General features: G+C 64.3%; 733 protein-coding genes, 2 tRNA genes, 7 pseudogenes and 3 riboswitches (2 of these 745 running past the window's edge). Of the genes and pseudogenes, 388 read left to right on the top strand and 354 right to left on the bottom strand.

All coding sequences use genetic code 11. The features are described 5' to 3' along the window. The 3 genes from AT984_RS18325 to AT984_RS18315 all read right to left on the bottom strand — a co-directional run. Window positions 1-433, bottom strand: partial view of an MBG domain-containing protein gene (locus tag AT984_RS18325; RefSeq protein ID WP_058721331.1) — the 5' end (the start) only. 3398 nt of this gene lie to the left of the window's left edge; 433 of the gene's 3831 nt are visible here — the first part of the coding sequence; it begins with the start codon at window positions 431-433; its stop codon lies beyond the left edge, outside the window. 166 nt (window positions 434-599) lie between these two features. Continuing rightward, the gene (gene trxC, locus AT984_RS18320; protein ID WP_058721330.1) at window positions 600-1013 is read right to left on the bottom strand and encodes a thioredoxin TrxC; all 414 of its coding nucleotides are present in this window, start codon (window positions 1011-1013) and stop codon (window positions 600-602) included. Window positions 1014-1279: 266 nt separating this feature from the next. Continuing rightward, window positions 1280-2047 (bottom strand): sporulation protein, encoded by a 768-nt coding sequence (locus AT984_RS18315; RefSeq protein WP_058721329.1) that lies wholly within the window; start codon window positions 2045-2047, stop codon window positions 1280-1282. 518 nt (window positions 2048-2565) lie between these two features. On the opposite strand from AT984_RS18315, the gene AT984_RS18310 reads away from it, so the two are divergent. Both AT984_RS18310 and AT984_RS18305 read left to right on the top strand, forming a co-directional pair. Next, window positions 2566-3036, top strand: a complete 471-nt coding sequence (locus tag AT984_RS18310; protein ID WP_058721328.1) for an Lrp/AsnC family transcriptional regulator — start codon at window positions 2566-2568, stop codon at window positions 3034-3036. Between the two features lie 679 nt (window positions 3037-3715). Beyond that, complete coding sequence (locus tag AT984_RS18305) at window positions 3716-4309, top strand: PEP-CTERM sorting domain-containing protein (protein ID WP_197418167.1); 594 nt, start codon at window positions 3716-3718, stop codon at window positions 4307-4309. A gap of 77 nt (window positions 4310-4386) precedes the next feature. On the opposite strand, the gene AT984_RS18300 is transcribed toward AT984_RS18305, so the two are convergent. Beyond that, on the bottom strand, window positions 4387-4929 hold the full coding sequence (locus tag AT984_RS18300) for an NAD(P)-dependent oxidoreductase (protein ID WP_257721186.1): 543 nt from the start codon (window positions 4927-4929) through the stop codon (window positions 4387-4389). A 361-nt stretch (window positions 4930-5290) separates the two neighbouring features. Here AT984_RS18300 and AT984_RS18295 point away from each other — a divergent pair, with 361 nt between their 5' ends. Together AT984_RS18295 and AT984_RS18290 are read left to right on the top strand one after the other, a co-directional pair. After that, complete coding sequence (locus AT984_RS18295; RefSeq protein ID WP_058721325.1) at window positions 5291-6040, top strand: hypothetical protein; 750 nt, start codon at window positions 5291-5293, stop codon at window positions 6038-6040. A 21-nt stretch (window positions 6041-6061) separates the two neighbouring features. Then, entirely contained in the window at window positions 6062-6586 is a 525-nt protein-coding gene (locus tag AT984_RS18290; protein WP_058721324.1) for a hypothetical protein, read from the top strand. Window positions 6587-6948: 362 nt separating this feature from the next. Here the strand turns inward: AT984_RS18290 and AT984_RS18285 are convergent, their stop codons facing one another. Continuing rightward, entirely contained in the window at window positions 6949-7719 is a 771-nt protein-coding gene (locus AT984_RS18285) for a substrate-binding periplasmic protein (protein ID WP_257721185.1), read from the bottom strand. 446 nt (window positions 7720-8165) lie between these two features. Here AT984_RS18285 and AT984_RS18280 point away from each other — a divergent pair, with 446 nt between their 5' ends. Next, the gene (locus AT984_RS18280; RefSeq protein ID WP_058720828.1) at window positions 8166-9116 is read left to right on the top strand and encodes an IS481 family transposase; all 951 of its coding nucleotides are present in this window, start codon (window positions 8166-8168) and stop codon (window positions 9114-9116) included. A gap of 79 nt (window positions 9117-9195) precedes the next feature. Beyond that, entirely contained in the window at window positions 9196-10542 is a 1347-nt protein-coding gene (locus tag AT984_RS18275) for an SH3 domain-containing protein (protein WP_058721322.1), read from the top strand. Here the strand turns inward: AT984_RS18275 and AT984_RS18270 are convergent. The 3 genes from AT984_RS18270 to AT984_RS18260 all read right to left on the bottom strand — a co-directional run bounded on the left by AT984_RS18270 (window position 10527) and on the right by AT984_RS18260 (window position 15122). After that, complete coding sequence (locus tag AT984_RS18270; protein ID WP_058722449.1) at window positions 10527-11156, bottom strand: hypothetical protein; 630 nt, start codon at window positions 11154-11156, stop codon at window positions 10527-10529. The two genes, AT984_RS18275 and AT984_RS18270, sit on opposite strands and share 16 nt — an antisense overlap. A gap of 103 nt (window positions 11157-11259) precedes the next feature. After that, window positions 11260-13686 carry a two-component system response regulator gene (locus AT984_RS18265; RefSeq protein WP_058721321.1) on the bottom strand — a complete coding sequence of 809 codons (2427 nt, stop codon included), beginning with the start codon at window positions 13684-13686 and terminating at the stop codon, window positions 11260-11262. Then, on the bottom strand, window positions 13683-15122 hold the full coding sequence (locus AT984_RS18260; RefSeq protein ID WP_058721320.1) for a sensor histidine kinase: 1440 nt from the start codon (window positions 15120-15122) through the stop codon (window positions 13683-13685). The genes AT984_RS18265 and AT984_RS18260 overlap by 4 nt, the downstream gene beginning before the upstream one ends. 462 nt (window positions 15123-15584) lie before the next feature. Here AT984_RS18260 and AT984_RS18255 point away from each other — a divergent pair, with 462 nt between their 5' ends. Beyond that, window positions 15585-17255 (top strand): sensor domain-containing diguanylate cyclase, encoded by a 1671-nt coding sequence (locus tag AT984_RS18255; RefSeq protein WP_197418165.1) that lies wholly within the window; start codon window positions 15585-15587, stop codon window positions 17253-17255. A 281-nt stretch (window positions 17256-17536) separates the two neighbouring features. Here the strand turns inward: AT984_RS18255 and AT984_RS18245 are convergent, their stop codons facing one another. Next, window positions 17537-17740, bottom strand: a complete 204-nt coding sequence (locus AT984_RS18245) for a hypothetical protein (RefSeq protein ID WP_058721317.1) — start codon at window positions 17738-17740, stop codon at window positions 17537-17539. A 181-nt stretch (window positions 17741-17921) separates the two neighbouring features. Further along, window positions 17922-18647, bottom strand: coding sequence for an SGNH/GDSL hydrolase family protein (locus AT984_RS18240; protein WP_082680161.1), 726 nt, complete (start codon window positions 18645-18647; stop codon window positions 17922-17924). A 362-nt stretch (window positions 18648-19009) separates the two neighbouring features. Here AT984_RS18240 and AT984_RS23300 point away from each other — a divergent pair, with 362 nt between their 5' ends. Beyond that, window positions 19010-19150 carry a hypothetical protein gene (locus AT984_RS23300; RefSeq protein ID WP_197418164.1) on the top strand — a complete coding sequence of 47 codons (141 nt, stop codon included), beginning with the start codon at window positions 19010-19012 and terminating at the stop codon, window positions 19148-19150. A gap of 136 nt (window positions 19151-19286) precedes the next feature. On the opposite strand, the gene AT984_RS18235 is transcribed toward AT984_RS23300, so the two are convergent. Continuing rightward, a complete protein-coding gene (locus tag AT984_RS18235; RefSeq protein ID WP_058721315.1) occupies window positions 19287-19679 on the bottom strand; it encodes a hypothetical protein in 393 nt (130 codons plus the stop codon). A 423-nt stretch (window positions 19680-20102) separates the two neighbouring features. On the opposite strand from AT984_RS18235, the gene AT984_RS18225 reads away from it, so the two are divergent. The 3 genes from AT984_RS18225 to AT984_RS18215 all read left to right on the top strand — a co-directional run bounded on the left by AT984_RS18225 (window position 20103) and on the right by AT984_RS18215 (window position 24242). Then, window positions 20103-20567, top strand: a complete 465-nt coding sequence (locus tag AT984_RS18225; RefSeq protein ID WP_156422104.1) for a hypothetical protein — start codon at window positions 20103-20105, stop codon at window positions 20565-20567. 162 nt (window positions 20568-20729) lie between these two features. Beyond that, window positions 20730-21326: a PEP-CTERM sorting domain-containing protein gene (locus AT984_RS18220; protein ID WP_082680160.1), complete on the top strand. Its 597-nt coding sequence runs from the start codon at window positions 20730-20732 to the stop codon at window positions 21324-21326. Between the two features lie 81 nt (window positions 21327-21407). Further along, window positions 21408-24242 (top strand): M4 family metallopeptidase, encoded by a 2835-nt coding sequence (locus AT984_RS18215; protein ID WP_197418163.1) that lies wholly within the window; start codon window positions 21408-21410, stop codon window positions 24240-24242. A gap of 134 nt (window positions 24243-24376) precedes the next feature. Here AT984_RS18215 and AT984_RS18210 read toward each other — a convergent pair whose 3' ends face one another. After that, on the bottom strand, window positions 24377-25291 hold the full coding sequence (locus AT984_RS18210) for a LysR family transcriptional regulator (RefSeq protein WP_058721310.1): 915 nt from the start codon (window positions 25289-25291) through the stop codon (window positions 24377-24379). Between the two features lie 108 nt (window positions 25292-25399). Between AT984_RS18210 and AT984_RS18205 the strand changes: the two genes are divergently transcribed. After that, window positions 25400-26422 carry a zinc-binding alcohol dehydrogenase family protein gene (locus tag AT984_RS18205; RefSeq protein ID WP_058721309.1) on the top strand — a complete coding sequence of 341 codons (1023 nt, stop codon included), beginning with the start codon at window positions 25400-25402 and terminating at the stop codon, window positions 26420-26422. Here AT984_RS18205 and AT984_RS18200 read toward each other — a convergent pair. Together AT984_RS18200 and AT984_RS18195 are read right to left on the bottom strand one after the other, a co-directional pair. Further along, complete coding sequence (locus AT984_RS18200) at window positions 26419-27024, bottom strand: hypothetical protein (protein ID WP_058721308.1); 606 nt, start codon at window positions 27022-27024, stop codon at window positions 26419-26421. The two genes, AT984_RS18205 and AT984_RS18200, sit on opposite strands and share 4 nt — an antisense overlap. A 10-nt stretch (window positions 27025-27034) precedes the next feature. After that, window positions 27035-31072, bottom strand: a complete 4038-nt coding sequence (locus AT984_RS18195; protein ID WP_058721307.1) for a Pls/PosA family non-ribosomal peptide synthetase — start codon at window positions 31070-31072, stop codon at window positions 27035-27037. Window positions 31073-31490: 418 nt separating this feature from the next. On the opposite strand from AT984_RS18195, the gene AT984_RS18190 reads away from it, so the two are divergent. Further along, on the top strand, window positions 31491-34412 hold the full coding sequence (locus tag AT984_RS18190) for a PKD domain-containing protein (RefSeq protein ID WP_058721306.1): 2922 nt from the start codon (window positions 31491-31493) through the stop codon (window positions 34410-34412). A gap of 78 nt (window positions 34413-34490) precedes the next feature. Here AT984_RS18190 and AT984_RS18185 read toward each other — a convergent pair whose 3' ends face one another. The 5 genes from AT984_RS18185 to AT984_RS18165 are packed head-to-tail and all read right to left on the bottom strand — an operon-like array spanning window position 34491 to window position 41736. Beyond that, on the bottom strand, window positions 34491-35993 hold the full coding sequence (locus AT984_RS18185; protein WP_058721305.1) for an efflux transporter outer membrane subunit: 1503 nt from the start codon (window positions 35991-35993) through the stop codon (window positions 34491-34493). A gap of 40 nt (window positions 35994-36033) precedes the next feature. Next, window positions 36034-37173 (bottom strand): ABC transporter permease, encoded by a 1140-nt coding sequence (locus tag AT984_RS18180; RefSeq protein ID WP_058721304.1) that lies wholly within the window; start codon window positions 37171-37173, stop codon window positions 36034-36036. 15 nt (window positions 37174-37188) lie between these two features. Then, a complete protein-coding gene (gene rbbA, locus AT984_RS18175) occupies window positions 37189-40002 on the bottom strand; it encodes a ribosome-associated ATPase/putative transporter RbbA (RefSeq protein WP_156422103.1) in 2814 nt (937 codons plus the stop codon). A gap of 40 nt (window positions 40003-40042) precedes the next feature. Beyond that, window positions 40043-41029 carry an HlyD family secretion protein gene (locus AT984_RS18170; RefSeq protein WP_058721302.1) on the bottom strand — a complete coding sequence of 329 codons (987 nt, stop codon included), beginning with the start codon at window positions 41027-41029 and terminating at the stop codon, window positions 40043-40045. Beyond that, entirely contained in the window at window positions 41026-41736 is a 711-nt protein-coding gene (locus AT984_RS18165; protein ID WP_197418162.1) for a CerR family C-terminal domain-containing protein, read from the bottom strand. Before AT984_RS18165 ends, AT984_RS18170 begins: the two co-directional genes overlap by 4 nt. 285 nt (window positions 41737-42021) lie before the next feature. Between AT984_RS18165 and AT984_RS18160 the strand changes: the two genes are divergently transcribed. Together AT984_RS18160 and AT984_RS18155 are read left to right on the top strand one after the other, a co-directional pair. After that, window positions 42022-42828 carry a helix-turn-helix transcriptional regulator gene (locus AT984_RS18160; RefSeq protein WP_058721300.1) on the top strand — a complete coding sequence of 269 codons (807 nt, stop codon included), beginning with the start codon at window positions 42022-42024 and terminating at the stop codon, window positions 42826-42828. A gap of 283 nt (window positions 42829-43111) precedes the next feature. Continuing rightward, a complete protein-coding gene (locus AT984_RS18155; RefSeq protein ID WP_082680157.1) occupies window positions 43112-43678 on the top strand; it encodes a YbhB/YbcL family Raf kinase inhibitor-like protein in 567 nt (188 codons plus the stop codon). A gap of 58 nt (window positions 43679-43736) precedes the next feature. Here AT984_RS18155 and AT984_RS18150 read toward each other — a convergent pair whose 3' ends face one another. The 5 genes from AT984_RS18150 to AT984_RS18130 form a co-directional block, all read right to left on the bottom strand. After that, window positions 43737-43973 carry a hypothetical protein gene (locus tag AT984_RS18150; protein ID WP_231741457.1) on the bottom strand — a complete coding sequence of 79 codons (237 nt, stop codon included), beginning with the start codon at window positions 43971-43973 and terminating at the stop codon, window positions 43737-43739. A gap of 100 nt (window positions 43974-44073) precedes the next feature. After that, a complete protein-coding gene (gene pstS, locus AT984_RS18145; RefSeq protein WP_082680156.1) occupies window positions 44074-45171 on the bottom strand; it encodes a phosphate ABC transporter substrate-binding protein PstS in 1098 nt (365 codons plus the stop codon). A 230-nt stretch (window positions 45172-45401) separates the two neighbouring features. Then, window positions 45402-45929 carry an AAA family ATPase gene (locus AT984_RS18140; protein ID WP_058721298.1) on the bottom strand — a complete coding sequence of 176 codons (528 nt, stop codon included), beginning with the start codon at window positions 45927-45929 and terminating at the stop codon, window positions 45402-45404. Then, complete coding sequence (locus AT984_RS18135) at window positions 45926-46393, bottom strand: ASCH domain-containing protein (protein WP_058721297.1); 468 nt, start codon at window positions 46391-46393, stop codon at window positions 45926-45928. Before AT984_RS18135 ends, AT984_RS18140 begins: the two co-directional genes overlap by 4 nt. Then, window positions 46353-46979 carry a hypothetical protein gene (locus AT984_RS18130; RefSeq protein WP_231741456.1) on the bottom strand — a complete coding sequence of 209 codons (627 nt, stop codon included), beginning with the start codon at window positions 46977-46979 and terminating at the stop codon, window positions 46353-46355. The genes AT984_RS18135 and AT984_RS18130 overlap by 41 nt, the downstream gene beginning before the upstream one ends. On the opposite strand from AT984_RS18130, the pseudogene AT984_RS18120 reads away from it, so the two are divergent. Continuing rightward, a pseudogene (locus tag AT984_RS18120) lies at window positions 46953-47638 on the top strand (transposase); the annotation flags it as partial. The gene AT984_RS18130 and the pseudogene AT984_RS18120 sit on opposite strands and share 27 nt — an antisense overlap. 453 nt (window positions 47639-48091) lie before the next feature. Further along, the gene (locus AT984_RS18115) at window positions 48092-48943 is read left to right on the top strand and encodes a DUF3987 domain-containing protein (protein ID WP_082680154.1); all 852 of its coding nucleotides are present in this window, start codon (window positions 48092-48094) and stop codon (window positions 48941-48943) included. A gap of 315 nt (window positions 48944-49258) precedes the next feature. Here the strand turns inward: AT984_RS18115 and AT984_RS23075 are convergent, their stop codons facing one another. The 6 genes and pseudogenes from AT984_RS23075 to AT984_RS18090 form a co-directional block, all read right to left on the bottom strand. Beyond that, window positions 49259-49441: a hypothetical protein gene (locus AT984_RS23075; RefSeq protein ID WP_156422101.1), complete on the bottom strand. Its 183-nt coding sequence runs from the start codon at window positions 49439-49441 to the stop codon at window positions 49259-49261. Window positions 49442-50012: 571 nt separating this feature from the next. Continuing rightward, a pseudogene (gene istB, locus AT984_RS18110) lies at window positions 50013-50675 on the bottom strand (IS21-like element helper ATPase IstB); the annotation flags it as partial. A gap of 23 nt (window positions 50676-50698) precedes the next feature. After that, complete coding sequence (istA, locus tag AT984_RS18105; protein WP_058718810.1) at window positions 50699-52249, bottom strand: IS21 family transposase; 1551 nt, start codon at window positions 52247-52249, stop codon at window positions 50699-50701. Window positions 52250-52288: 39 nt separating this feature from the next. Beyond that, on the bottom strand, window positions 52289-52744 hold the full coding sequence (locus AT984_RS18100; RefSeq protein WP_156422100.1) for a hypothetical protein: 456 nt from the start codon (window positions 52742-52744) through the stop codon (window positions 52289-52291). Between the two features lie 1535 nt (window positions 52745-54279). Beyond that, window positions 54280-55806, bottom strand: a complete 1527-nt coding sequence (locus AT984_RS18095) for an IS3 family transposase (RefSeq protein WP_058719050.1) — start codon at window positions 55804-55806, stop codon at window positions 54280-54282. 159 nt (window positions 55807-55965) lie between these two features. Continuing rightward, window positions 55966-56199: pseudogene (locus AT984_RS18090) on the bottom strand (ATP-binding protein); the annotation flags it as partial. A 62-nt stretch (window positions 56200-56261) separates the two neighbouring features. Between AT984_RS18090 and AT984_RS18080 the strand changes: the two are divergent. Then, window positions 56262-57457, top strand: a protein-coding gene (locus AT984_RS18080; protein ID WP_156422099.1) for an IS3 family transposase whose coding sequence is annotated in 2 segments (ribosomal slippage) — window positions 56262-56520 and window positions 56520-57457 — 1197 coding nt in all. Because the reading frame shifts where the segments join, the coding sequence is not laid out codon by codon here. 37 nt (window positions 57458-57494) lie between these two features. Here the strand turns inward: AT984_RS18080 and AT984_RS18075 are convergent. The 5 genes and pseudogenes from AT984_RS18075 to dnaA form a co-directional block, all read right to left on the bottom strand. Then, window positions 57495-58118: pseudogene (locus tag AT984_RS18075) on the bottom strand (ATP-binding protein); the annotation flags it as partial. Beyond that, on the bottom strand, window positions 58108-59637 hold the full coding sequence (gene istA, locus AT984_RS18070; protein ID WP_058722445.1) for an IS21 family transposase: 1530 nt from the start codon (window positions 59635-59637) through the stop codon (window positions 58108-58110). The gene istA (AT984_RS18070) and the pseudogene AT984_RS18075, both read right to left, overlap by 11 nt. A gap of 497 nt (window positions 59638-60134) precedes the next feature. Continuing rightward, on the bottom strand, window positions 60135-62729 hold the full coding sequence (gyrB, locus tag AT984_RS18065) for a DNA topoisomerase (ATP-hydrolyzing) subunit B (RefSeq protein ID WP_082680150.1): 2595 nt from the start codon (window positions 62727-62729) through the stop codon (window positions 60135-60137). 111 nt (window positions 62730-62840) lie between these two features. Then, the gene (dnaN, locus tag AT984_RS18060) at window positions 62841-63962 is read right to left on the bottom strand and encodes a DNA polymerase III subunit beta (RefSeq protein ID WP_058721292.1); all 1122 of its coding nucleotides are present in this window, start codon (window positions 63960-63962) and stop codon (window positions 62841-62843) included. A 124-nt stretch (window positions 63963-64086) separates the two neighbouring features. Beyond that, a complete protein-coding gene (dnaA, locus tag AT984_RS18055) occupies window positions 64087-65574 on the bottom strand; it encodes a chromosomal replication initiator protein DnaA (protein WP_156422243.1) in 1488 nt (495 codons plus the stop codon). 493 nt (window positions 65575-66067) lie between these two features. Between dnaA and rpmH the strand changes: the two genes are divergently transcribed. The 4 genes from rpmH to yidC are packed head-to-tail and all read left to right on the top strand — an operon-like array spanning window position 66068 to window position 68765. Then, the gene (gene rpmH / locus AT984_RS22580; protein ID WP_054021782.1) at window positions 66068-66202 is read left to right on the top strand and encodes a 50S ribosomal protein L34; all 135 of its coding nucleotides are present in this window, start codon (window positions 66068-66070) and stop codon (window positions 66200-66202) included. Between the two features lie 32 nt (window positions 66203-66234). Next, window positions 66235-66693, top strand: coding sequence for a ribonuclease P protein component (locus AT984_RS18050; RefSeq protein WP_197418161.1), 459 nt, complete (start codon window positions 66235-66237; stop codon window positions 66691-66693). Between the two features lie 18 nt (window positions 66694-66711). After that, window positions 66712-67044, top strand: coding sequence for a membrane protein insertion efficiency factor YidD (gene yidD, locus AT984_RS18045; protein WP_082680148.1), 333 nt, complete (start codon window positions 66712-66714; stop codon window positions 67042-67044). Next, complete coding sequence (gene yidC / locus AT984_RS18040; protein ID WP_058721289.1) at window positions 67041-68765, top strand: membrane protein insertase YidC; 1725 nt, start codon at window positions 67041-67043, stop codon at window positions 68763-68765. The genes yidD and yidC overlap by 4 nt, the downstream gene beginning before the upstream one ends. A 165-nt stretch (window positions 68766-68930) precedes the next feature. Here yidC and AT984_RS23685 read toward each other — a convergent pair whose 3' ends face one another. The 3 genes from AT984_RS23685 to AT984_RS18020 form a co-directional block, all read right to left on the bottom strand. Further along, the gene (locus tag AT984_RS23685; protein ID WP_156422098.1) at window positions 68931-69878 is read right to left on the bottom strand and encodes a hypothetical protein; all 948 of its coding nucleotides are present in this window, start codon (window positions 69876-69878) and stop codon (window positions 68931-68933) included. A gap of 141 nt (window positions 69879-70019) precedes the next feature. Then, the gene (locus tag AT984_RS18025; protein ID WP_197418160.1) at window positions 70020-72707 is read right to left on the bottom strand and encodes a serine/threonine-protein kinase; all 2688 of its coding nucleotides are present in this window, start codon (window positions 72705-72707) and stop codon (window positions 70020-70022) included. Continuing rightward, window positions 72704-73222, bottom strand: coding sequence for an ECF-type sigma factor (locus AT984_RS18020; protein WP_058721285.1), 519 nt, complete (start codon window positions 73220-73222; stop codon window positions 72704-72706). The genes AT984_RS18025 and AT984_RS18020 overlap by 4 nt, the downstream gene beginning before the upstream one ends. A 666-nt stretch (window positions 73223-73888) precedes the next feature. Here AT984_RS18020 and mnmE point away from each other — a divergent pair. Next, window positions 73889-75280, top strand: a complete 1392-nt coding sequence (mnmE, locus tag AT984_RS18010) for a tRNA uridine-5-carboxymethylaminomethyl(34) synthesis GTPase MnmE (protein WP_058722442.1) — start codon at window positions 73889-73891, stop codon at window positions 75278-75280. A 215-nt stretch (window positions 75281-75495) separates the two neighbouring features. Here mnmE and AT984_RS18005 read toward each other — a convergent pair whose 3' ends face one another. From AT984_RS18005 to AT984_RS17985, 5 genes are all read right to left on the bottom strand, one after another. Then, complete coding sequence (locus tag AT984_RS18005; RefSeq protein ID WP_058721283.1) at window positions 75496-76599, bottom strand: hypothetical protein; 1104 nt, start codon at window positions 76597-76599, stop codon at window positions 75496-75498. Window positions 76600-76643: 44 nt separating this feature from the next. Continuing rightward, entirely contained in the window at window positions 76644-76877 is a 234-nt protein-coding gene (locus tag AT984_RS18000; RefSeq protein ID WP_156422097.1) for a DUF2805 domain-containing protein, read from the bottom strand. A 295-nt stretch (window positions 76878-77172) separates the two neighbouring features. Further along, window positions 77173-77715, bottom strand: a complete 543-nt coding sequence (locus tag AT984_RS17995; protein ID WP_058721281.1) for an adenine phosphoribosyltransferase — start codon at window positions 77713-77715, stop codon at window positions 77173-77175. Window positions 77716-77737: 22 nt separating this feature from the next. After that, window positions 77738-79228, bottom strand: a complete 1491-nt coding sequence (locus AT984_RS17990; RefSeq protein ID WP_058721280.1) for a sensor domain-containing diguanylate cyclase — start codon at window positions 79226-79228, stop codon at window positions 77738-77740. 122 nt (window positions 79229-79350) lie between these two features. Then, window positions 79351-80613 carry an acyl-CoA dehydrogenase family protein gene (locus AT984_RS17985; protein WP_058721279.1) on the bottom strand — a complete coding sequence of 421 codons (1263 nt, stop codon included), beginning with the start codon at window positions 80611-80613 and terminating at the stop codon, window positions 79351-79353. Between the two features lie 165 nt (window positions 80614-80778). On the opposite strand from AT984_RS17985, the gene gshA reads away from it, so the two are divergent. Then, entirely contained in the window at window positions 80779-82320 is a 1542-nt protein-coding gene (gshA, locus tag AT984_RS17980) for a glutamate--cysteine ligase (protein WP_058721278.1), read from the top strand. Here the strand turns inward: gshA and AT984_RS17975 are convergent. After that, on the bottom strand, window positions 82317-82859 hold the full coding sequence (locus AT984_RS17975; RefSeq protein WP_058721277.1) for a DUF2939 domain-containing protein: 543 nt from the start codon (window positions 82857-82859) through the stop codon (window positions 82317-82319). The genes gshA and AT984_RS17975 overlap by 4 nt on opposite strands. Further along, window positions 82859-83506 (bottom strand): LysE family translocator, encoded by a 648-nt coding sequence (locus tag AT984_RS17970; RefSeq protein WP_058722441.1) that lies wholly within the window; start codon window positions 83504-83506, stop codon window positions 82859-82861. Before AT984_RS17970 ends, AT984_RS17975 begins: the two co-directional genes overlap by 1 nt. Before the next feature lie 162 nt (window positions 83507-83668). Between AT984_RS17970 and AT984_RS17965 the strand changes: the two genes are divergently transcribed. Together AT984_RS17965 and AT984_RS17960 are read left to right on the top strand one after the other, a co-directional pair. Next, window positions 83669-84337, top strand: a complete 669-nt coding sequence (locus tag AT984_RS17965) for a glutathione S-transferase family protein (RefSeq protein ID WP_058721276.1) — start codon at window positions 83669-83671, stop codon at window positions 84335-84337. A 265-nt stretch (window positions 84338-84602) separates the two neighbouring features. Further along, window positions 84603-87191, top strand: coding sequence for a zinc-dependent metalloprotease (locus tag AT984_RS17960; RefSeq protein ID WP_058721275.1), 2589 nt, complete (start codon window positions 84603-84605; stop codon window positions 87189-87191). A gap of 74 nt (window positions 87192-87265) precedes the next feature. On the opposite strand, the gene AT984_RS17955 is transcribed toward AT984_RS17960, so the two are convergent. From AT984_RS17955 to AT984_RS17940, 4 genes are all read right to left on the bottom strand, one after another. Beyond that, complete coding sequence (locus AT984_RS17955) at window positions 87266-87688, bottom strand: hypothetical protein (protein WP_156422096.1); 423 nt, start codon at window positions 87686-87688, stop codon at window positions 87266-87268. A 156-nt stretch (window positions 87689-87844) separates the two neighbouring features. After that, window positions 87845-88975, bottom strand: coding sequence for a patatin-like phospholipase family protein (locus AT984_RS17950; RefSeq protein WP_058721273.1), 1131 nt, complete (start codon window positions 88973-88975; stop codon window positions 87845-87847). A gap of 72 nt (window positions 88976-89047) precedes the next feature. Further along, the gene (locus AT984_RS17945; protein WP_058721272.1) at window positions 89048-90742 is read right to left on the bottom strand and encodes an AMP-binding protein; all 1695 of its coding nucleotides are present in this window, start codon (window positions 90740-90742) and stop codon (window positions 89048-89050) included. 247 nt (window positions 90743-90989) lie between these two features. Further along, window positions 90990-92303: a tryptophan--tRNA ligase gene (locus tag AT984_RS17940; RefSeq protein ID WP_058721271.1), complete on the bottom strand. Its 1314-nt coding sequence runs from the start codon at window positions 92301-92303 to the stop codon at window positions 90990-90992. A 278-nt stretch (window positions 92304-92581) separates the two neighbouring features. Between AT984_RS17940 and AT984_RS17935 the strand changes: the two genes are divergently transcribed. Then, window positions 92582-94915 (top strand): putative bifunctional diguanylate cyclase/phosphodiesterase, encoded by a 2334-nt coding sequence (locus tag AT984_RS17935; protein ID WP_156422095.1) that lies wholly within the window; start codon window positions 92582-92584, stop codon window positions 94913-94915. Here the strand turns inward: AT984_RS17935 and AT984_RS17930 are convergent. Continuing rightward, entirely contained in the window at window positions 94870-95916 is a 1047-nt protein-coding gene (locus AT984_RS17930; RefSeq protein WP_082680145.1) for an aldo/keto reductase, read from the bottom strand. The two genes, AT984_RS17935 and AT984_RS17930, sit on opposite strands and share 46 nt — an antisense overlap. A 112-nt stretch (window positions 95917-96028) precedes the next feature. Between AT984_RS17930 and AT984_RS17925 the strand changes: the two genes are divergently transcribed. Continuing rightward, window positions 96029-96964, top strand: coding sequence for a LysR family transcriptional regulator (locus AT984_RS17925; RefSeq protein WP_058721269.1), 936 nt, complete (start codon window positions 96029-96031; stop codon window positions 96962-96964). Here AT984_RS17925 and asd read toward each other — a convergent pair. Then, the gene (gene asd / locus AT984_RS17920) at window positions 96891-97718 is read right to left on the bottom strand and encodes an archaetidylserine decarboxylase (protein ID WP_058722439.1); all 828 of its coding nucleotides are present in this window, start codon (window positions 97716-97718) and stop codon (window positions 96891-96893) included. The genes AT984_RS17925 and asd overlap by 74 nt on opposite strands. 136 nt (window positions 97719-97854) lie before the next feature. Here asd and AT984_RS17915 point away from each other — a divergent pair, with 136 nt between their 5' ends. From AT984_RS17915 to AT984_RS17895, 5 genes are all read left to right on the top strand, one after another. Continuing rightward, window positions 97855-99942, top strand: a complete 2088-nt coding sequence (locus AT984_RS17915; protein WP_335338574.1) for an aminotransferase class V-fold PLP-dependent enzyme — start codon at window positions 97855-97857, stop codon at window positions 99940-99942. Between the two features lie 130 nt (window positions 99943-100072). Beyond that, window positions 100073-100906 carry an oxygen-dependent tRNA uridine(34) hydroxylase TrhO gene (gene trhO / locus AT984_RS17910; RefSeq protein ID WP_058721268.1) on the top strand — a complete coding sequence of 278 codons (834 nt, stop codon included), beginning with the start codon at window positions 100073-100075 and terminating at the stop codon, window positions 100904-100906. Window positions 100907-100985: 79 nt separating this feature from the next. After that, complete coding sequence (locus AT984_RS17905) at window positions 100986-102290, top strand: UDP-N-acetylglucosamine 1-carboxyvinyltransferase (RefSeq protein ID WP_058721267.1); 1305 nt, start codon at window positions 100986-100988, stop codon at window positions 102288-102290. Window positions 102291-102302: 12 nt separating this feature from the next. After that, entirely contained in the window at window positions 102303-103331 is a 1029-nt protein-coding gene (locus tag AT984_RS17900) for a TIGR02285 family protein (protein WP_156422094.1), read from the top strand. Between the two features lie 18 nt (window positions 103332-103349). Then, window positions 103350-104276, top strand: coding sequence for a pseudouridine synthase (locus tag AT984_RS17895; RefSeq protein WP_058721265.1), 927 nt, complete (start codon window positions 103350-103352; stop codon window positions 104274-104276). Here AT984_RS17895 and AT984_RS17890 read toward each other — a convergent pair. The 3 genes from AT984_RS17890 to AT984_RS17880 are packed head-to-tail and all read right to left on the bottom strand — an operon-like array spanning window position 104200 to window position 111236. Continuing rightward, window positions 104200-105642: a TAXI family TRAP transporter solute-binding subunit gene (locus AT984_RS17890; RefSeq protein ID WP_082680144.1), complete on the bottom strand. Its 1443-nt coding sequence runs from the start codon at window positions 105640-105642 to the stop codon at window positions 104200-104202. The two genes, AT984_RS17895 and AT984_RS17890, sit on opposite strands and share 77 nt — an antisense overlap. A gap of 46 nt (window positions 105643-105688) precedes the next feature. Further along, entirely contained in the window at window positions 105689-106777 is a 1089-nt protein-coding gene (locus AT984_RS17885) for a flavin monoamine oxidase family protein (RefSeq protein ID WP_197418159.1), read from the bottom strand. Window positions 106778-106835: 58 nt separating this feature from the next. Continuing rightward, window positions 106836-111236 carry a DEAD/DEAH box helicase gene (locus AT984_RS17880; protein WP_058721263.1) on the bottom strand — a complete coding sequence of 1467 codons (4401 nt, stop codon included), beginning with the start codon at window positions 111234-111236 and terminating at the stop codon, window positions 106836-106838. 265 nt (window positions 111237-111501) lie between these two features. Between AT984_RS17880 and AT984_RS17870 the strand changes: the two genes are divergently transcribed. From AT984_RS17870 to AT984_RS17855, 5 genes are all read left to right on the top strand, one after another. Further along, window positions 111502-112287, top strand: a complete 786-nt coding sequence (locus tag AT984_RS17870; protein WP_058721261.1) for an MBL fold metallo-hydrolase — start codon at window positions 111502-111504, stop codon at window positions 112285-112287. Window positions 112288-112667: 380 nt separating this feature from the next. Next, window positions 112668-113114: a pilin gene (locus AT984_RS23675; protein ID WP_058721260.1), complete on the top strand. Its 447-nt coding sequence runs from the start codon at window positions 112668-112670 to the stop codon at window positions 113112-113114. A 392-nt stretch (window positions 113115-113506) separates the two neighbouring features. Beyond that, window positions 113507-113953 (top strand): pilin, encoded by a 447-nt coding sequence (locus tag AT984_RS23665; RefSeq protein ID WP_058721259.1) that lies wholly within the window; start codon window positions 113507-113509, stop codon window positions 113951-113953. 259 nt (window positions 113954-114212) lie between these two features. Next, window positions 114213-114545 carry a hypothetical protein gene (locus AT984_RS23065; protein WP_156422093.1) on the top strand — a complete coding sequence of 111 codons (333 nt, stop codon included), beginning with the start codon at window positions 114213-114215 and terminating at the stop codon, window positions 114543-114545. 19 nt (window positions 114546-114564) lie between these two features. Further along, entirely contained in the window at window positions 114565-115005 is a 441-nt protein-coding gene (locus tag AT984_RS17855; RefSeq protein ID WP_058722437.1) for a pilin, read from the top strand. A gap of 119 nt (window positions 115006-115124) precedes the next feature. Here the strand turns inward: AT984_RS17855 and AT984_RS17850 are convergent, their stop codons facing one another. The 7 genes from AT984_RS17850 to AT984_RS17815 form a co-directional block, all read right to left on the bottom strand. After that, entirely contained in the window at window positions 115125-115427 is a 303-nt protein-coding gene (locus AT984_RS17850; RefSeq protein ID WP_156422092.1) for a hypothetical protein, read from the bottom strand. A 287-nt stretch (window positions 115428-115714) separates the two neighbouring features. After that, window positions 115715-116143, bottom strand: coding sequence for a YbaN family protein (locus AT984_RS17840; protein ID WP_197418158.1), 429 nt, complete (start codon window positions 116141-116143; stop codon window positions 115715-115717). A gap of 80 nt (window positions 116144-116223) precedes the next feature. Next, entirely contained in the window at window positions 116224-116970 is a 747-nt protein-coding gene (locus AT984_RS17835) for an esterase/lipase family protein (RefSeq protein WP_058721256.1), read from the bottom strand. A gap of 252 nt (window positions 116971-117222) precedes the next feature. Continuing rightward, the gene (locus tag AT984_RS17830; RefSeq protein WP_058721255.1) at window positions 117223-119097 is read right to left on the bottom strand and encodes an ABC transporter substrate-binding protein; all 1875 of its coding nucleotides are present in this window, start codon (window positions 119095-119097) and stop codon (window positions 117223-117225) included. 1 nt (window position 119098) lies between these two features. Next, entirely contained in the window at window positions 119099-120982 is a 1884-nt protein-coding gene (locus AT984_RS17825; protein WP_082680141.1) for an ABC transporter substrate-binding protein, read from the bottom strand. Continuing rightward, a complete protein-coding gene (locus AT984_RS17820) occupies window positions 120979-122730 on the bottom strand; it encodes an ABC transporter substrate-binding protein (RefSeq protein ID WP_058722434.1) in 1752 nt (583 codons plus the stop codon). The genes AT984_RS17825 and AT984_RS17820 overlap by 4 nt, the downstream gene beginning before the upstream one ends. Before the next feature lie 111 nt (window positions 122731-122841). Further along, on the bottom strand, window positions 122842-124752 hold the full coding sequence (locus AT984_RS17815) for an ABC transporter substrate-binding protein (RefSeq protein ID WP_231741455.1): 1911 nt from the start codon (window positions 124750-124752) through the stop codon (window positions 122842-122844). Window positions 124753-125037: 285 nt separating this feature from the next. Between AT984_RS17815 and AT984_RS17810 the strand changes: the two genes are divergently transcribed. From AT984_RS17810 to AT984_RS17785, 6 genes are all read left to right on the top strand, one after another. Next, window positions 125038-125976, top strand: a complete 939-nt coding sequence (locus AT984_RS17810) for an ABC transporter permease (RefSeq protein WP_058721254.1) — start codon at window positions 125038-125040, stop codon at window positions 125974-125976. An 8-nt stretch (window positions 125977-125984) separates the two neighbouring features. After that, a complete protein-coding gene (locus AT984_RS17805) occupies window positions 125985-127031 on the top strand; it encodes an ABC transporter permease (RefSeq protein ID WP_257721163.1) in 1047 nt (348 codons plus the stop codon). 7 nt (window positions 127032-127038) lie between these two features. After that, window positions 127039-128730 carry an ABC transporter ATP-binding protein gene (locus AT984_RS17800; protein WP_058721252.1) on the top strand — a complete coding sequence of 564 codons (1692 nt, stop codon included), beginning with the start codon at window positions 127039-127041 and terminating at the stop codon, window positions 128728-128730. Window positions 128731-128960: 230 nt separating this feature from the next. Further along, entirely contained in the window at window positions 128961-131111 is a 2151-nt protein-coding gene (locus AT984_RS17795) for a GGDEF domain-containing protein (protein WP_058721251.1), read from the top strand. Then, window positions 131108-133222 carry a diguanylate cyclase gene (locus AT984_RS17790; protein ID WP_058721250.1) on the top strand — a complete coding sequence of 705 codons (2115 nt, stop codon included), beginning with the start codon at window positions 131108-131110 and terminating at the stop codon, window positions 133220-133222. The genes AT984_RS17795 and AT984_RS17790 overlap by 4 nt, the downstream gene beginning before the upstream one ends. A 17-nt stretch (window positions 133223-133239) precedes the next feature. Continuing rightward, window positions 133240-134928 carry a SulP family inorganic anion transporter gene (locus AT984_RS17785; RefSeq protein ID WP_058721249.1) on the top strand — a complete coding sequence of 563 codons (1689 nt, stop codon included), beginning with the start codon at window positions 133240-133242 and terminating at the stop codon, window positions 134926-134928. A gap of 89 nt (window positions 134929-135017) precedes the next feature. Here AT984_RS17785 and AT984_RS17780 read toward each other — a convergent pair whose 3' ends face one another. Both AT984_RS17780 and AT984_RS17775 read right to left on the bottom strand, forming a co-directional pair. Beyond that, window positions 135018-137015 carry a cation:proton antiporter domain-containing protein gene (locus AT984_RS17780; RefSeq protein ID WP_058721248.1) on the bottom strand — a complete coding sequence of 666 codons (1998 nt, stop codon included), beginning with the start codon at window positions 137013-137015 and terminating at the stop codon, window positions 135018-135020. 51 nt (window positions 137016-137066) lie between these two features. Then, on the bottom strand, window positions 137067-137597 hold the full coding sequence (locus AT984_RS17775) for a GNAT family N-acetyltransferase (RefSeq protein ID WP_058721247.1): 531 nt from the start codon (window positions 137595-137597) through the stop codon (window positions 137067-137069). A 287-nt stretch (window positions 137598-137884) separates the two neighbouring features. On the opposite strand from AT984_RS17775, the gene AT984_RS17770 reads away from it, so the two are divergent. From AT984_RS17770 to AT984_RS17760, 3 genes are read left to right on the top strand one after another with little or no spacing between them, the layout of a single operon-like run. Next, window positions 137885-139126 carry an efflux RND transporter periplasmic adaptor subunit gene (locus AT984_RS17770; RefSeq protein WP_197418156.1) on the top strand — a complete coding sequence of 414 codons (1242 nt, stop codon included), beginning with the start codon at window positions 137885-137887 and terminating at the stop codon, window positions 139124-139126. Next, window positions 139126-139830 carry an ABC transporter ATP-binding protein gene (locus AT984_RS17765; RefSeq protein ID WP_058721245.1) on the top strand — a complete coding sequence of 235 codons (705 nt, stop codon included), beginning with the start codon at window positions 139126-139128 and terminating at the stop codon, window positions 139828-139830. Before AT984_RS17770 ends, AT984_RS17765 begins: the two co-directional genes overlap by 1 nt. Continuing rightward, the gene (locus AT984_RS17760; RefSeq protein WP_058721244.1) at window positions 139827-141044 is read left to right on the top strand and encodes an ABC transporter permease; all 1218 of its coding nucleotides are present in this window, start codon (window positions 139827-139829) and stop codon (window positions 141042-141044) included. The genes AT984_RS17765 and AT984_RS17760 overlap by 4 nt, the downstream gene beginning before the upstream one ends. A gap of 142 nt (window positions 141045-141186) precedes the next feature. On the opposite strand, the gene AT984_RS17755 is transcribed toward AT984_RS17760, so the two are convergent. After that, on the bottom strand, window positions 141187-142425 hold the full coding sequence (locus tag AT984_RS17755; protein WP_058722432.1) for a flavin-dependent oxidoreductase: 1239 nt from the start codon (window positions 142423-142425) through the stop codon (window positions 141187-141189). Between the two features lie 123 nt (window positions 142426-142548). Here AT984_RS17755 and AT984_RS17750 point away from each other — a divergent pair, with 123 nt between their 5' ends. The 5 genes from AT984_RS17750 (at window position 142549) to AT984_RS17730 (ending at window position 149576) form a co-directional block, all read left to right on the top strand. Next, window positions 142549-143013, top strand: coding sequence for a MarR family winged helix-turn-helix transcriptional regulator (locus AT984_RS17750; RefSeq protein WP_058721243.1), 465 nt, complete (start codon window positions 142549-142551; stop codon window positions 143011-143013). 54 nt (window positions 143014-143067) lie between these two features. After that, the gene (locus AT984_RS17745; RefSeq protein WP_058722431.1) at window positions 143068-144210 is read left to right on the top strand and encodes an ABC transporter substrate-binding protein; all 1143 of its coding nucleotides are present in this window, start codon (window positions 143068-143070) and stop codon (window positions 144208-144210) included. A 400-nt stretch (window positions 144211-144610) separates the two neighbouring features. Continuing rightward, on the top strand, window positions 144611-145330 hold the full coding sequence (locus AT984_RS17740) for a hypothetical protein (RefSeq protein ID WP_197418154.1): 720 nt from the start codon (window positions 144611-144613) through the stop codon (window positions 145328-145330). A 188-nt stretch (window positions 145331-145518) separates the two neighbouring features. After that, window positions 145519-148098, top strand: coding sequence for a zinc-dependent metalloprotease (locus tag AT984_RS17735; RefSeq protein ID WP_058721242.1), 2580 nt, complete (start codon window positions 145519-145521; stop codon window positions 148096-148098). Window positions 148099-148304: 206 nt separating this feature from the next. After that, a complete protein-coding gene (locus tag AT984_RS17730) occupies window positions 148305-149576 on the top strand; it encodes a Glu/Leu/Phe/Val family dehydrogenase (protein ID WP_058721241.1) in 1272 nt (423 codons plus the stop codon). A 105-nt stretch (window positions 149577-149681) separates the two neighbouring features. On the opposite strand, the gene AT984_RS17725 is transcribed toward AT984_RS17730, so the two are convergent. After that, window positions 149682-150383: a substrate-binding periplasmic protein gene (locus tag AT984_RS17725; protein WP_197418153.1), complete on the bottom strand. Its 702-nt coding sequence runs from the start codon at window positions 150381-150383 to the stop codon at window positions 149682-149684. Window positions 150384-150650: 267 nt separating this feature from the next. On the opposite strand from AT984_RS17725, the gene AT984_RS17720 reads away from it, so the two are divergent. From AT984_RS17720 to AT984_RS17700, 5 genes are all read left to right on the top strand, one after another. Continuing rightward, window positions 150651-151640: a KpsF/GutQ family sugar-phosphate isomerase gene (locus AT984_RS17720; RefSeq protein ID WP_058721239.1), complete on the top strand. Its 990-nt coding sequence runs from the start codon at window positions 150651-150653 to the stop codon at window positions 151638-151640. Further along, window positions 151640-152224: a KdsC family phosphatase gene (locus AT984_RS17715; protein WP_058721238.1), complete on the top strand. Its 585-nt coding sequence runs from the start codon at window positions 151640-151642 to the stop codon at window positions 152222-152224. Before AT984_RS17720 ends, AT984_RS17715 begins: the two co-directional genes overlap by 1 nt. Continuing rightward, complete coding sequence (lptC, locus tag AT984_RS17710; RefSeq protein ID WP_082680136.1) at window positions 152224-152931, top strand: LPS export ABC transporter periplasmic protein LptC; 708 nt, start codon at window positions 152224-152226, stop codon at window positions 152929-152931. The genes AT984_RS17715 and lptC overlap by 1 nt, the downstream gene beginning before the upstream one ends. After that, complete coding sequence (locus AT984_RS17705; RefSeq protein WP_058721236.1) at window positions 152928-153707, top strand: SDR family oxidoreductase; 780 nt, start codon at window positions 152928-152930, stop codon at window positions 153705-153707. Before lptC ends, AT984_RS17705 begins: the two co-directional genes overlap by 4 nt. Before the next feature lie 284 nt (window positions 153708-153991). After that, window positions 153992-156325, top strand: a complete 2334-nt coding sequence (locus AT984_RS17700; RefSeq protein WP_058721235.1) for a carbohydrate binding family 9 domain-containing protein — start codon at window positions 153992-153994, stop codon at window positions 156323-156325. Window positions 156326-156496: 171 nt separating this feature from the next. Here the strand turns inward: AT984_RS17700 and AT984_RS17695 are convergent, their stop codons facing one another. After that, window positions 156497-156985: an RNA recognition motif domain-containing protein gene (locus AT984_RS17695; protein WP_058721234.1), complete on the bottom strand. Its 489-nt coding sequence runs from the start codon at window positions 156983-156985 to the stop codon at window positions 156497-156499. A 244-nt stretch (window positions 156986-157229) separates the two neighbouring features. Here AT984_RS17695 and AT984_RS17690 point away from each other — a divergent pair, with 244 nt between their 5' ends. The 4 genes from AT984_RS17690 to AT984_RS17675 all read left to right on the top strand — a co-directional run bounded on the left by AT984_RS17690 (window position 157230) and on the right by AT984_RS17675 (window position 161426). After that, window positions 157230-158177 (top strand): hypothetical protein, encoded by a 948-nt coding sequence (locus AT984_RS17690; RefSeq protein WP_156422088.1) that lies wholly within the window; start codon window positions 157230-157232, stop codon window positions 158175-158177. Next, window positions 158174-158971, top strand: a complete 798-nt coding sequence (locus AT984_RS17685) for a helical backbone metal receptor (RefSeq protein WP_058721232.1) — start codon at window positions 158174-158176, stop codon at window positions 158969-158971. The genes AT984_RS17690 and AT984_RS17685 overlap by 4 nt, the downstream gene beginning before the upstream one ends. 53 nt (window positions 158972-159024) lie before the next feature. Continuing rightward, window positions 159025-159663 (top strand): MarC family protein, encoded by a 639-nt coding sequence (locus AT984_RS17680; protein WP_058722430.1) that lies wholly within the window; start codon window positions 159025-159027, stop codon window positions 159661-159663. Between the two features lie 89 nt (window positions 159664-159752). Further along, a complete protein-coding gene (locus AT984_RS17675; protein ID WP_058721231.1) occupies window positions 159753-161426 on the top strand; it encodes a GMC family oxidoreductase in 1674 nt (557 codons plus the stop codon). A 32-nt stretch (window positions 161427-161458) separates the two neighbouring features. Here AT984_RS17675 and AT984_RS17670 read toward each other — a convergent pair whose 3' ends face one another. Further along, window positions 161459-162856, bottom strand: a complete 1398-nt coding sequence (locus tag AT984_RS17670) for a leucyl aminopeptidase family protein (protein ID WP_058721230.1) — start codon at window positions 162854-162856, stop codon at window positions 161459-161461. 109 nt (window positions 162857-162965) lie between these two features. Next, window positions 162966-163343 (bottom strand): thioredoxin family protein, encoded by a 378-nt coding sequence (locus AT984_RS17665; protein ID WP_058721229.1) that lies wholly within the window; start codon window positions 163341-163343, stop codon window positions 162966-162968. A gap of 151 nt (window positions 163344-163494) precedes the next feature. On the opposite strand from AT984_RS17665, the gene AT984_RS23055 reads away from it, so the two are divergent. Then, on the top strand, window positions 163495-163668 hold the full coding sequence (locus AT984_RS23055) for a hypothetical protein (RefSeq protein ID WP_156422087.1): 174 nt from the start codon (window positions 163495-163497) through the stop codon (window positions 163666-163668). 105 nt (window positions 163669-163773) lie between these two features. On the opposite strand, the gene AT984_RS17660 is transcribed toward AT984_RS23055, so the two are convergent. Next, complete coding sequence (locus AT984_RS17660; RefSeq protein WP_082680135.1) at window positions 163774-166674, bottom strand: DEAD/DEAH box helicase; 2901 nt, start codon at window positions 166672-166674, stop codon at window positions 163774-163776. A gap of 71 nt (window positions 166675-166745) precedes the next feature. Between AT984_RS17660 and AT984_RS17655 the strand changes: the two genes are divergently transcribed. Together AT984_RS17655 and AT984_RS17650 are read left to right on the top strand one after the other, a co-directional pair. Then, a complete protein-coding gene (locus tag AT984_RS17655) occupies window positions 166746-167987 on the top strand; it encodes a hypothetical protein (RefSeq protein WP_156422086.1) in 1242 nt (413 codons plus the stop codon). Window positions 167988-167998: 11 nt separating this feature from the next. Then, on the top strand, window positions 167999-168658 hold the full coding sequence (locus AT984_RS17650) for a tRNA-uridine aminocarboxypropyltransferase (protein ID WP_058722428.1): 660 nt from the start codon (window positions 167999-168001) through the stop codon (window positions 168656-168658). A gap of 14 nt (window positions 168659-168672) precedes the next feature. On the opposite strand, the gene AT984_RS17645 is transcribed toward AT984_RS17650, so the two are convergent. Then, window positions 168673-170535 (bottom strand): B12-binding domain-containing radical SAM protein, encoded by a 1863-nt coding sequence (locus AT984_RS17645; RefSeq protein ID WP_058722427.1) that lies wholly within the window; start codon window positions 170533-170535, stop codon window positions 168673-168675. Window positions 170536-170691: 156 nt separating this feature from the next. Then, a complete protein-coding gene (locus AT984_RS17640; RefSeq protein WP_082680133.1) occupies window positions 170692-172107 on the bottom strand; it encodes a TIGR03790 family protein in 1416 nt (471 codons plus the stop codon). A 537-nt stretch (window positions 172108-172644) separates the two neighbouring features. Between AT984_RS17640 and AT984_RS17635 the strand changes: the two genes are divergently transcribed. Together AT984_RS17635 and AT984_RS17630 are read left to right on the top strand one after the other, a co-directional pair. Further along, window positions 172645-173406 carry a sulfite exporter TauE/SafE family protein gene (locus tag AT984_RS17635; protein ID WP_058721226.1) on the top strand — a complete coding sequence of 254 codons (762 nt, stop codon included), beginning with the start codon at window positions 172645-172647 and terminating at the stop codon, window positions 173404-173406. A gap of 169 nt (window positions 173407-173575) precedes the next feature. Next, entirely contained in the window at window positions 173576-174394 is an 819-nt protein-coding gene (locus AT984_RS17630; protein WP_058721225.1) for an HDOD domain-containing protein, read from the top strand. A gap of 81 nt (window positions 174395-174475) precedes the next feature. Here AT984_RS17630 and AT984_RS17625 read toward each other — a convergent pair whose 3' ends face one another. The 11 genes from AT984_RS17625 to recA form a co-directional block, all read right to left on the bottom strand. After that, window positions 174476-175585, bottom strand: a complete 1110-nt coding sequence (locus AT984_RS17625) for a GGDEF domain-containing protein (RefSeq protein WP_058721224.1) — start codon at window positions 175583-175585, stop codon at window positions 174476-174478. Window positions 175586-175739: 154 nt separating this feature from the next. Next, window positions 175740-176399 (bottom strand): FHA domain-containing protein, encoded by a 660-nt coding sequence (locus tag AT984_RS17620; RefSeq protein ID WP_058721223.1) that lies wholly within the window; start codon window positions 176397-176399, stop codon window positions 175740-175742. 187 nt (window positions 176400-176586) lie between these two features. Beyond that, window positions 176587-177375, bottom strand: a complete 789-nt coding sequence (locus tag AT984_RS17615) for a Stp1/IreP family PP2C-type Ser/Thr phosphatase (protein WP_058721222.1) — start codon at window positions 177373-177375, stop codon at window positions 176587-176589. Next, window positions 177372-178451 carry a serine/threonine-protein kinase gene (locus tag AT984_RS17610; protein ID WP_197418152.1) on the bottom strand — a complete coding sequence of 360 codons (1080 nt, stop codon included), beginning with the start codon at window positions 178449-178451 and terminating at the stop codon, window positions 177372-177374. The genes AT984_RS17615 and AT984_RS17610 overlap by 4 nt, the downstream gene beginning before the upstream one ends. Before the next feature lie 14 nt (window positions 178452-178465). Continuing rightward, complete coding sequence (locus AT984_RS17605) at window positions 178466-179209, bottom strand: TerC family protein (RefSeq protein ID WP_058721220.1); 744 nt, start codon at window positions 179207-179209, stop codon at window positions 178466-178468. Between the two features lie 137 nt (window positions 179210-179346). Further along, on the bottom strand, window positions 179347-180240 hold the full coding sequence (sucD, locus tag AT984_RS17600; protein WP_058721219.1) for a succinate--CoA ligase subunit alpha: 894 nt from the start codon (window positions 180238-180240) through the stop codon (window positions 179347-179349). A 73-nt stretch (window positions 180241-180313) separates the two neighbouring features. Further along, window positions 180314-181474 (bottom strand): ADP-forming succinate--CoA ligase subunit beta, encoded by a 1161-nt coding sequence (sucC, locus tag AT984_RS17595; protein ID WP_058721218.1) that lies wholly within the window; start codon window positions 181472-181474, stop codon window positions 180314-180316. 25 nt (window positions 181475-181499) lie between these two features. Next, window positions 181500-182105, bottom strand: coding sequence for a DUF2889 domain-containing protein (locus AT984_RS17590; RefSeq protein WP_058721217.1), 606 nt, complete (start codon window positions 182103-182105; stop codon window positions 181500-181502). Window positions 182106-182277: 172 nt separating this feature from the next. Then, window positions 182278-182853: a regulatory protein RecX gene (locus AT984_RS17585; protein WP_058721216.1), complete on the bottom strand. Its 576-nt coding sequence runs from the start codon at window positions 182851-182853 to the stop codon at window positions 182278-182280. Between the two features lie 85 nt (window positions 182854-182938). After that, window positions 182939-183313 carry a nuclear transport factor 2 family protein gene (locus tag AT984_RS17580; protein WP_058721215.1) on the bottom strand — a complete coding sequence of 125 codons (375 nt, stop codon included), beginning with the start codon at window positions 183311-183313 and terminating at the stop codon, window positions 182939-182941. Between the two features lie 70 nt (window positions 183314-183383). Further along, window positions 183384-184424, bottom strand: a complete 1041-nt coding sequence (recA, locus tag AT984_RS17575) for a recombinase RecA (protein WP_058721214.1) — start codon at window positions 184422-184424, stop codon at window positions 183384-183386. A gap of 151 nt (window positions 184425-184575) precedes the next feature. Between recA and AT984_RS17570 the strand changes: the two genes are divergently transcribed. Both AT984_RS17570 and AT984_RS17565 read left to right on the top strand, forming a co-directional pair. Further along, complete coding sequence (locus tag AT984_RS17570; RefSeq protein WP_058721213.1) at window positions 184576-185247, top strand: response regulator transcription factor; 672 nt, start codon at window positions 184576-184578, stop codon at window positions 185245-185247. 30 nt (window positions 185248-185277) lie between these two features. Beyond that, window positions 185278-186789 carry a sensor histidine kinase gene (locus tag AT984_RS17565; RefSeq protein ID WP_058721212.1) on the top strand — a complete coding sequence of 504 codons (1512 nt, stop codon included), beginning with the start codon at window positions 185278-185280 and terminating at the stop codon, window positions 186787-186789. 36 nt (window positions 186790-186825) lie between these two features. On the opposite strand, the gene rodA is transcribed toward AT984_RS17565, so the two are convergent. From rodA to AT984_RS17540, 5 genes are all read right to left on the bottom strand, one after another. Next, complete coding sequence (gene rodA / locus AT984_RS17560; protein ID WP_058721211.1) at window positions 186826-187980, bottom strand: rod shape-determining protein RodA; 1155 nt, start codon at window positions 187978-187980, stop codon at window positions 186826-186828. Then, window positions 187977-190124, bottom strand: coding sequence for a penicillin-binding protein 2 (gene mrdA / locus AT984_RS17555; protein WP_058721210.1), 2148 nt, complete (start codon window positions 190122-190124; stop codon window positions 187977-187979). The genes rodA and mrdA overlap by 4 nt, the downstream gene beginning before the upstream one ends. Further along, complete coding sequence (mreD, locus tag AT984_RS17550) at window positions 190124-190645, bottom strand: rod shape-determining protein MreD (protein WP_058721209.1); 522 nt, start codon at window positions 190643-190645, stop codon at window positions 190124-190126. Before mreD ends, mrdA begins: the two co-directional genes overlap by 1 nt. Continuing rightward, window positions 190642-191691, bottom strand: coding sequence for a rod shape-determining protein MreC (gene mreC, locus AT984_RS17545; protein WP_082680132.1), 1050 nt, complete (start codon window positions 191689-191691; stop codon window positions 190642-190644). The genes mreD and mreC overlap by 4 nt, the downstream gene beginning before the upstream one ends. 136 nt (window positions 191692-191827) lie before the next feature. Continuing rightward, window positions 191828-192871, bottom strand: coding sequence for a rod shape-determining protein (locus AT984_RS17540; protein WP_058722426.1), 1044 nt, complete (start codon window positions 192869-192871; stop codon window positions 191828-191830). 356 nt (window positions 192872-193227) lie between these two features. On the opposite strand from AT984_RS17540, the gene gatC reads away from it, so the two are divergent. The 3 genes from gatC to gatB are packed head-to-tail and all read left to right on the top strand — an operon-like array spanning window position 193228 to window position 196488. Beyond that, a complete protein-coding gene (gene gatC / locus AT984_RS17535) occupies window positions 193228-193527 on the top strand; it encodes an Asp-tRNA(Asn)/Glu-tRNA(Gln) amidotransferase subunit GatC (protein ID WP_058721208.1) in 300 nt (99 codons plus the stop codon). Further along, window positions 193527-195026, top strand: a complete 1500-nt coding sequence (gatA, locus tag AT984_RS17530; RefSeq protein WP_058721207.1) for an Asp-tRNA(Asn)/Glu-tRNA(Gln) amidotransferase subunit GatA — start codon at window positions 193527-193529, stop codon at window positions 195024-195026. The genes gatC and gatA overlap by 1 nt, the downstream gene beginning before the upstream one ends. Window position 195027: 1 nt before the next feature. After that, complete coding sequence (gene gatB, locus AT984_RS17525; protein ID WP_058721206.1) at window positions 195028-196488, top strand: Asp-tRNA(Asn)/Glu-tRNA(Gln) amidotransferase subunit GatB; 1461 nt, start codon at window positions 195028-195030, stop codon at window positions 196486-196488. A gap of 39 nt (window positions 196489-196527) precedes the next feature. Here the strand turns inward: gatB and AT984_RS17520 are convergent, their stop codons facing one another. The 3 genes from AT984_RS17520 to AT984_RS17510 all read right to left on the bottom strand — a co-directional run bounded on the left by AT984_RS17520 (window position 196528) and on the right by AT984_RS17510 (window position 200508). Further along, entirely contained in the window at window positions 196528-197325 is a 798-nt protein-coding gene (locus AT984_RS17520; protein WP_156422085.1) for a hypothetical protein, read from the bottom strand. Then, a complete protein-coding gene (gene pyrE, locus AT984_RS17515; RefSeq protein WP_156422084.1) occupies window positions 197325-198002 on the bottom strand; it encodes an orotate phosphoribosyltransferase in 678 nt (225 codons plus the stop codon). Before pyrE ends, AT984_RS17520 begins: the two co-directional genes overlap by 1 nt. A 265-nt stretch (window positions 198003-198267) precedes the next feature. Continuing rightward, entirely contained in the window at window positions 198268-200508 is a 2241-nt protein-coding gene (locus tag AT984_RS17510; RefSeq protein WP_058721204.1) for a TonB-dependent receptor, read from the bottom strand. Between the two features lie 332 nt (window positions 200509-200840). Here AT984_RS17510 and AT984_RS17505 point away from each other — a divergent pair, with 332 nt between their 5' ends. Together AT984_RS17505 and ampC are read left to right on the top strand one after the other, a co-directional pair. Beyond that, entirely contained in the window at window positions 200841-201641 is an 801-nt protein-coding gene (locus AT984_RS17505) for an exodeoxyribonuclease III (RefSeq protein ID WP_058722425.1), read from the top strand. Between the two features lie 80 nt (window positions 201642-201721). Continuing rightward, complete coding sequence (ampC, locus tag AT984_RS17500; protein ID WP_058722424.1) at window positions 201722-202900, top strand: class C beta-lactamase; 1179 nt, start codon at window positions 201722-201724, stop codon at window positions 202898-202900. A 110-nt stretch (window positions 202901-203010) separates the two neighbouring features. Here ampC and AT984_RS17495 read toward each other — a convergent pair whose 3' ends face one another. Beyond that, the gene (locus AT984_RS17495; protein ID WP_058721203.1) at window positions 203011-203706 is read right to left on the bottom strand and encodes a TetR/AcrR family transcriptional regulator; all 696 of its coding nucleotides are present in this window, start codon (window positions 203704-203706) and stop codon (window positions 203011-203013) included. A gap of 94 nt (window positions 203707-203800) precedes the next feature. Here AT984_RS17495 and AT984_RS17490 point away from each other — a divergent pair, with 94 nt between their 5' ends. Genes AT984_RS17490 through AT984_RS17455 form a run of 8 tightly spaced genes read left to right on the top strand, consistent with a single transcriptional unit; the run spans window position 203801 to window position 210913 of the window. After that, complete coding sequence (locus tag AT984_RS17490; RefSeq protein ID WP_058721202.1) at window positions 203801-205144, top strand: NAD(P)/FAD-dependent oxidoreductase; 1344 nt, start codon at window positions 203801-203803, stop codon at window positions 205142-205144. Then, window positions 205141-206001 (top strand): DUF1365 domain-containing protein, encoded by an 861-nt coding sequence (locus AT984_RS17485; protein ID WP_058721201.1) that lies wholly within the window; start codon window positions 205141-205143, stop codon window positions 205999-206001. The genes AT984_RS17490 and AT984_RS17485 overlap by 4 nt, the downstream gene beginning before the upstream one ends. Before the next feature lie 12 nt (window positions 206002-206013). Further along, a complete protein-coding gene (locus AT984_RS17480; protein ID WP_058721200.1) occupies window positions 206014-207273 on the top strand; it encodes an SAM-dependent methyltransferase in 1260 nt (419 codons plus the stop codon). Continuing rightward, window positions 207270-207827, top strand: a complete 558-nt coding sequence (locus tag AT984_RS17475) for a chalcone isomerase family protein (protein ID WP_058721199.1) — start codon at window positions 207270-207272, stop codon at window positions 207825-207827. The genes AT984_RS17480 and AT984_RS17475 overlap by 4 nt, the downstream gene beginning before the upstream one ends. Beyond that, the gene (locus AT984_RS17470) at window positions 207824-209077 is read left to right on the top strand and encodes an MFS transporter (RefSeq protein ID WP_058721198.1); all 1254 of its coding nucleotides are present in this window, start codon (window positions 207824-207826) and stop codon (window positions 209075-209077) included. The genes AT984_RS17475 and AT984_RS17470 overlap by 4 nt, the downstream gene beginning before the upstream one ends. A 12-nt stretch (window positions 209078-209089) precedes the next feature. Continuing rightward, window positions 209090-209623 carry a DUF3833 domain-containing protein gene (locus tag AT984_RS17465; protein ID WP_058721197.1) on the top strand — a complete coding sequence of 178 codons (534 nt, stop codon included), beginning with the start codon at window positions 209090-209092 and terminating at the stop codon, window positions 209621-209623. Between the two features lie 20 nt (window positions 209624-209643). After that, a complete protein-coding gene (locus AT984_RS17460; protein ID WP_058721196.1) occupies window positions 209644-210435 on the top strand; it encodes an SDR family NAD(P)-dependent oxidoreductase in 792 nt (263 codons plus the stop codon). A 10-nt stretch (window positions 210436-210445) separates the two neighbouring features. Then, entirely contained in the window at window positions 210446-210913 is a 468-nt protein-coding gene (locus tag AT984_RS17455) for a nuclear transport factor 2 family protein (protein WP_058721195.1), read from the top strand. Window positions 210914-210928: 15 nt separating this feature from the next. Here AT984_RS17455 and AT984_RS17450 read toward each other — a convergent pair whose 3' ends face one another. Continuing rightward, window positions 210929-212062 carry an HD-GYP domain-containing protein gene (locus AT984_RS17450; protein ID WP_058721194.1) on the bottom strand — a complete coding sequence of 378 codons (1134 nt, stop codon included), beginning with the start codon at window positions 212060-212062 and terminating at the stop codon, window positions 210929-210931. A 374-nt stretch (window positions 212063-212436) separates the two neighbouring features. On the opposite strand from AT984_RS17450, the gene arsC reads away from it, so the two are divergent. Beyond that, a complete protein-coding gene (arsC, locus tag AT984_RS17445) occupies window positions 212437-212865 on the top strand; it encodes an arsenate reductase (glutaredoxin) (protein WP_058721193.1) in 429 nt (142 codons plus the stop codon). Here the strand turns inward: arsC and AT984_RS17440 are convergent. Continuing rightward, entirely contained in the window at window positions 212839-214611 is a 1773-nt protein-coding gene (locus AT984_RS17440) for an N-acyl-D-amino-acid deacylase family protein (protein ID WP_058721192.1), read from the bottom strand. The two genes, arsC and AT984_RS17440, sit on opposite strands and share 27 nt — an antisense overlap. Before the next feature lie 128 nt (window positions 214612-214739). Here AT984_RS17440 and AT984_RS17435 point away from each other — a divergent pair, with 128 nt between their 5' ends. Continuing rightward, a complete protein-coding gene (locus tag AT984_RS17435) occupies window positions 214740-215792 on the top strand; it encodes an AraC family transcriptional regulator (RefSeq protein WP_058721191.1) in 1053 nt (350 codons plus the stop codon). On the opposite strand, the gene AT984_RS17430 is transcribed toward AT984_RS17435, so the two are convergent. Next, window positions 215747-217189 (bottom strand): coniferyl aldehyde dehydrogenase, encoded by a 1443-nt coding sequence (locus AT984_RS17430; RefSeq protein WP_058722423.1) that lies wholly within the window; start codon window positions 217187-217189, stop codon window positions 215747-215749. The two genes, AT984_RS17435 and AT984_RS17430, sit on opposite strands and share 46 nt — an antisense overlap. A gap of 300 nt (window positions 217190-217489) precedes the next feature. On the opposite strand from AT984_RS17430, the gene AT984_RS17425 reads away from it, so the two are divergent. The 5 genes from AT984_RS17425 (at window position 217490) to AT984_RS17405 (ending at window position 222867) form a co-directional block, all read left to right on the top strand. Next, window positions 217490-218080, top strand: coding sequence for an HD domain-containing protein (locus tag AT984_RS17425; RefSeq protein ID WP_058722422.1), 591 nt, complete (start codon window positions 217490-217492; stop codon window positions 218078-218080). Window positions 218081-218160: 80 nt separating this feature from the next. After that, a complete protein-coding gene (locus AT984_RS17420) occupies window positions 218161-218934 on the top strand; it encodes a class II aldolase/adducin family protein (RefSeq protein ID WP_058721190.1) in 774 nt (257 codons plus the stop codon). 249 nt (window positions 218935-219183) lie between these two features. Then, window positions 219184-220725, top strand: coding sequence for a peptide MFS transporter (locus AT984_RS17415; RefSeq protein WP_058721189.1), 1542 nt, complete (start codon window positions 219184-219186; stop codon window positions 220723-220725). 426 nt (window positions 220726-221151) lie between these two features. Next, complete coding sequence (locus AT984_RS17410; RefSeq protein ID WP_082680131.1) at window positions 221152-221817, top strand: helix-turn-helix transcriptional regulator; 666 nt, start codon at window positions 221152-221154, stop codon at window positions 221815-221817. Between the two features lie 408 nt (window positions 221818-222225). Continuing rightward, window positions 222226-222867, top strand: a complete 642-nt coding sequence (locus AT984_RS17405) for a Crp/Fnr family transcriptional regulator (RefSeq protein WP_058721187.1) — start codon at window positions 222226-222228, stop codon at window positions 222865-222867. Between the two features lie 27 nt (window positions 222868-222894). Here the strand turns inward: AT984_RS17405 and AT984_RS17400 are convergent, their stop codons facing one another. Further along, window positions 222895-223833, bottom strand: coding sequence for a M48 family metallopeptidase (locus AT984_RS17400; protein WP_082680130.1), 939 nt, complete (start codon window positions 223831-223833; stop codon window positions 222895-222897). 92 nt (window positions 223834-223925) lie between these two features. Between AT984_RS17400 and AT984_RS17395 the strand changes: the two genes are divergently transcribed. Continuing rightward, window positions 223926-224432: a flavin reductase family protein gene (locus AT984_RS17395; RefSeq protein WP_058721186.1), complete on the top strand. Its 507-nt coding sequence runs from the start codon at window positions 223926-223928 to the stop codon at window positions 224430-224432. A 25-nt stretch (window positions 224433-224457) separates the two neighbouring features. Here AT984_RS17395 and AT984_RS17390 read toward each other — a convergent pair whose 3' ends face one another. The 3 genes from AT984_RS17390 to AT984_RS17380 are packed head-to-tail and all read right to left on the bottom strand — an operon-like array spanning window position 224458 to window position 227230. Further along, window positions 224458-225942, bottom strand: a complete 1485-nt coding sequence (locus AT984_RS17390; protein WP_058721185.1) for a hypothetical protein — start codon at window positions 225940-225942, stop codon at window positions 224458-224460. A gap of 2 nt (window positions 225943-225944) precedes the next feature. Further along, a complete protein-coding gene (locus AT984_RS17385) occupies window positions 225945-226832 on the bottom strand; it encodes an ABC transporter ATP-binding protein (RefSeq protein ID WP_058721184.1) in 888 nt (295 codons plus the stop codon). Then, window positions 226829-227230 carry a GntR family transcriptional regulator gene (locus AT984_RS17380; protein WP_058721183.1) on the bottom strand — a complete coding sequence of 134 codons (402 nt, stop codon included), beginning with the start codon at window positions 227228-227230 and terminating at the stop codon, window positions 226829-226831. The genes AT984_RS17385 and AT984_RS17380 overlap by 4 nt, the downstream gene beginning before the upstream one ends. A gap of 163 nt (window positions 227231-227393) precedes the next feature. Between AT984_RS17380 and AT984_RS17375 the strand changes: the two genes are divergently transcribed. Next, complete coding sequence (locus AT984_RS17375) at window positions 227394-229136, top strand: PglL family O-oligosaccharyltransferase (RefSeq protein WP_156422081.1); 1743 nt, start codon at window positions 227394-227396, stop codon at window positions 229134-229136. Between the two features lie 3 nt (window positions 229137-229139). Here the strand turns inward: AT984_RS17375 and moaC are convergent, their stop codons facing one another. After that, window positions 229140-229622: a cyclic pyranopterin monophosphate synthase MoaC gene (gene moaC / locus AT984_RS17370; protein WP_058721181.1), complete on the bottom strand. Its 483-nt coding sequence runs from the start codon at window positions 229620-229622 to the stop codon at window positions 229140-229142. A 103-nt stretch (window positions 229623-229725) separates the two neighbouring features. On the opposite strand from moaC, the gene AT984_RS17365 reads away from it, so the two are divergent. Beyond that, a complete protein-coding gene (locus tag AT984_RS17365) occupies window positions 229726-231360 on the top strand; it encodes a M48 family metalloprotease (RefSeq protein WP_231741454.1) in 1635 nt (544 codons plus the stop codon). A gap of 16 nt (window positions 231361-231376) precedes the next feature. Here AT984_RS17365 and AT984_RS17360 read toward each other — a convergent pair whose 3' ends face one another. Next, the gene (locus AT984_RS17360) at window positions 231377-231733 is read right to left on the bottom strand and encodes a phage holin family protein (RefSeq protein ID WP_058721180.1); all 357 of its coding nucleotides are present in this window, start codon (window positions 231731-231733) and stop codon (window positions 231377-231379) included. Window positions 231734-232177: 444 nt separating this feature from the next. On the opposite strand from AT984_RS17360, the gene AT984_RS17355 reads away from it, so the two are divergent. The 8 genes from AT984_RS17355 (at window position 232178) to AT984_RS17320 (ending at window position 240359) form a co-directional block, all read left to right on the top strand. After that, on the top strand, window positions 232178-233143 hold the full coding sequence (locus tag AT984_RS17355) for a TerC family protein (protein WP_058721179.1): 966 nt from the start codon (window positions 232178-232180) through the stop codon (window positions 233141-233143). Window positions 233144-233384: 241 nt separating this feature from the next. Continuing rightward, window positions 233385-234224, top strand: a complete 840-nt coding sequence (locus AT984_RS17350) for an energy transducer TonB (protein ID WP_156422080.1) — start codon at window positions 233385-233387, stop codon at window positions 234222-234224. A 58-nt stretch (window positions 234225-234282) separates the two neighbouring features. Then, entirely contained in the window at window positions 234283-235059 is a 777-nt protein-coding gene (locus AT984_RS17345; protein WP_058721177.1) for a MotA/TolQ/ExbB proton channel family protein, read from the top strand. Window positions 235060-235063: 4 nt separating this feature from the next. Beyond that, window positions 235064-235483, top strand: a complete 420-nt coding sequence (locus tag AT984_RS17340; RefSeq protein WP_058721176.1) for an ExbD/TolR family protein — start codon at window positions 235064-235066, stop codon at window positions 235481-235483. 136 nt (window positions 235484-235619) lie between these two features. Beyond that, window positions 235620-237872: a TonB-dependent receptor gene (locus tag AT984_RS17335; RefSeq protein WP_058721175.1), complete on the top strand. Its 2253-nt coding sequence runs from the start codon at window positions 235620-235622 to the stop codon at window positions 237870-237872. A 25-nt stretch (window positions 237873-237897) separates the two neighbouring features. Beyond that, window positions 237898-238581, top strand: coding sequence for a Fe2+-dependent dioxygenase (locus AT984_RS17330; protein WP_058721174.1), 684 nt, complete (start codon window positions 237898-237900; stop codon window positions 238579-238581). Between the two features lie 14 nt (window positions 238582-238595). Then, complete coding sequence (locus AT984_RS17325) at window positions 238596-239711, top strand: alpha-hydroxy acid oxidase (RefSeq protein ID WP_058722419.1); 1116 nt, start codon at window positions 238596-238598, stop codon at window positions 239709-239711. 216 nt (window positions 239712-239927) lie between these two features. Continuing rightward, window positions 239928-240359, top strand: a complete 432-nt coding sequence (locus tag AT984_RS17320) for an SWIB/MDM2 domain-containing protein (protein WP_058722418.1) — start codon at window positions 239928-239930, stop codon at window positions 240357-240359. A gap of 126 nt (window positions 240360-240485) precedes the next feature. On the opposite strand, the gene AT984_RS17315 is transcribed toward AT984_RS17320, so the two are convergent. Beyond that, entirely contained in the window at window positions 240486-240881 is a 396-nt protein-coding gene (locus AT984_RS17315) for a response regulator (protein WP_058721173.1), read from the bottom strand. Window positions 240882-241225: 344 nt separating this feature from the next. On the opposite strand from AT984_RS17315, the gene AT984_RS17310 reads away from it, so the two are divergent. Further along, on the top strand, window positions 241226-241993 hold the full coding sequence (locus tag AT984_RS17310) for an MHFG family PEP-CTERM protein (RefSeq protein WP_082680127.1): 768 nt from the start codon (window positions 241226-241228) through the stop codon (window positions 241991-241993). Window positions 241994-242068: 75 nt separating this feature from the next. On the opposite strand, the gene uvrA is transcribed toward AT984_RS17310, so the two are convergent. After that, window positions 242069-245008: an excinuclease ABC subunit UvrA gene (uvrA, locus tag AT984_RS17305; RefSeq protein ID WP_058721171.1), complete on the bottom strand. Its 2940-nt coding sequence runs from the start codon at window positions 245006-245008 to the stop codon at window positions 242069-242071. A gap of 288 nt (window positions 245009-245296) precedes the next feature. Here uvrA and AT984_RS17300 point away from each other — a divergent pair, with 288 nt between their 5' ends. From AT984_RS17300 to AT984_RS17290, 3 genes are all read left to right on the top strand, one after another. Next, window positions 245297-247300 (top strand): PAS domain-containing sensor histidine kinase, encoded by a 2004-nt coding sequence (locus AT984_RS17300; RefSeq protein ID WP_082680126.1) that lies wholly within the window; start codon window positions 245297-245299, stop codon window positions 247298-247300. Window positions 247301-247402: 102 nt separating this feature from the next. Beyond that, window positions 247403-248518 carry a hypothetical protein gene (locus AT984_RS17295; RefSeq protein ID WP_058721169.1) on the top strand — a complete coding sequence of 372 codons (1116 nt, stop codon included), beginning with the start codon at window positions 247403-247405 and terminating at the stop codon, window positions 248516-248518. Between the two features lie 277 nt (window positions 248519-248795). Next, window positions 248796-251903 (top strand): adenylate/guanylate cyclase domain-containing protein, encoded by a 3108-nt coding sequence (locus AT984_RS17290; RefSeq protein ID WP_197418151.1) that lies wholly within the window; start codon window positions 248796-248798, stop codon window positions 251901-251903. Between the two features lie 19 nt (window positions 251904-251922). Here AT984_RS17290 and AT984_RS17285 read toward each other — a convergent pair whose 3' ends face one another. Then, window positions 251923-255480, bottom strand: coding sequence for a Dyp-type peroxidase domain-containing protein (locus AT984_RS17285; protein ID WP_058721167.1), 3558 nt, complete (start codon window positions 255478-255480; stop codon window positions 251923-251925). Window positions 255481-255779: 299 nt separating this feature from the next. Between AT984_RS17285 and AT984_RS17280 the strand changes: the two genes are divergently transcribed. From AT984_RS17280 to AT984_RS17250, 7 genes are all read left to right on the top strand, one after another. Then, window positions 255780-255998, top strand: coding sequence for a hypothetical protein (locus AT984_RS17280; RefSeq protein ID WP_058721166.1), 219 nt, complete (start codon window positions 255780-255782; stop codon window positions 255996-255998). 102 nt (window positions 255999-256100) lie between these two features. Continuing rightward, entirely contained in the window at window positions 256101-258089 is a 1989-nt protein-coding gene (locus AT984_RS17275; RefSeq protein ID WP_156422079.1) for a hypothetical protein, read from the top strand. Between the two features lie 206 nt (window positions 258090-258295). Then, a complete protein-coding gene (locus AT984_RS17270) occupies window positions 258296-258592 on the top strand; it encodes a hypothetical protein (RefSeq protein ID WP_058721164.1) in 297 nt (98 codons plus the stop codon). Window positions 258593-258712: 120 nt separating this feature from the next. Beyond that, window positions 258713-259651: an ABC transporter ATP-binding protein gene (locus tag AT984_RS17265; protein WP_058721163.1), complete on the top strand. Its 939-nt coding sequence runs from the start codon at window positions 258713-258715 to the stop codon at window positions 259649-259651. A gap of 16 nt (window positions 259652-259667) precedes the next feature. Next, window positions 259668-260978 carry an ABC transporter permease gene (locus tag AT984_RS17260; RefSeq protein WP_058721162.1) on the top strand — a complete coding sequence of 437 codons (1311 nt, stop codon included), beginning with the start codon at window positions 259668-259670 and terminating at the stop codon, window positions 260976-260978. 180 nt (window positions 260979-261158) lie between these two features. Then, complete coding sequence (locus tag AT984_RS17255; protein WP_231741453.1) at window positions 261159-263012, top strand: DUF1800 domain-containing protein; 1854 nt, start codon at window positions 261159-261161, stop codon at window positions 263010-263012. A gap of 3 nt (window positions 263013-263015) precedes the next feature. After that, entirely contained in the window at window positions 263016-264554 is a 1539-nt protein-coding gene (locus AT984_RS17250; RefSeq protein WP_058721161.1) for a DUF1501 domain-containing protein, read from the top strand. A gap of 72 nt (window positions 264555-264626) precedes the next feature. On the opposite strand, the gene recQ is transcribed toward AT984_RS17250, so the two are convergent. Continuing rightward, window positions 264627-266507: a DNA helicase RecQ gene (gene recQ, locus AT984_RS17245; protein ID WP_058722416.1), complete on the bottom strand. Its 1881-nt coding sequence runs from the start codon at window positions 266505-266507 to the stop codon at window positions 264627-264629. Between the two features lie 29 nt (window positions 266508-266536). On the opposite strand from recQ, the gene AT984_RS17240 reads away from it, so the two are divergent. The 14 genes and pseudogenes from AT984_RS17240 to AT984_RS17175 all read left to right on the top strand — a co-directional run bounded on the left by AT984_RS17240 (window position 266537) and on the right by AT984_RS17175 (window position 286894). After that, entirely contained in the window at window positions 266537-267028 is a 492-nt protein-coding gene (locus AT984_RS17240; RefSeq protein WP_058721160.1) for a cupin domain-containing protein, read from the top strand. A 69-nt stretch (window positions 267029-267097) separates the two neighbouring features. Next, window positions 267098-267661: a single-stranded DNA-binding protein gene (gene ssb / locus AT984_RS17235; RefSeq protein WP_058721159.1), complete on the top strand. Its 564-nt coding sequence runs from the start codon at window positions 267098-267100 to the stop codon at window positions 267659-267661. Window positions 267662-268192: 531 nt separating this feature from the next. Continuing rightward, window positions 268193-272722, top strand: coding sequence for a PIN domain-containing protein (locus AT984_RS17230; RefSeq protein WP_058721158.1), 4530 nt, complete (start codon window positions 268193-268195; stop codon window positions 272720-272722). A gap of 567 nt (window positions 272723-273289) precedes the next feature. Next, window positions 273290-277097, top strand: a pseudogene (locus AT984_RS17225) (hydantoinase B/oxoprolinase family protein). A gap of 196 nt (window positions 277098-277293) precedes the next feature. Next, complete coding sequence (gene gspG, locus AT984_RS17220) at window positions 277294-277761, top strand: type II secretion system major pseudopilin GspG (protein ID WP_058721157.1); 468 nt, start codon at window positions 277294-277296, stop codon at window positions 277759-277761. Window positions 277762-277828: 67 nt separating this feature from the next. Continuing rightward, window positions 277829-279040: a type II secretion system F family protein gene (locus AT984_RS17215; RefSeq protein ID WP_058721156.1), complete on the top strand. Its 1212-nt coding sequence runs from the start codon at window positions 277829-277831 to the stop codon at window positions 279038-279040. Further along, the gene (locus AT984_RS17210) at window positions 279037-280569 is read left to right on the top strand and encodes a GspE/PulE family protein (RefSeq protein WP_058721155.1); all 1533 of its coding nucleotides are present in this window, start codon (window positions 279037-279039) and stop codon (window positions 280567-280569) included. The genes AT984_RS17215 and AT984_RS17210 overlap by 4 nt, the downstream gene beginning before the upstream one ends. Then, on the top strand, window positions 280562-282028 hold the full coding sequence (locus AT984_RS17205; protein ID WP_058721154.1) for a hypothetical protein: 1467 nt from the start codon (window positions 280562-280564) through the stop codon (window positions 282026-282028). Before AT984_RS17210 ends, AT984_RS17205 begins: the two co-directional genes overlap by 8 nt. Continuing rightward, window positions 282025-282636, top strand: a complete 612-nt coding sequence (locus AT984_RS17200) for a GspMb/PilO family protein (protein ID WP_058721153.1) — start codon at window positions 282025-282027, stop codon at window positions 282634-282636. The genes AT984_RS17205 and AT984_RS17200 overlap by 4 nt, the downstream gene beginning before the upstream one ends. Next, window positions 282633-283184, top strand: coding sequence for a hypothetical protein (locus AT984_RS17195; protein ID WP_156422078.1), 552 nt, complete (start codon window positions 282633-282635; stop codon window positions 283182-283184). The genes AT984_RS17200 and AT984_RS17195 overlap by 4 nt, the downstream gene beginning before the upstream one ends. Beyond that, a complete protein-coding gene (locus AT984_RS17190; protein ID WP_058721151.1) occupies window positions 283181-285364 on the top strand; it encodes a secretin N-terminal domain-containing protein in 2184 nt (727 codons plus the stop codon). The genes AT984_RS17195 and AT984_RS17190 overlap by 4 nt, the downstream gene beginning before the upstream one ends. Window positions 285365-285396: 32 nt before the next feature. Then, window positions 285397-285870, top strand: a complete 474-nt coding sequence (locus AT984_RS17185) for a type II secretion system protein (RefSeq protein ID WP_156422077.1) — start codon at window positions 285397-285399, stop codon at window positions 285868-285870. Window positions 285871-285875: 5 nt separating this feature from the next. After that, the gene (locus AT984_RS17180; RefSeq protein ID WP_058721149.1) at window positions 285876-286265 is read left to right on the top strand and encodes a type II secretion system protein; all 390 of its coding nucleotides are present in this window, start codon (window positions 285876-285878) and stop codon (window positions 286263-286265) included. Window positions 286266-286267: 2 nt separating this feature from the next. Beyond that, window positions 286268-286894, top strand: coding sequence for a type II secretion system protein (locus AT984_RS17175; RefSeq protein WP_058721148.1), 627 nt, complete (start codon window positions 286268-286270; stop codon window positions 286892-286894). Window positions 286895-286991: 97 nt separating this feature from the next. On the opposite strand, the gene AT984_RS17170 is transcribed toward AT984_RS17175, so the two are convergent. The 8 genes from AT984_RS17170 to AT984_RS17135 form a co-directional block, all read right to left on the bottom strand. Continuing rightward, window positions 286992-288482, bottom strand: a complete 1491-nt coding sequence (locus AT984_RS17170) for a PA domain-containing protein (protein WP_058721147.1) — start codon at window positions 288480-288482, stop codon at window positions 286992-286994. Between the two features lie 8 nt (window positions 288483-288490). Beyond that, window positions 288491-288928, bottom strand: coding sequence for a post-PEP-CTERM-1 domain-containing protein (locus tag AT984_RS17165; protein WP_058721146.1), 438 nt, complete (start codon window positions 288926-288928; stop codon window positions 288491-288493). A 92-nt stretch (window positions 288929-289020) separates the two neighbouring features. Then, window positions 289021-289662, bottom strand: coding sequence for a choice-of-anchor J family PEP-CTERM protein (locus tag AT984_RS17160; protein ID WP_058721145.1), 642 nt, complete (start codon window positions 289660-289662; stop codon window positions 289021-289023). A 580-nt stretch (window positions 289663-290242) separates the two neighbouring features. Then, on the bottom strand, window positions 290243-290719 hold the full coding sequence (locus tag AT984_RS17155) for a hypothetical protein (protein ID WP_058722415.1): 477 nt from the start codon (window positions 290717-290719) through the stop codon (window positions 290243-290245). 91 nt (window positions 290720-290810) lie between these two features. Further along, window positions 290811-291980 carry an ABC transporter permease gene (locus AT984_RS17150; protein ID WP_058721144.1) on the bottom strand — a complete coding sequence of 390 codons (1170 nt, stop codon included), beginning with the start codon at window positions 291978-291980 and terminating at the stop codon, window positions 290811-290813. Window positions 291981-292121: 141 nt separating this feature from the next. Further along, window positions 292122-293279: an ABC transporter permease gene (locus AT984_RS17145; RefSeq protein ID WP_058721143.1), complete on the bottom strand. Its 1158-nt coding sequence runs from the start codon at window positions 293277-293279 to the stop codon at window positions 292122-292124. 26 nt (window positions 293280-293305) lie between these two features. Beyond that, window positions 293306-294016: an ABC transporter ATP-binding protein gene (locus tag AT984_RS17140; RefSeq protein ID WP_058722414.1), complete on the bottom strand. Its 711-nt coding sequence runs from the start codon at window positions 294014-294016 to the stop codon at window positions 293306-293308. Window positions 294017-294031: 15 nt separating this feature from the next. Continuing rightward, the gene (locus tag AT984_RS17135) at window positions 294032-295348 is read right to left on the bottom strand and encodes an efflux RND transporter periplasmic adaptor subunit (RefSeq protein WP_058721142.1); all 1317 of its coding nucleotides are present in this window, start codon (window positions 295346-295348) and stop codon (window positions 294032-294034) included. Window positions 295349-295634: 286 nt separating this feature from the next. On the opposite strand from AT984_RS17135, the gene AT984_RS17130 reads away from it, so the two are divergent. Next, window positions 295635-296072: a CAP domain-containing protein gene (locus AT984_RS17130; protein ID WP_197418149.1), complete on the top strand. Its 438-nt coding sequence runs from the start codon at window positions 295635-295637 to the stop codon at window positions 296070-296072. A gap of 50 nt (window positions 296073-296122) precedes the next feature. Here the strand turns inward: AT984_RS17130 and AT984_RS17125 are convergent, their stop codons facing one another. From AT984_RS17125 to AT984_RS17110, 4 genes are all read right to left on the bottom strand, one after another. Then, window positions 296123-296821 carry a response regulator gene (locus tag AT984_RS17125; RefSeq protein ID WP_231741452.1) on the bottom strand — a complete coding sequence of 233 codons (699 nt, stop codon included), beginning with the start codon at window positions 296819-296821 and terminating at the stop codon, window positions 296123-296125. Next, window positions 296818-298098 (bottom strand): sensor histidine kinase, encoded by a 1281-nt coding sequence (locus AT984_RS17120; protein ID WP_156422075.1) that lies wholly within the window; start codon window positions 298096-298098, stop codon window positions 296818-296820. The genes AT984_RS17125 and AT984_RS17120 overlap by 4 nt, the downstream gene beginning before the upstream one ends. An 11-nt stretch (window positions 298099-298109) precedes the next feature. After that, window positions 298110-299249 (bottom strand): tRNA 2-thiouridine(34) synthase MnmA, encoded by a 1140-nt coding sequence (gene mnmA / locus AT984_RS17115; RefSeq protein WP_058721138.1) that lies wholly within the window; start codon window positions 299247-299249, stop codon window positions 298110-298112. Between the two features lie 76 nt (window positions 299250-299325). Beyond that, window positions 299326-299826, bottom strand: a complete 501-nt coding sequence (locus AT984_RS17110; protein WP_058721137.1) for an NUDIX hydrolase — start codon at window positions 299824-299826, stop codon at window positions 299326-299328. Between the two features lie 150 nt (window positions 299827-299976). Here AT984_RS17110 and AT984_RS17105 point away from each other — a divergent pair, with 150 nt between their 5' ends. The 6 genes from AT984_RS17105 (at window position 299977) to AT984_RS17080 (ending at window position 306367) form a co-directional block, all read left to right on the top strand. Continuing rightward, window positions 299977-301119: a Re/Si-specific NAD(P)(+) transhydrogenase subunit alpha gene (locus AT984_RS17105; protein WP_058721136.1), complete on the top strand. Its 1143-nt coding sequence runs from the start codon at window positions 299977-299979 to the stop codon at window positions 301117-301119. 9 nt (window positions 301120-301128) lie between these two features. Continuing rightward, window positions 301129-301446: an NAD(P) transhydrogenase subunit alpha gene (locus tag AT984_RS17100; RefSeq protein WP_058721135.1), complete on the top strand. Its 318-nt coding sequence runs from the start codon at window positions 301129-301131 to the stop codon at window positions 301444-301446. After that, on the top strand, window positions 301443-302870 hold the full coding sequence (locus AT984_RS17095) for an NAD(P)(+) transhydrogenase (Re/Si-specific) subunit beta (protein ID WP_058721134.1): 1428 nt from the start codon (window positions 301443-301445) through the stop codon (window positions 302868-302870). Before AT984_RS17100 ends, AT984_RS17095 begins: the two co-directional genes overlap by 4 nt. 163 nt (window positions 302871-303033) lie before the next feature. Beyond that, window positions 303034-304710: a long-chain-fatty-acid--CoA ligase gene (locus AT984_RS17090; RefSeq protein WP_058721133.1), complete on the top strand. Its 1677-nt coding sequence runs from the start codon at window positions 303034-303036 to the stop codon at window positions 304708-304710. A gap of 222 nt (window positions 304711-304932) precedes the next feature. Then, on the top strand, window positions 304933-305469 hold the full coding sequence (locus AT984_RS17085) for a hypothetical protein (protein WP_231741451.1): 537 nt from the start codon (window positions 304933-304935) through the stop codon (window positions 305467-305469). Between the two features lie 127 nt (window positions 305470-305596). Next, entirely contained in the window at window positions 305597-306367 is a 771-nt protein-coding gene (locus AT984_RS17080) for a 16S rRNA (uracil(1498)-N(3))-methyltransferase (protein ID WP_082680123.1), read from the top strand. Here the strand turns inward: AT984_RS17080 and AT984_RS17075 are convergent. From AT984_RS17075 to argS, 8 genes are all read right to left on the bottom strand, one after another. Continuing rightward, window positions 306359-307669: a THUMP domain-containing class I SAM-dependent RNA methyltransferase gene (locus AT984_RS17075; RefSeq protein ID WP_058721132.1), complete on the bottom strand. Its 1311-nt coding sequence runs from the start codon at window positions 307667-307669 to the stop codon at window positions 306359-306361. The genes AT984_RS17080 and AT984_RS17075 overlap by 9 nt on opposite strands. A gap of 157 nt (window positions 307670-307826) precedes the next feature. After that, entirely contained in the window at window positions 307827-310643 is a 2817-nt protein-coding gene (locus tag AT984_RS17070) for a bifunctional diguanylate cyclase/phosphodiesterase (RefSeq protein ID WP_082680122.1), read from the bottom strand. 65 nt (window positions 310644-310708) lie between these two features. Next, a complete protein-coding gene (locus tag AT984_RS17065; protein WP_058721130.1) occupies window positions 310709-312223 on the bottom strand; it encodes an RNA polymerase factor sigma-54 in 1515 nt (504 codons plus the stop codon). Continuing rightward, entirely contained in the window at window positions 312223-313002 is a 780-nt protein-coding gene (gene lptB, locus AT984_RS17060; RefSeq protein WP_058721129.1) for an LPS export ABC transporter ATP-binding protein, read from the bottom strand. Before lptB ends, AT984_RS17065 begins: the two co-directional genes overlap by 1 nt. Beyond that, entirely contained in the window at window positions 312999-313673 is a 675-nt protein-coding gene (gene lptA, locus AT984_RS17055) for a lipopolysaccharide transport periplasmic protein LptA (protein ID WP_197418148.1), read from the bottom strand. The genes lptB and lptA overlap by 4 nt, the downstream gene beginning before the upstream one ends. Before the next feature lie 139 nt (window positions 313674-313812). Continuing rightward, window positions 313813-314478 carry a thiol:disulfide interchange protein DsbA/DsbL gene (locus AT984_RS17050; RefSeq protein ID WP_231741450.1) on the bottom strand — a complete coding sequence of 222 codons (666 nt, stop codon included), beginning with the start codon at window positions 314476-314478 and terminating at the stop codon, window positions 313813-313815. 54 nt (window positions 314479-314532) lie between these two features. Continuing rightward, window positions 314533-315255, bottom strand: a complete 723-nt coding sequence (locus AT984_RS17045; RefSeq protein WP_058721127.1) for an SPOR domain-containing protein — start codon at window positions 315253-315255, stop codon at window positions 314533-314535. Further along, window positions 315252-316973, bottom strand: coding sequence for an arginine--tRNA ligase (gene argS / locus AT984_RS17040; RefSeq protein ID WP_058721126.1), 1722 nt, complete (start codon window positions 316971-316973; stop codon window positions 315252-315254). Before argS ends, AT984_RS17045 begins: the two co-directional genes overlap by 4 nt. Before the next feature lie 66 nt (window positions 316974-317039). Between argS and AT984_RS17035 the strand changes: the two genes are divergently transcribed. From AT984_RS17035 to AT984_RS17020, 4 genes are all read left to right on the top strand, one after another. Further along, complete coding sequence (locus tag AT984_RS17035; protein WP_058722410.1) at window positions 317040-318404, top strand: serine/threonine-protein kinase; 1365 nt, start codon at window positions 317040-317042, stop codon at window positions 318402-318404. 115 nt (window positions 318405-318519) lie between these two features. After that, on the top strand, window positions 318520-318897 hold the full coding sequence (locus AT984_RS17030; RefSeq protein WP_058722409.1) for a hypothetical protein: 378 nt from the start codon (window positions 318520-318522) through the stop codon (window positions 318895-318897). A 159-nt stretch (window positions 318898-319056) separates the two neighbouring features. Next, window positions 319057-322146 carry a chemotaxis protein CheB gene (locus AT984_RS17025; protein ID WP_082680121.1) on the top strand — a complete coding sequence of 1030 codons (3090 nt, stop codon included), beginning with the start codon at window positions 319057-319059 and terminating at the stop codon, window positions 322144-322146. 7 nt (window positions 322147-322153) lie between these two features. After that, the gene (locus tag AT984_RS17020; protein WP_082680120.1) at window positions 322154-324499 is read left to right on the top strand and encodes a putative bifunctional diguanylate cyclase/phosphodiesterase; all 2346 of its coding nucleotides are present in this window, start codon (window positions 322154-322156) and stop codon (window positions 324497-324499) included. Between the two features lie 3 nt (window positions 324500-324502). Here the strand turns inward: AT984_RS17020 and AT984_RS17015 are convergent, their stop codons facing one another. Next, window positions 324503-325423, bottom strand: coding sequence for a LysR family transcriptional regulator (locus AT984_RS17015; RefSeq protein WP_058721125.1), 921 nt, complete (start codon window positions 325421-325423; stop codon window positions 324503-324505). Between the two features lie 167 nt (window positions 325424-325590). On the opposite strand from AT984_RS17015, the gene AT984_RS17010 reads away from it, so the two are divergent. The 8 genes from AT984_RS17010 (at window position 325591) to AT984_RS16970 (ending at window position 340697) form a co-directional block, all read left to right on the top strand. Beyond that, complete coding sequence (locus AT984_RS17010; RefSeq protein ID WP_058721124.1) at window positions 325591-327774, top strand: malate synthase G; 2184 nt, start codon at window positions 325591-325593, stop codon at window positions 327772-327774. 672 nt (window positions 327775-328446) lie between these two features. Next, window positions 328447-331209: a TonB-dependent receptor plug domain-containing protein gene (locus AT984_RS17000; RefSeq protein ID WP_197418147.1), complete on the top strand. Its 2763-nt coding sequence runs from the start codon at window positions 328447-328449 to the stop codon at window positions 331207-331209. Between the two features lie 517 nt (window positions 331210-331726). Continuing rightward, window positions 331727-334684, top strand: coding sequence for a TonB-dependent receptor domain-containing protein (locus AT984_RS16995; protein WP_231741449.1), 2958 nt, complete (start codon window positions 331727-331729; stop codon window positions 334682-334684). A gap of 223 nt (window positions 334685-334907) precedes the next feature. After that, window positions 334908-336122: an NAD(P)/FAD-dependent oxidoreductase gene (locus tag AT984_RS16990; RefSeq protein WP_231741448.1), complete on the top strand. Its 1215-nt coding sequence runs from the start codon at window positions 334908-334910 to the stop codon at window positions 336120-336122. Window positions 336123-336136: 14 nt separating this feature from the next. Further along, entirely contained in the window at window positions 336137-336892 is a 756-nt protein-coding gene (locus tag AT984_RS16985; RefSeq protein WP_058721119.1) for a class II glutamine amidotransferase, read from the top strand. A 120-nt stretch (window positions 336893-337012) separates the two neighbouring features. Beyond that, window positions 337013-338128, top strand: coding sequence for a sensor histidine kinase (locus AT984_RS16980; RefSeq protein WP_058721118.1), 1116 nt, complete (start codon window positions 337013-337015; stop codon window positions 338126-338128). Further along, a complete protein-coding gene (locus AT984_RS16975; protein WP_058721117.1) occupies window positions 338125-338913 on the top strand; it encodes a LytR/AlgR family response regulator transcription factor in 789 nt (262 codons plus the stop codon). Before AT984_RS16980 ends, AT984_RS16975 begins: the two co-directional genes overlap by 4 nt. Before the next feature lie 80 nt (window positions 338914-338993). Beyond that, window positions 338994-340697: a M14 family zinc carboxypeptidase gene (locus AT984_RS16970; protein ID WP_058721116.1), complete on the top strand. Its 1704-nt coding sequence runs from the start codon at window positions 338994-338996 to the stop codon at window positions 340695-340697. A gap of 102 nt (window positions 340698-340799) precedes the next feature. Here the strand turns inward: AT984_RS16970 and AT984_RS16965 are convergent, their stop codons facing one another. Both AT984_RS16965 and ypfH read right to left on the bottom strand, forming a co-directional pair. Next, the gene (locus AT984_RS16965) at window positions 340800-343568 is read right to left on the bottom strand and encodes an ImpA family metalloprotease (protein ID WP_058721115.1); all 2769 of its coding nucleotides are present in this window, start codon (window positions 343566-343568) and stop codon (window positions 340800-340802) included. 231 nt (window positions 343569-343799) lie between these two features. Further along, a complete protein-coding gene (gene ypfH, locus AT984_RS16960; RefSeq protein WP_058721114.1) occupies window positions 343800-344552 on the bottom strand; it encodes an esterase in 753 nt (250 codons plus the stop codon). Between the two features lie 77 nt (window positions 344553-344629). Between ypfH and AT984_RS16955 the strand changes: the two genes are divergently transcribed. The 5 genes from AT984_RS16955 (at window position 344630) to AT984_RS16935 (ending at window position 348761) form a co-directional block, all read left to right on the top strand. Further along, window positions 344630-345103, top strand: a complete 474-nt coding sequence (locus tag AT984_RS16955) for a (2Fe-2S)-binding protein (RefSeq protein WP_058721113.1) — start codon at window positions 344630-344632, stop codon at window positions 345101-345103. After that, entirely contained in the window at window positions 345100-347382 is a 2283-nt protein-coding gene (locus tag AT984_RS16950; RefSeq protein WP_058721112.1) for a xanthine dehydrogenase family protein molybdopterin-binding subunit, read from the top strand. The genes AT984_RS16955 and AT984_RS16950 overlap by 4 nt, the downstream gene beginning before the upstream one ends. After that, the gene (locus AT984_RS16945; RefSeq protein WP_058721111.1) at window positions 347379-347744 is read left to right on the top strand and encodes a nuclear transport factor 2 family protein; all 366 of its coding nucleotides are present in this window, start codon (window positions 347379-347381) and stop codon (window positions 347742-347744) included. Before AT984_RS16950 ends, AT984_RS16945 begins: the two co-directional genes overlap by 4 nt. Window positions 347745-347820: 76 nt before the next feature. Next, window positions 347821-348198 (top strand): SirB2 family protein, encoded by a 378-nt coding sequence (locus AT984_RS16940; RefSeq protein WP_058721110.1) that lies wholly within the window; start codon window positions 347821-347823, stop codon window positions 348196-348198. A 116-nt stretch (window positions 348199-348314) separates the two neighbouring features. Beyond that, on the top strand, window positions 348315-348761 hold the full coding sequence (locus AT984_RS16935) for a hypothetical protein (protein ID WP_156422074.1): 447 nt from the start codon (window positions 348315-348317) through the stop codon (window positions 348759-348761). A 53-nt stretch (window positions 348762-348814) separates the two neighbouring features. Here AT984_RS16935 and AT984_RS16930 read toward each other — a convergent pair whose 3' ends face one another. The 5 genes from AT984_RS16930 to pyrF all read right to left on the bottom strand — a co-directional run bounded on the left by AT984_RS16930 (window position 348815) and on the right by pyrF (window position 356366). Then, entirely contained in the window at window positions 348815-350359 is a 1545-nt protein-coding gene (locus AT984_RS16930; RefSeq protein WP_058721108.1) for a methyl-accepting chemotaxis protein, read from the bottom strand. Between the two features lie 112 nt (window positions 350360-350471). Next, window positions 350472-350951, bottom strand: a complete 480-nt coding sequence (locus AT984_RS16925) for a cache domain-containing protein (protein WP_231741447.1) — start codon at window positions 350949-350951, stop codon at window positions 350472-350474. Between the two features lie 128 nt (window positions 350952-351079). Further along, window positions 351080-351550, bottom strand: a complete 471-nt coding sequence (locus tag AT984_RS16920; RefSeq protein WP_082680119.1) for a cache domain-containing protein — start codon at window positions 351548-351550, stop codon at window positions 351080-351082. Between the two features lie 420 nt (window positions 351551-351970). Beyond that, window positions 351971-355258 (bottom strand): PAS domain-containing hybrid sensor histidine kinase/response regulator, encoded by a 3288-nt coding sequence (locus AT984_RS16910; RefSeq protein ID WP_156422073.1) that lies wholly within the window; start codon window positions 355256-355258, stop codon window positions 351971-351973. A gap of 256 nt (window positions 355259-355514) precedes the next feature. Then, window positions 355515-356366, bottom strand: a complete 852-nt coding sequence (gene pyrF / locus AT984_RS16905; RefSeq protein WP_058721105.1) for an orotidine-5'-phosphate decarboxylase — start codon at window positions 356364-356366, stop codon at window positions 355515-355517. A 65-nt stretch (window positions 356367-356431) separates the two neighbouring features. On the opposite strand from pyrF, the gene AT984_RS16900 reads away from it, so the two are divergent. From AT984_RS16900 to AT984_RS16885, 4 genes are read left to right on the top strand one after another with little or no spacing between them, the layout of a single operon-like run. Further along, window positions 356432-357382 (top strand): GNAT family N-acetyltransferase, encoded by a 951-nt coding sequence (locus AT984_RS16900; RefSeq protein ID WP_058721104.1) that lies wholly within the window; start codon window positions 356432-356434, stop codon window positions 357380-357382. 51 nt (window positions 357383-357433) lie between these two features. Further along, complete coding sequence (locus AT984_RS16895) at window positions 357434-358141, top strand: response regulator transcription factor (RefSeq protein WP_058721103.1); 708 nt, start codon at window positions 357434-357436, stop codon at window positions 358139-358141. Window positions 358142-358151: 10 nt separating this feature from the next. Further along, complete coding sequence (locus AT984_RS16890) at window positions 358152-359534, top strand: ATP-binding protein (protein ID WP_082680117.1); 1383 nt, start codon at window positions 358152-358154, stop codon at window positions 359532-359534. A 34-nt stretch (window positions 359535-359568) separates the two neighbouring features. Further along, window positions 359569-360237 carry a hypothetical protein gene (locus AT984_RS16885; protein ID WP_058721101.1) on the top strand — a complete coding sequence of 223 codons (669 nt, stop codon included), beginning with the start codon at window positions 359569-359571 and terminating at the stop codon, window positions 360235-360237. Between the two features lie 276 nt (window positions 360238-360513). Here AT984_RS16885 and purB read toward each other — a convergent pair whose 3' ends face one another. Then, on the bottom strand, window positions 360514-361893 hold the full coding sequence (gene purB / locus AT984_RS16880) for an adenylosuccinate lyase (RefSeq protein ID WP_058721100.1): 1380 nt from the start codon (window positions 361891-361893) through the stop codon (window positions 360514-360516). 180 nt (window positions 361894-362073) lie between these two features. On the opposite strand from purB, the gene AT984_RS23290 reads away from it, so the two are divergent. The 4 genes from AT984_RS23290 to AT984_RS16865 all read left to right on the top strand — a co-directional run bounded on the left by AT984_RS23290 (window position 362074) and on the right by AT984_RS16865 (window position 366781). After that, the gene (locus AT984_RS23290) at window positions 362074-362349 is read left to right on the top strand and encodes a hypothetical protein (RefSeq protein WP_197418146.1); all 276 of its coding nucleotides are present in this window, start codon (window positions 362074-362076) and stop codon (window positions 362347-362349) included. Further along, a complete protein-coding gene (locus AT984_RS16875; RefSeq protein ID WP_197418144.1) occupies window positions 362346-363149 on the top strand; it encodes a THxN family PEP-CTERM protein in 804 nt (267 codons plus the stop codon). Before AT984_RS23290 ends, AT984_RS16875 begins: the two co-directional genes overlap by 4 nt. Before the next feature lie 108 nt (window positions 363150-363257). Continuing rightward, the gene (prsT, locus tag AT984_RS16870; RefSeq protein ID WP_058721098.1) at window positions 363258-366023 is read left to right on the top strand and encodes an XrtA/PEP-CTERM system TPR-repeat protein PrsT; all 2766 of its coding nucleotides are present in this window, start codon (window positions 363258-363260) and stop codon (window positions 366021-366023) included. 527 nt (window positions 366024-366550) lie between these two features. Next, window positions 366551-366781: a DUF6500 family protein gene (locus tag AT984_RS16865; protein ID WP_058721097.1), complete on the top strand. Its 231-nt coding sequence runs from the start codon at window positions 366551-366553 to the stop codon at window positions 366779-366781. Window positions 366782-366942: 161 nt separating this feature from the next. Here AT984_RS16865 and AT984_RS16860 read toward each other — a convergent pair whose 3' ends face one another. After that, window positions 366943-367257 (bottom strand): EthD family reductase, encoded by a 315-nt coding sequence (locus tag AT984_RS16860; protein WP_058722404.1) that lies wholly within the window; start codon window positions 367255-367257, stop codon window positions 366943-366945. A gap of 247 nt (window positions 367258-367504) precedes the next feature. Between AT984_RS16860 and AT984_RS16855 the strand changes: the two genes are divergently transcribed. Genes AT984_RS16855 through AT984_RS16845 form a run of 3 tightly spaced genes read left to right on the top strand, consistent with a single transcriptional unit; the run spans window position 367505 to window position 370751 of the window. Next, window positions 367505-368788 carry an efflux RND transporter periplasmic adaptor subunit gene (locus AT984_RS16855; protein WP_058721096.1) on the top strand — a complete coding sequence of 428 codons (1284 nt, stop codon included), beginning with the start codon at window positions 367505-367507 and terminating at the stop codon, window positions 368786-368788. A gap of 3 nt (window positions 368789-368791) precedes the next feature. Next, window positions 368792-370036 carry an FtsX-like permease family protein gene (locus tag AT984_RS16850; RefSeq protein WP_231741446.1) on the top strand — a complete coding sequence of 415 codons (1245 nt, stop codon included), beginning with the start codon at window positions 368792-368794 and terminating at the stop codon, window positions 370034-370036. Further along, window positions 370029-370751 carry an ABC transporter ATP-binding protein gene (locus tag AT984_RS16845; RefSeq protein WP_231741445.1) on the top strand — a complete coding sequence of 241 codons (723 nt, stop codon included), beginning with the start codon at window positions 370029-370031 and terminating at the stop codon, window positions 370749-370751. The genes AT984_RS16850 and AT984_RS16845 overlap by 8 nt, the downstream gene beginning before the upstream one ends. Window positions 370752-370803: 52 nt before the next feature. Here AT984_RS16845 and AT984_RS16840 read toward each other — a convergent pair whose 3' ends face one another. Continuing rightward, the gene (locus AT984_RS16840; RefSeq protein WP_058721094.1) at window positions 370804-371367 is read right to left on the bottom strand and encodes a GNAT family N-acetyltransferase; all 564 of its coding nucleotides are present in this window, start codon (window positions 371365-371367) and stop codon (window positions 370804-370806) included. A gap of 210 nt (window positions 371368-371577) precedes the next feature. Here AT984_RS16840 and AT984_RS16835 point away from each other — a divergent pair, with 210 nt between their 5' ends. Next, a complete protein-coding gene (locus AT984_RS16835; protein ID WP_058721093.1) occupies window positions 371578-372207 on the top strand; it encodes a glutathione S-transferase family protein in 630 nt (209 codons plus the stop codon). 25 nt (window positions 372208-372232) lie between these two features. On the opposite strand, the gene AT984_RS16830 is transcribed toward AT984_RS16835, so the two are convergent. Next, window positions 372233-372937 (bottom strand): response regulator transcription factor, encoded by a 705-nt coding sequence (locus AT984_RS16830; RefSeq protein ID WP_156422071.1) that lies wholly within the window; start codon window positions 372935-372937, stop codon window positions 372233-372235. 154 nt (window positions 372938-373091) lie between these two features. Here AT984_RS16830 and AT984_RS16825 point away from each other — a divergent pair, with 154 nt between their 5' ends. Then, the gene (locus AT984_RS16825) at window positions 373092-373730 is read left to right on the top strand and encodes a glutathione S-transferase (protein ID WP_058721091.1); all 639 of its coding nucleotides are present in this window, start codon (window positions 373092-373094) and stop codon (window positions 373728-373730) included. Here AT984_RS16825 and AT984_RS16820 read toward each other — a convergent pair. Continuing rightward, window positions 373713-375368 carry an FMN-binding glutamate synthase family protein gene (locus AT984_RS16820; protein ID WP_058721090.1) on the bottom strand — a complete coding sequence of 552 codons (1656 nt, stop codon included), beginning with the start codon at window positions 375366-375368 and terminating at the stop codon, window positions 373713-373715. The two genes, AT984_RS16825 and AT984_RS16820, sit on opposite strands and share 18 nt — an antisense overlap. A gap of 157 nt (window positions 375369-375525) precedes the next feature. On the opposite strand from AT984_RS16820, the gene sppA reads away from it, so the two are divergent. The 4 genes from sppA to metW all read left to right on the top strand — a co-directional run bounded on the left by sppA (window position 375526) and on the right by metW (window position 380345). Beyond that, complete coding sequence (gene sppA / locus AT984_RS16815; protein WP_058721089.1) at window positions 375526-377385, top strand: signal peptide peptidase SppA; 1860 nt, start codon at window positions 375526-375528, stop codon at window positions 377383-377385. 64 nt (window positions 377386-377449) lie between these two features. Beyond that, complete coding sequence (locus AT984_RS16810; RefSeq protein ID WP_058721088.1) at window positions 377450-378352, top strand: substrate-binding periplasmic protein; 903 nt, start codon at window positions 377450-377452, stop codon at window positions 378350-378352. A gap of 296 nt (window positions 378353-378648) precedes the next feature. Beyond that, window positions 378649-379761 (top strand): homoserine O-succinyltransferase MetX, encoded by a 1113-nt coding sequence (gene metX, locus AT984_RS16805; protein ID WP_058722402.1) that lies wholly within the window; start codon window positions 378649-378651, stop codon window positions 379759-379761. Then, on the top strand, window positions 379758-380345 hold the full coding sequence (metW, locus tag AT984_RS16800) for a methionine biosynthesis protein MetW (RefSeq protein WP_058721087.1): 588 nt from the start codon (window positions 379758-379760) through the stop codon (window positions 380343-380345). Before metX ends, metW begins: the two co-directional genes overlap by 4 nt. A gap of 73 nt (window positions 380346-380418) precedes the next feature. Here metW and AT984_RS16795 read toward each other — a convergent pair whose 3' ends face one another. Then, a complete protein-coding gene (locus tag AT984_RS16795) occupies window positions 380419-381807 on the bottom strand; it encodes an acyl-CoA thioesterase/bile acid-CoA:amino acid N-acyltransferase family protein (protein WP_058721086.1) in 1389 nt (462 codons plus the stop codon). Between the two features lie 188 nt (window positions 381808-381995). Here AT984_RS16795 and AT984_RS16790 point away from each other — a divergent pair, with 188 nt between their 5' ends. Continuing rightward, window positions 381996-382364, top strand: a complete 369-nt coding sequence (locus AT984_RS16790) for a VOC family protein (protein WP_058721085.1) — start codon at window positions 381996-381998, stop codon at window positions 382362-382364. A gap of 203 nt (window positions 382365-382567) precedes the next feature. Beyond that, window positions 382568-383428, top strand: coding sequence for a substrate-binding periplasmic protein (locus tag AT984_RS16785; RefSeq protein WP_058721084.1), 861 nt, complete (start codon window positions 382568-382570; stop codon window positions 383426-383428). Window positions 383429-383445: 17 nt separating this feature from the next. On the opposite strand, the gene AT984_RS16780 is transcribed toward AT984_RS16785, so the two are convergent. Beyond that, window positions 383446-384414: a succinylglutamate desuccinylase/aspartoacylase domain-containing protein gene (locus AT984_RS16780; protein WP_058721083.1), complete on the bottom strand. Its 969-nt coding sequence runs from the start codon at window positions 384412-384414 to the stop codon at window positions 383446-383448. Between the two features lie 164 nt (window positions 384415-384578). Here AT984_RS16780 and AT984_RS16775 point away from each other — a divergent pair, with 164 nt between their 5' ends. Beyond that, window positions 384579-384914, top strand: coding sequence for a hypothetical protein (locus AT984_RS16775; protein WP_058721082.1), 336 nt, complete (start codon window positions 384579-384581; stop codon window positions 384912-384914). Between the two features lie 150 nt (window positions 384915-385064). After that, window positions 385065-385484, top strand: a complete 420-nt coding sequence (locus AT984_RS16770; protein WP_058721081.1) for a carboxymuconolactone decarboxylase family protein — start codon at window positions 385065-385067, stop codon at window positions 385482-385484. Between the two features lie 41 nt (window positions 385485-385525). Here AT984_RS16770 and AT984_RS16765 read toward each other — a convergent pair whose 3' ends face one another. From AT984_RS16765 to AT984_RS16745, 5 genes are all read right to left on the bottom strand, one after another. Then, window positions 385526-386161, bottom strand: coding sequence for a glutathione S-transferase family protein (locus AT984_RS16765; protein WP_058721080.1), 636 nt, complete (start codon window positions 386159-386161; stop codon window positions 385526-385528). A 47-nt stretch (window positions 386162-386208) separates the two neighbouring features. Continuing rightward, window positions 386209-387111 (bottom strand): glutathione-dependent disulfide-bond oxidoreductase, encoded by a 903-nt coding sequence (yghU, locus tag AT984_RS16760; RefSeq protein ID WP_058721079.1) that lies wholly within the window; start codon window positions 387109-387111, stop codon window positions 386209-386211. A gap of 90 nt (window positions 387112-387201) precedes the next feature. Continuing rightward, a complete protein-coding gene (locus AT984_RS16755; protein ID WP_156422070.1) occupies window positions 387202-389010 on the bottom strand; it encodes an MORN repeat-containing protein in 1809 nt (602 codons plus the stop codon). A 44-nt stretch (window positions 389011-389054) separates the two neighbouring features. After that, window positions 389055-390383, bottom strand: a complete 1329-nt coding sequence (locus tag AT984_RS16750; RefSeq protein WP_156422069.1) for a hypothetical protein — start codon at window positions 390381-390383, stop codon at window positions 389055-389057. A 40-nt stretch (window positions 390384-390423) separates the two neighbouring features. After that, on the bottom strand, window positions 390424-391257 hold the full coding sequence (locus tag AT984_RS16745) for an enoyl-CoA hydratase-related protein (RefSeq protein WP_058721076.1): 834 nt from the start codon (window positions 391255-391257) through the stop codon (window positions 390424-390426). Between the two features lie 171 nt (window positions 391258-391428). Between AT984_RS16745 and AT984_RS16740 the strand changes: the two genes are divergently transcribed. Together AT984_RS16740 and AT984_RS16735 are read left to right on the top strand one after the other, a co-directional pair. After that, window positions 391429-392298, top strand: coding sequence for an alpha/beta hydrolase (locus AT984_RS16740; protein ID WP_058721075.1), 870 nt, complete (start codon window positions 391429-391431; stop codon window positions 392296-392298). A gap of 62 nt (window positions 392299-392360) precedes the next feature. Continuing rightward, window positions 392361-393842: a M20 family metallopeptidase gene (locus AT984_RS16735; protein WP_058721074.1), complete on the top strand. Its 1482-nt coding sequence runs from the start codon at window positions 392361-392363 to the stop codon at window positions 393840-393842. A gap of 145 nt (window positions 393843-393987) precedes the next feature. Here AT984_RS16735 and AT984_RS16730 read toward each other — a convergent pair whose 3' ends face one another. Further along, window positions 393988-395049 carry an aminoglycoside phosphotransferase family protein gene (locus AT984_RS16730; RefSeq protein WP_058721073.1) on the bottom strand — a complete coding sequence of 354 codons (1062 nt, stop codon included), beginning with the start codon at window positions 395047-395049 and terminating at the stop codon, window positions 393988-393990. Window positions 395050-395292: 243 nt separating this feature from the next. Between AT984_RS16730 and AT984_RS16725 the strand changes: the two genes are divergently transcribed. Genes AT984_RS16725 through rsmA form a run of 3 tightly spaced genes read left to right on the top strand, consistent with a single transcriptional unit; the run spans window position 395293 to window position 399774 of the window. Continuing rightward, on the top strand, window positions 395293-397686 hold the full coding sequence (locus tag AT984_RS16725) for an LPS-assembly protein LptD (RefSeq protein WP_058721072.1): 2394 nt from the start codon (window positions 395293-395295) through the stop codon (window positions 397684-397686). A gap of 1 nt (window position 397687) precedes the next feature. Then, entirely contained in the window at window positions 397688-399007 is a 1320-nt protein-coding gene (locus AT984_RS16720; RefSeq protein ID WP_156422068.1) for a peptidylprolyl isomerase, read from the top strand. After that, on the top strand, window positions 399007-399774 hold the full coding sequence (gene rsmA, locus AT984_RS16715; RefSeq protein WP_058721070.1) for a 16S rRNA (adenine(1518)-N(6)/adenine(1519)-N(6))-dimethyltransferase RsmA: 768 nt from the start codon (window positions 399007-399009) through the stop codon (window positions 399772-399774). Before AT984_RS16720 ends, rsmA begins: the two co-directional genes overlap by 1 nt. A 254-nt stretch (window positions 399775-400028) precedes the next feature. On the opposite strand, the gene AT984_RS16710 is transcribed toward rsmA, so the two are convergent. The 3 genes from AT984_RS16710 to AT984_RS16705 form a co-directional block, all read right to left on the bottom strand. Then, window positions 400029-400424, bottom strand: a complete 396-nt coding sequence (locus AT984_RS16710) for a barstar family protein (RefSeq protein WP_058722401.1) — start codon at window positions 400422-400424, stop codon at window positions 400029-400031. A 72-nt stretch (window positions 400425-400496) separates the two neighbouring features. After that, entirely contained in the window at window positions 400497-400847 is a 351-nt protein-coding gene (locus tag AT984_RS22570) for a ribonuclease domain-containing protein (protein ID WP_082680114.1), read from the bottom strand. Window positions 400848-401165: 318 nt separating this feature from the next. Next, complete coding sequence (locus tag AT984_RS16705; RefSeq protein ID WP_058721069.1) at window positions 401166-403490, bottom strand: NADP-dependent malic enzyme; 2325 nt, start codon at window positions 403488-403490, stop codon at window positions 401166-401168. Window positions 403491-403658: 168 nt separating this feature from the next. Here AT984_RS16705 and AT984_RS16700 point away from each other — a divergent pair, with 168 nt between their 5' ends. The 7 genes from AT984_RS16700 (at window position 403659) to AT984_RS16670 (ending at window position 410173) form a co-directional block, all read left to right on the top strand. Further along, entirely contained in the window at window positions 403659-405728 is a 2070-nt protein-coding gene (locus AT984_RS16700) for a sensor histidine kinase (RefSeq protein WP_156422067.1), read from the top strand. A 38-nt stretch (window positions 405729-405766) separates the two neighbouring features. Continuing rightward, window positions 405767-406384 carry a response regulator transcription factor gene (locus tag AT984_RS16695; RefSeq protein WP_058722399.1) on the top strand — a complete coding sequence of 206 codons (618 nt, stop codon included), beginning with the start codon at window positions 405767-405769 and terminating at the stop codon, window positions 406382-406384. Window positions 406385-406439: 55 nt separating this feature from the next. Then, window positions 406440-407018: an NnrU family protein gene (locus tag AT984_RS16690; protein ID WP_058721068.1), complete on the top strand. Its 579-nt coding sequence runs from the start codon at window positions 406440-406442 to the stop codon at window positions 407016-407018. Between the two features lie 72 nt (window positions 407019-407090). After that, the gene (gene thiL, locus AT984_RS16685) at window positions 407091-408053 is read left to right on the top strand and encodes a thiamine-phosphate kinase (RefSeq protein WP_058721067.1); all 963 of its coding nucleotides are present in this window, start codon (window positions 407091-407093) and stop codon (window positions 408051-408053) included. Then, window positions 408050-408616 carry a phosphatidylglycerophosphatase A family protein gene (locus tag AT984_RS16680; RefSeq protein WP_058721066.1) on the top strand — a complete coding sequence of 189 codons (567 nt, stop codon included), beginning with the start codon at window positions 408050-408052 and terminating at the stop codon, window positions 408614-408616. The genes thiL and AT984_RS16680 overlap by 4 nt, the downstream gene beginning before the upstream one ends. Window positions 408617-408710: 94 nt before the next feature. After that, window positions 408711-409211 (top strand): CinA family protein, encoded by a 501-nt coding sequence (locus AT984_RS16675; RefSeq protein WP_058721065.1) that lies wholly within the window; start codon window positions 408711-408713, stop codon window positions 409209-409211. Further along, on the top strand, window positions 409208-410173 hold the full coding sequence (locus AT984_RS16670; protein ID WP_058721064.1) for a 2-hydroxyacid dehydrogenase: 966 nt from the start codon (window positions 409208-409210) through the stop codon (window positions 410171-410173). Before AT984_RS16675 ends, AT984_RS16670 begins: the two co-directional genes overlap by 4 nt. Before the next feature lie 49 nt (window positions 410174-410222). On the opposite strand, the gene AT984_RS16665 is transcribed toward AT984_RS16670, so the two are convergent. From AT984_RS16665 to AT984_RS16630, 8 genes are all read right to left on the bottom strand, one after another. After that, window positions 410223-412676, bottom strand: a complete 2454-nt coding sequence (locus AT984_RS16665; RefSeq protein ID WP_058721063.1) for a putative bifunctional diguanylate cyclase/phosphodiesterase — start codon at window positions 412674-412676, stop codon at window positions 410223-410225. A 93-nt stretch (window positions 412677-412769) separates the two neighbouring features. Beyond that, on the bottom strand, window positions 412770-413852 hold the full coding sequence (gene holA, locus AT984_RS16660; protein WP_058721062.1) for a DNA polymerase III subunit delta: 1083 nt from the start codon (window positions 413850-413852) through the stop codon (window positions 412770-412772). Between the two features lie 17 nt (window positions 413853-413869). Then, entirely contained in the window at window positions 413870-414367 is a 498-nt protein-coding gene (locus AT984_RS16655) for an LPS-assembly lipoprotein LptE (RefSeq protein ID WP_231741444.1), read from the bottom strand. A 2-nt stretch (window positions 414368-414369) separates the two neighbouring features. Then, the gene (leuS, locus tag AT984_RS16650; RefSeq protein ID WP_058721061.1) at window positions 414370-417015 is read right to left on the bottom strand and encodes a leucine--tRNA ligase; all 2646 of its coding nucleotides are present in this window, start codon (window positions 417013-417015) and stop codon (window positions 414370-414372) included. Window positions 417016-417184: 169 nt separating this feature from the next. Further along, window positions 417185-417610: an ExbD/TolR family protein gene (locus AT984_RS16645; protein WP_058721060.1), complete on the bottom strand. Its 426-nt coding sequence runs from the start codon at window positions 417608-417610 to the stop codon at window positions 417185-417187. Between the two features lie 163 nt (window positions 417611-417773). Beyond that, window positions 417774-418430: a MotA/TolQ/ExbB proton channel family protein gene (locus AT984_RS16640; RefSeq protein WP_058721059.1), complete on the bottom strand. Its 657-nt coding sequence runs from the start codon at window positions 418428-418430 to the stop codon at window positions 417774-417776. Further along, window positions 418430-419233 carry a 4-hydroxy-tetrahydrodipicolinate reductase gene (gene dapB, locus AT984_RS16635; RefSeq protein WP_082680112.1) on the bottom strand — a complete coding sequence of 268 codons (804 nt, stop codon included), beginning with the start codon at window positions 419231-419233 and terminating at the stop codon, window positions 418430-418432. Before dapB ends, AT984_RS16640 begins: the two co-directional genes overlap by 1 nt. Before the next feature lies 1 nt (window position 419234). Next, window positions 419235-419804, bottom strand: a complete 570-nt coding sequence (locus AT984_RS16630) for an outer membrane protein assembly factor BamE (RefSeq protein WP_058721058.1) — start codon at window positions 419802-419804, stop codon at window positions 419235-419237. Window positions 419805-419908: 104 nt separating this feature from the next. Between AT984_RS16630 and fur the strand changes: the two genes are divergently transcribed. Continuing rightward, the gene (gene fur / locus AT984_RS16625) at window positions 419909-420337 is read left to right on the top strand and encodes a ferric iron uptake transcriptional regulator (RefSeq protein WP_058721057.1); all 429 of its coding nucleotides are present in this window, start codon (window positions 419909-419911) and stop codon (window positions 420335-420337) included. Window positions 420338-420403: 66 nt separating this feature from the next. On the opposite strand, the gene hprK is transcribed toward fur, so the two are convergent. The 3 genes from hprK to hpf form a co-directional block, all read right to left on the bottom strand. After that, window positions 420404-421366 carry an HPr(Ser) kinase/phosphatase gene (hprK, locus tag AT984_RS16620; RefSeq protein WP_058721056.1) on the bottom strand — a complete coding sequence of 321 codons (963 nt, stop codon included), beginning with the start codon at window positions 421364-421366 and terminating at the stop codon, window positions 420404-420406. A 45-nt stretch (window positions 421367-421411) separates the two neighbouring features. Then, the gene (locus AT984_RS16615; protein WP_058721055.1) at window positions 421412-421882 is read right to left on the bottom strand and encodes a PTS sugar transporter subunit IIA; all 471 of its coding nucleotides are present in this window, start codon (window positions 421880-421882) and stop codon (window positions 421412-421414) included. Between the two features lie 253 nt (window positions 421883-422135). Beyond that, the gene (hpf, locus tag AT984_RS16610) at window positions 422136-422477 is read right to left on the bottom strand and encodes a ribosome hibernation-promoting factor, HPF/YfiA family (RefSeq protein WP_058721054.1); all 342 of its coding nucleotides are present in this window, start codon (window positions 422475-422477) and stop codon (window positions 422136-422138) included. Between the two features lie 475 nt (window positions 422478-422952). Between hpf and corA the strand changes: the two genes are divergently transcribed. Continuing rightward, the gene (gene corA / locus AT984_RS16605) at window positions 422953-423927 is read left to right on the top strand and encodes a magnesium/cobalt transporter CorA (RefSeq protein ID WP_058722396.1); all 975 of its coding nucleotides are present in this window, start codon (window positions 422953-422955) and stop codon (window positions 423925-423927) included. 25 nt (window positions 423928-423952) lie between these two features. Here corA and AT984_RS16600 read toward each other — a convergent pair whose 3' ends face one another. From AT984_RS16600 to AT984_RS16580, 6 genes are all read right to left on the bottom strand, one after another. Continuing rightward, window positions 423953-425458, bottom strand: a complete 1506-nt coding sequence (locus AT984_RS16600) for an ArnT family glycosyltransferase (RefSeq protein WP_197418142.1) — start codon at window positions 425456-425458, stop codon at window positions 423953-423955. A gap of 397 nt (window positions 425459-425855) precedes the next feature. Further along, window positions 425856-425984, bottom strand: coding sequence for a hypothetical protein (locus AT984_RS23800; protein WP_257721161.1), 129 nt, complete (start codon window positions 425982-425984; stop codon window positions 425856-425858). 237 nt (window positions 425985-426221) lie between these two features. Continuing rightward, window positions 426222-427775: a methyl-accepting chemotaxis protein gene (locus AT984_RS23795; RefSeq protein ID WP_058721052.1), complete on the bottom strand. Its 1554-nt coding sequence runs from the start codon at window positions 427773-427775 to the stop codon at window positions 426222-426224. 295 nt (window positions 427776-428070) lie between these two features. Then, window positions 428071-428958 carry a hypothetical protein gene (locus tag AT984_RS16590; protein ID WP_058721051.1) on the bottom strand — a complete coding sequence of 296 codons (888 nt, stop codon included), beginning with the start codon at window positions 428956-428958 and terminating at the stop codon, window positions 428071-428073. A 40-nt stretch (window positions 428959-428998) separates the two neighbouring features. Then, window positions 428999-429883: an ABC transporter ATP-binding protein gene (locus tag AT984_RS16585; RefSeq protein ID WP_058721050.1), complete on the bottom strand. Its 885-nt coding sequence runs from the start codon at window positions 429881-429883 to the stop codon at window positions 428999-429001. Beyond that, on the bottom strand, window positions 429880-430236 hold the full coding sequence (locus AT984_RS16580; RefSeq protein WP_058721049.1) for a GntR family transcriptional regulator: 357 nt from the start codon (window positions 430234-430236) through the stop codon (window positions 429880-429882). The genes AT984_RS16585 and AT984_RS16580 overlap by 4 nt, the downstream gene beginning before the upstream one ends. A 344-nt stretch (window positions 430237-430580) precedes the next feature. Here AT984_RS16580 and AT984_RS16575 point away from each other — a divergent pair, with 344 nt between their 5' ends. Both AT984_RS16575 and AT984_RS23050 read left to right on the top strand, forming a co-directional pair. Next, a complete protein-coding gene (locus AT984_RS16575; protein WP_058721048.1) occupies window positions 430581-431375 on the top strand; it encodes a substrate-binding periplasmic protein in 795 nt (264 codons plus the stop codon). Window positions 431376-431423: 48 nt separating this feature from the next. Beyond that, window positions 431424-431582 carry a hypothetical protein gene (locus AT984_RS23050; RefSeq protein ID WP_156422066.1) on the top strand — a complete coding sequence of 53 codons (159 nt, stop codon included), beginning with the start codon at window positions 431424-431426 and terminating at the stop codon, window positions 431580-431582. An 86-nt stretch (window positions 431583-431668) separates the two neighbouring features. Here AT984_RS23050 and AT984_RS16570 read toward each other — a convergent pair whose 3' ends face one another. From AT984_RS16570 to glnE, 6 genes are all read right to left on the bottom strand, one after another. After that, window positions 431669-432433 (bottom strand): complement resistance protein TraT, encoded by a 765-nt coding sequence (locus tag AT984_RS16570; protein WP_197418140.1) that lies wholly within the window; start codon window positions 432431-432433, stop codon window positions 431669-431671. Between the two features lie 343 nt (window positions 432434-432776). Then, on the bottom strand, window positions 432777-433445 hold the full coding sequence (locus tag AT984_RS16565) for a glutathione S-transferase family protein (RefSeq protein WP_058721046.1): 669 nt from the start codon (window positions 433443-433445) through the stop codon (window positions 432777-432779). A 115-nt stretch (window positions 433446-433560) separates the two neighbouring features. Then, window positions 433561-434502: a hypothetical protein gene (locus AT984_RS16560; protein ID WP_156422065.1), complete on the bottom strand. Its 942-nt coding sequence runs from the start codon at window positions 434500-434502 to the stop codon at window positions 433561-433563. A 110-nt stretch (window positions 434503-434612) separates the two neighbouring features. Next, window positions 434613-435524, bottom strand: coding sequence for a DMT family transporter (locus AT984_RS16555; protein ID WP_082680110.1), 912 nt, complete (start codon window positions 435522-435524; stop codon window positions 434613-434615). Beyond that, a complete protein-coding gene (gene rrtA, locus AT984_RS16550) occupies window positions 435514-436119 on the bottom strand; it encodes a rhombosortase (protein WP_197418136.1) in 606 nt (201 codons plus the stop codon). Before rrtA ends, AT984_RS16555 begins: the two co-directional genes overlap by 11 nt. Beyond that, window positions 436116-438875 carry a bifunctional [glutamate--ammonia ligase]-adenylyl-L-tyrosine phosphorylase/[glutamate--ammonia-ligase] adenylyltransferase gene (gene glnE / locus AT984_RS16545; protein ID WP_058722395.1) on the bottom strand — a complete coding sequence of 920 codons (2760 nt, stop codon included), beginning with the start codon at window positions 438873-438875 and terminating at the stop codon, window positions 436116-436118. The genes rrtA and glnE overlap by 4 nt, the downstream gene beginning before the upstream one ends. Before the next feature lie 164 nt (window positions 438876-439039). Here glnE and AT984_RS16540 point away from each other — a divergent pair, with 164 nt between their 5' ends. The 4 genes from AT984_RS16540 to AT984_RS16525 all read left to right on the top strand — a co-directional run bounded on the left by AT984_RS16540 (window position 439040) and on the right by AT984_RS16525 (window position 445225). Next, window positions 439040-443242: a YhdP family protein gene (locus AT984_RS16540; RefSeq protein ID WP_197418135.1), complete on the top strand. Its 4203-nt coding sequence runs from the start codon at window positions 439040-439042 to the stop codon at window positions 443240-443242. Between the two features lie 36 nt (window positions 443243-443278). Continuing rightward, window positions 443279-444112 carry a carbon-nitrogen hydrolase family protein gene (locus tag AT984_RS16535; protein ID WP_058722393.1) on the top strand — a complete coding sequence of 278 codons (834 nt, stop codon included), beginning with the start codon at window positions 443279-443281 and terminating at the stop codon, window positions 444110-444112. Window positions 444113-444147: 35 nt separating this feature from the next. Further along, on the top strand, window positions 444148-444714 hold the full coding sequence (locus AT984_RS16530; protein ID WP_058721042.1) for a hypothetical protein: 567 nt from the start codon (window positions 444148-444150) through the stop codon (window positions 444712-444714). Window positions 444715-444886: 172 nt separating this feature from the next. Next, window positions 444887-445225: a DUF2185 domain-containing protein gene (locus tag AT984_RS16525; RefSeq protein ID WP_058721041.1), complete on the top strand. Its 339-nt coding sequence runs from the start codon at window positions 444887-444889 to the stop codon at window positions 445223-445225. 2 nt (window positions 445226-445227) lie between these two features. Here the strand turns inward: AT984_RS16525 and AT984_RS16520 are convergent, their stop codons facing one another. After that, entirely contained in the window at window positions 445228-446511 is a 1284-nt protein-coding gene (locus tag AT984_RS16520; RefSeq protein ID WP_058721040.1) for a 2-octaprenyl-6-methoxyphenyl hydroxylase, read from the bottom strand. A gap of 128 nt (window positions 446512-446639) precedes the next feature. After that, window positions 446640-448400, bottom strand: coding sequence for an alkaline phosphatase D family protein (locus tag AT984_RS16515; protein WP_058721039.1), 1761 nt, complete (start codon window positions 448398-448400; stop codon window positions 446640-446642). A gap of 221 nt (window positions 448401-448621) precedes the next feature. Between AT984_RS16515 and AT984_RS16510 the strand changes: the two genes are divergently transcribed. The 4 genes from AT984_RS16510 (at window position 448622) to AT984_RS16495 (ending at window position 456708) form a co-directional block, all read left to right on the top strand. Next, window positions 448622-449602: a potassium channel beta subunit family protein gene (locus AT984_RS16510; protein ID WP_058721038.1), complete on the top strand. Its 981-nt coding sequence runs from the start codon at window positions 448622-448624 to the stop codon at window positions 449600-449602. 94 nt (window positions 449603-449696) lie between these two features. Then, complete coding sequence (locus AT984_RS16505; RefSeq protein ID WP_197418133.1) at window positions 449697-452987, top strand: ligand-binding sensor domain-containing diguanylate cyclase; 3291 nt, start codon at window positions 449697-449699, stop codon at window positions 452985-452987. Between the two features lie 64 nt (window positions 452988-453051). Then, the gene (locus tag AT984_RS16500) at window positions 453052-453234 is read left to right on the top strand and encodes a hypothetical protein (protein WP_058721036.1); all 183 of its coding nucleotides are present in this window, start codon (window positions 453052-453054) and stop codon (window positions 453232-453234) included. Between the two features lie 213 nt (window positions 453235-453447). Next, the gene (locus AT984_RS16495; RefSeq protein WP_058721035.1) at window positions 453448-456708 is read left to right on the top strand and encodes a ligand-binding sensor domain-containing protein; all 3261 of its coding nucleotides are present in this window, start codon (window positions 453448-453450) and stop codon (window positions 456706-456708) included. A gap of 10 nt (window positions 456709-456718) precedes the next feature. Here AT984_RS16495 and AT984_RS16490 read toward each other — a convergent pair whose 3' ends face one another. The 5 genes from AT984_RS16490 to AT984_RS16470 form a co-directional block, all read right to left on the bottom strand. Further along, window positions 456719-458632, bottom strand: a complete 1914-nt coding sequence (locus tag AT984_RS16490) for a sensor domain-containing diguanylate cyclase (protein ID WP_058721034.1) — start codon at window positions 458630-458632, stop codon at window positions 456719-456721. Window positions 458633-458719: 87 nt separating this feature from the next. Beyond that, the gene (locus AT984_RS16485) at window positions 458720-459445 is read right to left on the bottom strand and encodes a nucleotidyltransferase family protein (RefSeq protein WP_058721033.1); all 726 of its coding nucleotides are present in this window, start codon (window positions 459443-459445) and stop codon (window positions 458720-458722) included. 40 nt (window positions 459446-459485) lie between these two features. After that, window positions 459486-461672 (bottom strand): ATP-binding protein, encoded by a 2187-nt coding sequence (locus AT984_RS16480; RefSeq protein WP_058721032.1) that lies wholly within the window; start codon window positions 461670-461672, stop codon window positions 459486-459488. Continuing rightward, window positions 461665-463170, bottom strand: a complete 1506-nt coding sequence (locus AT984_RS16475; RefSeq protein ID WP_058721031.1) for an HD domain-containing phosphohydrolase — start codon at window positions 463168-463170, stop codon at window positions 461665-461667. The genes AT984_RS16480 and AT984_RS16475 overlap by 8 nt, the downstream gene beginning before the upstream one ends. 176 nt (window positions 463171-463346) lie before the next feature. Next, a complete protein-coding gene (locus tag AT984_RS16470) occupies window positions 463347-463955 on the bottom strand; it encodes a hemerythrin domain-containing protein (protein ID WP_058721030.1) in 609 nt (202 codons plus the stop codon). Between the two features lie 178 nt (window positions 463956-464133). Here AT984_RS16470 and tkt point away from each other — a divergent pair, with 178 nt between their 5' ends. The 4 genes from tkt to AT984_RS16450 all read left to right on the top strand — a co-directional run bounded on the left by tkt (window position 464134) and on the right by AT984_RS16450 (window position 470888). Then, window positions 464134-466185, top strand: coding sequence for a transketolase (gene tkt / locus AT984_RS16465; protein WP_058721029.1), 2052 nt, complete (start codon window positions 464134-464136; stop codon window positions 466183-466185). Window positions 466186-466443: 258 nt separating this feature from the next. After that, window positions 466444-467463, top strand: a complete 1020-nt coding sequence (locus AT984_RS16460) for a hypothetical protein (RefSeq protein WP_058721028.1) — start codon at window positions 466444-466446, stop codon at window positions 467461-467463. A 103-nt stretch (window positions 467464-467566) separates the two neighbouring features. Further along, a complete protein-coding gene (gap, locus tag AT984_RS16455; protein WP_058721027.1) occupies window positions 467567-468565 on the top strand; it encodes a type I glyceraldehyde-3-phosphate dehydrogenase in 999 nt (332 codons plus the stop codon). Between the two features lie 208 nt (window positions 468566-468773). Beyond that, window positions 468774-470888, top strand: a complete 2115-nt coding sequence (locus AT984_RS16450; RefSeq protein ID WP_058721026.1) for a S8 family serine peptidase — start codon at window positions 468774-468776, stop codon at window positions 470886-470888. A 39-nt stretch (window positions 470889-470927) separates the two neighbouring features. Here the strand turns inward: AT984_RS16450 and AT984_RS16445 are convergent, their stop codons facing one another. The 3 genes from AT984_RS16445 to AT984_RS16435 are packed head-to-tail and all read right to left on the bottom strand — an operon-like array spanning window position 470928 to window position 473163. Further along, window positions 470928-471743, bottom strand: a complete 816-nt coding sequence (locus tag AT984_RS16445) for a hypothetical protein (RefSeq protein ID WP_058721025.1) — start codon at window positions 471741-471743, stop codon at window positions 470928-470930. 2 nt (window positions 471744-471745) lie between these two features. Then, window positions 471746-472630 (bottom strand): biotin--[acetyl-CoA-carboxylase] ligase, encoded by an 885-nt coding sequence (locus AT984_RS16440; protein ID WP_058721024.1) that lies wholly within the window; start codon window positions 472628-472630, stop codon window positions 471746-471748. Window positions 472631-472647: 17 nt separating this feature from the next. Then, window positions 472648-473163: an SET domain-containing protein gene (locus AT984_RS16435; protein WP_082680105.1), complete on the bottom strand. Its 516-nt coding sequence runs from the start codon at window positions 473161-473163 to the stop codon at window positions 472648-472650. A 136-nt stretch (window positions 473164-473299) separates the two neighbouring features. Between AT984_RS16435 and AT984_RS16430 the strand changes: the two genes are divergently transcribed. The 10 genes from AT984_RS16430 (at window position 473300) to AT984_RS16385 (ending at window position 487952) form a co-directional block, all read left to right on the top strand. Beyond that, window positions 473300-476011, top strand: a complete 2712-nt coding sequence (locus AT984_RS16430; protein ID WP_082680104.1) for a DNA topoisomerase III — start codon at window positions 473300-473302, stop codon at window positions 476009-476011. Window positions 476012-476103: 92 nt separating this feature from the next. Continuing rightward, window positions 476104-477972, top strand: a complete 1869-nt coding sequence (locus AT984_RS16425) for an ATP-binding protein (protein WP_058721023.1) — start codon at window positions 476104-476106, stop codon at window positions 477970-477972. A gap of 193 nt (window positions 477973-478165) precedes the next feature. Next, window positions 478166-478882 (top strand): hypothetical protein, encoded by a 717-nt coding sequence (locus tag AT984_RS16420; protein WP_156422064.1) that lies wholly within the window; start codon window positions 478166-478168, stop codon window positions 478880-478882. Continuing rightward, a complete protein-coding gene (locus AT984_RS16415) occupies window positions 478883-480058 on the top strand; it encodes a M48 family metallopeptidase (RefSeq protein WP_058721021.1) in 1176 nt (391 codons plus the stop codon). It abuts the gene before it with no gap. After that, a complete protein-coding gene (locus tag AT984_RS16410; protein WP_058721020.1) occupies window positions 480055-480663 on the top strand; it encodes a hypothetical protein in 609 nt (202 codons plus the stop codon). The genes AT984_RS16415 and AT984_RS16410 overlap by 4 nt, the downstream gene beginning before the upstream one ends. A gap of 107 nt (window positions 480664-480770) precedes the next feature. Continuing rightward, a complete protein-coding gene (locus tag AT984_RS16405) occupies window positions 480771-483626 on the top strand; it encodes a M16 family metallopeptidase (protein WP_058721019.1) in 2856 nt (951 codons plus the stop codon). A gap of 128 nt (window positions 483627-483754) precedes the next feature. Continuing rightward, on the top strand, window positions 483755-484750 hold the full coding sequence (locus AT984_RS16400; protein WP_058722391.1) for an AEC family transporter: 996 nt from the start codon (window positions 483755-483757) through the stop codon (window positions 484748-484750). Beyond that, window positions 484743-485294 (top strand): GNAT family N-acetyltransferase, encoded by a 552-nt coding sequence (locus AT984_RS16395; protein ID WP_058721018.1) that lies wholly within the window; start codon window positions 484743-484745, stop codon window positions 485292-485294. Before AT984_RS16400 ends, AT984_RS16395 begins: the two co-directional genes overlap by 8 nt. Before the next feature lie 514 nt (window positions 485295-485808). Then, entirely contained in the window at window positions 485809-487182 is a 1374-nt protein-coding gene (locus AT984_RS16390; protein WP_156422063.1) for a sensor histidine kinase, read from the top strand. Next, complete coding sequence (locus AT984_RS16385) at window positions 487179-487952, top strand: LytR/AlgR family response regulator transcription factor (RefSeq protein WP_058721016.1); 774 nt, start codon at window positions 487179-487181, stop codon at window positions 487950-487952. Before AT984_RS16390 ends, AT984_RS16385 begins: the two co-directional genes overlap by 4 nt. Before the next feature lie 527 nt (window positions 487953-488479). Here the strand turns inward: AT984_RS16385 and AT984_RS16380 are convergent. Continuing rightward, window positions 488480-489606 (bottom strand): IS3 family transposase gene (locus AT984_RS16380; protein ID WP_442952149.1). Its coding sequence is split into 2 segments (ribosomal slippage): window positions 488480-489363 and window positions 489363-489606, totalling 1128 coding nucleotides; the frame shifts between segments, so codons are not numbered across the junction. Here AT984_RS16380 and AT984_RS16370 point away from each other — a divergent pair. The 3 genes from AT984_RS16370 to AT984_RS16365 all read left to right on the top strand — a co-directional run bounded on the left by AT984_RS16370 (window position 489605) and on the right by AT984_RS16365 (window position 492785). Continuing rightward, window positions 489605-490165: a hypothetical protein gene (locus AT984_RS16370; protein ID WP_058721015.1), complete on the top strand. Its 561-nt coding sequence runs from the start codon at window positions 489605-489607 to the stop codon at window positions 490163-490165. The two genes, AT984_RS16380 and AT984_RS16370, sit on opposite strands and share 2 nt — an antisense overlap. Window positions 490166-490329: 164 nt before the next feature. Then, window positions 490330-491160 (top strand): hypothetical protein, encoded by an 831-nt coding sequence (locus AT984_RS23045; RefSeq protein ID WP_156422061.1) that lies wholly within the window; start codon window positions 490330-490332, stop codon window positions 491158-491160. Between the two features lie 371 nt (window positions 491161-491531). Beyond that, window positions 491532-492785: a glutamate-5-semialdehyde dehydrogenase gene (locus AT984_RS16365; protein WP_231741785.1), complete on the top strand. Its 1254-nt coding sequence runs from the start codon at window positions 491532-491534 to the stop codon at window positions 492783-492785. A gap of 88 nt (window positions 492786-492873) precedes the next feature. Here AT984_RS16365 and AT984_RS16360 read toward each other — a convergent pair whose 3' ends face one another. After that, window positions 492874-493578, bottom strand: coding sequence for a hypothetical protein (locus tag AT984_RS16360; protein ID WP_058721013.1), 705 nt, complete (start codon window positions 493576-493578; stop codon window positions 492874-492876). 310 nt (window positions 493579-493888) lie between these two features. Here AT984_RS16360 and queC point away from each other — a divergent pair, with 310 nt between their 5' ends. Both queC and AT984_RS16350 read left to right on the top strand, forming a co-directional pair. Next, window positions 493889-494620 (top strand): 7-cyano-7-deazaguanine synthase QueC, encoded by a 732-nt coding sequence (gene queC / locus AT984_RS16355; protein ID WP_156422237.1) that lies wholly within the window; start codon window positions 493889-493891, stop codon window positions 494618-494620. After that, complete coding sequence (locus AT984_RS16350; protein ID WP_058721011.1) at window positions 494617-495162, top strand: LemA family protein; 546 nt, start codon at window positions 494617-494619, stop codon at window positions 495160-495162. Before queC ends, AT984_RS16350 begins: the two co-directional genes overlap by 4 nt. Window positions 495163-495187: 25 nt before the next feature. Here AT984_RS16350 and AT984_RS16345 read toward each other — a convergent pair whose 3' ends face one another. Both AT984_RS16345 and folE read right to left on the bottom strand, forming a co-directional pair. Then, window positions 495188-495610 (bottom strand): BLUF domain-containing protein, encoded by a 423-nt coding sequence (locus AT984_RS16345; protein WP_058721010.1) that lies wholly within the window; start codon window positions 495608-495610, stop codon window positions 495188-495190. A 23-nt stretch (window positions 495611-495633) separates the two neighbouring features. Beyond that, entirely contained in the window at window positions 495634-496356 is a 723-nt protein-coding gene (gene folE, locus AT984_RS16340) for a GTP cyclohydrolase I (protein ID WP_058721009.1), read from the bottom strand. 174 nt (window positions 496357-496530) lie between these two features. Between folE and rsmB the strand changes: the two genes are divergently transcribed. The 5 genes from rsmB to AT984_RS16315 all read left to right on the top strand — a co-directional run bounded on the left by rsmB (window position 496531) and on the right by AT984_RS16315 (window position 501741). Continuing rightward, window positions 496531-497904 (top strand): 16S rRNA (cytosine(967)-C(5))-methyltransferase RsmB, encoded by a 1374-nt coding sequence (gene rsmB, locus AT984_RS16335; RefSeq protein WP_082680102.1) that lies wholly within the window; start codon window positions 496531-496533, stop codon window positions 497902-497904. Between the two features lie 119 nt (window positions 497905-498023). After that, the gene (locus AT984_RS16330; RefSeq protein WP_082680101.1) at window positions 498024-498599 is read left to right on the top strand and encodes a DUF4390 domain-containing protein; all 576 of its coding nucleotides are present in this window, start codon (window positions 498024-498026) and stop codon (window positions 498597-498599) included. 3 nt (window positions 498600-498602) lie between these two features. Further along, window positions 498603-500870 (top strand): sensor histidine kinase, encoded by a 2268-nt coding sequence (locus AT984_RS16325; protein WP_058721007.1) that lies wholly within the window; start codon window positions 498603-498605, stop codon window positions 500868-500870. 11 nt (window positions 500871-500881) lie between these two features. Next, window positions 500882-501595, top strand: coding sequence for a response regulator (locus tag AT984_RS16320; protein ID WP_058721006.1), 714 nt, complete (start codon window positions 500882-500884; stop codon window positions 501593-501595). Window positions 501596-501665: 70 nt separating this feature from the next. Beyond that, a tRNA-Phe gene (locus AT984_RS16315) sits at window positions 501666-501741 on the top strand. A 219-nt stretch (window positions 501742-501960) separates the two neighbouring features. On the opposite strand, the gene AT984_RS16310 is transcribed toward AT984_RS16315, so the two are convergent. After that, on the bottom strand, window positions 501961-502377 hold the full coding sequence (locus tag AT984_RS16310; protein WP_058721005.1) for a tellurite resistance TerB family protein: 417 nt from the start codon (window positions 502375-502377) through the stop codon (window positions 501961-501963). Window positions 502378-502758: 381 nt separating this feature from the next. Between AT984_RS16310 and AT984_RS16305 the strand changes: the two genes are divergently transcribed. Genes AT984_RS16305 through AT984_RS16295 form a run of 3 tightly spaced genes read left to right on the top strand, consistent with a single transcriptional unit; the run spans window position 502759 to window position 505699 of the window. Continuing rightward, on the top strand, window positions 502759-503847 hold the full coding sequence (locus AT984_RS16305; protein WP_058721004.1) for a DUF3616 domain-containing protein: 1089 nt from the start codon (window positions 502759-502761) through the stop codon (window positions 503845-503847). Between the two features lie 35 nt (window positions 503848-503882). Beyond that, entirely contained in the window at window positions 503883-504905 is a 1023-nt protein-coding gene (locus AT984_RS16300) for a diacylglycerol/lipid kinase family protein (protein WP_058721003.1), read from the top strand. Then, entirely contained in the window at window positions 504902-505699 is a 798-nt protein-coding gene (locus AT984_RS16295; protein ID WP_058721002.1) for a metallophosphoesterase family protein, read from the top strand. The genes AT984_RS16300 and AT984_RS16295 overlap by 4 nt, the downstream gene beginning before the upstream one ends. Before the next feature lie 79 nt (window positions 505700-505778). Here the strand turns inward: AT984_RS16295 and AT984_RS16290 are convergent, their stop codons facing one another. Continuing rightward, window positions 505779-508412 (bottom strand): cation-translocating P-type ATPase, encoded by a 2634-nt coding sequence (locus AT984_RS16290; protein WP_058721001.1) that lies wholly within the window; start codon window positions 508410-508412, stop codon window positions 505779-505781. 324 nt (window positions 508413-508736) lie between these two features. Between AT984_RS16290 and AT984_RS16285 the strand changes: the two genes are divergently transcribed. Both AT984_RS16285 and AT984_RS16280 read left to right on the top strand, forming a co-directional pair. Continuing rightward, window positions 508737-510692, top strand: coding sequence for a 3'-5' exonuclease (locus AT984_RS16285; protein WP_058721000.1), 1956 nt, complete (start codon window positions 508737-508739; stop codon window positions 510690-510692). Window positions 510693-510737: 45 nt separating this feature from the next. Next, on the top strand, window positions 510738-511793 hold the full coding sequence (locus tag AT984_RS16280) for a DMT family transporter (RefSeq protein WP_058720999.1): 1056 nt from the start codon (window positions 510738-510740) through the stop codon (window positions 511791-511793). Between the two features lie 18 nt (window positions 511794-511811). Here the strand turns inward: AT984_RS16280 and AT984_RS16275 are convergent, their stop codons facing one another. Further along, on the bottom strand, window positions 511812-512366 hold the full coding sequence (locus tag AT984_RS16275) for a thermonuclease family protein (protein ID WP_231741442.1): 555 nt from the start codon (window positions 512364-512366) through the stop codon (window positions 511812-511814). Between the two features lie 359 nt (window positions 512367-512725). Here AT984_RS16275 and AT984_RS23040 point away from each other — a divergent pair, with 359 nt between their 5' ends. After that, entirely contained in the window at window positions 512726-513091 is a 366-nt protein-coding gene (locus AT984_RS23040; RefSeq protein WP_156422060.1) for a hypothetical protein, read from the top strand. Between the two features lie 280 nt (window positions 513092-513371). Then, on the top strand, window positions 513372-515273 hold the full coding sequence (gene pepF / locus AT984_RS16265) for an oligoendopeptidase F (RefSeq protein WP_156422059.1): 1902 nt from the start codon (window positions 513372-513374) through the stop codon (window positions 515271-515273). A gap of 87 nt (window positions 515274-515360) precedes the next feature. On the opposite strand, the gene AT984_RS16260 is transcribed toward pepF, so the two are convergent. The 6 genes from AT984_RS16260 to AT984_RS16235 form a co-directional block, all read right to left on the bottom strand. Then, window positions 515361-515807 carry a lactoylglutathione lyase gene (locus AT984_RS16260; protein WP_058720995.1) on the bottom strand — a complete coding sequence of 149 codons (447 nt, stop codon included), beginning with the start codon at window positions 515805-515807 and terminating at the stop codon, window positions 515361-515363. After that, window positions 515804-517117 carry an acyltransferase gene (locus tag AT984_RS16255; protein WP_082680365.1) on the bottom strand — a complete coding sequence of 438 codons (1314 nt, stop codon included), beginning with the start codon at window positions 517115-517117 and terminating at the stop codon, window positions 515804-515806. Before AT984_RS16255 ends, AT984_RS16260 begins: the two co-directional genes overlap by 4 nt. Before the next feature lie 68 nt (window positions 517118-517185). Continuing rightward, window positions 517186-517656 (bottom strand): RidA family protein, encoded by a 471-nt coding sequence (locus AT984_RS16250; protein ID WP_058720994.1) that lies wholly within the window; start codon window positions 517654-517656, stop codon window positions 517186-517188. A gap of 13 nt (window positions 517657-517669) precedes the next feature. Next, the gene (locus AT984_RS16245; protein WP_058720993.1) at window positions 517670-518437 is read right to left on the bottom strand and encodes a LytR/AlgR family response regulator transcription factor; all 768 of its coding nucleotides are present in this window, start codon (window positions 518435-518437) and stop codon (window positions 517670-517672) included. Next, complete coding sequence (locus AT984_RS16240) at window positions 518434-519609, bottom strand: sensor histidine kinase (protein ID WP_156422058.1); 1176 nt, start codon at window positions 519607-519609, stop codon at window positions 518434-518436. The genes AT984_RS16245 and AT984_RS16240 overlap by 4 nt, the downstream gene beginning before the upstream one ends. Window positions 519610-519767: 158 nt before the next feature. Next, the gene (locus AT984_RS16235) at window positions 519768-521009 is read right to left on the bottom strand and encodes a CaiB/BaiF CoA transferase family protein (protein WP_058720991.1); all 1242 of its coding nucleotides are present in this window, start codon (window positions 521007-521009) and stop codon (window positions 519768-519770) included. A gap of 90 nt (window positions 521010-521099) precedes the next feature. Here AT984_RS16235 and AT984_RS16230 point away from each other — a divergent pair, with 90 nt between their 5' ends. Beyond that, window positions 521100-522092, top strand: coding sequence for a 2-dehydropantoate 2-reductase (locus tag AT984_RS16230; protein WP_058720990.1), 993 nt, complete (start codon window positions 521100-521102; stop codon window positions 522090-522092). A gap of 1 nt (window position 522093) precedes the next feature. Here AT984_RS16230 and AT984_RS16225 read toward each other — a convergent pair whose 3' ends face one another. The 5 genes from AT984_RS16225 to AT984_RS16205 all read right to left on the bottom strand — a co-directional run bounded on the left by AT984_RS16225 (window position 522094) and on the right by AT984_RS16205 (window position 525203). Next, complete coding sequence (locus tag AT984_RS16225) at window positions 522094-522582, bottom strand: LEA type 2 family protein (RefSeq protein ID WP_058720989.1); 489 nt, start codon at window positions 522580-522582, stop codon at window positions 522094-522096. A gap of 69 nt (window positions 522583-522651) precedes the next feature. Continuing rightward, window positions 522652-523314 (bottom strand): alpha/beta hydrolase, encoded by a 663-nt coding sequence (locus AT984_RS16220; protein WP_058720988.1) that lies wholly within the window; start codon window positions 523312-523314, stop codon window positions 522652-522654. A gap of 171 nt (window positions 523315-523485) precedes the next feature. Further along, window positions 523486-524043, bottom strand: coding sequence for a 6,7-dimethyl-8-ribityllumazine synthase (locus AT984_RS16215; RefSeq protein WP_058720987.1), 558 nt, complete (start codon window positions 524041-524043; stop codon window positions 523486-523488). 86 nt (window positions 524044-524129) lie between these two features. Further along, window positions 524130-524288: riboswitch (FMN riboswitch) on the bottom strand. Window positions 524289-524363: 75 nt separating this feature from the next. Next, entirely contained in the window at window positions 524364-524579 is a 216-nt protein-coding gene (locus AT984_RS16210; RefSeq protein WP_156422057.1) for a hypothetical protein, read from the bottom strand. A 105-nt stretch (window positions 524580-524684) separates the two neighbouring features. After that, window positions 524685-525203 carry an Lrp/AsnC family transcriptional regulator gene (locus AT984_RS16205; RefSeq protein ID WP_082680099.1) on the bottom strand — a complete coding sequence of 173 codons (519 nt, stop codon included), beginning with the start codon at window positions 525201-525203 and terminating at the stop codon, window positions 524685-524687. Window positions 525204-525362: 159 nt separating this feature from the next. Between AT984_RS16205 and AT984_RS16200 the strand changes: the two genes are divergently transcribed. The 3 genes from AT984_RS16200 (at window position 525363) to AT984_RS16190 (ending at window position 528199) form a co-directional block, all read left to right on the top strand. Further along, window positions 525363-526457, top strand: a complete 1095-nt coding sequence (locus AT984_RS16200; RefSeq protein WP_058720985.1) for a saccharopine dehydrogenase family protein — start codon at window positions 525363-525365, stop codon at window positions 526455-526457. Window positions 526458-526515: 58 nt separating this feature from the next. Beyond that, a complete protein-coding gene (gene amaB, locus AT984_RS16195) occupies window positions 526516-528018 on the top strand; it encodes an L-piperidine-6-carboxylate dehydrogenase (protein ID WP_058720984.1) in 1503 nt (500 codons plus the stop codon). A 96-nt stretch (window positions 528019-528114) separates the two neighbouring features. Beyond that, window positions 528115-528199, top strand: a tRNA-Leu gene (locus AT984_RS16190). Window positions 528200-528313: 114 nt separating this feature from the next. Here AT984_RS16190 and AT984_RS16185 read toward each other — a convergent pair. Then, window positions 528314-530425: a putative bifunctional diguanylate cyclase/phosphodiesterase gene (locus AT984_RS16185; RefSeq protein ID WP_058720983.1), complete on the bottom strand. Its 2112-nt coding sequence runs from the start codon at window positions 530423-530425 to the stop codon at window positions 528314-528316. Window positions 530426-530713: 288 nt separating this feature from the next. On the opposite strand from AT984_RS16185, the gene AT984_RS16180 reads away from it, so the two are divergent. Continuing rightward, window positions 530714-531073 carry an HU family DNA-binding protein gene (locus AT984_RS16180; protein ID WP_058720982.1) on the top strand — a complete coding sequence of 120 codons (360 nt, stop codon included), beginning with the start codon at window positions 530714-530716 and terminating at the stop codon, window positions 531071-531073. Window positions 531074-531209: 136 nt separating this feature from the next. Here AT984_RS16180 and AT984_RS16175 read toward each other — a convergent pair whose 3' ends face one another. Next, on the bottom strand, window positions 531210-532076 hold the full coding sequence (locus tag AT984_RS16175) for a hypothetical protein (RefSeq protein WP_058720981.1): 867 nt from the start codon (window positions 532074-532076) through the stop codon (window positions 531210-531212). 79 nt (window positions 532077-532155) lie between these two features. After that, a complete protein-coding gene (locus tag AT984_RS16170; protein WP_058720980.1) occupies window positions 532156-533115 on the bottom strand; it encodes an AraC family transcriptional regulator in 960 nt (319 codons plus the stop codon). A 121-nt stretch (window positions 533116-533236) separates the two neighbouring features. Between AT984_RS16170 and AT984_RS16165 the strand changes: the two genes are divergently transcribed. Continuing rightward, window positions 533237-534154, top strand: coding sequence for a DMT family transporter (locus AT984_RS16165; RefSeq protein WP_197418132.1), 918 nt, complete (start codon window positions 533237-533239; stop codon window positions 534152-534154). 57 nt (window positions 534155-534211) lie between these two features. On the opposite strand, the gene AT984_RS16160 is transcribed toward AT984_RS16165, so the two are convergent. After that, window positions 534212-534505 (bottom strand): antibiotic biosynthesis monooxygenase family protein, encoded by a 294-nt coding sequence (locus AT984_RS16160; RefSeq protein ID WP_058720979.1) that lies wholly within the window; start codon window positions 534503-534505, stop codon window positions 534212-534214. Window positions 534506-534721: 216 nt separating this feature from the next. Between AT984_RS16160 and AT984_RS16155 the strand changes: the two genes are divergently transcribed. The 3 genes from AT984_RS16155 to AT984_RS16145 all read left to right on the top strand — a co-directional run bounded on the left by AT984_RS16155 (window position 534722) and on the right by AT984_RS16145 (window position 538906). Continuing rightward, window positions 534722-535546: a tetratricopeptide repeat protein gene (locus AT984_RS16155; RefSeq protein ID WP_082680097.1), complete on the top strand. Its 825-nt coding sequence runs from the start codon at window positions 534722-534724 to the stop codon at window positions 535544-535546. A 493-nt stretch (window positions 535547-536039) separates the two neighbouring features. Continuing rightward, on the top strand, window positions 536040-538238 hold the full coding sequence (locus tag AT984_RS16150; protein ID WP_058720977.1) for a PhoX family protein: 2199 nt from the start codon (window positions 536040-536042) through the stop codon (window positions 538236-538238). A gap of 38 nt (window positions 538239-538276) precedes the next feature. Next, window positions 538277-538906 carry a PEP-CTERM sorting domain-containing protein gene (locus AT984_RS16145; RefSeq protein WP_058720976.1) on the top strand — a complete coding sequence of 210 codons (630 nt, stop codon included), beginning with the start codon at window positions 538277-538279 and terminating at the stop codon, window positions 538904-538906. Between the two features lie 141 nt (window positions 538907-539047). Here the strand turns inward: AT984_RS16145 and fdhF are convergent, their stop codons facing one another. Then, a complete protein-coding gene (gene fdhF / locus AT984_RS16140) occupies window positions 539048-541840 on the bottom strand; it encodes a formate dehydrogenase subunit alpha (RefSeq protein ID WP_058720975.1) in 2793 nt (930 codons plus the stop codon). Further along, the gene (locus AT984_RS16135; protein WP_058720974.1) at window positions 541833-543626 is read right to left on the bottom strand and encodes an NAD(P)H-dependent oxidoreductase subunit E; all 1794 of its coding nucleotides are present in this window, start codon (window positions 543624-543626) and stop codon (window positions 541833-541835) included. Before AT984_RS16135 ends, fdhF begins: the two co-directional genes overlap by 8 nt. A 130-nt stretch (window positions 543627-543756) precedes the next feature. Between AT984_RS16135 and AT984_RS16130 the strand changes: the two genes are divergently transcribed. Both AT984_RS16130 and AT984_RS16125 read left to right on the top strand, forming a co-directional pair. Continuing rightward, window positions 543757-544563: an enoyl-CoA hydratase-related protein gene (locus tag AT984_RS16130; protein WP_058722386.1), complete on the top strand. Its 807-nt coding sequence runs from the start codon at window positions 543757-543759 to the stop codon at window positions 544561-544563. 11 nt (window positions 544564-544574) lie between these two features. Continuing rightward, a complete protein-coding gene (locus AT984_RS16125; RefSeq protein ID WP_082680096.1) occupies window positions 544575-546119 on the top strand; it encodes a 3-hydroxyacyl-CoA dehydrogenase in 1545 nt (514 codons plus the stop codon). A gap of 134 nt (window positions 546120-546253) precedes the next feature. On the opposite strand, the gene AT984_RS16120 is transcribed toward AT984_RS16125, so the two are convergent. Beyond that, complete coding sequence (locus AT984_RS16120) at window positions 546254-547102, bottom strand: IclR family transcriptional regulator domain-containing protein (protein ID WP_082680095.1); 849 nt, start codon at window positions 547100-547102, stop codon at window positions 546254-546256. A gap of 160 nt (window positions 547103-547262) precedes the next feature. Continuing rightward, window positions 547263-548465: a 3-oxoadipyl-CoA thiolase gene (gene pcaF, locus AT984_RS16115; RefSeq protein WP_058720972.1), complete on the bottom strand. Its 1203-nt coding sequence runs from the start codon at window positions 548463-548465 to the stop codon at window positions 547263-547265. Window positions 548466-548778: 313 nt separating this feature from the next. Between pcaF and AT984_RS16110 the strand changes: the two genes are divergently transcribed. The 7 genes from AT984_RS16110 (at window position 548779) to AT984_RS16080 (ending at window position 560584) form a co-directional block, all read left to right on the top strand. Further along, window positions 548779-550065, top strand: coding sequence for an HD-GYP domain-containing protein (locus tag AT984_RS16110; protein ID WP_058720971.1), 1287 nt, complete (start codon window positions 548779-548781; stop codon window positions 550063-550065). Then, window positions 550062-552215: a putative bifunctional diguanylate cyclase/phosphodiesterase gene (locus AT984_RS16105; RefSeq protein WP_231741441.1), complete on the top strand. Its 2154-nt coding sequence runs from the start codon at window positions 550062-550064 to the stop codon at window positions 552213-552215. Before AT984_RS16110 ends, AT984_RS16105 begins: the two co-directional genes overlap by 4 nt. A gap of 170 nt (window positions 552216-552385) precedes the next feature. Continuing rightward, window positions 552386-552709 carry a DUF1840 domain-containing protein gene (locus tag AT984_RS16100; RefSeq protein ID WP_058720970.1) on the top strand — a complete coding sequence of 108 codons (324 nt, stop codon included), beginning with the start codon at window positions 552386-552388 and terminating at the stop codon, window positions 552707-552709. Window positions 552710-552774: 65 nt separating this feature from the next. Then, the gene (locus AT984_RS16095) at window positions 552775-553416 is read left to right on the top strand and encodes a histidine phosphatase family protein (protein WP_058720969.1); all 642 of its coding nucleotides are present in this window, start codon (window positions 552775-552777) and stop codon (window positions 553414-553416) included. A 77-nt stretch (window positions 553417-553493) separates the two neighbouring features. Beyond that, entirely contained in the window at window positions 553494-554603 is a 1110-nt protein-coding gene (locus AT984_RS16090) for a sterol desaturase family protein (protein WP_058720968.1), read from the top strand. A gap of 148 nt (window positions 554604-554751) precedes the next feature. Next, window positions 554752-555687, top strand: coding sequence for a porin (locus AT984_RS16085; RefSeq protein WP_058720967.1), 936 nt, complete (start codon window positions 554752-554754; stop codon window positions 555685-555687). Window positions 555688-556087: 400 nt separating this feature from the next. After that, window positions 556088-560584: a PAS domain S-box protein gene (locus AT984_RS16080; RefSeq protein ID WP_197418130.1), complete on the top strand. Its 4497-nt coding sequence runs from the start codon at window positions 556088-556090 to the stop codon at window positions 560582-560584. A 37-nt stretch (window positions 560585-560621) separates the two neighbouring features. On the opposite strand, the gene AT984_RS16075 is transcribed toward AT984_RS16080, so the two are convergent. The 6 genes from AT984_RS16075 to AT984_RS16050 all read right to left on the bottom strand — a co-directional run bounded on the left by AT984_RS16075 (window position 560622) and on the right by AT984_RS16050 (window position 567155). Then, entirely contained in the window at window positions 560622-561320 is a 699-nt protein-coding gene (locus AT984_RS16075) for a GNAT family N-acetyltransferase (RefSeq protein WP_231741440.1), read from the bottom strand. A 46-nt stretch (window positions 561321-561366) separates the two neighbouring features. Then, window positions 561367-562569, bottom strand: a complete 1203-nt coding sequence (locus tag AT984_RS16070) for a GGDEF domain-containing protein (RefSeq protein WP_058720965.1) — start codon at window positions 562567-562569, stop codon at window positions 561367-561369. Between the two features lie 30 nt (window positions 562570-562599). Further along, window positions 562600-564120, bottom strand: coding sequence for an AMP nucleosidase (locus AT984_RS16065; protein ID WP_058720964.1), 1521 nt, complete (start codon window positions 564118-564120; stop codon window positions 562600-562602). Window positions 564121-564309: 189 nt separating this feature from the next. After that, complete coding sequence (locus tag AT984_RS16060) at window positions 564310-564921, bottom strand: class I SAM-dependent methyltransferase (RefSeq protein WP_058720963.1); 612 nt, start codon at window positions 564919-564921, stop codon at window positions 564310-564312. Window positions 564922-565104: 183 nt separating this feature from the next. Further along, window positions 565105-566493: an ATP-binding protein gene (locus tag AT984_RS16055; RefSeq protein WP_058720962.1), complete on the bottom strand. Its 1389-nt coding sequence runs from the start codon at window positions 566491-566493 to the stop codon at window positions 565105-565107. Then, window positions 566490-567155: a response regulator transcription factor gene (locus AT984_RS16050; protein ID WP_058720961.1), complete on the bottom strand. Its 666-nt coding sequence runs from the start codon at window positions 567153-567155 to the stop codon at window positions 566490-566492. The genes AT984_RS16055 and AT984_RS16050 overlap by 4 nt, the downstream gene beginning before the upstream one ends. A gap of 131 nt (window positions 567156-567286) precedes the next feature. Between AT984_RS16050 and AT984_RS16045 the strand changes: the two genes are divergently transcribed. The 4 genes from AT984_RS16045 to AT984_RS16030 are packed head-to-tail and all read left to right on the top strand — an operon-like array spanning window position 567287 to window position 573174. After that, complete coding sequence (locus tag AT984_RS16045; RefSeq protein WP_058720960.1) at window positions 567287-568048, top strand: chitinase; 762 nt, start codon at window positions 567287-567289, stop codon at window positions 568046-568048. 32 nt (window positions 568049-568080) lie between these two features. Beyond that, on the top strand, window positions 568081-570765 hold the full coding sequence (locus AT984_RS16040) for a TonB-dependent receptor (RefSeq protein ID WP_058720959.1): 2685 nt from the start codon (window positions 568081-568083) through the stop codon (window positions 570763-570765). After that, on the top strand, window positions 570765-571982 hold the full coding sequence (locus tag AT984_RS16035) for a DUF5009 domain-containing protein (RefSeq protein ID WP_058720958.1): 1218 nt from the start codon (window positions 570765-570767) through the stop codon (window positions 571980-571982). The genes AT984_RS16040 and AT984_RS16035 overlap by 1 nt, the downstream gene beginning before the upstream one ends. A 34-nt stretch (window positions 571983-572016) precedes the next feature. Then, window positions 572017-573174, top strand: a complete 1158-nt coding sequence (locus tag AT984_RS16030; RefSeq protein ID WP_058720957.1) for a lactonase family protein — start codon at window positions 572017-572019, stop codon at window positions 573172-573174. A 37-nt stretch (window positions 573175-573211) separates the two neighbouring features. Here the strand turns inward: AT984_RS16030 and AT984_RS16025 are convergent, their stop codons facing one another. The 9 genes from AT984_RS16025 to AT984_RS15985 form a co-directional block, all read right to left on the bottom strand. Beyond that, complete coding sequence (locus tag AT984_RS16025; protein WP_082680090.1) at window positions 573212-573811, bottom strand: phage tail protein; 600 nt, start codon at window positions 573809-573811, stop codon at window positions 573212-573214. A gap of 60 nt (window positions 573812-573871) precedes the next feature. Continuing rightward, the gene (locus AT984_RS16020) at window positions 573872-574471 is read right to left on the bottom strand and encodes a phage tail protein (RefSeq protein ID WP_197418128.1); all 600 of its coding nucleotides are present in this window, start codon (window positions 574469-574471) and stop codon (window positions 573872-573874) included. A 52-nt stretch (window positions 574472-574523) separates the two neighbouring features. After that, window positions 574524-575090: a phage tail protein gene (locus AT984_RS16015; RefSeq protein ID WP_257721184.1), complete on the bottom strand. Its 567-nt coding sequence runs from the start codon at window positions 575088-575090 to the stop codon at window positions 574524-574526. Between the two features lie 44 nt (window positions 575091-575134). Further along, window positions 575135-575854 (bottom strand): PEP-CTERM sorting domain-containing protein, encoded by a 720-nt coding sequence (locus AT984_RS16010; protein WP_082680088.1) that lies wholly within the window; start codon window positions 575852-575854, stop codon window positions 575135-575137. A gap of 76 nt (window positions 575855-575930) precedes the next feature. Next, window positions 575931-576536 carry a hypothetical protein gene (locus AT984_RS16005; protein ID WP_058720954.1) on the bottom strand — a complete coding sequence of 202 codons (606 nt, stop codon included), beginning with the start codon at window positions 576534-576536 and terminating at the stop codon, window positions 575931-575933. 249 nt (window positions 576537-576785) lie between these two features. Continuing rightward, a complete protein-coding gene (locus AT984_RS16000; RefSeq protein WP_058720953.1) occupies window positions 576786-577178 on the bottom strand; it encodes a rhodanese-like domain-containing protein in 393 nt (130 codons plus the stop codon). 210 nt (window positions 577179-577388) lie between these two features. After that, complete coding sequence (locus AT984_RS15995) at window positions 577389-578240, bottom strand: DUF6671 family protein (protein WP_058720952.1); 852 nt, start codon at window positions 578238-578240, stop codon at window positions 577389-577391. Next, window positions 578240-580813: a YbcC family protein gene (locus tag AT984_RS15990; protein ID WP_082680087.1), complete on the bottom strand. Its 2574-nt coding sequence runs from the start codon at window positions 580811-580813 to the stop codon at window positions 578240-578242. The genes AT984_RS15995 and AT984_RS15990 overlap by 1 nt, the downstream gene beginning before the upstream one ends. Window positions 580814-580837: 24 nt before the next feature. Continuing rightward, window positions 580838-582427, bottom strand: coding sequence for an NADH-quinone oxidoreductase subunit L (locus AT984_RS15985; protein ID WP_082680086.1), 1590 nt, complete (start codon window positions 582425-582427; stop codon window positions 580838-580840). Window positions 582428-582525: 98 nt separating this feature from the next. Here AT984_RS15985 and AT984_RS15980 point away from each other — a divergent pair, with 98 nt between their 5' ends. From AT984_RS15980 to AT984_RS15965, 4 genes are all read left to right on the top strand, one after another. Beyond that, the gene (locus AT984_RS15980; RefSeq protein WP_058720950.1) at window positions 582526-583416 is read left to right on the top strand and encodes a LysR family transcriptional regulator; all 891 of its coding nucleotides are present in this window, start codon (window positions 582526-582528) and stop codon (window positions 583414-583416) included. 172 nt (window positions 583417-583588) lie between these two features. Further along, window positions 583589-584161: a Crp/Fnr family transcriptional regulator gene (locus tag AT984_RS15975; RefSeq protein ID WP_058720949.1), complete on the top strand. Its 573-nt coding sequence runs from the start codon at window positions 583589-583591 to the stop codon at window positions 584159-584161. Window positions 584162-584331: 170 nt separating this feature from the next. Then, on the top strand, window positions 584332-585927 hold the full coding sequence (locus AT984_RS15970; RefSeq protein ID WP_058720948.1) for an oleate hydratase: 1596 nt from the start codon (window positions 584332-584334) through the stop codon (window positions 585925-585927). 142 nt (window positions 585928-586069) lie between these two features. Further along, on the top strand, window positions 586070-586960 hold the full coding sequence (locus AT984_RS15965; protein WP_058720947.1) for a substrate-binding periplasmic protein: 891 nt from the start codon (window positions 586070-586072) through the stop codon (window positions 586958-586960). 127 nt (window positions 586961-587087) lie between these two features. On the opposite strand, the gene icmF is transcribed toward AT984_RS15965, so the two are convergent. After that, entirely contained in the window at window positions 587088-590378 is a 3291-nt protein-coding gene (gene icmF, locus AT984_RS15960; protein WP_058720946.1) for a fused isobutyryl-CoA mutase/GTPase IcmF, read from the bottom strand. 293 nt (window positions 590379-590671) lie between these two features. Here icmF and AT984_RS15955 point away from each other — a divergent pair, with 293 nt between their 5' ends. Next, a complete protein-coding gene (locus AT984_RS15955) occupies window positions 590672-591310 on the top strand; it encodes a substrate-binding periplasmic protein (protein WP_197418126.1) in 639 nt (212 codons plus the stop codon). A 352-nt stretch (window positions 591311-591662) separates the two neighbouring features. After that, a complete protein-coding gene (locus AT984_RS15950) occupies window positions 591663-592322 on the top strand; it encodes a histidine phosphatase family protein (protein ID WP_058722379.1) in 660 nt (219 codons plus the stop codon). A 53-nt stretch (window positions 592323-592375) separates the two neighbouring features. Here AT984_RS15950 and AT984_RS15945 read toward each other — a convergent pair whose 3' ends face one another. Together AT984_RS15945 and AT984_RS15940 are read right to left on the bottom strand one after the other, a co-directional pair. Then, window positions 592376-592984 (bottom strand): response regulator transcription factor, encoded by a 609-nt coding sequence (locus AT984_RS15945; protein ID WP_058720944.1) that lies wholly within the window; start codon window positions 592982-592984, stop codon window positions 592376-592378. A gap of 1 nt (window position 592985) precedes the next feature. Next, window positions 592986-595148, bottom strand: a complete 2163-nt coding sequence (locus tag AT984_RS15940) for a two-component system sensor histidine kinase NtrB (RefSeq protein ID WP_058720943.1) — start codon at window positions 595146-595148, stop codon at window positions 592986-592988. 281 nt (window positions 595149-595429) lie between these two features. Here AT984_RS15940 and AT984_RS15935 point away from each other — a divergent pair, with 281 nt between their 5' ends. From AT984_RS15935 to AT984_RS15920, 4 genes are all read left to right on the top strand, one after another. Continuing rightward, complete coding sequence (locus tag AT984_RS15935; protein ID WP_156422231.1) at window positions 595430-596425, top strand: TRAP transporter substrate-binding protein; 996 nt, start codon at window positions 595430-595432, stop codon at window positions 596423-596425. A gap of 131 nt (window positions 596426-596556) precedes the next feature. Further along, a complete protein-coding gene (locus tag AT984_RS15930; protein WP_058720941.1) occupies window positions 596557-597150 on the top strand; it encodes a TRAP transporter small permease in 594 nt (197 codons plus the stop codon). Window positions 597151-597164: 14 nt separating this feature from the next. Further along, the gene (locus AT984_RS15925; protein WP_058720940.1) at window positions 597165-598445 is read left to right on the top strand and encodes a TRAP transporter large permease; all 1281 of its coding nucleotides are present in this window, start codon (window positions 597165-597167) and stop codon (window positions 598443-598445) included. Window positions 598446-598692: 247 nt separating this feature from the next. Then, a complete protein-coding gene (locus AT984_RS15920) occupies window positions 598693-600930 on the top strand; it encodes an ATP-binding protein (protein ID WP_058720939.1) in 2238 nt (745 codons plus the stop codon). Between the two features lie 40 nt (window positions 600931-600970). Here the strand turns inward: AT984_RS15920 and AT984_RS15915 are convergent, their stop codons facing one another. Beyond that, window positions 600971-602782, bottom strand: coding sequence for a DUF885 domain-containing protein (locus tag AT984_RS15915; RefSeq protein ID WP_058720938.1), 1812 nt, complete (start codon window positions 602780-602782; stop codon window positions 600971-600973). Between the two features lie 152 nt (window positions 602783-602934). Between AT984_RS15915 and AT984_RS15910 the strand changes: the two genes are divergently transcribed. Then, a complete protein-coding gene (locus AT984_RS15910) occupies window positions 602935-604140 on the top strand; it encodes a DUF2252 domain-containing protein (protein WP_058720937.1) in 1206 nt (401 codons plus the stop codon). Between the two features lie 13 nt (window positions 604141-604153). Next, window positions 604154-605845, top strand: a complete 1692-nt coding sequence (locus AT984_RS15905; RefSeq protein ID WP_082680363.1) for a SulP family inorganic anion transporter — start codon at window positions 604154-604156, stop codon at window positions 605843-605845. A gap of 30 nt (window positions 605846-605875) precedes the next feature. On the opposite strand, the gene AT984_RS15900 is transcribed toward AT984_RS15905, so the two are convergent. Beyond that, window positions 605876-607417, bottom strand: coding sequence for a methyl-accepting chemotaxis protein (locus AT984_RS15900; protein WP_058720935.1), 1542 nt, complete (start codon window positions 607415-607417; stop codon window positions 605876-605878). Between the two features lie 192 nt (window positions 607418-607609). Here AT984_RS15900 and AT984_RS15895 point away from each other — a divergent pair, with 192 nt between their 5' ends. Beyond that, on the top strand, window positions 607610-608389 hold the full coding sequence (locus AT984_RS15895; RefSeq protein WP_058720934.1) for a type III pantothenate kinase: 780 nt from the start codon (window positions 607610-607612) through the stop codon (window positions 608387-608389). Window positions 608390-608427: 38 nt separating this feature from the next. Here the strand turns inward: AT984_RS15895 and AT984_RS15890 are convergent, their stop codons facing one another. The 6 genes from AT984_RS15890 to AT984_RS15860 all read right to left on the bottom strand — a co-directional run bounded on the left by AT984_RS15890 (window position 608428) and on the right by AT984_RS15860 (window position 615257). After that, complete coding sequence (locus AT984_RS15890) at window positions 608428-609219, bottom strand: potassium channel family protein (RefSeq protein WP_058720933.1); 792 nt, start codon at window positions 609217-609219, stop codon at window positions 608428-608430. Between the two features lie 191 nt (window positions 609220-609410). Next, entirely contained in the window at window positions 609411-610769 is a 1359-nt protein-coding gene (gene hslU / locus AT984_RS15885; RefSeq protein WP_058720932.1) for an ATP-dependent protease ATPase subunit HslU, read from the bottom strand. Further along, complete coding sequence (gene hslV / locus AT984_RS15880; RefSeq protein WP_058720931.1) at window positions 610766-611329, bottom strand: ATP-dependent protease subunit HslV; 564 nt, start codon at window positions 611327-611329, stop codon at window positions 610766-610768. Before hslV ends, hslU begins: the two co-directional genes overlap by 4 nt. A 52-nt stretch (window positions 611330-611381) precedes the next feature. Next, the gene (locus tag AT984_RS15875; protein ID WP_058720930.1) at window positions 611382-613199 is read right to left on the bottom strand and encodes a hypothetical protein; all 1818 of its coding nucleotides are present in this window, start codon (window positions 613197-613199) and stop codon (window positions 611382-611384) included. A gap of 123 nt (window positions 613200-613322) precedes the next feature. After that, entirely contained in the window at window positions 613323-614027 is a 705-nt protein-coding gene (gene dksA, locus AT984_RS15870; protein ID WP_231741438.1) for an RNA polymerase-binding protein DksA, read from the bottom strand. A 177-nt stretch (window positions 614028-614204) separates the two neighbouring features. Further along, window positions 614205-615257, bottom strand: a complete 1053-nt coding sequence (locus AT984_RS15860) for a CobW family GTP-binding protein (RefSeq protein ID WP_058720927.1) — start codon at window positions 615255-615257, stop codon at window positions 614205-614207. Between the two features lie 250 nt (window positions 615258-615507). Here AT984_RS15860 and AT984_RS15855 point away from each other — a divergent pair, with 250 nt between their 5' ends. From AT984_RS15855 to AT984_RS15825, 7 genes are all read left to right on the top strand, one after another. After that, complete coding sequence (locus AT984_RS15855) at window positions 615508-616338, top strand: HlyC/CorC family transporter (protein WP_058720926.1); 831 nt, start codon at window positions 615508-615510, stop codon at window positions 616336-616338. Next, the gene (gene lnt / locus AT984_RS15850) at window positions 616338-617834 is read left to right on the top strand and encodes an apolipoprotein N-acyltransferase (RefSeq protein WP_058720925.1); all 1497 of its coding nucleotides are present in this window, start codon (window positions 616338-616340) and stop codon (window positions 617832-617834) included. The genes AT984_RS15855 and lnt overlap by 1 nt, the downstream gene beginning before the upstream one ends. An 83-nt stretch (window positions 617835-617917) precedes the next feature. After that, entirely contained in the window at window positions 617918-618862 is a 945-nt protein-coding gene (gene glyQ, locus AT984_RS15845; RefSeq protein ID WP_058720924.1) for a glycine--tRNA ligase subunit alpha, read from the top strand. 2 nt (window positions 618863-618864) lie between these two features. Beyond that, window positions 618865-620973: a glycine--tRNA ligase subunit beta gene (gene glyS, locus AT984_RS15840; RefSeq protein WP_058720923.1), complete on the top strand. Its 2109-nt coding sequence runs from the start codon at window positions 618865-618867 to the stop codon at window positions 620971-620973. Between the two features lie 21 nt (window positions 620974-620994). After that, entirely contained in the window at window positions 620995-621651 is a 657-nt protein-coding gene (gene gmhB, locus AT984_RS15835) for a D-glycero-beta-D-manno-heptose 1,7-bisphosphate 7-phosphatase (RefSeq protein ID WP_058720922.1), read from the top strand. 4 nt (window positions 621652-621655) lie between these two features. After that, window positions 621656-622462, top strand: a complete 807-nt coding sequence (locus tag AT984_RS15830; protein WP_058720921.1) for a lysophospholipid acyltransferase family protein — start codon at window positions 621656-621658, stop codon at window positions 622460-622462. A gap of 16 nt (window positions 622463-622478) precedes the next feature. After that, on the top strand, window positions 622479-623315 hold the full coding sequence (locus tag AT984_RS15825; RefSeq protein WP_058720920.1) for a M48 family metallopeptidase: 837 nt from the start codon (window positions 622479-622481) through the stop codon (window positions 623313-623315). A gap of 306 nt (window positions 623316-623621) precedes the next feature. On the opposite strand, the gene AT984_RS15820 is transcribed toward AT984_RS15825, so the two are convergent. Beyond that, entirely contained in the window at window positions 623622-624680 is a 1059-nt protein-coding gene (locus AT984_RS15820; RefSeq protein ID WP_058720919.1) for an MBL fold metallo-hydrolase, read from the bottom strand. A 93-nt stretch (window positions 624681-624773) separates the two neighbouring features. On the opposite strand from AT984_RS15820, the gene AT984_RS15815 reads away from it, so the two are divergent. After that, window positions 624774-625205: a MerR family transcriptional regulator gene (locus AT984_RS15815; protein ID WP_058720918.1), complete on the top strand. Its 432-nt coding sequence runs from the start codon at window positions 624774-624776 to the stop codon at window positions 625203-625205. Here the strand turns inward: AT984_RS15815 and AT984_RS15810 are convergent, their stop codons facing one another. Both AT984_RS15810 and AT984_RS15805 read right to left on the bottom strand, forming a co-directional pair. Then, a complete protein-coding gene (locus tag AT984_RS15810) occupies window positions 625206-627602 on the bottom strand; it encodes a sensor histidine kinase (RefSeq protein WP_082680080.1) in 2397 nt (798 codons plus the stop codon). Next, window positions 627596-628495 (bottom strand): response regulator transcription factor, encoded by a 900-nt coding sequence (locus tag AT984_RS15805; RefSeq protein WP_058720916.1) that lies wholly within the window; start codon window positions 628493-628495, stop codon window positions 627596-627598. Before AT984_RS15805 ends, AT984_RS15810 begins: the two co-directional genes overlap by 7 nt. A gap of 227 nt (window positions 628496-628722) precedes the next feature. Between AT984_RS15805 and AT984_RS15800 the strand changes: the two genes are divergently transcribed. From AT984_RS15800 to AT984_RS15790, 3 genes are all read left to right on the top strand, one after another. Further along, window positions 628723-630459, top strand: coding sequence for a ShlB/FhaC/HecB family hemolysin secretion/activation protein (locus AT984_RS15800; protein ID WP_058720915.1), 1737 nt, complete (start codon window positions 628723-628725; stop codon window positions 630457-630459). A 93-nt stretch (window positions 630460-630552) separates the two neighbouring features. Then, a complete protein-coding gene (locus AT984_RS15795) occupies window positions 630553-637023 on the top strand; it encodes a YDG domain-containing protein (protein WP_082680078.1) in 6471 nt (2156 codons plus the stop codon). Window positions 637024-637451: 428 nt separating this feature from the next. Next, window positions 637452-638189 carry an energy transducer TonB gene (locus AT984_RS15790; protein WP_156422056.1) on the top strand — a complete coding sequence of 246 codons (738 nt, stop codon included), beginning with the start codon at window positions 637452-637454 and terminating at the stop codon, window positions 638187-638189. 26 nt (window positions 638190-638215) lie between these two features. Here AT984_RS15790 and AT984_RS15785 read toward each other — a convergent pair whose 3' ends face one another. The 5 genes from AT984_RS15785 to thiC are packed head-to-tail and all read right to left on the bottom strand — an operon-like array spanning window position 638216 to window position 643923. Further along, a complete protein-coding gene (locus tag AT984_RS15785; RefSeq protein ID WP_058720912.1) occupies window positions 638216-639940 on the bottom strand; it encodes a bifunctional hydroxymethylpyrimidine kinase/phosphomethylpyrimidine kinase in 1725 nt (574 codons plus the stop codon). Continuing rightward, window positions 639937-640743 carry a thiazole synthase gene (locus AT984_RS15780; protein WP_058722378.1) on the bottom strand — a complete coding sequence of 269 codons (807 nt, stop codon included), beginning with the start codon at window positions 640741-640743 and terminating at the stop codon, window positions 639937-639939. The genes AT984_RS15785 and AT984_RS15780 overlap by 4 nt, the downstream gene beginning before the upstream one ends. A gap of 11 nt (window positions 640744-640754) precedes the next feature. Further along, window positions 640755-640967, bottom strand: a complete 213-nt coding sequence (thiS, locus tag AT984_RS15775) for a sulfur carrier protein ThiS (RefSeq protein WP_058720911.1) — start codon at window positions 640965-640967, stop codon at window positions 640755-640757. Next, the gene (locus AT984_RS15770) at window positions 640964-642013 is read right to left on the bottom strand and encodes an FAD-dependent oxidoreductase (RefSeq protein WP_058720910.1); all 1050 of its coding nucleotides are present in this window, start codon (window positions 642011-642013) and stop codon (window positions 640964-640966) included. Before AT984_RS15770 ends, thiS begins: the two co-directional genes overlap by 4 nt. A gap of 5 nt (window positions 642014-642018) precedes the next feature. Further along, complete coding sequence (thiC, locus tag AT984_RS15765; RefSeq protein WP_058720909.1) at window positions 642019-643923, bottom strand: phosphomethylpyrimidine synthase ThiC; 1905 nt, start codon at window positions 643921-643923, stop codon at window positions 642019-642021. A 123-nt stretch (window positions 643924-644046) separates the two neighbouring features. Further along, window positions 644047-644173, bottom strand: a riboswitch (TPP riboswitch). A gap of 96 nt (window positions 644174-644269) precedes the next feature. On the opposite strand from thiC, the gene AT984_RS15760 reads away from it, so the two are divergent. Next, window positions 644270-645133: a pirin family protein gene (locus tag AT984_RS15760; protein WP_058720908.1), complete on the top strand. Its 864-nt coding sequence runs from the start codon at window positions 644270-644272 to the stop codon at window positions 645131-645133. Window positions 645134-645147: 14 nt separating this feature from the next. Here the strand turns inward: AT984_RS15760 and AT984_RS15755 are convergent, their stop codons facing one another. Genes AT984_RS15755 through AT984_RS15745 form a run of 3 tightly spaced genes read right to left on the bottom strand, consistent with a single transcriptional unit; the run spans window position 645148 to window position 649816 of the window. Next, window positions 645148-645357, bottom strand: a complete 210-nt coding sequence (locus AT984_RS15755; RefSeq protein ID WP_058720907.1) for a YgaP family membrane protein — start codon at window positions 645355-645357, stop codon at window positions 645148-645150. Continuing rightward, window positions 645354-648650 carry an efflux RND transporter permease subunit gene (locus AT984_RS15750; protein WP_058720906.1) on the bottom strand — a complete coding sequence of 1099 codons (3297 nt, stop codon included), beginning with the start codon at window positions 648648-648650 and terminating at the stop codon, window positions 645354-645356. The genes AT984_RS15755 and AT984_RS15750 overlap by 4 nt, the downstream gene beginning before the upstream one ends. Further along, on the bottom strand, window positions 648647-649816 hold the full coding sequence (locus AT984_RS15745; RefSeq protein WP_058720905.1) for an efflux RND transporter periplasmic adaptor subunit: 1170 nt from the start codon (window positions 649814-649816) through the stop codon (window positions 648647-648649). Before AT984_RS15745 ends, AT984_RS15750 begins: the two co-directional genes overlap by 4 nt. A gap of 154 nt (window positions 649817-649970) precedes the next feature. Here AT984_RS15745 and AT984_RS15740 point away from each other — a divergent pair, with 154 nt between their 5' ends. Both AT984_RS15740 and AT984_RS15735 read left to right on the top strand, forming a co-directional pair. Continuing rightward, window positions 649971-650336 carry an ArsR/SmtB family transcription factor gene (locus AT984_RS15740; protein ID WP_058720904.1) on the top strand — a complete coding sequence of 122 codons (366 nt, stop codon included), beginning with the start codon at window positions 649971-649973 and terminating at the stop codon, window positions 650334-650336. A 209-nt stretch (window positions 650337-650545) separates the two neighbouring features. Next, a complete protein-coding gene (locus tag AT984_RS15735) occupies window positions 650546-651589 on the top strand; it encodes an SGNH/GDSL hydrolase family protein (RefSeq protein WP_058720903.1) in 1044 nt (347 codons plus the stop codon). A gap of 70 nt (window positions 651590-651659) precedes the next feature. Here the strand turns inward: AT984_RS15735 and cueR are convergent, their stop codons facing one another. Beyond that, window positions 651660-652067, bottom strand: a complete 408-nt coding sequence (cueR, locus tag AT984_RS15730) for a Cu(I)-responsive transcriptional regulator (RefSeq protein ID WP_269465246.1) — start codon at window positions 652065-652067, stop codon at window positions 651660-651662. An 8-nt stretch (window positions 652068-652075) separates the two neighbouring features. Then, window positions 652076-654499: a heavy metal translocating P-type ATPase gene (locus AT984_RS15725; RefSeq protein ID WP_058720902.1), complete on the bottom strand. Its 2424-nt coding sequence runs from the start codon at window positions 654497-654499 to the stop codon at window positions 652076-652078. A 135-nt stretch (window positions 654500-654634) separates the two neighbouring features. On the opposite strand from AT984_RS15725, the gene AT984_RS15720 reads away from it, so the two are divergent. Beyond that, on the top strand, window positions 654635-654835 hold the full coding sequence (locus AT984_RS15720; RefSeq protein WP_058720901.1) for a heavy-metal-associated domain-containing protein: 201 nt from the start codon (window positions 654635-654637) through the stop codon (window positions 654833-654835). 31 nt (window positions 654836-654866) lie between these two features. Here AT984_RS15720 and AT984_RS15715 read toward each other — a convergent pair whose 3' ends face one another. The 3 genes from AT984_RS15715 to AT984_RS15705 all read right to left on the bottom strand — a co-directional run bounded on the left by AT984_RS15715 (window position 654867) and on the right by AT984_RS15705 (window position 658378). Next, window positions 654867-657035 carry a xanthine dehydrogenase family protein molybdopterin-binding subunit gene (locus AT984_RS15715; RefSeq protein WP_058720900.1) on the bottom strand — a complete coding sequence of 723 codons (2169 nt, stop codon included), beginning with the start codon at window positions 657033-657035 and terminating at the stop codon, window positions 654867-654869. Window position 657036: 1 nt separating this feature from the next. Beyond that, window positions 657037-657513, bottom strand: coding sequence for a (2Fe-2S)-binding protein (locus AT984_RS15710; protein WP_058720899.1), 477 nt, complete (start codon window positions 657511-657513; stop codon window positions 657037-657039). A 139-nt stretch (window positions 657514-657652) separates the two neighbouring features. Beyond that, window positions 657653-658378, bottom strand: coding sequence for a TetR/AcrR family transcriptional regulator (locus tag AT984_RS15705; RefSeq protein WP_058720898.1), 726 nt, complete (start codon window positions 658376-658378; stop codon window positions 657653-657655). A 186-nt stretch (window positions 658379-658564) separates the two neighbouring features. Between AT984_RS15705 and AT984_RS15700 the strand changes: the two genes are divergently transcribed. The 11 genes from AT984_RS15700 (at window position 658565) to AT984_RS15650 (ending at window position 673784) form a co-directional block, all read left to right on the top strand. Beyond that, window positions 658565-660178, top strand: a complete 1614-nt coding sequence (locus AT984_RS15700; RefSeq protein WP_058720897.1) for a carboxyl transferase domain-containing protein — start codon at window positions 658565-658567, stop codon at window positions 660176-660178. Between the two features lie 93 nt (window positions 660179-660271). Next, window positions 660272-661570, top strand: a complete 1299-nt coding sequence (locus tag AT984_RS15695) for an alpha/beta hydrolase family protein (protein ID WP_058720896.1) — start codon at window positions 660272-660274, stop codon at window positions 661568-661570. A gap of 41 nt (window positions 661571-661611) precedes the next feature. Next, window positions 661612-662388 carry an enoyl-CoA hydratase/isomerase family protein gene (locus AT984_RS15690; protein ID WP_156422229.1) on the top strand — a complete coding sequence of 259 codons (777 nt, stop codon included), beginning with the start codon at window positions 661612-661614 and terminating at the stop codon, window positions 662386-662388. Between the two features lie 175 nt (window positions 662389-662563). Beyond that, on the top strand, window positions 662564-663985 hold the full coding sequence (locus AT984_RS15685) for an aminotransferase class III-fold pyridoxal phosphate-dependent enzyme (protein ID WP_082680075.1): 1422 nt from the start codon (window positions 662564-662566) through the stop codon (window positions 663983-663985). After that, the gene (locus AT984_RS15680; protein WP_058720894.1) at window positions 663975-665204 is read left to right on the top strand and encodes an aminotransferase class I/II-fold pyridoxal phosphate-dependent enzyme; all 1230 of its coding nucleotides are present in this window, start codon (window positions 663975-663977) and stop codon (window positions 665202-665204) included. The genes AT984_RS15685 and AT984_RS15680 overlap by 11 nt, the downstream gene beginning before the upstream one ends. Beyond that, window positions 665201-665926, top strand: a complete 726-nt coding sequence (bioD, locus tag AT984_RS15675) for a dethiobiotin synthase (RefSeq protein ID WP_058720893.1) — start codon at window positions 665201-665203, stop codon at window positions 665924-665926. The genes AT984_RS15680 and bioD overlap by 4 nt, the downstream gene beginning before the upstream one ends. Before the next feature lie 45 nt (window positions 665927-665971). Beyond that, window positions 665972-667033: a biotin synthase BioB gene (gene bioB / locus AT984_RS15670; RefSeq protein WP_082680074.1), complete on the top strand. Its 1062-nt coding sequence runs from the start codon at window positions 665972-665974 to the stop codon at window positions 667031-667033. Between the two features lie 17 nt (window positions 667034-667050). Then, window positions 667051-668787 (top strand): hypothetical protein, encoded by a 1737-nt coding sequence (locus AT984_RS15665; protein ID WP_156422055.1) that lies wholly within the window; start codon window positions 667051-667053, stop codon window positions 668785-668787. A gap of 52 nt (window positions 668788-668839) precedes the next feature. Beyond that, the gene (locus tag AT984_RS15660) at window positions 668840-670837 is read left to right on the top strand and encodes an acetyl-CoA carboxylase biotin carboxylase subunit (RefSeq protein ID WP_058720891.1); all 1998 of its coding nucleotides are present in this window, start codon (window positions 668840-668842) and stop codon (window positions 670835-670837) included. 1 nt (window position 670838) lies between these two features. After that, window positions 670839-671747 (top strand): hydroxymethylglutaryl-CoA lyase, encoded by a 909-nt coding sequence (locus tag AT984_RS15655; protein ID WP_058720890.1) that lies wholly within the window; start codon window positions 670839-670841, stop codon window positions 671745-671747. An 84-nt stretch (window positions 671748-671831) separates the two neighbouring features. Beyond that, the gene (locus tag AT984_RS15650) at window positions 671832-673784 is read left to right on the top strand and encodes a sensor histidine kinase (protein WP_058720889.1); all 1953 of its coding nucleotides are present in this window, start codon (window positions 671832-671834) and stop codon (window positions 673782-673784) included. A gap of 19 nt (window positions 673785-673803) precedes the next feature. Here AT984_RS15650 and AT984_RS15645 read toward each other — a convergent pair whose 3' ends face one another. From AT984_RS15645 to AT984_RS15630, 4 genes are all read right to left on the bottom strand, one after another. Then, a complete protein-coding gene (locus AT984_RS15645) occupies window positions 673804-674472 on the bottom strand; it encodes a dienelactone hydrolase family protein (RefSeq protein ID WP_058720888.1) in 669 nt (222 codons plus the stop codon). A 74-nt stretch (window positions 674473-674546) separates the two neighbouring features. Beyond that, window positions 674547-675269, bottom strand: a complete 723-nt coding sequence (locus AT984_RS15640) for a VC0807 family protein (RefSeq protein ID WP_058722374.1) — start codon at window positions 675267-675269, stop codon at window positions 674547-674549. 96 nt (window positions 675270-675365) lie between these two features. Continuing rightward, window positions 675366-675827, bottom strand: a complete 462-nt coding sequence (locus tag AT984_RS15635; RefSeq protein WP_058720887.1) for a VOC family protein — start codon at window positions 675825-675827, stop codon at window positions 675366-675368. 51 nt (window positions 675828-675878) lie between these two features. Beyond that, on the bottom strand, window positions 675879-677099 hold the full coding sequence (locus tag AT984_RS15630) for a 6-phosphofructokinase (RefSeq protein ID WP_058720886.1): 1221 nt from the start codon (window positions 677097-677099) through the stop codon (window positions 675879-675881). Window positions 677100-677292: 193 nt separating this feature from the next. Between AT984_RS15630 and ald the strand changes: the two genes are divergently transcribed. Together ald and AT984_RS15620 are read left to right on the top strand one after the other, a co-directional pair. Beyond that, window positions 677293-678408: an alanine dehydrogenase gene (gene ald, locus AT984_RS15625; protein ID WP_058722373.1), complete on the top strand. Its 1116-nt coding sequence runs from the start codon at window positions 677293-677295 to the stop codon at window positions 678406-678408. A 124-nt stretch (window positions 678409-678532) separates the two neighbouring features. Next, window positions 678533-678844, top strand: a complete 312-nt coding sequence (locus tag AT984_RS15620) for a DUF883 family protein (RefSeq protein WP_156422054.1) — start codon at window positions 678533-678535, stop codon at window positions 678842-678844. Window positions 678845-678960: 116 nt separating this feature from the next. Here the strand turns inward: AT984_RS15620 and AT984_RS15615 are convergent, their stop codons facing one another. Next, window positions 678961-681195: an EAL domain-containing protein gene (locus AT984_RS15615; protein ID WP_058720884.1), complete on the bottom strand. Its 2235-nt coding sequence runs from the start codon at window positions 681193-681195 to the stop codon at window positions 678961-678963. A gap of 208 nt (window positions 681196-681403) precedes the next feature. Here AT984_RS15615 and AT984_RS15610 point away from each other — a divergent pair, with 208 nt between their 5' ends. Further along, on the top strand, window positions 681404-681835 hold the full coding sequence (locus AT984_RS15610; protein ID WP_058720883.1) for a phage holin family protein: 432 nt from the start codon (window positions 681404-681406) through the stop codon (window positions 681833-681835). A 5-nt stretch (window positions 681836-681840) separates the two neighbouring features. Next, window positions 681841-682104, top strand: a complete 264-nt coding sequence (locus AT984_RS15605) for a hypothetical protein (RefSeq protein WP_058720882.1) — start codon at window positions 681841-681843, stop codon at window positions 682102-682104. A gap of 22 nt (window positions 682105-682126) precedes the next feature. On the opposite strand, the gene AT984_RS15600 is transcribed toward AT984_RS15605, so the two are convergent. Together AT984_RS15600 and AT984_RS15595 are read right to left on the bottom strand one after the other, a co-directional pair. Next, window positions 682127-684670: a YgiQ family radical SAM protein gene (locus AT984_RS15600; RefSeq protein ID WP_058722372.1), complete on the bottom strand. Its 2544-nt coding sequence runs from the start codon at window positions 684668-684670 to the stop codon at window positions 682127-682129. Between the two features lie 180 nt (window positions 684671-684850). Next, a complete protein-coding gene (locus tag AT984_RS15595; RefSeq protein WP_058720881.1) occupies window positions 684851-685570 on the bottom strand; it encodes a TetR family transcriptional regulator in 720 nt (239 codons plus the stop codon). A gap of 158 nt (window positions 685571-685728) precedes the next feature. Here AT984_RS15595 and AT984_RS15590 point away from each other — a divergent pair, with 158 nt between their 5' ends. The 3 genes from AT984_RS15590 to AT984_RS15580 are packed head-to-tail and all read left to right on the top strand — an operon-like array spanning window position 685729 to window position 691615. Continuing rightward, on the top strand, window positions 685729-687018 hold the full coding sequence (locus AT984_RS15590; RefSeq protein WP_231741437.1) for an efflux RND transporter periplasmic adaptor subunit: 1290 nt from the start codon (window positions 685729-685731) through the stop codon (window positions 687016-687018). A 15-nt stretch (window positions 687019-687033) separates the two neighbouring features. Next, window positions 687034-690198, top strand: coding sequence for an efflux RND transporter permease subunit (locus AT984_RS15585; protein ID WP_058720880.1), 3165 nt, complete (start codon window positions 687034-687036; stop codon window positions 690196-690198). Window position 690199: 1 nt separating this feature from the next. Beyond that, window positions 690200-691615, top strand: a complete 1416-nt coding sequence (locus tag AT984_RS15580) for an efflux transporter outer membrane subunit (protein ID WP_058720879.1) — start codon at window positions 690200-690202, stop codon at window positions 691613-691615. A gap of 113 nt (window positions 691616-691728) precedes the next feature. On the opposite strand, the gene AT984_RS15575 is transcribed toward AT984_RS15580, so the two are convergent. The 3 genes from AT984_RS15575 to AT984_RS15565 form a co-directional block, all read right to left on the bottom strand. Then, window positions 691729-691950: a hypothetical protein gene (locus AT984_RS15575; protein ID WP_058720878.1), complete on the bottom strand. Its 222-nt coding sequence runs from the start codon at window positions 691948-691950 to the stop codon at window positions 691729-691731. Between the two features lie 274 nt (window positions 691951-692224). Beyond that, entirely contained in the window at window positions 692225-692431 is a 207-nt protein-coding gene (locus tag AT984_RS15570; protein WP_058720877.1) for a cold-shock protein, read from the bottom strand. A 258-nt stretch (window positions 692432-692689) separates the two neighbouring features. After that, window positions 692690-694834, bottom strand: coding sequence for a molybdopterin-dependent oxidoreductase (locus AT984_RS15565; RefSeq protein WP_058720876.1), 2145 nt, complete (start codon window positions 694832-694834; stop codon window positions 692690-692692). Between the two features lie 133 nt (window positions 694835-694967). On the opposite strand from AT984_RS15565, the gene AT984_RS15560 reads away from it, so the two are divergent. Next, the gene (locus AT984_RS15560) at window positions 694968-695816 is read left to right on the top strand and encodes an alpha/beta fold hydrolase (protein ID WP_058720875.1); all 849 of its coding nucleotides are present in this window, start codon (window positions 694968-694970) and stop codon (window positions 695814-695816) included. A gap of 8 nt (window positions 695817-695824) precedes the next feature. Here AT984_RS15560 and AT984_RS15555 read toward each other — a convergent pair whose 3' ends face one another. After that, entirely contained in the window at window positions 695825-696133 is a 309-nt protein-coding gene (locus AT984_RS15555; protein WP_231741436.1) for a PilZ domain-containing protein, read from the bottom strand. Here AT984_RS15555 and AT984_RS23645 point away from each other — a divergent pair. Continuing rightward, window positions 696101-696253, top strand: a complete 153-nt coding sequence (locus AT984_RS23645; protein WP_231741825.1) for a hypothetical protein — start codon at window positions 696101-696103, stop codon at window positions 696251-696253. The two genes, AT984_RS15555 and AT984_RS23645, sit on opposite strands and share 33 nt — an antisense overlap. Window positions 696254-696328: 75 nt before the next feature. Here AT984_RS23645 and AT984_RS15550 read toward each other — a convergent pair whose 3' ends face one another. Continuing rightward, a complete protein-coding gene (locus AT984_RS15550; protein ID WP_058720873.1) occupies window positions 696329-696772 on the bottom strand; it encodes a hypothetical protein in 444 nt (147 codons plus the stop codon). A gap of 340 nt (window positions 696773-697112) precedes the next feature. Between AT984_RS15550 and AT984_RS15545 the strand changes: the two genes are divergently transcribed. Continuing rightward, a complete protein-coding gene (locus AT984_RS15545) occupies window positions 697113-700094 on the top strand; it encodes an adenosylcobalamin-dependent ribonucleoside-diphosphate reductase (protein WP_082680072.1) in 2982 nt (993 codons plus the stop codon). Between the two features lie 176 nt (window positions 700095-700270). Then, window positions 700271-700358, top strand: a riboswitch (cyclic di-GMP riboswitch). A gap of 297 nt (window positions 700359-700655) precedes the next feature. Next, complete coding sequence (locus AT984_RS15540; RefSeq protein WP_082680071.1) at window positions 700656-702620, top strand: methyl-accepting chemotaxis protein; 1965 nt, start codon at window positions 700656-700658, stop codon at window positions 702618-702620. 114 nt (window positions 702621-702734) lie between these two features. Here the strand turns inward: AT984_RS15540 and AT984_RS15535 are convergent, their stop codons facing one another. After that, a complete protein-coding gene (locus AT984_RS15535) occupies window positions 702735-703760 on the bottom strand; it encodes a sulfate ABC transporter substrate-binding protein (RefSeq protein ID WP_058720872.1) in 1026 nt (341 codons plus the stop codon). A 151-nt stretch (window positions 703761-703911) separates the two neighbouring features. Continuing rightward, entirely contained in the window at window positions 703912-706653 is a 2742-nt protein-coding gene (locus AT984_RS15530) for a TonB-dependent receptor domain-containing protein (protein WP_082680070.1), read from the bottom strand. A 234-nt stretch (window positions 706654-706887) separates the two neighbouring features. Between AT984_RS15530 and AT984_RS15525 the strand changes: the two genes are divergently transcribed. Together AT984_RS15525 and AT984_RS15520 are read left to right on the top strand one after the other, a co-directional pair. Next, the gene (locus AT984_RS15525) at window positions 706888-707472 is read left to right on the top strand and encodes a nitroreductase family protein (RefSeq protein ID WP_058720871.1); all 585 of its coding nucleotides are present in this window, start codon (window positions 706888-706890) and stop codon (window positions 707470-707472) included. Window positions 707473-707476: 4 nt separating this feature from the next. Beyond that, window positions 707477-709240: a hypothetical protein gene (locus AT984_RS15520; protein WP_058720870.1), complete on the top strand. Its 1764-nt coding sequence runs from the start codon at window positions 707477-707479 to the stop codon at window positions 709238-709240. A 21-nt stretch (window positions 709241-709261) separates the two neighbouring features. On the opposite strand, the gene AT984_RS15515 is transcribed toward AT984_RS15520, so the two are convergent. The 3 genes from AT984_RS15515 to AT984_RS15505 all read right to left on the bottom strand — a co-directional run bounded on the left by AT984_RS15515 (window position 709262) and on the right by AT984_RS15505 (window position 711893). Continuing rightward, window positions 709262-709522, bottom strand: coding sequence for a DUF1488 family protein (locus AT984_RS15515; protein WP_058720869.1), 261 nt, complete (start codon window positions 709520-709522; stop codon window positions 709262-709264). Between the two features lie 126 nt (window positions 709523-709648). Next, window positions 709649-710227, bottom strand: a complete 579-nt coding sequence (locus AT984_RS15510; RefSeq protein WP_058720868.1) for a cytochrome b — start codon at window positions 710225-710227, stop codon at window positions 709649-709651. 46 nt (window positions 710228-710273) lie between these two features. After that, window positions 710274-711893: an ABC transporter substrate-binding protein gene (locus AT984_RS15505; RefSeq protein WP_058722367.1), complete on the bottom strand. Its 1620-nt coding sequence runs from the start codon at window positions 711891-711893 to the stop codon at window positions 710274-710276. A gap of 362 nt (window positions 711894-712255) precedes the next feature. Between AT984_RS15505 and AT984_RS15500 the strand changes: the two genes are divergently transcribed. Continuing rightward, complete coding sequence (locus tag AT984_RS15500; protein WP_156422053.1) at window positions 712256-712594, top strand: hypothetical protein; 339 nt, start codon at window positions 712256-712258, stop codon at window positions 712592-712594. Between the two features lie 89 nt (window positions 712595-712683). Here the strand turns inward: AT984_RS15500 and AT984_RS15495 are convergent, their stop codons facing one another. The 11 genes from AT984_RS15495 to AT984_RS15445 form a co-directional block, all read right to left on the bottom strand. Then, window positions 712684-714552, bottom strand: a complete 1869-nt coding sequence (locus tag AT984_RS15495) for a TRAP transporter large permease (protein ID WP_058720866.1) — start codon at window positions 714550-714552, stop codon at window positions 712684-712686. A gap of 24 nt (window positions 714553-714576) precedes the next feature. Further along, complete coding sequence (locus tag AT984_RS15490) at window positions 714577-715611, bottom strand: TRAP transporter substrate-binding protein (RefSeq protein ID WP_082680069.1); 1035 nt, start codon at window positions 715609-715611, stop codon at window positions 714577-714579. Between the two features lie 28 nt (window positions 715612-715639). Then, complete coding sequence (locus AT984_RS15485) at window positions 715640-716542, bottom strand: TRAP transporter TatT component family protein (protein ID WP_058720865.1); 903 nt, start codon at window positions 716540-716542, stop codon at window positions 715640-715642. 74 nt (window positions 716543-716616) lie between these two features. Further along, a complete protein-coding gene (locus AT984_RS15480; protein WP_058720864.1) occupies window positions 716617-717549 on the bottom strand; it encodes a CysB family HTH-type transcriptional regulator in 933 nt (310 codons plus the stop codon). A gap of 295 nt (window positions 717550-717844) precedes the next feature. Then, complete coding sequence (locus AT984_RS15475; protein ID WP_058720863.1) at window positions 717845-718906, bottom strand: sulfate/molybdate ABC transporter ATP-binding protein; 1062 nt, start codon at window positions 718904-718906, stop codon at window positions 717845-717847. Beyond that, window positions 718903-719802, bottom strand: coding sequence for a sulfate ABC transporter permease subunit CysW (cysW, locus tag AT984_RS15470; protein WP_058720862.1), 900 nt, complete (start codon window positions 719800-719802; stop codon window positions 718903-718905). The genes AT984_RS15475 and cysW overlap by 4 nt, the downstream gene beginning before the upstream one ends. Beyond that, the gene (cysT, locus tag AT984_RS15465; protein ID WP_082680068.1) at window positions 719802-720695 is read right to left on the bottom strand and encodes a sulfate ABC transporter permease subunit CysT; all 894 of its coding nucleotides are present in this window, start codon (window positions 720693-720695) and stop codon (window positions 719802-719804) included. Before cysT ends, cysW begins: the two co-directional genes overlap by 1 nt. A 48-nt stretch (window positions 720696-720743) precedes the next feature. Continuing rightward, window positions 720744-721787: a sulfate ABC transporter substrate-binding protein gene (locus tag AT984_RS15460; protein WP_058720860.1), complete on the bottom strand. Its 1044-nt coding sequence runs from the start codon at window positions 721785-721787 to the stop codon at window positions 720744-720746. A 241-nt stretch (window positions 721788-722028) separates the two neighbouring features. Further along, window positions 722029-722496 carry a hypothetical protein gene (locus tag AT984_RS15455; RefSeq protein ID WP_058720859.1) on the bottom strand — a complete coding sequence of 156 codons (468 nt, stop codon included), beginning with the start codon at window positions 722494-722496 and terminating at the stop codon, window positions 722029-722031. Between the two features lie 265 nt (window positions 722497-722761). Next, window positions 722762-725455 (bottom strand): bifunctional acetate--CoA ligase family protein/GNAT family N-acetyltransferase, encoded by a 2694-nt coding sequence (locus AT984_RS15450; protein ID WP_058720858.1) that lies wholly within the window; start codon window positions 725453-725455, stop codon window positions 722762-722764. A 45-nt stretch (window positions 725456-725500) separates the two neighbouring features. Then, window positions 725501-726427 (bottom strand): histone deacetylase family protein, encoded by a 927-nt coding sequence (locus tag AT984_RS15445; protein WP_058720857.1) that lies wholly within the window; start codon window positions 726425-726427, stop codon window positions 725501-725503. Window positions 726428-726908: 481 nt separating this feature from the next. On the opposite strand from AT984_RS15445, the gene AT984_RS15440 reads away from it, so the two are divergent. Beyond that, window positions 726909-727589 carry an NF038120 family PEP-CTERM protein gene (locus AT984_RS15440; protein ID WP_058720856.1) on the top strand — a complete coding sequence of 227 codons (681 nt, stop codon included), beginning with the start codon at window positions 726909-726911 and terminating at the stop codon, window positions 727587-727589. 73 nt (window positions 727590-727662) lie between these two features. After that, entirely contained in the window at window positions 727663-730716 is a 3054-nt protein-coding gene (locus AT984_RS15435; RefSeq protein ID WP_058720855.1) for a S8 family serine peptidase, read from the top strand. A gap of 129 nt (window positions 730717-730845) precedes the next feature. Here AT984_RS15435 and AT984_RS15430 read toward each other — a convergent pair whose 3' ends face one another. Next, complete coding sequence (locus AT984_RS15430) at window positions 730846-733326, bottom strand: TonB-dependent receptor plug domain-containing protein (protein WP_058720854.1); 2481 nt, start codon at window positions 733324-733326, stop codon at window positions 730846-730848. 191 nt (window positions 733327-733517) lie between these two features. Between AT984_RS15430 and AT984_RS15425 the strand changes: the two genes are divergently transcribed. The 6 genes from AT984_RS15425 to AT984_RS15400 all read left to right on the top strand — a co-directional run bounded on the left by AT984_RS15425 (window position 733518) and on the right by AT984_RS15400 (window position 740314). Next, a complete protein-coding gene (locus AT984_RS15425; protein ID WP_058720853.1) occupies window positions 733518-734891 on the top strand; it encodes an APC family permease in 1374 nt (457 codons plus the stop codon). Then, window positions 734888-735529: a hypothetical protein gene (locus AT984_RS15420; RefSeq protein WP_058722365.1), complete on the top strand. Its 642-nt coding sequence runs from the start codon at window positions 734888-734890 to the stop codon at window positions 735527-735529. The genes AT984_RS15425 and AT984_RS15420 overlap by 4 nt, the downstream gene beginning before the upstream one ends. 93 nt (window positions 735530-735622) lie before the next feature. Further along, complete coding sequence (locus tag AT984_RS15415; RefSeq protein ID WP_197418124.1) at window positions 735623-736264, top strand: 3'-5' exonuclease; 642 nt, start codon at window positions 735623-735625, stop codon at window positions 736262-736264. A gap of 78 nt (window positions 736265-736342) precedes the next feature. Then, a complete protein-coding gene (locus AT984_RS15410) occupies window positions 736343-736780 on the top strand; it encodes a universal stress protein (RefSeq protein ID WP_058720852.1) in 438 nt (145 codons plus the stop codon). 108 nt (window positions 736781-736888) lie between these two features. Next, the gene (locus AT984_RS15405) at window positions 736889-737590 is read left to right on the top strand and encodes a TetR/AcrR family transcriptional regulator (protein WP_058720851.1); all 702 of its coding nucleotides are present in this window, start codon (window positions 736889-736891) and stop codon (window positions 737588-737590) included. A 108-nt stretch (window positions 737591-737698) separates the two neighbouring features. After that, window positions 737699-740314 (top strand): sensor domain-containing phosphodiesterase, encoded by a 2616-nt coding sequence (locus AT984_RS15400; RefSeq protein WP_058720850.1) that lies wholly within the window; start codon window positions 737699-737701, stop codon window positions 740312-740314. A gap of 61 nt (window positions 740315-740375) precedes the next feature. Here AT984_RS15400 and AT984_RS15395 read toward each other — a convergent pair whose 3' ends face one another. Next, window positions 740376-743996, bottom strand: coding sequence for an indolepyruvate ferredoxin oxidoreductase family protein (locus tag AT984_RS15395; RefSeq protein ID WP_082680066.1), 3621 nt, complete (start codon window positions 743994-743996; stop codon window positions 740376-740378). A gap of 88 nt (window positions 743997-744084) precedes the next feature. On the opposite strand from AT984_RS15395, the gene AT984_RS15390 reads away from it, so the two are divergent. Then, a complete protein-coding gene (locus tag AT984_RS15390) occupies window positions 744085-744585 on the top strand; it encodes an Lrp/AsnC family transcriptional regulator (RefSeq protein ID WP_231741435.1) in 501 nt (166 codons plus the stop codon). An 80-nt stretch (window positions 744586-744665) separates the two neighbouring features. Here AT984_RS15390 and AT984_RS15385 read toward each other — a convergent pair whose 3' ends face one another. Then, window positions 744666-745010 carry a zinc ribbon domain-containing protein YjdM gene (locus tag AT984_RS15385; RefSeq protein ID WP_082680065.1) on the bottom strand — a complete coding sequence of 115 codons (345 nt, stop codon included), beginning with the start codon at window positions 745008-745010 and terminating at the stop codon, window positions 744666-744668. Between the two features lie 200 nt (window positions 745011-745210). Here AT984_RS15385 and AT984_RS15380 point away from each other — a divergent pair, with 200 nt between their 5' ends. The 4 genes from AT984_RS15380 (at window position 745211) to AT984_RS15365 (ending at window position 749040) form a co-directional block, all read left to right on the top strand. Continuing rightward, window positions 745211-746059 carry a class I SAM-dependent methyltransferase gene (locus AT984_RS15380; protein ID WP_335338573.1) on the top strand — a complete coding sequence of 283 codons (849 nt, stop codon included), beginning with the start codon at window positions 745211-745213 and terminating at the stop codon, window positions 746057-746059. Further along, window positions 746059-746952, top strand: coding sequence for a Rossmann-like and DUF2520 domain-containing protein (locus AT984_RS15375; protein WP_082680064.1), 894 nt, complete (start codon window positions 746059-746061; stop codon window positions 746950-746952). Before AT984_RS15380 ends, AT984_RS15375 begins: the two co-directional genes overlap by 1 nt. A gap of 102 nt (window positions 746953-747054) precedes the next feature. Next, on the top strand, window positions 747055-748200 hold the full coding sequence (locus AT984_RS15370) for a GGDEF domain-containing protein (RefSeq protein ID WP_058720846.1): 1146 nt from the start codon (window positions 747055-747057) through the stop codon (window positions 748198-748200). A 120-nt stretch (window positions 748201-748320) separates the two neighbouring features. Beyond that, window positions 748321-749040, top strand: coding sequence for a CBS domain-containing protein (locus tag AT984_RS15365; RefSeq protein ID WP_058720845.1), 720 nt, complete (start codon window positions 748321-748323; stop codon window positions 749038-749040). A 3-nt stretch (window positions 749041-749043) separates the two neighbouring features. Here the strand turns inward: AT984_RS15365 and AT984_RS15360 are convergent, their stop codons facing one another. After that, entirely contained in the window at window positions 749044-749889 is an 846-nt protein-coding gene (locus AT984_RS15360) for a zinc-dependent peptidase (RefSeq protein WP_231741434.1), read from the bottom strand. An 86-nt stretch (window positions 749890-749975) separates the two neighbouring features. Here AT984_RS15360 and AT984_RS15355 point away from each other — a divergent pair, with 86 nt between their 5' ends. The 3 genes from AT984_RS15355 to AT984_RS15345 all read left to right on the top strand — a co-directional run bounded on the left by AT984_RS15355 (window position 749976) and on the right by AT984_RS15345 (window position 752824). After that, window positions 749976-751235 carry a YbfB/YjiJ family MFS transporter gene (locus AT984_RS15355; protein ID WP_058720844.1) on the top strand — a complete coding sequence of 420 codons (1260 nt, stop codon included), beginning with the start codon at window positions 749976-749978 and terminating at the stop codon, window positions 751233-751235. Window positions 751236-751335: 100 nt separating this feature from the next. Next, entirely contained in the window at window positions 751336-752172 is an 837-nt protein-coding gene (locus tag AT984_RS15350; RefSeq protein WP_197418122.1) for a lectin, read from the top strand. A gap of 61 nt (window positions 752173-752233) precedes the next feature. Then, a complete protein-coding gene (locus AT984_RS15345) occupies window positions 752234-752824 on the top strand; it encodes an EF-hand domain-containing protein (protein WP_058720842.1) in 591 nt (196 codons plus the stop codon). 83 nt (window positions 752825-752907) lie between these two features. Here the strand turns inward: AT984_RS15345 and AT984_RS15340 are convergent, their stop codons facing one another. The 5 genes from AT984_RS15340 to AT984_RS15320 form a co-directional block, all read right to left on the bottom strand. Then, entirely contained in the window at window positions 752908-755079 is a 2172-nt protein-coding gene (locus tag AT984_RS15340) for a 3-hydroxyacyl-CoA dehydrogenase NAD-binding domain-containing protein (protein ID WP_058720841.1), read from the bottom strand. 4 nt (window positions 755080-755083) lie between these two features. Continuing rightward, entirely contained in the window at window positions 755084-756292 is a 1209-nt protein-coding gene (locus AT984_RS15335; protein ID WP_058720840.1) for an acetyl-CoA C-acetyltransferase, read from the bottom strand. Window positions 756293-756364: 72 nt separating this feature from the next. Further along, complete coding sequence (locus AT984_RS15330; RefSeq protein WP_058720839.1) at window positions 756365-757543, bottom strand: acyl-CoA dehydrogenase family protein; 1179 nt, start codon at window positions 757541-757543, stop codon at window positions 756365-756367. A gap of 4 nt (window positions 757544-757547) precedes the next feature. Next, entirely contained in the window at window positions 757548-758012 is a 465-nt protein-coding gene (locus AT984_RS15325; protein WP_082680061.1) for a MerR family transcriptional regulator, read from the bottom strand. Between the two features lie 6 nt (window positions 758013-758018). Further along, the gene (locus tag AT984_RS15320; RefSeq protein WP_058720838.1) at window positions 758019-758315 is read right to left on the bottom strand and encodes an SCP2 sterol-binding domain-containing protein; all 297 of its coding nucleotides are present in this window, start codon (window positions 758313-758315) and stop codon (window positions 758019-758021) included. A 155-nt stretch (window positions 758316-758470) separates the two neighbouring features. Between AT984_RS15320 and AT984_RS23035 the strand changes: the two genes are divergently transcribed. From AT984_RS23035 to AT984_RS15305, 4 genes are all read left to right on the top strand, one after another. After that, window positions 758471-758614 carry a hypothetical protein gene (locus AT984_RS23035; protein ID WP_156422052.1) on the top strand — a complete coding sequence of 48 codons (144 nt, stop codon included), beginning with the start codon at window positions 758471-758473 and terminating at the stop codon, window positions 758612-758614. 234 nt (window positions 758615-758848) lie between these two features. Further along, the gene (locus tag AT984_RS15315) at window positions 758849-760036 is read left to right on the top strand and encodes a hypothetical protein (protein WP_058720837.1); all 1188 of its coding nucleotides are present in this window, start codon (window positions 758849-758851) and stop codon (window positions 760034-760036) included. Window positions 760037-760092: 56 nt separating this feature from the next. Further along, a complete protein-coding gene (locus tag AT984_RS15310) occupies window positions 760093-760539 on the top strand; it encodes a hypothetical protein (protein WP_058720836.1) in 447 nt (148 codons plus the stop codon). Window positions 760540-760667: 128 nt separating this feature from the next. Beyond that, window positions 760668-761678, top strand: coding sequence for a S1/P1 nuclease (locus AT984_RS15305; protein WP_058720835.1), 1011 nt, complete (start codon window positions 760668-760670; stop codon window positions 761676-761678). 150 nt (window positions 761679-761828) lie between these two features. On the opposite strand, the pseudogene ylqF reads toward AT984_RS15305, so the two are convergent. Next, window positions 761829-762761, bottom strand: a pseudogene (gene ylqF, locus AT984_RS15300) (ribosome biogenesis GTPase YlqF); the annotation flags it as partial. A gap of 156 nt (window positions 762762-762917) precedes the next feature. Between ylqF and AT984_RS15295 the strand changes: the two are divergent. Continuing rightward, on the top strand, window positions 762918-763361 hold the full coding sequence (locus AT984_RS15295; protein ID WP_058720834.1) for a cold-shock protein: 444 nt from the start codon (window positions 762918-762920) through the stop codon (window positions 763359-763361). A 24-nt stretch (window positions 763362-763385) separates the two neighbouring features. Here AT984_RS15295 and AT984_RS15290 read toward each other — a convergent pair whose 3' ends face one another. From AT984_RS15290 to AT984_RS15260, 7 genes and pseudogenes are all read right to left on the bottom strand, one after another. After that, window positions 763386-763913 (bottom strand): hypothetical protein, encoded by a 528-nt coding sequence (locus AT984_RS15290; RefSeq protein ID WP_058720833.1) that lies wholly within the window; start codon window positions 763911-763913, stop codon window positions 763386-763388. A gap of 471 nt (window positions 763914-764384) precedes the next feature. Then, entirely contained in the window at window positions 764385-764723 is a 339-nt protein-coding gene (locus tag AT984_RS15285; protein WP_058720832.1) for a TonB family protein, read from the bottom strand. 82 nt (window positions 764724-764805) lie between these two features. Next, window positions 764806-766374, bottom strand: a complete 1569-nt coding sequence (locus AT984_RS15280; RefSeq protein WP_058720831.1) for a methyl-accepting chemotaxis protein — start codon at window positions 766372-766374, stop codon at window positions 764806-764808. A 518-nt stretch (window positions 766375-766892) separates the two neighbouring features. Next, on the bottom strand, window positions 766893-768212 hold the full coding sequence (locus tag AT984_RS15275) for a c-type cytochrome (protein ID WP_058720830.1): 1320 nt from the start codon (window positions 768210-768212) through the stop codon (window positions 766893-766895). After that, window positions 768209-768955: a c-type cytochrome gene (locus AT984_RS15270; protein ID WP_058720829.1), complete on the bottom strand. Its 747-nt coding sequence runs from the start codon at window positions 768953-768955 to the stop codon at window positions 768209-768211. The genes AT984_RS15275 and AT984_RS15270 overlap by 4 nt, the downstream gene beginning before the upstream one ends. Before the next feature lie 49 nt (window positions 768956-769004). Beyond that, entirely contained in the window at window positions 769005-769955 is a 951-nt protein-coding gene (locus AT984_RS15265; RefSeq protein WP_058720828.1) for an IS481 family transposase, read from the bottom strand. Between the two features lie 145 nt (window positions 769956-770100). Then, window positions 770101-770811 (bottom strand): annotated as a pseudogene (locus AT984_RS15260) (YggS family pyridoxal phosphate-dependent enzyme); the annotation flags it as partial. A 50-nt stretch (window positions 770812-770861) separates the two neighbouring features. On the opposite strand from AT984_RS15260, the gene AT984_RS15255 reads away from it, so the two are divergent. The 3 genes from AT984_RS15255 to AT984_RS15245 all read left to right on the top strand — a co-directional run bounded on the left by AT984_RS15255 (window position 770862) and on the right by AT984_RS15245 (window position 774107). Further along, the gene (locus AT984_RS15255; RefSeq protein WP_058720827.1) at window positions 770862-771905 is read left to right on the top strand and encodes a type IV pilus twitching motility protein PilT; all 1044 of its coding nucleotides are present in this window, start codon (window positions 770862-770864) and stop codon (window positions 771903-771905) included. Between the two features lie 154 nt (window positions 771906-772059). Continuing rightward, window positions 772060-773196, top strand: a complete 1137-nt coding sequence (locus AT984_RS15250) for a PilT/PilU family type 4a pilus ATPase (protein WP_058720826.1) — start codon at window positions 772060-772062, stop codon at window positions 773194-773196. A gap of 5 nt (window positions 773197-773201) precedes the next feature. After that, entirely contained in the window at window positions 773202-774107 is a 906-nt protein-coding gene (locus AT984_RS15245; protein WP_058720825.1) for an NAD(P)-dependent oxidoreductase, read from the top strand. 54 nt (window positions 774108-774161) lie between these two features. On the opposite strand, the gene AT984_RS15240 is transcribed toward AT984_RS15245, so the two are convergent. From AT984_RS15240 to AT984_RS15230, 3 genes are all read right to left on the bottom strand, one after another. Next, window positions 774162-774809: a BON domain-containing protein gene (locus AT984_RS15240; RefSeq protein ID WP_058720824.1), complete on the bottom strand. Its 648-nt coding sequence runs from the start codon at window positions 774807-774809 to the stop codon at window positions 774162-774164. Between the two features lie 85 nt (window positions 774810-774894). Beyond that, window positions 774895-775467, bottom strand: coding sequence for an SIS domain-containing protein (locus AT984_RS15235; protein WP_058720823.1), 573 nt, complete (start codon window positions 775465-775467; stop codon window positions 774895-774897). Between the two features lie 107 nt (window positions 775468-775574). After that, window positions 775575-775976: a YraN family protein gene (locus AT984_RS15230; RefSeq protein WP_058720822.1), complete on the bottom strand. Its 402-nt coding sequence runs from the start codon at window positions 775974-775976 to the stop codon at window positions 775575-775577. A 28-nt stretch (window positions 775977-776004) separates the two neighbouring features. Between AT984_RS15230 and rsmI the strand changes: the two genes are divergently transcribed. Then, entirely contained in the window at window positions 776005-776910 is a 906-nt protein-coding gene (rsmI, locus tag AT984_RS15225) for a 16S rRNA (cytidine(1402)-2'-O)-methyltransferase (RefSeq protein WP_058720821.1), read from the top strand. On the opposite strand, the gene AT984_RS15220 is transcribed toward rsmI, so the two are convergent. Further along, entirely contained in the window at window positions 776907-777380 is a 474-nt protein-coding gene (locus AT984_RS15220; protein WP_058720820.1) for a DUF4188 domain-containing protein, read from the bottom strand. The genes rsmI and AT984_RS15220 overlap by 4 nt on opposite strands. Next, complete coding sequence (locus AT984_RS15215; protein ID WP_058720819.1) at window positions 777377-778381, bottom strand: NAD-dependent epimerase/dehydratase family protein; 1005 nt, start codon at window positions 778379-778381, stop codon at window positions 777377-777379. Before AT984_RS15215 ends, AT984_RS15220 begins: the two co-directional genes overlap by 4 nt. A 108-nt stretch (window positions 778382-778489) precedes the next feature. On the opposite strand from AT984_RS15215, the gene AT984_RS15210 reads away from it, so the two are divergent. From AT984_RS15210 to htpG, 5 genes are all read left to right on the top strand, one after another. Beyond that, window positions 778490-779404 (top strand): LysR family transcriptional regulator, encoded by a 915-nt coding sequence (locus AT984_RS15210; protein WP_058720818.1) that lies wholly within the window; start codon window positions 778490-778492, stop codon window positions 779402-779404. Continuing rightward, window positions 779401-780864 (top strand): metalloprotease TldD, encoded by a 1464-nt coding sequence (gene tldD, locus AT984_RS15205; protein WP_058720817.1) that lies wholly within the window; start codon window positions 779401-779403, stop codon window positions 780862-780864. Before AT984_RS15210 ends, tldD begins: the two co-directional genes overlap by 4 nt. Window positions 780865-781078: 214 nt before the next feature. Beyond that, window positions 781079-782209: a 3-deoxy-7-phosphoheptulonate synthase gene (locus AT984_RS15200; RefSeq protein ID WP_058720816.1), complete on the top strand. Its 1131-nt coding sequence runs from the start codon at window positions 781079-781081 to the stop codon at window positions 782207-782209. Window positions 782210-782251: 42 nt separating this feature from the next. Continuing rightward, window positions 782252-782563, top strand: coding sequence for a hypothetical protein (locus AT984_RS15195; protein WP_058720815.1), 312 nt, complete (start codon window positions 782252-782254; stop codon window positions 782561-782563). A 239-nt stretch (window positions 782564-782802) separates the two neighbouring features. Then, window positions 782803-784683 (top strand): molecular chaperone HtpG, encoded by a 1881-nt coding sequence (gene htpG / locus AT984_RS15190; protein WP_058720814.1) that lies wholly within the window; start codon window positions 782803-782805, stop codon window positions 784681-784683. Window positions 784684-784860: 177 nt separating this feature from the next. Here htpG and AT984_RS15185 read toward each other — a convergent pair whose 3' ends face one another. Continuing rightward, window positions 784861-785532 (bottom strand): response regulator transcription factor, encoded by a 672-nt coding sequence (locus AT984_RS15185; RefSeq protein ID WP_082680058.1) that lies wholly within the window; start codon window positions 785530-785532, stop codon window positions 784861-784863. A gap of 160 nt (window positions 785533-785692) precedes the next feature. Between AT984_RS15185 and AT984_RS15180 the strand changes: the two genes are divergently transcribed. From AT984_RS15180 to AT984_RS15170, 3 genes are all read left to right on the top strand, one after another. Then, the gene (locus AT984_RS15180) at window positions 785693-787588 is read left to right on the top strand and encodes a sensor histidine kinase (RefSeq protein WP_058720812.1); all 1896 of its coding nucleotides are present in this window, start codon (window positions 785693-785695) and stop codon (window positions 787586-787588) included. A 187-nt stretch (window positions 787589-787775) separates the two neighbouring features. After that, window positions 787776-792896 carry an MBG domain-containing protein gene (locus AT984_RS15175; RefSeq protein WP_058720811.1) on the top strand — a complete coding sequence of 1707 codons (5121 nt, stop codon included), beginning with the start codon at window positions 787776-787778 and terminating at the stop codon, window positions 792894-792896. A gap of 102 nt (window positions 792897-792998) precedes the next feature. After that, a complete protein-coding gene (locus AT984_RS15170; RefSeq protein ID WP_082680056.1) occupies window positions 792999-794696 on the top strand; it encodes a ShlB/FhaC/HecB family hemolysin secretion/activation protein in 1698 nt (565 codons plus the stop codon). A 264-nt stretch (window positions 794697-794960) separates the two neighbouring features. On the opposite strand, the gene AT984_RS15165 is transcribed toward AT984_RS15170, so the two are convergent. The 3 genes from AT984_RS15165 to AT984_RS15155 all read right to left on the bottom strand — a co-directional run bounded on the left by AT984_RS15165 (window position 794961) and on the right by AT984_RS15155 (window position 797879). After that, complete coding sequence (locus AT984_RS15165) at window positions 794961-796034, bottom strand: serine/threonine protein kinase (protein WP_058720810.1); 1074 nt, start codon at window positions 796032-796034, stop codon at window positions 794961-794963. Window positions 796035-796108: 74 nt separating this feature from the next. Further along, a complete protein-coding gene (locus AT984_RS15160; RefSeq protein ID WP_058720809.1) occupies window positions 796109-796981 on the bottom strand; it encodes a DUF2726 domain-containing protein in 873 nt (290 codons plus the stop codon). A gap of 142 nt (window positions 796982-797123) precedes the next feature. Next, window positions 797124-797879 carry a GNAT family N-acetyltransferase gene (locus tag AT984_RS15155; RefSeq protein WP_082680055.1) on the bottom strand — a complete coding sequence of 252 codons (756 nt, stop codon included), beginning with the start codon at window positions 797877-797879 and terminating at the stop codon, window positions 797124-797126. A 319-nt stretch (window positions 797880-798198) separates the two neighbouring features. On the opposite strand from AT984_RS15155, the gene rplM reads away from it, so the two are divergent. The 3 genes from rplM to erpA all read left to right on the top strand — a co-directional run bounded on the left by rplM (window position 798199) and on the right by erpA (window position 799633). Next, on the top strand, window positions 798199-798627 hold the full coding sequence (rplM, locus tag AT984_RS15150; RefSeq protein WP_058720808.1) for a 50S ribosomal protein L13: 429 nt from the start codon (window positions 798199-798201) through the stop codon (window positions 798625-798627). A gap of 9 nt (window positions 798628-798636) precedes the next feature. Further along, complete coding sequence (gene rpsI / locus AT984_RS15145; protein ID WP_058722358.1) at window positions 798637-799029, top strand: 30S ribosomal protein S9; 393 nt, start codon at window positions 798637-798639, stop codon at window positions 799027-799029. 229 nt (window positions 799030-799258) lie between these two features. Continuing rightward, a complete protein-coding gene (gene erpA / locus AT984_RS15140) occupies window positions 799259-799633 on the top strand; it encodes an iron-sulfur cluster insertion protein ErpA (RefSeq protein ID WP_058720807.1) in 375 nt (124 codons plus the stop codon). Between the two features lie 89 nt (window positions 799634-799722). On the opposite strand, the gene AT984_RS15135 is transcribed toward erpA, so the two are convergent. Next, window positions 799723-800832: an anhydro-N-acetylmuramic acid kinase gene (locus AT984_RS15135; RefSeq protein ID WP_058720806.1), complete on the bottom strand. Its 1110-nt coding sequence runs from the start codon at window positions 800830-800832 to the stop codon at window positions 799723-799725. A gap of 23 nt (window positions 800833-800855) precedes the next feature. Next, window positions 800856-802235, bottom strand: coding sequence for a M23 family metallopeptidase (locus tag AT984_RS15130; RefSeq protein WP_058720805.1), 1380 nt, complete (start codon window positions 802233-802235; stop codon window positions 800856-800858). A 360-nt stretch (window positions 802236-802595) separates the two neighbouring features. Here AT984_RS15130 and tyrS point away from each other — a divergent pair, with 360 nt between their 5' ends. Continuing rightward, on the top strand, window positions 802596-803774 hold the full coding sequence (tyrS, locus tag AT984_RS15125) for a tyrosine--tRNA ligase (RefSeq protein WP_442952187.1): 1179 nt from the start codon (window positions 802596-802598) through the stop codon (window positions 803772-803774). A 67-nt stretch (window positions 803775-803841) separates the two neighbouring features. On the opposite strand, the gene AT984_RS15120 is transcribed toward tyrS, so the two are convergent. The 13 genes from AT984_RS15120 to gspG (AT984_RS15060) all read right to left on the bottom strand — a co-directional run bounded on the left by AT984_RS15120 (window position 803842) and on the right by gspG (AT984_RS15060) (window position 819374). Continuing rightward, a complete protein-coding gene (locus AT984_RS15120; RefSeq protein ID WP_082680054.1) occupies window positions 803842-807237 on the bottom strand; it encodes a S41 family peptidase in 3396 nt (1131 codons plus the stop codon). A 205-nt stretch (window positions 807238-807442) separates the two neighbouring features. Continuing rightward, window positions 807443-808345 (bottom strand): 5'-nucleotidase, encoded by a 903-nt coding sequence (locus AT984_RS15115; RefSeq protein WP_058720804.1) that lies wholly within the window; start codon window positions 808343-808345, stop codon window positions 807443-807445. Between the two features lie 16 nt (window positions 808346-808361). Continuing rightward, window positions 808362-809573: a type II secretion system inner membrane protein GspF gene (gene gspF, locus AT984_RS15110; RefSeq protein ID WP_058720803.1), complete on the bottom strand. Its 1212-nt coding sequence runs from the start codon at window positions 809571-809573 to the stop codon at window positions 808362-808364. A gap of 31 nt (window positions 809574-809604) precedes the next feature. Next, window positions 809605-811026, bottom strand: a complete 1422-nt coding sequence (gene gspE / locus AT984_RS15105) for a type II secretion system ATPase GspE (protein WP_058720802.1) — start codon at window positions 811024-811026, stop codon at window positions 809605-809607. A gap of 24 nt (window positions 811027-811050) precedes the next feature. Next, window positions 811051-813318 (bottom strand): type II secretion system secretin GspD, encoded by a 2268-nt coding sequence (gene gspD, locus AT984_RS15100; protein ID WP_156422051.1) that lies wholly within the window; start codon window positions 813316-813318, stop codon window positions 811051-811053. A gap of 2 nt (window positions 813319-813320) precedes the next feature. Further along, a complete protein-coding gene (gene gspN, locus AT984_RS15095; protein WP_231741433.1) occupies window positions 813321-814265 on the bottom strand; it encodes a type II secretion system protein N in 945 nt (314 codons plus the stop codon). Then, window positions 814262-814786 carry a type II secretion system protein GspM gene (gene gspM, locus AT984_RS15090; RefSeq protein WP_058720801.1) on the bottom strand — a complete coding sequence of 175 codons (525 nt, stop codon included), beginning with the start codon at window positions 814784-814786 and terminating at the stop codon, window positions 814262-814264. Before gspM ends, gspN begins: the two co-directional genes overlap by 4 nt. Then, window positions 814783-816054: a type II secretion system protein GspL gene (gene gspL / locus AT984_RS15085; protein ID WP_058720800.1), complete on the bottom strand. Its 1272-nt coding sequence runs from the start codon at window positions 816052-816054 to the stop codon at window positions 814783-814785. The genes gspM and gspL overlap by 4 nt, the downstream gene beginning before the upstream one ends. A 175-nt stretch (window positions 816055-816229) precedes the next feature. Then, complete coding sequence (gspK, locus tag AT984_RS15080) at window positions 816230-817255, bottom strand: type II secretion system minor pseudopilin GspK (RefSeq protein WP_058720799.1); 1026 nt, start codon at window positions 817253-817255, stop codon at window positions 816230-816232. Between the two features lie 2 nt (window positions 817256-817257). After that, window positions 817258-817926, bottom strand: coding sequence for a PulJ/GspJ family protein (locus AT984_RS15075; RefSeq protein ID WP_058720798.1), 669 nt, complete (start codon window positions 817924-817926; stop codon window positions 817258-817260). Continuing rightward, entirely contained in the window at window positions 817926-818300 is a 375-nt protein-coding gene (gene gspI, locus AT984_RS15070) for a type II secretion system minor pseudopilin GspI (protein WP_058720797.1), read from the bottom strand. The genes AT984_RS15075 and gspI overlap by 1 nt, the downstream gene beginning before the upstream one ends. Further along, window positions 818290-818829, bottom strand: a complete 540-nt coding sequence (locus tag AT984_RS15065) for a prepilin-type N-terminal cleavage/methylation domain-containing protein (protein WP_231741432.1) — start codon at window positions 818827-818829, stop codon at window positions 818290-818292. Before AT984_RS15065 ends, gspI begins: the two co-directional genes overlap by 11 nt. A gap of 77 nt (window positions 818830-818906) precedes the next feature. Beyond that, complete coding sequence (gene gspG, locus AT984_RS15060; protein WP_058720796.1) at window positions 818907-819374, bottom strand: type II secretion system major pseudopilin GspG; 468 nt, start codon at window positions 819372-819374, stop codon at window positions 818907-818909. Between the two features lie 145 nt (window positions 819375-819519). On the opposite strand from gspG (AT984_RS15060), the gene AT984_RS15055 reads away from it, so the two are divergent. Beyond that, window positions 819520-820125 carry a hypothetical protein gene (locus tag AT984_RS15055; protein ID WP_156422050.1) on the top strand — a complete coding sequence of 202 codons (606 nt, stop codon included), beginning with the start codon at window positions 819520-819522 and terminating at the stop codon, window positions 820123-820125. A gap of 60 nt (window positions 820126-820185) precedes the next feature. On the opposite strand, the gene AT984_RS15050 is transcribed toward AT984_RS15055, so the two are convergent. Further along, complete coding sequence (locus tag AT984_RS15050) at window positions 820186-821274, bottom strand: nicotinate-nucleotide--dimethylbenzimidazole phosphoribosyltransferase (protein ID WP_058720794.1); 1089 nt, start codon at window positions 821272-821274, stop codon at window positions 820186-820188. A gap of 46 nt (window positions 821275-821320) precedes the next feature. Next, a complete protein-coding gene (ilvA, locus tag AT984_RS15045; protein WP_058720793.1) occupies window positions 821321-822910 on the bottom strand; it encodes a threonine ammonia-lyase, biosynthetic in 1590 nt (529 codons plus the stop codon). A 403-nt stretch (window positions 822911-823313) separates the two neighbouring features. Between ilvA and AT984_RS15040 the strand changes: the two genes are divergently transcribed. Continuing rightward, window positions 823314-823745 carry an OsmC family protein gene (locus AT984_RS15040; protein ID WP_058720792.1) on the top strand — a complete coding sequence of 144 codons (432 nt, stop codon included), beginning with the start codon at window positions 823314-823316 and terminating at the stop codon, window positions 823743-823745. A 27-nt stretch (window positions 823746-823772) separates the two neighbouring features. Here the strand turns inward: AT984_RS15040 and coq7 are convergent, their stop codons facing one another. Beyond that, window positions 823773-824429 (bottom strand): 2-polyprenyl-3-methyl-6-methoxy-1,4-benzoquinone monooxygenase, encoded by a 657-nt coding sequence (coq7, locus tag AT984_RS15035; RefSeq protein WP_058720791.1) that lies wholly within the window; start codon window positions 824427-824429, stop codon window positions 823773-823775. A gap of 281 nt (window positions 824430-824710) precedes the next feature. Between coq7 and AT984_RS15030 the strand changes: the two genes are divergently transcribed. From AT984_RS15030 to AT984_RS14995, 7 genes are all read left to right on the top strand, one after another. Beyond that, window positions 824711-825715, top strand: a complete 1005-nt coding sequence (locus AT984_RS15030; RefSeq protein WP_058720790.1) for a porin — start codon at window positions 824711-824713, stop codon at window positions 825713-825715. 191 nt (window positions 825716-825906) lie between these two features. Further along, window positions 825907-826977 (top strand): porin, encoded by a 1071-nt coding sequence (locus tag AT984_RS15025; RefSeq protein WP_058720789.1) that lies wholly within the window; start codon window positions 825907-825909, stop codon window positions 826975-826977. A gap of 120 nt (window positions 826978-827097) precedes the next feature. Further along, window positions 827098-827886: a DUF3047 domain-containing protein gene (locus AT984_RS15015; RefSeq protein WP_082680051.1), complete on the top strand. Its 789-nt coding sequence runs from the start codon at window positions 827098-827100 to the stop codon at window positions 827884-827886. A 233-nt stretch (window positions 827887-828119) separates the two neighbouring features. Next, window positions 828120-829097, top strand: a complete 978-nt coding sequence (locus tag AT984_RS15010; RefSeq protein ID WP_058720786.1) for an ABC transporter permease — start codon at window positions 828120-828122, stop codon at window positions 829095-829097. A 2-nt stretch (window positions 829098-829099) separates the two neighbouring features. Beyond that, a complete protein-coding gene (locus tag AT984_RS15005) occupies window positions 829100-830059 on the top strand; it encodes an ABC transporter permease (RefSeq protein WP_058722353.1) in 960 nt (319 codons plus the stop codon). A 5-nt stretch (window positions 830060-830064) separates the two neighbouring features. After that, window positions 830065-831045, top strand: a complete 981-nt coding sequence (locus tag AT984_RS15000; protein WP_058720785.1) for an ABC transporter ATP-binding protein — start codon at window positions 830065-830067, stop codon at window positions 831043-831045. Next, window positions 831042-832061, top strand: coding sequence for an ABC transporter ATP-binding protein (locus AT984_RS14995; protein ID WP_058720784.1), 1020 nt, complete (start codon window positions 831042-831044; stop codon window positions 832059-832061). Before AT984_RS15000 ends, AT984_RS14995 begins: the two co-directional genes overlap by 4 nt. A 46-nt stretch (window positions 832062-832107) precedes the next feature. On the opposite strand, the gene lptM is transcribed toward AT984_RS14995, so the two are convergent. Continuing rightward, window positions 832108-832335: an LPS translocon maturation chaperone LptM gene (gene lptM, locus AT984_RS24000; protein ID WP_442952148.1), complete on the bottom strand. Its 228-nt coding sequence runs from the start codon at window positions 832333-832335 to the stop codon at window positions 832108-832110. Between the two features lie 18 nt (window positions 832336-832353). On the opposite strand from lptM, the gene cyaY reads away from it, so the two are divergent. Continuing rightward, window positions 832354-832740, top strand: coding sequence for an iron donor protein CyaY (cyaY, locus tag AT984_RS14990; RefSeq protein ID WP_058720783.1), 387 nt, complete (start codon window positions 832354-832356; stop codon window positions 832738-832740). Here the strand turns inward: cyaY and AT984_RS14985 are convergent. After that, on the bottom strand, window positions 832726-835110 hold the full coding sequence (locus tag AT984_RS14985; RefSeq protein WP_058720782.1) for a penicillin-binding protein 1A: 2385 nt from the start codon (window positions 835108-835110) through the stop codon (window positions 832726-832728). The two genes, cyaY and AT984_RS14985, sit on opposite strands and share 15 nt — an antisense overlap. Before the next feature lie 296 nt (window positions 835111-835406). Between AT984_RS14985 and AT984_RS14980 the strand changes: the two genes are divergently transcribed. The 15 genes from AT984_RS14980 (at window position 835407) to AT984_RS14905 (ending at window position 857227) form a co-directional block, all read left to right on the top strand. Then, a complete protein-coding gene (locus AT984_RS14980) occupies window positions 835407-836486 on the top strand; it encodes a pilus assembly protein PilM (RefSeq protein WP_058720781.1) in 1080 nt (359 codons plus the stop codon). After that, entirely contained in the window at window positions 836483-837127 is a 645-nt protein-coding gene (locus AT984_RS14975; RefSeq protein WP_058720780.1) for a PilN domain-containing protein, read from the top strand. The genes AT984_RS14980 and AT984_RS14975 overlap by 4 nt, the downstream gene beginning before the upstream one ends. Before the next feature lie 21 nt (window positions 837128-837148). Further along, a complete protein-coding gene (locus AT984_RS14970) occupies window positions 837149-837847 on the top strand; it encodes a type 4a pilus biogenesis protein PilO (protein ID WP_058720779.1) in 699 nt (232 codons plus the stop codon). A gap of 23 nt (window positions 837848-837870) precedes the next feature. After that, window positions 837871-838386: a pilus assembly protein PilP gene (locus AT984_RS14965; protein ID WP_058722352.1), complete on the top strand. Its 516-nt coding sequence runs from the start codon at window positions 837871-837873 to the stop codon at window positions 838384-838386. Beyond that, window positions 838383-840569: a type IV pilus secretin PilQ gene (gene pilQ, locus AT984_RS14960; RefSeq protein ID WP_082680050.1), complete on the top strand. Its 2187-nt coding sequence runs from the start codon at window positions 838383-838385 to the stop codon at window positions 840567-840569. The genes AT984_RS14965 and pilQ overlap by 4 nt, the downstream gene beginning before the upstream one ends. Before the next feature lie 111 nt (window positions 840570-840680). Continuing rightward, window positions 840681-843137, top strand: coding sequence for an Ig-like domain-containing protein (locus tag AT984_RS14955; RefSeq protein ID WP_156422049.1), 2457 nt, complete (start codon window positions 840681-840683; stop codon window positions 843135-843137). An 18-nt stretch (window positions 843138-843155) separates the two neighbouring features. After that, the gene (locus AT984_RS23640) at window positions 843156-843746 is read left to right on the top strand and encodes a shikimate kinase (protein ID WP_058720776.1); all 591 of its coding nucleotides are present in this window, start codon (window positions 843156-843158) and stop codon (window positions 843744-843746) included. A gap of 48 nt (window positions 843747-843794) precedes the next feature. Next, window positions 843795-844916 carry a 3-dehydroquinate synthase gene (gene aroB, locus AT984_RS23635; protein WP_058720775.1) on the top strand — a complete coding sequence of 374 codons (1122 nt, stop codon included), beginning with the start codon at window positions 843795-843797 and terminating at the stop codon, window positions 844914-844916. A 195-nt stretch (window positions 844917-845111) separates the two neighbouring features. Beyond that, complete coding sequence (gene istA, locus AT984_RS14940) at window positions 845112-846662, top strand: IS21 family transposase (protein WP_058718810.1); 1551 nt, start codon at window positions 845112-845114, stop codon at window positions 846660-846662. A gap of 23 nt (window positions 846663-846685) precedes the next feature. Next, window positions 846686-847423, top strand: coding sequence for an IS21-like element helper ATPase IstB (gene istB / locus AT984_RS14935; RefSeq protein ID WP_058718811.1), 738 nt, complete (start codon window positions 846686-846688; stop codon window positions 847421-847423). A 351-nt stretch (window positions 847424-847774) separates the two neighbouring features. Continuing rightward, a protein-coding gene (locus AT984_RS14925) for an IS3 family transposase (protein WP_442952147.1) occupies window positions 847775-848901 on the top strand; the annotation gives its coding sequence in 2 pieces (ribosomal slippage) (window positions 847775-848018 and window positions 848018-848901; 1128 coding nt in all). A gap of 61 nt (window positions 848902-848962) precedes the next feature. Next, entirely contained in the window at window positions 848963-850087 is a 1125-nt protein-coding gene (locus AT984_RS14920) for a deoxyguanosinetriphosphate triphosphohydrolase (protein ID WP_058720774.1), read from the top strand. Window positions 850088-850127: 40 nt separating this feature from the next. Next, window positions 850128-850850: a transposase gene (locus tag AT984_RS14915; protein WP_058720773.1), complete on the top strand. Its 723-nt coding sequence runs from the start codon at window positions 850128-850130 to the stop codon at window positions 850848-850850. A gap of 116 nt (window positions 850851-850966) precedes the next feature. Next, complete coding sequence (locus AT984_RS14910) at window positions 850967-855721, top strand: glutamate synthase-related protein (RefSeq protein ID WP_058720772.1); 4755 nt, start codon at window positions 850967-850969, stop codon at window positions 855719-855721. A gap of 30 nt (window positions 855722-855751) precedes the next feature. After that, window positions 855752-857227, top strand: a complete 1476-nt coding sequence (locus AT984_RS14905) for a glutamate synthase subunit beta (RefSeq protein WP_058720771.1) — start codon at window positions 855752-855754, stop codon at window positions 857225-857227. A gap of 92 nt (window positions 857228-857319) precedes the next feature. On the opposite strand, the gene AT984_RS14900 is transcribed toward AT984_RS14905, so the two are convergent. The 6 genes from AT984_RS14900 to AT984_RS14875 form a co-directional block, all read right to left on the bottom strand. After that, a complete protein-coding gene (locus tag AT984_RS14900; RefSeq protein WP_156422048.1) occupies window positions 857320-861060 on the bottom strand; it encodes a pilus assembly protein in 3741 nt (1246 codons plus the stop codon). Between the two features lie 60 nt (window positions 861061-861120). Beyond that, window positions 861121-861675, bottom strand: a complete 555-nt coding sequence (locus AT984_RS14895) for a hypothetical protein (protein ID WP_156422047.1) — start codon at window positions 861673-861675, stop codon at window positions 861121-861123. A gap of 77 nt (window positions 861676-861752) precedes the next feature. Beyond that, window positions 861753-862940 (bottom strand): PilW family protein, encoded by a 1188-nt coding sequence (locus tag AT984_RS14890; RefSeq protein ID WP_058720768.1) that lies wholly within the window; start codon window positions 862938-862940, stop codon window positions 861753-861755. An 8-nt stretch (window positions 862941-862948) separates the two neighbouring features. After that, the gene (locus AT984_RS14885) at window positions 862949-863368 is read right to left on the bottom strand and encodes a type IV pilus modification PilV family protein (protein WP_058720767.1); all 420 of its coding nucleotides are present in this window, start codon (window positions 863366-863368) and stop codon (window positions 862949-862951) included. After that, a complete protein-coding gene (locus tag AT984_RS14880; RefSeq protein WP_156422046.1) occupies window positions 863365-864009 on the bottom strand; it encodes a pilus assembly FimT family protein in 645 nt (214 codons plus the stop codon). The genes AT984_RS14885 and AT984_RS14880 overlap by 4 nt, the downstream gene beginning before the upstream one ends. Next, window positions 863979-864443 (bottom strand): type IV pilin protein, encoded by a 465-nt coding sequence (locus AT984_RS14875; RefSeq protein ID WP_058720765.1) that lies wholly within the window; start codon window positions 864441-864443, stop codon window positions 863979-863981. Before AT984_RS14875 ends, AT984_RS14880 begins: the two co-directional genes overlap by 31 nt. Window positions 864444-864810: 367 nt before the next feature. Here AT984_RS14875 and AT984_RS14870 point away from each other — a divergent pair, with 367 nt between their 5' ends. The 6 genes from AT984_RS14870 to AT984_RS14845 all read left to right on the top strand — a co-directional run bounded on the left by AT984_RS14870 (window position 864811) and on the right by AT984_RS14845 (window position 868790). Further along, a complete protein-coding gene (locus AT984_RS14870) occupies window positions 864811-865647 on the top strand; it encodes an ABC transporter ATP-binding protein (protein ID WP_058720764.1) in 837 nt (278 codons plus the stop codon). Further along, the gene (gene mlaE / locus AT984_RS14865; RefSeq protein ID WP_058720763.1) at window positions 865644-866429 is read left to right on the top strand and encodes a lipid asymmetry maintenance ABC transporter permease subunit MlaE; all 786 of its coding nucleotides are present in this window, start codon (window positions 865644-865646) and stop codon (window positions 866427-866429) included. Before AT984_RS14870 ends, mlaE begins: the two co-directional genes overlap by 4 nt. A gap of 14 nt (window positions 866430-866443) precedes the next feature. Continuing rightward, window positions 866444-866932 carry an outer membrane lipid asymmetry maintenance protein MlaD gene (mlaD, locus tag AT984_RS14860; RefSeq protein WP_058722351.1) on the top strand — a complete coding sequence of 163 codons (489 nt, stop codon included), beginning with the start codon at window positions 866444-866446 and terminating at the stop codon, window positions 866930-866932. After that, window positions 866929-867687, top strand: a complete 759-nt coding sequence (locus tag AT984_RS14855) for an MlaA family lipoprotein (RefSeq protein WP_058720762.1) — start codon at window positions 866929-866931, stop codon at window positions 867685-867687. The genes mlaD and AT984_RS14855 overlap by 4 nt, the downstream gene beginning before the upstream one ends. Window positions 867688-867780: 93 nt before the next feature. Further along, window positions 867781-868431 (top strand): MlaC/ttg2D family ABC transporter substrate-binding protein, encoded by a 651-nt coding sequence (locus AT984_RS14850; RefSeq protein ID WP_058722350.1) that lies wholly within the window; start codon window positions 867781-867783, stop codon window positions 868429-868431. Further along, window positions 868431-868790: an STAS domain-containing protein gene (locus tag AT984_RS14845; protein WP_082680046.1), complete on the top strand. Its 360-nt coding sequence runs from the start codon at window positions 868431-868433 to the stop codon at window positions 868788-868790. Before AT984_RS14850 ends, AT984_RS14845 begins: the two co-directional genes overlap by 1 nt. Here AT984_RS14845 and AT984_RS14840 read toward each other — a convergent pair. Together AT984_RS14840 and zwf are read right to left on the bottom strand one after the other, a co-directional pair. After that, window positions 868778-869638 (bottom strand): MurR/RpiR family transcriptional regulator, encoded by an 861-nt coding sequence (locus tag AT984_RS14840; RefSeq protein ID WP_058722349.1) that lies wholly within the window; start codon window positions 869636-869638, stop codon window positions 868778-868780. The genes AT984_RS14845 and AT984_RS14840 overlap by 13 nt on opposite strands. Window positions 869639-869693: 55 nt before the next feature. Beyond that, window positions 869694-871139, bottom strand: coding sequence for a glucose-6-phosphate dehydrogenase (gene zwf, locus AT984_RS14835; protein ID WP_058720760.1), 1446 nt, complete (start codon window positions 871137-871139; stop codon window positions 869694-869696). Between the two features lie 275 nt (window positions 871140-871414). Between zwf and tal the strand changes: the two genes are divergently transcribed. Genes tal through AT984_RS14820 form a run of 3 tightly spaced genes read left to right on the top strand, consistent with a single transcriptional unit; the run spans window position 871415 to window position 874622 of the window. Next, window positions 871415-872359 carry a transaldolase gene (tal, locus tag AT984_RS14830; RefSeq protein WP_058720759.1) on the top strand — a complete coding sequence of 315 codons (945 nt, stop codon included), beginning with the start codon at window positions 871415-871417 and terminating at the stop codon, window positions 872357-872359. Window positions 872360-872361: 2 nt separating this feature from the next. After that, window positions 872362-873993, top strand: a complete 1632-nt coding sequence (gene pgi / locus AT984_RS14825) for a glucose-6-phosphate isomerase (protein WP_058720758.1) — start codon at window positions 872362-872364, stop codon at window positions 873991-873993. 17 nt (window positions 873994-874010) lie between these two features. Next, window positions 874011-874622 (top strand): HAD family hydrolase, encoded by a 612-nt coding sequence (locus tag AT984_RS14820; RefSeq protein WP_058720757.1) that lies wholly within the window; start codon window positions 874011-874013, stop codon window positions 874620-874622. Here the strand turns inward: AT984_RS14820 and AT984_RS14815 are convergent. The 7 genes from AT984_RS14815 to AT984_RS14785 form a co-directional block, all read right to left on the bottom strand. Continuing rightward, entirely contained in the window at window positions 874611-874814 is a 204-nt protein-coding gene (locus tag AT984_RS14815; RefSeq protein WP_058720756.1) for a DNA gyrase inhibitor YacG, read from the bottom strand. The two genes, AT984_RS14820 and AT984_RS14815, sit on opposite strands and share 12 nt — an antisense overlap. Window positions 874815-874825: 11 nt before the next feature. Then, a complete protein-coding gene (gene zapD / locus AT984_RS14810) occupies window positions 874826-875581 on the bottom strand; it encodes a cell division protein ZapD (RefSeq protein WP_058722348.1) in 756 nt (251 codons plus the stop codon). Between the two features lie 113 nt (window positions 875582-875694). After that, the gene (coaE, locus tag AT984_RS14805; RefSeq protein WP_058720755.1) at window positions 875695-876300 is read right to left on the bottom strand and encodes a dephospho-CoA kinase; all 606 of its coding nucleotides are present in this window, start codon (window positions 876298-876300) and stop codon (window positions 875695-875697) included. Beyond that, the gene (locus AT984_RS14800; protein ID WP_058720754.1) at window positions 876297-877226 is read right to left on the bottom strand and encodes a prepilin peptidase; all 930 of its coding nucleotides are present in this window, start codon (window positions 877224-877226) and stop codon (window positions 876297-876299) included. The genes coaE and AT984_RS14800 overlap by 4 nt, the downstream gene beginning before the upstream one ends. Before the next feature lie 8 nt (window positions 877227-877234). Next, window positions 877235-878461: a type II secretion system F family protein gene (locus tag AT984_RS14795; protein ID WP_058720753.1), complete on the bottom strand. Its 1227-nt coding sequence runs from the start codon at window positions 878459-878461 to the stop codon at window positions 877235-877237. Window positions 878462-878499: 38 nt separating this feature from the next. Further along, entirely contained in the window at window positions 878500-880167 is a 1668-nt protein-coding gene (gene pilB / locus AT984_RS14790) for a type IV-A pilus assembly ATPase PilB (RefSeq protein WP_082680045.1), read from the bottom strand. Window positions 880168-880406: 239 nt separating this feature from the next. Further along, the gene (locus tag AT984_RS14785) at window positions 880407-881951 is read right to left on the bottom strand and encodes a methyl-accepting chemotaxis protein (protein WP_197418115.1); all 1545 of its coding nucleotides are present in this window, start codon (window positions 881949-881951) and stop codon (window positions 880407-880409) included. 198 nt (window positions 881952-882149) lie between these two features. Here AT984_RS14785 and AT984_RS14780 point away from each other — a divergent pair, with 198 nt between their 5' ends. Beyond that, window positions 882150-882515 carry a response regulator transcription factor gene (locus tag AT984_RS14780; RefSeq protein WP_058720750.1) on the top strand — a complete coding sequence of 122 codons (366 nt, stop codon included), beginning with the start codon at window positions 882150-882152 and terminating at the stop codon, window positions 882513-882515. Window positions 882516-882580: 65 nt separating this feature from the next. Here the strand turns inward: AT984_RS14780 and AT984_RS14775 are convergent, their stop codons facing one another. The 12 genes from AT984_RS14775 to AT984_RS14720 all read right to left on the bottom strand — a co-directional run bounded on the left by AT984_RS14775 (window position 882581) and on the right by AT984_RS14720 (window position 896689). Then, window positions 882581-883690 (bottom strand): protein-glutamate methylesterase/protein-glutamine glutaminase, encoded by a 1110-nt coding sequence (locus AT984_RS14775; protein ID WP_058720749.1) that lies wholly within the window; start codon window positions 883688-883690, stop codon window positions 882581-882583. Window positions 883691-883724: 34 nt separating this feature from the next. Next, window positions 883725-884324 carry a chemotaxis protein CheD gene (locus AT984_RS14770; RefSeq protein WP_231741431.1) on the bottom strand — a complete coding sequence of 200 codons (600 nt, stop codon included), beginning with the start codon at window positions 884322-884324 and terminating at the stop codon, window positions 883725-883727. Window positions 884325-884342: 18 nt separating this feature from the next. Beyond that, entirely contained in the window at window positions 884343-885155 is an 813-nt protein-coding gene (locus AT984_RS14765; RefSeq protein ID WP_058720748.1) for a CheR family methyltransferase, read from the bottom strand. Window positions 885156-885189: 34 nt separating this feature from the next. Beyond that, complete coding sequence (locus AT984_RS14760) at window positions 885190-885786, bottom strand: chemotaxis protein CheW (RefSeq protein ID WP_197418113.1); 597 nt, start codon at window positions 885784-885786, stop codon at window positions 885190-885192. Between the two features lie 9 nt (window positions 885787-885795). Further along, window positions 885796-888456 (bottom strand): methyl-accepting chemotaxis protein, encoded by a 2661-nt coding sequence (locus AT984_RS23995; RefSeq protein WP_082680044.1) that lies wholly within the window; start codon window positions 888454-888456, stop codon window positions 885796-885798. 60 nt (window positions 888457-888516) lie between these two features. Beyond that, window positions 888517-891366 carry a methyl-accepting chemotaxis protein gene (locus AT984_RS14750; RefSeq protein WP_058720745.1) on the bottom strand — a complete coding sequence of 950 codons (2850 nt, stop codon included), beginning with the start codon at window positions 891364-891366 and terminating at the stop codon, window positions 888517-888519. A 60-nt stretch (window positions 891367-891426) separates the two neighbouring features. Next, on the bottom strand, window positions 891427-893715 hold the full coding sequence (locus tag AT984_RS14745) for a chemotaxis protein CheA (RefSeq protein WP_231741430.1): 2289 nt from the start codon (window positions 893713-893715) through the stop codon (window positions 891427-891429). Between the two features lie 4 nt (window positions 893716-893719). Next, window positions 893720-894031 (bottom strand): STAS domain-containing protein, encoded by a 312-nt coding sequence (locus AT984_RS14740; protein WP_058720744.1) that lies wholly within the window; start codon window positions 894029-894031, stop codon window positions 893720-893722. Window positions 894032-894115: 84 nt separating this feature from the next. Continuing rightward, window positions 894116-894481, bottom strand: a complete 366-nt coding sequence (locus AT984_RS14735; RefSeq protein ID WP_058720743.1) for a response regulator — start codon at window positions 894479-894481, stop codon at window positions 894116-894118. Between the two features lie 40 nt (window positions 894482-894521). Continuing rightward, complete coding sequence (locus tag AT984_RS14730) at window positions 894522-895028, bottom strand: hypothetical protein (RefSeq protein ID WP_156422045.1); 507 nt, start codon at window positions 895026-895028, stop codon at window positions 894522-894524. A 433-nt stretch (window positions 895029-895461) separates the two neighbouring features. Beyond that, a complete protein-coding gene (locus tag AT984_RS14725; RefSeq protein WP_058720741.1) occupies window positions 895462-895959 on the bottom strand; it encodes a glycine zipper 2TM domain-containing protein in 498 nt (165 codons plus the stop codon). Between the two features lie 172 nt (window positions 895960-896131). Next, the gene (locus tag AT984_RS14720; RefSeq protein ID WP_058720740.1) at window positions 896132-896689 is read right to left on the bottom strand and encodes an HNH endonuclease; all 558 of its coding nucleotides are present in this window, start codon (window positions 896687-896689) and stop codon (window positions 896132-896134) included. Window positions 896690-897176: 487 nt separating this feature from the next. Here AT984_RS14720 and AT984_RS14715 point away from each other — a divergent pair, with 487 nt between their 5' ends. From AT984_RS14715 to AT984_RS14685, 7 genes are all read left to right on the top strand, one after another. Further along, on the top strand, window positions 897177-897923 hold the full coding sequence (locus AT984_RS14715) for a TetR/AcrR family transcriptional regulator (RefSeq protein WP_058720739.1): 747 nt from the start codon (window positions 897177-897179) through the stop codon (window positions 897921-897923). Between the two features lie 46 nt (window positions 897924-897969). After that, a complete protein-coding gene (locus AT984_RS14710) occupies window positions 897970-899760 on the top strand; it encodes an acyl-CoA dehydrogenase C-terminal domain-containing protein (protein WP_058720738.1) in 1791 nt (596 codons plus the stop codon). 66 nt (window positions 899761-899826) lie between these two features. Beyond that, entirely contained in the window at window positions 899827-900261 is a 435-nt protein-coding gene (locus AT984_RS14705) for a DUF2147 domain-containing protein (RefSeq protein WP_058720737.1), read from the top strand. 67 nt (window positions 900262-900328) lie between these two features. Next, window positions 900329-902725 (top strand): 3-hydroxyacyl-CoA dehydrogenase/enoyl-CoA hydratase family protein, encoded by a 2397-nt coding sequence (locus AT984_RS14700; protein ID WP_058720736.1) that lies wholly within the window; start codon window positions 900329-900331, stop codon window positions 902723-902725. Between the two features lie 191 nt (window positions 902726-902916). After that, window positions 902917-904131 (top strand): acetyl-CoA C-acyltransferase, encoded by a 1215-nt coding sequence (locus AT984_RS14695; RefSeq protein WP_058720735.1) that lies wholly within the window; start codon window positions 902917-902919, stop codon window positions 904129-904131. A 95-nt stretch (window positions 904132-904226) separates the two neighbouring features. Continuing rightward, on the top strand, window positions 904227-905093 hold the full coding sequence (locus tag AT984_RS14690) for an alpha/beta hydrolase family protein (protein ID WP_058720734.1): 867 nt from the start codon (window positions 904227-904229) through the stop codon (window positions 905091-905093). A gap of 28 nt (window positions 905094-905121) precedes the next feature. Next, window positions 905122-905886 carry an enoyl-CoA hydratase gene (locus AT984_RS14685; protein ID WP_058720733.1) on the top strand — a complete coding sequence of 255 codons (765 nt, stop codon included), beginning with the start codon at window positions 905122-905124 and terminating at the stop codon, window positions 905884-905886. A gap of 70 nt (window positions 905887-905956) precedes the next feature. On the opposite strand, the gene AT984_RS14680 is transcribed toward AT984_RS14685, so the two are convergent. Both AT984_RS14680 and AT984_RS14675 read right to left on the bottom strand, forming a co-directional pair. Further along, window positions 905957-907102 (bottom strand): NAD(P)/FAD-dependent oxidoreductase, encoded by a 1146-nt coding sequence (locus AT984_RS14680; RefSeq protein ID WP_058720732.1) that lies wholly within the window; start codon window positions 907100-907102, stop codon window positions 905957-905959. A gap of 30 nt (window positions 907103-907132) precedes the next feature. Beyond that, window positions 907133-907504, bottom strand: coding sequence for an acyl-CoA thioesterase (locus tag AT984_RS14675; RefSeq protein WP_231741780.1), 372 nt, complete (start codon window positions 907502-907504; stop codon window positions 907133-907135). 135 nt (window positions 907505-907639) lie between these two features. On the opposite strand from AT984_RS14675, the gene AT984_RS14670 reads away from it, so the two are divergent. Continuing rightward, window positions 907640-909484: an ABCB family ABC transporter ATP-binding protein/permease gene (locus AT984_RS14670; RefSeq protein WP_058720730.1), complete on the top strand. Its 1845-nt coding sequence runs from the start codon at window positions 907640-907642 to the stop codon at window positions 909482-909484. A gap of 106 nt (window positions 909485-909590) precedes the next feature. Here AT984_RS14670 and AT984_RS14665 read toward each other — a convergent pair whose 3' ends face one another. Continuing rightward, window positions 909591-910319, bottom strand: coding sequence for a hypothetical protein (locus tag AT984_RS14665; protein WP_156422044.1), 729 nt, complete (start codon window positions 910317-910319; stop codon window positions 909591-909593). A gap of 236 nt (window positions 910320-910555) precedes the next feature. Here AT984_RS14665 and AT984_RS14660 point away from each other — a divergent pair, with 236 nt between their 5' ends. From AT984_RS14660 to AT984_RS14640, 5 genes are all read left to right on the top strand, one after another. Continuing rightward, on the top strand, window positions 910556-911503 hold the full coding sequence (locus tag AT984_RS14660; RefSeq protein ID WP_058720728.1) for a LysR substrate-binding domain-containing protein: 948 nt from the start codon (window positions 910556-910558) through the stop codon (window positions 911501-911503). 136 nt (window positions 911504-911639) lie between these two features. Beyond that, complete coding sequence (locus AT984_RS14655; RefSeq protein ID WP_058720727.1) at window positions 911640-912536, top strand: amino acid ABC transporter substrate-binding protein; 897 nt, start codon at window positions 911640-911642, stop codon at window positions 912534-912536. Between the two features lie 183 nt (window positions 912537-912719). Next, window positions 912720-913463 (top strand): amino acid ABC transporter permease, encoded by a 744-nt coding sequence (locus tag AT984_RS14650; RefSeq protein WP_058720726.1) that lies wholly within the window; start codon window positions 912720-912722, stop codon window positions 913461-913463. Further along, complete coding sequence (locus AT984_RS14645) at window positions 913460-914125, top strand: amino acid ABC transporter permease (RefSeq protein ID WP_058720725.1); 666 nt, start codon at window positions 913460-913462, stop codon at window positions 914123-914125. Before AT984_RS14650 ends, AT984_RS14645 begins: the two co-directional genes overlap by 4 nt. Window positions 914126-914138: 13 nt before the next feature. Then, on the top strand, window positions 914139-914873 hold the full coding sequence (locus tag AT984_RS14640) for an amino acid ABC transporter ATP-binding protein (RefSeq protein ID WP_058720724.1): 735 nt from the start codon (window positions 914139-914141) through the stop codon (window positions 914871-914873). A gap of 459 nt (window positions 914874-915332) precedes the next feature. On the opposite strand, the gene AT984_RS23615 is transcribed toward AT984_RS14640, so the two are convergent. Further along, window positions 915333-915758 carry a hypothetical protein gene (locus AT984_RS23615; protein WP_156422043.1) on the bottom strand — a complete coding sequence of 142 codons (426 nt, stop codon included), beginning with the start codon at window positions 915756-915758 and terminating at the stop codon, window positions 915333-915335. On the opposite strand from AT984_RS23615, the gene AT984_RS23025 reads away from it, so the two are divergent. The 4 genes from AT984_RS23025 to AT984_RS14615 form a co-directional block, all read left to right on the top strand. Next, complete coding sequence (locus AT984_RS23025) at window positions 915647-918364, top strand: ImpA family metalloprotease (protein ID WP_261340409.1); 2718 nt, start codon at window positions 915647-915649, stop codon at window positions 918362-918364. The two genes, AT984_RS23615 and AT984_RS23025, sit on opposite strands and share 112 nt — an antisense overlap. Before the next feature lie 71 nt (window positions 918365-918435). Further along, on the top strand, window positions 918436-919467 hold the full coding sequence (pyrC, locus tag AT984_RS14625) for a dihydroorotase (protein ID WP_058720721.1): 1032 nt from the start codon (window positions 918436-918438) through the stop codon (window positions 919465-919467). A gap of 96 nt (window positions 919468-919563) precedes the next feature. Beyond that, entirely contained in the window at window positions 919564-921213 is a 1650-nt protein-coding gene (locus AT984_RS14620) for an AraC family transcriptional regulator (protein WP_058720720.1), read from the top strand. After that, window positions 921206-922746 carry the 5' portion of an AraC family transcriptional regulator gene (locus tag AT984_RS14615; protein ID WP_058720719.1) on the top strand. Its footprint extends 178 nt past the window's final position, so only the first 1541 of its 1719 coding nucleotides appear in the window; the start codon lies at window positions 921206-921208; its stop codon lies off the right edge, out of view. Before AT984_RS14620 ends, AT984_RS14615 begins: the two co-directional genes overlap by 8 nt.

Raw genomic sequence — 922746 nt, 5'->3', positions numbered from 1 at the left:
CCTGTCCGTTGGCCTTCAGCGAACCCTGGATGGTGGACACCTCGCTACCCAGTACGCGATTGATCGCCACTGCGCTGCTGCTGGGCTGCACGAACTCCACGCTGCGCCCGGCCCCAATGTTGAATTGCTGCCAGTCCAGGGTGAGGCGCTTGCTTTGCTGCGTGATGACAAGGCCGTTGGCCGAGCCGAGCAGCTCGCCTTTGCCGCTGACCACCTGTCCTCCGGTGGGCAAGGTCGATGGCGTGGCATTTACCTGGCAGGCCAGGCTGGCGACGACCAGGGCAATTGCATTGAAACGCAGGGCATAGTGGCCGTTTGCGTGGCCTCGGTAGCGGGGCCGAAAAAGGCCGCCTGGTCCGTCGTCAAGATGGGCTTCACAGCCTTTCTTGGCACCATTCTCGTTGGGGGAAATGGCTTTGCTACGACGTGACATAACGCTACTCCTGTTAATGCCAGTGGCGGATGTTACGTCTGAAAGGCGCCTAGTGCAGCAAGGAATCAATTACCTGAGCCATCTACGCCCCCAGGCTCGATACGATCGCATTGCGCGTCTGCGCGGCCTTACCAAGCCGTCGGTGCTGCCTGCAAATGCCGGGGACTCAGCGCAGCCAGTCGATGATTTGGCGGGCTTGCAAGGCACCCGAGACGCGTTGCACCTCTTGCCCGCCGCGCAACTGGATCAGGGTCGGAATGCTGCGGATGGCGTAGCGCTGCGAGAGCCGCTGCGCCTCGTCGCTATTGACTTTGACGAACAAGGCCTGACCATTGAGTTGGCGTGCCGCAAGCTCAAACTGCGGCGCCATGCTGCGGCAAGGCCCGCACCAAGGGGCCCAGAAGTCCACCAGCACCGGTAACTCGCTGCCCGTCACCACGCGGTCGAAGTTGGCCTCGTCCAAGGCCAGCACGGCACCGCTGAGCAGGGCTTGGCCGCATTGGCCGCAAACCGGGTCTTGCGTCGCGCGCTCGTCCGGAACGCGGTTCTTGGTCAGGCAGTGTGGGCAGGTGATCAGCATGGCGGGGTCCTGGGTTCATGCGCGAGAGCGTGTGGCTGGACACTTGGGGCTGGGGAGGAGCGATTTCAAGCGCTGCGCCCCGTACACAGCCTTGACTCAGACCATGCTCCTCGCTCGGCCCCCAGCCCGGGCGCTGGTAGCGCGCCCGGTCCTTAGTCGGGCGTCGCAAGCTTCGCTTGCTCGGTCCCGCCTTGCCCCAGCCCAGGCGCTTGTTGCGCGCCTGGTCCTTCGGCGGGCGTCGCAAGCTTTGCTTGCTCGGTCCCGCCTCAGCCCAAGGCCCGGCGGAGCTGCTCTTGCCAGTTGACGGTTTGCCAGTCGGCGCCCATCAAGAGGCTGCGGTAGCTGTCGCCGCGGTAGCGGCGGTCCACTTCCAGCAGCACATGGATACCTTCGGGGCGCGGGATGCAGGTGATTTCCACCTCCTTGATGCCATAGCCGCCGCGGGTGGGTTTGAATTCAAACTCCTGGTAGCAGCCCAGGCTGCTCTGAATCTGGTTGAACCGGGCCACGCCGGCTTCCACATCGCTGCTGACATGGGCCAGGCCAAGCTGCGCCATCGCCCCGATCAGCGCTTGCATCTGCGGCAGGGGGTGGATGTCCAGGCCGTCGCGGTCTTCGGCGTCGCGGGCGGAGGCAATGGCCAGGTCGGTATGCACCCACACGGCGGCGCGCACGCGCGGCTGATAGCTTTGGAAACCCGGGCTGGCCAGGGCTTGCGCATTGTTGACCGGCGTTTCCAGCGGCAGCACCATGGTGAAGGGCAGGGCCAGGTCTTGCCCGCCCGTCAACTGAAGCGCACCGTGCACGCGGTAACGCTGCAGCGCGCGACTAGCGCGGTATTCCTCGCCGTTGATCTTTTTCTCCACCTCGGTCATCAGCACCAGGTCGACAAACTCAATCGCCTGCGGCACTTGGCCGCCCTTGATCAACACCTTGCCGCTGAGCGTTTCGCCGGGGCGCAGGCTGGGGTTGTCCAGCACCGTATTGACCGCCGCACCACCCACACCCACAGCCGCAAGCAACTTCTTGAACACAGTATTTCTCTTTAGCAAATGCGCCAGGATCGACGCCTGCGCAGCTTATTGGCGAGAGGCTCGATTTGCTCCCAGGCGGAAGCTGAGGAAGACATCTGTAAAAACTGAAATAAGTAAAATAAAGTTCAGAAAAAACGTGATGTATTTCCAGCCTGACCTGGGCCTGATCTATCGCTAGATGGCGGTGTTGCTGCCTTCTGGGCTCACCTCGTCACCTCTCTCAGGCTTGGACGCAGCATGGCCGCGCGGAAACAAATGGCGCGCTCAAAAGCCGCAAGCCCAAGTGCTTGTGGCGCTTGGGCTTGCGGGTTTGCAGATGGGGCTTGGCCGGTCAGATGGTGGCCACTCCCTTCCGCGCGGTGGTGGCCGCTGCGGCTGCTGTTTCTTGCAGCGGGTCTTTGTTTGCTGCGATGAACTCAGTGTAGGAGTCGAGCTCGGGCAGAAAATTGCGAAGATGGCAGCGCTTCGACCAAATTTGGCAGAAAATTGCGTAATCGGTGAAGCCTGAGGTGTGAGTAATGGAATTAGATCGTATTGACCGGCAGATTCTCGATGTTCTGCAGCAAGAAGGCCGTATCAACAACCAGGATCTGGCCGACCGGGTTGGCCTCTCGCCATCCCCTTGCTTGCGGCGTGTGCGCGCGCTGGAGGAGAGTGGCTTGATTCAAGGCTATCGCGCCCTGCTGGACGCCAAGAAGTTGGGCCTGAACTTGATGGCGCTGGTGCACATCTCGATGGATGTGCACACGCCCGAGCGTTTTGCCAACTTCGAGGCCTCGGTGCAAGTGCTGCCCGAGGTGCTGGAGTGCTTGTTGATCACCGGCCAGGCGGCCGACTATCAGCTCAAGGTGGTGGTGCGCGATATGGATCACTTCCAAAGCCTGCTGCTGGGTAAGTTGACGCGGATTCAGGGCGTCACCGGCGTGCATTCCAGCTTTGTGCTGCAGCATGTCTTGAGCCGCACGGCGCTGCCGGTGGGCGGCCTGTAAATCGTCCGCCGGCGGCTGACCGGTTGCTTCGACATAAGCAGCCAACCCAATTCGCTTGCTTCGGGATTGGTAGGCCTAGCTTGGGCTAGGCATGGACGCCTGAGATGTGCCCGGAGCAGACTTCTGCCAGACTCCAATTTGACTCTTCGGCTGATCAAACTTGCCAGGAGAACATGTCAAAGGGATTGGAGATATCTGGCTCTGCTCCATATAAATGAACCTGACCCCATTTTCTTTCAACCTGACCCCATTTTCTTTCCAAGGCGGCTCTCATGCCCTGGCGGGTGCAGCAGCCCGCCTGCCCCGCCGATCGCTTTTCACCTCGGATGTCCAAAGGTTCATCCTCGGCCGCGTTCGCTGCATGCAGGGGCCGACGTTGGACAGCATCCTGCCGCGAATGCACCCCGAACCTTCCACTTGCTTGCGTCACACACGCCCGACCGCAGACAAGCGCGCTGCGCCCGACCAACGCCACCGTTGAAAAACACCAAATAGTTGCAGACCGAGTCAATTCCTCCCCCCGACCCGGGGGGGGAATTAGGGGGGGGCAGCCCTATCATGCGGCAGTCGCAAGGGGCGCAAAGCAGAAGCAATGCACCGCCTAGCCACCTTCCCCGACTTGCCGCTTGATGAACTTAAGCCGCTAGTTGTCCATTTGTCACCCCAAACAACAGAACCCATGCGTAACCCCTGTCTTGCTTCCGTCGTTGCTGCTGCTGCCCTGATAGGCGGTCTGAGCAGTGCTACGGCCGTCGCCGCCCCCGTCATGCTGAGCGGCATGGGTATCGCCACCCAGTGGACTGATCGCGAAGCCACTACCGGCGAAATGCCCAACAAGATCTGGGGTACCGCCGACGTGGCACTGGCTGACCGCATCGGCATGCATGTGCTGTTCGCCAACGGCCTCGAAGGCACCATCACCTACAGCGGCGTGGCAGGCCTTTGGAATCGATCCAACTTTGCTGGCAAGTCTTACGACTCAGCGACGGGCTTTTTCACTGCCGCGTCCGGCCTGCATTTCCTGTTCAACAACAATTCCACGCTGCCGATTGCGTGGCAGTCGTTTGCGATGCCTTATTCCAGCAACTTTGATCTGGACTTCAATTCGTCGCGGGGATCGCACTTCCGTGCCAGCCAGTCGGGTTGGGGGTCAGCGGTCTTCACGACCTACACCTCGGCCGCTCCGACCCTTGCGGTGCCGGAACCCGGATCGCTGGCACTCGCCGGCGTGGCGTTGGCTGGGCTTGCTGCGATGCGCCGCCGTACGCGTTAACGCGCTACGAGTCCCTCACGGGAATTCTTGCATTCGGGCCGCCTTGCGTGGCCCGTTTTCTTTAGTCGAACGCCGGCTCAGTGCCTGCGCCGCATTGCCGAAAGACGTGAGGACAGCCCAGGCAGTTGCAGCGTGCCACCGATCAGTCGCTGGTCGTGACGGTAGTCCTCGTGGGCCTGCACCTGCCAGCCGCGCTCAAAGCAATCAGCCAAAGCCAGGGCAAGTTCGTCAAACCGCCAGGCCTCCTGCGCATTGCTGTCCAGGTGATGCGCGCCGGCATGAGGCTGATCGATCAGCGACAGCAAGGCCGCTGCCATGTCTGCAATGAAGGAGCAGGCCGGCGTCCCAGCCCGACTGGCCGCCACCCGGTCTTCGCGACGCTGCCAGTCGTCCAGCGCCGTCAGCATATTGTTGCCGGGCTGGGTCGGGTCGATCTGCCAGCCGATGCGGGCGATCATGGCCTGCGGGTTGGCCGCCGTGATCGCGTCCTCGCCGGCGATCTTGTGGCGGCCATAGTTGTCCCGGGCGGTGCGCTCGTGGTCGATGTGATGGGGCCCGTCGGGCTCGTGGTCAAACACCATCGCAATGCTGGTGAACACGAAGGGGCGCCCGGCGGCCAGGCCAGCCAGGCGGCGCTAGCGGCGCGGTCGTCGGCGCTAGGGCGCTAGGGTCAGGCCTTAAATTTCAAGGCCACATCTACTCCGCGACGACGTTTTGGCTGGCCAGCGAACGGCTGCTCCGGGCACATCACCGACGTCCATGCAGTCTCCAAGCGAGGCCTGCTAATCCCGAAAGCAAGTGAGATTTATGGCCTGACCCTCGCGCCGGTCAGCGAATAGCGCCCATGCGCCGATCATGGAATGGCACCAATATGCCGGTCGGTGACAGCCCACCCCATTGCGGTGCTCATAGTGCTTAGTTGGCATGGCTTGACCCGTGTTAGCGTGCGGTCCCCGGATCACAAAACTCGGTCGCTTGCTTATGTCCTCCCTTGTAGCCGCCACTTTCAACGCTTTCCGCCCGGCACGCCTGGCTGCCCTGCTTCTGCCAGCGGCGCTGTTGAGCGCCTGTGAAACGGTAGCGCCCTTGCAGGTGTTGGTGCCTGAAGAGGTGCAGCAGCGAGCGCAGCTGTGCGCCATGCAAAGCAAGAAGGCGGACGGGCAGCCGGGGCGCAGCGCCTGCGGCCACCAAGCCGCTCAAACGGGCGGTACCAGCAGCTGGACCGACACCGACAACTGGGACCTCGGCTTGCTGGGCCAGCGCAAGACCTCGCGCGTAGCCAAGTTCAATTTTGAGTTCACTCCCGCTGGCGGCCCAACCGAGCGCTGGCGTTGCGAAACCAAGGAGCGAGAGTTCTCCAAACATGTGGTGCAGTTGCCAGTCGCTCAGAGCCAAGATCGCGAGCTGAGCTGCACCTACGAAGGGCCCCAAGGTACCGAGCAACTCCGCCACAGCAGACTTCAGGGCGACACGGTGATGTGGACCTTGGGCGGCCAAGAAGAGACCTGGACGATGGTGGGCATTTCGGCCTGGCGCTCGGGCGAGCGCGAGGGCAATTTTGTGATGCCCATGGCCTGGTGCTTGCGTAACTTTCAAGGGCAGTGGATGTCTTGCCATGACCGTTGGCGCCGCCCCGGCAGCTTTTGGATGATGCCCCTGGATTCGGCACTAGCCGCTCGCCGTGCGGCTTTGCTGGCCTTGGCACCGCTGGACCTCGAGCCCCTACGTTGACCCATATTCGGAGACAAGAGCATGTTCAATTCCAAGGCTTCCACACCAGCGCCCGGCAAGTCACGCATGTGGGCGTCGGTGACGGCCATTCGCACCCGCACCATGGTCGTGTCGGTCTGCGCACTGGCCGCGACCCTGTGGCAGGGCTATGCCATCCAGAAGCACAACCGCCTGATGGTTCAACCCATTCTGGACACCGAGATCAACACCGAGCAAAACGGCGATTGGATTGTGCTGGTGCAAAACAATGGCCTGGGGCCAGCTCGCGTCAGCCACGCAGACATTCGGCTCGACGGGCGACCCATAGCCACCATCGGCGATGCCGCCAAGGCATTGGGCTTGCGTTCGGCCTGCACGGGTACGGGCAATCTGGTGCACTTCTACCGAGTCAACCAACGCCAGCAGGTCTTGTCAGGACATGAGGCCTGCGGCATGTCGGCCGAAGCCCTGACGGCCATGCTCAAGCGACTGTCCATCACCTTGCACTACGAGTCGCTCTACGGTGACAAGGCCAGCCTGAAGGTGCTAAGCGATAACAACAACTGAGCACCTCTGAGGAAGCTGGCCGCTGCGCCATGGCGCAGAGAGTGGGAAATCTCAGCTCGGCTTTCGGGCCACGATTAAGGTGCCTTAGGGGATTGCCCGCAAGCCCCACCCCCAGGCCACGCGATCTAAGCGCGAGTAAGCGAGAGCGTCTGGCCTTAATCCTCAAGGCCACATCTACTCCGCGACGATGTTTTGGCCGGCCAGCGAACGGCTGCTCAGGGCACCTTGCAGCCACCCGCCACCATCAGGATCGTGCCGATACCGAGCGCTGTACGGCCCTCGACGCCCGACTGACAAAGTGCAATGAGAAAGCCCGCGCAGTGCGCGCCTGTTTCAGCTTGGCGCTGGCTACTACCAGGGCCTCAGCGGCCGCAAAGTTTGGGCTGCGTCGGCGGATGCAGCTGGGCATACATCGTTTCAAAGCGGGTCTGCTGGCCCTGCACCCACTCGATCTGGGCCGGCTGTTTCAGGAAGGCCGTCAATTGTGGCAACACGCCTAGGTGCTTGGAGCGCTTGGAGATCTGCATGAACAGCGGGCCGTCCACCACCTTGCCGGGCAGCATGCGCAGTTGTGCTTCGCAGCCGATGGCGCGAATCTGTTGCTGGCCCGCATGCCGTGCAGTGACGACGGCGTCTAGCCTGCCCAACAAAAGCTTCTGCAGATTGTGTGCTTCGCTGAGTGCAATATCGAACTGGGTATGTTGCGCCAGATAGGCGTCGAACTCTTCCCCGAAACTGACCCCGCGCCCCATGCCGATGCGTAAGCCGTTCAGGTCGGACCAGGATTTGTAGACCAGCGCACTGTCGCGGCGCACGATGAGCACTGCTTCGTTGTGGCCGACCGGAGGCTCCACCATCACCGCGTGCTCAAGTCGCTTGTCGTTCACAAATCCGCACAGATTGACGTCAACCTCACCGGTCTCGACCATCCGCAGGCAGCGCGCCCATGGCGTGGGCGGTTCCACCTGCAGTGTCAGCCCCACCGCAGCGAAGGCCCGCCGCGCTGCGGCCACACAAACGCCGGTCAGCTGGCCGTCCTGATCCCAACTCATCGGTGGCGCGGCCGGGTGGCCACAGGCGCGCAGCACCGGCTCCGTAGCGCCGCTGTGCAGCGCCCAAACGCTCAGGCACATCAGCAGCAGAAATGAACGGCGCGGCATCATCGGGACATGATACTCAGCGATGCATCGACTCTGACGTTACGGACATGCTGGCGTAGCAGCACAGTGATTTTTCGCTTGATGCCCTCGCCTGCGTTGCCCTCGCTGACCGTGCAGGGCTGTAGCGTTTATTGCGCTACTGCGCCCGGCCGCCCCTTGCTATGGAGTTGCCCCACAAGCGTGGCGTTGATCTGGTCTACCGCTGCTTTCCAATGCCTGTTGCTGGGTAAGGTCACCCGCACTCAGGGTCGTAATGGCGGGCATTCCCGCTTTGTGTCGCAACCTGCCGCGAGCCGCACGGCGCTGCCGGTGGGCAACTAGCTGTGAAGTTCCAATAGGTTGTATCGGGTGTTCACCCGGACTGGTTCTGAGAGACTGGAAATCGCCAAACCCCCAGTCAGCTCAGGAGGACAACCCAGATGAACATTCATAAGAATGCCCGATTGACCTACGTGCGTCGAATCGAAATGGTTCAGGACATCACATTGCGAGGCCAAACTGTGGCGCAAGCCGCAAAGGCTCTCGGTGTCAGCGAGATGACGACCCGCAAGTGGCTTGGGCGCTACCTTGCTCAAGGCGAAGCCGCCCTGTTCGACAAGTCCTCAAGGCCGCAGAAATCGCCCAGAGCGATTGACCCCGGCAAGGCGCTTACCATCGTTGAGTTGCGCCGCAAGTTCATGCTGCAAGCAAGCATTGCCTCCAGCCTGAACGTTTCCAAGGCCACCGTCAGCCGCGTCCTCAGACGAGCCGGCCTGTCCAAGCTCAGCGATCTACGTCCGCCTGAGCCTGTCGTGCGCTATGAACATGAAGCGCCTGGCGATCTGCTGCACATCGATACCAAGAAGCTCGGGCGTATTGAGCGACCCAGTCATCGCGTAACCGGCAACCGCGCAGACACGTTCGGCGGCGCAGGCTGGGAAGTCTTGTTTGTGGCCGTGGATGACCACGCCCGCATCGGGTTCACGCAGATTCACCCCGATGAGCGCAAGAGCAGCGCAGTGGCCTTCCTGCAGGCTTCAGTGAGCTACTACGCGGGGCTGGGTGTCACGGTGCGAGCGCTTCTCACGGACAACGGCTCGCCGTTCCGGTCGAAGGACTTCAAGCAGGCCTGCGCTGAGTTGAACATCAAACATCGCTTCACGCGGGCCTACCGTCCACAAACAAACGGCAAGGCCGAGCGGTTCATTCAATCGGCACTGCGAGAGTGGGCGTACAGCCAGACCTACCAGCACTCCCGCGACAGAACCAGCGCGCTGGCGCGATGGATTCATCACTACAACTGGCATCGACCGCATCACGGCATTGGATGCCGCCCGCCCATGTCCCGTCTTCCTGATTCAGGCAACAACGTCTTGACTCTTCACAACTAGCTTCGCCCTTTGCCTTCACCCACGGCAGGCAGAATCCGGGGCGAATCATTCATCCATCTAAGCATCAAGGGCGAGCACTATGAGCGGCAAATCGATGGGTTGGCAAGGCGGTGGTCGTGTATTCGGCCTTGCCTGTGCGGCGCTGCTCGCGTTTCCTGGATCCGCACAGCCGGTGGTGGCGGGCTTGGGCCCACATTTCATCCACGGCTCCTGGGTGAATGTGCGTGAGGCTGCCAACACAAGTGCGCGTGCGCTCGAACAATTGGTCACCAACACGCCGGTCAATGTCATCGCCAGAGAGGGCAGTTGGTGCCGGATCAGTTACGGCGCCGGCAACAAGACCGGCTTTGCGGCCTGCAATCTGCTGGGGCCGCAAGCGCTGAGTTTGGCGCAAACCAGCAAGGAGCCCGCCCGTGCCTTTTGGGTGGCACCCTCGCCCAATCGCTTGGCGGCTTATGGGCAGTCGCTGCTGCCGCCGGCGGCGCTGCGTTTGGAGGTCTTGAAGAAAACCTTGCAGGCCGGCGACTTTGTGCATTACCCGGCCGTGAGTGAATTTGAAGCGGCCAAGAAGCTGATGAAGGCGGGCGTTTTGCTGAACCCGGCGCAAGAGATTGAGCGCGGCGCGGCCGTGGACATAGCGCTTGAGTTGCGCGCGCTGAGCATCAAGCCGGCGCCCATACGCCCCTCCTTCTTCCTCAACCACGCCAGCGTGGCGCTGGTGTCGGAGGCCGATGCCGATGGCCTGGCCGCAGTTGGCGGCAGCAAGATCAGCGTCCATCCCAAGGGCCTGCCAATTGCCTGGTTCTCGCGCCATAACGGCCCCGAAATTGAAGGGATCAGTGGATTCTGGGATGTGGGTGATGCTGCCTTGAGTTTGACGCCGCCGCTGCAGATCTACTCGGTGGCGGCCAACGGCTTGGTCGGCGCGGCTGCCGTGCGCAAGCTGCCCTTTGAAGTGGGCGGCGAAGGCCATTACTGCGGCGCCCGCTACACCGGCGCCAGCTTGGCGATTGCCGACTATCTGCATTCCGACTCGGCGCTGCCCGACACCATCGATTTCCAGGTCTTGCGCGACTATCCCGCGCTGAAGGAAAGCACCGAGGTGCTGGCCCGCTTTGCCCTGCCGCAGAAATTGGTGAACAAGAGCGTGAAGATCAAAACCCAGTCACAGCCGGCGACTCAATTGCCCGGCCTGGAAGGCCTGGATGAAGCTAGCCGGCTCGACCGCGTCAAACGACTCAAGCCCCGCATCATCCTGCGCGAGATCGATCTGGACGGTGACGGCGTGGCCGACCTGATGCAGGTGCAAACGCCGCTGCAATACGGTGAAATCTCGCTGGACCTGGTGCTGCGCCGTAATTGGTACGTCAATATTCAAGGCCAATGGTTCAGGGCCGGGGAATGGGAAGATCAGGACTGCACCTGAGCCCCGGGCGCAGGCGTCGGCACACTCAGCAGCGCCGCCAGCACCAGTGACTCGGCCAGCACCTCGAAGGCCTCTTCCAGTTCCGCAATCGGGTAGGGCATGGGCCACTGGTCCACCGCGATCGCCCACAGCCCGCAAGTGATGCCGGCCAGCAGCAGGCCACGCGTCAGCCGCCTCGGCAAAGCGCGCAGCATCAAGGCCACGGTGATGGCGCCAGTCAGGCCCACCATGCGCATCGGCAATTCGCGCACCCAGGCGATTTCGCACCAGGCGCTGAGCTCATGGCAGCGGTACTTCCAGAGCTCATGCAGCATGAACTGCTCATCCAGCGCCAACACCAGCATGGAAAGCGTCAGCCAAATGCCGAGCCAGCGCGGCAGCCCGCCATCGGCCAGCAAACGCACAGACAGCACCGAGAGCGTCAGCAAGAGTGCACTCGATAACCACGACACCGGCGACGCATCGGAGCGAAAGGCCCGCTCCCAGGCCGGATAGGCCAGCCAGGCGCTGAGCAGCATGAAGGCGCAGGCGGCCAGCGGCACGAGCAAGGCGGCAAGGCCGAAGCTCCGCGGCGAGGGCTGTGGCAGGGGCACGCGAGAGGGGCAGAAATTCATGGCGGCGATTGTGCGCGAAGGCCGCATTCGGCGCGCCACTGCCCGACTTAGTTCAGTTCAGCTTCGCTCCGCTCTTCGCGTCGCGCGCCCGAGTTGAGCGGCCCTAACGCGTGCGCAGCCAAGCCAGGAAGTCAGGCGCATTCATGGCGCGGGCAAACAGCCAGCCCTGAGCTTCGCTAACGCCGAGGTGCAGCAGCCAATCCCTTTGCCGCTCATCTTCCACGCCTTCGGCAATAAGCTCTAAGCCTAAGGCGTCGGCCATGGCGACGATGGCGCGCACGATGGCTTGATCCGAAGGATTGGCGACCACGTCTCGCACAAAGGCGCGGTCCACCTTGAGGCGGTGCAGGGGCAGCAGCTTGAGCATCGACAAGGACGAGTAGCCGGTGCCGAAATCGTCCAGTGCAATCCGCACGCCAAGCTCGGCAATGCGCGCGAGGGTTTGCTCGATATTCGGCACGCGCTGCAAGGCGGTTTCCGTCACCTCGATTTCAAGGTCTTTGGGATTGAGCTGCGCCGCTTCGAGCTCGTGCGCCAGATCCTCAATGAACTGCTTGTCCTGCAGCTGCAGCGCCGACACATTGACGGCCAAGCGCCCTTGCACCAAGCCAGCACGCAGCCACTGCGCCCAGGTCGTCAGCGCCTGGCGCAGCACCCAGCGCCCCAGGGCCTGGATCAGCCCGCATTCTTCGGCCACCGGAATGAAGCGATCCGGGCTGATCGCCCCCAGCTTCTCGGAATTCCAACGCAGCAATGTCTCCGCACCGATCACCGATCGCCCTTCGAGCGTGAGCTGCGGCTGCCAATGCAGGCTCAGCTCACCGTTGGCCATGGCATGCAACAGGCCTTGTTCGATGGTCAGGCGCTCGTTGGCCGCTTCGGCCATATTGGCGTGATAGCGGGCATAGCGATTGCGGCCCGCCGCTTTTGCGGCATACATGGCGATATCGGCCGAGCGCAGCAAGGCGTCCGGCGTGCTGCCGTCACGCGGGTACAGGGCTATGCCTATGCTGGCCGAGACCTGGACGCTCGAACCCGCTGCAATGCTCAAGGGGTCTCGCACCTTGTCCAGCAGGCGCTGCGCCAGTGCGTCCACATCGCCGTCGCGCCCGGACCTGATCAGCAGCACGAACTCATCGCCACCCAGCCTCACGGCTTCATCGCCTTGGCGCAGCACGCTGCGGATGCGATCGGCAATATCGATCAGCAGCGCATCGCCCACGTCGTGACCCAGGCTGTCGTTGATGACCTTGAAGCCATCGAGGTCCAGGAAGAACAACACGGCCGTGTCGTCGTCCACTTTCGACTCGGGCAATCCACCCAGCAGGTCACGCAGCTTGTTGCGATTGCCAAGCCCGGTCAATGGGTCGTGATAAGCCAGATGCCGAACCCGGCTTTCCGCCAGTCGCAAGGCCGAGATGTCGGTGAAAGTCAGCACGCGGTAGGTCACGACGAAGGCATCGTCGCGTACCGGTGCCACATGTTCCCAAGCGGGGAAGGCCGTGCCGTCGTGGCGCTGGCACATGACCTCGGCATGACCGAGAAAGTCCACCGGGGTGTCCACCAGCAATTCGCGGTCACTGCTGCGGCGGGCATGCAGGAATTCGTTGGGATGACGTCCGCGGATCTCGGCCGTTGGCCAGCCGGTCAGGCGCGTGAAGGCTGGGTTAGCGGTCGTGACACGGCTTTGGGTATCCAGAATCAGGATCGCGTCGGCGGCCGAATCGAACACCACGCTGGCTTGCCGCAAGGCTTCCTCCTGCTCCACCTGCACGGTCACATCGCGGCAGATCCCAACCACAGCCCTTTCTTGTGCGAAGTGGCTGGCATGAACCTCCAGCCAGCGTGTGGGCGAATCGGCGCCCGGCAACTGCCAACGCGTGACCAAATGCAGGTCACCGCCTTGTTCCAGCAAATGCCGCACCTTGGCTTGCGCATCCGCGGTGAGATGAAGCAGGAACTCGCTGACTTCCATGCGCAAGCCGCGCACCGAGCGGTCGGCGATGGGCGGGAAGTGCCCGTCGATCTCGATCAGATCCGTTCCCTGCGTCAGCGTGACCACGCCCATTTTGGCGGTGTCCAGGGCGAGCCGTAAGCGCCGTTCGGCCTCCATGCGGCCTCGTGAGGCGCGCACCCGAGCCAAGGCCATTTGCACCGTGGCGTTGAGTTCGCGCTGCCTGACCGGCTTGACCAGATAGCCATACGGCGCCACCTGCCCGGCTCGGCGCAAGATGTCGTTGTCGGCATAAGCCGTCAGAAACACCACGGGCACATCGGCAAACCGTGCAATTTCGTCGGCAGCCACAATGCCGTCGCCCCCGTTCCCGAGGTTGATGTCCATCAGGATCAGGTCGGGCTGGTAGGACATTGTCAAAAGCACGGCCTCGTCTTGGGTCGAGGCCGTGCCCACGACGTGGAAGCCGAGTGATTCCAGGGTTAGCTTCAGGTCCAGGGCAACGATGCGCTCGTCTTCCACGACAAGAATACGAGCCCTGACCTTGGCGTCCATGGTGGGCGTTGGCGTGGTCATGGTGACTTTGTCTCCGGTGGCAAATGCAGAGTGAAGGCGGTGCCTGCTTGTCCGACCACAGGCCATTGAATCTCGGCCCGCAATTGCTCGGTCAACAGCGTAACCAGGCACAAACCCAGCGTTTTGGTGCTGTGAACATCGAAGCCTGCGGGCAGCCCGGTGCCGGTATCCGCCACCGTGACGGCGATGCGTGGGCCCACTCTTTCCGCACGCACCACGACCTCGCCGTGCAAATCCGCGCCAAAGCCATGCTTGAGCGCATTGGTGAGCAATTCGTTCACCACCAGCGCCACGGGCACGGCCAGATTCAGGTCGATATTCAAACCCGAGTCTGGCGCCTCAACCTTCAGCGTCACCCGGCGCAGCAGCTCCCCGTGCGCATCGCGCAAGCTGGCCACCAAGCGCCGCAGATACGGCCCCAACTCCAGCATCGAGAAGTCATTGCGCTCGTACAGCAGCTGGTGGGTGAGGGCCATGGCCATGACGCGGCTCTGGCTGTCTTGCAATGCCTGCTGCGCGCCCGGCCCGGCGTTGCGTGCCTGCAAGTTCAGGAGGCTGGCGATGATTTGCAGATTGTTCTTGACGCGGTGATGCACCTCTTGCAACAAGACCGTGCGCTCCCGCAGTGCGGCTTCGGTTCGCCGTTGCGCCGCCAGCCGATCAGAGATGTCAATGGCGGAGGCAATCAGGCGCGTGATCTGGCCGTTGTCGTCCCGCATGGGTACGAGCATGAAGTCGAGCGTCATGCGGCTGTCTCCCAGCATGCGCACCGTCACATCTTCCCGCACGATGTCGCCCTGCGCCGCGCGGGCGCATGCCTGGCGCAGCCAGTCCTGAGTCTCGGCCGAAAAGTTCCACCAAAAGGTGTCCCAGAAAAGGCGTCCGAGGACATCCTGGGCGTCTAGCCCAGCGGCCTCCAGCGGCGCACGGTTGGCCTCGATCAAAGTACCGTCGGGCGTCAATACACCCACAAAGGCAAATAGGCTGTCCAGCACCCGGCGCAGCTGCTTTTCGCTATTCGCCAGTGCCTGCTCGGCGCGTAGTTTGGCGGTCAGGTTGACCGCTTGAACGTAGACCCCACCCACGCTGCCATCTTCGAGCCGGATGGGCAGATAGCTGGCGTCCCATTCACTGAGTTCACCTGGGGCGTTGGGCATTTCCACACTGACGCGGAACTGCGCTTGTTGAGCACCCTCATCCAGCACACTGCGAAGCAGTGGTGCCAATGTGGGGTAGGCGCCGGGAAGGATCTCCTCAACGGTGCGACCCAGGTGTTCTTTGACTGAGCAGCCGTTGAAGGCGGCCAAGGTCCGGTTGATGAAGACGTAGCGCAAGTCCCGATCCAGCACCGCTTTGCCAACGGGCGAATCCGCCTCAAACATGGTTTGCAGCGTCGCCCTGCCCAGCGCTCCCAAATGGTCAAAATCGAGTGCCACGGCATCCCTCTTTTGTTCTTATTGCAAATCCGATGGTGTCAGGTTTGCAGTACCCTTGCAACAGAATTCCGCCGATGGAGGGGGTTAGCTGTAGGGGTAAATCTAGGCTTGCGCTCAAGCAAGACTTGGCTCGCCGCATTAGCCGCGGTGCAGGGTTTGCTCTTGAACTTCGGGCACCGGCAGGCTGCAGGAGATTGCTGCCGGAATGGCGAACTTGTTAGATTTACAAATCTCGATTAATTTCAAAAATCGGGACGGAATCTTTTCCAGTTATTCGTGACTTGTCGAAGAAGCATCTGACAGATAAGCCGCAGCAGCATGTATAAGTCATTGAGGTTAAAGCTCAGATAAATAGGGTGGGCTGGGTCATTGGCCCTTTCATTTCAAGACTTTGGCCCCAATGCGTCACTCGTTTGTTCGCGATGTGCGGTGGATAAGCAAAGGAATTGCTAAATGCTCCCTTTGAGTGCGGCCTACGCTATTCAACCCGATCAAATTTTGCTCGATGCGCCCATCGGCATCGCGGTTTTTGACTTCGACGGCCGATTCGAAGTTGTTAATCCTAGTTATTGCGCGATTTACGGCTACTCTGAAGAAGAGTTGCTTGGGAATTACGTCACGATGATTTTTCCTGCTGAGCAACAACAAAGGGTTTTGAGCCTGCATCAGAAGTTTTTAACAGAAGGTGGTGTCTTGGGTGGGGAGTGGCAAGTCGTTCGCAAGGATGGCGCCATTCGGCAGGTATTGACGAATTCCGCGTGTGTGGTGGGGCGTGACGGTAAGAAGCGTCGTTTGGTCTATGTCACCGACATTACTGAACGGAAGGCGGCTGAAGATGCGCTCATGCAGCAAAAAGAAATCTATCGAGCGGTGGCCGATAACGGCCATGCCCTGATCTGGATGGCCGGCGTGGACAAGGCGTGTTTCTATTTCAACCAGCCATGGCTGACCTTTACCGGTCGAACCGAGGCCCAGGAAGTTGGGAATGGCTGGACCGAGGGCGTACACCCCGACGATTTTCAAGCCTGTTTAGATACGTATGTGGCGGCGTTTGAGCGGCGTGAAGCCTTCACCATGGAGTATCGCCTGCGGCGCCATGATGGTGCCTATCGCTGGATCATTGATGAAGGCAAGCCGCGTTACGACAGCAGCGGTGTATTTGTCGGTTATGTCGGCCATTGCCTTGATATTCACGAGCGCAAAGAGGCTGAGGAGAAAATACGCCGGGAGCGCCGGCAGCTTTACGCCATCCTCGAAGAACTCCCGGTCTTTGTCTATTTGCAGGCATCAGACTATTCCGTGCGCTTCGCCAATCGATACTTTCGCGAGCGCTTTGGTCACCCGAATGGCGAGTTTTGCTACCAATTGATGTGGCAGCGCGACAGGCCTTGCGAAAACTGCCCGACCTTTAAGGTTTTCAAAACTCAAAAGCCAGAACACTGGGAAGCGAAGAATCACCGCGACGGCCGAGTTTATCAAGTCTACGACTATCCATTCATTGACGAAGATGGCGAGAACTTGGTTCTGGAACTGGGCATCGACGTGACCGAACGCAAACATGCGGATGAAGTCATCAACCATTTGGCCCATCACGACCCACTCACGCAACTACCGAATCGACGGCTTTTCAATGACCGTTTGACGCAGGCCATTGCGGCCAGCCACCGCAGTCATCATTACGGTGCATTGATGTTTCTTGATTTGGATAATCTGAAACAGTTGAATGATTCCGATGGTCATGAAGTCGGGGATTTATTACTGATTGAGGTTGCGACCCGGATCAAGAACTGCGTCCGCGCGGTGGACACGGTGGCGCGGTTTGGTGGGGATGAATTTGCGGTATTGATCAATGAACTTGTCACCGACAAGGCTGAATCGACCGTGCAAGCCAGAAATGTGGCGGAAAAAATCCGCCTTGCCGTGGCGGAGCCTTATTACTTAAAGGTCCAACACAATGGCGAGGCGGCCACGACCGTCAGCCATTGGTGTACGGTCAGCATTGGCATCGCGATGTTTGTCAGTAATGAAGCTCGCCCGGACGACATCATTAATTCCGCCGATATCGCCATGTATAAGGCGAAGAAGGCTGGAAGAAACAATATCCAAATCTACGAGCCTAGCGAACCGCTTTGAATACCATTCTGAGTCTTGCCTGTCAGCGCGCGGCGCTGAAGTTCACCGGCGCAGTGGCTTGTTGAGTTACTTCGAAGAATGCTTGTTCGCAAACCGGTGGTGGTGGCTGACACTTCTCACACCCCGCCGCTGAAATTCTTGTTGGCCTTTGGCCCCCGGGGCTTGCTTTGCTTCACCCCGGGGTGCTGCCGACCTTGCTTGCTGCTGGGGCCAGAGCTAACTGCTGATCGCATCGTCATGAAACTCTTTGACGACGAACTTCACGACGAGCAATAGGCGGTTCACATGTCTGAGCTGTCGCAGGCGGCCTTGCTGGTCTTCTGGGCCGTGTTGCAGCAGTCCATCGCGCTCTTGGCGCTGGCTTTGGCATCGCTCGCCTTGTTGTGGTCGTGGCTCTCGGCTGCTTTGATGTGGTGCTTGGCGGCGGCTGCATGATCGCTGGCTGCCTTTTTGTGCAGTGCGCTGGCGTCGTTGGGATGTTGCATGGTGTGCCTTCCAAAGTTGAAGAGGTGGACGTGCTAATGGACAAGGTGCACTGACTCGGCTCTCGCCTGATCAAGGTGCCACATCACCTTAGGCTGAGCCATGAGGCCAGACCGTGCGATGGCCCACATAGGCCGCAGCGCATGTGGGCGATTCAAGAAGGCGGCGCCTGTGCCTGCCCCGTTATGACTCAGGCTTGAAGGCCAGCAAGATGCAAGTGCTCAAGCCTTCGGCCCAAGTGGCATAGCCTTCCGAACTGGGATGAATACCGTCGGCGGCCATGCCGACCTGGGTCGTCGTAGCGGGATGCCATTGCAGGGTCCGCCCAGCTTGATCAGCCAAGCGCTCGGCCAGACGTTGGTTCATCTGCTTCGCCCAGAGGCCCATGAAGCAACGCAGCGGTTGCGGCAGCGCCTGGCAGGCGTGCATGGGTGGCACGGCGCTGTGGACCAGCAGTGCCGGCGCGAAGCGCTGGTCGATGAGATCAGCCAGCCGGGTTTGCCAACGCGCCCACTGCAGCGGCGCACATAGGCCCGTGGCGTCGTTGGCGCCCATCGACAGCACCACCACATCGAACTGCGCGCGAGGGGCTTGGTGCAGGAGTTGCAGCAGGCCCGGTGAATCCAGCCCCTTGGCTGCCAACACCCGCCATTCCACCCGGTGGTGGCGGCTCAGGCACCGCACCAGATGGCCGCAAAGTGCCAGGTCTTGCGTGGGCGCACCCACGCCTGCCGCGCCCGAGTCACCCGCCACCAGCAAGCGCACCAGCGAGCCGCTGCCAGCGACACCCGCGCGTTGCCCCGGCGGCTCCGGCATGCGCAGGGTCACGCGCCGCACATGGCGTGCCTGTAGCCAAAACAGCGGCCAGAGCAGCCAGAGCAAGAGCAAACGTTGCCAAGTAGCCGCCATCAAGAGGCAGTGCTGATGGTTAGCTTGTGAGCAGCGAAGAGTTCGGTCATGGCGCCTCGTGATTGGAAGACTTGCCCATTGGGTGGGGCGCAGCCTGAGTGCAGGGCTTGTGGCGCCCTGTCGTTCTGCCGTCCTGACGCCGTGCACGAACCTTAGGGCGAGGCCGCGCGCTGGTCGGTGCGTTCTCGAACAGAGAGCAGTCGCGCTTGTGTTCGCTGCCGCACAGACGGCGCGCCTGCGGATTTGTAGATTGAACTAGAGGCGGTGCGCGGCGTTTGTGCCCGGCATGCAGGTCGGGGCCTCACGCCATCGCTGCGCCCGCCGTTCACTCAGTCAGTCACACCATCAAGAAGGAAGTCGCAATGACTCTTTGCCCCATCGCCATCGCCGTGACTTGCCGCCGATGTCCCATCGTGTCCGTCTGCCCGGTCAAGACCGTGATTGGTGACTATGTGGCGCCCAAGCCCAGCAAGCCCGCCGCCGCGAAGCCCAAGCACAAGTAGCGGCCAGGCTTGTGTGATCGGCTAGATGGGGCGACGCCTTGTTTGATCGGCGCGCCGGCACCAAGCCCCGCAGTTGGCGCCGGCGGCTTGCCAGCCGGCATCGAGAACTTAGCGCCGCTGCCGGACTCGGCTTGGCTTAGTGACCCGCCGCTGCCGCTTTCGCTTTGCCTTCAGTGGCCGGAGCCGCTTCGGCCGCGTTCGGCTCCACCGGGCTGACCAAGCTGCCTGCGGCTGCGCCACCGAGTGCACCGGCCACTGCACCCAGCGTGCCACCGACCACCACGCCCACGGGCCCGGCCACCACCACGCCAATGGCGGCCCCGGTGGCCGCGCCGACGATGACGCCGCCGCCGGTCAGCACGGACTTGCCTTCACGTTCGGCCTCCTCCGCGTTCAAAGGCGCTTGCGCAGCGGGGTTGGGGTCTTGCGAGGGAATGCCATGGCCCGGAAGGGCTTGTTGGGCCATGTCTTCATCGACAGCGGCGCCATCCGGAAGCGGCTTGCTCGAAGCATCGGTGGACGGGTTCATAGGGTCTCCTCAATAGGTGGATGAGGGCGTGAGCCCACGGCCCAGCCCAGCATTGCTTGTACGGCTGCGCGAGTGCTGGAGCCGCCATCTTTGAGGCCGACTGTTTGTAGGACGTAATCCTGAAGTCAAACGGCGCAGCGCAGGCCTGGCACCAGTGCAACTCAGACCTGAATCGGATAGCCATTTGGTTCAGACCTCGGCAGATGGGCAAGCCCGCACCGCAGTGAGCTAACTTGAGGCTTCAACGCCACCGAAATCCTGAAGCAAGAGGCGCTACCTCTGGCTGCGCTTGTCGCCTTCTTCAATCGCTGCCAGCAGAACAGCCAATGCCTGGCGAGCACAGCCGCTGGCCTGTTGCGGCCACTGAGGTCGATTGACGCGGCACTTCCCGCGTAGGATGGCAGAGCCAACTGGGAGATCCGGATGAAGATGAAAATCGCCGCCGCGACAGTTCTGACGTCTTTGCTGTGGACGGCTTGCAGCATGGCCAAACCCGTGGCCCCGCTGCGGGTCGAGCTTGGCAGCGCCTTCAAGCTGCCGGTTGGCGGGTCGGCCCAGATCGGGGATGGCATATTGCGGGTCGGCGTCGACGCCGTCCTCAATGATTCCCGCTGCCCCAAAGGCGAACAATGCGTCTGGGCCGGCGACGCCACGGTGCGTGTGTGGCTGCAGCAAGCCTCCGGCCCCCGCCAGGCCCTGGACCTGCGCCTGATGGCGAACACCGGGCCCACGCCTCAGGCCCTGGGCTACCAGATTCGTCTCTTGCGTTTGGAGCCCGAGGCCGTCAGTGGCAAAGCCATCGCCCCGGGCGACTATTTGGCGACGCTGGAGCTGAAGAGTGCTGAGGCCGAGGGGCGAAACGTACCAAACGTCGCGCCTGACCGATAGCCTTCAGCGGTGCCAGCAATCGGGCGATGAGGTAATCGGGATATCCCGTGCTGGTTTGCCCTTCCCGTGGATCGGGGGGCCAAAGTTGGGGCCTGAAATGCAGAATCGGCGCACAAAACCTGCCAAGGTTTGTCATCCTCAACCGCTCAGACAAGGTCCTGTATGCACGCCATTCGACACTTGGTGCCCGCTATCGCGTTGGTCGCGATGGCCGCTTCGTCCTTCGCTTCGCCCACGGTTTTCACCTCGCAGGCCGACTTCCTCGCGCATGTGCAGCCGGGGAGCTACACCGAGAACTTCGACGGCTTGGGCAACGGCCCGGCGGGCGCGCAGTCCTTTGGTACAGGCCCCTTTGCCTTCTCGGCATTCGCGTCCCAAGATCTCTACCTGGCCGGCGGCTTTCTCGGCGCAAGCCAGATCAATGACGCGCTGACGGTGAACTTCGGTGCCGGGGTCAACGCCTTCGGTGCCAATTTCTTCGCCACGGACATTAATGATGATTTTCAGTCTGTGCTGCTCACCCTGACTCTCGGCGATGGCAGCACCTTCAGCTTCACGCCGGCTTCGCTGGCCGATGGCTACCGCGGCTTTACTTCGGACGTGGACATCACGTCTTTCACCATCAGCGGCCCGGGCAACTCGCTCTACGCCTCGCTGGACAACCTGACCGTTGGTAACGGCGTGCCCGAGCCAGCCAGCTTGGCGCTGGTGGGCCTGGCCGGCGCCGCCTTGTTTGCGACGCGCCGCCGCGCACGTTGATCGAACTGCCGGGCTGATGAGCCCGGCCTTTTTTTCCCAAGACTGCAACAGCGGCGCTTGCGCGCCCCGATGGGAGTTTTCATGGTTCACACGCATTTGAAGTTGTCTGCCCTGGCGCTGGCCATGGGCATGGCTATGGCAGCGCAAGCTGGCACGGGCGTTGCCCTGGCCGGCCAAAGCGATGCCATCACGCGACTGAGCACCAACACCGGGCGAGCGCCGCAGGTGAGCTTCCACAGCGCGACCGGCGCTGCGCGCTTTGTTCGCATTGATCACGGCAGCAATGCGCTGAGCATGGCGCGTTCCGCGCGCCCCGTCAGCGACGAGGACAAGCACCGTGGCGCCGCGCAGTTCTTGAACGACTACGGCAGCATGTTCGGCATCAGGAACGCCTCGGGCGAACTCAGCCCCGGCCTGATGGCCAAAGACAAGCATGGTGGCACGCACATCACGCACAAGCAGGTCTACCAGGGCGTGCCGGTGTTTGGTGCCGAACTGAAGTCGCACTTCGACGCGGCTGGCAACCTGACCGTGGTCAACGGCACTTTCGTGCCCGGCATTGAGCTTGAGGCCCAACCCACTCGCAGCGCTGCGGATGCTGCAGCCGCAGCGAAGAAAATGGTCACGGCTCAGCTGAGCCGTGGCGCTGCCGCCAAAGTGCGCACCGCCGCGCCAACGCTGCTGGTCTATCGCGAAGGCCTGGCCAAGGGTGTCGAGGGCGTCAACCGTCTGGTGTGGCAGGTTGAAGTCGGCAATGGTGTCGATGTGCGCGAGTTCGTTTTCATTGATGCGCACTCGGGCAAGTTGGTCGACCGCATTGCCGGGATTCACGACAGCAAGAACCGCCGCGCCTATGACGCTGGTAATGCCACCCAGCCTGGCCCGAACTATCCGGCCTCGCCGTTCTGGGTCGAGGGCCAAGGCTTCCCCACAGGCCTGACGGAAGCCGACAATATGATCTCCGCCTCCGGCGAGATCTACGACCTGTTCAAGAACGCCTTCGGCCGTGACTCCTTCGATGGCAAGGGTGCGACGATGGACTCCATCTTCAACCGCGGCAACGGTTGCCCGAATGCCTCTTGGAACGGCACCTACATCTCCTTCTGCCCGGGCACGACAACCGACGACGTCACCGCCCACGAATGGGGCCACGCCTACACCCAGTACACCCACGGCCTGATCTACGCCTGGCAACCGGGCGCGTTGAACGAAGCCTATTCCGATATCTGGGGCGAGACGGTTGACCGCCTCAATGGCCGCGGCACCGACACGCCGGACGCATCACGCACGGCCGGCTCCTGCACCGCCTATACCAACGCCACCCAGGTCGGCATCTCGGCCCCGGCCGCAGTGGCCGGCATCAAGAGTGCTGGCACGGCCGCATTCGGCCCGCAAGCCTTTACGCTCAGCAATACGAATGTGGTCGTGGTGAACGACGGCTCGACAGCCGGGGCTGGTGGCACTTTGACCGATGGCTGCACCACGCCGTTCGCCAACGCAGCCGATGTTGCCGGCAAGATCGCTCTGGTGGATCGTGGCGTCTGCGGCTTCGCCGTGAAGGTCAAGAACGCCCAGCTCAATGGCGCGATTGGTGTCATCGTCGGCAATAACGCGGCCGGCCTGATCAATATGGGTGGTGCTGACGCCACCATCACCATCCCCTCCTTGTCGATCTCGCAGGCTGACGCTACGGCCCTCAAGGCACAGACCGGCGTGGTGGCCTCGCTGCAGCGCGGCCCGGGCAGCGATAACTCGGTCCGCTGGCTGGTGGGTGAAGACTCCAGCGCCTTTGGCGGTGCCATCCGCGATATGTACAACCCGACCTGCTACGGCAATCCGGGCAAGGTGTCGGATGCGCAGTACTCCTGCGGCCCGAATACCTCGGCCGGCGACAACGGCGGCGTGCACACCAACTCCGGCGTGGCCAACCACGCCTATGCCCTGCTGGTGGATGGCGGCAACTACAACGGCCAGTCCATCACTGCTATCGGCCTGACCAAGGCAGCGCACATCTACTACCGTGCGCAGACGGTCTACCAAGGCCCCGCCAGCGGCTACCCTGAGCATGCTGACGCAATCGAGCAGTCCTGCGCTGACCTGACGGGCATCAACCTGGCGCATCTGAAGACGGGCCAGCCCTCGGGCGAGGCCATCACCGCCTTTGACTGCCAGCAAGTTGTGAGTGCTGCCAAGGCGGTTGAGTTGCGCACGCCCCCGAGCCAGTGCGGCTTCCAGACGCTGCTCAAGCAGTCGCCGCCGTCGCTGTGCCCGGCCGGCAACCCAGCTGTGATTGCCGCCGACAACTTTGACGGTGGCAAGCGTGGTGGCCTCAAGTGGGTGCTGAGCAATGCCGGCATCGCCGGCGGCTCCTTCACCCCGCGCAACTTCGGTGTGGTGAGTGGCATGCCCGGCCGTACTGGCTACGGTATCTACGGCGCCGACATCAATCCTGGCGTCTGCGGTGCCACCGCGGCCGGCAGCGAGGCGGGTGTGCAGCGATTGGATAGCCCGGAGATCACCATTCCCGCCAATGCCAGCTCGCTGCGCATGAGCTTTGACCACTGGGTCTCGACCGAAGCCGGCTGGGACGGCGGCAACGTCAAGATCAGCGTCAACGGCGGCGCCTGGACCTTGGTGAACGCGGGTGACTTCATCTACAACCCCTACAACACGACCTTGAACACGGCAGGCCAAGGCAGCGACAACCCGATGGCCGGCCAGCCCGCGTTCTCCGGCGGTGATGGTGGCAAGGTGGGGGGTTCCTGGGGTCGTTCGATCATCAACCTGGCTCCGTACGCGGCGCCTGGTTCCAAGGTGAAGATCCGCTTCGAGCTGGGCAATGACTGCGCTGGCGGTGCCCTGGGCTGGTATCTGGACGACGTCTCGGTCTACAGCTGCGCTGTGCCACCGACCTGAGTACCCGCCGGCTTGATTCGGCCATGATGGAAAGGGCGCCCACGGGGCGCCCTTTTTTTGCTTCAGGCTGTGCAAGCGGCCATTGCCGCTGCGGCAGCTGAGACCGGCGTGCCGACGCTCAGCGAACCAGCGCGTCAGGCCTGGGCGGAATCCAGCCCATTCAGGCGCGGCAAAAGCCAGTCGCGCAAGGCGCGTGCGGCAGGCGTCAGCTGGCGGCGGCCGGGCACCACCAGGTAGAGCGGCGAGGGCTCACCCAGCCAGTCGGAGTGCAGATGCACCAGCTGGCCGCTGCGCAGCTCGGCGCTGACGTCGAGCTTGGATTTGTAGGCAATGCCGATGCCGGCCAAGGCCCAGCGTTTGACCATCTCGCCATCATTGGCCGAATGGCGGCCCGTCACGGGCAGGTCTTGCCATTCGCCGCCGATCTGCAAGCGCCAAGTCTTGGGTAGCTCATCGCCCAGCATGAAGCGCAGTGCCTCGTGCTGGTTCAGCTCCGCGGGCGAGGCCGGGATGCCATGGCGCGCGATATAGGCCGGCGAGGCCACCAGCAGGCGCCGGTTGTCGGGCACCAGCGGCAGCGCCACCTGGGCCGAGTCGCTGGGGGCGCCGTAGCGCAGGGCGATGTCCACCGGCGCGCGCATCAGATCGGTGTTGCGGTCCGACAGCAGCAAGCGCAAGGCGAGCTTGGGGTGGCGCTGCTGAAACGCTTCCAGATGCGGCTGCAGCAAATTGCGCCCCAGGTCCGAGGGCAGGGCCAGCTGCAACTCGCCTTGCAAGACGGTGCTGCGCCGCGAGCCCGTGGCCACCGCCCTGGCCTGCGCCAAGGCTTCCAGGGCCTGGCGCAGATGCGGCATCAAGCGCTCGCCCTCGGCCGAGAGGCGCAGGCTGCGGGTGCTGCGCACAAACAAGGCCACGCCCCATTGCGCTTCCAGCCGCTTGATGGCGGCGCTGGCCCCGGCCGGCGACATGTCCAGGGCCTTTGCCGCAGCCGTGAGGCTGCCCAAATCGGCGGTGCGCGCCAGCAATTCCAGATCAGCAATTCGGCTCATCGTTCGATTTTCATTGAAAGTGAATCCGCCCGGGCCGCCTGGGTCTTGGCGGGCTGATTGCGCACACTGGCGGCATGCCTTCGCGCACTCAAAGAAAGGATGACCCTCATGAAAGCCATTGCCTACCAACAAGCCCTGCCCATCAACGATCCGCTCGCATTGCAAGATGTGACCCTGCCCGCGCCTGAGCCCGGCCCGCGTGATCTGCTGGTGGAGGTGAAAGCGATTGCCGTGAATCCGGTGGACACCAAGGTGCGCGCCGGCGTCAGCCCCGAGCCAGGCCAGTGGAAGGTCTTGGGCTGGGACGCGGTGGGCATCGTGCGCAGCGTGGGCGCGCAGGTCAGTTTGTTCAAGCCGGGTGATCGGGTTTGGTATGCGGGCGCCATTCACCGCGCCGGCGCCAATGCCGAGCTGCATGTGGTGGATGAGCGCATCGCGGCCTTGGCGCCGCAGTCCCTGCCGGACGCGCAGGCCGCTGCCCTACCCCTGACCGCCATCACCGCCTGGGAGCTGCTGTTCCAGCGTCTGGGCGTGCCGCAAGCCGAGACGGCCGCGCGGGGTCAGAGCTTGCTCATCATCGGCGCGGCCGGCGGCGTGGGTTCCATCATGACCCAGCTGGCGCGTCAGCTGACGGGTCTGCAAGTCATCGCCACTGCCTCGCGGCCCGAGACGGCGCAGTGGGTGCGCGATCTGGGCGCCCACCATGTGCTGGACCACAGCAAGCCGCTGGCGCAGGAGCTGCAGAACGCCGGCCTGCCAGCGCCGCACTATGTCGTCAGCCTGACGCAGACCGGCCAGCATTTCGACCAAATCGCCGAGCTGATTGCCCCGCAAGGCCGCTTCGGCCTGATCGATGACCCAGCACCTGGCAGTGTCGATATCAGCAAGCTCAAGCGCAAAAGCGTTTCTCTGCACTGGGAGCTGATGTTCACCCGCTCGCTGTTCGACACCCCCGATCAAATCGAACAGCATCGCCTGCTGACTGAGGTGGCGCGCCTGGTTGACGCCGGCCAGTTGCGCAGCACCCAGGGCGAGCATTTCGGCCGCATCAATGCCGCCAATCTGCGCCGCGCACACGCCTTGCTGGAAAGCGGCAAGGCCCGCGGCAAGATTGTGCTGGAAGGCTTTTAAACGCTGGCCGCGCCCGGCACCTGTTGCCCTGCCGGCAGGGCCAGGCTGCCCACCCAGCCCGGTGGCAGGTGCAGGGCCTGGCAGTGACAGGCAGCTAACCATGGGGGCTGGGCCATCTCGGCCTGCCATTCGCTCAAGGCTTGGCCGTGGAATTTGAGCCGGGCTTCGTGCGCCGCCCAGGCAGCAGGGAATTCTTGGGCTTGCAGGACAGCCGCCACTTGCGGCCCGAGATAGTCTTGCGCCACGGCCTGCCAGTCGGGCGGCGTTTCATCGCGCACGACGTCCAGGCCCACCGGCCCTAGCAGATTTACCGCCGCCAGCGAAAGCCCGGCTTCGTGGCTGAAGGACAGGCCGATGGATGGGCTGATGCCAGGGCCTTCAAGGCGCGGCGTCTGGCCTGGCGCTGCGTTCAGCGTGATGCCCTCGGCCGGTAGTCTCAAGCGCGCCGCCAAGGCCGCGCGCAGCGCCGTGCGGAGCTGGGCTCTTGCCTGCGGGCGTGGCAGCGCTGCATCCAAACGCAGGGCCAACACAAAGACGCTGGCACAAGGGTCCACCGCCTCGGTGGGCCAGAACAAGACCGGCATCAGCGCGGAGGTGTTCATCGGCCAGACCTCAGGCCCGTTGCGGCCCGGCTGGGCAGCCGCACCAGGCCGAGCCGGCCGGAATGCTCTCGCCCTTCATCACCAGGGTCATGGGGCCGAGCTGTGCGTCGTCGCCCACGCTGGCGCCGTAGAGCACCGTGCTGCGCGGGCCAATATTGACGCGCTCGCCGATGTGCACATGGTCAATCTTCATCACCCGGTCCTCAAACAAATGGGTTTGCGGGCAAGTCAGGGCATTGAGTTCGCTGTGGGCGCCGATGTGCACGCAGTCGAACTCGGTGATGTCGGTGGTGTCGAGGTAAACGCCGCGCCCGATCTTGGCGCCCAGCAGGCGCAAGGCGGTGGGCAGCCAGGGCGTGCCGCGCAAAAAACGCATGAAGTTGGGCACGGCAATGCCCTCGTAGAGATTGGTGGCGGCCTCGGAGATCCACACAAACGGCGTCCACATCGGCATCGCGCGCGGCCGGTAGCGCCCCAGCAGCAGCCACTTGAACAGGGCCACAAACAGGAAGCAGCCCAGGCCGAACATCAGACCGGCCTGCGCCAACTCCCAGGCCACCAGGGCCCAGCGGCCCTCGCTGGCATCGGGCATCACGTCCAGCACGATGGTGTAACCGGTGGCGATGACGATGGCGTGCGGCGCCACGATGCGGAAGGTTTCGATCAGCCCGCGACCCAGGCGGCGCAGCGGCGAGGGCCGGAAGGTCAGCGCCTCGGGGTAGCAGCCCTGCACCGTCTCACGCGCCGGCAAATTGATGGGCGGGGTGCCCAGCCAGGTATCGCCACTGCGCATCAGTGCGCCGTCTGGCGCGCGAGAGAGCACGCCGATCAACACGTTCTCGGGGATGGTGGTGCCGTCGGGCACATAAGCGCCATTGCCCACAAAGCTGCGGCGCGAGACCACGGTGGGCTGCACGCTCATCCAGCCGCCGTCAATTTCTTCATCACCCAGCAGCACCGCGTCGGCGATGAAGGTTTCATCGCCCAGGGTCAGCATGTCCGGCACCACGCCCAGGGCGGTGGAGATCTCGGCGTCGCGCCCCACTTTGGCGCCCAGCAGGCGGTACCACCAGGGCGCGAACACGGTGGCGTAAACGCCGTGCAGGCTGTGCAGGCTAGATTCCTGAATCTGATTGACCAGCCATTTGCCGCAATACACCCAGCTGTGCACCGGCCAGCTGCCTGCCCGCATCTTTGGCAACACGCCCCATCGAATCGCAGCCGATAGCAGCGCCGTGAACAGAATCAGCACAGCGCTGGCCGGCAGCGCGAGGATGAAGTAACGCAGCACTTGCAGCCACAGCACGTCGCCCTGCAGCCAGCTCATCGAGGGCAGCTCATCCAGGCTGTCGATCAGCATGAAGGTGGGGAACACCGGCAGGAAGAACAGCGTGGCAATCAGCAGCGCACCGCCGAGGAAGAACAGCGCCTCCGCCGCGCGCCGCAGCCCGCTCACCGCCGGGCGCGGGCGCAGGCGGGTCGGTTCGAAGGCACCCACATCGCGTGCCGGTGAGCCGCCCCAGATACGCTGCGCCGGCACCCGGCCGCCATCGGCCAGGGCGGACTGGCCTTGCAGATGCGCCCAAGTCTCCAGCCCGGTATTGCCTTCCAGCACCGAGTAAGAGCCCACATAGGCATTGGCGGCGATATCGATGCGGCCCAGCAGCAGCTCGCCATGCAGCACGCGCGCGTTTTCCAGGTTCACCGCATTGCCGATGCTGGCGCCGTCGCCCACGCTCAGCAGTTCCGGCGCCCGCAGGGTGATGGAGCCGATCATCACGTCTTTGCCGATGTGCGCGCCCAGCAGGCGCAGCCAGCCCACGTAAAGCGATGAGCCGCCGAGGAAGTACACCGGCGCGTTCTCCAGCAGCCGGTCGGCCAGCCACCAGCGGAAATAGGTCAGGCCCCACAGCGGGTAGCGGCCGGGCTTGAGCCGCCCGGCAATCAGCCATTTGCCGGCCAGCGCCACCGCGAACTCCATCACCGTGGCCGCCAGGAATACCGCCACCGACATCAGCACGGCCGTGAGCACCGAATCGTTCGGGTCGCCGGTGAAGAAGTGAAATGTGAAAAACGGCGCCAGCCAGCTGGCCATGCGCAGGGCCACCAGCGGCGGCACCGCCAGGGCTTGCGCCGCGCCGCAACGCCAGCGCCGCCAGGCGGCGGGCGGCTGCCAGCTCGGCGCGGCAGCGGGGCCGGAAGTGCTGGGCTCGCTCATCGCTTCCAGCACTGCGGCGATGGCGCCAAGGCGGCGGTTTTGGTAGATGTCGCGCACGGTCAGGCCGGCGAAGCGCGGTGTGGCGCGCAAGGCCGAAGCCAGGCGCGCCGCCAGCAGCGAGTGCCCGCCCAGATCGCTGAAGAAATCGGCTTCGCGCCGCAGCGCCTGGCCGGGGAAGAGTCGGCGCAAGACTTCGAACAGCGCGGCCTCCGCCGCGTTCGCGGGTGTGTCCGAGCCGGCGCTGTCACTCTCAGGCGCTAGCGCGGCCAAAGGCCTGGCCTTGAGCGTGTTGCGATCAATCTTGCCCGAGGTCAGCCGTGGCATCGCGGTCAGCCATTCGTAACGGCTGGGCACCATATAGGGCGGCAGGGTCTGGCCCAGGGCCTGGCGCAAGGTGGCGGCGGCCGGCGGCGTGGCCGTGTCCGCCACCAGATAGGCCACCAGATGTTCTAACGCTTCATCTCGGCGCAGCAGCACCGCCACGGTGCCGACGCCGGCTTGCTGCGCCAGCACGGCTTCAATCTCGCCCAGCTCCACGCGGAAGCCGCGGATCTTCACCTGATCGTCCACGCGGCCCAGGCAATGCACTTGGCCTTGGGCATCAATGCGGGCCAGATCACCCGTGCGGTAGAGGCGCGTGTCTTGCTGATCGGCACCGGCCCAGGGGTTGGCGAGGAACTTCTCGGCCGTCAGCTCTGGGCGGCCTAAATAGCCCGCCGCCACGCCGGGCCCGCTGATGCACAGCTCGCCGGTTTCGCCTTGCGGCTGCAGGCGCAGGCCGTTTTCCACATCCGCTGCGATCACCATCAATTGGTAGTTAGGCAGCGGCTGGCCGATGGTGACGGGCGCGCCCGCCTGCAGCTCGGCCAAGCTGGCGGAGACCGTGGCCTCGGTGGGCCCGTAGGTGTTGAAGACCTGGCGGCCCGGCTTGGCCCAGCGCGCCACCAGCGCCTCCGGGCACATCTCACCGCCCAGATTGATCAGGCGCAGGCCCGGCACATCTTGGCTGAACAAGGCCAATAAGGTGGGCACCGCGTGCAGCACGCTCACGCCCTGATCGATCAGCGCCTGCGGCAAGGCATCCGGGTCGGCGGCGATTTCGCGCGGTGCCAGCCACAGCGTGGCGCCGACCAGATAGCTGATCCAGATCTCTTCGAAAGACATATCGAAGGCGACCGAGAAGCCCTGGTACACCGTGTCGCTGGCGCGCACGCCCAGCACCGCGTTCTCGCTGCGCAGGAAGTGGCAGATGCTGGCCTGCGTGATCGCAATGCCCTTGGGCTTGCCGGTGGAGCCCGAGGTGTAGATCACATACGCCGTGTGCTCAGGCAAAGCGCCCTCGCGGCGGCGCAGCGCGGGCTCAAAGGGCAGCAGCAAGTCTTCCGCGCACCAAACGGGCAGGCCGGGGGCCGCTTTGTGCTCAGAATCGCGTTCGGCCCATTCCGCGCAAGTCAGCAGGCCCACGGCCTGGGCATCAGCTAGGCAGACCGCCACCCGCTCGGCCGGTGTTTCCGCATCACTGGGCAGCCAGGCCGCGCCGGTCTTGGCAATGGCCAGCTGCATCACCAGCAGCTCAATCCCTCGCGGCATCCACAGGCCGACGATCTGGCCCGGGCGCACGCCGGCTTCGATCAAGCGCGAGGCCGCGCGATTGGCCGCCGCATCCAACTCGCCGTAGCTGAGCTGACGCTCGCCCTGGCGCAGCGCGATTTGCTCGGGCAACTGCCGGGCCGTGGCCTCAAACAGATCAGCGAGCACCTCGGTGCGGAGTAAATCGGGGCGGGCTGGGCCGCGAAGAATCGGCAGCTCGGAAGTCAACAAAGCAGTCAAGAGAAGCGGGCTCGGGCGGCAGCGCCTTGGGGCGCAGAAATCGGAACACAAGGCACGGCGCTCAGCGCCCATCGAGCCTGTGGCGGCCGGGCATTGGCAAGCGTGCAGGCCGCTATCGTAGAGCCTGGTAGGCCTGCGGCCGAATTTGACGTGATTCGCCGTTGGCCGCAGGCGGCTCTGCCCACCGGCCGGCCCCTCACGACTGGCCCCTACCGCCCCCTAATTCGAGTGGTGACTTTCAACAGAAACCCGGAGGTCTTGGGCCCGAAATTGTTGCTACAGTCCGCGCAGAAAAAATTGGCACGAGACGGCTTCTCCTTGCTTTAGTGCTTGATTCGCAGGCCAAGGCGGGGTTCCAAGCGCGCGCAATGCGCGACTCAAGCAAGCACTCTGTCCAAAGAACTTTCAGGGAACTCATATGTTGCATTGGCTGAACGGGCGCCGCTGGGCGTCGCTCGCGCTTGTTCTTTCTTTGGCCGCCTGCGGCGGTGGTGGCGGTGGCGCGGCAAATCCAAATGTCACCCCGCTTGATGCGCCGGTTGCGCGCATCAACGCGTCAGGCGTCAATGCCGACAGCGATGGTTCGATGCGCGGTGCGGTCAATAGCCAGGTGACCTTGGATGCGTCCACCAGCACGGCATCTTCAAGTGTCCAGAGCTTTAGCTGGGTGCTCAACCAAGTGCCCAGCGGTAGCAAGGCCACCCTGAACAGCAGCAGCGCGAAGATGGCCATGTTCACGCCCGATGTGGCGGGCAAGTACCAGGTGACGCTGACGGTCACCAGCGCCGGCGGGCTGAGCGTCAACAAGGCGGTGGATCTGGTGATCACCGAAGCGCCGCCAGTGGCGAATATTGTGATCTCGGCGGTCTACACCGGGTCCACGACGCCCGCGCAAATCGCCCCCATCGATGCCACGCTGGGCAGCGTTTTCACCCTGGACAGCTCCCAAGTCAAGGCCAGCGATGGCAGCGCCGTGACAAGCGTCTGGTCCATTGAGCAGCAGCCGGCGGGCAGCTTGGCCAAGGTGCAGGCCAGTGGCGCGCAGTTCCAGTTCACGCCCGACTTGATGGGCCAGTACATCTTGCGTGCGCGTGTTCGGGGTGCAACCGGCAATGCTTTTGACGCCCTGTACACCTTGCGGGTGATCTACGCACCGCCCGCCACATCGACCATGATCGTGGCGCCTAACTTCAGCGCCGTTGCTGTGGAGCAAGCGGCGATCGACACGACCTTGGGTACCAATTTTGTCCTCGACACGGCGTCTTTGCGTGCCAGCGACGGTGGCGCTGTTCGCACCACCTGGAGCGTGCTGAAGCATCCAGACGGCAGCGCGGCCACTTTGACTGGCACGGAGCCGCGCGTTCAGTTCAGGCCCGACCAACTGGGCGTGTACAAGCTGCTGGCGCATGTGGAAGACCAGCGCGGTGCATATTCCGATTCTGTGGTGCCCATCAATGTGCGCTACTCCCCGCCCGCCACCGCCAATATTTTGGTCAACAGCAGTTTCACCGGCAGCACCATCACCCAAGCGCCGGTCAGCGCCTCGCTGGGTTCGGTGTTCACGCTGGATACCTCAACGGTGCGCGTCAGCGATGGCACCCCCGTCACCACGGCGTGGCAGATTCTGGAGCAGCCCAGCGGCAGCCGTGCGCAACTCAGCGGCGCAGGTGCGCGCTATCAAATCACGCCGGACGTGCTCGGCAGCTATCGGCTCAAAGTTCGTGTGCAAGACGTCCGTGGGGGCTGGGGCGAGTCCATCTACACCTTGAATGTCTTGAATCGCCCTCCCGAGGCCAATGCCAGCGTCAATACCGCGCCGCTGGCGGCAATCTCTTACGGCAGCGCCAGGGTTCAAAGCGGTGCCTCGATGACCTTGCGCGGCGGGGCAAGTTTTGATGCCGACGGCGACAGCTTGAGCTATAGCTGGGCGCTCACCAATGCCCCCGCCAGCAGCACGGCCAGACTGAGCGCAAATTCGGCGGTCGACACCGCCATCACCTTCGATGTCGATGGCGACTACACCATCGCGCTGCGTGTGACCGATCCTCAAGGCGCTTACTCGGACCGCCAAGTCACGATCAAGGTTGGCGACGCGCCACCGGTGATCGTGTATGACCACAATAGCTGGACCACCCTTCTGGGCAGCGTCGCAACGGCCAATGCTGGCTTCAGCTACAGCCCGCAAAACAAGGCCCTGACCTACCTCTGGACCTTGGACTCAATCCCGGCCGGCTCAAGCGCCACCATTCCCAACGCCAGCGCGGCTCAACTCTCGTTCACGCCTGATCAGCCCGGCAATTACATGGCTTCGGTGGTGGTCAGCGATGGCGTCTTGCGCAGCACGGCCAGCGTCAATCTGCGTGTGCTCGCGACTGCGGCCAACACCACCGAGCTGGGCTTCAAGCCGGTGAAGGTGCGCTACAGCAAGGGCTTGGATCAGCTGGTGACGATCAGCGCTGCGCCCAATGTGCTGACTTTCGTCAATCCGTTTACCGGCCTGATTCGCTCGGCCCCGCTGCTGGCAGCGCCCACGAATTTGAGCCTCAGCCCGGATGGCAAGCTAGCCCTGGTGCTTTACGGGACGGTGGTGGACTTGTTTGATGTTGCCAGCGGCAATCGCATTCGCTCGACCAATATCCTCAGCATCCGCAGCGAGGCGCTGCTGCTGAACTCGGGCGAAGCCTTGGTGTTTGGCGGCGACCAATGGAGCGGCACACCGGGCTTGATCAACGCCCGCACCGGCGCGATTGTGCCCTTCTCGGTGAGCTACGCTGCCGGTACGTTCTGGGGCCAGCAGCAATACGGCCTGTTCGCCGATAAGCTCAACAAAGCGTTCACCGTTTCGTCAGGTCTCTCGCCGTCCAAGATCACCTATCTCAAGTTGGACCCGGCCAATGCGTCCACGGTATTGGGATCAGGCGACTGGCCTTATCACGGTGATTACTATGCCTACGCCCCGATTGGGCTGAACGCGAGCCAGACCCTGGTGTTCGATAGCAGCGGCGTGGTCGCGAGAACCTCAGATCTGCGATTTGCTGGCCGTATCGATCTGGGCGGCACACTGCTCAGTGTTTCGGCCTCGAGCGATGACACCGAACTGCTGGCCATGAAGGGACCTGGCTGGCAATGGGGGAGCAGCATTTTGTCCAGCGACTACGCGCTGGTGGATCCCGCCTTGCTGCTTGTCCGAAGCACCTTGAACTTGCCGCTCATCAACGGCCAACAAGCGTATGGCTTGGCGCTGTTCCACAGCACGGCCGATCGCCATGTGGGCGTCGTTCAGACTGGCGGGAACGATCTGGATGCAGCGGGCAAGCGTTTCTGGGTGTTCACCCGATAAGGCTGATCAAGCGCTGGCGGCCGTGGGGCAAGGCGTGGCACGCAGTGAGTGCCGCCGCCTTGCCCGCTGCTGTGCCCCTCATGGCTGGCCCGGTGTCCAGCCGCCGCCGATGGCTTTGTAGAGCTGGACCGTGGTGACGGCTTGAGCCGTCTGGGTTTGGATCAGCGCGTCTTCGCTTTTCAAGGCTTTGAGCTGGGCTTCGAGCACGGTTTGCAGCACGCCGCGGCCGGCTTCGAAGAGGCTGCCGGCGTGGGCGGCGCCGTCTTGGGCGCTGCGGGTGGACTGGGCCAGCAGCGTGGCGCGCGAGTCCAGCGCGCGGACGGCGCTGTAGGCGTTTTCCACGTCTTCCAGCGCGCTCAACACCGCTTGCTCGTACTGCGCGGCGGCGGCGTCAAGCCGGGCGTCTTGCGCGGCGATATTGGCGCGGATGCGGCCGGCTTCAAAAACAGGCAGGGTCACGCCCAGGCCCCAGGCGCTGCCGCTGCCGCTGGACTTGGGCAGGCCGGAGATGTCGATATGACCGCTTTGCGCCAGAAAGCCGATGGTGAATTTGGGGAAGAGCTCGGCCTTGGCGCTGCCCAGCTTGGCGGCCTGTGCGCGCACGAGATTGGCGCTGCCGCGCACATCGGGGCGGCGCTCCAAAACCTCTGAGGGCAGCACCGGCGGCAGCTCGGCCGGCATACGCAGCAGCACTTTTTGCGGCGGCAAGGCGCTGAGCGCCTGTGGCACCTGGCCCGTCAACACGGCCAGCCGGCGCAGGCGCACGCCCAGCAGCATGTCCAGAGGCTGGCGCTGGGACTCCAGCTCTTCAACCAGGCTGCGCGCGCGGTCGATGTCGGCGCGGGTGGCTTGGCCGGCATCGAAGCGGCCTTGGGCATAGCGCTGGAGGCGCTGCGCGGTGGCGATGCTGCGGGCCAGCACGGCGCTGCGGCGCTCCACGCTGCGGGCTTCGAAATAATTGCTGGCAATGTCGGACACCAGCAGCATCTGCGCGCCATGCTGGCGTTCTTGATAGCCCAGCGCGGCTTGAGCAGCGGCCTCGGCGTCGCTGCGCCGCGCGCCAAAGATGTCGACCTCCCAGGCGGCAGCAAAGCCGGCTGTGCTCAGCGAGGTCATCGGCATCGCGCTGGGCAGCGGCAGCGGGATGCCGCCCGGCAAGGCCAACTGGGGCAGGCTTTGATTGGGGTTGGACTTGCCCACGCCGGCGCCGGCAACCACGGTGGGGTACAGGGCCGATTCGGCCTGGGTCAGCAGCGCGCGCGCTTCCTTGACCCGGTCCACCGCGATGCGGATGTCGGCATTGGCTTGCAGGCCGGTGGCCATCAGCTGGTTCAGCGTGGGGTCATTCAAGACCAGCCACCAGCGGGCCAGGTCGGTGGCAGACGCGGCGTCGCCGTTCGCGGCGGATGCAGCTGACGCTGGCGCTGGCACGGAACTGAAGGCTGCCGGCACCGCCACGCCGGCAGGCGGCGCCACCGTCACGCTGGTGCAGGCCGTTAGGCCAGCGAGCGCGGCAAGTGCGGCCAAAGCGATCAGCTGCCGGGCAACGGGTGGCGTGAGTGTGAGCTTGGTGATAGCCATGGCGAAACCTGGGTTTGAGATGAACGCGGATGAACGCGGCTTAGCCCTGCTTGGCCAGCATGGATCGAAAACGCGTCAAGGCAATGAACAAGAACAAGGCGCCGGCGGCCGCGATGGCCAGCAGCTGCGGCCACACAATCTCCAGCCCGGCGCCGCGGTAGATGACGGCCTGCGTGTATTTCACGAACTGGGTGGTGGGCGAAAACTGCACCAGGCTCTGGATCTGCTGCGGCATGCTTTCCACCGGCGTGGCCGCGCCCGACAGCAGGTAAAGCACCACATACACCGGCGCCGCCAGCAAACCGAACTGCGGCATGGATGAAGCCAGTGTGGCCAGCAAGATGCCCAGCGCCGTGACGGCAAACAGATAGAGGCCCGTGCCCAGGAAGAACAAGCCCAGCGATTGCAACAACGGCTCGGCCAGCGGCACCGCCAGCACCAAATGCACCACGAACCACAGCGACAGCATCACCGCCAGCAAGATCACGCCGCCGTTGGCGACGATCTTGGCCATGGCGATCTCGCTCGGCCGCACCGGCATCACCAGCAAATGCTCGATGGTGCCGTGCTCGCGCTCGCGGATCACCGCCGCGCCCACCAGAATGATGGCCAGCACCGTGACGTTGGTGACGATCTGCATCACGCCGGTGAACCAATGGCCCTGGTTATTCGGGTTGAACAGCACGCGGGTGACCGAGCGAGTTGGCAGCTGCGCTTCCAGGCCGCGCGCATGCAAAAAGTCCAGCAACTCGCGCAGCACGATTTCGTTGAGATAGACCACGCCCAGGCCGGCTTGCGTCATCGCGGTGGCGTCCACCTGCAAGGCAATGGCGGGCGCGCGGCCGGCCAGCACATCGGCTTCGAAGTGCGGCGGGATGTCGAGGATGAAGATGTAGTCGCCCCGGTCCAGCGCCCGGTCCACCTCGTTGCGGTCGATGTCCACCGGTGGCTTGAAGAAAGGCGGCTGAATCGCATCGCGCAGGCGGCGCGACAGGGCTGAATGGTCACCGTCGATCACCGCCACCGAGGCATTCGCCACCTCGGCCTTCACCCCCTTGGCCGTGCTGTAGATGGCGACCGAGAAGGCGAAGATGATCAAGGCCATCAGCGGCACATCGCCGAACAGGCTGCGCAGTTCTTTCACCGACAGGCGGGCGACGTTGAGGAGCCATTGCTTCATATCGGACCCTAGCCTTCAGGCTTCTTGCTTGCGCACTGCCGCACGCGCTGTCAGCAAGTACAGCAGGCCAAAACCGATCAGCGCCGCATACATGGGCCCAAAGCTGCTGAGGCCCAAGCCCTTGGTGAAGGCCCCCAAGCTGATCAGCTGGAACCACGATGAAGGGAAGCCCAGGCCCACCCACAGCGCCGTGCCCGTCAGGGTGGACACCGGGTAGAGCAGGCCGGAGAAATTGATCGACGGAATCAAGCAGATGATGGCCGTGGCAAAGGTGGCCCCCACCTGCGATTTGAAGAAGGCCGAGACCAGCAAGCCTAGCGCCGTGGCCGCGAACACAAAGCACAGCGCGCCCAGGGTCAGCGCCACAAAGCTGCCCTTCAGCGGCACGCCCAGCAGGGTCACGCTGAGGAACACCAGGGTCAGATAGCTCAGCATGGCCAGGCCCACATAGGGCAGCTGCTTGCCGACCAGGAACTGCCCCACGCTGGCGGGCGAGGCGTAGAGGTTGATGATGGAGCCCATCTCTTTTTCACGCACCACGCCCAGGGCGGTGAGCATGGTCGGGATGATGATCAGGGCCAGCATGATCAGCCCCGGCGTGAAGGCGTAGATGCTGCGGAATTCTTGGTTGTAGGTGAAGCGCGGCTGCAGGCTGGCGGGCAGCCGGGGCACGCTGCTGGCGCTGACGCCGGGCTTGCCCTGCACATATTGCAGCGCATGCTCAAGCACGATGCCGCGCGCATAACCGCGCACGTTCTCGGCGGTGAAGGGCTGGGCGCCGTCGACGAAAAAGCCCAGCTCGGGCTGGCGGCCACCGATCAAATCGCGCCCAAAGCCGGGCGGGATCTCGATCACCAGCGTCACGTCCTTGGTCTTGAGGCGCTGGTTGATCTCAGCCTCATCACGCAGCGGCGCGTGTTGTTCAAAATAGCGCGAGCCCTCGAAATGTTCGATGAAGCGCCGGCTGTCATAGCTCTGGTCGTGGTCCAGCACCGCGAAGGCCACATGCTCGATGTCGAACGAAATCGCCAGCGCTGCCGTCACCAGCAAGATGATGGGGCCCAGCAGGGCGAAGGTCAGGCGGATGCGGTCGCGCCGCAGCTCCATGCTTTCGCGCCGGGCAAAGGCCCAAGTGCCAGCGAACCAGCGCAGGAACAGCGCCCACAGGCCGAAGGCGGCGCGTGGTGTGGCAGCAGCGGCGGGTGCTGCGACTGCAGGCGCCTCTGCGATATCGCCTTGTTCTTCGGTTTGCTGGCCGGGCTGCTGGCTGGCCGCCGTGCGCGCCGCCTGCACCGTGTCATCGGCCGCTTCCAGGTAAGCGATGAAGGCGTTCTCCAGCGTGTCGGCGGACTTGCTCTCGCACAGCGCTTGCGGCGTGCCCACGGCCAGCACGGTGCCGCGGTGCATCAGCGAGATGCGGTCGCAGCGCTGCGCTTCGTTCATGAAATGGGTGGAGACAAAGATGGTGACCTGATCCACCCGCGAGAGCTGCACCAGTTGGCGCCAGAACAGGTCGCGCGCGGCGGGGTCCACGCCCGAGGTGGGTTCGTCCAGGATCAACACCTCGGGCTTGTGCAAGCAGGCCGCTGCCAGCTGCAGGCGCTGGCGTATGCCTAGCGACAGCTGGGCGGGCCGGGCGTCGGCATGCTCGCTCAAGTCAAAGCGCTGCAGGCTTTCGGTGATGGCTTGCTGGGCGGCCACACCTTCCAACTGATAGAGCTTGGCATGCAGCTCCAGGTTCTGCCGCACGCTGAGTTCTTCATACAGCGAGAAGGCTTGCGACATATAGCCCACCCGCATGCGGGTACGCATATCGCCGGCATTGATGGGCTGGCCCAGCAGCTGCGCGCGGCCGGAGGAGATGTCGAGCAAGCCGGTCAACATCTTCATCGTTGTGGTCTTGCCGCAGCCATTGCTGCCCAGAAAGCCAAAGATCTCGCCACGCTCGATGCGAAAGCTCACTTCCTTGACGGCAATGAAGTCGCCGAAGCGGCGCGTGAGCTGGTCGGCCTCGATGGCGGGCGGCCCTTCGCTGTGCTGGCGCGGCGGAATCAGCAGCGGCTCGCTATTGCCCCGCTTCTCCGGCGGCAGCAGCGCGATGTAGGCGGCTTCGAGCGAGCTAACGCCCGCCTTGCGCAGCACGGCCTCTGTAGGCTCGCACACCAGCACGCGGCCATCGTCCATGGCCACCAGATGATCGAAGCGCTCGGCCTCTTCCATATACGCGGTGGCGACGATGACGGTCATGCCGGGCCGCTCCTGGCGCAGCGCTTCGACCAGGCTCCAGAATTGCCGGCGCGACAGCGGGTCCACGCCGGTGGTGGGCTCGTCCAGGATCAGCAGATCCGGGTCATGCACCAGTGAGCAGCACAGGCCGAGCTTTTGCTTCATGCCACCCGAGAGCTTGCCGGCCGGCCGGTCGCTGAAGGGCGCCAGGCCGGTGGCTTGCAGCAGGCGCTGGCTGCGCGCCTCGCGCTCGGCAGCGCCCTGGCCGAAGAGGCGGGCAAAGAAGTCGATGTTTTCCGCCACCGACAGCGTGGGGTAAAGGTTCCGCCCCAAGCCCTGCGGCATGAAGGCCACGCGCGGCGCCAACTGTTGGCGAAAGGCCGCATCGGCCACATCGCCGCCCAGCACGTGCACGCGCCCTTGCTGAATCGTCTTCACGCCCGCAATCAGGCTCAGCAAGGTGGATTTGCCCACGCCGTCCGGCCCCACCAGCCCAATCGTGCGGCCGGCGGGCAGGCTCAGGCTGACCGCTTGCAAAGCGCGCGCGCCAGCGGCGCTGCCGCCGTAGCGGTGCGACAGGCCGGTGATTTCGACGGCATTCATGGCGGCTTGGGGTGGTGCTTGGTGCGGGGGCATCCGCGCATCAAGGCTGCGGCAGCTTGACCGTCAACTGTGCCGGCCAGGCGGCCTTGGCGTCGGCGCGCACAAAGCCATTGCCGGTCAGGCCGGCCTTGACGTAGCTGCTGTAGCGCGTGGCCACCTCGACCGGCACCTTGAGCTTGACGCGGTACATCAGCTTCTCGCGCTCGCTGGCGGTCTCCACATATTTGGGCGTGAACTGCGCTTCAGCGGCCACAAAGGACACCTGTGCCGGCACCACGAATTGCGGCGCCGCGTCCAGCACGATGCGGGCCTCATCGCCCACTTGCAGCTTGCCGGCAATGGCGGTGGGCAGGAACACGGTCATATAGACATCGCTGGTGTTGAGCAGTGTGGCCACCCGGCCACCCGAGGGGATGACCGAACCGGGCTCGACCACGCGGTACTCGATGCGGCCGGCCACCGGCGCGCGCAAGCTCATGTCCTCGATGGCCACCTTGATGCGCTTGATTTGCGCGTCAGCCTCGGCGCGGGCGGCGGTGGCTTCGCCGATGGCGGCGGTGGCCACTTGCACACCGGCGCGTTCACCATCGCGCTGGGCTTCGCGGCGTTCCACCTCGGCGCTGGACACCAAGGCATCTTGGCGCAGGGTTTGGGTATGGCCCAACTCCATCTGCGCGATGCGTGCTTGCGCTTTGCGCACATCGGTCTCCGCGCTGGCGCGGGCCATGGCTTGCGTGGCGCGTTGGCGGGCGGCGTTGATGGCATCCAATTGCGCCAGCAGCTCGCTGCTGTCTTGCTGCGCGATCAAGGCGCCGGCTTCGACACGGTCGCCTTCCTTGACCGGCAAGTCAATGACTCGGCCGGGATATTTGGCGGCGATTTCGATGCGTTCCACTTCCAGGCGGCCGTTGGCGCGCATCAGGCCTTCGGGCGTGCGGTCGCGGTGCATATTGAGCCAAGTGGCCCAGCCGGCGGCGGCAGCCAAGGCCAGGGCGCCGACGGCCCAGCTGATACGTTTGGTGTTCATGGTGTGGCGTCGCTGCAAGGTGAATAGGCGCTGAGCTGCGCGCGCAGCGCCTGGCCCATGATGTTCAGCAGCGTTTCCAGCCGCTGTGGATTGATGGCTTGCCAGTTCAGCCGGCGCAGCAAGACCGTGTCCGCCAGGCGCAAGCTCATCACTTGGTGAAAGATCAAAAAGGTCAGGGTGCGCGTCTCGACCGAGTCCGGCGTGCAGCCGGTGATGCGGCCCACCACTTCGGTCAAGGTGGCTTGCACCGGCTCGATGGTGTGGGCGAAGATGCGCTCAAATGCCGCGTTATTTTCCGCTTGGGCGCGCAAGAAGAATTGCACCCAGCTGGCTTTGACTTGGCCTGATAGCAGCATGCGCGCCTGGCTCAGCATGAACTGCACCGCGTGCTCGATCAAGTCGCCGCGGCTGCATTGCGGCGCCGCCGTGCCCTGGCGCAAGGCCAGCAGGGGCTCGGCCTGGTGTTGCTCGATATGCGCGGCCAGGAACTTGGCCGCCTGCGTGTACATCTCTTCCTTGGAGCCGAAGTAATAGGGGATGGCCCCCAGATTCATGTTCGCGGCTTGTGCCACCATGCGCGTCGTGGCGGCCGCAAAGCCGTGTTCTCCGAACACATCCAGCGCGGCGCGCAGCATCTTGTCGCGCGCGACATCGCCGCGCGACGAGGTTTCAGCAGTGGCAGGGGCAAGTTGGCTGTGAGTAAGCATGGCGCGCACGGCTCTCAATTTGCTGCGATGCATCATCATCGCGGTGAAGTAGAAAGTTAGTCAACTGTATAAGTTGATTCAAATCAACTGGCGATAAGAGATTTCAGCGCCTTGCAGGCGGCGCGACCTAAGCGTCGCTGGTCCGCCCAAGCCTTGAGACCGCCCGCCGAAGCCCTTGGCCCAGTGCTGCGCGAAGTGGCGAGTGACAATGCAGCCTGCCTGTGCCCCGCCTCGTCAGAGTCCCCGTCCCCACCCACCATTGCCCGACGCGCCAGCCTTCTCGCCATGCCAATTTTTAGCGAAGCCACCGCCCAAACCATCTCCAGCGCCGTGCGCCATCAGGTGCGCACGGCCACGGTGCGTGACGATCTGGTGGGCTGGGTGATGGCGGGCCGCAAGCGCTTGATGGCGCCGGCGGGCGAGATCCAGTTCGCTGCAGGCCGGGTCTTTCTGATCCCCCGCCTGACCCAGTGGGACATGCTCAACGAGCCGCCCGCCGGTGGCCGTTACGAGGCACGCATCATCAATTTCGCCCCCGCCCTGGTGGCGCGTTTTCATCAGCGCTTCGGCCAGTTCGCTGCCACGCCCGCGCTGCAGGGCTGCGCCGGTGCCGAGGTCGATGAAGAATTTGCCGCGACCTTCGGCCATGCCTTCAAAGCTCTGCAGGGCGAGGCCGCCGTCGAGTCTTTGGCGCCTTCGGTGTCTGCGGCACTCCGTGAGCACCGCGCCTTTGAAGTCTTGCTGCTGCTGGCAGAGCGCGGCCTGGTCTTCTCGCCCGGCGGCGAGTTGAGCTGGGCCGAGCGGGTGCGCCGCCTGGTGGCCCAAAGGCCGCAAGCGCCCTGGACCTTGGCGGAAGTGGCCCAGGCGTTTCATCTGAGTGCCAGCAGCCTGCAGCGTCGCTTGGCGGAGGAGTCGGCCTCTTTCAGTCAGTGCATGCGCGAAGTCAGGCTGGAGACCGCCATGGCCTTGTTGCAAGACCCCGAGCTGCAGGTGTCCGAGGTGGCGGCGCGCTGCGGCTATGACTCCCACAGCCGCTTCTCGGCCGCTTTCCGCGAGCGCTTCGGTTTCGCGCCCTCGCATTTGCGGCCTTGAGCCCTGCTTGCTGCTTACTGCATGCCGCTGCTCGCGGTGTGCCGCACAGCAAATGAAGTCTGCGGGCTAGCGGATTGGGCCTGGGGCGGCGACCATAGTGTCTCGGTCCATTGGCTTGTATCGCTAATGGGCCTTCGTTAGGCATAAGCCCCTGTCGGGCTTTGTGTCCGGGCTCAGCCCATCGGCTTGTATCGCCAATGGGCCCTCGCCAGGCACAAGCCCCTTCCGGGCCTTGTGTCCGGGCTCGGTCAATCCACTTCAGCTTCTTCATCATCCATCCGCCATGAAACAACAAGTCTTGATCGCCAGCGCCCTGCTTGGCGCCGCTTCGCTCGTTCACGCCGCCGGCTTCCAGCTCAGCAGCCCCGACATCAAGCCGGGCAGCCTGATGGATGCCAAACTCGAGTTCAATGGCTTCGGCTGCAATGGCGAAAACAAATCCCCCGCCCTGCAATGGCGTGGCGCGCCGGCCGGCACCAAGTCTTTCGCCGTGACGGTGTATGACCCTGATGCCCCCACCGGCTCCGGCTGGTGGCATTGGTCCGTCATCAATCTGCCGGCCGAGGTGAACGCACTCGCGCCCGATGCCGGTGCCGTGGGCGGCGCCAACTTGCCCAAGGGCGCCAGCCATGTGCGCATCGACTACGGCGTGGCCGGCTGGGGCGGCGTATGCCCGCCGCAAGGCGATAAGCCGCACCGCTACATCTTCACCGTGCACGCGCTGAAGACCGACAAGCTCGACATCCCCGCCGACGCCACCGCCGCCCTGGCCGGCTACATGATCAACGCCAATGCGCTGGGCAAGGCCAGCTTCACGGCGAAGTACGGGCGGGCCAAGGCCGCCAAGTAAGCGCAAGAGCGATCCGGCTCTGCACGAAGGCCTAGCCCCGCCGGCTGCGGCCTGAAGGTCAGGCCCGCAGCAGCAACTCGCGGATGCGCGCAATGGTGGCCTCCACCGGCGCCTCCCGCGAGACCTCCAGGCCCAGGTCCCGCGCAATCTGATTCACCTTGGCAGGATGCAGGGGAATGCCGCCGGCATCAATGGCGGCGATCAGGGCGCGGGCTTGGGCCTGCTCCGGGGGCGTGGCAACGCCGGTGCCTGCGGCGCGCTGGGCCAGCAGCTGGCGTAGGGGTGAGGGCTTCAAGGGCTGAACCTGATCAATGCAAAGCGGCAGCTTGCATCATGCCGCATCGGCGCTGGGCCGGCACCGCTGGCTTAGCCGGCCAAGCCCAAAGCGCCTAGGTTCACAGCAGTTGATAACGCGGCAGATCGCCGCTTTGCGGCCGCACCTGGGCAAAGCGCCCGGCCAGCTTGGTCTGCATCGAGGTGGGCAGCGGGGCAAAGCCGGTGCCCTTGGTCAGGTTATCGCCGCGGCTGAAGCACCAGTACCAGAACTTCAGCGCCGGCTCCACGCTGGCGGCGGTGGCCGGCAAGGCATCCAACAGCACAAAGGTGGTCTGGGTCAGCGGCCAGGCGTCGGCGCCCGGCATGTCCAGCAAGTTGGCCGTGTCTTGCCCGCTGCGCGCCAACTCGCTATTGAGCACGGCGGCGCGGAAGCCCGCCTCGGAGGCCGACACAAACTGCCCATCGCGATTGCGCAGCTGCACGCCGGCCAAGCCATCGGCGTCCACCCGGTCTGAGCTGACGAAGCCAATCGCGCCCGGCGTTGCCTTCACCGCTTGCGCGATGCCGTCCGTGCCTTCTGCCGCCACCACCTCGCCCGGCCACTTGGGCAGCGCGCCGATGCCCACGTCTTTGGCGAAGCGGGGCGACTGCTGGGCCAGGTAGCGGCTCACACTCTCGGTGCTGCCGGACTTGTCGCTGCGCACCACCCGCACGATGCGGCGGCTGGGCAGGGGCAGGTTCTTGTTCACCGCCGCAATGCGCGGATCGTTCCAGCGCTCGATGGCGCCCAACATGATGTCGGCCAGCAACTCGCCGGTCAGCTTCAGCTTCTGGTTTTCAAAGCCTTGCACCACCGGCACCAAGCCGCCCACGCAAGTCGGAATCTGCACCAAACGGCGCTCGCTCAGCTCTTGCGCCGACAGCGGCGTGTCAATGCAGGCAAAGTCAACGCTGCGTGCGATGGCCTGGCGAACGCCGTCCCCCGAACCCGTCGGTTTGTAGTTCACCACCTGGCCGCCGGACTGCGCATATTGCCGCCCCCAGCGCTGATACAGCTTGGCCGGGAACGTGGCGCCCGCCCCACGCAACTCCGCCTGCGCCAAAGCGCCCAACGAGCCCAAGCCTCCACCCAGGGCCACAGCAGCACCGGCCAAACCAACAAAGCGCCGGCGCCCGGGCACCCACTGCGAATTACTCAAGAACTTCACGACACTCACGCTTACTCAATTTGGGAAAACTGACATTTTAGGAGCCGCCTTCGTCGGGCCGTCGTCGTCGGCTGGTGTGAGCGCAGGGGCGGCCAGCGTCATGAACATGGCCAAAGCTGCTGGGCAGAGGGCATTGTTCAGAAGCTTGGGCAAGCAAAGGCGAAGCGTGAATTTCGTTGGGCGCGCCTTTGTGTACGACGTCTCACAAGGTCAGCAGGGCATCGGGGCGTCCAATGGAGTCACATGCGAAGGAGCTTTGTGAGTGCGTCTCGAACCTCGAATTCGGTCGGCGTGCATAGACGCACAAGCGGGAGGTTTAGCTGCCGACAGACGTGCTCAGCCTGCTCGCGCTCCATTTTGGAAAAAGCCTCAATTTCCGATGATGTCCATGTGGTGTCCCCCCGCTGCCGAAGTCTTTCTTCGACTGTTGCAGTTGGTGCTTCTAGAAGCAGAACACCCTCAATTTTGAGTTGGACGTAGGTGTCCACACCGATTCTTTCGTGAACACCAGCACCTCGCCTCAGTACAAAGTGACCATCAAGGACAACGGGAATTTCCGCGTCCGCAAGCCTGCTCACTGCTGCTATCAGCGCCTGCTGGTTTTCTTCGATGTCATCAACTTGCCGAGAAACTGTCCAGTTTGCTAGGTTGCGCTGCTCCTTGATGAGCTGGCTCGCAGTCGCGTGCCGCACTCTGAGCGCCTTGCACACCGGTCCAAGAACGAAGGTCTTGCCGACCGCGTGAACCCCACTGACGAACAGTGTCATTTGAGGCCCTTCTTCGATGCCACTTTCCTCTGGATCTTCAGGTATTCCTTGACGGTGAGGTACCTAAATGACTGAGGGGGAACGAAGTCGTCGAATACGTCCGAGGGCGCAATCTGTTTTGCCGCTAAATGAACGCTTCCGAGCAATATGGCTACGCCCTTTGACTTGCCAGCGAAGTACGTTCGAAGCTCTTCTCTAGTCAGCCCACCCCCGTTCTCGACGCAGGCCTTCCAAAGCGAAGTGGGCGACGCGACGATCACTTCGTCGACTTCGACGATGCCGACCAGTTTCTGCACTGGGGCACTTGAATAGAGCACGATCACGCCTACATCCTGGGCAGCCCAGGACCGTCGGAACTCGACTCGCTTAGATCCAGCAAGTATCAGGTCGGCGTACTTCGGCTTGATGGAAAGCAGAACAGCCCTACCGCCTGGATGCGGTGAGGACTCTGGAGAAAGAGACATCTGAAACCTTGCGAATAGATTGAATTGGCCCTGTCACGACGCCCTCCCGCATGAGTTCTACATACGGGACGGGAGCAGAAAGATGACCGATGAGCCTAAAGAGAATGATCTTGGTTGGCTTCTTGGCTAGCTCGTCGATTTCGTCAATGCTGTAAACGGTACGGCGACTTACCAAGCTGGCGATCTGTGCGCCGTCAGCAGAAACTTCAAATTGCTCAACCACGCCGATAGACGTTACGGCCTTCTCATCTTCTGTTCTGTAGAACAGCAGCACGTCACCTGGGCAGATTGAATTGGTCGGTGCGTGACAGAGGTAGGCCAATTTGATGGCATTGCCAACGTTGCCTGTCTGAGCGAAAAGTCCGGGCTGAATTGCTGCGTAGTCAGGGAAGAGTATGTCGTGATAGTGCGGCTTGATTGGAACTAAGAATTTCTGTACTGCGGTGTCGGAGCGGAAGTGTGGAAAAAATCTACGTACATACTCAGTTGGGCAGACGCCGTTCGGATCTGGTTTACTGAGGAACAAATCATTGGGTTCCTGAAGCAGGCCGAGGCCGGCATGCCGATCAAGGAGCTGTGCCGGCAAGGCGGCTTCAGCGACGCCACGTTCTACAAGTGGCGGGCCAAGTACGGCGGCATGCAGGCCACGGATGCCAAGCGACTGCGCGAGCTCGAAGGCGAGAACGCCAAGCTCAAGCGCCTGCTGGCAGAGGCCCACCTGGACATCCACGCGCTCAAGGACGTCTTCGGCGTAAAGCCCTAGCCCCGCAGGTCAGGCGCGACGCGGCGACCCAGATGATTGCCCAGCACCATCTGTCCGAACGCCGCGCGTGCCGCCTGGTGGGGCTCTCCAGAGACAGCTATCGCAACCCGCCCGTGGTCGATGAGGCCACGCAGCAACTCAGCGCCAAGATCGTCGAGATCGCACAGGTGCGGCGCCGCTTCGGCTATCGCCGCATCCATGACGTGCTGCGCCCACAGTTCCCAGGCGTCAATCACAAGCGCGTCTATCGGTTGTACAGCCAGGCGCAGTTGGCGGTGCGCAAGCGCAAGAAGATCAGACGGGCAGCCAGCGAGCGCGTGCCGCTCACCGTGCCGACCCGAGTCAATGAGGTGTGGAGCATGGACTTCGTTTCCGACAGCCTGGCCAATGGCCGGCGTATCAAGTGCCTGACTGTGGCCGACGACTTCACGCACGAGTGTGTGGACATCGCCGTGGACTACGGCATCTCGGGCCTGTTCATTTCCTTAGGAGCCCCGATCCTCTTCGACTTACTCGGACATTGGGTCAAGCTGCGTTATGCAGGCCGAGTGCGCGACGCGAATGCCAATGCAGAAAAGGGAGGGGGCACGCTGGCCCTGCCGATGTTGGCAACCCCCTCCAACCCCAACACGTCAAACACCACATCCAGAGCCGGGACCGTAAGCGGACTGCCTGAGGTCGAAGGAGCTCTTCTCGCTTGTTCTTCAACATCCCCTCGTTAAGCGCCTGATCCCTCTTCTTCGCTTCTTCCTCTGAGAGATTCTTGGAGTTCTATGCGACGCCCGTGAAGCTGGGGCGTCTTGAACTCGCAAGTGCCGCATGCCTTGCCGGGCATGGTTTCCAAGCGCTGATCCTCGCGATAGGCCTTGGCTAACAGATCCACTGCCTCGGCAGAGGGATGAGCCTAGTTCAACACGCTCAGCGTGCCGCCAAGGATGTCTTGCATCAACCCGTCGACGTTGATGGCCGTCAGTATGGGCTACCAAGTCGGTCAACAACAAGTCCCGGCGATCACCGACAAGCGACTCTGGGTCATCGAGTCCGAGTTTGCCAATGTGCTGCAGCAGAGTCGGCGCGGTGGCAATACGCTGTCGGCTGCGCTGCGTGATTGCTGGGACGGTGTCGATCTCAAACCAGCGACCAAGACATTTCGGGTCCACGCAAGCGAGCCTCATGTTTGTCTCAGTGGAGCGATCACCCCCAGCGAACTTCTTGCACTGGTGCGGCGTCGAGATTTGCTCAATGGCTTTGTGAATCGATTCCTGATGGTCTGGGGCGAGCGTACACAGGTCGAGGCGCTTCCTCGTCGAGCGCCGCAAGCGCGTGTGGAGGCTCTCGCTGCAGAGGTGGTCGACATCCTCGACTTCACGAGATCCATGAGCGAGGACGGTGGGAGGACTGTGCTGATGACGATGACTGACAAGGCTCGTCATCGCTATGCCAGCCTGTACCAAAGGGAGCTCAATGAAGACCTCGGGAGCACCTTGATCGACAGCCTGCTGGAGAGGCGAGCACCCATGCTCCTGAGACTGGCGATGGTGTTCGCGCTGACCGATCGCACCTGGCAGATCGAAGAGGAGCACATTGACGCGGCGATGGCCTGGGTTAGGTATGCGACCGATTCGGTTGGCTTCGTCCTGACGGGGGGGCAACAGTTCGCCATCACCGTCTCAGGTCGAATGGGCAGCAGGCCGAATCTCCGCCTTCTTAGCAGCCAAGGGTTCTGCGTCGCGCAGAGATTTGGTGGTGGACTGCTTTGGTCGTCATCAGCCGGCCACTGTCGTTGACGCTGCGATCACGCACCTAATGGAAAGCGCGCCTGGCACCGTTCAAGTTGAAATTCAGTCGCGGTCGCGGTCGCGGTCGCGGGCTGGGCCTGGCAGGCCGGCGACTATCTACCGGCTGGTTCGACCCCATATGGCGAATTAGTTCGCATTGCAGATATCGCGCCTAAGTGCTTGATACGAAACTAAGTTCGCAATGTTCGCTAAGTTCGCATCGATGCATCAGGGCTTGGCGTTGAGGCACCAGCCATCGCTTGGTTGCATCGGGAGTGACCACGCGATTTGAGGCATGGGCTTTCGGGCGCGCACACGCTGCTTTCAAGTCTTCGAGTCTTTTTGGGATCGAGATCCAATCCCCTTGGTATGAAGCCGTCGAGCAGGCTTGGCTGCCTTCACGTTAAACCTGCGGATAAGCACATGCCCTTCGGCCACGCATTGTTTGAAAAACTGTGCCAGTAGTTGTGCCTTGTTGAGCTTCATCAATAGGCTGGTTGCAGCCATTCGGACTCGGCTCCAGTAGGTCAGCAAAGTGCCTGGAGCAGCCGTTCGCTGGCTTGCCAAACCGTCGTCGCGGAGTAGATGGGGCCTTGAGATTTAAGGCCTGACCCTCTCGCCCCTGCTCTCGCCCCTGCAGCGGTCACTCAGCGGAGTTGGGTCGCACAAGGTGCCGAGCGACTACTTCCCGCCAAGGCGACTGGCTCTTCGCGACCCGTTGCAGACATTCCTTGCCAGATTCGCATCGCCACAAAGCAGTCGTACTCACAACCGAATCCTTCAGGCCTTCGTGACGCATGCAGCGAGTCGGACGCGTTGCACGTGGTGCAAGACAACAATATCGCCCGGCGTACGGTTGACGCCGACTTCATTCGGTCGCGGAAACAAGATCCTGGTCCCATCCGCTGAGCGGTTGACCTGACACTTGCCACCGTCGAGCATTCCGCGCGTCCTTGCCAGGGGCCAGCAAGATGTCTCGCCTGTCGATCCACGCACCCAACTTCAGGCCGCGAAGTGCGGTCCAGTGCGCCACTGCCAGGTCCTGGCTCTTCGGTCGTAGAGCACTGTCGCTAGTGGCCAGCAGCGCATCGGCCAATGTCGGGTCATCCAACCATTGGTGCCAGTTTGAGACGGGTAGCTGACTGGTGATGAGCGTCGAGCGGCTGCCGACCCGGTCGTCGAGCAACTCCAGCAGGTCGTTACGGTCGGCCGCCGTGACCGGTGCAATCGCAAAGTCATCGATGACCAGCAGGTCAATGCGCGCCAGTTGTGCCAGGCGCCGGCCGAAGGAGCCGTCGCCGTGGGCCACCCGCAGCTCTTCCAGCAGCCTCGGCGCCCGCGTGTACAACACCGCGAATCCCTGGCGTGCCGCCTGCTGGGCCAGCGCGCATGCGAGCCAGGTCTTGCCGCAACCCGTGGCCCCGGTGAGCAACACGTTGTGGCCGTGGCGCAGCCAGTCGCAGCCCGCCAGTTGGGTGATGAGGCTGCGATCCAGCCCGCGCGAGCCTCGCCAGTTGATGTCCTCGATGCAGGCGCTGCTGACCTTGAGCTTGGCCGCCTTGAGCAGCCGGGCCAGGCGTTTGCCGTCGCGCCAATCGACCTCGCGTTGCACCAGCATGGCCAGCCGCTCCTCGAAGGACAGCTCGGCCGCTGCCGTGCGGGTGGCGCCATCGGTAAGCGCCTGCACCATGCCGTCTAGGCGCAGGCTGCGCAGTTGATCCAGGGTGTGTTCGTTGAGCAAGAGCTTCTCCTTCTTCAGTGGGGTCAGTGGTAGTAATCGGGGCCGCGCACGTTGTCATGCAGCGGGAGTGCGGCCTGCGTGGCTTGGGCCGGCGCGGCTTGCCGGTCCAAGCCGGTGGCCAGGATCGACTTGACGCTTTGGTAGGTCGGCGAGCGAATCGACATGGCGCGAACGCAGGCCGCTTCCAGCCGCTCGTGGCCGAACTGGCGCGCCAGGCTTTGCAGGCCGAGGCAGGAGCGGTAGCCTTGCTCGGGGTGCGGCCGGTGTTCCATCTGCCAGCGCACCACGGCGGCTGTGGCCACGCCGATGTGCTCACCCCAAGCGATGAGCTTGGCTGGGGTCCACTCTCGGTGCGCCCGGTGGGAGGCCGGCATGTGCTCGGGCGCCGTCGTGTGCGCCCCGCGCCGGACGCTGTAGGCGTGCACGGCCACGCGTTGCTGGCCCGCCAGAATCTCCACCGTGGTCGAAGTGATGCGCAACTCGACCTGCTCGCGCACCAGCCGGTGCGGCACGCTGTAGTAATGGCCATCGAGTTCAACGTGATAGTCAATATTGACCCGGGCGCGCTTGAAGCGGGCGATGGGCATGCGCGCTGCCGGCAGGGGTTTGAGCAGCGGCCGATCCAAGGCCGCGAAGGCGCTGGCCCGACAGCCGGGTAGCTTCTTGAACGGCCGAGCGTTCAGGTCCACCAGCAACTCCCGGACAGCGGCGTTGAGCTCAGCCAGGGTGAAGAAGCGCCGGTGCCGCAGCCGCGCCAGAATCCAACGCTCGACGATTTGCACGCCGACCTCCACCTTGGGCTTGTCGCGGGGATGAGCAGGACGCGCGGGCAGCATCGCCACGTCGTAGTGGTCGCAGAACTCTTCGACCAGACGGCTAGGCGTGGCCTCGTAGCGGTCGGGCCGGGCGATCAGGGCGCGCGCCTGATCCGGCACGATCAGCCGGGGCACGCCACCCATGAACTCCAGCGCATCCATGATGGCGCCGACCCAGTCGGCTGCTGTCTGTGTCGGCGTGGCGCAGGCGAAGGTGTAGTTCGAGGCGCCGAGGACGGCCACGAAGATCTGCGCTTGCCGGATCTCGCCGGTGGCAGCGTCCACCAAGGGCACAGTCTGGCCGGCGTAGTCAATGAACAGGCGCTCGCCGGCCGGGTGGACCTGGCGCATCGAGCGCTTGAGGCCGGTGACCCAGGCGCGGTACTTCACGCAGAAGCTGGTGTACTTGTAGGCTTGCGAGCCGGCGTCGGTCAGACCGCGCTGGTACTCCTCCCAGAGCAATTGCAAGGTGACGCCGGGGCGCTTGAGTTCCTGGTGGACGAGGGCGAAGTCGGGCTCAAGCTGGGTGCTGGACCGAGGCACAGCGGGGCCGTACAAGCGAGCCTCCAAGGCGGCATCGTCCAGCGTCTGGGCGGCGGCCCAGTCCACACCGGCGGCGCGGGCCTTCATAACGACGCTATTGACGGTCGACTTGGCGATGCCAAGCACGCGCGAACACTCGCGCATGCTCAGGCCAGATTCAAGGTGAAGTCGAAGGGTTTGTCGAAGTTGGCGCATGTGAATCCTGGGAGTGGGCATGACGGACCGAAAAATCGGTCAGCATGCCTACGGCTCAGGTCACTTGCGCGCGCCAGGGGTGTCCGGGATCAGTTTGAAACGCTGTCCGCGATCAGCCTGAAATGGTGTCCGCCTTCGTCTGAAACGCTGTCCGCGTTCCGCTGAAATGGGTGGCCGGGATGGGCTGAAATACGCAGCCTTAAACGTGGCTAGACGCTGCGACGCTTCCTGGATGCTTCCGATTGGAAGCTTCAACGCAGTGGTCAACTCATTGAAGAGCGAGTTCTCCTTTTGGCGCTTGAGGACCCGCTCAATGATTTCCTTGTTCTCCTCGATGCTGGACTTGATTCTTCCATCGCAGCCATAAGACAGGGCTCGGACGAGAAGTCTTAGCCCGCCTTCTGAGTCGTCATGGTCGTTGTGGAGCTTGACGCCACATCGCCCAACTTCTTCGGCAAATTTGTTAATGATTGCCTGTGCGGCGGCATCATCGCCACCCCCAAGGTTGTTCAGCATGCTGCTGACCTGACGGAGAGATTCCTCCGATTTAAAAAGCCCGTTGGCAGTGGCGAGTGAGCGGCTAGTGGCGATGGATTCGCGCAGTCGCACGCTGGATGCGACAGCTTCTTCAAGTCTTTCAATTAGCGGGTTCGCAATCCTGGCCTTGACGTAGTCCTGAGCCTCCGCTGAAAACGTCCGAAACGCCGCAGGTAGCTCGACTCTGTCGGCTCCAAAAGGCTCACCAGGTGCCTCCTGGGCTATTCGTGATGAGCGAAATCAGCTTTGTTACGACGAAACGAACCCGGGAGGACGCTCTCAAAGCGCCATGCAAGATAGGTTTTCAGTTCAGGAGGAAGACGGAATGGCATTGATTCACACCCCCGGTTGCATGAAAGCTGAACTGATCACAGGCTTGACCGTCGACGGCGCATGCCCCGCTGGCATGTTGCTCATACGAATGTGGTAACCCTGATAGGCAAGTTCAACGAGCTCCTCGATCGTCGTCACACGCTTCCCCTCTGGATCGTTTCGGGAGTTCGACTTGTGGGCTCGAAAGCAGCCATCTGCATATCGGTGAGGGCTAAGTACGGTTCCAGCTCGCTTGCCGCTACGAACAACGTAGATGAGGTTTTGCATAGGTACCCTTCAGTAACGTGGACGACCACTCATTCCAAAAAACCAGCGCATTCGCGGTGTTGCCAATCTGCGCCGCAGGAGAGACACAGCAAACAATCCCTAGGGCTCCTTCGCTGCGGCACGATTCGAACTGTTTCATGCAACTCTAGGAGTGTTAGAGCCATCAAGCAGCAACAATTACCTCACTCGCCCCGCGGCTTCCTGGCAAGAGACTCCTCCAGTTTCCAGATCCATGCCAAGTGATTGGCTCCTTGCAAGAGGTGCGTACCCGTCGCTCCACGAATCACCTTTGGAGCCACGCGGTTCAACATGTCGGTAATCGTCGAATCAGCGGGTGGGCGGTCGGACGTTCGATCCAATAGGTCACGAAGCTTCGATCGAACGTCATATCGTTGTCGGCCCCATACATAGTCAGCACTCATCACAGCCCTTTTCACAAGAGCCATCTCCTGATCTTCAGAGGTAATTGAGGCCCTTCTGCCACCGTGCTTTGGCGGCGGCTCCCCGCGCAAAAACCGATTGCGCGCCCGCGACACCCACCATCGATCACGGCCAACAACTGCGGCAGTCTGTTCGAGGGAGAACCCCAGCAATGGAAGCAACGTAGCTTGCGCGGCTCGCAGTTCTTCTACATCTGTCGCCGAATCAACTGCGGCCCGAGCTCGGTCTAACGCACCTTCAGCGTTTCTTGGCAAGCGAGCCATTCGATTCCCTTTCGGAGTTTCTGTTCCGAAATTATTGCAGCTTGCATGTACTCGAAGGGCGGCTTGATGGCCTCCCCTGCCCTGAGTTGCCGGCGACCACTGCCGATCTTGACTCGGCAGTTTCACGCGGTATCGCATTTGTTGATCAAGCGGCTGTTGGCGCCGACCGAATATTGAGCCACCGGGGATGCGGACAAAAACTTGGACTGGTTATGCGGCGATGCCAACTTGCCGACGGTGCTGCGCCGGGCTGCGAAAGCCAAGTGAACTCTTAATCCGGACCTCGTTGTACCAGCGAATGTATGCATCCAACGCAGCAATGAACTCCTCGATGCTTGTCGAGAGCCAGTTGCGAGCGAAGAACATCTCGGTCTTGAGCCGACCGAAGAAGCCCTCGCATGCCGCGTTGTCCGGCGAGCATCCCTTGCGTGACATCGAGCGGACCAGCTTGGCTTCAGAGATTCGAGCTAGCCAGCCTGGCCATCGATAGTGGCCGCCCCGATCGGAATGCACCACCGGCTTTTCGCCACTTGCTGCGACCTTCTCGATCGCAGCGTCCAGCATCGTATTGACCAACTCCGCGTTCGGCCGAGTGCCGATCGACCAACTCACGACCATGCCGTCGAAGCAATCAATCATCGGAGATAGATATACCTTGCCGGCCGGAATTTGGAACTCCGTGATGTCGGTGAGCCACTTCTCATTCGGCGCGCCGGCATTGAAGTCTCGGTTCAGCACGTTGTCGGGCGCTGGACTGATCTCGCCCATGTAGGAGCCATACCGACGGCGTTTGCTTGTCGCGGCGATCAAGCACTCCTGCTTCATCAGGCGGCGCACGACCTTCTCCGAGATACGCACGCACTGATCGCTCAACGACGCGTGGAGCCGCCGGTAGCCGTAGCAGCCATAGTTCTGCTCGAAGATGTTGGTCATCGCCTGACGCACGTCCGCGTACTTGTCATCCACCCCCAGCCGTGCCCGATGGTAGAAGTAGGAACTGCGCGGCAGGTCCACTTCGCACAGCAGTTCGGTCACCGTGTAGGTGGACCTCAGGGCATCAACCAGCAGCGTCTTCTCCCGGTTCGTCAGACGCTGCTGATCGATGCCCAGCTCTTTTTTTAAGAACTCATTCGCCTTCTTCAGCACGTCCTTCTCGAGCTGCAGCCGGCGAATGTCGTGTTGCAGCGTTTCGAGCTGTTGTGCCAAGTCTGCCCGGTCTGGGCTATCAAGGGCGCGTTGCTTGAGCTTCATGGATGCGGGTGCGTCATGGCCGAGTAATTGATTCTTCCACTTGTACAGCGAGCCCCGCGACACGCCGACCTCGTCGGCGACTGCCTGCGCGCTGGCCGGGCGCGTGCACAAGGCAATCACTGCAGACTGCTTGGCTTCCGGCGCCAGTTCCTGCATTCGACCGACGACGCGCGTTGGCTGGGGGTGAAGCTCTTGCAGCCACGCGTGTAGCAATGACCGGCAGGGATAGCCCAGAGCCTTGACGGTCACAGCGATGCACCGGCCGTGCTCAAGGTAATGCTCGACAGCGAGCAGCCTATCCCCCTGAGAAAACTTTGCAGTCCTGTTGTAGCCGGCGCGTAGGTCTTGGCTCTGTTCGTACTCGCGGTACCAGGTCTTGAGCGCGTTCTTCGTCGGATATCCCAGCTGCCGAATGGTCAAGCCGACTCGCTTGCCCAGCTTGATGTACAGCTGCACTGCTCGAAGCCGATCCTCGTATGTGTACATGAACTACCTCCAGGTAGTCCAAGAAATCGTCCGCATCCCCACCGTGCCGACTGAATATTGAGCCAGGCAAACGTGCCGGCTTTTGAAGCCGGGCTGTGGATAAGTGTAGGTCTCGTGACTCTTGCTTGACCTCCTTCCTGTGCTGAAGCTGGTTTTGAATCAGTCCGTTTTGGCCTCTTCCGGCGGCTCCGTCTTGCCGCTTTTGCGGGCCTGCTCCCTGGCCTTGATGCGCGTCTTCGCCACCGCTGAGCTGTGCAGCAGTCGGTAGCTTTCATTGCCGGTTTCGACGATGTGGCAGTGGTGCGTGAGTCGGTCCAGTAGCGCTCTGGTCATCTTCGCGTCGCCGAACACGCTGGACCATTCGGCGAAGTCCAGGTTGGTCGTGATCAGGATGACCTTGTCCCCAAAAAACGGAGTTCTTAGCTCGTGATGAAATCAGAGCGAGGAACGATGAAATGAGTCAGCAAAAGCAGGTGCGTGGCAAGTACACGCTGGAGTTCAAGATGGAGGCGGTTCGCCTGGTCAAGGGCGGGCAGTCGGCCGCGGTGACGGCGCAGATTTTGGGCATACCCAAGGCCAGTCTGAGCAACTGGGTACGGCTCAGCGAGGACGGGAAGTTGAGCGGAGCCGGCGACAAGCCTGTGACGCCTGAGCAGATGGAGTTAGCGCGCTTGAGGGCCGAATTGGCTCGGATGACGATGGAGCGAGACATCGCAAAAAAAGCGGCGGCGTACTTTGCGCAGGATCTTCTGCAAGGTACGCCTGGATTCAAGAAATGAAGACTCAGTGGCCGGTTAGCCTGAGCTGCAAGGTCCTGGATGTGAGCGTGAGCGGCTATTTCGAACACCAGAAGGCCAAGGCCGCCAGAAGGCCCAGCAAGGACGCCACGCCGCGTTTGAGCGATGAAGCGGTGCTGACCCACATCCGCGCAGTCCATGGCGAAGTGGGTCAGGAGTACGGCTGGCCTCGCATGGCCAAGGAGCTGGTTGCGCGTGGACATCGAGTGGGCAAGGAACGGGTGCGCAAGTTGATGCAGCGTCACGGGATTCGTGCGCGCGGCCAGCGCAAATTTGTTGTGACCACGGACAGCAAGCACAGCCTGCCGGTGGCGCCAAATCTGCTGCGGCGGGACTTTAAGGCGCAGGCTCCGAATCAGAAGTGGACCAGTGACATCACCTACATCGAGACGGCTGAAGGCTGGCTCTATCTGGCGGCGGTCGTCGACCTGCACAGCCGGCAAGTGGTGGGCTGGAGCATGCAGGACCATATGCAAACCAGCCTGATCACGGACGCCCTGCGCATGGCCTGGTTTCGGCGTCGACCGGCGCCTGGGCTGATTTTCCACAGCGACCGCGGAAGCCAGTATTGCAGCCGAGAATTTCAAGGCGACTTGAAGAAATTCGGCATGCGCTCATCGATGAGCGGCAAGGGTGATTGCTGGGACAATGCGCCGACGGAGAGCCTGTGGGGGCGACTGAAAGTGGGCCGGCTACACGGTCAGAAGTTCAGCACAAAACGGCAGGCCAAGGATGAAGTGATTGCCTGGTTGACCTTCTACAACCACAGTCGAATTCACTCGACCCTGGGCTACGTCAGCCCCATGACGTTTGAGAAAAACTGGCACGCGGCCCAGCAGGATAAAGCCGCGTAACAAGGTTGCTAAGAACTCCGGGGAAGAGGGGCAAGGTCAGGATGCTGGTGTGCTCGTACAGCTTGCTCAGCAAATGGAACAGCAAGGCCCCGCCGGCTTGGCTGAAGGGCAAGTAGCCCAGTTCATCAAGAATGACCAAGTCCATCCGCAACAAGCTGGTGGCGATGCGCCCGGCCTTGCCTTGCGCCTTCTCTTGCTCCAGCGCATTGACCAAGTCAACCGTCGAATAGAAGCGCACGCGTTTGCCATGCTTGGTGATGCCGGCCACGCCGATGGCGATGGCCAGATGTGTCTTGCCGGTGCCGGGTCCACCCACCATCACGACGTTGTGCGCGCTGTCAGTGAACTTCACCCCGGTCAGTTGAAGGATCAGCTGATGGTCCACCTCGGCACCGTCGAAGTTGAAGCCGGCCAGGTCGCGGTGGAGCGGGAATTTGGCCGCATGCATCTGGTGACTGACCGAGCGTAGCGCCCGGTCGGCGGCCTCGGCTTGCAGCAAATGCTCCAGCAGCCAGAGCGAATTTTGCGGCCCGGACTCAGTGCCGAGTTCAGCACCGAATCCGGCGCCGCCGCTCTCGCTTTGTTCAAGCAAATCGGCCCAGGCGCCGGCCATGCCGTTCAAGCGCAGTTGTTTGAGCTCGATCACCACATCACGCTTCATGATGCACCTCCTCGCTGCCGAGCTTGTCACGCAGGCGGTCGTACTGTGCGGTGTCGCTGCAAACAGGTTTGGAGACCTGCAGCACGCCGTCCACAGGCGCGGGTGCTGACGGCTCATTCAAGCGGCTCAGCACATTGACCACATGTTCCACGCTGACGCGCCCCGACGGCGGCAGCTTCTCCAGTGCCAATTCGACCGCCACCAAGACGGTGTCCAGCCCCGCCTTCGGCACGATGGCCAGCACCTTCGCCATCACGCGGTCACCGCCTTCCTCGCGCAGCAAGCCCCGGCGAAGCCTTTGCAGCGGCTCAGGCAGGTCGCTGAACGGCGCACCATTTCTCAATGCACCGGGTTTGCGCTCCAGCAGCGGCACATAGTGCTGCCAGTCGTAGTGGGTCTGCCCACGGTCCGACAGTCGTTCGTGCCGGGCCACCACGGCGTCATCCGCCACCACCACGACATGATTCGGATACAGCCTGACGCTGACCCTCTGGCCTGCCCACTCGCAAGGCACCGAATAGCGATTGCGCGCCATCGTCACCAGGCAGGTACTGCTCACTCTGGAGGACTTCTCGACATAGCCATCAAACGCAGCAGGCATTGGCATCAGGTGCAGGCGCTCATGCTCCAGCATCTCGGCCAAGCTGAACTGCTCATGCACCGGGTGTCGGACCTCCTCCCACAGCGCCCGGCAGCGTGCCGCCAACCAGACATTGAGCTCGGTGAAGGAGCCAAAGCGCTGCTGGGCGGCGTCAATCCAAATGCGCCGGAGGCTGTCCTGCACATTCTTCTCCACGACTCCCTTCTCCCAGCCCGAGGCCACATTGCAGAAGTCGGGGTCGAACAAGTAGTGCGCGCACATCACCCCGAAGCGCTCGTTGACGACCCGGCCCTTGCCCTTCAAGACCTTGTCCACAGCCGTCTTCATGTTGTCGTAGATGCCGCGCCTGGCCACGCCGCCCAAGGCCGCAAAGCTGCGGGTATGGGCATCGAATAGCATCTCGTGCCCCTGGCTCGGGTAGGCCACGAGCCAGAACGCCCGGCTGGCGCACAGCTTCATGTGCGAGACCTGCATGCGGTAATAGATGCCGCCTACAACCAAACCTTCCTCGCTCCAGTCGAACTGGAAGGCTTCGCCCAACTCAAACGTCAGCGGTACAAAGGCACTCACCAATGCCGCCTGGCCTTCGCCCTGACGCCAATCGCGGATGAAGTCGGTGAGGCGCGAATAGCTGCCCTCGTAGCCGGCAGCCTTGATCTCTGCAAACAAGGCTCGACCCGTGCGACGCTCATGCTTCGGGCGATGCCCGTCAGCCTTCAAGGCTTGCCTGATCGTCTCGTGGAAAGCCGTCAACTTATTGGCCTGCTCAGCCCTGCTGTACTTAGGGCTGGTCGACGGCGCAGGGCCATTCAGCCACTTCGCCACGGTGTTGCGGGACAAGCCAGTCATGCGCGAAATCTCGCGCACTGACTTCTTGTCTCGGCGGTGCAAACGCCGGATCTTGCCAATCATGTCCATGGTGATCACTCCTTGCACCCCGCCGCTTAAAAAAGCAGCAGAGTAGATGAAACACCTGGCTCAATTTTGGGTCGGCACAGCCCCTAAAAGTGGCTCAGTTTTCGGTCGGCGCCAACAGCCTGGAAGCCTTCTGCGTCTGCGAGGGCGGCATATCGTCCCGCACGGAGCTGGTCTCGGTAGTACAAGCGCTCTGGCCACTGCAGTGTCAGTATGCCCATGGGCCTTAAGGTTCTCTAGTACTGGGGGGAATGGCGACCAAGTTCCAGCTCTAGCCTTGAAGCTTGTCTCAAGCTCGACAGGCGCTATTCAGCGTCGGCCAGAAAAAGCGTCCTGCTAGGTGAGCTAGCAGGACAAGAAGTGCCAGCGGCTCTTACCTAACGCCCCCCGGCACTGCCCAATTAGCTAGCTATAGGCCAGTCGCAACAACTAACGTCCGCCAGTCGCAAACGAGTGGCGCGAGTCGCAATTAATTTGGCGGCCTACGCGATTCGAAAAAATCAGACGTCGATATTCCCCGCACGCAATGCGTTGGTCTCAATGAAATCACGACGTGGTTCCACTTCGTCGCCCATGAGCATGGTGAACACGCGGTCGGCTTCGATGGCGTCGTCGATCTGCACGCGGAGCAGGCGGCGGACGTTGGGGTCCATGGTGGTTTCCCAGAGCTGGCTGGGGTTCATTTCGCCCAAGCCTTTGTAGCGCTGGCGGCCGACGGAGTTTTCGGCTTGTTGCATCAGCCAGGCCATGGCGGTGCGGAAGTCGACGACCTTGCTTTCCTTGGCCTTCTCGCCTTCGCCCTTGCGCACGATGGCGCCTTCGCCGATCAGGCCCTTGAAGGTGACGCCGGCGGTAGCCAGCACTTCGTAGTCGGCGCTGTGCACAAAGTCGGCGTTGATGATGGACGAGCGCGTGTTGCCATGCTGCTTGCGGGCAATGCGCAGGAAGAACTTGTCGGTGCGGGCGTCGTATTCGCTGGTGACCACGGCGTCGTGCAGGGCGCCTTGCATGGCCGTTGCGGCAGCTTCGGCGTTGTCCTTGCTGTCCATATTGATGGCCAGGCCGCTGGACAAGCAGCGCAGCGCTTCAAAGTCCATCCAGTTGGACAAGCGGCTGATGACGCTTTCGGCCAGCACGTATTTGCTGGCCAGTGCCTCCAGGGCTTCGCCGCTCAGCACCGCGTCGCCGATGCCGGTGTGCAGGGCGGCGTCTTGCAGCGCCACCTTCAGCAAGAAGGCGTCGAGCTCGGTGCCGTCTTTCAGGTATTGCTCATGCTTGCCGACCTTGACCTTGTAGAGCGGCGGCTGGGCGATGTAGATGTGGCCGCGCTCGCACAGCTCGGGCATCTGGCGGTAGAAGAAGGTCAGCAGCAGGGTGCGGATGTGGGCGCCGTCAACGTCCGCATCGGTCATGATGATGATGCGGTGGTAGCGCAGCTTATCGGGGTTGAAGTCGTCGCTGCCGGCGCCGCGGCCGATGCCGGTGCCCAGGGCGGTGATCAGCGTGATGATTTCATTGCTGGTCAGCAGCTTTTCATAACGCGCTTTCTCGACGTTCAAGATCTTGCCGCGCAGCGGCAGGATGGCCTGGAACTTACGGTCGCGCCCTTGCTTGGCGGAGCCACCGGCGGAGTCGCCCTCCACGATGTAGATTTCGCACAGCGCGGGGTCTTTTTCCTGGCAGTCGGCCAGCTTGCCGGGCAGGCCCATGCCGTCCAGCACGCCCTTGCGGCGGGTCATTTCGCGGGCCTTGCGGGCGGCTTCGCGGGCGCGGGCGGCGTCGAGGATCTTGCCGCAAATCATCTTGGCGTCGATCGGATTCTCAAGCAGGAAGTCGGTCAGCAGGCGGCTGACGATGTCTTCCACCGGGGCGCGTACTTCGGATGACACCAGCTTGTCTTTGGTCTGCGAGCTGAACTTGGGCTCGGGCACCTTGACGGAGACCACGCAGGCCAGGCCTTCGCGCATATCGTCGCCGGCCACTTCGACCTTGGCCTTCTTGGCCAGATCGTTGTCCACGATGTATTTGTTCAGCACCCGGGTCATGGCGGCGCGCAGGCCGGTCAGGTGGGTGCCGCCGTCGCGCTGCGGAATGTTGTTGGTGAAGCAGAGCACGTTTTCGTTGTAGCTCTCGTTCCACTGCATCGAGACTTCAACGCCGACGTTGGTGCCCTGCTCGCTGATCTTGTCGCCCTGGGCGTGGAAGATGGTGGGGTGCAGGGTGTTTTTGCCCTTGTTGATGAACTCGACAAAGCCCTTCACGCCGCCGGCGTAGGCAAAGTTGTCTTCCTTGTTATTGCGCTCGTCGACCAGGCGGATCTTCACGCCGTTGTTCAGGAAGCTCAGCTCGCGCAGGCGCTTGGCCAGGATTTCGTAGTGGAAATCGACGTTGGTGAAGATCTCGTCGTCGGGCAGGAAGTGGACTTCGGTGCCGCGCTTGTCGGTCTCGCCGACGATGCGCATGGGGCTGACTTCCCAGGCGGTGCCCGCGCTGTCATCGCGCATTTCCAGCAGGCGGTCTTGCGGCACGCCCTTCTTGAATTCGATTTGGTGGACCTTGCCCTCGCGGCGCACGGTCAGGCGCAGGTGCTTGGAGAGCGCGTTCACGCAGCTCACACCCACGCCGTGCAGGCCGCCCGAGACCTTGTAGCTGTTCTGGTTGAACTTGCCGCCGGCGTGCAGCTCGGTCAGTGCAATTTCAGCGGCACTGCGCTTGGGCTCGTGCTTGTCGTCCATCTTGACGTCGGTGGGGATGCCCCGGCCGTTGTCGCTGACGCTGATGGAGTTGTCGGTGTGGATGGTGACGATGATGTCGTCGCAATGGCCGGCCAGCGATTCGTCGATGGAGTTGTCCACCACTTCGAATACCAGATGGTGCAGGCCGGTGCCGTCGGAGGTGTCACCGATATACATGCCGGGGCGCTTGCGCACGGCTTCCAGGCCTTCGAGGATCTGGATCGAATCGGCGCCGTACACCGCGCCGGAGCTGGCCTCTGCCGTGACGGCGGCTTGCTGCTTGTCGGTCAGGCCCTCGGGGCCGTGGCCTTCGGCCTTGTTACCTTCGGGGGTGGCGTCTTGGTTCGAAACATCGGTCATCTGGAACTCTCTCTCACACCGGCATGGCCTCTTGCGCGCATGCCTTTAAAAGCACTGAAGCGGGCCGGGTTAGAAAACCACAAGCCCGCTTGATTGATTCGTTAGCTGTCGTTAGATGCGCATGGGCATGACGACGTATTTGAAGCCGCTCTGCTCAGGGATGGTGATCAGGGCGCTGGCCGAGCTGTCGTTCAAATCGATGCTGACCATGTCTTGGCTCATGTTCTGCAACACGTCCATCAGATAGGTCACGTTGAAGCCGGTTTCGATCAGGTCGCCGCCGTAATCGATTTCGATTTCTTCCTTGGCCTCTTCTTGCTCAGCATTGCTGGAGGCGATGCTCAGCAGGCCCGGCTCGAAGCTCAGGCGCACGGCCTTGAACTTTTCGCTGGTCAGAATCGCAGCGCGCTGCAGCGAGGACAGCAGCGTCGTGCGGCCCAGGGTCACATTGAACTTGTGGTTCTTGGGGATGACGCGGTTGTAGTCTGGGAACTTGCCTTCCACCAGCTTGGTGACGAACTCCATGCCCGAGAAGCTGAACTTGGCCTGGTTGCCGGCGAAGCGCATCTCGATGGGCTGGCTATCGTCTTCACCCTTGCCGTCTTTGAGCAAGCGCATCAGTTCCAGCACGGTCTTGCGCGGCAAGATGACTTCTTGCTTGGGGATTTCGGTTTCCAGCTCGGCCTGGGCCAGGGCCAGGCGGTGGCCGTCGGTGGCGACGAGCGTGAGGTTCTTGCCTTCGGCGACGAACAAGATGCCGTTCAGGTAATAGCGGATGTCATGCACCGCCATCGAGAAGTGCACCTGGTTGATCAGGTGCTTCAGCGTCTTTTGCGGAACGCTGAAGGCGGGGCCGAAGTCGGCCGCCTCTTGCACCAGGGGGAAGTCATCCGAGGGCAGGGTCTGCAGGGTGAAGCGGCTTTTGCCACCCTGCAGCGTCAGCTTGGAGGCGTTGGCCGTCAGCGAGACGGTCTGGTCCGAAGGCATGGAGCGCAGGATGTCGATCAGCTTGCGCGCACCCACGGTGGTGGTGAAGTCGCCCGCATCACCGCCCAGCTCGGCGGTGGTGCGCACCTGGATTTCCAGGTCGCTGGTGGTCAGCTCCAGCGAGCCGCCGGTCTTGCGTATCAGCACATTGGCCAGGATGGGCAAGGTGTGACGCCGCTCGACGATGCCGGCGACGGCCTGCAAGGCGGTCAGTACCTTGTCCTGGGTGGCTTTCAACACAATCATGTCAACCTCTTTTCATTTGTCTGGAGCGCGCGCGCGAAACACCGCGCATTTTGACTTAGTTATGGGCTGTTTCTGCCGCATGGAAACCATGTCTTTGCGGCCAAGTGTTTGGCCGGGCGGTCGATCAGCCTTTGAGCGTCTGTTCCAGCACGTGCAATTGCTGGTTGAGCTCGGTGTTCTTCTGCCGCTCGCCACCGATTTTGCGCACCGCGTGCAGCACGGTGGTGTGGTCGCGGCCGCCGAACAGCTCGCCGATCTCGGGCAGGCTCTTTTGCGTCATTTCCTTGGCCAGGTACATGGCAATCTGGCGCGGCCGGGCAATGCTGGCCGGGCGCTTCTTGCTGTACATATCGGCGATCTTGATCTTGTAGAAGTCGGCCACCGTCTTCTGGATGTTCTCCACAGACACTTGGCGGTTCTGGATCGAGAGCAGGTCTTTCAGCGCCTCGCGGGCCAGCTGGATATTGATTTCCTTGTGGCTGAAGCGGCTGTAGGCCAGCACCTTGCGCAGCGCGCCTTCCAGCTCGCGCACGTTGGCGCGCACATTCTTGGCGATGAAGAAGGCCACGTCCTCGGGCATGGGCGTTTGCTCAGCTTCTGCCTTTTTGATCAGAATCGCCACGCGCATTTCCAGCTCGGGCGGCTCGATAGCCACCGTCAGGCCGGCGTCGAAACGGCTGGTTAGGCGCTCATCGATATCGGCCAGACCCTTGGGGTAGGTGTCGCTGGTCATGATGATGTGGGCGCGCTTGGCCAGCAGGGCTTCGAAGGCGTTGAAGAACTCCTCCTGCGTGCGCTCTTTGCCGGCGAAGAACTGCACATCGTCGATCAGCAGCAGATCGAGCGAGTGGTACTTGGCCTTCAACTCATCAAAAGTCTTGCGCTGGTAGTTCTTCACCACGTCGGAGATGAACTGCTCGGCGTGCAGATAAAGCACGCGCGCATCGGGCTTGTCCTTCAGCAAGGCATTGCCCACGGCGTGGATCAAATGGGTCTTGCCCAGGCCCACGCCGCCGTAAATGAACAGCGGGTTGTACATCGCACCCGGTGCGCCGGCCACATGCAGGGCGGCGGTGCGTGCCATCTGGTTGGCGCGGCCGGGGACGAGGTTGTCAAAAGTCAGCGCGCTATTGATGCGGTGGCGGCTGGCGCTGGGCGGCAGGTTCTGCGGCGCAGGGGCTTGCGCCACGGGCTGGCCGTGAGTGAGCGGGCCATTGGCGGGCGCCATTGGGGCTGGGCTCGGGCCGGCGGACACCGGCCGCAGGCCGTTGTGCAGCACCTGGCCGACAGCCATGGGCTGATTGGCGGCGACGGTATTTGCCGGAGCGGCCACGGCGCGTGCCATCGGTTCGCGGGCGGCCAGGGCCAGTTCCAGGCGGGCCGGTTTGCCGGCCAACTCGGTCAAAATGGATTCGATGCGGCCGGCGTACTGGTTGCGGATCCAGTCCAGCTTGAAGCGGTTGGGCACCCGCAGCGAAAACACCAGGCCATCGGCGCCCACGCCTTCGGCCACCATGGCCGGCGGCAAGGGGCGAATCCAGGTGTTGAATTGTTGTTCGGGCAACTCGGTGGCCAAACGCTCACATCCGCGTTGCCAAAGGTCCGCTCCCAGCGTGTCTGCGCCCTGCGAATTCTCGCCTTGCATCCCTACGCTTTGCATATCTACGCTCATTGTGGAAAACTTGTTCTAGAGCGGCCGAATTGTACGGGTTTAGGGCCGGCCAAGCCAAGGTTATCCACAGTTTTTTCGAGCCCGTCAATGTCAGGTAAACCCGATGGCTTTGTGCTCAGGGATTGACCTAGTGGCAGAAATTTGTTGTAATCGCGGGTTTTCCGGACGCTGGATGATGTTGGAGTGAGCAGGTTGCTAGTCAACCTTGCGTAGCCCTTGGCCGAGCTTGACTTCAAGCAAGGCACAAGCTTGGCAGGAGCCAAAGGCATTGAAAGCGCTCTGGCGCGGGGTATCCCGCAGGCCGCCGCCCCTTGTGGGCAGTTGCCTGAGGACTGCACCGCAGAGCGCAAATCTATTTGCATCCGGCGATTTTTCGCCAACAACAGCTAAAGCGTCACCCGACGTCCTTAGACCTTCTCAAGAGGCCTCCATCATGAAACGCACTTACCAAGCATCCAAGACCCGTCGCGCCCGCACTCACGGTTTCCTCGTCCGCATGAAGACACGCGGCGGCCGCGCTGTCATCGCTGCGCGCCGCGCCAAGGGCCGTAAGCGTCTGGCTGTCTGAGCCAAGACCCCGGTCTTGTGATTGGCCGCATCGTGCGATCGGCCGATTTTGAACGCGTGCTGGGCAAGCCCAGCCGTGCGCGTAGCAATCACTTTGCTGTGCATCACTTGGCTGCGATGCCGTCGAAGCTGCCTAAGCCCGCCCGTTTGGCGCTGGCTTTGTCCACAGCTCAAGGCGAGTTATCAACAGGCGATACACAAGTCGCCCACAGCCCTGTGGAAGAGTTGCCGCCCGAGGGCGCTTGGCTGGGTGTGGTGGTGCCGAAACGGCATGCCAAACGCTCGGTCACGCGCTCGCTGCTGAAGCGGCAGATTCGTGCCGCTTTCGAGCAACAGCCCTTGCTGCCACCCGGTTTGTGGGTGGTGCGCTTGCGTTCGCCCTTTGATCGCAAACTTTTTCCCAGCGCCTCGTCCGAGGCGCTGCGCGCTGCTGCGCGTGCCGAATTGCAGCAACTGCTCGGCCGCGTGCTGAACGGTCCACGCAAGGCTTGAACCTGGTCGCGCCAGACAATGAGCAGCAGCACCGCCTCCAGCCCGACGCGCGCCTCCCTGGCCGAACGCTTGGCCGTTGGCTTGGTGCGCGGCTATCGGCTCATGCTGAGCCCTTGGCTGGGTGCGTCCTGCCGCTTTAGCCCGACCTGCTCGGTCTACGCCATTGAAGCCCTGCAGCGCCACGGCGCCGCAGCGGGCACTTACTTGGCGGCATACCGTATCCTGCGTTGCAATCCTTTTTGTGCGGGTGGCCATGATGGCGTGCCCGAGCATGCGCCGCGCCTGTTCGCCCACTTGGGTCTGAGCAAGCCGGTGTCCCCTCGTCCTCCTACTCCAGAAGCTTCCCCATGACTGATATACGCCGCACCGTGCTGTGGGTGGTGTTCACCATGTCCCTCGTCCTGCTGTGGGACGGCTGGCAAAAACACAATGGGCACCCGTCGATGTTCAGCCCGGCAGCGCCCAAGGCCGTAGCGACCGCGCCCTCAGCGCCCGGCGCGACCGGCGTGCCGACGCCCGCCGCCCTGCCAGGTGCGGCCGCCGTGGCCGGTGCCGAGGCGCCCGCGCCCGTGGCTCAGGTGAACGAAAAAGTGCTGGTCAAGACCGATGTCTTGAACGTCACCCTGGACACTTTGGGTGGTGATGTCAGCCGTGTGGAGCTGCTGAGCTATCTGGACGCACCGGAGCCGGGTCTGTTCGACCCGATTCTGGAAATGGTGGGCATCAAGCAAAAGCATGTGGTGGAGCGCAAGCCCATCGTTTTGCTGGACGCCGCTACCCGCAGCTACAAGGCGCAGACCGGTTTGGTCGGCAGCCAGGGCGAGCAATTGCCGACGCACAACACTTTGATGAGCGTTGTGCCCGGTGAGCGCACACTCAAAGACGGCATGAATGAGCTGACCGTGCGCATGGAGTCGCCCGTGGTGGGTGGCGTCAAGCTGGTCAAGACCTTCACCTTCAAGCGAGGCGACTACGTGGTGGGCGTGCGCCACGAGGTGGTCAACGCCGGCGCCGCTGCCGTGACCCCGCAGGTTTATGTGCAATTGGTGCGTGACGGTGTGGCCGGCCCGCAGGGCAGCAGCTTCACCTCCACCTTCACCGGCCCGGCTCTGTACAACGAGTCGAGCAAGTTCCACAAGGTCGAGTTCAAGGACATCGACAAGGGCAAGGTTGAAATCGAGAAGCATGCCGACAACGGCTGGGTCTCGATGGTGCAGCACTATTTCGCCAGCGCCTGGTTGCATAACGGCACCGGTCAGCGTGAGTTCTTCGTCAACCAGGTCAAGGGCGCAGCGCCCACGCAATATGCCGTCGGCATGGTCTTCACCATGCCCACCCTGGCACCGGGTGCCAGCCAGAGCCGTGACGACCAGCTCTTCGTCGGCCCGCTGGAAGAGAAAAAGCTGGCTGCCCTGGCTCCTGGCCTGGAACTGGCCAAGGACTACGGCATCTTCGCCATCTTGGCCAAGCCGCTGTTCTGGTTGCTGGAAAAGCTGCACGGCATGCTGGGTAACTGGGGTTGGGCCATCATCGCCCTGGTCGTTCTGCTGAAGGCGGCGTTCTACTGGCTCAACGCCAGCGCCTACCGCAGCATGGCCAAGATGAAGGCCGTCGGCCCCAAGATTCAGGCCATGCGTGAGCGCCTGAAGGACAAGCCGCAAGAGATGCAGCAGGAAATGATGCGCATCTACAAGGAAGAGAAGGTCAACCCGGTCGGTGGCTGCTTGCCCATCCTGCTGCAGATGCCTTTCTTCATGGGCTTGTACTGGGTGCTGCTGTCCAGCGTTGAAATGCGCGGCGCGCCGTGGCTGGGTTGGATCACCGATCTGTCCACCAAGGACCCTTACTTCATCTTGCCGATCTTGATGACCCTGTCGAGCTTGCTGCAAGTGGCCCTGGGCCCCAAGTCGCCGGACCCGATGCAAGCCAAGATGATGTGGTTCATGCCGCTGGCCTTCAGCTTCATGTTCTTCGTCTTCCCGTCCGGCCTGGTGCTGTACTGGCTGACCAACAACATCTTGTCGATCGCCCAGCAATGGATGATCAACAAGCAGCTGGGCGTGACGAACTAGAGCCAGCCCAAGCTAAAGAAAAAGCCTCCGCATGCGGGGGCTTTTTTCATGGGCGAGCGCTGAAACGTCTGCCGGGCAGCCAAATGCCAGCTGCTGCGGGCCAACACGCCATCCTCAGTTCCATGGCGGGGGGCCTTGGCTTCGATGGCTGACCCTGGACGGCGTTCAGGGCTGCACGAAGGAGAACACGTTGACGCTGCCGTCGCTTTGCACGGCGGTGTGAACGATGACCTGCTTGGTGAGCCCTGTGCTCACCGGCACCACATAAAGCACCCAGCGCAGCGTTTTGCCACTGCCGGTGACCAGGCCGCTGGGGCTGAACAGGGCGTCGAGCTGGGCGGCGGTGAAAGTCGTCACTGAGGCCGGGCTGGTCGTGGTGTCGGTGACTGTTGCCGATGCCAGGTCAGCGGCGACGGTCACCGTGGTCGCGTCGCGCAGGGTGCTCGTTCCGTTGGGGCCACATTCCAGCGAGCGGAAAGCGAAGGCGGTGCCGAGCATCAAGCGTGCCGTGCTGCCCTTGAACACCGCCGCACCCGTGTCTGAGCGCACCGCCAGATGGTTGGTCTTGTAGCTGCCGCTGAGGCAGGTGAACAAGAGGTTGCCGTTGTTCAGCATGCTGCCGACGCTGGTGGCGTTGTTGGCAATCGGGTCGGCCCAGCTCACCACTTGGTTAAAGCCATCGCTGCTAGTGACCTGCAGAGTGTTGCCGACCGAAATGCACTGCGTGGGCGCCGTGCTGCTGCTGCCGTAATAGTTCGCCATGGTCGCCGTGGCGGTGGGGCTGGCCGTGCTGTAGACATCGTAGGTGGGCGCCAGCCAGCTATTGCCGCTGCACACCGAGGCGGGTGCAGGCGTCGGAGCCGGTGCGGGAGCAGGAGCGGGTGCCGGTGCCGGTGCTGGCGCAGGAGCAGGAGCAGGAGCAGGAGCAGGAGCAGGAGCTGGCGCTGGCGCTGGCGCTGGCGCTGGTGCAGGTGCAGGTGCAGGTGCAGGTGCAGGTGCAGGTGCAGGTGCGCTGCCGTCTGAGTTGCCGCCGCCGCCACCGCAGGCGCTCAGCAAGGCCGCCAAAGCCACCGCAGTCAGCGCTGTGGTTCCGATTCGTTTTCCGTTGTTCATCGCAAGTCCTTACAAGGTGGCGGGCTCGGGAATGAGCCTGCTTCAGACTGCTTAACGGAAGGACGGGCGGCCAAGCGCCAGGCCTTGCGACCTCAATGCAAATTTTTCAGCGGCACGGCTTTACAGCCGACTCATGCCGACTCACGCCGGCGTGGCTGGGCCATCAAGCAGCGCAAGAAACTCCGCGTAGTACTTGGAGCCACCGGCCTTGAGCAAACGCTGCCGGAAGGTGTTCAGCCGGGCGTTCATCTCGGGGTCCATGGCCTGTGCTTGAACAAGACGACGCCAGGCCTGCGCCTGCCAAGCCAGGCCCGTGTCATCGGCTTGCTTCAAGCAGTCTTGCCACGCGGCAATCGCTGCTGAGCGATCGCCCCGGGCCCAGGCCAGCTCCCCGGCTCGCAGCGCAAGCACGGCGCCTCTGGCGGGGACTTTGGCGAAGCTCTGGCTCAGCACCAGTCGGCCCTGTGCCAGCAAGGCTTCGGCCCGTTCCAGATCTTGCTCGTGGATGGCGCTGGCACTGCAGGCTTGGATGATGCGCAAGCGCATCGTCGGCTGAGGTGCTTGCACGTCCTGACCCCAGGGCTTGCACCTCTGGCGCAGCTGCGGCCAGTCTTGGGCGCGCAGGGCCAATTCCAGTGTGGTGGCGGCGATGGTCAGCGAAAAGGCTTTTTGCCCCGTGTGCGCAGGCAGTTGCGCGATGCGTTGCGCTTCTTGCAGATGGCGCATGGCCTCGGCGCGGTGCTCGCCCGCAAACAGCAGCTGGGCCAAATTGGCCTCCCCTCGCGCTAACAGCAGCGCATCGGCCCCCATGCTTTGGCGAATGATGTCTATGCCGTGTTGCAGCAGGTTCTGGGCCTGCTCAGGGCGCAGGGTCATCGCGGCCAGGGCACCGGCCTGATCTTCGGAGGCGCCGGTCTTCCAGTCCTCACTCCCCCACAAGCGTCGGTTGGCATTGGCGCCGGCCATGGCGTCTTGAAAAGCCTCTTCCGTGCGGCCCAGGCTGAGGTGGGAGATCATCAATTGCTCATACACGGTGCCCAGGGTGCTGGGGCCTTTGACGGGCTCCAACAAGGCCGCCGCTTGCCGCAGATGCGCAATGTCTTCATCACCTGCGGCGTGCAGCCGGGCGCCGAAGCCCCCCAGCGTCATGTGCGCCCGCGCCAGTTTGATCGGGTCACGCTCCTTGTGTGCTTGATAGATGGCCAGCGCTTGCTCCGCGGCTTCGTAGCCTTCCTTGTATTGCCCTTGTGCCTCCCAGCCATCGCGCTGGCCCAGCAGTGCATCCGCATAGGCCACGCTTTGCGGGCCACTAGTTTGCTGCGCCATTTGCACGCGCTCGGCGGCGAGTTGCTTTGCGAGCGCATTGAGCCCGAGCTGCTGGGTCAGGGTGGACAAATCCGCCAGCAAGCGGGCGCGGGCTTGGGGCTGGTCCTGCAGCGTGTCGAGCACGCGCTGGGCGCCGCGTTCAATCAGTTGCCGCACCGGCATATCGCGTTCGCGAATATCGGGCTGTGGCGAATTGTTCGGATTGAAAAGGCCCACCACAAAGCCGTACATGGCATCCGAGCGTGCGGCCTCCTGCCGCGCGAGGCTGGCGGATCGCAAGGCCCAGGCCGTGGAGCCCAGCAAGGCCAGCACGGCAAGTGCACTGGCTGCCACGCCGAGCCGATGCCGCCGCACAAAGCGCCCCGCCACATAGCGCCAGGACGGTGCTCGGGCCAGTACCGGCTTGCCATCCAAATGCCGGCGCAGATCGGCGGCCATGGCTTCCACGGTGGCGTAGCGCTGGCCGGCTTCCTTGGCCAGGGCTTTCAGCACAATCGTGTCCAGGTCACCGCGCAGGGCCTTGCGGCGTGTCGGTTCTTGGGCCTGTTGTGAGGGCGGCGGTGGGCGGAGTTCCAGAATCGCCTGCTCCAGCGCGTGGCGGTGTTGGGCCATGGCGCCGGCATAGGGGCTTTGGCCACTGAGCAGGCGGTAGGCCAGCACGCCCAGCGCGTAAACGTCAGAGGCCACACCCGGCGCTTCGCCGCGCACCTGCTCGGGCGAGGCGTACTCCGGCGTCATCGGGCGTTGGCCCAGCTGGGTCAGCGTGGTCTGCTCGGGCTCGTCGGCATCTTCCAGCAAGCGCGCAATGCCGAAGTCCAGCAGCTTGGCTTGGCCATCGGCCTGCACCAGGACGTTGGCGGGCTTGATGTCGCGGTGCACCACCAGTTGACCATGCGCATATTGAAGCGCATCGCAGATCTGCAGCAGCAGGGTCAGGTCTTGCCTGACCGTGGATTGCTGGGCCTGGCACCAGCCCAGCAGCTCCTGGCCTTGCACGTGCTCCATCGCCAGCCAGGGCAGGCCTTCGGGGGTGACGCCGGCATCGAACAAGCGCGCGATGCCCGGATGGTTCAGCCGCGCCAGCACATCGCGTTCGCGCCGGAAGCGCTCGGCCAGATGGGGCGTCGGGCTGTGCGGCAGCTTGAGCGCCACTTCGCGCTGGAATTCACCATGTGCCGGGCGCGCCAGCCAGACGCTGGCCATGCCACCGCGACCCAGCTCCTTGATCAATTGCCAGGGCCCCAGCACCTGATTGGCTTGCCAGGCATTGGGCCTTTGCCCGGGCGCGGTGCTGCCCAGCGGCAGGCTGGCGGCTTGCTCCAGAAAGCCGGCCGCATCGGCGGCGGCGTCAGCGCGCATCAGCTGCTCCAGCGTGTCGCGCCAGACTTGCTGGTCGGCGGGCAACTGATCCAGAAATACGGGCCGCTGGGCTTCGGGTAGGGCCAAGAGCTCATTCAGCAAAGGCTCGATCTGGGCCCAGTGTTGCAACATCGGTGCGTTCATGGGGTCAACAGGGTCCAGAGTACGGCGCGTGCCTTTTGCCAATCGCGTTGTACGGTGCGCCGGGCTACGCCCAGCAGTTCCGCGCATTCGGTTTCTTCCAGCCCGACGAAAAAGCGCAGCTCCACCAAGCGCGCCAGGCCGGGGTCGCTGCGGCCCAGGTCGGTCAGCGCTTCGTGCAAGGCCAGGTATTCCTCGTCGCGATGCGCCAGGGTGGGCAGCTCATCGAATGGCAGATGGGTGGCCTGGCCGCCGCGTATGGCGGCCTGCCGGGCGCGCGCGTAATCAACCACCAGCGAGCGCATGGCCGTGGCCGCATAAGCCATGAAGTGCTCGCGCCCCATGGCGGCCCAGTCGGCGCGGCGCGAGAGCCGGAACCAGCTTTCATGCACCAAGGCCGTGGTGTCCAGCAAGGTCATGGGGCCGCTGCGCCGCAGGCGCTGGCGGGCCATGGCCTTGAGATCCCGGTAAAGCTCCTCCTCCAGCAAGGGGCTGGCCTGTACTTCTTCTTGAGTCAAAACGAGTCCTATCAAGCGCGAGTTCCTTTGGCGGCCACCATCATGCCGCGCCAGGGCCAGGCCGCTCACAGCCGAGCGCCTCAGCTGACGCGCATGCGCAACGCGAGGCGGCGGCAAGATTCACGTCCACGGTGAGGCGGAAACCGGTGCAGCGTGGGCCGAGGAATCGCTTCAATCGCCCAAGCCATCGGGGTTCTGGCGCGATTCGAGTGGATTCGGCACTAAGTCACACCGCCACTGCTGGCGCTTCCACTACCCCCGCTTGGGGGGCTTTTTTGTTTGAGCGAACTCGACTTAAATCAAGTCATGCGGGGAAGAACATCGCGACCGATCTGAACCAGACATGGTTTGGCCGGTTCGTGAACGGCACCCGGCCCAGGCTCATGCGAGCGCTGTGCCTCTGCCTCCCCCGCGCCAATTTGTGGCCTGCAACGCTGAAATCGGAAGTGTCCTTGCTCGCGATATGGACCGCCCGGCTGCGTTGCAAATGCTCGCGATGCCTCAGGGCATCGCTGTGCTTTGCGCCTTGCCATGCTGCCCATCTCGCAAGCCTTTCCACTCCCATTTCAACGTTGCAGGCCACTACCCACTCGCTGACTCTGCACCTCGCAGGCTCAGCGAGTTTTGTTTTGGGGCCAGCTTTCCACAATGGCGGAAAATCCCCCCATGCTCTCCCGCCATCAAGACCCCATCGTCGCCATCGCCACCGCTCCCGGGCGCGGTGCCGTCGGCATCGTGCGCGTTTCGTCTGCGCAAGACCTGACCCTCTTCGTGCAGGCCTTGTGCGGCCGGGCCTTGAAAGCACGCGAGGCCTGCTATCTGCCATTTCGTGCCGCCAGCGGCGAGGCCATTGACCAGGGCCTGGCCCTGCACTTCCCGGCCCCGCACTCCTACACCGGCGAGCATGTGCTGGAGTTGCAAGCGCACGGCGGCCCGGTGGTTTTGCAACTGCTGCTGGCGCGTTGCATGGAAGTGGGCCAAGCGCTGGATTTGCGCATGCGCCTGGCCGAGCCGGGTGAGTTCACCCAGCGTGCCTTCCTGAACGGCAAGCTGGATCTGGCGCAGGCCGAGGCCGTCAGCGACCTGATCGACGCCAGCACCGAAGCGGCCGCACGCAGCGCCAGCCGCGCCCTGGCCGGCGCGCTGTCCAGTGAGGTGGGCGAGTTGCGCGATGCCTTGATCAAGCTGCGCATGCTGGTCGAGGCCACGCTGGATTTCCCCGAAGAAGAGATCGACTTTTTGCAGCAGGCCGATGCACTCGGGCGGCTGGACCGTTTGCGGGCTCGACTCGAGGCGGTGCTTGATCGCACCCGCCAAGGTGCGCTGCTGCGCGAGGGCATCAAGGTGGTGCTGGCCGGCCAGCCGAATGTGGGAAAAAGCTCGCTGCTCAACGCCTTGGCGGGGGCCGAGCTGGCCATCGTCACCGCCATCCCCGGCACCACGCGCGACAAGGTCAGCCAGACGATTCAGATCGAAGGCGTGCCCCTGCACATCAGCGATACCGCCGGCCTGCGAGACGCTACCGATGAGGTGGAACGCATCGGCGTAGCGCGCAGCTGGGACGCGATTGCCGAGGCCGATGTGGTGCTGTTCTTGCATGACCTCAGCCGCGTTGGCGATGCCGACTACGAAGCCGAAGATGCCGAGATTCGCGCCCGCTTGGGCGGCGTGGACCCGGCGCGCATTCTGCAAGTGTTCAACAAGGCCGACACCGTGCTCACGCCTCAGGGTCAGGTCTTGCCTCAGGATGCCTTGAAGCTCTCCGCCAAGACCGGTGCCGGCTTAGACGAATTGCGCCAAAGCCTGCTCCAGCACGCCGGCTGGCATGCCACGCCGGAAGGCCTGTTCATCGCCCGCGAGCGCCATGTGCAGGCGCTCAAGCGCACCCGCGAGCATCTGGCCCTGGCGGTGGCCGTCTCCACCCAGCAGCCCCCGGCGCTGGACTTGCTGGCCGAGGAATTGCGCCTCTCCCACGACGCCCTGGGCGAAATCACCGGGGCCTTCTCGGTGGATGACTTGCTGGGGGAGATATTCAGCAAGTTCTGTATAGGCAAATAAAGACATGGGGTTGGACCTGCGCAGCAGCTCCGACCCCACTGATTAGCCTTGGGGTTGGACCTACGCAGCAGCTCCGACCCCACTGACTAGCTGGGGTTGGACTTGCGCAGCAGCTCCGACCCCACTGATTAAGCTTGGGGTTGGACTTGCGCAGCCGCTCCGCCCTCGTTGACCAGCCTGTGGCTTTGACCTGCCCAGCCGCCAAGCAAAGTTCCTCAGCTGTCCTTCCCCTCATCCCCCAACTCCAAGGCGACCTGCACCCCAGGCTCCGCCTTGCGCCCCAAGCGCACCGCCTTCAGGCCCAGCAGCTTGGCACTGTCAGCCGATGAAACCAGCGCTCGGCCGACCTTGCTGCCCATCTGGGCGGTGGCGCCCAGCACGCTTTGAGTGGCGTCTTTGACGCCCTGGCCGGTCGCGCTGGCTGCATCGGTGAACACGGCACCGGTGGCTTTGAAAACGCTCTTGGCCACCCGCACACCGCAGTCGCGCGTCACCACGCCCAGCAGCGCCAGCGCGGCCACCGAGGCGCTGCGGCGGGTGGCCTCCAGCTCGGGTTGAACCAGCGCGGCGCAGTATTGCTTGGTCAGCATGGCCACGCGCAGGGTCAAAAAGGCATTGGCTGCGCCGTTGGCCAGACTATTGGTCAGCAAGCGCGAGATGCCGCCCAAGCCCGGCAGATTGGCCGCCAGGCCCGGCGCGGCGGCGCTGATCATGGGTGTGGCGAGTTCGGAGAAATCAATGTCCTCGATGCTGGAGGCGATCAGAATCGCCGCCCCGACATTGCCGTAGACATACAGCGCCTGGCGCGGCGAGGGCCGCACGTGATAGACCGCCATCAGCCGATACACCAGGCGCAGCTGATTGAGCAAAACCAGCAGGCCATCAAGCCGGCCGTTTTGCATCAGCGCGGTGCTGACGAAGGTGGCGCTGGCGGCTTGCAGCGCTTCTTCATCGGCCTTGGCGTTGAGCAGGCTCAGGGCGGCGGGCAAATCGTCGGGGGTGTTGAGCGGGCTGCCGGCCAGCAGTGGGTTGCGGCGCAGCGCGACTAGCAAGTCAGCCTGATAGATGCTGAAAGCCGGCTCGCTGCGGTCGGCTGGCGGAATCAGCGGCTTGGGCAGGCGCAGATAAAGCAGGCAGGGCGTGGCGGCAAGCCCGGCGAAGAGGGCCGTTAAGGCCCAGAAAAGGTATTGGCCGGCACCCGAGTAGATGCGGTCGGCCGCATTGGCCAGCTGTGAGAGGGTGGCCAGCACCGAGGCGCCAGCGTAGAGCGCCAGCAAAATGGCCAGCGCCAGCAAGAGATGCTTGATGGATTTGCTCATCTCAACTCTTTGCCGCGCGGGCTCAGCAGGGCTTGCTCGCTTACTTACTTGCCGTAAGGCCAGACCGGCTTCTTGGTCGGCGCTTTCACGCCCTTGCCATTGGCCTGCCAGAGTTTGTAGGCGCTCGAGGTCAGCTGGCGCTTCATCAACTGCACCAGCTCGCCCGGGCCCAGGCCGTGCTCCATCAACACCTTGTTATAGGGCGGCACATCCTCCCAGGCGGTGGCAACGATGCGCTTGACTTGGTCGGCGGAGAGGCGGGGAATTGGTTTGGCCATGGCGCTATTGTCGCCGTTCTGGTGGCGCAAGTCAGTGGGGTGACGCGCTCGCTAGGCTCGCACGAGCGGACTGTCACGCAAGAACCCGCTCAATCAGTTGGTGATAGCCTTGCCGCTGGAATCGCGGCAAGTCCTTCGGCAGCCGAGCCAAGCCTTCCGGCTTGGCTGTGCGGCCTCAGAACTACTCCCTCGCTACGCTCGCTCGGGCGGTCTGTCACGCAAGAACGCACTCAATCAGTTGGTGACAGAGCTACTCCCTCGCTACGCTCACTCGGGCGGTCTGTCACACAAGAACTTAAGTTCCCTCAAAGTCCACCATGGTGAACAGCGGCAGCCCGGCCGCTTTGATCTTGGCGGAGCCGCCCAGTTCGGGCAGGTCGACGATGGCGGCGGCTTCCACCACTTCGGCGCCCAAGCGTTGCAGCAGGCGGGCGCCGGCCAGCATGGTGCCGCCGGTGGCGACCAGGTCGTCAATCAGCACGATGCGGTCGCCGGGGTGCACCGCGTCGGTGTGGATTTCGACCGTGGCGTTGCCGTACTCGAGCGCGTAGCTTTCTTCCACCGTGGTGAAGGGCAGCTTGCCTTTTTTGCGGATCGGGATGAAGCCGATATTGAGCTCGTAGGCCAGCACCGAACCGATGATGAAGCCGCGCGCGTCCAGCCCGGCAATGGCTGTGGGCTTGACGTCGAAATAGCGATGCACGAAGACATCGATCAAGACCCGGAACACGCGCGGGTTGGACAGCAGCGGGGTGATGTCGCGGAACTGCACGCCCGGGGCCGGCCAGTCAGGCACGGTACGGATGTGGCGGCGGATGATGTCGGTGGCATTGCTCATGCCCCGATTATCCGGCTCAAGCTCAGGCTGCGGCTTGGGTTTGTACGGCCATGCGTGCCCGGCCGGCTTGTTTAGCGCGGTACAGGGCGGCGTCGGCTTGCTCGATCAGGCTTTGCGCGGCCAGGTCGGCATGGGGCACGCAGGCGGCCACGCCGATGCTCAGGCTGAGCGGCTTGCGCAGGGGCGAGGCGGCATGTTCGATGGCGGCCAAGCGCAGGCTGTCCAGGCAGCGTTGCGCCACCAACTGGGCCTGGGCCAGGTCACAGCCGGCCAGCAGGATGACGAATTCTTCGCCGCCGTAGCGGCAGACCGATTCACCGCTGCGCCCGGCACAGGCGCGCAAGAGCGCGGCCACCCGGCGCAGGCAGTCGTCACCGGCCACATGGCCGTAGTGGTCGTTGAATTGCTTGAAGTGGTCAATGTCCACCATCAGGCAGGCCAGGCTTTGCGCGTGCCGGGCGCTGCGCTGCCATTCCTGTTGCAGGGATTGGTCAAACAGGCGCCGATTGCCGATGCCGGTCAGGCCGTCGGTGGTGGATTGCCGCGCCAGCTGTGCGTTGGCTTCTTGCAGGGCCAGCTCCTGGCGCTTGCGCTCGCTCAGGTCGGTGAGGATGCAGACAAAGCGGTGGGTGGTTTCGGTATGCACCTCGGCCATGCTCAGCTGCAGGGTCATGGCCTCACCGTGGCGGTGCTGGGCATTGACTTCCATGGGCTCGCCCAAGGTGTCGGCCAAGGCGCGCCCGGGCCGCAGCAACTCGCGGCCGAAGAGCAGATTGATGTGGCTGCCTTGCATTTCCTCGGCCGAGTAGCCGAACAGGCGCTCGCAAGCGGGGTTCAGCTCCAGCACATGGCCGGCGGTGTCCAGGGTCAGCACGCCATTGGGGGTGGCGCGCACAAAGGCCTGCAAATGGGCTTGGCTGGCTTCCAGGCGCTGTTGCTCTTGGATCAGATCGGTCACGTCCATGCGCACCCCGACCACGCCACCCGAGGGCATATGGCGCTCGTAGATGCGCAGCCAGCGGTCGTTGTGAATCTTCTGCAGCAGCGGCTCACGCTGCAGCTTGCGGGCCTGCAGGCGCTCGGCCAGCCATTCTTGTTCGCGCCCGAAGGCGGCCGGAATGCGGCCCTGCGCCAGCGAGGCGCGCACCAGCGTCTCGAAGCTGGCGCCGCGCCGGAAGGCGTCTTGCATATGCGGATAGATCTCGTGCAGCTTGCGGTTGTAGGCCATCAAGCGGTCATTGCGGTCGAAGATCTCCACACTGGCGGGCAAGGCCTCCAGCGCCTCGTCCAGGGTGCGGCGCAGATCTTTGCCGCGCTTGCGCAGGCGGCGCATTTCCTGCACCGTCAAAACCACGCAGAGCAGGCTCAGCAGCAGGGCCAGCGCCATCAAGGCCGAGGGCAAGACGCCCGCCGGCCAGATCAAAAACAAGAGCACGCCCTGCAGGCTGAGGCCTGCCAGGGCAGTCAAGCCCAGCCAGGAGCGCAGTTGAAGGGGGAAAAACAGGCGATTCATTGCCGCCTAGTCTAGAGCCTCCCCCCAGTTCGTCACGCTCCCCCCAATGAGGGTGATGACGCTAGGTCAGCTGCTTGCAACACCCACTTGCAAATCTCCCTCGCGCCGCGCAGCGCCGTGGCTCAGCTGCCGCGGGTGATGGGCATTTGCACCTCGCCACCCGGCAGCTTCATGTGGCGCGACAGTTCCAGCTTGGCCAGGGAGTTGCGGTGCACCTCGTCCGGGCCATCGGCCAGGCGCAGGGTGCGTTGATGGGCCCACATCAGGGCCAGCGGGGTATCGCCGCTGACGCCCATGGCGCCGAACACCTGCACGGCCCAATCGATCACCTGCAGCGCCATATTCGGCGCCACGATCTTGATCATGGCGATCTCGGCCTTGGCGACCTTATTGCCCACCGTGTCCATCATGTAGGCGGCCTTGAGGGTCAGCAAGCGGGCTTGCTCGATCATGCAGCGTGATTCGGCGATGCGCTCTTGCGTCACGGTCTGCTGGGCAATCGTCTTGCCGAAAGCGGTGCGCGAGATGGCCCGCTGGCACATCAGCTCCAGTGCCCGCTCGGCCGCGCCGATGGAGCGCATGCAGTGGTGGATGCGCCCGGGGCCAAGCCGGCCTTGGGCGATCTCGAAGCCGCGCCCTTCACCCAACAAGATATTGCTGACCGGCACGCGCACGTTCTTCAGCTGCACTTCCATATGGCCGTGCGGCGCGTCGTCGTAGCCGTAAACGCTGAGCGGCCTCACGACCGTGATGCCGGGCGTGTTGGCGGGCACCAGCACCATGGATTGCTGCTCATGCCGCCCCGCCTCGGGGTTGGTTTTGCCCATCACCACATAGATGGCGCAACGCGGGTCGCCGGCACCGGAGGACCACCATTTGGTGCCGTTGATGACGTAGTCATCGCCATCGCGCTCGATGCGGCATTCAATATTGGTGGCGTCGCTGGAGGCCACGGCCGGCTCGGTCATCAAGAAGGCCGAGCGCATCTCGCCGCGCAGCAGCGGCTCCAGCCACTGTGTCTTGTGGGCTTCGGTGCCGTAGCGCTCGATGGTCTCCATATTGCCGGTGTCGGGCGCCGAGCAGTTGAACACCTCGGCGGCCCAGCTGACGCGGCCCATGATCTCGCACAAAGGCGCATATTCCAGGTTCGACAAACCCTCGGGCGCCCGCGTCGATTTGGGCAGGAACAGGTTCCACAGGCCGGCTTGGCGGGCCAGGGGTTTCAATTCTTCGATCAAGCGGGTGGGCACCCAGGCGTTGCCTGCTCGGCGGTTGGCCTCCACCTCCTCCAGGAAGCGCCGCTCATTCGGGTAGATGTGGGCGTCGAAGAAGGCCAGCAGACGCGCTTGCATCTCCTGTACCTTGGGGCTGTAATCGAAGTTCATCCTGTGTCCTTAGGCGCTGGCTGCGCTGAAGCCCAGTGTGGCGCAAGATCGTCGCGCTGCCTGTCACCCAGGCGGCATAGCATGTTTTGCAGTGCCCTGTGTCAAGACGGCGTTGCCGCGCTCTGTTACCGTGCGCGCTGAATTTGGCAATGGAGGCTCGAGAGCATGAGCGATAACGACAACAAGCGCCTGAGCGCCATCACGAGCACCGAGTTGCTGGGCATCCGCCGTGGCATCGAGAAGGAAAGCCTGCGCGTCCTGCCCAGCGGCATGCTGGCGCTGACGCCCCACCCCCTGCCCCTGGGCTCGGCACTGACACATCCCCACATCACCACCGACTTCAGCGAGTCGCAGGTGGAATTGATCACCGGCGTGCATGCCGGGGTCGAGAGCTGCCTGCAAGAACTGACCGAAGTGCATCAGGCGGTCTACCAAACCCTGGGCAGACAGCCCACGGCAGAGCGCCTGTGGGTCGGCTCCATGCCCTGCGGCCTGCCCACCGACGAGACGATTCCGCTGGGCCGTTACGGCAAATCCAATATCGGCCGCAGCAAGAGCGTCTACCGCATGGGCCTGGGCCAGCGCTACGGGCGCCGCATGCAGACCATCTCGGGCATTCATTACAACTGGTCGCTGCCGGGTGTGAGCAGCGAGCAGTACTTCGGCCTGATCCGCAACTTCCGCCGCCATTCCTTCTTGCTGCTTTATCTGTTCGGCGCTTCGCCGGCTTTGTGCTCCAGCTTTGTGGCCGGGCGCCAGCATGAGCTGCAGCCTATCGGCGCGGGTTCGCTGCACATGCCCTACGGCACCAGCTTGCGCATGGGCCGCCTGGGTTACCAGAGCGATGCGCAAAGCTCGCTGGCGGTCAGCTACAACAGCCTGGAAAGCTACGGCGCCTCTTTGCAAGACGCGCTGACCCGGCCCTACCCGGCCTATGAAGCCATCGGCGTGCAAAACCCGGGCGGCGATTACAACCAACTCAGCACCAGCTTGCTGCAGATCGAAAACGAGTTCTACGGCACCATCCGCCCCAAGCGTGTGATCCAGCCGGGCGAGCGGCCTCTGCATGCCCTGCGCGAACGCGGCGTGGAATATGTGGAAGTGCGCTGCATGGACCTCGATCCCTTTGTTCCGGTGGGCATCGCCGCGCAAACGGTGCGCTTCCTCGACGTCTTCTTGCTGCATTGCCTGACCCAGCCCAGCCCGCCCGACACGCCTGAGGAAATTCGCGCTTTGGCGCACAACCAGCATCTGGTGGCTGGCCACGGCCGTGACCCTCAGCTGCGCCTGCAAATGGTGGGCGGCGCGGCCGGCACGCGCTCTTTGCAAGACTGGGGTGCCGAGTTGCTGGCGCAGTGCCTGCCGATGGCGCAGGCGCTGGACGCGGCGCATGGCGGCGAAGCCTATGCCCAGGCCTTGGCCGCGGCACAAAGCACGCTGGCCCATCCCGAATCCACCCCTTCGGCACGCCTGCTGGCCAGCATGCAGCAAGAGTTCGACAACTCCTACGTGGCCTTTTTGCGCGAACAGTCCGAGCAGACCCGCCAGACCTTGCTGGCCATGCCTTACAGCGCCGAGATGGCGGCCCGCTTCGAGGCGCAGGCGGCAGCCTCGCTGGCTGAGCAGGCCCGCATCGAGGCGGCCGATGTGCTGGACTTCGAAGCCTATCGCCAGCAATACCTGGCGCCGCAGCGCATGGCGGTTTAGCCCGGCAAGCTCAGCTCGGCCAGCCTCCAGCTCAGCAAGCCCTGGCGGTGCAGCACCAGATGAATGGGCTCCTCCCCATGGCCGGCTGATTGGATGCTGCAGACAAAGCGGTTCAGGCCGGCATAGGCCATGCTGATGTTGGGCTGACCCGCCGCCTGGCTGGGCTTGCCCAGCTCCAGCGCTGGAATTACCGCTGTTTCGGGCGGCTGGCCTTGCAGGATGCGGGCCAGGCTTTGCGGGGTGATCAGCTGGTCCACCAAGGGGCCTAGCAGGGCCGCTGCCACGGCCGCGCCAAGGCTGGCGGCCTTGGTCGGTTCGCCGCGCGCGTTCACGCTCTGATGAGCCAAGCGGTGCTGCACGCCGAACTTGAGGTTGGCGCGCAATTGCTCCCAGTCAACGTATTCGCTCAAGGCCGCCGCATCGCGTGCCTGCGCCGCCTGGCGCATTTGCTGCACGTGCCACCAGGGGCTGGCGATGCTGGCGCCCAGCAGCAGACTCAGGCTCAGCAGCGTAGCGCCCCACAGCATGCGCGCGCGCATCAATGCTCCGCCAAGGCCAATTTGAGGCCGAAAGACAAGAACAAGGCGCCGATGGCCCGGTTCAGCCACAGGCCGAGCGTCTGGCTCACCCGCACGCGGCGGCTGGCCAGGTCGGTGAACAAGGCCAGGCCGTTGCACCACAACATGCTGTTGAAATTGAAGATGGCACCCAGCACGATGAAGGCCAGCGCCTTGTTCTCGGCCTGCGGGGCGATGAACTGCGGCACAAAGGCCAGGAAGAACAAGGCCACCTTGGGGTTCAGCACATTGGTCAAAAAGCCCTGAGCAAAGATCTTGCGGTAGTTCGGCACGCTCGCTGTGGTTTCCGCCGGTGCTTGTTGCTCGTGTGCTGGTACCTTGCTTCGGCTCAGCAGCATGCTCAGGCCCAGGTAGAGCAGATAGGCGGCACCCGCCGCCTTGACCGCCGTAAAAGCCCAGCTCGACGCCGCCAGCAAGGCCGACAAGCCCAGCGCCGCCGCCAGCACATGCACACAAGTGCCGGCGCCGATGCCAAAAGCCGCGGCCGAACCGGCGCGCCAGCCCTGGGTGGCGCTGCGCGTCATGATCAGCAGCGAATCAGGCCCCGGCGCGATATTGAGCAACAGGCCGGAAATGATGAACAGACTCAGGTCTTGGGTACCAAACACGGGCGGCAATCTCCAGATTGACCTTGATCATAGGCGCGCCGGCTGCGCCCAAGCGGGTGCGGCCTGAGCAATACTCGGGGCCCAACTCAGCCAAGACCCGTCGCGCCCTGGCGTGGCCGCAGGTCGATCCCCGTAACTCTCTTGCCGCCAAGCCACCGCGCCATGATCACGCTCTACCACTGCGTCAGTGCTCGCTCCCTGCGTCCCTTGTGGCTGCTGGAGGAACTGGGCCTGCCTTACCAACTGCAGATGCTGCCCTTCCCGCCGCGCGCCTTGGCACGTGAGTTCTTGCAGCACAACCCGCTGGGCACCGTGCCGCTGCTGGTGGACGGCGCCGCACGGCTGAGTGAGTCAGCCGCCATTTGCCAATACTTGGCCGCCCGCCACAGCCCTGGCGGCTTGGACGTGGCGGTGGATGACGCTGCGTTTGCCAGTTACCTCAACTGGCTGCATATGAGCGACGCCACGCTGACCTTCCCGCAAACCCTGCTGCTGCGCTACCGCTATTTCGAAGCGCCCGAGCGCCGCCAGCCCCAGGTGGCGGCGGACTATCAGCGCTGGTTCCTGGCCCGTTTGCGCGCCGTAGAGGCCGGCCTGCAGGGGCAGGACTTCTTATGCGCCGGCCGCTTCACCGCCGCCGATGTGGCGGTGGGCTATGCCCTGCTGCTGGCTCAGCATCTGGGCCTGGCGGATCAATTCGGCCCGGCCGTGGCGGCCTACTGGAAAAGGCTGCAGGCACGGCCCGCCTTCCAGCGGGCTTTGCGCATCCAGCACGAGGCCGCGCAGGCACAAGGCGTGCCGACAACGCCGGCACCGGACCTTCGCCCCTAGGGACGCTCTGCACCAATCAGGTCGGTCCTTGCTAGCGCGGACTTGGGCGTTCTGCTGCGTTGCACTTTTCGCAAATAGCTAGGTTATTGGCTTCAAAGGGCGCCTTGCAGCCCATCCCAATCCGCACGACAAGGCCTCGCCTTGATTGATGCAGAGCATCCCTAGCCCTAGGCGGCTCGGCCCCGGGTCAACCCTAGGGAGATGACTTTCGTGATTGCTGCGCGCCGGGTTCAGAATTCGGGCACCGGAGAAACTGAGGACATCCATGACTTTGAAGACACACCCCAAGCGCCAAGCGCCGGCCCTGAGCGCCATTGCCTTGGCTGGGCTGATGTTGGCTGCGCTGAGCAGCCAGGCCCAAGAAGCGCCTGTGCCCGCAGGTGCTGCCGCCAGCGCGGCTGCCCCCGGTGCGCGCCCCCCGGCCGCAGCGCCGGATCAGGAGCCCAAGCCCTTCGACAAGGTCATCACCGCGGATGCGAAATCGCAGGCCGGCCTGTTCAATGTGCATAACGTCAAGGGCAAGCTGTACTTCGAAATCCCCAAGGCCTTGCTGGACAAGCCCTTGCTGATGGTGGCCACGGCCACTGCCGTGCCTACCGGGGTGGACCATGTGGGCAAGGCGCTGAATGAGGATGTGGTGCGCTTTGTTCAGCAAGGCAACAAGCTTTACTTCCAGACCGTTTCGCATGCGGCAGTGGCCGACCCGGCCCGGCCCATCGCCAGCGCGGTGGAAGCGGCGCAGCGCGACACGGTCTTGATGAGCTTCCCCATCGAAGCTTTTGGCAAGAACGGTGCGCCGGTGATCGAGGTCTCGCGTCTGTTCAGCTCCGAGGTGGGCGATTTCTCGGCACGCGGCATCCTCAAAGGCTCGGGCCTTGACGCCTCGCGCAGCTATGTTGAAAACAGCCGTGCCTTCCCCACCAGCTTGCGTGTGGATGCGGTGCAAACCTATGGCTTGATCAATACGCCGCCGGTGCTGCCACCCGGCTTGCCGCCGGGCTTTGTGTTGCCGCCGGTGCCGCCCAAGAGCGCCAGCGTCAGCGTGGCCTACAACATCGTGCAACTGCCCGACACGCCCATGCAGGCGCGGGTGATGGACGACCGGGTGGGCTTTTTCAGCATTGCCAAGGTGGACTACGGCAGCGACGCGCATGAAAGCAAGCGCGAGCGCTTGATCACCCGCTGGCGCCTGGAGAAGAAGGACCCGACGGCGGCGCTAAGCGAGCCCGTCAAGCCCATCGTCTGGTACATCGACAAGAGCACGCCGACCAATTTGGTGCCCTTTGTGAAGCGCGGCATCGAGGCCTGGAATGTGGCCTTCGAGGCGGCCGGCTTCAAGAACGCGGTGCAGGCGCGTCCCTTCCCGAGCAAGGAAGAAGACCCCGAGTTTGACCCCGCCGATGTGCGCTACAGCATCATTCGCTGGGTGCCCTCGCCGATCCCCAATGCCTACGGTCCGCACCTCAGCGATCCACGCAGCGGCGAGATCCTGAACGCCAATATCGTGATGTATCACAACATCATGCAGCTGCAGCGCGACTGGTACGTGACGCAGGCGGGCGCGGTGGACAAGCGCGCGCAATCGCTGCCCCTGCCGGACGATTTGATGGGCGATCTGGTCGGCTATGTGGTGACGCATGAGGTCGGCCACTCGCTCGGCTTCCCGCACAATATGAAGGCCAGCTCGCTCTACCCGGTGGACAAGCTGCGCGATGCCAAGTGGCTCAAGGAAATGGGCCATGTGCCCACCTTGATGGACTACAGCCGCATCAACTATCTGGTGCAGCCGGAAGACAAGATCGACCCGGCCCTGCTGATCCCCAAGATCGGCCCCTACGACATCTTCGCCACGCAGTGGGGCTACACCCCCATCCCCGAAGCCAAGACAGCCGCCGCCGAAAAGCCGGTGCTGGACAGCTGGATTCGCGCCCAGGACAGCAAGCCCTGGCTGCGCTTCACCTCCCCCAAGGGTGAGGGTGAATATGGCGACACCACCGAGGCCGTGGGCGATGCGGACGCGGTCTACGCCACCACTTTGGGCATCAAGAACCTGCAACGCATCGTCAAGATGCTGCCGGGCATGACGCTCAAGGCTGGCCAAGACGACAAGACGCTGGAGGACCTCTACCGCGCCACTTGGTCGCAGTGGGGGCGTGAGCTGGGTCATGTGGCGGCCATCGTCGGCGGCTACAACTTCCACAACAAGCATGGCGGGCAAGCCGGCGCGGTCTACGCCCCGGCCAGCAAAGCCAAGCAGGCGCAGGCCGTGGCCTTCTTGAACGAGCAATTGTTCAAAACGCCGAGCTGGTTGTTTGAGCCGGCCATCGTCGAGCGGGTGCGTCCGCAAGAGCCGGGCAATCTGCTGCTGAACCAGCAGCGCAATGCCCTGCGCAGCCTGCTTGACCGCAGCCGCTTGGCACGCTTGCAGGCGCAGGAAACGGCCGCCGTTGATGGCCAGGCCTACCGTGTAGATGAGTTGTTAGCGGACTTGCGCGCCGGCATCTTCGGCGAGCTGCAGCTCGGCGGCAGCAAGATCACGGCAGCACGCCGCAATCTGCAGCGCGCCTACGTCGAGCAGTTGGGTGAGCGCCTGGTGGCGGCCAGCAGCGCCGGCACCGATGACGCCAAGGCCTCCATCCGCGCCGAGCTGAAGACGCTCAAGACCCTGTTCGCCAACAGGGCAGGCGCGGGCGACAGAACGGTGAAGGCTCAAGCCGATGAGCTGCTGGACCTGACCAACCGTGCGCTCGACCCACGCGGCCTGCCAGCCCCGAGCGCGGCCGCCGCGGCCATGCCCGGCGCGCGCGCCTTGGGCGACTCGCATGGCCACGATGAGAGCTGCTGGCCACACTGAGATCCGGCGATCTCCCTGAAAAAAAGCCGCCCGGTTTGCGCCGGGCGGCTTTTTCTTGTCTGCGTGAGCGCGGTTCAGGCCTGATCTTTTTTGCCGGGGGCTGCGGCATCAGAGCCTGACTTGATCGCAGCCACGGCCTGGGCGCTCAACTCGGCGCTTTTGTCTGCGGCCTGTTTGGCCAGTTCAGTGGCCTTATCGGCCGCTTGCTTGGCCAATTCCGAAGTCTTGTCCGCCGCATGGCCGGCAGCTTCCGCTGTTTTGGCGGCCACTTCGGCCGCCACTTCAGCGGCCTTCTCGCCGGCCTTGTGCGCCAACTCGCTGGCGCTGGCCACCGCCTCGTGGGTGGCTTCCTTGGTGGCGTCCCAGGCGCTGCTGGCGGCGGCCGAGGCCTTGTCGCCCAGCACTTCGGCCTTCTCGGCCACTTGCTTGCTGGCTTCCGCAAGTGCCTCACCGGCGTCGTGAGCGGCTTCTTTGACTTTGTTCCACAGGTCTGACATGGCGTGTTCTCCCAGGCTGTTGATGTGATCCAGGTCTTCGGCGGGCGTAGTGCGGTGCAGTACAGCACGCCGTGCTGGCCAAATCATTCTGCGTGGGCAGGCCCGGGCATGGGTGACGAATTCGTGACTTGTCCCTGATGTCCCTGACTTCGGGCCTCAGTCGCCATGCACCGGCATGCGCAAATCGTCCAGATAGTCGCGCTTGATATTGATGCTGCTGCGCTGGCCCAAGTCCTCGCTGTGCTGGGCCAGCCAGGCCTGGGCGTGGCTGCGGCCCAAGTTGTGCAGGTCTTGGATCAGGGTGGCGTCGGTGGAGGTTTTGCTGCTGGCGCCAAAGGCATCCAATTCGGCGCCGCCGTCGATGCGGTGCATCAGCACGTCTTTGTAATGCGCCGGGTCCAGCTTGCCTTCGGCCAGCAGGCGTTTGACGAAATCGATGGCGCGCATCTCGGCCACCAGGCCGGCGTTGAAGGTGACTTCGTTGATCCGGTCCATGATTTGCGCGCTGTGGGTGGGCAGTTCGTCACGCTGGATCGGGTTGATCTGCACCAGCACGATGTCGCGCCCCTGGCATTGGTAGATCAGCGGGTGAATGGCGGGGTTGCCGCAGTAGCCGCCGTCCCAGTAATGCAGGCCTTCAATTTCAACCGCTCGAAACAAGGTGGGCAGGCAGGCCGAGGCCATCACCGCGTCCAGCGTCAGGCGCTTGCCCGAGAACACCTCGGCCTTGCCGCTGCGCACCTCGGTGGCCACCACGAAGACCTTGGGCGCGGTGCCGGCCTTGCTGGCGTGCGCCAGGGCGTCGAAGTCGATCTGCTCGGCCACGAAGTGGCGCAGCGGGTTGATGTCCAGCGGATTGCTCTGGTAGGGCGAGAGGGTGCTGGACCAGATGGTGCTCATCGCATTCATCCAGCTGGCGGCGGGTGAGTACTCGCTGCCGCAGGGGCCGAAGAGCAGGGAAAACGGCGCGCGCTCCGCGGCCGTCAGGGCATTGCCAAACGCGCCCATGCGCACGATGCCATCCCAGAAGCTTTTCAGCGCTTCACGCGCGGCCTCGCGGGGGTCAGGTCTTGCCTTGGCTTGCGCCTGGGCAAAACCATGGGCCATGGCCACCGCATTCATGGCGCCGGCGCTGGTGCCGCTGATGCCTTCGAAGCTGATGCGGCCGTCTTCCAGCAAGGCGTCCAGCACGCCCCAGGTGAAGGCGCCGTGTGAACCGCCGCCCTGCAGGGCCAGATTGACGGGCGCTTGGATCGCTGGGGCTGACCGGGTTTGAACAGGGTTCATGAGGCGGGCTCGGGCTGACGACGACCGGGCCATTGTGGCCCGGCGCCGGCAGCAAGCCCTTCAGCGCGCGGCTCAGTCGCCGAAGACCACCGGCTTGCGTTGCGCCGCCCAGCCTTCGAGCTTGGGCCCGTAGACCTCTTCGATATGGTTGCGCTTGACCTTGAAGGTCGGGGTGATGAAGCCGTTGTCCACCGTCCAGGGCGTGGTGATCACGGTCACGCAGTCGAGTTGCTCATGCGGGTCGAGCTTGGCATTGACGGCGGCCAGGTGGGCGCTCAGGCCTTCGCTGATGGCGCTGCGTTCGGCCGCGCTGGCGCTGGCCACGGTGGGAGAGAGCATCACGATGCCGACCGGCTGGCCCAAATTGGCGCCGGTCACCACGCAGGCCTCCACGCCGGGGTAGGCGCCCAGGCTGTCTTCGATCGGCGCGGGCGCCACATACTTGCCCTTGCTGGTCTTGAACAAGTCTTTGACCCGGCCGGTGATGTGCGCGCAGCCATGCTCGTCAATCTTGGCCTTGTCACCGGTGCGGAACCAGCCGTCCGCGGTCATGACCTCGGCGCTGAGCTTGGGCTCTTTGTAATAGCCCAGCATCACGGCGGGGCTGCGCATCTGCAACTCGCCATTGGCGGGGTCGATGCGGCACTCCACACCCTTGTAGGCGGGGCCCACGCTGCCGGTCTGGTCGCGGCCGGGGATGGTGATGTGCGAGACCGCCAGGTTCTCGGTCATGCCATAGCCCTCGTTGATGGGCAGGCCCAGGCGGCGGTACCAGTTCAGCAGCGCCACCGGCATGGGTGCGGCGCCACCAGCGGCGATGCGGCACTGATCCAGGCCCAAGGCCTTCATGATCTTCTTGCGCACCAGGCCACCGATGATGGGGAGCGAGAGCAAGAGCGCCAGCTTTTTCTCCGGCATCTTGGCCTGCACGCCCTGCTGGAACTTGACCCACAGGCGCGGCACCGAGAAGAAGATGGTGGGCCGGGCGCGCTGCAAGTCAGCGGCAAAGCTCTCCAGGCTTTCGGCGAAAAACACCGAGAAGCCGGTGTGCAGCCAGCCATGCTCCACCAGCACCCGCTCCACCACATGGGCCAGCGGCAGATAGCTCAGCATGCGGTCTTGCGCGCTCATCGGAATGCGTTCCAGCGCTGCGCTCATGGCCCAGGCGAAGGCGCCGAAGCTGTGCATCACGCCCTTGGGCGCACCGGTGGTGCCCGAGGTATAGATCAAGGTAGCCAGCTCATCGGCCTGGCGCAGGGGCTGGCCTTGCAGCGGCTCGTTGCGGGCGCAGATGGCGTCCCAGCCCTCGTAGTCCTTCTGTGCGTCAGCCGGTGACAGCGGGTAGCTGAAGCATTGCAGCCCTTCGGGCACGCCGGACTTCATGCCGCCCCAGCCGTCCAGCTTGCCGATGAAGCAGGCGCGCGCCTCGCTGTGGGTGAGGATTTGGCGGATCGTTTCCGGTGCCAGCGTCGGGTAGAGCGGCACCGAGACATAACCCGCCATCCAGATGGCCAGATCGCTCAGCAACCACCAGGCGCAGTTCTTGGACAGGATGGCCACCTTGGCGCCTGGCTCCCAGCCCTGCGCTTGCCCGAGGGCTTTCAAATGCGCGGCCATGCGGCGCGTTTGTTCGCCCACTTCGGCCCAGGTGAATTCCTTCAGCTGACCGCCACCCATGGGCTGGGTCAGGGCCAGGCGGTTCGGGCTGCTCTTTTCCCAGTGATAGAAGCGTTGCAAGGCCAAGCTATCGGCGGCAAGGGTAGGCATCGAATTTGTCTCCTGTCTTTTATGTCACGCAATCTAGCGCGTTCGTGCGTTTGGGATCAGCGGGTTATCCGGGAGAAGGCGTCGATTAGAGCCGCGGCTCGAACAATCGTGCTGTCTGCGCCCACTCGCCAAGGGCTCCGCCTGCGCTGGCGCGCAGCAAAGGCGATCTCAAGGTGTTGGGAACCGCCCCTGGCCTGTTTGCTGGGCAGGGGCGGTGGTACGCCGGGCCGATCCGGGCCCGGGCCGCTCAGCCGGCTTCGGCCTGTTGCAGCGCGCTCAAGGCAGCGTTCAGCACGGCCGGGTCGGCGGCCAAGTCCGCTTGTTGGGGCAACTCGGCCAGGGCCGCGGCGCCTTCGCGCTTGAGGCGGGCCACCCATTGCCCGGCGGCACGGCCTTCGGCAAAGCCCTGGCTTTGCAGCAGCAGCGTGCCGTCGGCGGCGTTGAGCTTGAAGTAGAACTGGCCGTCGGCCTCGCGGTATTGCTTGAAGACGGGCAGCGCCGGCTTGGCCGCCTTGGCGTGGCCCGCTTGCGGGGCGGCAGCGCTGGCCACAAAGCTGCGCAGGCCCACGGCCTCTCGGGCGCGGGCCAGCAAGGGGCCGGCCAGGCGGCGCGCCTTGGCCGCACCTTCTTGCAGAATGGCTTCGAGGCGCTCCGGGTGGGCCATCAGCTCGGCGTAGCGGGCACGCATCGGGCCAATCTGCGCCTCGATCAATTCGAACAGTTGGTGTTTGGCCTCACCCCAGGCCAGGCCGGCGCGCAAGGCGGCGCGGAAGTCGGCGCGCTGTTGCGGCGTGGCGAAGGCGTCGTAAATGGTGACCAGGGCCTGGCCTTCGGGATCCTTGGGCTCACCGGGCAGCTTGGAGTCGGTGACGATGCGCGCAATCGCTTCCTTCAACGCCTTGGCGCCGCCTTCGAACAGCGGAATGCTGTTGTCGTAGCTCTTGCTCATCTTGCGGCCGTCCAGGCCGGGCAGCAGGGCCACGTCGTCTTCCACATTCGCCTCGGGCAGCACGAAGAAGTCCTGGCCGCCGCCGAACTGGTGGTTGAAGCGCTGGGCCACATCGCGCGCCATCTCGATGTGCTGGACCTGGTCCTTGCCGACCGGCACGCGGTGGGCGTTGAAGATCAGGATGTCGGCCGCCATCAGGATGGGGTAGCTGTAGAGGCCCATGGTGATGCCGGCGTCCACATCTTCGCCAGCGGCGCTATTGGCATCGGTGGCGGCTTTGTAGGCATGGGCCCGGTTCATCTGACCTTTGGAGGTGACGCAGGTCAGCAGCCAAGTCAGCTCGGGGATTTCGGGGATGTCGCTCTGGCGGTAGAAGGTGACCCGCGAGGTATCCAGGCCGGCGGCCAGCCAGGTGGCGGCGATTTCCAGGCGCGAACGCGCAATCCGCTCGGGCTCATCGCATTTGATCAGGGCATGGTAATCCGCCATGAAGAAAAAGCTCTCCACGCCGATTTCCTGACTAGCGGCAATGGCGGGGCGGATCGCGCCGACGAAGTTGCCGAGGTGCAAGGTGCCGGTGGTGGTGATGCCGGTCAGAACGCGTTGAGTCATGGTGGGTCAGGATGCTGTGCTTGAGATCGAAAACGCCGGCGGCAGCCGGCGCGGGTGGCGCCAGGGCTGCTGCCATGTCTGCTCGCATTGTCTCAGCATGTGAGCTGCCCTGATTTGTCGCCCAAGCGATGCGCCAACTTGCTCAAGCGGCTGCCCGCCAGCAAGAATCATGTGGAGCTTGCTGTGCCAGCGGCTAGGATGGTTGCGACCTTCCCTTTTCACTGTCCTTGTGGCCCGCGCACCTTCTGGCGGCTTGGCTGCAATGCTTCGGGAGTTTCATGACCGCCCTGATCCTGACTGGCGCTGGACTGAATGCCCTTTTGGGGCTGGCCCTGTTGATGCTGTGGCGTCAGGCGCCGCAGCATCTGTATGTGCGCTACTGGGGTTGGAGCTGGATTTTGCTGTCGGGCGCTCTGGCTCTGGGCCTGGGCTTGCTGCCCGATCAGGACGGCAGCATGTTCCACAAATTGATGGTGGGCACTTCCGCTGCCCTGGCGATGGGCTCCATGGCCTTGCGCACCGGCGGCGCGCGGATTTACCGCCGGCTCAGCTGGAAGCGCCAAGTTTGGTTGCCGATTTTCCTGCTGTTGATGGGCAGCCTGATGGGCTTGGCGGAATTGGATCACCGCTACGCCGTGCTGGCTGCCTCCATTTATCTGGCCGTGGGTGCTTGGCAATGCGCTTGGTGGCTGGGCCGGGGGGGCAATTCGGGCGAACGTTTTGTGGCCATGTGCTTTGTCACGGCCGGGTTTGCGCATATCTTGACGCCTGTCTTTGACCCCCTGGGGCGCTCGGCCGTGCCGCATATTGCGGGCCTGTTTGTGCAAACCACCTTGTCCTTGGGGCTGATGTTTTTGTCGGTGGCGCGCGCACACAAGGAAGCGCGTCAGCAGGCCGAGCGCTTTTCGCAGCTGGCCGAGCATTCCCTACAAGGCCTGCTGGTGGTGCAAAACCACAAGCTGGTTTATGGCAATCCGGCGGCCAAGAGCATCTACGGCGTGACGGACGCGGACTTGGCAGTCAGCCGCAATCTGTTGACGCGCCTGGTGCCGCCAGACCAGCAAGAGGCGATCCGTGAGCGCAACCGCCTGGTGATGTCCGACCCCAAGGCGCGTATCGAATGGGAGGGCGGCCGCATGACCATGGACGGGCGGCAGATCTATGTGCGCGGCTTGTCCAGCCATATCCAGTGGGACGGCCAGCCGGCCGAGCTGATGGTGATGATCGACGACAGCTCGCGCCAGATTGCCGTGGACGCCTTGTTGCGCCAGGCCATGCATGATGAGTTGACCGATTTACCCAACCGCAACTTCGCCGTTGAGCGCCTGCGTCAACTCACCCGCACCGGCTCCGCGCCCTTTGCCCTGATCTCGGCCGACCTGGACCGCTTCCAGCTGGTCAACGAAAACCTGGGCCATGAGGTGGGTGACGCCTTGCTGCGCGCGGTGGCCAAGCGCCTGAGCCTGGAGTTGCCGGTGGAAGCCACCTTGGCGCGCCTGGGCGAAGACCAGTTTTTGGTGTTGCTCGAAGGCGTGGCCGAGCCGCAGGCGGTGCAGAGCCAAGTCGAGCTGCTGCTGGATTTGCTGCACAGCCCCTTCGCCGTGGAAGGTGCCGAGTTGTATGTGCACATGTCGGTGGGCGTGGCCCTGTTCCCGCGCGATGGCCTGGACGGCGCCAATCTGCTGCGCGCCGCCGATGCAGCCATGCACCGGGCCAAGGCGCGGGCCGGCACTGCTTTCGTGTTTTTCGAGCCCAGCATGAAGGGCGACTCGCGCGCGCGCCTGGAGGCCGAACAAGCGCTCGGCCGCGCCATCGCCGAGCAGCAGTTTGTGCTGGAGTACCAGCCCAAGTTCCTGGCGCACTCACGCGAACTCTGCGGCTTTGAGGCCCTGGTGCGCTGGCAGCGCCCTGACTGGGGGCGGGTCAGCCCGGTGGACTTTGTACCCGCGGCGGAGCGCACTGGTCAGATCAATGCCCTGGGCGGCCTGATCCTCGATATGGCCATGCGCCAGCTGCGTGAGTGGCAGGACTTGCATGGGCGGCTGCTGAGCCTGGCCGTCAATGTCTCGCCGCTGCAGTTCGAGGACGGCGCTTTTGCCAGCGGCCTGTTGGGCGAACTCAAGGCCCGTGGCTTGCCCGCCACCTGCCTGGAAATCGAAATCACCGAGACGGCGGCCATCGCTCACCTGGACCAGGTGATGCCGCAGCTGCGCTTGCTGCGCGCGGCCGGCGTCTTGTGCGCGCTGGACGACTTCGGCACCGGCCAGTCCTCGCTGACCATGCTGCGCAATCTGCCGATCAGCGCAATGAAGCTGGACCGCAGCATGATCGCCCCGCTGCCCGAGGCCGGCGCCAGCGCCGTGGTCAAGGTGACTTGCGCCTTGGGTCAGGCGCTCAGCCTGGACATCGTGGCCGAAGGGGTGGAAACCGAAGAACAGGCCGCCGCTGCCGAGCAATTGGGCTGCACCCAGCTGCAAGGCTATTTGCTCGGCCGGCCTTTGTCAGCCGAGCAGGCGGGCGCCTTGCTGGCCGATTGGGCCGCGCAGACGGAGGTTCAAGCTCAAGCTCAAGCGCGGGCCGACTCGATGCCCACCCAGCCGCCCTCGGTGTAACGCTCACCGGCCACTGCGCCGGGGCGGAACAAATCATCCAGGGTTTGCAGCTGCGCCGGGCTCAGGCGCAAGCCGCCCGCGGCCCAGTTGCTGCGCAGATGGCTTTGACGCCGGGTGCCCGGGATCACCAAGGCATGCGGCTGTTTGTGCAAAACCCAGGCCAGCGCCAGCTGCGAGGCCTGGGCCACGCCCCACTCGCGCGCCAGCTCGGCCAGGCTTGCGGCAAGCAGGCGGTTCTGCTCACCCGCGGCGCCATTGAAGCGGGGCAGTTGGCGGCGGAAGTCGTTCGCTGCCAGGTCTTGCGTGGCAGGCAAGGCGGCGCTGAGCAGCGCCCGGCCCAGCGGGCTGTAGGCCACAAAGGCAATGCCCAGTGCGGCGGTGGCGGGCAGCATCTGCGCCTCGGCGCCGCGCTCCCACAGCGAATACTCGCTTTGCAGCGCCGCCACCGGGTGCACGGCGTGGGCGCGCTGCAAGGTGTCGAGGCTGACTTCCGACAAGCCAATGGCGCCGATCTTGCCCTCGGCTTTGAGCTCGCCCAGGGTCTGCATCACCTGGTCGATGGGCTGGCGCGGGTCACGCCGGTGCACGTAGTAGAGGCCGATCTGCTCCAGCCCCAGGCGTTTGAGCGAGGCTTCGCAGGCGCTGCGGATATAGGCCGGGGAGTTGTCGATATGGCGCTCATACGTGCCCGGCGGACGCTGGATGCCGAACTTGCTGGCGATGCACAGCTCGGCGCGCTGGGCCGGGCTGAGCTGGGCCAGAAAGCGCCCCAGCAATTCCTCGTTATGCCCGGCGTCGTAGGTGTCGGCGGTGTCGAAATGGCGCAGGCCCAGGGCATGTGCGGCATGCAAGGTCGCCAGAGACTCGGCGTCGTCGATCTGGCCGTAGAACTCGCTCATGCCCATGCAGCCCAGGCCAATGGCCGGAACTCGCTGGCCGGCCAGCGTGCGTGTCAGGTCAAACGGGGTGCTGCTGATGCTGTTGCTCGTTGTGGTGCTCATGGCTGTGGCTTTCGGTGTGTGATGCGGTGCCGCCATCTTGGCGCCCGCGCCGGCCGGCGCCTAGCCTCGCCGGGCCGCATGAGGCGTTCAGTCCTGCTTCACAATCGCGGCGATGAGCACCCCCGACTTCCAGCAATTGCGCATCTTTGCCGCCGTGGCCCAGGCGCGGAGCTATCGCCGTGCCGCTGCGGTCTTGGGCCTGAGCCCTTCGGCGGTCAGCCAGGCCATGCAGCGCCTGGAGCAGGGCCTGGGGCTGGCGCTGCTGAACCGCTCAACCCGCAGCGTGGCCCTGACGGCGGCGGGCGAGCAGTTACTGGCCCAGGCCCTGCCGGCCCTGCGCCAGCTGGAACAGGCTTTTGCCAGCGTGGGTGAGTGGCGCGAGACCGTGGCCGGCACCTTGCGGCTGAGCGTGCCGCGCAGCGCGGCGCGTTTGCTGCTGGCGCCGCTGGTGGCGCGCTTCTTGGCGGCTTATCCGCAGGTGCAGCTGGAGTTGTGCACGCAAGACGATTTGGTAGACATCGTCGAGCAAGGCTTTGATGCGGGCGTGCGCTTTGCCGAGCGTTTGCCGGGCGATATGGTGGCGCTGCCGCTGGGCGGCCCGCAGCGCTTTGTGGTGGTGGCCACGCCCGAGCTGATCGCACGCCACGGCGCGCCGCAAGTGCCGGGCGATTTGCTGCGCCTGCCCTGCATCCGCCAGCGCTTTGCCAGCGGTGCGCTGTTTCAGTGGGAGTTTGAGCAGGCTGGCCAAGCCATGACCCTCTCCGTCAACGGCGGCTTGACGGTGGACGACCAGAGCGTGGCCCTGGCGGCGGCGCTGGATGGCGTTGGCTTTGCCTATGTCTACGAGCAGGCGGCGCGTGAACACCTCAGCAGCGGCCGCCTGTGCCAGGTGCTGGGCGACTATTGCCCGCCGGGCACCGGCTTTGCCCTGTATTACCCGGGGCGGCGCCAGGCCAGCCCGGCATTGCGGGCTTTTATTGAGCTGCTGAACGTGTCGCCATCACCTCACCCAGGCGCACCGGCCCGGCCGGCTGCCACGCCGGGTTGAAGGACAGGGCATCGCCCTGCGACTTGGGGAAGAGCATCACCACGGTGGAGCCCAGCAGGAAGCGGCCCAGCTCATCGCCTTGTTTGAGCACGATGTTCTGATCGGCATATTGCCAGTCCCGCAAATGGCCCGGGCGCGGCGGGTTGACCACGCCATGCCATACCGTGGCCATGCTGCCCACGATGGTGGCACCGACCAGCACCATGATCCAAGGGCCTTGCGAGCCCTCGAACACGCAGACCACGCGCTCATTGCGCGCGAACAGGCCCGGCACGCCCTCGGCCGTGACCGGGTTGACCGAGAACAGCTCGCCCGGCACATGGATCATGCGCAGCAGGCGGCCATCGCAAGGCATGTGGATGCGGTGATAGTCGCGTGGGCTGAGGTAGAGGTTGGCGAACAGGCCGTCGCGGAACTGCGCCGCCAGCGCCGCGTCTCCGCCCACCAAGGCGGTGGTGCTGAATTGATGGTCCTTGGCCTGAAAAATCTGCTCGCCCTCGATGCGGCCGAATTGGCTGATGCGGCCATCCACCGGGCAGATCAACTCGGCCACCGCCAGTGGGCGGGCGCCGGGCTTGAGGGCGCGGGTGAAGAATTCGTTGAAGCTCGCGTAGCTGGCGATATCGGGATTGGCCGCTTCGGCCATATTGACTTCGTAGCGGGCGACGAAGCGGCGGATCACGCTGGTGGTCAAGCCACCCAGCCGGGCCGAGGCGAATTTGCCGGCGATCCAGGTCAGTGCCTGCTTGGGCATCAGGTATTGGGGCAGGACTTTGATGCGGGCGTTAGGCACAGTGAAGACGGGTGAGCTGAAGCGGTGCGGGATTGTAGGTGGGCGCCGGGGGCGCAGGCGGGGGTGGTTACGATAGTGACTTAAGAATACAAAACGTATGGACAGCATGGAAATCTACCTCGACGCCAATGCCACCACCCCGGTGTTGGCGCAAGCCGCACGCGCCGCTATGCAGGCCATGGCGGACGACTTTGGCAACCCCAGCAGCGTCCACAGCACCGGCCTGAAGGCCCGCGCCATGATGGACGCCACCCGTGAGCGGGCCAAAGCCCTGCTGGACACCGGCAGCGGCCAATTGCTTTTCGTCAGCGGCGCCACCGAGGGCATTCAAACCGCCGTGCTGTCGGCCCTGCACGCCTTGCGCGAGCGCCGCGATGGCGGCGACCGCCAGGCTGAACTGCTGCTCTACGGCGCCACCGAACATAAGGCCGTGCCCGAGGCGCTGCGGCATTGGAACGATGTGCTGAGCTTAGGCCTGCAGGTCCTAGCCATTCCGGTTGACCGCCTGGGCCATCACGATCTGGACTGGCTGCGCCGCGAGGCGCCGCGCGCCGGCCTGGTCTGCACCATGGCCGCCAATAACGAAACCGGCGTCATCAGCGATCTGGCAGGCATCGCCGCCGCGCTGGGCAACAGCCCCTGCTTCTGGATGGTGGACGGCGTGCAAGCCCTGGGCAAGTTGCCGCTGAAATTGGCCGGCACGCGCATCGACTACGCGCCCTTCTCCGGCCACAAGCTGTATGCGCCCAAGGGCATTGGCCTGCTCTATGTGCGTGAGGGCGCGCCCTTCACCCCGCTGATGGCGGGCGGCGGGCAGGAGGGCAGCCGCCGCTCCGGCACCGAAAACATGTCCGGCATTGCGGCTCTGGGTGCGGTGCTGGCGGCGCTGCACGATGGCCAGACCTTCCGTGACCACGCGACGCTGAGCGTCTATCGCCAGCGCCTGGCCGATGCCTTGCTGGACGCCTTCCCCGGCCTGGTCTTCAATGTGCCGCTGGATCAAAGCCTGCCGACCACGCTCAATTTCGCCGTGCCGGGCCTGAGCTCGCGCCTGCTGCAAGACTTGTTTGACGCGGCCGAATGCCGCATCAGCGGCGGCTCGGCCTGCAGCGCCGCCAAGGCCCAGCCCAGCTTTGTGCTGCAGGCCATGGGCTTGCCGGATTGGCAGGCGGCCGGCGCGGTGCGCCTGTCCATCGGCCCGGCGGTGGACGAGGCCTTCATCGACGAAGCCTGCGCTCGCATCCGCGCTTGTGGTGAATCGCTGCGCCGCAATTGCATGAGCCCGGCGGACAACTTGGCGGTGGAGGGCAAAGGCATCACCCGCTTCACGCTGGAAGGCGCTTGCTGCTATTTGATTGCCGATGCCGCCGCCAAGCGCTGCGTGCTGATCGACCCCTTGCCCGAACAAGTGCCGCGCCTGGCGCAATTGCTGGCTTGCCAGGGCTATCCGCTGCAGGCCGTGCTCAGCACCAGCGGCGACGCCCTGCATGCCGAGGCGCGCCAATTGCTGGCGGAGGAACTGCCCAGCCTGGGCGCTACTTGCGCGCAAGACATCGACGCCCTGGGCTGGCCGGCGCAAGCGGCGAGCCTTGATCTGGGCGCTCAGCAGCTCAGCCGTGTGCGCCTAGCCTCGCATGGCGATCGCCCGCAACAAGCCCTGCTGCTGAGCCGTGAGGGCCAAGCACCCCACATCGTCTTCACGCCGCTGGGCGTTGAGGAGCTGCCGGCTGTTGCGCTGGCGCTGCTGCCGGCCCACGCCTTGTTCGCGCCGGCACAGGACGCGGCGCAAACGCTGGCGCAGCGCGCCGCACCCGACAGCGCCACGCCGGACCTGCAACTCGAGGCGGCCCAGCTGGCCGAGTTTGTTGCGAAATATCCCGATGCGCTTTTGATCGATGTGCGCGAGCCCTATGAGCAGTTCCTGACCAATAACCTCGAACTGGCGGGCCTGGGCCCACGCCAGGCCGTGCCGCTGTCGCGCCTGCTCAATGCCTTGCCGGATTTGTTGGCCGCGCCGCGTCCGCTGCTGCTGTACTGCCGCAGCGGCAACCGTAGCCGCCAGGCCGCGCAAGCGCTGGCGCGTTTGGGCCACACGCAGGCCTGGTCGCTGAGCGGTGGGCTGGCGCTGTTGCCGGCTCAGGCCGCCTTGAGCGCGGCTCTCAGTGATCCGGCCCTGATGGTCTGAGGCAGGCTCGGCAAGGGGCGCCAAGCGGGCAAGGTGTCCGAGCCCGCCGAGCCCGGCCCGGCAATGAATGGTCAAATAGGCGCTGGCTCGGCAGCTCTTGCTGGGCCAGAACTTTCTTGCTCCAGCGCCCATGCCAGACCTTTCCGATTCCCATATCCACAGCTCGTTTTACCGCTTTGTCACCCTGGCTGAGCCGGAGCGCGTGGCGCAGCGCCTGCGTGAGATCAGCACTGAGTTGGGCGGCAATATCCTGGTCGCGCCCGAAGGCATCAGCGCGGCGATTGCCGGGCCGGCGCAGGCGCTGGCCAAGTTCGAGCTGGCCTTGCAGCAAGATCCCGTTTTCGATGGCGCCTTCACCGGCATGTGGTTCAAGCACAGCGCTTGCACGAGCAAGCCTTTCACCCTCATCAAAGTGCACACCAAGCCCGAGATCGTGGCCTTCGGTGTGCCGGGCGTCAGCGGTTTGCCGGACGCCAGCAAGCCCAATACCCATGTGCCGCCGGCGCAGTGGCGCGAGCTGATCGCCCAGCCCGATGTGCTGGTGCTGGACAACCGCAATAGCTTCGAGTTCAAGCTCGGCCGCTTTAAGAACGCGGTGGACCCGGAAGTGGCGCACTTCCGCGACTTCCCGGCCTATGTGGCCAGTCATGCCGAAGAATGGAAGGCCGAAGGCAAGCGCATCGCCATGTATTGCACCGGCGGCATCCGCTGCGAGAAGACCAGCGCCTGGATGCAGGAGCAGGGCCTGGACGTCTACCAACTCGACGGCGGCATCGTCAACTATTTCGAAGCCCTGCCCGACGCCGAGCGCGACTGGGAGGGCGAACTCTTCGTGTTCGACAAGCGCATCGCCATCGACACCAAGCTGCAGGAAACCGCCACCACGGCCGAAGAGGTTTACGCCGGCCTGCCCGATGAGGCCTGGCGCCTGGCCCGGGCCAAGCGGCTTGACCCCGGCGCCTGAGCGGGCCAAAGCAAACACGGATAATCTTATTCGCCGCCCTGCGCCTGCGGGCGGCCCATTCCCTACACGCCCACGCCTCATGTCCAATTTGATCGTCCACGGCGGCACGCCACTTGCCGGCCGCATCATTCCTTCGGCCAATAAGAATGCCGTGCTGCCGGTGCTGTGCGCCACGCTCCTGACCCGTGAGCCGGTGCGGCTGCGCGGCGTGCCTGAGATCACCGACGTCAAGAAGATCCTCGAGGTGTTCCGCAACCTGGGCAGCTTGGTGTCCATGGATTACGCCAGCGGCGTGCTCGATGTGCATCACCGAGACACCCATTTCGACGCGGCCAAAGACCGCCTGCCCGAGGAAATGCGCAGCTCCATCATGCTGGTGCCGGGCCTGATGGCGCGCTTTGGCGCCGCCCGCATCGAAGACGATGTGACCGGCTGCACCCTGGGCGTGCGCGAGATTGACCCGCATGTGGAAGTCTTCCAGCGCTTCGGCGCCGAGGTGACGCGCCAGCCCGACGGCCTGGTGCTGCAAGTGGCCCAAGCCAAGCTGCGCGCCAACGATCACTGGACCGACTACGCCTCGGTCACCACCACCGAGAACTTCGTGCTCTGCGCCGCCCTGGCGGCCGGCCGCTCCACCCTGACCAATGCCGCTTCCGAGCCGCATGTGCAGGAGTTCTGCACCTTCTTGCAGATGCTGGGCGCCAAGATCGACGGCCTGGGCACCTCGCGCCTGAGCATCACCGGCGTGGACGCCCTGGGCGGCGGCGAGTTCACTTTTGCCGAAGACTTCCACGAGATCGTCACCTTCCTGGCCCTGGGCGCCATCACCGGCGGCCAGGTCGAGGTGCGCAACTCCACGCCCGAGCAGTTCCCCTTGCTGGACCGCACTTTCGCCAAGTTCGGCGTGCAGATCGTGCATGAGAACGGCTGGTCGCGCGCGGTGACGAATGGCCCGCTGAAGGTGAAAGAACCCTTCACCCGCAATATCTTGCAAAAGGTGGAAGCTGCTCCCTGGCCCTATGTGCCGGTGGACCTGCTGCCGATTTTTGTGGCCCTGGGCATCAAGGCCGAAGGCAGCGTGATGTTCTGGAACAAAATTTACGACGGCGCCATGGGCTGGACCTCGGAGCTGAGCAAGTTCGGCGGTCATGCCTTCCTGTCTGACCCGCACCGCATGGTCACTTTCGGCGGCAAGCCTCTGCATGCCGCCGAGGTCGAAAGCCCCTACATCATCCGCGTGGCCATCGCCCTGCTGATGGTGGCGGCCAGCATCCCTGGCAAGTCGGTGATCCGCAACGCCACGCCGATCCGCCGCGCCCACCCGCAGTTTGTGGAAAACATCTGCAGCCTGGGCGCCCGCATCGAGTGGGTGGAAGGCGAGTAAGGCGAGGTGGCGGTGCTGTCGTTCTTGATGCGCGCCAAGCTGGGTGCGGCGCAAGCGACGCTTGCGGCTTTGGCGGCCATGGCCCTGAGCGCTGGCGGCGCAGCTGCTGGCCCCTTGGTGGCCGCTGCGAACGCATCTCCGGCTGCATCGCCCGGCGCGTCGTTCGCGCCGACGGTGGTCGCCGCTGCCGAGCCAGCGTTCACGATGCAGTGGCTGGTGCAAGACTACCCGCCTCATTTCAGCTACATCAATGGCCGCGCGCCGCGCAGCATCGACGATCTCGGTCGCGGTGAAATCGACGGTTTCTTGCGGCTCATGGTCGAGCGCATGCCGCAGTTCCGCCATGGTTTTGTCGATGCCGGCATGCCCCGCTTTGAAACCTTGGTGCGCCAGGGGCAGACCATTTGCTCGGTGCTGCATGTGCGTACGCCGGAGCGCCTGAGCTGGCTCTATTTCACCCACCTGTACCCGCCGCAGTTTTCGCGCCAGATCCACGTCATCGTGCGGCGCGACAAGCTGGCCCAGTTCACCCCGGATGCCGCGCAGCCTTTGAGTTTGAGCGATATCTTGCAGCGCAAGGACCTGGTGGGCCTGCTGCCGCGTGGGCGCTCTTTCGGCCCCAAGATTGACGCCCTGCTGCAGGCCCAGGGTGAGCAAGCGCCCAAGACTTTGCCGAGCGGGCGCGGCAACCATTTGCTGGCCATGCTGCGGGCGCAGCGCATGGACTACACGCTGGAATACCCCTCCATCGTCGACGAGTTCGACAAGAGCGCCGAGGGCAGCGCGGCTGGCCCCGAACTGGTCAAGCTGCCGATTGCCGAGGGCCGCAGCACGGCGGTGGCCACGGCCGCATGCAGCCGCACGCCCGAGGGCCGCAAGGCGATTGCCGCCATCGACCAAGTGGTGCGCAAGCTGGCGCAAGACCCGCAGCGCGAGGCCTGGATCCGCGCCTGGCGTGGCCCGCAGGCCGATGAGCAGGACCTGGTCAATATCCGCCGCTATATGGATGAACGCGCGCGCAGCGGGCCGCAAATCGAATGAATCGCGAGTGAGTCAGCCGTGAGCCGCCCGCCCAAGCTTGATTTGCCGCTGCGCAACGGTGTGGCCGCCAGCGCGTTGGCTTGCCCGGCCGGGCATTGGGCCACGCTGCTGGATTTTTTGAGCGAGCGCCTGCCGCGCGTCAGCCGGGCCGACTGGCTGGCCCGCCTCGATGCGGGCGAGGTGCTGGATGCAGAGGGTCAGGTCTTGCCTGCCACGGCGCCCTACCGGGCCAGCAGCCGCATCTATTACTGGCGCCATTTGGCGCAAGAGCCACAGATTCCGTTCGAGGCAGAAATCCTGTTTCAGGACGAGTATGTGCTGGTGGCCGATAAGCCGCACTTCCTGCCGGTGCTGCCGGCCGGCCGTTATGTGCAGCAGACCCTGCTGACCCGCTTGCGCCAGGCCACCGGCCTGGCCGAGCTCACGCCCGCGCACCGCATTGACCGTGAAACCGCCGGCCTGGTGCTGTTCAGCCTGAAGCCGGCCACGCGCGGTGCCTACCAAAACCTGTTCCGCGACCGCGCCGTAAGCAAGGTCTACGAGGCCATTGCCCCCTTCCGGCCAGAGCTGAGCCTGCCGCTGCTGCGCTGCAGCCGGCTGGAAGAACGCAGCGAGGCCTTTATGCAGATGCAGGAAGTGGCGGGTGAGCCCAATGCCGAAACCCAGATCGCATTGCTGGAGCAGCTACCCAATGGTTTGGCGCGTTATGAGTTGCGACCGAGAACCGGGCAAAAGCACCAGCTGCGCGCTCAGATGAGCGCCCTGGGCCTGCCGATTCTGGGGGATCGCATCTACCCGCGGCTCTTGCCGGAAGAAACCGAGCCGGACTATCGCCAAGCCCTGCAACTGCTGGCGCGCAGCCTCAGCTTCACCGACCCGGTGACGGGTCAGCTGCGCCACTTTGAGACGCGGCTGGCGCTGACGGGGGCGGTGCCTCTGTCCTAGTCACCGTCGCCGCCATCGGCGTGGTCTCAAGCTTTCGCCTGATCATGGCGATGTGGGTGCGTAGGGCGTAAAGCTCGTCGGCATAGCTCAGTGGCACCTTGATGCCGGCCACATGGGCTTCGATCTGATCCAACTCCTGCTTGAGCTGATCTGGTGCGCGCTGCCCGGCCGCCAGCTCCAGCTGACGTAACTGACCATACCAGCGGAACACGCGCGAACGCAGGCGCAGCTCGACGATGGGCGGCAAGAAGCGGGAGGCCGGCAAAAGCACGGCCAGCAAAGGCAGCAGCACGATCCACATGCGGTCGAAGAAATTGGCCAGCCAGAAAGGCAGATAGCGCTGCAACCAGGGCGGGCCGCTGCGGTAGAAGCGCTCGGCCTCGGGTGAGACCGGGAAGATGGGCGCCTGCAGATTGGGGAACTCACCCTGGCGGCTGAACCAGCCGGCCTGGCTGTGCACCTTGACGGCCGCTTGCACCAGCAATTGCACCAGGGCCGGGTGCAGGTCTTCCCGCACCACCAGGGAGGCGGTAGTGGCGATCATGCGCACCTCTTTGGCCGGGCGGTCGGCCGCGGGGTCGATCAGGCCGCGCGGCATGCGCAGCGGGTGCAGAAAGCCGAGCCGGCGCACATAGGCCTCGGCCTGCTCAAACTCGAACAATTGCACGCCGGGCGTGTGCAGCAGGTATTGCACAAACGGCGCCTCCGGGGCGGCGACCATGGCCAGGGCATCGTCCTGACCCTGCACCAGGCTGACGACACCGTTGACCGTGCCGGCGCCGCCGCGATGCAGGGTTTGCGCAGGCACGCCGCCCAAGTCAGCAATCTGGCGGAACATCGGCCCCGTGCCCCCGCCCGCCGGGCCGCTATTGATGCGCCAGTTGCCCAGCTGATTTAAACGCGTCAGCGGCTTGCCGGCGAGCAGGCGCTGGGCGCTTTCTTCGCGGTAGAACAGCCACAGCGGCTCGTAGGCCACGCTGCCCAGGGTCACCAGGGTAGGTTCGGGGTTGTCGCGATCGGGTGGCTCCACGCCGCCCTGCACAAAGGCGGCATGCACGCCGGAGCGCGGGTCGCGCAGCAAGGCCAGGTTCTCGGCCGACCCTTGCGTCGGCCGCAGCTCCAGCTTGACGCCCTGGGCTTGCAGCAAGGGCACATAGCGCTTGGCAAACTCGGCATAAGCGCCTTGCTCAGGCCCGGTGGCCACCACGATGCGCTTGGCCGGCGTGGGATCCAGCAGCCAATAGGCCAGCACGAGCAGGCCAGCAGTCAACAGCAGCACCAAGGCCAAGGCCCAGGGCCCGGGTTCGGGCAGGAAGCGCGGTTGCTGGCGGGGGGCTGGCGTGGACGTTTGGGCGGCGGTGCTCATGGCGGCACGATAGCGCAGGGACTGGCCGGATGGGGCCTCAGTTCGTTTACGCTTGCTGAGCGGCTGCTTGGGCCGCCTCGGCCGCTTCCAGTGCGCCCTCCAAATAGCCCCCCGATTGCGGTGCGAACTCAGTGCCGGCCAGCCAGAGTCGGCCTTGCCAGTCGGCCGGCACGCGGCCGGGCGCATAGCTGGGGTGATGGCCGAGGGGGGCATGGTCCAGGGCATGCGCGGTATAGGGCTCGCTGGCCCAGTCCTGCAGAGCGATCCTCAGCGGCCGCCCGGCCTGGGGCCCGAACAGGCGTACCAACTGGGCCAGCGCCTGCTGGCGCAAGGCCTCAGCCCCCATGCTTTGGCGATGGGCGGCTGGCAAGCCGACGAAGCCGAACAGCGCAGCGGCCTCGCCGCTGGCGCTTGAGGCGTCATGGATCTCAGCCATCGGTCCGCGCTGGCTCATGGCCGCACCCGACAAGCCGGCTTCACGCCAAAACGCACGTTCATAGACCGCGACAAACTTGGCTTGGCCGGCCATCCAGGTCGGCGTCCGGCGCCAGGCTTGCATTTGCTCGGGCGGCCAAGCGGGCTGTGCCGGCAACTCCGCCAGCAGGCGCGGCGGCAGCGTGCTGATGACGCCAGCGGCCGGCTGCACATCGCGGCGCTCGCCCTGGCGCAGCAGCAACTCCACGCCGCCTTCGGGCCGCAGCTGCAGCCCTTCCACCACCGTGCCGGGCCGGTAGTCCACATCGCTCAGCAAGGCTTGCATGCCCGCCACCAGGGCAGCCATGCCGCCGGCAATGCGCATCGAACGCGGCGCTTGCTCCCAGCTTTGGCCCAGGCGGCGCAGGCTGCCGTCCGGCCCTTCGAACAGGCCGGCGCCCTCGCTGTGCTGCGGGTAGCTGCTGAGCCCCAGGCGCTGCACCCAGGCGCTCAGCAGGGGGTTGAGCTCGGGCCAGTACCAGGAGGGGCCTAGGTCCAGCTGATGCGTGGCAGCCTCAGCACCGGGCAGGCTGAGGATGCGGCCACCCGCGCGCTCGCGCGCCTCCAGCAGCAGCACCGCGCGGCCGGCCGCTTGCAAACGCCAGGCGGCATGCAGGCCGCTCAGGCCCGCGCCGATCACCACGATGCTTGATTCAGACACTGCTTGCTCTCTCTTGTTTTCCGACGGCGGCCGTTCGCGATGGTCAGCACGCATTCACTCAGCCGCGCAACAACTCCGCCAGGGCCTTGGCATCCAGCACGGTGGCCTCTTCCTGCCCTTCCAGAATGCCATCGGCCAGGCCGCGCTTGTCGCGGTGCAGGTCGATGATGCGCTCTTCCACCGAGCCGGCGGTCACCAGGCGGTAAACCGTCACCGGGCGCTTCTGGCCCATGCGGTGGGCGCGGCCGGTGGCTTGGTCTTCGGCGGCCGGGTTCCACCAGGGGTCGACGATCAAAACGTAATCGGCCATGGTCAAGTTCAGGCCGAAGCCGCCCGCCTTCAGGCTGATCAAGAACACCTCACCCTCACCGCGCTGGAAGGCCGCCACGCGCTTGGTGCGCTCTGCCGCCGGGGTGCTGCCGTCCAGGTACTGGTAACTCACGCCCATGGCGTCGAGTCGCTCGGCCAGCAGCTTGAGGTAGTCGGTGAACTGGCTGAACACCAGGGCCTTGTGGCTGCCGTCGACCAGCTCGCGCACCACGCGTTCGAACTCGGCCATCTTGGCGCCCACCAGGCCCAGCTCCGGCGCCACCAAGCGCGGGTCACAGGCGGCGCGGCGCAAGCGCATCAGCTCGGCCAGCACCTGCATGGGCGCGGCCTGGCCACCCGCGGCGGCCTTGGCCACCGCCTCGCTGGCATTGCGGCGCAGCGCTTCCAGAAAACTCTTTTCCTCGCTGCTGGGCTGCACCAGATGGACGATTTCGGTGCGCGGGGGCAGGTCTTGCAGCACTTGCGTTTTGGTGCGGCGTAGCAAGAAGGGGCTGACCAGGCGGCGCAGGCGCTGGCGGGCGGCGTGATCCTGGTGCTTCTCGATCGGGGTGGCGAAGCGCTCGCTGAACTGGCTGGCCGTGCCCAGCAAGCCGGGGTTGATCAGGTTCATGATGGACCACAAATCGGCCAGGCGGTTTTCCACCGGCGTGCCCGACAAGGCCAGGCGGAACTCGGCCTTGAACTCGGCCACCGACTTGGCCCGCTTGGTGGCTGCGTTCTTCAAGGCTTGCGCCTCGTCCATCACCAGCGTGGCCCAGGGCTTGTCGGCCAGGCTCTCGCCATCGATCTGCGCCAAGGCGTAAGAGACCACGATCACATCGCCCGGCCCGGCCGTAGCGATCATGGCGGCGCGCTCCGCCGCGTTAGCGCTTTCGCCGTAGATTTTGCAAGTTAGGCTGGGGGCGAAGATTTGCGTCTCGGCCTGCCAGTTGCCGCACACCGAGGTGGGCGCCAGCACCAGGGCCGGCCCGGCCTCGGCGCGGGTCAGCAGCAGGGCCAGGGTCTGCACGGTTTTTCCCAGGCCCATGTCATCGGCCAAGCAGGCGCCCAGGCCGGCTTGGGCCAGCCGGCTCATCCAGGCAAAACCCTCTTGCTGATAGCTGCGCAATTCAGCGCGCAGGCTTGGCGGCACGGCGGGCTGCAGGGCTGCGGCCTGGGCCAGTGCGTCCATGCGGGCCTGCCAGGGCGAATCGCCGGCCAGCTGCATATCGCTCAAGGTTTCTTCCAGCCAGGAGGCTGCCGCCTGGGGCAGCTGCAGCTGGTCTTTCTTGGCCACGGCCAGGGCGTCGAGGTCGCGCAATTGCTGGCGCAGCTGCTCGCTCAGGGCCAGGTATTCGCCCTCACCCAGGCGCACAAAACGGCTGCGCGAGGCGCGCGCCAAGCTCATCAGTTCTTGCAGGCTGAGTACGCGTTGCTCGTCCAATTTCGCCTCGCCCTGCAGGCCCAGCCAGTCGCGCCCGCTGCTGACCTGCACATTCAGCGCCGGGCTGGCCAGTGGGCTGACGCGCAGGGGCTTGCCCTTGGGCCAGTCCAGCGCGGCGATGCCGGGCAGGCCGGGCAGCAGCTCGACGGCGTGCAGGGCTTCTTCCGGGTCATTGAGCTGCCAGGGCGAGGCGGGGCTGAGTTCGGGGTCCAAAAACGGCAGGGCTTCCAGCACCTGCTCGCGGGCAGCTTGCTCGGCGGCCAGGTCGCGTTCGGTGGCCAGGCTCACGCCCTCGTGCATGCACATCAGGCGGGCGCGGCCCTGGCCGGGGGTGACGGCGGGGCCGAAGGCGCCGAAGGGCTGGGCCACCAGCTGCAGCTGCAAGCCCTCGCCCAGGGGCTTGAGTTGGGCGCGCAAGCGGCTGTCGCCAGCCACCACCTGGCCGGCCGTGGCATCGCTATGCAGCTGGAAATGCGCGCTCAGCACTTGCAGGGCCGCACCCAACTCAGCGGTGGCACTGGCGGGCACGGTCCAGCCCTGCGCCACCAGTTCGGCCACGCGGCGCTGCGCCGCGCTGATGCGGATCAGGCGGGCGCGCTGCGGGCCGTCGCGCACGATGCGCAGGGCTTCGCGCTTGGCGCTTTCCAGCTCGTAATTCGTGCCCATCCAGCCGTCCAGCCGGGGCGCGCCGCGCGGGATCAGATCGGGCAGGATGCGGAACTCGAAATGCTCGCCGTCGGGGCCGCTCTTCTTCTGCACCTCCAGCTCGGGCTGGGCTTCCAGCAGCTCCAGCCATTGGCCCGGCGCGTCGGCCAGCATCACGGCGGGGTGGCCGACCAGGGCGATGGCCGCCTGCGTCACATCGAGCTGAAAGCTGTTGGCGCCGCTGTAGGGGCTGCGTTCGATGTGGCGCAGCACGGCGTTGTCGCGTGCATGCGGTTGGCTGTTCTTTTTCAGCTTGGCGAGCGTGATGGGTTTGAGCTTCTCGATACCGCGCGCGCTCACGCTGCGCTCCAGCGGTTCCAGCTTTTGTACGCGGGCTTGGCTGTCGAGGGTGAGCGACCAGGCCAGGTCGAGGGCGCTGGCCGTCGCACCGGCCTTGCCCTCGGGCTCAATCGCCAGCGCGGTGATGGCGGCCAGGGCATCGCGCCAGGCTTCGCGTGGGCCGCCGAGGAAGGAGGCGGGAGGCTGGGCTTGGCCGCCCAGCGCGACCGGGATGCTGCCGAGCTCCAGCCGTTCGGCGGCCTGGGCAGTCCAGGCGGCATGCCAGAGCTGGCCGGTCTTGGCCAGTTTGTTCACCAGGGTTTGGGCGGCCAGCGGCTCCCAGCCCGGCGCGGGCTTGCCCAGCCAGGCTGCGAGCAAAAGGCGATCGGCCGCCTGGGGCAGGCCATGCTCGCGCACTTCCAGGGCGGGCACGTATTGCAGGCAGGCCGGGTCGAAAGTGACCTCACCCAAGCGTGCGCCGATCACATGGGCCCAGCGGCCCCATAGCTCATGCGGCGAAGGGCTGCGTGAGCCCGATTCGCTCACGCAGTATTTGCGCGCCGCGTCCCAGAGCTTGGGGTCGTCTTGCGCGAGCAAGCAGCACACATAGATGCGCGACAGGTCTTCGCTGAGCGGGGCGCGGCGCAGCTTGTGGGCCTTGCGTACTTCCTTGATGCCCAGCTCAAAGGTGGCGGCGGCCTCGGCCCATTGCCCGCGGGCGGCGGCTTCCAGGGCCTCGAAGGCTGGCAGGGCCGGGTCCTCGAGGCCGGCCAGCAGCTCACGCATGGCTTTGAAGTTCAGGCCCAGCGCCTGCCGCTCGGCCAGCATGGCACGCTGCGCCGCCGGCACGTCCAGCGGCTTGCTCGTGAAACGGGCCAGCAGCCATTGCTCCAATTGCAGGGCGCGGGCGTCGTCCGCCGGCAAGATGCGCAGGGCTTGGGCCAGCAAGGTTTCCAGCAAGTCAGGCGCCACCCGGCCCAGGGCCTGGGGCATCCAGGGCCGGCACAGCACATCGCTCATGCGAGCGGGCTCTTGCAACTCATGCCAATAGACCAGGCGCGACTCGAAGTCGACCCGCGGCATGCCCGAGAACATCAGCAGTCGCAGCAGCTTGCTGCACTCATCGCCGCTGCGAAAGCTCAGCCAGTTGTTCGGCTGCAGCGGGCTGCCGTGGCCCCCGGCCAGCACCCAGGCCAGCCAGCGCCAGTAGTCCTTGGCTTCGGGCCGCAGCAGCAGGGCTTGCAAGCGCTCGCTGTGTTCGCGCACATCGGCCACATAGCCGCGCCCTTGCTGCAGATGCAGCAGGCCACGGCGGTGCAGGGATTTCAGGCATTTGCTGATCTCGGCCGGCGTGAAGGCGCGGCCCGAGGGGTAGCGTTGCGCGTCGGCCGCTTGAAGCCATAGCCGCAGGCCTTCCACGCCGCGCGTGTTGCCGGCCAGCAGCAAGGCGTCCAGCAGCACTTGTTCGTCGGCGCTGAGTGCGCCGGTAGGCGGGGTGTTGTCGTCAGCATCGTCGTCTGAAGCGCCTTCGGCTTCGTCCTCCGCTGCTTGGCACAGTCGTCCGGCATCGCCCGAGCTCAGGGCTTTGCGCCGTTCAAGCTCACCGGCCGCCTTCAAGGTGCGCGCCTGCTCCAGCAACTCCTCCAGCGTCATGCCGGTCTTGCCCGTGGGGGTGATGAATTTCAGGCTGGTAGCGCCCTTGTTTTTGTCATTGGTAGCCATGATGCGCCCAGCAGTGAAGGGCGGAGTATGCCAAGGGCTGGCGCGCCTGGCCCGGGGTGTCTGGCAGCTTTGCCGACGTGAAGGAAATCACGCATTCACGCCGGGGCATACGCGGGGTGTTCGCCTGCCGGAAAAAACCGGTATTGCGCACTTGCGTGTCTTGGCTGGGTGCGTACATTGCGGTCTCTGGGCGCGTTTCTGCGTGAGAGCACAGCATCTCACACATGCCGCGGCAGGATCCCAAAATCCCCATTTGACCCCCTTCATGAAAATTCGCGTCCTCGGTTGTTCAGGCGCTATCGCCGCCGGATTCAAGACCACCGCTTTCCTGCTGGACGACGATGTGCTGATCGACGCCGGAACCGGCGTGGGCGATTTGTCGCTGGAAGCGCTGGCCCGCATTGATCACATTCTGGTCAGCCACTCCCATCTGGACCATGTGCTGGCCATTCCGCTGCTGGCCGATTCGGTCTTGCGCTTGCGCGCCGCAGCCGGCCGCCCACCGATTCAGGTGCATGGCCTGGCGCCCACGCTCAAGGCTCTGCGTGATCACATCCTGAACGGGGTGATCTGGCCCGACTTCACCCGCCTGCCCTCGGCTGAGCATCCGGTGCTGAGCCTGCATCCTTTTGAAATCGGTGATCGCCTGCAATTGGGCGAGCGCCAGGTCGAGGTCTTGAGCGCCGCGCACACCGTGCCGGCAGTTGGCTTTGCCGTGGACGGCGGCCCGGCCAGCGGCCACGCCCACTGGGTGTTCACCGGCGACACAGGACCCAACCCGGCCCTGTGGCGCCGCTTGGCTGAACTGAAGCTCTCGCACCTGGTGATCGAAACCGCCTTCAGCGACGAAGAGCAGCAAGTCGCCACCGTCAGCAAACACCTCTGCCCCGCCTCGCTGGCCCTGGAGTTGCAGCATCTGCAAGGGCCGGTGGAGGTGCACATCACCCACATCAAGCCCGGCGAGGTAGACGCCGTGATGAGCGAGATCGCCGCCCTGAGCACCGCCCACAAACTCGCGCCTTTACAGGCCGGGCAGGTGATGGTGCTGTAGCCCAGCGCCTCCCGCCCTGTTTAATGGGGTCAGTTTTTAATGGGGTCAGTTTTTAATGGGGTCAGTTTTTAATGGGGCCAGAGTTGATTAATCCTTGCGGCGATTAATCAACTCTGGCCCCAAAATTTTTCCCCGAATGCTTTGCACTCTTATTGGTATTGCGTAGTGCAGACGTAAATTGTCACTTCTTTGTGCCTCAACCTCTTTGTGTCACCTGGGTTGACAATTTTTGTCAGGTCGTGAGGCCGTTGACCAGCCGGAGCGTGACGAAAAGCACAAGAGCGGCGCAGGAACAAGCTGGCACGACCCCTGCATTCAAGGGGGTTGTACCCCACCCCTCAACGGCTTTTCTTATTTGGCTTCGGCCAGGAGTTTTCATCATGAACATGAAGCGCGTCCAACAAGGTTTCACCCTGATCGAACTGATGATCGTCGTGGCCATCATCGGTATCTTGGCTGCTGTGGCGATTCCTCAGTACAAGGACTACACGAGCAAGTCCAAAGTTGCGTCCGCCATCGCCAGCATCGACGGCATCAAGAAGGCTGTCGCCTTGTGCTACCAGGAAAATGCCGGATTTGATACTTGTGCATCCTCTGGTACGGGCGGCGTTCCTGCATTTACAGCGACCAATGTTTTGAAAACCGCTCAGGCTGATGACAAGGGCGTGATTACTGCTACTTTCACTGACGCCAGCGGCACAGATTTGGCTGGTAAATTTGTCAAGTACGAAGCCAAGCCTGACGGCGTGCGCATGTCTTGGGTCGTATCAACCGATGTCACTGCGGCTGCGGTGAAGGCTGCCATCACGAAGAATTCGACTCCTTGAGCTTAGTGCTCTAGGTAAGACGGACCAGCGCTACTTGTTGATCCATTGTTGAAAAAAGGGCGCCTTGATGGCGCCCTTTCTCATTTCAGAATGGGTTATCGAGTTAACAGTTCGGCGAGCCCTGTACCAAAAACTTAGCACTCGCTAGAAAAATTGTCCATGGACCTCACATTAAAGTTCCGACGGAAATAGTCACGTCTTTGTGCGCAGACCTTTTTGTGTCACTTGGATTGACAATTTTTGTCAGGCTGCGGATTACTGAGCCAGTCGGAGTGTGAAGAAACGCACGGGAGCGGCGATGAAACCAGTTGGCATGATCCCTGCATTCAGGGGGGGGGGCACCTACCCCTCAACTGCTTTTCTTTTTTGGCTTCGCCTAGGAGATTTAGATCATGAACATGAAGCGCATCCAACAAGGTTTCACCCTGATCGAATTGATGATCGTTGTGGCCATCATCGGTATCTTGGCTGCTGTGGCGATTCCTCAGTACAAGGACTATACGAGCAAGTCCAAAGTTGCGTCCGCCATCGCCAGCATTGACGGTATCAAGAAGGCTGTAGCCTTGTGCTACCAGGAAAATGCCGGATTTGATACTTGTGCTTCCTCCGGTACGGGTGGCGTCCCCGCATTTACAGCGACCAATGTTTTGAAGACCGCAGCGGCTGACGATAAGGGCGTGATTACTGCTACTTTCGCTGATGCCAGCGGCACAGACTTGGCGGGAAAATTTATCAAATACGAAGCCAAGCCTGACGGCGTGCGCATGTCCTGGATCGTGTCAACCGATGTCACTGCGGATGCAGTGAAGGCTGCAATTACGAAGAACTCGACGCCCTGAGCTTAGTGCTCTCGGTAGAACGAATCAGCGGATCTTGTTGATTCCTTGTTGAAAGAAAGGGCGCCTTGATGGCGCCCTTTCTCATTTCAGAATGGAGTAGCGCGGTGGGTCTTGCGTCAAAGGCTTTGCACCCAGCAGGAAAAATGCTGTCCAAGTAACTTGCTGCACATTAGAGAACTTATGCAGCAGCGTCATATTGGCGCTTCACGGGCTCGAATGAGGCGGTGCGCCGTTGCCTGAATAGATGCCCCCGGTCCGTGTGTGCAAGCTGCAATTCGACCCTGCCAAGGTGCGCAATCTAAGGCAAGGCAAGAGCACCGCGTTGCTAGCTAACAAAACTTCTTCCTTGTCTAATCAGCAGATGTTTCGTCGGCATTGGATGATGGAGCGGAATAAGTACGCCAGAATGGAAAAAGCCGGGGTTCTAAAGTTGCCTGAGTTTGAACTTGAACGTCAATCCGGCCGTTGCTTAGCAATTTTTGTCTCTTTGCAAAACTCAGACCTCTCTGATCAACGCGTCAGCCATGAGGGCACCCGGGTATGCAGACCTTTTCTACCGGTACTGGCGTTTGCGGTCACCGATGAATCATGAGCGAGCCAAGAAGGAACACATGAAACGTATCTATCAGGGTTTTACGTTGATTGAGCTGTTGATTGTTGTCTCGATCATCGGCATCTTGGTGGCCGTGAGCCTTCCCCAGTACAAGGACTACGTCGCCAAAGCCAGGGTTGCCTCGGCAATTTCCAGTATGGATGGGGTGAAACTGGCTGTCGCGGTTTGCGCTCAAGACGGTAGTACGGTCACAGGCTGCAATAGCAGCAGCAATGGCATTCCAGCCTGGACCGCTACGAATGTCTTGACCAGCGTTGTTGCCACTAACGGCGTCATCGTGGCTACGTTCACATCGGCCGCCAATGTTGGCTCTGATCTGGGTGGCAAGACCATTACGTTCACACCCACTCTGCAGAATTCGCGTCTCTCTTGGGCGGTAAGCACCGATGTGGCGGCCGGGCCGATTAAGGACGCCATTGTGAAGAATTCAAGCCCTTAATATGCCGGTCGCGTAAGTCTTGGCAACCGGCTGAAATCATCTGTTCGCATATTCGATCAAGGCACGTAAGACGCTGCACCGGGTCAATTGACTATTTGCTCGATTGCCAGATTCCGAGTTCAGCAGGCAATCCCACAAGATTCAATTTGTAAGCACTGGCTTTGCGCCGTATGGTCATGCTTGGAGTCTTGAATTAGCTCAAGCTCCAAATTCAGGCGCGCATCCGCATCCATATCCTCAATGATGAGCAGCCCCTGGCTTAGCTCGTAGCTTGAGTCAAACCAGCCGCAACTGCCGAAGCGATCGTCATCCGTCGCTGCTTTGGCCTTGAGCTGTGAAGCCGCTGTCGCGCTGGCCATGATGGCGGAATGTGCAAGCTGCCGGCGCAGGCAGAGGGTCTGGAACAGGCTTTGAAATCTCATTTTGAGCTCCATCATTCCTGAAGACATGTGGGCTGACGCGGGGAGGAGGGGCTTGATTGCTGGGGTCACTGCGTCGTCAGTGGCTCAAGTATTCGGCGCAGACAGATCCGTTTTCTATCACTCCGGAGGGGGAGTGATGGGGGATACGTGGGGGGTGTCGCGGCGGGTTCCCTCCAATGGGGGGATGTGGAAGTCGGTACCTGTTTTTGCTATGGAAAGCGGTCTAGCCAACATCAATCTGAGCGATTGACTCGGTGACAACGGCGGCAGAGCAAACGCCGACCGTCTCAGCGCCGTGTCGGCAGCCGCCACAGCCAGGTGGCCACGCAGGCGCAACACAGCGCCGGCAGCCAGGCCCATTGCGTGGGCAAGGTGATGGCGGCCCACACCGAGCCGATGGTCATCATCACGCTGGCCAGTTGTTTGGCGCGCAGAGGTACGGCGCGAGTGGCTCGCCAGTCGCGCACCATGGGGCCGAAGGTGCGGTGATTGAGGATCCAGGCTTCGCAGCGGCTGCTGCCGCGTGAAAAACAAAACGCCGTCAGCAAGATGAAGGGGGTGGTCGGCAGCAGCGGCAAGAAAATGCCCGCGATGCCCAGTGCCAAGCTCAGCAGGCCGGCCAGAAGCCAGATCACCCGCTGCCACATGGGCCGGGCTTTCACCAGGGCTTGGGTCGGCGCGGCGGCGCAAGCAAGAGGCGTTTGTTCATCAGGCATGGATCAATGCGCGGGGCCGGCGAGTGGGGCATGCCATTGTCGCCGCCATCCCGTCATCCGGCAGCCGTTGATGCCATCCATCAACGGGGCGATTCCACCTTGAAGAACCACTTGCGCAGGCCCTCGGCTTCAAAGGGCTGCCAGTCCTCGGGGTGTTGGGCCAGGCGGTCGGCCAGGACGTAAAAGGCCAGCGGGTTGAGCCCCAGGCCAATGTGGCTGGCTGGCACTTCGATGTTTTCGCACAGCGGGCCGGCTTCGTTGAGGCTGCAGCGCCAGGAGACGATGCCGTCGCTGCGCGAATAAATGGAGGTGGTGGGCACCGGCGGGGCACGGCGGATCTGCGCCATCATGGCCGGGTCACCGACCTTGTGGCCGCTGACAAACTCGAAAAAGCGCCAGGCATTGGTGGCCCGTGGGTGTCCGGTGAAGGGCGTGCCCAGGGTGACGACGCTGCGCACATGGTCTGGCAATTCTTTGGCCAACTCGCGAGCGTAGATGCCGCCCAGGCTCCAGCCCACCAGGCTGACCGGCTGGGCATGATGCTTGAACAGACGCTTCACATCGGCCGTGCATTGCTCCAGCACACCGTGGCGCGGGCCAAAATTGAAGCCCTGGCCCCAGGGGTGGGTCTCATACCCCAACGCTTCCAAAAAGCTGCGCAGCGGGCGGGTACTCAGATCATTGGCGCCCAAACCGGGAAACACAATCACCGGATGGCCATCGCCGCGCGGCAGCCGGCGCAGCCACGGGATGGACGCCAGCAGGCTGGCGAACTCCCAGGGCGCGCGTGCCTCCAGCATCAAGAGCAGCGCGTTGGGCGCCGTCATATGCAGATGATGATCGTGGCCTGCGTGCTCGTGCGCCGGCGCGGCTTCAGCAGGTCGAGCCGTTCGACGACGCGGTTTTGATTTTTGAGGCGTGACGCTCATGCGGTGTGCGGGGCAGTTTCGGGCGAAGGGGCAGGATTGCCGCTACCGCCTATGGTCACAGATCGTAGCGACTGCGCACCAGACAAGTGCGGGGATTAGGGGCGGCAATCCAATCCACACGATAAATCGACTCTGACCCCAATTCAGGGCTCAGGGCTTTTTGCTCAGGTCGATGTCGACGAAGTGCCAGAACTCGTTGCGGAAGATGGGGCGGCGGTAGCCCAGCAGCCAGGGCTGGGTGATGTCGCTGCGGATGCGGTGCACATGGGTTTTGATGGGGAGGTAGGCGGCCTGGATGCGCTTGGCTTGCAGGAACAAGGCTTCGCGCTCGGGGCCGTCGGGCATCACCAGCATGCGCTCGTACAAGGTATCAAACGCCTTGTTGCGAAAACGCGAGATGTTTTGATTGCCGGATTGCGGGCCGTACAGGTATTGCAGCGCCTCCAGCCCGTCGGGTGAGCCGGCGGAATTGCCCATCATCCACAGCATCAGTTTGCCGGCGCGGGCGGCTTTCATTTGCTCGGGCCATTTGCCGGCAAAGAACTTGACTCTGATGTTCAGCGCATCGAAGGAGCGCTGCCATAACTCGTCATATTGGCGGCTTTGGGCGTCGGGTTGGGTGGCCACTTCCAGCAGTAGGGGCGAGCCATCGGGCATCTCGCGGTAACCGTCGCCATTGCGGTCGATATAGCCGTAGGCGTCCAGCAAGGCGGCTGCGCGGGCCGGGTCGTACGTACTCATCTCTGAGCGGTATTGCGGGTCGTAGCCCGAGGTGTGCGGCACCACATGGCTTTGCGCCACCACGGCCTGGCCACGCCGCACCTGGCGGATCTCGCGTTCCACATCCAGCCCCAGCGAGATGGCGCGGCGCAGCGCCACCTTCTCGGGGGTGTAGCCGCCCACCGTGGGGTTCTCCATATTGAAGAAGGTGAAAGCTTCATCCGCCGCCAGCACCCGGTGCAGCACCATGCCGCGCTTGGCCAGATTGGGGGCCAGTTTATTGCCTGGCAAGGCGGTGCTGACGAAGTCGTTGGGGACGATGTAGCAGAGGTCGTGTTCGGCGTTGAGAAAGCTTAGCCAGCGTGGCTGCGACTCTTCGATGATGGAAATCTCTACCCGATCCACCATGGGCAGGCGGCGGCCTTTGAACTTGGCCAGCAAGGCCTGACCCTCGGCATCGTCGGCGGCCGGCTGGGCCTCGTAATATCGTTCACGATAGCCGGGGTTTCGCTCCAGCACGATCAGGCTGGAACGCCGCCACTGCTTGAGCACAAATGGCCCGGTGCCGACGGGATGCTCGGCGATATTGCTGCCATAAGCCTCCACCACCTCGCGCGCCACCGCCCCCAGCAGGTCGGAGGACGAAAGGTTTTCCAGCAGGCGTGGCCGCGCCTGTTCCAGCTCGATGCGCAAGGTGTAGCGGTCCAGTGCGCGCAGGCCGGCAATCGGCTTGTCGTAGTCCAGCGCGCGCTGCTCGGCCATGGCCTGTTTGCGCAGCTCCAGCAAGCCCTTGATGCCAAGTTCTTCGACACCGGCATACAGCGGCGCGTTGATCTTGGGGTCGGCAAAGCGCTTGAAGCTGTAGACGTAGTCCTCGGCCGTTAACTCCCGCCGCTTGCCCTTGAAGGCGGGATCATCCGCAAAGAAGATGCCGGGTTTGAGCTGGATGGTCCAGGTCTTGAAATCGTTGCTGATCTCGGGCAAGGCTGCTGCCGTCAGCGGCACCGACTTGACCGGCATGGCCAGGTAGTCGAAGGCGTAGAGCGCCTCGAAGATGTGCGGGGTGATGGTGCGTGAATAGTCGTCGCTGACCTGTGCCGGGTCAAAACCCGTTTCCGCGATCTGGAAGGCATAACGCAGGGTCTTGACGGCAGCAGCGCTCTCGCCTTTGCCGGCAATCTCCGCCGTATTGGTGGGCGAACTGGCGACAGCGCTCAGCGGCCACAAGCCCAGCGCTGCCGCCCCTGCCCCCGCGGCCAGGAGTTGGCGGCGCCCGGTCTTGCTCTTGGCTGCTTGTTGTTTCATCTCAGGGCCGCTTGTTGTTGTCGATGTCCACGTATTGCCACCAGTCGAGTGCAAAGGCCGGGCGCCGGTAGCCGCTCACCCAGGGCTGCGCCAGGTCGGTGATGATGCGGTGGCCGCGGGCCCGGTAGGGCGCGTAGGCCACGCCCAAGCGCTTGGCGGCCAGAAACACGGCGTCACGCTCGGGCCCGTCGGGCAGGCCATTGGTTTGCTCGTAGAGCCGGTCCATGGCGGGCAGATTGAAGCGGGCGTAGTTCTGGCCGCCGATGCGCGGGCTGTAGAAAAAGCCCAGCGCGTCTTGCCCATCGGGCGTCGAGGCGCTGCTGCCCAGCGACCAGATCTGGAACTTGCCAGCGCGCAAGCTCTTCAGGTTCTCCGGCCATTTGGCGGACTTGAACTTCACTTGCAAGCCGATCTGGGCCAGGCTCTTGGACCAAATCTCATCGATCTGGCGCTGGAAGCTTTCGGGCGTGGTCAGGCTTTCCAAGACCAGTGGGCTGCCGTCGGGGCGTTCGCGCCAGCCGTCGCCGTCGCGGTCCACAAAGCCGTAGAGGTCCAGCAGGGCGCGGGCGCGTTGTGGGTCGTAGTCGCCGTTCTCGCTCTTGAACTCGGCGTCGTAGCCGCTGGTGTGCGGCAGCATGATGGACTGCGCGCTGATGGCCTGGCCGCGCCGCGCGATGCGCATTTCGCGCTCCGCATTGGTGGCCAGTGAGATCGCGCGGCGCAGCGCAATCTGCGCCGGCTCGAAGCCGCCCACCACGGGGTCTTCCATATTGAAGACGGTGAACAAAACGTCTGAGGCCACGATGGTGTGCTTTTGCATGCCCTTCTTGGCCAGATTGGGTGCGAGCTTGCCGCCCGGAATGGCCTGGGCGGTGAAGTCCTCGGGCAAGGTGTAAAGCACATCGAACTGGGCGTTCAGGAAGGACAACCAGCGCGGCTGGTTCTCTTCGATGATGGCCACCTCCACGCGGTCGATCATGGGCAGGCGCCGGCCCTTGAACTGCGCCAGCATGGCCTGACCCTCGGCATCGTCCGCATTCGGTTCGGCCTCGTAATAGCGCTCGCGGTAGCCGGGGTTGCGGCGCAGCTCGATCAGGCTGCTGCGCCGCCAGTCGCCCAGCATGAAGGGCCCGGTGCCGACCGGATGCTCCATGCTTTTGTCGCCGTAGGCCTCGATCACTTCGCGGGCCACTGCGCCCAACAGGCTGCCATCGGCCAGGGTCTGCGGCAGGCGGGGCCGCGCTTCGGCCAGCTTGAACTGCAGGGTGTAGCGGTCCAGCGCGCGCAGGCCTTCGATGGGCTTGTCGTAGTTGAAGGGCTTTTTGCTCTTCTCGACTTCGGCTCGGTATTCGTTGAGGCCCAGCAGGTGCAACTCTTCCAGCCCGTCCCAGGTGGGGCTGTTTGTTAGCGGGTCGGCAAAGCGCTTGAAGCTATAGACATAGTCGGCCGCCGTCAGCTCGCGCTTCTTGCCTTTGAAGGCCGGGTCGTCGGCAAAGTAAATGCCGGGCTGCACGCGCACCGTCCAGGTCTTGAAATCGGCGCTGTGTTCGGGCAGGGCCGCGGCGGTTTGGGGCTTGAGTTTGAAGGGCCGCGCGAGGTAGTCGTAGCTGTAGAGGCCTTCGAAGATATTGGCGGTGATGAGGCGCGAATACAGGTCTTGCACCTTGGCCGGGTCGAAGCCGGTCTCAGCCACCTTGAAGGCATAGCGCAGCACTTTTTCGCTGCCGGGCTTGCTGCTCACAGGACTCGCTGGCGCACTGGCGGTGGTAGCGGCGGTGGCCATGCTAGCCTGGCTCAGCGCCAAGCTGCCCAATGTCAGCAAGCTCAAGAACAGGCCGCTGCGGCGGGACAGGCAGAAGGTGGAGGCGCGGGGAGATGGGCTCATTTTTCGGGGTGACGCTCGCTGGCGATGTCGACGAACTGCCACCAATCCAACCAGAACAGCGGCCGGTAGTATCCGATCAGCCAGGGTTGGCTCAGGTCGGTGTAAATCCGGTGGACATGCGGTTTGTAGGGCACAAAGGCCGCGCCAATGCGCTTGGCCTGCAGGAACAAGGCCTCGCGTTCGGGGCCATTGGGCAGGCCTTGCAGGCGGTCGTAGATGGCGTTGAATTCGGGGCTGTTGAAACGTGCCAGGTTTTGCCCACCGGCCGAGCCGTAGAGGCGCTGCAGGGCTTTTTGCCCGTCCAGCTGCTCGGCGCGAGAGCCCACGCTCCACATCATGAAGCGACCCGCGCGTGCGGCCTTGAGGTTCTCGGGCCACTGGGCCACCTTCATGCTGAGCTTGAGGCCCAGATCGTTCATGGCCTTTTGCCATTGCTCGTCGAGCTGGCGTGAGGCGGCGTCGGACTGAGTGTTGCGCAGCAGGACCAGCGGACTGCCGTCGGGCTGCTCGCGCCAGCCATCGCCGTCGCGGTCCACATAGCCGTAAACATCCAGCAGCGCTTTGGCGCGCGCCATATCGTGGCTGGACAAGTCGCTGCGGTAGTCGGCCGCGTAGCCGGTCGTATGTGGCGCCAGATTGCTTTGTGCCGGCACGGCTTGGCCGCGCCGCACCAGGCGGATCTCGCGCGGAATGTCCAGCGCCAGTGAAATCGCGCGGCGCAGCGCCACCTTCTCGGCCGCCATGCCGCCGACCAGTGGGTCTTCCATATTGAAGACGCTCAGGGTCACGTCCGAACCCACCTGGCGCCGTGGCTGAATGCCGCGCTTGGCCAGTGTGGGTGCCAGCTGGCCGCCGGGCATGGCCTGGTCGATGAAGTCCTCCGGCACCTGCTCCAAAAAGTCTTGCTCGGCACTCAGAAAAGACAGCCAGCGCGGCTGCGCCTCTTCGATGATGCTGACTTCGATGCGGTCCAACATCGGAATGCGGCGGCCTTGGAAGCGGGCTAGCAAGGCCTGACCCTCGGCGTCGTCCGGCGCGGGCTGGGCCTCGTAGAAGCGCTCGCGGTAGGCAGGGTTGCGCACCAGTACGATCTGGGAAGAACGCCGCCAGCTCTTCAGCACAAAGGGGCCGGTGCCCACCGGATGCTCGCCCACCTTGCTGCCGTAATGCTCGGCCACCTCGCGGGCGACGGCGCCGAACAAGTCATTGCTGCTCAGCAGCATCTCTTGCAGGCGCGGCCGCGGCTGGGTGGTTTGCAGCTGCAGGGTGTAGCGGTCCAGGGCGCGCAAGCCCGGCACGCCGGCGTCGTAGTTGAAGGGCTTTTTGTCCCGCAGGGCACGCTGGCGCAGCTCGGCCAGGCCGATCAGGCCGGCCTCTTCCACGGTGGTCCAGTTGGGGCTCTTCAGGGCCGGGTCGGCGTAGCGCTTGTAGCTGTAGACGAAGTCCTCGGCCACCAGCTCGCGCCGTTGACCTTTGAATGCGGGGTCTTCCGCGAAGTAGATGCCGGGCCGCAGGCGCACCGTCCAGGTCTTGAAATCGGCGCTGACCTCGGGCGGGCCGGCAGCGATCAGCGGCACGATCTTGGCGGGCCGCGCCAGGTGGTCGTAGCTGTAGAGCGCTTCGAACACATGGGCAGTGATGACGCGCGAGTAGATGTCGTTGATCTGGCTCGGGTCAAAAGTGGTTTCGGCGGCGCGGAAGGCGTAGCGTAGCAGCTTGGGCTCGGCGGCGCGAGCCGGCGAAGCCATGAAGAGCAATAGACCTAGCCATGCAAGCAAAACAAGCGCCGCGGCCCGCAAGCCATGCGGGCTGATTCTCCCGCGGTGCTCGCGGGCTACGGGGCGCCGTGCACGCATGGTTTAGGGGTTAGCGGCCTTCAGCGCTTCGGTGTCAATGTCCACATAGGTCCAGAACTCGCGCATAAAGACGTTGCGGTTATAGCCCCTGACCCAGGGTTGCGCCAGGTCGGTGAAGACGCGGTGCAGATCCATCTTGTAGGGCATATAGGCCACCATCAGGCGCTGCGCCTCTTGCATCACGGCCAGGCGTTCGGGGCCGTTGGGCAGGGCTTTTTGCTGTTTGTAGAGCGCGTTGAAGGCCGGCAGGTCGAAGCGAGCCTTGTTGGCCTTGCCCTTGGCGCCGCCATCGCCCAAGGCCAGGAAGGTGTCGCCATCGGGTGCGGTGGCCACCCAGCTGACGCCCCACATCTGCAGCTTGGCGGCATTGGCACTCTTGAGGTTCTCCGGCCATTTGGCAGACTTGAACACCATCTTCACCTTCAGCGCGTCCATGCCCTTGTGCCACAGCTCGATCAGCTGGCGGCTGGTGTTATCGGGCTGGGTGGCGTACTCGATGCGCAGCGGCGAGCCGTCGGGCATATCGCGCCAGCCGTCGCCGTCTTTGTCGACATAGCCGTAGAGGTCCAGCAAGCCCTTGGCCTTGGCCAGATTGAACTCGCTCATCTCTGACTTGAAGGCCGGGTCATAGCCAAACACGCCCGGCGGCATCGAGCCCTGGGCCGGCACGGCTTGGCCGCGGCGGGCCAGACGGATCTGCTTGTCCACATCCATGGCCAGGCTGATGGCACGGCGCAGCGCCACCTTGTCGGGCGTGTAGCCGCCCACCGTCTTGTCCTCCATATTGAAATAGGAGAAGGCCACCTCGGGGTAGATGAAGCGGGTCATCTGAATGCCCTGCTTGGCCAGATTGGGGGCCAGCTTGTTGCCGGGGAAGGCGATGCCAGCAAACTCAAACGGCGTTTCCAGGATCAGGTCTGCCTCTTTGCCGACGAAGGACAACCAGCGCGGCTGCGCCTCTTCGATGATGGCGATCTCGACCCGGTCCACCATGGGCAGGCGGCGGCCTTGCAGGGCCTTGACCTGAGCGGCCAGCTCGGGATTGTTTGCCGGGGGCACTTCGGCGTAGAACTCTTCGCGGAAGTTGGGGTTCTTCTCCAGCACGATCTTGCTGCTGCGGCGCCATTCGCCCAAGGCCCAGGCATTGGTGCCGACCGGGTGCGACATGACCTTGTCGCCGTAGAACTCCACCACCTCGCGCGCCACCGCGCCGAGGAAGCCGGCGTCGGCAAACTGGTTGATGAAGCGCGGGTCGCCCACGCCCAGCTTGACCTGGAATTTGTAGCGGCTGAGCTGCTGCAGGCCCGCCACCGGGCGGTCGTAGTCGAATGGTTTCTTGGCCTGCATCAACTCACGGCGCAGTTCGGACAAGCCCAGGATCTGCACGTTCTCGAGCAGATACAGATTCGGGCTCTTCCACTGCGGGTCGTAGTGGCGCTTGATGGAATAGATGTAGTCTGCCGCCGTCAGCTCGCGCTTCTTGCCTTTGAAGGCCTCGTCATCGTTGTAGAAGATGCCGGGCTTCAGCTCGAACGTGAGGGTCTTGAAGTCTTCCGACACCTCGGGCATGGCCACCAGCACATTGGGGCGCAGCTTGGCGGGCTGGGTGTGGTATTCAAAACGCAGCGGCGCATCAAAGATGGCGGCGGCGACGTTCTTGGAATAGCTGTCGGAGATCTGCGCCGGGTCAAAGCCCGTTTCGGCCACGCGGAAGGCGTAGCGCAGAACTTTTTGTGCCGCTGCCGGCTTGGCCTGAGTTTGCGCTTCTGTGGCTTGCGCCTGCACGCTGCCACTGGACAGTGCGCAAAGCGCGGTGGCCAAGGCGAGAGCCGGGACGGTAGCGAAGGCGGTCAAGCGCTGGCGCAAGAGGAAAGGCCGGGGCCTGGCCGGATGGGCCGTGGTGGCGTGAATCACGATGTTCGGTTCCTGGAACGACAAAAAAGGAGCGGGCATTCTTTTGGACCGCCTCGCCAAACGCGCAGTCTACGGCGGCGGCGCCGGCGAAGTGGGCGCACTACGCCCGCTAGGCCCTTTATTTGCGGGCTACCGGACAAATGCCAGGGCAGCTCGCGCCTTCATTCGACTAGACTCGCGCCACATTTCTTTCCCGACCCCCTTTTTCGAGCTCAGGGCCCATCACAAGCGGGTTCAGACTCACCGCCGTGCCAGCGCACGGTCGTTTCTTGGAGATCCGTAGTAATGGTGGCCTATCTGTTCAGGCGCCTGTGGCAAATGATTCCGACCCTGTTGGGGGTCGTGCTGCTGGTGTTCTTTCTCTTCAAATTCTTCGGCGGTGACCCGGCCGAAATCATGGGCGGCTTGAACGCCAGCCCCGAGCAGATCAACGCCATCCGCGAGCAGCTGGGCCTGAACAAGCCGCTGTGGGAGCAGCTGTGGATCTTCATCAAGCAGATCGTCACCTTTGACTGGGGCAAGAGCTGGGCCACCAACGAGCAGGTCTCGAGCCTGTTCGCCAGCCGCCTGCCTGCGACGCTGACCGTGATGCTGCCCATCCTGATTCTGGAAGTGTTGCTGGCGATTCCTTTCGCCCTGGCCGTGGCCTATGTGCGCGGCAGCCTGACCGACCGCACGGTGATGATCGTCAGCACCATCGCGGTGTCGATCTCGCTGCTGGTCTATGTGATCGTGGGCCAGTACGTGTTCGCCTTCCGCCTGGGCTGGTTCCCGGTGCAGGGCTGGACGGACAGCGTGTGGACCAACCTCACCACCTACGCGCCCCTGCCTATTTTTGTGGCGGTGGCGGTGGCGATTGCGCCGTACACCCGCTTGTATCGCACCTTCTTCCTGGACGAAATCGGCCACGACTATGTGCGCACCGCGCGCGCCAAGGGCCTGACCGAGCGCACCATTTTGCTCAAGCATGTGTTGCGCAACGCCATGATTCCCATCATGACCAATATCTCGGTGGCACTGCCGGGCGTGTTCGTGGGCAGCTTCTTGCTGGAAGTGTTCTTCTCCATCCCCGGCCTGGGCCGTGAGATCTTGCTGGCGGTGAACCGCAGCGACTACCCCGTGATTCAGGCCTTTGCGATCTACATCGCCTTCCTGACCATGGTGGTGAACTTGATTACCGACTTGCTCTACAAGCTGGTCGACCCACGGGTGGTGCTTAAATGAGTGCGGTTTTGTCATCCAATCACAAGGCGGCGCCCAAGGCCGTGAACAAGTCTGAGGGCGTCTGGCACGCCGCTTGGCGCCGTCTGCGCAGCGACAAAGTCGGCATGGTCTCGATGGTGGTGGTGGGCTTTTTCCTGCTGCTGGTGATCGCCTCCAGCACCGGCTTGGTCGCCAAGAACTGGCAAAAGGAAGTGGGCGTGCCGAATGCGCCGCCAACCTTCATGGGCCCGGCCCCTGCTGAGGCGCAAGGCGCCCTGGTGGCGCCCAAAGGCCCGAATGTGGACCTGAGCGATATCGACCCGCTGGCGCCCAAATATGCCGAGTGGGAAGAGCGCGCCAAGGCCTACAAAACCGAGGTGACGGTCAAGGCCGAGACCCTGCCCCTGGGCGGCGACCGCCTGGGCCGTGATGTTCTGGCCAAGGTGATCAAGGGCGCCGAGGTGTCCATTTTGGTGGGCGTGCTGGCGGCCGTGGTGGCCACCATCATCGGCACCGTGCTGGGCGCCTTGTCGGGCTTCTTCGGCGGCAAGGTGGGCGACTTCCTGGAGTGGGTCTATAACGTCTTCACTGCCATCCCCAGCATCTTGCTGATCTTCGCCTTCGCGGTGATCTTTGGCCGCGGTGTCTTGTCGGTGGTGATGATTCTGGGACTGGCCGGCTGGACTGGCATTTACCGCCTGATTCGTGCCGAGTTCATGAAGCACTCGGTGCGCGAATATGTGCGCTCGGCGGAGGCGATTGGCGCTTCTAAGTTCTCGCGCATGTTCAAGCACATCTTGCCCAATGTCTCGCATGTGGCGCTGGTGCAGCTGAGCTTGCATGTGGTGGGCTTCATCAAGAGCGAAGTGATCCTGTCTTACCTCGGCCTGGGCGTGGGCGTGGACCAGGTTTCCTGGGGCACCATGCTGAGCGAGTCGCAGAGCGAGCTGATCCTGGGCTACTGGTGGCAGCTGGCGGCGGTGACGGCCATCATGGCCATCTTCGTGACCGCGTTTGCGCTGTTTACCGATGCCTTGCGGGATGCGCTGGACCCCAAACTGCGCGGCCTGGAGTGATTTGAAAATGTTGTTGAGTATTCAAGACCTCAAAGTCGCTTTCCGCATGGGCCGTGCTAACGGCCAAATGCAGCGCACCCTGGCCGTCAAAGGCGTCAGCTTTGACGTGCCGGAAAATTCCACCGTCGCCCTGGTGGGCGAGTCGGGTTCGGGCAAGAGCGTCACCGCCATGTCCATCCTCAACCTGTTGCCCGAGAACGCCGAACGCCAGGGCAAGATCCTGTTCCAGGGTCGGGACCTGCTGCAGACCTCGCTGAGCGAGTTGCAAGGCATTCGCGGCCGCGAGATCGCCTGCGTGTTTCAGGACCCGATGAGCTCGCTCAACCCGGTGTTCACCGTGGCTGACCAGATCATGGAGTCGCTGATCAAGCACATGGGCATGAGCAAGCGCCAGGCCCTGGTGCGGGCCGAGGAATTGCTCAACGAAGTGGGCATCCCCGACCCTAAGCGCCGCTTGCACAGCTACCCGCATGAGATGTCGGGCGGCCAACAGCAGCGCGTGATGATTGCTGTGGCCCTGGCTTGTTCACCCAAGCTGCTGATCGCCGACGAACCCACCACTGCTCTGGACGTGACCATCCAGCGCCAGGTGATGGAGTTGCTGGCCAAGCTCAAGGAAACGCACAAGATGAGCTTGCTGTTCATCTCGCATGACCTGGGTGTGGTGGGTGAAATCTCCGACCAAGTGGTGGTGATGCGCCATGGCGAGATCCGCGAGAAGGCGCCCGTGGCGCAGATCTTCAAGAGCCCGCAAGACAGCTACACCAAGGCCTTGCTGGCCTGCCGCCCCTCGCTGGAAGAGAACCCCGACCGCCTGATGGTGATCGACGATCACATTGCCGGCCGCGTGGCCACGGCGGCCGTCAATCGCAAAGACCCCAACGCGCCGGTGATTCTGGAAGCCAAGGGCCTGAAGAAGAGCTTTTTCTTCAAGTCCGGCCTGTTCAGCAAAAAGGAGTTCGTGGCCGTCAAGGACGTCAACTTCAAGCTGCGCAAGGGCTACACCTTGGGCGTGGTGGGCGAGTCCGGCTCGGGCAAGACCACCATGGGCCTGACCCTGCTGCGCTTGCATGAGCCCACCGGCGGCGAAGTGCTGTTCGAAGGCAAAGACCTGTTGAAGATGAGCGGCCCGGACTGGCAGCAAATGCGCCGCCGCATCCAGGTGGTGTTCCAGAACCCCTATGCCTCGCTGAACCCGCGCTTCACCATCGCCCAGACCTTGGTCGAGCCGATGGAAATCCACAATATCGGCAAGGACCACGAGGAACGCCTGGCCCGCGCCAGCGCCTTGTTGAAGAAGGTTGGCTTGGATGACTCGGTGCTGGGCAAGTACCCGCATGAGTTCTCGGGCGGTCAACGCCAGCGCATTGCCATCGCCCGCTGCCTGACGCTCAACCCTGAGGTGTTGGTGCTGGACGAATCGGTGTCGGCGCTGGACGTGTCGGTGCAGGCCCAGGTGCTCAATCTGCTGAAGGATTTGCAGGACGAGTTCGGCCTGTCCTACATCTTTATCAGCCATGACCTGGCTGTGGTGAAGTTCATCTCCGATGAAGTGCTGGTGATGCAAAACGGCGATGTGGTGGAGCAAAGCGAAACCCAGGCCTTGCTGAAAAACCCCAAGCAAGAGTACACACGCCGCCTGCTCGGCGCCGTGCCGCGCGGCTATCAGCCGGCGGCAGTGACTGCGAACGCGGCTTAAGTCCACGCTTGCTTTCAGAGAGCAAGATCAAAGGCGGCACTGGTGCCGCCTTTTTTCATGGTTTTGCGCGGTGATTCTTCGCGATAAACCCGTAGAAGCTTGCGCCGACGCCCATATCTGGTGCTGGCGTGACCTACCATGCAAGTTGATGATTGCTTTGATCATTACGTCACGTTTGAGCGCATGGCTGAGTGGTCAAGATTCAAGCATCGCTGCCGATAAAACTGCGAATGAGCATGGCTTGCTGGGACTTTGAATCGAAGGGGGCACGCGTCTCGGGGGAACTATCGCCCCGTTGGACGAGTGGCGGCCTGCGCGGCGCCCTGCTGAGCCTGGCCTTGCTGAGCGCAGGTTGCGGGCCGCAGGAGGCGGCGCCGACCGGGGCGTCTCAATTGCAGCAAGGGCAAGCTGCAAGCTCGGCTTTTAAGCAGCCGGACGATGCTGAGTTGCAGCGGGAAATTGAAGCGGTGGAGCGGCTCGGGAGTAGCAATTACGCCCGCAGCGAGTCCTTGCTGAGCGAGCTGCAGGCACGCAGTGCCCCTGGCAGTGTCGAGCGCCTGCGTATCCTGACCCTGCGCGGTGACCAAGCTGCGACGCTCAAAGATCAGCAATTGGCTGAGCAAATGCTGTCTGCCCTGCGCGCTTGGCCCGAGGGGCCGAGCCGCGAGTTGGCCGAAATGGCGCACAGCTTTTTGCAGGCCCTGACGCTGTCGAAAAAGGGCGAAAGGCTGCAAGCCATTCGTGCCATGAATGCGCTGCCGGCTTTTCTGGACAGCCAGATGCCCAAGCCGATGCTGCAGCGTTTCCACCATTTTTTGGCCATTGAGAAGGCCGATGTGGGCGATTTCGACGGGGCGATTGCAACCGGTTTGGAGGGCTTGAAAATTGCCGATCGAATGGGCCAGCCCTGGCGCCGGGCCGTCACTTTGTCGGTGCTTTCCACCCTTTGTGCCCGCGCCCAGCAACTCGAACGCTCTCAGCAATTGGCCGATGAAGCACTGCTTGAGGCGATGAAGGACCCCGACCCGGTCTTGCTTTACACCGTCTACAACTCGCGGGCCATTGCTTTCACGGTGCGTGGCGATCTCGAGCAAGCCAGCCAGGCTTCGGCGCAAGTCATCGCCAACGCCCGCAAGGTGGGCTCTGACAAGTTGCTGGCGCTGGCCCTGGCGAACAGCGCCGACGTGATGCTGAGCATGGGCCGCTACGCCGAGGCCATCAAGGCGGCCGAGGAGGCCTTGCCGCTGGCGCTGGCCAGTCATGACCGCGACTCTGAGGTGGTGGCGCGCTACAACGCCGGTTTTGCCAAGATTGCCCTGAAGCGCGTCGAGGAAGGCCGGCGCGAAGTGCACCAGGCCATCGCCCTGGATAACAAGAGCGGCGCTATCAGCGAGGCGGCCAGTGGCTGGCTGGAGCTGGGCGGTTACCTGGACCGGGCGGGCGACGCCAGCGGAGCCATCGAGGCCTATCTGCAGCACCGGCGCTGGTCCGATGAAGCGTTTCGGGAAGACACCCGCAAGACCATGTTGGAAGCGGATGCCCGTTACGACGACGAGCGCCGTAGCAAGGCGCTGGATCTGCTGGGCCGTGACAACAACCTCAAAGCCGAGCGCCTGCGCGCGCGCGATCTGCAGCTCAAGCTCTGGGCCGCGGTGGGCGCTTGCGTGGTTTTGTCATCGGTCTTGCTGGGTCTGGCCTACCAACGCATTCGCAAGACCAATCAGGCGCTGGCGCGCAGTAATGAGGCCTTGAAGATTCAGAGTGAGCGTGACCCCCTGACCGGCTTGGCGAATCGGCGGCATTTCCAGGCCGTGATCCAGCGCGGCGAGGGCCAGCCGCAGTTCAGCGGCGCCTTGTTCCTGATCGACATCGATCATTTCAAGCGCATCAACGATGTGTTTGGCCATGCCGCGGGTGATGCTGTTTTGATCGAGGTGGCCAAGCGCTTGACCGCTGCCTTGCGCGAGCTTGACCTGGTGGTGCGCTGGGGCGGCGAGGAGTTCCTGATTCTGGTGGCCGCCCATGAGGCGACGGATGCCAAGCTGTTGGCGCAACGCCTGCTCGACTTGATAGCCAGCCAGCCCATCCAGCATGGCCGCGACAGCATTCATGTCACCGCCTCGATCGGCTTTGCCAGCTTGCCGGTGCAGCCGCATGGCTTGCTGCCAAGCTGGGAGCGCGCCATCGACCTGGTCGACACCGCCATGTATATGGCCAAGGCGCACGGCCGCAACAAGGCCTATGGCATCGAGAGCATGCAAGCCAAAGACGAGCCCGAGTTGCAAGCCCTGGCTGCGCAGATGGAAGCTGCCTGGCAGGCCGGGCATATCAGCGTGCAGACTCTGCATGGGCCGGTGGCGTCGCCGGAGGTGCCGGCATGAGGCAGGCTTTGCAAGGCGGGCGGCGTGTGCGGCAACTGGCCTTTGCCCTGGCGTTCTGGCCGGCGGCCTTGTTGGCGGCCGGGCCCAGCCCTGCAAGCGGCCCCGCTGCGACTAACACGGCAAGCGCGGCCAGTGCCGCGGCGGCTCAGCCACCGGCCGAATTGCGGCTGGAGCCGGTGCTGGAGGCCCAGCTCTTGCGGCTGGTCTGGCGCGCCTATGACCGGCCGGAGGAAGCCCTGCGGTCTTTGCAGCAGCTGCCGCCCGAGCCTGCCAACCCAAATCGTGCGCTGCAACTGCGCTTTGCCGAAGCCCGTATCGCCGTGTTCGGTGGCAACTTTGCCAAAGCCCAGGCCTTGGTCACCGAGTTGGCCGCTGTGCCGGGCTTTGCCGGCCATGTGGCCCTGCTGCGCGCCGAGTTGCTGGAGCGTCAAGGCCAACCAGAGCAGGCCATCGAGTTCGCCCAGACTGCTGTGGCAACCCTGGAGCGAAGCTGCCCTGCGGACGATTTGCGCGCCAGCGTTGCTAGCAATGCCTGTGACTTCCGGGCCATGTGGGCAGCGCTGCGCATCCTGCAACGCAAGCAGAACCAACAAGGGGCGCTGCCCTTTGCCGAGGCCACGGAGATGCGCGCTCTGGCGCTGGCCGAGGTGGGCGACAGCCCCTTGCTGCGGGTGCTCAGCCTGGGCGGCTTGGCGCGCAATAGCCAAATGCAGCAGCAGGTCGCAGCGGCCAGGCGCTGGATGGTGCGTGCCTTGCAAACCGCGCAGGGCGACCCCGTGGCCATGGCCCACGCGAAGATTTATGAAAGCGCGTTGGCGGCCCAGCAAGGCGACCCCAAGCTACAACTCAAGGCGCTAGAAGAAGGACTGGTGTTTGCACAGCAGGCCGATGCCGTGCGTGTGGTGACGCGGATTCAGGTCTCTCTGGCCGACAACTATTTGCACCGGGGTCAGCCCGAGCTGGCGCTCAAATGGGCCTACCAAGCCCTGCCACTGACCCTGCAGTTCCAAGACCTGGCCGCCGAACGCAGCCTACGCCACAACCTTGGGGTGGCCTACATCATGTTGCGCAGGTTTGACCAGGCCCGGCCGCAAATGGCGCGTGCTGAGGCCTTGCGTCAGGGCCAGACCGACCAGGGTATGCGTCTGGCCGAGTTGCGCGAAGAAGGCGAGGCCTGGGCCGCCGCCGGGCAGGCCAAGAAGGCCATCGAGGTCTATCACGCCGAACGCAAGCTCAATGCCGAGGTGCACGCCATCTATCGCGCCTCAGCGCTGAAGCAGTTGCAGGTCAAGTACGACAGCGAGCGCAAGCAAAGCGAGTTGGAGCTGCTGGCACGCGACAACGCGCTCAAGGACAGGCAGTTGAACAACCGCAGCCTGGTCACCCAGGTGGGTGTGGCGGTGGCGGCGCTCTTGCTGCTGTCGCTCTTGCTGACCACGGTGATGGTGCGGCGAGTGCGCGCGGCCAATAAGCGCTTGAAGGCCAACGAGGCCTTGCTGCGGGCTCAGAGCGAACGTGACCCGCTCACCGATCTGGCCAACCGCCGCCACTTCCTCGGCGTGATGGCGGCGAAGCCGGGCGAGCGTTTCAGCGGCGCCTTGCTGATGATTGACATCGACCACTTCAAGCATGTCAATGACGAGCATGGCCATGCCGTTGGCGATGTGGTGATTTGCGAGGTGGCGCGGCGCATCAGCCATGCGGTGCGCCAGGACGATCTGGTGGTGCGCTGGGGTGGTGAAGAGTTTCTGATCTACGCCGCCGACGTCACGCTGGAACGCCTGGGCCAACTGGCCGAGCGCATTTTGCAAAGCGTGGGCGGCAGCCCGGTGGCCGTGCCCAAGGGGCAGTTGCGGGTGACGGCCTCAATCGGCTTTGCCCAGTTCCCCTTGCCGCCGACCGGCCTGGCCTTGCATTGGGAGCAGGCAGTCAATTGGGCCGATATGGCGCTGTACTGTGCCAAGGCCAAGGGCCGCAACCGCGCCATGGGCATTCAAAGCGTGCTGGCCGAGGACAGCAAAGACCTGTCTCAGATCGAGGCCGATTTTGATGCTGCCTGCAGCGCCGCGCGCGTCAGGCTGAGCGAGGTGCGTGGGCCCCAGGCCGGATAAAACCGGACAATGGCCGCATGAAACAAAAACTGGCCGCCTGGCGCAGCGGCATGCTCGAAAAGCATAGGCAAACTTGGTCGGCGGACTTGCTGGCCGCCTTTGTGGTCAGCGTGCTCTTGATTCCCCAAAGCCTGGCCTACGCGATGTTGGCCGGCCTGCCGCCGCAGGTGGGTTTGTATGCCAGCTTGCTGCCCTTGCTGGCCTATGCCGCACTTGGCACCAGCCCGGCCCTGGCCGTGGGGCCGGTGGCGGTGCTGGCGCTGATGATCGCGCAGACCCTGGGCAAGCTGCCCGCCGGGGTCAGCCCCAGCGAAGGCGCACTGGTGCTGGCGGCCGAGATGGGCCTGATCCTGCTGCTGGCCGCGGCGCTGCGCCTGCATGCGCTGGCCTCCTTGCTGTCGGTGCCGGTGCTGCATGGCTTCGAAACCGGCGCCACCTTGAGCATCGCGCTGAGCCAAATCCCGGTCTTGATCGGCAGCCCGGTGCAGGGCGCGGATGTGCCCGCCTTGCTGCGGGAGGTCTGGGCGCATGGTGTGAGCTGGCATGGCCCGACGCTGGCGTTTGGCATCATGACCTGCGCGCTCTTGCTGGCCGCGCGCCGCTGGCTGCCGGGAGCCTTGGCGCGGCTGGCCCCACTGGTGCTTTTGCTGGGCGCCATGTTGCTGGCCTGGCAGCTTGATGCGCTTTCGTTTGGTGTTCGCCTTTTGGGCGGCCTGCCGTCGCTGACGCTGGGCTTGAGCCTGCCGCGGCTGGACGCTGCGCTGTGGTGGGACATGCTGCCGAATGCCCTGCTGCTGGCGCTGATGGCTTATGTGAGCAGCCTCGTGGTGGCTGAATCGCTGGCGCGCAAGCGCGGTGAGCGGATCAATGCGGCGGCCGAGTTGCGCGCCCTGGGCTTGGCCAATTGCATGGCTGCGTGCAGTGGCGGCATGCCGGTGGCGGCTAGTTTTTCGCGCAGCGTTTTGCTGCACGACGCGGGCAGCCGGACCCGCTTGGCCGGCGCCTTGGTGGCGGTGTTCATGTTGCTGGCCTTGTGGCTCTTGGCCGATGTGCTGGCCTGGCTACCCAAGACCGTGCTGTCGGCCACGATTCTGGTGGCTGTGTTGTCGGGGCTTAAGCTGCAGCCATTCGGCCAGGCTTGGCGTTATGCACGCCCCGAGGCGCTGCTGATGCTGCTGGTGACGCTGACCGTGCTGGGCGTGAACTTGTCGGTCGGCTTAGGCCTAGGTGTGCTGGGCTCCATCGCCCTGCTTTTGCAGCGCAGCGCCCGGCCTCATGTGGCCCAGCTCGGCCGCGTTTACGGCACCGAGCATTACCGCAATGTCGAGCGCCATGCGGTGGAGTTGCAGGCCGATGTGCTGGGCCTGCGCATCGACGAGAGCTTGCTCTTCACCAATGCGCGCAGCCTGGGCGATGTGGTGCAGGGCTATCTGGCCGGGCAGCCGCAGGCGCGCCGGGTCTTGCTGATGATGTCGCCGGTCAACAGCATTGACTTCAGCGGCCTGGAAGCCTTGCGGGAACTGCAAGCGACCCTGAAGTTGCAGGGCGTGCGCCTGGATCTCTCCGAGGTCAAAGGCCCCGTGCTGGACCGCCTGCGCGCCGGCGGCTGGCAAGAGTGGTTTGAGGGCCAGGTCTTTCTCAGCTACCACCAGGGCATGGTCGAGGGTGAGCGCCCCATGCGGGATGACCCGAGCCCGGTGATCTAGTTCGGGCGCCTACTGGTTCAGCGGGTTTTGCGTGACGGGGTGCGCGGAGGGTCTGGCTCAGTCCAAAAGTCCAGCAAGCTGGCGGCGGATCAAATTCGCAGCAGCTTTTCCTCAGCCAGGGCCAGTGCCTCCGGCACGCCGGCCAGCACCAATGTGTCGCCACCGCTGAGCAAAAGCGTGTCGCTGGCTGGTACCACCGCACCACTGGCCCGGCGCAGCGACACTACCGACACGCCGGTGGCGTGCAGCGCCAACACGGCCAAGGCTTGGCCGGCGTAGGCGCTGGCCGCCGGCAAGGTGACCGAGCGCAGGCGGGCGTGATGGCGGTCTTCCGCGGTGTCGTCGTCGGCGCCATGGAAGTAGCCACGCAGCAGTCCATAACGAGCATCTCGCGCGTCACGGGTTAGGCGGATCACGCGCCGCATCGGCACGCCCACCAGGGCCAGCGCATGGCTGGCCAGCATCAGCGAACCTTCGATCGCCTCGGGCACCACCTCGGTGGCGCCGGCGGCGCGCAGGCGTTCCAGATCGCTGTCGTCAATCGTGCGCACCACCACCGGCACTTGCGGCGCATGCTGCTGCACCAGATGCAAGATCTTCAGGGCCGAGGGCGTGTCGGGGTAGCTCACCACCACCGCGCTGGCGCGGGCCAGGCCGGCGGCCATCAAGCTCTGCAGCCGGGCGGCGTCGCCGAACACCACGCTCTGGCCGGCGGCTGCCGCCTGGCGTACCCGGTCGGGGTCCAGGTCCAGCGCCATATAGGGAATGTGCTCGCCTTCCAGCAAGCGGGCCAGGTTCTGGCCGCTGCGGCCATAGCCGCAGATGATCACATGGGCATCTGCCTTGATCGCCTTCTTGGCGATGGTGGTGAGCTGCAGCGACTGCATCATCCAGTCGCTGCTGGACAGCTTCATCACGATCCGGTTGCTGAACATGATCAAGAAGGGCGTGGCCAGCATCGACAGCACCATGCTCGCCAGCACCGGGCTCACATACTGCGGCGGAATCAGCTCATGCTGGCTGGCCAGGGTCAGCAGCACAAAGCCAAACTCACCCGCTTGCGCCAGATAGATGCCGGTGCGCAGTGCCACGCCGGTGGGCGCGCGGAACAGCTTGGCCAGGCCGGTGATGAGAGCGAACTTGGCCAGAATCGGCAGCACGCTGAGCAGCAGCACCAAGGGCCATTGCGCCAGCAGCAAGCGCCAGTCCAGCTTCATACCGATGGTGATGAAGAACAGGCCCAGCAGCACGTCGTGGAAGGGCCGGATGTCGGTTTCCACCTGGTGCTTGTATTCGGTCTCGGCGATCAGCATGCCGGCCACAAAAGCGCCCAGGGCCAGCGACAAACCCGCATGCTCGGTCAGCCAGGCCAGGCCCAGGGTGACCAAGAGGATGTTGAGCATGAAGAGCTCTTCGCTCTTGCGCCGCGCCAGCAGGGTCAGCCACCAGCGCATCACCTTTTGCCCGCCCACCAGTAACAGGGCCAAAAGTGCGATCGCTTTCAGGCTGGCCCAGGCCAGTGATTGCGCCATCTCCGCGCCGCTGCTGTTCAGCGCCGGAATCATCACCAGCAAGGGCACCACCGCCAAGTCCTGAAACAGCAGCACGCCGATGACGCGCTTGCCATGCTCGCTTTCCAGCTCCAGCCGCTCGGCCATCAGCTTGACCACGATGGCCGTGCTGCTCATGGCCATGGCCGCGCCCAGCACCAGGGCGCCCTTCCAGCCCAAGTCCCAGGGCAGGTGGAAATAGTCCGCCACCGTGTCCAAGAGCCATTGCCCTGCCAGCGCGCCCAGCATGGTCAACAGCACCTGGCACAGGCCCAGGCCGAACACCAGGGTGCGCATGCTGCGCAGCTTGGGCAGATTGAACTCCAGCCCGATCACAAACATCAGGAACACCACGCCGAACTCCGCCAGGTAGCGGATGCTGGCGGTGTCGCCGGCGAAAGCCAGGGCATGCGGCCCGATCAGCACGCCCACCACCAGATAGCCCAGCATGGGCGGCAGCTTCAAGCTGCGGCAGGCCACCACCCCCAGCACGGCGGCAACCAGGTAAAGCAGGGCAAGATCGAGAGAGGACACCATGGGCCGATGTTAAACGGCGTGAGTCGCTTGATCTTGCGCTGGGAGCGTCATTCAGACCGGGCTGCGCGCCAGCCAATCTGCCCGCGTCACATCGTGGCGGGCCATGTCCATGTCGTACCAATGCTCCATGCCGGTGTAGCGCATGCCCAGACGGTCCATCACCCGGCCGGAGGCAAGGTTGTTAGGCATGCGCACAGCGCACAGCAGCGGGGCGTTCAAGTCATCGAAGGCGAAGCTGGCCATGCGCTGGGCTGCCTCACTGGCATAGCCCTGGTGCCAACGGTCGCGCCGCAGGCGCCAGCCAATTTCAAGCGGGCCGCTGCTCACCCGGCCCAAATGCTGGATGCAGCCCGCGCCAATCAGCTCGCCCGAGTCTTGTTCGATAAAGGCCCACCATGAGTAGCCCCATTCGGCCCAGCGCGCCTTGACCCGGTCGATCATCAGCTGGGTGTCTTCCGGCGTGTCCGGCTTGCCGGTGATGTAACGCATCACCTCGGGGTCGCTGTTGAGGCGGTGCAGGCCGTCGAAGTGGGCATCGGTGAGCGGTTCCAGGCGCAGGCGCGCGGTAGTGAGCAGGGTCATGGCGAGCGTTCCTGTGGTTGAGCGCAATGCCTGACTTTCTCACACTCGTCATTGGTGCCGGGCTTTCTGCCAGTCAAACGCTCGGGCTGGCAATTCGTCGCATGGCGAGGCGCAGCTGCGGGCAAGGCGGAGATACTCGGCCCGCCAAAGCGATTGGCGGCCAGGTAAATTTTCCGCTTTGCCGACCCAGCCGCTTGAATTGCCGGGCCGCAGCCAGACATGCGGCCAAGCCCATTAACCCAAGCCCACGCCTGCGTGCCTTCAAGCAGCGCAGGCAGGAGAAGCAATTGACCAAGTTGAAAAAGCGCCTGAGCCTCGGCCTTGCCGCCCTGGCCCTGCTGGCCGGTGGCGCCGGATGGATGCAGCAGCAGGCGGGTAAAAGCTCCAAGCCCTCGCCCTTTCGGGTCAGCGAGGTGGACGAAGGCGCCATCACCCAGGTGGTGATGGCCAACGGCAATTTGCAGCCGGTGACGGTGGTGACGGTGGGCTCGCAGGTCAGCGGCACCGTCATCACCCGCCTGGTGGACTTCAACGACAAGGTCAAAAAGGGTCAGGTCTTGCTGCGGCTGGATCCGGCCAACTTTGAAGCCCGGGTGCGCCAGGCCAGTGCCAGCATGCGCGCGGCCGAGGCGCAGGTGGCTTTTACGCGCGGCAATTACGAGCGCAACGAATCCCTGGTCAAGCAAGGCTTTTTGTCCGCCCCCCAGCGCGACCAAAGCCGCCGTGAGCTGGACGCTGCGCTGGCACAAGTAGAAGTCAGCCGCGCCCAGCTCGACGCCGCGCAGACCGACCTGGCCAATAGCGTGATCCGCTCGCCGGTGGATGGTGTGGTGATCAAGCGCAGCGTGGATGTGGGCCAAACCGTGGCCGCCAGCTTCCAGACGCCGGAGCTGTTCCTGATCGCCAAGGACTTGCGTGAAATGGTGATCCAGACCAATGTGTCCGAGGCCGATGTGGGCCAGTTGCGCGAAGGTCAGCAAGTGCGCTTTGTGGTGGACGCCTTCCCGAGCCGCGAGTTCGAAGGCCGGGTGCAGCAATTCCGTCTCAACGCCACCAATACCCAGGGCGTGGTGACTTACACGGTGATTGTGGATGTGCCCAATGAAGACGGTGAGCTCAAACCCGGCATGACGGCGCAAACCCGCATCGTGGTGGCACAGCGCCCCACGGCCCTGCGCCTGCCCACCGCGGCGCTGCGCTTTGTGCCGACGGAAGAAGAACTCAAGCTCAATCGTGACAAGGCGGCCGGGGCAGCGAACGCTGCCTCCGCGCCCGCATCGGCAGCTGCCGCCGCATCCGCTGTACAGGTCAACCGGCCCGATGACGACGGCGTGCTCTCCACCCTGCGTGGTGGCGCGCGGGTCTACCGCGTTTACACGCTGGACGCCGACAAGCGCCTGCAAGCGCACGAGGTGACGGTAGGCATTGCCAACACCAAATTCACCGAGCTGATCAGCAGCGGCAGCCTCAAAAAGGGCGATGCGGTGGTGACGCGCCGCGTGCCTGTGGACGGCAAGGCGGAGCTGTAATGTCGGCCGTCTTGGCCCTGCGCGGCATCACCAAGAGCTACCGCAGCGGCGACATCGTCACCCCGGTGCTGCACGGCATTGACCTGAGCGTGCAGCGCGGCGACTACCTCGCGCTGATGGGCTCCAGCGGCTCGGGCAAAAGCACGCTGATGAACTTGATGGGCTTGCTGGACCGCTGCGACAGCGGCGAGCTGCTGCTGCAGGGGCGCGACGTTAGCCAGCTGGGCACCGCCGAACACGCCAGCCTGCGCAACCGCGAAATCGGTTTTGTGTTCCAGAGCTTCAATTTGCTCAAGCGCATGACGGTGTTGGACAACGTGGCCCTGCCGCTGATCTACGCAGGCAAGCCCCGCAGCGCGGCGCGCGCGCGTGGCCAGCAGCTGCTGGATCAGCTGGGCCTGGGTGAGTTTGCCAGGCGCATGCCCAACCAGCTCAGCGGCGGTCAACAGCAGCGTGTGGCGATTGCGCGTTCGCTCGCCAACGAGGCGCCCTTGTTGCTGGCCGACGAACCCACCGGCAATCTCGACACCCAAACCACCGCCGAGGTGCTGGCCATTCTGGCGCGGCTGAACCGCGAGATGGGCCTGACCATTGTGCTGGTCACGCATGAGCCCGAGGTCGCCCTGCAGGCCAAGCGCCTGGTGCGGCTCAAGGATGGCCGCGTGGCCTTTGACGGCCTGCCCTCGGAACAGGCGCATTTATGAACCCGATTCAAATCTTCATCGAAGCCCTGCGCTCGCTCAATGCCAACCGCCTGCGCAGCGCGCTGACCATGCTGGGCGTGGTGATCGGCATCGCCTCGGTGCTGATGATGCTCAGCGTGGGTGATGGCGTGCGCAACTTCATCGCGAAGGAGCTGTCGGTGCTGGGCAGCAATCAGCTGATCGTGCAGCCCGGCACGCCTGTGGACGGCGGCGGCGTGCGCCGGCGCAGCGGCGAGGTGCCAAACCTGACCGTGGATGATGCGCGCGCGCTGGCCCAGTTGCCCTCGCTCAAGGGTGCGGCGCCGGCGCTGCAAGGTTTCTTCCAGCTGCAGTACGGCGACAGCAATAGCAACCAGACCGTGCTGGGCGTGACCCCCGCCATGATTGCCCTGCGCAACTGGCGGGTGGAAAGCGGCGTGCCGCTGGATGAGCGCGATGTGCAGGCTGCCAGCCGCGTGGTGGTGATCGGCTCCAAGCTGGCCAGCACGCATTACGCTGGCCGTGATCCGCTGGGTCAGGTCTTGCGCATGGACGGCCAGCCCTTCACCATCATCGGCGTGATGGGCGGCTCGGGCCGCACGCTGGACGGCACCGAACTCGGCGAGCTGGTGCTGGTGCCCATCAGTGCCATGCCCCTGCGCCTGGCGCGGCCCGGCCTGGTGCACTACATCAGCTTGCAAGTCAAAGACGCGGCGGGCATGGCCGACGCCCAGCAAGACGTGGCCGAGCTGCTGCGCGACCGCCACCACATCACCGGCGACAAACCCGACGACTTCGCCATCACCGACCTCGCCAGCATTGCCAAGACCGGCGCCGCCATCGGCACCGGCTTGTCCTTGGGCCTGGGCGTGATCGGCGCGATCTCGCTGCTGGTGGGCGGCATCGGCATCATGAACATCATGCTGGTCAGTGTGAGTGAGCGGGTACGCGAGATTGGCATCCGCATGGCTATTGGCGCCAAGCCGCGCGATGTGCTGTGGCAGTTCCTTGGCGAGGCGGTGCTGTTGTGCCTGGTGGGCGGCCTGATCGGCCTCGGCCTGGCCGCGCTGGGCGTGGCGGCTGTCAACGCCACCGGCAAGTTCGAAATGGTGCTGGCCTTCAAACACATCTTGGTGGCGGTGGGCTTTGCCAGTGGCGTGGGCGTGTTCTTCGGCTACTACCCGGCGCGGCGGGCGTCCAAGCTGCTGCCGATTGAGTGCTTGAGGCAGGATTGATTTTGTGAGCTGATCGGCATTCGGCCTGAAGTCGGACGGCCCCGCCCGGAGTCCCGTTCGGCCAATCGGTCGAGCGCGATGGGCATGGCCGGCTCGACTTGCCGGCGCGGCATAGGGCGCAAAACGTGAGCCGGGCGCTCGTTCAGGCCTTCGTCTTCAAGCTGTCTTTGTCGAACCCCGCCAGGCGCTTGTAGCGCTGGGAGATGGCTTCCAGCGTTTGGCGCGGAATCACCTCATCGATGTTTGTGAAGCCCTGTGGCGCGCGCGACTCGGCCATCTGCATGACTTGCTCCGGCCCGTTCATGCGATTGCGCAAGACGATGCCGGTGGTCTTGGGCAGACGCTCGGCTTCGTACTCGCGCAGTGCATACGAAGTGTCGGGGTCATCCGCCAGGCAGTCGGCCAGGTAGCGCGCGTCCAGGATGGCCTGTGCGCTGCCGTTGGAGCCGATCGGGTACATCGGATGCGCGGCATCGCCCAGCAGCGTGACGCGGCCGAAAGTCCAGCGCGGCAAGGGGTCGCGATCAACCAAAGGGAATTCGTAAATTTCCTTGGCGCCGTCGATGATGGCGGGGATGTCGATCCAGTCCCATTTCCAGTTCTGGAAGGGCGCCGCGAAGACGGATTTGTCGACCTTGCGATTCCAGTCTGTGCTGGGCAATTCGCCATTGGGTACGCGCAACTCGGCGATCCAGTTGATCAGCGAGCGGCCGCCGCGGCGTAGGGGCTCCGAGATCGGATAGCAGACGAACTTCTGATCCTGATGCCCGGCCATGAACATGCTGCGCCCGTCCATATAGGGCTCAGCTTCCGTCACCGCGCGCCACAGCATGCGCCCGGAAAAACGGGGCTGATCGCCATTCGGATAGAGGAACTTGCGCACGGCTGAATGGATGCCGTCAGCGCCGACCAACACATCGCATTCCGACAGCACCGTGGCGCCGTCTTCACGGCGCGTGAACTGGCCGACGACCTTGTCGGCGATTTGTTCAAACGATGCGAAAGCGTGGCCGCTGTGAACCTTGTCCTTGCCGATGCGCTCTTGCACTTTCGCCAGCAAAGCCATCTGCAGTTCGCCGCGATGGATGGAGAACTGCGGGGAGTCGTAGCCGGCCGCGCGGCCACGGGCTTCGCGCCAGATCTCTTGGCCGAACTGGTTGAAATAGGCCAGGGTGGAAGTCTCAATCGCATTGGCGGCCAAGGCGTCTTCCAGGCCTAGCCTGCACAGTTGCTGGCTGGCGTGCGGCAGCAGGTTGATGCCAACGCCGAGTGGCTTGATGGTGCCAACGGCCTCGAATATCTCCACCTCGATGCCGCGTTCGTGCAGCATCAGTGCCAAGCTAAGCCCGCCGATACCGGCGCCTGCAATTGTGACTTTCACGCCCGTCTCCAATTCATGTTGTTGCTTCAGCATTTGGGAATGACGTTCACGCTGAATTGTTATATCCTATAACAGTTATTTCGTGGAACACAAGCGCCGGATGGGCGAAGACGAGGAGACGGTTTGGCCCAGCGCATTCATTTCAATGCCAGCATCGACGGTGTGGCGTACGGTGTGCTCGACGACTTGGTCGGCTATGCGGTGCGGCGTGCGCAGCTGTCGATCTACGAAGATTTCGGCGCGACCATGGGGGCGGAAGAGATCACGCCGCAGCGCTTCTCGTCGCTGGTAATTGTTGAGAACAACCCCGGAATTTCGCAGACACGGCTGGCCGAAGTGATGGGTATCGCGCGCTCCGGCGTGGTGGCGATCATCGACGACTTCGAGAACAAGGGCTTGATCGAGCGCCAGGCTTCTGGCGACCGCCGCTCCTACAGCTTGCTGCTCACCAAAGCCGGCGCACGCCAGCTCAAGCGCTACAAGCAAGCGGTGAAAGAGCACGACGAACGTATCTCTGCCGCCTTGAGCCAGGCCGAGAAAGAACAGCTGCTTGCGCTGCTGCGCAAGCTGTGTGCCCCCGAGAGTTGAAAGCAGGCCGCGTGGCGTGCCCTTAGTTCAAACTAGCCAGGAGACATGATGATGATGAAAAAGTCGATCCGCCCTTTGCTTGCCGCGATATTGAGTGCATATGCCTTCGTCGGCGCCGCGCATGCCGATATCACCATCGGCGTGAGTCTGCCGCTGACCGGCCCGGCCTCGGGCCTTGGCATCCCGACCAAGAACGGCATCTCCTTGTGGCCCGACACCATCGGCGGCGAGAAGGTCAAGCTCATCATGCTGGACGATGCCTCCGACACGACGCAGTCGGTCAAGAACGGGCGCCGCTTCATCACCGAGGACAAGGTTGACGTGATCGTCGGCTCCACCGCCACGCCGGCCTCGATTGCGCTGTCGGCTGTCGCACTCGAAGGGCAGACGGTGCAGATCTCGACCTCGCCGGTCGATCTCCCCGAAGGCAAGGACGCCTGGACTTTCCGCGTGGCGCAGTCCACGCCGCTGATGGCCTCCGCTTTGGTTGAGCATATGAAGAAGAGCGGCATCAAAACCTATGCCTTTCTCGGCTTCTCCGACGCTTATGGCGAGACCTGGCTGAAGGCCTTCGAGGCGCTGGCGTCGAAGGCCGGCCTTAGTTCGTTGGCGACGGAGCGATTCGCACGGTCCGACACCAGCGTGACGGCGCAGGCAATCAAGCTCACCATGGCGCGCCCGGACGCCATCCTGATCGGCGCGTCGGGCAGCGGCGCCGCGATGCCGCACAAAGCCATCGTGGAGCGCGGCTACAAGGGCAAGATCTACCAGACCCATGGCGCCGCTTCGCGTGACCTGATCCGTTTGGGCGCTAAGGATGTTGAGGGTGCGATCGTGGTGGCTGGGCTGGCGGTGATGCCGGAATCTTTGCCTGCGGCGCATCCCTCCAAGAAGCTGGCGACCGAGTTCGTTGAGCGCTACGAGCAGCAGTTTGGCGCGGGCACGCGCAACCAGTTCTCGGCGCATGGCTACGACGCGCACCTGCTGCTGCAGGCCGCGGTGCCAGTAGCGCTCAAGAAGGGCAAACCGGGAACACCGGAATTCCGCGCCGCGCTCAAGGACGCGCTGGAGAACAGCAAGGGCGTGACCATCACCCAGGGTGTGATCCGCTACTCGGCCAAGGACCACTGGGGCCTGGAAGACAATGCGCGCGTTTTGCTGACGATCGACAAGGGCGACTGGAAGCTGGCGAACTAAAGTTGTCGGCGCTCAGGCCGGGAGGCCTTGGCGTTTGCGGCCCACAAGGTCGGACGTAACTTGTTTTGCAGCCGATGCCGCGCTTGGCTTGCCCTTGCGCCGGCCCAAGCGCGCGCTGATCGTGGATTTGCCGACTGAGGTGACTTGGTTCAGCATCGACCACGATGAAGGCTGGCAATCACCCCGATGTGATGCAGGAAGAAGTGATGGGCCTGGCGCATCCCAAGCCCATCAAGGCCTAAGAATCTTCGGCAAACTCTCAGAAGAAGTTGCGCTGCATGTTCAAGTTAGGGACCCAGCTTGGGGCGCCATAAAGCCTTCATTTGGCGCCGACACGTTGGTGATATGCTGATTTTGCTTCAGCGCCCACACCAGCTTTCCAGCTCAATTCGCCCTCGTGATGCAGGCTCGATTCATCGAGTCTCCGCGACGAAAAGACTGTGTCTGGCGCCGCCTGGGGCAGTCGCTTCACCGGAGTCTTGATGATGGTTCGACCGGCTCGCCTCCTTCGCTTGGCCAGACCCTTGATGAGCACGCTGCGCAGCCGTGCCATGGCGGCGATGCCACTGCCTCTGACGGTGCTCGCGAACAAGAATCTATTCTTCAGTTCACCCGCAACTCAATCTCGAAAGGGACGTTTCATGAAAGCAAAGTCATTGGCTTTAGCCCTGTTGGCGCTAGCCATTCAGCCCAGCGCTTATGCCATCAGTTCCAAATACGCGCAGCAGCTGGACGCTCTGGTTGCACGCAAGTCTCTGAAGGCCAGGGCTGCGACATTCACAAGACCAAAGCGGAAAATGCCAAGGCCGGCTTCGTCAATGAGGCGGCCGCTCCCGCTGCGGCCGCTGCGCCCAAAGCCAGCCCGACGGCTCAGAACCCCTACGCCGGGCAATGGGTGGCCAAGTCGGACAGCGGCGCCACCGTCGCCACCATCCGCATCGACGCCAAAGAGCATGTTTGGGTGAATGGCAAGAAAGTCAAAGCCAAGCGCAGCGATGGCGGCCTGACCTTCAAAACCGGCACCATCACCTACCGAATTCAAGGTGACCGGCGCCTCAAGGGAGAAGACACCTGGACCGACAGTGACGCTGGCACCAAGGGACAGATCGTCAGCGAATAAGGCCACATGCAAGGCCGCGAATATGGCCGAGCGCAAGGCCAGGCCGAGGTAGATGTCGAAGTTAATCGGGTGGCGTAAGCCCCCGCAATTCGCAGTGCACTGCACCGGCCACCGCCATACCTATTGCAAGACCCACCGGAATGCGGCTCCGCTGCTGCCGCGACCAGCCCCCATACAGGAGTGAGCTCATGCCTCTCACCTCGAAGCTGATTGCCGCTGCTGCGGCCACCGCCGCCATCACCGCGCTGGTCTTTGACCCTGGCGCCGCATTCGCCCAAGCCGTGCCGCAGCCGGTTGCCGGCGCCGCTTCGCAGCCGGCCGATACGGCCGCGGTGCTGCAGGGCGCGCAACGCATTGGCGCCGCGCGCTTCAGCGCTTATCGCAAGGGTGCCAGCACTTTGGTCGTGCTGCCGCCTGGGGCTGTCGGCAAGCCGCTGCTCTGGTACACGGAGCTGGTGCGGGTGCCTGCCGGTGCGGTGACGGCCGACAAGGGCTTGCAAGTCAGCAGCTTGCTGGCCCGCTTCGAGCGCGTGGGCAACATCATCCATGTGCGCGACCTGAGCACGACGCAAAAGCGCCGCGCCGGTGTCTCGCCGGGTGGCCCCACTTTGCCTGGCGCGCAAGCCAATGACCCGCCCGGCGCGGCTGGCGCAGATCCCAAGGTCCGCCCGATCGATGTGGCCCTGAGCAGTTCGGAAACCGGCGCGCTGATCGCCAGCTTTCCCGTGGTGGGCAGCTTGCCCGATGGCAGCACGGTGCTGGATGTGACGGCCACCTTCTCCAACGATATTGGCGCCGCCACAGGCCGCAGCATCCTGGCCAAGGTGGGCGCGGTGCCGGCGGCGGTCGATCCGAGCAAGTCGTACATCGACGGCGTGCGCGTGCGTGGCGACGCGCTGACGGTGCGCTCGCACATCACCTTTCTGGCCGGGCTGAAGTCAGAACCGATGGCGGGGCCGCAGCCGGTGTCGGTGGTGCTGGGCCATTCCATCGTGTTCTTGCCCGAGCAGCCGATGGTGGGCCGCCCGGCCAACCCGAGGGTGGGCTTCTTCCAGAACGACTACACCGAGTTCGAGTCCGAGCGCGGCAGCGCCCAAGACAAGCAAGCGCTGATCGGCCGTTTCCGCCTGGAAAAGGCCGACCCGGCAGCGCCGCTCAGCGACCCCATCAAGCCCATCACTTACTACCTGGGGCGCGGCATGCCGGAGCGCTGGAAGCCTTACGTCAAAGCCGGCGTGCTCCAGTGGCTGCCGGCCTTCGAGGCGGCGGGCTTCAGCAATGCCATTCGCGTGCTGGATGCGCCCACGCCCGAGCAAGACCCGGAATGGTCGCCGGAAGACGTCACCATCAACGTCATCCGCTGGGTGCCCCAAGAAAACATCAATGCGATGGGCCCGCGCGTCACCGATCCGCGCTCGGGTGAGACGCTGTCGGCCCATATCCAAATCTGGCCGGCGGTGATTGAAGGCTTCGGCCAGTACTACTGGGCGCTGTTCAGCAGCGTGGATGCCGGCGCGCGCACACTGCCGCTGTCCACCGAAAAGTCGGGCGCCCTACTGAGCTATATCGTCGCCCACGAGGTCGGCCATACCTTGGGCCTGATGCATAACCAGATTGCGTCCACCGCCCACACGGTGGCGCAGATGCGCCAGCCCGAGTTCGCCAACCGCTATGGCCCGAACAGCTCGATCATGGCCTACGGGCGCTTCAATCAGGTGGCGCAGCCGGGCGATGGCATCACCCAGCTGTGGAGCGTGATCGGCCCCTACGATCTTGCCGCCATCAAGTACGGCTACGGCCGCTTCGGCAGCGACTCGGCCAGCGAGCGCCGCGAACTGGCCGCTTTTGCCGAGACCTTCGCGCGTGACCGCCGCTTGTTCTGGGCCAGTGAAGAATCGGCCGAGCTGATCAGCCGCTTCCACCTCGACCCCCGCGTGCTGACCGAGAACACCGGCGCCGAACGGGTGCAAGCCACCCGCCTGGGCGTGTCCAATCTGCGGCGCTCCTTGGATCAACTGGACGCCGCAACCGGTGGCGATGCCAAGCTCTATGCCTCCACTTACGGCGTGATGCTGTCGCGCCATGTCGGCTTGCTGAAGTCCGTCAACCGCCTGCTGGCTGGGGTGATGCCGGCCATGGACGATGGCAAGAGCCGCTTGCCCACGCAGGTGCCGGCGGCCGAGCAAAAGCAGGCCGTGCAATATCTCTTGGGCGAGGGGGCGGCCTCGCTGGAGCCCTATACGGCGCCGGCGGTGGTGGAGCGGGTGTCGGTCTACGGTGGCTATGCCGCCATCGACCGGCTGCAGGCGGGCATGGTCAGCGATTTGATGGCCGGCTCCACCGTGGCCTTGCTGGAGAGCCAGCGCCGCAGCAATCCGGTGGCCTACTCCTCGCTGGACTTGGGCAAAGACATCAACGCCGCGGTCTGGGGTGATCTCAAGAGCAGCAGCCCGACCCAGCGCGCTTTGCAGCGCGGTTATATCGACGCGGCCAAGGACTTGCTGAACGCTTGGGCCAAGGGTGGCGCCGACGAGAGGAAGATGGCCGAGGCCTTGCGGGCCGAGTTGCCGCTGACACCGGCCGCCGCCCAGGCCATGGTCGAGACCGGTGACGACACCGTCTTCATCCCCTGGCTACACGCCAGCCTGCCGGCGCTGAAGACCCGGCTGGAGGCCGCCTCGCGCAGTGCCGCGGCCGAGGCTGACCGCCTGCACTTCGCCGATATGGCGCTGCAAGTGGGGCGGCTGCAGAAGATCGGCATGCCTTGAGCGAAGCGCGCCGTTTGCGTTGAATTGCGCCCCGACTATGCCGTTGGCAGGGGCGGGGGCCGTGCCGCCTCAGGCCAGCAATGCTCGCTGAACGCACGCCCTATGCGCAAGCCGCATAGCGGCATGTGCACTCGGCTTCGGACTTTGGGGACGGATGGGGTCAAGTCTTGATACCGTTCGGGCCACCAAAAGTTACGGAGCATTACATGCCCAACCTGTCCTTTGTCTCGCCCACCCGCAACAGCCCTTGGGGCACTTATCTCTCGCAGATCGATGCGGTGGAGCCCTACCTGGGCAATCTGGCGCGCTGGGTCGAGACCCTGCGCCGCCCCAAGCGTGCGTTGATCGTGGACGTGCCGATCGAATTGGATAACGGCACCATCGCCCACTATGAAGGCTACCGCGTGCAGCACAGCCTGACCCGCGGCCCGGGCAAGGGCGGCGTGCGCTATCACCCCGACGTGACGCTGGAAGAAGTGATGGCCTTGTCGGCCTGGATGACGATCAAGAACGCGGCCGTGAACCTGCCTTACGGCGGCGCCAAGGGCGGCATTCGCCTCGACCCCAAGGCCTTGTCGAAGAAAGAGCTGGAAAAAGTAACGCGCCGTTACACCAGCGAGATCGGCATCATCATCGGCCCGCAGCAAGACATTCCCGCGCCCGACGTCAACACCAACGGCCAGATCATGGCCTGGATGATGGACACCTATTCGATGAACGTGGGCGCCACCGCCACCGGCGTCGTCACCGGCAAGCCCATCGCCCTGGGCGGTTCTCTGGGCCGTGTGCAAGCCACCGGCCGCGGTGTGTTCGTGATCGGCCGTGAAGCCATGCGCCGCCTGGGCATCGAGATGGAAGGTGCGCGTATCGCCGTGCAGGGCTTCGGCAATGTGGGCTCCATCGCTGCCAAGCTATTCGCGGCCAGCGGTGCGCGCATCGTGTGCGTGCAAGACCACACCGGCACCATCCTGAACGAGCGCGGTTTTGATATGCAAAACCTGCTCGACCATGTGGCCAAGACCGGCGGCGTGGGCGGCTTCAGTGGCGGTGACAAGATCGCCAACGAAGACTTCTGGAAGGTCAAGAGCGATGTCCTGATCCCGGCTGCGCTGGAAGGCCAGATCAGCAAAGAGCGCGCCGAAGGCCTGCAGACCCGCCTGGTGCTGGAAGGCGCCAACGGCCCGACCACGCCGGACGGCGACGCCGTGCTGGCGGACCGCGGCATCGTGGTGGTGCCGGACGTGATCGCCAACTCGGGTGGCGTGACCGTGTCCTACTTTGAGTGGGTGCAAGACTTCAGCAGCTTCTTCTGGACCGAAGACGAGATCAATGTCCGTCTGGACAAGATCATCACCGGCGCCTTCAAGCACATCTGGGATGTGTCGGAGCAGCACCGCATCACTCTGCGCACCGCCGCCTTCGTGGTGGCTTGCACGCGGGTGCTGGAAGCGCGTGAAGAGCGCGGCCTCTACCCCTGATATCGAACCGGCGCCCCGGCGCCTTCGTGCACAAAAAAGGCCACCCTCGGGTGGCCTTTCTCATTGCTTCCGGCGGGCCGGTGGGGCTGATGGCGGACCGGTCAATCAAGGATGCTTGCACGCCGCCGCAGGCACGGCGTAGGGCTTGAGCAAGGCGGCGGTGCGGCCACTGCTGCACAAGGTGGCCAGTGCGGCGTTGAACTGCCGGGCATCTGCCGTGGTCAAGCGCGCCCGGCTCAGGCCAAAGGCATAACTGAACTGCTTGACGGTGCCAGCGGCTTGCAGACCGGACAGTTTTTCCGAGCGAATCAAATCCAGGCCCACGGCCTCGTTGATCAAGACCAAGCCTTGCGGGCCATAGCGCCCGGCAGCCAGCTTGCGCAGCACGCTGATGTTGTCGTACTCCAGCACCTTGCTCACGTCCGCCACACCTTCGACCAACTGGTCCAAGGCATAGGAGCTGCCGGACGGGCCGTAGACGCCGATGGTGCGCCCCTTGAGGGCCTGGCGGTCGCCATCAAAACGGAAGTCTGCGCCGGCTTGGGCGAACAGGCTGTAGCGGGCATCGATCACGGGCAAGCTGATGTGGAAGACGGCGCGCCGCTCCGGCGTGTCGAGAATCGTGAAGATGCCGTCAACCGCCCCCCGCTGGGCTAGGCTCAGCGCCCGGCGCCAGGGCAGTACCTCGATCTTGCAACTGCGCTTGAGCAATTCGCACACCGCCTGCAGCACATCGACCATGGGGCCGGCGGCTTTGTCCTTCACGGCGTAGGTGTAGGGCGGAAAGGGCTCCGTGACGAAGCGCATGGCGACATCCTCGGCAAGCGCGGGCGAACTGGCGAACCCGGCCAGCATCCAGACAAGCACCCCCGAGACCCTGCTGCGCATTGAACCCCTCATTGGCAAGAAAGCGAGGCGAGCATAGCAGGCGCTAGGCCGTGCTTTGAGCCGGGCGCAAGCTGTGCGGCGGTCCGCGGCGCTGTCGTCGGCCCTGTTCTTGGCCCGAGGCCGAGCGGCCAATCACTGCTTCCATACCGACTCAGCGAGCACCACCCCCTCGATATACTTCCACCCATGACCCAAGCTCCCACATTTGACGCCGCGCGTGCGGTTGGCGCCGCGCGCAAAGCCCTGGCCATCGAGGCACAGGCATTGACCGATCTCGGCCCCCGGCTGGGTGAAGCCTTCGCGCAGGCGGTGCAGGCGGTGTTGAACTGCAACGGCCGCGTGGCCGTGATGGGCATGGGCAAGAGCGGCCATGTGGGCCGCAAGATTGTGGCCACGCTGGCCTCGACCGGCACGCCCGCTTTGTTCGTGCACCCGGGCGAAGCCAGCCATGGCGACCTCGGCATGGTCACCGCCGATGACGTGGTGCTGGCGCTGTCCAACTCCGGTGAAAGCGATGAATTGAATGTGGTGCTGCCGGTGCTCAAGCGCTTGGGCGTCACCATTGTGGCTATGACCGGCCGGGCCGAGTCCAGCCTGGCGCGTCACGCCAGCATCGTGTTGGACAGCGCCGTGGCCGAAGAGGCCTGCCCGCTGAACCTGGCGCCCACCGCCAGCACCACCGCGCAAATGGCCCTGGGCGACGCCCTGGCCGTGGCCTTGCTGGACGCGCGGGGCTTCAAGCCCGAGGACTTTGCCCGTTCGCACCCCGGTGGGGCGCTTGGCCGTAAGCTGTTGACTCATGTGCGCGATCTGATGCGCAGCGGCGCTGATCTGCCGCGCGTGGCGCTGGACACACCGTTTACCGAGCTGATGCGCGAGATGTCGGCCAAGAGCCTGGGCGTGGCCATCGTGGTGGATGCGGCGGATCGTGTGCAAGGCATCTTCACCGACGGTGACCTGCGCCGCTTGGTGGAAAAGGGTCAGGACTTGCGCGGGCTGAATGCCGCGCAGGTGATGCACGCCAAGCCCCGCACCGTGGCCGCCGAGGCCTTGGCTGTGGATGCCGCCGCGCTGATGGAAGCCGCACGCATCACGGTGGTGCTGGTGGTGGACGAGCAGCAGACGCTGCAAGGCGCCATCACCATCAATGATTTGATGCGCGCCAAGGTGATCTGATGCTGAGCCCCGCACTGAAATTCTCTACCGACTTGCTCGTCAAGGCGCAAGGCCAAGGCCTGGGCTTGAAGGCCGCCATTTTCGATGTGGACGGTGTGCTGACCGATGGCCGCATCTACATTGGCGAGCAGGGCGAAAGCTTCAAAGCCTTCTCCACGCTGGACGGCCACGGCCTCAAGTTGCTGGATCAGGCCGGCATCACGCCCATCATCATCACCGGCCGCGATTCACCCGCCGTGCGCCGCCGTGTGGCGGATCTGGGCCTGCGCCATGCCAGCTATGGCGCCAAAGACAAATTGGCCGTGGCCCAGCCACTGCTGGACAGCCTGGGCCTGAGCTGGGGCGAGGTGGCCGCCATGGGTGACGACTGGCCCGACCTGCCCTTGCTGACCCGGGCCGGCTTTGCCTGCGCGCCGGCGCAAGCCCATGCGGAGGTCAAGGCGGTGGCGCATTACGTCACCAGCGCGGCCGGTGGCCACGGTGCGGCGCGCGAGTGCTGCGACCTGATGCTGCAGGCCTGTGGCCGCTATGCTGATTTGCTCAATGGCCACCTCGATACGCTGGACGGCGGGAGGCTGGCCTAATGCCCACGCGGCCGACTTCGGCCGTGCCCACCCGGCCGCTGCCGGCCGTCACAGTTTTGAGGCCGCCGCGTCAGGTGCAGCCGCTGATCTGGCGCCTCCAGGCCTTGCTCTCGGCCTATCTGCCGCTGATCCTGATGGCCTTGCTCGCGGCGGGCAGTTGGTGGCTGCTCAAGCACACGCCGCGGCCCGATGAGCCCAGCGAAGCCAAACCGGTTCGCCATGTGTTTGACTACCGCATGCGCAATTTCGATCTGCAGAAAGTGGCGGCCGACGGCAAGCTGCGGGTGCGTATCGAAGGTGCCGAGATGCGCCATTTCGCCGATGACGACACGCTGGAGATCGACGGCATCCGCCTGCGTGCCATCGGCGGCGACGGCAGCCTGACCCTGGCCAGCGCCACCCGCGCGCTCAGCAACGGCGACGGCAGCGAGGTGCAGCTGATGGGGGATGTGCATGTGCAGCGCTTTGAGCGTGACAGCCAAGGCGAAGTGGCCGCCGCGCCCAAGCTAGAGATACGCGGTGAGTTCTTGCACGCCTTCGTCAACACCGAGTTGCTGCGCTCTCATGTGCCCGTGCGCATCAGCTATGCCAATGGCGTGATCCAGGCGCAGAGCTTTGAGTACGACAACCTCAGTGGCCGCCTGAGTTTCAGCGGCCGCAGCACGGCGCAGTTCACCCCCGTGGCCAAACCCGGAAGCAAGCGATGACGACGACAGGTCTTGCCTACATCACCGGCGCCTCCAGCGGCCTGGGCCAAGCGCTGGCGCTGGAGTATTACCGCCAAGGCTGGCGCCTGGCCCTGGTGGCGCGGCGCACGGCCGAGTTGCAGGCATGGGCGCAAACGCAAGGCCTGAGTCCGGAGCGCTTTCGCGTCTACGGCGCCGACGTCAGCGTGGTCGAATCCATCGTCGCGGCCGGGCGCGACTGCATCGCCGCCCAGGGCCTGCCCGATGTGGTGATCGCCAATGCCGGCATTAGCGTGGGCATAGACAGCGCGATTTACGAAGACCTGGCCGTGATGCAACGCGTCTACGCCACCAACAATATCGGCCTGGCGGCCACTTTTCATCCCTTCATCAAGGGCATGACCGAGCGCGGCAGCGGTACCTTGGTGGGTGTGGCCAGCGTGGCCGGTATTCGTGGCCTGCCCGGCCATGCGGCCTATTGCTCCAGCAAGGCGGCGGTGATCAGCTATTGCGAAAGCCTGCGCGGCGAGTGCCGGCCTTTCGGCGTCAAGGTGGTGACGATTGCGCCGGGTTATATCGACACGCCGCTGACCCGCGAGAACCGCTACCGTATGCCCTTCTTAATGCCTGCGCAAGATTTCGCCGCCAAGGCTTTTGCGGCCATCGGGCAGGGCGTGGGCTTTCGGGTCATCCCTTGGCAAATGGGCTGGGTGGCGCGGCTCTTGCGTTTGCTGCCTAACTTCATTTTTGACCGGGCTTTGGTCGGCCGGCCGCGCAAACATCGCCAGGGCGAGTAGCGAGCCTGTTGCTCTGCGCTGACTTGCGCGGGCGCCAGCCGCTGCCTACACTGCGGCACCCGATCAAAAGCGGTGCACCCTGGGAGCCAGGGTCATCAGGAGGCAAGCATGATGATGAAAGTACTTCACCCCTGCTAGGGCTGCTCGCTAGGGATTTTTCTCCCTGGCCATGATGCCTTTCTTGACCCCGTGCCCCGGCCTGCGCCGGCGCGCTAGGCGTCGCACCATGACCCGGCTGACGCGAGGCGAACCTCGCTGTCGTCATGCCTTGATCTGTTTGCCGCATGAAATCGATTCTTTCTGGTCTGGCCCTGGTGGTCACGATGGCCATGACTTGGGCTGCGCCTGCATGGGCGGCTGAGCCGGCCCCGCTGGACGGGCCGCGCGCCCTGCGCCTCAAAAGCACGGAGACGCCGCCCGTGATTGACGGTCGGCTCGACGAAGCGCTGTGGCAGCGCGCCCCCATTTACGACCGCTTTGTGCAGTTCCAGCCCGAGGACAAAAAGCCCGCGCCCTGGCGCACCACGGTGCAGGTGGTGGCGAGTGCGGATGCGCTGATCTTCGGCATCCGCGCCTACGACCCCGCGCCGGACTTGATCCGCGCGCCGCTGACCCGGCGTGACCGGGTGCGCCGCGATCAGGACTTTGTCTCGGTGGTGATCGACCCGGTGGGCCAGCGCCGCTCGGCCCAGTTTGTGCGCATCAGCGCGTCCGGCGTGCTGGCCGATGGGCTGTTCACCGCCGACGACGATGTGGAGGACTTTTCGCCCGACTTCGAGCTCGAAGCCGCCGCACAACGCCTGCCCGATGGCTACAGCATCGAGCTGCGTTGGCCGCTGGCCTCGCTGCGCTTCCCGCACAGCGAGGGCCTGCCCTGGCGCGTGATGGTGGTGCGCAATATGCCGCGCGATGAGGCCACCAGCTTGATGCTCAGCGCCCCGCTCACCAAAGAAGCTTTGAGCTTTATCGCCGAACTGCAGGTGCTGGGCGGTTTGGACGATCTGGTGGAGCAGGTGCGCGAGCGCAGCTTCATCAGCATCCGCCCCGAGCTGACGGCGCGCCGCTTGCAAGTCACTGAGCCGGGTCAGCCGAACAGCCGCAGCCAAAACCTGAATCTGGGTGGCGAACTGAAATGGCGGCCGCGCGCCGACTGGGTGATTGACGCCACCCTGAACCCGGACTTCTCGCAGGTCGAGCTGGACGCGCCGCAGCTGGCGGGCAATACCCGCTTCGCCCTCAGCCAACAGGAAAAGCGCCCCTTCTTTTTGGAAAGCACCGATGTGGTGGGCCAAAGCCAGCCGGATGACGAAGGCCAGAACCGCGGCTTAGCGGCCTTCTACTCACGCGCCATCACCGACCCCGACTGGGGCTTGCGTGCCACCTGGCGCGGCGCCTTGGCGGACGCCACGGCGCTGAGTCTGCGCGATGCCGGTGGGGGTCAGGTCTTGCGTGCCAATGCCTTTGGCACGGCTAGCTTCGCGCAGCCGGGCGTCTCGCAAGCCAGCTTTATGCGCGGGCGTATGCAACTGGCGCCCATCACCTTGGGTGGCCTCGTTTCATCGCGTGACTATGGCCAGGGCCGCCGCAACGAGGTGCTGGGCAGCGACTTCGCCTGGGCCCCCGGCGCCGGTGATGCGGTGCGCGGCCACCTGCTGTGGTCGCGCACCAGCGTGGCCTTCGACGCCCAAGGCCAGGCCCAGAGCGGGCCGGCTGCATCCGGCCATCATCTGTGGCTGGCCTGGCGCCACCGCAGCGAGGACTGGAGCAATCAGCTGCACCTGGAGGATGTGAGCCCACGCTTTGCCAACGACAACGGCTTTGTCAGCCAGGCTGGCTTTCGGCGTGTTACTTTGAATATGCACCAAAAGGCGGGCTCGCAAAGCTTGGCGCCGCTGGGCGAGTGGTCGCGTTTTCAGGCTTACGAGTTGGATTGGCAACTCAAGCTGGTGCAAGCCCAAACGCTGGCGGATGCGGAGCTGGGCGTGCCGGGCAATCGCTTGATCGAGCGGCGCTTGCAGCCCGGCTTTTGGCTGGCGAGCGAGCGCAATACCGGCGTTTGGGCGCATCTGGGCTTGGATCAGCAGCGCGCCAAGTCCGATGGGCCTGTGCATGCACCGCGCACCGTGCTGCTGGGCTTTGAGTCCAGCCCCAATGCCTGGCTGACCTTTGTGAATGCTGAACTTGAATGGGGTCGGCGCCTGGATGTGGAGGCCGATCGCTTAGGCAGGGGCGCCAGCCTCTGGCTGGAGGCGCGCCTGCGCTTGCCCAGCCCCAAAGGCTTCGGGCTGGAGTTGGAGCAGCAAGTGGGCCAGAGCTATGTGAATAATCCGCAGGGCCAGCGTGGCTTCACCGACAGCAATTGGCAGACCTTGCTGGTGTTGCATCTGAGCCCGCACGATTCCCTGCGCGCCATTGCCCAGCACAGCCAGTTTCAGCGCCGCGCCGAATTGGGCTTGAACGCGGCGCAGGACAGCAGCAACCATCTCTCGCTGGTCTACACCCACCGCCAGGGTTTGAACCGGGTGTTCAGCCTGGGCATGAGCCAGGCCGACGAGCGCCCCTCACGCCAGCGCAGCACCGAAGTCTTTGCCAAGGCTCAAGTGGGTTGGCAGCGTTGATTCGCTGGGCGAGGCGAGCCCAGCCATCCATCGGAAATAGCGCTGGCCCGGTCCTGGCCTAGGCCAGCGCTAGACCTGATCAAGAGCAAGGGCCGCGCAAAGGTAGCGCAGAAATAGAAAAAGGCACCCGAGGGTGCCTTTTTCATCGCAGGTCGATGAGACCGGGGCTAATTAATAGCCGCCGCCACCCGAACGGCCGCCGCCGTAGCCGCCGCCGCCGCCGGAACGGCCACCGCCGCCACCGCCGTAGCCGCCACCACCGCCGCCGAAGCCGCCGCCACCGGAACGGCCACCGCCGCCACCACCGTAGCCGCCACCGCCGCCGCCGCCGAAGCCGCCGCCACCCGAACGACCGCCGCCGAAGCCGCCGCCACCCGAACGACCGCCGCCGCCGAAGCCGCCCGGACGCTCTTCACGAGGACGAGCCTCGTTCACGACGATGGCGCGACCGTCGAGGTCTTGACCATTCATGCCGTTGATGGCCGTTTGTGCTTCTGCATCAGAGCCCATTTCCACGAAGCCGAAGCCCTTGGAACGACCTGTGTCACGGTCCATCATGACCTTTGCGGAGGTCACAGAACCAAATTGCGAGAACGCTTCTTGCAGCGACTCGTCACGCACGCTATAGGCAAGATTGCCGACGTAAAGCTTGTTTCCCATGGGGAAGCCCTTTCAATACCAAGAAAAACCATGTGGAGCTTCAGCCCATCGTGAACCATTCAAGCGAAGGTGCGGCTTCCAAACACAGGTAAAACATTATGGGCGATGGGTCTAGCCGAAGGTCATGCCCACACTGCCAAGTGTTGTTTTTCGGTAGCTAGAAAAAACCCTGGTGATGAATCCGTGCGAACTGTGAATTAGTTTGGCAAAACGGCTTGCAAAAGAGGCTGGCTATGATCAAGCCATGTCGAGAAAAATCAGTTTGCAGGATTTGAACCGGGTGCTGGCCAGCCTGGATGCCCCGCGTAACGGCCAGGCTTTGTATGCCTTGCTGGCGACCTTTTGCATGGCCGGCTTGATGCTGGCCTCGGCCGAATCGGCCCTGGCCAAGGCAGACAACCTGACGGGCTGGCTTTGGGCGGCCGGGGCGGTGGTGAGTGCTTTTCTGGGCCTCAACACCACCGGCCTCTTGCTGATGGACCAGGCGCGTGGCCGCCCGGTTCGCGATGTGGCCGATGCTTTCAGCGCTGCACTGCGCACCGCGCCGCGTGTCTTGCTGTGCTTGTTCATCCTGCTGATGGCGGTGGCCTTGGGCGTGGGCGTTTTGCTGACGCTGCTGTGGGCGGCGCGCCTGCCCTGGGTGGGTGTGGCCTTGTTCGCCTTGCTGGTGCCGGTGGGCGTGGTGTTCCTGGGCGTGGTGGCTTTCAGCGGCGTCGTGCTGGTGGGGCCGCTGACGGGGCCTTCCATCTGGGCCGGCAATAGCGTGCAGGAGACAGTGCGCATGTTGTGGCGCCAGCTGCGCCACGGGCCACTGGAGGCGGCGGGGCTGATGGCCGCGGCCTTGGCCGTGTCGGGCCTGGTGAGCGCCCTGGTCAGCCTGGTGGTGATGAGCGGTGGGCGCGCCTGGGCCTTGCTGGTGGTGTGGCTGACCGGCATTGATGTGCCGGCTCAGCAATTGATGGCCGGCCTGTTCGGCTACGGTTTGCGCAGCCTGGGCGCTGCCGGGGCACCGCTGGCGGCCACACCGCTGGGCATGGCGGCCCTGGTGGGCGGCGGCACCGTGTTCGCTGTGGCCCTGGTGCTGCCTACGCTGGTGTATTTGCGCGGCTGCTGCGCCGTCTTTCTGGTCTTGCAGGATGCAGCGCAGGCGGAAGAGCGCGCTGCCGGTGGCGCCGAAAGCCGCTTGGTGTGAGCCTGGCCTCGGCATTGGATTCGGCGCCCCGCATTGCCAGCTTGGTGCCCAGCGTCACCGAGTTGCTAATCGCCCTTGGCTTGCGGCCCTATCTGGTGGCGCGCACCGGTTTTTGCATTCATCCAGCCGAGGCTGTGAGCGATGTCCCCAAGGTCGGCGGCACCAAGGACGTGAATTTGGCCAAATTGCGCGCCCTGCGGCCCAGCCATGTGATCGTCAATGTGGACGAGAACCGGGCCGAGACCGCCGAGGCGCTGCGCGAGTTCGTGCCGCAGCTCATCGTTACCCATCCGCAGGGCCCGCAAGACAACCTCGAACTGCTGGCGCAAATGCTTGCCGCCTTCGGCCATTTGCCGGGCGTGGCGCAGCGCTGCGCTGAGTTGCAGCAGGACTTGCACGCCGCGCTGGCACGTTGCCGCAGCCAGGTCTGGCCGGCGCAGCGGGTGCTCTATCTGATCTGGCGTGAGCCCTGGATGACGGTGGCGCGAGACACTTACATCGCCCGCATGCTGGCCGAAGTGGGCTGGCAGACATGGCCCGAGGTCTGGGGCGGCGAATCCGGCGCTGCGCGCTACCCGGTCTTGCAGGGCAACGAGCCTTGGCTGGCGCAGATCGACCGGGTGCTGCTCAGCTCGGAGCCCTATCGCTTCGACACCAGCCATCTGGCCGAGGCGCAGACCTTGTGCCCGCAGGCCCGCGTGGAACTAGTGGATGGTGAGCTGCTGAGCTGGTACGGCCCGCGCGCGGCCGCCGGTCTGGACTATTTGTGCCGGCTGGCGCAAACAGCGGGCTGATTTCGGGGTTTGCGCCAGCCTGAGGGGGCTGCAGTGCGCAGACAATGCGGGCCATGGATATCTACAAACCGCTGGTGGCCCTGCTGACCATCGTCAACCCGATCGGGGTGCTGCCCTTTTTCATTCACTTCACCAGCCACCTGACCAAAGAACAGCGCAAACACACCATTGTGGTGAGCTGCTTCACGGCTTTCCTGGTGATCGCCCTGAGTTCGCTGCTGGGCCTGAAACTGCTGGAGTTCTTCAATATCTCGCTGGCCAGCTTCCAGGTGGGTGGCGGCACGCTGCTTTTGATCAGCGCGATTCAGATGCTCAGCGCCAAGCCGGCCGAATCGAGTGGTGAGGAACTCAATGCGGCCGAAAGCAAGGCCGACGCCGGCGCCAGCATCGCCGTCGTGCCCCTGACCATCCCCCTGCTGACCGGCCCGGCCACCATCTCCACCATGGTGATTTACGCCGAGAAAACCCGCCACTGGTGGGAGTTGGCCGTGCTGGTGGGTTATGGCGTGGTGGTGGCCTTGTTCACCTATGCCGTGTTCACCGCTTCCGGCCGCATTGCCAAGGTGCTGGGCCAGACCGGCATCAGCATCATGACTCGCTTGATGGGTTTGATTCTGGCCGCGCTGGCGGTGGAGTTGCTGGCTGACGGCTTGATGAAGCTGTTCCCGGTGCTGGGCTCGCATCTGGGTTAAAAAATCAGAGGGTCACGCGGTCTGCACGGCCCAGTTTTTTACGCGCTTCAGTAGCAACGCCCTTGTTCGTGTAAGCCTGCTGCGTCAGCATGGCCGCCATGAGTTTTGACTACATCATTGTGGGCGCCGGCACGGCCGGCTGTTTATTGGCCAATCGCCTCTCGGCCGACCCGGCAAAGCGGGTCTTGTTGCTGGAGGCGGGCGGGCGGGATGACTATCACTGGATCCACATCCCGGTCGGTTATCTGCACTGCATCGGCAATCCGCGCACCGACTGGCTTTACCAGACCGAGCCCGATGCGGGCTTGAACGGCCGCAGCCTGCGCTACCCGCGCGGCAAGGTGCTGGGCGGTTGCTCCAGCATCAACGGCATGATTTATATGCGCGGCCAAGCGCGTGATTACGACGGCTGGGCCGAGGCAACATCTGACCCCGCTTGGCGCTGGGACGCCAGCCTGCCCTTCTTCAAGCAGCATGAGAACCACTGGCGCCTGGACGGCGAAGCGCGTGGCGGCAGTAACGGTGCCAGCGCCGCTTTCAAAGCAGCACACGGCCATGGCGGCGAGTGGCGGGTCGAGAAGCAGCGCCTGCGTTGGGACATTCTGGACGCCTTCGCCAGCGCCGCCGTGCAGGCCGGCATCCCGGCCACTGAGGACTTCAATAGCGGCAGCAACGAGGGCGTGGGCTATTTCGAGGTCAATCAAAAGTCTGGCCTGCGCTGGAACACGGCCAAGGCCTTTTTGCGCCCGACTTGCTATGCCCGCCCCAACTTCGAGATGTGGACCGGCGCCCAGGTGCAGCGCTTGCAATTGCTGCCGGCCGAAGGCGGCGGCCTGCGCTGTACGGGGGCCGAGGTCTTGACGCCGCGCGGCCTGCAGCAAGTGGCACTGAATCCGGGCGGTGAGTTGCTGCTGGCGGCTGGGGCCATCGGTTCACCGCAGATCTTGCAGCTTTCCGGCATTGGCCCGGCCGATTTGCTGGCCCGGCTTGGCATCGCTGTGCAGCAAGCGCTGCCGGGCGTGGGCGCCAATTTGCAAGACCATTTGCAGATCCGCAGCGTCTTTAAGGTCAAGGGCACCAAGACGCTCAACACCATGGCCGGCAGCCTGTGGGGCAAGGCCTTGATCGGCCTGGAATACGCCCTGCGGCGCAGCGGGCCGATGAGCATGGCGCCCTCGCAGCTGGGCGCCTTCACGCGCAGCTCGCCGGACAAACGCTGGCCCGATCTGGAATACCACGTCCAGCCCCTGTCGCTGGATGCCTTTGGCGAGCCGCTGCACGACTTCAACGCCATCACCGCCAGCGTCTGCAACCTCAACCCGACGAGCCGGGGCACGGTGCAAATCCGCAGCAAGGATCCGGCAGCGGCGCCCGCCATCGCGCCCAACTATCTCAGCACCGAGGAAGACCGCAGCATCGCCGCCGCCAGCCTGCGGCTGACCCGCCACATCGTCGGGCAAGCAGCCCTGGCCGCCTACGAGCCGGAAGAGTTCAAGCCTGGCCTGCAGTTCCAGAGCGATGAAGAGCTGGCCCGCTTGGCCGGCGACATCGCTACCACCATCTTCCATCCCGTGGGCACCTGCAAGATGGGCCGGGCCGATGATGCGCAGGCGGTGGTGGACAGCCACCTGCGCGTGCGCGGCGTGGCCGGCCTGCGGGTGGTGGACGCCAGCATCATGCCCACCATCACCAGCGGCAACACCAATTCGCCGACGCTGATGATTGCCGAGCGCGCGGCGGCCTGGCTGAAGGCGGGCGAGTAGCCCGCCCGCGCCCGGCCGCTCTGCTTTCCCGTTTAAGCCGCGTAGCGCTGTTCCAGATAGCCCAGCAGGGTGCGGATGGTCTGCGCCTCGCCGCCCACGGGGCGACCCGGGCGGGCCACATCGTTCCAGGCGAACAGGTCGATGTGCAGCCAGTCCTGGTTCTCGGCCACGAAGTACTCCAGGAACAGCGCGGCGTTGATGGCGCCGGCCAGGGCGCTCTTGCCGGTGTTGACGATGTCGCCAATCGTGCTTTCGATGCCGGCTTTGTAGGGCGCCCACAGCGGCATATGCCACATCGGGTCGTCCAGCTTCAGGCCGAGGTCGACGAGGTCGCGGGCAGTGTCGAAATGCTTGCTGAACAGGGCCGGCAGCTGCGCGCCCAGGGCCACGCGGGCGGCGCCGGTGAGAGTGGCCAGGTCGATGATCAGGTCGGGGCTGCCTTCCGCGGCATAGGCCAGGGCATCGCTCAGCACCACGCGGCCTTCGGCATCGGTATTGCCGATTTCGATGTGCAGGCCCTTGCGGGTGGGCACCACATCGCCGGGGCGGTAGGCATTGCCGGAGATGGCGTTTTCCACCGCCGGAATCAACACTTGCAGGCGCACCGGCAGCTTGCATGCCATCACCAGGGCCGCCAAGCCCAGGGCATTGGCGGCGCCGCCCATGTCCTTCTTCATCTGGCGCATGCCTTCGCCGCCCTTGATGTTCAGGCCGCCGGTGTCGAAGCAAACGCCCTTGCCGACGATGCTCAGCAGCGGCGCTTTGGCGCTGGCCTTGGCCGGCACGCCAGACCAGTTCAGCTCGATCAGACGGGGCGCGCGGTGGCTGGCGCGGCCCACGGCGTGGATGGCCGGGAAGTTCTGCTTCAGCAGCTCTTCACCGACGATTTGCTTGAACTTGGCGCCATGCTGCTTGGCCACCAGGGCGGCGGCCTTGGCCAGCTCCTCCGGGCCCATGTGCTCGGCGGGGGTGTTGACCAGATCGCGGGTGGCAGCCATGACGGTGGCAATCGCCAGGCCACGCTGGGCCTCGGCGCAGGGTGGCAGCACCAGCTGGGCCGGGGCGCGGCGGCGCGGCTTGTAGAGGTCAAACTGATAAGCGCCCAGCTCCCACGACAGGGCCGCTTGCTCGGGCGCCACCTGAATGCCGGCCTCGCTCAGGGTGTAAACGCCTTCGGGCAGGGCTTGCGGCAGGGCAGCCAGGGCAAAGGGGTGGGCGCCATGCGCGACGCCGGCAAACACCTGGGCCAGCTTGCCGTCTTTGCCGGGCAGCAGGGCATGGGTGTCGGCGGCGCCGGTGAAGCCCACGGCTGCCAGCCAGTTGCGGGTGGCGGCAGGCAGTTTGGGGGCGATGGCCTGGAAGGCGGCGCGGTCCGCCACGGTGATGGCGATGGCGCCGGCGGGGGCGGATTTCTTCAATTGGACGGTCATTGGTCTGGCCCGGCAAGGTTTTTTGATGGCGTGATTGTCGCCCGCCCGGCCAACACCCTGCATATGACCACGAACAAGGCCGCCTTCAAGACCTCCGATCAGACCTCGCTCAGCAACTGCTTTGCAAGCGCACCAGCAAGGCTTGCGCCGCGGGGTCGGCCGTGCCGGCTTTGGGGCTTTGCACCGCGCTTTCCAGCAGGCGCTGGGCGGTGGCCAGCTGCGGGGTCACCGGGCCGATGAAGCGCAGCTGCTCACCCACGCCGATCAGCAGGGTCGGGAAGGTTTCCACATCCAAGTCGCCGATCAGCTCTTCGTCGTCCTCGGTGTCGACCCAGATGAAACGGTAGTCGGGGAACTGCTGGCGCAGCTGGGCGAAGGTGTCGTGATAGCTGTCACAGGTGCGGCACCAGGCCGCGCACAAGCAGGCCACCAGGGTGGTCTGGGCATGGCGTTGATGGGCGTCGGTGGGGAGGGGGGCGGAACTCATGGCGGCAGCTTAGCGCTTTGTGACAGGTGACGAAAAAAACTTCGCCCCGGATTGTCAACCGGGCTGCGAGCGCCTGCGTTGACATCAGCAGACGGACAGGAAGCTCATGTGGATGAGCCCCAGAACCCGTCAGGAGCAAAGGCATAAAGCCATGAAAACCCAGCAGCATCAAGACCAACAGCAAACCCGTCGCGTTCCCTGCACCGAGTGGCAGCTCGGTTCGCTCGACAAGGGTCGCAAGCACGAAGCCTTTGAAGCCGGTTTCGCCGGTGGCGACCGTCGCAACTTGGTGCGCGCCGCCCTGCGCTTCGACCGCAAGCGTTAATTGCCGCCGAGCTGACAGCGGCCTTGATCTTCATCAAGGCGCTGCTCAGCCGAAAGCAATTGTTGCAGTGCAGCCCGCCCGGGCCAGCCATGCCAAGCATGGCGATCAGGCCAGCGGCGCCAGCAGCAAATCCAGATCCTGGGCCGTGAACTTGATGGCATCCGCCGCGTCACTGCCCAGCACCCCTTCCGCCAGCTTGAGCTTGCGCGCCTGCAAATCCAGCATGCGCTCCTCGATGCTGCCGGCCACCACCAGTTTGTACACAAACACCGGCTTGTCCTGCCCGATGCGGTGGGCGCGCGCGCTGGCTTGTGCCTCCACGGCCGGGTTCCACCAGGGGTCGACGTGGATCACCGTGTCGGCCGCCGTCAGGTTGAGCCCGACGCCACCGGCCTTCAGGCTGACCAACATCACCGGCACTTCCAGGGCCTGAAAACGCCGCACCAAGGCGCCGCGGGCCGATACCGGGGTGGCGCCGGTCAGGCTTAAAAACGGCAAATCCAGGCGATCCAGCTCGGCCTCGATCAAGCCCAGCATCTCGGCAAACTGAGAAAACACCAGCACCCGGCGCCCCTCGGCCACCAGCTCGGGCAGCATCTCGCCCAGCAGTTCCAGCTTGGCGCGCTCCATGCCCGGCGCGATGGCCGTGCCCTTGACCAGCCAGGGGTCGCAGCAGACTTGGCGCAGCTTGAGCAGCGCATCCAGCACCGACATCAGCGCCGCGCCAAAGCCATGTTTGGCCAGCTCGCGGCGCACTTGCTTGTCGGCCGCGACACGCACGCTTTCGTACAAATCACGCTGCGCACCGTAGAGCTGCACCCGCCGGGTCACCGTGCTCAGCGCCGGCAGCTCGGTGGCCACCTCTTCCTTGCGGCGCCGCAAGATGAAGGGGCGCACCCGCTGGGCCAGCAATTGCGCGCGCAGGTTTTCACCGCCCACCTCGATGGGCTTGCGCCACAGGCGCTGGAAGCTGCGTGAGTCGCCCAAGAAGCCCGGCATCAAAAAGTCAAACTGCGCCCACAGCTCGCCCAAATGGTTTTCCAGTGGCGTGCCGGTCAGGCACAGGCGATGGCGGGCATTGAGCTTGCGCACCGAGCGGGCTGCGCGGCTGCTGGCGTTCTTGACCGTCTGCGCCTCGTCCAGAATCAGCAAATGCCAGGGCTGCGCCGCCAGCGGCGTGATGTCGCGCCAGAGCAGTGGGTAGGTGCTGAGCACCAGATCAAATTCATGCAGATGCGCAAAGTGCTGGGCGCGATCCGGCCCTTGCAGCAGAAGCACGCGCAACTGCGGCGCGATGCGCGCAGCCTCAGCCTGCCAGTTGAACAGCAGCGAGGTGGGCAGCACGGCCAGCGCCGGGCGGTCCAGCCGGCCGGCCTGCTTTTCTAGCAGCACATGGGCCAGGGCCTGGGCGGTTTTGCCCAAGCCCATGTCATCGGCCAGGATGCCGGCCAGGCCTTGTTCGCGCAGGTATTGCAGCCAGGCCAGGCCTTGCAATTGATAGGCGCGCAAGCTCAGGCCCAGGCCGGTGGGCGGCGCCACGGGTTGGGGCGAGCCGGCGGCCTGCAGCTTTTTGGCCATGGCCCGCAGGCCCGCATCGCCGCTGATCTGCCAACGCGTGCGGGAGTCGATGTCCAGCAGCGCCAGGCGGGTGGCGTCCCAGTCGCTCAGCGGGATCGGCCCGTCGGCGCGTTTGGGGTCGGTCAGCAGATCCACCATCGCGCCGATGATGGTTTTGAGGGTCAGCGCCGGCGCTTCGATGCGGCGCCCGCCGGGGGCGTGCAGCACGACGATGGCATCGTCCTCGATCTCGGCCAGCTCTTCGTGCTGCAGCCAGCGGCCGTCGCGCTTGATCAGGTCGGCAATCATGGGCGCCAGATCCAGCGCCTCGCCTTCCACCTCCACGCCCAGGCTCAAGAGCCAGGAGCCCTCGCGCTTGGACAGCGTCAGCCGGTCGATCTTGAGGGTCCAGGCCTCCGGCTGCAGCGGCCGGTGCGCAAAGCCGGGCAGCACCTCCACCGCCCAGCCTTGCGCCTGCAGCCGAGGCACTTGCTCCAGCCAGAAGGCGGAAAAAAACTCTTCCTGCGCCAGCGTCCACATGCCCTCGGGCACATTGGCGCCTGATTTAGGGTCGCGCCATTGCAGGCGCTTGCTCTCGAGCGGAATCAGGTCCAGCGCCCAGAGCTGATCGCGCGCCTCGGCCTCGCGGATCAGGTCGCGTTGCAGCAGTTGCTGATCGTCGAGCTGCACGCTGGCCGCGGGGCGGCTGTTCAGCAGTGAGCGCGGCGCTGCGGTTTCCCAGCGCTGGCCTTGTGGCGTTTGATAGGTCCAGTCCACCCAGACCACGGTGACTTGGTCGCCGCGCGGACCCAGCCGGCCAGCGCGTGAGCCAGGGGCCAGGCCGAGCAGACCATCGCCCCGGCCCAGGCTGCGCAAGGTCAGGCGCGGGCGGAAGCGGGCCGGCGTGCCGGCTGGCTGGGGCTTGGGGATGGCTGGCGCGTCGGCTGTTGGCGCTGCCGCTGGTGTGCGAGGCGGCGGCTCGTCCGCCATCAACAGATCCATCAGTTTGGCCGCATCCACCTCGGGCAGGCGGGGCAAGCTCTTCAACTCATCCCGCCCGGCCTTGCGGCGCAAGGCTTCTACCCAGCTTTGCAGCAAGGCATTGCGCTGCGGCAGCTCAGCCGCCAGCTGCAGCTTAATCAGCAGCGCGGCGGCATGCTCGCAAAAGCGCTGGGTCTTGCAGCTGCACAGCGCGGCGTAGTGCGGGCGCCCTTGCGCATCGGCCAGGCCTTGCACCGAGAGCTCGAATACCGTGTCGCCACCGCCCGAAAAGCGCGCGCTGGCGTGGCCGGCGGCGTCTTCCTTGATATCAAAAAGCTGGCCCTGCAGGCTGCGCCCGCGCTGCAGGCGCTGGCGCTCGAACAGGCGGCCCAGGGTGGGGGCGTCGGGCGGCCACAGGCGTGCGGGTGAATCTGCAGATTCTGGAAGGGGCGGCGAAAGGTCAGGCATTGGGCGGATTGTCTCTGCAGGCCCGCTGCCCGCCACAAATTGCTGGCAGACTGCGCGCCATGAGCTTGACGATGAAACGAATTTTGCTCGGCAGCGCGCTGGGCTTGCTGCTGGCCACCGTGCTGGCGCTGGCCCTGGCCTTGCAGGGGCAGGCCTTGCTGCCACCGGCCGCCGAGGTGCAAAGCGGCGATGTGGCGCGCGCCAAGGACTTTCTCAAACGCAATGATCCGCGCCGCGTCGAAGGCAATCCGCAGCGCCTCGTGACCATCAGCGAGGCTGATCTGAACCTGCTGCTGGGCCAGGCCGCGCTCTATTCGCACGCCGGTGCGGCCCAATTGCGCTTGCACCCCGGCCTGGCCGATTTGCGCCTGAGCTTGCTGGTGCCCAAGCTGGGCCTGTGGCTGAATGTACAAGCCCGCCTGCGCGAGACCGGGCGCCTGCCCGAGTTTGAGCATGTGAAGGTGGGGCGTCTGCCGCTGCCCGCATGGTTGGCGAATTGGGTACTGCGCGCTGCCCTGCTGCGCCTGCCGCCGGAGCAAGACGTGCAATTCGCCAAGGACCTCATTCGCCACATCGGCTTCGGCGAGCAGTATGCGCAAGTCAAATACCAGTGGCAGGCCGACAGCATGGCGCGGGTGATGGCCCTGGTTTGGCCCGCACCCGAGCAGCAGCGCGCTCTGGCTTATCACCAGGCCTTGGCGCAGGTGGCCGCGGCCTATCCGGTTTACGCCCACGTGTCTTTGGCGCGGCTTTTGCCGCCGCTGTTCGACCTGGCCCGCCAGCGCGCCAAGGGGGATGTGACCCTGATGGCGGCCGAGAACCGTGCCGCCATCCTGACCCTGGCCCTGCATGCCAGCGGCAAGAGCTGGGCCATCCTGATGCCGGCCGCGCGCGCCTGGGAGCCGGTGCGGCCGCTGGTGGTGACGCTGGCCGGGCGGGATGACTTCCCTCAACATTTCCTGATCTCCGCCGTGCTGGCCATTGAGGGTGGCGGGCCGCTCAGCGATGCCATCGGCGTTTACAAGGAAGTGGCTGACTCGCGCGGCGGCAGCGGCTTCAGCTTCAACGACATCGCCGCCGACCGCGCCGGCACCCGCTTCGGCCTGCTGGCCAAGACCAGCCCCGCCAAGCTGCAAGTGGCGATGAGCACGGGCTTGCAGGAACGCGACTTCATGCCCGATGTGGCCGACTTGCCCGAGTTTTTGAGCGCGGCTCAGTTCGCGCAGCGCTATGGCACGGTGGAGTCCGAAGGCTACAAGGCGCAGATGGCTGAGATCGAGGCCCGGCTGGACGGCCTCAAGCTCTGGCGTTGATGGCGCAAGCCATGAGCGGCAGCGATAGCCCCGCCAGCCGCCGCACCCTGTGCGCCGCCTGTGCGCTACCCCTGCCCGCCTGCTTGTGCGAATGGGTGCGGCCCGTGGCCAACCGGGTCGAGTTGATCGTGCTGCAGCACCCGCAAGAGCAGTACCAGGCCAAGGGCACGGTGCGCCTGCTGAGCCGCTGCCTGCAGCGCTGCCGGGTCTTGGTGGGCGAGCAATTCGATCCCGCTGATCTGCTGGCGCTGGGCTTGCATGAGGCCGGCACGGCCTTGCTCTATCCCCTGGATGAGTCGGCCGACGCAGGCGCTTGGCCGCAGGCGAAGGAGCCCGCGCGCCTGGTGCTGCTGGATGCCACCTGGCGCAAGAGCCGCAAGCTGCTGCACCTCAACCCACTTCTGCAGCAGCTGCCGCGCCTGGCCTTGGCTGCGAGTGCGCTGCCGCCCTCGCGCTACGCCATCCGCAAAGCGCAGCGCCCCGAGCAGCAACGCTCCAGTCTGGAGGCGGCGGTGCTGGCCTTGCAGCAAGTGGAGTCGCAAGGGCAGACCCCGGCAGCGGCTGAAGCAGTTGCCGCCAAGTACGCGCCCTTGTGGGCCGGCTTCGAGGGCTTTGTGGCGCAGCGGCAGGGCTTGGTGTCAGCGCGACCTCAGTCTGAGTCCGAAGGCTGATCCCGGGCTACGGATCAGCCGCGCTGATCCAGCGCGCGCGCAATGCGATGCCGGGCCACGGTCGTCTTCGGCACCTTGACGGTGAACCAGCTGCGCACGTCTTCGTCCAGGCCGATGCCGTGCATATAGTTGTAAATGGCTTTCTTCAGGCCCAGGCCGAGGCGGTCGTGGTCCACGCCGGTGGGGTCGACAAATCCCACATCGTTTTGCGCAAAGCCGCCGGGCGGCAGCGGCAACAGGCTAACGCCGTAATCTTGCGGGCTCTTGCCCACGGGTGAATGCACGGTGCAGGCGAAGCGGTGGAAGAAGCCGCTGTGGATGCAGCCTTGCTCGAAGAGCTGGCGCACGTACTCCAGCGCATCGACCGTGTCTTGCGCGGTCTGCGTCGGGAAACCATACATCAGATAGGCATGCACCAAGATGCCGGCGTCGGCAAAGCCCTTGGTGACGCGCGCCACCTGGTCCACTGAGACGCCTTTTTTCATCAGCGTCAGCAAGCGGTCGGAGGCCACTTCCAGCCCGCCGGAGATGGCGATGCAGCCGCTGTCGGCCAGTTGCTGGCACAGCTCCGGACTGAAGGATTTTTCGAAACGGATATTGCCCCACCAGGAAATGTCCAGCTGGCGTGCCTTCAACTCGGCGGCCAGGGCCTTCAGGGCTTTGGGCGGCGCGGCCTCGTCGACAAAGTGAAAGCCGGTCTGGCCGGTTTCATTGACGATGGTTTCGATGCGGTCCACCAGGGTGGCGGCGGAGGCGCCCTCGTAGCGGGAGATGTAGTCCAGGCTGACATCGCAGAAGCTGCACTTCTTCCAGTAACAGCCATGCGCCACCGTGAGCTTGTTCCAGCGCCCATCGGACCATAAGCGGTTCATCGGGTTGAGCATGTCCAGCAGCGAGAGGTAGCGGTCCAGCGGCAGGCCATCCCAGGTCGGCGTGCCCACCTCGGCAAAGGCCACGTCGGCCTCGGCGAAGTTCAGATAACGCACCGTCCCCTCGGCATCACGCACAAAACAGCGCACCAGGCGCTCACGCGGGCGCTGGCCTCGCAGATGCTCCAGCAGCGCGAGCAGCGGGCGCTCGCCGGCGTCCAGGGTGAGGAAGTCGAAATAGTCGAACACGCGCGGCTCGGTCAGCTCGCGCAGCTCGGTGTTGACGAAGCCGCCGCCCAGGGCCAGGGTGATGTCGGGGAAGCGCGCCTTGATGGTTTGGGCGATGCGGAAGGCCGCATACACCGCGCCGGGGAAGGGCACCGAGATCAGCACCAGCTGCGGCTGGTGCTTGGCAATCGCGGCGAGGGTCAGGTCTTGCAGCGTGGTGTCGACCAGATTCAGCGGTGCGGCCAGGGCTTGGGCCAGGGGCTCGAAGCTGGGCTGGCTGGTGGCCAGGGACTCGGCGTAGCGCACGAATTCGAAGCGCGGGTCGACCGCTTCGCGCAGCACATCGGCCAGATCGTTGAGGTAGAGCGTGGCCAGGTGGCGGGCACGGTCTTGCAGGCCCAGCGCGCCAAAAGCCCAGGCCAGCGGGTCGCCGCCTTCCTCGTCCACATACACATCCAGCGTGGCGAAGCGCGCGCCCTCGGGCAGGAATTGGCGGGTGTTGATGCGGTGCGCCAGCGTGGGGTCACGGCCTTGCAAAAAGGCGATGGTGGGGCTGATGGTGGAGAGGTAGCGATCAAACAGCTCGAGAAAGCCCTGCACCTGGGGCGTCGGCTTGGCCATGGTTTGGGCACAGTCGCGCAGTGCCAGCAAGCCCGGGCGCGAGAACAGCTTGAGCATCAAGGCCAGGGCCAGGTCTTCTTGCACGGCGTCGACGCCGCGCGAGCGCAGAAAGCCGGTCAGGTAGGCGGTAGAGGGGTAAGGCGTGTTGAGCTGCGTCATCGGCGGGATGATGGACAGCACACGCAAGGCGGGCACGGCAGCACCATCGGCGGGCCGGGCGGGCGGGAAAAAGGACAAGGGGGAGGTCATGGGGGCGCTGTATTGCGCTGGGGCGGCGCGGTGCGCTATTTTGCCTGCCCCGCTATACCCTGGGATTTAGCTGCTGCTCAAGGTGCAGAGCTGCTTGGCATCACTGGGGCAAGGGCCGAGCCAGCGCAGCTGGGTGGCGTCTGCGGGCGGCAGCGGCGCGCTGAGGCTTTGGGCGGGCACCGCGCCGGTGCTGAAGCTGGCCAGCCGCACCCAGCTGCCGGCGGTGCCGACGCGGTAGTCCAGCGCATAGCTGCTATTGGGCCGCAGGGCGCGTGTGCTGATCTGGTATTGATTGCCTTGCAGCACAAAGCTGGGGCTGTCGGGGAAGGGGCGGGCCAGCGGTTCACCGACGAACAGGCCTTGGCCGGGCCACTCCACGGCCTTCCAGTAGGCCTCGATCAGGCTGGCGCCGCGGTAGTACTGATCGATCAAGGTCGATACCTTGGGGAACTTATTGCTGAAGTTGCAGGGTTCTTCCACCGTGCCGTAGCTGGCGGTGGCGCCGGCATCCAACCAAGCCAGGGCGGACATCTGGCCGCTCGTCGGCAAGACACCGGCGTAGGAGGTGAGGTGATCTGCCACTGCGCCGGGGCGGAAGCTGTTGCTGCTGAGATTGGGCACGCTGGCCAAGCCGGTGAAATAGAACAGCAGGCCGGTCTTGCCGCTGATGCTGTTGGCACTGTCTGGCCCTAGGCTGTTGTTGATGTAGTTGAGCGTCAGGCGACCGGCCCAGGCCGCGGGCAAGGGGCTGAAATCGCTGAAGCGGATGCTGCGCGCCGCATCGTTGGTGTTGATCAGATAGCCATCACCGCTGGGCAGGCTGCCATCGGCTTGTACGCCGCGGTCGATCAGGGCCTTGGCGCTAGCCAGCGAGGTGGCGCCCAACATCATGGCCGGGCGTATGCGCAAATCGGTCCAGGGTTGGCGCGACTCTGAATCAAAGTAGGCGGAGCTGGCCGTGCTGGCGCAGCCGCCGCAGTATTTGCTGTTGTAGCCAAAGGCCAGGGCGCTGGTGATGCTCATGGCGCAGCTGTCCACCACGCGCGAGGGCGCCGTCCAGGTCACCAAGCTGGCCTGCACGCCGGCGGGCAACTTGGCGTCTACATCGGCCTTCAGGCTGGCAAAAGCTGTGGCGGAAATAGTCGGGCTGCTGGTGTCAACCTTGACGCGGATGATGTTGGCCGCAGGCACGCCTCGTGCCGCTTGGTAGTAGGCCGCGATGGCTTCTGACAGCGCATCGCCCTCGGCCACGATCACGCCCAGTTCGCTGGCATTCAGGCCTTGGCGGGGCAAGCTCAGGCCCAGGGTGCTGGTGGCACTGGCCGTTGGCGCCGGGGTCGGCGCTGCCACGGGGGCTGGCGTGCTGACGGACGTGGCGCTGCTGGTATTGCCGCCACCTCCGCCGCCGCAGGCGAGCAAGCTCAGGCACAGCAGGCCGGCCCACACGCGGGTACGCAGCGAAGAATGAATAGGGAACAACATGCTTGCTAGTTTTGCATCCGCCGTCAGGCTCAATGTACCGAGTTGGCCCGGCTTATGGGCTGTACTTGTCCTATGCGGGCTGAAAAAAGCGCTTGCCGCCCGGCCGAATGAGGTCTAGAACAAGCGACTAAGTTTGCCAAAACACAACAAATATCAAGCCAAAAGCGGCTCAATCCGCGTTTGAACCCTACTTGGCTAATCCCAAAAAAGTGCATTGCTTAGAAGAATAAGTGCTTGATTTATTAAAGATATCAGGCAAGTGAGCGCACGCCAACCACCCATAAAGGTGCAAATTGCCCGTAAAAACCCCAAGTGCGTGCATGGGGGCTGGCCGCCTACATTTGCACCCACGTAATGTCCTTACCGCGCAAGCGGCATCGACAAAGGCGGGCTGAGGAGACAACTCAAGCAGTAATTCAAGACGAAAAAAGTGACACTGTCACAATCACGAGCGCCTGGAGTGATCCAGGCGCTCGTTTTATTTTTGCCCGGGGCTTTTGCGCCCGGCTCTGTTGTCCAAGCCCCCGTTTCCCGCCCATGTTTGAGTTGTCGATTCTTGCCCTGGCCTCTTTGCTGGCCGGTTTTGTGGATGCGGTGGTGGGCGGCGGCGGTCTGATTCTGGTGCCGGCCTTGTTCGGCGTGTTTCCGCAGGCGGCGCCAGCCACCTTGTTCGGCACTAATAAGGGCGCCTCGGTGTGGGGCACTGCCTGGGCCACGGCGCAATACGCCAAGCGCGTCAGCTTGAACTGGCGCGCCCTGCTGCCGGCCGCTGGGATCGCTTTGCTGGGCAGTTTTGCCGGCGCCTGGACGGTCACTTTGGTGGATGCCGGCTTTTTGCGGCGTGCCCTGCCGCTGATCTTGTTGGCGGTGCTGATCTACACCTTGGCCCGCAAGGACCTGGGCCGCCAACATGCGCCGCGCTTTGCGGGCCGGGCGGAAACCTGGGTGGCCGCTGCCATCGGCCTGGTGATTGGTTTTTACGACGGCTTCTTTGGACCGGGCACTGGCAGCTTCTTTGTCTTCTTGTTTGTGCGCGTGCTGGGCTACGACTTTTTGCACGCCTCGGCCACGGCCAAGCTGATGAATGTGGCCACGAACTGTGCGGCCATCGTCTTGTTTAGCGCCAAGGGGCATATCTGGTGGCAGGTGGCTCTGGTGATGGCGGTGGCCAATGTGCTGGGCAGCTTGGTGGGCACGCGCATGGCGCTGGCGCGCGGGGCGGGCTTTGTGCGCAGCATGTTTGTGCTGGTGGTCGGCGCACTGATTCTGAAGACGGGTTACGACGCCTTTTTGCGCTGATTCAGGGCTTGTGCGTGCTTGTGCCCCACCCTGCATGGCTGCTGACTATTCACCCTCGTGAGCAGGCGTCGCGAAAAGCCGGTTCAATAGCTGCTGCAATAGGCGCATTGCCCAAGCTGAGAAGCCCAGCGCAGGCGCTAACATCAAGAACAATTCGAGGAATCTGACCATGTCTGTTGATCCGCAGCTTCGTACGCTTGAAATAGAAATTCCGACCCAGCCGGAAGTGCTGGTGAAGTTGTCGCTGCTGATGGCGGCTGAAGATATTGATTTGCTGGCCATGTCCGCCCTGGTGGAAACCGATATGGCCCTGGCTGCGGCGGTGTTGAAGGCGGTCAATTCCTCGCTCTACGGTTTGCGCGGCAAGGTGCAAACCGTGCATCAGGCCCTGACCTATCTGGGCATGCGCGAAGTCTCGGGCATCACCTTCGAGATGGGTTTACGCGCGGCCTTCCCGCCGGCGGCTGAGTTGGATCCAGTCTGGCGCCGGGCTTCCGAGCGCGGCGTGATGATGGGCCGCATGGGCCAGATGCTGGGTGTCGATCCTTGGGCCGCGCATTCTGCCGGCCTGTTTGAGGAATGCGGCAAGGCGGTGCTGTATCGCCATGCGCCAGCGCATTACCCGGCCATGTTGCGCGCGGCCACGCGCGACGTTGAATTGGTGGAGTTGGAGCGCCGCGCCTTTGGCGTCACGCATGACGCGCTGGGCGCCGCCTTGTGCGAGAGCTGGGGCCTGGCGCCCGCCGCGGTGGCCAGCGTGCGCCACCACGTTGAGGTGCAAGACAGCCTGGTGATGCCCGACGCGCTGCAGCGCCGTGGTGTCAGTGCCATCTCCACCGTGGCTTGGGCCTTGTTGATGGAGCCGGCCAAGCTGGAACAGGTGGCGCATGAGATTTCGCCCCAGGCCTCGCTGGATGAAACCCTGGTGCTGCGCGCCGCGCGTCGCGTCAGCGAGCAGTTGCAGCAGGCGCAGGAACACGGCCGCTAAAGCCGCTCATACGTCCGTTAGCTTGCCTTTGAGCGCTGCAGGCAGGTGCCGCCGCTGCGCTAACTCCAAGGCTTGATTGGCTCAGACTTTGCGGCCGGCCAGATCGGCCTGAGCCGACCGAGGCGAGGCAGCTGAAATCGCCGCACGGCTGAGGCGGTCGCGCCCCGTGTGCTTGGCCAGGTAGAGCGCCTCATCGGCAGCCTGCATCAGCGCTTGTGAGCTCAGATAGGGTTGCTGGGGGCTGTAGGCCGCCAGGCCCACGCTGACGCTCAGGGTTAGGCTCTCGTTGACGCCGCCGGCATGCGCAATCTGCAAGGCGCGCAGGTCCTCGCGCAATTGCTCCAGCAATTGCTGGCAGGCTTGCGGCTCAAAGCCCGGCAGCAGGGCCACAAATTCCTCGCCACCCAGGCGGGCGACCAGATCGGTATCGCGTTTGAAGCGCTCGGCCAGCAGGCTGGCAAAGCGCTGCAAGGCAGCATCTCCGGCGGCCTGGCCGTAACGCTCGTTGAAGTTCTTGAAGCGGTCCAGATCCAGCACCGCCAGGGCCAGGCATCCGCGCTGGCGCTGGGCGCGCTTGAACTCACGCCGCAGGGCTTCCTCGAACTCGCGCCGGTTGGGCAGGCCGGTCAGCGCATCCACGCGGCTGAGTTCGTTCAGCTCACGCGTCGTGGCTGCATGGGCCAGCTGAGCTTGCAGCAGCGCGTCATGTTGCTGCTCGCTTTGTTGGCGCAGCATCGCGCTGCGCTGCCGCTCGGCCAGCAGATCCTGGCTCAGGCGGTGAGCCTGGCCGTCCAGCGCTTGCATGGGCCGCAGCAGCATCCTTCTGAGTACCCCGTGCAGGGCCAGGCTCAGCAGCAAGACCAGGCCCAGGTCACGCGCCAGCCATTGGAGCCATGGCTGCGGAGGCTGCGCGGCTTGCAGATCAGCGGCGCCGGCACTGCTGGGCTCAAACAGCAGTTCTTGCGTACCGGCACGGGCCTGGCCCGGCAAGGCTTGAGGTGTAGGTGGCAGCGCTTGGGTCCAGCCCATGGCGTGACCAGCGGGCAGGTTCAGCCATTCGGTCAGCCCAACGGCCAAGCTGCACGTCAGCAACACGACAAGACCTAAGCGCCAGCCCAGCGCGCGCACCGGCTTGGCCGGCGGCAGCGGGGCGTCAAGAGGGGTGTCGGGTTGAATGCTGGAACTACTCACGTGGGATCAATGCTGCACGGCGCGCCCCAAGCGCGCTCGGTGTGCATTGATTCTGCATGGCAAGTGCCACTTTGCGGGCCCGATCTTGCCAGGGTATATCCCTGGCTAAGCCCTCGGCGCAGCGGTGCTGCACCGTCAAACCGGCGCGGCTGACTCAGCCGTGCACAAACTGCATCTGTGTGCCGGCCAGTTCGATCACGTCGCCATTCTTCAGGGCCACCGATTCGCCGGTCAGCGGGCTGCCATTGACGCTGGGGCGCGCCAGGCCTTCCACATGGGCAAACACATAGCCGCTGGGCCGCTTGGTGATGGAGGCCACTTGCACGCCGGGCTTGCCCACGGTGGTGACGACCTTGGTCAGGCTGACCTCGCGGCCAGCGGCGGCGCCGGTCAGCACCTTGATGGTGGCCGGCAAGGCGGTGGCGGCGGTGGGCAGTGAGGCAAAGGCCGAAGGCAGGCCGAAGCCGCTGGGCGTGGCCCCGGCAGCGCCCGACTTCAGGATCATGGTCTTCTCGTAGTCGCCGTTGTCTTCCAGCAAGAACTTGATCTTGTACTTGCCGATCTCGACCGTGTCATTGTTGGCCAGCAACTGCTTCTTGATGGCCTTGCCGTTGATGTAGGTGCCGTTGGTGGAGTTGAGGTCTTCGATGAAGACATCGGCGCCCACCATCTGCAGCACGGCATGCTCGCCGCTCACCGCCAGGTTGTCGATGACGATGTCGTTGTAAGGTCGGCGCCCGAGCGTGGTCTTGTCCTTTGTAATCTGGACATCCTTGATCACCACACCATCGAGCGAAACCACCAGCTTGCCCATCTTTGACCTCAAATTCTGTTGTTGCATGCCACGAGTGCGGCGCGCTCGCTCAAGCCGTGGCAGATCCGAACGTGAAATCTTGCCGGCCGGCGCGCCTGGTTCGCAGAGCGTCTACGGCAGCGATGATAGCTGCCCGGAATGTCGCTTCGCAGTGCTTTGACTTCTCGGCAACCCTTGTTGACGCCTCTTAGCGACGCCCAAACGGCCACCAAGTACGACCTTCGGGCTTGAGGCGGCCTTCGACGCGCACCAAAACCAGGGCGATATTGTCCCGGCCGCCCATGTCGTTGGCCGCGTCGATCAGGGCTTGCGCGGCTTCTGGCAAGGTGGGATGCGCCAGCAGCAACTGGCGCATGGCCTCGTCTTCCAGCATGTCCGACAGGCCGTCGGAGCAAAACAGGTAAACATCACCAGGCTGCACTTCGTGTTGGTGCAATTCCAACATCACGGTGTCTTCGACACCCACGGCGCGCGTCACCAGATTTTTGTTGCTGGAGTAGGCCGCTTCTTCCGGGGTCAGCAAGCCCGCGTCCAATTGCTCTTGCAGCAGGGAATGGTCGCGGGTGATTTGGGTGAGCTGGCCGCCCCGCAGGCGGTAGCCGCGTGAATCACCGACATGGCCGAGCAGCAACCCGTCCTCGCGGAACACGCCCAAAACTAGCGTGGTGCCCATGCCGGCATAGCGCGGATTGGTGTTGGCCGCGTTGAAGATGGCGCGGTTGGCGTTGTCCACGCAGATGTCCATGGCGCGGCGCAGGTCAACATGGGTCGCCTCGGCGCTGGACTCTTTTAGCCAGCGGCCCAATTCGGCGCGGATGAAGCTGGTCAGCATCTGGCTGGCCACTTCACCGGCGTTGTAGCCACCCATGCCGTCGGCCAGCACGGCCAGGCCCACGTTCTCGTCCAAAGCCACCGAGTCTTCGTTGTTGTTGCGCGCGCGCCCGACATCGGTGGCGCTGAAAAACTCCAAACTCATGGCAATTCTGTGTGGTTAGCTGGTGGGGGATTCTGCCCTGCTTCCTTCAGCTGAAGGCGCACAGTTTGGGCGAATCCGGGGTCCAATTTGGCAGATTCGGCGCTGGCAGCCTGGCCTTGCAGCTTGGCGGCGCTGGCGTCGCCGAGTTCGCCGGTTTGTTCCAGCACGGCGCCCAGGTCCTGCGCCATTTGCTGGCCGCTGGCATAACGCAGCTCGGGGCGCTTTTCCAGCGCCAAGGCCAGCACCAGGGCCAGGCTTTCCGGCAGGTCGGGGCGGTAGTGGCGCACATCGGCCGGTGGCTCGTTGGCGATCTGGTACATCAGCTGGGCCATCGAATCGGTCTGGTGTGGTAGGCGGCCGGTCAACAGCTGGTAAAGCATGGCGCCCAGCGAATAAAGATCGCTGCGCCCGTCCACCTTGAGGCCGGCCAATTGCTCGGGCGACATGAAGGAGGGCGTGCCTAGCACCAAGCCGGTGCGGGTGCGGCTGCCGTCGGCAATGCGGGCAATGCCGAAATCCATGATCTTGAGCACGCCGTGGCCGCGGTCCAGCATCACATTGGCGGGTTTGATGTCGCGATGCACCACGCCTTGCTGGTGCGCATAGTCCAGCGCCAGGGCCAGGCGTTGCCCCAGGCGCAATACCTCGTTGATGGGCAGCAAGGTGCCGGAGCGGGTGAAGTGGCTGAGGTCCTGGCCCTGCACATACTCCATCGCGATCCAGGTGTCTTGCCCGTCCACCCCGGCGTCCAGCACTTGCAGGATGTCGGGGTGTTGCAGGTGGCGGGCTGCTTTGGCTTCGCGCATAAAGCGCTGGCGCACATCGGCCAAATCCTCGGCCGCGAACTCGCGCTGCAAGGCCAGGCGTTTGATGGCCAGGGTACGGCCGCTTTTGCGCTCGACGGCCAGATTCACCACCGCCATCGCGCCGCGCCCCAGCTCCCCTTGCAACTCGTACGCTGCCAGGCCCTCGCCGGCGGCGGGCGCCTGCACTTGCGCTTGCGCTGGGGTCAGGTCTTGACCGGCGGCCTCAGCGGAGTGAGGCCGACCGAGCAGGCGCTGCCAGAAGCCGCTCATGCTTGCGCTGCCTGTCAGCCGGCCGACGCCGGTGCGGACTGGCGAGCCGCCAGCCATTTGCCCAGAGCCAGCACCAGCAAAGCACCCAGCACGCCGCAGCCGTAATGCCACAGCGGCAGCACATGGTTGGGGGTGCCCGGTTGGTCGCCGGCTTGGGTGGGAACCCAGGCGGCAAGCGCTGGGTCGCCCACCATCATGGTGCCGGCGATCCAGCCCAGCAGCATGGCGCCCACATTGATGACCACAGGGAAGCGATCCATCAGCTTGATCACCAACTGGCTGCCCCAGACGATGATGGGAATCGACACCAGCAGGCCGAAGATCACCAAAGGCATCTGGTGTTCGCCACCAGCGGCCTGGGCCGCACCGGCAATGGCGATGACGTTGTCCAGGCTCATCACAAAGTCCGCCACGATGACGGTTTTGACGGCGGCCCAGAGCTTGTCGCTGGCCTGGATGCTGTCGTGCTCGTCTTCGTCTTCGGGCATCAGCAGCTTGACGCCAATCCACAGCAGCAAGAGGCCGCCGACCAATTTCAGAAAAGGCAGTTGCAGCAGCGTCAGCGCAAAGAAGATCAGCACCACGCGCAGCACGATGGCACCTGCTGTGCCCCACAGAATGCCCTTGGTGCGTTGCGCATCGGGCAGTTTGCGGCAGGCCAGTGCGATCACCACGGCGTTATCGCCACCCAAAAGGATGTCGATCATGATGATCTGGCCGACGGCCAGCCAGAAATCTGGGCTGAGGAAATTGTCCATTGAATTTTCTAAATCGCTGCCCGGCCACTATACCGACAGGTGCGGTGGCGCGGGCGCCATGAAAAAAGGGGCCTGAGCCCCTTTGGTGTTCCGGATCAAACCAGGCCGCTGTGGCCCGGCTTTGTAGCGGAAAAGGTTTACAGCAAAGCCTTCAGCAGCTTGGCCATTTCGGAAGGATTGCGGGTCACGGTGAAGCCGCACTCTTCCATGATCGCCAGCTTGGCATCGGCCGTGTCGGCGCCGCCAGAGATCAGGGCACCTGCGTGGCCCATGCGCTTGCCGGGAGGGGCAGTCACACCAGCGATGAAGCCAACGACGGGCTTCTTCATGTTCAGCTTGCACCAGCGAGCGGCTTCGGCTTCGTCCGGGCCACCGATCTCACCGATCATGATGACGGCGTCGGTATCCGGGTCGTCGTTGAAGGCTTGCATCACGTCGATGTGCTTCAGACCGTTGATCGGGTCGCCACCGATGCCGACAGCCGAGGACTGGCCCAGGCCGATTTCGGTCAGCTGTGCCACTGCTTCATACGTCAGCGTGCCGGAGCGCGAGACCACGCCGATGCGGCCCTTGCGGTGGATGTGACCGGGCATGATGCCGATCTTGATTTCTTCGGGCGTGATCAGGCCGGGGCAGTTGGGGCCCAGCAGCAGCGTCTTCTTGCCGCCGGCAGCTTCCTTGGCCTTCATCTTGTTGCGGATTTCCAGCATGTCACGGACGGGGATGCCTTCCGTGATGCAGATGGCCAGGTCCAGATCGGCTTCCACAGCTTCCCAGATGGCAGCGGCAGCGCCAGCGGGCGGCACATAGATCACCGACACGGTGGCGCCGGTCTGGTGAGCGGCTTCCTTGACTGTGGCGTAGATTGGGATGTCCGAGAACTTCTCGCCAGCCTTCTTGGGGTTCACGCCAGCGACGAAGGCGTTCTTGCCGTTCGCGTAAGCCTGGCAGCCCAGGGTGTGGAACTGACCGGTCTTGCCCGTGATGCCCTGGGTGATGACCTTGGTGTCTTTGTTGATGTAAATGCTCATTGCGAATTCTTCCTAGTCAGTTGGGGACAGAGCGACTCGCCAATACGCTCGGTCGGTCTGTCCCGCAAGGTCTTTAAGCGACGGCGGCAACGATCTTCGTTGCGGCTTCGGCCATCGAATCGGCGGCGATGATGGGCAGGCCGGATTCGGCCAGCATCTTCTTGCCCAGCTCTTCGTTGGTGCCCTTCATGCGCACCACCAGCGGCACGGACAGGTTCACGGCCTTGCAAGCGGTGATCACGCCTTCGGCGATGGTGTCGCACTTCATGATGCCGCCGAAGATGTTGACCAGAATGCCCTTGACGTCAGGGTTCTTCAACATGATCTTGAAGGCTTCGGTGACCTTCTCGGCCGTGGCGCCACCGCCAACGTCCAGGAAGTTGGCCGGCTCGCCGCCGAACAGCTTGATGGTGTCCATGGTGGCCATGGCCAGACCGGCGCCGTTCACCAGGCAGCCGATATTGCCGTCCAGCGAGATGTAGGCCAGGTCGAACTTGGAGGCTTCCACTTCGGCCGGATCTTCTTCGTCCAGATCGCGGTAAGCCACGATTTCTGGGTGACGGAACAGGGCGTTGGCGTCGAAGTTGAACTTGGCGTCCAGGGCGATCAGATTGCCCTTGGAATCGCAGTTCAGCGGGTTGATTTCAACCAGCGACGCGTCGGTGTCCATGTAGCACTTGTAGAGCTTGGCGAACAGGTCGACGGCTTGGTCGATCGAGGCACCGCTCAGGCCGATGGTCGCAGCGATCTTGCGCGACTGGGCTTCGGTCAGGCCGACCAGGGGGTCGATCATCTCGGTGATGATCTTCTCGGGGGTGGAGTGAGCCACTTCCTCGATGTCCATGCCGCCTTCGCTCGAAGCGATGAAGGCAACGCTTTGCGTGCCGCGATCGGTCACCAGGGAGATGTACAGCTCCTTGTTGATGTCAGCGCCGTCTTCGATGTAGAGGCGGCGAACCTTCTGGCCTTCGGGGCCAGTTTGGTGCGTGACCAGCTGCATGCCGAGGATTTCTTCGGACAGCTTCTTGACGTCTTCCAGCGAACGGCCCAGCTTGACGCCGCCGCCCTTGCCACGGCCACCGGCGTGGATTTGCGCCTTCACGACCCAGACCGGGCCGCCCAGCTTCTGTGCGGCTTCAACCGCTTCTTGCACTGTGAAAGCCGCATGGCCACGCGGCACCGGCACTCCGAATTGGCGCAGGATTTCCTTGGCCTGGTACTCGTGAATCTTCATAGGGGTCTCGCTTTTCTGGAGGAAGTCAGGAAGAGGAAGCAGGCAGCGCTCGCGGCTCGGCGGCTTGCGCCGCTTCTGCCATCTTGCGATACCAGCGAGGGTAGTGAGTTTCGACGACCGAGCCGTCACTGCGCAAGGCATGGCAACGGTCGATCTGGAACGGCGGGTGACCTTCGGGCGAGCCTTCGCGGGTGTCGATCACCGTGCCGGCGAAGGCTTGGATCACCGCGGTAGGCAAGACCTGGCACAACTCGGTCAAATGGGTGCAACCTTTGACACCGCTGAGGCGGTCTTTGACGCCGAGGCGGAAGCCCCGCATCAAGTTCAGGCCGACCAGTTTGGCGTAGGCGTCGCCATGCGACTCGCAAGCGCCGGGATAAGGCATCCAGCGCGTCACCGAGCTGGCTTGCCGAATCGTCATTTGACGGTCAATGACCAGGCTCAGGGTCATATCGTGAATCGGGTCGCCGGCGCGACGGATGCCGTCGGCCAGGGGAATGTCCTGCGTCTTGCTGTCGACCAGCCCGGCTTCAACCTCAAACAACTCATCATCGCGTGCAAAAACTTGCACATCGATGGCGCGGCGGTGGATCAATCGACGCGAAGAGTTGGGGATGGGTGAGGAGGACATGGGCAAAAAACAGCTGAGCGCAGGGACGAAACCCGGATGAAATAAGTCGACGGGCCGTTCGCTGCGCAGACGGCAATGTAGCATGTTGCGCTGCCGCAATGCTTTCACGGAACTGTCAGTGGCCCTTCAAACGCCCCAAAATGGGCCGATTTCAAGGCGTTTCAGGCAGATTTCAGTCTTCGCCCGCGCTGCCGCCGCGCAAGACTTGGCGTATCACCTCCGGCGCGAAGCCGCGCTGCACCAGGAAGCGGCCTTGCTTGGCACGCATGGCGGCCAGCTCGGCGCCGCTCGGTGCGGCGACATCTGATTGGCCATCAGCATCAAGCTCGGCATCAACCTCAGCAGAGAGGCCGAACTTGCGCCGCCAGACTTGCCGGGCGCGCTCCAGTTCGGTGGCTTTCAGGGTTTGCCATTGCTCCGCGTTCAGGCTCAGGCGGTGCTGGGCTAACTCTTGCTTGATGCGGCTATTGCCAAAACGACTGGCGCGGGCATGCAGGCGCGACTCCACGAAGCGGCTTTCGTCCAAATAGCCTTGCGCCTGCAGCCAACTCAGCAGTTCGTCGACGAGTTCCGGCGCCGCGCTTGTGCTGTCGTCATCAACTGATTCCTTGCCTTCGCGCATGCTTTCCTGGCGGCGCCGTTCGTTCTCGATGTGCAGCAGTTTGCGGCGCAACTCGCTCGGGCTGTGCTCGCGCTGGGCCAGCAAGGCAATGGCGCGAGCCTTCAGGGAAAGGGGTTTGTGATTCATGGGCGCTGTGCGCACAAGTGGGCGATGGTTCGTGGCTGTAAGTCGCTGCCGGTCGCTGTGACTTGCTTTAAGCGGTGTTGCTGCGTCAATACCGCTCGATGCAGTCGCAGGCGCGCGCGGGCGGTGCGTACGGAGCCGGCCAGTGGTCGGTGATGCGGGCAACGCGGCCGTCACCATCAAACTCGAACACCGAAATGCCGGTCTCGGCGGTGCCGTCGACATGAAAGGCGATCACCGAGACGGCTTGCTGATCGTCCGCCACCAGTTGCTGGATATCGGCGCGCCACTGACCGGGCCAAGTGCGGTTGAACTCGACATAGTTGGCGCGGCCGCGCACCCGTTCCCGGGTTTGCGGCACTTCGTAAACGATCTGCTCGGCCAGCAACTCAGCAAATGCCTGCCAATCGCGGGCGTTGGCGGCCTGCCAGTAGCTCAACACCCGTTCGCGTGGTGTGTTCATGAGGCAGGCTCCAGCGGCGGTGCTGTGCGACGGGGCGCTGCGAGGCGCTGATCCGAGCAAAAAGCCCGAATTACTCGGCTTGGGCGCCCGCCAGCAGCGGAACACCCAGCGAGTCACGCACCTTGTTCTCGATTTCGCGGGCGATGTCGCTGTTTTCGCGCAGGAATTCGCGGGCGTTGTCCTTGCCCTGGCCGATCTTCTCGCCGTTGTAGGCGTACCAGGATCCGGACTTTTCGACCACCTTGGCTACCACGCCCATGTCGATGATCTCGCCTTCACGGCTGATGCCTTCGCCGTAGAGGATGTCGAACTCGGCGGTCTTGAAGGGAGAGGCCACCTTGTTCTTCACCACCTTGACCTTGGTTTCACTGCCGATGACTTCATCGCCCTTCTTGATCGAGCCGATGCGGCGGATGTCCAGGCGCACCGAGGCGTAGAACTTCAGCGCATTGCCGCCGGTGGTGGTTTCGGGGCTGCCGAACATCACGCCGATCTTCATGCGGATCTGGTTGATGAAGATGACCATGCAATTGGTCTTCTTGATGGTGGCCGTCAGCTTGCGCAGGGCCTGGCTCATCAAGCGGGCTTGCAGGCCAGGCAATGAATCGCCCATTTCGCCTTCCAGCTCGGCCTTGGGCGTCAGCGCTGCCACCGAGTCGACGACGATCAGGTCCACGGAGCCGGAGCGCACCAGCGCGTCAACGATTTCCAGGGCTTGCTCGCCGGTGTCGGGCTGGCTGATCAAGAGGTCTTGCAGATTGACGCCCAGCTTTTGTGCGTACTGGATGTCCAGGGCGTGCTCGGCGTCGATGAAGGCGCAGACGCCGTTGACCTTTTGCATCTCAGCGATGACTTGCAGGGTCAGGGTGGTCTTGCCCGAAGACTCAGGGCCGTAGATTTCGACCACACGGCCGCGCGGCAGGCCGCCAACGCCCAGGGCAATGTCCAGACCCAGCGAACCGGTGGACACCACCTGGATGTCTTCAATCACCTCGCCCTCGCCCAGGCGCATGATGGAACCCTTGCCGAATTGCTTTTCGATCTGCGACAGGGCGGCCTGCAAGGCCTTGGCTTTTTCAGCACTGATGGTGGGTTTGACTGGGGCGTCCATGAATTTCTCCTCAATGAGCTGGGCGGATTATGGCGCAATCTGTATGTTTGTACAGTGGTTTTGAAAATTCTTGCGAGGGATTGTCTTCACAGCCGGGCTCGGCGGCAAACCTAGAATGCGCTGACAACAAATCAAACTGCCGGAGACCGCCATGCGTATTTTGATCGCCGAAGACGACCAGGTTTTGGCGGACGCCCTGCTGCGTTCGCTGCGGGCCTCGGGCTATGCGGTGGACCAGGTGGGTACTGGCACCGAGGCCGATGCGGCCCTGGCTTCCCATGAGTTTGATCTGGTCATTCTTGACCTGGGCCTGCCACGTCTGCACGGCCTGGAAGTGCTGCGCAAGCTGCGCGCGCGGGGCTCGTCGATGCCAGTGCTGATCTTGACCGCGGCCGACAGCGTGGAGCAGCGCGTCAAGGGCCTGGATCTGGGCGCCGACGACTATATGGCCAAGCCCTTCTCGCTGCAGGAGTTGGAGGCGCGGGTGCGCGCCCTGACGCGCCGCGGCCTGGGCACGGCGTCCAGTGTCATCAAGCATGGCCCGCTGTCCTTTGACGCCACCGGACGGGTGGCCTATATCAATGAGCAGATGGTGGAGCTGTCGGCGCGTGAGCTGAGTTTGCTGGAGGTCTTGCTGCAACGCGCCGGCAGGCTTGTCAGCAAGGACCAGTTGGTGGAGCGCCTGTGTGAGTGGGGCGAGGAAGTTAGCAATAACGCCATCGAGGTCTATATCCACCGCCTGCGCAAGAAGATCGAACAAGGCCCGATCCGCATCGCCACGGTGCGTGGCCTGGGCTATTGCCTCGAGAAAATTCCCGGCTGATGCTCAAGCGCTCGGCAGTGAGGGATCGCCATGGCCGCTGAGTCCGGCCAACGCTCGCTGTTCGGCGAGATCCTGGATTGGATGCTGGCGCCGCTTCTGCTGATTTGGCCCATCAGCGTGGCGCTGACCTGGCTGGTGGCGCAAGGCATTGCGGCCAAGCCCTATGACCGCGAACTGGGCGAGATGGCCCGCACGCTGGGCCTGCAAGTGGCCTCCACCTCGGCGGCACTTGCTGCTGGCCGCACCGGCCGGGCGCAATACGCGCTGGCGCCCGAGGCCGCTGCCTTGCTGCGCGCGGACGAGAGCGATACGGTGTTCTACCAGGTGCTGGGCCTGCGCGGCGAGTTGCTCAACGGTGATGCCAAGCTGCCGGTGCCGACCGATGACGACCTGATCGTGCCCTGGGAGCTGCACTTCCGCGACGATGAAGTGGGCAATGAACGGGTGCGGGTGGCGTATTTGTGGGTCTCGCCCGAGGGCATGGCCGGCAGCAGCAAGACTATGTTGGTGCAGGTGGCCGAGACCTTGGGCAAGCGCGGCAAGCTGACCAACGAAATCATCAAGGGCGTGATCCTGCCGCAGTTCGTCATCCTGCCGCTGGCCGTGCTGCTGGTGTGGTTGGCTTTGGCGCGCGGCATCGCGCCACTCAACGAGTTGCAGCGCCGCATCCGCTCGCGCGATAGCTCCGACCTCAGCCCCATCGACGAGCGCCGTATTCCCGAGGAAGTGGCGCCGCTGGTGGGCGCCATCAATGATTTGCTGGCGCGGCTGGATCAGTCGATCAGCAGCCAAAAACACTTTTTGGCCGATGCCGCCCATCAGCTGAAAACGCCGCTGGCGGGCCTTCGCGCTCAGGCCGAATTCGTGCAGCGTGAAATTGACGAGGGCCGCAGCGAGCCGGCCGATTTGAAGCGATCCCTGCAGCAGATCTCGCTCAGCAGCCAGCGTGCCGCGCACATGGTGAACCAACTGCTGGCGATGGCGCGGGCCGAAGACCAGGAACATGCGGCCCGGCGTGAGCTGGTCAATCTGCCCGAGTTGGCGATCGAGACGGTGCGCGACTTCGTGCCGCGTGCTTTTGACAAACGCATCGACCTCGGTTTCGAAGGCCCCGACCAAGAGCAAAGCGGCTTGCGCGTGCTGGGCCACCCGCTTTTAATTCGCGAGCTGATTCGCAATCTGGTGGACAACGCCCTGCTCTACACCCCGGTGGGCGGCACGGTGACGGTGCGGGTGGTGGAAGACCCCTTCGGCCAGGTCAGCGTCTTGCAGGTGGAAGACTCCGGCCCCGGCGTGCCCGAGGCCGAGCGCGAGAAGGTGTTTCAGCCCTTCTATCGCGCCCTGGGCACCAATGTGGATGGCTCCGGCTTAGGGCTGGCCATCGTGCGCGAGATCGCGCAGCAGCATGAGGCGGATCTGACTTTGGACGAAACGCGGCCCAAGCGTTCAACCCCGCTGGAGGCTGACAGCGGTGGCCCGGGGGCTCGCTTTACGGTGCGCTTCCATGCCCAGGCGGCCGACGAGCCTGTTGATCAGGCCTGAGCGGCCTTGTTGGTGCTGGTTCGTGCTTCTACGGCTTCAGTAACGCACGCGCCGCGTCTTGGCGATGGACATCAAAAGCCCGAGGCCAATGCCCAGCGTCACCATCGCGGTGCCGCCGTAGCTGATGTAGGGCAAGGGCACGCCCACCACCGGCAAGATGCCGCTGACCATGCCCATATTGACAAACACATAGGTGAAGAAAGACATCGTCACCGCCCCCGCCATCAGGCGTGAGAACAGGGTCGGCGCGTCCGAGGCGATCATCAGCCCGCGCAGGATCAGGGCGGTGAAACCGCCCAGCAAGGCCAAGGCGCCGGCCAGGCCGAACTCCTCGCCGAAGGCGGCGAAGATGAAGTCGGTGGTGCGCTCGGGGATGAACTCCAGATGGGTTTGCGTGCCCTTCATAAAGCCCTTGCCGGTGATGCCGCCGCTGCCGATGGCGATCTCGCCCTGAATGATGTGGAAGCCCTTGCCCAGCGGGTCCTTGGTCGGGTCCAGCAGGGTGCAGACGCGGTTCTTCTGATACTCGCGCAGCACCGGCCATTCCACATCCGGCTGGCAGATTTTTTCCTCGCTCATCACCAAGGTGGTGATGCTGGCCGCGCCGATGATGAAGGCCGGGATGATCAGCTTCCAGGACAAGCCGGCAAAGAAGATCACATACAGGCCGGCCGATGCCACCAAGATGGAAGTGCCCAAGTCCGGCTGCTTGGCCACCAGCAGCGTCGGGATGGCCAGCAGCACAAAGGCGGCAATGAAGTCCGGCAGGCGCAGCAAGCCCTCGCGCTTTTGGAACCACCAGGCCAGCATCAAGGGCGTGGCGATCTTGAGCAACTCGGACGGCTGGATCTGCGTCACGCCGATATTGAGCCAGCGCGTGGCGCCCTTTTTGGTGATGCCGAACAGCGCCGTGGCCAGCAGCAGCACGATGCCCACGGTGTAGAGCGGAATCGCCAGCTGCATGATGCGCTGCGGTGGAATCTGCGCCACCAGAAAGATCAGGGCGATGGAGATCAGCATATTGCGGCTGTGATCCACAAAGCGGGTGCCGTGGTCGTAGCCGGCGGAATACATGCTGAGCAGGCCCAGGCCCATCATCCAGCCAATCGCCAGCAGCAGGGGCAGATCGAAGCCGCTGAACATGGGCTTGAGGCGTTGCCATAAGCTGGGTTTGTTGAACACGGCGTTCATGGTGTGGAGGCTCCTCGCTGCGGGGCGGAGGCCCGGCTGGCCGCGGGCGCAACTGGGCGGGCCGCGGCAGGGTTTGCTGCGGCTTGGCCAGTCGCGGCGGTGGCAGGCGTTGGTGCTGCAGTTGCCGTCGCTGATGCTGCAGCAGCAGAGGCAGCAGCTGAAGCTGCGGAAGCCGCTGCGGCCGCCGTGGTGGGTGCGCCCGGCAAAGGCACTTCGGCAATGGGGCGCGGCTTGCCAACTGGCAAAGTGCTCTTGCCGATCTGGGTCAGGGCAATGTCTTCCTCGCTGGGGTAGACGCCGGTGAGCAAATAGTCGAAGACCCGGCGCGCAATGGGCGCGGCCGAGGTGGAGCCGAAGCCGGCGTTCTCCACAATCACCGCCAGGGCCACGGTGGGGGCTTCCAGCGGCGCGAAGGCGACGTAGAGCGAATGGTCGCGCTTGCGCTCGTCGGCCTTGATGTCCTTGTATTTCTCGCCCAAGCGCAGACCAATCGCTTGGGCCGTGCCGGTCTTGCCGCCGCTTTGGTAGGCTGCGCCCGCGAACACCGCGCGCGAGGTGCCCTCCAGCGTCACACCATGCATGGCGTTACGGATCACCGCCACATCGGCGGGCTTGAGTGGCAGCGGCGTCAGCGCGTCGTTGGACAACTGACGCTGCTCGCGTTTGACCACATCCTCAATCTGCCGCACCAGCCGTGGCTTGAAGCGCTGGCCGCCGGTGGACATGGTGGACATGGCGGTGGCCAGCTGCAACATGGTGAAGTTGTTATAGCCCTGGCCGATGCCCAGCGAAATGGTTTCGCCGGCGAACCACTTCTGGTTCGCCGGGTTCTTGGCAAAGTAACGGCGCTTCCAGTCGGTGCTGGGCAGCAGGCCGCCGACCTCGCCTTGCACGTCGATGCCGGTCTTTCGGCCAAAGCCGAAGGGCTCCAGCTCGTCGTGAATCAGATCCACCCCCATCTCATTGGCCAGGGTGTAGAAGTACACATTGCTGGACTGCACGATGGCCAAGCGCATGTCCTTGGGGCCGGGCCGGTCGGTCTCCGGGCTGCCGAAGGTGCGGCCGCCGAAGCTGAAGGTCAGGTTGTCTTGGATGATGGTGCCGGGCGCGCGCTTGCCCGTGTCCAGCGCCGCCATGGCCATGAAGGGCTTGAAGGTCGAGCCCGGGGGGTAGGTGCCGCGCAGGGCGCGGTTCAGCAGCGGTTTGTCGAGGTTGTCGTTGAGTTCGCGCCAGCTGTCGGCATCGATGCCATCGACGAATAGATTGGGGTCAAAGGTGGGCTTGGACACAAAGGCCAGCACCTCGCCATTGCGCGGGTCAATCGCCACCAGCGCACCACGGCGGTCTTTGTACAGCTCTTCCACCAGGGCTTGCAGGCGGATGTCGATCGACAACTGCAAGGTATTGCCCGGCGTGGGCGGCCGGTAGGCCAGGCGGCGCACGGCGCGGCCGGCGGCGCTGGTTTCCATCTCCTCAAAGCCGGTCAGACCGTGCAGCTCTTTCTCGTAGCTTTGCTCGATGCCCAGCTTGCCGATGTACTCGGTGCCGCGGTAATTGGCGATGTCTTCCTCTTCCCACTCATCCATGGCCTTTTTCTCGGCCTGGTTGATGCGGCCGATATAGCCCAGCAAATGCGCGCCGACTTCGCCCAGCGGGTAGTTGCGGAACAGGCGCGCCTTGATCTCTACACCAGGGAAGCGAAAGCGCTGGGCGGTGAAGCGCGACACCTCCGCCTCGTTGAGCTTGGTGCGGATGGGCAGGGACTCGAAATTCTTGCTCTCGTCCATCAGGCGCTTGAAGCGGCGACGGTCGCGCGGCTGGATGTCGATGACCTGGGCCAGCTGGTCGATGGTGCTGTCCAGATCAGGCACTTTGGAGGGCGTGATCTCCAAGGTGTAGGCCGAGTAATTGCTGGCGAGCACAATGCCGTTGCGGTCTTTGATCAGGCCGCGATTGGGCACGATGGGCACCACGCTGACGCGATTGCTCTCGGCACGGTCCAGCAGGCTGTCGTGCTGGATCACCTGCAAAAAGATCAGCCGCGCCACCAGCAGGCCGAAGCAGAACAGCACGAAGCCGGCGGCCGCGATCAGGCGCAGGCGAAAGCGTGACAGCTCCTGTTCGACGTTTTTGAGAACGGTCATTACAGCGGGCGATTGGCGTCGCGATCAGGCGCGCGGCGTTGCGGGGCCAAGAGCAGGATGGTGGCCAGCGGCCACAGCGCTGCCTCAAACAGCGGCGCCCAGGCCAGGGTCCAGCCCGGCCACATGCCGCCCACCAGCATGCGCACCAGCAGCGACACGGCGTGCGCGGCGGCAAACAGCGGCAAGACATGCAGGGCCTGGCCGATCAGGCCGAAGGCCGGAATGCGGCGATGCAGGCTCACCGCGCCATAAACCAAGGTGCTGTAGGCCAGGGCGTGCTGGCCCAGCAGCGAGCCGTGGTGCACATCGATCAAGAGGCCGAAGGCAAAGGCCCAGCCCACGCCGACCCGGCGCGGTTGATGCACGCCCCAGAACACCAACACCACGGCCAGCAGGTCCGGCATCATTGGTGAGCGGCCGATCGGCACCATATCGGCCACCAGGGCCAGGATCAGCGTCAGGGCAATGAAGAGGGGGTTGGCCGGCAGCAAGAGCTGGCCGGAGCCGCGCGGCATGATCATGGCTTGGCTCCAGAAGCGGGTTTGGCGGCGGGCTTGCTGACCGGCTTGGCGGCGGCCTTGGGTGCCGCGCTGGCGCCATGGCCTGTCGCCGATGCGGCTGCAGCGCTAGCGGCAGCTTTGCGGGCCGACTTCACGCTGGCGGCGGCCGCTGCCGCTGAAGCCGCGGCTTCGGCAGCTTCGGCCTGCGCGGCTTCATGCTGGGCCAGCGGTTGCAGCACCAGCACATGGCGCACGCTGTCCAGCCGCGCCACGGGTTGCAGGCTGACGCGGGCGAAGCTGCTGTCGCCGCGCCGCTCCACCACGGTCACCTTGGCCACCGGCAAGCCGGGCGGGTAGACGCCGTCCAGCCCCGAGGTCGTCAAGGCATCGCCTTCTTTGACGTCCGCGTTGGCGGCCAGAAAGCGCAGCTCCATGCCGCTGCCGTCGCTATTGCCGAAGGCGGCGTTGCGCTGTTCGGTGCGGGTGTTGAGCACGGGAATGGCGGCGTCTTTGTCGCTCAGCAGCGTGACCTCGGCCGACAGCTTGTAGAGCCGCGTCACTTGGCCGAGCACGCCCTCTTCATTGATCACCGGCGCGCCGAGTTGCACGCCGTTGAAGCTGCCACGGTCGATCACGACGCGACGCGAATAGGGGTCCGGTGCCTCGTACAGCACCTCGGCCGAGAGCGAGCTCACCTGCAGGGCTGGGCGCAATTCCAGCAAGGCCCGCAGGCGTTGGTTTTCCTGGTGCAGCTGCTCGGCGCGCGAGAGCCTCTCGGCTTGGCGCACCAGTTGTTGGCGGGCTTGGTTTTCGGCCGCCATGGCACGCTCGGTGCCGCGCAGATAGTCTTGGAAGGCCTCCCAGGCATCAACCGGCGTTAGCAGCAGGCGCTGCACCGGATGCAGGGCCAGGGCCAGGGTCTGGCGGGCGGGCTCCACCACCTTGAAACGCGCATCCGCCACCATCAGAAAAACGGCAGCGGCGGCGCACAGCAGCAGCTTGGTCAGGGCCGAGGGGCCTTGACGGAAGATGGGCGGTGTCGTGCGATCTGGTGGGCCGAGAGGCATGGCGAAGTCGTGCGCCGAAAGAATGTCCGCCTAGCAGGCCGCTGCGAGCGGCCGCGAGCTTGGGTGTTTGCCGCTGCTGTTGTTGCCGCTGCGCTGCTCAGCAGCGCTACGGGGCCGCGCAGCAGGCCACATGGCTTTACTCGTAAGTGAAGATGCTGCCCAGGCGCTCCATGCGCTCGAGTGCCATGCCGCAGCCGCGCACCACGCAGGTCAGCGGGTCTTCGGCCACCAGCACCGGCAGGCCGGTTTCTTCGGCCAGCAAGCGGTCCAGGTCACGCAGCAAGGCGCCGCCGCCGGTCAGCATCATGCCGCGCTCAGCGATGTCGGCGCCCAGCTCGGGCGGGGTCTGTTCCAGCGCGTTCTTCACGGCGGAGACGATTTGGTTCAGCGGGTCGGTCAGGGCTTCCAGGATCTCATTGGACGAGATGGTGAAGCTGCGCGGCACGCCTTCGGCCAGATTGCGGCCCTTGACTTCGATTTCCTTGACTTCGGAGCCGGGGAAGGCGCTGCCGATGTTCTTCTTGATCGCTTCAGCGGTGGGCTCACCGATCAACATGCCGTAGTTGCGGCGGATGTAGTTGATGATGGCTTCGTCGAACTTGTCGCCGCCGACGCGGACCGAGCCCTTGTAGACCATGCCGCCCAGCGAGATCACGCCGACTTCCGTCGTGCCGCCGCCGATGTCCACGACCATCGAACCCGAAGCTTCCGACACCGGCAGACCGGCGCCAATCGCGGCGGCCATCGGCTCTTCAATCAGATAGACCTCGGAGGCTCCAGCGCCCAGAGCGGACTCACGAATCGCGCGGCGCTCCACCTGGGTGGAGCCGCAGGGCACGCAGATGATGATGCGCGGGCTGGGGCGCAGCATCTTGGAGTCGTGCACCATCTTGATGAACTGCTTGAGCATCTGCTCAGTCACCGTGAAGTCGGCGATCACGCCGTCTTTCATCGGGCGGATGGCTTCGATATTGCCGGGCACCTTGCCCAGCATGGCCTTGGCTTCATGGCCAACGGCTTGAATGGTCTTCTTGCCGTTGGGGCCACCTTCGTGGCGGATCGAGACGACCGAGGGCTCATCCAGCACGATGCCCTTGCCGCGGACATAAATCAGCGTATTGGCGGTGCCCAGATCGATGGCGAGGTCGGTAGAGAAATAGCGGCGCAGGGAGGCGAACATCATGTTTTTGGCGGGCGCGGGGCCGAGCATCTGAGCCTGGGGCTGCAAATCGCTGTGGCCGCTGCGCGTGGTTCGGGCAGTGTTTGGTTCTTTGGGGCAGGGTGGCCGAAAAAAGCGCCAACCGAGCCTTCGGGGCAATGGTGTACTTGGGGCATCGCCATATGCAACGAGGCTGCGCGTACCTGGAAAGGACACGCAGCCCCGGTGCTATAGAGATAAGCGGAGATAATAACTGATCACCCCCTAAATTCTCTACCGCAAAAGCCTTATGTTTGCTATTAGCTGAGCCTAGCTTCAGCTCAGATGTGCGAAATCATCGGCCTTTGAATCCTCCCGACCCCCGGACAAGACTTGCCATGGCTCTGACCCCTCAAGACGTAAGCCGCATCGCCCATCTGGCGCGGCTGGAATTGCAGCCCGCCGAAAGCGCCGAACTGCTGACCCAGTTGAACGGGTTTTTCAAGATCGTTGAACAGATGAGTGCGGTGGACACCAGCGGTGTCGAACCGCTCTACACGCCTCTGTCAGCGGTGCAGGAAGTGTCCCTGCGCCTGCGCGAAGACGCGGTCACGGAAAGCAATCAACGCGAACTCAATCAACGCAGCGCGCCGGCGATTGAAGACGGTTTGTTCCTGGTTCCCAAGGTCATCGAATAATGACAAAGACTTCTACATCCCTGCATGATTTGGGCGTGGCCCAGCTCGGCCGCGCCCTCGCGGCCAAAGAGGTTTCCAGCCTCGAAGTGACGCAACATCTGCTTGCGCGTGTTACCGCTGCTGACGCATTGGGCGCTTTTTTGCATGTGGACGAGGCGCAGGCCTTGGCCGCCGCCCAAGCCGCCGACGCGCGCCGCGCCGCCGGTGAAACCGGTGCCCTGATCGGTGTGCCCCTGGCGCACAAGGACATCTTCGTCACCCGCGATATGCCCACCACCGCGGGCTCCAAGATCCTGAGCGGTTATCTGAGCCCCTTCGACGCGACCGTGGTGTCGCGCCTGAACGCGGCCGGAACGGTCAGCCTGGGCAAGCTCAACTGCGACGAGTTCGCGATGGGCTCGGCGAATGAGAACTCGGCCTATCGGGCGGTGATGAACCCCTGGGACCGCGAGCGCGTGCCCGGCGGCTCCTCCGGCGGCTCGGCCGCGGCCGTGGCGGCCCGCTTGGTGCCTGGCGCCACCGGTACCGACACGGGCGGCTCCATTCGCCAACCGGCCAGCTTCACCGGCATCACCGGTATCAAGCCGACCTACGGCGTGTGCTCGCGCTACGGCATGATCGCTTTTGCCTCCAGCCTGGACCAAGCCGGCCCCATGGCCCGCTCGGCCGAGGACTGCGCCCTGCTGCTCTCGGCCATGAGCGGTTTTGATGAGCGCGATGCCACCAGCATCCAGCAGGCTCCGCAGGACTTCCATGCGCAGATGCTGCAAGCGCGCGAAGGCGCCACCGCCGCCCAGCCCTTGAAGGGCTTGCGCATCGGCCTGCCGCGGGAGTTCTTCCCCGCGGCGCTGTCGGCCGATGTCGACAGCGCCGTGCGCCAAGGCCTGGCCGAGCTGGAAAAGCTCGGCGCCACTCTTGTGGATGTGAGCCTGCCGCGTACCGAGCTGGCAATTCCCGTCTACTACATCATTGCCCCGGCCGAGGCCAGCTCCAATCTGAGCCGCTTTGATGGCGTGCGTTTCGGTCATCGCGCGGCTCAGTACGACGATTTGCTGGACATGTACAAAAAGACCCGCGCCGAAGGCTTTGGTGCGGAGGTCAAGCGCCGCATCATGATCGGCAGCTATGTGCTCAGCCACGGCTATTACGACGCCTACTATCTGCAAGCGCAAAAGCTGCGCCGCATGATTGCCGACGACTTCCAACAAGCCTTCACCCAGTGCGATCTGATCGCCGGCCCGGTGGCACCCACGGTGGCCTGGAAGCATGGCGAAGGCAAGGACGATCCGGTCAAGGCTTATCTGGCCGACATCTTCACCCTGCCCGGCTCGCTGGCCGGCTTGCCTGGCATGAGCGTGCCGGTCGGTGTGGGCGAAGGCGGCATGCCCGTGGGCCTGCAATTGCTGGGCAACTATTTCAAGGAAGGCCAGCTGCTGCACGCAGCCCACGCCTTGCAACAAGCGACAGCCTGGCACGCCTCGGCGCCGGGAGGCATCTGATATGAGCAATACCGCAAGCAGCAAACTCGTCCGTGGCTATGAGGTCGTGATCGGCCTGGAAAACCACGTCCAGCTTTCCACCCAGTCCAAGATCTTCAGCGGCTCGTCCACCGCCTTCGGGGCCGAGCCGAATACGCAAGCCTCGCCGGTTGATTTGGCCTTGCCGGGCACCCTGCCGGTGCTGAACCGCGGTGCCGTTGAGCGCGCTATTCGCTTCGGCCTAGCCGTGGGCGCCAAGGTGGCGCCGCTGTCCATCTTCGCGCGCAAGAACTACTTCTACCCTGACTTGCCCAAGGGCTACCAGATCAGCCAGTTTGAGATCCCGGTGGTGCAAGGCGGCCAGGTGGAGTTCTATGTGGGCGAGACCAAGCATGTGGTGCAGCTGACCCGCGCCCACCTCGAGGAAGACGCGGGCAAGAGCTTGCACGAGGACTACCACGGCCTCACCGGCATCGACCTGAACCGCGCCGGCACGCCGCTGCTGGAAATCGTTAGCGAGCCCGATATGCGCTCCGGCGCCGAGGCCTGCGAGTACGCCAAGACCCTGCACGCCTTGGTGATGTGGCTGGGCATTTGCGACGGCAATATGCAAGAAGGCTCCTTCCGCTGCGACGTCAATGTGTCGGTGCGCAAGCCCGGCAACCCTTACGGCACGCGGCGTGAAATCAAGAACCTGAACAGCTTCCGCAACCTGATTCAGGCGGTGGACTTTGAGGTGAACTGGCAGATCGACGAGATCGAAGACGGCCGCACGATTCAACAAGCCACCGTGCTGTTCAACCCCGACACGGGCGAGACCCGCGCCATGCGCAGCAAGGAAGATTCGGCCGACTACCGCTACTTCCCCGATCCCGATCTGCCGCCGCTGGTGGTGTCGGCCGAATGGGTGGAGCGTGTGCGCGGCGAGATGCCCGAGCTGCCGGCCGTGATGGCGGCGCGTTTCGAAAGCGTTGACGGCCTGCCCGCCTACGACGCCGCGCTGATGACTCAAAGCCTGGCCACGGCGCGCTTCTACGAAGCCGCCCGCGACGGCTGCAAGGCGCCCAAGCTGGTGGCCAACTGGCTGCAGGGCGAGTTCTCGCGCCGCTTGAACGCCGAAGAGAGCAGCATCGAATCCAGCCCGGTGTCGGCCGCGACACTCGCCGCGCTGATTGGCCGCATTCAGGACGGCACCATTTCCAACAACGCCGCACGTCAGGTTTTCGAGGCGCTGTGGACCGGCGAAGGCCAGGACGTCGATGCTTTGATCGAGGCCAAGGGCCTGAAGCAGATGAGCGACAGCGGTGAGCTCGAGCGCATCCTCGACGAGGTGCTGGCCGCCAATGCCAAGTCGGTGGAAGAGTTCCGTTCCGGCAAGGAAAAGGCCTTCAACGCTCTGGTCGGTCAGGCCATGAAAGCCACCAAGGGCAAGGCCAATCCGAGCGCGGTGAACGAGCTGCTGAAGAAGAAGCTGGCTGGCTAAGGCCAGCAGCGGCCGGGCGTTGACGTCCGGCTGCTGAGGTCAGCGGCCGCTGGCTGCAGCGGCGGCCGCGTCGCTGCCATTGCTACCGTTAGCGGCCTTGCCATCGCCCCCCGGCCCCAGCGTGCCGGGGGCGGCGCCGCCCCAGAGCTTTTTCAGCCGCGCCAATTCGGCGTCAAAGCGGCTGTTGATGCGCACCAACTCGGCCTTTTGGTTCTCAATCAGCTGCTGCTGGGCCTCGACGGCGGCGTCATTGGCGTCCATTTGCTGCTTGAGCTTGGCGGGCAAGGCCCGGCCCTTGTAGAACTCGGCCTCGTCGGCCAGCGGCTTGCGCTCTTGCGCCAATTCCTTGATGCGGCGCTCCGAGCTCAGGCGTGCCTTGTTGGCATCGTCCAAGGCCTGGCTGCGGCTCTGCTGGTGGGCGGCTTCGTTCGGGAAGCGCAGCATCAGCGTGCGGTCGCGCCGGATGGCGTCGCGCAAGGTGGCGCGTTCAGCGGCAAGGTGGCGTTCTTGCGCCTCTTGCCGCACCTTTTCTTCCGGTGAGAGTGCCGGTGGCAAGGTCGCGCGCTGCGAGCCGTCGGGGTTTAGGATGCGCTGCTCCCGCGTATTGCATTCGGCAATCGGGCGGTCGGAGGTTAGGCGGCGGCCATCAGCAGTGGTGCAGCTGTAAATGCCCTTCTTGCTATCGGTCGGCGGGGTTTGCGCCTGCGCCAGCGTTGGCAATGCTGTCAACGCCGCGCCGCTCAGGCAAGCGCCCGCGAGCGCACTGCCGCCGGCCAGCGAGGCCTGGCGCCGCAGCAATTTGGCAATCGACGAAAACGCGGCGCGGAGATGGCGCATCAGACCCCGTAGCTATCTCGGTAAGCTTGAACAGCCGCCGCATGGGCGGTCACGGCACTATCGTCCGCCGAGCTCAAATACTGAAGCAAATCGGCCAGGCCAGCGATGGCCACCACCGGCATTTGCAGCTCTTGTGTGACGTACTGCACCGCCGAGTGGGGCAGGTCGACGCCGTTCTCGGCCGCCTTTTCCTGGCGGTCCAGCGCAATCGTGACGCCGCAAGGCGTGGCACCCGCGGCCTTGATCATGGCGATGGACTCACGCACCGAGGTGCCGGCGGAGATCACGTCGTCAATGATCAGCACGCGCCCTTGCACCGGCGCGCCCACCAGGGTGCCACCTTCGCCGTGGTCTTTGGCTTCCTTGCGGTTGTAGGCGAAGGGCTTGTTGTGGCCCAGGCGCGCCAGCTCGATGGACAGCGCCGCAGCCAGGGTGATGCCCTTGTAGGCGGGGCCGAAGATCATGTCGAATTCCAGGCCCGAGGCGATCAGGCGCTGGGCATAGAACTGCGCCAGGCGGCCGAGTTTGGCGCCGTCATCGAACAGGCCGGCGTTGAAGAAATAGGGGCTCAGGCGACCGGCCTTGGTCTTGAATTGGCCGAAGCGCAACACGCCGGATTCGACTGCGAAAGCAACGAATTCCTGGGCCAGCTGATCGGGGGTTGGTGCAGTGCTCATGGGCATAGGGGCTGAATCGTGTGTCTCATTGTAGGGGTGCAAAAAAGCCCAATCCCCCAAAAGGAGGATCGGGCTTGGGCCCTACGCGTCAAGCGGGATTGGCTGAGAACTTATCCCCAAATAGCTGGGGTCGGCTGGCGGCCGATTTGTACCCATGGCTGCGTAGCAAATCCTCGCAATACCTTCGGGTATTGCTGTGGTTTGCGCCTTGCCCTGGTCACAAATCGCCGCCCCATCCTCCGCCCTGCTATTGGCAGACAAGTTCTTAGAACAAGGCCTTGAATTGCACGCCGTAAGTGCGTGGGTCGTTGATGAAACCGGTCAGGTTGTTGAAGTCGATGGCACCGGTGACGCGCACCTGGTTGGTGATGTTGCGCACAAAACCGGCCGCTTCATACTTGCCTTGGCTCCAGATGTAGCCGGCGCGCAGGCCGCCTTCGGTCAGGGCCTTGCCGGTGAACTCCACCGATTCCTGCAGGAAGAAGTTGACCTTGCTGCGGTAAGCCCAGTCGGTGTAGACGTAGAACTCATTGCCGTCCTTGGTCGGGATGCCGTAGCGAGCCGTCAGGTTGGCGATCCACTTGGGTGCGTTGGGCAGCGGGTTGTCATAGATGCTGTAGTTGCCGCTGGCATTGACCGGGTCCAGCACGGTCGGGTTGCTGCCGGAGCGTGGCAGGGCCAGGCTGCGGTCCTTGATGGCGGTGTCGTTATAGCTGCCGCCCAGGGTCAGCAAGAGGTTGTCGACGGGGATCAGGTCCAGGTTGAACTCAAAGCCGCGGCCCTCGCCCTTGCTGGCGTTGAGCAAGGTGTTGGAGTTGTTGGTGCCACCGACGGCGGTGAGTTGCTGGTCCTTCACTGTGTAGGCGAACACATTGGCGGACAAGCGTGCGCGGCGATCCCAGAACTCCGACTTCACGCCCATCTCGTAGGAGGTGGTGTTTTCCGGGCGAGCCTTGGACTGCGGGCCGAAGCCGCTGGCCGGGTAGATCGAGGCGGCGCGGAAGCCGGTGGCCACGCGGGCGTACAGATTGGTTTCCGGGGTCAGGATATAGGTGGCCGAGACATCCCAGTTGACCTTGTTGTCGTCCGTGCTGTCGCTGGTGCCGGCGCTGGCGTTGACCTTGCCCACCGTGGCCAAGGTCTTCTTGTCCTGGGTGTAACGCAGGCCGCCGCGCAGTTTCAGATTGGGGCTGACTTCGTAGTTGACCGAGCCGAACAAGGCCCAGGCGCGGTTGGTCTGGTGGGTGGACACCAGCGCGTCGGCGGGGGCGGCCAGATAGTCGACGCTCTCCATGTCGTAGCGCTCATCGAACAGGTAGAGGCCGGCTTGCCAACGCAGCGGGCCCGCAGCGGTCGACTCAGCGCGGAACTCTTGCGAGAGCTGGCGGTGGTTCTTCAGCGCGTCAGAGGTCTCGGCGCTCCAGAACACATTGCCTTCGGCGCCAAATGGTGGCGGCTTGACGAAGTTGTTGATGTAGCCGCCATCGACGTCTGCGCGGCTGAAAGGCTCAACCGTTTCGATGCCGGTGATGGAGTGCAGGGTGATGCCGTTCAGGGCCCACTTCAGGCGCATGCTGCCGCCGGTGGCCTTGAGGGTCTGCTCGTTGGTGGCGTCGATGTACATCTTGGCCGGATCGAAGCCGTCCACCAGTTCATTGGTGCCGGGCTTGATGATGCTGGAGCGGAACAGGCGCGGGCTGCCCTTCAGATCGCGGTTGTGGATATTGAACAGGGCGCTGAAGTCCTTGTTCGGCTCGTACAGGGCCTGCAGGCGCACGGCGCGGTCGTCGTAGCCTTCGGTGTCTTGGGTGCCCTTGGTGTTGACGTTCTTGACCCAGTTGTCACGGTGCTGCACTTGCGCCGAGATGCGTGCGGCCCAGTCGCCGCCCAGGGGCAGATTGAAGGCGCCTTCGATATTGCTGGTGCCGTAGGTGCCGTAGGACAGGTTGACATAGCCTTCCTGCGTCTTGCCGGGCTTGACCGAGTCAAACTTCACCACGCCAGCCGGTGTGTTGCGGCCAAACAGCGTGCCTTGCGGGCCGGCGATCACTTCGACGGCCTTCATGTCGAACACCGGGAAGCCCTTCAGGATCGGGTTCTCTTGCACCACATCGTCGTAAATCAGCGAGACGGGCTGCGAGGCATTCAGGCGGAAGTCGGTATTGCCGTAGCCGCGAATGTAAAAGCGCGGGAAGGCGCGGCCGAAGGAGGACTCGATGTTCAGGCTGGGCACGCGGCCGGACAGGAAGCGCACATCCTGGCCGCCGGAGTTCAGCACATCCAGCTTCTCACCGCTGATGCTGGTGACGGCGGTGGGCACTTCCTTGATGTTCTCAGTGCGGCGCTCGGCCGTGATGGTGACGGTCTCCAGCTGAGTTTTGTCAGCCGTCTTTTCTTGCGCCACGGCTTGTGCCGCCGGCCAAGCCGCCAGGGCCATGGCGATGGACAGGGCCAGGTGTTGAGGGCGCCGAGCGGCGGCAGAGGGCGATGAGTGGAAGAGGCTCATGCGAGGGCTCCGGAATGAGTGGAAAAGGGGAGGAGAAGAGAAAAACGGGCTTGGGTGACGCGCGTGGGTGCTGGATTCGCTTGGGGCGATGGGTGATCCAATGCAAGGTCTCCACGGCACGCATTTGGGCAAGGCTTCGAATCTAGCAAGTCGCGTGCCGGAAAGTTAGAGCTTGGGCTTCGATCTGGGGCCTTCTTGCCTTGATTGTTGTCAAAAAACAGCGGACGGGTCTGGCCTGCGCTCGGTCCTGTCACCGCCTTACGCTGTGGCGGCATGCCGCCCTGCTGCGATACTGCGCAGCCCCAGTGACCAGCAAGAACGGCTTCTCCACCATGCGCTTCATCACCGCCAATCTGAACGGCATTCGCTCCGCCGCCACCAAGGGCTTTTTTGACTGGTTGCCCGCGCAGCAGGCCGATGCCCTGGGCGTGCAAGAGGTTAAGGCCCAGGACGAGCATGTGGCCGGTACTTTTTGCAGCTCGAATGACTTGAAGGGTCACTTCCACTACGCGCAGAAAAAGGGCTACTCCGGCGTGGGCCTCTACACCCGCGAGGAACCCAGCGAGATCATCACCGGCATCGGCGTGCAAGAGTTTGACGATGAAGGCCGCTACATCGAAAAGCGCTTCGACAAACCCGGCCGCAAGCTCAGCCTGATCAGCTGCTACTTCCCCAGCGGCAGCAGCGGCCCCGAGCGCCAAGAAGCCAAGTACCGATTCCTCGACGCCATGCGCCCCCACCTGGCCGCTTTGAAGGGCGAGCGCGAGTTCATCCTGGTGGCCGACGTCAACATCGCCCACAAGCCCGCTGACCTGAAGAACTGGAAGGGCAATCTGAAGAACAGCGGCTTCCTGCCCGAGGAACGCGCCTGGTTGGATCATCTCTTCGGCAGCGGCCCTGAGCACGGCGGCCTGGTCGATGTGTACCGCCAGCTCCATTCCGACACCACCGACGAGAGCTACACCTGGTGGAGCAACCGCGGCCAGGCCTATGCCAAGAACGTGGGCTGGCGCTTGGACTACCACTTCGCGACCCCGAAGCTCGCGGCCCTGGCCAAGAGTGCCTCCATCTACAAAGCGCAGAAGTTCAGCGATCACGCGCCGCTGACCATCGACTACGACTTTGCGCTTTGAGGCAATCCGCTGAGGGCCGGTCGCGCTTGCGGCCGCTCAGCCGCGGCGTCTTTTCATCAAGCGCGTTCCAAGAGTTGCGTGTGCCAGTCCCTTGTTCCCACGGCTTTCTGAGCGTCTTCGGTGCAGCCGTGCTGGCCCTTCTGGGCCACCAAGCCGCTGTGGCCGACGATGCGGCGCGCGTCCGCAGCGCGCTTGAGCCCATCATTGGCCCCTTGATGAGCCAATATGCCGTGCCCGGCATGGCGGTAGCGATTTCGCTGCATGGGCAAGCCCATGTCCTCAATTTCGGTGTGGCGTCCAAGGCCTCGGGCCAAGCGGTCACCGATGCCACGATTTTCGAGGTCGGCTCCATCAGCAAGACGCTGACCGCCACGCTGGGCGCGTATGCCGAGGCCACGGGCAAGCTCTCTCTATCCGATCACCCCGGAAAATACATCCCCGAGCTGCGCGGCAAGGCCATCGACCGGGCGACGCTGCTGCATTTCGGCACCTACACGGCGGGCGGCTTGCCCTTGCAGTTTCCCGAGGCAGTGGTCGGTCAAAAAGCCATGCTGGCCTACTACGCCGACTGGCGACCGGCGGCGCCACCGGCCAGCATCCGCGAGTACTCCAACCCGAGCCTGGGCCTCTTCGGCCTGGCGGCCAGCCATGCGCTGGGCACGAGCTTTGCCAGCGCGATGGAGACCCTCGTGTTCCCCGCCTTCGGCATGACGAGCACGTTTATCCATGTGCCCGAGCGGGCTGCTGCCAACTACGCCTGGGGCTACCGCGGTGAGCAGGCGGTGCGCGTCAACCCAGGCCCGATGGATGAGCAGACTTACGGCGTGAAAACCACGGCCTCAGACTTGCTGCGCTTTGTGCAAGCCAATTTGGACCCCGCCACGCTCAGCGGAGCGATGAAGCGCGCGGTGCAGTCGACCCAGGTCGGGCGCTTCCGCGCTGGGCCCCTGGTGCAGGGCTTGGGCTGGGAGCAGTATGGCTACCCCACCAGCCGCGAGTGGCTCTTGGGAGGCAATGCGGAGGAGGTGATCTTCGACCCCCAGCCGGTGCAAAAGGTCTTGGCAGGCCAGCAGCAAGGGCCGCGCTTGTTCAATAAAACCGGCTCGACGGGCGGCTTTGGCGCGTACGTGCTTTTCGTTCCCGCCGCACAGTTCGGCCTGGTGATCCTGGCGAACAAAAACTATCCGATTCCGGCGCGGGTTGAGGCGGCCCATGCCATCTTGACGGCATTGGTGGGGGAGCGACCCGAGGGGAAGTGATGGCGTGCAGCGCTGGGCGGGCTCGAATCCTGAGTTCTGCCTGATTGGCCGCCTTCCCACGGCAAGCCTCCAGCTGCAAAACGCGTCCGCTCAGCGCCCCTGACTGTGGATCAGGGCTTTGCGCGCTGCGCAGCTGCCTTGGGTTTGCGTGTTGATGCAGCCTTGGCCGCTGGTGGCGCTGCCACCTCAGTGCGCGCGCTCAAGCCATCAAAACAAGTGCTGAGCACCAGCTCGATGATCTCCTCATCGCCGTACTGGCCGCCCATTTTCAGGAACTCCAGCACCGGGTCGCAGGCCCGAGCGAACAAGGTGTAGAGCACGGCGATGGGTGGCAGCTTGGGATTCAGGCTGCCTTCGGCTTGCGCGGCTTCGATCCATTCGCCCAGGCGCTCGCTCACTTCCATCAGCCCGTCCATATACGGGCGGCAGCCCATCAAGGCGGTGCGCAGGCTGGAGTTCTGGCTCGGCAAGGCCGGCATTTCGCCCACCAATTTCAGACCCATGGTCCAGGCCACCACGGCGCGCAGTTGCGCCATCGGCGCGGCGTCGGGCGGCAGCTCGGCCAGAAAGGTTTGTGCCCGCTGCATCACCGAGGCCATGGCCGCTGCGGCCAGGTCTTCTTTGCTGGCGAAGTGTTTGTACAAGCTGGCCTTGGCGATGCCGACCTCGGCTGCCACCTCATCCACCGTCATGGCTTCGAAGCCTTTTTCCGCCAATAGGCGGTTGACCACCTGAATGATGGCGCCCTCCCGGGCTTGCAGCATCTGCGCTTTGAAAGAGAGTTTGGGGGCGAGGCGGGTAAGCATGGCGAAATTGTAGTCGAGCCGGTAAAGAATCGAATGCAGCGGCTGGAAAAATACTATACAGTTCACAAAAGACTGATTAGTAACAAATTCAACTATGCCGCTCAAAGTTGCCATCATTGGTTCAGGAATCTCAGGCCTGGCCGCCGCGCATGCGCTGTCGGCCCAAGGTGGCGCGGTACAGCTGACGCTGCTGGAGGCCGGGGCTTACTACGGTGGCCACGCCAACACGGTGGACATCACCTTGCCCACGCCGCAGGGCCCGGTCACCCACGGGGTGGATACCGGCTTTCTGGTGCTCAATGAGCGCACCTACCCGAACTTGATCGGCTTGTTGAAGCAGTTGGGCGTGGCCAGCGCCAAGTCTGAGATGTCCTTCTCGGTGCAATCCGAGCGCGCGGCCGGCCAGGCGCCGCTGGAATGGGGGGGCAGCAATTTGGCTTCCTTGTTTGCTCAGCGCAGCAATCTGTTCAGCCCGCGCTTTTGGGGCATGTTGAAGGACTTGCTGCGCTTCAATGCCCTGTGCACCCACATTGCCGAACAAGGCACCGAGCAGCAGCTGAGCCAGACCCTGGGCGACTTTTTGTGTGAGCAGCGTTTTGGCGACGCCTTCTGCGAGGACTATCTGCTGCCCATGATGGCCTGCATCTGGAGTTGCCCGACCCGCCAAATGTTGGCCTTCCCGGTGGCCACCATGCTGCGCTTTTGCCATAACCACGGCCTGCTGCAGATCACCGGCCGGCCGCAGTGGTACACGGTGCAGGGCGGCTCCAAGCACTATGTTGAGAAGATCGTGGCCGCCATCGCCGACAAGCGCCTGAACACGCCGGTGCGCAGCATCAAGCGGCTGAGCGGGCCAAGCGGCGGGGTGATGCTGAGCCTGGACAGCGGCACGGAGCGCTTTGACAAAGTCATCATCGCCACGCACTCCGATCAGGCCTTGGCCTTGCTGGCCGAACCCACGGCCGCGGAACGCTCAACCCTGGGCAAGATTCGCTACCAAAGCAATAAGGCCGTCTTGCATACCGACGCCAGCGTGTTGCCGCGCCACCAAGCGGCCTGGGCGGCCTGGAACTACGAGCGCAGCGCCGTGCAAACCGAGGGTGCAAAGGGTGCAGAAGCGACCGAACAGCGCGTTTGCCTGCACTACTACCTCAACCGCCTGCAGCCGCTGCCCTGGACGCAGCCGGTGCTGGTGTCGCTCAACCCCCTGCGCCCCATCGACCCGACCAAGGTCTTGGGCGAGTTTGACTACGCCCACCCCGTGCTGGACCTGGCTGCCGTCGCCGCGCAGGCCCGCATGCCGCATTTGCAGGGCTGGGAACATTGCTACTTTGCAGGCGCCTGGATGGGCTACGGCTTCCACGAAGACGGGCTCAAGGCCGGCCAGGCCGCAGCCAAGCAATTGCTGCATGATTGCGCCGTGGCGGTGTACGCATGAACACCGGCAGCCCTGTCGCCATGTTGGGCTTTGGCCAAGTGCGCCACACCCGCCTGCGGCCGGTGCTGCATGCCTTTGCCTACCCCAGCTATTTTCTGATGCTGCCGCTGCGCAGCTTGAAGCGGGAAGCGGCCCAAGCCGAGGGCGAAGGCCGGAAGGGCTGGCGCATCAACCAGCCCGGGCTGCTGAGCTTTTTCGAGGCCGACCACGGCGATGGCCGCCCTGTTGCACAAGGCGGCGCGCTGGCCTGGCTGGACGAGTTGCTGCAGCGCGAAGGCATTCACGACGCCACCGGCGAAGCCTGGCTGCACTGCTTCCCCCGCGTGCTGGGCTACACCTTCAAGCCGGTGAGCTTCTGGTACTGTCACCGCGCGGCCGACGACCAGGGCGGCGCGCTGCGCGCCATCGTGGTGGAGGTGAACAACACCTTCGGCGAGCGCCACTGCTATTTGCTCGACGCCCCGCGCTGGGGTGCGGAGCTGAGGGCGGACAAGGTCTTCCATGTCTCGCCCTTCTTCAAGGTTGAGGGCCACTACCGCTTTCGCTTCATGCGCAGCCAGGATCGCTGCATTGCCCGCATCGACCTGTGTGAGGGCGACGGCAAAGGTGCAGACGCTGACGAGCAGCCCGTGCTGTTGCAGACCAGCCTGAGTGGCCGGCTGGAAGCGCTGAACGCGCAGACCCTGCGCCGCGCCTTCTGGCGCTACCCCGTCATGACCCTGGGTGTGCTCGTGCGCATCCACCTGCATGCCTGGCAGCTGTGGCGCAAGAAGAAGCTGCCTTTTTTCAGCAAGCCCGCAGCGCCCCAAGCCTTTGTATCGCGCCAGCTCTCGCCGAACCCTGCCGAACCCAGTTGAACCTTGCCGAGCATGAACACCACCACCCTCCCCACACGCACCCACGCCCTGCCTAGCGATGCGCCCGCTGCCGCCCGCAGCGCCCTGCGTCTGTTGCAGAAAATTCAACATGGCGAGCTGAGCATGCAGTTGCCCGATGGCACGCTGCGGCGCTTCGGCGAGCACCCGCAGCAAAACGCCCTGGCCGGCCACCACTACCCCTGCGCCCATTTGGTGCTGCACAACTGGCGGGTGTTTGGCGCCGCGTTGAAGTCGGGTGACATCGGCTTTGCCGAGTCCTATATCGCTGGCGACTGGAGCACGCCCGACCTGACCGAGCTGATCAAGCTCTTCTCGGTCAACCGCCAGGCGATTGATGCGGTGATCTTCGGCAGCTGGGTCGGCCGCTTGTTCTACCGCGTCAAGCATCTGCTGCAGCACAACAGCCGCGCCAATAGCCGCAAGAACATCCACGCGCATTACGACCTGGGCAATGCCTTCTACCGCCTGTGGCTGGATGAAAGCATGAACTACTCCAGCGCCTGGTTCGAGGGTGACCTGAGCCGTCCACTGCGCCAGGCCCAGGACGCCAAGGTGCGGCGCGCGCTGCGCATGGCCCAAGTCAAGCCAGGTGACCGGGTGCTGGAGATCGGCTGCGGCTGGGGCGCCCTGGCCGAGGCGGCCACCCAGGAATTTGACGCCAGCGTGGTGGGCGTGACGCTGAGCACCGAGCAACTCAAATACGCCCAGGCCCGCGTGCCAGATCGGGCCGATCTGCGCCTGCAGGACTATCGCGATATTCGCGACGAACCTTTCGACGCCATCTGCTCCATCGAAATGGTCGAGGCCGTGGGTCAGCGCTACTGGCCGGTCTATTTCCAAACCGTGGCCCGTTTGCTCAAGCCCGGCGGCCACGCTTGCGTGCAGAGCATCGTCATCGATGACAAGCTGTTTGAGCGTTATCTCAGCTCCACCGATTTCATCCAGCAATACATCTTCCCCGGCGGCTGCCTGCCCAGCCCGAGCGAGTTCCGCCGTCAAGCCGAGGCTGCGGGCCTGGAGGTGGTGGACGAGTTTTCCTTCGGCCCGGACTATGCCGAGACCCTGCGGCGCTGGCGCGATGCCTTCCAGGCGCGCCAGGCCGAAGTCGCGGCGCTGGGCTTTGACGAGCGCTTCATGCGCATCTGGGAGTTCTATCTGGCCTATTGCGAGGCTGCCTTCGATACCGGCGACATCAGCCTGACCCAGTTCAGTTTGCGCAAGCCCGCTGCGCCCGCAAAGGCCCGGTCATGAAACGCCGTGATGCTGCTGCGCTGATGCTGGCGGCCGTGGCCATGCCGCTGCGCGCCAGCGAGGGCGCTGCGGCCCTGACGCCTGAGCTGCGGGCGGCCTTGCCGCAGGCCGAGCTGGCCGGCCAGGCCACTTTGAGCTTCTGGGGCTTCGAGGTCTACCGCGCCCGCCTGTGGGTGGCGCCGGGTTTCAAAAGCAGTGACTACGCCAAACATAACTTCGCGCTGGAGCTGATCTATCTGCGCGACTTCAGCGGTGCCGACATCGCCAGCCGCTCGATCAAAGAGATGCGCCGCCAGGGCCCGATGGCTGCCGGTCAAGAGGCCGGCTGGGAAACGCAGATGCGCACCCTGTTTCCCGATGTGAAGACCAACCAGCGCATCACCGGCATTCATCAAGTCGGCCGCGGCGCGGTGTTCTTGTACAACGGCCAGCCCCTGGGCGAGATCCGCGACCCGACCTTTGCCAAGCTCTTCTTCGGCATCTGGCTGGCGCCGCAAACGTCGGAACCCCGCATGCGCAGCAGCCTGCTGGGCGCCGCCGCCGAGGCACCATGAACCACGCTGGCTTGAGCTGGCGGGACGGCCTGCGCTACGGCCTGCTGGGCCTGCCCTTGGCGTTCTGCGCCCTGCCGCTCTACATGCTGATGCCCAATCTGTATGCGCGTGAATGGGGCGTGCCCCTGGGCGCGCTGGGTGCGCTGCTCCTGGCTACGCGCTTGCTCGATGCCCTGGTGGACCCGTGGCTGGGTCGCTGGAGCGACCGACTGTTCGGGCGCTCGCGCTGTGCCGTGCTGGGTTTTGGCGCGGCGGCTGCCGCCTTGCTGGCGCTGAGTTTTGGCCTGCTGTTCTTGCCGCAGGTGCGCGGCGCTACCGCGCTGCTGGTCTGGGCCGGGGCCTGCTTGCTGGGCACCTATCTGGCCTATAGCGCACTGACGGTGGTTCACCAATCTTGGGGCGCGCGCCTGGGCGGCGGCGAGGGCCAGCAAGGCCATATCGTGGCTTGGCGTGAAGGCCTGGGCCTGCTGGGTGTGTTGCTGGCGGCGGCCACCCCGGCGCTGCTGGGGGAGCCGGCCTTGGTGGCCTTGCTGGTGGCTGGCCTGGCCTTGGGTTTCTGGGCCTGGACGCGGGCGCCTTACCCCACGGCACAGGTCCATCCTGAGCCACTGGCGACGGATGCCTGGCGGCCTTGGCGCCAAGCCGCCTTCCGGCGCTTGCTGCTGGTCTATTTGCTCAACGGCATTGCCAGCGCCATTCCGGCCACCTTGGTGCTGTTCTTTGTGCAAGATCGTTTGCAGGGCGGCGCGGGCTGGCAGTCGGCCAGCTTGGGGCTTTACTTTGTGTGCGCCGCGATTTCCATGCCGCTGTGGCTGCGCTTGGTGGGGCGGCTGGGCCTACGGCGCAGCTGGCTGCTCGGCATGCTCTTGTCGATCGCGGTCTTCCTCGGCGCGGCGCAGCTGGGTGCCGGGGACATGCCGGCGTTCTTGCTGGTCTGCGCCTTGTCCGGCCTGGCCCTGGGCAGCGACCTCACCATGCCCAGCGCCTTGCTGGCTGGCGTCATCCACGCGGCTGGTGAGCGTGGGCGCTCGGAGGGCAGCTACTTCGGCTGGTGGAACTTTGCCAGCAAGCTCAATCTGGCCCTGGCCGCGGGCCTGACGCTGCCCCTGCTGGCTTGGCTGGGCTATCAGCCCGGCACGCGCGACCCTGAGGCTTTGCAGATGCTCAGCCTGGCCTATTGCCTGCTGCCTTGCCTGCTCAAGGCGCTGGCGGCGCTGGCGCTGCGCTTTTCATTCACGTCCAACTCTTAAGGCTTGCCCATCATGAAACGACGCCATTGGCTCACGCTGCTGCTCACAGCCAGCTTGCTGCAAGGCTGCGGCAGCCCGCCGCCGGTCACCCACTACGCGCAGGAAAAGCCGCGCCTGGAATTGCGCGAGTACTTCAACGGCACGCTGGATGCCTACGGCATCTTCACCGACCGTTCGGGTCAGGTCGTCAAACGCTTCACGGTGGTGATGAACTGCAGCTGGAATGGCGACCAAGGCGTGCTGGACGAGTTGTTCACCTACTCCGACGGCAGCACCCAGCGCCGCGTCTGGCGCCTGCAGCGCCTGGCCGATGGCCGCTACACCGGCAGCGCCGACGATGTGATCGGCACCGCCCAGGGCCAGCAAAGCGGCAACGCCTTCCAGTGGGCCTACACCCTGGCCTTGCCGGTGGACGGCCGGGTGATCGAGGTGCAGTTCGATGACTGGATGTATCTGATGGATCAGCGGGTGATGCTGAACAAGGCCGCCATGAGCAAATGGGGTGTCCATCTGGGCGAGGTCACGCTGTCCTTCGTCAAACGCTGAACGACTAGCAGCGCAGAGCGATGTCAAGCAACCCTCAAATCCACGATTGGGCCGGCCGCCGGGTCTGGCTGGTGGGCGCCTCCACCGGCATTGGCCGCGCCACGGCCTCGGCCCTGCACGCCGCCGGCGCGCGGGTGATAGTGTCGGCGCGGGGTGCTACTGCGCTGGCCGAATTCGTCAGTGCCCATCCGGGTGCCGAGGCGCTAGCGCTGGATGTGACCGACCCGCAAGCCATGCAGGCGACCGTGGCCCAAGTGCTGGCCGGCGGCCCGCTGGACTGGGTGGTTTACTGCGCCGGTCACTACCGGGCGATGGAGGCCAATCAGCTCGACCTGCCCGATCTGCTGCGCCACAACGAGGTCAATTACCTCGGCGCGCTCTACCTGCTGGATGCCTTGCTGCCGCAACTGCTGGCGCAACCCTTCAACCCCGCCACCGGCCAGCGCGCCCACATCAGCCTGATGGCCAGCGTGGCCGGCTACCGCGGCCTGCCCAAAAGCCTGGCTTACGGGCCCACCAAGGCGGCCTTGATCAATCTGTCTGAAACGCTTTACCTGGATCTGCATCGCCAGGGTGTGGCGGTGTCGGTGATCAACCCCGGCTTTGTCGACACCCCGCTGACGGCACAGAATGATTTCAAAATGCCCGCGCTGATCAGCCCGGCCCAGGCCGCCAGTGCGATTCTGCGCGGCTGGGCGCGCGGCGCGTTTGAGATTCACTTCCCGCGCCGCTTCACCGTTTGGCTCAAGCTCTTGCAGCTCTTGCCTTATCCCGCCTACTTCGCCATCACCCGGCGCTTGAATCGCCCTTGAGAGTTCAGCCATGACGAGCGCAAACGTACCTACCTCCAACGCCACTGCCAACACCGCGGCCATCGACGCCATCGTGCAGTTCTTTGAAACCCTCAGCCCCGCGCAGGTGGAACAGCTGGGCACGATTTACGCGCCTAACGCCGAATTCAAAGACCCCTTCAACAGTGTGCGCGGGGTGCCGGCGATACAGGCGATTTTTCGCCATATGTTCGTCAATCTGGAGTCGCCGCGCTTTGTCATCACCGAGCGCATCGTCGACGGCGCGCAGTGCTTTCTGGCCTGGGAATTCCGCTTCCGCTTCAAGAGCTTCCGGCGCGATCAGGAGCAGTGCATCATTGGCGGCTCGCAGCTGCGGCTCGATGAGCAGGGCCGCATCACCATGCACCGCGACTACTGGGACGCGGCCGAAGAGCTTTATGAAAAGATTCCCTTGCTGGGCGGCCTGATGCGCTGGCTCAGGCAGCGGGTCAATTCCTGACCTATTCGCCGCCAATCATTCGCCGCCGATCAGGCTGACGATGCGCTCATCGCTCAAGCGCATGGGCAAGGACTGGGCTGATAGCAGCGCCACCACCGTGTGCTCGCTGCGGGCGCTGTCGCGGGTCAGCGGCTGCTTGCGCGACTCACCTTGCGCATTGGTCAGGGCGGCCACCACCGGGTGATAAGCCTTGGCGCCGTTGCGCAGCACCACGCCAATCTCGCCCGAGGCCAGCTTGACCATGCAGCCCGGCGGGAAGATGCCAAAGGCCTTGATCAGCGCCGCGGCCATCGGGCTGGAGGCGGCCATTTGCAAAATCTCGCGGCCGGCTTGTTGGGCGCTCATGGCCGGGCGATTGCTGCGAGCGCTCAGGCGGGCGGTGTAGACATCGGCAAAGCGCAGCAATTCCGCCAGCTCACCAATATCGCTGCTGCCGCGCGGGTAGCCTGAGCCATCGCTCAGCTCGTGGTGCTGCAGCACGGCTTCGAGCCAATCCGCATCGTCGATGCCGGCCTGGCTGAGCATCTCGGCACCCTTCTCGGGGTGCTCGCGAATGGTCTCGCGTTGCAAATTGGTGAGGGCCGACACCTGATGCGCCAGGCGCGCTTGCAGGTCCAGCATGGCCACATTCATGGTCAGCGCGGCTTGGAAGGCACGGCGCTGTTCGGCGTCGTTCCAGCCCAGGTAGCGGGCGGAGGCCAGGCAGGCGGTGGCGGCGTGGATGGAATGGTTGACGCCGTAATGCCCGGCGCCGCCTTCGGGCTGGCGCACCACTTGGGACAAAGCCACATCGGGTGAGAGTTCGATCAGGCTGAGCAGATGGTCGGTGCACTCATCCACCGATGCGGCCAGCTCGGCCACCGGCGCGCTGAGGGCTTGGCGCACCTGCTGCTTGCTATTGTCCCAATCGCTCGGCAAACGAGTCATGCGCTGCGCTTTGGAGACCTGACGCGGCGTTTGCGCTGAAACGGCCAGCTCCTCAATCTCCACCAAGGCGCCGCGCTGGAACAACTCGGTCAGCTGCGCTTCATCGGCAATCACCTGGCCGCGCGCCAGCAAGAGCATATGGGCCGCGTCGCGCACGCTGAAAGGCAAGGGCGCGCCGAGCACGATGCGATTTTTGACCGACGACAGTGAGCAGACACGCATGGCACGCAAGAACCGGCAAAGAAGGGTTGGTGACAGAGCGATGCGTTCGCAGGGCTGAACGCACTCTCAGGCAGTCTGTCACGCCAACTTTTCGGGCAACAGGCCAAGTCCACCCGCAGACTGCGGCGGTAACTCGCTGCACATCGGCGGGAAATGCGCCTAACTTAAGGGTTAGGCGCGAGGCGAGTGTACGCGAGGGCGATGACCGCACGAAGTCGCCCTGGGGTGGCGAAATTAGGGGGGTGTGGCACTGGAGGAAAATGACGCGCACTAAGAAGCTGCCTCATGGAGTTCAATGCGGCGAGTGGCCTCGGCCGCCGCCCGGATTTCAAGCAGTGTTGACCTTTCTTCTCCCTCACGCTCCTGCTCACGCCATGTCCTCCATCACGATTTATCACAACCCGGCCTGCGGCACCTCGCGCAATACCTTGGCCCTGATCCGTCATGCCGGCATCGAGCCGGTGGTGGTGGAGTACTTGAAAACGCCTTTGACGGCGGCCCAACTGGCCGAGCTGGTGGCGGCACTGGCCATTCCGGTGCGTGATTTGCTGCGCGAAAAAGGCACGCCGTTCACCGAGCTGGGCTTGGCCGATGCCAAGTGGAGCGATGCCGAACTGCTGGGCTTCATCGAGCAGCACCCGATTTTGATGAACCGCCCTGTGGTGGTGACGCCGCTGGGTGCCAAGCTCTGCCGGCCCTCGGAAGAGGTGCTGGACTTGCTGCCCGTGGGCCCGCTGGCGCCCTTCACCAAGTCGGATGGTGAGCAGGTGATCGATTCAGGCCAGCGCCGAGGCCGTGCCTAAGCCTGGCTTGCGCCGCAAGAATCGCCCGAAGCCTGGCGCCCGGCCTAGCTCGGGGTGAGGCTTGTCGTCCTCGAAGGCGATATGGCCATTGATCACCGTGACTTTGATGATGCCGTCGTTGCGGTTGACCATGCGCTGCATGCCGCCCATCACTTCAAAGCTGGCTTCGGCATAGGCATCCAACTTGGCGCGGCGCAAGGCCTCGGGGTCCAGCACCACCAAGTCGGCTTGCGCGCCGACGCGCAGGCGGCCGGCGTCGATCTCATACCAGTCAGCAATCTCGCCGCTCAAGCGCCACACGGCCTTCTCGGGCGATAGGGTGGGGCGCGGCAACAGGCTTTGCTGCAACATGGCCAGGCCGAAGTTGTAGAACGCCATATTGCGCAGATGGGCGCCAGCATCGGAGAAGCCGACCAGGCTGCAAGGCTCGCGCAGATTGCTGGCCATGCGCTCGGGTCGGTGGTTAGCGATGACTGTGGACCAACGCAGGGCGCGGCCGTGGTCGATGATCAGGTCCAGAAAGGTGTCGACCTCGTGCTGGCCGCGCTCAGCCGCAATCTGCTGCACCGACTTGCCCACCAGGCCGGGCTCGGGGCAGGCGATCACATGGGCGTCGCTGAAGTCGCGGTGCCAAACCTTGCCGCCCCATTTGCGCCGGTACTCAGCCTTGAACTGGCTGCGGTAGGCGGGGTCGGCAAAGAGCTTGTTGCGGTCGAAGTCGTGCTTGAGGTGCAGGGCCGCTTCACCGGCCGGGAACTCTTCGAAGATGATGAAGTCAATGCCATCGGCATAGACCTGGAAGGGCTGGGGCAAGGCCTGCCAGCGGAAGTTGGCGCCCAGGCGGCGATTGAAGAAATTGGTGCCGAGGGCGACCAGGCGGTCCAGACCCGGCTTGGCCTTCACGTCCATCAAGGTGATCAAGGTGGTTTTGAGCGTCTTGCGCAGGCCCAGGCTGGCGGAGCTGAAGAGGTAGAAGACCGCGTTGACGGGATTGTTCAAGTTGGGCGCGCTTTGCAGAATCGCGCCGCGCCGCCGCAGCAGCTTGTGCAAGCGGCGGTACTCGCTCCAGCGTGCGTAGACGGAGGGCAGTGCGCTGGAGCGGTAGCGCTCGCCGTCCACCTTGTCCCAGGGATTGGTCATGCCCGACATGCCCAGCAGGCCTTGGCTGATGCCTTCGTCCAGATGGCGCTCCATGGCCTGCATCTCGGCCTCGCTGGGGCGGGCCTTGGGGTCCACCGCGCGGCCCAGGCCCATCACGGCGGTGCGCAGATCGGAGTGGCCCATATAGCTGCAGATATTCGGCCCCAGAGGCAGGGACTCCAGTTTGGCGATATAGCCGGCGGCGTCCGTCCAGGTCTTGTCTTTTTGTAGCGTGGGCAGCACGTATTCGCGCGGGATGGACTCGACCCGGGTGAAGATGTCCGAGGCGTCTTCGGCCGCGGTGTAAATCATGCTGATGGAGCAGCTGCCGATGAAGGCGGTGGTCACGCCGTGCCGCACCGACTCGGGCAGGCCGGGCGCCATCAGCACCTCGGCGTCGTAGTGGGTGTGGATGTCAATAAAGCCTGGCGTGACCCACAGCCCTTGCGCGGGCAGCACGCGCGCCGCGCGCTCGGTGGGCAGGGGCGCGCGGCTGATCTCCACCACCTTGCCCTGCCGCAGGGCCACATCGGCCACAAAGGCCGCGGCACCGCTGCCGTCCATCACGGTGCCGCCTTGAATGAGCAGGTCGTAGCTGATGTCCATGGCCGCTGTCTCGCTTTGCTTTTTGAGTGTGGGCGGATTGTTCCTCGGGTGGGTCTGGGCCGATTGACTTGCGACCTCAAACTTTTAACATTTCGCATCACCCGTGGAAGCCCTAGTCCTCAGCCCCTATGACCGCACTTGTCCGCGCCGCCAGCCTGAGTTCTTATGAAAATCTGGCCGCCAGTCTGGGTCTGGACGTGACACGCGAGTTGCGGCGGGTTGGCCTGTCGCGCCGCAGCCTGGCCCAGCCCGAGGCCTTGATCCCTTATCTTTCCCTGATTCATTTGTTGGAGCATTCGGCGGCGGCCGCCGCCTGCCCGGACTTTGGCCAGCGTCTGGCTCGTCTGCAAAACCTGGGCGTGTTGGGGCCGCTGGCGGTTTTGCTGCGCCATGCCGCCACGGTGGGCGAGGCGCTGAGCCTGGCCTCCAGCTATATCTTTGTCCACAGCCCGGCCGTGCGCTTTGTGCTGCAGGACGTGGCCGGTCGGCCCACTCAGGTGGACCTGTGCTTTGCGATTGACATGCCCGCGCTGCCGCCCCATGCGCAGACTTTGGAGTTGTCCCTGGGTGTGATGCTGCAAGGCCTGCGCATGGTGTGTCCGGGCGAGGCCCAGCCCTTGCTGGCGCTGTTCCCTCATGCCCGCCAGGGGCCGCTGGCCAGCTATGCCGAGAGCTATGGCTGTGACTGCCGTTTTGGCGCCGAGCGCTGCGCCCTGCGCCTGTGGCGGCGCGATCTGGCGCGCCCCATCCTGAGCCACGACCCCCATGTGCGCGCCATGGCCGAGACCTATTTGGCCCAGCAGTTCCCGGCGCCCGAGCAAGCGGTGGCCGATCGGGTGCGGGCGCTGTTGCGGCATCTGCTGGACGCCGGCCAGGCCAGCCAGCGGCATGTGGCCGAGGCCATGTCCATCCACCCCAGCACCTTGCAGCGCCGCTTGGCGGCCGAGGGCTGGCATTTCGAGCAGATCCTGGACGAGCTGCGGCGCGACAAGCTGCTGGACCTGCTGCGCCCTGTCGCCCGCCTGAGCCTGACTCAGATCGCCCTGATGCTGGGCTACTCCGAGCAGGCCGCGTTGACGCGCAGCTGCAAGCGCTGGTATGGCTGCACGCCCAGCGCCTTGCGCAAGGACGAGGCTTACTTGGTCAAGAACGCCAGCATGCGGTCGGCAAACTTGCCGTAGGGCGGCATCATGAATTTGAGGCTGGAGAAGCGCGCCTGGTAGAACACCGGGCGCAGCTTGGAGAAGGTGTCGAAGCCTTCACGGCCGTGGTAATGGCCCATGCCCGAATCGCCCACGCCGCCAAAGGGCAGGTCGTGCTGGCCGACGTGGAAGAGCGCGTCGTTGACCGACACGCCGCCCGACATCACCCGGTCCAGCAAGGTCTGCACCTGGCGGCCGTCGTAGCTGAAGGGGTAGAGCGCCAGCGGGCGCGGGCCGCTGTTGATGGCGGTGATGACTTGCTCCAGCGTCGCGTAGCTGTGGATGGGCAAGATGGGGCCGAAGATCTCGCGCTGGTTCAGCGCGCAATCAGCCGGCGCATTCAGCACGATGTGAGGCGCGATCTTGCGGCTGGCTTCATCAAAAGCGGGGCCGGGGATCAGCTGGATCAGCTCTGCGCCCGCAGCACGCGCTTCCTCCATGGCGGCAAGCAGGCGGCGGAAGGCGCGCTCGTCGATGATGGCGGTGTAGTCCGGCGAGTCCAGGCTGGGGTAGCGCTTGCTGACGATTTCGCGCGCGGCCTGCACAAAGTCGGCCACCCGCGGCTGGCTCATCCACAGATGGTCAACCGTGGTGCAGATCTGCCCGGCGTTGAGGCATTTGACGAACATGATGCGTTCGGTCGCCAAGCGCAGCGGAAAGTCGTCCAGCAGCACGGCCGGGGCTTTGCCGCCTAACTCCAAGGTCACGGGGCAGAGGTTTTTGGCCGCGGCGGCCATCACGGCGCGGCCGGTCTGGCCCGAGCCGGTGAACAGCAGGTGGTCGAAGTGCAGCTGGGAGAACTCAACGCCGACGCCGCCGGTCTCGTCAAACACCTGCAACTTCTCGGGCGGGAAGTAGGCCGGCAAGCGCTCGATCAGCAAGGCGGCCAGGTGGCGTGAGTTCTCGCTCATCTTCACCATGGCGCGGTTGCCGGCGGCGAAGATGAAGCTCAGCGGCACCAGGCTGAGGTTGATGGGGAAGTTCCAGGGCACGATCACGCCCACCACGCCCAGGGGTTGCGGAATCACGCGGTTGCGCGCGCCGAGGAAGTTGCGGATGTCGACGCTGCGGCGCTGCGGCTTCATCCAGCTCTTGAGGTGCTTGAGGATTTGGTCGATGCCGTCGATGGCCGGGAAGATTTCGGCCAGCAGGGTTTCGTGTTTGGAGCGGTGGCCGTAGTCGGCGCTCACCGCCTCGCACAACGCGTCTTTGTTTTCACGGATGAAGCGCTGCAGGGTTTTCAGGTCGCTGCGGCGTTGCGCCAGCGTGGGCACCGGGTCGGCGTGATAGGCCTGGCGCTGCTTGGCCAGGCAGGCTTGCAACTGGGCCTGGACCACGTCGGCGGGAATCGCAAAGTTCTGAAGATTGGGGCTCATGGGGAGTTCCTGGCTGGCGCGCACGCAGTGGCGGGCGCTCTTGATCTTAAGGATCGTCTTTTGCCGCGCGGATTGCACGGGCTTTGCCGGACAAACTATTGTCATTTGGCGACAGACCGGGAAAGTCCCAGGGTGTGCGCATTCAGCCCTGGCATGCCACCGCTTACGCAGCAATTCGTCAGCACCGCACAGGGCGCAAAGGCATTGTCACGGTTTGCATGCTCAAGGCCTGGCACCTAGATGACATGTGATGTCGGCCCCGGCCGCGCAGAATGGGCGCACAACACCGGAGACAAAGCCATGAGCCAGCGTGCCAGTTTCACCCGCATGGAAGACAGCGTGGCTGCCGATTGGCGGCTGATCGGTGCTGAGTTCATGCAGTTCGCGGGCCAGCTGCCGGATCGCCTGATGACCCACCTCAAGCTGCTGGAGAACGACTACGGCGGCTTTCCCATCGACCGCTACACCCACTGCCTGCAAACCGCCACCCGCGCCCTGCGCGATGGCCGTGACGAGGAATATGTGGTGTGCGCCCTGCTGCACGATATGGGCGACACCCTGGGCAGCTTCAACCATGCCGATATTGCCGCGGCCATCCTCAAGCCTTTTGTCAGCGAAGAGAACCACTGGATGGTGGCGCATCACGCGATCTTTCAGGGCCACTATTTTTTCCATCACCTGGGCATGGACCGCGATATGCGCGAGCAGTTCAAGGACCACCCGGCTTACGCACGCACGGCCGAGTTCTGTGAGCTGTACGACAACCCCTCTTTCGACCCCGCTGCGGAGACTTTGCCGATCAGCGCCTTTGAACCCATGCTGCGCCGCGTGCTGGCCCAGCCCAAGCAGTCGCTTTACAAGGCGGCGCTGACGCAGCGTCAATCGGCCTGAGGCCGGCAAACCCTGGTGCGATGCGGGCAGATCAGTTTCCTGCCTGCGGCGCATCCACAAGACAACAAGAGCACACCACCATGAACATCAACGAATCCCTCAACATCCCCTCGCTGCAAGGCAAGGTCAGCCCGGCCGAATGGCAGCTGCGCTGCGACTTGGCCGCTGCCTACCGCCTGGTGGCCTTGTACGGCTGGAGCGACCTGGTGTTCACCCATATCAGCGCGCGCATCCCTGGGCCCGAGCATCACTTCTTGATCAATCCCTACGGGCTGATGTTTGATGAGATCACCGCCTCCAGCCTGATCAAGGTGGACCAAGCCTGCAACAAGCTCAGCCAGTCGCCCTTCCCGGTCAACCCGGCCGGCTTCACCATTCACAGCTGCGTGCATCAGGCGCGTGAGGATGCCGGCTGCGTTTTGCACACCCACAGCCGCGCGGGTGTGGCGGTCTCGGCGCAAAAATGTGGCGTGCTGCCGATCAGTCAGCAGTCCACCTTTGTGCTGGGCGCGCTGGCCTATCACGACTATGAAGGCGTGGCCCTGCGCGAGGACGAACAGCCGCGCTTGCAAGCGGACCTGGGCAATAAGCGCTTTCTGATGCTGCGCAATCACGGCCTGCTGACCGTGGGCAAGAGCATCCCGGATGCGTTCTTGAATATGTATATCTTCGAGTCCACCTGCCGCATCCAGCTCGACGCGCAGGCCGGCGGCGAGTTGCATCAGGTGAACCCGCAAATCCTCCAAGGCATGGCGACGGTGATGAAGACGGTGACTGTGGGCATGGGCTCCGACCTTGCTTGGCCGGCGCTGCTGCGCAAGTTGGAGCGCTTGGACGCCAGCTACCGCAGCTGAGCCGGGTCAGCCCGCCGGGCCTGCCGAGTCTGGTTTTCCTCGGGAAAACCCCAGCCCGCCCCGGCCGGAATCGCAGCAGTGCAGCGGTGACAATGCGCCCTCGCTGCGTGGCCACAAGCCAGGCTGTTGCGTGCTCAACATCAGGGAATTCGGCTTTGCCGCGATGAGTGAACGCTGCGCCATCACGCAAACCGCAGGCTCGAGCACACCCAGGCCCGGCCACCTTTCAGACCAAGCACGGAGAATCGCTTGAGCACCAACAACCAAGTTAAAACCACGGGTGGGCACACCATCCTGGGCCATCCGAACAGCCTGTTTGTCCTGTTCTTCACCGAGATGTGGGAACGCTTCTCCTACTACGGCATGCGCGCCCTGCTGGTGCTGTTCCTGATCTCAGAAACCGCCAAGGGCGGCTGGGGCTGGAGCCGCGCCGACGCCACCTCGCTGTACGCCTGGTACACCATGCTGGTGTACTTCACCCCTATCCTGGGCGGCTACCTGGCTGACCGCTATCTGGGCACGCGTCGCGCTGTTCTGCTCGGCGGCTTCATCATCGCCGCAGGCCACATCTCGCTGTTCCTGGAGACGATTCCTTCCTTCTACCTGGGCCTGGGCCTGGTGATTGCGGGCACGGGCTTGTTCAAGCCGAATATCTCGGCCATCGTCGGCCAGCTTTACGGCAAGGACAACGAAGGCGGCCGTGACGGTGGCTACACGCTGTTCTATATGGGCGTGAACGCCGGTGCCTTCTTCGGCATCTCGCTGTGCGGCTATATCGGTGAAAAAGTGTCTTGGAACCTGGGCTTCGGTCTGGCCGGTGTCTTCATGATTTTGGGCGCCTTGCAGTTCTTCTTCAGCCAGAAGGTGTTCGGCGACATCGGCACCGCGCCGACCAAGGAGAAGACCGCCGCCGCCCACGCGGCTGACGACACGCCCGCCCATGTGGTGGCCGATCGCCTGAAGGCCGTCTTTGTGTTTGCCTTCTTCACCATCTTCTTCTGGTTTGCTTTCGAGCAGGCCGGCGGCTCCATGACCATCTTCGCGGCCGATTACACCGACCGTACCCTCGTCGGCACCAGCGGCTTGGTCTTCAAGATCGTCAACACGCTGATGACGGTGATCCCGGCAGCGGTGCTGACCTGGCTGTTGTTCCAACTGCACCGCGCCACCGGCAAGAGCCAGTGGCTGGGCAATCTGCTGCTGGTGCTGGCCTTTGCCCTGATCTGGGGCTTGGTGATCTGGATGCTGGGCCGCGAATTCGCCATGGATCAAAGCGAAGTGCCGGCCACCTGGTTCGGTGTGCTGAACTCCTTCTTCATCGTCATCCTGGCGCCGGCGTTTTCCAAGTTGTGGGAGAAGCACTGGAATCCGAGCGGCCCGGTCAAGTTCGGCGTCGGTCTGGTGCTGCTGGGCCTGGGCTTTGCCGCCCTGGCTTTTGGCGCCGCCGGCATCCCTTCGGGCGCCAAGACCGCTCAGGTCAGCATGCTCTTCCTGTGCCTGGCCTATCTGCTGCACACCATGGGTGAGCTGTGCGTGTCGCCGGTGGGCCTGTCCTACATCTCCAAGCTGGCGCCCGCGCGCCTGCTGGGCCTGATGTTCGGCGTCTGGTTCCTGAACTCGGCCATCGCCAACTTCATCGGCGGCAAGACGGGTGCCTATATCGACTACATCTCGGCCACGTATTCGATGTCCACCTTCTTCCTGATCTTCACCCTGATCCCCATGGGTGCGGGTGTGGTCTTGATGCTGCTGACACCCTGGATGAAGAAAAAGATGCACGGCGTGCATTGATGGCTGCGGTCAGCTGACGCAGTCAGCCCCCAATGCCGGGTGCGCGAGCCGTTTTCCAACGCGCTTGCTCCCCAGAAAGTAGGCCCCGCGATGCGGGGCCTTTTTTTCGGCCTGGCGAGCTTGGCCGGTGGCTCGGCCGAATGAAAAGAGCCCGAAGCAGCCGCAGTCTTGCCGCCCGCTGATCAAGTCTTTCAAATCAGGCCTAACGCAACAAAGGAGCGGATGGGTGGCGCAGCAGCTGGCCGCCAGTTGATTCAACTTGCGTGGATCTTGTCGCCTACCTGAGTGAAAAAGAGGGCAAAAGTCTCAGAAAGGCCAGTGAATTGCTCACAAAGTGCCGCTTGAAGATTTACGGCTGCGCGTGCGATTAGCGCCCTAATCTGTGCCGGCGTTGTGTGAGTCCAAACGCGCACTGAGGAGATCGGTATGGAAGTAGCAATCGGGTCCATGGTGAGTGCCTTCACTCCCGCAGCGGGCAAGACGGAAAGACGGCAGGCTGATTCGCTCAGCAGCCACTGGCTGAGTTTGGTTCTGGAGGAGCTGGACTACGGCGTGTTGCTGTTGAATGCCTCTGGCCGCGTGCTGCACTGCAATCTCTCGGCGCGGCGCGGCCTGGATGAATCTCATCCTTTGGAAATCAGCGCCAACCACCTGCGTTGCCGCGACCCGCGTGATGCCGCGCCCCTGGCCGAAGCCTTGCAGAATGCCGAGCGCGACGGTCGGCGCTGCCTCTTGCGCCTGGGTGAAGGCGAGCGCCGCAGCAATGTCGTGGTGGTGCCTCTGAATCGCGATGTGTCGCGCGCCGCCGTTTTGCTGGTGCTCGAGCGAGGTCAGCTCTGCGGCGAATTGGCGGCGCAATGGTTCGCGCTGCGCTATGGCCTGACGCCCACCGAAACCGAAGTGCTCAAAGCCCTCAGCGCCGGCGTGCGGCCCAACTTTGTGGCCGAGCAGCAGGGTGTGGCCATCTCCACGGTGCGCACCCAGATTCAAAGCATCCGCGCCAAGTCCGGTGCCGACAGCATCGGCGAGCTGATGCGCCAGTTGGCGGTGCTGCCGCCGCTGATGTCCGCCTTACGCATGGAGTTCAACTAAGACTTTGCGTGACAGACCGCCCGAGGGTACCCCCGAGTAGCTCTGTCACCAACTGACTAAGGCTTTGCGTGACAGACCGCCCGAGGGCCCCCGAGTAGCTCTGAGGCTGCACAGCCAAGCCAGAGGGCTTGGCTCGACTGCCGAAGGACTTGCCGCGATACACGCGGCAAGGCTGTCACCAACTGACTAAGGCTTTGCGTGACAGACCGCTCGAAAGTGCTTCCAAGTCGCTCGGCCCCTCATCGACTCAGCTTTCCGCGCCATCCCTAGCCCAAATTCGCCATCAACAGGCCCTATACCCACCGAATGGGGATAGGGCCTGTTTGTCGTATCAGCGCGACGAGAACGGCTACGTCTGTCTCGTAATATGCGGGCGCGACCACGGCTGTCTTCCGTGGCGCCTCTCGTATGGAAACTGATGCATTGCTGGCTTCGGCCTCGGATTACACGGAATTGCCTGCTAGCTTGCGCGCCCTGGCCGCGCGAGGTGTGGCGCGCAATTACCGTCGCGGCACCCTGCTAATCGAAGAAGGCTCGCAGGGCGATGCCCTCTATCTGGTGCTGTCGGGTAGCTTGCGGGTTTACGGCTGCGACGCGCGTGGCCGCGAAGTCACCTACGGCATTTACGGCGCTGGCGAGTACGTTGGCGAGATGAGCCTGGACGGCGGCGCGCGCTCGGCCAGCGTCATCACCGAACAGAATTCACGCTGCGTGATGCTGACCCGTGCCAGCTTGTTGGCGCATATCAGCGAGTACCCCGAGTTCGCCTTTGAGTTGTTGACCAAGGTGATTCGCCGCGCCCGCGCCGCCACTTTGTCGACCAAACAGCTGGCACTCAACGATGTGTACGGCCGCCTCAAGGCCTTGCTCGAAACCGCCACGCTGACGACCGACGAAGTGCAGCTGACCCATCAAGCGATGGCTCAGCGCCTGGGTTGTTCGCGCGAGATGGTGTCCAAGCTGGTGAAGGACCTGGAATTGGGCGGCTATCTGATGCGCGTGTCCAACGGCCGTTACCGCAAGCTGCGCGCCTTGCCGGCGCGCTGGTAAGCAGCCGCACCCCCTCTCAGCTCAGCCCTAGCGGCTGGGCTGCGCCACCTCAAAGCGCTGCTTGGGCTTGTCAGCCCGCGCGTACAGCGGCTCCACCTTGGGCAGATTGGCCTGAATGTCCTTGATGCGGGTCGGGCCCGCCGGGTGGGTGGACAGCCACTGCGGCGGCGCACCCTTGGCTGCCGCGCCCATTTTCTGCCACAGCGTGACGCCGGCCTCCGGGTCGTAGCCGGCGCGTGCGGCCAACTCCATGCCGACCAGATCGGCCTCGCTCTCATCCTCGCGGCTGAAGGTCAGGGTCAGCAATTGGCCGCCCATATTCAGCAAGGTGTCACCCACGCCGCCCAGGCCGAACAGGCTGGAGATCAGGCTGGCGCCCAGGCGCGTGGCCTGCGTCTTGGCCATGCGCTCGCGGGCATGTTCGCGCAGGGCGTGCGCCACTTCGTGGCCCATGATGGTGGCGACCTCGTCGTCACTGAGCTTGAGCTTTTCGAGAATGCCGGAGTAGAAGGCGATCTTCCCGCCCGGCATGCAAAAGGCATTGAGCTGCGGGCTGGCGATCAAATTGACCTCCCAGCGCCATTGCTTGGCACGCGGGTTCCAGGGTTCCGATTGCGGAATGATGCGTTTGGCGATCTCGCGCAGGCGAATCAGCTGCGGGTGATTGGCCGGCGCCAAGGCGCGTTGGTTGGCGGCCTCGCGCATCATCTGCTGATACTGCTGCGCGCCGGCGGCCTCCACTTGCTCGGCCGGCACCAGCTTGGCCAGGCCGCTGGTGCCGCCAACGTCCACGCCTTCGCGGGCGCTGGCGGGTGAAGACAAGGCGGGCGCCAGCGCCACCGCGCCCAGCAGGCTGGTGAACAGGCGCCGCGAGGGCTGGTGCGTGTGGCAGGCGCAGCGGCCGAAGCCGTGCAGGGGCGCGCTGGGCAGAATGGGGTCGGCGTGGGGGTCAAATCTTGCGGTCATGGCCTAGAGCTTAATGCCTCGGGGGGCTGCTCTAAATGGGGTTAATTTCGCCCGCTGCAAGACGAGATCGGCTTCAGCCCCGACAATGCGCCATGCTTCAAACGTCCAACCCCAGCCCAGCCGAACAACAGCAAGAATTCCGTGCTGCGCTGGGCATGTTTGCCACCGGGGTGACCATCGTCACCGCCCGCGCGCCCGACGGCAGCCTGGTCGGCCTGACTGCCAATTCCTTCAACTCCGTGTCGCTGTCACCGCGCTTGGTGCTGTGGAGCCTGGCGCAGCGCGCCGGGTCCATGCCCGTGTTCAGCCGTGGCTCGCACTACGCCATCAATATCCTGGCGGCCGACCAAAAAGAGCTGGCCCAGCGCTTTGCCACGCGGGATATTGACCGCTTTGCCGGCGTGTCCTGGCGTGAGGGCGCCGGTGGCGCGCCGGTGCTGGACGGCGTGGCCGCCGTGTTCGAGTGCGCCAACCGCAGCCAGTACGAAGAGGGCGACCATGTCATCTTTGTCGGTGAAGTGGAAAGCTGTGCCTGGCGCGCCGGCGCGCAGCCGCTGATCTTCCACGGTGGGCGCTATTTCACCGAACTGCCGATCTGAGCGATTGATCTGACATCGCGCCAGGCTAGCCCCAGCGCCCCACCGGCATCGCCGCTGGGCTCTTGAGAATCAAGCCCTGCCAACGCCAGCGCAGCAGCGCCAAACTGAGCAGCACGGCGGCCGCGGCCATCAGCCACATACTCAGCCCCAGCCACTGCAGGCCAGCCATGGCGAGCGCGAACGCCACCACGCCGATAAACACCAGAATGGCCGGGCCCTGACCCGGTGAGGGCAGGCTGGACCAGTCCCGCAGCAGCAAGCTGCCCGCCGGCAGGCAGGCCAGCAGCAAATGCAGGCCGGAGAAGTTCATGCCGGCCAGGGCCTCATTCCCTCCTGCCACCAGCACCAAGGCGCACAGAGCGATCAGCCACTGCGCCAGAAACTGGATGGCAGTGCGGCGCGCCATCAGCGTGTTCAGCGCGCGGCCGCGCGGCATGCCCGGCAGCAGCATCAGCAAGGCCTGCTCGCGGCGTGTGCGGTAGAGGTTGGCGGCCAGGCCGAATAAGGGGTTCATGGCCATGCTGACGAGGCCGATTTGCAGGCCAAGATTGCCGCCCTGATGCACGTGCTGCCAGTCGAAGGGTTCAAGCCAGATCTGCATCGCTAATATGACCACGACTGCAATGCTCAGCACCAGGCTGGCGGAGCCCAGCATGGCCACCCAGTGCACATTGCCCAGGGTCACCAGCTCTGCGCGGGCGATGGCGCTTTTCGCTGTGGGGCGGGCCTGGCGCAGCAAATGGCGGGTCCACAGCGGCACTGGCCAGGTGAACAATTCCCAAAGCCACAAGCCGACGGGGCTGAAATGTTTCGGCGTGTACTTGGCGCCCGTCATTTGCTCGCGGAACATCTGGCGCGCCCTCGCGCGGCGCTGATAGTTGGCCGCGTGGCGGCTGCCGCCCGCTTGCAGCAAGCGGCTGGTGCACCAGGGCAGCAGCAAAGCTGCCGCCAGCGCCAGGGTGGCGGGCTGCAATGTGTACCAAGCCAGCAAGGCTTGCCAGGGCGCCTGCACCCAGGGACTTTGTAGATGCTCGACCAGCACCATAAAGCCCAGCCACACCAGCACACTCATCTGCCACCAGCGCACACAGGCGGCAATCACCAACATCAACAAGCCCGCACCCAGGCCCCAGGCCAGCGCATGGCCCTGGCTCAGGCCCATCAGCAGGGCGATGGCGGCTGAAAGCATCAACTGGCTGAGCGCCAAGGTGGCGCGCAAACTTTGCAATTGCAGCGGCAGCAGACGGGCGTGGTGTGGGTGGTTCTGCCGGCACAGATTGGCAAACAGTGCGGTCCACAGTCCCAGCAGGCCGGCGCTGGCCAGGGCGGCTGCGGTTTGCAGGGCCGCGCTCCAACTGGCCGTCAAGCCAATGGCCAGCAGCAGCAAGGCCGACAAGCCGACCACCAGTGGCACAAAGTAGCGCGAGCGGCCGTTGCGATGCTGCTGCCAGGCGGCGAGCAGTACCGGGCGATAGTGCAGGGCGTGGGCCTGGTGAATGGAGGTCGCCATTTTCAAGTCAACTCCATGAACAGGTCTTCCAGGTTGACGGCCTGCAGGCGCTCGTCCAGCGCGGCGGTGGCGGCAGCAGCTTCAGCGGGCAGGCGAATCAGGCGGCGCTCTTGGCCGCCGTCCAGCGCATGGCTGCGCAGCACTTGGGCGCCGCAGGCCTGCGTCAGCGCCTGCAGCTCGGCCGCTGAACCCTGCACGCTGCGCACTTGCTCGATCAACTCGTCCAGCGGCGCTTGCACCGCGATGCGGCCGGCTTGCAAAAACGCCAGGTTGAAGGCGACCCGCTCCAGATCCGAGAGGATGTGGGTGCTGAACACCACGGTGGTGCCGCGGTCCAACACCTGGTCCACCAGCTCGCGCAGAAAGTCGCGCCGGCCGGCGGGGTCAAGGCTGGCAACGGGTTCGTCCAGCACCAGCAGGTCCGGCTCATGCGCCAGGGCGCGGATGATGCTCAGGCGCTGCTGTTGGCCGCCGGAGAGTTTGGCGATGGGCTTGTCGCGGGCAATGTCCCAGCGTGACATCAACCCCTCCACCTTGGCCTCGTTCCAGCGTGGGTAGAAGCTCTTGAAGTAACTCAGCAGCTGGGCGGGGGTGAAGCCGTCGAACAAATCGCTTTGCTGCGGCACATAGCCGATGCGGGCGCGGGTGGCGTCGTCAATCTCGGCAGCCGCCTGGCCGAACAGGCGCACCTGGCCGGCTTGCGGTTCGCGCAGACCCAGCAGGGCTTCCAGCAGCGTGGTCTTGCCCGCACCGTTGCGGCCCAGCAAGCCCACCACCTGGCCGGGCAGCAGCTGCCAGCTCAAGCCCCGCAGCACCGGCGCTTGGCCGGGGTAATAGAGTTCAAGCTGATCCAAGGTGGCCGTGGGCTGCGGCAAAGTGGCGGTGCTCATTCCGGGTCTCCCTCTTTGAGAATTTGTTCAAACAGATGCAGGGCCTGGGCAGGCTTGAGTTCGAGCTCGCGGGTCTGCGCGGCAGCGCGCTCCAGGCTGGGGCGCAGCAGGTCGATGCGTGAGGCGGTGGGTTGGGCCTTGCTGTGCTGAGGGGCGATGCGCATGGCCAGGCCGCGGCGGCGTTCCAGCAAGCCTTCGGCCTCCAGCAAGCTATAGGCCTTGGAGATGGTCATTGGGTGTACGGCCAGCACCTGGGCCAGCTCGCGCACCGAAGGAATCTCCTGGCCGGCGCTCAAGCTGCCGCTGGCCACGCGCCGGCGCAGCTGCTCCATCAGCTGGCGGTAGATCGGCTCGGTGGAGCCGGTGTTGATGCGAAAGAAGAACGCGTCGCTACTCAAAGTGATCCCCTTGGTGTATCGGTATCGTAGTACACCTATTCGCCGGAGGTCAACAAGTTCTCGTTGCGAGGGGGCGAATAGTCCTTGCGTGCACGCTCGCCCAACCGAGCAAGTGGGGCGTGGACAATTTCGGCCAGGCTTCCGCCATGTGATGATTCGCCCCATGACACGTTTGAACTCCCCCCACTTTTCTTTGCCGCCCGTGGCGGTGCTGGCCATGTTGCTGGCCTGCATCGTGGCGCCACTGCTGGCCTACAACCTGACGCCTTCGGCCACCTTGTTCAACCAGCTGGCGGCTTTGGCGGCTTGGGGTGGTGTGCTGGCGCTGCTGGCTGCCGCCCAGCCGCAGCTGCGCATGACGGCGGCGCTGGGCGCCATGCTTTTGCTGCTGCTGGCGCCGCTGGTTTCGCATTTTTGGGCGGGCTTGCCGCTGTCGCTGGCGCTGTCGAACACGGCCTTGATTGGCGCGGCGACCTTGCTGTTGCTTGCCGCGCAGGGCTTGCATGCCGAGGCGCGTTCGGCCTGGTTCGAGGTGTTTTGCTGGGGGCTGCTGGTGGCAGGCCTGCTGAGCGTGGTCGTTAGCGTCGTGCAGGTGTTTGCGCCGCAGTGGGCGGACGGCAGCGTGATCGCACGCAGCGGCGTGCCGGGCCGGGCGGTGGGCAATATGCGCCAGCCCAATCATCTGGCCAGCTTGCTGATGTGGTCCTGCGTGGCGGCGGTCTACCTGGCGGAGTCGGGGCGGCCTTGGTCCTTGCGCTCGGTCTGGGCATTGCCGGCGCTGCTGTTCGCCTTGGTCTTCGCGGTGATGTTGAGCGGCTCTCGCACCGGCGTGATCGGCGTGCTCATTCTGGCGGTTTGGGGCTTGCTCGATCGGCGCTTGAGCCGTGCCACCAAGTTCTCACTGTTGGCCACGCCCGTCATGCTGGGCCTTTGCGCTTGGTTGCTGGCGATCTGGTCGGCCAGCAGTGGCCACGCGCTGGGGGTGGAGTCGCGCTTGGCCGAGGGCGCGGGCTCGCCCTCGCGGCTGGCGATTCTGGCCAATAGCTGGGCCTTGCTTAAGCAGAGCCCCTGGACGGGCGTGGGCTGGGGTGAGTTCAATCTGGCCTGGACCATGAGCGAGTTTCCGCAGCGCCCGGTGGCCTTCTTCGACCATTGCCACAACCTGCCGATGCAGCTGGCGGTGGAGCTGGGCCTGCCCTGGAGCTTGAGCATTCTGGCCTTGCTCAGCTGGTCTTTGTGGCGCGCCTTCCGGCTCAGCATGCAAGAAGTGGATGCGGCTCAGGCCGCGGTGCGCCGCAGCGCCTTCATGCTGGTGCTGATGATCGGCCTACACAGCTTGCTCGAATACCCGCTTTGGTACGCCTACTTCCTCTTACCCACCGCCTTTGCCTTCGGGCTGGCGCTGGGTGCGCCCCAGCGTGAGGCCGCGTTTGTGCCGGCCAAGGCCGATCTCGCACCGGCTCTGCGCGTGGCCGGCCTGGCCCTGGTGGTGGGCGTGGTGTTTGCGGTGTGGGACTATCACCGCGTGGTGGTGATTTACGCGCCGGGCGAGAATGCCGGCCCGCTGGCGACCCGGATTGCCGAGGGGCAACATTCGGTGTTCTTCGCCACGCAGGCCGATTACGCCGCAGCCACAAGCCTGGACCCGGGCCCGCAGACGCTGGCGGCGGCGCAGCGCAGCGCGCATCAGCTCATCGATGCGCGCCTGATGATGGCGTGGGCCAAGTCGCTGCACCGTGTGGGTGACGATGAAAAGGCCCGTTATGTCGTGGCGCGCCTGCGTGAGTTTCACAATGCCAGCGCGGCAAGCTTCCTCAGCGAATGTGAGGAGACCGATCTGGGCGCCTTCAAATTCTTCCAGTGCGAGCCGCCCAAGCAGATGTTTGAGTGGCGCGAGCTGCGCTGAGGCTCAAGCTGCGGACCAGTCGCCGCTTTTGCCGCCCTTTTTCTCCAGCACGCGGATGGCGCCCATCACCATGCCGCGGTCCACGGCCTTGCACATGTCGTAGATCGTCAGCAGGCCGATTTGCACGGCGGTCAGGGCCTCCATTTCGACGCCGGTCTGGCCCAGAGTTTCGACCTGGGCCATGCAGCTGACGCGGTTCGCTGCGGCGTCGATCTCGAAGTCCACCGTCACCCGCGTCAGGGGCAGGGGGTGGCAGAGCGGAATCAAGTCGGACGTGCGCTTGGCGGCCTGAATCGCGGCGATGCGGGCGATGCCCAGCACATCGCCCTTTTTGGCGGTGCCGGCGCTGATCATGGCCAGGGTGGCGGGCAGCATCTCGATGTGGCCGGCGGCGCGCGCCACGCGATGGGTGACGGCTTTGGCCGCCACGTCCACCATATGGGCTTGGCCCTGGGCGTCAAAATGGGTCAGATGTGCGCTGGTCATGGTGCGAGTCTTTAAAGTGCAGCAACAATTGAGTTGCATGTGGGGACGATACTGGCCTCATCATAGTGAGTGTGCTCACGGCGGCGCCCTTGGAGATTCTTTCTTGTTGAAGCAAACACCTCGCCTTTTTTCGCGCCGTGGCAGCGCGCCGCGCAGCGTCTTGCCGCGCAAATTGGCGCTGAGCGTGCTGGCAGCCTTGTTGTTGGTCAGTGGGCCGCGGCCCGGTGTAGCGCAAGTGAATCTGCCAACCCTGGGCGATTCAGTTTCGGCCGATTTGGATGTGGGCGCCGAGCGGCGTTTCGGCGACCAAATCATGCGCCAGATCCGCCCCGACCCGGACTTGCTGGACGACCCCATCTTGCTGGAGTATGTGCAGGGCGTTTGGGCGCCGCTGGTGGCGGCCGGGATTCGGTTGGGCAATATCGGTGACGAGACCAAGGATCACTTCGCCTGGGAAATCTTCTTGGTGCGCGACAAGAGCGTCAACGCTTTCGCGCTGCCGGGCGGCTTTGTGGGCGTTCACCTGGGCTTGATTGCGATGACGGTGTCGCGCGATGAGTTGGCTTCCGTGTTGGGCCACGAGTTGTCGCATGTGACGCAGCGGCATATCGCGCGCCGCATCGTCGGCGACTCGCGCAATAGCTTGCTGGCCACGGCGGCGATGGTGGCCGGCCTCATCATCGCGGCGCGCAGCGGCAGCGTGGACGGCGCCAACGCGGCCATCGTCGGCAGCCAGGCGGCGGCGGCAGCGGCCTCGCTGGCTTTCTCGCGCGATATGGAGCGCGAGGCCGACCGGGTGGGCTTTCAGGTGATGACGCAGGCGGGCTATGCGCCGGCCGGCATGTTTAGCATGTTCGAGCGCATGGAGCAGAGCTATCACCTGATGGACGCGGGCAACTACCCCTATCTGCGCTCGCACCCGCTGACCAGCGAGCGCATCGGTGACGCCCGCACCCGCATGGGCACCGAGGCCTTTGTGCGCCCGCTGGGCGTGGCTGAGCATGCATTGATGGCGGCGCGGGCCAAGGTCTTGATGGACCCGCGCGCGGAAGCCTGGGCCGCGCTACAGAACCTTGACGCCGGCGTGCGCGACACCAGCAGCAAGGACGGCGGCAAGGGTTATGAGCAACTCGGCGCACGCTATGCCAGCGCCCTGGCTTCCATCAAGATGCGTGATTTCACGCGTGCCGAGAACGCCCTGCGCAGTGCCGAGCTGACCCTGCAGCTCTTGGGTCCAGACGAGCGCGCCAGCCGTGATCTGCGCTATCTGCGTGCCGAGTTGGCTGCGGCCAAGGGCCAGGCGAGCGATGGCTTTGCGGCGCTGGCTGGGCTGGCGGGTGAGCGCTCCCGGCCCATGCTGATGCAGCGCGCCCAGCTGGCCATGGTGGACAGCAGCGGCACCGCATCGGCCCGCCAGGCGGCCGATGATTTGCAAACCTATGTGAGCCTCAATCCGCATGACCCCGGCGCTTGGGCGCAATTGGCCCAGCTGTGGGATCGCTTGAACCAGCCCTTGCGTGCGCTGCGGGCGCAAGGCGAGGTGCGCGCGGCCATGGGAGATTTGAATGGCGCGATTGACCGTTTGCGCTCAGGTCTGCGGCAGTCGCGCGGCCGTGATGCCGATCAGATCGAGGCGGCGGTGATCGATTCGCGCTTGCGCGCGCTCACCTACGAGCGCCGCCAATTGCTGGCCGAGATGTACCCGCGTGGCGTGCCGCCGGGCGCTGAACTGCCTTGACTGCCCTGACGTCGACTTAGTCCAGCGAAGGGAATAGCCGTTCCATCACCACATCGATCAACATGCCGCACAGGCTGTAGATCAGTGAGCCGATCAGCGCGGCCGTGAAGTTGGCCACCACAAAGCCATTGAGTAAGTAAGCGGCGGCCCAGAACATCAGCGCGTTGATGACGAACAGGAACAGGCCCATGCTGATCACCGTTACCGGCAGGGTCAGCAGCACCAGAATGGGCCGCAGCAAGGTGTTGAGCAAGCCCAACACCAGCGCGGCGATCAGCGCCGAGGTGAAGCTGGTGACCATCACGCCCGAATAGAGGTGGGCCACCAAGAGCAGGGCTCCGGCCAGCAAAAGCCAGCGTATCAGTATCTTCATAGGCCTCCAGCCTGTTTGTTGGGTGCGCATGGCGCGAAATGCAGGGTACGTATGGCATGGCGCAGTCAGCGCCGTGCTGCTAAGCGTACTTCATCTGCCGCCTTGATCCAGGTATCGGCCCCTGACATGTGGCAAGCGTCACGCAGCGCGCCGGCGCGATGTCCTCATATGGGGCCAGGTCTTGCGCGGGCTCAGGCATAATCCGATTTTCCGAAAGGGGAGTAGCTACGCGGCATGGGCCCAATCCATGTCGTGGCGGTGGTCCGTCAACACGGCGTCTGTGAAGATGCCCGGGCGCCGCAGCTGGTGAGTGGATGCATAAAGCTGTCCACGCCCTGTCCCGCAAGACCTTTCGACCTTGGCCTTTTGCGTGCCTTCAGTCAGACTCTGCCTGAAGCACTCTGATGGCATGTCTGGTCGTTTTGTTTTTGCAGGAGATTCTTGATGGATACAGTCGCGCCGCTCTGGCTTTGGTACTTTTTCGTGGGCTCGGTCATCGTGGCCCTGTTTGTGGACTTTGTCGTGCTGCGCAAGCAGGGCGCGCATGAAGTCTCGGTCAAAGAGGCCATCAACTGGTCTTTGGTGTGGGTGGCGCTGAGCTTGGCTTTCAACGGCCTGTTCTGGTGGGCCGTCAAAGACAGCACGGGTGATGTGGCCCTGGCCAATACCAAGGCGCTGGAATTCCTGACCGGTTACCTGATCGAAAAATCACTCGCGGTCGACAATATCTTTGTCTTCCTGATGATCTTCACCTACTTCTCGGTGCCTGCGGCGTACCAGAAGCGGGTGCTGATGTACGGCATCATCGGCGCCATCATTCTGCGTACCGTGATGATTCTGGTCGGCAGCTGGCTGATCGAAGAGTTCCACTGGGTTCTGTACATCTTCGGCGCCTTCTTGCTGCTGACGGGTATCAAGATGTGGTGGGCGTCGGGCAAAGAGCCTGATTTGGAATCCAATCCGGCCCTCAAGCTGCTGCGCAAGACCATGCCTGTGAGCAAGAACTTCGACGGTGAGAAGTTCTTGACGATGGAGAACGGCAAGCGCGTGGCCACGCCGCTGCTGTTGGTGATTGCCTTGGTGGGCATGACCGACGTGATCTTCGCGGTGGATTCGATCCCGGCCATCTTCGCCATCACCAAGGACCCCTTCATCGTGCTGACCTCGAACATCTTCGCGATCCTGGGTCTGCGTGCCATGTACTTCCTGCTGGCGGCGATGGCTTCCAAGTTCCATTTGCTGAGCTACGGCCTGGCAGTGGTGCTGGCCTTCATCGGCACCAAGATGATGTTGATCGACATCTACAAGATCCCGGTCTTGGTGTCCCTGGGTGTGGTGGTGGTGGTTCTGGCCATCACCATGGTCTGGAGCTTGAAGACCGCCCCGAAGATCGCCACCGACAAGTCCTGATCGGGGTAAGCGGGGCAGCAGCGCAGTCGCGCTGTTGCCGCTGACGCCCCGCCCGACATCTCATCGCCAAAAACCCATCCGCACACAGCGGGTGGGTTTTTTTTCGTCCCTGCGCCTTGCTGCCAAGAGCTTCAACCCTACTGAATAGCAATTGCTTCTCAACCTCTGTAATGAGAATCGTTCTTGTTTGTGTTAAGATTTGTTTATTGATGACCTTCGCAGCGCGCTGCCCCTTCTGCTCGTGAAACCCCTTCTCGCCTTGCCTGACACCACGCCGCTTGCGGCTTGCGATCTTGTGCCGACGCAGGCCACGGGTGAGCGGCGACGTGCGGCCGCTCAAGCGCCGGCGGTGTCGCCCCGCGCCAAGGTGCAGCCCTTGCATCTGACGCCCCGCCATGACGGGCTGGACCCGGTGGCGCGCCGCAGCTTGGCCATCGTCGTCGTCCTTTTGCACGCCCTGGCCGGTTGGGCGCTGCTGCAAGTGCGGGAAGTGCGTGAAGCGGTGGTAGAGGCCGCGCCCATCATGGTCAGCTTGCTGGCGCCAGTGCGGCCGAATGAGCCGGTCAAGCCCCAGCCGGCACCGCCGCAGCCGCTGCTCAAGCCCCAGCCTAGCCAGCCGGTGGTTCGCCCCACCAATTTGCTGGCGGCAGCGCCTCAGCTGTCGCAGCCGACCGACTTTGTTGCTGCCCGCGCTGAGCCGATCGAAGCCTTGCCCGTGCCGGCAAGCAGCAGCGTGCCGACGACCTTGTCGACGCCGCCAGCGCCTGCGGCCACCAGCGTCGAGCCACCTGCCGCGAAGAAGATTGCTCCCAATGCCTTGCGCTATCTGATCGAGCCGCGGGTGAATGTGCCCTTGCTGTCGCGCCGCCTGGGCGAAAGCGGCATGGTGCATTTGCGCATCGTGGTCGATGCCAAGGGCAATCTCAAGGAAGCCAGCGTGAAGAAGTCTTCGGGCTTCGAGCGGCTGGACAAACAAGCCTTGGAAGACATCCGCAGCGCGCGTTTTGTCGCACACATGGAAAACGGCCAGGCGCTGCAGGTGGAAAGCATCGCCGTGCTGTCTTACGAGCTGGAGCGCTGAGATCCTCCGCTTCGCGCTCAACATCAAATAAATCGACTCTGACCCCAATAAAGAAGATATGGAACCTACTTCAACGGTTGGCTTTGGCCACTTCATTGCGCAGTCCGACTTTGTCGGCAAGTTCCTGTTCGGCGTGCTGGTGCTGATGTCGGTGGCGTCCTGGGTGCTGATCGCCTCCAAAAGCCTAACGCAGTATTTGCGCGGTAAGCGCAGCAGCGTGTTTCTGGACTTCTTCTGGAACGCCGGCTCGCTCGATGCGGTGCAGGCCGAACTCAGCGCGCATGGCGCGCGTGACCCTTTCGCGCATTTGAGTGCTCAGGCCTTGCATGCTCAGGCTCACCATGCCCGCCACGGCGCGGCGCGCCTGGCCGAAGCCGGCAGCAGCAATGACTTCATCACCCGCACGATCAAGAAAGTGCTGGACGAGGAAACCACGCGGCTGGAATCCGGCCTGACCACCCTGGCCACCATCGGCGCGACTGCACCGTTTGTGGGCTTGTTCGGCACCGTTTGGGGCGTGTATCACGCGCTGGTGGCCATCGGCATGAGTGGCGCGGGTACGCTGGACAAAGTGGCCGGCCCGGTGGGTGAGGCTTTGATCATGACCGGCGTTGGCCTGGCCGTGGCGATTCCTGCCGTGATGGCTTACAACGCGTTCAGCCGCAGCAACCGCGTGCTCGGCGGCCGCCTCGATGCCTTTGCCTACGAGCTGCACAGCTTTTTGACCCTGGGCGAAGCGCCCGGTGCCAGCGCTGCGGCGCAAGCCCCGAGCGCCGCGCAGGCCGCTGCACCGGTGCGCAATCTGCGCGCCGCTTCCAACAGCGCAGCGGTCTGAGGCCATGGCTTTCGCGTCTTTTGACAATAAGCGCTCGGCCGGCCCGGTGGCGGAGATCAATATGGTGCCGCTGATCGATGTGATGCTGGTGCTGCTGGTGATCTTCATCGTCACCGCCCCGCTCTTGAGCCACTCGGTCAAGCTGGATCTGCCCAAGGTCAGCAGCACACTCAATCAAGCCGTGCCCGACAAGATTGAGCTGGCCATCGATGCCACGGGTCAGCGCTTTTGGAACGGTGAGGCGCTGAACCGCGCCGAAGCCGCCGCGCGTTTTGCCGCCGAAGGCCTCAAGCCCCAGCAGCCCGAAGTGCATTTGCGCGCCGACCAAGCCGTGCCCTATCGCTTTGTGGCCGAGACCCTGGCCGATGCCAGCAAGGCCGGCCTCAGCAAGGTCGGCTTCGTCAGCGAGCCCGAGCGGCCCTGAACACGCGCTGCACCCGAACTTCTTTTCGTCTTCGCCAGCCTCCAGCCAGCCTCGTCTTTGAACCCAAGTCCGCCCTGTTGAACGGGCGGCTTCAGGCATCGCCATGCCTGCACTCTTCTCCTGGAGTACCAAGAATATGCAACCCCGCAATCGCCGCCTAGCTACTTCCGCCTTGCTGCCCTTGGGTGCTTTGGCCGCCGGTTTTGGCCTGGCCACTGCCGCTTTGGCGCAGACCGCGCCTGCCACTGAGCCGGTCGAAAGCTCGCTGCCCATCGTGCGCGGCAAAGCCAGCGCCGAGCGTGACGGCAAAACGTCTTACCAAGCGGTGGAGACCCGCATCGGCAAGGGCAAGCAAGAGCTGCGCGACATCCCGCAATCCGTCACCGTGGTGACCGAGAAGCTGATGGATGACCGCAACCTCGACACCTTGAAAGACGCACTGCGCAACACCTCCGGCATCAGCTTCATGGCGGCCGAAGGTGGCGAAGAAGACATCCGCCTGCGCGGTTTTGCCTTGCAAGCCACCGGCGACATTTTTGTTGACGGCGTGCGCGACCCCGCTTTCTACGACCGCGACACTTTCTTTGCAGACCGCGTTGAAGTGATGCGCGGCTCGGCCTCCATGCTGTTCGGCCGTGGCTCCACGGGTGGCGCGGTCAATTTGGTGACCAAGACTCCGCGCTTGATCGATGAGCATCAAGTCGACCTGAGCGTGGCCAGCCACAACTCGCTGCGTGCGGTGGGTGACTTCAATTTCAAGACCGGCGAGAGCTCGGCCCTGCGCGTGGCCGCCATGGTCAACCGCTCCGACAACAACGGCGCCGGCTCCAGCCTGGACAAAAAGGGCGCCATCGCCGCCTACCGCTTCGGCATTGGCGAAGCGGATGAGTTCACCCTGACCGCCTTCCACCTCAATAACAACAACGGCATGAATTACGGCATGCCTTGGATCGACCCCAGCCTGAGCTCGCCGGACAGCGCGGTGACGCTGACGCCGCTCAAGCCGACCGCCTACTACGGCATGGCCAGCGACTACAACCGGGGTACCGCCACCCAGCTGACCGGCGCGCACACCCACCGCTTCAGCAGCAATGTGGAGCTGACCAGCAAGCTGCGCTTCAGCGACTACACCCGCGACCAACGTGCCGGCACCGTGCGCTTTGCCCGCGCCAATTTGCAGCCCGATGGCAAAGACGTGACGCTGGAAACGCTGAGCGCCAAGACCGTGATTTCGCGCGGCACCCAGCTGAAGATTCAAGACATGCAGACCGTGCATGCCCAGAGCGATCTGAACGCCAAGTTCAAGGGCTGGGGTCTGGGCCACGAGCTGCAAGCCGGCGTCGACTTTGCGCAGGAAAAGAAGCAGGTGTTCACGCCGCGCAGCGCGGCACAAGGCGGCGTCAACCTGACCAAGCCCACCACAACGCTGGGCTCGCCCGATGACGGCGCCTGGATTGATGAAAGCGCCCGCGTGCTGCGCACCGCCAATGAGTACACCTCGCGTGGTGTGGGTGCCTATGTGCAGGATCTGGTGCAGGTCGCACCGGCCTGGAAAATTCTGGCCGGCTTGCGTTTCGACCACCTGAAGGGCGACTACGACAGCTACGCCATTCCGGCCAATGCCGCCGGCCCGGTGACCACCTCGTCCTACACCATGAAGGTCAAGGAGTGGAGCAAGCGCCTGGGCGTGCTGTTCCAACCGAACGAGCGCATGTCTTTCCACGCCTCGGCCGCCACTTCGTTCAACACCTCGGGCGATGCCTACTCGCTGGGGGCCACGAATGTGGACACGCCGCCCGAGCAGTCCATCAACTTGGAACTGGGTGCCAAGATCGACAGCGCTGACGGCAAGTTCAGCAGCCGCTACGCGATCTTCCAGACCACCAAGCTGCATGAGCGCAATACCGATCCGCTGGTGAACTTGGTGGTGCTGTCAGGCAAGCGCCATGTGGCCGGCTTCGAGATGGACTTCAGCGGCAATCTGGCCCCGGGCTGGGAGGTCTATGGTTCCTATATGTGGATGCCGATTGCCCGCATCGACGAAGGCATTGCGGCCACCGCGTCTGAGAAGGTCGGTGATCGTCCTTCGCTGACCCCGCGTCACAGCGGCACCATCTGGAGCAGCTACCAGCTGACGCAAAGCCTGCGCATCGGCGCCGGCCTGACCGCCCGCAGCGAGCAGACGCCCAACCGCAACCCAGGCTGGGCCGCGCCGGGCTGGGTCACTGCGGACGTAATGGCCGAGTACGCCGTCATCCCCAAGCAGTTGCTGCTTAAACTCAATGTCAGCAATGTGGCCGACAAGCTGTATGCCGACTCGCTCTACACCGGTCACTACGTGCCGGGCGCGGGCCGCATGGTCAGCCTGACCGGCAGCTATAAGTTCTAAAGGGGCCGCAAGGCTTGGTACGCCCATGTTGATCCGCATTCCCGCCGTTCTTGATTCCGATGCTTTGCAGCAGGCGCAGGCCTTGCTGGCCCAGGCCAGCTGGGAGCATGGGCGCAAGACGGCGGGGGTGCAGGCCGCCCTGGTCAAGAACAACGAGCAGCTCGCCTCCGGCAGTGAGGCCGCGCGCAGCTTGCAAGTCTTGATCTTGGGCGCGCTGGAGCGCAACACCACCTTCTTCTCGGCGGCCCTGCCCAAGCGGGTGCTGCCGCCCATGTTCAACCGCTACAGCGGCGCGGCGAACACCTACGGCAATCATGTCGATCAGGCGATTCGCTACACGCCGGGCAGTGGTCAGCGGGTGCGCACCGATCTGTCTTGCACCTTGTTCTTGGCCGAGCCGGCCGACTACGAGGGCGGTGAGCTGGTGATTGCCGACACCTACGGCGAGCAACGCGTCAAGCTGGCGGCGGGCGATATGGTTTTGTATCCCGGCACCAGCGTGCACCGGGTCGAGCCGGTCACGCGCGGCGCGCGCCTGGCCAGCTTCTTCTGGATCGAAAGCATGGTGCGCAGCGATGAGCAGCGCCGCTTGCTGTTCGAGATGGACCAGGCCTTGATGCGCTTGCGCGCCGAGCAGGGCGAGTGTGAGGCGGCGGTCGCCCTGACCGGCACGTATCACAACCTCTTGCGCATGTGGGCGGACACATGAGTGGCGAGGCGCCCATGAGCTTGAGCGCGCTGCAGCCCATTCCGGCCGGCGTCGCCAATCTGGCGGACTTCGAAGCCCATGCGCAAGCGGCGATGAACGCCGAGGCCTGGGCCTATCTGAATGGCGGCGCGGCCGACGAGATCACCTTGCGCGCCAACCGCAGCGCTTGGGATGCCATCCAGTTGCAGCCGCGTGTGCTGCGCGATCTGAGCGGTGGCCACACTCGTGTGCCTTTGCTGGGCAGCGAGCTGGCCCATCCCGTTCTGCTGGCGCCGATTGCTTATCAGCGCCTCGCCCATGCCGATGGCGAGTTGGCCTCGGCCTATGCGGCCGCGGCGCAAGGCGCGGGCATGGTGCTGAGCGCGCAGGCCTCGGTGGCGATGGAGGCGGTGGCGCAGGCTTTCGCCGCCGAGCCGCAAAGCGGGCCCCTGTGGTTTCAGCTTTACTGGCGCGATGACCGCGGCTTCATGCTGGAACTCTTGCAGCGGGTTGAGCGAGCCGGCTTCACCGCCTTGGTGCTGACAGTGGACGCGCCGGTGCATGGTGCCCGCGACCGCGAGCGCCGTGCCGGCTTCAAGTTGCCCGCGGATGTGCGCGCCGTCAACCTGGGTGGCCTCAAAAAGCCGCTGGACTTGCAGCCCGGCCAGAGCGCCTTGTTTGACGGCCTGATGCCGCGTGCCGCCACCTGGGCCGAGGTCGACTGGCTGCGTGCCAATAGCCGCCTGCCGCTGCTGCTCAAAGGCGTGACGCATGCCGACGATGCGCTTGAGGCTCACAAGCGCGGCGCGTGTGGCGTGATCGTGTCCAACCACGGCGGCCGCACCCTGGACACCGTGCCCGCCAGCGCCGAGCTGCTGCCGCGCCTGCGTGAAGGTGTCGGCGCTGATTTCTGCGTCTTGGTCGATGGGGGCATCCGTCGCGGCACCGATGTGCTGAAGGCCATGGCCCTCGGTGCTAACGCGGTCTTGCTGGGGCGCCCATATGTTCATGCTTTGGCGGCGGCGGGCGCGCATGGCGTGGCCCATGCGCTGCGACTTTTGCGCGATGAACTCGAGATTGCAATGGCCTTGAGCGGCTGCAAAACCTTGGCCGAAGCCGGCCCACATTTGCTGTGGTCAGCACGGAAATAGCCTGCTGACGGCCATTGAGTGATGCGGGTGCGCGACACCCAGGGTAAACAAGGGTCATTTCCGTGTGTGATTGAGCCGCGCTCTCCTATGAAAGCCTTCTCAATGCAGGAGGCGCGCAGTACCATTGCCCTCGCTAGGTGCTAGAGAGAATTGAAGGCTTATGCGGTCTTCACCCGGACCCGGCACATCAACAACACTTTGATGGAGAGAATTGAAATGGCAACTGCGAAGAAGGCCGCGCCCGCAAAGAAGGCGGCAGCGGCAACCAAGGCCCCTGCGGCTAAAAAAGTGGCCGTGAAGGCTGCTGCACCGGCAAAGAAAGCAGCCCCCGCTAAGAAGGCTGCTCCCGCTGCAAAGAAGGCTCCTGCTGCGAAGAAGGCTGCTGCTCCTGCGAAGAAGCGCACCCCCAACGCTGCCTTCATGAAGGCCTTGACCCCCAGCGCCGCTTTGGCCGCCATCGTCGGCGCAGCTCCGCTGCCACGCACCGATGTGACCAAGAAGGTGTGGGAATACATCAAGAAGCACAAGCTGCAGGACGAAGTGCAAAAGCGCATCATCGTTGCCGACGCCGCCCTGAAGGAAATCTTCGGCAAGGCCAAGGCCGATATGTTCGAGATGACCAAGCTGATCAACAGCCACCTGAAGTAATGCGTCATGGCGCCGCCGGGCTTCGTGCTCAGCGGCGGCTTGCAAGAAGGCCCGGGTTGACCGGGCCTTTTTCTTTGTCAGTTGAGTTTGAATGTCGGGTGGCTGGCGCCAGCGACTCTGCGGAACCTACGCTGTCTGTAAAGCCAAGCTGGCTTGCAGTTGTGCAGCGAAGCGCGGCACGGCAATCGGCTTGATCCAGTAATCGCTAAAGCCGGCCGCCAGCGCGGCGTCGACTTGGCGCCGGTCGTCGTCGGCCGACAGCGCGGCGCAGCGCAAGCCCGCCAAGCGCGGATCAGCCTGCAAGCGGGCAAACAAGTCCATGCCATTGGTGTCGGGCAGGTTCATATCGATCAGCAGCAAGTCCGGGCGCAAGCCCTCATGCAGCAAGGCCATGGCCTCGGCGCCGGTCTCGGCGCAGATCAATTCCCAGCCTGGCAGGCGTCGAAACACTTCTTCCATCAAGACGATGTTGATGCGGTCGTCTTCGACGTAGAGCACTTGGGCGGCTGAATCCTGCTGCATGGCTGAGTGTGCGATGGGCGGTTGGACGGGACGGCGCAGAGCGTAGCAGTGAAAGTGCTGGCGCCAACGCTGTTTAAGCTGCAAAACCTAGAAATTTGCGATTCATCAAAATGTGAATTTCGTCACATTTGTGCGATTAAAAACTCAAGAGCGTGAAATTGCGCACCTCCAGGGCATTCACCTGTTGTATCTGAACGTAAATCGACAGGGTGCATTCTTTACACTAGCGATGTGGCCGATGGAGGCGCTTCGGCGGCGATTTTTGCCACTATCGAACACCAAATGGCAGTAGTTTTGCCGATCAATTTCAGCATTTTTGCCGATTGAGATAACCAGGAATCATCATGTCTTTGCTTGCTACTCTTGCACTTGCGGCCTCCGGCGCGGCGTCTGGCGCCGTGCTGCCGCATTGCTCCTGGGACAAGCCGGGCGTGAACCCCTTCATGGGTGATGTGGTGGCCGCAGTCGACCGCTACACCGATATTCCTGCGCCGACCCGAGCCAAGTTGAAAGAGCGCATGAAGAAGCGCGACTACGACGAGTTGGTCAGCATTCAGCGCGACGGCATCAAGGGCAATGCCCAGTACGGCAGCGAAATTCGCGACATGCACTTCGGTGCCAACAATGTTTGCAAGACGGTCAGCCGTGCCAAGTGGTCGGCCAAGCTTGAAGAGCGCGGCCTGGTTTACTGCGAAGACGGCCAGTGCATCTTGGTGCCAACCGTGTGCCGCAACGTCAGCCGCATTGATCGCATGCCCGCGCGGGCCGCTGCGCCCGGTGGCGCCAACTCGGCGACCGGTGACTCGCAAGCACCGCTGGAACTGGAACCAACATCGGCCGGTCCTTTGGCAGCGCCGGGCTCCTTCGCAGCCGGTGCGGGTGGCGGCTCGGATGTCGCGCCTCTGGTGCCAGGGTCGACCTTTACCTCTGCGGGACCGTCGACGCCGCCGCTGGCCTTCGGCCCGGGTGGTGGTGCGAATCCGATCGCGCCTCCCGGCGTGCCTTCCTTGCCGCCAGCACCGCCGCCGGTCGTGCCTGAGCCCGGCACTTGGGCTCTGCTCTTGGCGGGCTTGGCCGCACTGGGCTTCATCGCCCGCCGCCGCCAGCACTGATCTCAGATCCGGCGGGCCAGCGCTTGCCGTGATCCTGCCGAACTAAAAACGGGGCCTTGTGGCCCCGTTTGTCATTCAGCGCAGCAATTGCTTCAGATAGCGCCCGGTGTGGCTGGCCTCGCAGGCCGCCAGCTGTTCCGGCGTGCCGGCCAACAAGAGCTGGCCCCCGCCCGAGCCGCCCTCGGGGCCCATATCGATCAACCAATCGGCCGTCTTGATGACGTCGAGGTTGTGTTCGATGACGACGATGGTGTTGCCCGCATCGCGCAGCTGATGCAGCACCTTGAGCAGCAGGGCGATGTCGGCGAAGTGCAGGCCGGTGGTGGGCTCGTCCAGGATGTAGAGCGTGCGGCCGGTGTCGCGCTTGCTCAGCTCAAGCGCCAGCTTGACGCGCTGTGCCTCGCCGCCCGACAGCGTGGTGGCGCTTTGCCCCAGCTTCACATAGCCCAGGCCCACGTCCAGCAAGGTTTGCAGCTTGCGCGCCAGCGTCGGCACGGCATTGAAGAACTGGTGGGCGTCCTCAATGGTCATGCCCAGCACCTGGGTGATGTTCTTGCCCTTGTAGAGCACCTCCAGCGTTTCGCGGTTGTAGCGCGCGCCGTGGCAGGTGTCGCAAGGCACGTAGACATCGGGCAGGAAGTGCATCTCCACCTTCAGCACGCCGTCGCCCTGGCAGGCCTCGCAGCGGCCGCCGGCCACGTTGAAGCTGAAGCGGCCGGGGCCATAACCGCGTTCGCGCGCGGTATTCATCTCGGCGAACAATTCGCGGATGGGGGTGAACAGGCCGGTGTAGGTGGCGGGGTTGGAGCGCGGCGTGCGGCCGATGGGCGACTGGTCCACATTGATGACCTTGTCGAAGGCGTCCAGGCCTTCGATCTCGTCATGCGGCGCCGGGTCGGCATGGCTTTGGTAGAGCTTCTTGGCCACGGCGGTGTAGAGCGTGTCGTTGACCAAGGTGCTCTTGCCCGAGCCGGACACGCCGGTCACGCAGGTCAGCAGGCCGACGGGAATCTCCACCGTCACACCTTTCAAATTATTGCCACGCGCGTTGACGATCTTGAGCGAATGCGGCTCCTTCATGTCGGCCAGCTTGTGGCGTTCCTTGGGCACCTCGATGCAGGCCGTGCCAGACAGATAGCGGCCGGTCAGCGAGGCCGGGTTGTTTGCCACCTCGTCGGGCGTGCCCTGCGCAATGATGTGGCCGCCGTGCACACCGGCGCCTGGCCCCAGGTCCAGCACATAGTCGGCGGCGCGGATGGCGTCCTCGTCATGCTCCACCACGATCACGGTGTTGCCGAGGTCGCGCAGGCGGCGCAGGGTGGCGATCAGCCGGTCGTTATCGCGTTGATGCAGGCCGATGGACGGTTCGTCCAGCACATACATCACGCCGGTCAGGCCTGAGCCGATCTGCGAGGCCAGGCGGATGCGCTGGGCTTCGCCGCCCGAGAGCGTGTCGGCGCTGCGATCCAGGCTCAAGTAGTTGAGGCCCACATCGTTGAGGAAGCGCAGGCGCGAGGTGATTTCGCGCACCACCTTGTCGCCGATCTCGGCCTTGGAGCCCTTGAGCTTGAGGCCTTCGAAGTAGTGCAGGCAATCGCGCAAGGTGGAATGCTCCACCTCGTAAATGGGCCGGCCTTTGCTGCCTTCGGGTGCGTCCACCGCCTGCAGCACCACATTGCGGGCTTCGCGGCGCAGGCGCGAGCCTTCGCAATGCGGGCAGGGCTTGGCGGCCATATAACGCGCCAAGTCCTCGCGCACCGCGCTGGAATCGGTTTCTTTGAAGCGGCGCTGCAGATTGGGCAAGATGCCTTCAAACGGGTGGCTGCGCTTGACCGCGCGCTTGCGGGTCGCGCCGCTGGATTCGGCCTGGTAGACAAAGGCGATCTCTTCGCTGCCCGAGCCGTGTAGCAAGGCGTGGCGGGCTTGTTCGGGCAGCTGCTCGAAGGGCAGTTCGATATCGAACTGGTAATGCGCGGCCACCGCCTCCAGCATCGAGAAGGTGTAGGCATTGCGCCGGTCCCAGCCCTTGACCGCGCCGCTGCCCAGGCTGAGAGAGGGGAAGGCCACCACGCGCTCGGGGTCGAACAGCGTCATCTGGCCCAGGCCTTCACAGGAAGGGCAGGCGCCCACCGGTGAATTGAAGGAAAACAGGCGCGGCTCCAACTCCGACAGCGAATAGCTGCAGATCGGGCAGGCGAATTTGCTGGAGAAGATCTGCTCCACGCCGGTGTCCATATTCAGGACCAGGGCGCGGCCTTCGGCCAGACGTAGCGCGGCCTCAAAGCTTTCGGCCAAGCGTTGGCGCAGATCATGGGCGCTGGCATCGCCCTCGGGCCCGGCCGTGCGAATCTTGACCCGGTCCACCACCACGTCGATGTCATGCTTCTCGGCCTTTTTGAGCGCAGGGAAGTCGGGCGCATCCACCGTCACGCCGTCAACCCGGAAGCGCACATAGCCCTGGGCCTGCAACTGCTCAAAGAGGTCAATGAACTCGCCTTTGCGGTCGCGCACCACCGGTGCCAGCAACATCAGCTTGGCGCCTTCGGGCATGGCCAGCACGGCGTCCACCATCTGGGCAATGCTTTGGGCCTCCAGCGGCAGGTGGTGGTCGGGGCAGAACGGTGTGCCGGCGCGGGCATAGAGCAAGCGCAGGTAATCGTGGATCTCGGTCACCGTGCCGACGGTGGAGCGCGGGTTGTGGCTGGTGGCTTTTTGTTCGATGGAGATGGCGGGGGACAGGCCCTCAATCACATCCACATCGGGCTTGTCCATCAGCTGCAGAAACTGCCGGGCATAGGCCGACAGGCTTTCGACATAACGGCGCTGGCCCTCGGCATACAAGGTGTCAAAAGCAAGACTGGACTTGCCCGAGCCGCTCAGCCCGGTGATGACGACCAGCTTGTTGCGCGGCAGGTCAACATCAATGTTCTTCAGATTGTGGGTTCGCGCACCCCGCACGCGGATCATCGGCACATCCGCAAGAGGAGAGGCCGGGCGGGTTTCGATGTCGGACATGATGGTGGGGAGCTACTGCAGGCCAAGGAAAAACAACTGAGCATCATAGGCCGCTTGCCTTCTGAATGTCTGTTTGCAGCACCGCAGGCACTGGAAAAGGGGGCATATTGGCCTCCAAGGGTGCGGCGGAACCTTCTTACCGTGTCAATTCAAGTCTAGGACCGGGCCGAGTAGGGATTAAAGTCGTTCGCAAGAGCGCCGATGACGGTTTGCAGACCATCATGCGGGTGCTGGCGTGCGCATTCCCGTTCGGGGTGGCTTCAGCCAATCAAATGAGGAGAGCCATTTATGGGCGTTGTGACGGGTGCAGGTATGGACCGCGGCCATGCGCCTGATCCGCGCCTGCTGCAAATCGCGGCCACTTTCTCCGAGTTAGGCGCTTGGCGCCAGGACTGTGGCGTCGCGGGGGTGCTTCATGCATGCGGCACGAGCTATCAAATCCTGCGCGCGCCACCGGACAGCCTGCACACCCTTGCCGACTGCTGGGCGCTAATGCAGGACGCTGACCGCGACAGCGTCATCGCCGCCCAGGCGCGCTGCGAGTCTCAGGGCCTCGCCTATGCCCTGGACTTGCGCTTGAAACAGCGGGCTACCGTGCCATTGTGGGTTCGCGTGCAGGCCGAGCCGGTGCTGGATGAGCAAGGGCGCGTCACCGCCACCCAAGGCGTGTTCCGCGATATCAGCGCGGCCAAGCTGGCTGAGGCCTCGCTGCAAGAAAGCGAGATGCGCTTTCGCGCGCTGATTGAAGGGGTGGAGCGCGTTTCGGTGCAGGGCTATGACAGCCAGCGCCGGGTGATTTTCTGGAACAAGGCCAGTGAGCGGCTTTATGGCTTCAGCGCCGAGGAGGCGATCGGGCAAAAGCTGGAGGATCTGATCATCCCGCCCGAGATGCGCGAACTGGTGATCGCCGGCACGCAGCAATGGTTGCAGTCCGGCGTGGTGTCGGTGCCGGCCGAGGAGCTGGTTTTGCGCCACAAGAACGGTTCGCCGGTGCCGGTGTTTTCCAGCCATTCCATGCAGCGCAGCGGCAGCGGCGAGGCTTTGCTGTACTGCGTGGATGTGGATTTGAGTGAGCGGGTGCAGGCCGAGGCGGTGCGTCATCAGCTTGAACTGCGCCTGCGTGAAGCCCAGAAGCTGGAGGCCTTGGGCACCATGGCCGGCGGCATTGCGCACGACTTCAACAATGTGTTGGGCGCCATTCTGGCCAATGTCAGCCTGGCCAGCGCCTTGTTGGCCGAGGATCACCCGGCCCGCCAGCCGCTGCGCCTGATTAGCCGCGGCGGTGAGCGCGCCCGCAGCATGGTGCAGAAGATGTTGGCCTTCAGCCGCCACGCGCCGCACAGCCTGGAAGTTATTCCGCTGGCCGAGCAGGTCAAGGACAACCTGGCGCTGCTGCAAGCCAGTCTGCCGCCACGGGTGAGCCTGCGCATCGTTGAGGCGGACGAGTCCTTGCGGGTCGAGGCCGATGCCAGCGAGTTGCAGCAGGTCTTGTTCAACCTCTGCACCAATGCCTGGCAGGCGCTGCCTGCCCAGGGCGGCAAGATTGAAGTCGGCCTGCGCGCCTGCCACTTGCCCGAGGACCGTCCCGAGCTGGATTTGCCGGCCGGCGACTATGCCCATCTTTTCGTACGTGATGACGGCAGCGGCATCAGCGAGGAGACCCGCGCGCGCATCTTCGAGCCTTTTTTCACCACCAAGCCGGTGGAGCAGGGCACGGGCTTGGGCTTGTCGGTGGTGCATGGCATCGTGCGCAGCCATCGCGGCGCTGTGGCGCTGGAGAGCCAGCTCGGCGCGGGCAGCTGCTTCAGCGTCTATCTGCCCAGTTACACCGGCGCGGCGGTGCAGGCGCCATCGCCCGGCCCCCAAGCCCATGGCCCTGCGGCGTTGCCGGCTCAAATCGCTGTGCGCCCGCAGGTTTTGTACGTGGATGACGACGAGGTGATGCGCCTGACCGTCGAAGGCCTGCTGCGGCGGGCCGGCTACCGGGTGCTGTTGTGCGCCTCGGTGGACGAGGCGCTGGCCAGTCTGGCGGCATATGGCCAGGACATCGCCGTCGTGGTGAGCGACTACAACATGCCCGGGCGCGACGGCCTGGGCCTGGCCAAGGCGATGCAGAGCAGCCACCCGCAGCTGCCGCTGTTTTTGTCCACCGGCTACGTCAGCGAGCATCTGCAGCAGCAGGTGCAGGCCATGGGCCTGGCGCGGCTGATCAAGAAAGAGCATTTGCTTGATGAGCTGGTCCCCAGCATTACGCAGTTATTGGCCGGTGGCAACGCGCCGCGCAGCTGGTGAGTGCCGACACCCGGCCACTCCCGAGAATCCAGGCCAAGCAGCCCAAGCCGCCCCGGCTGACCGACAATGCGCGGCATTGAGAGTCGCCAAGGAGTGTTGGGATTGAACGAAGTGTTACGCCGCCGCAAGTCATGGCTGGACGGCTTCATGGCCTACGACTGGCCAGCGCAATTGAGCGAGGCCGAGGTGCGCGAGCACATCATGCTGCTCGACCAACGCCTCTACGAGTTGTGGGACCTGGGTCAGAACCTGGTCTACGGCTGGGCGCCCAGTGCGCAGGGTTTGCGCTTGCTGCTGGCCCCGCACCCGATGTTGACCGAGTTCGTGCAGGCGGCCCAGGCCGCCAATGATGAGGCCGAAGGCGAACGCCGCAGCCGCTTGCTCGACGAGGTGCTGGCCCAACCCGGCCAGCTGCCCGACGCCCAGTTAGATGCCCTGGCGGCCGAATTCGGTATCGCGCCCCTGCATGTGGACCTGCCCTTCGAGCCCAAGCTGGGCTTGGGCCTGGAGCTGGTGGCCGCCATCGTGGCGCGCTACAGCATCCGCCTGGTGGAAGATCGCGCCGTGATTCTGCTCGACACAGTGGGCTTCTCCCTGCTCAAGCCGCTGCAGCAAGTGGTGCAGTTGGGCAGCTTGTCCTGCTCGGTCAACGCCGCTTATGCCAAGCTGCTGGACCGCGAGATCAATATCAATTTCGCCCGCACCACCACCGGCGACGGCTTCTACATCTGGAACCGCATGCGCGGCATCGAAGCCAATGTGGAGCTTTACCAGCTGCTGCAATTCATCCTGGCCGATAACGCCCTGGCGCGTGAGCGGGCATTGCGGCCGGAATCGGTGCCGCGCCTGCGCGCCGCCTTCCATGTCGGTTCGCACTACGAGTTCTATCAGTCCGAAGGCCTGAACCCGACCTCTTTCAGCTATTTGGTGGGCCAGGTCACGATCGAGTTGGCGCGCATGCTGGACCGCGCCTTGCCCGGCCAGATCCTGGTGGGAAAATTCAGCACCTTGATGCACGACAGCCAGGGCGGCAATAGCCAGCGCATCGACAGCAAAGACTTTGTGGAGCGCGCTCGCTCCCCGCTCAAGCAACTCGACGGCCTGGCCCTGGGTGGTTCGGAGATTGACGAAATCGCCTGCTACCTGACCGGGCGGCGCGATGAAGAGAGCCAATTCGACATCAGCGAATTCGCCATCCGCGACAAGCATGGTCTATAGCACCGGGTCTATAACGCCAAGATCAATATCCACCGCCGCCAGGGGGAATCCATTTACCTGGGCCTGCGCGAAGAGGATTTGGCGGACTTCGGCATCCCCCTGGAAAGGTAGTAATTCCTTTTTTCTATCACCAAGCGGTACGATACGCGCCAGAACGTCGGCCAAAGAGCCGCGGGTGATCAAAAAAGGGTTGGCGCAAGACCGTCTTTCGCAACAAGCCATTGGCTTGCTGGGCGAAGGCGGTGTACCTCAGCCCGAAAAAAATGAGAACAGGGGCATGAGCGAGCAGTCCGATTTAGCGCCGGCACTGAGGGCATCCGGTCATAGGCGCAACCTGACCATCTTGTTTGCTGATTTGTCGGAATCGACACGGCTGGCGGGAGCCATGGAGGCCGAAGACTATGCCTTGATGCTGGCCGAGTTGCGCGGCCTCTACCAAGGCCTGGTGGCCAAACACGGCGGCACGGTGGTGCGCATCCAAGGCGATGGCATGCTGGCCATTTTTGGCCATCCGCAGCCGGATGAAGAAGCAGGGCGGCATGCCACCATGGCGGCCCTGGAGTTGCACGCGGCGGTGCGTGAGATGCGCCCAGCCTCGGGCCAGCCCTGCTGGCCGCACAGGCAAGTCCTGACCCTGCACTCCGGCATTCATGCCGGCATGGTGCTGATGGAAGCCGGCGACGAGGTGCGCGGCAAGTTCGAACTGCTGGGCAATGTGCCCAATATCGCGGCGCGCCTGTGCGAGGCCGCCGGCCCCGACGAAATCCTGGTCAGCGAAGCCAGCTTGGGCCTGCAATGCCATTACTTCCAAACCGATGAGCGCCGGCCCCTGCTGGTCAAGGGGCGCGCGACGCCTTTGTCGGTCTACCGCATCTTTGGCACTTCGGCCATCAAGCGCCGCTTTGAGGCCAGCCAGCTGCGCGGCCTCAGCCCCTTTGTCGGGCGTGGCGCCGAGCTGAACCTGCTGGAGCAGGCCTTGGCCGCCGCCAGCCGCGGCCGGCCGCGCTGGATCAATGTGCAGGCCGAGCCGGGCCTGGGCAAGACCCGGCTGACCGAAGAGTTTCTGTACCGCTCCGCCGATGAGGATTGCCAGATCCATCGCGGCTACTGCGAAAGCCATTTGAGCGCCGAGCCCTTGCAGCCTTTTCTGCAGATGCTGCGCAGCCAGCGCGCCCTGGGCAGCCAGCAGGCGGCTGAAGTCATGCAGCTGCCAGTCAAGGCACGCGCCGAGGCCATACTGACTTACTTCCTGCAACTGGCGCAGCAGCTGCCCCAGCTGATCTTCATCGACGACCTGCATTGGGCCGACGATGCCAGCACAGCCCTCTTGCACCGCCTGCGCGCCACGGCCGCGCAAGCGCAACTGCCGCTGATGCTGTTGACCGCCAGCCGGCCGCAGGCGCAGTGTGGACTGAACGCGGCACCCGACTTACTCAGTAGCGCCCCCGAACTTTGGCGTGACCCGGTGCAGGTGCATGAATTGCAGCCCTTCAGCGCCCAGGAGGCGCAAGCCGCCACGGCCCAGCTGCTGCCTCGGGTGGACCCGTTCTGGGCCGTCGAGATCCAGCGTCATGCCGGTGGCAACCCGCTCTTCATCGAGGAGCTCTGCCATGCCCTGGCGCATGAGGGCGGGGCGGAAGATGCCTTGCGCAACTTCGGCGCCTTTGTGTCACAGGTGTCGCCGGCTGGGGCGATGGCGGCTAACCCCTTGGGGCATGGCAGCGCTTGGTTGTCGGCCCTGGTTGAGTCGCGCATGGCGCGCTTGGCGGCCGACGAGGCCGAGTTGCTGCGAGTGACGGCGGTGATCGGCAATGTGATTCCCAGCTGGCTGCTGCAGCGCTTGACCGGTTGCGATGAGTCGCACCCGGCGGTGCGCAATCTCGCGGCGCAGGACTTTGTGTTCCCGGCGCAGCGCCCCGGCTATTTGCGTTTCAAGCACGGCATGGCCCGCGATGTGGTCTATGAGGCCATTGGCATGCAGGCCCGCCAGGCTTTGCACCGCCGCATCCTGACCGAGTTGAACGAGCGTATGGCCCAGCCGGGCCAAGCGCCGGTGCATGAGCTGCTGGCCTATCACAGCCGCGCTGCCCGCCAATGGGAAGCCGCCGCTCAGCATGCCGAACAAGCGGGTGACCAGGCGCTGGCCGGCTCCGCCCTGGACCGCGCCAAGCAGCAGTACCGCGCGGTGCTGGAGGCGCTGGAGCATCTGCCGGCCAGCGACGAGATTGCCCTACGCTGGATCTCCATCGCCCAGCGCTTCGGCATGGCTTGCGTGTTCGACGCCTCGGCTGCCGACCTGCGGGTCTTGAAGCATGCGGCCAAGCTGGCGCAAATCAGCGGCAAGCAGGATCTGATCGCCCGCGCCGAGTATTGGCTGGGTTATGTGCACTACGCGCTCGGCCAGGCGCATGTGGGTGCCCAGCATTGTGAGCAGGGCCTGGCCGCGGCTCAGCAAGGCACGGACGAAGGCCTGGTGGCCCAGTTGCGCGGCGTGCTGGGCCAGATCCGCGCGGCGGCGGGCCAGTATGAGCCGGCCCTGGCGCTGCTGGGTCAGGCGATTGCCTACCAACGCCCGCGTCATCGCCCCGGGCGGGTCAATGTGGGCCTGGCTTACTCCTTGGCCGTGCAGGCCTATGTGCTGGGCGACCAAGGCCATTTCTCGGAGGCCCACAGCGTCTTCGAGGAAGCGCTGACCGATGTGCGCGGCAGCAATCATGCGGTGGAAGCCTCCATCCAGGGCTGGCGCGCCGCCGTGCTGCTGTGGCAAGGGCGCTGGGACGAGGCGCAAGTCTGCGCGGCAGAAGCGCACCGCATCGGCACCCAGGTGCGCAGCCTGTTCACCTGCGCGATGGGCCATGCGGCGCAGGCCTACGCGGCCTGGAAGAGCACGCGCTCGGTGGCTGCCAGCCAGGTCTTGCTGAACGCCACGCATTGGCTGGCACCGCGCGGTGGCGGCTTGTTCAATTCATTCAACCACGGCTGGTTGGCCGAAATCATGGCCGAGCAAGGCCAGGTCGAGGCCGCCCGCCATCACATTGCCGAGGCGCTGAATCGCGCCCGCCGCAATGATTTGATCGGTGTGGCCATGGCTTACCGGGTCGCCGCACGGCTGGCGGCCGCTGATGCGGTGGCGGCGACTGATGCCAGCCAGGCCGCAGCCGCCGCCGCGCGCGTGGATCACTATTTGGCGCGCGCCTTCGGCGTGGCCGAGCGGCGCGGCTCGGCCCATGAGCGCGCCGTGACGCTGCTGTGCGCGGCCGAGCTGGCCACCGCCCTGGGGCGCAGCGGCGGGCCTGAGCTCGATCAGGCCGAGCCCTTGTTCGCCCGCATGGGCATGGACTGGCATTTGGCCGAAGTGGCGCGGCTGCGCGCCGCCGCGGCCTGAAGGCCCGCGGCGCGCTCGCTTAAACCTGCACGCCCAGCACTGTGGGTGAGCCGGTGAAGCGCAGCGTGCCGGCCTCCAGAACGGCCGCGGCCACGCCCATCATCACGCCCATGGCCATGGCATAGCCGGGGCAGGCATGCAGCGGCGCGGGCTTGACGGCGTCGCGCCGGTCGCCGCCAAACATCGTGTAGTGCTCGCGCGGGTTTTGCTGCGTGGCCGAGGCAATGCCCACGATCAGCGTTTCGCCCTGCTGCACCTCCACCAGCCCTAACTGATGGGCTTTGCGGGCTGTGCGCCAGACCATATTCGGCACCGGCCGCCCCACCATGGTGGCCAGCAGCGTGGGCCGCAGGGCTGACACTGCGCGGCTGTAGAGCTGGGCCGGCGGCGTGCTTGCCGGCGCGGCGGGCCAGTCCTGCTGCACATCCCAGAGCTTTTTGCTCATCACCCAAGCGCCCAGGCAGGCCAGGGTGTTGCCATGCACGGTGGGCGGGAAGCCCAGCATGATGCCGGTGAGGGTGCGCGGGATGATGTCGGGGTCTTGCTGGCTCAGCGGCGCCAGGGCTTCGGCAATCGCCTGGCTCAAGGGCGGCAGCTTGGCGCCGGGCTTTTGCGCGGCCAGCCATTGGCGCACGGCGGCCTGCAAGGCCTGACCCTTTTTGCTGGCTGTCTTTTCCACCACCGGGCTGGGGTGGGGGCCGAACACATAGCGAGACACGGCGATGAAGTCGCGCGGGCAGCGCGGCGCCGGTGTGTCGCTGGCGGCATGCCATTCGGTGCCCCACATCAGGCGCTGGTCGGGCAGGCCGAACCATTGCTGGCACAGGGCGGCCAGCACATGTTCGGACAGCTGCTCCAGGTCCAGCAAGGCTTCTTTGAGTTGCAGCTGGCGGGCGCCGCCCACGGTCTGCTTGATCACCGCGTTAGCGATGGTGCGGGCGGCACCGAAGGCACTGGCTTCGTCGATGCGCTCGATGGCTGCGTTGATCAGGGGGGCCTGTTCGCGGTGGCCGCTGTCCTCGTCCATGCCGAGGTAGCCGCGCCCCACCGATTGCGCCATGCGGCTGCCATAGCCGCTGACCGAGTAGCGCGAATCCACGTCGCGGAACACATCGCAGACCCGCGCAGCCTCGCCCACCAGCACGCCGTAGGCGGTGCGCAAAACGCCGCCCGGCTGGCTGCGCACATAGGCCCAGGCGGCGTCGCGGCTATTGCTGTCTTCCAGCCATTCCTGCCAGGCTTTGGCGTCGGCCACATCGGGGGCGCGGGCCGGCACGGCAATCGGCGTGGGGAAGGCCGGCAGCTCCACCAGCATGGGCAGCTGGCGCAGGGCGGTGATGGCAGGCACGAAGAAGTAAGCGCCCCACTGCAGCTCCACCAGCGGTTGCTCGCCCAGATTGAGGCTCAGCGCACGGCCTTCATGCTCGAAGCGGAACACCCGTGGCGTGGTGCTGGGTAGACGCTCAGCGGCAGCGGCCTTGGGCACGGCCACGCCTAAAAAGGGGTCGGACTGGCCGGCATAGCCGCCGCTGCTATTGCCGCCGGAGATCCAGCGCTGCACGGTCTCGAACTGCTCGGCCAAGCTGGCGTTATAGGCCATGAAGATCAGGCCGCGTTCGTCCTTATCCATGTCGGCCGGGGCCTGGCCCGGCTGCAGCGGCGGGCCGTAGGACATGCCGCGGCGCAGCAGGCGTGGCACCGGGGTGGCCAGGGTGGGGTCGGTGCGCGGGTTGGCCCGGCGGATGTGGGCGTGGAAGGGGCAGGCCTTGCCTTGGGCATCCTGGCTGTAATTGAAGTTGTTGCCGGGGCCGATGGCGGGCGCGGCCAGGGGCACGCCGTCGGGCCAGCGGCCCATCATCTTGGCCAGCAAGGTTTTGCGGTCCAGACCCAGTTCGGTGACTTGGCTGTCCAGGGTCTGCTGCAAGCGGCCGGGAAACTGGCGCAGCTTGCGCACCACCAGGAAGGTGCCTTTGTCCAGCAAGGCGTCGGCCTGCTCGGGCACGGCGTAGCGCTCCCGATCGGTGCGATAACCCAGCAGCAGCTCGCCGCGCTGCACCGCATCTGACCAAGGCTGCGCCGGCGTCGGGCCGCTGGGCTCGCCCACCACTGGTTGGCTGATGCCGTCGACAAAGCCAAAGCTCTCTACCGTCTGCTTGGGCTTGCCGGGTGCGCTATTGCGGCGCATGGCCTGCACCGACAGCACTTGCAAGCCGCTGCCTTGCTCCAGTTGTTGGATGGCGGCTTGGCGCGCCGCCTCGCTGACTTGGGTGCCATGGCGCAGCTGAATCAGCACATGCACCGCGTTCAGATCAACCCGGCCACTTTCGGCGTTAGCGCTTGCGGCAGGCCAGTTGCGCTGCGGCAGTTTCCAGTAGCGCGGGTGGTTGTGGCGCAGATCACCCAGCACACCGGCGCGTGCTTCCATGCCTTCCACAAAGGGCTGGGGCATGCGCTCCAGCCGGCTGCTGCTGACGCCCAGCGCGCGCAGGCCGGCCAGGCTCAGCGCCACATTGCGGTAGAAGCCGTCGGCCGGCTTGTTGCCCTTCACCGTGTCGTCCTCGTTGCTGGCCGGGAAGGCCGCCAGCCAGGCCACTGCCTGCGGCGCTTGCACCACGCGCAGCAAGACCATGGCGCCGCCGCTCAAGTCGGGGTAGGCCGTCAGCATGCCGCCTTGGATGTCGCTGGGCTGGTAGTCAAGCTGGCGGGTGCTGATCTCGGCCACGCGGGCGGGCTTTTCAAACCAGTCCAGCATGCGGTAGTAGGCGGCGCGCAGGGGGCTGCCCGGCGGGAACAGTTTGGCGGTGTCGAGTTGCACCAGCTCGAACAAGATGTCGCGGGCGGCGCGGATCAGGCATTGGCCGTCCGCCACGCTGGGGTCATCGCGCATGAAGTAGCGGTCCAGCGTGTACAGCGTGGCCAGGGCCGGCAGGGCGCGCACGGCCATGGCGGCGCGGGCGGGCAGGCCATCGGGCAAGGGCGCGGTTTCGCCGGGCACGGGCGTGCGTATGCGGGTGGCGGCCAGCGCCGCATCGGTCTCGGGGTGCTCGCGCTCTTGCCATTCCAGGGCGGCCAAATAGTCGTGGTCGGCGCTGCTGCGGCCGGTTTCGAAGTAGAGGAAATCGCTGGCGATCTCATGCTCGCGCACCCAGTCCTTGTAGCGCTCGAAGCTGGTTTCCTTGGCCAGGCGGTAGCCTTCGGCGTGGCACAGAATCAGGTCCAGCATGCTGCCAAGCTGGTCCCAGATCACTCGCATATAGGGCTCCCAGCCGCCGTCGAAGCAGACATTGAGCAGCAGCTTGTGCGGCGTGCCGGGTGCGGCATCAGCCGGCGGGGCGATGATGGCCCAGCGGAAGGAGTGGACGATGTGGAAGCGGCTCACCACATCGGTGAACAAGCCCGGCGCATCGCTGGACTCGCGCGCGCCCAGGCGCAAGGCATTGAGCGACTTCAGCACCCGGCGCAGCCGGTCCACATAAGTGATGGTCTCGAAGGCGGTGACGAAACCGGGCTTGATCGGTGTGATCAGCACCAGATCGGTGATGCCTTGCAGCTGGGTTTCGAAGGCTGGCTTGCTCATAGTGCTCCCTGATTTGTTGTGTGTGGGCCCGCGGACCGTGCGCACGATAGGCGGCTTGGCCGCTCTTGTCGTGGCAAATAATAGGGCTTGAGAGGGCTGGGGTCTTGGGCTAGAAGGGGCTTGGTCGCGCTGATGGGCGCTGCCTTTCGCCACTGTTCCCGTCAGCCATTCATCGCCGCCCCGCGCCGTTCACGCAGCCTATTTGCGCCTTCGTCTCGCGGCGCTGGCATGCGGCCCCGCCTTTGCCGACACTGTGTTCACTGTCAAAAATTGGCAGGCAACACCGAAAGGCCCTCGTCATGAAATCCCAACTCGCTTTGCGCACTTTGTTGACCGCTCTGATCGCAGTCGCCGCCGCGGCGCTGTTGGGGCTGAACCTGGCCGCCTTGTCTGAATCGCCGCCGGCCGCCACGCCGCGCGTGGTGCAGCTGGAACGTGTGGTGGTGGAGTCACCCCGCAGCACGCTGGCACCGCGCTCGGCTCAGGCCAGCAGCTTGCAGTCGGCTCCTCAAAGTTGATCTGCTGAGATGTGCAGCGGCCGCCCCTAGGCCGCTGCGCGCCTGATCCTGCCGCCTTGTAATATGGCCGCCCGCATGGCGGGACCGGACCGAGACAAGGCGATGAAAAAGAACAAAGCATTCAATATGGGCGCGCAAGCCTGGAGCTTGGCGCTCTTGCTCTTTTTGGCGGCCTGCGGTGGTGGTGGAGGCAGCGGCGCTGCTGGCAATGAGCCACCGACCCCCACGCCCACGCCACTGCCCGTCCCCGCGCTCAGCAGCCAATGTGAAGCCGGCTCGGTGGCACGCTTGGCGCTTGAGGCCGCACCGCCGGCCGGCCGCAACACCGAACTGGCTCTGCTCGCCTGCGAGGGCGCCACGCTCAGCGGCCTGCAATGGACGCAAACCGCCGGCCCTGCCCTGAATGCCATGTCCAGCCGCTCGCAGGCGCTCAGTGTTGAGCCCACGGCGGCGGGGGCTTATCAGTTTGATCTGCGCTATGTCGATGCCAAGGGGCGCTCTTTTCAAGCGCCGGTGCAGTTCAACAGCAGCAGTGCGGCGGCAGCCCCGGCCCTGGTGGTCCGCGGCGAGCCCTCGGTGCTGGCCGGTGGGCAGACTTCGCTGCGCGCTTGGGCACCCGGCTTCAGCGAGGCCGAATTGGAAGGCGCCCAAGTGGCCTGGAGCCAGAGCGGCGACGCCAGCGCCACGTTGAGCGGCACCGACGGCTGGCGCGTCATCATCAAAGCGCCAGCGCTGCAGCGCGATAGCAGCCTGAGCTTGAGCGTGCGGCTCACCCTGGCCGATGGCCGTACGGCCACGGGGCAGTTCAGCCTGCTGGTGCAAGCCGTGCCGGGTCTGCCGGCCGACCCTTTGTTCACCAGCAGCAATCCGGTCAGCCGCACTTACCCCTATCTGGCCCAAGGCCCTTATGCGGCGGCCCTGCGCGACTGTGTCTTCAGCCCTTACCTGAGCCGCAGCAATCCCAACAACACCTGCACCCTGGGCCAGTTGCCCATCCTCGGCCAGACCAGCGGCGGGGCGGCGCCGACGGTAGAGCAGGTGATGCAGCGCGTCGTCGTCTCCAACGACTGGATGGCCGAGGTGTTCGAGCGCTTTTTGCGCGAGCAAGACGTCAATGGCGACTTCCGCCGCATGCTGGCGGCCGTCACCGCCGTGGTGATCGGCGGCCAGGTGCGGCCGGCTTTTTACTGGAGCACGACTGGCGCCATCTATCTGGATGCCAGCTATCTGTGGCTCACCCCCGCCCAGCGCGACAGCATCAGCGAAGCCGCCGACCCGCGCTCCGGCAACGGCAGCACGCTGGCCTTCGCCACGCCTTGGCGTTATGTGCTGAATAACCAGCATGCCGTCACCAGCTACGCCATCAGCGCGCGCCAAAGCCGCAGCCTGAGTGAGCTGCCCTACGACTTGGGGCGTTTGCTGTATCACGAGCTGACGCATGCCAACGACTTTCTGCCGCCCCGCGTGCATGCCAGCCTGGACAGCAGCAAGCGGGTCTACCAGGCCATCCCGGTCAACACCGCCTCGCAGCAACTGGCGCAAACCTTGCCCTTCTTCTCGCAGGAGATGCAGGGCTTGGCCTCGGTGCTGTCCTTTGGCGCCACACCCACGCCGGTGCAAGAGGCCTACCGCCCCGAGGACATCACCCGTTTTTTCAGCCAGGACCGGGTCAACGACGATTACAGCTATTCGGTGCCCAGCGGCGCCAGCGTGCCGCGTGAGGACGCCGCCATGCTGGTGGAGGAGGGCATGATGCAGCTGCGCTACGGCGTGCTGCGTGACTTTGCCGTGACCAATCAGTTGCAGCCCGGCAGCAGCAGCGCCGATCTGGTGCTGAACTGGGGCCAGCGCGGGCGCATCGGCGAGCCCAGCATCCGGCCGCGCCTGCAACTGGTGCTGAACGATTTGCTGCCCTGGTTGCCGGCCAACTTCAGCGCCGGCCTGGCCGCGCCGCTGGCCTTGCGGGCCGGGCAGACCTGGGGCGCCAATCTCGATCAGGCCGCGTTGGCGGCGGCGCGGGTCAAACCTTTGACGGCGCAGCAGCGCCTCAATGAGCAGGAGCAGACCACCCGCGTGCTGCGCGCGCGCTGAAGCGCGAGCAAGCCCTTGTTGCAGGCGCTTGATGCTGCTGAGACCAGGGGTTTTCCAGTAGCCGGAAGTGCGTTCATCCGGCTCTGCTGCAACTCAATCGCCTCTCCTGTCGCTTGATCGCCTGGGCCTGGAAAGCACCGCGCTCAAAGCCGAAACTGCATTCATGGGTAGCGCATCTGCTACTCGCAGCAGCAGGAGTTAGTGCCATGATTGCCAGCCCCAAGAATCTCTTCGTTACCGTGTTCACCGCTGTCGGCCTGATCGCCGGCGCCGCCACCGCCTGGGTCGTTCAGGCCAAGCCCGAGGCCTCTATGCGCGTCGTCAAGCTGGAGCGTGTGGTCATCGAAGGCAAGCGCCCCGTGACCCCCGCCGCTGTGGCCCAGCAGCAGCCGATTGAGAAGCTGCCGCGCGTGGTCATCGAAGCCCGCCGCACGCCTGCGGCAGCCGACTCCACTGTTTTGGTGGCCAAGGCCAAGGTCTGCAACAACCCCGTGCAATGCTGAAGCCCGCCTGCGTCGGCGCCTGTCGTTTGGCGCCGCTTGGCACACCGTTCGTCGTAATACCTGATTGATTTCCCACCCTCATCTCTAAGATCGCGCCACACCAGTTGAGGAGGGCGGTCGATGACAGAGATCTTGCAAGTCCAGGGCCTGAAGAAAGCCTTTGGCGCCAGGCAGGCGGTGCGTGAAGTTTCCTTCCAGGTGCGTGCCGGCGAGTTGCTCGGCTTCCTCGGCCCCAATGGCGCGGGCAAGTCCACCACGCTCGCGATGATGGCCGGCCTGATCCCCGCAGACAGCGGTTCGGTCCATGTGGCCGGCATCAGCTTGGCCGAGCAAGCGAACGCGTTCAAGTGCCGCATCGGCTTGGTGCCCCAGGACATTGCGCTGTTCGAGGATTTGCCGGCCCAGGCCAATATCGAATTGTTCGGCGCGCTGTACGGCATGTCCGGCCACGCCCTGCGGCAGCGCGCCCGCGAGGTGCTGGATTGGGTCGGCTTGGCCGAGCGCGCCCAAGACAAACCCGCCAGCTTCAGCGGCGGCATGAAGCGCCGACTCAATATCGCCTGCGCCCTGGTCCATGACCCCGACGTGCTCTTGCTGGACGAGCCCACCGCCGGGGTTGACCCGCAAAGCCGTAACGCCATCTTCGATCAGCTCGAACGGCTCAAGCGCGCTGGCAAAGCCCTGGTCTACACCACCCATTACATGGAAGAAGTGGAGCGCCTGGCCGATCGGGTCTTGATCATGGACCACGGCGAGGTGCTGGCCAGCGGCACCCTACCCGAGCTTTACCGCCGCTTGCCGGCCGCGCAAACCCTGCAGCTGGAATTGGACGAGGGCGCGCCGCTGGATCTGGCCGCCTTGCAGGCCCTGGCCGGTGTCAGGCAAGTCGAGTTGCACGGCAGCCAGCTCAAGCTCGGCGTGCAAGACCTGACCCTCGCCACCCCGCTTGTCTTGCAGGCCCTGGCCGCGCAAGGCCAGCAGCTGCGCCACATCAGCTCAGGCCGAGCCAATCTGGAAGATGTGTTCCTGGCCCTGACCGGCCGCCAGCTGCGCGATTGAGAGGAAGGACACCACCATGCACGCTTTTCTCGCTCTTTTGCGCAAGGACCTGATCCTGCACTTTTCCAACCGTCGCGCGGTCTTGATGAGTATTGCCGCGCCGATTTTGATCGCGGCCTTTTTCGGCAGCCTCTTCGGCGGCTCGGGCAACAAGCCCGCCCATGTGCCGGTGGCCATCACGGATCTGGACCGCAGCGCCTTGTCCCAAAAACTGGTGGCGGCGCTGCGCGCGGACCCCAGCTTGGCCCTCAGCGAATTGCCGGCCGATGAGGCCCAGGCGCAGGTCAGGGCCGGCAAGCTGCGCGCCGCGATTGAGCTGCCCGCCGGCTTTGCCGCGCAAGCTGGCCGCGCCATGTTCGGCGGCCAGCACAAGCCGGAGGTGGGCCTGGTCTACGACCCCTCGCAAGCCATGGCGCTGCCGCTGGTGCGTGGCCTGCTGACCCAGCATGCGATGGCCTTGGTGGCGCAGCAGACTTTTGGTGCCAACAGCCCGGTCCTCAAGGATGCGCGGTCCGAGGTGGCCGCCGACACGCAGATGCCCGCCGCCCAGCGCCAGGACTTGCTGCAGATGTTCGACAGCATCAGCCGCGTGCAGGCGCAAACCGCGACACCTTCGGCTTCAGCGCCGACATCCGCAGCATCCGCCGCTTCTGCCGCATTGACCGGGCCTAGCTTCAGCCCACCCTTCAGCACGCGTGAAACCGAGGCCAGCGCGCGGCCCGAGTTGCACTACAACAGCTATGCCCATTCCTTCGCCGGCATGGGGGTGCAGTTCATTTTGATGATGGGGGTGGACATCGGCGTGGGCTTGCTGCTGCTGCGCCGCCAAGGCCTGTGGCTGCGCCTGCGCGCAGCACCCTTGTCGCGAGCCACCTTGCTGGGCAGCCGCATGGCCAGCTGCGCGCTGATCGCCTTGCTGGTGTTCGCGGCCATTTATGCCGTGGCCATGGCCGCTTTTGGGGTGCGGGTGGAAGGCAGCTGGCTGGGTTTTGTGGCGGTGCTGCTGGCCTTCTCTGCGCTGACATCGAGCTTTGGCTTGTTGATTGCCGCGTTGGGCAAAACGCCCGAGGCCACGCGTGGGCTGGCGATTCTGGCCACCTTGCTGATGGTCATGCTCGGCGGCGCCTGGGTGCCGTCCTTCATCTTCCCGGAGTGGTTGCAAACCTTGTCGATGTTTGTGCCCACACGCTGGGCGGTGGATGGGCTGGACGCCATGACCTGGCGTGCCCAAGGCTTGCAGTCAGCCTTACTGCCGGTGGCGGTGATGCTGGGCTTCACGCTGCTGTTCGCGGCCCTGGCTTTGGCGCGTTTCAAATGGGAAGAGTGATGGGCTTCGGTCACGACTTGGCCTATTGCGGCACAAAGTCACAGCAAGCGCAGATGCGCCCGCCAAACGTTACCTCGGCTTACATTCTGCTGGCTTTGGTCGCACTGCGGCCTGCTTGGCCTGACTAGAGTTCCGACCTCGGCGCTGCCTTTTGTTTTTGGCGCCGTGTGTGGGAGCGCAATGAGAGTCGAATTTGATCCGCTGGCCCTGAGCCAGTCGCCGCTGCAGCAGCAGCCGCTGATGCCGCAAGCCCGGCCGCGCTGGGCCATGGCCAGCTTGCTGATGTCAGTGTCCCTGGCTGTAGCAGGACTGACGGCCTGCGGTGGCGGTGCCGGTGGCAGCAGTAGCAGTGCAGGCGACCCCGGCGCCACGCCCAATGCGGGTACCTCCACTCCTGAGCCCGCACCCGCCAAGCCCAGCCGTGACGAGGCGCGCCGCTTTCTGCTGCAAGCCAGCTTCGGCCCCACCGAGGCCAGCATCAAGGCGGTGATGGATCAGGGCTACGCGGCCTGGATCGATCAACAACTGGCCCTGCCCGCCAGCTCACACCGCGCCAACTGGGAAGCCTCAGACGCCAGCCTCAAGGCCGCCAAGGCGACGGCCAGCGCCGGTACGGGCGAGGTGCTGGATTCGTTTTACAAAGCGGCCATCAGCGGCGAAGACCAGCTGCGTCAGCGAATGGCCTATGCCTTGTCGCAGATCTTTGTGATCTCGCTGGCGCAGGGCGCGGTGGGCGACCAGCCGCGCGGCGCCGCCAGCTATCTGGACATGTTGGCCGCGCAAGGCCTGGGCAGCTATCGCAATCTGCTGGAGCAGGTGGCGCGCCATCCCATGATGGGCTTGTACCTCTCGCATCTGAAAAACCAGAAAGAAGACCCCGCCACCGGCCGCGTTGCGGATGAGAACTTCGCCCGCGAGGTGATGCAGCTGTTCTCCATCGGCCTGGTCGCGCTCAACCCCGATGGCAGCGCCAAACTGGCTGCTGGTGTGAGCACACCCACCTACGGCCCCGACGACATCGCCGGCATGGCCAAGGTCTTCACCGGCTGGAGCTGGGACGGCCCCGACACCGACAACGGCCGCTTCTTCGGCTGGTGCCCGAGCTTCTGCTCGGCAGACCGCGCCATCATGCCGATGCAGGGCTATGGCCAATACCACTCGCTGGCCGAGAAGCGCTTTCTCGGCCAGGTGCTGCCAGCGCAAACCCGGGCTGACCCGAACGCGAGCCTCAAGCTGGCGCTCGACACCCTGGCCAGCCACCCCAATGTGGGTCCCTTCATTGGCCGCCAGCTGATTCAACGCCTGGTCACCAGCCACCCCAGCCCGGCCTATGTGGCGCGGGTCAGCGCGGCCTTTGGTGCCAGCGGCGATATGCGCGCCATGCTCAAGGCGGTGCTGCTGGATCCCGAGGCGCGCAACACGCCTGCCGCTGATGCGAACAGTTATGGCAAGCTGCGCGAACCGGTGCTGCGCCTGACCCAAGCCCTGCGCGCCCTGGGCGCCAGCAGCGATTCGGGCGCCTGGCTGATCCGCAGCACCGACGACCCCGGCTCGCAGCTGGGCCAGTCGCCGTTGCGTTCGCCCTCGGTGTTCAATTTCTATCGCCCCGGCTATGTGGCGGCAGGCAGTGAAACCGGCGCCGCCCAACTCACCATGCCCGAGCTGGCGCTGGTGAATGAGACCTCGGTGGCCGGCTACTCGGTCTATATGCGCAACGGCCTGGGCAATGGCTTCGGCATGTCCGGGCCCGACTGGAAGGCTGCGCGCCCCGATGTTCAGCTGGACCTGAGCGCCGAGATCGCCCTGGCCGACAAGCCCACCGAGCTGGTGGGCGCTGTGGTCAGCAAACTGCTGGGGGCGCGCAGCAATGCCACCCTGCAGGCCGAGATCGTGGCGGCAGTGGAAAGCGTCAAGCTCGACGCCCTGAAGGCCGACGCCAGCAACCAGAAAACAGTCGACGAGCAGCGCCGCAACCGCGCTCGCATGGCGGTCTATCTGAGCTTGATGGCTCCCGAATACCTGGTGCAGAAATAAATCATGAGCCAAGCCACTTTCCACTCCGCGGCCTCGCGCCGTGCCTTTCTGCGCCAAGCCTCAGCCTTCGCCGGCCTGGGCGTGGCCGCCCCGCTGGGCTTGAATCTGGCCGCCATGGGCAGTGCCAGTGCCCAAACGGCCGGTGACTACAAAGCCATCGTCTGCCTGTTCATGAACGGCGGCAACGATGGCCTGAACATGGTCTTGCCCACCGATGCCGACAGCTGGGCCGCCTACACCGCCACCCGCAACCAGGCGCCGGACTCCATCGCGCTGCTGGCGCCAGGGGCGCCGCCCACAGCGAGCGCAGCGGCCGGCTCACCGACGCGCTTGGGCGGGGTCTTGCCGATCAGCCCGATCTCGAGCCAGGGCCGCACATTTGCCCTGCACCCCAGCATGGCGGCGGCGCGTGATCTCTTCGCCGCGGGCCGCCTGGCGGTCTTGCCCAATATCGGCACCCTGGTCAAACCCACCAGCAAGGCTGATTTGAAGCTGGTCAGCTTCCCGCGGCCGGCCGCGCTGTTCTCGCACAACGACCAGCAATCCACCTGGCAAGCCCTCAGCCCCGAGGGCGCTTCGCTGGGCTGGGGCGGGCGTATTGCCGACATGCTGTTAGCCAATAACAGCCAGCCCATCTTCAGCGCCGTCTCGGCTGGCGGCAACGCCGTGTTCCTGACCGGGCGCCAGGTCTTGCCTTATCAAATCGGCAGCCGCGGCGCGGTACGGGTGGGTGGCAGCGGCAGCAGCCTGTTCGGCTCCACCACGGCGACCGAGCGCTTGCGCAATGTGATGCGCGGCGGCCGTAGCACTGACCTGATCGGCCGCGACCATGCCGCCGTGGTGGCCCGTGCGCTCAGCGCCGAAAGCCTGATCGTGCCGGCCTTGCCCGACATCGTTCCCGCGCCCTATGGCTCCGGCGGCCTGGTGGCTGGCGCGGCTGACCCGCTGCTGCAGTACGACAACCCGCTCACCGGCGCCAAAGCCAATAACTCGCTGGCTCAGCAGCTGCAGGTGGTGGCGCGCACCATCGGCGCGCGCGGCAGCCTGGGCGTGGGGCGGCAGGTGTTCTTTGTCAGCATCGGTGGCTTTGACACCCATGATGACCAGAACCGCGCCCATGCCGATTTGATGGCCAAGCTGTCGCACGCGCTGAGCTATTTCGACGCCACCCTGGGCGCCATGGGCATGCGCAATCAAGTCACCACCTTCACTGCCAGCGACTTCGGCCGCAGCTTCACCAGCAATGGCGATGGCACCGACCACGGCTGGGGCAGCCATCATCTGGTGATGGGCGGCGCGGTGCGCGGGCGCGAGTTCTACGGCAAGTTCCCGCAGCTGGGCTTGAAGAACGCGGGCAATAACCAGTTCGATAGCAGCCCCTCCCAGCTCGCCAACGGCGTGCTGCTGCCCGAAACCTCGGTGGAACAGCTGGGCGCCACGCTGGGCCGCTGGATGGGCGTGTCAGACGGCGGCTTGGCCGACATCTTCCCGAACTTGAAGAACTTTGATGCCAGCGTGCGCGACTTGAAGTTCTTCGGCTGACGGCTTGTTGTTGGCTGAGCGGTGAGCTGAGCAGGCTTGCTCGCTGCTCAGCTCACATTACGCCATCTCAACTCAGGCCTGATCCAGCACCCGCAGAATCTCTGCCCCGTAGGCTTCGAGCTTTTTCGCACCCACGCCGCTGATGCCGGCCAGCTCATCGAGCGTGCCGGGCCGGCGCCGGGCCATCTCGGCCAGGGTCACGTTCTGGAAGATCACATAGGCCGGCAGGCTGTGTTCCTTGGCCACCTCGGCGCGCCAGGCCTTGAGCTGCTCGAACGCGGCCTGCGCCTGTTCGTCCATATCGCCCAGATCACGCGCTGCACTGCTGCTGCCGCCTGGCTTCTTGCCACTGCCCGAACTTTGCTTGCCGCGTTTGCTGGCCACCGAGGGCACGCGCAGAAGCAGTTGCACCTCGCCCTTCAGCACCGAGCGGGCCGAGTCCGCCAGCACCAGGGTCATGTACTCGCCCTCGGTCTGCACATGGCCCAGGGCGATCAGCTGGCGCAGCACGGCGCGCCACTGCGTTTCGGGCAGGTCGGCGCCCACGCCCCAGGTGCTCAGGGTCTGGTGGCCGTATTGCGTCACCTTGTCGGTGACCTTGCCGCGCAGCACATCGATCAAATGCCCGGCACCAAAGCGCTGGCCGCCGTTCTGGTGAAAGCGGTAGATGCAGCTGAGCAGTTTGCGGGCGGCCTCGGTGCCGTCCCAGGTGGCGGGAGGGAACAAGCAGTTGTCACAGTTTCCGCAGGCCGAGCTGGCCTCGCCGAAATAGCCTAACAAGCGAACCCGACGGCAATCGGTCGCCTCGGCCAGGGCCAGCAAGGCATCGAGCTTGCCGCGCTGGCCTTTCTTGAATTCTTCCTCGGCCGGGCTTTCGTCAATCATGCGGCGTTGGTTCACCACATCGGCCAGGCCATAAGCCATCCAGGCGTCGGCGGGGGCACCGTCGCGGCCGGCGCGGCCGGTTTCCTGGTAATAGCTCTCGATGTTTTTGGGCAGGTCCAGGTGGGCGACGAAGCGCACATCGGGTTTGTCGATGCCCATGCCGAAGGCGATGGTGGCCACCATCACCACACTGTCTTCGCGCAAGAAGCGGTCTTGATGCTTTTGGCGCAGGGCCGCGTCAAGGCCGGCATGGTAGGGCAGGGCCTTGATGCCCTCGGCCACCAGCCAGTCGGCGGTTTCTTCCACCTTTTTGCGGCTTTGGCAGTACACCACGCCGGCATCGTCCTCATGCTCGTCGCGGATCAGGCGCAGCAGCTGCTCGCGCGGCTTGTCCTTTTCGACAATCGTGTAGCGGATATTGGGCCGGTCGAAAGAGGAGATGAAGACGCGTGCCTCTTCCAAGCGCAGGCGGCTGATGATGTCGGCGCGGGTCAGGTCGTCGGCGGTGGCGGTCAGCGCGATGCGCGGCACGTTCGGAAAACGCTCGTGCAGCAGGCTCAGCGCCAGGTACTCGCTGCGGAAGTCATGCCCCCACTGGCTGACGCAATGCGCTTCGTCGATGGCGAACAGGCTCAGCAGGCCGCGCTCGTACAGCGAATCCAGCTGGGCCAGAAAGCGCGGGTTGGTGATGCGCTCAGGTGCGGCGTAAAGCATCACCAGGCGGCCACTCATCATCTCGCGCTCGACATGGGCGGCTTGTTCGCCGCTCAGCGTTGAGTTCAAAAAGGCCGCATGCACGCCGGCTTCTTCCAGCGCGCCCACCTGGTCATGCATCAGCGCGATCAGGGGGCTCACCACCACCGTGACGCCCTGGCCCGCGCGGTGGCGGGCAATTGCCGGGATCTGGTAGCACAGGCTTTTGCCGCCGCCCGTGGGCATCAGCACCAGCGCGTCACCGCTGTCGCCCACATGCTGGATGATGGCTTCTTGCGCGCCGCGGAAGGCGCCGTAGCCAAACACCTCTTGCAGGATGTTCAACAGGACGGGATGATGGTTTGGCTGGCTCATGGTGGCCCGCATTGTCGAGGAGAACCACTTTGGACGAAAAAAGCCAGGCCTTGCGCGCGAAGCTGATCCGCAATCATCTCGACTTGCCGCGAGAACGCTTTGTGCGCCCGCCGCGCTACGACAGCATGATTGGCGCCCTCTCCGACGGCACGCTGGCGCGCAAACTGGGCTGTGGCGTCGACACCGTGGCGCCTGGCCAGCAAAGCTGCCCCTATCACTTTCACCACACGCAAGAAGAGATGTTTGTCGTGCTGGCGGGCGAGGGCACGCTGCGGGTGGCCGGTGAGATGCTGCCGATCAAGACGGGCGATGTGATTTTTATTCCCTGCGGGCCGGACTATCCGCATCAAATCCTCAATACCTCGAACGCGCCGCTGAGCTATTTGTCCATCAGCACCCAGGAGCGCCCCGAGGTTTGCGAGTACCCTGACTCCGGCAAGATCGGCGTTTTCGCCGCCCGGGGCCGCAGCTTTGTGCAGCGCCCGGAGAACGGGCTGGACTATTGGGAGGGCGAGCCCTAATCTGGCCTTGTGGCTGGGGCGGCATAATCCGCCCTTTGGTTTTCTCCTTCTCTGCGGAGCGCACGCATCATGGCCTCGGTCAATAAAGTCATTCTCATCGGCAATCTGGGGCGCGACCCCGAGTTGCGCTACAACCCCAGCGGCGTTGCCTTCTGCACCATCAGCCTGGCGACCACCCGCAACTGGAAGAACCGCGAGTCCGGCGAGAAGCAGGAAGAGACCGAATGGCACCGTGTCGTGTTCAACGACAAGCTGGCCGAAATCGTCGGCCAGTACTGCAAGAAGGGCAAGCCGCTCTACGTTGAAGGCCGTCTGCGCACCCGCAAGTGGCAAGACAAGGAAGGCCGCGACACCTACACCACCGAAATCATCGCCGACCAGATGCAATTGCTGGGCGGCCGTGACAGCGGTGGCGACGAAGGCGGCGGTGGCGGTGGTGGCTACGGCGCCCGTGGTGGTGCCGGTGGCGGCAGCAGCTACGGTGGTGGCGACGACTACGGCGACCAACCCGCCGCTCGCGCCCCGGCAGCCCGCCCGGCAGCAGCCCCTCGCGCCCCTGCTCCGCGCGCCCCTGCGCCAGCACCGCGTGCGGCGACGGGTTTTGACGATATGGATGACGATATTCCGTTCTAAGACACACCTACCAGTAGAGCGTCAATATCAGGCCCGCAGCCCAATGGCTGCGGGCCTTTTTCATTGTTTACATCGCATCTCTTGTTCTGTGTCGGGGTTGGGTATCGCCTACCCCCAAGGTGCGTAAGCAACAGAACCCATACCGGATTCGCTTGCTCGTTCTTGCTTTAGGCGAGAGCTTTTCGTTCTAGGCTGATTGCTGTCAGTGAAAACCATAGCCCTGGATGACCGGATTCATCCAACTTCCCGGCCTTCGCCGACCGACGGGATCCACCACTTGAGCTTGCGAGCCGATCAAGCGGATTGCGTACCAAGCCGCAGGACGTGCGCGTAGATTACGGTGACGCTTAAGTACACGTGACCAAGCAAGTCGAGGACAAGCATGTAGGCCCTGTGGTCCAGGGGCATGAGGCCAAGATCCGCAGTGGCAAGCAAACCGCCAAACTGCCTTTCAGCAGGGAGAACAAGGCGTGAGGGATGGGCGGGCTGGGGCGACCTGGCCCCTAAAATGACGTTGCAAACAGCAAGCTGATGGTCACGCAACAGAAGAACAAGCGAAGAGGTGCCGGGAGGTCGGCAAAGAAGACGCCGCCCGAGGCAGGCGCTGTAGAGTCGCGCGGCAAGCCCAAGCGCGTGAGCAGCCCCAAGTCGTCAGGCAACAGAGGCGTTGCCTTCGAGCATCGTGTGCAGGCGACGCGGCTCCTGGCCATGTGCCTGGGAATGCCGTGCCTGGGCGTGCCCGACGGTTTCAGCATCATCAAGTTGCTGTTTCAGGGGCGCAGGGAAGGCCACAACACGGATGACCTGGTGCTCACCGTTGCCGCGCCGACGGGTGAGATCGGTACGGTGCGTATGCAGATGAAGAGCGAGCTTGCGCCGACAGCCAAGAACAAGGTCTTCGAGGAAGCTGTGGGCTTGGCCTGGCTCGACTTCATCAGCCCGGTTTTCGTGCGCGACCTCGATCTGAACGTAATCGTGCATGACACCCGCTGCGGCAGCCGTATGACACCAGCGGCCGAGGTCGCTCGCTGGGCCTTCAGCTCGAGCAATGCCGCTGGTTGGTATGACCGGGTGCATGCTGCGCAGTTCAGCAACGAAGCCAACCGTACCGCATACGCGGCCATCAAGGCAGCGGCGGAGCTCTATCACGGCGGGCCGATCACGCTGGACGAACTTCATCAGTTCGTCGTGCACCTGAAGTTCGCGCAGCACGACCTCGACTCCGACGGCACCGCCGAAGTCATGGCCCAGAAGCAGTTCCTTTTTCAGGCGGGTGTTCCCTTGGAGCAGCTTGCAGGCTACTGGGCGCATCTGGTGCAGGTTTGCGTTGCGCTCAACGGTGACGGTGGCGACGTGGACCTGACGAGCGTTGCCCGCCACATCGGTACCCAGCTCAATGAGCTCTTCCAGACGGATCGGATGAGGCGTCAGCAACTGGCTGCACCTCATGTCCGTGTGGCGGCGCCGACCACGGGCGGACCGTTGCTCGCCTTCGTGCCGGCCACATCGGTCTTGCAGGCAGTGGCGCCGGCCCCGGCGGCGGCGCCCCCGGTGGATGTCGATGCAGCGCCGGCGACGCGGGCCAGCTCCCCGAACAAGATCGTCTCCAGGCAGCTGGACGCCATCAACGAATTGCGCAAGGCCAATAGGTTCACTGACGGCCTCGAGCAGCTTGCGGTCCTTGAACAGGACCTGGCTGATTTTGACGATCACCAGCGGGCACTTTGGTACTGGCTGCGCGGCATCTGCCGCTGGCATCAGAAAGATGACATCGAGGCGGCCGCGACCGATCTGGTGACGGCGGCCGACCTTGTGGATGACGAGGACAAAATCGCAGCCGGCCGCATCCAGGCCCACATCCTCAGAGGCGAAACGCAGAACGCCGCTGCGGTGGCGGACGCCGCGCGGGCAAAGTTTCCGCAGTCGCTGGCGGTGTGGGCTGCCGCCTGCAACGCGCGCATGTTGCTCGGCCAGGTCTTCAGCGCGGCCGACATCCCGGCCGAACACATGGACAAGACTGCGGCGTGGCAGGTCATCGCTGCGTCCCAGGAGCGAGCCGGCGATCTGGTGGGCGCGTTTGAAAGCGCCAGGGTGTCGTTGACCAAGGCGGATGTCTCCTTTTTCAGTCGGGAAGGGCTGCTGCGCTATGCACTTCAGCAGGCCTCACGCGACGGGCTGACCCTCGGCTTTCGGATGCCAGACGGCCCGGACCGCGAACGGCTGATCGAGGCCATTGCTGCCTTCGCTGACCGGCCGAAGACGCTGTGGCGCGTCCAGAGCCAGACGGCGTTGGAGGCGGCGGTCACCCATCTCGGCTACGCCTTGCTTCTGACCGGCAACGCGCAGGAGGCCGCGGCACTGATCGACGAGGCCCGTTCGCATGGCGTCACGTCGACCTCTATCCACCGCGTGGAGATCGAGTCCCTTCGCGACCTTGGACGGTCGGCAGAGCTGCTCGACCGTTTCGAGCCCCTGCTGCCGCAGCTTGGCGAGGACGCATTGGTGTCCTATGCACAGGTCGCGGTGGAGGCCAGGGATTTCGGCAGGGTCGACGCGGCCGTGGCCCAAGGCGCCACCCGCATTGATACGCCGGGCCACGAGCGGCTGCAGCACACCCTGCGCATGGTTCGCTGGGAAGGCATGCTGGCCCAGAAGGAGCATGAAACGCTTCTCGACGAGGTGAAGGCGGCCGACATCACGGCCGCATCTGCATCGATTCCGGACCTTATGTTCGCGGTGCGTGCCCAGCGCAAGTCGGACGGTGATGCCACCCTGCGCGAAGCGCTGCTCGACCGGATCGAGGAACTCGCCACTGCGACCGAAGACCGTCCAGAGGCCTACATGGGCGCGAAGGTCCTCTTCCACAACGGGCGGCTTGCCGCCGCCGCGCTCATCTACGCGCGCATCCTGCCATCGTCCGCGTTCAGCGAATTGCATACCGAGCTGCTGTACGCCTACCTACGCACAGGCCAACGCGCCAAGGCACGAGAGATGCTGCAGGCGTTGCCCGCCGAGTGGAAACAGGATCGCGACGCTCGCCACATGGCACTGGAGCTTGCTCAGATCGCCGGCGATTGGGCAGAGGTAACTGCATTGGCGGAGTTCGAGGTCGCGCTGCAGCCGCAAGAGCCAACGGGCTGGTTACTGCGCATCCTCGCCGCAGTTAACACGGATCGCCCGGATATCGAAGAGCTAGTGAAGCAGGTGCCGGAGGAACTGACGGCTTCCCTGCAGGATGTCGGTCGCCTGGCCAGCGCCGAGATGCGCTTCGGTCATGCCGCCAAGGGCATGCGCCGCTTGTATCGAGCACGGCGTGAACATATGGGTGAAGTGGAGGCTGCGGCGCTGCACCTCACCGCCATCTTTGTGGCTGAGAAGAACCTACCTGAAAGGGATCCGGTGCCTGAAGTCGTTGGCCCAGGTACAGCGGTGGTGCTGCAGGACATCACCACCGGCGAGCTGCGCCGGGTCACCTTCGACCCCGCCGATGTTGCCCGATTGCCGGCGACGGAAGAGTTCGTACCGCCCGACGATCCGCTGGCTAAGTGGCTCTTTGGCCTGCGGGTGGATGACGCCCTACCCATCGACCAGAGTTTTTCCGAGCCGACGATCTACAGGATCACGGGGCTGCAGTCTGCCTATCACCGGTTGGTGGAGACTTCGCTCGCCGCCATCCACAGTTCGATCACGCCGGCCAAGCACCTTCAAACGCTCACGTTGCCGCAGTTGGCCGACGGCACACCTGACCTGAACCAGCTTCGCCAAAAGCTAGAGCGTCAAGACGCGGCGATGGCGAAGACCCTAGACCTGTACGCGCAGCATCCGGCGCCCTTGGGCATGATCGCCAAAAGGCTCAACCGTGATGTTATGGACGTGGTGCGCGGATGGCCTTCCACGGGCCCGAAGTTAGACATTGGCCTGCCAACCGAAGAGGCGGTCGCGCTGCTGGACAGCGGCAAGCCTTGCGTTCTTGACGTCGCCTTGCTGACCGAGCTCGCCCAGCTCGACCTGCTGCATCTGCTGGCGCACCTGCCAGGCGCCATGGTTTCATCGAGCACTTACACCGCCATCGCGGCCAACCTCGAGCAAGAAAGCGTGATGCATCGCGCCGGCACGATGTTCGTTAGAGACGGCCAGATCGGCTTCCACGAAAACACGGAGGCCGACCTAGCGGCGGAGCGCAAGTTCCTCAAGGACATTCTGGCTGCCATCAGAACGCATTGCTCAGTGCTGCCCGCCTACGGGCCGGACACAGTCGACCCATCGCTGGATCGCATCCGGCAGGTGCTCAGCACGGAGGAGTACGCCAACCTGCTGCTGTGCTTGGAGCGTGACGCGGCTTTGTTGTCCCTGGATGTCCGTATTCGCGCCGTTGTTGTGAACCATGACGTGAAGTCGGCAGGTCCGCAGGATTTGATGCGCCACATGCTGGGGCGCGGCGTGTTGAGCCCGCGCGACTACTCTGTCGCAGTGCTCAGCCTGATGATGCGACGCCGCACCTTCGTCTCCCTGAACGAGGCCGACCTGGCCTTCCTGATGTACCAGGGCAACCGCTGGCTCACGCCTGGCATCAATGCCTTGCGCGAATACCTCATCGATCCGCTGTTGAACTTCGGCACCGCAGCTCCGGTGATCGTGCGTTTCATCGGCGGCATCTACAACGACGGCAACTGCGACTTCGGCGTCGCGCTCGAACTGACGGAGTATTTGGTCGAAGCATTGCTGCGTCATCCGGCGTGTCCGCGCGACTGGGCCTTGGATGTCACCCGTGTGCTTCAGCGTGATATGAACCTGGACAACGGGTTGGAGCGGCAGCTCGTTGCGGAAGCTGTGCGCCGCGCGAAGGGACCTACCAGCCAGAAGATGCAGCCAGTGACCGTTCGCGCCACCGTTGTCCATTGCATGGTCACGCCCTGGCTTCGAACCGGCCCATGGATATTCCGTGATGAGGCACCAGCTTCGAGTCGTAAATCAACGAGCGTTTTAGGTGGACTGGCACCAGCTGTCGAATCGTCTGGCACGTCGACCCACGAACCCCGACCGCAGACGCCGGAACTCTAGACGCCAGCTGCCTGTACGCTTGATGCAGACAGGTGCCATTGCGTTTGATTGATGGGCGCAGCGTTGCTTCAGTCGGGCGTGCTCAAATTCCAGGGCAGTCTTGCTGGATCAGCAGGCGCGCTTCAAGATGTCGCTGGATTGGCGGCCGGACAAGCCCAATCGACGCATGACCATCGCGGGGGCTTTTGCTTTGGTGGAACGCCTTGCGCGAGCATAAGGTGCGGTTACAGCTAGGCCCGGCGCGTGTCGGCTGGACCGATCGCCCAACTCACGATAGCGGTCACCCGGCGTCCGTGATGCTAGGACCGTGATCGCTGCAAAGCCGTCGGCCTCTTTAGTTTTGTCGGCTATGCAGCAGGTTGTTGCGAGCGCTGCTTTCTTCGTCACGAACGGATGTTGACACTCCAAAGGTCAGCTTTCCCGGTCTAAACCGAACCGACAGCAGCCCTGTCAACATCAGGCCCGTGGCCCAAAGGCGACGGGCCTTTTTCATGGCCGGTGGCGCTCACGCGGCTACAGTGGTCAGCCCTGTAGCTCAGCCGGGCCAATGCCCGGGCCCGCCCTGCCATGACTAGCGCCGCTTCCTCGTCCTGCGTCCCTCCAGTCGGCCGCTGGCAATTCTGGATCGACCGGGGCGGCACCTTCACCGATCTGGTGGGGCGTGCGCCGGGCGGTGAATTGCATACGCTCAAGCTGCTGTCGGAGAACCCCGAGCAGTACCGCGATGCGGCGGTGGAGGGCATGCGCCGCTTGCTGGGTTTGCAGGCCGGGGAGCTGATCACGCCCGAGCGAGTGGAGTGCGTGAAGATGGGCACCACGGTGGCCACCAATGCCTTGCTGGAGCGCAAGGGCGAACCCACCTTGCTGGTGACGACGCGGGGTTTCCGCGATGCGCTGCGCATAGCCACCCAGGCGCGGCCCAAGCTGTTTGAACGCCACATCGTGCTGCCCGAGCTGCTGTACAGCCGTGTGATCGAGGCGCAAGAGCGCCTGGGCGCGGCGGGCGAGTTGGTGACGCCGCTGGACGAGGCCGCCTTGCGTGCTGAGCTGCAAGCGGCGTTTGATGCCGGCCTGCGCGCCTGCGCCATCGTCTTCATGCATGCCTACCGCTTCCCGGCGCATGAGTTGCGGGCCGAGGCCTTGGCGCGGCAGATCGGCTTCACGCAGATTTCGGTTTCGCACCGGGTAAGCCCTTTGATGAAGCTGGTGCCGCGCGGCGACACCACGGTGGTGGACGCCTACCTGTCGCCCATCCTGCGCCGCTATGTGGAGCAGGTGGCGGCGCAAATGCCCGGTGTGCCGCTGTTCTTCATGCAAAGCTCAGGTGGCTTGACCGAGGCCAGCCGCTTCCAGGGCAAGGACGCGATTTTGTCCGGCCCAGCCGGCGGCATTGTCGGCATGGTGCGCACCGCGCAATTGGCGGGTTATGACAAGGTGATCGGCTTCGATATGGGCGGCACCTCCACCGATGTCAGCCACTTCGCGGCCGACCCCGCCGCGCCACCCGGCGCCAGCCCCAGCTACGAGCGCGCTTTCGACACCGAGGTGGCGGGCGTGCGCATGCGGGCGCCGATGATGAGCATCCACACCGTTGCGGCGGGTGGCGGCTCCATCGTGCGCTTTGACGGGGCGCGCCTGCGCGTGGGGCCGGAGTCCGCCGGTGCCAAGCCCGGCCCGGCTTGCTACCGGCGCGGTGGGCCGCTCACCACCACCGATGCTAATGTGCTGCTGGGGCGAATCCAGCCCGAGTTCTTCCCGCATCTGTTCGGGCCGCAGGGCGATCAGCCCTTGGACCTAGCCGCCGCGCAGGCCGGTTTTGCCGAGCTGGCGCAGCGCATGACTGCGGCGGCAGCCAAGCCCATCAGCGCGGAAGAAGTGGCCAGCGGCGCTTTGCAGATTGCCGTGGGCAGCATGGCCGATGCGATCAAGAAGATTTCGGTGGCGCGTGGTTACGACGTGACTCAGTACACCTTGCAGTCCTTCGGTGGTGCCGGCGGCCAGGCGGCTTGCCGGGTGGCCGATGCGCTGGGCGTCAGCCGTGTCTTGGCGCATCCGCTGGCCGGTGTGTTGAGTGCCTACGGCATGGGCCTGGCCGATCAGCTGGCCTTGCGCGAGGCCTCGCTGGAGTTGGCGCTGGACGCGCCGGGCCTGCGCGCCGCGCGGGCCTTGGGCCAGCAACTGGTGGCCGCTGCTGCCGCCGAGCTGCAAGCGCAAGGCATTGCCGCCAGCGCCTTGCAAAGCCAGGTCCGGCTGCAAGTGCGCTACCAGGGTACCGACACGGCGTTGGCCTGCGCGCTGCCGCCCGGGCCGGCGCAGGCTGATACAGGCGACGATGGTGATGCCGATGCCCTGGTGCAAATCCGCGCTACTTTTGAGCAGGCCTATGCCCAGCGCTTTGCCTTCTTGATGGCCGGGCGGGCGCTGGTGATTGAAGCGGTGGCGGTGGAATGTGTGGCCGCCGGTGCATCGGTGGTCGGCGCGCCGGATGATTCGGCCTCATTGCCGCCGAGCGAGCATCAGCCTGAGCCCTGAGCCCAGCGCCCAGCTGCGCATGTATTGCCCGGCCGATGATGCCGGGACGGCGGGCTGGCGCGCCGCCGCGCTCTACCGGCGCGAGCTGCTGCAGCCGGGCGCCTGCATCGCCGGCCCGGCCATCCTGGCCGAGCGCAATGCCACCACGGTGGTGGACCCCGGCTGGCAGGCGCGGCTTAAGGCCGATGGCTGTATCGAGCTGCTGCGCGTTTTGCCGCGCCCCAGCCGCCATGCCCTGGGCACGCAGGTGGACCCGGTGCTGCTGGAGGTCTTCAACAACCTGTTCATGAATATCGCCGAGCAGATGGGGCTGCGCCTGCAGAACACCGCTTACTCGGTCAATATCAAGGAGCGGCTGGACTTCTCTTGCGCGCTCTTCAATGCCGAGGGCGAGCTGATTGCCAATGCCCCGCATATGCCGGTGCATCTGGGCTCGATGAGCGAGTCCATCCGCAGCGTGATCGAGCGCAACCCGCAGATGCAGGCGGGCGATGTTTATGTGCTCAACGACCCCTATCACGGCGGCACCCATTTGCCGGACATCACGGTGGTCACGCCGGTGTTCCTGGCGCAGCGCGAGCGGCCTGATTTCTACGTCGCCTCGCGCGGCCACCATGCCGATATCGGCGGCATCAGCCCCGGCTCGATGCCGCCGTTTTCGCGCCGCATTGATGAAGAAGGCGTGCTGATCGACAACTTCAAGCTGGTGGCGGCTGGGGTTTTGCGGGAAGCGGAGATGCTGGCGCTGTTGGCCAGCGGCAGCCACCCGGCCCATATCCCTGCTCGAAACCCCGCCCAAAACATGGCCGATCTGCGGGCCCAGATCGCCGCTAACGAGAAGGGCGCGCAAGACCTCAAGGCCATGGTGGCGCAGTACGGCCAGGCCACCGTGGCCGCCTATATGCAGCATGTGCAAGACAATGCCGAGGCCTCGGTGCGCCGCGCCATTGGCTCGCTCAAGGACGGCAGCTTCTGCCTGGCCCTGGACAACGGCGCGCAGATCCAGGTGGCGCTGCGGGTCGACGCGCGGGCGCGCAGCGCGGTGATCGACTTCACCGGCACCAGCCCCCAGCAGTTAACGAACAACTTCAACGCACCCAAGGCCATCACCATGGCGGCGGTGCTTTATGTGTTCCGCACCCTGGTGGACGACCAGATTCCGCTTAACGCCGGCTGCCTCAAGCCCCTGCAAGTGATCGTGCCGCCGGGTTGCATGTTGAACCCGAACCCGCCCGCTGCCGTGGTGGCCGGCAATGTGGAAACCTCTTCGTGCGTCACCAACGCGCTGTATGGCGCTTTGGGCGTGATGGCGGCCAGCCAATGCACCATGAATAACTTCACCTTTGGTGACGCCACCCATCAGTATTACGAAACCATCTCGGGGGGCTCTGGCGCAGGCTGGGTCAGCAGCGCCGCCCAAGCTGGTCAAGAGGGCGGCCCGCAGGGCTTTGCCGGCACCAGCGTCGTGCAAACCCATATGACCAACTCACGCCTCACCGACCCCGAGGTGCTGGAGTTCCGCTTCCCGGTGCGGCTGGAGTCTTACGAGATCGTCCCCGGCACCGGCGGGGCCGGGCGCTGGCCGGGTGGCAATGGCGGCCTGCGCCGGGTGCGTTTCTTGGCGCCCATGACGGCCTCCATCCTCAGCAACGGCCGCTTGGCAGGTGCATTCGGCATTGCCGGCGGCGCGGCTGGCAGCGTTGGCGCCAACTGGGTGGAGCGGGGTGACGGCAGCATCGAGCCCCTGGGCCACCTCGGCCAAGTGGCGATGCAGCCGGGCGATGTGTTTGCGATTCAGACGCCGGGTGGCGGCGGCTGCGGTTCGGTTGAACAGCCAGTCTGATTCAGGCCACCTACCCAGCTCGGGGGGGTGCTGAATAGCCTGCGCTGAATTGTCATGATGGCTGGTTAAAGTGTCATATTCCCTGGGTTCGGGGGCGGTGAATCCACTATGGCTGCGGCGAATCGCTGTGACATAGTGGTCGCTCGCTCCGCTTCTGCCATTGCGCAGCCCGGACCCGCCAGATCATCAAAGCCCTATGGATTCAAGTCGCCACTTCGCCGCACTTTCTTTTCACGCCCAACCCCGCGCTACCCGCGCCCGCCGTTTGGGCGGCTTCACCTTGCTGGAGCTGTTGGTGGTGATGGTCATCATTGGCTTGCTGGCAGGCTATGTGGGGCCGAAGTTTTTTGGCCAGATCGGTAAGTCCGAGGTCAAGGCGACGCGGGCGCAGATTGATGGCTTGCAGAAGTCACTCGACCAGTACCGGCTCGATGTGGGCCGCTACCCTACGACCGAGCAGGGCCTGGCCGTGCTGGTCGACAAGCCGGCCGATGAGCCGCGCTGGGCCGGCCCCTACCTGAGCAAGGCCTTGCCCAAAGACCCCTGGCGCAACGACTACCAGTACCGCTCACCCGGTGAGCATGGCGACTACGACCTGTATTCCTTCGGCCGCGACGGCCGGCCGGGCGGCGAGGGCGAAGACGCCGATGTGACGAGCTGGTAGGCCACGGGCCCCGCTTCAGTCACTCGCTGCCTTTCTCCCCATCGCCCGTCGTCGGTTCTCGCCCCTCATGCCCAGCTATCTGACCCGTGTCTTTGACGCCCAGGCCGGCGTGCGGACGCAGCGCGTCGATGCGCCCGACCGCCAATCGGTGGCGGCCGTCTTGGGCGTGGCGCCCCAGCATGTGCTGGAGGTGCAGGAGCTGGGCGCTGAAGCCGGCGCAGGCACCGGCGCAATCGCGTCGGCACGCAGCCGCAAACGATTCCCCCTGCAGCTGTTCAGCCAGGAATTGGCTGTTTTGCTGGACGCCGGCATTGCCCTGCTGGAAGCCCTCAACACCTTGCGCGAGAAAGAGGCCAGCGAGTCGGTGCGCCAGGCCCTCAATGGGGTGATCGCCAGCGTTGAACAGGGCCAGCCCCTGTCCACCGCCATGCGCGCCCAGCCCCAGGCTTTTGATGAATTGGTGTGTGCCATCGTGGCCGCCAATGAACGCACCGGCCAGCTCAGCGCCGCCCTGGCTCAGCATGCCAAATACCTGGCTTGGGTGGATGGCCTGCGGGCGCGCCTGATCGCGGCTTGCGTCTACCCGGTGATGCTGCTCAGCGTGGGCGGCGCCGTGATCATGTTCTTGCTGCTTTTCGTGCTGCCGCGTTTTGCCGGCATTCTGGACGGCCTGAACAGCGATCTGCCCTGGGCCTCCAAGGTCTTGATTCAGTTCGGCAGCACCGCTGGCCAGCATCCTGGCCTGGTGCTGGGCGGCATGGCCTTGCTGCTGTTGGCGGGTTATGCCTTGTGGATGAATGCGGCCTTGCGCCTGCGCGTGCAGGCCGCTCTGTGGACCATGCCGGGCCTGGGCCCCAAGCTGCGCGTGCTGGCGCTGGCGCGGCTCTATCGCAGCCTGGCCATGCTGCTCGCCTCGGGCGTGCCGGTGCTGGCGGCCTTGCGCATCGTGCAAGACGTGGTGGCCGCGCCCTGGCGCCCGGCCGTGGCGGCGGCGGCCGCGCAGATCGAAAACGGCCAGCGCCTGTCCGAAGCGCTGGAGTCTCAAGACCTCGCCACCCCGGTGGCGCGCCGCATGGTGCGGGTGGGTGAGCGCAGCGGCGAGGTGCCGGCCATGCTGGAACGCGCTGCAGCCTTTCACGACGAAGAAGCCGCCCGTCTGACGGAGCTGCTGACGCGCGCCATCAACCCGGCGCTGATGTTGATCATGGGGGTGTTGATTGGCGGAATCATTGTGTTGATGTACTTGCCGATTTTTCAGCTGGTGGAGCAGGTGCAATGAGCGAACAAATTTCATTGCAGGATTGGCTGCCTCACGAGCAAGGCCCCTGGCATCTGGACTTCGAAGCCTGGCCGCAAGCTCAGGCGCAGCGCTGGCGCGCCGTGCTGGCCGTGGGCGCGAACGGCCGCAAGATGCTCTTGGGTGAACGTGAGCAAGACGCCATGCTGCTGCAAACGGTGGAAGCGCGCCTGCAAAGCCCCGTGCGCTGGCTGCGCTGCGATGCGGCCGCCGTTACGCACTGGCTGGGTGCGGGTGAGGCAGATTTCCGTGCCTTGTCCGATGTGGAAGAAGCGGTGGTGGCTGGCGATGCCGCTGGCGGCGCCGAGGAGCTCTCTGCCCTGGTGATGTCCGAGCAGGCCAGCCCGGTGGTGCGCCTGCTCAACGCCACGCTTTACGACGCTTTGCAAGACGGCGCCAGCGATGTGCACATCGAATGCACCTTGCGCGGCGCGGCCATCCGCTTTCGGGTGGACGGTGTGATGTCCATGGTGCGCACGGTGGAAGGCGCGGCGGTGGCCGAGCAGCTGGTGTCGCGCCTGAAGGTTATGTCCGAGCTGGACATCGGCGAGCGCCGCCTGCCGCAAGACGGCCGCTTCAAGCTGCGCGTGCAGGGGCGCGAGGTGGACTTCCGCCTGTCCATCATGCCCAGCGTCTTCGGTGAAGACGCGGTGGTGCGGGTGCTGGACCGCGCCCGCATTGAGCAAACCGGTGGCGCGTTGACCCTGGATGCCCTGGGCTTCCAGCCCGATGAACGCGCCGCCATCCGCGCCCAAGCGCGTCAGCCCCACGGCATGTTGCTGGTGACCGGCCCCACCGGCAGCGGCAAGACGACCACGCTCTACGCCACCCTGGCCGAGATCCACACCGGCACCGACAAAATCATCACCATCGAAGACCCGGTGGAATACCAGTTAGCCGGGGTCGTGCAAATCCCCGTCAACGAGAAGAAGGGCCTGACCTTCTCGCGTGGCTTGCGCTCCATCTTGCGCCATGACCCCGACCGGGTGATGGTGGGCGAGATCCGTGACGCCGAAACCGCGCAGATTGCGGTGCAGGCGGCCTTGACCGGCCACTTGGTTTTTTCCACTGTGCACGCCAATAACGCCTTCGATGTGATTGGCCGTTTCATGCACATGGGCCTGGACCTCTACAACGTGGTGTCGGCCCTGAATGCCGTGCTGGCGCAGCGCCTGGTGCGCCTGACCTGCAAGCATTGCGCGCAGCCGCATTTCCCGGACGCCGCCGTGCTGGCGCGTTATGGCTTGGCCGAGGGCGAGCACAGCTTTTTGAAGGGCGAGGGCTGCGGCCATTGCCGTGGCACCGGCTACCGCGGCCGCCGCGCCGTGGCGGAGCTGCTGAAACTCGACGACGGTCTGCGCGACCTGATCGCCGCGCGGGCGCCGATGTCGCAAATCAAGGAGGCCGCGCGCTCACGCGGCATGAAGCCATTGCGTGTGATGACCTTGCAAGCCGTTTGCCGTGGCGAAACCACTTTCGAGGAGCTGGAACGTGTCACCCTCGATGAGTAGCCCGCAGAACCTTGGCGCCGGCTGGTCGCAATGGCGATTGCGCCTCGCCGCCCGCCTGCAGCGCCAGGCCCAGCCGATCTTCCTGACGGCCGAGGGCCTGCGCCCTTTGCTGGACGGCGCCAATAGCCCACAGCGCACGGTGCAGGAATGGGCCGAGGCCCATCGCGGCACGGCCGCGCGTTTGATCGTGTCGGCTCGCTTGTTGCATGAGCTGGTCTGCGAGCCCGGCCTGCCCTTGGCACAAGAGGCTGATTTGCAGGCCTACGGCCGCCAGCAGTTCAGCCATTACTTCGGTGCGGCGGCCAAGCAATGGCCTCTGGCGAGCTGGCGCTTGGACGCCTTGCCAACGCATGGTGCTGAGCAAAGCGCTGAGCAGTGCGGCTTGTCGGCTTTGCACGGCCTGGACTGGCCCGCCCTGCGCCTGGTTTTTGAGGCCAATGCGGTGCAACTCCGCCAAGTGCAACCGGCCTGGGCGCCGGTGCTGGCGCATGTGTTGGCCAGCGAGCCGGTCTGGGCTGCCGTGCCGCAAGCAGGCTTGGCGTGGGTGGAGGGTCAGGTCTTGACCTGGCTGCAGCTGCGCGCCGGCCGGGTGCAGGCCCTGCGCCAACTGCGCTTGTCCGAAGCCAGCCTGGCGGCTTTGCACGAGACCTTGGCCGAGTTGAGAAACGGCTTTGCCGGCCCGGTGCTGGCGCTGGGCTTTGGCTTGAGTGCAGAGCCCGGCCAGACCGATGCCGGCGCGAGCGAGGGCGTGCGCCTGCTGGGCCGCTTGACCGGCACCGCGCCGCAGGCCGAATGGTTTGCGCCGCCGCGCCAAGCGAACACTTCCGCCCCGGCCCCCGACTTTCTCGGCCCGCGCCAGGTCTATTCCCGCCTGGCCTGGGGCCTGGCGGCGACGGCTGCCGTGGTGCTGGTAACGGCTGCTGTGGGTCTGCAGCAAAGCCAGCAAGCCCGGGCTGACGCCCAAGCCCAACAACGTCGTCTGGCGACGGAATACAGCCGCCTGCGCGGCAGCAATGTGGCCCCAGTGGCCAAACCCGGGGCGCGTGGCGCCGAGCAGGCCCAGCCCCTGCGGGCTGCGGCCGAAGTGCAAAAGCTGCTGCAGCTGGACTGGGAGCCATTGCTAGCCAATGTGGAGCAAGCCGGCTTGAGCGGAGGCGCCACGGCAAATGCATCAGCCCCCGCAGCGCTGAGCTGGCTGGCCCTGGACATCAATGCCACCCGGGCTGACTTGCGCCTTGAAGGCTTGGCGGCCGACAAGCTCTTGCCGCTGCAAGTGGCCGACCGACTGAATGCCGCACCGGGTTGGCGCGAGGTGATGTTGAGCCGCTTCCAGACCGCCGAACAAGGCATGAGCGGCCAGCGCTTCGAGCTGAGCGCCAAGCTACAGCCTGCATCGCTGCAGCGTGAGCTGCCGGCTTTGCCGACGCCTGCTGCAGTCGCTGAGGGTAAGACGCCATGAGTCGCTTCCAGAACTTCACATTCGCCGATCTGCAGCGCGAGTTGCGCAGCCTCGGTGTGCCCGGCCTGCTGGCCGGACTGGCCTTGCTGCTGGCACTCGGCCTGGCGCTCTTGGCGCAGCGCTGGGATGCCCAAGCCGCCCAAGCCCAGGCTGACGCCGATCAGCTGCGCGGCCAGATCCGCTTGCTGCGCGCCGCAGGCCAGGCCCAAGCAGCAGCGCCCGCCACCAGCGCGCAGTGGCTGGCCGCCTTGCCGCCCGCGGCTGAGCGCCAGCAGCGCCTGGCCGATTTGCTGGAGATGGGCTTGCGCCTTGGCTTGGTCAGCGCCCGCACCGAACACCGGCTCAGCGTGGATGCGGCCTCGGGCCTGGAGCGCTTGCGCGTCACCATGCCGCTGAGCGGCGGCTATGCCCAGCTGCGCCAGTACATTGCCGCCGCCTTGCTGCATGACCCGGCCCTCAGCCTGGACGGGCTCAAGCTGCGCCGCGCCTCGCCGCAGGCTGCCGAGGTGGAGGCGGAGCTGCAATGGTCGCTGCACGGCCGTGCGGCCTTGCCGGCGAAAGCGGCTGAAGCTGCCGGTACGCCACCGCGCGAAGGGGCCCGGCCATGAATGCCGTTCAAAAAAGACGTTACGGCTTGCTGGCCGCCTTGTTGCTGACCCTGTTCGCCACTTGGTGGGTGGCGGGCGAAGACGAGGAAGAAGCGAGCGCCCTTGCGCAGCCCATGGCCGGCCAGCGCCGCGCCGCGCCAGCAGCAGTTGCCGCCACCGCCAAGGCCCAAGCCGCCACAACGAAGCAGACAGCCACAGCGGCCTTGGACTGGACTCCGGTGGCGCGCCAGCCTTGGGCCGAGACCAAGGACGCGCAATTCGCCGCCTGGGCGCCGCCTCCACTGCCGCCGCCTCCTCCTGCTGCCAAGGGGCCTGCTGTGGCAGCGCCACCGATCGCACCGGCCTTCCCCTACCAGCTGATCGGCCGCCTGGTCGATGGCGGGCAGGCGCAGGGCTTTTTGTCCGGCCCCAACCGCAGCCTGGCCGTTAAGGCGGGCGATGTGGTGGACGGGCAGTGGCGCATCGATCAAGTCACCGAGCAGGGCCTCAAGCTCACCTGGCTGCCGTCCCAGCTCACTCAAACCATTGCCTTTCGCCCCGCCTCATGAAAAAGAACGCATTGCTATTGCTGTCCCTGGCTGCGGCCATGCTGCTGGCCGGCTGCGCCAACCCGGCGCTGCGCCAGGCCGAGGAGCTGAACCGCAACAACCAGGCGGCCGAGGCCTATACCTTGCTGACCGAGGCCCTGCGCCTGGCGCCGGCTGACCACGCCGTGCGCGCCGCCCAGCTGCGCACCCAGCAGCAGCTGGTGTCGCGCCTGCTGATTCAGATTGAAGGCCTGCGCGGCGCCGGCCGTTGGGAGGAAATGGGCGAGGCCATGGCCCAGCTGCGCAAGCTTGATGCGCACCACCCGCGCCTGGACTATTTTGACGCCGAGCTGCTGCGCGGCCCGCGTCAGGAGACCAAGCTGCAAAGCGCCCGCGCCCTGCTGCGCGAAGGCAAGGTGGACCGCGCCGAGGCCTTGGCACGCGAGATCATTGCCGAGTCGCCCAATCACCCGGGGGCGCGTTTGCTGCTGAGCCAGGCCGCGCAGGCGCGGCCTTTGGAAGCGCAAAGCAATGAGATGGGCCCGGCCTTCCAGAAGCCGGTGACGCTGGAGTTCCGCGACGCGCCGCTGCGCCAGGTGTTTGAAGCGCTGGCGCGCAGCAGCAGCATCAATTTCGTTTTCGACAAAGACGTGCGGGCCGACGCCAAGATCACCGTCTTCCTGCGCAATGTCACGCTGGACGAAGCCATGCGCGTGGTGCTGTCGACCCAGCAGCTGGATCGCAAGCTGCTCAACGACAGCTCGGTGCTGATCTTCCCCAACACCGCCGGCAAGCAGCGCGAGCATCAAGAGCTGATCACCCGCACGCTTTACCTGACTAACGCCGACGTCAAGCAGGTTCAGGCCATGGTGCGCACGATCGCCAAGGTGCGCGACATTCATGTGGACGAACGCCTGAACCTGATGGTGGTGCGCGACACGCCCGAGGTGATGCGCTTGGTGGAAAAGCTGATCGCGTCGGTGGATCTGCCCGAGCCCGAGGTGATGCTGGAGCTGGAGGTGATGGAGATGAGCACCGACCGCGCCAATGCCCTGGGGCTGAAGTTCCCCGACACGGTGCAGTACGGCCTGACCGGCGTCACCGGCCAGGTGGATCTGAGCCGGCGCGGCAGCTTCACCGCCTCGGTGGCCAACCCGGCCGTGGTGGCCACGCTGCGCGGCGTGGCCGGCGACGTGAACATCCTCGCCAACCCGCGCATCCGCGTGCGCAATCACGAAAAAGCCAAGGTGCATATCGGCGAGAAGTTGCCGGTGTTCACTACCACCTCGTCCATCAATGTGGGCGTGGCGGCTTCGGTGTCCTATCTGGATGTGGGGCTGAAGCTCGATGTGGAACCGACGATTCAGCTCGACAACGATGTCAGCATCAAGGTCGGCCTGGAGGTCAGCAATCTGATCAGCGAGGTCAGCGGCCCGAACGGCTCCAGCGCCTACCGCATCGGCACCCGCGTCACGTCCACCACGCTGCGCCTCAACGATGGCGAGACGCAAGTGCTGGCCGGCCTGATCAATGACGAAGACCGCCGCACCGCCAACGGCATTCCGGTGCTGTCGACCCTGCCGGTGCTGGGCCGCTTGTTCGGGGTCACGCAAGACAACCACACCAAGACCGAAATCGTGCTGCTGATCACCCCGCGCATCGTGCGCAATCTGGCCTTGCCGGAGCTGAGCACCACGCGCATGGCCGGTGGCACCGATGCCTCGCCGGGCGCCTTCAGCAGCTTGCTCAAGGCCAATGCCAAGGCGGGTGTGGGCTTGGCAGGTGCTGGCGCTGCACGCGCCCTTGGCGTGGTCAACAACCCGGCTGCCAATGCCGCACCCGCCGGCGCGACTGAGGCTGCGCCCAGCGAAGCCGTGCTGCGCTTTGAGGTCACGCCCCAGGTGGCGGCCGGTGGCACGGCGACGGTGTCTTTGCGCAATGACAGCGGCGCCACCGTGCGCGCCGAGGTGGAATACGACCCGGCCAAGCTGGCTTCCGCCCAAGGCGGCCCGGCCGGCCGCCAGCCGGTGGAGTTGCCACCGCGAGGCGAGCGGGTGGTGGTGTTGCGCGCCTTGCCGGCTGCGGCCGGCCAGGTGATCAGCATCAACGTCAGCGGCGCGCAGGGCACGGCGGCCAACGGCGACAGCGTGCCGGTGCGCCTGGACGGCACCGGGATGTTGACGGTGGAAGCGGCGCGCTAAGGCTGGGCGCCAAGCACGGTATGAGCAAGGGCATGAGTAAGAAGGGCCTGGGCTTCACGCTGATCGAGATGCTGGTGGTCTTGGCCATCATGGCCATGCTCGCCGGTGCAGCGCGCCCCTTGCTGGAGCTGACGGTGCAGCGCACCCAAGAGCATGAGCTGCGCGCCGGCCTGCGCCAGATCCGCGGCGCGCTGGATGCCTACAAAAAAGCGGCCGAGGCCGGCCAGATCAAGCTCAGCCCCGAGGACAGCGGCTACCCGCCGACCCTGCAAGCCCTGGTGCAAGGCGTGCCCGACATCAAGTCCGCCGAAGGCCGCAAGCTCTACTTCCTGCGCCGCCTGCCGCGCGACCCCTTTGCCGAAACCAGCTTGCCCGCTGCCGAAAGCTGGGCCACCCGCGCGGCCGATAGCCCGCCCGATGACCCGCAGCCCGGCCGCGATGTGTTTGATGTGTTCTCGCGCTCCGAGCGCCGCGCGCTGGACGGCACGCGCTACAAGGATTGGTGAGGCGTATGCGCAGCAAACCCATTTCACGCGGCTTCACCTTGATCGAGTTGATCGTGGTGATGGCGATCGTTGCCCTGCTGGCTTCCATCGTGGCACCGCGTTACTTCAACAGCTTGCAGAAATCGCGCGAGACGGCGCTGCGCACTTCGCTGAACGTGATGCGCGACGCCATCGATCAATACGCCGCCGACAAAGGCCATTACCCCGATTCGCTGGAAACCCTGGCCACGGCGCGCTATATCCGCGAAGTGCCGGAGGACGCGCTGACCGGCAGCCGCGAGACCTGGGTCACGCTCAGCCCGCCGCCCGAGGCGCAGCTCAGTGGTGAGCTCTACGATGTGCGCAGCGGCGCGGCCGGCCGCGCCAGCGATGGCCGCTTGTTTGCTGACTGGTGAGCATGGCTGCTCCACCATCGGCCAGCCCGCCCGTCCGCCAAACCGGCTTCACCTATCTGGGCCTGCTGTTCTTTGTTGCCCTGTCGTCGGCCGGCCTGGCGGCGCTGGGCAGTAGCTGGCAGATGGCCGCGCAGCGCGAGCGGGAGCGCGAGCTGGAGTTCCGGGGCAATGAGATTGCCAAGGCGATTGCCAGTTATGTGAAGGCCAGCCCGGTGCAGCCGGGCCAGTACCCACAGCGCTTTGAGGACTTGCTGGTGGATCGCCGCGCCGCTAAGCCGCGCCATCATCTGCGCCGCCTCTATCTTGATCCCTTCACCGGCAAACCCGATTGGGTGCTGGTGGAGGACGGCGCCGGCCAAGCGCCTGCCTTCGGTGCCTTGCCCGCTGCGCCCAGCGCCCAGGCCTGGCCCAGCAGCAGCTCGCTGACGGCGGCCACCTTCAGTGCCGTGCGCAGCCGCTCGGACCAGACCATGCAGCGGCAGTCACAAGCCAATGGTGAGCCACTGCGCCGCGCTAGTGATTGGTTGTTCAGCGCGCGCCAGTTTGAAGAACAGCAACAGCAGCAGACCCCGACGCCTGCGCCTCCTCCGCTCCCCCTGCCCATCGAGCCCGGCACCGGCCGGCCCTGAGCTTTGCACTCATAAAAAAAGGCGCGCTGCCTTTGCCAGCAGCGCGCCTTTGCTTCAATCAGCAGGCGTCAGCTGACGCCTGTTTGGTTTCAGCCGATTACCAGCCCAGATCCTTCAGCAGGGGCACGGTCAGGTCCTTAGGTGCCACCATGATGTTGGTCAGGTCGGAGTTGATGAAGGGCTCCATCAAGAGGTTAGGCGTGGCCGACACATCCCAATGCGAAACCGACGAGCCACCGGCCAGTGCCGCCGGCGTGTACAGCAGCGGGCGACCCAGGGCGTCGGCACCGGCAACACGGCTGGCGTCGGTCGACCAAGCACCCAGCACCGTGCCAGGCTTGGCTCGCGAGCCATAGGCCGGTGCGCGCGCCACGGCGTCCTTCAGCTTGGTGCCAGCGGCCTTGGTGATGCGAACAGCGGGGATGGTGATGGTGTTGTCGCTGCCGCCCAGGCCGGAAATCGGGGCGTCGACGTTGTCAGCAATCAGCACGCCCACAGCGCCGGCGATTTGCGCGTTCTTCACCTTGATGTTGAAGGTGCAAGCGCCGCGGTCGATGATGGCGACCTTGCCTGCGACGGCAGCCGTTTGGGCGGCGTCCAGTGCAGCGCAAGCCAGCGGATTGTTGCTGGTGCCCGCAGGCAGGTTGGCCAGGGTGCCCAGGGTGCCAGCAACCGGAATGGCCGGGCCGAAGCTGGCTGTGCCGATGTCATACAGGCCGGAAGCGCCAGGCACCGAGGTGTTGATCTTCACCACCGGGGTTGCCTTGAGCGTCTGGGCTGCGCCGACCACCGCGTTATTGCCGGTCCAGGCCAGCTTCAGCGGGTTGATGGCGGAAGCCTTGCGCTCGGCGCTGTTCATGGCCAACCAGGTCTTGCCGACCGTGTTGTCGTACATGAAGCTCTCCCAGACGCTGGGCAGGCCGTTTTCCGCGTAGGCGGTGAAGTCGGCGTTAACGCGCAGGCCGGTGGAGGTGCTGGTCAGACCCAGGGCAAAGCCCAGGCCATGGCCCAGTTCATGCAGCAGGGTGGTGGCAAAGTTGACCTTGCTGCCGGCATTGCCGTCCAGACCCAGGTAGAAGCCAGAGCCTGTCAGGCAGCCTTCATTGCCGAGGTTGACGTTGAACTGGGTTTTGATGTCCACATTGCCGTAACCCGTGGAGTCCTCCGGCGTATCGGCCGACAGGTTCACGCCGGCGATCTTGTTGGCCAGGGCTTGCGGGTACCAGGTGCCGGGCTTGGAACCGCTGAAGTCGCGCCAGAAGTTCCAGGCACCGGCGCTGCCCAGCACGGCTGAGCCGGCGTCGCAGGTCAAGGGTTCCCAGGCGGCGCTGACGGTGATGGTGACATCGCTGCTCAGTGCTTGTTCCCAGATATTGGCGACATGACGGTAGACATTCATGCGCTGCTCGCCCAGCGTGATGCCGGGGTTGCCGCCGACCGGGGCAACCGGTGTTGTGTCATTGAAGCCCACGCCCGGCTTGTCGCGGCTGGCGATGCTGATGGTGGCGGCTTGAGTGGCGCTGCTCAGGCAAAGCAGGGCGGTAGCCAGGGCCAGGGCGGAGAACTGTTTGTTGTGCTTGATGCTCATGATGGGGCTTACTCCGTGGCCAGCTTGTTGGCGATCTTGGCTTGGGCGGCGGCGGACTTGAGCGCGGCCTGGGCTTCTTCAGGGGACTCGAAGCACTCTTGGGCGACGCTACCGTCGGCCTTCTTCACGGCGACCGACATGCTGATGAAGGCATCGGTCACGCGGGCACCGCGGGCGCCGGAGGCGTGGCTCTTTTGCATCGGCACCTGGACGGCACCCAGGCTGCTGCGCAGGCTTTGGTTGCGGTTGGCTTGCAGTTCCAGCTTGCTCAGCTCTGCGGGTGTGGCGGCACGCAGTTGGCCGCTTTCGGCATCACGCACCACGACCAGGCTGCTGCCGGCTGCGGTGGCGCTGGGGGCTGCAGCGTGATCGCCGTGGGCAAAAGCGGGTTGGGCCAGGGCGGCCAAGGCCAGGCCGGTGGCGGCGGCAAAGGAAATCTTGTTCATGAGGAATGACTCCTGATGTGAATCAAAAAGGGTGACGCTGTCGATGCCGCTCGGGCATTGACAGGTCAACAGTGCGGCTATTCAGCGGCGAATCAGCGCGCAGCTTTGCGCTTGCGCAGCAGGCCCAGGCCACCCAGGCCAGCGGCCAGCATCAGCCAGGTCGATGGCTCGGGCACAGCGTTGACCGACAGGGTGTCGATGCCAACGAAGTTGGCGGTGTCGGCAGCGCCGGTGTAATTGATCGCGAAGCGTGCCACGCTGCCGGCGCCATGGGCGGCGAAGGTGATGGTGTACTTGGTCCAGTCATTGGTCGGCACGGTGATGACCGAGCCCATGCTGAAGTCAGCGGCATTGCTGCCACCGGTGCTGGCGCCGAAGCTGATCAGGTCGGCGAGGCCGGGACCTGCGTCGGCCCGGGCGTAGAAGCTCAGTTGCAGGGCTGTCGCGTTGGAGAAGGTGGGGGTGATCAGCCAATTGCTGATCTGACCACCGGCGGCAGCATTGTTGTAGTTGCCGGAGATATAGGAGCCAACGTCACCGGAGTGTGCGTCGAACAAATTGACGCCGCCTTGGCCCCAGCCGGCGGTGCCTACGGGCGTGCTGGCGTTGTCCAGAATCCAGCCGGCGCTTGCCAGCGTGGTGATATTGTCAAAGCCCTCGTTGATCAGGACTTCGGAATGTGCGCTTGCAATCGCCGCGCTCAGGGCCAACGCCGTCATGGCTTTCTTGAACATAGGAACTTCCTCAAAAAGACAAAAAACCCTGCCGATAAGCTGGGTCTGCACGGTCCCGGTTTTCAAATGCGGGATCGGAGAATTCCCTTGGCTGGTGCGGCGACAAAAGTCTTGTTGAGCTAGGGTCGCTTTGGGGCCTGGGGTGACTTGATTCTGCGTGCCCTGAAAGTCTTGTCTAGGCCGAAACCCGGTTTTGCCCCCTAGGCTGCAGGGTGGGCATTTCCCCTAGGGGTTAGACCCTGCTCACAGCGCTTCTTGCCTGTGCATTCGTGACATTGTTGGCGCTGGTCCTACCCTATTTCTGCCTGTCGCGAAACCGTCATATGGCCGATGGATAGGGGATTGTGAGGTTTTTACCTAACGCCGCAGGCTGCCCTGATCGGGGTAGGGCGGATGCTTGTTGGCTATGCCTGTGGCGAAATATATGTGCGCTATGTAGATCAATGCGCGGCAGCAGAGCGACAGGCTGTTGGTCTGTAAATACGGGTTTGGCAAGACCTGACCCTGCTGGGCCAATTGAATCGGGCACTTCGAACTTGAGTTGAGCGAGTTCAGCTCAGCGCAGGAATTACCCGCACATTCACTCAGCCGATTTCGGCGCCGCGCCAGCACCCTGCGGCTGCAGCACACAGCGCCCGGCCTGGCAGCTGGCGCCGGGGTCGGTGACCATGCGGCAATCCGACACCATGCCGCTCGTGGCGTTCTCGTCCTTGCGGGCCTGGGCGTGGGCGGCGACCAAGGCGCGCAGCTTGGCCTCATTGCTGCGCTTGCTGGACCAGGCGAGATAGGCATCCGGCCCGCCGCAAGCCTTGGCACCCACGGCAATGCTGTGGCATTGCTGCGGGCCGTCGCAGGCGGCGTCGCCAATCTCGGCCTGAATTTGCTGCCAAATCGCTTGGCTGCTGGGCTTGCCACTGCTGTTGTTGGACATGGGCTTGGCTTCCGGTGCTGCTGCGGCTGGGGCGCTGCCGCAGGCGCTGGTGGCAATGGCCAGCAGCGCGGCGATCACGGCGGCATTCAGGCGGGATGGGCGATTGACCGGGCGAGGGGTGTTCATGCCTGCATCGTGAGGCTTGCGGGCTGGGCTGGCAAGCGCGGTGCTCTGCACGGTGTTCGGCGTGGTTCTTTGCGCGCTTCCCAGCGCGACATCAGGCCGCGCGCAGGCAATCCACAATCTTCATCCGCGCAGCGCCCCAGGCCGGGATGAAGCCGCCCACAAAGCCCATGAAAAGCGCGAACAGCAGGGTTTGCCAGACGATGGCCGAGGTTAGCTTGAACTGAAAAGCGATTTCGGAAAAGGTCTGGAAATTGGTGGTGGAGATGTTCACCGTTTGCATCAGCGAGGCCGCCGCCAAACCGATCAGCCCGCCCACCAGCGAGAGCAGCAGAGATTCACCCAGAAAGGCGATCAGCACCGCGCCACGACGGAAGCCCAGGGCACGCAAGGTGCCAATCTCACCCGTGCGCGAGGCCACCGCGGCGAACATGGTGATCATGGCGCCGACGATGGCGCCGATCGAAAAGATCACCGAGAGCGCCGTGCCCAGGATGCTGATGAACTTGGCCAGCGCTTCGCTCTGTTCGGCGTAGAACTGCATCTCGGGTTTGAGCTCCACCGTCATGCGCGGGTCGGCCTCGATCTGCGCCTTGATGGCCTCGAACTGGCTGGCGTCGGCAATGCGGAACACCACGCTGGAAAAGACATTGCGGCGGAAGGCCTGCAGCATCTGCTCAGCGTCGCCCCAGATTTCGGAATCGAAGCCGCTGCGCTGGGCGTCGAACACGCCCACCACGGTCCAGTCGCGGCCGGCAAAGCGCAGCGTCTCGCCCAGGCCCGCGCCCTGAAAGCCGCTGGCAATGGCGCGGCCGGTGACGATCTCCGAGGTGCCGGGGCGGAACATGCGGCCCTCCACCAACTGCACCTGCGGGCGCATCTGCAAGGCTTGCGGCGAGGTGCCGCGCACCGTCACATTGCTGGGCTTGCCGCTGCCGCGCTTGGGCAGATTGTTCAGCACCACCGGTTCTTTGGTCAGCAGCGGCTTGCCGCTGGCATCGGTGGCGATGCCGGGCAGGCTTTCCAGAATGGCGGCCTGGCCGCGGTCCACGGCGCTGTTGATCTCGGCCCCGGCGCCTTTGCGCAGGGCGATCACGTTGTCGGGCTGGCCGGTGGCCACCAGGGTGGCGCGTATGCCCTCGCTCATCATCAGCACGGTGGCAAACACATACACCACCAAGGCCATGCCGCCAGCGGTGAGCAAGGTGGTGACGCGCCGCACCCAGAGGTTGCGGGCGATGTAGGACAGTGGGATGGCTCTCATGGATGGTTGAGGAAAAACCGGCCGACTGGGTGCTCTGCTCCGCTCATGTCCTCCGGCTTCGCCTCCCCCTTTACTTCGCTACGCAGAGCACCCAGCCGACCTGTTGCGGCGCGAAACGCGCTGTTCGATTCATCAAACATGTCAAGCCACATGCCGCAGCCCCTGCACGATATCGATCCGGCTCATCTTCCAAGCGGGCCAGGCCGCAGCCACCGCGCCGACGACGATGGCGGCCAGCAGCTGCAAGCTCATGGTCAGGGTGGAGACTTGAAACACCGGGAACAAGGTGCCCGCCGCCTGCGCAAAGCCCGCCGCCAGCGGCAGGGTCAGGGCCAGGCCGGCCAGGCCGCCGATCAGGGCGATCAGCAAGCTCTCGCCGAACAGCAGCTTGACCACAAAGCTGGGCGCAAAGCCTAAGGCTTTGAGCGTGGCGTATTCGGCCAGGCGTTCGCGCGCCGTCATGGTCATGGTGTTGGCCATCACGGCCATGATGATGACCACGATGATCAGGCTCACCGCATTGATGGCTACCAGAATCGCCTCGCTCATGGACACAAAGCTGAGCTGGAAGGCAGACTCGGTTTCGGTCAGCGTTTCGGCCAGCGAGTTCTTGAACTGCTCATCCACCCGCTGCGAAATCAGCGCGGCGTTTTGCGGTTCGTTGATGCCCAGGATGTAGACGCCCACCGCATCGGCGCGCTTGGGGTAGAGCTTGCGGATGGACTCGTTCAAATAGGACCAGTGCATCAGCAACTGGCTCTCGTCTGTCTTGGCCTCGGCGCCGTCCCAGATGCCGCGCAGATTGAAGGTCCAGGTGCCGGGATAGATGGTGCCGCGCAGAGGGATTTGGTCGCCCACCTTCCAGCCGAACTTGTCGGCCAGCTTGCGGCCCACGATCACGCCTTGGCGGTCGCGCAGCCAGGCGATGCGCTCGGCGTCCTTGAGCCGGTACTCGGGGTAGAGCGCCAGGTAACTGACCGGCTCCACGGCGAACTGCGGGAAGAAATTGCGCTCGCTGATGTAAATGCCACCGAACCAGTTGGACCAGGAAATGCCCGCCACGCCCTCCACCGATTTGAGCCGCTGCGCGTAGTTCATCGGCAGCGGGAAGGTCAGCGAGATGGCGCTGCGCGTCACCAGCCGGGTGCTGCTGGAGCCCTCCACGCCGGCATACCAGGCATCGATGATGGTGCGCAGCAGGCCGAAGGCGCAGATCGCCACCACCAAGCCCACCATGGTCAAGCTGGTGCGCAGCTTGTGGCGAAAGGCGTTCTTGAGCAGCAGCTTGAGGATGAACATGGCGAGCGGGCTGTCGGGCTTGCGATTCAGCGGCCGGCGCCGAGTGGATCTTCATCCACCAGCACGCCCTTTTCCAAATGCACCATGCGCCGCGCCCGGGCCGCGGCCTTGGGGTCGTGGGTGACCATCACAATGGTCTTGCCGAGTTCGCGGTTGAGCTCGTCCAGCAGGCCCAACACCTCTTCGCCGGTGTGGCGATCCAGGTCGCCGGTGGGCTCGTCGGCCACGATCAGGGTGGGGTCGCTGACCAGGGCGCGCGCAATCGCCACGCGCTGCTGCTGGCCGCCAGAGAGTTCATTGGGGTAGTGGTCCATGCGGTCATCCAGCTTGACCATGGCCAGTGCCGCCAAGGTGTGCTCGCGCCGCTGCTTGGCCGACAAGTCGGTCAGCAGCAGGGGCAGCTCCACGTTCTCAAACGCGGTCAGCACAGGTAATAAGTTATAGAACTGGAAAATGAAGCCGACATTGCGGGCGCGCCAATCGGCCAGCTGGCCTTCGCTGAGGGTGGCGATGTCAACGCCGCCAATTTCGATGCGGCCGCTGCTGGGCTGGTCGATGCCGGCAATCAGGTTCAGCAAAGTGCTTTTGCCCGAGCCGCTGGGGCCCATCAGGGCAACGAAATCGCCGGGCATCACATCGAGCTGAATGTCCAGCAGCACGGGAATATCTTGCCCACCGCGCTGGTAGGACTTGCTGAGGTCGCGGATGCGGATCAGGGCGTCGTTCGGGCTGCTCATGGTCTGCTTTGGCACTTACTTCGTCGCGAGCTTGACCTGGCCGCCGTCCTTGAGCTGGGCCGTGGGCGACAGCACCAGGCGCTCGCCCGATTTGAGTGTGCCGCCGCCCAGCGCCGTCACCTCCACCACATCGCCGAGCTTGCGGCCGGGCTTGACCTGCACGGCCTGCAGCAGCTCTTTTTCGCCCTCGCGCTTGATGCGCATCAGCCAGGTTTGGCCGTCGCGCTCCAGCAGGGTTTTGGGGTTGACGGCCAGCACGGGCTGCTGCTCGGCGGTCGTTGGTGCTTGCGACAAGAAGCTGACCTTGGCGCTCATCTCGGGCAGGATGCGCGGGTCCAGCTTGTCGAACTGGATCTTGCTGATCACCGTGGCCTTGGCGCGGTCAACGGTGGGCACCAAGCCCACCACATGGCCGCTGAAGCGCATCTCGGGCAAGGCATCGAGGGTGATCTCGACCGGCTGGCCCTTCTTCGCCTTGGCCAGGCTGCTTTCCGAGACATCGGCCTCCACTTCCAGCGTGGACATATCGGCCATGGTGACCACCGCGCCCTGCGAGCCGGCGGCATTGGAGAAGGGCGTGATGATGTCGCCCACATTGGCGTTCTTGTTCAGCACCACGCCGTCAAATGGGGCGCGGATCTCGGTGTAGTCGCGGTTCACCAACTGGGCATTCACCTGTGCCTGAGCTTGGGCCACGCTGGCCTGGGCTTGGCCCACGCTGGCCAGCGCGGCGGCCTGGCCGGCGCGGGCGGCATCGAAGCGGCGCTGGGCGGCGTCGAGCGCTTGCTCGGACAAAAAGCCCTGGGTTTGCAGGCTGCGGTTGCGGCGCAGCTCGGCCTCGGCATTGGCCAGTTCCACATCCGCCTGGCGTTGCTGGGCTTGGGCTTGGCGCACCCCGGCCTCGCCCTGGCGCACGCCGGCCTGGGCGGTGGCTATTGCCGCCTGCACATCGCTGGCGTCCAGCTTGGCAATCAAGTCGCCCTTTTTGAGCACCGTGCCTTCACGCACATTGAGCTCCAGCAAGCGGCCTGTCGCTTTGGAGGCCACCGCCGCGCGGCGCTGCGCCACCACATAGCCAGATGCGGTGAGCTGCAGATATTGCTGGGACGGGGTGCTTTGCAGCACCGAGCTGGTCTGCACCTCAGGTTTAGACGGCATGGCCAGCATGGCGACCACGGCCAAAGCCAGCACGCCCGCAGCGACCAAGGGCCAGCGCTTGCGCCGGCGCGGCTGTTGCTTGGCGCCGCCAGCGGCCTGGCGATCGATCTTCAACTGCCCCAGCGGCTTGGCGTTGGAGGCTGCGCTGGAGGGGGTGCTTGTCGTCTCAGCCATGGTCGGAAAACGTCTCAGCGTGAATGCGATGGCGCGATTGTGCACGCTCACTGTGCGGCCTTGATGGCAAGAGGACTTCTCTACTCGCATGGGCTTGCGTCGACGCAAGGCGCGAGGCTGGCCGGCCTATTAGAATCCGCCGCTTCCTCAGGTTTTGGTGCGCATGCGCGGCATCTTTTTTTTCCCACTTTCGTTCGCTGTTCTGCTCTTGCTTGCCGGCCCTAGCAGGGCGGGCGCTGGCGCGGCCCCGGCGCGTAGCCAAGCACGGCCCCAGTCGCTGCCGCAGGTGGATGACTGCGCCAAGGGCGTGTCGGCGGAGCAGGTGCTGGCGCGCGTCAATGCAATGCGGGCGCAGCGTCAGTACTGCGGCCCCAAGCCTTTTGCGGCCGTTGCGCCGCTGAGCTGGGATGCGCGCTTGCAGGCCTCCGCCCAAGCCTATGCCGATGAGTTGTCGCTGCTGGACAAGCTTACCCACATTGATCAGCGGGGTCAGGGCTTGCGTGAGCGCGTCTTAGAGCGCGGCTATGTGTTCCGCCAAGTGGCCGAGAACCTGGCCGGCGGGCCGCAATACCTGGACGAGGTGATGGCCGGCTGGCTGGGCAGCGAGGGCCATTGCGAGAACCTGATGGAGCCGCGTTTTCAGGACATTGGCATGGCCTGCGTGGCCGGGCCCGGTGAGCTGGAGCGTTACTGGGTGATGCACCTGGGGCGCAAGGCCAAATAGCCCGCCCTCAGCCCAGCCATCCCGATGAGGCTGCGCTGGCGCGACAGCGCTTAGATCCAACCCAGATCGATGGCCCTCAACACGGCTTGCGTGCGGTCGCGCACGCCCATCTTGGAGAAGATGGCCGAGCAGTGGTTTTTGATTACACCCTCGCTATTGCCCAGCAGGGCGGCGATCTCGGTATTGCTGCGGCCGCTGGCCACCAGGCGCAGCACTTGCAACTCTTTGGGTGAAAGCGGGTCGGGCTGCTCGGTGGCTTGAAACGCGCGTTCGCCCCGGCCGCCGGTTTGGGCCATGCGGGTGGTCAGCGAGGGGCGCAGGGCGGTGCCGCCGGCTTGCACATCGCGCAGAGCTTGAATCAGCGTGTCGGGGCTGATGGCCTTGAGCAAAAAGCCGCGAGCGCCGGCGCGCACCGCTTCGTCAAAAGCGGAGGCGTCGTCAAAGGTGGTCAGCAGCACCACGGGAATGGTCAGCGCGCGGGCCGCCAGGGCGCGGATCAGGCCCAGGCCGTCCAGGCGCGGCATGCGCATATCGGACAAGATGAGGTCGGGCATGCCCGGGCCGCTGGGCGCTTCGAGCAGGGTCAGGGCCTCGGCGCCGTCGCTGGCTTCGGCAATGATGTCCACATCCTCATACAAGGCCAGCAAGCCCTTGAGCCCTTCGCGCACCAATTGCTGGTCTTCCACCAGCATCAGTTTGAGGGGGCTGCCTACGGGCGTGTGATTGTCTTTGTCTGTCGTCATTGTCATGCGGACCTTGGCACTTGCAGTTCAATTCGGAAACCCGGGCTTTTGGCGTCGATCTGCATTGTGCCGCCCAGTTCGCTGACGCGTTCTTGCATACCTTGCAGGCCATTGCCGGGCCGCAGCGCGGGGGCGCCCAGGCCATCATCGGCGATCTTGACATGAACCAGCGGGCCGTCCACCCACAGCTCGATCTGAATGCTGCGCGCCCGCGCATGGCGCACGCTATTGGTGACGGCCTCCTGCACGCAGCGCAGCAACGCATGCGCCAGGCGCGGCCCGAGGTCGCGTGCGGCGGGGGCGATGCGCAGCTCGATGCGAGTGCTGGCCACGCCTTCGGCCAGGGCTTGCAGGGCGCTGCTCAGGTCGATGCGCTGTGAGCTGCGCTGCTGCGACACGGCTTCGCGCACATCGGCCAGCAGCTGGGCGGCGCTGCTCTGGGCGCGGTCCACCGCGGCGGCGGCTCCGCTGGCATCTTGGCGTTGCAGCAAGGCGCTGCTGAGCTGCAACTGCAGATTGAGGGCGGTGAGGTGGTGGCCGACGACATCGTGCAATTCCCGCGCCATCAGGGTGCGTTCGCTATAGCGCATTTGCTCGGCTTGCAGCTGTTCGGCGCTCATGCGTTCGGCCAGCATCACTTGCAGCCAGCGGCGTTTGTCGGCTTCCACCGCGGCCATGCGGCCCAGCCCCAAGGCCATGCCGTGCAGCGCCACCATGGCCAGCAGCAGGCCCACGCTGTCCAGCCAGGCTGGCACCTCAGAGCGGGCTTGCTGCAGCTCGGCCAAAGGCAAGAGCCAGTACAGCATCAGATTGAGCAACACCTGGCCCAGGGCGAACAAAAAGGCCGGCCGCGCCCGCAGCAAAACGGCCGCCAGCGCCGTCACCAAAAAGGGCAGGCCGGGCGTCACCGCCACGGCCAATAAGTCCACCAGCACAATGCGCCGCAGCAGATGGGGCAGGGCTTGGTCGGCGCGCGCGTCTTGCGCCAGGCGCCAGTATTGATAGGCGAATACCAACACCAAGCTGAAGCAGGCCAGAAGCAACAACGGGTCATTGCTATTGCCGCCCAGGCGCAGATAGAGCGCGGCCAGGGCGCCGTCGTAAGGCTCGGTGCGGTAGCCGGCCAGGCCAGCCACGGCGGCGGCTAACTCCAGCACGCACATGGTCAGCGCCGCCACCTGCAGCACCACACCGGGTTGGGCGATGCGGGCCAGCCAGCGGTCCAGCTTGGGCTGGGGTGAGGGGCTGCTGTGGCCCCTCTCGTTCAATGCGGCGCGCGGCAAGGCCTGACCCTTCAGGCGAGGTCGGCTGTTGCAGCAGTGGCGGAAGCGATCACGCCACCGCCCAGGCAGACTTCGCCGTCATACAGCACCAGGCTTTGGCCTGGCGTGACCGCCCATTGCGCTTGGGCGAAATCCACCCGGCATTGGCCGGCGGCCGGGGTGTCGGGATGCAGGGCGCAGGCCGCGTCGGCCTGGCGGTAGCGGGTCTTGGCGCCATAGCCGCCGAACTGGGGCGCGTCGCCGGTCCAGCTCAGGTCATCGGCCACCAGGCTGCTGCTGAGCAGCCAGGGGTGGTTGTGACCCTGCACGACGTACAGCGTATTGGTCTGCATGTCTTTGCGGGCCACGAACCAAGGCTCGTGCTCACCACCGCCGCGCGGCGCGCCCTTTTCCTTCACGCCGCCAATCCCTAGGCCCTGGCGCTGACCCAGGGTGTAGAAGGACAGGCCCACATGCTCGCCCAGCTTGCGGCCGCGTGCATCCTTGATGGGGCCGGGCTTGTGGGCCAGATAGCGGTTGAGGAATTCGCGGAAGGGGCGCTCGCCGATGAAGCAGATGCCGGTCGAGTCCTTCTTCTTGGCATTGGGCAGGCCGATCTCTTCGGCGATGCGGCGCACCTCGGTCTTGTGCAGCTCGCCGACCGGGAACAAGGTCTTGGCCAGCTGCGCCTGGTTGAGGCGGTGCAAGAAGTAGCTTTGGTCCTTGCTGTTGTCGATGCCCTTGAGCAACTGGGTCTGGCCTTCATGCTCGCGCACGCGGGCGTAGTGACCGGTGGCGATCTTCTCGGCGCCCAGGCGCATGGCGTGGTCGAGGAAGGCCTTGAACTTGATCTCGGCATTGCACAGCACATCGGGGTTGGGCGTGCGGCCGGCTTGGTATTCACGCAAAAAGGCGGCGAAGACGCGGTCTTTGTAATCGGCGGCGAAGTTGACGTGTTCGATCTCGATGCCGATCACATCGGCTACCGCGGCGGCGTCGACGAAGTCGATATTGGATGAACAGTATTCGCTGTCGTCGTCATCTTCCCAGTTCTTCATGAAGATGCCGACCACCTCGTGGCCTTGCTGCTTCAAAAGATGGGCCGTGACGGCCGAATCCACACCGCCGGACAGGCCGACGACGATGCGTTGTTTCTTGCTACTCGAACTCATGCTCGCAATTGTCCCGCATGTGCCCTGGCTCCGCGTTCGCCCGGGTTTTGGCTGGGCTGCTTGATCAAGCGCTGGTTCAGGCTTTGCGCTGCGGCGTGAGCAAGCTGGGGTCGATATGAAAGGCGCTCAGCGGCAGGCGTTGGCCCGCCAGGTGGTCTTCCACACATTGCAGCACCAGCGGGCTGCGGTGGCGCTCGGCGCTGGCGCGCAACTCGTCCAAGCTCATCCACAGCGTACGCACAATGCCTTTGTCCAGCACCCAGCCCGGCACAGGCTCACTGACCGAGCCAGCAAAAGCCAGCCGAAGATAGGTGACATCCTCTAATGTTTTGGGCCGCACAAAGCGCGCCATATAGATGCCCAGCAGGGCTTCGGGCTTGAAGTGGCGGCCGGTTTCTTCCAGCGCTTCGCGCACCACGCCCTGCTCGGGAGACTCGGCAGGATCGAGGTGGCCGGCCGGATTGTTGAGCTGCAAGCCCTCCGGCGTTTCTTCTTCAACCATCAAAAAGCGGCCGTCTTTTTCGATGATGGCGGCTACGGTGACGGACGGTTTCCAGCGTTCTGTGGTGTTGGACATCTGCAATCCCTGGGCATGTAGGGGTGACATAGAAGGGCTCTATTGTGTAAGCTGAAATGAGACAGAGCCTGTCTGCCAGGCTGTGCAAGTCAAGTCATAAGTTCTTTTGGCCGAATTGCTTAAGCAGTGATGGCCCTGGAGGGATGATTCATGCTGATAGGTGTTCCGCGCGAGAGTGCGGCCGGGGAAACGCGTGTGGCTGCCACACCGGAAACGGTCAAGAAGCTCAAGGCTCAGGGTCATGTCTTGCGCATCGAACAGGGCGCGGGCTTGAGTGCCAGCGTCACCGATGAAGCCTACGCTGCGGCGGGGGCGGAAATCGTCGACCGCGCCGCTGCGTTTGGCGCCGACTTGCTGCTCAAGGTGCGCAGCCCCAATGCTGAGGAGCTGGCCCTGGTGAAGCCGGGTGCCACGCTGGTCGGCATGCTCAATCCTTTCGACAAAGACGGCTTGCAGGCCCTGGCTGCCGCGCAGCTGACCAGCTTCGCGCTGGAAGCCGCGCCGCGCACCTCGCGGGCGCAAAGCATGGACGTGCTGAGCTCGCAAGCCAATATCGCCGGCTACAAGGCCGTGATGATGGCGGCCGACCGCTATCAGCGCTTCTTCCCCATGCTGATGACGGCGGCTGGCACCGTCAAGGCCGCACGCGTGGTGATTCTGGGCGTGGGTGTGGCGGGCTTGCAGGCCATCGCCACGGCCAAGCGCCTGGGCGCGGTGATCGAGGCGTCTGACGTGCGCCCGGCCGTCAAGGAGCAGGTGGAGTCGCTGGGCGCCAAGTTCATCGACGTCAGCTACGACACGCCGGAGGAGCAAGAAGCTGCCGTGGGCGTGGGCGGTTATGCCAAGCCCATGCCGGCCAGCTGGCTGGAGCGCCAGAAGGTGGAAGTGGCCAAGCGCGTGGCGCAGGCCGATGTCGTCATCACCACCGCCTTGATTCCCGGCCGCGCCGCGCCGGTGCTGGTCACCGAAGAGATGGTGCGCAGCATGAAGCCCGGCTCGGTGATCGTGGACCTGGCCGCCGGCAAGGGTCAAACGGCAGCTGATGGCTCGGTGGGCGGCAATTGCCCGCTGACCGAGGCGGACAAAGAGGTGGTCAAGCATGGCGTGACCCTGATCGGTTGGACCAATCTGCCGGCCCTGGTGGCGGCCGATGCCTCGGCCCTGTATGCGCGCAATCTGCTCGACTTCATGAAGCTGATCGTCAGCAAAGAGGGTGCGCTGCACGTGCCCATGGACGACGACATCGTGGCGGCCTGCCTGATGACGCAGGCCGGTGAAGTCAAACGAAAGTAAGAGTTAGCCATGGAACATATCGTCAATCCCACCGTCACCAATCTGATCATCTTCGTGCTGGCCATCTACGTGGGCTACCACGTGGTCTGGACCGTGACACCGGCCCTGCACACACCGCTGATGGCCGTCACCAACGCGATCTCGGCCATCGTCATCGTCGGCGCCATGCTGGCCGCGGCGCTGACCGAAACCGATCTGGGCAAATTCATGGGCACGCTGGCCGTGGCGCTGGCCGCCGTGAATGTGTTCGGCGGCTTCCTCGTCACGCGGCGCATGCTGGAGATGTTCAAGAAGAAGGATAAGAAGGCGGAGGGAGCCAAGCCATGAGTTTGAATCTCGTCACCCTTCTGTATCTGCTCGCCAGCGTCTGCTTTATCCAGGCGCTCAAGGGCTTGTCGCACCCCACCACCTCCATCCGCGGCAATTTGTTTGGCATGGTGGGCATGGGCATTGCCACCGTGACCACGGCGGCGCTGATTCTCAAGCTGGCTGATGGTCATTCGATTGGCCTGGCCTATGTGCTGGCCGGCTTGGTGGTTGGCGGCGGCATCGGCGCCTATATGGCGCAAAAGGTTGAGATGACCAAGATGCCCGAGCTGGTCGCCTTCATGCACAGCATGATCGGCCTGGCGGCGGTGTTCATTGCCGCCACCGCTGTGCTGGAGCCGGCCGCCTTTGGCATTGCCGACAAGGGCAGCACGCTGATCCCGGGCGGCAACCGCATCGAGCTGGCGCTGGGCGCCTTCATCGGCGCGGTGACCTTCTCGGGCTCGGTGATCGCCTTCGGCAAGCTCTCGGGCAAGTACAAGTTCCGCTTGTTCCAGGGTGCGCCGGTGTCTTTTGCTGGTCAACACAAGCTCAATCTGGCCCTGGGCCTGGCGGCGGTGTTCTTCTGCTATGGCTTTTTTGCCTCGCAGAGCTGGATGGACTTCTGCCTGATTCTGGCGCTGGGCTTTGCGCTGGGCGTGCTGCTGATCATCCCGATTGGCGGCGCCGATATGCCGGTGGTGGTGTCCATGCTGAACAGCTATTCGGGCTGGGCGGCGGCGGGCATTGGCTTCTCGCTGAATAACTCGATGCTGATCATTGCCGGCTCGCTGGTGGGCTCCTCGGGTGCCATCCTGAGCTACATCATGTGCAAGGCCATGAACCGCTCCTTCTTCAATGTGATCGGCGGCGGCTTTGGCGGTGATGCCACGGCGGCTGCCGCTGGCAGCGCGGTGCAGCGGCCGGTCAAGAGCGGCAGCGCCGATGACGCAGCCTTTGTGCTGGGCAATGCCGAGACCGTGATCATCGTCCCCGGCTACGGCCTGGCAGTGGCGCGCGCTCAGCATGCGGTGAAGGAGCTGGCGCAAAAGCTCACCGACAAGGGCATCACCGTGAAGTACGCCATTCACCCGGTGGCGGGCCGCATGCCCGGCCACATGAATGTGCTGCTGGCCGAGGCCGAAGTGCCTTACGACCAAGTCTTCGAGATGGAAGACATCAATGCCGAGTTCGGCCAGGCCGATGTCGCCATCATCCTGGGCGCCAATGACGTGGTGAACCCCGCCGCGCACACCAAGGGCAGCCCCATCTACGGCATGCCCATTCTGGAGGCCTACAAGGCCAAGACCATCATCGTTAACAAGCGTTCCATGGCCGCGGGCTATGCCGGCTTGGACAACGAGTTGTTCTATATGGACAAGACCATGATGGTGTTCGGCGACGCCAAGAAGGTGGTGGAAGACATGGTCAAGGCCGTGGAGTGAGGCCGCAGCGGCCGCGCTAATGCGCACCATCAACGGGCCTTCGGGCCCGTTTTTCATGCGCAATGCGCAATCTTTGTTCGCATTAGGTGCGTCTATCGAATCCCCTGACGATTCCGTCGTCAGCAATAGGTCAGAATTGCGGGATAGCTAGGAGACAGAAAAGATGGAGAAGATTTGGCTCAAGAACTACTCTGAGGGAGTTCCGGCGGAGATCGATACAGGGCTTTATCCGTCCCTCGTGGACCTGATGGAGTCGGCGTTCAAGAAGTACCCCAGCCAGCCTGCCTACAAGATGATGGGCCGGCAGATCACTTTTGCGCAGCTGGATGAAGCCTCGCGTGCGCTGGCGGCTTATTTCCAGAGCCTGGGCCTGGAAAAGGGCGACCGCGTCGCCCTGATGATGCCCAATGTGATGCAGTACCCGGTGGCGGTGGCGGCAGTGTTGCGCGCCGGCCTGGTGGTGGTGAACGTCAACCCGCTCTACACCCCGCGCGAACTGGAGCATCAACTCAAGGACGCTGGCGCCAAAGCCATCGTGATCCTGGAGAACTTCGCCTACACCTTGCAGCAAGTCATCAAGTCGGTGCCCACCAAGCATGTGGTGCTGGCCTCCATGGGTGAGATGCTGGGCTTCCCCAAGGGCCTGATCGTCAACTACGTGGTGCGCAAGGTCAAAAAGCTGGTGCCTGCCTTTGAGTTGCCCGGCGCGGTCAGCTTCAACAATGCCGTGGCCAAGGGCCGCAGCCTGAACTACCAGCAGCCCAAGGTCGGCCCCAACGACATCGCGGTGCTGCAGTACACCGGCGGCACCACCGGCGTGTCCAAGGGCGCCGTGCTCTTGCACCGCAATCTGGTGGCCAATACCTTGCAGGCCGAGGCCTGGTATCTGCCGGCCCTGAAAAAGGTGCCGGCTGGCGAGCAGTTGCTGAGCATCTGCGCCTTGCCGCTGTATCACATCTTCGGTTTCACGACGAACATGATGCTGTCCATGCATGTGGGCGGCGCAAACGTTTTGATCCCCAACCCGCGTGATCTGCCCGCCGTGTTCAAGGAGCTGAGCCAGCATCGCTTCCACAGCCTGCCGGCGGTCAACACCTTGTTCATGGCCATGGCCAATCATCCGCAGTTCAATACCGTGGATTGGAGCCATTTGGTGATCGCCGTGGGCGGCGGCATGGCGGTGCAACAAGCGACCGCCAAGCTGTGGCTGGACAAGACCGGCTGCCCGATCTGCGAAGGCTACGGCTTGTCCGAGACCTCGCCCGTGGCCAGCTGCAACCCCACCGACAGCAAGGCCTACACCGGCAGCATCGGCCTGCCCATGCCCAGCACCGAAATGTGTTTGCTGGATGATGCCGGCCGTGAAGTGGCGCCGGGCGCCTCCGGCGAGATTGCCATCCGCGGCCCGCAGGTGATGGCCGGCTACTGGCAGCGTCCCGATGAAACCGCTCAGGTGATGACGCCCGATGGCTTCTTCCGCACCGGTGACATCGGCATGGTGGACGAGCGCGGCTTCTTCCGCATCGTCGACCGCAAGAAGGACATGATTCTGGTCAGCGGCTTTAATGTCTACCCGAACGAGATCGAAGACCTCATCACCCAGATGCCTGGCGTGATGGAGTGCGCTTCGGTGGGCGTGCCGGACGACAAGGCCGGCGAGGCCGTCAAGGTGGTGATCGTCAAACGCGACCCCGACCTCACCGAGGCCGATGTGCGCGCCTATTGCGAGGCCAATCTGACCGGCTACAAGCGGCCCAAGATCATTGAGTTCCGCCTCGACCTGCCCAAGACCCCGGTCGGCAAGGTGCTGCGGCGTGAATTGCGGGATCTGAAGAAGTAAGGTTCGGTTCGCAGTTGGCCGAGCTTGGCTGGCGCAGCTTTGTCACGCCCCACAGCGTGACAAATCCTCGCGATACCCACGTATCGCTGAGGTCAGCGTCCCGCGCCGCGGCCAATATGCGGCACTATGCCGAGATTGGCTGAACTTGGCCTAACCCGCTGCATGGCGGGCAAGTTCCAAGTCCGGCGCCCCGTCGGTTCATCCTTCTACAAAGTGCCCGCCTTGCTGACTCATTCCTATCACCGCACCGAGGCCGGTCGGGCCGAGGTCAAGGCGCGCCTGCTGGGCTTGTCGCGCAGCGCACGCAATCTCTTGCTGGTGCTGGACGCCTCGCGCCCGGCGAGTGCTTGGTTGGGCTTGGTGCAAGGCGCCAGCGCGGCCGATCTGGAGCAGCTGCTTGAGCATGGCCTGGTGGCCGATGTGAATGCGCCTGCTGAGGCGCCCGTCACAGTTGCCGCCGCTGCCCCATTCGCCGCACCTGCGGCGACCGAGGCCACGACGGCAAGCGCAAGCGAAGCGGCCGGCGCCTCCGCCCAGTCGCCGCTGGCACATGCCGAGCTCTATGACTTTCTGACCCGCCATGCCAAGCAGCATCTGGGCCTGATCAAGGGCTACAAGCTGGTGCTGGAGGTGGAGCGTTGCGCCGATTTGGCGGCCTTGCGCACCCTGGCCGACCGCTTCGTGCAGGACGTGCAGCAGGCGCAGGGCGAGATGGCCGCCGAGCAAGTGCGGCGCGCCTTGGGCATCATCAAGCCGTAAGCCGGCACAGCCCCGGAATAAGCGCGTCCGGCGGGCCCCAAGTTGCGGCACACTGGCGGCATCTCAGGCCGCTGGCATGGCCCGGCCGCCGCGCCGCTGCGCTTTAACTTCTTTGCCTTCATTCATCATGCTGCCCCGTCTTTTTGTTGACACCCCGCTCGCCGAGCTGCACCCGCATTCAGACACGGACGCCGCCGGCCCCATCGAGCTGGTGCTGCCCGCCGGCGCCGCCCGCCATGTGCAAGTGCTGCGCCTGCAGCCCGGCGCGGCCCTGAATCTCTTCGATGGCAGCGGTTTTGACTGGCAGGCCGAGGTGTTGCGCATGGGCCGAAGCGAGGTGGTGGTGCAGCTGCATTCGCGCCAGCTGGTGCATCGCGAGCTGGCTCATGCGGTGCGCTTGTGCGTGGTGATGCCGGCCAATGACCGCATGGACGGCGTGATTGAAAAAGCCACCGAACTGGGCGCTGCCGCCGTGCAGCCTTTGATGAGCGAGCGCTCGGTGCTGCGCCTGACCGGCGAGCGGGCCGAGAAAAAACAAGCCCATTGGCAAGGCGTGGCGGTGGCGGCGTGCGAGCAGAGCGGGCGCAGCGTGCTGCCGCGCGTTGAGGCCGTCAGCACCCTGCAACAATGGCTCAAGAGCCTGCCGCCCGTGACGGCGCAACAACGCCGCTGGCTGCTCAGCCCAACGGCGGCACGGCCCTTGCGCGAGCTGGCGGCGGCGCAGCCGGAAGCGACTTCAACCCTGGTTTTGTCCGGCCCCGAAGGGGGCTTGAGCCCGGCCGAAGAGCAGGCCGCGCGCGATCACGGCTTTGAGGCCGTGCAACTCGGCCCGCGCATTCTGCGTGCCGACACGGCCCCGCTGGCCGTGTTGGGCTGGCTGGCGCTGCAATCAGTTTGAGTCGGCGGCGGCGCTGTCGCCGTTGCTTTCGCCTTCGCGCCCCGGCTTAGGTGTGCGCGCCGAACCCTTGATCAAGTCGAACTTGAACATCCGGCATTCGATCGGGCCGTTCCACATCGGAATCTTGCGCGACTCTTTGAGGCGCATCTTGCTGGGCAGCTTCATGTCCGGGCACAGCAGCCAAGCGGTCCAGCCGGCCGGGTTCTCGGTGTAGGCGCGCTTCCAGTGCGCCGCCAGGCGCGGGAAGAAGTCGTCGCCAGCATCGCGGGCTTCTGAGCCGCCCGCATCCCGGCTCATCTGGAAGTTGCCAGCCTTGCCGCGCACCTCGATACGCTCGCCGTAGGGCGGGTTCATCATGATGGTGCCGGGCATGCCGTAGGGCAGCTCGGGTGCTGGGCGCTCCAGCGCATCACCGCCGTTGAATTGGATGTACTGGGCCACACCGGCGCGCTCGGCATTGCGGCGTGCAAAGTCAACCATGCGGAAGGCCACATCGCTGCAGTAGATCGGCACGGCGGGCGCATGCTCGCGGTCTTTGGCGGCTTGCTTGATGGCTTGCCAGCGGCCGCGCAACGGCACGAAAGGCAATTGGCGCTCAAAGGCGAAGCGGCGCTGCATGCCGGCGGCCATGCCGCAGGCGATTTGCGCGGCTTCCACCGCGATGGTGCCCGAGCCGCAGCAGGGGTCGTGCAGGGCGCCGCCGGCTTCGGGCGTGCCCTTCCAGCCGGCGGCGGCCAGCATGGCGGCTGCCAGGGTTTCCTTCAGCGGGGCGTCGCCCTTGTCTTCGCGCCAGCCGCGTTTGAACAGCGGCTCGCCGGAGCTGTCGATGTAGAGCGTGGCATCGGTTTCGCTCAGGTGCAGCATCACCGGCAGATCGGGGTAGCGGGTGTCCACGCTGGGGCGCTCGCCGGTGGCGTCGCGCAGCACGTCGCAGATGGCGTCTTTGACGCGCAGGGTGGCGAAGTTGAGGCTGCGCAGCGGGCTGCGCTGGGCAATGGTGTCCACGCGGATGGTTTCGGCCGGGGTGATCCACTGTGTCCAGTCGATCTTGCAGGCCAGGGCGTAGATATCGTCCTCATGGCGGTAGCCGCCGCCGATCAACTCGATCAGCACACGCTGGGCCAGCCGGCTTTCGAGGTTGAGCTTCATCACGGCTTCCAGATCACCCTTCAGCGCGATGCCGCCACGCAGCACCTCGATATGGGTTTTGGGCAGGATGCCCCGCACCTCTTCATCGAGCAGGCGCTCCACGCCGGAGGCACAGGAGACAAAGAGATGGAGCTTATCGGTGGGGGAAAACATGGGGCAGAGGCGTTGCGATTGCGGCCGCAAGCAAAAAGTTCAAAGGGCAAAAGCGCAAGGGCTTTGGGCCTGATTGTCCCAGTTCGCGGCCAGGCTTGACCAGAGGGTGCGGAAATCAGGCCAGTGCCAGCGCCGCGAGCCTGGCCTGAGCTTGCCTTTAGGCCGGCAGCGGCGCGTCGGCAGGCCTGTCTTCGCTTGTGACTTGAGTCAGCAGGGGCTCGGCAGTTTGCGTCTGCCCGGCCATGGGCTTGGGCCATTGCAAGGCTCCGGCGACGAAGGCCTCGATGGGCATGGGGCGGCCGAACAAATAGCCCTGGTAGGCATGGCAACCCAGCTGCGCCAGCAGATCGCGCTGCGCCTCGGTTTCCACCCCTTCGGCGATGACGTGCAGGCCCAGGCTGTCGCCTAACTGCACAATCGCATGGGCAATGGCATGGGCATTGGGCTCGCTGATCAGGTCGCGCACAAAGGATTGGTCGATCTTGAGCTGCTTGAGCGGCAGGCGCTTCAGGTAGGCCAGCGAGGAATAGCCGGTGCCGAAATCATCCAGCGACAGGCCTACGCCCAGGCGGCCCAGCTCCGTCATCAGGCGGATCACGCCCTCCACATCGTCCACCAGGGCGCTCTCGGTCAGCTCGATCTTGAGGCGCTCGGTGGGGGCGTTGCTGCGCGCCAAGATTTGCTGCAAGGTGGACAAAAAGCCCTTGTGGCGGAACTGGACGGCACTGACGTTGACGGCCAGGCTCAAGCCCTCCAGCCGCGGCTGACCGGCCCACAAGGCCAGCAGCGCGCAGGCCTGCTGCATCACCCAGGCGCCCAGTGGCACGATCAGGCCGGTCTGCTCAGCCAGGGGGATGAACTGCGCGGGCGAGATCCAGCCGCGCTGCGGATGCTGCCAGCGCAGCAGCACTTCGGCGCCGGTCAACTGGCCGTGCTGATTGACCTGGGCTTGCAGATAGAGCGCGAACTGGTCGTTCTGCAGGGCGCCGCGCAGGTCCGCCTCCAGCGTGGCGCGCTCGGCCATGGCGGCCTGGGTGACCGGGTCGAAGAAGCACAGCTGGTTGCGGCCGCCCGCCTTGGCTTGGTACATGGCGTGGTCGGCATGTTTGAGCAGATCTTCGCTGCTGCTACCGTCGCCCGCACCCCAGACCTTGATGCCGATGCTGGGCGTGCTGTGATGCAAATGGTCTTTGAGCTGGTAGGGCTGGCCCAGCACGCGCAGGATCTTTTCGGCTGCCGCTTCGGCATGCTGGGCAGCCTCGGCGTAGTCCTGGCCCAAGTCCTGCAGCAGTACCACAAACTCATCGCCGCCCCAGCGCGCCACCGAGTCCTGCGCCCGCACCGTGCCCAGCAGGCGCTGTGCGATGCTTTGCAGCAGCAGATCGCCCATCCCGTGGCCCAAGGTGTCGTTGAGCGACTTGAAATTGTCCAGGTCGATGAAGAGCACCGCGCCGTGGCGGCCCTGGCGCTGCGCCGAGGCCAGGGTTTGGTTCAAGCGGTCCAGCAGCAGGCGGCGGTTGGGCAGGCCGGTGAGCGGGTCGTTGAAGGCCAGTTTCTCGATCGCGGCCTCGGCACGCTTGCGTTCGGTGATGTCGCGCGTCAGGCCGATGAACAGGGGCTCGCCATCGCGCTCGATGCTGGACACGGCCAGGCTCATCGGGAAGTTGCTGCCGCTCTTGCGCCGGCCGGTGACGTCGCGGCCAACCCCGATCACGCGGGCTTGATTGCCGCCCAGGTAGTTGCGCAAATAGCCATCGTGCTGGCTGGCTTCAGGCTCGGGCATCAGCAGACTGACATTGCGCCCGATCACCTCCTCGGCGCTGTAGCCGAACATGCGGCAGGCCGAGGCGTTGAAGCTCAGGATCAGGCCGCGCGCGTCGATGGTGATGACGCCGTCCACCATATTGTCCAGAACGGCCTGGGTGTGCTGCGCTTTGTCGTGGTCGCTGCGCCGCTGGGCTTCGCGCAACGCGGCGATGCTGCGCAAGCGACGTTGGCGCAGCCACAGCGCCAGGCCGCTGACCATGGCCAGCAGCAAGCCGGCCCCCAGGGTTTGCTGCCACTGGCGCTGCCAAGGCGCTTCCAGGGCGCTGATCTGGCGACCCACGGCAACGATCAAGGCGCGGTTGGTTTGTAGGCCCGGGGTGCGCACGGTTTGCAAGGCCGTCAGGCGCTCATCCCGGCTGACCAAGGCCAGGCCTTGCTGCACGCTGGCGTCTTGGCCGCTGGCCAGATGGCGGGCCAGTAGCGAGCCCGGCCGGTCCAGCAGTCGGCGGCCCATCCAGTCATTGTTCTGCGGGCGCAGGCTGTAGAGCATGCCGTCGGCGTGAACCAGGGCGCTCCAGGTGTCATCCGAGGTTTGCGCCGTACCCAGCACCAGCTTGAAGTAGTCGGGATCCAGCGTCACCATGGCCACGCCAGCGAATTGCCCGCGCGCATCGAACAGCGCCCGCGACAAGCTCATGGTGTACTCGCCCAGCGCATTGCTGTAGGGCGGCGAGACATAGAGCATGCCGTACTGTGGCGCCGTTTTTGGCATCAGAAAGTAGTCGCGCGTGCTGGCGTCGAAATTGGGCAATTCGGCCAGGGAGGTGGCTCGCATGCGCCCGCGGGCATCGATGATGGCGGCCATGCGCACACCGGGCATGGCCTGGGCCAGGGCGCTCAAAAGCGGGCGAGCATCTTGCTGCATCTGGCTGTTGCGCCATTTGCCGTGGGAATCGTCGATGGTCTGCAGCGCTGCCTGAATGCCATGCAGCTGTTGGGCCACGATGCCGTCCAGCACTTGCACCAGACCTTGCAGGCGCTGGCTTTCTTGCTGCTGCAACTGGGCGCGTTCATGCCTGAGCCAAATACCGGCAGACACCGCAACGATCGCGCAGACCAGGGCGAACACCAGCCACTGTGCGTGAAATTGTTGAATGCAGAAGGCCGAACCGGGGCGGTTCGCCGAATGGGGGGCTGGGCTGGACATGGTGGGCGAGGTGAGGGAGCGTCACCTTAGCGAGTCGCTCCTGCCTCAGCCTTGATGCAGATCAATCAGCAGGGTTTGCGCAAATTGGCGGGGGCGATCTTCAGCGCTTCGCGGTATTTCGCCACGGTGCGCCGCGCCACCTGGATGCCTTGCTCTTCCAGCATGTTGGCCAAGGCGCTGTCAGACAGCGGCTTGTTCGGCGCTTCCGCCTCAACGAATTGCTTGATCAGCGCGCGCACGGCGGTGCTGGAGGCATTGCCGCCGGCCTCGGTGCTCAGGCCCGAGCCGAAGAAGTACTTCAGCTCAAAAGTGCCGAAGGTGGTGGCCATGTATTTGGCGGTGGTGACGCGTGAGATGGTGGACTCGTGCAGGCCCAGCTCGTCGGCAATCTCGCGCAGCACCAGGGGCTTCATGGCCAGGGCACCGTGGGTGAAGAAGCCTTTTTGCCGCTCCACGATGGCTTTGGAGACACGCAAAATGGTGTCGAAGCGCTGCTGGATGTTTTTAATGAACCAGCGCGCTTCCTGCAGCTGGCCACCCAGCGCGCTATTGCTGATGCCGCCGCGGGTTTGCCGCAGGGCGTTGGCATACATCTCATTGATGCGCAGCTTGGGGGCGACCTCGGGGTTGAGCATCACGCGCAGCTCGCGGCCGACCTTGCGCACGATCACATCCGGGATCACTGCCTGCGACTGGCCTTGCGCGAAGCGCCGCCCCGGTTTGGGGTCGAGGGCGCGGATCAGCGCTTGCGCTTCGCGCAGCAGGGGCTCGTCGGCACCGGTCAGCGCCATCAGCTTTTTGCTATCGCGCTTGGCCAGCAGTTCCAGATGTGATTTGCAAATCAGGATGGCGATCACCTGCGCCGGGCTGCGCGGTAGTGCGCGCAATTGCAGCGTTAGGCACTCGGCCAGGTCGCGTGCGCCGACGCCGCCGGGGTCCATGTTCTGCAACCACTTCAGGGCGATGCGCAGATGGTCCAGCAGCTCTTCTTGTTCCTCGGCATCAGTGGTGAGCGCTTGGGCGATGTCTTCCAGTGTGTCTTCCAGGTAGCCGTCTTCGCCCAGCGACTCAATCAGCACTTGCAAGGCCATGCGGTCGGCCTGGCTGAGGTGCATGCCGGCCAGCTGCTGATTCAAATGCTCTTGCAGGCTGATTTCGGCGAACTCCTGCTCGCTGCGATCGTCGTCGCCGTCATTGCTGGCGCTGCCGCTGTTGTGGTTGCTGGGCAGCTCGCGGATGCCGTCGAAGTCATCGCGCTCGGTGCCGTTCTCCCAGTCGTCGCGCTCGGTGCTACCGAAGTCTTCGGCCCGCAACTCCGGCGTGCTCTCGGCGTCGGCGCCGCCGCCCAGCTCGGTGTCGGCGCTGCTGTCGTCGGCGGCGCTGGCGCGTAGCGGCTCGCTGATCTCGGGCGCGGCCACGCTGATGTCATCCTCGGTATCGAGCAGAGGGTTCTGCGCCATCATTTGCTCGATTTCCTGGTTCAGCTCCAGGGTCGAGAGTTGCAGCAGCCGGATCGATTGCTGCAATTGCGGGGTCAGCGAGAGATGCTGGCTCAGGCGCAGCTGGAGCGACTGTTTCATCACATGCGGAAGTTTTCGCCGAGATAGACCTTGCGCACATCGGCGTTGTCCACAATCTCGGCGGGCGTGCCTTCGGCCAGAACGGCGCCTTCGCTGATGATGTAGGCGCGATCGCAAATGCCGAGGGTTTCGCGCACATTGTGGTCGGTGATCAAAACCCCGATGCCGCGCGCCTTCAGGAAGCTGATGATGCGCTGGATCTCCAGCACCGCGATCGGGTCGACGCCGGCGAAGGGCTCGTCCAGCAAGATGAAGCGGGGCTGGGTGGCCAGGGCGCGCGCGATCTCGACGCGGCGGCGCTCGCCACCCGAAAGCGCGGGGGCGGGGCTGTCGCGCAGCTTTTCGATGCTGAGGTCGTGCAGCAGGTTTTCCAGCAACTCATTGATGCGCGCCTTGCTCAGCGGCCGGCCATTGGCATCGAGTTGCAATTCCAGCACCGCACGGATGTTCTCTTCCACGGTGAGCTTGCGGAAGATCGAAGCTTCCTGCGGCAGATAGCTCAGGCCCAGGCGGGCACGCTGGTGGATGGGCAGGTGCTGGACTTCTTTGCCGTCGATATGGATCTCGCCGGCATCGGCGCGCACCAGGCCCACGATCATGTAGAAGCTGGTCGTCTTGCCGGCACCGTTGGGGCCCAGCAGACCCACCACCTCGCCGCTGTCCACGCCCAGGTGCACGTTCTTGACCACTTTGCGCACACCATAGCTCTTGGCCAAACCGGTGGCGTCAAGGCGGCTGCGCGGCGCGCTGCTGCCGCTGATTGGGGGCGCGCTGCTCATGGCGCCTTTTTACTGCTGGGCAGCTGGGTGCTGGGTTGCAGGGTCAGGCCAGAACTGGCTGCGGGCTCAGCGCTTGCTGCCGAGCCTCGCGGCATGATAACCACGCGGACGCGGCCGGTGGGGTGGGGCGAGGTCTTGCCGCCGTCCAGCGTGAACACTTCGCTGCGGTTGTCGTACACGATCACGGCGCCGCTGACCTCGTCGGCCACCGAGCTGCCCATGGTGCGATGCACCACCGCATTGCCGATGAAACGCACGGTGTCGCTGCGGGTGTCGTACTCCACCTGATCGGCAAAGCCTTCGATGGCCTCGCCGGGGATGTCTCGTGCCTGGCGGAAGGACACCTGCTTGCCGGTCTGGCCATTGGCATAGGCCTGAAAGTAGCCGTCACCGGTTTCACGCACATCAATGCGCTCGGCCTTCAGCAGCAAGCTGCCCTTGCTGAGCACCACATTGCCGTTGAACTCGGTGCGCTGGCGCGCCATATCGACCCGGCCACCTTGGTCGGAGGCGATGTTCAGCGGTTTGAACTGGTCGGCCTTTTCGGCGTGGGCGATGGTTGCGGCGCCGAGCATCAGCGCCACGGCCAAGGCGACACGGCCAGCGTTGGCGATGTCTTGGGCGACGGCTCTGGCGCTAGGGCGGGATGGGCGAATGCAGGGTGTTTTCATGGCGGCACAATTCTTGCAGACCATTCTAGCCCTGCATCTTCAAGCGCAGCCCGGCGCCACCCCAAATTGCAGGAGCGGCACCTAGGCTGAAGAGATCGACCCGCCGCGCGCGCAGCACGGCAGGTGTTGCAAGCGGGCCTCAGCCCTTGCTTGAGCGTACCAGCTTGATCAGATAGTCCGTCACCGCCAGCGCTTGCTGGCCATTGACGATCTCACCGGCACCGCGAACGCCAGCAATGCTGGGCGAAGTCAGGTAGCGGCCGGCGATGCCGATGGCGGGCACGCCGTCGATGCGGTACTCCTCCGACAGCTTGCTGGCTTGCGCGCACTTGGTTTGCACGCCGAAGGAGTTGTAGGCAGCGGTGAACTTGGCCATGTCCAGGCCCAGGCGGCCGGCCAGGGCCATCACGGCCTTGTCGTCCTCGGGCATATCGCGCTGGAAGGCATTGAACACGGCGGTGTGCACTTCGGCTTCCTTGCCCATCGCTTCGAGAGCGAAGAACAACTTCTGGTGCGATTTGATGTTGGCGCGGAAGCCCACATGCACGCGGCGGAAGTTGACGTCGGCGGGCAGCTGCTTGCTCCAGGCCTCGATAGTGGGATCAAAGGTGAAGCAGTGTGGGCAGCCGTACCAGAAGAACTCCAGCACATCGATCTTGCCGGGTGTGGAGGGCAGTGCCTGAGACAGCTTCAGGTATTGCTTGCCTTCCACCGGCGCGCCTTGCGCCAAGGCCAGGCCGGGCAGACTGCCGGCACCCAGAACGCTCAGGCCCAGAGTGGCGGAGAAATCGCGACGCTTCATCATCGGTGAGATCCTTGGAAATAAAGGGGAGTGAGAGGGGGTGAACTCAAGCCGCCATCAGCGCTTGACGGTGACCAAATTGGCTTCCATGCCGGCGCCTTCAACCTTGCGCTGCTGCGCTTCGGCTTCGTCGCGGGCATCGAAGGGGCCCAGGCGTACACGGTAGACCGTGCGGCCGGATTGTTCGCGCTCGGTGATCTTGGCGCTCAGTCCCTGCATGGCCAACTTGGCGCGCTGGGCCTCGGCGTCGTCGGACTTGGTGAAGGCACCGGCCTGCACGAAGTAAACGTTCGGGTCGGCGGCGGGCGCTGCAGCGGCTGCCTTGGACTCGGGCTTCTTCTCGCTGGCGGCCTTGTCGCTAGTCTTCTCAGCCGCCTTTTCGGCGGCTTTGGCAGGGGCGGGGGCCGGCACTTGGGCTGGCACGTGGGTGGTTGCAGCAGCCGGGGCGGGCTCAACAGCGGTGGTGGCGGCGGCAGGCGCCGTGCTTTGCACCGGGGCAGGCGTCGTCACCGGCGCCGGGCTGACCACGCCGCTGGCGGCCTTGGCGCCAGCCTTGCCGGCCAAGGGGGCGTTGGGGTCCCAGTTTTTGTTGCGCAGGGCCTCTTCGGCGTCTTGCTCCGCCGTGCGCTGCGGCACCTTGTTGATGAAGGGGATGGGCACCTTGGTGATGTAGAGCGCCACGCCCAGCGCGACGGCCAAGCCGACCAGCAGGCCAACGATCAGGCCGAGGACGAAGCCCCCCTTTTGTCCCGCTTTTTGATTCTTGGCCCCAACGCTCATGTGTTCTCCGATGTTGTCGTCACCACGGCTTCACGCGCCATCACCTCAGGGGCGCTGACACCCAGCACGGTCAGCGCATTGGCGATGACCTGGCGGGTGGCCGCCAGCAGGGCGACCCGGGCCAGGCTCAGCTCGGGCGTCTGATCCAGCACGCGCTCGGCGGCATAGTAGCTGTGATAGCTGCTGGATAGCTCGCGCAGATAGAAGGTCAGGTCATGCGGGGCCAGGCCTTCGGCGGCGCGGGTCAGCATGGCGGGGTAGTCGGCCAGCTTGAGCATCAGCGCGGCTTCGGTCGGGGCCGTCAGCAGGCTGAGATCGGCGCTGGCCAGTACGGCGGCATCACCACCTCGCGAGACCCAGTTGCGGATCACCGAGCAGATGCGCGCATGGGCATACTGCACATAGAAAACCGGGTTCTCATCGTTCTGCTTCAGGGCCAGGTCGATGTCGAAGGTGAACTCGGTGTCGGCCTTGCGGCTGATCAGGAAGAAGCGCACGGCGTCGCGGCTGGTCCAGTCGATCAGGTCGCGCATGGTCACATAGCTGCCGGCGCGCTTGGACAGCTTGACTTCCACGCCGCCCTTCATCACCAGCACCATTTTGTGCAGCACATAGTCGGGGAAGCCTTGCGGGATGCCCACGCCGGCCGCCTGCAGGCCGCCGCGCACACGGGCGATGGTGCCGTGGTGGTCGGTGCCCTGCACATTGATGCACTTGGTGAAGCCGCGCTGGAATTTGTTGATGTGATAGGCCACATCCGGCAGGAAGTAGGTGTAGCTGCCGTCGGACTTGCGCATCACGCGGTCCTTGTCGTCACCGTAGTCGGTGCTGCGCAGCCACAGCGCGCCGCCTTCTTCAAAGGTCTTGCCCGAGGCCAGCAGCTTGGCCACGGTGCTTTCCACCGCGCCGCTGGAGTAGAGGCTGGACTCGAGGAAGTAATTGTCGAAGCGCACGCCCACGGCTTGCAGGTCCAGGTCTTGCTCGTGGCGCAGATAGGCCACGGCGAACTGGCGGATGCTGTCGAGGTCGTCCACATCGCCGGAGGCGGTGAACTCGCGGTCATCGGCCTTGACGGTCTTCTTGGCCAGGAAGTCGTCGGCGATGTCCTGGATGTAGTCGCCGTTATAGGCCGATTCCGGCCAGCCCGCATCGCCGGGCTTCAGCCCTTTCAGGCGGCATTGGGTGGAGTTGGCCAGGGTGGCGATTTGCACGCCGGCGTCGTTGTAATAGAACTCGCGGGTGACTTGCGAGCCTTGGGTCTGGAACAGGCTGCAGATGGCGTCGCCCAGGGCGGCTTGGCGGGCGTGGCCCAGGTGTAGCGGGCCGGTGGGGTTGGCGGAGACGAATTCCACCATCACATGCTGCTCGTTGGCGGGCTGCTTGCCGAAGTCGGCGGCGGCGCTCAGCACCTCGGCCACCACGGCTTGTTTGGCGGCGGGCTTGAGGCGGATATTGATGAAGCCGGGGCCGGCAATTTCCATCGCTTCGACCCAGCGCTCAAAGGCGGGGCGGCGCTGCAGGGCCTCAATCAAGGCCTGCGCCAACTCGCGCGGGTTCTTCTTGAGCGGGCGCGCCAATTGCATGGCGGCCGTGCAGGCATAGTCGCCCAGGGCGGCTTGCTTGGGGGATTCGAAGGCGGCTGCCAGGTCGGCGCCGGGACTGAGTTCTTGAATCGCTTCGGCCAGGGCGGCGAGCAGTTCTTGCTTGGCTTGGATCATGGCGCGATTCTAAGTCGGCGCACCGCCAGCGGATTCGTCGGCCCCACAGGTTCTATGATGCCGGGCATGTCTGACGACGACACCTCTTTGCCGATCGAGCCCAAGCTGGATTTGCCCGCCTACATCGGCCGCTACAAGATCTTGCGGCGCTTAGGCGAGGGCGCGACCAGCGATGTCTTCCTGGCGCTGGACGAATTCAAGGGCGGCGAGGTGGCCATCAAGCGCATGCGCGCCTGGGCGGTCACCAGCCGCAGCGGAGAGGGCAGTGACTACGGCAGCCGCTTCTACGCGGCCGAGGCGGCGCTGGCCGGCCGCTTGCAGCATCCCAATGTGGTGCAAATCCTCGACGCCGTGCCGGAGCAGGACGCGCCCTATTTGGTGATGGAGTTTGTGCCCGGCCTCACGCTCAAGCATTTCTGCCGCAGCGACCGCTTGCTGCCGCTGGACCAGATCGTCGAGCTGGGTTTCAAGTGCGCCATGGCTTTGTCCTATGTGTTCCGCCAAGGCGTGATTCACCGCGATGTGAAGCCGGCCAATTTGCTGGCCGTGCTGGATGCGCAGGGCCAGGTCACGGATGTGAAGGTGAGCGACTTCGGCAGCGCCCTGAATCTGCGCTCCGATGCCACCCAGGTGCACCGCGTCGGCTCCCTGGCCTATATGCCGCCGGAGCAGATCGAGGGCGGCGATGTGGATTGCCGCGCCGATATCTACGCCCTGGGTGCCGTGCTCTACCACCTGATTTCGGGCCGCCCGCCTTTTGATGCGCCCAGCCAGATGGCGCTGATGCACCAGATTTATCACCAGGCTCCGGCCACGCTGGTGGGCCAGCGCAGCGGCGTGACGGCGGAGTTGGACAGCGTCATCATGCGCGCCCTGGCCAAGCACCCCGAAAGCCGCTACGCCAATTGGGAAGAGTTTGGCCGTGGCTTGTCCGAGCTGGTGGCCAAGCAATTGGTGCCGCTGGCCAGGCTTTATGAAGTGAAGGATTCCGAGCGCTTCAATATGCTGCGCGAGCTGGAGTTCTTTGCCGACTTCGGCGATGTCGAGTTGTGGGAAGTGGTGCACCGCGGGCGCTGGCGGCGTTTTCCCGAAGGTCATGCGCTCTACAAACGCGGGCAGGAGGGCAATACCTTCCACATCATTTCGCAAGGCGCGGTGGAGGTCTACCGCGACGGCGCGATGGTGGCCGCGCTGGGCAAAGGCACTTCGGTGGGCGAGATGGCCTATCTGGCCCCCAACCCGGCGCTGCGCCAGCACAGCGCGGATGTGAAGGTCAGCGAGCTGTGCACCACCATCTCCTTCACGCCCGAATCGCTGGGCCTGCTCAGCCCCGAATGCCAGCATCGCTTTGACCGCGCCTTCATCCAGGTGTTGGTGCGTCGCTTACATGCGGCGCATGAGTCTTTGGCGCATCCACGACGGATTCTGTAAACCCTTCTTGAGCCTGTCGCGTTGGCATGCTTGAATGGCTCGGCACGCTGGGTCATTCAAGTTTGCTGCAATGACCTTCGTTCTCACCTTTCATTCAATCGCCAAGGATTTCTCAATGAAGAAGATGATCAGCCTCTTGACCTTTGCCGCCCTCGCATTTGCCGGCAGCGCCCACGCTGTGCTGCCAGCCGCTAGCTGCGATGCTCAGGCCGCCGAGAAGAAGCTGGCTGGCGCGGCCAAGACCAGCTTCGTCAAGAAGTGCAATGCCGACAATCCGGCCAACGCCGCTTGCGATGCCAAGGCTGCTGAGAAGAAGCTGGCCGGTGCCGCCAAAACCAGCTTTGTGAAGAAGTGCGTGGCCGATGCCGACGCGCCTGCTGCTGCCGCCGCTGTCGACCCGCAAGCCGTGTGCGACAGCCAGGCCGCTGAGAAGAAGCTGGCCGGCGCCGCCAAGACCAGCTTTGTGAAGAAGTGCGTGGCCGACGCCAAGTAAGGCTTATTCCGCACTGAATGAGCGAGCCGAAGCCCTCGATGTGAGGGCTTCGTCGTTTTCGCTTCGCCGGCCTTTGTCCTTGCTTTGTCCGCGCTCTTTTTGAGGCGAGAATCGGCCGCCGCATCATCAAGATTTGGTGCCGCCCAAGCAAAGGACCCCATGAACGAAGGCAGCGCGCCGCGCGCGTCGATATTCAGCGCAGACTCAGGCCCGGCGGCGGGCGCGCCGGCGCCGCAGGGCATGCCCGTGGTGGCCTTGGGTGCTTCGGCCGGTGGCTTGGCGGCCTTTGAGAGTTTTTTTGCCAGCCTGCCGCAGGGCTGCGAGCCGGGCATGGCTTTTGTGCTGGTGCAGCACCTAGCGCCGGATTTCAGCAGCATGCTGAGCGAATTGGTCCAGCGCTACACCGACCTGCCGGTGCGAGAGGTGGAAGATGGCATGCCTCTGCAGGCCAACCATGTTTATGTGATTCCGCCTGACCGAGACATGGCATGCCTGAACGGCAGGCTGCAGTTGCTCGAGCCTGCGGCCAAACGAGGCCATCGGCTGCCGATCGATTTCTTCTTCCGCTCGCTGGCGCTGGACCAGGGCGAGCGGGCTGTCGCGGTGGTGCTTTCGGGCACAGGCAGCGACGGCAGCCAGGGCTTGCGTGACATCAAGGCCCATGGCGGGCTGATTCTGGCGCAAAGCTTGGTAACGGCAGAATTTGACGGCATGCCGCGAGCCGCCATCGCCACCGGCCTGGTGGACTTCGAGCTGGCGACGGCGGACATGGGGCCGAAGCTGCTGGCCTATATGGGGCAGGGCGACAAGAGCCTGAGGGCCGCCGAGGCGGGGCAAAAAAGCGAAGCGCAATTGCGCAAAATTTATGCCCAGCTGCGCGCCCAGACCGGCCATGATTTTTCCAATTACAAGCCGACGACGATCTGCCGGCGAATCGACCGACGCATGGCCGTGCATCAGATCGACACGGTGGAGGCTTATGCGCGCTACCTGCAGCAATCGCCGCCCGAGGTGGAGGCCTTGTTTCGCGACTTGCTGATCGGCGTGACCAACTTCTTCCGTGACTCGGATGCCTTTCATGTGCTGGCGCAACAAGGCATTCCCAGTTTGTTCGAGGGCCAGCCCGTCGGTGCGGTCATCCGCGTTTGGGTGGCTGGCTGCTCCACCGGCGAAGAGGCCTATTCAATCGCCATGCTCTTGCTCGAGCATATGCAGACCTTGCCGGGCACTTACCGTTTGCAGGTCTTTGCCTCTGATATCGACAGCCGAGCGATTGCCTTTGCACGCGAGGGCCGTTACCCGAGCAGCATCTCCGCCCATGTTTCACCCGAGCGCTTGGCGCGCTTCTTTGTTGCCGAGGCCGATGGTGCCAGCTACCGCGTGCGCAAAAGCCTGCGCGATCAGCTGGTGTTCTCCGAGCATGATTTGATCAAGGATCCCCCTTTTTCAAAGCTGGACATGGTCAGCTGCCGCAATCTGCTGATCTACCTCGGCAGCGATTTGCAAAAGCGCCTGATCCCCTTGTTCCACTATGCGATCAAGCCGGGCGGCTGCTTGTTTCTCGGCTCCTGCGAGGGGGTCGGTGAGTTCGATACCTTGTTCAGTGCGACGGATCGCAAGTCCAAGTTGTATCGCCGCCGCCCCGATGTGCCGGGCCAGCTGAGGCCGGGCAGTGGTCGAGTCTCCGTTTCATTGCCCCAGCTTTCGGCGTTGCGCCTGGCCGCACTTGGGGTAGGTCTTGCCGCCGCGCCAGTGCGCGGGGGCGCTCAGTCAGCGAATGTTATGAAGCCATCATTGCGAGAAATTACTGAACAGGCCTTGCTGCTGCAAGTGGTGCCGGCAGGTGCTTTGGTGAATGCGCAGGGCGACATCCTCTACCTGCATGGCCGCACCGGCATGTTTTTGGAGCCTGCGCCCGGCGAGGCTGGTGTCAACAATATTCTGAAGATGGCCCGTGAGGGTTTGCGCCATGAGTTGAGCATGGCTCTGCACAAGGCCGCCGTGTTGAAGGACACGGTGCGGGTGACTGGCTTGCGGGTCCGCAGCAATGGGCATTTCACGCGCGCCAATCTGACGGTGCGCGCGGTCCTGCCGCTGGCCGCCCCGGCGGATGAAGTGCAGGCAGCAAGCCTGTTCCTGGTCATCTTGGAGGAGGTGAATGCCGGCATGGCCGAAGGCGGCCCAGCCTCATCCGCAGCGCCGGCTGGCGTGGAGGCCTTGCCTGATCTCGCCACTAGCCCAAGTGCCGAGGCTGAGCCCGCCGATGTGGTGGCCTTGCGTGTGCGCATCGAGCAGCTGGAGCGGGAGCTGCGCGCCAAAGACGAGTATCTGCAAAGCACGCAGGAAGAGCTGGAAAGCGCCAACGAGGAGCTGAAGTCGGCCAACGAAGAAATGCAGTCGGTCAACGAAGAGCTGCAGTCCGCTAACGAAGAGCTGGAAACCTCGAAGGAAGAGTTGCAGTCGGTCAATGAAGAGCTGGCCACGGTCAATACCGAGTTGAACACCAAGGTGGTGGACCTCTCGCGCGCCAATAACGATATGAACAATCTGCTGGCCGGTACCGGCATTGGCACGGTCTTTGTCGACCACCAATTGCGCATCTTGCGATTCACGCCGGCAGCGACGCAGTTCATTCACCTGATCCAAAGCGACACCGGGCGGCCGGTGGGTCATCTGGTGTCCAAGCTGGTGGGCTACGACCGGCTGGTGCCCGATGTGCAGGCGGTGCTGGACAGCCTGGTGTCCAAATCCATCGAGGTTGAGACCAGCGAAGGCCGCTGGTGCACCATGCGCATCCAGCCCTATCGCACGCTCGACAATGTGATCGAGGGCGCCGTCATCTCCTTTGTGGACATCAGCGATATGGTGCGCGCGCGCCAGCAGCTGAACGATGCCAATGATTTGCTGCGCCTGGCCGTGGTGGTGCGTGACGCTTCGGATGCGATCACCGTGCAAGACCTGAGTGGGCGCACCTTGGCCTGGAACCCGGCCGCGACGCGCTTGTATGGCTGGAGTGAGGCCGAAGCGCTGGCGCTGAATGTGCGGGAGCGGGTGCCGGTGGCGCTGCGCGACCGGGCGCTGGACGAGTTGGCTCAGGCCGATATGCAGCAACCCTTGCGAACCCAGCGTCTCACCAAGTCCGGGGCAATACTTGAGGTGGTGGTGGTGTCTTCGTCCTTGCGCGATAGCGAGGGGCGGCACTATGCTGTGTCCACCACCGAGCGGGCGCTAGCTGGCAATCAGGGTTAAGACACCGATGAGTGTTGAAGACGGCTCCACTCCCACGGCACGTGCCACGCTGCAGCGCTTGCGCGAGCGTGCGGAGACGCGTTTTCGCAGCTTGCACGCGCTAGCGCTGTCACCGCGTGACGCCGTCGGCGCTGCGCCGATTCAAGCGCCGGAGTCGCTGCTGCACGAATTGCGGGTGCAGCAGATTGAGCTGGAGATGCAAAACGAGGAGTTGCGCAGCTCGCAGCTGGACTTGGAAACCTCGCGCGCGCGCTATTTCGATCTCTACGATTTGGCGCCGGTAGGCTACTGCAGCCTCGGTGAGGCGGGCATGATCGAGCAGATCAATCTGGCTCTGGCTTCACTCTTGGGGCAGCCGCGTAGCCATTTGCTGCGCCACCGGTTCGCGGCCTTCATCTGCCCGGAGGATCAAGACATTTTTTATCGCTACCGCCTGCTCTTGCAGCGCAGTGGCGAGCCGCAGTCCTTTGAGTTGCGTTTGCGCAGCCGAGAGGGTGGGCAAGAAGGCTCGCAAAAGGGAACACAAAAGGGCGGGCAAGACGGAGGGACGCGCTGGGTGCAGATACAGGCCTCCTGCGCGCAGGTGGAAGGTGGCGAGTCGCTGATGCACTTGGCGGTCATGGACATCGATGCGCGCAAGCAGGCTGAACAAGCCAATTCCCTGGCGGCCAAAGTCTTCACCCATGCCCGCGAGGGCATCATGATCACCGCACCCGACGGCAGCATTCTGGCGGTCAACGAGGCCTTCTGCCGCATTACCGGCTACTCAGTGGAGGAGATCGTCGGTTGCAATCCGCGGCTGTTTGGCAGTGGTCGCCAGAACGCCGACTTCTACCGCAATATGTTTGCCGAACTGCGCAGCCACGGTCATGTGCAGATTGATATTTGGAATCGGCGCAAGACGGGTGAGTTGTTCGCCTCGATGCAGACCATCACCGCGGTCTTGGATGCTGCGGGCAACACGGTCAACTACGTCTCGCTGTTCTCCGATGTCACGGTGCAACGCGAGCAAGAAGCGCAGCTGCGTCACCTGGCTCACTTTGATGCGTTGACCCATCTGCCCAATCGCCTGCTCTTGGCCGACCGCCTGCAGCAGGCCATGCTGCAGGCGCAGCGCCGAGGCAATCAGTTGGCGGTCGCGTTCTTGGATCTGGACGGCTTCAAGGCGATCAATGACCAGCATGGGCATGAGGTCGGGGACCTGATGCTGATCGCTTTGGCGGAGCACATGAAAAATGCGCTTCGCGAAGGGGACACGCTGGCGCGCTTGGGCGGTGATGAGTTTGTGGCCGTGCTGGTGGATCTGGACGATGTGCCGGCCAGCCTGCCCATGCTGACCCGCCTGCTGGCTGCCGCGGCCCAGCCTTTGCAAGTGCGCGGCACAACGCTGCAGGTCTCGGGCAGCCTGGGCGTGACCTTCTATCCGCAAGGCATTGAGATCGATGCCGATCAGCTCTTGCGGCAAGCCGATCAAGCCATGTACCAGGCCAAGCTGGCCGGCAAGAACCGCTATCACGTCTTCGATGCCGAGCAGGACCGCAGCGTGCGCGGTCACCATGAAAGCCTGCAGCGCATTCGCCAGGCGCTCCATCAGGGCGAGTTCTTGCTGTACTTTCAACCCAAGGTCGATATGCGGGCCGGCCTTGTGCTGGGCGCCGAAGCCTTGATCCGCTGGCAGCACCCGGAGCGTGGCTTGCTCGCCCCGGCTGAGTTTTTGCCCGTGATTGAAGATCACCCGCTGGCGGTGGAGGTGGGGGAGTGGGTGATTGACGCCACCTTGCGGCAACAGGAACTCTGGTTGCAGCAGGGCTTGGCAATGTCAGTCAGTGTGAATATCGGGGCACGGCAGCTGCAGCAGGCCGATTTTGTTGCTCGACTGCGGCTGCTGTTGGCGGCTCATCCGGCTGTCAACCCGGCTGGTTTGGAGTTGGAGGTTTTGGAAACCTCGGCCTTGGAGGACATGAGCCATGTCGTTCGGGTGATGAACGAATGCAAGACCATGGGCGTGCGCTTCGCGCTGGATGACTTTGGCACCGGCTATTCCTCGCTGACCTATCTGAAGCGCTTGCCGGTGGCTGAGCTGAAGATCGATCAGAGCTTTGTGCGCGATATGTTGGACAACCCCGTCGATATTGCCATCCTCAAGAGCGTCATCGGCATGGCGCAAGCCTTTGGTTGCGAGGTGATTGCCGAAGGTGTGGAGACGGCTCAGCACGGCGCCCTGCTGATCGGCTTGGGCTGCGATCTGGCACAGGGCTATGGCATCGCCAGGCCGATGCCGGCGGCAGATCTGCCCGGCTGGGTCCAGCAGTGGCAGCCGCATTTCAGCTGGACAGAACAGCGATTGCCCTGAGCCTCAGGCCGACTTGGCGCTGTTGCGCCAATACTCCGGCTTGGCATAGTTTTGTTTGAGAAAGTCCACCCACAGCCGCACCCGCAGTGGCAAATGCTTGCGTTGCGGCAGCAGGGCGTAGATGCCATTGGGTGGCGCGGCGAAGTCGTCCAGCACGGTTTGCAGGCGCCCGGCCGCAATGTCTTGCTCCACCTCCCAGGTGCTGCGCCAGGCCAGGCCCAGGCCGCGCAAGCACCAGTCGTGCAGTACCTGGCCGTCGCTGCAGTCGAGCCGGCCGCTGGGGCGCAAGTGGCTCAATTCCCCGTCGATGCGAAAGGCCCAGCCGCGCGTCTGGCTGGCGTCAGAGCTGAGCATCAGGCAAGCGTGGCGCGCCAACTCTGACGGATGTTTGGGCGCGCCGGCACGCTTCAAATAGGCCGGCGCACCCACGCACAGGCGCCGGTTGTCGGCCAGGCGTTGGCTGACCAGGCTGGAGTCGGGCAGGTCGCCCAGGCGCACGGCGCAGTCATAGCCTTCGCCGGCAATGTCCACTACCCGGTCGCTCAAATTGAGCGAAACGCTCACGTCCGGATGCAGGGCCAGAAAGTCGGGCACCAGGGGCGCCACATGGCGGCGCCCGAAGCCGGCCGGTGCGGTCAGGCGCAGCAAGCCGCTGGCCTTCACGCCACCAGCGCTGACGCTGGATTCCGCATTGGCAAACTCCACCAGCAGGCGCTGGCAGTCTTCCAAAAAGGCGCTGCCCTCGTGGGTGAGGGTGATGCGCCGCGTTGTGCGCAGCAGCAGCTTGACGCCTAGCCGCGCCTCCAGCGCATCGATGCGCCGCCCCATCACTGCCGGGGCCACGCCCTCGACGGCGGCGGCTGCCGTCAAGCTGCCGCGGGTGGCCACGCTGACGAAGGATTCAATCTGTTTGAGGCGATCCATGCGCCTGATTCTCCTGCTGATCGCAATGAAAAAGTAGAACTTTCGGTGGATTAGCTCGTTTTGTATATGTATTCAATGCACGCGGTGTCATGAATCGCGTCGTCAAACTGGCATAAATTGAGGGCCTTGATTCGTCGCCTTACGCAATAAAACCCGAGGATTCCGCCATGAGCACCGCACGCACCACCCATCACGGCCTGCAAGTCGCCACCGAACTGGCGCAATTCATCGAGCAAGAAGTCTTGCCGGGTACGGGTGTCGACGCCGCTAAGTTCTGGGCCGGCTTTGACGCCATCGTGCAAGACCTGGCCCCAAAGAACATCGCCTTGCTGGCCGAGCGTGATCGCCTGCAGACCGAGTTGGATAGCTGGCACAGCGCCCACCCCGGCCCGATCGCCGACATGCCCGCCTACCGCGCCTTTCTGGAGCAAATCGGCTATCTGGTGCCCGCGCCCGGCGCGGTGCAAATCAGCACCGCCAATGTCGATGCCGAATTGGCCACCCAAGCCGGCCCGCAGCTGGTGGTGCCCATCTTGAATGCGCGTTATGCCTTGAACGCCGCCAATGCGCGCTGGGGCTCGCTGTACGACGCGCTCTATGGCACCGATGCCATCTCTGAAGCCGATGGCGCTGAAAAGGCCGGCCGCTACAACCCGGTGCGCGGCGCCAAGGTGATTGCCTATGCCCGCCAGGTGCTGGATCAGGCCGCGCCGCTGGCGCAGGGCTCGCACAAGGACGCCACCGGCTACCGCATCGAAGGCGGACAGCTGCAGGTGAGCTTGGCCGGCGGCGCAGTGACGGGCCTGGCCGATGCCGCGCAATTCGTGGGCTATCAAGGCGAGGCCAGCGAGCCGCACTCGGTGCTCTTGCGCCATAACGGTCTGCATCTGGACATTCAAATCGACCGCAGCACCGCCATCGGTGCCAGCGATGCCGCGGGCGTCAGCGATGTGGTGATGGAAGCCGCGCTGTCCACCATTCTGGATCTGGAAGATTCGGTCGCTGCTGTGGATGCCGAAGACAAGGTTCTGGCCTATCGCAACTGGCTGGGCATTCTGAAAGGCACCCTGACCGAAGAATTGGAAAAGGGCGGCAAGACCATCACCCGCCGCCTCAATGCCGACCGCACTTACACGGCGGCCAATGGCCAGGGTCAGGTCGTGCTGCATGGCCGCTCGCTGATGTTTGTGCGCAATGTCGGTCACCTGATGACCAACCCGGCGGTGCTGTATGCCAATGGCACGAAGGAGATTCCGGAGGGGATCTTGGACGCCGTGGTCACCACCACCATTGCCATTCACGACCTCCAACGCAAGGGTAATAGCCGCACTGGCTCGGTCTACATCGTCAAGCCCAAGATGCACGGCCCGGCCGAGGTGGCTTTTGCCAGCGAGATCTTCGGCCGCGTCGAGGCCTTGCTGGGCCTGCCCGCCAATACCGTCAAGCTGGGCATCATGGACGAAGAGCGCCGCACCAGCGTCAATCTGAAGGCCTGCATCGCCGCAGCCGCTAGCCGCGTGGCCTTCATCAACACCGGCTTCCTGGACCGCACCGGCGACGAGATGCACACCGCCATGCAGGCCGGCGCGATGTTCCGCAAGGGCGATATGAAGACCAGCGCCTGGATCGCGGCTTACGAGCGCAGCAATGTGCTGACCGGCTTGAGCTGCGGCCTGCGCGGCCGCGCCCAGATCGGCAAAGGCATGTGGGCCATGCCCGACCTGATGGCCGCCATGCTGGAGCAAAAAATCGCTCATCCCAAGGCCGGCGCCAACACCGCCTGGGTGCCGTCGCCCACCGCGGCCACCTTGCACGCCTTGCACTACCACCAGGTCAATGTGGCGGCGGTGCAGCAGGAGTTGGAAAAGATTGATGCCGACGCTGAGCGCCACGCCATTCTGAATAATTTGCTGCAGATCCCGGTGGTGGCCAAGGCCGAGTGGTCGGCCGCCGAGGTTCAGCAAGAGCTGGACAACAACGCCCAGGGCATCCTCGGCTATGTGGTGCGCTGGGTTGACCAGGGCGTGGGTTGCTCCAAGGTGCCCGATATCCACAATATCGGTCTGATGGAAGACCGCGCCACCTTGCGCATCTCCAGCCAGCACATCGCCAACTGGCTGCACCACGGCGTCACCAACGCCGCGCAAGTCAACGCCACCTTCGAGCGCATGGCTGCCGTGGTGGACGCCCAGAACGCGGGCGACGCGGCCTACCAGCCGATGGCCGGCCACTTCAAGACTTCAGCCGCCTACCAGGCTGCGCTGGATCTGGTGTTCAAGGGCCTGGTGCAGCCCAGCGGCTACACCGAGCCGCTGCTGCATGCCTGGCGCTTGAAAGTGAAGGCCTCCTGAGCGAAAAGTGATGCTGGAAAGGCTCGGCATGCCGAGCTTTTCTTCCAAGCCGCTGAGGCGCTTTTACAAAAGCCCCGCAGCTTTGCTGCGGGGCTTTTGCGTTTTGTCGGCGCACTTCTCTGGCGCGTTTGCTTTGGATGACAATGCCGGCCGCATCCTTGCGCCTATGCCGGGCTTTTTGGGCAAATAAAGGCCAAACGCCCAGCCTTCGTATGTCGATAAGCAGTCCCTCGCGGGGCAGCGTTCGACTTTTTGGGCGTGCGACAGCCGCACGGTAGTGGCGTGCGAGCATCGCGCGGGGCCGCCTGTGGCCAAGTTTTGGCATCAAGTGCCACATCATGCGATTCAGGCGGCAAGTGGCGATATCTCCCTGCCCATCGGGAATTTATGCAGAACGCCGTGAAGTTTTGCCGTTATGTCGCGTTCGCCGTGGGAAAAATTCCCTGCCATAACTTGCGACGTTTTTTACTTCCCCGTTGCACCTGAAACACAGGTGTTGCTGCTGTGTAAAGCGTGCCGACTTCAAGTTAAAGTTTTGTGAAGAAGTGCCGCTAGCCTCCACTAGCCATCTCATCAAGATCGCACCCAGGAGGCAAGTGGCTTTTTTTGTCCACCACTCCCAAAAGGATGCTCATGTTGAGGAATTGCAAGTTCAGCGCAGTCAGTGCGGCCGTGTTCACAGTTGTTGCTTTGTCGGCTCAGGCTCAGACGGCTCCTGCTCAGCAACTCGAGCGCGTCGAAGTGACCGGCTCGAACATCAAACGTTTGGCAGCTGAAACCGCGTCGCCCGTGACCGTGGTGACACGTAGCGAGATCAAGCAAACGGGCGCGAACACCGTTCGCCAAGTGCTGGACACCATCACTTCCACCACCACGAACGAGATCAGCGACAACGGCAACTCCACCAGCTTCGCCGCTGGCGCCACCGGCGCATCCCTGCGCGGCTTGGGCAAGGGCGCAACCTTGGTGCTGATGAACGGCCGCCGTGTCGCCTATTACGCCTTGGCCGATGGCGCCAAGGAAACCTTCGTCAACGTTGACTCCATCCCGGCCGACGCGATCGAGCGCATCGAAGTGCTGAAGGACGGCGCATCCGCTGTCTATGGCTCTGACGCCATGGCCGGTGTGATCAACATCATCACCCGCAAAGATTTCGAAGGCGTTGGCGTCAGCGCCAACTACCAAACCGGCGTCAGCCCAGCGCTGCAGAAGCAAGCCACGGCCAGCGTCGTCGCAGGCTTCGGTAACCTGGCCAAGGACCGTTTCAACGTCTTGGTGAACGCCGAGTTCTACAAGCGTGAAGGCTACACCCTGGCCGACGCGCTGAGCTCGTACGCCCCTTATCACAAGCAAATCGTCAACCCAGCACTGGGTGACCCGAGCCTGACGTCTTACCCTGGCAATTTGATCAAGGGCAAGGTCGTCAATGGCTCCTTCGTGCAAGCCACCAGCGGCGCGCGCGTACCGGTGCCGAGCTGCCCGGCCTCGCAGAAGAACTCGGCCGGTGCTTGCACCACCGATATCAATAGCCTGAACCAGTCCTATGACCCAGCCAAGCGCATGAACTTGTTCGCTTCCGGTCGTTATCTGGTGTCGGACACGATTGAGGCTTTCGGCGAAGCGTCTTACTCCAAGACCACGACCGACTACCTGGCACTGCCTTACGGCATGAATGCACCGGGCACGCAGTTCAAGTGGTTCGACGGCAATAGCAAGAAGGTTCAGCTGGTCAACAAGCCCCTGCTGGCTGCCAACAACCCGGCCAACAACACCGGTGGCGTTGCGGGTCTGGAATACCGCTTCATGGACGACCTGGGCATGTGGTCCACGCCGGCTGATGCCAGCCAGTACCGCGTCCAAGCCGGCTTGAAGGGCACCTTCGGCAATTGGGATTGGGAAACTGTGATCGGCCGCATTGGCGCCGATGGTCAGAAGGATGGTATCGGCGCACATCGCACCGATTTCATCAATGCCGTCAGCAGTGGCGAGTACAAGATCGGTGGCGCCAACAGCTCTGAGCTGCTGGGCCGCATGTTCCGTAAGCACGGCATGGAAGGTTCGAACAGCACGAACTACATCGACGCGAAATTGAGCGGCGAGTTGTTCAACCTGCCGGCCGGCGCCGTGATGGGTGCCTTCGGTGTTGAGCACCGCGAGGAAAGCGTCAAGATCAAGTCGACCGAAAACCTGCTGAATGCTGAAATCATCAGCACCGGCTCGGTCTGGATCGAGGGTGATCGCAAGCAAGACGCCGCTTTCGCCGAAGTGGAAGCGCCTCTGTTCAAGGGCTTCACTGCCAATGCTGCTGTGCGTTACGACAAGGCCACTGGCTTTGACGGTCACTTCTCGCCCAAGCTGGGTGCTCGCTTCGAAGTGCTGCCGCAAATGCTGATGTTGCGCGGTACTGTGTCGGAAGGCTTCCGTGCTCCTAACATTCCGGAAACGCTGGGCAAGGTTGGCCTGACCGGCTTCTTCAACAACACCGTTGACCCGAAGCGCTGCGATACCGCCACCAAGATCCGCGACATCCTGAAGAACGGCGATGCCAACGACAAGCAAGACGCGACCTCGGCCTTCAACTCGGGCTGCTTGGTGTCGGTGCCGGCCATGATCTCGGCCAACCCGAACGTCAAGCCTGAGCTGTCGCGCAGCGCGACCGTCGGCTTCGTCTTCGATCCGACCAAGAACCTGTCGATCGCTGTCGATTACTACAAGATTGAGCGCCGCGACGAAATCGCCTATCGTGATCCGGACTATGTGCTGGCCCGCGAAGCCGATGCCGGCTACAAGGACTTGATCGCTCGCGTGCCCGTCAGCGGTACCGATCTGGCCCGTGCAGCGCGCGCTAACCAGCTCGATCCCAAGGCCAATGTGTCCTGGGGCGCTGGCGAGCTGGTGACCTTGTTGCTGCAGTATGAGAACTTCGGTAAGACCGAGTCCTCCGGCATCGACTTCGACATCAAGGGCCGCGTCAGCAGCCCTGAGTTCGGTACCCTGAATCTGGGCCTGAACGCGACTTACGCATTGACCATGCGCGAGTGGGATATCGAGGCCAATGAGTTCCGTCCGAACCGCGTCGGCAATCGCAATGCACCGCGTCTGCGCAGCATCTTCAGCGTGGCCTGGAGCAAGAACGACTGGACCGGCGGTCTGCGTTTCAACTACACCTCGGCCACCAAGCTGAACAACGATGAAACCGACGCAGCCAGCTGGGGCGAAGCTGCCTGCCAGGCACGTCTGAAGCCGGGTGCTTATCCTTGCTACATCGACAGCTATCTGCGTACCGACCTGAACGTCAGCTACCGCGGCTTCAAGGGTCTGACCCTGGGCTTGAACATCGGCAACCTGATGAACAACCCCGCACCGGTCAATCTGCGTGACGGCTTTGCCCTGCGTCCGCGCACCGTCAAGGTGGGTGCTGAGTACCGCTTCTAAAGCAGTTCTTTCCCCTGACTTGTGAAAAGCCCGGCCTTTTGGCCGGGCTTTTTTTTTGCATTTGAAATCATGAGTCCCCGATTTTTGGGACTTTGAGCCGGGGCTCCCCAGTCCTGGGACTTTGTCTTCGGTGCGGCCGGAAAGTCACATTGTGCGAATAGTAGATCAAATGTGATCTACCACTGCCCGGCGCGCCCAGCCGATACAAAGCACAAATTCCGTGCCTCGCTTTTGCTTAGTAGGCCTTGATTCGCGTAAACAGCAACAAATCGGCTGTGAATTCCTGCGCTTCATATATTTATTTGGGCGCTATGCGCCCTTCTTTGTCTGGGGTCGCTGCTTGGCGCCGTCCGCCGCTCTGTGGCGTTAGCCCCATAGGTATTGACCCTTGATTCCCCTGAGCGTCGCTGCTCCTAGACTCGCGGCGCACCATTCTGCTGGGGCCAGCGATGTCTATTCGATATCTGCGCGACCGCGGCAATCGCTTGGCAATCCGCCAAATCTACGGAGAGAAATCGTGTTGTTTAAGAAACCCAAAATCAGCGTTGTCGGCGCTGCCGTCTATTTGTCCCTCGGCGCACTTGCCGCCCCCGCCTTCGCCCAGCAGGCCGCCGGCCAGCAGCTCGAGCGTGTTGAAGTCACTGGCAGCCGCATTCTGTCGATGAATGCCGAATCGGCCGCGCCGATCCAGGTGATGACCTCGGCGGACATCGCCGCTTCGGGCGTGGCCAATGTGCAGGAATTGTTGGCCAAGAGCCCGCTGTTCGTGCCCGGCAATAGCCGCACCAACTCCAACTTCCAGACATCGGGCGCTGGTGTGTCGACCATCGACCTGCGCGGCCTGGGCGCTGCGCGCACGCTGGTGCTGGTGAATGGCCGTCGCTACATCTCGGGCGTCCCTGGTTCGTCCGAGGTCGACCTGAACACCATCCCGACCGACTTCATCGAGCGCATCGAAACCCTGACCGGTGGCGCATCGTCAACTTATGGTTCGGACGCCGTTTCGGGTGTGGTCAACATCGTGCTGAAGAAGGCCTTCGAGGGTCTGGTTCTGAACGCACAAGCCGGCCGCAGCACCAAGGGCGATAACGACAAGAAGATTGTCAGCGCCACCCTGGGCTCCAACCTGGCCAACGGCAAGGGCAATTTGATGGCCCACATCGCCTTTACCAAGGAAGGCGCTGTGTACGCGCGTGACCGCGGTTGGGACACGGACGACATCTCCACTGCTCAGCTGACTGGCGATGCAGCCGACATCTTCTCGGTGACCAAGCCTTTCTACTCCAGCTTTGCTCCGCAAGGCCGTTTCTTCTACGGCCCGAAGCGTGCTAACGGCACTTATGCCAGCTACACCTACGACGCTGCCGGTAAGGAAATCCCCTTCTCGACCAACGGCCCTGATGGTGACGGTGTGGGCGCGACAGGCTTCAACCGCCAGTACTACCGTGCCATCGCAGTGCCGACTGATCGTTTCCTGCTGGCCACCAAGGGTGACTATGCGCTGAACGATCAGCACACGGTGTTCTTCGAAGGCACTTATGCCTCGACCAAGACCAAGTCGGACATTGAGCCCTTCCCGTTGGATTCGATCAATATCAACAAGGCTTCCGGTGGTTTGATCCCTGCCGAATTCATGGTGGGTGGCGTCAAGATGCGCAACCCCTTGGTGCCGGACTATCTGTACTCGCGTGCAGTCGACCGTGACGGTGACGGCTTGAAGGACTACAACTTCACCCGCCGCATGTCTGACTTCGGCGGTCGCACCTCCACCGCCGAACGTGACACCTTCCGCGTCCTGACCGGCGTGAAGGGCGACCTGACCAAGTCCTGGTCCTACGAGGCTTTCGCTTCTTACGGCTTCACCAAGGAAGGCCAGACCGGTACCGGCCAGGTCAATGTCCTGAACTTCCGCAATGCGCTGGAAGCTGTGGCTGACGTCAACGACGTCAACGGCAATGGCAACCGCACCGAGGCGATCTGTTTGGATGCCAACGCCCGTGCGCAAGGCTGCGTCCCCGCCAATATCTTCGGCAAGGGCACATTGAGCGCCGACGCTGTCAAGTACATCAATGCACCAAGTTCGCTGAACACCAAAATCACCCAGAAGGTGGTGGGTGCTTCGGTGAGCGGCGAGGCTTTTGAGCTGCCGGCCGGCCCGGTCGGCATCGCTGCCGGCGCTGAGTGGCGTGAAGAGACGTCCAGCACCTCCTACGATGCACTGACGCAAGCTGGCCTGAACGCTGGCAATGCATTGCCCAACACGCAAGGCAGCTTCAACGTCAAGGAAGCTTTCGTCGAAGCCAAGCTGCCTCTGCTGAAGAACCTGCCTTTTGTTCGCAATTTGGATGCATCCGCCGCAGTTCGCGTCGGTAAGTATTCGTCTGTGGGCAATGTCACCAGCTGGACCGGTGGTCTGGATTGGGCCGTGAACACCATGGTTCGCGTGCGTGCCAACACGGCCGTGTCGACCCGTGCTCCGAATGTGGGCGAGCTGTACTCGGCTCCGGCTCAAACCTTCCCCTCGGGCATCTCTGACCCATGCGAAGGCGCGAAAGCAACTGGCACGACAGTGACCGACATTGCTTGCCGTGCTGACGCAGGTGTGGCCGCCAATATGGCAGCCAATGGCGGTGTGTTCACGCTGAACCAAGCTGACAAGCAAGGCATGAGCGGCTATGACAGCGGCAATCCGAACTTGAAGGCTGAAAAGGGTACATCCACGACCCTGGGCATCGTTATCACGCCCAAGTCGGTGCCTTTGCTGAAGAACTTTGCCTTTACGGCCGACTACTTCGACATCAAGGTGACCGAAGCTATTGGCTCGCCTGGCCGTACCTTCACGCTGAACCAGTGCTATGCCGGTGGCGATCAGAGCTTCTGCAAGTTCATCGTGCGTCGTCAAAACACTGCTGGTTCCAACAGCGCCGGTTCCTTGGAGTATGTGAACCAGACTCAGGAAAACTCCGGTGGCCTCGGCACCCGTGGTGTTGACGTGACTGCTGCTTACAACGAGTTGGTTGGCCCTGGCCGCCTGAACGCCAAGCTGGCTTACACCTACCTGATCAAGTCCTACTATGTGCCACGTCCTGGCGCAGATACCGACTACTCGACGGGTGAAGTTGGCTCGGCTCGCAACAAGTGGACCCTGAACCTGGGCTACGACTTTGGCAATATCGGCCTGAAGGCTACGACGACCTTCATCGGTCAGTCCAAGCTGGACGATCAGTACATGACTGACTTCCCTGATGCCACAGCCAAGCAGTCCCAAGTTGCTTCCAAGACTTACCTTGATCTGCAAGGTTCGTACACCATGGGCAAGGCTCAGTTCTACCTGGGTATCGACAACGCTTTGAATACAAAGGCGCCGATGATCCCCAGCGGCGTGAGCGGCAACACCACGGGTACGCAGACCAATGCCACGATCTATGACGTGCTGGGTCCGCGCTACTACGTTGGTATCCGCTACAGCATGTAAGTTGGCCTGACGCGCTGATTGCAAGATCAGCGCTGTGATTGCCCGAACCGGCACATTGCTTGCGATGTGCCGGTTTTTTTTGCCTGTTTGACGGCGGAAATGCCTGCAGGCTTGTGACTCAAGCATTGCCTAGAATGCCCGCTCGTTCAGAGGAAGACAGAAAGATAGAACAATGACAGCAGACCAGCCCCGTCAAGCCGACTCAACTGGCGCGAACGCCGCAGTGCCGGATCGTTGCGATGTGCTCATCGTCGGTGCCGGCCCGGCCGGCAATGCCTGCGCGCGGGTGCTGGCCCAAGCCGGGCTGGATGTGCTTTTGGTGGATCAGCAACCGCAGGGGCGCGACAAGATTTGCGGCGACGGTTTGATCCCCGATGCCCATGCGGCGCTCAAGCGTCTGGGGCTGTTGGATCAGGTGATGAGCCAGTCCCAGCATGTCACCCATGTGGGCTGCATCGGGCCGCGCGGCGGGCGCATCGATGTGCCGGGTTCGCTGGCCGTGTTGCCGCGCCGGCAGCTGGACAATTTGATGTGCCAGGCCGCGCAAGACGCCGGCGCCAAATTCCTGGCTCCGGCCCGCTTCGAGAAGCCGCTGGAAGACGGGCAGGGCCGCGTCAACGGCGCCTTGCTCAAGGTGGGTGATGCGCTGGTGGAAGTGCAGGCGCAGTGGCTGATTCTGGCCACCGGCGCGGTGCCCAAGGCGCTGCAGGCGGCCGGCATGTGCGAGCGCCACACGCCCAGCGGCGTGGCCTTGCGGGGCTATGTGCGCGCCCCCGAAATGGTGGGCAAGATCAAGGCGCTGGAAATCGTCTGGGGTGAGGCGGTGCGGCCCGGCTATGCCTGGATCTTCCCCGCGCCCGACAACTGCTTCAATATCGGCGTCGGCGTGACCGACAGCCATTCCGCCGTGGGCGGCAAGGGCAGCAAGAAAGAGCTGAACTTGCGCAACATCCTCGACGCCTTCGTGGCCAGCTATGCGCCTGCCGCCGAGCTGATGCGCGTGGGTGAGGTGGTGGGCGACTTCAAGGGCGCGCCGCTGCGCTGCAGCTTGAATGGCGCACGCTGGAGCCGCCCTGGCTTGATGGTCACCGGCGAAGCCGCGGGCAGCACTTATTCCTTCACCGGCGAAGGCATTGGCAAGGCGATGGAAACCGGCATGCTGGTGGCCGACGCCATCCTGGCCGGCCGAGCCAAGAGTCAAACCGAAGGCGAGGTGCGCCAGGCCTATGAGCTCAGCCTCAAGGCCTTGAAGCCCAAGTTCGACCTCTACCACCGCGCCAACCGCGTCAATGCCTTCCCCTTGCTGGCGGACATTTTGATCTGGCGCGCCCAGCGCAGCCCGCGCCTGCTGCAGCGCATGAGCGGCGTGCTCAATGAGACCAGCAACCCGGGCAATCTGGTCAGCCTCAAAGGCTTCTCGCGGCTCTTTCTCGAATAAGGGGCGCGTAGTCCATGTGTCAACTCCTGGGCATGAATGCCAATACGCCGACCGATGTGATGTTCAGCTTCACTGGCCTGGCCACGCGCGCGGAGGAGCACAAAGACGGCTTCGGCATCGCCTTCTTCGAGGGCCGTGGCCTGCGCCATTTTGTTGACCACCACAGCGCCCGCGTCTCGCCGCTGGCCAAGCTGGTGCAGGACTATCCGATCAAGAGCGATAACGTCATCGCCCATATCCGTAAGGCCACGCAGGGCCAGGTGGCCTTGGAAAATACCCATCCCTTCCAGCGCGAGCTGTGGGGGCGCTACTGGGTGTTTGCGCACAACGGCAATTTGAAGGATTTCCATCCCCGTTTGCACGCCGCCTTTCGGCCGGTGGGTGACACCGATAGCGAGCGCGCGTTCTGCTGGCTGATGCAAGAGTTGGCCAAAGCGCATTGCGCCGTGCCCAGCATTGAGGAGCTGACCCACACCCTGCGCGAGCTCTGCCCGCAGCTCAATGCCTTCGGCACCTTCAATATGCTTTTGTCCAACGGCCAGGCGCTGTGGGCGCATGGCTCAACCCATCTGCATTACCTTTTGCGCCGCCACCCGTTCGGGCGGGTGCATTTGCAAGACGAAGACCTCAGCATGGACTTCGCCTCCCACACCACGATGCAAGACCGCGTGGCCATCATCGCCACCGAGCCGCTGACCCGTGACGAGCCCTGGGTGGCATTTGCGCCAGGCGAATTGAAGGTGTTTGTGGACGGGGTTGTGCACGCCTGAGCGCGCTTTTCTAGCCGCTTGCCTCAAGTGCAACCCCTCGAAGCCGGCCATTCAACGCCGCAATCCGCAGCTCGCCGCATCGGCCGCCGCTGCGCAGCAAGCCTGACCTAGACTGCGCCCATGACACAGGACAACAAGTTCAGCCTGCATTGGAGCCAGTGGGTTTGCCCCGGCCCACGGCGCAAGTTCAGCGCCGATGAAATGGCGCGTGCCGGCCAGCAACCCTGGCCCAAGGCGATTGACGGCTATGTGATGAGCAATGTGGTCGTGCTGCTGGCGATCAATTACGTCGAGATGTCGCGCCACTGGGCCGTGTTGATCTGCCTCAGTGTTCTGGCGGCGAACTATGCCGTTTTGGCCGTGGCGCGGCATTTGTGGCGTGCGCCGACGCGGCTGAATCTGAACCTCAGCACTCTGGTGCTGGCTCTCGTCACTATTGGTTTGGAGCTGCTGTTCAAGTTCTGGCCGCCTTTGCAGCTGGAGCAAAAGGCCTTGCTGGTGACCAGTGCGGCCATGCTGGGTGGCATGGTGATGGTTGCGCTGGCCTGGTGGTTTTTGATCATCTTGCGGGTGCAGCAGATCGAGGCCCGCCTGCGCGAGCTGGACGAGCAAGCACGCAGCGTGCAGCTGGCCCGCCGCCTGGCCACAGCGCAGATTCAGCCGCATTTCCTTTTCAACACCCTGGCTTCGGTGCAGCACTGGGTGGATACGCAAGACGCCCGTGCAGGCAGCACGCTGCGTGCCTTCACGGCTTATTTGCGCGCCACCTTGCCCATGTTTGAGCGTGAAGCGCTGAGCCTGGATGAAGAGTTGCAGATCGTGCGCAACTACCTGCTGGTGATGCAGGCCCGCCTGGGCAGCCGCTTGAGCTGGACGATTGATGCCGACCCCGCCCTGGCCCAGCTGCAACTGCCGCCGGGTTTGCTGCTGACCTTGGTGGAGAACGCCATCGGCCACGGCATCGAGCCCAGCTTGCGCGGCGGCAGCATCGTGGTGCGTGCCCAGCAAGCGTGCGATTTGCTGCGCTTGGAAGTGCAGGACGACGGTGTTGGCTTGTCTTGCACCGCAGATTCAGCCCCCGCTGCATCGCCCCCCGGTACTGGAGGCGTAGGTCTCAGCAATGCCCGCGCCCGCCTGGCCCAGTTGCACGGTGCGGCCGCCCGTTTGAGCCTGCTGGCGCAAACGCCCGGCTGCCTGGCCTGTGTCGAAATTCCCAAGGCGAAAGAACACGCATGAGCGCAAAGACAAGGATCACCGCCCTGATTGCCGACGACGAAGAAGCCCCGCGCGAACAGCTGCGCGCCGCCCTGCAGCGGCAATGGCCCGAGCTGCAAATCGTGGCCGCCAGCGAGAACGGTGTGGACGCCTGGGACGATGCCCTGGCGCATGAGCCGCAGCTGTGCTTTTTGGACATCCGCATGCCGGGCCTGAGCGGCCTGGAGGTGGCGCGCCGCTTGGCCGAGCTGGCAGAGCCGCCGCAGGTGGTCTTCGTGACGGCCTATGGTGACCATGCCTTGCAGGCCTTCGAGGCCGGTGCCATCGACTATTTGATGAAGCCGGTGGATGAGGCCCGGCTGGCCCAATGCCTGGCCAAGCTGCGTGCCCGCTTGGCTGCGCCCAGCGCCGCGCCGGGGCAAAGCCAGGGGCCTGATCTGCAGGCCCTGCTGCAGCAATTACTGCCCCAAGCCAAGCCGCGGCAGGCGCGCCCCATCCAAGCCAGCTTGGGCCGCGAGATCAAGCTGATCGCGCCCGAGGAGGTGATTTATTTTGAGAGCGACAACCGCTACACCCGGGTCATCCATCAAGGCGGTGAAGCGCTGATCCGCACGCCCTTGAAAGAGCTGTTGACCCAGCTCGACGAGGCGCAGTTCTGGCAGGTGCACCGCTCGGTGTTGGTGAACAGCCGCTGCATCGCCAGCGCCTTGCGCATCGACGAAAACAGCATGGTGATCACGCTGCGCGGGCGCGAAGAAAAGCTGCCGGTATCGCGCCAGTTCCAGGGCTTGTTCAAGGGTCAGTGAGGGCGCTCTGGGGCATTCGCTCTGGCGGGGTCACGCGCTTTGTGCACAATGGGCCGCGACACCGCTTTCAGTGAGCTTCCATGGCCGCCTTGCCAACTCCCCGCTTCGATGAGTTCTACCGTTACGAGCCGCTGACCGAGCTGCTTTTCGCCTTCGCCGAGGCTCGGCCCAATCTGGTTTCGGTGCGCTCCATCGGCAAGAGTTTTGAGGGCCGCGACATTTGGGTGCTGGTGCTCACCAATACCGCCACCGGGGCTGATGTGGATAAGCCCGCCTTCTGGCTCGACGGCAATATCCACGCTGCCGAGCTGACCGCGTCCACCACCTGTCTCTACTACCTTAACCATCTGGTCACCGGCTACGGCGTCAACCCCGAAGTGACGCAGCTGCTGGATACGCGAGCCGTCTATATGGTGCCGCGCCTCAACCCCGATGGCGCCGAGCTGGCGCTGGCGGATCGCCCGCGCCATATCCGCTCTTCCACCCGGCCTTACCCCTTTGACGAAGCGCCGGTCGACGGCTTGAGCGCCGAGGATGTGGACGGCGATGGCCGCATCCTCACCATGCGCATTCGCGACCCGCATGGCGGCTACAAAAAGCATGCGGAGGAGCCGCGCCTGATGGTGGCGCGCGAGCCGGGCGAATTCGGCGGCGAGTACTACCGCCTGATCCCCGAGGGCTTCATCAAGAACCACGACGGCCTGACCGTCACGGTCAACAAGGATCGCGAGGGCCTGGACCTGAACCGCAACTTCCCCAGCGAATGGCGGCAGGAGTACAAACAGGTCGGCGCCGGCCCTTACCCCACCAGCGAGCCCGAGGTGCGGGCGATGGTGGACTTCATCATTGCCCACCCCAATATTGGCGCGGCCATCAGTTATCACACCCACAGCGGCGTGATCCTGCGGCCCATGGGCGGCTGCAGCGATGAGGACATGATCCCCGAAGACTTGTGGAGCTATAAGCGCTTCTCGGCGCTGGGCGAAAAGCTCAGCGGCTACCCCGCCATCAGCATCTGGCACGACTTCAAATACCACCCCAAGGAAATCATCACCGGCACGCAGGACTGGGTTTACGAGCAGCTGGGCGCGCTGTTCTGGGTGGTGGAGCTGTGGTCACCCAATAAGGAAGCCGGCATTGAGGGCTATAAGTGGATCGATTGGTACCGCGAGCATCCGGTCGAAGATGACCTCAAGCTGCTGAAGTGGAGTGATGAGCAATGCGGCGGCCAGGCCCATGTGGACTGGCGGGAGTTCCATCACCCGCAGCTAGGTGACGTCGAGATTGGCGGTTGGGACAAGATGAACTTCTGGCGCAATCCGCCGCCGGCGCTGCGCGAACGCGAGGCGGCGCGCTTCCCGGCCTGGATGGATCAGATTGCGCTCTCGCTACCCAAGCTGGAAATTTTGCGTACCGAAGTCCGCGCGTTGGGCCCCGACACCTGGCGCATCCGCCTGGCCGTGGCCAATAGCGGCTATCTGCCGGCCTATGTGACCAAGCGAGCGCTGGAGCGCAAAGTGGTGCGCGGCGTGATGTTTGAAATCCATCTGCCGGTCAATCAACCCGAGGTCAGCCTGGTCAGCGGCAAAGAGCGCATGGAAGGCCCGCAGCTGGAGGGCCACGCGCCCAAGTCCAGCCAACAAGCCTTTCTGCCCAGCCGTGAGGTCACGGCCGACCGCGCCGTGGGTGAGTGGGTGGTGCGCGCCCCGCAGGGCACGCGCCTAGCGCTGACGGCCTGCGCCGACCGCGCCGGCACCGTCCGCACCGAGGTGGTCTTGGACTGAGTCCGCACACAAACGCCGGAAGGCGTTTGTGGCTGGCGAAGGCCTCGCCGCGATACCAGCGGCGGGGCTGAGCCCCCCACGCAGTGGCCGGCCCTCAGCCCATCAGAAGGGATAAGCCGGCGAGCTGGCGTCGATGTCCATCCACTTGCCGGTGCTGGGCTGGTTGTACTTGCCCGCAGGGATGGCGTAGTACTGCAGCGGCGCCACCGGCAGGCCCAGGTCGGCCACCGAGCCCAGGGCGGTGGCGCTGAGCGGCATGCCGTACATGGCAAAGAACTTGCGCAGGTCGCGGCCGATGATCTTGGAGCTCAGCACATAGAGCAGCTCGTGGTTGCTGATCTTGTTGTCGGCATAGCGGCCCATGGCGTAGCGGCCTTTGTTGGCCGGATCCCAGGCCTTGTCCACCAGGCGGTCGCCCTTGGTCAGCAGGGTCAGGAACTCCAGGGTGCGGTCGGTGTCGGGCTGCGCCAGGCCACTGCGGTACTGGGTGTAGAGGAAGGCGAGCTGGAAATGCACGCCGCGCATCAGGTCTTGGGAGCTCTTGCTCCACAGGCGCACCATCATCTCGGCTTCGCGCTGGGCATCGCTGCCGCCGGTGGCGCGGTTGGCCAGGATGGCGGCGTACAGGCCGGGGTAGTCCAGGGTGTGGCCGCCCAGGTCGGTACCCAGCACGCGGGTGCCGCGCAGCATGGTGGCGCTGGCCAGGATGTTGTTGTCACACTCGACCACGCAGCCATTGCTGCCGTCGGGGGTGATGTGCATCACCCGCTGCACCGTGTTGTGGCCCAGTTCATGGGCCCAGCCCCAGCCGACGTCGACGCCAGCAAAGCCGTCTGACGGGTTGCCGGAGCAGAGATAGCCGCAGGTGGCAATCCAGCCGACGAAATGCTGCACGCCCGGGGCGCGGTGCTGGGCGCCGTCGCAGGTCCAGCCGAATTGGCTGCACAGGGCTTGCACGCCGCTGGCCATGGGCATATTGCTGTAGCCGTTGGCGATGTGATTGCTATCGAACAGAACGCCCTTGAGCTGATCGACCACATAGGCCTTGGGATCTTTGTTGCCGATCACCGATTGCGCGTACTTGATGGTCTGCTGGATCTCGCCACCGACAAACTTATTGGTCTGCCAGCCAAAGTCAGCGCGCTTGAGGGCGGCCACGGCGTCGGCAATGTCGGCATCGCTCATGCTGCCGCGGCTGAAGTCGAAGTGCGCGTATTTGGCGCTGCCCTTGATGCGCAGCTTGACCACGCTGCCCGGCGTGGCGCCGCTATAGCTCAGCATCAAGGGGCCGCCGAAGGGGCTGACGAAGTCCAGGCTGCTGCCGACTGCCGGCAAGGGCAGGTTGAAGGAATGCGGCCGGCGCGGGCGCGGGTAGTTCTTGTCGCTGAGCGGATTGCCCCAGGCACGCAGATAGCTGGTTTGCAGGCCCAGCTTGGCGCCGGCGGCATCCATCACCTGCACCTGCAGGCCTTTGGCGGGGACGGCGCCGCGGCCAATCAGGGTGTTGCCGCTGCCTTGTGCAATCGTCACCTCGATGTCTTCCCAGTCGCTGGCTACGGGCAGGGCTTGGGCGGCGGCGGGCATGTAGTCGCCCTGGCCGGCGGTGGCGGTGGTGGTAGTGCTGCGGTTGTAGACCACCCAGGAGTCCGAGGCGTAGGTGCGCAAGAAGGTGGCCGGTGCGGCCGCTTTGTCGATGCTGCCGTAAGTGATGCTGGGGCGCAGCAGGTCGGCGTAGAGGGTCAGCAAGCCATACAGCTCCAAGCCTGGGGTCTGGAACACATTGACGCCGCGCGACTGGTAGCTGGCTAACTCGTTATGCACCCGGGTGATGGCATCGGTGGGGGCGGTGTTGGCGCTGAAGTCTAGTTGCAGCCCGTCATTGCCCAGCATGGCCAGGGTGTCGCTCAGGGCCTGCAGGGAGCTGGCATTGGCCAAGCTCTGCGCCGCTGTTCGGCCCGCGCCCACCGCCACCCCGGCGCCGGGTGCAAAGTAGTTGCCGGGGTAGCCACCCATCTCCATCTTCATCGCTGCCAGCACCGCGCGGCCGGGGTCTGAATTGATCCAGTTCGGGTGCATATAAATCACCGGCTTGCCGGCGGCCAGATAGCTGGCCACGCGGGCTTGCAAGCGCCCGTCATCGGCCACGCCGGCGCCGAAAACCAGCAGGTCGGCGGCTTGCCAGCAGCTGTTGTCGGTGGCAATAGCGCAGGCCGTGTCTTGCGCGGTCTTCCCCAGGCGGGTGATGAAGGACTTGACCGTGCTGCTGTTGTAGCCGGCCACCGCGTACTTCAGGGTGGCGGGCAGGCTGCCCTCGGCCGCGCCGGTGAGGGTCCAGGTGAAGGCGCGGGTGAACAAGGGCAGGTGTTGCTGTTCACGCGTGGTGCCCGCCATCCAGGCCAGCACATCGGCGCCATAAGCCATGGCGCGACCTGGGCCGACCTCGACCAGCGCAGCCATGCCGCTGCCGTTGTCCGAGACGATGTAGGGCATGGCCTCGACCCGGCTGATGGGGCTGATGGTGATGCTGTCGCTGCTGTGGTTGAGCGTGAGATCCAGGGCCTTGCCGCCGGCGCTGTACAGGCTGCCTAGCACTTCGGCTGGGCGCGCGGTCAGGCGTTGGCTGATGGCGCTGGCCTGCGCCAGCAGGGTGGCGCGGTGCTCGCTTTGTAGCCCGGCCGCGCTGCCATCCTTGAGGGCTTGGGCCACTCGGGCCTCGGCGCTTGTTGGTGCGGGGGGAGTTGGGCTTGTTGGTGTGCCGCTGCCGGAACCGCTGTCCGTGGTGCTGCCACCGCCGCTGCCACCGCAGGCCGCGAGCAGCAGCGCTGCAGCCAGGGCCGCGAGGCCTCCCGTCGTCTTTTTGATCTTCAACATTACGCCTGTTCCAAGGAATCTCACCCGGGGAAGCGGGTGAGCGGCCTGCTGCGCACCAGGCCGGAAGCGGGCTGGATTTTGGCGGGCCGGGAATTCTGGCGTGGCGGATGTTGGCGCTTGCTAGCCGTGCCTGCGGCCTCGCGGCTCAAGCGTGCGGTATTTCATGGAAGGCGCAAATTTTGCAGGCGACCGTACCCCTTAAATGAGGGGGTGCCGCCAAGTGGTCTGAAATCAGGCTTGCGGCTTGGCGCCGTCGGCCTGCGCCTGTTCCTCTTCTTGGTCCTTCTGCGCCTGCGCTGCCTCCATGGCGCTGCGCCATACGCGGGCCGGCACAAAAGTGCGTAGCTGTTCCATGCCGCGTTCGACCAGCTTGGGGTGCAGGGCATGGCCGACCTCGGGCAGCACATCGGCCGTCACGTCCGCGCCCAGGGCCACCAGGCTGCGGGCCATGGCCACCACCGGCTGATAAGGCACCAATTCATCCGCCAGGCCGTGCAGCAAATGCAGGCTGACTTCCTGGGGCGCATGCTGCGGCGCGCGGGCATGGCCGCCCGAGAAGGCCAGAACCCGGCCGGCCAGTTGGTCTTGCGCCTGCACCGCTTCCAGCGCCATGGTGGCGCCCTGCGAGAAACCGGCCAGGGCCACCCGCTCCCAGCTCAGTTCGAAATGCTGGCCCCAGGCCTGGATGCGTTGCACCAGCGCCGGCAGGGCGGCGTCCAGGCGCTGCAGCAGCGTGTCGGCATCCAGCCCTTGCACATCGAACCAGGCCTGGCCGCCATCGGCCAAGGCCTCGGGGCCGTTCAGCGACACCAGCGCGGCCTGCGGATACTGCTCCCGCAAGGCCTCGCGCAGCGGCGCCATGCTGGCCGCATCGCCACCCACGCCGTGCAACAGCACAAAGCACAGATCAACGGCGCCGCTGGCCGGCAGATGGACGATGGCCGGCGGGGTTGGCGTGGCGTTGGCGGGGGGATCAATACTCATGGTGAAGGCTTTTCTGGGGGAGTCAGGAGCCGAATTGTCGCTCCGCTATGCTGCACAGCCCTGGAGGAGAAAAACGCATGGACTTGAACGTCAATGGTCAGCCGCATACCTTGCCCGAGCACGCCCGTGATCCGGCCATGCCGCTGCTCTGGGCCTTGCGCGATGGGCTCAACCTCACCGGCACCAAGTTCGGCTGCGGTATCGCGGCTTGCGGCGCCTGCACCGTGCATGTGGATGGCGTGGCCACGCGATCTTGCGTGACGCCGCTGGCCTCGGTGCAAGGCAAAGCCATCACCACCATCGAAGCCCTGGGCAGCGAGGCCCAGCCCCATGCCTTGCAACTGGCCTGGTTGGCCGAGCAAGTGCCGCAATGCGGCTATTGCCAGAGCGGCATGTTGATGGCCGCCGCCGCCTTGCTGGCCAAGAATCGCCGGCCCAGCGATGCGGATATCGATGCCGCCATCAGCAATCTCTGTCGCTGCGGCACTTATCCCCGTGTGCGCGCCGCCATTCACCAAGCTGCCGAAAAACTGGCCGGAGGCAAGAAGTGAAGCGCCGCACCCTTTTGATCAGCGGCCTCAGCGGCGCGGCAGCCTTGCTGGTGGGCTGGGGCGCCATGCCACCGCGCAGCCGCCTGGGCAATGCCAACACGCTGGCCGGCGTGGCGGGCGGCATCGGTTTGAATGGCTGGATCAAGATCGCCGCCAATGGCGATGTCTTGCTGGCCATGCACCGCAGCGAAATGGGCCAGGGCGTGCACACTGCCCTGGCGCAGCTGGTAGCTCAGGAGCTGAGCCTACCCTTGGCACGGGTGAGTTTGATTGCGGCCGGCCATGAGTCGCTGTACGGGAATGTGAGCATGTTGGTCGACAGCCTGCCCCTGAGTGCCCGCAGCACCGAGCCGGGCCAGCAGAGCCGGCCGGTGCGCCTGGCGCAGTGGAGCATGGCCAAGCTGGCGCGCGAGCTGGGCATCAACGCGACGGGCGGCAGCTCCAGCGTGGCCGATGCCTGGGAGCCCTTGCGCTGGGCTGCGGCCACGGCGCGCCAGCAATTGCTGGGCGCGGCCTCGTTGCGCTGGAAGCTGCCTTTGGCCGAATTGCAGCTGAAAGATGGCCTGATCAGTCACCCCTCGGGGCCGCAAGCCGGCTTTGCCGAACTGGCCAAGGAGGCCGCGGCCACGCCGCCCGGCGAGGTCAAGCTCAGCGAGCCGGCGCAGTGGCGCATGATCGGCCAGGCCGCGCCGCGCCTGGACCTGCCGGCCAAGGTCAATGGCAGCGCGCAATTCGGCATCGATGTGCGCCAGCCCGGCCAGGTTTTTGCCGCCGTGATGCATGCGCCCATGCTGGGCGGCGCGCCCGGCGCCATTCCCGTCAATGCTTTGCTGCAGCAGCCCGGCGTGCTGCGCGTGGTGCAGCTGGGGCCTATCGCCGGTGGGCAGGCGGGGGTGGCTGTGGTGGCGCACAACAGTTGGCAGGCTTTGCGCGCCTTGCAAGCCGTTGAGATGAACTGGCAGCAGCGCCCGGCCGGTGCCTTGAACTCCGCTGCCATTGCGGCCTCGCTGGCAGCCGAAGCCCGCAATGCCTTCAGCCAAGGCTTTGTGTTTAGCGCGCAGGGCGACGCCGCACAGGCCCTGGCCGCCGCGCCAAAGAAGATTGAAGCCCTGTACGAAGCGCCCTATCTGGCCCACGCCACCATGGAGCCGATGAACTGCACCGCGCAGGTGCGGGACGGCAAGGTCGAAATCTGGGTCGGCACCCAGGTGCCAGGTCTTGCCCGAGCCTTGGCGGCGCGGGTGGCCGGTGTGCCGGAGGAGGCCGTCACCGTGCATGTGCAATACCTGGGCGGCGGCTTCGGGCGCCGGCTGGATGTGGACCATGTGGGCCAGGCCGTGCGCGTGGCCATGGACATGGGCGGCCTGCCGGTGCAGCTGTTGTGGTCGCGTGAGGAGGACATGCGGCATGACTTCTACCGCCCCGCCGCGGCCGCTTTCATGCAGGCAGCCCTGGCGGAGGACGGCAAGCCGCTGGCTTTGGGCCTGGGCAGCGCCGGCGACGCGATCACGCCGCGCTGGATGGAGCGTGTCTTGCCCGCGCTGAGCGGCCCCATCGACCCGCCCGACAAAACCGCCAGCGAAGGCTTGTTCGATCAGCCCTACGCCGTGCCGCACCAGCGCATCGCCCATCTCGCCACCCACAGCGGCGTGCCCATCGGCATGTGGCGGGCGGTGGGGCATTCGCATAACGCCTTCTTCACTGAGAGCTTTGTGGATGAGCTGGCCCACGCCGCCGGGGCTGACCCGCTGGCTTACCGGCTGAGCCTGCTGGGCGATCTGCCGCGCCACGCCGCCGTGCTCAGCAAGGCGGCGGAGTTGGCCGGCTGGGGTCAGGCCTTGCCCGCAGGGCGGGCGCGTGGCCTGGCCTTGCACAAGAGTTTTGGCAGCATCGTGGCCCAGGTCGTGGAGGTTTCGCTGCAAGGCGGCAAGCCGCGCGTTCACCGGGTGGTGTGCGCGATGGACTGCGGGGTGGTGGTCAACCCTGCGATCGTGACAAGGCAGATCGAGAGCGCGGTGATTTTCGGCCTGACGGCGGCGCTGTATGGCCGCATCGATATTCAGGACGGCGTGGTGCAGCAGACCAGCTTCACCGACTACCCGCTGCTGAGCCTGGCGCAAACGCCGCAGATCGACACCCATCTGATGCCCAGCACCCTGCCGCCCACCGGCGTGGGCGAACCCGGCTTGCCGCCGGTGGCGCCGGCGCTGGCGAATGCCTTGTTTGCATTGACCGGTCAGCGCTTGCGGCGCCTGCCTTTGACCTTGTTAGAAAAATGAATGCATTGACCCCCGAAGCCATTGTTCAAGCACAGCTGGACGCCTACAACGCCAAGGACATCGAGCGCCTGCTGAGCATCTATGCCGACGACGCGCAGCATTTCGACCAAGTCAGCGGCGCACTGCTGGCCCAAGGCTCGGCTCAGCTGCGTGAGCGCTTTGCGCTGCGTTTTGCTGACCCGCTGCTGCACGCCACGCTGCTGAACCGCATCTGCGCGGGCGAGATCGTCATCGACCATGAACGCATCCGCCGCACCTTCCCCGAGGGCCCGGGCAGCATGGAGTTGGTGGCCTGTTATCAGGTGCAAGCGGGTCGAATTCCGCGGGCCTGGTTTGTGTTTGGCGCCATCACGCTGGACTGATTGAGATCAGCGCGGCGGCCGCGCTTGACAGCGCCCGCCGCCATGGCCAAGCTGGCGGGAAAGGGAGAGCAAGCGAATGGATTGGTTCTATATGGGCATGCGTGACACCCACGCTGCACTGGCTTGGTTCAGCATGACGCTGTTCATGGTGCGCGGCCTGGCCGTGCAGTTCGGTGCCGAGTGGCCGCTGGATAGCCGATGGAGCGTCTTGGTCTTCGGTGCCGATACCTTGATGACCGTCTCGGGCCTGAGCCTCTGGGCCTTGCTGTATTTCTCGCCGTTCCGGGATGCCTGGCTAGCGCTCAAGCTGCTGTCGCTGGTGGGCTACACCGTCTGCGCCTACCTGGCCATGGGCCGGGGCGAGTTCCGCAGCCTGGCCTATCTGGGCGCGCTGCTGATGCTGGCCTACATGATGGGCTTGTCTTACACCCGCGAGCCCTTGCTGGGCCTGTAAAGGGCGGGGTCCTGCAGAGCCGCGCTGAGGCGGTTTCGGCACGCAAGGCGTGAACAAGGGACAATCCAGCGCTTTGCCAATTCCGAAACGCCCTGCCTCGTCGGGGTGCGATGCCCATGCTCACAGATCTGATTGCCGCCTCTCCCGATGACGCTTCGGCGATTCTTGTCACCCAAGGTCATGCCAATGTCTGGTCGACACTGGAGTTGCCTGCCATCACGCCCGCCCAATGGGCCAGCCTGCGATTTGTGCTGATGCGCCAGCCCGCCGAGGTGCGCGCGCTGGCCGACTACCTGAAGGGTTTTGAGCGCCTGGGCGCTTCGCCCGACAGCGTGGAGGGCGACCCCTGGCTGGTGGCTTTGCCGGAAGACTTGGGCCTGCTGATGGCCCAGATGTCGCTCGAAGAGATTGCCGAGCACGCCAGCAACTGGCAGGCGCTGGAAACCTCGCGCGGCCAGCCTGTGCTGGCGCTGGACTTGGAGGCTTTGCTGGCCGAGCTGGCCGCCTTCGCGGCCTCGGCCCTGGCACAGGGGCAGCGCTTGCTGCTGTGGATCTGCCCCTGAGCCTAGGCGCTCACTGCGGGACCGCCGGGTGAATTCTGCCGCCGCAGCGAAGCTCAGTGCAGCTTGAAGACGCTGACAACTTCCACCATGCGTGCGGCCTGGCCGTTGAGGCTCTCGGCCGCGGCAGCGGCTTCTTCGACCAGCGCCGCGTTTTGCTGCGTCACATGGTCGAGCTGGGTGATGGCCTGATTGATCTGGCTGATGCCGCTGGTCTGCTCATGCGCTGAGCTGCTGATCTCGCTGATCAGGGTCGCCACATGCTTGACCTGGCTGACGATATCGCCCATCGACTCACCGGCCGCGCCGACCAGGCGGCTGCCGACTTCGACCCGCTCGACGCTGGCGCCGATCAAGGTCTTGATCTCGCGCGCGGCTTCGGCCGAGCGGCCGGCCAGGCTGCGCACCTCGCTCGCAACGACGGCGAATCCGCGTCCTTGCTCACCGGCACGCGCCGCTTCAACGGCGGCATTCAGCGCCAGGATATTGGTCTGAAAAGCGATGCCGTCGATGACGCCGATGATGTCGGAGATCTTCTTCGACGAGGCGCTGATTTCCTGCATCGTCGCCACCACCTGGCCCACCACCTCACCGCCCTTGACGGCTGCGGTGCTGGCGGAACTGGCCATGCCATTGGCTTGACGCGCGGTTTCGGCATTGTTCTTGACCGTGGCGCTGAGCTGCTCGACCGAGGCCGCGGTTTCTTCCAGATTGCTGGCCTGGCTTTCGGTGCGTTGCGATAGATCGGCATTGCCCGCGGCAATCTCGTTCGCCCCGGTGGAAATATTCTCTGCGCCGCTGCGCACTTCGCTGACCATGCGGGCCAGGCCGTCGCGCATCTCCAGCAGGCCGCTCAGCAGTTGGGCGGCTTCGTCCTTGCCGCTGATCTCAATCGGGCTGACCAGGTCGCCATTGGCGACCCGTGCGGTCGCCGCCAAGGCGGTTTGCAACGGCTGGGTGATGCTGACAGTCAAGCGCCAGGCCATCAGCGCGGCCATGGCCAGCACCAGGGCGCCGGCCATGCTGATCACGCCAACGGTGGTGCTGTTGCGCGCATTGGCCTGTTCGGTGGCTTGGTCGCCGTGTTGCTTTTGAATGGCGATGAAGGCCATCAGCTCCGCCACGGCCTTGTTGAGCAGGGGGTCTATCTTGCTGGTGATGACCTTGGCGGCTTGCTCGGTATTGAACTGAGCGGCGAGGTCGACGGCGTCTTTGAACTGCGCGTCCATCTGGCTATCAATATCGGCCAGGCGGGCGAAGATGGCTTTCTCTTCCGCGCCCAGATCGGTGGTTTCCAATTTGGCTTTGGCGGCGAGGTAAGTGGCGCGCTGCTTCTTCGCCTCGGCCTCGTCTTTTTGCACCCCGCTGACTTCCGTCTGCAGGCCCATATTGCGCACCGCCACGGCGCTGCTGAGCAGGGCGTTGTGCATTTGGACCGCCATGTCCTGCTGGGCGGCGGAGCGCTGCAAGGTGTCGAGCAAGGCCGCCCGGCTGCTGCCGTTGCTCAGCAAGGCGCCCACCAGCATGGCAATAGCGGCCAACAAAATGGCGCCAAAGCCGAGGCCAAGGCGCGGTCCGATTTTCATATCGCGTAAATTCATCAGCGGGCTCCGGCAGTGGCGGAATTCAAATGGAAACGCTGCGGGCTTTGAGGGGCGGCAGCGGGGCTGCGCTCAGCAGGGTTTGCGGAGCGCGCGTCAAAGCGGGACTCTCTCAGTTCTTGTAGATGCCGCAGCCAATCAAGGTGTCGCCGAGACGCTCGACGTAGACCACTTTGGGCTCCAGCTTCTGGCTGACCGGGTTGCGGAATTTGAATTCCTCGGTCCAGCCCTTGCCCTTGCCTTTGGCCACCTCGAAGAGCAGAGGCAAGACCAGCTTGCCGTCGGGATCCTTCAGCCCGCTGAGGTCCTTGCCCACCAGCTTGGCATTGGCGCCATGGGCCAGGTTCTTGCCCGTCATGTCGTAGACGAAGACGTAGAGGTCACGGTCCTTGAAGGACGTGCCATTGGTGAATTCTTCGTAGGCCTTGTCCGCGCCGTTGGCCTTGATCAGGGCCACGGCCTTCTTGACCATGGCCTCAGCTTCGGCGGCGCTACCGCGCTCGGCAGCTGGCGCGGCAAGGGCCGCGCCGCTCATCAAGAGTGCCGTCAGGCCGGCACTCATCAGGCGCTTCAGGATTGCAATCGTGTTCATGGCTTGTCTCCGAACAATGCTTTGGTTGGGGTTCTCCGCCCTTGCACCGCTCTTCGGCGGGCTTCTGAAGGCGTATGCAGCTTGTGTCAGCAGCGGCGCCGGCTTCACGGCGCCACGATGCGCGGGGCTCAGTTCTTGTAGATGCCGCAGCCGACCAGGGTGTCGCCGACGCGTTCGAGATACATGGCCTTGCCTTCAATCTTTTGCGACACCGGGTTGAGGAATTTGTAGCCCTCCACCCAACCCTTGCCCTTGGTCTTGGCCAGGTCGATGAACATCTGGATCAGCGGCTTGCCGTCCGGATCCTTCAGGCCGATCAAGTCTTTGCCGACCAGCTTGGGATTGGCGCCTTGGGCCAGGTTCTTGCCGTTCAGGTCGTAGACGATGATGTAGAGGTCGCGGTCCTTGAAGGACTTGCCGTTGGTGAATTCCTCGTAGGCTTTTTCTGCGCCATTGGTTTTGATATAGGCCACGGCCTTCTTCACCATGGCTTCGGCTTCGGCCGCAGTGCCTTGGTCGGCCGCCTGCGCGGCACCTGCCATCACCAGACCTGCCAGCATCAATTGCAGAGTTTTCTTGAACGCGCTGAAGAATGTCATCGGTGTCTCCTGTTTGAGTTTGAGCGCCAGGTGGAGCGGGCTTCAGACAGCCGGCGGCAACTTTCGTCATCAGCCATGCCGACATCGGCCCGGCGTGCTCGGCCGGCGCAATTGATAGTAGGCCGATTGGCGCGCCGGGGCATGCCGTACATCAATATTTGATGCAGCAGTTCACGCCGTCGGCGCTTTGCATCTCACCTGTCACCGAGCCATCTTCGGCCGAGTTCGTCGCGCTCAAGCTGGCCTGTTGGCCCTGAAGTGGGCCTATTTCTCCGGCTCAGGCCGCTGCCTTTGTGCCAAGGCGCTGGCGTTTGGCCGCCGCGCCTTGGCCAAAGAAGGGCGCAAGGGCGGGGTCGGGGCGGCAATCAAAAGGGCAGGCACCAATCTGCAGTGAGGCAGCTGGCGCCCTGCATGCAGGCTTCAGCGACGCGTCTGGTCGTTGTCCCGGTGCCCGATCAGTCGCACCAGGGTGGCGCGCAGCTTCGGGGCATCAATCGGCTTGGTGAGGAACTCGTTCATGCCGGCGGCCAGGGCTTCGTCGCGCTCGGATACCAGGGCGGCAGCCGTCAGGGCGACGATGGGCAGTTCCTCGGCATTGAAGCGTTTGCGCAACTCGCGGGTGGCTTCGTGGCCGCTCATCACCGGCATTTGCACGTCCATCAAGATGGCGTCAAAAGGCTTGCCCATGCTGGCGGCGGCGTGCACCGCCTCTACCGCCTGGCTGCCGTCATTGGCTTGCGAGACTTCCAGCCCCCACTGCTGCAGCTGGGCCACGGCAATCATCATATTGACCGGGTGGTCTTCCACCATCAGCACGCGCAGGCCTTGCAGGTCGCGGTTGTCGGTGGCCTCGCGTGGGCGGCTGCTGATGGGCGTGGCGGCGGCCGGCAGCGGCAGCTCGGCCCAGAAGGTGGAGCCCTGGCCGGGCTGGCTTTGCAAGCCCACTTCGCCGCCCATCAAGGTGGCCAGTTCGCGGCAGATCGACAGGCCCAAGCCGGTCCCGCCAAAACGCCGGGTGGTGGACTCGTCCGCCTGCGTGAAGGGTTGGAACAGATGCTCGAACAGTTCCGGCGCAATGCCGGGGCCGGTGTCGGTGACCTCGATGCGGATGCGCTCGTTGGCCTTGGCGCGTACCTGCACCGAAATCGAGCCGCTGGCCGTGAACTTGAGCGCATTGCCCAGGTAGTTGCTGAGGATTTGGCGGATGCGGGTTTGGTCGCCCATCACCCAGGCGGGCACGGCGGGTTCGATATGGATGTCGAAGCTCAGGCCGCGCGCATGTGCCAGCGTCAGATAGGCCATGCGCATGGTGGCCAGCATTTCGCGCAGGCCAAAAGGCGCAGCTTCCAGCGTGAGCCGGCCGGCTTCGATCTTGGAGAGGTCAAGGATGTCGGAGATCAGGCCCGACAGGCTTTCGGCGCTGTCCAGCATTTGGTCGAGGTATTCGCGCCGGGTGGGCTCGGCCAGATCGGGCTTTTGCAGCATGCGCGCCAAGCCCAGCAGGCCGTTCAGCGGCGTGCGCAACTCGTGGCTGGTATTGGCCAGGAAAGCGCTCTTGGCCCGGTTGGCAGCCTGGGCATCGTCCTTGGCCTGGGCCAGCGCGGCCTCGACGCGGCGGCGCTCGGTGACGTCTTCCATGATCCAGATGGTGCCGCCACGGCTGGGGTGGGTGGGATCCACGGCCTTGACCAGCAGCCGGCACAAAAAGGTGCTGCCGTCGCGGCGCCGCATCGGCCGCTCCACCTCGACCTGCTCGCCTTGCGCCAGGCGCGGGCCGATTTCTTGGCCGATGGCGGCGTGGTCAGCGTCGCTGGGCCAGACCTCCCGGCTGTGCTGGCCGACCATGCCGCCTTGGGGCCAGCCGAACATGTTTTCGACCCAGCGATTGGCTTGCACGAAGTGCTGGTCGCGGGTCAGGGCGATGCCGATGGAGGCGTTTTCCAGAATCGCCTGATGGACCAGGCGCGAGCGTTCGGTGTCGGTGACGTCGCGGGCGTTGATGACCAGGTAATGCTCGCCGTCCATCTCGAAGGGTGCGGCCGACATGACCATGGAGATGGGCTCGCCAGCCTTGTTGCGGAAGGTCACCGGGTGCTCGGAGACGCGGCCGTGGGCACGGATCGCTTCCAGCACGCGTTCGCGCTCTTGCATGTCAAACCAGACATTGATCTCCTCGGCGGTGCGGCCCAGTACTTCCTCGATGGCGTGCCCCGACAAGCGCTCAAAGGTCTTGTTGACCATGGCGTAGCGGCCGGTGGCCAGCTCGGTCAGGGTGATCACATCGGGGCTGGTGGCCACCAAGTGCGAGAGCAAGGCTTCGGAGCGGCGCAGCGCTTCCTGGGCGCGCGACTGCTCGGTCTGGTCAATGAAAAAGCTCAGCGTGGCCGGGCCGTTGACGGCCTCCACCCGCACGCTGGTGGCGCTGACCAGGCGACGCCGGCGTGACAGGGTGCGCAGGCGGAACTCAGCCATGGGCAGCATGGCGCCGACGGCCATGCCTTCCATTTTGGCGGCGCGTTGGCGGGCGCGTTCGTCGTCGCCCGGCTCGTAATGCGAGTACAAGTCCTGGCCCACCATGGAGCTGCGCTGGGTGTAGCCGAACATGGCCATGGCGGCGGGGTTGGCGTCGATGACACGGCCCCAGCGGTGCAAGACTAGCGGCGAGGGCGAGCGGCGGAACAGCTCGCGGTAACGGGTCTCGGTGGCCTGGATGGCTTGCTCGGCATTGACCTCGTCGGTGACGTCGCGGCCCACGCCCCAGTAGCCACGGAAATTGCCTTGCGCATCGAAGCGCGGCTCGCCGCTGATCGACACGTAGCGCGGCTCGCCGTCTAGGCCTAAGCGCCTGGCCACCACGCCGTGGAAGGGGCGGTGTGATTCCAGATCGGCGCGGTGCGCATCGATGTCATCTTCTTGCGCAGCCAGCTCGCCCAGTTCCCAGGGGGTTTTGCCCAGGCGGGCTTGCAGATCCAGGCCGGAGCGGCCGGGCTTTTCTTCGGCCAGATGGGTGAAGCGGAACTCGCGGTCCATCTCCCAGTACCAATCGGCCGCCATGCTGAGCAGGCCGCGAAAGCGCGCGCTGCGCTCCATCGCTTCGCGCGAGCCGCGCTCGACAATGCGCAAAAGACCCACGCCGATCAGCAAGCCGGTGAGCAGATTGATCAACTGAGCAGCGGCGCGCACGCCCAGGGTGTGGTTGGCGGATTGGCTGGTGACCCAGCCCAGGGCCTCGGCCCAGCTCAAGCCGGCCAGAGACAGCCCCGCCAGCAGCGCCAGGCCCAAGCCGGCGCGCAGGCCCAGCATGCCGGTGGCCATGGCGATCAAGAGGCCCGTGATGGCCAGGGTGATGGAATGGGTGCCGAGGTCGCGTGATACCGAGATGCTGACGGTCACCAACAAGATGCCGGCCATCAACAGCACCATGGCTTGGCGCCCGTAGCGGCGCGGCATGCGCCAGTAGCACAGGGCACAACCCAGGGCCAGGGTGCCAGCCAAGGCGGGCGGCAACCAGCCGCCCAGATGTTCATTTGGCGAGCGACTGAGCAGCAACATCACGGTGCTGAGGCTCAGGATCAGCGAGCCGACGCTCAGAAACAGCCGGATCGAGCGCCAGCGCACGCCATGCTCAAGGCGCGCTTGTTGATCCGCCGGTGTCAGGTCTTGCCCGACCAGGCTGCTCAAATCATCCTGGGAATCTGCTCTACTCACTCCGCCCTCGTCGACTGAATCGCCCGATAGTGAGCGGCTTCCTGGTTCATTGAGCGATCAATGAGCCCGTCCGGGGCGGAGTTTCCCCTGACTTAGGCCGGCGCGACCATTGGTAGAGCACCTGAAATCGGGGGTAATTCAGCAATCGCTAGGGATTTGCGCATTAGTTCTCACCCGTCTGAGGGGATGCCCCAGGGTCAGGACGGGCGCGGCGTTTGGACTGGCCGCGCCGTGGCATGCCGTGGCTTTGGCTCGCTCAGGCGCGACGAGCCTGGTTCAGCAACTCGCGGGTGTCCAGCGCAACGCGGCGGGCGGCGGCGGCAAAGTCATTGCCGCTGCTGGCGTAAAGCACCGCGCGGGAGGAGCTGACTATCACCGGCCCACCTTGGCCTTGTTGCCCGCCCACACCGGCGCGCCAGCCGGCCTTGACCGTGGCGGAGGCATCGCCGCCTTGCGCGCCCACGCCCGGGATCAGCAGCGGCAGGGTGGGGGCGAGTTCACGCACCCGGGCAATCTCGGCCGGGAAAGTGGCGCCCACCACCAGGCCGAGCTGGCCGTTCTTGTTCCAGTCGGTCTGGGCCAGGCGGGCCAGGTGTTCGTAGAGCTTGGGCGTGCCGGGCACATCGGCCAGGCGCTGGTTCTGCCAGTCGCTGCCGCCGGGGTTGGAGGTGCGGCACAGCAAGATGGCGCCCTTGTCGGGGTAGCGCAGATAGGGCTCGATCGAGTCAAAACCCATGAAGGGCGAGAGCGTCACCGCGTCGGCCTGATAGCGCTCAAACGCTTCCTTGGCGTATTGCTCGGCGGTTGAGCCGATGTCGCCGCGCTTGGCATCCAGAATCACCGGCACGCTGGGGGCCACGCGCTTGATGTGGGCCATCAGGCGTTCCAGCTGATCTTCAGCGCGGTGGGCGGCGAAGTAGGCGATTTGCGGCTTGAAGGCCAGTGCCAGATCCTTGGTGGCGTCAACGATGGCGGCGCAGAAGTCGTAGATGCGGCCGGCGTCGCCCTTCCAGGCGCCGGGGAACTTGGCGGGTTCGGGGTCCAGGCCCACGCACAGCAGCGAGTCGTTGAGAGTTTCGGCCTGGTGGAGTTGCTGGATGAAATTCATGGGCGATGATGGGCACAGTTGAAGTGCCATATTGTCCGGGTTTTTGCAGGGGAGATGCTTTTTCGATGCTGGTATTGACGAGCGAACGCCTGCGCCTGCGCTGGTTTGAGAGCAGTGATGCCCCCTATGTGCTGGAGCAGTTGCTGGAGCCCTCATGGATCAAGAACATCCGCGACCCCGGTGTGCACGACCTGGCTGCTGCGCAAAGCTGGATGGAAGAAAAGCTCTTTGCCGGCTACTGGGCCAGCGGCCTGGGGCTGTGGGCGGTGGAGCGCGCCAGCGACGGCCAGGTGCTGGGCATGTGCGGCTTGTTGCAGCGCGACTACCTGCCCGCGCCCGACATCGGCTATGCCTTCTTGCCGCGCTTTTGGGGCCAGGGCTATGCGCGTGAGGCGGCCGCGGCCTGCCTGGCTTATGCGCAGGAAGTGCTGGCGCAGCAGCGCCTATTCGCCAGCACCGCGCTGGACAACGCGCCCTCGCAAAAAGTGCTGCAAAGCATAGGCTTTCGCCATCAGGAGGATGTGGCCCTGGATGGCAATGCGGGCTTGAGCCGGCTCTTCATCTGGGAGGATGGCAGCGAAGCGTGCCGCCCAGACATCCACTCAGAAGGCAACGGCGACGCCCAGATCCAGGCCCTGCTGCAGCGCTTCAGCAGCGCATTCAACAATGGCCAGGGCCGCGTTCCCCAGGTCTCGGCTTTGCCGTTTTGGATGCTGGGCCGGGCCGCCATCAGCCTGGGTGATGCGGATGCCTCGGGCTGCCTCAGCCTGCGCGAATTCATGCGCCAGAGGGCAGAGCTATTGGGGCCGGGCGGGCGCTGGACCGAGGTCGAGCAGCGCGTCAACAGCCTGCGCCTGGAGCGCCATGGCCAGATCGCCCATGCCTGGTTGAGCGTGCAGATGAGCGGGCGCGACGCCGGCCAAGCCTTTGAGCGCGAGAGCTTGCAGTCCATTCAATTGCTGCGCCAGGGCAAGGCATGGAAGATTGCTGCGCTGGCCTGCACGGGCGGCCGCTGAAGCAGGCTCGGGCAGGCACAATAGTTGACAGGTTTTGATAGGGCACAAGTGATGAATACGGAAGAAACAGCAGCCGCACGCATCTTGCTGGTGGAGGACGATGAACGTCTGGCCCAACTGGTGGCCGAGGCCTTGCGCAAAAGCGGCTATGCCGTGACGCACTGCGTCAACGGGCTGGACGGCGAGGCCATGATGCGTGCCGAGGCTTTTGACGTGGTCTTGCTGGACGGCCATCTGCCGGGCAAAGACGGCTTCGATGTGCTGCGCGACACGCGCGCCCAGTTCGCCGGCCGCATCGTCATGCTGACCGCGCGCGATGACGATATCGACCAGGTGCTGGGCCTGGAAGGTGGTGCGGACGACTACATCACCAAGCCCGTGGCGCCGCGTGTGCTGCTGGCCCGCATCAAGGCCTTGCTGCGCCGCGACGCGCCCAGCGCGTCCGCTGCTGACACGGACGAGCTGCGTTTTGGCGCGCTAGTGATCAAACCCTCGGCCCGCGATGTGCGCGTGGCCGGCGCGCCGGTGGAGCTGACCACGGCCGAGTACGACCTGCTGCTCTTCCTGGCCGAACGCGCCGGCAGCACCGTGACCCGCGAAGACATCATGCAAGGCCTGCGTGGTATCGAGTTTGATGGCCTGGACCGCGCCATCGACGCCCGCGTCTCGCGCCTGCGCAAGAAAATCGGCGACGACGCGCAAGCCGCCGAGCGCATCAAGACCGTGCGAGGGCAAGGTTATCTTTTCGCCAAGGATTGAGGCTGCGGCCATGCCCATGAAGATGCGCTCCCCCATGACCCGGGTCGCGCTGGGTTTGGGCCTGGCCGCGCTGGCGCTGGTCTGGTTGATTCAGGGCTTGATGAGCTTGGCTGTCAACGGCGTCACCGACAACTATGTGCGCCGCTTCATGCGCGGCACGGTGGACATCCTGGTGGCTGAGCTGGGGCCTTTGTCGGCCGAGCAGCGCCAGACCCGGGTGCAGGTGCTGGATGACCAGTTCTCTTACCCGGTGACCATCGTCTCGGGTTCCGAGTTGAATGCGGCCAACCGCGCCGCCCTGGCGCGGGGCGAGTTGGTGGTGTTGGGCTTCAATCGCCGCATCTACGCCGCCCTACCGAACACCGCCAGCAGCAAGTCGCCGGATGACTTTCAGGTGCTGCGGCTCGGGCCGCTGAATGTGGAGGCGCGGGCCAACGAGACTATCGTCAGCCTGCCGCGCGAGGTCTGGATGCAGTTGCTGGCGGGCTTGGGCCTGGCGCTGGCGGTGTTTGCGCTGGCGGCCTGGCTTCTGCGCCCGATCTGGCGCGATATACGGCGCCTGCAAATGGCGGCCGACGCCATGACCGAGGGCCGCTTTGAGCTGGCAATTGCCGAGCCCGAGAGCCGCTTGTTTGCCCCAATAGCCGCGGGCGCGCGCGCTACGCTGGAGCGTTTGGCTGCGGCCCTGGCGACCCAGCGTGAGCTGACCGGCGCGGTTTCCCACGAGCTGCGCACCCCGCTGGCGCGCCTGCGCTTCGCCATCGACGCCTTGGTCGAGGAAGAAGACATGGGCAAGCGCGAGCTGGCCGTGCAAGCCTGCGAGCGCGATCTGGACGAGCTCGACACCTTGATCGATGCCAGCCTCACCATCGCCCGCCTGGACATGGGCGCCTTGCAGCTCAGCTGCGAGCCAGGCGACCTGCAGGCCTTGCTGAGCCATGAGGCCGCCAGCCTGGTGCCGCTGCTCGAAGGCAAGCAGCTCAGCACCAATCTGCGTCTGGACCGCCCGGTGCGTTTCGACGCGCGCCTGCTGCCCTATGCATTGCGCAACGCACTGCGCAACGCGGCGCGCCACGGCCGGGCGCGCATCGCGCTGTCTGCCTGGGTGGAGGACGGGCAGGTCTTTCTGGTGGTGGAAGACGATGGTGAGGGCGTGCCCGAGAACATGCGCGAGGCCGTGTTCGTGCCCTTCAAACGGCTGGACCGCGAGAAAGAGCGCGGCAGCCGCGGCTTCGGCCTGGGCCTGGCCATCGTGCGCCGGGTGGCCGAGGTGCATGGCGGTAAGGCCCGCATGGGCGCATCGCCACTGCTGGGCGGGGCGCGTTTGCAAATGAGTTGGCCCTTGGTCCCGCCGCCCGAACCCGAAGTTTTGTTGGATCCCGACTCAGCCTGAGTCCGTGTGAGCGTCCCTGCCAAGGAGACTGATCATGATGCGACGACGCGATGCCCTTCTGGGCCTGAGCAGCCTGCCGATGGCGGCTTGGGCACAGCCAGCGCCTCAGATACCTGAGCTGCTGTGGTTCATCTTTCTGGAGCGCGGCCGGCCGACGCCGGACGACAAGGCCGCCGTGGCCGCCATGCAGCGCGGCCATATCGACAATTTCAAGCGTCTCTTCGGCCTGGGCCTGCTCTTGGCCGCCGGCCCGCTGCGCGACCCGAGCGGGCTCAAGCGCGGCATTGTGCTCGTCCGCGCGGCCAGCCGGGAGCAGTTGCAAAGCTACTTCGAGCCGGACGAATATGTGCGCGAGGGCTATATGACCGTCAATGCCACGCCCTGCGGCGCAAGGCGCGGTTTGAACACCGAGGGCATTGACCCGAATGGCATTGAGGAGTCGCGCATTGTGCTGCTGGGGCGCCGCAGTCAGGCCGCAGCCTCTTCCACAACGTTGGCCGACAAGCTGGAAGCCTTGCTCAAGGCTGAGCTGATCGGCGCCTGGTACCGCCTGAGTGAAGGCCCCATTGCAGAGATCTTGTTTGCCCGCAGCGGCAATAGTGACGCCGTTCAAGCCGCGCTGGCCGAGGATCCCGGCGTGGCGGACGGCTCGGTCAGCCTGGCCATGTGGCCGCAGTGGCTGGGCAAGGGTGTGTTGCGCTGAGGCTGCCCATCATTTGAGGACTGACCGGCGCCCTTGCTTAGCAAGTTCGATCGGTCTGTCACGCACAATTCAATCAGTTGGTGACAGCCTTGCCGCTTGTATCGCGGCAAGTCCTTCGTCAGCCGAGCCAAGCCTTCCGGCTTGGCTGTGCAGACTCAGAGCTACTCACTCACGCGCTTTACTCGTTCGATCGGTCTGTCACTCAAGACATCTAATCAGTTGGTGACAGAGCTCCTCACTTGCTTCGCAAGTTCGATCGGTCTGTCACTCAAATCATTAGATTTTCTTCGCCAACTCCGCAGCCTTGCCGGTGTAGCTGCCCGGTGTCATGGCCAGCAGACGGGTTTTCTCGGCTTCGGGCAATTCCAGGCCGGTGATGAATTCGCGGATGGATTCGGCGGTGATGCTCTTGCCGCGGGTCAGCTCTTTCAGACGCTCGTAGGGGTTGGGCAAGGCGTAACGGCGCATCACGGTCTGGATCGGCTCGGCCAGCACTTCCCAGGCGCTGTCCAGGTCTTCGGCCAGACCGGCTTCGTTGACTTCCAGCTTGTCCAGACCCTTCAACAGGCTCTCGTAACCCAGCACCGCGTATCCCAGGGCCACGCCCATATTGCGCAGCACGGTGGAGTCGGTCAGGTCACGCTGCCAGCGGCTGATCGGCAGCTTTTGGCTCAGATGGGTCAGCAAGGCATTGGCCAGGCCGAAGTTGCCTTCGGCGTTTTCGAAGTCAATCGGGTTGACCTTGTGCGGCATGGTCGAAGAACCGATTTCACCGGCCTTGGTGCGCTGCTTGAAATAGCCCAGCGAGACATAACCCCAAACATCGCGTGACCAGTCGATCAGGATGGTGTTGACGCGGGTGACGGCGTCGAACAGCTCGGCCATATAGTCATGCGGCTCGATCTGGATGGTGTAGGGGTTGAAGGTTAGGCCAAGCTGCTGCTCGATCACGCGCTGGCTGAAAGCCTCCCAGTCGTATTCGGGCCAGGCGCTCAGGTGTGCGTTGTAGTTGCCGACAGCGCCGTTCATCTTGGCCAGCAGCTTCACATCATGGATGCGTGCGCGGGCATTGCGCAGGCGCGCCACCACGTTGGCGATTTCCTTGCCCACGGTGGTCGGGCTGGCGGTCTGGCCGTGGGTGCGGCTGAGCATGGGCACGGCGGCCAGGGTGTGGGCCATTTCGGCCAGCTTGGTGGTGATGCGGTCCAGCGTGGGCAGCAGCACCTCGGCGCGCGCGGCCTTGAGCATCAGGCCGTGGCTGGTGTTGTTGATGTCTTCGCTGGTGCAGGCAAAGTGCACGAACTCACCAGCGGCCTTCAACTCGGGCGAGGCGTCGAAGCGGGCCTTGAGCCAGTATTCAACGGCTTTGACGTCGTGGTTGGTGGTCTTCTCGATGTCTTTGATGGCCAGGGCATCGGCCTCGGAGAAGCGCGTCACCAGGCCGCGCAGTAGGCCGCGGGCGGCTTCGCTGAGCGGCTTGAACTCGGCAAAACCGGCGTCTGACAGGGCGATGAACCATTCCACCTCGACCTGCACGCGGCGGTGCATCAGGCCGTATTCCGACAGCAGCGGGCGCAGGGCGGCCACGCGGGAGGCGTAGCGGCCATCCAGGGGCGATAGGGCGCTGATCGAGAAGGAGGCGGCGGCATTGTTCATGGCGGTGTGCGGCGCAAGGCCACTGAGCTGGGGTGAGGGGATGCGAAGCCGGCGGCGGCGCCGTAGCGTGGCGGCGGCTTCGGAAAAACCCGCGGATTTTAACTGTGTGAGCGAATTGGCCTGAAGCTTAGCCCGGGTCGGAGCCCGCTGACAGGGGCGCGATTGCTAGGAAGGCCGGGCGTGGCCGGCTTCTTGATTCACGGCGATGCCGGTGATCCGGCCTGGCGCCGCTATTTGCAGCGTTTCCGGCGCGGCATTTTCTTCGTGCATGCTCGATTGGAGCGTCGATTTTTTTTACATCTGCTCAGGCTGGAGCGGGCTAGCCTGTGGCTTGTCGCCAATAAGTCATTGATTTGTAAAGTTAATGACACGCAAATCAGATGCCGGGCACGGATTGTGCAATTTGGTCGGCGCCATCAATTTTCGATGGTGATTGCTTCATGGAGGTCTGTATGAACAACATGTTGACGAAAGTACTCGCGGGACTAGGAGTCGCCGCGGGATTGATGGGTAGCGCTCATGCTGCCATCGTGACACAGTGGCAAGCCACTACCGCCGGTACATGGTTGCCGGGCAGCTATGCCGCTGGCGTGACTGCAAGCTTGGCTGATACCAAGCTGAGTTGGGGTACCGATATTGGCAATGGCCAAAGCTCCTTGACGATTGGCAATCCCGCAGCCAATCAAGTGGTGAATACTTATATTGGTGGCGGGCTACCACCACCGGTATTCACGGTGCCAGGTTCTACCGTCACGCACAGGAATTTTCCGATCACCAATTCGCCCATGACGGGCGCCACCATCCGCGACACACTGAGTTTGACGGCACTGAACCCCGCCGGCCCCGGCCCTGGCGCGCTGCCGCCCATCAATTTCGACATCGCTTTCGTCGAGACTCCGAACTCGGGCACCTGCGCCGCGACCAGCCCACCCGGCAATCCCTGCAATGACATCTTTGTCCTGAAGGGCGGCTTTTTAAATCAGTCCTTCAGCTATGACAGCCAAACCTACTTCGTCAATATCTTCCCAACGTCGGGCGGGGTGCTGAGCGTTCTGCAAGATACCGCCTGTGCCGCGGCCGGACAGGCCAATGGCTGCATTGGCTTTACAACACCCGAAGGTCAAGAGACCACGCTGGCATTCGGCTACACCGTCTCTACCGAAGAGTTGCGGGTTCCTGAGCCTAGTTCCTTTGCTTTGATCGGGTTGGCACTCCTCTGTGCGGGCGGCGTCGGTCGTCGGCTGCGCCAAAGCTGATCGAATTTGATCAGTGTTCGGTTTGCGTCGGCACCACGGACGCAAACCGGGCTTGGTAATTTGCGACGTCGTGCGCATCCCTTGGGCGGCCAATTGAGAGGTCGGGACATGCCATTCATCCGAGTCGTTTTTCTGTTGATATGGCTTGCGGCGCTGCAAGCATGCGGGCAGCGAGCTGATGCTGACTTGTTGGCGGACGCCCGCCGGCAAATCGCAGCCAAGGAGTATTCAGTCGCTCAGGTCACGCTCAAGGGCGGCCTACAGGTCAAAGAAAATTGGCCCGAGGCCCGGCACTTGTTAGGGGTGGCCTATCTGGAGGCCGGTAACGGCCAAGATGCTGTTATTGAATTGCGCAAGGCACTGAGTGCCGATCAACCCTTGGAGTCTGTCTTGCCGCAACTGGCGCGAGCCATGGTGCTGGCCGGCCAATCCAAAGATTTGATTGCCGGGTACGCAGGCACTCAGCTGCAATCCCCAGCGGCGGTGGCTGAATTCACGACCGCGCTCTACCAAGCCTACCGGGCTCAAAACGACACGGACAAGGCTGAGCAGGCTTTGCAAGCCGCCTTGCGCGCTAAGCCCGACTACGCGCCCGCGCGCCTGCTGCGAGCGCGTGCAGAGGCTGCACGAGGTCAACCCGATGGTGCGCTGGCCATCGTCGACGCGGTGATTGCCGCGGATAAGCACAATGCGCAGGCCTGGGTGCTCAAGGGCGAGCTGCTGCAGATTGGCAAGCGCGACGACAGCGCGGCCGTGCAGGCCTATGAGAGCGCACTCAAGGAGGATCCCCGGGCCCTCATGGCCCATCAGCAGTTGACGATGATGGCGTTGACGGCCAACCAGGGCGAGCTTGCACAAACACGTCTCACGGCGATGAGCAAGGCCTGGCCGGGCCATCCTCAGACTTTGCTTTTTGAAGCGCAAATGGCCTTGCGAGCCAATGACATCAAGACCGCCAGAGAAAAACTGCAGCTGGCCTTGAAAGCCAGCCCCAATGATGTCTTGGGGCTGGCGCTGGCGGCCGAACTAGAGTCGCGCGCCGGCGCCGTGGCACAGGCCGAGAGTCACCTGGCCAAGGCCTTGGCAATTGCGCCCAACTCCATCGTTCAAACCTTGCAGTTGGCGCAGTTGCAGGTGCTCGCCGGCGACTCAGCAAAGGCCCTTGCCACGGTGACCCCCTTGCTTGGCATGCCGGCGCCACCGCCCTTGGCTTTGGCCATCGGGGCTCGCGCCCATGTGCAGTTGGGTAACTTCAAGCAGGCGGAAAAGCTGTTTGAACAAGCCAGCAAGGCTGCACCTGGCGATGAGCGATTCCGCATTGGGCAGGCCCTGGCCAAATTGTCGCGCGGCGAAGATGCGCAGAGCATGCTTGAGCTGGAGCGCATGTCAGCGCAAGGTGGCAGTAATTTGCCGGACTTGGCGCTCGCCAATCTGAAGCAACACAACAATGACAGTCAGGGCGCTCTGGCAATGTTGGATCGGGCCCAAAGCAAGCAGCCCAAAGATCCGGTACCGCTCTTGCAGCGCGGTCATTTGCTGCTCCAGAAAGGCGATCTGGTGGCGGCGCGTGCAGCCTTTGAGCAGGCCGCCAAGATCGATCCTCAGTCATGGCCGGCCGTGGAGGCTTTGGCGCAGGCCGACGCTGCGAGCGGCAATGTTCAGGCCGCAGTCCAAGGCATTCAGGCTTGGCTGCTCAAGCATCCCAAGGACGCAGGCGCTCATTTGACCTTGGCCGGTTGGCAGGAGCGCGCAGATGCGCCACCGCAAACGGTACAAGCCAGTATTCGCGCAGCCATCAGTGCCGCGCCCGCTTGGAATGCGCCCCAATTGGCACTGATTCGCTGGTTCTTGTCTCAGGGTGATGCCCAGGCTGCATTGACCGCTGCGCAGGTTGCTGTCAATGCCTTGCCGACTGATCGCTCGGTGCTGGCTCAGCTGGGGCATGCGCAATTGGCAGCCGGGCAGACCTCGCAGGCCGTTCGTACTTTCAAGCGGGTGTCGGATGTGCAAGCCAAAGATCCTGCTGCCTGGGTCGACTTGGCCGCGGCACATCAGGCAGCCAAAGAGCCTGCCGAAGCGCGCAAGAAGCTCAAGCAGGCACTGGCTTTGGACGGCAGTTTTTTGGCCGCGCATCGCGGCTTGGTGGCTTTGGCCTTGGAGGCGCAAGACTGGGCTGCCGCGCAGACTCAAAGCCAGCAAGTGCAGGTCCTGTTGCCTAAACAGCCCGAGGGTTGGACTTGGGAGGGCGATACCCTGGCCTTGCAGAAAAAATGGGGTGCAGCCGCTGTGGCCTATCGGAGTGCACAGTCGAAGGCCGCCAGATCAGATACCGCACTCCGGCTGCATGCGGTCCTCTTGTCCGATGGGCGTCGCGCCGATGCTGACCAATACGAACGTGACTGGCTGGCGGCGCATGCCGGCGATCTTGAGTTTCGTGAGGGCCTGGCGCGCGGCGCAATGGCGCGCGGGGATCTGCCCGAGGCAGAGCGGCTGTACCGGGACGAATTGGCGCAAGTACCTGAGCGTGTCAGTGCCCTCAATAACCTCGCCTGGCTGCTGGTGCAGCAGCGCAAGTCCGGCGCTTTGAGCTTGGCTGAACAGGCCAATAAGTTGGCGCCGAATCAGGCCCCGCTGCTGGATACCTGGGCTGCAGCGCTGGTGTATGAGGGGCAATTCGCCAAGGCCTTGGAAATTCAGCAAAAGGCTGTGCAACTGGCCCCAAGCGCCTCGCTGCTGCAGCTGCATCTGGCGCAGATCGCGCTGCAGGCAGGCGATAAGGCGCTGGCCAAAACCGCACTGAATCGGTTGACGGAGATGGCGCCAGGTCAGGCGACGCCTCCCGAGGTCGAACAATTGCGGGCGGCCCTGAGATAGCCATCGCATGATGGCTTGGCTTGGGCTAGTTATCGCGACGGACCACTGATTCGGCGGTTCGTCCGTGCGCCTACTGTGGCTTGGCAGAGCAGATCCTCCAGAGGGCGAGGTAAGCAGGCCCGCGTGCAACAGAATGCCTCCGCGACAAAACTCGAGGGCTAGGCAAGCATGAATTGCTTGATGCCGGTGCCGCCCGCTTGCTGCCTGTTTTTCGCGCTTTTGATGGCGCCGCCATGGGAGGCGAGGCATTGTTCCCTCGCCTCTGTTGATCGACCAAGGGACGCATAGCAATACGCACTCGCGGTTCTAATGCTGCGACTGCGGTGCCCTACGCTCCTTCTGTCTGAATTTGTGGTGTGGGATTGATCTGCAACTGGGCTTGACCTTGGTGACGCCGCTTTGGGGCTTAGACAAAGACATGCAGGGGCAGTCGCAGTTCAACGTCGCTGGCGGGCAGGCGTGCCAAGGCGAGCGTGCACTTGGGCTGTGGCAGCCTTGAGACTGAAAATGCCGACGAAAGGGGGCGAATGCGCGCCACATTGAGAACCAAGATATTGCAGGTCTGTGCCACCAAAATCGCCAAGCGCGGGCCCGATGTTGGCCTGTCCTTCTACGCCTTCTTTGCCAACCGCAACGATGACCCGGCCCTGCTGATGGAGGCGGCGACTTGGTGGATTCAGGACATGCAGCTTGATCATTTCGAGAAGGCCGAGAAGATCCGCACCTTGTTGGCAGCGCAAGCGCCGCCGCAGTCCTAGGGAAGCTCTGCACAAATCAGGCCAGCCCAAGCTAGCGGGGCATCTGGCGGTGTGCAGCGTTGCACTTCTCGCCAATAGCTACGGCTGTTCGCTTCAAACTGCGCCTTGTAACCATCCCGATCCGCACGACAAGGTCTGGCTCCGATTTATGCAGAGCTTCCTTAGCCCACCAGCACCTCGCTGATCTGCAGCACCGGGCTCAGATCGGTGTAGTTGGGGATGTCGGCCATGATGGCTTTGGCGTGGGGGGCGAAGGCGGCTTGAAAGCTCTCTACCGAGGGGCACAGCATGTGGCATAGGGTGATGTAGTTCGGCGGCGAGCCCGGCGCGCCGCCGGCTAGGCCCTTGTCCACCGTGTAGCTCAGGCAGGCCTCGCCCAGCAGGCGCTTGACCATGGGCATGTGGCTGTTGAGGTAGTAGTGGTGATCAAAACGCGCCTCGGCGGCGTAGGGGTACATCACGCTGACCTTGATCATGTCTGAGCTCCTTGGCTTGGGCTTGCCGCCCTGATGCAGGGCGGCGGCGTCATGCTGATGCACAAGGGCTTGTGCTGGCAAGCCCTAGTCTGCAGTCGGAGGGTGTACTGGCTATTTCGGCCTGCCAGGCGTTTGAGCCGGCCCCTGCTGCGCCGCCCACGTCCATTTTGACCAAAGTCAATCGCCCGGCTTGAAACGAGCCGCACACTTGCCTGCTGCCGTTTGGAGGGAAGGAGAGCTAGCGCTCATGGCCGGTGAAGACATCAAGAAATCGGGGGCTGCGTCAACGCGCTTGGCGTGGCTGGCTGCGCATCGCAAATCAGCTTTGCTGGCGGCAGTGCTTCTTGCCCTTTTGGCTTTTTTCCTGCTGCGCCAAGTCCAGGGCCCTCCAGTCAAAACCCTGACGCTGCAGCCGCGGGACTTTGTACAGACTGTGGTGGCCAGTGCTCGGGTGCAAACCCAGCACCGGGTTGACTTGGGCAGCCAGGTCACCGGCACGGTGTTGAGTGTGTTGGTCAACGAGGGCGATCAGGTCAAGGCCGGGCAAGTCCTGGCCGAGCTTGATGCGCGCGAGGCCCGAGCGGTGGCCAAAGCAGCCACCTTGGCGATCTCGCAAGCCGAACTCAAGCTGCGTCAGCTGAAGGAAGTGCAAGCGCCCGTGGCCTTGCAAGCGGACAAGCAGGCCGCGGCCAATCTGGCGCAAGCCAAGGCGCAATTCATGCGCCAGCAAGATTTGTTCAAGCAGGGCTTCATCGGCCAGGCCGCTTTGGACGAAGCGCAACGCGCCCTGGATGTTGCCCGAGCGCAGGCCAGCAGCGCGCGGACTCAGTTGGCGGCCCACGCGCCCGATGGCAGCGAATTACAGCTCGCCCTGACCGCCCTGGCCGAGGCCCACGCCAATGCCGAGGCGGCGCAGGCCCGTTTGAACTACACCCAGATCAAGGCGCCGGTGGCGGGCCAGGTGATTGACCGCAATGTCGAGCCCGGCCAGGTGGTGCAGGCGGGCAAAGCCTTGTTTGTGCTGTCGCCGCAAGGTGTGACCGAGTTGATCGCCCAGATCGACGAAAAGAATATGGGCTTGCTTCGCCAAGGCCAATCGGCACTGGCCTCCGCCGATGCCTACGCCCAGCAGCGCTTCAAGGCGCAGGTGAGTTTGATCAGCCCCGGTGTCGATGCCCAGCGCGGTTCCGTCGAACTGCGCCTGCGGGTCGCCGAGCCGCCGGACTATTTGCGGCAGGACATGACGGTCTCGGTCGAAATCGAGGTGGCGCGGCGGCCAAAGGTGTTGATCCTGCCTTTGGATGCTTTGCATGAAAGCCCCGGTGCAGCGCCCTGGGTTTGGGTGCTCGACGAGGAGGGCGCGCAACTGCGCCGCGCGGAGCTCCAACTGGGCCTGCGCGCGAGCGGCTGGGTGGAGGTCTTGCACGGCTTGCAGGCCGGTCAGCAGGTCTTGAGTGAAGCCTCGCCCGGGCTGCATGCCGGCCAGCGCGTGCGCGCTGTGGCGGCGGGTGCCTCCGCTCCCGGGGGCTGAGACGTGGCATTGGCGCGCTGGCAGCCTTTTGAGTGGATCGTCGCTTCGCGCTTCCTGCGCGAGGGGCGGCTGCAGACCTTGTTCATCATTGCAGGTGTGGCCATTGGTGTGGCGGTGATCGTCTTCATGTCCGCCTTGCTGGAAGGCCTGCAGGGCAATTTTGTGCGGCGGGTGCTGACGGCGTCGCCCCATATCCAGCTGTTGCCACCCAAGGAGACGGTGCGGGCTTTGCATGCCACTGACACGGCGCCTGATTCAGCCCAGCATGCCGCGCAATTGCAAGCGCCCTTGCAGCGGCTCAAGTCCATCGACCAGTGGCAGTCGGTGCTGGCTCAGCTGCGCGCCATGCCCGATGTGCGCGATGCCTCGCCCGTCGTCAGCGGCTCCACCTTGATTCTGCGTGGCAGCACCAGCCGGTCGCTGAGCGTGCAAGGCGTGGAAAGTGAGAGTTATGAGCGCATCGTCAATCTCTCCGAAAAAATCGTGCTGGGCCATTCGCGCCTGGGTGCCACCGATGTGTTGATCGGCACGGAGCTGGCTGCCGACCTGGGCGTGAGCGTGGGCGACAAGCTCAATATCACCGCCGCCACCGGGGCCAGCAATACCTTTCAAATCGCCGGCATCCTGGACCTGGGCAATAAGGGCGCCAATCAACGCGCCGGCTATCTGGCCCTGCACAGCGCGCAAAGCCTGCTGGGCTATCCGGGGGGCGTGACCAGCATCGAGGTGACGGTGCGCGACGTCTATGCCGCCGAGCGCATTGCCCAGCGCATCACCGCGCGCACCGGCGTGCAGGCCGATAGCTGGATCAAGACCAATGCGCAGTTCTTCAGCGCCGTGCAGTCGCAGCAGACGGCCAATACGGCCATCCGCTTTTTTGTCGGCCTGTCAGTGGCTTTTGGCATTGCCAGTGTCTTGGTGGTGTCGGTGGTGCAACGCTCTAAAGAGATAGGCATCCTGCGCGCCATGGGCATTTCGCGGGGCCAGATCATGCGGGTGTTTTTGATTCAAGGTGGCGTGCTGGGCCTGGGCGGCGCGGCCCTGGGCTCCTTGATTGGCGCCGTCGCTTTGCAGCTGTGGCTGCATTACGTCCGCAATGCGGATGGCACGCCCATGTTCATCGTGAGCCTGACGCCGAGCTTGATTCTCAGCGCCTTGGGCCTGGCAAGCCTGACCGGCTTGCTGGCCGCGCTTGCGCCTGCTTTGCGGGCAGCAAGACTTGACCCCGTGGTGGCCATCCGTGGATAAATTTTCGCCCCTGCCTCCAGTGAGCGCACCGGCTGAGCACGAGCCGGTGCTGCAACTGCGCCAAGTGCGCAAGTCCTTCAATGTGGGCGAACCCACCGAGGTGGAGATCCTGCACGGTATCGACTTGAGCTTGTCGGCCGGCGAGTTCTGCGCCGTCATGGGCCCCTCGGGCTCTGGCAAAAGTACGCTGCTCAATATCGTGGGTTTGCTAGACCGGCCGACCCAAGGTCTGCTGAGCATTGCCGGCGAAGAAACCACCCGCCTGGATGATCAAGCCCTGACGCGCTTGCGCGGCCGCAGCATCGGCTTTGTGTTCCAGTACCACCACCTGATCGGCGCCTTCACCGCGCTGGAGAACGTCATGCTGCCCATGCTGGGCCTGGCCGGTTTTCCGAACGCGGCCATGCAGGCACGTGCCGAGGCCTTGATCGAGAGCGTGGGCCTGAGCCGCTGGAAGGACAGCCCGGCAGCGCGCCTCTCGGGTGGCCAGCAACAGCGTGTGGCCGTGGCCCGCGCCCTGGCGATGCAGCCGGCCCTGCTGCTGGCGGATGAGCCCACTGGCAATCTCGACACCAAGAGCGCCGACGCGGTGTTCGAACTGCTCCGCGAGGTCAATCGCGTGCGCGGTACGGCGGTGCTCTTCGTGACCCACAACCCCGCCTTGGCCCTGCGTTGCGACAAGACGATTCAGGTGGTGGACGGGCAGGTGGTTTAGCAGGCGGCTGCGATCGCAGCGCGCCATCCGCAGCTCAGTTGCTCAGGTGGCTTTAGCGCTTCGCGCGCGCCGCCAGCCATTCCTCCCGCAGCAGGCCAAACATCTCGCCGTCGGCATGGCGGCCGCGCAGAAACAGCACACCGCGCAGCCGGCCTTCGTAGCTGAAGCCGACTTTCTCGGCAATCCGGCGCGAGGCCAGATTGGCAGGATCCATGCCGCAGCTCAGGCGGTTGATGTCAAAGTTCTCGAACACATAGTCCACCAAGGCGCGAGCGGCGGCCGTGCCCCAGCCTTGGCCGCGCAGTGCGGGGTCGTCAATCTTCCAGCCGATCTCGCGCGCGCTGGAATAGCGATGCGCCAGGAAATGCGAGACGCTGCCGATGACGGCACCGCTGCTCGCATCGCACACCATCAGGCGCTCGGCCGCTTCGCTGGAAAAGCCGTCCTCGGCGAAGCGCTTGCGCATGAATTGCGGGCTGCGCATCAAGGTGGACTCGAACTCACCGCGCCAGTTCAGGTCGCTGGCCATGCGGCACAGCAGTGGCAGGTCTTCTTCTCTCACATGGCGCAGGCTGACTTGCTTGGGCTGATTACTGGTTTTGTCGGCGGCTTGCATGGGTTTGATCGCTCCTCGATGGCCCAGCTTATCAAAGCAGGGCGGTGCTCAGCTGGCGCTGAGGTGGCCGTAACGGATGCTTCAGCTGGTAATTTCCACTGCGCGGCGCGCATTCGTCTGCCCTACAACGCCCGCTTTGTATAGCCCAATCTGCAACAGTCGCGTGGCTAGAATGCGCCCAATTGGGATGACGCGTCAGCAGCGCAATATATGAAGTTAATCGGATCACTCGCCAGCCCTTACGTGCGCAAAGTACGCGTCGTCATGGCCGAGAAAAAGCTCGACTACCAGTTTGTGCTGGAAGATGTCTGGGCCAGTGATGCCATCTTGAAGATGAATCCGCTGGGCAAAGTGCCTTGCCTGGTGATGGAGGGGCAAGACTCGATTACCGGGGCGGTGTTCGACTCACGAGTGATCGTGGAGTATGTGGACACGCTGTCGCCCGTGGGCAAGCTGATCCCCGAGCGCGGCCGTGAACGCACCGAGGTGCGCACCTGGGAGGCCCTGGCCGATGGCGTCATGGACGCCGGTGTCTCACTGCGATTGGAGCAAACCTGGTCTGGCCGCGAAGAAGCGCAGCGCAGCCAGGCCTGGATGGATCGCCAGATGAGCAAGGTGCAGGCCGGGCTGACGGCGATGAACCAAGGCCTGGGCGAGAAAGCCTGGTGCTCGGGCAGCCATTTCTCACTGGCCGATATCGCCGTGGGTTGCGCGCTGGGTTGGCTGGACTTCCGCTTCCCGGGCATCGACTGGCGCAGCGATTGCCCCAATCTGGCGCGTCATTTCGAAAAGCTTAGCGCTCGCCAAAGTTTTATTGACACTGCACCGCGCTTGGCCTGAGGCCAGGCGCCTGAAGTCTCGCGCCTCAAGCCGAGGCAAGCGCCAGCCGCTGTGTGCCATGCAGGCGGCGGTAAATGGCGTAGAGCTGTTGCTCGATGGCTTCTACCCCGCATTGCCACAGCCGCGCGATCTCATCGCTGAGCAGGCCGAAGCACACCAGACTCAATAGCTGACCCTCACGGCCGCCTGTCGCGTGAGCAGACCCGCTGGCCTCGGCCACCGCGGCCGGCTGGCTGGCGCTGGCCCAGGAGCTGCGGCTCAGGCCCAGGGCCTGCAGGCATTCACGTGCGATGCGCGGCGACATGCTGGCCCGGCCGGCCCACAAGGCGTGCAGGCCTTGGGTCAGCGGTGGGGCTTGGGGGCTGTGGATCTGCTGAACTTCACCCACTTCGGGCAGCGTTGGGCTGGCCGGGTTGACGTCCAGGCAGTAGGCGCTGGCGCCGTCCCGCAGGGTCTGGAACAGCAGCAAATCGTCGGCCGTGGGGGTCAGTAGCAGCAGCCGTGGGCGCTGCGGCCAACTTTGCATCTGGCGGGCCAGGCGGCTGGCGTGGCCGTCCAGCAGGCGCAGATCGCAAGCCACCACATCGGGCGCCAGGGCTTGAATTTCCTGCTCCGCGCTGCGCATCTGCTCACTCATGCCGCACAAACGCCAAGCCGGCAGCTGGGTCAGCTGAGCTTGGGCCTTGCGCAAAGAGGGTTGGCAGCGGCGAAGCAGGAAAAGAGATGGCATTCGGCAAGGGGAGAAAGACAATGGCAGTTTTGCGGCTTTGAGGGCCGGCGCCAACCCCTTGACCCGATGGCGCAGCCCCCTTGAACGTGGGACTTGAAGCCCGCAAGCCGTTCCTTTTTTAACCGTCCGTTCGCCAGGCGCCCGATCCATCCCGATGAGCTTGCCCGTTCTCTACACCTTCCGCCGCTGCCCTTATGCCATGCGTGCCAGGCTAGCTTTGCGTTATGCCGCTGCAGAAGTGGAAATGCGTGAGGTGGCTTTGCGCGCCAAGCCGGCCGAGTTGCTGGCCGCCTCCAGCAAGGGCACGGTGCCGGTGCTGGTCTTGCCCAGCGGCGCGGTGCTGGCGCAAAGCCTGGACATCATGTTGTGGGCCTTGGCCCAGGCCGACCCGGATGGCTGGCTGCAGGCCGCGCCCTGGGCCGCGCAAGCCGAGTGGGTTCAGCGCAATGACATTGAATTCAAGCCCTTGCTGGACCGCTACAAATACCCGCAACGCTTTCCCGAGGCCAGTGTCGAGCAGCATCGCGAGGCCGCGATTGATTTGATGCTGCGGCCGCTGGAGCAAGCCCTGGCCGGCCAAGTCTGGCTGTTTGGGGCTCAGCCCAGCGTGGCCGATATGGCCTTGCTGCCCTTCATCCGCCAGTTCGCGGCCGTGGATGCGGCCTGGTTTGAGGCCGCGCCACTGCCCGCGCTGCAAGCCTGGTTGCGCGCTTTTGTGGCGAGCGAGTTGTTTCAGGCCATGATGCGTGATCGGCCTGCGCCTTGGGTGGCGCCCTCAGTCTGCGACGCCTAGGTCGCCCTGCGCCGCAAAGCTGTGCGCCGAGGCCATCGGCCAGTAGAGCTTGAACACATTGCCCGGCAGTTCGCTGCCGAGCAGGGCGCCCGGCCGGGTGAAGGGCAGCAAGCTGGAGAGCAGGCGCACCTCATGCTGATTGATGCGATGCACGATGTGGGCCGCGCTGATTTCGCTAGGGTGCTGCAAGCCGGCGGCCTGTACCAGTTCTTGCAGGGCACGCAAGGTGTTGTCGTGGAAATTGAAGACGCGCTCGGCCTTGTCCGGCACCACCAGGGCTTGCTGGCGCAGCGGGTCTTGGGTGGTGACGCCGGTCGGGCAGTGTCCGGTGTGGCAGCCTTGCGCCTGGATGCAGCCCAGCGCGAACATGAAGCCGCGTGCTGAATTGCACCAGTCCGCGCCCAGGGCCATCATGCGGGCGATGTCGAAGGCGCTGGTCACCTTGCCGGCGCAGCCCAGCTTGATCTGATCGCGCAAGTTCAAGCCGACCAGGGTGTTGTGCACCAGCAGCAGGCCTTCTTGCAGCGGCGCGCCCACATGGTCGGCAAATTCAAGCGGCGCCGCGCCGGTGCCGCCCTCGGCGCCGTCGATGACGATGAAATCCGGTGTTATGCCTGTCTCGAGCATGGCTTTGCAGATCGCGAACCATTCCCAGGGGTGGCCGATGCAGAGCTTGAAGCCGGTTGGCTTGTCGCCCGAGAGCTCACGCAGGCGCTGGATGAAGCGCAGCATTTCCACCGGCGTGCTGAAGGCGCTGTGGGCGGCGGGGGAGACGCAGTCCTGGCCGATGGGCACGCCGCGCGCCGCGGCGATTTCGGCCGTCACCTTGGGGCCGGGCAAGACGCCGCCATGGCCGGGCTTGGCGCCCTGGCTGAGCTTGAGCTCGATCAGCTTGACCTGCGGGTCACGTGCATTGGCCTGGAAACGCTCGGGGTTGAAGCTGCCGTTGTCATTGCGGCAGCCGAAGTAGCCCGAGCCGATTTCCCAGATCAGGTCGCCGCCATGTTGGCGGTGGTGGGCGCTGATGGAGCCCTCGCCGGTGTCGTGCGCAAAGCCGCCGCGTTTGGCGCCGGCGTTGAGGGCCAGAATGGCATTGGCACTGAGCGCGCCGAAGCTCATGGCCGAGATATTGAACACGCTGGCCTCGTAGGGCTGGGCGCGCTGCGCGCCGATGGTGATGCGGAAATCGTGCGAGGCGAGCTGGGTCGGTGCCAGCGAGTGATTGATCCACTCATAGCCCTGCGTGCCCACATCCAGCTGGGTGCCGAAGGGGCGCTTGTCGGGGTCGCCCTTGGCGCGCTGGTAGACGAGTGAGCGCTGCTGGCGCGAGAAGGGGGCGGCTTCGTTATCGGCCTCCAGAAAGTACTGGCGGATCTCCGGCCGGATGAATTCGAGCAAAAAGCGGATATGGCCGATGACGGGGTAGTTGCGCAGCACGGCGCGTTTGGTCTGCTGCACATCGCGCCAGCCCTGCAGACTCAGCAGGCCGAACACCAGCATTTGCAGGAACTCGGCGCTGGCGAAACGACGATTCAGCAGCCAGGCGATGGCGTTGATGGCGGTGGCCAGGATGCAGAACAGCCAAGCGCTGTAGCGGATCGGGAATTGCTCGTTCACTCGGTTTAACCAGCTCGGCATGCGCTCACTCCTTGGCGTTTTGGCGCATGGTATGCGCTGCGGCCCTGCGCTCGCCTTGCCGGAACTTGGTGCAAACCCCAGCCATGTCTTCCGGCTGGGCCGCTGTGATCCTGCACAATCAGCCCGCATCAAACTATTCGGACTAGGTAGGGGCGATATGGGCGTCAAAAGCGTGTTTTCGGGTCTGTGGTGGGCCGTCTGTCAGTTCTGGCGGGCGCTGGACGCCACGCGGCGGGCCATCCTTAACCTCTTGCTCTTGCTGATCTTGGTGGCGCTGGTGGTGGGGCTGTTCAACCGTGGCCCCAAGCCTTTGCAAGACAAGACGGCCCTGGTGCTGAATCTGCAAGGCCCGCTGGTGGAGCAGTACTCCGGCTCGCCGCGTGACACGGCGATGGCGCAGCTGCGCGGATCCAAGCAAAAGCAGACGCGCTTGCGCGATGTGCTGGCCACGCTGGAGGCGGGCGCCAAAGATCCCAAGATCAGCCATGTGCTGCTGGACCTGGATGAGTTCGGTGGCGCCGGCATGGCCGGGCTGAACGAAGTGGCGGCCGCGCTGGACCGCTTCAAAGCCAGCGGCAAGCCGGTGCTGGCTTATGGCGACAACTTCGATCAGCGCAGCTACTTCCTGGCCGCGCGCGCCAACGAGGTTTATGTGAACCCCATGGGCATGGTGATGATTGAGGGCTTTGGCCGTTATCGCACCTATTACAAGGATGCGCTGGACCGCCTGGGCGTCAGCGCCAATGTCTTGCGTGTGGGGGCCTTCAAGAACGCCGCCGAACCCTATTTCGCCAACGCGCCGTCCAAGGCCGCGCTGGAGGCGGAAGCCTATCTGTATGGCGACCTGTGGGCGCGCTACACCGGCGCGGTGGAAACCGCCCGCAAGCTGCCCAAGGGTGCCATCGTCGCTGGCATCGAGGCCTTGCCGGAAACGCTGGCGCAGCTCAAGGGCGATAGCGCCAAGCTGGCTCTGCAAGCCAAGCTGGTGGACGGCATCAAGACCCGCGACGAGATGCGTGAACTCTTGATTGCGCGCGGTGCCAAGGACGAGAAGGGCAAGAGCTTCCGCCGCATCTCGCTGGACGAATACCAGGCCTATCTGAAGCCGGCCGCGCAACACGGCCCGGCCGTGGGCGTGGTGGTGGCCGAAGGCGAAATCGTCGACGGTGACGCCGCTGCCGGCCGCATCGGTGGTGACAGCACAGCCCGCCAAATCCGCCAAGCGCGTGAGGACGATCAAATCAAGGCCGTGGTGCTGCGCGTCAATTCGCCCGGCGGCAGCGCTTTTGCGTCCGAGATCATCCGCCGTGAGCTGGAGTTGACGCAAAAAGCCGGCAAGCCGGTGGTGATTTCCATGGGCGATGTAGCGGCCTCGGGCGGCTACTGGATCTCGATGTCGTCCAAAGAGGTGATTGCCGACCCGGCCACCGTGACCGGCTCAATCGGCGTCTTCGGCATGCTGCCCACCGCCGACAAGCTGCTGGAAAAACTCAGCATCCACACCGGTGGCTACACCAGCACCTGGCTGACCGGCGGCTTTGACCCGCGCCGCCCGCTGGACCCGCGTATGCAGGCCAGCGTGCAGCAAGGCATCAACCACATCTACGACGAGTTCACTTCCAAGGCCGCGGCCGCCCGCAACAAGCCGGTGGCTGACATTGACGCCGTGGCCCAAGGGCGCGTCTGGACCGGCGCGCAAGCCAAGGAGCGCGGCCTGATCGACCGCCTGGGCAGCTTTGACGATGCCATCAAGTCAGCCGCCAAGTTGGCCAAGCTGGAAGGCACGCCGCGCATCAGCTATGTGGAGCGCGAGATGGGCCGCCTGGAGCGTCTGCTGAGCAGCCTGGATGAAGTGGTGGCGCCGGCCATTGCGGCCAGCGTGCGGGCCGAACTGGGCCTGCCTGTGCCGCCCAAGGCCTTGCTGCAAGCGCAAGGCGAGTTGGCCTTTTTGGCCGAACTGAGCGAGGGCAAGAAGCCATTCACGGCGGTGGTGCACTGCCTGTGCTTGGCGCCGTGATGCCTTGAAGCCTGCCGCATAATCGTGGCGCGGTGTCGCCCTGTCGGCGCTGTCGGAGGCGCAGATGTGGCGGCGGTTCGCAAGCACGGGTTTCCAAGTTGGCCAGTGGCGTAGCAGCCTCGCTGGGCTGCTCGCCGCTCTGGCGCTGGCCAGCGGCCTGAGCCAAGCGGCCGAACCGGAGCCTGATCGCGCCACGCCGAAAGCCGAGCGGCCGGCCTCAGCATCAGCCGCTGTGGCGGAACCTGCGCCAGCCGCCTTGACGCCAGCCCCGCCCAGCGAAGCGGCCGCTTTGCCAGCGAGTTTTCAGTTTGTCAGCACCGAGTTCCCGCCCCTGATTTACGCCAAGGGCGCGGGTGCGCCGGGTGCGCTGGGCGAATTGCTGGCCGAACTGGGCCATGAACTCAGGCACGATCTGAGACCCAGCTTCTACCCCTTTGCCCGCGCCGCCGCCCTGGTGCAGCGCGGCCCCGCGGTGCTGATGGCGCCCCTGGTGCGTTCACCGGCGCGAGAGTCCTCGGTGAAGTGGCTGGCCGTGCTGTACCGGCAGCGCTACTGCCTCTACGGCAAGAAAGATGCCGAGTCTCGCTTGCGACTCGATAACCAGGCTTTGCGCCAATCGCGGGTGGCGGTCTTGCGCGGCGCGCTCAGCCGTGAACGCCTGCGTAGCCTGGGCTTCCGAAACATCATCGAAGAGGCCGATTACCCGCGCATCCTGCGCCGCCTGGATGAGGGCACGGTCGATCTTGTTTACGCCGCCGAGCCGGTGTTCATGGGGGCTTTGCAAGCGGGCGGGCGCGATGTGCGGGCCTATGCGGAAGGGCCGTCGTTTGACACGGCGGATGTATGGCTGGCCGGCTCTCCCGACTTCAGCGAGCTGCAGGCCGAGCATGTGCGCGCGGCTTTGGATCGGCTCAAGGCCGATGGCCGCTATGCCAAGTTTTTGCAAAAGGCGCGCCTCAAGTCTTGAGGTGCGGCGGCATTCCTGCGACCTGGCTGCGCTGAGATTCAAGCGCCCTGGCTCGGGCATGCTGGGTGCTTTCTCAAACACGGAGTCGGCGCCGGGCCGCGCCACGTATCGCAATCCGGGTGCTCGTTATAATTGCCCTCACAGCGCTGATTTGTTCCGAATTGCGGGCGCTTAACAAATGCAGCTAAAGAGGGACTCCGATCAACCGGCGTCCGCTTTTGCGGAGCCGGTTTTTTGCTTTTTGGAGGATTCTTCCTGTGACCTACGGACACATCGGGCATGTCAGCCCGCAGCGCATGCGCTTCGCCAAGCCGCTGCCCCTGCGCAGCGGCGCCAGCCTCAGCGACTACGAACTCGTTTATGAGACCTATGGCCAGCTGAACGAGCAGCGCGACAACGCGGTGCTGGTCTGCCATGCCCTCAACGCCAGCCATCACGTCGCCGGCAGCTACGCGGGCGAGGAAAAAAGCGAAGGCTGGTGGGACAACCTGATCGGCCCCGGCAAACCGCTGGACACCGACAAGTTCTTCGTCATCGGCATCAACAATCTGGGCTCGTGTTTTGGCTCCACCGGGCCCATGCACATCAACCCCGCAAGCGGGAAAATCTACGGCGCAGACTTCCCCGTCGTCACGGTGCAAGACTGGGTCGACGCCCAGGCTTTGCTGCTGGACCAACTGGGCATCACCCAATTGGCGGCGGTGCTGGGCGGCTCGCTCGGCGGCATGCAGGCGCTGGACTGGTCGCTGCGCTATCCGGAGCGCATGCGCCATTGCATCGCCATCGCCACGGCGCCGGCCTTGTCGGCCCAGAACATTGCCTTCAACGAGGTGGCGCGGCGCGCCATCATCACCGACCCTGATTTCCACGGCGGCCATTTCTACGCCCACGGCGTGGTCCCCAAGCGCGGCCTGCGGGTGGCGCGCATGATCGGCCACATCACCTATCTCTCGGACGATGTGATGGAGCAGAAGTTCGGTCGCCAGATGCGCGCGGCTGACCTGGGCTACAGCACGCAAGACATCGAGTTCGAAATCGAGAGCTATCTGCGCTACCAAGGCGACAAATTCAGCGATTACTTCGACGCCAATACCTATTTGCTGATCACCCGCGCGCTGGACTATTTCGACCCCGCACGTGAGCATGGTGGCGACCTCAGCCGCACCTTTGCCAGCGCACGCTGCAAGTTCTTGCTGGCCAGCTTCACCACCGACTGGCGCTTCTCGCCCGCACGCTCACGCGAGGTGGTCAAGGCCTTGCTGGACAACAAGCTGGATGTCTCCTACGCGGAAATCGACGCCCCCCACGGCCATGACGCCTTCTTGCTGGAGGACCCGCGCTATCACGGCCTGCTGCGCGCTTACTTTCAACGCATTGCCAAAGAACAGTCGCAAGGAGCCGCAGCATGAGCAGCAGTGAGAGCGTTTTGAAGCAGATCGCTGCGCTGGTTCCTGCCGGATCGCGGGTCTTGGACCTGGGCTGCGGCACCGGCGCTTTGCTGGACATGCTGCAAAAAGAAAAGGGCTGCACTGGCTACGGGGTGGAGCTGGATGACGCCAATCTGCTCGCCTGCGCGCAGCGCGGCGTCAATGTGATTCAGCTCAATCTGGAAGACGGCCTGTCCATCTTCGAGGACCAAAGCTTTGATGTGGTCTTGCAGCTGGAGACGCTGCAGCATCTGCGCAATACCGAGTTGATGCTGCGCGAGACCGCGCGCGTCGGCCGCATCGGCATCGTCAGCTTCCCCAATTTTGCGCATTGGCCCAACCGCTTGCAGGTGATGCTTGGCCGCATGCCGGTGACGCGCGTGCTGCCTTACGAGTGGTACGACACGCCCAATATTCGCGTCGGCACCTATGCCGATTTCGAGGTGCTGGCGCGCAAGAATCGCCTGCGCGTGTTGGACAGCTTTGGCATTCAGGACGGCCAGTCGGTGCGTACCTTCCCGAACCTGCTTTCCAGCATGGCCGTCTTCAAGTTTGACCGGGGCTAAGAGCGCGGGTGCTTGAGTCGTGAGGCTTGAGTAAGACACGGAAGGGGAGCCATTCGACTGTGCCCGCCCCCGCTCAACGCAAGACCTCGCGCAAGAAACTCACCGTGCGTGCCCAGCCTTGCCGCTGGGCCTGCGCATCGGCTGCGGGCTGGCCACCCATCTTCATCGGGCCGGCATTGTTCAGCGTGGTGGGCATGCTGCCCAGGCCGGTGATGCCGTGGCCGGCGCCTTCGAACAGCAGCAGCTCGGTGGGCAACTGAGCTGCTGCGCGCCGTGCAGCGATGGCGCGAGCCATGCCACCGGAATCCCAGACCTGATCGTCGCTGCCGGCGATCAAGAGCAGCGGCGCGCTGATCTTCTCGACCTCGATGCGCGCTGCGTTGGCGCGTTCGGGCTGTGCCGCGCGGCCCGCGTCATGGGCGCGGCGCAGGCGCACCGGTTGGCCGCTCATGAAGCCGGCCACTTCTTCCTGGTAGCCCTTGTAGGGCACGAAGGCCAGGGCCTCGCCATGCCAGCTGAATGAGGGCTGGGCCATGGCGCCCTGCATCAGGTCGAAGCCCTCCCAGATCACATCGCTGGGCACCACGGCCACCACGCCTTTGAAACCGGCGATGCGGCTGGCGCCGGCCAGCACGAATTCAGCGCCTTTGGATGCTCCCCAGAGCGCAATGCGACTCGCATCCACCTCAGCTTGCTGGCCCAGCCATTCGCGCACCGTTTCCAGCTGGCTCAGTTCGATCCGTGCCAAGCTGGTTGGCAGGCTGGGTAGTTCCGGTGCCATCGGGCCTTGGGCGCCCCAACGCGGTGGCGAGAAATAGGGCAGGGCGAGGGCGGCGAAGCCGCGCGCCGCCAAGGCCTCGGCCAAGCGGCGCGAGGTGATGGATCCGCCTTCCGATCCGCCCAAGACGATCACCACCGGTAGCTTCGCCGCACGTTCCAGCGGCAGCATGAGCTGCGCGCCGGGCAGGGTGGCAGCGGCACGGGCCTCGACTCGCGCCCTGGCGGGTAGCCAGCGCAGCGTTTGCTCGGCCAAAGGCTTGGGCGCGCCGGCTGTGTCCTGACCCCAGGCTTCCAGTTGCAAGCGGGCTTCGCCTGTTTCGGCTGAGGCGGGCGCCGGCTCGCCGCGTACCGGCAAGGCTGACCAAAACAGTCCGCTGGCGTCAATGCCGCTGTAGTTGCCCGAGAGTGGGGCCTGGCGGCTGGTGTCGATGCGGCCCTGTGCATCGGCCTGGAACACCGCCTCGGCGCGCAGCAGCGATGGGCCCATGCCGGGCAGATCGGCGCGCCGACTCAGACGCAGGGTGATTTGCTCGCCCGGCTTGGCGCCGCTGAGTGAAAGCGTTTGGGCTTCACCTTGCAACACCTCGGCCGCCGGCGCCGCTGCAAGTTGGTAGGCCGCCGCCAGCGAAGCCGTGAGGCTCAAGGCCAGGGCCAGAGAGAACCGGTTCAGGGAGTTACGCATATGAAGCTCCATCGGAATGGGTGGGTGATGGAGCCAGTCTCGCCAGCGCAGACCGATAGTGCCGGCAGCGCGCGACGGATCGACATAATGGGCGACGAATCAACCGCATGGCCTGTGTAGCGCTTGTCAACATGAGGCGATGCGCGCGCGTTGCATGCTCCATCTCCCCACTCATTCAAGAGGCACACATGATCGGCTACACCACGCTAGGTACCAATGACCTGCCCCGCGCCAGCGCCTTCTACGACGAGGTATTCGGCGTCTTGGGCATCAAACGCATCATGGACTTTGGCCGTGGCTATGCCTGGGGCACGGGCATGGACAAGCCGGGCTTCGGCTTGATGACACCCTTCAACAAGGAGCCGGCCACGGTGGGCAATGGCGTGATGATTGCCCTGGTGGTGGACAGCCGCGCCAAGGTGGATGCGGTGCATGCCAAGGCCCTGGCCCTGGGCGGCAAAGACGAAGGCGCGGTGGGCCTGCGCGGCGAAGGTTTTTACGCCGGCTATTTCCGCGACCTCGACGGCAACAAGCTCAATGTGTTTTGCATGGGCTGAGCTGAGCCCAGGTTCGCCAAGGTGCGCCAGCCGCGCCTGGTACAGGCGTCTCGATTCACTCAAGCAGGTGCTGCCGCGAACCCCATGCTTCAGCCATTCCTGCTAATCTGAGCCCAGCATCCAACGCAGGGAAGCCAAGGGCCACGCAGAGGGCCGTTGACAGGACGACTTTGGGGATGAAGTGCAGGACTTGGGTCCGGTGCATGCGGCATTCCTGCCTGGGATGGGCGCTGCTGTTGGCCGCTGACGCTGCTGCGTTTGCGGATTGCGCTAAGCCAATTCGCGTGCCGGTGGCGCCCACCGGCTTCAATGTGCTGGTGCTGAACGAGGGCGCCAAGATCGAAGGGGTCTACCCCGAACTGCTGCGGCAGTTGAGCGCCGGCCTGCGCTGCGAGTTTCAGTTCCCGGTCGTGCCGCGCGCACGCGTGACCTTGATGTTTTTCGAGACTCAGGAGGCCGACGTCTTTGTGCCCGCCTCGCGCACTGCGGAGCGGGAAGCGCGCGCGGACTTCGTGCCCATGCTCAAACTCACGCCGACCTTGATCACGCTGGGCACTGCGCGTGAGCTGGCCTCGGTCAGGGATGTGGGCACCTTGCTGGCCAAAAAGTCATGGCGCGGCGCCATGGTGCGCAGCTACAGCTGGGGCGATGAGTACGAAGGCCTGCTCAAGGCCTTGCAGGCCGACAAGCGCATCGACTTTGTTAATGACCTGCGCACCGTCGGCCAGATGCTGCGCAGCGGCCGGGTGGACTTCACGATTCTGCCGCCCAGTCTTTTGTACTCCGCGCTGACCTTGGCGCCCGATGGCAGCGTGCCAGAGGCTGCTGCGCAGGCCTCACCCGACAGCCGAGGCGCCTTCGGCCGGGAGTTCCATTTCACACCCTTGCAGGGCCTGCCCCGCTCAGAGGTGGGCGCCTATCTATCGCGCCAAACCCTGAGCCTGGCGGAGCGCCAACGCCTGCGCGAGGCCATGCAGCGCGCCGCGCAAGACGGCAGCTTGCTGCGCCAGCTGCAACGCTACTACCCGGCGGAGGTTTTGCGGCAAGACGTGCAGATCAACTGAGCGCAGGGCTCAGTGTTTCAGGCCTGCTCAAAGCGGCCCAGGCGCACCATGGTGTTGCCGCGCTTGCCATGCTTGGTGCTGGGCATGACCAGCACGGTGTTGTCGTGCTGGGTGCGAAACACGGTGTCGCCGTCTTGCGCGAAGGATGTGCCTGCTGCGGCAATCACGTCCAGCCCGCGCACCGGGAAGAGGAAGTGGAAGTCGGGGCTCAGCGCCGTCACCGCCTCATTGACGCGAATGAGTTGCTGGCGCTCGGGCAGGGCCAGGCGCAGGTGCTGCTCGGCCCAGGCCGGTGCCACCATGCCGGTCAGGCGCAAAAAGCGCAGCAGGCCGTCGATGGCCACATCCACGGAGGAGGCTTCCCAGTGCTGGCCGCATTCGATCAGCAAGGCGTTCTTGGGGCTGCCGGGGTCGCCAAAGCCGCCGCGATCTCGCATGCGCAGGCCGGAGGGGTGGCCGGTGTCGATCAGCAAGTCTCCTGGCATGCCCAACTGGCGGGCGAAGGCCGCGCCCTTGTCCAGCAGGCCGCACACCATCAGCGGCCGGCAGGCGTCTTGCATCGAATGGATGTCGAACAGCAAGTCGGCGCTGTCCACAAAAGGCTGCAGCTGGCGCGCACGCCGCAGCTCCAGCGAGTCGCCCGGGCCGAACAAGACCTCATCGGCCCAGACCCGGTTCAGGTCTTCGTCGACACAGCGCGAGGCATTGGGGTCTTGCGCGTCGAAACGCTCGAAGGCCGCCACATTGGCGAAGCTGAGAATCAGCTTGCCCATCAAGGGCTGGACGCTGCGCCCCATGCCTTGCTTGAACAGCCAGTCCAGTGCAATCGCGCCGCACAGCTCGTTGCCATGGGTGAGGGCTTGCACCATCACCGTGGGGCCGGGCAGGCCGGAGTCCAGCACATGCACATAGTCCGTGCCGCTGGCGCTGTGACGGTAGGGCTGGATATCGGGCGGGCGAAGCATCAGGGCAGGGGCGGCGTTCATGGGCTGATTGTGTACCGGCTACTGGCCCAAGGCTTTGCTGCGGCGCAAGACTTCGACCCAGCGCGCCGCCCCTGCAAACGCGGGTAGCGCCGCAGCCCGACTGGTTTTAAGCTACGCCGGTGTCATCTTTCCGTCACGCGCAACTTCTTCATCAAGGTCCAAACATGAAAAACAAACTGCTTATCGCATTGCTGCTTTCCGCTGGCTTGACATCGCTGGCCCAGGCGGCCTCGTCGGCCGCTGCTGAAGAGCTGGCCTTGCGTTCGGAATGCGCCGCCGCCAGCAACAGCAAGCTGGGTGCCGCGCCGGCACAAGGCAATGAGTACCACTTCGTCTACTACAAGGGCGATTTCAAGGGTGAGCGCCAAGCGGGCAAGAAGCTGGCTTGCAGCGAGCCGCAGTACGCGGCCTACCTGGACAAGGCTGACCCGGTGCGCGTGATGTCGGCCTACCCGACGGCTGCTGGCCGCCCGAGCGCCAAGCCGTCCGAAGCCAAGTAAAAAGCGCTGTAGCAAAGGGCGCTGGCGAATTTGCCGGTGCCCCTGGGCAAAATCGAAGGCCGCACCCGACTTCATCCATGAGGTCTCCGGGCGCGGCCTTTAGTTCTTTTTCGCTCCCACTATGCTTGATGCTTTTTGGGGGAGCACAGCATGAGTGACGCGCAATTCGAGCAAGGGCTTGCCATGCGCAAGCAGGTGATGGGTGAGGACTTTGTGGCGGCCGCCTTTGCCGCGCAGACCGACTTCACCGCCCCGCTGCAGCAGCACATCACCCGCAACGCCTGGGGCGAAACCTGGTTGCGGCCGGGCCTGGACTTGAAGACGCGCAGCCTGGTCACGGTTGCCATGTTGACGGCGCTGGGCCGCCAACATGAGCTCAAAGGCCATGTGCGCGGCGCCCTCAACAACGGCGCCACGGTGCAGGAGATACAGGAAGTGCTGCTGCACGCCACCATTTACTGCGGCGTGCCCATGGCCGTAGAAGCCTTCCGCAGCGCGGCGGAGGTGGTGCAGGCCGTGACCTCAACACCTGCGCAAACTCCCGCACCCACTCAGCCGCCATCCGTCTGAGCGCCGCCTGAGTTACCCGGCCGCGTCAGTGCGCGCCGCAGCTACAGCGCCATCGATGGCCGCTCAGCCATCGCGGCGCGCCAGCGCAGCAAATGCGGATGCGCCTCGCCGGGTTTGAGCTTGACGATGCGCGCAAAGTCCACCGCCACCACGGCTGTGATGTCGGCAACGCTGAAGCGCTCGCTGGCGATGAAGTCGCGGCCGGCCAGGCGCTCGTTGAGCGTGTCGAAAAACTGCTGTACCCGCAGCAATCCTCGCTGCGCCAGTTCCGGGATCTGCGCATAGCCCACCGGCCCGGGCAGGGCGCGCCCGGCCATGGCGGGGGCGCTATTGCGCAAGGCCTCGGCAATGGCCATCAGGCCCTCGAACTCGATGCGCCACTGCCAGCTGGCAATCTCGGCCTTCTCTTGCGGGTTGCGGCCCAGCAAGGGTGGCTCGGGGTAGGCGGCTTCGAGGTAGGCCGTGATGGCCGCGTTATCGCTCAGCAGCAGGCCGTCCTCGGTGATCAGGGCCGGCACGGTGCATTGCGGATTGATGCGGCGATAGGCCTCGCCGAGTTGCTCGCCCTGGCGCAGATCCACTTGCACGGTGGCATGGGGAATGCCTTTCTCGGCCAGCAGAATGCGGGCGCGGCGCGGGCTGGGTGCGGTGGCGCAGTCGTAGAGGGTGATGCTCATCGGTGTGGCCTTGCTGCTGAAGTGGGAAGGGTGGCGGAGCCGCGGACTCAGCCCGGCGTCGCCAGCTTGTCCTGCGTCTTGGTGTTGAAGTCCGAGGCCTCATGGCGTTCGTGCAATTGGCTGGACGGTTCACCCCAGAAGCGGTTGACCTTGCGGCCGCGCTGCACCGCCGGCCGCGCGGCGATTTCGTCCGCCCAGCGGATCACATGGCGATAGTCCTGCACTTGCAGGAACTCGCCGGCTTCGTAAAGCTGGCCTTTGACCAAGGCGCCGTACCAGGGCCAAACGGCCATGTCAGCGATGGTGTATTGCGCGCCGGCCAGATAGGCGTTCTCCGCCAGGTGGCGGTCCAGCACATCGAGTTGTCGCTTGACTTCCATGGCGTAGCGGTTGATCGGGTACTCGAATTTCTCTGGCGCGTAGGCAAAGAAGTGGCCAAAGCCACCGCCCAGAAAGGGCGCGCTGCCCATTTGCCAGAACAACCACGACAGGCATTCGGCCCGCTCGGCGCCGCTGGCGGGAAGAAAGGCGCCGCCGAATTTCTCGGCCAAGTATTGCAGGATCGCGCCCGACTCAAACACCCGCACCGGCTGCGGCCCGCTGCGGTCCACCAGCGCTGGAATCTTGGAGTTAGGGTTGATGGCGACAAAGCCGCTGCCGAACTGCTCGCCGGCGCTGATATTGATCGGCCAGGCGTCGTACTCGGCGCCGCTGTGGCCCAGTTCCAGCAACTCCTCCAGCATCACCGTCACTTTGACGCCGTTGGGGGTGGCCATCGAATGCAGCTGCAAGGGGTGGCGGCCGACGGGCAGTTCCTTGTCATGCGTAGCGCCGGCGATGGGCCGGTTGATGCTGGCGAACTTGCCGCCATTGTCTTTGTCCCAGGTCCAGACCTTAGGTGGGGTGTAGGCGGCGGCTTGTTGGGCTTGCTGCTTCTGTTCGTCGTTCATTCAATTTGCTCCGAATCGGTGTGAGTCAATCGCTGGCACGGTAGCAGCTTGGGCAAAGGCCCGGGGCTGGCGGGGCTTCAGGTCTGGCGGCTACTCTTTGCGGATGATCGTGCCCTTGTCATCCACGGTTTCGTCGTTCTTGAACTCGCCTTCCCAGCGGTCGCCATTGGCCCAGTAGTAAATGCCTTGGCCGTGTTTGAGGCCCTCGACCCAGGCACCCGCGAAACGTTCGCCCGACTTCCATGCATAACTGCCTTGGCCGTGCGGTTTGCCCTGCTTGAAGTCACCTTCGTAGCGGTCGCCCGACGCATGCACCAGCACGCCCTTGCCATGGGGTTGGCCGGCCGACACCGCGCCTTCGTAGCGGTTGCCATTGGCAAAGCGCAGCACGCCCTGGCCCTGCGGCTGCTCATTCACCCAGTCGCCGTCAAACACCTGGCCATTGGTCCAGCGGAACAGACCGCGGCCATGCGGGATGCCACGGCTGACCTGACCCTTGTAGCTGTCGCCATTGGCAAACATCAGCTGGCCCTCGCCCTCGGGTACGCCGTCGATCACCGGGCCGTCCCACTGGTTGCCGTTGGCAAAGCGCATCTGACCCTTGCCGGTGGGTTTGTCGTCCAGCCAATCGCCCACATAGCGCTGGCCGCTGGCCCAGATGAACTCGCCCCGGCCCTGGCGCACGCTGCGGATCAACGGGCCGATGTAGACATCGCCGTTGGACCATTCCACCCGGCCGGTGCCGCTGACGACCTGGCCGGTTTCACGTACAAAGCGGCCGAGGTAACGGGTGTCGCCACTGCGGATGTCCATCTCCGGCGCGGTTTCGGCGGCCGCCGGCATGGTCTTGCTGGTGCTTGCTGCCGGGCCGGCGGGTGCTGATGGCGAAGGTGGCGAGGTGAGGGCGGTCGTGGCGGCAAGCGTCACTGCCGCAGCGCCGCTCAGCACGGGCGAGGCGGGGGCTGGCGCTGCAGTCGTTGCGACAGCCTTGCCCGCTGAGGCCACCGAGGCCACTGAGGCAGCAGCTTTCGGCGCGGGCGTTGCCGCCGCCGCTGCGACCGGCGCTGGCGCTGTGCTCACCCAGGGCGTGCCGCGTTCACGCGCCAAAGCCTGGGCATTGTTGCCGGCCAATTCCTGCGCGCTGCCCTTGCACTGGGCGACGGCCTGGCGCCACAGGGTTTCGGCCACTTGAGACTGTTGCTGGCGCTCCGGCGGGTTCAGGCCGGCGGCGGCATTGCGGAACTTTTGCGTGCTGTCGCGAGCGCGGTCAAACAGGGGCGCGCAATGCTCGGCATTGTGGGCATCGGTCTCGGCCTGCTCGCGCTTCTTGGCGGCCAGCTGCTGCTGGGTGCCGGTGCAATGTTCGGCCGCCAAGTCCCACATGGTCTCAGCCTTGGCGTAGAGGTTGGCAGCGTCGGCCCAGCGGCGTTCGCCAAAGGCTTGGCGAGCCAGTTCTTGCAAGGCATTGCCGTCTTGGTGCGACAGCTCGCATTGCGAGCCGGCGGCCTGGCGCTCGGCCACGCTGGCGAGCTGCTTTTGATTGTCGGCCAGATTGCGCTGGGCGCGTTCGCGGGCGCGGCCCTCGCAGCCTTCTAGGCCCTGGGTCCACAACGCGATGGCTTCGCCCAGCAGCTTGGCTTGGCTGTCGAGGTCTTTATTGGTGGATCGGGCCAGCGCCGCGCGCAAATCGGCCGACATGGCTTTGGCCGTCAGCACCGAACAGCTGACGATGCTGGGCGCACCCGTTGCTGCTGAGGCGGCCGATGCCGCTGCCTCGGGTGCAGCCGGCGCACTGGCGCTGGCCGCTGCGGCTTCGGGCATGGGCGCGGCGCTTTGCGCGTTGGCGCCGCCGCTCAAGAGCCAGGCCAGGCCGGCGACACAAACCACTCGACTGCTCATCAACGGGATCCGCTGGGACATCTTCTTCATCGTCACTTTCATCATCATTTGCGCGCGTCCGACTCCATCGGAATGTCCAGCATGGCGTTGATCAGGCCACGGGCGTAGCGGCCGCTGCCGGGGTCGTTGACATTTTCGTAAGCGAAGGCTTCCGGCGCGGAGGCCAGCGGCATGCTGTCCATCGCCAGCATCAGCTCATCGGGCTTGATGCCGCGCAGAATCGCTTGCACCTCGTAGCCCAGGCCTTTGGCCTCGGCGATCTTGTTGATGGCGGCCAGGCGCTCGGCGTCGAAGGCCAGGCCGTTGCTGACCAGGCTGCGCTCGATCAGTTTCTGGTGCAGGGTGAAGCCGGCCAGCGGGTTGGCGCCCAGCTTCAGCGCATGCTCAAACGCCCATTGATCGGCGCGGTCAAACACAGTGGCGCCGACCCGCGCCACGCCCCACAGGCTGGAGCGGTTGGAGGCCACGGCCTGCATGGCATTCATCACCTGCTGCTTGGTGAGTTGCTGAGCGGCTTCGCTCAGGCCGTCGCGGATGCGCTGGGCGGCCAGGGCCTTGCCTTGCTCGATGATTTGCTGCTTGACGATTTCGCTGGCCACCGTGCTGGCGGCATTCTTGGCCGCGTTGATGGCCGCTTCCGCCGCCAGCGCCGCGCCGCGCAGGCCGGTGGCCAGGGTGGCCAGGTTGTAGAGCGTGCCGACGATTTGCGAGCCGTAGTGGTAGGTCTTCATGCGCGCGCCGCCTTCTTCCGACAGGCCTTGCGTCCACAGCACCGTCCACAGGGCCTCGTCTTCGGTCAGATTGGCGCGGGTGATCTCCAGCGCGTGCAGGCTCAGCAGCCAGTGATAGTCCTGCATCTCCGGCGTGTTGGGCGGGGCCAGGCGGGTGTAGCCGCGGCAGACCTCGAAGGGCGTGACGGTGAGCGTCCGGCCGCTGCTCAGGCTCAGCGCAAAGGGCTTGCCGGTGTCGCGGGCCTCGGCCAGGGTGGCCAGCAGGCGCTCGCTGTCATTGTCTTTTTGGCCGCGCACGGCCAGCAGCTTGTCGCCCAGGGTCAGCGGTGAGCCGGGTGCGGTGGCCACCACGGTCAGGCGTTCATCCACGCCCAGGCCGCGCACCCAGGCCACCCGGTCGGTCTCGGCCCAGCCGTAGGCGGTGGCCACGGCAAAGGGCAGCTCCCACTGCTTGTCGCACTCCGGGTCGCGCAAGGCGGCGCTGCGCGCAATGGCCGGGCGAATGGCTTGCTCTCCCGTGCCGTAGGCGCGGATATTGGCCAGCAGGGTCTCATCGACCTTGCGGCCGTCATCGACCGTGTATTTCGGGCCGGCACAAGCGGCCAGCAGCAGGCTCAACAACAGGACGAAAAGCGATCTCATGGCGCGGGCGGCAGTCGACAAGCCGCACAGTGTATGGGGCTCAATCCTGCGGCAGCGCGGGTGCCAGTGGTTTAAATTCCCCAGGCTTCTTGAGCTTCCAGGCCATGATGGCGCGGCCCATTTCTTCCACATCGAAGATGGCGCTTTGCAGCAAGCTCATCTGCTGCAGCGAGGCGGCCACGCCGTGGTCACGCGCATAGTTGAGCGCCAGCTTGCTGCCGGCCATGGCCAGCGGTGATTTGCCGGCGATCTGGCGCGCCACACCCATCACATGGGCCAGCAAGGCCTCGGCATCGGGCAGCACGGCATTGACCAGGCCGGCGGCCAGGGCGCGCTCGGCGCTCAGGCGCTCACCGGTGTAGGCCATCTCGCGCGCCAGGCCGGCGGGCATGATGCCTTGCAGGCGCTGCAGCACGCCCAAATCAGCCGTCATGCCGATTTGAATTTCTTGCACGCTGAAGAAAGCGTCGGCCGTGGCATAACGCATATCGCAAGCGGCAGCCAGATCCAGGGCACCGCCGATGCAGCCGCCCTGCACGGCGCACAGCACCGGGAAGCGCGCTTCGTCCAGCGCGCTGAAGCAGGCCATCAGCTCACGCAACATGGTCTGAAAGCCGAGCCGGGCGCGGGCGGAGCCGGTGTCCAGCATGCTGTCTTGCGAGCCAAAGGTCTCCAGCGCCATGCCGGCGCTGAAATGCTTGCCGGTCGAGGAAATCACCAGCGCCCGGGTCGTGCCGGTCGCATCCAGCGCGCGCACCGCGTCACGCAGGGCCGGAAAGAATGCCGGTGCCATGGTGTTGAGGCGTTCGGGGCGATTGAGTTGCAGATGGGCAATCGCCTGGTCGTCGCTGCTGAGGCTGAAAAAGTCGTTCATTTGGGGCTCCAGGGTGTTTTTTTGTGATGGGTCTTGCCAAGCCTACCTGGCAATGGCGTGAGTGTTATTCACATTCGCCATTTATCAGCGACAAGTTGGTGACAGCGCCGGGTCGTTTCTGCGGGCAAGCCCTTGCTTGCGGGGGGGCGGCCACTATCTACACTCGCCCGCATGCGAACCCTCAAAACCGATGACGGCCTGCCCTTGCACTGGCGGCAATGGAGTAGTAACAAGCCCGACCAAGGGCCGGCGCGCGGCACTGTCTTGATCGTGCATGGCCTGGGTGAGCATATTGGCCGCTACGAGGAGGTGGCGGAGCATCTGAATGCCTGGGACTGGCATGTGGTGGGCTATGACCAGCGCGGCCACGGCGCCTCCGGCGGCGCGCGTGGCGATGTGCCCACGCCTGAGCGCCTGCTGCAAGACCTGGCCCTGGTGATGGATGAGTTGCGCGCCGACCCGCTGCTGGGCGCGGGCACGCAGATTTTGTTGGGTCACAGCATGGGTGGCCTGGTGGCTGCCCGCTTTGTGGCGGGTGGCTTGGCTGCTAGCAGTGCCGGGGACTTGCCGGCCTGGTTCCGGCCGGTGGACGGCCTGGTGCTGAGCAGCCCGGCGCTGGACCCGGGCATGAATTGGTTCAAGCGCTTGCAGCTGGCGCTGGGCGTCAGCCTGGCGCCGCACTTGGCCGTGGGCAATGGCCTGAAAACCAACTGGATTTCACGCGACGCGGCGGTGGTTCAGGCCTATGTGGATGACCCGCTGGTGCATGACCGCATCAGCCCCAGTCTGGCGAACATGATTGTGGAAGCCGGCGAAATGGTGCGCCAGCATGCCGAAACCTGGGCCGTGCCGACCCTGCTCTTGTGGGCCGGCAGCGATCGCTGCGTGGCGCCCTCGGGCAGCGCCGAATTCGCCGAGGCCGCGCCGGCCGCATTGCTGCGGGCGCATTGCTTTGAGGCCCTGGCGCATGAGATCTTCAACGAGCCGGAGAAGGAATTGGTCTTCGCCGAGCTGCGGGACTGGTTGGCGCAGAAGTTTTAAGATGCGAGGTTGCAGCTGGCCACACCCCGGCCGGCCACTTGCCATCAGCGAGGACCCCCACCATGAACGCACGCCACCCCGCCCTGCCGCCCCTGCAGGCTGAACAGACCACGGCCCTGGGCGAATTCGCCGGCCGCGTGTGGGACGAAGAGATCGTCCCGGCCCTGACCCAGTACATCGCCATCCCGGCCAAGAGCCCCATGTTCGATGCCGACTGGGCCGCCAACGGCCATATCGAAAAAGTGCTGCGCGATGCCGCTGCCTGGGTCGAGAGCAAAAAAGTGGCGGGTCTCAAGCTGGAAGTGATTCGCCTGCCCGGCCGCACGCCGGTGATCTTCTTCGAAGTGCCTGCCACCAAGGCGGACTGCACCGACACCATCCTGCTTTACGGCCACCTCGACAAGCAACCCGAGTTCAGCGGCTGGCGCAGCGACCTGGGCCCCTGGACGCCCAAGTACGAGGACGGCAAGCTCTATGGCCGTGGCGGCGCCGATGATGGCTATGCCATCTACGCCTCGCTGACCGCCATCATGGCGTTGGACAGGCAAGGCATTCCGCGCCCGCGCTGCGTCGGCCTGATCGAAACCTGCGAGGAAAGCGGCTCCTACGACTTGCCGGCCTATATCGAGGTGCTGAAGAAGGACAAGCTGGGCGAAGTCTCGCTGGTGGTTTGCCTGGACTCCGGCGCGGGTGACTACGAGCAACTGTGGCTCACCACCAGCTTGCGCGGCATGGTCAGCGGCGTGCTGAAGGTGGAGGTGCTGACCGAAGGCATTCACTCGGGCGATGCCTCGGGCGTGGTGCCCTCAAGTTTCCGCATCCTGCGTCAGGTGCTGGACCGCCTGGAAGACTCCAAGACCGGCCGCCTCTTGCCCGAGAGCTTCCACTGCGAGATTCCCGGCAATCGCATCGAACAAGCCCAAGCCACGGCGGCGATTCTGAAGGACGAGGTCTATAAGCGCCTGCCCTGGGCCTGCGGCGGCGACGGCGGCCCGGTGCTGCCCATGACCGACCAGCCGGTGGAAGTGCTGCTCAACCGCACTTGGCGCCCCACTTTGTCGGTGACCGGCGTGGACGGTTTCCCCGAGATGAAGAGCGCCGGAAATGTGCTGCGCCCCTTCACCGCCTTTAAGCTGTCGCTGCGCCTGCCGCCCCTGATCGACGGCAACGAAGCCGCGCTGCGCCTGAAGGCCTTGCTGGAAGACAACGCGCCCTACAACGCCAAGGTCACTTTTGTGCCCGATGGCCGCGCCGGCGCTTACGGCGCCACGGGCTGGAACACGCCCGATCTGTCTGCCTGGCTCAGCCAAGCGGTCAATGACGCCAGCTTGGCGCATTTCGGCGCGCCAGTGGGCTATATCGGCCAGGGCGGCACGATTCCCTTGATGAGCATGCTGCAAAAAGGCTTCCCGGCCGCGCAGATGGTGGTCTGCGGTGTCTTGGGCCCCAAGAGCAATGCCCACGGCCCCAACGAGTTCCTGCATGTGCCCTACGGCAAGCGCCTGACAGCAGCAGTGGCGCAAATCATGGCCGCGCATCCTTGAAAATTGCGGGCCGAGCGCCGGGCCGTCCCAAGCCGGCCCGTCTGAGGCTGTTTGCGGCTCAATGTCGCCAACGGCCTCGTCCCCCAGGGGGACCGACCGGGCTCGCCCGCGTTCAGCGAGGCGAGACTGAGCGAGGGGCTTAAGCTCAGCGCAAGGTGAAGCCCGTTTCCACCAAAGTGCCCTGCAAGTCCTGCAGCAGATGCGTCAGCGGTGAGAGCTGCACATAACGGGTCGAGACCTTGATGGCGTAAGCGAACAGGCGCGGCAGGTCGGCGACGTAGGCGGGGCGATGGTCGCGATGCTTGAGGCGGCAGAAGATGCCCAGAATCTTCAGGTGGCGCTGCAGGCCGGTCCATTCCAGCTGTTGCCAGAAGGCGCCAAAGTCTTCGTTGACCGGCAGGCCTGCCTTGCGGGCTTGTTCCCAGTAGCGGATGGCCCAGTCGAGCTCCTGCTCTTCGTCCCAGGAGATGAAAGCGTCGCGCAGCAGGGAGGCCATGTCGTAGCTGATCGGGCCCAAGACGGCGTCTTGGAAGTCCAGCACGCCGGGGTTGCCCGAGTCTGGCGGGCAGACCATCAGATTGCGCACCATGAAGTCGCGGTGCATGGGCACCAGGGCTTGACCGGCGATGTTGTCCACCAGCACCTGGCAGCTATGCGCCCACCACTTCAGCTGGGTCTCGCTCCATTGCCGGCCGAATTCGCGCTCCACGCACCATTCCTTGAAGATGTGCAGCTCGCGGCGCACAAAGGCTTCGTCGTAGGGGGGCAAGCTCTCGGCCACGCCTTTTTGCTGCCAGGCCAGCAAGGCCTGGGTGGCATCGCGCATCAAGCGATTGGCTTCGGCGTGATTGCCCTCGGCCTGGGTGGCCAGCAAAGCTTGCAGATAGGGCAGGGTGCCCAGATCGCTGAGCAGCAAAAAGCCCTTGGCGTCATCCACCGCAAAGATCTCCGGCACATGCAGGCCACAGGCCTTCATCTGGGCGGCCACCGCGACAAAGGGCCGCGAGTCATTGCTCTCGGGCGGTGCGTCCATCACGATATAGCTGGCGCCATGGCTGGCTTGCACGCGCAGATAGCGGCGGCTGCTGGCGTCGGCATTGGCTTCTTGCACCGTGTTGGGCAGCAGCTCAAAGTGAGCTGGCAGGGCGAGCAACCAGGCTTGGAAATCTTGTTGGCGTTGTGGGCTGGGCCAGGCGATAGGCGTCATATTTTTGCTGTTCTTCTTGAGGGAGGGCTGGCGAGGATGCGGCCTTTGACGGCCTCATGGATAATGGATTTTACAAACCGTGAGCCCCGCGCTCGGCACCGGGTCCATCTGCGTTGGCCATGCCAGCGTTTTGGCTGCCTGCCCTACTAAACCGAGAAGTCGCCTGCCCCCGCTGTGCCGCGCCCCATCATCGCTCCCTCTTCTGTTCTCGCCACCGAACTTGTTCGCCGGCCTCGCCCGCGGGTGCTTGCCAGCCTGAGCGTGCTGGCGGCCGTGGGCAGCCTGCTGCTGGCCGACGCGGCTGCTGCCCAGCCCTTGGCGCCCGAGCAAGGCCCGCGCTTGCGGTCCTCCAAAAAAATTGGCAAGCCCGGGGCGGATGCCAAGCCGGCCTTGGTCATCAGCGCCAACAAGCTCAGCACCCAGGTGGATCAGAGCTCGCAGGCCGAGGGCGATGTGGAATTGCGCTACGGTGAATTGCTGCTGCGCTCGCAAAAGCTCAGCTATGGCCAGGTGGATGATTTGGCGCATGCCAGCGGCGCGGTCGAGGTCAGCAAAGGCGGCACGCTGTTTCGTGGGCCTGAGCTCAAGCTCTACGTCAACCGCTTCGAGGGTGAATTCCTTAGCCCTAGTTATTTCTTCGCCCTGACGGGCGGCAGCGGCCGCGCCGACAGCGTCAGCTTCAGTGACGCCAAGCATTTGACTGCCGTCAACGGCAGCTACAGCAGCTGCCCCATCACCGAAGACAAGCCGCAGCAGGACTGGCAGATCACCGCCGACAAGCTGGCCATGGACTTCGACGCCAATGAGGGCGTTGCCACCGGCGCCGTGCTGCGCTTTTACGGCGTGCCCATTCTCGGCGCGCCCTCGCTGAGCTTCCCGCTGGGCCTGACCCGCAAATCGGGCTGGTTGCCGCCCAATATCAGCTTTGACAACCGCAGCGGCTTCGAGCTGGGCGTGCCCTATTACTGGAATATCGCCCCGCAACGCGATGCCACGTTGACGCCCTTCATGATGACGCAGCGCGGCGCCGGTTTGGATTCCGAGTTCCGCTATCTGGAGCCCGAGCATCGCGGCCAGGTTAACTGGGCTTTGCTGCCCAATGACCGCGCCACCCACAGCAACCGCTGGGCGCTGAATCTGGTGCAAGACGGCGAATTGGCGATGGACTGGCGCTACCGCGTGCGGGCCGAGCGGGTGTCGGACGACGATTACTGGAAAGACCTGCCCAAGCGCATGCAGAGCCCCACCCAGCGCCTGCTGCTCAACGATGTGCAATTGGCACGCGGCCACGCATTGCCCTGGGGCGAGGCCAATGCCTATGCACGGCTGCAGCGCTGGCAAATTTTGCAGGGCACGGACCCGCTGGCCAATATCGACTCGCCCTATCAGCGCTCGCCCCAGGTGGGCCTGCGTTTGAACACCGCCGCTGATGATGCAGTCTTGGATGGCTTTGTGCCCTGGGTGCGGCGCGCTCGCTTGGAGGGCGCGGTGGAGTTGGAATACAACCGCTTCGATCTGCCGCCCAATGGTCAGCTGAGCCCGACTCAGCTGAGGAACCAGGCCGCTGGCCTGCTCTACACCGGCCAGCGTGCGCATGCCCTGGCCCATGTCAGCGCGCCCATGGGTGGCGCGGCCTGGTGGTTGATTCCGCGCCTGGCGCTGAATACCGCACAGTACTCGCTGGATCAGCCCTTGCAAGACGGGCGACGGTCCATGGGCCGCAGCATCCCCAGCTTCAGCCTGGACCATGGCTGGGTGTTGGAGCGCGACAGCAGCTTGTTCGGCCGCCCCACGCTGCAAACCCTGGAGCCGCGGCTGCTCTACGTCAAAACGCCTTATCGCCAGCAAAGCAACCTGCCCAATTTCGATTCGGCCCCCAAGGATTTCAATTTCGACTCGATCTACACCGAGAACCAGTTCTCCGGCGTCGACCGCGTCAATGATGCCGATCAGCTGACCCTGGGCTTGTCCAGCCGCTGGATTGAGTCGGGTCAGGGCGAGGAAATCCTGCGCCTGGGTGCGGTGCAGCGCTTTTTGTTCAGCGAGCAGCGCATCACGCCCGACGGCACGCCGGCGAATCAGCGTCTTTCTGACCTGCTTTTGCTGGCCAGCGCCCATGTCACCGAGCAGTGGTGGGCCGACGGCCAGGTGCAATTCAATCCCGAGGCGGGTCGATCGGTGCGCACCGTCTTGCGGGCGCGTTATTCGCCCGGCCCTTTTCGCACCGTCAGCACGGCCTACCGCCTGGCACGTGGTCAGAGCGAGCAGCTTGAGCTGGCGTGGCAATGGCCGCTGTACGGCCATGACGAACGCCTGGCCGCCAAGCGCAGCGGCGGTGGCGCGTGCTCGGGGGCTTGGTATAGCGCCGGGCGGATTCAGTACAGCCTGAGCGATCGGCGCTTGACCGATTCGGTGCTGGGCCTGGAGTACGACGCCGGCTGCTGGATTTTGCGCATCGGGGCCGAGCGGCAGTCCACCGGCCTGAGTGAAGCAAGCACACGTTTGATGCTGCAAATGGAGCTGGTGGGCTTGTCCCAGCTGGGCTCCAATGCACTCAATGTCTTGAGGGACAATATCCCTGGTTACCGATCGCTGAGCGGCTCTCGCTCGGCAAGCCAACAAGCCTCCTATGACTGACATGTCTCATCGTTCCCTGACCCTTGCTGCGGCCGCATTTGTGCTGACCCTGGCGGCCAGCTCGCCCGCGCATGCCCAACGCAAAGCGTCTGATCTGCAGCCAGGGGACTACATTGCCGCCGTGGTGAACCAGGACGTGGTGGCCGCCAGCGAGGTGGTGCAACGCACCGAGCGGCTGCGCCAAGAGGCCCGCCAAAAGGGCGAGGCCATGCCCGACAGCACCTTGCTGCACAAGCAGGCCATGGAAGCCCTGATCGAGGATCGCGTGCTGGTGACCTATGCGCGTGAAGGCGGCGCCAAGGTGGACGAGGCCGAACTTGACCGTGTGGTGGCCAACGTGGCGGCGCAGAACAAGCTGAGCATGGATCAGCTCAAAGAGCGGCTCAAGCAAGAAGGCATGGACTACCGCACCTTCCGCGAGAATATGCGCGACCAGCTGATGACCGAGCGCGTGCGTGAACGCGAGGTGCAAGGCCGCATCCGCATCACCGACGGCGACATCGACAAATACTTGGACGAAAAGCGCGAAAAGCTCAGCCAGGCGGATCAGGTCAATCTGGCGCAAGTCCTGGTCAGTGTGCCGGATGGCGCCGCCGAATCGGTGGTGGCCGAGCGCAAGGCGCGCGCTGAAAGCGCTTTGGCTCGCATCAAGGCCGGTGAAGATTTTGCTGTGGTGGCCAAGGAACTCTCGGAGGACGCCAACAAGGACAAGGGCGGCGAGATCGGCATGCGTGCCGCCAGCCGTCTGCCGGACGTGTTTGTTGAGGCCGTCAAAGGCCTGAGCAGCGGCCAAGTTGCGCCCCAGCTCTTGCGCACCGGTGCGGGCTTCCATGTGCTGAAGGTTGTGGAGCGCAAGGGCGGTTCACTGACCACGGTGGTGCAAACCCATTCGCGCCATGTCTTGCTGCGCCCTTCGGCACAGCTGACCGCCGAGGTGGCTGCGCGCCGCCTGGCCGAGTTCAAGCGGGCGATTGAGTCCGGCGCCACCACCTTCGAGAAAGTGGCGCGCGAGAACTCCGAGGATGGCAGCGCGCCCGAAGGTGGTGACTTGGGTTGGATGTCCCCCGGCGCCTTCGTGCCTGAGTTCGAGCAGGCCATGGACGCCTTGCCCCTGGGTGGCATCTCTGCCCCCATCCCTTCGCGCTTTGGTATGCACCTGATCCAAGTGCTTGAGCGCCGCAATACCGAGATTGAAACCAAGGCGCTGCGCGAGCAGGCCCGTGGCGCCATTCGCGAGAAGAAGTACGACGAGGCTTATCAAGAGTGGGTGAAGGATTTGCGCGCCCGCGCCTTTGTTGAACTGCGTGAGTGGCAAGACTGATGGCCGCGCATATCGCCCGCAAGCGCTTCGGTCAGCATTTCTTGACCGATGTGCACATCATCGAGTCGATCTGCGACGCGATTGACCCGCAACCCGGCGAAGCGCTGGTGGAGATCGGCCCCGGCTTGGGCGCTATGACCCTCCCTCTGCTGAACCGCATGCCGTCCTTCAGCGTCATCGAGCTGGACCGGGATCTGGCCGCCAAGCTGCGCAAGCGCGAAAACCTGGACGTCATCGAAAGCGATGTGCTGAAGGTGGACTTCGCTGCGCTGGCTGCCGCCAAGGGTCAGAAGTTGCGCGTGGTGGGCAATCTGCCCTACAACATCTCCACGCCTATACTGTTTCATCTGCTGGGCTTTGTGGACCATGTGGTGGACCAGCACTTCATGCTGCAAAAAGAGGTGGTGGACCGCATGGCAGCCTCACCCGGCTGCAAAGACTATGGCCGCCTGACTGTGATGCTGCAGTGGCGCTATGCCATCGAGTCGGTGTTTGATGTGCCGCCCGAGGCCTTTGATCCGCCGCCGCGGGTGATGTCGGCCATTGTGCGTATGCAGCCTTTCGCCAAGCCGCCGGAACTCGATGTGAAGTTGCTGGGCGAAATGGTGGCGGCGGCCTTCTCGCAGCGCCGCAAGCTGCTGCGTCACAGCCTGGGTGTGTGGCTGACGGCGCGTGGCTTCAGTGGGCATTTCGATCTGCAGCGTCGCGCCGAAGAGGTGCCTGTGGCGGAATATGTGGCTTTGGCTCAGGCCTTGAGCGCAGCCTGACGTTTTGGGCGGCGTTTTCAGCGGCCAATAAAAAAGGGACCTTGCGGTCCCTTTTTGTTGCCTGAGCAAGCTTGAAAACTCAGATCAGGCGGCGTTGAGCCACATGGCAGTGTCAAAAGCGCTGCTCATCATGGGCATATTCATTCCGAAATTGGCATTGGCTGCTGCTTTGGAATTTTTGGCTGCTGGCTTGACCGGTGCAGCGGCGGCTTCTTCGGTAGCCCGCTCCCAAGACGCATTGTCTTGTGAGCGGGCTACTGAAAAGAATAGAAGCACCTGAACTGAACTTTGCGGTCACCCCAGTAGTCGGCGGCCTCACGGAAGACATCGAGCAATTGCTCACGCGCTTCGCGGTCGAACTTGATGTTGTCGGGCAATTGCTCCAGCACCACCACAAAGCCGGGCTGGGCGCCGGACTTGTGAACCAGATCGGTCATGCAATCGTGGAGCGCATCCAGATTTTTGCCAAAGTGGGCCGGAAAGAGGAATGCCTGGGCAATCGCTTCCAGCACGTCCTGCTTGGACTGTGCCTCGGTCAAATTGGCATACAGAAAATGCTGGCCAGCATCTTGTGCTGCCTGCATCAAGTCCTCTACGCGGTAGGCCCTTATGGCCTGCACGATATTGGGACGGACGGTCTGCAATAGCATGGTCACGATCCTCCTATATAGTCACAGAACTTTATGGTCTTCGAATGCTGACTGCGCTCGGCTTCACGGCCATCATTGGTGCTCGATGCGGCTGAAGCTGGCGTAGTGATCACCGGAGTAATAACAAACATCAGGAGTTGTCGGGGGTTTACCTCCGCAGACCAAACGCCTGGCGCCGCGATTGCGGGCACCCGGCGTGGCGACGGTGTACTCGTGGTAGTAGCCTCTAGCTTTGCGCGGCAGCAAGCGTTCACGATTGCCAAAAACCACACCGTCTTTGTCGTAGGGAAAAGGTCCCCCGGCAAGAACGAGTCGGTATGTAGATTGGGCTTCGCGAGGCAGCGCCGACAGGCTCACCGTTGCCGGTGTGGCGACCGATTCTCTGTTCTCCTTGGCTTGCACTTGGACGCCAACCGCTGCCATCGCCACAACAAAAGTGGCCAAAGCTGACTGGATCCAAATGGCCCGCGAGGGAGGCCGAGAGAGCAAAGACACGGGTTTACCCTGTTCCTGAAAGCATAATGGTATCTAAACCACCGGAAAACCTCAAGCGGCGGCGCATCAGCCCGTGCGGAATATCTGGTATGTAAGTGTGCGCACACAATCGACGAGCGGCCGAGCTGGCTTGCGCCATCGGCTGCGGCACGGCTCCTGTTAGCCCTTACAAACTTTTGTAAATACTCGGAAGCAAGGCAAATTCATGCACTGGCTTGGTGCCTGACCAGCCAGTGCATCGATGCTTCAAGTCCGCAAGGCGTTGGCGTCGGCCACGGTCAGTGCGGTCATGTTGACGATGCGGCGCACGGTGGCCGAAGGCGTCAACACATGCACCGGCTTGGCTGCGCCCAGCAGCACCGGGCCAATGGCGATGCCGCCGCCGGCCGCTGTTTTCAGCAGGTTGTAGGAGATATTGGCGGCGTCGATATTGGGCAGGACCAGCAAATTGGCTTCACCGTGCAAGGTGGAGCTGGGCATGATCTTGCTGCGGCTGGCGCCGTCCAGGGCCACGTCGCCGTGCATCTCGCCGTCCACTTCCAGCCAAGGCGCTTGCTCGCGCAGCAGCGCCAGGGTGCGACGCATTTTCAGCGCGCTGGGGTGGTCGGTGGTGCCGAAGTTGGAGTGCGACAGCAGGGCCGCCTTGGGCTGAACGCCGAAACGCAGCATTTCCTCGGCCGCCATCACGGTGATCTCGGCCAGTTGCTCGGCGGTGGGGTCGTAGTTGACATGGGTGTCGACCAGGAAGACCTGGCGGCCCGGCAGCATCAGCCCGTTCATGCAGGCATAGACCGGCACATCCTGCGGCGTGCTGGGGCTGCCGCCCACATGCTTGCCAATGACTTGGTCGATGTAGTGCAGGTGGTTGGCGGTGGTACCCCAGGTGCCGCACAACATGCCGTCAACCTCGCCCTTGTGCAGCAGCATGGCGCCGATCAGGGTCAGGCGGCGGCGCATTTCGATCTTGGCGACTTGCACCGTCACGCCCTTGCGCTCGGTCATCTGGTGATAGGTCTGCCAGAAGTCGCGGTAGCGGTGGTCGTTCTCGACGTTGACCACGTCGTAGTCGCGCCCCTCTTGCAGGCGCAGGCCGAAGCGTTCGCAGCGCTGGGCGATGACGGCCGGGCGGCCAATCAGCGTGGGCCGTGCCAGGCCTTCGTCCACCACCACTTGCACGGCGCGCAGCACGCGCTCTTCTTCACCCTCGGCGTAGGCCACGCGCTTGTTCAGTGCGCGCTTGGCCACGTTGAAGATCGGCTTCATGGTCGTGCCCGAGGCGTAGACAAAGCTCTGCAGCTTTTCCACGTAAGCAGCCATGTCGGTGATCGGGCGCGAGGCCACGCCGGACTCTTGCGCGGCGCGCGCCACGGCCGGCGCGATCTTCATCATCAGGCGCGGGTCGAAGGGCTTGGGGATCAGGTACTCGGGCCCGAAGCTCAGCGTGGCGCCAGCGTAGGCGGCGGCGACCACCTCGCTTTGTTCGGCTTGCGCCAGTTCCGCAATCGCGTGCACTGCGGCGATTTCCATCTCATCGGTGATGGTGGTGGCGCCGCAATCCAGCGCGCCGCGGAAGATGTAGGGGAAGCACAGGACGTTGTTGACCTGGTTCGGGTAGTCGGTGCGGCCGGTGGCGATGACGGCGTCGCTGCGCACCTTCTGCACTTCTTCCGGCGAGATTTCGGGCGTGGGGTTGGCCAGCGCGAAGATCATCGGCCGTGCGGCCATCTTGGCCACCATCTCGGGTTTGAGCACGCCGCCAGCTGACAAGCCCAGGAAGATGTCGGCACCGTCAATCGCTTCGCTGAGCGTGCGCTGCTCGGTCTTTTGCGCGAATGCGGCCTTGTCCGGATCCATCAACTCGACCCGGCCTTCGTAGACCAAGCCCGCCAAATCGGTGACCCAGATGTTCTCGCGCGGCAGGCCCAGCTTGACCAGCAGCCCCAGGCAGGCCAGCGCAGCAGCGCCCGCGCCCGAAGTCACCAGCTTGACCTGTTTGATGTCCTTGCCCAGCACCTTGATGCCGTTCAAAAACGCGGCGCCCACGACGATGGCCGTGCCATGTTGGTCGTCGTGGAAGACCGGAATATTCATGCGCTCGCGCAGCTTGCGCTCGACGTAGAAGCAGTCGGGCGCCTTGATGTCTTCGAGGTTGATGCCGCCGAAGGTGGGCTCCAGCGAGGCGATCACATCGACCAGCTTGTCGAGGTCGTTCTCGGCGATTTCCAGGTCGAACACATCGATGCCGGCGAACTTCTTGAACAGCACGCCCTTGCCTTCCATCACCGGCTTGGATGCCAGTGGGCCGATATTGCCCAGGCCCAGCACGGCGGTGCCGTTGGTGACCACGGCAACCAGATTGCCACGCGAGGTGTAGCGGAAGGCATTGGCCGGATCGGCCACGATTTCTTCACAGGCGAAAGCCACGCCGGGCGAATAGGCCAGGGCCAGATCGCGCTGATTGACCAACTGCTTGGTGGCGGCAATGGCGATCTTGCCTGGCGTCGGGAACTCGTGATACTCCAAGGCGGCTTGGCGCAACTGAGCTTTTTTTTCTTCGGAGGAGGAGATCATGTTGGGTTCCCGAAACAAGGCAAGAGGGGTCGGCGATTGTAGGAGGCAAGATTTGAGTGTCCGCCGAACTCGGGCGCCAGCCGTACGCGGTAACGCGCATCCGGGCGCCGCCGAGGCAAAGGATACTTGCTCCTGTCTTGCGTGCCCATCAAGCCTGTGCCCAATCCCTTGTCCCCGTTACCGCTGATACGTCCCTGGAACTGGCGGCGGGCGCTGCTGTGGGCGGCGCTGACGGTGCTGCTGCTGGTGGCGCAAACCCTGCTGGTGGCGCTGACCCTGCGCTACGAAGCCGCCCGCGGGCAAGAACGGGTGGACCAGGTGGCTGTCGAGGTGGCGGCCCGGCTCAAGCAGATCACCGACCGTGATCTGCAAGGCCTGCAGGGCTTGTTGTGGGATGACCCGCAATTGGACCAAGGCCCGCGCTGGGCTCAAGATGCCTCTTTGCTGCTGCGCCGCACCCGGCCGATTCTGCGACTGGAGTACCGCAATGCCCAGCGCCTTGTGGCGCGCAGCACCGACTCGCCCTATGTCTCGCCCATCTATCTGCAAGCTTCGCGCGAGGAGATGGAAATCGAAACCCAGCTGGCTTGCGCGGCCGCCCTGCGGCAGGGCTCGCAGCAGTTCTCGCGCAGCTATTTCATCGTGCTGGCCGGCGGGGAGGGGCTGGAGGTGGTGGACCTTTGCCTGCCGCAATTGCACACCGGGCAGCCGCCCAATTTCGTCGTCGCCACGCTGGCCTTGCGCTATTTGCTGGAAGAGGCGGTGGCCGAGGACTTGGCGCGCGAGGCCGAGTTCAGCTTTGTGGAGAGTGACGGCACCCGCCTGGCCCGCGCCGGCCTGACCCGCGGCGCCGGCTTCTACCTGGCCGAGCGCCTGGTGGACGTCAGTGGCCTGACCTTGCAGCTGAAGGTGGACAGCGCGGCGGGCCAACCCAAGCTGATCCCCAACCTCACCACGGCCCTGGTGCTGGGCTTGTCGCTGGCGCTGTTTGTGCTGGTCTACCTCTTGGCGCGCGATGGCCGCCGCCGCGCCTTTGCCGAGCATGCGCTGGCCGAGGCTCTGGCTTTTCGCCATGCGATGGAGAACTCCCTGGTCACCGGCCTGCGCGCGCGCGATATGGCCGGCACCATCACCTACGTCAACCCGGCTTTTTGTTCGATGGTGGGCTTCAAGGCCGAGGAGTTGCTGGGCCAGGCCGCGCCGCCCTACTGGCCGCCCGAGTTTGTTGACAGCTACCGGCGCCGCCATATGAGCCGCAGCGCGCGCTGGAATGCCGGGGAAGACCCGCGCCAGGGCTTTGAGACCGTGTTCATGCGCGCCGGCGGCGAACGCTTCCCGGTGCTGATTTTCGAAGCGCCCTTGCTGGACGCGCAGGGCCAGCAAACCGGCTGGATGAGCGCGGTGCTGGATGTGAGCGACCAGCGCCGGGTCGAGGAGCTGTCGCGCCAGCAGCAAGACCGGCTGCAGGCCACGGCCCGCTTGGCCACGGTGGGTGAAATGGCCTCGCTGCTGAGCCATGAGCTGAATCAGCCGCTGGCGGCGATCGCCAGCTACTCGGCCGCATCGCTCAATTTGCTCAAGCTTGAAGCGGCTGATCCGGAAACACCTGAATTGGTGCGCCAGGCCATCACCCGCATCGCCGAGCAGGCCGAGCGCGCCGGCCGGGTGATCAAGAGCGTGCACGACTTTGTGCGCCGCCGCGACCAGTCACGCGAGACCATTGCCGTTGACCAACTGATTGACGCCGTGCTGCCGCTGGTGCGATTGCAGGCGCGCAAAAGCGGCACCCGGATTGAGCTTGATTTGCCCCAGCCCATGCCGCGGGTGCGCTGCGACCGCACCATGGTCGAACAAGTGCTGCTGAACCTGACGCGCAATGCCATCCAGGCCATGGACGGCGATATGCCGCTGGACGCACGGGTGCTGACGCTGCGGGCGCGCCAGACCGCTGCCAGTTGGGTCAGCATTGCCGTTCTTGATCGTGGGCCGGGCATTTCCCCTGAGGTGGCCAAGCAGCTCTACACCCCCTTCTTCACCACCCGCGCCGAGGGCATGGGCCTGGGCCTGAGCTTGTGCCGCACGGTGATCGAGCAGCATGGCGGCGCTCTGGACTTCTTCAGCCGCGAAGATGGGCCCGGCACCGAATTTCGGTTTACCCTGGCCGCTGCGGCCAGCCCCGCCAAACCGGAGGCGGCACAGCGCCTGAGCACCGACGATGTAGCAGGAGAGTCGACTTGAGTTTTTTGATCAATCCCAGCAACTCGCGCAAATTGCCCATGGTCTATCTGGTGGACGACGAAGAAGTCATTCGTGAGTCCCTGTCCTGGTTGCTGCGTTCGCGGCGGCTCTTGTCCGAAGGCTTCGCCAGCGCCGAGGCTTTTGAGGCCATGCTCGATGCCCGGCCCGATCACGCGCGTGACTGGCCAGACGCGCCTTCCTGCCTGCTGCTGGACGTGCGCATGCCGGGCATGAGCGGCCTGGCCTTGTTCGAGCGTTTGACGCAGCGCGGCCTGGGGCCCGCCCTGCCGGTGATCTTCCTGACCGGCCATGGCGACGTGCCCACCGCGGTGGCCGCCGTCAAGCGCGGTGCCTTTGACTTCGTCGAGAAGCCTTTTTCGGACAACAGCCTGGTCGACCGGATTGAAGAGGCCTTGCTCGTCAGCGACCGCGCCATCGCCGCGCGCCAGCAGACCGGCCGCCTGGCCCAGCGCATGGCCGAACTGACCGAGCGCGAGCGTGAAGTGATGGGCCTGGTGGTGCAGGCCCTGCCTAATAAGCTGATTGCCGACCAATTGCACATCAGCGTGCGCACGGTGGAGGTGCACCGTGCCCGCGTGTTTGAGAAGATGAATGTGAAGTCGGCGGTAGAGTTGTCGAATCTGCTCAAGGAGTAGCGAAGGAGCGGACTGTTTTTCAGACAAAGGGCCAGCGGCCCAAGGACGCAAAAGCATGACGATCTTGATACTCGGCCTAGTGCTTTTTCTGGGCATTCATTCCACCCGCATCTTTGCGGAAGATGCCCGCAGCCGCTTCATCGCCGCGCGCGGTGCGGGCGCCTGGAAGGGCTTGTATGCCTTGGTCTCGGCCGTCGGCTTGGCAGCCATCATTTGGGGCTTTGCAGCGGCCCGCAGCCAGCCACTGGTGTTGTGGCCCCGCCTGCCGGGCATGGCCCATCTGGCCGCCTTGCTGACCCTGTTTGCTTTCATGCTGATGGTGGCGGCCTATGTGCCCGGCAATTTGCTGAAGGCGCGCTTGCATCACCCCATGGTCTTGTCGGTGAAGCTGTGGGCGGCAGCCCATCTGCTGGCCAATAACACCTTGGCCGATGTGCTGCTGTTCGGCGGCTTCCTGGTCTGGGCCATTCTGTGCTTCCGCGCCGCGCGCCAGCGCGACCGAGTGGCCGGCACCGTCTACCCGCCTGGCCGCTTTTGGCCCACGCTGATCACGCTGGTGCTTGGGGCTCTGGCCTGGGCTGGCTTTGCCTTGGTGGTGCATGCGGCCTGGCTAGGTGTGCGGCCCTTGGGCTGAAACGTGCGGCCTCGGCCATTGACGGGGCCATCGACGGGACAATCGGTCCGCCTGGCCTGAGACAATCCCCGCATGGGTGAATTCGATCTGATCAAGCAGTTTTTCGTGCGCGGCGCGGCCGCCAACAGCGCGGTGGCGCTGGGCATTGGGGATGATTGCGCTGTGCTTAATCCGGCAGCGGGCGCGCAGTGGCTGGTGTCCAGCGACATGCTGGTCGAAGGCCGGCACTTCCTTTCCACCGTGGCGCCCGAGCGCCTGGGCCACAAGGCCTTGGCGGTCAACCTGAGCGACCTGGCTGCCTGCGGCGCCACACCACGTGTCTTTACCCTGGCGCTGGCCCTGCCGCGCGCCGATGCGACTGGGCTAGCCGGCTTCGCTAAGGGTCTGTTCGCTCTGGCCGATGCCCATGGCATTGCGCTGGTGGGGGGCGATACGACCCAGGGCCCGCTGAATATCTGCATCACGGTGATGGGCGAAGCGCCTGCCGGCCAAGCCTTGCTGCGCAGCGGCGCGCGGGTGGGGGATGACATTTATGTGTCCGGCACCCTGGGCGATGCACGGCTGGCGCTGGAAGTCTTCCGTGGCACCGTGAGCTTGGGCGGCAGCGACTTCGAGACCGTGCGGCAAGCGATGGAATGCCCGCAGCCTCGCGTTGCCCTGGGCCAGGCTTTGCGCGGGGTGGCCAGCAGTGCCATCGATGTGTCGGACGGCCTGATCGGCGACCTCGGCCATATCCTGCAAGCCAGTGGCGTTGGCGCCAGCCTGGAAGCCGATGCCTTGCCGCGCAGCGCCATCTTGGCCGCGCAAACCTTGGCCGTGCAGCGCGAATGCGGCCTGGCCGGTGGGGACGATTACGAGTTGGTGTTCACCGCTGCGCCCACGGCGCAGGCGGCGGTGCTGCACGCGGCCCAGACCAGCGCAACGCCCGTGACCCGCATCGGCCGTATCGAGGCCCAGCCGGGCTTGCGCCTGCTGGACCGTCAGGGCCAAGCCCTGGCAGCCAGCTTCAGCAGCTTTGACCATTTCAAATCATGAGTGACGATCTTTCTGTCGCGCCCGCCTCGCGTGCCTCTCCCGCCGCGCCGCGCCGCGCCACCGCCCGCTTCATGCTGGCCCATCCGGCGCGCTGGATCGCGCTGGGCTTTGGCAGCGGCTTGTCGCCCAAGGCACCGGGCACGGTGGGCACCTTGTGGGCCTGGGCGTCCTTCCTAGCCTTGCATCCGCATATGACGGATGCGCGCTGGGCCGTCCTGCTGCTGGGCGGCACGCTGGTGGGCTGGTGGGCCTGCACGGCCACGGCGCGCGCCATGGCAACGCCTGACCCCGGCGCCATTGTTTGGGACGAGGTGCTGGCCTTCTGGCTGGTGCTGTGGCTGGTCATGCCTACCGGCTTGCTGGGCCAGGTGATTGCCTTCGGGCTGTTCCGTTACTTCGACGCCGCCAAGCCGGGGCCGGTGCGCTGGGCCGACCAGTTGTTCAAGGGCGAGCGTGGTCAGCCAGTCACGTGGGCGCAAGGTTTCGGCATTTTGTTTGATGATTTTGTGGCAGCAGGATGTACGCTCTTGGTGATCGCTGTGTGGCGATTCCTGTTCTATTGACGAGGTGTGGCGGCGCGCAAGAGCGCGCCAGCGAGGCAAGTGCGCAGGCCCTGTGAAACGGCGCGCAGACACCATCTGATCGAGAGGAAAAAGCATGCATTTCCCGGAAGAGCAAGAGTTGATCGATCGCATCGGCCTGGCCCTGATGCAGCGGCGCGAAAAAGTCGGCACGGCCGAGTCCTGCACCGGCGGGCTGATCGCCGCGGCCTGCACCAGCTTGTCGGGTTCAAGCCAGTGGTTTGAGCGCGGCGTGGTCAGCTACAGCAATGAATCCAAGACCGAGCTGCTGGGCGTGCCGGCAGCGCTGATTGACCTGCATGGCTCGGTTAGCGGCGAGGTGGCGCTGCACATGGCGCGCGGCCTGCTGGCGCACGCGCCGATTGATTGGGCCCTGGCCGTCACCGGCATTGCCGGGCCTACCGGCGGCAGCGCGGACAAGCCGGTCGGCACGGTCTGGTTGGCTCTGGTGCATGGCTGTGGCGAACCTAAGGTTTGGCAGGAGTTGTTCACCGGCGACCGCCATGCCGTGCGCACTGCGACGCTGCGCTCTGGCTTGATGGCTTTGTGCGAGGCTTTGGAAGACAAAGACCGATGAGTTTGCTCTTGCTGGGCAGCTGGACGGCTGCCGAACGCGAGCGCTGGCTGGCGCTCTTGCAAAACGAATTGCCGGGCGAACAGTTTGAACTGGCGCCTCCTGCCGAATCCACCGACGCCGCCGCTGCGGCGGCGGTCGAGGTAGCCATCGTGGCCAACCCCGTGCACGGCAGCCTTCGTGGCTTGCCCAATCTGCGCCTGATCCAGTCGGTCTGGGCTGGGGTGGACAAGCTGCTGGCCGACCCCGATTTGCCGACTGGCGTGCCAGTGGCCCGCATGGTCGACCCCGCCATGAACGAGGCCATGGTGCAGACCGCTTTGTGGGCCGTGCTGTCCTTGCATCGTGGCTTCTTCCGCTTGGCAAAACAGCAGGCGCTGGCGCTGTGGTGCCAGCCCGCACAGCCGCGGGCCAGCGAGTGGCGGGTCTTGGTGCTGGGCCAGGGCGAGCTGGGTGGACGGGTGGCGCGCGCGCTGGCAGCGCAAGGCTATGCGGTCAGCGGCTGGCGCACGCAGGCTGGTGCTGCTGGCGGGTTTGATGACACCCAGGTGCGCGGCTTGTGCGGCGAGGCCGCGCTGGCGGCGGCTTTGGCCGAGGCCGATACGGTGATCAATTTGCTGCCGCTGACCGATGCCACGCGCGGCTTTTTCAATACCCGCCGTTTTGCGCAAATGAAGCGTGGCGCCGGCCTGGTCAATTTGGCGCGTGGCGCCCATGTGCGCGAAGGCGATTTGCTGCTGGCGCTGGAACAAGGCCAGCTGGGCCACGCGGTGCTGGATGTGTTCGCCCAAGAGCCGCTGGACCCCGCCCACGCCTTTTGGCATCACCCCAGGGTGACCGTGCTGCCGCATTGCGCGGCCCAGACTGATGCGCGCAGTGCCGCGGCCGTGGTGCTGGGCAATTTGCGAGCGCTGCGCGAGGGGCGGCCCTTGGCCCACTTGGTGCAGGTCGCGCGGGGCTACTGAGCTTGCACGCTGACCACCGCCGAGCCTGACGAGGATCGACTGGCCCGGCTTAGATCAAGGGGTCGGTTTTGAGCTGCTCCAGCACCGTGGCGGTGGAGTCACCGTTCAGGTCGGGCGCTTGCCAGCCCTTGGCCCAGTTGAAGAAGTGGGCCTCAGGCATGGGCCTGGCGATGAAGAAGCCCTGGCCTTCGTCGCAACCCAGGGCGGCCAGAATATTCCAGGCCTTGGCGGATTCCACCCCTTCCGCCACCACCGTCAGGCCCAGGTTGTGGGCCAGCTCGACGGTGGAGCGCACGATCTTGGCGTCGCCCAAATCGTGCTCCATATTCATCACGAAGCTCTTGTCGATCTTGAGCTCATTGACCGGCAGGATCTTCAGATAAGCCAGTGAGGAGTAGCCGGTGCCGAAGTCGTCGATCGACAGCTTGAAGCCCAGCTCGCTGAGCTGCGCCAAGGTGCCCATGGCGCGCTGCGGGTCGTCCATGATTGCGCTTTCGGTGATCTCCAGGCACAGCGCCTGGCTGGTCGCGCCATGGGCTTGCAGCAAGCGCATGATCTTGTCCGGCAGGTCTTGATCGAGGAGATCGCGGGTCGAGAGATTGACGCTGATGCGCATGGGCAAGCCCTGCGCCTGCGCCATCGCCCAGGCGCGAATCGAGGCGGCAATCACCCAGGTGGTGAGCGTGCGGATGAAGCCGGTCTGCTCGGCAAAAGGAATGAAGTGCATCGGCGGCACCAGGCCGCGCACCGGGTGTTGCCAGCGCACCAGGGCCTCGGCGCCCAGCACCTGGCTGCGCCCCAGGTCGACCTTGGGCTGCAGGTACAAGCGCAGCTCGCCGGCCTCCACCGCATGGCGCAACTCACCCAGCAGCGAGAGCGACTCCTGGCTGGCCACATCCATGCCGGGGGTGTAGATCAGGCTGCCGCTTTGGCGCTTCTTGGCTTCCATCATGGCTAGGCCGGCGCGGGTCAGCAGCAATTTGCCCTCGTAGCCATGCTGGGGCGCCAGGCTGATGCCGATGCCGGCGCTGAGGTCCACGGTCTGTTCGCCGAGTTGCATGGGGCGCTCGAAATTGCGGCGGATGGCGTCTGCCAAGCCCAGCGCTGCCGCCTCGTCGCCCAGATTGAGCAGCAGGGCGAACTCGTCGCCGTTCAGGCGCGCCAGCACATCGTCATCGCCTTGCAGCAGAGGGCCTAGGCGCTCGGCCACTTTGCGCAGCAGCAGGTCACCGAATTCATGGCCCTGCACATCGTTGACATGCTTGAAGCGGTCCAGGCCCAGCACCAGCACGGCGCAATGGCCGCCGGGCCGTGCCAGCAAGCGGGTGGCCAAGCGGCTGAAGCCGGCGCGATTGGTCAGGCCGGTCAGCGCGTCTTTGAAGGCCAGTTCATTGAGTGCGGCGTCACGCTGCCGGATGCCTTGGCGCATGGATTCGAGCGAGCGCGCCAGGTCGCTGACTTCGGCGGCGCCGCTGAGCGCCTGCACTGGGGTGTCGTAGTCGCCATGGCCCAGGCGGTCGGCCGTGTTGGCCAGCGAGCGGATGGGCGTGCTGATGCGCCGCGCCATCAACAAGCTGGCCAGTGCAAAGGTCAGCAGGCCCAGCAGGGTCAGTGCGGCCAGGGTCAGGCGCAGGCGGTCAAAGGTCTCGAAGGCGAGATCGAAATTGCGCAGCAAGAGCACGGCCAATTCTTGCTCGCCGTCACGCACCAGCGGACGCAGCATGCCGCGCATATCGTCGGCGCCCAGCTTGAATTTGATGGCGCCCGCCTCGTGCAGGTTTTGCTGGTCCAGCGCATCGGTTTGCACCTTGTTCAAGACCGAACCTTGGGTATGCCAGGCTTCATCCGGGTGCAGGCGCAGCATGAAGGAGCTCTTGACCTGCGAGAGCATGCGCAGCTCCTGCAGCGGCCCGGCGCCCAATTCATCGGCCATCAGCAGCCAACCGCCGGGTTCCACGGCCTTCACCTGCACGGCCACGATCAGATAGGCGCGGCCTTGCCGCAGCAGCAGGTGCGACTGCCAGGGCGTGGATGCACCGTCTTGCTTGGCCATGGACAAGACCAGCGCGGGCAGGCGGGCGGCGAAGTCGGGGGCTTCTGGGGCGGTGGCGGCCACCAGCTTGAACTGGCTGTCGGTGTAGGCGATCAGGCCTGACTTGAGCAGGCGCTGGTTTTTGGATTCAAGCTCATGGCTCAGGCTGAGTTCAAGATCGGTCTTGCTCAGCCTGTCGGCATTGGCCAGCAATTGGCGGATCGCGTAGCTGTGCTCGAAGTCGCGCAGCATGGCGGCGCGTTGCTCGACCTGCTGCGTCAGCAGATGCTCCAGCACGCGTTGGCTAGTCTGCAACTCGGCTCTGACGGTTTGCTCGGTGTTGGCGCGGATGCTGGCGTCAGTGATGGTCCAACTGCTCACCTGCACAACGGCCAGCAGGGCCAGGAAAGGCACCACCATGCGGCCTTCGAGGCGGCGCAGGTTGAGGAAAGCCGGCAGGCGCAATGTCATAGGGGCTTCAAGAGGCGGGCTTGATCAGAATGCAGTGTGTCCAGCGTTGTCGGCGCAAATCGGGGCTGACTTAAACCGGCAACGGTGCGGGCCTTAGCCCGCTTGCAGGGCCAAGATGTGCGCCCGCTGGCCGCGGCCGGCGGTGGCTTCCACCAGCATCAGGGCCAGGCGGCGCAGGCCGGCCCAGGCGTCGCTGGGCCAGTCGGGGTGGCGCAGACCTTTGACCAGGCCGTCACAGACCTGGGCGGCCGCCACCAAGCGGGTCAGATCGGCACTGTTCAAGCCGGGCACGATGCGCTCGAACAAGCGCTCTTTCGGGCCCCAGACGCGCGATTCGCGCAGCGCCATCGGCAGCGGCTTGCCGCCGTCCACCGCATCGCGCACCCGCTTGAGCGCGCGGATGTCTTCGGCCAAGCTCCAGTGCACCAGCACCGCGGCCTCGCCCTCGGCCTCCAGGCCGTCGAGCATGCGCAGCACGCGCCCCACCTGGCCGCCCAGCACCGCTTCGCTGAGCTTGAAGACGTCGTAGCGGGCCACATTCAGCACGGCCGCCTCGATCTGCGCCAGGCTCAGTTCACCTTGCGGATGCAGCAGGGCCAGTTTTTGAAGCTCTTGGTGCGCGGCCAGCAAATTACCTTCCACTCTGTCGGCAAAAAAGGACAGGGCGCGTTGCCCTTCCTCGCCTTCGGGCACGCGCTGGCCTTGGGCCACCAGGCGTTGGGCAATCCATTGGGGCAGGCCGCGGCGTTCCACCGGCTCAACCTTGACCGTGGCGCCAGCGCCGTCCAGCGCCAGGAACCAGGCGCTGTTCAGCTGTGTGCGGTCCAGCTTGGGCAGGGTGACCAGGGTCAGCACATCTTCGGGCAAGCGTTCGCAATAACGCTGCAATGCCTCGGAACCCTCCTTGCCGGGCTTGCCCGAAGGAATTCGGATCTCGATCAGCTGACGCTCGGCAAACAGGCTCATGGCCTGGGCCGCGCCCAGCACCGGTGCCCAATCGAAATAGGCGCCTGCCACGGTGAAGACCTTGCGCTCCCCATAGCCTTGCGCGCGCGCGGCAGCGCGCACCGCGTCGGCCGCTTCCTGGGCCAGCAGCGGCTCGTCACCGAACACGGTATAGATGGGGCGCAAGTTCTTGGCGAGTTGCTGCGGCAGGGCGTCGGCGCGGATCTGCATGCTTGTCTCAGTCAGGCTCAGCCGGGCAGACGCACGGCGGCAAGCCGGCGCATCAGCTGGTTCACCACATCGGAATTCATCGAGCGGTAGAGCTGCGCTTCTTCCTGCTCTTTGGCCAGCGCATGCGTCTCGGTGTAGTTGAGGTCGCGTGACATGCGCAGCTCGGTGCGCGGCAGCAGCAGCTCGCCTGCGCTGGTGCGCAGCAGATAGTCCAGCTTCACCCGCAACTGCCATTCCCGCACCTGGCCGGCGCTGGTGGACACGACCGAGCTCTTGTCGCGCGTGTCCAGCAAAACTTCCAGCACCAATTCGGCCTTGTTGGCGTCTTCCATCACCTTGACCGGGGTGCGCGCCAGCTGGCGGCGCAACTCCAGGGCCAGCGAGGAGCCGGGCGCAAAGCCGGTCAGGGCGATGCTTTGAAACAGCAACTCAGGCTCGCGCCGCGGTGCAAAGCCGCAGGCCGTCAGGCCCGTGGCCATGGCCATCAACAAGAACGAGCGGCGCGGCGCAGTCACGCTCAGGCGACCACGTTGACCAAGCGGCCCGGCACCACGATGACCTTCTTGGGGGCGCGGCCTTCGCAGAACTTGATGCACTCCTCATTGGCCAGGGCGGTGGCTTCGATGGTGGCCTTGTCTGCCGTGGCCGCCACCTTGATGGCGCCGCGCAGCTTGCCGTTGACCTGCAGCATCAGCTCGATCTCGTCTTGCACCAGGGCGGCTTCGTCCACCTTGGGCCAAGGCGCGTCGAGCAGATCACCCAGCTCGGCAGCAAAGCCCAGGTCTTGCCAGAGCTGATGGGTGATGTGCGGGCAGGCCGGGTAGAGCAGGCGCAGCAGCACCGAGAAGCCTTCACGCAGCGCGGCGTCCTGGCCTTGGGCCTTGAAGGACTCCAGGGCGTTGAGCAGCTTCATGCCGCCCGACACCACGGTGTTGTACTGCATGCGCTCGTAGTCGTAGCTGACTTGCTTGAGCACCAGATGCACCTCGCGGCGCAGGGCCTTGCCGTCGCCATTCAGGGCGGCAAAGTCACGGCCGCCTTGCGCGATGGCGGCGGCGTGCTTGACGCCAAAGGCCCAGACACGCTTGAGGAAGCGGTGCGCGCCTTCCACGCCGGCGTCATTCCACTCCAGGGTCTGCTCCGGCGGCGAGGCGAACATGACGAACAGGCGGGCCGTGTCGGCGCCGTACTGGTCGATCAGGGCTTGCGGGTCCACGCCATTGTTCTTGGACTTGGACATGGTGGTCATTTCGTAATCCAGCGGCAGGCCATCGGCCTTCAGCGTGCCACCGGTGATCTGACCATGCTCATTGGTCTGAACGTTGACCTCATGCTCCCAGTAATAGTTCTTGCCCGCGTCGGCCGGCTTGCGGAAGAAGGCGCCCTTGAGCACCATGCCCTGGGTGAGCAGCTTGGTGAAAGGCTCGTCCATCTTGACCAGGCCGAGGTCGCGCATGACCTTGGTCCAGAAGCGGGCGTACAGCAGGTGCAGGATGGCGTGCTCAATGCCGCCGATGTACTGGTCCATGGCCGCGCCCTGGCGCATCCAGTAGTCGGTGCCGGCGCCCACCATGGCGTCCTTGTTCTGCGCGTCGCAATAGCGCATGAAGTACCAGGACGAGTCCACAAAGGTGTCCATGGTGTCGGTTTCGCGCTGCGCCGGCTTGCCGCACTTGGGGCAGGCGACGTTGAGGAAACCGGCATGCTTTTTCAGCGGGTTGCCGCTGCCATCGGGAATGCATTCCTCGGGCAGCACCACGGGCAGATCCTGCGCCGGCACGGGCACCGGGCCGCAGTCATCGCAATGGATGATGGGGATGGGGGTGCCCCAGTAGCGTTGGCGGCTGATGCCCCAGTCGCGCAAGCGCCAGGTGGTTTTCTTCTCGCCCAGGTTCTTGGCGCCAACCAACTCGGCCACCTTGCTAACGGCTTGCTTGTGCGTCAGGCCGTTCAGCTCGCCGGAGTTGACGCAGACAGCGCGCTGCTTGTCGCCATACCAGTCGGCCCAGGCCTCGAGCGAGAAGGTCTCGCCCTCGGCTTGCACCACTTGCTGGATCGCGATGCCGTATTTCTTGGCAAAGGCGAAGTCGCGTTCGTCGTGGGCGGGCACGCCCATCACGGCGCCGTCGCCATAGCTCATCAGCACATAGTTGCCGACCCAGACTTCCACTTGCGCGCCGGTCAGCGGATGGGTGACGAACAGGCCGGTGGCCAGGCCCTTCTTCTCCTGCGTGGCCAGTTCGGCTTCCGTCGAACCACCGCGTTTGCATTCTTCGATGAAGGCGGTCAGGGCGGGCGAGGAGGCGGCGGCATGAGCAGCCAAGGGGTGCTCGGGCGCCACGGCGCAGAAGGTCACGCCCATGATGGTGTCGGCGCGCGTCGTGAAGACGTAGAGCTTGCCGTCTTGAATCAGCTCGCCTGCGGCGTTAGCAATCGTGTGCGGGAAGGCGAAGCGCACGCCCTCGCTCTTGCCGATCCAGTTTTCCTGCATCAGGCGCACGCGCTCGGGCCAGCCGTGCAGGTATTGCGGGCTGCTGGGGTCGGCCACGGCGGCCAGCAACTCGTCGGCGTACTTGGTGATGTTGAGGTAGTAGCCGGGGATCTCGCGCTTCTCGACCAAGGCGCCGGAGCGCCAGCCGCGGCCGTCGATCACTTGCTCATTGGCCAGCACGGTCTGGTCCACCGGGTCCCAGTTGACGACTTGGGTGCGGCGCTCGGCAATGCCGGCTTCCAGCATCTTGAGGAACAGCCACTGGTTCCACTTGTAGTAGGCGGGCGTGCAGGTGGCGATTTCGCGCGACCAATCAATCGCCAAGCCCATCGCTTGCATCTGGCTCTTCATGTAGGCGATGTTGTCGTAGGTCCACTGCGCGGGCGGCAGCTTGCCCTTCATGGCCGCGTTCTCGGCCGGCAGGCCGAAGGCATCCCAGCCCATGGGCATCAAAACGTTGTAGCCCTGCATGCGCAGCTGACGCGCCAGCATGTCGTTGATCGTGTAGTTGCGCACATGGCCCATGTGCAGCTTGCCGCTGGGGTAGGGCAGCATGGAGCAGGCGTAGAACTTGGGCTTGTTCTCATCCTCAGTGACGCGGTAGGCGTCACGCTCGTTCCAATACTGGCGCGCAGCGGCTTCGATCTCGTTGGGGGCGTACTTTTCGTTCATGCGTCAAATTGTAGGGGCTGCGCTTGGGCGGGCCGCTGGCGCGGCCGGCCCGATTGCCGGGATTTCGAAGGGTGTGGCTGGCTGCTGTGGCCAGACGGCGAAAAGGGTCAGGGTGTCAGGGGTACGCGGCGCGAGGCATCACGAGGCTGGCGGCGCGGGCCATACCGGATCACTCGCCCTTGGCGGGGGAATTGGTCACGAAAGCGATGCGGCTCAAACCGGCGGCCTGGCACCAGCCGATCAGCTCGGCCACTTGGCCGTAGGGCACGGCCTGGTCGGCGCGCAACTGCACTTCTTGCTCGGGGTTGGCGCGGCCGAGTTCGCTCAGGCGCTTTTGAAAGGCGGCACGGTCCAACTTTTGCTCGCCGAGGTAGAGCGCGCCATCGGGCTGCAGCGCCACCTGGATGAAGGCGGGCGCCTCCGAGGGGCTGGCCGCTTCGCTCTTGGGCAGATCCAGGCGCAGTGAGGAGGCCATCAAGGGCGCGGCGATCATGAAGATCACCAGCAGCACCAGCATGACGTCGATCAGCGGCGTCATATTGATCTCGCCCATCGGTTTGGGCAGCTCGCTGCGTTCGAGGCGGCCGAATGCCATGACTAGTGACCTGTGACGTTGAAATGGGAGTGGAAGGGCTTGCGAGATGGGCTGCCTGGCAAGGCGCGAAGCACAGCGATGCCCTGCGGCATCGCGAGCATTTGCAACGCAGATAGGCGGCGCATATCGCGAGCCAGGGCACTTCCGATTTCAGCGTTGCAGGTCACTGGGTCGCCTCGCTGCTGTCCAGCATTTCGCGCAGGTCATGTGCAAAGCCTTCCAACTCCGCCTCGCACACGCCGATGCGTTTGCCGAAGATGTTGTAGGCCAGCACGGCAGGGATGGCTACGGCCAGGCCGGCGGCGGTCATGATCAGGGCCTCGCCCACCGGGCCGGCGATTTTTTCGATGCTGAGGCTGCCGCCTGCCGTCATCGTCACCAGCGCGTGGTAGATGCCCCAGACGGTGCCAAACAAGCCCACAAAGGGCGCCACGCTGCCAATCGAGGCCAGCAGGACTTGCCCGAATTGCAGGCGTTGCAGCACCACATGCAGGGCATCGCGCAGGCGGCGGGTCAGGCGTGACTCACGCCGGCCCGAGGCCTCCAAGGTATTGCTGGCGGCGCTGGCCGTGGCGGCATCCAGCAGGGGCAGCACGACCTCATCCTGGTCAAAATTCTGCAGCGCTGCGCGGCCTTCTTCCAGATTGGCGGCCGACCAGAAGGCCGGCACGGCGCGGGCGATGCTGCGGCGGGCGCGCGCAAGCAACCAACCCTTCCACAAAATCACCACCCAGGCGCTGACGGACATCAGAAGCAGCAGCAAGGCCACGCTGCGCGTGACCGCATCGCCCACTTGCCAGAGCTCTGCGAATCCCGTCATCAGTTCAATCCCAGCACGTCATTCATGTCGTAGAGGCCCGGCTGGCTGGCGGCCAGAAAGCGCGCCGCGCGCAGGGCACCTTGTGCGAAGGTGCTGCGGTTGCTGGCCTTGTGGGTGATCTCGATGCGCTCGCCGATGCCGGCGAACAGCACCGTGTGGTCGCCCACCACATCGCCGCCGCGCACGGTGGCAAAGCCGATGGTGGAGGGATCACGCTCACCCGTCACGCCTTCGCGGCCGTAGACCGCGCAGGTCTTTAGGTCGCGGCCCAGGGCCTTGGCCACCACTTCGCCGAGTTGCAAGGCGGTGCCGCTGGGGGCATCGACCTTGTGGCGATGGTGGGCTTCGATGATCTCGATGTCGTAGCCTTCATTGAGCGCGCGCGCGGCTTGGTCGAGCAGCCGCAGCACCACGTTCACGCCCACGCTCATATTCGGCGCCAGCATGACGCCGATGTGCTGGGCGAAGGCGCCGATCTGGGCTTTTTGCGCGGCATCAAAACCGGTGGTGCCGATGACGACCTTGACGCCCAGTTCCTGGCACACGGCCAAATGGGCCAAAGTGCCTTCGGGGCGGGTGAAGTCGATCAGTACGTCCGCGTTAGCCAGGCCTTCGCGCAGGTCGGCAGTGATCTTGACGCCGCTGGTCTGGCCCAGAAAAGCCGCCGGGTCCTGGCCCAGGGCAGGGCTGCTGGCTTGGTCCAGCGCGCCAGCCAGTTCGCAGTCGGGGCTGTTCAGCACCGCTTCGATCAGGATGCGGCCCATGCGGCCGGAGCAGCCGGCAATAGCAATCTTCACGCTCACTTTACTTGCCCTCCAGCGGCGGATAGCTGCGCACGGCGCCGACCGCTTCCGCGGCGGCCGCAGGCGTGTCGCGCTTGGCCGGCGGTGGCAAGGCCTTGCGTTCGGCCTCGGTCAACTCGAGCTTGGGCATATTGCCGGACTTGCCGCGCGTGTTGATGGAGGCGACGAATTCATCCTCTGTCGGCAGGTCGGGCGGCACGTCCAGTGTCTTCAGGCGGCCACCTTCATCGAACCAGGCCACGACCTGGCGCTTCTGCGGTTCGGCGCCCTGGCGGCGGATGGTGAAGACATAGTCCCAGCGCTCGTCATGGAAGATGTCGGTCAGCAGCGGCGAGCCAAGCAGGTCACGCACCTGTGCCTTGGGCATGCCGAGCTTGACCTTGGCGACCAGTTCTTTGGTCAGCACATTGCCTTGCACAACTTCGAGTCGGTATGGGCGCACCAGGCCCAAGACTTTTTCATCGCTGATCGACGGGATGTAGGAGCAGGCTGACAACAGGCCAATGGCGGCTGTCGTGAGGCTGAGCAAGCACAGCCGGGCCGTAGGTGCAAATTGAAGAGGAAGGCGCATGAGGGGCTTGTAGGGGGCTGGGCTCGTAAAAGCGCCAAGCTGGCTATGATCGGACCATTCTAGCGGTTGGCCCATGGTGGGCCGCGCCGCCGCGAATCAAGCCAATGAACCGTACCGAAGAGATCAAAAACAGCGGCCTCAAGGCCACCTTGCCGCGCATCAAGATTCTGGAGATTTTCCAGAAGACGGCGCAGCGCCATATGACGGCCGAAGACGTCTACAAGGCCTTGCTGACGGAAGATGCCGACATCGGCCTGGCCACCGTCTACCGCGTGCTGACGCAGTTCGAGCAGGCGGGCTTGCTGTCGCGCAATCACTTCGAATCGGGCAAATCGGTATTCGAGTTGAACGAGGGCGCGCACCATGACCATCTGGTGTGCCTGACTTGTGGCCGCGTCGAAGAGTTTTTCGACCCCGAGATCGAGGCACGCCAGCACGCCATCGCCCTGCAGCGCGGCTTTGAGTTGCAGGAGCATTCGCTGGCGCTGTACGCCTCTTGCGTCAAGAAGGATTGCGAGCACCGCAACAAATAGGCGGTGCAAGCTTTTGCAGCTTAGAACTTGTCCGCCAGCCGAGTTAGGCCATTGGCGGATAAGCTCTTAATCGGCGTTGTGATCGCCGGCTTCGATGGCGCGCTGATGGCGCTCCACAAATTCGCGGTAGGTATCGATGCCGCGCAGCTGCAGGACGGTATTGCGCACGGCGGCTTCCACCAGCACGGCCAAGTTGCGGCCGGCATCCACGGCGATGATGACCTTGCGCACCGGCATGCCCAGCACTTCTTCGAACAGCGGTTCGTAGGGCAGGCGCTCGAAGTCGCGCTCCAGGGTTTCTTTGCGAACCAAGTGCACGATCAGCTTGAGGCGCATCTTGCGGCGCACTGCCGTCTCGCCAAAGATGGCCTTGATGTCCAGCAGGCCGATGCCACGCACTTCCAGCAGATTCAGCAGCAGCTCGGGGCAGCGGCCTTCGATCGAGGTTTGCGAAATGCGGAACAGGTCCACCGCATCATCGGCTACCAAGCCGTGGCCGCGTGAAATCAATTCCAGCCCCAGCTCGCTCTTGCCCAGGCCGGATTCACCGGTCAGCAGCACGCCCAGGCCCAGAATGTCCATGAACACGCCGTGGCGGGTGGTGCGGTTGGCAAAAAGATGAGCCAGATAGGCGCGCACCACGTCGATCACATGGCCGGCTGATTCGGTGGTGACGAAGAGCGGGATCTCGGCACGGTCGCACATGGCGACCAGGCGGTCCGGCGGCACCTGATCATCGGCCACGATGATGACCGGCGGCTCCAGCGTGACGATGCGGGCGATGCGGTTGTCCAGCACTTCGCCGGCGGCCTGGCTTAGATAGGCCACCTCGCGGCGGCCCACGATTTGCACCCGGTAAGGGTGGATGTAGTTGAGGTAGCCCACCAAGTCGGCGGCGGACTGCGCGTCGCGCACGGCCGCCTCGTCAAAGCGGCGCTCGGGGTGGGCGTGCCCGGCGATCCACTCCCATCGCATGGCCTCCCGGTGTTCTTCAAAAAGCCGGTCGGCGCTGATGGAGGTGGGTTTCACAGGTGGGCGGGCCTGGCTGAGTTGAGAGGGCGGAAAGCGCGGAAATCAGGCGACCGACTTGAGCGGTTCCCAGCTGGCGATCAAGCGATGCAGTTCGCTGGCCTCGGGGTCGGTCTTGAGGCGCTCACGCAGATCGCGGTCGGACAGCATTTCGGCAATTTCCGAGAGGATTTCGAGGTGTCTTTGCGTCGCCGCCTCGGGCACCAGCAGGAAGATCAGCAGGCTGACCGCCTCATCATCCGGCGCATCGAAGCCAATGGCTTGCTGCACGCGCAAAACAGCGGCCAGCGGGTTCTTCAAACCCTTGATGCGGCCGTGCGGAATGGCCACGCCATGGCCCAGTCCGGTGGAGCCCAGGCGCTCGCGGGCAAACAAGTTGTCCGCCACGATGGCGCGCGAAATCGCATGGTTGTTTTCGAACAGCAAACCGGCCTGCTCAAAGATGCGCTTTTTGCTGGACGCGTCCACGTTCACCAGCACATTGCTGGCAGGAAGGATGGCGGCGAGACGGTTCATGATGTCTAAGCGCTGAGTACGGCAGGGGAGCCTTGGCCAATGCGCTCGTTCGATGTTTAAGAAAGCGATTATAGAAACGCTGGGCAAGCCCGCATGCACCCTGGTTGTGCCTTCAGCGCACTATTGCGCACGATGCTGCGGTGCAGCACGGGCAGTATTGCACAGCTTTGTCCAGTCAGCAAAAAGGCGACCACGGGGGTCGCCTTGAGCTGCGCAAGACAGGCTGGGCCTGTCATTGCAAGGGGCTGTGGGGCTAGGGCGCCGGAGTTTCCAGGCGCTTGGCCGCCACATGGTGATGGTTTTGCAAGCGGTCTTTGTGGCGGCAGACTTGCCGGTCCAGCTTGTCCATCAACTGGTCAATTGCCGCGTACAAGTCTTCGCTGGCATGCTCCACAAAAATATCGCGTCCTTTGACATGCAGGGTCACTTCAGCCTTCTGTCTGCGATCCTTTTCCTTTTGCTTTTCCACGGTGAGCAAGACGTTGACGTCAACAACTTGATCAAAATGGCGCGTCACTCGATCCAACTTTGTAAGCACATACTCACGCAGAGACGGCGTAACTTCCAAATGGTGGCCACTGATTGTCAGGTTCATAAAGCCTCCTTTCACAAGGGAGAACTGGAGAAATGGAAAACCGGTTTCAAAGAACGATGTGAAGCTGATGGCTGGTTCTCGGACGACGTGCCTTGGTCGGGTTGGGGTCGATCCAGTTTGCTCCCGTTGCCGCTTTGTGACAAGTGTTTTACGGTCACGACTGGGCGATAGGCCGATCGGATGAGCGCGAGCGTGACTTTGGTCCGGCGAGCATGCGACAGATGATCGCGCGAGGCCTGCTGCGGCGAGGTGATAATCACGGCTTCCCCGCTACGGAGATTTTCTTGGACAGCGATCACCCTCGGTGACCGTCCGCTCCCGTGTCAAAGGTGCAGGCCGTGAATCGGCGCTTATCGTGTACCCGATTGTCCGGCAGTGAGACGGTTTCCCCAACCCACTATCCACTCCCGGACCTGCTAGTTTTTTGGCAGCCGTCCAGACTCAAGCAATCGGCGCATTGGCGCTGGAGATCTGCATGCTGAACGTGTTCACGCTGGACAACGGCCGCCTGAAGGGCGGGCTGTTCCAGGAAGAAATTGAAACCGCCGAAGACCTGGCCCAGTCGCGGCCCGTGTGGGTTGATCTGGAAGATCCCAGCGCGGAAGAAAAGGGCTGGATCCGCGACCGCTTCGGCCTGGTGATTCCCGAAGACATCGTGGACGAAGACTTGGAAGAGTCCGCGCGCTTTTATGAGGAAGACAACGGCGAGTTGCACATTCGCTCCGACTTCTTGATTGACGACGACGAAGCGCCGCGCAATGTGCGGGTGGCTTTCATCCTCTACAACAATGTGCTGTTCTCCATCCACCGCGAAGACTTACCGGTGTTCCGCTTGCTGCGCCTGCGTGCGCGCCGCATTCCGGCGTTGATCGAGGACGCCAAGGATGTGCTGCTCAAGCTCTACGACGCCGACGCCGAGTACTCCGCCGATGTGCTCGAGGGCATTTACGACAAGCTCGAAAAAGTCAGTGCCCGGGTGCTGAAGAAGGACGTCAACGACACCGAAGCGGGCGAGGTGCTGTCGGCCATCGCGCGGGAGGAGGACTTGAACGGTCGCATCCGCCGTAACGTCATGGATACACGGCGCGCGCTCAGCTTCATGATGCGCAGCCGCATGCTCAATGCCGAGCAGTTTGAGGAATCGCGGCAGATTCTGCGCGACATCGACTCACTCGACTCACACACTGCCTTCTTGTTCGACAAGGTCAACTTCTTGATGGACGCCACCGTGGGTTTCATCAACATCAACCAGAACAAGATCATCAAGATCTTTTCGGTGGCCAGCGTGGCCTTGCTCCCACCGACCCTGATCGCCAGCATCTACGGCATGAACTTCAAGTACATGCCCGAGTTGGAGCAGCCCTGGGGCTACCCCTTTGCGCTGGCTCTGATGGCGGCTTCGGTGGCCGCGCCCTTCATCTATTTCAGGCGCAAAGGCTGGCTCAGATAAACCAAGCCAGCCCGGCGTCGTTGACTTACTTTGCCGGGCAATGCTCGGCCGCCACCCACAGATAGGCGTTCAGGCGTGGGCTGGCTGCCAGCACGGGCAGGCCGCGGCGCTCCTCGATGAGCACAAGGTCGCTCTTGCGTAGCGAGACGATCCAAGTGCGTGGTGCGGCACAGCGCAGCTCGGCCCAGGCCGAGGGCGGCAGCAGGATTTTTTCGGCCTTGGGCCGATTGAATTCACCGGCCTCGACGATTTCGCGCCGCCAGCTGTCGCCGATCTGGGGCTTGAACGGGTCGTCCATGATGACGGGCACCGGCGCGCCACGGCGCAGCAGCAAGGGCACATCGAAGGTGAATTGATCTTCAAACACCAGCGCATCGCCCGCTTGCCACTGGGCCTGCATGGCGGCGACCAACTTCTCGTTGCTCTTGGTATCGACCTGGATGATGCCGATGAACATGCCGATGGTCGTCACCATCCCCATGATGGCCAGGCCAGTCGGCAGGCGCTGCAGCCAGCCGCTGGCATAGCGATGCCACTGCGCCAGTTGCGGCGCGATCAGCAAGGCCAGGGCCGGGCCCACTGGCAAGATGTAGCCCAGCAGCTTGGACGAGGGCAGGGTGAAGAACAAGGTGATGCCCAGCAGCCAAACCAGGCCCAGCTGGCCCAGCGGATTGCTGCGGGTTTCCTTCTTGCTCATCAGCCACAGCCAGACCGGCGACCAGGGCAGGGTCATGATGGCCAGCACACCGGGGTAGAACCAGGCCGGCATCACATTGTTGAATCCTTCAGCCGCATAGCGCTGGAAGTGGTGCACCACGAAGAAGTAGTGCAAGAAGCCCGGGTTGCTGCGCTCCATCAACAAGAACCAGGGCAGGCAGATCACCGCGAAAGCGAGCCAGCCGCGCCACCAGACGAGCTGCAGCACCGAGCGCCAGCCCTGGACCCAGAACAGCCAGACCGTCAGCACGAGCAGGGGCAGAACTACGCCTATCAAGCCCTTGGCCAAAACACCCAGACTCATGGCCACAAAGCCGAGCAGGCGCAAGCCCTTGTGCGCCTTCAGCGCATGGCTAGCCAAGGAGCAAATGGCGATGCCGATGCAGCTGGCGACCAGCATGTCCAAGTTGGCGAACTGGGAGCCCAGATGCCAGAAGGGCTGGGCCACCATGAAGATCAGTGCCCAGGCGGCCACCATGGGAGCTTGGTTCGCATCCAGATGTCGGCGCATCAGCTGGGTCAGGCTGAACATGGCGGCCAACGCCGCCAGCAGGGGCACCAGGCGCGCGCCAATGGCGGACTCACCCGTCAGGCCAAAGCTCAGGCCGGCCAGCCAGTAAAACAGCGGCGGCTTGTGGAAATAGGGCAGGCCGTTCATCTGCGGCGTTAGCCAATCGCCGCTGAACCACATTTGCGAAGCCACGCCGACGTAGCGGCCTTCGTCCGGCAAAGCCACGGGGCGCCAAGGCAAGGTGATCAAAAAGACCAGTGCGGCCAGCGCTAGGCCCCACCATTTGTGCTGCAGCAATCTCATAAAACCCCGAATGAATGGAGTGCGCATCCTAAGGGGTGGCGCGGCACTTTCGTTAACTCTTGTGCGGCCGCTGGCTTGTCAGGCGTGAAGTTCGCCTTGGCCGGGCGATTGGCGTCACTCAAGTTGGCGCCGCACAAACACAAAGGGCTTCCGCAATGTGCGGAAGCCCTGGGAATAAAAATAGCCGCAAGACGCCTCGAAGCCAACGAGGGAGGGAGGGAGGAGGAGGAAAACGGCTTGGAGATTTCACCCCTATTGCTAGGGAGATCTTGCGGCTGTAACTGACTTTAATGCTAACGGAAATTCGCCATTTGTGAAAGATTTCTGGCACTTTTCAAAAACTCACCCAGTGGCTAAAAAGTGACGTCCACCCCTGCTGCGATTGCATACAAATGTATCAATTTGAAATTTGAACGCGGCCATCGCTCACAACCTCGGCAAGTGGCATGGTTGCTGGGTTTTGTTGAATTTTCTCGCTGAAAATTTGAGCTGCCAGCCAGGTTTCATTTTTGCAAAAGTAATTCATATTACTTATTATGAATTTGGCGAATTTTGCTGGATTTCGGCGGCGCGAAACCCCCAAGAATTAGGTGGGTTTGATGCAAGTTGCAGCTTGGCAATATTTGCATATTTGGGGCGCCGCTGGACTCGCAAATTTGTGTGTCTGCGAGCCGTCCGCAGCCCCCATTTGGACGGCCCAATCGAAGACGGCTTTGCCGCTTGTTGGGCGCGCGCCCGCAGCGCCCGTTGCGGGTCTATCGACTCAGCGTGCCAGTTTGAACACCGAGACGACTTCCACCATTTGCGCGGCCTGGGTGCGCAGGCTTTCGGCGGCGGCAGCGCTTTGTTCCACCAGGGCGGCGTTTTGCTGGGTGGTTTGGTCCATCTGGGTGACGGCCTCGCCAACCTGGGCCACGCCGGAACTCTGCTCGACGCTGGCGCTGCTGATCTCGCCCATGATGTCGGTGACACGGCGGATGGCGCTGACCACTTCTTGCATCGTGGCGCCGGCCTGGTCGACCAGGGCTGTGCCGCTCTCCACGCGTTCAACACTGGTGGAGATCAAACTCTTGATTTCCTTGGCGGCCTCGGCCGAGCGTTGCGCCAAGTTGCGCACCTCCGCCGCTACGACCGCAAAGCCACGCCCTTGCTCGCCAGCGCGAGCGGCCTCGACCGCCGCGTTCAGCGCCAGGATATTGGTCTGGAAGGCGATGCCATCGATGACGCTGATGATGTCGACGATCTTGCGCGAGCTTTCATTGATGCCCTTCATGGTCTCCACGACCCGGCCGACCACCTCGCCGCCTTGAGCCGCCACGGTTGAGGCGCCGATGGCGAGTTGATTGCCCTGCCGGGCGTTGTCGGCGTTCTGCATCACGGTGGAGCCCAGCTGCTCCATCGAAGCTGCTGTCTCCTCCAGGGCGCTGGCCTGCTGCTCGGTGCGTTGGCTGAGGTCGTGATTGCCTTGCGCGATCTCGGCGCTGGCCGTCGCCACGCTGTCGGCGTTATTGCGCACCGTGCCGACGATGGACGCCAGTTTCACCTTCATATTGCCCAGGGCATAGATCAGCTGAGAAGTCTCGTCCCGCCCTTCGGCGCGCAAATCCTGCGTGAGGTCGCCATCGGCGATGCGCTCGGCGGCCTGCACAGCCTGCGCCATGGGTGTGGTGATCATGCGGGTGACCCAGACGGCCAAACCTGCCGCTACCAGCACAGAACCCAGCAGATCGACGATCACCCAGATGCGCGCCCGGCTATAGGTTTCCTGCGAGTTCTTGTAGTCCTCAACAGAACCCTTGTCGTTGATGTCGATCAGCCGGCCGATACCCGCGCTCATCTCACGAAAGCTGGCCCGCGACTCGCCTCGAAAATAGGCTTGGGCCTCCGCCAAAGTCTTTTCGCCGCCGCGCGACAGCGGTATCAGCTTGGCGTGCGTGGCCCAGTACTTTTCAAGCAGAGGCTTGAAAGCTTCATAGGCTTGGCGCTCCTCGCCGGGCGAAACCAGACCATCGTATTTCTTGAACGCGTCGTCGAACTTGCCCTTGAATTCGGCCAGACGTTTATCGATCTCGTCCATCTGCTTGTCGTCCAAGGCCATCAAATGATCCGATTCGGCGCGACGATAGGTATTGATGCTGTCCTGCATCAAGCCCAGCGTTTTGATGCTGGGCAGCCAGTTGGTGGCGATGTCCTCAACATTGGCATTGATGCGCGCCAACTGAGTGATCGAAAAGACCCCGACAAAGAGGTTGAGTGCCACGATCAGGAAGAAGGCGGCGCCCAGCTTGGCGCCGAGCTTGTAGTTGCTGAGCTGCATGAAAAGAACCCTTTCAATGCGGGTCGCAGCGCGGCGACCTTTGTGAACACAGAACAAACCCTGGCTGCAAAAAGCATACTCCAAACGCCTTGTCGATAGGGCGTCTTTATGAGGGGCTTGGCTTGTGTTCAGCTGTGCTGCGATGAAAGGGGGGAAGAGGGGGCCGGCCGCTGCGTCAGGACCTCGTACCTGCCCAGCGCTGTGCCCATGGCCTTGAGGGCCGAGATGGGGGCGGCGTGCGCCACCCCCGGATCTGCGCTAGCCTGTGGCGCCAGGCGGCGAGCACTGAGTTGACTCAGTGGCTTTGGCTGCGCTTGTAAACCAGTAGAGCGAAGCAGCCGGCCGCGACGATCAAGCCGCCGATGAAGTGCACGGAGGCCAGGTCTTGCAAAGCACGCAGGCCATCATGCCAAGCCATAGCAGCGACGTTGAGCGGCAGCTGCGGTTGATGGGCCAGGGTCTGCACCTGGCGGCCCACGGTGTCAGGGTCGGCCACAAAGGCGGCGCTGGCGCCGGTCGTTTGGGCGAGCAACAAGTCCCAGACAATCGTCAGGCCATAGACCTTGTCCAGCACCAAGCCGCCCACGCCGACCACCAGCGCCACCGCCGGAATGCCCCAGCGCTTCAGCCAAGCCGAGGCCACCATGGTGATCAGCAGCAGGGGCGCCAACCACAAGGTCATCAGCACCACGCCCAGCAGGCCGCGCAAGACCACCGGAACCACCGCAGCCAGGGCCGTGCCCCAGGGCACTGCCGCGAAGGCGGAGAAGCCGGCCAGCTTGAGCATCAAACCTGCCGCAACCAGTGGGCCGAAGCAGGCGCCGACCAGCAGGCCTGCGATGGGCACCAGCAGGCCGTGAGCCAACAAGGGCGCAGCGATGCTTTCGGCGTGGCTGGCCGGCAGCGAGAGCCAGAACTCGATGGAGCGATCTTGCACATCGCGGCGGGCCAGGCCAGGCAGCTGGAACATGGCGCTGATCCAGGCGATGCTGAATACGCCCAGGCTTGTGAAGGCCATCATTGCCAGCGCCACTTCCAGCGGAGGGCCGTCTGGGTTGCCGTCGACCTGGCCGAAGGGCAGCAAGACCAGAAACAGCCCGATGGGCAGAAACAGGGTGATCAACCAACCGCGCTTGTGCTGCATCCATTCGCGCAGCAGCAGCGTTTGAAAACGTGAGTTCATGAGGTTTCTCCGTCGCGTTATGGCGCTATGAGTGATGGCGTTAAGCGTTCTTGGCCTGCAGGGCCGGATTGCGCGTCAACGCCATGAAGAGGTCCACCAGGCTGGGGCGGATGCGTTCGCCCAGTGCGGCGATTTCGGCTGGCGGCGCGCCATCAAAAATCGCGGCGGCGCGGCCGCCCTGCTGGCGGTAACGCAAGAGCGGGTGAGCGCTGGCAATCGCGTCGGCCGTGGTGGGGTCGTGGCTCAGGGCGACAAAGCGCTTGTCCATATCTTCCAGGCTGATGTTGAGCACCAACTTGCCTTCGTCGAGCATCATCACGTCCGACAGCAGCGACTCCACTTCCTCCACCTGGTGGGTGGAGATCAGTACGGTGCGCTCGCCATCGCACCACTCGTCGATCAGCATGCCGTAGAAGTTCTTGCGTGAGATCACGTCCAGGCCCAAGGTGGGCTCGTCAAGAATCATCAGCTTGGCATCGATGGCGGCGACCAGTGCCAGATGCACTTGCGTCACCATGCCCTTGGAGAGGCTCTTGATCTTGTCCGATTCGCTGACGCTGGTGCGCTTGAGCAAAGCGCGGGCGCGCTCGGCGGAGAAGCGCGGCTGCAGCCCGCTCATCAGCGTGATCAACTCATCTACCCGCGCCCAGCGCGGCAGCACCGCCACGTCGGGGATGTAGCAAAGCTGCTCCAGCAGCTCACCGCGCTGGTGGCGTGGCGACAGGCCCAGCACATTCAGCGAGCCTTCGGCGGGCAGCAGGCCCACCAAGGCTTTCATCAGCGAAGTCTTGCCTGCGCCGTTGTGGCCCAGCAAGCCGACGACGCGGCCTTTGGGGATGTTGAAAGTGGCGCGCTCCAGTGCGGTCTTGCGGCCGTAGCGCAGTGTCAGGTCTTGCGCGCTGATCAGGTTGTCGTTGTTGCTCATGGCTGGTTCTCCCAGTTCAGGTCCTTGGCGCTGAGGCCCAGGCGTTTGAGTTTGGCGCGCAGGGCTGGCCAGTCTCTTTGCAGAAATTGCTCGCGCTCCAGGCGCAGCAATTGCTGCCTGGCACCGGGCCGCACATACATGCCCATGCCGCGCCGTGGCTCGATCAGCTGCTGATCCACCAAGGCCTGCAAGGCCCGGCCGACGGTCAGCGGGTTGATCACATACTGGCTAGCCAGGGCGCGCACCGAGGGCAGCGCTTCGCCTTCGGGCGGCGCGCCGTCCAGAAGTTGCACGGCCAGGCGGTCTGCCAGCTGCTGGTAAATGGGAGAGGAGTCGTTCCAGGTGGGGTTCATATCAACTCTGGCGCTGAGCCACTGTGTTGCTGATGTAGCACACCATAACAAGCCTCTCGCTTGGCGACCAAGGCGCATCTGACGAACTGCAGCGGGACGGGGATGAAACGGCTTGGTCGCCGCTCGGCCGGTTGTGTAGTTTTCGGTACGCGCTGAGTTCGGAGCTATTTGCCCTTAACTTGGACGGCGCAGTTTCTGCGCAGTGGGCGCTGCGCTGCGTCAGCGGTATTTCGAGCGGGTCGCCGTGGATTGAGAAGAATCGACACCCTCACGGATGCTTGCCGGTGTAATCTCCCGCCAGTCTTGCTCGTTAGCCCCGCTGTCCACGACTTGCCCACAGCCCCATGCGGTCAAAAAAAGTCAAATGGCTCATCGCCATCACGCTGGCCGTGATGGCGCTTGCCTGCCAGGCGAGCGGCTGCACCGAGCTCAGCTATGCGGCCAACGCGAACTACCCGCCCTATAGCTGGACCAGCGATGGGGGCAGTTATCGAGGGGCCAGCAAGGACTTGCTGGAAATGCTGGTGCCGGCGGGCATCGTACTCAAGCCCGTGATCGTGCCCTGGGTGCGCACCCTGGCCATGGCTGAACGCGGCCAGATTGACTTGCTCTTGAGCCTGCGCGTGACGCCGGAGCGCGAGAAATACCTCAATTTCTTCGCCGCACCGGCTTTTGCCAACAGCATCGTGGTGTTTGCGCTGAAGGACAGTCAACTCAAGACGGCTGACTGGGCCTTGATGAAAAACTTTCGCGGCGGCGTCAGCCGGGGCGACTCGTTCGGCAATGGCTTTGATGAATACCTGAAGCAACACCTCTCCGTTGAAGAGGCCGTCAATATGGTCAACAACTTCAAGAAGCTGTCTTTGGGCCGCATCGACTATTTCGTCACCGGCGAGTATCTGGGCCGCGCGTACTTATCGAATAGCCCGGACAAGGACTTGACCGGCATCGTGGCGCTGCAGCCCCCGATCAGCACGGGCAGCATTCACTTCGCCTTCAGCAAGGATTCGCCCTGCAACAGCTTGGCGGCGCCAATGAATGCCAAGCTGGCCGAACTCATCCGCCAGGGCGTGCCAGCGAAGCTGCTGAACGAGGCGCTCAAGCGCTTCGCCGCGGAGCAGCAGTACCGCTGGCAGTGAAAAAGCGGGCGAAACTCGCAACTCAATGCGCCGAGAACATGGGCCTTGATGAAGAAATCTCGCGAAGGCGACAGCGCAAGGCCTGTCGACTCCATCGGCAATGGCTTTGACTATTGCTTGACGCAACGTCTCTTCGCTGAACAGGCCATCAATATGGCCAACAACTGCAAGCAGTTGCTCTTGGATCGGATTGGCAGGCCTGACTGAAGTAGAAGCCTACTCAGGTACAAAAAAGCCATCCCGTAGAGGATGGCTTTGCTTGCTATTTGTTGAGCATAGCGCTCAACGCTTGATTAGAAAGCGCCGGCGATTGCTCGCGTCAGTCCTGCACGCAAGGCCGGGGCTGCTTCAGCGAATTCCAGGTTCATCTTGTTGGCCATTGAAACGATGCGGGTCTGGTAGGTCTTCATGTCCACTGCATCGGAGTAGTTCACGGTCTCGCTGCCACTTGTGCCCTGCTTATTGTTGTGCTGGCTGTTCAGCGTCGCCTTCTTGCCCTCGGGCAGGCGTTCCTTGATTTGAATATCGGTGACGATGGAGAAGTACACGTCTTTGACCAACGAGCCAGCCACGACCTCAGTAACCCCGCCCAGCAGGCCCATGCCTGCCATTGTGCGGCCGGAGGGGCCGCCAGAGCCGCCCATTAGGCTGGATGCAGCCAAGCCGACAGCCGCGCCAGACAAACCGGCGCCGAAACCGCCGCCGAGTTGCTGCTGGATTGCCGTGGGATCGGTTTTACCGACTTGCAGCACATTCGCCTGCAAATAGAAATGGGCTTGCTTGGGGTCTTGGACAACCCGGAATCCCTTGGACTGCACGGCGGCGATCACATCAGAGGCAATGTCGAGGTCTTGCTTGTCGCTGGTGTTGCGCACTTGAACGTAAACGGTCTGCTGTGCTGGTGAAACAGGGTCGAGGAAGATAGTGGAGGACATCTTGGTCTGGACATCGAGGTCGCGCTTTGCAATAGCAGTTTGCGTCGCTGCGCAGCCTGAGAAGACGGCCACGGTTGCGGTCACAGCAAGGACGAGCATCGAGGTACGGAAATTGATTCTCAAAATATTTCTCCAATGGATCAAAGTAGCAGAGCAAGTCGCTCAATAAGCCGAAACAGCAACCGAATTACCGTCGCCGATGGGGGGTATCACTATTTGTTACGTGTTGTGAGCTTGAGCGTATCAAGCCGAGCTAACGTCGGTGATGAACTGACCGCGGCGCGCGTGAAGTAGTTCTCGGCGAAGGCCACGGCATGGCCTGGGCTTGCGGTGAGTCAGCAACAAGCCCTTGGGGCTAGGTGAGCCGATGTTTGGTCGCCTCTCCCGAGGCCTTGGCGGGGCTGGCGCCAGGTGTTTGCCCTGGGCGCCAGCCGGCACAACTCAATTCAGCTGAACTCGGTTCAGCTCAGCTTGCCTGTGCCTTCAGCGCCGCAATGCGCTCCTGGTCCGCTTTGCGGTCGGCCGCGACTTTCTGCGCCATGGGGCGCTCGCCAACCAGCTTGGCATAGCTCTTCCAGTCCACGCCGGCGGCGGCCAGCATGTCTTCGCCCAGCACCAGCTTGCTGGCCTGCGCGACCAGGGGCAGGCTGACCCAGGCGGCGCAGTCGGCCATGCCGAAGCTGTCGCCACCCACATAGGGTGCGAATTTGGCCAGGCGCTTGAAGCCGGCGATGTTCTTGCTGAGCTGCTTGCGCACGCGGGCTTGCGTGCCTTCGCTGACCGTGCCGCCGAAGAAGGCTTGGGCGTAAAGCTCACGCGCCACCAGTTCCAGATGCAGCTCGATGAAGCTGATCAGCTCGCGCTGTTTGGCGGCCTGAAACGGGTCGGCGGGCAGCAGGGCGGGCTGCGGGTAAGCGGCTTCCAGGTAGTCCAGAATCACCTGGCTCTCGCACAAAGCGCCTTGCGGCGTGCGGATGAAAGGCACCTTGCCCAGCGGCGTGCAGCTCAGCACGGCCTCGTCGTGGGAATGCGTCATCACCAGCTCTTCCTCGAAGGGAATACCCTTCTCCAGCAAGACCAGCTTGACCTTGTTGTAGTAGTTGCTGAGCGAAAAGCCGCAGAGTTTGATCGTCATGATGAATGCGCCGCAAGGTGGAAAGGTCGCAGTCTACGGCGGGCCTGCGAGCCAGGCTGGCGCGCGGGTGACAAGCCTTTCGGGACGCCGACCCCGGCTATTGACGGATAAGTTCTTAAAGCTTTTGCCAGCCCCGCACCTTGGGGTTGAAGAAGCCCGATTGCTGATAGGCGTTGTGAATCACGCCCTGGGCGCGCAGTTGCTGCAAGCCGCTGTTGAGTGCGCCCAGCAGGGCCATGCCTTGCGGGTGCTTGCGTGCGATCAGGTAGTGCCGCGTGCCCTGCAAGCTGACTTTGAAGCCGGGGATGGGCTGCAGGCGCACACCGTTCACCTGCAGGGACAGATCCGCGCTGTTCTGGAACGGCGCCAGCAGAAAGTCCGCCCGCCCGGCTGCCACCATGCGCGGCATCAGCTCCCAGTTGGTGACATGGTGGCGCTGCCGAAAGCCGAGCGCCTCCAGCGTTTGCCAATCAACCGCCCAATTGCGGTTGGATACCACGCTCAAGGCCCGCACATCGGCAGCGCTCTTGGCCGCCAGCGCACGCGTGTTGCTGGGCACGGTGTACAGGCCGGCCTCAAACTCGCCCACGCCGATCATGGGCAGGCTCAGCAGCGTGCCATCTTCCGCGCCGGCGATGTCTTGGCTCCAGTAAGTGGTGGCGCTGCAGATCAGCTTGCCGCTGCTGATTTCACGCAGCAAGCGCTCACCGGAGGGCATGTCCTGGAATTGCAGTGCCTGCGTCCAGCCGCCACGGTGCAGGGCCTGGTGTAGCAACACCGCTTCGACCACATCGCGGCGCGAGAAGGGGCCGCCGAAGTCCTGAATGTCCAAGGGGCTGCGCGACCCGAGAAAGCGTTGCAGGTCGGCCATCACATCGGCTGCGCCTGCGGCCTGAACGGCCTCGGCGGCCCAGGCAGATGAGGCGCCCAAGGCGGGCCACCAATTGGCCAAGCCCAGGGCGGCGCCCAAGCAGTCACGCATGCAGGCGCGGCGGGTCAAGGCCTGCGAGGCGGAGCTGGGGCAAAGGGCGGCAGCAGTGTCGAGAACGCGGGTCAAAATCGGGAAACGGAGGAGTGCGTAAATTTGGCCGCCAATCGCGACCCCGTCATCCTACTAGTCTGCCCGCATGACCCGTCACCAGACTGACATAAATCTCTAATCGTGCTTCAGGCCTTGGCGCCCGTCCTGCGCCCGTTGACCAAAGCCACGCCCGCTGCCAGGGCCAGCAAAGCCAGCCACAGCCGCGGCGTGATGGGCTCGCCCAGCAGCCAGGCGCCGGCCAGCAAACCGAACAGCGGCGTGGCCAGGGTGAAGCTGGCCAGGCGGGTGGCGGGGTAATGGCGAATCATCCAAAACCACAGCAGATAGCTGAAGGCGCTGACGATCACGGTCTGGAAGAACATCAGTCCACCTAGCCGCGCCGACCAGACCATCGGCAGTGCCTCGCCCATCAGCAACGCGCCGGCACACAGGCCCAGGCCCGACACGCCCAGCTGGTAGAGCAGGGTTTTCTCAGCGCTGGCGCTGGATAAGCGGCTGGCGCGTATGCACAACGTGGTGCCGGCCCAGAACACCGCCGCCAGCACGCTCAGGCCATCGCCCAGCCACTGCAGGGGCGCGCCACTGCGCTGGCCAAAGCCTTCGGCAAATGCCCAGGCGACTGCCGCAAAGGCCAGCAGCAGGCCGCCGATCTGGCGCAGATTCAGGCGCTCGCTGCGGGCAATGAAGGGCATGCCCAGCGCCACCACAAAGGGGCTGAGATAGAGGAAGACCACCATGCGCGAGGCGCTGGTGTATTGCAGGCCCAGGAAGATGCAGGCGAACTCCAGGCCGAACAAGGTGCCGGTCAGCAAGCCGCCAGGCAGCGTGCCGTCACGGCCAAACAGCGGGATGCCGCGCCACAGCGCCCACAGCCCGACCAGCGCGGCCGCGCCGAGCGAGCGCAGCCCTGCCTGCCACAGCGGGCCGATCTCGCTCAGGCCCGACTTCGCGGCCACCTGATTCAAGCCCCACAACATGCAGCACAGCAGCAGGCAGGAAATGGCAAAGCGATCTAGTTCTGTTTTTCTATCGGGCACGGCGGCGTTGATTGGCTTGAGTGAAAAGGAGGAGCAGGGCCGCACACAGGCCGCCTGCGACGGCGCCGCTGAGGTGGGCAAAGGGCGCCACGGCAATATCCCAGTCGGCCAGCTGACGCAGCGGCGGCCCCCAGGGGTCTTCGGAAATCAGTTTGATGATCAGGCCCAGGGTGACGGCCAGGCCAACCCGGCGCAGCCGGGTGCTGGCGCCGGGGCCGCACACCAGCTCCACCAGCACCACTGCCACACCGGCATGCAAATAGCCCGACAGGCCGCCGTAATGCAGCAAGCCCGGCTGCATGAGCAAGCCCCATTGCGTCAGCGGCCAGGCCAGTGCGTAGGCCAGCAGGGCACGCGGCGGCACGCGCGCGGCCCAGCCAAACCAGGCCACCACGGCGCAAGCGCCCAGATTGGCCAGCAGATGCTGGCGGCTCCAGTGCACGAACACGGCGGTGCAGGCGCGCCAGGGTTCTTGCCAAAGCAGGGCTGGCTGCCAGTCCCAACGCTCAGTGGCTTGGGTCCAGACCAGCAGCGAGCCCAGCGCCAGGATGGCGCTCAAGCCCAGCCAGCCCCAAGCGCCATGACTGCTTTTCAAGGAAACACAGCGCGCCACAGCGCCAGCACCGCATCACGCTGCGGCAGCAGGCCGCTGGTGGCCAGGGTCTCGGCATCCACGGCGGTGGGCTGCTCGTCCAGGCGGGCACGATGTTGGGCGCGGCGCAGTTCGCGGTAGGCATCGGCCGCGCGCTTGCCAACCTCGGCGGGCAGCAGGCCGGCGGCCTCGGCGCGCTGCAAGAGTGCGATCACGCCCAGGTTGGGGATCAAGTCGGGGTGCTCGCCGGCATGCGCCAGGATCAGGTATTGCAGCGCGAACTCCGCATCCATCATGCCGCCGGGGCTGTGCTTCAAGTCCCATTTGCCGGCCCGCACGGGGTGGCCGGCGCGCACCTTCTCGCGCATGGCTTGCACCTCGTCGCGCAGGGCGGCGTGGTCGCGCGGGGCGGTCAGCACCTGGCGGCGCACTTCGTCAAAGCCGGCCAGCAGCTGCGGGTCGCCGGCGCACCAGCGGGCGCGGGTGATGGCTTGATGCTCCCAGGTCCAGGCGGTATTGCTGCCGCGCCCGGTTTGGTATTTGCTGAAGCTGGCCAGCGATGTGACCAGCAGGCCCGAATTGCCATTGGGCCGCAGCGCGGTGTCGATGTCGAACAGGCCGCCGGCCGAGGTGCGCACGGTCAGCCAGGTGATCAGCTTGCGCACAAAGGCGCCGTAGACGTCGGGCGCGCTCTCGTCCTCGTCGTCGAACAGGAAGACCACGTCGAGGTCGCCGCCATAGCCCAGCTCCTTGCCGCCCAGCTTGCCGTAGGCAATGACGGCAAAGCGCGGCTCGGGCCGGTGTGCCTGCTTGTGGCGCAGCCAGGCCCAGCGGATGGTGCATTGCAGAATTGCGTCGGCCAGTGCGGAGAGTTCATCCGCCACTTGTTCGACGGTGATCTTCTGCTCCACATCGCGCACCAGGGTGCGGAACACCTCGCTTTGGTGGGCGCGGCGCAGGCTGTCGAGCAAGGCTTCTTCATCGGCTTCGCCGCTGCGGCCCCAGGCCTCGAAGCGCTCTTGCATCTCGCTCACAAAGGTGGCGCCGTCAAAGCGCTCGCCCAGCAAGCGGTTGTCGGCCAGCTCGTCGATCACACCGGGGTGCAGCATCAAATAGCGCATTGGCCAGCGCGCCAGCCCCAGCAGGCGCAGCAAGCGAGTCTGCACCGCCGGCCGCTCCACCAGCAGGGCCAAATAGCTTTCGCGCCGCAGCAAGGGCTCCATCCAATCGATGAAGCGCAGGGCGGCGTCCAGGGTGCAGCCCTCGTCGCGCACCGCCAGGGCGGCGCGGCCCACCAGCTTGGCCAGGCGCTGGCGCGATTCTTCGCGCAGGTTTTGCACCCGGTCTTGCGCGGCCCAGCGGCGCACGGCGCTGGCCAGCTCGGGTTGTAGCTTGGCCAGGAAGTCTTCGCTGTCCACACTCAGCGGCGGGCCGCCGCAGCCTTTGCAGCCGCCTGGGCCGCCGGGGGTGTTGCCGTCGTGCAGGAGTGAGTCGAACTCGGTGGCGACGATCTCGCGCACCTCGCAGAGCCGATCAAGTAACTCGCAAGCTTCACGGCTGCAGACGAGGCCCATGCTGCGGGCGATCCAGGCCAGGTCTTCGTCGCCGCCCGGCAGGCAGTGGGTTTGCTGGTCGTCCAGGAATTGAATGCGGTGCTCGACGCGGCGCAGGAAGATGTAAGCCTCGGCCAGCTTGGCCGCGGTCTCGGCCTTCATCAGCCCGCCGGCGGCCAGCTTTTCCAGCGCCTTCAGGGTGGAGCGGGTGCGTATCTCGGGGAAATGCCCGCCGCGCACCACTTGCAGCAGCTGCACGGTGAACTCAATTTCACGGATGCCGCCGCGCGAGAGCTTCACATCGTTGGCGCGTTCGGGCCGGCCGGCGGCGCGGCGCTGCGCTTCCTCGCGGATCTTGCGGTGCAATTGCCGCAGGCCCTCGAACACGCCGTAATCGAGGTAGCGGCGGTAGACGAAAGGCGTCACCAGTGAGCGCAGCGCGAGGGCGCGGCCGTTTTGTACGCTTTTTAACGGTGCCACCACCCGGCTCTTCAGCCAGGCGAAGCGCTCCCATTCGCGGCCCTGGATCAGGAAATACTCTTCCAGCATCGCCATGCTGACGGCGGCCGGGCCGGAGTTGCCATTGGGCCGCAGCGCCAGGTCCACGCGGAAGACTTGGCCGTCATCGGTGACTTCGCCGATCAGCGCATACAAGCGCTTGGCCACCTGGCCGAAGTATTCATGCGCGCTGACAGGGCGCGGGCCGTCGGTGTGGCCTTCGTCCTCGTAAACGTAAATCAGGTCGATGTCGGAAGACACATTGAGCTCGCGCGCGCCCAGCTTGCCCATGCCCAGCACCCAGAACTCGATCACCTCGCCCTGCTCGTTGCGGGGCACGCCGTTGATGGCGTCTTGCTCGGCGCGGGCTGCCGTCAGCGCCAGGCATAGCGTCACTTCGGCCAGATGGGTCATGGCCTCGGTGATGACATGCATCGGCGCTTGTTCTTCCACGTCCAGCACGGCCAGGCGCTCCAGCACCAAGTGGCGGGCCACCCTCAGGCTGCTGGCCAGCGGCCGACCTTGGTTTGCAAGGGTTTCTACTAGCGTGGCGATGGCGGCGCGGTCCGGCTGGCCGGCGGGCAGCAGGGCTAACTCGTTCGCATAGCGGCGCCGCACGCGCTGAACAAAGCGGCTATGCGCCGCACTGGCGGGCAGGGCGGGTGCGGGAGAGTCCGAGGCGGGGGCAGGAAATTGACAATCGGTCATGGCGAAATGGCGGCGGCTATCGGGCTTTTTGTCACGCCAGCCCAAGGGCTGCGGGGGGTGGGCTGTGCTAGATTCCCCAGGGTATGGCCTTGCCGTGCAGGCGCCAGCCCCAGCTCAGCGGATTCATCATCACGACAACTCTCCACGGTGAGCGCTCCTCTTCAATGTCTTTTCTTGCAACGCTGAGCGCCAAACGGGGCCACTGGATCAAAAAACCCATGCGCTTAGGCCTGCGGCTGGCGCGTTGGGCCTTGATCCTGACCCTGTTTCTGTGGAGCCTGCTGCTGGCGGCGTGGCTGGTCTTGCATTGGGCGATTCTGCCGCACATCGATGACTGGCGTGGCGCGCTCGAGCGAAAGGCCTCGGCGCAGCTGGGGGTGCAATTGCGCATCGGCCAGATCAGCGTCACGTCGGGCGGCTGGATCCCGGCCGTGGAAATGCGCCAGGTGGTCTTGCTGGACCCGCAGGGGCGCGAGGCGCTGCGCCTGCCCAAGGTGGCGGCGGCGCTGTCGGCGCGCTCGCTGCTGGCGCTGGAATTACGTTTCGAACAGCTGCTGATCGATGCGCCGCAGATGGTGGTGCGCCGCGACGCGCAAGGCCATATCTTTGTGGCCGGCCTGAGCCTCAGCGATGCGGTGCAAAGCCCCGAGACGGCCGACCTGGCGGGCGCCTGGGCCGATTGGCTGCTGGTGCAGCACGAGTTTGTGATCCTGAACGGCCGGGTTCGCTGGATTGATGAGCGCCGCGCCGCGCCGCCGCTGGAGCTTTCCGCCCTGAATCTGGTGCTGCGCAACGGCCTGCACCAGCACCAGATGCGCTTGGATGCCACGCCACCCGCCGATTGGGGCCAGCGCTTCAGCCTGCAAGGCAAGTTCAACCGGCCCTTGCTGAAGCGGCCGGGTGATTTCAAAGCCTGGAGCGGCCAGCTCTACATCGACCTGCCGCAGGCCGATATGCGCCAGCTGCGCCAGCATGTGAACCTGCCTTTTGAGCTGAGCGAGGGCGACGGCGCCCTGCGCGCCTGGGTGGACATCAAGGCGGGCCTGCCGCAAGCCGTCACTGCCGACCTCGGCCTGAACAGTGTCAAGCTGCGCCTGGGCGCCCAGGCGCCGATGCTGGAGTTGGCGCAGGTGCAGGGGCGCTTGCAATTGCAGCGGCAGAAGAACGAGCTGTCGCTCAGCGCCAAGCAGCTGGGCTTTATCAGCGGCGATGGTGTCAGCTGGCCGCGCTCCGACTGGCGTATCGCCTTGCAGCTGCCCGCGCCGACTCTGGGCCGGGCCGCCCAGATTGGTCATGCTGAACCCGCCGATCTCGCGGACAGCAGCCCCTTCAGCACCGAGCTGAGCACGCCCCTGGGTGGCGAGCTGAGCGCCGAGCGCCTGGATCTGGCCCTGATGGCCCAGCTCGCCGGCAGCTTGCCGGTGGGCGAGGCGGCGCGGCAATGGCTGGCCGAGGTGGCGCCCCAAGGCGTGCTGAGCCAGCTCAACGCGCGCTGGCAAGGCCCGCTGGAAGCGCCCCGCAGCTACCGCGTTAAAGGCCAGATCGATGGCCTGAGCCTGAGTGCGGGGCCGGTTCAGGGCGAGGGCGCCCACCCGGTGGGCCGGCCGGGCCTGCGCGGGGCCAGCCTGCAAGTCGACGCCAACGAGCGCGGCGGCAAAGCCAAGCTGAGTTTTGACGAAGGCGAGCTGGACTTGCCCGGCGTGCTGCCCGAGCGAGTCGTTCCGCTCAAGCGCCTGAGCACCGCGCTGGACTGGCGCATCGACAGCAGCGCGCCGGGGCAGTTTGAGCAGATCGAGGTCAAGCTGGGCGGGCTGAAGCTGCAGACCCCCGACGCCAAGGGCGAGTTCAACGCCACCTGGCGCAGCGGCAAGACCAATGCCGAGCCGCGCTTCCCGGGCCATTTGGATCTGAGCGGTTCTATTGAGCGCATCGATGCCACCCGGGTGCGCGCCTATCTGCCGCTGGCGGCGGGCGAGCACACCCACAGCTATTTGCAGCGCGCCTTGCGCGGCGGCGAAGCCCGCAATGTGCAGTTCCGTCTGCGCGGCGCGCTGGATGAGTTCCCCTTTGACAAGGGCCGCAACGGCCTGTTCCGCATCAGCACGCAGGCCCGCGATGTCGAGCTGGATTACGCCCCCGCCGACCCGCTGCCCGAGGGCGCTCCGGCTCCGGCCCATGCTTGGCCGCCGATTTTGCATGCGCAGGCCGAGCTGATCTTCGATCGCGGTGGCATGCAGATCAAAGGGGGGCGAGGCCAGATCCTGGGCTACGAACTCAATAGCGTGAACGGCGGCATCAAGGACCTGGCACATGCCCGCGTGCTGGAGCTGGACGGCAACGGCCGTGGCCCGGCCGGCGAGTTGCTGCGCTATATGCGCCAGACCTCGCTGGAAGACTGGACCGGCGCGGCCCTGAGCCCCTCCCAGGCCAGCGGCCCCAGCAGCCTGAAGCTGGCGCTCAAGCTGCCTTTGCTCGACCTGGCCCACAACCAGGTCAAGGGCACGGTGCAGCTTTTGGGCAATGAGCTGCGTATCCGACCGGAGATCCCGCTGCTCAGCAATGCCCGTGGTCGGATTGAGTTCGACCAAAGCAGCGTCAAGCTGATCGGCGCCCGAGCCCAGGCGTTGGGGGGCGAAATCAACCTCGAAGGCGGCAGCGTGCCCGGCGCGGCCAATGCCGGCGCCCTGGCCTTCAGCGCCCAAGGTCAGGCCAGCGCCGAGGGCTTGCGCCGCGCGCCCGAGTTGGGTGGCCTTGCGCGCTTGGCCCAGGCCGCCAGCGGCCAGATGGGCTACCGCCTGGCGGTGGCGATTCAGCAAGGCCATGCCGACGTCAAGCTCAGCAGCTCCTTGCAAGGCCTGGCCCTGAACCTGCCCGCGCCGCTGCGCAAGGAGGCTGAAGCCAGCTTGCCACTGCGCTTTGAAACCAGCACTAACGCTCAAGGTCAGCGGGACGAGTTACGTCTGGAGCTGGGCAATACCTTGCAGGCCCTGTACCAGCGCGACATCAGCGTGCAGCCCGCCCGCGTGCTGCGCGGCGCGCTCAGCTTGCAAGACAAGCTGCCCGCCTTGCCCGCCAGCGGCGTGTTGATGACGGGCACGCTGGACAGCCTCAATCTTGATGCCTGGAGCGCGCTGCAGCAGCGCTTGCTGGGCGGCAATGGCGCCGGCTCCGCAGGTGGAGCGACTGAGGGCGCGGCCACGGCCGACAGCTGCTACCTGCCCAAGCAAGCCAGCTTGCGTGTGCAAAACCTGCAAGTCGCAGGCCGCACCCTGAACAAGGTGGCAGCCGGCATTGCTAAGCTGGACGGCGAGGGCTGGCGCTTTGCGCTGGACGCCGAGCAGCTCAGCGGCGTGATCGAGCTGCGCGGCGCCCAAGCCAGCAGCCAGGTGTTTGCGCGGCTCAGCCGTTTGTCCCTGCCCAAACAGGCGGCTGATTCGGTCACCCAGCTGCTGGAGAAAGCGCCGGCGGAGAGCAAGGCCGGCAGCAGCGCCCCACCGGCGCTGGACATCGTGGTGGAGGACTTCGAGCTGCGCGGTAAGCGCCTGGGCCGCCTGGAAGTGCAGGCTCAGGCCAGCGGCCCGCAGCGTGATTGGCGCCTCACCAAACTGCAGCTCAAATCGACCGACGCGGTGCTCAACGCCACCGGCCACTGGCTGGCGGAACCTAGTGCCGCGCAACGCCGCACCCAGCTCGACTGGCAGCTCGATATTGCCGACGCCGGCGGTGTGCTCGAGCGCATGGGCGAGGGTCAGGTCTTGCGCGGTGGCAAGGGGCAGATGGCCGGCCAGCTGGGCTGGCTGGGTTCGCCCTTGTCCCCCGATTTCGCCAGCATGAATGGCCAGCTCAAGCTGACCCTGGCTTCCGGCCAGTTCCTCAATGCCGAGCCGGGCGTGGGCCGTTTGCTGGGCGTGTTGAGCCTGCAATCGCTGCCGCGCCGCTTTTTGCTCGACTTCCGCGATGTGTTTTCCGAGGGTTTCACCTTTGACGGCGTGAGTGGCGATGTCAGCATCGACAAAGGCGTTGCCAGCAGCAGCAATCTACGCATGCGTGGCTTGCAAGCCACCGTGGCGGTGGAAGGCCGCGCCGATCTGGCCGCTGAGACGCAAAATCTGCGCGTGCTGGTGGTGCCCGAGGTGAGCATGGGCGGCGCCTCGCTGGCTTACGCGGCCATCAATCCGGCCATTGGACTGGGGGCTTTTCTGGCCCAATTGATTCTGAGCCGGCCGATGGAAGCGGCCGGCACGCGGGAGTTCCACATCACCGGCAGCTGGGATGCCCCCAAGGTGGACAAAATGGAGCGCATTGCCGTTCCCGCCCAACCAGCCGCTGCGGCCAGTGCGCCGGCCTCGGCCCCGGCCGGCAAGTGAGCGATGAATTCGAAGGAGTAGCTGATGAGCAAGACGATCAAGGTGGCGGCCATTCAGATGGTGTCCACCCCCGATGTGGCCCACAACCTGGCGCGCGCCCGCCACTGGCTGCAGGCCGCCGCCGCGCAAGGCGCGCAGCTGGCCGCGCTGCCGGAATACTTCTGTCTGATGGGCTTGCAGGACAGCGACAAGCTCGGCATTGCCGAAAGCTTTCAGGACGCCGCCGCACCGATCCAGGCCATGCTCAGCCAGACCGCGGCCGAGCTCGGCCTGTGGCTGATTGGCGGCACCTTGCCTGTGCATGCCGCCACGCCTGCGCGGGTGCGCAATGCCAGCTGCGTCTACGCGCCCGACGGCAAGCTGGCCGCCCGCTACGACAAGATTCACCTGTTCCGCTTCGACAACGGCAGTGAGAGCTATGACGAAGGCCGCGTGCTGGAAGCCGGCGAGCAGCCCACGACTTTTGTGGCCGACATTGACGGCCAAGCCCTCAAAGTGGGCCTGAGCGTTTGCTACGACCTGCGCTTCCCCGAGCTGTATCGGGCCATGAGTTTTGCCGACCCCGCGCAGCCGCCTTGCGATTTGTTCGCTGTGCCCGCCGCCTTCACCTACATCACCGGCCAGGCGCATTGGGAGCTGCTGCTGCGCGCGCGAGCGGTCGAAAACCAGGCCTTTGTCATCGCACCGGCCCAGGGTGGCACGCATCAAAATGGCCGCAGAACCTGGGGTCACAGCATGGTGATCGACCCCTGGGGCGAGGTGCTAGCCTGCCTGCCCGAGGGCGAAGGCCTGGCCATGGCCACGCTGGATCTGGAGCGCCTGCGCAGCGTGCGCCAGCAACTGCCGGCCCTGACGCACCGGCGCCTGTAGGCCTTGAGTTCTGCTCATTGAGGAGTGAAGCGGTAATGCAGTTCAAAACCTGGCTTGGTGCTTTTCTGTTGGCGCTGCTCCCGCTATTGATGCTCGCCGGTTGCGGCACCCCGGCCGATGCACCGGGCATGCGCATCACCCCGGCCGATGTGCTGCAAATGCGCTCTTGGATTCCGCCCGGCCTGAAAGGGCAGATGGTGCTGGCCCCGGTCACCGGTGGTGAGGCCACCGGCCGTTTCTGGGGCTCACGCATCAGCAACAGCATGCTGGAGCAAAGCATCGATGAATCGCTGCGTGCTCTGGGCCTGCTCACCAATGTGCCTGGCGGCGGCCGCTACACCTTGACGGCCAAGCTGATCGAACTGGATCAGCCCATGGTGGCGCTGACGATGAAGGTTTCGGTCACCATCGAATACAGCCTGATCGACCGCCAGGTCGACGACAAAGTGGTCTACCAACACCGCCTGCGCACGGTTCACACGGTGAACTTCACCGAAAGCATGCTCGACATCAACGACCGCACCCGCCTCGCCAGCGAAGGCGCGGTGCGCCGCAATGTGGAAGTCATGGTGCGGGAGTTGATGGAGATCGGCTGGAATTGAGTGCCAGTGCTCACAGCGCTATCGTTGCGGCCAGATTGTTTGGCGGCGGGGGGGGCGCCAGCCCCTGATCAGCTTCAGTTCAGCCTGCCATCCAGTCAACTAGCCTTCTGCGCCAGCCTCATCACGCACACCCATCTGGCATTCACGCCCAATTTTCAGTAGGTCAAAACGTATGTCCACCAAGTCATTCAAGATTGCCGCCGAGAACATCAAGCCGCTGGCCCCCGGCCGCGGCGCCTGCGTCGCCACCGACATGATCACCGTGCAAGGCCTGCCGGTGCGTTTCATGTACCGCGAGGCCCCGCGTGACGCGAACGACAGCGGCTGGGCTTTTTTCTCCGGCGAGGAAACGGACGACTATGTCGATGACGCCAAAAACCTGGGTGTCTACGACGTCAACACCATTGCCAACTACGACCCCAGCATCGTGGATTACCTCGACGCCCCGGTCGGCAGCGCTTTCGAAAAGCCCGCCGGCAACAAGAAGTTCGTGATCGCGGAAGAGGACTAGGCCTAGCGCCGCCCGAACATCATGCTGCGCGCCACGGTGCGCTTCAGCGGCGGCAGCGCTTGCAGCGCAGCCAGGGCCAGGCCGCGGGCCAGGGGCAGGCCGGGCCAGCGCCAGGCGAAGGTTTTGGCCAGGAAGTCGGTGGCGGCGATGGTGGTCCAGCGGTCCGGTGCACGGCTCCATTCCACTTGTCTCAACGCTGCTTGCACCAAGCTGGCCTTGTTGCTGACCGGGTCGCCGGAGGAGTTGTTGGCCGCAGCGCGGCGCAACGCCTCCACCAAGGCATAGGCATCGCGCAGGCCCAAGTTGAGGCCTTGGCCCGCCACAGGGTGCAGGGTCTGCGCGGCATTGCCGATGCGCACGGTGCAGCCGTCCACCAAGCTGCGTTCGGCATTCAGGCCGAGCGCAAAACACTTCAGGGGGCTGATGGCTTGCAGCTGACCCACCGAGGCGGGCAAGAGGTGTTGAATCACCAGCAGGCGCTGCGCGTCGCTCAAGCCCGCCACCTCATCTTCGGCCTTGGGCATGCACCACACCAAGGCGGCGCGCCGCTGGGTTTGTCCGTTAGTGGTGAGCGGCTTCAAGGGCAGCAAGGCCAGTGGGCCATTGCGGGTGAAGCGCTCGTAGGCGACGCCGGCGGGGCTGTCGTCGGCCAGGGTCACGGTGCCGACCCAGGCGTTTTGTTGATAGTCGTGGGTGATGGCCTTGCGGGCTTGATCGGAGAACACGCCGCCCTCGGCCACCACGGCCAGGTCGAAGCGCTCGGCAATGCCGGCATCCACTTCCACACCTGCATCAGCCAGGGGCTTGATGCCTTGCACCGGCGCGCCGAAATGGCTGAACAGGCGCTGGGGCTCGCGCTCCACGCGGGCCTGCCAGGCGGCTTGCATGGGCGCCACCAGCTGGCCGTAGCTGAGCACGGCGCCCAGCTGGGCCACGCCTTGCTCGGCCGCGCTGATCAGCACTTCAGGCTCTTGCGAGCTACCGAAGACGGGGTGTTGCAAGGTCGGTGGTGCTTGGCTGACCCGCACTTGGGCAATCGCCTGCGCTTGGGTGGCATCCCAGACCCCCAGCCTTTGCAGCAGCTGCACGCTGCCCAGGGCCAGCGCCAGGGTGCGCGGGTCGCCCGAAACGTCGCGCTCCAGCGGCCGGGCGTCGAACAGGCTGATGCGCGCTTGCGGCAGCAGTTGCGCGGCCAGCAGGGCCAGGGCCAAGCCTGCCGGGCCGGCGCCGACCACGGCGAGCTTGAGTTCGGCGGCGTTAGCGTCGGAATCGTGCAGGGTGAACATAGGGGGAAGGGCGGGAGGGGCTACAGCAGAGGGAATTGCGGGCTCGGTGCCGACCGAACCCGCTTGCCCAGCACTATAGCGGCCCACCCTGGCCGCCACTTCTTACTGCAGCTTCCGCTGAGCTCGCCTCAGACGGCGGTCAGCTTGCGCTGTGCCGCGCCGGGCAAGACCTTCATCGACTTATCGACGCTGGCGGTGTAGCTGCGGCTGGTGATGGTGCTGACATAGACCCAGTCGGCGCGGCACTCGCTGGCGTTGGCCGTCAGGACCATGAAACCGCGGCGTGAGGTGTCGCAGTACTGCAGCGGGCCGATCAGCTCGGTGAGCGCAGCGGCCAGCACGGCGGGCTTTTCCTTGGGCAGGTATTCCTCAAAGCCGGGCGAGGTGACGCTGGAGGTGGCGAACTCCACGCCGACCTGGTTGCCGGCCAGGTCTTGCAGATCATTGGCCCAGGCGTTGTGGGTGTCGCCGGACAGCACGACCAGGTTCTTGTTCAACTGGCGGGCGGTGGCCAGCACCGTCTCGCGCGCCACGGCGTAGCCGTCCCAGGCATCCAGGTTGTAGGGGATGCTGGGCTGGGCCAGCACGGCTTGTTCGGCGGCGGTCAGGGTGGCGGGCGCGGTCTTGGCCTTGGTGACGATCTCGATGTAGCGCGACATCGTCACGCCGGCGGCCGGGTTGCTGGCGCCGAACAGAATCGGCGCGGGGATGTTCATGCGGCCCATCACCACTTGCTGGCCCAGCACCTGCCAGGTGGCGGTGGAGGCGGCCAGCTGGCCTTGCAGCCAGGCGGTTTGCGTCGTGCCCAGCAGCTGACGCTTGGCGTCCGCCATATCGGCGCCGAACTTGGCAGCGTTGAAGCCGCCGGCAGTTGTGTAGTTGGCGTAGTCCAGCTGCTGGTCGCGGCCGACCAGGCGGGTGTCCAGCATATGCAGGTCCAGCAGCTTGCCGAAGCTGAAGCTGCGGTAGATCAGGGCCTGCGAGGCTTGCGGGCGGATGGGCATCCACTCGTGATACACGCGCTGGGCAATCGCTTTGCGGACTTGGTACTCGCCTTCGGTGCCGGGCTGGTGGTTCTCGGCGCCGTTCAGCCAAGAGTCGTTGCAGACCTCATGGTCGTCCCAAACGGCAATCATGGGCATGGCGGCGTGCAGGGCTTGCAGATCGGCGTCGCTGCGGTATTGGGCGTAGCGCTGGCGGTAGTCGGCCAGGGCGACGGTTTCACCAGCGGGCAGCACCTCGCGGCCCAAGGCGGCTGCCTGCGTGCTGGCATAGCCGCCGCGGCCATATTCGTAGATGTAGTCGCCCAGGAAGACGGCGGCGTCCAGCTCGGCGTTCTTGGCTGCCTCGGCGTAGACGTTGAAGTAGCCAGCCGGGTAATTGGCGCAGCTGAACACGGCCAGCTTGACCTGGCTGACATCGGCTCCGGGCAGGGTCTTGCTGCGGCCCACGGCCGAGGTCTGGCCGTTGGACGTGAAGCGGTACCAGTAGCGCTGGCCGGGCTTGAGGCCGGTGGCGTCGACCTTGACGGTGTAGTCGCTGGCCGCGCTGGCGCTGGCGTCGCCGCTATTGACCACGGTCTTGAAGTCGGCGTCGCTGGCGATTTCCCAGCGCAGGGCGACATCAGATTTGTCCGTGCTGTCTTGCGGCTGCACGCGGGTCCACAAGATGATGCGGTCGCTCAGCGGGTCGCCGCTGGCCACGCCGTGGGTGAAGGTGACCGGGGTCAGGACATTGCTGCCGCCACCGCAGCCGCTCAGGCCCACACCGGCCGACATCAACACGGTGCCGCGCACGAAGTCACGGCGGCCCAGGGCGGCAGCGCCGCTGCGATTGGGTTTCAGCAAGTTCTGGCCAGTGGCCAGCGAAGACAGGGAATTCTTTTTCATCGGGGAGCGCGAGGGCTTTGCAAGGGTGCGTCATTCTGCGGAGCGACTGTGACAAGCCGATGGCAAGGGTCAGGGCAATGGCAAGCCGCCGGATTTGCGCAGGTGACAGTGCTGCGCCTCAGGCTCGGTTACGCTTGTCGCTTGTCAAATCAAACTCTGGCAGACGCACGGGCGGCACTTTCGCTTGCGGCGCGCGGCTGCCAAGCGAAGGAGTCTCTTCCATGCAATACCGTCGTCTGGGCCGTAGCGGCCTGCAAGTCTCTGAGCTGTCGCTGGGCTCTTGGATCACGTATCACAACCAGGTCGGCACCAAGGCGGCCACCGAGATGCTGGCCCAGGCCTTCGATGCCGGCGTGAACTTCTTCGACAACGCCGAGGTCTATGCCTCCGGCCAGAGCGAAGTGGTGATGGGCGAGGCCTTCAAGGCGCTGAATTGGCCGCGCCTGAATTACATCGTCTCGACCAAGTTCTTTTGGGGCCTGTCGCGCGAAGGCAATACGGTCAACCGCAAGGACACGCTCAATCGCAAATACCTGATGCAGGCGATTGATGGCTCGCTCAAGCGCTTGCAGCTGGACTTTGTGGACCTGGTCTACTGCCATCGCCCCGACCCCCACACGCCGATCGAGGAAACCGTGCGCGCCATGCACGACATGATCACCCAGGGCAAGGCGCTTTACTGGGGTACTAGCGAATGGTCGGCTTCCGACATCCGCGCCGCCTGGGAAATTGCCGAGCGCCACCACCTGCATAAGCCGGTGATGGAGCAGCCGCAGTACAACCTCTTCCACCGCAAACGGGTCGAGACCGAATATGCCCGCCTGTACGAAGACCTGGGCCTGGGGCTGACCACCTGGAGCCCGCTGGCCTCCGGCTTGCTGACCGGCAAGTACAAGGCCGGCGTGCCCGAGGGCAGCCGCGGCGCGCTGGAAAACATGAGCTGGATGCGTGAAGGACTCACCGACGCGGTCAAGAACGCCGCCGTGGCGCAGCTGGAAGCCATCGCGGCCGAGCTGGGTGGCAATGTGGCCCAGCTGGCCATTGCCTGGGTCAACAAGAACCCGCATGTCTCCACCGTGATCCTGGGCGCCAGCAAGGCCAGCCAGCTGACGGACAACCTCGGCGCCCTGGCGCTGACGCCAAAGCTCACGCCCGAGGTGATGGCGCGCATCGACGAGATCAGCAAGCCTCTGGCGCAGTGAGGCTGGCGCTCAGCGCCCTATGGCGAGGCTCGGCGTAGCGCTGAGCCTCCGCCAGCCTTGCCCTAATATCCGCCCAATGGCTTTGAGTGCACGTTTGTTCTTGCTTCGATCGATTCCTGTTCTGAACCCTGTGCGTGCGGTGCTGCGCGCTGGCTTGGCCCTGCCACAGTGGCTTTGGCGCTGCGGCTTGATCCTGGCCTTGTGCGGCCTGGCTTTGCCGGGGGAGGCGCAAGGCCTATCGCCGTCCGAGATGGCGCCGCGCCTGGAGTCCTTGGGGCGCATGCCCAATAGCGTGGTGTCCGCGCTGGCGGAAGACCAGGCGGGTTTTGTCTGGGTCGGTTCGGCGGCCGGGCTGATGCGCTTTGATGGCTATAGCTTCCGGCCGCTGCTGCTGCCGGGCGAGGGCGGGGCCGACAAGCGCAGCCTGGGCTTTGTGCGCAGCTTGCTGGTGGCCAAGGATGGGCGGCTGTGGGTCGGCACCGACAGCGGTGGCGTGGTCGTGCATGACCCCGTCAGCGAGGCCATCCAGGTGCTGAGCAGCGACGCGGTGGGCAAGCCTGGCGGGGTGCCGGCCGGCACCATCCTGACCCTGGCCGAAGACCGCGATGGCGCCATCTGGGTCGGCAGTGGCTTGTACGGCCTGGCGCGCATTGATCCCGTCAATTTGGCCTCGCGCAGCTATCGGCACAGTGATCGCGCCGGCAGCCTGCCGGACGATCGCGTGCATGCGGCCTTGGTAGATCGCCAAGGGGATTTGTGGGTTGGCGGTTTCGCCGGCCTGGCGCGTAAGCGTGCTGGCAGTGAGACCTTCGAAAGTGTGCGTTTGCCAGGGCTTAGTCGCTTGGATTCACAGCCTTTGGTGCTGCGACTCTTGGAGGCCGAGGACGGGCAGATCTGGGTGGCGACTCAGCAAGGCGACTTGCTGCTGCTGAGTGCGGGCAGCCGCGAGCCCAGGCTGATTGAACGCGGCGGCAGTCGCGGTGCGATCTATGCCTTGATGAGCGCCAATGCCCAGCAAGTCTGGGTAGGCCGAGCCAGTGGCGTCGAGCTGCGCGCGGCTGCGGATGGGCGTGTGGAGCAGGTGCTGCGCCACAACCCGCGCAACCCGGCCACCTTGAGCGGCAATGAGGTGCGCAGCCTCTTGCGCGACCGGGCCGGCTCGGTTTGGGTGGGTGGCTTTGGCAGTGGTTTGCAACGCTACAACGCCGACAACAAGAGCATCGGCGTGCGCCGCCTGGATGACAGCGATGACGCGGTGTTTGAAGACCCCAGCGCGCGCGCCTTGCTGGAGTTGAGCAATGGCGATATCTGGGTCGGCACCACGGCGCACGGCATCGGCATTCTGGACGCGCAGCTCAATCTGAAACGGCAGCTGCAGCTGGACACGCGACCGCCGGAGCATAGAAACGCGGCCACCATGCCGCCGATGCGGGTGGCGGCGATGACGCAGATCCGTGACGGCTCGATCTGGATCGGCTCGGAGTCGCGGCTTTTACGCGTCAATGAACGCGGGCAGCTATTGCAGTCGCTGAGCGTGGGCCAGGGCCGCGTGCGCCGCATGGTCTTGGGCCGCGACGGCGTGCTGTGGGTGGGCACCCAAGATGGTTTGCAGAAGCTCGACCCAGGCCAAGCCGAGCTGCAGCGCCTGGGCCAGGCCGCGGGTGAGCCCCTGCGTGGCGACATCAATGCCATCGTTGAAGCGCCGGACGGCACGGTGTGGGTGGGCGGCGAGACCGGCTTGTACCGCTTGAGCGCCGGTGCGCAAGCGCTGGAAAAAGTCCGCAGCCAAGCCGGCCGGGGGCTGGCCAATGCCACCATCACCGGGCTCTTGTTGGACCGCCGCCAGCAGCTGTGGGTGGACACCGCCGTTGGCCTGCACAAGATGGCGGCCTGGGACGGCCAATCGGCGGCCTTCGATCGCATCAGCGAACGCCACGGCATTGCGGGGCGCGCCTTCGGCGCCAATTTGCTGGAGGATGGGCTTGGCCGCATCTGGAGCCAGGTCTATGTCTATGACCCGAACCGGGACCATCTGCATGAGCTGACGCCGGCCGATGGGGCTGACGCGGGCACGACCTGGTTTCGCTCCTATACCCAGTTGCGCAACGGGCGCTTTTTGTTTGGCTCCGGCAAGGGCTTGATGCTGGTGGATGCGGATCAGTTCCAGACCTGGACCTATCAGCCGCCGGTGGTCGCCACCGAATTGCGCATCGATGGTGAACGCGTCAATGTCGGGCGCTTGCAGCAGGGCTTGACGCTCGCGCCCAATCAACGGGGCTTCAGCCTGGAGTTTTCTGCCCTGGACTACAGCGACCCCAGTCGCTGTCGCTACGCCTATTGGCTGGAGGGCTTTGACAGCGGCTGGATCGAGGCTGGCGCGGCGCTGCGGGTGGCCAGCTACAACAACCTCAGCCCCGGCAAATACCGCTTGCGCGTCAAGGCCAGCAACCGCAGTGGCTTGTGGAGCCCGCATGAGTTGAGCATTCCGGTGCAAGTCTTGCCGGCGTGGTGGCAATCCTGGTGGGCGCTGCTGCTGTTCGGACTGATGGCGGTGTTTGTGCTGCTGACGCTGGTGCGCTGGCGCACCGCGGTCTTGGAGCGGCGCCAGCGTGCGCTGGAAGAGCGAGTGCTTGAGCGCACAGCGGAGTTGGAGCAGCTGTCCAAGGCCTTGCAAGAGAAAACGCAGGCCTTGGAGGAGCAGAGCCTCTCCGACCCCCTCACCGGCCTGCGCAACCGGCGTTTTGTGACTCAGCATATCGAGGCCGACGTGGCCATGAGCTTGCGGCGGCACGAGGATTCGGCGCGCCAGGGCGTGGCGGCGCCGGATGACGCCGATCTGGTGTTCTTCCTGCTCGACATCGACCACTTCAAGGACATCAATGACCGCTTCGGTCATGCAGCCGGAGACTTGGTGCTGCAGCAAATGCGCGACCGGCTGCGCCTGGTGTTTCGCGAGAGCGACTATCTGGTGCGCTGGGGCGGTGAGGAGTTTCTGATCGTGGCGCGTGAAAGTTCGCGCGCCCATGCGGCGGAGCTGGCCGCGCGCGCCTGCGCAGCGGTGGCGGAGCAGCCTTTCCGCCTGGACGATGGGCGCTTGCTCAGCAAGACCTGCTCGCTGGGCTTTGCCTGCTTCCCGCTCGCGCCGGCCGCGCCGACGGCACTGGATTGGACCCAGGTGATCAATCTGGCCGATGCCGCCCTCTACCAAGTCAAACGCGGCGGCCGCAATGGCTGGCTGGGCGCGATCAGCTGCGGGGGCGAGGATGCCGCCGCTGTGAAAGCGTCTGCGCGCCAAGCTTGGGCGCATTGGGTGGGCAGCGGTGACTTGCGGGTGGCGGGTTCGATCGCGCCGGGCCAAGCGCCCGAGAACTCCGGGCCGGCCTGAGCCACAGGCTTCAGCTGCGCGCGACGGGCTGGGCGGCCACGGCCAGGGCCAGGGCGAGGTGGTGATGGGCGAGGCCTTCAAGGCGCTGAACTGGCCGCGCCTGAACGACATTGTCTCGACCGTGATCCTGGGTGCCAGCAAGGCCAGCCAGCTGACAGACAAGCTCGGCGCCCTGGCGCTGACGCCAAAGCTCATGCCTGAAGTGATGGTGCGCATCGACGCGATCAGCCGGGCCCATGCTGCTTGAGAAAAACATGCGCTAGCGTGTTGATACGGAGTCAGCCTTGATCAAGGGTTAGCACTGAGGGTGCGTGCGCCCTCCTCGTGCAGCGTCGCCATGCCCGCATGTCATAGTGCTGCGATGTATTTCTTGTTGCGCGCACTGTTCTGTGGGGTCTTGCTGGCCGGGCCCGTGGGCTCGTCCCAGGCGGAGGGGCGGCCAAACTCGTCAGCAGAGACGATGGCGAACCCTGCTGCGAATCGGGCGCTGGCCGAGCCGCGTTTTGAGTCGGTCGGTGTGGGCCGCATCCCCAGGGATGTGGTCGCTTCCTTGGCCCAGGACCGCGAAGGTTTTCTTTGGATAGCCACCGGCGACGGCCTGGTGCGCCACGATGCCTACCGCTTCAGGCCGCAGGAACGCAGCAGCGAGCAGGTGGCTGCGCGCAATCTGGGCTGGCTGCGCGCCATCTTGGCGGGCCGCGATGGGCGCTTGTGGATCGGTAGTGAGACCGATGGCTTGTTGGTCTATGACCCACGGACTGAGCAGGTCAGCAATTTGCACCCCGAGCGGCGGCGCCCGCTTGCAGACTCGGTGGGCCCCAAGTCGGCACCGCTGGCCACAGTGCGTGCACTGGCCGAAGATCAGGACGGCAGCATCTGGGTCGGCACCCTGGGCGCCGGGCTGGATCGCTTCGACCCGCTCAGTGGGGAGTTTCAGCACTACCGCCATAGCCAGCAAGCGGGCAGCCTGGATGATGATCGGGTGCAGGCCTTATGGCTGGACCGCCGCGGCACGCTCTGGGTAGGGACCTGGGCGGGCTTGAGCCGGCGGGTCAAGGGTTCGGATCGTTTCGAGCCGGTCTTGCCAGAGTTGGCCGGCCAAACGATTCAAGCCCTCTTTGAAGACTCTGGCGGCCAGCTCTGGGTTGGGACCCAGCAGGGTCACCTGGCCGTGCTCGACCCCGACACTTTGCGTGCCAGCTTGTTGGTGGATGCGGCGCCCAGCCGAGCGGCCAGCCCAGCCGGTGCGCGCGTGCTGGGTCGCGGCGCGGTCAACAGCATTGTCGAAGTGGCCGGGGGTCAGGTCTGGGTCGGCCATGCCTCGGGCATCGATGTGCATGAGCAGAAGACCCTGCAATTGCAGCGCCGCTTGCGCCATCAGGCGGGGCGTCCGGCGGGTCTTGCCGGCGATGAGGTGATTCAGTTGCTGGTGGACCGGGCCGGCTGGGTCTGGGTCGCAGGCTTTGGCCTGGGCTTGCAGCGCCACAATCCTGCCAACCAAAGCATCTGGGTGCGTGGGCCCGACCCTGCGGACCCCCCTCAGGCCAGTCCTTTGCAAAATGCCGATGTGCGCAGCCTCCTGCAGTTGGACAGTGGCGAAATATGGGCGGCCACCCATGCCGGCGCGGTGGCGGTGTTGGATTCGAGCTTGCGCGTCCAGGGCTCGCTGCGGCCACAAGCGCCAGTCTTGGATGAGCGGCCGGGTGCGCGCCACGACCGTTCGGCGGCCGCGCTGCTGCAGGCCACCCGCATCACGGCCATGGTGCAGATGGGCCAGGCCGGGGCGGGCGCGGGTCATGCATCGGCTCAGGGTTCGGGTGCGGGCAGTGTTTGGCTGGGCGCCGAGTCTGTGCTCTACCAGTACACGCGCAGCGGCCGGCAATTGCGCAGCCTGGTCCACGGTGGCGGCATGACCCGGCGCTTGCTGGCGGGCAGCGAAGGCAGTTTGTGGATCGCCGCAGCGGATGGCCTCTATCGGCTGGCGCCGGGGGCCGAGCGGACGACCCGCATCGCGCTGCAAGATGGGCAACCCCTCAGCGGTGAGGTGCATGTGATCACCGAGGCGCCCGATCACAGCTATTGGGTTGGCAGCATGAAGGGCTTGTTCCGCATCCCGCCGGGAGGCCAAGCGCTTGAGCCGGTGCGGAGCCCGGTCGACACGGGCTTGGGCAATCCGGTGGTGCTGGGCTTGTTGTTTGACCGCCGCCAGACCTTGTGGGTCGACACCGCCGTGGCCGGCCTGCATCGCATGAGTGCCTGGGACGGCCGGCAGGCCAGCTTCGAGCGCATCAGTGAGCGCTACGGCATCGTCAATCGGCCCTACGGTGCTAACTTGCTTGAAGACCGGCGTGGCCGCATCTGGACTCAGATGCATGTGTATGACCCGGTCAGCGACCGGATGGACCAACTGACCCCCAGCGACGGGGTGGATATCGGTACACCTTGGTTCTTTTCGTTTACCCCATTGCAGGACGGCCGCATGCTGTTCGGCGGCGCCAAGGGCGTGGCGGTGGTGGAGCCCGAACACTTTGAGCGCCCCAGCCATGCGCCACCCTTGGTGGTGGCCGAGTTGCGCATCAATGGCGAGCGCCAACACGCCGGGCAACTGCAAAGCGGGCTGCTGCTGCGGCCGGAGCAGCGCAGCTTCAGCGTTGAGTTTGCGGCGCTGGACTATGCCTTGCCGGGCAGCAGCCGCTATGCCTATCGCCTGCAAGGTTTTGATCCCGACTGGATAGACACCGGCGCAGACCTGCGTGTGGCCAGCTATAGCAATCTCAGCCCGGGTGACTATCTGCTGCAAGTGCGGGCTCATAACCGCAGCGGCGTGGCCAGCGCGCAGGAGCTGGCCATTGCGGTCAAAGTGTTGCCGGCGTGGTGGCAGCGTTGGTGGTTTTTGCTGATCGTGCTGGTCTTAGCGGCGGGGCTGTTGTTTGGCCTGGTGCAACTGCGCACCCGGCAGTTGCGCATGCGCCAGCTGTGGTTGGAGCGTAAGGTGCGGGAGCGCACGCAGGCGCTGGAAGATGCCAGCTTGTCAGACCCGCTGACCGGGCTGCGCAATCGGCGCTTTTTGGCCCATCACATCGAGTCCGATGTGGGCTTGAGCTTGCGCCGCCATCAAACGCATCAGCGCAAGGGTCACACATCTGAAGCGGCTAGCGCTGACGGCGGTGACCTGATCTTCTTCTTGCTCGACATTGATCACTTCAAGCAGGTCAATGATGAGTTTGGCCATGCGGCGGGAGATGCTGTCCTGCAGCAGATGCGCGACCGGCTGCGCCTGGTGTTCCGCGAGAGCGACTATCTGGTGCGCTGGGGCGGTGAGGAGTTCTTGATCGTGGCGCGTGAAAGTTCGCGCGCCCATGCGGCGGAGCTGGCTGCGCGCGCTTGCGCCGCGGTGGCGGAGCAGCCCTTCCGCCTGGACGATGGGCGCTTGCTCAGCAAGACCTGCTCGCTGGGTTTTGCTTGCTTCCCGCTCGCGCCGGCCGCGCCCACGGCACTGGATTGGACCCAGGTGATCAATCTGGCTGACGCTGCGCTCTACCAGGTCAAGCGCGGCGGCCGCAATGGCTGGCTGGGCGCGATCAGCTGCGGGGGCGAGGATGCCGCCGCTGTGAAAGCGTCCGCGCGCCAAGCCTGGGCGCATTGGGTGGGCAGCGGCGACTTGCGGGTGGCGGGTTCGATCACGTCGAGCCCAGCGCCCGAGAAATCCGGGCTGACCTGAGCCACAGGCTTCAGCTGCTCGCGGCGGGCTGGGCGGCCACAGCCCGGTCGCGGCCCTCGGCCTTGGCTTGATACAGGGCCTGGTCGGCCAGGGCCAGCCATTGCCCGATATGGCTGCCCGGCTTGGGCACCTGGGTGACCAGGCCGATGCTGAAGGTCAGCAGCCCGCCCTGGGGGGAATTGGCATGGCTGATATTGGCGGCGCGCAGCAGTTCGCGGCAGCGCGTGGCCACGGCCAGGGCGCCGTCGGCATCGGTCTGGGCCAGCAGGATGACGAATTCCTCGCCGCCATAGCGCGCCACCAAATCAGCGGGCCGGCTGGCGCTCTTGCGCAGCACCTCGGCCACACGCGCCAGGCATTGATCACCAGCCTGGTGGCCGTAGTGGTCGTTGTAGAGCTTGAAGTGGTCCACATCAATCAGCGCCAGGCTCAGCGGCAGGCCGCTGCGCAAGCCGCGCCGCCATTCATCGTCCAGCCTGTCCATCAGCAGGCGTCGGTTGGCCAGGTCGGTGAGTGAATCGGTGGTGGACAGGCGCAGCAGCCGGGCATTGGCGACCTGCAGCTCTTGCTCGAACTGTTTGCGCTGGGTGATGTCGGACAAAACGGCAACGAATAAATCATCGTCCTGATCCGGCACGGCGGCCAGGGCCAGTTGTACCGTCAGCAGCTGACCGCTTTTGTGCCGTGCTGTTACTTCACAGGCCGTGCCAAACACCTCGCCGCTTTGATCCGGAATCAGCAGGGAGATGGCGCTGCCCACCATCTCCGCGCGCGCGTAGCCAAACAAGCGCTCCACCGCCGGGTTGCAACTCAGGATCACACCGTCGTCATTGAGCGTCAGGATGGATACGCCGGCCGTGCCGATGATGGCTTTGAGCTGGGCCTGGCTGGCTTTGAGGGCTTGTTCTTTGTGGATCAGGTCGCTGACGTCTTGCCGCACCGTCAACACAAAGCCTTCGGGTGTGCGGGTCTCGGTGGTCTTGAGCCACAGGCCACCCGGCGTCTGGTTCAGCAGGGTCAGGTCTTGCTGGCCGCGCAGGGCTTGGCGATTGAGCTGGCGGGCCTGCTTGCGCGCCTCTGGGTCGCTGGGCAGCAGGTCGTCAAACCAGCTGGACTGGACCAGCGCCTCATAGTCCTTGCCCACTGCCTGCGCATTATTGCGATGCGGCAGCCAGTTCACCATGCGCTGGTTGACCAGCACCAGGCGGTCTTGCTCATCGTAGATTTCAATGCCGGCGGGCATGGCATCGATGGCACGTTCCATCAGTTGGCGGTCATGATGGGCCTGGGACTGGGTGGTGGCCAGGGCTTGCTGGGCGTGAATCAGCTCGGTCACATCCAGGCGCAGGCCCACCACATAACCCGAAGGAGTGCGCTGCTCGTAGACATGGAACCAGCGGTCGGCGTATTGCTGCAAAAGCGGTTCCCGGCGGCTGCCGCGCTCGGCCAGGCGCTGCTCCAGCCAGCGGGTTTCATTGCCGACGGCGTCTTGAATCGCGCCGCTCTGCAGCGCTTTTTGCAGCACCGTGTGCAGCGACACGCCAGGCTGCAACTCGGCGGCCACACTGGGGTAGAGCCGGCGCAGGGCTTGATTGCACAGCAGCAGCCGGTCGCGGCGGTCCCACAGCTCAAAGCCCGCCGGCATGGCCTCAATGGCTTCGTTGATGATTTGCTGCCAGTCTTGTTCGCGCGCCATTTGGGCCGCCAGGCTGCGAAGCCAGGCCCGCCAGGCGCCGAATAAGCAGGCCAGCAGGGCACACAGGCTGAGCGTTTGCAGCAGCGTCGGCCATGGCGGGGTGAGTTGCGGGGCAAGTTGCGGAGTGAGTCGCAGGGCCAGTGCCGCCAGCGCCGATGCTGCTGCCGCACCTAGCCATCGCGGCAGGGCGCGCAAATCTTCCTTGCGCTGTAGGAATACGTCTGCCATGGGCGCCCAAGGTTGTGTGGGGGCTCTTGCTTTTCTTGAACCCCGACCGGCCTATTCTGGCCGACTTGTCCTTGCACCCAATGGGGGCTAATCCGAATGCCTTTCAGACTGTGGCTGCAGCGCTTCCCAGCGCTGCGGCGTGCCGACATCGACCCAGGTGCCCCGGTACAACTCGGCGCCCAGGGCCTGACGCGCAATGGCGTCTTCCAGGCTGGGGCGCAGGGCGGCTTTTTGGCCCAGCGGCAGGCCCGCGAACAGGCGGCGCTTGAACAGGCCCACGCTGGCCCAGGTGTAGCGCGGCAGGACGTCGTTGCTGGCCAGGCCTTGGGGGCTGATGCCGAAATCACCTTTCGGGTGGTGCGGGCTGTTGGGCGCCAGCCAGAGGTGGGCGTCCAGCGGGCCTTGGGCAAAGGCCTGGGCAAAGCCGGCATCGAACTGGAAATCGGGCAGGTAGACGTCACCCGACACGACCCAGAAGGCCTCGTCCCCGTCGGCGCACAGCAAGTCCAGCGCCCGGCGGATGCCGCCGGCTGTTTCCAGCGCGCCGCCGGGCTCGGCCGACTCGTCGCTGTAGTGCAGACGCAGGCCGGGGAACTGGGCGGCGAAGCGCGCCCCGTCACCCAGCAGCTGGGGGAATTGGGGGCTGAGCCAGGCGGTGTTGATGACGATGTCGCGCACGCCAGCGCGGGCCAAGGCTTCGATATGCCATTCGATCAGGGGTCGGCCCATCACGGGCAGCAGGGGTTTGGGGCAGTGGTCGGTGAGCGGCCGCATGCGCTCACCGCGCCCGGCCGCGAGGATGATGGCTCGCATGGCCGGGAGTGTAGGGCCAGCCTCAATCCAATCAGGCCGTTCAGGCCAGGCCGGGCGACTCAGCGGCGTTGAGGTCGGGGCCGCTGACGGGAATCCAGACCTGGAAGCAAGTGCCTTTGCCGGGGGTGGACTCCACCTCGATGCGCCCGCCATGTTTTTGAATGATGGAGAAGGACAGCGATAGCCCCAAGCCCGTGCCCTGGCCCACCGATTTGGTGGTGAAGAAGGGGTCGAAGATGCGGCGCAGCACCTCGGGCGGCATGCCCGAGCCGTTGTCGATCACCTTGATGCAGACCCAGTCGTCCACGCAGCGGGTGCTGAGCTGGATTTCGCCACGCGTTTCAATCGCATGGCTGGCGTTGACGATCAGGTTCATGAAGACCTGATTGAGCTGGGCGGCCAAGCAGCGCACGGCGGGCAGCGTGCCGTAGTCCTTCTTGATCTCGGCCTTGTACTTGATCTCGTTCATCACCACATTGAGGGTGGAGTCCAGGCCTTTGTTGATGTCGGCGTCCTGCCAGTCGGACTGGTCCACGCGGGAAAAGTCCTTCAGGTCCTGCACGATCTTCTTGACCCGGTTCAGGCCTTCTTCGCTTTCTTGCAGCAGCAGGGGCAGGTCTTCGTGGATGAAGTCGAAGTCCGCTGCTTTGCGCAGCTGCGTGATCTGGGCATGCACGGCGGCGGGCAGGTGTTCGATGCCGACGCATTCGAACAGGCCGATCAGCTGCAGCATCGACTCCATATAGCGCCGCATCGTGCCGAGGTTGGAGGACACAAAGCCCACCGGGTTGTTGATCTCATGTGCCACGCCGGCCGCCAACTGGCCGATGGAGGCCAGCTTCTCGGATTGCAGCAGCTGGCTTTGCGCTTCGGCCAGGCGCGCATTGGTCTCTTTCATTTCGCCGTAATTGCGCACCAGCTCGCGCTGCGCGCGCATCACATCGCTGCGGTCTTGCAACAGCCACCAGACGCTGGCGCTGGGGTTGTGGGCGTCCGAGCTGTAGGCAATCATCTGCACCCAGATCTGATTGCCCGCCGCGGTGATCATGGTCATCTCGTGCGCAAGGGATTCGCCGCGGGCCAGCACCGGAATGGCTTTGCGAACCAGGTCGGTGTAGGCCTGCGGGTCGGCGAAGAAGCGCCGGCTGTATTCGCCCTCCGCGCTGGCGTCGGCCAGCTCAAAGATTTCGGAGAACTTTTTGTTGGCACGCAGGATGCGGTGCCCGCTGGTGCAAAGAATGCCGACCGAGGCGTTCTCCATGAAGGCGTCCAACTCCAGATGGCTTTTCAGGGCGTCGGCGGTGCGCATGGCCACCAGCCGTTCCAGCTCTTGCTGGTGGCGCTTGAGGGCGTCTTCGGCCAGCCGCCGCTCGGTCACATCCTGCATGGTGGCGATGGCGCCCACCGTTTTGCCCTGGACGTCAAACAACGGCACGGCGGTGCAGAAAATCCAGCGCCCGCTGCCAAGCAGATGCGGATAGAACTGCTCGATCTCCACCGCATTGGGCACCAGGCTGGATGGGCGCAAGGCCGCGCCGTAGAGCTGCTCCAGCTGCGGCCGCAGCTCGGGCTGGATCAGCATCTGCGCCAGCAAGGGGCGCGGCTCCGGGTAGAAGGCCCGCCAGGCGTCGGCGCTGCCGATGATGTCGAAGGCCTCGATGCCGGTCAGCTGCGCGCAGCCCGAGTTCCAGTGGCTGACACGGCTATTGGCGTCCAGAACCAAGGTCGGCACCGGATTGTTTTCCAGGATCTGCTGCATCACCCGGCCGACGTCCAGCAAGGTCATCTGCACATGGCGCATATCGCTCAAGTCCATGCAGGTCAGCAAGGCCAGCTTGCCCGCGGCGCTGCTGCAATGGCGGGCCGTGACTTCGAGGTATCGGATCGAGCCATTGGCCGTCATTGCCTCGCATTCCAGGGCCGGCAGCTGCTCGCTCTCGCTCAGGCAGCGTTCGCCATAGGCTTTCAAGGGTGCGATGAAGTCCTGCGTTGCCCAGGCGTAATGCGGCATGGCTTGCAAGTCCGCCAGGCCGTAGCCCAGCAGGCGCTGCATGGCCGAGTTGGCAAACAAAATCGACTGTCCGCCATGCACCAGCACGGGCGCGCTGACGGCCTCCAGAGTGGTGGTCAGTAAATCGTCCAGTACCGACTCGAACTCGACGCTGGCGGGCCGCTGCTGCGGGCTAGGGCGCGGCGGGCTGCTGCTGGTGCTGTGGAATTCAAGCATGTTGCACCTTCTGGCTGGCGGCTGGGGCTGGCGCGGCGGTGCCTGGCTTGGCCTTTGCTGCCCCTGCCGCTGCGGCTTGCTTGACGAAGAAGCTCAGGTTCAGGCCGTCGCGCGCTTCCAGTTCGCGCACCTGCTTGATCACCGGCACGGAGAAGCTGAAGCCTACCGGCAGCAGCACGCTGCCATGCGGGCTGAGCAAGGGGCGGGACAGTTTCATGCCGGGGCGCAAGCCTTCGGAATTCACCTCGGTGTCGGCATCGGCTTCCTGCGCCATCTCCAGCAGCACCGCGTCGAAGGCCTTCAACACCTCGGGGTCGTAGCGGGCCGGCGCGCCTTCGCGGATGGCGGCCACGGCCTCGACCGTGGAGAACTCCTTTTCGGCCAGCTTGCCGCTGATGAGCGACTCGTAGGTGCTGGCGATATTGATGATTTGCGAACCCAGCGGCACCTCATAACCCGTCAAACCATCGGGGTAGCCATTGCCGTCAATGCGCTCTTGTTGCGAGCGAATGATGACGGCGGTTTGGCGCAGCCGCCCCAGCGGTGTCAGTGCCGCTTGCGCCATGATGGGGTGTTGCTTGTAGGCGCTGAACTCCTGGCCATCCATCAGGGACACCGTCTTGTTGAGCAAGTTGTCAGGCAGGCCGATCTTGCCCACCTCATGCAGCAGGCCGGCGTTGTAGATGTCCAGCGCTTCTTTCTCGTCCAGCGCCATATGTTCGGCAATGCGCCGGGCCAAGGTGGCCACCCGGTGGCCGTGGCCGGCCACGCTGCCGTCACGCAATTCCAGCAAGCCCGCGAACACGCTGATGGACAGGGCGAAGTTCTCCTCCAGCTGCACATTGAGTTGCTCCAGCCTTTGGTTGCTGGCCGCGATTTCTTGCAGATTGGCTTCGAGCTTGTTGTTGGCTTGTGCCAACTCGTTGGTGCGCTCGCTGACGCGGCGCTCCAGCTCGCCGTTGACATTGCTGAGGCTGTCATTGGCCTGCTGCAGCTGGCTGTTGGCGTCTTGCAGCTGTGTATTGGCCTGCGCGAGTTGTTGGTTGAGGTCTTGCAGTTCCTGGGTCTGGGCTTGGTTCAGCTGCGCTAAGCGCTGGTTCTCGCGCTCCAGCTGCTGGCGCCGCAGGCCGTCTTGCACCGCCAGCACAATCTCCTGATCGTCCCAGGGCTTGCTGATGTAGCGGTTGATCTCGCCACGGTTGATCGCGCCAATGGTGGAGGTGATGTCTGCATAGCCGGTCAGCAAGATGCGCACGACCTCGGGCCAGCCTTGCCGCACCTGTTCAAGGAATTGCACGCCGTCCATCTCCGGCATGCGCATGTCGGAAACCACCAGATCCACATGCTGGGCTTGCAGCAGGGCCAGGCCAGCCGCGCCGCCTTCGGCCAACAGCACCTGGTAGCCCAGGGGCCGGAACAAGCGCCGCAGGGCACTGAGGATGGAAGGCTCGTCATCGACAAACAAGATGACGGCCGGTTCAACAGTTTGGTCGCTCATGAGCGCCCTCCTTGCTGCAGCGGATGTTTACCTCGACAAGGTAGCTAGAGTTCCGCCGCGCTTGAAGGGTATGCCTTTGCGTCCGTTCATGGTGCGCCGGCCGCATTCCCTGCCGTGAACAATGGCACGGCAGGCCCTGGCTTGTGGGGACGGGCGCTGGCGCGGGCGCCCGTCCGTCAGGCCAGGCTAGGCCCCAGGCCTAGCGGTGCGGGCAGGGCGGCCAGCACCTTTTGGAATAGCAGCACATAGTCTTCCGGTGGCGCATGGCCGGACAGCGGGTCTTGGTTGGCGGCGAAGGCATCGTCAAGCTCGGCCCAGTCGGCGTTGTTGAGCACCTTCAGGGCCAGCGGCAGGATCTCGCGCTCTTCGATCTCCATATGCTGCAAATAGCATTTGACGTAGTGCTGGGCCTTTTCCTCGAAGGCGGCGCGGCGCGCTTCGCCCATCATCTCGTAGGCCAGCAGGGCGTGTTCCAGCTCGCGGATGGCGTGCTCGCCGCGGCGGTGGTCTTCATCGAGCTTGTCCAGTACGCCGCGAATTTCCGGCGCGCGGGCGCGCAGCTTGGGGAAGAGCAGCAGGCTTTCCTTGGGGTGGTGCAGGCGCTCGGGGAATTCGTCGACGTAGAACAACATGGCCCGCAGGGCGCCAAAGTCTGGCAGCACACCGCGCCGGCGCTGCTCGGCCAGCAGCAGCGGGATGGTGCGCAGCATCGCGGCCAGCGCGCCGTGCTCGTCTTGAATGACTTTGAGGGTCAGCGGCGTGGCGCGGCTCGAACTCTGGTTCATGACATGTCTCCATCGGCTGTTTTTGTCTGCCAAAGGGTGCCAGAACATGGCCGGCCAGCCTTGTTTTAAGTCAATACTTGGCAGGCTGTCAGCGCGCGAAGTTGCGGGCGCTGGCGGCAAAGTCGCGTCTGCCACGTAAAATCACGGGTTACCCCCTAACTCCTCACCTGCGAAGCTCATGGCTAATACCGCTGCAAGCAACACCACCCTGATGGCCAACGCCATCCGCGCACTGGCCATGGACGCCGTGCAGCAAGCCAATTCCGGCCATCCCGGCGCGCCCATGGGCATGGCCGATATCGCCGTGGCCCTGTGGAGCCGCCATCTGCGCCACAACCCGACGAACCCCCAGTGGGCCGACCGCGACCGCTTTGTGCTGTCCAACGGCCACGGCTCCATGCTGATCTACGCGCTGCTGCATCTGACGGGCTATGACCTGCCGATCGGTGAGCTGAAGAACTTCCGCCAGCTGCACAGCAAGACTCCGGGCCACCCCGAAGTGGGCATCACCCCCGGCGTTGAGACCACCACCGGCCCGCTGGGCCAAGGCATCACCAATGCCGTGGGTCTGGCCCTGGCCGAGAAGATGCTGGCCAAGGAATTCAATATCGACGCGCACAAGATCGTCGATCACCACACCTATGTCTTCCTGGGTGACGGTTGCCTGATGGAAGGCATCAGCCACGAAGCCGCTTCGCTGGCCGGCGCCTGGAAGCTGAACAAGCTGATCGCCATCTACGACGACAACGGTATCTCCATCGATGGCCAAGTCGCCCCATGGTTTGCCGACAACACCGCCCAGCGTTTCGAGGCCTATGGCTGGAACGTCGTCGGCCCGGTGGACGGACATGACGTCGACGCTGTTGACGCCGCCATTGCCAAGGCCAAGCTGAGCACCGACAAGCCGACCCTGGTGATCGCCAAGACGCATATCGGCAAGGGCTCGCCCAACCGCGCCAACACCGCCAAGGCACACGGCGAGCCGCTGGGTGCTGAAGAAATCAAGCTGACTCGCGAGTCCATCGGCTGGGCGCATGAGCCCTTCGTGATCCCGCAAGCGGTCTATGCCGACTGGGACGCCAAGGCCGCCGGCGCCAGCCAGGAAGCCGCCTGGGACGAGCGTTTTGAAGCCTACGCCACCGCTCACCCCGAGCTGGCCGCCGAGTTCCTGCGCCGCATGGCCGGCGTGCTGCCTGCCGACTTCGCGCAAACCGCTGTGGACGCCGTCGTGGCCGCCCACACCAAGGGCGAAACCGTGGCCAGCCGCAAGGCCAGCCAGATCGCGCTGGAAGCTTTCACCGCCGCAGTGCCTGAGCTGCTGGGCGGCTCGGCCGACCTGACCGGCTCCAACCTGACCAACACCAAGTCGACCCCGGCCTTCCGCGTGGAAGCCGACGGTTCGTCCAACGGCGGCCGCCACATCAACTACGGCGTGCGTGAGTTCGGCATGGCCGCCATCATGAACGGCGTGGCCCTGCACGGTGGCTACATCCCCTACGGTGGCACCTTCCTGACCTTCAGCGACTACAGCCGCAACGCCATCCGCATGGCCGCGCTGATGAAGCAGCGCGTCATCCATGTGTTCACGCACGACTCCATCGGCCTGGGCGAAGACGGCCCGACCCACCAGTCCATCGAACATGTCGCTTCGCTGCGCCTGATCCCTGGCCTGGACGTGTGGCGCCCCGCTGACACGACTGAAACCGCTGTGGCCTGGACCATGGCCATCGCCAGCGCCACCCGCCCCAGCGTGCTGGCCCTGAGCCGCCAAAACCTGCCTTACGCGCCCAAGACGGCCGTGGAAGACATCAGCAAGGGCGGCTATGTGCTGAGCGAGCCGGCTGACGCTGGCCTGAAGAAGAAGGCCCGCGGCGTCATCATCGCCACCGGCTCCGAAGTGCAGCTGGCCCTGCACGCCCAAGCCAGCCTGGCTGCGCAAGGCATCCCGGTGCGCGTGGTCTCCATGCCTTGCACCAGCGTGTTCGATCGCCAAGACGCCAAGTACAAGCAAAGCGTGCTGCCGGCCGGTCTGCCGCGCGTCGCCGTTGAAATGGGCGTGACGGACGGCTGGTGGAAGTACGGCTGCGCCGCCGTGGTCGGCATCGACAGCTACGGCGAGTCGGCACCCGCACCGGTGCTGTTCAAGCACTTCGGCTTCACCACCGAAAACGTGGTCGACACCGTCAAGGTCGCGCTGGGCGTCGCCAAGCTCAAGGGCGGCAAGCGCTGAGTCTGCGCACAAACGCCGGAAGGCGTTTGTGGCTGAGTATGTGAATCCAGCGGTAGCCGCTTAAGGCGGCTGCCAAGAAGGATCCCGAGAGGGGCAAGGCTTTTGACGAGCCTTGCCCTTTTTTCATGTCTGTTTCATCTTGAAGCGGGTCATATCAACAATTTTCCTAGCCTGCCGGCCAGTGATACTTGCGGCCGAAATCAAGAGGCTGTGCGCGCCATGGCAGCCCAAATTCAAACAAGCAGGGAGGGATTGACGATGATGACAAGCGTGAGCGTGCGAGCCTGGTTCTTTGCGGGCTTGCTGGCCTGTTTGGGCACCGCGCCGCTGCATGCGCAGACCGTGCTGCCCGACGAGCAGGCGCGTGAATGGATGCAATGTCTCAGCAGGGGCACGGAAACTCTGGTCTACCCGGAGCCGCACCGCGCCATCAAGTCAGGCGGCTTTGTGCGGGTCAAGCTGAGTTTCGAGCGTGCCGATGGCCCGCCGCAGGTGGAGGTGCTGTCCCGTGCGATTCCCGAAGGCCTGCTGGACGCCGTGCAGGCCTATCTGCGTCAATACCGAGTGCCTTGCTTGCCGGCCGGCAAGACGGTGCTGGCGGTGCAGGAATTCAGCTTTACGCCGCAGTCGGCCACGGAGGTGAATTGGAGCGATGTGCGCGGCATCAGCAATATGCGCGCTGAAAAGGTCAGGCAGTGCATGCGCACGCCGCCCGACACGGTGCGGCCGAACGCGACCTCCGCCCTGGCTTCCCGCCTCAAGCAAAAAGACTATGGCAACCTCGTGCTGAAGATGCGTTTTGAGGCGGCCGATCGCTCGCCGCAGATCACGGTGGTTTATGACAGCGTGCCGCCCGACTTCCGCCAGCCGGTGCTGGACTATGTGGCGCAGTACCGCATGCCCTGCGTGGACGAAGGTGGTGAGTCCATCACCGTGCAACAGCAATTCCACGTCAACAACTCGGGCTCCGGCAAGCTCATGACCTTGAAGGACTTGGACTTGGCCACCTTCCTCCGTGCGGTCAAGGGACTCGATCAGCAAAAGGTGAACTTCGATCTGGGCACCATGGCCTGCCCCTTTGAACTCATGTGGCGCGTGGGCATGCCGATCCAAAAGAATGAGGTGGGCGAGGTGGGTGCACGCAATCTCAATCGCACTGAATTCATGGCCTGGCTGGCGGAACTGAGCCTCAATGTGCCCCCCGAGGCGCTGGAGCAATTGCTGGGGCAGTCCATGGTGATCAGCGTGCCTTGCGGGGCCGTCAAGCTGGGCGATTGAGGGCGATGGGCGCAGGCCGGACGGAGCGCAGGGCCGCAAGCAACTAAACTTGCGTCAGTTCCGGATTCCAATCATTGCTTCCACATCAAAGGAGAACTCTTCCATGACGATCAAAATCGGTATCAACGGCTTCGGCCGCATCGGCCGTATGGTGTTCCGTGCTGCCATCGCGAACTTCAAGGACATTGAAGTCGTTGGCATCAATGACTTGCTGGAGCCGGACTACCTGGCTTACATGCTCAAGTACGACAGCGTGCACGGCAAGTTCGACGGTGAAGTCTCGGTCGAGGGCAACACCCTGGTCGTCAATGGCAAGAAGATCCGCCTGACCCAAGAGCGCGATCCCGCCAACCTGAAGTGGAACGAAGTCGGCGCCGACATCGTCATCGAAGCCACCGGCCTGTTCCTGGACAAGGCCTCGGGCGAGAAGCACCTGGCCGCTGGCGCCAAGAAGGTGGTGTTCTCCGCGCCTTCGAAGGACGACACCCCGATGTTCGTCTACGGCGTCAACCACAAGACCTACGCCGGCCAAGCCATCATCTCCAACGCTTCGTGCACCACCAACTGCCTGGCCCCGCTGGCCAAGGTGCTGAACGACAAGTGGGGCATCAAGCGCGGCCTGATGACCACCGTGCACGCGGCCACCGCCACGCAAAAGACCGTGGACGGCCCGTCCAACAAAGACTGGCGCGGCGGCCGTGGCATTCTGGAAAACATCATTCCTTCGAGCACTGGCGCTGCCAAGGCCGTGGGCGTGGTGATTCCCGAGCTGAACAAGAAGCTGACCGGCATGAGCTTCCGCGTGCCGACCTCCGACGTGTCGGTGGTTGACCTGACCGTGGAGCTGAACAGCGAAGCCACGTACAAGGAAATCTGCGCCGAGTTCAAGGCCCAGTCGGAAGGCGCGCTCAAGGGCGTGCTGGGCTACACGGAAGACAAGGTCGTCGCGACCGACTTCCGCGGCGATGCCCGCACCTCCATCTTCGACGCCGATGCCGGTATCGCGCTGGACAGCACCTTCGTCAAGCTGGTGGCCTGGTACGACAACGAGTGGGGCTACTCGAACAAGGTGCTGGAGATGGTCAAGGTCGTTTCGGCCTAATCAAACCTCCGCAGATGCTTGGCCGGTGAGTTTTCCGCGCCAAACTCGCATGGCACCGAGCCCCGTCTTTTGGCGGGGCTTTTTTTCGTCTGTATCCAATTGAAAGATTGGGCTTGCTTCGCTTTTCTTCACAGACGGTGCAGGGAGCGGCGCCTAAACTCTGAGGCGGCATTCCCCTCCCTACGCCCGCACCTAAGAGGCCAGCACCATGCAGACCCCCAAAAACTCGACGGCCTTTTTTCGCCTTTTCGGCCTGAGCCTGCTGGGCGCCGCCCTGGCTCTGGCCTTGCCGCAGCGACCGGTGCAGTCCGCGGCCCTGGCCGTCTCGGCCGACGCGCAAGCCCGCGTCATCGTGCGTTTCAAGCCGCAGGCGGCCAGTGTGCGTGCCAAGATCATGTCGGCCCGCATGGACGCCGCCAGCGCCCGCGATGTGGCGCAGACCCGCGCCACCGCTCTGGGCCTGCGCACGGGGCTCAACAGCCGCAATGCACAAGGCCTGCGGGCCCATCTGAGCCTGGATGAGCGCACCCACGTCATCACCGCCAGCGGCATGAGTTCCGCCGATTTGGCGGGCAGCCTGGCCGCCGACAGCGAGGTGGAACTGGCCGTGGTGGATCAGCGCCGCCGCCATACCTCGGTCACCCCCAGCGACGCCCTGTACGCCGGCAATGGCGGCATCGCGCCCAGCAGTGGCAATGGCTCGGCCAATGGCCAGTGGTATTTGAAGGCGCCGGCGGGCGAGGTGGTGTCCAGCGTCAATGCCCCGGCAGCTTGGGACATCACGACCGGCAACCCAGCCGTTGTCGTGGCGGTGCTCGACACCGGTGTGCGCTTTGACCACCCGGATCTGAGCGGCCAGTTCGTGGCCAGCAACGCGTTTTCCACCGGCAAGGTGGGCTACGACATGATTGGCTACAGCAATGCCAGCGCGGTGGGCACGGCCAATGACGGCAATCGCAATGATGACGACCCTTCGGACCCCGGCGACTGGGTCAGCCAGGCCGACATCACCGCGGGCACCCTGGGCACGGGTTGCGACAGCACCGACATCACCAACAGCTCCTGGCACGGCACCCGCACGGCCGGCCTGATCGGCGCGGCCAGCAATAACGCCCAAGGCATTGCCGGCGTGGGCTGGGGCATCAAGCTCCTGCCCATCCGCGTGCTGGGCAAATGCGGCGGTTACGACTCCGACATCATGGCCGGCATGAAATGGGCCGCCGGCATCGCCGTGGCCGGCCTGCCGACCAACCCTAGCCCGGCCAAGGTCTTGAATATGAGCTTGGGCGGCACGGCCTCTTGTACCGGCGGCACGGGCACGCTGTACCGCGACACCATCAGCCAGGTCACGGCCGCGGGTGCCACCATCGTGGCGGCGGCCGGCAATAGCGAGGGCCAGGCCGTTGGCATCCCCGGCAACTGCCCCGGCGTGATCGCGGTGGCCGCCCTGCGCCATGTGGGCAGCAAGGTGGGCTTTTCCAGCATCGGCCCGGAGGTGAAGATTGCGGCGCCTGGCGGCAATTGCATCAATGTCGGCGCGGGGCAGCCCTGCTTGTTTCCGATGCTGAGCACCACCAATAGCGGCAGCACCAGCCCGGTGGCCAATGATGGCAGCTACACCAATAACAGCGCCTCCGTAGGCACCAGCTTTTCTGCGCCCATCGTGGCGGGCACGGTGGCATTGATGCTGTCGGCGCGGCCCAGCTTGTCGGCTGCCGAGGTCACGGCGCTGCTGAAAAGCACGGCGCGACCCTTCGCCACCAAGGGCGGCACGGCCGGCATTCCGCAATGCACCGCACCGACCACTGTGGCGCAGGACGAGTGCTACTGCACTACCAGCACCTGCGGCGCCGGCATGCTGGACGCTGGCGCGGCAGTGGCAGCGGCGCAAGCCGCCAATGCGGTGACGGTGCAGATCAGCAGCGCCCCGGCCAGCCCTACTGCAACACAGGCAGTGACCTTGACCGGTAGCAGCGCCGGGCTGGCTGCTGGGCGCACGATTGCCAGTTCGAGCTGGAGCATCGTCAACGGCGGCGGCATCGTCGCTGCCTTTGACTCGGGTGCCAACAGCATGACGGCCGCGCTGACACCCAGCGCTGCGGGCAGCTTCACCGTCAAGCTGACGCTCACCGATGATCAAGGCCTGAACTACAGCAACACCAGCACCGTCACGGTGGCTGCCGCGCCCGCCCCAGCGCCTACGCCTGCGCCTGTATCGACACCCACGTCCTCGGGTGGCGGCGGCGGCGGTGCCGCCGGTGGCTGGTGGGTTGCTCTGTTGGGCTTGGCCAGCTGGGTGTTGCGACGCCGCGCTCAGGCTTGAGCGAGAACTTCAACGTAGGCGCTGACGCGCCTGCGTGCCTCAGCGGCTGGCGCTGCTGGCGCCCGGCAAGGCTGCCGGCTTGGTGGCGGGTGCCGATGCAATTGCAGCGCCGCTAGCAGCTGCCGAGGCCGCAGATGCGGCTGCAGACGGAGCGGGAGCCGAAGATGCTGCCGCGGCGCCCACATTGGGCAGGGCCAGACAAGGCTTGAAGCCGGGGGCCAGTGCCGGGTCGCGGCTTAGCTCGGTCAGCTTGGCGCGCAAAGCGGGGCTGGCTTGTGGCACTTGCAGGGTGTGCAGATTGACGGGAGCTTGCAGTTGCAGCACGCGCAGGCCCTTGAGCGCGCGGCGGTCCAGCGCAGCCACTTGAGCGGCGGCGGCTTTCTCGCTGGCGTGGCGGCTGAGAATCATGCTGGGCATCTCGGCCGGCATGCCTTGCAGATACTCAAAGTCGATCTTCATCTTGCGGTAGGTGTCTTCCTTGCGTTCCTGGAAGTCCTTGCTGGGCAGCTTGATGCTGGCCACGGCCCACACGCCGGGCTGCTCGCTGTGCTGGGGCTGGAAGTCGGTGGGCGTGATGCCTGCACGGGCCAGCACGCTTTGCACGGCCTGCAGGGCCGCGTCGCCTTGCAGCGGGCCGAGTTCCAGGCAGCTCGGCGCTTGCTGGGCCTGGGCTGCGGCCAGGCTTTGCGGGCTGAAGACCTGCACCAGCTCGGGCTTGAGCTGACGGGCGGCGCGTTCGGGTTCGCTGTCCCCACGGGCCTTGATGCCGGCGGCTTCATCGAGCCAGCCGCGCGTCCAGGCGAAAAACAAGATGTTGATCAGTAGCAGAAAGACCAGCAGGGCACGCAAGAACATGGTCAGTTGGCTCCGCCCGTGTCGTCATCAAAGAAGCGCAGGCTGACCTCGCCGCCGGTGACGGCTTGCAGGCCTTGATCGGCGGTTTCCAGCATCAGCTCGCCGCTGGCGCTGATGCCGCGTGAAATGCCTTGCAAAGGGCCGGCGCTGACCTGTCGGCCCAGGGTCAGGTCTCGTCGTGCGTAAGCCGCCTGGCCAGCGGCGAAGCCTTGGGCCTGGAAGTCCAGCAGGGCGCGGGCCATGGCGGGGGCAATCAGGGCCAGCGCTGCCGGGGCGCTCAGTCCCGGGTGCAGCTCGGACAGCGTGGCAAAGCCGGTTTGATACTGGCTGGGCGAGGCTTCAAAGTCGGCGCTGACCGGCTTGATGTTCAGGCCCACGCCGATGATGACCATGCGCTGCGCGCCGGCGGGCACGGTTTCAATCAGGATACCGCCGAGCTTGCGCCCGTCCAGCCAGATGTCGTTGGGCCACTTCAGCATCAGCTGCGGGCTTTGGCCCGGCGCCAAGTCGGGTTCCAGTGCATCGGCAATGGCGGCGCCGACCGCCAGCGACAGGCCCGACCAGTCTTTCACCGCCATCGGCAAGCCCAGCGAAAAAGTCAGCGAGCTGCCCTCGATGCCCGACAACCAAGCCCGACCGAGGCGGCCGCGGCCATGCGTTTGTTGTTCCGCCACCAGCAAGCAGGGCTGCATATCGTGGGAGCGCCGGCCGTAGGGCAGGGGCGTGCCGCTGTGCGGATCGCTGCGCACGCGTTCCAGCAGGGTGGTGTTGGTGGATTCGGTGCGGGCCAGCACCTCGATGCTGATGTCGGGCAGCAGCGGGGTCATTGCCAGCCACAAGGCTTCGGCGTGCCAGTCTTGGTAATGGGGGGCTTCTGTACCGGGCATGGTGGGTGGCGCTTGCGCTAGCGTTTTGGCGCCAGCATGGTGCCACGGCAATGCGGGCTGCCGCAGTAGCAGGCGAATTCTTTTTTCAGCTTAGGCGTGTAGCGCTCGTCAATGGTGAGGCCGTAGTCGTAGAACAGCTCTTCGCCGGGGCTTAGGTCCACCAGGGCCTTGATGAAGACGCGGCCGTCCACTTCGTCGGTTTCGCAATTGGGTTCGCAGCTGTGGTTGATCCAGCGCGAGCTATTGCCGCCGACTAGCGCATCGATGACGCGGCCGTCCTCGATGTGGAAGTAGAAGGTGTGGTTGGGCTGGCTGGGGTCGTGGGGGTGGCGGTCCATGGCCTCGTCCCAGCTGATGCGCTCACCGGTGTACTCGATGATGGTGTCGCCCGCCGCGATGGGTGCGACGACATAGACTCCGCGTCCATGCACACCCGAACTGCGCACCACAATACGGCGGCCCTTGGCGGCGGCGGCTTTGACCGGAACCTGCTTGGCGGCGAACGGGGACTTTTTACGAGCGGCTTGCGTCATCGAGTTTGTGGTTACAGTGAATTCATGGGTGTGCGCGTGCGCGTACACATGCGTAGGCGCATGCGCGAGGCCGGATTGTAGGCAGAGCGGACCGTGATGCACCTGAGCTGAACAAGAAAACATCATTAGCGAAACCATGAGCAAAACACTGATCATTGCCGAGAAGCCCTCCGTGGCGCAGGACATCGTGCGGGCGCTCACGCCCAGCGCGGGCAAGTTCGACAAACATGACGAGTACTTCGAGAGCGAGCAATACGTGGTCAGCTCGGCCGTCGGCCACTTGGTGGAGATCAAGGCGCCGGAGGAGTTCGACGTCAAGCGCGGCAAGTGGAGCTTTGCCAATCTGCCGGTGATCCCGCCGCACTTTGACCTCAACCCGATCGACAAGGTCAAGGGCCGCCTGAACGCCCTGGTCAAGCTGATCCGCCGCAAGGATGTGACCCATCTGATCAACGCCTGTGACGCGGGCCGCGAGGGTGAGTTGATCTTCCGCCTGATCGTGCAATACGCCGGCACCGCCAAGACGGCCATTGCCAAGCCGGTGGAGCGCCTGTGGCTGCAGTCGATGACGCCGCAAGCCATTCGCGAAGGCTTCGAGAAACTGCGCAGCGATGCGCAGATGCTGCCCCTGGCCGATGCGGCACGCTGCCGCTCGGAGGCTGACTGGCTGGTCGGTATCAACGGCACCCGGGCCATGACGGCCTTCAACTCGCGTGACGGCGGCTTCTTCCTGACCACCGTCGGCCGGGTGCAGACGCCCACGCTGTCCATCGTGGTGGAGCGTGAAGAAAAGATCCGCAAGCATGTCGCGCGTGACTATTGGGAAGTGCGCGGCCAGTTCGACGCCCAAGCCGGCCAGTACGAAGGCAAATGGTTTGACCCCAGCTGGAAGAAGGACGAAGACCTGGAGCGCCGCGCCGACCGCGTGTGGGACCGCGCCACGGCCGACGCCATTGCCAAGGCTTGCCTGCACCAGCCCGCCACTGTCACCGAGGAAAGCAAGCCCAGCAACAGCAGCTGTGGCGGCTTGTACGACCTGACCACCTTGCAGCGCGAGGCCAACTCGCGCTTCGGCTTCTCGGCCAAAACCACGCTGAGCCTGGCGCAGGCCTTGTACGAAAAACACAAGGTGCTGACCTACCCGCGTACCGACTCGCGCTATCTGCCCGAGGACTATCTGAACGTGGCCAAGCAAACGGCCGAGATGATCGCCGGCGAAGACATGCCCGGCCCGCTGCGCGAGTTGGCCACGCATGCCCGCAAGGCCTTGAAGGAAGGCTATATCAAGCCGACCAAGAAGGTGTTTGATAACAGCAAGGTCTCGGATCACTTTGCCATCATCCCGACGCTGCAGGCCCCCAAGAGCCTGACCGACATCGAGGCCAAGCTTTACGACATGGTGGTCAAGCGCTTCTTGGCGGTGTTCTTCCCGCCGGCCGAGTTCATGGTCACCACCCGCATCAGCACCGTCAAGGCTGAGGGTCAACAATACAACTTCCAAACCAACGGCAAGGTGCTGGTCAAGCCGGGTTGGTTGGCCGTCTACGGCAAGGAAGCGCAGGAAGACGACGCCAATCTGGTGGCTGTGGCCCCTGGCGAAGTGGTGCGCACCGAAGGCGTGGACGTGAAGTCCCTGGCCACCAAGCCGCCGGCTCGCTACACCGAAGCCACGCTGCTGTCGGCCATGGAAGGCGCGGGCAAGCTGATCGAAGACGAAGAGCTGCGCGCCGCCATGACCGAGAAGGGCCTGGGCACACCAGCCACCCGCGCGGCCACCATCGAAGGTTTGCTGACCGAGAAGTACATGGTGCGCGACGGCCGCGAGCTGATCCCCACCGCCAAGGCCTTCCAGCTGATGACGCTGCTGCGCGGCCTGCAGGTGGACAACCTGACCAACCCGCAGCTCACCGGCGAATGGGAGTTCAAGCTCTCCGAAATGGAAAAGGGCCGCCTGAATCGCGACACCTTCATGGCCGAGATCGCGGCCATGACCGAGCGCGTGGTGCAAAAAGCCAAGGAATACGACCGCGACACCATCCCTGGCGACTACGCCACACTGAAGGCGCCGTGCCCCAAGTGCGGCGGCGTGGTCAAGGAAAACTACCGCCGCTTCACCTGTACCGGCAAGGATGGCGCGGCCGAAGGCTGCGGCTTCTCCATCGGCAAAATCCCCGGCAGCCGCAGCTTCGAGCTGCATGAGGTCGAGAAATTCCTGGTCGACAAAAAGATCGGCCCGCTGGAAGGCTTCCGCTCCAAGGCCGGTTGGCCCTTCACGGCCGAGCTGGCGCTGGTGTTCGACGATGAGCTGCAGAACTGGAAGCTGGAATTCGACTTCGGTGAGGACGCCAAGAAGGCCGAGGCCGATGGCGAGCCGGTGGACTTCAGCGCCCAGACCAGCTTGGGCCACTGCCCCAAATGCGGCGGCGGCGTGTTCGAGCATGGCAGCAACTATGTCTGCCAGAACGCCGTGGGCGCGGGCAGCAGCTGCGATTTCAAGAGCGGCAAGATCATCCTGCAGCAGCCGATTGAGTTGGGCCAGATGCAAAAGCTGCTGAGCACCGGCAAGACCGATTTGCTGGAGAACTTCGTCTCCAACAAGACCCGCCGCAAGTTCAAGGCCTTCCTGGCCTTTGACAAGAAGGAGGGCAAGGTGATGTTCGAGTTTGAGCCGCGTGCGGCCAAGCCGGGTGCCAAGACGGCGGCCAAACCGGCAGCCAAATCAAGCGCCAAAGCGTCCGCTGCAGCGACTGAGTCCGACGACACCGCGTCCGCAGCGCCAGCCAAAAAGCCCGCTGCTAAAAAGGTAGCCGCCAAGAAGGTGGCAGCCAAGAAGACCAGCAAGGCTTGAGCTTCGCACCCTGAGCGTTAGAACCCGAAGAAAAGACGCTCAGGTGCTTTGTCCTATGTGAGGGGGGAATCGATTCCCCGGGGAAGGATTGCATGGCGAAAAGGCGCAAGGCCTTGGGGCTACAAGCACGCCTGATGCTTGGCATAGCCGGTGTGGCCACCGCCTTGGTGGCCGTGGTGGGATGGGCTTGGAACCATCAAGTCGAGCAGCAGCTTGAGAGCGCTTTGCAAGCGCGCGTGGATCGCAGCATTCAGTTGGTCAAGAGCAATCTGGCCGCGCCGCTGTGGAATGTCGATCACGATGCGGTGAGCCACCTGCTCGACGCGGTGATGGCCGATCCCGAGGTCTACGCCATCGAGCTGAGCAGCGAGTTGTCGGAAAAGCCGATCCTGCGCCGCCGCGCGCAAGAGGCGGTGGCGCCGCAGCGCCATGAATTCGTGCTGGACTATCCGAGTGACGAGCCCGGCCGCGTGCCCGATGCCACGCGCACCATGGCCAAGGCAGTGCTGGTGTTCAGCAGCGAGCGGGTGCGTGCGCAGATGGCGCAGGCCAATCGCTTTGTGCTGGCCCTGGCTCTGGGTGTTTTGGCCGCCGTGATGCTGAGTTCCTTCTTCCTCGTGCGGCGTTTCGTCCAGCAGCCAGTCAAGCGCCTGGGTGACTTGGCCCAGCGGGTGGCGGCCGGTGATTTGGGCGCCAAGGCCGAAGTGGCGAATGATGATGAGATCGGCCAGCTGACGCGCCAGTTCAACAGCATGAGCGCGCAGCTGCGGGCTTCGTCCGATGGGCTCAAACGCAGCGAAGCGCGCTACCGCAGCTTGTATGAAAACGCGCCCGAAGGCATTTTTCAGGCCGATGGACGTGGCCGCCTGCTGCGCCTGAATGTGGCGATGGCGCGCTTGCTGGGTTTTGCCACACCGGCGCAGGCGCTAGAAGCGCATGGGCAGCTGCGCCGCCTGGTGGTGCTGGAGCGGCTGGACTATCTCAATCTGGCCCGCGCCCTGTGGCGCGACGGCCGCGTGCAGCAGGTGCAGCTGGAGCTGCAGCGCGAGGGCCGGCCCGTCTGGGTGGCGCTGACGGCGCATCGCACGCTCAGCGCCGATGGGCGCCAGCCCCTGATTGAAGGCATGGTCAGCGACATCACCCAGCGCCGCTTGGCCGAGCAGGAGCTGATGCTGCACCGCGACCATCTGGAAGAGTTGGTGGCCGAGCGCACGCGGGCGCTGCGCTTGGCCAGCACCCGGGCGGAGGTGTCGGGGCAGGCCAAGAGCCGCTTCCTCGCCACCATGAGCCATGAGTTCCGCACCCCCCTCAATGCCATCCTGGGCTTTTCGCAACTGCTGCAGATGGACACGCGCCTCAGCCCCGAGCAGATGAGCCGGGTGGATTCAATCCGCAACTCGGGCGAGCATCTGCTGAGCCTGATCTCCGATGTGCTGGACATGGCCAGCATCGAGGCCGGCAAGGTGCGCCTCAACCCCGGCCCGGTCGATCTGCGCGCCTTGCTGGACATGGCCGCCGACACGGTGCGGCTGCGCGCGATCGAAAAAGGCCTGAGCCTGGTGGTCGACCTGGGCGCGCAACTGCCGCAGCGCGTGGTGGTGGACGGCCAGCGCCTGCGCCAGGTCTTGCTCAACCTGCTCTCCAACGCCGTCAAGTTCACCGACGCTGGTGAGGTGCGCTTGCGCGTGGCCCTGCTGGGCTGGGAAGGCCCGGCCGCAAGGCTCGGCTTCACCGTCAGCGACACAGGGATAGGCATTGCTGAAGAGCATCTGTCGCAGCTGTTTCAGCCCTTTGCGCAGGTGGCAGACGACGCCCGCTGCCTGGGCGGCACTGGCCTGGGCCTGTCCATCAGCCAAGAGCTGCTGGAGCAAATGGGCAGCGAAATCCAGCTGCGCAGCCAGCCCGGGCAGGGCAGCGACTTCGAATTCGAGCTGAGCCTGGAAATGCCGGAAAGCCACTGAGTTGCTGCGCCCAAGGTGCTGCACGGTAATTTTCTCTTTTTGAAAAAATAGGACTTTCCTGAGTTGGCGCGTCACAGCTTTTGCCTATCATCGGCCGCCGCGGTGCGCGTTCATTGCTTGTTGAACTCGGCCTCACCGCAGAACCATTCAAAAAGCTAGATTCGAGGGTGCCATGCTGCAGGATTTGACGTTGATGCGATTCGGACGAGTTGCAGGTTTTTGCCTTGCCGTGCTCGCCATGGTGGCTGTGCCCGATACCGCCGTGGCGGCCGAAGCCTCGCGCTTCCTGGCACCGGGCTTCACAAGCCTGGAGAAGAACGCCAATGTGGTGATCATGCCGGTGGACGTGGAACTGTTTGAGCTGTCGGCCGGCGGCGTGGCCGAGCCCAAGGCTGACTGGACCAGTTCCGCCCAACAGCATATGAAGTCCGAGCTGGCCCGGAAGACCAAGATGCTGGGCCTGACCGGGGGTCATGTCTTGCCTGATTCTGAAGCCGATGAGTTTGCCGAGGAAATCGGCCTGCAAGCGGCCGTGGCGCGCGCTATCAATTTGCATCACGCCATCGGTGGCATGTGGGCGCTGCCCAGCAAGAACGGTCAACTGGACTGGAACCTGGGCGATGCCATGAAGGGCATTCAGACCAAGACGCAGGCGCGTTACGGCCTCTTCGTCTGGGTGCGTGACAGCTACGCCAGCGCAGCGCGCAAGGCCACCATGGTGGCCATGGCCTTGTTCGGGGTTGGTCTGACCGGCGGCTCGCAAGTGGGCTACGCCTCCTTGGTTGATCTGCAAACCGGCCAGGTGCTGTGGTTCAACCGCTTGGCGCGTGGCTCCGGCGATCTGCGGGAAAGCGCCGCAGCGGCCGAAACGATTGATATCTTGCTGACGAGCTTCCCGGCCGGCAAGTAAATGCGCCGCCGCCGTTTTATCGCCGCAGCCTGCGGCGCTGCCGCCTTGCCGCTTTCTGCCCGTGCAGCGGATTTCTCGACGGAAGGCTGGGCCTTGCCGGAGCGCTTCTCGCGGCCCGATGTGAGCACGGATGAGGGCGGCCTGTGGGCCATGATGGACCGGGAAGAAGCCCGCATCCGCCGCAGCCCCTTCCTGTTCAAAGAAGCCGCGCTGCGCGAGTACCTGCAGGGCCTGGTGTGCAAGCTGGCGCAGGGCCACTGCCCGGATGTGCGCGTGTACCTGATGCGCACGCCCTTCTTCAACGCCAGCATGGCGCCCAATGGCGCGATCCAAATCTGGAGCGGCTTGCTGCTGCGGGTGCATAACGAGGCGCAACTGGCGGCTGTGCTCGGCCATGAGTTGGGCCACTACTTTCAGCGCCACAGCCTGATGCGCTTGCGCGACATCAAAGACCGGGCGGCCGTGGCCTCCTACATCGGCCTGCTGGGCCCCGTCGGCCTGCTGGGCCAGTTGGCGGTGTTTGCGGGCGCGGCGGGGTTTTCGCGCGACCATGAACGCGAGGCCGATGCCATCGGCCTGAGCCTGATGCGCCAGGCCGGCTACGACATGCGCGAGGCCAGCAAGATTTGGGTCAATTTGCAGGCCGAGCTGGCCGCCTCTTTTGGGGGCGACCCCAGCAAGTCCAACATCATGTTCGCCACCCATCCGCAAAGCAAGGAGCGCAGCGAGACCTTGGCCCGCTTGGCCGAATCCAGCGAAGGCGGCTTTGTGGGCGAGGCGGAATTGGCCAAGGCCCTCCAGGGCGTGCAGTACGACTTGCTGGAGGACGAACTCGGCCGCGGGCAGTACGGGCAGTCCTTGGTGTTGTTTGATCGCAAGATTGCCGCCAAACCGCAGCGCTCAGACTTCCACTACTTCCGTGCCGAACTGCGCCGCCTGCGCGCCGCCGAAGGCGATGCGCAGCTGGCGCTGAATGATTTGCAGACCGCCATCAACAGCGGTCAAGAACCGCCGCAAACCTACCGCAGCCTGGGCTATTTACTGCGCAAGCAAAACAGCGCCGGCGCGCGTGAGGCCTTTGCCAAATATTTAGAACGCCTGCCGCAAGCGCCGGATGCCGGCCTGATCCGCAGCTACCTCGAACCGATTGACGCAAAAGACAAGGAAACATCATGAACATCAAAAAGACTCAAGCTGGCCTGGGACGCGGTGTGTTGGTCGCGCTGCTGGCGGTTTTTCTGGCCGCCTGTGCAGCCAAGCTGACCAAGGTGGAAACCGGCGAGGTTGTCATCAAAGAACGCTTGATGGTGAAGACGGATTCCGCCTGGAATCAGTTTGACGAGGGCCTGGTCAGCAAGGTGCCCACCTGGACCAAGGAAGGCGTGACGATTGACTCCCTGTCCTTCTTCGTCGGCATCAAGGACGGCGAGGTCCTGCTGCCGCTGGCCAGCAGTGACAAAGGCATTGCGCCGCCCATCTTCAAGGCCACCATGCAGCCGGAGGAGTTGGTCTCGCTGTACCAAAGCGTGTTGACGCGTGATGGTTCCACCTTTGTCGTCAAGCGCATCGAGCCGGCCGATTTCCTCGGCGGCAAGGGCTTTCGGGTGGAGTTTGTGCTGACCCGCAAGCTCGATGATGTGCGCCTGCAAGGCCTGGCCTACGGCGCCGTCAAAGCCGGCCAGTTCCACATGATCAGCTTTGTGGCGCCCCGCCTGCGCTTCTTCGACCAGTACGCACCCCAGGCCGAAGCCATCGCGAAAAGCGCGCGCCTGCGCGGCTAAGCCACACAGCCCATCAGGCCTGACCTAAGGCACTTGCGGTCGGCGACTCAACTGGCTATCTTGGGCCGCCTCGGTCTTAGGCCCCATTTACTCTGTTGAGTTCGACTATGCCTTTCAAACTTCTTGTTGTTGCCGCCGCCTGTCTTTCGCTTGGAAGCTTGGGGCTGAGCCCGGCCTGGGCTGCGGACTCGCCAGCCGGCGCAGGCGCGGTGATTTCGGCCGAGGGCCGCCTCGCGGTCAAGCATGAAAAGATTCGCCTGGCCAATGGCTTCGAGGTGATTCTGGTGGAAGACCACCGCCTGCCGCTGGTGGCCTTCAATCTCTGGGTGCATGCCGGGCCGCGCAATGAAGCGCCGGGCCAGACCGGCTTTGCGCATTTGTTCGAGCACCTGCTGTTTGCCGGCACCAAGCACATCCCGCGCGGCGCGGCCGATCAGATCGTTGAGGCCATTGGTGGTACCGATGCCAACGGTTCCACCAACTTCGACCGCACCAATTACTTCTTCACCCTGCCGGCCAATCAGCTGGAAACCGGCTTGTGGCTGAAGGCCGATATGTTGGGCTATATGCTCGACAAGGTCGATGCCGTGGCCCTGGCCAACCAGCAAGACGTGGTGCGCAATGAGCGCCGCCAGTCGGTGGAGAACCGGCCCTACGGCATCGTTGAAGAGGCCGTCTACCAGGCCTTGTTCCCCGAAGGCCACCCCTACCGCGCCACCGTGATCGGCTCGCATGCCGACATCCAGAGCATCAAGCTCGACGATGTGAAGGCCTTCTCGCGCACCTACTACCGCCCCAATAACGCCACCCTGGTCTTGGCCGGTGACTTCAATCCGGCCGAGGCCAAGAAGCTGGTGCAGAAATACTTCGGCACGCTCAAGGCCGGCGCGCCGGTGCCCGAGGCCAAAGCGGCCCAGCCCGTCATCAGCGCCGAGCGCCGCGTGCGGGTGACCGACCGCGTTGAGCTGCCGCGCCTGAATCTGGCCTGGCATACGCCGGCGATGTTCCAGGCTGGCGACGCCGATCTGGACGTGGCCAGCCACATTCTGGGCGGCGGCAAGGCCAGCCGCCTGCACAAGAAACTGGTCTACGAAGGCCAGCTTGCGCAAACGGTGCAAGTCGGGCAGGAGTCGCTGTCGCTGGGCTCGGTGTTCGGCATCGAGGTGGTGGCGCGGGCCGGCAAGTCGCTGGACGAGATTGAAGGCCTGGTGGATACCGAACTTGCTGCGCTGGCCAAGACCCCGCCCAGCGAGGCCGAGTTGCAGCGCGCGCTGGCCAGCATCGAGACGCAACTGCTCTCGCGCATGGAAAAGGTCGGCAGCCTGGCCGACTTGTTGAACCACTACAACCAAATGGCCGGCGACCCTGACTTTGTCGGCAAGGACCTGGCGCGCTACCGTGCCGTCACGCCCGCGTCGGTGCAGGCCGCCGTGGCCAAGTACCTGGCCAAGAACAGCCGCGTGGTGGTGCAGGCCATGCCGGGTGAAAAGGTGCTGGCCGCCGAAGTGGCCACGCCGCCCATGCCTACCGGCAAACAGCCCGCCCTCAGCAAAGCCGAGCAGGCGCAGCTGAACGCGGCCGAGCCCTGGCGCATGAAGCAGCCCAAGGCCGGCAAGGCCCTGGCCCTGAGCCTGCCCGAAGGCAAGCGCTTCACCCTGCCTAACGGCCTGGCCGTGGTGCATGTGGCCAAGCCGGGCTTGCCCCTGGTCAGCGCCAGCCTGGTGCTGCGCGCCGGTCAGCTGAGCAACCCGGCCGAACAGCCGGGCCTGGCCAGCTTCACCGCCGCCATGCTGCAAGAAGGCACGACGACGCGCAGCGCCGGCGATGTGGCCGATGAGATCGCCAATCTGGGCGCGGTGTTGACGACCACTTCCGGCAGTGAGTCCACCAGCCTTGAGCTCAGCAGCCTGAAGTCCAAGTTCAAGCAAGGCCTGACCCTGCTGGCCGACTTGGCTTTGAACCCAGCCTTTAGTGAGGCTGAGATTCAGCGCAAGCAGGCCGAGCGTCTGGGCGCCTTGGCGCAGCAGCGCGAGCAAGCGCCGGCCGTCGCCGGCATGCTGGCCGCGCAAGCGGTTTACGGCGCCGGCCACCCCTTGGCTGCCAATGCCTTGGGTGACGAAGCCGCCATCCGCGCCACCAACGCCGCCGCGCTGCGCCAGTTCTGGCGCCAGCAGTACCGCCCCGATCAGGCGGCGCTGGTGATCGCTGGTGACGTCAGCGAGGCCGAAGTGCGCAGCCTGGCCCAGAGCCTGTTCGGCGCCTGGCAGGGCGATGCCAGCGTGGCGGCCAGCAAGCCCCAAGCCTTGCCGCCGGTGCGCAGCAGTGCGGCACGCGTCATCTTGGTGGACAAGCCCGCCGCTCCGCAAACAGCCCTGGCCGTGGTGCAAGCCGGCCCGCGCGCGGCCGACCCCGCAGCGGCTGCTATCAAGGTGATGAACACCGCCCTGGGCGGCAGCTTCACCTCGCGCATCAATCATGAGCTGCGTGAGGTCAAGGGCTATACCTACGGCATCTATTCCAACTTCAGCATGGGGCGCGAGGTCGGCATGTTCGGCATCCGCGGCAGCGTGCGCACCGATGTGACGGGCGCCGCGCTGAAGGATATGTTTGCCGAGATCAAGTCCATGCGCGCCAAGCCCATGAACGCCGAGGAACTCTCGCGTGCTCGCAATGCCCAGCTGCTGAGCCTGCCCGGCATGCTGGACACCAACCGCGTGGTGGCCGCCACCTTCGCCGGCTTCTGGTCGTTGGGCCTGCCGGACAGCTATGTCGCCAACCTGCCGGCCCAGTTCGCCGCCGTCACATCGGCCAGCGCTTATCAGGCCGTCAAAACGCATGTGGACGACGCCAAGCTGATCGTCGTGGCCGTAGGGGACAGCGCCAAGGTCTTGCCGCAGCTGCAAAGCTGGGGCCGCCAGCCGCTGGAGCTGCGCGATGCCAGTGGGCAGTTGATCAAGCCTTGATGCCCTGATGCAGTGATGCTTTGAGCCGCCGCTAACGCCACGCGCTAGCGGTGCCGCAGCAAGCCCTGCCCAGGCGGGCGGGTCAGCCCCCCGCCTGGCAGTGGCTGCGCTTGCGGCACACTCTGGCCATGTCCTGGATCGTTTTCTACAAATTGCTGGCCATCTTCATCGTGGTGGCCATCGGCTGGTTCGTCGGCCGCATGCGCTGGTTGGGTGAGGCCACGGCGGGCGGCAGCGGCGGCGACCCCGCCAAGGTCTTGTCGGCAGCGGCCTTCTACATCTTTGTGCCCGCCCTGCTGTTCCGCACCACGGCGCGGGTGGACTTTGCGACGCTGCCCTGGCTGACGCTGATGGGCTTCTTCATCCCGGTGCTGGGCCTGATGGTGCTGGTCTATGCCCTGCAGCGCCGGCGCGGGGCCGGGCGGGCAGGGGCCGCAGTGCCTAGCGTGCAAGCCATCACTGCCGTTTTCGGCAACACCTTGCAAGTGGGCGTGCCGCTGGCCGCCGGGGTGTTTGGCGAAGCCGGCTTGGCTATCCACATCACCGTGGTTAGCCTGCATGCGCTGTGCATCCTGACACTGCTCACCGCCCTGGTGGAGCTGGACTTGGCGCGCGAACGCGCCGCCGGCCAAGGCCAGCAAAGCCTGGGGGAGATTCTGCTGAGCACCGCCCGCAACACGGTGATCCACCCGGTGGTGCTGCCGGTGCTGGCGGGCTTGAGTTGGAATGCGCTGGGCCTGCGCTTGCCCGCCGTGCTGGACGAAGTGCTGCAACTGCTGGGCACGGCCGTGGTGCCGCTGTGCCTGACGCTGATCGGCATGTCGCTGGCCTATTACGGCTGGCCCAAGAACTGGCGCGCTGTGCTGGGCCCGGTGGCGGCCAAACTCTTGCTGCTGCCGGCCCTGGTGCTGCTGATCGCGCATTGGGGCCTGGGCCTGAGCGGCCTGCCGCTGGGCGTGATCGTGATGATGGGCGCCTTGCCGGTGGGCTCCAACGCCCTGATCTTCGCCCAGCGCTACCGCTGCCTAGAGAGCGAAACCACCGCCGCCATCGTGCTCTCCACCGTGCTCTTCGCTGGCACTGCGCCGCTGTGGCTGGGCGCTTTGGCGCTCTTGCATGGCTGAGCCAACCATGCCGAGCATTGCGCCCTTGGCCGCGCCGGACTTCGAGGCTTTCGCCAGCTACCTCGATGATCATTTGCGCGACAACGGCAGCGCGCTGACGGGCTATTTCCAGTCCCAGTCCCGGCATCAGAGCGGCCTGCCGCCCGAGCGCCTGTTGGCCTTTCGCCAGGCCTTGTCAGTGCCGCTGGATGAGCCCGGCTGGCGGCGCGCCTGGGTGGCGCGCACGGCAGATGGCTGCATCATCGGCCATGTCGATTTGCGCGCCCACCCGCAAGCGCATACATCGCACCGCGGCCTGCTGGGCATGGGAGTCGACCGCGCACACCGGCGCCAAGCGCTCGGCCAGGCGCTGCTTCGCCATGCCACGCAATGGGCACGCGAGGAAGCGGGCCTGGCGTGGCTAGACCTGCAAGTGCTCAGCCACAACCTGGCCGCCAAGGCCTTGTATCAACGCGAAGGCTTTGTGCAGATCGGCGAGATCGCGGCCATGTTTCGCATCGATGGCCAGGAGATGGACTACAGCTTGATGGCTAAGCGCTTGTGACTTCTGCTCTTCGCAAGGCATGCAAGTGCCTCGCCGTTCGGCGGCTTCGCCATAGTGCACCTGGGCTTAGTGCCAATCACCGGGATTCGTTCCCGACCTGCAACAGGCAGTTCACGAAAGTAAGGCCGCGAGTCCCTGCGCACAGCGCTTTGCTCGATTGAAGGGGTTCAACGTGAAGTATTCAACGGACTTGCCTGCGTAGCTAGCGAGCAACCGTTGCAATGCAGGGTTAGGCGTCATGATGCGCAGCCTTCGTCCGTTGAGACTTCGATTGAACGTCGACCGGGTCAAGCTCCGCATTGGCGCAGCGTCCTGCATTCCATTGGTTAGTGGGTATGAGGCTTGCCGCCGACTTTTGCCTCTACCAGGCCAAGCAGCAGGGGCGCGACAGGGATGGCTGGTGCCCAAGCTGCCGTCTTGAGATCAGATGCTCGTCGCCGTGGCGCCATGTTCGTCGTCAAAGTGACGGTGCTTGTCGCAGCGTTGCGGCGAGCGTAGCAGGCACGAGGCATTCTTGCGTCTAGCTGATCGCAATGTGCTGAGCAGCATCGATATGGGAGGGAGAGAAATGCAAACCGGGATGAGCATGGCGACGGCCAGTGAGACCTCAGCGCAGCAGCGCAGCAAGATTCTGTGGCTCTGGATTCCCACGGCAGTGTTGATGTGCTTGGGCTTGGCGCTGACCAAGTTCGACAGCGGCTGGAGTTTGCCGGTACTGGGCTTGGCTACGCTGTGGGCCGCACTTGGGACGATAGGCTTCAGCACATTAGAGGGCATGCGTTTCACGGGTTCCGGCATGATGGGCTATGGGCCGGACATCCGCGCTGTCGGCGTGTTTTCCCATTACCGCGACCGTCGGATGTTGCTGGCCACGATCGCGACCTATGTAGCTCTGCTAATGGCCGGCATCGTGCTGCCGGAACGATTTGAAGACCCCATGCTTGGCAGCGTCATGTTGCAAGGCCTTCAGTTCGTGGTTGCATTGCTACCTCTAGAGTTGGCCAGCTTTGTCGCTGCACGGCGATGGGGAGATTGGCCGCCCATGCGCAAGGTGGTGGCGCTATGGCTACCTGCTGCTGGGGTGGGCCTGCTGGCTCACTTCCTGTTGGTGGACCTCATCTCTGTCTTGCGGCCAGCGTTGGTGTTTCCGGCCAGTTGGTGGGTGGGGCCGGTGACGATTGCGGCCTATCTTTCCCTGCTTATCAGCCTGCACCACCAAGCCCTGCGCTGGCAGTACCGACTCGACCAGGCCCACAACCGTGCAGACGAGGCAGACACCGCTCGCCGCCTTGCCGAGGCTCGCCTGGCCGTGTTGCAGGCCCAGATCGAACCGCACTTTCTCTACAACACACTGGCTACAGTTCAATACCTCTTGAAGGGTGAGCCCGATGCCGCCGATTTCCTTCTGACCCAACTGATTCGCTACCTGCGCCTGGCCATGCCCTCGATGCGCCAGTTCTCATCCACGCTGGGCCGCGAGTTTGAGCTCACCGATGCCTACTTGCAGATTGCGCGCCTGCGCATGGGCGGTCGTCTGAGTGTGGACCTCGACCTAGCCACAGCGCTGGAGGGCATTGAGTTTCCGCCGCTGGTGCTGCAGACGCTCGTTGAGAACGCGATCAAGCATGGCGTCGAGCCCAAGACCGGGCCGGTGCGTATCCGCGTCTTCGTGCAGCGTGGGGACAGCGATTTGCGTGTGTGTGTCCAGGACGATGGCGTTGGGCTCGGGGGCGCAGCCACGCAGGGCGGAGGCACAGGCTTGCAGAACATCCGCGAGCGGCTGCAAAGCATCTATGGCGACCAGGCCCGCCTACAAATCGCCGGACTACCGCAGGGTGGCGTGATGGCCAGCGTGACCCTGCCCTTGGACAAGGAACGAATTCAGTGAGCGACTTGCAAGACATTCGGGCCATCCTGGCCGACGACGAACCCTTTATGCGCGCCGCGCTGCGTGAGCGCTTGCTGCAGCTCTGGCCCGAACTGCAGATCGCCAGGGAATGTGAGGACGGTATTTCCGCCTTGCAGGCGATCCAAACATTGAAGCCGCAGTTGGCCTTTTTGGACATCCGCATGCCGGGCCTGAACGGTTTGCAGGTGGCGCAGGCCTTGCAGGGGTCGGCCACGCGCGTGGTGTTCGTCACCGCCTTTGATGCGTACGCCGTCGAGGCCTTTGAGGCACAGGCACAAGACTATGTGCTCAAGCCGGTCGAACTGCCGCGCCTGGCCCGTACCGTGGCGCGCCTGCGCCAGTCCTTGGCCGAGCAGGCCGCGCCGCAGCAGTTGATGCAAGTCCTGCGATCGCTGCAGCATGCGCCAGTGCCGGCATTGCGCGCCGAGGCCGGTGACTGGCTGCAGGTTGCTGTGGGCAGCCAGGTGCGGCTGGTGCATGTCGACGATGTGCAGTTCTTCGAGTCCGACAGCAAATACACGCGCGTCGTGGCGGAGGACTGCGATGGCCTGATCCGCCTGTCGCTCAAAGAGTTGCTGGAACGGCTCGACCCTCGGCTCTTCTTCCAAACCCACCGCAGCGTGGTGGTGAACCGACGACATGTGCGCGGCGTGCATCGCCGAGGTGATGCACTGGAGTTGGAGATCAAGGGCCGCGAAGAGCGCCTCAAGGTCTCGAGCCAGCATCACCACTTGTTCCGGGCGCAGTAAATGCGGTGTTGCGGAAGAGGCTTCCCTGTGGGGCGTGGGAGGCTGGATCGCAACACCTTCCGAAGCTGTCAATCAACAAATCAGAAGCTTCCGCTCGGTCTCCGTGGATGGGAAAAGCGAGCGGGTGGTGTTTGAGTAGAAGCGTCACATGGCCGCTACTTCTTGCGGTCTAGTGACTCACCTGGCAAGCCGATAACTATCGCCAGACTGTTGCGCGCAGAGCACATAACCCGTTAGTACAACTTATTCAAGAAGTCCTGTCGCTCGCAATTTTGAGGCAGAAGTCTCAGTGCAGCGTGTAGAACTAAGTTTCCGTGCAGGTAGGCAATTAGCATCGCCCGGAGCCTTTTGGCCAAGCGCATCGCCCCAAGCGACTTCTACGTGCGGACGCTGCGCCCCTCAATTTATCCAACTCAAGAACACAAAGATGCAAATTCGCAGCAACTTCAAACGCACTACCAGTGGCATCCGCTCACTTGACCTGCCCCCTCCCGCCGTACCAGCCATGCGGAAGTCCGGGTTGAAGGTTACTTGATCTCGTTGCGTGTAGCCGGTGGCGCCTGGTTCTTGGTGCGGTGGCGCTGCGCGAACTCGGCCGGCGGTATCCGACCCAGGCTGCTGTGCGGCCTCACCTCGTTGTAGTCCTGCCGCCAGATGGCGATCTCCGAGCGCGCCTGCGGCAGCGTCTGGAACCAGTGCTCGTTCAAGCACTCGTCGCGGAACTTGCCGTTGAAGCTCTCGATGTAGCCGTTCTGCATGGGCCGCCCTGGCTGGATGAGGATGTGCCGCACGTCGTGAGCTTGCGCCCAAGCGATGAAGGCCCGGCAGGTGAACTCCGGCCCGTTGTCGGTTCTCACCGCCGCAGGGTAGCCCCTGAAGATCGCGGCCCGGTCCAGCAACCGCGTCACGTACTGGCCCGAGATGCCGTAGTCCACTGCGATGTCCACACACTCGTGCGTGAAGTCGTCGGCCACAGTCAGGCACTTGATACGCCGGCCATTGGCCAGGCTGTCGGAAACGAAGTCCATGCTCCACACCTCATTGACTCGGGTCGGCACGGTGAGCGGCACGCGCTCGCTGGCTGCCCGTCTGATCTTCTTGCGCTTGCGCACCGCCAACTGCGACTGGCTGTACAACCGATAGACGCGCTTGTGATTGACGCCAGGGAACTGTGGGCGCAGCAGGTCATGGATGCGGCGATAGCCGAAGCGGCGCCGCACCTGTGCGATCTCGACGATCTTGGCGCTGAGTTGCTGCGTGGCCTCATCGACCACGGGCGGGTTGCGATAGCTGTCTCTGGAGAGCCCCACCAGGCGGCACGCGCGGCGTTCGGACAGATGGTGCTGGGAAATCATCTGGGTCGCCACGTCGCGCCTGACCTGCGGGGCTAGGGCTTTACGCCGAAGACGTCCTTGAGCGCGTGGATGTCCAGGAGGGCCTCTGCCAGCAGGCGCTTGAGCTTGGCGTTCTCGCCTTCGAGCTCGCGCAGTCGCTTGGCATCCGTGGCCTGCATGCCGCCGTACTTGGCCCGCCACTTGTAGAACGTGGCGTCGCTGAAGCCGCCTTGCCGGCACAGCTCCTTGATCGGCATGCCGGCCTCGGCCTGCTTCAGGAACCCAATGATTTGTTCCTCAGTAAATCTGCTCTTCTTCATGTCCATCATTCTCCTGGTTGATGGACTTCCTCTCCATTACGCTGGTACGGCTGGGAGGGTGCAGGTCACACTGTCCCTCGCCGTTCTCACTTTGGGTTCCATTGCTCTATTGGCTGCATGTGGCGGAGGTGGCAATGATGACGCCTCTGGCGCAGACAGCACCGTACTGAATAGCTTCTCACTCAATGCCTTGACCATCAGTGCTCCGACTATCGGTGCGCTCAGCTACGCCGCCCAATGGTCAGCGTCCGCCTCGGGTCCGCTTGCTGCCAACAACTATTGGGTGCAGGCCTTTGTCGTGCCAGTGGGGTCGTCGGCGTCCGCCAAGACAGAAGCCAACCAGATCCTGAACCGGAACTGTAATCCTATGGCTCCCTGCAAAGACCCGCATACCGAGGCCTGCAACTTCAACAGCAATAGGGTTCTCAGCTGCAGTTTCGGTCGAGGCCGGCAATTGGCAGCAGGCACCTATACCGTCATAGCCGAGGCCTGCCATTTCAATAGTGCACTTGACAAAGTTTGTAGCGCGACCAAAGAGAGCAAATTGACTGTGCAGTAGCAGCCAAATAAGTTGGGCTGCTACAGAGTGGTCATCAACTTCAGGGCAATAGAGATCGGCCTGACGACCTGAGCAAGGATTTCCTTGCATCATGCCAGGCTCTGGGCCAAGCCGACAGTTCTTGTTGTTAGGCTGAGGCCACGGGCCTCGCTGAGGACTACGGGATGAGCCGAATTTTCACGGCACACCCAAGCGAAAGCCGGGGGCGCAGGGCTTCCGGTTTATGTGCTGTCCATCCGCCTGTTCCTTTCGGTTCATCAGCAGGGTGGCAAGGCGGAGCAAGCGGCAGGCTCTTGATTCTTGATGTCTGTTGCCTTGTAACCTGGCTCCAATCCCGTGCCGATGCGTGCCAGATGCCGACACAGTTTTCCGATCACTTTTCACCAAAGGAGAAATTATTGGCTACTCGAATTCGATTCGTGCTTTTTGCCAGCCTTGCGCTCATGCTCGGGAATTGTTTTGCATATACCTCGGTGGCCGCAATTGACGGCTACGTTTTAAGCGCATGGTGGAGGGCCAGCAACTATGAGTCACAAAAGGAAGCGGATTTGGCGGCATTCGAAGGCTGTCGCTCTGAAGCTCGCAAAAATGGCATTGGCAACCTTGCCAAAAAATGCAAGGTTGTGACAAGAGCAAAAGGGCCTGGCTATGGATCCATAGTCTGCGGGGAGGGGGGCTGCAATTGGGCAATAGGCTACGCATCGGGTCAGGCAGCCGTTGATGCTGCTTATGAAGGATGCAACAAAAGTTATAAGAACTGCCGAGAGCAAAACATAGATTTTTGGGAAGACTTTTCTGGTTTTCCTGCCAAGAATCCCGAAAAACTAACTGGCGGTGATTGCCGCCCACGTACAACAACCCTTCGCTGCCAATCTTCCTGCTCAAACGGCGACTGCGTTGTTTCGTATGAAAACGGCTGCAAGATAAGAGTTCAAGTTAATCCCCGGTTTGATGGCTTCCAGAATCAGTGGGTTTATCCATCTCCACCTTGTTAGTAGTGCGGCACGGTTCACGCCTGGCATAGCGCTTCGATAGAGACGCTCCGATATCAAGCTTCGCTTTCTGTCACAGACCTTGCGCACCCTTGAGGCTCAGGTCTTGAAGCTGAAGGCTGAGCCTATTCCTGCGAAGCTGTTTTTGCTGCCAAGTGAACTTTCGCTCCAGGTACAGAGCTGCCGCACAGGACTTGGCTCCATTCCTTGCAAAGGCCCCCCGGCAGGTAGCTGAGCCACTCTCTACCCCGAGGCGTGAACCGAAATCGCCTCCGCGCCCAGGGTCTCCCCGCAGATCGCGGAGAATCGCAGGCATGAAATCTTCTGCCGCCACCTCCGCCACCAAAACGTCCTCCGACCAACTCGCCGCCTATATGCAGCAGGTGGGCGAAGCCGCCCGTGCTGCTTCGGCCCTGATGGCCGCTGCGCCCACTGCGGCCAAGAATCAGGCTTTGCTGGCGCTGGCGCGGCGCTTGCGGGCGGCTGGGCCGGCTTTGGCCAAGGCCAATGCCAAGGATGTGGCTGCCGCCGTTAAGGCGGGTTTGGAGGCGCCCATGGTGGATCGCCTCAAGCTCAAGCCCGAGATCATCGAGACGGTGGCGCTGGGCTGTGAGCAGATCGCGGCCATGCCGGACCCGGTGGGTGAGATCAGCGGGCTCAAGCGCCGGCCGAGCGGCATCAGCGTGGGTCAGATGCGGGTGCCGCTGGGCGTGTTCGGCATGATTTACGAGAGCCGGCCCAATGTCACCATCGAGGCCGCTTCGCTGGCGATCAAGAGCGGCAATGCCTGCATCTTGCGCGGCGGCTCGGAGGCTTTGCATTCGAATCTGGCGCTGGCCAAGCTGGTGGCGGCGGCGCTGCAAGAAGCCGGGCTGCCGGCCGAGGCGGTGCAGCTGATCAACACCACCGACCGCGCCGCCGTGGGCCACTTGATCACCGCGCCGCAGCATGTGGATGTGATCATTCCGCGTGGCGGCAAGAGCCTGATTGAGCGCATCAGCGCCGAGTCCAAGGTGCCAGTCATCAAACACCTGGACGGCAATTGCCACAGCTATGTCGATGCCGAGGTGGATTTCGACCTGGCCTTGCGCGTGCTGATCAATGCCAAGACGCAAAAGGTCAGCCCCTGCAATGCCACCGAGTCCTTGCTGGTGCATGCGGAAAGCGCGGCGGACTTTTTGCCCATCGCCGGCGCCTTGCTGGCCGACAAGGGCGTGGAGTTGCGCGGCTGCCCGCGCACGCTGGCCTTGCTGGGGCCGATTCCTGGCGCCAAGATCCGCGCCGCCTCGGAGCAGGACTGGAGCGAGGAGTACCTGGCCCTGATCCTCAGCATCAAGGTGGTGGACAGCCTGGATGAGGCGATTGCCCACATCAACCGCTATGGCTCGCACCACACCGATGCCATCCTGACCACCAATCACGCCAACGCCATGCGTTTCTTGCGTGAGGTGGATTCGGCCAGCGTGATGGTCAACACCAGCACTCGTTTTGCCGATGGTTTTGAATACGGCCTGGGCGCCGAGATCGGCATTTCCACCGACAAGCTGCATGCCCGCGGCCCGGTCGGCCTGGAAGGCCTGACCTCGCTGAAATGGGTGGTGCTGGGGCAGGGCGAAGTGCGCGTTTGAGCGCCTGAGCGTCCGCGCGGCGGAGCCTGTGTGACTCTGTCCTTTGCTTGATCGTGCTGCTGCTGATGCAGCAGCGCTGAGCCTGGCCTCAGTGGCGCGTGCTGATTGTGATGGTGGTGCCGCGCAGGTCGATATTGCTGAACTGAATGCTGCCGAAGCTGGCGCCGTTGGTGTCGCCGTGCACGCGGATATTGTTGATGTTCAACTCGCCGATGGTGCTGGGCAGGCTGAGCGTGACCGAGCCGTCTTTGTTGATCCGGGTCTTGGCGTTTTCGGCGTCGTAGACCACGTTCTTCATCGAGGTGTCGGCGTCAAACATCTGCAGCACCGGGTTCAGCAGCTTGACCAAATCCTTGAGCGTCTCGTCCTTGGAGTTCTTGGCCAGGGCCAGCAAGCTGTTGTGATCGATGCCGCGGGCTGACACGCCGCCCATCTCCTCATCGTTGAGTGGCTGCAGGCCGCGCGCCACGCGAGGGTTGCTGGCGCTGGCTGGGTCCTCACTACTGCTGCTGATCTCGGTGGGGGCTGCCGGCGCGGCTGCAAAGGCTTGCAGCGGGCCCATCAGCGTGGTGACCACGGCGGCCAGCAGGCGCAGCTTCTTTTGCTTGCGCAGCACGCTGTTGATCTGACGCTGGCTGGCCAGATTCCATTCGGTCAGGATCTCACCCAGGCGTTGGCCGGACTGCTGCTGTTGGGCAATCGCCTTGCTCAGCTGGGCGTCTGAAATGATGCCTTTTTCGACCAGCAACTGGCCGAGCCGGGAGCGGTCACGCACGGTTTGAATAGTGGCCATGGCGGTTTTGTTGTGCAGCAGGGGTGGGAAATCAGCGGGCTAGCTTACTCTGCAGGGCTGTGGGCGCGTAGCGCGGGGCAGGGCGGTTGCCACTATCTTTCGGATAGTTGATGTGACTTGCGCTGGCGCGGTGTGCAGTAATGCCGCTGCGCCAAGCGGCAGCGACCCTGGCACACTTCAGGGCATGTGCGGAGGCTGATGCTTTTGCTTTGCTGTTGATGGCGCTGCTGCGCAGGCCCGGCCCGCCTGATCCTCATTCGCTCCGCTGCACCTTCTTTTGTTTCGTTTTGTTCGCCCGATCACCATGACCATGCCTCCCCCGCAAGCCAACTCTCAACGCAAAGCCCTGGTGCTGTTTTCCGGCGGCCAGGACTCCACCGCCTGCCTGGCTTGGGCGCTGGACCGCTTCGCCCAGGTGGAGACCCTGGGTTTCGACTACGGCCAGCGCCACCGTGTCGAGCTGGATTGCCGCCAGGTGGTGCGGCGCGAGTTGATGGCGCAGTTCCCGCAATGGGCGGCCAAGCTGGGCGAAGACCATCTGCTGGACCTGAGCCTGCTGGGGCAGATCTCAGACACCGCGCTGACCGAGTCGCGCGCCATCGAAATGCAGGCAAATGGCCTGCCCAATACCTTTGTGCCGGGGCGCAATCTGCTGTTCCTGAGCTTTGCCGCCACCTTGGCTTACCGGCGCGGCGCCTCGGTGCTGGTGGGTGGCATGTGTGAGACCGACTACTCCGGCTACCCGGACTGCCGCGACAACACGCTCAAAAGCCTGCAAGTCGCGCTGAGCCTGGGGCTGGACACGCCCATGACCATCGAAACGCCGCTGATGTTCTTGACCAAGGCGCAGACCTGGGCCTTGAGTGAGCAACTCGGCGGCGCCGCGCTCAACGAGTTGATCGTGGACCACACCCATACCTGCTATTTGGGCGAGCGCACCCAGCGCCACGCTTGGGGCTACGGTTGTGGCAGCTGCCCGGCTTGTGAGCTGCGGGCACGCGGCCATGCCGAGTTCATCGGCAGCGGGAGTGCCGGCGCATGAGCAACTGGGCGTGGTTCGGCTGGGGCTTGGCGGCCATATTGCTGTTCTGGGGCATTGGCGCTTACAACCGGGTGATGAGCTTGCGCAACGGCATCGCCACCGCCTTTGCGCAGCTGGATCTGCACCTGGCCGAGCGCGCCCGCTTATGCGCCAAGTTATTGGAGCTGTTGCCACCCTTGTTGCCCAACGAGCAAGCCACGTTTGCGGCCCTGGAAACGGCGCAGACCGAGACGCAGGCCTTGACGCAGGCCGTGCGCAACAAACCCTATGCCAGTGACCCGGTGGCCAGCCTGGCGGTGGCCAATGCGGTGCATGCGGCGGCGCTGACCCGGCTGATGTCCTTGCTGGATCACCATGCCGAGTTGCGCGAGCATATCGAGCTGTACGAGTTGGTGGATGAGCTCAAGCTGGTGGAACGCCAGCGCAGCTTTGCGCGCCAGCTTTTCAACCAGGCCGTGGGGCTTTACAACCAGGCGGTGTCGCAGTTCCCGACCCGCATCTTGGCCAGCCTCTACGGCTTTGGCGAGGCGCGCTCGCTCTAGGTCGTGGGCTGGCTCAGGCTCAGCCTCAGGAGCAGACGATGGCGCCTGAGCTGACCAGTTCGTGGAACAGCGAGACCAGCGTCTTGCCGCTCATGCGGTAAGGGTCGAGCTTGGCGTTTTCCGAGTACTTCAGCACCAGCCCGGGGTTGAGCCGATGCAGGTTCACGCTGCCCATGGACCAGCCGGCGAACTGGCGTTCGCTGACTTCTTCGTAGCTGAGCAGAATCACATCGTGATGGCGGGTGTCGCTGACGATGGCTTTGTAGCGCGCGTTGATGGCGTCACGCCCACCTTCGAGCACCTGGATGAAGATGCCGTCGGCATAGCAGAGTAGGCCGGTGATGCCTTCGCTGGGGTTGTGTTCGCGCGATTGCTTGAGGATGGTGGACAGCGCGGCCTCGTCCATCGGGGTGTTGGCGCGGCTGGCGTAAAGAAGGCGGACTAGCATCGTGGAGGCTCCGGAAAAAGGCTTCAGGTCTTGACCAGTGACAGGAACTCGCGGCGCAAATTGGGGTCCTTCAAGAAGGCGCCGCGCATCACGCTATTGATCATTTTCGTTTCGGTGTCCTTGACGCCGCGCCAATGCATACAGAAATGGTCGGCCTCCATCACCACACCCAGGCCGTCGGGCTGCACGCGTTCTTGCAACTCGTTGGCCAGCATGGTGACTGCCTCTTCCTGGATTTGCGGCCGGCTCATGATCCATTCGCAGATGCGCGAGTATTTGGACAAGCCGATCAGATTGGAATGCTCGTTCGGCAGCAGGCCGATCCAGACCCGGCCCATGATGGGGCAGAGGTGGTGCGAGCAAGCGCTGCGCACGGTGATGGGGCCAACGATCATCAGCTCGTTCAAGCGCGAGACATTGGGGAACTCGGTCACCGCCGGTGCAGCCTTGTAGCGGCCGGCGAAGACTTCGCGCACAAACATCTTGGCCACACGCTTGGCGGTGTCCTGGGTGTTGTGGTCGCTGTCGGTGTCGATCACCAGGGCGCGCAAGACTTCTTGCATCTTGGCCTGGACCTCGGCCTGCAACGCGTCGAGTTCGCCCTCTTCGATGAAGGCGGCGATATTGTCATTGGCGTGATGGCGGCAGCCGGCGGCCAGCAGGCGATAGCGCACCCGCTCTGACGCCGGCAGGGCGGCCAGTTCGGCTTGGCTGAGGGTGGGCTTGGGTGTGGAGGCGCCAGTCATGGTGTGTGTCTTTATGAGTCGAGGCTGTGAAGGGCCATTGTGGCCGCATTGCAAAGCCCGTGCATTTGCCGGGTAAGTGACAAATTGGGTGGGGGTGGCGCGGTGGCGTTTGCTGCCTTTGCCACGCCAAGGCTCAGGCCTCGGGTGTGACTTGGATTTTGGCGCTGCCCTACACTGCCGGGCGTGTCTGCACCTACTTCATCCTCATCGTCGTCCCAAGCTACCTTGGCGCCCCCGCTGCAACGCCTGTTGGCCGAGGTGGCCCAGGCCATCCAAGCCGTGCGCGCGGGCCGCTCGCTCACCGAGGTGCTGGCGCGCTGCCCCACCGAGCTGCGCCCCGGCACCCAAGCCTTGAGTTTTTATGTGCTGCGCCTGCTCGCCAGTGCGGAGGGCGCACGCAAGCTGCTGGCGCCCAAGGCCCCACCGCCCAAGGTGGAGGGCTTGCTGCTGTGTGCCCTGGCTTTGCTGTGGCCCAGTGACGCAGCACCTTACGACGCCCACACGGTGGTGGACCAGGCCGTCAGCGCCGTGCGCAAGCGCCTGCCGGCCAGCGCCGGCTTCGTCAACGCGGTCTTGCGGCGCTTTTTGCGCGAGCGTGAGGCCATCGTCAGCGCTGTCTGCGCCGACCCGGTGGCGGCCTTCAATCACCCGGCCTGGTGGATCGCCCGCCTGCAGCAAGACTGGCCCGAGCAATGGCAAGCCATTCTGGCCGCCAATAACGAACACCCGCCGATGAGCTTGCGGGTCAATGCCCACCACGGCTCAGCGGCTGACTATGTGCAGCGCCTGGCCGATGTGGGCATTGCCGCCCGCGCGCTGGGTCCCCTGGCGCCACAGGCGGTGGTGCTGGCGCGGGCCGTGCCGGTGACGGCCTTGCCTGGCTTTGCCGCCGGCGAAGTCTCCGTGCAAGACGCGGCCGCACAGCTGGCTGCCGCCTTGCTGGTGCAGCCCCACGGTGAGCTGGCGGCGTTGCCCGCCCATGCGCGGGTGCTGGACGCCTGCTCGGCCCCCGGCGGCAAGACCGCCCATGTGCTGGAGCTGGGTGACTTTGACCTGATGGCGCTGGACAGCGATGCCAAGCGCCTGCAGCGGGTGCAAGAGAACCTCAACCGCCTGGGCCAGCGCGCCACCCTGAAGGCCGCGGACGCCCGCGTGCCGGATAGTTGGTGGCACGGCCAAGCCTTTGATGCCATCTTGTTGGATGCGCCCTGCAGTGCCTCGGGCATCGTGCGCCGCCACCCCGATGTGCGCTGGCTGCGCCGTGAGTCCGACATTGCCCAACTGGCCCTGATTCAAAGCGAATTGCTGGATGCCTTGTGGCCCTTGCTCAAGCCGGGCGGGCGCCTGGTCTATGCCACCTGCTCGATCTTCAAGGCCGAAGGTCAGCAGCAAATCGACGCATTTTTGCAACGCCAGCCCGACGCCAAGGCCCATGATGTGCCCGGCGTGACCGGCCACCTGCTGCCCCTCGCTCACAATGGGGCCGATGCTCAAGCAGGCCCCGCGGTGTTGGATGGTTTCTACTACGCGCTGCTGAGCAAGTCCTGAGGGCGCACTTGGCGCTTTGTTCACAAATTTTCGGTTCCTGCCCATTGAGATCGCTCGGCCTGTCATTCGCCACTACTGCCTCTTGCCCCCAGGTGCTCCGGCCCTGGGTGAGCGCTGGCATGGCTGTGCTGCTGGCGCTATTGATGCTGTTCTTGCTGGTGCTGCCGGCCCAGGCCGCGCAGGCCCAGGGCGTGGAGCTGAGCCAGATCAGCACGACAAAGTCGGAAGACGGGCTGGAGCTGAGCTTCAGCACCCGCTTCACGCTCTCGGCGGCGGTGGAAGACGCTTTGATGAAGGGCGTGCCGGTCTACTTCGCGGCCGATGTGACGGTGCTGCGCAGCCGCTGGTACTGGCGTGATGTGCGCGCCGCGCGGGCTTCGCGCAGCTGGCGGCTGGAGTGGAAATCGCTGACGCGCCAGTTCCGCGTCAGCACCGAAGGCCTGAACCGCAATTACGCCAGCCTCAGCGAGGCCTTGAGTTCGCTGCGCGGCGCCGCCAGCTGGCATGTGGCCGACCTCAAAGACATTGAGGACGATGGCCGCTACTACCTCGAATTCAGTTACCGGCTAGACACCAGCCAACTGCCCAAGCCCATGCAAATCGGGCTGGGTTCGCCCCAGGGCTGGGGTTTGAATGTGGAGCACACCTTCACCCTCAACCCTGACTTCAGCCTGCGCACTGCTGCCGGTTCCTGATCAATGAGCAAAGCCGCGCGGTGGGCATGGGTCATCTCGATGGTGGCCGTGACGGGGGTTTGCGGTGTGCTGGCCTTCTTGCTGTCCATCGGCGCCACCTCGCAGCGCGGTTTTTTGGAGCGGCATTCGGTCTGGCTGTTCTGGGTCAATGCCGTGGTCGCCACGGTGCTGGTGCTGGTGATCGGCGGCGCGGCCATCCGCCTGGCCCTGCGGGTGCGCAGCGGCAAGTTCGGCAGCCGCTTGTTGATGAAGCTGGCCGGCATCTTTGCCCTGGTGGGTGTGGTGCCAGGGGTGCTGATCTACGGCGTGTCCTACCAATTCGTCAATCGCAGCATCGACAGCTGGTTCGATGTGCGCTTGGCCAGCGCCCTGGACGCCGGCTTGAATCTGGGCCGCGGCACCTTGGACGAGCTGGCCAGCGACCTGGGCAAGAAGACCCGTGAGGCGGCCGACCATCTGGCCGAGCGTGATGCCAACCTGCCGCAGCCTCTGGCGCTGAACCGCCTGCGCGAGCAAATGGGCTTGCGCACCGTGGCCCTGGTGGGCAGCAATGGGCAGATCATTCTTTCGGCCGGCGGCGACGCCAGTGTGCTGAGCCCCGAGCGGCCATCTGAAAGCATGCTGCGCCAGGCCCGCAGCAGCCTGGCATTCAGCCAGCTGGAGGGCTTGGAAGACGAAGCCCTGGCCCTGCAAGGCCAGGCGCAGATCCGCGCCCTGGCGCTGCTGCCCAGTACCGATCTGCGCCTGGGTGATAGCAGCGGGGCCGAGCGCTATTTGATGATGGTGCGGCGCATCCCGCCCACCGTGCTGCGCAATGCCCTGGCCGTGCAGGCCGCCAGCAGCGAATATCAGCAGCGCGCCCTGGAGCGCGACGGCCTGCGCCGCATGTATCTGGGCACCCTGACCCTGGCCCTGGTGTTGGCCGTGTTTGCCGCGCTGCTGCTGGCCGTCACGCTGGGCAATCAGCTGGCGCGGCCCTTGCTGCTTTTGGCCGAAGGCGTGCGCCAGGTGGCTCGCGGCGACTTGAGCCGCAAACCCATGCTGAGTTCGCGCGACGAGCTGAGCGGCCTGACCCGATCTTTTGCCGACATGACCGAGCAGCTCTCAGACGCCCGCGCGATGGTGGAGCGCAGCGTGGCTGAGCTGGAAGGCGCCCGCACCAATCTGCAAACCATTCTGGACAACCTCACCGCCGGCGTGATCGTGTTCGACGCGCAGCAGCACATCGACACCGTCAACCCCGGCGCCACCCGCATCCTGCGCCTGCCGCTGTCGGCCTACCGCGGCCGCCGCCTGGATGAGGTGCCGCAGTTGCAGGCCTTTGCCCAATCGGTGTGGCAGCGCTTTGACCAATACAACCCCGAAGCCGGCGAGCGTGACCATTGGCAAGACGCTTTCGAGCTGCAGGTCGAAGCCGGCCAGGATGTGCTGACCCTCTTGGTGCGCGGCGCCCAGCTGCCACAGGGTGCGCGGCTGATGGTGTTCGACGACATCTCTGAAGTGGTGTCGGCCCAGCGCTCGGCCGCCTGGAGCGAGGTGGCGCGGCGCCTGGCGCATGAGATCAAGAATCCGCTCACGCCGATTCAGCTCTCGGCCGAGCGTTTGCAGCACAAGCTCGAAGCCAAGCTCGAAGGGGCGGATCAGGCCATGCTGGTGCGCTCGGTGGCGACCATCGTCAACCAAGTGCAGTCGATGAAGCAGCTGGTCAACGAGTTCCGCGACTACGCCCGCCTGCCTTCGGCCAATCTGAAAAACCTGGACCTCAATGCCCTGGTGAGCGAGGTGCTAACCCTGTACTCACAGGCCCAGGAAGCCGGCCGTTTGCGCGCCGAATTGGCCTTGGCGCCGATGCAAATCAAGGGCGACGCCAGCCAATTACGGCAAGTCATTCACAACTTGGTACAGAATGCGCTTGATGCCGTGCAAGACCGCGCCGATGGACAGGTGCTGGTGCGAACCCAGCAAGCCTTTACCGAGGCCGGTGAGCCACGCGCCCTGCGCCTGCTGATCAGCGATAACGGCGCGGGTTTTGCCGAAAAAGTGTTGAAACGCGCCTTCGAACCTTATGTCACGACCAAGACCAAAGGCACCGGCTTGGGGCTGGCGGTGGTGAAAAAAATCGCCGATGAACACGGCGCGCGCATCCGTCTGGCCAACCTTCATTTAGAGGGTGACGAGACGGCGGCCGTGATAGGTGCACAAGTTTCGTTATCATTTTCAAAACTCGCGACTGCAGCGGCCGACGGCGGCACTGCCCAAAAACAAGAGTGAACTAGGACTCCATGGCAACAATTCTTGTAGTCGACGACGAACTGGGCATACGCGCCCTCTTGTCTGAAATCCTCACCGATGAGGGCCACACGATCGAACTGGCCGAGAACGCAGCGCAGGCGCGCGCCGCCCGCGAGCGCGCTCGCCCCGACCTCGTGCTGCTGGATATCTGGATGCCCGACGTTGATGGCGTCACCCTGCTCAAAGAATGGGGCGGGGCCGGCCTGCTGACCATGCCCGTCATCATGATGAGCGGCCACGGCACCATCGACACCGCGGTGGAAGCCACCAAGGTCGGCGCCATCGCCTTCCTGGAAAAGCCCATCACGCTGCAAAAGCTGCTGCGCGCGGTGGAGCAGGCCCTGGTCAAGGTGGCCCCGCGCCCCGCACCCGCACCGATGGGCGCGCCGCTGAGCTACACCCGCAGCGACAGCATCAGCCCGGTCTACCCGGTGGCAGCACCCGTGCATGGCTCCACCATCAACACCATGCCCTCGGCGCCGCAAATGGGCATCGCCTCCGAGCAAATTTTCGAGCTGGACCGCCCCCTGCGCGAAGCCCGCGACGCTTTCGAGAAGAGCTACTTCGAGTTCCATCTCGCCAAGGAAAACGGCTCCATGACCCGCGTGGCCGAGAAAACCGGCCTGGAGCGCACCCATCTGTACCGCAAGCTCAAGCAGCTCGGTGTCGATTTAAGTAGAAATAAACGCGGATCTGGTGTTTGATTGAAAAAATGGTGCTATAGTTGCGGTCTTCGCTGAGTTGCAGCGAAGACGATCTGAAAAAGATCAAGTTGGCCTGGTAGCTCAGTTGGTAGAGCAGCGGATTGAAAATCCGCGTGTCGGTGGTTCGATTCCGCCCCAGGCCACCAAGAATACCTAATGAAATTAAGCACTTAGCGCTATTGGCTCTAAGTGCTTTTTTCTTGCCCGCTCAGGATGTGACGGCGGATGTGCGCAGACTTGCTATGTCCACCAATTCCCGGTGAGTGGCATCTTCGCTCTTGAACGTTCGATTGGCAGCGATTTCCGCATGCCGGCCAGCCACCGCACCGACCCGCAGCACGAAAGAGCCGAGCGGGACGCGCTGATCAGTTCCGGGCCGGCGGCCGAAACATTTCGCGGTGCAGTCCCCAGTGCTCGACGGCAGCGCTAAGCACGGCCGATTCGCCGTCGTCGACATGCGCGTCGGCTTCAGCAAGTTCGACACACAAGCGCAGCACCTTCAGTCGCAGCGTGAAATCCTCGATTTCACTCATCAGGTCCGCCAGCGTGCGCTCGTCTACCGGGCAAATATCGGCCCAGTTCAACTGGCCGCTCGACAGCAAGTCTTCGCAGAAGTGGTCCAGCAGCGTGAGTAGTTCATGGCGTGTCAGGCCGAGCTGCTCATGCACGGCGAGACGGTCGAGGCATTCGATCTCTGAGGCCGCAATGTCGCCGTCGGCGACCACCGTCAAGGCGACGATGCGGGCCGCTGCTTGCGGGCTGTTCACGGGATAGTGGCGCATGGGAAGTCCTCTTGGGTGATTGATGTTGGACTTAGATCAGTCGAAGTTGTGCCTTAGCACTGCATAGCATTCGCGCAGCACAGGGCGCGACACCCGCAAAATCGGAGGGCGCGCGATGCCCGGTCGGGCCGCGCAGTTCTGCGGCATGCGGGTGGCGAGACTTGACGAGCACTTGCAACGCGGATCTCCATCGGTGGGTGGCAAGCGGAATGTGGGTCTCCTAACGCTTCCGAAAAAGCAGCTTTTCGCGAACTCCAACATCGGACAAAGCTGAACACCCGCCGGGGTTTCGACCTCACACTTCAGCGTTCGCTGCATGCCGCGTGCACGCCTTGCCTCGCGCCCGCCTTCTGGGCGCCTCACCCTCTGGAGACCGATCTGATGCCGAAAACTCGCACCGCCAACGCCGCCCGTCTGGAGTTCGCTCCCGGCTCCCTGGTTCAATCCAATCTGTCGGGGGCCGCCTTCACCGGTGACTGGCTTTGGGTGGCTGGCGACGAAGCCTGCGGCCTGGATCGTTTGCGCCGGCTCGAACCCGTCGGGCGCGAAGCCTTGCGCTTTGGCGAGGCACGCGATTTCCCCCTCGCGGATCTGCTGGACTTGCCCGGCACGGCCGAGGAAGAGGCCGACCTGGAAGGCATGGCCGTGGCCGATGGCTACCTCTGGGTGGTCGGCTCGCATGGCCTGAAGCGCAAGAACGCCAAGCCAGACCGGGGCCATGCTGAGAACGCCAAGCGCCTGGCCAAGGTCTCGCTCGGCAGCAACCGGCGCTTGTTGGCCTGCCTGCCGATCGAGGCCAATGCAAAGGGCGAGCCCTGCCTGGTGCGGCAGGCCCAGGACGGCCGCAAGGCGCTGCGCCTGAAGGGGAATGCCGAGTCAAATCTGCTGACGCGCGTGCTGGCCGACGATCCCCACTTCGGCCCCTATATGGCCATCCCGGGCAAGGACAACGGCTTTGACATCGAAGGCCTGGCCGTCGACGGCCGGCGCTTGTTGCTTGGCCTGCGCGGCCCGGTGCTGAGGGGCTGGTCGGCGCTGATTGAGATCGAGGTTGAGGCCCGCGCTGACGATCTGCGATTGCTGCCGCTGGACGAGCGTGGCACGCTGATCCGCAAGCATTTCCTGCAGCTTGACGGGCTGGGTATTCGCGATCTGCACTTCTCGGGCGATGACCTCTACATCCTGGCCGGCCCGACGATGGTGCTGAACGGTGACATTCGCGTCTTCAAGTGGCCCGCCGCCCGATCCTTGCTGGCCGCCAACCGCGAGCCCGTGCGTTTCGAGGATGCATTGACCGAGTCAGTGCCCCTGCCGCATGGACGCGGAAGCAACCGGGCTGAAGCGATCTGCGATTTGCCGCCGGCGCTGTCCGGAGGCAAGGCGCGTTGGCTCGTCCTGTACGACGCGCCAGGTGCCGATCGCAAGGATGGTGAACACGCAGTCTTCGGCGACTTGCTGAGCCGCGACTGAGGGCATTCACCGCGAGCCCCTTGAGTCAATCCATCATGGCCGAAGCCCCTGAGCTCGATCCTGCCGCACCGATCCAGTTCGTCATCAATGCCGCTGCCGGCAGCAGCGATGCGGACATGAAGCGCGAAGTCATCGAGTCGGTGCTGCGGGCAGAAGGACGCAGCGGCCACTTGCACTTCTGCACGCCCCAAGATTTGGCGAACGTGGCGCGTGAAGCGGCGCAGCGGGCCTTGGCCACCCGCGCGGCCGTGGTCGCCGTCGGTGGTGACGGCACGCTCAACACGGTGGCGCAGGCCGCTCACGCTGCGGGCTGCGCCATGGGCGTGGTGCCGCAGGGCACGTTCAACTACTTTGCCCGCACGCATGGCATTCCCGCCGACCCGGCCGAAGCGGTCCGCCTGCTGCTGCATTCAGCGCCGGTGCCCGTTCAGGTGGCCGGCATCAACGAGCGTGTGTTCCTCGTCAACGCCAGCCTGGGGCTCTATCCTGATTTGCTGGAAGACCGAGAAGCCTACAAGGCCCGCTTCGGCCGCAGCCGCTGGGTGGCGTTTGTGGCCGCCTGCGCGACCCTGCTGCGCGCGCAGCGCCGGTTGCGGCTGCATATCGAAACAGGCGGCACGGTTCGCGATATGCAAACCTTGACGCTGTTTGTGGGCAATAACCGGCTGCAACTCCAGCAGTTCGGTGCGGAGCCAGAAGATACCCTGGCCGGCACGCCGGGCGATGGCAGCATGGCCGCCTTGGTGCTGCGGCCCATCGGAACGCTGTCGATGATGGGCTTGATGTTGCATGGCGCCATGGGCAGGCTGGGTGAGGCCGCCGGCGTTGATCGCTTCGAATTTGATCACCTGGTGGTCAGACCCACGCTGGCGCAGGGCCGTCGCGGGGTGAAGGTGGCCTTCGACGGCGAGGTGGCGATGATGCGCGCGCCGCTCGACATTCGCGTGCTCGCCAAACCGCTTTACCTGCTGAGGCCGCAGCCAATAACGCAGCAGAAAGTGCCGCCCAAGGCTGCTGCCCTCGACGCCGCATCCCCGACGGACGGGGCCAGCCTGTGAGCCTCCTGCTGCAGATCTCCGACACGCACTTCGGCACCGAGCAGGCACCGGTCGTCGACGCCTTGACCAAGCTGGCCCGCCAGCAGCGGCCCGATCTGATCGTGCTGTCTGGCGACATCACTCAGCGCGCACGCCCGGCGCAGTTCAGGGCCGCACGCGCGTTTGTGGACAGCCTCGGCGCGCCGGTGCTCGCCGTTCCCGGCAATCACGACATCGCGCTGTTCGACCTGTGGGCGCGCTTGCGCCGCCCCTATGCGCGCTACAGCGCTGCTTTCGGCGTGGACCTTGAACCCTTACACCGCTCGCCCGATTTGCTGGTGCTAGGCGTCAACACCACGCGGCCCTGGCGGCACAAGCATGGCGAGATCTCCGGGCAGCAGGTCGACCATGTGGCGCAACTTTTGGCGGGCGCCGAAGCCGCCCAGCTGCGGGTGGTGGTGGTGCACCAGCCCGTGGCGGTCACGCGTGTCGAGGATCTGTCCAACCGTCTGCGCGGGCATGCGGCCGCGCTCGAGCGCTGGGCTGAGGCCGGGGCCGACCTCATCATGGGCGGCCACATCCACCTGCCTTATGTGATGCCGCTGCAAGGCCTGGCGCGTCCGCTGTGGGCCGTGCAGGCGGGCACGGCCGTCTCGTCTCGGCTGCGCATGGGCGTGCCCAACTCGGTGAACCTGCTGCGCTGGGGCGCGGACTCGGCGCCTGGCTGCTGCCGCATCGAGCAGTGGGATTTCTCGCTTGACGCTCAAGCCTTCTTGCGCGCCAAGCTCATCGAGGTCCGGCCGGCCAGGGCTTGAGTGGGCTGCGACGCGTCGCTGGCCAGTCCGCGAGGAACAGCAGGATGGGAGCGGTGACGAAGACCGACGCTGAGCGAATTTAAGCCGCCGTGCCCGCGCGCGGCCGCAGTCCCCATTTGACGGCTTCGAACCAAACCAGGCTCAGCAGCGCGGCGCCGCAGCCGGCCAGCAGCAGCTGCGGCGAGGGCTGGGCAAAGGAAAACAGGGCGCGGACGGCGGGCACGGCCAGGACGATGGCCAGCAAGCTCAGGGTGGCCAGTGCCATCCACAGGAAGGTGGGGTTCAAACCGCCCAATTTGGGGCTCGTTCCCGGTACGCCAGGCACCTCAGGCGCGCCTGTGTCGCCGACCAGCAGGGCGGGCCGATTCCAGGACCGGTTGGCGTAGATCAGGCCCAGGTTGGACAGCACCAGCACCGAGAAGGTCAGCGCGCGCGCCACTTCGTCCGAACCGGAGAAGGCTCGCGTCAACGCGAATACACCGAGCAGCAGGGCCAGCAAGCCCGCACCTTGCCAGAGGCCGCGCACCAGCACGGCGCGGTCGAATAAGCGCGCGTCTGGGCGGCGCGGAGGCTGGCGCATCGCGTCCGGCTCCAGCGGCTCGGCTTCGAAGACGACCGAGCAGGCCGGGTCGATGATCAGCTGCAGGAACAAGATGTGCACCGGCATCAGCAGCATGGGCCAGCCCAGCAGCACAGGCAGGATGGATAGCCCGACGATGGGCACATGCACCGCGATCACGAAGACGATGGCCTTGCGCAGATTGGCGAAGACGCGGCGCCCGTAGCGCACCGCCGTCACCAGGGCGGTGAAGTCGTCGTTCAGCAGCACCAGTGCGGCGGCCTCGCGGGCCACATCGGTGCCGCGCGCGCCCATGGCCACGCCGATGTGCGCGGCCTTCAGCGCCGGCGCGTCGTTGACGCCGTCGCCCGTCATCGCCACCACTTCGCCGCGCGCGCGGAAGGCCTGCACAAGGCGCAGCTTTTGCTCGGGCTGGACGCGGCAGAAGATGTGCGTGTCGGCAAGGCGCCTATCCAGCTCAGCCTCGCTCAACGTCGCCAGTTCGGTGCCGGTGATGGGCGGGCCGCTCTCGGTGTTCAGCCCGGCCTGGCGCGCGATGGAGCTGGCGGTGGCCGGGTGGTCGCCGGTGATCATCACCACGCGTATGCCTGCGGCCTTGCATTCGGCAATCGCTTGCGGCACCTCGGGGCGGACCGGGTCTTCCAGCGCGATGAGGCCGAGGAACTCGAAGTCGAAATCATGCTGCTCGGCGGGCAGCTCTGCCGCGGCCAAGCTGGCCCGCGCCACGCCCAGCACCCGCAGCCCCGCGCTGGCCATCAGCGCGACTTGCGTCGCGACGGCGGCGTGGCGGGTGGCGTCCATATGGCAGAGGTCAACGATGGCCTCGGGCGCCCCTTTGGCCGCGATCATCCGGGCTTGCAGATCGGGCGACTGCCAGACCCGGGACATCGCCAGCATCTCGGGCGATAAGGGGTAGTCATCCACCAGCGTCCAGTCGGCATGCAGATGCTCGGTGTTGGCCAGCAGGCGCTGGCCGGCGGCGCCGATAGCGGCCTCCATCGGGTCGAAGGCGCGCCGGTGGCTGGCCAGCACGGCGAATTCGAGCACTTCGTGCAGGTCTTCGCCCAGCGGCTTGTCGGCGGCTTGCGCGCTGTCGTAGCTGGCCGCTGGCGTCCAGAGCCTGCGCACGGCCATGCGGTTGGCGGTGAGGGTGCCGGTCTTGTCGACGCACAAGACCGTGGTCGCCCCCAGCAACTCAACCGCCGGGATGCTGCGCGCCAAGACCTGCTCGCGCGCCAGGCGCCAAGCGCCCAAGCCCAGGAATAGGGTCAGCACTACCGGCAGTTCTTCGGGCAGGATGGCCATGGCCAGCGTCAGGCCCGCGAGCAGGCCGTGCAACCAGTCCCCGGTGCTAACACCGTAAGCCAGGGCCAGGCCGGCGGCCAGCAAGAGGCCGATGATGGCCACGCGTTTGACCACCTTGCGGGTCTCGTTCTGGATCGGCGTGTCCTCGCCGCCCAGCCCTTCCAGTGACTTGCCGATCCGCCCCAGAGCGCTGCGCTCACCGGTGGCGACCACGCGGCCCTGGGCCGTGCCCTGGGTCACCAGCGTGCCGGAGAAGACCCGGTCGGTGTTGTCGCTGCCGGCTTCCTGTTCGTCGTGCTTGTCATCCACCGGCGCCGGGCTGGCCGCAGCGCTTGTGTCGGTGGCAGCTGTCAGCTGCTTGCTCACCGGCACCGATTCGCCGCTGAGCATGGACTCATCCACCGTGAGATTCGCGGCTGCCAGCAAGTCCATATCGGCCGGCACGCGGTCGCCTTCGGCCAGCAAGACGATGTCGCCGCACACCAACTCGCGGCCCGGCACTTTGCGCGTTTTGCCCTCACGCAAGACCAAGGCCTGCGGGCTGGACATATCGCGCAGCGCTTCTAGCGATCGCTCGGTGCGCCTTTGCTGCACAAAAGTGATGCCCATGACCACGAACACAAAGCCCAGCAGCATCAGCGCGTCATTGCGATTGCCCAGCACGAGGTAGATCGCCCCGCAGGCCACCAAAAGCAGAAACATCGGCTCCCGCGCGATGTCTGCCAACAGCCGCAGCACGCTGCGCGGGCGCGACACCGGCAACTCATTGGGCCCCTCGCGCGCCAATTGCTCGCGGGCTTGGGTCTCGGTCAGGCCGGTGGCTTGCATATCGTGATGCTAACTTTTCAATGGGAAGGGATGGCGGCGCGGTTGCCGCGCTCGGCATAGTCGGCACAGCCTAGGCTTTGCGCTTGACGCCGGCATGAAAAAATGCGCCCAAGGGCAGCGCACGGCTTTGCCCAAGCGTCTGGGCTGCGACCTGCGCATGCCGAGATTAGATGCACACACAGCCGCGCTCTGTGCGCTGTCGAACGCAGCGACTTGGCTCAGCGCAGCGCAATCGCCGAAGTGATCGCGCTGCGCGCCCTGTTTGCAGCCACTTTTGCCCGACACTGGCAGCTACGTCCCGCCGAACGCCCAAGCCGTCCCTCAATGTCAGATTCAGTTTTCGTCCCGCAGCGCATCCAGCCCAGTGCCGAGCAGTTGCTCATTCAAACCACGCGGGCTCGCCATGTGCTGATCGAGGCCAATGCCGGCTCCGCCAAGACCTCCACCTTGGCCTTGCGCATTGCCCAAGCGCTGACGCGCGGCGCCCGGCCGGACATGGTGCTGGCGCTGACCTATACCGCCCCGGCGGTGCAGGCCTTGCGCACGCAGCTGCGCCTGATTGGCCTGGCGGCGGAGCAGATCGAGCAGATGCATATCCACAGCTTCGAGTCCTTCAGCGCGGCTTTGCTGGCCGAACGTGAAGGGCCGGGCACGGAGCTGCTGGCCACGCCCACGCTGGTGAAGCCCTTCGTCGTGCGCGCCATCGAGCGGGCGCAGACCCTGCCCGAAGAGCGCTACCCCGATGAGTTGACGCTGGGAATGCCGCCCGGCGCCTTGGTGGAAGGCTTGCTGCGCTCGTTTGAGGTGATCAAAGGGCGCATGTTGATCGAGCAATTGGACGAGGGTGCCCGCATCACGCCCGACCTGGCCGAGACCTTGGGCTTTGACTATCTGACCCTGCGCGTGCGCTCCGCCTACGAGTTGATCCGGCGCGGCGGCCACCCGGACCATCCGGCCTTTCGCTTCGAGGGCGACGCCACTTACGACCTGGCCCACGCCATCATGGCGGAGGAGTTCAGCGCCGAGGACTCGCCCTTTGCGCTGGGTCTGGCGCTGATCGTGGTGGATGAGATGCACGACACCAACCGCGCCATGTTCACCATTCTGAAGGCCTTGCTGGGCGCCAACCGCCGCGCCGCCTTTGTGGGCGTGGGTGACCGCGACCAAGTGATTCACTCACAGGCCGGCGCCGAGGCCGGCTTCATGGCCGAGCATTTTGAGCATGAGATTGGCGCACCCCTGCGCTTGCCCCTCACGGCCAGCCATCGCTTCGGCCCCGTCTTGGCACAGGCCGTGGGCGCGCTGGCGGGCAAGCCTTATGCGGCCGTCGAGCAGTTGGCGACGCAGATCGTCAGCCTGCCTTGTGAATCCACCCGCGTGATGGCGCGCCTGATCGCGCAAGTGGCACGCGAGCATATGGGTCAGAGCCAGCAAGATGAGTTGCGCATCTTGTTGCGCCAACCCGCCTATTCCATCCCGATCGAGCGCGAATTGCTGCAGCTGGGCCTGGACTATGCCTGCGCCGGCGTGCAACCATTTTTGCAGCGGCCGGAGATTTTGCTGGTGCGCGGCCTGCAGGCTTTTTGCATGGACGACTTCAGCGGCTTCAAGACCAAGGCGCAGCGCGCGGCGGTGCTGGCCGCGCTGATGCAGTTCGCCGGTGCCTTGATCGACAGTATCGAGCTGCGTCATGTCGATGCGCTGACCGCGCAGCGCCGGGCCATCGACGAGGCCGCCAGCGACCCCGACGGCATGCGCAGCTTCATCGAGGGTCAGGTCTTGCGCAATGCCTCGGCCACCGCCTTGCCGTTGCTGCGTGACGCCATCAGCGTGCTCAAGATGAATGATTTGCCGGCTTTTGTGGATGTCTTCATGGCTGCACTCAAGCCGCAGCGCCTGGCCCAAGCGGTGCTGGTGCGCAAAGATGACATCGAGCAGGTGCGCGCCAATGTGGAGCAACTGCTGCAGCTGGCGCAGCAAGAAGGTGGCGAGCTGGCCGATGTGTTCCGCGTGCTGCATCAGCTGGAGGCGCAGCAGCTACGCATGCGGGCCAATCGCCGCATCACTCTGTCCAGCATCGAGGCGGCCAAGGGTCTGGAATTCGACCATGTGCTGATCCCCCACCTCTCACGCGGTGAGTTCAGCGGCGATGTCAGCGCCGCGGAGAACCGCAATCTACTTTATGTGGCGATGACGCGCGCCCGGCAACGCCTGACCCTGGCGTTTAATCCCGCCAGCCCCTCGCGCTATCTGCTCGACGCTGGCTTGCTGAGCGCTTAGGCGAGCTCGCCCGGCCGGTGGCCCATCCAATTCCAAGGACTCCAGATGAACTCGCTTCGCCCTCACCGTCCTGCGCTTGAAGGCGGGCTCTTGGCTCTGCTGGCCGCCGGCTTGTTTGGCGCCAGCACGCCATTGCTGCAGTATTTTGGTCGGGGCCTGGGTCCGTTCAGCACGGCGGCCTTGCTCTATGTGGGCGCGGCCTTGGTCGGCTTGCTGCTGCGTCAGCCGGCCAAGCGGGAAGCCGCTTTGCGCCGCAGCGATTTGCCTCGTCTGCTGGCCGTGGCTGGCTTTGGTGCCGCCTTGGGGCCGGTGGCTTTGGCCTGGGGCTTGCAGCGTAGCAGCGCCACCGGCGCTTCGCTGATGTTGACCTTGGAAGCTTTGTTCACCGCCTTGCTGGCCTGGCGCTTGTATGGCGAGACCATGGACCGGCGCGTGGTCCTGGGGCTGCTGGCTTTGCTGGGCGGCGGGGTGCTGCTGGTGCTGGATCAAGGCTTGCACGGCAGCAGCCAGCTCTTGGGCCTTTTGGCCGTTTTGCTGGCGACGGCAGCCTGGGGCATGGACAACAGCTTGTCGCGGGCGCTGGCCGAGCGTGACCCCGGCCAGGTGGTGCTGGCCAAAGCCGCGCTGGGCTCGGCCGCCACCGCGCTTCTGGCCTGGCTCAGCGGCGAAGCTTTGCCAGCGCCCCTGGCTGCGCTGGGCTTGTTGGCCGTGGGCGCCACAGGCTATGGCCTGAGCCTGCGTTTTTACTTGCTGGCGCAACGCGCTTTTGGCGCGGCGCGTACCGGCTCGGTGTTCGCGTTTGCGCCCTTCATCGGCGCGGCGATTGCATTTGCTTTGGGGGATCGCTCCGCTGGCTGGGGCATGGTGGCGGGCGGCGCCTTGATGCTGGTGGGGGTGATCCTGCACTTGGCGGAATCGCACGCGCATGAGCATCAGCATGAAGCACTGGTGCATGAGCATGCACACCGGCATGACGACGGCCACCACGACCATCACCACGACCCCATGCCCACAGGCCCGCACAGCCACCCGCATGTGCATCAGCCCACGCGGCACAGCCATGCGCATGTGCCGGACGCGCATCACACCCATTCACATTGAAGGGCGTCACCGCGGGCTTCAGCGCCTTCTGAAGTCCCAGGGCGCGGTGGGTTGCTCCTCCTGCCAGAGGCCCAGCTCACGCTGGCGGGCCTGCTGCTCAGCGGCGGCATAACTGCGCCGTTCAGCGGCGGGCTGATCCTTCTCGTACTGCTTGTAATGCCAGGCCATGCCTTGCGAGAGTTGCGTCAGGCAGGCATCCATCGGGCCCACCATCACTTTGCCGATGATGCGGCCGTAGCGGTCCTTCTTGCGCCACACCACGCTGACGTTTTTGCCGTAGACCAAGTCGGACAAGTTCTGCTTGGCCCGCTGGCCAAAGGCTTGGTGCTTCTCTGGCGCGTCAATGCCGGCCAGGCGGATCTTGTGCGGCTGGGTGGCTTGGTCAAGCACGGTGATGGTGTCGCCATCGGCCACGCCGACCACGCGGCCATCGAGAAGTTTGTCGACTGTGCTGGCCAGGCAAGTGCTGGCCAGCAGCGCCAGGCTCAGGCCTATCAAGAGCCTGCGGCTGGATGCGGTGAGCAAGTGAAGTGTGGAGGCGGTGCGCGGGGCGTTGGTGTAGCTAGCGTTCAAGAGCGACTGACTCCGGCTGAGTCAGCTTGTGCCGCGTGACTTGCTGCTGCTGCTGCTGCTGCTGCTGCTGCGTGCGTAGAGGATGGGTTCAACATGCGATAGGGGTGGGGCATTGCGGCGCTGGCGCGGCTTGTACAAAAGGCTCGCATCATCCCATCAGCGGGCAGTGCCTGCGTGTGCCTGCGCGGCATGGGTGTGACGGATGGCGCGCCAGATGGCCCGGCGGAGAAACGAACAATTCGTTACGCACTGAGGGTCAACCGTTGCGAGGGGGCGTTCGTTGAGATCACAAGCCGGCAAATGCCAGGCTCGCTTGAGAAACCCGAAGCAAATCGGGTTCATTTAGAAGGCTTTTAATCATGTCCAAGATCACGTCTTTCATCGCTGCAGCAGCTTTGTCTACCCTGGCCGTGGCGTCCTTCGCCCAAGCACCGGCCGCCACTGCGACGGCTCCTGCCAAGACCACGGCAACTGCCGCACCAGCCGTGACCACTGCTGCCCCTGCTGCCGCCACGAACACCACCGCAGCCGCACCTGCAGCAACCACCGCCGCAACCGCTACACCGGCTGTGGCCACCACGGGCGCCGCCAAGCCGGCCGCCGCTGCGGACGCGGCTCACGGCCACAAGCATGACAAGAAGCATGCCCATCCAAAGGCTGCTACTCCTGCAGCTGCAGCAACAACGACGGCCGCCCCGGCTGCCGCAGCCTCCGCTGCCAAGTAAAGTGGCCATTCAACTGCACGGCCCGGGCTAGTCCCGAGGCCCGTGTCAGCAAGACCAGCCCCGGTGGACATGAAAAGTCCACCGGGGCTGTTTGTTTTTGGCGCCGGCCAGGACTTGTGGCACGGGCCGTGTGCGCCGGCTGGGTTGACAATCGCCGCCCTGGCGAACGCGCTTCAGGCGAATCCACCCCACTTGATTGCGCACACAGAACCACAAGTTTTCACTTCCTCTTCCACCCGCTTCGCTACCCGCGAATTCCTTGCAAAGTCCCTTCATCAAGATGTTGAAACCCTCCGTGATTGTTCTGGCAGCGACCCTGGCGCTGCTCTCCACCACCGCTGAGCCGGCGCTGGCCGCCGCTGCAATCGCCAAGTCGGCCACGGCCGCCGTGCCGGCCGGGCAGGGCGTGTGGGATTTGACGCCGCTGTATGCCAATGAGGCCGCCTGGGAAGCCGAGCGCCTGGCCATCCTGGCCGAGCTGCCCAAGCTCAAGGCCCTGCAAGGCACGCTGGGCAGCAGCAGCAAGAGCATGGCCGACGGCCTGGACCAAATCTCCGCGGTGCGCCGCCGCCTGGGCCGCCTTGTGACTTACTCCAGCTTGCTGGCCGACGAGAACACCCAGATCACCGCCAATCAAGCGCGTGATCAGTTGGCCAGCTCGGCCAACAACCAGTTCGGCGAGGCGGTGTCTTTCGTCAATGCCGAAGTCACTGCCACAGGCCGCGACAAGGTCGAGGCCTATCTGGCTGCTGAGCCGCGCCTGGCCAAGCACAAGCAGGGTTTGACGACGATTCTGCGCCTGGCCGCTCACACCCTGAGCCTGAAGGAAGAGGCGTTGCTGGCCTCCGCCGCCGAACCCATGCAGCAGCCGCAAAGCATTTACGGCCTGCTGACCAATGCCGATCTGCCTTGGCCCACCATCACCGTGCGTGGCAAGAAGGTGGTGCTGGATCAGGAGCAATACGTGTCCTTGCGCGATGACCGCGACCCCAAGGTGCGTGAGCAAGTCTTCAAGTCTTTCTGGCCTGTGTACAAGGCCTACGAGCGCACCCTGGGCGCCATCTACGCCGCCAATCTGCGCGGCACCGTGTTCAAGGCCAAGGCGCGCCAGTTCCCCAGCAGCGTTGCCATGGCGCAGGGCAATGACAACATCCCCGAGGCCGTCTACCGCAGCCTGGTGCAAGAGGCCAATGCCGGCCTGCCCACGCTGCATCGTTACCTGAAGCTGCGCAGCAAGATGCTGGGCCTGAAGAACCCCGGTTATCAAGACGGTTATGTGGCGCTGGCCAAGACCAGCCGCAGCTACACCCTGGCCGAGGCCGAGCAGCTGACCCTGGCCGCCCTGGCGCCCCTGGGCAGCGACTACACCACCAAGCTGGATCAAGCCTTCAAGGGCAACTGGATGCATGCGGTGCCGCAGCGCGGCAAGCGCTCGGGCGCCTACATGAACCCGGCTGCCTACGATGTGCACCCCTATTTGCTGATGAGCTTCAACGGCGAGTATCAAAGCGTCTCGACCCTGGCGCATGAGTGGGGTCACGCCATGCACTCGGTGTTGTCCAATGCCGCTCAGCCTTTTGAGACGGCTGACTACTCGACCTTCATCGCCGAGATCCCCTCAACGGCCAACGAGCTGTTCCTGGTTGACCACATGGTCGAGAAGGCCGCCACACGCGAGGAGAAAATCTTCGCGCTGAGCCAGGAGCTGGAAAGCATCCGCAGCACCTTCTTCCGCCAGGCCATGTTTGCCGAGTTTGAGCTGAAGTCGCACGAGGCGGTGGAGAAGGGCGAAGCCGTCACCGGCGAATGGTTCACCAAGACCTATCTCGACCTGCTCAAGCGCTATCACGGCGACGCGCAAGGCGTGGTCAAGATCGATGACCTTTACGGCATCGAGTGGGCCTACATCCCGCATTTCTACAACGACTTCTACGTCTACCAGTACGCCACCTGCGTCAGCGCTGCGGCCTTCTTCGCCGAAGGCATTCGCATGGGCGACACCGCCTTGCGTGACAAGTACTTCGCCATGCTCAAGGCCGGCAGCTCGGGCGATGCTTATCCGCTGACTTTGGCGGCCGGTGTGGACCTGGCTTCGCCCGAGCCCTACCGTGCGCTGATGCGCCGCATGAATGCGACCATGGACAAGCTGGAAAAGCTTAATGCTGAGAAGGCCGGCAAGTAAGCACATTCCAGTTCATCGCCAAGCAAAAGGGCCCGAGTGATCGGGCCCTTTTTTCATGACGACGAAGGCGTGTCGCGGCGCCGTTTTTTACCAGTTACCAGTATTGGCCATCGAAGCCCAGGGCTCGGCCGGCGCCAGCGCGGGGCCGTCTTGCAGCAACTCAACCGAGATGCCATCGGGCGAGCGCACAAACGCCATGCGGCCGTCGCGCGGTGGGCGCAGCACGGTCACGCCGTGGTCGGCCAGGCGCTGGCAGGCGGCGTAGATGTCGGGCACGGCAAAAGCCAGGTGGCCGAAATTGCGCCCGCCGGTGTACTGCTCGCTCTTGCCATCGGCATCGGGCCAGTTATAGGTCAGCTCCACTTGCGGCTGGTAGGGGCCCGCTGCGTCGCTCGGGGCGGCGAGATAGAGCAGGGTGAAGCGGCCGGCCTCAAATTCGTTGCGGCGCACTTCCACCATCCCAAGCGCATCGCGGTAAAACTTCAGCGAGGCTTCAAGATCGGTGACGCGAACCATGGTGTGCAGGTATTTCATGATTTCTTCTCGGCAGTGAGGACTGAGCCGGATTGTCGCGGCTGCCGGCCGCTGGCGCTGTTGGAAGGATATTGCGGGGGATATTGCAGCGCGCTTTTGCGCTCCACCCCCAGCAGCACGGCCAAGGGCGCAGGCAGCCGGCGCGCAAGGGTGTAGCCCAGGGCGCATAGCGCCGCGGTGAGCGAGATCAAGGCCAAGCCCTCCGCCAAGGGCGGCAAGTGCCAGGGCTTGATGGCCTGGCTCAGCACGACGATGAGGGTTTGGTGCAGGATGTAGACGCAGAACACTGCGGCGCTGAGGCGCTGGCGCAGGGGGCTGTCCTGGTTCAGCCACTGCCGCGCAAAGCCGCACACCGCCACCAAGGCCCACCACTGCATGCCGCCCCACAGCAGGCGCATGGCGTAGCGCAGCGCGTCGGGCGGTGGGGTATCGGCATAGGCCTGGAAGTAAAACATCAGCCCTGCCCAGCTGCACAGGGCCGCCACCAAAGCCAGCCAACGCAGGCGGCGCAGGCCAAGCCACAGGCTATCGCCAGCGCTGGCCATCAGGTAACCGAGCACAAACAAGCCGAGGTATTGCGCATGGGCGTACCAATCCCAGACGAGGTTGTGCGTCACCTCGAACTGAATCAGCGTGACGCGCGCCGCCATCAGTGGCAGCGCGCCCAGCAGCATCAGAAACAGGGTGGAGCCGCTGCGCGCGGCGATTGACTCGCTGCCCCATGCCAGCAGGCGCGGCGCCCAACGTGCCAGCAGCAGGGCCAGGCCCGTGTAGGCCCACAGATAGGGCAAGAACCACAGATGATTCCAGGTCGGCAGGCTGAGGCAGCGCCGGCGGCCTTCTTCCAGCCGGCAAAAGTCGGCATTGCCGCGCAGATAGTCGGGCATGAAGTCCAGATAGCTGCCGCTGTAGCTGAACTTGGCGATCACCTCGAAGTAGGACTGCGGCGGCACGATGATCAACATGCCGAACAGCAAAGGCCACAGCAAGCGGCCGCTGCGGCGCCGGAAGAAGGCACCTGCGGGCTGTGGCTTGGCGGCCAGGGCATGCATCAGGGCGGCGCCCGAGATCAGGAAGAGCAGGCCCATGCGCCAGGGCGAGCTGAGCAGCATCAGCGGCTCGATCGTCGTGCTGGCCGCCGGGCTTTTGACATGCCAGCCCCAGCTGACGTAATACATGCCGACGTGATAGACCACCAGCAAGCCGAAGGCGAGGATGCGCAGCCAGTCGAGGAAGAAGAGGCGCTGCGACGATGTTTGTGATTCGTGCGCAGCGCTGCCGATATGCGGAGGAAGTGATGTGTGTGCCATGGCGGCCAGCATCGCCCGCCGGGCCGCTGCGGCCAAGCGTTCTGGGGCGAGTTGGCTTTGGCCTGGGGTCAGTGCGCGGCAGCGCGGATCTGCAGCGTGGCCTTGACCGTCAAAGGCACGCCTTTGCGCAGCGAGGCCACGCCGATCACCGAGCGTGCATGCACACCGGCGGGGCCGAACACGGCCACCAGCAGGTCGGAGGCGCCGTCCAGCACCTCGGCGTGTTCTTCGAACTCCGGCGTGCTGTTGATAGAACCGTGCAGTTCCACGATGCGCAGCACGCGGTCGAGTGAGCCCAGCTCGGCCTTGATGGCCGCGATCAGAGCCAGGCAGGCGGAGCGTGCCAGGGCATAGCCTTGCTCGGCGTCGTACTGCTCGCCCAAACGGCCCTTGGGGCTTTCGCCCGCGATGGCTAGCGGCGCCTTGCCGGAGAGAAAGAGCAAGTCGCCGGCTTGCACCGCAGCCGCATAGTTGCCGGCAGGCGCGCCGCCGCTGGGGAGTTCCAGGCCCAGGGCCTGCAGTCTTTGTTCGGGTGTCATGCCTGAGGGTTTCCTAAATGAGTTGTTCACGATAGCCGCGCGAGACCCGCAGCTTGGCGCCCGAGCTGAGCGTCAATTCGGCCTCGCCACGCGCCAGGCTGGCGATGCTGTGGATATGCGCCGGGTTGACCGCATGGCTGCGGTGCACCCGCACAAAGCCAGCCTGCTGCACGGCGGCATGGGCCAGAAAATCGGCCAGGGTGTGGCGGTCCAGATGCTGGGCGGGCGGGGCGTGCAGCGCGATGTAGTTGTCCGCCGCAGCCACCCATTCCACCTGCGCCAAGGCCAGCTTCATCAAGCCGCCGCCGCGCTGCGGCACCAGCCAGTGGCCGCTGACCGGCTGCAATTGTTGCAGGGCGCTGAGCAGGGCGGCGCGGGGCCGCTCTTTGTTGCTGCGATCGCCACTGCTGATGCTGGCCTGGATGCGCTGGCGCAGCCGGGCCAGGGTCTGGTCCAGGCGCTCGGCGCTAAAAGGCTTGAGCAGATAGTCCACCGCATTGAGCTCAAAGGCGCGCAAGGCGTGTTGCTCAAACGCGGTGCAGAACGCGCAGTGGGTGGCGGGCGGCAAGGCCAGGGCCAGCTCGAGGCCGCTCATGCCGGGCATCTGAATGTCCAGCAAGGCCAGGTCGGGTTGCAGCGCCTCGGCCAAACGCAAGGCCTCCAGGGCATCGCCCGCCTCGCCCATCACTTGCACAGCAGGCGCATGGGCCAGCAGCAGCCGGCGCAGCTTGGCGCGGGCCGGGGCTTCGTCGTCGACGATCAAGACCTTGAGGGGCGTCATCTGGGCATGTCCGCAGCGGTGAGTGTGGCCTTGGGCTTAGCCGGGAGATTGGTGGTGGTCTCCGCCATTTGCGCCGGCAGGCTCAAGCTCAGGCGGCTGCCGCTGCCCAAGCTTTCCAGCTTGACGCTGGCCCGCGCGCCATAGCTGGCTTGCAGGCGCTCGCGGGTATTGGCCATGCCGATGGCGCCGGCGCGGGTGTCGCGGCTGGGGGCGGTGCCGCTGTTGTCTACGGTGATCCGCAATTGGCCGGCGGCAACCTCAGCGTACAGCCGCAGTTGCACGGGGCCCAGGTGCTGGGCCACATCGTGGGTGATGGCGTTTTCAATCGGCGCGATCAAAAGCAGGCTGGGCAATAGGCAGGCTTGCGCTGCCGTGCTGGCCTCCAAGCTGACCTGCAAGCGCTCACCGAAGCGGGCCTGCATCAGCGTCAGATAGGGTTGCACCAGTTGCAACTCCTGCGCCAGGGTGTGGCGCTCGCTGTGCTGGGCATTGAGCGCTTGGCGCAAGAGCGTGGCCAGCTCGCACAGCAGCCGGTCGGCGCGCTGCACGTCCTTGTACATCACCGAGGAAATCAGGTTCAAGGTGTTGAACAAAAAGTGCGGCTGGATTTGATCGCTCAAGCGCTGCAAACGCGCCTCGGCCAACTCGTTGCGCAAGCGTTCCAGTTCATGGCGGCGCGCTTGCTCGGCATTGGCCAGGCGCAGGCCTTCGCTGATGAAGACGAAGAGCAGGTAGCTGATGCTGTCCTTGGCGCCCTCGTAGGCGAACATGGTGGGCAGTTCGTCATGCTGATAGGGCATGCCCATCAAGGCATAGACGCTGGCGCGCAGCAGCAGCAAGCCGGCCACGTGCAGCAGCACAAAGAGCCCCAAGCCCAGCAGATGCCCCAGCAGCAAGCGCCAGAGTGGCGCGCCCTGGTCGCGCAGCCGCGCATGCCAGCGAAACAGGGCAATGGCCAGCAAGCCCACGATGAGCACGCTGCTGAGTTCCCACAAAAAAGGCTCCCAGGGATGCGGCCCGCCACGCGCCTGGTAATGCTGCAGCTCGGCCAGACTCAGCAGCAGGCCCACGCCCAGCACCAGGGCGGCGTAAGCCCACCAGAGCAGGCGGCGCTGCGAGGCGATGGGGGCCGGCCTTGCGGCCGTGGGCGAGCTTGCGGGGGCGAAAGGCATGGTTGTCACGCTATCACGGGCTGGGCGCTGGTTCAGGCCTTGACCGCCATCTCGCCCCGGCGCAAGCGCCTTGCGCCACAAAGAGTGTCAATGATTCACAAGGCGCTGAAGCCCTGTCATGGCCGACCTGGGTACAAGTCGCGCAAACGCGTCTAGCCTCACGGGCTTGGCGACGCTTGCCCAATTACCCCTTCGGCCAGCAGCGCCTCGATCTGCGCCGGGCTGTAGCCCAGCTCCTGCAACAAGGCTTCGCTGTGCTCACCCAGGCGCGGCGGGTCCAGGCGCAGGGGCAGGCGTTCGCCGTCCAGGGTGAGCGGCAGCAAGGGCACGCGGGTGGCGCGGCCATCGGGCAGGGTCATGGGGGCCAGGCCGCCGGTGGCCAGCAGATGGGGGTCGTCCATCAGCTGCTCGGGCCGGGTGATGGGGGCGAAGGGCAGGCCTTCGCGCTCGAACACGGCGCTGATCTCGGCCACCGGCTGCGCGGCCAAGCGGCTGCGCAGCTCGGGCAGCAGCCACTCGCGCGCCAGCACGCGCTGCTTATTGCTGGTCACGCGGGCGTCTTGCGCCAAGTCGGCAAAGCCAAAGGCCTGGCAAAAGATCTGCCACTGCGTGTCGCTGTCCACGGCCAGGAAGATCTGCGCCCCGTCCTTGACGCTGAAGACGTCGTAAATGCCCCAGGGCGAGATGCGGTTGGGCATGGGGTCGGGCGCTTTGCCGGAGATGGCGAACTGCATCATGTGCTGCGCCACCAGAAAGATATTGTTTTCGAACAGGGCCGATTGCACTTGTTGGCCGCGCCCGGTTTGATGGCGCGCCTGCAGCGCCGCCAGCACGCCGATGGCGCCGAACATGCCGCCCATGATGTCGTTGACGCTGCTGCCGGCGCGCAGCGGGTCGCCTGGCCGGCCAGTCATATAGGCCAGGCCGCCCATCATCTGCACCACCTCATCCAGGGCCGTGCGGTGCTCATAGGGGCCGGGCAGAAAGCCCTTGTGGCTGACGTAAATCAGCCGAGGGTTCAGCGCGCTCAAGGCCTCATAGCCCAGGCCAAGCCGCTCCATGCTGCCGCTCTTGAAGTTCTCGCTGAACACATCGGCACTGGCCAGCAGCTTGAGCACGATCTCCAGCCCGCGCGGGTGTTTGATGTCCAGCGCCAGGCTCTTTTTATTGCGGTTGAACAGCGGATAAAAACCCGTGCCCGCGCCCAGCAGTTGGCGGGTGTTGTCGCCCGTCAGCGGCTCGACCTTGATGACTTCGGCGCCCAGATCGGCCAGCACCATGCCGCAGGTGGGGCCCATGACCATATGGGTGAACTCGATGACGCGCAGGCCGGCCAGGGGCAGGGCTTGCGAAACGGGCGACAGTGTGGATGTGGCGCTGGGCGTATCAGGCGTATTCATGCCTGCATTGTGGCGTGTTCAAGTTGCTCGTCTCGCCCCGCGCCGGCTATGCGAGACTGCCGCCATCTGTTCAAGCGTGGGTGTGCTGTCATGAAAATTTGCATTGTTGGCGCGGGCGCCATTGGGGGTTGGTTTGGCGCCTTTTTGGGGGCGAAACTGGGCGCGGAGGTCGAGCTGAGTGTGCTGGCGCGTGGCGCCACCCTGGCCGCGCTGCGCCAGCACGGCTTGCGCATGGACACGGGCGGCGAGCGCATCAGCGTGACGCCGGCCCGGCTCAGCGATGACCCGGCCGAGCTTGGTGTGCAAGACCTGATCATCCTGGCCGTCAAAGGCCCGGCCCTGGCTGCCGTGGCGCCGTCCGTCAAGGCCATGCTGGGCGCGCAGACCCGTGTGCTGGTGGCCATGAATGGTGTGCCCTGGTGGTTCTTCGAGGGCCTGGGCGGCGAGCTGGAAGGTCAGCATCTGGACAGCGTGGACCCTGGCGGCGTGGTGGCTGCCCTGATCCCGGCCGAGCAGGTGATCGGCTGCGTGGTCCACGCCAGCTGCGCGACGCCCGAGCCGGGCCTGGTGCGTCATGTGATGGGCATGGGCCTGATCATCGGTGCGCCCTCGGGTGGGCGACCCGAGTCGGTCTTGCAATTGGCCGAACTCCTAGGCCGAGCGGGCTTCAAGGTCAGCGTGTCCGAGCGCATCCAGCGCGATATTTGGTACAAGCTCTGGGGCAATATGACGACCAACCCCATGTCCGCCCTGACCGGCGCCACCTGCGACCGCATCCTCGACGACGACTTGGTGCGCGGCCTGATGACCCGCATCATGCTGGAGGCCGCCGAGATCGGCGCGCGCATGGGCTGTGCGGTGGATCAAACGCCCGAGCAGCGTCATGCCATCACCCGATCGCTGGGCGCCTTCAAAACCTCGATGTTGCAAGACGCCGAGGCGGGCCGCCCGCTGGAGTACAGCGCCCTGATCGGCGCGGCGCGCGAAATCGGGCAGAAGCTGGGGATGGAGACGCCGTTCACCGATGCCTTGCTCGGCCTGGTGCGCTTGATGGCGCAGAGCAAGGGCTTGAATCCTCAGTGAGCTATTTGGGCAGCTTCAACAAACCCTTGTCGCTGAAGCGCACCGTGCCGAACATGCCGCCGGCCAGTTTGCCGGTCAGCACATAAGGCAGCTCGCCCTGTTCGGCCACGCTGCCAAAGCTCACCGCCTGGCGCAGGGCTGCGAAGGCGGAGATGGTCAGCGGGATCTGCAAAATGCTTTCGCCAAAGCGTGGCACCGTGCCTTTTTGGTCGCTGACGCCGCTGGCGAAATTCTTGCCGTTGAGCTCCAGCTCAATCGCCGCGCCGTCGAATTCGACCGGCGTTTCATTCGGGTTCTGAACGCGCAGCTTGACCAACAAGCGCAGCTCCAGGCCCTCGCCGCTGAGCGGCTCGACGCCCACCACATTCACGCGCAAAGCCTCGCGCTGACCCAGCGCGGCGCAGCCGCCCAGCAGCATGAGCGCGGCGGCGGGCGCGGCGGCAGTGAGGGTGCGGTGCAGAAATTGACGGCGGGCGTTGGCAGCGTTCATGCGGCGGTTCCTTCTTGAGTCGGATGCGTCTTGAATTTCAGTTAGGCGCTTGGCTGGCCCACAGGCCAGTTAGGCCAGCACTTGCAGCAACCACTGGTTAAGGTCTTGCACCTCTTCCATGCACAGCGAGTGTTCCATCGGGTATTCATGCCACTCCGGCGCATAGCCCAGGGTCTGCAGCTTGTCCCGTGCCGCTGCGCCGCGGGCCAGGGCCACCACCGGGTCGCGGGTGCCGTGGGCCAGGAAGATGGGGGTGTTGTTATTGGCACTGTGGCGTTCCGCCGCGGTGGCCTCGGCCAGCGGCAGATAACCCGACATGCCCACCAGCCCGGCCAGGCGCTGCGGGTAGCGCAGGCCGGCCAGCAGGGTCATGGCGCAGCCTTGCGAGAAGCCGGCCAGCACGATGCGCTCGGCCGGCATGCCATTGGCGATCTCGCGGTCCAGCAAGGCGTGGATTTGTTGGGTGGACAGGCGCAGGCCGGCTTCATCTTCGCGGCGCTGCAGATCGCTGCCGGCAATGTCGTACCAGGCCCGCATGCGGTAGCCGTTGTTGATGGTGACGGCCCGTTCGGGCGCACGCGGCATGACGCAGCGCACGGGGCCAACGGCGTCCAGATCAAGGGCGTCGAACATTTGGATGAAGTCGGCGCCATCGGCGCCCAGGCCATGCAAGACGATCAAGGTGGCGCGCGGAGCGCTGGCGGGGTTCAGTTCAATCGTGACGAGTGACATGGTGCGGGCTAGGGTGTTCGGATGAGCCCGATGGTAGCGGGCTGGCGTGGCGGCGCTGAAGGTCACGGCGGATGGCTGAGCCCGCGGCCGGGCCCATGAGCGCGCAATGGGCTTGGCAGACGGCACAGCGCGCCGCGCCGTCTGCCGCGTCACTAGCGACGCGCCGCTCGCTTAGGCAAGCTCAAGCTCGCCGATGGGTTGGTGTTGCAAGTGCTCCAGACGCGCCAAGCTGCTCACGGTGTCCAGGCAGGCCTGGGCCAGCTCGCGGCCTTTTTCGACAAAGTGCTGGCGGAAGAACTGCTGGTGCACCTCATGTTCGTGAAAGTCGTGCGGCGTCAGCACGGCGGAGAACACCGGCACATCGCAGTCCAGTTGCACGCGCATCAGGCCGTCGATGACGGCGCCGGCCACGAACTCATGCCGGTAGATGCCGCCGTTGACGACCAGGGCGCAGGCCACGATGGCCTCGTACCGGCCGCTCAGCGCCAGGCGTTTGGCATGCAGCGGGATTTCAAACGCCCCCGGCACCTCGAAGTGGTCGATCTCGTCGGCGCATTTTCCGCGCCGTCGGCACTCGGCCTTGAAGGCTTCGGTGGCGCAGCTGACGATGCCTTTGTGCCAGCTGGCGCTGATGATGGCCAGGCGTTTGCCCTGGTGGGCGCGGCCGGCAGGCGGTGCCGAGCCTGGGGTGGCGAGTTGGGATTGCTTCAGTCCTTGGGTCTGATTCATGGTGGTCCTCAATAGGATGGTTGCCAGAATCAGGGCGCAGGCACGCAAGCGCGGCGCCAGCCTCCGCGGAAGCTGGCGCCGACACCACGCGTTTCTCTTTCATCCGGACTATGACCGTCGGCTCTGGCATCGCACCAGATCTGCTGACCCCGCAGACAGCCGAAGCCAGCTGCGGGCGCTCGCGGGCTCCCGTGCAGAACACGGATACCGCCGGTGGGGAATTCCACCCCGCCCTGAGAACGCTGCCAGGCCCATGGGGGCCTGGCGCGGCGATTCTAGTAGGGCAGGAAGCCGAAGCAGTTGGGGTGGTGCTTGGCCCTTCAGTTCGGCATCAAGCTGTTCAAACCCCACATCAGTCCGGGATAGACCAGGCCCCAACTCGCCAAGACCAAGCCGGCACACTTCAGCGCAATCAAAGCATGGCTCTTGCCGCGCTGCGTGTGTGCGGGTTGCGCGGCCGCGTCTCGCCAAGCGCCACGCGGCGGGATCAGTTGCTGGGTGGCGGCACGGCGGTCTTTCAGTTGGGCGCTTCTCATGATGGCCTCCTCGGGGCGATGTCCAACAAACAAGTGGCAAACCGATGCAAGCCGCGTGCCAGCTGGCGTCGGCGCCGTGCAATGCCGCTTGTGCGGGCTGCTTTTTCAGCCGCTGCTGCGGTCCACGCGCAGGGCCAGCACCACCGAACTGGTGGTCTTGATCACGCCGTCGATCTCACCGATTTCGTCCAGCAGCGCATCCAGTCGCATGGTGGAGTCCGCGCGCAGCAGGGCCATGTAGTCGAACTCACCGCTGACCGAGGCGAGCTGGCGCAACTCGGGCAATTGGCTCAGGCGCTTGACCACCTCGCGCCCGGCCTTGGGCTGCACGGTGATGCCCACAAAAGCCTGCACGCCGCGGTCGGCTGCGTCGGCGCCGAGGCGCGCGGTGTAACCCACGATGGTGCCATTGCCCTCCAAACGGGCCAGGCGGGCCACCACCGTGGTGCGCGCCACGCTCAGCTTGCGTGCCAGTTCGGCGGTGCTGGCGCGCGCATTGGCCTGCAATTGGGTGATGAGTTGACGGTCCAGCGCGTCGAGGCTGCTCGGCACGGATGCCGGGCCGGCTGGGGTCGAGCTGGCAGGTGAGTTGGCGACGGAGGGAGGCTGTGAGGGGCTATTCATGACAAACCCTTGCTTGATTCGATGTGACGAAGTGCTTCGTCGAAACGACGAATTCACCCGATTATTCGTCGAACTCATGCTTTCTTTCGTCCGGACTCATCCCTAGACTGCGGCGAAACAAGCCTTAGGCCCATCCGCCTCAATCCTCAGGAGATCCCTATGAAAGTCGCTCTGCTCGGCGCCGGACACATCGGCCAAACCATCGCCCGCCTGCTGCACGCCAGTGGTGACTATCAAGTGACGGTGATCGACAAGAACGCCCAAGCCCTGGCCAAGCTGCAAGCCGAGGGCATTGCCACCCGGGCGGTGGATACCGAGGACAAGGTCGCGTTGGCGGTGGCTTTGCGGGGTCAGGATACGGTGGTCAATGCCTTGCCCTACCACCTTGCCATCACCGCCGCCCATTTGGCGCTCGAAGCCGGCTGCCACTATTTCGACCTGACCGAGGACGTGGCGGCCACCAAGGAAATCAAACGCATCGCCGAAGGCGCCCGCACCGCCTTCATGCCGCAGTGCGGCCTGGCACCCGGTTTCATCGGCATCGTCGCCCATCATTTGGCCAAGAGTTTCGACACGCTGCAGGATGTGAAGATGCGCGTCGGCGCGCTGCCGGCCTTCCCGACCAATGCGCTGAAGTACAACCTAACGTGGAGCGTTGACGGGCTGATCAACGAGTACTGCCACCCCTGTGAATCGATCCACGACGGCGAGCTGATTGCCGCGCTGCCGCTCGAAGGCTTGGAGCATTTCTCGCTCGACGGCACCGAGTACGAAGCCTTCAATACCTCGGGCGGCCTGGGCACTTTGTGCGAGACCCTGCAAGGGCGGGTGCGCAACCTCGATTACAAAACCGTGCGCTATCCCGGCCATCGCGATTTGATGCAAATGCTGCTGGACGATCTGCAGCTCAAAAATGATCAGGAGACGCTGAAGAACATCATGCGCAAGAGCATGCCGGCCACCATGCAAGACGTGGTGCTGGTCTTCGTGACCGTGTCAGGCATGCGTGGCGGCGCCCTGGTGCAAGAGGTGTTTGCGCGCAAGATCTTTGCCGAGCGAGATGGTGCCGCGCCCCTGTCCGCCATTCAGATCACGACGGCCGCCGGCATCTGCGCGGCGGTGGACTTGTTCCGCGAGGGCAAATTGCCCGCCTCCGGCTTCATCCGCCAAGAGCAGGTGGCGCTGCCCGACTTCCTGGCCAACCGCTTCGGCAAGGCCTATCAGCAGTCGCGTCAGGTCGAGTCGATTGGCTGATCGTTCGATTGATTGCTTGGGCTGAACCCGGCGGCAGAAAAAACCTGAGAATCCCCTCATGAACGAAATCAAAACCCTTCTGAACTCCCTGGGCCTGGCCGACAGCGCCTTCACCGGCGGCACGCTGGCCGTGCGCTCACCCATCGACGGCGCGGCCATCGGCGCGGTGCATGAGGCCTCGGCCGACGAGATGCGCGTAGCCGTGGCGCGTGCCCACAGCGCCTTTTTGGCCTGGCGCGTGGTGCCGGCGCCGCGCCGTGGCGAGCTGGTGCGCTTGTTCGGCGAGGAGCTGCGCTTGCACAAGGCGGCCCTGGCCCGCCTGGTGTCGCTGGAGGCCGGCAAGGTCACCAGCGAGGGCGAGGGCGAGGTGCAGGAGATGATCGACATCTGCGACTTCGCCGTCGGCCTGTCGCGCCAGCTGCACGGCCTGACCATCGCCTCCGAGCGCCCTGGTCACCGCATGATGGAGCAATGGCTGCCGCTGGGCGTGGTGGGCATCATCTCGGCCTTCAACTTCCCCGTGGCCGTGTGGGCCTGGAATTCGGCCCTGGCCCTGGTGTGCGGCAATGCCTGCGTGTGGAAGCCCTCGGAGAAAACGCCTTTGACGGCACTGGCCACGCAAGCCTTGTTCGACAAGGCCCTGGCTCGCTTTGACGGCGCGCCGGCGCATTTGTCCCAGGTGCTCAACGGCGGCGCTGCCGTGGGCGAGGCCCTGGTGGACGATCCTCACGTGGCCCTGGTGTCGGCCACCGGTTCGACCCGCATGGGCCGTGCGGTAGGCCCCAAGGTGGCGGCGCGCTTTGGCCGCTGCTTGCTGGAGCTGGGCGGCAATAACGCCATCATCGTTAGCCCTTCGGCCGACCTGGAGCTGGCGGTGCGCGGCATTCTGTTCGGCGCCTACGGCACGGCCGGTCAACGCTGCACCACCACCCGCCGCGTCATCATTCACGCCAGCATTCACGACGAACTGGTGGCGCGCCTGGACCGTGCGCGCGCGACGCTGGCCATCGGCAGCCCGCTGGAAGCTGGCAATCTGATCGGCCCGCTGATCGACCAAGCCGCCTTCGATGCGATGCAAAAGGCGCTGGCCCAAGCGCGCGAGCAGGGCGGTGTGGTCAGCGGTGGTGAGCGCGCTCTGGCCGATGTTTATCCGCAGGCTTGGTACGCCACGCCGGCCTTGGTGCGCATGCCCGCGCAAACGGCGGTGGTCAAGCATGAGACCTTCGCGCCCATCCTCTACACCCTGAAGTACGAGACGCTGACCGAAGCCATCGCGCTGCAGAACGAGGTGCCGCAAGGCCTGTCCTCGGCCATCTTCACCAATGACTTGCGCGAGGCGGAACTCTTCCTCTCGACCAGCGGCTCGGACTGCGGCATTGCCAACGTCAATATCGGCACCTCGGGCGCTGAGATCGGCGGCGCATTCGGGGGTGAAAAAGAAACCGGCGGTGGCCGTGAATCGGGCTCTGATGCTTGGCGCGCCTATATGCGCCGCGCCACCAATACGATTAATTACTCCGGTGCACTGCCCCTGGCCCAAGGCGTTAAATTCGACTTCTGAGATAGAAAAGTTAGAAAGTCTTGCCAAGACCAAAAAATTAATGCTATAGTTCGGCCTCTTCGCTGCAGACAACAAGTCAGCAGCAATGAAGAAAAAGCCCAGGTGGCGGAATTGGTAGACGCACTAGTTTCAGGTACTAGCGGGTAACTCCGTGGAGGTTCGAGTCCTCTCCTGGGCACCAAACAATGAGGGCCAGCACGCAAGTGCTGGCCCTTTGCGTTTTTCCGAAACTGTTTATGCAAACGGTTTGCGTGAACGCGTTATGCAATCAGCTTGTGCGAACGCGTCGTGGGGGTCAGGTCTTGCCGTCTTCTCGCAGCATGCGTTCAAACTCTTCGGCGGATACCGGGCGCGAGATCAAATAGCCCTGCACAAAGTCGCAACCCGCTGCACGCAGCAGTTCGCGTTGTTCGACCGTTTCCACGCCCTCGGCCACCACTTGCATGTCCAGCGCCTGGGCCATCGTGATGATGGCTTTGCACAAGGCCAGGTTCTTGCTGCCGGGCCGCAGATCTTGCACAAAGCTGCGGTCGATCTTGAGCACATCGATGGCCAGGCTTTGTAGATAAGACAGGGAGCTGAAGCCAGTGCCGAAGTCGTCCAGTGAAATTTGCATGCCGGCCATGCGCAGCGCGCTCAGGCGCTCGGTGACGGCTGAATCGGCTTCCAGCAGCAGGCCTTCGGTGATTTCGACCGCCAGGGCCTGGCCGGGCAGGCCCAGCTCGCGCAGGCGAGCGGGCCAATCCGGCGCGGTGGCGCTGGCTTTGCCCGTTTGGCCTGCCTGGCCCGTTGCAACAATCTCACGCGCATCAGCGACGCGGAACTGCACCGGCGACTTGTTCAGGCAAAGCTGCAGATGCGGCGCGATGCTCTCGCGCCAGCACTTGGCCTGCGCGGCCACTTGCTCGAACACCCACTCGCCAATTTCGATGATCAGGCCACTGGCCTCGGCCAGCGGCACAAACTCGGCCGGGCCAAGCATGCCGCGCGTCGGGTGTTGCCAGCGCAGCAGGGCCTCGGCCTTGCAGATGCGGCCGTCGCTGAGGCGGATGATGGGTTGGTAGACCAAGCTGAACTGCTGGCCCGCCATGGCGTCGTGCAAATCATTGCTGAGCCGCGCGCGCGCCAGGGCGGCGGCCTGCAGTTCGGGCGTGAAGCGGCGCTGGCAGTTGCGGCCCGCGCCCTTGGCGAGGTAGAGCGCCTGATCGGCATGTTTGAACAGCGTCTCGGCCTGCTCGCCATCGCTCGGGTAAAGGCTCAGGCCGATGCTGGCCGAGACAAAGACCCGCTCGCCTTGCAATTCGAAGGAGGTGGACAGGCTTTGCAGGATTTGCTGGGCCAGGGCTTCCGCTTGCGCGGGTGCGCTCACATCTTCCAGCAGCACCGTGAACTCGTCGCCACCCATGCGTGCCACGGTGCTGGGCAGGCCCTCGCAGGCCTGCCGGATGCGGCCGGCGGCCTGTATCAGCAGCAGGTCGCCCATGGCGTGGCCCAGCATGTCGTTGACCTCTTTGAACTGGTCGAGGTCGATGAAGAGCACGGCCACCGACAGGCCGCTGCGCTGGGCGCGTAGCTTGGCTTGCTCCAGCCGGTCGCGCAGCAGGCTGCGGTTGGGCAGGCCGGTCAGGGCATCGAAGTGCGCTTGCTGCCAAATCAAGGCTTCGTTCGAACGCCGCGTGGTGATGTCCGTGTGGGTGCCCACCATGCGCAGGGGCCGGCCTTCTTCGTCGCGGCTGATCACCATGCCGCGGCTGAGAATCCACTTCCAGCTGCCGTCTTTGCACAGCACGCGGTGCTCATTGCTGTAGAGCGGTTCGGCGCCGCTGAAATGCGCTTCGCGGTCGGCGGTCATCTGCGCCACATCGTCCGGGTGGGTGCGGGCGTCGAACTCGGCCGGGCTGGGCTGGATCTCGTCTTCGCCATAGCCGTACATCTGCAGATAGCGCGGCGAGTAAGTCTCCACGCCGGTCTGCACATACCAGTCCCACACACCGTCGCCATTGCTCTCGAGGGCCAGCTTCCACAAATCGTCGGACTCGCGCAGCCGGGTCTCGGCGTTTTTGCGTTCGTTGATGTCGGTGTGGCTGCCCAGCCAACGGCCGTCGGGCAGGGCCCGGGCTTGCGCCAGCTGCCAGCGCAGGCTGCCGTCGGCCGCGCGCAGGCGGTAGTCCATCACCCATTCGCCGCTGCTCTGCGCGGCGGCCCAGCGCTTCTCGAACTCGGCCCGCTCATCGGGCAGCAGCAACTCGGGCCAGCGCAGGCGCTGCAATTCGGTTTGATCCAGGCCCAGATAGCTCAGCAAATGAGGGTTGCCGAACAGGGGGCGCAAGTCGGCGTCCATGAGCCAGACCTGGTGGGCTGCGAATTGCAGCCAGGCTTGGTCGGGTAGTTCCGCGTGCATGCTCATGTATGACGTTGGCTGATTTAGCTTGAACTCATGCGCAAGGTGGGCCCGGGATAGGCTGGACTAGGCGCCACCATGCTAACGCGATTGCCAAACGGCCTATCAAAAAATGCATGCTGGCCAAAGGTAATTCATCACGCCGCGCAGGCGGCCGGCTGGAGTAGCGGCCGCGAGCATCTATGATGGCTAGGCGCATCGGCGCGATTCGCGCGAGGTGAGTCATGCCGATTCAGCGAAAATAGCGTCGCCCGAGCTTGTCGGGCTTCAATGAGAGATGAGAAAGAGCCTGGAATGAATAAGACCGAACTGATTGAACACCTGGCAGCCAAGCACTCGCTGACCAAGGCCGAAGCCGGCCGTATCCTGGAAACCCTGCTGGACGCCGTGGTCACCACCGTCAAAAAGGGCGGCGCCGTGTCGATTCCCGGCTTTGGTTCGTTCAAGCAGCACGCACGTGCCGCCCGCACTGGCGTGAACCCCAGCACCGGCGACAAGATCAAGATCGCCGCAGCCAAGCTGCCTAAGTTCACTCCTGGCGCTGGCTTCAAGGCCGCCGTGGACCCCAAGGCTGCTGCTCGCAAGGCTGCCAAGGCTGCTGAAACAGCCGCCAAGACTGCTGCCAAGCCCGCTGCCAAGAAGGCCAAGAAGTAATTTGGACTTGGTGTGACGGCACGCCCTCAGCTCCGCTGAGGCCAGCGGTCACGCACTGACCCGGCGGCCCTGTGCCCTAGGCAAAGTTCGTCGGGAAAGTAGAAGAAAAGGCGCTCTTTGGAGCGCCTTTTTTTGTTCAGTTGCGCCCGGTTTCGGCGCGCCAGCAAGTGCCGTCTTCTTCGCTGCAGAAAGAGGCCAGCAAGGCGGTGTCCACCGCTTGGCCCGGCAGGGGCAGCTCCTCATTAGGCCAGCGCTTGACCAGATGGCCGTTGGCCACGCCGCCGGCGTGCAGTTCTTGGTAGGCGCGGCGGTGCTGCATGGTCACGCCCGCGTTGGCATTGCTGACGATGCGGCTTTCACCCAGCTGCCAGGGTTCGAAATAGGCGTCGGCCAATTGATCGACCTGGCGGAAGTAGGCGCGCGCGCCCTCGGCATCGAGCTTGCGGCGCACGGTGCGGGTGATCTGGCCCTGCAGCTGATCCAGCGCTTGATAGCTCATGCCCTGCACCGCAGCACCGGACAGATCCTGTCCTTGCAGCAGCGGCTGCAGCGCCGGCGCGGCGGCCAACTCCGCTGGCAGGGCTTGCACCATGGCCGCCACTACGGCGTGATGCGGGGCCACGGCCGTGGCAATCGAGCGGGTCTGCGGCTGGTAAGGGCAGCGGATCTCGACAAAGCGCGGCTTGGTCGGGCCGGAGCAGCCGTCGTGGTGGTAATACTCGCCCTGGCTCAGCCGGCCCTTGCTGGAGCGGCCGCGCACATCGCGGTAGCTCTCATGCTGGCTGTCCAGATTCAGGCAGACCACCAGGCCGGTGGCATCGGCCAGCTGGAAGAAGGGCTCGCGCCATTCGGGCTGCAGCAAGATGTCGTGCAGATAGTCGCTGGGCACGATTGCTGCGCCGGGCTCACTGGGCTGCTCGCCCTCAATCACCAGCACAAAGGGTTTGGGCCGGCGCACGCGCCAAAGGCGGCCGGCGAAATCGAGGGTGCTGGAAGTGGGCATGGGCAGGGGGAGGCGAAGTGGATGTCACGCGACAAACACAGGCTGCCGCGAGCCCTCGATTTTAGTGGGCGGCTGCGCCTCAGCCCGCCCGCCGCCACTCGCCCGGCGTGGCGCCCAAATCCGCCTTGAGGCTGCGGCTCAGATGGCTGGCGCTGGCGTAGCCGCACTCAGCGGCCACCTGGGCCAGGGTGAGTGCAGGGCGGCGCTGCCGCAGCAGGGCGCGGGCGCGGGCGGCGCGCCGCTGGCTGATCCAGCCATGCGGGCTGCAGCCCAGGCTGTTGCGGAACATGCGCGCGAAATGGAACTCCGACAGATTGGCCAAGGCCGCCAGCGCGGCCAGGCTCAGGCCCTCGCTTTTGCCCTGGCTCAGGCCCGCTTCCAACTGGGCCTCGATGGTCGCCAGCACGCGGCGCCGTGCCGCCGGGGCTAAGCCGCCTTTGGCCAGCTGCAGTGCGCGTTCGCGCGCATGCGGCCGGGCGGCCAGCAGCACCAGGCGGTCCAGTGCGGCCTCGCTGAGCTGGTGCGCTTGCAAGCGCTGCACGGTGTTGTTCCAGTCCAGGGCCGCCACTTGCTGCGCCCAGCCGGCCAGCACCGGGTCTTGGCCGAAGATGCGCGGCGCCAGGGTGTAGGCGCGCGGCTCGGCATCCAGCAGTTGCACGATGCGCTGGGCCCAGGCGCCGTCAGACAGGTAAAGGTGCACAAAGCGCAGGTCGCCTGCAATCTGCCATTGCGATTCATGATCGGCCGGCAAGACGCAAAAGCTGCCGGGCTGGCCGTGCGCTGCGTCCTGTGAGCTGCGTTCGCCCAGTACGCGCACGTCTTGCCCGCCCTGCAGATAGACCGACAAGGTGTGGTGCCCGGGTCGGCTGTAGCCGGTGCGGTCTTCGCGGTTGTGCCACTGGGCCAGGCGCAGGGAATTGCCCAGCTCGGCTTGGCGCTCCAGGCGCGCGCGCGACTGGCTCAGCACCGCAAACACATGGGACTGTGCGGCGGTGTCGGCGGCGGCGCTGCTAGGTGCAAGCGTGGCATTGGTGGGCATGGCGCAATTTTCGACTGCATCGGCCCGCCGCGCCCACGCCCGCACGCAAAAAGCGCAGGAATGTGCAATGCCGACAAGCCCGCGGACTGCATGCTCAGGCCTCGCTTTTGAGGAGTTTGCTGTGAATGCAGTTTTGTACGCCCTGGTGGTGCTGATCTGGGGTACGACCTGGATCGCCCTGAAGTGGCAGCTGGGCGTGGTGCCCATCCCCATGTCCATTGCCTACCGCTTCGGGCTGGCGGCCTTGATTCTGTTTGCCTGGCTGGCTTGGCGTGGCCAGTTGCAGCGGCCGCGTGGCCGCGCCGGGCTGTGGGTGTTGGGTCAGGGCCTGTGCCTGTTTTGCTTCAACTTTGTTTGCTTCCTCAAGGCCAGCGCCTTGATTCAAAGCGGGCTGGTGGCGGTGGTGTTCTCCAGCTCCACGCTTTGGAATGCGCTGCTGGCGCGCTTGGTGCATGGCCGCAAGCTGGCGCCTCAGGTGCTGGCCGGCGGCGCGCTGGGCCTGTGCGGCTTGCTGCTGCTGTTCTGGCCCGAAATCAGTGCCCATGGCGCCAGCGTCACTACCTTGCAAGGCTTGGCCTGGGCACTGGGTGGCACGCTGTGTTTTTCCACTGGCAACCTGCTCTCGGCCGCCCTGCAGCGTCAAGGCTGGAAGCCCGCGCAAACCAATGCCTGGGGCATGTTGACCGGCACCCTGTTGCTACTGAGCTATTGCCTGTTGCAAGGCCTGCCATTCACCTTTGAGCCGGGTTGGCGCTATGCCAGTGCGTTGCTGTACTTGGCGATCCCCGGCTCGGTGATCGGTTTCACCGCCTACCTGACCCTGGTCGGCCGCCTGGGGCCGGAGCGCGCGGCCTATAGCACCGTGCTGTTCCCGGTGGTGGCACTCAATGCCTCGGCCCTGTTCGAGGGCTATCGGTGGACCCTGCCGGCCATGCTGGGCCTGGCCTGTGTGATGGCGGGCAATGTGCTGGTGTTCCGCAACAAGCCGCTGTGCGGGTGGTGGCGCAAGCCGGCAGAAGGCGCCCGCGCGACGGCCTAGCGCTTATCGGCAAATGCGCATTGCTGCGCGCTCAGCGCAGCAATGCAGCGCGAGGTCTCAAAGGCGCGCGGTGAAATGCTCCACCTTGGGCGGCTCGGCAAAGAAGGGCCCAACGATGGCGCGCCAGGCCGGGAACAGCGGCCCGCCCCGGAAGCCCTCGGTGTGGTCTTCCAGCGTGGCCCATTGAATCTGCAGCACATAGCGCTCGGGCGACTCGATACCCTGATGCACTTGCGCCTTGATAAAACCCTTGGCCTTGGACGCCACAGTGTCCAAGCCCAACTCAATCGCCGCCTCAAAAGCCGCTTGCTGGCCGGGATGGATGCGGATGTCGGCAATTTCCAAAATCATGATGTGCTGCTCGCGGTGGAGTGAGGGGGAATGAAGAGGGCGGTTGCCCCTGGGTGATTCGCGTTGATTCTAGGAGGCGGCGCTGAGCAGGACCGACCCTGGACTTGGATGCGTGGAGAAAACCTCAGCCGAGAAAGATAACGCCAAATTGCGACGTACCATGTGCTTGCCGAGCCTCGCCGCCCGGCGCCGCCTTCAGCGGAACTTTGATAGGGCATGGATGCGGCCGATGAATCCCAGGTTGCTGATCGATCGATCAATCAATCAATCAAACATTTGCCGCCGAGCACTTCGGGCATAGCAAAACACAATATGCGCAACACCACCCAGCTTCTTGCCCTTGTGACGCTTGCTTGGGCCTGCGCAAGTCCCATCCGAGCCGCCGAGTCGTCGCCCGAAGCGCTGTTTAAGCGTCTGACCGCGCTCACCGAGAGCGGCAACGCCGACATTAAGTACAACCTCGGCATGTTTCTCAACAACGGTATTGGAACCCAACGAGACAACAAAGCCGCGTTCCGCTACTTCTCCGAGGCGGCGGAAGCCGGAAGCGTTCTGGCCTCGTACAAGGTTGGTTGCTATTACGCGGGGCAGTTCCCCGATGTCGTTCCTCTGGACGAACAGGTCGCGCTGAAGTTCAAACTTCAGGCCGCTGAAGCCGGGTATGAGCTCGCCCAGCACGATGTTGCCTTGCACTTGGGGAAGAAGGGTGACATTGCCGGCGCATTGGCGTGGTGGGAGAAGGCCTCTCGCCAAGCCAATCTGCCTTCCACCGCCTACTTGGCCAACTATCTGTCGCGCCCTGATTCAAAGCACAAGGCCAAGGGCTTCGCTTTGATGCTCATCCTGAAGGAGCGGATGCCGAACACGAGCAAGGAACTGTCGGACCGACTCGCCGCTTTACAAGCCGAGCTATCAGATGAAGAGAAGCAAGAGGCCGCCAACATTCGCGCCTCTTGGTTGACCGGGCCGACACCCGTCACCATGGCGGCGCGGGCCGGAATGTCCTCGGTGCCGGCCTTGCTCAGCGCCGTTGAGAGATAGAACGGGAGGCGAGCAGCGCGCCGAATAGCGTGAGGCGCGGCACATTCGCTGCCTTGACTCGCATTGCATTGCGTCGCGGCGGCCAATGTCGGCTCCACTAATCGCACCGCCAGCAGCTTGAGGCTAAGGGGCTTGCCGGCTGGGTCGAGGGCGCTGCCGGCCAGCACATTGGCGGCGGCTTTCCAATAGCGAAAAGGGGCAGAAAAGCTGCTCTAGCCCTGCTCCGGGGCTGAGGTTCCCCTGCGCGCGTGATTGCAACGTGCTCCGTGCCTGCATTTCCCGAACCGTCAGCGCGGGCACCCTGTTTGCCCGAACGGCTCGCATCCCTGCTGCCGCCCCCCCTAAACGGGCGGTCAGATCGTGCTTTGGCATGGGCCTTTCGGACTAACGGCGTCATGCCGCCGACTTGTGCGGCGGGCACATTCCGGCCCGCGGTCGCGCTGCGGCCTCACCTCCTTCCCACGACATTTACCGATTCAGTCAGGAGCCAGGCATGAAGGGCATCAAGCACCCCCGCAATGACGAGACGATCAACCCGTCCGGCAATGCATCCATTTACGACATCATCGACAGCATTGACACCAGCCGTCGCACCTTCATCAAGGGCTCGGTCGGTACGACCGCTCTGGCCGCTGCTGGTGGCCTGACCCTGTCGGGTCTGGTGAACACCGTGCAAGCCGGCCCTGTGCCTGCGGGCCTGGGCTTCCCCGGCATTGGCTTTGAAAGCGTGCCGGCCAGCGTGTCCATCACCTCGGCGCCTGCGGCTTCTGCCGTGGCCGACAAGATCACGGTGCCGGCCGGCTACACCGCTGAGTTGTTCGTGGCCTGGGGTGACCCCATCATGCCCGGCGGCGTGGCTTTCGCCTCAGACGCCAGCAACACCGCCGCTGAGCAGGCCAAGCAGTTTGGTGCTCACAACGACGGCATGGCTTTCTTCCCCTTCACTGGTGTTGACGGCAAGCCGACCTCGGATCGTGGCATCCTGGCCATCAACAACGAGTACACCCACGAAGAAATCCTGACGCCTTCTGGCGTGGCCGGTGCTTCGATCGCATCGGTGCGCAAGTCGCAGGCCGCTCATGGCGTGTCCATCCTCGAAGCCCGCCGCCGCAATGGCAAGTGGGCCGTGGTCAAGACCTCGCCTTACGGCCGCCGCCTGACCGCCAACACCAAGACCCGCATCTCCGGCCCGGCCGCTGGCCATGCCTTGATGAAGGCCAATGAGTACACCATCAACGAGAACGGCAGCTTTGCCACCGGCAAGCAAACTGATGGCTACACCGCCTACGGCACCATCAATAACTGCGCCAACGGCGTGACGCCCTGGGGCACTTACCTGACCTGCGAAGAAAACTTCAACGGCAACTTTGGTTCGACTGCTGCTTTGCCTTCCGCCACATCGGGCGAAGCCGGCAAGCTCTTCAACCGCTATGGCTTTACGGCCGCCGGTTTCGATTACAAGTGGCACACCCAAGATCCGCGTTTCGACTTGGCCGTCAACCCGAACGAATCGAATCTGTTCGGTTGGGTGGTGGAAGTGGACCCCTACGATCCGAAGAGCGTGCCGGTCAAGCGCACAGCCCTGGGCCGCATCAAGCATGAAAGTGCGCAGTATGTGGTGGACAAGGACGGCCACCTGGCCCTGTACATGGGTGACGACGAGCGCAACGAGTACATCTACAAATTCGTCAGCGCCGGCAAGTACAACCCGGCCAACCGCGCCGCCAACCGTGACTTGCTGGACGCCGGCACCTTGTACGTCGCCAAGTTCGCTTCCGATCTGAGCGGCCAGTGGATCGCCCTGCAGCCCGGCACCATCGGCGTGGACGGCAAGGCCTTGCGTGACAACGTGAACTTTGCCGGTGCCGATGACGCCGAAGTGCTGGCCAAGATCTTGATCAAGACCCGCATGGCTGCCGACGCTGTTGGCGCCACCATGATGGACCGCCCCGAGTGGACCGGTGCGCGCCCCCGCATCGGTGGCTTCAACAAGATCGAGGTCTACTGCACGCTGACCAATAACAATCGCCGCGGCAGCAGCGCCACGCCTTCGTCGAACAAGGCTGATGGTTCCACCACGGCCGCCTCGGCCCGCCCTGCCGTCGACGCCGCCAACCCGCGTGAAGACAATATCTACGGTCACATCATCCGTTGGCAAGAAGATGCCGACACCGTCAAGGCCACCAGCTTCACTTGGAACCTGTTCCTACAAGCCGGCGACACCAAGACCTCCAAGGCGCCTAAGCCCACCAATAACTACAAGGGCAATATCGCGGCCGACCCCTTCGGCAGCGCCGACTTCGGTGCGCCGGACGGTCTGTGGTTTGACCACTTCGGCCGCCTCTGGGTGCAGACCGACCAGATCGGTGACGCTTCCGGTGATTGGAAAAACCTCGGCGCCAACTGCATGGTCTGCGCCGACCCCAACACGGGTATGGCGCGCCGCTTCCTGACTTCGCCGAATGGTTGCGAAGTCACCGGCATCGCCATGAGCCCGGACGGTAAGACGATGTGGGTGGGTGTGCAGCACCCGGGCGAAGGCTCGCCTGCCGCCAACCCCGAGAAGATCTCCAAGTGGCCCGCCAATCAGTGGGGCCTGGAGTCTGATGGCATCACGCCACTGCCCTTCGGCCGCCCGCGTTCAAGCGTGGTCGTGATCACCAAGGACGACGGCGGCATCATCGGCAGCTAAGCACGGCTTGACCTCTTAACTTCAGGAAACACATTCTCATGAACAAGCAAATTTTTGCGGCCCTGGGTTTGGCCGTGGCCGCTTTGGCACCCGCCCAAGCCGCCTTGGTGACCGACGCCTCGGCCCTGACCCTGTCCACGGCCTTGGTGGACTTCGAGAACTTTGACGGTCTGCTGACCACCGGCCCCGTGGCCGTGGCGCCCGGCGTGATCTTCACCGGCGATTTGGGCTCCGAGCTCGGCGCCAACAACCGTGTCCTGGGCGAAAACGGCATGTGGGGCGCGAACGGCGCTTTCGCTGCAGGCGCGGGCATTGGTGAGTTGCGCTTCAGCTTTGCGGCCTTGACCGCCGGCGTGGGCGCCTTCGTCAATCATTACGCCATTGCCAGCTTCCCGCTGAATATGGTGGTGTCGGTCTATGGTGACAACAACCAGATCATCGAAACCCACAACTTCAGCGTTGTGACCGATCCCTTTGGCTACAACGAAGGCCAGTTTCTGGGCATCACCCGCGCCAGCGCCGACATCCGCTCGATCTCCTTCAAGGGTGTCGGTGTGGTGGTCGACAACCTCCAGTTCACCACCGCCGTTCCCGAGCCGCAAAGCTACGCCCTGATGGCGCTGGGCTTGGGTCTGCTGGCGGCAGTGGCGAAGCGCCGCCGCGCTTGAACACGAGCAGGCGCGCTTGAGGGCGTGCCTGGCTGATGGCAGGATGAAAAGAAAAGGCCCGTGCGACAGCGTCGCACGGGCCTTTCGTTTAGCTGGGCGCCAGGCCTTAACTTGGCGCCATCACAGCGCCGGCCTGCCTGGCTATTGCGCCAGTGCCTCCACCCGCACCGCCGTCACCTTGAAGCCGGGGATCTTGCCGGCGGGGTCCAGCGCGCTGCCGGTCAACACATTGGCGGCGGCTTCCCAGTAGCAGAAGGGCAGAAAGAGCTGGCCCAGCCTGACTTCGGGGCTGAGCTGCACTTGGGCTTGCAGGCTGCCGTGGCGTGAGCTCATGCGCACGACCTGACCCTCGTCCAAGTACAGGGCGGCGGCGTCTTCTGGGTGCATGCTGATCAGGGGCGTGGGGGACAAGGCCTCCAGCGCGCTGGCGCGGCGCGTCATCGCGCCGGTGTGCCAATGCTCCAGCACGCGGCCGGTGGACAGCACCAGGGGGTAGTCGCGGTCGGGCTGTTCGGGGCCGGGCATGAAACTGGCGGGCACCAGTTGGGCGCGGCCGTCGGCGGTGGGGAAATGGTCGGTGAAGACCACCGCTTCGCCGGGTTCGTCTTCCCGCGGCGCCGGTGTCACCACCGCTTCCTCGCGCTTGAGGCGCGCCCAGCTCACACCTGCCAGCGGCGCCATCAACGTGCGCATTTCTTCGAACACGCGGGCCACCGGCGCTTCGCTCGCCAGCTGGCCCGCGCCGTCGTCGGCCTGCCAGTACTGCCAGGGCAGGCCGATGCGGCGGCCGAGTTGCTCGATGATCCAGAGGTCTTGGCGGGCCGCGCCTGGTGGCGTGAGCGCCGGGCGGCCGAGCTGGATCAGGCGGTCGGTGTTGGTGTAGCTGCCCCATTTCTCGGGGTGGGCCGAGGCGGGCAGGATCACATCGGCTAGCAAGGCGGTTTCGGTGGCGAAGATGTCTTGCACCACCAGGTGATCAAGCTTGGCCAGGGCGGCGCGGGCGTGGTCCAGGTCGGGGTCAGACATGGCTGGGTTTTCGCCCTCCACAAACATGGCTTTGATGCGACCCTCAAAGGCGGCATGGATGATCTCCACCACCGTCATGCCGGGCTGGGCGCCCATGGCTTCGCTCATGCCCCAGAGGGCTTCGAATTGCTGGCGCAGCTCGCTGTGGATGACGCGCTGGTAGTTGGGCAGCATCATCGGGATCAGGCCCGCGTCCGAGGCGCCTTGCACATTGTTTTGGCCGCGCAGCGGGTGCAGGCCGGTGCCGGGCCGGCCGATCTGGCCGGTGATCATGGCCAGCGCGATCAGGCAGCGCGCGTTGTCGGTGCCGTGCACATGCTGGCTGATGCCCATGCCCCAGAAAATCATCGACGCCTTGGACGTGGCATACAGCCGCGCCACGGTGCGCAGCGCTTGCGGCGCAATGCCGCAGAGCTCGCTCATGCGCTCGGGCGTGCAGTCGGCCACCGAGGCTTTCAAAGCCTCATAACCATTCACTCGCGCGGCAATGAAGTCGGGGTCGGTCAGGCCTTCCTCGATGATGATGTGCAGCAGGGCGTTGAGCAGGGCCACATCGCTGTCGGGCCGGAAGGCCAGATGGTGCTTGGCGAAGCGGGCCATGGGCGCGCGGCGCGGGTCGGCCACGATCAGAGTGGCGCCGCGCTTGACCGCGTTCTTGATGAAGCTGGCCGCCACCGGGTGGTTGCTGCTGGGGTTGGCGCCGATCAGAAAAATCAGGTCGGCGTATTGCGCGTCCGACACCGGGTTGCTGACCGAGCCCGAGCCCAGGCCTTCCAGCAAAGCCGCCACCGAGCTGGCGTGACACAGCCGCGTGCAGTGGTCCACGTTGTGGGTGCCAAAGCCTTGGCGGATCAGTTTCTGGAATAGATAGGCTTCTTCATTGCTGCCCTTGGCCGAACCGAAGCCGGCCAGGGGGCTTTGTGCGCCGTGGGGGTGGCTGGCCAGCAGTTTGTTGAAGCCGGCGGCGGCGAGGTCCAGCGCTTCGTCCCAGCTGGCTTCGCGGAACAGTGCGCTCAGGGGCAGGGCGCCGCTGCGCACGCGGGCGATGTCGGCGGGGTCTTTGGGCGCGTCGGCGCGGCGGACCAGCGGGGTGCGCAGGCGCTCATCGCTCATCACATAGTCGTAACCGTAGCGGCCTTTGACGCACAGGCGGCCGTGGTTGGCCGGGCCATCGCGGCCGGTGGCCTCCAAGATTCTTTCGTCCTTGACCCGGTAGGTCAGCTGGCAGCCCACACCGCAGTAGGGGCAGACGGAATCCACTTCGGCAACGGCCACTTGCAGCGCGGCGCCGTTGGCGGGCGTGAGTGCGCCGGTGGGGCAGGCTTGCACGCATTCGCCGCAGGCCACACAGCTGCTGTTTGCCAGTGCGTCATCGGCATCGAAGCTGATGCGGGTGCTGGCGCCGGAGCCGGCAATGCCCAGCACATCGTTGACCTGCTCGTCCCGGCAGGCGCGCACGCAGCGCATGCACTGGATGCAGGCGTCCAGCTGCACATGGATGGCGGGGTGCGAGTGGTCGGGCGCTGGCTGCTCGCGCGGCGCGAAGCGGGGCTGGCTCACGCTTAAAGCTTCGCACCATTGCGTCAGCTCGGAGCTGCGGCTGTGGGCGGTGGCGGGCGCATTGGCCAGCAGCAGCTCCAGCACCATCTTCTGGCTGCGCTGCACCCGCTCGTTCTGCAAGCTGACCTGCATGCCTTCGCGCGGCGTGCGGCAGCAGGAGGCGGCCAGCACGCGCTCGCCAGCGATCTCCACCACGCAGGCACGGCAGTTGCCGGCGGGGGCCAGGCCTTGCGTGTGGCACAGATGCGGGATGCTGATGCCGGCGCGCTGCGCCGCTTGCCAGAGGGTTTCGCCCGGCTGGGCCTGCAGCGCCTGGCCGTCGAGCTGAAAATTGATGGCGTCAGACATGGCTCTTGAACTCCTGCGGGAAGTAGCGCAGGGCGCAACGCATGGGGTTGGGGGCGGCTTGGCCGAGGCCGCAGATGGAGGCATCGCTCATCACCTGCGCCAGCTCTTCCAGCAAGGGCGCGTTCCAGTCGGGCGCGCGCATCAGTTGCACGGCGCGCTGCGTGCCTTCGCGGCAGGGTACGCATTGGCCGCAGCTTTCGTGCTCGAAAAATTCCATCGCATTCAAGGCCAGGGCGCGGGCGCTGTCGGCCTGCGAGAACACGATCACCGCCGCTGAGCCGATGAAGCCGCCGTGCGGCTGCAAGGTGTCGAAGTCCAGCGGCTCATCCGCCAGGCTGGCCGGAAAAATGCCGCCCGAGGCGCCGCCGGGGAAGAAGCCGTAAAGCGTGTGGCCGGCTTGCATGCCGCCGCCGTACTCGTCCACCAACTCGCGCAGCGAGATGCCGGCCGGGGCCAGATGCACGCCGGGCTTGTTGATCCGGCCCGAGAGCGAGAAGGAGCGCAAGCCTTTGCGGCCGCGCCGCCCATGGCCGAGGAACCAGGCCGCGCCTTGCTCAAGAATGTCGCGCACCCAGTAGAGCGTTTCCATATTGTGTTCAAGCGTGGGGCGGTCGAACAAGCCGCACTCGGCCACATAGGGCGGGCGCTGGCGCGGCCAGCCGCGCTTGCCTTCGATGGACTCGATCATGGCCGACTCTTCGCCGCAGATATAAGCGCCGGCGCCGCGCCGCAAATGGATGGGGGGCAGGTCTTGCCCTTGCCCTTGCCCTTGCTTTTGCGCATGGGCTTGCAGCAGGGCGATTTCGTCGGCCAGCACTTGGCGCAGGGCGTGGTACTCGTCGCGCACATAGATGTAGATGGCGGCCACGTCCACGCAAAGGGCGGCGATCAGCATGCCCTCCAGAAAGCGATGCGGTTCGCGTTCCAGATAGACCCGGTCTTTGAAGGTACCGGGTTCGCCTTCGTCGATATTGACTGCCAGCAAGCGCGGCGCCGCGTGTGAGCGCACCACGCTCCATTTGCGCCCGAGCGGAAAGCCCGCGCCGCCCAGGCCGCGCAGGCCGGCGGCGCTGAGGGTGTGGATGCAGGCATCCACGTCGCGCTCCCCCTGGCGCAGCTGATCCAGCACGGCGTAGCCGCCGCCCGCCAGGTAGTCGGCCAGGCCTTGGTACTGTGGGGCCGGGTCTTGCCAGCCCGACGCTGGAGGCGCTTGCAGCAGGTTCAGCAGGCCTGCGGCATTGGCTTTTTCAACCGGCTGCTGGCCAATCACCGCCACCGGTGCTTTGTCGCAGCGGCCCAGGCATGAGACCTCTTGCAAGCGCACACCTTGTTGCTCCGCCAGCAGGGCGCGCATCTCGGCGCTCAAGGCCGCGCTGCCCTGCATGGCACAGCTCAGCGAGGCGCAGATGCGCAGGGTCAAGGGGGCAGGGGCGGTGGCGCCCTCGGCGACGATGTCGAAGTGGTGATAGAAGCTCGCCACCTCATGCACCTCGGCCTGCGACAGGCCCAGCTCCGCCGCCAAGGCGGCCAGGATGTCCACGCTCAAATGGCCATGGCGGTCTTGGAACAGGTGCAGGTATTCGATCAGCAAGCTGCGCTCGCGCGGCGCCTCGCCCAAGGTGGCCTGCACCTCGGCCGTGGCCGCGGCGCTGGGCTGGCGGCCACGCAGGCCGCCACCACGGGCAGCGCTGCCGGACTTGCTGCCCTGCGTACGTTTGGCACTCTTCGAAGGCTTGACGGGCTGCAGCGCAATCACTCGGCGGCCGGGCGGCTGGTGGGGGGGCATGGCGGGTGTCTCCGATTCTTTTCAGGCTTGCATTGTCAAGCGGTTTGCGCAGCGCGCCGGGATGCTGAAAGCACTGATTCGACCGATCGGTCGAGACTGCGATACTGCGGCAACAACAAGGAGTTTGCTGGTGGAGACATTGCAGATTGCGGTGGACGCGCAAGGTGTGGCGCGCCTGACCATGAACCGCCCGGAGGTGTTTAACGCCTTCAATGAAGCCATGATTGCCGAGCTGGGCACCGCCTTCGATCAGCTGGCCGCTGACCCGGCCGTGCGGCTGATCGTGCTGGCCGGCGCCGGCAAGGCTTTCAGCGCCGGCGCCGACATCCAGTGGATGAAGCGCGCCTCGGAAGCAACGCAGGACTGGAACCTGCAGGACGCACGCGGCTTTGCCGAAATGCTGGCGCGCATTGCGAATTGCCCTAAGCCCACCATTGCCCGCGTGCAAGGCTTGGCGCTGGGCGGTGGCTTCGGCCTAGTGGCGGCTTGCGACATCGCCCTGGCGACTGAGGACGCCAAGTTCGCGGTCAGCGAGGCGCGCTTTGGCATCTTGCCGGCCGTCATTGGCCCTTATGTGATTAACGCCGTCGGGCCGCGCCAGGCGCGCCGGCTGGCGCTCACGGCCAGCCGCATCGGCGCTGCTGAAGCGCTGGGCATGGGCTTGCTGCATGAGGTGGTGCCGGCTGCTGAGCTGGACGCCGCCGTGCAGCGCTGGGTGGATGAGTTGTTGATGAACGGCCCGCAGGCGCAGGGCGAGATCAAGCGCCTGTTCGCGCAGCTGGCGCTGGGGCCGGTGACGCCCGAGGTGCGCGAGCTGACGGCGCAAACTATTTCTCGGGTGCGCATGAGCGATGAAGCCCGCGAGGGCTTCGGTGCCTTCCTGGCCAAGCGCCCGGCCGCCTGGGTGCCGGTGGCCAAACAAGACCTTAGCCAGTGAGCGGGAACAGCATGACAGCAGCAACAGTAGAAACAAGCACTTCAACGACGGCCTGGCAGATTGCCACGCTGCCCGCCGAGCAGGCCATGATTGGCGTGGTGGGCGCCGGCGTGATGGGCGCGGGCATTGCCCAGGTCGCAGCACTTGCCGGCCACCCGGTGCGTTTGCTCGATGTGCGGGCGGGCGCGGCCGAGGCAGCGCTGGCGCAAATCGCCAAGGGCCTGGATGGCCTGGTGGCCAAGGGCCGCATGGAGGCCGAGGCGCGTGACGCTTTGCTGGCGCGCATCCAGCCGGCCAGCGCCACGGCTGAGTTGGCGGGGGCGGCCTTGGTGATCGAGGTCATCGTCGAGAAGCTGGAACCCAAGCAGGCCTTGCTGCGTGAGCTGGACGGCTTGCTGGCACCCGGCGCCATCATCGCCAGCAACACCTCGTCCATCAGCGTGACCGCCTTGGCCAATGGCATGGCCAACCCGGCCCGTTTGGTGGGCATGCACTTCTTCAACCCGGTGCCGCAGATGAAGCTAGTGGAGGTGGTGTCGGGAGCCGAGACCGCGCCTGAGGTGGCTGAGGTGATCGAGGCCTTGTCGCGGCGCTGGGGCAAGACGCCGGTGCATGCCAAGTCCACACCGGGCTTCATCGTCAACCGCATTGCCCGGCCCTATTACGCCGAGACTCTGGCCTTGCTGCAAGAACAGGCCGGCACGCCCGCCGTGCTGGACCGCGCCCTGCGCGCGGTGGGTTTCCGCATGGGGCCTTGCGAGCTGATGGACCTGATCGGCCATGACACCAATTTCCTCGTCACCCAATCGGTGTTCGAGGCCAATTTTGGTGACAAGCGTTTTGTGCCTTCGCTGGTGCAAAAAGCCTTGGTCGATGGCGGCCGCCTGGGCCGTAAGGTGGGCAAGGGCTTTTTTGAGGGCGCGTCCGCGCCGGCCGAAGCGGTGGCCGCGCCCAGCGCTGCGCTCGCATCCATCTGCCTGGTGGGCCGAGGCGCTTTGGTGGAGCAGCTGGGGCAATGCCTGAGCAATAAGGGCATTGCCTTTACGCGCGGTAAGTCGGCCGACTGGTCGGGGCTGATCGTGGGTGAATTGCATGTGCACCTTTGCGAAGGCGTCAGTGCGGCGCAGTTGGCCAGCGAACTCAAACATCCCGAGCTGGCGGTGATGGACTGGCCGATTGCGCCGGATCGCATCGACGCGCTGGCCCTGGCCTTCGCGCCACGCGCCAGTGAGGCGGCGCGCGCCCAGGTCTTGGATGTGTGGCGCGCCTTGGGCTGGGAGCCGCTGCTCTTGCGCGACGCGCCGGGCCTGGTGGTGGCGCGCACCATCGCCATGCTGGTCAACGAAGGCGCCGATGCCGTCTGGCAGGGCGTATGCGATGAGCAGGGCGCCGACTTGGCGATGAAGCTGGGCGTCAACTACCCGGCCGGCCCGTTTGAGTGGCTGGCGCTGGTGGGCCCAGAGCTATGCGTGACGGTGCTGGACGGCTTGTTCCAGGCCTACCGCGGTGAGCGCTATCGGGTCAGCCCTTTGCTGAATCAGCGGCGCTGGGCTTAAGGGCTGCTCGGGGCTCAGGCGCATTTGCGGCGCCAAGCCCTCAGCTTGTCGATGGCACAAAAAAGCCCGCCCTGCGTGATGCAGGGCGGGCTTGCTTCTTTCTTGACCGAGGGGCCTGAGGGGCTTGATGCGCCTCAGAGCAGCATGCGCAGATGCGCTTGCGCTTGCAGCAGCGGGGGCAGGCAATGCTCCACCAGTTGCTCCATGCTCATGCGCGAGGCGTGCACGCTGATATTCATCGCGGCCACCACTTCCCCCTTGTAATTGCGCAGTGGCACAGCCACGGTGCGCAAGCCCATTTCCAGCTCTTGGTCGATGCAGGCATAGCCCAGCGAGCGGGCGCGGGCGATTTCGATGCGCAGGCGCTCGGGGTGGGTGATGGTGTTGGGCGTCAGGGCCACCAGGTCCTGGCGCTTGATCCAGGCGTCCACATCTTCCGGCGGCAGGGCGGCCAGCAGCACGCGGCCATTGCCCGAGCAATGCGCGGCCACACGGGTGCCCGGCTGCAGAGTGGGCGAGACGACGCGGCCCGCGCTGGTGGCGGCGATGCAGATCACATCATTGCCGTCCAGCACGCCGGCCGAGCTGGCTTCCTTCAAGGCATAGGCCAGCTTGTGCAACTCGGGCTCGACGATGCGCGGCAGGCGGGCGCTGTGCATATAGCTCTGACCCAGGCGCAAGACCTTGGGCGTCAGTGCAAACATTTTGCGGTCTTGCGACACAAAACCCAGATGGGTCAGCGTCAGCAGATAGCGGCGCGCGGCGGCACGGGTCAAGCCAGTGCGCACGGCCACTTCGCTGATGGTCAGCCTTGGGCGCTCCTGATCGAAGGATTCGATCACGGCCAGGCCTTTTTCCAGACCGGCCACCAGGTCGCGCTTGAGCGGACCCTGATGTTCCAGTTCGGGCGTGACCGTGGCGGGGGAGGCAAGACCCTGCGAAATTGCGGGGGCGAGGTCTTCAAATGCGCGTGCAGCTGACATGGTTGTTTTGCATAAGGCGCCCAAAAAAATGATTGAGCGCAAGCCGAAAAACCCGACTATAGAAGTGACCCCCTAGCCCGTCTGTGTAGATTCCGTAATAAGGGCGACATACGCACGAATATGCACGTTTTTGGTGCGCAAGTTCGTGCGCGCGGGCGACTCACACCCGCTCAAGAATCAGCGCAATGCCTTGGCCGACGCCGATGCACATGGTGCACAAGGCATAGCGGCCGCCGCTGTGATGGAGCTGATTGACGGCGGTGGTGACCAAGCGGGCACCGCTGGCGCCCAACGGGTGGCCGAGTGCAATGGCGCCGCCGTTCGGATTGACGCGGGCATCGTCATCCGCCAAGCCGAGTTGGCGCAGCACGGCCAAACCTTGGGCAGCAAAGGCCTCGTTAAGCTCAATCACATCCATCTGCGCCAGGCTCAAGCCGGTCAAGGCCAGCACTTTTTGCGTGGCCGGTGCCGGGCCAATGCCCATGATGCGCGGTGCCACGCCGGCGGTGGCCATACCCACGACGCGGGCGCGCGGTGTCAGGCCATGCTTGGCCGCGGCGGCTTCGCTGGCCAGCAGTAGGGCGCAGGCGCCGTCGTTGACGCCAGAGGCATTGCCGGCCGTGACCGTGCCGCCGGGCCGCACGATGCTTTTGAGCTTGGCCAAGGCCTCGAGGCTGGTGGCGCGGGGGTGTTCATCCTGGCTGACCAAGACGGGATCACCCTTTTTCTGCGCGATGCTGACCGGCACGATCTCGCGGGCGAAAAAGCCCGAGGCCTGGGCGGCCACGGCGCGCTGCTGGCTGGCCAAGGCCATGCTGTCTTGCGCTTCGCGCTCAATGCCGAAGTCGCTGGCCACGTTCTCCGCCGTTTCGGGCATGGAATCGACGCCGTACTGCGCTTTCATCAAGGGGTTGATGAAGCGCCAGCCGATGGTGGTGTCGTAGATCGCGTTGCTGCGCGAGAAGGCGCTGTCGGCCTTGGGCATCACGAAGGGGGCGCGGCTCATGCTCTCCACTCCGCCGGCCAGCATCAGGTCTGCCTCGCCGGCGCGGATGGCGCGGGCGGCGGAACCCACGGCGTCCAGGCCAGAGCCACACAGCCGGTTCAAGGTGGCGCCGGGCACGCTGATCGGCAAACCGGCCAACAGGGCCGACATGCGCGCCACATTGCGGTTGTCTTCACCGGCCTGATTGGCGCAGCCGTAAAACACATCGCTGACGGCCGCCCAATCGACCTGGGGGTTGCGCTGCATCAGCGCGCGCAGCGGCAAGGCGCCCAGGTCATCCGCACGCAGAGACGAAAGCGCGCCGCCGTAGCGTCCAAATGGGGTGCGGATGGCGTCACAAATATAGGCTTGATGCATGGTGTTTCCGTGGATATTGCTGGGGGATGGCGATGCTTTGTGCAGGTCTGCAGCTTGCCAGTTTTCAGCCTTTCGATGCGGCTTGTGGGCCTGTGGGTGTGTCGAATTTCGTTCTAAGTGAGAACTATTGTTCTTAATGCGAACAAGTTAAATGAGTGGTTGAATGACGCCTGGCGTGCGAGGCGTGACAATTTGCACGTCAATTTGAAAAGCGGCGCAGTTTGCTTCTGTTCGCCTGTCAAATCCCTAAGTTTTACGAATCCCCTGCCGAAGCAGGACCCGAGGGCGCCGCAAAGAATGGCGTAGGAAGAATATGAAGGACAGAACAGCCGATCCCCTGATCGATGTAAGTCAGTTGAAAGTGGGCATGTTCATCCACCTGGATTTGGGGTGGATGGCGCACCCCTTTCCGCTCAGCAGCTTCAAGCTGAGCTCGGAAGATCAGTTGCAGATCCTTCGCCGCCTGGGCTTGACGCAGGTGCGCTGGAGCCCGGGTAAGAGTGAGTTGTTCAGTGACTCGACGCCGCTGCCGCCCACACCGCCTGTTTCGGAGTCAAGCGCTTTGACGCAGCCGACGGCCGAGGAATTGGCGCTTGAAGCCCATCGCTTGGCCCTGGAGGCGCAGCGTGAGGCCCTGCAATTGTGTGAGCGCCAATATGGCGAGGCAGCCCGTGGCTTCCGCGAGGTGATGGAGTTGGTGCCCCGCGAGCCGGTGAGCGCTAAAGATCAATCGCTGGCACTGACCAACGCCTTGCTGGACAAGATGCTGGTGGCGGGTGACCTCAATATCCGCTTGCTCAATGAAGGTGCCGGCGACCGCAATACCGCCCATGCCCTGAATGTGTCCATCATCTCCTTGCTGCTGGGCCGGGCCTTTGGCCTGGGGCGTGATGAGTTGCTGGATCTGGGCGTGGGGGCTTTGCTGCACGATGTGGGCAAGACCGAACTGCCCGCGCGCTTGCGCAACCGCGATGAAAGCTTCTCGCTCACCGAGATGCAGATGTATCAAAGCCATGTCGCCAAGGGCGTGGCCATTGCCCAGGCCATGGGTCTGGCGCCCGGCCCCTTGCTGGTCGTGGCTCAGCACCATGAAAATGCGGACGGCAGCGGCTTCCCGCAACGCATCAATATGGACCGGATGAGTGCCGCGGCGCGCATCGTGGCCCTGGTGAATCGCTTTGACGGCCTGTGCAATCCGCTGCTGGCCTCCAAGGCCATGACGCCACACGAGGCTTTGTCGCTGATGTTCGCGCAGGGCCGCAATCGGTTCGACGCGACGATGTTGAACGCCTTCATCCGCATGATGGGTGTCTATCCGCCAGGTTCGGCGGTGCAGCTCACCGATGATCGTTACGCCCTGGTGGTGGCGGTCAACTCCTCGAGGCCGCTCAAGCCCAGAGTGATGGTCCACGATGCCAAGGTGCCACGCGAAGAGGCCTTGATTCTGAATCTGGAGGACCAGCCCGATCTGGGCATCCGGCGCAGCCTCAAGGCCCAACAGCTGCCGAGGGCCTCGCTGGACTACCTCAGCCCGCGCACCCGGGTGGCTTACTTCTTTGAGGCCTTGGGCGAAGACGGTGGCAGGGATTTAGCAGCGTGAATGTCCTGCCCTTCCAGCCTCAAGCGGGCAACCAGACTAGCGCGGCAATTGCATTGCCGCCGGCCGCCTTTTTGGACGGCATGCTGGAAGCTGCTTGGTTGGTGGATGGGGGCAGTCATTGCGTTTTGGCGGTCAATGCCGCTGCGACAACGCTGCTGGGAATGCCGGCAGATGGCTTGGTCGGGCAACGCGTCGATACCTTGGCCCATACGCCCGAGGACGCCATGTTCTGGATGGAGGCGGCCAGCAACCCGGCGGCGCTGATCGACTCCGAAACCGTCATGCGCCATGCCGACGGCCGTATGTTGTGGGTGCGCCGGCGCATCAGCTTTGTGCCCGGCTCAGGGCGCGGGCGCGCGGCGGACGAGGGCTTTTGGCTGGTGGTGATGCGCGACCAGACCCAGCAGCGCCAAAGTGAAGACGAGCGCGAGTCGCTGGTGGCGGAGTTGCAAGCCACACTGGAGTCCACGGCCGACGGCATTTTGGTCACCGATCTGGCCGGCCGCATGCGCGCCTTCAATCACCGCTTCGCGGCCATGTGGGGCATCCCGGCCGATTTGCTGCGTGAGCGTGATGACGCGGCCGTGCAGCTGTGGATGCGTCGTAGCGTCTTGGACAACGCCGACTACGTTACCCGCTTGAGCGCCATTCAGGACGCGCCCTTGATGCAAAGCAGCGACATGCTCAGCCTGGCCGATGGCCGGGTGCTGGAGCGCGTGTCTTTGCCTCAGCTCAGCCGCGGCCGGCCGATCGGGCGGGTCTTTTCCTTTCGCGACCTGAGCGAAAAGCTGGCCGCCAGCCAGCGCATCGAAGAGCTGGCGCACTCGGACATCCTGACCGGCCTACCTAACCGCCGCGCCTTGGCCGAGCGCATCGAATACATGAAAGCCGTGGCGCGGCGAGAGAACAGCCTCTTTGCGCTGCTCAATGTCGACCTGGACCGCTTTGCGCAGATCAACGAGACCCTGGGCCATGCCTACGGCGACCGCGTGCTCAAGGAAGTGGCCGAGCGCCTCAAAGACTGCTTGCGCGAGGTTGATTCGGTGGCACGCCTGGGCGCTGATCAATTCGCCCTGCTGATTCATCATGCCGATGCGCGGGGCGCCGAGAACGCGGCGCGGCGCATCCAAGATGTGATGTCGCGGCCTTTCAATTTCGACACCCTGAGCTTCACGGTGACCTGCAGCACCGGCATCGCCCTGTTCCCGGGTGATGGCAGCAATGCCGATGAACTGCTGGCCAGCTCCGAGCGCGCCATGCACTGGGTGAAGGAAAGCGGCCGCGGTACCTTCCACTTCCATCGCCCACGCAAGGAGGTGGATCTGCTTTCGCGCATGCGCCTCGATCACGCCATGCGCCAGGCTCTGCAGGAAGGCCAGTTCCGCTTGCATTACCAGCCACAAATCGCCGTGGACAGCGGCCAGGTGATCGGCGCTGAAGCCTTGATCCGCTGGCGCGACCCGCTGCGCGGCGAGATCTCGCCCGGTGAATTCATCCCGGTGGCTGAGGAGAGCGGCTTTGTGGTCGCCATCGGCGAATGGGTTTTGCACCAGGCCGTGGAGCAAGCGGCCGCATGGCTGCGCAAGGGATGGCGTATGCCGGTGGCGGTCAATGTCTCGGCGTTGCAATTCCAGCAAGCGCGCTTCATCGACACCGTGGCTTTTGCCTTGCGCAGCTCCGGCCTTCCGCCCAATTTGCTGGAGCTGGAGTTGACCGAGGGCATCTTGCTCGGCGATGCCGAAGAGGCTTTGCACCGGCTGCAGGCGCTGTCGGCCTTGGGCGTGTGCATGTCGATTGACGACTTTGGCACCGGTTATTCCAGTCTGGCCTATCTGAAACGTTTCCCGATTCAGCGCCTCAAGATCGACCGCAGCTTCATCAAGGGCTTGCCCGGTGATGCCAGCGATGCCGGCATCGTCAATGCCATCATCCAGATGGGCCAGGCGCTACGCCTGCATGTGATCGCCGAAGGGGTTGAGACCGAGGCGCAGCGCGACTTTCTGGCGCGCGCCGGCTGCGATGAATTCCAGGGCTTTTTGTATGCCCCGGCACTGGATCCGCTGGCATTCGAGGAGCGCGTCTGGCGTGGCGGCGGCAAGCCTCCGGCCAGTCGATCGGCCCGACATTTCCTGGGCGGCTTGCTGACCTGAGGCCGCGTTGGCGCTGGCTCTTGCGCTGACTCTGGCGTATCCGCCGAGGCGCCCTCCGCGGAAGGAGGGCGAGCTTCTCTCCACACATGGTTCTGCACGCACAATGGTGTTGTGCGTGGGTGGCTTTTCACCCGTGCGACCATGCCGCAGCGGCAACAGGGGAGGAAGCGATGCTTTATAAATTCAAGTCCAAGGCCGGTGCCGATGTGATCATGCTGGGGCCGCAGGGCGATCAGCTCTTGCGTTTGATCGGCAAGCAGCCTGCCGCCCAGGGCATCGTGGCCGAGAGTGATCAGGCGGCCGCCATAGCCGCGCTGCTGCAGGCGGTTGAACTCGATGAGGCGCAATTTGCCGCCGCCCAAGCCGAGGCGCTGGCCGCGGGCGAGGCGCCTTTGCAGCGCGCCGAGGTCAGCCTTAAACAACGGGCCTGGCCTTTTGTTGAGTTGCTGCGCGCGGCTCAGCAAGCACAAGTGCCGGTGGTCTGGGGCGTCTGAGATGTCGCGATCCGGGTGGCCGGTTCAGCTCACGCGGCGCCAGCGGCGTCAGCAGGGCTGAGCCCATGTCTTTGGACAGCAGCACCCTCGTTTTGGCGGTCAGGCATGGGGAAACCGCCTGGAATCGTGCCGCACGAATTCAGGGTCAGCTGGATATTCCCCTCAACGAGCAAGGGCTGGCGCAGGCGCAATGCTTGGCGCAGGCCTTGCAGGATGAGGCGGTGGATGTCATCTACAGCAGCGATTTGCTGCGTGCGCGCCAAACCGCCCAGGCCGTGGCCAGCCTCAAGGGTCTGCCACTCATCCTGGATGCGCGGCTGCGGGAGCGCGCCTTCGGTGTGTTCGAGGGCCTGACCTGGAATGAAATTGCGCAGCGCTGGCCCGCGCAAAGCGAGGCCTGGCGAAAGCGCGAGCCAGACTTTGGGGCGGAGGGCGGCGAAACCCTGAGCGACTTCTACCAGCGCAGCGTGGCCGCCATGACGGCGTTGGCTGCTGCCCATCCCGGGCAAACGATTCTGGTCCTCAGCCATGGCGGCGTGCTGGATTGCCTGCACCGGGCCAGCAGGCGCCTCTCGCTGGCCGCGCCGCGCAGTTGGAAGCTCGGCAATGCGGCAATCAACCGATTGCTTTATTCGCCCGAGGGCTTCAATGTGATCGGCTGGAACGACGACTCCCATCTTGAGAATCTGCCGCCGCCGGCCTTGTAGCTGAGGCGGCAAGCGCTGCATGGGCGCAAGCTGGGGCGCGTTTTGAACTCAACCCCGACTCCGCTTGCTGTCCAACTATGCAACCCGCGCAAATCATCGTTCTTGCTGCGCCGCTATTTGTGGCCCTGATTGCCCTGGAGTTCTGGCTGGGGCTGCGCCGCGGGCGCAACACCTACCGGCTCAACGATGCGCTCAGCAGCCTCAGCTTGGGGCTTATGAGTCAGTTGGTGGGCGGCTTGACCAAGCTCTTCACGCTGGGCGTGTATCTGTGGGTTTATGAGCATTGGGCCTGGTTCCCGCAGCTGTCGGCGGCCTCTGTCTGGGTCTGGGTCGCTGCCTTGCTGCTGTACGACTTTCTGTACTACTGGCATCACAGATTTGGCCACACCAGCGCCTTGTTCTGGGCCGCCCACGCCGTTCACCATCAAAGCGAGGACTACAACCTGTCTACCGCCCTGCGCCAGACCAGCAGCGGCTGGGTGGCCGGTTGGATCTTCTATCTGCCGATGGCGGTGATTGGCTTTCCCCCGCTGGTGTTTGTGAGCGTCGGCCTGATCGATCTGCTCTACCAATACTGGGTGCATACCCAGCAGATCGGCCGCCTCGGCTGGTTCGACCGCTGGTTTTGCTCGCCCTCCAATCACCGGGTCCATCACGCCGTCAATGACGCTTATCTGGACCGCAACTACGGCGGAATCTTCATTTTCTGGGATCGCCTCTTCGGCAGTTTTCAGGAGGAACTGGACGCACAACCCTGTGTTTACGGGACACGCGACGCTTTGCGCAGCTGGAATCCCTGGGTCGCCAACTGGCATGTGTATGGCCAACTGCTACGCAAAACGTCCAGCGTTCCCGGTCTGATCAACAAGCTGCGAGTGTGGTGGGAGCCTGCGCATTGGCAGCCGGCCGGTCAGGAGTCTCGCGCGCATCCGCCCTTTGACCCCTACGCCCAGCAACGCTTCGACCCGCCGCTGCCGCCGCAGCGTGCGTGGCTGGCCGTGCTGCTGTTCTTGCTGATGTTGGCCGTCACCATGGTGCTCTTGTGGAACAGCCACCTCTTGAGTGTGTGGCAGCAGTTGGCGAGTTTGGCGCTGGTGGGTCTGGGGCTTTGGGCCGTGGCGTGGCTTTGCTCGGCGCCTATCAGCGACAGGATCGATCACTCGCCCGCGGCGCAGCGCAAGTGCTGAAATTCACATCGCCGGGTGTAACAGATAAGTGTTGCGATTTTACGTCGGAGGATTTCGGCGCCGGGAATGCACTTCTATACTCATCGCACATTTGGCGCAAAGACCGAGCAATCAAGCTTGGCACGAACTTAACTCACAAAGGTAAACGATGAAAAAGATCGCACTCGTGGCAGCTCTGGCAGCCGTTGCAGCTCCCGCAGCATTCGCTCAAAGCTCGGTGACCCTGTGGGGCCGTATCAACACTACTGTCGAAAGCCAGAAGGTTGAGAACCAAGACCGCAAGGCCGTTGTGCAGAACAACTCTTCCCGTCTGGGCTTCAAGGGCACGGAAGATCTGGGCGGCGGCCTGAAGGCAAGCTTCCTGTTGGAGCACGGCCTGAATTCCGATAACGGCACCGCAACGAGTACCGCTTTCTGGAACCGTGAAGCGGCTGTGCAGTTGAGCGGCAGCTTCGGTGCCGTCAAGCTGGGCCGTTGGACCAATGGCTCCTACTTCGCCACCGCTGACTATGTGTCCATGCACAACCATGACACAGGCACTTCGTCTGACGCGCTGTACTCTGGCATCGGCTGGACAGAAACCAACAAGGTTGGCTACTTCACCCCCAACGTCGCAGGCTTCACTGGTGAGTTCACCATGCACGCCGGCGAAGGCGTTGACAAGAAGGCCTTCGACGCAGCCCTGAACTACGATATGGGCCCTCTGCACCTGGGTGCTGGCTACAGCAAGCAAGGCGACGGCTCGCAGTACGCGATCCGTGGTTTGTATGAGCTGGGCGCGTTCACTTTCGGCGGTTACTACCAGCGTGAAGATGCTGGCGTTGGCGCCCGCCCCACTCGTAACATCGGCCGCGTTTCCGCCATGTACACCATGGGCGCTTCCGAGTTCCACGTCAACGTGGGTGGCACCGAGTCTGGCGGTACTTTTGGCTCCAATGGCGCCAAGCAGTACACCGTCGGCTACAACTACAACCTGAGCAAGCGCACCAAGGTGTATGGCTTCTACACAGCGGTTGACAACACTGCCGGCAACCACAAGGGTGACTTCGACTCGCTGGCTGTTGGCGTCCGTCACAACTTCTAAATCGAGTTGATGAGGCCGGCTTGAATAAGACGGCCTTGTTCGACTTGTGAACGAACTCGCACTCGGTCTCGTGGAGACTTGATTGCGCAGGAAATGCGACCTTAGGGTCGCATTTTTTTTGCCTGGAATTGGCAGGCTGGGCGGGTAGCGTTGTGCTTTTGAATGCCGGGTGCAGTGGGCTGTAAAGCTTGTGCCGAAACCTGCGCCTTGTCTCTAAACTAAGCGCGGTGACTGATGAACCCTTGAGTGCCGGCAAGGCAGGGGATCTGCGATGCAAATTCACGGCGGTATGGCATCGGCGCATGCGTCAGCAGGGCATCGCTGGGCCACGCTCCGTTCGTTTTTGCTGTTATGCCTGATGGCCGCGCTGCAAGGTGTCCACGCGCCAGCCGCTGCCGCCGTGAGTCCCGGCCCTGACTTGCCCTCCGCTTGGATCACCTCAATCGCCATCGCGCTGGCCGTGGCGCTGCTGATTGGGGGCCTGCTGCTCCTGCGTCACTACCGCCGAACTGTCGCGAAGCTGGCACTCTTTCAGCAATACAGCCAGGTGATCGACGGCAGCAGCAATAGCCTGATCCTGATGGATACAGGCATGCAGATCACGTTGGTGAATGGCGGCTTTTGCCGACTCACGGGCTATACGCAGGACGAGGTGTTGCGGCGCCGGCCGGCTGAATTTCTTGGCTCGGGCGATGGGCCAATGGCCGGTCTTGAATTCTTGGTGCGCGGGCGTGAGGTTCATAAAACCGAGTACCTGGTCAGGCGCAAGGACGGCAGCAGCTATTGGACCGCCAGCGAGCTGCGTGCCATGTTTGGCGCAGCGAACGAGCACATTGGCTTTGTCGAAGTTGGGCGCGACATCTCGGCCAGCAAAGAGCGTGAGTTGGACTTGGCTCGCTCCATCATGGTTCATCACTCCCTGCTGGACACCATCCATCGTCATGCGATTGTTTCGGTGGCCGATCCCGCCGGCCTGATCATCGACGCCAATGCTGCTTTCACCGCCATCAGTGGCTACAGCCGCGAAGAGTTGCTGGGGCAGCCGCATCGCATCGTTAACTCAGGGCACCACCCGCCGGAGTTCTGGCGTGCTTTGTGGGCGGCGATCTCGTCGGGTAAGTCCTGGCAGGGCGAGATTTGCAATCGCAATAAGAACGGCCAGCTTTACTGGGTCAAAAGCATCATCGCGCCGATGCTGGATGAGGCCGGCTCGGTGATGCAGTACATCTCGATCCGCACCGACATCACCGCGGCCAAGCGCGCTTGGCAGGATCTGGCCGAGCAGCGTGAGCGCCTGGCCCGCATCATCGATGGCACCCATGCAGGCACCTGGGAGTGGAATGAGCAGACCGGCGAGGCGCACTTCAACGAGCGCTGGGCCGACATCATGGGTCGCAAGCTGGCCGATCTGGGGCCGCTGCACGCTCAGAGCTGGCAAGTTTTTGTGCATGCCGATGATTTGCCTCGGGCGGCCGATTTGTTGGCGCGCCATTGCAGGGGGGAGTCCGACTTTTTTGAATGCGAGTTGCGGCTCTTGCATGCCAGTGAGCAATGGGTATGGGGCCAAATGCATGGCAGGCTGTATCAGCGTGATGCTCAGGGCAATCCGACCTGGATCGCCGGCACGCTGCTGGACATCAGCGCCCGCAAACGCAGCGAAGAGGCCTTGCTGCGCAAGCAGGCGGCCCTTGACCGTTCGGAATTGCTGGCCGCCCTGGGTGGCTGGGAGCTGGACCTGCGGGACGGTGACTTGCAATGGTCTGAAGAGACTTACCGATTGCATGAGGTGGCGCCCGGCACGCAGATCAGCTTGGCACAAGCCCTGTCCTACTTTGCCCCGCCCGATCGCGCCAGGCTGCAAGAGGCCATGGACAGGGCCGTCCAGCCACATGAGGCCTGGGATATGGAGCTACCCCTGCACACCGCGCGGGGTCGCGTGATTTGGGTGCGTTCCGTGGGTGAGGCCTCGATTGACGATGGTGGTGTCCGGCGCATTGTCGGTACCTACCAGGACATCACGGCCCGCCGCTCGCTGGAAGCGCAAAGCCAGCGCAATCACGAGGTGCTGTTGAGTGTGGTGGAGAACATGCCCTGCGCGCTGAGCGTGTTTGATGCCGATCTGAATCTGCGCGCCCACAACAGCAAATTCATCGAATTGATGGGTTTCCCGCCGGCCTTGTTCGAGCAAGTGCCAACACGATTTGAGACCTTGATCCGTTTCAATGCCGCGCGTGGCGAATATGACCACGAGCCCGATGTGGAGGCCTATGTGCAGCGCCTGATTGAGTTGGCGCGCCAACCCACGGTGCATCAATTCGAACGCCAATTGACGAGCGGCAAGACGGTCGAGGTCCGTGACGCACCCATGCCCGGCGGCGGCTTTGTGACGACCTATGTGGACATCAGCGAACGCAAGCGCGGCGAGGCTGAGTTGCGCCGGGCCGAGGCCATTTTGCGCGGCGCCATCGATGCGGTGAATGAGGCATTTGTGCTCTACGACCCCGATGACCGGCTGGTGTTTTGCAATGAGAAGTACCGGCAGCTCTATGCCTCCTCTGCTGACCTGATCGTGCCCGGCGCACTCTTCGAAGACATCATTCGAGAAGGTGCCAGGCGCGGCCAATACGTGGAGGCGGTGGGGCGTGAAGAGGCCTGGGTGGCGCAGCGCCTAGCCGCGCACCGGCAGGGCAATACCTTGCAGGTACAAAAGCTCGATGACGGCCGCTGGACCCGTTTGATCGAGCACCGGATGGAAGACGGCCACAGCGTGGGCTTTCGCATCGACATCACCGACCTGATGCGCGCCAATGAGGCGGCCGAAGAAGCGGCTCGCTCCAAAGGCCAGTTCCTGGCCAATATGAGCCATGAGATCCGCACGCCCATGAATGCCATTCTGGGCTTGTTGCGCTTGTTGCAAAGAACCGAGCTGAGCCAGCGGCAGCACGATTACGCCAGCAAGACCGAGGCGGCAGCGCGCTCCCTGCTGGGGCTGTTGAATGACATCCTCGACTTTTCCAAGGTCGAGGCCGGCAAGATGAGCCTTGATCCGCAGCCCATGCGCAGCGAGCAGTTATTCCGCGATCTGGCGGTGATTCTCTCGGCCAATGTAGGGGCCAAGCCGATCGACATCTTGTTCGATCTGGATCCGGCGCTGCCGCCTGTTGTCGTCGCTGACCAGATGCGGCTGCAGCAGGTGCTGATCAATCTGGGCGGCAATGCCACCAAGTTCACCGCCGAAGGTGAGGTTGTGATCGCCGTGCGGGTGCTGCCCGGGCAGCCGGGGGATGCGCAGGAGACCGTGCGCTTGGCCTTCTCTGTCAGCGATAGCGGCATCGGCATCGCGCCTGAGCATCAGGCCAAGATCTTCAGCGGCTTTTCTCAAGCCGAGGCCTCCACCACCCGCCGCTATGGCGGCACCGGCTTGGGCCTGGCGATCAGCCAGCGCCTGGTTCAATTGATGGGCGGCAGCCTGGCGCTCGACAGCGAGTTGGGGCGAGGCAGCCGCTTCCATTTCGAATTGACCTTGGGCGTACCAGCGGCGATTGCGGATGCCAGCCCGCCGCCGAGCGTCGACGCCGCACTGGCGAATAGGCCTTGCCTGATCCTTGACCAAGCAGGCCCGTCGCGTGACTTGCTGGCGCGCATGGCCGAGGAATTGGGCTTAACGACCGTGTTGCTGGCCGCCAGTACGACCGAAGCACTGGCGCGGCTTCAAACCCAGGCCGAGCAGGGCCAGGCGATTGGCCTGGTGCTGAGCGACTGGCGCCGGCCTGCCGGCCCGGACGGCTTTGAGTTGCTGCGGCATTTGCGACATCTGCGCCAGCAAGGCGCGGCGTTAGCTCAACCCTTGGTGTTGATGGTGAGCGGCCAAAGCCGCGAGGAGCTGATGCAGCGCAGCGCCGAAGAGCAGGCTGAGCTGGACGGCTATCTGGTCAAACCCATCACCCGCGCCATGCTGCTGGAGGCCATCGAGGCGGCGGGCCAAGCGGAGGACCAGCCGGCGGGCAGCACTGAGGCGCCAAGCCGCAGCGCCCACGCCCGGCCGCTGCAGGATGTGCGCGTGCTGGTGGTTGAAGACAACCCGAACAATCAGCAAGTGGCCCAGGAACTCTTGGAGGACGCCGGCGCCCGCGTGCAATTGGCGGGCAATGGGCAGGTCGCCGTGGACCTCTTGCGCGCCAGCCCTGCGGCGTTCGACATTGTCCTGATGGATGTGCAGATGCCGGTGATGGACGGTTACAGCGCCACCCGCTTGATCCGGCAAGAGCTGCAACTCACGCGCCTGCCCATCATCGCCATGACGGCCAATGTGATGGCCTCAGACCGGGAGCAATGCTTGGCCGCCGGCATGAACGCGCATGTGGGCAAGCCCTTCGACATGGACCATCTGGTGCGCGTAATCTTGCAGCAAATGGCGGGTGCGGAGGCGCCGCAAGAAGCTGCGATGAAAGAGCCGCAGGAGCCGCAAGAGCCGCCGGAGCGCCGCTTCCCCACCCTGGCCGTGCCGCTGGCCTTGAGTGAGCGCGCCTTGGCGCTGGGCTTCGAGTTGCAAGCGGCGATGGACCGCTTCATGGGCAAGGCTGAGTTGTTTCAGCGTACGGCCCAGTCCTTCAGCAAGTCCGCCTTGCAGTTGCCGGCTCAGCTCAAAGCTCAGTTGGCGGCAGGCAACTTGGACGAAGCGGTGCAGCTCAGCCACAGTTTCAAGGGCCTGGCGGCGACGCTTGGCGCCGTCAAATTGGCGGCTTTGGGTGCCGAGGCCGAGGCCGCGTTCAAACGCGGCGAACCGCCGGATGCTGCCTGGCTGGATGCCTTGGAGGTGCAGATCAGCAGCGGCTGCGGGCATTTGAGCCTGCTCGCTCAGGACTTGCGGGCCCTTCAGTCGCCGCCTGCTGTCTAGTGCCGGCGATCTGCTTTGTCCGACCCAGGCCAATGCCTCAGGTCAGCTCCATCGGCATGCGCAAATGTTTGAACATGAGCGCCGCGCTGTGCAAGCGCCCTTCGGCGCAAGCGGCGTAGGCGGGGATCTCACCGGCGCGCTGCCAGCCCAGATGGGTGTAGACCGCCTCGGCCTGTGAGCCGGCGGGGGTTTCCAGCACCAGCAGTTGGCGGCCGCGCTCCAGGGCCGTGCATTCCAGGCGGCTCATCAAGCGGCTGGCCACGCCCCGACCGCGGGACTGGCTATGCACCATCAGCCCGCGTACTTCGCCACGATGGTGCGCGTTGAGTTGGGGGCACATGAACAATTGCACGGCACCGTGCAGGCGTGGGCGCTCGTCATGGTCGTCGCAGGCGACCCAGAGTTCTTCCTGCGGGCCCAGCCGGGCCAGCACGCCGCGCCAGAAGTCTTGCGCCGCACCCGTGGACAAGGGCGCCAGAAAGCCCAGGCAGGCGCCGCGGTGCACGCTGTCGATCAGCAACTCACACAGCTGGGGCAAAAGCTCCTCATCCCTGTTTGAGAGCCTGCGCAGGCGCAGATTCAGGCTGGGCCCGGGTGTGGCCGCCACCCGTGGCACGGTGCGGGCACTGACGGCTGCGGCGCGGGCGGGTGTGGAGGGCAAGAAGCTGCTGATGAAGCTGGAGGGACTGCTGAGCCTGAACATGGGTGTGTTGGGGCAAGGTGTGGGGGTAAACATGCATTGCAAGCCCCGTGCCAGCTCCGGCCAGTCTCAGCGTGAAAAGCTAGATTTCCAAGCCCGGTTCGGCCATCAAGCGGCCACGGCCGCCGTGTTTGGCCTCGTAGAGGGCAATCTCGGCGCGCCGCATCAGGTCGTCGACATGGCGGTCGCCATGGCGTAGCTTGGCCCAGCCGGCGCTGAAATTGAGCTCGAAGCCGAGTTCTTCCTTCGCGCGCTGCGCCAAGGCCTCGCGCAAGCGTTTGTCCAGGGCTTGCGGTCCTTGGCCCTCGCAGCGAGCCATCAGCACACCAAATTCCTCGCCACCCACACGGCCGGCCAGGTCGCCTAGGCGCATTTGTGCCTGCACGCAGCTGCCAAACAAGGCCAGGGCCTTGTTGCCGGCCTCCAGGCCATGGCTGGCGTTGATGGCGGACAGGTGGTCGATGTCCAGCACCATCAAGGCCAGCGGCTCCTGGTGGCGCCGCGCCATCGAGATCATGTCGACCGAGCGGGCCGCAAAAGCGCGGGCGTCGCACAAGCCCGTCAGGCCATCGGTCTGGGCCAGACGCGTCAGCACCAACTCGGTCTCGCCACGCCAGGCCAGCACCAAGCCCAGCAAGGTGCAGGTGAGCGTCCAATGCAGGCCCAGCGCCAACCAGGTGTTGATGCCCGAGGGGCCCAGCGGGCTGAGCATTTGAACGTCAACCAAGCCCATACCGCCGCGCAGCAGGCTCAGCACCGTGGCGGGCACGATGGCCGCCAGCAAAAGTGCACGCCAGCGCCGGTTGTCCAGGCCCGGCGTGGTGTTGGGCCAGGCCTTGGCTTGACGGCGCTGCTGTCCGAGCGCTTTGTCGGGGCGAATCAGGCTCAGCGCCAGCATCACCAATTGCACAGTGAGCCAGGCATGTGCCCAGGCCGTGCGAAAGCCACTGTCTTCAAATTGCAGGGCATAGACCGGCGGCATCAGCAGCGGCGCCAGGATCAGCAAGGCGCGGCCCGGTTGCGGGCCCAGCCACAGCCGCAAAGCCCACCACAGCAAGCTCAGGCTGAGGCTGAAGGCCGCCATCGACAAGCTCAAGAGCAAGCGCTCGTGCCCGCCGCCTGAGCTCGCCAGCAAGCACCAGCCACCCGCTTGCAATAGCAAAAATCCCACCGCTAGCCGCGCCGCCACGCTGGCATGCCGCCCCACCAGGATCAGCATCAACAAGGCGGCGGCCAAGCCTTGCAGCAAGAGCAGATTGAACAGCGTCGGGTTGTCGAAGGCCATGGTGGGTGTGAGCTGGGTCTGAGGGATTCTCTACTGGAAGGCCACTTCCGCAAAACTGCGCAGCTTGCGGCTGTGCAACTGCCCCAGGGAATTGGCGCGCAGCAAGTCCAGCGCCCGCAGGCCGATGCGCAGATGCTGGTCGACCCGGGCGCGGTAGAACTGGTCCGCCATGCCGGGCAATTTGATCTCACCGTGCAACGGCTTGTCGCTGACGCACAGCAAGGTGCCGTAGGGCACGCGGAAGCGGAAGCCGTTGGCGGCGATGGTTGCACTCTCCATGTCCAGCGCGATGGCGCGGCTTTGGCTGAAGCGCCGCTCCGGGCCGCCATGCCTGTCGTTGGGCAGCAGCTCCCAGTTGCGGTTATCGGTGGAGGCCACGGTGCCGGTGCGCAATAGGCGTTTGAGCTCGAAGCCGCTGAGCTGGGTCACATCGGCCACCGCTTGCTCCAGCGCCTGCTGCACTTCGGCCAAGGAGGGGATGGGCACCCACAGCGGCAGTTCCTCGTCCAGCACATGGTCTTCGCGCACATAGCCGTGGGCCAGAACGTAGTCGCCCAATTGCTGGCTGTTGCGCAGGCCGGCGCAGTGGCCCAGCATCAGCCAGGCATGCGGGCGCAAGACGGCCACATGGTCGCTCATGGTTTTGGCATTGGCGGGGCCGACGCCGATATTGATCATGCTCACCCCACTGCGGTCGCGCCGCAGCAGGTGGTAGCCGGGCATTTGCGGCAGGCGCGGCGGGATGCTGCCCGCCTCGTCGCCGGGCTCGGCCGCCAGGCCGGCGCGCCGGGTCAACACATTGCCGGGCTCGACAAAGGCGATGCAGTCGTCCCACTCGCTCGGCCGGGCCGGGTCGGGCGGCTGGCTCATCAGCTCGCGGCCCAGCCGGGTGAACTCGTCGATGTAGAACTGGTAGTTGGTGAACAGCACAAAGTTCTGGAAATGCTCGGCTGCGGTGCCGGTGTAGTGGCGCAGGCGGTGCAGGGAATAGTCCACCCGCGGGGCGGTGAACAAGGCCAGCGGCTGCGGCGCGCCAGGGCCGGGGTCGTAGGTGCCATTGGCGATGCCGTCGTCCATGGCGGCCAGATCGGGCAGGTCGAACACCTCGCCCAGGCGGCGCCGGCGCTCGGCGCTCAGATGGCCTTCGATGTGTTCATGCTCGCTCAGCGCGAAATGCAGCGGCACCGGTTGGTGGCTGGTGCCGATTTCCAGCGTCACGCCGTGATTGCGCATCAGCAGCTCGAACTGGGTCTTGAAGTAATCCGCAAACAGATCGGGGCGGGTGAGGGTGGTCTCGAACGTGCCCGGGCCCGCCACAAAGCCGTAGGCCAGGCGCGAGTCCCCATGCGTGCCGGTATTGGTGCGCAGGCGCACAAAGGGGTAGCAGGCACGCACCCGCTGGGCGCCGAAATCCTCGCCGCCGACAAAGCGTTGCAGGGCCTGGCGCAGATGCCGCAAGCTGGCGGCATAGATTTGCTGGGCCTGCGCCAGGGCCGCGTCGGGGTCACTGAAATGCTGGGGGGCGAAGAAGGGCGGGGTTAACAAGCTCATGCGCAGAGTCTCCTCGGTTTGCAGCCATTGTGGCGCGGCAAAGAGGGCTCTTTTTCGTGGCACTTTGAACCCGGACGGCGGCGGGCGCGGTTGGGGCTTTTGGCCTGGCCTCAGCAGTTGGCGTATTTCCAGTTGCGGGTCTTGCTTCAAGCGGAACGGTCAGGCTGAGCTCTAGCTCGGACGCCGGTTTCAGACCTGACCCTGCAGCAGATAGATGCTGTCCATCCAGTGGCGGCTGATGCGGTGCTGCTGCAGCCGGGCCGCCAGACCTCGCCAAGGGCAGGCAAGGTCGTCGAGAGAACTCATCGAGTGCAGCGCTGCGCCCAGCACAAAGGCATTGCTGGCCCATTGCCAGGGCGGTGCCCAGCACAGGCCCAAGGCCACCACCTGCGCGCCGGGGCGCAGCACGGCCAGGGTACGGTCCAGCGCGGCGGGGCTTTGCAAAACATCGTGGGTGAAGTGGAACAGGGCGGCATCGGCCGGCGGCAGATCGGCAGGCCACTCGACCTGCGCGGCGGGTGTGAGCAGCACCTCAGTATTGCGCCAAGCTTTGCCATGAGCCTGAATCTTGGCCCGCGCCCGCTCGGCCATGGCCGGGCATTGCTCCACGCCGGTTACCCGGCCCTGCGGGCCTACCGCCTGGCGCAGCAAGCCCAGCGACAAGCCGGTGCCGCAACCCAGGTCAAGCACGCACTGGCCCGGCTGCAAGCCAAGGCTATCGATGGCCAGGCGGCGCAGGGGCTCAAAGGCTGCCAGCTCCAGGTCGTAGACCGGCGCCCGCCAGCGGTAGAGCGATTGCATGTCTGCGTGCGCCTCGTCCTTGCAGGGCGGCACCGAGGCATCAGCGGCAGATGCAGATGCAACTGAACCGGAAGCAGCAGGTCTGGCCTTGGCATTCATATGACCAGCATAGAGCTTGCCGGCCGGACCGGGCACTCAAATTTTTGCTTTGCTTGTCGCTGGAACCGGGCTGGCTCCTGAGTCTTAACGGCGCGGCAATATGACCGTGACACACAACCCCGGCGCCGCCGGATCGGCCTGCGCCGCGGCCAGGCTGACCGTGGCCTGATGGCGCGCCGCTGCCCGCTCCACGATGGCCAGGCCCAGGCCGCTGCCGGGCTGATTGAGCCCGGGCAGGCGGAAGAAGCGCTCGAACACCTTGGCATGCATGTCTGCGGCGATGCCAGGCCCCTGGTCCCGCACGCTCAGCGTGACGCTGTCGGCAGCCTCGCTGATGCTCACCTGCACCAGGCTGCCGGGCGGCGAGTATTTGACGGCGTTGTCCACCAGGTTGTCGATCAAAGCGCCCAGGCTTTCGCGGTGCATGGGCAGCTCGCAGTGTTCCGGCGCCAGCAACTCCAGCTCGATGCCGCGGGCCAGCGCCAGTTCGCTGGCCAGCACAATGCGATCACGCGTTAGGCTGACGAGATCATGGCGGCGCAACTCGGCGCTTTCGGTGTCGGCGCCGCTGCGGGCCAGGGCCAGCAATTGCTGCACGGTGTGATTGGCACGCTGCACGCCATCGCCCAGGCGCTGCAGCGACTCCTCACGGCGCTGCGGGCTGGGCTGGCTTTGCAGCGTCTCGGCATTGAGCTGGATCACCGCCAGCGGCGTCTTCAGCTCATGTGCGGCGTCGAGCAGGAATTCGCGCTCGCGTTCCAGGCGCTGCTGCAAGCGCGCCATCAGTTGATTGACGGCCGTCACCACCGGCGCCAACTCCTCGAAAGGCGAGGGCGGCAGCGCGTTCAGCTCGGTGGCCGAGCGCTGCGCAATCTGCTCGCCAATGCGGCGCAGCGGCGCAAAGCCCGCGCGCAACAAAAACCAAGCGATCAACAGCATCAGCGGCAAGCTGTAGAACAAGGGGCGGGCGTAATAGCTCAGGCCATCGGCGCTGAAATGCCAGTCGCCCGGTACCTCTTGCCAGCGCCGCACGATCAAGTCCTGCTCGGGCGCGCGCGCTTCGATGTAGAGCCAGCGCTCATCGCTGGCGAATTTCTGCTCATCGGGCGTCAGGCGGTCGCCCATCTCGGGCGTGCCCATGCGGTGCAGCAGGCGCTCGCCCTGCCACACCTGCTGGGCGATGATGGGCGGCTCGTAGCCGATGTCTTGCCACTCCTGCTCGCGCAAATGCTCCAGCTCGGCCAGCGCGGCGTCCAGGCGCTCGGCCTGGCCGGCCCATTGCTGGGCCTGCATGCGGGCTTGCTCCGCCCACAGACGATTGGCGGCCTGGCCATTGCGGGAATGCACCACGCTGACCTCGTGGAACTCGCGCACCATCAGCCCGCACCAGCTCAGCAAGGCCACCGCCGCAAAAGCGCCGAAGGTGCGGCGGAATAGCGATTTGCGGGCCGCCGCGCCGGTCACCTCACTCATTGCCGCTCCAGCACAAAGCCAACGCCGCGCACGGTGCGCACATAGCCTTCACCGATTTTCTTGCGCAGATTGAAGATATGCACATCGAGTGCATGGTTGTCGGCGTTAGGCATGGCGCGCGCCTCCAGCTCGCGCCGCGTCACCACGCGGTCGGGCAGCTTGAGCAAGGTCAGCAGGATGGAGAACTCGGTGGGCGATAAATTGATGACCTGGCCATGTCGGCTCAGCACCATGCGGCGCTCGTCCAGGCTCAGGTCTTTGAGCCGCCATTCCTGTCCCTCGGCGTCGCTGCTGAGCAGGCCGGCACGCCGCGCTACCGCGCGCAAGCGGGCCAGCAACTCGGGCCCGGCGAAGGGTTTGACCAGATAGTCGTCGGCGCCGCTGTCCAAGCCGTGCAGGCGGTCTTCAATGCCGCTGCGGGCGGTGATCACCACGATGGGCAGCTGCTTATTGCTCTGGCGCATCAGGCGCAGCAACTCCAGGCCATTGCCATCGGGCAGGCCCAGGTCCAGCACCAGGGCGTCAAAGCCTTGTTGCTGCTCTAGCCAGTAGCGCGCCTCGGTCAAGCGCCGCACCCAGACCACGTCATGACCACCGTCTTGCAACAGGGCCTGCACCGAATGACCCAGCTCGAGGTCGTCTTCCACCAGACAGATTCGCATAGCGAGGGACTCTACCAAGGCCCGCGTTAATGCGGTCTTAAGACGGTATTGGAGAAGATGCGGCAGCCGGACGAAAACCCATGACCAGTCCGATACCAATAATGGCATCCTTGACCCGCAGGAAAGGTGTTATGTCGCGTTTCACGCATCGTCGCCATCGGCAGCTACTTGCTTGGCCAGGGGCGCTGGCCTCACTGCTGGCCTTGTTGCTGGGGGCTTGCGCCCAGCCCGGAAAGCCCGCGGTGGCAGAGGTGGCAGAGCAAGCGCAGTTCCTGCCCAGCGAAGCGCAGTTCGAGCAACTGTTCCCGCAGCGCCTGCCCTTCTACAGCTACGCAGGCTTTGTGGCGGCGGCGCGCTCATTCCCTGGCTTTGCGGGGGAAGGTTCGGCCGAGCTGCGCCGCCAGGAGATGGCGGCCTTTCTAGCCAATATCGCGCACGAGTCCGATTCGCTCAAAGCCGTGCGCGAGTACAACCAAGCCAACTACGACCATTACTGCAGTGTGGAGCGCGGCCAGACCTGCGCGCCCGGCCAGCAGTATTTCGGCCGAGGCCCGATTCAGCTCAGCTGGAACTACCAGTACTTGGCTGCCGGCCAGGCCTTGGGTGAAGACCTGTGGGCCGATCCCGACCGGGTGGCGCGCGAACCCAAGCTGGCCTGGCAAACCGCCATCTGGTACTGGATGAGCCAGCCTGGCCCGGCCACCATTCCGGCCCACCAGGCCATGGTGGCGGGCGCCGGCTTCGGCGCCAGCATTCGCGCCATCAACGGCGCGCTGGAATGCGACAAGCCAGCTGACTCCCCAGCGGCTCAGCAAATCGCCCGCCGCATTGATTTCTACCGCCGCGCAGCGGCCTTGTTCAACGTCCCGCCAGGCCCGCGCCTGAGCTGCTGAATTTGCCCCAGAAAACCAGGAGACCACCGACCATGAATGCATCTTCCCGACGCCTTTGCAGTAGCGTGCGCCTCGGCGCCATTGGTTTGGCCATCAGCAGCTTGCTGGCCCCGGCCGCCTGGGCGCAACAACAAGCAGCCGCGACAGCCGACAAAACAGACAAGGCTGAGAAAGCGGAGAAAGCTGATAAGTCCGAACTGCCCACCGTCACCGTCACGGCCACACGCATGAGTTCGGGCCTGCTGCAAACGCCGGTGTCGGTGACCGCCATCACGCAGGACAAGCTGACCCGCGAGGGCGTCACCGATGTGCGCGGCCTGGCCGGCACGGTGCCCAATTTGCAGATCTCGACCGGTGCGGATTCGGGCGTGCAAATCGCCATCCGCGGCATCAGCTCGAACAATTTCACCGAGATCGGCGACCCCGCCGTGGGCCTGCATGTGGGCGGCCTTTATTCGCCGCGTCCCCAGGGGGCGATGGCTCTGATGTTCGACCTGGATCAGGTGGAAGTCTTGCGTGGCCCGCAGGGCACGCTGTTCGGCCGCAACTCCACCGCCGGCAGCATCAACATCATTCCGGCCAAGCCCGAGTTTGGTGAGACCTACGGCAGTGCCGAACTGGACTTCGGCAGTTACAACAAGCGCCAACTCAATCTGATTCAGAACATCGGCCTGAGCGACAACTTCGCCCTGCGCGCCACCGTGATGGTGCTCAAGCGCGACAGCTGGCTGAACCAGTCGCAGGACTTCACCGACGTCAATATGCCCGAGCACGGCTTTGTGGCCGATGGCATTCCCGATGTGGACCAGCGCTACAACAGCAAGGTCAGCAAGGCCGATGCCTACAACAACAAGAACGAGTGGGCGGCACGCCTGACCGGGCGCTGGAAGATCAGCCCCGATCTGGAAGCCTCGCTGGGCTATGAAAAGTTCAAGAACAACGGCGCCGGCGACATCGGCCTGAAAGACTGCGCCCAGGCCGCCGGCACGCGCTTCGCCTGCCCGGGCGGGCAGTGGGATGTCAGCATCAATGTGCCGGGCAAGATCGATATGTCCATCGACACGGTGCGCGGCGGCTTGAACTGGAACCTCAGCAAGCACAGCAGCCTGGAATACAACTTTGCCTACGCCGACCAGCGCCGTTCGCAGCAAGGCGATGATGACTCCGGCTATCACCGCCTCTCCAGCCAGGTCACGGCCCAGTGGCCGGTTGGACCTGATGGCGACTGGGGCAGCTGGCCGGTGCGGGACGACACCTCCCGCACGCTGAGCTCCAAATACCTCTCGCTGGTGCAGGAGTTGCAGTTCAAGCAAAAGACCGAGAACCTGCAGTACGTGCTGGGCGCCTTCTGGATGCGCGAGAAGAACGCCATCGACTATGCGCAGGAGCAACTGGTCAACCCGCCTTACGGTTACCCGATCAGCCAGTACTACCAGCAGCCCAATCGGCAGATCGATGCCAAGGCCGTCTTCGGCCAGATGGACCTGAAGTTCGCCAATACCTGGACCGCCACCCTGGGCGGGCGCTACAGCCGCGACAGCAAAACCGACAAGGGCGGCAAGGTCTACGGCGGCGAATGGGACAGCACTTCGCCGGCCTACTTCAACGGTCTGTTTGATCCGGGCGTGCCCGGCGCGCCGGACTTCAAACCACCGAGCAGCAGCAATCTGACGGCCGGCATGGGCCCCTTGGCCGGCACCGGCGCCTACGCGCAATACCAGCCACCGGCGCAGAACGACAACTCGATGTCCTGGAGCAAGTTCACCTATCGCCTGGGTTTGATGAATCAGCTCACGCCGCAAGACATGGTGTTCACCTCGCTGTCCACCGGCTACAAGGCGGGCGGCTTTGGCGACAAGGACGACCGCTGCGGCGGCTTCCAATGCGCCGAAGGCCCATCGCCGCAACTCACCTTCTTCCCCTACAAGCCCGAGACGGTCACTAATCTGGAATTTGGCTACAAGGGTTTGATGCTGAATAAGCGTCTGTCCCTCTCGGCCACGGCCTTCTTCAGCCGCTACAAGGACATGCAGGTCACCGACGCCTTCTTTGCTGCCAAGGTCAAGCCTGAGCGTGATTGCACCGCCAATACCGTGGGCTGCGACATCGTGCAGAAGTGGCAGACCATCAATGTCGGCACGGTGGAGATCCCTGGCCTGGAGTTGGAGCTGGATTACAAGCCCTGGTCCGGCGCGCGCCTGGGCGGCTTCTTCACCTACATCAACTCCAAGATCAAGGACTACCCCGCTTTCAGCGACACCTGGAACTGCGACTACCGGCAGGAAAACGGCGCGCCCGCCTGCCCACCGGCCTATGCCGGCAACGACCCCACCCTGGTGGGCCGCAATATCTACGACATCACCGGCAACCACCTGCCGATGTCGCCCAAGTACAGCCTGGGCCTCAACTTCTCGCAAAGCTTCAACTTCGACGGCGGCTATGTGCTGACGCCCTGGATCGCACTGAAGTGGCAGGACAAGATGTACTTCACCCTGCGCAATCTGGACAACCCGCACATCTCCGATGCGCAAAAAGCCTTCACCAAGATCGATGCCTCGATCAAGCTGGTTTCGCCCAAAAACTGGCATGTGGAAGCCTATGTCTACAACCTCACCAATCAGTGGACCAAGAACGCCGCGGGTGATGGCGGCGGCTTTGTGAAGGCGATGTGGAATGAGCCGCGCATGGTTGGCCTGCGCGTGGGCATTGACTACTGATGTTCGGACGCCATTTGCGCGCTGGCCGCATTGCCAGCATCGATATCTTTCGCGCCCTGACGGTGCTGGTGATGATCACCGTCAATGAATGGCATCGGGTCAACGATCTGCCGGCCTGGATGCTGCATATGCCGGCGGATGTGGATGCGATGAGCTTTGTCGATGTGGTCTTTCCGGCCTTTTTGTTCATCGTCGGCATGTCCATTCCCTTCGCGCTGCAGCAACGCCTGAAGGCCGGCGATACGCCGCGCCAACTCTTGCTGCATGTGCTGCAACGGGGCTTAAGCCTGGTGTTGATTGGCGTCTTCATGGTCAACGCGGAAGACGGCTTCCATGCCGCATCTATGCCCATGCCGATTGCTCTGTGGGCGCTGCTGAGCTATGTGGCCGCCTTTGCCCTGTGGGGCTCGCTGCGCGGCGGGCCGGCCTTGGCGGGCGGCTGGCGGCTGGCCGGTGTAGCGCTATTTGCGTTACTGGCCTGGCTTTATCGCGGCGCGCCAGACGGCAGCGGCAGCATGACGACGCAGTGGTGGGGCATTCTGGGTCTGATCGGCTGGGCTTATTTGCTTGGCTGCATGGCATTCTTGCTGTGCCGGGCTCGCGTGGGCGGCCTGCTGCTGGCGCTGGGCTTGTGCATGGCTTACTTCGTCCTGCAGCGCCTGCCGCTGGTGCAGAGCAGCGACTGGCTGCGTCTGCTGTTCAGTCAGGATGGCAATGCGGTGCATGGTGGCTTGGCGATCAGCGGCAGCATCACGGCGCTGATCTTCTTCGACCAGACGCGTGCCCGCAGCATGGCGCAGCGCCTGGGCCTGGCCCTGTTGTTTGCTGCCGCGCTCGCCGTGCTGGCGGGGCTGATGCGGCCGGCGTTCAAGATCTCCAAGATCTACGCCACGCCCAGCTGGGCGCTCTACAGCGCGGCGGCTTGCGTGCTGATCTTTGCCGCTTTGCAGCTGTGGCTGGAGTGGCGGCAACGTACGGCGGCAACTTCCGTGGCCGCGCCACGCCTGCCCGGCTTGCTGGATGCGGTGGCAGCCAACCCCTTGCTGGCTTATCTGACGCCCTTCGTCGTTGAAGCGCTGATGCAGCTGCTGCACTGGGTGTGGCCGGCCTTCACTCGCAGCGCACCGTTGGGGGTGATGTTCGGCATGGCCTATGCCGTGGCGGTGGCGGCCTTCGTCAAGTTCATCGCGGCGCGTGGGGTTCGCCTGCGCATCTAGACTCCCATTCTTCAGTTTTCTGTCCTTCTCGATCGTGAATCTTCTGCCAGTCAGCTCCGACATCAGTGCCAAGCCTTGCCACGCTTATGTGGGCAGTTATGCCCCGCATGGTCAAGGCATCTACCGCTTCGCCATGAACGGCGTCGGCGCCGAGGCCGACTTGCAAAGCTTGGGCACGCCGGACCTGGCGCCCAACCCTAGCTTCTTGCTCTTCAATGCCGATCACTCCCGGCTTTATGTGGCCAATGAGCATGAGGATTTTCAAGGCCGTTTGTCCGGCTCGGTGAGCGTCTATCGGCGCGATGCCACCAGCGGTGCGCTGAGCCTGGCCGGCTGCGTGGCCTCGGGCGGGGCGCGACCGGTGCATTTAAGCCTGGATGCGCAAGAGCGCTATCTCTTCGTGGCCAACTACGGCTGTGGCAGCTTGGCTGTGCTGGCCTTGGACGCGGCTGGCGGCCTGGGGCAACAGCTGGATCAGCAAAGCCCGGCCCAGTTCAAAACCCTGCAGCCCTACACCGCGCTGGCGCAGCATGCGCCGCCCGGCAGTTTTGCTCACAGCGACCACGACGGGCCGCATGCCCACCAGGCAAATCTCGACCCCACGGGCCAGTTCTTGCTGAGCACGGATTTGGGGCTGGATCAAATCATCAGCTGGCAGTTCGATGCGCGCAGTGGCCGCTTATCGGCGCCGCGCTGCCACCCCAGCTCGGCGGGCGCCGGGCCGCGCCAGCTGTGTTTTCATCCGCGCGATGCCTCGCTGTGTTACGTGCTCAATGAAGAGTCATCCAGCTTGAGCTGGTGGCGCTTCGATGCGCAGGCGGGCGGCGTGCTGCGGGCGCTGGGCGAAGTCAGCACCTTGCCGACGGGCTTTGCGGGCACCAGCTTCGCGTCGGAGCTGCAGTTCACGCCCGACGGTGGCCAGCTTCTTTGCCTGAATCGCCTGCACGATGCCATCGCTATTTTCGAGATCGACGCCGCCGGCAGCCCGCAGTTGCTGGGCCATGAGTGGACGCGCGGCAGCTATCCGCGCAGCGGCAGCTTCGACCCCAGCGGCCGCTACTTCTTCGTCTGCAATCAGCGCAGCGATCACCTGGCGGTGTTTCGCTTGGCTGAGCGTGGCGCTGGCCTGCAATTCACCGGGCGCTATGTCCCGGTGCCCAGCCCGGCGCATCTGGTGTTTGCCAGCATGTGAGCGCGGGCGTTCAGACGCTGTCACCCCGGGGCATTGATTAGTCTCTGCTCGGAAAAATCCCTTGCAGGGCAATCACACAGGTCAGCGTCAGAGAGGGCTGCATCACGCTGACGGGCTGATTGCCACCGGCCGAGGCCACGGAGGCCGGGCTCATATCCACACCCGGCACGCTGGGCGCGGCGTACAAGGTGCTGCGGCTCTGGCTGGCGGGGGATTTGCCGGCGGGGCTTTGCGTGTCACCGATCGAGGCGCTGCCGGGCAGCGCGACCTCGTGGTTGTGCATGGGCATTTGCGCCGTCGTCAAGGTCACCGCCTCGGTACCGCCGCGATCACCGACTTGGTACTGAGCACCCGCGCCGATGACAACTCGGCCACGCGTGTCGGGCAGGGCAAAGGTCTGGATACCGTTGCCGCCGTAACTCGTGCCCAGGAGCGAAAACAAAGCTTGGTTTTGTTGGATGGACAGTAACTGCCCGTTCATCAGCGCCCAACCCTTGGGCGCGAAGTTCCAGATGCCGCAGGCGGTTTCACCCAAAAACGGGGTGTCGGCCCAGGACGCTGTCGCGCCCAAGAGGCAAACGCTCAGGCCAAGCCCACGCAGCTGACGGGCCAGACGATTTGCTTGTTGCAAAGACATGGCAACTCCTTGATTGATTCGGTACGGGTTCAGCCGCAGCCATGGCGGCGGCCGATCTCATCAGTTTTGCGAGGGGAAGATCCCCCACACGGCGATGACGCACTTGATCGTTTGATACGGCTGCTGCACCTGGAAGGGCTGGCTGCCCCCTGTCACGCTGCTTTGCACGCCTTGCATGGGCACAGTGCCGGGGCCGGGCGCATACAGCGTTGTGCGGGCCTTGTTGGCGGCCACTGCAGCTGCCGGAGACAGCGCTGTGGCATCACCCAAGCTGCCTTGCGGGCGGTAGCCATGGCTGTGCGAAGGCAGCTGGCTGCTCGTCAGGGTCTGGCTTTCGCTTCCCATGGCCTGGCCCAGCACGCGGGTGGACAAGCCGGGCCCCGTGCCTTGGCTCACCACCATGCGGCTGCGCGTGTCTGGCAGGGCAAAGGTCTGCACGCCATCTCCACCAAAGGTAGTGCCGATCAGGGCGAACAAGGTGTCGTACTCGGCAATGGGCAGCAGTCGGCCATCCATCTCCATCCAACCATAGGGCGCGAAGTTCCAGCCGCCGCACATGACCTGGCCGATGAAGGGGTCCGTGCCAGCATGAGCGGACGGCATGCCGGCCAGCGCTAGCCCCATCAAGGGGATCGCCAGGGCGCGGCGGCACCGCCGCATGCTCAAGTTCAAAGGGTTTCTTTCGCTCTTGCTGATCATGATGAGCCCCTGCTTACGGACGGGAAGGAAAGACACCCTGCGTGGCGATGACACAGCTCATCGCCAGATAGGGTTGCATGATGTTGATGGGCTGGCCTTGGCCTGCCGAATCGGTTCGGCTCGCCGCTCTTGCGGTCCCTGGCGTGGCAGCGGCGTAGAATTGGCTGCGCGCCTTGCTGGCGGGCACGGCCCCGGCCGGTGACTGCAGGCTGGCGTCTTGCGTGCTGCCCAGTTGCACGACCTGATGGCTATGGGCAGGAAGATTGCTCGCTAGCAGGCTCGTCGTTTCCGCACCGCCTTGCTGCCCCATCACATATTCACTTAAGCCGGGTCCTTGGCCGGCGTTGATCGCGGCGCGGCCACGCAGGTCGGGCAGCGCAAACGTGCTGCGGCCATCGCCGCCGTACTGTGTGCCGAGCAGCGAAAACAAGGCGGTGTTCTGCGAAATTGAGAGCAGCTGGCCTTGCGCCATCATCCAGCCCCTGGGCGCAAAGTTCCAGGCACCGCAGACGATTTCTCCGAGTATGGGTTCACTGCCCGCAACGGCGGGCGCAGTGGGCAGCAGGCATAGCGCAGCCAAGGCCAGGGCGCCCCGCAGGACGGAAGATTTGGGTGCTGACGTATTCATACCTTGGCCTCCTGAACTGGCTTGCCGTGCGGGCGCCGGGCTGTCGCGCAAAGTGCCAGCAGACCTAAGCCCAACAATGCCAGGCTGCTGGGCTCGGGGATGGTGCCGGTTTGCCCCGGGCCGTAGAGGCTCACATCGTCCACCGTGGCCGTCATAAAAAAGCTGCCGTCACCAAACTTCATGGTCACACTGCCCAAGTCGGTGTCAGAGATCAGGCCGAAGAAGTAGGCGTAGCTGCCGGCGCCATCGCTGCGGTCGGCGCTGGCGCCATTGCTCATCTGGGTGCTGCCCATGGTCAGGCCGATGTCCCCGGCGATCACATCAGCGCCGGTGATGACGTAAAGGCCGAAGGCCCGCACCGAGCCGGTCAAATTGAAAGTTAGGCTGTCGCCGCCCAGAAAGGCGCCGTCGCCATTGTTCAGGCCCAGGTACTGCGAGCCCGAGGTGGTCCAGAAGCCGCCTTTGACATAAGGCGTGGCAGGGCCGGCGGAGTCGGCGCTGAGACTGAAACTCGGGCTGCCGGCGCTGTTTGTGTAAGCGTTGCCCAGCAGGCCTGCAGCGTCGAAGTTGCTCAGTTGCGCAGCGCCCAAGCCACTGGTGGCGGTCACGAAAGCCGCTTGGCTCTGGTAGGTCACCACCCCCGCCGCCGCGTGTGCGCCCCAGGCCAAACCCGTGGCCGCGAGCAATGCGCGACACGCCAAAGAATTCATTCGCATGATCGACTCCTTTTCCTCAGCTAGAACCACACCTCAGGCACGGCATTGCGCTCACATCGCAAGACCCAAGCCGTCCTCAGGCACCAAATCGGCAGCCCAGCTCTTCGAGCTGCCCCTGTTGAACACGTTGATAAACGATTTGCGGCAGCGCGGCCGCGCCGCCGCCCGCGACGGGCTGACCCGCCCGCAGCGCAATGGTCTCGGTGACGGCCTCGGGCACGGCCGTGAATTGGCTCAGTTGCACGCCCGGCCGCTGCGCATCGAGGTCAGAGCTTTCCAGGTTGTGCACGGGCTTGCCATCAGCCGTCTGCGTGACCGTGGCCCAAAGAATCTGCACCTCACGCTGGCCGGCCCGGTAGTTAAAACTGCGCTGGCCGGCATTGATGCGCAGCAGGCAGTCCTCGCCCCGATCGGTTTGCCCTTGGTAGCTGCCCGCAAGGCAAGCCAGATTGATGTCCCCTTCGGGCGCAGCGGCCTTGAGCTTGCGGCTGAGTTCACCGAGGCATTGGTGCAGCTGGGGCAGTGCTGTCAAGGCCAGGGGCTTGGCGGCAGCCTCCTCGGCCCGGCGCATCGCTGCAAGCTGAGCCCGCTCCGCCGCTGCAGCCGCCTCATCCGCCGCGCCACCGCAGGCTGACAGCAAACCGGCAAGGCCGGCCGCCAGCGCGAAGCGCCAAACTCCCAAGTCGCGGGATGCAGATGAGCAGCACATGGCCCCTCCTTTGGAAGGCAAGCATAGGCTTCTCGCGACTGAGTGCACACGGCACCCCGTGAATCAGGGTAGATGTAAACCCTAGTAGCTAAGCTGCTTTGCGGCGAGCTTGCTCCGCCATGGCTGCGCAGGCATTGGCGCCCTTGCGCGCTGTGTCAGCCGTTCGCGCAAAAGCAATAGGGAGTGCAGAGCTTCCCTAGGCCGGTAGCGCGACACCCAGCGCTACATGCCGGGCTGCAAGCGCGTGTGCAACTGTTTGGCCAGATCGACGGCGCTGCCGCCGTAATGCGCTTGGCGGTAGCCCAGGCGTTGCAACAAGCCCAGGGCCAACTCGGCGCGCGCGCCGGTGGCGCAATAGACGATCAGCGGCGTTTGGGCATCGGTGGCCAGCAGGCGGATCTGCTCTTCCAGGCGCGGCATGGGCAGGCAATGTGCGCCGGGCAGGTGCCCGGCCATGAACTCGGCGTAGCTGCGCACATCGATCAGCAAGGCATCCTGCGGCAGGTGCGCTGCGGCTTGATCCAGCGCGGCAGCGGCGTGCTCCGGCGCATGCTCGTGCACCTGCGGGGTCGAGGGGTAGGCCTCCACGGGCAGCAAACTCATATTCCAGTTCATGGGCAAGTCTCCTTCGTGGCGTTTGTTGTGCAGCCCGGCCGGGCGCTGCTTGACGCGACACCTGCTTTTTACTGCAGACTGCGGCGCATGGCGAGCCACTTTTGCACGGTGCGGCGGCCGAAGAAGTTTTGCCAGGGCCGGATGCGCCCTGGCACCCTCAGGTCGGGCTCTGTCTGCGCTGCGTGCGCGCTGCTTGTGCGCTGCCGGCGCTTAAGGGTTGCAGGTGAAGCAATGCTTGGAGTCGGCGAGCAGGCGGTCGGTCCGGGGCTTGAGCTCTTGGTGCTGGCAGCGAGGGCAGCTCCAGCGCTCGCTGCGATAGCTGGACGTCGGCAGGCCACAGTCGGCGCAGGGCAGCCCCGCGATTCTTTCGCTGATCCAAAAGCCGGGGGCATCGCAGGCGGGGCATAGGGATTGAATGCGCTGCAGCAGGTCTGCGGCGGCCTGCTCGATCAGCTTCATGCGGCGCGGATTTGCATGGGCGCGCAGATCCAGCTCGGCAAAGACCTGGCGATGGCTGGACTGCGCGAGGCAGGCGTCAAAGCATTGCCGCAACTGGGCCGGATCCTGGATGCCTTTGTGGATGTTGGGGTCGTCTGGCCCGTTGGGGCGCAGCACCAGTTGCTGCTGCGGAAAGCCTTCGCTCAGCGCAAAGGCTTCAATCGCTTGCCAGTCGCCGCTTTGCAAATGACCGCTGGGCGCCGCCGCTTGAGCCATGCCAACGATCTCGATGCCCAGCTCGTCATCGATCCAAACCAAGAGCTCCACATTCCACGGGAACATGCCGGTGAAGGGGTCGGGGCCAAAGCTGCCTTCGCTGGCCAAGCCGAGGCTCAGGCCCGCGAGCTCCATGCCTTTGCGTGCCTTGCGCCGGGCGGCCTCGAGCTGGCTGCCAGGCCTGGGCGTCTCGCGGGTGAAGCTGCCGAGTTGGTCGGTATCGAAGCCGCTGACCCACTCAATGCGGCAGCCCAGCGCCGGTTCCAGCACCGGTGCAATCACCTCTTGCTTGCCGTGCTGGGTCAGCAAGGCGACTTGCCGCGAGGCGTAGCGAGACTGCGCTGCCATCAGTGCTGCTCCTCCCACTGCAGCGGGCGCCAATCGCCGTGGCGATAACGTGCAAAACCCGTGGACTCAAAGCGCCAGAGATGCAGCCAGTCGTTGTCCAGCAATTGATTGACGACGGCGTGCTTGGCGATCACCGCTTCGATGGCGGCCTGCGGCGCGTCGATCACGACGGTGAGTCGCAAGGGCTCATGCATGCGGCGCTGGCCATCATGCACGGACTGATGGGTCAGCCCGATGCGCAGGTCGCCGCCATTGCCCTCGAAGACGCCTAGGCTGCCGCCCACCACGTTGTGCAGCACCTTGTTGCCGCTGCCCAGGTGCAGCGGGTCGCAGGTGGAGGCGTGGTATTGCCAGTTGATCCAATGCGTGACCAACATCGGTGCGGTCATCAACAGTTCCAGCACGCTGCCGTCGAGGTCTTGGCTGGCCTCGTAGTCGTGCAAGAAGCTGCGCCCGTTCAGCACCACGCCGCGGCTCTTGTGGCGGGGCGCGATCAGAAAGGCGGCGTTGCCCGCCAAGCCCCATTCCGGCCGTGTTTGCGCGCCGTCGTTGGCACGCCGACGCAATTGATTCAACAGCTCGGCGGGCGGTGCGCTAGGGTCGAGCTGGAGGCTGCCGGCCCGCTCGCGGCGCACCTGATCGCAGGCTTGCGCAAACACGCTTTGCAGGCGCTGCCAGCGGGTGCGGGCGGCGGCGGGCAGGAGGTCGAGGTCAAAGCCTTCGATCTCGTCGGTGGTGGTGTTGTGCAAGGCCGCCATGAACACGGTGGTGTCGGGAATGGCGATGCCCGCGGCCTGCAGCAAGCCGGCGCGCACCGACGCTTCATTGAGCAATTGCGCCAGGCTGCGGGCATTGACCTCGCCGGTTTGACCGCAGCAAGCGCCGCAGTCGAGGGCGGCGGCGTGGGCGTTGTTGGTGGACTGGCTGCCATGGCCGACCAGGAGCACCAGCGGGGCCAGGTCTTGCTCCAAGCCCATGGCGTGTAGCACCCGGCCCGCCAGCGTGACCTTGGCCTGCAGGTCTAGCGCGGCCAATTGCGGGCGGCAGATCGGGCGGTAGCGTGCCGGCAGGCCCGCGAGGTCGTCTCTGGCGCGGTCTTGCTGGCGGGGCATCAGCCATTGGCCGAGTTTGCCCAGGTAGCCCAAGCCGGCGGCCTCCACAAAGGAGAAGGCGGCGCCCGGCCAACGGCTGGCGGCCTGCCATTGCTCGCCCAAGGCCAGGCGGGTCTGGCGTGCGCGCGCTGCAGTGCTTTGCAGCGCGGCAGTGTCCTCGGGCTTGGCGCTGGCCTGGAAGGATTCGGCGGTCGCAATGCGGTCGAGCACTTCGATGGTGGGGGCCAGCAAGCCGGGCAACTGCGGGCGCCGCGCTTGAGTTGCCAGCGGCGTGTAGGCCACCGGCAGGCCGAAGAAGCCGGCAAAGCCCAGGGTCTGCATGCCGGGCCAGACGGCTTCAAGCGCGCGGCGCAGGGGTTCGCTGCGCACGTCGATGCAAAACGCCGCCTGCACCTCGACATCAGTTTTCACTGGGTCTGGGCCGCTGGCCGACAGCAGCTTTTGGGCCAGCGTGCGCTGGTAGCCCAGCTCAAGGGCGACTTGCCAGACCTCGTCGATCACCAGCGCTTGTTCGGCGGCCTTCATCACTTGGGGCGCTTGCTGCCAGGCCCGTTGCAGGGCGCTGAAGGCCCGTTGGGCCGCGGCATCATCTTTGCACTCCAGCAGCAGCGCACCCCAGGCCAGGCGGATCGCCAGCAGCTCGCGGAGATGGGTGTCGCTGCGGCCCTCCTGGCCGGCCTGCCAGGCCAGGTAGGCGCACCACGAGGCCCAGCCATTGACGGTCAGCAACACCGCCTCCAGATAGTCGGCCCACACCGTGGGCGACAAGCCCAGGCGCTGCATCACCCATTGCTCGGCGTCTTTGGCCTTGGCCGGCAGCGCGTCAATGGCGCGGCCCAGATGCGGCAGCCCCATCAGCAAGCCGATGCCGTGGTCGTGCTGCAGCGTGTCGCGCCAGAAGGCGTACAAGCCCTCCGCGCGCTCGGGCTGCCAGTCCGCCTGGTGCTGATCGAAATAGGCCGCGCAAGTCTGGCTCACCTGGTGTGTGATGGCCTGACGCCAGGCCAGGCGGGTATGGCGTTCGGGGTCTTGGTCGAGCACGTCGATCAAGAGTGGCAGTTGCTCCACCGGCGCGCTCGTCTGCAGGGCGTCCACGCATTGGGCGGGGGTCAGGCCTTGCGCTTGCGCGGCTGGCAATTGACGCAGGGCCTGTACCAGGTCGGTGGCGCTGATCCGTCCTTCGAGCCAGGCCGTAAGTTGCTGCTCACGCGGCGGGAAGACTTGAATCTTGCCCAGCACCGCCATGCGCGCTGCCACCTGGCGCAGCGGCATGCCGATGCGCGACCAGTGCGGATTGACGGCGATGGCGCGGTCCAGCGGCCATGTGGGCGCAATGGCCTGGCAGGCTTGGGCGCACGCTTGTTCGATTTGGGCGGCCAAAACGCGCTGCTGCTCTGCAGGCTGATGCGCAGGTGCGGGCTTTGCTGCTTGTGACGGCGCGGCGTCTTTCAATGTGTCCATGATCGGGGTCTCCGGCTTGTCGGGTCAGTACGGGGCGTCGGCCAGCTTCGGTGCGGCGGCTTGTGGGGCTGGGCATTTGTGGGGTTCAGGCGTCCAGCCCGAGGGCCACAAGTGCAAGGCCATGCGGGTGTAGGCTTCGTCCACATAAAAGCCGGCATAGCTCCATTGGCGCCAGCGGCTCAGCGCTTGCGGTCGCAGCTGCAGCAGGGCCAGGCAGGCGTAGAGGGCGGCCATGCCCGCCAGGGCGATCAAGCCCAGCGTGTGATGCGGTGCGTCTTGGATGCCCAGCGGCAGCGTATGGGCCAGCAGCGTGGCAGCGCTGAGACCGAAGACGATCAGCAGGCCGAACAGCGTTTGTGTGCTGCGAAGCCGCAGGCCGGCAGGCCCAGCGGGCTGCCATAGCAGCGGCGCCCAGGCCAGGCCCAGCACTGCGCTCCACCACCAAGGCCATGCGGTGTGACCGGACAGGGACTGGATCAGCAACAGGGCCGCAATCGTTATCAGCGGCGCCAGCGCCAGATTCAGGGCGGCGGGAGGCGCAGCGCTGTGCAACGCCTGCAGCCGGGTTTGGCGCACCACGGTGGAGGCCGACAGGAAGGCATGCGCCTTGTAGAGCGAATGGCCGATCAGATGCAGGGCCGCCAGGGTGTAGAGGCCCAGCGCGCATTCGAGCAACATGAAGCCCATTTGGGCCACGGTGGACCAAGCCAGGCGGACCTTGATGCTGATGCGGGTCAGCATCACCATGCCGGCCAGGATGGCGGTTCCCAGGCCGAAGACCAGCAGCAGCGCGCGTGCCGACATCGCCTGTTCCAACAGCGGCGCGAAGCGGATCAGCACAAAGCCGCCGAGATTGACCACGCCCGCATGCAGCAGGGCTGACACGGGGGTGGGCGCTTCCATCACCTGAATCAGCCAGCCATGCACCGGCATCAAAGCGGTGCGCAGAACGACGGCCATGACCAGGGCCAAGGCGCTGAGTTGCAAGGGCAGGGACATACCGTCCCGTGCCAGATGCGCCCACAGCGCCGACAGGGAGCCACTGCCCACCTCGGCCCAAGCCAGCGCGGCGGCGGCGATCAGCAAGGTATCGGCCACGCGATCAGCAATTCGCTTTTTGTGCGCGGCGAGTTGCGCAAAAGCGCGATTGGGGTAGAAGCACAGCAGATGCTGCAAGGCCAGGCCCACCAGCGCCCAAGCGGCGATCAAGATCACCCAATGATCGGCCAAAAGCAAGAGATGCACGGCGGCCAAGACCGCGGCCAAAGCTGCCAGATAGCGCTTTTGGCCGTCTTCACCCTGCAAGTACCGGGCCGAGAAGGCGCCGATCACCGTGCCCAAGAGTTGCACCAGCACCGCCATGCTCAGACCCAGCGGCGAGGCCAGCAAGTAGTCAGACAAGGGAGCCGAAAAAGTGGCGGGGATTTGCGCAGCGCGCAGGACTAGCCCCAGGTTGGCAATCGTCATCAGCAGCGCGGCCAGGGACAGTGCCTGAAAGACCCGCCACAGCCCGGCTGTTGAGCTCGACGGAAACCGTGGCCGCAAAGCCGCAGCGGCCATCAAGGCGACCGGCGTCAGGGCGCCGGCCGAAAGCAAAAGTTGGGGAAATTCCATGACACGACCCTGTTGAAGCTGTTGGGGCGCATCATCCGGATTGGAGTATGTTCTGTAAAATACATTGAAAAGCATAAAACAATACTAAAAACAGAACAATGCAACTCGATCAGCTGAACTTTCATCACTTGTTCTACTTTTGGCGGGTCGCCAAGCTGGGGCATCTGACGCGCGCCGCCGAAGAGCTGCACACCTCGCAATCGGCGGTGTCCTCGCAGATTCGGCAGTTGGAAGAGCGCCTCGGCGAAGACTTGTTTGCCCGCGAGGGGCGCCGCCTAACGCTGACGGACACCGGCCAATTGGTGCTCGCGTATGCGGAGAACATCTTTGGTCTCGGCCAGGAAATGCTGGGCCGGCTGCAGGGCCGCATGGCCGGCATCACGCGTTTGCGGGTCGGCAGTGTGGCCACCTTGTCGCGCAACTATCAGGAGAACTGGATTCGGCCTTTGCTGGCGGACCCCACGGTGGTCTTGACCCTGGAGTCCGGGCTGCTGGAGGGCTTGATCGCGCGGCTGTTGCAGCATCAGCTGGATGTGGTGCTGGCCAACGAAACCGTGCCCGCCGATCCGTCGCGGCCGCTGCATTGCCGCTTCCTGGGCAGCCAGGCAATCTCCTTGGTCGGCCCGGCGAGCCGCTGGCAAGCGCAAAGCCTGCGTATGCCCGAGGATCTGGACGGTCTGGATATCGCCTTGCCCGGGCCACGCCACGCGCTGCGGGCGCAGTTCGATGCGCTGTGCGCTTCGGCGGGTGTAACGCCTCGGCTGCGGGCCGAAGTGGACGATATGGCCATGCTGCGTTTGATTGCGCGTGACAGCGGCTGGTTGACCGTGCTGCCGCAAGTGGTGGTTCAAGATGAGTTGCGAGCCGGGACCTTGGTCCCCGTCGCGCAGTCAAGCGCCTTGCAAGAGCGCTTTTACGCCATCACCACGCCGCACCGGCACCGCATCGAGGCGCTTGAGCATTTGATGGATCGAATGCCTGAGGGCTGAGTGCCTGGCGCGAGGCTGGCTCGGAGCGCGGCCGCTGTGGCGAAGGCCCGGGCACCAGCCTGCGGCGATACTGCGCGCTGGAGAGCAAAAAACAAACGGCGCGGATGGCTGGTGCGAGTGCAAGCGCCGGCCACCAGGGACGGCCGGCGCTTGCGTTCGTTTTCATCGTTTCATGCATCAGACCCGACTACTTTTTGAACAAGCCTCAGGCGCCCCGCTGCCAGACTGGGGGCAATTGGAGCCCTCCTATCGACTGGTGCACTTCAGCAAGGGCGCCGATATCTTTGCCGAAGGTGAGTGGCAGCCTTTTGTCTATGTGATCCGCCACGGCATGGTCAAGCTCAGCTATTTCAATGAGCAGGGCGAGGAGTGGATCAAGTCCTTTATCGGCGAAGGCGACTTCTTTGCCTGCCCGAACGTGCTGGTGGCCGGCCAGAAGACCGACTACTCAGCGATTGCGCTGGAGTCTTGCCAAGTCGAGCAGATTCGCTACGTCGACCTGCGCGAGCTGATGGGGCGCCACGCCAGCTGGCAAGGGGCGGTCTTGCAATTGCTGGAGCGGCACATCGTGCGCAAGGAGCAGCGCGAGCGCCAACTGCTGACCATGCGCCCTGAGGAGCGCTATCAGTCCTTTTTGAACAGCTATCCCGCCTTGGCGGAGCGCATCCAGCAGCGCGATATTGCGCACTATTTGGGCGTTACCCCCGAGGCCTTGAGCCGGATCCGCAAGCGCCTGCGGGCTTGATCTAGCGCAAGTGCGGCGCATGTGAAATTGGCCGATTGATTTGGATCATTTGAAGCGCGGCTCGCAGCGACGAAGCTGACGGCACTTTCCCAGTTTCGCAATGCTTCGAATTGCGTGAACTGGGCTTTCGCCGAGTTTTGCGGCTTCTTCGCTGACCAATCGACCCCACCATGCTGACCTCTGCATCCAATCGCGCTCCCTCCTCAGTCAAAGCCTATTTGCTGGGCGGCGGCATCGGCTCCATGGCCGCCGCGGCCTTCATGATCCGGGACGCCAAAGTGCCTGGCGCCAACATCACCATTTTTGAAGCCTCCCCGCTGATGGGCGGCAGCCTGGACGGCGCCGGTGACGCCGAGCGCGGCTACTCGCTGCGTGGCGGCCGCATGCTGACCACCGACAACTACGAGTGCACCTGGGACCTGTTCAAGACCATCCCTTCGCTGGAGCATGCCGGCCAAAGCGTGTTTGACGAAACCCTGGCCTTCAATGAGAAGTACAAGGCGCATTCGATGGCGCGCCTGGTCAATCGTCAGCGTGCCAAGATGCCAGTCGAGTCCATGGGCTTCTCTATGCACGACCGGGTGGAGTTGTTGCGCCTGAGCAATGCCAGCGAAGAAGAGCTGGGCACCTCCACCATCACCGACTGGCTCTCGCCCGCTTTCTTCGAGACCGAGTTTTGGTTCATGTGGGCCACCACCTTCGCCTTCCAGCCCTGGCACAGCGCCGTGGAATTCAAGCGTTATCTGCACCGCTTCATGCTGGAGTTCTCGCGCATCGAGACCTTGGGCGGCGTCAAGCGCACCGTCTATAACCAGTACGACTCTTTTGTGCGCCCGCTGCAAGCTTGGTTGCAAGCCCAGGGTGTGCAGTTCGTGATGGACGCCAAGGCGACCGACCTGGAGCACCGCGAAGCGGGTGGCAAGTTCGTAGTGACTGCCATTCAGCTGAAGCGCGCGGGCGCCATTGAACGCGTCGAGGTGGGTGCCGATGATCTGGTCTTCTTCCAGAACGCCTCCATGACCGATGCGTCCAGCCTGGGTTCCATGCACAGCGCGCCGCCCGCCTTGACTAAGCGCGATAGCGGCGGCTGGACCTTGTGGGAGAAGCTGGCCCAAGGCCGCCCCGAGTTTGGCAACCCCGCCGCCTTCAACAGCAGCATTGCCGAGTCGATGTGGAATTCTTTCACCGTCACCCTCAAGGACACGGTGTTCTTCGACAAGATGCGCGCCTTCAGCGGCAATGAGCCGGGGACAGGTGGCTTGGTGACCTTCAAGGACTCGAACTGGTTGATGTCCATCGTGCTGGCGCATCAGCCGCACTTTGCCAACCAGCCGGCCGATGTGCAGGTGTTCTGGGGCTATGCCTTGTTCCCCGATCGCGTCGGCAACTTTGTGGCCAAGCCCATGGCCGAGTGCACGGGTGAAGAGATATTGCGCGAGCTTTGCGGACATCTGCGCTTCGACTTGGACGCCGTGGCGCAAGCCAATTGCATCCCTTGCCACATGCCCTACATCACCAGCATGTTCATGCCTCGCGCGCTGAGCGACCGGCCCCTGCCGGTGCCCAAGAGCTCGAAGAATCTGGCCTTCATCAGCCAGTTCGTGGAAATCGCGGACGACGTGGTGTTCACCGTCGAGTACTCGGTGCGTGCCGCGCAGATGGCGGTGTACGAGCTGCTGAATGTGGACCGCGCTGTGCCGGCCATCATCCCGCATGACCATTCGGTGAAGGCGAAGTTTGAGGCTTTGCTGAAGGCATTCAAGTAAACAAGTGAGGCGGGCCGATGTGGCCTGCCCGCCCTTGTGGCGCCAACTGCTCCGTTCATCAACGGCCGGAACTCCCAGGCCCTGATGACAGGGCCGGCGCCTGGCCGCACAATGTACGCAGCTCTTTCAGCTTGTGGGACCGATGGACCGACGCACCCTTCTGATCAGCCTGGCTTCGCCGGCCGTTCTGCCCTCGCATTCGGCGGTGGCGGGCTCGGCGGCTGAGTCGCGGCAAATCAGCTACCCGGTGTTCGGTGGTCAGGAAGATTCCTTCCGGCACTACTGCATCGAGGTCTTGAAGCTCGCGGTTGAGCATTGCGGGGTCAGCTACCAACTCAAGCCGGTGCTGCAGCCGGTAGGCCAGGGGCGGGCGATCCGGCAGCTGAGTGCGGGCGAGGGCCCGCTGAATATTCTTTGGAGCATGACCAGCGCCGAGCGCGAGCGCGATTTGCTGCCGCTTCGCTTCCCCTTGGACCGTGGGCTGATGGGCTGGCGCCTCTTGCTGGTGCGCAAGGCGGAGCAGCAACGCTTCGCCCAGATCCGCAGCCTGGAGGAGTTACGCGGCCTGACCGCCGTGCAGATGCATGACTGGCCCGACACGCAGATCCTGCGTGCCAACGGGCTCCAGGTCGGCACCGGCAGTTCCTACGAGAACCTATTCGCCATGCTGCAGCATGGCCGCACCGACTACTTTCCGCGCTCGGTGCTGGAGATTGCCGAGGACCTAGAGCGCTTTGGTACCCGTCATGACTTGGCGATCGCCCCTGGCCTGCTCTTGCGCTACCCGACCGCGTTCTACTTTTTCGTCAGCCCTCGCGAACCGGCGCTGGCCAAGGATCTGAGCCTGGGGCTTGAGCGCATCATTAGCAACGGCAGCTGGCGGGCGCTGTTTCTGCAGCACATGCGGCGGCAATCCAAAGCCCTGAAGCTGCCTGAGCGGCAGGTGCTGGCCTTGCGCAACCCCTTGCTGCCGGCCGCCACGCCCTTGCAGCGCACCGAGCTTTGGGAAGAGCCGGGGCGTCTGGGTGCTTGAGCTTTCTGTCGTTTGCCTTCCTCAGCGCAAGTCTAGGCAAAGCCACCGCCGCGCCAATAAAAAAGGCCTCCCGAGGTGGCCTTGATTGAATGCCGGGCTGGCTGGCGCTGCCGCCAGCTTCTAGGCTTTACATGCTGCGCCGATACTGCCCACCCACCTCGAACAGAGCCGAGGTGATCTGGCCCAGCGAGCACACGCGCACGGCATCCATCAACACGTCGAAGACGTTCTTGTTATCGATCACCGCCTGCTGCAGGCGCGCCAGCATCGGGCCGCTGGCGGCCGCGTGGGTGGCGTGGAACTCGGCGAGGCGGCTGAGCTGCGACTGCTTTTCTTCCTCGGTGCTGCGGGCCAGCTCGATGCTTTCCATCACTTGGTCGCCATGCGGGTTGCGGAAGGTGTTGACGCCAATGATGGGGTACTCGCCGGTGTGCTTGAGCATCTCGTAATGCATGCTCTCTTCCTGGATCTTGCTGCGCTGGTAGCCGGTTTCCATGGCACCCAGCACGCCGCCGCGCTCGGCAATCTTTTCGAACTCGCTCAGCACGGCTTCTTCCACCAGCTCGGTCAGCTCTTCGATGATGAAGGCGCCTTGTGAGGGGTTCTCGTTCTTGGCCAGGCCCCATTCGCGGTTGATGATCAGCTGAATGGCCATGGCGCGCCTAACGCTCTCTTCGGTCGGCGTGGTGATGGCCTCGTCGAAGGCATTGGTGTGCAGGCTGTTGCAGTTGTCGTAAATGGCGATCAAGGCCTGCAGCGTGGTGCGGATGTCGTTGAACTGGATCTCCTGCGCGTGCAGGCTGCGGCCCGAAGTTTGGATGTGATATTTCAGCTTTTGGCTGCGTTCGTTGGCGCCGTATTTGTCGCGCATGGCCACGGCCCAGATGCGGCGGGCCACGCGGCCCAGCACCGTGTACTCCGGGTCCATGCCGTTGCTGAAGAAGAAGCTCAGGTTGGGCGCGAAGTCATCGATGTGCATGCCGCGCGCCAAATACGCTTCTACAAAGGTGAAGCCATTGGACAACGTGAGCGCCAGCTGCGACAGCGGGTTGGCACCCGCCTCGGCGATGTGATAACCGCTGATCGAGACGGAGTAGAAATTGCGCACATTGTGGTGCACAAAGAATTCGGCGATGTCGCCCATCACCTTCAGGCTGAACTCGGTCGAGAAGATGCAGGTGTTCTGGCCTTGGTCTTCCTTCAGGATGTCGGCCTGCACCGTGCCGCGCACATTGGCCAGCACCCAGTCCTTGATCTTGGCGGCCTCGTCGGCGGTGGGCTCGCGGCCGTTGTCGGCTCGGAACTTGGCCAGGTTCTGGTCAATGGCCGTGTTCATGAACATGGCCAGGATCGAAGGCGCGGGGCCGTTGATGGTCATGCTGACCGACGTTGTCGGGCTGCACAGGTCGAAGCCGTCGTACAGCACCTTCATATCGTCCAGCGTGGCGATGGACACGCCGGAATTGCCGACCTTGCCGTAGATGTCCGGCCGCGGTGCGGGGTCGGCGCCGTAAAGGGTGACTGAGTCAAAGGCGGTGGACAGACGCTTGGCCGGCATGCCCTCGGACACCAGCTTGAAGCGGCGGTTGGTACGGAAGGCATCGCCTTCGCCCGCGAACATGCGGGTGGGGTCTTCGCCCTCACGCTTGAAGGCGAACACGCCGGCGGTGTAGGGGAAGCTGCCGGGCACGTTCTCCAGCAGCAGCCACTTCAGCAGCTCGCCATGACACTCGTAGCCTGGCAAAACCACCTTCTTGATCTTGGTGCCGGAAAGGCTGGTGTGGACGAGGTTGGTGCGAATTTCCTTGTCGCGGATCTTCACCACATACTCGTCGCCGGCGTAGGCCTTTTGCATGTCCGGCCACTGGGCCAGCAGCTTGCGGGCGGCGCCGTCCATTTGCGCTTCGCGGCAATCCACCAGCTCGGCCAAGGCCTCGCGGGCGCGGGTCTTGGCGGCGTTGGCCTCTTCCAGCATGCGTGAGCTGGCCGTCAGCTGCTGGATTTCGCGTGCCAGCGTAGCTTGCTGGCGGGCGCGTTTTTTGTAGCCGCGCACGGTGTCGCTGATCTCGGCCAGGTAGCGCACCCGGGCGGCGGGCACCACCGGGGTTTGATGCGTGCTGTGGCGGGTGGCGACGACGGGCAGGCGGCCTTCGTTCAAGTGCAGGCCCAGCTCGGCCAGGCGTGGCTTGAGGGCTTGGTAGAGGGCGGTCACGCCGTCATCGTTGAAGCGGCTGGCCATGGTGCCGAACACCGGCATGGCTTCGGGCTTGAGGGTCCAGGCCTCTTTATTGCGCTGCACCTGCTTGGCGACATCGCGCAGCGCGTCCAGCGAGCCCTTGCGGTCGAATTTGTTGATGGCCACGAACTCGGCGAAGTCCAGCATATCGATCTTCTCGAGCTGGCTGGCGGCGCCGAACTCGGGCGTCATCACATACATGGGCACGTCCACATGCGGGACGATGGCCGCATCGCCTTGGCCGATGCCCGAGGTCTCCACCACGATCAGGTCAAAGCCCGCCAGCTTGGTGGCGGCGATCACATCGGGCAAGGCCTTGGAGATTTCGCTGCCAAAGTCGCGCGTGGCCAGTGAGCGCATGAAGACGCGCGAACCTTGCGACCACGGACCGATGGCGTTCATGCGAATGCGGTCGCCCAAGAGCGCGCCGCCGCTCTTGCGGCGCGAGGGGTCGATGGAGATGACGGCCACGCGCAGGGCGTCGTTCTGGTCCAGGCGGATGCGGCGGATCAGCTCGTCGGTCAAGCTGCTCTTGCCGGCGCCGCCGGTGCCGGTGATGCCCAGCACAGGCGTTTTGATGTCTTTGGCCGAGGCTTGCAGGCTGGCGACCAGCGCGGGGTCGGCCTTGCCGTTTTCCAGCGCGGTGATCAGTTGGGCCAGGGCGCGCCAGGCGGCTTCGCCATGGCCTTGGATGGCGGCCAGGGTCTTGGGGGCGAGGGCGGCGAAGTCCTGGTCGGCCTTCATCATCATCTCGCCGATCATGCCGGCCAGGCCCATGCGTTGGCCGTCCTCGGGGCTGAAGATGCGCACGCCATGCTCGCGCAGGTCGCGAATCTCGGCCGGCACGATCACGCCGCCGCCGCCGCCAAAGACCTGGATGTGCTCGCCGCCGCGCGCCTTCAGCAGATCCACCATGTATTTGAAGTATTCGACATGGCCGCCCTGGTAGGAGCTGATGGCGATGCCCTGCGCGTCTTCTTGCAGCGCCGCGGTCACCACCTCATCGACCGAGCGGTTGTGGCCCAGGTGAATCACCTCGGCGCCCATGCCCTGCAAGATGCGGCGCATGATGTTGATGGCCGCGTCATGGCCATCGAACAGGCTGGCGGCGGTCACAAAGCGCACCTTGTTGGTGGGGCGATATTCGGCCAAGGCTTTGTATTCGGCGGATAAGTCGGTCATGGCTTGTCTCCAGCAGGCCCGGCGGGGCAGGGCCAAGTTTTATCAGCAAAGGTGGGCGGATTCTAGGTCTTGATTGACGTTTACGTAAACGTCACTTGATCCACTCCCTTGCGCGGGAGGTCGGCGCGGCCACCTGCCACCGCCGGATGGCGTTGAGCGGGTTATGCTGAGCGTGGACTATCCGCACCATTCGCATGCTGAATCGTCGCAGTCTTCTCCATGTTTCTGCGTCCGCCACGCTGCTTGGCGCCGCATCGCTTTGCCGAACTGTTCGCGCCGAAGCCATGCCCCGCATGCGGATCTCGACCCTGCTTGAACCCGAGCCGGTCGCCGAAATGGCCGAGCGCATCTTGCGCCAGGCCTATCGACGCCTGGGCTATGACTTGCAGGTCGAGCGCATGCCGGCTGAGCGGTCCTTGGTCAGCGCCAATGCGGGTGAGACCGATGGTGAGCTCTACCGGCGCGCTGGCATTGAGCAGACATACCCGCATTTGCATCGCGTGCCCGTGGCGCTGGCCAGTTACGAAATCGTGGCCTTCGCGCGTGACCAGCGGCTGCCCGTGCAAGGCTGGGACAGTTTGCGACCCTATCGCCTGGGCTTTGTCAAAGGCATCAAGGTGCTGGAGGAAATGACTGCCGGCATGCAGGTGGAGCCCGTGGCCAAGCTGCAGCAGGCCTTCGCCAAGCTGGAGCGGGGCCGTTGCGATATCGTTTTGGCCAACCGGATCACCGGGCTGGCCCTTTTGCGCGGCCAGCCCAAGAGTGGCATCGCAGTGGTGGGCGCGCCGCTGACTGCCTTCCCGGTGTTCCATTACCTGCATGACAGACATCTGGCTTTGTTGGCCGCCGTGACTGGCAGCTTGCAGGAGATGGAACGAGATCACAGCCTGGCGCGCATCCAGGAAGCTGTGCGGGCCGAGTTTGAGCATTAGGCGGACTCGACGTTGACTCTGCGCTTGACGCATGACTTCATCGCGGGCAAAGGAAAATCGACTCTGACCCCAGTTTTCTGTGACCCCAGTTTTCTGACCCCAGTTTTCGAGGGGAGTAGATGGGGCAAGCGGTGGCGATGTTCGACTCCACCGCGCCGATCCCTGGCGCGCGCGATGCCGGAGGTCGGGTCCCAGTGGGCCGGCGCTGAGGCGCTGTTGCAGCAGCAGGGACAATAGACGCCCTGACGATCCAGCGCTGGCATGTGGATTGGCGGCGCCGCGCAGCTTGATTGCTGCGCGCGACGGCCGCGCGACTCATGCCCGCCATTGCCCCACCCGCCGCCCACAAGCCATGCCCGTACCGACCCAGATCTTTGCCATCCGCCACGGCGAAACCGAGTGGAATAGCCTCGGCCGCTACCAGGGCCAAACCGATATTCCCTTGAACGACAAGGGCCGCCAGCAAGCCCAGCAAACCGCCGCGGCGCTGGCGGGGCAGCGCTTCGATGTGATCTACAGCAGCGACCTGTCCCGTGCGGCGCAAACCGCCCAAGCCCTGGCCGATGCCCAAGGCCTGCCGCTGCAGATGCTGGCAGGTCTGCGCGAGCAGCACTTCGGCATCTTCCAAGGCCATACCGCGGCCGAGCTGGCGCAGCGCTGGCCCGAGGCCCATGGCCGCTGGATCAGGCGTGAACCCGAGTTCGGCCCCGAGGGTGGCGAAACGCGAGTGGCCTTCAATCAGCGCTGCCTTGCTGCGATTGATGCATTGGCGCTGCGCCATGCCGGCCAGCGCATCGCCGTGGTCTGCCACGGCGGCGTGTTGGATTGCCTCTACCGCGCGGCCGTTGGCCTGAGCCTGGATGCGCCACGCACCTGGCTGATTGAGAACGCCGCGGTCAATCACTTTGCCTACAGCGCTCAGCAAGGCCTGGCCTTGCTGCAATGGGGGCAGTCCGCGCACCTGGCTGCTGCCAGCCGGGATGAGTTGCCCGAGACTCAGCCTGCCGCTTGAATGTCGTGGTGGCTTGGCGGCGTAGCTAGGCCACTAACTTTCTAGGTCAGCGCTCAGCCCAGCGCCAACAGCGTCGCCACTTCCGCCGCCGAGCGAACACCTAACTTTGAAAACACGCGGGCCCGGTGCACCTCCACCGTGCGAACTGACACGCCCAACTCATCGGCCACCACCTTGTTGAGTTTGCCGGCCGCCACCAGCAGCATGACTTCGCGTTCGCGCTCGGTCAGGCTGGCCAGGCGGGCCTGGCGTTCCGCTGCCTGGGCACCGTCGGCTTGCATGGCGGCGGCCACGGCCAGAGCTTGCTCCAAGCGGTCGGCCAGGGCGTTGTCGCTGTAAGGCTTTTCGAGGAAGTCGAAAGCGCCTTTTTTGAGCGCATCCACCACCATGGGAATGTCGCCATGGCCGGTCAGGAAGAGCACTGGATTGCGCAAGCGCCGGGCCAGCAACTCATCATGCAAACGAGTGCCGGTCATCGGCTCCATGCGCACGTCCAGCAAGAACACGCCCCGCGGCGGCGCGGTGCCGGGCAGCGCGTCCAGGTGGGCCAGCAGGGCCGGGCCGCTGTCGAAGGGCAGAACCTCCAAGCCGCGCGAGCCGAGCAGAAAGCTCAGCGCGTCGCGCACATCGGGGTCGTCGTCAACCAGGTAGATCGCGTTCATCTCAGTCTTGTCGCTTGGCTGGGGTCGATGCAGGGGCATTGTCTGGCGGCACCGCCGCAGCGTGATCCACTTCATCCGGCAAGTTGTCGGCGCTGCCGCCGAGCAAAGGCCGCAGTGGCAGTGTGAAGGAAAACGCCGCGCCGCCACCAAGCGCCTCGCTGGCATCCAGCACGCCGTGGTGGGCTTCAATGATGGAGCGGCAGATGGCCAGGCCCATGCCCATGCCCTCGGCCTTGGTGCTGAAGAAGGGGGCGCACAAGGCTTCGGCGGTCTTGCCGGCCAGGCCGGGGCCGTTGTCGATCACATCGACGCGCAAAAAGGGTTGCTGCGCTTGCGCACTGTCTTCTTGCTCATCTGCTCGCGCCGCCTCTTGTTGTGAGTCCGGCGGCGGGCTAACCGCATAGCTGCGCAGAATGATGCGTCGGCCCGGGTGCTGTTCGAGCGGGCGCGCCTGCAGGGCGTCGCTGGCATTGCGCAGCAGGTTGATGATCACCTGCTCGACCAGCACGGCGTCGGCCAGCAAGGGGGGCAGGTCTTGCGCCAGCTGCAATTGCAGCTCCACCGCGCCACGTTGCAGCTCGCGCTGCAGCAACTCCACCGCGGCGCTGATGACCTTGTTGAGTTCGCAGGCCTCGTGCTGGGGTTCGCGCCGGGTCAGGAAGTGGCGGATGCGCTGCACCACCCGGCCGGCTTGCGCGGCCTGGGCGCCCAGGCGTTGCAGTGCGCCCAGCACGCGCGGCTCATCCACACCCAGCTTGGCCAATGAGTTGATGACGCCAGCGTTATAGCTGGCGATGGCCGTCAGCGGTTGATTGAGTTCGTGCGCCAGGGTGGAGGCGACCTCACCCAACATGGTCAGGCGGGCGTGGTGGGCGAGGGTGTCGACCTGGCGGCGCTCACGCTCCTCCAGGGTCTTGCGCGTGGTGATGTCGATGATGGAACCCATCCAGCCGATCTGCTTGCCGCTGGCGTCCACCAAGGGCGACTCGAACACCATCACGTCCAGCATGCGGCCGTCTTGATGGCGCCAGCGGGCCTCGTAGCCTTCGCGCGGGGCGTGGCCGGCCAGGTTGCGGCGGTTGCGCTGGCTCACGGCCTCGATGGCATCGGGCGGCCAATAAGGCATGGGCGGGCGCAGGCCCACCAGGGCTTCGGCGCTCAGGCCCACCATCTCGCAAAAAGTGCGGTTGACGTAGAGCAGGCGGCCTTCGGCATCACGCGCGCGCAGGCCCACCAGGGCCGAGTCCTCCATGGCGCGGCGCCAGGCGGCTTCCATACGCCAAGCGTTTTCGGCGCGTGAGATGCGGCGCAGCTGGCGGCGCAGCAGCCAGCTCGCCCCTGCCACCAGGGGCAAGAAGCCGGCGATCAGAATCAGCGCCAAAGGCTTGATGCTGGCAGGCGGCGGCTCGCGCAGGGTCAGCTCCAGGGCGGCGTCGCTCAGGGGTTCTTGGTCGGCCGCAAACTCAACTGGCGCATTGGGCCCGTTGGTCAAGGGGCTGGCACGAAAAGGGCCGGCAAAGCCAACCCGGTAGCTGGGCCGCGCCGCTTGTTGCGCGGCACGCAAGGGGCTGTCTTCGCTGATGGAGGCGATCACCTGATCGGCGCTGTCCACCATCTGCACATCGTATTTGCGCGCCAGCCACCAGGGCACGCCGCGTTGCAGCAGCAGGGCGGGGGAGTAGCGCAGCACCAGCACGCCGTCGCGCCCGCCCGGGCCGACCGGCTCGCTGAGGTGGAGCGACAAGCCCTCATCCTCGGTCTCGCGCCGGCCTTGCACATCTTGCGGGCTCGGCATCTGGGCCACGATGCGGTGCTGGGCATCCAGCCAGATCACCGACAGCCACAGGCGGCGCAGGCCCGCGTTTAACTCCGGGTGGCGCGCCAGCGCTTCCGCGGAGGGGCGCTGGCCTGCCAGGCTATCGGCCAGGTCGCGCAGGTGGCTGTGCTCTTCGCGCAGCTTGGCGCGCAGCTGCGCTTCGGTGCTGAGTGCGTCGGAAATCAGGGTTTGGCGCTGCAACTCGCGCTCTTCGATTTCGTTGTCGCGGGTCCACATCAGCACCCCCGCCACGAACAGAAGCGACAGCACCAGCGGCAGGCTCCACAGGCCTTGGCGCCACAGGGCGGTTGGCGCGGGGTGTCGGGTGAAGGGGGCTTGTTGTGGCATTGGCTGGGGCGGCTCAGGCAGCAGTGGCGAGCAAAGTGCGGCCTGCTCTGCGGTGGCATTGGGGCGATTATGAAGGGCGGCAGGGCGGGCGCTCCGCTGTGCAGGGCGAGGGTTAGGGCTGATGTGGAAGTCCACAACTACCCTTTGTTTGCTTGAAATTTCACAATGACTCGCAAGTGCGCAAAGCTGGGCCTTGGCGCACCAAAACCAATACATCAAGCCGGAGACAAAGCACCATGCGCAAAGCCACCCCAAGCATCCGTCGCCTCACCCTGTCTGCCATGCTGGCCGCTGCCGGCAGCTTGGCCCTGGGGGCCTTGCCCCTGGCCGCACAGGCGCAAGCACCCATCATCATCAAGTTCAGCCATGTGGTGGCGCCCGATACCCCCAAGGGCAAGGGCGCGCAGCGCTTCAAGGAACTGGCCGAAGCGCGCACCGGTGGCAAAGTCAAGGTGGAGCTGTACCCCAACAGCCAGCTCTACAAAGACAAGGAAGAGCTCGAAGCCCTGCAACTGGGTTCGGTGCAGATGCTGGCCCCTTCGCTGGCCAAGTTCGGCCCGCTGGGCGTGAAGGACTTCGAGGTCTTCGACCTGCCCTTCATCTTCAATGACCAAGCCGCTTTCCGCGCCGTCACCGACGGCCCCGTGGGCGCCGATCTGTTCAAGAAGCTGGAGCCCAAGGGCATCAAGGGCCTGGCCTACTGGGACAACGGCTTCCACATCATGAGTGCCAACAAGCCGCTGCACAGCGTGGCTGATTTCAAGGGCATGAAGATGCGCATTCAGTCCAGCAAGGTGCTGGACGCGCAAATGCGCGCGCTGGGCGCGATCCCGCAGGTGATGGCTTTCAGCGAGCTGTACCAGGCGCTGCAGTCCGGCGTGGTCGATGGCTGCGAGGGCGTGCCTTCTAACTTCTACACCCAGCGCACTTATGAAGTGCAAAAGCACACCACCATCTCCAACCATGGCCACTTGGCCTATGCGGTGATCGTCAACAAGAAGTTCTGGGACGGCCTGCCGGCCGATATCCGCGGCCAGCTGGAAGGCGCCATCAAGGAGTCGTCCACCTACGCCAATGCGATTGCCGCGACCGAGAACGGCCTGGCCCTGGAAAAGATGAAGGCCAGCGGCAAGACCACCATCTACACCCTGACACCGGCCGAAACCGCCGAGTGGAAGAAGGCCTTGATGCCGGTGCACAAGGAGATGGAGTCGCGCGTGGGCAAGGCCACCATCGATGCGGTCTACAAGGCCACGGGCTTTGTGCCGGCCAAGTAAGTAGCGAAAAGCCAGCCCCTTCAAGTTCGCCTGCGGCCAGCGCGCGCCGCGGGCGCAGGTGGCTCCGGCACCGGCCCCGCAGGGCATGCGGGCACCCAGAAAAATAACAGCAGGCAAGACCTGCCACCATCATGATCAATCGATTTCTCAATCACCTGGAAGAGTGGCTGATCGCCTTCCTCATCGGGGCCGCAACCCTGGTGATCTTTCTGGCGGTGCTGCATCGCTACCTCTCGGGCGTGCCCTGGATTCAGGACTACACCATCCAGATCAATATGAGCTGGGCCCAAGAGCTGTGCATCTTCATGTTCGTCTGGATGGCCAAGTTCGGCGCCGCTTACGGCGTGCGCACGGGCATCCACGTCGGCGTGGATGTGGTCTTGCGCAAGCTGCAAGGCCGTTCGTACAAGGCCCTGGTCTTGTTCGGCTTGCTGTCGGGCGCCTTGTTCACCGGCACGGTGGCGGCGTTGGGTGGCAACTTCGTGTGGCATATCGCGCAAACCGACCAAACCTCGGCCGATCTGGAAGTGCCGATGTGGTGGGTCTACGCCTGCGTGCCGCTGGGCAGCTCCTTGATGAGCTACCGCTTCTTGCAAGTGGCTTGGGCCTTCCTCAAGACCGGTGAGTTGCCGCATCACGACCACGCCCATGTCGAGGGTGTCGAGGACGATGTGCTCGAAGAGGCCTTCGCGGCCGACGCCAACAACAAGCCCAAGTCGGCCTAAGGGGACGCAGCGCTATGAACGCCTCCATTATTTTTATTCTCTTGATCGTCTTGATGCTGACCGGCATGCCGATCAGCATCTCGCTGGGCCTGACGGTCCTGACCTTTCTCTTCACGATGACCCAGGTGCCGATCGAATCGGTGGCCCTGAAGCTGTTCACCGGCATCGAGAAGTTCGAGATCATGGCCATCCCCTTCTTCATACTGGCCGGTAACTTCCTGACCCACGGCGGGGTGGCGCGGCGCATGATCCGCTTCGCCTCCAGCATGATCGGCCACTGGCATGGTGGCTTGGGCCTGGCCGGTGTGATGGCCTGCGCGCTGTTCGCCGCCGTGTCGGGCTCTTCGCCTGCCACCGTGGTGGCCATTGGCTCGGTGATTCTGCCGGCCATGGTCAAGCAAGGCTTTCCGAACAAGTTCGGCGCCGGCATCCTGACCACCTCGGGCTCGCTGGGTATCTTGATTCCGCCCTCGATCGCTATGGTGATGTATTCGGTCTCGACCAACACTTCTGTCGGCGCCATGTTCATCGCCGGTGTGGTGCCGGGCCTGATGCTGGCCGCAGCCCTGGGTTTCACCACCTGGTTCATCGCCCGCAAGAACAATTACCCCCGCATGGACAAAGCCAGCTGGGGTGAGCGCTGGACCGCATTCCGCGAAAGCGTTTGGGGCCTGCTGCTGATCGTGGTGGTGATGGGCGGCATCTACTCGGGCATCTTTACACCCACCGAAGCAGCTGCCATGGCGGCGGTGTATGCCTTCATCGTGGCCGTGTTCGTCTACAAAGACCTGCCGCTCAAGCGCCTGCCCAAGGTGCTGCTGGATTCCGCCAGCATGAGCGCGATGCTGCTCTACATCATCACCAACGCGGTCTTGTTCAGCTTCTTGATGACCAGCGAGGGCGTGCCCCAAGCCATGGCCGACTGGATGATCAACCAAGGCTTCGGCCCGGTTGCCTTCTTGCTGGTGGTCAATATCTTGCTGCTGCTGGCCGGCAATGTGATGGAGCCTTCTTCCATCATCTTGATCCTGGCGCCGATTCTGTTCCCGGTGGCAATCAAGCTGGGCATCGACCCCATCCACTTCGGCATTCTGATCGTGGTGAATATGGAAGTGGGCATGTGCCATCCGCCGGTGGGCCTGAACCTCTACGTGGCCTCGGGCATCACCAAGATGGGAATCTCTGAGCTGACCGTGGCCGTGTGGCCCTGGTTGTGCACCATGCTGGCCTTCTTGCTGCTGGTGACCTATGTGCCGGCGATCTCGCTGTGGCTGCCTAATTTGTTGATGAAGTAAAGGGCTTGGCCCGGCGCCTGAGTGCGACTCAGGGGCTCCAATCCAGGGCAGGGCGCGACGGCTTTCATCAGCCGCGCGCCCTGTTTCTTTTTGCGCGCGCATTCTTGCGGCGGCGCAAAGTCCGCCGCCCGTTTGCAGGGGATGATGCGCGCCGGCGCCGCATTTCAGCGGTGGTATCGTCCGGGCAGTTCAGCAAGATGAGATTTCGCGCTTCATGAAGTTTTGGCGATTCGCTCGATTCAAACAGATGTCGCTTGCACGCCAGCTGACCGTGCAAATCGGTGCTGTCATCGTGCTCTTGCTGCTGTGTCTGGCGCTGATTGCGCAGCTGTCCATCGCCCGGCTGACCTCCGCCCAGGTGCCATCCATCCTGATGCGCAATGTGGTGTTGCGGGCCACTCAGCAGGGCCAGTTGTTCGCCCAGGCGCAGGCCAGTGTGAAGCGCCTGCATGCGGCCTGGCTGGAGCGTGCCGAGGCGCTGCCGCCAGCGCAGGCCGAGCGGCGTTTCGCTGAGCTGTTTGAGCGCTCGGCCGATGGTGTCTGGCGTGTCAAGCCGGCGCTGGTGGATGCCAAACGCCGGCCCACTTTTTATTTGCAGAACGGCCAAGGGTTGAGCGCGGATGAACGCCTGCGTGCCGTGGTCAGCCACGATTTGCTGGCCGAGCAAGGGCCGGCCCTGGTGCCACCGTTCTTCTCGGCCTATGTGGACTTTGTCGAGAAGGGCCTGATGGTCTATTCCAACGGCATCGACTGGGGGGCCAGCGCCACGCCGGCCACCGACAATTTCGACTACCCCACCATGCAGGGCTCGGACCCGAAGCGCAATCCGCAGCGCGAGCAGTTCTGGACCCCGGTCTATTTCGATGCCGAGGCCAAAACCTGGATGGTCTCGGTGATCGCGCCGCTGGACTGGCGGGGCCGCTGGGTCGGCACCGTCGGGCACGACATCAGCGTTGACACACTGCTGAACGTACCGCAAGACGTGGAGAACGGTAGCAAGGCCATCATCCTCAGCCATGATGGCCACCTGATTGCCCACCCCGATTTGCGCGAACGCATTGCTCAGGCCCAAGGCCAGCTGGCGCTGGCGCAACTCAATGACCCGGTGCTGGACATGGCTTACGCAATGATCCGCTCGCATGTCCAGAGCCAGGCTAGCGGCGCTGACCTGGGCCAGGGTCTGGCCTTGCAGTCGCCCGACGGCGCTTATTGGGTGGCCTGGGCGCCGATTGCCGGGCCCGATTGGTGGTCGGTGACCTTGCTGGAAAAGGCGCGCCTCGACCAGCGCGTGCGTGGCGCCGCGTATTGGATTCTGGGCTTCAGCCTGCTGGCCTTGGGGCTGACGCTGTGGATGGTGCGGCGTGTGATTCGGCGCCTGGTCAAGCAGCCTTTGGGTCGGCTCACCGGCGCGGTGGACACCTTGGCCGAACAGCTGGCGCAGGACCGTGAGATCGCGCCGATGGTGGCTGGCTCGTCCAGCGATTTGCGGCGTCTGAGTTCGGCCTTTGATGCGCTGGGCGCGCAGCTGCTGGCGCGCCAGCGCGAAACGCAATCGCAGGCGCAGGCCTTGCAACATGAGGTGACGGAGCGCCGTCAGGCCGAAGGCGAGGTGCGCCAGCTCAATGCCACGCTGGAAGACCGGGTGGCGCAGCGCACCGCCGCCTTGCTGCAAGCGCAGGAAGAACTGGTGCGCAAGGAAACGCTGGCCGGCTTGGGCTCGCTGGTGGCCGGCGTGGCGCATGAACTGAACACGCCCATCGGCAATGGCCTGATGGCGGTGGACACGGCGCGGACCGCTGTAGAAGCCGCACTCACGCAGCTGCAAGAGCAGGCGCAAGGCTTGCCACTGCGCCGCAGTGCCTTGCAGGCCAATTTGCAGACGGTGGCGCAAGGCCTGGACCTGGCGCTGGGCAATCTGGGCCGCTCGGCCAGCTTGGTGCAAGACTTCAAGCAAGTTTCGGTGGACCGCGCCAGCCTGCAGCGCCGCCTCTTCGATTTGAAGCTGGTGTGTGATGAGGTGCTGCATCTGCTGCCCTACACCCTCAACGCCCGGCCTCAGGGCAAGTCCCTGCACAGCCGCGGCGTCTTGCGGGTGGAGGTGGCGGCGGATGTGCAGCTGGACAGCTACCCCGGCGCCTTCGGCCAGGTGCTGGGCAATCTGGTGGAGAACGCCTTTGTGCACGGCCTGGCCAACTGCCAGAGCGAAAGCGGCGGCGAGGTTTTGATCCGCCTGGAATCACTGAGCAACGATCAAATCGTGCTCAGCGTCAGCGATAACGGCGGTGGCATTCCGCTTGCGCATCAGTCGCAGGTGTTCAAGCCCTTCTTCACCACCAAGCTGGGCGAAGGCGGCAGCGGCCTGGGCCTGCATCTGGTCCACACCCTGGTGAGCAATGTGCTGGGCGGCAGCATCGAGCTGCGCAGCACGCCGGGTCAGGGCACGGTGTTCACACTGAATCTGCCCCGGCGCGCGCCGCAGGCTTGAGGCGGCGCTTCCTCATGCGCCCTAGCTGACTGCTTCCCCCTTACTTGCTCTGGCGCGCCAGCCACTGCTTGAGCTTGGCCTCCAGCAAATCCAGCGGCAGGGCGCCATCGCCCAGAATTTGCTCATGGAAGTCGGCATAAGAGAAGTCGGCGCCTAGGCGCGCCTGGGCCAGATCGCGCAGTTCGCGAATTTTCAGTGCGCCGATCTTGTAGGCCAGGGCTTGGCCGGGCCAAGCCATATAGCGCTCGGTAGAGCGGCGGGCGTCGGCCTCGTCAATGCCTTCCGCGTCCATCATGTAGCGCATGCTTTGCTCACGCGTCCAGCCTTTGGCGTGCAGACCGGTGTCGGTGACCAGGCGCACGGCGCGGTGCAGGTCCGCGCTCAGGTGGCCCAACAGCGCGTCGGCATCATTGGCGTACAAGCCCATCTCATGGCCCAGCGATTCGGCGTACAGGGCCCAGCCTTCGATGAAGGCATCGTTGCCGCTGTAGCGGCGAAAGCGCGGCAGGGCTGATTCGGCCTGCAGCGCAATCTGAAAATGATGGCCGGGCTGGCCTTCGTGCAGGAACAAGCTGGTCATGCCGGTGGTGGCGATATCGCCCGGCGCGGTGATGACTTCGAAGAACACGCCGGGGCGCGAGCCATCGCTGGCGGCACTCATGTAGTGCGCGCTGGCAGTGGCCTTGCTGATCTCGGGTTCGGCGCGAATTTCCAGCGCCGCCTTGGGGCGCAGCTTGAACAGGCGCGGCAGTTGCGCCTCCACCTTTTGGTTGATGGCGGCGTAGGCGGCCAGCACCTCGGCATCGGTCTTGAAGGGGCGCATGGCGGGGCGCTGGTTGTATTCGGCCAGGAAGGCGCTCAGCGGCCCGCTGCCGCCCAGCTGGGGTTTGAGCTTGTCCATCTCCGCATGGATGCGCGCCACCTCGGCCAGGCCCAGCTGGTGGATGGCCTCGGGCGTCAGCGCCGTGGTGGTGGCCTCGCGCACCCGCATGGCGTACCAGGCTGCGCCATTGGGCAGCGCACCCAGGCCGGCGCTTTCGCGGGTATGCGGCAGATAGTCCTGCTGCAAAAAGCGCAGCAAGGCGGCCATCGAGGGCTGCAGCTGCTCGCGCCAGGTCTTGCGATAGGCCTGGCTCAAGCGCTGGCGTTGCGCGGGCGTGAAGTGGGCCGGGAATTGGCGCAGCGGCAGGGTGAAGGCGCTGTGCTCGGCATCCGCCTCGGCCAGCGGGCGCAGGGTTTCGATGGCCCGCTCGGTCAACGCGCGCGGCTGGACGATGCCGCGGCGCATGCCCTCGCGCATATTCGTCATCGCCTGCGCGTTCCAGGCCGGCAAGGCCTGCAGACGCTTGAGGAAATGGCGGTAATTGGCTTCGCTGCTCAAGACCTGCACGCCTTGGCCGGTGCCCAGCTGGGCCAGGGTGACGGGCATGCCGCCGTAATGGTCGATGGGCAGCAGCTCGGCAGGGAATGCCAGTGCCGCGAGTTGATCTTCTGCTTGGCGCTGCAGCAGGGCCAAGCTCAGGCGCTCGGGCTCTGGCAGTTGGTCCTGCGGCAGGGCGCTCAGTTCGCGCAGCAGTTGTTGCTGCAGCTGGCGCTCGCGGCGCAGATGCGCGGGGGCGATATCGATGCTGAGCTTGTCCTCAAAGCGGGCTTCGCCCAGCAACTCGCTGGCTCGCAGCGGGTCGAGCTGCAAGCCAGCTTCGAAGTAGCGTTCACCGATCTGATGCAGCAGTCGCGAGGGCGCTGTGGTGGCTGCTTTCGCTGCGGCAGCTACGGCTGGCTGTGGGGCCTGTGCTGCCTGGGCGCTCAGGACGGGGAAGGCGAGGGCGACTGCGAGAAAACGCTTCAGCATGGGCGAGTTTGTTGGCGGCATCGGAAGGGGGCCATCCTAGCCGCATTGCTTGCACGGGCGCTGGCGATGGCCCAGCGATGGCTTCGCCATGGCTCAGCTCACGGCGGCTATGCTTTGGCCTGCAGAGGGCAGAGGAGAACAAACGCAGCACCATGGATCCGATAGCAGCAATTCGCCATTTCAACCACGGCCGTGAACCCGAGCGTTTGCAGCTGAAGTACCAGCGCATGCGCGCCGACCCCTTTGCTTTTTTCCGCGGCAGCTGCCACTTGTTCCACGCGCAAATGCCGCCGGACTTGCCGGCCGCGCCGCTGGCCTGGGCCTGTGGCGACGTGCATCTGGAAAACTTCGGCAGCTACAAGGGCGACACCCGCCTGGTCTATTTCGACTTGAATGATTTCGATGAAGCCGCCTTGGCCCCGGCCAGCTGGGACCCGCTGCGTTTATTGGTCAGCTTGCGGCTGGGTCTGGGCAGCCTGGGCCTGGGCGCAGCCGATGCCGAGCCCTTGTCCCAAGCCTTCCTGAGTGCCTACGCCGCCGCCTTGGCCGAGGGCAAGGCCTACTGGATTGAAACCGAGACCGCGAGCGGCCTGATTGCCGATTTGCTGGGCAGCTTGCAGGGCCGCAAACGCGCGGCCTATCTGGACAAGCGCTGCAGCGGTGAGGGCTTGCAACGGCGCCTCAAGGTCGACGGCAAGAAGACCTTGCCGGTGACGGAAGCGCAGCGCGCCGAGGTGCAGGCCTTGATGCAGCAGTTCGCCCAGACTCAGTCCCAGGCCAAGCCTGATTTCTTTGAACTGCTGGATGTGGCGCGGCGGGTTGCCGGCACGGGCAGCCTGGGCCTGACGCGTTATGTGCTTTTGGTGGCGGGCAAGGGCGGGCCTGATGGCCAATATTTGCTCGACCTTAAGCAGGCCATGCCCTCGGCGCTGCAACCCTTTTCGCCTGCAGCCCAGCCGGCGTGGGCGGACGAGGCCCAGCGTATCGTGGCCTTGCAGCGGCGCTTGCAGGCCGTGCCGGTAGCGTTTCTGCAGCCCGTGCTGTTCAAGCAGCAGGCCTTTGTGTTGCGCGCCTTGCAGCCCACCGAGGACCGGGTGGCCTTGCGCGCCACGCAGCTGAAGACGGGTGAGCTGGCCACGCTGGTGGCAAATTTCGGCCAGTTGCTGGCCTGGGCGCAGCTGCGCAGCGCGGGCCGCGAGGGCTCGGCCACGGCCGACGCCTTGATCGCGTTTGGCCAGTCCCGCCCGCAGTGGCAGCCTGCGCTGCTCCAGGCCGCCAAGGCTTGCGCCGAGCAGGCGCTGCGTGACGCCGAGCAATTCAATCAGGCCTACGACCAGGGTGCCTTCAGCCATGCCTAGCGCGCCGCTCCTCATGTCCTCACCCCAGCCCGCTGCTGCGCCTGCCTCGCAAGCACGTTGGCGTGATCTGGTGGCCGGCCTGTGCGTGGCCGGCCTGCTTTTGCCCGAGGCGGTGGCTTATGCGGGCCTGGCGCGGCTGCCGGTGGCCCATGCCTTGACGGGTATGTTGGTGGGCTTGCTGCTGTACGCCTTGTTCGGCGGCAGCCGTTTCGCCATCGTGTCCCCCACCTCGTCCAGCGCCACCTTGGCGGCAGCCGCCGTTCTGACCATGCCAGGCTTTGTGGGCAACGCTGAGCATGGGCATTATGTCCAGGCCCTGCTGGCGCTGGTGCTCTTGGCAGGGGTGATTCTGTGTCTGCTGGCCTGGGCCAAGCAGGGAGCTTTATCGGCCTTTGTGTCACGGCCAGTGCTGCGCGGCTTTGCCTTCGCGCTGGCCGTCACCATCGTCATCAAGCAATTGCCTGATGCGCTGGGCCTGACCCTGCCCGCGGGCGTGCGGCACGATCCTTTGCAAATCTTGGCCTATGTGTTGAGCCATCCTCAGCAGTGGCATGGGCTCAGCGTGTGGGTGGCCTTGGCGGCGGGTGTGGGTCTTGCCCTTCTCAGGCCCTGGCCGCGGGTGCCGGCTGCCTTGGTGGTGATTGTGCTGGCCATCGCGGCGGCTGCCGGGCTGGACTTGCGTGCGCTTGGCGTGGCCGAGGTGGGCGCAGTGGATGCCTTGCGTTTTTCCCCGAGCTTGCCCGATCTGCCGGTGGCGGAATGGCTGCAATTGGCCGAGCTGGCCTTCGGCCTAGTGGTACTGCTGTTTGCCGAATCCTGGGGCAGCATGCGCACTCTGGCCTTGGCGCATGGAGACCGGCTGGAGCCCAATCGCGAGCTGCTGGTGCTGGGCGCTTGCAATATCGGTTCGGCCTTGTTCCAGGGCATGCCGGTGGGCGCGGGCTTCTCGGCCTGCGCCGCCAATGCGGCGGCTGGGGCGACCAGCCGTTGGTCCGGCGTGGCCGCCCTGGGCGCCATCGTGCTGGTGCTGCTGTTCGCGTTGCCGGCTCTGCACTTCCTGCCCCGGCCGGTGTTGGCGGTGGCGGTGATTGGGGCGCTCTTCCATGCCCTCAAGCCCGCGCCCTTGCTGGCGCTGTGGCGCATGAATCGTGACCGCACCCTGATGATCACCGCGGTGGCGGCGGTGATTCTGTTTGGCGTCTTGCACGGCATGTTGGCGGCGATTGCGCTCTCGCTGGTGGATGCTTTGCGGCGCTTCAGCCAGCCGGTGGTGCATGAGTTGGGCGAGCTGGACGACAGCCGCAACTACGTCACCCTGGGCGGCGGCGCCCAGCCCAAACCCGGCCTGCTGGTGTTGCGCCCCGAGGAGCCGCTGTTCTTTGCCAGCGCCGAGCGGGTGGAGGCCGAGGTGATGGGCCGGGTGGCGCCGGGCGACGGCATACGCACCGTGATCCTCAGTCTGGAGGAAAGTTCGGATCTGGACAGCACGGCGGTTGAGTGCCTGCAGGAGCTGGATCAACGCCTGAGGGCCTGCGGCAAGACTCTGGTGCTGTCGCGCGTGAAAGAGTCTGTGCGCGAGTTGCTGCAGGGCTGGGACCCGCAAGGCCTGGGCGCGCCCGAGCGCATGTTCTGGAGCGTGGCCGATGCGGTGCAGGCGAGTTTGATGGCGCCTGCTGCCGATGCAGCTTCAGTTGTTAGGGGCTAAGGTCGCCCCGGTGCGCGCCGAACGCCGCACTCAGGCATGCAGCTTGAAGCCGCTCACCAGGCCGGCCAATTTCTTGGCCTGCTCGCGCAAGGATTCGGCGGCGGCCGCGCTTTCCTCGACCAAGGCGGCGTTCTGCTGCGTCATCTGATCGAGCTGACCGACCGAGCCGTTGACGGCGCCAATGCCCTCGCTTTGCTCTTCGGTGCTGGCGCGGATCTCGCTGATGATGTCGCCGACCTTGCCGACGCTGGCCACAATCTCCGTCATGGTGCTGCCGGCGGCTTGAACCAGGCGGGCGCCGGTTTCGACCCGCTCGACGCTGGCGCCGATCAAGGCCTTGATCTCACGCGCAGCCTCGGCCGAGCGTTGCGCCAGTGAGCGCACCTCGCCCGCCACCACCGCGAAGCCGCGCCCTTGCTCGCCCGCGCGGGCCGCTTCCACGGCCGCATTCAGGGCCAGGATATTGGTCTGAAACGCGATGCCATCGATCACGCCGATGATTTCGCTGATCTTGCGCGAGCTGGTGTTGATCTCGTCCATGGTCGACACCACTTGCCCGACCACCTCGCCGCCGCGCTGCGCCACATCGGCGGCATTGCCGGCGAGCTGCTTGGCGGTGGCGGCGTTGTCGGCGCTGTGGCGCACCGTGCCGGTCAGCTCGGTCATGGCGGTGGCGGCTTGTTGCAGATTGGAGGCCGTCTGCTCGGTGCGTTGGCTCAGGTCCAGATTGCCGGAGGCGATCTCGGTGCTGGCGGTCTGGATGCTGTCGGCGCTAACGCGCACTTCACTCACCACGCGGTTCAGGCCGTCTTGCATGCTGCTGAGCGAGCGCTGCACCTCGCCGATCTCGTCCGTGCGGTTCACCTCGATATTGCCGCTGAGGTCGCCGCCGCCGATGCGTTCGGCCTGGCGTGCCAGTCGGGTCAGCGGCGTGGTGATGGAGCGGACCATAAAGTAGGTTGAAATCGCCAAGCCGATGACGATGGCGCTCATCACCCCCGACACCGTCCAGAGCGTGCGCATGCGGTCCGCCGCGGCGGTATCGCGCACGGCTTGTGAACGCTCGGTCTCCAGCTTGACGAAGGCCTGCTGGGCGTCCAAATAGGCGCTGACGGCGGGCAGCATGCGTGAGTTCAGCGCCGCGATGGCCGCCGGCATATCGCCTGCGGCCTTGAGCTTTCCGACCTCGGTGCGTACGTCGATGTAAGCGCTGCGCCGCTGGGCGATCAAGGCCATCGCGGCCTTCTCGCTGGCGTCATCTGCCAAGGCTTCCAGTTGCTTTTGAATCTCGGAAATCGCCGCCGTGGTGCTGGCAATTTCGGGCTTGAAGGTGGCGGCCACATTGGGGTCGCTGCTCAAAATGCCGGCCGTGGTGCGGACGGCATTGGTCTCGGTCAAGCCGCGCCAGCGCAGGGCCAGCTCAAACACCTGTTGCTGCGTCGCCTGGCCGGTGCTCACCTTGGCTTGCTGCGACTGCGCGCGCGCGAAGGTGGCGGCAATGATCAGCGCCACGATCAGGGCCAGGGCGATGATGGGCAACCACAGCTTGGTCTTGATGGAGAGTGAGGTCATGACTTGAGCCTTCCAACTGAGACAGAAATGGGTGAGTGCGGCGGGCGCGCGCGGCCATATCCGGCGCTTCGGCATGGCCGACGCAAGACAACTTCTCTCGCTATCGGCGGCGCGCGCTGAAACTGAACTCGGGTGTTCAGCCTGCGCTTGCTGTTAGGCTGAGCACCCTTGCCAGCAATTTGACTTGCGACCATGAGCTTTTTGGCCATCGACATCGGTAATACCCGCCTCAAGTGGGCACTGTACGCTTCGCCGCAGCCGGGCGCAGCCTTGCTGGCGCATGGGGCGGTATTTCTTGAGAACATCGAGCAACTGGCCGACAGTGACTGGCGCGACCTGCCCGCGCCGCACAGCGTGCTGGGCTGCAATGTGGCGGGCGACGCGATGCGCCGGCGGGTCGAGGAGCAGCTGGAACTCTGGGAGGTGGAGCCGCGCTGGGTGGTGGCCAGCAGCCATGCCGCTGGCGTCAGCAATGGCTACGACTTCCCCGGCCGCCTGGGGGTGGACCGCTTTGTGGCCCTGATCGGTGCGCGCTGGCATGTGCTGAACCGCTGCGGCGCTGAGCTGCCGCCCCGTGCCGCCCTGGTGGTGATGATTGGCACCGCGGTGACGGTGGATGCGCTGGACGAGACCGGCCGCTTTCTCGGTGGCCTGATCCTGCCCGGGCACGGCATCATGTTGCGCGCGCTGGAAGGCGGCACCGCCGGCCTGCGTGTGCCCACCGGCGAGGTGCGCGACTTCCCCACCAACACCTCGGACGCCCTGACCAGCGGCGGCACTTACGCCATCACCGGCGCGATCGAGCGCATGCACCGCCATCTGCAAAAGCGTGTTGGCCATGTGCCGCTAACGCTGATGACCGGCGGCGCTGGCTGGAAGGTGTCACCGACGCTGGAGATTGCGCATGAGTTGGTGGACTCGCTGATCTTCGAGGGCATGCTGGCCCTGCAGTCGCACCGGCTGGCCTTGTAAGGCGCACTGCCGCAGCGCTAGCGCTTGCGGCGAGCCGCTTATTTCTTGGCGAGCTCTTCGCGCAGCGCCGCCAATTCTTCGTGCACCGTGCGCAGCTGCGCATGCATATCGCGCAAGATGTCTTGCTCCATATGCCGCTCGGAGCTTTCCACCCACATCGCGGCGATGGCGGCCGTCACCAGCGACAGCACCGCGTAGCCCAGCAGGACCACGAACACGGCGAAGATTTTGGCCGCCGGTGTGGTCGGCACGATGTCGCCATAGCCCACCGTGGCCGCGGTGGTGAAAGCCAGCCAAAGGCCGTCGCCGAGGTCGTGGGCGCGCGGCTCCAGAGCCCAAAAGCCCACCCCACAAAAGCCCAGCACCAGCAATGCCAGCGTGAGCAAATAGCCCAGGCCACCGCGCGTGACCCAGCTTTTTAGCGCCCAGACCATGCGTACCAGGGTCAGCATGGACACGAACAGGCGCACCGCCAAAGCCAGATTGGAGTGCGCGCTGGGCGCGATCAAGGCCGCCGTCAGCAAGCCCAGCACCAAGAGCACGTCCAGGCCATTGCTGCGCAGGTATTGGCGTGGGTGGCTGACGTGGCGGCCGACCCGCCACAGCGAGGTGCACATGATGGCCGCCGCCGCGAAGTAAATGGCCTGCGCCAGGGGGGTGGGCAGGTTCTCCAGCAGCTCGATGTAGAAGGCCGGAATGGTGGCGAACAAGGCGATCAGCACCGGCCAGCGCCAAGCACGCTCGGTCCGCGCTGCCGCCGGATTCAGCGGCGAAGGTCGGGCCAAGCCCCAGCTGCGGGTGTTGAGGAGGGAGGCTTTGCGGTGCGGCATAGCCCGCAGCGTAGCGGGCCGAGTCCGGTTTGGAATTGACCTGAATCAAGCAGGCCGAAGGCGCCGCTGCGCTTGCGGGCGCTCGCCCAAGCTGAGCGCGGGGTCTGCGACCTTTTCCGACTGCTCCTGAGCTTGCTGAGAGCGCAGGGCTTGCGAGCGGTTGCGCGCAAGCCCTGCGTTACTCCGCCAGCTTAAAGAATGAAGCGCGACAGGTCTTCGTTCTTGGCCAGTTCGCCCAGCTTGGCGTCGACCTCGGCTGCGCCCAGGGTGAGGGTCTGACCACCCAGGTTCGGCGCATCGAAACTGATTTCGTCCAGCAATCGCTCCATCACCGTGGCCAAGCGGCGGGCGCCGATGTTCTCGGTGCGCTCGTTGACCTCAAAGGCGATTTCGGCCAGGCGGCGGATGCCCTCGGCGCTGAGTTCCAAGGTGACGCCCTCGGTGGCCAGCAAGGCCTGGTATTGCTTGACCAGGCTGGCGTGGGTGCTGCTCAAGATGGCTTCAAAATCGTTCACCGACAGCGAACCCAGCTCGACCCGAATCGGGAAGCGGCCTTGCAACTCGGGGATCAAATCGCTGGGCTTGGCCAGGTGAAAGGCGCCCGAGGCGATGAACAAGATGTGGTCGGTCTTGACCATGCCGTACTTGGTGTTGACCGTGGTGCCTTCCACCAGCGGCAGCAGATCGCGCTGCACGCCCTGGCGCGACACTTCGGCCGTGCCGCTATCGGCATGACTGCTGCGCGAGCAAACCTTGTCGATCTCGTCGATGAAGACGATGCCCATCTCCTGTGCGGCGGCCAGCGCGGCGGTCTTGATGTCGTCTTCGTTCAGCAGCTTGGCGGCTTCTTCCTCGATCAGATGCTTGAGCGCGTCTTGCATCTTGAGCTTGCGGGTCTTGCGCTTGCCCGCGCCGAGCTGCGAGAACATGCCTTTGAGCTGCTCGGCCATCTCTTCCATGCCGGGCTGGCCCATGGGACCAAGAATCTCCATGCTGGGCTTGCCCTCGAGCAGATCGACCTCGATTTCCTTATCGTCCAGCAAGCCCTCGCGCAGGCGCTTGCGCATGATTTGCCGGGCCGTGTTGTCCGGCGTGGCCGGGGCTGTGGCGGTGGAAAAACCGACCTCGCTGCGCGGGGGCGGCACAAGGATGTCGAGCACGCGGTCTTCGGCGGCGTCTTCGGCGCGCAGGCGCTGGCGCTTCATTTGCTGCTCGCGCTCTTGCTTGACGGCGATCTCGACCAGATCACGGATGATGGAATCCACATCCTTGCCCACATAGCCCACTTCGGTGAACTTGGTGGCCTCGACCTTGATGAAGGGGGCGCCGGCCAGCTTGGCCAAGCGGCGCGCGATCTCGGTCTTGCCCACACCGGTGGGGCCGATCATCAAGATGTTCTTGGGCGTGATCTCGGCGCGCAGCTTGTCGTCCACTTGCTGGCGCCGCCAGCGATTGCGCATGGCGATGGCAACGGCGCGCTTGGCCGGGTGTTGGCCGACGATGTGGCGGTCGAGTTCGGAGACGATCTCCTGCGGGGTCATTGAACTCATTCCAGCACCTCGATGGTGTGATTTTGATTGGTGTAGATGCAGATATTGCCGGCGATCTCCAGCGACTGCTTGACGATCTCTGCCGCGCTGAGCGTGCTGTGCTTGAGCAAGGCTTGCGCGGCCGCTTGTGCGTAGGCGCCGCCGGAGCCAATCGCCACAATCCCGAGCTCGGGCTCCAGCACATCGCCGTTGCCGGTGATGATGAGCGAGGCCGTGCGGTCGGCCACGGCCAGCATGGCCTCCAGGCGGCGCAGCACGCGGTCGGTGCGCCAGTCCCGCGTCAGTTCAACGGCGGCGCGCACCAAGTGACCCTGGTGCTTCTCAAGCTTGGCTTCGAAGCGTTCAAACAAGGTGAAGGCATCGGCCGTGGCGCCGGCAAAGCCGGCCAGCACCTGATCGCGGTGCAGCTTGCGCACCTTGCGTGCACTGGCTTTGACGACGATGGTGCCCAGCGTGACTTGGCCATCGCCACCAATGGCGACCTGCATGCCGGTGGGCGTTTGGCGGCGCACACTGACAATCGTGGTGCCGTGAAAAACGGGGTGTTGTTGAGAGTCCATGGCTTCACAAATGGATGTGGAAGCCTAATTTTCAACCGCCCGGCGCGAAGTTCTAGGTTTGTTTTACCTTGATGCGCGCATGCTCGTTGATGCCCATGGCGGCGAAGAACAGGGCCACCAGGCGATGCGCGTCAATGAACACCACTTGGCGGTTTTCGCCTTGGCGCGTCAACACCCAGTTGAGCAGATCGCCGGCGGCCATGAAGTCCAGGCGAATCAGCGTGCCGCACATCACGTTGACGAGGGTGGCACTGCCCAGCTCGTCGGTCATGGCCTGCAGCTGCGCGGAAATATCGCCACTGAGTTGGCCGCTGAGCTCCAGCTCGGTGGGAGGGCTCATCGGATTGAGCTCGCTGATTTGCGATTCCGCAAAGCTGCTGCTCATCTCGGTGGGCGTGATGCTGGTGCTGGGGCCTTGGATCGAATTGACGCCGCTGGCCAGGCGCACCCGGCAGGCGCTGCGCTCCCATGATGGGGGCGAGACTTCGTAGGTGACGCAGTAGTCGATCGCCACTTCGTCGAACTGATCGGGCCGATTCACCAGGCGCAGGGCTTCGAGCCGCAGCATCCACAGGGTCGGGTCGACCTGGGCATCCGCCACCGGCGACAAGCCGCTCAGCACTTGCAGGAAATGGTCGCCACCGATCCAGCGCATGTCCAGGGGCTGGCTGGCCCAGTTGCGGAACTGGTCGCGCAGCTGCAGGGCAGCGTCGGCATCCACCGCGCGCAAGGCGGACCAGTCCAAGACCCACGGCATGGGCATCAGCTGGGTGCGGGTTTTGAGCAGCTGCATGGCCTCGGCCGTCAGCACTTCGGGCGCGGCCCAGCTGACATTGCTGGCCTTGGCCATGGGCGCGCGCACCTTGCGGTGGGCTTCGGCCACCAGCTTGGGCATGGAGAACCATTGCGGCGCCGAGCGCCCGAAAATCTGTGCGAATTCCAGCGCCAGGGCCTCGAACTTGGCCTGGTTGCCGGTGGCGCGGTAGAGGTCAAACATGACCAGCCAGGTGTCGCTGTGCAGATTGCGCGCGCCGCCTGGGCGGATATAGGCCGCCAGCATCTGCTCGCAGCCCTCAAAGTCGGCATTGGCGAAGGCGATCACGGCCTCGTCCAACTCGGCGTCGTGGGCCAATTCCAGGCTGGCCAGGGGCGCAGCAGCGTCAGTCGCGGCGTCGGATGCGGCCTCCGCGAAGCTGAAGGTCAGCGGCATGTCCAGCGACATTTCCAGTGGCAGCAGATCGGGGAGGGCAGGCAAGGCCGCAGCTTCGGCTTCCGAAGGCGGTGACATGCCTGCACCCATCACCACGGCGGCAGGTGCGGGGCTGGTTTCTAGGCGCTCGCGCTCGTCGGCCGAGGCGAACTCGCTGACGCGGCTGGCTTCTGGGCTGTCAGGCTTCTCAATCGAGAAGCCTGCCGGTTCCGTCGGGGCGAAATTGACCGGCCGCGTGCTTTGCTCGTACAGGGCTTGGCGGCGGCTGGTGGTGAGGCCTTGATTGACGGTGGTGGCGAAGCTGTCGCCCACCATTTGCTGCTCAATTCGGTCGATCTTGGCCTTCACGCCCAGATCGATCCTGGAATTGACCTCGCTGCCGCGTTCCATCTCGTCGATGCGCGAGGAGGCGGCGCCCAGGGCGGCCAATTGCTCGGGGCTCAGGCCCTCGCGGCGGATACGGCGCAGCATGTCCAGCTCGCGCTTGCGCACGAAGTCGTTGCGGCGCTTGCGGTCGACCATGGCCCGCAACTCGGCTTTGGCGAGGTCAGCTTCGGGGTCGTCCTGGCGTGAATTGATCTCGGCCCAATCGGTCGTCGGGTTGGCCACAAAGCGCGCGACCTTGCGTAAAAAGCTCTCGCCGTCTTTCGGTTCTGTCATTCGCCGTGGACCAGGTTTGTGCAGCGCTCTTCAGCAAGGGTGGGGCCGGAGGCGGCCGGCCTGGGCTAGCCGGCTTGACCGGAGCCCGCGAGCACGGCCTGCTGGTTTTTGAGTGAAAAGGGTTTAATCCCCGAACATCTTTTGCTTCATCTCGCGGCGTTGCTGGGCTTCCAGCGACAGCGAGGCAGTCGGGCGGGCGATCAAACGGCCCAGGCCGATGGGCTCACCGGTTTCGTCGCAATAGCCGTATTCGCCGTTGTCCAGGCGAGCCAGCGACTGAATGATCTTCTTCAGCAGCTTGCGCTCGCGGTCGCGGGTGCGCAGCTCCAGGGCGTGCTCTTCCTCGATGGTGGCGCGGTCGGCCGGGTCGGGCACGATGGAGGTGTCTTCACGCAGATGCTCGGTGGTCTCGCCGGCATTCGACAGCACGCCATCTTTCAAGGCGGTCAGCTTGGTGCGGAAGAACTCGATCTGCTTGGGGCCCATGTACTCGGCCTCAGGCATGGCCAGCACTTCGGCGTCGGTTAGCTCAGCGCCGGACTTGGTTTTCCATGCGTTGACGAGTTTGGGGTCGGCCTTGGCCGCGGTGCGGGGACTTTCAATCACGGGTGAACTCATTTGTCGCGTTGGCGGCTTGGGTGGTGCAAATCGATCGGCGAAGCGGCTGCTGGCCGTTGGCGCCGGCGTGGGGTCCATCAGAGCAATGTCATCGGCACTGGCCGCGTCTATCTTGGCCGCAGTTTTGGCCTTGGCTGTCTTGACGGCGGGGCGTGCTCCGGGCTCGGCGGGGGCCGAGGTGGTCGGTTTTGGTGCCTGGGTCTTGCTCACGTTTCTCTCCTCGCTCTGACAGTCGTGGATGTCCTGTCAGGCTAGATATCAATCGGGACCAGCTTGTCTTAACTTGCGCGCTTCTTCAATTGAAGTCTGCATTTTGGGCGCCGCGGATTGTAGCCATGCTTCGCGGACGCCCGGTTTGTCAATTTGTAATGAATTTCCGCTTGATGTTTAGACCAAGCAGCCTTCCATGCCTTGCAGCAGGATTTCCTTGGGCAAATCAATGCCGATGAAAACCATTTTGCTCGCCTTTTTCTCGCCCGGCATCCATTTCGGGCCGAGGTCGGAACCCATCAGCTGGTGGACGCCCTGGAAGATCACTTTCTTGTCCGAGCCCTTCATGTAGAGCACGCCCTTGTAGCGCAGCATCTTGGGGCCGTAGACCTGCACGATGGCGCCCAGGAAGTCTTCCAGCTTGGCTGGGTTGAAGGCCCGATCCGAGCGGAACACGAAGGACTTCACGTCGTCTTCATGCGCATGGTGGTGCGGGTGGTCACAGTGCTCGCCATGCTCATGGTCGTGATCGTGGTGATCATGGTCGTGCGGCTCATCGACCTTGAGGAAGTCGGGGTCGATTTCCAGCTTGGCATTCAGGTTGAAGCCGCGCAGATCAAAGATCTGGTTCAGCGGCGCTTCGCCGAAATGGGCCTTGTGCACCGGGGCACGCGGGTTCATGTGCTTGATGCGGTGGGTCAGGGCGGCCACGCTGGCTTCGTCCACCAGGTCGCTCTTGCTGATGAAGATCTGGTCGGCGAAGCCGATCTGGCGGCGCGCTTCCTGGCGGTCATTGAGCTGATTCTCGGCGTGCTTGGCGTCGACCAGGGTCAGGATGGAGTCCAGCAGATAGCTCTCAGCGATCTCGTCATCCATGAAGAAGGTCTGCGCCACCGGGCCGGGGTCGGCCAGGCCGGTGGTTTCGATGATGACGCGGTCAAACTGCAATTCGCCCTTGCGGCGCTTGGCGGCCAGGTCGGACAAGGTGGTGCGCAGGTCTTCACGGATGGTGCAGCAGACGCAGCCGTTGTTCATCTGGATGATCTGCTCTTCGGAGTCGACCCGCAGGATGTCGGTGTCGATGGTTTCTTCACCGAACTCGTTTTCGATCACGGCGATCTTTTGGCCGTGGGCCTCGCTCAGCACGCGCTTGAGCAGCGTGGTTTTGCCCGAGCCGAGGAAGCCGGTGAGGATGGTGGCGGGGATGAGACCCTTGGTGCTGCTGTTCATGGCTGATCGCTCAATCTAGAAAATATGGGGCTGGCGCAAAACGGTCATGGTGGCGGTGTGAAACGCCCGTTCTTGGCAGTTTTGCGTGAGCCTTGAAATAAATGGCTGGCCGGAATATGGGGGCGTGCGACTGTGTTGCAAGGGCTTTGACAAGTCAATGGGTTATTCTCGGGGCCATCGCAACTACGACACACAGTTCCCAGTGTCTGAACCTCAGTCTAGTCGGCCCTCTCATCGAGGGGGCCAAAAAATGAAGCCGGAGCCGCGTGGTTTTCTGGTCCGCCTGCTGGAGTTTCTCCATCCCGGGCCCGATTCCAAAAGCGAGCTGATGGATACCTTGGCGGATGCCGAGAAGCGCGAGCTGATCGAGCCCGAGTCACGCCAAATGCTCGAAGGCGTGCTGCGCATGGCGGAGCTGAGTGCTGGCGATGTGCTCGTTGCCACCCCGCATATGGATCTGCTGGACATCGACGCACCTTACGACGAGTTGCTGGGTGTGGTCATCACCACCGGCCATTCGCGTTTCCCGGTGTTCCAGGACAGCCGCGACAACATCATCGGCATCTTGCTGGCCAAAGACCTACTGAAGGTGCAGCGCGCGCCCGAGTTGAATCTGCGCGCCCTGCTGCGGCCCACCGTCTTCGTGCCCGAGAGCAAGGGCCTGAACGAGTTGCTGCGCGATTTCCGCTCCAACCGCAGCCATCTGGCCATCGTGATCGACGAGTTCGGCAACACTGCCGGCCTGATCACCATCGAGGATGTGCTGGAAGAAATCGTCGGCGAAATCGAGGATGAATTCGACGACAAAGACGGTGACTCCAGCATTTACACCCTGGCCGACGGCAGCCACCGGGTGGCGGGGGACGCAGAAATTGCCGCCGTCAATGCCGCCTTCAGCATCCGCTTGCCGCTGGATGACTTCGACACCATCGGCGGGCTGGTCGCGCATGAGCATGGCCGCGTGCCGCGCCGGGGCGAGGCGGTGGAGCTGGGCGGCTTGCTGTTCAGCGTGATGCTGACCCGTGGCGGTTCGGTGCGCTGGTTCAAGGTCAGCCGTCTGCCCGACGAAGCGCATAGCTGATGGGCTTGAAAGGCCTGTCTTGGCCAGCCGCCGCGCTGCCAGCGCTGTTGCTGGGCCTGCTGCACACGGCCGCGTTCGCGCCCACTTACGCCTGGTGGGCGCAAATTCTGGCGCTTGCCGGCTTGGCCTGGCTGGCGCTGGACGCGCCGCCACGCCGTGCTGCGGTGCTGGGCCTGAGCTTTGGCCTGGGCTGGCTCAGCAGCGGCCTGTGGTGGCTGCACATCAGCATGCATCAGTTCGGCCACATTCCCTGGCTGCTGGCGGCCTTGGCCGTGTTGCTGCTGGCGCTGTTCCTGGCGAGCTATTACGCCGCGGCCCTCGCCCTGGCGGCTTGGTTGAGCCGGGGTTCGGGTTGGGGCTGGCGCATGGCAATCTGGTCGGCCTGCTGGGCCTTGGCCGAGTTGGCGCGCGCCACTTTCTTCGGCGGTTTCCCTTGGATTGCCAGCGGCTATGCGCACACGGCGGGGCCGCTGTCGGCCTGGGCGCCTTGGCTGGGTGTCTACGGCATTTCGGCGCTGGCGGCGCTGATGGCCTTCAGCTTGGTGGTGGCAGGCAAGAAGCAATGGCGCTTGGCGGTGCTGAGCTTGAATCTTGCCGCCTTCGGCCCCTTTTTGTTGCCGCATGACTTCACCGTCAGCACCGGCACGCTGAATGCCAGCTTGCTGCAGCCCAATGTGCCGCAAGATCAGAAATTTGATCAGGCCTTGATCGACGCCAATCTGGATCAACTGGCGCAGCAGATCGAATCCGCACGCGGCCAGGTGGTGATCACGCCGGAGTCGGTGGCGCCCGTGCCGGTGGCCTATCTGCAGGGCGAATATGTGCAGCGCCTGGACGCTGCCGCACGCCAGCGGCCGCTCTTGCTGGGCACGTTTTTGGGCGACGACGCTAGCGGCTACACCAACTCCTTGCTGGCGTTTGGTGGCGACCAGGCTTACGACTACGGCAAGCGCCATCTGCTGCCGTTTGGCGAGTTCATCCCCTACGGCTTCCACTGGTTCGTCAAGCTGATGGGCATCCCCATGGATGACCAGATGCGCGGCCAGCACCAGCAGGCCTTTGCGGTGGCCGGCCAGCGCCTGCGGCCCTTGATCTGCTACGAAGACTTGTTCGGCGAGGACTTTGTGGCCAGCATGAACGGGCCCGATGCGGCCACGGTGCTGGTCAACGTCAGCAATCTGGCCTGGTTCGGTACGCGCATGGTGCAAGACCAGCATCTGCAGTTCTCGCAAATGCGTGCGCTGGAGTTCCAGCGCCCCTTCATTCGCGCCACCAACACCGGCGCCACGGCGGCCCTGAACCATCGCGGCGAAGTGACGGCGCGCCTGGCGCCGGCCACGCGCGGCGTGCTGGAGGTGACGGTGGACGGCCGCAGCGGCAGCACGCCTTATGCCCGCTGGCTGCAGGCCTGGGGGCTGGCGCCCTTGTGGGCGGCTGTGGCCCTGGTCTTGCTGCCCGCAGCCTGGGCTCGACGCCGGGCCAAGCTGGCCTCGTAGAATCGCCCTCAGTCGGACGCGTCGGCCTGTGTCGCGCGGCCATCATCTTTTTGTCTTTTACCGGCCTTTGTGCCCTCAAGCCCATGCTGAGCTTCCAGCAAATCATTCTGACCCTGCAGGACTATTGGTCCAAACAGGGCTGCGCGCTCTTGCAGCCCTACGATATGGAAGTCGGCGCCGGCACCAGCCACACCGCCACGTTTTTGCGCGCCCTGGGCCCAGAGCCCTGGAAGGCCGCCTACGTTCAGCCCAGCCGCCGCCCCAAGGACGGCCGCTACGGCGAGAACCCCAACCGCCTGCAGCATTACTACCAGTACCAGGTCGTGCTCAAGCCGGCACCGGCCAATATCTTGGAGCTGTATCTGGGCTCGCTTGAAGCCCTGGGCTTCGATCTGAAGAAGAACGATGTGCGCTTCGTCGAGGACGATTGGGAAAACCCGACCCTGGGTTGCTGGGGCCTGGGCTGGGAGGTCTGGCTCAATGGCATGGAGGTGACGCAGTTCACTTACTTCCAGCAAGTCGGCGGGATTGATTGCAAGCCCATCACCGGCGAGATCACCTACGGCCTGGAGCGCCTGGCCATGTATCTGCAAGGCGTGGAGTCGGTCTACGACCTGGTCTATGTCGAAGGCAAGGACGGTGCGCCGGACATCAAGTACGGCGATGTGTTCCACCAGAACGAGGTCGAGCAATCGACCTATAACTTTGAGCACAGTGACGTCGACTTCCTGCTGACCGCTTTTGCTGCGCATGAGAAGCAAAGCAAGCATTTGATGGAGCAGGCCCTGGCCCTGCCGGCCTACGAGCAATTGCTCAAGGCCGGCCATAGCTTCAATCTGCTGGATGCGCGCGGTGCCATCAGCGTGACCGAGCGGGCTGCCTACATCGGCCGCATCCGCAATCTGGCCCGCGCCGTGGCGCAAAGCTATCTGGACAGCCGTGCCCGCCTGGGCTTCCCGATGGCGCCCAAGGCCTGGGGCGAGGAAGTCCTGGCCCAGATCGAGAACAAGAAGACGAAGGCAGCCTGAGCATGAGTGCCAATTCCAAGAACCTCCTGATTGAACTGTTTGTTGAAGAGCTGCCCCCCAAGGCGCTCAAGAAGCTGGGCGAGGCCTTCACCCAAGTGCTGGTGGACAGCCTCAAGGCCCAAGGCCTGGCTGCGGCCGACGCCGTGGCCACTTCGTTCGCCTCGCCGCGCCGCCTTGGCCTGCACCTGACGCATGTGGCCGCCAAGGCCGCCGACCGTGCCGTGCAGCAAAAGCTGATGCCGGTGAGCGTGGCTCTGGACAAAGACGGCCAGCCCACCCAAGCCCTGCTGAAACGCCTGGGCGGCATGGGCCTGGACGCCAGCGCCGTGGCTCAACTCAAGCGCGCACCCGATGGCAAGGCTGAGGCCTTGTTCCTGGACAGCATTCAGGCCGGCGCCACGCTGGCCGAAGGCGCGCAAAAAGCCTTGGACGAAGCGCTGGCCAAGCTGCCCATCCCCAAGGTGATGACTTATCAGCTGGCCGACGGCTGGAGCGATGTGAAGTTTGTGCGCCCCGCCCATGGCCTGGTGGCGCTGCACGGCAGCGAACTCGTGCCGCTGCAAGCCCTGGGCTTGACGGCCGGGCGCGAGACCCGCGGCCACCGCTTTGAGGCGCAGGTCGAGCGCATCACGGTCGAGAGCGCCGACAGCTACGCCACTCAGCTGCGCGAGCAGGGCGCCGTGATCGCCAGCTATGCCGAGCGCCGTGCCGAAATCGTGCGCCAGCTCAATGCGGCGGCAGCCGTCCAAGGCTTGAGCCCGATTGAGGACGAGGCCTTGCTGGACGAGGTGAATTCTTTGGTCGAGCGCCCCAATGTGCTGACTTGCGAGTTTGAGCCCGAGTTCCTGGCGGTGCCGCAGGAATGCCTGATTCTGACCATGAAGGCGAATCAGAAGTACTTCCCCCTGCTGGACGCCGCAGGCAAGCTGACGCATAAATTCCTGGTCGTTTCCAATATCAGCCCGGCCGACGCCTCGGCCGTGATCGGCGGCAATGAGCGGGTGGTGCGCCCACGTTTGTCGGACGCCAAATTCTTCTTCGACCAAGACCGCAAGAAGTCGCTGGCCGAGCGGGTGTCAGGTCTTGCCAAGGTGGTTTATCACGGCAAGCTGGGCACGCAGGGCGAGCGGGTTGAGCGCGTGCGCGCCATCGCCAAGGCGATTGCCGCCTTGTTGGGCGGGGCCGAGCTGAGCGCCCAAGTCGACCAAGCCGCTCATCTGGCCAAGGCCGATTTGCTGACCGATATGGTCGGCGAGTTTCCCGAACTGCAAGGCATCATGGGTGGCTACTACGCCCGCCACGATGGGCTGGGCGATGCGGTGGCCATGGCCATTGAAGACCATTACAAGCCGCGCTTCGCTGGCGACGCCCTGCCGCGCAATGAGGCCGGCCTGGTGGTGGCCATGGCCGACAAGCTGGAAACCCTGGTTGGCATGTTCGGCATTGGCCAGTTGCCCACCGGCGATAAAGACCCGTTTGCGCTGCGCCGCCATGCCCTGGGCCTGGTGCGCATGCTCAGCGAGCGCGCTGGCACGCTGAGCCTGGACGCGCTGATCGCTGCGGCCGTGCCGGCCTTCGGTGCGCTGATTCAGAATCCTGCCGCGCCCCTGTCTGACTTCATCTTCGACCGCCTCTCCGGCAGCCTGCGCGAGCAAGGCTACAGCGCCCAGGAAGTGGACGCCGTGCTGGCCCTGCGCCCGCAAAGCCTGGGTGATATCAGCCAGCGCCTGGCGGCGGTGCGTGCTTTTGCCGCCTTGCCCGAAGCGGCCGCGCTGGCTGCGGCCAATAAGCGCATCGGCAATATCTTGAAGAAGAGCGAAGAGCCGGTCACGGCCAGCATCAACCCGGCTTTGCTGCAAGAAGCGGCCGAGCAGGGCCTGGCTGCGGCGCTGGCCAAGGTCGGCCCGCAAGCCGATCAGCTGTTTACCCAGGGCGACTTCACCGCCTCCTTGAGCGCGCTGGCTTCCTTGCGTGGCCCGGTCGATGCCTTCTTCGACGGCGTGATGGTGAATGCCGAAGATGCCGCCCTGCGCGCCAACCGTCTGGGCTTGTTGAAGAGCCTGCACGAGGCGATGAACCGGGTGGCCGATCTGGCCCGCCTGGCGGTCTAAACCGAACCTTGAGCCAAGCCCATGCCGATTCGCTCCGACCACAACACCCACCACCATCCCGTCAAGCTGGTCATCCTGGGGCGTGACGGGACGATCAACCAGTACCGCGACGACCACGTCAAGTCGATCGAGGAATTGCAGCCCCTGCCAGGGGCGCTGGAGGCGGTGGCGCGGCTCAACCAGGCCGGCTGGCAGGTCGTGATGGCCACCAATCAGCCCGGCATTGGCCGCGGTTTGCTGGACATGGCTTCGCTCAATGCGATTCACATCCGCCTCAATCAAATGCTGGCGGAGAAGGGCGGGCGCTTATCCGCCGCCTTCTTCTGCCCGCATACGCCGGAAGAGGGCTGCGACTGTCGTAAGCCCCTGCCGGGACTGGTCCTGCAGATTGGCGAGCGCTTCGGCGTGGACCTGGCCACCGTGCATATGGTGGGCGCCAGCCTCGGTGATTTGCAAACCGCGCAGGCGGCGGGATGCATGCCGCATCTGGTGCGTAGCGAACGGCTGGGCAATCTGAGCGACGAGCAGTTCGCCGCTCTGGCCGCGCAAGTGCCCGGCACCAAGGTGCACGTCAATTTGAGTGCCTTTGCCGAAGGCCTGATCCAACAAGAACGCCGCAGCAAGGCCGATGCCCGCGGTGACCATGCAGCACAAGCCGATAGCGGCCCGGAGACCTGAGTTAATGCTTGCCACCCTTTTGTCCGCCCTGCGGTCCGCTCTGTTCCTGTTGTTCCTCATCGTCACGGTGATCCCTTGGGCCACCGCCGTCTTGTTGATTTCCATCTTCGCGCGCGGCAACACGGTCTACTGGGCCTGCGCGGGCTGGCTGCGTTTGTCGATCTACGGCGCGCGCTATATCTGCGGTGTGCAGTGGCGCATCCAGGGTGAGCACAACCTGCCCAGCGCCGCCGAAACCACCTCGGGCGTGGTGCTGCTTTCCAAGCATCAAAGCACCTGGGAGACTTTTGCCTACCCCGGCTTGATGACGCACCCGCTGGCCTATGTGTTCAAGCGCGAGTTGCTGTACGTGCCCTTTTTCGGCTGGGCCATGGCGCGCATGGACATGATCCACATTGACCGCAGCAAGCGCAGCCAGGCCTGGAGCAAAGTGGCCGAGCAGGGCAAGCGCCTGACGGCGATGGGCCACTGGGTCATCATGTTCCCGGAAGGCACCCGCATCGCGCGCGGCAAAAAGGGTGAGTACAAAACCGGCGGCACCCGTTTGGCCATCGAGGCCGGCGTGCCGGTGGTGCCCATCGCGGCCACGGCCGCGCGCTGCTGGCCTCGCAAGACCTTTTTGCTGCGCCCCGGCGTGGTGGACATCTCCATCGGCAAGCAAATCCCCTCGGCCGGCCGCGAGCCCGGCGAGATGATGCGCGAGGTGGAAACTTGGATCGAGGCCGAAATGCGCCGCCTTGATCCCGAGGCCTACGGCCCGGAGTCTGCAGACGCTGCAGGGCTTGCTAAGGCCGAAAAGGCAAAGGCCTGAGTGCAGGACAAGCGGCATGCGCAAGCGCCTCGCCCAACTCTTGCAGGATGCGCAGCTGTCCTTGTTCGGGCCTGAGGTCTTGAGCACGCCGGTGCCCGCTCCTGCTCCCGCTTCGGCCGCCCCGCACTTGCCCAACCCGCGTGCGCAGCGCGAGTTGCGCCTGGGCGAGCAGCGCGTGGCCTATGAGCTCAAGCGCGCGCGCCGGCGCAGCATCGGCTTTGTAGTTGGCTCCGAAGGCTTGCGGGTCAGCGCGCCGCGCTGGCTGCCGCAAGAAGACATTGAACGCGCCCTGGTGCAGAAGTCGGACTGGATTTTGCGCAAGCTGGTCGAGCAGCGCGAGCGCGCACGGCGCGTGGAAGCCGCGCGCATTGAGTGGCGCGACGGCGCCAGCCTGAACTTCCTTGGCACCCGCCTGACCCTGCGGCTGGGCGCGGCGCAAGCCGGTGTGAATCTGGATGAAGCGGCGCAGCTGCTGCATTTGCACCTGCCGGTCTTGAGTAGCGAAGACGAGGTGCGCGAGGCCGTGCAAGCCTGGCTGAAGCGGCGCGCGCGCGCGCTGTTTGAGCCGCGCTGCGCCTACTTCGCGGCGGCCTTGGGCGTGCAGATGACGTCACTGCGCCTGAGTTCGGCGCAAACCCGCTGGGGCAGCGCCAGTGCCGATGGTTCGATCCGCCTGAATTGGCGCTTGATCCACTTCAGCCCGGCCATCATCGACTATGTGGTGGCGCATGAGCTGGCGCATTTGCGCGAGATGAATCACAGCCCGCGCTTCTGGGCGGTGGTGGCCTCGGTCTTGCCCGACTTCGAGCGCGCACGCGCTCAGCTGCGCGAAGAATCCATCATTGCCGAGTAGGCATTGCGCTCATGTCGGGCCTGGCAAGGCCTGACCCCCGCCTCCATTTTTCCTCCAATTCCCCCCCTTTTGGGGGTGGTTGCCCCAGGGCGCGTTCGCGTGCAAACTGCGCGGCAACGCTGTCAACGCGCTGGAGAGACTTCACAAGCTGAAGTCATCGGAGGTGAGCAGGCCTTTGCAGTCAGGCCCTGCTTGCGGGAACGTCAAAGAAGAAGACTGCATGCCGCCGCTGGGGTTCACGCCTCAGCGGCGGCACTACTTCTGGGCTGCACTTTGCCATTCAGCTTTGTGCTGAAGGTTGGCGCCTCAGTTCGTGCTGAAACGGTAAATGCCATCCGCATCCAGGCGGCGCTGCAGACGGCCCTGCAACCACAAGGCATTCAAGTGCGCCGCCGACTCGCCCATGGCGAAGGTGGTCTGGTGCAGATCGAGCTTGCGCTTGAACAGCAAGTCCAGCAGTTCCGCCGCGTGGCAGGGCTTGGCGGCACAGGCCTGCATCACATCGGCCAGGCGCTCGTCGTGGTGCTCCAGCAATTGATCCACCCGGGCGTGCAGGCCGCTGAAGGGCTTGCCATGTGCGGGCAGCACCAAGGTGTCGGCCGGCAGCGTCAGCATCTGGCGGATCGAGTCGAGGTAGAGCGTCAGCGGGTCGGCCTCGGGCTCCACATCCACCACGCTGACATTGGTGGAGATGCGCGGCAGCACCATATCGCCGGAGATCAGCAGGCTCAAGTCCGGGCAATGCAGGCTGATGTGCTCGGGCGCGTGGCCGTAGCCGGTGATGCAATGCCAGTTGTGCCCGCCGATCTGGAACTGCAGGCCATTCATCAAGCGCCGGAAGCTGGCTGGCACGTTGGGCACCATGCTGGGGTAGTAGCTGCTGCGAGCGCGGATTTTGGCCAGCGACTCTTCATCGACCAAGCCATGGCTGGCGAAGAAGGCCGCCGCGCTGTGCCCGCCCATGCCCACGGTGGAGCCGCTGGCCAGCCGGGCCAAGTGGAAATCGGTCGCGCTGATCCACAAGCGGCATTGCCATTTCTCGGTCAGCCAGGCGGCCAGGCCGATGTGGTCGGGATGGAAGTGGGTGACGATGACGCGCAGCACCGGCAGGCCCGCCAGCTCATTGGCGAACACCTGTTCCCACAGCGCTTGCGTGGCGGGATTGGCAACGCCACAGTCGACGATGGTCCAGCCCGCTTGGCCGTCGATTTCATCGCGCAGCAGCCACAGATTGATGTGGTCCAGTGCAAAGGGCAGGCCCATGCGCAGCCAGCGCACGCCGGGCGCCAGCTCCAGGGTGGCACCAGGGGCGGGCAGGGCATCGCCCAAGGGGTAGTGCAGTTCGGACTCGCGGGAATTGGCCATGGTGGTCTTGTCTTGTCGCTGTTGGCTTGTTGTGCGGCAGGTAAACTGCCGTTGACGTTAACGTCAATGTCCACTCAGTTTAGCCAGCATCCCATGACTTCCAACGCAAACCCCGCCACCGCTGCATGTGTTGCTGAAGGTCAGGCGCGCTTATTCACCATCACCGAGCTGGCTGCTGAGTTCGACATCACCCCGCGCGCGATTCGTTTCTACGAAGACATGGGCCTGCTGGAGCCCACTCGCTCGGGCCGCAACCGGGTCTATTCGCACCGCGACCGCACCCGCCTCAAGCTGACGCTGCGCGGCAAGCGCCTGGGCCTGACCTTGCAGGAAATCAAGCAGCTGGTGGATATGTACGACGCCAAAACCGGCGCCGCCCCGCAGCTCAAGGCCTTTCTCGAAGTGCTGCGCCAGCACCGCCGCCAACTTGAGCAGCAGCTCGACGACATCGAAGTCACCCTGGCCGAGATCAGCCAGCATGAGCAGCGCTGTGAAAGCCTGCTTAAGGCCAGTCAGCCGGCCTGATTAGGCCTCTTCCAGCCTGGCTGCGCTGACTGACTGCAGCGCGGCCCACCAATCCTGTTCTTGCACCGGCTTGCAAAGCCAGCCGGCATCGGGCTGCGGCGGCAGGTGTCGGCTGCAGCACAGCGCGCGCATTTGCGTGTGGCGGCTGTGCAGTGCCGCCAGCGCCTGAACCGAGCCATCTGGCAAGCCATCGGGCTCTACGACCAGCAGATCCAGCGGCGCGTCGATTTGCATTGCCTCGTCCAGGTCGGCAGCCTGCAGGCAGTCGAAGCCGGCCAGGCTCAGGCGTTCGGCCAAGGCTTCGCGGGCGGTCTCGCAGGGGTCGAGCACCAGCGCGCACAAGCCCTCGCCGATGCTGATTTGGCGTAGCAGCGGCGGCCACAGCACTTCGTCTTCGGCCGCCAGCTGAAGGGGCAGGTCAAAGCTGAATTCGCTGCCAAGACCAAGCTGGCTGCGCACGCGGATGTCCCCGCCCATGGCCTGCACCATCTGGCGCGCGATGCTCAGGCCCAAGCCCAGCCCCGGCAGATGGGCGCTGGCGCTGGCGCGTACAAAGGGCTCGAACAGCCACGGCAGGTCTTCAGCCGCGATGCCGCTGCCTTGGTCGCTCACGCGCAGTTGCAGTCTCGCAGGTGCGTCGGGCTCGGTGCCGGCGTGCACGACGATGGCGCTGTCGCGGCTGAACTTGGCGGCGTTGGAGAGTAGGTTGAAAAGCACTTGCCGCAGGCGCTTGGCGTCCAGCTCAAGCACGGTGGGCAGATCTGCTGCCAGGCGCAATTCGATATGACAGCCGGCGCTGCGGGCCAGGCCCTGCGCTTGCTCCACTGTGTCGTGCAAGAGCCCGTGCAAATAGACCGGCGCGGGCAGGATCTCCAGCACGGCGCTGCTTTCCGGCGCTTTAGCGAAGCGCTGCAGCTCGTCGATCATGTCCAGCAGCAGCAGGCCGCTGCGCTCGATGGCGCGGCGGTCGGCATCAAACGCCTGGTCGGCCCGCATCTCACGCGCGACATGCACGACCGAGGCCAGGGGTGCGCGCAGATCGTGGCCGATATAGCCCAGCAGCCGGCCCTTGGCGGCATCGCTGGCCTGGGCGTGCCGGGTGGCTTGGGCCAGCGCCGTGGTGCGCGCCGCCACGGCAGCTTCCAGCCCGCGCTCATAGCGTTGGTGTTGCTTGTGAAAACGCTGCATCAAGGCGATCAACACCAGCAAACAGCCCAGCTCCATCATCAATGGCGGCGCGTAGTCGCTCAATAGTCCGTGGGGCCACAGGCCCAGCAGGCCCAGATAACGCGGCAGCATGCCCAGGGCCTGGGTACCCAGGGCCAGCAACCAGACCAAGGCCAGGCGCTGGCCCGCGCGAGCGGCTTGCACGCAGGCCAGCAGCAGACCCAGCAGCATGCAGCTGTTAAGCAGCGAATTGCTGATCGTGCCCAGGCGGTAGTCGCCAACCAGGCATACGCCAAGGGTGAGCAGGCCCAGCCAGGCGATCAGGTTCAGCCCGCGGTGCAGGCGGGCTTGGCGCCGGCGCAGGTGAAGCAGGCGGCGCACCGCCAGCCATTGGCACAGCACGGCAAGGCCGCCCAAGGTGGCCAGGCTGCGCGTGGCCCAGTCGGTAGCGTTGGGCCACAGAATCATGAAACTGGTGCCGCGCATGCCTGACTCATACAGAATGGCCAGCAGCATATGGGCGGCGATATAAATCGCGGCCGGCTCGCGCAGCACATGGGTGGTCATCACCGCCAGCAGCATCAGGAACAGGGAAACACCGACCAGAACTCCGTCCACCCAGAGGCCGCCAGGGAATCGAACTTGCAGGGCGTGCGGATCCCAAAGCGTTGCCTCCAGCGCCACTGAGCTGCGGCTGGCCACACGCAGCATCAAGGTCTGGGTCTGACCGGGCGCCAGTTGCACGATGAAGGCGCTTTCCCGCATCGCAAGCTCACGCTCGCCAAAGGGGTGGCTGGTGCCGGCGTGGCTGACTTGCCAATTGCCGTCGGCCTGCTGGCGATACAGCGCTACTTCCTCCAAGCGGGCCGGCTCGATCAGCAGATATCGGCTCAGGCTTTGGGTACCCGGGTTGTGCAGGCGCAGGCGCAGCCAAAACGCCGAGCCGCTATAGCCCGGATGCTTGTCTCCGCTCTGCATGGGTCGAAAGCCCTGGTGCTGCGCGTCTTGCGGGCCCAGGCGCGCGCTGGGGTCTACCCAAATCTGCAGATAGGGGAACAGTTGCAGCTGCTCCTGATCTTGCGCTTGCAGCTGCAAGATGGCTTGCGGCGCGGGCAGAGCCGCGCCAATGTTTGCTTGCTGTGCTTGAGCGTGGCCGTTGAAGAACGCCGCGACGAGGAGTAGGCCGAGCACTTGTGTGCGCACAAGCTTGCGCAGCAGGCTGCTCAACACTGATCAGCCTGTGGCGCCACCTTCTCATTCTCAGCATCCCCGCCAAGCGCGCTGGCTGGCCCCCCTTGCTCACGCAAGCCCTGGCGATAGGCCTGAGGGCTCATGCCTGTGCTCTCTCGAAACGAGGTGGCGAAATTGCCGGGGTTGCCAAAACCCACGGTGAAGGCGATCTCCTGCACCGACATGGCGGTGTCGGCCAGCAAGCGCTGCCCGGTGCTGACTCGCTCATCGCGGATAAATCCCGAGATGGTTTGCCCCAGATGCTCGCGGAACAGGGCCAGCAGGCGCTTTTCGTGCAGGCCCACTTGCCGAGCGATCTGGGCCACCGAGGGCGTCTCACTCAAATGCGCGCGAATGTACTGGGCAGCAGCCTGCACCAGCAGTTCGTCCGGGTTGCGGACGGGCGCCGTGGCGGCAGTCTCATCGACCGTGGGTTGGCGAATCTGCGCGGCCAAGCGCAGATGCACACGCACCCGAGCCAGCACTTCCTCGGGATGAAACGGCTTGCTGATGAAATCCACCGCGCCTAGCCCCAGCCCTTGGATGCGCCGTTCGGGGGAGTTGTGCGCGCTCAAGAACAGCACAGGAACGGCGCAAGTCAGCGGGTCAGCCTTGAGCAGGCGACACAGGGCGTAACCGTCCATATCCGGCAGGCCAATGTCCAGCAACACCAGATCGGGCTGCAAGGCCTGGGCTCGCTGCAGGCCGGTCTGCCCGTTGTGGGCCAGAGCAAGACGGAAGTCGGGTTGCAAAAGCTGGTTGAGCCAGCGCAGCTCCTCGGGCTTGTCGTCCACCAGCAGGATCAAAGGGGGCACCAGCGTCGAGCCCGATATGGGCGCCTGGGTGGTGTGCAGAGTATCGGGTGTGCTGGCCGTGCTGATGGTCTCGTACATAGGGGGCGAATTGTCGGGCATGAGGGCCACCCGAGTAGGCCCGCAAGCAGGCGGTCCGCCGCGTGATCCGTGCGATGTGCGCACTTCTTCTTCGCTGGAGAGCCGCTTTCTCGCCGCTATTCGTTTTGCCAAGACCGGTGGGCAATTTGCCAAAGGCTTGGCCCCTGGCACGGGCCGATAAAGCGGGCTGATAACACCGAGATCGACCGACTCCCATGAAGACAATAATGCAAAAGAAGCGACTGCGCGCCTGCCTGGGCGTCACCCTGGGGCTGCTGGCGGCCACGTCGCTGGTGCAGGCTGCACCCGATGCAGGCCAGTTGCTCAATGAGCAGCAGCGCCTGAACAAACCCGGCCAGCAGCCGGCCAACAAGCCCGCGCTATTGGAAAGCGAGGCCGCACAAGCCGCGCAATCCGGCGGCTTCAAAGTGCAAATCAAGCTAGTGCGTTTCACCGGGACTGAAGGTCTGGTGAGTGAGGCTGAGCAGCAAGCCTGGGTGGCCGATCGCCTGGGCCGCTCGCTCAACCATGCTGAGTTGCAGGCGCTCGCCGCCCGTGTCACGGCCCAGTTGCAGGCGCGTGGTTTCATGCTGGCGCGGGCCTATCTGCCGCCCCAAGACCTCAGCGAGGGCGTGCTGGAAATCGCCGTGCTGGTGGGCCGCCTGGAGTCGGGTGCCGGCCGGGTGCAAGTGCTCGGCAAAGACGCCGGCCTGAACACCCGCTTGATGGCCATTGCCAACGCCGCCATGCCGGCAGGTGCGGTGCGCGGCGAGCAGATTGAGCGCGCCATTCTTTTGATCAACGATGTGCCGGGCGTCAGCGCCCGCGCCACCCTGGACAAGGGTGTGGAGCCGGGCACGAGCCGCGTCATCATCACGGCCGAAGAGCTGCCATCCCTGAGCGGCAGCGTGCTTGCGGACAACTTCAGCAACCGCTACACCGGCGCGGTGCGCGTCGGCGCGCAAGGCTTCTGGAACCGCCCCTTGGGCCTGGAAGATGTCGCCAGCCTGAGCCTGAGCGCCAGTGAAGGCACACAGCAGGCGGCCTTGAGCTATGGCTTTGCGCTGAACCCCGCCGGCCTGCGCGCCAATCTGGCGGGCTCTTATCTGCGCTACAAGGTCGGCCAGGAGCTAGATCGCCTCGATCTGCGCGGTTCTGCCCAATCGCTGACGGCGGGCCTGAGCTATCCCTTGCTGCGCGGCCGTGAACAGAATCTGTGGCTGAGCCTGGATGCGGAACGCAAGCAGCTGAGCGATCAAGCCTTGGGCCTGTCGCTGCGCGAGCGTCGTTTGCACCGCCTGGGCGCAGGCCTGAGCGGCTCTGGCTGGGACGCGCTGCTGGGAGGCGGCCTCAACGAGTTCAGTGCAGGCCTCAGCATCGGCCAGGTCAATCTGGCCGGCAATGCTGGGGATCAAGCGGCTGACGCCTTGAGCGCCCGCACCCAAGGCGGTTTCCACAAGCTGAGCTGGCGCCTGGCGCGCAGCCAAAGCGTGGCCGCGGGCTGGGGCTTGAGCGGCCTGAGCGTGTATGCCGCACTCAATGGCCAGCAGGCTTCGCGCAATCTCGATTCGTCGGAGAAGTTCATGCTGGGCGGCCCCAGCGGCGTGCGCTCTTACGCCGTCGGCGAAGCGGTGGGTGACAGCGGCTGGGTCTTCAACGGCGAGCTGCGTCAGGACTTCATGTTCCATGGCGATGTGCGCGCGCAAGCCCTGGCCTTTGTGGACAGCGGCAGCATCACGCAGCACGCCAGCCCCTGGGTCGGCTCATTGCTGGGCCAGCCCAATAGTTACTCACTGCACGGCGTGGGCCTGGGCCTGAACTTGTTCGCGCAGTCATGGAGTGTGCGCACTGGCGTGGCCCGCGCGCTGGGCGAGAACGCCGGCCGCAACCCGGCCACAGGCCTGGAAGCTGACGGTCGCCAGGAGCGCTACCGCCTGTGGGTGCAGGTGCAGGCGCGCTTCTGAGCTTTGGCCCAAGCGCCAAAAGGCCAAAAGGCCAAAAGGCCAAACGGCCAAACCGCTCAAGCAAAAAACAAAGAATTCTGAGGATTACACGCAATGAAAAAAGCCTCCATGAACCACGCTTATCGCCTGGTTTGGAATGAAGTCACCGGCACTTATGTGGCCGTCGCCGAACACTGCAAAGGCCGCCGCAAGCGCGCCAGCAGCGGCCTCTTGGCCAGCGTCTTGCTGGCCAGTGCCGCCCATGCCGCAGGCGCCGGGGCCGGGCCTGATCCCAGCTCGGCTGCAAGTGCCTTGCCCAAGGGCGTGCAACTGGCTGGTGGCCAAGCCACGGTGACGCAAAACGGCAATCAGCTGACGGTGCAGCAGCAGAGCCAGCGCGCCATCCTGAACTGGCAAGAGTTCAATATCGGCGACAAGTCCAAGGTCACTTTCGCCCAGCCCAATGCGCAAGCGATCGCGCTGAACCGCATCACCGGTGGCGCACCGACGCAGATCCAGGGTGAGCTCACCGCTAACGGCCAAGTTTGGCTGATCAACGCCAGCGGCGTGGTCTTCGGCAAAGGCGCGCAAGTCAATGTGGGCGGCCTGGTGGCCAGCAGCCTGAACATCAAGGATGCTGACTTCATGGGCGGCAAAGCCAGCTTCGCTGCGGATGGTGTGGCGGGCAGCGTGGTTAACCAAGGCCAGATCCAGGCCCAGGGCGGCGTGGTGGCCTTGCTGGCCCCTGTGGTGCGCAATGAAGGCAGTGTGACTGCCGGCCAGGTGCTGATGGGCGCAGGCGACAAGATGGCCTTGGACTTCGGCCGCGACGGCTTGGTGTCCCTGGCGATCGAGCGCGCCGCGCTGGACGCCCTGGTGGACAACAGCGGCCAGATCGCGGCCGGCTCGGTGATCTTGAGCGCCCGCAGCGCCAACGCCTTGCAGGCCAGCGTGGTCAATAACAGCGGCGTGATCGAGGCGAAAAGCTTGGTGGCGCGTGGCGGCCGTATCTTGCTGGACGGTGGCGAGCAAGGTGAGGTGCATGTCAGCGGCCGCCTGGACGCCAGCTCCAGTGCTGCCCAGGGCGGCACGATCACCGTGCAAGGTGAGCATCTGCGTCTGGACGGCGGCGCTCAGTTGGACGCCAGTGGCGCCACGGGCGGCGGACAGATCCAGGTCGGCGGTGGCTGGCAAGGTAAGGACGCCAATGTGCGCAATGCCACGAGCGTGCAGGCCGATGCTAGCGTGCTGACCAAGGCCGATGCTGTCGACGTCGGCAAGGGCGGTGAGGTGGTGTTCTGGTCCGATGACAAGACTCAGTTCGCTGGCAATATCTCGGTGCGCGGCGGCGCGCAGAGCGGCGACGGTGGCCGCGCGGAGGTGTCCGGCAAGCAGGTGCTGCAGTACAGCGGCCGCACGGATGCGCGAGCAGCCAAGGGGCGGACGGGCGATTTGCTCTTGGACCCCTCCACTTTGGAGATCAGCGGTGGCGGCAGTGGCTCGGGTTCGCTGAGCGGCTCGCAGGTGTTTGAGAAAGACATCGAGGCCCAGAACGCCAATGTGCTGCTGCAGGCGACGGGTGACATCCTCGTCAATGACCTGTCACTTAACGGTGGGGACGGCAAGATCACCATGCAGCCAGATGTGAGCCTGCGCATCGAGGCCGGCACAGCCAATGGTGGGCACTTGAGCCCGCCAACTGTGTTGGCTGGTGATACTGATGTGGCGAGAAATTTCGACATGATGTTCGCCAATGCGGCCAATACCCTGGAAGTCTCGGGGAAGGGGAGCTTGATGCTGGTGGCAGGTTCCCGTGGCAGCGGTCGTGTGTTGAATACGCCGATCCTGATTGCCCATGGCGCAGGCACCAATGCGGCCACCTTGCCGACGCACGACGTCCGCACACCCGGTAGCGGCACACCGGCCGACGCGTCGATCACTATTTTTGGGGCTGACGGCGCCACTGTGGGCGGCGCCATCCAGACGCAAGGCGGCTATGTTCGAATCTGGGCCGACTCCGACAACGGAGGTTTGGGCTACTTCACCTTGAATGCGCCCGTCACCACCCATGGTGGCAATTTGTACGTCTCCACCGGCAGCGGCGAAGTGACGCTGAATTCCAACATGGTGCTGGACAACGGCCGCATCTTTTTCAAGGGCGACGGCACCCACACCGAGGGCAACAAGGTACTGGCTGGATTGCTTTCGGTCAGTGGAGATGTGAATGTGGACACGCCCTTCATCTTTCGGGGCGGGGCAAGCATCCACACCGACGGCAATATCAACTTCGGCGCCGTCAATATCAATATGGATACCGGCACCGGTGTGCTGACCCTGCGCGCCAACAAGATCGACTGGGGCACCGCGACCCTGAGCAACCTCAGCACCGCGTCCTTGCGGCTGGAGCCTGCTACCGCCAGCACCAATATGGTCTTGGGCGATGCCAACGGTTTTGCTTCCAAGACGACGCTGGACAAGCTGCCCGGCATCAAGAACCTGACCATCGGCCGTGAGGACGGCACCGGCACCATCAGCGTGCCGAGTGACTTCGATGGCAAGGCCTCCGGGCATTTCGAGATGGTCAACAAGACGGTGGAAATCACCGCCGGCAAGCTAATCAATACCTTGGGTGACATCACCCTCACCGGCGACACCATCAACATCAGCCAAGCGGTTGACGCCAAGAATGGCACGGGCAAAGTCACCATTCGCCAGATGACGGCCTCGAACGACTTGCATCTGGGCACGGGTTTGAACAACGCCACCATCGGGCATGTGAACGCCGCCACTCTGGCGGTAGGCCGGGAAGATGGCGGCAATCTGGTGTTCGACAGCGACATCAGCACCACCGCCACCAGCGTTCATTTGCTGAGCGGCCAACAAGTCATCGGCCGTGACGGCGGCGTGGCTGCGGAGAATCTGGCAGTGACTGCCGGCGGCGGCGCGGTGCTGAGCGACAGCAGCTTCAATTTCAAAAAGCTGGCGCTGAAGGTTGGTGGTGACACCGATGTTCGCAGCAGTACGGCCGATTGGGGCCTGGGCGCGGTGGATGGACTGGGTGGCCTGAGCATCAACGCCGGCCAGAACGTCACCGTGGTCTTGAATGCCACAGGGCAGCTGGACTTGAAGGCGCCCATTGCCTTCAATGGCACCAGCAGCACGCTCCAGCTGCATGCCTCAACGGGCTTGGTGGCGGCGGATGCGACGACCAGCGCCACAGTCAGCGGGCAGTCCAAAGCCACGGTCGAGTTCACCCTGGACGGTGCTAATGCCTCGTTTGAACTGGGCGGCCAAAGCTCGCAGCTGAGCGAGAAGAGCGCCCAAGCTTTCAATGGCGTCAAGGTGATGCGCGTCAAGGCCACGGACGACGATGTGAAGCTGGCAGGCTTGACCGTGAACGTGGGTGATCGCGTGGAGATCGCCGGCCGCACCTTGGTACAGCAGGGCGCGCAGCACGTCAACACGGGCAGTCTGTTCCTGTCGGCCGAGCAAGCGGGACTGCAACTGGATCAAGCGCTCACGGCCAGTGGTACGGTGTCTTTGAATGACAAGGCTGGCGCGGGCATTGCGGGCAGTGGGCAGATCAGCGCCGCCAAGCTTGCGCTGCGCAGCAGTGGTGGCGATGTGACATTGAACAGCAGCGTGCATCAAGTGGGCGAGATCGCGGCCGATGTGGGCAGCTTGCAGTTCAAGACAGACAGCAGCCTGACCGTGGGCAGCGCCGATGGCTTGGGCGGCATTCATGCCGCCCGCACGGTGGATGTGCGCGCCCAAGGTTCGAGCTCGGACATCGTGTTGAAGCAAGCCGTCAAGGCAGACAACGCGAACGCCGCGGCCACACCGCTGTTGCTGGCCGCCGGCCGCAACTTCCGCAACGAGGCGGGTGCACAAGCTCTGCAAGCCACGGCAGGCCACTGGCATGTCTACTCGACCACGCCAACGGCTGACGAACGTGGCGGTCTGGCCTATCAGTTCAAGCAGTATCAAGCGACGACGAGCAGCACCGTGCTGGGCGCCGGCGACGGCTTCCTCTACACCGTGGCGCCCAAGATCAGCGTGAGCCTGAAGGGCACGACGAGCAAGGTCTACGACGGCAAGACCGAAGCCACGCTCAGCGCAGGCAACTTTGCCCAAAGCGGCGCCATCGACGGCGACCAAGTGGCATACACCGTGGGCGGCCAAGCGCGCTATGCCAACAAGAATGTGGGGCAGAGCAAGCAGGTCAGCGTCGACGGCATCGTTCTGGGTCAAGCGAGCAATGGCACTGTTGCGGTGTACGGCTATGCCTTGCAAAGCAACACCGCCAGCGGCGCCATCGGCGAGATCACCCCCAAGCACATTGGCGCGGCGACGGGTTCGGTCAAGGACAAGGTCTATGACGGCAAGCTGAATGCTGAATTGGGCAAGGTGAGTCTGCAAGGCCTGGTGGCCGGCGACGCGGTTCAAACCAGCGGCGGCGCGGCCAGCTTCAACAACAAAAATGTCGGTAAAGACAAGGCTGTCAGCATCACCGGCCTGAGCCTGATTGGCGCCGATGCGGGCAACTACAGCTTTGACGGCGCCGCCCAGGCCAGCATCACGCCCAAGAGCGTGTCGGTGGCCGATGTGAAGGTGTCGAGCAAGGTTTATGACGGCACGACCAGCGCCCAAGTCAGCGGCGGCCAACTGGCGGGCGGCTTGGACGGCGAACAACTGGGCTTCAATCTGAGCGCAGAGTTCCTCAACAAGAACGCCGGCGTGGCCAAGGATGTGAATGTCAAGCTGGCCTTGAGCGGCGCTGACGCCGGCAACTACCAACTTGCCAGCGACAGCGTGCTCGCCAAGGGCGACATCACGCCCAAGACGGTGACGGCGGGTGCTGTGGCTGTGGCCACCAAGGTCTATGACGGCAATCGCCAAGCCGAGGTGTCCGGCGGCAAGCTGCAAGGCTTGATCGACGGCGACCAGGTCGACACGACGCGCAGCGGTGAGTTTGCCGACAAGAACGCCGGCAAGGCCAAGGACGTGGCGGTGACGCTGGCCTTGACGGGCGCCGACGCCGGCAACTATCAGCTGGCCGGCGCGCAAGTGCAGGCCAAGGGCGACATCACGCCCAAGACGGTGACGGCGGGCGCGGTGGCTGTGATGACCAAGGTCTACGACGGCAATCGCCAAGCTGAGGTGTCCGGTGGCAAGCTGCAAGGCTTGATCGACGGTGACCGGGTCGACACGACTCGCAGCGGCGAGTTTGCCGACAAGAATGCCGGCAAGGCCAAGGACGTGGCGGTGACGCTGGGCTTGGTCGGTGCCGACGCCGGCAACTATCAGCTGGCCGGCGCCCAAGTGCAGGCCAAGGGCGACATCACGCCCAAGACCGTGACGGCGGGTGCTGTGGCTGTGGCCACCAAGGTCTATGACGGCAATCGCCAAGCCGAGGTGTCCGGCGGCAAGCTGCAAGGCTTGATCGACGGCGACCAGGTCGACACGACGCGCAGCGGTGAGTTTGCCGACAAGAACGCCGGCAAGGCCAAGGACGTGGCGGTGACGCTGGCCTTGACGGGCGCCGACGCCGGCAACTATCAGCTGGCCGGCGCGCAAGTGCAGGCCAAGGGCGACATCACGCCCAAGACCTTGCAGACCGCGCCGCTGGTGGTGAAGGACAAGTACTTCGATGGTTCGCGCGACGCGCAGCTGGAGGCGCCGAGCTTGATCGGTGTGGTGGCGGGTGACAGTGTCCGCGCCCAGGCCACCGGGCAGTTCCAAGACTTGTTGGCCGCTGATGGCAAGCAAGTGGTGGTCAAGCTGAACCTGGACGGCACTGACGCAGGCAATTACCAGCTGGCGCACGGCCAGGTCGAGACGGTGGCTCGCATCCTGAGCCTGGACGCGCAAGGCCAAACGGCCGGGCTGCTAGTGAAGCCGCAGGGCGGCAATGCCACGGGCGGCGCGGGTGCTACAGCTTCCAATAGTGCGAACGGCTCGAATGGCGGCGTGAGCGGAAGCAGCGGTGCCGGAGCCAATGTCTTGGCCGGAGCTTCGCCGGCGACTGGCCCGGTGCCAACCTTGCTGGCGCTGGCCGAAGGGGTGGGTTCCGGCGGTGACGCGGCAGGCCCAGCAAGCGCAGCGCGCAGTGGCCAGGCGGCAGCCACCGAGGGCGGCCAGCACATGCTGCGAAATGGCGGGCATATCAGCCTGAGCATGGCGGGCAATGCCCCCACGGAGCCGGTGCAGAACCTCTTGCCCTTGTTCCGCGACTCCGGCGCGAGCGGCGGCCTGGATCATCTGGGCCACTACCTCGTGCAGGACCAGGGAGACAGCCTGAGCCTCCAGCAGCACAGCTTGACCCAGGCCGAACTGCCCAAGCATGAGGGCCAGAACGTCAGTGCTCGCGCCGAGACCCTGCTTGATCTGGGCCAGGGCGAGACTGCGGGCATGTCCTTGGAGTTCTTGTCCAATGGCACTTTGCGGGCCACCATGCAGCCGCAAGCAGCACAACTGGGCCATGAGGTGCTCAGCGCCCACGGCCTGAGCGTGATCAAGCGCAAGGCCGGCGTTTCTGTGGATCAGGTGCGAAGCATCGTGCTTCGCTTTGATGCCAAAAACTGATCGGAGGAGCGAGCGTCGCCAAAGGCGCTGACTTCGAATTAGAGGCCTTGGGCCCGGCTGCCCTCGCCTGCGTGAGCAGGCGAGGGCAGCCGTGCCCACTTTTTTTGTTCTGGCGGCGCCTGTTCGCCAGCGGCTCGCCCCGTCACTCTGCCCGCCAATTGCGTTATCTATTTGGCAAAGCGAGCTAATCCTAGGGCAAACCCCGGCAGTGGAGATGGGCGAGTCGTCCCTACACTGCCCCACGCCTGCGCCCGTGGGAATTGCACGGCTTGAACAGGCAGTCAACTGACGAGACAGGGGCGGCTCTAGCGCTGCTCATCTGCTCAGCAAGATCAGGGCTGCCGGCGGCATAGGGCGATTCATGGTGTGCTTGATGAGTTGAGGGGGAGTGTTTGAATATGCGTCTTGTAGTCCGCAAGATTCGGTGCTTGCCGAGTTGTATTGCTTTGGCCGCGCTGGCCGGTTTGATGCCGCAGGTGCTGGCGCAGACCAGCTCTGGCAGCGCCGCAGATGCCAAATCGGATGCCAAGCAGGACGCCACTCAAGCGGCCGAGGAGCGTGCGCAAAAGCAGGCCGATCGGGTGTTTACCTGGATTCGCCTCCAAGGCGAAGCCGCCAACAAAAAGCAGAATGCGGCCGCACCGGCTGCTGCGCCTGCCCCAGCTAAACCCAGCGTTGCCAAGGCGCCTGCCGCCAGCACGAATAACACGGCCGCGCCCGCCGCAGCCGGCCGCTCGTCGAATACAGAAGCCACTCTGGCAGCGGCGGCAGCCGCTGCAGCCGCTAACGCGACGCCACCTGCAACCGCTGCTGCCGAGCCTGCGCCAGCCGCCGAGCGCAAGGATGCTGCCGTGCTGGCTCTGGCCGCCCCGGCCGTGCCCAAGCCTGCGGCGCCACCAGTGGTGGAGGAGGAACCGACACTGACCCTGATTCACCGTGTCGAGCCCGAGGTGCCGCGCCGCTATCTGAAAGACTTCACGGGTGGCTCGGTGCTGTTGAGCTTCATGGTGCAGACCGATGGCAGCGTGCAGCAGGCCATGGCGCTGCGTTCCACCAATACTCGGCTGACCCAGCTGGCGATTGATGCGATTTCGAAGTGGCGCTTCCAGCCGATCTCACGGCCCCGCGAAGGTCGGGTCGAAGTGGGCTTTGGCGCCCAGGAGTAGGCCGCGCGGCCGGGCGCCGATTTTCGTTACGCCTGGTTTTCTTCCTGCAGCCAGCCTTGCCGTCCCTCGCGCCAAGCTTGCTCGAAGGGCCGCAAGGCGGCGCTCGCATCCGGCTCGGCCAGCGCCGCATCTGCAGCCCTCACCAAGCAGGCCGCTGCCACGCCTTGGGCGGCGCAATCTGCCACTTGCGTCGATGTCAGCAGCCCGCCAATCGCCACCACCGGCCGGCCGGCCATGCGCACCCACCAGCGCAGATTAGTCATGGCCTGCGGGCGCCAAGGCATGTCTTTGGTCGTGGTCGCAAAGACCGGGCCGCAGGCGATATAAGTCGGGTTCAGTCCTCGGGCGCGCGCCAATTCCCACAGGCTATGGCTGGAAATGCCTAACTTCACCTTGCTGCTGACAATCAATTCACGCTGCGCGGCGCTCAAGCCGGCCCAGTCTTCCTGACCCAGGTGCAGGGCCTGTGCTCCAGCGGCCAGGGCAAGCTGCCAGTGGTCGTTGATCCAGAGTTGACCTTGACTGGGCTCGGCTGCCGCTTGCACGGCGGCCGCAATGTCGGCCTGCAGATGCGCCCTAGCGGCGTCAGCCTTGATGCGCAGTTGCACCTGAGGCAGGCCCAGGGCGAGTAGTGCTGCCGCCTTGTCCGGGTTGTCGGTGATGGCGTAGAGCCCTAGTTCGGCCGCAGGCTTGTTGGGCGCTTCTCCTAACACGCTGCGCCAGCGTGCCAGCGTGGCGGTGCTCAATGCCCGCTCATCCGCAAAACCCATCACCGGCATGCACCTGGGGTCTTCGATGAAGCCGGCGCTGGCGCGCACCGTCCCGGCGCCCTGACCGGCGGCATGGCCGTCGCGCACGGCGGCCCAAGTGAGCATCTTGGCCAGCAGCACGGCGTCGGGCAGCGGGAAGCCGTGCGCCAAGGCGGCTGCGGCAGCGGTGGCGAAGGTGCAGCCGCTGCCATGGTGATGGATGGACGGCAGGCGTGGCAGTGCCAACCAGCCGTTGACCGGGGTGCTGCCCAGGCTCGCAGCTAGCCAGTCCAATGCCAGCGCGTTGACGGAGCCAGCTGAGCTGGCGGGATCAGCTGGCTCGGCAGCGCCCAGTGCGAGATCGTCGCCACCGGTGATGCAAACCGCCTCTGCCCCGAGTGCTCGCAAGGCCTCGGCCAGCTCGGGCACTCTCAGTTGATCGCTGCCAGCCGCCAACCTTTGTGCCTCGCGGCGGTTCGGCGTGATCAAGGTGGCGCGTGGCAGCAGCAGCTCGCGATAAGCCTCAATCAGAGCCGCATCGGCAAAGGCCGCGCCGCCGGCCGTGGCGCCCAGCACCGGGTCCACCACCAGGGCGATCGGGCCACGGCTGACATCGCTGCGCAAAGCGTCGACGCAGCGCGCCACCGCCTCCACCGCCGCCACGCTGGCCAGCAGGCCGCACTTGATGACGCGGGGCCGCATGTCCTGGGACAGGGCAGCCAGCTGGGTCTCGATGTACTCCTCCGGCAGCGCATGAACGGCTTGCACGCCTAGCGAGTTCTGCGCCGTCACCGCTGCCATGACCGGGCAGAGGTGCACGCCCATGGCCGCTGCGGCGCGCAGATCGGCGGCCAGGCCGGCGCCACCGCCGCTGTCGGTGCCGGCAATGCTCCAGATGATGGGCGGCGCCGAGTGTGATGGGGTCAAGCGTGATGGGGTCAGGTCTTGCTGATCCGGCGCATAAGCGGACGGCAAGCAGGGTTGTGGCCAGGCGCTGTTCATGGCTGGCCCAGCAAAAATGCGTGGCCGCTGACCGGGGTGGAGGGCGTGGCGAAGCTTTGCGGCGCCATCAACCCGGCCAGATGGGCTTGGCGCCCCGCCCGCACGGCGTCGCGAAAAGCAGCGGCCATGGCCACCGGCGCGCGCGCCTGCGCCACTGCCGAGTTCAGCAGCACGGCGTCAAAGCCCAGCTCCAGCGCTTGCGCGGCCTGCGAAGGCGCGCCGAGACCCGCGTCGATGATCAGCGTGGCCTGCGGCAAGCGCTCGCGCAGGGTCTTGAGGGCTTGCAGATGCAGCAGGCCCTGGCCCGAACCAATCGGCGCGCCCCAGGGCATCAGCACGGCGCAGCCGGCGTCTTCCAGCAGGCGGCGGCACAGGATCAAGTCTTCCGTGCAGTAGGGGAAGACGGTGAAACCGTCCTTGACCAGCTCGGTGGCGGCGCTGAGCAGCTCGAAAGGGTCGGGCTGCAAGGTGTGCTCGTCACCCACCACTTCCAGCTTGATCCAGTGGGTGCCGTAGAGCTCGCGCGCCATCTGCGCCAGTTGCACCGCTTCGCGCGCCGTGCGGCAGCCCGCGGTATTGGGCAGCAAGTGCGCGCCCTGGGCCCGGGCGGCTTGCATGGCCATGGCGACAAAGCCGTTGTCGCCGGCTTGCAAGGTGCGCTTGAGGCCCAGGGTCAAGACCTGACACTCGGCGGCTTGAATGGCCGCCACCAGCGTCTGCGGGCTGGGGTAGCCGGCGCTGCCGAGGAAGAGGCGGCTATGGAGGGTCTTGCCGTCGATACAGAGGGCGTCGGGGGTGGACATCATCATGACCCTCAACCGCCCACAATGGCTTTGAACAGCAGCACGGCATCGCCATGGGCCAGCTGCGTTTGTGCGCGGGCTTCGCGGGCCACAAACATGCCGTTCAGGGCCGTGGCCACGCTTTCCGGCGCACGCTGATGCGCCTGCAGCAAATCGGCCAAGCTGAGTGGTGCGGGCAGGGACAGGGCTTGGTCGTCAAGAAAAATCTGGATGTGGGTGCTCATGGGTGAAGCTCTTGTTCAAGTGTGGCCAGGCCGGCTTGGTTCAGCACTTGCTGCACCAGGGCCGGTGCGAGCAGCCAGCCGTGGCGGTAGAGGCCGTTCAGGCGGATCAGGCCGGGTGCGCAGTGGGCCAGGGCTTTGTTATCGGGCAGGGCGGGGCGCAGATTGCGGTCCAGCCGGGTGATGCGGGCTTCGCTCAAGGCCGGCATCACGCTGTGGGCGGCAGCCATCAGCTCCACCGCGCTTTGCAAGCTGACCTCGCTGCGGTCTTCGCTTTCAATTTCGCTGGCGCCCAGCATCAGCTCGCTCTCGCTGCGCGGCACCAGGTAGACGCGGTGGCGCGGGTGCAGCAGGCGCACCGGGCGGCGCAAGCCGTGGCTGGTCAAGCGCAGCTGCAGCACCTCGCCTCGCACGCCGCGCAAGGGCAGCTCGGCGGAGCGCGCGCCCAGGCCGCGTGTGTCAATGGCCCAGTCTGCCGCTACCCGCGTGCCATTCGCCAGCAGCAAGCCTCCGGCTTCCACGCTGGCGACGGGCTGCTGCCAATGCCATTGCGCGCCTTCCGCGCCCGCATGCAGCGCCGCCATGGCTTGCACGGGATTGATCAGCCCTTCGCCCGGCAGCAGCCAGGCCAGCAAGCCGCTGGGCAGCAAGGCCGGTTCCAGCTCACGCAGCGCGCCGGCCGCCAGGGGCGCTGGCGCGCCGGGCAAGCGGGCCAAGATGCGCTGGGCGCTGCCCAGGTCTTGCCGATGCGCCAGCAGCAGGCTGCCCTGGCATTGCAGCTGCACCGGCAGGCGGAGGCTGGCGACGATTTGCGGCCATAGCCGCAGCGAGGCATAGCCCAGCTCGGCCACCTCGGGCTCGGCCTTCTCCATCTCGGCCAGCGGGCTCAGCATGCCGGCTGCGGTGAAGGCTGCCGCGCCCTGGCCGTCGAAGCTGGGCGCGGGGCCGGGGCCGGCTTCGAACACTTGCACGGCGTGGCCGGCGCGGCTCAGCGCGAAAGCGACGAGCCGCCCGGCCAGGCCCGCGCCAGCAATGGCAATGCGTGCCATCGGCCTCAAGCCTTCTGAATCGGGATGTAGATCTCGCTGCCCTGCGCCTTGAACTCGGCGCTCTTGGCCTGCATGCCCTGCTCGGCCAGCTGCTGGTCCGCCTGCAACTGCGCCGAGTAGTCGCGCACGTCTTGCGTGATCTTCATCGAGCAGAACTTCGGCCCGCACATGGAGCAGAAATGCGCCACTTTCGAGCTGTCCTTGGGCAGGGTCTCGTCGTGGAAGGCGCGCGCGGTGTCCGGATCCAGGCCAAGGTTGAACTGGTCTTCCCAGCGGAACTCGAAGCGCGCCTTGGACAAGGCATCGTCACGCGCCCGTGCGCCGGGGTGACCCTTGGCGATGTCGGCGGCATGGGCGGCAATTTTGTAGGCCATCAGGCCTTGCTTGACGTCGTCGCGGTCCGGCAGGCCCAGGTGTTCCTTGGGCGTGACGTAGCACAGCATGGCGCAGCCGAACCAGCCGATCATGGCCGCACCAATGCCGCTGGTGATGTGGTCGTAGCCGGGGGCGATGTCGGTGGTCAACGGGCCCAGGGTGTAGAAGGGCGCTTCGTCGCAGTGCTTGAGCTGCTCGGTCATATTGACCTGCACCATGTGCATGGGCACATGGCCGGGGCCTTCAATCATGGTTTGCACATCGTGCTTCCAGGCCAGCTTGGTCAGCTCACCCAGGGTGCGCAGTTCGGCGAACTGGGCCTCGTCATTGGCGTCTGACAGGCTGCCGGGCCGCAGGCCATCGCCCAGCGAGAAGCTGACGTCATAGGCCTTCATGATCTCGCAGATGTCTTCGAAGTGGGTGTAGAGGAAGTTCTCCTGGTGATGCGCAATGCACCACTTGGCCAGGATGGAGCCGCCGCGCGAGACGATGCCGGTGCGGCGCTTCACCGTCATCGGCACATAACGCAGCAAAACGCCGGCATGGATGGTGAAATAGTCCACGCCTTGTTCGGCCTGCTCGATCAGGGTGTCGCGGAAGATGGCCCAGGTCAGGTCTTCGGCCACGCCACCAACCTTCTCCAGCGCCTGATAAATCGGCACCGTGCCGATGGGCACTGGGCTGTTGCGCACGATCCAGTCGCGGGTGGTGTGGATATTGCGGCCGGTGCTCAGGTCCATCACCGTGTCCGCGCCCCAGCGGGTGCTCCACACCAGCTTTTCGACCTCTTCCTCGATGCTGGAGGTGACGGCGGAGTTGCCGATATTGGCGTTCACCTTGACCAGGAAGTTGCGCCCGATGGCCATCGGCTCCAGCTCGGTGTGATTGATATTGGCGGGGATGATGGCGCGGCCGCGTGCCACCTCATCACGCACAAACTCAGGCGTGATGATCTTGGGAATGCTGGCGCCGAAGGGGTTGCCGGCCAGGCGCGCTTCGCGTTCGGCATCTTGCTCGTACTCACGCATCCACTCGTGGCGCTGGTTTTCGCGAATGGCCACAAACTCCATCTCGGGCGTGATGATGCCGCGGCGGGCGTAATGCATCTGCGTCACATTGGCGCCCGCCTTGGCGCGGCGCGGCTGGCGGCGCAGGCCGGCGCTGAGCTCGTGCAAGCGCTGCTGCTGGGCCTGGTCGCGCAGGCCGTCGTCGATCAGCGTGATCTCGCGGCCCGGGTAGGCCTCGCTGTCGCCGCGCGCTGCCACCCAGGCGGCGCGTGGGGTGGGCAGGCCGCGGTGCACATCAATCGCAGCGGCCGGGTCGGTGTAGGGGCCGGAGGCGTCGTACACGCTCACCACTTCGCCGTTTGTCAGGCTGATGGCGCGCTGTGGTACACGCAGTTCCGGGTGGATCTGGCCACTCAAATACTGTTTGCTGGAGGCCGGCAGAGGGCTGCGGCTTTGCAGCAGCCGGGCTTCGAAATCGATGGCGCTTGCAGCGGCTTCGCTGAGCTGAGGGGTGGTGACGGTGTTCATGCGCTGGCGGGCTCCGGTTGAGAGAATTCTCCGGAGTGCCAAACCCAGGGCCGGTGGCATACGGGCGCAGGGTCAGGTCTTGCTCAAAGCCGGCGCGCTGGCGCAAAACCAGGTGGGCGAGTGGGAACATGAGCAGGCTCTTCTTACGCCGGTATTAACCGGATCAAGTTCAGCGGGTCCATGGCTTCCACCATGTCTCAGCCCGGCGCAAGAACAAGTCTGGCGCAGCAGGGCTCCCCGGAGCGAAGCGCGAGTATAGGGCCCAAGGCGCATATCCTTGAACCATGAGCGCCGGGGCGAAAGCTGCTAAGGTCGCCGACAAGTTCAAACCATCGCCCGCGATTCCATGTCACAGCCTGTATCAAGCCCCGCCCGCCGCGTCGAGCGCATCATCACCGGCCAAGCCACCAGCGACGGCGCGGGCGTCAAGCTCACCCGTGTCCTGACCCAGGACTTGCAGCGCCGGCTCGATCCCTTTTTGATGTTGGACGCCTTCGGTTCCGATCAGCCGGGTGATTACATCGCCGGCTTCCCTAGCCACCCGCATCGCGGCTTTGAGACCATCACCTATATGTTGCAGGGCCGCATGCGGCATCGCGATTCAGCAGGCAACGAGGGCTTGTTGGGTGATGGCGGCGTGCAGTGGATGACGGCCGGGCGCGGCGTGATCCATTCCGAAATGCCAGAGCAGACGGCCGGGCGCATGGCTGGCTTTCAGCTCTGGCTCAACCTCGCCGGCAAAGACAAGATGTGCCCGCCCTGGTATCGGGACATTCCGGCGGCGGAGATCCCGGAGGTGCAAATCCCTGGCGGCTTGCTGCGTGTGATCGCAGGGACCAGCCATGGCCAGGCCGGCGCCATGCAGCGCGACACTACTGAGCCGCTGTATCTTGACCTGCATCTGCAGCCCGGCGCCAGCTTCGAGCAAAGCCTGCCCGAGGTCTTCAACGCCTTTGTTTATGTCTACGAAGGCGAGCTGAGTTTTGATGCCGACAGCGCGCCGGTGCCGGCCCAGCGCATGGCTTTATTGGCCAATACGCCGGGGGCGGACCGCGTTGCTTTCAGCGCCGGCGCCGCGGGCGCGCGTGCCTTGCTGATCGCTGGCCGACCACTGGGCGAGGCGATCGCGCAGTACGGCCCCTTTGTGATGAATACGCAGACGGAACTCAAGCAGGCCGTGCGGGACTTTCAGGAAGGCCGGCTGGCCTGATTCGTCCGCCGCGTTCAGTTACCGCGCCGCAGGCCGAGCTTGGCCAGGATGGACTCCATCAAACACCATTTCGTCAAGCCGCTCTGCAGCAAGTTGATGCCCACAAAAGCGGTGAAGCCCAGCCAGTATTGGGAGTGAAAGACGGGGCTGCCGGGCAGGCCCAAGGCCAGCGAAGCCAGGATGAAGGTGCCGGCGATGACGCGCACGAGTTGCCAGGTGGTCATGATTGAATTTCCTTTGGATGGGCGTGGCGGTAGGCCACAAAGTAGAGCAAGGGGATAACGACCAAAGTCAGCAGCGTCGAGATGGCGATGCCGAAGATCAGCGAGATCGCCAGACCGTTGAAGATCGGGTCGTCGAGGATGAAGAAGGCGCCCATCATGGCCGCCAGGCCGGTCAGGATGATGGGCTGGGCGCGTGCGGTGGCGGCGCTGATGATGGCGCGCTCCAGCGCCATGCCTTCGCGCAATTGCAGCTGGATGAAGTCCACCAGCAGAATCGAGTTGCGCACGATGATGCCGGCCAGCGCGATCATGCCGATCATGCTGGTGGCCGTGTACTGCGCGTGCAGCAGAGCGTGGCCGGGCATCACGCCGATGATGGTCAGCGGGATCGGCGCCATGATGATCAGCGGCGTCAGGTAGGAACCGAACTGGGCCACCACCAGCAGATAGATCAGGATCAGCCCGACGCCATAGGCCAGGCCCATATCGCGGAAGGTCTCATAGGTGATCTGCCATTCGCCGTCCCATTTGATGCTGTAGTCGCGCAGGGCATCAGTGGGCTGCTTGATGAAGAACTCTTGCAGAGTGCCGCCACCTGGCGTGCTGATTTTTTGGATCTCGCCGCGCATTTTGAACAGGCCGTAGAGGGGGCTGTCCAGCCCAGTTTTGGCGTCGGCCATATCGGCCATCACATAGTTCACCGGCAGGCCGTCTTTGTGGAAGATCGGCTGCTCGCGCAGCGTGTCTGACAGCGTCACCAGCTCGCGGATCGCCACGCTGGCGCCGCTTTGGCTGCGCACCGTCAAGGCCAGCAAGCTGTTGATATCGCCTTGGCTTGAGGGCGGCAGTTGCAGCACCGCGGGCACCGGGCTGCGGCTTTGGTCGTGCAGATAGGTGACGGGCTCACCGGCAAAGCCTGCGCGCAAGGTGCTAACGATCAAGCTTTGCGGCACACCGAGCAGGGCGGCCTTGCTGCGGTCGATCAGCAACAGCTGGCGCGGGGCGCTGGCGATGCGGCTGTCGTCCACATCCACCAGGCCGGCGCTGGCCTCGAAGACGGCGCGCACCTGGGCGGCCACGGCGTTGCGGCCGGCGGCCTCGGGGCCGTAAATCTCCGCCACGATGGGCGACATGACCGGCGGGCCCGGCGGCACTTCCACCAACTTCACATTGGCGCCAAAGCGCTGGCCGATTTTTTGCAGCTCCGGCCGCAGGCGCAGGGCGATGGCGTGGCTTTGCTCCTTGCGGTGTTTCTGATCCACCAGATTGACCTGGATATCGCCTTGTTGCGGTTCGCTGCGCAGGTCGTACTGGCGCACCAGGCCGTTGAAGTTGATCGGCGAGGCGCTGCCGGCATAGGCTTGGTAGTGGCGGACCTCGGGCACGCCGTCGAGATAGGCGCCCAGCTCGCGCAGCACGGCGGCGGTTTGCTCCAGCGGCGTGCCGACGGGCAGGTCCACCACCACTTGCAGCTCCGACTTATTGTCAAAGGGCAGCATCTTCAGCACCACCCAGCCCGCCGCCGGCAAGGCCAGCGAAAGGGCGATCAGCGCAGCAATGCCCAGGCCCAGCAGGCCACGGTTGCGCCCACCGCGCTTGGCGTCCAGCAGCGGGGTGAAGATGCGCTCGAACATCGGCGCCAGCTTGGCGGCCAGGCCATGTGTTTGGTGCGCATGTGGTGCGCCTTCTGTTGAGCCTGCATCTGCGTCGTGGCATGCATCAGTGGCAGGAGAGGCCTTCATCCAGATTCGCGCCAGCCAAGGCGTGACGGTGAAAGCAATCGCCAGCGACAGCAACATGCCCATGCTCGCGTTGATGGGGATGGGGCTCATATACGGCCCCATCAAGCCCGACACAAAGGCCATAGGCAGCAGCGCGGCGATGACGGTGAGCGTGGCCAAGATGGTGGGGCCGCCCACTTCATCCACCGCGCCGGGGATGATGTCCTTCAGGCTGCGGCCGGGGAAGAGTTGCTGGTGGCGGTGGATGTTCTCCACCACCACGATGGCGTCATCCACCAGGATGCCGATGGAGAAGATCAGCGCAAACAGCGACACGCGGTTGAGCGTGAAGCCCCAGGCCCAGCTGGCGAAAAGGGTGACGGTCAGCGTCAGCATCACGGCGGTGCCGACGATGGCGGCCTCGCGCCGGCCCAGGGCGATGAAGACCAAGGCCACCACCGAGGCGGTGGCGAAGAGCAGCTTTTGGATCAGCTTCTTGGCCTTGTCATCGGCGCTGGCGCCGTAGTTGCGCGTCTCGGCCACCTGCACATCGGCGGGGATCAAGGTGTTGCGCAGATCGGCCACGCGGGCGGTCAGGGCGTGGGTCACGTCGATAGCGTTCTCGCCCGCCTTCTTGGTGATGGCCAGGGTGACGGCGGGGTAGCTCTGGCCGCCCTCGGCATGCCAGACATAGCGCGTCGCGGGCAGGGCGCCATCGCGCAGCTCGGCCACATCGCGCAGGTAAACCGGCTTGCCGGCGCGCACGCCGACCACCAGTTCTTCCAGATCGGCCGCATTGGCGATGAAGGCACCGGCCTCCAGCGCGATGCTTTTGTTGCCGCGCAAGACCTCGCCCAGGGGCGCCCCGGCGTTGGCGGATTGCAAAGCCTGGCGCAGATCGGCCACCGTCAGGCCGGCGCTGGCCAGCCGGGCGGCGTCAAGCTCGATGTTCACACCGCGCCCCGGGCCGCCGATGGTTTTGACCTCGCGGGTGCCGGGCACGCGCTTGAGCTCGGCTTCCAGGCCGCGCGCGACACGCTCAAGCTCGAAAGCGCCGGTTTCGTTGTTGGCGTCGTTTGTGCCCGTCTTCTCTGAGTTGCCTTTGCTGAACAAGGTCAGGCTGAGGATAGGCACATCATCAATGCCCTTGGGCTTGATGATGGGCGGCAGGGCGCCCAGGCCGCTGGGCAGCCAGTCGGCATTCGAGTTGACCGTGTCGTAGAGGCGCACCAGGGCCTCGGTGCGCGGCACGCCGACCTTGAATTGCACCGTCAGCAGGGCCAGGCCGGGCTTGGACACCGACATCACATGCTCGACCCCGGCCATCTGTGACAGCACTTGTTCGGCGGGCGTGGCGATCATCTGCTCCACATCGCCCACGCTGGCGCCAGGGAAGGGCACCAGCACATTGGCCATGGTGACGTTGATCTGCGGCTCTTCTTCACGGGGCGTTACCAGCACCGCAAAGATGCCCAGCAGCAAGGCCACCAAGGCCAGCAGTGGCGTAATTTGGGCGGACTGGAAAAAGGCCGCAATGCGCCCGCTGGCACCCATTCGATTTGGCGCGCTCATGGTTGTGCCTTCCAGCGGGCGGCGGCTGCCGGGTCGGTGGCGACGCGCTCACCCAGGTTCAGGCCGCTCAGCACCTCCACCATCTCACCCTGCACGCGGCCCAGCCGCAGCTGGCGCAGCAAGGGCCGGCCTTGCGCGTCCAAAACATAGGCGGCATTCAACTCGGCACGGCGCACCACGGCCGAGCGCGGCAGCATGATGGGTGTGGGCGCGGCGCCCGTCGCCTTGCCTGTGTTGTCGGTAGCAGGTGCTCCAGCGGCGGCCTCGCTCAACCACAGGCGGGCGAACATGCCCGGCGTGGCCGCGGCCAGATTGGCGTCGGCCAAGTCCAAACGCAGCTGCACCGAGTGCGTGGCGGCGTCCACCACCGGCAAGACCTGAACCCGCGCCGGTGTGATGCCTTGTTGGCCGGCCAGCTCCAGGCTCAGCTGCGGCTTGGGGCCCCAGCTGCTCACCACGCTTTGCGGCACATTGGCCGTCACGCGCAAGGCCTTGGGGTCATAGACGGTCAGCAGCGCGCGGCCGGGCATGGCCATATCGCCCAAGGCAACCGGCACCTCGGACACCACGCCGGCATAGGGGCTGCGCACCACGTGCAAGCTGCTTTGCGTGCGCGCGCCGCTGGCTTGCGCCAGTTGCGCGTTCACCTGGGCCTGGGTGGCTTTGAACTGGCTCTCGGCTTGGTCCAGGGCGGCTTGGCTGATGTAGCGTTGTTTGAAGAGCTGCTGCTGGCGTTCGAAATCACGCGTGGCCAGCTGCAAGGTGGCGTGCGCGGCTTGCGCCTGGGCCTCGCTGGCCAAGGCCGCCTCATTGGCAGCACGAGCGTCGATGCGCAGGAGGATCTGACCCTGGCTGACCCGGTCGCCGGGCTTGACCTCGATCTGCACGATGGCGCCGGCGACTTGCGAGGCCATCACCGTTTGCCGCTGCGCCTCCACCACACCATCAAAGCTGCGGCCGAAACGCACATCGCCATTGCCACCGGCCCGCAGCAGCAGGCTGCTCAGCGGGGCGGGGCTGGCCGTGGATCCTGCCTTTGCAGGGGCTTGCTGAGCCCACGAGGGGACGGCAAACCCAATCCCTGCAATAGCGACCATGGCGGCAATGGCTACCGACCGTGGCATGTGCGCCAATAGTTCGGGCAAGTGGGGTGAAGTCTTGGTCATGGGGTGGGAGTCCTTGGTGCTTGGGCCGCTTCAATTAAATTCTATGCGTATTTGCGTAATCATGCAAATAAACAATAAAGCAACTAGGCAAGTGCGCAAGCATTCAACTAAACTGGGGAACGCCCCGACTCTATGCCTCCCGCCCCCATCCGTCATGCAAGATCTACCCCCCGCCGCCCTGGAGCAGATCGCTGGCTACTTTCAAGCCTTGGCCGAGCCGACGCGCTTGCAAATTCTCAATTTGCTGCGCCAGGAAGAGCGCCGGGTCGGTGACTTGGCCATGCTGTGCGGTTTTAGTGCCGCCAATGTCTCGCGCCATCTGGCGGTCTTGCAGCAGCATGGTTTGGTGATGCGTGAAAGCCGCGGTACCAGTGCCTTTTTCCGAATTGCCGACCCTGCGGTCTACGAACTCTGCGACCTGGTGTGTGGGAATATTGCCCGCCGTTCGGATCAGGTGGCGCAGGAGCGCGCGGCATTCTTCCCGCCCGCACCCCGGCCAGAGCGTGAATCCGGGCGCTAAGGCGAGATTTGCGCGTGCTGTTCTGCGCGCCCAATCACTGGCATACCCCCCCAGAAGGCGTGGCCGAATCACATTGACACTCGCGCGTCCGGTGGGCGATGCTGCGTTCGGCTTTCAGTAGCGCGACAAGTGCAGCAAACGCCGCCAAGCGGACATTTGCTTCCCTCCGTCCTTTCAACAGACACAGCAAGTGGAGCGAGGAACCCGCAATGACACAGTATTCCCCGATCAAATTCGCCCTCGGTGGCGTGATGCTGGCCGTGGCCGCCTGGGCCCAGGCGGGCAGCTATTCCGGCCTGGTGGTCTTTGGCGACAGCTTGTCCGATTCAGGCAATAACGCCGCGCTCTTGGCCGCGTACGGCCCCGGCGCTGCGCCGCTGAGCAATACCGACTACTCCAAGCTGCCCTACGCCTCGGGCCGCTACAGCAATGGCCCCGTGTGGACGGAGTACTTCGCGGCCAAGATGGGCTTGCCCCTGGCGCCATCGGGGGTCTTCGGCGTACCTGGCTACCCCAGTTTTGGTGGCAATAACTATGCTTTCGGTGGGGCAGAGACCCGCGCTGATGGTGTCGACGGCCCCGGCGGCTTCCCCTTCAGCATGACGAAGCAGCTCGGCATGTTCCTGGGCGACCCGAGCAAGACGGTGTCGGGCAATGAGCTGTTCATCATCTCCGGCGGCGGCAACAATGTGCGGGTGGCCTTGGACCAGTTGGTGGGCGCCCAGTCGCAAGCCGAGGCCGAGGCAATTGTCGGCAAGGCCGCGGTCGACTACGCGCTCGACATCGGCAATATGGTCGATGCTTTGCAGGGGCGTGGCGCCAAACACATTTTGGTGGTGAACACGCCCAACTTCGGCCGGACGCCGACGGCCCTTACCTTGGGCGCCAGTGCGCAGTTCTGGGGTTCACAAACCGCCGCGGCGATGGATGGCATGCTGGCCAATCGCCTGGCCGGCGAGGCCGGTGTGCAAACTTTCGATATGTACGCCTTCTTGACCCAGACCGTGATGAATGGCGCCGCCTTGGGTTTGAGCAATGTCACCGATGCCTGCGGCCAAGTGGCGCTGAACTGCAATCTGTCGACCAGCTTGTTCTACGACGGGATTCACCCGACCACCAAGGGGCATCAACTCTTGGCCGATGCGATCTACGCGACGGCTGCTGTGCCCGAGCCCGCCACTTACGCCATGTTCGGCCTGGGTGTGGCGGTGCTGGCCTGGGCGCGCCGCCGCCAAGTGGGCAGCAAGGCCTGAGGGGGGCTTTCTCCACTCAACCGCAAGGGCCGCCGCGAGCGGCCCTTTTTCTTGAGGTCGCGCGCCTTACTCAGCTGGCCAGCCCGTCCAGGATGGGGCAGTCCGGCCGCTCGTCGCCTTGACAGCAATGCACCAATTGCTCCAGTGCTTGCTTCATCGCGCTCATTTCCTGCAGCCGCCGATCCAGGTCATCGATATGCACTTGGGCGATGCGTTTGACATCGCTGCTGGCGCGCCGACGGTTTTGCCAGAGCTTGAGCAGCTCGCTGATCTCGGCCATGGCAAAGCCCAGATCGCGGGCGCGGCGGATGAAGCGCAGGGTGTGCACTTCGCGCTCAGAGTAAAGCCGGTAGCCCGCCTCGGTGCGCGCCACCTTGGGTAAAAGCCCCAAGGACTCGTAATGCCTCAGCATCTTGGCGGACACGCCCGAGCGCGCCGCCGCCTCGCCGATATTGAAGAGTTCTTCTTGCTTCATCATGCTCATCCTCATGGCTTCCAGCGCTTGAGCAACAAGGCATTGCTGACCACCGACACGCTGGACAGCGCCATCGCTGCACCCGCCAGCATGGGGTTCAAGTAGCCCAGTGCCGCCAGCGGAATGCCCACCACGTTGTAGGCGAAGGCCCAGAACAGGTTCTGGCGGATCTTGGCCACGGTGCGGCGCGACAAGGCAATCGCCTCCGCCACTAGGCCCACATCCCCGCGCATCAGGGTGATGCCGGCCGCGGCCATGGCCACATCGGTGCCCGTCGCCATGGCGAAGCCCACATCGGCCGCGGCCAGGGCCGGGGCGTCGTTGATGCCGTCGCCCACCATGGCCACACGCTGCTGTCCGGCACTGCTGGCCAGCTTGAGTTCGGCCACGATGCGGGCCTTGTCCTCGGGCAGGATCTCGGCTCGCACCTCGTCCAAGCCCAGCTGCGTGCCCACCGCTTGCGCGGCGGCGCGGTTATCGCCGCTGAGCATCAAAGCGCGCACGCCCATGTTGTGCAGGGCGGCAATGGCCGGCGCGGCGCTGGCTTTGACTTGGTCACCGAAGGCCAAGGCCGCCAACAGGCGCGGCGCGCTGCCACCCTCGGCGCTGCCCTGGGCCAGCCAAGACATGCTGTGGCCGGCGGCCTGCGCTTTCTCCGCGGCCGCCTGCAGGGGCGCCAAGTCCACGCCCAGCTCTTGCATATAGCGGCTGCTGCCCAGCACATAGGCTTGGGCCCCCACCACGCCGCTCAGGCCGCGGCCCGGCACGGCGCGCAAATCCTCGCAAGGCAGAACGCTCAGACCTTGCGCGGCCGCACGTTCCTGCACCGCCCGCGCCAGTGGGTGTTCGCTGCCGGCTTGCAGGGCGGCGGTCAGGCCCAGGGCTTGGGCTTCACTCAGCCCGGCCACGGCCTGCAGGTCGGCCAGTTGGGGGCGACCTTGGGTCAGGGTGCCGGTCTTGTCAAACGCCACCAGGCCCACTTGCGCAGCCAATTCCAGCGCCTCGGCATCCTTGACCAGAATGCCGCGCCGCGCCGCCACGCCGGTGCCCACCATGATGGCCGTGGGGGTGGCCAGGCCCAATGCGCAAGGGCAGGCGATGACCAGCACCGCCACGGCGTTCAAAATCGCGTGCTCCCAGTCGCCGCTGTAAAAGCCCCAGCCCAGCAGCGTCAGCAAGGCGATGCCTATGACCACCGGCACAAACACCGCGCTGACCTGATCGACCATGCGCTGGATCGGCGCCTTCTTGGCTTGCGCCGACTCGACCAGACGCACGATGCGCGAGAGGGTGGACTCGGCGCCCAAGGCCGTGGTGCGCAGCAACAGCAAGCCCTCGCCGTTGATGGCACCACCCACCACGCGGTCGCCCACATGCTTGTCCACCGGCAGGCTCTCACCGGTGATCAGCGATTCATCCACCGGGCTGGCGCCGCTGAGCACCTCGCCGTCCACCGGGATGCGCTCGCCTGGGCGCACGACGACCTCGTCGCCCAGGCGCAAGGCGGCCAGGGGCAGTTCCTGCTCTTGCCCGTCGCGCCGCACGCGGGCGGTTTCGGGGCGCAACTTCTTCAAGGCGCGGATGGCTTCGGTGGTCTGGCGCTTGGCGCGGGCCTCCATCCACTTGCCCAGCAAGACCAGGGTGATGACCACGGCCGCCGATTCGAAATACAGATTCATGCTGTGTGCGCCATAGGCCAGCAGTTCGTAGATCGACAGGCCGAAGGCTGCGCTGGTGCCCAGGGCCACCAACAAATCCATATTGCCGCTGCCGGCGCGCAGTGCGGCCCAGCCGGCCTTGTAAAAGCGCGCGCCCAGCCAGAACTGCACCGGGGCGGCCAGGGCCAGTTGCCAGTAGCCGTTCAGCATCCAATGTCCGCCAAACAGCTCGGCCAGCATGGGCAGAACCAGTGGCGCCGACAGCAAGGCCGCCAGCAAGACAGGGCCACCGCTGTGGGCCCAGCTGGGGCGATCCGGCTGGGCATTGACCTCGCTGTCTTGCTGCAACTGCGCGCCATAACCGGCGCGCAGCACCGCCGCCAGCAACTGATCGGCCTCGACGGTGCTTAGCGCCCGCACCTGGGCCGTCTCGGTGGCCAGATTGACCTCGGCCTGCAGCACGCCGGGCACCTTCAGCAGGGCCTTCTCGACCCGGCCCACGCAGGAGGCGCAAGTCATGTCCTTGATTTGCAGCTGCCAGCTTCGCTCGGTCAGCTGGTAGCCGGCTTTCTCCACGGCCTGCCGCAATGTGTCCAGGCCCAGTGCGCCGCCATCACTCAGGCCGCCTGTCACGCTGGCGATTTCGGTCGCCAGATTGACTTCGACCGCGCTGACGCCCGGCACGGCCGCAATGGCTTTCTCCACTCGCTTGACGCAAGAGGCGCAAGTCATGCCGCTGATGGGCAGGGCCCAGCTCGAAGAGGTGTTTGTATTCATGTCGGCAGTATCAAGCTTGCCATCATGGCAAGGTCAACAGCCTGCGCAAACTTTTCATCCAGCTTGACCTTGCCACGATGGCAGGGTTTAAGCTTTCCGCACTGATCCATCCATGCTTCCAACGAGGACACCCAGATGAATAGCTATGACTTCAAGCTGCCCGATATGAGCTGCGGCCATTGCGTGGCCAGCATCACCGCGGCCATGGCCGAGTTAGACGCGCAAGCCGCGCTGGACTTCAAGCGCGACACGCGTGAACTGCAGGTCAAAACCGAGTTGCCGCGCGAGGCAGTGGCGGCGGCATTGAGCGAGGCCGGCTATCCGCCGGCCCCTTGAGCTACCTATGAATTGGGCTTGAGCGAATCGCTCAGGCCTTCTTCAGCAGCGCCGTCTCAATCGGCAGCTTGCGAATCCGCACGCCGGTGGCGGCGAAGATCGCATTGGTCACGGCCGGCGCGATGGGCGGTGTGCCCGGCTCGCCGATGCCGCCGGGTGCGGCCATGCTGGGGATGATGTGAACCTCGACCTTGGGCATCTCGTTCATGCGCAGGACGGGATACTCGTGGAAATTGCTTTGCTCCACGCGCCCGTCCTTCAAGGTGATCTGCCCGTACAAGGCCGCCGTTAGGCCGTAGACGATGGCGCCCTCGATCTGGCGGGCGATGGTTTGCGGGTTGACGGTCTGGCCGCAATCCACCGCAGCCACCACTCGGTGCACTTTGGGCGTGCCGTCGGCGGCCACCGAGACCTCAGCCACCTCAGCCACCAAGCTGCCGAAGCTCTCGGCCAAGGCAATGCCGCGCTTGACGCCTGCCGGCAAGGGCTGACCCCAGCCGGCTTTTGAAGCAGCCGCTTGCAGCACGGCCTTGGCGCGTGGGTGCTTGTCCAGCAATTGCAGGCGGTATTGCAGCGGATCGGCCTTGGCGGCTGCGGCCAACTCGTCCACAAAGCTCTCGATGAAGAAGGCATTCTGCGAATGCCCCACCGAGCGCCAGAACCAAACCTGCGGCCCCGGCTCGGCGCGGCCATAAGCGATGCGCTGATGCGGGATGTCGTAGAGGTGGTCGGCAAGGCCTTCCACGGCCTGGCTGTCCACGCCGCTTTCCGGCAGCTTCATGAAGCCCGAGCCGGCCATGATGGAGGGCGAGGCCACATCGGCGCGCAACATGCTGGGGCGGCCTTGCTCGTCCAGCGCGGCCTCGAACTTGACCAGGGCAGCGGGGCGGTAGTAAGCCGCCGCCATATCGTCCTCACGGGTGTAGATCAGCTTGACCGGGCTGCCGCTGAGCTTGGACAGCAAGGTGGCGTCAATGGTGAAGTCCGGGGCGAAACGGCGCCCGAAACCACCGCCCAGCAGCATGGTGTTGACCTTGACCTTGGCGGGCGTCACTTGTGCGACCTGGCTCAAGATGCCTTGCGAGGGGCCTTGGCTTTGCGTGCCGGCCCAGATCGTCACCTCGTCGCCCTTGACCCAGGCCAGGCAGTTCAGCGGCTCCATACAGGCGTGCGCCAGATAGGGCACTTCGTAGCTGGCGCTGTGCTGGCTGCTGGCATTGGCCGCGGCGTCTTTGACATTGCCCTTGTCCGCCGCAATGGCGCCGGCGCTATTGGCGGCGTCGTTGAGCAGCTCGCTGACTTTTGCCGAATTGAGCTGGGCCTTGTCGCCCAAATCCCATTGCACGGCCAGCGCATCGCGGCCTTGTTTGGCGGCCCAGTAGCCGTCGGCCAGCACCGCCACGCCGTGCGGGATGGTGATGATCTTGCGCACGCCCTTGACCTCGCGGGCCTTGGCCTCATCCATGCTTTTGATCTTGGCCTCGGGGAAGGGCGCGCGCGCCATCACGGCGACGAGCATGCCTTCAATGTGCGCATCAATGCCGAACTTGGCTTGACCGTTGACCTTGGCCGGGGTGTCCAGCCGGGCGGTGGGCTTGCCGAGGATTTTGAAATCGGCGCTGCTCTTGAGTGTGGGCGTGGTGGGTACCGCTTGCTTAGAGGCAGCCTCGACCAGCGCGCCGTAAGCCACCTTCTTTTTGTTGAGCGTGTTGATGACGAAGCTGCGCTCGGTGCGCAGATGGCTGGCGTCCACCTTCCACAACTCGGCGGCTGCGGCCACCAGCATCTCGCGTGCTGCCGCGCCGGCCTGGCGCACCGGCGTCCAGTGGGCACGGATGGTGGTGCTGCCGCCGGTGGCTTGCATGCCGAACATGGGGTTGTTGTAGGCCGCGTGGGCGGGCGCTTGCTCCACGCCCACCAGCTTCCAGTCGGCATCCAGCTCCTCGGCCACCAGCATGGGGATGGACGTCAACACGCCTTGGCCCATTTCGGCCGAGCCGCAGACCACGGTGATGCGGTTGTCCGGCGTGATGCGCAGCCAGGCATTGGGGGCGAAGGTATTGCTTTGCTGGCTAGCCGCAGCGGCGGCAGCGGCCTGCACCTTATTGCTCAAGGGCAGAGCGAAGCCGATCACCAGGGCGGCGCTGCCGCCTGATTTCAGAAAGCCGCGGCGCGTGCTTGTGAATGCGGTATCAGCCATCTCAAGCCCCTACTTTCTTGCCGTTGAGCGAATCGGCGGCCACATGAATGGCGGCGCGGATCTGGTTGTAGGTGCCGCAGCGGCACAGATTGCCGCTCATGGCGGCGTCAATATCGGCATCGTTTGGATTCTTCTTGCTGGCCAGCAGGGCGCAGGCACTCATGATCTGGCCGCTCTGGCAGTAGCCGCACTGCGGCACATCGAGCTTGACCCACGCTGCTTGCGTGGCCTTGCCAACTCTGCTGGCGCCCACGCCTTCGATGGTGGTGACCTTCTTGCCTGCGGCCACCGACAAGGGGGTTGAGCAGGCGCGTACCGGTTGGCCGTCCAGGTGCACGGTGCAGGCGCCACACAAAGCCATGCCGCAACCGAATTTGGTGCCAGTGAGTTGCAGGTCTTCACGCAAAGCCCACAGCAGAGGCTCGCTCGGGTCGGCATCCAGCGCGACGGCGCGGCCGTTGACGGTCATTTTGATCATGATGGGCAGGGCTCCAGCGGGGAAGGGACGGTGTCAGGGTGGGCGACAGCGTAACGCTTTCCGGCTGAGTTTGCTTGCGTGCGAATTTTGGGCTTGCAGCACAGGCGCAAGCCGCCAGTCGCCCATGGCCAGGTCCGGCTCAGCCCCGCTTCAACGTCGCTTCCAGATCACTGCGCAGGCGGCGCAGGGCTTGCAGTTCCTGCTCCGGTGCTTGCAGCGCTGGCCACAGCAGGGCCACCAAGTCCTTGGCGCTTTGTTCGATGTCGATTTGCCGGCCGGTCAGCACCACTTCCCAGAGCATTTGCTCCATCGGGCCCAGCACCAGATTGCGCATCAGGCGCAGCGGCACGTCTTGGCGCAGCTCGGCGCTGGCCTGGCCCTGGGCCAGCAAGGCCATCAGCGGCGCGGTGTAGCGGCGTTGCAGTTCGATGAAGGCTTCGCCCAGCGCATGGCCCTGGCTGCGCCCTTCGGACAAGACCAGGGCGCACAGGCCGGTGCCTTGCTGCAGGAAGAGGCGCAGATGGGTGTGGACCATGAACTCCAGCTGCTCGCGCACGCTGGCGCTGCGCGGCAGGCCGGTTTCGATGGCGCCGATGATCTCGGCATACCAGTCTTGAATCACCCGCATGCACAGTTCGCGCTTGCCGTGGAAGTAGGTGAAGACGGTGGCCTCGGAGATGCCCAGGCGTTGCGCGATCTCGATGGTGGTGGCTTGCTCGAAGCCGCGTTCCGCAAACACCTCGCGGCCGACGCGCAGAATGTCGCGCACGCGCTGCTCGGCCTTGGCGCTGGCGGGGGCCCGGCGTGCGGGTGGCCTGGCCGATGGGCGAGTTTGGGTGGGGGCGGTAGGGCTGAGGGCTGTCACGGGCTGGATTCTGCGTAATAATTGAGTAAAGCTCAAGTCCGTCTTGTGCAAATCCCGCTGATTCAATATCCTCACCGCTTTGCAAGCTGCCACAAGGCGTTTGTATTTGCCGAAAAAACTTGAGCCTCACTCAAATCGATTGAACGACCGATCGATTGCGTGACGCCACCTTCCGCCGGAGACCTCATGGCCGCACTCTCGACCAAGCTCAATGCCCGCTCTGCCGACTTCAAGTCCAATGCCGACGCCATGCGCGGACTGCTGGATGACTTGAATGCCCGTTTGGCGCAAATCGCCCAGGGTGGCGGCGAGGCGGCCCGTGCCAAACACACCGGCCGGGGCAAGCTCTTGCCGCGCGACCGGGTGGAAATGCTTTTGGATCCCGGCACGCCGTTTCTGGAACTGGCGCCCCTGGCCGGCCTGAATATGTATGACAACGCCGCACCCGGCGGCGGCATCATTGCCGGCATCGGCCGCGTCTCCGGGGTGGATTGCATGATTGTCTGCAACGATGCCACCGTGAAGGGCGGCACCTATTACCCCATCACGGTGAAAAAGCATCTGCGCGCGCAAGAGATCGCGCAGCAGAACCGCCTGCCCTGTGTCTATCTGGTGGACTCGGGCGGCGCCAATCTGCCCAATCAGGACGAGGTCTTCCCGGACCGCGACCATTTCGGCCGCATCTTCTACAACCAGGCCAATCTCTCGGCCCAGGGCGTGCCGCAGATCGCCGTGGTGATGGGCTCTTGCACGGCTGGCGGCGCTTATGTGCCAGCCATGAGCGACGAGACCATCATCGTCAAGAACCAGGGCACCATCTTCCTGGGCGGCCCGCCGCTGGTGAAGGCGGCCACCGGCGAGGTGGTGACGGCCGAGGACCTGGGCGGTGGCGATGTGCACACCCGCCTCTCCGGCGTGGCCGACCATCTGGCCAATAACGACACCCATGCGCTGGCGATTGCGCGCCAGTCGATTGCCGCGCTGAACTGGCGCAAGCTGGGTCAGGGCGATCTGCTCTTGCAGCCGCCGCGTGCGCCGCTGTTTGATGCCGCCGAATTGCACGGCGTGATCCCGACCGACACCCGCAAGCCCTTCGATGTGCGCGAGGTGATTGCGCGGGTGGTCGACGGCTCCGACTTCGACGAGTTCAAGGCCCGCTACGGCGCCACCCTGGTCTGCGGCTTCGCTCATATCGAGGGCATGCCGGTGGGCATCGTCGCCAACAACGGCATCTTGTTTGCCGAGAGCGCCAACAAGGGTGCGCACTTCATCGAGCTGTGCTGCCAGCGCAAGATCCCGCTGGTGTTCTTGCAGAACATCACCGGCTTCATGGTCGGCCGCAAGTACGAAAACGAGGGCATCGCCCGCGCGGGGGCCAAGATGGTCACGGCCGTGGCCTGCGCCCAGGTGCCCAAGTTCACCATCATCATTGGCGGCTCATTCGGCGCCGGCAATTACGGCATGTGCGGCCGCGCTTACTCGCCGCGTTTCTTGTGGATGTGGCCGAATGCGCGCATCTCGGTGATGGGCGGCGAGCAGGCCGCTTCCGTGCTGGCCACGGTCAAGCGCGATGGCCTGGAGGCCAAGGGCGGCAGCTGGAGTGCGGCAGAAGAAGAAGCCTTCAAGGCGCCGATCCGCCAGCAGTACGAAGACCAGGGGCACCCGTACTACGCTTCGGCGCGCTTGTGGGATGACGGCGTGATCGACCCGGCCGATACCCGCCGTGTGCTGGCCTTGGGCCTGGCCGCGGCGCTCAATGCCCCCATCGCCGAGACCAAGTTCGGCGTGTTCCGGATGTGATGTGAAAAAATGGCGGCTCCTAGGTTTGGAGGTGCACATGGCGCGCTGCAATGCATCGAAACGATTCAGCACGGCTTGCTGCCGGCCGCAGTCATGAAGACGCGCCACGCCGCTTCTCGGCGCTCTGGTCGCGCCACTGTGCGCCAGCTCAGGCGTGGTTTGCTGGCCGGCTTGATGGTCTGCGCTGCGCACGGCTCGCTCTTGGCCCAGGCGGAGAGCCCCCTGCAGCAGGATGTGCGTGAAGCCGTGCTGCGCGTGCCGGTGGCGGTGCTCGATGCTTTTGGCCGCGAGGTCAGCGGCGAGTTGCCGGTGACGCTGTTCCGCCCCGAGGGCGCCGGCCCCCATCCCTTGGTCATCATCAGCCACGGCCGCAATACCGAAACACGCGCCAGCTATCCGCGCCAGCGCTTTGAATCGGCCGCGCGCTTTTTCCTGCGCAAGGGCTTTGTGGTGGCGGTGCCGCTACGCCTGGGTTATGGCGAGCTGGCCTCGCGTGGCGACCCGGAAGACAGCATCGCCTGCAACAGCCCGCGCTATGCGCCGGCCGTAACGGCGGCGGCCCAGCAAATCATCAAGGTCGCCAAGTACCTGGCGGCCGAAGCCTTTGTGGACCCGAACCGGCTGGTGCTGGTGGGGCAGTCGGTGGGCGGCATCTCCACCCTGGCTGCGGCTGCGCTGCGCCCGCCCGGGCTGGTGGCCGCCATCAACTTCGCCGGTGGTCACGGGGGCAGCCCGGTGAACCATCGCGGTGAGCCCTGTCAGTCGGCCCAGCTGGACCGGCTCTACGCCCGCATGGGCGCTTTGAATGCAGGCAGCGGCAGTGCGGATGGCGACGGCGCCGATGCTTCGGCAGGCGCGACGGCGCCCCCTCCTTTGCGCCAAGCCACACCGGCGCGCGGCGCCACGCCCACGCTGTGGGTCTACACCGAGAACGACCATTACTTCTCCCCGCGCCACTCCGGCAACTGGGCGCAGGTCTATCGCCAGGCCGGTGGTGTGGCGGATTACCGCTTGCTGCCCGCCATCGGCGACGATGGCCACAAGCTTTTTTCCGCCGCCAACGATGTCTGGCAACCCATGGTCGATGCCTTTTTGGCGCCGCTGGGCTTCGCGCAGCCGGGCCAGCTGCAGCCGCCCGCGGCCAGCCGCTTTGCGGCGCTCGATGATGAGTCGGCCCTGCCTGTGCGCAGCGAGGCCGCATTGGACGGCTACCGGCGCTTTCTGGCGTCCAAGCCACCGCGCGCCTATGTGTTGAACAAGTCCGGCCAGTGGGGCTATGCCTCGGGGGATGACGCGATGTCGCGGGCGCTGAGCTTTTGCCAGCGCCGCAGCGGCAAACCCTGCGATTTCTATGCGGTCAATGAGGACGTAGTCTGGAAGGACAATCAGTGATGACGACGACGATGACAACAAAAACCACGAACGACTACCAGATGCTGACCCTGCAAACCCAGGGCGGCGTGGCCCGGCTCACGCTGAATCGCCCCGAGTTGCGCAATGCCTTCAATGAGCAAGTGATCGAGGAGCTGGGCCGTGCTTTTGGCCAGCTGGGCGCCGACCCGGCCGTGCGTGTCATCGTGCTGGCGGCCGCCGGCAAGGCTTTTTGCGCCGGCGCCGACCTCAACTGGATGAAGTCCATGGCCCATTACGGCTGGGAGGAGAACTACAGCGATGCCAAGCGCCTGGCGGAAATGCTCTGGGCCATTTACAGCTGCCCGGTGCCGGTGATCGCGCGGGTGCAGGGTGATGCCTTCGCGGGCGGTGTGGGCCTGCTGTCGGCCTGCGATGTGGTGGTGGCGGCGGAGTCCGCCACCTTCTGCCTCTCGGAAGCCAAGCTGGGCCTGCTGCCCGCCACCATCGCGCCCTATGTGGTGCGGGCCTTGGGCGAGCAAGCCTCGCGGCGCTACTTCGTCACCGCCGAGCGCTTCAGCGCCGAGCGTGCCCTGGCGCACGGCTTGGTGCATGAGCTGGCCAGCGCCGAGACGCTGGATGCCCAGGTCGATGCCTTGGCTGCCGCCATCGTGGCCAACGGCCCGGCGGCCGTGCGAGCTTGCAAAAAGCTGGTACAGGATGTTGCGCACCGCGCCATCACGCCCGAGCTGCGCGAGGACACCGCCCGCCGCATCGCCGACATCCGCGCCAGCGAAGAAGGCCGCGAGGGCGTGCAGAGCTTTTTGGCCAAGCGCCCACCGGCCTGGCTCATGAGCTGAGGGGAGCAATAGCTGGCACCATTGGCGCCCGCTGCGCGGCGCCAATCGGGCAACGCAGCGGTGGTGAGTTGCTGGCTTCGGTCGGCGCTTTGACCGGATCGCCCCTTATGTTCTTTTTGCCTTGCCCAAGCCCATTCCTTTTTTTCCTTTTCTTGCCCGCCCGCCTTCCCCGTCCATGAGCAGTACCCCTCCCAGCGATTTATCCGCCCTCAGCCAGCAATGGCAGCAACGCAGCCTGGCGGCGGTGTGGCACCCCTGCACGCAGATGGCGCGCGCCCAAATCACGCCGCCACTGCCCATCGCGCGGGGCGAGGGCGGCTGGCTCTTCGATATGGACGGCCGGCGCTATTTCGATGCCAACAGCAGCTGGTGGGTCAACCTCTTCGGCCATGCCGATGCGGGCATCAATGCGGCTATCAAGCAGCAGCTCGACACCTTGCCGCATGTGATGCTGGCCGGCTGCACGCATGCGCCGGCGGTGCGCCTGGCCGAGCGCCTGAGCGCGCGCACCGGCGGCGCGCTGGGCCATGTCTTCTTCGGCAGTGATGGCGCCAGCGCGGTGGAGATTGCGCTCAAGCAGAGCTTTCACAGCTGGCGCAACCGGGGCCGGTCCGAGAAGCGCGAGTTCGTCTGCCTGAAGAACGGCTATCACGGCGAGACCATCGGCGCCTTGGCCGTCACCGATGTGAAGGTGTTCCGCGATGCCTATGACCCGCTCTTGATGCGGGCCCACATCGTTGAATCACCCGACGCCCGGCTGGGCAATGAAGCGCAGGCGCTTGCCGCCATGCGGGCGCTGCTGAGCGAGCGCGGCAGCCAGATCGCCGCCGTCATCATCGAGCCCCTGGTGCAGGGCGCCGCCGGCATGGTGATGTACGCGGCCGAATACTTGCGCGGCGTGCGGGCCTTGTGTACCGAGTTCGAGGTGCATCTGATCGTCGATGAAATCGCCATGGGCTGCGGCCGCACGGGCACATTCTTCGCGTGGGAGCATGCGCACGCCCGGTCATCGGCGACCGTGCCTGCCCACTTGGACGCTGAGGCCGACCCTTCCAATGAGCTGTGGCCGGACTTCATTACTCTGTCCAAAGGCATCACCGGCGGCACCATGCCGCTGTCGCTGGTGCTGACGACCGAGGCGGTGTATCAGGCCTTCTGGAGCGAGGACGTCGCACGCGGCTTTTTGCACTCGCATTCCTACACCGGCAATGCCCTGGCCTGCGCGGCCGCCAATGCGGTGCTGGACCGGTTCGATGCCGGCCAGCTGCAGGCCAACGCCCAGCAAGCCGCGCTGCTGCGCGAGGCCTTTGCGCCGCTGGCTGCCCACCCAAACGTCAAGCACCTGCGCCAGCTGGGCATGATCTTGGCCTTTGATGTGCAAGAGCCTGGCCTGCGCTTCGCCGAGAGATTCCATCTGGCAGCGCGTGCGCATGAGCTGCTGATCCGCCCGATCGGCAACACCGTCTACCTGATGCCGCCCTATGTGATTGACGCCGATACGGCCGCCTTCCTGGCCCGCGCAGTCACGCTGACCCTGGACGAAGTACTGTCCCAATTGCCCTCGTCCGATATTGCGGACCAACCCCATGTTGCTTGATCATTTAAGCGCCAAGCTGCGCGCCATCGAGGCTCAAAGCCTCACCCGTTTTCTGCGTCAAGCCGAAAGTGCTACTGCCCCGCGCCAACAAGTGCGTGGCGCCGACGGCCGCACGCGCGAGCTGCTGATGTTCTGCTCCAACGACTATCTGGGCCTGGCCGCCGAGCCCGCCATCCAGGCCGCGCTGATTGAAGGCGCGCAGCTGTACGGTGGCGGCTCCGGCGCTTCGCCACTGATCAGCGGCCACAGCCGCGCTCACGAGCAAGTGGCGCAGACCCTGGGCGCCTGGTTCAAGCCGCATATCCCGCAGGCCACGGCCCTGGGCTTTTGCACCGGCTATATGGCGAACTTGGCCGTGGTGACGGCGCTGGGCGACGAAGGCGCCGAGATCTTTTCGGAAGCCTGGAACCACGCCTCCTTGATCGACGGCACCCGTCTGGCGCGGGCCGAGGTGAAGCGCTATGGCCACGCCGATGTGGCCGGCCTGCGCGCGCTGCTGGCGGCCAGCACGGCCAAGGTCAAGCTCATCATCACCGACGCTGTGTTCAGCATGGACGGCGACCTGGCGCCGCTGCCCGCGCTGCTGGCCTTGGCCGAAGAGTTCGACGCCTGGCTGATCGTGGACGACGCCCACGGCTTTGGCGTGCTGGGTGAGCAGGGGCGCGGCTCGCTGGAGCATTTCAATCTCAGCAGCGAACGCCTGATCCTGGTCGGCACCCTGGGCAAGGCCGCCGGCCTCGCGGGCGCTTTTGTGGTAGCTCATGCCACCATCACCCAATACCTGCTGCAAGCGGCGCGCAACTACATCTTCTCTACCGCTTCGCCACCGGCCGTGGAGCATGCGCTGCTGACCAGCTTTGCCTTGATCGACGGCGAGCTGGGCCGCGCGCGCCGCGCCAATCTGCGTTTGCGCCAGGCTCAGCTGCGCCGTGGTGTGGATGCGATCCTGCAGCGCCACCCAGCCCTGGGCTGGCGCTTGCCGCCCTCGGACACGCCTGTTCAGCCGCTGATCATCGGCGGCAATGCCGAGGTGATGGCCCTGGCCGCGCGCCTGGAGGCGCAAGGCCTGCGCGTGCCGGGCATTCGCCCGCCCACCGTGCCCAAGGGCGAGGCCCGTTTGCGCATCACCTTGTGCGCCACGCATAGCGAAGCGGATGTGGATGAGCTCTTGTCGGCGCTGAGCGCTGCCGCCGCTGATATGGACAAGGTGGCTGCATGAGTGCCAACACAACAGCCTCTCAGGCGGCCAGCTTCAAAGGCCTGTTCATCACCGGCACCGACACCGAAATTGGCAAGACCTGCATCACCGCTGGCCTGACCCATGCGCTGAGCCAGACCGGCCTGCGCGTGGCGCCCATCAAGCCCCTGGCCGCCGGCCAGGATCTGGTGGACGGCCAATGGGTCAACGAAGACGTGCAGCAACTGCACGCCGCGCAAAACATCGGCATGAGCCCGGAGCAAGTCGGCCCGCTGCAGTACCGCGCCGCCTGCGCACCGCATATCGCCGCGGCGATGGAAGGCCGCAGCATCGAGCGCCACGCCGTGCTGGCCGCCATTCGCGCCAGTGCCGCCCTGGGCGACTTCGCCCTGGTGGAAGGGGTGGGCGGCTTCCGCGTGCCCCTGAGCGCGGGCTTTGACACCGCCGATCTAGCGGCTGAGCTGGCGCTGCCGGTGGTCTTGGTGGTGGGCCTGCGCCTGGGCTGCATCAACCATGCTTTGCTGACGGCCGAAGCCATCCGCGCCCGTGGCCTGACGCTGGTCGGCTGGGTGGCCAACACCGTGGATCCGACCATGCCCCATGTCACCGACAATCTGGCCGCGCTGGATGCGGCCCTGGCCGCGCCTTGCTGGGGCCATATACCCCGTTTGAAGCTTCCTACGGCCGCCGCCGTGGCCGAACATTTGAATCTTCAAGCGCTGCCGCCGCAGCGCTTGGTCTGACCCGAACTGATCCGAACCGTTTTTCTTGCCTGCCCTGGAATCGCTATGAGCCACTCGCAAACCACCAATCAAATCCAATCGCTGACCCCCACCCGGGACGACGACCGCCGCAATGACAAGCCCTGGACGGTGAATGAAGTCACCGCCCTGTTCGACCTGCCCTTCAACGACCTGATGTTCAAGGCGCAGCAAGTGCACCGCGAGAACTTCGACGCCAATGCGGTGCAGCTGTCCACGCTGCTGTCCATCAAGACCGGCGGCTGCGAAGAGGATTGCGCCTACTGCCCGCAGTCGGCCCACTTCGACACCGGCCTCAAGGCCGAAAAGCTGATCCCGCTGCAAGAAGTGCTGGAAGCCGCCCGCGCAGCAAAAGCCAATGGCGCCACGCGTTTCTGCATGGGCGCTGCCTGGCGCTCGCCGAAAGAGCGTCATCTGGAAGCCATTGGCGAGATGGTCAAGGAAGTCAAAGCCATGGGCCTGGAAACCTGCCTGACCGCCGGCATGTTGGGTGACGGCCAAGCCGAGCAATTGGCCGAAGCCGGCCTGGATTACTACAACCACAACCTCGACACCTCGCCCGAGTTCTACGGCCAGATCATCACCACTCGCACTTATCAAGACCGTCTGGACACCCTGGACCGCGTGCGCAATGTGGGCTTGAAGGTCTGCTCCGGCGGCATCGTCGGCATGGGCGAAACCCGCCGCCAGCGTGCCGGCTTGATCGTGCAGCTGGCCAATCTGAATCCCTACCCGGAGTCGGTGCCGATCAACAACTTGGTGCAGGTCGAAGGCACGCCGCTGGCCGACAAGGGCACCGAAGCGCTGGACCCCTTCGAGTTCATCCGCTCCATCGCGGTCGCTCGCATTACCATGCCGCGCGCGATGGTGCGCCTGTCGGCCGGCCGTGAAGAGATGCCCGAGAGCATGCAAGCGCTGTGCTTCCTGGCCGGTGCCAATTCGATGTTCTATGGCGACAAGCTGCTCACCACCTCGAATCCGCAGGCGGAGAAAGATCGTGCCTTGCTGAACCGTTTGGGCATGCGCTGCGCCAGCGAGGCCAATCTGGCGCCGCAAGAGGCGCCGGCTGGCTGTTCGCACGGCCACTGATGGCGCGGAGCATGGCCATGAGTTTGTGTGCATCGACCTGGCGGCGCATCCTGTGCGCCGCCGTCGGAGCCTTGGCCTTGGGCGCCCAGGCGAAGGCCGGAGAGCTCTTGATCAGTCAGCAGCTGCTTCCGGGCGATGAGCTGGAAATCCGTTACACGCCTCCCGAGGGTGTGCATGAGCTGAGTTTTTTCGATGCCGACCGGGACGCTCACAAGCGCTGGCGCGGCGAGATGATGAAGCCGCAAGGCTCATGCACAGAGCTGACGGCGACCGGTATCCGGCTGCGCCAAGAGCCCGACTGCCGCAGCGCCGTGCTGCGCCTGAAGGCGCGCGTTTTGGCGCTGGATGCGACCTACGAAGCGGCCCAGCCGCTCAGCGACTCCAGCGGGGTGCTCGCTTACAGCGGCCATGCAGCGGTCCTGCTCAAGGGCCATGGCTTGCGTTGGCGCTGGCTGCCGCCGCAAGGCGGCATCGTCATCCATCAGGGCCGTGTGGAGCGCGCGCCCGTCGAGCAAAGCGCGAGCGCGGAGCAAGTGGATCGCGTCCTGGCCGGCGCCTCTCGCGATGAAGTCCGTGCTCTCGGCGTGGCCCAGTATGTGTACATGGGAAGTTCCACGGGACTGCTCGCCTTGCCCGGTGTCAATGTCCTGGTCGACCCGGTCCTGGATAACGCACGAGTTGCACGCATACGAAAAGTGCTCGACTACACCTTGGCCCGCCTGACCCAACTCTATGGTGCGGCCTTGCCCGGGCCGGGCGCGGTGGTCACCGCGGTATCGGACCTGCCTGGTTTTCACGGCGACACCACGGCCGGGCGCATGATGCGTCTGCGCCTGCCGAGGACGCTGGAGACCATGCCCGGCACCGCCTTGGAAGGTTTCGTCACGCATGAGGTGGTGCACTGGTGGAACAGCGGGCTGTTCGGCACCGATCAGCAGCGCCCCTGGCTGCATGAGGGCCATGCCGAATGGATGGCTCGCTTGCTCATGCGCGAGCAGTCGCTTCTGGATGCCGCGGAGCTGCGTGCCGATATCGAGTCGAACCTGAACAACTGCGTGGCCGCCCGCGGTGCGCAAGTGGCTGCCGCCATGAAGCCGGGGCGCCAAGGTGACGACGCCTATGCCTGCGGCATGAGTCTGATGTTGCTCGGCCAAGCCCAGCGCACGGCCCGCGACGACAAGCTGTCGGCCTTGGCTCAGATGGCGCCTTTGCACAGCAAGGAACGCCCGCTGGACGTGGCCGGCTTTGTGGTCTGGGCCGATGCAGGTTCCGCCGCGGCTGCGATGGCGCAGCTCTTGCAGGACCCGCAGCAGCCTTTTGCCAGCGGACTCTTGGCGCGCCTTCAAGCGCTGGGCCTAGCTGATCCCGAGCCGGTGCAGCGCAGCGAGCAGCTGCCCTTGGGCATGCGCAGGCAGTCGGCCGCCGCGCTGATGTCCGCCTTGATGGGCAGCGATTGCGGCGGCTCTGTCGGTTTCTGGACCTTGCCCCAGGCCTTCAGGTTGGACCCAGCTGTGCAGTGCCGCAGCCTTCGTGTCAGTGGTGAGGTCGAATCCTTGGCAGGGCAGCCGGTGCTGGCCGACCCTGTGGCGGCATATGCGGCTGTGGCAAAGACATGTCAGGGCGGGCAACCGATCGCAGTTCGCTATGCAGCGGGCCCGGACACCGAGCTGGCTTGCCCATCGAGCTTGCCGACGCCGCCTATGAATCAAGTGATTCGCCTGCGGGCAGACGCTTTGCGTCGACTGGGGCTGTGAGCCCCATGCAATACAAGCCGGACGAATTTCCGGGCCAAGAGGAGACCAAGCCATGTTTAAGAAGATCCTGATCGCCAACCGCGGCGAAATCGCTTGCCGCGTGGCGGCCACTGCGCGCCGCATCGGCGTGAAGACCGTGGCCGTGTATTCCGAGGCCGATGCCCAGGCCCGCCATGTGCAGGCTTGCGACGAGGCGGTGCTGATCGGTGGCCCAGCGCCGCGTGATTCCTACCTGCAGTGGCAGCGCATCATCGATGCCGCCAAGGCCACCGGCGCCGAAGCGGTCCATCCAGGCTATGGCTTTCTGAGCGAGAACGAGGAGTTCGCGCAGGCCTGCGCCGCGCATGGTCTGGTCTTCATCGGCCCGCCGGCCAGCGCCATTCAGGCCATGGGCTTGAAGGCCGAGTCCAAGCGCTTGATGGAAGCGGCCGGTGTACCCCTGGTGCCTGGCTACCACGGCGCCGATCAAGACCCGGCCCTGCTCAAGGCCGAGGCTGTGCGCATCGGTTTCCCCGTCTTGATCAAGGCCAGCGCCGGCGGTGGCGGCAAGGGCATGCGGGCCGTGCCCAGCGCCGACGAGTTTGATGCCGCGCTGGCTTCATGCAAGCGCGAGGCCATCAACAGCTTTGGCGACGATGCGGTGCTGATCGAGCGTTATGTGCAGCGCCCACGTCATATCGAGATCCAGGTCTTCGGCGACAACTTCGGCGACTGTGTCTACCTGTTTGAGCGCGATTGCTCGGTCCAGCGCCGCCATCAGAAGGTGCTCGAGGAAGCCCCGGCCCCGGGTATGACGGCCGAGCGCCGTGCCCAGATGGGTGGCGCGGCCGTCGCGGCGGCCAAGGCCGTGGGCTACAGCGGTGCCGGCACGGTGGAGTTCATCTGCGAGCAAGACGGGCGCTTCTATTTCATGGAAATGAACACGCGCCTGCAGGTCGAGCATCCGGTGACGGAGGCGATCACCGGCCAGGATTTGGTCGAGTGGCAGCTGCGCGTGGCCTCGGGCGAGCCCTTGCCGCTGAAGCAGGACGAGTTGAGCATGCATGGCCATGCCATCGAGGCGCGCATTTGCGCCGAGAACCCCGAGGCCGGTTTCCTGCCCGCCACCGGTGCGCTGAACGTGGCCCGCTGGCCCGAGCATGTGGCTTTTGAGCGCGGCCCGGTGCGGATCGACGCCGGGGTGGGCGAGGGCGATGCCATCAGCCCCTTCTACGATTCCATGGTCGCCAAGCTGATCGTCTGGGGCGAGGACCGAGCCCAGGCCCTGGCCCGCTTGGACGCCGCCCTGCGCGACACCCATATCGTCGGCCTGCAGACCAATGTGGCCTTTCTGCGCCGCTGCGCTGCCACGGCTTCCTTTGCCAGCGCCGATCTGGACACAGCCCTGATCGAGCGCGAGCGCGCGGCTCTGTTTGAACAGCCGGGCCTGCCACTGCAGATCAGCGCGGCCGCCGTGGTTGCCCACACCCTGGCCGTCGAGGCGCAGCAACAAGATGCCGACCCTTGGAGCCGTCGCGACGGCTGGCGCTTGTTCGGCGCCTCTGCGCGCCGCTTCGATCTGGAGATCGCCGCACAGCGCCACGCAGTGCTGCTGTCGCGCCACCACCAGGGCGGCATGCAGCTGAGCATCGACGGCGGCGAGGCCCTGGCTTTTGCTGTCAACTCCAGCAGCCTGGAACGCCATGAGCTGCTCTTGGGCTCGGGCCTGGCGCAGCAGCGTGTGCTGGTGAACAGTTATGCCGACGGCGAAACCGTGGCCGTGTTCGCGCCGCAAGGCAGTGCCTACATCACCGAGATTGATGCCCTGGCCCATGCCGGCGACGGCGCCGCTGAAGCGGGACGCCTGACGGCGCCCATGCCGGGCAAGCTGGTCAGCTTCCTGGCCGCCGTGGGCGACAAAGTGAGCAAGGGCCAGCCGCTGGCGGTGATGGAGGCGATGAAGATGGAGCACACCATCAACGCGCCCAAGGACGGCGTGGTGGCCGAGTTGCTGTTCGCCGTGGGCGATCAGATCGGCGATGGTGCCGAGTTGCTGCGCATGGAGGCCTGAGATGAATTTGCCCAATCACGTCACCCTCGTCGATGTCGGCCCGCGCGACGGCCTGCAAAACGAGAAAGAGCCGGTTTCCACCGCGCACAAGGCGCAGCTGGTGGCCATGCTGCAAGGCGCCGGCCTGAAGGAAATCGAGGTCACCAGCTTTGTGTCGCCCAAGTGGGTGCCGCAGATGGCCGACAACGCGGCCGTGATGGCCGCCATCGAGCGCCAGCCCGGCGTGCGCTACTCGGTGCTAACGCCGAATATGAAGGGGCTGGAATCGGCCCTGCTGACCCGGCCCGACGAGGTGGTGGTGTTCGCCGCCGCCTCCGAGGCCTTCAGTCAGAAGAACATCAACTGCAGCATTGCCGAGAGCATTGAGCGTTTCGCGCCGGTGGTTGAGGCCGCGCATGCCGCCGGCATCAAGGTGCGCGGTGCCTTGTCTTGCGCCGTGGGCTGCCCTTACGAGGGCGATATCAGCGCCGATCAGGTGGAACGTGTGGTGCTGCTGATGAAGGGCATCGGCGTTGATCATCTGGGCGTGGCGGACACCATCGGCGTGGGCACACCGCGCAAGGTGCAGGCCGCGATGGAGCGCGCACTCAAGCACTATCCGCTGGTCGAGGTCAGCGGCCATTTCCACGACACCTACGGCCAGGCGCTGGCCAATATCTACGCTTGCCTGGAGCTGGGCGTGCACCATTTCGACACCAGCGTGGCCGGCCTGGGCGGCTGCCCTTATGCCAAGGGCGCCACCGGCAATGTGGCCAGCGAGGACGTGGTCTTCATGCTCAACGGTCTGGGCATTGAGACCGGCATCGACCTCGACAAGCTGGTCGACGCCGGCGCCTTCATCTCCGGCGTGCTGGGCCGGCCGCCGGTGTCCCGCGTGGCGCGGGCGCTGCTGGCTAAGCGGGCGGGCTAGGGCGCAGTTCACAGCGCTGCTGCGGTCCATTGAGTTTGGCGTCTTTTTTGGGCGCAGAATGTTTTCGTTCATCAGGAGCGAAGAATGCCGCAGCCGCCAAGCCCCCCTGCCTCTCCCGCCGAGCGTTGGGCCTGGCTGAGGGCCGAGCAGACTCGCTACTGGGGTGAGCCAAGCCAGGCCGGCGATCAACTCCCGGCGACGCTCGCTCTGTTCGAGCAGCTGAAGCGTGAGGCGCCCTGTGATTTCGGGGTGGCCCTGGTGGCCCATTTGGTTTGCTTGCTGGATGAGGAATTCCAGGGGCACACCACGGGGCCGTTCTTGGCGATTGGCCTGGGTTGGACCGAGCTAGGGCTGGGCGCGCCCTACCGCATCTATTTGCTGGCCAAGAGTTGCCACCTTCACGCCTTCATCGGCGAGGTGGAGCAGGCGGCGCTGTTGTTGGCGCGCTTGACCGATCTGAATGCCGAAGCCGCGACGGCGCCGGAGGATAGGGCGCACTACCAGATCGCTCTGGCCGCCTGTCTTTGCGTGAAGCAGGAAACTCAGCGCGAGATTGAATGCCTGCTGGCGGCTTCAAGGCTTTACCAAGAGGCCGCGTATCCGGGGCCGTGGGTGGTGGCCCTCACCGATCTCGCCCTGGCCTACCGGCGCCAAGGTGATCTGGAGCGGCGACTGCAGGCCTCGCAGGCGGCCGTGAAGTTCAGTGTCGAGCAGCGGCGCTGGGCTGAGGCCTGCAATGCCTTGACCGGCGTGGCCGAGGCTTTTTTGGAGATGGGCGACTCTGGCCAGGCCCAGCAAGCGGTGAGCAGCGCGGGTGCCTACTTGGCCTGCATTGGCGACTACGCGCGGCAGCGCTTCGAGCCCGAGGTCTTGGCCGCGCAGGCCAAGTGCTGCGCCGCCAGCCAGGACTTCGCCGGTGCAGCGCAGTTGATGCAGCAGAGCATTGCGGGCCTCGCGACCTTGCAGAGCAAGAACGCTCATCACGCGCGGAGGCTCAGGGAGCTGGCGCCTTGGCTGATGCAAACAGACGATGGGCAAGGCGCTTTGCTGGCGCTTGAACAAGCCCATGCCTGGGAGCTGGACGACCTGCGCTTGGCGAGCCAAAGGGCTTTGACGATGGCGCTTGAGAAGGCGGAACTGCACCATGCTCAGATTGACCGAGAACATGCGCAAGCGCATGCCAAGGCGCTGGAGCGCCAGAATCAGGCTTTGAGCGAATCGCTTCAGTTACAGCACGACTTGCAAGACGAGTTGATTGCCAGCAGCCGCCTGGCTTCGCTCGGCAGTTTGTTGGCAGGGATTGCGCATGAGCTGAACACGCCGCTGGGCGTTGCCCTGACGGCGCTGAGCAGCTTGGTGGCGCGGGGGCAGGCGCTTGAGCAACGCTTGCAGCAGGGGGCGGTGTCGCGCTCAGGGTTGCAGGCGGATGTGCTTGCTCTGACGACGGGTGGTGCTTTGTCGCTGAGCAATGTTGAGCGTGCCCTCAAGCTGATCGCCACTTACAAGGAAATCGTCGCTGAGTTACCCGAACCGCGGCTTGATCTCGCCGCCAAGGAGGCACTCGCGACGCTGGTGCAGGCCGCTTGGCGCGAGGCCTTGGGGCCTAGCAGCGCGCTCAGCCTGCAGCTGGATCTGGCCGAGCCATTGAGCGTGGCCAGTGGGGTCATCCATGATGTGCTGGTGCAGCTGTTTCAGAACGTGGCGCGCCATGCTTACCCGCCCGGGCAGGCGGGCCTGGTGCGGGTCAGCGCCGGGCGCAACGGTCATCAGCTGTGGCTATCTGTGCAAGACCAGGGGCGCGGCATTGCCGCCGATCTGCTGCCGCGCGTGTTCGACCCCTACGTGACCACTCAGTTTGGTCAAGGCCGCAGCGGCCTGGGCCTGTTCAAAGCGCAGGCTCAGGTCAGCAAGGAGCTCAAGGGCCGCCTGAGCGTGAAGAGCGCGCCGGGACAGGGCGCGCGCTTTGAGATCGAGTGGTTGCAGTTGGAGCTTCCTGCGCAGGAAGTGCCTCTGCTAGCGCAGTCCCCTGTGCCTTGAGCCGCGCGGCGGTCCCGCGTTAGCCTTGCAGATGCCGGCGCAGAAAATCAAGCGTGCGTTGCCAGGCCTGATCGGCGCAGGCGGCGTCGTAGACATGCGCGCGGCTGCTGTTGAAGAAGCCGTGGGCGGCCGGGTAGTGATGGATGTCGGCGCCCGGTGGCAGCAGGGCCACAAAGGCTTTCACGGCCTCGGGTGTGCACCAGTCATCGATGTCGGCGTAATGGCCTTGGAAGGGAATGGCCACGTCCTGCGGCGCGGCAAAGGCGGCCGGCGGCATGCCGTAAAAACAGCTGGCGGCTGACAGGCCTTTCACATGCACGGCCGCGGCCACCGTCAGCGCGCCGCCCATGCAAAAGCCGCTCACGCCGACCTTGGGGCAGCCCCCTGTGCCACGCAAATAGGCCAGTGCGCCGGCCAAGTCTTGGTGCGTGGCGTCGGCGAAGCTCAGGCCGCTCATCAAGTGGCTGGCTTCGTCGGCATCGCTGGCCTGGCGGCCGCGGTAGAGGTCGGGCGCCAAGGTGGTGAAACCGGCGGCGGCATAGCGGTCGGCGGTGGCGCGGATGTTGTCGTTCAAGCCCCACCATTCCTGCAAGAGGATCAGCCCAGGGGCATTGGCTGCCGCTGCGCGGGCGAGGTAGGCGGGGCTGGACGCGCCGTCGGGGCGCGGGAATTCGATCATCTGTCCCATCTTCTTTGCTCCTGCTTGGAATGAGGCTGCCATCCTACTCAGCGATTCGGCTGCGGAGTGCTTTTGGCCAGGGACTATTGCTGCCGCAGGCACTCTTCCAGCTTCATGCCGGTCAACTGCTTGATGCCGCGCGCCAGGTAGAACAGCACGCCCATCATCATCAAGGTGGACGGGATGGCGATGACGGGCCAGCTCAGCAAGTTCATGCGGCCCAACTCCGCATTGAAGGCTTCGCTGCCGGCGGGGCTTTGCACCACCCAGCGCGCCAGGGCGTAATTCATCGCGCTGGAGAAAGCGAAGCTGCCCGCCAGCATCCAGGTGCCCAGGCGCAGGCAGCACTCAAACGCGGCGGTGGCGCCGCGCACGGCCAGGGCCGTCTCGATGCGCGGCACATCCATGATTTGCGGGTTGAATACCAGCAGGCGAATCAGCGGCTTGCGCGTCATGGCGGAAATCAGCACCACCAGGCCGATCAGGCCCGGCACGGCCGCTTCCTTGACCGCCAACCATTGCGGATCCAGGGCCAGCAGGCCGATGCCACCGGTCATCAGGGTGCTGAGCACGCCCAAGCCCGCCATCCAGCTGAAGCGGCGTTCGCGCACTGCCGTGCGCAGGGCCCAGAACAGCGGCATGGACAGGGCCAACATCAGCGCGCCCATCGTTCCCAGGCGTTCCGGGCTGCTGAGCTGCATCAGCACCAGGGAGGGCGCCAGCAGGGTCACCAGCAGTTCGGTGAAGGTGTTGGCGGGGCGCTGGCTGGGGCTGGCGCTGGAACTGGGTGGCAAGGCGTTTGACATGGTGGCCGGACTGTAAGCGCCCGCGCTGTCAGATGGCTGTCCGGCGGTTGTTTGGCGATGCGGCATTCGCCCGCTTGATGAGTCAGGCCGGCTGAATCAGGCCGGATCGCGCACCCGCTGGGTGAACCACCACATATGGCCGTCGGGGTCTTGTGCGCCGTAGCTGCGGTCGGCCCAGTACTCGGGGCCGTAGTCATGCAATTCCGGCTCGGCCAGGATGATGGCGCCGGCCGCGCGGGCCTGCGCGCAATGGGCCTCGACATCATCGACAAACAGCATCAGGCACTGCGTGTTGGCGCCACCCACGGCAAGCGGGCTGCGGCAGGGGATGCCAAACTTAGGCTCGCGCTCAGCCCCGCCTTCGCCCACCATGATCATGGCTTCGCCGTAAAGCAGCTGGCTATGCAAGACCCGGCTGCCATCGGGGCTCATGACCTGGATGGCCACTTCAAAGCCGAAGGCGTCGACCAACCAGGCTATGGCCTGGCTGGCGTTGGCATAAAACACGCTGCTGCTCAGGCGCGGCCAGCCGGCCGGTGGGGGTGTTTCGGGTGGCATCGCGGTCTCCTTTGTTTTGAATGTCAGCGGAGGTGCTTGGGGCCTACCCCGTCACACGCTTGGATTGAGGATTTTGGCCACCGGGTTGGGCCGCAGGCGGAAGGCGTCCGCCATGCCCGAACCCAGCAAGGGGCGCAGATAAAGGCGGAAGGCATCGGTCACATCGGTGCCGCTGGCGCTGATGAATTCGTCTTCCATCACGCGGGTCTTGCCGGCCACCGCTGTCAGCGGCAGCAGCTCGTAATCGACCGAGTAATTGCCCACCCGCTTGATCGCCACCGAACCATCGCGTTGGCCGTGGAAGGCGAATTGCACCGCCTTCTCGCCGACCTCGCGGGCCTCGCGTTGATCCACATCGGAGACGCAGCCGATGAAGCTGCGCTGCAGATAGCCGAAGGTGTCGCCCCGCACCCGCTTGATCTTGAGGCTGGATTTGATGTGCTCGCAGAGCAGATCGGCCAGGGCGCCGGTGCCGGACAGCTGCACATTGCCATGGGCGTCGCGGTCCAGCTGGGGCGCGAGTTGGGCGAGTATGGGTTCGCCGGCGGCGTCGTGGATGCCCTCGGAGACGGCGATGACGCAGCGGCCATGGCGCTCGTACATGGCTTTCACATCGGCCAGAAAGCGTTCCAGCTCGAACACCCGCTCGGGCAGGTAAATCAGGTGCGGGCCGTCGTCAGGGAACTTCTTGCCCAAGGCCGATGCTGCGGTCAGAAAGCCGGCATGGCGCCCCATCACCACACCGAGGTAGACCCCGGGCAGGGCAGCGTTGTCGAGGTTGGCGCCGGCGAAGGCCTGGGCCACAAAGCGGGCGGCGGAGGGGAAGCCGGGCGTGTGGTCGTTCTCCACCAGATCGTTATCAATTGTCTTGGGGATGTGGATGCAGCGCAGTGGGTAGTTAGCGGCGGCAGCTTCCTCGCTGACGATGCGCACGCTGTCGGAGGAGTCGTTGCCGCCGATATTGAAGAAGTGGGTGATGCCGTGGGCCTGCAGCACCTTGAAGATCTGGTGGCAGTAGGCGGCGTCAGGCTTATCGCGGGTGGAGCCCAGGGCGGAGGAGGGGGTGCCGGCCACCAGTTCCAAGTTGTGGCTGGTTTCCTGGCCCAAATCAACGAAGTCTTCGTTGATGATGCCGCGCATGCCGTGCCAGGCGCCGTAGACGGCCTCGACCTTGGCCTGGCGGCGCGCCTCCAGCACCACGCCCACCAGCGATTGGTTGATGACGGCGGTGGGGCCGCCACCTTGGGCGACGAGGATCTTGGCTGGCTTCATGCGTGAACTCCTGCTGCTTCCATCGGACTATGCCCTGAGTGTGCCGTGCCGCCGCAGGGAGCCGCACATCAGTTTCCCTTATGACGATGAAGGGCGCGTGATGCCGCTTCACTTTCGCGGCCTTCGGTCGTACAACTGCGAGGCCTATAACCGGCCAACGAGCCACAAGGAGACTGTGATGAGCCAAAACAAGATGACGGTAGGGTGCCCCAAAGAAATCAAGAACCACGAGTACCGGGTGGGCCTGACGCCCGCCAGCGTCCGTGAGCTGACATCGCGCGGCCACAAGGTGCTGATGCAGACCGGCGCGGGGGCTGCGATTGGTTTGTTGGACGAGCATTACCTGGCCGCCGGCGCCACGCTGGCGCCCGATGCGGCCACCGTGTTCGCCCAGGCTGACATGATCGTCAAGGTCAAGGAGCCGCAGCCGCAGGAATGCGCCATGCTGCGCCCGGGCCAGATCCTCTACACCTATCTGCATCTGGCGCCGGACCCCAAGCAGACGGCGGCGCTGGTCAAGTCCGGAGCCATCTGCATTGCGTATGAAACGGTGACTGGCCCGGGCGGCGGCTTGCCGCTGCTGGCGCCGATGAGCGAGGTGGCCGGGCGCATGTCGATTCAAGCGGGTGCTGCGCATCTGGAAAAGAGCAAGGGCGGCATGGGCGTGCTGCTGGGTGGTGTGCCCGGCGTGGCGCCTGCGCATGTGGTGATTCTGGGCGGCGGCGTGGTCGGCACCCATGCCTTGCAGATGGCCGTGGGCATGGGCGCGCGCGTCACCGTGCTTGACAAGAGCGTGGACCGCCTGCGTCAGCTGGACTTGGTGTTCGGCAACCGCATCAGCACCCAATACTCGAATGTGCAAAGCGTGGAAGAGGCGGTGCTGTCGGCTGACTTGGTGATCGGCGGCGTGCTGATCCCGGGTGCCTCCGCGCCCAAGCTGGTGACGCGGGCGATGGTCGCGCGCATGAAGAAGGGCGCCGTGGTGGTGGATGTGGCCATCGACCAGGGCGGCTGTTTTGAGACCTCGCACGCCACCACCCATGCCGACCCGACCTTTGTGGTCGACGGCGTGGTGCACTACTGCGTGGCCAATATGCCCGGCGCGGTGGCGCGCACCTCGACCTTCGCGCTCAACAATGCCACCATCGGCCATGCCGTGGCCTTGGCCGACAAGGGCTGGAAGCAGGCATTGAAAGACAACCCGCATCTGCGCGCCGGCCTCAACGTGGCGCAGGGCCAGCTGACCTACGAGGCAGTGGCGCGGGACTTGGGATACGCGTATGTGCCCCCAGATAGCCTCTTGAGCTGATACGCGCTATCGTTGCCTGATGAACTCGCTGCAGCAAAGCCCGCCCGGGCTTTGCCGGCAGGTTCTTCAGCCGAGCGTCAATCGGCTGACTCAGATGGCCTCAATAACTCAAGGAGTGAACACCATGGCAGAGATCCCCACCGTTCAAAGTGACCGTTTGATTAGCGATTTGCACGCGGTTGTGGCCGAGGCCGAGTCCCTGCTGCGGGCGACCGCAGGCTCGGCCGGTGAAGGCGCCACCGAGTTGCGCGCCAAGGTGCAGGCCAGCCTGGACCGTGCCAAGCACAATCTGGCCGATCTGCAGGAGGCCGCCGTGGAGCGCGCCCGCGCTGCGGGCCGCGCGACCGATGCCTATGTGCATGAAAACCCCTGGCAGTCCATCGGCCTGGCGGCCGGTGTGGGCTTGCTCTTGGGCATGTTGATCAGCCGCCGCTGATTCTTGTTCGCAGGCCGCGCCAGGCTGATGCTGGCGCGATTGGCTTGCGCGGCTGGTGCGAGTGCTCGGCAAGCGCCGAGCGCTTACTTCAGCGCAGCCGGCTCAACCGGTGTGCCTCAGGTGGACTCGGCCGCCAGCGGGTGCTCCATCCAGCGCTCCAGCTGTTCGGCCGGCATGGGCCGGGCGAACAAATAACCCTGGCCTTCATGGCAGCCCAGGGCCAGCAGTTGCTGGCGCTGCTCTTCGGTTTCGATGCCTTCGGCGATCACCGTCAGGCCCAGGCCGCGACCCAGGTTGATGACCATTTGTGCAATCGTCGAGCCGGCGCTGGAGCTTTGCGCTTCGCGCACAAAGGCGCGGTCGATCTTGAGCCGGTCCACATCCAGCTGACGCAGATGGCTCAGTGATGAGAAGCCGGTGCCGAAGTCATCAATCGCCACCGTGATGCCGCAGCGCTTGATGTCCGCCAGGATGTGCATCACCAACTCGGTGTCTTCCATCGCCATCGATTCGGTGATCTCGAGTTCAAGATTGCGCCCGTCGACGCCAATGTCGCGCAGCGCGCGCATCAGCATGGCGATGAAGTCCTGATGGCGAAACTGCGCCAGCGACACATTCACGCACATGCGGAAATCGGCGTAACCGAGTTCCAACATGCGTTTGGTTTGATGGCAGGCGGTGCGCAGCACGAACTCGCCGATGCTGATGATCAGGCCCGACTTTTCCGCCAGGGGGATGAATTGGTCGGGCGGCACAAAGCGGCCCTCTTCGGTGCGCCAGCGCAGCAAGGCTTCCGCGCCAATGGCCTTGCCGGTGGCCAAATCCACCTGCGGCTGATAGACCACGAACAGGCGGTTCTCTTCGAAGCCCGCGCGCAAGCCTTTGAGCAGCTTGAAGCGTTCGCGCGCATCGGTGCCCATGGCGGGTGAGAAGTATTGTGAGGAACCGCGGTGTTGCAGCTTGGCTTGCTTGAGCGCGATTTGCGCGTCCAGCAAAAGCTCGGAACCCACAGCGGCCGAATCCTCCAGCCGCACCAGGCCGGTGGTGGCCGAGAGTTGCAGTCGCTCGCCCGACACCGCGAATTGCTCGGTGAACACGGCTTCGATCGACTCGCCACACACTTGGGCGCTGGGCCCCAGCAAGCCGAAGGTGTCGGCGCCGACGCGGGCCATCGCGGTGTTGAAACCCAGGCGCTCGCCCAGGCGAACCACCACCGCTTGCAAAACCTGGTCGCCGAACTGGTGGCCGAAGGCGTCGTTGATGTCGGAGAAATCGTCGATGTCGATCAAGGCCAGCGTGATGCCGGCCGGATCCTTGAGGTTTTTGTCCAGCAACTCGACGAAGCGGTTGCGGTTGGGCAGGCGCAGCAATTGGTCGTTATAGGCCTGGTCCAGCAACTGGCTATAGAGCACCACGTTTTCCAGGCCGACCGAAATATTGGCGCAAAAGGCGCGCAGCAGGCGCTGATCCATTTCGCCCAGGGTGCGGCCCACATCGACCAGCGCGGCCATCGGGCGGCCGTTGGACAGGCCGAAGTAAAGACAGGTGCCATCCTCGTAAATGTTCTCGCGCTGTTGCAGGCAGCGTTGCAGCGGATCGCGCACGGCGGAGATGGGCACCGAGCTCAGCGGCAGATCCATCAAGCTGCTGTACTGGCCGGCTGCGGCGACGATGCGCACATCGGTGTTGGCGTCGGAGCCCACCTGTGCGCACACCAAGCCCTCGGGCAAGATGCCCAGCATGGCGCAGATCTGGGTCACTACGCCTTCAGAAAAACGGTGCAAGCCGCGCAGGCGGCTCAGCTCGGTGCTGGCCTCCACAATGATTTCCAGGCCGCGCCGATTGGCTTCCAGTGCGCAGATCTGGCGGTAGGAGCGGATGGCGGCGGTGAGCACCGTGTACAAACGGGTGCGGGTCAGCTCCGACTTGGTCTTGTAGTCATTGATGTCATAGGCCTGCACCGTTTCGATTTCGGGGGCATAGCCGGGCTGGCCGGTGCGCAGCACGATGCGCAGAGAGGCGAGCTGCAACTCGTCGCGGATATAGCGCACCAGCTGCAGGCCGGAGTCTTCGGTCTCCATCACCACGTCCAGCAGCACCACCGCCAGATCATGTTCATGGGCCAGCACATAGCGGGCTTCGGCTGCGGAGCGGGCGTGGACAAAGGTGAGCGGCTGGCCTTCGACCAGCAGGCCTTGCATGGCCAGTTCGGTGGCTTTGTGGACGTCGCTGTCGTCGTCAACGATCAGGATGCGCCAATGACTGGCTGAACCGGCAGGGTCGCGCTCGCCCGGTTCGGGGCCTTCCAGGAATTCCAGCAAATCGTCATCGCCCTGTGCTTCAGGGGGCATCGGACTGTTTGTCTCTTGCATGGGGGGGCTATGCTCCAGCCGATAGATTGACAATGGCACAAGGGTATTCGATTCTGAACTTCATCGCCATGCTCGCAACCCTGTGCGCTGATGTGGCGCAACACTTGAAAGCTGACTTGTAGCAGCATTTTTAACGATCTGATCCCTGTAAAAGCTTGGCGTCAGTTTTTGATATGGAGGAAGTGGCATGAGGGAAACGCAAAAAGAGTCGCCGCAGGCGGCAACGGCCAAGGCTGACGCAGCCGATCCCGCCGAGAGTGGCGGCCTGTTCGGCAGTGTGCGGCGCTTGTTTTTGCATGCGCTGGAGATGCTGGAAATCCGCGTCGATATGTTCTCCGTCGAGCTCGAGGCGGAGAAGCTGCGGCTGTTTTCCGCTTTGGTCCAGGCTTTGATGGCCTTGCTGCTAGCCGTGGCGGCGCTGGGCTTGTTCTCGGCGGCGGTCTTGCTGCTCAGCCCGGAGCCCTGGCGTTGGCTGGCGGCCTTGCTTCTGGGCGCGGGCTACGCGCTGCTGGCTTGGTGGTGCTGGCAACGAGCGAGCGCCAATATCAGTCAAAAAGGCGGCGCTTTTGCCGGCAGCGTGGCCGAGTTGGCGCGTGACCGTGAAGCTTTGGGAGGCTGAGCATCATGTTTCAACAAGAACTCAATGACCTGAAGCTGCGCCACCTGGCCTTGCGCCTGCGCAGCATCGAATTGCGTGCCGAGATGCGCAAGGAGGCGCAAACCCTCACTCAGCCGCTGGGCTGGTGGGGTTTGGCCGGAGGTGCTGCGGGCGCAGCGATATTGCTCAAGGGGCGCGCCCGTCGGCCGGGCCTGGCCCGAATCCTGAGCTTTGTGCAGCTGGCGCTGCGGGTGGCCAACCTATTCCGGCAAGCCAAGCAGCAGCCTTGAGGCTGCGCTCAGTGGTCAGTGCTCAGCGCTGGCCTGGTTTCGCTGGTTTGCCCGGCTTGCCTGAGGGGCTGGGTTTGCCGGCGCGGCTAGATGGGCTCGCCGATGTGCCCGCTTTGCCAGCAGCCCCGTGAGGCTTGAGCGGCTGGGCTGATTTGGCCGGTGGGCGCGAGCCGTTGTCACGCGGCGGCAGGCCGGTGTGCTGGGTCAGGATCTGGCCCGGCTGTGGCTGCGCGTTGGGACGAGATTGGGGCCGAGCTTGCGAAGGGTGGTGCAGAGACTTGGCGACTGGTCGCGCCGTTGCGGCTGACCCGCTAGGCCCAGCGCCGCTGCGCCCGGCAGGCGTAGGCGTAGAGTTTTTGCGCCGCGCGCTCTCGTAGCTGCCGTCGGTGACGGGCTGGTAGCTCGGGATCAGATGATGCTTGCCGTTGCCGATCAAGTCACTGCGGCCCAGGGTCTTGAGCGCTTCGCGCAGCATCGGCCAGTTGTTGGCGTCGTGGTAACGCAGGAAGGCCTTGTGCAGGCGGCGGCGGCGGTCGCCGCGCACGATATCCACCACCTCGCTGGTGGCCGCGTCGCGGCTGATCTTCTTGAGCGGGTTGCGGTTCGAGTGGTACATGGCCGTGGCCGTGGCCATCGGGCTTGGGTAGAAGGTTTGCACCTGGTCGGCGCGGAAGCCATTGCTCTTGAGCCAGACAGCCAGATTCATCATGTCCTCGTCCGAGGTGCCGGGGTGGGCGGCGATGAAGTAGGGAATCAGGTATTGCTTCTTGCCGGCCTCTTCGCTGGCGGCATCAAACATCTTCTTGAAGCGGTCATAGGTGCCGATGCCCGGCTTCATCATCTTGGTGAGCGGGCCGTCCTCGGTGTGCTCGGGCGCGATCTTGAGGTAGCCGCCGACGTGATGCGTGACCAACTCCTTCACATACTCCGGTGACTGCACGGCCAGGTCGTAGCGCAGGCCTGAGCTGATCAGAATCTTCTTCACGCCCTTCAAGGCCCGCGCGCGGCGGTACATCTTGATCAGCGGGTCGTGATTGGTGTTGAGGTTCTGGCAGATGCCGGGGTAGACGCAGGACGGCTTGCGGCAAGCGGCCTCGATCTCGGGGCTCTTGCAGCCGATGCGGTACATATTGGCCGTGGGGCCGCCCAGGTCGGAGATGACACCGGTGAAGCCCTTGACCTTGTCGCGCATCTCTTCGATCTCGCGAATCACCGAGTCTTCCGAGCGGCTTTGGATGATGCGGCCTTCATGCTCGGTGATGGAGCAGAAGGTGCAGCCGCCGAAGCAGCCGCGCATGATGTTGACGCTGAAGCGGATCATCTCCCAGGCGGGGATCTTGGTCTCGCCGTCATGGCTGCCGTTGGCGTCGGCGTAGCTAGGGTGGGGTGAGCGGGCGTAGTTCAGGTCGAACACATGGTCCATCTCCGGAGTGGTCAGCGGGATGGGCGGTGGGTTGATCCAGACATCACGGTCGGCATGGCGCTGCACCAGGGCGCGCGCATTGCCAGGGTTGGTTTCCAAATGCAGCACGCGGTTGGCGTGGGCGTACAGCACCGGGTCGCTCTTGACCTGCTCGTAGGCCGGCAGGCGGATCACCGTGCGCTCGCGTGGCGGCATTTGGATCTTGCCTGCCAGCGGTGCGGCTGCGGGCTTGCGGTGGATGGTGATGGGCTTGCTACCGTCACTTGCTTCTTGGCCGGCCTTGACCTGGCCCGTGACGCAGCCGGCGGCCTTGTCCTCGGCGGTTTGCTCGATGGTCTGGTAAGGGCTGATGTGTTCGTCCACGCGGCCGGGCATGTCCACCTCGGTCGAATCCAGTTCGAACCAGCCTTCGGCCGTGGGGTCATTGGTGCGGCGCATGAAGACGGTGCCGCGAACATCGGTGATGCTCTCGATCGGCTGACGCGCGGCCAGGCGGTGTGCCACTTCCACGATGGCGCGCTCGGCATTGCCGTAGACCAGCAGGTCGGCCTTGGCGTCCACGATCACCGAGCGGCGGACCTTGTCCTGCCAGTAGTCGTAATGGGCAATGCGGCGCAGCGAGGCCTCGATGCCGCCAATCACGATGGGCACATCGTTCCAGGCTTCTTTGCAGCGCTGGGTGTAAACCAGGGTGGCGCGGTCTGGGCGCTTGCCGCCTTGGCCGCCGGGGGTGTAGACGTCATCGCTGCGGATCTTGCGGTCCGCTGTGTAGCGATTGATCATCGAATCCATATTGCCGGCGGCGATGCCGAAGAACAAATTCGGCTTGCCCAGCACCTTGAAGGGGTCGGCGCTTTGCCAGTCGGGCTGGGCAATGATGCCGACGCGAAAGCCCTGCGCCTCCAGCGTGCGGCCGATCACGGCCATGCCAAAGCTGGGGTGATCCACATAAGCATCACCGGTGACGATGATGATGTCGCAGCTGTCCCAGCCGAGCTGATCCATTTCGGCGCGCGACATCGGCAAGAACGGGGCCGGCCCGAAGCGCTTGGCCCAGAACGGCCGGTAGGCCGTCAAGGCCTTGGTGGCCTTGGCGGATTTGTCGGCGGTGGCTGGCTTGCTGCTGGACTTTTGGGCTTGCATCTTGAAATGGCGCGGCAAAAGCGCAGGCCGACGGGTGGCCGGCTGCGCCTCACTGAATTTGGGGAAGGGTCGATTGTCCCTTGTCCAGGCGCAAACCCCTACAAGGCCTGTGCAATTCAGGGGGCTTGGCTGTGGGCTTTGTGCCGGAAAAGGCCTGAAATGCGAGCGGGATGCGCTGTTTCAGTCGCTCGCGCGGCGTGGGCCGCACAAATTGCCCTGGCCTAAGCGCGCTGACTCTTCGGCGGTCATCAGCGGCAGCAGGGCCTCGCCCTGGTAGCTCAGGGCGGTCAAAAAAGTCTCCACCGTGGACTGGCCAACCGCCACCAAGTCGAAGGACGGGGGGTCCATGCACCACTGGTGCAGCAAACCGTCCACCAAGGCGACCAGCGTCACCGCCGCATTGGCGCTGTTCAGATTGGCGGGCAGTTGCCCCAGTGCCTTGGCATGCTCAAAAGAGGCTTCGTTCTGCGCCCGCCAACCGCGGTGTGAGGCCAGTCGGCGATCCACCAAGGCCTGCATATCTCTGGTGTACTCGACCTTCTGCGTCGAAATTTCGAACACCCGTCTTGCGCGCTCGTTATGCATGGCCGAGTGGAATACGTTGACCAAGCCCCAACGCAGATCCAGCAGGCTCAGCGCGGGCTCCTCCGCGTCGGTGCCGGGTTCGACCGCAGGGCTCAGGCCCTCTTCCAGCGGCATGGTGGCGCGCTCCATCATGGCGTTGAAGAGTTCGGCCTTATCTTTGAAGTGCCAATAGATGGCCCCGCGGGTCACGCCCGCGTGGAGAGCGATGTCGTGGAGCGAGCAGCGCGAGACGCCGCGTTGCTGAAACAGCTGCTCCGCCGCGTCGAGGATGCAGGTACGGGTTTCCTGCGCTTCTTGCTTGGTTTTCCTGGCCATGATCCTATTCTAAGCAAGATTACATACATGCACGAATGTATGTTTGTATATACTGTCGCTTATTTCGCGGCTTTGGCCCCACGTTTGAACCCAAGTTGTTGCCAGGTAAAGAGGCTTATCGCGCAAAAATGCGTGGCTAGCTGCAACTGCCAGGCGCCATGAACTTCTTCATCCAATTGAGCAAGATCAATATGAACCAACAAGCAAGCAAGCCCTCTTCCAAGCTGGGCGCTGGCGCAAGAGCGCTATATCTCCTGCCTTTGTGCGTCGCTGTGCTTGCCGCTTTGTCGGCCTGCGGCGGCGGTGACAAGGCAGCGGCCGCGGGCCCAGCCGGCGGCATGCCGCCACCTCCCCAGGTGGGCGTGGTGAAAGCCAGCTTGCAGCCTGTGGCCGTGCAGACCGAGCTGCCGGGTCGGGTTGAAGCCCTGCGCACGGCGCAGGTGCGGGCCCGTGTCAATGGCGTGGTGCTCAAGCGCTTGTTCACCGAAGGCGCCGAAGTGCGCGCCGGCCAGCCGCTGTTCCAGATCGACCCCGCTCCCTACCAAGCCGCGCTGGACAGTGCGCATGCCAGCCTGATCAAGGCGCAGGCGAACCAGAGCCAGGCGTCGGCCCAGGCCGAGCGCAACAAGCCGCTGGCCGAAGCCAAGGCCATCAGCCAGCAGGAGTACATCACCTCGGTCGCAGCTGCCAAGTCGGCCGAAGCCGATGTGGCTGCCGCCAAGGCCGCCATCCAGACCGCCAAGTTGAATCTTGACTATGCCGCCGTCAGCGCGCCGATCTCTGGCCGCATCGGCCGGGCTCTGGTAACCGAAGGCGCCTTGGTCAGCGCGGCAGAGGCCACACAACTGGCCCTGATTCAGCAAACCAGTAGCGTCTACGTCAACTTCACCCAAAGCGCCAACGAGGTGCAGCAACTGCGCCGCGCCCTGAGCAACGGCAAGATGCGCGCTGATGCCGCGCAAAGCGCCCAGGTGCGCATCGTGCTGGACGATGGCACCGAACTGGCCAAGCCCGGCAAGCTGCTGTTCACCGACCTGAGTGTGGACCCCACCTCCGGCCAGGTGACCCTGCGCGCCGAAGTGACCAATGCGAACAACCAATTGCTGCCCGGCCAATATGTGCGTGTGCGCTTGAGCCAAGGCGAGTTGCCGGCCGGCATCTTGCTGCCCCAGCAGGCGGTGACGCGCAGCAACCAGGGCGACTCGGTCTTGGTCGTCGGCCCGGACAACAAGCCCATGCCGCGCAAGGTCAAGGTCGATCGCGGCCAAGGCAATCAATGGGTGGTGCTGGAAGGCCTGCAAGCCGGCGAACAAGTGATCGTGGACGGCTTCCAGAAGATGTTTGTGCCCGGCGCCCCGGTGACCCCGGTGCCGTGGACGCCGGCTGCATCGGCACCCGCCGCACCTGCCGCCCCAGCGGCATCGGCCGCCAGCGCCGCAGCGCGTTAAGGCGAGGACGCAGTCATGTCAAGATTCTTCATTGATCGACCTATTTTTGCTTGGGTGATCGCCCTGTTCATCGTGGTGTTTGGCGCTGTCGCCGTCACCGTGCTGCCAGTGTCGCAATACCCCAAGGTGGCGCCACCCTCGCTGGTGCTGAGCGTGGCCTATCCGGGCGCCTCGGCCAAGGTGTTGGATGAAAGCGTGATCTCGGTGATTGAGCAGGAGCTCAACGGCGCCACCGGCCTGGCCTATATGGAGTCCACCTCCCAGGCCAATGGCACCGGTGCCATCACCATCACCTTTGAGGCCAACACCAATATCGACCTGGCTCAGGTCGATGTGCAGAACCGCTTGTCGCGCGCTTCGCCGCGCCTGCCTGCTGCGGTGACGCAGCAAGGCGTGCGGGTCGACAAGGCGCAGAACAACTTCTTGTTGTTCGTGACCTTGTCCAGCAAGGACGGCACCAAAGACCCGATCTCGCTGGGTGACTATGCCGCCCGTTCTATCGTGCCCGAGTTGCAGCGCATTCCCGGCATCGGCCAGGCGCAGCTCTTCGGTACCGAGCGCGCCATGCGCATCTGGCTGGATCCCGCCAAGCTGCTGAGCTACAAGCTCAGCCCGGCCGAGGTCAATGCCGCCATCCGCAACCAGAATGCCTTGACGCCGGCCGGTGTCATCGGCGACCTGCCCAACCTCAGCAGCCAGACCATGTCGGCCACGGTGGTGGTCAATGGTCAGTTGGAAAACACGACGCAGTTCGAGAACATCGTTTTGCGCGCCAACACCGACGGCTCCAGCGTCCGCCTGAAGGATGTGGCGCGGATCGAATTGGGTGGCCAGAGCTACGGCACTTACTCGCGCCTGAACGGTCAGCCGGCCACCGGTATTGGTATCCAGCTGGCGCCCAGCGGCAATGCCTTGGCGGCGGCCACCGCGGTCAAGGACCGCATGCTGCAGTTGCAGAAGTTCTTCCCCGAGGGTGTGGTCTACGAGATTCCTTACGACTCGTCCAAGTTCGTCAAGGTGTCGATCCACCAAGTGGTGGAGACCCTGGGCGAGGCCGTGTTGCTGGTGTTCCTGGTGATGTTCTTGTTCTTGCAGAACTGGCGCTACACCTTGATCCCGACCCTGGTGGTGCCCATCGCGCTGCTGGGTACTTTCGGCGTGATGTTGACGCTGGGCTTCTCGATCAACGTGCTGACCTTGTTCGGCATGGTGCTGGCCATCGGTATCTTGGTGGACGATGCCATCGTGGTGGTGGAGAACGTCGAGCGCATTATGAGCGAGGAGGGCCTGTCACCGCTGGAGGCCACCCGCAAGGCCATGACGCAGATCTCCGGCGCCATCATCGGCATCACCGTGGTGCTGGTGTCGGTGTTCGTGCCGATGGCCTTCTTCTCCGGCTCGGTGGGCAATATCTATCGTCAGTTCTCGCTGGCGATGGTGGCGTCCATGCTGCTGTCCGCGCTGATGGCTTTGACGCTGACCCCGGCCCTGTGCGCCACCTTGCTCAAGCCAGTGGAAGCCGGTCATCACCACGAGAAGCGCGGCTTCTTCGGTTGGTTCAACCGTGGTTTCTCGCGTACCGCCAAGGGCTATGAAGGCTGGGTTGCCAAGCTGCTCAAGCGCAGCGGCCGCATGCTGATTGTTTACGCCGCGGTGCTGGCGGCTGTGGGCTGGATGTATGTGCGCATGCCCACCTCTTTCCTACCCAATGAAGACCAGGGCTATCTGATCGTGAACGTGCAGCTGCCGCCGGGTGCGACGGCCAACCGTACCGAGGCCGCCGTCAAGCATGTGGAAGACTTCATGCTCAAGCAGCCCGAGGTGGAAGCCACCATCGGCGTGATCGGTTTCTCCTTCTCGGGTCAGGGTCAGAATGCCGCGCTGGTGTTCGTGCCGCTGAAGCCTTGGGAAGAGCGTGTCGGCCCGCAGCACAGCGCCTCGGCGCTGGCAGGCCGCGCCTTTGGCGCCATGATGGGCCAGGTGCGTGATGCCTTCATCTACCCGCTGAGCCCGCCACCCATTCCTGAGTTGGGCAATGCCACCGGCTTTGCGCTGCGCTTGCAAGACCGTGGCAATCTGGGCCACGAGGCCTTGCTGAATGCCCGTAATCAAATGCTGGGCATGGCATCGCAAAACAAGAAGATTGTTGGCATGCGCCCCGATGGCTTGGAAGACGCGCCGCAATTGCAGGTTGATATTGACCGCGACAAGGCCAACGCCCTGGGCGTGAGCTACGAGTCGGTGGCCAATGTGATCGGCACGACGCTGGGCTCGTCTTATGTGAACGACTTCCCCAACGCCGGCCGACTGCAGCGCGTGATCGTGCAGGCTGATGTGGCATCGCGTATGCAGCCCGACGACATCCTGCGCCTCAACGCCATCAATGCGCAGGGCCAGAACGTGCCTTTGTCGGCCTTCGCCCATGCGCACTGGATCACAGGTCAGACCCAGGCTGTGCGCTACAACGGCTACCCCGCCATGCGCTTGGCAGGTGATGCCGCCCCCGGCGCCTCCACCGGCGATGTGATGAAGGAACTGGAGCAAATGGCGCAGAAGCTGCCCAAGGGCATCGGCTTCGAGTGGACCGGCTTGTCGCGCGAAGAAAAGCTCTCGGGCTCGCAAGCGACCGTGCTGCTGGCCTTCTCTCTGCTGGCCGTGTTCTTGTGCCTGGCTGCTTTGTACGAAAGCTGGTCGATCCCGCTGTCGGTCTTGCTGGTGGTGCCCCTGGGTATCTTGGGTGCGCTGCTGGGCATGACCTTCCGTGGCATGCCGAACGACGTGTACTTCAAGGTGGGCCTGATCACGGTGATTGGCTTGTCGGCCAAGAACGCGATTCTGATCATCGAGTTCGCCAAGGACCTGCAGGCCGAGGGCAAGGGTCTGGTGGAGTCCATTCTGGAGGCCTGCCATCTGCGCTTCCGCCCCATCATCATGACCTCGATGGCCTTCATCTTGGGCGTGTTGCCGCTGTACTTCGCCTCCGGCGCAGGTTCGGCCAGCCAGCGTGCCATCGGCACCGGCGTGATGGGCGGCATGTTGACGGCCACCTTCTTGGCTGTGTTGTTTGTGCCGATCTTCTTCTACGTGGTGCGCCGCATCTTCAAGGCTCCGCCGGGTGCCGCCAATGTGCACAAGATCAGTAGCGACAAACCGACACTCCCCCGCACGGAGGAGCATTGAAATGAGCCGATTGAATTCATCACCTCTGAACATCGTCGCGGTTGCGGCAGCCGCCCTGGCCTTGAGTGCCTGCGGTTCGCTGGCGCCCAAGAACGAGCGGCCGGCCGCGCCGGTGGCACAAGCTTGGTCGGCCACACCCGCGACCGTCAAGGGAAGCGGCCCGGCCGCCGCTGAGCTGCCTTGGCAGAACTTCTACGGCAGCGATGCCCGCTTGCGTGAGCTGATCAAGCTGGCGCTGGAAAACAACCGCGATCTGCGCGTGGCCCTGCTCAATGTGGAGCAAGCGCGTGCCTTGGCGGGCGTGGCCGACTCGAATCGCTGGCCCACTGTGGGCGTCGGCGTGCAGGGTTCGCGCGCCCCTGACAGCAAGGGCAATAACGTCAATAGCTATCAGGCTGGCTTGCAGATCACGGCCTATGAGCTGGACCTGTGGGGCCGCGTCAAGAACCTCAGCGATGCGGCCGCAGCGCGCTATCTGGCTACGGCCGAGGGCAGTCGCGCCGCGCAGATCTCGCTGGTCGCTGGCGTTGCTTCGGCCTATCTGGCCTGGGTGGCCGACGGTGAATTGCTCAAGCTCTCGCAAGACACCGTGGCCACGCGCGGCGAATCTCTGCGCCTGATGCGCCTGAAGTTCGACGGCGGCGCTGCCTCGGCGCTGGAATACAGCAGCGAGCAGTCGGCGCACTCCTCCGCTTTGGCGAGCTTGGCCCAGGCCAAGCGCAATCTGGCGCAGGATGAGAATGCGCTGGCCTTGCTGTTGGGGCAGCCTCTGCCAGCGAACTTGCCGGCCGGGTTGAGCCTGGCGGCGCAGTCCCTGGCGGATGTGCCGGCCGGCTTGCCGTCTGAGGTCCTGGTGGCGCGGCCCGATGTGCGCCAGGCCGAGGCCCAGCTGATGGCGGCCAATGCCAATATCGGTGCGGCACGCGCGGCTTTCTTCCCGAGCATCTTGCTGACGACGAACTACGGCACTGCCAGTTCGGCCTTGTCGGAGTTGTTCAAGAACTCGGTCTGGACCATCACCGGCCAAGCCTTGATGCCCATCTTCGACGCCGGCCGCAACCAGGCCAATCTGGATTCGGCCAAGGCGGCGCAGGGCATTGCCGTGGCGCAGTACGAAAAGGCGGTGCAGACTGCCTTCCGTGAAGTGGCCGACGGCTTGGCTGGCCGCGCCACCTACGGTGAGCAATTGCAAGCGCAAAGCGCGCAAGCCAAGGCTGAGGCCGAGCGCTTGCGTCTGGTGAATCTGCGCTACGCCAACGGGGCGTCCAACAGCCTGGAATGGCTGGATGCGCAACGCGCCAGCTTCGCGTCGGAGCAGGCTTTGGTGCAGGTGCGTCTGGCAACCCTGCTCAACGGCGTCAATCTCTACAAGGCCTTGGGCGGCGGCGTTGCTGCGCCGGCGGCTGACAAGAGCTGATGCCTGAGGGAGGCCGAGTTCTCGGCTTGCTCTGAAACGGCAAAGGGCTCCCTCGGGAGCCCTTTTTGTTGTTCGCCACCGCAGTGAGTGGGTGGCAGCGGCTCAGGCCGCGATCAGTGCACGGCCTTGATCCATGCCAGGCCTTCGGCCGTGGCGTAGCGTACCGCAGCGCGCTGGCTCAGGAAGCGGCGCGTGAAGCGCATCACACGGTCATGGCTGGCCATGCCGGAGCCGGAGCGAATGGAGACTGCTGCTGCAAAGCTGCCGTCGTCTTGGGTTTTGATAATGGGTGAGACAAGATATTTGCCCACCTCAATGCTTGTTTTCTTATGCATTTTTCATAGAGGTGTGCACCCGAAGCAATCTTCAGATGCGGTATGGCGAAGGGAAGTTGCAGCATGGCGGGTGCAACGGTCCGTGAGTCTTCGAGGCCTCGAACGGACAGGACATGGCTTGGGAGGCCAGTACTTTCAAAGCTTTACTGCTTGCCTTTGTTCTTTGTGGTCTGGGCAAATCAATGAAGTAAAACAAAGCACCCCGGAGGGTGCCTTTTTAAGCCCGACGCTCACGCGTCGAGTGTGGGCAGCGACAAGCGCTGCCCGGCGCTAATTACAGAGCGCGGATGTTCGAAGCTTGCAGACCCTTGGGGCCTTGCTTGACTTCGAATTCAACCTTTTGGTTCTCAGCCAGCGTGCGGAAGCCGCCGTTGTTGCGGATTTCGCTGTGGTGGGCGAACAGATCCTTGGAGCCGTCTTCAGGCGTGATGAAGCCGAAGCCCTTGCCGTCGTCGAACCACTTCACGGTACCAGTTTGCATTGTCGTCATGATTGTTCCTTTTGAAACTAAATAAAAACCACCTCGCGGCTACACAGCCTGCAAGGACAGAAACACTCAAGAACAGTCAAACGGGGAGTTGAAACTGAAGCGAGCCGGGTCGCGAACGTACTGCGGTGGCTGCAGATTGAAGACCTTGAAGAAACGGTCTTGTGCGTATCTATGCCTTGAAGTCTAACACAGCGGCGCTGATTTTCCTAAATGATTCTTTGCGATGGGTCAAGATGGTGCGCGCTGAAATCAAGCGGCCTGCACATTGACGGCAATGCCCGACAACACCGCATTGCCCGACAGCATGTCGCGCTGGCCCTCGCCGATCAGGGCATTCATATTGATGCCAGGCCGTTCGCCGGCCAGATTGAGCTGCATGCCGGGCAGGTCATGGCCCCAGCCATGCGGCAGGCTGACCACGCCGGCCATCATGTCCGCACTCAGGCTGACCTGGGCTTGCAGGCTGGCGCTGGCATTGCTCACGGTGGCCATTCCACCTTCTTGCAGCCCTAAGCGCTGCGCGTCGGCCGGGTTGACCAGCAGGGTGCAGCGCATCGGCCCCTTGGCCAGCACCGGCAGGTTGTGCATCCAGCTATTGCCCGAGCGCATATCGCGCCGACCGATCAGGCGCATGCCTTCCGTTGGCAAAGCCAGGGCGGCGTCGACCTCGGGCAGGGCGGCCAGCAAGCTGGGCGGCGCCAGTTCGATCTTGCCCGAGGGCGTGCGCAGCAACTCGGGAATGCGGGGCTGCAATTCCCCCAGGTCAATGCCGCCCGGCGTGGCGCGCACTTCGGCAAGGCTGAGGCGATAGGGGCCATGGCGCAAGCCTTGGTCGATCAGGCGCTCGGGCCCGCGCAACTCGGGGGCGGCCGGGTCGGGCGGGAAGGCGGCATCTTCGAGTGCCTCAATGTCCTGCCGCCAATCCTTACCCTCGACCATGGCCGCGAGCCTGAGCAGGATCTGCCATTCGGCCGGCTGCCCGGCGGGCTTGGCAAACACCGGCGCTGAGAAGCGCGCATGGTTGCGCCAAGACAGCTGCGGGAAGGCCATGTCGAAGTGCAGATCTTCCAGCGGCGACAAGCCCGGCAGGATCACATCCGCATGGCGGGTGGTCTCGTTCAGATAGATGTCGAGACTGAGCATGAAGTCCAGGCCGTCCAACGCGCGGGACAGGCGTGGGCCGTCAGGCGCCGACAGTACCGGATTGCAGGCCACGCTGATCAGGGCGCGCACCTGGCCCGGGCCGGGCGTTTCGATTTCTTCGGCCAGGCAATTCATCGGCAGCTCGCCATAGACCTCGGGCGCCTGGCTGACGCGGCTGTGGCGACGCCCGGTGGTGATGCCGCGGCCGCTGCCGGGCTTGCCCTGGGTGTTGGCGGCGAAGGCGGCGGCCTTGGGGAACATGGCGCCGCCCTCTGAGTCAAGCTGGCCGATCAGGATGTTGACGACGTCAATCAACCAGCTATTGAGCGTGCCAAAGCGCTGGGTGCAGGTGCCGATGCGGCCATACAGCACGGCCCGTGGTGCGGCCGCCAATTCGCGTGCCAGGCGGCGCTGGGTGGCAGCCTCGATGCCGCAGCCGGCGGCCATGCGCTCGGGCGGGTAGGGGCTGACGGCCGCGCGCAGCTCGTCCAGCCCGGCCACATGCTCGGCCAGATGGCGCAGCTTCACCAAGCCCTCGTCGAACAAGGTGTGCACCAGGCCCAGCAGCAAGAACACATCGCCGCCCGGCAGGATGGGCAGGTATTCGTCGGCAGCATGAGCGGTTTCGCTGCGGCGCGGGTCGATCACGACGATGCGGCCGCCGCGTGCGCGCATGGCCTTGGCCTTGCCGCGGTAGTCCGGCACGGTCCACAAGCTGCCATTGCTGACCATGGGGTTGGCGCCCAGGATCAGCAGCAAATCACTGCGCGGCAGGTCCGGCACCGGGACGCTCATCCAGTGGCCGAACATCAGGCCGGCGCTGAGCTGCTTGGGCATCTGGTCCAGCGTGGAGGCGGAGAAGATATTGCGGCTGCCCAGGGCGCGCGCCAGGCGCGGGAAGTAGGCCAGCAGGCCGATCTTGTGCACGGCGGGGTTGCCAATGCTGGCGGCAACTGCGTCGGGCCCCTGCGCTTGCAGAATCGGCAGCAGTCGGCGCTCGACTTCGGCCAAGGCTTCGTCCCAAGTGGCGGGCTCAAACTGGCCGTTGCGCTTGATCAGCGGCTGGCGCAGGCGGTCGGGGTCTTCGTGCAAGTCTTTCAGGCTGACGCCCTTGGGGCAGAGGAAGCCTGCGCTCAGCACGTCTTGCTCGGCGCCGCGGATGCTGATGACTTGCTGTCCGTCGCTGCGGATTTCGAGCCCGCAGCAGGCCTCGCACAGCGGGCAGATGCGGTAGTGAACTTGCTCGGACATGGCGGGCTCCAAATGGCTGAGAAAGAGTGGTCGGCGGATGACGGTTCGGGGCGGATTGTGGGCCGTCCGGCCACGGCGCGGGGTCAACAAGGCGACAGCGGCATACTGCCGGTTTTGGACGCTTGGAGTGGGTATGCGAATCGATATCGGTCAGGGCGTGCGCCTGTTCGTGGATGTGCAAGGGCCGGGCCTGGTGCCCGATGGCGCGCAGATGCGCGAGAAGCCCACACTGATTTGCATGCACGGCGGGCCGGGCTTCGACCACGCCGCCTTCAAACCAGGCTTCTCGCAGCTGGCGGATATTGCGCAAATCATTTACTACGACCATCGCGGACATGGCCGCAGCGATGAGCGGCCGCCGAGTGAGTGGACGCTGGACACCTGGGCCGACGATGTGGTGCGCCTGTGCGACGCCCTGGGCATCGAAAAACCCATCGTGCTGGGCCAATCGTTCGGCGGTTTTGTGGCGCAGCACTACATCGCTCGCCATCCCGGACATGCCGCCAAGGTGATTTTGTCCAGCACCTCGCACCATATGGGCCTAGGGCGCAAGCTCGATGGTTTTGAGAAGCGCGGCGGCGCGCAAGCCCGCGCCTTGGCGGAAGCTTTTTGGACCCGGCCCGACCCGGCCACCTGGGCCGCTTACTGGGCCGGCTGCCGCCACCTCTACAACACGACGGCGCCGGCCGATCCGCTGGCGGCGCAGCGAACGCTGGTGCGTGAAGACATCCTGCTGCATTTTGTCGCCGGCGAAAAGCAGCATCTCAATTTGCTGCCCGGCCTGGCCGGTGCGCAATGTCCGGTGCTGGTGATGGCGGGTGAGGAAGATCCGGTCTGCCCGGCCGAGGATGCGCGCGAGATTGCTGCCGCTTTGCCCGCTGAGTTCTCTCAGCTGGTGACTTTCCCAGGCGTGGGCCACGGCGCCTGGCGCGATGACCCGGTCGCCGCGTTTGCGGTCTTGAGGAAATTTATCCTGGCTTGACGACCAGGTCAGTGACCAATCAGCGCGATCAGTTCGCGCTCCACCAAGCTCGCGTCGCCCAGATTCATCTCGATCAGGCGGCGCAGGTGGGTGATGCTCTCGATGTCGATGCTGCGGCACAGCAGGCCGGCGGACTCGCCTTCGACATGGGCCAGCTCACCGGCCATGGCGATGGTGGTGCTCTTGTCGGCCAGGGTGATTTTGAGCAGGCAGGGCTGGCCCAGGGTCACGAACTTGGCGTGCGGGAGCTTGAGCAGCGCGCCCTTCAGTGAGAGGTCAAGCACATGCGCCTGAATCTGCTCATGAGTGGTGATCAACTCGGCCTCGACGTCGAAGGCGACGCGGGTGAAATGGCGGCGTTCGGTATTGATGGCAAGCTCCCAAAAGCTGAAATCATGCTAGCAGACCGGGCCCCGGCCTGCGCACTGAATTGCTAGCAAATTCGTGGGCATTTGGGGCGAGGCGTGCGGCGGCTGGTGCTGCGGGCCCGTTGGCGGCCAATCAGAGTCGAATCAACGGCAAATCGTGCTCTGGTCCACCGCTTTCTGCAGGCGCTGCGGAATCACCGCTTCCAGGCCCATGGACTCCAGGATGTACCAAGCGGCGCGCAGATAGGTGGCGGTGGCGGCGCGCACTTCGTCGCGCTCGCCGTTAGGCCCCGCAGACTGAAGCTGGCGATTGGCGGCCTGGCTGCGGGTGTCGATCAAGGGGGCCTGGTAGCGCAAGGCGATGCGGGCCAGCAAGGTCTGTACGGCGTCGTTATTGCGGGCATGGCCACCCAGGAGCTTGGCCAACTCGCCCAAGACTTCTTCGGCGGCAGCGGCCAGCAAGCGGGCGGCGTGGTCGCTGCCCCCGGCCAGGTAAAGCGCGGCACTCAGGTCGGCATATTCCAGCGCCACGGCCAATTTGGGCAGGTCATCCTGGTTGGGGCTAAGTTTTTTGCTGCTGTGATTCATCTCAAGAGTCGGCTCAACTGCGCCCGTTGCTATCTGTCCCTATGGCCGGTGCGAGCGCATCTTCTGCTCGCCTGTCCGACCTGGGCGTCATGCGTCCAGATCAAGAAAAATTTACCCGCCTCTGTGCGGCAGGCGGCCCACCATCTTAGTCCCGCCTTGTGACATTGAAAGCGCGGAAGTTGGCGGGAAAGTAGGCGCTAACAAGCCGAATTGCTGCGGGCCTGAGAAGCGGTTTTTTCGCGGGCGCAAGCGGGACAAGCCCTGCGCGGGGTCAAGTTCCGATCGCTAAGATGGGTCCATCATGGCGACCTTGCCTCGCCCCAATTGAAAGAGCCTCAGCATGACCCCGCCTATCCCCACCCAACAGAGTTTTGATGACGAGGCCCTGGCGCCAGCCGTGGCCACGAAGGCCCCCCTGACGGCCATTGCGCCGGCCGCCGCCCTGTCAGCGCAAGAGATCAGTGCCGAGGTCTTGCTGGAGAAATACGCCAAGGGCGATGAGCAGACCCTGGATCAATTGCGCCAGCGGGTGGCGCGCGCCTTGGCCGAAGCCGAGGCGCCTGAGGCGCGGGCCGAGTGGGAACTCAAGTTTCTGGACGCCCAGCGGCGTGGCTTTGTGCCGGCCGGGCGCATCAATTCCGCCGCGGGCACGGAACTCAGCGCCACCTTGATCAATTGTTTTGTGCAGCCGGTGGGCGACTCCATCGCCTCCGTTGAGGATGGCCACCCGGGTATTTACACCGCCTTGACCGAAGCCGCTGAAACCATGCGGCGCGGCGGCGGGGTGGGCTATGACTTTTCACGCATCCGCCCGCGCGGCGCCTGGGTGGGTTCAACCCAAAGCAATGCCTCCGGCCCGGTCAGCTATATGCGGGTGTTTGACCGTTCCTGCGAAACGGTGGAAAGCGCCGGTAGCCGCCGCGGCGCCCAAATGGGTGTGCTGCGCTGTGACCACCCGGATGTGGAGGAATTCATCCACGCCAAGGACCAGGGCGATCTGAAGAACTTCAATATCTCGGTCGGCGTGACCGATGTGTTCATGCAGGCCGTTGACGCTGACGCCGAATTCGAGCTGACCCACAAGGCCGAGCCCGGCCCCAAGCAGCGTGCTGCCGGTGCCTATCAGCGTGCCGATGGGCTGTGGGTTTACCGCAAGCTCAAAGCCCGCGAGCTGTGGGACCAGGTGATGCGCTCCACCTACGACCATGCCGAGCCCGGCGTGTTGTTCCTGGATCGCATCAACCTCGACAACAACCTCCACTACTGCGAGTCCATCTCCGCCACCAACCCCTGCGCCGAGCAGCCTTTGCCGGCCTATGGCTGCTGCTGCCTGGGCTCGGTCAATCTGACGAGTTTTGTGCGCGACCCCTTTGGCGCGGCCGCCGAGTTTGACGAAGCCGGCTTTGCCGACGTCTGCCGCACCGCCACCCGCATGCTGGATAACGTGCTGGACGTCACCCCCTGGCCCTTGCCCGCGCAGCAGCAGGAAGCGCGCAACAAGCGCCGCGTCGGCCTGGGCTTTACCGGCCTGGGTGATGCCCTGGTGATGCTGGGCCTGCGCTACGACAGCGACGCCGCGCGTGACGCCGCCCGTCGCATCAGCGAGGTGATGCGCGATGCGGCCTACAGCGCTTCGGCCGATCTGGCCGTGGAGCGCGGCGCTTTCCCGCTCTTCAATGCCGATCTGTACCTGTCGGGTGGCAACTTCGCCTCGCGCCTGCCACAAGGCCTGAAGGACAAGATCCGCGCCCAGGGCTTGCGCAACTCGCACCTGTTGTCGATTGCGCCCACCGGCACCATCAGCCTGGCCTTTGCCGACAACGCTTCCAACGGCATCGAGCCGGCCTTCAGCTGGAGCTACACCCGCAAGAAGCGCATGCCCGATGGCGGCTACAAAGAGTACGCGGTGGAAGACCATGCTTGGCGCTTGTATCGCCATATGTTCGGCACCGGCGCGCCGCTGACATCCGCCTTCGTCACGGCGCTGGAACTGAGTGCCTCTGACCACGCGCTGATGGTGGCGGCCGTGGCGCCGTACGTCGACACGGCCATTTCCAAGACCGTCAATGTGCCGGTGGACTACCCCTACACCGAGTTCCAGAATCTCTACCACCAGGCCTGGAAGGCGGGGCTCAAGGGCTTGGCCACTTACCGGCCCAATAGCGTGCTCGGTTCGGTGCTGAGCGTGGACGCGGCCCCGGCGGTGACCGAGCCCGAGCCCCTCAAGCCGGTGAGCAGTGCCGATGGCAGCAACCAGCGCATGTTGGTCACGCGCCTGCCCAATGCCGTGCTGGCCTCGCTGCGCTGGCCCAGCCGGCCCGAGTTGCCCGGCGGCAACCCGGCCTGGAGCTACATGATCCGCCATCCGCATGGCGACTTCGCGCTTTTCGTCGGCGAACTGCCCGCAGTTGGCCCCGACGCCGGCCTATTTGGCAAGAACCTGCCTTTCGAGGTCTGGGTGAATGGCGCCGAGCAGCCGCGCGGCCTAGCCGCTGTGGCCAAGACCTTGTCGATGGATCTGCGCACCAATGACGCTGCCTGGCTGCGCTTGAAGCTTGATGCCTTGGCCACCGTGGCCGAAGAGCGTGCGTTTGAAATGCCCATGCCCCCTGGCGGCGAGCCGCGCCTCTTCCCCGGCGTGGTGGCCGCCACGGCCGCCGTGATCCGCTGGCGTTGCGAGCAGCTTGGTGCCCTGGCCGAAGGCGGCGCCACCCCGGTGCTGGACGCCATGTTCAGCCGCGAAGAGCCGCGCACCAGCACCATGGGCACCCTGGCCTGGGCGGTGGACGTCGACAACCCGGCGACTAACGAGCAATTTACATTGACCCTGAAAGAGGTCAGCCTGCCCACGCCCGATGGCGGGGTGGTAACGCGCCCTTGCGCCATGGGCTTCTCGGGCAATTACCCGAAAGCGCTGGACGGCATGGCGCGCCTGCTGAGCCTGGACATGCGGGTGATGGACCCAGCCTGGATCGGCATGAAGCTGCGCAAGCTGCTCAACGTGGGCGAGCCGCTGGGCCATTTCATGGCCCCGGTGCCCACGCTCTCGGGTGAGCGCCGCCAGCAGATCTGGCCTTCTACCGTGGCCTATGTGGCGCGCCTGATCATCCACCGCTACGCCATGCTGGGCGTGCTGGATGAGCAAGGCATGCCGCATGTTGAGATGGGCTTGCTGCAAGCGCCTCAGGCCAAGGCGGTCAGCGGCAACACCGTGCCCGCCATGGCCGGCAAGCCCTGCCCGGAATGCGGCAATGCCACCATGATCCACAAGGACGGGTGCGATTTCTGCACCGCCTGTGGCTATGTGGGGCAGTGCGGCTGAGGCGGTAGTGGCCCTTCGGCAGGGGCTTTTGCCTTGATTGGGATAGAGCGGGCCTGAATTGGCCCGTTCTTGCCTGCGGGCGCTTGCCATGCTGTTTCTGGCGCGTGGACAAATGCACGCCATGCCAGTGAATGTGTCGCGATGACTTGATTAAACACAAGTCTCGGTTTGATAATAGTTGCTATCGGTACACCCGTTCGAAAGGCGGGGTCACAAAGCCTCCGGTCTACTTCCTTAGCGGGAAACGATAGCGGGGCTGCCTCGGTCCACTCTCTCTAGGCCCGGGTCATGGCGGCTGCCCGGCCGCTTGGCGCTTGCTGAGCTTTTCATCGCTCGCAGCGTTCCGCCTTTCAAGTCGCGTATCGACACATGTGGCGCAACTGCCCGGTTCACTCCGGCGGGTGCGCCAACGCGCGCTTGCTCACCTCGAGTTGGTCCCTCACTGCCTGGCATTGCGCCAGGGCGGACTGCTTCGTCGTGCCTGAGCGTGGAATTGTCAGAAGGGCCAGCGGGCAGGCTTTCGAGGCAGTTCATTGTTTGAAAACCTTGAAAGCAGTACGAATGAAGATGAATTGGTTCGCCCGATCCAGCGTGGGCAGCAAGCTGTCGCTGGCAAATTTTGTTTTGATCGCCGCCGTGCTGGCCTTGTTTGTGATGGCGGCCAGCTACTCCAGCGGTCGCATCATTGAATCGCACGCATTCGCCGAGGTGGAACAAAAGACGCAGCTGCTGGTCAAGCTGATGGAGGCCTCCGACCAAGACATCCGCGAGCGCACCAACTCCCTGAGCAAGGCTTTCCAGGCCACCATGAAGGGCTCGATGGAGCTGCGCGACAGCACGGTCGAGATCAAGGGGCGCGCCACGCCGGTCCTGGCCTTGAACGGCAAGACGATCAATCTCGACTTCAGCTTTGTGGATCCGTTTACCGAAACCACCGGTGCTGTGGCCACGGTGTTTGCCAAGACGGGGGAGGACTTTGTCCGCATCGCCACCTCTTTGAAGAATGAAAAGGCGGAACGCGCCGTCGGCACCTTGCTGGACCGTGAGCATCCGGGCTACAAGGCCGTCACTGCGGGTGAGAGCTTTGTGGGTGTGGCCACGCTGTTCGGCCGCCAGTACATGACGCGCTATGACCCGATCCGCAACGAGGCCGGCCAAACCATCGGCCTGAGCTTTGTCGGCCTGGACTTCACCGCCTATGTGACGACGCTGAAGGCCACCATCCGCGATATGAAGATCGGCGACACCGGCTACTTCTTCGTGCTCGATGCGCGCCCCGGCAAGTCCTTCGGCAATATGGTGGTGCACCCGACGGTTGAAGGTAAGAACCAGCTCGATCTGAAGGATGCCGATGGGCGCGAGTTCATCAAGGAAATCCTGGAGAAGAAGTCCGGCTCGATCAGCTATGGCTACCTGAACAAGGAGCGCGGCGAGACGACCGCGCGTGAAAAGGAAGTGGCCTTCACCCATTTCAAGGCCTGGAACTGGGTCATTGCCGGCGGCACCTATGTGGACGAATACACCGCCGAGATTCGCGCCCAGCGCAATGACTATGCCGCCGTGGCACTGCTCTTGGTCTTCGGTATGGGCATGATCTCCTACTTCATGCTGCGCCGCATGGTCAGCCGGCCCTTGGCGCAAGTGCAGGGCATGGCCGAGCATCTGGCCACCGGCGACCTTACCGTTCGCTTGGATGTGAAGCGCGGCGATGAGATCGGTGCCCTGGTCACGGCCATGAATCGCATTGGTGAGAATCTGAGCACCGTGGTTGACTCGGCGCGCGAGAACGCCAATAGCGTGGCGACCGCCTGCGCCCAGATTGCCAGCGGCAATCAAGACCTCTCGGCCCGCACCGAAAGCCAGGCCAGCGCGCTGGAGCAAACCTCAGCGTCGATGCGCCAGCTCAGCGGCACGGTGCAGCAGAACGTGGACTATGCGCACAAGGCAAACGCCTTGGCCGAAGGCGCCAGCGCCGTGGCAAGCAAGGGCGGTGAGGTGGTGTCGCAGGTGGTGGACACCATGCGCGATATCGCCAAGTCCAGCCAGCGGATTGAAGACATCACCTCGGTGATCGACGGCATCGCCTTCCAGACCAATATCCTGGCCCTGAATGCGGCGGTGGAAGCGGCGCGGGCGGGTGAGGCCGGGCGTGGTTTCAGCGTCGTGGCGACCGAGGTGCGCAGCCTGGCCGGCCGCTGCGCCGAGGCCGCCAAGGAGATCAAGGGCCTGATCACGGACAGCGCCAGCCGGGTTGAGCGCGGCAGCGTTTTGGTTGACCAGGCCGGCAGCACCATGACCGAGGTGGTGGCCAGCATCGGCCATGTGACGCGCATCATGAATGACATCCGCAGCGCCAGCCGCGAGCAGGCCACCGGCGTTCGCCATGTTGACCTGGCCGTCAGCCAGATGGATCAATCAACGCAGCAGAACGCCGCGCTGGTGGAAGAAATGGCCGCTGCGGCCTGCAGCCTGGAGCTGCAAGCCCAGGGCATGGTGGATTCCGTGGCCTTGTTCAAGACGCAGTAAATCGCAGCTTCTTCTCGCGTAAAAAAACGCCTCGCAAGTTCGCTTGCGAGGCGTTTTTCATTGGCCGCAAGGGCCTGACTTCTTGACCAAGTCCTTCAGGTCGACACCCTAGGCTCAGCGCCCACCCGGCGTGTAGATCTGGTCGAACTGGCCGCCATCGTCGAAGTGGGTCTTCTGCGCGGTGCGCCAGCCGCCGAACAACTCGTCGATGGTGAACAGCTTCACCGGGGCGAACTGCTTGGCGTATTTGGCCGCTACGCGAGCGTCACGGGGCCGGTAGTAGTTCTTGGCAGCGATCTCCTGAGCTTCCGGGGTGTAGAGATAGTTCAGATAGGCCTCGGCCTGCTTGCGGGTGCCGCGTTTGTCCACCACCTTGTCGACCACGGCCACCGGCGGCTCAGCCAGGATGCTCAACTCGGGCGTGACGATTTCGAACTTGTTCGGCCCCAGTTCCTTCACGGCCAAATAGGCCTCGTTCTCCCAGGCGATCAGCACATCGCCGATGCCGCGTTCCACAAAAGTGGTGGTGGAGCCGCGGGCGCCGGAGTCCAGCACCTTGGCATTGGCATAGATGCGTTTGACAAAGGCGCGGGCCGAGTCGGCATTGCCGCCCGGCTGCTTGAGGGCATAGCCCCAGGCGGCCAGATAGTTCCAGCGCGCGCCGCCCGAGGTCTTGGGGTTGGGCGTGACGATGTCAATGCCCGAGCGCGCCAGGTCGGGCCAGTTGTTGATTTTCTTTGGGTTGCCCTTGCGCACCAGGAAGACGATGGTGGAGGTGTAGGGGCTGGCGTTATGGGGCAGGCGTTTTTGCCAGTCGGCCGGGATCAGCTTGGCTTGATCATGCAGGGCGTCGATGTCATAGGCCAGGGCCAGGGTCACGACGTCGGCTTGCAGGCCGTCGATCACCGAACGCGCTTGTTTGCCCGAGCCGCCGTGCGACTGCTTGATGGACAGCGCCTCGCCCGTCTTGGCCTGCCATTGCTTGGCGAAGGCGGCGTTGAATTCTTGATAGAACTCCCGCGTCGGGTCGTAGGAGACATTCAGCAGCTGTGTTTGAGCCTGGGCTTGGGTCAAGCCAGCGCATGCCAGCAGACCGGTGGCTGCAAGGGTGACAAGGCGGCGGCGCGAGAGTGTTGTCATGGCGAGGTGTTTTGCGTGAGTGGATGCGGAGCTTGCTGAAAATCAGCCATCAAGATGCCTGCTCAATGTAGGAAATGCAGCCGCTGGCGTGAACCAAGAAGTTCAGCAAAGCTTTGCAGAACTTCTTGGGTTCCACTCAGTCGCTGCCGCCTCAGGCGCCGAAGCGGTGGTTGAACTCCAGCCAGGCTTGGCGGCCATGCGGCAGGTAGTAGCCCACCGGGTAGTAGGGCCAACCGGACGTGGCGTCCTTGCGGATATCGCCGCTCAGGTTGTTGACGATCACGCTCAGGCTGGTGTTCTTGTTCAGCGCGTAATTGCTGCTGAGGTTGAAGCTCCAGGAGGGATTGATCCAGGACTTTTGATCGCCGCTATTGATGCGGCCGTTGCGCGAGCCGGTCAGCGTGTGGCGCCAGTCGCCGATCTGCCAGCTCACCGTGGTGATCAGCTTGTTGGGCCAGTCGCTGAAATTGCTGCCCAGCTTGCCGACTTGGTTGGCGCCATCGTCGCCGTCGAACTGTTGGTAGACATAGCTTTGCACCTGGGTGTACTTGGCGCTGAGCGCGAAGTTGCCCAGCTGGCTGGTCTTGAAGGCGTACTTGGCCGAGATGTCGAAGCCATAAGTGCTTTGCGATGCCGCGTTGATCGGGTTGACCCAGATCTCCTTCACCTCACCCGGCTTGACCACCGCGTCGGCCGGGTTGCGCCGTACGCGTGCAATCGCGTCCACGCAGCTGGGGGACTGGATGTTTTGCGCGCCGCCGCGGCAATCGGCTTCGTCACGCAAGAGTTTGTCCGGGCTCAGATCGGTGACGAGGTCGGAGATGGCAATCTTCCACAAATCGATCGAGGCATCGAACTGCGCGTTGGGCTGCCACACCAGGCCTAAGCCCCAGCTCTTGCCCTTCTCGGACTTCAAGTCCTTGGAGCCGGTCTTCACATAGTTGAAGCCAGGCGACACATCGGCGAAATCGCACTTGTCCAGCGCTTGGCCGCTTTGTGCGCAGCGGTAGTAGTCCGTTGAGGAGGAGTAGTAGCCCAGGCTCTTGGCCGTGAACACATAGCTCATGTCCGGCGCGCGGAAGCTGGTGGCATGGTGGCCGCGCAGCAGCACTTCGGGCGCGGGGCGGAACTCCAGGCCGGCGTTGTAGGTGAAGCTGCCATCGCTGCGGCCGGCAAAGCGGTACTGGTCATAGCGCCCGGCCAGGCTGGCCGTCAGCAGCTTGCTGATGGGGGCGTTCAGCTCTCCACCCACGGCCCAGCGGCTGCGTTCACCTTCCACCGTCGCCACTTCGCTGGTGTTGTAGAAATAGCCCTGGCCCAGGCGCGCATCGGCCTGGTTGCGGAAGCCTTGTTGGCCGGCTTCGGCCAGCACCGCCGCACGCAGCGGGCCGCCTGGCAATTGGGTCAGCTCGCCGCTGGCGGTGGCGCTGAGGTTATGGGTCCAAGACTTGTCATTGCTGAGGCTGGCGTCGCTGAAGCTGTCGACCTCGGCGGCGGTGAGTGGCTTGAACAAGCGCTTGGTGTCGGGCGCGTAGATGTCCACGCCATTGGCGTTGGTGCCCAGTTTGGGGCCGAGGAAGAACTCGTCCACCGTGGCGCGCAGGCGCGGCCGGCTCGAGTCAATCACGCCGGCGGAGGTGTTGACGGCGATGTCATAGCTCCATCCCGTGGCGCCCAAATCGCCGCGTGCACCCAGCACCAGGTTGTAGGTCTTGTCCTGCCATTCGCGGTTGAATCGGGTGGGCCCACCGGTTTCTTCCGGCGCGATGCGGCGGCTCCAGGTTTCTAGCTTGCCGCTTTGCTGGTTGACGAAGAAGCTGCCGTTGGCTGCGGCCGAAGTCCAGCTCGGCCCGCGGGTGTTGTTATCGGTTTTGTTGAAACCGAACAGGGCCTCGGCAAACAGCTCGGTGCTGGGGTTCAGGGCGTAGTTGAGGACTGTGGCCAGATTGGTGCTGCGGTTGCCGGTCTGCGTCGTCCAGTAGGTGGGGGACGCACGGCCGCTGCCGCAGAAGGTGCCGCTCTTGGCGGTGAAGGCTTTGACCGAGCCTTCGAACAGGCCAGCCGCTGCTTCGCAAGCGCCGGCGTCCGGGGTGATGTACTTATTGCTCTTTGCGTCTTTGCGCCCGAACACCACGGCCGGCGCGGCGCCCGTGAGCGTGCTGTCGGCCATGAAGTCGCGCTGGCGGCTCCAGATCGGTTGGCGGCCGCTCAGCTCAATGCCCCATACGCCGCTGAGATTGCCGGCATCGATGCCGCCAGTGAGTTGGGCGCGTGCGTTCTCGCCGCCGCCCAGCTGTGTGCCGCCGGCCTTGAGGTTGAGGGTGATGCCGTCCTGACGCTTTTTCAGGATGATGTTGACCACGCCGGCAATCGCGTCAGAGCCATACACCGCCGACGCGCCGCCGTTGAGGATCTCGATGCGATCCACCAGGGCCGAGGGGATGTTGGAGATGTCGGTGAAGTTGACCGAACCTTCGTAGGCCGTCGGGTAGTCAGCGATGCGGCGGCCGTTGATCAGCGTGAGTGTGTGGTTAGGGCCCAGGCCGCGCAGGCTCAGCGCGGTGGCGGCCGGGGTGAAGGTGTTGCCGAAGTCGGCGCCTTGGGTGAAGCCGGTGTTTTCGGTCAGGCTGCTCAGCGCATCGGCCACGTTCTTGTAGCCGAGGCGGTCGATGTCCGCGGCTTTGAGCACGGTGACCGAGCTGGGGCCTTCGGCTTGGATGCGGGAGATGCGCGAGCCGGTGACCAGCACTGGCGAGATCACTTGATTGCTGGCGGCGGGTGCATTGTCGGCGGCTTGTTGTTGCTGGGCTTGGACGCCATGCTGTGGCAGGGCGTAGGCGAGCAGCAGGGCCAGCGCGAGTGGCGCCGGCCTGCACAGGGGCAGGTGTTGCATATGGGTTTCCCTCGAATCAAAAAGATGGCGGCCGATGCCAGCGGGTAGCCAGCATCGGCCGCAGCAGCGATGCGCCCTCGATACGGCGCTGCTGTCTTGCCTGCAACTCTAGGGTTAGCCCTGGGTGCTGTGAACTAAGAAAATCTGCGTTGCTTTGCAAGACGGTGAGCAAGGCGGCAGTCTTGTCACAATGCAGGCAGCGCCGATTCCGGCGCGCCGCAAGAGGATGTCCACATGAGCCGCGAAACCGAATTCCCCATTCACCCCCAATTCACTGAGCGCTGGAGCCCGCGTGCGCTGACCGGTGAGGCGATTGAGTTGCCGACGCTGCTGAGCTTCTTCGAAGCCGCGCGTTGGGCGCCCTCGGCCAGCAATGTGCAGCCTTGGCGTTTTGTTTACGGGCTGAAGGGCACGCCGGGCTTTGAGGCCATCTTTGCCAGCCTGGTGGACTTCAACAAGGGCTGGGCCAAGAACGCCTCGGCCCTGGTCGCGGTGATCTCGGCCGAAACCTGGCTGCCGCACGGCACGACTGAGCCACTGGCCTTTGCCACCCATGCCTTCGACACCGGGGCGGCCTGGGCCAGCCTGGCTTTGCAAGCCCACCATGCCGGCTGGGTCAGCCATGCCATGGGTGGCTTTGATGCGGCCGTGCTGCGTCAAGGCCTGGCTGTGCCGGCCGGCTTCCATCTCAACTGCGTGGTGGCGATTGGCAAGCAGGGCGACAAAGCCATGCTGGCCGAAGCGCTGCAAGCCCGTGAAGCACCCAGCCCACGCAAGCCATTGAGCGAGATCGTGGCCGAAGGCCGCTTCAGCTTTTAAGTCCATGCCCGAGCAGTGCTTGCTGGATCTGCGCCTGCCGCGCAGCCTGGATGTGATCGAGGCCTGGGCGGTTCGCGAAGGCGCGAGCCGCCTGGAGGCCTGGGTCTTCGAAGACCGCGCCACCCGCGCCGCCGCCGAGTTGCGGTTGGCGCAACTGGGCATTCAGGCGCGGCTGCGCAGCGCTTACAAGCCTTTGTTGCATGCGGTGCTGGAGGACTTTGGCTTGGAGGCTGTCGGGCAGGACGGCGGAACTCTCGAGGGTCAGGTCTTGCGAGTACAGCTGCCACAAGCCTTGGCACAGCGCTACCGCATGGAGGCTTATCCGCTGGCTGGCCTGCTGGCGGAGGGCGCGCTGCAGTTCGAACTGAGCGAGGCACAAGCCGCTGACACCGTGCTGCTGCAGCGCGGCGAGCAAGCGCCGCTGACTGTGTTCATGCCGCTGCGGGCCGACCATTCGGCCACCGCTTGGCTGCGTGCCTGGGCGGGCGAGGCCTTGCTGAGCGATGGCCCGCTGGTGGGCGATGACTACCAAGGTGTGTTCGATGCCGTGCTGGCGGCCGTGGCCGCGCATGAATGGGGCTGGAACGAGCCCTATTTCCAGCGCCTCATGATCGAGGTGGAGATCGGCGGCATCGAAGCGGCGCTGCCTTTTGGCGATGAGGTCATCAGCACCCGCGAAGCCTTGCACGAGGACTTTTACTTCGGCCTGCTGGAGTTCTTCCAGCAGAGCGCTGGCCGTGGCGCGGGCGACCGCAGCTTGCGGCCGGGCCAAATCGTGCCCATTGTTTTACCCGCAGCGGCTGAGCAGCGTGAGACTCGGGTGCGCCTGCGCTTGCTTGATCATCCACTGTTGGCTGAATCTCAAGCCGAATCCCAAGCTGATGGCTTTGGCCTGGCGGCGCTGGCCACCTGCGCCGCGCCGCTGAGCCCAGCGCAAGTGGCGGCCTGTATGGGCGCCCTGGCGGGCGAGCGTTTTGGCTGCCAGTCGACCCAGGGCCGCGCGGTGGCGGGCCTGCATCGCCGGGGCACGCGACCGGCGGTGGCGATCACCGCCGGCCAGCATGCCAATGAATGTTCTGGCGTGCTTGGCGCCTTGCGGGCAGTGGCGGAGTTGCAGCACCGCGCCGATGCGACCTATGCCTTGGTCGCCTTGGAGAATCCGGACGGCGCAGCCTTGCATCAGCAGCTCTGCCTGCAGCAACCTCGCCATATGCACCACGCCGCGCGCTTCACTGCATTGGGTGACGATCTGGAATGGCGCACCGCGCCGGCCCAGCTGGGCGAGAAAGCCGCCCGGCTGGAGGCGCTGCAGCGCAGCGGCGCGCGCCTGCACCTCAGCCTGCACGGCTATCCGGCGCATGAATGGACGCGGCCCTTGTCGGGCTATCTGTCGCCGGGCTATGCCAGCTGGGCGATTCCGCGCGGCTTCTTTTTGATCATGCGTCACCACGCTGGCCTGGACCCCTGGCCCTATCTGCAGGCGCTGACGGCCGGGCTGGCGCAGGACGAGCGTTTGCTGGAGTTCAATGCCCGCCAGTACCGGCTTTGGGAGGCGCATTGGGGCGAGATGCCGATGCGCATCATCAACGGCATCGGCTGCATGGTGGCGGTGGACAGCCGCACTGACAGCGCGCCCTTCACCCTCATCACCGAATACCCGGACGAGACGGTTTACGGCGAGGCCTTCCAACTGGCGCACGACACGCAAACCCGCATGGTGCTGCTGGCCTGTGATTTGTATTGGCAGGGATTGCTCGACCCGGCCTGATGGGCGCGGCGCCCTGCGGCCCTAGGCCGGCAGGCGCAGATCCGGCTCGCGCAGGATCACGGGCTGATACGAACCACCGGCGATGCGGCGGCGCACGGCCGCTTCGATCGCCGCCGCATGGGCCAGATAGGTCGGCAGCGGCTGGTCATCGCTTTTGTCGCGATTGAAGACGTAGTGCAGGGTTTCTTTGCTGATGCTGGCGCCGACCCAGTCATCGCCGATCAGCGTCCAAAAACGCACGGTGCCGGAGTCGGCATGGAAGAAGGGGGCTTGCTGTGACATGGCGGGCCTGACGGTGAAGCGCAAACAAGGCGCTGAAACTGCCAGCGGATGGGCGCAGTATGCGCCCGGCCTTGTTCTCCTGTCTGTCCGCCTGCCCGTTTGTCAGTTTGTCAGTTTGGCCTCAACTCACTTGATGGCGCGTGCGCGCAAGCTTGGCCACATGCGCTGCAGCACCTTGTCCTTCAATAGGCCATGGTGGGCCAAGGCCGCGGCGCCATGCAGGCCGGCCAGAATCAGCAGCGAATTGGCGGCCAGCTCGTGCAACTCCACCGCATCGTGGCGCAAGGCCTTGTTGCCGGGGTCAAAAGCCGGCACGGCGAATAGATTGAACAAGTTGTCGCCGCGAATCCAGACGCAGGCCAGGCCGATCAGCACCGTGGCCGCCAGCAGCGCGTAGAGCAGATGATGCGCGCCGATGGCCAGCCGCCCAGGGATGCCGGCTTGCGCTGGCGGCAGCTTGGCCGCGGCGGCATTGCGCCGCCACGCCAGGCGCAGCACCAGCAAGACACCCAGCGCGATGCCGAAGCTGATGTGCAGGCTGCGCGCGAAGATGCGGGCATCACCCTTGGGGAAGAAGTCGATGCACTGGCCCATGCCCCACAGCCCCAGCACCAGCGCGGCGCTGAGCCAGTGGTAGCGGATGCTGCGGGCGTCGTAGTGCGCGAGCGGATCGGTGTTGGTGCTGCTGGAGTTTGCTTGGGTCATGCGGTCAGCATAGCCACGCCAGTTTGCTGGCTTGTGAAGCGGCGGCTTATTTCTTCTCGGCCACGGTGACCCAGCGCCATTCCAGCCAGTTGTCCGGGCGGTGCACCACCGTCACATGGCTGCGTGCCGCCCAGGGGATGAACTGGCGGTGCAGTGGGATGTAGTGCACTTGCTCGGCCTGGCGCTTGAAGGCTTGGCGAATCAGCGCTTCCCGCTTGGCCGGGTCGGCCTCTTTGGAGCTGGCGGCGACGATGGCATCCAGCTCATCGTCCTTGAAATTACCGCGGTTGTATTCGCCCACGCCATGTTCACCCCGATTGCGGTAATGCGAGGTGAAGATGCTTTCCGGGTCGGTGATGGATCCGCCCCAGCCGAACAGATAGGCATTGGTGTCGAGCTGTTCCAGCTTGTTGAAGATGATGGCCTTGGGCTGCGCATTGACACGGGCCTTGACTCCTATCTTGGCCCATTGCGAGGCCAGCGCCATGCAGATGCGCTCGTCGTTGACGTAGCGGTTATTGGGGCAATCCAGGGTGAACTCAAAGCCATTGGCGAAGCCGGCCTCGGCCAGCAGCTTCTTGGCGGCCGCCACATCAAAGGGCAGTCGGGCCTCAATCGCCGGGTCATTGAATGCGCCCAGCGGTGATGGCACCACCGCGCCGGTGGGGGCGGATTGGCCGTTCATCAGCTTGGTCTTGATGGCTTCGATGTCGATGGCTTGGTAGAGCGCGCGCCGTACCCGCACATCTTTGAAGGGGTTCTTGCCGCTGCCGCCCAGCAAGGTGTCGCGGGCTTGATCCATGCCGATGAAGATGATGCGGTTCTCGGGCCCGTTGATGACCTTCACGCCGGGCGTGGCACTGAGTTTTTCAAGATCGCGCGGCGAAGGGTCCAGCACGAAGTCCACCTCACCCGACACCAGGGCGGCGATGCGGGTCGCGTCGCTCTTGATCGGGGTGTAGACCACCTCCTGCAGATTGCCTTCGATCTTGCCCCAGTAGGCGGGGTTGCGTTTGAAGACGGTCTTGCTGTCGGGGGCCCGGCTGACCAATTGAAAGGGGCCGGTGCCGTTGGCGTTGAAGGCGGCATAACTTTCTTCTTTGGCGGAGAAGTCCTGCGTCTTGGTTGCCTTATGCGCCTCGGCCCAGCCCTTGCTCATGATGTAGAGCGTGTTGAGGTGCTGCAAAAAGATGGGGTTGACCTGGCGCAGGGTGAACTCGACCGTCAGCTTGTCAAGCGCCCGCGCTTCGCCCAGGGCATTGGCGTACATGGCGATCTGCGAGCTGGGTTGCTGGGCGCGCTGCAGGGAGAACACCACGTCCTCGGCCGTGAAGGGCCGGCCGTCGTGGAATTTGACGCCGGGGCGCAGCTTGAAGACCCACTTCAGCGGCCCGGTCTGCTTCCATTCGGTGGCCAGCAGCGGCACCAGATTGAGTTGCTTGTCACGAGCCACCAGGAACTCGTAGACCTGGGCGTTCACCACATTGGTCAGCGTTTCATTTTGTGCGTAGGGGTCCAGGGTCAGCGGGTCGCCGGCCGCGGCCCAGCGCAGGGTCTGCGCCTGGGCGGGTAGGGCGGTGGTGGTGGCTGCAACTGCCGCCAGCAGCAGTGCCCCTAGCGCCCGTAGGGGTGTGGCCCGGCCCTGATTTGTCACAAAAGATCGCATCAAAAAATTCTCCAAACTTCTCACCGCCAGGGCTTGGCAAGCCCGCGATCTGTCGATATGCTGTACGTTCATACAGTACTTCACTGCATCACTGCCCCAGCATACAAGCTCTAGCAAAGGCCTTTGAATCATGCAATCTCTCTACCGCCAGACCTACACTCCCGCGCCGATCAAGCACGTGCCCCTGTGGCTGTTGCGGGTGTGGCGTTGGTTGTAAATGCTGGGCGGTGTGGCTAGGCGCCATACTGCCAGCTTTTGATATTCGCTTGCCGAGCATGCATATGCCAAATCGACAGCCTCGCGCCTTTTCAAATCAGTTCGCCCGTTCAGCCTTGGCCGGGTCGGTCGCCCTGTTGCTCTGCATGGGCCCGAGTTTGGCCCGGGCCGAGATCACGCCGCTGGTATGGAGTGAGGCGGGCGTGTTTGAAGCCAAGCTGCCGGTGGCGGCCGGAAAATTCGCCGAGGTCTGCGGGCCGGTGGCCGAAGGGCAGCGCATCGCGTGGCAGTTTGAGGCCGACCAGGCGCTGGACTTCAACATCCATTTCCACCTGGGCAAGCAAGTCAGCTTTCCCGAGAGGCACAAGCAAGTGCAGCGGGCTCAGGGCGAGTTGACCGTCAGTGCGCCCCAAGACCACTGTTGGATGTGGAGCAATAGAGGCGTCAGCGCCGGCACGCTGACGCTGCACTTGAAGCGTTTGTAGGCTTAGGCCGAGCCGTGGGCCGGCCAACTCAGGGCTGCTGGCACTGAGTGGCTCATTGGCCCTGCAGCTTTGTAGCTGACCTGCCGCCGCTAGCGCCCCAGCAGGCTGGGCAAACCCGTCGCCAGCACTGGCAGCCAGGAAATCAGCACGGTGCCAATGAAGATGGCCAGCAGGGCGGGCAGCACCGAGACCGCCACATAGCGAATCGGTTTGCCGAACATGGCCGAGGCGAAGTAGACATTCATGCCGGCCGGTGGGCACAAAAAGCCCATCTCCATCGCCGCCAGAAAGATGATGCCGAAGTGCACCGGGTCGATGCCATAGCTCATCGCCACCGGCAGCAGCAGCGGCACCAGCACCACCAGGGCGGCGTAGATTTCCATCAACGCACCGGCCGCAAACAAAAAGACATTGAGCGCCAGCAGGAACACAAACTTATTGGGCAGGCTGCCCTGGGCCCATTCGATGGCCGCGTCCGGAATGCCGGCGTCAACCAGGAAATTGGTCAGGCCCAGGACCATGCCCAAAATCAGCATCACGCCGCCGATGATTTGCGCGCAGTCCGACAAGACTTGGCCCAGGCGTGCGGGGCTCAGGTCACGGTGCGCGAGCGCTTGGGTGAGGATGGCGTAGAGCGCAGTCAGCGCCGCGCTTTCGGTCGGCGTGGCCAAGCCGCTGGCCAGCGCGCCGATGGCAACCACGGGGGCCAAGACCTCCCATTTCGCGGCCCAAAAAGCCGAGAGGACCGAGCCGACTTGCCGAGGCGTTTGGCCGCTCGTCGCATTGCTTGGCGCATTGTTCGCAACAGGATTGCCCAAGCCGCCCCGGCGCAGATAGCCGCCAAACACCAGCAAGCAAGCCACCATCACGACCGCCGGCACCAGGCCGGCCAGAAACATGGTGTTGATGGGCACGCGGGCCATGATGGCGTACATGATCAGTGGCACCGAAGGCGCCAGCAAAACACCTAACGCGCTGGCGCTGGTGACCAGGCTGATGCCGCGCCGCTCGGGGTAGCCGGCCTCGCGCAGCAAGGGCAGCAGCAAGCCGCCCAGGGCCAGAATGGTCACGCCGCTGCCGCCGGTGAAGGCGGTGAACACGGAGCACAGCAGGGCCGCAGCCACCACCGTGCCGCTGGTGCTGCCTCCGAACAGGGCTAAGAACAAGTTTCCCAGGCGCTGCGCCGCGCCGGTGCGGGCAAATATCAGCCCGGCCAGCGTGAACAGCGGCAGGGCCGGCAGCGAAGGATTGACCGTGATTTGATAGTGTGACAGTGGCACGGTGGCCAGGGGCATGCCGTCTTGCCAGAACAGCGCCAGGGCCAAGCCGCCCAGGCCGGCAAAGATGGGCGCGCCGCACACCAGCATCGCAATCACCCACAGCGCCAGCGGCAGCAGCGGCAGGGCCTGGCCGTCGAAATGCTGGCCCAGCACAAAACCCAGCAGCGGGAAGCCAAGGGCGGCCAGCACTTTGGTAGGCCCGTCAGCGAAGCAGCGCGCACCCAGTTTCAAACCCAAGAGGCCGAAGCCCAAAGGCATCACCAGCTGAATCCACCAGCCCGGCACGCCATAGGCCAGGGCATGGGCCACCTCGCGCTCACTCGCCACAAAGCGCCAGCTGGCATAGCCCAGCAGGCCGCAGACGAGAGCCGCGCTGCCTTCGGCAAACACACGCCGTGCGTTGCGGGCGACTTGGGCGCGGCGGCTGCCTGTCGCGTCAGTGAAGGCCGTCACGCCACCCGCCAGCGTGGTCAGGTGGCCATAACGCTCTGCCGCCACGGCGCCGAACAGCGTCATCACCAGGCCCAGATGCTGCACCAGCACCGAGGCGTTCTCGATGCCGCTGCCCAGCAATGGCCGGGCCATGATCTCCACCAGCGGGATCACGCACATCAAGGCCAAGGCCAATGAGGCCAGGCCTTCGTCGAAGCGGGAGAACAGCGTTTTCAGAATGTGCACGTGCGGGGCTTCTTCTTGTTCTTCTTACGGCTTGCCCGCGCGGAAGGCCTTCACATGCGTGAATACCTCGTCAAAGGTGTCGGCCGGCACCATGGCGCCGCGGATGCGCGGGTACAGTTTTTCCGCCAGCTCGGTCCATTCCTTGAGTTCGGCGGCCGAGGGCTTGTTGACCTTGAGGCCGCGCTTTTGCATCGCCTCCACCGCCTCGTCCACCTCGCGCCGGGCCTGGGCGCGCATTTGCACGGACACCTTGTCGCTGCTGGCGCGCACCTGGCGCTGTACGGCGGGGCTCATCTCGTCCCAGGCCTTTTTGGTGATCACCAGGGCGCCGACGATGGGCGCCCAGTTGATGTCCAGCATATTCGGCGCCGAGGTGTAGACCTGGCTGGCCAGGGCGAAGTAGGGCGTGGCCGGGACGACATTGATCATGCCGGTCTGGATGGCGGGCAGGATGTCGGCGGTTTCCAGCGGCACTGGCGTGTAGCCCAGGCTTTTCATGATGTCTTGTTGTTCCGCCTCGGCGCCCCAGGCGAAGAACTTCATCTTCTTGAAGTCTTCGGGCCGGGTCGCAGCGGTCTTGGAAAAGAAGCGTACCCAGCCCGCGTCACCCCAGGCCAGCACCACAAAGCCTTTGTCGAGAAACTTCTTCTCCATGGCCGGGCGCATCTTCTCGCGCACATAGTCCAGCTCCTCCCAGCTGCGGAACAGCAGCGGCAGGTTCTGCAGCGCCGCCACGCTGGGCTCGATCTCGCGCAAGCCCACGACGGACAGCAGCCCGCCCTGCAGCTGGCCGATGCGCATGCGCCGGGCAATCTCGGCCTCGCCACCTTGGCTGCCGTCGGGGAAGATCAGGTACTTCGCGCTACCCCCTTCGGCCGCCTGCGCGGCGCGCCAGGCCTCGCCAATCTCGATCAGCTGGCGGTGGTAGAGCGAGTTCTTGGGCACCAGGCTGGCGATGCGCAACTGCTTGCTGGCTTGGGCGCTGGCCAATGGGCCACACAAGCTCAGGCTCAGCGCCAAAGTGGCAAGCAGCAGGCGGCGGCAAAAATGGGTCGGCATCAGAGGCCTCTTGAAGTTAGCAATCAAGTCAAAACAGATCGGCCGCTTGGCTCAGCAGCCACTGCGCGCGCTCGCGCGCTACCTGGCTGGGCAAATCGTTGCGGCCCCGGGTGGCGGCGATGGCTTGGCGCAGCAGGGCTTCAAAGCCGGCGCGGTCTTGGGCCGGCAGGGCATGGCCTTCGGCCTTGGCCAAAAGCGCGGGTCCCGCTTGCGGGCCGGCGAAAGCAATGGCCTGGTCAAAGTAGGGTAGGGCCGTGACGGCGGAGCCGCCGGGCCGGCTGGCTTCAAACATGCCCATCAAGCTGGCCAGGGCGCCAGCGCCATAGTCGGCTTGTGCCGCATAGGCCAGTTGCGCCAGGCGCAGGGCGGCGGGCAGCTGGGCCACGGTTTCGGGCGAGTCTTTGGACAGGCTGATTTGCCCGCCCCAGGCGGCTGCGGCCCAGTAGGCCAGGCCGACTTGTTCGGGCTTCAAGCGCAGTGGCGGGTTGCTGCTCTTGGCGCTGCCTGCGGCTTCGAGCGCGGCGCTCAGACCCGGTGTCTGCTGTTCCAGCATGGCCAAGGCGTGGCGCTGGGCGCGCGCGTACATGCGCGCCGCGCGCTCGCGCAGGGCTTGGGCCTCAGCCGGGTTGCGGGCCTCAATGCGATCAGCCTCGCAGGCCAGAAAAGCGTAGGCGTACTGGGTAAAGCCGCCGGCCACGCTTTCAGCGAGTTTGGCATTGCCGGGGTCTTGGCGCAGCAGGGCCTCGGACAGCTTCAGGTAGAAGGCGCCGGCGTCCTTGGCCAGGCCCAGGTCTTCCTCAGTCGCTTGGGCTTGGCTCGCCAACTCATCCGAGGCCTGGCGCAGCAAATACTGGCGCGGGCTGCAGGCGCTGAGGAGAAGCAGCGCGCTGGCGCTCAGGGCAAGGCAGCGGAGCTTTCGGCGTAGGCACACGGCAAGGCGAACTCAGAAGGGTCGGACAAGCCGCCCAATCTAGTCCGCTTGTGTGACCCCGCCATGTCAGGCCCTCACTCGCCGCCCAATGCCGCCTTGACGGTGTCCTCGCTCAGATCCGCGACACATTCCTGCAAAAAGCGGTAGGCAAAGCCACGCAGATAGTGGCCGCGCTTGAGGGCGATGCGGGTGGTGTTGGCCTTGAATAAATGGGTGGCGTTCAGCAGCTGCAGGCCTTGTTCGCCACCGTCGCGCTTGGGTTCAAACGCCATGCTGGCGACGATGCCCACACCCAGGCCAACCTGCACATAGGTCTTGATCACATCCGCGTCCAGCGCCGACATCACAAAGTCAGGCGCCAGGCCGGCCGCCGCAAAAGTGGCGTCCAGCCGGGCTCGGCCGGTGTAGCCCTGGTGGTAGGTGATCAGCGGGTGTTCGGCCAGGGCCTCCAGCGTCAGCGTGCCCTGCTGGGCCAAGGCGTGGCCTTGCGGCACGACCACGGCGTGATGCCAGTCGTAGTAGGGGAAGGTGACAAAAGCGGGGTCTTGGTCGAGCGCTTCGGTGGCGATGCCGATGTCGGCCTCGCCCGATTGCAAGAGCGTGACGATCTCTGCGGGGTTGGCTTGATGCAGCACCAGGTGCACGCGCGGAAACGCGGCCTTGAAGCGGGCCACCACCTGGGGCAGCGCGTAGCGGGCCTGGGTGTGGGTGGTGGCGATGGTCAGTTGGCCGACCTCGGCGTCAGAGAACTGGTCCGCTAGGCGTTTGATGTTCTTGGCGTCGAGCAACATGCGCTCGACGATTACGGCCAGCTCCTTGCCCGGCGCGGTCAGGCCCAGCAAGCGCTTGCCGCGGCGCACGAACAGCTCCACGCCCAGCTCATCCTCAAGGTCTTTGATGTGCTTGCTGACCCCCGACTGCGAGGTGAACAGCGCCGCCGCCACCTCGGTGAGGTTGAAGTTCTGTTGCACCGCTTCGCGGATGATGCGCAGTTGCTGGAAGTTCATGGGGATGGGTCAAATTCGGAAATTGGGCTTGCTCGGAATCAGGCCGACTGGGTGCTCTACTTCGCTCATGTCCTCCGGCTACGGCTAAAGCCTTCGCCTCCCCCTTGACTTCGCTACGCAGAACACCCAGCCGACCTGATTCAAATCGGCCCGTGCTGACTCTTGCAATATGTGCGCGGCGGGAGGCAAGTCGGGTGAGTGGCGTAGCGAAGTCAAGGAGGAGCCGCAGGCGGGGGACATGAGCGAAGTCACTCACCCGACTTGCCGGCTTGCTCCGACAAACTCAGAAAGAAGATCAAGCTGCCTTAGCCGCCTCAAACAGACTCAAGCGCGTGGCGTTCAGCCGCACCTTCTGGCCGCCCTGCAGATTCAAAGCCAAGGCCTGTTCGCGGCTCAGCTCAGCTTCCAGATGCTGGCCGTTCGGGCCCAGCAGCTCGACCCGGGCGGCGGCGCCAAAGCTCAGCACGCGGTCCACCGTGGCGGGCAGACCAATGGCATCGGCCGCGGTCAGGATCTTGAGTTCATGCGGGCGGGCATAGGCTTGCACATGGCCGGTTTGGATCAGGCTGTCGCCATGGCTCAGCTGGTGCTCGCCGATATGCACAGCACCTCCGGCGGCCTGGCCTTCAAAGCGATTCACCGCGCCGAGGAAGCCGTAGACAAAAGGCGTGGCCGGGCGCTCGTAGACCTCTTGCGGCGTGCCCACTTGCTCGACGCGGCCGTGGTCCATCAGCACCACCCGGTCAGCCACTTCCAGGGCTTCTTCCTGATCGTGGGTGACGAAGACGCTGGTGATGTGCAGATCGTCATGCAGGCGGCGCAACCAGCGGCGCAGCTCTTTGCGCACCTTGGCGTCCAGGGCGCCGAAAGGCTCGTCCAGCAGCAGCACGCGCGGCTCCACGGCCAGGGCGCGGGCCAAAGCAATGCGTTGGCGCTGGCCGCCGCTGAGCTGGGGCGGGAAGCGGTCGGCCAGCCAGTCCAGCTGCACCAGATTCAGCAGCTCATGCACCTTCTTCTTGATGACGGACTCGCTCGGTCGTTCCTTGCGCGGCTTGACGCGCAGGCCGAAGGCCACGTTGTCGAACACCGTCATATGGCGGAACAGGGCGTAGTGCTGGAACACAAAGCCGACCTGGCGCTCGCGCACATGGGTCTCGGAGGCGTCTTCGCCGTCCAGCAAGACCTGACCCCGGTCGGCCGTTTCCAGGCCGGCGATGATGCGCAAGAGCGTGGTCTTGCCGCAGCCCGAGGGACCCAGCAGAGCGACCAGCTCACCAGTGGGAAAGTCCAGGCTGACGTCACCCAGGGCGGTGAAGGCGCCGAAGCTCTTGTTGATATTGCGAACTTGAATGCTCATGGGGCCTCCTTCAGGGTGGCGTGGGCACGCCACTCGACAAATTGCTTCAAAACGAGGGTCACCAGGGCCAGCAAGGCCAGGATGGAGGCGACGGCAAAGGCCGCGGCGAACTGGTACTCGTTGTACAAAATTTCCACATGCAGGGGCAGGGTGTTGGTCATGCCGCGGATATGGCCGGACACCACCGACACCGCGCCGAACTCACCCATGGCGCGGGCGTTACACAGAATCACGCCGTAGAGCAGGCCCCACTTCACATTCGGCAAGGTCACCAGCCAGAAGGTCTTCCAACCCGAGGCGCCCAGCACGGTGGCGGCTTCTTCCTCGTCACGGCCTTGGGCCTGCATCAGCGGGATCAGCTCGCGCGCCACAAAGGGGAAGGTCACGAAGATGGTGGCCAGCACAATGCCGGGCACGGCGAAGATGATCTTCACATCGTGTTCTTGCAGCCAGGGGCCGAACCAGCCTTGCGCGCCGAACAGCAGCACGTAAATCAGGCCGGCCACCACCGGTGACACTGAGAAGGGCAGGTCAATCAGCGTGATCAAGAGCTGCTTGCCGCGGAACTCATGCTTGGCAATTGCCCAAGCGGCGCTGACGCCAAAAACCAGATTCAGCGGCACCGAAATCAGCGCCGCAATCAAGGTGAGCTTGATGGCCGAGACGGCATCCGCTTCGACGATGGCGGCCAGGTAAACATCAAAGCCCTTGCGCAAAGCCTCGGTGAACACCGCCACCAGGGGCAGCACCAGAAACAGGGCGAAGAAGCTCAGGCCCAGGCCCAGCAGGGTGTAGCGAACCCAGGGTGCTTCGCGCGTGGCGGGGTTGCTCTGATAGCGGCCCAGGGCTTTGTTGGCGCTCTGCGTAGCGCTCAGTGAAGAGATAGCGGCGGCCATTATTTTCGACCTTCCTGGCCATTGCGTTTGGAGCTCCAGGCCTGCAGACCGTTAATGGCCAGCAGCAGCACGAAGGAGAAGATCAGCATCACGGTGGCGATGGCCGTGGCGCCCACATAGTCGTATTGCTCCAGCTTGGAGATGATCATCAGCGGCGTGATCTCGCTGACCATGGGCAGATTGCCGGCGATGAAGATTACCGAGCCGTACTCACCCACAGCGCGGGCAAAGGCCAGGGCGAAACCTGTCAGCAGGGCCGGGGTCAGCGTGGGCAGAACCACCAGGCGGAAGGTCTGCCAGCGGTGCGCGCCCAGGGATGCTGCCGCTTCTTCCAGCTCGGTCTCCATGTCTTCGAGCACCGGCTGCACCGTGCGCACGATGAAGGGCAGGCCGATGAAGATCAGCGCCACCAGCACGCCCAGGGGCTTGAAGGCCACCTGAATGCCCCAGGGTGCGAGCAGCTGACCCAGCCAGCCATTGGGGGCGTAGAGCGCGGTCAGGGCGATGCCGGCCACGGCGGTGGGCAGAGCGAAGGGCAGGTCGATCAAGGCATCCACGATCTTCTTGCCGGGGAACTCGTAACGCACCAAGCTCCAGGCCAGGATCAGGCCGAAGACCAAATTGATGCTGGCGGCCAGCAGCGATGCACCAAAGCTCAGCTTGTAGGACGCCAGCACGCGCGGCGCGGTGGCGGCGGCCCAGAAGGCCTCAAAGCCATGGCCGGCTGATTTGATGAACACCGCCGACAGCGGGATCAGGATGATCAGCGAGAGGTAGAACAGCGTGAAGCCCATGGTGGGCGCAAAGCCCGGTAGCACGCGGCGGGGCTTGCGCTTCTTGGGCTGTGGCGTTGCCGCCTCGGCCGGTTGGGGGGTCATAACTGCGGTGTTCATCGGGGCTTGGTGTCAGGAAGGGCGCGCGGTGCGCGCCAACTCAATTGCTCAGCGCTTTTGCGCAGCAATGATCTGGTCGTACTGGCCGCCATCGGCAAAGTGGGTCTTGCTGACCTTGGGCCAGCCGCCCAGGATCTGGTCCACCGAGAACAGCTTGATATTGTTGAAGCGCTTCTCGTTGGCCTTGAAGACCGCCGCGTCACGCGGGCGGAAGTTGTGGCGGGCGATGATTTCCTGGCCCGCAGGCGTGAACAAAAAGTCCAGATAAGCCTTGGACAACTCGGCGGTGCCCTTTTTGGCCGCGACCTTGTCAACAATGGCCACCGGGGCTTCGGCTTCGATGGACACGCTGGGGCTCACCACTTCGAACTGGCCCTTGCCGAATTCGTTTTCGATCAACTCGGCCTCGGACTCAAAAGTCAGCAGCACATCGCCGATACCCCGCTGGGTAAAGGTGGTGGTGGCGCCCCGGCCGCCGCCGTCCAGCACGGGCACATTGGCGAAGATCTTGCTGACCAGTTCCTTGGCTTGCGCTTCGTTGCCGCCCTTGGCGATCACGCTGCCCCAGGCGGCCAGATAGCTGTAGCGGCCATTGCCTGTCACCTTGGGGTTGGGGATGATGACTTGCACGCCGGCGCGGGTCAGGTCGGCCCAGTCCTTGATTTGCTTGGGGTTGCCCTTGCGCACCAGGAACAGAATCGTCGAGCTGTAAGGCGCGGCGTTGCTGGGGAAGCGCTTGCGCCAGTCGGCGGGGGTCAGGCCTTTCTCGGCCAGCACGTCCACATCGGTGGCCTGGTTCATGGTGACCACATCGGCTTCCAGGCCGCCAATGACCGAGCCGATCTGCTTGCTGGAGCCGCCGTGCGACTGGTTCAGCGTCACCGTCTTGCCGGTCTTGGCCTTCCAGGCGGCGGCGAAGGCGGGGTTGATGTCTTTGTAGAGTTCGCGGCTGACGTCGTAGGAGACGTTGAGCAGGGTGTCGCTAGCGCTCTGCGCACGGGCCGGCAAGGCCACGGCGAGGCTGCCGAGCGAGGCCAGCGTGAACAGCGCAGCGATTGCGGAACGACGACGAGGACTGGACGGGACGGACATGGCAGTGACCTTGTGCAGAATTTTGCGAAGGTTTGCAGGATGCCCTGTGTTCCTTATTCGGGGAACAACTGTTTTGGCATTTGCTTATCTGGAATAAGCAAATAGAAATTTCAGCAAAGGGCGGCCAAGCCCTGCCAGCCCAGGGGTGCTGGCCGGCCGCGCTGCCGGGTTTGCGCGTGCAGGAGTCGTTTTGATGGCGCGCGGCGGGCGCGCGCCATCGCTTGGACGGCCAGCCTTTCCATCAGCGGCGGGCAACAACTTCTGCGGGCGCGGTCAGCACAAAGCTCTTGGCCACTTCGGGCGCATCCTTGCCGCCAAAGTCCAGCACAAAGGTGAAGCTTTGCTTGCCGCTGTCGCTGTTGCCACCATTGCATTGCAGCTTGGCCATGGCGCGGCGAACCGGTGTGCCAAAACTTTCGCGCAAGCCACCGAACTGCTGGACCGAGCTGACCACGCCGCCTTCCACATCAAAGCGCACCAGCAGGCTGCCGGATTCGCCGGAATGCTCCCAAGTGCGCTTGAGTTCGCTTTGCAAGGTCTGGGCGAAGCCGGGGCAGGCCTTGTCCACATCGGTGCGCACATTGGCCGGCATGCGGACGATGCCACCGTCTTCCTGGATCACCACACGGCTGCCGGGCGTTGCGGCAATGGCGGTGCCGCCGATCATGGTGAAGAGGATGGCGGTCAAAAATTGCTTGCTGGAGTTCATGAGAGTTTCCTCGCTGTGGTTGGGGATAACCAGCGCTGGATGACTCCAGTTGACGCCTTGTTCAAGGTGCTGGCTTGAACTCAGATTAGTGGCGGCTTGTCAGCCGCCCAAGGCGTGAACGACCAGGTGCAGGAATGAAGGGATAGGGCAACGCAATCGACGACGAATTGCGCTGGCCCTGCGGGTTAAAACTATTGACAGCGCAGGGCGCTTGGGTGTCGAAAGTAACGTTTTTTCTGCTCGGCGTCGACTCGATGCAGTGAGATCAAAGCCCGTGCGTCACCAGCTTGAAGTCGCGGTCCTCTTCGAAGGGCTTGATGGCGAAGCCCAGGCTCTTCATCAGCTTGAGCATGCTGGGGTTGTTGGCCAGCACCAGGCCCTGGATCTCGGCCAGGCCCTTTTCGCGCGCCACGTCCATGATGCTTTCCATCAGCCGCGAGCCCAGGCCCAGGCCCTTGAAGTCGTCGGCCACCAGCAGCGAGAACTCGCAGCTGGATTGATCGGGGTTGGTGATGTAGCGCGAGACGCCGACGATGCGCTCGGTTTCGCTGATCTCGCCGTCCGCCCCGGCCACCCGTTCCTTGGCCACCGCCACCAGGGCCATTTCGCGGTCGTAGTCGATCAGGGTGAAGCGGGCCAGCATGGACGGTGGCAACTCCACCATCGAGGAGACGAAGCGGAAGTAGCGGCTCTCCGGGCTGAGGTGCTGCACCAGGTCTTGCAGCATCTGCGCGTCGTCGGGGTGGATGGGGCGCACCAGATATTCGCCGCCGCCGCGCAGCGGCCAGATCTGCTCGTAGCGCGCCGGGTAGGGCAGGATGGCCAGGTGGCTGTAGCTGTTATTGCTGCGCCCGCTGATGGTTTGCTGCGCGCTGTCGATGACGATGCGCGCATCCACCGCCACCGCGCCATGCTCGTCGATGATGATGGGGTTGATGTCCATCTCGCGCAGCTGGGGCAGCTCGCACACCATTTCCGACACGCGCAGCAGCAGCTGCTCCAGCGCTTCCATATTCACGGCGGCTGCGCCGCGCCATTCGCCCAGGGTCTCGGCCACGCGCGAGCGTTCGATCAGGCGGCGGGCCAGGAATTGGTTCAGCGGCGGCAGCTCCATGGCGCGGTCATTGATCAGCTCGATCATGGTGCCGCCGGCGCCGAACACAATCACCGGGCCGAAGGGCTCGTCGGTGACCAGGCCGATGTAAAGCTCGCGGCCGCGCTTGGCGCCCGCCATCTTCTGCACCGTGATGCCGTTGATGCGCGCCTGCGGCTGCAGGCGGGCAACGCGCTCCACCATATCGTTGTAAGCATCGCGCACCGCCGCGCCGCTGGCCAGATTCAGCACCACGCCCTGCACATCGGATTTGTGGCTGATGTCGGGTGAGGCAATCTTGATCGCCACCGGGAAGCCCAGCTGGGTGGCGATCATCATGGCCTCGTTGGCGCTGCGCGCCAGGATGGTGTTGGTGACCGGGATGTGGAAGGCCGAGAGCAGGGTCTTTGACTCCATCTCGGTCAGCACCTTGCGGCGCTCCGCCAGCACGCTTTCGATCACCAGGCGGGCGCCCTCGATATCGGGCTTGGCCAGGGTCGAGAGCGGGGGCGGCGTTTGCTGCAGCAGCAGCTGGTTTTGGTAGAAGGAGGCGATATTGCCGAAAGCGCCCACCGCCGCCTCGGGCGTGCGGAAGCTGGGAATGGCGGCCTCGTTGAGCAAGCCGCGCGCGGCGATTACCGAGGTGTCGCCCATCCAGCAGCACAGCAGCGGCTTGCCGATGCTGCGCTTGATGTCTGCCAGGGCACTCGCCACGGCCGAGGCATCGCCGCCGACCTTGGGGGAGTAAATGGCCAGCACGCCGTCGATCTGGCGGTCGCGGCAGGCGATTTCGATGGCGGCCTTGTAGTGCTCGGCGCCGGCTTCTTCGGACAAATCGATCAAGTCGGCCAGCGAGGCCTGCTCGGGCAGGCGCGGCTGCAAGGCGGCGACCGACTCGGCCGACAAGCGGCCCAGGCTGAGCGAGATCTCGTTAATCCAGTCGGCCGCCAGCACGCCCGGCCCGCCGCCGTTGGTGACCACGGCCAAACGCTTGCCCACCGGCCGGTAACGCGAGGCCAGGCATTTGGCGGCGGAGAACAGTTCGACAAAAGAGCGCACCCGCACCGCACCGGCGCGGCGCAGCGCCGCGTCAAACACATCGTCACTGCCCACAATCGTGCCGCAATGGGTTTGCGCCGCCTCATTGCCCGCCGGCCGGCGGCCGGCCTTGAGCACCACCACCGGCTTGGCATTGGCGGCCATGCGCAGGGCGCTCATGAAGCGGCGCGCATTCGGGATGCCTTCGAGGTAGACGATGATGCTGTGCGTCTGCGCATCATTGGCCAGGAAGTCCAGCACCTGGGCAATGTCCACCGAGGTGTTGGGCCCCAGCGAAACCACCGAGGAAAAGCCCACGGCGTTATTGCTGGCCCAGTCCAGCATCGAGGTGGTCAGCGAGCCGGATTGCGAGATCAGGGCCAGCGGCCCGTCAGTTGCCAGCGGCCCGGCGGCACTGGCATTGAGTTGCAAGCGCGGGCGTTGCAGGCCCAGGCAGTTGGGGCCGAGCAGGAACATGCCTTCGCGGCGGGCGATTTTTTTCAACTCCGCCGCCTGCTCGGCATTGATGCCGCTGGAAATCACCAGCGCGGCGCGGCAAGTCATGCGGCCGGCCACTTCCAGCGCGGCCGGCACATCCTCGGGCGGCAGGGCGATGATGGCCAGATCGGCCTGTGCCTGTGCCAACTCTGCCAGGGTGCCGGTGGTGTGGATGTCGAGAAACTGCAAGGTGCCGGTGTAGCGCTGCGCTCGAAGCGCCGCCCGCAAAGCCTTGGCGTGCGGGGTCAGGCCTTGCGCATCGTCGCTTTGGCCGGCGAACACCACCACGGATTGCGGGTGGAACAACTGACTCAGATAGTGCTTGTCCATGGGCTGCAGTGTGATCGCTGTGGTGGCGCGGCCGATTGTGCTGGATCAATCCGCACCAATCAGCACCTTCACATGGGCGGCGGCGCTGCGCCCCAGCGGGCTCAGCACATAGCCGCCTTCCAGGCAGGAGATAACGCGGCCGTGGCAGTGGCGGCGGGCCACGTCCATCAATTGCTGGGTGACCCATTCGAAGTCGGCCTCGACCAGGCCGAGATTGCCGCCGTCATCCTCGCGGTGGGCATCGAAGCCAGCCGAGATATAGATCAGCTGCGGCCGGAAGGCTTCCAGCGCCGGCAGCCATTGCTCGGTCACCGCCTCGCGAAACTGCTTGCTGCCCGAGCGGGTGGGCAGGGGCACATTGACCATATTGGCAGCGGTGTCCACCTCGCCGGTGAAGGGGTAGAGGCCTTGCTCGAAGATGGAGCACATCAGCACCCGAGCGTCGCCGCGCAAGATGTCTTCGCTGCCATTGCCGTGGTGCACATCGAAGTCGATCAGGGCCACGCGCTCCAGGCCGTGCACGTCCAGCGCATGGCGGATGCCCACGGCAATATTGTTGAAAAAGCAAAAGCCCATGGCCGCGGCGCGCTCGGCATGGTGGCCGGGCGGGCGCACGCAGCAAAAGGCGCTGGGCGCTTCGCCCGACACCACCAGATCCGTCGCCAGCACGGCCGCGCCGGCCGCGCGCCGGGCGGCGGTCAAGGTGAAGGGGTTCATGCTGGTGTCGGGGTCGACTTGGCGGTGGCCCTCGCTGGGCGAGGCGTCCATCAGCTCGCGCACATAGAGCGAGGAATGGGCGTGGGAGAGCTGATCCTCGGTGGCCAGCGGCGCGTCGTGCGGCTGCATATAGTCCAGCAGCCCCTTGATCAGCAACTGATCGTTGATGGCGCCCAGGCGCTCCGGGCATTCGGGGTGTTGGGCGCCCATTTCGTGGCGGGCGCAGTCGGCATGGGTGATGTAAGCGGCAAGCATGACAGTCTCCGTTCGCACCCTGTTGGCGATAGCGGGTGTTGGCACCAGTCTAGGGAGGGGCCGCTGACCCCAGCATTACAAGGCGGCAATCTCGGCGCTCGTCTGGGCTGACTTTGGCCGGCAAGCAACAGCTCAGGGCGCGCGGAGTTTCAGCAGGCGCCAAGCATCCAGTTGCGTGCCGGCGGCTTGTCTGGCGCCAGCGCCTTTGCCTTGTTTCCTTGTTTTGTGCTTTTTGTCTTGGCGGGCCGACGCGGCGCTCGCGGCATCCCCCCCCAGAAGAAGGGGGGGGCGAAAAAGGCCTCACAAGGCCTTCTCCTATGAAAAGTCTCCAGCACAAAAATCGGGCGAGCCGGCCCGCAGGGTTTTTACGCGTGTGACTTATTACCCCAAACGCTATGGTCAGCGCCTGCCCTCCCGGCATTGAATGAGTGGCCAATAGCCGCTTGTCCTCAATTTCTCCTAAGCACACCAAGGAGTTTCTATGCGAGTTCTGACACGGTCGCTGTTCGCCAGCACCCTCATTGCCGGGGCCATCGCTGCCTCACCGCTGCAGGCTTCGGCCGCCGTTATCGACTTTGATGAGCCCGCGCTGACGGGCTTGTACTTCGCGGGCCAGAGCTTCCAGCAGTCCGGCTTCAATATGGCGGTGCATTACGATTTCGGGACGGTTGACGTGGCCTCCGCCCTGGATGCGCCACCGTCCGGCAATACCACCCAGTTCTACACACAGCTCAACGAAGGCTACATGACCTTGACACGGGCCGACGGCGGCCTGTTCAACCTGAATTCCTTCGACGCGGCCTTTGTGCCGCTGGTGCCCGCCGCAGGCGGCCAAACCACCATTGCAGCGGTTGGCACCCAGGCCGATGGCACGCAAGTGGGCTGGGCTTTCTTGTTCGCGCCAGCCGCTGGCGGTTCGTATCAATTCGCTCAGTACAGCGGTGCTGACTTCTCGGTCTACACCAATCTCAAATCGGTGGAATTCTTCGCCTGCAGCTTTGACGGCAGCAATGTGTGCACCTCGCCGCTGCAGAACAACGGGCAGTTCGCGCTCGACAACATCAATGTCACCGCCGCCGTGCCCGAACCTTCGGCCGCCTTGCTGCTCGGCATGGGCCTGGCCGGCATGGGCTGGCTGCGTCGGCGCCAAGCCAAGGTCTGAGCGGCTGACCGGCTAAGCGCCGGCACGGGTCCGCTTCGTTGTTGTTGTTACCGCAACTCGCTAGGAGTTTTCGATGAACCACAAGAAATTGCATATCGCGCTGATGCTGGGTTTGGCCACGCTCAGCATGGGCGCCGCCGCCCAGAGCAGTGGCAAGAAGATCTACATCGTTCAGATGGCCGACGCACCGGCTGCCACCTATGACGGCAAGCTCGCCGGTCTGGCTGCCACCAAGGCGCCCGCCGGCGCGCGCTTTAATGCCGCCGGTGCCAATGTGAAGAGCTATCGCAACTATCTGACCTCGCAACACAGCGCGGTGCTGAGCCGCGTCGGCGCGCCCGCCGCCATGCACAATTACACGGTGGTCTTCAACGGCTTCTCGGCCGCTCTGACGCCGGCGCAGGCCAAGGCTTTGCAGACGTCGACCAAGGTCGTGTCGGTCACCGAGTCCCGACTGATTCCGGCCGACACCACCCGCACGCCCGCCTTTCTGGGCCTGATGGCACCGGGCGGCTTGTGGTCGCAACTGGACACGGCGGCGCGCCAGGTCAAGGGTGAAGACGTCATCATCGGCGTGATCGACACCGGCGTCTGGCCCGAGACCGCCTCCTTCGGCGACAAGGTCGATGCCCTGGGCAATCCGGTCCCTTACTACCAGGCGGGCACTTCGGCTTACGGCCCGCCACCCGCCAAATGGAAAGGCACTTGCGTGGCCGGTGAAGGTTTCACCGCCGCCATGTGTAATAACAAGCTGATCGGTGCGCGCTTTTACGGCGACGCTTGGTATGCCGGCGCAGCGGCCAGCGGCGGCGCGTACGCCGCGCACCCGCGCTTGGAATACAAGTCCCCGCGTGACGGCGCCGGTCACGGCAGCCACACCGCATCGACCTCGGGCGGTAACGCCAACGTCACTGCAACCATCAATGGCACCGCCATCGGTGGCATCTCGGGCATGGCGCCACGCGCCCGCATTGCCGTCTACAAGGCACTCTGGACGGCAACCACCACCCCCACCAACGACGGCGGGCAAACTGCCGACATTCTGGCCGCCATCAACGACGCGGTGGCCGACGGTGTGGACGTGATCAATTATTCGGTCAGCGGCACCCAGACCAATTTCAACGATCCGATCGAAATCGCCTACCTGAACGCGACGGCTGCCGGCGTGTTTGTGGCGGCCTCGGCCGGCAATAGCGGCCCGGCCAATCAGGTCGCGCACATCAGCCCCTGGCTGATGACGGTGGCCGCCTCCACCCATGACCGCCAGTCCGTGGCCGATCTGGTCTTGGGTGATGCTTCCGTGTACAGCAACGGGGTCTCGGTGTTCGGCAGTACTTTGGCCGGCTCGATGATTTTGGCGGACTCTGCGGTGGCCGCAGGCCAAGCCGTGGCCGATGCGCAGCGCTGCTTTGCCGGCACGCTGGATTCGACCAAGGTGAGCGGCAAGATCGTCGTTTGCGATCGCGGTGTGAATGCGCGGGTCGACAAGAGCGCCGAGGTCAAGCGCGCCGGCGGCGTCGGCATGGTGCTGGTCAATGCCAGCGCTGCCGCCGATGGCCTGGTGGCGGACTTCCATTCGGTGCCCTCTATCCACCTGCCGCTGGCCAACCGCGCCAGCATCCGAAACTATGTCACCGCGGCCGCGGCCGGGGCCACAGGCACGATCAAGCCGCCGGCCACGCCGCCCGCCATCGTGGCGCCGGTGATGGCTGACTTCTCTTCGCGCGGCCCCAACAAGGCCAATGGCAATATCCTCAAGCCCGATATCACTGGCCCGGGCGTGGACATCCTGGCGGCCTATATCGATGAGAGCCAGACCCAGGCGCAGCACGATGCCACCATTGCCGGCACCTACACGCCCGCAGCCAATGCCAACTCCTTGCAAGGCACCTCGATGTCCAGCCCGCATGTGGCCGGCATTGCCGCTTTGCTCAAGCAGCAGCATCCCTGCTGGTCGCCTGCGGCCATCAAGTCGGCGATGATGACCTCGGCCGGCCCAGTTAAGCTGGCCAATGGCAGCCTGGACCCCGACCGCTGGGGCTATGGTGCAGGCCACCTGAACCCCAATGGCGCGACGTCCATGCCGCTGGTCTATGACCTCACGGCTGCCGACCATGGTCGCTTCCTCTGCGGCCTGGGCCTGACGCCGCCGGCCGGCATCGGCAGCTGCGCCACCTTGGGCTCCATCTCCGCCACGGACCTGAATCTGCCCTCCTTGACGGCCAAGGGCGTCGTGATCTCGAAGACTTTCAACCGGTCGATCAAGAATGTCAGCACCGCGACCAAGACCTTTGTGGCCTCCGCCACGCTGCCTTCTTGGGATGTGGTGGTGACTCCGGCCTCGTTGACGCTGGCGCCCGGCGCCACTGGCAGCTTCACGGTCAAGATCACCCCGGGTGCGGCGGTTTCCGCCAGCGCCTGGTCCTTCGGTAGCCTGACTTGGAGCGATGGCGTGGCTTCGGTGACCAGCCCGTTGAGCGCCAATGGCAGCGCCGGCGGCTTCTCCATCCCGGCCTCGGTCAGCGATGTGCGCAAGTCTGGTAGCGGCAGCAAGGTGTTCTCGGTCACTTCGGGCTACACCGGCAAGCTGGGTGTGACGCCTGTGGGTCTGGTGCCGGCGACACGCAACACCGCCACCATCACCACGGGTGAGAAGCAGTGCTTTGACGTCGCCGTGCCGGCGGGCGCCTTACTGGCGCGCTTCCAGCTCTTTGACGCCGATACCAATGGCCCGGTCGACTTGGATCTGGACATCTATGCCGGCCCTGGCGGCACCGGTGCCAATGTCGGCTCCAGCGGCGGCGCCACTGCGGATGAATTGGTCAGCCTGAAAGCACCTGCGGCCGGCACCTACTCGGCTTGCGTGAGTGGCTACGACACCAGCAAGGGCCCCGATGGCAAGGCGACTTACACCTTGTCCAGCTGGACTCTGGGCCCCATCGTCGGCACGCAAAGCCTGCGCGCCGCCGGACCGGCCTCGGTCTACGCCGGTGGCACGGCCTCGGTGGGCTTGGGCTGGTCGGTGCCGGCTGGCAACCGCTATCTCGGCCAGGTGCAATTCGCCGACACCACCAACGCCACCCCGGTCAGCCTGGGCTCGACCTTGGTGCTCATCGACAACCGCTAAGCGTGGCAATGACCGCAGCGCCCGGTTTTCGGGTGCTGCGGCCCAAGCGCAAAAAAGGCACCAAAACAAAGGGCGGCTTGCTGATGCAAGCCGCCCTTTTCTATTGCCGCAAGCTGCGGCATTTCAACCTCAGAAGTTGTAGCGCGCCCGGGCGTAGTAGTAAGCGCCGTTGAAGCCCACGGGGGAGAGCACGTCGTAGGGGAAGTTGCCGAAGTAGCTGATGTCGTCGATGGAGCGGGTGGGGTAGCGGTCGGTCACGTTCACACCGCCGACCGAGACGCTGAAGCTGCGCGTTAGCTTCACCTCAGCCTCCAGGTCAAGCTGCCAGACGGGGGCATAGGTCTGCGTCGGGGTGAAGCCGTCGCCAAAGTCAAACACCCGGGTGGCCGAGCCGTGGCGGGTGGCGCGGGCCAGCAGGTTCCAGCCGCTGTTGTTCCACTGCGCGCTCATCACATGCCGGTCGCGCGGTGCCGCGTCGGTGAGGGTATTGCTTTCCTCCAGGCCGACCAGGGGCTTGGCTATGCCCAGCGCTTTGAGCGCCGCGCTGCTCTGCTGGATATTGCTCAGCGTGGTTTTGTTGAAGCTCGAGGCCAGGGTCCAGCGCAATTCGCCCCCCGCCAGCGCGTGGCTGAACTGGCCGACCAGATCGACGCCGCGGGTGTGGGTGTCCACCGCATTGGTGAAGAAGTTGACGCCGTTCACACCGGCCACGCCGAACTGGCTTTGGATCAGCGCCGTCAGCGCGTCGCTGGACAAGCGCTCGGACAAGGTGATGCGGTCCTTGACCTTGACATCAAAAGCGTCGATGGACAGCGAGGCGCGGCGGCTGGGCTGCCAGGTCAGGCCCAGGCTGGCATTGCGGGCCGTCTCGGCCTTGAGCGGCTCGGCGCCCAGGGCGCGGGCGATCTCGCTTTGCACCGGCAGGGTGCGCACCTGGCTGAGCGTGCCGCCGTCGCCGCGGTCGGTGACGGTGAAGGAGAAGCCGGTTTGCGCCAGCGAGGGCGCGCGGAAGTTGTTGGACAAGGCGCCGCGCAGGGCCAGGTCTTGCGTCAGCACATAGCGGCCGGAGAGCTTGGCCGTCAGCGCGCTGCCGAAGTCAGAGTAATGGTCGGCACGCAGGGCCAGGCCGGCAAACAGGCTGGGCGTGAGGTCGGCGCTGAGGTCGACGTAGGCGCCGACCAAGTTGCGCGACAGATCCACCGCATCCGCCGCCTGCAGACCCGGGCCGGCTTGGGCGCCGGGCGTGCCATCGAAACTGCCAACGGCGTAGGAGGCCTCGTCGCCCGCCTTGGTGCGGAAGGATTCGCGCCGCGCTTCCATGCCGAGTGCCAAGGTGGCGGGTTTGCTTAGGCCGGGCAGCGCCAGTTCGCGGCTGAAGTCGGCGCTGATACCCAACTGCTGGGTTTGGAAGTCGCCCAGATGGAATTGCGTCGGGCTGGCCGCGCCCAGCGAAACATTGAGCGAGTTGCGCAGGCCGTAGTTGAACTCATTGCGGCCGAGGTTGAGGGCGACGTCGTAGTCCCAGCTCTTGTCTGCCCCCAAGCTGCCGCGCACGCCGCTGGCCAGTTGCAGGTCTTGGCTCTTGCCGGTGGTGGCGGGGCGGTAGCCGTTCGGGTAGATGGCTTTGACATTGGCAAAACTGTCGGGGTAGCGGAAGTAGGCCGCGCCCTCGCTCTTGCGCTGCTGCCAGGTGCCGAAGGCGTAGCCGCGAGCATCGCTGCCCAGTGCGCCCAGCGTGAAGCCGCTGTTGAACCACAGTGCCAGCTGATCCGACTCCGGCTCGCCCGGCGCGTAATTGCGCTTGCCCTGGAAGGCCAGATTGGCGGGCGACTGATCTTCCCAGGGCGGAATCTGGTCGGGGCCGGCGCGGTTGGTGTGGTCGCGGTGGGCGGCCTCGATACCGAAGCGCACAAAGCCGCTGTCGCCCAGCTTGAGGCCCAGCTTGCCTTGCAGCTCGCGCGAGCGGCCGTCGTTCAAGGTTTCATTGCTGGGCTCGAAGCGGGTGTGGAAGCCGCCCACACCGCCCGCCACCAGGCCGCCACTGTCGGCATCGTCGAGGATGATGTTGATCACGCCGGCAATCGCGTCGCTGCCGTACTGAGCGCCGGCGCCATCGCGCAGCACCTCGATGCGCTTGATGGCCGAGACCGGAATCGCATTGAAGTCCACCGGGTTGGTGCCCTTGCCGGTCTTGGATTCCAGATTGACGATGGCCGAGTTGTGGCGGCGTTTGCCGTTCACCAAGACCAGCACCTGGTCGGGCGAGAGGCCGCGCAGCTGGGCCGCGCGCACATGGTCACCGCCGCCGGAATTGCTTTGGCGCGGGAAGTTGAAGGAGGGCAGCAGGGTCTGCAGGGCCGCGGCCAAGTTACCGTCGCCGGCCACGGCGCGCTGCAGGTCTTCCTGGCTCAGAACGTCTACCGGCACGGCCGAGTTCAGCAGCGTGCGGTCTTTGGCACGGGTGCCGGTCACCAGCACCTGATCCAGCTGGGCTGGCTGGGCCTTGGCGCCTGGCTGCTCGGCTGCTTGGGCCAAGGCATGCATGGGCAACAGGCCCGCGAGATTGGCAAGAAGGGCGGCGCAGGCAATTCGGGTGGGCGTGTGCAACATGGCGGTTAGGTGGCGTAGGCGTGTAAGGGCGATAACAAAGCCGTTAAGGCTAAGGCAAAGCGATAGGGTGCTCAAAGACTGTTCGGCAATAAGCTCATGCAAACGTGGCAGGCAGGACACAGCAGTTAGCATTCGCCAGCCGCGCTTGCCTTCAGTTGCCTCTTTTTCTCTCTGCCCGCCTCGACTTCCCCATGCCCAGCCAGCCCCAGCAAGACTTGACCCCGCCCACTGTGCTTGTCCTGCCGCAGCGCCAGCTTGACGTCAAACATGCCGTGGCCTTGTGCGTGGGCATGGTGGTGGGCGCCGGTATCTTCAAGACTTCGCCGCTGGTGGCCGCGGCGCTGGGCGGCTCCTACGAGCTTTATCTGGCCTGGGCTTTTGGCGGCCTGCTGTCCTTCATCGGCGCGCTGTGCTTTGCCGAAATGGCCTCGAGCTTTCCCGATACCGGCGGCGACTATTTCTTCCTGCGCCGCGCCTACGGCCAGCGCCTGGGCTTTTTGTTTGCCTGGTCGCGCTTTGCGGTGATCCACACCGGCTCGATGGCCTTGCTGGCCTTTGTGTTCGGCGACTATCTGAGCCAGGTGCTGGATCTGCGGCCCTGGTTGGGGCCCTACACCAGCGCGGTGCTGGGGGCCAGCCTGATCGTGCTGCTGACCGGTCTGAATCTGCTGGGCGTGCGCGTCGGCCTGGGCACTCAGCTGGGCTTGACCACGGTGGTGCTGGGCGGGCTTTTGCTCTTGGGCGTGGGCGCGGGCGTGCAGGTTTGGGCCGGGCATGCGCCGCAAACGCCGCTGGCCGTGGACGACCCAACACGTCACAACTGGGGTCAGGCCATGGTGTTTGTGTTCTTGGCCTACGGCGGCTGGAGCGATGCGGCCACCTTGTCGGCCGAGATGCGCGACCAGCGCAGCGGCATCAAGCGTGCCCTGTGGTGGGGCTTGCTGCTGGTCTCGGGCCTGTATCTGCTGGCCAACTGGGCTTATTTGCAGGTGCTGGGCCTGGACGGCTTGGCGCGTAGCGAAGCACCGGCGGCGGCTTTGATGCTGGCGGTGTTCGGGCGGCCAGGTGAATTGCTGATGGTGGCCATCGTGTCGCTGACGGCGCTGTCGGTGATGAATGCGATTCTGATCGCCGGGCCGCGCACCACTTATGCCGCCGCCCGCGATGTGGCCGGCAGCCTGCATCTGGCGCGCTGGAATGCCAAGCGCGGCACGCCCACCGCGGCCGTGCTGGCCACCAGCGGCGTGGCCCTGGCCCTGGTGGCTTTTGGCGCCATCACCCGCGGCGGTTTCGCCACCATGGTGGACTATTTGTCTCCCGTCTATTGGTTCTTCATGACGCTCAGCGCCCTGGCCGTGATCCGCCTGCGCCGCAGCGAGCCGGAGGTGCAGCGCCACTACCAAGTGCCTTTTTACCCTTGGTTGCCGCTGGCCTTTGCGCTGTGCTGCTTGTATGTTTTGTGGTCCAGCGTGGTCTATGTGCGCGCCGGGGCCATGGTGGGTGTGGCGGTGCTGGCGCTGGGCGCCATGATTTTGTGGCCGCTGAGCAAAAGGGCGCAGGCATGAGCAAAACCAGCCGTAATCCCGACAACCTGCCCGCGCTGGCCGGGCAGGCTGAGGGCGGCTTTGCCGCCAAGGTGTCCGAGGCAGTGTTGGATCTGGTGTCTAGCCGGCCCGAGTCCGCACGCCAGGCCAGCACCTTGCCCAGCGAGGCCGCTCGCGCCGCGCAAAGCGTGGCTCAGCAAGCGGCCCAGAAGGCTGCGCTTGCGGCAGGGTCGCTGGCGCTGCCGCCAGGCCCGCTGGGCTGGTTGACCATCCTGCCTGAGCTGTTGACGGTGTGGCGCATCCAGCGCCAGGCGGTGGCCGACATCGCCGCCATCTACGGCCGCACGGCCGACTTGGGCCGCGAGCAAATGCTGTACTGCATGTTCCGCCACACGGCGGCCCAGGCCGTGCGCGACCTTGCCGTGCGGGTGGGTGAGCGCATGGTGGTGCAGCCCGTGGCCGCCAAAGTAATGCAGCAAATCAGCCGTGTGGTGGGCGTCAAGCTGAGCGAGAGCTTGGTGCGCAAATCGATCTCGCGCTGGGTGCCGCTGGCCGGCGCTGCGGCGGTGAGTGCCTATGCGTTTTACGACACCCAGCGAGTGGCGCGCACGGCGATCGAGTTGTTTGAGGGCGAGCAGATCATCGAACTCAAGCCCTGAGTCGACGCGTGGGCTGATGCGCCGGCCGTGCTTGGGCTACAGTCGGCCAACAACCGTGTGGCGCCGCAAAGTATCGAAACAAGGGGTCTGAAGATGGGCGAGATTCCCGCCATTCTGGACATCGAGGCTTCGGGCTTTGGCCGCGGCAGTTATCCGATCGAAGTTGGCTTTGTAGACTCCGCTGGGGCCATGTTTTGCTCGCTGATCCAGCCCGAGCCCGAGTGGCAGCATTGGGACGCCTCGGCCGAGGCGGTTCACGGCATCAGCCGCGCCACCTTGTGCCGGCATGGCAAGCCGCCCTTGTGGGTGGCGCAGCAAATCAACAGCCATCTGCGCGGCCAAGTGGTTTATTGCGATGCCTGGGCGCATGACTATCCTTGGCTGGCCCGCCTGTTCGACGTGGTGGATCTGGTGCCCCAATTCAAGCTGGCCGATTTGCGGTGCTTGCTCAGCGAGGCCGAGGCCCAGCATTGGCATGCGGTGCTGAACCAGGTGCGCCTGGACCAGGCGCTGCAGCGCCATCGCGCCAGCAGCGATGCGCGAATTCTGCAGCTGACCTTGCAAAAGCTGCGGCAGAACTTGGGCGGCGCGAGCAGGCCTGCTGAAACAGGCGCTGCGAATGGTGCAGTGAATGGTGCCGAGATTGGCCTTGCGAATGGGCATAGCAATGGCCATGCGCAAGGGCGCGCCGAGCCCGCTGAGCCCGCCGAGTGGCGTGAGCGCAAGCAATCTTGATCCAAGGCAAGCCCTGCACTGAGCCGCAGGCCGAAGATACCCATGCCGCATCCGCTGCGTATTTGCTAGGGACACATCATGTTTTTTCACCGCATCCTCCTGCCCACCGACGGCTCCGCCACCGCTCAACGTGCCGCCCTGGTGGCCGCTGACATGGCCAAGCGTTACGGCGCGGTGCTGGAGATCATCAGCGTGATCGACCCCTCGCCCTTTCTCTACTTTCCGGACAGCGGCGGTGAGGCCATGAGCTACTATCTGGAGGCCTCGGAGTCCGCCGCCCGCCAAGGTATTGAGCATGCCGAAGACGCCGCCAAGAGCTGTGGCGTGGACTTCACCAGCCAGATCCTGCGCGAGCATGGCCCAGCGCCGGCCATCGTGGCGCATGCCAAGCAGACGGCGTGCGACCTGATCGTGATCGGCTCGCATGGCCGCCGCGGCTTGGACGCTGTGCTGCTGGGCAGCGTGGCGCAAAAGGTGCTGACCCTGGCGGAAGTGCCGGTTTTCGTGATCAAGTGAGTGCCGCGCCGGGGCCTCGCAGGCCCTGGCTCGGACGTTGTTTTTTGATGATTCTGATCAGGGCTGACCCGAACAGAATGGGCGCAAACGCTGGGCTAGACTGGGCCGATGAACGAGCCCAACAGCGTGGCCGACACCGCCGCAAACCCCGCCAGTCAAGACAAGCTGGTGCCGCGCAACTTGCCTGATCTCAGGCAGAAAAAGGTGCCCTCGCAGCAGCGTGCGGTGGAAACCTTCGAACGCATTCTGGCCGCCTGTGGCGACTTGCTGGGTGAGGTGGGCATTGAGCGCCTGTCGACCAATCTGGTCTGTCAGCGCGCCGGCATTTCCCCGCCGGCCCTGTACCAGTACTTCCCGAATAAATATGCCATTCTGTGCGAGCTGGCCGAGCGCCTGATGCGCAGCCAGAATGCGCTGCTGACACCTTGGGCCACGGCGCAAACTTGGCGCCTGCCCGAGCCCGAGTTGGCCGCCAGCATTGCCGATTTGTTCATACGCACGCTGCAGCTGACCGAGCAGATGCCCGCCGGCATCTGGATCACCCGCGCCTTGCGCGCCGTGCCGACCCTGCAGGAGGTGCGCCATAGCTCCCATGAGCTGGTCACCGACTTGCTGGTGCACCCCTTCATGCAAGCCTATCCGCAGGCCGATCAGGCCGAGGTGCGCCTGACCCTGCGCTTGGGCATTGACGCGCTCTATGCCGCGCAGGAGTTGCTGTTCGACAACCCCCGCCTGGATCCACGCGCCGTCGCCCGCACCATGGCGGCGATGGTGACCGGTCAATTGGTCAAGCTGCGCCAGAGCGAATGAGGCAGTCGGCCCGGCAATTGCCAGTTTCGGGCCCAATTTCACGGGCTTGCTGAAGGCGGGCGTGCCATGATGGCGCCTCATGTCCTATCTGCAAACCGGGAGGCAGTGATGGCGGCTGCCGTCGAACCAAGTCAGCAAGAGCAAGAACAAGAGCAAGCGCGCCTGCAGGCTTTGCAGTCGTTTGAGGTCATGGACACGGCGCCCGAGCAGGCGTTTGACGACCTGACCGCGCTGGCCCTGCGCCTGTTCGGCGTGCCGATTTCGCTGGTCACCCTGCTTGACAGCGAGCGCCAGTGGTTCAAATCCCGCCAGGGCCTGGACGTCATTGAAACGCCGCGCGACATCGCTTTTTGCGACATCACCATCCGCGGCAGCGCGGTGCTGGTGATTGAGGATGCCGAGCATGACCCGCGCACCAATGACAACCCTCTAGTGACCGGCCCGCTGGCGGTGCGCTTTTACGCCGGCGCCCCGCTGATCACGCCCGAGGGCCACGCCTTGGGCAGCCTGTGTGTAGTGGATCGCGAACCACGCGCTTTCACGCCGCAGCAGTGTCAAGATCTGGAGCGACTGGCCCGGCAGGTGATGACGCAGCTCTTGCTGCGCCGCAAGAACAAAGAGCTGGCGACAACCTTGCGTGAATTCGGCCTGGTCGATCAACGCCGGCGCGAAAGTGAATCGATTTACGGACTGTTGTTCGCCAACAGCCTGGACGGGGTGATGCAGACCCGGCCCGGCGGTGACATTCTCACCGCCAACCCCATGGCCTGCGAGATCCTCGGCCAAAGCGAGGCGCAGCTGCGTCGCGTGCAGCGCTCGCAGGTGCTGGACCTGCGCGACCCGCGCCTGCTGCGCTTGTTTGACGAGCGTGATCTGAATGGCAAGGCGCGCGGCGAGATCACCATGATTCGCGGCAACGGTGAGCGCTTCGAGGCCGAGGTGTCGACGGTGACCTACCAGGACGAGGCGGGTAAGCAATTCGCCAGCGTCGCTTTCCGAGACATCACCGAGCGCCGCCTGTGGGCCCGCAAGCTGGAGCAAAGCCTGGAGTTGCTGGGCAATCTGGCGCGGCGGGTGCCGGGCGCGCTGGTGCAGTACCGCCTCGACCCTGACGGACGCACCTGCTACCCCTTCGCCAGCGAAGGCATTTTCAATATGTTTGAGGTCAGCCCGCTGGATGTGCGGGAAGACGACGCGGTGGTGCGCAAGCTGGTGCATCCGGATGATCAGCGCGGCCTGGTGGAGTCGATTCAACGGTCGGCTCAAACGCTGCAGCCCTGGCACCACGAGTTCCGCGTGGTGTTGCCGCGCCAGGGCCTGCGCTGGCGCCTGGGCAGCGGCCAGCCCGAACGGCGGCCCGATGGCAGCGTGCTCTGGCATGGCTTCGTTAGCGACATCACCGAACGCAAGCACTCCGAGCAACACACCCACTGGCTGGCGCATTACGACGTGCTGACCGGCTTGCCCAACCGCCGCATGCTGCTGGACCGCATCGGGCATGACCTGGCGGTGGCACGGCGTTCGCGGCAGCTGGGCGCGCTCTTGTTCATCGACCTCGATCACTTCAAGCACATCAACGATGCCCTGGGTCATTCGATCGGTGACGAGCTGCTCAAGCAGGTGGCCGAACGCCTGCGTGAGGTGGCGCGCGAGGACGACACGGTGGCGCGCCTAGGCGGCGACGAATTCGTGGTGCTGGTCAGCAATTTGGGCCTGGACGCCGCCCAAGCCACCCGCCATGCCATGGCCGTGGCCGAGAAGCTGCGCGAGGTGCTGGTGATGGATCACCATATCTTCGATCACAGCTACAACATCTCAGGCAGCATCGGCATTACCCTGTTCCCCAAGGGCGCGGAGGCGGTGGACGATTTGCTGCGCGAGGCCGACACGGCCATGTATCGCGCCAAGGCCTCGGGGCGCAACCGAGTGGCCTTCTTCGAAACCGCCATGCATGCCGAGGTGCAAAGCCGCCTGGCCCTGGAGCAAGACCTGAAAGAGGCTTTGCAGCTGGAGCAGTTTGAGCTGCATCTGCAGCCGCAGTTCGATGCGCAAGGGCAGGAGATCGGCGGCGAGTTGCTGCTGCGCTGGCAGCACCACAAACGTGGCCGGGTGTCGCCGCTGGACTTCATCCCCGTGGCCGAGGAGTCGGGCCTGATCATCGAGTTGGGCGACCGGGTGCTGCGCCAGGCCTGCTTGGCCTTGGCCCGCTTGCACAAGGCCGGGCGCTTGCAATGCCTGTCGGTCAATGTCAGCCCGCGACAGTTCCGCAAAGACGACTTCGTGGCGGGCTTGCGGCAAATTATTCAGGACACCGGCGCCCCGGCGGACTACCTGATTCTGGAAGTGACCGAGAACCTGCTGATCGACAACTGGCAAGACACCAGCGCGCGCATGTCCGAGCTGCGCGCCCTGGGCCTGCGCTTTTCCATCGACGATTTCGGCACCGGCTATTCCAGCCTGGCTTATTTGAAGAAGCTGCCGCTCTACGAGCTCAAGATCGACAAGAGCTTTGTGCAGGACACGCCCGATGATCCCAATGACACGGCCATCGTTGAGGCCATTGTGTCCATGGCCAAGCACTTGAATCTGCGCGTGGTGGCCGAAGGGGTGGAGACCCCGGCGCAGGCCGACTTCCTGCTGCGCACGGGTTGCGATTGCCTGCAGGGCTATTTGCTGGGCCGCCCCGGGCCTCTGGAAGACTGGCTGCGCTTGCGGGGCGCTTAAGTGATCCGTTAGCGGACCTTGGCCGCGGCTGCGACCAAGGCATCCGCCTCAGAAACTCGCCTTACAACTCGCTCACACTCTTGACGCGCTGCGGCATGGCCACGGTTTGTGCCAGCGACTCGGCCGCGCGGCCGTGGAAGCGATCGAGCAGATCACGCCACTGCGCCTTCACCGTGCTGACATTGGCCAGCTTCACATGGCCGTAGCCACGAATGCTTTCGGGCAGGCGGGCCAGCTTGACGGCCAGCTCCAGCTTGTCGGCCGTGAGGTGCTGCAGTAGCTCGTCCACCAGGGCTTCGTACTCGCTGATCAGCGCGCGCTCCATGCGGCGCTCCTCGGTTTTTCCGAACAGATCCAGCGGGCCGCCGCGCAAACCCTTGAACTTGGACATCACTTTGAGCGCCTTGAAGGTCCAGGAACCCAGCTCGACCTTCTTGACGCGGCCGTCCGCTCCTGGCTTGGCCAGCAGGGGCGGGGCCATGTGGAAGCTCAAGGACTGCCAGTTGGCGAACTGCGCCTTCAGGCTGGCTTCGAAGCTGCCGTCGGTGTAAAGACGGGCCACTTCCCATTCGTCTTTGTAGCTCAAGAGCTTGGCGTAGTAGCGGGCCACGGCCTTGCTCAAGCGCTCGCTTTTTCCCGCCTCGCCCAGCTGGGCCTCGGCTGTGCGCACGCGCTTGACCAGGGACTCATAACGCGCCGCGTAGGCGGCATCTTGGTAAGCCGTCAGGTGCGCGATGCGGCGGGCGATCAGGCCATCCGCGCCGTCGAGCTTGTCCTGACCCAGCAGCAGCTTCACCTTTTGCTCGGGCTGGCCGCCCAGGCGCGCCAGGGCCTCCGGCGCGGCAATCGCCAAGCGACCCAGCGCGAAGGCGGTTTTATTGCCTTCCACGGCCACACCATTGAGTTCGATGGCGCGCATCAGCGCCGCTTCGCTCAGAGGGATCAGGCCGCGCTGGTAGCAAGCACCCAGCATGATGATGTTGCTGGGCATGGTGTCGCCCATCAGGCTCAGGGCAATCGCCTGCGCATCGATGGTGGACAAGAGCGATGCATCACCGCCCACCGCATGCAGCATCTTGGCCAGCAGGGATTCGCCTTGCAGATTGGCGTCCGGGTTGCGCACAAAAGCCGCCGTGGGCAGCTCATGTGTATTGGCCACGATGATGGTGCGGCCGGGCTTGATGGTGCCCAGCGCGTCGGGCGAGGCGCCCACCACCTTGTCGCAGGCCAAAAGCACATCGGCCTGCTGGGTGTCGATGCGCACCTGGTTCAGCAACTCCTTGGTCGGCGCCAGGCGCACAAAGCTCAGGACCGAGCCGCCTTTTTGCGCGAAGCCCATGAAGTCCAGCACCGAGGCCTGCTTGCCTTCCAAGTGCGCGGCCATGGATACCAGCGCACCCACGGTGACCACGCCGGTGCCGCCCACGCCGGTCACCAGCAAGTCAAACGGGCCGCTCCATTGCCAGCTGGCAGGCGCCGCCAGCGCGGCCACTTCGCGTGCCAGGTCTTGCGCGCTGAAGCCCGCACCCTGGCGCTTCTTCAGCTCGGCGCCATGCACCGAGACAAAGCTGGGGCAAAAGCCATTGACGCAAGAGAAGTCCTTGTTGCAGCTGGATTGCTCGATGCTGCGCTTGCGGCCGAAGTCGGTTTCCACCGGCACGACGGAGAGGCAGTTGGAGGCCTGGCCGCAGTCGCCGCAGCCCTCGCACACCGCCTGGTTGATGAAGATGCGTTTGGGTGGGTCGGCAAACTCGCCCTTTTTGCGGCGGCGGCGTTTCTCGGCGGCGCAGGTCTGGTCGTAGATCAGCACGGTCACGCCGGGGATCTCGCGCAGCTCGCGCTGCACGGCGTCCAGCTCGCTGCGGTCGTGGAAGGTGGTGCCGGCCGGGAACAGGCCGCGGTGCGCGTCGTATTTGGCTATCTCGTCGGACACGATCACCAGCTTCTTGACGCCCTCAGCCTCCACCTGGCGCGCAATCTGCGGCACGCTGGTGCTGCCGTCTACCGGCTGGCCGCCGGTCATGGCGACGGCGTCGTTGTAGAGAATTTTGTAGGTGATGTTGGTCTTGGCGGCGATGGCCTGGCGGATCGCCAGATAGCCCGAGTGGTAGTAAGTGCCGTCGCCCAGGTTCTGGAACACATGCTTCTCGGTCGTGAAGCGGCTGTGCGCCGCCCAGTCCACGCCCTCGGCGCCCATCTGGATCAGGCCGGAGGTGCCGCGTTCCATCCAGCTGGCCATGAAGTGGCAGCCGATGCCGGCCAGGGCGCGTGAGCCCTCGGGCAGCTTGGTGGAGGTGTTGTGTGGGCAGCCCGAGCAGAAATAGGGCTGGCGGCGCACGCCGTCGGCGGCATTGCTCAGCAAGCAGGGGGTGAGGAAGTCTTGCACCAGTTCGCGCCGGTCCAGGCTGGGCCCTAAACGCGCCAGCCACTGCGCCACCGTGCTCATGATGCGCGAGGGGCGCAGCTCACCCAGGGCGCTCAGCACCGGTGCGCCGTCCGCATCGCTCTTGCCGGTCACGCGCGGGCGCTGGGCATCGGGCAGGTGGTAGAGCAGCTCTTTGATTTGGCGCTCCACCACCGGGGCTTTCTCTTCGATCACCAGCAGCTCGCTCAGGCCTTGCGCAAAGGCGCGCATGCGGCTGCTTTCCAGCGGGAACACCAGGCCCACTTTGTAGACCCGCACGCCGGCGGCTGCCAGAGCTTCGGTGCTGAGTTGCAAGCGGCGCAGCACTTCCATGAAGTCGTAATGCGCTTTGCCGACAGTGACGATGCCCAGCGTGGCCTGCGGGCTGACGACGATGTGCTTGTCGATGCTGGCGTTGAGCTTGGCGAAGGCCTTGACGGCGTTCATCTTGTGCTCCAGCCGGGTTTCCAACTCCAGTGAGGGCAGGTCCACCGAGCGGATGTGCAGATCGACCGGCGGCACATGGTCGGGGCGCTGGAAGTCGGTCTGGATCGTGTCCAGATCCACCGTCATGCCCGACTCCACCACTTCCGAGATGGCTTTGAAGCCGACCCAGGTGGAGGAGAAGCGGCTCAGCGCCCAGCCGTACAGGCCAAACTCCAGGTACTCCGCCACATTGCCGGGGTGGACGATGGGCATATGCCAGGCCTGCAGAGCCAGATCGCTTTGGTGCGGGGTGCTGGAGGAGACGCAGCCATGGTCGTCGCCACACACCACCAGCACGCCGCCTTGGGCCGAGGTGCCGTAGACATTGCCATGCTTCAAGGCGTCGCCCGAGCGGTCCACGCCAGGGCCCTTGCCGTACCACATCGCGAACACGCCGTCGGCCGTGCGCTTGGGGTCGAGCGCCACGCGCTGCACGCCCAGGCAGGCCGTGGCGGCCAGGTCTTCATTGATGGCGGGCAGGAAGTTCACTTTGGCCGCATCAAGGAACTTCTTGGCCTTCCACAACTGCTGATCCACCATGCCTAGCGGGCTGCCACGGTAGCCCGACACAAAGCCGGCGGTGTTCAAGCCAGCACGTTCATCCGAGGCCTTTTGCGCGAGCAACAAGCGCACGATGGCCTGGGTGCCGGTCATGAAGACGGCGCCGCTGGTGGCGGCCAGGTTGTCGGAGAGCTTGTAGGGGCGCAGGGCCGGGGTCAGGCTGGCGCTGTGGCCGGGGGCCGTGGTCGTGCCCGGGACGGCGTCTGCAGAAGGTGTTGCGCTGCCTGTCATGGCGGTCTCCGAATTCTTAGAATAAGCGGAGATTTTTCTTCACATCATCCGGGTGATGTTTCTCTTATGACCCAGTGAAACGGGTTTGATGAGAGAATTTCTCTCAAAAGGTGGTGATATGGATGGTGAGCGTTTCGACCGGGCGACCCGGCAGATTCTGGAGGCCTTGCAGGCCGACAGCCGGCAAAGCACCCAGGCCCTGGCCGACAAAGTGGGCTTGTCCGCCACGCCGGTGTGGCGGCGCATCAAGGAGCTAGAGGACTCGGGCGTGATCCGCCGCCATGTAGCGCTGGTGGACCGCGAGAAACTGGGCCTCAATATCTGCGTCCTGGCCAATGTCAGCCTGGTGCGTCACAGCGAGGGCGCGGTGGATCAGTTCGAGCGCCTAGTGCTGGCCAGTCGCGAAATCATCGAATGCCACGGCATCACCGGCGAGGCCGACTACGTCATCAAGGTCGTGGTGCCTGACATGAAGGCCTACGACATGTTTCTGCAAAGCCAGGTCTTCAAAGTGCCCGGCGTGGCCAGCGTGCGCAGCAATGTGGTGCTGCGCGAAGTGAAGTACGAGACGGCGCTGCCCGTGGACTAAAAACTGGGGTCAGAGTCGAATTGTTTTGCTGGCGGTGTGACGTTGGTGTGCTCAAATAAATTGACTCTGACCCCAGTGTTTCAGGCCTTCTTCAAGAACTCCGACTTCAGGCTGAGGCTGACGCCGTCGATCTTGCAGTCCACATCGTGGTCGCCGTCGACCAGGCGTATGCCCTTGGCCTTGCTGCCTTTTTTCAGCACGATGGACGAGCCCTTGACCTTGAGGTCTTTGATCAGGATGACGGAGTCGCCGTCCACCAAGACTTGGCCGTTGGCATCGCGCACCACCTTGGCGCCGTCCTCAGTCGCGCCGTCTTGCGCTGCTTCATCGCTCCATTCATGGCCGCAATCGGGGCAGATATTCATCGCGCCGTCGCGATAGGTGTTCTCGAGCGTGCAAACAGGGCAGGCGGATGGGTTTGACATGGTGATGAGGGCTCAGAGTCGGTGTGGCGCATTGCTGCGCATGGTGGTGGGGTGTTCCAGACGCGGGAGGCCGCTTGGCCTGCAAGGCTGGACAGTGGATGAGGGCTATTTTCGCTCATGGCTTTTGGCAGGGTCTGCCCAGGCAAGCCATACTCGCGGCTCTTTCATCTTCAGTTCCATCGCGCGGAGAAATCTTGACCATGAAATTGCTGCACAACACTCGTAGAACCGCTCTTTTGGCCAGCCTGACGGTGCTGCTCGGCATGTCGAGCGTGGCGTCCATCGCGCAAGCGCAGGTGGAGGATCAAAGCCTGAAGGCCGCCATCGCCGCCGGCCATCGCACGCCGGCCTTTGCCGCCCGCGATGCGGCACGCCACCCCTACGAGACGCTGAGCTTTTTCGGCATCAAGCCGAATATGACGGTGGTGGAGTTGGCGCCCGGCGGCGGCTGGTATACCGAAATCCTGGCGCCTTATCTGCGTGACAAGGGCCGCTTGGTGCTGGGTGGTGACGACCCGGCCTCGACCCAAGCCTATTTCCAGCGCAGCGCCGCGCGCATGCAAGAGAAGCTGGCTGCCAACCCGGCCCTCTACGACCGGGTGCAAGTGGGTGTGTTCAACCCCGCCGCCGGCAAGCTGAGCTATGTGGCACCCGCTTCGGCCGATTTGGTGCTGACCTTCCGCAATGTGCACAACTGGGTTTCGCAAGGCGAGGCCGCGACCCAAGCGGCGTTCAAGAGCGCCTTTGACTCGCTCAAGCCCGGCGGTGTGTTCGGCGTGGTGGAACACCGCCTGCCAGCCGACCGGGAGCAGGATGCCAAGGCCAGCAGCGGCTACGTCCACCAGAGCTATGTCGTGCGCATGGCTGAGAGCGTGGGATTCAAGCTGGCGGGCAGCTCAGAAGTCAATGCGAACCCCAAGGACAAGGCCGATCACGAAGGCGGTGTTTGGGCCTTGCCTCCGACCTATGGCAATAAGGACAAGGACCGCGCCAAGTACGAGGCCATCGGCGAGAGCGATCGCATGACGCTCAAATTCGTCAAACCTTGATGGACCAGGCGGGACCGTTGGCGAGCGAGGTCACACCCTCGCCGCGCATCGCCTTCATCGGCGCCGGGCGCTTGGGCCAGACCTTGGCGCGAGCCCTGGCCGGCGCTGGCTTGGCCGTGGTGGCCGTGGCCTCGCGGCAGGCTGCCAGCGCGCAGGCCCTGGCCGCGCGCATCCCGGGCTGCCAGGCTATGTCGGCCGAGGCGGCCGTGGCGACTGCTGACTTGGTTTTCCTGACCGTGCCGGATGATGCCCTGGCCGCGGTGGCGCAAAGCTTGGCCTGGCGTGCCGACCAGGCCGTTGTGCATTGCAGCGGTGCCAGCGAACTCAGCGTGTTGAGCGCGGCCAGCGAGGCGGGTGCGCAAGTCGGCGGCTTCCACCCTTTGCAGATTTTTTCCGACCCCGAGCGTGCCTTGCACTTGCTGGCGGGCAGCGTGGTGGCGATCGAGGCCGAGCCGCCCCTGTTGGATCTTCTGCAAGGCTTCGCCCTGCGCCTGGCCATGCAGCCCTTGCGCCTGCCGCCCGGCAGCCGGGTGGCGTATCACGCGGCGGCAGGCTATGCCGCCAGCTTCATGCTCTCGCTGCTGGATGAGGCACAGCAGATTTGGGCCCGCATCGGCCTGCCGCCGGAGCAGGCCTTGCAGGCCTTGTTGCCGTTGGCCCGAGGCACCTTGCAAGCGGCGGAAAGCCGAGGCTTGGCCGGCGCGCTGTCGGGGCCGATCTCGCGCGGCGATGGCGGCGTGGTCACCGCGCACTTGCAAGCCTTGAGCGAATTGGGCGGTGAGCATGCGTCCTTCTACCGTCAGCTGGCCCTGCGCCAGCTGGCCTTGGCGGCCCAGAGCGGCCGCCTGGATGAGGCCACGCTGCAGGGCTTGCGCGAGCGCTTGCAGGCCTGAGTCACAGGGCGCTGGCGGTGCTGCCGCCTGGCCTAGTTGCAGCCGCCTAATCAGAGCCGCCGAATCGCTACGGTCGCCGATGCTCGGCCCCTAGAATGAAGCATGAACCTCGATGTGCCGACACTGTTTGTCGTGGTCAGCCTCATGTCGCTGGTGATGGGGCTGTGGATCTGCGTCATGGCCTGGGGGCAATCACCTGAGGATCCGCGCTGGGCCTGGGCCTGGTCTTTGGGCGCGTTCACTTGCGCGCAACTGCTGTTCGGTGCCGGCAACCTGATGTCGCCGCGCTGGGCCGTCACCGCCAATGCGGCCGCCTACGCCAGTACCTTGGTCTTGATGTTGCTGGCGCTGCGGCGCTTTTACGGATTGATGCGGCGCAGTTTCTGGCTTTGGTCGCCGGCGCTGCTGGCCCCGTTATCGGCTTTTGTGCTGTTTGAGCAGCTGCGCTGGCGGGTGTTTTGCGTCAGCCTCGTGTTCATGGTGCAGATTGCCTTGATCCTGCGCGTCTTGCTCAGCCCCAAGCTGCAGCATCAGGGGCGGGGTCGCTTCATGCTGGTAGCGGCCTTCGCCTTTGTGTTGGTGATTCTGCTGGCTCGGCTGGTGCTGGTGGCCGGGGAGGTGCCCATCAACAATGCGGCCCTGGGGAGCGAGCGTGCCGTGGCGCTCTTGATCGTGGCGGCCTTGCTGGGCGTCTTGAGCAACTCCCTCGGCTTCATCTACATGATCATGGAGCGGGCCGAGCGGCGCAATTTCGAGTTGGCCATGCAAGACATGCTGACCGGTTTGCAAAACCGCCGCGCCATCGCTGACCAGCTGGCCATGGCCGTGGCCCGGGCACGGCGCCAGGGTCAGGTCTTGAGTGTGTTGATGATGGACATCGACCACTTCAAACGCGTCAACGACAACTATGGCCATTTGGCGGGCGACAAAGTCTTGCAATCGGTGGCCCAAACCCTGCAGTCGCGCCTGCGTGAACAGGACCAGATCGGCCGCTTCGGCGGCGAGGAGTTTCTGCTGATCCTGCCCGACACCAGCCTGGACGGCGCCCTGACCCTGGCCGAAGACTTGCGCGCTGCGGTGGAAAGCAGCCCGACGACTTGGGAGCAGCAAACCATCCGTGTCACCATCAGCATCGGGGTCTGGGGCGGCTTGATCTCACCCGCCGATACGGCAGACACCCTGGTGGGCGCCGCCGATACGGCCATGTATCGCGCCAAAGTGGGTGGCCGTAATCAGGTGGCGCATTGAGCCGGCGCGGCAGCCGTGCGAGACTGCGCCAGCGCGCCGCTTGAACTGAGCAGCACGGCACTGCACTGATCCGGCGCGCCATCACGTCAACACGCTAAACCACCCACAGGGCTGACCCGCATGTTCACTGTCTACGGCATCAACGGCCGCATCTACAGCGGCCCCCTCGAAGGCCTGCGTTCGCTGGGCCCCGTGCAAGCGGTGGCGCGTGCACGGGCGGTGGCGCCGGTGCGCGCGCGTGGCAGTGATGCGAGCGACGCCAGCTTCACCCATGAATGGCCGGGCCTGTCCAGCGGCGTGGTGCGCGCCGAGCCCCAGCCCGATGCCCCCATGATGGCGGAGGAGCCGCTGCCGCGCGATGCCCTGGCCCTCTATGCCAAAGCCCAGGCCCGAGTGCCCGTTGATGCGCCACGCCAGCCTCTTCGTCTGGTGGAAGAGTTGATGAGCCGCCAGCTGATCACCGTGCCGCAAGACGCCAGCCTGGCCGAGGGCCTGGCACGCTTGAGCGAGGCCAAGGTCGGCCAGGCGCCGGTGGTCAATGCCGGCGGGCATTTGGTGGGCCTGCTTTTGCGCGGCGATTTGCTGCCCACGCCTTTGGATCTGGAGGACAGCGCGGCCTGGGCCGCCTGGTTCAAGCGCCCGGTCTCGGCGGCGATGTGGACACCGGTGCCCAGCGCCCACCCCGACACGCCCTTGCGGGAAGTGGCGCAAGCCCTGCTGGACTTCCGCCTGCCCGGCATGCCGGTGCTGGATGAACAGAGCGCGCTGATCGGCTTCTTGTCCCGCAGCGATATCTTGCGGGCGCTGACGCGTGAGCCACCGCTGGAACTGTGGTCCTGAGGCTCAAGACCAGCTGATCGGATCGACCCGGTAGTAACGGCTCAATTGCTCATACAGCGCCGGATGCTGCTGGGCCAATTCGGGGCCGCGCTCGAAGAAGAGTTCGCTGCTGCAGGCAAAGAACTCGGCCGCATCGGTGGCCGCGTATGCATCCATCAAACCCGCTGGCTGGCCGCTCGCCAAGCGTTGCCGCAAGGCATTGAATTCGGCGAGCATGACCGCAGACCAGCGCCGGTAGGCCGGCGTGCTGTGCAGCGGCGGGGCGCCATTGGCGAAGCCCTTGACTTGGTCGAGCTGGTGGGCAAATTCGTGAATCACGACGTTGTGCCCATCTTGTGGGTCGGCCGCGCCGGCCAGCACATCTTGCCAAGACAGCACGACCTGACCCTGGGCCCAGCTTTCACCCGTCAGCGCCTGGCGCTGCGGCGCCATCTGCAAGCCCGCCGGCCCGGCCTGGACGCGCTCCACCGCAAAAGCGCCGGGGTAGAGCAGGATTTGTTGCAGTTTGGGGTAGTAGCCGCGCCGTGCGCCCAGCAGCGGGAAGCAGGCCTGCGCGGCGATGACGACGCGCATCTCATCCCTGACCTTCAGGCCCGCGCAGCCGATGATGGGCTTCTCGGCCAGCAGCACTTGCATATCGGCCTTGAGCCGCAATTGCAGATCGGCCGGCAGGCGCTGCACCGCCGGCACATGCTTGCGCAAGATGCGCCGCCAAGCGGCCGGGAAGGGCTGTTCACGCAGCCGACGGCGACGCCGCTCTTTGAAAACAGGCCCACCCGCCAGCCAGACGATCAGGGCCAGGCTCAGGGCGACGACGATCAAAAAAGGGATGAGGCTGGCGCTGTCCATGTCTTGTGCAGTTGGGTGCGCTGTTAGCGAAATGCAAGTGGGCAAGCGCGAATTCTTCGCTGCCGCGCATGGGCTAAGCTGCAAGCATGAGCCACCACACTAGCCCTGCCAGCCCACCTTCCTTGCATGCTTGGCAGGTCATCCTCGGTGGCATCAGTGCCTTGGTGTTGACTTTGGGCCTGGCGCGTTTTGCCTTCACGCCCTTGCTGGCGTTGATGCAGACGCAAGCCGGCCTGTCGGATGCCGCAGGCGGCTGGTTGGCCGCCATCAATTACATGGGCTATATGAGTGGGGCCTTGTTGGCCTCCTGGCTGGAGTCGCCGCGTTGGCGCCATCGGCTCTACAGCCTCGGCCTGTGCCTGAGCCTGGTGGTCACCGCCTTGATGGGCATGAGCGACAACTTCTGGGTCTGGGCCTTGTCGCGCTATTTGGGCGGGCTGTGTGGCGCTGCGGGCATGCTGCTGGGTTCAGGGCTGGTGCTGAACTGGCTGATGCGCAGTGGCCACCGGCCGGAGCTGGGCCTGCATTTCATGGGTATTGGGCTGGGCATCATCGTCTCAGCCTTAGGTGCGCTGCTGATGGCGCGCCTGCCGCTGCCATGGGCGCAGCAATGGTTTGGTTTTGCCTTGTTCGGCCTGATCTTTTTGATTTCGGCCTGGGCCTGGCGGCCGCCTGTGCCGCCCGCTCAGAGCCCTGCGCCGGCGTCAACAACTGCGGCCAGTGCCGCCGCCGACTTACGCAAACCCTCGCGGGCCTGGACGGCCTGGATGACGGCCATCTATTTCTGCGGGGGCTGGGGCTTTGTGATCAGCGCCACCTTCACCGTCACCATCGTCGAGCGCCAGCCCTTGCTGGCCGGGCAGGGGCCCTGGGCCTGGTTGCTGGTGGGCCTGGCGGCGATGCCGGCGGTGTTTCTGTGGGACCGGGTGGCGCGGCGGGTGGGTGAGTTGCAAGCCTTGCTGATTGCCTTTGCCTTGCAATGCGTGTCTGTCTTGGTGCCGGCAGCCTCAGACAGCTTGGCTGCCGCGTTGAGCGGCGCGCTGCTCTACGGCGCCACCTTCATCGGCATCGTCAGCATGACGCTGGCGCTGGTGGGGCGGCGCTCGCCCAGCAATCCAGGCAAGGCGATGGCGCGGCTGACGCTCAGCTATGGCCTGGCGCAAGTTTGCGCACCGGCGCTCAGTGGTGCGATGGCCCAGGCCAGCGGCAATTACCGTGCCGCGCTGTTGCTGACGGCCTTTGTTCTCGCCTTGGGCATGGCGGGCTTGTGGCGCTTGATTCGGCTGGAGCGGCGAGAGCTGCATGCGCAGCAGAATCAGCTTGAAGGGGCGAGCCGCACTCGTTAGTTTTCCCACTTGCAAAAAGCCTGTAAACGCTTTGGCGCGGCCACTCTGCTTTTAAACTGCGCCCATGCCCAGTGCATTCTTGTCAGTCAGCGGAGGTCATGTGAAGTCTCAAAAATTCAGCCGTCTTGTTTGTAGCCTGACCATCGGCGCAATGCTGCTGCCGGCCGGTGCGGCCCGCGCCGCCGAACAAACCGTGGAGCTGCGTTCGCGCGGCGGCTACGAATCCCTGCCGCTGTCTGCGGGCACGCGGGATGTGGAGCTGCTGGAGCAGCTGGGCGGCACCTGCCGCTTCAACCGCAGCTGGGGCTTTGATCTCAGCAATAAGGAGCTGTGGGTTAACAACGGCTGCGCGGCGCGCTTCAAGATCGTTGGCAACAATCTGAACAATGGCAGCGATGGCAATAACGAAGAGGCCAAGGACAGCAGCGGCGTGAACCCTGCCGTGGCCCTGGCCGCGCTGGCGGCGATTGCCGGTGTGGCGGTGTTGGCCACGCGCGACCGCGACAACAACAATAACAACAACAACTACCCGGACGACAACGGCCCCAGCTATCCCGGTGGGCGCGACCGTGTGATCCGTGGCCCGGGTGGCATGTGCCTGGACATCGACGGCAATGCGCGTCAAGGCGCCGGCGCCATCCTGTTCCGCTGCCATGGTGGCGGCAACCAGCGATTCAGCTATGGGCGCGGCGGTGAACTGCGCGTAGGCGGCAATCTCTGCCTGGATGTGCAGGGCGGCAATGGCGATGACGGCACGCGCCTGATCGCCTGGGGCTGCAACGGTCAGCGCAATCAGCGTTGGAACTTCTACGGCAACCAGATCCGCAGCCAGATGAATGGCAAATGCGTGGATGTGCGGGACGGCCGCTTCCAGCAAGGCCAGCCGGTGCAGCTCTATCGCTGCAATGGCAGCAGCTCGCAGCGCTGGTCTTGGTAAGCCGGCCTCATCGGTCTGCTTGTCCGTCGGTCGAACAATTGCTTTGGAGAGACACCTGCTCATGAAGACGCCAAACTCTGCCCGGATCAACGCTTGTATCCTCGCCTGCAGCGCCGCGCTGGCCTTGCTGAATGCACCCAGCTTGGCCCAAGCGGCTGAACCGGCGGCTGCGCCTACACCCGCAGCGGCCAAGGCCGGCAAGCACATGGGGCAGGCCAAGCCCGCCGACCCAGCCGCTCGCCTGCCGTCGCCCAGCGCGATCCGGCGTGCTTTTGAGCGTGGCGATGCCGACCATGACGGCTTCATCAGCCTGGAAGAGTTCCATAAAGACATGGTGCAGAGCTGGCATGCCCTGGACCTGGACCAAGACGGCTTTATCTCACGCGATGAATTGATGGCCGCCGGCGGCTCCCGGCATGCCGAGCGGGTGCTGCGCGCCTTGCATCACTTTGACCAAGACGCCGATCAGCGCCTGAGCTTCAAAGAAGTGATCGGTGCGCGCATGGCCGGTTTTGACGCAGCCGACGTCAATCACGACGACAAGCTGAGCCTGCAAGAAGTGCTGGACTACGAACTCAAGGTCGGGCAGCGCTTGCTGTCCGACGGCCTGGCCATGGGCCGGACCAAGGCGCGGCCGCAGGGCAGCAAGTAAGCGGCAGCATAAAAGTAAGCGGCAGCGTAATGCGGCGAGGGGCTGGCCGAGGGCGCGCCCCCAGCCAGCGCCGCCGGTCCGGGCTAGTTGAGCGCCGGGCCACCTTCTTCGAACTTCTCACCTTTGGCCGCCATCTCCATCAGCAGTTGGGCGGGCGCGAAGCGCGGGCCATGCTGGCGCGCCAGCTCAGTGGCGCGTGCCACGAATGGCTTAAGGCCCAGGCTGTTGATGAACTGCAGCGCGCCGCCCTGGAAGGGCGCAAAGCCCCAGCCCAGGATGCTGCCGATATTGCCGTCGGCCACCGAGCGCAGCACGCCTTCTTGCAAGCAGCGCGCAGCCTCGTTGGCTTGCACAAACATCAGGCGATCGATCAACACTGATTGCGCGGGTTGCTCAGAGGCCAGCGGGTAAAGCTCGGCCAAGCCCGGCCACAAGCTCTTGTCACCGGCCTGCCAGTCGTAAAAGCCCTGGCCCACCTTTTTGCCGACGCGGCCCAGTTCGCACAGCTGGCGCAGCACGGCCTCGCCGGGGTGTTCGGTGTAGACCTGACCCTCGGCCTCCACGTCCTTGCGGGTCTGGGTTGCCACATGCAGGCCCAGGCTGAGGCTGACCTCGTCTTGCAGCGCCAGGGGGGGCATGGGCATGCCGGCTTGCAGGCCGGCCATCTCGATGGCGCGGGGGTGCACGCCTTCGCGCAACATCGCCAGCCCTTCCATCACATAGGTGGCAAACACGCGGCTGGTGTAGAAACCGCGCGAGTCGTTGACGACGATGGGCGTCTTGCCGATCTGCAGGCAGAAGTCGAAGCCGCGCGCCAGGGTCTGCGCCGAGGTTTCCTTGCCCACAATGATTTCCACCAGCGGCATCTTGTCCACCGGCGAGAAGAAGTGCAGGCCCAGAAACTGCGCCGGGCGCTGGCTGGCTTGCGCCAGGCCGGTGATCGGCAGGGTGGAGGTGTTGGACGCAAAGACCGCCGTGTCCGCCAGCTGGGCCTCGGCCAGCGCGGTGACCTCGGCCTTGACGGCACGGTCCTCGAACACGGCTTCGATCACCAAGTCGCAGCCCTGCAAGGCGGCGTAGTCGGTGCTCGGGGTGATGAGGGCCAGCAGGCGCTCGCGCTTCTCCGCGGTGGAGCGGCCCCTCTTCACCGCCTTGTCGAGCAGGTCTTGCGAATATTGCTTGCCCTTGTCGGCTGCGGCCTGGCTTTGGTCCAGCAGCACCACGGGAATGCCTGCTTTGGCGGCGGCATAGGCAATGCCCGCGCCCATCATGCCGGCGCCCAGAATGCCCAGTCGTTGGACTTGGCTGGCCGGCATATCGGCCGGGCGCGAAGCGCCTTTCTTGATCGCATTGAGCTGATACCACAGCGTACCAATCAGATTGCGCGAGGCGGGGCTGATGGCGCAGGCCGCGAAGTAGCGGGATTCGATTTCCAGGCCGCGGTCGATGTCGGTCAGCCCGCCCTCGAACACGCTGGACATGATGTGGCTCAGCGCCGGGTAATTGCCAAAGCTCTTGGCCGCCGCCATCGACGGGCCAATGGCCAGCAATTGCGCCGCCGCGGGCGAGCGTGAATCGCCGCCGGGGTAGCGGAACTTGGGTGCGTCCCAGGGCTGAATGGGCTTAGTCGTGGCGGCGATCCAGGCGCGCGCCTGTGTCAGCGCGTCCTCGGCGTTAGCGGCCAAGGCATTTACCAGGCCGCTGCTAAGCGCCAGCGCCGCCGGCACATGCGTGCCTTCGGCCATCCACTGCAAGGCTTGTTGCATGCCCACCAGGCGCGGCAGGCGCTGGGTGCCGCCGCCGCCGGGCAGCAGGCCCAGCTTGACTTCGGGCAGGCCGAGGCGGGCGCGGCCATCGTCGACCACGATGCGCCAGTGACAGCCCATCGCAATTTCCAGCCCGCCGCCCAGGCACAGGCCGTGCAGGATGGCGACCACCGGCTTGCCGCAGCGCTCCAGCCGGCGGATGAAGCTCTTGAAACGCATGGATTCGTCAAAAGCTTCTTGCGCGGTGCTCAGGGCGCGCAGGCGGTCCACATCGGCGCCGGCCAGAAAGTCTTTCTTGGCCGAGCGCAGGATCAAGCCTTTGACGCCGGCATCGCTTTCCAGCCGCGCCGCCAGGGCGATCAGCGGGGTGGCCAGCTCATCCGTCAGGATGTTCATCGAATGGCCGGGCAGGTCCATGGTGGCGACGAGGATGGCGTCGGCGCCGAGTTCGAGGTGGAGTGCCTCGGAGTTGGGATGTGAGGTGCTCATGAACTCAAACTCTTTCGATCACGGTGGCGATGCCCATGCCGCCGCCCACGCACAGCGTGGCGCAGCCGGTGCTCAAATTGCGACGTTCCAGCTCTTCCAGCAGCGTGCCCAGGATGATGCAGCCGGTGGCGCCCAGCGGGTGGCCCAAGGCGATGGCGCCGCCGTTGACGTTGACGCGATCGAGACTAAGGCCCAGGTCGCGCGCCGTCTTCATCGGCACGGTGGCAAAGGCTTCGTTGATTTCCCACAGGTCAATGTCGGCCGCCGTCATGCCGGCTTGGCGCAGCGCCTTGCGGCAAGCCGGGGTCGGGCCGGTCAGCATGATGGTGGGCTCGGAGCCGATGACTGCAGCCGCACGGATGCGCGCGCGGGGTTTGAGGCCGGCTGCGGCACCCGCGGCCTGGTTGCCCACCAGCATCAGCGCCGCTCCGTCCACGATGCCGGATGAATTGCCGGCATGGTGCACATGCTGGATGCGTTCCAGTGTCGTGTACTTGCGCAGGGCGGTGGCGTCGAAGCCCATCTGACCCATGGCGGCGAAAGAGGGATTGAGCTTGGCCAGGGTCTCCAGCGTGGTGCCGGGGCGAATGGTTTCATCCTCGGCCAGCAAAGTCAGCCCGGCAATGTCTTGCACCGGCACGATGGCGTGGCGGAAGTGGCCGGCGGCCTGTGCGGCCGCAGCGCGGCGATGTGATTCAACGGCGTAGCTGTCGACATCGGCGCGGCTGAAGCCTTCCAGCGTGGCGATCAAATCGGCACTGACGCCCTGCGGCACAAAGCCCAGGGCTTGGTTGATGCGTGGGTCCATGAACCAGGCGCCGCCGTCGCTGCCCATGGGCCAGCGGCTCATCGACTCCACCCCGCCGGCCACCACCAGGTTCTCAAAACCGCTGCCGACCTTGGCCGCGGCGAGGTTGATGCTCTCCAGCCCCGAGGCGCAAAAGCGCGACTGCGTCAGCCCCGCCACTGTCTCGGCCCAGCCGGCGTCCAGCACGGCAGTGCGGGCGATGTCGGCGCCTTGCTCGCCCAGCGGCGTCACGCAGCCCAGCACCACATCGTCCACCAGGGCGGTGTCGAGTTGGTTGCGGGCTTGGAGGGCTTGCAGCAGGCCGCGCAGCAGCCACACCGGGCTGGCCTGGTGCAGGCCGCCGTCCTTCTTGCCCTTGCCGCGCGGGGTGCGGACATGGTCGAACAGATAGGCGTCGAATGTCATGGGGAATTCCTAGTTATGAGGCGAGCGGGTCTGGCCTCAGCGGCGCGGGGCAGGGGCGGCCTGCAAGCCGGGTCACATGAAGCGCGAGGCCAGCTCTTTCATGATCTCGTTGGTGCCGCCGTAGATGCGGGCGACGCGGGCGTCGGCGTAAAGCTCGGCGATGGGGTACTCCATCATGTAGCCGTAGCCGCCGAAGAGCTGCAGGCATTCGTCCATCACCTTGCTGGCCAGATCGGTGGTCCAGGCCTTGACCAGGGCGGCGCGGGCGGCGTCCAGCTCGCCGCGCAGATGGGCGCTCATGCTGGCGTCCAGCAAGGCGCGGGCGGCCAGCACCTGGCTTTGCACCTCGGCCAGCTTGAAGCGGGTGTTCTGGAAGTCCCAGATGGTTTTGCCGAAGGCCTTGCGCTCCTTGGTGTACTTGATGGTTTCTTCGAGGGCACGCTCCATGCCGCCCACGGCCGAGACGGCGATGATCAGCCGCTCTTGCGGCAGCTCTTGCATCAGCTGCACAAAGCCCTGGCCCTCGGTGCCGCTCTCGCCACCCAGCAGATTGCTCACCGGCACCCGCACTTCGTCGAAGAACAGCTCCGAGGTGTCTTGCGCCTTCATGCCGATCTTGTCGAGGTTGCGGCCACGGCGGAAGCCCGGCACCAGCGTGCCATCGGCGTTCTCCACCTCCACCACCAGCAGCGAGATGCCTTTGGCGGCCTGCGCCTTGTCGGTCTTGCACACCACCACGATCAGATTGGCGTTCTGGCCATTGGTGATGAAGACTTTTTGGCCCGAGAGCACATAGTGATCGCCCTCGCGCCGCGCCACCGTGCGCACGTTTTGCAGGTCAGAGCCTGTGCCCGGCTCGGTCATGGCAATCGCACCGACCAACTCGCCGCGGGCCATCTTGGGCAGCCAGCGCTGCTTTTGTTCCTCGCTGCCGTAATGCAGGATGTAGGGCCCGACGATGGCCGAATGCAGGCCGCCGCCGAAGCCGCTGAGATTGGCGCGCGCCTGCTCCAGCAAGATCACCGCGTCATGGCCGAAATCCCCGCCGCCGCCGCCGTATTGCTCGGGCATGGAGGCGCACAGCAGGCCGGTGGCGCCGGCCTCCAGCCAGGTGTCGCGGCCCATCATGCCGGCCTCGCGCCATTCGGGCGAACGTGGCACCCAGCGCTCTTTGAAGAATCGCGCCACGCTGTCTTGCAGCATTTTGTGTTCTTCGCTGATCCAGGCAGAGGGGAACAGGGGCAGGCTCATGGCTTTAGGTCTCCTGGTCGGCCAGTTGCTGGCGAACCATTGTGTTGATCATGCGCAATTCGGCCAGGGTGGCGTCAATGGCGCTGCGTTTTTGTTCCAACTCGGCAATGGCCTGGCCCGTGCGTTCCAGGGTGAATTCCAGTTGCTTGGTGCGGCCTTCACCGTGCGCGCCGTAGAGGTCAAGAAACTGCTTGATCTCGGCCAGCGATGAACCCAGGCCCTTGGCGCGCTGAATCAAACTCAGCCGCGCCCGATCACGCTGGGTGTAGACGCGTGCGCCGTTGACGCGGCGCGGCGTCAGCAGGCCTTTGTCTTCGTAGAAGCGAATCGCGCGCGGCGTCAGGTCAAAGGCGCGGCACAGCTCGGTGATGCCATACAGCGCCTCGGCCGGGGCCTGGGCGCTGAGGTCTTCCACATTACGGGCAGCGGCGCGGTGCTGTTGCTGGCGGGTGTTTGCGACTGCCGACATGCGGAATCAAACCACGCGTTGCAGCTTCATCGCCACGGCCATATCGCCGCTGACCTTGAACTTGCCCATCATGAAACCATTCATGGGGTTGAGTTCGCCCTTGAGCAAAGCGGCCAGGTTTTCCAGGCTGATGGCGACGGTGCAGTCGGCGTCGCGGTTCTCATTGCTCACCGTGTTGGGCACGCTCTTGCCGTCAATCACGGCCACGCCGTCGTCACCGCAGTCGAACTTCAATACCGCGTTCAGGCCGCTGTCTTCGCTGAGTTTGCCGCGCAGGGCCTCGGTGATGGCTGTCATGTCCATGGTGTTCCTCGCTAGTTGTTCATGTCCCAGATGGGTGACGGGCAGCTTAGTCAACGCGCCTGCCGCGAGCCACATGGTATTCACCAATATGAAATCCACCTGACGTATACGGAAGCTATGGGGTTGGTGTCTCTTGCATTGGGGTCGAGCCCGGCGTGAGCGATTTGCAGGCGCCGCCTACGCAGCGCAGCGCCTCTTGGCTTGGGGCTTTGGTGGCTTGCGTGAGTCGCGCCGGGCGGGCCGGGCGCGCCATCGCCAGCCAGGCCCAGGCCTGGCCGCTGCTTGCTTTGCCGGCTTGATTCAAGCCATGCCGGGCCGGTCCTTGCGCGCCGTGTCGACTAATTCACGCAAAAACAGCGAGCGGCTCGCCACAGCCGGCCTGGCGTGGTTTTTTGACCCAAATGGCCGCTTGGCCGCTGTTCACGCGCGGGGTCTGCGCGCTATGGTTAACACCAGGGTCGGCGGCGCCGAGGTTCGGTGTTCGCCGGGATGATTGTCAGTATCTTCATTCCCCGTTCAGACCGGAGGTTCGTATGGCGCAGCACCAGATGTTCATGGGTATTTGTGGCGGATCACGACCGCGCGTTCATCGGACTGAGTGGGGCCATAGCCGGCTCTTCTTTGCCCTGAGCCTGGGGCTCGGTCTTGGGCTTGCCGCCCAGCAAGCCCGCGCGCAGGAGTTCAGCGGCTCGGGCTTTGCCTCGCTGGTGGTGGGGCGAACGACCGGCGGCTGCGTCAGCAGCGGCTTGGCGCCGGCCTTCAGCAAGGGCTGTACCCGTTACATCGCGGACTGGGGTCATGCCGGCGTCTACGGGGACGAGTTGAGTGCCAGCCCGGAGTCACGCATCGGCCTGCAGGGCACGGTGAAGTTCAACCCCAGTTTCAGCGTGACGGGGCAGGTGACGGCCCGGGGCTTGAAGGATCAGCATGCCAATCTGGAGTGGCTGTATCTGGCCTATCAGATCGCCCCGGAATGGACGCTGCAAGTCGGGCGCAAGCGCCTGCCGCTCTACTACTACTCCGACTTTCAAGACGTGGGCTATGCCTACAACACCATACGCCCCAGCCCCGATGTGTACGGCTGGGACGTGGTCAATTACAACGGCGCCAGCCTCAGCTATGCCACCGAGTTAGGCCCCTGGTCACTGCGGACCGATCTCTTGTTTGGTGCTGAGAAAAGCAGCAAGAACGCCTACTCGCGGATTTACAGCGACGCACCCAAAACGGTGGAGTGGTCGAATATTGGCGGCGCGAGCGTCGAGTTTTCGCGTGACTGGTTCACCGGCCGCGTCAGCTATGTGCGCAGCAAGTTCAAGCAGACCGATAAAGACAGCGGCGTGGTAGATGTGGCCGAGGATGGCCCCGCGCAAGAGTTTCTGGGGCTGGCGCTCAATGCTGACGTCGGCCACTGGATTGTGCGAACCGAGTTCGGTCGGGCGACCCGGAAGTCTTTGAATTACAAAGCGCAGTTTTACTTGGCAACGCTGGGCTACCGCGTCGGTGACTTCACCCTGACCGGCGGCGCCAGCTCGTACCAGGAGGACTCGTATGCCGATTCCTACACGCCGGTCAAGCTGCGCAGCCAGTTGCTGGCCCTGCGCTATGAGCTTCACAAGGGCGGCGCCCTGAAGTTCCAGTTTGACCGGGTGAGCGACTCGACCGTGACGCCGGGTGCGGGCAGTGCGCGGGTGCTCAGCGCCTCCTACGACATGGTGTTCTAAACGAGGCGGCCGCTTTTGCCGGCCGCCGAGGCGTCAAGATTCTTCAGGAGTTCAAGATGGAAGCGTTCAAGTCATTGAAGTCGGGCCAGCCGCTGGGTTGGGGGCTGTTGCTGCTGAGCTTGTGGGCGGCAGGAGCGTCGGCCCAGGTCGTCGTGATCGTCAACCCCAAGAGCCCGCTCAGCACCTTGACGCAAGAGCAGGCGGCGAGTGTGTTCCTGGGCAAGTCCTCGACCCTGCCCGGCGGCGGCATGGCGGTGCCGGCCGATCTGCCCGATGTCAGCTCGGTGCGTGAGCAGTTCTACAGCAAGGCCGCCGGCAAAACGGCCGCGCAGGTCAAAGCGGCGTGGTCGCGCCTGACCTTCTCGGGCAAGGCCGTGCCGCCCAAAGAGCTTGGCAATGCGAACGAGGTAAAGAAGTTCGTCGCGGCCAATGTGGATGCCATCGGCTATATCGAGAAGTCCGCCGTCGACAGCAGCGTGAAGGTGGTCTTGGAGGTGAACTGAGGCTCAGGCCGTGCCAGCCTGCGGCGCAGCGGTGCCGGGCGACGCCTTCGCCCGCAATTTGAGTTTGGCGTCCGCCGCTGGCAGGCCTATGCTGCTTGAATTGCATTCAAGCCGCCCGGAGGCCCGCCATGTCGCTGCGAACCCCATGTGTTCTGTGCTTGACGCTGCTGCTCAGCCTGCCGGTTCAGGCCTTTGGCCCACACGGCCATCAGACCGTGGGCGGTATTGCTGACCAGTTGTTGGCGGGCAGCAATACGGCCAAAAAGGTGCGAGCCATCCTAGGTTCGAATTTGCAGATGGCCGCCGTCTGGGCCGATTGCGCCAAGGGTGTGGGCCAAGCCAAGGTCGGCGCCCCCTTTGTCTACGACGGCTCGGGGCCTTACCCCGAATGCACGTACTACGAGAACCCGGCCAGCCAAAAAGCGATGGAGGACTTTGTGCGGCGCAATGCCACGCATTGCTATGCCAACTCCAGCGACGAGGTCTGCCGCCACAAGAGTTATCACTACACCGATGTGGCGATTCAGCGCGATCACTATGCCAAGGGCTTGGCGGGCACCAGCGACCACGACCTGATCAGCGCCATGCAGGCCTGCATCACCGTCTTGCAAGGCGCTAAGTCACCCGCGCCTTTCCAGATTGCGAGCAAAAAAGAGGCACTGCGCCTGCTCGCGCACTATCTGGGCGATGTGCATCAGCCCCTGCATGTGGTGTCGATCTACCTTGATGCAGCCGGTCATGCGGTGGACCCGGACGCTGCTGCCGGCCTGGATCCCAAGACATCCACCAAGGGCGGCAACACCTTGCTGCTCGGCGCCAGCAAGCTGCATGGCTTGTGGGACAGCATTCCGGGCAGCTTGGCCACCGACTTGCTGGCAGGCGCCGGTGTGGCTGCCGCCCGTGCCGTGCCCGCCAGCGCGGGTGAGTTGGCGCAGTGGCCTACGGCCTGGGCCACGGATACCGTGATGAGCGGCAAGCCGGCCTTGGCCGGCTTGAGCTTCGGACCTAAGGCCGCCAATGGCAGCTGGCCGGCCACGGCCGCCGCCGGCTACTGCAAGGAGCGCGCGGCCCTGCAGAAGCAGCAAATCATCAAGGCCGGCGCACGCCTGGCCGAGCTTTTACGCGCGATCTGGCCCTGAGGCGGCTTGCTGCTCGTGCTCGTTCGGGCTGGTGTCTGACGACTGCGCTTCATCAACTTCAGCGGCCGCTTCATCGCCCTCGCCGAGTTCGTCGCTGCCGTCGCTAGCGTCACTTTCCTGGGCATCGTCCGCCACGGCAGCCACCGCCGGACCACCCCGCTGCGGCGTCTTGGTCTTTTGCTTGCGCTTTTCGGCCTTGAGCTTGCGCTCGGCCTCGGCCAATTCGGCCTTGGCCTGCCATTGGATGAATTCCTCCGGCGTCTCTAGCGTGATGCGGCCCAGGATGTTCTGGCGGAATTCGTAGATCAAGACCTCGGCGGCCTTTTGCATATTGATGCGCCCGCCGCTGAGCACCGCGCCGCGCCGCTTGCCAATGGCGCCCAGCAAGTCCTCGTCATTCAGGGCGCTGATGTCGCCGAGCTTGTAGCGCTCGATCAAGGCCTGCGCGTAGTCGCGGCGCAGATAGCTGAGCAGCTCCAGCGCGACTTCTTCCTCGTCAAACGCATTGCGGCCGATGGCGCCGCTGGCGGCCAAGTTGTAGCCGCTTTCTTCCACGCTGATGCGGGGCCACAGCATGCCGGGGGTGTCGAAGAGGTAGAAGTCTTCGGCCAGGACGATCTTTTGCTCCAGCTTGGTGATGCCGGGCTCGTCGCCGGTTTTGGCGGCGCGCTTGGAAGCCAAGGTGTTGATCAGGGTGGACTTGCCCACATTGGGGATGCCGCAAATCAGCACCCGCACCGGTTTGACCATGCCGCCACGCAAGGGCGCCAACTCGCGGCAGGCCTTGATGAGGGCTTGGGCGGGTGCTTTGATGCTGGCGTCCAGGCCGATGGCGCGGGTGTCGGGCTGGGCGTTGTAGTGCGCCAGCCAGAGCGCCGTGCGCTCGGGGTCGGCCAAATCCTGCTTGTTGAGCAGCTTGAGCGTGGGCTTGCCCTCGGTCAGCTTGGCCAGCAAGGGGTTGGCGCTGGAGCCGGGGCAGCGGGCGTCCAGCATTTCGATCACCACGTCGAGGCCGGCCTTCATGCGCTCGTTGATCGCATTCCGGGTCGAATTCATATGCCCGGGAAACCAGTGGATGGCCATGTGCTCAGTCAGTCTGTCAGTGCTAGAAAGAGGCGTATTGTCCTCGACAAGTGTTTTGTAAACAGCTGTTTCGCGTCGGCCGCCTCGCTTACAGCTTGTTGCAGGCCTTTTGAGTCTTGGGCGCATGATCGCTGCAAAGGCACTTGAGCCGAGGCGATGATGAGATTTGAAGGCACGTTAAAGGATTGGAACTATGACCGCGGCTTTGGGGCGATTGCGCCCCGGCAAGGCGGGCAGGAGTTGTTCGTCCATGCGTCGGCCTTCCCTTCGGGCTCGGAGCCGCCCCAGGTGGGCGAGGCCCTGAGCTTCGAGGTGGCGGTGGATCAAAAAGGCCGCAAGCAGGTGCTGCGGGTGCAGCGCAGCGATGGCCCGCCTGCACCTCCCTCCCATGGCGACTTTCTCGCTCCGGCGGCCAATCGTGAACGCCAGCGCGCGCTGAGCCAAGGCTCCGGGCGACGTTGGTCGTTTTGGTTGCTGGTGGCCGGTGTGGTGACGCTGAGCGCCGCGGGTGCAGGCCTGTGGGTGGCGAACATCAAGTCCGGCGGCAGCGCCAACTATGCGCAGGCTGCCAAGGTGATCAAGGTCAGCAAGACGCGCTGATCAGCCGGCGCTCAAGGAGGCACTTCAATCGGTGTCTTTGCCCCAGGGCAAGCTCGCGGTCTTGCGCTCGGCGTTCTTGCGGGTGCGCAGCACGGCCTCAAAGCCCTGGCTGCCGCCGTTGACGATGCTCACTAGCAAGCCCATCACATCTTCTTTGCTGAGGCTTTCGGTATCGCGGCGGAACTGCTTGATGGCCATGGCCAGCATCTCGCGCGATACCGTCGGGTGGGTGGCCGCCACAACCGCCATGGCGCTGTAGAGATCGGGGAAGCGGCCGCACAGGGCTTTGATGCGCCTCAGCGCCTGGCCGGGTGTGCTGCGCGCTGCCGGGCCTATCCATTCCACCTCGTTGTTTGCGGCATTGAGCAAGGCTTCGAGGCAGCGAATGCGAGTCTGGAGGTACTCGCCGTCTTGCGCCTGCAGCGCCTGCGCATCGGCTTCTTCATCGCTTTCGGCCTGGTTGTAGCGCTCTTGCACCATGGCATCGAGTGCGGCTTCCAGTTCGGCGAGGGATGCGGCAGGAGGGGTGTCGGCCATGATCTTGAACTTCATCGCAGCGGCGGTGCAATGAGTTCGGCCAGCTTGGCCAAAACTTGAACGCTAGTCGGGCGGAATTGGCTTGTGGCGCGCAGAACCTGCCCGGAACGGCCAGTGGGGGCGGGAAGATCCTCTTGATTCATGTCTAGGCTTGGGCAAATATCGGCCCATCCAAAACGGTTGCGGCGCGGGGCTAAAGCCTCGGTGCCGCCTTGCAGGAGCTGCTCATGCCCACACTTTCGCTGCTGAAACCGCGCCACAAGCTGATGTTGGCGGTGGTGTGCGTGATGTTTCTTGCGGCCTGGGTGATCTGAGGCCTGGGGCCGGGCAGGGGGCGAGCGCTGAGTTCGCCTGCGGAGATGGGCGCGGCACCTCGGTGGCCTGAGGCTTGGCCGGCAGCTGGCGCCTCCCGCGCTGCTGAATGAGCCTAATCCACATACCCAAATGCCCAAATGAGAGAGCCTGCATCAGCAGGCTCTTTTTTCATCAGTCTTCGTTCTTGAAGACCAGTTTGACTTCGTGAGTCTGTTTTTCGCCGGAGGGCTCGAAGCGCCAGTCCATCAAGGCGCGGGTGACGGCCTTGTCGAAGACGCGGCGGGGTTCCGCTTCCAGAATTTCAACACCGGTGACCTTGCCATCGCCGTCGATCGACATCTTGGCTTTCACCGCACCGGTGGAAATGGACTGCTGGGCGGCTTCGCGCGGAAACTCCGGCGGCACCTTTTTGATGACTTTGGGCGCTGCGGCGTGGGCGGCGAACGCCAGGGCCAAGGCGCCGCAGAACAGGGCGATGGAGCGGGTGTTGAAAGGTACTGCGTGGGTCATGATGAAGCCTCTGGGGAGTGAGGAAGTCGTGAATTCTTCGTGTTGAAAATGGTGTGGCAAGCCAGTGAGGTTTGCAGCGAACTCAGTAGCGCGCGTGGGCCTTGGTCGGGCTGAAGAAGCCAACGGCTTCCAGCAGGCGCGAGGAGCTATTCGTCAGCGCGTCGGTCGAGCGGCCCAGCTCATCCACCAAGCTGGTGTTTTGCTGGGTGGTGCGATCCAACTCGTTCATGGCGTTATTGACCACGCCCACGCCAGCGGCCTGCTCTTGGGCCGAATGCGAGATCTCTTCGATCAGCTGGCCCATGTTATTGACCTCATCGACCACGCTGCGGATGGTGACGCCAGCGTTATTGACCAGGGCCGTACCGTTCTCGACCTTGACCGAGGATTCCTGGATCAGCACCTTGATCTCTTTGGCAGCAGCCGCCGAGCGTGAAGCCAGAGCGCGCACTTCGGAGGCCACCACCGCGAAGCCGCGGCCATGCTCACCGGCACGGGCTGCTTCCACGGCAGCGTTCAGGGCCAGGATATTGGTCTGGAAAGCGATGCCGTCGATGACGCCGATGATGTCGCCGATCTTGCGCGAGCTGGCGCTGATCTCTTCCATCGTGTCCACCACCTTGGCCACCACGGCGCCACCGGCCGAGGCCGATTGACGTGCCTTGGTGTCGATGCCGGAGGCGCGGCGGGTCAAGTCGCTGGCGCCATGCAGATTGGCGGCGATTTCTTCAACCGAAGCGGCTGTGTCTTGCAGGCTGGCGGCCGAGCGGGCCGTGCGGTCTGACAAATTGACATTGCTCTGCGCGATCTCGCTGGAGTTCTGGGCCACTTCGCCAGCAGCGCTGCTGACGCTGGACACCACGCCGGAGAGCGCGCTTTGCATTTCCTTCATCGCGTGCAGCATCTGGTTCAGCTCGCAAGTGCCATTGGGCTGAATCAGCATGTTCAGGTCGCCGGAGCTGATGGCCTCGGCAGCCGCCTGGGCGCGCTGGGCCGGCACGACGATGGATCGGGTGATCACAAAGCCGCCGCCAACACCCAGCACCACCGCCACCAGCACGATGCCGCCGGTCAGTAGCACCGAGGTGCGGGCGGTTTCGCCGCCGGACACGGCCACATCACGGGCGCGGTTGAACTGCAAATCCACCAGGGCCTTGAGGCCGTCTTGGTAGGCTTGCTGGGCCGGGCGCACATCGGTGATCAGGCTTTCACGGGCTTCGTCAGGGCTGGCGTCTTGCTGCACTTTTTCGAAGCGGGCAACGGCGGCAAAGAACTTGATCTCGCGCTCACGCACTTGAGCGATCAGGTCCTTTTCTTCCTTGTCTTGGTCCTGGGAAGCTTCCAGGCTGGCCAGCTGCTTTTCGCTTTCTTGCAGTGCGGTGGCGATGGCGGCCTTTTGCTTCTTGATCTGGCGTGCTTCATCCAGCAGCAGCAGATCGCGCGAGGCGCGGGCAATCACGTTGACATTGCTTTCCAGCGAGTTCGCAGCCGCAATCTTCACGAGGCTGGAGTTGGCGGTGCGGTCCAAGTCTTGGGCCAGGTGATTGGCCGTGTTGGCGCCGTAACTGCCGATGCCGATCATCAGCACCATCATCAGGCCGAAGCTAACCGCAAGGCGGTGGCTGATGCGCAAATCTGTCAATAGCTTCATGGGGAAAGCTTCTCCTCAACGTACAACTGTTCTTTGTAATCCGCGATGGCTCATGTTCTGGCTGCTTGTTGGCCCCCGAACATGATGATCTTGGCTGGGACTGGCCTGCAGCGAGGCTTGTCACCATTTCGGTTTGGGCGCCGCGGACTTGAGCAAAAGGTCGGTGCAGATGGAAAGTAAACCGACTGACGTGACATTTGCCGCGGGCCGCTGCGGCCCTTGCTTGTTGGCTTTGATCGGGCTCACGACGCGCCGTGTTTTTGGCGAGTTGTAACCAGACGTTTAGCCTGCGCCAAGTGTCGGGGCTTCGCGTCAGCTTGGCGCAAGCCGAAATTTCGCGCACGTGAAGAAATACGCGGAGAGCGGTGGGGGCAAACACCTAGAGAATTCGGCGCAAAGACCGCCAGCTCTTGGAGTGAAGGGTTTACCCTTGGTTGATTAGGGTCAGGTCATGCCTTCGCTTCGCGACCGAGCCTTTGTCAGCCACTCAACTCCTTCTGGAGTCTGGTGCTCGGTGCTTAGTCAATCCGTTGGCTTTTGAGCTGGAGGACGTCCATGGGGCGGATGTCGCTGTCACCTTGCGCCGCGTTGCCCCAGGCGCTGCGCAGATAGCTGGCCAGGGCGGCGAGGTCGGTGTCGCTCAGCACGCTGGCAAACGGCGGCATGCCGTAGGGGCGCGGATTGCCTGCTGTGGCCGGCGCGAAGCCGCCGCGCTGGATGATGCGCAGCAGATTGGCGGGATTGGCCATGGTGACGCTGCGGCTGCCGGCCAAGGCCGGGTAGGCGCCGGGTACGCCCTGGCCCTGGGCGCCATGACAGCTGGCGCAATGCTGCTCGTACAGCTGCGCCCCGGCCGCGCGTGCCGCGCCTGCCGAGGGCTCGGGCTTGCGGGTGGGCGGGTGGGCCGCCTCTTGCTGAGGCAGGCTTTGCAGATAGAGGGCTATGGCGCTGAGGTCGGCCTGCGTGAGGTATTGGGTGCTGCCCAGAATCACCTCGCTCATCGGACCCAGGGCGCTGCCCTGCGTGCTGTTGCTGCTGCCGGTCTTGAGCCAAGCGCGCAAATCTTCGGGGCGCCATTGCGCCACGCTGGCTTCGCTGCGCGCATGTAGAGACGGGGCATACCAGCCCAAGGCTGCCAACATGCCGCCGCTGAAGTCTTGTTGGCCGGCGGTGGCGCCCAAAGCATTGCGTGGCGCGTGGCAGGCGTTGCAGTGGCCCAGACCCTGGACCAGGTAGGCGCCGCGGTTCCACTCGGCGCTTTGCTTGGCATTGGCCTGGTACACGGCGGGGCGGAAGTACAGCGCGCGCCAAGCGGCCAGGGCCGGCTGGCTGCCATAGGGGAAGCGCAGCTCATGCGGGCGATTCGCTAGGGGCGCGGCGGGCAGGCTGCGCAGATAGGCATAAAGCGCGTCGGCATCCGCGCGGCTGACCAGGCTGTAGTTCGTGTAGGGGAAGGCGGGTGAGAGCAGGCGGCCGTCGCGGCTGCGGCCGTTGTGCAGCGCGTTCCAGAAATCATCTGCTGACCAAAGGCCCAGGCCGTGCTGTGGGTCCGGCGTCAGATTGGGGGCGAACACGCTGCCAAAGGGCGTGGGAATGGGCCGCCCGCCGGCATAGGCCGTACCACCGCGCTGCGTGTGGCAACCCATGCAATTGCCGGCGCGGGCCAGATAGGCGCCGCGCTCAATCAGGGCTGGCGTAACCGCCAGTGGCGTTGATGAGGGCTCGGCCGCGTCGGGGCGGTTCAGCAGCCAGATGGCGGACGCAGCCACTGTTGCAGTGGCGAGCAGGAGCACGCCGAGGCCTCGCGTCCATCGCCAATTCACGGCTTGGCGGCTCATTGCAGTCCTCCGCAATCCATGGGCAGCGGCGCCGGGAGTGCCAGGGCGGGTTTGGCGCCGGCCGGCAGAGCTTGGGCGGCCAACCATTGGCTGACGGCGTTGATGTCCTCCAGCCGCAAGGTCTTGGCAATGGTGGCCATGCAGTCGGGCGCCACCGCCTGGCGCTGGCCGCTGCGCCAGGCGCCGAGCTGGCCATTCAGATAGTCGCGCGGCAGGCCCAGCAGGCCGGGGATGAAGGGTTGCACGCCGGTGAGCTTGGCGCCGTGGCATTGCACGCAGGCCGGCAGCTTGCGCCCCGGGTCGCCTTTGAATATCAGTTGCTCGCCGCGCGCCAATTCAGCCGCGCCCAAGCTGGCGGGCAGCGGCGGCGGGTAGGGCAGGTCCAGCTGCGCGAAATAGCCGGCCAGCTCCAGCAAATAGGCATCGCTGAGCGGTGCCACCAGATCGCTCATCAAGCCGTAGTGGCGGCGCCCATCGCGGAAATTGAGCAGCTGCTTGTAGAGATAGCCCTGCGGCTTGCCGGCGATGCGCGGGTAGTAGCCATCGGCCGCGGCCCGGCCTTGCTTGCCGTGGCACAGGGTGCAGGCCTGCGCGCGTTGGGCGATGCTGTCTTCAAAGGGCGTGGCGGTGGGCCGGGAGGGGGCATCGGCCGTCGCTGCACTTGCTTGCGGCAAGCCCATCCCGGCCAATAAGCAGCTCAGCGCGGCGCGGGCCAGCCAGCCCGAAAACAGAGGTGAAGTCATGCGGGCATTATCAGCAGCAGCAGCAGCCGGCCCGCCTCTTCCTGTTCAACTAGTTGTGAAGAGTCAAGACGTTGTTGCCTGAATCAGGAAGACGGGACATGGGCGGGCGGCATCCAATGCCGTGATGCGGTCGATGCCAGTTGTAGTGATGAATCCATCGCGCCAGCGCGCTGGTTCTGTCGCGGGAGTGCTGGTAGGTCTGGCTGTACGCCCACTCTCGCAGTGCCGATTGAATGAACCGCTCGGCCTTGCCGTTTGTTTGTGGACGGTAGGCCCGCGTGAAGCGATGTTTGATGTTCAACTCAGCGCAGGCCTGCTTGAAGTCCTTCGACCGGAACGGCGAGCCGTTGTCCGTGAGAAGCGCTCGCACCGTGACACCCAGCCCCGCGTAGTAGCTCACTGAAGCCTGCAGGAAGGCCACTGCGCTGCTCTTGCGCTCATCGGGGTGAATCTGCGTGAACCCGATGCGGGCGTGGTCATCCACGGCCACAAACAAGACTTCCCAGCCTGCGCCGCCGAACGTGTCTGCGCGGTTGCCGGTTACGCGATGACTGGGTCGCTCAATACGCCCGAGCTTCTTGGTATCGATGTGCAGCAGATCGCCAGGCGCTTCATGTTCATAGCGCACGACAGGCTCAGGCGGACGTAGATCGCTGAGCTTGGACAGGCCGGCTCGTCTGAGGACGCGGCTGACGGTGGCCTTGGAAACGTTCAGGCTGGAGGCAATGCTTGCTTGCAGCATGAACTTGCGGCGCAACTCAACGATGGTAAGCGCCTTGCCGGGGTCAATCGCTCTGGGCGATTTCTGCGGCCTTGAGGACTTGTCGAACAGGGCGGCTTCGCCTTGAGCAAGGTAGCGCCCAAGCCACTTGCGGGTCGTCATCTCGCTGACACCGAGAGCCTTTGCGGCTTGCGCCACAGTTTGGCCTCGCAATGTGATGTCCTGAACCATTTCGATTCGACGCACGTAGGTCAATCGGGCATTCTTATGAATGTTCATCTGGGTTGTCCTCCTGAGCTGACTGGGGGTTTGGCGATTTCCAGTCTCTCAGAACCAGTCCGGGTGAACACCCGATACAACCTATTGGAACTTCACAACTAGTGGCGTCAGGCGCGGTTGAGGCTTCCGCCGCAGGCTTGGCCGCCCGGCTACCAAAAATGGCTGAGCCAATGCGCACCATGCTGGCGCCTTCGGCGACGGCGGCTTCGAGATCGGCGCTCATGCCCATGGACAAGGTGTCGAGGGTCAGGTCTTGCTGCGCGGCCTGCTCAGCCTGCAACTCAGTTCTCACTTGGGCCAGCAAAGCGGCCAAGGCGCGGTGTGGCTGGCGCTGCGCCTCAAACTGAGCGGCCGGCTCAGGCACCGCCATCAGGCCGCGCAAGCGCAGGCGCGGCAGGCCGGCCACGGCGCGGGCCAGGGCGGGGACCTCGGCAGGGTTGGCGCCGCTCTTGCTGGCCTCGCCGCTGATATTGACCTGCAAGCAGATATTGAGCGGCGGCAGATGCGCCGGGCGTTGCTCGGACAAGCGCTGCGCGATTTTCAGCCGGTCCACGCTGTGCACCCAGTCAAAGTGTTCTGCTACCGGCTTGGTCTTATTGCTTTGCAGCGGGCCGATCAGATGCCACTCCAGCTGATCGCGCAAATCGGCCAGCGCAGCGATCTTGTCCAAGCCCTCTTGCACATAGTTTTCGCCGAAGCGGCGCTCGCCGGCCTCAAAGGCTTCGCGCACGTCCTCGGCCGGAAATGTCTTGCTCACCACCAGCAGCGTGACACTGTGCACATCCCTCCCGGCGGCATGGCAGGCTTGGGCAATGCGCTGATGTTGTTTTTGAATCCTGCTCGATATCGTCGCCATAATGGCCCGGCCCCTGCTTCACTCTAATTTCCACTGCGGACTGCCCTGTCATGGACATCACCCAACTGCTTGCATTCTCGGTCAAGAACAAGGCCTCGGACTTGCACCTCTCCGCCGGTTTGCCGCCGATGATTCGCGTTAATGGCGATGTGCGCCGCATCAATGTCGAGGCGCTGGAACACCGCCAGGTGCACGACATGGTGTACGACATCATGAATGACAGCCAGCGCAAGATTTACGAAGAATCGCTGGAAGTGGACTTCTCCTTCGAGATCCAAGGCCTGGCCCGTTTCCGCGTCAATGCCTTCAATCAGAACCGCGGTGCAGGCGCCGTGTTCCGGACCATTCCGAGCAAGATCCTCTCGCTGGAGCAGCTGAACGCGCCGAAGATTTTTGCCGAGCTGGCCCTGCGCCCGCGCGGCCTGGTGCTGGTGACCGGCCCGACGGGCTCGGGCAAGTCGACCACCCTGGCCGGCATGGTCAATCACCTGAACGAAAACGAGTACGGTCACATCCTGACCATCGAGGACCCGATCGAGTTCGTGCATGAGTCCAAGAAGAGCCTGATCAACCAGCGCGAGGTGGGCCCCCACACCATGAGCTTCGCCAATGCGCTGAAGTCGGCGCTGCGTGAAGACCCGGACGCGGTGCTGGTGGGTGAAATGCGTGACCTGGAAACCATTCGCCTGGCGCTGACGGCGGCGGAAACCGGCCACTTGGTCTTCGGCACTCTGCACACCAGCTCGGCCGCCAAAACGGTGGACCGTATCGTTGACGTGTTCCCGGCGGCTGAAAAAGAGATGGTGCGGGCGATGGTGTCCGAGTCGCTGGTGGCGGTGATTTCTCAAACGCTGTGCAAGCTCAAGGACGGCTCGGGTCGGGTGGCGGCGCATGAAATCATGTTGGGCAACTCGGCCATCCGCAACTTGATCCGCGAGAACAAGGTGGCGCAGATGTACTCGGCCATCCAGACCGGCAATAACCAGGGCATGCAAACCCTGGACCAGAACCTGACCGATCTGGTGCGCCGCAACATCATCTCGCCCGCCGAGGCCCGCGCCAAGGCCAAGTTCCCGGACAACTTCCCGGGCTAAAGCGCGCCAGGCAGAGCCATATTTTTCGCGGTGGGCAAGACGGTCCACCACTCACGCGCCCGCTGGCTCCGGCGGGCGTTTTTCCGGCGATACCCCGGCTTGACAGGGCTTAAAGTCTGCCGGTTCGCATCTTGCACCGGCGCAGAGGATTTCCATGGAACGCGACCAAGCCACCAAATTCATCAACGACTTGCTGCGCCTGATGCAGTCGCGCAAGGGTTCGGACTTGTTCCTCACCGCCGACTTCCCGCCCGCCGTCAAGGTGGACGGCAAGGTCACCAAGGTCTCGCCCCAGCCGCTGACCGGTCAGCACACCTTGCAGTTGGCCCGCGCCATCATGAACGACAAGCAGGCGGCCGAGTTCGAGCGCAACAAGGAATGCAATTTCGCCATCTCGCCGCAGGGCATCGGGCGCTTCCGCGTCAATGCTTTCCTGCAGCAAGGTTGCGTGGGCCTGGTGCTGCGGACCATTCCGGCCAGTCTGCCCAGCATCAGCTCGTTGGAGCTGCCCACCGTGCTGCGCGATGTGGTGCAGTTCAAGCGCGGCCTGGTGATCGTGGTCGGCGCCACCGGCTCAGGCAAGAGCACCACGCTGGCGGCCATGATCGATGAACGCAACGAGACCACTTTCGGCCACATCATCACCATCGAAGACCCGGTCGAGTTTGTGCATCCGCACAAAAACTGCATCGTCAGCCAGCGCGAGGTCGGCATCGACACCGACAGCTGGGAGATGGCGCTGAAGAATTCGCTGCGCCAGGCGCCCGATGTGATCTTGATGGGCGAGTTGCGTGACCGCGAGACCATGGAACACGCCGTGGCCTTTGCCGAAACCGGCCACCTCTGCATGGCCACCCTGCACGCCAATAGCGCCAACCAGGCGCTGGACCGCATCATCAACTTCTTCCCCGAAGAGCGCCGTGCGCAGCTTTTGATGGACTTGTCGCTGAATCTGCGCGCCCTGGTGTCGCAGCGCCTGCTGCCGCGCCGCGAGGGCAAGGGTCGGGTGGCGGCGGTGGAGATCTTGCTGAACTCGCCGCTGATCTCCGACCTGATCTTCAAGGGTGAGGTGGGCGAGATCAAGGAAATCATGAAGCGCTCGCGCGAGCAAGGCATGCAGACCTTTGACCAAGCCCTGTTCGATCTGTATGAGCTGGGCAAGGTCACCTACGAAGACGCGCTGCGCAATGCCGATTCGGTCAACGACCTGCGCCTGCAGATCAAGCTCAATAGCGAGCGCGCGCGTTCCGGCGATATTGCCTCCGGCACCGAACACTTCACCATTCTGTAAACACCATGAACGCAGCCGCTCCGATTCGCAGTTACGAGACCATTCCCAGCCTCCAAGTCGCCTTTCTGGGCCTGGGCGTGATGGGCTACCCGATGGCGGGCCATTTGGCCCGCGCCGGCCACAGCGTGACGGTCTACAACCGCAGCACCGCCAAGGCCCAAGCCTGGGTGGCCGAGTACGGTGGCCGTGCCGCCGCCACCCCAGCGCTTGCGGCAGCCGGGGCCGACATCGTGTTCGCCTGCGTGGGCAATGACGATGATCTGCGCGCCGTGGTGCTGGGCGAGCAAGGCGCGTTCAAAGGCATGAAGGCCGGTGCGATATTTGTGGACCACACCACGGCTTCCGCCGAAGTGGCGCGTGAGCTGCACGCTGCGGCGCTGGCGCTGGGCCTGCACTTTGTGGACGCCCCGGTGTCCGGTGGCCAAGCGGGCGCGGTCAATGGCGCTTTGACGGTGATGTGCGGTGGTGACGCCGCGCCTTTCGAGCGCATTCAGCCGGTGACCTTGGCCATGGCCAAGGCGGTGACGCGGGTGGGCGAATCAGGTGCTGGCCAATTGGCCAAGATGGTCAATCAGATTTGCATTGCCGGCCTGGTGCAGGGCTTGGCCGAGGCAATTGCCTTCGGCGAAAAAGCCGGCCTGGACATGAAACAGGTGCTGGACGTGATCGGCAAAGGCGCCGCGCAAAGCTGGCAGATGGACAACCGTGGCAAGACCATGGTGGACAAGCAGTTCAACTTTGGCTTCGCCGTCGACTGGATGCGCAAAGATCTTGGCCTGGTGCTGGACGAAGCCCGCCGCAACGGTGCCCGCCTGCCGGTGACGGCCCTGGTGGACCAGTTCTACGCCGATGTGCAGGTGCAAGGCGGGCAGCGCTGGGATACCTCCAGCCTGATCACTCGCCTGGTTTAAGCATTGCCCTGAGGCTGGGGCGGGCTGCTGCCCGCCCGGTGCTCTGATTTGGGCTTACTTGGCCGGGGCCGCGTTGGACTTGGGCGTGATGCGCGCCAATTCGTCCTCGCTGATGATCTCAAAAGCCCGCACGACCTTTTTCACGCCGCTGACGCCACGCGTCAGTTCGGCCGCGCGTTTGGATTCGCGCTCGGTGACACGGCCCATCAGATAGACCACCTCGCGCTCCACCACCACGTAAAAGGCGTTGGACAGCAGATCGGGTGCGTCCACCAGCGTGGCCTTGACCTTGCCCGCGATCACCAGATCGTTGGAACGGCTGCCCAGCGAACTGGTGGGTGCCACCGCCACTTCATTCAGCACGGTGCGCACGTTGTCGACCTTGCTGATCACGCTTTCCAACTTGGCCTTGTCTTCTTCCGTCGCCATCTCACCTGTCAGCAAAACCGTGCGGTTATAGCTGTTGATGCTGACGTGGGCGTTGCCGCCGAAGTTCTCGCGCAACTGGCCGGCGGCTTTGTACTCAATGCCTTGATCTTCTACCTGGGCACCGGAGGTGCGACGGTCAGTCGCCACCAGTGCGCCGCCCACCATGGCGCCGCCAAGCATCAGCGGCGCGCAGCCAGTGCTGGCCAGGCCAGCGGCCAGGGCAGCAAAAACCAGGGCATAACGGGGGAGCAAAGCGTGCAGGCGTTTGGACATGGTGGGTGATTTCGGGGTCGTGGGTGAACGTTCAGGGGAAGACGAACTGCCGGTCTTGCGCGGGCTTTTGCGCGAGGTTGGGTGCTTACTCGCCGTCGCCCAGCAACTGCAAATCAACCGCATCGCACAGGCAATGCGCCAGCAGGCGGTGCGATTCGGCCACGCGGGCCGGGCGGGAATGGGGGATGCGGATCTGCACATCGGTGTCTTGCAGCAGGCCGCGCAATTCGTCGGTCGTGCTGCCGGTGATGGCGATCACGCACATGTCCTGGGCATGCGCCGCTTCCAGCACCGGTGCCCAATGGCCCAGTTGGGCTTGGGCTGACTCAAACACCAGCAGCAGGTCACCGGGGTGGCCCAGGCTTTGCACCTGACGGCACAGGGCCGCGTCGGGGCTGCTGCCGTGGGCTTGGGCGTCCAGCGCCCAGGCGGCGAGGCCGGGGCGGTCTTGTTCGAAGCGGCCCACCAGCAAGGCGGCCATGTATTGCGCATCCAGGCTAGATAGCCCCAGGCCGCAACACAGCACGCGGCCACCGCTGGTAATGCCGTCGATCAGCATTTGCGCGGCTGTGGACAAGGGGCGGGAAAGGTTCTCGGCCGCTTGGTACAGCAGGTCGGCGCTTTCGAAGAATTGTTGTTGGATGCGTTGCTCTAGCATGGGGCGGGATCATAAGGCTTCCCTGCAAACCCTCGATGCCTGCGCAGCTTGAGCCTGTAACGGACTATTGCCGGGCTTCGCCGCCTGGGGCTCGCAAGCGCGCGAATTCAGCCCGCATCAAACGCGGCCTTGAGCCACTCAACCTGCTCGCCGTCCATGGCCACGACATCGAAGCGGCAGGGCGGCGGCGTGGGCTGGCTGAGCAAGAAATGCTGGGCGGCGTAGATCAGCCGGCGCTGCTTGGCGGCGGTGACGCTGGCGGCCGCGCCGCCGTGCGAGGCATCGCAGCGGGAGCGCACTTCGATGAAGATCAAGGTGCCCGCGCTGTCTTGCATGATCAGATCGATTTCGCCGCCGCGCGCCCGCGGCCCAGCAGCGACCCGATAATTGCGCTGCACCAGGCGCAGGCCCTGGCGCAGCAAATGGTGCAAAGCGCGGTCCTCGGCCGCCTCGCCACGCGGCTTGGACAACTCAGACGAACTACTGGAAGCACTCCACTTGAACAACATTGCTGGCAATGCCTCCGTGTCATCGACGATGCTGGCCGCGGCCGCTGCTGCCGCAGGCGGCCAACAGTACCCCGCCTCCACACTCTATGTGCTGGCCACCCCGATTGGCAATCTGGCCGACCTGACTTTCCGCGCCGCCCATGTCCTCAGTCTGGTGGATGCGGTGGCTTGCGAAGACACCCGTGTCAGCGGCGGCCTCTTGCGCCATCTGGGCCTGCACAAGCCCTTGATCGCCCTGCATCAGCACAACGAGCACGAAGGCGCAGCGGGTCTGATCGCGCGCCTGCAGCAGGGCGAGCGCATTGCCTATATCAGCGATGCCGGCACGCCCGCCATCTCCGACCCCGGCGCGGTGCTGGTGGCGGCGGTAGCCGCGGCGGGTTTGCGCATCTTCCCCGTGCCCGGCGTCAGCAGCACGGTGACCGCGCTGAGCGTGGCCGGCGATGCCCAGGCCCAGGGTTTCGAGTTTGCCGGCTTCTTGCCCACCAAGACGGCGGAGCGCCGCACGGCGCTGTCAGCCCTGTGCGCCAGCCCGCGCAGCCAGGTCTTGTTCGAAGCGCCGCACCGCATCAAGGCCTTGATCGCCTTGCTGGCCGAGCTGTGCCCGCTGCAAAAAGTGACCGTGTGCCGCGAGCTGACCAAGCAGTTTGAGACCGTCTACACCGCCCCCGCCGCCGATCTGCCGGCCTGGATGGAGGCCGACAGCCAGCGCGAGCGGGGCGAGTTTGTGCTGGTGCTGCACGCCATGAAGCCCGAGTCCGCGGCTGACAGCGATCTACCCGCCGAGGCCTTGCGCGCCCTGCAAATTTTGGCGGCTGAGTTGCCGCTCAAGCAGGCCGTTGCCCTGGCCGCCGAAATCAGCGGCGCGCCGCGCAACAAGCTCTACGAGCTGGCGCTGGCGCAGAAAAAGGCCCGAGAGGATCAGGACGACTAAATCCCATTGGCACTCATCCGGCCGGCCGCTGATTTGCGCGCGCCGCTGGCCGGCGTCAATTGCCCGGCTTGGCCCAGGCCGAAGCGCGGCATATTGACGTAGACGTTCTCGTAGCCGCCGGGCGAGACGGCATAGGTCTCATGCCAAATGCCCACCGTGCCGTCCGTGCCCACCGCCTTGTTGAAGGCGGCCCAGGCCGGCAGATGTTGCTGGTCGCGATTTTTGGCATAGGTCATCAGCTGGTCCATGGAGCGCCAGTACTGCACCATCAGCGTGGTGCGGGAGAACCACATCTCCGAATGCATCAGGCCTAACTCCGGCTTTTGATGCAACTCCCGCAGCATGCGCGGCATGGCCGAGGCGACCGGCCACCATTTGTGCAGCAGCCAGGGCTTGTTGATGCGCAGGCCGATCAGGAAGACGACGAAGTCGCCTTCCAAGCTGGCACAGAGGCGTTCGCGGTGGATCATGGGCTGATCTTGGCGTTGAGCTTGGTGTTGTGGGGTTGGGCGATGCCAGCAGTCTGCAGCGCCGGGATGCTCATTCGCAAGGCCTGGTCCAGGGGCGTGTGAGGCGGCGTGCCGATCAGGGCGCGCAGCTCGCCGTCCAGCAGCTGATGCGGGCGATCCCAGAGATAGCGCATTTCGGCCACGGCCCGCCAGGAGGGGATGACCAGTCCGCCCAGCTTCATCAAGCCCCAGGGCAGTTCGCGCACTGTCAAGCGCCGGCCGCACAGCGCTTGCAGGGTGTCCAGCAAGACCTGACCCTCGACGGCATGGCCGGCGAAATGCAAGCGATGGTGGCCGCGCAGCTGCGCCCGCCGTGCCGCCACCTGCACAAAGGCCTGGGCCAAGTCGGGCAGATAGGCCCAGGCATGGATGTGGGTCAGCGCGCCGGGGTAGACGAAATCGCCTTGGCTGAGCTTAGCTGTCAGCGCCAGATCGAACCAGGTGCCGCTGCCCGTGCCGCCAAAGAAGTCGCCCGCGCGCAGCACCACCGAGTCCAGGCCCTGGGCCGCCGCAGCCGCCATTTGCGCTTCTAGCGCGATGCGCAGGCGGGCCTTGGGCGTGTCCGGTCGCTCAGGCGTGGCCAGCGTCAGCTGCGCCGGCAGTTCGCGGCCGAAGTTGTAGACATTGCCGGGCAGCATCAGCAAGGCACCCAGGGCCAGGGCGGTGGACTGGGCGCTGGCCGCCAGGGGCGGCAGCAGTTCCTCCCAGCGGTGATAGGGCGGGTTGAGGGCGTTGAGTACGACTTGGACCTCGCCGGTCGCCTGCTTGGCCAGCTGCAGCAGCGTGGCGCTATCCGTGGCGTCGCAGCGCAAGGCCTGGACCTGGGGCAGGGCCGTCAGCGTAGCCGGCAAGGGTTTGCGGGCCTGGGCCAGCACCTGCCAGCCGGCTTGGGTAAAAGCCTGGGCGAAGGCCTGGCCGGCGCGGCCGGCGGCGCCGAGGATGAGGACGGTGTTCTTGCTCATGGCGAGCCTTCTTGGGTGGTCGATGACTGCAGTGTGCGAAAAAATAGAGCTATGCAGAAGAGCCTTTATTGAATTGAAGGTATGTATTGGTGAATTGATAATGCCGGCATGAATCAAGCCTTGGATTGGTCTTTGCTGCAGGTGTTTCTGGCCTTGGCGGAGGCCGGCTCGCTCAACCGGGCCGCCCCGCAGCTGGGGCAAAGCCAGCCCACGCTGAGCCGGCAATTGGCGGCGTTGGAGGCGGCTCTGGGCCAGACCCTGTTTGAGCGCCACGCCCGCGGCCTGCGCCTGACGGCGGCGGGCGAGGCCTTGCTGCCCGCCGCCCAGCGCATGCGCGAAGGCGCACGCGAACTCAGCCTGACGCTGGCCGCGCGCGATCAGTCCCTGGCCGGCACGGTGCGGCTGACGGCCAGCGAGATCGTCAGCCATCACTTCCTGCCGCCGGTGCTGCTGGACTTGCGGCGCCAGCACCCCGAGATCCAGATCGAGTTGGTGGCCAGCGATCAAGTGGCCAATCTGCTGGAGCGCAGCGCCGACATCGCCCTGCGCATGTTCCGCCCCGAGCAACCCACCTTGGTGGCCCGCAAGCTGGGTGATTGGCCGCTGGGCTTCTACGTCCACCGCGACTACATAGCCCGTTACGGCCAGCCCGAAATGAGCAATTTGCTGACGCATCAATGGCTGGGTTATGACCAGTCAGACCTGATGCTGCGCGGCTTCGCGCAGGCGGGCTTTCAGCTCGGGCGCGAGTTCTTTGGCTTCCGCTGCGACAACCAACTCGTGGCCTGGGAATGCATGCGCGCCGGCATGGGCATTGCGGTCGGCCCGCAGGCCTTGGCGGCCCGGGATGAAGCGCTGCAGCGCGTGCTGCCGGAGATTGCCGTGCCGCCGCTGCCCTTGTGGCTGACCGCGCACCGCGAACTGCGTGACACGCCGCGCCTGCGCCTGGTCTTCGATGCCTTGGCGCGGGCCTTTACCGGTGAAGTCAAAGGTCTTGAGCGCGCTTCTACAATGCCGGGATGATTTCGCGCGAACCTACTCTTGCCCGCCTGGTAACAGCCCGCAGCCAACTGCTTGAGCCTTATGGCCTGGGCGATGCCGTGCTCAGCAAGGCGCTGCGGCTGATCACCGAACACAAGGTCGATGATGCCGACCTTTATTTCCAAACCACCCGTGCCGAGGGCTGGAGCTTGGAAGAGGGCATTGTCAAAAGCGGCAGCTTCAGCATCGACCAAGGCGTGGGCGTGCGCGCCGTCGCGGGCGAGAAGACCGCGTTTGCTTACTCGGACGACATCTCCGAGGCCGCCATTCTGGACGCCGCGCTGACGGTGCGCTCCATCGCCGCCGCCGGCCAAAGCCGCCGCGTCAAAGTGCCGTCCAGCCCGACGGTGGCCGGCAGCCGCGCGCTGTACGGCATGACCGACCCCATCGCCAGCCTGGACAGCGCCGAGAAAGTGGCGCTGCTGGAGCGCACCGAGCGCATGGCCCGCGCCAAGGACCCGCGCGTGGCGCAGGTGATGGCCGGCTTGGCCGCCGAGCATGAGGTGATTCTGGTGGCCCGCGCCGACGGCACTTTGGCCGCCGACGTGCGCCCGCTGGTGCGCTTGAGCGTGACGGTGATTGCCGAGAGCAATGGCCGCCGCGAAGTCGGCTCGGGCGGTGGTGGCGGGCGTTTCGGCCTGGCTTATTTCACCGACGAGATGATTGCCAGCTATGTGGAGCAAGCTGTTACCGCCGCGCTGACCAATCTGGAATCGCGCCCGGCCCCGGCTGGCGAGATGACCGTGGTGCTTGGCCCCGGCTGGCCCGGCGTCTTGCTGCACGAAGCCATCGGCCACGGCCTGGAAGGCGACTTCAACCGCAAGGGGTCCAGCGCCTTTGCCGGCCGCATCGGCCAACGCGTGGCGGCCAAGGGCGTCACGGTGCTGGATGACGGCACCTTGCCGGATCGCCGCGGCTCCATGAATGTGGACGATGAGGGCTGCGCCTCGCAGCGCAATGTGCTGATCGAAGACGGCATTCTGAAGGGCTATATCCAGGACGCGATGAATGCGCGCCTGATGAAGGTGGCGCCCACCGGCAACGGCCGCCGCGAAAGCTATGCCCATGTGCCCATGCCGCGCATGACCAACACTTACATGTTGGGCGGCGACAAAGATCCGCAGGAAATCATCGCCAGCATCAAGAAGGGCATTTACGCCAGCAACTTCGGTGGCGGCCAGGTGGATATCACATCCGGCAAGTTTGTGTTCTCGGCCAGCGAAGCCTTCTGGGTCGAGAACGGCAAGATCCAGTACCCCGTTAAGGGCGCCACCATCATCGGCAGCGGCCCCGAGGCGCTGACCCGCGTCACCATGATCGGCAACGATATGCAGCTCGACACCGGTGTGGGCGTGTGCGGCAAAGAAGGCCAAAGCGTGCCGGTGGGCGTGGGCCAGCCGACGCTGCGCATTGACGGGCTGACCGTCGGCGGCACGGCGTGATCGGCTTGATCGGCCTGTCATTCCGCCGTGCTACATTCAAGCCCATGAATTCGCGCTTCGCCTTTTTTAGCTTTTGGTATTTCTGCAACCGCACCGGCGGCGACAGAGGCGATAGCGTGAACCACAAGTAGCGCAGCGAATCTCAAGCAAACCGCCGGGCACCCAGCCCCAGGCGGTTTTTTTTCGTCCATCCTTCCCAAGAGAACGAACAAGCATGAATGCCAAGAACGCCAGCAAGCCCGTGGAAACCGAACGTTGGTACTCGCCGCAAGACAAGACCAGCCAGACCGATGACCAGCGCATCCGCGATGTGACGCCGCTGCCGCCGCCCGAGCATCTGATTCGCTTCTTCCCGATCAGCGGCACGCCGATGGAAAAGCTCATCAGCGGCACCCGCAAGCGCATCCGCGACATCATGAGCCGCAAGGATGATCGCCTGCTGATTGTCATCGGCCCTTGCTCCATTCACGATCCGGCGGCGGCTGTTGAGTACGCCCGCCGCTTGGCAGTGCAGCGCGAGAAGTACGCCGACACGCTGGAAATCGTGATGCGCGTCTACTTCGAAAAGCCCCGCACCACGGTGGGCTGGAAGGGCTTGATCAACGACCCCTACCTCGACGAGAGCTACCGCATCGACGAAGGCCTGCGCATCGCCCGCCAGCTGCTGCTGGAGATCAACCGCATGGGCGTGCCGGCGGGCTCGGAATTCCTGGACGTGATCTCGCCCCAGTACATCGGGGACTTGATCAGCTGGGGCGCCATCGGTGCGCGCACCACCGAAAGCCAGGTGCACCGCGAGCTGGCCTCGGGCTTGTCGGCGCCCATCGGTTTCAAGAATGGCACCGACGGCAATATCAAGATCGCCACCGATGCAATCCAAGCGGCCGCGCGCCCGCACCACTTCTTGTCGGTGCACAAAAACGGCCAGGTCGCCATCGTCGAGACCAATGGCAATAAGGACTGCCACGTCATCCTGCGCGGCGGCAACAAGGCGCCCAATTACGACGCCGAGAGCGTGGCCGCTGCCTGCAAGGAGCTGGCCGCCGCCAAGCTCGACACCACGCTGATGGTGGATTGCTCACACGCCAACAGCTCCAAGCAGCATCAACGCCAGCTCGATGTGGCGCGCGATGTGGCCGCCCAGATGGGCGCGGGCAGCAAGAGCATCTTCGGGCTGATGGTGGAAAGCCATTTGCATGACGGCGCGCAGAAGTTCAGCCCCGGCAAGGACGACCCGTCCAAGCTGGAATACGGCAAGAGCATCACCGACGCCTGCCTGGGTTGGGACGATTCGCTGGAAGTGCTGGAAGTGCTCAGCCAAGCGGTCAAGGCAAGTCGCGCCTGATACGGCAGAATCAAGCCCAGCACAGCAGCGCAGGAGTGAAGCATGCACAGCAGCGTCAAAGTCGTTTTCGGGCCCGGCCAGGAGTTTGACCTTCAGGTCGACTCGAACGAGGTGCTCTCCTTCGATGCGGCGCGCGCGTGGTTGGATGAGCAGTTCGTCAAGTTTGAGTGCGTGCCCATGCGCGGCTCGGGCAAGGTGCTGATTGCCGACAAAATCGTCGCCGTGGCCGCCGCCATGGGCCCCGTGGCCTTCAACGATGCCGCCCTGGCGCTGGACTATGCGCGCGCCGCCTGCGGCGCCCTGAGCAAGGCCTTGCTGCGGGTGGATGTGGCCAAGCACAGCTTGTCGTACTGAGCGACTGATCGGCTGAGTCAGGCGGCGGGGCGTTGCGGGGCGGTTCGCATCGCCTTCCCGGCTTCTATCCTGCGCCAAATTGCCCCGCTGCCGTTCCGCTGCGGCCCGGCATGAGCCCGCAGCGCTCTGCGCGCAATTCGCCCTCTTGAATTGTTTGCTCTTGCCCCCAAGTGGCGTGGCGCAGGAGGCACTCTCGCGGGTCGCCTCCATTGACCCACTTTTTCGAACATCGATCAGCCATGACAAAGCAAACCCATGCCTTCCAGGCCGAGGTCAAGCAGATCCTGCACCTCGTCACCCATTCGCTCTATTCCAACAAGGAAATCTTCCTGCGCGAGTTGGTGTCCAACGCTTCCGACGCTTGCGACAAGCTGCGCTTCGAGGCGCTGGACAATGCCGCGCTGTTTGAAGACACGCCGAACCTGGAAGTGCGCGTCTCCTTCGACGAAGCCGCCCGCACCGTCACCATCAGCGACAACGGCATCGGCATGAGCGAGGAAGAGGCGATTGCCCACCTCGGCACCATCGCCAAGAGCGGCACGCGCGAATTCATGGCCAAGCTGGAAGGCGACCAGAAAAAGGACGCCAACCTGATCGGCCAATTCGGCGTGGGCTTCTACTCGGGCTTCATCGTCGCCGACCGCATCACGGTGGAAACCCGCCGCGCTGGCGTGGCCGCCGAAGCCGGCGTTCGCTGGACCTCAGAGGGCACCGGCGACTACGAAGTCGAAACCATCACCAAGGCCGGCCGTGGCACCGATGTGATCTTGCATCTGCGCGAAGGCGAGGAAGAGTTCCTCAAGACCTGGCGCCTGAAGTCCGTCATCAGCAAGTACTCCGACCACATCTCCCTGCCCATCTTGATGAAGAAGGAAGAGTGGGACGCTGATAACGCCAAGCAGGTGCTCAAGGACGAGTGGGAGTCGGTCAACAAGGCCTCGGCCCTGTGGTCGCGCTCCAAGAGCGAAGTCACGCAAGAGCAGTACGACGAGTTCTACAAACAGATCAGCTACGACACCGAAGCACCGCTGGCCCACACCCACAACCGGGTGGAGGGCCGCAGCGAGTACACGCAGCTGCTCTACATCCCCAAGAAGGCGCCGTTTGATCTGTGGAACCGCGACAAGCGCGGTGGCGTCAAGCTCTACGTCAAGCGCGTCTTCATCATGGACGACGCCGAGGCGCTGATGCCGGTCTACCTGCGCTTCGTCAAGGGCGTGATCGACTCGGCCGATCTGCCGCTGAATGTCAGCCGTGAGTTGCTGCAGGAAAGCCGCGATGTGAAGGCGATCCGCGAAGGCTCGACCAAGCGCGTGCTGGGCATGTTGGAATCGCTGGCCGACAGCGAAGACGCGGCCGAGCGCGCCAAGTACGCGGACTTCTGGAAGGACTTCGGTTCGGTGCTCAAGGAAGGCATCGGTGAAGACCACCAGAACCAAGAGCGTCTGGCCAAGCTGTTCCGCTTTGCCTCGACCCATGCCGATGAAGGCGTGTCGCTGGCCGACTACATCAAGCGCGCCAAGGAAGATCAGGACGCGATCTACTACATCACCGCCGATTCGCTCAGCGCCGCCAAGAACAGCCCGCAGCTGGAGATTTTCCGCAAAAAGGGCATCGAGGTGCTGCTGCTGACCGACCGCGTCGACGAGTGGATGCTCTCGCACCTGTACGAGTTCGAAGGCAAGCCCCTGCAGTCCGTCGCCAAGGGCGCCATCGACCTGGGCAAGCTGCAAGACGAGGACGAGAAGAAGAAGGCCGAAGAAGCGGCTGAGACCTTCAAGCCCCTGTTGGACCGCCTGAAGGAAGCGCTGAAGAGCCGCGCCAAGGATGTGCGCGTCTCTACCCGCTTGGTCGACTCGCCCGCCTGTATCGTGGTGGAAGAGGGCGATATGAGCGGCCATCTGGCCCGCCTGATGAAGCAAGCCGGCCAAGCCGCACCGACCTCGCTGCCGACGCTGGAAATCAACGCCGAGCACGCCCTGGTCAAGAAGCTGGAAGCCTCGGCCCAGTTCGATGACTTGGCTAACGTGTTGTTTGATCAGGCCGTGCTGGCCGAGGGTGGCCACTTGGAAGATCCGGCCGCTTATGTGCGTCGCGTTAACGCGATGCTCTTGGCCTAATCAAGTCAAACAGTCCGACCCCTCCATGTCGTCAGCAAGAAAAGGCGCTTCGGCGCCTTTTCTTTTGCTCGCCTTGATGCGCGGTATGTTGGGCCAAGACGAGGCTCTTGCGGGGCGAGTGGGCCGCCTTCTCTTTCCGCATAGCTTCGAGCCGAAATACCGAGCAAATTCAGCCACTCATGCCCTTGCGGCGTCCAGCCAGACATAGCCTTCGCCATGGCGTGAATGGACCGGCAGGGTCTCAATGCCGGCCGCCCGCGCCTTGCCGCGCAGGCGTTGCACCAGGCTGTGCATGCGGCGCGCGTCGTAATCGGCCGGCTGCTGGTTCAGGGCCAGCACCAACTGCTCGCGTTCCACGACCTGGCCGCCGGCATCGCGCAAGGCTTGCACAAACTGCCATTCGGACATGGTCAGCTGCAGTTGCACGCCCGCCGGGGAGGTCAAGCTGCGGGTGTTCGCGTCGGCGCTCCAGCCATCGCTGAGCGGGCCGCGCGACAGCAGGCGCTTCAACACGGCGGCCAACTCGGCCAAGGCCACCGGCTTGACCAGGTAATAGTCCGCACCCTTGTCCAGGCCTTGCAAGCGCTGGGGCAACTGGCCCCAGGCCGTCATCATCACGACCGGGCACGCACCCAGGCGGCGCAATTCGGGCAGGGCCTCGAGGCCGCTGCCGTCGGGCAGGCCAACATCCAACACAATCGCATGCACCGACTGACGGCGCAGCAAGGCCCGCCCTTCGTCCAGACTACCGGCCTCAACAATGTGGCAGCCTTCTGATTCCAGATACTCCTTGACCTCTTGTCGCAGGTCGGCATCGTCCTCAAGCAATAGCACGCTGGCGTTTCGCATGAATTTATTTACTTCTTTGTTGTTGAGGGCTTGGTGCCCATCTCTGAGATTTCTGACACTTCTGATCGCGCTGCTTGTGCTCGGGCCTCAGCCAAGCCGGGCCGAGCCACAGCCCGCGCCCCTGCTATTGTCCGGGCAGAAAGTTCTGCCTTCAGGGCATTTGCAAATTTGGGTGGATGAAAGCGGCCGGGCCGATCTGGTCCAGGCCCGCCAGCAGCGCTTTGAGGCTTTGCCCGGCGATGTCAATCTGGGCTTTCGGCCGGGAGTGGTCTGGCTGCGCATGCAGGTGCAAGGTGGTGCCGGCGCGCCTGCCGATTGGTGGCTGGAAGTCGCGCCGGGTTTTCTGGATGAGCTGACGCTGTGGGTGGAGCCGCAGCGGCGCCTTGATGGCGCTCTAGCGCCGGCCGCCGAGCCAGCAGCGCGCCACGGCGGCACTGTGTTGCCCCCGGGTAGCGCCGAGCTGCCATACCGCCACAGCCTGTTCCATATCGAACTCCAGGGCGAGCAAGTGCAGACTCTCTGGCTGCGCGTCGAGACCAATAACGCCAAGATCGTGCGCCCCGTGTTCTGGCAATTGCCGGCCTTGCAGCAGGAAATTCAGACCAAGACGATGTTGGCGGGCTTGTTCATCGGCGGCATGGTTTGCCTTGCACTCGCTTCGCTGGTGCTGGGCTTGTTGACACCGTATTGGCTGCACCTTTCTTGTGGCGCCTATCTGCTGATGGCCACCCTGAACCGTGCGGCCGGCGACGGCTGGTTGAGCCTTTACGTCGTGGCCATACGCAATCAGCAGCAAGACTTTCTGATCGGCCTGTCGATTTCGCTCTCGCTGGCCCTGTTCGTGCGGGTGAACCTGAGCCTGATGCAAGCGCCTCAGCATCTGCCGCGCCTGGCGCGAGGCTTTGAGACGCTGGCCTGGGCCATTTTTTGCCTGAGCTTGCTGAGCTTGCTGGGCGGGCAGTTTGAGCGCCTGATTCCCTACTTGTCGGCGGCCGGGCTGCTGTGCTTGCTGCTGATGTTGGCCTTGGGCCTGAGTTTGTGGCTGTGGCAGCGTGAGTCGCAGGCACGCTGGGTCTTGCTGGCCATCTTGCCGGTGCTGCTGCCGGCCATCATGCGCATGATCCGCAATCTGGGCTTGCTCGACAGCACCGCTTGGCTTGATGGCAGCTTGCACGCCGGCCTCATGCTGCATGGCTTGTTGTACTTTTTGCTGGTGTCGCGCCAACAGCGGAGCTTGCGCCAGCAGCAGATCATTGCTCAGACGCGGGCCCAGGCTGGCGAGGCCTTGCTGCTGGAGCAGCGCCAATTCATGACGCTTCTTTCGCATGAGTTGCGCGGCCCGGTGGCAACGCTGGACGGCGCGCTGAGCAATCTGGCGCGCGCAACATCAGCTGCTGCGGTGCAAGCTGCGAGCCAGGCTGCTGCTGCTGCGCTGGCTTCGGCCCCGGTAACGCTGGAGGGGCCGCGTCTGCAGCGCATGTCCCGCGCCCTGGCCCGGCTCAAGTATGTGCTGGACTACTGCTTGTCGGACGAGCGCTTGGCTGCCATGGCTCAGCAACCGGCAGCGCAGCGGCCTTTGAGCGCCGAGCAAATTGTGCAAGAGGCGCTGAGCCAAATTGAGCCCGACCCGCGTTTGCAAATGATGGCGCCCGACCCCATCAGCGCAGCGGTCTTGCTGCGGCGGCGGGTGCGCGGCGATCTGCCGCTATTGGGCGCGGCGGTGAAGAACTTGCTTGAGAACGCGCTCAAATACGCGCCGACCGGGCCGGTGCAGCTGACGCAGTGTGTTGAACAGCGCGCCGACGGCGCATGGCTGCTGCTGCTGGTGCAAGACCAAGGGCCGGGCCTGGACGCCCAGGCCCAGGCTGAGCTGTTCCGCAAATTTGCACGTGGGCGCTTGCAAGCCCATCTTGCCGGCGCCGGCCTGGGGCTCTACCTAGCCAAGCAAATCGTCGAGCGCCATGGCGGGGACTTGCACATCGGTAACGCCCTGGGCAGCGGCGCCCTGGCGCGCTTGAGCCTGCCCCTCTTGCCACTGCCGCCGCTGCCGGACTGAAGCGCGCCCGCCCAGCCTTCGTTGCAATTTGGCGAATGGGTCGCCGTTGATCCGGTCATATGCACGGTCTTTGCGGCCCATCAAGTTGGGTAAGGGCCATTGTTGGAATTGGTTGGATTTGCCTCAAAACGCCTCGCTAGTCTGCCTAACAAGCAAACCCAGCGAACCCGTTTCAAGGACTCCAAGCATGCACAACTCCGGCGCACTCAATCGAATTTTCCGTGTCATCTGGAACGCCAGCACCGGCACCTGGCAAGCCGTTTCTGAGCTGGCCAAGGGCGCCGGCAAGAGCAGCGGCAGCGCAGGCGGCGGCAGCTCGGCGCTCAACACCCGCTTGACCGGGCTGCTGCAAGCGCTTGGCGCGGCCGGCCTGGCCGCGCTGATCTGTGGCGGCGCCTCTGCCGCCGGCCTGCCCACTGGCGGCCAGGTGGTGGCCGGCTCGGCCACCATCAGCCAAAGCGGCAATACGCTGACCATTAACCAATCCAGCGCCAAGCTGGCGACCGACTGGCAAAGCTTTTCCATCGGCGCGGGCCAGGCGGTGAACTTTGTGCAGCCCTCGTCCAGCGCCGTGGCGCTGAACCGGGTGCTTGGCTCGGATGTTTCGCGCATCCAGGGCTCGCTCACCGCCAACGGCCAGGTCTTCTTGCTCAACCCCAATGGCGTGCTGTTCACGCCCACGGCGCAGGTCAATGTGGGCGGCCTGGTGGCCTCCACCCTGAACCTCAGCAATGCCGACTTCCTGGCCGGCCGCTACAAGTTTGAGGGCGATAGCACGCAGGCGGTCGTCAACCAGGGCCAGATCACGGCCAACGGCGGTGGCGCGATTGCGCTGATCGCCGCCAAAATCAGCAACAGCGGCACGCTGCAGGCCGATGGCGGCCAGGTGCTGCTGGGCGCCGGGCGCCGCGTCACGCTGGACCTGGGCGGCAAGGTCAAGCTGGAGGTGGATGAAGGCGCGCTGAACGCGCTGATCGACAACGGCGGCGCCATCCGCGCCAACGGCGGCCTGGTGCTGCTAACCGCCAAGGCCGCCGGCGACCTGGGCGCCACGGTCATCAACCACAGCGGCGTGATCGAGGCGCAAACCCTGGCCAGCGGCGCGAAGGGCGAGATCTTGCTGCTGGGCGACCTGGCCCATGACGCGATCTCGGTCGGCGGCCGGCTCGACGCCAGCGCGCCGCAGGGCGGCGACGGCGGTTTCATCGAAACCAGCGCGGCCAAGGTCAAATTTCAGGACAGTCTGGCCGTCACGACCAAGGCCGCGCAAGGCAAGACCGGCCGCTGGCTGATCGACCCCAATGACTTCACCATCGCCGCCAGCGGCGGCGACATCACCGGGGCCCTGCTCAGCAGCCAGCTGGCCAACAACACCGTCTTTATCGAAACCGCCAGCCAGGGCACGGCCGGCGGCCACGGCGACATCATCGTGAGCGACGCGGTCAGCTGGAATGCCGACACCATGCTGGCACTCATAGCCGAACGCGACATTCACATCAACGCCCCTATCACTGCCCAACATGCCATCGGCAATGTGGCGCTGTATTACGGCCAGGGCAGCAATAACGCCGGCTACACGTCCAGCATCCAGTACGGCGCAGCCGGCAAGATCAACTTGCAGGCCGGCAACAACTACTTCACCAAAGCGGGCAGCGAAGCCGAGCAGACCTGGACGGTGCTGACCAGCATTGAGGCCCTGCAAGCCTTGCCGGGCGGTGCCGACCAGCGGGTTGTGCTGGGCGACAACATCGATGCCCGGGACACCGCCAACTGGAACGGCGGCGCCGGCTTCATGCCACTGGCCATCTACGCCGCGGGCCTGCAATTTGACGGCCTGGGCCACAGCATCAGTGGGCTGACCATCAATCGTCCGGACGACGTTTACATTGGCTTGTTTGGCGGCAGCAACGGCGCGAGGATTTCCAATCTGAAGCTGCTGGACGTCGACATCCGAGGCAAAGACACGGTCGGCGCATTGGTGGGCCAAGCCTCTAACAACACGACCATCAATAACGTGAGCGTCACCGGCAGCGTCCGGGGCCACGACACCGTGGGCGGCCTGGTCGGCTGGACGTTCGACGGTTCGGTCAGCAATGCGTCGTCTGCGGTCACGGTCTTGGGCAACAGCTTTGTGGGCGGCCTGCTTGGGGGGGGGGGCAATGGCGTCACGCTCCGCCATGTGCAAGCCAGCGGCGCAGTGACTGGCATGGCCGGCGATGTCGGCGGCCTGATCGGCGGCGCCTTCGGTGCGACCCTCAGCGACGCCCATGCCAGCGGCGCGGTGACCAGTTCGAACGGCAAAGTGGGCGGCCTGGCTGGCTCAGCCTACAACGGCGTCTACAGCGACGTTTCAGCCAGCGGCACTGTGCAAGGTGGTGTCGCCAGCCTTGCCGGCGGATTGGTGGGCGCGGCCAACGGCATCACCCTGTCTGATGCCCGTTCCTCAAGCTCTGTCACCGGCGGGGCCACTGCCATGGTCGGTGGCCTGGTGGGTTCCGATACCAACGGCAGCTACCGCAGCGTGTCGGCCAGCGGCAATGTGCATGGGGGGGACAACAGCATGGCCGGCGGGCTTATCGGCTACGCCGAATTGAGCAGCATCGCCAACAGCCATGCCAGTGGCGCGGTGACCGTGGCCGGCCCCGGCGCCGACAACGGCGGCCAGGACATCGCGCTGTTTGCCGGCGGCCTGGTGGGTGGACAGGTTGCCGGCAACATTTCGCAATCCTATGCCACCGGGGCGGTGACGGGCGGTGACATCGTGGTTGCCGGCGGCTTGGTCGGGTTTTCCGGCACCGGCGTCATTTCACAGTCCTATGCCAGCGGCAATGTCAGCGGAGGGCAGGAGGCTTCATTGGGCGGGCTGGTCGGCTACATGCTCGAAGCCGCCATCGACAACAGCTATGCCAGCGGCAATCTGAGTACCACCGGGTCAAGGGTCGGCACCATCGGTGGGCTGGTCGGCATCTTCCCGCAGGGCAGCACCATCAGCAACAGCTTTGCCAGCGGCCAGGTGCCCACGGGCGCGGCCGGCCTGGTGGGTAGCCAAGGGGGTACGGTCACCAATAGCTTCTGGAACACCGAGACCAGCGGTACCACGCTCAGTGGCGGCGGCGTGGGCAAGACCACGGCGCAGCTGAACGATATTGCGCTCTACCAAAGCGCCGGCTGGAACATCGCGAGCAATAGCGAGCTGAGCGGCGACAACTTCTACCCGCGCTTGACCATGGGTGCCAGCGGGCCGGTGTGGCACATCAAGCCAGCGGTGCTGAGCTTGAGCTACACCCTGGGGACGCTGAGCGGCAACTATGTCTACAGCGGCGGCGCCTACACGCTGGGCGATTTGTGGAGCAGCAGCAGCATCTTCGGCGCCAACTACAGCAGTTGGGTGGCGGGCACCGACTACACCTTCCAGTTCAACGGCAGCACCGTCACCGGTTTCACCAATGCCGGGGTGTACACCGGGCTGAGTGTCACCATCCTGAAGTCGGGCTTCACGGTGGCTGCCAGCGGCAACACCGCCGGCAGCTTCAGCATCGCCAAAGCGCCGCTGACCGTCACCGCCAACAACAGCAACAAGGTCTACGGCAACGCCGTGCCCGCTTTGGGTGGTGTGATCAGCGGCTTTGTGAACGGTGAAAACGCTGGCACGGCCGCCGGGTTTGCCGGCCAGGCCAGCTACACCAGCAGCGCCGGCAGCAACACCGGCGTGGGCACGGTGGCGATCACGGCCGGCGCCGGCAGCTTGGTGGCTGACAACTACGAGTTCAGCAATGTGGTCAACGGCACGCTGACGATCACGCCGCGCCCGATCACGGTGACGGCCAATGCCCAGACCAAGGTCTACGGCAATGTGGACCCGACGCTGAGCTACGCCGTCACCAGCGGCAATCTGGTGGGTGACGACAAGTTGTCCGGCGCGCTGAGCCGTGCGCCCGGCAGCAATGTCGGCAGCTACAGAATCGACGCCTCGGCCCTGGCCAACGGCAACTACTTGGTCACTGCCAATAACGGCACGCTGAGCATCACCCCGCGCGCGATCACGGTGACGGCGGATGCCCTGAGCAAGGTCTACGGCAATGTGGACCCGGCGCTGAGCTACACCGTCACCAGCGGCAATCTGGTGGGTGAGGACAAGTTGTCCGGCGCGCTGAGCCGTGCGCCTGGCAGCAATGTCGGCAGCTACACGATTGATGCCTCGGCCCTGGCCAACGGCAACTATCTGGTCACCGCCAAGAACGGCACCCTGAGCATCACCCCGCGCCCGATCACGGTCACGGCGGACGCCCTGAGCAAGGTCTACGGCAATGTGGACCCGGCGCTGAGCTACGCCGTCACCAGCGGCAATCTGGTGGGTGAGGACAAGTTGTCCGGCGCGCTGAGCCGTGCGCCTGGCAGCAATGTCGGCAGCTACACGATTGATGCCTCGGCCCTGGCCAATGGCAACTATCTGGTCACCGCCAATAACGGCACGCTGAGCATCACGCCGCGCCCTGTCACGGTGACGGCCGATGATCAGAGCATGATTGCCGGCCGAGTTGATCCGGCCCTCAGCTATCAGGTCGAGAAGCCCAGCGCCTCACGGGGACTGCTGGCCGGCGAAAGCTTGGTCGGCGCGCTGGCGCGTGTAGATGGCGTGGCACCTGGCAGTTATGCGATTGAGCAGGGCAGCCTGAATCAAGCGCTCAACCCCAACTATTTGTTGAGCTACGTCGGCGGCGTGTTCAAGATTGAGCCGGCCGTCAATCCGCCGCTTGATTCAGCGCTGACGAATGCGCAAGCGACTGTGGCGGGGGCGATCAATGGCCGCCCAGTAACCGGCGTTCAAATCGCAGACGCCAGCCCACAAAGCCTGGGAGGGCAGACTTCCTTGCTGGCTTCGGCCCAGGGCAGCGGCATGATCATCAGCAGCGCTTCGGCGGCCGCGGCCAATCAGCCCTTCTTGGGTCAAAGCCAAGGCTTGAAGTTCGTTGAGCCTCTGAGCGATGCGCCGGCCAAGGGCGCGGCAACAGGAGAGGCGCTGATCGACAACAGCGCTGCTCCGGTTAAGCCCGTCATCGCCGGCGTTACGGGCGTTACAGGCGGCCAAGGGGGCGTAGACCCGATGGGCTTTATGCGCGTGTTCGTGGTGGGCGGCGGCATTCTTTTGCCGGGTTCTACGCCTGTCGGGGCCGGAGTGAGGTCAGCCCCCTTGGATGCGCCACAGTCCCCTGCGGCCGATGTTCGCAATCCTAGCGACCCGAGCAACACCGGCGACACGAACAGCACGAGCGAGAAGAAGTCCGTGAGCAACAAACAGCAAGGCTAGACCCCAAACGTCTGAGCCCTTTGCTGGCTGGTGCCGCCATCAGCCTCTAGAACCCCGCGCCCGCGCTCACAGCGCGCGGCGCCACGCTAAAGAAAACTATTTATGAACAACAAGCATCAAGTCGTCAAGCCCAAAGCGACGGCCCTGGCCGCGATGACCCTGACCGGCCTGCTGGGCTTGGTTGGCCCCCAAACCGTCTACGCCCAACAAGCCCCCGACGCCGGCCGCACGCTGCAGCAATTGCAGCAGCCCATGCCGGCACCGCGCGAAGGCCGCGCCATCACCATTCAAGCCCCAGCGGCGCAGAAGAACACCTTGCCCGGTGGCATGCAGGTCAGCGTCAAATCCATCAGCCTGAGCGGCAATACGGTGCTGGGTGATGAGGTGCTCAGCGACGCCTTGAAGCAAGCCATGGGCCAAAGCCTTGACCTGGCTGGCCTGCGCAAGCTGGCCGACCGGGTGACCGAGATCTACCGCGAGGCCGGCTACCCCTTTGCGCGCGCCATTTTGCCGCCGCAAACCATGGCCGACGGCGTCTTGCGCATCGAGGTCATCGAAGGCCGCTACGGCAAGGTGCTGGCGCAAGGCGAGGATGCGGCGCTGGCGAGCCAGGCGCAAAACTTTCTGAGCCGCTTGCAGCCCGGGGAGGTGATCGAGAGTGCGCAGCTGGAGCGCGTGAGCTTGATTCTTGACGACCAACCCGGCGTCAAAACCTCGCCCTTGTTGCGCCCAGGCGCCGAGGTGGGTAGCGGCGATTTGGTGGTGGGCGTGAGCCGCGGCGCGGGTGTCAATGCCGATGTGGGCATGGACAACCACGGCAACCGCCTGAGCGGCGCTGCGCGCGTGCGCGCCAACGTCAATATCAACAGCCCCTTCATGCTGGGCGACCAAGTGCAGATCAATGCCTTGCTCAGCGAAGCGCGGCTCTGGCTGGCCGGCCTGAGCTACAACCTGCCCGTGGGCGGCAGCGGCATGCGTGCCAATGCGGGCCTGTCGCAAACCAGCTATGAGTTGGGCAAAGAAATGGCCAGCGCCAAAGCCAATGGCACGGCACGGGTGGCCTCGGCCGGCTTGAGCTACCCGCTGCTGCGTTCGCAAAAAAGCAATCTGACGCTGGCCGCGACCTATACGCACAAAAAGCTCAATGACAACACCGACAGCACGGGCACGCGCGATAGCAAGTCGAGCGAAAGCCTGCCGGTGACGCTGCAATTTGATCGCCGCGATGAGCTGGGCGGTGGCGGCATCGGCTATGGCTCGCTGACCTGGACGACCGGCAACTTGGCCTTGAATGAGGCCTTGAGCGCGATCGACAGCAAGAGCGGCAACAACAGCCGTGGCCGCTTCACCAAGCTCAATGTCGACCTGTTCCGCATGCAGCAACTGCCCGGTGACTTCAGCCTGTTCGCCCACCTGAGCGGGCAATGGGCGGCTAAGAACTTGGATTCGTCCGAAGGCTTCGGCCTGGGTGGTGCCACGGGGGTGCGCGCCTACCCCAGCGGCGAGGGCAGCGGTGACGCCGGTTGGTTGGCGCAAATTGAGTTGCGCTATCAGCTCGGCGCCTTTGCACCTTATGCCTTCGTGGACAAGGGCAGCGTCACGACCGATGCCAAGCCAAGCCCGACCACCGTCAACAACCGCCGCGACTTGGGTGGCGTGGGCGCCGGCTTGCGCTACCAAGCCAATGCGTGGACGCTGGACGGCGTGCTGGCTTGGCGCGCCCAGGGCGGCGCGCCGCAGTCCGACACCCGTGGCGACGCGAAGCCACGCGTCTGGGTTAATGTGGGCTATCGGTTCTGAGGGGCTTGAGCGGGCTTGAGATGTTCTGAGTGGGTGTGCCCGAGTAGCGATCTCGGGCACCCGCCTTGCGATCGGGCGCTCGATGTGGCGTAGCCGTGGGGGGCGTTTGAAAACCGTACCGTCCGTATTCTGGATGGGCTGCCCGTGGTCGCTGAAGTCCGCGCCAAGGGGTAACGCATCAAGATCTACGGGTCTGAAAGCGAAAGCCCCGCCAGCAGCTTGGCCGCTGGCGGGGCTTTTCTCATTTGAGCGCAGGGCGAATGCTTACTTAAAGCCTTCATCGAACTGCACCGCCCCGTCGTCGCGGAAGTCGTCCAGCGGGCGTTCGTCCTTGGGCGTCATGGCTTCGAGCTGTTCGCCCAGCTTGGCGACTTGGTCGTGCCAGTAGTTGGAGCTGCCGAACCAGGGAAAGGCCAGCGGGAAGGCCGGGTCGTCCCAGCGCTTGGCCAGCCAGGCGCTGTGGTGAATCATGCGCAGGGTGCGCAGCGGCTCAATCAGGCGCAACTCACGGCGATCGAACTCGGCCACGGTTTCATAACCTTCCAAGACCCATGACAGCTGCTGGCGCGCTGCCTGTTCATCGCCGGACAGCAGCATCCACAGATCCTGCACCGCCGGGCCTGTCACCGCGTCGTCGAGATCGACGAAGTGCGGGCCGTGGTCGGGCGTCCAGAGGATGTTGCCGGGGTGGCAGTCACCGTGCAGGCGCAGCGTTTGCAGGTCCGGAATGGCGTCGAAGCTTTGCTGGATGCGGGCCAGGCAGGCTTGCGCCATGGCATCCCAAGCCGGCAAGACTTCGATCGGAATGCAGTCCAGGTCCAGTAGCAACTGGCGGGCGAGTTGGCCCGGTTGCGCGCCGACCCAGCTCAGGCGGTGCTCAAACGGGCGTTGGCGCCCGACGTTGTGCAAGCGGCCCAGCAGGCGGCCGATCCAGCTCAAGACCTCGCGGTCTTCCAATTCGGGCGCGCGGCCGCCTTGGCGCGGCGTGACGGCAAAGCGTTGGTCACCAAAATGCGCCAGGGTCGCGGGATCGCCGGCCAATTTGAGTTGGGCTTTGACATCGCTGAGCGTCCACGGCGCTGCGACGGGCACCTCGGCATCGGCCAGTTCGCGCGCAAACTGGTGCTCTTCCAGAATCTGCGCATCACTCCAGCGACCCGGGCGGTAGAACTTGGCCACGGCGATGCGGCCATCCTCCAGGTGCACTTGCAGCACCCGGTTTTCATACGAGTTCAGCTGCAGCATGCGGCCGTCACCGAACAGGCCGGCAGCGTCGAGCGCGTCCAGCATGAATTCAGGCGTCAGGGCACCGAAGGAGCGATTGGGGTCAGTGTTCATCAATGAAAAACGGCGCCGACCAAAAGGGCGGGCGCCGTCGTCAGTATCGCAGGCTATGCCTGCAAGCTCGGTGCTTATCTCGGTCCGAGGTTGCCGTAGCGGGGCGAGTCCACCACCATGCCGACGATGTCGTTGGGCGCCTCGTCGGGGTAGTGCGAGTCGGCACTCAAGGCTTCGGCAAAAGCCGGCGAAATAGGCAGGCCGGCACGACCGCCGTTGGCCATGCTGGTGCTCATGCCGGAGCGAGGTGGGCGCATGGGCTCAAGCCCTGATTGCGGGTCGATCCGGCTGTCGGGGGCGAAGAAGGAATCGTTGAACATGGACGAGTCCTGCCACAGGTCCTGGCCTTGGCGCCCCGAGGCCGGTCGGCCGCCCATCGCCGCTCTGGCGGGCGAGTTGCGCTGGCGCATTGCCGACGGGTTGCCTCCGGCGGGCGCGGCTTGCGGCCCGCGTGACTGGCTATTGCTGTAGGGCACCAAGAGCTGCAGCTCGGCAGCGCTGGGCAAGTTGTCCATCGGGCAGCGCAGATAACGCACCCGGCAGGCACCCAGCACGGACTGTTTGATCTGCAGGCTGCGGCTGGAAATGCCGCGGTCGCTGTCCAGGTCCACGGCGGCCAGTACACGGCCATTGGGGCTGCAGATGGCAAAGGTGACGTGGATGGCGCCCAGCAACTCGAACCAGTAGCGCACTTCTTGCGCCTCGGTGGGCTGGCAAAAGCGCACCAGGGGCAGCTTGGACAAGATGATGTGGTGGGGCAGGGCTTCTTTGAGCAGGCGGTAGACCCGGCGCTCATCGGCACTGAAAACCGGCCGGGCGGTGAGGGCCCACTCCGAGGGCAGCGGCTTGCTGGCCTGGGGCGTTCGACGCAATGACCAAATCAGCGCGCAGCCCAATGCCAGGCAGGCAAGGGCAAAGGCGATCGTCCACAAATTGGCGGTTGGCATATTCCCTCGGCGGCGCAACTGTCGTTACTGCGCCTGCTTTGGGGCGCTTGTGCGGCAATGTAGCGGAGATTTGTGAGAATTGCCCTCATGGCAAGCCCGTGGAGCCGCCCCCGAATCAGGGGGGTGAGCTAGACCGCCATGCCTAATGTTCGGCCGCTTTTCCGCCCGATTCGAGCTTGGACTTCACCTCGGCCACGCCGTCCAGGATGTCGCCGAAGACGCGGACATGGCGTTTGAACTGGAAATCCAGCTCCGCCAAGTGCCGCTCCACTGCCTCGCCGACATGGGACGACACCGTGTCGGGCGGCAGGCGCAGCCAAGCTTCGGATTCCGAGCCGTCGCGCTCCACCGTGGCGCCGGCGTTACGGGCGATCTTCAGCATGGCGCCGTTTTCGCTCAGCGCATGGATGAATAAGGTGTCGATACCGCGATTGCGCGCATGCAGGGCGGCGCGTTCAAACAAGCGCGCGCCGAAACCGCGCCCGCGCACTTGCTGCGATACCGAGACACCGAACTCGGCCATCGCGGGCTGGCCCGCACGCTGCGGCCGCGGGGCGTAGGCCAGGTGCGCCATTGACACCAGTTCCAGGCGCCGATTGAAGATGCCCAGCACTTCATCGCGCTCGAAGTCCAGGGCCATGGCGTAGCGGCTGATCTGCTCATCGGAGGCCGGGTAGCCGAAGCGCAGATAGCGGTCGCGGTCATTGAGCAGCAGCAAGTGCTGGGCAATGCGATGGCGGTGGCGGCGAGCCAGCGAACGAATCGGCACCCATGACGACAGCCGGCCGAAGGCAGCCGTCGGGCTCCACAAGGGGGCGCCATTGGGCGAGGCCGCCTGTGGGTCGGCGCCGGCTGGATCTGCTGCGGGGTCGTTGGGTGCGGATGGCGTGGTTTTCATGGTGAGACCCCTGGTGAGGCCCGGTGTTAACCCTAATGCTAACTGCAGATGCCCGCGAGCGCTTGCGCGGGGTTTACAAAAGGCTTCGCGTTCCACAAGCAATGCTGCTAGAATGGCGGGCTTTCCCCGATCTTGGTTGCGGGGGAAGAGGTTTTTGAGCTTGATTGTGAGAGGTCGCGAGAGCAGTGCAAGTCATTGGGCCAAAGCCTAACTGACCCAGCTGACTAATAAGCGGCACCGAACGGAAGTTGCAGGAATTCTTAAACAACCATACGACGTTTGCTTCGGCTTAGCCGGGGTGAACATTCGAAAGAAACTCATGAAGACCTTCAGCGCCAAGCCGGCCGAAGTGACGCACGAGTGGTTTGTGATTGACGCCACCGACAAGGTGCTCGGACGTGTTGCCAGCGAAGTGGCACTCCGTTTGCGCGGCAAGCACAAGGCCATTTATACGCCTCACGTGGATACCGGTGATTTCATCGTCATCATCAACGCAGAAAAGCTGCGTGTCACTGGCAACAAGGCCAATGACAAGGTGTACTACCGTCACTCGGGTTTCCCGGGCGGCATTTACGCCACCAAGTTCAAGGACATGCAAGCCAAGCACCCGGGCCGCGCCCTGGAAAAGGCTGTCAAGGGCATGCTGCCCAAGGGTCCTTTGGGCTACGCCATGGTGAAGAAGCTGAAGGTCTATGCTGGTGCCACGCATCCGCACGCCGCTCAGCAGCCCAAGGCTCTGGAAATCTAAGGAACGATGATGATCGGAAACTGGAACTACGGTACAGGCCGCCGCAAGTCGTCGGTCGCACGTGTCTTCATCAAGAAGGGCACTGGCCAAATCGTCGTCAATGGCAAAGCCATCGGTGATTATTTCGGCCGTCAAACTTCCATCATGATCGCCAAGCAGCCTCTGCTGTTGACGAACCATGGTGAGACGTTCGACATCAAGGTGAACGTGCATGGTGGTGGTGAGTCCGGCCAAGCCGGCGCACTGCGCCACGGCATCACCCGCGCTCTGATCGACTATGACGCGACCCTGAAGCCCGAACTGAGCCGCGCCGGCTTCGTCACGCGTGATGCGCGTGAAGTCGAGCGTAAGAAGGTCGGTCTGCACGGCGCTCGTCGCCGGAAGCAGTTCAGCAAGCGCTGATCGATCTTCCTGGCCTGGCCCCGCTTCATGTGGGGCCGGTTCAACAACAAGGCCGCTTTTCAGCGGCCTTGTTTGTTTGTGCGGTCCGATGTGCGATTCAAAGCATGGTCAAGCGTGCGGACAAGTGCGAAATAACCTTGCCGCCTGCTGGCCTGTATCGGCCGCGATACGGCATACCCCAGTAAATTCATCGACAATACGAGAAGTTGATGAACCGAGAGGAAACACCATGAGCGCAGTGCTTGAAACAACCGTCCCCCAGGCCGATGAGATGCCGGCGCCGCTGGTCTTCACCGACAGCGCGGCCGACAAGGTGCGCGACCTGGTGGCCGAAGAAGGTAACCCCGAACTGAAGCTGCGCGTATTCGTGCAGGGCGGTGGCTGCTCGGGCTTCCAGTATGGCTTTACCTTCGATGAGGCCGTCAACGAAGACGACACCGCTATGGAAAAGAATGGCGTCACCCTGCTGATCGATGCGATGAGCTTGCAATACCTGCTCGGCGCCGAAATCGATTACAAGGAAGACCTGCAAGGCGCGCAATTCGTGATCAAGAATCCGAATGCGACCACCACCTGCGGTTGTGGTTCCAGCTTCTCGGCCTGATCCGCGACGCTTGTTTGAATGCTCAAGGCCGCCTGTGAGGGCGGCTTTGTCGTTTCTGGCTTTTGTTGCACCGCGGGCGGCGGTCTCGGTCAGGCTGGGTGTAGCGCGCCCAGTACCCGTGGCCCGGCGGCGCCAGTCACGGCCGGCAGATTGCCAGGCAAGCCTCGAATAAAGCGCATCGCCAGCCAGGCGAAGGCTGCAGCTTCCACCTGCATCAGTGGCAGGCCACGCGCGTTGCTACGCATCACGGTGACTTGAGGTAGTAATGCCTGCAGGCGCAGCATCAATGTGGTGTTCAGGGCACCGCCTCCGCACACCAGCAATTCCTTGACCGAGTCCGCCGAATTGAGCAGTGCCTCGGCACAGGTGAGTGCACTCAATTCCAGCAAGGTGGCCTGCACATCTTGTGGCGACTCATGACCCGACAAATGGCGCATGAACCAATCGAGGTTGAACAGGTCGCGCCCTGAGCTTTTGGGCGCAGCCAGTGCAAAGAATGGTTCGGCCAGCAGGGCTTGCAGCAATTCAGGCAAGACCTGACCCTCTGCCGCCCAGGCGCCGTCACGATCGAATTCAAGGCCTTGGTGGCGGGCGATCCATGCGTCCATCAGGCAGTTGGCGGGGCCGCAGTCAAAACCCAGGGTGCGGCCATCCTGATGCAAAAGGCTGATATTGCTGATGCCGCCGAGATTGAGGACGGCCACATCGGCATCCTCACGACCGAACACCGCGCGATGAAAGGCAGGTACCAAGGGCGCGCCTTGGCCGCCTGCGGCGATATCGCGGCTGCGGAAGTCGCAGACCACGGCAATGCCCGCCTGCTCCGCCAGCAGCGCGCCGTTCAGCAATTGCGTGGTGTAGCCGCAGCCATCGAAGGCGCCGGGGCGGTGGCGCACGGTTTGGCCATGGGCGCCCAGGGCGCGAATATCGGCGGGCTGGTGGCCAGTCTGCTCCAGCAGTTGCGCCACCAGATCGGCATAGCTGCGGGCCACGGCGTTGCCCGCCAGGGCCGCACGGTGGATTTCGTTGCTGCCTGGCGTGTTGAGGCTCAGCAGCTCTTCGCGCAAGGCGTGGGGGAAAGGCTGATGCAGATGGCCCAGCAAGGTGATGGGCTGGCCGGGCGCATCGAATTGCGCTAGCACGGCATCCACGCCGTCCAGCGAGGTGCCGGACATCAGCCCGATATACAGCTCAGGCATGCGGCGTGAACCTGTCGTTGGCCTCAGTCGGCGGAGGTGGCGCCGTCGTTCATGGTCTGTGCCACGCTCAGCTGCGTCTTGACGCTGGCCACCATTTGCTGGAACTGGCCGCGGGCGTAATTGGGCAGGGTGAGTGCCTCAGAGGCGCGTGCGATCACGCGTGGATCTTGGTGTGCGCCCTTGACGCGGAATTCAAAGTGCAGATGCGGGCCGGTGGCCCAGCCGGTGGCGCCAACGGCGCCGACGCGCGTGCCTTGCTCGATGCGCTGGCCCTTTTTGACATCAATGCGGCTCAGGTGGGCGTAGACCGTGGTGCGGTCCCCGCTGTGGCGCACATGCACCACATTGCCGAAGCCGTTTTGCCAGCCGGCAAACTCGACCGTGCCGTCGCCGACGACGCGCACCGGTGTGCCGGTGGGGGCGCCGTAGTCGGTGCCCAGATGCTGGCGCCAGGTCTGCAGAATCGGGTGGAAGCGCATCGAGAAGCCCGAGGTCACCCGCGAGAATTCCATCGGGCTGGCCAGGAAGGCGCGCTTTTTGCTCTTGCCGTCGAAGCTGTAGTAGTTGCTCTTGCCCGTGACTTGGTCGCGGAACAGCACCGAGCTGTAGGTCTTGCCGTTGTTGACGAACTCGCCGGCCACCAGGCGGCCCGCGCCGTCCCAGTTGATTGGCTCGCCGTCGGCGGTGAGGCTTTCAAAGACGATGGAGAAGCGGTCGCCTTTTTGCAGTTCGCGGTGGAAATCGATATCGCCCGAGAACATCTCGGCCATTTGCGAGGCCACGGTGTCGGGGATGCGCGACTCGTCGGTGGCGGCAAACAGCGAGCTGCGGATGGTGCCGCTGGCCAAGCGAACCTGGGCTTGCAGCGGCGCGGCTTCCAGCTTGGCGCTGAACTTGTCGCCCTGGCGGGTGATGGTCAAGCGGCTGAAATGGCTGCCTTGCTGCTCGGCGCTTTCGGCCGGGAAGCGGGCCACCAGCGATTTCACGGTGCCGCCGGCATCCGCCGTGACTTGCACCATCTTGCCGGCACGGCCCTGTAACAGGCGGCGGGCGGTGGGGTCATTGCGCAGGAACAGGGCGGCGGCCGGGTCAAAAGCGCCCAAGCGCTTGAGCAGGCTGTCGGCGGTGTCGCTGCTGCGGGTCAATTCATTGCGGGACAGGCCGATGTCGTGCTCGGCCAATGCCGCCAGCTGGCTGTCCAGGTCGGCGGTAGCGACGCTTTCTTCCACGACGCGTTGGGGCAGGTCACGCGCGTCCGGTGCCAGCGGGGCGATACCGAAGGCGGTGACGGCAAACGAGGTCAGCAGCGTGACGACCGCGCCGGTCAGGGCTCGGGGGTGGCGGGCAGCGAAGGCCTCGACATTCGTCAGCGTATTCTTGATCGCAGTGGTTCTATCAGTCACGCTTGAGAAGTTCCCGAGGTCTTGTTGTTCTGATGCCAGCGCTGCGCGCCGGTGAGGGCGGCACAGCTTTGCGGCATCGGTGCCAATCTGGCCACCCGTGGGCACAAAAACGCTTTGCGATCCGTGTCCACTAGAATTGTCTGAAACGCGCAACAAGCCGTCACAAGAGGGCTTGCTCGTGCAAGGTGTGGGGAGTATACCGACCCGCCCCGGAAGTCAATGTCACGAAAACCCGAAATTCCGCAGCTTTACCTAGGTGCCTCCGCCGTTATGTCCGAAATGCGAACTCCAGAAAATCTCCCCAAGCCTGTTGCCGCCGCCAAGCCGGCTTATCCGGTGACCGAGCGCGTCCAGGAGGCGATGGCCATTTCCCTGCGCGGATGCGAGGAGTTGCTGCCGCAAGCGGACTGGCTGCAGAAGTTGGCGCGCTCCGAGGCGACCGGCACGCCCTTGCGCATCAAGCTGGGTCTGGACCCAACAGCCCCCGACATCCACATCGGCCACACCGTGGTGCTCAACAAGATGCGCCAGTTGCAGGACCTGGGCCATCAGGTGATTTTTCTGATCGGCGACTTCACCTCCATGATCGGCGACCCGTCGGGCCGCAACGCCACCCGCCCGCCGCTGACGGCCGAGCAGATCAAGGCCAATGCCGAGACTTACTACCGCCAAGCCAGCTTGGTGCTGGACCCGGCCAAGACCGAGATTCGCTACAACTCCGAGTGGAGCGACCCACTGGGCGCGCGCGGCATGATCGAGTTGGCGGCCAAGTACACCGTGGCCCGCATGATGGAGCGCGACGACTTCACCAAGCGCTTCGCCGCACAAACGCCGATCTCGGTGCATGAGTTCTTGTACCCGCTGATGCAGGGCTATGACTCGGTGGCCTTGAAGAGCGATATTGAGCTTGGTGGCACCGACCAGAAGTTCAATCTCTTGATGGGCCGCCATCTGCAGCAGGAATATGGCCAGGAGCCGCAGTGCATCTTGACCATGCCGCTGCTGGAAGGCCTGGACGGCGTCGAGAAGATGAGCAAGTCCAAGAACAACTACATCGCCTTGACTGAGGCGCCCAACAGCATGTTCGCCAAGGTCTTGTCGATCAGCGACACCTTGATGTGGAAGTGGTTCAACTTGCTCAGCTTCAAGAGCATGGATGAAATCGCCGCGCTCAAGCGCGAGGTTGAGGGCGGCCGCAACCCCAAGGATGCCAAGGTCATGCTGGCCAAGGAAATCACGGCACGCTTCCACAGCGCCCAAGCGGCCGACGCGGCCGAGGCCGACTTCCAGAATCGTGCCGCTGGCGGTATTCCTGACGACATCCCTGAGCTGACACTGGCTGGCGCGCCGATGGGCATTGGCGGTTTGCTGAAGGCTGCTGGCCTGGTGGCGTCTAACGGCGAAGGTCTGCGCATGGTGGAGCAGGGCGGCGTCAAGATTGACGGCGTGGTGATCAGCGACAAGGGGCTCAAGGTCGAGGCCGGCACCTTTGTGCTGCAAGTCGGCAAGCGCAAGTTTGCGCGCGTTAGCCTGAGCTGACGCCGCTTGGCTCACGCATTAAAAAAGGGAGGCCGCGGCCTCCCTTTTTCATGTGCGTCATGCCAACTCAGGGCTTCACTGGGCGCGGGTAGTCGCCGGGCAAGACCCGCAGCTTAGGCTTGTCGGCCATGGCTTTCTTGAGCAGTTCAATGGCCTTGTCCAACTGGGCATCGCCGCCCAAGAAGGTCGCGCGCGGTGGGTTGTCCACCTCGAACTCCGGCTTGACGCCAATGCCTTCGATCAGGAACTTGCCATCTGCTGTGATCTGGCCGTTTTCGGCGGCACGCATGATGCCGTTGTCCAGCAAGCGGTTCTGGTCCGACAGCCAGACGCCGGCGCCCGAGGTGGTCTTGCCGATGGTGGCACCCAGGCCCAGGCGCTTGAAGCCTTCCGAGAAAGTTTCGCCGTCGGAGTAAGTTTCCTCATTCATCAGCACGGCCACCTGGCCCTGAAAGGCCTCCTGCATATTCGGGTAGGTGGGCGAACCTTCGGGCGCGCGGGGCTGCCAGAAGGCCCAGGCGCGGCGCAGCAGCTTTTCGAGAATCCAGCTGTCGATATTGCCGCCGCCGTTGAAGCGCACGTCGATGATCAGGCCTTCGCGATCGGTCTGGGCGTAGAACTCGCGCACGAAGTCGGCAATGTCATTGCTGCCCATGGCACGCAAATGCAAATAGCCGATGCGGCCACCCGAGGCGGCTGCCACGGCCTGGGCGCGGCTGAAGCGCCAGTCGTTGTAGCGCAACTGGGTTTCGCGCCCGCCGTCCACCGGGGTGACGATGCGTTGCAGCGTTTTGCCTTCGGCGCTCAACACTTGCAGCAGCACCTGCTTGCCGGCTTGGCCGCGCAGCAATTCAGCGATGTGCGGCACGCCGGCGGCCGGGCGGCCGTTGACGGCGGTGATCACATCACCCACCTTGAGGCCCAGGCTGGCTTCGGCCAGCGGCGCTTGCTCGCTGGGCAGCTCGGGGTCGCTGCGGTAGATTTTCTCGATGCGCAGGCCTTTGTCGCTGCGCGCGAACTCAGCGCCCAGGCCGGCAAGACCTGGCACCTCAGGCCCGCTGCGCAGGTCCGGGCTGCCGACTTGGCTGTGCAGGGCACCCAGCTCGCTGGACATCTGGCCCATCAGCTCGCTGAGCTCGGCGCGATCCGTCACGCGCGCCACCAGGGGCTCGTATTTGGCCCGCGTGGCCTGCCAGTCCACGCCGTGCATGCCCTTGTCGTAAAAATAGTCGCGGTGCATGCGCCAGGCATCGGCAAACATCTGCCGCCACTCTTGCTTGGGCTCGGTGGCGATTTGCCAGTCGGACCAGCGGACCTGGAACTTGGGCAGCTCGGCCGGCAGTTTAGGCGCCGCATCGACCAGCAAAATCTCCGGTGTGGACTCGGGCTTGGGCGCGCGCACCAGCATCAGCTTCTTGCCATCGGCGCTGAGGGCATAACTGCGCATATCGGCGGAAACGGTCTCGACGTTCTCGCCCAGGTTGGCGATGGGCAGCGCCTTCAGGCTGAGCTTGCGCTCGGCGCCACTGCCTTCGCTGTCAAGGAACCACAGACGCTTGGCGTCGGCGCTCAGCTTGCTGTAGTTGCCAGCGGGCAGGGGCACTTCAAACAGGCGATCCTTCAGGCCTGCGAAATGAATGGCGGGCAGGGCGGGCTTGGCTTTGCTGTCGGCTTTTGCATCTGGCTTGGCATCCGCCTTGCCGTCTGCTTTGCTATCGGCCTTCGTGTCGGACTTGACCTCGGCCGGGCTCAGCTCATCCTTGGCGGCGAAGGGAAAGCGCAGTTCGGGCTGCAAGGCCAGGGCGTAGAGCTTGGTGCGGCGGTCGAAGTAGGGGCCCATATTGCGGTCGCCCCAAGGGCCGCTGCTATTGCTGACGGCAAAGTGGCGGCGCGAGGCGAAGTAAAGCCATTTGCCATCGGGGCTGAAGGTGGGTGACTCGCTGTCGTAGCGGTCGCTGCTGAGCTGATGGCTGCTGCCGTCCTTCAGGCTGTAGAGCATCAGCTGCGAGCGATTGCCATTGCGCAGCGCCAGGGTGAAGGCCAGGGCCTGGCCGTCGGGCGACCAGGCCAGGCTGTCGATTGAGCCGTCCAGCTTGTCCTGCGCAATCAGCTTGGTGGCCGCGTTGCCTTTGCCGGCCTTCAAGTCGCCGAAATCGGTCACATAGAGGCGCCCTTCTTTGTCGGTATGCGCCAGGGTGCGGCCATCGGGTGAGGGCAGCAGGCCGGTGCGCATGGCCTTGGCGTCGTGGCTGATTTGCTCGGGTTTGCTCAGGCCATTGGCGGCAAAGCGCCAGATCTCGCGCTCACCGCTGAAGTCGCACAGGGCGAAGACCTGGGCGCTGTCGGCGCTGAACTCGGCCGTGCGGCAGCGGCCGTCCGTCGGCTGCAAGAACTCGGCCCGGCGCAAGGCGCCCACACCTTGCGTGGCCAGGTGGCCGCGGCTGGCCAGCAGCACGCGCTCGCCATTGGGCGCCAGGGTGGTGTGGGTCAAGAAGTCTTGCGGCTTTTTGATCCAACGCTCACGCTGCTGTTCAAAGTCGCCGTTCAGCTGAATTGCGAGCTTGCTGCCTTGGCTGGCGGCGGCTGCCGCACTCAGGTCCAGGCTGAAGAGATCGGCGCCGACGGCCAGTACGGCGCGGCCTTCGCTGATCGAGGCGTGGCGGATGTCCCAGCCCTTGAAGTTGCTGTGCTGGCGCAAGTCCTGACCCTGGCCGTCTACCGACCACAGGTTCACCGTGCCGTCGCGGTCAGACAAAAAGGCGATGCGCTCGCGGCCATCGCTGGCCTTGTAAGGCATGGGGCGGCGGTCGTTGGCGCCTTCGGGCAGCAGGGGGCGGGCTTCCGATTGGTTGTTCAAATCCATCACCCACAGGCGGGCGATGGCGCCGCCGCGGTACTGGCGGGCGTTGTCGCCGCGCAGGCCGTTGCGGGTGAAGTAGAGCGTCTTGCCATCGGCGCTGAGCGCGCCATCACTGGCCTGGCCGACCGGCAAGGCGCGGCGCTGCAGGGTCTTGGGGTCGATGGCGTAGAGCTGCGTGATCGGCTGGCCGGCTTGCGAGGGGCCGGTGTACAGAATCTCGCCCTGGGCGCTGAAGCCCCAGACGCGCACGGCCGCGCCGTCCCAGCTCAGGCGCTTGGGCACGCCGCCTTGCATGGACATCAGGTAGACATCGCCTGGGCCGTCGTACTGGCCCACAAAAGCCAGCCATTGCCCGTCGGCAGAAATGGCGGGCTGGGTTTCCTGGCCGCCATGGGTGGTCAGGCGCTCAGCGCGGCCGCCGTTCAGGCCCACCCGCCACAAATCCCCTTCGGCCACCAGCACCACTTGCTGGCCTTGCACGGCGGGTTGACGATAGAAGCCGATGCCTGTGCTGGTGGGCTGCATTGGCTGCGCCAGCGCGGGCAAGCCGGCGCAAAGCAGCGCGGCCAGGGAAATGGCTTTGAGGGTGGGAGCGGGATGCATCTGCGGAATCCTTGTGGGAAAGCGAGGGAGATCGAGTGAGAGCGACGGCGTGATGGCGCCTGTGAGGGCGTGGCGAGCTGGCGCTGGCCAAACCCTGCATTGTCCAACGGGCCTCACTGCCTTCGCCGCCCCCAAGCCCGATGCAAACCCTAGCCAGGCCTGCCGGCGCCGCGTGAAAGTGCGCGTTTGGGCGACAGTCGCGCAATCAGAGGTTGGCGATGCCTGCGGCTACATGGCCGGAAGGCACATGCGCGGCGGCGCTGGCGATATGGCCGGCCTGGTCGTCAAAGAAGAAATCGGGCTCGAATTCGCGCAGGAACTCGCCCTTGGCCAGGCCGCCGAGGAACATGGCCTCATCGACCTCGATCTGCCAATCCATCAGGGTGCGAATCGCGCGCTCATGGGCGGGCGCGCTGCGGGCAGTCACCAGGGCGGTGCGCAATCGCATGCCACTGCCGGGCGCTTGCTGGAGGCGCTGCAAGGCCTCCAGCACCGGCTTGAAGGGGCCGGCGGGCAAGGGGCGGTTGGCATGCTGGATTTCATGCGACTGAAAGGCCGACAAGCCCTGGTTTTGAAACACCTGCTCGGCTTCGTCGGAGAACAGCACCGCGTCGCCGTCGAAGGCAATGCGCACCTCGTCGGGATGGGTGGTGGTGGCGTGGGTGGACTGCGGGAACACGCGCGCGGCGGCCACACCGGCATGCAGCGCGGCGCGCACATCGGCCTCGTTGACCGACAAGAAGAGATGCGCCTTCAAAGGCCGCAGATAGCGCCAAGGCGACTCACCGCGGGTGAACACGCCGCGCTGAATCGGCAGGCCGTAATGCGCGGCCGAGCGGAACACCCGCATGCCCGAGATCGGGTCATTGCGCGACAGCACCACCACTTCCACCTGCGGTTGCAGCGGGTCATGCTGATTGAAGGCCAGCAGCTTTTGCACCAGCGAGAACGCCACGCCGGGCTTGGCCGGTTGATCCAGCCGCTGCTGTTGCAGTGCCATATAGGCACGGTCATCGCCGGCTTCGAATAGTTCGTTCTCGGCTTCGAAGTCGAACAGGGCGCGGGAGGAAATGGCAACGACCAACTGTCCGTCCAGATTGGCAGGCATGGCTCGACCTCTTTCCTTACTTGACCCAGGTATTGAGCTGGATGATGGGCAGCAGCACGGCCAGCACAATCATCAGCACGATGGCGCCCATGGCCACGATCAGCAGCGGCTCCAGCAAGGTGGCGGCGGCCATGGAGCGGCGCTGCACCTCAACGCTGAGCTGGCGCGCGGCCCGTTCCAGCATCTGCGGCAGCTGGCCGGTCTGCTCGCCTAAGCGGGCGAACATGGCCAGGATGCCAGGGAAGCGCTTCTTGCCGGCCAAGGCTGAGCCCAAGGGCGCGCCTTCACGCACCTGCACCAGGGCGTCGAGCGCGTCGGCACGCATGGCGTGGTTGGAGAGCGTTTCGGCGGCCGCTTGCAAGGCCTTCAGGATGGGCACGCCCGAGCCCGCCAGCATGGCCAGCGTGCCGGCGAAGCGCGCAGCGTTATAGCCCCGCGTCAACCGGCCGATGATGGGCAGGCCCAGCATCGCGGAATCAAAACGGATGCGAAAGGCCGGGCGCTGCAGCGCCGCACCCAGGCCGAAGCCGCCGGCGATCAGCGTTAGCAACATCAGCCAGCCCCAGCTGCGCACAAAGGCGCTGATGGCCAGCATGGCCACGGTGATGGCGGGCAGGGCGCGTTTGGAGCTGGTGAACACGGTGGCGATTTGCGGCACCACATAAGTCACCAGAAAGATCACGATGAAGACCGAGATCAGCGAGACGATGGCCGGGTAGGCCATGGCGCCGACCAGCTTGCCCTTCAGGTCTTGGCGTTCTTCCAGATCGTCGGCCAGCTTTTCCAGCACCGGCCCGAGGGCACCGCTTTGTTCGCCGGCGGCCACCACGCCGCGAAACACCTCGTCGAACTCGCGCGGTGCGCTGGCCAGGGCGCGGGCAAAGGGCGAGCCGGCGTTGACTTCGGCCTTGAGCTGCGAGAGCAGTTCGCGTTGCTTGTCATCCTCGCTCTCATCGGCCAGGGCCGTCAGCGCCCGCTCCAGCGGCAGGCCCGAGCCGACCAGGCCGGCCAACTGCCGCGTCCACACGGCCAGGGCCGTGGGGCTGAAGATGCGGCGGGTGAAGCGGCTGCCGCCGCTTTGGCCATGCTGCTGCACCGGCGTGATGGTCAGCGGCACCAGGTTGAGTCCGCGCAACTGGGCGCGCGCGGCGCGCGGGTTGTCGGCCTCGACCAAGCCGCTGCTATTGCGGCCGGCGGCGTTGAGGGCTTCGTATTTGTAGGCGGGCATGGTGGTGGCGTGGGCGTGGGCGTGCCGGCGCTCAGTCGCGGGTGACCCGCAGCACTTCCTCTTCCGAGGTGATGCCTTGTTCGATCAGGCGGGCGCCGTCCTCGCGCATGCTGCGCAGGCCGGCCTTCTGGGCCGCTTCGAGCAAGTCGCTTTCGGCGGCGTGCTGGTGAATCAGGCTGCGCACACGGTCGTCGGCCACCATCAATTCGTAAACGCCGGTGCGGCCCTTGTAGCCGGTGCGCGAGCAGGCATCGCAGCCCACGGGGTGGTAGCGGCCATGCTCGTCCTGGCGTTTGCACACCGGGCAGAGCTTGCGCACCAGGCGCTGAGCCAGCACGCCCAGCAAGCTGGAGCTGAGCAAGAAGGGCTCGATGCCCATATCGGTCAGTCGGGTCACGGCGCTAGGCGCGTCATTGGTGTGCAAGGTGGCCAGCACCAAGTGGCCGGTCAGCGAGGCCTGGATGGCGATTTGCGCGGTCTCGTAATCGCGGATTTCGCCGATCATGATGACGTCCGGGTCTTGGCGCAGGATGGCGCGCAAGGCTTTGGCGAATGTCAGCTCAATCTTGGCGTTCACCTGCGTCTGGCCGACGCCGGAGAGTTCGTACTCGATCGGGTCTTCCACCGTCAGCACATTGGTGGTGCTGGTGTCCACGGTTTGCAGCGAGGCGTAGAGGCTGGTGGTTTTGCCCGAGCCAGTCGGGCCGGTGACCAGCACGATGCCGTGCGGCTGTTGCACCAGTTTCTTGAAGGCGCTGAGCACATCACCGCTCATGCCCAAACCTTCCAAGGTGAACTTGGATTCGGTCTTGTCCAGCAAACGCAGCACGGCGCGCTCACCATGTGCCGAGGGCAGGGTGGAGACGCGCACATCGATGGCGCGGCCGCCGATGCGCAAGCTGATGCGGCCGTCTTGCGGCAGGCGCTTCTCGGCAATGTCCAGCTCGGCCATGATCTTCAGGCGTGAGATCAAGGCGGCATGCAGGCCACGGTTGGGCTGCACCACCTCGCGCAACGTGCCGTCAACGCGAAAGCGCACCGAGCTGGCACGCTCGTAGGGTTCGATGTGGATGTCGCTGGCGCCGTCCTTGGCGGCTTGCGTCAGCAGCGCATTGAGCATGCGGATGATGGGCGCGTCGTTGGCGGCTTCCAGCAGATCTTCCACCGCGGGCAGGTCTTGCATCATGCGCGAAAGATCCACCGCGCTTTCCACTTCGCCAATCACCACCGCCGCGCTGGACTCGCTGCCCGCATAGGCCGCGTTGATGCGCTCGGCCAGGCTGCCGGCCGCTTCCTTTTCAAAGCGATCGATCTGGTAGAGGCGCTGCACCTCGGCCAGGCTGGCCAGGCTGACTTCGGCGGGCGCCCACAGGACGAGCGAGGCACCGTCGTCTTCCAGCAAGACGGTGTTGGCCTTGGCAAAGGCGTAGGGCAGGGGGTGGCGGGTGGCCATAGCGTGGGGCTCGTCGGGCAGAAGTTATTGCTGTTGCTGCGGCTGTTGCACCGGCACAGTCACGGGCGCGATCAGCAAGGCTTTGGGGTCAAGGCTCTGGCCGCCGGCAGGCGTGGCCGGGCTGGCCGGCAGCACCGGCGCGCCGGTATTGGGCAAGACCACGCTGGGGCCGGGTTGGGCGTTCTGCTGCAGCGAGCGGATGGACTCGTAGCGGTCCAGCGTCAGTTGGTCGGCCGAGGCCTGGCCGCGCATCACCACCGGGCGCAGGAAAACCATCATATTGGTCTTGACCCGCTTGCGGTTCTCGCTCTTGAACAGGCCGCCGATCCAGGGAATGTTGGCCAGGCCGGGAACGCCGTCTTGGCCGTCGCTGTATTCGTCCTTCATCAAGCCGCCCAGCACGATGATCTGGCCATCGTCCACCGCGACGGTGGTTTCCACCGAGGATTTGTCGGTGGTCGGGCCGGCGCTGCTGGCAAGTGCTTGCACCACCGAGGAGTTTTCCTGGTAAATGATCATGCGCACCGTGCCGCCTTCGCCGATCTGGCTGCGGATGCGCAGGGTCAGGCCAACGTCCTTGCGTTCGATGGTCTGGAAGGGGCTGACCGAGGAGCCGCTGTTGCCGGTGTTGGAATAACTGCCGGTCACAAACGGCACGTTCTGGCCGATCACGATCTTGGCTTCCTCGTTGTCCAGCGCCACCAAATTGGGGGTGGAGAGGATGTTGCCGCCGGTCTGCGATTCGAGGAAGTTGGCGATGGCGCCCAGGGTGTAGCGGCCGCCCAGATTCTTCAGCACGCCGATGTTCAGGCCCTGGGGCGCGGCGGCCGAGGCCAGGGCGGTGGCCACACCGCTGGTGCCGCCGGCCACGGCCAAGCTGCCGTTGATGATATTGCCGAGGCCGGAGCCGTAATTGGTGCCGATGCCGGGGATGTTGGCGTCGCCCTTGTTGCCGAACAGGTTCTGCCATTGCACGCCGAACTGCGCGGCCTTGCTGGCGTCAACCTTGACGATCATGGTCTCCACATAGATCTGGGCACGTCGCACATCCAGCTGGTCGATCACGCCGCGGATCTGGCGATACAGCGGCTCAGGCGCGGTGATGATGAGCGAGTTGGTGGCCGGATCGGCCTGCACAAAACCGCCGGTTGAGGGCGTTTGCGAGGCTGCCACCGGGGTGGTGCTGGCGGCGGAGGTGCCGCCGCTGCTGCTATTGTTCTGGCTGGCACCACTCAGCGGCGAGCTGCCCAGGCTATTGCCCAGCGAGTTGCTGCTATTGCTGCCGCCGGCGCTGCTGCCCGTGCTGCCGCCGCCGGCGGAACCGCCCGAGGCGAAGGCCGCGCGCAGCACGGTGGCCAGCTTGGCGGCATCGGCGTTCTTCAGGTAGACCACGCGGATATTGCCGCCGGGGTTGTTGCTGTCGGCACCGGGTTGGTCGAGCTTCTCGATCATGCTGCGCATGGTGGCCAGGCGGGCCGGGTTGGCGGCGCGCAGAATCAGCGCATTGCTGCGCGGGTCGGCCAGCACGCTCATGCTGCTGCTGGCTTGACCGGGCACGGCAGCCGCGCCGCCGTCGGCCAGCTTTTGCACCAGCGCGGCGATGTCCGAGGCAATCGCATGCTTGAGCGGCACCACTTCCAGATCGGTGCTGCCGGGCGTGTCCATGGTCGCGATGATGCGGCCCAGGCGCTGCAGGTTTTCGGCGTAGTCGGTGATCACCAGGCTGTTATTGCCCGGGTTGGCATTGATGGTGTTGTTGGGGCTGATCAGCGGGCGCAGCACGGCCACCAGATTGTTGGCGTTCTCGTGATTGAGCTTGAAGATCTGCGTGATGATCTGGTCGCCGCGCACCGCGCTATTGCCGCCAATGGCCACCGAGCCGGCTTGTAGCTTGGCGTCCGCCTCGGGCACCACCTTGAGCAGGCCGGAGTTTTCCACCACCGTGAAACCGAGGCCGCGCAGCGCGGCCAGGTAGTTGAGATAGGCCTCGCGCACGCTCACCGGCTGCTCGCTATAGACCGTGATCTGGCCTTTGACGCGCGGGTCGATGATGAATTGGCGATCCAGCATCACGCCCATGGCGCGGGTCACGGCTTCCAGATCGGCATTGACGAAGTTGAGCGTGACGGGGGTGCGTGACTTCAGTGCCGGGCTGTGGATGCGAGCGGCGGGGGATTGGCTGATATTGCCGTCGGCCGTCTGCGCCAGCGTCGGGCCGGCCAAGATCGACAAAGCCAGCAGCGACAAACCGGCGCGCTGCGGCGAACGACTTGCGTGACGTTTCTTATTCATGGTCATCCAATCGAAAATACGGAGCGCTCGCCTTGGCGGCGGCCGATGATGTTCAGCAGATTGTTCAGGGCGCCCTCGCGGCCCGGCGCGGCGCTGGCTTCGAGCCGGAAGCGCAGCTTGCCCAGGTTGACGCTGCCTTGGCCATTGAGGATCAGCGCGCCGTCCAGCGTGCTCAGGCGCAATTCGCTGATGCCGGCCTGGCTGGCATCTTTGTCATCGGCCAGGATGCTGAAGCGGTAGCTGCCCAGCGGCGCCAGGGTGGAGACGCGCGAAGACACATTGAGCAAATCGAGATCTAACTGGCCAAACTGACGCCAGCGCCCTTGCACCCATTCCAGGCGGAAGTCGCGGGTGGACATGCGCATCGAGCCGCCCAGGCGCAAAGTGTTCCAAGGCGTGCCCAGGCCAGCCAGCCAGCCGGCGGGCCAGCGGGCCAGCCAATCGGCGCGGCTGCTCACCGCCACTTCAAAGCGACCCCAGCCGGGGCGCAGTTGCAGTTGAAGCTCGCCGTTGATGCAGCAGTCCTGCCGGGCTTTGAGGGCCAGCGCCCAGCCCTTGATGCTCATATCCCAGCTCAGGCGGCCAGGCAATTGGCTGGCGTCGCGGCTGCCTTCGCCGCCGGTCAGCACCAGCACGCCGCTGCCATGCCAGATGCTGCCGCGGGTGTCGGTGATCAACAAATGGCCATTGCTGGCGCTGGCCAGGCCACGCGCCAGCCAGCTGGCCGGGGCGAAGACGATCAGCGCCACGCTCAGGCCCAGCAAGGCGCCAGCCACGCTCCAGCGCAGGCTGGCTTCACTGCGGGCGCGCTTGGCGGGTTCGACCTGCAAGGTGTCTTGCCACTGCGAGGGGGCTTCGCTGAACTGGGTCAGCGGGGCCGGGCGCGATTGGCGGCCGCGGCCAAAACCACGACCGAAGAGGCGGGCCAGTGCGGAGGGGCGCTTCATTGGCCGGCTCCGTTCAGGGTCAGCACCACCGTGCCGGTATAGCCCTTGGGGCCACGCTGCAATTGCGCTTCCACCGGGCGCACGCGGGCGGCACTGCGCACCTCGCCCAGCCAGGCCTGCAAGGCCTCGTTGCTGACACCGTTGACGCTGAGCACGGCGCGGTCGCCGGCCAGGCTCAGCTTGGCGGCGGGGCCCAGGTGTTCGCTGGCCGCTTGCAGGGCTTGCGCCGCTTGGGCTGCGGGCACGGGCGGGATGGCGCGCAACTCGCGCGCTTCCATGGCCAAGGCCTGCATGTCTTGCAGCTGCCTATCCACCGCTTCCAGCTGCGCCGGGCTTTGCTGAATCACCCGCAGCGCGGGCTGCACGGCCACCAGCCACAGCAGCAGCAGGCCGAGGGCGCCAGCGGCGAGCTTGAGCAGCGTGCGCTCACGCTCACCCAGCTGTTCCCAATGGGCCTTCAGGCCGGCCAGGGATTGCTGCCAGGCAGGCAAGTGGGCCTTGTTATTGCTCTCGATACTCATGTCTTGTTGGCTCCGCCCTTGCCGGTCTTGTTGCGGCTCAGGGCCAGCTTGCCCTCGCTGGCTTCGAGCTGCCAGCCTTCGCTGCGCAGCTGGCTGCTGAATTGTTGAATTTGTGGCTCGCTCCAGCCGGCGGACGACAGCGTCAAGCGGCCGGGCTCAAAGCTCAGGCTGTCCACCGGGCCGCGATCGGCCGGCCAGGCCATGGCGGCGGCGCCCAGCAGGGCCTCCAGGTCTTGCTCACCGGCGCGGCCGGCGCTGCTGCGCAGGCTTTCGGTTTCGCGCTGCATCTGCACCGGCGCGTCAAGAATGGCGCGCACCTTGGGGAAGCTTTCGATCAACAGGGTGTCGAGCTCGGCACGCCGGCTTTTCAGTTGTTGGTGCTGCTGCCAGGCCACCAAGTTCAAGCCCAGCACCTGCACGGCCACCAAGCCGGCCAAACCCCAGCGCACCGGGCGCCACTCGCGCCGCATCAGGCCACGGTAGAAATGGCGCAAGGCGCGGGTGCCGCGGGTGCGTTGAGCGAGTTCGAACTGGCGCAGGTCCCAGGGGCTGTCAATCACCCGCAGGGCGCGCTGGGCCGGGCTCAGCACGCTCACCGACGTGCCCAGCCAGACTTCGGCCGCGGCAGCTACTTCCGGGGCGGCCGTCCATTGCGAGGCTTGCACCAGCGCGGCGGGGAAGAGTTGGCGGCTCAGCCCGCCTTCCAGCGGCAGATTGCTCACGCCTTCGGGGTGGCTCCAACGCAGGGCCACCGGGCTGGTTTCGGTGCCGGTGGCGTAGAAATGCCCGCGGGGCGCTTCGGGCCAAGAAAGGGGTGTGATGCGGTCTACAAACACCTCGGCCGCTTCGAGCGTGCTGAGATGCTGGGCCAACCAGCTGCGCGAGCTGATGGCCACCCAGGCAGTGTCGCCGCCCATGGTTTCGGGCTCGATGGCGAAGTGCAGGCTCTCGGCATCGTCCAGCAGCGCTTCTTCCAGCATGCCGGCCAGGGCTGTGCGCATTTGTCGGCCGGCCTTGGGCAGGGTGACGCGGCGCCAGGCCACATCGCTTTCGGCGGGGATCACGATCACCTGGTCGGCGCGTGGCAGCTGGGCGGCGCTTTGGCTGCCCTGGGTGCTGATCGTGCGGCCGTCGGCGCAGAAGAGGAAATCGTAGTCGCGGTTGAGCGCGCTTGCTGCCGTGTGCCCCAGGCCCTCGTTGGACTGAACCGCGCGGCCTTGGGCTCGCAGGCGGCTGCGGGGCGGAAGGAAAACAAGCAAAGTACTCATGGGCGCAGATGAACGGGTACAGCGAAAACAGCAGTGACCGGGCCAATCACGCCGAGCGTGCTGGGACTGCCTGGGAAAGGCTGGCGCATTCTAGGAGGGGAAGATGGCTGATTTGCGTTTGCAGCCCTGGGGCAAACACTGTTTGTATCAATTCCGGAAAATTCCGCTCGCCACATCAGCGCTTGCTTTCCTTGGTTTCCTTGCCGTCCAGCACCTGATTGATGCGCTGGCGATCCAGCACAACCATGTCGAGCTGGTTGCGGTACACCAGTGAGCGCTCTTCCAGCACCCGCTCATCCAGGCGCATGCGGCCACTGACGATGAAGTAAGAGCTGACGACATGCACACGGTCGCTGCTGATGACGGCCGTGCTGGGCAGATAGTTCTTGGCCTCTTGCGGGTCTTTCAGCGGCTGGGCCTGGCGAGCTTGCACCAGGCGCTCGGCCGAGGCCAGGTCAACGCCGTCCAGCACGCCAGCAATCACTTCACGCGGCGCGGTGTTGAGGTTGACCGGCGTGGGCAGCGGCAGCAGGGTGAGCAGAGGGCGCAGGCGCTCGATCGTCTCGGCGCTGAGGCCGAACCAGCGCAGCTCGTCCAGATTGCGCGGCTGCAGCGGGCGCTCCTCATTGGGATCCGGGGCGCTGGCGGCCTCGACCTTGATGTTGCCGCTGCCGGCAAAGGCGCGGCGCATCTTGGTGGCGATCAGGGTGGCCGTGCCGGGCGGGGCTTGGGCGCTTTCACACAGGCGGGCCAGGCTGCGCTGCTCCAACGCCAAAGTGTCGGGGTCGGTCACCAGCAAATTGCGCAGGTTGTACTGGGCCTGGGCGTCGGTGATGCCGCCGGACAAAAAGGCTTCCACGCCATCGTCCGAAGTTTGGCCGTCCAGGGCCAGAAAGCTGGAGATGCGGCCCTCGGCCACCGGCACGGCCCAGACCTCGTTGAGGTTGTCGGTGGGTGTCGTGCGGTTGCCGATGGCATCTTCACGCAGGATCAGCCGGGCCCAGTCCAGCGCGCCGCGCAGCATCAGGGCGGACTGTGCGCGAGAGCGCTCTGCCGCCTCGATCTGCACCGCGCGGTACTGGCGCCACACCATGGCCGAAGCCAGGCTGGCCACCAGGGTGACGATGATCATGGCCGTCAGCAAGGCGGCGCCCTGTTGGCGGCAGCGGGCGCTTTTGAGATTGAGGGGGCGGCGGCTCATGGTCACAGGCCCAACATGACTTGGCGGGTCAAGGGCCCGGAGAAGCCGCTGCCGGATCCGAACTGCAGCACCATGCGCACGCCGCTGGGCAGTTGCTGGCGCTGGATGATTGGGCCAACTTGGCCGTTGCCGGAGCCGCTGGCGGGCGGTGAGGGTGGTGTGGGCGTGGCCACATTGCCGCTGGACTGCGCATTGCTCCAGCTATTGCCGCGGAAGAAGTAGAGCTGCCAGCCCGTCACGCCTTCCAGCGCGCGCAGCTGGCCAGCGTCCTGGTTGATGCTCAGCTGGCTGCGTTGATAGCTTTCTTGCAGGGCGGTGTTGGTCTGCACCGGCAGGCCTTCCCAGCGGTACAGGGCGCCATTGCGCACCGTCCAGACCACCACCTGCACGCCCTCGGGCTGCTGGCGGGTCAGGCGCATGCTGGCGCCGTCAAAGGCCAGCGCATCGACCAAGGTGGAATCCTGCACCGAGCGCAGATCCTGCTCCCACTGCGCCACCACGGTTTGCAGGCGCATGCTTTGGTCCAGATGGGTTTGCGCGATCTCGCGGCTTTTCATCAGGGCGTCCAGGCCTTGCCAAGAGATCATGGCCATGGTGGCCATCACCACCAGGGCGACGAGGACTTCGACCAGGGTGAAGCCACGGTTGTGCAACGCTGTTGGGCGGGCCATCAATAGCGCCCCATGATGGCGCTGAGCACCAGCCGATGGCCGTTGTCGGGGTCGCTGACCACGGCATCGACCCGGCGCAAATTGGCGTTCGGCGTGGCGCGCACCACCAGGTGGCCCTTGAAGACATGGCCCAGCTGCTCGCAGCTGAACTCAGAGTCGCCGATGCTGGGGAATTGTTTGTTCAGGCGTAACTCGTTCAATTGATTGTCCGCACACCATTGCGCCGAGCTGATGCTGCGCAGGCGCTCGGCGTTGTCGGTCAGGGCGCCGGCGGCCTTGATGCCGGCGCCGAGCGCGATCGCCACGATCACCAGGGCTACCAGCACCTCGATCAGGGTGAAGCCGCGCTGGGCGGCCAGGCGCTCAGGGCGCATTGCTGCTGTGGGAGATTTCAAACGGGGCCAGCCCATCGGTGCTCAAGGTGAGTTGTTGACTGCCCAGCCGCAGGCGCAGTTGCTGCGCGCCAATCATCGGCTCGGGGCCCAGGCGCACGCTGCGGGCATTGGTGATTTCGACATTGACCGCTTCACCCAACCAGCGGCGCGGCAGCTGAATGCGCGCAGGCAGGCCGACAAAACGGAACTGGTCAGCGCTGCCGGCGAGCTCGACCGGTGTCCACTGCACATTCAAGCCAGCGGCCCGGCTTTCGGCTCGGGCGGTTTCAAACAAGGCCACCAGGCGTTCAGCCTCGCGCTCCAATTGAGCCGCGGCCGGGTCACGCAGCGACAAACTCACCGTGGCCGCCGCGATGGCGATCATCGCCACCACCACCAGCAATTCGATCAGCGAGAAGCCGCGAGATGCCCTCGTCGGATCGACGGTGTCGCCGGGTGTGCTGGCGACCTTGATCGCAGTGTGGTGTTCAAGCCGTCCGCCGGGCCGCCCCAAGGACGGCGCGGCCAAGCCCAAGCGGGCCCACGCCCGCGAAGGCTTGGGTCCCCTTAGGGGATCGACTGTGTACCCGCAGGCGAGGGGCATCTTTATTGCCAGGACCCAATATCCGCATCATTGCCTTCGCCACCGGCGCGACCATCGGCGCCGAAGCTGTAGACGTCGATCTCACCTTTGATGCCGGGGTTGGCGTACTGGTAAGGGCGGCCCCAGGGGTCGTTGGGCAGCTTTTCGATATAGGGCTTCCAGTTCGGCGGCGGGGTGCCGGCCGTGGGCTTGCGCACCAGGGCGTCCAGGCCTTGATCGGCGCTGGGGAAGCGTTGGTTGTCCAGCTTGTAGAGCTTGAGCGCTTGCATCAGATTGTTGACGTCGGTGCGGGCTGCCGTCACGCGGGCGTCGTCAGCGCGGTTGAGCACATTGGGCACGACCAGGGCGGCCAGCACGCCGATGATGACCAGCACGACCAGCAATTCGATCAGGGTGAAGCCGGCGTGGCGGCGACCCTTGCGCGCGGCGGCCGGCTGGGCGAGGGCAGCAGAGAAAACTTGTGTTGACATAGAGGCGGTGGCTGGCGAGGTGAAAACGATGGAACGAACGAACCAACAAGGGATCGAACGATGACGCAAGATACAAAGCGCTCGGCTGGCCGCGTAAATCATGCGGCTGGCCGGGCAAGGTCAGCGCTTGAATCATAATCCGCCCATGCTTGCACGAATGATGGCTTTTGTAGTGTGGGGCCTGCTGGCCTGCAGTGGCACTTACTGGTTGATCCAGTTGTGGGCCAAGCCCTTGCTGACGCCGGCGCAAGCCTTGCCTGTCAGCGAACAGGGCGTGGCGCAGGCCGACCTGACGCGCTTATTCGGCGCCCCGGCGCCCGTGCAGGTGGAAGCCGCCCCGGCGCTGGAGAGTCGCTTCAAGCTGCTGGGCGTGGTGGCCCCCACCAATGTGCAGCTCAGCCGTGCCGGTGAAGGCCTGGCCTTGATCGCGGTGGACGGCGTGGCGCGCACGGTGCGCGTCGGCGCGGTGTTGGATGGCGATTTGCGCCTGATGGCACTCGACAAGTATTCCGCCAGCTTCGGCGCCAACGGCGTGGTCAGCATGACTTTGCAAATGGCGCCGCAAGCCCCTGCCGCCACTGGCGCGCTGCCCCCGGCTCAGCCTTCGGCGACGAATCTGGGTGGTGTTCAGGTGCTTGGCAGCTTGCCGGCGCCCCCGCCCATGCCGGTGCAAGGTATGAACGCGCCGTCGCAGCAAATCGGCAATGAGCAGCAGGGCGTGGTGGACCCCTCGGGTTTGCCGACCCGTTAAACGCGCAAATCTTTGTCAGGCCTGATCAGCGCGTCCCGCGCGATCAACAGGGCGGGGCGCTCAAAAATTGAGTGGGTTGTCCACGGTATGAAACAAGGTCGGCGGCAAGCCCGGGCCGGACGGCTCAAACCCCGGCGTATTGGCTTCATGTAGATCGGTCAGCAAGGCGGCCGCGCTGCGAATCATGGGCCAGGCCAAGGCGGCGCCGGTGCCGTCGGCGCTTTCCATCCCCAACTCCAGCAAGGCCGAGGCGTGGAACAAGGCCAGGGCTTCGTCCAGGCCGCGGTGGGTGTGGCTGCGGCAGAACACCGCGTAATCGGTCACTGGCGGGGCGATGCGGGCGGCCAGCTTGAGGGCGGCGCAGGCCGTCATGCCGTCGACGATGATCAGGCTGCGCTTGGATGCGGCCACCAGCATCACGCCCACCATCACCGCGATCTCGAAACCGCCGAAAGCCGCCAAAACCTCCATCGGGTCGCTGACATCGCGGTGCCGTGCCTGCGCGGCATGCAGCACGCCAAGCAGATGCGTCAGCTCGTCCTGGCGCATATCGGGGCCGGAAATGACGAAGTTCTGCACCGGGCATTCCATCAAACGGGACAGCACCAGTGCGGCACTTTCGGCCGAGCCTTGGCCCATGCCCGCGCAGGCCAAGGCGTTGCCCGGCAGCTTGTCAGCGATTTCCATGCCCACGCGCACGCCGGCATGGGCTTGCTCCAGACTCATGGCCGGGCCGGCCTTGCAATTGCGGGTGCCGTGCGCGATCTTGCGCGACAGCAGGCGCGGATGGGGTGCCATGATCTCGGCAATGCCGCAGTCAATCAAATTGAGTTGCAGGCCCTGCAGGCGCGCGAGCACGGACAAGGGTAGACGGTTGCCCAGCGCCATTTGGGCTTGTTCGCGAGTACTCCGCCCCCATTGGCTGCCCACACCGTTGACCACCAAGCCATGGTCGGCCGCAAAGACGGCCAGCACCGGGTCACGAAAGCGCGGGCTCAGGCTGTTTTGCACCAGCCCCAGGCGCACCGCCAGGGGTTCCAACTCACCCAGGCCGCCGGCAATGCTGCCATGCTGCTCGACCCGCTCACGCAGCGCCCGCTCCAGTTCAGGATTGGCGGTGGGCGAGATCAGGGACTGTTGGATGGGCATGGCGAGCGGGCTACATCAGGCCTGGTTGATCCGGTGAACTGGTGGCTTAGCGCAAGAAGAAGCGGTAGACCGGATTCTGGCTCTCATCCTCAAAGGGGTAGTTGAGCGAATCCAGAAAACGCTTGAAGGCAGCATTGTCACTCTTGGGCACTTGCAGGCCAACCAGGATGCGGCCGTAGTCGGCGCCCTGGTTGCGGTAGTGGAACAGGCTGATGTTCCAGTCCGGGTGCATGCTGGAGAGGAAGCGCATCAGCGCGCCCGGCCGCTCCGGGAAGATGAAGCGGTAGAGCCGTTCATCGCGGGCCAGCTCGCTGCGCCCGCCCACCATATGCCGCACATGCTGCTTGGCCAACTCGTTATGGGTCAGGTCGGTAGCGGTAAAGCCGGCCTTGGCTAAGGCCTTCAGCAGCTTGGGTGATTCTTCACGGTTCTGCGTGGCGATGCCGACGAAGACATGGGCTTGGGCGGCGTCAGAGATGCGGTAGTTGAACTCGGTGACGCTGCGCGGGCCCAGCAACTCGCACAGGCGCTTGAAGCTGCCTTGCTGCTCGGGGATGGTGACGGCGAAAAGCGCCTCGCGGTGCTCGCCCACCTCGGCCCGCTCGGCCACAAAGCGCAGGCGGTCAAAGTTCATATTGGCGCCGCAGGTGATGGCTACCAAGGTCTTGCCCTTGAGGCCGTGCTCCGCGGCATATTGCTTGAGGGCGGCCACGCCCATGGCACCTGAGGGCTCAAGGATGCTGCGCGTGTCCTCGAACACATCTTTGATGGCGGCGCAGACGGCATCGGTGTTGACCACGACAAAGTCGTCCACCAAGGCCTTGGTGATGCGGAAGGTTTCTTCGCCCACCAGCTTGACGGCGGTGCCATCGGCAAACAGGCCTACATCGGCCAGTTGCACGCGCTTGCCGGCACGCACCGATTGCAGCATGGCGTCGGAATCCACGGTTTGGACCCCGATCACCTTGATCTCGGGTCGCACGGCCTTGATATAGGCGGCTACGCCGGAGATCAGGCCGCCGCCGCCGATGGCCACGAACACCGCGTCGATAGGGCCTTGGTGCTGGCGCAGGATTTCCATCGCCACCGTGCCTTGGCCGGCGATCACATCGGGGTCATCGAAGGGGTGGACGAAGCTCAGGCCTTCGGCCTTCTCGATCGTCAGCGCGTGGGCGTAGGCATCTGAATAGCTGTCGCCCATCAGCACGACTTCGCCGCCCATGGCCTTGACCGCATTGACCTTGACCAAGGGCGCGGTGACCGGCATCACGATGACGGCGCGGCAACCCATTTTCTTGGCGGCCAGGGCCACGCCTTGGGCGTGGTTGCCTGCCGAGGCGCAGATGACGCCCTTGGCTAACTGCTCGGGCGACAGGTGCGCCATCTTGTTATAGGCGCCGCGCAGCTTGAAGCTGAAGACGGGTTGCTCGTCCTCGCGCTTGAAGAAGACCTTGTTGCCCAGGCGTTTGGAAAGGCTCTTGGCCGGCGTCAGCGCGGTCTCGACCGCAACGTCGTAGACCTTTGCGTTCAGGATGCGCTGCAGATAGCTATTGCCTTCGGGCGCAAAACTGGGCAGCTGGGGGCTGGCGGGGCTTGCTTTGCTCTTTGTCTTGCGCGGGCGGGCGGGGGCAACCATGAACTCTCCATTGCACTGCTATTGCAGCGCAGCATGATAAGTCAGGGCTGCGTGTGAGCCAGCCGGGTGCGCTGCCAGTGCTGCGCCCACTTCTTGCGTCGGGCGAGGGTGGCTTGAAGGTCGAGCGAGACGTCGTCCCGTGGCGTAGGGGCGAAAAAAAGCCCGAACTCTTGCGAGTCCGGGCTGAATCCACCATGGAGGCGGTGGAGGAGACAAACGGTGCGAACCGAAATCTGTGTCGGAGGCGGGCATGTTCACTGCCTCCTCACCAATCTCATACGCTTGGCTAAAATTCTACTCGCAAGCTATGCTGCACCGCAATAAATTCGCGTGAAATTTGTCGGGTTCTGTCTCTAAAACTGAAGAGGCGCCGGGCGAATGCGCTCACTTCTCGGAGATTTCAATGGAATGCACGATTGATTGGATGGGCGCCGGCGGCATGGCCTTTGTGGCCGAGACGGGCAGCGGCCATATGTTGACCATGGACGGCGCGCCCGATGGCGGCGGCCGCAATCTGGCGCCGCGCCCGATGGAAACCGTTTTGGCCGGTACCGGTGGCTGCACGGCTTATGACGTGGTGTTGATTCTCAAGCGCGGCCGCCACGATGTGCGCGGCTGCCAGGTCAAGCTCAAGGCCGAACGCGCTGAGACCGAGCCCAAGGTGTTCACGTCTATCCACATGCACTTCGTGGTGACGGGGCGAGGGCTCAAGCAGGAGGTGGTGGAGCGCGCCGTGGCCCTGTCGCATGAAAAGTACTGCTCGGCCAGCATCATGCTGGGCAAGACGGCGGCCATCACGACCTCGGTGGAACTGGTGGACGTCGTCGAAGCCTAATTGGGTGCTACGGCGTGCGCGGGCCGCTCAGATGTAGTGGGCGGTGCGTGTCATCACGCCGGCGGCGGCCTTCATGACTTGCTTCACCGGGGTGGGCAGAAGTTGCGCGCCGGCCGCCTTTGCCTCAGCGGCGTGGCGGGCTTCTTCCTCTTTCATTTGCGCGACGATGGCGCGGGAAGCGAAGTCGCCCGCGGGCAGGCGGTCTAAATGGCTGGCTAAATGCTGCTCGACCTGGTTTTCGGTCTCAACCACGAAGCCGAGGCTGGTGCGGTCGCCCGCCAAGCCGGCCAGGCAGCCGATTCCGAAAGCGCCGCCATACCAAAGCGGGGTGAGGTAGCTGCGATGGCTCCCCAATTCGTCCAGGCGCTGCTGAGTCCAGGCCAGATGGTCCAGCTCTTCCCGCGCCGCCTGTTCGAAATGGGCCTTGAGTTGCGGATCGCGGCTCACCAAGGCCTGTGACTGGTAAAGCGCCTGGGCGCAGACCTCCCCGACATGGTTGACCCGCATCAGTGCGCCGGACAGGGCGGCCTCCGCGCTGCTTAGTGGCGCGGCAACAACGCCTTCGGGGTGTGGGGCGGTGGGCATGGGGCGTGCCGCGCTGGGCTTGCCGAAAACCGTTTGCAAGCCTTGTTGGGCGCGGGCCAGCAGCTGGTCGAGCCGGGAAAGTGGTGGGCGAAGAGTCATGGTGGAGCCGGTCTTTGCATCATCAAGTTGCTCGGCAGTTTACGGGCGACACCGTGATTGAGTGCTAATAAATGGAAACTACTCTTAGCATTGTGTCTAGTTTGTGATAAGGCACTTTCGTTGTGTCACCACAACGTAAACCCTATATTTCGAGCCGTGGATGCCGGAACAGGCTCATTCGTCTGGTGAAATACGGCAACTTCCACTGAGGGGGTTGGTCCGGTGGGCTCTTTGCAGAGTCTTGCTGATCGGGACCTCGTTGAATTCTTAGGAGCTATCAAATGAAGAAATCTCTAGTCGCACTGGCCGTCCTCGGCTCTTTCGCTGGTGTTGCCGCCGCTCAATCGTCGGTGACCCTGTTCGGCGTGGTTGACGCTGCAGCCCGTTACACCAAGGCCAACGGCCAAGACCTGTACAGCCTGGCTTCCGGTGGCAACACCACCAGCCGCCTGGGCGTGCGCGGTGTTGAAGACCTGGGTGGCGGCCTGAAGGCTAGCTTCTGGTTGGAAAGCCAAGTCAACGTGGATGCTGGCACTGCTGCTGGTTCTGACGGTAAGTTCTGGGGCCGCCGCGCCACCGTCAGCCTGTCGGGTGACTTCGGTACCGTGAACCTGGGCCGCAACAAGAACTCCACTAAGCTGGCTTATGAGGACTTCGATCCTACGTCGGCAACTGGCCTGGGCAGTGTTGAAAACCTGTACAGCAACCTGGGTTCGGGCGCTGGTCTGGGTCGCTACGACAACCAAGTCACCTACGTTCTGCCTGGCAATCTGGGTGGTTTCTACGGTTCGGTGGACGTGGCTGCAGGCGAAGGCGCTGAGTTCAGCAAGTCCTACAGCGGCCGCGTGGGCTACAAGGTTGACGCCATCAACGTCAGCGCTGCTTACATGGAAACCGGCGTGAACACCAAGTTCAAGCTGTTGACCGTGGGTGCTTCGTATGACTTCGGCATCGCCAAGCCTTCGCTGATGTACACGACGACCGAATTCGGCGCTGCCAAGCAAGAAGTTTGGACCGCAGCTGTGACCGCTCCTCTGGGCGCTGGCTCGGTGTGGGCTTCGTACAGCGACGCTGCTGACAAGAGCACCGTGTCGTCGACCACGTACAAGGCCAACCAAATCGCTGCTGGCTACATCTACAACCTGTCCAAGCGTACCGCTCTGTACACCACCGTGTCGCTGATCGACAACGGCGCTGCAGCCAAGTTCGCAGTGGCTAACTCGCCTGCTGTTGCAGCCGACGGCCGTTCCGGCGGTTTCGATCTGGGCGTGCGTCACAGCTTCTGATCGAGCATTCAAGCTTTCGCTTGATGCCTAAAAAGCCACCTTCGGGTGGCTTTTTTTCGTTTCTGGGGACGTGTTCGTCGCCTGAGAGACAGGGTTAGCTCTTGTTGGTCAGGCGCAACGACTGGCCCCGATTTTCCTGTGCTTACTACAGAATGGACCAGCTGCACCTATTCCAAACAGGAGACATCGATATGAAAAAGACCGCCCTGATCTTGAGCCTTCTGGCTGCCAGCACCTCCGGTGCTTGGGCCCAGTCCAGTGTGACGATGTACGGCATCGTCGATGCCGGTGTGCGTTACATCAGCAATTCCGGCACCGTCCCCGGCACAGGCGCTTTGTGGCAAGTGATTCCCGGCGGCATGTCGCAAAGCCGTTTGGGCTTCAATATCACTGAGGACATGGGTGGCGGCCTGAAGGCTATCGCCAATCTGGAGCACCGCCTGAATTCCGATACCGGTACCGCCGCTGCGGCCGATTTCTGGCGTCAGTCCTGGGTTGGCCTGCAGTCCGCTGACTTTGGTCGTATCACTTTGGGTCGCCAGTACAACGTGCTGTTCGATATCTACACATCGACCTATGCGTCCTTCAAGTACTCGCCCTACATTGAGGCGTACAAGCCAGAAATCGGCTTGTCCATGGGTGCGCGTCAAGACAATATGGTCAAGTACCTGATCGAAGCGGGTGGCCTGCGCGGCGAGCTGCAAGTCAGCGCCGGTGAAGGGAATTCCCAAAACAAATCCATGGGTGGCTTGCTGCGCTACCAGATGGGTGATTTCTCGGTGGGTGGCGCTTATCTGGAAGTGACTGACACGAGTGGCATGAAGGTTCAAGGCACGACGGCAGGCGCGGCTTGGACCAGCGGCCCCTGGTATGTGAATGCTTCCTGGGCGCAGAATAAGTTTGACAAGGGCAGTCTCTTGGGTGGGGCTTATACCGCCGGTTTGATTGGTGCTGGTGTGTTGAATGCTGCGGCCAACGATGTGAATCAGCGTGATATGTACGCTGCTGGCGTGACCTATCAACTCACGCCTCAGATCAACTTGGGTGGCCATTATTGGCGTGCCGATCAGACGCATTTCGTGTCTGGATCGAATAAGAGTAACGCGGACTACTTCGCTGCGGTGGCCGACTACGCCTTCTCCAAGCGCACCGATGCCTACGCAGAATTCGATTACACAAAGTTCAGCAATGGCTATGTGAAGTTTGCTAACGGTGCCACGCACCGCTACGGCGCCACCGTGGGTGTGCGCCATCGCTTCTAAGTTCTGAAGCGATTTACCAGGCCATAGACATGGTCTGGTAATTTCTAGCAAGGGCCGCTGCGCGGCCCTTTTTTATTGTGGCCGACCGCTTGCGGGTTCAGGTAGGCGCCATACTTAGCCATGAGTACGTTTAAGTTTTTTCATAAGTCCCGCTTGGCTCGGGTGCTTGTGCTGTCGAACAGCGTGGCTTTGACGTCCTGCGCTTGGCCGCCGACAAGGCCGGAGCTGAGCCAAGGCACCGAGTCGGCGGCAGCTGGTGCGCTGCGCGAGTGGTCCTCCCGCGAATTGCCGGGCAAGAGTGCGACCCAGTATTCGCTGATCGAGCGGGCCGGGCGCCCCTGTGTGCTGGCCCAGGCCAATAAGTCTGCCAGCCTGTGGCGGCGCGGCATGAAGCTGGCGCCTGATCAGCTGGCTGGCTTGCAATTCGATTGGTGGATTGGCAGCTTCGCCGATACCGCCAGCGTGACCAGTGCGCAAACCGACGACGCGCCGGCCCGCTTGCTGCTCGGCTTCGATGGCGATGTTGAGCGCTTGTCGATGCGCAATCGCATGCAGTTCGACCTGGTGCAGACCTTGACGGGCGAGGCGCCTCCTTATGCCTTGCTGATGTATGTTTGGGACGCCTCAGCCCCGGTCGATACCCTGGTCGTCAGCACCCGCAGTGATCGCATTCGCAAGATCGTCGTGGGTTCCGGGCCGCGTAGCGCCGAGCACAAGGGCTGGGTACGCCTGCAGCGCGATGTAGCTGCTGACTTTGCCCGCGCATTTGGTGAGGCGCCCGGCCCGCTGATCAGCATGGCCTTGATGACGGACGGTGATAACACCCGCAGCCGCTCCGATGCCTGCTATGGCAATATCATGCTCTTCGATCCGCAGGGTCAGGTCTTGCCTGGTAGCTTGCAAATGTGAGGCTGGCAATTCAATCCTTGGTTTTCGGCTTTGCGAATGGCTGCAGGGCTTGATAGTCTGCCCGGCCCTTCGTAAACATAACGCACATCGCACGGCGACAGCATTGCCAACACCGGCTCAGGGCTTACCCCTTTGTTCTTGGCGCCGGACTTAGCCATCATCGCCACTTCTTCTCTTCTCGGGAATCTTGCCCGGCGCGTCTCGCTGCCGGTGCCTGCCGCCGCTTCTCACGCATGCTAGTTTTCGTTCTCCGCCGCCTTGCGCAGGCCGTCATCGTGATGCTTTCGGTGGCGTTCATTGCCTTCATGCTGTTTCAGTATGTGGGCGACCCCGTCACCAATTTGCTGGGGCAAGACGCCACACAAGAGCAGCGCGATTCTCTGCGGCGCGATCTGGGCTTGGACGCTCCGTTCCCGGTGCAGTTCGCTCGCTTCATCGGCAATGCCGTGCAAGGCGAGTTCGGCCTGAGCTTGCGCCAGGGGCGCAAAGTGTCCAGCTTGATCGCTGAGCGCTTTCCGGCCACGCTGGAGTTGTCCTTGGTGGCGGCCCTGATCGCCCTTGGCGTCGGTATTCCGCTGGGGGTCTACGCGGCACTGCGGCGCGGCAAGGCCAGCTCGCAGTTGCTGATGATGTTGTCTTTGCTGGGTGTGTCACTCCCCACTTTTTTGATCGGCATCCTGCTGATTCTGGTGTTCGCGGTCTGGCTCAAGTGGTTGCCAAGCTTTGGCCGAGGTGATGTGCTGGCCTTTGGCTCCTGGACTACCGGACTCTTGACCGCCGATGGCCTGCGCCATGTGCTCTTGCCGGCTATCACCTTGTCGGTGTTCCAGCTCACCTTGATCATGCGTTTGGTGCGGGCCGAGATGCTGGAGGTGCTGCGCACCGATTACATCAAGTTCGCCCGCGCACGTGGGCTCAGCAATAACGCGGTCTACTTCGGCCACGCCTTGAAGAACACGCTGGTGCCGGTGATCACCATCACCGGCTTGCAACTCGGCTCGCTGATTGCTTTTGCCATCATCACCGAGACGGTGTTTCAGTGGCCCGGCATGGGGCTGCTGTTCATTCAGGCGGTGCAGTTCGCTGACATTCCGGTGATGGCGGCCTATCTGTGCCTGATCTCATTCATTTTCGTCACCATCAATCTCTTGGTGGATTTGCTTTATTTCGCGGTTGATCCGCGCTTGCGTGTCGAAGGCAAGGCCCACTGATGATGAGTAAACCTTCTGGGGTATCGACCCCTGCGCCTGCCGTGGTCAAAGCGCCGAGCGCCCTGGCGCGCTTTCTGGACGGCGATGTCTGGCATTCCTTCAAGTCTTCACCGGTTGCGATCGTGGCGGCCTTGGTGGCGCTGGTCTGCGTCATTTGCGCGGTCTTCGCCGATGTGGTGGCGCCGCACAATCCCTTTGATCTGGCCTCCCTGGAGCTGATGGACTCGCGCTTGCCGCCGGCCTGGATGGAGGGCGGCAGCAGCAAATACCTGTTGGGCACCGACGATCAGGGCCGCGATTTGCTCTCGGCCCTGATGTACGGCGCGCGCATCTCTTTGTTTGTGGGTCTGGCCTCGGTGCTGGTGTCCATGGTGATTGGCGTTGGCCTGGGCTTGCTGGCCGGCTTTGTGGGCGGCAAGGTGGATGCCTTCATCATGCGCATCTGCGATGTGATGCTGTCTTTCCCGTCCATCCTGGTGGCGCTGCTGATCGACGGTGTCGGCCGCGCCATGTTCCCTAACGCCCATGATGCGCTGGCTTTCGGGGTGCTGATTTTGGCCATCTCGCTGACCGGCTGGGTGCAATACGCGCGCACGGTGCGCGGTTCCACCATGGTGGAGCGCAACAAGGAGTATGTGCAGGCGGCCCGTGTGATCGGCGTCAGCTCGGCCCGCATCATGCGCCGCCATGTGCTGCCCAATGTGCTGGGGCCAGTGATGGTGTTGGCCACCATCCAGGTGGCCTCGGCCATCATCACCGAAGCGACCCTGTCATTCCTGGGCGTGGGTGTGCCACCTACCAGCCCTTCGCTGGGCACCTTGATCCGCGTCGGCAATGACTTTTTGTTCTCCGGCGAATGGTGGATCACCATCTGGCCCGGCTTGATGTTGGTGCTGATCGCACTCAGCGTGAATCTGCTGGGTGACTGGCTGCGCGACGCGCTCAATCCCCGTTTACGTTGAACGTTATGAGCACTCCGCTTCTTGAAGTACGCCATCTGCGCGTGGAATTCCCCGGCCGGCGCGGCACCTTGCTGGCCCTGGATGACATCAGTTTTGATATTGCGCCGGGCGAGATTCTCGGCGTGGTGGGCGAGTCCGGTGCGGGCAAGTCCTTGACCGGCGCGGCCATCATCGGCTTGCTGGATCCGCCGGGGCGCATCGCCAGCGGCGAGATCTTGTTGCAGGGTAAGCGCATTGACAACCTGCCCTACGAGCAGATGCGCAAGATCCGCGGCCGCCAGATCGGCGCGATCTTTCAAGACCCGCTGACCTCGCTGAACCCGCTTTACACCGTGGGCCAGCAGTTGATCGAAACCATCACCACTCACCTCGATCTGAGCCAGGCGCAAGCCCGCCAGCGTGCGATTGAGCTGCTGGCGCAGACCGGCATTCCGGCTCCTGAGGCGCGCATCGACCAGTATCCCCACCAGTTCTCCGGCGGTATGCGCCAGCGAGTGGTGATTGCGTTGGCGCTGGCCGCCAAGCCCAAATTGATCGTGGCCGATGAGCCGACGACTGCGCTGGATGTTTCCATCCAGGCGCAAATCATTGCCTTGCTCAAGCGGGTCTGCAAAGAGCAGGGCGCGGCGGTGATGCTGGTGACCCATGATATGGGTGTGATTGCCGAGACCTGTGACCGTGTGGCCGTGCTGTATGCCGGCCGGGTGGTTGAGATTGGCCCGGTGGCGGAAGTCATTCACCACCCCGCCCATCCCTACACGGCGGGCTTGATGGGCGCCATTCCCGCCATGGACGAAGACCGTGAGCGTTTGCTGCAAATCGACGGCGCCATGCCGCGCCTGAATGCCATCCCGGCCGGCTGCGCCTACAACCCGCGTTGCCCTCAGGTGTTTGAGCGCTGCCGCAGCGAGCGGCCCGAGCTGCGGCCGGTGGGCCAGACACAAGCCGCCTGCTGGCTGAGCGAAGCGAAGGAGGCGCGCGCATGAGTGCCGCTGAAGTCGTGGTGACGCAGCCCTTGGTGGAGGTTCAAGACCTGGCCAAGACCTTTGATGTGTCGGCGCCGTGGTTGAATCGCGTGCTGGAGCGTAAGCAGCGCCAGTTCGTCCATGCGGTGGACGGGGTGAGCTTCAGCATTGGCAAGGGTAAGACGCTGGCCCTGGTGGGTGAGTCGGGCTGCGGCAAGAGCACGGTGGCGCGCTTGTTGGTGGGGCTTTACCCGCCCACCCGTGGCACCGTCAGCGTTGACGGCCTGGACATCGCCAAGACACTGGCTTCGCCCGGCGCCCTGGCTCTGCGCCGGCGCATGCAGATGATTTTTCAGGATCCCTATGCCTCGCTGAATCCGCGCTGGAAGGTGCAAGACATCATTGCCGAGCCGCTGCGCGAGCATGGCTTGATCAGCAGCGCCGAGGAGTTGCGCGCGCGGGTGGCTGAACTTTTGCTGTCTGTGGGTTTGGCCGCGGCGGATGCGGAGAAATTTCCGCACCAGTTTTCGGGCGGCCAGCGGCAGCGTATTTCGATTGCCCGGGCGCTGGCGACGCAGCCGGAGTTTTTAGTCTGCGACGAGCCGACTTCGGCCTTGGATGTGTCGGTGCAGGCCCAAGTGCTCAACATCATGAAGGATTTGCAGCGCCAGCGTGGGCTGACCTATCTGTTCATTTCCCACAACCTCGCCGTGGTGCGCCATGTGGCGGATCAGGTTGGCGTGATGTATTTGGGTCGCTTGGTCGAGGTGGCCGACAAGGCCGAGCTCTTCGCCCGGCCGCGTCACCCCTACACCCGCATGCTGCTGGACGCGATCCCGGACATCCACATGAGCGGGCGCGCCCGCACGCCGGTGCAGGGCGAGGTGCCTAACCCGCTGAGTCCGCCGTCCGGCTGTAGCTTCCATCCGCGCTGCCCACATGCGAATGAACGCTGCCAGCGTGAACGCCCGCAGATGTTGGAAATCCGGGGCGTGCGCGTGGCTTGCCACGCGGTGCAAGAAGACCGGATTGCTTGAGCCTTGCCGGCTTGGCTTGCGCCGGCTTTTTGCTGCCGGTGCTAGGTCAGCGTGGCGCCAGAGCTGGGGCCGAGGCCGCAGAACCTGACGCTGCTGCAGCGCCTGCTACCGGTTTTGCCGCATCCTGCGGGAGGGTGAGGGCGCCTTTTTGACCGCAGCCGGTCAGCGTCACAAACAGAGCAGCAAGCAATAGCGAAGTGCCTCGGCAAGACCCTGATGCGGCCTCGGGCTGAGCTTGCGGGCCTACACTGCGGGATGATTTTTCGTGATTCATCTTGGAAGTTTAGCCCCCATGTCGCTTGATCATTCTGCCGCTGCAGTTGCCGCACCCGCTGCCACCCCTTTGACCGACGCCGAGTACGCCGCCCGCACCCGCGCCGTCTTGGATCGCATCGAGGCGCAGGTCGATCAATGGCTGGACGCTGATGTCATCGATATCGACAGCCACCGCTCCGGCGGCCTGCTGGAGCTGAGTTTTCCGGATCGCAGCAAGATCATCATCAACACCCAGGCCCCGCTGCAGGAATTGTGGCTGGCGGCCAAGGCGGGCGGCTATCACTTCCGCTTTGTGGCGGGCGCATGGCTGGACACCAAGACCAGCAGCGAGTTCCACGCCCACTTGTCCAGCCTGGCCTCCGCGCAGGCTGGGAAGGCGCTGAGTTTCTCAGCGCTTGAATAGATCGAGGATGCTCTTCTTCTCTTCCTCGGTGCCGGCGGCCGGCAGCTTGCTTTCATCACCGGCCAGGCTGCGCACACCCTGGTTGCCGCTGTACTCGTCGTAGTACCACTCGCCACCGACGTTGACCACGCCTTCCGGCGCCACGGCTTCCTGCACTGGCTTGCCGCGCAAGGCAAAGTTCATGTATTCGATCCACACGGGGAGCGACAAGCCGCCGCCGGTTTCGCGGTCGCCCAGCTTGCGTGGTTGGTCGTAGCCAATCCACACCACGGCCACGACTTCTTGCTGGTAGCCAGCGAACCAGGCATCCATCGAATCATTGGTGGTGCCGGTCTTGCCGTAAATGTCGGGGCGTTTCAACTGGGCTTGCGCCTTGGCGGCCGTGCCGCTGCGGGTCACTTCTTGCAGCAGGCTGCTCATCATGAAGGCATTGCGGGCCTCGATGACGCGGTTCTCTTCGCCCACATCGGCTTGCGGCGCCTCGTACAGGAGCTTGCCCTTGTTGTCGGTCAGCTTGGCGATCAGCTGCGGCGCGACACGCAAGCCGCCATTGGCAAAGACCGCAAAGCCTTGCGCCATCTGCATCGGGGTGACCGAGCCGGCACCCAGCGCCATGGTGAGGTAGGCGGGGTGCTTCTCGGCCTCAAAGCCGAAGCGTGTCACCCATTGCTGGGCGTAGTGCACGCCGATGGAATTGAGTACCCGGATCGACACCATGTTTTTGGATCGTGCCAGGGCGCGGCGCATCGTCATTTGGCCTTCAAAGGTGCCGTCGTAGTTCTTGGGCTCCCAGGGCTGGCTGCCGGTGCTGGTGGCATCGAAGAACAGCGGTGCGTCGTTGACGATGGTGGCCGGCGTGAAGCCTTTTTCCAGGGCTGCCGAATAGATGAAGGGCTTGAAGCTGGAGCCGGGCTGGCGCCAGGCCTGCGTCACATGGTTGAACTTGTTCTTGGCGTAATCAAAGCCGCCCACCAGGGCGCGCACCCGGCCGTTGCGCGGGTCCAGCGCGATGAAGGCGCCTTCGACCTCGGGCAGCTGGGTGATGGTCCATTCGTCCTTGCCGGCCCGGGTGGACTTGATGACACGGATGATGGCGCCGCGGCGGATGCGGGTCTTGGGATTGCCCTTGTCGGCCAAGCCCGAGGTGGCTGGCTTCAGGCCTTCGCCACTGATATTCACCAGCTCGCCGCTTTGCAGAGCCGCCACCACCTTTTTCGGATCGGCCTGCAGCACCACGGCCGCCAGCAGTTCGTCATTGGCGGGGTGATCGGCCAGGGCCTCGGCGACACGTACGTCCACATCTTTGGGCTCGGCCGGCAGGTCTGCATAGGCTTCGGGGCCGCGGTAGACCTGGCGGCGCTCGTAATCCATGATGCCGCGGCGCAAGGCCCGGTAGGCGGCCGTTTGTTCGTCCGCGCGCAGGGTCAGATAGACGTTCAGGCCGCGGGTGTAGGCGTCCTCGCCATATTGGCTGAAGATCAGCTGGCGGGCTGCTTCGGCCACGTACTCGGCATGCGGCAGCGATTCATTGACCGTGCGGTAGCGCAGCACCTCGGCCTTAGCGGCGTCGCGCTGCTCGGCCGTGATGTAGCCGTTCTCCAGCATGCGCTCAATGATGTATTGCTGGCGGATATTGGCGCGGCGCGGGTTGTTGATCGGGTTGTAGGCCGAAGGGGCCTTGGGCAGGCCGGCCAGCATGGCGGCCTCGGCAATAGAGACGTCTTTCAGTGGCTTGCCGAAATAGATCTCGCTGGCGGCGGCAAAGCCGTGCGCCCGGTGCCCCAGAAAGATCTGGTTCATATAGATCTCGAGAATCTTCTCTTTACTGAGTGCGTTCTCGATCTTCAGGGCCAGCAAAATCTCATAGATCTTGCGTGTCAGGGTCTTCTCAGTCGACAGGTAAAAGTTGCGTGCCACCTGCATGGTGATGGTGGAGGCGCCTTGGCTGCGCGACTCACCCACGTTGGCTAGTCCCGCGCGGATCACGCCCAGATAGTCAACCCCGCCATGCTGATAGAAGCGCGCGTCTTCAATCGCCAGCACGGCGTCTTGCATGACCTTGGGGATGTCTTTGATGGACTGGTAGTTGCGGCGCTCTTCGCCAAACTCACCCAGCACTTGGCCATCGGCCGACATCACGCGCATGGGCAGTTTGGGCCGGTAGTCGGTCAAGCCGCTGATGTCCGGCAGGTTCGGGTAGGCCATGGCCAAAGCCAGGGCGGCCAACAAGGCAATGCTCAGCAGCATGGCTAGCGCCAGACCACCCAGCCAAAGCAGGCTCTTGCCAATTAACGACGCCACAGGATGAGCCTTGGCGGGACGGGACTCAGCGTTGGATTTCTGAGTGGATTTCTTCTGGGTGTCGCTCATGGGCCTCCGGATGAGTGCGCTGATTATAGAAACAGCGGCCAGCCCCAATCGGTAGGGGACTAAGACCCGTGTTGATCGTGAGGCATTCCCGGGATTGCCAAAAATTTCGGCCTACAGACCTTGTCAGGCGGATTCGGCCCTGTTTTTCAGGCTTTAACGCGGAACTTGCTCGTGTATGTTTCGCAACGTGGTGTTACTTTGTATGCAGGGCGTTTCTTGGGAACTCAAGGGCTTTGCTGCTAGCATTCAAGTAACTTATTAACAGTCCGGGCCAAAGGCGCTGGGGGATTCGGGGCGTGGGAATACTTGACGTACTTTTAAGGCGTAAAAATCCGCCGGTGATAGGCTTGGACATCAGTTCAAGCAGTGTCAAGTTGGTGGAATTGAGCCAGGCTGCCAACGGCGATATGGTGCTAGAGCGTTTGGCGACCGAGCCCTTCGAGAAGGGCTGGATCACCGACGGCCAGATCGAGAAATTCGACGAGGTGGCCGATGCGGTGCGCCGCGTCGTGGCGCGCAGCGGTTGCAAAACCCGCGACGCCGTTCTGGCCATGCCCCAATCGGCCGTGATCACCAAGAAAATCATGCTGCCCGCGGGCTTGCGCGATGAAGAGTTGGAAATCCAGGTCGAAGCCGAGGCTAACCAGTACATTCCCTTCTCCCTCGATGAGGTGAGCCTTGATTTTTGCGTCATCGGGCCCAGCCCGACCTCGGTCGGTGATGTCGAGGTACTTATTGCCGCCTCGCGTAAAGACCGCGTGCAGGACCGCCAAGGCTTGGCCGAAGCAGCGGGTTTGCGCCCTGTGATTCTGGACATCGAATCGCACGCCTCGCGCATGGCCATGGGCCGCTTGATCGCCAATTTGCCGGGTGCCGGCAAGGACGCTTTGGTGGCCTTGTTCGAGATTGGCGCCGACACCACCAGCCTCAAGGTGCTGCGTGATGAAGAGATGCTTTACGACCGCGACCAGGCTTTCGGTGGTTCTCAATTGACGCAATTGATATCTCGTCAATACGGGTTTTCATTTGAAGAGGCGGAACAAAAGAAACTCGCCAATGACCTGCCCGATGATTTTGTGACCGTGGTTTTGAATCCCTTTGTCGATAGCCTGTCGCAAGAAATTGGTCGCGCTTTGCAATACTTTTTTACAAGTACGCCCCATCACAAGGTTCACTACGTGATGTTGGCCGGTGGTACCGCCACATTGCCGGGCCTGAAGGAGCGGGTGACCGAATTGACCGGGTTTGCCTGCATGGTGGTCAACCCGTTTGAAAACATGGCCCTGGGTTCGTCGGTGCGCGAGTCCAAACTGCAGCGTGAGGCGCCGGCTTATCTGACGGCGTGTGGCTTGGCGATGCGGAGGTTTTTCCAGTGATTCTGATTAACCTTCTTCCCTATCGCGAAGAAAAGCGCAAGCGGCGCAAGAATGCTTTTTTTGCCGGTCTGGGCCTTGCGGCCTTGGTCGGCGTTGGCTTGCTGACAGCGACCTATTTGTTGCTGCAGTACCTGACCTCCGAGCAACAAGGTCGCAATCAATACCTGAGCACCGAAATTGCCCGGCTTGACGAGCAAATCAAGGACATCGCCAATTTGCGCTCGGAAATTGAAGCGCTGAAGTCGCGCCAGCGTGCGGTGGAAGATTTGCAAACCGACCGCAACACCCCCGTGCAACTGCTCAATGAGTTGGCTCAGCACACGCCTGAAGGCGTTTACCTGACCGGCATCCGGCAGGCCGACAAGGTGGTGACGGTTACCGGCATCGCCCAGACCAATGAGCGGGTGTCCGAGTTCTTGCGCAATACCTCCCGTCATTCCGAATGGCTGGAGCGGCCTGAGTTGGTGGAAGTCAAGGTGGCGAATCTAAGCACCAGCAGCCGTGACCAAAAGCGCTTGTTCGATTTCTCCATGAAGATTTCGATCAAAGAGCCGGCCCGCGATGCGCAAGCCAAAGATGGCAAGGATGGCCTCAGTGGCCCGGCCCGCGGTGCCAGTGCACCGGCGGCCCAGAAACTCTAAGCCGAGCAGGCCAAGATCATCATGGCAGCTAAGTCAATCAATTTGAAGTTCGATCCCAGTGCCGCGTTTGAGGGCATTGCGGATCAGTTCCGTGGCCTCAACCCCAATGAGCCCGGCCAATGGCCTTTGATGCCCAAGTTGGCCTCATTCCTGGCGGTCGTTTTGCTGGTGTGTGTGTTGGGCTGGGTGTTCATGCTTGCGGATGTGCAGGCCGGCCTGGATGCCGAGCGGGACCGCGAGCCAATTCTGAAATCCGACTACCGGGGCAAGCTCGCGCAGGCGGTCAATCTGCCGGAGTTGCGCAAGCAAAAAAGCCAGGTCGAAGAGTATGTGACACAGTTGGAAAAGCAGCTTCCCGGCAAGGCCGAGATGGATGCGCTGTTGTCTGACATCAACCAGGCGGGCCTCGGCCGCGGCCTGCAGTTTGAACTGTTCCGGCCCGGCCAAGTGGTGGTCAAGGACTATTACGCTGAGTTGCCTATCGCCTTGCGCGTCTCGGGTCGGTACCACGATATCGGCTCGTTTGCTGCCGATGTTTCCAACCTCTCGCGCATCGTCACCCTGCACAATCTGGTGGTGTTGGCGCCCACGGGCAAGGATGCATCAAGCAATAACCTGAGCATGGAAGCGACCGCACGAACCTATCGCTATCTGGACGCCCTGGAAGTGGCCGAACAAAAGAAGAATGCAGCCAAGGCTGCTGCGGGAGCTAAAAAGTGAGCCGCGCCAAACCAGTCACAGGCTTGACTCTGCTCGCCTTCAGCGCCTTGCTGCTGGCGGGCTGTGCCGCCGATATGGATGAGTTGGGGCAATGGATGAAGCAAGAGCGTGACAACGCCAAAGCGACCATCACCCCCCTGGTTCCGCCCAAGAAGTTTTTGCCGCAGCCCTATGAGGCGAGCTCTGGCGTAGAACCCTTCAGTCCGCAAAAACTCAGTGTGGCCATCAAACAAGAGGCGGCCCAGCCGAACTCTTTGCTGACGGCAGAAATGAATCGTCGGCGTGAGCCGCTGGAGTCATTCCCCCTGGACAGCATGTCCATGGTCGGCAGCATCACGCGCCAGAACAATCGATATGCCTTGCTGCGGGTGGATAACCTGCTTTACCAAGTCAAGAGTGGCGACTATCTCGGCTTGAACTTCGGGCGGGTCATGAAGATCAGCGAAACCGATATCACCTTGAGAGAAGTCGTTCAGGACGCTGCAGGCGAATGGACAGAACGTAGCAGTACCCTCCAGCTTCAGGAGCAGGGACGATGAACAAGAATTTCCAGGAGAGTTTGAGGATGAGCCATTGGCGCAATCTGGCATTGGCCGTCACCGTAGGCTTGCTGAGCTCGGCACATGCCTTGGCGCAGACGGCCATCAAATCCATCACCAGCCAGCAGCAGGCCGGCGTCGAGGTCGTCCGCATTGAGCTGACGCAGGCGCTGACCGAAGTGCCCAAGGGCTTCACGGTGCAAACGCCGCCGCGTATTGCGATTGACCTGCCCGGTGTGGTCAACGGCATCGGCCGCTCCATGGTGGAAATCAATCAAGGCAATCTGCGCTCGGCCAACGTCGCGCAAGCGGGTGAGCGCACGCGTGTGGTGCTGAATCTGCGCCAGGCCTCCAGCTATCGTGCGGAGTTGCAAGGCTCGGCCCTGGTGCTGGCCCTGGAGTCGGCACCCGTCCCTGCCGCCAAGAGCAGCGATGAGCCGGTGCATTTCTCGCAAAGCCTGAATGCCGAAGCGCAATCGATTCGGGACATTGACTTCCGCCGCGGGCAAGACGGTGCCGGCCGCGTGATTGTCAATCTGCCCAGCAATCAGGTCGGGGTGGACATTCAGCAGCAAGGCAAGAATCTGGTCGTGGAGTTCCTGCGCTCCAGCCTGCCCGAGAGCCTGCGCCGCCGTCTGGACGTCAGTGACTTCGGCAGCCCGGTGCAGTTCATTGCCAGCAGCCAGGTCGGCGACAAGGTGCGCATGGTGGTTGAGCCCAAGGGCAATTGGGAGCACAGCGCCTACCAAAGCGACAACCAGTTTGTGCTGGAAGTGCGCCCGCAGAAGGTTGACCCGAACAAGTTGACCACCGGCCCGGGCTACGCCGGCGACAAGCTGTCGCTGAACTTCCAGAACATCGAAGTGCGCGCCTTGCTGCAGGTGATCGCTGACTTCACCAACTTCAATGTGGTGACCAGCGACACCGTGACCGGCAATGTCACCCTGCGCTTGAAGGATGTGCCTTGGGATCAGGCCTTGGACATCATCATGCAAGCCAAGGGCCTGGGCCTGCGCAAGTCCGGCAATGTGCTGTGGATTGCGCCCAAGGACGAACTGGCCGCCAAGGAAAAGCTGGATCTCGAGTCGAAGGCTCAGATCTCTAGCTTGGAGCCTGTGCGCACTCAATCCATCCAGCTGAACTACACCAAGGCCGAAGAAGTGGCCAAGGGCATCAGCGGCCAATCCAGTGGCGGCAGCAGCGCGGGTAGCGGTGGTGGCGCGAGCAATTCTTCGCGCTTGTTGTCGCCTCGCGGAAGCGTGATTTTCGAGACCCGCACCAACCAGCTCTTTGTCACCGACATACCGAGCAAGTTGGAAGAGATCTTGGCCATGATCGCCAAGATCGATATCCCGGTTCGTCAGGTCTTGATCGAAGCGCGCATCGTGGAAGCGGATGACAAGTTCGGTCGCTCACTCGGCGTGAAGCTGGGTGCGAATGATCTGCGCGGCCGCCAAGGTGGCATTCCTGGCTACAACTTGGGCGGCGCTAACTATGTGACGACCGGCGGCAACTACACCGGTGTGGGCTATCAAACCCAGCAGAACAACGTCAACGACTACGCCAACACCCAGTTCGTCAACTTGCCGGCCAATGTGACTTCGGACAGCTTTGGCGCCGCAGCCAGTGCGGCGACCTTCGCCCTGTCCTTGTTCAGCGCCACGGCCAACCGTTTCCTGAACCTGGAAATCTCGGCATTGGAAGCTGATGGCAAGGGCAAGATCGTGTCCAGCCCGCGCGTCATCACGGCTGACCAGGTCAAGGCTTTGATTGAGCAGGGTGAAGAACTGCCCTACCAAGTGGCCACCTCCAGCGGCGCCACCTCCATCCAGTTCAAGAAGGCTGTGCTGAAGCTGGAAGTGACACCGCAGATCACGCCCGAAGGCAGCGTCATTCTGGATGTGGACGTCAACAAAGACAGCCGCGGCACCTTGACCCCGCAAGGCTATGCCATCAACAACAAGCATGTGAAAACACAGGTCTTGGTTGAGAACGGCGGCACCGTGGTGATCGGCGGCATCTTCACGCAAGACGAAGGCGAGTCCGTGCAGAAGGTGCCCCTGCTGGGTGACGTTCCTTATTTGGGTAACTTGTTCAAGAGCAAGTCGCGCACCTCATCCAAGACTGAGTTGCTGATCTTCCTGACACCGAAGGTCGTGAGTGAACGCGCTACGGTGCGCTAATTGAGAGATTGAAGTGCCGGCACTCTGCTGCAATGCGGCTGTGCGGGCGAGGCAACAATGAGGGTGCAGCCTGTGAACGAACAGGCTGGCTTGGCAGGAGATTTGCGAATCATGATGAAGATTGAGAAATTATTAGGACGTCGTCTAGGCCAATGTGCCGGGGCGGTGTTATTGAGCGGCTTGCTCGCCGCCTGTGGTGGTGGCGGGTCAGCAGGGGATCCGGTACTGGGTGGCGGGACGGGTACGCCCGGCGGTACCGGTACGCCAGCAGCATTGGCTGATATGGCCCTCGTTGCCGACAAGACGGCAATTCCGAACTCCGGGGCCGAAGTTGTGACCTTTAAGATCACAGCCCTGGCGGCTGGCAATGTCGCGTTGATCGGCTCTGCCATACCTGTGAACGTGGAAGTTGACGCAGGTGCGGTGGTTACTCCTTCGGCCAAGGTGACCGATGTCAAAGACGGTACGCTGACTGCCGTGGTGTCTTTGGTGGATAAGACCAGCCGAACCGTCAAGGTGACGGCGACCAGCGGGTCCATCAAGAAGACGGTTAGTTTTAACGTCGTGGACAGTGTCACCGGCAGCGCTGTGGCGGATCTTTCTGTCGTCGTCGATAAGCAGACGATTGCCAACACCGGCCTCGAGATGGCCAGCATCACAGTCACCTCGCTGGATGCTTCCCGCTCCGCCATCGGCGGTGCTCTCGTGAGCATGCAGGTGGTAGACGTAGGTGATGCCGTTGTGTTGGACCCTGGCAAGACGAATACGGATGCCACCACCGGGCAACTGACGCGCCGACTCAGCCTGCAGAACAACAAGACCAAACGAACTATTGCGGTCAAGGCGACAAGTGGCACGGTATCTCGCACCATCACGGTGGACGTCGTTGATCCGCCTGCAGGAACTGTGTTGATTGCCAACGACCTGACTCTGATCCTCAGTAAGGCCAGCATCACAGATTCGGGTAGCGAATCTGTCGATGTTGTCGCCAAGGCAGTGGATGCCAATCGGAATGCCTTGGCCGGTATTGACGTAACTTTTACGGTTGATAACGACGGTGTATTCATTCCAGTCAATACCAAGACGGATGCCCGTGGCGAGGCCAAGGGCACGGTTGAAATCGGTGCTAACCGAACGGTAAGAACCATCCTGGTGTCCGCGCAAAGCGTTGGGGCAACTGGCGTATTGAAAGTCGTGCGCGCGCTTTCGGTGACGGGGGCCAAGTTGGTTGCAACTGTTAACCAACCGAACCGATTGGTGGGTGAGAAGGGTTCTGTGGATTACTCGCTGGTCGATGTCAACGGTAGCCCCATCCCAGATGTGTCGATTGTGGTGAGCGGCCCAGGTTCGGCAAGCGGCCGTGGAACGACTTCCGCGCAAGGTCGCTGGACCTACAACTACACCGCAGAAGGCTCGGGCCGCATGTCCATCAAGGCTGTGGGTGGTGCCGGCGATACGCCTGTGGAGTCCTTTGTCAACGTTGCATCAGTGCCTGGTCCTTTGCCCGCTACTACCAAAATCTTGTCAGCGACCATGACCATGGATCCCATTGTGGTCAAGGTCAATCAAGCTGGAAGCGATACCAATCGGGCTGAAATCCGCCTCTTGTTCCGTGGCGAAAAGAATGCCCCGATCGAAAACGTGCGAGTCCATGTGGGTCTCGGCCCGAACAATAGTTCGACGGATGGCCGACTCAGCGTGAGCGAGAACGACGCACCTTTGTTGTCAGACAAGAACGGCGTTGTTACCTTGAGTTTCATCCCTGGAGAGCGGGCCAGTCCTACCGATCAGGTCAAGATTCACGCTTGCTATGGCCGCACCGACGATTTGGGGCGCACTTCTGATGCTGTGCCATGTGCGAATGGCTTTGCCATCAATCCCGTCTCCTTGACGGTTGTTGAGTCGCCAATTTCTATCTCCGTCGGTAGCGACGATGTGCTCGGCATTGGCAGCACGGGTTTGACGTATGTGGCCAAGTTCACAGTGTTGGTGGTGGATGCGGCGGGCAACCCAAAGTCGGGCGTTCAGATCTCGCCAATGATTGATTTGCTGGGTTACGCCAAGGGGCAGTACTCATGGGATGCTTCAAATAAGAAGTGGTACATCCCGACAGACATCAGGGGCACCGCGTTGTTTTTGCGCTGCCGTAATGAAGATCGCCTGGAGCCTGACGGTACCCGGAACGGAACCATGGAGGTCTTTGGCAATGACCCCGAAGATGCCAATGGCAATGGCCAATTGGATCCCCGCAAATCGGACGTGTCGGTCAGTATGGTGGGCTCCACGACGACCGATGCAAACGGCCTCGCGACTTTGCGAATTGAGTACCCGAAGAGTGCGGCATCTTGGGTGCGGTACATGCTGAAGGTTAGTGCGCCAGGTGTTTTGAGTCCTCCAGCTTGGTATGGCCGATATGAAGAACGTTGGCTGCCAACTCTTTTGGATGCAATCAAGAGCGAAGCGACTCCTGCGTTTGTCACTAGCCCATATGGAACAACAATAACTGGGTATCCTGGTTCGACTGATCCTTTGGCAGTTGTGCAAGCAGGTTGCACGGTCAATCCATAAATTGCTGGAAACGCTGGCTTGATCATCTCCCTCGTCGGCATGCCCGGCAGTGGTAAATCCACTGTCGGGCGACAAATGGCGCGCCAGCTTGGCGTGCCATTTGTCGATTCCGATACCGAAATCGAAGCCCGCTTGGGCGAGACGATTCGCGCCTTTTTTGATCGCGAGGGCGAGGCGCCTTTTCGGGATATCGAGGACGAGGTGATTGCCGCTTTGCTTGCTCGCACAGACGAGTTTGTTTTGGCGACTGGCGGTGGTGCGGTGCTGCGTGAAGCGAATCGCGATCTGCTGCACAAGCATTCAACCGTGCTTTATCTGCGTTCCACGCCGGAGGAGTTGTTTCGGCGTTTGCGGCATGACACCCAGCGCCCGCTGCTGCAGGTTCGCGACCCGCTGCAAAAGCTGCGCGAGCTCTATGCGGCGCGCAACCCGCTGTATCGGCGCTGCGCCCACTTCGTGCTGGAGACCGGGCGCCCCACCGTTAACGGCTTGGTCAATATGGCCTTGATGCAGCTGGAGTTGGCCGGTGTCGTGGACCCGAGTCGGGTGGCTGCCACAGTCGGGGCCGAGCGCAGCTTGGTGCAGCTCAACGAAGCTGAGCGCGGCTGAAGCGGCCGGCAGCTCATCGCTGCATCGTCAGCCCCGTACACTTGGGGCATGACTGTCGCAAACCCACACGCAAGCCTCATCAATCCTCCCACGCAATGTGTTGGCATCCAACTGGCGCATGAAGCCTACGACATCCTGATCGGCCCTGGCTTGTTGGCCAGCGAAAGCAGTTGGCAAGACTTGCCACGCGCGACGACAGCCGTGATCGTCAGCAACGAGACGGTGGCCCCGCTCTTTCTTCCGAAGCTAGAAGCGCGCTTGTTGCGCCACTACGCGCGGGTGGAAAAAGTCATCTTGCCGGACGGCGAGGCCTTCAAGACATGGGACTCGCTGAACCACATTTTTGATTGCCTCTTGGCCAAAGCTTGCGACCGCAAAACCGTGCTGTTCGCCTTGGGCGGCGGCGTGATCGGCGATATGACCGGCTTTGCTGCGGCGGTCTATATGCGCGGCGTGCCATTTGTGCAGGTGCCCACCACCTTGCTGGCCCAGGTGGATTCCTCGGTGGGCGGCAAGACCGCTATCAATCATCCGCTGGGCAAGAACATGATCGGCGCGTTCTACCAGCCTCAGCGCGTCATTGCCGACCTCGATAGCCTGGACAGCTTGCCGCAGCGTGAGCTTTCTGCCGGCTTGGCCGAGGTCATCAAATACGGCCCGATTGCTGACGCGGCCTTCTTGCAATGGATCGAAGACAACATCGAGGCCTTGCTGGCGCGTGACAAGGCGGCACTGGCCTATGCCGTGAAGCGCTGCTGCGAAATCAAGGCCTGGGTGGTGGGGCAAGACGAGCGCGAGCAGGGCTTGCGCGCGATTCTGAATTTCGGCCACACCTTCGGCCACGCCATCGAAACTGGCATGGGTTATGGCGCCTGGTTGCACGGCGAGGCGGTGGGCTGCGGCATGGTCATGGCTTCAGATCTGTCGGTGCGCCTGGGTTTGATGCCTGCTGAGTTTCTGCCGCGCATGCGCCGGCTGATCGAGCGCGCAGGTTTGCCGGTGGTTGCGCCGGACTTAGGTGTTGAACGCTACCTCGATTTGATGCGTGTCGATAAAAAGGCGGAAGGCGGCGAGATCCGCTTTGTGTTGATCGACAGCTTGGGCAGTGCGGTGATGCGTGCGGCGCCTGATGCCGTGGTGGCTGAAGTCATCCGCAGCCATTGCGCCTGAGCGTGTGCGAATAGGCTGGCTGCGTATTTCAGCCCATCCCGGCCACCCATTTCAGCGGAACGCGGACAGCGTTTCAGACGAAGGCGGACACCATTTCAGGCTGATCGCGGACAGCGTTTCAAACTGATCCCGGACACCCCTGGCGCGCGCAAGTGACCTGAGCCGTAGGCATGCTGACCGATTTTTCGGTCCGTCATGCCCACTCCCAGGATTCACATGCGCCAACTTCGACAAACCCTTCGACTTCACCTTGAATCTGGCCTGAGCATGCGCGAGTGTTCGCGCGTGCTTGGCATCGCCAAGTCGACCGTCAATAGCGTCGTTATGAAGGCCCGCGCCGCCGGTGTGGACTGGGCCGCCGCCCAGACGCTGGACGATGCCGCCTTGGAGGCTCGCTTGTACGGCCCCGCTGTGCCTCGGTCCAGCACCCAGCTTGAGCCCGACTTCGCCCTCGTCCACCAGGAACTCAAGCGCCCCGGCGTCACCTTGCAATTGCTCTGGGAGGAGTACCAGCGCGGTCTGACCGACGCCGGCTCGCAAGCCTACAAGTACACCAGCTTCTGCGTGAAGTACCGCGCCTGGGTCACCGGCCTCAAGCGCTCGATGCGCCAGGTCCACCCGGCCGGCGAGCGCCTGTTCATTGACTACGCCGGCCAGACTGTGCCCTTGGTGGACGCTGCCACCGGCGAGATCCGGCAAGCGCAGATCTTCGTGGCCGTCCTCGGCGCCTCGAACTACACCTTCGCCTGCGCCACGCCGACACAGACAGCAGCCGACTGGGTCGGCGCCATCATGGATGCGCTGGAGTTCATGGGTGGCGTGCCCCGGCTGATCGTGCCGGATCAGGCGCGCGCCCTGATCGCCCGGCCCGACCGCTACGAGGCCACGCCTAGCCGTCTGGTCGAAGAGTTCTGCGACCACTACGACGTGGCGATGCTGCCCGCGCGTCCTGCTCATCCCCGCGACAAGCCCAAGGTGGAGGTCGGCGTGCAAATCGTCGAGCGTTGGATTCTGGCGCGGCTGCGGCACCGGCGCTTCTTCACCCTGGCTGAGCTCAACGCCGCTGTCCGGGAGTTGCTGGTGGACCTGAACGCTCGGCCGTTCAAGAAGCTACCCGGCTGTCGGGCCAGCGCCTTCGCGGCCTTGGATCGGCCGCTGCTCAAACCCCTGCCGGCAGCGCGCATGCCCATCGCCCGCTTCAAGCGCGCCCGGGTCAATATTGACTATCACGTTGAACTCGATGGCCATTACTACAGCGTGCCGCACCGGCTGGTGCGCGAGCAGGTCGAGTTGCGCATCACTTCGACCACGGTGGAGATTCTGGCGGGCCAGCAACGCGTGGCCGTGCACGCCTACAGCGTCCGGCGCGGGGCGCACACGACGGCGCCCGAGCACATGCCGGCCTCCCACCGGGCGCACCGAGAGTGGACCCCAGCCAAGCTCATCGCTTGGGGTGAGCACATCGGCGTGGCCACAGCCGCCGTGGTGCGCTGGCAGATGGAACACCGGCCGCACCCCGAGCAAGGCTACCGCTCCTGCCTCGGCCTGCAAAGCCTGGCGCGCCAGTTCGGCCACGAGCGGCTGGAAGCGGCCTGCGTTCGCGCCATGTCGATTCGCTCGCCGACCTACCAAAGCGTCAAGTCGATCCTGGCCACCGGCTTGGACCGGCAAGCCGCGCCGGCCCAAGCCACGCAGGCCGCACTCCCGCTGCATGACAACGTGCGCGGCCCCGATTACTACCACTGACCCCACTGAAGAAGGAGAAGCTCTTGCTCAACGAACACACCCTGGATCAACTGCGCAGCCTGCGCCTAGACGGCATGGTGCAGGCGCTTACCGATGGCGCCACCCGCACGGCAGCGGCCGAGCTGTCCTTCGAGGAGCGGCTGGCCATGCTGGTGCAACGCGAGGTCGATTGGCGCGACGGCAAACGCCTGGCCCGGCTGCTCAAGGCGGCCAAGCTCAAGGTCAGCAGCGCCTGCATCGAGGACATCAACTGGCGAGGCTCGCGCGGGCTGGATCGCAGCCTCATCACCCAACTGGCGGGCTGCGACTGGCTGCGCCACGGCCACAACGTGTTGCTCACCGGGGCCACGGGTTGCGGCAAGACCTGGCTCGCATGCGCGCTGGCCCAGCAGGCGGCACGCCAGGGATTCGCGGTGTTGTACACGCGGGCGCCGAGGCTGCTGGAAGAGCTGCGGGTGGCCCACGGCGACGGCTCCTTCGGCCGGCGCCTGGCACAACTGGCGCGCATTGACCTGCTGGTCATCGATGACTTTGCGATTGCACCGGTCACGGCGGCCGACCGTAACGACCTGCTGGAGTTGCTCGACGACCGGGTCGGCAGCCGCTCGACGCTCATCACCAGTCAGCTACCCGTCTCAAACTGGCACCAATGGTTGGATGACCCGACATTGGCCGATGCCATCTTGGACCGGATCGTCCATTCGGCACAAAAGATCGCGCTCAAGGGCGAGTCGCTGCGCAAGAAACAGGACTCGGTATGAGCACCAAACCAACCACCGCAGAACCGTCCGGGCCAGCCCAATTCAGGCTGATCGCGGACACCTGAGCTACCATCAACCCAGGCACTTGCGCGCACCCAAACTGTCCGCGATCAGTTTGAAACGCTGTCCGCCATCACGCTGAAATGACTGTCCGGGATCGCTGAAATCCGCAGGCTGGCCAGGCAGACAGCAAGATAGGCCTGGCTTGTTGAAGGCGGATCAACCGACCGAATGAACGGTCGAATAATCGATCGTCGACTGACTGATGGATAGATCAAGCAAGTGACCTGCACCCTCCCAGCCGTACCAGCGTAATGGAGAGGAAGTCCATCAACCAGGAGAATGATGGACATGAAGAAGAGCAGATTTACTGAGGAACAAATCATTGGGTTCCTGAAGCAGGCCGAGGCCGGCATGCCGATCAAGGAGCTGTGCCGGCAAGGCGGCTTCAGCGACGCCACGTTCTACAAGTGGCGGGCCAAGTACGGCGGCATGCAGGCCACGGATGCCAAGCGACTGCGCGAGCTCGAAGGCGAGAACGCCAAGCTCAAGCGCCTGCTGGCAGAGGCCCACCTGGACATCCACGCGCTCAAGGACGTCTTCGGCGTAAAGCCCTAGCCCCGCAGGTCAGGCGCGACGCGGCGACCCAGATGATTGCCCAGCACCATCTGTCCGAACGCCGCGCGTGCCGCCTGGTGGGGCTCTCCAGAGACAGCTATCGCAACCCGCCCGTGGTCGATGAGGCCACGCAGCAACTCAGCGCCAAGATCGTCGAGATCGCACAGGTGCGGCGCCGCTTCGGCTATCGCCGCATCCATGACGTGCTGCGCCCACAGTTCCCAGGCGTCAATCACAAGCGCGTCTATCGGTTGTACAGCCAGGCGCAGTTGGCGGTGCGCAAGCGCAAGAAGATCAGACGGGCAGCCAGCGAGCGCGTGCCGCTCACCGTGCCGACCCGAGTCAATGAGGTGTGGAGCATGGACTTCGTTTCCGACAGCCTGGCCAATGGCCGGCGTATCAAGTGCCTGACTGTGGCCGACGACTTCACGCACGAGTGTGTGGACATCGCCGTGGACTACGGCATCTCGGGCCAGTACGTGACGCGGTTGCTGGACCGGGCCGCGATCTTCAGGGGCTACCCTGCGGCGGTGAGAACCGACAACGGGCCGGAGTTCACCTGCCGGGCCTTCATCGCTTGGGCGCAAGCTCACGACGTGCGGCACATCCTCATCCAGCCAGGGCGGCCCATGCAGAACGGCTACATCGAGAGCTTCAACGGCAAGTTCCGCGACGAGTGCTTGAACGAGCACTGGTTCCAGACGCTGCCGCAGGCGCGCTCGGAGATCGCCATCTGGCGGCAGGACTACAACGAGGTGAGGCCGCACAGCAGCCTGGGTCGGATACCGCCGGCCGAGTTCGCGCAGCGCCACCGCACCAAGAACCAGGCGCCACCGGCTACACGCAACGAGATCAAGTAACCTTCAACCCGGACTTCCGCATGGCTGGTACGGCGGGAGGGGGCAGGTCACAAGGACCAACGTGCTCGCCAGATATGCCAGTGATGCTTCCCGCTGCCGGGGTCGCCGTTATGCCGAAGTGCCCGCGCCGACCCGCAGTGAGTTCCAGCGTGATCGCGATCGCATCATCCACTGCACCGCCTTCCGGCGCCTGGTCTACAAGACGCAGGTGTTCCTCAATCACGAGGGCGATCTGTTCAGGACACGCTTGACCCATTCGCTGGAAGTAGCGCAACTTGGCCGCTCGGTCGGCCGCAGCCTGGGGCTGGATGAGGATTTAATTGAAGCCATCGCCTTGGCGCATGACCTCGGCCACACGCCTTTCGGGCATGCCGGCCAGGATGTGCTGGATGAGTGCATGCAAGCCTATGGTGGCTTTGAGCACAATCTGCAGTCCTTGCGCGTGGTGGACAAGCTGGAGCAGCGCTATCCGGCCTATGACGGCCTAAACCTCTGCTTTGAAACCCGCGAGGGCATTCTCAAGCATTGTTCCAAGCGCAATGCCTTGCAGTTGGAAGCGGGGGAGCCGGCTGGCGTGGCCGCCCGTTTTGTGCATGGCGGCCAGGCGAGCCTGGAAGCGCAGTTGTGCAATCTGGCCGACGAAGTGGCCTATAACGCGCATGACATCGATGATGGCGTGCGCTCTGGGCTGCTGACGCTAGAGCAATTGGAGGCGGTGCCCTTGGTGCAGCGCTTCATGGCCGAGGCCTTGGCGGCTTACCCAAGCTTGCAGGGCAAGCGACTCTTGTTTGAAACCATTCGGCGAATGTTGTCCGCCCAGGTCTACGACCTGATCGATGCCACCGCGCAAGCCCTGGCCCAAGCCCAGCCAGCCGACGCCGATGCCGTACGTGCGGCCGGGCCTTTTGTGCGGTTCAGCCCTGAAATGCGTCAGGCCAGCACCCAACTCAAGCGCTTTCTGTTCGCCGAACTCTACCGGCACCCCCAGGTGCAAGCGACGCGCCTGCGCGCAGAAGAGGTCTTGCGCGATCTGTTTCGGATCTATTCCTCCGATCCCCAGCAACTGCCCAGCGACTTTGCCGGCGCCGCTGATGCTCCGCGCGCCTGTGCCGACTACATCGCCGGCATGACTGACCGCTTCGCGCTGCGCGAACATCAACGCTTGACCGGTAAAACCTTGTTCTGAAAGATAATTGGGGTCAGAGTCAATTTTTGAGGGTGACCCCATGGCCCGAGCCCCCCGGCAAGTGCTTGCCGAGCAAGCGCACCACATCATTCAGCGCGGCAACAATCGCCAAGCCATCGTTCAAACCGATGCGGACCGTCAGCATTTTCTGGATGTGCTGCGAGATTGTGCGGCCACTTACAAGGTGGCGATCCATGCCTATGTGCTGATGGATAACCACATCCATTTGCTGGCCACGCCGCAGGACGAACAGGGCCTGAGCCGCATGATGCAAGCGCTTGGCCGGCGCTATGTTGGCTGGTTCAATTTCAAATACCAGCGCACCGGCACGCTCTGGGTAGGGCGATTCAGGGCATCCCTGATCGAAAGCGATGCCTACTTCATGGCCTGCATGCGCTATATCGAACTGAACCCGGTGCGCGCCGGCATGTGCGTGCATGCCGAGGAGTTTCCTTGGTCTAGCTGTGCCGCGCACCTGGGCAAGCGCCCCGACTCCCTGCTCAGCGATCACGCCCATTTTTGGTCTTTGGGCAACACGCCGTTTGAGCGTGAACTGAACTATCGGGAGTTCTTGGGGCAGGGTGTTTCGGATGAAGAGCGGCAACGCTTGTCCGAAGCGGTATTCAAGGGCCGGCCCTTGTGCTCGCCGCAATTCCAGCAGCAAATGGTGCGCCAGGGCGTTCTTCCCGCCCTGGTCAAGCCGCGCGGCCGCCCCGTCGGTTCGGGTAAATCAGCGAAGAAAATTGACTCTGACCCTATTTAATTGATGGCGCCTCGTGGCGTCATCGATAAATCGACTCTGACCCCATTTATTTGTGCTTGATGCAATTGCTGCGGCGCAGTAATCTTCGGAACGTTTTCGAAACCCCGGAGTGCGCCATGACCAAGGCAGCTGAATTTCAAGCCGAGATGCAAGACCTGAGTGCCAATGGCCTCTATCGCCCCCAGAACGAGAAGGACGCTTGCGGCCTGGGTTTTGTGGCCCATATCAAGGGCCTGAAGGCGCACAGCATCGTGCAGCAGGGTCTGAAGATTCTTGAAAACCTCGACCATCGGGGCGCTGTCGGTGCCGACAAGCTGATGGGCGATGGCGCCGGCATCCTGATTCAGATTCCCGATGAGTTCTACCGCGTCGAAATGGCCAAGCAGGGCGTCGACCTGCCGCCTCCCGGCGAATACGGCGTCGGCATGATCTTCTTGCCTAAGGAGCATGCCTCCCGCCTGGCCTGCGAGCAAGAGTTGGCCCGTGCCGTCAAGGCCGAGGGTCAGGTCTTGCTGGGCTGGCGTGATGTGCCGGTGGATGCCGACATGCCCATGTCGCCCACCGTGCGCGAAAAAGAGCCCATCATTCGCCAGATCTTCATTGGTCGCGGCCCGGACATCATTGTTCCCGACGCCCTGGAGCGCAAGCTCTACGTCATCCGCAAGACCGCCAGCAGCGCCATCCAGGCCCTGCAGCTGACCCACAGCCGCGAGTACTACGTGCCCAGCATGAGTTGCCGCACCGTCATCTACAAAGGCCTGCTGTTGGCCGATCAGGTGGGCAGTTATTACAAAGATCTGGCTGACCCGAGCGTGGTGTCCGCCATCGCCCTGGTGCACCAGCGCTTCTCCACCAACACCTTCCCCGAATGGCCGCTGGCCCACCCCTACCGCATGGTGGCGCACAACGGTGAGATCAACACGGTCAAGGGCAACTTCAACTGGATGCGCGCCCGTGAAGGCGTGATGAAGTCGCCGGTGCTGGGTGATGACCTGAACAAGCTCTACCCGATCAGCTTCGAGCACCAGTCCGACACGGCCACGTTTGACAACGCCATCGAACTGCTCACCATGGCCGGCTATCCGCTCGCCCATGCCGCCATGATGATGATCCCGGAAGCCTGGGAGCAGCATGAGCAGATGGACACGCGCCGCCGTGCCTTCTACGAATATCACGCCGCCATGATGGAACCCTGGGACGGCCCAGCCGCCATGGTCTTCACCGATGGTCGCCAGGTTTGCGCTGCGCTGGACCGCAATGGTCTGCGCCCGGCCCGCTACTGCATCACCGACGATGACTTGGTCATCCTGGCTTCGGAATCCGGCGTGCTGCCCATCCCCGAGAACAAGATCATCAAGAAATGGCGCCTGCAGCCCGGCAAGATGTTCCTGATCGATCTGGAGCAGGGCCGCATCATCGATGACGAAGAGTTGAAGCATCAGTACGCCAATGCGCGCCCCTATCGCCAGTGGATCGAGAACGTGCGCGTGCGCCTGGACGATATCGAACTCAGCGAGGTCAAGCCCGCCGAATTCAAGACCGCCCTGCTGGACCGCCAGCAAGCCTTCGGCTTCACGCAAGAGGACATCAAGTTCCTGCTCGCCCCCATGGCCAGCAATGGCGAAGAGGCGATCGGCTCGATGGGCAATGACTCGCCCCTGGCCGTGCTGTCCAGCAAGAACAAGCCGCTGTTCAACTACTTCAAGCAGCTGTTCGCCCAGGTGACCAACCCGCCGATCGACCCGATCCGCGAGAACATCGTGATGTCGCTGAACAGCTTCATCGGGCCTAAGCCCAATCTGCTGGACATCAACGCGGTCAACCCGCCCATGCGTCTGGAAGTGGCTCAGCCCGTGCTGGACTTCAAGGACATGGCGCGCCTGCGTCAGATCGAGGCTCACACTCACGGCAAGTTCAAGAGCTATGAGCTGGACATTTCCTACCCGCGTGAGTGGGGCCCGGAAGGTGTTGAGGCCCAGCTGGCCTCGCTGTGCGCCGAGAGCGTGGACGCGATCAAGAGCGGCCACAACATCCTCATCATCACCGACCGTCATCTGAGTGCCGAGCGCATCGCCATTCCGGCCCTGCTGGCGCTGAGCGCTATCCACCACCACTTGGTGCGTGAAGGCCGCCGCACCACGGCCGGCCTGGTGGTTGAAACCGGTAGCGCTCGCGAAGTGCATCACTTCGCCGTGCTGGCTGGCTTCGGCGCTGAAGCCGTTCACCCCTATCTGGCCCTGGAAACCTTGGGCGATATGTGCGCCGAGCTGCCCGGCAATCTGTCGGCTGAGAAGGCCATCTACAACTACATCAAGGCGGTGGGCAAGGGTCTGTCCAAGATCATGTCCAAGATGGGCATCTCGACCTATATGTCTTACTGCGGCGCGCAGATCTTCGAAGCCATCGGCCTGCAGTCCGACTTCGTCGAGAAGTATTTCCGTGGCACGCCGACGCAAGTGGGCGGCATCGGCGTGTTCCAGGTGGCCGAGGAAGCCATCCGCTTGCACCAAGCCGCCTTCGGCGACGACCCGGTGCTGGAAACCATGCTGGACGCCGGCGGTGAATACGCCTGGCGCGCCCGTGGCGAAGAGCATATGTGGACGCCTGACGCGATCGCCAAGCTGCAGCACAGCGTGCGCGCCAGCAAGTTCGATACCTATAAGGAATACGCCCAGATCATCAACGACCAGAGCAAGCGTCATATGACCTTGCGCGGCCTGTTTGAGTTCAAGTTCGACCCGAGCAAGGCGATTCCTCTGGACGAGGTTGAGCCGGCCAAGGAAATCGTCAAGCGTTTCGCCACCGGCGCCATGTCCCTGGGCTCCATCAGCACCGAGGCGCATGCCACCTTGGCCGTGGCGATGAACCGAATCGGGGGCAAGAGCAATACCGGCGAAGGCGGTGAAGATCCGGCCCGCTATCGCAATGAGTTGAAGGGCATCAAGATCACTGCCGGCACCAAGGTGTCGGACGTGATCGGCAACAAGGTCATCGCGGTCGACTACGAGCTGCAAGACGGCGATTCCCTTCGCTCCAAGATCAAGCAAGTGGCGTCGGGCCGCTTCGGTGTCACCACCGAGTATTTGGTGAGCGCCGATCAGATCCAGATCAAGATGGCCCAAGGCGCCAAGCCGGGTGAGGGCGGTCAGCTGCCCGGCGGCAAGGTGTCGGAGTACATCGGCATGCTGCGTTACTCGGTGCCAGGCGTGGGCCTGATCTCGCCGCCGCCGCACCATGACATCTACTCCATCGAGGACTTGGCTCAGCTGATCCACGATCTGAAGAACGTCAACCCCAAGGCCGATGTCTCGGTCAAGCTGGTGTCGGAAGTGGGCGTGGGCACCATCGCCGCGGGCGTCACCAAGGCCAAGGCCGATCACCTGGTGATCGCCGGCCACGACGGCGGCACGGGCGCTTCGCCCTGGTCTTCGATCAAGCATGCCGGCACCCCCTGGGAGCTGGGCTTGGCCGAAGCGCAACAGACCCTGGTACTGAACCGCCTGCGCGGCCGCGTGCGGGTGCAGGCCGACGGCCAGATGAAGACCGGCCGCGACGTCGTCATCGGCGCCTTGCTGGGTGCCGATGAGTTCGGCTTCGCCACCGCGCCGCTGGTGGCCGAGGGCTGCATCATGATGCGCAAATGCCACCTCAACACCTGCCCGGTGGGTGTGGCCACGCAAGACCCGGTGCTGCGTGCCAAGTTCACCGGCAAGCCCGAGCATGTGGTGAACTTCTTCTTCTTCATTGCCGAAGAAGCGCGCCAGATCATGGCCCAGCTGGGCATTCGCAAGTTCGAAGACCTTGTCGGCCGCAGCGACTTGCTGGACACCAAGAAAGGCATCTCGCACTGGAAGGCCAAGGGCCTGGACTTCAGTCGTGTGTTCTACCGCCCCGTGGTGCCGGCCGATGTGGCGCGCACCCATGTGGACACGCAAGAGCACGGCCTGGAGCGCGCCCTCGATGTGAAGCTGATCGAGAAGTGCCTGCCCGCTTTCGAGCGCGGCGAGAAGGTTCAGTTCATGCAAGAGGTGACGAATGTGCGCCGCACCGTCGGCGCCATGCTGTCGGGCGAATTGATCCGCCGCCGCCCCGAAGGTCTGCCTGACCACACCATTCACATCCAGATGGAAGGTACCGGCGGCCAGAGCTTCGGCGCCTTCCTGGCCCAGGGCATTACCTTCTACCTGATCGGTGAAGCGAACGACTACACCGGCAAGGGCTTGTCCGGTGGCCGCGTGGTGGTGCGCCCCAGCATCGACTTCCGCGGTGACGCGACGCAGAACATCATCGTCGGCAACACCGTGCTGTACGGCGCCACGCGTGGTGAGGCCTTCTTCCGCGGTGTGGCCGGTGAGCGCTTTGCCGTGCGACTGTCGGGCGCCTCAGCCGTGGTGGAAGGCACCGGCGACCATGGTTGCGAATACATGACCGGCGGCACTGTGGTGGTGCTGGGCAAGACCGGTCGTAACTTCGCCGCAGGCATGAGTGGCGGCGTGGCCTATGTGTTTGACGAGGACGGCCAGTTCGCCACACGCTGCAACACCAGCATGGTGGCCCTGGACAAGCTGCTGCCCTCGGCCGAGCAAGAAGCCACGCTGGACAAGGCTGTCTGGCATCACCACGCCGGCTTGGCCAATGGCGCGCAGCAGACCGATGAAGCGATTCTGAAGAAGATGCTGGAAGACCATCACCGCTGGACCGGCAGCGCCCGCGCCCGCCACATCCTCGATCACTGGGCCGAGTCGCGTGCCAAGTTCGTCAAGGTCTTCCCGCACGAGTACCGCCGCGCCCTGGGCGAGATCAACGCCGCCAAGGAAGCCGCCGAGTCGATCGCGCAGGCCAAGTCCGCCGCCAAACCCGTCAAGGCCTGAGCCTGAACCACAGATAGAGGAAGAAGCATCATGGGAAAAGTCACCGGCTTCATGGAATACGAGCGACTGGACGAGGGCTATGAGCCCGTGTCGGCGCGGGTCAAGAACTACAAGGAATTTGTGATCGGTCTCAACACCGATCAGGTCAAGCAGCAGAGCGCTCGCTGCATGGACTGCGGCACGCCGTTTTGCAATAGCGGCTGCCCGGTCAACAACATCATTCCGGACTTCAATGACCTGGTGTACCGCGGCCGCCCGCAGGACTGGGCCAGCGCCATCACCGTGCTGCACAGCACCAACAACTTCCCCGAGTTCACCGGCCGCATCTGCCCCGCACCTTGCGAGGCTGCCTGCACCTTGAACGTGAATGACGACGCGGTGGGCATCAAGTCCATCGAGCACGCCATCATCGACCGCGCCTGGGCCGAGGGTTGGGTCAAGCCGCAAAGCCCGAAGGTGAAGACCGGCAAGACCGTGGCCATCGTCGGCTCCGGCCCCGCAGGCCTGGCGGCTGCGCAGCAACTGGCACGTGCTGGTCACAGCGTCACGGTGTTCGAGAAGAACGATCGTGTCGGTGGCTTGCTGCGTTACGGCATCCCCGACTTCAAGATGGAGAAGAGCCACATCGACCGCCGCGTCGCGCAGATGGAGGCCGAAGGCGTCGTCTTCAAATGCGGCGTGATGGTGGGCGCCTTGCCGGCGGACTCCAAGATCACCAACTGGGCCAAGGAAAGCATCAGTCCTGACGAGTTGAAGGCTCAGTTCGACGCGGTGCTGCTCAGCGGCGGCAGCGAGAACTCGCGTGATTTGCCGGCGCCCGGCCGTGAACTCAGCGGCATCCATTTCGCGATGGAGTTCCTGCCGCAGCAGAACAAGGTCAATGCGGGCGACAAGCTCAAGGGCCAGATCCGCGCCGATGGCAAGCATGTCATCGTCATCGGCGGTGGCGACACTGGCAGCGACTGCGTCGGTACAAGCAACCGCCACGGCGCCAAGAGCGTGACTCAGTTCGAAGTCATGCCCCAGCCGCCCGCGGTGGAAGACCGGCCGCTGACCTGGCCTTACTGGCCGCTCAAGCTGCGCACCAGCAGCAGCCACGACGAAGGCTGCGAGCGCGAGTTCGCCATCTCCACCAAGGAGTTCTTGGGCGAGAAGGGCAAGCTCACCGGCGTCAAAACCGTGCGGGTGGAATGGCAGGGCGGCAAGATGGTGGAAGTGCCCGGCTCCGAGCAGGTGCTCAAGGCCGACCTGGTGTTCCTGGCCATGGGCTTTGTCTCCCCGGTGGCCACCGTGCTGGACGCCTTCGGCGTCAGCAAAGACGCGCGCGGCAATGTCAAAGCGACAGCCGATTTGATCGGCGGCTACCAGACCAATGTGCCCAAGGTCTTTGCCGCGGGTGATGTGCGCCGCGGCCAGTCCCTGGTCGTCTGGGCCATCCGCGAAGGCCGTCAGGCCGCGCGGGCGGTGGATGAGTTCCTGATGGGCGTGAGCGACTTGCCGCGCTGAGTTTCACCAGGAGGTGCTCGCCAAAACAAAGGGCCCGCAATGCGGGCCCTTTTTGATTTGCAGGCCAAGGTTTGACCTGCATGGCTGGGTGCTTACTCTGTGACCGGAACCTCACGCCAGTTCAGGCGTTGGAATTTCTGGCCCCCGGCTTGCTTGAAGGCCGGCTTCTTGAGTGAGCCGTCCGCGCTGCCGACCAGTAGGGCGGGCTTCCCAGTTGGGTCGACGATGACGCGCTGCTCGGTGACCAGGCCCATTTCCAGATAGCTCACATTGTTGTCCAACTGGGTTGTCCCATCGCCGAGGTCAACCGCATAGACTCGCCCGCTGCCGCCGGGTTCGCAAACAGAGTTGGCGCTAGGCACCATGGCGCTGAACATCACCGTACCGTAGAAGGCGCTGGCATCGGCAATCACTCGCCATCCGGCGCCGCCAGTAATGCGTCCCAGGTCGATATACCAGCCGAATTGGGTGGCTAAGTTGAGGCTGATAGGCTGGGTCAGATCATTCAGGGCTAGCAGGTCGGTTGAGCGGTAGGGGGTGGTCGGTGCCGCGGAAAATTTGGTGCCAGAGCCATCAAGAATGGCGTAGAAGCGCTGGGCCTGGGTGATGCTGCTGTCATTGCCGTGCAGCAGGCGACCAGTCCCAACTGTGATGTAGCGGCGCAAGGTCTTGGGGTGGACGGCCGCCAGCGGCCGGGAGGTCACCGGCAAGGGCTTGTTGTCGGACCCTGTCAGCGTCGCAATCTTGGCGACGGTAGGGTCGTTGGTGGCCGAACTCAGGTCCAGCCGCCAGAGATTGCCCAACAAGTCGCCGGCGTAGACGGCATCTGCAGTGCCGTCGCTCAAGTCCGGATAGAAGGGGCGCACATGGGCCAAGCCAGCTTGGTTGTCAGTGCTGCCTTCGCCGGTACTGATGGTCTTCAAGACTTCGCCAGTGCTCGGCTTGATGATGATGAAGTAGCCCTTGCCATCGGCATTGTTGTAGCCAGATCCGACGATGATGACCCAGCCATATTTGCGTGTCTTCATCACAGCAGGTTCGCCGTAGGTGTAGCCCAGTGGCAGATTCGCATTTGCACTGATTTCCCACAACACCTTGGACGCAACTGCGGATTCGCTGGTCATCTGCGTGGGGTCCGTCACATCAATGGCGTACAAGGTGCGGCCGCCCTTGCCGAGACCGCCCACCAGCAAGGAGCGCCAGCCGTTGACACCACCAAAATCAACGTCGGCCACAGCGGGCGTTGCGTCGACGAAGTTGTAGTGCGCAAAGTTGGGGTTGCCCAGTGCTTGCAGACCGTTGACAGCAGGTGTGCCATCCGGCCCCTGGTAAACGGAACCTGGGACGTAGGCAAATACCTCGGCGCCGGTGCTGCCATTGATGGCGTGCAGCATGCCGTCATTGGCACCCACATAGACCATGGTTTGGCGCGATTGATAGTCGCTGAGAAACTTGTCGTAACCCGGGTTGGCATTTGAGGAGTATGGGGCCGTGGGTTTGCCTACCGCCTTGGCTTTGGAGCCGACGATGTCGCCCACCAAGCTGGTGCGGTCGCGGTAGGACTTGGCGCTGCCCGTGACTGAGGAGGCCACTTCGTTCTTTCGGTCGCCGCGCAAATAGGACAAGTAGTCCGCCGCATCGGAGCCAGAGCGGTATGTCGTGTCCAGCGCAGACTGCTGATCCGAAGCCAGACTTGTCAGGCGGAAGGGTACGCCCGTCTTCGTGCTGGTGTTGAAACTGACGATACGTCGGCCCGTGTCCCAACCAGTACCTGCCGCCTGATTGGTCAAGGTGTTCGAGAAGCGCCAAGACTCCGCCTGTGAGGGCGCAGCACTGTTTTCGCCGATCGTGATCGTGCTGGCAATTACGTCGCCGGTCCAGCCGTTGGAGTCGTACTGGGCCGCGAAGCTGGCCGTGCCACTGCTGGTAATTTGTGGGGCAGCGGTCGAGAACGAGGTGGTGTAGGCCTTGAGTTTGGAGACGATGCTGGCAAAAGCCTTGGACAGGCCGTCCACCATCTTGTCAGGCTTGTCGGCGGTGAAGTAGTTGTCCGGGCGCGGCTGGCCGCTATTGGTGTCGGTGTTGGTATGCCACCAGGACAAGGGCAAATCGCTGGCCTGGGCGTAGGGGTCAAAGCCATCGGGCACCGTGAAGCCGCCAAATTTGGTGGCCAGGAAAAACTGATTATTGGTTTCGTAACCCGACTCCAGCACGTCCAGCCAATAGGTTTGAATGGATTGGCGTCCTTTGGTCTTGAGGTCGTTTGGATCGTCCGGGCGGATGTCCTTGGTATTGGAGTCATAGGCCAGGCCGGCCATCAGCGCGCCATTGTTATTGCAGCAGCCGCCGTAAGGCGAGGTAGCGGCCAAGCTGCTGATGCCTTGTATGGTACCGACTCGGTTGGTGGCGACCGTGGCATCGACCGTCTTGTCCGCCGCGACCAAGCTGGGCTTGGCCGGCTCCGAGCCACCCGTCGCGCCGGGTAGATTGCGGTCGGCGTGGGTGTTGGCGTCGCCGATGCCAAGAATGAAGTTCTTTTGGCAAGAGTAAAGGATGGGATCTTCCCATTTCGTGATGACAGGGAAGCCGTCAGCCCATGCTATTTTGGTGGCAGGAGTGGCGCCACTCATGGTGGTCCACTCAGGCACATTGCCTTGATTCTTGTAGTAACGCACGGCGGCGTAGAAGAGCTCGCTGACCGGGTCGTAGGACTTGTAATTGCCTTTGTTGATGGAGCCGAACTTGTTCAGATAGTTCATCACGCCGCTATTGCTGACGGTGACGCCAAAGTCAGTGGCGGTGGCGGTGACGTCAGCTGGGTTCGGGTTGATCACCATGGCGCCTGTGTTGGCGTCCCATTCGGCATTGGCGTTGGTGCTGCGGCCGCCTCCGGGTACCGGCTGGCTGGGGCCGACAAACTTTTGGTTGGCCCGCAGCACGCCACCGTCCCGACTGAGCGTGCTGTCATTCAAATAGCCAAAAGCACTGAATCGGATCTGATCCGAGTATTGCTGCATCAGGCCGGTTGGCTTGTAGTCGTTGTTGGGGTACTGAGTGCAGTTGCTTTCGACGCCGCCGGTGCCGCCGGATGGGTCGCAGACCTTCACTCGAACGCTCATCTCATAAATGGTGGAGCCGTCGGGGCGGTTGGCTGCATTGAAATTAGCCGGGTTGTAGGCCGTTCCGGAGGTGGCGCTGCCCAGGTTATTGCTGGTTGATGTGATCCAGATTTTGTTGCCTAGGCCTTGCACGCGCACATTCAAGCTGCTCCAGATCAGCGGTGTGGCACCTTTGACCAGCGCGCTTGTGGAAAGATTTTTGTTGGGGAAGTTGCCGGTGCCGCCCTGGCCTGAGTGCCAGGCTTTCTCAATCAGGGTCAGTCCCACCTCATCCCTGGAGCGATAGCCGCCCGTCAGCGCCCAGCGGAAGGGGTCGATGGTCTGCATGGTGGCCCAGTTCAGGAAATTGCCGCTCCACAGATCGTTGTCGTCCCCGCTGCATTGGCGCGATGCAGCCGCGCCCGCCGGAAAGAAGTAGCGCAAAGTCTCATCTGCGCTGTAGTTGTAGCGATAGCATTTGTTGGGGTCGAAGTAGCCCAGGAAGTTGCTGGCGCTGTCGTAGTTGCCGGTATGGGCACGGCTGACGGCGGTAGGGAATTCCACCGACAGGGCAAGGGCCAAATTTCCGGGCACGGCCACGCTGGAGAAAACGGCTTGATCGGCCAAAGGCGTCGGCGTCGCGCCGTGGGCAAGCAAGGGCGCGAGCAGACAGGCTAGCGGCAGTCCCGGCAGTGAGTGCCAAGTAGGTGGCAGGTAATGGGTCAGTTTGGACATGATGGGACTCCGAACCGCAGTTAAGGTGGCTGAGCGAAGTTGCCGCTCCTAAGGCCAGTGCTACTGCGAGAAAGTGGACTGGAAGAAGGACTGGGTGTTGCGTGGACCGGTCACTCGAATGCTGACCCTATAGATTGCCTGTGCTTTAACGGCGCTGTTATTGCTGGGGTTGCTGGCATCGGCATTCAGTAGTTCAGAGCCAGAAGTGCTCTCAACATTGCTTAACGTGCAAGTGCTTGGCGAGGCGGCACCGACATCGAGGCACAAGCGATCAATGAGGTAGCGCACTTTGACGCCCTGCTCGGCCAACACAATGTCATTGGCCGCCAAACCCACGCCGGCAAATGCCGCGTCCGACAGCAAGGCGAGGGGCACGCTGCTGGGGCTGGTGGGCAGCATGGATGCGCTGTAGTTGGCAGCCGGGGCGTTGGCCTGACGTGAGGCTTCGGTCGCGAGCACGCCGGTCGTCGCTAGGGTGATGACGTTCTGAATGGCGCGCTCGCCTTGGTTGGTCAGGTCGCGTTTAAAACCCAGATTGCCGGCGTTGAACAGGGCCGTGTTCATGGACCGCATCATGGCCGCGCCGCCAATCAGCATCAGAACCAGGGCAATCATGGCGTAGACCAGCACCAAGCCTTGTTGCTGACGGCGTAGTTGAGGGCCACTAGGGCTTCGGCGTATGAGCTTCATATTTAAAGCATGTTGCGAAGTGGCACCGTGAACTCCAGCGTGCGAAAGCGCTGGCGCTGTTCATCGGCGCTGAGGTTGCGGGTGACCTTCAAGGCCGGGGCGAAATCGCCAAACAAGGTCAGCGGGGCGCTGTTGACGGCCTCGCGTTCGATGCGCTCACTGCGCAGAATCATGCCGATGCGCAAGGAGCGAATCGACAACAAATTGGCCTGGGCCGCTGGGGTGCCGTTGCTGAGGGCGGCCGCGGTGAAATTGCCTGCCGCAGGGGACACCCAGCTGTCAACTCTGCCATCGCTATCGCTGTCCACGCCATACAGCACGCGCAAGTCAACGATGCCATCGCTCATCGCCTGAGCAGTGTCCACATTGTCCAGGCGCAGCAGGTCAAGGTAGTAGAGCGTGGCGTTGGCGCCGATGCCCATGAGTTTGAAATTGGGGCGATTGCCCGTGATATTGCCCAGTGGCACCAGAGTGGATGCGCTCGTCGTCGCAATATTGGCAAGAATAGTGCCGCCAATTTGCTGGCTGGCGTAGGCGCCGCCAAAGTTCAGCAACTGGCTGGCACCGCCCGCAAACGGGGTGGCTACCTGCTGCAGCATGCAGTTGCCGCCCATGCTGGGGTCAATCAGCAGCATCAGGTCGCCGCCGCGCATACCTAAGGTGTTGGTGATGCGCAGCGAAGTAGGGGTGGCCGAGTTCGGTGAAATGCGCAGGGCAGTCTCGCCCAAACCGGAGGCCCCGGCCGCCAGCATCAAGACATCTGAGCCTCCCGTGCCGGCGCCCGCGAACACCATCACTGGAGCCAGGGAAATTTGCTGCGGCACGTTGTTGAAGGGGGCCGGAAAGGCGGTGAGTCGCGGCAGGATCTGGGCCCCATTGCGTGCGACTTGCAGTCTGCAGCCGAAGCTCGCACCAGTATTGTTGTTGGCTGCGCTTTGAACGAAACCTGAGCCCGCGCTTCGCAGTTGCCGGTCAAACTCAAATGAGGTGAAGGCGCTGGTGATCGACTGCTCGTTGGCCGAGTTCATACCGCGCTTGCTGCCTTCGAACTGGGTGATCACCGTGGTCAAGGTCAAGGTCAGTACCAGGCCGATCACAATCGCCACCAGCAACTCGACCAAGCTGAAGCCCTGTTGCGCGCGCGGGTCGCGGCGGCAAATAGGCAGGGAAGTGGGGTCTTGGCATCTCATGGCGGGTCTCAAATGAGGACATCGGTGAAGTAGCGGCTTTCTTCGCCCACCGCCGCCTTGGGCGGCCGCCATTGGACGGTAATGCGCGCGACATTGCCGTTCACAGTGACCGTGCCGACGCCGTTGGGTAGGCCGACCTTGCTAGGATCAGCGACCTTTTCCTTCCAGGCTTGCAGCGTGGCCGCATCAACGGCGACCGTCCCGGCGCCCCACATCTGGGCCACCATTTCATTGGCCAGCAAGACCGCGCGCTGGCTGTCTTCTGCGCCCACTGACAACTGAGTGCCGCGCGCTTGCAAGCTGATCAGGCCCAGCAGGCCGAAGGAGATCAGCAGGACGGCGACCAGAACCTCGATCAAGGACATGCCGTGCTGCCTCGACCGTAGCTGATGCGTGTGCGAACTGGGCGTGGGGGCTTTTGTACTCATGGCGAGGCCGGGCAACCGTCGGGGTTTGAAGAGGACTGCACTTTGCTTGGGTCACACATGCGGACCGATCCCCCCAGGGAAATGAGAATCCGTAAGGGGCGGTCGACTGCACTGCTGCCGCTGTCGCCGCCGGTGACGTCAAAGCTGCTGATGCCGGAGGGCGGCAGTTGGCAGTTGGCGCCGACCACACCGGGGTTGGCGTTGGTGATGGGGCGACCCGCAGCGTTGAAACAAACAGCGGTCGGACCGACCAGTTTGAGATCGGCAATGCCATCGGTCAGTTTGCCGCATTCGATCGCCTGCGGCGCATCATCGGCTGCCAAGGCGACGGTGCGCAGGGCCCAGAAGCCGCCGTTGGCGTCGGCTGCTGCTGCAGTTGTACAGGCGGAACTAGCGGTACGGAATAGGACGACTTGGCGATAACGCCGTGAGGCCTCGGCCTGAGCCAAGCGGGCGGCCGATTGAAGGGCTTCGCTGGCAGTTCGCACTTGGCTGTTGGCGATCCAAGTTCTGAAGGAGGGGATGGCGAACGCCATCATGATTGATACCAAGGCAACGCCCACCATCAACTCCACGAGGGTGAAGCCTCGAGACCTGATTGAGGAGGGAGTTAGCATGTCTCCCCCTTTTTCATCAGCCACTTACTTGTGCAGGTGTTCCAGCCCGAAGGTGCAGCAGTTGTCGCGCGCACATCGGATTCTGTGACGGTGAATTTGAAGTTCGCCACCGGACCACTGCCTTGCGCGAGCAAGGTGTAGGTGGTGGGCGTGGGTGCGCCATCGCAGCTGATTACAAATTTGCCAAAAGTTCTCTTGCTAGCATCCACTGCGCAAGGTGTAGTGAAGCCACCTGTCGTTGCATAAGTGCGATTGTCTTGATAGAAGCGTTCCATCTGAGCGCGCATGGTCGCCAGGCCGGTGTTGGCATCAGCCAGTTGCCCGCGCACGATGTAGTTTTGATAAGCGGGGTAGGCCACACCGGCCAAGATGCCAATGATGGCCACCGTGATCATCAGTTCAATCAAGGTGAAGCCCGCTTGAATGCGAGGGGCGAGAGAAGAGATGGTTCGATTCATGAGAGGGCTCCAGATTGATTGAAATTGTCGAAGCAATCGGCTTTGCGCCTTGCCCGTTCGTCGCCAGGGCTAAACCATTGGTCGGCGGCAGGCCTTGAAATGTGAACTGGCGCACGAATCGCGCTCAATTTAGGGTGCTTGCTACCCTTTGGCTTGCGCCGATTTTGCGACGCTTGCAGGCAGTTGAAGGGTCAATTAGCGCGGGCGCGCAGCCACTTTTGTGTTCCATCTCGGCGGAGCGGCCTGGCGGTATCGGCCTTAGACACAGGGGCTAATTGGCAGCTGATCTGCGGCCGCTCAGTGATTCCCCTATGATGCAAAGCTCGTTTTTCGTTCATCGGGCCTTGGCCCCGTCTGCTCGAGGCCCATGTCGACCCACTATCCCCCGATTTCTAATTCCGCTTCACCCTTGATCGAATTGCGCGATGTCAGTTGCGGTTACGGCGACCGGGTGATTCTGGAGTCGGTCAATCTGACGGTGCCGCGCGGCAAGGTCTTGGCCTTGATCGGTACCTCGGGCGGCGGCAAGACCACGGTGCTGCGTTTGCTGGGGCGGCAGATTCGCCCCCTAAAAGGTCAGGTCCTGTTTGACGGCGTGGATTTGGCCCCGCTCAATTTGGATCAGCTCTATGCCGTGCGTCGTCGCATGGGTATGTTGTTCCAGTTCGGCGCCTTGTTCACCGACCTGTCGGTGTTCGAGAACGTGGCCTTCCCCCTGCGAGAACATACCAATTTGTCTGAAGCCATGATCCGCGACTTGGTGCTGATGAAGCTCAACGCGGTGGGCCTGCGCGGTGCGCGTGACCTGATGCCTTCCGAGGTGTCGGGCGGCATGGCGCGGCGCGTGGCGCTGGCGCGGGCCATCGCGCTGGATCCCGATCTGGTTTTGTATGACGAGCCTTTTGCTGGCTTGGACCCGATTTCGCTGGGCGTAGCAGCACGCCTGATTCGCGATCTGAATGACGCGCTGGGCCTGACCAGCATCATTGTTTCGCATGATTTGCATGAAACCTTCGGCATTGCCGACGAAGTCGCCATGATCGCCAATGGCCGTGTGGTGGCCCAAGGCACGCCCGATGACTTGCGCCATAGCGAAGATCCGCTGGTGCAGCAGTTTGTGGGCGCCCATGCCGATGGGCCGGTGCGTTTTCATCAAGCGGCCGTGCCGGTGGCGCAAGACTTTGGTTTGGGAGCACGCGCATGACGGCGCTTGACGGATTGGCGCGCCTGGGCCGCGCCACACGTGGCCAACTGGCCGAGGTCGGCGCGGGCACACGCTTGTTTATGCAGGTGCTGGCGCGCACGCCGCAGGCCTTGATGCGTTTTGGCCTGGTGCGTGAGCAGGTGTATTTCCTCGGCAATCGCTCGCTGTCCATCATCGGCGTGTCGGGCCTGTTCGTTGGCTTCGTGCTGGCGCTGCAGGGCTACTACACCTTGCAACGCTACGGCTCGGCCGAGGCGGTGGGCTTGTTGGTGGCCTTGAGCTTGGTGCGTGAACTGGGCCCGGTGGTGGCGGCCTTGCTGTTCGCAGGTCGCGCCGGCACCTCACTGACGGCCGAGATCGGCTTGATGAAGGCCGGCGAGCAACTCACCGCCATGGAGATGATGGCGGTGGACCCGGTCACCCGGGTGTTGGCGCCGCGCTTCTGGGGCGGCGTGATTGCCATGCCTTTGCTGGCGGCGCTGTTCTCGGCGATTGGTGTGATCGGCGGCTGGCTGGTGGCGGTGCCTTTGATTGGCATCGACGCGGGCGCCTTTTGGTCGCAGATGCAAGGCGGGGTGGATGTGTTTGCCGACGTCGGCAATGGCGTGGTGAAGAGCCTGGTGTTCGGTGTCACCGTGACCTTTGTGGCGCTGCTGCAGGGCTATGCCTGCAAACCGACGCCCGAGGGTGTGGCGCAGGCCACCACCCGCACCGTGGTGGTTTCTTCTCTGGCGGTGTTGGCACTGGACTTTGTGCTGACCGCCATGATGTTTTCGATCTGATTTTGGAGTCTGGCATGCAAGCCTCTCGACATGATGCAAAGGTGGGCTTCTTCGTGCTTTTGGGCGCGGCCGCCTTGTTGTTCCTGGCCCTCAAGGCCGGCAATCTGCTGAGCCTGAATTTCGACGAGACCTACCAGGTCACGGCCAAATTCGACAATATCGGCGGCCTCAAGGCCAATGCCGCGGTGAAGAGTGCCGGCGTGGTGGTGGGCCGGGTGGAGTCCATCGTTTTTGATGACAAGAGCTTCCAGGCCAAGGTCACCATCAAGATGCAAAAGAAGATGGCCTTCCCCAAGGACAGCTCGGCCAAGATCCTCACCGCCGGCCTGCTGGGTGAGCAGTACATCGGCCTGGAAGCAGGCGCCGACGAAAAGAATCTGGTGGCCGGTGACAACATCAGCCAAACCCAATCGGCCGTGGTGCTTGAAAACTTGATCGGCCAGTTCCTTTACAACAAGGCCGCTGACAGCGCCGCAACACCAGCGGCGGCGGGCAAGCCATGAGTCAGCGCTCCATCTGGCGCAGCCTTGTTTTGCTGAGCCTGGCCCTGCTGCTGGGCGGCTGCGCCAGCTTGCGCGGCCCGGGTGGGCCGGGGCAGAAGCTGGACCCTTGGGAGTCCTGGAACCGCAAGGTCTTCAGCTTCAATGACAAGTTGGACGAGCATGTGCTGGTGCCGGTGTCCACTGCCTATAGCGAGTTGGTGCCGGCCCCCGTTCGCCAGGGCATTGACAACGTCTTCGGCAATGTCAACGACGCTTGGTCGGCGGTGAACCTGGTGCTGCAGGGTCGCCTGCGCGCCAGCGTGGAGCAAGGCATGCGCTTTGCCGTCAACACGGTGCTGGGCTTCGGCGGCATTCTGGATATTTCCACCGAGGTGGGCCTGGAGAAGAAGAGCGAAGACCTGGGCAAGACCTTCGGCCGCTGGGGTTTTGGCACCGGGGCGTACATCGTCTGGCCTTTGTTTGGCCCCTCGTCGGTACGCGACACCGTGGCCATGCCGGCGGATTGGTCGGCTTCGCCCTCGCTGGTGTTCCGTGAAGGCAGTGCCAAGGTTGCGATCTACAGCTTGCAGACCATCAATACCCGCGCCAATTTCCTGCGTGCCAGCCAGATGCTGGAAGGCATCGCGCTCGACAAGTACACCTTCTACCGTGACGCTTATCTGCAGCGCCGCGGCAGTTTTTCCGATGATGAAGAGTTCGAAGTGCTGACACCCGATAAGCCGGAGCCTGATCCGCCGGCACAGTCTGGGCCGTAAAGCTTTGTGAGCTCTGTGAACCGAACGCGGCCTGCCGCGTTCAAGTGTCAGGCCACTTGGTGGTCAACCCGAATGAAAGAAGAGAGTAGCGCCATGATTGCGAGCAAACGTGTTTTCCTGATCTGCGGCCTCTTGTCGGCCAGCCTGCTGTCCGGCCTGAGCCCCGCACCGGCCCTGGCGGCCGACAACTCGGCGCCTGATCTGCTGATCCGCCAGCTCTCGCTGGAGACGCTGGAAGCGGTCAAGTCCGACAAGTCCATCCAGGCCGGCGACATCCAGAAAATCATCAACTTGGTCGACACCAAGGTGATGCCGCATGTGAACTTCCAGCGCATGACCTCCTCGGCCGTGGGCCGCTTCTGGCGCCAGGCCACGCCCGAGCAGCAGCAGCGCCTGCAAGACGAGTTCAAGACCTTGCTGGTGCGCACCTATGCCGGCGCGCTGACGCAGGTGAAGGACCAGACCATTGCCCTCAAGCCCCTGCGCGCCAGCAGCACCGACACCGAGGTTGTGGTGAAGACCGAGATCCGCGGCAAGGGTGACCCGATCCAGCTGGACTACCGCCTGGAAAAGGGTGCTGGTGTCTGGCGCATTTACGACGTCAATGTGCTGGGCATTTGGCTGGCGGACCAATACCGCAACAGCTTTGCGCAAGAGATCGGTGCCAATGGCATTGATGGCTTGATCAAGACTCTGGCCGACAAGAACCAGAAGGCCGCGGCCGGCAACGCCGCCAAGGCCTGATGACGGCAAGCGCAAGAACCATGCTCAAGCTGCCGGTGTCGCTGCGATTGCAAGAGCTGCCCACGCTGTGGGCGGCTTGGCAAAACACCCTGCGGGTGGAGGCGCGGCAGCTGCATGGCAGCGGTGGTGCGGGTTCAGCCATCGGCCTGCAGGTCAGCGCGGCTGATCTGCAGGACTTTGACTCCGGCGTGCTGACTCTGTTGCTGAGTGCCGCGCGTTTATGCCGCCAGGAAGGCGTGCAGATGCAGGTCTGTGAAGTACCGCCCAAGCTGCAAGAGCTGGCCCGCGTTTACGGCGTGGCCGAACTCCTGTGGCCCGAGCTGCTCAGCCCGGCTGGCCCGGCCAATCAGCTGGCGTAACGCTTGCTGCGCAGATTGCGCTTGATCTCTTGCAGCATCGGCCGCAGCGTCTGACCCAGGCGCAGGGCCACGCCAGTGGTCAAAATATCGATGGCCACTAGGTGCAGCAGGCGCGACACCATCGGGCTGTAGCGGTCATAGTCTTCCGGGTGATCCACCGCGAGCAAGACCTGACCCTGGCTCTGGCCCAGCGCCGCCAAAGGCGTGCCACTGGCCGTGATGATGATGATGGTGGCGCCTTTTTTGCGCGCGATCTCGGCCACATCCAGCATGTCGCGGCTGCGGCCTGAGTTGCTGATCAGCACCGCGCAGTCACCCGCTTGCAGCATGGTGGCGCTCATCAGCTGCACATGGCCGTCGCTCCAGGCTGCGGTGTTGACGCCCAGGCGGAAGAACTTGTGCTGCGCATCCTGCGCCACGATGCCGGAATTGCCGACGCCGTAAAACTCGATGCGCCGCCCGGCATTGGCCGAATCGGCCATGGCGTCGATGGCGCGCTCAAAGGCATGGCTGGCCGCGTCGTTACGGTAGTGCAGCAAGGCCGCGACGGCGTTGTCCACCACCTTGACGATCAGATCGCCCGGCTTTTCATCTTCATCCACTGCGCGGTGCACAAAGGGCACGCCTTCGTTGACGCTGCCCGCGAGCTTGCGCTTGAAGTCGGCCAGGCCGTCATAGCCCACGCTGCGGCAAAAGCGCACCACGGTGGGCTTGCTGACATGCGCCCGGTCCGCCAACTCGCTCACTGGTAGATTGGCGAAGGCGCGTGCGTCGGTAAGCAGCAGCTTGGCCACGCGCTGTTCGGCCGGCGGCAAGGCGGGCAGTGCGGCCTTGACCCGCTCCAGAATGCTCATGCGAGCCCCCGCTCAAAGCGGGTAGTCAGCGGCTGGCTCACAAGCGTCCTCACTCTTCTTCTCCCCAGGCAAAGCCATCCCGCGCCACCAGGGCGCTGGAGGCCGCCGGGCCCCAGGAGCCGGCGCTGTAGGGACGCGGGCCGGTGTTGTCGTGCTTCCAGGCGTCCAGAATCGGTTCCACCCAGCGCCAGGCTTGTTCCTGCTCATCGCTGCGCACGAAGAGGTTGAGTCGGCCGGCGATCGCATCGAGCAGCAGGCGTTCATAGGCGCCGACGCGGTTGCTGGCGAAGGCTTTGTCAAAGTCCAGGTCCAACGACACAGGCGCCAGCGCCTCGCCGTGGGCACCGCCCTTGGCCGCTAGCAATTGCAACTCCAGCCCATCTTCGGGTTGCAGCTTGATCACCAGGCGGTTGGCCTGATTGGTGCCAGGGAAGATCGGGTGAGGCACGGGGCGGAAGTTGATGACGATTTGCGCATCACGCTCGGCCAGGCGCTTGCCGGTGCGCAGATAAAAGGGTACGCCGGCCCAGCGCCAGTTCTGCACCTCGGTGCGCAGGGCCACAAAGGTCTCGCATGGGCTGTCGGCCGGCACCTTGCCTTCGTCCAGATAGCCGTTGACGGCTTGGCCATCAATATTGCCGGCACGGTATTGGCCGCGCACCACATCGCGCGCCACGCTCTCGGCGGTGAAGGGCTTGAGCGAGCGCAGCACCTTGAGCTTTTCGTCGCGGATGGCATCGGCATCGTTGGTCGAGGGCGGCTCCATCGCGATCATGGTCAGCAACTGCAGCGCATGGTTTTGAATCATGTCGCGCAGGGCGCCGGTCTCGTTGTAGAAGGCGCCGCGTGTGCCCACGCCCAGGCGTTCGGCCAAGGTGATCTGGATGTTGGCAATGCTTTCGCGCCGCCACAGGGGCTCGAACAAGGCATTGCCAAAGCGCAGGGCCATCAAATTCTGCACCGAAGGCTTGCCCAGGTAATGGTCGATGCGGAAGGCTTGTTCTTCCTTGAACACCGAGCGCACCACTTGGTTGATTTCTTGCGCACTGGCCAGGTCGTGGCCGAGCGGCTTTTCCAGCACCACGCGCACGCGCTCGTGATTCAGGCCAACGGCGCCCAGCTGCTGGCAGATCTGCGTGAACAGGTGCGGGCTGGTGGCCAGATACAGCACCACGGTGTCGGCCTGGCGCTCATCCAGCCAGTCCTTCAGGCGCTGGTAATGCTCGGGCTGCGACAAGTCCATGCGGCGGTAATGCAGCAGGGCGGCGAATTGTTCGAACTCTTCATCGCTGGGGCGCTTGGAACCGTCCACTTCCTGGAAGCGCTCTTTCAGCCATTGGCGGTATTGCTCGTCGGGCATCTCGTCGCGGGCCACGGCCAGGATGCGTCCGCCGGCCGGCAGCTTGCCGTGGCGGAAGGCCTGGAACAGGGCGGGCATGAGCTTTCTCCATGTGAGATCGCCGGTGCCGCCAAAGAATACGAGGTCGAATGACATAGCTAGGTGCCGAAGCCGTGAGAGGGGTGACGGTGAAGCGCGCCGGTGCGAGGAAAGGACTGGCGCAATGTTTTGTTGATGTAACAAAGTTTCTGGAATTATGATGCCGCAGTTTCGTGATTCGGTCAATGTGGCTGGCCCAGTTGACAGATTTCATGGGGGTTTTCCTGAATTTCGCGCTGTAACCAAGCATCAGCTGCCATGCTGCGGCGCGCGGCCGGTTCTTGCCGGAACGGTTCTAATACGGGATTCCCCTCAAACCTCGAGCTACGGCCATGAATCAACTCGACCAACTCAAGTCCTTCACCACCGTGGTTGCCGACACCGGCAACTTTCTGCAGCTGGCGCAATTCGCGCCGCGTGACGCGACCACCAATCCTTCGCTGATTCTCAAAGCCGTGCAGTCGGCCGACTACGCGCCTTTGCTGAAGGACACGGTTGCCGCCCATGCCGGCAAGCCCTTGGACGAAGTGGTGGACCATGTGCTGGTGCGCTTTGGTCTGGAAATCCTCAAGGTCGTGCCCGGCCGCGTCTCCACCGAAGTGGACGCCCGCCTGAGCTTTGACGCTGCCGCCACCGTGGCGCGCGCACGCCGCATCATGGCCTTGTACGAAGCCGCCGGCATTGGCCGCGAGCGCGTGCTGATCAAGATCGCCGCCACCTGGGAAGGCATTCAAGCCGCCGCCGAACTGGAGCGCGAAGGCATCCATTGCAATCTGACGCTGCTGTTCTCCTTCTGCCAGGCGGTTGCCTGCGGCACGGCCGGCATTCAGCTGATCTCGCCTTTTGTGGGCCGCATCTATGACTGGTACAAAAAGAGCGCCGGCGCAGCTTGGGACGAGGCCGCCAGCAGCGGCGTGAACGACCCCGGCGTCAAGTCGGTGGCGCAGATCTACAACTACTTCAAGAAGCACGGCATCGCCACCGAGGTGATGGGTGCCAGCTTCCGCAATGTGGGCCAGATTCAGGCCCTGGCCGGCTGCGATCTGCTGACCATCAGCCCCGACTTGCTGGCCCAGCTGCAGGCCAGCGAGGCGCCGTTGCTGCGCGCGCTGGACGCCGACGCCGCCCGTGCTGCTGACATTGCCCCGGTTTCATTCGACGAAGCGGGCTTCCGCTTTGCCCTCAACCAAGATGCCATGGCCACCGAGAAGTTGGCCGAAGGCATCCGCCTCTTCGCCGTGGACTCGGCCAAGCTGGATCAGATGATTGTGAGTTGACGATGAGTGTTTCGCGTTGTGATCAAAGCCCCGCCTGGGGCCTGTTGCAAGCCGAGTTCAAGACCCGAGGCCAAGCCTTTGATGTGCGCGAGGCCTTCGCGGCCCAGGGCGCGCAGCGCTTCGCCGACTGGAGCTTCCAGGCGCCGGAAGTCTTTGCCGATCTGTCCAAGAACCGCATCGATGCCGCGACCCTGGACTTGCTGCTGCAACTGGCCCGTGACGTCGGCCTGGAATCACAACGTGAGGCGCTGTTCGCCGGCGCGCCCATCAATCTGACCGAGGGCCGCGCCGTGCTGCACACGGCCCTGCGCGCCCCAGCGGGCCAGGGCCTGTTCAGCGATGAGGTGCAAACTTCCCTGGCGGCCATGCTGGCCTTTGCCGAGAGCGTGCGCGCCCAAGCCAAGAGCGGCATCACCGATGTGGTTCACATCGGCATCGGCGGCAGCGACCTTGGCCCGGCCATGGTGGTGGGTGCCTTGCAGTCCTTTACCCAGCCGGGTTTGAAGCTGCATTTCGTCTCGAACGTGGATGGGCATGACCTGGCCCCGGTGCTGCGGGATCTCAAGCCCGCCAGCACCTTGTTCGTGATCGCCTCCAAGACCTTCACCACCCAGGAGACCTTGGCCAATGCGCAGGCCGCCAAGGCTTGGTTCCTGGCCAACGGCGGCAGCGATATTGCCAAGCACTTCGTCGCCACCAGCAGCAATGTGGCCGCCGCTGCGGCCTTTGGCATCAGCACCACCTTTGGCTTCTGGGACTGGGTGGGTGGGCGCTATTCCCTGTGGTCGGTGATCGGCCTGCCGATTGCCGTCGCCATCGGCGCCGAGAACTTCCGCGCTTTGCTGGCGGGCGCCCATGCGATGGACGAGCATTTTGCCCACACGCCGCTGGCGCAAAACCTGCCGGTGCTGCTGGGTTTGCTGGACGTTTGGTACCGCAACTTCCACGGCTTCAGCAGCCGCAGCGTGGCGCCTTATCACCAGGGCTTGAAGCGCCTGCCGGCTTATCTGCAGCAGCTGGAGATGGAAAGCAACGGCAAGGGCGTGGACCGCGAGGGTCAGGCCTTGCCCTATGCCACCAGCCCGGTGGTCTGGGGTGAGGCGGGCACCAACGGTCAGCATGCCTATTTCCAGATGCTGCACCAGGGCACGGATGTGATCCCGGTGGAATTCATCGCCGTCAAGACGCCCAATTTCGGCGCGCATGTGAGGGGCGAATTGGCCGCTTGCCTGCAAGATCAACATCAGAAGTTGCTGGCCAACTGCCTGGCGCAATCGCAAGCCCTGATGCAGGGCAAGCGCTTTGAAGAAGCCTTGGCAGAAAAGGCGCCCACCGCTTCGCAGACCATGGCACCGGAAACCCTGGCCCGCCATCGCAGCTTCCCTGGCAACCGCCCCAGCACGACCTTGGTGCTGGATGCGCTAACGCCGCAGTCACTCGGCGCCTTGATCGCGCTTTACGAGCACCGGGTGTTTGTCAGTGGCGCCTTGTGGGGCATCAACAGCTTTGACCAATGGGGCGTGGAATTGGGCAAGGCCTTGTGCGGCCAGCTCTTGCCGCGCCTGAGCAGCGGCGACGGCGCCGGGCTGGACGGCTCGACCGCCGGCTTGTTGCGCCACCTGCTGGCCAAGTAGAGCAAACCTAGATCGATATGAATATTGTTTTTGACTTCGGCGGCGTGCTGTTTCGCTGGCACCCGGCCACCTTTCTGGCACGCGTCTGGCCGCATCGTGCGGCTGACGCCGAGCAAGCCGCGGCGGTAGCGGCTGAGTTCTTCCAGAACTACAGCGGCGACTGGGGCGCTTTTGATCAAGGATTGATCGACGCCCCCACGGTGATTGAGCGCATCGCCGCGCGCACCGGCTGGCCTGCGGCCGAGGTGGCGCAGGTGGTGGCGGCCGTGCCGGATGAGTTGCAGGTCTTGCCGCAGACCGTGGCGCTGATTGAAGAGCTCAAGCGCGCCGGGCACCGGCTGTTCTATTTGTCGAATATGCCCGAGCCCTATGCCGATCATTTGGAGCGTCACTACCCGCTACACGACTGGTTCGAAGCCGGGGTGTTTTCGGGCCGGGTGAAGCTGTCCAAGCCCATGCCCGAGATCTTTGCGTTGGCCAGCCAGCGCTTTGGCGTGGCGCCGCAAAGCTGCCTGTTCCTGGATGATCACCCGGTCAATATCGAGGCCGCCAAGGCCTTGGGATGGCAGGCGCTGCTGTTTACGACCGCTGATGCCGTGCGGCCGCAGCTTGGTCAATTAATGCTGTAAATCGGGCGGCAGGGCGTCCGGGTCCAGGTCTTCCAAGGGCGGCGTGGTTTCGACGCGGAAACTCTCGCTGGCCCAGGCGCCCAGGTCGATTTGGCGGCAGCGTTCGCTGCAAAAAGGCCGCCAGGTATTGCTGGGGGCGAAAACACTGTCGCCACCACAAGTGGGGCAGCGCACGATGCGGGGGCTGGTCATGGGACTTTCTTTCAGGAACACAGGGTCAGCTCGAAGCTGGCGTCTTGCTGGGCCGGTTTGAGCCGGCCTTCTTCGTCTTGGCGCATCAGGCGGATCGACACCATCAGGCGGTGGCCGCTGATCTCGGGAATCAGGCCCAGGCTGGGGTCAATGCGCATGCGCAGCAATTGGAACACCCGCCCGGCCGGCAGGCTTTGCTGGAACTGGCCGTTGCCGGCCGCCACTTTGTGTGGCGAGCCCGAATCGCGCAGCAGGCCCAGCAGCACTTGCAGGGCTTCGGCCAGCGGCATCAGGGTCTCGGTCCACTGCATCAAATCCTTGCGGCGGCGCACCGGCAGGAATTGCTGCCAGGTGTAGTAGGCCGGCAGGTCAAACTCACAAGTGCCACCGGGAATGCTGATGCGGCTGCGAATGCTCATCAGCCACTCATTGCTGGTGAGTGAGGCGCCGGCCTTGCCGACCAGCTTGTTGAGGCCCTCAAACGCATGGTCGATGCGCGCGACGACTTGGTCCAGCGCGTCTTCCGATACGCCGGGGTTGCCGCGGTAGCTATTGAGCTGGGCCTTGTGGCGTTCCAGCTCCTTGAGCAGGTCAGACTTGAGGTCGGCACGCGAGGCCACGTCCATGATTTCGAACACCGAAACCAGGGCGAAATGGTGGTCGAGCGGGGAGTCACGCTCCATCAGTTGACCGAGGCGGTCGAACAGATGCTCCAGTCTGAGCATCGTGCGGATGCTTTCGTTGAACGGATATTCGTATAGGACCAAGGCGGCCATCCCTATCGATCAGCGTGAAGGCGAGTCCTGCTGCAGCAATGTGCGGCGCAGGTGATTGAGCGTGATTGTTTCACAGCCTGAGCGGCTCGCGCCGCCGGCACCGCTCAGAACCAGCGTTTGGCGAGGGTCAGGACTTGCTTTTCAAGCGCAGGCAGCGGCAATTGCTCGTTGAACAGCACCGCATCGGCGCAGGCGCGCCGGGCCGCACGCGTGGCCTGCTGGGCCAGCACGGCTTGCACGGCGGCGCGCTCCCAGCCATTGCGCGCCATCACGCGGCTGATTTGTGTTTCTTCTTCGCAGTCCACCACCAGCACGCGATCCACGCGCTGCCGCCAACGACCGGACTCGACCAGCAGGGGCACGTCGAAGACGATGCAACTGCTGGTGGCCGCTGCCGCTTGGCGTTCGGTCTCGGCGCCAATCAGGGGGTGCAAGATCGCTTCCAGGCGTTGCTTGACGCTGCTGTCGGCAAAGGCTTGCTGGCGCATCCAGGCACGGTCCAGGCTGCCATCTGCGGCCACGGCGTCCGGCCCAAAAGCGGTTTGCAGTGCGGGCATCGCCGCGCCCTGGGGCAGGGTCAGTGATCGGGCAATGGCGTCGGTGTCAATCACCGTGGCGCCGGCCTGAGCCAGCAAGCGTGCCACCGTGCTCTTGCCGCTGCCGATGCCGCCGGTCAGGCCAATCTGAAGGGCGTTGGCCCGGCGACTCATGCCCAGCCGAGCCAGCCCAGCACCCGTGGGGCGCCGGCAAACAGCACCACAAAGCCGCCGCCCGCCAGGAAGGGGCCGAAGGGCACGTAGCGGCCTTCGCGCAGCTTGGCATTCATCTTCATGCCGATGCCGACGATGGCGCCGATCAGCGAGGCGCCCAGCACGATGGGCAGAATCATTTGCCAACCCAGCCATGCGCCCAGGGCCGCCAGCAGCTTGAAGTCGCCGTAGCCCATGCCCTCTTTGCCGGTCAGCAGCTTGAACAGCCAGTAGATCGACCACAGCGACAGGTATCCCACCAGCGCACCGATCATGGCCGCGTCGAGCGGGATGGTGTAGCCAAGCAAGGCGGCGGCCAAGCCGGCCCACAGCAGCGGCTGGTTGATCGCATCGGGCAGCAAGGTGGTGTCCCAGTCGATCGCCGCCAGGGCCAGCAGCGCCGCAGCAAAGCCGCACCACAGCAGCGTGGTCGGCTGGGCGCCAAAGCGCCAGGAGAGGGCGGCGAAGAGCGCGCCGGTGGCGAGTTCGATCAGCGGGTAGCGCATCGAGATGGCACTCTTGCACTTGCTGCATTTGCCTCCCAGGCGCAACCAGCCCAGCAGCGGCATGTTTTCATGCCAGGCCAGTTGGTGGCCGCAAGACGGGCAGCGCGAGCGCGGCGTGGCAATACCCAGATGCGGCAGCTTTTCAAGCTGGGTGGAGAGATTGGTGCAAGCGGCAGCCAGCTTGTCGGCCTCGGCCTTGGGGCAGGCGGCGGCGCGAGCCAGCTCGGCGCCGTCGCTGAGGGTGTGGGCGGCCTCGGCCAGCCATTGCCGCTCCATCATCAAAGGCAGGCGATGGATGACGACATTGAGAAAGCTGCCCACGCACAGGCCCAGCACGCCCAACACCCAGGGCGACAAGAGGAATTCGATTTCTGCGGACATAGCTATTTTTAGACCACCTGGCCGAGCTTGAAGATGGGCAGATACATGGCGACCACGATGCCGCCGATGATGGTGCCCAGGATCACGATGATGAAGGGCTCCATCAGGCTGGACAGGGCTTTGACGGCCTCGTCCACCTCGTCCTCGTAGAACTCGGCCGATTTGGACAGCATGTGGTCGAGCGAGCCGGATTCCTCACCGATGGCCGCCATCTGCAAGACCATGGTGGGGAAGATGCCGGTGGCGGTCATCGAGGTGGTCAGCGCGGTACCGGTGGACACATCGCGCTGAATCTTCTCGGTCGCTTCGGCAAACACGGCATTGCCGGCGGCGCCGCCCACCGAGTCAAGCGCTTCCACCAGTGGCACGCCGGCGGCGAACATGGTCGACAAGGTGCGGGTCCAGCGCGCCACGGCGGATTTGTAGAGCAGGTCACCGAAAACCGGGATCTTCAGCAGTAAGCGATCCATGGCTTTTTGCATATTGACCGAGCGCTTCCAGGACTGGATGAAGAAGTAGATGCCGCCGCCGATGGTGCTGAAGATCGCCCACCAGTAGGAGACGAAGAACTTCGACATGGCGATCACCATCATCGTCGGCGCGGGCAGTTCGGCGCCGAAGGACTTGAACACATCCTCAAACGCAGGCACCACGAAGATCATGATCACGGCCACCACGACGAAGGCCACGACCAAGACGCCGATGGGGTAGGTCAGCGCTGACTTGATCTTGTTCTTCAATGCCACCGTTTTTTCTTGGTAGATGGCCAAGCGGTCCAGCAGCGCTTCCAAGATACCGGCGGCTTCACCGGCTTCGACCAGATTGCAGTACAGCGCGTCGAAGTACATCGGATGCTTGCGCAAGGAGGTGGACAAGCTGGTGCCTGTTTCCACATCGCCGCGGATGTCGTTGAGCAGGCGAGTCAGGCGCGGGTTGGTGCTGCCTCGGCCGACGATCTCGAAGGACTGCAGCAAGGGCACACCGGCGCGCATCATGGTGGCCAGTTGGCGCGTGAAGACGGCAATGTCTTTTTGCGTGATCGACTTGCCACCGCTGACGCGGCGCTTCTTGACCTTGTTGACCAGAATGCCCTGGCGGCGCAGCTGGGCGCTGACCATGGCCTCGCCACCGGCGCGGATTTCCCCGCGGACCAGTTTGCCATTGCGGTCCTTGCCCTCCCACTCATAGGTGAACTCACTCGTTCGTTTGGCCGCTGTTGTTGTCGATGTCGCCATATCACCTCCGGGAACCGCAATGCCTGTTGCGGTTCGAATTATTCATTTGTTGCGGCAAGCACTTCTTCCAGGGTGGTCACGCCCGCGCGCACCTTGACCAAGCCGAACTGCCGCAAGTCGCGCACGCCTTCTTGCTGGGCTTGTACAGCGATGTCCATGGCCGAGCCTTCGGCCAGGATGATGCGCTGGATCGGCTCGGTGATGGGCATGACTTGGTAGAGGCCAACCCGACCGCGGTAGCCATTGGTGCAATTGGCGCAGCCCACGGCGCGGTACTGCTTCCACGAACCATCCAACTCTTCTTCGGCAAATCCGGCGCGCAGTAAAGCGTCGCGCGGATATTCGGCCGGCGCCTTGCAGTTTTCGCACAGCCGCCGCACCAGGCGCTGGGCCGTGATCAGCAAGACGCTGGAGGCGATGTTGAAGGGCGCCACGCCCATATTCAGCAAACGGCTGAGCGTCTTGGGTGCGTCATTGGTGTGCAGGGTGGACATCACCATATGGCCGGTTTGCGCGGCCTTGATGGCGATATCGGCTGTCTCCAGGTCGCGAATTTCACCGACCATGATGATGTCGGGATCCTGGCGCAGGAAGGACTTCAGCGCTGCCGAGAAGCCCAGGCCGGCCTTGTCATTCACGTTCACCTGGTTGATGCCAGGCAAGTTGATTTCGGCCGGATCTTCGACGGTAGATATGTTGACGCCCGGCTGGTTCAGGATGTTCAAGCAGGTGTACAGCGACACTGTCTTGCCCGAACCGGTCGGGCCGGTGACCAGCACCATGCCGTAGGGCCGCGCGATGGCGGCCAGCAAGCGGTCTTTCTCAATCTTCTCGTAGCCCAGGGCGTCAATGCCCAGCTTGGCGGAGGACGGGTCAAGAATACGGATCACGATCTTCTCGCCGAACAGGGTCGGCAAGGTGGAGATCCGGAAGTCGATCGCCTTGGCGCCGAACTTGAGCTTCATGCGTCCATCTTGCGGGATGCGGCGCTCGGCGATGTCCAGGCGCGACAGCACCTTGATGCGCGAGGCCAGCTTGTCCTTGATGGCAATGGGCGGTTGGGTGATTTCGCGCAGCTCTCCGTCGACCCGGAAGCGCACGCGGTAATGGAACTCGTAGGGCTCGAAATGCAAGTCCGAGGCGCGCAGATTGATGGCGTCCACCAACATTTTCTGCAGGAAGCGCACCACCGGCGCGTCTTCCACATCGGCCAATTCGGCGGCTTCTTGCGGGGGCGCGTTTTCCTCGTCGGTGATGTCGAACTCAAAATCGCCGCCGGCGAGTTGGTCTAGCGCCTCGCTGGCGCTGGCGGCCGAACCCTGCAGCATGCGGCTGAGCTTGTCGTGCTCGACGATCACCCATTCGGGGCTGAGTTGGGTGGCGAACTTGATGCGCTCGACCACGTCCTGATCGGTCGGGTCGGCGCCGCCGATGAAGAGCCGGTTGCCGCGTCGGCCCAGCACCACGATCTGGTACTGCTGGGCTAGCTTGGTGTCGACGATGTCGCGCGGCATGCGCTGCACATCCATGGCGCTGATGTCCAGCAGCGGCAGCGACAGCGCTGTTGACAAGGTGTGCGCCAGCTCGGCCGAGCTGAGCGTGCCCGCCGCGATGACCGCATTGACGAAGCTGGTCTTCTTCTCGCGAGCCTGCCGCATCAGCTCCTCGGCCTGCTTTTGCGGCAGCTTGCCCGCATGCACCAGCATGCGTGCTACGCCCGAGAGGGCGGATTGAGGCGGCTCGGCCAGGGTGGGTTCCACGAAGAGTCTCTGTCTTTGCTGTTTGTTGAGGGCTGTCCAGCCCCAAGTTGAAGGGGTGTGGCGCTGGGGCGTCAGTGCGGCACTGTAAACCGTGGCGCCCTTACTGCCTGTTGCAAAGTGTGCGCTAGCGCACGATTTGCCTCTGACTGAGCGACTGGGTCGCGCTCAGGCGGCACGGTTTAGCTCTAGAAAAAGTCCACATTCGAACCTGCATGGCTTTGGATAGGCCCGCTCTCCACCCGTGCGGCGACGCTGGCCCGCGCCGCCGCCGCGGCTGCCACCGCGGCTTGCGCGGCCACCAAAAAGTCTGCCACCGCCGCGTCGTCACCGAGGCGGAAGGTGCTCAGCACCTCGGCCAGGGCCACGGCTTGCTCCAGCAGTTCATGGGCGATTTCCCCAGAGCGCTCGGCCACATGGACATTTTGCCGGGTCACTTCATCCAACTCTTTGACCGAGGCGGCCACCACCTCCAGGCCTTGGGCATGTTCGGAGTTGTCGGCGGTCAGGCTGTCGAAGACATCGCCGACCCGCTTCACCGAGGCCACCAAATCCACCATGGTGGAGCCCGCCTCATCGGCCAGCTTGGCGCCGCGCTCGACCGTTTCCAGCGAGGCCGAGATCAAGCCCTTGATCTCCTTGGCCGCTTCGGCCGAGCGGCCGGCCAAGCGCCGCACCTCGCTGGCCACCACAGCAAAGCCGCGCCCTTGCTCGCCCGCACGGGCGGCTTCCACGGCAGCATTCAGGGCCAGGATATTGGTCTGAAAGGCAATCGCGTCGATCACCGCCGTGATGTCGGTGATCTTGCGCGAGGACTGCTCAATCTCCTGCATGGTGCTGACCATTTGCGACACCACCGCGCCGCCCTGAGTGGCCATGGTCGACGATGCTTTGGACAGCTCCAGCGCTTCTTTCGACGCCTGCGCGCTGGCCTGCACGATCATGGTGATTTGCTCCAGGCTCATGGCCGCGTCTTTCAGCCCATTGGCTGTGCGGTCGGTGCGTGACAGCAGCTCGCCGCTGGTGTGGCCCACTTCCTCGGCCGCCTTGTGCATGCTGAAAAGCGCCTCGCGCACCAGGCGCAGGGCTGCGGCCATGCGCTGCTGCACATCGCGGAGCCGGCCACCCGTCTTGGAGGCGGTGCGCACGGCGTCGAGGTTGAGTCGGATTGGGCCCTCTTGGCCCATGGCATTGACCAGAAACGCCATCTCGAAGGTTTCGCCGGCGCGCTTTTGCAGATACTTGGCGGCGTTGATCAAGAAGGCGCAGAGTACAAGCAGAAAGCCCAGGTCAGCAAAGTGGCCCCAGCGTTCGCCCGTCGCATGGACGTAGAGTGGGTAGTCGGCCGTGCTCAGCGCTTGCGTGCCCAGGTGGTGGGCGGCTAGCAGGCTGCCCATATAGGCAATCACCCGCCAGTCGCAATAAGGCAGTAGCAGACAAAGGCTGATGTAGACATTGGCATGGATGGAGCTTGACCCTTTGGTGATCTGCAATTGGAGCGCCACCAGAATGACCAGCACGGTGGCCAGCAGCAGACGGCTATTGAGGCTGCCGCCCCAGAAGTGATAAGCCAAGCCACAGGCAATCAAGCAGGGGATGCTGACCAGCAGTGCCAAGCTCGTGGCCTGGTTGTAAAAGCCCAGGCCCAGGCACAACAAGGCATTGACCACCACCACCACCAGCATGGTGAGATCCTGGCGCCGATTACTGTTCAGAAGAGCAGGGTTGTTCATGCGGGTGACCATCCTCAGGACGCGGGCGGTGGGTGCGCAACTCGGCAAGCGGGGCCGCACACAATATCCGCCTAGTTTGTACGTTCTTTGCCATGCCGTGTGCAAGCGAGTGGCAGCAATTCGCGTGCTTTTCTGCCCACTACTGCGCCGCGATCAGGCATCATGGGCGAGCGTCATCACTGCCATGGGGTGTAAATCGTGAAGAAGATTCTCATCGTCGAAGATCAGGAAGAGATTCGAGAGCTGATCCGCGTAACGCTTGAGTTTGACGACTACGACATTCAGGAAGCGCCCAATGGCGATGAAGGTCTGCGCAAGGCCGCCAGTTTCCGCCCGGACCTGATCTTGCTGGACGTGATGATGCCGGGCGGTTTGAATGGTTTGCAGGTTTGCCAGCGCATCAAGTCTGACGCTGCGCTCAAGCGCACCAAGGTCATTTTGCTGACCGCGCGCGGCCAGGAAGCCGACCGCCAAGCGGGCCTGCAGGCCGGCGCGGATGAGTACTTGATCAAGCCCTTCAGTCCCTTGGAGTTGATGAAGGTGATTGGCAAAGTGATCCGCTGAATTCGGCTTCGAGTTTGCCTGCCTAGAGGCCGGGCTCTGCATGGCGCGGCAAGTGCGCAAGATGCTCATACCCCTTGGCTGCATAACCTGAGCAGGGCGGCCGGCATGGCCGACAAGGCCACCACATGTTGGGCGGCCCCCATCTCCGCCGCGGCCTTGGGCATGCCGTAGACCACGCAGCTGGCCTCGTCCTGCGCCAGGGTGGTGGCACCGGCTTTGCGCATCTCTAGCAGGCCGCGGGCGCCGTCTTCCCCCATGCCGGTGAAGATAGCGCCGATGGCATTGCGGCCCGCGCATTGCGCCACCGACTTGAACAGCACATCCACCGAAGGCTTGTGGTGGTTGACCAGCGGGCCGTCGCGCACTTCCACCACATACTGCGCACCGCTGCGCCGCAGCTGCATATGCCGCCCGCCGGGCGCCACCAATACCCGGCCGTTGATGACGCGGTCGCCGTCCTTGGCTTCCAGCACCTCCAGCTCACTCATGCTGTTGAGCCGGGCCGCGAAGGACTGCGTGAACTTCTCGGGCATGTGTTGCACCAGCACGATGCCCGGCATGGTGCGCGGGAGTTGGCGCAGCACCGCCTCGATGGTTTGCACGCCGCCGGTTGAGCTGCCAAAGGCGATCACCCGGTCGGTGGTTTCGGCCATGGCCGCATTGCTGGTGAAACTGTTGCTCAGGCTGCTCGCCAAGCTGGCGGCTGCGCTCGGCTTGGCGCTACCGGGCGGGCTAGCGGGCGCGCTTTCAGCGGCAATCGGCATGACCCGCACATTGGCCCGCGCAGCGGCCCGCACCATGCCGACCAGGCCGTTGCCGGGGTCTTCGAGAAAGTCGCGCAGCCCGAGCTTGGGCTTGGTGACAAAGCCCACCGCTCCGGCTGCCAGCGCCTGCATGGTGGTTTCACAGCCGGCCTCGGTGAGGGTGGAGCACATCACCACCGGCATCGGGTGCTCGCGCATCAGGCGCTTGAGAAAGCTGATGCCATCCATGCGCGGCATTTCCACATCCAGCACGATTACATCGGGCCAGGCCGCTTCCAGCTTGGGCCAGGCAAACAAGGGGTCGCTGGCGGTGATGGTGACCCGGATGCCGGCCGCTTCGAGCAGGCCGGCCAGATGCTTGCGCACCACGGCGGAGTCATCAATCACGGCAACCCGCAGCGCTTGGCTCATTGATGAACTCCCCGTTGAGTAGTTTTGACTTGGCCTATCTGGACGCGGCGCCGCGCTTGATCTCGACCTTGCCGCTGGGCAGGTCCAGGGTCACGGTGCGGGGGACAAAGTCGCCCACATCAACGTCCTGCAGCTGAAAGCCGTGCTGGTCGATCAAGGCCCAGCCACGTTCGATATTGCGCTGGCCCACATTGAATTTGACGTTAGCGCCGTCGGGCATGGTGTCGGCGCCGCCATACAGATGGGCCAGAAAGTCCTTGGGCTGGGCGCCGCTTTGCTTGATGGATTGCAGCAGCAATTCCACTGCTTCGTCGCCGTAGCGCCCGTCCAGCGGTGCCTGGCCGCGCGAGGTGCGCGAGGGCAGCAGGAAGTGGCACATGCCGCCGATCCGTTTGTGGGGATGCCACAGCGTGATGGCTACGCAAGAACCCAGCAGCGTGCGCAATTGCAGGCCCTGGCCGAAGTGCCACTGCCCGGGCATCAGGTGCAGGACCTTGGGGACCAGGATGGCGGATGCGCCCGGCGCTCCGGGTGCGGCGGGTACAGCCGCTGCCGCTGGCGCGCTTGGCGCCATGGCGCGTTTTGGCGCGGCCCCGCTGGGCGGCGCGGGGGGGCGGACGAAGGGCTTGGTCATTTCATCATCACCCTGGGGTCAAGCATGTTGGTAGATGGCCGGTGCAATGGCACTCAGCGGCAAATCCAGCGCCGCCAGTGACTCGGCGTGGCCGGGGTAGAGTACGCCGCCGGGTTTGAGTCGTTCGATCACCCGGCTGACGATGGCACGCTTGGCCGGAGCATCAAAGTAGATCAATACATTACGCAGAAAAATCACATCGAACAAGGGCAGGTCGGCGGGCAGGGGCTGCATCAGATTGGCGCACTGAAAGCGCACCCGCGCGCGCAGCTCGCGCTGAATCAGCAGCGTGCCTTCGTACGGACCCTCACCGCGCAGGCAAAAGCGGCGCAGATAGTCCTTGCTGGTGTCGCGCGCCCGCTCCATCGGGTAGAGGCCGCGGCGCGCACTGGCCACCACCGAGGACGAGAGATCGGTGCCGCGTACCGACCAGGGGCCGCTGCCGAGCTTGTCGGCCAGCACCATGGCGATGCTGTAGGCCTCTTCGCCGGAGGAGGAGGCGCCGCTCCAGACCAGGAACTCGCTCTTGCTGTCTTTGGCTTTAGCGCCTTCGGCCCGGCGCGCCAGGTCTTCGAAGTGGGCCGGTTCGCGAAAGAAGTAAGTTTCATTGGTGGTGAGCTTGTCCACCACGCTGGTCAGCATGCTTTCGGGCATCTGGCCACGCACCATCTTTTGCACGAAGTTGTTCAAGTCTGGCTCACCGGCATCGGCGGCGAGTTTTTGCAGGCGGCTTTGCACCAAGGCGTGTTTGGCCTCGGTGAGGCGGATCCCCGAGATGCGATGAAACAGATCGGTAATCGCCGTGAAGGATTGGGGGGAGAGGTGGCTCATTGCGTCGGCTGCGGTGGGGGCGCTGTGGGTGAGTTCAGGCGCTGGGGGCGCCGGACATCAGGGCCGCCAGTGCTGCGGGTGACAGCACCTGATCGAGATTCAGCAGCGCGGCATAACTGCCACGCACATTGACCATGCCGGCTAGAAAATCAGCCGCAATCGCCACGCCCAGTGTGGGCGCGGGCTCGATGCGTTGGCTGTCGACTTCCAGCACCTCGAACACGGCGTCCACCAGCACGCCGGCGATCAGCCGGCCATGTTCATCGTCCCCCTTGGCTTCCACCACGATGATGGCGCTGCGCCGGCCCAGCTCGGTGCGGCCGAAGCCGAAGCGGGCATTCAAATCGATGACCGGGACCACGGCACCGCGCAGATTCATCACTCCGCGCACAAAGTCGGGCGTTTGCGGCAGCGGGGTCAGGCGGCCAACTTCCAAGATCTCGCGCACCGTCTCGATCGGCACCACCAGGGTTTCGCGCCCAACGGCCATGCGCAGCAATTGCTGCATCGGCCCGGCCTTGGCCTGCGCGGCCATGGCGCCTCGCACGAGGTCGGCCGGTGCGCCTTGGCCTTTTGTCCCCACCGCAGTGCCCATCGTTGCTCCCGTCGCTGCGCCCGTTGCTGTGTTCATCGCGACTCCTCAGAAGCGCTTGAAAAAGGATTCATCGACTTCATCCGGGCCGCCGCCGCTGGCTTCGATATTGCCGCGCTGCGGCAGTCTTGCCATGCTGGTGGTGCTGTTGCGGGCGGTTGGCGGGCTGCTGGATGGTTTGCCAGTACCCATTCCTGTGCGGTTGCTGCTGCGAGGCGCGGCGCTGCCGGGCCTGGCGCTGCTGCGTGGCGATGGCGAGTTCGCGCGCGATTGGTCTTCGGCCAGCCGGAAGAAGGCCATCTGCTCTTGCAGCTGCGCGGCCTGGGCCGAGAGTTCCTCGGCCGTGGCCGAGAGCTGCTCGGACGCCGAGGCCGTTTGCTGCGTGGTGGCCGAGAGGTGGTTCATCGCGGCGGTGATCTGCGACACCCCTTCACTCTGCTCGCCCGAGGCGGCCGATATCTCCTGCACCAACTCGGAAGTCTTCTGGATCGAGGGCACCATATTGCCCAGCAGTTTGCCGGCCTTTTCCGCCAGTGTGACGCTGGAGCCGGCCAGGGTGCCGATCTCTTGCGCGGCCACCTGGCTGCGCTCGGCCAGCTTGCGCACCTCGGCCGCCACCACCGCAAAGCCCTTGCCATGCTCGCCAGCACGCGCCGCCTCGATGGCCGCGTTGAGGGCCAGCAGATTGGTTTGATAGGCGATGTCGTCAATGATGGAAATCTTGCTGGCGATGGACTTCATCGCGTCTGCCGTCAGGCCGACGGCGTGGCCGCCATCCAGGGCTTCTTGCGCCGCCTTGGTGGCCATGCCGTCGGTGATATTGGCGCTGTCGGCGTTTTGTTTGACCGAGGCCGCCATCTCCTGCAGCGAGGCGGTGGTTTGCTCCACGCTGGCGGCTTGCTGGGAAGCCGAGTGCGAGAGCGACTGCGAGGTCTGCGAGACTTGATCCGAGGCGCTGGAGAGCTGATCCGCGGCGGCCCGCACTTCTTTGATCGTGCCGCTGACGGTTTCCACCAACGAGTTGAACTTCTCGCCCAGCATGCGGAAGAAGGGCTCCTTGCCTTCCAGCGCAATGCGACTGGCGAAGTCGCCTTGGTTTGCGCCGTCCACCATGCCGCTGACTTCTTGCTCGGCGGCCACTTCGGCACTGCGGTCCTTCCACTCCACTACCGTGCCCAAACGGGTACCCGTCGCGTCGTTGATGGGGTTGGCGATCAGGCTGAAGGTGAGTGAGCCGACCTTGATCTCGGTCTTGTATTCGCCTTTGAGTGCGCCCAGCAGATTGCGTTGATGGTTGGGGTTGCGGTGGAACTGGTCGAAATTGCTGCCCACGATGCGGCGCGCATCAAAGGCCGGCAGCACCTTGCGCAACTCGCCCTCGTTGCGCTGCATCATCTGCGCCACCGAGGCGTTGTTGTAGATGATGTTGCCGTCGGGGTCGGCAATCATGACGTTGGTGGAGCAGATGTCCAGGGCCTGCTTGACGCGGGTCGTCTCGGCCGCCAGCGCATGCTCGCGTTCTTGCGCAGCCAGCTCGGCCGTCATGTCCTTCCACTCCACCACGGTGCCCAGGCGCCGGCCTTCGGCGATCACCGGGTTGACGATCAAGTCAAAGCGCCGGCCACCCAGCGTCAGCCGGGTTTGATGCGCGCCGCTGAGGCGATCCAGAATGCCGCGCTGGTGGGCCGGGTTCTTGTGGAAGCTGTCGATATTGCTGCCGATCACGCTGGCGGCACTGAAGCGCGGCAGGTCTTTGCGGATGTCTTCCTCGGCGTGGTTCAGCATGGCTTGCAGCGAGGCATTGCCGTAAATGATGTTGTAGCCGGGGTCGGCCACCATCATGTTGGTGGCGGCCACGTCCAGGGCCTGGCGGATGCGCTCGGCCGCTTCGCCGCGTTTCTTGGTGTCGGCGAACTCAAAGCCCAAGCGGGTTTGCACGCGTTTGAGGGCGAGCTGCATGGCCGTCAACTCATCATTGCCGTCCACGCTGACGATGCCGTCAAAGCGCGCTTGGCCGAACTTCTCCAGCTGGCTGCCGGCCTGCGCCAGACCCTTGCGCAGGCGCCGGGTGAGGGCGGCCAGGCCCCAGGCGCCCGCCAGGCCCAGCACCAAGGCCGCAGCGGCGAGCGGCCATTGCTGGCCGGGCAGGGCATGGCCAAGACCGGCGCCGCTCAAGCCCACCGCCACGGTACACACCGCCACCTTGCTGGCCTGACTCATCGCGGCGATGAGCCGGCCCAGGCCGTCCAGCAGGCCGGTCTTGACGCCGCGCCCGTCGCGGATTTCCCATGCCGCTGCCTTGCCCTCCTTGAACAGGCGGTAGAGGCCATCGGCGGCCGCCACCTGCTCGCGGCTGGGTCGGGTGCGCACCGACAAATAGCCCACCACCGTTTCGCCCTCTTTGAGCGGCGTGGCATTGGCCACCACCCAGTAGAAGTCGCCGTTCTTGCAGCGGTTCTTGACCAGGCCGGTCCAGGGGCGCCCGGCCTTGAGGGTGGCCCACATATCGGCAAAGGCTTCTTCCGGCATGTCCGGATGGCGCACGATGTTGTGGGGCTGGCCGATCAGCTCGGCTTCGGCGAAGCCGCTGGCTTCGAGGAAGTCGTCGTTGATATAGGTGATCTTGCCCTTGAGGTCGGTGCGCGACACGATGGTCATGCCTTCTCGGAGCAAATATTCCTGTTGAGTGACCGGCAAATTACTACGCATGGCTTTGGTCTTTCATGGCGGGAATACGGCAGGAATGCGGCGGGTGATTACGGCGGCTGTTCAGCGCTGGCCGCGTTGTCGCCCCCGGTCCGCCTGCTCATCGTCGGCCAGGCGGAAGAAGGCCATCTGCTCTTGCAACTGCGCGGCCTGGGCCGACAGTTCCTCGGCGGTGGCCGACAACTCCTCGGAGGCCGAAGCTGTTTGCTGGGTGGTGGATGACAAATGGTTCATGGCCGCGGTGATCTGCGACACGCCCTCGCTTTGCTCGCCCGAGGCGGCCGCAATTTCTTGCACCAGCTCCGAAGTCTTCTGGATCGAGGGCACCATATTGCTGAGCAAGTCGCCGGCCTTCTCGGCCATCTGCACGCTGGAGCTGGCCAAGGCGCCGATCTCTTGCGCGGCCACTTGGCTGCGTTCGGCCAGTTTGCGCACCTCGGCGGCCACCACGGCAAAGCCCTTGCCATGCTCGCCGGCCCGCGCCGCTTCGATGGCGGCGTTGAGCGCCAGCAGATTGGTCTGGTAGGCGATGTCGTCGATGATGGAAATCTTGGTGGCGATCTGCTTCATCGCATCGACCGTCATGCCCACCGCTTGCCCGCCGTCCATTGCCTCCTTGGCGGCCTTGGTGGCCATGCCGTCGGTGACGGTGGCGCTGTCGGCGTTTTGCTTCACGCTGGCCGCCATTTCCTGCAGCGAGGCAGTGGTTTCCTCCACACTGGCGGCCTGTTGGCTGGCCGAATGCGAGAGCGACTGAGAGGTCTGCGAGACCTGATCCGAGGCCCCAGACAATTGATCGGCTGCGACCCGCACCTCGCGGATGGTGCCGCTGACGGTCTCGACCAGGGAGTTGAACTTCTCGCCCAGCATTTTGAAGAAAGGCTCCTTGCCTTCCAGCGCAATGCGGCTGGCGAAGTTGCCCTGGTTGGCGCCGTCCACCATCGCGCCGACTTCGGCCTCGGCGGCCACTTCGGCCGTGCGGTCCTTCCACTCGACGACGGTGCCCAGGCGGGTGCCGTCGGCCGCCGTGATCGGGTTGGCGATCAGGCTGAAGGTGAGCGAGCTGACCTTGATCTCGGTCTTGTACTCGCTCTTCAGTCCACCCAGCAGATTGCGTTGGTGGCTGGGGTTGCGGTGGAACTGGTCGAAATTGCTGCCGACGATGCGGCGCGAATCAAAGGCCGGCAGCGCCTTGCGCAACTCGCCCTCGTTGCGCTGCATCATCTGCGCCACCGAGAGGTTGTTGTAGATGATGTTGCCGTCGGGGTCGGCGATCATCACATTGGTCGAGCAGATGTCCAGCGCCTGCTTGACCCGGGCGTTCTCGGCGGCGAGTTGCTGCTCGCGGGCCCGCGCCAGCAGCTCCTGCGTCATGTCTCGCCACTCCACCACGGTGCCCAGGCGCTCGCCCTTGTCGTCAATGATGGGGTTGGCGATCAGCGAGAAGTCCAGCGACGAGACCTTGATCTGCGCCTTGTACTCACCCTTCAGCCCGCCCAGCAGATTGCGCTGGTGGGCCGGGTTTTTGTGGAAGGTGTCGATATTGGCGCCGATCAGCTGCTTGGCGTCGAAGTTGGGCAAGGCGCGGCGCAGCTCGGCCTCGTTGCCTTGCATCATGCTCGCCACCGAGTGGTTCATATAGATGATGCGACCGTCGGGGTCGGCGATCATCACATTGGTGGAGCAGCGATCCAGCGCCTGTTTGACCCGGCCGCTTTCGGCGGCAACGCGGGCGTCGCGCTCGTGCCGCTCGCGCAGATTGTTCTGCATCACGCCAAAACGCTGCAGCAGGACGCCGGCCTCGTCGCGGCCCTGGTCGTCGATACGATGGCTCAAATCACCCTCGGCGATGGCATCGGCCGCGGCAATGGCGCGGTTCAGGGGCTGGGTGACTGAGCGCACCACCGCCAGCGCCAAGATCGTGGCCAGCACCAAGACCACCGCGAAGGCCCCGCCTTCGATCATGGCGCCGCGCTGCAGGCTGTTGATATGCGCTTGCAGCGCCGAGGTGAGCTGCTCTTCGGTCTTGTCCATCAGCTTGAAGGCCGACTCGATCGCCGCGCTGGCCAGGGCGAAATAGTCTTCGGCGCTGATGGCAGGCTTGTCGGACTTGACCAGCTCGGTGCTGCCTTTGCTGACATAGCTGCTCATGCTGAGTTCGAAGTCCTTTATCAAGGCATTCAGCTCCCCCGCCAGAGGCGGGTGTGCCTTGATGGCTTTGCCGAGTTGAACGACGGCCAGTTCTTGTCCACTGCGGGCTTGGTTCAACTCCGCGCCGGTCTGGAAGCGCCCATCAAGTGGGAATTCTTGCTTGATCAGCATGGCGCGGCCGATGGCTCGTGCCACACCGGCTGCGTCAACGGCATCCGGTAGTTCTTTGACCAGGGCCGTGACCATGAAGTAGTTGGCGGGGTCCGGCTCCAGGGTCAAGCCCGAGCCATCGGCAACCGCGCTCATCAAGTTCTTCGCGTCTTTGATCAGCTCCGCATGGCGGGCCAAATTGTCCTTGGCCAGCAGGCGTTTGTTGCCGAGGTCGCCGCCCAGGCGCTCAAATCCAGCAGCCAGGGTTTTGCTCGCTGCCAGGGCCTCTGCCATGGCGGGATCGCTCAGTTGAGTCAGCAATGCATTCAGGCTTTTTCGGATGATCTCGGCCTGCTTGCTGCGTTCGGCGATGCCAGTGGCATCGCCACCGAGCTCCCGGTTCACCGCAGCGCGATGCAACTGCAGGGCACGCAGCAGGGCCTGCGCCGAATTCAGGGGCGCCAAGCCCGCGACCTCGGCCTTGGCGACAGCCATTTTGTTCAGCGTATCGATCATGCGCAGGGCGGTGGGCACACCGGCCAAGAGCAGTGCCAAGGCACCCAGCAAGGCGAATTTGTGCCAAAGCTGCAAATTGCGGAGAAGTTTGCTCATTTTGTTTCCCTGGCTTCCCTAAAAGAACAAGTGACTAAAGTGAACTCTGAGTCAAGGCGACTAGCTGGGGCTGCCGTGACTGAGTGATACCGTCCTGCTGTCCGTTTGCCCCTTGCGAATCGCCACCGCCAAGAGGCCCGCCACATCAAGCAGCAGCGCAACCTCACCGGAGCCCAGAATGGTGGATCCGGCCAGGGCTTTGAGATGCTGAAAAATGCTGGACAGGGGTTTGATCACCGTTTGGTGCTCGCCCATCAGGCGGTCAACGATCAGGCCGACACGGGTTTGCCCGTCGCGCACCACCACCACGCTGCGGCGGCGGCTGTGGTCGGCCGCAACGCCGTAAAAGCGCGCCAGGTCTAGCCAGGGCAGCACCTCGCCGCGCAAGTCGAAAGTGCCGCTGACGCGCTCGCCCTGCTTGCTGCATTCATCCGGCACATCGATGCATTCGGCCACCGCCGAGAGCGGCAGCACATAGTTGACGCCGCCCACCATGGTGAGGAAGCCGTCGATCATCGCCAGCGTCAGCGGCAGGCGGATCTGCGTCAGCGTGCCGCGGCCGACCTCGCTGCTGAGTGCGATGGTGCCGCGCAAGGCCTCGATATTGCGTTTGACCACATCCATGCCGACGCCGCGCCCGGACAGGTCGGTGACCTGCTCGGCGGTGGAAAAGCCGGCATGGAAGATCAGCTGCCAGATCTCGTGCTCGGGCAAGATCTGACCCTCGGCGATCAGGCCGCGCTCGACCGCCTTTTTGAGGATGCGCTCACGCGCCAGGCCGCGCCCATCGTCGCTGACCTCAATCACCACCGCGCCGGCATCGTGATAAGCGTTCAGGCTCAGCCTGCCCATCACCGGTTTGCCGGCCGCGAGCCGCTCGTCCTGCGTCTCCAGGCCGTGGTCCATGCTGTTGCGCACCAGATGCATCAAGGGGTCGGCGATGGAGTCGACCATGGACTTGTCCAGCTCGGTGTCGCCGCCGGTCACCACCAGATCGACTTCCTTGCCGAGCTGCTTGGAGACATCGCGTACCACCCGCTGGAAGCGGCCAAAGGTTTCGCCGATGGGCACCATGCGCAGGGCCAGCGTGCCATCGCGGGTTTCCTGCACCAGATCCATGACGCGCTGGGTGGCTTCCAGCAGCACGGCGGAGTTCTCCAGATGCGCCACCATCTGCGCGCCCGAGCCGGCGATGACCAGCTCACCGATCAGGTCGATCAGCTTGTCCAGCTTGTCGGCGCGCACGCGCACGAAGCGAGTTTCGTCACCGGCGCGGCGGTCGCGCCCGCCTTCGCGGCGCTCGCCTTCGCCGCTGCGGCGGTCGTTGCGGCGCTCGCCGCCCGCGCTGCTGGCGCTGTCGGTGCTGCTGCGGCGTTCAATGTGTGGGATGACGACTGGCGCCACCGCCTCGGTCTCGGCGGCTGCCGCGCCGGCTTCGATCTCAATCACCTCCAGGCGCACGGCGAAGCGCATGCCCATCTCGTGCCAGCACTGGAACAGGCCGGCGCGGGCATCGGCGTCATCGCCGCAGCGCAGCGCTGCCAAGTCTTCAAATGCGGCGGGCGTGCTGCCTGGTGCCAGGATTTGCACATCGCTGTCTTCGACCGCGAACTCGAATACGCGCTCGATGTCTTCGCGCGTGGCGCTGGACTCAAAACGCAACTCAAAGCCGAGATAGCAGGCTTCGGCGTCGAGCGCGTCCAGGCTGGGAATGGCGTCGCTCAGGGTGCTGATGGCCTGAACCTTGCCCAGGGTGGCCAGATAGCGCAAAAAAGCCAGCGGGTCGAGGCCGTTGCGCAGCGCATCCTGGCCGAAGCGCAGCGACAAATGCCAAAAGGGATTGGTGGCCGCGCCGGTCCCAAGGGCCTGCTCCGACGTCGCCGAAGCGCCGGCCTCGCCCGCAGTGGCACTGCTTGTCGCGGCGGCCACTGGCTCCAGGCCTTGCAGCGCGCGCAAGCGGCTGGCCAGCGCCGCGCTGGCGGCGGCCACGGCGGGGTCGGCTTCCCCGCTTTGCACTTCGCCCAGCAGCAGTTCGATCTGGTCGCGGCTTTCCAGCAGGGCGGCGACCACGGCGTCATCGAGCTGGCGCTGGCCGGAGCGCAGCGCCTCCAGCAGGGTTTCGGCCTCGTGGGTGAAGGCCACCACCGCGTCGCAGCCGAACATGCCGGCCGTGCCCTTGATGGTGTGGGCGGCGCGAAAGGCCGAGTTCAGGCTTTCCGAGTCACTGGGGTCACCTTCCAGGATCAGCAAGCCTTGCTCGAACTGGCGCAGCATCTCCTGCGCCTCGTCCAGAAAGCCGGCCCGGGCAACGGCCAGAATCTCTGCATCATCATCGTCATTCATCGACATGGCATCACTCCGCGCCAGCCAGGCTGTGGGGCAGGGGCTGCAACTGGGTGTCGAGGCCGAAGCATTGCAGCGCGGCCACCACCACCACGCTGGGCTCGTGCAGCACCAACTCGGCCGCACGTTCCTGCAGGCTGCGCTGGGTGGCCAGCAGCAGCTGAATCGCGGAGCTGTCGAAGTCACTGACGCCGCTGAGCTCTAGGCGCAGGCCCGAGTTCAAGCGGGCGACGGTCTCCAGCAGCAAGCCATGCACATCGGCGGCTTGGGCAATCGTCAGCTCAGGGCCGAGCGAGAGGGTGAACAGATCGGACTCTGACATCGCAAAACCTCCGGGGCTAGAACAGCAAGCACGGGGCCGGTGGATGGGACCGGTACATGGGGGCCATGGGCGGCCCACATGGGGTCAGACGCAGAGTCGGTTGACGGCGTCCACCAATTGCGAGGGCTGGAAGGGTTTGGTGATCCAGGCCTTGGCGCCGGCCTCGCGGCCTTCGGCCTTTTTGGACTCTTGAGATTCGGTGGTCAGCATGATCACCGGAGTGAACTTGTAGGTCGGCAGTGTTTTGACGTGGCGCAGAAAAGTCAGCCCGTCCATATTCGGCATATTGACGTCGCAGACGATCAGATTGATCTTGGCGCCCGTCAGTTTGCCCACCGCGTCTTGGCCGTCCACGGCCTCGATGACGGTGTAGCCGGCCTTTTGTAGCGCCAGCTTGACGACGGTTCTGAAACTGCCGGAGTCATCGATGACCAGAATTGTCTTGCTCATGGCGTCCTCTTGATGTTGTGGATGCTGACTGAAACGGGGCTCAGAAAAACTCAACGTTGTTGTGCGGCGGGCCGGTGCTTTCGCCGTGGTGGGAATCGCGTTGCTCGTCGGTGGTGTAGCGGGCTTCCAGGGCGTCCAGCCAGGCTTGTGCCTCGGCGGCATCGGCGTGAGCCATATTCGGCAATTCCTGGCTGAAACGTTGGGTGTCGTCGTGCAGGATGTCGAGCATCTGAGTGGCGCGGTCGCCAAACTGCAGGCCGACCAGCGCGCGCTCGCATTGCAGTGCCAGCTCTTGGCTGAGTTGCTGCAGGGCCAGGGTGTGCGCGGCATCTGCGGGCATGGCCTTGATTTCGCTGTCCAGCAGATCCTGCAAACCCATGATGCCTGCAAAGCAGCTGAGCAAATCCACCGCCCCGCCTTGCACGGTGTCTTGAATGGCGCGCAGCTGGCGGGTCCAGATCGGCAGCACGGTGGCGGTCATCAGCGTGATGCCCGCGTCAGGTGGGGCGGAGGCTGCGGGAGAAGCCGACTGCTGGCGGCGGCTCATGAGTGTGCCGCCCCGGCCTTGTGGCACGCCAGCGGGTGGATCAGGCCGATCCCTTGGAGTGGAAGCTCTGCAAAACCCATAGGCCCCTCCCTGTGATCAATTCAACCGCTGCGCTTGGGCCTGGTTTGTGGTTCGCGTGCGAACGACTGGCGGCGCGGATGAGTTGAGGACAGCAGTTTCCCCAGCGGCCGATTTGGCCAATGCCTGGATAAGGGCCTAATTTAGCAAGCTAACGAATGAAATGGGGGGAATCTTGATGCCGGTACAACGCTGTTGTGGTGTCGGCCTTGCTGTGCTTGCGGTTTGGCCGGCGTTTGGCGTGCCGCGGCCGCGGCGTGTGGTCGGCCGGCGTGGGCATCTCAGTCAGAAATGAAAAAGAGGTGCGGGCATGGCGCCGGCACCTCTTGGTCAAGTGAGCGAAAACCGCTCAGGCTCAGTACTTGCTGTTGTTGCCGCTGGCGGGTGCGGTGACGGCCGGGGCACGGCTGACACGGGTCTTGCCACCGGTGGTGACCAGAATCACGGCTTCGCCGGGGGCGAGAGTTTCTTGGCCCTTGGCCTGCACGACCGAGCGGCGCTCGCCATTGCGCAGTTGCACGATCACTTCCACGGCTTCTTCGCGGGTGCCAGCACGCTCCACCGCATTGCCGACGACTGCACCGGCCACGGCACCCAGCACGCCGACGATGGCGCCTTCACGGCTGCCGCCCACCGATGAGCCGGCCACGCCGCCCACCACGCCGCCGGCCACGGCACCGATGCCGCTTTGAGAGCCGTCCACCGTCACCGGGCGCACCGACAACACGGTGGCGTCCTGGATCTGCGACATGCGCTGCGCCTGGTCACGCGAAATCACGTCCGGGCTGGTGGTGGAGCAAGCGCTCAAGGCGGCCAGGGCGACGAGCGAAGTGCTGAGAAAGAGTTTTTTCATGGGGATCACGTTGGTTTCTCCTTGGGCAGACAGCTACCCAACGCCGGACATTGTGCCGAGGTTGACGGCTTGACGTTATTTAACCTGCCGGCAACGGTTCGATAACGCTGGCCTGGGCGGCAGGAGAAGGGGCCGGCGGCGGCATGCCTTGGCCCGGGGTTCCGGCGCAGGCTCAGGTGTAAAGCCGGCTGGAGCGCGGCACGCTGGCCAGCAAGAACTCCATCTGGTCGGCCAGGATGCGGCGGCCGCGCAAAATCATGTCCTCGTGCAGATTGGGCACATAGGGCAGATAGAGCAGGCTCATATTGGCCTCTTCGGGCATGCGGCTGCCTTTGCGGCCATTGCAGCCGCGGCAGGCGGTGATGCAGTTCATCCAGCTGTCGCGCCCGCCGCGTGAGCTGGGGTGGATGTGCTCGCGCGTCAGGTCGTCGGCGTGGAAGCGGTGGCCGCAGTAGGCGCAAACAAAGCGATCGCGCGCGAACAGCTTGGGGTTGGAGAGCGCGGGGGCTTGTCGCCACGCCCGGCTGGGTACCGAGCCGCGCACGGCAATGATGGGGTGAACCTCGATGCGCGACTGCTGGCCCGTGCGGCGCTGCATGCCGCCGCGCATCACTTGGCAGGGATCGCCCAGTGTCCAAGCCACGCCGTCGCTGGCGTAGATGACGGCCGCTTCGCGGGTCGTGATCCAGGCTTGCGGTCGACCAGAAACATCCAGTTGAAGCACATCCACAGCGTGAGACCTCCAAGTCGGAGCGTACTGCATGTGGGCCCGCAAGCTCAAGTATTCCTGGCGCAGAGGCTGCCGCTGTGCGTGCGTGGCGACAGTTAGGGGCGGGAGCGGATCGGGTGCGGCGCCCGTCAAATCATTGTCATCGGTGGCCGGGAGACTGATGTGTTCGCCGGCAGGCCGCCGAACCAAGGCGGGTGGCGGATGGGTGAATGCGCTCTATTTGTGCGCCTTGTGCGAACTGCGCCGCTCAGTGCGGTGGCGGTTGGGCGCTGGGCGCGCGCTGGATGAGCACTTTGTTCGCTGCTAGGCGCGAGCCTCTAAAAAATCGCCAAAAAAACCTCGGGCTGACATGCAAAGTCGACAAACTTTCTGCAAAATAGAACGACCGTTCGTTTTATTATTCGCCGCGATTCATCCGATTTCGGCGCCACGCCCAACTCAAGCCCGCCACCATCCGCTCGCTTTCATCCGCAACCTGCCTCTGTCCATGACCGTGCCCACCAAGTCAACTGCCACCGCCAAAGCTGCCGCGCCCGTCGCCCCTGCGGCCAAGTCGGCACGCACGGTGCGCACCCTGCACAAAGGCCAGCACACCCGCGCCGTGATTCTGGAAGCGGCTTTGGGCTTGGCCTCGCACATGGGCTTGGAGGGTTTGTCGATCGGCGCCCTGGCCGATGTGACCAAGATGAGCAAGTCGGGCGTGTTCGCCCATTTCGGCTCGCGCGAGGAATTGCAGATTGCGGTGGTGACCGAGTACCACGCCAAGTTCGAGGAAGAAGTCTTCTTCGCCGCGATTCGCGAGCCGCGCGGCCTGCCGCGCCTGCGCGCCCTGTACGAGCGCTGGGTGCGCCGCGTCTCGCTGGAGCTGGACTCAGGCTGCATCTATATCAGCGGCGCAGTGGAGTTTGATGACCGCATCGGCCCGGTGCGTGATGCCCTGGTCAGCATGGTGCGTGACTGGCACGCCGCCCTGCACAAAGCCATTGTGCTGGCCCAAAAGGCCGGTCATCTGCACGCCGATGCCGATGTGGAACAGATTTTGTTCGAGTTGCACGGGCTGATTTTGTCCTTGCATCACGACGCGCGCTTCTTGCGCAACCCCGGAGCCCTGGCCCGTGCCGGCATGGGTTTCGAGCGGGCCGTGCAGTCCTACGCCACGCCCGCTGGGCTGGCTGCGGACGCGCTGGCCAAGCAACACGCAGCCGCAGCGGCAACTAAAAAGCCGCGGCGCTGAGCCTCACCCATTTCTTCCTGTCTCTTTTTTCACCCCGGAGTTCGACATGCCCCAATACAACCCACCATTGCGCGACATGCAGTTTGTGATGCACGAAGTGCTCAATGTGGTTGAGCAGCTCAAAACGCTGCCCGCGCACGCTGACATCGATGCCGACACCATCAATGCCGTGCTGGAAGAAGGAGGCAAGTTCGCAGCCGAGGTGCTGGCGCCCCTGAACCTCAGCGGCGACGCTGAAGGCTGCTCGCTGGACAAGACCACGCATGAGGTCAGCCCGCCCAAGGGTTTCAAGGAAGCCTACGCCAAGTATGTGGAAGGCGGCTGGCCTTCGCTGGGTTGCGACCCCGAGTTCGGTGGCCAGGGCCTGCCCCTGGTGCTGAACCAGGCTTTCTACGAAATGATGAACTCGGCCAACCAGGCCTGGACCATGTACCCCGGCCTGAGCCACGGCGCTTACGAGGCCCTGCATGCCCACGGCACGGCCGAGCAAAAAGCCACCTATCTGCCCAAGCTGACCAGCGGCGAGTGGACCGGCACCATGTGCCTGACCGAACCGCATTGCGGCACCGACCTGGGCCTGCTGCGCAGCAAGGCCGAACCGCTGGCTGATGGCACTTACAAGATCAACGGCGCCAAGATCTTCATCTCCGCCGGTGAGCACGATATGGTGTCCAACATCGTTCACTTGGTGCTGGCCCGCCTGCCCGACGCGCCGGAAGGCTCCAAAGGCATCTCGCTGTTCGTCGTGCCCAAGTTCTTGGTCAACGCCGACGGCACCCTGGGCAAGCGCAATGGCATCTTCTGCGCCGGCCTGGAGCACAAGATGGGCATCCACGCCAACTCGACTTGCCAGATGGTTCTGGAAGACGCCGTCGGTACCATGGTCGGCCAGCCCAACAAGGGCCTGGCTGCCATGTTCGTGATGATGAACGCCGCCCGTCTGGGCGTGGGCAACCAGTCGCTGGGCCTGACCGAAGTGGCTTACCAAAACGCCGCCGCCTACGCCAAGGATCGCATCCAGATGCGCGCCCTGAGCGGCCCGAAGTCGCCCGACAAGGCAGCCGACTCCATCATCGTGCACCCCGATGTGCGCAAGATGCTGCTGACCGCGCGTGCTTACGCCGAAGGCGGCCGTGCTTTCTCCACCTACGTTGCCGTGACGCTGGACCGCGCCCTGGCTTCGCAAGACGAAGACGAGCGCAAGGAAGCCGAAGACGAAGTCGCGCTGCTGACGCCCATCATCAAGGCCTTCATCACCGACAACGCCTGGATCTCGACCTCGCATTGCATGCAAGTCTTCGGCGGCCACGGCTTCATCCACGAGTGGGGCATGGAGCAATTCGTGCGTGACGCTCGTATCAACATGATCTACGAAGGCACCAACACCATCCAGTCGCTGGACCTGTTGGGCCGCAAGATCCTGGGTGACAACGGCGCCAAGCTGAAGAAGTTCGGCAAGAAGATCGCTGCCTTTGTTGAAGAAGAGGGCACCAACGAGGCGATGCAAGAGTTCATCAACCCGCTGGCCGACATCGGCGACAAGGTCACCAAGCTGACCACCGAAATCGGCATGAAGGCCTTCCAGAACCCCGACGAAGTCGGCGCGGCCGCCGTGGACTATCTGCGCGTGGTGGGCCATATGACCTTCGCCTACTTCTGGGCCCGCATGGCCAAGGTGGCACTGGAGAAGGAAGCTAGCGGCGACAAGTTCTACACCGCCAAGCTGTGCACCGCACGCTTCTACTTCGCCAAGCTGCTGCCTGAAACGGCATCGCTGATCCGCACCGCCCGCGCGGGCCTGCCGTCCTTGATGGAGATGGACGAAGCCTTGTTCTGATTCCCTTTTTCGCTAAGCCCAGATCCGCCCGCTAGAGGTGGATCGGTCACAACCCTTGGAGACACCATGAAAAAGCTGTTTGCTGCTGCAGTTCTGAGCCTTGTCGCCGGCCTTGTTCACGCCGACGGCAGTCCGGTCGGGCTGTGGAAGACGATTGACGACGATGGCAAGACCGAGAAGTCGCTGGTTCGCATCACCGAGAAAGACGGTGTGTTGACCGGCACGATCGAAAAAGTCTTCGAGGCAGGCAAGCAGGATGCCAAGTGTGACAAGTGCAGCGATGACCGCAAGGACAAGCCGGTCACTGGCATGCAGATCATCCGTGGTGTCAAACAAGATAGCGATGACAAGCTGCATTGGGTCGGGGGTGAAATCCTCGATCCCAATAACGGCAAGGTTTACAAGACCCGGCTCAAGCCCGTCGAGGGCGGCAAGAAGCTGGAGATGCGCGGCTATATCGGCTTCTTCTACCGCACCCAAGTCTGGTTGCGCGTGGAGTAAGTAGGCCCCGATAGCTGTTTCTGGCGGCGCCCCGGGGCGCCGCTGCCATGATTTTTAGGAGAAGTCCGTGAGTCGATTCCAAGTTCGTAAAGTCGCCGTGCTCGGCGCTGGCGTGATGGGTGCGCAGATCGCTGCGCATCTGGTCAACGTCAAGGTGCCCGTCGTTTTGTTCGACCTGCCGGCCAAGGAAGGCCCGAAGAACGGCATCGTGTCCAAGGCCATCGACGGCCTGAAGAAGCTCAAGCCCGCGCCCCTGGGCGATGCGGCCGACGCCGTGCTGATTCAGCAAGCCAACTACGAAGAGCATCTGGAATTGCTCAAGGACTGCGACCTCATCATCGAGGCCATTGCCGAGCGCATGGACTGGAAGCTCGATCTCTACAAGAAGATCGCGCCCTTCGTTTCGCCGAACGCCATCGTGGCTTCCAACACCTCGGGCCTGAGCATCACCAAGCTCGCCGAAGTGCTGCCCGAAGAAATCAAGCCGCGCTTCTGCGGCATCCACTTCTTCAACCCACCGCGCTATATGTACCTGGTGGAGTTGATCAACACGCCCACCACCCGTCCGGAAGTGATCGACCAGCTGGAAAGCTTCGTCACCACCGCCGTCGGCAAGGGTGTTGTGCGCGCCAATGACACGCCCAACTTCGTGGCCAACCGCGTCGGCATCGCCGGCATGATGGCCGCCATGATCGAAGCCGAGAAGTTCGGCCTGAGCGTGGACCTGGTGGACGACCTGACCGGCAAGAAGCTCGGCCGCGCCTCCAGCGGCACCTTCCGCACCGCTGACGTGGTTGGCCTGGACACCATGGCCCACGTCGTCAAGACCATGCAGGACAACCTGAAGGATGACCCCTTCTTCTCGACCTACGCCACGCCCAAGGTGCTGGCAGGCCTGATCGAGAAGGGCGCCCTGGGCCAGAAGGCTGGCGGCGGCTTCTACAAAAAGGTCGGCAAAGACATCCAGCGGCTGGACTTCGCCACCGGCGAATACGTGGCCGGCGGCAAGAAGGCCGACGAGATCGTCGCCCGCATGTTGAAGAAGCCCGCGGCTGACCGCATCAAGCTGCTGCGCGAGTCCACCAACCCGCAAGCCCAGTTCCTGTGGTCCATCCTGCGCGACAGCTTCCACTACGTTGCCGTGCATCTGGACACCGTGGCCGACACCGCGCGCGAAATCGACTTCGCCATGCGCTGGGGCTTCGGCTCCAGCCAAGGTCCCTTCGAGCTGTGGCAACAAGCCGGCTGGAAGCAAGTGGCCGAGTGGGTGCGTGAAGACATCGCTGCCGGCAAGACCCTGTCCAGCGCAGCACTGCCCGCCTGGGTGTTTGAAGGCCCGGTGGCCGACAACGGCGGCGTGCACAGCGCAGCCGGCTCTTGGAGCGCTGCCGAAGGCAAGTTCAAGCCGCGCGCCCAGCTGCCCGTCTACCAGCGTCAGGCTTTCCCTGAAGCGCTGTTCGGCGAAGGCGCTGCTGAGCCACTGAAGGCCGGCACCGAGCTGTTCAAGAACGAAGAAGTGCGCGTCTGGACGCAGGACAACGAAGTTGTCATCGCCTCCATCACCGCCAAGCTGCACCTGATCAGCCCGACCGTCACTGACGGCCTGCTCAAGGCAGTCGAAATCGCTGAAGCCGGCTACAAGGGCCTGGTGATCTGGTCGCCGGACGAGGTGTTCTCGGCCGGCGCCAATCTGGAAGCCCTGATGCCCGTCTTCATGACCAAGGGCGCCAAGGGCATTGCCCCGGAAGAGAAGAAGCTGCAGGACATGATGCTGCGCCTGCGCTACGCCAATGTGCCGGTGGTGGCCGCCATGCGTGGCCTGGCCCTGGGCGGTGGTGCCGAGCTGGCCGTGCATTGCGCTCGCCGTGTCGCGCACATGGAAAGCTATGTCGGCTTGGTGGAAGTGGGCGTCGGCCTGATCCCCGGCGGTGGTGGCCTGACCTATATCGCCCGCCGTGCTGCCGAAATGGCTGCTGCTGGCAATGCCAACGCCGACATCTTCATGTTCTTGAAGGATGGCTTCACCACTGCGGCCATGGCCAAGGTGGCGACTTCGGCCCTGGAAGCCAAGAAGAACGGCTTCTTGCTGGACAGCGACATCATCGTCCCGAACAAGGACGAGCTGCTGTTCGTGGCCTCGGCCCAAGCCAAAGCCATGTTCGACTCCGGCTACCGCGCGCCGCTCAAGGCCAAGTTCGCTGTGGCCGGCCGTTCGGGCATCGCCACCATCAAGGGTCAGCTGGTCAATATGCGTGACGGCGGCTTCATCAGCGCCCACGACTATCACCTGGCCAGCCTGATCGCCGACGTGGTCTGCGGCGGTGAAGTGGAAGCCGGTTCCCTGGTCGACGAGGAATACCTGATGAGCTTGGAGCGCAAGCATTTCTGTTCGCTGCTGGAGCATCCGAAGACGCAGGAACGAATCATGGGCATGCTCCAAACCGGCAAGCCAGTCAGGAACTGATGGAGCTACTGCGCGAACGCCTGGCTTCGTTGGGCGGTGCTCGGAATCCTCACGACCAGGGAGGTCGTTCCGGTTCCTGCGCTCCGTCCGCCTCGCCAGCCGTCCGCTCGCTACGCTCCCTCAATCCCTGACCCGGCCTTGTGGCCGCGGTACTGAATACGAAATTTACTGGTCATGAAAGGATCAGGATCATGAGCAAACAAGTTCAAGAAGCCTATATCTGCGCCGCCACCCGTCTGCCAATCGGCAAGTCGGGCCGTGGTTACTACAAGAACACCCGTCCGGACGAAATGCTGTCGCGCGCCATTCAGGCCGCGCTGGCCCAGGTGCCAGGTCTTGACCCCAAGGCCATTGAAGACGCCATCGTCGGCTGCTCCTTCCCTGAAGGCGAGCAGGGCATGAACATCGCCCGCGTGGCGGCTGTGCTGTCCGGCCTGCCCAACACGGTGGGCGGCGTGACGGTGAACCGTTACTGCGCCTCGGGCATCACCGCGCTGCAAATGGCGGCTGACCGCATCCGCATCGGCGAAGCCGAGGTGATGATTGCCGCTGGCGTCGAGTCCATGAGCATGGTGCCGATGGGCGGCAACAAGCCTTCCTTCTCGCCCGCCATCTTTGAGCGTGACGAGAACGTCGGCATCGCCTACGGCATGGGCCTGACGGCCGAGAAGGTCGCCAACCAGTGGAAGATCAGCCGCGAAGCGCAAGACGAGTTCGCCGTCGAGTCGCATCGCCGTGCGCTGGCTGCCATCGCTGCCGGCCACTTCAAGGCCGAGATGACGCCTTTCGAAGTGATCGAGCGCCTGCCCAATCTGCTGGACGGTTCGGTCAGCGAGCGTCGCCGCATTGTTGACATCGACGAAGGCCCACGTGCCGACACCTCGATGGAAGGCCTGGCCCGTCTGAAGCCGGTGTTCGCCGCCAAGGGCAGCGTCACCGCCGGTAACAGCTCGCAGACTTCGGACGGCTCCGGCGCCCTGATCGTGGCTTCTGAAGCCGCCGTCAAGCGCTTCGGCCTGACCCCGCTGGCCCGTTTCGTGAGCTTCGCCGTGCGTGGCGTGCCGCCTGAGATCATGGGCATCGGCCCGATCGAAGCCATCCCCGCCGCCCTGAAGCTGGCTGGCATCACCGCCGCCGATCTGGACTGGGTCGAGCTGAACGAAGCCTTTGCCGCGCAATCCCTGGCCGTCTTGAACGACCTGGACAGCAAGGGCATCGTGCTGGACCGCAGCAAGGTCAACCCCAACGGCGGCGCGATCGCCCTGGGTCACCCCCTGGGTGCGACCGGTGCCATCCGCGCCGCGTCCGTCATCCACGGCCTGCGCCGCACCGGCGGCAAGTACGGCATGGTGACCATGTGCGTGGGCGCCGGCCAGGGCGCTGCCGGCATCATCGAGCGGCTCTGATCCGCTGACTGAAGGCGCGGCTCCGGCCGCGCTTTTTTTTCACTGCCTTTCGCCAAATCGCCAGTCCGCTGCATCCTCCACACCCAAGGGCCGCCATGAGCATTCACTTTTCTGCCCGCGACGGATTCCCCCTGGTGGGCAAATGCTTTGGCGACCCGGCCACGGCCAAGGCCGGCCTGGTGATTGCCCCCGCCATGGGGGTGGAGCAGCATTTCTACGCGGACTTTGCGCACTGGATGGCCGAGCAAGGTTATCTGGTGCTGAGCTTTGACTACCGCGGCATGGGGCATTCACGCCCGCAAGCCATGCGGCGCTCGCTGCGCGGCCTGCAGGCCGACATCAAAACCTGGGCCGAGCAAGACGCCGCCGGCGCGCTGGACGAGTTATGCCGCCGCCTGGGTGGCCCGGCCGACACCCGCCCGATTCATTGGATCGGCCACAGCCTGGGCGGGCAGATCCTCGGTCTGCTGCCCAATCGCGACAAGCTTGCTCGCGTGATCACTGTGGGCAGCGGCAATGGTTACTGGCTGGACAATGCGCCGAGCTTGCGCCGTTCGGTCTGGTTCCTGTGGTATTTCCTGGTGCCCCTGTGTTTGCCGCTGTTTGGCTATTTCCCTGGGCGGCGCCTGGGCATGGTGGGCGATCTGCCGCAAGGGGTGATGGCGCAGTGGCGCCGTTGGTGCCTCAGCAAGGATTACATGATGGTCGAGGGTGGCGACGCGCTACGCGCCCAGTACGGCACGCTGCAGCAGCCCATGCTGTCGCTCTCATTCACCGACGACGAATTCATGTCGGCGCGCAGCATCGCCACTTTGCATGAATTTTTCACCGGCACCCAGGCCGAGATGTGGCGCATCGATCCGGCCGAGCTGGGCGAGCCCCGCATTGGCCATTTCGGCTTTTTCCGCAAGCGTTTTCAATTCAGTCTGTGGCATCGGATGCAGCAATGGCTGGCATCATGATCACCACCCAATTTGAGGAGTTTTTGCCATGAGCATCAAGACCGCCATCGTGAATGGCGTAGCCAGCATCGAAATTGCTCGCCCCGAAAAGAAGAACGCGCTGACTCGCGCCATGTATCAAGAGATGGCCGACACCCTGGTCGCCGTCAATAGCGACAAGACCGTGCGCGCGGTGCTGATCCAGGGTCAGCCCAATATCTTCACCTCGGGCAATGACATCGAGGACTTCATGAGCAGCCCGCCGCGCGATGAAGAAGCACCGGTGTTCCAGTTCATGCGCGCCCTGGTGGGCTGCGAGAAGCCGGTGATCGCCGCCGTTAACGGTGCCGCCATCGGCATCGGCACGACGCTGCTGCTGCATTGCGACCTGGTCTATGTGGCCGACGACGCTCGCCTGGCCATGCCTTTCGTGGGCCTGGGCTTGGTGCCGGAGTTTGCCTCCAGCTTGATCGTGCCGCGCCTGCTGGGCCATGCCAAGGCGGCGGAAAAGCTGCTGCTCGGCGACCCCTTCACCGGCGCCGATGCGGCTGAGTGCGGCATTGCCAATGCGGTGCTGCCGGCTGCTGAAGTGGCTAACCACGCACGCCGCGTGGCCGAGCGCTTCAACACCCTGGCTCCCAGCGCCGTGCGCGAGAGCAAGCGCTTGATGCGCCGCCACAGCGCCGAGCAGGTGCAAGAGACCATCAAGGTGGAGGCCGAAATCTTCGGCGCGCGCCTTCGCTCGCCCGAGGCGATGGAAGCCTTCCAGGCCTTCTTCCAAAAGCGCGCACCGGACTTTTCTAAGTTCGACTGAGCTTGCTTGAGCAGTTCAGGCAGCTGCGGCTGCTCTGGCTGCCCTGGCCATACACGCCCGCGCTTGGCGCTCAGATCACATTGAGCTCAAGCAGCGGGCGTTTTGCCGCCATCCGCGTGGGTGAGAGCGGCGACAGATCCAGGCTTTGATAGGCGCCCTGGCTGATCCACTCGGCCAGGCCGCGGCCCACGCCCGGCGCATGCTGCAGGCCATGGCCCGAAAAGCCGCAGGCCAGCAGCAAGTTCGGGCAGGCCTCCAGCGCGCCGACCAGGCCGTTGTGGTCAAAGTCATTCATCTCGTAGTAGCCGGCCCAGGCGCGGGTCTGCCGCAGCGACTCAAAGCCCGGCACACGTTGGGCCAGGGCGGGCCAGAGCCGCTCTTCGAAGAGTTGCGCCTCCGGGTCCAGGGGCAAATCGGCTAAGTCTTCACCCAAGGGTGGGCCGCCGCAGATGAATTGCTCACCCTCGGGGCGAAACCACAGCCCGCTCGGGTCGATCACCAGCGGGCAGGCGGGTGCTGTTTCAGCGCTGCGAAAAGCGTACACGCTGCGCCGCTTGGCGCTCACCGGTACCTGCAAATCGGCCGTGGCCGCCAGTTGGCCGGACCAGGCGCCGCAGGCCAGCACATAAACATCGGCCTGTTGCAGGCCCTGATTCGTCAGCACGCCGCAGAGGGCGCCACTGGCGTCGCGCTGCAGGCTCAGTGCCTCGGCCTGCAAATAGCTAACGCCTTGTTGCATGGCCTGGCGGCGCAGGCCTTGCAGCAGGCCCCAGCCATCAAACCAGCCTTCGCCCTCGCGGCCCCAGCTGCCCAGGGCAATATCTTCGGTGGCCAGCCAGGGCCAGCGCTGGCGCAGTTGGGCGGGCCCCATCAACTCGGTGGCGGCGCCATGGCGGGTTTGCAGTTGGTGCAGCGCTTCCATGCGGCCGCGGCCGGCTTCGCTGGCCAGGTAGAGATAGCCCTGTTCTTGCAAGCCCGCTTCGGGCTGCTGGCGCAGCTGCTGCAGGCCGAACTGGGAGAGGGCGATGTTCAGCGGCGTGCTGAACTGCTGGCGGATCGAGGCCGCCGACAAGGCCGATGAGGCGCGGGCATAGCTGGGGTCGCGCTCCAGCACCGTGATGTGTTGGCCCTGCCAGCCGGGCATGCCGGCCAGAAAGGCCGCCACCGCGCTGCCGATGGCGCCACCACCCAGAATCAGAACGCGTTGCTGTGGCATTGGGGTGGTGTGGGGCTTGTTGGGTGCGCTTTACTTCACTTCAATCACGCGTGGCTTACCCTGGCTGTCAATCGCCACATAGGTCAGATTGGCCTCGGTGACCTTGACCACTTGCGGGTCAGCGGGGTTGCGCTCGGCCATCACATCCACATGCACGGTGATGGAGGTGCGCCCGATGCGGGTGACCTGGGCGTAGAAGGACAGCAGATCCCCCACCGAGACAGGCTGCTTGAAAATGAACTGATTCACCGCCACGGTGGTGACGCGGCCGCGCGAGACCTTGGCGGGCAGCACCGAGCCGGCCAAGTCCACCTGGGCCATGATCCAGCCGCCGAAGATGTCGCCATTGGCATTGGAGTCAGCGGGCAAGGGCATCACGCGCAGCACCAGCTCGCGCGGCATGTCGGCGAGGGGGGCGGCAGGCGCGCTGGTTTCGGGATTTGGCGTGTGGGCGTCGGACATCGTGGTCACCTGAGAGAATCGAGGCCTATTCTCGGTGAATACGCCACCCTCAGTCCGAGACACTCCAAAGCGTCCATGCGAAAAAGTCCAGCTCTTGCCTTGCCCGTTGACACTGCTAACGGCAAGCCTCACAGCCCTCAGCCCGAACGCAGCGACTGGGCCACCGTCCAAAAGCTCTTGCCCTATTTGTGGCGCTACCGCTGGCGCGTCGGCATTGCGCTGGGCTTCATGCTCTGCGCCAAGCTGGCCAATGTGGGCGTGCCGCTTTTGCTCAAGAATCTGGTGGACAGCCTGGCCATCAAGCCCGGCTCGGTGCAGAGCATGGCCGTGGTGCCGCTAGGGCTTTTGGTGGCCTATGGTGCGCTGCGCTTGTCGACCTCGCTGTTCACCGAGCTGCGTGAGCTGATCTTCGCCAAGGCCACCGAGGGCACGGCGCGCTCGATCTCCTTGCAGGTGTTCCGCCATCTGCACGACCTGAGCCTGCGCTTCCATCTGGAGCGCCAGACCGGCGGCATGACCCGCGATATCGAGCGCGGCACGCGGGCGGTGCATTCGCTGATCTCGTATTCGCTCTACAGCATCGTCCCGACCCTGATCGAGGTGAGCCTGGTGCTGGGCCTGCTGGCGATCAAATTCGACGCCTGGTTTGCCTGGATCACCCTGGCCGCCTTGGTGCTCTATATCGGCTTCACCATCACCGTCACTGAGTGGCGCACCAAGTTCCGCAAGCAGCTCAATGAGCTGGATTCGGTGGCGCATAGCAAGGCGATTGATTCGCTGCTGAACTTTGAAACCGTCAAGTACTTCAATAACGAGGACTTCGAAGCCCGCCGTTACGACGAAAGCCTGGAGAAGCTGCGCCGCGCTCAGCTCAAGGCGCAGTCCACGCTGTCGCTGCTCAATACCGGCCAGCAACTCATCATCGCCAGCGCCTTGGTGTTGATGCTGTGGCGAGCCACCGAGGGTGTGGTGGCGGGGCGCATGAGCTTGGGCGACCTGGTGATGGTCAATGCCTTCATGATTCAGCTCTACATCCCGCTCAACTTCCTGGGCGTGATCTACCGTGAGATCAAACAAAGCCTGACCGATCTGGACAAGATGTTTGGCCTGCTGGAGCGCGAGCGCGAGATTGCCGATGTGCCCGGCGCCAAGACCTTGCAGCTGCAGGGCGCGGCGGTGAGCTTCGAGCATGTCAGCTTTGCCTACGACCCGGCGCGGCCCATCCTTCACGATGTGAGCTTTGAGATTCCGGCCGGCAAGAAGGTGGCGGTGGTCGGGCCCAGCGGCTCGGGCAAGAGCACCTTGGCGCGCTTGCTCTTCCGCTTTTATGACATTGACGCTGGCGCCATTCGCATCGACGGCCAGGAGCTGCGTAGCGTCACCCAGTCCAGCTTGCGCCGCGCCATCGGCATCGTGCCGCAGGACACGGTGCTGTTCAACGACACGGTGGCCTACAACATCGCCTACGGCCAACCCGGTGCTTCGCAAGCGCAGGTAGAGGCAGCGGCCCGTGCCGCGCATATTCACAACTTCATTGCCGCCACACCCAAGGGCTATGACACCATGGTGGGTGAGCGTGGGCTCAAGCTTTCGGGCGGCGAAAAGCAGCGCGTGGCAATTGCCCGCACCTTGCTGAAAAACCCGCCGTTGATGATTTTTGACGAAGCCACCTCGGCGCTGGATTCCAGCAATGAGCGTGCCATTCAGGCCGAGCTGGACGCCGCCGGTCAGAACAAGACCGTGCTGGTCATCGCCCACCGCCTGTCCACCGTGGTGGATGCGCATGAGATTTTGGTCTTGGAAGCGGGTCGCATCGTTGAGCGCGGCCACCACGACGCCTTGCTGGCGCAGCAGGGCGTTTATGCCCGGATGTGGCGGATGCAGCAGAGCGGCGGTGACGGTGAGGTGGCGCCGGCTTGAGCCCAGCCCTGAGGCTGGGGTGATTTGAATTAGTTGAATGAAAAAGGCCGCTGCACGGCATCCCGTGCAGCGGCCTTTTCTTGTGCAGTGCGGTGCGGGCTTGGCCTTACTTGACTTGCTTCTTGCGGCCCATCGCCAGGGCGCCCAGCGCGGCCAGGCTCAAGGCCACGCCGCCGGGTTCCGGGATGGTGCCGCCGCCGTTGGCGCCGAGGCGGAAGTCATCCAGCCAGAAAGCCGTATTGGTGCCCGAAATCCGTACCGATTTGGCGGTGCCAGAGAAGTTCACCGTGGCTGTGCGCCATTCGCAAACAAAGTCGGCGAGCGGTGCGCCCGTTGCGGGGTCCTTGCAGCCGCCTGTGCTGATCAGGCTTTGGGCTTCGCCCAATTGCTGGCCCGCGCCACCCAGCTCGTCAAAGACGCTGACCGAACCCACGCCTGAGCTGGTGGCGAACAGCATCGAGAACGACTCACCGAAACCGGCACCGACGTTGAACACCAAGCTGGTCTTGCCACTTTGATCGGCATCACCTGACATGAACACCGCGCCCTGTGTGCCCGAGCCGTATTTGGCCGGATCGCGGAAGAAGTTGCCCAAGCCGGTGCCGCCATTGGGCGAGCCCGGCCAGGCGCTGGTCACGCTCAAGGCGCCGGTGACAAATTGCAGATCGGCGCTGTAGGGGTTGACCTGGGTGGCTAGGTTGTTGACCGCGTTGGGCACCGCTTCAAAGTCGACGAAGACGGGCGCGGCTTGCGCGGGCGAGGTGAGGGCGGCGATTGCGCCAAATACGCCAAATGCGCTGAAAGCGCCGGCCAGCAAATGTCTTGATGTCAGCATGAGCGAGCTCCCGAATGCCGGTGAGTTGGAGGGTGACCTTGTGGTTGACTGTATACAGGCAAGTCGTGAAAAAGTTCACCTCAAGCCCCTGCAATTGAGGGGGAGTGCGGCGCATCTTCTGGTAAACGAGGAGGGGGCGAGGGCGCGGTGAGGGTGCATGAAGGCGACCGAAAGAGCCGATCCGGTATTCGCTCGGGCGATCAGTCGGCGCTTGCCGCGCGGCTACACTCCCCGGAGTGGAAACCAAATGGTTTGAAGATTTTGTGAGCTTGGCCGAGACGCGCAGCTTTTCGCGCTCGGCGCAGCTGAGGCATGTCACGCAGCCGGCCTTCTCGCGCCGCATTCAGGCGCTGGAAGCCTGGGCGGGCACGGACCTGGTGGACCGCTCCTCCTACCCGACCCGCTTGACAGGCGCAGGCGAGACCTTGCTGGCCCAGGCGGTGGAGATCCTCGGCAATCTGCAAGCCACGCGCAATATGATGCGCAGCCATCAGTCCTCCGACGTGGACATGATCGAGTTCGCCGTCCCGCACTCGCTGGCTTTTAGCTTTTTCCCGCATTGGTTGATGGGCTTGCGCCAGCGTTTCGGCGCGCTCAAGTGCCGGCTGAACGCGCTCAATGTGCATGACGCGATGCTGCAGCTGAGCGAAGGCAATTGCGATCTGCTGATCGTCTATCACCACGCCAGCCAGCCTTTGCAGCTGGACCCCGAGCGCTACGAGATGGCTTCCCTGGGGCAGGAGACCCTGGCGGCCTATGCCAAGGCCGACGCCAAGGGCCGGCCGATGTTTCAGCTGCCTCGCCAAACCAAGGGTAAGCTGGCAAGCAGCAACGGCCACGCCGGCCCGAAGTTTCCATTTCTTAGCTACGCCTCGGGTGCCTATCTGGGGCGCTTGGTGGAGCTGATCGCCAAGGGCTCTGCCGTGCCCTTGAATCTCGATGCCATTTACGAAACCGATATGGCCGAAGGCCTCAAAGCGATGGCTTTGGAGGGCCACGGCCTGACCTTCTTGCCCGCCAGCTCGGTGCAGCAGGAATTGCGCAACGGCCGTCTGGTGCAGGCTTCGGCCGCGGGCGAATTTGAACTGACGATGGAGTTGCGCATCTATCGCGAGCGCCCCGAGCTGTCCCGGCGCAACAAGGCCTCTGCACTGGCGCTGTGGCAATTCCTGACCGCGGCTTGATGGCGGCGTCGGGTCCAAATTCGTGTAATCACTTATTCGAACCTGCCCTTGGGCATGTTCTGCTTCGGGTTGTGCCGCTAACCACTAGCGCAACCTATCTTTGCGGTTCACCGCGACTTCAAACTCAGGAGTGTTCATGAACAAAAAATCTCTGCTCGTCCTTGCCCTGGCTGCCGCTGCAATCGGTGCCGCGCAAGCCGATACGCTGAAGAAGATCAAGGATAGCGGCACGGTCACGATGGGCGTGCGCGAGTCTTCCGGCGCGCTGTCGTACACCCTGGGTGATGGCAAGTACGTGGGCTACCACGTTGAGATCTGCCAGAAGGTCTTGGCCGATGTGCAAAAGCAATTGGGCCTGGCCAAGCTGGACGTCAAGTATCAGCCGGTCACCTCGCAAAACCGTATTCCGCTGGTGCAAAACGGCACCGTCGACATCGAGTGCGGCTCCACCACCAATAACGCCACCCGCCAGAAGGATGTGTCCTTCGCCGTGACCACCTTCGTGGAAGAAGTGCGCATGGTCGTGAAGGCCAACTCCGGCATCACCGCCGTGAACCAATTGGCCGGCCGCACGGTGGCCACCACCACCGGCACGACCTCGGTGCAGACCCTGCGCAAGCATGAGCGCGCGACCGGCGTGGACTTCAAGGAAGTCTTCGGCAAGGATCACGCTGACAGCTTCCTGCTGCTGGAATCCGGCCGCGCCGATGCCTTCGTGATGGACGGCTCGCTGCTGGCTGGCCTGGTGTCGCGTTCCAAGAACCCGGCCGACTACAAGATCGTTGGCGACGTGTTCTCGGTCGAACCGATCGGCATCATGTTCCGCAAGGACGACCCCGCCTTCAAGAAGGCCGTGGACGACAGCATCAAGGCCATGATCAAGTCTGGCGATGTGGCCAAGCTGTATGACAAGTGGTTGCTGCAGCCGATCCCGCCCTCGAACACCAAGGTGGGCCTGCCGATGAGCGATAACCTCAAGGCTGCGCTGGCTAATCCGAACGACAAGCCGGCCGAAGACTACGCCAAGAAGTAAGCGGATCGATCCAGCGCTTTGTGCTTGTGAAGGCCGCTGCAACGCGGCCTTTGTTTTTTGAATGGGACTGACGAGAATCAGTTGCAGCAAGGCTGATTGCCAGGCACCGAGCGCCCGCGATGATCGGGTCTCGGATGCAAGCTGCGGCAGGTCTGCGTGAGTTTTGTGGATTGGAGGTAGGCCGTGGCGACATGGGATTGGCAGGTGTTCTGCAAGAACACCATCGACGGGGAGGTGATACCGAGTTGCTTTGGCAGCGGCGGTGACATCACCTATTTGAACTGGCTGATGTCGGCCTGGGGTTGGACGCTGAGCGTCTCGGCCCTGGCCCTGGTGGTGGCCTTGGCCGTCGGTTCGCTGATGGGCATCTTGCGCACCACGCCGAACAAGTGGTTAGTGTTCATTGGCGACGCCTGGACAGAGACCTTCCGCAACATCCCGCTGCTGGTGCAGATCTTCCTCTGGTACCACGTCTTGCCCGCGCTGATCCCGCCGCTGCGCCAGGTGCCCAGCTTCATCCTGGTGGTGCTGGCCCTGGGCTTCTTCACCTCGGCACGGATTGCCGAGCAGGTGCGCGCCGGCATTCAAAGCCTGCCCAAGGGCCAGCGCTATGCCGGCCTGGCCATGGGCTTGACCCTGCCGCAAACCTACCGCTATGTCTTGCTGCCGGTGGCGTTTCGCATCGTCATTCCGCCGCTGACCAGCGAGAGCATGAACATCATCAAGAACTCATCGGTGGCCTTTGCCGTGAGCATTGCCGAACTGACCATGTATGCCTTGCAAGTGTCGGAAGAGACCTCCCGCGGTATCGAGATCTATCTGGCAGTGACCGGCCTGTATTTCATCTCCGCCTTCTTCGTCAATCGCCTGGCTTTGTTCATTGAACACCGCGTCCAAGTGCCTGGCATGTTGGGGGCCGGACGATGAATCTCGATTTCGCATTCCTCAACTGGGGCGTCGTCTCCAGCTTCATCCTCAAGGGCCTGATCTTCAGCATTCAGCTGACCGTGATCGCCACTTTGGGCGGCATTGTGCTGGGCACCTTGCTGGCGCTGATGCGCTTGTCGGGCAAGAAGTGGCTGGTCTGGCCGGCTGCCTTCTACGTCAACACCTTGCGCTCCATCCCTCTGGTGATGGTGATTCTGTGGTTCTTCCTGCTGATCCCACTGCTGGTTGGCCGGCCCATGGGCGCGGAGATGTCGGCCATGATCACCTTCACGGTGTTTGAGGCGGCTTACTTCTCCGAGATCATGCGCGCCGGTATTCAGTCGGTGCCGCGCGGTCAGGTCAGTGCGGGTTATGCCGTGGGCATGACCTATAGCCAGACCATGCAGACCGTGGTGCTGCCGCAGGCCTTCCGCAATATGTTGCCGGTGCTGATGGCGCAAACCATCATCTTGTTCCAGGACACCTCGCTGGTCTACGCCATTGGCGCTTACGACTTGCTCAAGGGCTTCGAGGTGGCCGGCAAGAACTTCAATCGCCCGGTGGAAACCTATCTGGTTGCGGCCGTTGTCTACTTTGTGATCTGTTTCAGCCTGTCGATGCTGGTGCGTCGCCTGCAGAAGAAGATCGCCATCATCCGCTGAAGAGAACATTGCCATGATTCAAATCAAGAACATCTCCAAGTGGTACGGCCCCTTCCAGGTGCTGACCGATTGCTCCACCAAGATCGAAAAAGGTGAGGTGGTGGTGGTTTGCGGCCCCTCGGGCTCGGGCAAGTCCACGCTGATCAAGACCGTCAATGCGCTGGAGCCCTTTCAAAAGGGCGACATCGTGGTGGACGGCATCTCGCTGGCCGACCCCAAGACCAATTTGCCTCGCCTGCGTTCGCGCGTGGGCATGGTGTTCCAACATTTCGAGCTGTTCCCGCATCTCAGCGTGACCGAGAACTTGACGCTGGCGCAGATCAAGGTGCTGGGCCGCACGCCGGAAGACGCCAAGGTGCGTGGACTGAAGATGCTGGACCGTGTCGGCCTGTCGGCACACAAGGACAAGTTCCCCGGCCAGCTCTCCGGCGGCCAGCAGCAGCGCGTGGCGATTGCCCGCGCGCTCAGCATGGACCCGATCGTGATGCTGTTCGACGAGCCGACTTCGGCGCTCGACCCCGAAATGGTGGGTGAGGTGCTGGACGTGATGGTCAATTTGGCCCAAGAAGGCATGACCATGATGTGCGTGACGCACGAAATGGGCTTTGCCAAAAAGGTCAGCAGCCGCGTCATCTTCATGGACGCCGGCAAGATCATCGAGGATTGCAAGCGCGAAGAGTTCTTCGGCAACCCGGACGCCCGCTCGCCGCGCGCCAAGGACTTCCTCAACAAGATCCTGCAGCACTGAACTCAGTTCCGGCCACCCGCGCCGGGACCGCTGTGTGGCTTGACGGCGCCGCCCGCTTGCGGCGCCTGTCGCGGTGACACAGGCCGCACTTGTAGCAATTTGTGTGCTTTGTAAGCAGGTGTTTCAGGTTTGGCGTCGCTGTGCGCCTGTCGAGCAAATTGGCGCGAATGTGAGCGCAAATGTTCGCTGAGTGAGCGCTCCGGCCATATCGGTCGCCGGAGTGGACTTTTAGACTTCCGCCTCCCCCCCCTATTTGAGGGGTCTGGCGTGCCGATGTTGAAGAAGGCGGTCAGGCCTTGTCGATTTGTTGACCTGACCGAGAACACTTTTTCATGCATTTGCTGCCCTCGCGTGCGCCTGTTCCCCTGGCCCCTCTTGCCCCCCTGTCCCTTGCGCTGACGCTGGCCCTTGGTCTGAGCTTGTCTGGCTGCGGCGGCAGTGCCGACCCCAACCCAGGTTTTACGGTTGCCCCCGAGCCAGCGCCGGCGCCCGCACCTGCTCCTGGGCCGGACAACTGGGTCGAAACACTTCCGCCCCAGCTTGAGCCCACGATACCCGCGCCAACACCGGCGCCCAACCCAGTAATTCCGGATGGTTCCGCGCCGGTGACGGGACCGGCGCCTGCGCCCGCGCCTGGGATTCCGACAAGCCCGGCGGAGCCGGATGCGCCCGCCCCTGGGCCGGCACCGGCACCTGCACCTGCACCCGCACCTGCACCTGCACCTGGGCCCGCACCGGCGCCGGCACCAGCACCTGTGCCTGCGCCTGCGCCTGTGCCTGCGCCTGCGCCTGCGCCTGCGCCCGCACCGGCTCCCTCGCCTGCACCAGCTCCCGCACCAGCTCCCGCTCCCGCGCCTGCACCCGCACCCGCACCCGCACCCGCACCCATCGACCCGATCGAACGGGCTTTGGTCACCGGCGATGCCACACCCTTGAATGCAGTCCATCAAGCCACCTTGTTGGATCGCGCGGTGGGCCTGGCTTCGGCTTTGTCCAATAGCCAGATGCCCGCGGTGCGTGCCATCTTGGGGGACGATGCGGCCAGCTTGGTCTTGAATCACAGCACCAATAGCACCACCGTCAATGTCGCCAAGAGCAGTCTTGCTGCGCCCTTGCTGAGTGCGGATAGTGGCGCAGGCATGGCGGCAATCTCCATGATCGGCGCCGGCCGCGGCCTGGCCTATGGGGCCAATGTGCTGGCCTGGATGGCCGGCACCAGCGCTCAGCAGCAGCACTTGCCCATCTTCCGCCGCGCGATGAATTGGGTCATCACCGGCGATGCAAACGGGACTCTGCCGGCGCAAGTACGAGTCGGTGTCGGCGGCTATGACGGCAGTACGGTCAAGCAATACCTGACCCGGGTGGGCAGCACGGGCGTCGTGTCCAGCTGCGCGGTGGCCGACCCGGCCAACACTTGCTGGCGCCAGCTCGATCTGATCGTGTTTGGCAACGGCGTTGCCGACAACCCCGCACTCGGCAATCTGGTGCGCAGCTACCAAGAAGCCGGCAAGGCGGTGGTCTTTATGCAGTCCAGCTGGAACGCCTCCAACGGCGCGCAGCGGGTTGTGTCTGGCATGGGCCTCAGCCTGGGCGGCTATCCCGGCAACTACTTTGCCGCAGCCACAGCGGTGTCAATTGGTGCCACGCGAACCATTGCTGATTTGATCGCCAAGGCCGATCAGTTCGGTAGCCTGATCTCGACCCTGCGCATGCTGCCGCGCACTGATTTGAAGATCGACTTTTCGACCGACAGCACGGCACTGCAACCCATCAACACGGTCAGCACCGCCTTGGCCAGCATCCAGGGTGCCGGCACCAACGTTTTTGCTGACCCGGATGCGATGCTGTTCCGTCACCTCGCCTTGTGGGCGGACTTGCAACGCCTGAATGTGCGCTATGGCGCGCCGCTCTCGGCCAAGGGCAACTCAGGGGACTTTTTGCGAGCCTATGCCTCGGATTCCTGGCTGGTCTTCAATCGCAGTGCCACCACCGTGCCGCCCAACGGCGCAGGTGACTACATGCCGCCGCAGGCGCGCGATATTGCGGTCAGCAGCGATTGGGAAACGGTGACCGTGACCATTCCGCAAACCGGCGGCGTGACCTTGATTGGCCGCGCATCCATCCCCGGCAAGCCGGTGCAGGTCGAGGTGCTGGATGCCAAGGGCGCGACCAAACTGTCTTTGCAAACCAGCTATCTGCGTGTCTGGGGCAATCCCCTCACGGATAGCAGCTATGCCCGCCCGCGCCGCCCTAACTCCTTTGCCATTCCCTTGCGTGGCGTGACCGATTTTGTCTCGCCATTTGGCTGCCCCTTGATGTTGTCTTATGGCGGCGCAACACCTGCCACCGTGATCACGCTGCGCATCAAGGGTGCGGCGAAATATGCCCACTTTGACTTCACCAAGAACCCGAGCCAGGCAGAACTCGACGAGGCGGTGGCCGCGCTCAAGAAGGGCGACTTTGGTTGGCAGACGAATAAGTTTGTCGGTGGGGAAATCCAGCAAATCACCAAATATGCCAAGAGCGCCATCGGCAACGGCGACCCGCGCACCTATGTGGTGAACAACCTCAAGGAAGGCTTGTTCGATAGCAATCACTTCGCCAATGGCTATCGCAATATGCCCATGTCGGCCACGGCCACGACGCTGTGCGATGCCTTCGCCTGGGACTGCAGCGGCTCCATTCATAACGCGCCCGGCGTGCAGCACTTCATCGGCTGGATCGCCACCTGTGGCTTCCTGTGTTCCGGCAACCCATCGGATGGCTCCGCCGGCCTGGGCGTGGGCTGGGGTTGGGCGCATGAGTTGGGCCACAGCACGGTGCAGCGCGTGATGCATATGGCGCCCGGCGGTGTCGGCTGCCTGGTTGAGTGCGATAACAACATCTTGGCCAGCGCCACCATGCTGCGCATTTACGAGACCATGGGTATCGACACCGGCCACAACCTGGATCACCCCGGCCTTTACGCCATGGTGCTGGCCACCCGAGGCGCCGGGCTGACGGGTGCGGCCTTGCAAACCGCGATGCAGACGCGTCTGTGGGGCGGCAGTGGCGGGCAGGACCCCATGCGTGCGGTGCACTTCCAGCTGGCCTTCCTCTACGCCAAGGAGCGTTACGGTCTGGCTCAGCCCACCATGCAGACCACGCTGGAGTTCTTCCAGTTGCTCACCAAGGCCGACCGCCTGGTGGCTCGCGCCTGGGATGCCAATAACCGCGGCAAGTACGCCATGGGCCGCTATGCCAACAACACCATCAAGAACGAAGACCTGTTCTATGTGCTGAGCTCCAAGATCATCGGCAAGGACCTGAGCAAGTACTTCGAGATGTACGGCCTGCCCTTGAGCCCCGAGGCCGTCGGCTCGGTGCAAGACTTGAAGCTGCCGGTGGCCTCGCGGGTCTACTACGCCCTGCCGGCGGGCAAGCACAACCGCTTGGTGACCGGGCGCTGGGTGGACATCGAGGCCAGCGTGCCGGCATATCCCACCTTCTGACGGCAGGCAAAGGCCTTCGGTGCGGCCGGCCTGATGGGCCGGTACGCAAGGCCTGATGAGATAATTCGAGCATGAACGAGATCCGCATTACCCGCCCCGACGATTGGCATGTGCACCTGCGCGACGGCGCTGCGCTGGCCGCCGTCTTGCCCGCCACCGCACGTCAATTCGCGCGTGCCATCGTCATGCCGAATCTGCGCCCGCCGATCACCACGGCCGCGCTGGCACAGGCGTACCGCGAGCGCATTCTGGCGGCGTTGCCGGAAGGGGCGAACTTCACGCCCTTGATGACCATGTACCTCACCGACAACACGCCAGTGGAGGAAATCCGCCGGGCGCGTGATGCTGGCGTGGTGGCGCTGAAGCTGTATCCGGCCGGTGCCACCACCAATAGCGATGCGGGCGTGAGCGATATCCGCAAGACCTACCGCACGCTGGAGGCCATGCAGCGCGAAGGCTTGCTCTTGCTGGTGCACGGCGAGGTGACCGACCCGGAGGTGGATGTGTTCGACCGCGAGGCCGTCTTCATCGACCGCGTCATGCGCCCCCTGCGCAATGACTTCCCCGAGTTGAAGGTGGTGTTCGAGCACATCACCACGCTGGAAGCCGCGCAATACGTGACTGAGAGCGACCGCTTCACCGCGGCCACGCTGACGCCCCAGCATTTGCTCTACAACCGCAATGCCATCTTCACCGGTGGCCTGCGCCCGCATTACTACTGCCTGCCGGTGCTCAAGCGCGAGCAACACCGCCTGGCGCTGATTCAAGCCGCCACCTCGGGCAGCAACAAGTTCTTCCTGGGTACCGACAGCGCACCGCACGCCTCGGTGCTGAAAGAGAATTCGGTCTGCGGCGCGGGTTGCTACACCGCCATGTCGGCCTTGGAGTTGTATGCCGAGGCCTTCGAGGCCATGGGCGCGCTGGACAAGCTCGAAGGCTTTGCCAGCTTCCACGGCCCCGATTTCTACGGCCTGCCGCGCAACACCGACACGGTGCTGCTGCGCCAAGAGAAGTGGTCCCTGCCCGAGTCCGTGCCTTTTGGCGAGGCGCTGATCAAGCCCTTGCGCGGCGGCGAATCTCTGGGCTGGAAGTTCATCGGCTGACGCGCGGTGCCTGGCTTGCAGGTGCGCGGCGAGCGGGCACCGGTTAGCGAGCCAGGTGCGAGTTGGGGCCGAGCGGGTGGAGGTGATGAACAGATCATGAAAGGTTTGGATCTGTTCTTTTTGCAGCCGCTCTACCAGCAACTGGCCGATCGGCCGGACTTGCTGCGCAGCTTGGAGCGTGACTGCGGCCTGCGAGTGGTGAACCAGCAAGGCCTTGGCCTGATGCCGACCTCGGCCATGCTGCGCCTGCTGGAGCGCCTGCACGCTGAGGGCGACCCGCACCGGGGCGCTTTGCTGGCGATGCAGGCCGATGCCAGTGTGGCCAGCGGCATGCTGTACTACCTGCGCAGCCATGCGCTGCTGGGGGAGGCCATGACCGAGCTGCTGCGCCTGCGCGCGCGCATCTTGCCCGATGGCCATATGCAGATGGAGGTGCAGGCCCATCATGTCGCCATTCATATGCGGCCTTCTTACCAAAGCCAGAGGCTGGGACGCCAGTTGCGCTACGAGACCGGACTGGTGTGGTTGCATCATGTGTTCACGCAGTGCGCCGGGGGCGAGTTGGCGGCCTTGTCGGTCGATCTGATGAGCCCGCCATCTCCCCAGCCCGGCGTGCTTGATTCCCTTTTGGGTTGCCCGATTCAGTGGGGCAGTGAGGCCTGCGTCATTCGCTACCCGCGCTCGGTGCTGACGCTGCCCTTGCCGGGTTACAGCCCGGGCGTTCTGAACGCCTTGCGACCGCAGGTCGACAGCCTCCTGCCCGGCCCCTCGGCAGCGCAAGAGCGGCCCAGCGAGAAGGTCTCGGCCTGGTTGGCCGCACAGCCCCAGTTGAGCCAGGTGACGCTGGAGCAGGCCGCCCAAGCGATGGCTTGCGGCGCCAGCACCCTGCGGCGCCAGCTGATGAACGAGGGCCAAGGCTTCAATGCCATTTTGCAAGCGCAACGGCGTGCGCGCGCTTTTGCCGCGGTGGCCTTTGGCGAGCAGCCACTGAGCCAGGTGGCGGTGGCGCTGGGCTATTCCGATCGCGCGGGTCTGGAGCGCGCTTTTCAGAACTGGTTCGCACTGCGGCCGGCGCTGCTGCGGGCGGAGTTGACGTCATTGCTGGCGCCGCGCGGCTTGGCGGCGAGCACGGCCTTGCGGCAAAGCGTTTTTGAAGCGCTTGCGTCGACCGCCAATGGCGCGCAGGGCAGCGCCGACACGGTGTCGAGCGCGCAGCGCCGCAGCTGGATGCGCGTGGCACTGGTGCAGGCGATCTTGCAAGCCAGTGAAGCTCCACTCGAAGCGTCGCATGAGTCCATGTGTTCGGCCCTTAGCTTGGGCTGCTTGTGGTTGCAGAGCTTGGCCGACGAGGCGCAGCCTGACCACCAACTGGACTGTGCCCATGCCCTGCAAGCCGCGCGCCTTTTGCTGGCGGCCTGGCAGTGGCCGCCCGACTGCTTGCAGCGCTTGCAGCGCCTGCAGGAGGATGTGCAAGCCGGCCGCGCCGAGCCTTGGGCCGATGCCTTGGTTTGGGCGGATGAACTGCTGAGTGAGCCGTCGACAAGCGCTACGCCTGCCCAACTCAGCCCGGCGGCGCAACGCTGCTTGCAGGCCCTGCGCCAGGCGAATCATGCCTGGACCGCGCCATCGGCCTGGCTTGCCCATTGCGAGGCCTTGCGCCAACAGCCCTTGCATCTGATCGAACGGGTTTGCCCGGTGCTGCGTCTGTTCGACGCCCGCCAGGTGGAGGCAACTCTGCATGCATGAGCATCCCCGCATCCGGGTTGAGCTGCGGCATTTGCAGCCGCTCTACGAGATCCTGGCGCACCGGCCCGACTTGCTGGCCGAGCTGGAGGCGCGCGGCATGTTGCTGCGCGTGCCCGCCAACGATTTGCGCAGCCTGCCGCTGGAGGCGCGGCAGGACATGGCGCTATTCCTGCATGCCCAGGGCGAGCCTCACTACGGCGCCCAGCTTGCGGCGCGGGTGGACCTCAGCGCGGGCGAAGGCTTGCTTTACTTTGCCCGCAGCAGCGAGACCCTGCACGAGATGCTGGCCGAGCTGATTCACCACCAATCGGTCTGGTTGCCGGGGGCGACGCTTCAAGTCAGCGAGGAGGGGCAGACGCTGCGCATCACCCTGACGCCGCTGATGAGCGCGCCGCCATTGGGCTTGTTGACCTATTGGGAGGGCACGCTGACCTGGCTGCGGCGCGCCATCAATTTCTGCCTGGGCCAAACGCCCACGGTGCTGGACGCTTGGGTCATGACGCCGCCCAGCGCGCAAGCCCATGTTCTGGATCAGTTGCTGGGCTGTGCGGTGCAGTTTGGCGCCGACTGTTTCGGCCTGCGCTTGCCGCTTGAATGGTTGAGCAAGCCCTTGCCCGGCAGCCATGCCGCCGTGCGGCAGCGCACGGCCAGATGCTTCGATGTGCTGGGGCGGCGGCAGTTGGATCACGATCCGGTCTGGCGGCGCGTGCTCGATCGCCTCGAGGCCGCAACGCAGGCGGGGGACTTCGGCCTGGAGTCGGTGGCGGCCGAGCTGCGCCTTACGCCCAGCACCCTGCGCCGCCATCTGGCGCAAGAGGGATGCAGCTTCAGTGCCTTGCTGGAGGCGCATCGGCGCCAGCGCGCGTTTGAATTGATGGTGCTGCACGACTGCCCGGTGGAGCTGTCCGCGCAGCAATTGGGCTATTCCGGTCGGGTGGCGATGGGGCGGGCTTTTCGGGGTTGGTTCGCTGGCCCGCCGGCCCGCTTGCGCCGCCATCTGCAAGCGCTGCAAGCCTTGGAGGCCGCGGAGGACTGGGCCTCGCCCCTGCGCCTGCCGGCTTTCGATCTGCCGGCGGCGGGCACTAGTTTTCACCCCCTGGGCGCGCAGCTGCGCGCCGACCCGGTCTTGTGGGCTCATGCGCTCGGGCTGGCGGCACAGGCACGTTTTGGCGCTCAGTCTCTGCAGCCCGATGACGACGCTTTGTTGCAGCAGCTGGGCACCAGCCGCTTGATGGACGCCATCCAGGCTCGGGCTTGGATGCTGGGGCGCCAGCCTGTGGCAGCGCCTTTGCAAGCGCGTTGGCAGCAGTTGCTGGCGCTGGCCCAGGGCCAGCATGACGAGGCGCCGGTGCCCGTCGCCGCCTTCGCGCTGCTGGCTTGGGCCGAACTGGGCGCCTTGCTCTTGCAGCGGGTGATCGGTAGCTCGTATCTCGACTTCAGAAACGCATGGGGGCAGCGCCCCCCGGCCGAGCAATGGGCCGAGGAACGCCGGCGTTATGGTCTGGATCGCCACGATGCCAGCTATTTGCTGCT

It is taken from the genome of Paucibacter sp. KCTC 42545 (assembly GCF_001477625.1).
GTDB lineage: Bacteria > Pseudomonadota > Gammaproteobacteria > Burkholderiales > Burkholderiaceae_C > Paucibacter_A.
The sequence above is the reverse complement of the archived record's forward strand: the minus strand, read 5'-3'. Positions and strand labels throughout refer to the sequence as shown.

Coding starts and splice junctions, on each gene's coding strand:
- trxC (WP_058721330.1), bottom strand. CDS start 1,013: ATGCTGATCACCTGCCCACACTGCCTGACCAAGAACCGCGTTCCGGAC.
- AT984_RS18310 (WP_058721328.1), top strand. CDS start 2,566: ATGGAATTAGATCGTATTGACCGGCAGATTCTCGATGTTCTGCAGCAA.
- AT984_RS18305 (WP_197418167.1), top strand. CDS start 3,716: ATGCGTAACCCCTGTCTTGCTTCCGTCGTTGCTGCTGCTGCCCTGATA.
- AT984_RS18295 (WP_058721325.1), top strand. CDS start 5,291: ATGTCCTCCCTTGTAGCCGCCACTTTCAACGCTTTCCGCCCGGCACGC.
- AT984_RS18290 (WP_058721324.1), top strand. CDS start 6,062: ATGTTCAATTCCAAGGCTTCCACACCAGCGCCCGGCAAGTCACGCATG.
- AT984_RS18285 (WP_257721185.1), bottom strand. CDS start 7,719: ATGTGCCTGAGCGTTTGGGCGCTGCACAGCGGCGCTACGGAGCCGGTG.
- AT984_RS18280 (WP_058720828.1), top strand. CDS start 8,166: ATGAACATTCATAAGAATGCCCGATTGACCTACGTGCGTCGAATCGAA.
- AT984_RS18275 (WP_058721322.1), top strand. CDS start 9,196: ATGAGCGGCAAATCGATGGGTTGGCAAGGCGGTGGTCGTGTATTCGGC.
- AT984_RS18270 (WP_058722449.1), bottom strand. CDS start 11,156: ATGAATTTCTGCCCCTCTCGCGTGCCCCTGCCACAGCCCTCGCCGCGG.
- AT984_RS18265 (WP_058721321.1), bottom strand. CDS start 13,686: ATGACCACGCCAACGCCCACCATGGACGCCAAGGTCAGGGCTCGTATT.
- AT984_RS18245 (WP_058721317.1), bottom strand. CDS start 17,740: ATGCAACATCCCAACGACGCCAGCGCACTGCACAAAAAGGCAGCCAGC.
- AT984_RS18240 (WP_082680161.1), bottom strand. CDS start 18,647: ATGGCGGCTACTTGGCAACGTTTGCTCTTGCTCTGGCTGCTCTGGCCG.
- AT984_RS23300 (WP_197418164.1), top strand. CDS start 19,010: ATGACTCTTTGCCCCATCGCCATCGCCGTGACTTGCCGCCGATGTCCC.
- AT984_RS18235 (WP_058721315.1), bottom strand. CDS start 19,679: ATGAACCCGTCCACCGATGCTTCGAGCAAGCCGCTTCCGGATGGCGCC.
- AT984_RS18225 (WP_156422104.1), top strand. CDS start 20,103: ATGAAGATGAAAATCGCCGCCGCGACAGTTCTGACGTCTTTGCTGTGG.
- AT984_RS18220 (WP_082680160.1), top strand. CDS start 20,730: ATGCACGCCATTCGACACTTGGTGCCCGCTATCGCGTTGGTCGCGATG.
- AT984_RS18215 (WP_197418163.1), top strand. CDS start 21,408: ATGGTTCACACGCATTTGAAGTTGTCTGCCCTGGCGCTGGCCATGGGC.
- AT984_RS18210 (WP_058721310.1), bottom strand. CDS start 25,291: ATGAGCCGAATTGCTGATCTGGAATTGCTGGCGCGCACCGCCGATTTG.
- AT984_RS18205 (WP_058721309.1), top strand. CDS start 25,400: ATGAAAGCCATTGCCTACCAACAAGCCCTGCCCATCAACGATCCGCTC.
- AT984_RS18200 (WP_058721308.1), bottom strand. CDS start 27,024: ATGAACACCTCCGCGCTGATGCCGGTCTTGTTCTGGCCCACCGAGGCG.
- AT984_RS18190 (WP_058721306.1), top strand. CDS start 31,491: ATGTTGCATTGGCTGAACGGGCGCCGCTGGGCGTCGCTCGCGCTTGTT.
- AT984_RS18185 (WP_058721305.1), bottom strand. CDS start 35,993: ATGGCTATCACCAAGCTCACACTCACGCCACCCGTTGCCCGGCAGCTG.
- AT984_RS18180 (WP_058721304.1), bottom strand. CDS start 37,173: ATGAAGCAATGGCTCCTCAACGTCGCCCGCCTGTCGGTGAAAGAACTG.
- rbbA (WP_156422103.1), bottom strand. CDS start 40,002: ATGAATGCCGTCGAAATCACCGGCCTGTCGCACCGCTACGGCGGCAGC.
- AT984_RS18170 (WP_058721302.1), bottom strand. CDS start 41,029: ATGAACACCAAACGTATCAGCTGGGCCGTCGGCGCCCTGGCCTTGGCT.
- AT984_RS18165 (WP_197418162.1), bottom strand. CDS start 41,736: ATGCTTACTCACAGCCAACTTGCCCCTGCCACTGCTGAAACCTCGTCG.
- AT984_RS18160 (WP_058721300.1), top strand. CDS start 42,022: ATGCCAATTTTTAGCGAAGCCACCGCCCAAACCATCTCCAGCGCCGTG.
- AT984_RS18155 (WP_082680157.1), top strand. CDS start 43,112: ATGAAACAACAAGTCTTGATCGCCAGCGCCCTGCTTGGCGCCGCTTCG.
- AT984_RS18140 (WP_058721298.1), bottom strand. CDS start 45,929: ATGACACTGTTCGTCAGTGGGGTTCACGCGGTCGGCAAGACCTTCGTT.
- AT984_RS18135 (WP_058721297.1), bottom strand. CDS start 46,393: ATGTCTCTTTCTCCAGAGTCCTCACCGCATCCAGGCGGTAGGGCTGTT.
- AT984_RS18115 (WP_082680154.1), top strand. CDS start 48,092: ATGTCTTGCATCAACCCGTCGACGTTGATGGCCGTCAGTATGGGCTAC.
- AT984_RS23075 (WP_156422101.1), bottom strand. CDS start 49,441: ATGGCTGCAACCAGCCTATTGATGAAGCTCAACAAGGCACAACTACTG.
- istA (WP_058718810.1), bottom strand. CDS start 52,249: ATGCCCACTCCCAGGATTCACATGCGCCAACTTCGACAAACCCTTCGA.
- AT984_RS18100 (WP_156422100.1), bottom strand. CDS start 52,744: ATGCTGAACAACCTTGGGGGTGGCGATGATGCCGCCGCACAGGCAATC.
- AT984_RS18095 (WP_058719050.1), bottom strand. CDS start 55,806: ATGTACACATACGAGGATCGGCTTCGAGCAGTGCAGCTGTACATCAAG.
- istA (WP_058722445.1), bottom strand. CDS start 59,637: ATGGACATGATTGGCAAGATCCGGCGTTTGCACCGCCGAGACAAGAAG.
- gyrB (WP_082680150.1), bottom strand. CDS start 62,729: ATGACCGATGTTTCGAACCAAGACGCCACCCCCGAAGGTAACAAGGCC.
- dnaN (WP_058721292.1), bottom strand. CDS start 63,962: ATGATTGTGTTGAAAGCCACCCAGGACAAGGTACTGACCGCCTTGCAG.
- rpmH (WP_054021782.1), top strand. CDS start 66,068: ATGAAACGCACTTACCAAGCATCCAAGACCCGTCGCGCCCGCACTCAC.
- yidD (WP_082680148.1), top strand. CDS start 66,712: ATGAGCAGCAGCACCGCCTCCAGCCCGACGCGCGCCTCCCTGGCCGAA.
- yidC (WP_058721289.1), top strand. CDS start 67,041: ATGACTGATATACGCCGCACCGTGCTGTGGGTGGTGTTCACCATGTCC.
- AT984_RS23685 (WP_156422098.1), bottom strand. CDS start 69,878: ATGAACAACGGAAAACGAATCGGAACCACAGCGCTGACTGCGGTGGCT.
- AT984_RS18025 (WP_197418160.1), bottom strand. CDS start 72,707: ATGAACGCACCGATGTTGCAACACTGGGCCCAGATCGAGCCTTTGCTG.
- mnmE (WP_058722442.1), top strand. CDS start 73,889: ATGCTCTCCCGCCATCAAGACCCCATCGTCGCCATCGCCACCGCTCCC.
- AT984_RS18005 (WP_058721283.1), bottom strand. CDS start 76,599: ATGAGCAAATCCATCAAGCATCTCTTGCTGGCGCTGGCCATTTTGCTG.
- AT984_RS18000 (WP_156422097.1), bottom strand. CDS start 76,877: ATGGCCAAACCAATTCCCCGCCTCTCCGCCGACCAAGTCAAGCGCATC.
- AT984_RS17995 (WP_058721281.1), bottom strand. CDS start 77,715: ATGAGCAATGCCACCGACATCATCCGCCGCCACATCCGTACCGTGCCT.
- AT984_RS17990 (WP_058721280.1), bottom strand. CDS start 79,228: ATGAATCGCCTGTTTTTCCCCCTTCAACTGCGCTCCTGGCTGGGCTTG.
- AT984_RS17985 (WP_058721279.1), bottom strand. CDS start 80,613: ATGAACTTCGATTACAGCCCCAAGGTACAGGAGATGCAAGCGCGTCTG.
- gshA (WP_058721278.1), top strand. CDS start 80,779: ATGAGCGATAACGACAACAAGCGCCTGAGCGCCATCACGAGCACCGAG.
- AT984_RS17975 (WP_058721277.1), bottom strand. CDS start 82,859: ATGCGCGCGCGCATGCTGTGGGGCGCTACGCTGCTGAGCCTGAGTCTG.
- AT984_RS17965 (WP_058721276.1), top strand. CDS start 83,669: ATGATCACGCTCTACCACTGCGTCAGTGCTCGCTCCCTGCGTCCCTTG.
- AT984_RS17960 (WP_058721275.1), top strand. CDS start 84,603: ATGACTTTGAAGACACACCCCAAGCGCCAAGCGCCGGCCCTGAGCGCC.
- AT984_RS17955 (WP_156422096.1), bottom strand. CDS start 87,688: ATGTCAGACCTGTGGAACAAAGTCAAAGAAGCCGCTCACGACGCCGGT.
- AT984_RS17950 (WP_058721273.1), bottom strand. CDS start 88,975: ATGAACCCTGTTCAAACCCGGTCAGCCCCAGCGATCCAAGCGCCCGTC.
- AT984_RS17945 (WP_058721272.1), bottom strand. CDS start 90,742: ATGCCTACCCTTGCCGCCGATAGCTTGGCCTTGCAACGCTTCTATCAC.
- AT984_RS17940 (WP_058721271.1), bottom strand. CDS start 92,303: ATGACTCAACGCGTTCTGACCGGCATCACCACCACCGGCACCTTGCAC.
- AT984_RS17935 (WP_156422095.1), top strand. CDS start 92,582: ATGACCGCCCTGATCCTGACTGGCGCTGGACTGAATGCCCTTTTGGGG.
- AT984_RS17930 (WP_082680145.1), bottom strand. CDS start 95,916: ATGAGCACCACAACGAGCAACAGCATCAGCAGCACCCCGTTTGACCTG.
- AT984_RS17925 (WP_058721269.1), top strand. CDS start 96,029: ATGAGCACCCCCGACTTCCAGCAATTGCGCATCTTTGCCGCCGTGGCC.
- asd (WP_058722439.1), bottom strand. CDS start 97,718: ATGCCCAAGCAGGCACTGACCTGGATCGCCGGCAAATTCGCCTCGGCC.
- AT984_RS17915 (WP_335338574.1), top strand. CDS start 97,855: ATGGACAGCATGGAAATCTACCTCGACGCCAATGCCACCACCCCGGTG.
- trhO (WP_058721268.1), top strand. CDS start 100,073: ATGCCAGACCTTTCCGATTCCCATATCCACAGCTCGTTTTACCGCTTT.
- AT984_RS17905 (WP_058721267.1), top strand. CDS start 100,986: ATGTCCAATTTGATCGTCCACGGCGGCACGCCACTTGCCGGCCGCATC.
- AT984_RS17890 (WP_082680144.1), bottom strand. CDS start 105,642: ATGAGCACCGCCGCCCAAACGTCCACGCCAGCCCCCCGCCAGCAACCG.
- AT984_RS17880 (WP_058721263.1), bottom strand. CDS start 111,236: ATGGCTACCAATGACAAAAACAAGGGCGCTACCAGCCTGAAATTCATC.
- AT984_RS17870 (WP_058721261.1), top strand. CDS start 111,502: ATGAAAATTCGCGTCCTCGGTTGTTCAGGCGCTATCGCCGCCGGATTC.
- AT984_RS23675 (WP_058721260.1), top strand. CDS start 112,668: ATGAACATGAAGCGCGTCCAACAAGGTTTCACCCTGATCGAACTGATG.
- AT984_RS23665 (WP_058721259.1), top strand. CDS start 113,507: ATGAACATGAAGCGCATCCAACAAGGTTTCACCCTGATCGAATTGATG.
- AT984_RS17855 (WP_058722437.1), top strand. CDS start 114,565: ATGAAACGTATCTATCAGGGTTTTACGTTGATTGAGCTGTTGATTGTT.
- AT984_RS17850 (WP_156422092.1), bottom strand. CDS start 115,427: ATGAGATTTCAAAGCCTGTTCCAGACCCTCTGCCTGCGCCGGCAGCTT.
- AT984_RS17840 (WP_197418158.1), bottom strand. CDS start 116,143: ATGCCTGATGAACAAACGCCTCTTGCTTGCGCCGCCGCGCCGACCCAA.
- AT984_RS17835 (WP_058721256.1), bottom strand. CDS start 116,970: ATGACGGCGCCCAACGCGCTGCTCTTGATGCTGGAGGCACGCGCGCCC.
- AT984_RS17830 (WP_058721255.1), bottom strand. CDS start 119,097: ATGAAACAACAAGCAGCCAAGAGCAAGACCGGGCGCCGCCAACTCCTG.
- AT984_RS17825 (WP_082680141.1), bottom strand. CDS start 120,982: ATGAGCCCATCTCCCCGCGCCTCCACCTTCTGCCTGTCCCGCCGCAGC.
- AT984_RS17820 (WP_058722434.1), bottom strand. CDS start 122,730: ATGGCTTCGCCGGCTCGCGCCGCCGAGCCCAAGCTGCTACGCTACGCC.
- AT984_RS17810 (WP_058721254.1), top strand. CDS start 125,038: ATGGTGGCCTATCTGTTCAGGCGCCTGTGGCAAATGATTCCGACCCTG.
- AT984_RS17800 (WP_058721252.1), top strand. CDS start 127,039: ATGTTGTTGAGTATTCAAGACCTCAAAGTCGCTTTCCGCATGGGCCGT.
- AT984_RS17795 (WP_058721251.1), top strand. CDS start 128,961: ATGAGCATGGCTTGCTGGGACTTTGAATCGAAGGGGGCACGCGTCTCG.
- AT984_RS17790 (WP_058721250.1), top strand. CDS start 131,108: ATGAGGCAGGCTTTGCAAGGCGGGCGGCGTGTGCGGCAACTGGCCTTT.
- AT984_RS17785 (WP_058721249.1), top strand. CDS start 133,240: ATGAAACAAAAACTGGCCGCCTGGCGCAGCGGCATGCTCGAAAAGCAT.
- AT984_RS17780 (WP_058721248.1), bottom strand. CDS start 137,015: ATGGTGTCCTCTCTCGATCTTGCCCTGCTTTACCTGGTTGCCGCCGTG.
- AT984_RS17775 (WP_058721247.1), bottom strand. CDS start 137,597: ATGACCCTGCTCACTACCGCGCGCCTGCGCCTGGAACCGCTCACCGAT.
- AT984_RS17765 (WP_058721245.1), top strand. CDS start 139,126: ATGTCGGCCGTCTTGGCCCTGCGCGGCATCACCAAGAGCTACCGCAGC.
- AT984_RS17760 (WP_058721244.1), top strand. CDS start 139,827: ATGAACCCGATTCAAATCTTCATCGAAGCCCTGCGCTCGCTCAATGCC.
- AT984_RS17745 (WP_058722431.1), top strand. CDS start 143,068: ATGAAAAAGTCGATCCGCCCTTTGCTTGCCGCGATATTGAGTGCATAT.
- AT984_RS17740 (WP_197418154.1), top strand. CDS start 144,611: ATGCAGGCTCGATTCATCGAGTCTCCGCGACGAAAAGACTGTGTCTGG.
- AT984_RS17735 (WP_058721242.1), top strand. CDS start 145,519: ATGCCTCTCACCTCGAAGCTGATTGCCGCTGCTGCGGCCACCGCCGCC.
- AT984_RS17730 (WP_058721241.1), top strand. CDS start 148,305: ATGCCCAACCTGTCCTTTGTCTCGCCCACCCGCAACAGCCCTTGGGGC.
- AT984_RS17725 (WP_197418153.1), bottom strand. CDS start 150,383: ATGCGCTTCGTCACGGAGCCCTTTCCGCCCTACACCTACGCCGTGAAG.
- AT984_RS17720 (WP_058721239.1), top strand. CDS start 150,651: ATGACCCAAGCTCCCACATTTGACGCCGCGCGTGCGGTTGGCGCCGCG.
- AT984_RS17715 (WP_058721238.1), top strand. CDS start 151,640: ATGCTGAGCCCCGCACTGAAATTCTCTACCGACTTGCTCGTCAAGGCG.
- lptC (WP_082680136.1), top strand. CDS start 152,224: ATGCCCACGCGGCCGACTTCGGCCGTGCCCACCCGGCCGCTGCCGGCC.
- AT984_RS17705 (WP_058721236.1), top strand. CDS start 152,928: ATGACGACGACAGGTCTTGCCTACATCACCGGCGCCTCCAGCGGCCTG.
- AT984_RS17700 (WP_058721235.1), top strand. CDS start 153,992: ATGAAATCGATTCTTTCTGGTCTGGCCCTGGTGGTCACGATGGCCATG.
- AT984_RS17695 (WP_058721234.1), bottom strand. CDS start 156,985: ATGGGAAACAAGCTTTACGTCGGCAATCTTGCCTATAGCGTGCGTGAC.
- AT984_RS17690 (WP_156422088.1), top strand. CDS start 157,230: ATGTCGAGAAAAATCAGTTTGCAGGATTTGAACCGGGTGCTGGCCAGC.
- AT984_RS17680 (WP_058722430.1), top strand. CDS start 159,025: ATGGATATCTACAAACCGCTGGTGGCCCTGCTGACCATCGTCAACCCG.
- AT984_RS17675 (WP_058721231.1), top strand. CDS start 159,753: ATGGCCGCCATGAGTTTTGACTACATCATTGTGGGCGCCGGCACGGCC.
- AT984_RS17670 (WP_058721230.1), bottom strand. CDS start 162,856: ATGACCGTCCAATTGAAGAAATCCGCCCCCGCCGGCGCCATCGCCATC.
- AT984_RS17665 (WP_058721229.1), bottom strand. CDS start 163,343: ATGAGTTCCGCCCCCCTCCCCACCGACGCCCATCAACGCCATGCCCAG.
- AT984_RS23055 (WP_156422087.1), top strand. CDS start 163,495: ATGAAAACCCAGCAGCATCAAGACCAACAGCAAACCCGTCGCGTTCCC.
- AT984_RS17660 (WP_082680135.1), bottom strand. CDS start 166,674: ATGCCTGACCTTTCGCCGCCCCTTCCAGAATCTGCAGATTCACCCGCA.
- AT984_RS17655 (WP_156422086.1), top strand. CDS start 166,746: ATGAAACGAATTTTGCTCGGCAGCGCGCTGGGCTTGCTGCTGGCCACC.
- AT984_RS17650 (WP_058722428.1), top strand. CDS start 167,999: ATGAGCGGCAGCGATAGCCCCGCCAGCCGCCGCACCCTGTGCGCCGCC.
- AT984_RS17645 (WP_058722427.1), bottom strand. CDS start 170,535: ATGACGCAGCTCAACACGCCTTACCCCTCTACCGCCTACCTGACCGGC.
- AT984_RS17640 (WP_082680133.1), bottom strand. CDS start 172,107: ATGTTGTTCCCTATTCATTCTTCGCTGCGTACCCGCGTGTGGGCCGGC.
- AT984_RS17635 (WP_058721226.1), top strand. CDS start 172,645: ATGTTTGAGTTGTCGATTCTTGCCCTGGCCTCTTTGCTGGCCGGTTTT.
- AT984_RS17630 (WP_058721225.1), top strand. CDS start 173,576: ATGTCTGTTGATCCGCAGCTTCGTACGCTTGAAATAGAAATTCCGACC.
- AT984_RS17620 (WP_058721223.1), bottom strand. CDS start 176,399: ATGGGCAAGCTGGTGGTTTCGCTCGATGGTGTGGTGATCAAGGATGTC.
- AT984_RS17615 (WP_058721222.1), bottom strand. CDS start 177,375: ATGAGTTTGGAGTTTTTCAGCGCCACCGATGTCGGGCGCGCGCGCAAC.
- AT984_RS17610 (WP_197418152.1), bottom strand. CDS start 178,451: ATGAGCGGCTTCTGGCAGCGCCTGCTCGGTCGGCCTCACTCCGCTGAG.
- AT984_RS17605 (WP_058721220.1), bottom strand. CDS start 179,209: ATGGACAATTTCCTCAGCCCAGATTTCTGGCTGGCCGTCGGCCAGATC.
- sucD (WP_058721219.1), bottom strand. CDS start 180,240: ATGAGCATTTACATCAACAAAGACACCAAGGTCATCACCCAGGGCATC.
- sucC (WP_058721218.1), bottom strand. CDS start 181,474: ATGAAGATTCACGAGTACCAGGCCAAGGAAATCCTGCGCCAATTCGGA.
- AT984_RS17590 (WP_058721217.1), bottom strand. CDS start 182,105: ATGTCCTCCTCACCCATCCCCAACTCTTCGCGTCGATTGATCCACCGC.
- AT984_RS17585 (WP_058721216.1), bottom strand. CDS start 182,853: ATGAATCACAAACCCCTTTCCCTGAAGGCTCGCGCCATTGCCTTGCTG.
- AT984_RS17580 (WP_058721215.1), bottom strand. CDS start 183,313: ATGAACACACCACGCGAACGGGTGTTGAGCTACTGGCAGGCCGCCAAC.
- recA (WP_058721214.1), bottom strand. CDS start 184,424: ATGGACGCCCCAGTCAAACCCACCATCAGTGCTGAAAAAGCCAAGGCC.
- AT984_RS17570 (WP_058721213.1), top strand. CDS start 184,576: ATGCGTATTTTGATCGCCGAAGACGACCAGGTTTTGGCGGACGCCCTG.
- AT984_RS17565 (WP_058721212.1), top strand. CDS start 185,278: ATGGCCGCTGAGTCCGGCCAACGCTCGCTGTTCGGCGAGATCCTGGAT.
- rodA (WP_058721211.1), bottom strand. CDS start 187,980: ATGAACGCCGTGTTCAACAAACCCAGCTTATGGCAACGCCTCAAGCCC.
- mrdA (WP_058721210.1), bottom strand. CDS start 190,124: ATGACCGTTCTCAAAAACGTCGAACAGGAGCTGTCACGCTTTCGCCTG.
- mreD (WP_058721209.1), bottom strand. CDS start 190,645: ATGATCATGCCGCGCGGCTCCGGCCAGCTCTTGCTGCCGGCCAACCCC.
- mreC (WP_082680132.1), bottom strand. CDS start 191,691: ATGCCTCTCGGCCCACCAGATCGCACGACACCGCCCATCTTCCGTCAA.
- AT984_RS17540 (WP_058722426.1), bottom strand. CDS start 192,871: ATGTTCGCCTCCCTGCGCCGCTATTTCTCTACCGACCTCGCCATCGAT.
- gatC (WP_058721208.1), top strand. CDS start 193,228: ATGGCTCTGACCCCTCAAGACGTAAGCCGCATCGCCCATCTGGCGCGG.
- gatA (WP_058721207.1), top strand. CDS start 193,527: ATGACAAAGACTTCTACATCCCTGCATGATTTGGGCGTGGCCCAGCTC.
- gatB (WP_058721206.1), top strand. CDS start 195,028: ATGAGCAATACCGCAAGCAGCAAACTCGTCCGTGGCTATGAGGTCGTG.
- AT984_RS17520 (WP_156422085.1), bottom strand. CDS start 197,325: ATGCGCCATCTCCGCGCCGCGTTTTCGTCGATTGCCAAATTGCTGCGG.
- pyrE (WP_156422084.1), bottom strand. CDS start 198,002: ATGAGCACTGCACCAACCCCCGATCAGCTGGCCCAGGAATTCGTTGCT.
- AT984_RS17510 (WP_058721204.1), bottom strand. CDS start 200,508: ATGAGCCTCTTCCACTCATCGCCCTCTGCCGCCGCTCGGCGCCCTCAA.
- AT984_RS17505 (WP_058722425.1), top strand. CDS start 200,841: ATGCGCTTCATCACCGCCAATCTGAACGGCATTCGCTCCGCCGCCACC.
- AT984_RS17495 (WP_058721203.1), bottom strand. CDS start 203,706: ATGCTTACCCGCCTCGCCCCCAAACTCTCTTTCAAAGCGCAGATGCTG.
- AT984_RS17490 (WP_058721202.1), top strand. CDS start 203,801: ATGCCGCTCAAAGTTGCCATCATTGGTTCAGGAATCTCAGGCCTGGCC.
- AT984_RS17485 (WP_058721201.1), top strand. CDS start 205,141: ATGAACACCGGCAGCCCTGTCGCCATGTTGGGCTTTGGCCAAGTGCGC.
- AT984_RS17480 (WP_058721200.1), top strand. CDS start 206,014: ATGAACACCACCACCCTCCCCACACGCACCCACGCCCTGCCTAGCGAT.
- AT984_RS17475 (WP_058721199.1), top strand. CDS start 207,270: ATGAAACGCCGTGATGCTGCTGCGCTGATGCTGGCGGCCGTGGCCATG.
- AT984_RS17470 (WP_058721198.1), top strand. CDS start 207,824: ATGAACCACGCTGGCTTGAGCTGGCGGGACGGCCTGCGCTACGGCCTG.
- AT984_RS17465 (WP_058721197.1), top strand. CDS start 209,090: ATGAAACGACGCCATTGGCTCACGCTGCTGCTCACAGCCAGCTTGCTG.
- AT984_RS17460 (WP_058721196.1), top strand. CDS start 209,644: ATGTCAAGCAACCCTCAAATCCACGATTGGGCCGGCCGCCGGGTCTGG.
- AT984_RS17455 (WP_058721195.1), top strand. CDS start 210,446: ATGACGAGCGCAAACGTACCTACCTCCAACGCCACTGCCAACACCGCG.
- AT984_RS17450 (WP_058721194.1), bottom strand. CDS start 212,062: ATGCGTGTCTGCTCACTGTCGTCGGTCAAAAATCGCATCGTGCTCGGC.
- arsC (WP_058721193.1), top strand. CDS start 212,437: ATGTCCTCCATCACGATTTATCACAACCCGGCCTGCGGCACCTCGCGC.
- AT984_RS17440 (WP_058721192.1), bottom strand. CDS start 214,611: ATGGACATCAGCTACGACCTGCTCATTCAAGGCGGCACCGTGATGGAC.
- AT984_RS17435 (WP_058721191.1), top strand. CDS start 214,740: ATGACCGCACTTGTCCGCGCCGCCAGCCTGAGTTCTTATGAAAATCTG.
- AT984_RS17430 (WP_058722423.1), bottom strand. CDS start 217,189: ATGAGCCCCAATCTTCAGAACTTTGCGATTCCCGCCGACGTGGTCCAG.
- AT984_RS17425 (WP_058722422.1), top strand. CDS start 217,490: ATGAGCCAGCGTGCCAGTTTCACCCGCATGGAAGACAGCGTGGCTGCC.
- AT984_RS17420 (WP_058721190.1), top strand. CDS start 218,161: ATGAACATCAACGAATCCCTCAACATCCCCTCGCTGCAAGGCAAGGTC.
- AT984_RS17410 (WP_082680131.1), top strand. CDS start 221,152: ATGGAAGTAGCAATCGGGTCCATGGTGAGTGCCTTCACTCCCGCAGCG.
- AT984_RS17405 (WP_058721187.1), top strand. CDS start 222,226: ATGGAAACTGATGCATTGCTGGCTTCGGCCTCGGATTACACGGAATTG.
- AT984_RS17400 (WP_082680130.1), bottom strand. CDS start 223,833: ATGACCGCAAGATTTGACCCCCACGCCGACCCCATTCTGCCCAGCGCG.
- AT984_RS17395 (WP_058721186.1), top strand. CDS start 223,926: ATGCTTCAAACGTCCAACCCCAGCCCAGCCGAACAACAGCAAGAATTC.
- AT984_RS17390 (WP_058721185.1), bottom strand. CDS start 225,942: ATGGCGACCTCCATTCACCAGGCCCACGCCCTGCACTATCGCCCGGTA.
- AT984_RS17385 (WP_058721184.1), bottom strand. CDS start 226,832: ATGAGCACCGCCACTTTGCCGCAGCCCACGGCCACCTTGGATCAGCTT.
- AT984_RS17375 (WP_156422081.1), top strand. CDS start 227,394: ATGACACGTTTGAACTCCCCCCACTTTTCTTTGCCGCCCGTGGCGGTG.
- moaC (WP_058721181.1), bottom strand. CDS start 229,622: ATGACCAGCGCACATCTGACCCATTTTGACGCCCAGGGCCAAGCCCAT.
- AT984_RS17360 (WP_058721180.1), bottom strand. CDS start 231,733: ATGAAGATACTGATACGCTGGCTTTTGCTGGCCGGAGCCCTGCTCTTG.
- AT984_RS17355 (WP_058721179.1), top strand. CDS start 232,178: ATGGATACAGTCGCGCCGCTCTGGCTTTGGTACTTTTTCGTGGGCTCG.
- AT984_RS17345 (WP_058721177.1), top strand. CDS start 234,283: ATGGAACCTACTTCAACGGTTGGCTTTGGCCACTTCATTGCGCAGTCC.
- AT984_RS17340 (WP_058721176.1), top strand. CDS start 235,064: ATGGCTTTCGCGTCTTTTGACAATAAGCGCTCGGCCGGCCCGGTGGCG.
- AT984_RS17335 (WP_058721175.1), top strand. CDS start 235,620: ATGCAACCCCGCAATCGCCGCCTAGCTACTTCCGCCTTGCTGCCCTTG.
- AT984_RS17330 (WP_058721174.1), top strand. CDS start 237,898: ATGTTGATCCGCATTCCCGCCGTTCTTGATTCCGATGCTTTGCAGCAG.
- AT984_RS17325 (WP_058722419.1), top strand. CDS start 238,596: ATGAGCTTGAGCGCGCTGCAGCCCATTCCGGCCGGCGTCGCCAATCTG.
- AT984_RS17320 (WP_058722418.1), top strand. CDS start 239,928: ATGGCAACTGCGAAGAAGGCCGCGCCCGCAAAGAAGGCGGCAGCGGCA.
- AT984_RS17315 (WP_058721173.1), bottom strand. CDS start 240,881: ATGCAGCAGGATTCAGCCGCCCAAGTGCTCTACGTCGAAGACGACCGC.
- AT984_RS17310 (WP_082680127.1), top strand. CDS start 241,226: ATGTCTTTGCTTGCTACTCTTGCACTTGCGGCCTCCGGCGCGGCGTCT.
- uvrA (WP_058721171.1), bottom strand. CDS start 245,008: ATGTCCGACATCGAAACCCGCCCGGCCTCTCCTCTTGCGGATGTGCCG.
- AT984_RS17300 (WP_082680126.1), top strand. CDS start 245,297: ATGGGCGTTGTGACGGGTGCAGGTATGGACCGCGGCCATGCGCCTGAT.
- AT984_RS17290 (WP_197418151.1), top strand. CDS start 248,796: ATGAGCGAGCAGTCCGATTTAGCGCCGGCACTGAGGGCATCCGGTCAT.
- AT984_RS17285 (WP_058721167.1), bottom strand. CDS start 255,480: ATGAGCAAGCCAGCCTTCGAAACCCAGCTGCAAGGCATCACCGATCTG.
- AT984_RS17280 (WP_058721166.1), top strand. CDS start 255,780: ATGAAATCCCAACTCGCTTTGCGCACTTTGTTGACCGCTCTGATCGCA.
- AT984_RS17275 (WP_156422079.1), top strand. CDS start 256,101: ATGAAAAAGAACAAAGCATTCAATATGGGCGCGCAAGCCTGGAGCTTG.
- AT984_RS17270 (WP_058721164.1), top strand. CDS start 258,296: ATGATTGCCAGCCCCAAGAATCTCTTCGTTACCGTGTTCACCGCTGTC.
- AT984_RS17265 (WP_058721163.1), top strand. CDS start 258,713: ATGACAGAGATCTTGCAAGTCCAGGGCCTGAAGAAAGCCTTTGGCGCC.
- AT984_RS17260 (WP_058721162.1), top strand. CDS start 259,668: ATGCACGCTTTTCTCGCTCTTTTGCGCAAGGACCTGATCCTGCACTTT.
- AT984_RS17255 (WP_231741453.1), top strand. CDS start 261,159: ATGAGAGTCGAATTTGATCCGCTGGCCCTGAGCCAGTCGCCGCTGCAG.
- AT984_RS17250 (WP_058721161.1), top strand. CDS start 263,016: ATGAGCCAAGCCACTTTCCACTCCGCGGCCTCGCGCCGTGCCTTTCTG.
- recQ (WP_058722416.1), bottom strand. CDS start 266,507: ATGAGCCAGCCAAACCATCATCCCGTCCTGTTGAACATCCTGCAAGAG.
- ssb (WP_058721159.1), top strand. CDS start 267,098: ATGGCCTCGGTCAATAAAGTCATTCTCATCGGCAATCTGGGGCGCGAC.
- AT984_RS17230 (WP_058721158.1), top strand. CDS start 268,193: ATGGTCACGCAACAGAAGAACAAGCGAAGAGGTGCCGGGAGGTCGGCA.
- gspG (WP_058721157.1), top strand. CDS start 277,294: ATGGATTCAAGTCGCCACTTCGCCGCACTTTCTTTTCACGCCCAACCC.
- AT984_RS17215 (WP_058721156.1), top strand. CDS start 277,829: ATGCCCAGCTATCTGACCCGTGTCTTTGACGCCCAGGCCGGCGTGCGG.
- AT984_RS17210 (WP_058721155.1), top strand. CDS start 279,037: ATGAGCGAACAAATTTCATTGCAGGATTGGCTGCCTCACGAGCAAGGC.
- AT984_RS17205 (WP_058721154.1), top strand. CDS start 280,562: ATGAGTAGCCCGCAGAACCTTGGCGCCGGCTGGTCGCAATGGCGATTG.
- AT984_RS17200 (WP_058721153.1), top strand. CDS start 282,025: ATGAGTCGCTTCCAGAACTTCACATTCGCCGATCTGCAGCGCGAGTTG.
- AT984_RS17195 (WP_156422078.1), top strand. CDS start 282,633: ATGAATGCCGTTCAAAAAAGACGTTACGGCTTGCTGGCCGCCTTGTTG.
- AT984_RS17190 (WP_058721151.1), top strand. CDS start 283,181: ATGAAAAAGAACGCATTGCTATTGCTGTCCCTGGCTGCGGCCATGCTG.
- AT984_RS17185 (WP_156422077.1), top strand. CDS start 285,397: ATGAGTAAGAAGGGCCTGGGCTTCACGCTGATCGAGATGCTGGTGGTC.
- AT984_RS17180 (WP_058721149.1), top strand. CDS start 285,876: ATGCGCAGCAAACCCATTTCACGCGGCTTCACCTTGATCGAGTTGATC.
- AT984_RS17175 (WP_058721148.1), top strand. CDS start 286,268: ATGGCTGCTCCACCATCGGCCAGCCCGCCCGTCCGCCAAACCGGCTTC.
- AT984_RS17170 (WP_058721147.1), bottom strand. CDS start 288,482: ATGAGCATCAAGCACAACAAACAGTTCTCCGCCCTGGCCCTGGCTACC.
- AT984_RS17165 (WP_058721146.1), bottom strand. CDS start 288,928: ATGAACAAGATTTCCTTTGCCGCCGCCACCGGCCTGGCCTTGGCCGCC.
- AT984_RS17160 (WP_058721145.1), bottom strand. CDS start 289,662: ATGTTCAAGAAAGCCATGACGGCGTTGGCCCTGAGCGCGGCGATTGCA.
- AT984_RS17155 (WP_058722415.1), bottom strand. CDS start 290,719: ATGAACACCCCTCGCCCGGTCAATCGCCCATCCCGCCTGAATGCCGCC.
- AT984_RS17150 (WP_058721144.1), bottom strand. CDS start 291,980: ATGAGAGCCATCCCACTGTCCTACATCGCCCGCAACCTCTGGGTGCGG.
- AT984_RS17145 (WP_058721143.1), bottom strand. CDS start 293,279: ATGTTCATCCTCAAGCTGCTGCTCAAGAACGCCTTTCGCCACAAGCTG.
- AT984_RS17140 (WP_058722414.1), bottom strand. CDS start 294,016: ATGAGCAGCCCGAACGACGCCCTGATCCGCATCCGCGACCTCAGCAAG.
- AT984_RS17135 (WP_058721142.1), bottom strand. CDS start 295,348: ATGGCTGAGACGACAAGCACCCCCTCCAGCGCAGCCTCCAACGCCAAG.
- AT984_RS17125 (WP_231741452.1), bottom strand. CDS start 296,821: ATGACAATGACGACAGACAAAGACAATCACACGCCCGTAGGCAGCCCC.
- mnmA (WP_058721138.1), bottom strand. CDS start 299,249: ATGAGTTCGAGTAGCAAGAAACAACGCATCGTCGTCGGCCTGTCCGGC.
- AT984_RS17110 (WP_058721137.1), bottom strand. CDS start 299,826: ATGTCCAACACCACAGAACGCTGGAAACCGTCCGTCACCGTAGCCGCC.
- AT984_RS17105 (WP_058721136.1), top strand. CDS start 299,977: ATGCTGATAGGTGTTCCGCGCGAGAGTGCGGCCGGGGAAACGCGTGTG.
- AT984_RS17100 (WP_058721135.1), top strand. CDS start 301,129: ATGGAACATATCGTCAATCCCACCGTCACCAATCTGATCATCTTCGTG.
- AT984_RS17095 (WP_058721134.1), top strand. CDS start 301,443: ATGAGTTTGAATCTCGTCACCCTTCTGTATCTGCTCGCCAGCGTCTGC.
- AT984_RS17090 (WP_058721133.1), top strand. CDS start 303,034: ATGGAGAAGATTTGGCTCAAGAACTACTCTGAGGGAGTTCCGGCGGAG.
- AT984_RS17080 (WP_082680123.1), top strand. CDS start 305,597: ATGCTGCCCCGTCTTTTTGTTGACACCCCGCTCGCCGAGCTGCACCCG.
- AT984_RS17075 (WP_058721132.1), bottom strand. CDS start 307,669: ATGTTTTCCCCCACCGATAAGCTCCATCTCTTTGTCTCCTGTGCCTCC.
- AT984_RS17070 (WP_082680122.1), bottom strand. CDS start 310,643: ATGTCCAGCCCAGCCCCCCATTCGGCGAACCGCCCCGGTTCGGCCTTC.
- AT984_RS17065 (WP_058721130.1), bottom strand. CDS start 312,223: ATGAAACAGTCGCTCCAGCTGCGCCTGAGCCAGCATCTCTCGCTGACC.
- lptB (WP_058721129.1), bottom strand. CDS start 313,002: ATGAGCAGCGCGCCCCCAATCAGCGGCAGCAGCGCGCCGCGCAGCCGC.
- lptA (WP_197418148.1), bottom strand. CDS start 313,673: ATGAAAACACCCTGCATTCGCCCATCCCGCCCTAGCGCCAGAGCCGTC.
- AT984_RS17050 (WP_231741450.1), bottom strand. CDS start 314,478: ATGATGAAGCGTCGCGATTTCTCCGCCACTCTGGGCCTGAGCGTTCTG.
- AT984_RS17045 (WP_058721127.1), bottom strand. CDS start 315,255: ATGAGCGTTGGGGCCAAGAATCAAAAAGCGGGACAAAAGGGGGGCTTC.
- argS (WP_058721126.1), bottom strand. CDS start 316,973: ATGATCCAAGCCAAGCAAGAACTGCTCGCCGCCCTGGCCGAAGCGATT.
- AT984_RS17035 (WP_058722410.1), top strand. CDS start 317,040: ATGTCTGACGACGACACCTCTTTGCCGATCGAGCCCAAGCTGGATTTG.
- AT984_RS17030 (WP_058722409.1), top strand. CDS start 318,520: ATGAAGAAGATGATCAGCCTCTTGACCTTTGCCGCCCTCGCATTTGCC.
- AT984_RS17025 (WP_082680121.1), top strand. CDS start 319,057: ATGAACGAAGGCAGCGCGCCGCGCGCGTCGATATTCAGCGCAGACTCA.
- AT984_RS17020 (WP_082680120.1), top strand. CDS start 322,154: ATGAGTGTTGAAGACGGCTCCACTCCCACGGCACGTGCCACGCTGCAG.
- AT984_RS17015 (WP_058721125.1), bottom strand. CDS start 325,423: ATGGATCGCCTCAAACAGATTGAATCCTTCGTCAGCGTGGCCACCCGC.
- AT984_RS17010 (WP_058721124.1), top strand. CDS start 325,591: ATGAGCACCGCACGCACCACCCATCACGGCCTGCAAGTCGCCACCGAA.
- AT984_RS16985 (WP_058721119.1), top strand. CDS start 336,137: ATGTGTCAACTCCTGGGCATGAATGCCAATACGCCGACCGATGTGATG.
- AT984_RS16980 (WP_058721118.1), top strand. CDS start 337,013: ATGACACAGGACAACAAGTTCAGCCTGCATTGGAGCCAGTGGGTTTGC.
- AT984_RS16975 (WP_058721117.1), top strand. CDS start 338,125: ATGAGCGCAAAGACAAGGATCACCGCCCTGATTGCCGACGACGAAGAA.
- AT984_RS16970 (WP_058721116.1), top strand. CDS start 338,994: ATGGCCGCCTTGCCAACTCCCCGCTTCGATGAGTTCTACCGTTACGAG.
- AT984_RS16965 (WP_058721115.1), bottom strand. CDS start 343,568: ATGTTGAAGATCAAAAAGACGACGGGAGGCCTCGCGGCCCTGGCTGCA.
- ypfH (WP_058721114.1), bottom strand. CDS start 344,552: ATGAGTATTGATCCCCCCGCCAACGCCACGCCAACCCCGCCGGCCATC.
- AT984_RS16955 (WP_058721113.1), top strand. CDS start 344,630: ATGGACTTGAACGTCAATGGTCAGCCGCATACCTTGCCCGAGCACGCC.
- AT984_RS16945 (WP_058721111.1), top strand. CDS start 347,379: ATGAATGCATTGACCCCCGAAGCCATTGTTCAAGCACAGCTGGACGCC.
- AT984_RS16940 (WP_058721110.1), top strand. CDS start 347,821: ATGGATTGGTTCTATATGGGCATGCGTGACACCCACGCTGCACTGGCT.
- AT984_RS16935 (WP_156422074.1), top strand. CDS start 348,315: ATGCTCACAGATCTGATTGCCGCCTCTCCCGATGACGCTTCGGCGATT.
- AT984_RS16930 (WP_058721108.1), bottom strand. CDS start 350,359: ATGAATTTACGCGATATGAAAATCGGACCGCGCCTTGGCCTCGGCTTT.
- AT984_RS16925 (WP_231741447.1), bottom strand. CDS start 350,951: ATGAACACGATTGCAATCCTGAAGCGCCTGATGAGTGCCGGCCTGACG.
- AT984_RS16920 (WP_082680119.1), bottom strand. CDS start 351,550: ATGACATTCTTCAGCGCGTTCAAGAAAACTCTGCAATTGATGCTGGCA.
- pyrF (WP_058721105.1), bottom strand. CDS start 356,366: ATGAATTTCATCCAGCAACTCCACCAGGCCGAAACTCTCAACGACTCG.
- AT984_RS16900 (WP_058721104.1), top strand. CDS start 356,432: ATGCTGGTATTGACGAGCGAACGCCTGCGCCTGCGCTGGTTTGAGAGC.
- AT984_RS16895 (WP_058721103.1), top strand. CDS start 357,434: ATGAATACGGAAGAAACAGCAGCCGCACGCATCTTGCTGGTGGAGGAC.
- AT984_RS16890 (WP_082680117.1), top strand. CDS start 358,152: ATGCCCATGAAGATGCGCTCCCCCATGACCCGGGTCGCGCTGGGTTTG.
- AT984_RS16885 (WP_058721101.1), top strand. CDS start 359,569: ATGATGCGACGACGCGATGCCCTTCTGGGCCTGAGCAGCCTGCCGATG.
- purB (WP_058721100.1), bottom strand. CDS start 361,893: ATGAACAATGCCGCCGCCTCCTTCTCGATCAGCGCCCTATCGCCCCTG.
- AT984_RS16875 (WP_197418144.1), top strand. CDS start 362,346: ATGAACAACATGTTGACGAAAGTACTCGCGGGACTAGGAGTCGCCGCG.
- prsT (WP_058721098.1), top strand. CDS start 363,258: ATGCCATTCATCCGAGTCGTTTTTCTGTTGATATGGCTTGCGGCGCTG.
- AT984_RS16865 (WP_058721097.1), top strand. CDS start 366,551: ATGCGCGCCACATTGAGAACCAAGATATTGCAGGTCTGTGCCACCAAA.
- AT984_RS16860 (WP_058722404.1), bottom strand. CDS start 367,257: ATGATCAAGGTCAGCGTGATGTACCCCTACGCCGCCGAGGCGCGTTTT.
- AT984_RS16855 (WP_058721096.1), top strand. CDS start 367,505: ATGGCCGGTGAAGACATCAAGAAATCGGGGGCTGCGTCAACGCGCTTG.
- AT984_RS16840 (WP_058721094.1), bottom strand. CDS start 371,367: ATGCAAGCCGCCGACAAAACCAGTAATCAGCCCAAGCAAGTCAGCCTG.
- AT984_RS16835 (WP_058721093.1), top strand. CDS start 371,578: ATGAAGTTAATCGGATCACTCGCCAGCCCTTACGTGCGCAAAGTACGC.
- AT984_RS16830 (WP_156422071.1), bottom strand. CDS start 372,937: ATGCCATCTCTTTTCCTGCTTCGCCGCTGCCAACCCTCTTTGCGCAAG.
- AT984_RS16825 (WP_058721091.1), top strand. CDS start 373,092: ATGAGCTTGCCCGTTCTCTACACCTTCCGCCGCTGCCCTTATGCCATG.
- AT984_RS16820 (WP_058721090.1), bottom strand. CDS start 375,368: ATGCCGAGCTGGTTAAACCGAGTGAACGAGCAATTCCCGATCCGCTAC.
- sppA (WP_058721089.1), top strand. CDS start 375,526: ATGGGCGTCAAAAGCGTGTTTTCGGGTCTGTGGTGGGCCGTCTGTCAG.
- AT984_RS16810 (WP_058721088.1), top strand. CDS start 377,450: ATGTGGCGGCGGTTCGCAAGCACGGGTTTCCAAGTTGGCCAGTGGCGT.
- metX (WP_058722402.1), top strand. CDS start 378,649: ATGCGCTTCGCCAAGCCGCTGCCCCTGCGCAGCGGCGCCAGCCTCAGC.
- metW (WP_058721087.1), top strand. CDS start 379,758: ATGAGCAGCAGTGAGAGCGTTTTGAAGCAGATCGCTGCGCTGGTTCCT.
- AT984_RS16795 (WP_058721086.1), bottom strand. CDS start 381,807: ATGCGTAACTCCCTGAACCGGTTCTCTCTGGCCCTGGCCTTGAGCCTC.
- AT984_RS16790 (WP_058721085.1), top strand. CDS start 381,996: ATGATCGGCTACACCACGCTAGGTACCAATGACCTGCCCCGCGCCAGC.
- AT984_RS16785 (WP_058721084.1), top strand. CDS start 382,568: ATGCGGCATTCCTGCCTGGGATGGGCGCTGCTGTTGGCCGCTGACGCT.
- AT984_RS16780 (WP_058721083.1), bottom strand. CDS start 384,414: ATGAACGCCGCCCCTGCCCTGATGCTTCGCCCGCCCGATATCCAGCCC.
- AT984_RS16775 (WP_058721082.1), top strand. CDS start 384,579: ATGAAAAACAAACTGCTTATCGCATTGCTGCTTTCCGCTGGCTTGACA.
- AT984_RS16770 (WP_058721081.1), top strand. CDS start 385,065: ATGAGTGACGCGCAATTCGAGCAAGGGCTTGCCATGCGCAAGCAGGTG.
- AT984_RS16765 (WP_058721080.1), bottom strand. CDS start 386,161: ATGAGCATCACCCTCTACGACTGCGCCACCGCACCCAGCCCGCGCCGC.
- yghU (WP_058721079.1), bottom strand. CDS start 387,111: ATGAACGACGAACAGAAGCAGCAAGCCCAACAAGCCGCCGCCTACACC.
- AT984_RS16755 (WP_156422070.1), bottom strand. CDS start 389,010: ATGAGCAGTCGAGTGGTTTGTGTCGCCGGCCTGGCCTGGCTCTTGAGC.
- AT984_RS16750 (WP_156422069.1), bottom strand. CDS start 390,383: ATGAGATCGCTTTTCGTCCTGTTGTTGAGCCTGCTGCTGGCCGCTTGT.
- AT984_RS16745 (WP_058721076.1), bottom strand. CDS start 391,257: ATGAACGACTTTTTCAGCCTCAGCAGCGACGACCAGGCGATTGCCCAT.
- AT984_RS16740 (WP_058721075.1), top strand. CDS start 391,429: ATGCGAACCCTCAAAACCGATGACGGCCTGCCCTTGCACTGGCGGCAA.
- AT984_RS16735 (WP_058721074.1), top strand. CDS start 392,361: ATGAACGCACGCCACCCCGCCCTGCCGCCCCTGCAGGCTGAACAGACC.
- AT984_RS16730 (WP_058721073.1), bottom strand. CDS start 395,049: ATGACGCCTATCGCCTGGCCCAGCCCACAACGCCAACAAGATTTCCAA.
- AT984_RS16720 (WP_156422068.1), top strand. CDS start 397,688: ATGTCTCATCGTTCCCTGACCCTTGCTGCGGCCGCATTTGTGCTGACC.
- rsmA (WP_058721070.1), top strand. CDS start 399,007: ATGGCCGCGCATATCGCCCGCAAGCGCTTCGGTCAGCATTTCTTGACC.
- AT984_RS16710 (WP_058722401.1), bottom strand. CDS start 400,424: ATGCTATTGCAGACCGTCCGTCCCAATATCGTGCAGGCCATAAGGGCC.
- AT984_RS22570 (WP_082680114.1), bottom strand. CDS start 400,847: ATGGCAGCGGTTGGCGTCCAAGTGCAAGCCAAGGAGAACAGAGAATCG.
- AT984_RS16705 (WP_058721069.1), bottom strand. CDS start 403,490: ATGATCTCCTCCTCCGAAGAAAAAAAAGCTCAGTTGCGCCAAGCCGCC.
- AT984_RS16695 (WP_058722399.1), top strand. CDS start 405,767: ATGGTCTATCTGGTGGACGACGAAGAAGTCATTCGTGAGTCCCTGTCC.
- AT984_RS16690 (WP_058721068.1), top strand. CDS start 406,440: ATGACGATCTTGATACTCGGCCTAGTGCTTTTTCTGGGCATTCATTCC.
- thiL (WP_058721067.1), top strand. CDS start 407,091: ATGGGTGAATTCGATCTGATCAAGCAGTTTTTCGTGCGCGGCGCGGCC.
- AT984_RS16680 (WP_058721066.1), top strand. CDS start 408,050: ATGAGTGACGATCTTTCTGTCGCGCCCGCCTCGCGTGCCTCTCCCGCC.
- AT984_RS16675 (WP_058721065.1), top strand. CDS start 408,711: ATGCATTTCCCGGAAGAGCAAGAGTTGATCGATCGCATCGGCCTGGCC.
- AT984_RS16670 (WP_058721064.1), top strand. CDS start 409,208: ATGAGTTTGCTCTTGCTGGGCAGCTGGACGGCTGCCGAACGCGAGCGC.
- AT984_RS16665 (WP_058721063.1), bottom strand. CDS start 412,676: ATGACATTGCGCCTGCCGGCTTTCCTCAACCTGCGCCGCCTCGAAGGC.
- holA (WP_058721062.1), bottom strand. CDS start 413,852: ATGCAGATCCGCGCCGACGCCCTGCCGCAGCAACTCGCCAAGAACTTG.
- leuS (WP_058721061.1), bottom strand. CDS start 417,015: ATGAACGAAAAGTACGCCCCCAACGAGATCGAAGCCGCTGCGCGCCAG.
- AT984_RS16645 (WP_058721060.1), bottom strand. CDS start 417,610: ATGGCATTCGGCCGCCTCGAACGCAGCGAGCTGCCCAAACCGATGGGC.
- AT984_RS16640 (WP_058721059.1), bottom strand. CDS start 418,430: ATGACGGGATTCGCAGAGCTCTGGCAAGTGGGCGATGCGGTCACGCGC.
- AT984_RS16630 (WP_058721058.1), bottom strand. CDS start 419,804: ATGCGCCTTCCTCTTCAATTTGCACCTACGGCCCGGCTGTGCTTGCTC.
- fur (WP_058721057.1), top strand. CDS start 419,909: ATGAACCGTACCGAAGAGATCAAAAACAGCGGCCTCAAGGCCACCTTG.
- AT984_RS16615 (WP_058721055.1), bottom strand. CDS start 421,882: ATGAACCGTCTCGCCGCCATCCTTCCTGCCAGCAATGTGCTGGTGAAC.
- hpf (WP_058721054.1), bottom strand. CDS start 422,477: ATGAACCTGACAATCAGTGGCCACCATTTGGAAGTTACGCCGTCTCTG.
- corA (WP_058722396.1), top strand. CDS start 422,953: ATGCTGAACGTGTTCACGCTGGACAACGGCCGCCTGAAGGGCGGGCTG.
- AT984_RS16600 (WP_197418142.1), bottom strand. CDS start 425,458: ATGAGATTGCTGCAGCACAAATGGTGGGGCCTAGCGCTGGCCGCACTG.
- AT984_RS23800 (WP_257721161.1), bottom strand. CDS start 425,984: ATGAATTACTTTTGCAAAAATGAAACCTGGCTGGCAGCTCAAATTTTC.
- AT984_RS23795 (WP_058721052.1), bottom strand. CDS start 427,775: ATGCAGCTCAGCAACTACAAGCTCGGCGCCAAGCTGGGCGCCGCCTTC.
- AT984_RS16590 (WP_058721051.1), bottom strand. CDS start 428,958: ATGAACTCACGTTTTCAAACGCTGCTGCTGCGCGAATGGATGCAGCAC.
- AT984_RS16585 (WP_058721050.1), bottom strand. CDS start 429,883: ATGAGCAACAACGACAACCTGATCAGCGCGCAAGACCTGACACTGCGC.
- AT984_RS16580 (WP_058721049.1), bottom strand. CDS start 430,236: ATGAACCCCACCTGGAACGACTCCTCTCCCATTTACCAGCAGCTGGCA.
- AT984_RS16575 (WP_058721048.1), top strand. CDS start 430,581: ATGCGGTCAAAAAAAGTCAAATGGCTCATCGCCATCACGCTGGCCGTG.
- AT984_RS23050 (WP_156422066.1), top strand. CDS start 431,424: ATGAAGAAATCTCGCGAAGGCGACAGCGCAAGGCCTGTCGACTCCATC.
- AT984_RS16565 (WP_058721046.1), bottom strand. CDS start 433,445: ATGACGATCAAACTCTGCGGCTTTTCGCTCAGCAACTACTACAACAAG.
- glnE (WP_058722395.1), bottom strand. CDS start 438,875: ATGACCGATTGTCAATTTCCTGCCCCCGCCTCGGACTCTCCCGCACCC.
- AT984_RS16540 (WP_197418135.1), top strand. CDS start 439,040: ATGTCTTTTCTTGCAACGCTGAGCGCCAAACGGGGCCACTGGATCAAA.
- AT984_RS16530 (WP_058721042.1), top strand. CDS start 444,148: ATGCAGTTCAAAACCTGGCTTGGTGCTTTTCTGTTGGCGCTGCTCCCG.
- AT984_RS16525 (WP_058721041.1), top strand. CDS start 444,887: ATGTCCACCAAGTCATTCAAGATTGCCGCCGAGAACATCAAGCCGCTG.
- AT984_RS16520 (WP_058721040.1), bottom strand. CDS start 446,511: ATGTTCACCCTGCACGATTCCGACGCTAACGCCGCCGAACTCAAGCTC.
- AT984_RS16515 (WP_058721039.1), bottom strand. CDS start 448,400: ATGAAAAAGAATTCCCTGTCTTCGCTGGCCACTGGCCAGAACTTGCTG.
- AT984_RS16510 (WP_058721038.1), top strand. CDS start 448,622: ATGCAATACCGTCGTCTGGGCCGTAGCGGCCTGCAAGTCTCTGAGCTG.
- AT984_RS16500 (WP_058721036.1), top strand. CDS start 453,052: ATGGGCGAGGCCTTCAAGGCGCTGAACTGGCCGCGCCTGAACGACATT.
- AT984_RS16495 (WP_058721035.1), top strand. CDS start 453,448: ATGGCGAACCCTGCTGCGAATCGGGCGCTGGCCGAGCCGCGTTTTGAG.
- AT984_RS16490 (WP_058721034.1), bottom strand. CDS start 458,632: ATGGCAGACGTATTCCTACAGCGCAAGGAAGATTTGCGCGCCCTGCCG.
- AT984_RS16485 (WP_058721033.1), bottom strand. CDS start 459,445: ATGCGAGCCATCATCCTCGCGGCCGGGCGCGGTGAGCGCATGCGGCCG.
- AT984_RS16480 (WP_058721032.1), bottom strand. CDS start 461,672: ATGCTTGAATTCCACAGCACCAGCAGCAGCCCGCCGCGCCCTAGCCCG.
- AT984_RS16475 (WP_058721031.1), bottom strand. CDS start 463,170: ATGAGCGACCAAACTGTTGAACCGGCCGTCATCTTGTTTGTCGATGAC.
- AT984_RS16470 (WP_058721030.1), bottom strand. CDS start 463,955: ATGAACCAGAGTTCGAGCCGCGCCACGCCGCTGACCCTCAAAGTCATT.
- tkt (WP_058721029.1), top strand. CDS start 464,134: ATGGCTAATACCGCTGCAAGCAACACCACCCTGATGGCCAACGCCATC.
- AT984_RS16460 (WP_058721028.1), top strand. CDS start 466,444: ATGATGACAAGCGTGAGCGTGCGAGCCTGGTTCTTTGCGGGCTTGCTG.
- gap (WP_058721027.1), top strand. CDS start 467,567: ATGACGATCAAAATCGGTATCAACGGCTTCGGCCGCATCGGCCGTATG.
- AT984_RS16450 (WP_058721026.1), top strand. CDS start 468,774: ATGCAGACCCCCAAAAACTCGACGGCCTTTTTTCGCCTTTTCGGCCTG.
- AT984_RS16445 (WP_058721025.1), bottom strand. CDS start 471,743: ATGTTCTTGCGTGCCCTGCTGGTCTTTCTGCTACTGATCAACATCTTG.
- AT984_RS16440 (WP_058721024.1), bottom strand. CDS start 472,630: ATGCCCGGTACAGAAGCCCCCCATTACCAAGACTGGCACGCCGAAGCC.
- AT984_RS16435 (WP_082680105.1), bottom strand. CDS start 473,163: ATGACGCAAGCCGCTCGTAAAAAGTCCCCGTTCGCCGCCAAGCAGGTT.
- AT984_RS16430 (WP_082680104.1), top strand. CDS start 473,300: ATGAGCAAAACACTGATCATTGCCGAGAAGCCCTCCGTGGCGCAGGAC.
- AT984_RS16425 (WP_058721023.1), top strand. CDS start 476,104: ATGGCGAAAAGGCGCAAGGCCTTGGGGCTACAAGCACGCCTGATGCTT.
- AT984_RS16420 (WP_156422064.1), top strand. CDS start 478,166: ATGCGATTCGGACGAGTTGCAGGTTTTTGCCTTGCCGTGCTCGCCATG.
- AT984_RS16415 (WP_058721021.1), top strand. CDS start 478,883: ATGCGCCGCCGCCGTTTTATCGCCGCAGCCTGCGGCGCTGCCGCCTTG.
- AT984_RS16410 (WP_058721020.1), top strand. CDS start 480,055: ATGAACATCAAAAAGACTCAAGCTGGCCTGGGACGCGGTGTGTTGGTC.
- AT984_RS16405 (WP_058721019.1), top strand. CDS start 480,771: ATGCCTTTCAAACTTCTTGTTGTTGCCGCCGCCTGTCTTTCGCTTGGA.
- AT984_RS16400 (WP_058722391.1), top strand. CDS start 483,755: ATGTCCTGGATCGTTTTCTACAAATTGCTGGCCATCTTCATCGTGGTG.
- AT984_RS16395 (WP_058721018.1), top strand. CDS start 484,743: ATGGCTGAGCCAACCATGCCGAGCATTGCGCCCTTGGCCGCGCCGGAC.
- AT984_RS16370 (WP_058721015.1), top strand. CDS start 489,605: ATGTCCATCATTCTCCTGGTTGATGGACTTCCTCTCCATTACGCTGGT.
- AT984_RS23045 (WP_156422061.1), top strand. CDS start 490,330: ATGAGCCGAATTTTCACGGCACACCCAAGCGAAAGCCGGGGGCGCAGG.
- AT984_RS16365 (WP_231741785.1), top strand. CDS start 491,532: ATGCAGCAGGTGGGCGAAGCCGCCCGTGCTGCTTCGGCCCTGATGGCC.
- AT984_RS16360 (WP_058721013.1), bottom strand. CDS start 493,578: ATGGCCACTATTCAAACCGTGCGTGACCGCTCCCGGCTCGGCCAGTTG.
- queC (WP_156422237.1), top strand. CDS start 493,889: ATGCCTCCCCCGCAAGCCAACTCTCAACGCAAAGCCCTGGTGCTGTTT.
- AT984_RS16350 (WP_058721011.1), top strand. CDS start 494,617: ATGAGCAACTGGGCGTGGTTCGGCTGGGGCTTGGCGGCCATATTGCTG.
- AT984_RS16345 (WP_058721010.1), bottom strand. CDS start 495,610: ATGCTAGTCCGCCTTCTTTACGCCAGCCGCGCCAACACCCCGATGGAC.
- folE (WP_058721009.1), bottom strand. CDS start 496,356: ATGACTGGCGCCTCCACACCCAAGCCCACCCTCAGCCAAGCCGAACTG.
- AT984_RS16330 (WP_082680101.1), top strand. CDS start 498,024: ATGGCTGTGCTGCTGGCGCTATTGATGCTGTTCTTGCTGGTGCTGCCG.
- AT984_RS16325 (WP_058721007.1), top strand. CDS start 498,603: ATGAGCAAAGCCGCGCGGTGGGCATGGGTCATCTCGATGGTGGCCGTG.
- AT984_RS16320 (WP_058721006.1), top strand. CDS start 500,882: ATGGCAACAATTCTTGTAGTCGACGACGAACTGGGCATACGCGCCCTC.
- AT984_RS16310 (WP_058721005.1), bottom strand. CDS start 502,377: ATGCGCCACTATCCCGTGAACAGCCCGCAAGCAGCGGCCCGCATCGTC.
- AT984_RS16305 (WP_058721004.1), top strand. CDS start 502,759: ATGCCGAAAACTCGCACCGCCAACGCCGCCCGTCTGGAGTTCGCTCCC.
- AT984_RS16300 (WP_058721003.1), top strand. CDS start 503,883: ATGGCCGAAGCCCCTGAGCTCGATCCTGCCGCACCGATCCAGTTCGTC.
- AT984_RS16290 (WP_058721001.1), bottom strand. CDS start 508,412: ATGCAAGCCACCGGCCTGACCGAGACCCAAGCCCGCGAGCAATTGGCG.
- AT984_RS16285 (WP_058721000.1), top strand. CDS start 508,737: ATGTCAGATTCAGTTTTCGTCCCGCAGCGCATCCAGCCCAGTGCCGAG.
- AT984_RS16280 (WP_058720999.1), top strand. CDS start 510,738: ATGAACTCGCTTCGCCCTCACCGTCCTGCGCTTGAAGGCGGGCTCTTG.
- AT984_RS23040 (WP_156422060.1), top strand. CDS start 512,726: ATGTCCAAGATCACGTCTTTCATCGCTGCAGCAGCTTTGTCTACCCTG.
- pepF (WP_156422059.1), top strand. CDS start 513,372: ATGTTGAAACCCTCCGTGATTGTTCTGGCAGCGACCCTGGCGCTGCTC.
- AT984_RS16260 (WP_058720995.1), bottom strand. CDS start 515,807: ATGAAATACCTGCACACCATGGTTCGCGTCACCGATCTTGAAGCCTCG.
- AT984_RS16255 (WP_082680365.1), bottom strand. CDS start 517,117: ATGGCACACACATCACTTCCTCCGCATATCGGCAGCGCTGCGCACGAA.
- AT984_RS16250 (WP_058720994.1), bottom strand. CDS start 517,656: ATGACACCCGAACAAAGACTGCAGGCCCTGGGCCTGGAACTCCCCAGC.
- AT984_RS16245 (WP_058720993.1), bottom strand. CDS start 518,437: ATGACGCCCCTCAAGGTCTTGATCGTCGACGACGAAGCCCCGGCCCGC.
- AT984_RS16240 (WP_156422058.1), bottom strand. CDS start 519,609: ATGCCTTTCGCCCCCGCAAGCTCGCCCACGGCCGCAAGGCCGGCCCCC.
- AT984_RS16235 (WP_058720991.1), bottom strand. CDS start 521,009: ATGAATACGCCTGATACGCCCAGCGCCACATCCACACTGTCGCCCGTT.
- AT984_RS16230 (WP_058720990.1), top strand. CDS start 521,100: ATGAAAATTTGCATTGTTGGCGCGGGCGCCATTGGGGGTTGGTTTGGC.
- AT984_RS16225 (WP_058720989.1), bottom strand. CDS start 522,582: ATGAACGCTGCCAACGCCCGCCGTCAATTTCTGCACCGCACCCTCACT.
- AT984_RS16220 (WP_058720988.1), bottom strand. CDS start 523,314: ATGTCACTCGTCACGATTGAACTGAACCCCGCCAGCGCTCCGCGCGCC.
- AT984_RS16215 (WP_058720987.1), bottom strand. CDS start 524,043: ATGAATCAGACCCAAGGACTGAAGCAATCCCAACTCGCCACCCCAGGC.
- AT984_RS16210 (WP_156422057.1), bottom strand. CDS start 524,579: ATGAGAAGCGCCCAACTGAAAGACCGCCGTGCCGCCACCCAGCAACTG.
- AT984_RS16205 (WP_082680099.1), bottom strand. CDS start 525,203: ATGAATAGCCCCTCACAGCCTCCCTCCGTCGCCAACTCACCTGCCAGC.
- AT984_RS16200 (WP_058720985.1), top strand. CDS start 525,363: ATGAAAGTCGCTCTGCTCGGCGCCGGACACATCGGCCAAACCATCGCC.
- amaB (WP_058720984.1), top strand. CDS start 526,516: ATGAACGAAATCAAAACCCTTCTGAACTCCCTGGGCCTGGCCGACAGC.
- AT984_RS16185 (WP_058720983.1), bottom strand. CDS start 530,425: ATGAGCATGCACGCGGAACTACCCGACCAAGCCTGGCTGCAATTCGCA.
- AT984_RS16180 (WP_058720982.1), top strand. CDS start 530,714: ATGAATAAGACCGAACTGATTGAACACCTGGCAGCCAAGCACTCGCTG.
- AT984_RS16175 (WP_058720981.1), bottom strand. CDS start 532,076: ATGCCCACTTCCAGCACCCTCGATTTCGCCGGCCGCCTTTGGCGCGTG.
- AT984_RS16170 (WP_058720980.1), bottom strand. CDS start 533,115: ATGCCCACCAATGCCACGCTTGCACCTAGCAGCGCCGCCGCCGACACC.
- AT984_RS16160 (WP_058720979.1), bottom strand. CDS start 534,505: ATGATTTTGGAAATTGCCGACATCCGCATCCATCCCGGCCAGCAAGCG.
- AT984_RS16155 (WP_082680097.1), top strand. CDS start 534,722: ATGGATGCGGCCGATGAATCCCAGGTTGCTGATCGATCGATCAATCAA.
- AT984_RS16150 (WP_058720977.1), top strand. CDS start 536,040: ATGAAGGGCATCAAGCACCCCCGCAATGACGAGACGATCAACCCGTCC.
- AT984_RS16145 (WP_058720976.1), top strand. CDS start 538,277: ATGAACAAGCAAATTTTTGCGGCCCTGGGTTTGGCCGTGGCCGCTTTG.
- fdhF (WP_058720975.1), bottom strand. CDS start 541,840: ATGTCTGACGCCATCAATTTTCAGCTCGACGGCCAGGCGCTGCAGGCC.
- AT984_RS16135 (WP_058720974.1), bottom strand. CDS start 543,626: ATGCCCCCCCACCAGCCGCCCGGCCGCCGAGTGATTGCGCTGCAGCCC.
- AT984_RS16125 (WP_082680096.1), top strand. CDS start 544,575: ATGACAGCAGCAACAGTAGAAACAAGCACTTCAACGACGGCCTGGCAG.
- AT984_RS16120 (WP_082680095.1), bottom strand. CDS start 547,102: ATGTCAGCTGCACGCGCATTTGAAGACCTCGCCCCCGCAATTTCGCAG.
- pcaF (WP_058720972.1), bottom strand. CDS start 548,465: ATGCATCAAGCCTATATTTGTGACGCCATCCGCACCCCATTTGGACGC.
- AT984_RS16110 (WP_058720971.1), top strand. CDS start 548,779: ATGAAGGACAGAACAGCCGATCCCCTGATCGATGTAAGTCAGTTGAAA.
- AT984_RS16100 (WP_058720970.1), top strand. CDS start 552,386: ATGCTTTATAAATTCAAGTCCAAGGCCGGTGCCGATGTGATCATGCTG.
- AT984_RS16095 (WP_058720969.1), top strand. CDS start 552,775: ATGTCTTTGGACAGCAGCACCCTCGTTTTGGCGGTCAGGCATGGGGAA.
- AT984_RS16090 (WP_058720968.1), top strand. CDS start 553,494: ATGCAACCCGCGCAAATCATCGTTCTTGCTGCGCCGCTATTTGTGGCC.
- AT984_RS16085 (WP_058720967.1), top strand. CDS start 554,752: ATGAAAAAGATCGCACTCGTGGCAGCTCTGGCAGCCGTTGCAGCTCCC.
- AT984_RS16075 (WP_231741440.1), bottom strand. CDS start 561,320: ATGTTTACCCCCACACCTTGCCCCAACACACCCATGTTCAGGCTCAGC.
- AT984_RS16070 (WP_058720965.1), bottom strand. CDS start 562,569: ATGGCCTTCGACAACCCGACGCTGTTCAATCTGCTCTTGCTGCAAGGC.
- AT984_RS16065 (WP_058720964.1), bottom strand. CDS start 564,120: ATGAGCTTGTTAACCCCGCCCTTCTTCGCCCCCCAGCATTTCAGTGAC.
- AT984_RS16060 (WP_058720963.1), bottom strand. CDS start 564,921: ATGCAATCGCTCTACCGCTGGCGGGCGCCGGTCTACGACCTGGAGCTG.
- AT984_RS16055 (WP_058720962.1), bottom strand. CDS start 566,493: ATGAGTGAGGTGACCGGCGCGGCGGCCCGCAAATCGCTATTCCGCCGC.
- AT984_RS16050 (WP_058720961.1), bottom strand. CDS start 567,155: ATGCGAATCTGTCTGGTGGAAGACGACCTCGAGCTGGGTCATTCGGTG.
- AT984_RS16045 (WP_058720960.1), top strand. CDS start 567,287: ATGTCGCGTTTCACGCATCGTCGCCATCGGCAGCTACTTGCTTGGCCA.
- AT984_RS16040 (WP_058720959.1), top strand. CDS start 568,081: ATGAATGCATCTTCCCGACGCCTTTGCAGTAGCGTGCGCCTCGGCGCC.
- AT984_RS16035 (WP_058720958.1), top strand. CDS start 570,765: ATGTTCGGACGCCATTTGCGCGCTGGCCGCATTGCCAGCATCGATATC.
- AT984_RS16025 (WP_082680090.1), bottom strand. CDS start 573,811: ATGTCTTTGCAACAAGCAAATCGTCTGGCCCGTCAGCTGCGTGGGCTT.
- AT984_RS16020 (WP_197418128.1), bottom strand. CDS start 574,471: ATGCGGCGGTGCCGCCGCGCCCTGGCGATCCCCTTGATGGGGCTAGCG.
- AT984_RS16010 (WP_082680088.1), bottom strand. CDS start 575,854: ATGCGAATGAATTCTTTGGCGTGTCGCGCATTGCTCGCGGCCACGGGT.
- AT984_RS16000 (WP_058720953.1), bottom strand. CDS start 577,178: ATGAACTGGAATATGAGTTTGCTGCCCGTGGAGGCCTACCCCTCGACC.
- AT984_RS15995 (WP_058720952.1), bottom strand. CDS start 578,240: ATGGCAGCGCAGTCTCGCTACGCCTCGCGGCAAGTCGCCTTGCTGACC.
- AT984_RS15990 (WP_082680087.1), bottom strand. CDS start 580,813: ATGGACACATTGAAAGACGCCGCGCCGTCACAAGCAGCAAAGCCCGCA.
- AT984_RS15985 (WP_082680086.1), bottom strand. CDS start 582,427: ATGGAATTTCCCCAACTTTTGCTTTCGGCCGGCGCCCTGACGCCGGTC.
- AT984_RS15980 (WP_058720950.1), top strand. CDS start 582,526: ATGCAACTCGATCAGCTGAACTTTCATCACTTGTTCTACTTTTGGCGG.
- AT984_RS15975 (WP_058720949.1), top strand. CDS start 583,589: ATGCATCAGACCCGACTACTTTTTGAACAAGCCTCAGGCGCCCCGCTG.
- AT984_RS15970 (WP_058720948.1), top strand. CDS start 584,332: ATGCTGACCTCTGCATCCAATCGCGCTCCCTCCTCAGTCAAAGCCTAT.
- AT984_RS15965 (WP_058720947.1), top strand. CDS start 586,070: ATGGACCGACGCACCCTTCTGATCAGCCTGGCTTCGCCGGCCGTTCTG.
- icmF (WP_058720946.1), bottom strand. CDS start 590,378: ATGACCGACTTATCCGCCGAATACAAAGCCTTGGCCGAATATCGCCCC.
- AT984_RS15955 (WP_197418126.1), top strand. CDS start 590,672: ATGCGGATCTCGACCCTGCTTGAACCCGAGCCGGTCGCCGAAATGGCC.
- AT984_RS15950 (WP_058722379.1), top strand. CDS start 591,663: ATGCCCGTACCGACCCAGATCTTTGCCATCCGCCACGGCGAAACCGAG.
- AT984_RS15945 (WP_058720944.1), bottom strand. CDS start 592,984: ATGAACGCGATCTACCTGGTTGACGACGACCCCGATGTGCGCGACGCG.
- AT984_RS15940 (WP_058720943.1), bottom strand. CDS start 595,148: ATGCCACAACAAGCCCCCTTCACCCGACACCCCGCGCCAACCGCCCTG.
- AT984_RS15935 (WP_156422231.1), top strand. CDS start 595,430: ATGCTGGCCGCTGCCGGCAGCTTGGCCCTGGGGGCCTTGCCCCTGGCC.
- AT984_RS15930 (WP_058720941.1), top strand. CDS start 596,557: ATGATCAATCGATTTCTCAATCACCTGGAAGAGTGGCTGATCGCCTTC.
- AT984_RS15925 (WP_058720940.1), top strand. CDS start 597,165: ATGAACGCCTCCATTATTTTTATTCTCTTGATCGTCTTGATGCTGACC.
- AT984_RS15920 (WP_058720939.1), top strand. CDS start 598,693: ATGTCGCTTGCACGCCAGCTGACCGTGCAAATCGGTGCTGTCATCGTG.
- AT984_RS15915 (WP_058720938.1), bottom strand. CDS start 602,782: ATGCTGAAGCGTTTTCTCGCAGTCGCCCTCGCCTTCCCCGTCCTGAGC.
- AT984_RS15910 (WP_058720937.1), top strand. CDS start 602,935: ATGGATCCGATAGCAGCAATTCGCCATTTCAACCACGGCCGTGAACCC.
- AT984_RS15905 (WP_082680363.1), top strand. CDS start 604,154: ATGTCCTCACCCCAGCCCGCTGCTGCGCCTGCCTCGCAAGCACGTTGG.
- AT984_RS15900 (WP_058720935.1), bottom strand. CDS start 607,417: ATGACCTCACTCTCCATCAAGACCAAGCTGTGGTTGCCCATCATCGCC.
- AT984_RS15895 (WP_058720934.1), top strand. CDS start 607,610: ATGAGCTTTTTGGCCATCGACATCGGTAATACCCGCCTCAAGTGGGCA.
- AT984_RS15890 (WP_058720933.1), bottom strand. CDS start 609,219: ATGCCGCACCGCAAAGCCTCCCTCCTCAACACCCGCAGCTGGGGCTTG.
- hslU (WP_058720932.1), bottom strand. CDS start 610,769: ATGAGTTCAATGACCCCGCAGGAGATCGTCTCCGAACTCGACCGCCAC.
- hslV (WP_058720931.1), bottom strand. CDS start 611,329: ATGGACTCTCAACAACACCCCGTTTTTCACGGCACCACGATTGTCAGT.
- AT984_RS15875 (WP_058720930.1), bottom strand. CDS start 613,199: ATGACAGAACCGAAAGACGGCGAGAGCTTTTTACGCAAGGTCGCGCGC.
- AT984_RS15860 (WP_058720927.1), bottom strand. CDS start 615,257: ATGAACAGCAGCACCAAGGGTCTCATCCCCGCCACCATCCTCACCGGC.
- AT984_RS15855 (WP_058720926.1), top strand. CDS start 615,508: ATGAAGCCGGAGCCGCGTGGTTTTCTGGTCCGCCTGCTGGAGTTTCTC.
- lnt (WP_058720925.1), top strand. CDS start 616,338: ATGGGCTTGAAAGGCCTGTCTTGGCCAGCCGCCGCGCTGCCAGCGCTG.
- glyQ (WP_058720924.1), top strand. CDS start 617,918: ATGCTGAGCTTCCAGCAAATCATTCTGACCCTGCAGGACTATTGGTCC.
- glyS (WP_058720923.1), top strand. CDS start 618,865: ATGAGTGCCAATTCCAAGAACCTCCTGATTGAACTGTTTGTTGAAGAG.
- gmhB (WP_058720922.1), top strand. CDS start 620,995: ATGCCGATTCGCTCCGACCACAACACCCACCACCATCCCGTCAAGCTG.
- AT984_RS15830 (WP_058720921.1), top strand. CDS start 621,656: ATGCTTGCCACCCTTTTGTCCGCCCTGCGGTCCGCTCTGTTCCTGTTG.
- AT984_RS15825 (WP_058720920.1), top strand. CDS start 622,479: ATGCGCAAGCGCCTCGCCCAACTCTTGCAGGATGCGCAGCTGTCCTTG.
- AT984_RS15820 (WP_058720919.1), bottom strand. CDS start 624,680: ATGGCCAATTCCCGCGAGTCCGAACTGCACTACCCCTTGGGCGATGCC.
- AT984_RS15815 (WP_058720918.1), top strand. CDS start 624,774: ATGACTTCCAACGCAAACCCCGCCACCGCTGCATGTGTTGCTGAAGGT.
- AT984_RS15805 (WP_058720916.1), bottom strand. CDS start 628,495: ATGTACGAGACCATCAGCACGGCCAGCACACCCGATACTCTGCACACC.
- AT984_RS15800 (WP_058720915.1), top strand. CDS start 628,723: ATGCAAAAGAAGCGACTGCGCGCCTGCCTGGGCGTCACCCTGGGGCTG.
- AT984_RS15795 (WP_082680078.1), top strand. CDS start 630,553: ATGAAAAAAGCCTCCATGAACCACGCTTATCGCCTGGTTTGGAATGAA.
- AT984_RS15785 (WP_058720912.1), bottom strand. CDS start 639,940: ATGAACAGCGCCTGGCCACAACCCTGCTTGCCGTCCGCTTATGCGCCG.
- AT984_RS15780 (WP_058722378.1), bottom strand. CDS start 640,743: ATGTCCACCCCCGACGCCCTCTGTATCGACGGCAAGACCCTCCATAGC.
- thiS (WP_058720911.1), bottom strand. CDS start 640,967: ATGAGCACCCACATCCAGATTTTTCTTGACGACCAAGCCCTGTCCCTG.
- AT984_RS15770 (WP_058720910.1), bottom strand. CDS start 642,013: ATGGCACGCATTGCCATTGCTGGCGCGGGCCTGGCCGGGCGGCTCGTC.
- thiC (WP_058720909.1), bottom strand. CDS start 643,923: ATGAACACCGTCACCACCCCTCAGCTCAGCGAAGCCGCTGCAAGCGCC.
- AT984_RS15760 (WP_058720908.1), top strand. CDS start 644,270: ATGTCACAGCCTGTATCAAGCCCCGCCCGCCGCGTCGAGCGCATCATC.
- AT984_RS15755 (WP_058720907.1), bottom strand. CDS start 645,357: ATGACCACCTGGCAACTCGTGCGCGTCATCGCCGGCACCTTCATCCTG.
- AT984_RS15750 (WP_058720906.1), bottom strand. CDS start 648,650: ATGAGCGCGCCAAATCGAATGGGTGCCAGCGGGCGCATTGCGGCCTTT.
- AT984_RS15745 (WP_058720905.1), bottom strand. CDS start 649,816: ATGACCAAGACTTCACCCCACTTGCCCGAACTATTGGCGCACATGCCA.
- AT984_RS15740 (WP_058720904.1), top strand. CDS start 649,971: ATGCAAGATCTACCCCCCGCCGCCCTGGAGCAGATCGCTGGCTACTTT.
- AT984_RS15735 (WP_058720903.1), top strand. CDS start 650,546: ATGACACAGTATTCCCCGATCAAATTCGCCCTCGGTGGCGTGATGCTG.
- cueR (WP_269465246.1), bottom strand. CDS start 652,067: ATGATGAAGCAAGAAGAACTCTTCAATATCGGCGAGGCGGCGGCGCGC.
- AT984_RS15725 (WP_058720902.1), bottom strand. CDS start 654,499: ATGAATACAAACACCTCTTCGAGCTGGGCCCTGCCCATCAGCGGCATG.
- AT984_RS15720 (WP_058720901.1), top strand. CDS start 654,635: ATGAATAGCTATGACTTCAAGCTGCCCGATATGAGCTGCGGCCATTGC.
- AT984_RS15715 (WP_058720900.1), bottom strand. CDS start 657,035: ATGGCTGATACCGCATTCACAAGCACGCGCCGCGGCTTTCTGAAATCA.
- AT984_RS15710 (WP_058720899.1), bottom strand. CDS start 657,513: ATGATCAAAATGACCGTCAACGGCCGCGCCGTCGCGCTGGATGCCGAC.
- AT984_RS15700 (WP_058720897.1), top strand. CDS start 658,565: ATGGCCGCACTCTCGACCAAGCTCAATGCCCGCTCTGCCGACTTCAAG.
- AT984_RS15695 (WP_058720896.1), top strand. CDS start 660,272: ATGAAGACGCGCCACGCCGCTTCTCGGCGCTCTGGTCGCGCCACTGTG.
- AT984_RS15690 (WP_156422229.1), top strand. CDS start 661,612: ATGCTGACCCTGCAAACCCAGGGCGGCGTGGCCCGGCTCACGCTGAAT.
- AT984_RS15685 (WP_082680075.1), top strand. CDS start 662,564: ATGAGCAGTACCCCTCCCAGCGATTTATCCGCCCTCAGCCAGCAATGG.
- AT984_RS15680 (WP_058720894.1), top strand. CDS start 663,975: ATGTTGCTTGATCATTTAAGCGCCAAGCTGCGCGCCATCGAGGCTCAA.
- bioD (WP_058720893.1), top strand. CDS start 665,201: ATGAGTGCCAACACAACAGCCTCTCAGGCGGCCAGCTTCAAAGGCCTG.
- bioB (WP_082680074.1), top strand. CDS start 665,972: ATGAGCCACTCGCAAACCACCAATCAAATCCAATCGCTGACCCCCACC.
- AT984_RS15665 (WP_156422055.1), top strand. CDS start 667,051: ATGAGTTTGTGTGCATCGACCTGGCGGCGCATCCTGTGCGCCGCCGTC.
- AT984_RS15660 (WP_058720891.1), top strand. CDS start 668,840: ATGTTTAAGAAGATCCTGATCGCCAACCGCGGCGAAATCGCTTGCCGC.
- AT984_RS15655 (WP_058720890.1), top strand. CDS start 670,839: ATGAATTTGCCCAATCACGTCACCCTCGTCGATGTCGGCCCGCGCGAC.
- AT984_RS15650 (WP_058720889.1), top strand. CDS start 671,832: ATGCCGCAGCCGCCAAGCCCCCCTGCCTCTCCCGCCGAGCGTTGGGCC.
- AT984_RS15645 (WP_058720888.1), bottom strand. CDS start 674,472: ATGGGACAGATGATCGAATTCCCGCGCCCCGACGGCGCGTCCAGCCCC.
- AT984_RS15640 (WP_058722374.1), bottom strand. CDS start 675,269: ATGTCAAACGCCTTGCCACCCAGTTCCAGCGCCAGCCCCAGCCAGCGC.
- AT984_RS15635 (WP_058720887.1), bottom strand. CDS start 675,827: ATGCCACCCGAAACACCCCCACCGGCCGGCTGGCCGCGCCTGAGCAGC.
- AT984_RS15630 (WP_058720886.1), bottom strand. CDS start 677,099: ATGAAGCCAGCCAAGATCCTCGTCGCCCAAGGTGGCGGCCCCACCGCC.
- ald (WP_058722373.1), top strand. CDS start 677,293: ATGACGGTAGGGTGCCCCAAAGAAATCAAGAACCACGAGTACCGGGTG.
- AT984_RS15620 (WP_156422054.1), top strand. CDS start 678,533: ATGGCAGAGATCCCCACCGTTCAAAGTGACCGTTTGATTAGCGATTTG.
- AT984_RS15615 (WP_058720884.1), bottom strand. CDS start 681,195: ATGCCCCCTGAAGCACAGGGCGATGACGATTTGCTGGAATTCCTGGAA.
- AT984_RS15610 (WP_058720883.1), top strand. CDS start 681,404: ATGAGGGAAACGCAAAAAGAGTCGCCGCAGGCGGCAACGGCCAAGGCT.
- AT984_RS15605 (WP_058720882.1), top strand. CDS start 681,841: ATGTTTCAACAAGAACTCAATGACCTGAAGCTGCGCCACCTGGCCTTG.
- AT984_RS15600 (WP_058722372.1), bottom strand. CDS start 684,670: ATGCAAGCCCAAAAGTCCAGCAGCAAGCCAGCCACCGCCGACAAATCC.
- AT984_RS15595 (WP_058720881.1), bottom strand. CDS start 685,570: ATGGCCAGGAAAACCAAGCAAGAAGCGCAGGAAACCCGTACCTGCATC.
- AT984_RS15590 (WP_231741437.1), top strand. CDS start 685,729: ATGAACTTCTTCATCCAATTGAGCAAGATCAATATGAACCAACAAGCA.
- AT984_RS15585 (WP_058720880.1), top strand. CDS start 687,034: ATGTCAAGATTCTTCATTGATCGACCTATTTTTGCTTGGGTGATCGCC.
- AT984_RS15580 (WP_058720879.1), top strand. CDS start 690,200: ATGAGCCGATTGAATTCATCACCTCTGAACATCGTCGCGGTTGCGGCA.
- AT984_RS15575 (WP_058720878.1), bottom strand. CDS start 691,950: ATGCATAAGAAAACAAGCATTGAGGTGGGCAAATATCTTGTCTCACCC.
- AT984_RS15570 (WP_058720877.1), bottom strand. CDS start 692,431: ATGCAAACTGGTACCGTGAAGTGGTTCGACGACGGCAAGGGCTTCGGC.
- AT984_RS15565 (WP_058720876.1), bottom strand. CDS start 694,834: ATGTCCGAGCAAGTTCACTACCGCATCTGCCCGCTGTGCGAGGCCTGC.
- AT984_RS15560 (WP_058720875.1), top strand. CDS start 694,968: ATGCGAATCGATATCGGTCAGGGCGTGCGCCTGTTCGTGGATGTGCAA.
- AT984_RS23645 (WP_231741825.1), top strand. CDS start 696,101: ATGCGCCTGAATCTGCTCATGAGTGGTGATCAACTCGGCCTCGACGTC.
- AT984_RS15550 (WP_058720873.1), bottom strand. CDS start 696,772: ATGAATCACAGCAGCAAAAAACTTAGCCCCAACCAGGATGACCTGCCC.
- AT984_RS15545 (WP_082680072.1), top strand. CDS start 697,113: ATGACCCCGCCTATCCCCACCCAACAGAGTTTTGATGACGAGGCCCTG.
- AT984_RS15540 (WP_082680071.1), top strand. CDS start 700,656: ATGAAGATGAATTGGTTCGCCCGATCCAGCGTGGGCAGCAAGCTGTCG.
- AT984_RS15535 (WP_058720872.1), bottom strand. CDS start 703,760: ATGACAACACTCTCGCGCCGCCGCCTTGTCACCCTTGCAGCCACCGGT.
- AT984_RS15530 (WP_082680070.1), bottom strand. CDS start 706,653: ATGCAACACCTGCCCCTGTGCAGGCCGGCGCCACTCGCGCTGGCCCTG.
- AT984_RS15525 (WP_058720871.1), top strand. CDS start 706,888: ATGAGCCGCGAAACCGAATTCCCCATTCACCCCCAATTCACTGAGCGC.
- AT984_RS15520 (WP_058720870.1), top strand. CDS start 707,477: ATGCCCGAGCAGTGCTTGCTGGATCTGCGCCTGCCGCGCAGCCTGGAT.
- AT984_RS15515 (WP_058720869.1), bottom strand. CDS start 709,522: ATGTCACAGCAAGCCCCCTTCTTCCATGCCGACTCCGGCACCGTGCGT.
- AT984_RS15510 (WP_058720868.1), bottom strand. CDS start 710,227: ATGACCCAAGCAAACTCCAGCAGCACCAACACCGATCCGCTCGCGCAC.
- AT984_RS15505 (WP_058722367.1), bottom strand. CDS start 711,893: ATGCGATCTTTTGTGACAAATCAGGGCCGGGCCACACCCCTACGGGCG.
- AT984_RS15500 (WP_156422053.1), top strand. CDS start 712,256: ATGGGCCCGAGTTTGGCCCGGGCCGAGATCACGCCGCTGGTATGGAGT.
- AT984_RS15490 (WP_082680069.1), bottom strand. CDS start 715,611: ATGCCGACCCATTTTTGCCGCCGCCTGCTGCTTGCCACTTTGGCGCTG.
- AT984_RS15480 (WP_058720864.1), bottom strand. CDS start 717,549: ATGAACTTCCAGCAACTGCGCATCATCCGCGAAGCGGTGCAACAGAAC.
- AT984_RS15475 (WP_058720863.1), bottom strand. CDS start 718,906: ATGAGCATTCAAGTTCGCAATATCAACAAGAGCTTCGGCGCCTTCACC.
- cysW (WP_058720862.1), bottom strand. CDS start 719,802: ATGGCCGCCGCTATCTCTTCACTGAGCGCTACGCAGAGCGCCAACAAA.
- cysT (WP_082680068.1), bottom strand. CDS start 720,695: ATGAACACCGCAGTTATGACCCCCCAACCGGCCGAGGCGGCAACGCCA.
- AT984_RS15460 (WP_058720860.1), bottom strand. CDS start 721,787: ATGTCCGTCCCGTCCAGTCCTCGTCGTCGTTCCGCAATCGCTGCGCTG.
- AT984_RS15455 (WP_058720859.1), bottom strand. CDS start 722,496: ATGAACTCCAGCAAGCAATTTTTGACCGCCATCCTCTTCACCATGATC.
- AT984_RS15450 (WP_058720858.1), bottom strand. CDS start 725,455: ATGGACAAGCACTATCTGAGTCAGTTGTTCCACCCGCAATCCGTGGTG.
- AT984_RS15445 (WP_058720857.1), bottom strand. CDS start 726,427: ATGCTTGCCGCTTACATCACCCATGCCGACTGCGCCCGCCACGAAATG.
- AT984_RS15440 (WP_058720856.1), top strand. CDS start 726,909: ATGCGAGTTCTGACACGGTCGCTGTTCGCCAGCACCCTCATTGCCGGG.
- AT984_RS15435 (WP_058720855.1), top strand. CDS start 727,663: ATGAACCACAAGAAATTGCATATCGCGCTGATGCTGGGTTTGGCCACG.
- AT984_RS15430 (WP_058720854.1), bottom strand. CDS start 733,326: ATGTTGCACACGCCCACCCGAATTGCCTGCGCCGCCCTTCTTGCCAAT.
- AT984_RS15425 (WP_058720853.1), top strand. CDS start 733,518: ATGCCCAGCCAGCCCCAGCAAGACTTGACCCCGCCCACTGTGCTTGTC.
- AT984_RS15420 (WP_058722365.1), top strand. CDS start 734,888: ATGAGCAAAACCAGCCGTAATCCCGACAACCTGCCCGCGCTGGCCGGG.
- AT984_RS15415 (WP_197418124.1), top strand. CDS start 735,623: ATGGGCGAGATTCCCGCCATTCTGGACATCGAGGCTTCGGGCTTTGGC.
- AT984_RS15410 (WP_058720852.1), top strand. CDS start 736,343: ATGTTTTTTCACCGCATCCTCCTGCCCACCGACGGCTCCGCCACCGCT.
- AT984_RS15405 (WP_058720851.1), top strand. CDS start 736,889: ATGAACGAGCCCAACAGCGTGGCCGACACCGCCGCAAACCCCGCCAGT.
- AT984_RS15400 (WP_058720850.1), top strand. CDS start 737,699: ATGGCGGCTGCCGTCGAACCAAGTCAGCAAGAGCAAGAACAAGAGCAA.
- AT984_RS15395 (WP_082680066.1), bottom strand. CDS start 743,996: ATGACAGGCAGCGCAACACCTTCTGCAGACGCCGTCCCGGGCACGACC.
- AT984_RS15390 (WP_231741435.1), top strand. CDS start 744,085: ATGAGAGAATTTCTCTCAAAAGGTGGTGATATGGATGGTGAGCGTTTC.
- AT984_RS15385 (WP_082680065.1), bottom strand. CDS start 745,010: ATGTCAAACCCATCCGCCTGCCCTGTTTGCACGCTCGAGAACACCTAT.
- AT984_RS15380 (WP_335338573.1), top strand. CDS start 745,211: ATGAAATTGCTGCACAACACTCGTAGAACCGCTCTTTTGGCCAGCCTG.
- AT984_RS15375 (WP_082680064.1), top strand. CDS start 746,059: ATGGACCAGGCGGGACCGTTGGCGAGCGAGGTCACACCCTCGCCGCGC.
- AT984_RS15370 (WP_058720846.1), top strand. CDS start 747,055: ATGAACCTCGATGTGCCGACACTGTTTGTCGTGGTCAGCCTCATGTCG.
- AT984_RS15365 (WP_058720845.1), top strand. CDS start 748,321: ATGTTCACTGTCTACGGCATCAACGGCCGCATCTACAGCGGCCCCCTC.
- AT984_RS15360 (WP_231741434.1), bottom strand. CDS start 749,889: ATGGACAGCGCCAGCCTCATCCCTTTTTTGATCGTCGTCGCCCTGAGC.
- AT984_RS15355 (WP_058720844.1), top strand. CDS start 749,976: ATGAGCCACCACACTAGCCCTGCCAGCCCACCTTCCTTGCATGCTTGG.
- AT984_RS15345 (WP_058720842.1), top strand. CDS start 752,234: ATGAAGACGCCAAACTCTGCCCGGATCAACGCTTGTATCCTCGCCTGC.
- AT984_RS15340 (WP_058720841.1), bottom strand. CDS start 755,079: ATGAGCACCTCACATCCCAACTCCGAGGCACTCCACCTCGAACTCGGC.
- AT984_RS15335 (WP_058720840.1), bottom strand. CDS start 756,292: ATGACATTCGACGCCTATCTGTTCGACCATGTCCGCACCCCGCGCGGC.
- AT984_RS15330 (WP_058720839.1), bottom strand. CDS start 757,543: ATGAGCCTGCCCCTGTTCCCCTCTGCCTGGATCAGCGAAGAACACAAA.
- AT984_RS15325 (WP_082680061.1), bottom strand. CDS start 758,012: ATGTCGGCAGTCGCAAACACCCGCCAGCAACAGCACCGCGCCGCTGCC.
- AT984_RS15320 (WP_058720838.1), bottom strand. CDS start 758,315: ATGGACATGACAGCCATCACCGAGGCCCTGCGCGGCAAACTCAGCGAA.
- AT984_RS15315 (WP_058720837.1), top strand. CDS start 758,849: ATGGCGCAGCACCAGATGTTCATGGGTATTTGTGGCGGATCACGACCG.
- AT984_RS15310 (WP_058720836.1), top strand. CDS start 760,093: ATGGAAGCGTTCAAGTCATTGAAGTCGGGCCAGCCGCTGGGTTGGGGG.
- AT984_RS15305 (WP_058720835.1), top strand. CDS start 760,668: ATGTCGCTGCGAACCCCATGTGTTCTGTGCTTGACGCTGCTGCTCAGC.
- AT984_RS15295 (WP_058720834.1), top strand. CDS start 762,918: ATGATGAGATTTGAAGGCACGTTAAAGGATTGGAACTATGACCGCGGC.
- AT984_RS15290 (WP_058720833.1), bottom strand. CDS start 763,913: ATGAAGTTCAAGATCATGGCCGACACCCCTCCTGCCGCATCCCTCGCC.
- AT984_RS15285 (WP_058720832.1), bottom strand. CDS start 764,723: ATGACCCACGCAGTACCTTTCAACACCCGCTCCATCGCCCTGTTCTGC.
- AT984_RS15280 (WP_058720831.1), bottom strand. CDS start 766,374: ATGAAGCTATTGACAGATTTGCGCATCAGCCACCGCCTTGCGGTTAGC.
- AT984_RS15275 (WP_058720830.1), bottom strand. CDS start 768,212: ATGAGCCGCCAAGCCGTGAATTGGCGATGGACGCGAGGCCTCGGCGTG.
- AT984_RS15270 (WP_058720829.1), bottom strand. CDS start 768,955: ATGACTTCACCTCTGTTTTCGGGCTGGCTGGCCCGCGCCGCGCTGAGC.
- AT984_RS15265 (WP_058720828.1), bottom strand. CDS start 769,955: ATGAACATTCATAAGAATGCCCGATTGACCTACGTGCGTCGAATCGAA.
- AT984_RS15255 (WP_058720827.1), top strand. CDS start 770,862: ATGGACATCACCCAACTGCTTGCATTCTCGGTCAAGAACAAGGCCTCG.
- AT984_RS15250 (WP_058720826.1), top strand. CDS start 772,060: ATGGAACGCGACCAAGCCACCAAATTCATCAACGACTTGCTGCGCCTG.
- AT984_RS15245 (WP_058720825.1), top strand. CDS start 773,202: ATGAACGCAGCCGCTCCGATTCGCAGTTACGAGACCATTCCCAGCCTC.
- AT984_RS15240 (WP_058720824.1), bottom strand. CDS start 774,809: ATGTCCAAACGCCTGCACGCTTTGCTCCCCCGTTATGCCCTGGTTTTT.
- AT984_RS15235 (WP_058720823.1), bottom strand. CDS start 775,467: ATGCTAGAGCAACGCATCCAACAACAATTCTTCGAAAGCGCCGACCTG.
- AT984_RS15230 (WP_058720822.1), bottom strand. CDS start 775,976: ATGTTGTTCAAGTGGAGTGCTTCCAGTAGTTCGTCTGAGTTGTCCAAG.
- rsmI (WP_058720821.1), top strand. CDS start 776,005: ATGCTGGCCGCGGCCGCTGCTGCCGCAGGCGGCCAACAGTACCCCGCC.
- AT984_RS15220 (WP_058720820.1), bottom strand. CDS start 777,380: ATGATCCACCGCGAACGCCTCTGTGCCAGCTTGGAAGGCGACTTCGTC.
- AT984_RS15215 (WP_058720819.1), bottom strand. CDS start 778,381: ATGAGCAAGAACACCGTCCTCATCCTCGGCGCCGCCGGCCGCGCCGGC.
- AT984_RS15210 (WP_058720818.1), top strand. CDS start 778,490: ATGAATCAAGCCTTGGATTGGTCTTTGCTGCAGGTGTTTCTGGCCTTG.
- tldD (WP_058720817.1), top strand. CDS start 779,401: ATGATTTCGCGCGAACCTACTCTTGCCCGCCTGGTAACAGCCCGCAGC.
- AT984_RS15200 (WP_058720816.1), top strand. CDS start 781,079: ATGAATGCCAAGAACGCCAGCAAGCCCGTGGAAACCGAACGTTGGTAC.
- AT984_RS15195 (WP_058720815.1), top strand. CDS start 782,252: ATGCACAGCAGCGTCAAAGTCGTTTTCGGGCCCGGCCAGGAGTTTGAC.
- htpG (WP_058720814.1), top strand. CDS start 782,803: ATGACAAAGCAAACCCATGCCTTCCAGGCCGAGGTCAAGCAGATCCTG.
- AT984_RS15185 (WP_082680058.1), bottom strand. CDS start 785,532: ATGCGAAACGCCAGCGTGCTATTGCTTGAGGACGATGCCGACCTGCGA.
- AT984_RS15175 (WP_058720811.1), top strand. CDS start 787,776: ATGCACAACTCCGGCGCACTCAATCGAATTTTCCGTGTCATCTGGAAC.
- AT984_RS15170 (WP_082680056.1), top strand. CDS start 792,999: ATGAACAACAAGCATCAAGTCGTCAAGCCCAAAGCGACGGCCCTGGCC.
- AT984_RS15165 (WP_058720810.1), bottom strand. CDS start 796,034: ATGAACACTGACCCCAATCGCTCCTTCGGTGCCCTGACGCCTGAATTC.
- AT984_RS15160 (WP_058720809.1), bottom strand. CDS start 796,981: ATGCCAACCGCCAATTTGTGGACGATCGCCTTTGCCCTTGCCTGCCTG.
- AT984_RS15155 (WP_082680055.1), bottom strand. CDS start 797,879: ATGAAAACCACGCCATCCGCACCCAACGACCCCGCAGCAGATCCAGCC.
- rplM (WP_058720808.1), top strand. CDS start 798,199: ATGAAGACCTTCAGCGCCAAGCCGGCCGAAGTGACGCACGAGTGGTTT.
- rpsI (WP_058722358.1), top strand. CDS start 798,637: ATGATCGGAAACTGGAACTACGGTACAGGCCGCCGCAAGTCGTCGGTC.
- erpA (WP_058720807.1), top strand. CDS start 799,259: ATGAGCGCAGTGCTTGAAACAACCGTCCCCCAGGCCGATGAGATGCCG.
- AT984_RS15135 (WP_058720806.1), bottom strand. CDS start 800,832: ATGCCTGAGCTGTATATCGGGCTGATGTCCGGCACCTCGCTGGACGGC.
- tyrS (WP_442952187.1), top strand. CDS start 802,596: ATGGCCATTTCCCTGCGCGGATGCGAGGAGTTGCTGCCGCAAGCGGAC.
- AT984_RS15120 (WP_082680054.1), bottom strand. CDS start 807,237: ATGCATCCCGCTCCCACCCTCAAAGCCATTTCCCTGGCCGCGCTGCTT.
- AT984_RS15115 (WP_058720804.1), bottom strand. CDS start 808,345: ATGCCTGCCAATCTGGACGGACAGTTGGTCGTTGCCATTTCCTCCCGC.
- gspF (WP_058720803.1), bottom strand. CDS start 809,573: ATGCCCGCCTACAAATACGAAGCCCTCAACGCCGCCGGCCGCAATAGC.
- gspE (WP_058720802.1), bottom strand. CDS start 811,026: ATGGCCACCCGCCACCCCCTGCCCTACGCCTTTGCCAAGGCCAACACC.
- gspD (WP_156422051.1), bottom strand. CDS start 813,318: ATGAATAAGAAACGTCACGCAAGTCGTTCGCCGCAGCGCGCCGGTTTG.
- gspN (WP_231741433.1), bottom strand. CDS start 814,265: ATGAAGCGCCCCTCCGCACTGGCCCGCCTCTTCGGTCGTGGTTTTGGC.
- gspM (WP_058720801.1), bottom strand. CDS start 814,786: ATGAGTATCGAGAGCAATAACAAGGCCCACTTGCCTGCCTGGCAGCAA.
- gspL (WP_058720800.1), bottom strand. CDS start 816,054: ATGAGTACTTTGCTTGTTTTCCTTCCGCCCCGCAGCCGCCTGCGAGCC.
- gspK (WP_058720799.1), bottom strand. CDS start 817,255: ATGAGCCGCCGCCCCCTCAATCTCAAAAGCGCCCGCTGCCGCCAACAG.
- AT984_RS15075 (WP_058720798.1), bottom strand. CDS start 817,926: ATGGCCCGCCCAACAGCGTTGCACAACCGTGGCTTCACCCTGGTCGAA.
- gspI (WP_058720797.1), bottom strand. CDS start 818,300: ATGCGCCCTGAGCGCCTGGCCGCCCAGCGCGGCTTCACCCTGATCGAG.
- gspG (WP_058720796.1), bottom strand. CDS start 819,374: ATGTCAACACAAGTTTTCTCTGCTGCCCTCGCCCAGCCGGCCGCCGCG.
- AT984_RS15055 (WP_156422050.1), top strand. CDS start 819,520: ATGCTTGCACGAATGATGGCTTTTGTAGTGTGGGGCCTGCTGGCCTGC.
- AT984_RS15050 (WP_058720794.1), bottom strand. CDS start 821,274: ATGCCCATCCAACAGTCCCTGATCTCGCCCACCGCCAATCCTGAACTG.
- ilvA (WP_058720793.1), bottom strand. CDS start 822,910: ATGGTTGCCCCCGCCCGCCCGCGCAAGACAAAGAGCAAAGCAAGCCCC.
- AT984_RS15040 (WP_058720792.1), top strand. CDS start 823,314: ATGGAATGCACGATTGATTGGATGGGCGCCGGCGGCATGGCCTTTGTG.
- coq7 (WP_058720791.1), bottom strand. CDS start 824,429: ATGACTCTTCGCCCACCACTTTCCCGGCTCGACCAGCTGCTGGCCCGC.
- AT984_RS15030 (WP_058720790.1), top strand. CDS start 824,711: ATGAAGAAATCTCTAGTCGCACTGGCCGTCCTCGGCTCTTTCGCTGGT.
- AT984_RS15025 (WP_058720789.1), top strand. CDS start 825,907: ATGAAAAAGACCGCCCTGATCTTGAGCCTTCTGGCTGCCAGCACCTCC.
- AT984_RS15015 (WP_082680051.1), top strand. CDS start 827,098: ATGAGTACGTTTAAGTTTTTTCATAAGTCCCGCTTGGCTCGGGTGCTT.
- AT984_RS15010 (WP_058720786.1), top strand. CDS start 828,120: ATGCTAGTTTTCGTTCTCCGCCGCCTTGCGCAGGCCGTCATCGTGATG.
- AT984_RS15005 (WP_058722353.1), top strand. CDS start 829,100: ATGAGTAAACCTTCTGGGGTATCGACCCCTGCGCCTGCCGTGGTCAAA.
- AT984_RS15000 (WP_058720785.1), top strand. CDS start 830,065: ATGAGCACTCCGCTTCTTGAAGTACGCCATCTGCGCGTGGAATTCCCC.
- AT984_RS14995 (WP_058720784.1), top strand. CDS start 831,042: ATGAGTGCCGCTGAAGTCGTGGTGACGCAGCCCTTGGTGGAGGTTCAA.
- lptM (WP_442952148.1), bottom strand. CDS start 832,335: ATGAATCACGAAAAATCATCCCGCAGTGTAGGCCCGCAAGCTCAGCCC.
- cyaY (WP_058720783.1), top strand. CDS start 832,354: ATGTCGCTTGATCATTCTGCCGCTGCAGTTGCCGCACCCGCTGCCACC.
- AT984_RS14985 (WP_058720782.1), bottom strand. CDS start 835,110: ATGAGCGACACCCAGAAGAAATCCACTCAGAAATCCAACGCTGAGTCC.
- AT984_RS14970 (WP_058720779.1), top strand. CDS start 837,149: ATGGCAGCTAAGTCAATCAATTTGAAGTTCGATCCCAGTGCCGCGTTT.
- pilQ (WP_082680050.1), top strand. CDS start 838,383: ATGAACAAGAATTTCCAGGAGAGTTTGAGGATGAGCCATTGGCGCAAT.
- AT984_RS14955 (WP_156422049.1), top strand. CDS start 840,681: ATGATGAAGATTGAGAAATTATTAGGACGTCGTCTAGGCCAATGTGCC.
- aroB (WP_058720775.1), top strand. CDS start 843,795: ATGACTGTCGCAAACCCACACGCAAGCCTCATCAATCCTCCCACGCAA.
- istA (WP_058718810.1), top strand. CDS start 845,112: ATGCCCACTCCCAGGATTCACATGCGCCAACTTCGACAAACCCTTCGA.
- AT984_RS14915 (WP_058720773.1), top strand. CDS start 850,128: ATGGCCCGAGCCCCCCGGCAAGTGCTTGCCGAGCAAGCGCACCACATC.
- AT984_RS14910 (WP_058720772.1), top strand. CDS start 850,967: ATGACCAAGGCAGCTGAATTTCAAGCCGAGATGCAAGACCTGAGTGCC.
- AT984_RS14905 (WP_058720771.1), top strand. CDS start 855,752: ATGGGAAAAGTCACCGGCTTCATGGAATACGAGCGACTGGACGAGGGC.
- AT984_RS14900 (WP_156422048.1), bottom strand. CDS start 861,060: ATGTCCAAACTGACCCATTACCTGCCACCTACTTGGCACTCACTGCCG.
- AT984_RS14895 (WP_156422047.1), bottom strand. CDS start 861,675: ATGATTGCCCTGGTTCTGATGCTGATTGGCGGCGCGGCCATGATGCGG.
- AT984_RS14890 (WP_058720768.1), bottom strand. CDS start 862,940: ATGAGATGCCAAGACCCCACTTCCCTGCCTATTTGCCGCCGCGACCCG.
- AT984_RS14885 (WP_058720767.1), bottom strand. CDS start 863,368: ATGAGTACAAAAGCCCCCACGCCCAGTTCGCACACGCATCAGCTACGG.
- AT984_RS14875 (WP_058720765.1), bottom strand. CDS start 864,443: ATGAATCGAACCATCTCTTCTCTCGCCCCTCGCATTCAAGCGGGCTTC.
- AT984_RS14870 (WP_058720764.1), top strand. CDS start 864,811: ATGTCGACCCACTATCCCCCGATTTCTAATTCCGCTTCACCCTTGATC.
- mlaE (WP_058720763.1), top strand. CDS start 865,644: ATGACGGCGCTTGACGGATTGGCGCGCCTGGGCCGCGCCACACGTGGC.
- mlaD (WP_058722351.1), top strand. CDS start 866,444: ATGCAAGCCTCTCGACATGATGCAAAGGTGGGCTTCTTCGTGCTTTTG.
- AT984_RS14855 (WP_058720762.1), top strand. CDS start 866,929: ATGAGTCAGCGCTCCATCTGGCGCAGCCTTGTTTTGCTGAGCCTGGCC.
- AT984_RS14850 (WP_058722350.1), top strand. CDS start 867,781: ATGATTGCGAGCAAACGTGTTTTCCTGATCTGCGGCCTCTTGTCGGCC.
- AT984_RS14845 (WP_082680046.1), top strand. CDS start 868,431: ATGACGGCAAGCGCAAGAACCATGCTCAAGCTGCCGGTGTCGCTGCGA.
- zwf (WP_058720760.1), bottom strand. CDS start 871,139: ATGTCATTCGACCTCGTATTCTTTGGCGGCACCGGCGATCTCACATGG.
- tal (WP_058720759.1), top strand. CDS start 871,415: ATGAATCAACTCGACCAACTCAAGTCCTTCACCACCGTGGTTGCCGAC.
- pgi (WP_058720758.1), top strand. CDS start 872,362: ATGAGTGTTTCGCGTTGTGATCAAAGCCCCGCCTGGGGCCTGTTGCAA.
- AT984_RS14820 (WP_058720757.1), top strand. CDS start 874,011: ATGAATATTGTTTTTGACTTCGGCGGCGTGCTGTTTCGCTGGCACCCG.
- AT984_RS14815 (WP_058720756.1), bottom strand. CDS start 874,814: ATGACCAGCCCCCGCATCGTGCGCTGCCCCACTTGTGGTGGCGACAGT.
- coaE (WP_058720755.1), bottom strand. CDS start 876,300: ATGAGTCGCCGGGCCAACGCCCTTCAGATTGGCCTGACCGGCGGCATC.
- AT984_RS14800 (WP_058720754.1), bottom strand. CDS start 877,226: ATGTCCGCAGAAATCGAATTCCTCTTGTCGCCCTGGGTGTTGGGCGTG.
- AT984_RS14795 (WP_058720753.1), bottom strand. CDS start 878,461: ATGGCGACATCGACAACAACAGCGGCCAAACGAACGAGTGAGTTCACC.
- pilB (WP_082680045.1), bottom strand. CDS start 880,167: ATGCTGGTGCATGCGGGCAAGCTGCCGCAAAAGCAGGCCGAGGAGCTG.
- AT984_RS14785 (WP_197418115.1), bottom strand. CDS start 881,951: ATGAACAACCCTGCTCTTCTGAACAGTAATCGGCGCCAGGATCTCACC.
- AT984_RS14775 (WP_058720749.1), bottom strand. CDS start 883,690: ATGAGCCAAGCGCTGCGGGTTGCCGTGATTGATGACTCCGCCGTGGTG.
- AT984_RS14770 (WP_231741431.1), bottom strand. CDS start 884,324: ATGACCAAGCCCTTCGTCCGCCCCCCCGCGCCGCCCAGCGGGGCCGCG.
- AT984_RS14765 (WP_058720748.1), bottom strand. CDS start 885,155: ATGAGCCACCTCTCCCCCCAATCCTTCACGGCGATTACCGATCTGTTT.
- AT984_RS14760 (WP_197418113.1), bottom strand. CDS start 885,786: ATGAACACAGCAACGGGCGCAGCGACGGGAGCAACGATGGGCACTGCG.
- AT984_RS23995 (WP_082680044.1), bottom strand. CDS start 888,456: ATGCGTAGTAATTTGCCGGTCACTCAACAGGAATATTTGCTCCGAGAA.
- AT984_RS14750 (WP_058720745.1), bottom strand. CDS start 891,366: ATGAGCAAACTTCTCCGCAATTTGCAGCTTTGGCACAAATTCGCCTTG.
- AT984_RS14745 (WP_231741430.1), bottom strand. CDS start 893,715: ATGTCGATGAATGACGATGATGATGCAGAGATTCTGGCCGTTGCCCGG.
- AT984_RS14740 (WP_058720744.1), bottom strand. CDS start 894,031: ATGTCAGAGTCCGATCTGTTCACCCTCTCGCTCGGCCCTGAGCTGACG.
- AT984_RS14735 (WP_058720743.1), bottom strand. CDS start 894,481: ATGAGCAAGACAATTCTGGTCATCGATGACTCCGGCAGTTTCAGAACC.
- AT984_RS14730 (WP_156422045.1), bottom strand. CDS start 895,028: ATGAGCCGCCGCCAGCAGTCGGCTTCTCCCGCAGCCTCCGCCCCACCT.
- AT984_RS14725 (WP_058720741.1), bottom strand. CDS start 895,959: ATGAAAAAACTCTTTCTCAGCACTTCGCTCGTCGCCCTGGCCGCCTTG.
- AT984_RS14715 (WP_058720739.1), top strand. CDS start 897,177: ATGACCGTGCCCACCAAGTCAACTGCCACCGCCAAAGCTGCCGCGCCC.
- AT984_RS14710 (WP_058720738.1), top strand. CDS start 897,970: ATGCCCCAATACAACCCACCATTGCGCGACATGCAGTTTGTGATGCAC.
- AT984_RS14705 (WP_058720737.1), top strand. CDS start 899,827: ATGAAAAAGCTGTTTGCTGCTGCAGTTCTGAGCCTTGTCGCCGGCCTT.
- AT984_RS14695 (WP_058720735.1), top strand. CDS start 902,917: ATGAGCAAACAAGTTCAAGAAGCCTATATCTGCGCCGCCACCCGTCTG.
- AT984_RS14690 (WP_058720734.1), top strand. CDS start 904,227: ATGAGCATTCACTTTTCTGCCCGCGACGGATTCCCCCTGGTGGGCAAA.
- AT984_RS14685 (WP_058720733.1), top strand. CDS start 905,122: ATGAGCATCAAGACCGCCATCGTGAATGGCGTAGCCAGCATCGAAATT.
- AT984_RS14680 (WP_058720732.1), bottom strand. CDS start 907,102: ATGCCACAGCAACGCGTTCTGATTCTGGGTGGTGGCGCCATCGGCAGC.
- AT984_RS14675 (WP_231741780.1), bottom strand. CDS start 907,504: ATGCCGCGCGAGCTGGTGCTGCGCGTGATGCCCTTGCCCGCTGACTCC.
- AT984_RS14670 (WP_058720730.1), top strand. CDS start 907,640: ATGCGAAAAAGTCCAGCTCTTGCCTTGCCCGTTGACACTGCTAACGGC.
- AT984_RS14665 (WP_156422044.1), bottom strand. CDS start 910,319: ATGCTGACATCAAGACATTTGCTGGCCGGCGCTTTCAGCGCATTTGGC.
- AT984_RS14655 (WP_058720727.1), top strand. CDS start 911,640: ATGAACAAAAAATCTCTGCTCGTCCTTGCCCTGGCTGCCGCTGCAATC.
- AT984_RS14645 (WP_058720725.1), top strand. CDS start 913,460: ATGAATCTCGATTTCGCATTCCTCAACTGGGGCGTCGTCTCCAGCTTC.
- AT984_RS14640 (WP_058720724.1), top strand. CDS start 914,139: ATGATTCAAATCAAGAACATCTCCAAGTGGTACGGCCCCTTCCAGGTG.
- pyrC (WP_058720721.1), top strand. CDS start 918,436: ATGAACGAGATCCGCATTACCCGCCCCGACGATTGGCATGTGCACCTG.
- AT984_RS14620 (WP_058720720.1), top strand. CDS start 919,564: ATGAAAGGTTTGGATCTGTTCTTTTTGCAGCCGCTCTACCAGCAACTG.